Annotated in this window: 749 protein-coding genes, 7 tRNA genes, 3 rRNA genes, 36 pseudogenes and 3 riboswitches (2 of these 798 only partly in view); of the genes and pseudogenes, 318 read left to right on the top strand and 477 right to left on the bottom strand. The window is 71.4% G+C overall.

Translation table 11 applies throughout. From position 1 onward, the window contains the following. The 4 genes from IPT68_RS29115 to IPT68_RS29100 form a co-directional block, all read right to left on the bottom strand. Positions 1–319, bottom strand: partial view of a non-ribosomal peptide synthetase gene (locus IPT68_RS29115; RefSeq protein WP_189701430.1) — the beginning only. It extends 2909 nt beyond the left edge of the window; the window shows 319 of its 3228 coding nt (coding positions 1–319); its start codon is at positions 317–319; its stop codon lies off the left edge, out of view. After that, positions 316–3555, bottom strand: coding sequence for an AMP-binding protein (locus IPT68_RS29110; RefSeq protein ID WP_189701429.1), 3240 nt, complete (start codon positions 3553–3555; stop codon positions 316–318). Before IPT68_RS29110 ends, IPT68_RS29115 begins: the two co-directional genes overlap by 4 nt. Before the next feature lie 13 nt (positions 3556–3568). After that, positions 3569–4831 carry an MFS transporter gene (locus IPT68_RS29105; RefSeq protein WP_189701428.1) on the bottom strand — a complete coding sequence of 421 codons (1263 nt, stop codon included), beginning with the start codon at positions 4829–4831 and terminating at the stop codon, positions 3569–3571. 81 nt (positions 4832–4912) lie between these two features. Further along, positions 4913–6622, bottom strand: a complete 1710-nt coding sequence (locus IPT68_RS29100) for a carbamoyltransferase family protein (RefSeq protein ID WP_189701427.1) — start codon at positions 6620–6622, stop codon at positions 4913–4915. A 267-nt stretch (positions 6623–6889) separates the two neighbouring features. On the opposite strand from IPT68_RS29100, the gene IPT68_RS29095 reads away from it, so the two are divergent. Both IPT68_RS29095 and IPT68_RS29090 read left to right on the top strand, forming a co-directional pair. Beyond that, the gene (locus IPT68_RS29095; RefSeq protein WP_189701426.1) at positions 6890–7765 is read left to right on the top strand and encodes a GNAT family N-acetyltransferase; all 876 of its coding nucleotides are present in this window, start codon (positions 6890–6892) and stop codon (positions 7763–7765) included. A 12-nt stretch (positions 7766–7777) separates the two neighbouring features. Further along, positions 7778–9484 (top strand): CocE/NonD family hydrolase, encoded by a 1707-nt coding sequence (locus tag IPT68_RS29090; protein ID WP_228039988.1) that lies wholly within the window; start codon positions 7778–7780, stop codon positions 9482–9484. Here the strand turns inward: IPT68_RS29090 and IPT68_RS29085 are convergent. The 4 genes from IPT68_RS29085 to IPT68_RS29070 are packed head-to-tail and all read right to left on the bottom strand — an operon-like array spanning position 9469 to position 13437. Next, positions 9469–10539 carry a glycosyltransferase gene (locus IPT68_RS29085; protein ID WP_189701425.1) on the bottom strand — a complete coding sequence of 357 codons (1071 nt, stop codon included), beginning with the start codon at positions 10537–10539 and terminating at the stop codon, positions 9469–9471. The two genes, IPT68_RS29090 and IPT68_RS29085, sit on opposite strands and share 16 nt — an antisense overlap. Continuing rightward, on the bottom strand, positions 10536–11300 hold the full coding sequence (locus IPT68_RS29080) for a class I SAM-dependent DNA methyltransferase (RefSeq protein ID WP_189701424.1): 765 nt from the start codon (positions 11298–11300) through the stop codon (positions 10536–10538). Before IPT68_RS29080 ends, IPT68_RS29085 begins: the two co-directional genes overlap by 4 nt. 32 nt (positions 11301–11332) lie before the next feature. Next, the gene (locus IPT68_RS29075; RefSeq protein ID WP_189701423.1) at positions 11333–12583 is read right to left on the bottom strand and encodes an ATP-grasp domain-containing protein; all 1251 of its coding nucleotides are present in this window, start codon (positions 12581–12583) and stop codon (positions 11333–11335) included. Then, positions 12580–13437 carry a class I SAM-dependent DNA methyltransferase gene (locus IPT68_RS29070; protein WP_189701422.1) on the bottom strand — a complete coding sequence of 286 codons (858 nt, stop codon included), beginning with the start codon at positions 13435–13437 and terminating at the stop codon, positions 12580–12582. The genes IPT68_RS29075 and IPT68_RS29070 overlap by 4 nt, the downstream gene beginning before the upstream one ends. Between IPT68_RS29070 and IPT68_RS29065 the strand changes: the two genes are divergently transcribed. Beyond that, positions 13430–14806: a condensation domain-containing protein gene (locus tag IPT68_RS29065; RefSeq protein ID WP_189701421.1), complete on the top strand. Its 1377-nt coding sequence runs from the start codon at positions 13430–13432 to the stop codon at positions 14804–14806. The genes IPT68_RS29070 and IPT68_RS29065 overlap by 8 nt on opposite strands. Before the next feature lie 55 nt (positions 14807–14861). Here the strand turns inward: IPT68_RS29065 and IPT68_RS29060 are convergent, their stop codons facing one another. From IPT68_RS29060 to vioD, 7 genes are read right to left on the bottom strand one after another with little or no spacing between them, the layout of a single operon-like run. Next, complete coding sequence (locus IPT68_RS29060; protein ID WP_189701420.1) at positions 14862–15527, bottom strand: PIG-L deacetylase family protein; 666 nt, start codon at positions 15525–15527, stop codon at positions 14862–14864. Then, positions 15524–16498, bottom strand: a complete 975-nt coding sequence (locus tag IPT68_RS29055) for an NAD-dependent epimerase/dehydratase family protein (RefSeq protein ID WP_189701419.1) — start codon at positions 16496–16498, stop codon at positions 15524–15526. The genes IPT68_RS29060 and IPT68_RS29055 overlap by 4 nt, the downstream gene beginning before the upstream one ends. Then, on the bottom strand, positions 16495–17553 hold the full coding sequence (locus IPT68_RS29050) for a Gfo/Idh/MocA family protein (protein ID WP_189701418.1): 1059 nt from the start codon (positions 17551–17553) through the stop codon (positions 16495–16497). The genes IPT68_RS29055 and IPT68_RS29050 overlap by 4 nt, the downstream gene beginning before the upstream one ends. A 56-nt stretch (positions 17554–17609) precedes the next feature. After that, a complete protein-coding gene (locus IPT68_RS29045; protein WP_228039986.1) occupies positions 17610–18356 on the bottom strand; it encodes a GNAT family N-acetyltransferase in 747 nt (248 codons plus the stop codon). A 7-nt stretch (positions 18357–18363) separates the two neighbouring features. Further along, on the bottom strand, positions 18364–19392 hold the full coding sequence (gene vioC, locus IPT68_RS29040; protein ID WP_189701417.1) for an arginine beta-hydroxylase, Fe(II)/alpha-ketoglutarate-dependent: 1029 nt from the start codon (positions 19390–19392) through the stop codon (positions 18364–18366). A 6-nt stretch (positions 19393–19398) separates the two neighbouring features. Next, positions 19399–21399 carry a non-ribosomal peptide synthetase gene (locus IPT68_RS29035; RefSeq protein WP_189701416.1) on the bottom strand — a complete coding sequence of 667 codons (2001 nt, stop codon included), beginning with the start codon at positions 21397–21399 and terminating at the stop codon, positions 19399–19401. Then, the gene (gene vioD / locus IPT68_RS29030) at positions 21399–22550 is read right to left on the bottom strand and encodes a capreomycidine synthase (protein WP_228039984.1); all 1152 of its coding nucleotides are present in this window, start codon (positions 22548–22550) and stop codon (positions 21399–21401) included. Before vioD ends, IPT68_RS29035 begins: the two co-directional genes overlap by 1 nt. Positions 22551–22905: 355 nt before the next feature. On the opposite strand from vioD, the gene IPT68_RS29025 reads away from it, so the two are divergent. Genes IPT68_RS29025 through IPT68_RS29015 form a run of 3 tightly spaced genes read left to right on the top strand, consistent with a single transcriptional unit; the run spans position 22906 to position 25704 of the window. Then, positions 22906–24267 carry an MFS transporter gene (locus IPT68_RS29025; RefSeq protein ID WP_189701415.1) on the top strand — a complete coding sequence of 454 codons (1362 nt, stop codon included), beginning with the start codon at positions 22906–22908 and terminating at the stop codon, positions 24265–24267. Continuing rightward, the gene (locus IPT68_RS29020) at positions 24264–25253 is read left to right on the top strand and encodes a macrolide 2'-phosphotransferase (RefSeq protein ID WP_189701414.1); all 990 of its coding nucleotides are present in this window, start codon (positions 24264–24266) and stop codon (positions 25251–25253) included. Before IPT68_RS29025 ends, IPT68_RS29020 begins: the two co-directional genes overlap by 4 nt. A gap of 46 nt (positions 25254–25299) precedes the next feature. Then, on the top strand, positions 25300–25704 hold the full coding sequence (locus IPT68_RS29015; protein ID WP_194074022.1) for an acyl carrier protein: 405 nt from the start codon (positions 25300–25302) through the stop codon (positions 25702–25704). Positions 25705–25719: 15 nt separating this feature from the next. Here the strand turns inward: IPT68_RS29015 and IPT68_RS29010 are convergent, their stop codons facing one another. Further along, positions 25720–26517 carry an alpha/beta fold hydrolase gene (locus IPT68_RS29010; RefSeq protein ID WP_228039982.1) on the bottom strand — a complete coding sequence of 266 codons (798 nt, stop codon included), beginning with the start codon at positions 26515–26517 and terminating at the stop codon, positions 25720–25722. Between the two features lie 429 nt (positions 26518–26946). On the opposite strand from IPT68_RS29010, the gene IPT68_RS29005 reads away from it, so the two are divergent. Continuing rightward, positions 26947–27147: a LuxR C-terminal-related transcriptional regulator gene (locus IPT68_RS29005; RefSeq protein WP_229818489.1), complete on the top strand. Its 201-nt coding sequence runs from the start codon at positions 26947–26949 to the stop codon at positions 27145–27147. Between the two features lie 56 nt (positions 27148–27203). Further along, positions 27204–27377, top strand: coding sequence for a hypothetical protein (locus IPT68_RS29000; protein ID WP_189701409.1), 174 nt, complete (start codon positions 27204–27206; stop codon positions 27375–27377). Between the two features lie 270 nt (positions 27378–27647). Here IPT68_RS29000 and IPT68_RS28995 read toward each other — a convergent pair. Beyond that, positions 27648–28103 (bottom strand): annotated as a pseudogene (locus IPT68_RS28995) (transposase); the annotation flags it as partial. Continuing rightward, a complete protein-coding gene (locus tag IPT68_RS28990; protein WP_229818492.1) occupies positions 28063–28770 on the bottom strand; it encodes a transposase family protein in 708 nt (235 codons plus the stop codon). The gene IPT68_RS28990 and the pseudogene IPT68_RS28995, both read right to left, overlap by 41 nt. A 444-nt stretch (positions 28771–29214) precedes the next feature. On the opposite strand from IPT68_RS28990, the gene IPT68_RS28985 reads away from it, so the two are divergent. After that, complete coding sequence (locus IPT68_RS28985) at positions 29215–29355, top strand: hypothetical protein (RefSeq protein WP_189701408.1); 141 nt, start codon at positions 29215–29217, stop codon at positions 29353–29355. An 86-nt stretch (positions 29356–29441) separates the two neighbouring features. Continuing rightward, positions 29442–30713: a YcaO-like family protein gene (locus tag IPT68_RS28980; RefSeq protein WP_189701407.1), complete on the top strand. Its 1272-nt coding sequence runs from the start codon at positions 29442–29444 to the stop codon at positions 30711–30713. Between the two features lie 380 nt (positions 30714–31093). Here IPT68_RS28980 and IPT68_RS35240 read toward each other — a convergent pair. The 3 genes and pseudogenes from IPT68_RS35240 to IPT68_RS28960 all read right to left on the bottom strand — a co-directional run bounded on the left by IPT68_RS35240 (position 31094) and on the right by IPT68_RS28960 (position 35404). Further along, positions 31094–32159 (bottom strand): annotated as a pseudogene (locus tag IPT68_RS35240) (IS630 family transposase). Positions 32160–32459: 300 nt separating this feature from the next. Beyond that, on the bottom strand, positions 32460–33962 hold the full coding sequence (locus IPT68_RS28965) for a SagB family peptide dehydrogenase (RefSeq protein WP_189701406.1): 1503 nt from the start codon (positions 33960–33962) through the stop codon (positions 32460–32462). 1190 nt (positions 33963–35152) lie between these two features. Next, positions 35153–35404, bottom strand: coding sequence for a response regulator transcription factor (locus IPT68_RS28960; RefSeq protein WP_189701405.1), 252 nt, complete (start codon positions 35402–35404; stop codon positions 35153–35155). 522 nt (positions 35405–35926) lie between these two features. On the opposite strand from IPT68_RS28960, the gene IPT68_RS28955 reads away from it, so the two are divergent. The 3 genes from IPT68_RS28955 to IPT68_RS28950 all read left to right on the top strand — a co-directional run bounded on the left by IPT68_RS28955 (position 35927) and on the right by IPT68_RS28950 (position 37699). Then, complete coding sequence (locus tag IPT68_RS28955) at positions 35927–36553, top strand: alpha/beta fold hydrolase (protein WP_228039976.1); 627 nt, start codon at positions 35927–35929, stop codon at positions 36551–36553. 23 nt (positions 36554–36576) lie between these two features. Continuing rightward, on the top strand, positions 36577–36723 hold the full coding sequence (locus IPT68_RS34355; protein WP_228039975.1) for an alpha/beta fold hydrolase: 147 nt from the start codon (positions 36577–36579) through the stop codon (positions 36721–36723). Positions 36724–37558: 835 nt separating this feature from the next. Then, positions 37559–37699 (top strand): hypothetical protein, encoded by a 141-nt coding sequence (locus IPT68_RS28950; protein WP_189701404.1) that lies wholly within the window; start codon positions 37559–37561, stop codon positions 37697–37699. Between the two features lie 389 nt (positions 37700–38088). Here the strand turns inward: IPT68_RS28950 and IPT68_RS28945 are convergent, their stop codons facing one another. From IPT68_RS28945 to lanKC, 3 genes are all read right to left on the bottom strand, one after another. Next, complete coding sequence (locus IPT68_RS28945; RefSeq protein ID WP_189701403.1) at positions 38089–39378, bottom strand: MFS transporter; 1290 nt, start codon at positions 39376–39378, stop codon at positions 38089–38091. 302 nt (positions 39379–39680) lie between these two features. After that, the gene (locus IPT68_RS34675) at positions 39681–39803 is read right to left on the bottom strand and encodes a hypothetical protein (RefSeq protein ID WP_265583840.1); all 123 of its coding nucleotides are present in this window, start codon (positions 39801–39803) and stop codon (positions 39681–39683) included. 66 nt (positions 39804–39869) lie between these two features. Then, on the bottom strand, positions 39870–42455 hold the full coding sequence (gene lanKC, locus IPT68_RS28940) for a class III lanthionine synthetase LanKC (protein WP_189701402.1): 2586 nt from the start codon (positions 42453–42455) through the stop codon (positions 39870–39872). A gap of 972 nt (positions 42456–43427) precedes the next feature. Here lanKC and IPT68_RS28935 point away from each other — a divergent pair. The 3 genes from IPT68_RS28935 (at position 43428) to IPT68_RS28930 (ending at position 47471) form a co-directional block, all read left to right on the top strand. Further along, positions 43428–44768, top strand: coding sequence for a transposase (locus IPT68_RS28935; RefSeq protein WP_228039974.1), 1341 nt, complete (start codon positions 43428–43430; stop codon positions 44766–44768). Between the two features lie 36 nt (positions 44769–44804). Beyond that, on the top strand, positions 44805–45155 hold the full coding sequence (locus IPT68_RS34350) for a transposase (RefSeq protein WP_228039972.1): 351 nt from the start codon (positions 44805–44807) through the stop codon (positions 45153–45155). 1050 nt (positions 45156–46205) lie between these two features. Further along, entirely contained in the window at positions 46206–47471 is a 1266-nt protein-coding gene (locus tag IPT68_RS28930) for an IS701 family transposase (protein ID WP_189701401.1), read from the top strand. 164 nt (positions 47472–47635) lie between these two features. Here IPT68_RS28930 and IPT68_RS35235 read toward each other — a convergent pair. Both IPT68_RS35235 and IPT68_RS28915 read right to left on the bottom strand, forming a co-directional pair. Next, positions 47636–48702, bottom strand: a protein-coding gene (locus tag IPT68_RS35235; RefSeq protein WP_444545037.1) for an IS630 family transposase whose coding sequence is annotated in 2 segments (ribosomal slippage) — positions 47636–48256 and positions 48259–48702 — 1065 coding nt in all. Because the reading frame shifts where the segments join, the coding sequence is not laid out codon by codon here. Between the two features lie 84 nt (positions 48703–48786). Next, positions 48787–49782 (bottom strand): IS4 family transposase, encoded by a 996-nt coding sequence (locus IPT68_RS28915; protein WP_229818491.1) that lies wholly within the window; start codon positions 49780–49782, stop codon positions 48787–48789. Positions 49783–49921: 139 nt separating this feature from the next. Here IPT68_RS28915 and IPT68_RS35230 point away from each other — a divergent pair. After that, positions 49922–51330, top strand: a pseudogene (locus tag IPT68_RS35230) (IS701 family transposase). Positions 51331–51753: 423 nt separating this feature from the next. After that, a pseudogene (locus IPT68_RS28900) lies at positions 51754–52955 on the top strand (IS110 family RNA-guided transposase). Positions 52956–54693: 1738 nt separating this feature from the next. Here the strand turns inward: IPT68_RS28900 and IPT68_RS28895 are convergent. Beyond that, a complete protein-coding gene (locus tag IPT68_RS28895) occupies positions 54694–55716 on the bottom strand; it encodes a helix-turn-helix transcriptional regulator (protein WP_189701397.1) in 1023 nt (340 codons plus the stop codon). A 544-nt stretch (positions 55717–56260) separates the two neighbouring features. Continuing rightward, entirely contained in the window at positions 56261–56608 is a 348-nt protein-coding gene (locus IPT68_RS28890; protein WP_265584003.1) for a DUF6262 family protein, read from the bottom strand. Between IPT68_RS28890 and IPT68_RS35095 the strand changes: the two genes are divergently transcribed. Beyond that, the gene (locus IPT68_RS35095) at positions 56574–57134 is read left to right on the top strand and encodes a hypothetical protein (protein ID WP_194074021.1); all 561 of its coding nucleotides are present in this window, start codon (positions 56574–56576) and stop codon (positions 57132–57134) included. The two genes, IPT68_RS28890 and IPT68_RS35095, sit on opposite strands and share 35 nt — an antisense overlap. A gap of 16 nt (positions 57135–57150) precedes the next feature. Here the strand turns inward: IPT68_RS35095 and IPT68_RS28880 are convergent, their stop codons facing one another. Both IPT68_RS28880 and IPT68_RS28875 read right to left on the bottom strand, forming a co-directional pair. Then, complete coding sequence (locus tag IPT68_RS28880; RefSeq protein WP_189701394.1) at positions 57151–58374, bottom strand: IS4 family transposase; 1224 nt, start codon at positions 58372–58374, stop codon at positions 57151–57153. 421 nt (positions 58375–58795) lie between these two features. Further along, a complete protein-coding gene (locus IPT68_RS28875) occupies positions 58796–60175 on the bottom strand; it encodes a protein phosphatase 2C domain-containing protein (protein ID WP_194074020.1) in 1380 nt (459 codons plus the stop codon). Positions 60176–60502: 327 nt separating this feature from the next. Between IPT68_RS28875 and IPT68_RS28870 the strand changes: the two are divergent. Further along, a pseudogene (locus IPT68_RS28870) lies at positions 60503–61476 on the top strand (helix-turn-helix transcriptional regulator). A 107-nt stretch (positions 61477–61583) separates the two neighbouring features. Next, positions 61584–62066 (top strand): DUF456 domain-containing protein, encoded by a 483-nt coding sequence (locus IPT68_RS28865; RefSeq protein WP_189702090.1) that lies wholly within the window; start codon positions 61584–61586, stop codon positions 62064–62066. Positions 62067–62218: 152 nt separating this feature from the next. Here the strand turns inward: IPT68_RS28865 and IPT68_RS28860 are convergent, their stop codons facing one another. From IPT68_RS28860 to IPT68_RS28840, 5 genes are all read right to left on the bottom strand, one after another. Next, positions 62219–62755, bottom strand: a complete 537-nt coding sequence (locus tag IPT68_RS28860; protein WP_189702091.1) for a methylated-DNA--[protein]-cysteine S-methyltransferase — start codon at positions 62753–62755, stop codon at positions 62219–62221. After that, entirely contained in the window at positions 62752–64146 is a 1395-nt protein-coding gene (locus IPT68_RS28855) for a DNA-3-methyladenine glycosylase 2 family protein (RefSeq protein ID WP_189702127.1), read from the bottom strand. Before IPT68_RS28855 ends, IPT68_RS28860 begins: the two co-directional genes overlap by 4 nt. Before the next feature lie 398 nt (positions 64147–64544). Further along, positions 64545–65645: a ribosome small subunit-dependent GTPase A gene (rsgA, locus tag IPT68_RS28850; protein ID WP_189702092.1), complete on the bottom strand. Its 1101-nt coding sequence runs from the start codon at positions 65643–65645 to the stop codon at positions 64545–64547. Positions 65646–65915: 270 nt separating this feature from the next. Beyond that, on the bottom strand, positions 65916–67409 hold the full coding sequence (locus tag IPT68_RS28845; RefSeq protein ID WP_189702093.1) for a cellulose-binding domain-containing protein: 1494 nt from the start codon (positions 67407–67409) through the stop codon (positions 65916–65918). Between the two features lie 222 nt (positions 67410–67631). Beyond that, on the bottom strand, positions 67632–68981 hold the full coding sequence (locus IPT68_RS28840) for a radical SAM protein (protein WP_189702094.1): 1350 nt from the start codon (positions 68979–68981) through the stop codon (positions 67632–67634). 227 nt (positions 68982–69208) lie between these two features. On the opposite strand from IPT68_RS28840, the gene IPT68_RS28835 reads away from it, so the two are divergent. The 4 genes and pseudogenes from IPT68_RS28835 (at position 69209) to IPT68_RS28820 (ending at position 74238) form a co-directional block, all read left to right on the top strand. Continuing rightward, the gene (locus tag IPT68_RS28835; protein WP_189702095.1) at positions 69209–70453 is read left to right on the top strand and encodes an FAD-binding protein; all 1245 of its coding nucleotides are present in this window, start codon (positions 69209–69211) and stop codon (positions 70451–70453) included. Between the two features lie 12 nt (positions 70454–70465). Beyond that, positions 70466–70819, top strand: a pseudogene (locus IPT68_RS28830) (carbohydrate ABC transporter permease); the annotation flags it as partial. 12 nt (positions 70820–70831) lie between these two features. Continuing rightward, positions 70832–73693 carry a glycoside hydrolase family 2 TIM barrel-domain containing protein gene (locus IPT68_RS28825; protein ID WP_189702096.1) on the top strand — a complete coding sequence of 954 codons (2862 nt, stop codon included), beginning with the start codon at positions 70832–70834 and terminating at the stop codon, positions 73691–73693. A gap of 53 nt (positions 73694–73746) precedes the next feature. Further along, positions 73747–74238: a diadenosine tetraphosphate hydrolase gene (locus IPT68_RS28820; RefSeq protein WP_189702097.1), complete on the top strand. Its 492-nt coding sequence runs from the start codon at positions 73747–73749 to the stop codon at positions 74236–74238. A 19-nt stretch (positions 74239–74257) separates the two neighbouring features. On the opposite strand, the gene IPT68_RS28815 is transcribed toward IPT68_RS28820, so the two are convergent. From IPT68_RS28815 to IPT68_RS28800, 4 genes and pseudogenes are all read right to left on the bottom strand, one after another. Beyond that, on the bottom strand, positions 74258–74770 hold the full coding sequence (locus IPT68_RS28815; protein WP_189702098.1) for a hypothetical protein: 513 nt from the start codon (positions 74768–74770) through the stop codon (positions 74258–74260). After that, the gene (locus IPT68_RS28810; RefSeq protein WP_194074019.1) at positions 74767–76470 is read right to left on the bottom strand and encodes a PHP domain-containing protein; all 1704 of its coding nucleotides are present in this window, start codon (positions 76468–76470) and stop codon (positions 74767–74769) included. The genes IPT68_RS28815 and IPT68_RS28810 overlap by 4 nt, the downstream gene beginning before the upstream one ends. Positions 76471–76684: 214 nt before the next feature. Next, positions 76685–76927 (bottom strand): annotated as a pseudogene (locus IPT68_RS28805) (isocitrate lyase/phosphoenolpyruvate mutase family protein); the annotation flags it as partial. A gap of 163 nt (positions 76928–77090) precedes the next feature. After that, positions 77091–78800, bottom strand: coding sequence for a DUF2264 domain-containing protein (locus tag IPT68_RS28800; protein WP_189702099.1), 1710 nt, complete (start codon positions 78798–78800; stop codon positions 77091–77093). Positions 78801–79116: 316 nt separating this feature from the next. Here IPT68_RS28800 and mmuM point away from each other — a divergent pair, with 316 nt between their 5' ends. Further along, positions 79117–80049 carry a homocysteine S-methyltransferase gene (gene mmuM, locus IPT68_RS28795; RefSeq protein ID WP_189702100.1) on the top strand — a complete coding sequence of 311 codons (933 nt, stop codon included), beginning with the start codon at positions 79117–79119 and terminating at the stop codon, positions 80047–80049. A 430-nt stretch (positions 80050–80479) separates the two neighbouring features. Here the strand turns inward: mmuM and IPT68_RS28790 are convergent, their stop codons facing one another. Continuing rightward, positions 80480–82099: a carboxylesterase/lipase family protein gene (locus tag IPT68_RS28790; protein WP_189702101.1), complete on the bottom strand. Its 1620-nt coding sequence runs from the start codon at positions 82097–82099 to the stop codon at positions 80480–80482. Positions 82100–82430: 331 nt separating this feature from the next. Between IPT68_RS28790 and IPT68_RS28785 the strand changes: the two genes are divergently transcribed. After that, a complete protein-coding gene (locus tag IPT68_RS28785) occupies positions 82431–83444 on the top strand; it encodes a hydroxyacid dehydrogenase (RefSeq protein ID WP_189702102.1) in 1014 nt (337 codons plus the stop codon). A 239-nt stretch (positions 83445–83683) separates the two neighbouring features. Here the strand turns inward: IPT68_RS28785 and IPT68_RS28780 are convergent, their stop codons facing one another. Next, positions 83684–84331, bottom strand: coding sequence for a ThuA domain-containing protein (locus tag IPT68_RS28780; protein WP_189702103.1), 648 nt, complete (start codon positions 84329–84331; stop codon positions 83684–83686). Positions 84332–84614: 283 nt separating this feature from the next. On the opposite strand from IPT68_RS28780, the gene IPT68_RS28775 reads away from it, so the two are divergent. Then, complete coding sequence (locus tag IPT68_RS28775) at positions 84615–85022, top strand: VOC family protein (RefSeq protein ID WP_189702104.1); 408 nt, start codon at positions 84615–84617, stop codon at positions 85020–85022. Here the strand turns inward: IPT68_RS28775 and IPT68_RS28770 are convergent. The 3 genes and pseudogenes from IPT68_RS28770 to IPT68_RS28760 form a co-directional block, all read right to left on the bottom strand. Further along, positions 85005–85694: a helix-turn-helix domain-containing protein gene (locus IPT68_RS28770; protein ID WP_189702105.1), complete on the bottom strand. Its 690-nt coding sequence runs from the start codon at positions 85692–85694 to the stop codon at positions 85005–85007. The two genes, IPT68_RS28775 and IPT68_RS28770, sit on opposite strands and share 18 nt — an antisense overlap. An 84-nt stretch (positions 85695–85778) precedes the next feature. After that, the gene (locus tag IPT68_RS28765) at positions 85779–86777 is read right to left on the bottom strand and encodes an AraC family transcriptional regulator (RefSeq protein ID WP_189702106.1); all 999 of its coding nucleotides are present in this window, start codon (positions 86775–86777) and stop codon (positions 85779–85781) included. Between the two features lie 48 nt (positions 86778–86825). Beyond that, a pseudogene (locus IPT68_RS28760) lies at positions 86826–87107 on the bottom strand (zinc ribbon domain-containing protein); the annotation flags it as partial. 74 nt (positions 87108–87181) lie between these two features. Here IPT68_RS28760 and IPT68_RS28755 point away from each other — a divergent pair. Beyond that, complete coding sequence (locus IPT68_RS28755) at positions 87182–87997, top strand: NmrA family NAD(P)-binding protein (RefSeq protein ID WP_407699455.1); 816 nt, start codon at positions 87182–87184, stop codon at positions 87995–87997. A gap of 18 nt (positions 87998–88015) precedes the next feature. Here IPT68_RS28755 and IPT68_RS28750 read toward each other — a convergent pair whose 3' ends face one another. After that, positions 88016–89185 (bottom strand): YihY/virulence factor BrkB family protein, encoded by a 1170-nt coding sequence (locus tag IPT68_RS28750; protein ID WP_189702108.1) that lies wholly within the window; start codon positions 89183–89185, stop codon positions 88016–88018. Between the two features lie 110 nt (positions 89186–89295). Here IPT68_RS28750 and IPT68_RS28745 point away from each other — a divergent pair, with 110 nt between their 5' ends. The 15 genes from IPT68_RS28745 (at position 89296) to IPT68_RS28680 (ending at position 104236) form a co-directional block, all read left to right on the top strand. After that, positions 89296–90930: an acyl-CoA dehydrogenase family protein gene (locus tag IPT68_RS28745; RefSeq protein WP_189702109.1), complete on the top strand. Its 1635-nt coding sequence runs from the start codon at positions 89296–89298 to the stop codon at positions 90928–90930. Between the two features lie 308 nt (positions 90931–91238). After that, positions 91239–92537 (top strand): GAF domain-containing protein, encoded by a 1299-nt coding sequence (locus tag IPT68_RS28740; RefSeq protein ID WP_228039970.1) that lies wholly within the window; start codon positions 91239–91241, stop codon positions 92535–92537. A gap of 269 nt (positions 92538–92806) precedes the next feature. Beyond that, positions 92807–94009, top strand: coding sequence for a hypothetical protein (locus IPT68_RS28735; protein ID WP_189702111.1), 1203 nt, complete (start codon positions 92807–92809; stop codon positions 94007–94009). A 17-nt stretch (positions 94010–94026) separates the two neighbouring features. Continuing rightward, entirely contained in the window at positions 94027–94599 is a 573-nt protein-coding gene (locus IPT68_RS28730; RefSeq protein WP_189702112.1) for a GNAT family N-acetyltransferase, read from the top strand. A gap of 127 nt (positions 94600–94726) precedes the next feature. Further along, complete coding sequence (locus tag IPT68_RS34860; protein ID WP_309486338.1) at positions 94727–94810, top strand: putative leader peptide; 84 nt, start codon at positions 94727–94729, stop codon at positions 94808–94810. Between the two features lie 127 nt (positions 94811–94937). After that, on the top strand, positions 94938–96635 hold the full coding sequence (locus IPT68_RS28725; RefSeq protein WP_189702113.1) for a nitrite/sulfite reductase: 1698 nt from the start codon (positions 94938–94940) through the stop codon (positions 96633–96635). A gap of 28 nt (positions 96636–96663) precedes the next feature. Next, the gene (locus IPT68_RS28720; protein ID WP_189702114.1) at positions 96664–96846 is read left to right on the top strand and encodes a hypothetical protein; all 183 of its coding nucleotides are present in this window, start codon (positions 96664–96666) and stop codon (positions 96844–96846) included. Continuing rightward, complete coding sequence (locus IPT68_RS28715; RefSeq protein ID WP_189702115.1) at positions 96843–97553, top strand: phosphoadenylyl-sulfate reductase; 711 nt, start codon at positions 96843–96845, stop codon at positions 97551–97553. Before IPT68_RS28720 ends, IPT68_RS28715 begins: the two co-directional genes overlap by 4 nt. Then, positions 97550–98119 (top strand): adenylyl-sulfate kinase, encoded by a 570-nt coding sequence (cysC, locus tag IPT68_RS28710; protein WP_189702116.1) that lies wholly within the window; start codon positions 97550–97552, stop codon positions 98117–98119. The genes IPT68_RS28715 and cysC overlap by 4 nt, the downstream gene beginning before the upstream one ends. Then, positions 98116–99051 carry a sulfate adenylyltransferase subunit CysD gene (gene cysD, locus IPT68_RS28705; protein ID WP_189702117.1) on the top strand — a complete coding sequence of 312 codons (936 nt, stop codon included), beginning with the start codon at positions 98116–98118 and terminating at the stop codon, positions 99049–99051. Before cysC ends, cysD begins: the two co-directional genes overlap by 4 nt. Positions 99052–99053: 2 nt before the next feature. Further along, entirely contained in the window at positions 99054–100409 is a 1356-nt protein-coding gene (locus IPT68_RS28700) for a sulfate adenylyltransferase subunit 1 (RefSeq protein WP_189702118.1), read from the top strand. A gap of 221 nt (positions 100410–100630) precedes the next feature. Next, positions 100631–101737, top strand: coding sequence for an aliphatic sulfonate ABC transporter substrate-binding protein (locus IPT68_RS28695; protein ID WP_189702119.1), 1107 nt, complete (start codon positions 100631–100633; stop codon positions 101735–101737). Between the two features lie 30 nt (positions 101738–101767). Next, a complete protein-coding gene (locus tag IPT68_RS28690; protein ID WP_189702120.1) occupies positions 101768–102556 on the top strand; it encodes an ABC transporter ATP-binding protein in 789 nt (262 codons plus the stop codon). Beyond that, positions 102543–103490, top strand: coding sequence for an ABC transporter permease (locus tag IPT68_RS28685; RefSeq protein WP_189702121.1), 948 nt, complete (start codon positions 102543–102545; stop codon positions 103488–103490). Before IPT68_RS28690 ends, IPT68_RS28685 begins: the two co-directional genes overlap by 14 nt. Positions 103491–103495: 5 nt before the next feature. Next, on the top strand, positions 103496–104236 hold the full coding sequence (locus IPT68_RS28680) for a sirohydrochlorin chelatase (protein WP_189702122.1): 741 nt from the start codon (positions 103496–103498) through the stop codon (positions 104234–104236). 148 nt (positions 104237–104384) lie between these two features. Here the strand turns inward: IPT68_RS28680 and IPT68_RS28675 are convergent, their stop codons facing one another. Next, entirely contained in the window at positions 104385–104939 is a 555-nt protein-coding gene (locus IPT68_RS28675; RefSeq protein WP_189702123.1) for a DUF1697 domain-containing protein, read from the bottom strand. A gap of 405 nt (positions 104940–105344) precedes the next feature. Between IPT68_RS28675 and IPT68_RS28670 the strand changes: the two genes are divergently transcribed. Then, positions 105345–107600: an MMPL family transporter gene (locus IPT68_RS28670; RefSeq protein WP_189702124.1), complete on the top strand. Its 2256-nt coding sequence runs from the start codon at positions 105345–105347 to the stop codon at positions 107598–107600. Positions 107601–107687: 87 nt separating this feature from the next. On the opposite strand, the gene mgt is transcribed toward IPT68_RS28670, so the two are convergent. Together mgt and IPT68_RS28660 are read right to left on the bottom strand one after the other, a co-directional pair. Further along, positions 107688–108881, bottom strand: coding sequence for a macrolide-inactivating glycosyltransferase (gene mgt, locus IPT68_RS28665; protein ID WP_194074018.1), 1194 nt, complete (start codon positions 108879–108881; stop codon positions 107688–107690). A gap of 78 nt (positions 108882–108959) precedes the next feature. Next, positions 108960–109544, bottom strand: a pseudogene (locus IPT68_RS28660) (extracellular solute-binding protein); the annotation flags it as partial. 311 nt (positions 109545–109855) lie between these two features. Between IPT68_RS28660 and IPT68_RS28655 the strand changes: the two are divergent. Continuing rightward, positions 109856–110719, top strand: coding sequence for a phosphotransferase enzyme family protein (locus IPT68_RS28655; protein WP_189702126.1), 864 nt, complete (start codon positions 109856–109858; stop codon positions 110717–110719). A gap of 175 nt (positions 110720–110894) precedes the next feature. On the opposite strand, the gene IPT68_RS28650 is transcribed toward IPT68_RS28655, so the two are convergent. Both IPT68_RS28650 and IPT68_RS28645 read right to left on the bottom strand, forming a co-directional pair. After that, positions 110895–111791 (bottom strand): SDR family oxidoreductase, encoded by an 897-nt coding sequence (locus IPT68_RS28650; protein WP_228039967.1) that lies wholly within the window; start codon positions 111789–111791, stop codon positions 110895–110897. 56 nt (positions 111792–111847) lie between these two features. After that, positions 111848–112858: an alcohol dehydrogenase catalytic domain-containing protein gene (locus IPT68_RS28645; RefSeq protein ID WP_189698741.1), complete on the bottom strand. Its 1011-nt coding sequence runs from the start codon at positions 112856–112858 to the stop codon at positions 111848–111850. Between the two features lie 333 nt (positions 112859–113191). On the opposite strand from IPT68_RS28645, the gene IPT68_RS28640 reads away from it, so the two are divergent. Together IPT68_RS28640 and IPT68_RS28635 are read left to right on the top strand one after the other, a co-directional pair. Then, the gene (locus tag IPT68_RS28640; RefSeq protein ID WP_189698740.1) at positions 113192–114160 is read left to right on the top strand and encodes an AraC family transcriptional regulator; all 969 of its coding nucleotides are present in this window, start codon (positions 113192–113194) and stop codon (positions 114158–114160) included. A gap of 135 nt (positions 114161–114295) precedes the next feature. Continuing rightward, entirely contained in the window at positions 114296–115270 is a 975-nt protein-coding gene (locus IPT68_RS28635; RefSeq protein ID WP_189698739.1) for a LysR family transcriptional regulator, read from the top strand. Positions 115271–115303: 33 nt separating this feature from the next. Here the strand turns inward: IPT68_RS28635 and IPT68_RS28630 are convergent, their stop codons facing one another. From IPT68_RS28630 to IPT68_RS28615, 4 genes are all read right to left on the bottom strand, one after another. Beyond that, a complete protein-coding gene (locus tag IPT68_RS28630; protein WP_189698738.1) occupies positions 115304–116026 on the bottom strand; it encodes a 3'-5' exonuclease in 723 nt (240 codons plus the stop codon). Between the two features lie 122 nt (positions 116027–116148). Beyond that, a complete protein-coding gene (locus tag IPT68_RS28625; protein ID WP_189698737.1) occupies positions 116149–117387 on the bottom strand; it encodes an SAV2148 family HEPN domain-containing protein in 1239 nt (412 codons plus the stop codon). 112 nt (positions 117388–117499) lie between these two features. Next, complete coding sequence (locus tag IPT68_RS28620; protein WP_189698736.1) at positions 117500–118807, bottom strand: copper amine oxidase; 1308 nt, start codon at positions 118805–118807, stop codon at positions 117500–117502. Positions 118808–118915: 108 nt separating this feature from the next. Further along, a complete protein-coding gene (locus IPT68_RS28615; protein ID WP_189698735.1) occupies positions 118916–119740 on the bottom strand; it encodes a Tat pathway signal sequence domain protein in 825 nt (274 codons plus the stop codon). 182 nt (positions 119741–119922) lie between these two features. Between IPT68_RS28615 and glgX (IPT68_RS28610) the strand changes: the two genes are divergently transcribed. From glgX (IPT68_RS28610) to IPT68_RS28600, 3 genes are all read left to right on the top strand, one after another. Continuing rightward, positions 119923–122031 (top strand): glycogen debranching protein GlgX, encoded by a 2109-nt coding sequence (gene glgX, locus IPT68_RS28610; protein WP_189698734.1) that lies wholly within the window; start codon positions 119923–119925, stop codon positions 122029–122031. A 363-nt stretch (positions 122032–122394) separates the two neighbouring features. After that, positions 122395–124746 (top strand): malto-oligosyltrehalose synthase, encoded by a 2352-nt coding sequence (gene treY, locus IPT68_RS28605; RefSeq protein ID WP_189698733.1) that lies wholly within the window; start codon positions 122395–122397, stop codon positions 124744–124746. A gap of 270 nt (positions 124747–125016) precedes the next feature. Beyond that, positions 125017–126270: a M14 family zinc carboxypeptidase gene (locus IPT68_RS28600; protein ID WP_189698732.1), complete on the top strand. Its 1254-nt coding sequence runs from the start codon at positions 125017–125019 to the stop codon at positions 126268–126270. Between the two features lie 123 nt (positions 126271–126393). Here IPT68_RS28600 and IPT68_RS28595 read toward each other — a convergent pair whose 3' ends face one another. The 3 genes from IPT68_RS28595 to IPT68_RS28585 all read right to left on the bottom strand — a co-directional run bounded on the left by IPT68_RS28595 (position 126394) and on the right by IPT68_RS28585 (position 128889). Continuing rightward, positions 126394–126813, bottom strand: coding sequence for an SSI family serine proteinase inhibitor (locus IPT68_RS28595; protein ID WP_189698731.1), 420 nt, complete (start codon positions 126811–126813; stop codon positions 126394–126396). Then, positions 126810–128216 carry a M14 family zinc carboxypeptidase gene (locus tag IPT68_RS28590; protein WP_189698730.1) on the bottom strand — a complete coding sequence of 469 codons (1407 nt, stop codon included), beginning with the start codon at positions 128214–128216 and terminating at the stop codon, positions 126810–126812. The genes IPT68_RS28595 and IPT68_RS28590 overlap by 4 nt, the downstream gene beginning before the upstream one ends. 121 nt (positions 128217–128337) lie before the next feature. Next, on the bottom strand, positions 128338–128889 hold the full coding sequence (locus IPT68_RS28585; protein ID WP_189698729.1) for a DUF1707 and FHA domain-containing protein: 552 nt from the start codon (positions 128887–128889) through the stop codon (positions 128338–128340). A gap of 173 nt (positions 128890–129062) precedes the next feature. On the opposite strand from IPT68_RS28585, the gene treZ reads away from it, so the two are divergent. Beyond that, the gene (gene treZ, locus IPT68_RS28580) at positions 129063–130808 is read left to right on the top strand and encodes a malto-oligosyltrehalose trehalohydrolase (protein WP_189698728.1); all 1746 of its coding nucleotides are present in this window, start codon (positions 129063–129065) and stop codon (positions 130806–130808) included. Positions 130809–131036: 228 nt separating this feature from the next. Here treZ and IPT68_RS28575 read toward each other — a convergent pair whose 3' ends face one another. The 4 genes from IPT68_RS28575 to cyc2 form a co-directional block, all read right to left on the bottom strand. After that, positions 131037–131975 carry a phosphotransferase family protein gene (locus IPT68_RS28575; RefSeq protein WP_189698727.1) on the bottom strand — a complete coding sequence of 313 codons (939 nt, stop codon included), beginning with the start codon at positions 131973–131975 and terminating at the stop codon, positions 131037–131039. Between the two features lie 46 nt (positions 131976–132021). Further along, positions 132022–133149: an aminopeptidase P family protein gene (locus IPT68_RS28570; protein ID WP_189698726.1), complete on the bottom strand. Its 1128-nt coding sequence runs from the start codon at positions 133147–133149 to the stop codon at positions 132022–132024. A gap of 456 nt (positions 133150–133605) precedes the next feature. Beyond that, positions 133606–134202, bottom strand: a complete 597-nt coding sequence (locus tag IPT68_RS28565; RefSeq protein ID WP_189698725.1) for a PDZ domain-containing protein — start codon at positions 134200–134202, stop codon at positions 133606–133608. A 182-nt stretch (positions 134203–134384) separates the two neighbouring features. Beyond that, positions 134385–136550: a germacradienol/geosmin synthase Cyc2 gene (cyc2, locus tag IPT68_RS28560; RefSeq protein ID WP_189698724.1), complete on the bottom strand. Its 2166-nt coding sequence runs from the start codon at positions 136548–136550 to the stop codon at positions 134385–134387. A 357-nt stretch (positions 136551–136907) separates the two neighbouring features. On the opposite strand from cyc2, the gene IPT68_RS28555 reads away from it, so the two are divergent. After that, entirely contained in the window at positions 136908–137708 is an 801-nt protein-coding gene (locus tag IPT68_RS28555) for an alpha/beta fold hydrolase (RefSeq protein WP_189698723.1), read from the top strand. Next, positions 137705–138988 (top strand): cytochrome P450, encoded by a 1284-nt coding sequence (locus IPT68_RS28550; protein WP_189698722.1) that lies wholly within the window; start codon positions 137705–137707, stop codon positions 138986–138988. The genes IPT68_RS28555 and IPT68_RS28550 overlap by 4 nt, the downstream gene beginning before the upstream one ends. Here the strand turns inward: IPT68_RS28550 and IPT68_RS28545 are convergent. From IPT68_RS28545 to IPT68_RS28535, 3 genes are all read right to left on the bottom strand, one after another. Next, positions 138942–140153, bottom strand: a complete 1212-nt coding sequence (locus tag IPT68_RS28545; RefSeq protein ID WP_189698721.1) for a damage-control phosphatase ARMT1 family protein — start codon at positions 140151–140153, stop codon at positions 138942–138944. The genes IPT68_RS28550 and IPT68_RS28545 overlap by 47 nt on opposite strands. Positions 140154–140177: 24 nt before the next feature. Beyond that, the gene (locus tag IPT68_RS28540) at positions 140178–140825 is read right to left on the bottom strand and encodes a ScbR family autoregulator-binding transcription factor (protein ID WP_189698720.1); all 648 of its coding nucleotides are present in this window, start codon (positions 140823–140825) and stop codon (positions 140178–140180) included. Positions 140826–140892: 67 nt separating this feature from the next. After that, positions 140893–141786 carry a ScbA/BarX family gamma-butyrolactone biosynthesis protein gene (locus IPT68_RS28535; protein WP_308438778.1) on the bottom strand — a complete coding sequence of 298 codons (894 nt, stop codon included), beginning with the start codon at positions 141784–141786 and terminating at the stop codon, positions 140893–140895. A 200-nt stretch (positions 141787–141986) separates the two neighbouring features. Here IPT68_RS28535 and IPT68_RS28530 point away from each other — a divergent pair, with 200 nt between their 5' ends. Beyond that, positions 141987–142637 (top strand): ScbR family autoregulator-binding transcription factor, encoded by a 651-nt coding sequence (locus IPT68_RS28530; RefSeq protein WP_189698718.1) that lies wholly within the window; start codon positions 141987–141989, stop codon positions 142635–142637. A 97-nt stretch (positions 142638–142734) separates the two neighbouring features. Here IPT68_RS28530 and IPT68_RS28525 read toward each other — a convergent pair. Together IPT68_RS28525 and IPT68_RS28520 are read right to left on the bottom strand one after the other, a co-directional pair. Next, positions 142735–143028: pseudogene (locus IPT68_RS28525) on the bottom strand (proprotein convertase P-domain-containing protein); the annotation flags it as partial. A 329-nt stretch (positions 143029–143357) separates the two neighbouring features. Next, positions 143358–144320 (bottom strand): ABC transporter substrate-binding protein, encoded by a 963-nt coding sequence (locus IPT68_RS28520; RefSeq protein WP_189698717.1) that lies wholly within the window; start codon positions 144318–144320, stop codon positions 143358–143360. A gap of 417 nt (positions 144321–144737) precedes the next feature. Between IPT68_RS28520 and IPT68_RS28515 the strand changes: the two are divergent. From IPT68_RS28515 to IPT68_RS28500, 4 genes and pseudogenes are all read left to right on the top strand, one after another. Continuing rightward, positions 144738–147409, top strand: a pseudogene (locus tag IPT68_RS28515) (ATP-binding protein). Continuing rightward, on the top strand, positions 147406–147882 hold the full coding sequence (locus IPT68_RS28510) for a roadblock/LC7 domain-containing protein (protein ID WP_189698716.1): 477 nt from the start codon (positions 147406–147408) through the stop codon (positions 147880–147882). Before IPT68_RS28515 ends, IPT68_RS28510 begins: the two are co-directional and overlap by 4 nt. Positions 147883–147916: 34 nt before the next feature. Continuing rightward, on the top strand, positions 147917–148342 hold the full coding sequence (locus IPT68_RS28505; protein ID WP_189698715.1) for a DUF742 domain-containing protein: 426 nt from the start codon (positions 147917–147919) through the stop codon (positions 148340–148342). Next, a complete protein-coding gene (locus IPT68_RS28500; RefSeq protein ID WP_189698714.1) occupies positions 148329–148928 on the top strand; it encodes a GTP-binding protein in 600 nt (199 codons plus the stop codon). The genes IPT68_RS28505 and IPT68_RS28500 overlap by 14 nt, the downstream gene beginning before the upstream one ends. A 16-nt stretch (positions 148929–148944) precedes the next feature. Here IPT68_RS28500 and IPT68_RS28495 read toward each other — a convergent pair whose 3' ends face one another. From IPT68_RS28495 to IPT68_RS28470, 6 genes and pseudogenes are all read right to left on the bottom strand, one after another. Next, positions 148945–149613 (bottom strand): ABC transporter permease, encoded by a 669-nt coding sequence (locus tag IPT68_RS28495; protein WP_189698713.1) that lies wholly within the window; start codon positions 149611–149613, stop codon positions 148945–148947. After that, on the bottom strand, positions 149610–150290 hold the full coding sequence (locus IPT68_RS28490; protein ID WP_189698712.1) for an ABC transporter permease: 681 nt from the start codon (positions 150288–150290) through the stop codon (positions 149610–149612). The genes IPT68_RS28495 and IPT68_RS28490 overlap by 4 nt, the downstream gene beginning before the upstream one ends. Beyond that, positions 150287–151432: an ABC transporter ATP-binding protein gene (locus tag IPT68_RS28485; RefSeq protein WP_189698711.1), complete on the bottom strand. Its 1146-nt coding sequence runs from the start codon at positions 151430–151432 to the stop codon at positions 150287–150289. Before IPT68_RS28485 ends, IPT68_RS28490 begins: the two co-directional genes overlap by 4 nt. A gap of 1143 nt (positions 151433–152575) precedes the next feature. Continuing rightward, positions 152576–153689: pseudogene (locus IPT68_RS28480) on the bottom strand (sensor histidine kinase). A 3-nt stretch (positions 153690–153692) separates the two neighbouring features. Further along, positions 153693–154400: a response regulator transcription factor gene (locus IPT68_RS28475; RefSeq protein ID WP_189698710.1), complete on the bottom strand. Its 708-nt coding sequence runs from the start codon at positions 154398–154400 to the stop codon at positions 153693–153695. 224 nt (positions 154401–154624) lie between these two features. Beyond that, positions 154625–155875 (bottom strand): PP2C family protein-serine/threonine phosphatase, encoded by a 1251-nt coding sequence (locus IPT68_RS28470; protein ID WP_228039965.1) that lies wholly within the window; start codon positions 155873–155875, stop codon positions 154625–154627. 285 nt (positions 155876–156160) lie between these two features. Between IPT68_RS28470 and IPT68_RS28465 the strand changes: the two genes are divergently transcribed. The 10 genes from IPT68_RS28465 to meaB (IPT68_RS28420) all read left to right on the top strand — a co-directional run bounded on the left by IPT68_RS28465 (position 156161) and on the right by meaB (IPT68_RS28420) (position 167926). Beyond that, positions 156161–157093, top strand: a complete 933-nt coding sequence (locus IPT68_RS28465) for an undecaprenyl-diphosphate phosphatase (RefSeq protein ID WP_189698709.1) — start codon at positions 156161–156163, stop codon at positions 157091–157093. A 128-nt stretch (positions 157094–157221) separates the two neighbouring features. After that, the gene (locus tag IPT68_RS28460; RefSeq protein WP_189698708.1) at positions 157222–158400 is read left to right on the top strand and encodes an NAD(P)/FAD-dependent oxidoreductase; all 1179 of its coding nucleotides are present in this window, start codon (positions 157222–157224) and stop codon (positions 158398–158400) included. Between the two features lie 46 nt (positions 158401–158446). Further along, positions 158447–158746 carry a (2Fe-2S)-binding protein gene (locus IPT68_RS28455; protein ID WP_189698707.1) on the top strand — a complete coding sequence of 100 codons (300 nt, stop codon included), beginning with the start codon at positions 158447–158449 and terminating at the stop codon, positions 158744–158746. Next, a complete protein-coding gene (locus IPT68_RS28450) occupies positions 158739–160178 on the top strand; it encodes an NAD(P)/FAD-dependent oxidoreductase (RefSeq protein ID WP_194074017.1) in 1440 nt (479 codons plus the stop codon). Before IPT68_RS28455 ends, IPT68_RS28450 begins: the two co-directional genes overlap by 8 nt. Beyond that, positions 160168–161064 carry a dihydrodipicolinate synthase family protein gene (locus tag IPT68_RS28445; RefSeq protein ID WP_189698704.1) on the top strand — a complete coding sequence of 299 codons (897 nt, stop codon included), beginning with the start codon at positions 160168–160170 and terminating at the stop codon, positions 161062–161064. The genes IPT68_RS28450 and IPT68_RS28445 overlap by 11 nt, the downstream gene beginning before the upstream one ends. A 12-nt stretch (positions 161065–161076) precedes the next feature. After that, a complete protein-coding gene (locus IPT68_RS28440; RefSeq protein WP_189698703.1) occupies positions 161077–162078 on the top strand; it encodes a proline racemase family protein in 1002 nt (333 codons plus the stop codon). Positions 162079–162089: 11 nt separating this feature from the next. Beyond that, a complete protein-coding gene (locus IPT68_RS28435) occupies positions 162090–162857 on the top strand; it encodes a GntR family transcriptional regulator (RefSeq protein ID WP_373300596.1) in 768 nt (255 codons plus the stop codon). A gap of 97 nt (positions 162858–162954) precedes the next feature. Continuing rightward, positions 162955–164757 carry a methylmalonyl-CoA mutase subunit beta gene (locus IPT68_RS28430; RefSeq protein WP_189698701.1) on the top strand — a complete coding sequence of 601 codons (1803 nt, stop codon included), beginning with the start codon at positions 162955–162957 and terminating at the stop codon, positions 164755–164757. Beyond that, positions 164757–166931, top strand: coding sequence for a methylmalonyl-CoA mutase (gene scpA / locus IPT68_RS28425; protein ID WP_189698700.1), 2175 nt, complete (start codon positions 164757–164759; stop codon positions 166929–166931). Before IPT68_RS28430 ends, scpA begins: the two co-directional genes overlap by 1 nt. Next, positions 166928–167926, top strand: a complete 999-nt coding sequence (gene meaB, locus IPT68_RS28420) for a methylmalonyl Co-A mutase-associated GTPase MeaB (RefSeq protein ID WP_189698699.1) — start codon at positions 166928–166930, stop codon at positions 167924–167926. The genes scpA and meaB (IPT68_RS28420) overlap by 4 nt, the downstream gene beginning before the upstream one ends. Before the next feature lie 53 nt (positions 167927–167979). Here the strand turns inward: meaB (IPT68_RS28420) and IPT68_RS34335 are convergent. The 5 genes and pseudogenes from IPT68_RS34335 to IPT68_RS28400 form a co-directional block, all read right to left on the bottom strand. Continuing rightward, positions 167980–168255: pseudogene (locus IPT68_RS34335) on the bottom strand (monooxygenase); the annotation flags it as partial. 183 nt (positions 168256–168438) lie between these two features. After that, on the bottom strand, positions 168439–168846 hold the full coding sequence (gene msrB, locus IPT68_RS28415; protein WP_189698698.1) for a peptide-methionine (R)-S-oxide reductase MsrB: 408 nt from the start codon (positions 168844–168846) through the stop codon (positions 168439–168441). Positions 168847–168859: 13 nt separating this feature from the next. Then, a complete protein-coding gene (murC, locus tag IPT68_RS28410; RefSeq protein WP_189698697.1) occupies positions 168860–170251 on the bottom strand; it encodes a UDP-N-acetylmuramate--L-alanine ligase in 1392 nt (463 codons plus the stop codon). Positions 170252–170521: 270 nt separating this feature from the next. Continuing rightward, positions 170522–170995, bottom strand: a complete 474-nt coding sequence (locus IPT68_RS28405; protein WP_189698696.1) for an indole-3-glycerol phosphate synthase — start codon at positions 170993–170995, stop codon at positions 170522–170524. Between the two features lie 154 nt (positions 170996–171149). Continuing rightward, the gene (locus IPT68_RS28400) at positions 171150–171926 is read right to left on the bottom strand and encodes a pyrimidine reductase family protein (RefSeq protein WP_189698695.1); all 777 of its coding nucleotides are present in this window, start codon (positions 171924–171926) and stop codon (positions 171150–171152) included. 138 nt (positions 171927–172064) lie between these two features. Here IPT68_RS28400 and zapE point away from each other — a divergent pair, with 138 nt between their 5' ends. The 11 genes from zapE (at position 172065) to IPT68_RS28345 (ending at position 184099) form a co-directional block, all read left to right on the top strand. Further along, positions 172065–173165, top strand: a complete 1101-nt coding sequence (zapE, locus tag IPT68_RS28395) for a cell division protein ZapE (protein WP_189698694.1) — start codon at positions 172065–172067, stop codon at positions 173163–173165. Positions 173166–173754: 589 nt separating this feature from the next. Beyond that, positions 173755–174336 carry a carbonic anhydrase gene (locus IPT68_RS28390; RefSeq protein ID WP_189698693.1) on the top strand — a complete coding sequence of 194 codons (582 nt, stop codon included), beginning with the start codon at positions 173755–173757 and terminating at the stop codon, positions 174334–174336. Further along, entirely contained in the window at positions 174333–175799 is a 1467-nt protein-coding gene (locus tag IPT68_RS28385; RefSeq protein WP_189698692.1) for a SulP family inorganic anion transporter, read from the top strand. Before IPT68_RS28390 ends, IPT68_RS28385 begins: the two co-directional genes overlap by 4 nt. Positions 175800–175906: 107 nt before the next feature. Next, on the top strand, positions 175907–176902 hold the full coding sequence (locus IPT68_RS28380) for a slipin family protein (protein ID WP_228039964.1): 996 nt from the start codon (positions 175907–175909) through the stop codon (positions 176900–176902). A gap of 126 nt (positions 176903–177028) precedes the next feature. Next, the gene (locus IPT68_RS28375) at positions 177029–177874 is read left to right on the top strand and encodes a polysaccharide deacetylase family protein (RefSeq protein ID WP_189698691.1); all 846 of its coding nucleotides are present in this window, start codon (positions 177029–177031) and stop codon (positions 177872–177874) included. A gap of 18 nt (positions 177875–177892) precedes the next feature. Then, positions 177893–178072 carry a hypothetical protein gene (locus IPT68_RS28370; protein ID WP_189698690.1) on the top strand — a complete coding sequence of 60 codons (180 nt, stop codon included), beginning with the start codon at positions 177893–177895 and terminating at the stop codon, positions 178070–178072. Between the two features lie 48 nt (positions 178073–178120). Continuing rightward, a complete protein-coding gene (locus tag IPT68_RS28365) occupies positions 178121–178828 on the top strand; it encodes an aminoacyl-tRNA hydrolase (protein ID WP_189698689.1) in 708 nt (235 codons plus the stop codon). Between the two features lie 122 nt (positions 178829–178950). Next, on the top strand, positions 178951–179739 hold the full coding sequence (locus tag IPT68_RS28360) for a DUF4142 domain-containing protein (protein ID WP_189698688.1): 789 nt from the start codon (positions 178951–178953) through the stop codon (positions 179737–179739). A 209-nt stretch (positions 179740–179948) separates the two neighbouring features. Next, positions 179949–181424, top strand: a complete 1476-nt coding sequence (locus tag IPT68_RS28355; protein ID WP_189698687.1) for a DUF692 domain-containing protein — start codon at positions 179949–179951, stop codon at positions 181422–181424. Positions 181425–181574: 150 nt separating this feature from the next. Then, a complete protein-coding gene (locus IPT68_RS28350; protein WP_189698686.1) occupies positions 181575–182348 on the top strand; it encodes a TIGR04222 domain-containing membrane protein in 774 nt (257 codons plus the stop codon). 134 nt (positions 182349–182482) lie between these two features. Beyond that, on the top strand, positions 182483–184099 hold the full coding sequence (locus IPT68_RS28345) for an alpha/beta hydrolase (RefSeq protein WP_189698685.1): 1617 nt from the start codon (positions 182483–182485) through the stop codon (positions 184097–184099). A 209-nt stretch (positions 184100–184308) separates the two neighbouring features. Here the strand turns inward: IPT68_RS28345 and hemQ are convergent, their stop codons facing one another. Continuing rightward, positions 184309–185040: a hydrogen peroxide-dependent heme synthase gene (gene hemQ, locus IPT68_RS28340; RefSeq protein WP_189698684.1), complete on the bottom strand. Its 732-nt coding sequence runs from the start codon at positions 185038–185040 to the stop codon at positions 184309–184311. Positions 185041–185045: 5 nt separating this feature from the next. Continuing rightward, a complete protein-coding gene (hemG, locus tag IPT68_RS28335) occupies positions 185046–186500 on the bottom strand; it encodes a protoporphyrinogen oxidase (RefSeq protein WP_189698683.1) in 1455 nt (484 codons plus the stop codon). Positions 186501–186659: 159 nt separating this feature from the next. Between hemG and IPT68_RS28330 the strand changes: the two genes are divergently transcribed. Both IPT68_RS28330 and IPT68_RS28325 read left to right on the top strand, forming a co-directional pair. Then, on the top strand, positions 186660–187724 hold the full coding sequence (locus IPT68_RS28330) for a DUF4349 domain-containing protein (protein ID WP_189698682.1): 1065 nt from the start codon (positions 186660–186662) through the stop codon (positions 187722–187724). Between the two features lie 9 nt (positions 187725–187733). After that, on the top strand, positions 187734–189149 hold the full coding sequence (locus IPT68_RS28325; protein WP_189698681.1) for an FAD-dependent oxidoreductase: 1416 nt from the start codon (positions 187734–187736) through the stop codon (positions 189147–189149). 78 nt (positions 189150–189227) lie between these two features. On the opposite strand, the gene IPT68_RS28320 is transcribed toward IPT68_RS28325, so the two are convergent. Then, positions 189228–189548, bottom strand: coding sequence for a hypothetical protein (locus IPT68_RS28320; RefSeq protein WP_189698680.1), 321 nt, complete (start codon positions 189546–189548; stop codon positions 189228–189230). A 123-nt stretch (positions 189549–189671) separates the two neighbouring features. On the opposite strand from IPT68_RS28320, the gene IPT68_RS28315 reads away from it, so the two are divergent. Beyond that, a complete protein-coding gene (locus IPT68_RS28315; protein ID WP_189698679.1) occupies positions 189672–190496 on the top strand; it encodes a rhomboid family intramembrane serine protease in 825 nt (274 codons plus the stop codon). A gap of 4 nt (positions 190497–190500) precedes the next feature. On the opposite strand, the gene hemE is transcribed toward IPT68_RS28315, so the two are convergent. Continuing rightward, positions 190501–191568, bottom strand: a complete 1068-nt coding sequence (hemE, locus tag IPT68_RS28310) for a uroporphyrinogen decarboxylase (protein WP_189698678.1) — start codon at positions 191566–191568, stop codon at positions 190501–190503. A 138-nt stretch (positions 191569–191706) separates the two neighbouring features. On the opposite strand from hemE, the gene IPT68_RS28305 reads away from it, so the two are divergent. The 5 genes from IPT68_RS28305 to IPT68_RS28285 all read left to right on the top strand — a co-directional run bounded on the left by IPT68_RS28305 (position 191707) and on the right by IPT68_RS28285 (position 198673). After that, positions 191707–192375: a DUF3000 domain-containing protein gene (locus IPT68_RS28305; RefSeq protein ID WP_189698677.1), complete on the top strand. Its 669-nt coding sequence runs from the start codon at positions 191707–191709 to the stop codon at positions 192373–192375. A 315-nt stretch (positions 192376–192690) separates the two neighbouring features. Continuing rightward, on the top strand, positions 192691–193353 hold the full coding sequence (locus tag IPT68_RS28300; RefSeq protein ID WP_067229335.1) for a helix-turn-helix transcriptional regulator: 663 nt from the start codon (positions 192691–192693) through the stop codon (positions 193351–193353). Between the two features lie 402 nt (positions 193354–193755). Next, positions 193756–195042, top strand: a complete 1287-nt coding sequence (locus IPT68_RS28295) for a ribonuclease D (protein ID WP_189698676.1) — start codon at positions 193756–193758, stop codon at positions 195040–195042. Positions 195043–195329: 287 nt separating this feature from the next. Then, the gene (locus tag IPT68_RS28290; RefSeq protein WP_189698675.1) at positions 195330–196547 is read left to right on the top strand and encodes a thiolase family protein; all 1218 of its coding nucleotides are present in this window, start codon (positions 195330–195332) and stop codon (positions 196545–196547) included. Beyond that, positions 196544–198673 carry a 3-hydroxyacyl-CoA dehydrogenase NAD-binding domain-containing protein gene (locus tag IPT68_RS28285; RefSeq protein ID WP_189698674.1) on the top strand — a complete coding sequence of 710 codons (2130 nt, stop codon included), beginning with the start codon at positions 196544–196546 and terminating at the stop codon, positions 198671–198673. The genes IPT68_RS28290 and IPT68_RS28285 overlap by 4 nt, the downstream gene beginning before the upstream one ends. Before the next feature lie 63 nt (positions 198674–198736). On the opposite strand, the gene IPT68_RS28280 is transcribed toward IPT68_RS28285, so the two are convergent. From IPT68_RS28280 to IPT68_RS28260, 5 genes are all read right to left on the bottom strand, one after another. Then, entirely contained in the window at positions 198737–200692 is a 1956-nt protein-coding gene (locus IPT68_RS28280) for a PIG-L family deacetylase (RefSeq protein WP_189698673.1), read from the bottom strand. 23 nt (positions 200693–200715) lie between these two features. After that, positions 200716–202812 (bottom strand): glycosyltransferase family 4 protein, encoded by a 2097-nt coding sequence (locus IPT68_RS28275; protein WP_189698672.1) that lies wholly within the window; start codon positions 202810–202812, stop codon positions 200716–200718. Next, on the bottom strand, positions 202809–204572 hold the full coding sequence (locus tag IPT68_RS28270) for a stealth family protein (protein ID WP_189698671.1): 1764 nt from the start codon (positions 204570–204572) through the stop codon (positions 202809–202811). Before IPT68_RS28270 ends, IPT68_RS28275 begins: the two co-directional genes overlap by 4 nt. Beyond that, entirely contained in the window at positions 204569–206188 is a 1620-nt protein-coding gene (locus IPT68_RS28265; RefSeq protein ID WP_189698670.1) for a sugar phosphotransferase, read from the bottom strand. The genes IPT68_RS28270 and IPT68_RS28265 overlap by 4 nt, the downstream gene beginning before the upstream one ends. 105 nt (positions 206189–206293) lie before the next feature. Next, positions 206294–207925 carry a stealth family protein gene (locus tag IPT68_RS28260; protein WP_189698669.1) on the bottom strand — a complete coding sequence of 544 codons (1632 nt, stop codon included), beginning with the start codon at positions 207923–207925 and terminating at the stop codon, positions 206294–206296. A gap of 350 nt (positions 207926–208275) precedes the next feature. Here IPT68_RS28260 and IPT68_RS28255 point away from each other — a divergent pair, with 350 nt between their 5' ends. After that, positions 208276–209370, top strand: a complete 1095-nt coding sequence (locus IPT68_RS28255; RefSeq protein WP_189698668.1) for an LCP family protein — start codon at positions 208276–208278, stop codon at positions 209368–209370. An 873-nt stretch (positions 209371–210243) separates the two neighbouring features. Here IPT68_RS28255 and IPT68_RS28250 read toward each other — a convergent pair. Continuing rightward, on the bottom strand, positions 210244–211371 hold the full coding sequence (locus IPT68_RS28250) for a hypothetical protein (protein ID WP_189698667.1): 1128 nt from the start codon (positions 211369–211371) through the stop codon (positions 210244–210246). Positions 211372–211526: 155 nt separating this feature from the next. Then, positions 211527–212558 carry a hypothetical protein gene (locus IPT68_RS28245; RefSeq protein WP_228040616.1) on the bottom strand — a complete coding sequence of 344 codons (1032 nt, stop codon included), beginning with the start codon at positions 212556–212558 and terminating at the stop codon, positions 211527–211529. 68 nt (positions 212559–212626) lie between these two features. Here IPT68_RS28245 and IPT68_RS28240 point away from each other — a divergent pair, with 68 nt between their 5' ends. Next, positions 212627–212992 (top strand): PIN domain-containing protein, encoded by a 366-nt coding sequence (locus IPT68_RS28240; RefSeq protein ID WP_189698666.1) that lies wholly within the window; start codon positions 212627–212629, stop codon positions 212990–212992. Positions 212993–213121: 129 nt separating this feature from the next. Here IPT68_RS28240 and IPT68_RS28235 read toward each other — a convergent pair whose 3' ends face one another. The 10 genes from IPT68_RS28235 to ngcE all read right to left on the bottom strand — a co-directional run bounded on the left by IPT68_RS28235 (position 213122) and on the right by ngcE (position 226800). Beyond that, entirely contained in the window at positions 213122–214594 is a 1473-nt protein-coding gene (locus tag IPT68_RS28235) for an ArnT family glycosyltransferase (RefSeq protein ID WP_189698665.1), read from the bottom strand. A 74-nt stretch (positions 214595–214668) separates the two neighbouring features. Beyond that, complete coding sequence (locus tag IPT68_RS28230; protein ID WP_189698664.1) at positions 214669–216192, bottom strand: amino acid permease; 1524 nt, start codon at positions 216190–216192, stop codon at positions 214669–214671. A 154-nt stretch (positions 216193–216346) separates the two neighbouring features. After that, a complete protein-coding gene (gene dxs / locus IPT68_RS28225) occupies positions 216347–218269 on the bottom strand; it encodes a 1-deoxy-D-xylulose-5-phosphate synthase (protein WP_189698663.1) in 1923 nt (640 codons plus the stop codon). A gap of 190 nt (positions 218270–218459) precedes the next feature. Then, a complete protein-coding gene (locus IPT68_RS28220) occupies positions 218460–219755 on the bottom strand; it encodes a sugar ABC transporter permease (RefSeq protein WP_189698662.1) in 1296 nt (431 codons plus the stop codon). Continuing rightward, the gene (locus tag IPT68_RS28215) at positions 219752–220543 is read right to left on the bottom strand and encodes an ATP-binding cassette domain-containing protein (RefSeq protein WP_189698661.1); all 792 of its coding nucleotides are present in this window, start codon (positions 220541–220543) and stop codon (positions 219752–219754) included. Before IPT68_RS28215 ends, IPT68_RS28220 begins: the two co-directional genes overlap by 4 nt. Positions 220544–220726: 183 nt before the next feature. Beyond that, entirely contained in the window at positions 220727–221833 is a 1107-nt protein-coding gene (locus IPT68_RS28210) for a sugar ABC transporter substrate-binding protein (RefSeq protein ID WP_189698757.1), read from the bottom strand. A 132-nt stretch (positions 221834–221965) separates the two neighbouring features. Beyond that, positions 221966–223177, bottom strand: a complete 1212-nt coding sequence (locus IPT68_RS28205) for an ROK family transcriptional regulator (protein ID WP_189698660.1) — start codon at positions 223175–223177, stop codon at positions 221966–221968. A 191-nt stretch (positions 223178–223368) separates the two neighbouring features. Then, complete coding sequence (locus IPT68_RS28200; RefSeq protein WP_189698659.1) at positions 223369–224292, bottom strand: carbohydrate ABC transporter permease; 924 nt, start codon at positions 224290–224292, stop codon at positions 223369–223371. Positions 224293–224307: 15 nt separating this feature from the next. Continuing rightward, a complete protein-coding gene (locus tag IPT68_RS28195) occupies positions 224308–225237 on the bottom strand; it encodes a carbohydrate ABC transporter permease (RefSeq protein ID WP_189698658.1) in 930 nt (309 codons plus the stop codon). Positions 225238–225345: 108 nt separating this feature from the next. After that, positions 225346–226800: an N-acetylglucosamine/diacetylchitobiose ABC transporter substrate-binding protein gene (gene ngcE / locus IPT68_RS28190; RefSeq protein ID WP_189698657.1), complete on the bottom strand. Its 1455-nt coding sequence runs from the start codon at positions 226798–226800 to the stop codon at positions 225346–225348. Positions 226801–227183: 383 nt separating this feature from the next. On the opposite strand from ngcE, the gene IPT68_RS28185 reads away from it, so the two are divergent. Further along, complete coding sequence (locus IPT68_RS28185) at positions 227184–231005, top strand: GH92 family glycosyl hydrolase (RefSeq protein WP_189698656.1); 3822 nt, start codon at positions 227184–227186, stop codon at positions 231003–231005. 620 nt (positions 231006–231625) lie between these two features. Here the strand turns inward: IPT68_RS28185 and IPT68_RS34330 are convergent. Together IPT68_RS34330 and acnA are read right to left on the bottom strand one after the other, a co-directional pair. Beyond that, positions 231626–232016: pseudogene (locus IPT68_RS34330) on the bottom strand (ATP-binding protein); the annotation flags it as partial. A 122-nt stretch (positions 232017–232138) separates the two neighbouring features. Continuing rightward, the gene (gene acnA / locus IPT68_RS28180; RefSeq protein WP_308438777.1) at positions 232139–234856 is read right to left on the bottom strand and encodes an aconitate hydratase AcnA; all 2718 of its coding nucleotides are present in this window, start codon (positions 234854–234856) and stop codon (positions 232139–232141) included. A 525-nt stretch (positions 234857–235381) separates the two neighbouring features. Here acnA and IPT68_RS28175 point away from each other — a divergent pair. The 6 genes from IPT68_RS28175 (at position 235382) to IPT68_RS28150 (ending at position 240636) form a co-directional block, all read left to right on the top strand. Continuing rightward, entirely contained in the window at positions 235382–235579 is a 198-nt protein-coding gene (locus IPT68_RS28175) for a DUF4236 domain-containing protein (protein ID WP_189698654.1), read from the top strand. A 64-nt stretch (positions 235580–235643) separates the two neighbouring features. Next, positions 235644–237173, top strand: a complete 1530-nt coding sequence (locus tag IPT68_RS28170) for a helix-turn-helix domain-containing protein (protein ID WP_189698653.1) — start codon at positions 235644–235646, stop codon at positions 237171–237173. A gap of 135 nt (positions 237174–237308) precedes the next feature. After that, complete coding sequence (locus tag IPT68_RS28165) at positions 237309–238142, top strand: DUF4397 domain-containing protein (protein ID WP_189698652.1); 834 nt, start codon at positions 237309–237311, stop codon at positions 238140–238142. A 129-nt stretch (positions 238143–238271) separates the two neighbouring features. Further along, a complete protein-coding gene (locus IPT68_RS34325) occupies positions 238272–238976 on the top strand; it encodes a class F sortase (RefSeq protein WP_228039962.1) in 705 nt (234 codons plus the stop codon). 69 nt (positions 238977–239045) lie between these two features. Then, positions 239046–239777 (top strand): anti-sigma factor, encoded by a 732-nt coding sequence (locus tag IPT68_RS28155; RefSeq protein WP_189698651.1) that lies wholly within the window; start codon positions 239046–239048, stop codon positions 239775–239777. A gap of 247 nt (positions 239778–240024) precedes the next feature. After that, positions 240025–240636, top strand: a complete 612-nt coding sequence (locus IPT68_RS28150; protein WP_189698650.1) for a sigma-70 family RNA polymerase sigma factor — start codon at positions 240025–240027, stop codon at positions 240634–240636. 41 nt (positions 240637–240677) lie between these two features. On the opposite strand, the gene IPT68_RS28145 is transcribed toward IPT68_RS28150, so the two are convergent. Next, entirely contained in the window at positions 240678–241892 is a 1215-nt protein-coding gene (locus IPT68_RS28145) for a MerR family transcriptional regulator (protein WP_228039959.1), read from the bottom strand. Between the two features lie 229 nt (positions 241893–242121). Between IPT68_RS28145 and IPT68_RS28140 the strand changes: the two genes are divergently transcribed. Further along, the gene (locus tag IPT68_RS28140; RefSeq protein WP_189698649.1) at positions 242122–242694 is read left to right on the top strand and encodes a DUF4383 domain-containing protein; all 573 of its coding nucleotides are present in this window, start codon (positions 242122–242124) and stop codon (positions 242692–242694) included. Positions 242695–242741: 47 nt separating this feature from the next. Here the strand turns inward: IPT68_RS28140 and IPT68_RS28135 are convergent, their stop codons facing one another. Then, positions 242742–243074 (bottom strand): UBP-type zinc finger domain-containing protein, encoded by a 333-nt coding sequence (locus IPT68_RS28135; protein ID WP_189698754.1) that lies wholly within the window; start codon positions 243072–243074, stop codon positions 242742–242744. Positions 243075–243337: 263 nt separating this feature from the next. Here IPT68_RS28135 and IPT68_RS28130 point away from each other — a divergent pair, with 263 nt between their 5' ends. The 3 genes from IPT68_RS28130 to IPT68_RS28120 all read left to right on the top strand — a co-directional run bounded on the left by IPT68_RS28130 (position 243338) and on the right by IPT68_RS28120 (position 246394). Beyond that, entirely contained in the window at positions 243338–243901 is a 564-nt protein-coding gene (locus IPT68_RS28130; RefSeq protein WP_189698648.1) for a Dps family protein, read from the top strand. Between the two features lie 174 nt (positions 243902–244075). Next, the gene (locus IPT68_RS28125) at positions 244076–245329 is read left to right on the top strand and encodes an FAD-dependent oxidoreductase (protein ID WP_189698647.1); all 1254 of its coding nucleotides are present in this window, start codon (positions 244076–244078) and stop codon (positions 245327–245329) included. A 207-nt stretch (positions 245330–245536) separates the two neighbouring features. Continuing rightward, positions 245537–246394: a SigB/SigF/SigG family RNA polymerase sigma factor gene (locus IPT68_RS28120; protein WP_189698646.1), complete on the top strand. Its 858-nt coding sequence runs from the start codon at positions 245537–245539 to the stop codon at positions 246392–246394. A 60-nt stretch (positions 246395–246454) separates the two neighbouring features. On the opposite strand, the gene IPT68_RS28115 is transcribed toward IPT68_RS28120, so the two are convergent. From IPT68_RS28115 to IPT68_RS28105, 3 genes are all read right to left on the bottom strand, one after another. Then, complete coding sequence (locus IPT68_RS28115) at positions 246455–246910, bottom strand: DUF6299 family protein (RefSeq protein WP_189698645.1); 456 nt, start codon at positions 246908–246910, stop codon at positions 246455–246457. A 276-nt stretch (positions 246911–247186) separates the two neighbouring features. Further along, on the bottom strand, positions 247187–247585 hold the full coding sequence (locus IPT68_RS28110; RefSeq protein ID WP_189698644.1) for a RidA family protein: 399 nt from the start codon (positions 247583–247585) through the stop codon (positions 247187–247189). Continuing rightward, complete coding sequence (locus tag IPT68_RS28105; protein ID WP_189698643.1) at positions 247582–248712, bottom strand: acyl-CoA dehydrogenase family protein; 1131 nt, start codon at positions 248710–248712, stop codon at positions 247582–247584. Before IPT68_RS28105 ends, IPT68_RS28110 begins: the two co-directional genes overlap by 4 nt. Positions 248713–248837: 125 nt before the next feature. On the opposite strand from IPT68_RS28105, the gene IPT68_RS28100 reads away from it, so the two are divergent. From IPT68_RS28100 to IPT68_RS28090, 3 genes and pseudogenes are all read left to right on the top strand, one after another. Continuing rightward, entirely contained in the window at positions 248838–250442 is a 1605-nt protein-coding gene (locus tag IPT68_RS28100) for an AMP-binding protein (RefSeq protein WP_228039955.1), read from the top strand. 15 nt (positions 250443–250457) lie between these two features. Then, positions 250458–251270 (top strand): PaaX family transcriptional regulator, encoded by an 813-nt coding sequence (locus tag IPT68_RS28095; RefSeq protein WP_189698641.1) that lies wholly within the window; start codon positions 250458–250460, stop codon positions 251268–251270. A 9-nt stretch (positions 251271–251279) separates the two neighbouring features. Next, positions 251280–251863 (top strand): annotated as a pseudogene (locus IPT68_RS28090) (elongation factor 1-alpha C-terminal domain-related protein); the annotation flags it as partial. Positions 251864–251888: 25 nt separating this feature from the next. On the opposite strand, the gene IPT68_RS28085 reads toward IPT68_RS28090, so the two are convergent. Together IPT68_RS28085 and IPT68_RS28080 are read right to left on the bottom strand one after the other, a co-directional pair. Further along, complete coding sequence (locus IPT68_RS28085) at positions 251889–254180, bottom strand: bifunctional salicylyl-CoA 5-hydroxylase/oxidoreductase (RefSeq protein ID WP_189698640.1); 2292 nt, start codon at positions 254178–254180, stop codon at positions 251889–251891. Positions 254181–254182: 2 nt separating this feature from the next. Beyond that, positions 254183–255010: an enoyl-CoA hydratase family protein gene (locus tag IPT68_RS28080; protein ID WP_189698639.1), complete on the bottom strand. Its 828-nt coding sequence runs from the start codon at positions 255008–255010 to the stop codon at positions 254183–254185. 340 nt (positions 255011–255350) lie between these two features. Between IPT68_RS28080 and IPT68_RS28075 the strand changes: the two genes are divergently transcribed. Then, a complete protein-coding gene (locus IPT68_RS28075) occupies positions 255351–255824 on the top strand; it encodes an ATP-binding protein (RefSeq protein ID WP_189698638.1) in 474 nt (157 codons plus the stop codon). A 324-nt stretch (positions 255825–256148) separates the two neighbouring features. On the opposite strand, the gene argF is transcribed toward IPT68_RS28075, so the two are convergent. The 5 genes from argF to IPT68_RS28050 all read right to left on the bottom strand — a co-directional run bounded on the left by argF (position 256149) and on the right by IPT68_RS28050 (position 264193). Next, positions 256149–257156, bottom strand: a complete 1008-nt coding sequence (gene argF / locus IPT68_RS28070) for an ornithine carbamoyltransferase (protein ID WP_189698637.1) — start codon at positions 257154–257156, stop codon at positions 256149–256151. 140 nt (positions 257157–257296) lie between these two features. Further along, positions 257297–258520: an arginine deiminase gene (locus IPT68_RS28065; RefSeq protein ID WP_189698636.1), complete on the bottom strand. Its 1224-nt coding sequence runs from the start codon at positions 258518–258520 to the stop codon at positions 257297–257299. 111 nt (positions 258521–258631) lie between these two features. Further along, entirely contained in the window at positions 258632–261172 is a 2541-nt protein-coding gene (locus IPT68_RS28060) for a polynucleotide kinase-phosphatase (protein WP_189698635.1), read from the bottom strand. Beyond that, entirely contained in the window at positions 261169–262650 is a 1482-nt protein-coding gene (locus tag IPT68_RS28055) for a 3' terminal RNA ribose 2'-O-methyltransferase Hen1 (RefSeq protein ID WP_189698634.1), read from the bottom strand. Before IPT68_RS28055 ends, IPT68_RS28060 begins: the two co-directional genes overlap by 4 nt. 619 nt (positions 262651–263269) lie before the next feature. Next, a complete protein-coding gene (locus tag IPT68_RS28050) occupies positions 263270–264193 on the bottom strand; it encodes an LLM class F420-dependent oxidoreductase (protein WP_189698633.1) in 924 nt (307 codons plus the stop codon). A gap of 264 nt (positions 264194–264457) precedes the next feature. Between IPT68_RS28050 and IPT68_RS28045 the strand changes: the two genes are divergently transcribed. Further along, complete coding sequence (locus IPT68_RS28045; RefSeq protein WP_189698632.1) at positions 264458–264664, top strand: hypothetical protein; 207 nt, start codon at positions 264458–264460, stop codon at positions 264662–264664. A 79-nt stretch (positions 264665–264743) separates the two neighbouring features. Here IPT68_RS28045 and IPT68_RS28040 read toward each other — a convergent pair whose 3' ends face one another. The 4 genes from IPT68_RS28040 to IPT68_RS28025 all read right to left on the bottom strand — a co-directional run bounded on the left by IPT68_RS28040 (position 264744) and on the right by IPT68_RS28025 (position 267602). Then, positions 264744–265214 (bottom strand): DUF6099 family protein, encoded by a 471-nt coding sequence (locus IPT68_RS28040; protein WP_189698631.1) that lies wholly within the window; start codon positions 265212–265214, stop codon positions 264744–264746. 211 nt (positions 265215–265425) lie between these two features. Then, positions 265426–265743 carry a nucleotide pyrophosphohydrolase gene (locus IPT68_RS28035; protein WP_189698753.1) on the bottom strand — a complete coding sequence of 106 codons (318 nt, stop codon included), beginning with the start codon at positions 265741–265743 and terminating at the stop codon, positions 265426–265428. A 167-nt stretch (positions 265744–265910) separates the two neighbouring features. Beyond that, entirely contained in the window at positions 265911–267083 is a 1173-nt protein-coding gene (locus IPT68_RS28030) for an AAA family ATPase (protein ID WP_189698630.1), read from the bottom strand. A gap of 126 nt (positions 267084–267209) precedes the next feature. Further along, positions 267210–267602, bottom strand: a complete 393-nt coding sequence (locus IPT68_RS28025) for a cell division protein SepF (protein WP_189698629.1) — start codon at positions 267600–267602, stop codon at positions 267210–267212. A 263-nt stretch (positions 267603–267865) separates the two neighbouring features. Here IPT68_RS28025 and IPT68_RS28020 point away from each other — a divergent pair, with 263 nt between their 5' ends. Beyond that, the gene (locus IPT68_RS28020; RefSeq protein ID WP_189698628.1) at positions 267866–268282 is read left to right on the top strand and encodes a VOC family protein; all 417 of its coding nucleotides are present in this window, start codon (positions 267866–267868) and stop codon (positions 268280–268282) included. A gap of 173 nt (positions 268283–268455) precedes the next feature. Then, positions 268456–268965, top strand: coding sequence for a MarR family winged helix-turn-helix transcriptional regulator (locus IPT68_RS28015; RefSeq protein WP_189698627.1), 510 nt, complete (start codon positions 268456–268458; stop codon positions 268963–268965). 146 nt (positions 268966–269111) lie between these two features. On the opposite strand, the gene IPT68_RS28010 is transcribed toward IPT68_RS28015, so the two are convergent. From IPT68_RS28010 to IPT68_RS27985, 6 genes are all read right to left on the bottom strand, one after another. Continuing rightward, positions 269112–270902 (bottom strand): SpoIIE family protein phosphatase, encoded by a 1791-nt coding sequence (locus IPT68_RS28010; protein WP_189698626.1) that lies wholly within the window; start codon positions 270900–270902, stop codon positions 269112–269114. Further along, positions 270886–271953: a SpoIIE family protein phosphatase gene (locus tag IPT68_RS28005; protein WP_189698625.1), complete on the bottom strand. Its 1068-nt coding sequence runs from the start codon at positions 271951–271953 to the stop codon at positions 270886–270888. Before IPT68_RS28005 ends, IPT68_RS28010 begins: the two co-directional genes overlap by 17 nt. Continuing rightward, positions 271950–272399, bottom strand: a complete 450-nt coding sequence (locus tag IPT68_RS28000) for an ATP-binding protein (protein WP_189698624.1) — start codon at positions 272397–272399, stop codon at positions 271950–271952. Before IPT68_RS28000 ends, IPT68_RS28005 begins: the two co-directional genes overlap by 4 nt. Beyond that, the gene (locus IPT68_RS27995; RefSeq protein ID WP_189698623.1) at positions 272396–272788 is read right to left on the bottom strand and encodes an STAS domain-containing protein; all 393 of its coding nucleotides are present in this window, start codon (positions 272786–272788) and stop codon (positions 272396–272398) included. Before IPT68_RS27995 ends, IPT68_RS28000 begins: the two co-directional genes overlap by 4 nt. Further along, entirely contained in the window at positions 272785–273684 is a 900-nt protein-coding gene (locus tag IPT68_RS27990; protein WP_189698622.1) for an STAS domain-containing protein, read from the bottom strand. Before IPT68_RS27990 ends, IPT68_RS27995 begins: the two co-directional genes overlap by 4 nt. Before the next feature lie 147 nt (positions 273685–273831). After that, positions 273832–274992, bottom strand: a complete 1161-nt coding sequence (locus IPT68_RS27985; protein WP_189698621.1) for a PP2C family protein-serine/threonine phosphatase — start codon at positions 274990–274992, stop codon at positions 273832–273834. A 151-nt stretch (positions 274993–275143) separates the two neighbouring features. On the opposite strand from IPT68_RS27985, the gene IPT68_RS27980 reads away from it, so the two are divergent. Next, entirely contained in the window at positions 275144–275629 is a 486-nt protein-coding gene (locus tag IPT68_RS27980; protein ID WP_189698620.1) for a MarR family winged helix-turn-helix transcriptional regulator, read from the top strand. A 322-nt stretch (positions 275630–275951) separates the two neighbouring features. On the opposite strand, the gene IPT68_RS27975 is transcribed toward IPT68_RS27980, so the two are convergent. Then, positions 275952–277217 (bottom strand): APC family permease, encoded by a 1266-nt coding sequence (locus IPT68_RS27975; protein ID WP_189698619.1) that lies wholly within the window; start codon positions 277215–277217, stop codon positions 275952–275954. Between the two features lie 390 nt (positions 277218–277607). Continuing rightward, positions 277608–278405: a VOC family protein gene (locus IPT68_RS27970; protein ID WP_189698618.1), complete on the bottom strand. Its 798-nt coding sequence runs from the start codon at positions 278403–278405 to the stop codon at positions 277608–277610. 340 nt (positions 278406–278745) lie between these two features. Here IPT68_RS27970 and IPT68_RS27965 point away from each other — a divergent pair, with 340 nt between their 5' ends. After that, positions 278746–281868: an NACHT domain-containing protein gene (locus IPT68_RS27965; protein ID WP_189698617.1), complete on the top strand. Its 3123-nt coding sequence runs from the start codon at positions 278746–278748 to the stop codon at positions 281866–281868. Positions 281869–282153: 285 nt separating this feature from the next. Here IPT68_RS27965 and IPT68_RS27960 read toward each other — a convergent pair whose 3' ends face one another. From IPT68_RS27960 to IPT68_RS35090, 4 genes are all read right to left on the bottom strand, one after another. After that, the gene (locus IPT68_RS27960) at positions 282154–282795 is read right to left on the bottom strand and encodes a TetR/AcrR family transcriptional regulator (protein WP_189698616.1); all 642 of its coding nucleotides are present in this window, start codon (positions 282793–282795) and stop codon (positions 282154–282156) included. 76 nt (positions 282796–282871) lie between these two features. Then, positions 282872–284083 carry an acyl-CoA dehydrogenase family protein gene (locus tag IPT68_RS27955; protein ID WP_189698615.1) on the bottom strand — a complete coding sequence of 404 codons (1212 nt, stop codon included), beginning with the start codon at positions 284081–284083 and terminating at the stop codon, positions 282872–282874. Positions 284084–284163: 80 nt separating this feature from the next. Then, positions 284164–284853, bottom strand: a complete 690-nt coding sequence (locus IPT68_RS27950) for an alpha/beta fold hydrolase (protein WP_228039953.1) — start codon at positions 284851–284853, stop codon at positions 284164–284166. Next, positions 284850–285584, bottom strand: coding sequence for a Rossmann-fold NAD(P)-binding domain-containing protein (locus IPT68_RS35090; RefSeq protein ID WP_373300600.1), 735 nt, complete (start codon positions 285582–285584; stop codon positions 284850–284852). The genes IPT68_RS27950 and IPT68_RS35090 overlap by 4 nt, the downstream gene beginning before the upstream one ends. A gap of 251 nt (positions 285585–285835) precedes the next feature. On the opposite strand from IPT68_RS35090, the gene IPT68_RS27940 reads away from it, so the two are divergent. From IPT68_RS27940 to IPT68_RS27925, 4 genes are all read left to right on the top strand, one after another. After that, positions 285836–286213: a nuclear transport factor 2 family protein gene (locus tag IPT68_RS27940; RefSeq protein WP_189698613.1), complete on the top strand. Its 378-nt coding sequence runs from the start codon at positions 285836–285838 to the stop codon at positions 286211–286213. Positions 286214–286300: 87 nt separating this feature from the next. Then, complete coding sequence (locus IPT68_RS27935) at positions 286301–286771, top strand: nuclear transport factor 2 family protein (protein WP_189698612.1); 471 nt, start codon at positions 286301–286303, stop codon at positions 286769–286771. Between the two features lie 55 nt (positions 286772–286826). Then, entirely contained in the window at positions 286827–288062 is a 1236-nt protein-coding gene (locus IPT68_RS27930; protein ID WP_189698611.1) for an epoxide hydrolase family protein, read from the top strand. Positions 288063–288112: 50 nt separating this feature from the next. Then, on the top strand, positions 288113–288703 hold the full coding sequence (locus IPT68_RS27925) for a TetR/AcrR family transcriptional regulator (protein ID WP_189698610.1): 591 nt from the start codon (positions 288113–288115) through the stop codon (positions 288701–288703). Positions 288704–288779: 76 nt separating this feature from the next. On the opposite strand, the gene IPT68_RS27920 is transcribed toward IPT68_RS27925, so the two are convergent. Continuing rightward, the gene (locus tag IPT68_RS27920) at positions 288780–289484 is read right to left on the bottom strand and encodes a cytochrome P450 (protein ID WP_189698609.1); all 705 of its coding nucleotides are present in this window, start codon (positions 289482–289484) and stop codon (positions 288780–288782) included. A gap of 277 nt (positions 289485–289761) precedes the next feature. On the opposite strand from IPT68_RS27920, the gene IPT68_RS27915 reads away from it, so the two are divergent. The 6 genes from IPT68_RS27915 (at position 289762) to IPT68_RS27890 (ending at position 297436) form a co-directional block, all read left to right on the top strand. Further along, positions 289762–292821: a glycosyl hydrolase gene (locus IPT68_RS27915; protein WP_189698608.1), complete on the top strand. Its 3060-nt coding sequence runs from the start codon at positions 289762–289764 to the stop codon at positions 292819–292821. 785 nt (positions 292822–293606) lie between these two features. Next, the gene (locus tag IPT68_RS27910; protein WP_189698607.1) at positions 293607–293891 is read left to right on the top strand and encodes a hypothetical protein; all 285 of its coding nucleotides are present in this window, start codon (positions 293607–293609) and stop codon (positions 293889–293891) included. Continuing rightward, positions 293888–294286, top strand: coding sequence for a DNA-binding protein (locus IPT68_RS27905; RefSeq protein ID WP_189698606.1), 399 nt, complete (start codon positions 293888–293890; stop codon positions 294284–294286). The genes IPT68_RS27910 and IPT68_RS27905 overlap by 4 nt, the downstream gene beginning before the upstream one ends. 287 nt (positions 294287–294573) lie before the next feature. Beyond that, on the top strand, positions 294574–295947 hold the full coding sequence (locus tag IPT68_RS27900) for a ferredoxin reductase family protein (RefSeq protein WP_189698605.1): 1374 nt from the start codon (positions 294574–294576) through the stop codon (positions 295945–295947). A 66-nt stretch (positions 295948–296013) separates the two neighbouring features. Beyond that, positions 296014–296670 (top strand): FMN-binding protein, encoded by a 657-nt coding sequence (locus IPT68_RS27895; RefSeq protein ID WP_189698604.1) that lies wholly within the window; start codon positions 296014–296016, stop codon positions 296668–296670. A gap of 28 nt (positions 296671–296698) precedes the next feature. Further along, entirely contained in the window at positions 296699–297436 is a 738-nt protein-coding gene (locus tag IPT68_RS27890) for an FAD:protein FMN transferase (protein ID WP_189698751.1), read from the top strand. Positions 297437–297516: 80 nt separating this feature from the next. Here the strand turns inward: IPT68_RS27890 and IPT68_RS27885 are convergent. Both IPT68_RS27885 and IPT68_RS34320 read right to left on the bottom strand, forming a co-directional pair. After that, positions 297517–297918 (bottom strand): annotated as a pseudogene (locus tag IPT68_RS27885) (S8 family serine peptidase); the annotation flags it as partial. A 36-nt stretch (positions 297919–297954) separates the two neighbouring features. Then, positions 297955–298248, bottom strand: a pseudogene (locus IPT68_RS34320) (MFS transporter); the annotation flags it as partial. Here IPT68_RS34320 and IPT68_RS27880 point away from each other — a divergent pair. Next, the gene (locus IPT68_RS27880; protein ID WP_189698602.1) at positions 298144–298773 is read left to right on the top strand and encodes a hypothetical protein; all 630 of its coding nucleotides are present in this window, start codon (positions 298144–298146) and stop codon (positions 298771–298773) included. The pseudogene IPT68_RS34320 and the gene IPT68_RS27880 sit on opposite strands and share 105 nt — an antisense overlap. Before the next feature lie 151 nt (positions 298774–298924). Here IPT68_RS27880 and IPT68_RS27875 read toward each other — a convergent pair whose 3' ends face one another. From IPT68_RS27875 to IPT68_RS27860, 4 genes are all read right to left on the bottom strand, one after another. After that, entirely contained in the window at positions 298925–299863 is a 939-nt protein-coding gene (locus IPT68_RS27875) for an alpha/beta hydrolase (protein ID WP_228039951.1), read from the bottom strand. A 71-nt stretch (positions 299864–299934) separates the two neighbouring features. Further along, on the bottom strand, positions 299935–300870 hold the full coding sequence (locus tag IPT68_RS27870) for an alpha/beta hydrolase (protein WP_308438776.1): 936 nt from the start codon (positions 300868–300870) through the stop codon (positions 299935–299937). A 32-nt stretch (positions 300871–300902) separates the two neighbouring features. Next, positions 300903–301673, bottom strand: coding sequence for an SDR family oxidoreductase (locus IPT68_RS27865; RefSeq protein WP_189698601.1), 771 nt, complete (start codon positions 301671–301673; stop codon positions 300903–300905). 24 nt (positions 301674–301697) lie between these two features. Continuing rightward, positions 301698–302669: an aldo/keto reductase gene (locus IPT68_RS27860; protein WP_189698600.1), complete on the bottom strand. Its 972-nt coding sequence runs from the start codon at positions 302667–302669 to the stop codon at positions 301698–301700. A gap of 279 nt (positions 302670–302948) precedes the next feature. Between IPT68_RS27860 and IPT68_RS27855 the strand changes: the two genes are divergently transcribed. Further along, on the top strand, positions 302949–303842 hold the full coding sequence (locus IPT68_RS27855) for a helix-turn-helix domain-containing protein (RefSeq protein ID WP_189698599.1): 894 nt from the start codon (positions 302949–302951) through the stop codon (positions 303840–303842). Between the two features lie 25 nt (positions 303843–303867). Further along, the gene (locus IPT68_RS27850; RefSeq protein ID WP_189698598.1) at positions 303868–304734 is read left to right on the top strand and encodes a helix-turn-helix domain-containing protein; all 867 of its coding nucleotides are present in this window, start codon (positions 303868–303870) and stop codon (positions 304732–304734) included. Positions 304735–305119: 385 nt separating this feature from the next. Here the strand turns inward: IPT68_RS27850 and IPT68_RS27845 are convergent, their stop codons facing one another. Both IPT68_RS27845 and IPT68_RS27840 read right to left on the bottom strand, forming a co-directional pair. Further along, entirely contained in the window at positions 305120–306460 is a 1341-nt protein-coding gene (locus tag IPT68_RS27845) for a class I SAM-dependent RNA methyltransferase (RefSeq protein WP_189698597.1), read from the bottom strand. Positions 306461–306534: 74 nt separating this feature from the next. Beyond that, positions 306535–308583 (bottom strand): APC family permease, encoded by a 2049-nt coding sequence (locus IPT68_RS27840; RefSeq protein WP_189698596.1) that lies wholly within the window; start codon positions 308581–308583, stop codon positions 306535–306537. A gap of 383 nt (positions 308584–308966) precedes the next feature. Here IPT68_RS27840 and IPT68_RS27835 point away from each other — a divergent pair, with 383 nt between their 5' ends. Together IPT68_RS27835 and IPT68_RS27830 are read left to right on the top strand one after the other, a co-directional pair. After that, positions 308967–309638 carry a potassium channel family protein gene (locus IPT68_RS27835; protein ID WP_189698595.1) on the top strand — a complete coding sequence of 224 codons (672 nt, stop codon included), beginning with the start codon at positions 308967–308969 and terminating at the stop codon, positions 309636–309638. Next, on the top strand, positions 309638–310315 hold the full coding sequence (locus IPT68_RS27830; RefSeq protein WP_189698594.1) for a potassium channel family protein: 678 nt from the start codon (positions 309638–309640) through the stop codon (positions 310313–310315). The genes IPT68_RS27835 and IPT68_RS27830 overlap by 1 nt, the downstream gene beginning before the upstream one ends. Before the next feature lie 146 nt (positions 310316–310461). On the opposite strand, the gene IPT68_RS27825 is transcribed toward IPT68_RS27830, so the two are convergent. The 7 genes from IPT68_RS27825 to IPT68_RS27795 form a co-directional block, all read right to left on the bottom strand. Then, positions 310462–311181 carry a DUF3159 domain-containing protein gene (locus IPT68_RS27825; protein ID WP_189698593.1) on the bottom strand — a complete coding sequence of 240 codons (720 nt, stop codon included), beginning with the start codon at positions 311179–311181 and terminating at the stop codon, positions 310462–310464. Between the two features lie 3 nt (positions 311182–311184). Then, positions 311185–311583, bottom strand: coding sequence for an OB-fold nucleic acid binding domain-containing protein (locus IPT68_RS27820; protein WP_105968602.1), 399 nt, complete (start codon positions 311581–311583; stop codon positions 311185–311187). A gap of 115 nt (positions 311584–311698) precedes the next feature. Then, complete coding sequence (locus IPT68_RS27815; protein ID WP_189698592.1) at positions 311699–312412, bottom strand: response regulator; 714 nt, start codon at positions 312410–312412, stop codon at positions 311699–311701. Further along, positions 312406–314946: a sensor histidine kinase gene (locus IPT68_RS27810; protein ID WP_189698591.1), complete on the bottom strand. Its 2541-nt coding sequence runs from the start codon at positions 314944–314946 to the stop codon at positions 312406–312408. Before IPT68_RS27810 ends, IPT68_RS27815 begins: the two co-directional genes overlap by 7 nt. Before the next feature lie 456 nt (positions 314947–315402). Beyond that, positions 315403–316167 carry a DUF3710 domain-containing protein gene (locus IPT68_RS27805; RefSeq protein WP_189698590.1) on the bottom strand — a complete coding sequence of 255 codons (765 nt, stop codon included), beginning with the start codon at positions 316165–316167 and terminating at the stop codon, positions 315403–315405. A gap of 1 nt (position 316168) precedes the next feature. After that, positions 316169–316720 carry a dUTP diphosphatase gene (gene dut / locus IPT68_RS27800; RefSeq protein WP_189698589.1) on the bottom strand — a complete coding sequence of 184 codons (552 nt, stop codon included), beginning with the start codon at positions 316718–316720 and terminating at the stop codon, positions 316169–316171. After that, the gene (locus IPT68_RS27795) at positions 316717–317301 is read right to left on the bottom strand and encodes a PaaI family thioesterase (protein WP_189698588.1); all 585 of its coding nucleotides are present in this window, start codon (positions 317299–317301) and stop codon (positions 316717–316719) included. Before IPT68_RS27795 ends, dut begins: the two co-directional genes overlap by 4 nt. 113 nt (positions 317302–317414) lie before the next feature. Here IPT68_RS27795 and IPT68_RS27790 point away from each other — a divergent pair, with 113 nt between their 5' ends. After that, positions 317415–317882 (top strand): DUF3093 domain-containing protein, encoded by a 468-nt coding sequence (locus IPT68_RS27790; protein WP_189698587.1) that lies wholly within the window; start codon positions 317415–317417, stop codon positions 317880–317882. A gap of 32 nt (positions 317883–317914) precedes the next feature. Here IPT68_RS27790 and IPT68_RS27785 read toward each other — a convergent pair whose 3' ends face one another. From IPT68_RS27785 to IPT68_RS27770, 4 genes are all read right to left on the bottom strand, one after another. Then, positions 317915–318853, bottom strand: a complete 939-nt coding sequence (locus tag IPT68_RS27785) for a hypothetical protein (RefSeq protein ID WP_189698586.1) — start codon at positions 318851–318853, stop codon at positions 317915–317917. Between the two features lie 13 nt (positions 318854–318866). Further along, positions 318867–319163, bottom strand: a complete 297-nt coding sequence (locus IPT68_RS27780; RefSeq protein WP_043504706.1) for a DUF4193 domain-containing protein — start codon at positions 319161–319163, stop codon at positions 318867–318869. Between the two features lie 393 nt (positions 319164–319556). Further along, the gene (locus IPT68_RS27775) at positions 319557–320789 is read right to left on the bottom strand and encodes a sensor histidine kinase (protein ID WP_189698585.1); all 1233 of its coding nucleotides are present in this window, start codon (positions 320787–320789) and stop codon (positions 319557–319559) included. Between the two features lie 6 nt (positions 320790–320795). Next, complete coding sequence (locus IPT68_RS27770; RefSeq protein ID WP_007385219.1) at positions 320796–321449, bottom strand: response regulator transcription factor; 654 nt, start codon at positions 321447–321449, stop codon at positions 320796–320798. A gap of 849 nt (positions 321450–322298) precedes the next feature. Between IPT68_RS27770 and IPT68_RS27765 the strand changes: the two genes are divergently transcribed. Then, a complete protein-coding gene (locus IPT68_RS27765; RefSeq protein WP_189698584.1) occupies positions 322299–322472 on the top strand; it encodes a hypothetical protein in 174 nt (57 codons plus the stop codon). A gap of 142 nt (positions 322473–322614) precedes the next feature. Here the strand turns inward: IPT68_RS27765 and IPT68_RS27760 are convergent, their stop codons facing one another. Both IPT68_RS27760 and IPT68_RS27755 read right to left on the bottom strand, forming a co-directional pair. Continuing rightward, the gene (locus IPT68_RS27760; RefSeq protein WP_189698583.1) at positions 322615–323430 is read right to left on the bottom strand and encodes an inositol monophosphatase family protein; all 816 of its coding nucleotides are present in this window, start codon (positions 323428–323430) and stop codon (positions 322615–322617) included. An 8-nt stretch (positions 323431–323438) separates the two neighbouring features. Next, positions 323439–324566, bottom strand: a complete 1128-nt coding sequence (locus IPT68_RS27755) for a ferrochelatase (RefSeq protein ID WP_189698582.1) — start codon at positions 324564–324566, stop codon at positions 323439–323441. Positions 324567–324771: 205 nt separating this feature from the next. Here IPT68_RS27755 and IPT68_RS27750 point away from each other — a divergent pair, with 205 nt between their 5' ends. Then, the gene (locus IPT68_RS27750; protein WP_189698748.1) at positions 324772–326010 is read left to right on the top strand and encodes an MFS transporter; all 1239 of its coding nucleotides are present in this window, start codon (positions 324772–324774) and stop codon (positions 326008–326010) included. Then, complete coding sequence (locus IPT68_RS27745) at positions 325970–327289, top strand: D-arabinono-1,4-lactone oxidase (protein WP_189698581.1); 1320 nt, start codon at positions 325970–325972, stop codon at positions 327287–327289. The genes IPT68_RS27750 and IPT68_RS27745 overlap by 41 nt, the downstream gene beginning before the upstream one ends. Before the next feature lie 36 nt (positions 327290–327325). On the opposite strand, the gene IPT68_RS27740 is transcribed toward IPT68_RS27745, so the two are convergent. Then, positions 327326–327958: a hypothetical protein gene (locus tag IPT68_RS27740; protein WP_228040611.1), complete on the bottom strand. Its 633-nt coding sequence runs from the start codon at positions 327956–327958 to the stop codon at positions 327326–327328. 545 nt (positions 327959–328503) lie between these two features. Here IPT68_RS27740 and sepH point away from each other — a divergent pair. Next, the gene (sepH, locus tag IPT68_RS27735; RefSeq protein WP_189698580.1) at positions 328504–329541 is read left to right on the top strand and encodes a septation protein SepH; all 1038 of its coding nucleotides are present in this window, start codon (positions 328504–328506) and stop codon (positions 329539–329541) included. Between the two features lie 563 nt (positions 329542–330104). On the opposite strand, the gene IPT68_RS27730 is transcribed toward sepH, so the two are convergent. Continuing rightward, positions 330105–330956, bottom strand: a complete 852-nt coding sequence (locus IPT68_RS27730; RefSeq protein ID WP_189698579.1) for a sulfurtransferase — start codon at positions 330954–330956, stop codon at positions 330105–330107. A gap of 296 nt (positions 330957–331252) precedes the next feature. Between IPT68_RS27730 and IPT68_RS27725 the strand changes: the two genes are divergently transcribed. Then, positions 331253–332056: a VOC family protein gene (locus IPT68_RS27725; RefSeq protein ID WP_189698578.1), complete on the top strand. Its 804-nt coding sequence runs from the start codon at positions 331253–331255 to the stop codon at positions 332054–332056. 106 nt (positions 332057–332162) lie between these two features. Here the strand turns inward: IPT68_RS27725 and IPT68_RS27720 are convergent, their stop codons facing one another. From IPT68_RS27720 to IPT68_RS27705, 4 genes are read right to left on the bottom strand one after another with little or no spacing between them, the layout of a single operon-like run. Next, a complete protein-coding gene (locus IPT68_RS27720; RefSeq protein WP_189698577.1) occupies positions 332163–332810 on the bottom strand; it encodes a thymidine kinase in 648 nt (215 codons plus the stop codon). 46 nt (positions 332811–332856) lie between these two features. After that, positions 332857–334047: an alkaline phosphatase family protein gene (locus IPT68_RS27715; protein ID WP_189698576.1), complete on the bottom strand. Its 1191-nt coding sequence runs from the start codon at positions 334045–334047 to the stop codon at positions 332857–332859. After that, complete coding sequence (locus IPT68_RS27710; RefSeq protein WP_189698747.1) at positions 334047–334643, bottom strand: DUF5998 family protein; 597 nt, start codon at positions 334641–334643, stop codon at positions 334047–334049. Before IPT68_RS27710 ends, IPT68_RS27715 begins: the two co-directional genes overlap by 1 nt. A 53-nt stretch (positions 334644–334696) precedes the next feature. Continuing rightward, positions 334697–337672 (bottom strand): bifunctional acetate--CoA ligase family protein/GNAT family N-acetyltransferase, encoded by a 2976-nt coding sequence (locus IPT68_RS27705; RefSeq protein ID WP_189698575.1) that lies wholly within the window; start codon positions 337670–337672, stop codon positions 334697–334699. Between the two features lie 176 nt (positions 337673–337848). Here IPT68_RS27705 and IPT68_RS27700 point away from each other — a divergent pair, with 176 nt between their 5' ends. After that, the gene (locus IPT68_RS27700) at positions 337849–338130 is read left to right on the top strand and encodes an HPr family phosphocarrier protein (protein ID WP_030563197.1); all 282 of its coding nucleotides are present in this window, start codon (positions 337849–337851) and stop codon (positions 338128–338130) included. Positions 338131–338448: 318 nt separating this feature from the next. Here the strand turns inward: IPT68_RS27700 and IPT68_RS27695 are convergent, their stop codons facing one another. From IPT68_RS27695 to IPT68_RS27680, 4 genes are all read right to left on the bottom strand, one after another. Beyond that, positions 338449–339144 carry a GntR family transcriptional regulator gene (locus IPT68_RS27695; RefSeq protein WP_189698574.1) on the bottom strand — a complete coding sequence of 232 codons (696 nt, stop codon included), beginning with the start codon at positions 339142–339144 and terminating at the stop codon, positions 338449–338451. A 187-nt stretch (positions 339145–339331) separates the two neighbouring features. Beyond that, positions 339332–340096: a M23 family metallopeptidase gene (locus IPT68_RS27690; RefSeq protein WP_189698573.1), complete on the bottom strand. Its 765-nt coding sequence runs from the start codon at positions 340094–340096 to the stop codon at positions 339332–339334. Between the two features lie 13 nt (positions 340097–340109). Next, a riboswitch (cyclic di-AMP (ydaO/yuaA leader) is annotated at positions 340110–340275 on the bottom strand. A 224-nt stretch (positions 340276–340499) separates the two neighbouring features. Further along, on the bottom strand, positions 340500–341888 hold the full coding sequence (locus IPT68_RS27685) for a M16 family metallopeptidase (protein WP_189698572.1): 1389 nt from the start codon (positions 341886–341888) through the stop codon (positions 340500–340502). Then, positions 341885–343336, bottom strand: a complete 1452-nt coding sequence (locus IPT68_RS27680) for a M16 family metallopeptidase (protein ID WP_228039949.1) — start codon at positions 343334–343336, stop codon at positions 341885–341887. The genes IPT68_RS27685 and IPT68_RS27680 overlap by 4 nt, the downstream gene beginning before the upstream one ends. Positions 343337–343661: 325 nt before the next feature. Here IPT68_RS27680 and IPT68_RS27675 point away from each other — a divergent pair, with 325 nt between their 5' ends. Beyond that, entirely contained in the window at positions 343662–346118 is a 2457-nt protein-coding gene (locus IPT68_RS27675; RefSeq protein WP_189698571.1) for a DNA gyrase/topoisomerase IV subunit A, read from the top strand. Here the strand turns inward: IPT68_RS27675 and IPT68_RS27670 are convergent. Next, entirely contained in the window at positions 346115–347206 is a 1092-nt protein-coding gene (locus IPT68_RS27670; protein WP_228039947.1) for a CobW family GTP-binding protein, read from the bottom strand. The two genes, IPT68_RS27675 and IPT68_RS27670, sit on opposite strands and share 4 nt — an antisense overlap. Before the next feature lie 320 nt (positions 347207–347526). Between IPT68_RS27670 and IPT68_RS27665 the strand changes: the two genes are divergently transcribed. From IPT68_RS27665 to IPT68_RS34660, 3 genes are all read left to right on the top strand, one after another. Then, positions 347527–348087: a DUF6082 family protein gene (locus IPT68_RS27665; protein WP_189698569.1), complete on the top strand. Its 561-nt coding sequence runs from the start codon at positions 347527–347529 to the stop codon at positions 348085–348087. Positions 348088–348305: 218 nt separating this feature from the next. Next, positions 348306–348545: a hypothetical protein gene (locus IPT68_RS27660; protein ID WP_189698568.1), complete on the top strand. Its 240-nt coding sequence runs from the start codon at positions 348306–348308 to the stop codon at positions 348543–348545. 7 nt (positions 348546–348552) lie between these two features. Next, on the top strand, positions 348553–348687 hold the full coding sequence (locus IPT68_RS34660) for a hypothetical protein (protein WP_265583828.1): 135 nt from the start codon (positions 348553–348555) through the stop codon (positions 348685–348687). Positions 348688–348839: 152 nt separating this feature from the next. Here the strand turns inward: IPT68_RS34660 and IPT68_RS27655 are convergent, their stop codons facing one another. Further along, entirely contained in the window at positions 348840–350006 is a 1167-nt protein-coding gene (locus IPT68_RS27655) for a citrate synthase (RefSeq protein WP_189698746.1), read from the bottom strand. A 112-nt stretch (positions 350007–350118) separates the two neighbouring features. Between IPT68_RS27655 and IPT68_RS27650 the strand changes: the two genes are divergently transcribed. The 4 genes from IPT68_RS27650 to IPT68_RS27635 all read left to right on the top strand — a co-directional run bounded on the left by IPT68_RS27650 (position 350119) and on the right by IPT68_RS27635 (position 354904). After that, positions 350119–351375, top strand: coding sequence for a citrate synthase (locus IPT68_RS27650; RefSeq protein WP_189698567.1), 1257 nt, complete (start codon positions 350119–350121; stop codon positions 351373–351375). 54 nt (positions 351376–351429) lie between these two features. Then, the gene (locus IPT68_RS27645) at positions 351430–352389 is read left to right on the top strand and encodes a sucrase ferredoxin (RefSeq protein WP_189698566.1); all 960 of its coding nucleotides are present in this window, start codon (positions 351430–351432) and stop codon (positions 352387–352389) included. Positions 352390–352553: 164 nt separating this feature from the next. Next, positions 352554–354227: a sensor histidine kinase gene (locus IPT68_RS27640; RefSeq protein WP_189698565.1), complete on the top strand. Its 1674-nt coding sequence runs from the start codon at positions 352554–352556 to the stop codon at positions 354225–354227. Continuing rightward, positions 354224–354904, top strand: a complete 681-nt coding sequence (locus IPT68_RS27635) for a response regulator (RefSeq protein WP_189698564.1) — start codon at positions 354224–354226, stop codon at positions 354902–354904. Before IPT68_RS27640 ends, IPT68_RS27635 begins: the two co-directional genes overlap by 4 nt. A 153-nt stretch (positions 354905–355057) precedes the next feature. On the opposite strand, the gene IPT68_RS27630 is transcribed toward IPT68_RS27635, so the two are convergent. From IPT68_RS27630 to IPT68_RS27620, 3 genes are all read right to left on the bottom strand, one after another. Then, positions 355058–356650, bottom strand: coding sequence for a solute symporter family protein (locus IPT68_RS27630; RefSeq protein ID WP_189698563.1), 1593 nt, complete (start codon positions 356648–356650; stop codon positions 355058–355060). Next, positions 356647–357105: a DUF485 domain-containing protein gene (locus IPT68_RS27625; protein WP_189698562.1), complete on the bottom strand. Its 459-nt coding sequence runs from the start codon at positions 357103–357105 to the stop codon at positions 356647–356649. Before IPT68_RS27625 ends, IPT68_RS27630 begins: the two co-directional genes overlap by 4 nt. A 110-nt stretch (positions 357106–357215) precedes the next feature. Next, on the bottom strand, positions 357216–359339 hold the full coding sequence (locus IPT68_RS27620) for a DNA gyrase/topoisomerase IV subunit B (protein WP_189698561.1): 2124 nt from the start codon (positions 359337–359339) through the stop codon (positions 357216–357218). A 441-nt stretch (positions 359340–359780) separates the two neighbouring features. On the opposite strand from IPT68_RS27620, the gene IPT68_RS27615 reads away from it, so the two are divergent. Then, positions 359781–360011, top strand: coding sequence for a DUF7455 domain-containing protein (locus IPT68_RS27615; RefSeq protein WP_189698560.1), 231 nt, complete (start codon positions 359781–359783; stop codon positions 360009–360011). A 105-nt stretch (positions 360012–360116) separates the two neighbouring features. On the opposite strand, the gene IPT68_RS27610 is transcribed toward IPT68_RS27615, so the two are convergent. The 7 genes from IPT68_RS27610 to IPT68_RS27580 all read right to left on the bottom strand — a co-directional run bounded on the left by IPT68_RS27610 (position 360117) and on the right by IPT68_RS27580 (position 372156). Next, positions 360117–361031: a S1 family peptidase gene (locus IPT68_RS27610; protein WP_189698559.1), complete on the bottom strand. Its 915-nt coding sequence runs from the start codon at positions 361029–361031 to the stop codon at positions 360117–360119. A 172-nt stretch (positions 361032–361203) separates the two neighbouring features. Continuing rightward, complete coding sequence (locus IPT68_RS27605; protein WP_265583827.1) at positions 361204–362751, bottom strand: RNA polymerase sigma factor; 1548 nt, start codon at positions 362749–362751, stop codon at positions 361204–361206. A 437-nt stretch (positions 362752–363188) separates the two neighbouring features. After that, a complete protein-coding gene (locus IPT68_RS27600; RefSeq protein WP_189698557.1) occupies positions 363189–364076 on the bottom strand; it encodes a FadR/GntR family transcriptional regulator in 888 nt (295 codons plus the stop codon). 176 nt (positions 364077–364252) lie between these two features. After that, positions 364253–366691 (bottom strand): ATP-binding cassette domain-containing protein, encoded by a 2439-nt coding sequence (locus IPT68_RS27595; RefSeq protein ID WP_228039945.1) that lies wholly within the window; start codon positions 366689–366691, stop codon positions 364253–364255. A 170-nt stretch (positions 366692–366861) separates the two neighbouring features. Then, positions 366862–367620 (bottom strand): NUDIX hydrolase, encoded by a 759-nt coding sequence (locus IPT68_RS27590; protein WP_189698555.1) that lies wholly within the window; start codon positions 367618–367620, stop codon positions 366862–366864. Between the two features lie 221 nt (positions 367621–367841). Next, a complete protein-coding gene (locus tag IPT68_RS27585) occupies positions 367842–369710 on the bottom strand; it encodes a glycogen debranching N-terminal domain-containing protein (RefSeq protein ID WP_229818425.1) in 1869 nt (622 codons plus the stop codon). Between the two features lie 736 nt (positions 369711–370446). Next, the gene (locus IPT68_RS27580) at positions 370447–372156 is read right to left on the bottom strand and encodes a DUF4192 domain-containing protein (RefSeq protein ID WP_228039941.1); all 1710 of its coding nucleotides are present in this window, start codon (positions 372154–372156) and stop codon (positions 370447–370449) included. Positions 372157–372297: 141 nt separating this feature from the next. On the opposite strand from IPT68_RS27580, the gene IPT68_RS27575 reads away from it, so the two are divergent. Together IPT68_RS27575 and IPT68_RS27570 are read left to right on the top strand one after the other, a co-directional pair. Next, a complete protein-coding gene (locus IPT68_RS27575) occupies positions 372298–374463 on the top strand; it encodes a RecQ family ATP-dependent DNA helicase (protein ID WP_189698554.1) in 2166 nt (721 codons plus the stop codon). Positions 374464–374826: 363 nt separating this feature from the next. After that, positions 374827–375447: a hypothetical protein gene (locus tag IPT68_RS27570; RefSeq protein WP_189698553.1), complete on the top strand. Its 621-nt coding sequence runs from the start codon at positions 374827–374829 to the stop codon at positions 375445–375447. 215 nt (positions 375448–375662) lie between these two features. Here the strand turns inward: IPT68_RS27570 and IPT68_RS27565 are convergent, their stop codons facing one another. The 5 genes from IPT68_RS27565 to IPT68_RS27545 form a co-directional block, all read right to left on the bottom strand. Beyond that, a complete protein-coding gene (locus tag IPT68_RS27565; protein WP_189698552.1) occupies positions 375663–376319 on the bottom strand; it encodes a hypothetical protein in 657 nt (218 codons plus the stop codon). 68 nt (positions 376320–376387) lie between these two features. Next, positions 376388–377089: a ribonuclease HII gene (locus tag IPT68_RS27560; RefSeq protein ID WP_189698551.1), complete on the bottom strand. Its 702-nt coding sequence runs from the start codon at positions 377087–377089 to the stop codon at positions 376388–376390. A gap of 537 nt (positions 377090–377626) precedes the next feature. Continuing rightward, positions 377627–378529 carry an ADP-ribosylglycohydrolase family protein gene (locus IPT68_RS27555; protein ID WP_189698550.1) on the bottom strand — a complete coding sequence of 301 codons (903 nt, stop codon included), beginning with the start codon at positions 378527–378529 and terminating at the stop codon, positions 377627–377629. A 12-nt stretch (positions 378530–378541) separates the two neighbouring features. Next, positions 378542–379201 carry a histidine phosphatase family protein gene (locus IPT68_RS27550; RefSeq protein ID WP_189698549.1) on the bottom strand — a complete coding sequence of 220 codons (660 nt, stop codon included), beginning with the start codon at positions 379199–379201 and terminating at the stop codon, positions 378542–378544. 118 nt (positions 379202–379319) lie between these two features. Further along, a complete protein-coding gene (locus IPT68_RS27545) occupies positions 379320–379925 on the bottom strand; it encodes a YdbC family protein (RefSeq protein ID WP_189698548.1) in 606 nt (201 codons plus the stop codon). A gap of 148 nt (positions 379926–380073) precedes the next feature. Between IPT68_RS27545 and IPT68_RS27540 the strand changes: the two genes are divergently transcribed. After that, entirely contained in the window at positions 380074–380607 is a 534-nt protein-coding gene (locus IPT68_RS27540) for a TerD family protein (protein ID WP_189698547.1), read from the top strand. 96 nt (positions 380608–380703) lie between these two features. Here IPT68_RS27540 and IPT68_RS27535 read toward each other — a convergent pair whose 3' ends face one another. After that, a complete protein-coding gene (locus IPT68_RS27535; protein WP_189698546.1) occupies positions 380704–383598 on the bottom strand; it encodes a vitamin B12-dependent ribonucleotide reductase in 2895 nt (964 codons plus the stop codon). A 162-nt stretch (positions 383599–383760) separates the two neighbouring features. Continuing rightward, complete coding sequence (nrdR, locus tag IPT68_RS27530) at positions 383761–384312, bottom strand: transcriptional regulator NrdR (RefSeq protein ID WP_189698545.1); 552 nt, start codon at positions 384310–384312, stop codon at positions 383761–383763. A gap of 562 nt (positions 384313–384874) precedes the next feature. Between nrdR and lexA the strand changes: the two genes are divergently transcribed. Next, positions 384875–385651, top strand: a complete 777-nt coding sequence (gene lexA / locus IPT68_RS27525; protein WP_189698544.1) for a transcriptional repressor LexA — start codon at positions 384875–384877, stop codon at positions 385649–385651. 579 nt (positions 385652–386230) lie between these two features. On the opposite strand, the gene IPT68_RS27520 is transcribed toward lexA, so the two are convergent. The 4 genes from IPT68_RS27520 to IPT68_RS27505 form a co-directional block, all read right to left on the bottom strand. Further along, positions 386231–388216: an ATP-dependent DNA helicase gene (locus IPT68_RS27520; RefSeq protein ID WP_189698543.1), complete on the bottom strand. Its 1986-nt coding sequence runs from the start codon at positions 388214–388216 to the stop codon at positions 386231–386233. A 243-nt stretch (positions 388217–388459) separates the two neighbouring features. Beyond that, positions 388460–389257 (bottom strand): GNAT family N-acetyltransferase, encoded by a 798-nt coding sequence (locus IPT68_RS27515; protein WP_189698542.1) that lies wholly within the window; start codon positions 389255–389257, stop codon positions 388460–388462. 63 nt (positions 389258–389320) lie between these two features. Further along, positions 389321–391249, bottom strand: coding sequence for an IucA/IucC family protein (locus IPT68_RS27510; RefSeq protein WP_189698541.1), 1929 nt, complete (start codon positions 391247–391249; stop codon positions 389321–389323). A 174-nt stretch (positions 391250–391423) separates the two neighbouring features. Then, positions 391424–392938 (bottom strand): aminotransferase class III-fold pyridoxal phosphate-dependent enzyme, encoded by a 1515-nt coding sequence (locus IPT68_RS27505; protein WP_228039934.1) that lies wholly within the window; start codon positions 392936–392938, stop codon positions 391424–391426. Between the two features lie 745 nt (positions 392939–393683). Here IPT68_RS27505 and IPT68_RS27500 point away from each other — a divergent pair. Next, positions 393684–394907, top strand: a complete 1224-nt coding sequence (locus IPT68_RS27500) for a trypsin-like serine peptidase (protein WP_189698540.1) — start codon at positions 393684–393686, stop codon at positions 394905–394907. Between the two features lie 93 nt (positions 394908–395000). Then, a complete protein-coding gene (locus IPT68_RS27495; protein ID WP_189698539.1) occupies positions 395001–396194 on the top strand; it encodes a trypsin-like serine peptidase in 1194 nt (397 codons plus the stop codon). 109 nt (positions 396195–396303) lie between these two features. Here the strand turns inward: IPT68_RS27495 and hflX are convergent, their stop codons facing one another. The 6 genes from hflX to miaA all read right to left on the bottom strand — a co-directional run bounded on the left by hflX (position 396304) and on the right by miaA (position 405269). Further along, a complete protein-coding gene (gene hflX, locus IPT68_RS27490; protein ID WP_189698538.1) occupies positions 396304–397797 on the bottom strand; it encodes a GTPase HflX in 1494 nt (497 codons plus the stop codon). Between the two features lie 173 nt (positions 397798–397970). Next, on the bottom strand, positions 397971–399545 hold the full coding sequence (locus IPT68_RS27485; RefSeq protein WP_189698537.1) for a M1 family metallopeptidase: 1575 nt from the start codon (positions 399543–399545) through the stop codon (positions 397971–397973). 344 nt (positions 399546–399889) lie between these two features. Beyond that, positions 399890–402070, bottom strand: coding sequence for a RelA/SpoT family protein (locus IPT68_RS27480; protein ID WP_189698536.1), 2181 nt, complete (start codon positions 402068–402070; stop codon positions 399890–399892). Positions 402071–402465: 395 nt separating this feature from the next. Then, positions 402466–403335: a diaminopimelate epimerase gene (gene dapF / locus IPT68_RS27475; protein ID WP_189698535.1), complete on the bottom strand. Its 870-nt coding sequence runs from the start codon at positions 403333–403335 to the stop codon at positions 402466–402468. A gap of 191 nt (positions 403336–403526) precedes the next feature. Further along, complete coding sequence (locus IPT68_RS27470) at positions 403527–404222, bottom strand: hypothetical protein (protein WP_189698742.1); 696 nt, start codon at positions 404220–404222, stop codon at positions 403527–403529. 108 nt (positions 404223–404330) lie between these two features. Beyond that, complete coding sequence (gene miaA, locus IPT68_RS27465; protein ID WP_189698534.1) at positions 404331–405269, bottom strand: tRNA (adenosine(37)-N6)-dimethylallyltransferase MiaA; 939 nt, start codon at positions 405267–405269, stop codon at positions 404331–404333. A 218-nt stretch (positions 405270–405487) separates the two neighbouring features. Here miaA and IPT68_RS27460 point away from each other — a divergent pair, with 218 nt between their 5' ends. Both IPT68_RS27460 and IPT68_RS27455 read left to right on the top strand, forming a co-directional pair. Continuing rightward, complete coding sequence (locus IPT68_RS27460) at positions 405488–405760, top strand: hypothetical protein (RefSeq protein WP_189698533.1); 273 nt, start codon at positions 405488–405490, stop codon at positions 405758–405760. A 24-nt stretch (positions 405761–405784) separates the two neighbouring features. Continuing rightward, positions 405785–406054: an antitoxin gene (locus tag IPT68_RS27455; protein ID WP_189698532.1), complete on the top strand. Its 270-nt coding sequence runs from the start codon at positions 405785–405787 to the stop codon at positions 406052–406054. A 468-nt stretch (positions 406055–406522) separates the two neighbouring features. Here IPT68_RS27455 and IPT68_RS27450 read toward each other — a convergent pair whose 3' ends face one another. Continuing rightward, positions 406523–407254 (bottom strand): class III extradiol dioxygenase subunit B-like domain-containing protein, encoded by a 732-nt coding sequence (locus IPT68_RS27450; RefSeq protein WP_189698531.1) that lies wholly within the window; start codon positions 407252–407254, stop codon positions 406523–406525. Between the two features lie 45 nt (positions 407255–407299). Then, positions 407300–408820: a tRNA (N6-isopentenyl adenosine(37)-C2)-methylthiotransferase MiaB gene (miaB, locus tag IPT68_RS27445; protein WP_189698530.1), complete on the bottom strand. Its 1521-nt coding sequence runs from the start codon at positions 408818–408820 to the stop codon at positions 407300–407302. 626 nt (positions 408821–409446) lie between these two features. Here miaB and IPT68_RS27440 point away from each other — a divergent pair. Both IPT68_RS27440 and IPT68_RS27435 read left to right on the top strand, forming a co-directional pair. Continuing rightward, the gene (locus IPT68_RS27440; RefSeq protein WP_189698529.1) at positions 409447–409932 is read left to right on the top strand and encodes a cation:proton antiporter regulatory subunit; all 486 of its coding nucleotides are present in this window, start codon (positions 409447–409449) and stop codon (positions 409930–409932) included. A 4-nt stretch (positions 409933–409936) separates the two neighbouring features. After that, positions 409937–411157: a cation:proton antiporter gene (locus IPT68_RS27435; protein WP_228039931.1), complete on the top strand. Its 1221-nt coding sequence runs from the start codon at positions 409937–409939 to the stop codon at positions 411155–411157. A 188-nt stretch (positions 411158–411345) separates the two neighbouring features. Here IPT68_RS27435 and IPT68_RS27430 read toward each other — a convergent pair whose 3' ends face one another. After that, entirely contained in the window at positions 411346–411750 is a 405-nt protein-coding gene (locus IPT68_RS27430) for a pyrophosphohydrolase domain-containing protein (protein WP_189698528.1), read from the bottom strand. Positions 411751–411835: 85 nt separating this feature from the next. Between IPT68_RS27430 and IPT68_RS27425 the strand changes: the two genes are divergently transcribed. Then, positions 411836–412831 (top strand): TAXI family TRAP transporter solute-binding subunit, encoded by a 996-nt coding sequence (locus IPT68_RS27425; RefSeq protein WP_189698527.1) that lies wholly within the window; start codon positions 411836–411838, stop codon positions 412829–412831. Here IPT68_RS27425 and IPT68_RS27420 read toward each other — a convergent pair. After that, on the bottom strand, positions 412821–414212 hold the full coding sequence (locus IPT68_RS27420) for a sensor histidine kinase (protein WP_189698526.1): 1392 nt from the start codon (positions 414210–414212) through the stop codon (positions 412821–412823). The genes IPT68_RS27425 and IPT68_RS27420 overlap by 11 nt on opposite strands. A gap of 9 nt (positions 414213–414221) precedes the next feature. After that, positions 414222–414908 (bottom strand): response regulator transcription factor, encoded by a 687-nt coding sequence (locus IPT68_RS27415; RefSeq protein WP_189698525.1) that lies wholly within the window; start codon positions 414906–414908, stop codon positions 414222–414224. Positions 414909–415194: 286 nt separating this feature from the next. Between IPT68_RS27415 and IPT68_RS27410 the strand changes: the two genes are divergently transcribed. From IPT68_RS27410 to IPT68_RS27380, 8 genes are all read left to right on the top strand, one after another. Then, complete coding sequence (locus tag IPT68_RS27410) at positions 415195–415971, top strand: amino acid ABC transporter ATP-binding protein (protein WP_189698524.1); 777 nt, start codon at positions 415195–415197, stop codon at positions 415969–415971. Positions 415972–416050: 79 nt separating this feature from the next. Next, a complete protein-coding gene (locus IPT68_RS27405) occupies positions 416051–416890 on the top strand; it encodes a glutamate ABC transporter substrate-binding protein (protein WP_189698523.1) in 840 nt (279 codons plus the stop codon). A gap of 135 nt (positions 416891–417025) precedes the next feature. Next, complete coding sequence (locus tag IPT68_RS27400; protein ID WP_189698522.1) at positions 417026–417703, top strand: amino acid ABC transporter permease; 678 nt, start codon at positions 417026–417028, stop codon at positions 417701–417703. Further along, positions 417700–418608: an amino acid ABC transporter permease gene (locus IPT68_RS27395; RefSeq protein WP_189698521.1), complete on the top strand. Its 909-nt coding sequence runs from the start codon at positions 417700–417702 to the stop codon at positions 418606–418608. The genes IPT68_RS27400 and IPT68_RS27395 overlap by 4 nt, the downstream gene beginning before the upstream one ends. A gap of 174 nt (positions 418609–418782) precedes the next feature. Continuing rightward, the gene (locus tag IPT68_RS27390; protein ID WP_189698520.1) at positions 418783–420522 is read left to right on the top strand and encodes an FAD-dependent monooxygenase; all 1740 of its coding nucleotides are present in this window, start codon (positions 418783–418785) and stop codon (positions 420520–420522) included. 980 nt (positions 420523–421502) lie between these two features. Next, positions 421503–421550, top strand: coding sequence for a hypothetical protein (locus IPT68_RS35085; RefSeq protein ID WP_309506048.1), 48 nt, complete (start codon positions 421503–421505; stop codon positions 421548–421550). Between the two features lie 78 nt (positions 421551–421628). After that, the gene (locus tag IPT68_RS27385) at positions 421629–422207 is read left to right on the top strand and encodes a cupin domain-containing protein (protein ID WP_189702167.1); all 579 of its coding nucleotides are present in this window, start codon (positions 421629–421631) and stop codon (positions 422205–422207) included. Positions 422208–422276: 69 nt separating this feature from the next. After that, positions 422277–422684, top strand: coding sequence for a rhodanese-like domain-containing protein (locus tag IPT68_RS27380; RefSeq protein WP_189702168.1), 408 nt, complete (start codon positions 422277–422279; stop codon positions 422682–422684). A gap of 291 nt (positions 422685–422975) precedes the next feature. Here the strand turns inward: IPT68_RS27380 and recX are convergent, their stop codons facing one another. Both recX and recA read right to left on the bottom strand, forming a co-directional pair. Next, complete coding sequence (gene recX, locus IPT68_RS27375; protein ID WP_189702169.1) at positions 422976–423776, bottom strand: recombination regulator RecX; 801 nt, start codon at positions 423774–423776, stop codon at positions 422976–422978. A gap of 3 nt (positions 423777–423779) precedes the next feature. Next, positions 423780–424910: a recombinase RecA gene (gene recA, locus IPT68_RS27370; RefSeq protein WP_189702170.1), complete on the bottom strand. Its 1131-nt coding sequence runs from the start codon at positions 424908–424910 to the stop codon at positions 423780–423782. Between the two features lie 344 nt (positions 424911–425254). Between recA and IPT68_RS27365 the strand changes: the two genes are divergently transcribed. Continuing rightward, positions 425255–426175: a hypothetical protein gene (locus tag IPT68_RS27365; RefSeq protein WP_228039929.1), complete on the top strand. Its 921-nt coding sequence runs from the start codon at positions 425255–425257 to the stop codon at positions 426173–426175. Between the two features lie 16 nt (positions 426176–426191). Here the strand turns inward: IPT68_RS27365 and IPT68_RS27360 are convergent, their stop codons facing one another. Beyond that, positions 426192–427457, bottom strand: coding sequence for an AI-2E family transporter (locus IPT68_RS27360; protein WP_228040608.1), 1266 nt, complete (start codon positions 427455–427457; stop codon positions 426192–426194). 162 nt (positions 427458–427619) lie between these two features. Then, on the bottom strand, positions 427620–427814 hold the full coding sequence (locus tag IPT68_RS27355) for a DUF3046 domain-containing protein (protein ID WP_189702172.1): 195 nt from the start codon (positions 427812–427814) through the stop codon (positions 427620–427622). Between the two features lie 80 nt (positions 427815–427894). Here IPT68_RS27355 and IPT68_RS27350 point away from each other — a divergent pair, with 80 nt between their 5' ends. After that, positions 427895–428839 carry a hypothetical protein gene (locus IPT68_RS27350; RefSeq protein ID WP_189702173.1) on the top strand — a complete coding sequence of 315 codons (945 nt, stop codon included), beginning with the start codon at positions 427895–427897 and terminating at the stop codon, positions 428837–428839. A gap of 9 nt (positions 428840–428848) precedes the next feature. On the opposite strand, the gene IPT68_RS27345 is transcribed toward IPT68_RS27350, so the two are convergent. Genes IPT68_RS27345 through IPT68_RS27335 form a run of 3 tightly spaced genes read right to left on the bottom strand, consistent with a single transcriptional unit; the run spans position 428849 to position 430736 of the window. Continuing rightward, complete coding sequence (locus IPT68_RS27345; protein WP_189702174.1) at positions 428849–429157, bottom strand: AzlD domain-containing protein; 309 nt, start codon at positions 429155–429157, stop codon at positions 428849–428851. Beyond that, complete coding sequence (locus tag IPT68_RS27340) at positions 429154–429876, bottom strand: AzlC family ABC transporter permease (protein WP_189702175.1); 723 nt, start codon at positions 429874–429876, stop codon at positions 429154–429156. Before IPT68_RS27340 ends, IPT68_RS27345 begins: the two co-directional genes overlap by 4 nt. Continuing rightward, positions 429783–430736, bottom strand: coding sequence for an AraC family transcriptional regulator (locus IPT68_RS27335; RefSeq protein WP_189702176.1), 954 nt, complete (start codon positions 430734–430736; stop codon positions 429783–429785). Before IPT68_RS27335 ends, IPT68_RS27340 begins: the two co-directional genes overlap by 94 nt. Before the next feature lie 429 nt (positions 430737–431165). Here IPT68_RS27335 and IPT68_RS27330 point away from each other — a divergent pair, with 429 nt between their 5' ends. Both IPT68_RS27330 and IPT68_RS27325 read left to right on the top strand, forming a co-directional pair. Then, on the top strand, positions 431166–436163 hold the full coding sequence (locus IPT68_RS27330) for an ATP-dependent helicase (RefSeq protein WP_189702177.1): 4998 nt from the start codon (positions 431166–431168) through the stop codon (positions 436161–436163). A 125-nt stretch (positions 436164–436288) separates the two neighbouring features. Next, a pseudogene (locus IPT68_RS27325) lies at positions 436289–437095 on the top strand (Fpg/Nei family DNA glycosylase); the annotation flags it as partial. Between the two features lie 457 nt (positions 437096–437552). Here IPT68_RS27325 and IPT68_RS34315 read toward each other — a convergent pair. The 10 genes from IPT68_RS34315 to IPT68_RS27280 all read right to left on the bottom strand — a co-directional run bounded on the left by IPT68_RS34315 (position 437553) and on the right by IPT68_RS27280 (position 452806). Then, positions 437553–437810, bottom strand: coding sequence for a hypothetical protein (locus IPT68_RS34315; protein ID WP_228039927.1), 258 nt, complete (start codon positions 437808–437810; stop codon positions 437553–437555). A gap of 330 nt (positions 437811–438140) precedes the next feature. Then, the gene (locus IPT68_RS27320) at positions 438141–438611 is read right to left on the bottom strand and encodes a Dps family protein (RefSeq protein ID WP_189702178.1); all 471 of its coding nucleotides are present in this window, start codon (positions 438609–438611) and stop codon (positions 438141–438143) included. A 363-nt stretch (positions 438612–438974) separates the two neighbouring features. After that, a complete protein-coding gene (locus IPT68_RS27315; protein ID WP_003993396.1) occupies positions 438975–439355 on the bottom strand; it encodes a helix-turn-helix domain-containing protein in 381 nt (126 codons plus the stop codon). Positions 439356–439464: 109 nt separating this feature from the next. Then, positions 439465–440010 (bottom strand): CinA family protein, encoded by a 546-nt coding sequence (locus tag IPT68_RS27310; RefSeq protein ID WP_189702179.1) that lies wholly within the window; start codon positions 440008–440010, stop codon positions 439465–439467. Further along, positions 440007–440828: a CDP-diacylglycerol--glycerol-3-phosphate 3-phosphatidyltransferase gene (pgsA, locus tag IPT68_RS27305; protein ID WP_189702180.1), complete on the bottom strand. Its 822-nt coding sequence runs from the start codon at positions 440826–440828 to the stop codon at positions 440007–440009. Before pgsA ends, IPT68_RS27310 begins: the two co-directional genes overlap by 4 nt. Next, complete coding sequence (rimO, locus tag IPT68_RS27300; protein WP_189702181.1) at positions 440825–442327, bottom strand: 30S ribosomal protein S12 methylthiotransferase RimO; 1503 nt, start codon at positions 442325–442327, stop codon at positions 440825–440827. The genes pgsA and rimO overlap by 4 nt, the downstream gene beginning before the upstream one ends. Positions 442328–442423: 96 nt before the next feature. Then, the gene (locus tag IPT68_RS27295; RefSeq protein ID WP_189702182.1) at positions 442424–443263 is read right to left on the bottom strand and encodes a helix-turn-helix domain-containing protein; all 840 of its coding nucleotides are present in this window, start codon (positions 443261–443263) and stop codon (positions 442424–442426) included. 275 nt (positions 443264–443538) lie between these two features. Continuing rightward, positions 443539–446259 (bottom strand): DNA translocase FtsK, encoded by a 2721-nt coding sequence (locus IPT68_RS27290; protein WP_189702183.1) that lies wholly within the window; start codon positions 446257–446259, stop codon positions 443539–443541. A gap of 185 nt (positions 446260–446444) precedes the next feature. Continuing rightward, entirely contained in the window at positions 446445–447122 is a 678-nt protein-coding gene (locus tag IPT68_RS27285; protein ID WP_189702184.1) for a response regulator, read from the bottom strand. A gap of 239 nt (positions 447123–447361) precedes the next feature. After that, positions 447362–452806: a HAMP domain-containing protein gene (locus tag IPT68_RS27280; RefSeq protein WP_189702185.1), complete on the bottom strand. Its 5445-nt coding sequence runs from the start codon at positions 452804–452806 to the stop codon at positions 447362–447364. A 404-nt stretch (positions 452807–453210) separates the two neighbouring features. On the opposite strand from IPT68_RS27280, the gene IPT68_RS27275 reads away from it, so the two are divergent. Next, entirely contained in the window at positions 453211–455973 is a 2763-nt protein-coding gene (locus IPT68_RS27275; protein ID WP_194074016.1) for a SpoIIE family protein phosphatase, read from the top strand. A 47-nt stretch (positions 455974–456020) separates the two neighbouring features. Here IPT68_RS27275 and IPT68_RS27270 read toward each other — a convergent pair. The 8 genes from IPT68_RS27270 to thyX form a co-directional block, all read right to left on the bottom strand. Then, positions 456021–456093: transfer RNA gene (locus tag IPT68_RS27270), tRNA-Thr, on the bottom strand. A gap of 96 nt (positions 456094–456189) precedes the next feature. Continuing rightward, entirely contained in the window at positions 456190–456852 is a 663-nt protein-coding gene (locus IPT68_RS27265) for a DegT/DnrJ/EryC1/StrS family aminotransferase (RefSeq protein WP_189702188.1), read from the bottom strand. Between the two features lie 113 nt (positions 456853–456965). Further along, a 5S ribosomal RNA gene (gene rrf, locus IPT68_RS27260) occupies positions 456966–457082 on the bottom strand. Between the two features lie 81 nt (positions 457083–457163). After that, a 23S ribosomal RNA gene (locus IPT68_RS27255) occupies positions 457164–460277 on the bottom strand. A gap of 315 nt (positions 460278–460592) precedes the next feature. Further along, positions 460593–462113: ribosomal RNA gene (locus IPT68_RS27250) — 16S ribosomal RNA — on the bottom strand. The 16S, 23S and 5S rRNA genes sit together here, the layout of an rRNA operon. 508 nt (positions 462114–462621) lie before the next feature. After that, positions 462622–464307: a ribonuclease J gene (locus IPT68_RS27245; protein WP_189702048.1), complete on the bottom strand. Its 1686-nt coding sequence runs from the start codon at positions 464305–464307 to the stop codon at positions 462622–462624. Positions 464308–464460: 153 nt separating this feature from the next. Continuing rightward, positions 464461–465360 carry a 4-hydroxy-tetrahydrodipicolinate synthase gene (gene dapA / locus IPT68_RS27240; protein ID WP_189702049.1) on the bottom strand — a complete coding sequence of 300 codons (900 nt, stop codon included), beginning with the start codon at positions 465358–465360 and terminating at the stop codon, positions 464461–464463. Between the two features lie 211 nt (positions 465361–465571). Continuing rightward, complete coding sequence (thyX, locus tag IPT68_RS27235; RefSeq protein ID WP_189702050.1) at positions 465572–466330, bottom strand: FAD-dependent thymidylate synthase; 759 nt, start codon at positions 466328–466330, stop codon at positions 465572–465574. Positions 466331–466544: 214 nt separating this feature from the next. Between thyX and IPT68_RS27230 the strand changes: the two genes are divergently transcribed. Together IPT68_RS27230 and IPT68_RS27225 are read left to right on the top strand one after the other, a co-directional pair. Next, on the top strand, positions 466545–466784 hold the full coding sequence (locus IPT68_RS27230; protein ID WP_189702051.1) for a hypothetical protein: 240 nt from the start codon (positions 466545–466547) through the stop codon (positions 466782–466784). Positions 466785–466884: 100 nt separating this feature from the next. Continuing rightward, complete coding sequence (locus tag IPT68_RS27225) at positions 466885–467439, top strand: YdbT family protein (RefSeq protein WP_189702086.1); 555 nt, start codon at positions 466885–466887, stop codon at positions 467437–467439. Positions 467440–467961: 522 nt separating this feature from the next. Here the strand turns inward: IPT68_RS27225 and IPT68_RS34310 are convergent. The 6 genes and pseudogenes from IPT68_RS34310 to rpsO form a co-directional block, all read right to left on the bottom strand. Continuing rightward, positions 467962–468099, bottom strand: a pseudogene (locus IPT68_RS34310) (tetratricopeptide repeat protein); the annotation flags it as partial. Positions 468100–468157: 58 nt separating this feature from the next. After that, positions 468158–468610: a tetratricopeptide repeat protein gene (locus IPT68_RS27220; RefSeq protein ID WP_189702052.1), complete on the bottom strand. Its 453-nt coding sequence runs from the start codon at positions 468608–468610 to the stop codon at positions 468158–468160. An 11-nt stretch (positions 468611–468621) separates the two neighbouring features. Beyond that, positions 468622–469374, bottom strand: coding sequence for a 4-hydroxy-tetrahydrodipicolinate reductase (gene dapB, locus IPT68_RS27215; RefSeq protein WP_189702053.1), 753 nt, complete (start codon positions 469372–469374; stop codon positions 468622–468624). Between the two features lie 28 nt (positions 469375–469402). Next, entirely contained in the window at positions 469403–470782 is a 1380-nt protein-coding gene (locus IPT68_RS27210; protein ID WP_189702054.1) for a M16 family metallopeptidase, read from the bottom strand. Continuing rightward, complete coding sequence (locus IPT68_RS27205; RefSeq protein ID WP_189702055.1) at positions 470779–473013, bottom strand: polyribonucleotide nucleotidyltransferase; 2235 nt, start codon at positions 473011–473013, stop codon at positions 470779–470781. Before IPT68_RS27205 ends, IPT68_RS27210 begins: the two co-directional genes overlap by 4 nt. Positions 473014–473336: 323 nt before the next feature. After that, on the bottom strand, positions 473337–473624 hold the full coding sequence (gene rpsO / locus IPT68_RS27200) for a 30S ribosomal protein S15 (protein ID WP_004924725.1): 288 nt from the start codon (positions 473622–473624) through the stop codon (positions 473337–473339). Positions 473625–474195: 571 nt separating this feature from the next. Here rpsO and IPT68_RS27195 point away from each other — a divergent pair. Next, on the top strand, positions 474196–474492 hold the full coding sequence (locus tag IPT68_RS27195; protein WP_189702056.1) for a DUF397 domain-containing protein: 297 nt from the start codon (positions 474196–474198) through the stop codon (positions 474490–474492). Between the two features lie 160 nt (positions 474493–474652). Here the strand turns inward: IPT68_RS27195 and eccD are convergent, their stop codons facing one another. Further along, positions 474653–476158, bottom strand: coding sequence for a type VII secretion integral membrane protein EccD (gene eccD, locus IPT68_RS27190; RefSeq protein WP_189702057.1), 1506 nt, complete (start codon positions 476156–476158; stop codon positions 474653–474655). Between the two features lie 297 nt (positions 476159–476455). Between eccD and eccCa the strand changes: the two genes are divergently transcribed. From eccCa to IPT68_RS35080, 5 genes and pseudogenes are all read left to right on the top strand, one after another. Then, entirely contained in the window at positions 476456–480436 is a 3981-nt protein-coding gene (eccCa, locus tag IPT68_RS27185) for a type VII secretion protein EccCa (RefSeq protein WP_189702058.1), read from the top strand. Positions 480437–480781: 345 nt separating this feature from the next. Further along, complete coding sequence (locus tag IPT68_RS27180; protein ID WP_189702059.1) at positions 480782–481297, top strand: hypothetical protein; 516 nt, start codon at positions 480782–480784, stop codon at positions 481295–481297. After that, on the top strand, positions 481297–483600 hold the full coding sequence (locus tag IPT68_RS27175) for a hypothetical protein (RefSeq protein ID WP_189702060.1): 2304 nt from the start codon (positions 481297–481299) through the stop codon (positions 483598–483600). Before IPT68_RS27180 ends, IPT68_RS27175 begins: the two co-directional genes overlap by 1 nt. 101 nt (positions 483601–483701) lie before the next feature. After that, complete coding sequence (locus IPT68_RS27170) at positions 483702–484244, top strand: hypothetical protein (protein ID WP_189702061.1); 543 nt, start codon at positions 483702–483704, stop codon at positions 484242–484244. A 161-nt stretch (positions 484245–484405) separates the two neighbouring features. Further along, positions 484406–484785: pseudogene (locus IPT68_RS35080) on the top strand (transposase); the annotation flags it as partial. A gap of 101 nt (positions 484786–484886) precedes the next feature. On the opposite strand, the gene IPT68_RS27160 reads toward IPT68_RS35080, so the two are convergent. The 7 genes from IPT68_RS27160 to eccB all read right to left on the bottom strand — a co-directional run bounded on the left by IPT68_RS27160 (position 484887) and on the right by eccB (position 492209). Further along, positions 484887–485189: a WXG100 family type VII secretion target gene (locus IPT68_RS27160; RefSeq protein ID WP_189702063.1), complete on the bottom strand. Its 303-nt coding sequence runs from the start codon at positions 485187–485189 to the stop codon at positions 484887–484889. An 80-nt stretch (positions 485190–485269) separates the two neighbouring features. After that, positions 485270–485608, bottom strand: coding sequence for a WXG100 family type VII secretion target (locus IPT68_RS27155; RefSeq protein ID WP_189702064.1), 339 nt, complete (start codon positions 485606–485608; stop codon positions 485270–485272). A 105-nt stretch (positions 485609–485713) separates the two neighbouring features. Next, positions 485714–486850, bottom strand: coding sequence for a S8 family serine peptidase (locus tag IPT68_RS27150; protein WP_189702087.1), 1137 nt, complete (start codon positions 486848–486850; stop codon positions 485714–485716). Between the two features lie 187 nt (positions 486851–487037). After that, the gene (locus tag IPT68_RS27145) at positions 487038–488714 is read right to left on the bottom strand and encodes a hypothetical protein (RefSeq protein WP_189702065.1); all 1677 of its coding nucleotides are present in this window, start codon (positions 488712–488714) and stop codon (positions 487038–487040) included. After that, complete coding sequence (locus tag IPT68_RS27140; protein ID WP_189702066.1) at positions 488714–489097, bottom strand: hypothetical protein; 384 nt, start codon at positions 489095–489097, stop codon at positions 488714–488716. Before IPT68_RS27140 ends, IPT68_RS27145 begins: the two co-directional genes overlap by 1 nt. 335 nt (positions 489098–489432) lie before the next feature. Further along, on the bottom strand, positions 489433–490671 hold the full coding sequence (gene mycP / locus IPT68_RS27135; protein ID WP_228039925.1) for a type VII secretion-associated serine protease mycosin: 1239 nt from the start codon (positions 490669–490671) through the stop codon (positions 489433–489435). A gap of 14 nt (positions 490672–490685) precedes the next feature. Further along, the gene (eccB, locus tag IPT68_RS27130) at positions 490686–492209 is read right to left on the bottom strand and encodes a type VII secretion protein EccB (protein WP_189702067.1); all 1524 of its coding nucleotides are present in this window, start codon (positions 492207–492209) and stop codon (positions 490686–490688) included. A 197-nt stretch (positions 492210–492406) separates the two neighbouring features. Between eccB and eccE the strand changes: the two genes are divergently transcribed. From eccE to IPT68_RS27115, 3 genes are all read left to right on the top strand, one after another. Next, entirely contained in the window at positions 492407–493723 is a 1317-nt protein-coding gene (gene eccE, locus IPT68_RS27125; RefSeq protein WP_189702068.1) for a type VII secretion protein EccE, read from the top strand. A 5-nt stretch (positions 493724–493728) separates the two neighbouring features. Beyond that, positions 493729–494502 carry a hypothetical protein gene (locus IPT68_RS27120; RefSeq protein ID WP_189702069.1) on the top strand — a complete coding sequence of 258 codons (774 nt, stop codon included), beginning with the start codon at positions 493729–493731 and terminating at the stop codon, positions 494500–494502. Between the two features lie 342 nt (positions 494503–494844). Continuing rightward, positions 494845–497964, top strand: a complete 3120-nt coding sequence (locus IPT68_RS27115; protein ID WP_189702070.1) for an SCO5717 family growth-regulating ATPase — start codon at positions 494845–494847, stop codon at positions 497962–497964. A 94-nt stretch (positions 497965–498058) separates the two neighbouring features. Here the strand turns inward: IPT68_RS27115 and IPT68_RS27110 are convergent, their stop codons facing one another. From IPT68_RS27110 to rimP, 9 genes and pseudogenes are all read right to left on the bottom strand, one after another. Beyond that, a complete protein-coding gene (locus tag IPT68_RS27110; RefSeq protein ID WP_194074015.1) occupies positions 498059–499018 on the bottom strand; it encodes a bifunctional riboflavin kinase/FAD synthetase in 960 nt (319 codons plus the stop codon). A gap of 122 nt (positions 499019–499140) precedes the next feature. After that, positions 499141–502785: a trypsin-like peptidase domain-containing protein gene (locus tag IPT68_RS27105; protein WP_228039924.1), complete on the bottom strand. Its 3645-nt coding sequence runs from the start codon at positions 502783–502785 to the stop codon at positions 499141–499143. A gap of 256 nt (positions 502786–503041) precedes the next feature. Next, positions 503042–503947: a tRNA pseudouridine(55) synthase TruB gene (gene truB, locus IPT68_RS27100; protein WP_189702072.1), complete on the bottom strand. Its 906-nt coding sequence runs from the start codon at positions 503945–503947 to the stop codon at positions 503042–503044. Continuing rightward, positions 503944–504390 carry a 30S ribosome-binding factor RbfA gene (gene rbfA / locus IPT68_RS27095; protein ID WP_189702073.1) on the bottom strand — a complete coding sequence of 149 codons (447 nt, stop codon included), beginning with the start codon at positions 504388–504390 and terminating at the stop codon, positions 503944–503946. The genes truB and rbfA overlap by 4 nt, the downstream gene beginning before the upstream one ends. Before the next feature lie 40 nt (positions 504391–504430). Then, the gene (locus tag IPT68_RS27090; RefSeq protein ID WP_189702074.1) at positions 504431–504724 is read right to left on the bottom strand and encodes a DUF503 domain-containing protein; all 294 of its coding nucleotides are present in this window, start codon (positions 504722–504724) and stop codon (positions 504431–504433) included. Between the two features lie 195 nt (positions 504725–504919). Further along, positions 504920–507977 (bottom strand): annotated as a pseudogene (gene infB, locus IPT68_RS27085) (translation initiation factor IF-2). Between the two features lie 148 nt (positions 507978–508125). Next, positions 508126–508422, bottom strand: coding sequence for a YlxR family protein (locus IPT68_RS27080; RefSeq protein WP_189702076.1), 297 nt, complete (start codon positions 508420–508422; stop codon positions 508126–508128). A 102-nt stretch (positions 508423–508524) separates the two neighbouring features. Next, positions 508525–509511 (bottom strand): transcription termination factor NusA, encoded by a 987-nt coding sequence (nusA, locus tag IPT68_RS27075; RefSeq protein ID WP_189702077.1) that lies wholly within the window; start codon positions 509509–509511, stop codon positions 508525–508527. Positions 509512–509513: 2 nt separating this feature from the next. Then, positions 509514–510032 (bottom strand): ribosome maturation factor RimP, encoded by a 519-nt coding sequence (rimP, locus tag IPT68_RS27070; protein WP_189702078.1) that lies wholly within the window; start codon positions 510030–510032, stop codon positions 509514–509516. A 196-nt stretch (positions 510033–510228) separates the two neighbouring features. Between rimP and IPT68_RS27065 the strand changes: the two genes are divergently transcribed. Genes IPT68_RS27065 through IPT68_RS27055 form a run of 3 tightly spaced genes read left to right on the top strand, consistent with a single transcriptional unit; the run spans position 510229 to position 512210 of the window. After that, a complete protein-coding gene (locus tag IPT68_RS27065; protein ID WP_189702079.1) occupies positions 510229–510828 on the top strand; it encodes a hypothetical protein in 600 nt (199 codons plus the stop codon). After that, a complete protein-coding gene (locus IPT68_RS27060) occupies positions 510825–511289 on the top strand; it encodes a ferritin-like domain-containing protein (RefSeq protein WP_189702080.1) in 465 nt (154 codons plus the stop codon). Before IPT68_RS27065 ends, IPT68_RS27060 begins: the two co-directional genes overlap by 4 nt. A 27-nt stretch (positions 511290–511316) precedes the next feature. Next, positions 511317–512210 (top strand): aminoglycoside phosphotransferase family protein, encoded by an 894-nt coding sequence (locus IPT68_RS27055; protein WP_189702081.1) that lies wholly within the window; start codon positions 511317–511319, stop codon positions 512208–512210. A gap of 170 nt (positions 512211–512380) precedes the next feature. Here IPT68_RS27055 and IPT68_RS27050 read toward each other — a convergent pair whose 3' ends face one another. From IPT68_RS27050 to dxr, 6 genes are all read right to left on the bottom strand, one after another. Beyond that, complete coding sequence (locus IPT68_RS27050; RefSeq protein ID WP_189702082.1) at positions 512381–514090, bottom strand: proline--tRNA ligase; 1710 nt, start codon at positions 514088–514090, stop codon at positions 512381–512383. A gap of 73 nt (positions 514091–514163) precedes the next feature. Next, positions 514164–514691, bottom strand: coding sequence for a GNAT family N-acetyltransferase (locus IPT68_RS27045; RefSeq protein WP_189702083.1), 528 nt, complete (start codon positions 514689–514691; stop codon positions 514164–514166). An 89-nt stretch (positions 514692–514780) separates the two neighbouring features. Then, positions 514781–515629, bottom strand: a complete 849-nt coding sequence (locus IPT68_RS27040) for a GNAT family N-acetyltransferase (protein WP_189702084.1) — start codon at positions 515627–515629, stop codon at positions 514781–514783. A 107-nt stretch (positions 515630–515736) separates the two neighbouring features. Continuing rightward, positions 515737–516894: a flavodoxin-dependent (E)-4-hydroxy-3-methylbut-2-enyl-diphosphate synthase gene (gene ispG / locus IPT68_RS27035; protein WP_194074014.1), complete on the bottom strand. Its 1158-nt coding sequence runs from the start codon at positions 516892–516894 to the stop codon at positions 515737–515739. A 169-nt stretch (positions 516895–517063) separates the two neighbouring features. Continuing rightward, entirely contained in the window at positions 517064–518356 is a 1293-nt protein-coding gene (locus IPT68_RS27030; RefSeq protein ID WP_189702422.1) for a M50 family metallopeptidase, read from the bottom strand. Between the two features lie 8 nt (positions 518357–518364). Then, positions 518365–519645, bottom strand: a complete 1281-nt coding sequence (gene dxr, locus IPT68_RS27025) for a 1-deoxy-D-xylulose-5-phosphate reductoisomerase (RefSeq protein WP_189702419.1) — start codon at positions 519643–519645, stop codon at positions 518365–518367. Positions 519646–519842: 197 nt separating this feature from the next. Between dxr and IPT68_RS27020 the strand changes: the two genes are divergently transcribed. Next, positions 519843–520298, top strand: a complete 456-nt coding sequence (locus IPT68_RS27020) for a lamin tail domain-containing protein (RefSeq protein WP_189702421.1) — start codon at positions 519843–519845, stop codon at positions 520296–520298. Positions 520299–520310: 12 nt separating this feature from the next. Here the strand turns inward: IPT68_RS27020 and IPT68_RS27015 are convergent, their stop codons facing one another. Then, entirely contained in the window at positions 520311–522245 is a 1935-nt protein-coding gene (locus IPT68_RS27015; protein WP_189702418.1) for an acyl-CoA dehydrogenase family protein, read from the bottom strand. A 680-nt stretch (positions 522246–522925) separates the two neighbouring features. On the opposite strand from IPT68_RS27015, the gene IPT68_RS27010 reads away from it, so the two are divergent. From IPT68_RS27010 to IPT68_RS27000, 3 genes are all read left to right on the top strand, one after another. Next, a complete protein-coding gene (locus IPT68_RS27010) occupies positions 522926–523765 on the top strand; it encodes an IS5 family transposase (RefSeq protein ID WP_194074013.1) in 840 nt (279 codons plus the stop codon). A 334-nt stretch (positions 523766–524099) separates the two neighbouring features. Next, positions 524100–526490, top strand: a complete 2391-nt coding sequence (locus IPT68_RS27005) for a fibronectin type III domain-containing protein (RefSeq protein ID WP_189702430.1) — start codon at positions 524100–524102, stop codon at positions 526488–526490. Positions 526491–526777: 287 nt separating this feature from the next. Beyond that, on the top strand, positions 526778–527518 hold the full coding sequence (locus tag IPT68_RS27000) for a hypothetical protein (protein ID WP_189702429.1): 741 nt from the start codon (positions 526778–526780) through the stop codon (positions 527516–527518). Positions 527519–527686: 168 nt separating this feature from the next. Here IPT68_RS27000 and IPT68_RS26995 read toward each other — a convergent pair whose 3' ends face one another. Then, the gene (locus IPT68_RS26995; protein WP_228039922.1) at positions 527687–528025 is read right to left on the bottom strand and encodes an LPXTG cell wall anchor domain-containing protein; all 339 of its coding nucleotides are present in this window, start codon (positions 528023–528025) and stop codon (positions 527687–527689) included. 72 nt (positions 528026–528097) lie between these two features. Between IPT68_RS26995 and IPT68_RS26990 the strand changes: the two genes are divergently transcribed. Then, a complete protein-coding gene (locus IPT68_RS26990; RefSeq protein WP_189702428.1) occupies positions 528098–528874 on the top strand; it encodes a DUF4158 domain-containing protein in 777 nt (258 codons plus the stop codon). A gap of 24 nt (positions 528875–528898) precedes the next feature. On the opposite strand, the gene IPT68_RS26985 is transcribed toward IPT68_RS26990, so the two are convergent. The 6 genes from IPT68_RS26985 to IPT68_RS26960 form a co-directional block, all read right to left on the bottom strand. Then, positions 528899–529738 (bottom strand): IS5 family transposase, encoded by an 840-nt coding sequence (locus tag IPT68_RS26985; protein ID WP_194074013.1) that lies wholly within the window; start codon positions 529736–529738, stop codon positions 528899–528901. A gap of 665 nt (positions 529739–530403) precedes the next feature. After that, positions 530404–531276 (bottom strand): GNAT family N-acetyltransferase, encoded by an 873-nt coding sequence (locus tag IPT68_RS26980; RefSeq protein WP_189700769.1) that lies wholly within the window; start codon positions 531274–531276, stop codon positions 530404–530406. 94 nt (positions 531277–531370) lie between these two features. After that, entirely contained in the window at positions 531371–531571 is a 201-nt protein-coding gene (locus tag IPT68_RS26975; RefSeq protein WP_189700891.1) for a hypothetical protein, read from the bottom strand. After that, positions 531552–532694, bottom strand: a complete 1143-nt coding sequence (locus IPT68_RS26970) for a radical SAM protein (protein ID WP_189700770.1) — start codon at positions 532692–532694, stop codon at positions 531552–531554. The genes IPT68_RS26975 and IPT68_RS26970 overlap by 20 nt, the downstream gene beginning before the upstream one ends. Before the next feature lie 90 nt (positions 532695–532784). Further along, complete coding sequence (locus IPT68_RS26965; RefSeq protein WP_228039921.1) at positions 532785–533243, bottom strand: ATP-binding protein; 459 nt, start codon at positions 533241–533243, stop codon at positions 532785–532787. A gap of 79 nt (positions 533244–533322) precedes the next feature. Next, a complete protein-coding gene (locus IPT68_RS26960; protein WP_189700771.1) occupies positions 533323–533883 on the bottom strand; it encodes a hypothetical protein in 561 nt (186 codons plus the stop codon). A gap of 216 nt (positions 533884–534099) precedes the next feature. Between IPT68_RS26960 and IPT68_RS26955 the strand changes: the two genes are divergently transcribed. The 3 genes from IPT68_RS26955 (at position 534100) to IPT68_RS26945 (ending at position 537117) form a co-directional block, all read left to right on the top strand. Continuing rightward, positions 534100–535377 (top strand): XRE family transcriptional regulator, encoded by a 1278-nt coding sequence (locus tag IPT68_RS26955; protein ID WP_189700772.1) that lies wholly within the window; start codon positions 534100–534102, stop codon positions 535375–535377. Further along, positions 535374–535913 carry a GNAT family N-acetyltransferase gene (locus tag IPT68_RS26950; protein ID WP_189700773.1) on the top strand — a complete coding sequence of 180 codons (540 nt, stop codon included), beginning with the start codon at positions 535374–535376 and terminating at the stop codon, positions 535911–535913. Before IPT68_RS26955 ends, IPT68_RS26950 begins: the two co-directional genes overlap by 4 nt. Before the next feature lie 368 nt (positions 535914–536281). Continuing rightward, positions 536282–537117 (top strand): IS5 family transposase gene (locus IPT68_RS26945; RefSeq protein WP_189700877.1). Its coding sequence is split into 2 segments (ribosomal slippage): positions 536282–536621 and positions 536621–537117, totalling 837 coding nucleotides; the frame shifts between segments, so codons are not numbered across the junction. Here IPT68_RS26945 and IPT68_RS26940 read toward each other — a convergent pair. The 5 genes from IPT68_RS26940 to IPT68_RS26920 form a co-directional block, all read right to left on the bottom strand. Continuing rightward, the gene (locus IPT68_RS26940) at positions 537096–537680 is read right to left on the bottom strand and encodes a hypothetical protein (RefSeq protein WP_228039919.1); all 585 of its coding nucleotides are present in this window, start codon (positions 537678–537680) and stop codon (positions 537096–537098) included. The genes IPT68_RS26945 and IPT68_RS26940 overlap by 22 nt on opposite strands. Positions 537681–538238: 558 nt before the next feature. Beyond that, on the bottom strand, positions 538239–538433 hold the full coding sequence (locus tag IPT68_RS26935) for a hypothetical protein (RefSeq protein WP_189700774.1): 195 nt from the start codon (positions 538431–538433) through the stop codon (positions 538239–538241). Positions 538434–538559: 126 nt separating this feature from the next. Further along, positions 538560–540005 carry an aldehyde dehydrogenase family protein gene (locus IPT68_RS26930; RefSeq protein ID WP_189700775.1) on the bottom strand — a complete coding sequence of 482 codons (1446 nt, stop codon included), beginning with the start codon at positions 540003–540005 and terminating at the stop codon, positions 538560–538562. A gap of 159 nt (positions 540006–540164) precedes the next feature. Further along, complete coding sequence (locus tag IPT68_RS26925) at positions 540165–541733, bottom strand: PucR family transcriptional regulator (RefSeq protein WP_189700776.1); 1569 nt, start codon at positions 541731–541733, stop codon at positions 540165–540167. 138 nt (positions 541734–541871) lie between these two features. Next, a complete protein-coding gene (locus IPT68_RS26920) occupies positions 541872–543989 on the bottom strand; it encodes an ATP-binding protein (protein WP_189700777.1) in 2118 nt (705 codons plus the stop codon). Between the two features lie 244 nt (positions 543990–544233). Here IPT68_RS26920 and gabT point away from each other — a divergent pair, with 244 nt between their 5' ends. Together gabT and IPT68_RS26910 are read left to right on the top strand one after the other, a co-directional pair. After that, positions 544234–545568 carry a 4-aminobutyrate--2-oxoglutarate transaminase gene (gene gabT, locus IPT68_RS26915; RefSeq protein WP_189700778.1) on the top strand — a complete coding sequence of 445 codons (1335 nt, stop codon included), beginning with the start codon at positions 544234–544236 and terminating at the stop codon, positions 545566–545568. A gap of 428 nt (positions 545569–545996) precedes the next feature. After that, positions 545997–546659, top strand: coding sequence for a phosphatase PAP2 family protein (locus tag IPT68_RS26910; RefSeq protein ID WP_228039917.1), 663 nt, complete (start codon positions 545997–545999; stop codon positions 546657–546659). Between the two features lie 1061 nt (positions 546660–547720). Here the strand turns inward: IPT68_RS26910 and IPT68_RS26905 are convergent. Further along, positions 547721–551095 (bottom strand): S8 family serine peptidase, encoded by a 3375-nt coding sequence (locus tag IPT68_RS26905; protein WP_189700779.1) that lies wholly within the window; start codon positions 551093–551095, stop codon positions 547721–547723. A 267-nt stretch (positions 551096–551362) separates the two neighbouring features. Between IPT68_RS26905 and IPT68_RS26900 the strand changes: the two genes are divergently transcribed. Then, positions 551363–552346 carry a helix-turn-helix transcriptional regulator gene (locus IPT68_RS26900; RefSeq protein WP_189700780.1) on the top strand — a complete coding sequence of 328 codons (984 nt, stop codon included), beginning with the start codon at positions 551363–551365 and terminating at the stop codon, positions 552344–552346. 224 nt (positions 552347–552570) lie between these two features. Here IPT68_RS26900 and IPT68_RS26895 read toward each other — a convergent pair whose 3' ends face one another. The 8 genes from IPT68_RS26895 to IPT68_RS26860 all read right to left on the bottom strand — a co-directional run bounded on the left by IPT68_RS26895 (position 552571) and on the right by IPT68_RS26860 (position 560663). Further along, positions 552571–552816 carry an IS3 family transposase gene (locus IPT68_RS26895; RefSeq protein ID WP_189700781.1) on the bottom strand — a complete coding sequence of 82 codons (246 nt, stop codon included), beginning with the start codon at positions 552814–552816 and terminating at the stop codon, positions 552571–552573. Positions 552817–552895: 79 nt separating this feature from the next. Next, a complete protein-coding gene (locus IPT68_RS26890; protein WP_189700782.1) occupies positions 552896–553348 on the bottom strand; it encodes a bifunctional DNA primase/polymerase in 453 nt (150 codons plus the stop codon). A 149-nt stretch (positions 553349–553497) separates the two neighbouring features. Further along, positions 553498–554925: an NAD(P)/FAD-dependent oxidoreductase gene (locus tag IPT68_RS26885; protein WP_189700783.1), complete on the bottom strand. Its 1428-nt coding sequence runs from the start codon at positions 554923–554925 to the stop codon at positions 553498–553500. Between the two features lie 23 nt (positions 554926–554948). Continuing rightward, positions 554949–555749 (bottom strand): ABC transporter permease, encoded by an 801-nt coding sequence (locus tag IPT68_RS26880; protein WP_189700784.1) that lies wholly within the window; start codon positions 555747–555749, stop codon positions 554949–554951. Beyond that, complete coding sequence (locus tag IPT68_RS26875) at positions 555750–556676, bottom strand: ABC transporter permease (RefSeq protein WP_189700785.1); 927 nt, start codon at positions 556674–556676, stop codon at positions 555750–555752. Next, the gene (locus IPT68_RS26870) at positions 556676–557833 is read right to left on the bottom strand and encodes an ABC transporter ATP-binding protein (RefSeq protein ID WP_373300710.1); all 1158 of its coding nucleotides are present in this window, start codon (positions 557831–557833) and stop codon (positions 556676–556678) included. The genes IPT68_RS26875 and IPT68_RS26870 overlap by 1 nt, the downstream gene beginning before the upstream one ends. Then, the gene (locus IPT68_RS26865; protein ID WP_189700786.1) at positions 557830–559074 is read right to left on the bottom strand and encodes an ABC transporter substrate-binding protein; all 1245 of its coding nucleotides are present in this window, start codon (positions 559072–559074) and stop codon (positions 557830–557832) included. Before IPT68_RS26865 ends, IPT68_RS26870 begins: the two co-directional genes overlap by 4 nt. 53 nt (positions 559075–559127) lie before the next feature. Next, the gene (locus IPT68_RS26860) at positions 559128–560663 is read right to left on the bottom strand and encodes a gamma-aminobutyraldehyde dehydrogenase (protein ID WP_189700787.1); all 1536 of its coding nucleotides are present in this window, start codon (positions 560661–560663) and stop codon (positions 559128–559130) included. 211 nt (positions 560664–560874) lie between these two features. Between IPT68_RS26860 and IPT68_RS26855 the strand changes: the two genes are divergently transcribed. After that, positions 560875–561441: an NADAR family protein gene (locus IPT68_RS26855; RefSeq protein WP_189700788.1), complete on the top strand. Its 567-nt coding sequence runs from the start codon at positions 560875–560877 to the stop codon at positions 561439–561441. Between the two features lie 282 nt (positions 561442–561723). On the opposite strand, the gene IPT68_RS34305 is transcribed toward IPT68_RS26855, so the two are convergent. Then, positions 561724–562719: a DUF4190 domain-containing protein gene (locus IPT68_RS34305; protein ID WP_228039916.1), complete on the bottom strand. Its 996-nt coding sequence runs from the start codon at positions 562717–562719 to the stop codon at positions 561724–561726. Between the two features lie 111 nt (positions 562720–562830). Between IPT68_RS34305 and IPT68_RS26845 the strand changes: the two are divergent. Beyond that, positions 562831–564002 (top strand): annotated as a pseudogene (locus IPT68_RS26845) (adenosine deaminase); the annotation flags it as partial. 20 nt (positions 564003–564022) lie between these two features. Further along, positions 564023–564781, top strand: a complete 759-nt coding sequence (locus tag IPT68_RS26840; RefSeq protein WP_189700789.1) for a glycerophosphodiester phosphodiesterase — start codon at positions 564023–564025, stop codon at positions 564779–564781. A gap of 14 nt (positions 564782–564795) precedes the next feature. Here the strand turns inward: IPT68_RS26840 and ykgO are convergent, their stop codons facing one another. The 5 genes from ykgO to IPT68_RS26815 form a co-directional block, all read right to left on the bottom strand. Next, positions 564796–564918, bottom strand: coding sequence for a type B 50S ribosomal protein L36 (ykgO, locus tag IPT68_RS26835; RefSeq protein WP_194074121.1), 123 nt, complete (start codon positions 564916–564918; stop codon positions 564796–564798). Between the two features lie 35 nt (positions 564919–564953). Beyond that, the gene (locus IPT68_RS26830; RefSeq protein ID WP_189700790.1) at positions 564954–565214 is read right to left on the bottom strand and encodes a type B 50S ribosomal protein L31; all 261 of its coding nucleotides are present in this window, start codon (positions 565212–565214) and stop codon (positions 564954–564956) included. A gap of 50 nt (positions 565215–565264) precedes the next feature. After that, positions 565265–565429: a 50S ribosomal protein L33 gene (rpmG, locus tag IPT68_RS26825; protein WP_189700791.1), complete on the bottom strand. Its 165-nt coding sequence runs from the start codon at positions 565427–565429 to the stop codon at positions 565265–565267. A gap of 211 nt (positions 565430–565640) precedes the next feature. After that, positions 565641–565904 carry a DUF2630 family protein gene (locus IPT68_RS26820; protein ID WP_189700792.1) on the bottom strand — a complete coding sequence of 88 codons (264 nt, stop codon included), beginning with the start codon at positions 565902–565904 and terminating at the stop codon, positions 565641–565643. A gap of 473 nt (positions 565905–566377) precedes the next feature. Further along, positions 566378–567817, bottom strand: coding sequence for a gamma-aminobutyraldehyde dehydrogenase (locus IPT68_RS26815; RefSeq protein ID WP_189700793.1), 1440 nt, complete (start codon positions 567815–567817; stop codon positions 566378–566380). A gap of 165 nt (positions 567818–567982) precedes the next feature. Here IPT68_RS26815 and IPT68_RS26810 point away from each other — a divergent pair, with 165 nt between their 5' ends. From IPT68_RS26810 to IPT68_RS26780, 7 genes and pseudogenes are all read left to right on the top strand, one after another. Further along, positions 567983–568531: an Lrp/AsnC family transcriptional regulator gene (locus IPT68_RS26810; protein ID WP_189700794.1), complete on the top strand. Its 549-nt coding sequence runs from the start codon at positions 567983–567985 to the stop codon at positions 568529–568531. Between the two features lie 2 nt (positions 568532–568533). Next, the gene (locus IPT68_RS26805; protein WP_189700795.1) at positions 568534–569898 is read left to right on the top strand and encodes an aspartate aminotransferase family protein; all 1365 of its coding nucleotides are present in this window, start codon (positions 568534–568536) and stop codon (positions 569896–569898) included. A gap of 223 nt (positions 569899–570121) precedes the next feature. After that, complete coding sequence (locus tag IPT68_RS26800; RefSeq protein ID WP_189700796.1) at positions 570122–570862, top strand: ABC transporter ATP-binding protein; 741 nt, start codon at positions 570122–570124, stop codon at positions 570860–570862. Next, positions 570844–572205 carry a hypothetical protein gene (locus IPT68_RS26795; RefSeq protein ID WP_189700797.1) on the top strand — a complete coding sequence of 454 codons (1362 nt, stop codon included), beginning with the start codon at positions 570844–570846 and terminating at the stop codon, positions 572203–572205. The genes IPT68_RS26800 and IPT68_RS26795 overlap by 19 nt, the downstream gene beginning before the upstream one ends. A gap of 108 nt (positions 572206–572313) precedes the next feature. Next, positions 572314–572721: a VOC family protein gene (locus IPT68_RS26790; RefSeq protein WP_189700798.1), complete on the top strand. Its 408-nt coding sequence runs from the start codon at positions 572314–572316 to the stop codon at positions 572719–572721. A 26-nt stretch (positions 572722–572747) separates the two neighbouring features. Continuing rightward, positions 572748–573713: pseudogene (locus IPT68_RS26785) on the top strand (LOG family protein). Positions 573714–573873: 160 nt separating this feature from the next. Continuing rightward, positions 573874–574575, top strand: a complete 702-nt coding sequence (locus IPT68_RS26780; protein ID WP_189700799.1) for an LAETG motif-containing sortase-dependent surface protein — start codon at positions 573874–573876, stop codon at positions 574573–574575. A 137-nt stretch (positions 574576–574712) separates the two neighbouring features. On the opposite strand, the gene IPT68_RS26775 is transcribed toward IPT68_RS26780, so the two are convergent. From IPT68_RS26775 to rlmN, 4 genes are all read right to left on the bottom strand, one after another. Then, complete coding sequence (locus tag IPT68_RS26775) at positions 574713–575735, bottom strand: ABC transporter ATP-binding protein (protein WP_189700800.1); 1023 nt, start codon at positions 575733–575735, stop codon at positions 574713–574715. Then, positions 575735–577408 carry an ABC transporter permease gene (locus IPT68_RS26770; protein WP_228039915.1) on the bottom strand — a complete coding sequence of 558 codons (1674 nt, stop codon included), beginning with the start codon at positions 577406–577408 and terminating at the stop codon, positions 575735–575737. The genes IPT68_RS26775 and IPT68_RS26770 overlap by 1 nt, the downstream gene beginning before the upstream one ends. Next, positions 577384–578460 carry a thiamine ABC transporter substrate-binding protein gene (locus tag IPT68_RS26765; RefSeq protein WP_189700801.1) on the bottom strand — a complete coding sequence of 359 codons (1077 nt, stop codon included), beginning with the start codon at positions 578458–578460 and terminating at the stop codon, positions 577384–577386. Before IPT68_RS26765 ends, IPT68_RS26770 begins: the two co-directional genes overlap by 25 nt. A 219-nt stretch (positions 578461–578679) precedes the next feature. Beyond that, positions 578680–579786, bottom strand: a complete 1107-nt coding sequence (gene rlmN / locus IPT68_RS26760; RefSeq protein ID WP_189700802.1) for a 23S rRNA (adenine(2503)-C(2))-methyltransferase RlmN — start codon at positions 579784–579786, stop codon at positions 578680–578682. Positions 579787–580285: 499 nt separating this feature from the next. Here rlmN and IPT68_RS26755 point away from each other — a divergent pair, with 499 nt between their 5' ends. Then, entirely contained in the window at positions 580286–580639 is a 354-nt protein-coding gene (locus tag IPT68_RS26755; RefSeq protein WP_189700803.1) for a DUF6233 domain-containing protein, read from the top strand. 217 nt (positions 580640–580856) lie between these two features. Here IPT68_RS26755 and IPT68_RS26750 read toward each other — a convergent pair whose 3' ends face one another. The 5 genes from IPT68_RS26750 to rpsB all read right to left on the bottom strand — a co-directional run bounded on the left by IPT68_RS26750 (position 580857) and on the right by rpsB (position 585558). Further along, positions 580857–581981, bottom strand: a complete 1125-nt coding sequence (locus IPT68_RS26750) for a phosphatidate cytidylyltransferase (RefSeq protein WP_189700804.1) — start codon at positions 581979–581981, stop codon at positions 580857–580859. Continuing rightward, a complete protein-coding gene (frr, locus tag IPT68_RS26745; RefSeq protein ID WP_014675285.1) occupies positions 581981–582538 on the bottom strand; it encodes a ribosome recycling factor in 558 nt (185 codons plus the stop codon). The genes IPT68_RS26750 and frr overlap by 1 nt, the downstream gene beginning before the upstream one ends. A gap of 183 nt (positions 582539–582721) precedes the next feature. Next, a complete protein-coding gene (gene pyrH, locus IPT68_RS26740) occupies positions 582722–583480 on the bottom strand; it encodes a UMP kinase (protein ID WP_189700805.1) in 759 nt (252 codons plus the stop codon). A gap of 209 nt (positions 583481–583689) precedes the next feature. Further along, positions 583690–584526: a translation elongation factor Ts gene (gene tsf / locus IPT68_RS26735; RefSeq protein WP_189700806.1), complete on the bottom strand. Its 837-nt coding sequence runs from the start codon at positions 584524–584526 to the stop codon at positions 583690–583692. 168 nt (positions 584527–584694) lie between these two features. Further along, on the bottom strand, positions 584695–585558 hold the full coding sequence (gene rpsB, locus IPT68_RS26730) for a 30S ribosomal protein S2 (RefSeq protein ID WP_189700807.1): 864 nt from the start codon (positions 585556–585558) through the stop codon (positions 584695–584697). A 273-nt stretch (positions 585559–585831) separates the two neighbouring features. Between rpsB and IPT68_RS26725 the strand changes: the two genes are divergently transcribed. Beyond that, a complete protein-coding gene (locus tag IPT68_RS26725; RefSeq protein WP_189700808.1) occupies positions 585832–586419 on the top strand; it encodes a murein hydrolase activator EnvC family protein in 588 nt (195 codons plus the stop codon). Between the two features lie 167 nt (positions 586420–586586). Here IPT68_RS26725 and IPT68_RS26720 read toward each other — a convergent pair whose 3' ends face one another. The 17 genes from IPT68_RS26720 to IPT68_RS26640 form a co-directional block, all read right to left on the bottom strand. Continuing rightward, positions 586587–587141, bottom strand: coding sequence for a TetR/AcrR family transcriptional regulator (locus tag IPT68_RS26720; RefSeq protein WP_189700885.1), 555 nt, complete (start codon positions 587139–587141; stop codon positions 586587–586589). A gap of 94 nt (positions 587142–587235) precedes the next feature. Next, complete coding sequence (gene whiG, locus IPT68_RS26715) at positions 587236–588078, bottom strand: RNA polymerase sigma factor WhiG (protein WP_189700809.1); 843 nt, start codon at positions 588076–588078, stop codon at positions 587236–587238. Between the two features lie 265 nt (positions 588079–588343). Further along, on the bottom strand, positions 588344–589504 hold the full coding sequence (gene dprA / locus IPT68_RS26710) for a DNA-processing protein DprA (RefSeq protein WP_189700810.1): 1161 nt from the start codon (positions 589502–589504) through the stop codon (positions 588344–588346). After that, positions 589501–591126, bottom strand: a complete 1626-nt coding sequence (locus IPT68_RS26705; protein WP_189700811.1) for a YifB family Mg chelatase-like AAA ATPase — start codon at positions 591124–591126, stop codon at positions 589501–589503. Before IPT68_RS26705 ends, dprA begins: the two co-directional genes overlap by 4 nt. Position 591127: 1 nt before the next feature. Continuing rightward, on the bottom strand, positions 591128–591490 hold the full coding sequence (locus IPT68_RS26700; protein WP_189700812.1) for a YraN family protein: 363 nt from the start codon (positions 591488–591490) through the stop codon (positions 591128–591130). Between the two features lie 106 nt (positions 591491–591596). Further along, complete coding sequence (locus IPT68_RS26695; protein ID WP_003965949.1) at positions 591597–591905, bottom strand: DUF2469 domain-containing protein; 309 nt, start codon at positions 591903–591905, stop codon at positions 591597–591599. A gap of 56 nt (positions 591906–591961) precedes the next feature. Next, a complete protein-coding gene (locus IPT68_RS26690) occupies positions 591962–592438 on the bottom strand; it encodes an NUDIX hydrolase (protein ID WP_189700886.1) in 477 nt (158 codons plus the stop codon). Between the two features lie 34 nt (positions 592439–592472). Continuing rightward, on the bottom strand, positions 592473–593240 hold the full coding sequence (gene lepB, locus IPT68_RS26685) for a signal peptidase I (RefSeq protein ID WP_189700813.1): 768 nt from the start codon (positions 593238–593240) through the stop codon (positions 592473–592475). A gap of 101 nt (positions 593241–593341) precedes the next feature. Continuing rightward, positions 593342–594313 (bottom strand): signal peptidase I, encoded by a 972-nt coding sequence (lepB, locus tag IPT68_RS26680; RefSeq protein WP_189700814.1) that lies wholly within the window; start codon positions 594311–594313, stop codon positions 593342–593344. Next, complete coding sequence (lepB, locus tag IPT68_RS26675) at positions 594201–595295, bottom strand: signal peptidase I (RefSeq protein ID WP_189700815.1); 1095 nt, start codon at positions 595293–595295, stop codon at positions 594201–594203. The genes lepB (IPT68_RS26680) and lepB (IPT68_RS26675) overlap by 113 nt, the downstream gene beginning before the upstream one ends. Further along, a complete protein-coding gene (gene lepB / locus IPT68_RS26670) occupies positions 595288–596004 on the bottom strand; it encodes a signal peptidase I (RefSeq protein WP_189700816.1) in 717 nt (238 codons plus the stop codon). Before lepB (IPT68_RS26670) ends, lepB (IPT68_RS26675) begins: the two co-directional genes overlap by 8 nt. A gap of 45 nt (positions 596005–596049) precedes the next feature. After that, the gene (rplS, locus tag IPT68_RS26665) at positions 596050–596400 is read right to left on the bottom strand and encodes a 50S ribosomal protein L19 (RefSeq protein WP_189700817.1); all 351 of its coding nucleotides are present in this window, start codon (positions 596398–596400) and stop codon (positions 596050–596052) included. A 134-nt stretch (positions 596401–596534) separates the two neighbouring features. Beyond that, positions 596535–597368, bottom strand: a complete 834-nt coding sequence (gene trmD / locus IPT68_RS26660) for a tRNA (guanosine(37)-N1)-methyltransferase TrmD (protein WP_189700818.1) — start codon at positions 597366–597368, stop codon at positions 596535–596537. Beyond that, complete coding sequence (rimM, locus tag IPT68_RS26655) at positions 597368–597910, bottom strand: ribosome maturation factor RimM (RefSeq protein ID WP_189700819.1); 543 nt, start codon at positions 597908–597910, stop codon at positions 597368–597370. Before rimM ends, trmD begins: the two co-directional genes overlap by 1 nt. Before the next feature lie 82 nt (positions 597911–597992). Beyond that, positions 597993–598232: an RNA-binding protein gene (locus IPT68_RS26650; protein WP_003973401.1), complete on the bottom strand. Its 240-nt coding sequence runs from the start codon at positions 598230–598232 to the stop codon at positions 597993–597995. Between the two features lie 2 nt (positions 598233–598234). Then, positions 598235–598660 (bottom strand): 30S ribosomal protein S16, encoded by a 426-nt coding sequence (gene rpsP / locus IPT68_RS26645; protein WP_189700820.1) that lies wholly within the window; start codon positions 598658–598660, stop codon positions 598235–598237. Positions 598661–598936: 276 nt separating this feature from the next. Then, the gene (locus IPT68_RS26640; protein WP_189700821.1) at positions 598937–599533 is read right to left on the bottom strand and encodes a hypothetical protein; all 597 of its coding nucleotides are present in this window, start codon (positions 599531–599533) and stop codon (positions 598937–598939) included. A 677-nt stretch (positions 599534–600210) separates the two neighbouring features. On the opposite strand from IPT68_RS26640, the gene IPT68_RS26635 reads away from it, so the two are divergent. Beyond that, on the top strand, positions 600211–601092 hold the full coding sequence (locus IPT68_RS26635; protein ID WP_189700822.1) for an SAM-dependent methyltransferase: 882 nt from the start codon (positions 600211–600213) through the stop codon (positions 601090–601092). An 89-nt stretch (positions 601093–601181) separates the two neighbouring features. Here IPT68_RS26635 and ftsH read toward each other — a convergent pair whose 3' ends face one another. The 6 genes from ftsH to nsdA form a co-directional block, all read right to left on the bottom strand. Continuing rightward, positions 601182–603122 (bottom strand): ATP-dependent zinc metalloprotease FtsH, encoded by a 1941-nt coding sequence (gene ftsH / locus IPT68_RS26630; RefSeq protein WP_189700823.1) that lies wholly within the window; start codon positions 603120–603122, stop codon positions 601182–601184. Positions 603123–603214: 92 nt separating this feature from the next. Next, complete coding sequence (ffh, locus tag IPT68_RS26625) at positions 603215–604768, bottom strand: signal recognition particle protein (protein ID WP_189700824.1); 1554 nt, start codon at positions 604766–604768, stop codon at positions 603215–603217. Positions 604769–604850: 82 nt separating this feature from the next. Beyond that, positions 604851–607295, bottom strand: a complete 2445-nt coding sequence (locus IPT68_RS26620; RefSeq protein WP_189700825.1) for a [protein-PII] uridylyltransferase — start codon at positions 607293–607295, stop codon at positions 604851–604853. Between the two features lie 25 nt (positions 607296–607320). Beyond that, positions 607321–607659 (bottom strand): P-II family nitrogen regulator, encoded by a 339-nt coding sequence (locus IPT68_RS26615; protein ID WP_003997576.1) that lies wholly within the window; start codon positions 607657–607659, stop codon positions 607321–607323. Beyond that, positions 607656–608993, bottom strand: coding sequence for an ammonium transporter (locus tag IPT68_RS26610; RefSeq protein ID WP_189700826.1), 1338 nt, complete (start codon positions 608991–608993; stop codon positions 607656–607658). Before IPT68_RS26610 ends, IPT68_RS26615 begins: the two co-directional genes overlap by 4 nt. A gap of 361 nt (positions 608994–609354) precedes the next feature. Continuing rightward, complete coding sequence (nsdA, locus tag IPT68_RS26605) at positions 609355–610830, bottom strand: transcriptional repressor NsdA (protein WP_189700827.1); 1476 nt, start codon at positions 610828–610830, stop codon at positions 609355–609357. A 444-nt stretch (positions 610831–611274) separates the two neighbouring features. Here nsdA and IPT68_RS26600 point away from each other — a divergent pair, with 444 nt between their 5' ends. Further along, the gene (locus IPT68_RS26600; protein ID WP_189700828.1) at positions 611275–611937 is read left to right on the top strand and encodes a bifunctional DNA primase/polymerase; all 663 of its coding nucleotides are present in this window, start codon (positions 611275–611277) and stop codon (positions 611935–611937) included. A 272-nt stretch (positions 611938–612209) separates the two neighbouring features. Here IPT68_RS26600 and ftsY read toward each other — a convergent pair whose 3' ends face one another. Further along, on the bottom strand, positions 612210–613418 hold the full coding sequence (ftsY, locus tag IPT68_RS26595; protein ID WP_189700829.1) for a signal recognition particle-docking protein FtsY: 1209 nt from the start codon (positions 613416–613418) through the stop codon (positions 612210–612212). Between the two features lie 170 nt (positions 613419–613588). Here ftsY and IPT68_RS26590 point away from each other — a divergent pair, with 170 nt between their 5' ends. After that, positions 613589–614560: an LLM class flavin-dependent oxidoreductase gene (locus IPT68_RS26590; RefSeq protein WP_189700830.1), complete on the top strand. Its 972-nt coding sequence runs from the start codon at positions 613589–613591 to the stop codon at positions 614558–614560. 89 nt (positions 614561–614649) lie between these two features. Here the strand turns inward: IPT68_RS26590 and IPT68_RS26585 are convergent, their stop codons facing one another. The 4 genes from IPT68_RS26585 to IPT68_RS26570 all read right to left on the bottom strand — a co-directional run bounded on the left by IPT68_RS26585 (position 614650) and on the right by IPT68_RS26570 (position 620930). After that, entirely contained in the window at positions 614650–616068 is a 1419-nt protein-coding gene (locus IPT68_RS26585; RefSeq protein WP_189700831.1) for a sugar porter family MFS transporter, read from the bottom strand. Positions 616069–616290: 222 nt separating this feature from the next. Then, the gene (gene smc, locus IPT68_RS26580) at positions 616291–619857 is read right to left on the bottom strand and encodes a chromosome segregation protein SMC (RefSeq protein WP_189700832.1); all 3567 of its coding nucleotides are present in this window, start codon (positions 619855–619857) and stop codon (positions 616291–616293) included. Between the two features lie 206 nt (positions 619858–620063). Beyond that, positions 620064–620270 carry a hypothetical protein gene (locus IPT68_RS26575; protein ID WP_189700833.1) on the bottom strand — a complete coding sequence of 69 codons (207 nt, stop codon included), beginning with the start codon at positions 620268–620270 and terminating at the stop codon, positions 620064–620066. A gap of 378 nt (positions 620271–620648) precedes the next feature. Then, on the bottom strand, positions 620649–620930 hold the full coding sequence (locus IPT68_RS26570) for an acylphosphatase (protein WP_189700834.1): 282 nt from the start codon (positions 620928–620930) through the stop codon (positions 620649–620651). Positions 620931–621090: 160 nt separating this feature from the next. Here IPT68_RS26570 and IPT68_RS26565 point away from each other — a divergent pair, with 160 nt between their 5' ends. Further along, positions 621091–622257, top strand: a complete 1167-nt coding sequence (locus tag IPT68_RS26565) for a CAP domain-containing protein (RefSeq protein ID WP_189700835.1) — start codon at positions 621091–621093, stop codon at positions 622255–622257. Between the two features lie 20 nt (positions 622258–622277). Here the strand turns inward: IPT68_RS26565 and IPT68_RS26560 are convergent. The 6 genes and pseudogenes from IPT68_RS26560 to IPT68_RS26535 form a co-directional block, all read right to left on the bottom strand. Further along, positions 622278–623518 (bottom strand): annotated as a pseudogene (locus IPT68_RS26560) (tyrosine-type recombinase/integrase). Continuing rightward, positions 623518–623712: a helix-turn-helix domain-containing protein gene (locus IPT68_RS26555; protein WP_189700836.1), complete on the bottom strand. Its 195-nt coding sequence runs from the start codon at positions 623710–623712 to the stop codon at positions 623518–623520. The pseudogene IPT68_RS26560 and the gene IPT68_RS26555 overlap by 1 nt, the downstream one beginning before the upstream one ends. After that, positions 623709–625098 (bottom strand): annotated as a pseudogene (gene repSA / locus IPT68_RS26550) (replication initiator protein RepSA). The gene IPT68_RS26555 and the pseudogene repSA overlap by 4 nt, the downstream one beginning before the upstream one ends. A 645-nt stretch (positions 625099–625743) precedes the next feature. Continuing rightward, a complete protein-coding gene (locus IPT68_RS26545) occupies positions 625744–626175 on the bottom strand; it encodes an SMI1/KNR4 family protein (protein ID WP_189700838.1) in 432 nt (143 codons plus the stop codon). 193 nt (positions 626176–626368) lie between these two features. Then, the gene (locus IPT68_RS26540) at positions 626369–626590 is read right to left on the bottom strand and encodes a hypothetical protein (RefSeq protein ID WP_189700887.1); all 222 of its coding nucleotides are present in this window, start codon (positions 626588–626590) and stop codon (positions 626369–626371) included. Positions 626591–626787: 197 nt separating this feature from the next. Continuing rightward, the gene (locus tag IPT68_RS26535; RefSeq protein ID WP_189700839.1) at positions 626788–627417 is read right to left on the bottom strand and encodes an SMI1/KNR4 family protein; all 630 of its coding nucleotides are present in this window, start codon (positions 627415–627417) and stop codon (positions 626788–626790) included. A gap of 110 nt (positions 627418–627527) precedes the next feature. On the opposite strand from IPT68_RS26535, the gene IPT68_RS26530 reads away from it, so the two are divergent. Together IPT68_RS26530 and IPT68_RS26525 are read left to right on the top strand one after the other, a co-directional pair. Continuing rightward, on the top strand, positions 627528–627995 hold the full coding sequence (locus IPT68_RS26530) for a hypothetical protein (RefSeq protein WP_189700840.1): 468 nt from the start codon (positions 627528–627530) through the stop codon (positions 627993–627995). 82 nt (positions 627996–628077) lie between these two features. Then, positions 628078–628473: a winged helix-turn-helix transcriptional regulator gene (locus IPT68_RS26525; protein ID WP_189700841.1), complete on the top strand. Its 396-nt coding sequence runs from the start codon at positions 628078–628080 to the stop codon at positions 628471–628473. Here the strand turns inward: IPT68_RS26525 and mutM are convergent. The 8 genes from mutM to recG all read right to left on the bottom strand — a co-directional run bounded on the left by mutM (position 628446) and on the right by recG (position 635954). Beyond that, positions 628446–629306, bottom strand: coding sequence for a bifunctional DNA-formamidopyrimidine glycosylase/DNA-(apurinic or apyrimidinic site) lyase (gene mutM, locus IPT68_RS26520; protein ID WP_189700842.1), 861 nt, complete (start codon positions 629304–629306; stop codon positions 628446–628448). The two genes, IPT68_RS26525 and mutM, sit on opposite strands and share 28 nt — an antisense overlap. 170 nt (positions 629307–629476) lie before the next feature. After that, a complete protein-coding gene (gene rnc / locus IPT68_RS26515) occupies positions 629477–630412 on the bottom strand; it encodes a ribonuclease III (protein WP_189700888.1) in 936 nt (311 codons plus the stop codon). 19 nt (positions 630413–630431) lie between these two features. Continuing rightward, positions 630432–630605: a 50S ribosomal protein L32 gene (rpmF, locus tag IPT68_RS26510; protein WP_003951102.1), complete on the bottom strand. Its 174-nt coding sequence runs from the start codon at positions 630603–630605 to the stop codon at positions 630432–630434. 2 nt (positions 630606–630607) lie between these two features. Continuing rightward, positions 630608–631252, bottom strand: a complete 645-nt coding sequence (locus tag IPT68_RS26505; RefSeq protein WP_189700843.1) for a YceD family protein — start codon at positions 631250–631252, stop codon at positions 630608–630610. 128 nt (positions 631253–631380) lie between these two features. Further along, complete coding sequence (locus IPT68_RS26500) at positions 631381–632412, bottom strand: ATP synthase F0 subunit B (protein WP_189700844.1); 1032 nt, start codon at positions 632410–632412, stop codon at positions 631381–631383. A 73-nt stretch (positions 632413–632485) separates the two neighbouring features. Beyond that, entirely contained in the window at positions 632486–632965 is a 480-nt protein-coding gene (gene coaD, locus IPT68_RS26495; RefSeq protein ID WP_228039914.1) for a pantetheine-phosphate adenylyltransferase, read from the bottom strand. 26 nt (positions 632966–632991) lie between these two features. Beyond that, positions 632992–633579: a 16S rRNA (guanine(966)-N(2))-methyltransferase RsmD gene (gene rsmD, locus IPT68_RS26490; protein WP_189700846.1), complete on the bottom strand. Its 588-nt coding sequence runs from the start codon at positions 633577–633579 to the stop codon at positions 632992–632994. A gap of 170 nt (positions 633580–633749) precedes the next feature. Then, complete coding sequence (recG, locus tag IPT68_RS26485) at positions 633750–635954, bottom strand: ATP-dependent DNA helicase RecG (protein WP_189700847.1); 2205 nt, start codon at positions 635952–635954, stop codon at positions 633750–633752. Between the two features lie 188 nt (positions 635955–636142). Here recG and IPT68_RS26480 point away from each other — a divergent pair, with 188 nt between their 5' ends. Together IPT68_RS26480 and IPT68_RS26475 are read left to right on the top strand one after the other, a co-directional pair. Further along, entirely contained in the window at positions 636143–637987 is a 1845-nt protein-coding gene (locus IPT68_RS26480) for an HSP90 family protein (RefSeq protein ID WP_189700889.1), read from the top strand. Continuing rightward, positions 637984–640986, top strand: coding sequence for a tetratricopeptide repeat protein (locus tag IPT68_RS26475; RefSeq protein ID WP_189700848.1), 3003 nt, complete (start codon positions 637984–637986; stop codon positions 640984–640986). The genes IPT68_RS26480 and IPT68_RS26475 overlap by 4 nt, the downstream gene beginning before the upstream one ends. 19 nt (positions 640987–641005) lie before the next feature. Here the strand turns inward: IPT68_RS26475 and IPT68_RS26470 are convergent, their stop codons facing one another. After that, entirely contained in the window at positions 641006–642865 is a 1860-nt protein-coding gene (locus IPT68_RS26470) for a DAK2 domain-containing protein (RefSeq protein ID WP_189700849.1), read from the bottom strand. 267 nt (positions 642866–643132) lie between these two features. Here IPT68_RS26470 and rpmB point away from each other — a divergent pair, with 267 nt between their 5' ends. Continuing rightward, positions 643133–643318, top strand: a complete 186-nt coding sequence (rpmB, locus tag IPT68_RS26465; RefSeq protein ID WP_003993230.1) for a 50S ribosomal protein L28 — start codon at positions 643133–643135, stop codon at positions 643316–643318. 98 nt (positions 643319–643416) lie between these two features. Here rpmB and thiD read toward each other — a convergent pair whose 3' ends face one another. Together thiD and IPT68_RS26455 are read right to left on the bottom strand one after the other, a co-directional pair. Continuing rightward, on the bottom strand, positions 643417–644208 hold the full coding sequence (gene thiD / locus IPT68_RS26460) for a bifunctional hydroxymethylpyrimidine kinase/phosphomethylpyrimidine kinase (RefSeq protein ID WP_189700850.1): 792 nt from the start codon (positions 644206–644208) through the stop codon (positions 643417–643419). Next, positions 644205–645170, bottom strand: a complete 966-nt coding sequence (locus IPT68_RS26455) for a thiamine-phosphate kinase (RefSeq protein ID WP_189700851.1) — start codon at positions 645168–645170, stop codon at positions 644205–644207. The genes thiD and IPT68_RS26455 overlap by 4 nt, the downstream gene beginning before the upstream one ends. A 248-nt stretch (positions 645171–645418) precedes the next feature. On the opposite strand from IPT68_RS26455, the gene IPT68_RS26450 reads away from it, so the two are divergent. Both IPT68_RS26450 and IPT68_RS26445 read left to right on the top strand, forming a co-directional pair. Then, the gene (locus IPT68_RS26450; protein WP_003997603.1) at positions 645419–645652 is read left to right on the top strand and encodes an Lrp/AsnC family transcriptional regulator; all 234 of its coding nucleotides are present in this window, start codon (positions 645419–645421) and stop codon (positions 645650–645652) included. Between the two features lie 20 nt (positions 645653–645672). Beyond that, complete coding sequence (locus IPT68_RS26445; protein ID WP_189700852.1) at positions 645673–646173, top strand: DUF3515 domain-containing protein; 501 nt, start codon at positions 645673–645675, stop codon at positions 646171–646173. Positions 646174–646519: 346 nt separating this feature from the next. Here IPT68_RS26445 and IPT68_RS26440 read toward each other — a convergent pair whose 3' ends face one another. Genes IPT68_RS26440 through IPT68_RS26430 form a run of 3 tightly spaced genes read right to left on the bottom strand, consistent with a single transcriptional unit; the run spans position 646520 to position 649607 of the window. Continuing rightward, positions 646520–647677, bottom strand: a complete 1158-nt coding sequence (locus tag IPT68_RS26440) for a D-alanine--D-alanine ligase family protein (RefSeq protein WP_189700853.1) — start codon at positions 647675–647677, stop codon at positions 646520–646522. A 59-nt stretch (positions 647678–647736) separates the two neighbouring features. Beyond that, positions 647737–648747 carry an NAD(P)H-dependent glycerol-3-phosphate dehydrogenase gene (locus tag IPT68_RS26435; protein ID WP_189700854.1) on the bottom strand — a complete coding sequence of 337 codons (1011 nt, stop codon included), beginning with the start codon at positions 648745–648747 and terminating at the stop codon, positions 647737–647739. Continuing rightward, positions 648744–649607, bottom strand: coding sequence for a lysophospholipid acyltransferase family protein (locus IPT68_RS26430; protein ID WP_189700855.1), 864 nt, complete (start codon positions 649605–649607; stop codon positions 648744–648746). The genes IPT68_RS26435 and IPT68_RS26430 overlap by 4 nt, the downstream gene beginning before the upstream one ends. 143 nt (positions 649608–649750) lie before the next feature. On the opposite strand from IPT68_RS26430, the gene cofC reads away from it, so the two are divergent. Both cofC and IPT68_RS26420 read left to right on the top strand, forming a co-directional pair. Next, positions 649751–650389 (top strand): 2-phospho-L-lactate guanylyltransferase, encoded by a 639-nt coding sequence (gene cofC / locus IPT68_RS26425; protein WP_189700856.1) that lies wholly within the window; start codon positions 649751–649753, stop codon positions 650387–650389. Positions 650390–650398: 9 nt separating this feature from the next. Then, positions 650399–650602: a hypothetical protein gene (locus IPT68_RS26420; RefSeq protein WP_189700857.1), complete on the top strand. Its 204-nt coding sequence runs from the start codon at positions 650399–650401 to the stop codon at positions 650600–650602. 75 nt (positions 650603–650677) lie between these two features. Here IPT68_RS26420 and IPT68_RS26415 read toward each other — a convergent pair whose 3' ends face one another. The 4 genes from IPT68_RS26415 to leuC all read right to left on the bottom strand — a co-directional run bounded on the left by IPT68_RS26415 (position 650678) and on the right by leuC (position 653976). Further along, positions 650678–651310 carry an HU family DNA-binding protein gene (locus IPT68_RS26415; RefSeq protein WP_189700858.1) on the bottom strand — a complete coding sequence of 211 codons (633 nt, stop codon included), beginning with the start codon at positions 651308–651310 and terminating at the stop codon, positions 650678–650680. Positions 651311–651448: 138 nt separating this feature from the next. Further along, the gene (locus IPT68_RS26410; protein WP_189700859.1) at positions 651449–651679 is read right to left on the bottom strand and encodes an SCO5555 family protein; all 231 of its coding nucleotides are present in this window, start codon (positions 651677–651679) and stop codon (positions 651449–651451) included. 267 nt (positions 651680–651946) lie between these two features. Next, positions 651947–652540, bottom strand: a complete 594-nt coding sequence (gene leuD / locus IPT68_RS26405; protein ID WP_189700860.1) for a 3-isopropylmalate dehydratase small subunit — start codon at positions 652538–652540, stop codon at positions 651947–651949. Between the two features lie 5 nt (positions 652541–652545). After that, positions 652546–653976 carry a 3-isopropylmalate dehydratase large subunit gene (gene leuC, locus IPT68_RS26400; protein WP_189700861.1) on the bottom strand — a complete coding sequence of 477 codons (1431 nt, stop codon included), beginning with the start codon at positions 653974–653976 and terminating at the stop codon, positions 652546–652548. Positions 653977–654174: 198 nt separating this feature from the next. Between leuC and ndgR the strand changes: the two genes are divergently transcribed. Next, positions 654175–654891, top strand: a complete 717-nt coding sequence (gene ndgR / locus IPT68_RS26395) for an IclR family transcriptional regulator NdgR (protein WP_026278050.1) — start codon at positions 654175–654177, stop codon at positions 654889–654891. A gap of 462 nt (positions 654892–655353) precedes the next feature. On the opposite strand, the gene IPT68_RS26390 is transcribed toward ndgR, so the two are convergent. Next, complete coding sequence (locus IPT68_RS26390; RefSeq protein WP_189700862.1) at positions 655354–655836, bottom strand: DUF4188 domain-containing protein; 483 nt, start codon at positions 655834–655836, stop codon at positions 655354–655356. Between the two features lie 114 nt (positions 655837–655950). Between IPT68_RS26390 and IPT68_RS26385 the strand changes: the two genes are divergently transcribed. Continuing rightward, entirely contained in the window at positions 655951–656598 is a 648-nt protein-coding gene (locus IPT68_RS26385; protein ID WP_189700863.1) for a MerR family transcriptional regulator, read from the top strand. Between the two features lie 50 nt (positions 656599–656648). On the opposite strand, the gene IPT68_RS26380 is transcribed toward IPT68_RS26385, so the two are convergent. The 9 genes from IPT68_RS26380 to IPT68_RS26340 all read right to left on the bottom strand — a co-directional run bounded on the left by IPT68_RS26380 (position 656649) and on the right by IPT68_RS26340 (position 660653). Then, a tRNA-Glu gene (locus IPT68_RS26380) sits at positions 656649–656721 on the bottom strand. A 28-nt stretch (positions 656722–656749) separates the two neighbouring features. Next, positions 656750–656821: transfer RNA gene (locus tag IPT68_RS26375), tRNA-Gln, on the bottom strand. A 20-nt stretch (positions 656822–656841) separates the two neighbouring features. After that, a tRNA-Glu gene (locus tag IPT68_RS26370) sits at positions 656842–656914 on the bottom strand. A 62-nt stretch (positions 656915–656976) separates the two neighbouring features. Further along, a tRNA-Glu gene (locus tag IPT68_RS26365) sits at positions 656977–657049 on the bottom strand. Positions 657050–657070: 21 nt separating this feature from the next. Then, positions 657071–657142 (bottom strand) — tRNA-Gln (locus tag IPT68_RS26360). 91 nt (positions 657143–657233) lie between these two features. Beyond that, positions 657234–657965 (bottom strand): HAD family hydrolase, encoded by a 732-nt coding sequence (locus IPT68_RS26355; RefSeq protein ID WP_189700864.1) that lies wholly within the window; start codon positions 657963–657965, stop codon positions 657234–657236. 93 nt (positions 657966–658058) lie between these two features. Further along, complete coding sequence (gltX, locus tag IPT68_RS26350; RefSeq protein ID WP_189700865.1) at positions 658059–659543, bottom strand: glutamate--tRNA ligase; 1485 nt, start codon at positions 659541–659543, stop codon at positions 658059–658061. Beyond that, a complete protein-coding gene (locus tag IPT68_RS26345) occupies positions 659536–660312 on the bottom strand; it encodes a fumarylacetoacetate hydrolase family protein (protein ID WP_189700866.1) in 777 nt (258 codons plus the stop codon). The genes gltX and IPT68_RS26345 overlap by 8 nt, the downstream gene beginning before the upstream one ends. Before the next feature lie 152 nt (positions 660313–660464). Next, positions 660465–660653: a hypothetical protein gene (locus tag IPT68_RS26340; RefSeq protein WP_189700867.1), complete on the bottom strand. Its 189-nt coding sequence runs from the start codon at positions 660651–660653 to the stop codon at positions 660465–660467. 592 nt (positions 660654–661245) lie between these two features. On the opposite strand from IPT68_RS26340, the pseudogene IPT68_RS26335 reads away from it, so the two are divergent. The 8 genes and pseudogenes from IPT68_RS26335 to IPT68_RS26300 all read left to right on the top strand — a co-directional run bounded on the left by IPT68_RS26335 (position 661246) and on the right by IPT68_RS26300 (position 671878). Next, positions 661246–665126, top strand: a pseudogene (locus IPT68_RS26335) (nitrate- and nitrite sensing domain-containing protein). Between the two features lie 9 nt (positions 665127–665135). After that, positions 665136–665549 carry a roadblock/LC7 domain-containing protein gene (locus tag IPT68_RS26330; protein ID WP_037654657.1) on the top strand — a complete coding sequence of 138 codons (414 nt, stop codon included), beginning with the start codon at positions 665136–665138 and terminating at the stop codon, positions 665547–665549. A 110-nt stretch (positions 665550–665659) separates the two neighbouring features. Then, positions 665660–666058 carry a DUF742 domain-containing protein gene (locus tag IPT68_RS26325; RefSeq protein ID WP_189700869.1) on the top strand — a complete coding sequence of 133 codons (399 nt, stop codon included), beginning with the start codon at positions 665660–665662 and terminating at the stop codon, positions 666056–666058. Further along, on the top strand, positions 666039–666614 hold the full coding sequence (locus IPT68_RS26320) for a GTP-binding protein (protein WP_189700870.1): 576 nt from the start codon (positions 666039–666041) through the stop codon (positions 666612–666614). The genes IPT68_RS26325 and IPT68_RS26320 overlap by 20 nt, the downstream gene beginning before the upstream one ends. Positions 666615–667003: 389 nt before the next feature. Continuing rightward, entirely contained in the window at positions 667004–670225 is a 3222-nt protein-coding gene (locus IPT68_RS26315; RefSeq protein WP_189700871.1) for a sensor histidine kinase, read from the top strand. Between the two features lie 10 nt (positions 670226–670235). After that, positions 670236–670649, top strand: coding sequence for a roadblock/LC7 domain-containing protein (locus IPT68_RS26310; protein WP_004983065.1), 414 nt, complete (start codon positions 670236–670238; stop codon positions 670647–670649). A 94-nt stretch (positions 670650–670743) separates the two neighbouring features. Beyond that, positions 670744–671316, top strand: a complete 573-nt coding sequence (locus IPT68_RS26305; RefSeq protein ID WP_189700872.1) for a DUF742 domain-containing protein — start codon at positions 670744–670746, stop codon at positions 671314–671316. Beyond that, entirely contained in the window at positions 671297–671878 is a 582-nt protein-coding gene (locus tag IPT68_RS26300; RefSeq protein WP_189700873.1) for a GTP-binding protein, read from the top strand. The genes IPT68_RS26305 and IPT68_RS26300 overlap by 20 nt, the downstream gene beginning before the upstream one ends. Positions 671879–672068: 190 nt before the next feature. Here the strand turns inward: IPT68_RS26300 and IPT68_RS26295 are convergent, their stop codons facing one another. Together IPT68_RS26295 and IPT68_RS26290 are read right to left on the bottom strand one after the other, a co-directional pair. After that, positions 672069–672266: an acyl-CoA carboxylase subunit epsilon gene (locus IPT68_RS26295; RefSeq protein WP_189700874.1), complete on the bottom strand. Its 198-nt coding sequence runs from the start codon at positions 672264–672266 to the stop codon at positions 672069–672071. Between the two features lie 56 nt (positions 672267–672322). Continuing rightward, positions 672323–673930: an acyl-CoA carboxylase subunit beta gene (locus IPT68_RS26290; protein ID WP_228039913.1), complete on the bottom strand. Its 1608-nt coding sequence runs from the start codon at positions 673928–673930 to the stop codon at positions 672323–672325. A gap of 336 nt (positions 673931–674266) precedes the next feature. Here IPT68_RS26290 and IPT68_RS26285 point away from each other — a divergent pair, with 336 nt between their 5' ends. Beyond that, positions 674267–674866, top strand: a complete 600-nt coding sequence (locus IPT68_RS26285; RefSeq protein ID WP_189700875.1) for a YceI family protein — start codon at positions 674267–674269, stop codon at positions 674864–674866. 90 nt (positions 674867–674956) lie between these two features. Here IPT68_RS26285 and IPT68_RS34300 read toward each other — a convergent pair. After that, positions 674957–675221: pseudogene (locus tag IPT68_RS34300) on the bottom strand (hypothetical protein). A gap of 349 nt (positions 675222–675570) precedes the next feature. On the opposite strand from IPT68_RS34300, the pseudogene IPT68_RS26280 reads away from it, so the two are divergent. Together IPT68_RS26280 and IPT68_RS26275 are read left to right on the top strand one after the other, a co-directional pair. Then, a pseudogene (locus tag IPT68_RS26280) lies at positions 675571–676151 on the top strand (DUF5753 domain-containing protein). An 81-nt stretch (positions 676152–676232) separates the two neighbouring features. Then, positions 676233–676872: pseudogene (locus IPT68_RS26275) on the top strand (hypothetical protein). 29 nt (positions 676873–676901) lie between these two features. Here the strand turns inward: IPT68_RS26275 and IPT68_RS26270 are convergent. Then, on the bottom strand, positions 676902–678023 hold the full coding sequence (locus IPT68_RS26270; RefSeq protein WP_308438856.1) for an IS630 family transposase: 1122 nt from the start codon (positions 678021–678023) through the stop codon (positions 676902–676904). Between the two features lie 95 nt (positions 678024–678118). Here IPT68_RS26270 and IPT68_RS26265 point away from each other — a divergent pair, with 95 nt between their 5' ends. The 3 genes from IPT68_RS26265 (at position 678119) to IPT68_RS26255 (ending at position 679824) form a co-directional block, all read left to right on the top strand. Next, positions 678119–678385, top strand: coding sequence for a DUF397 domain-containing protein (locus IPT68_RS26265; protein WP_189701102.1), 267 nt, complete (start codon positions 678119–678121; stop codon positions 678383–678385). Continuing rightward, entirely contained in the window at positions 678382–678879 is a 498-nt protein-coding gene (locus IPT68_RS26260) for an N-acetyltransferase (protein WP_189701103.1), read from the top strand. The genes IPT68_RS26265 and IPT68_RS26260 overlap by 4 nt, the downstream gene beginning before the upstream one ends. Positions 678880–679041: 162 nt before the next feature. Continuing rightward, positions 679042–679824 (top strand): serine protease, encoded by a 783-nt coding sequence (locus IPT68_RS26255; RefSeq protein ID WP_189701104.1) that lies wholly within the window; start codon positions 679042–679044, stop codon positions 679822–679824. Between the two features lie 69 nt (positions 679825–679893). On the opposite strand, the gene IPT68_RS26250 is transcribed toward IPT68_RS26255, so the two are convergent. Next, entirely contained in the window at positions 679894–681246 is a 1353-nt protein-coding gene (locus IPT68_RS26250) for a hypothetical protein (RefSeq protein ID WP_189701105.1), read from the bottom strand. Between the two features lie 65 nt (positions 681247–681311). Next, positions 681312–681560: pseudogene (locus tag IPT68_RS34295) on the bottom strand (hypothetical protein); the annotation flags it as partial. On the opposite strand from IPT68_RS34295, the gene IPT68_RS34290 reads away from it, so the two are divergent. Both IPT68_RS34290 and IPT68_RS26240 read left to right on the top strand, forming a co-directional pair. After that, positions 681502–681678 carry an RICIN domain-containing protein gene (locus IPT68_RS34290; RefSeq protein WP_228039911.1) on the top strand — a complete coding sequence of 59 codons (177 nt, stop codon included), beginning with the start codon at positions 681502–681504 and terminating at the stop codon, positions 681676–681678. The pseudogene IPT68_RS34295 and the gene IPT68_RS34290 overlap by 59 nt on opposite strands. Positions 681679–681809: 131 nt before the next feature. Next, positions 681810–682523 carry a GOLPH3/VPS74 family protein gene (locus IPT68_RS26240; RefSeq protein WP_189701106.1) on the top strand — a complete coding sequence of 238 codons (714 nt, stop codon included), beginning with the start codon at positions 681810–681812 and terminating at the stop codon, positions 682521–682523. Positions 682524–682586: 63 nt separating this feature from the next. On the opposite strand, the gene cimA is transcribed toward IPT68_RS26240, so the two are convergent. Beyond that, positions 682587–684191, bottom strand: coding sequence for a citramalate synthase (cimA, locus tag IPT68_RS26235; RefSeq protein WP_189701107.1), 1605 nt, complete (start codon positions 684189–684191; stop codon positions 682587–682589). Positions 684192–684564: 373 nt separating this feature from the next. On the opposite strand from cimA, the gene IPT68_RS26230 reads away from it, so the two are divergent. After that, positions 684565–684708, top strand: coding sequence for a hypothetical protein (locus IPT68_RS26230; protein WP_189701108.1), 144 nt, complete (start codon positions 684565–684567; stop codon positions 684706–684708). 24 nt (positions 684709–684732) lie between these two features. On the opposite strand, the gene IPT68_RS26225 is transcribed toward IPT68_RS26230, so the two are convergent. The 4 genes from IPT68_RS26225 to ureA are packed head-to-tail and all read right to left on the bottom strand — an operon-like array spanning position 684733 to position 688833. Further along, positions 684733–685344, bottom strand: coding sequence for a TetR/AcrR family transcriptional regulator (locus tag IPT68_RS26225; protein ID WP_189701109.1), 612 nt, complete (start codon positions 685342–685344; stop codon positions 684733–684735). An 11-nt stretch (positions 685345–685355) separates the two neighbouring features. Next, positions 685356–686396, bottom strand: coding sequence for an agmatine deiminase family protein (locus IPT68_RS26220; protein WP_189701110.1), 1041 nt, complete (start codon positions 686394–686396; stop codon positions 685356–685358). A 26-nt stretch (positions 686397–686422) separates the two neighbouring features. Further along, entirely contained in the window at positions 686423–688132 is a 1710-nt protein-coding gene (locus tag IPT68_RS26215; protein WP_189701111.1) for an urease subunit alpha, read from the bottom strand. Beyond that, positions 688129–688833 (bottom strand): urease subunit gamma, encoded by a 705-nt coding sequence (ureA, locus tag IPT68_RS26210; RefSeq protein WP_189701112.1) that lies wholly within the window; start codon positions 688831–688833, stop codon positions 688129–688131. The genes IPT68_RS26215 and ureA overlap by 4 nt, the downstream gene beginning before the upstream one ends. A gap of 154 nt (positions 688834–688987) precedes the next feature. Between ureA and IPT68_RS26205 the strand changes: the two are divergent. Next, positions 688988–690216, top strand: a pseudogene (locus IPT68_RS26205) (cytosine permease); the annotation flags it as partial. Between the two features lie 96 nt (positions 690217–690312). On the opposite strand, the gene IPT68_RS26200 reads toward IPT68_RS26205, so the two are convergent. The 4 genes from IPT68_RS26200 to IPT68_RS26190 form a co-directional block, all read right to left on the bottom strand. Continuing rightward, positions 690313–691401: a branched-chain amino acid aminotransferase gene (locus IPT68_RS26200; RefSeq protein ID WP_189701113.1), complete on the bottom strand. Its 1089-nt coding sequence runs from the start codon at positions 691399–691401 to the stop codon at positions 690313–690315. A gap of 274 nt (positions 691402–691675) precedes the next feature. After that, positions 691676–692719, bottom strand: coding sequence for a 3-isopropylmalate dehydrogenase (locus tag IPT68_RS26195; protein ID WP_189701114.1), 1044 nt, complete (start codon positions 692717–692719; stop codon positions 691676–691678). Between the two features lie 117 nt (positions 692720–692836). Next, positions 692837–692968: a hypothetical protein gene (locus tag IPT68_RS34655; protein ID WP_133930177.1), complete on the bottom strand. Its 132-nt coding sequence runs from the start codon at positions 692966–692968 to the stop codon at positions 692837–692839. Between the two features lie 276 nt (positions 692969–693244). Then, on the bottom strand, positions 693245–693787 hold the full coding sequence (locus IPT68_RS26190; protein ID WP_189701115.1) for a GNAT family N-acetyltransferase: 543 nt from the start codon (positions 693785–693787) through the stop codon (positions 693245–693247). Positions 693788–694498: 711 nt separating this feature from the next. Here IPT68_RS26190 and IPT68_RS26185 point away from each other — a divergent pair. Beyond that, positions 694499–695020, top strand: a pseudogene (locus IPT68_RS26185) (GNAT family N-acetyltransferase); the annotation flags it as partial. A 129-nt stretch (positions 695021–695149) separates the two neighbouring features. Here the strand turns inward: IPT68_RS26185 and pruA are convergent. Next, on the bottom strand, positions 695150–696781 hold the full coding sequence (pruA, locus tag IPT68_RS26180; protein WP_189701117.1) for an L-glutamate gamma-semialdehyde dehydrogenase: 1632 nt from the start codon (positions 696779–696781) through the stop codon (positions 695150–695152). A 40-nt stretch (positions 696782–696821) separates the two neighbouring features. Continuing rightward, a complete protein-coding gene (locus IPT68_RS26175; protein ID WP_189701118.1) occupies positions 696822–697748 on the bottom strand; it encodes a proline dehydrogenase family protein in 927 nt (308 codons plus the stop codon). Positions 697749–697912: 164 nt separating this feature from the next. Here IPT68_RS26175 and IPT68_RS26170 point away from each other — a divergent pair, with 164 nt between their 5' ends. Then, positions 697913–699091, top strand: coding sequence for a PucR family transcriptional regulator (locus IPT68_RS26170; RefSeq protein WP_189701119.1), 1179 nt, complete (start codon positions 697913–697915; stop codon positions 699089–699091). A gap of 54 nt (positions 699092–699145) precedes the next feature. Here the strand turns inward: IPT68_RS26170 and IPT68_RS26165 are convergent, their stop codons facing one another. After that, on the bottom strand, positions 699146–699736 hold the full coding sequence (locus IPT68_RS26165; RefSeq protein WP_189701120.1) for a TetR/AcrR family transcriptional regulator: 591 nt from the start codon (positions 699734–699736) through the stop codon (positions 699146–699148). 87 nt (positions 699737–699823) lie between these two features. On the opposite strand from IPT68_RS26165, the pseudogene IPT68_RS34285 reads away from it, so the two are divergent. Continuing rightward, positions 699824–700160: pseudogene (locus tag IPT68_RS34285) on the top strand (MFS transporter); the annotation flags it as partial. Positions 700161–700236: 76 nt separating this feature from the next. Here IPT68_RS34285 and serA read toward each other — a convergent pair. The 6 genes from serA to IPT68_RS26135 form a co-directional block, all read right to left on the bottom strand. Then, the gene (gene serA, locus IPT68_RS26160) at positions 700237–701826 is read right to left on the bottom strand and encodes a phosphoglycerate dehydrogenase (RefSeq protein WP_189701121.1); all 1590 of its coding nucleotides are present in this window, start codon (positions 701824–701826) and stop codon (positions 700237–700239) included. A gap of 231 nt (positions 701827–702057) precedes the next feature. Continuing rightward, positions 702058–703056 carry a ketol-acid reductoisomerase gene (gene ilvC / locus IPT68_RS26155; RefSeq protein ID WP_189701122.1) on the bottom strand — a complete coding sequence of 333 codons (999 nt, stop codon included), beginning with the start codon at positions 703054–703056 and terminating at the stop codon, positions 702058–702060. Between the two features lie 119 nt (positions 703057–703175). Next, a complete protein-coding gene (gene ilvN, locus IPT68_RS26150) occupies positions 703176–703700 on the bottom strand; it encodes an acetolactate synthase small subunit (protein ID WP_030614411.1) in 525 nt (174 codons plus the stop codon). A 21-nt stretch (positions 703701–703721) separates the two neighbouring features. Further along, positions 703722–705569 (bottom strand): acetolactate synthase large subunit, encoded by a 1848-nt coding sequence (locus tag IPT68_RS26145; RefSeq protein ID WP_189701123.1) that lies wholly within the window; start codon positions 705567–705569, stop codon positions 703722–703724. Between the two features lie 242 nt (positions 705570–705811). Beyond that, complete coding sequence (locus tag IPT68_RS26140) at positions 705812–709036, bottom strand: putative bifunctional diguanylate cyclase/phosphodiesterase (protein ID WP_373300726.1); 3225 nt, start codon at positions 709034–709036, stop codon at positions 705812–705814. Between the two features lie 222 nt (positions 709037–709258). Next, entirely contained in the window at positions 709259–710209 is a 951-nt protein-coding gene (locus IPT68_RS26135; RefSeq protein WP_189701125.1) for a 2-hydroxyacid dehydrogenase, read from the bottom strand. Between the two features lie 75 nt (positions 710210–710284). On the opposite strand from IPT68_RS26135, the gene IPT68_RS26130 reads away from it, so the two are divergent. Together IPT68_RS26130 and IPT68_RS26125 are read left to right on the top strand one after the other, a co-directional pair. Further along, positions 710285–711283: an aldo/keto reductase gene (locus tag IPT68_RS26130; protein WP_189701126.1), complete on the top strand. Its 999-nt coding sequence runs from the start codon at positions 710285–710287 to the stop codon at positions 711281–711283. Positions 711284–711383: 100 nt separating this feature from the next. Further along, positions 711384–712583: a PQQ-dependent sugar dehydrogenase gene (locus IPT68_RS26125; RefSeq protein ID WP_189701127.1), complete on the top strand. Its 1200-nt coding sequence runs from the start codon at positions 711384–711386 to the stop codon at positions 712581–712583. Between the two features lie 64 nt (positions 712584–712647). On the opposite strand, the gene IPT68_RS26120 is transcribed toward IPT68_RS26125, so the two are convergent. The 16 genes from IPT68_RS26120 to IPT68_RS26045 all read right to left on the bottom strand — a co-directional run bounded on the left by IPT68_RS26120 (position 712648) and on the right by IPT68_RS26045 (position 732132). After that, positions 712648–712839 carry a DUF6191 domain-containing protein gene (locus tag IPT68_RS26120; protein WP_189701128.1) on the bottom strand — a complete coding sequence of 64 codons (192 nt, stop codon included), beginning with the start codon at positions 712837–712839 and terminating at the stop codon, positions 712648–712650. 36 nt (positions 712840–712875) lie between these two features. Beyond that, positions 712876–715947: a helix-turn-helix transcriptional regulator gene (locus IPT68_RS26115; protein WP_189701129.1), complete on the bottom strand. Its 3072-nt coding sequence runs from the start codon at positions 715945–715947 to the stop codon at positions 712876–712878. Between the two features lie 356 nt (positions 715948–716303). Beyond that, complete coding sequence (locus IPT68_RS26110; RefSeq protein WP_189701130.1) at positions 716304–716489, bottom strand: hypothetical protein; 186 nt, start codon at positions 716487–716489, stop codon at positions 716304–716306. A 192-nt stretch (positions 716490–716681) separates the two neighbouring features. After that, positions 716682–717278 carry a hypothetical protein gene (locus IPT68_RS26105; RefSeq protein ID WP_189701131.1) on the bottom strand — a complete coding sequence of 199 codons (597 nt, stop codon included), beginning with the start codon at positions 717276–717278 and terminating at the stop codon, positions 716682–716684. A gap of 34 nt (positions 717279–717312) precedes the next feature. Beyond that, positions 717313–717879: a GNAT family N-acetyltransferase gene (locus IPT68_RS26100; protein WP_189701132.1), complete on the bottom strand. Its 567-nt coding sequence runs from the start codon at positions 717877–717879 to the stop codon at positions 717313–717315. Next, entirely contained in the window at positions 717857–720115 is a 2259-nt protein-coding gene (locus tag IPT68_RS26095) for an MMPL family transporter (protein ID WP_189701133.1), read from the bottom strand. Before IPT68_RS26095 ends, IPT68_RS26100 begins: the two co-directional genes overlap by 23 nt. Before the next feature lie 191 nt (positions 720116–720306). After that, positions 720307–720711 (bottom strand): hypothetical protein, encoded by a 405-nt coding sequence (locus tag IPT68_RS26090; protein ID WP_189701134.1) that lies wholly within the window; start codon positions 720709–720711, stop codon positions 720307–720309. A gap of 317 nt (positions 720712–721028) precedes the next feature. Continuing rightward, a complete protein-coding gene (gene gatB, locus IPT68_RS26085) occupies positions 721029–722543 on the bottom strand; it encodes an Asp-tRNA(Asn)/Glu-tRNA(Gln) amidotransferase subunit GatB (RefSeq protein ID WP_189701135.1) in 1515 nt (504 codons plus the stop codon). Positions 722544–722558: 15 nt separating this feature from the next. After that, entirely contained in the window at positions 722559–722798 is a 240-nt protein-coding gene (locus IPT68_RS26080) for a hypothetical protein (RefSeq protein WP_141311504.1), read from the bottom strand. After that, positions 722795–724288, bottom strand: coding sequence for an Asp-tRNA(Asn)/Glu-tRNA(Gln) amidotransferase subunit GatA (gene gatA, locus IPT68_RS26075; protein WP_189701136.1), 1494 nt, complete (start codon positions 724286–724288; stop codon positions 722795–722797). The genes IPT68_RS26080 and gatA overlap by 4 nt, the downstream gene beginning before the upstream one ends. 5 nt (positions 724289–724293) lie before the next feature. After that, entirely contained in the window at positions 724294–724590 is a 297-nt protein-coding gene (gene gatC, locus IPT68_RS26070) for an Asp-tRNA(Asn)/Glu-tRNA(Gln) amidotransferase subunit GatC (protein ID WP_004925108.1), read from the bottom strand. 529 nt (positions 724591–725119) lie between these two features. Next, positions 725120–727363 (bottom strand): putative bifunctional diguanylate cyclase/phosphodiesterase, encoded by a 2244-nt coding sequence (locus tag IPT68_RS26065; protein WP_189701137.1) that lies wholly within the window; start codon positions 727361–727363, stop codon positions 725120–725122. A gap of 259 nt (positions 727364–727622) precedes the next feature. Continuing rightward, a complete protein-coding gene (ligA, locus tag IPT68_RS26060; RefSeq protein WP_189701138.1) occupies positions 727623–729821 on the bottom strand; it encodes an NAD-dependent DNA ligase LigA in 2199 nt (732 codons plus the stop codon). Positions 729822–729836: 15 nt separating this feature from the next. After that, positions 729837–730844, bottom strand: a complete 1008-nt coding sequence (locus IPT68_RS26055; RefSeq protein WP_189701139.1) for a methionine synthase — start codon at positions 730842–730844, stop codon at positions 729837–729839. A 32-nt stretch (positions 730845–730876) separates the two neighbouring features. Continuing rightward, positions 730877–731566, bottom strand: coding sequence for an SDR family oxidoreductase (locus IPT68_RS26050; protein WP_189701140.1), 690 nt, complete (start codon positions 731564–731566; stop codon positions 730877–730879). A gap of 26 nt (positions 731567–731592) precedes the next feature. Continuing rightward, a complete protein-coding gene (locus IPT68_RS26045; protein ID WP_189701141.1) occupies positions 731593–732132 on the bottom strand; it encodes an LOG family protein in 540 nt (179 codons plus the stop codon). A 50-nt stretch (positions 732133–732182) separates the two neighbouring features. Here IPT68_RS26045 and IPT68_RS26040 point away from each other — a divergent pair, with 50 nt between their 5' ends. Next, on the top strand, positions 732183–732530 hold the full coding sequence (locus tag IPT68_RS26040) for a DUF427 domain-containing protein (protein ID WP_189701142.1): 348 nt from the start codon (positions 732183–732185) through the stop codon (positions 732528–732530). Positions 732531–732540: 10 nt separating this feature from the next. Here the strand turns inward: IPT68_RS26040 and mnmA are convergent, their stop codons facing one another. Then, a complete protein-coding gene (gene mnmA, locus IPT68_RS26035) occupies positions 732541–733671 on the bottom strand; it encodes a tRNA 2-thiouridine(34) synthase MnmA (RefSeq protein ID WP_189701143.1) in 1131 nt (376 codons plus the stop codon). Positions 733672–733732: 61 nt separating this feature from the next. Here mnmA and IPT68_RS26030 point away from each other — a divergent pair, with 61 nt between their 5' ends. Then, positions 733733–734401: an N-acetylmuramoyl-L-alanine amidase gene (locus IPT68_RS26030; protein ID WP_189701144.1), complete on the top strand. Its 669-nt coding sequence runs from the start codon at positions 733733–733735 to the stop codon at positions 734399–734401. Positions 734402–734434: 33 nt separating this feature from the next. Here IPT68_RS26030 and IPT68_RS26025 read toward each other — a convergent pair whose 3' ends face one another. The 3 genes from IPT68_RS26025 to IPT68_RS26015 form a co-directional block, all read right to left on the bottom strand. Further along, entirely contained in the window at positions 734435–735598 is a 1164-nt protein-coding gene (locus IPT68_RS26025) for a cysteine desulfurase family protein (RefSeq protein ID WP_189701145.1), read from the bottom strand. A gap of 343 nt (positions 735599–735941) precedes the next feature. After that, entirely contained in the window at positions 735942–736208 is a 267-nt protein-coding gene (locus tag IPT68_RS26020; protein WP_189701146.1) for a DUF4190 domain-containing protein, read from the bottom strand. 16 nt (positions 736209–736224) lie between these two features. Next, complete coding sequence (locus IPT68_RS26015) at positions 736225–736392, bottom strand: hypothetical protein (protein WP_189701147.1); 168 nt, start codon at positions 736390–736392, stop codon at positions 736225–736227. Positions 736393–736508: 116 nt separating this feature from the next. Here IPT68_RS26015 and IPT68_RS26010 point away from each other — a divergent pair, with 116 nt between their 5' ends. After that, positions 736509–737132: a TetR family transcriptional regulator gene (locus tag IPT68_RS26010; RefSeq protein ID WP_189701148.1), complete on the top strand. Its 624-nt coding sequence runs from the start codon at positions 736509–736511 to the stop codon at positions 737130–737132. Between the two features lie 257 nt (positions 737133–737389). On the opposite strand, the gene IPT68_RS26005 is transcribed toward IPT68_RS26010, so the two are convergent. The 10 genes from IPT68_RS26005 to IPT68_RS25960 all read right to left on the bottom strand — a co-directional run bounded on the left by IPT68_RS26005 (position 737390) and on the right by IPT68_RS25960 (position 749021). Further along, positions 737390–738235 carry a thioesterase family protein gene (locus IPT68_RS26005; RefSeq protein ID WP_189701149.1) on the bottom strand — a complete coding sequence of 282 codons (846 nt, stop codon included), beginning with the start codon at positions 738233–738235 and terminating at the stop codon, positions 737390–737392. A 25-nt stretch (positions 738236–738260) separates the two neighbouring features. Further along, positions 738261–738953, bottom strand: coding sequence for a trimeric intracellular cation channel family protein (locus IPT68_RS26000; RefSeq protein ID WP_189701150.1), 693 nt, complete (start codon positions 738951–738953; stop codon positions 738261–738263). Positions 738954–739031: 78 nt separating this feature from the next. Beyond that, positions 739032–740432, bottom strand: a complete 1401-nt coding sequence (locus tag IPT68_RS25995) for an oligopeptide/dipeptide ABC transporter ATP-binding protein (protein WP_189701151.1) — start codon at positions 740430–740432, stop codon at positions 739032–739034. Continuing rightward, the gene (locus IPT68_RS25990; protein WP_189701152.1) at positions 740429–741433 is read right to left on the bottom strand and encodes an ABC transporter ATP-binding protein; all 1005 of its coding nucleotides are present in this window, start codon (positions 741431–741433) and stop codon (positions 740429–740431) included. Before IPT68_RS25990 ends, IPT68_RS25995 begins: the two co-directional genes overlap by 4 nt. Before the next feature lie 6 nt (positions 741434–741439). Further along, complete coding sequence (locus IPT68_RS25985) at positions 741440–742396, bottom strand: ABC transporter permease (protein ID WP_189701153.1); 957 nt, start codon at positions 742394–742396, stop codon at positions 741440–741442. A 1-nt stretch (position 742397) separates the two neighbouring features. Further along, on the bottom strand, positions 742398–743402 hold the full coding sequence (locus tag IPT68_RS25980) for an ABC transporter permease (protein ID WP_189701154.1): 1005 nt from the start codon (positions 743400–743402) through the stop codon (positions 742398–742400). 96 nt (positions 743403–743498) lie between these two features. Further along, positions 743499–745166 carry an ABC transporter substrate-binding protein gene (locus IPT68_RS25975; protein ID WP_189701155.1) on the bottom strand — a complete coding sequence of 556 codons (1668 nt, stop codon included), beginning with the start codon at positions 745164–745166 and terminating at the stop codon, positions 743499–743501. Positions 745167–745957: 791 nt separating this feature from the next. After that, positions 745958–746749: an enhanced serine sensitivity protein SseB C-terminal domain-containing protein gene (locus tag IPT68_RS25970; RefSeq protein ID WP_189701156.1), complete on the bottom strand. Its 792-nt coding sequence runs from the start codon at positions 746747–746749 to the stop codon at positions 745958–745960. 157 nt (positions 746750–746906) lie between these two features. Next, on the bottom strand, positions 746907–747686 hold the full coding sequence (locus tag IPT68_RS25965; protein ID WP_189701157.1) for an enhanced serine sensitivity protein SseB: 780 nt from the start codon (positions 747684–747686) through the stop codon (positions 746907–746909). 666 nt (positions 747687–748352) lie between these two features. Further along, positions 748353–749021 (bottom strand): AAA family ATPase, encoded by a 669-nt coding sequence (locus IPT68_RS25960; RefSeq protein WP_189701158.1) that lies wholly within the window; start codon positions 749019–749021, stop codon positions 748353–748355. A 255-nt stretch (positions 749022–749276) separates the two neighbouring features. Continuing rightward, positions 749277–749376, top strand: a riboswitch (glycine riboswitch). After that, positions 749377–749494, top strand: a riboswitch (glycine riboswitch). Between the two features lie 34 nt (positions 749495–749528). Here IPT68_RS25960 and gcvT point away from each other — a divergent pair. The 7 genes from gcvT (at position 749529) to IPT68_RS25925 (ending at position 755963) form a co-directional block, all read left to right on the top strand. Continuing rightward, entirely contained in the window at positions 749529–750647 is a 1119-nt protein-coding gene (gene gcvT / locus IPT68_RS25955) for a glycine cleavage system aminomethyltransferase GcvT (protein WP_189701159.1), read from the top strand. Between the two features lie 109 nt (positions 750648–750756). After that, entirely contained in the window at positions 750757–751134 is a 378-nt protein-coding gene (gcvH, locus tag IPT68_RS25950; RefSeq protein ID WP_189701160.1) for a glycine cleavage system protein GcvH, read from the top strand. A 14-nt stretch (positions 751135–751148) separates the two neighbouring features. Further along, a complete protein-coding gene (glyA, locus tag IPT68_RS25945; RefSeq protein ID WP_189701161.1) occupies positions 751149–752411 on the top strand; it encodes a serine hydroxymethyltransferase in 1263 nt (420 codons plus the stop codon). Between the two features lie 65 nt (positions 752412–752476). Beyond that, positions 752477–753844, top strand: coding sequence for an L-serine ammonia-lyase (locus tag IPT68_RS25940; protein ID WP_189701162.1), 1368 nt, complete (start codon positions 752477–752479; stop codon positions 753842–753844). Between the two features lie 246 nt (positions 753845–754090). Beyond that, on the top strand, positions 754091–754648 hold the full coding sequence (locus tag IPT68_RS25935; RefSeq protein ID WP_189701163.1) for a glycoside hydrolase family 25 protein: 558 nt from the start codon (positions 754091–754093) through the stop codon (positions 754646–754648). A gap of 137 nt (positions 754649–754785) precedes the next feature. After that, positions 754786–755283, top strand: a complete 498-nt coding sequence (locus tag IPT68_RS25930) for a Pycsar system effector family protein (RefSeq protein WP_189701164.1) — start codon at positions 754786–754788, stop codon at positions 755281–755283. Continuing rightward, positions 755265–755963 (top strand): Crp/Fnr family transcriptional regulator, encoded by a 699-nt coding sequence (locus IPT68_RS25925; RefSeq protein ID WP_189701165.1) that lies wholly within the window; start codon positions 755265–755267, stop codon positions 755961–755963. Before IPT68_RS25930 ends, IPT68_RS25925 begins: the two co-directional genes overlap by 19 nt. 7 nt (positions 755964–755970) lie before the next feature. Here the strand turns inward: IPT68_RS25925 and IPT68_RS25920 are convergent, their stop codons facing one another. The 6 genes from IPT68_RS25920 to IPT68_RS25895 all read right to left on the bottom strand — a co-directional run bounded on the left by IPT68_RS25920 (position 755971) and on the right by IPT68_RS25895 (position 764544). Then, positions 755971–757665, bottom strand: a complete 1695-nt coding sequence (locus tag IPT68_RS25920; RefSeq protein ID WP_189701166.1) for a lipopolysaccharide kinase InaA family protein — start codon at positions 757663–757665, stop codon at positions 755971–755973. Beyond that, a complete protein-coding gene (locus IPT68_RS25915) occupies positions 757662–758765 on the bottom strand; it encodes a protein phosphatase 2C domain-containing protein (RefSeq protein ID WP_189701167.1) in 1104 nt (367 codons plus the stop codon). Before IPT68_RS25915 ends, IPT68_RS25920 begins: the two co-directional genes overlap by 4 nt. Position 758766: 1 nt before the next feature. Further along, positions 758767–759447 (bottom strand): vWA domain-containing protein, encoded by a 681-nt coding sequence (locus IPT68_RS25910; protein WP_189701168.1) that lies wholly within the window; start codon positions 759445–759447, stop codon positions 758767–758769. Between the two features lie 64 nt (positions 759448–759511). After that, positions 759512–761350, bottom strand: coding sequence for a hypothetical protein (locus tag IPT68_RS25905; protein ID WP_189701169.1), 1839 nt, complete (start codon positions 761348–761350; stop codon positions 759512–759514). Further along, positions 761347–763440, bottom strand: coding sequence for a hypothetical protein (locus IPT68_RS25900; protein ID WP_194074012.1), 2094 nt, complete (start codon positions 763438–763440; stop codon positions 761347–761349). The genes IPT68_RS25905 and IPT68_RS25900 overlap by 4 nt, the downstream gene beginning before the upstream one ends. Positions 763441–763662: 222 nt before the next feature. Then, positions 763663–764544 (bottom strand): nucleotidyl cyclase domain-containing protein, encoded by an 882-nt coding sequence (locus tag IPT68_RS25895; protein ID WP_189701171.1) that lies wholly within the window; start codon positions 764542–764544, stop codon positions 763663–763665. Between the two features lie 285 nt (positions 764545–764829). On the opposite strand from IPT68_RS25895, the gene IPT68_RS25890 reads away from it, so the two are divergent. After that, positions 764830–766743, top strand: a complete 1914-nt coding sequence (locus tag IPT68_RS25890; RefSeq protein ID WP_189701172.1) for a beta-N-acetylhexosaminidase family protein — start codon at positions 764830–764832, stop codon at positions 766741–766743. Positions 766744–766805: 62 nt separating this feature from the next. Here IPT68_RS25890 and IPT68_RS25885 read toward each other — a convergent pair whose 3' ends face one another. Together IPT68_RS25885 and IPT68_RS25880 are read right to left on the bottom strand one after the other, a co-directional pair. After that, entirely contained in the window at positions 766806–767018 is a 213-nt protein-coding gene (locus IPT68_RS25885) for an EF-hand domain-containing protein (protein WP_189701173.1), read from the bottom strand. A 51-nt stretch (positions 767019–767069) separates the two neighbouring features. After that, positions 767070–767984 (bottom strand): helix-turn-helix domain-containing protein, encoded by a 915-nt coding sequence (locus IPT68_RS25880; protein ID WP_189701174.1) that lies wholly within the window; start codon positions 767982–767984, stop codon positions 767070–767072. A gap of 46 nt (positions 767985–768030) precedes the next feature. On the opposite strand from IPT68_RS25880, the gene IPT68_RS25875 reads away from it, so the two are divergent. Next, positions 768031–768705: a GNAT family N-acetyltransferase gene (locus IPT68_RS25875; protein WP_228039909.1), complete on the top strand. Its 675-nt coding sequence runs from the start codon at positions 768031–768033 to the stop codon at positions 768703–768705. A 93-nt stretch (positions 768706–768798) separates the two neighbouring features. On the opposite strand, the gene IPT68_RS25870 is transcribed toward IPT68_RS25875, so the two are convergent. The 4 genes from IPT68_RS25870 to IPT68_RS25855 form a co-directional block, all read right to left on the bottom strand. Beyond that, complete coding sequence (locus IPT68_RS25870) at positions 768799–769302, bottom strand: ATP-binding protein (RefSeq protein WP_189701176.1); 504 nt, start codon at positions 769300–769302, stop codon at positions 768799–768801. A gap of 274 nt (positions 769303–769576) precedes the next feature. Then, entirely contained in the window at positions 769577–770344 is a 768-nt protein-coding gene (locus IPT68_RS25865) for an enoyl-CoA hydratase/isomerase family protein (RefSeq protein WP_189701177.1), read from the bottom strand. Positions 770345–770418: 74 nt separating this feature from the next. Then, entirely contained in the window at positions 770419–771666 is a 1248-nt protein-coding gene (locus IPT68_RS25860) for a L,D-transpeptidase (protein ID WP_228039906.1), read from the bottom strand. Positions 771667–771851: 185 nt separating this feature from the next. Further along, positions 771852–773078, bottom strand: a complete 1227-nt coding sequence (locus tag IPT68_RS25855) for a L,D-transpeptidase (protein WP_189701178.1) — start codon at positions 773076–773078, stop codon at positions 771852–771854. Positions 773079–773228: 150 nt separating this feature from the next. Here IPT68_RS25855 and glgX (IPT68_RS25850) point away from each other — a divergent pair, with 150 nt between their 5' ends. From glgX (IPT68_RS25850) to IPT68_RS25820, 7 genes are all read left to right on the top strand, one after another. Then, positions 773229–775466, top strand: coding sequence for a glycogen debranching protein GlgX (gene glgX / locus IPT68_RS25850; RefSeq protein WP_189701179.1), 2238 nt, complete (start codon positions 773229–773231; stop codon positions 775464–775466). 407 nt (positions 775467–775873) lie between these two features. Further along, positions 775874–777658, top strand: coding sequence for an ABC transporter ATP-binding protein (locus IPT68_RS25845; protein ID WP_189701180.1), 1785 nt, complete (start codon positions 775874–775876; stop codon positions 777656–777658). Beyond that, the gene (locus IPT68_RS25840) at positions 777655–779511 is read left to right on the top strand and encodes an ABC transporter ATP-binding protein (RefSeq protein WP_189701181.1); all 1857 of its coding nucleotides are present in this window, start codon (positions 777655–777657) and stop codon (positions 779509–779511) included. Before IPT68_RS25845 ends, IPT68_RS25840 begins: the two co-directional genes overlap by 4 nt. Positions 779512–779530: 19 nt before the next feature. Continuing rightward, a complete protein-coding gene (locus tag IPT68_RS25835; RefSeq protein WP_189701182.1) occupies positions 779531–781273 on the top strand; it encodes an ABC transporter transmembrane domain-containing protein in 1743 nt (580 codons plus the stop codon). Further along, the gene (locus tag IPT68_RS25830) at positions 781270–783066 is read left to right on the top strand and encodes an ABC transporter ATP-binding protein (protein WP_189701183.1); all 1797 of its coding nucleotides are present in this window, start codon (positions 781270–781272) and stop codon (positions 783064–783066) included. Before IPT68_RS25835 ends, IPT68_RS25830 begins: the two co-directional genes overlap by 4 nt. A gap of 303 nt (positions 783067–783369) precedes the next feature. Then, on the top strand, positions 783370–785418 hold the full coding sequence (locus tag IPT68_RS25825; RefSeq protein WP_189701184.1) for a M4 family metallopeptidase: 2049 nt from the start codon (positions 783370–783372) through the stop codon (positions 785416–785418). Between the two features lie 80 nt (positions 785419–785498). After that, positions 785499–786008 (top strand): DUF1990 domain-containing protein, encoded by a 510-nt coding sequence (locus IPT68_RS25820; RefSeq protein ID WP_189701185.1) that lies wholly within the window; start codon positions 785499–785501, stop codon positions 786006–786008. A 140-nt stretch (positions 786009–786148) separates the two neighbouring features. Here the strand turns inward: IPT68_RS25820 and IPT68_RS25815 are convergent, their stop codons facing one another. Then, positions 786149–788767 carry a glycosyltransferase family 1 protein gene (locus IPT68_RS25815; RefSeq protein ID WP_189701186.1) on the bottom strand — a complete coding sequence of 873 codons (2619 nt, stop codon included), beginning with the start codon at positions 788765–788767 and terminating at the stop codon, positions 786149–786151. A 268-nt stretch (positions 788768–789035) separates the two neighbouring features. Here IPT68_RS25815 and IPT68_RS25810 point away from each other — a divergent pair, with 268 nt between their 5' ends. The 5 genes from IPT68_RS25810 to glgB all read left to right on the top strand — a co-directional run bounded on the left by IPT68_RS25810 (position 789036) and on the right by glgB (position 798532). Beyond that, a complete protein-coding gene (locus IPT68_RS25810) occupies positions 789036–790235 on the top strand; it encodes a S8 family peptidase (protein WP_189701187.1) in 1200 nt (399 codons plus the stop codon). 216 nt (positions 790236–790451) lie between these two features. Next, complete coding sequence (locus IPT68_RS25805) at positions 790452–792542, top strand: alpha-1,4-glucan--maltose-1-phosphate maltosyltransferase (RefSeq protein ID WP_194074011.1); 2091 nt, start codon at positions 790452–790454, stop codon at positions 792540–792542. Then, a complete protein-coding gene (gene treS / locus IPT68_RS25800; RefSeq protein WP_194074010.1) occupies positions 792539–794239 on the top strand; it encodes a maltose alpha-D-glucosyltransferase in 1701 nt (566 codons plus the stop codon). The genes IPT68_RS25805 and treS overlap by 4 nt, the downstream gene beginning before the upstream one ends. A 132-nt stretch (positions 794240–794371) precedes the next feature. After that, the gene (locus IPT68_RS25795) at positions 794372–795778 is read left to right on the top strand and encodes a maltokinase N-terminal cap-like domain-containing protein (RefSeq protein WP_189701541.1); all 1407 of its coding nucleotides are present in this window, start codon (positions 794372–794374) and stop codon (positions 795776–795778) included. A 21-nt stretch (positions 795779–795799) separates the two neighbouring features. Beyond that, positions 795800–798532 carry a 1,4-alpha-glucan branching enzyme gene (glgB, locus tag IPT68_RS25790; RefSeq protein ID WP_189701540.1) on the top strand — a complete coding sequence of 911 codons (2733 nt, stop codon included), beginning with the start codon at positions 795800–795802 and terminating at the stop codon, positions 798530–798532. Between the two features lie 22 nt (positions 798533–798554). On the opposite strand, the gene IPT68_RS25785 is transcribed toward glgB, so the two are convergent. The 4 genes from IPT68_RS25785 to IPT68_RS25770 all read right to left on the bottom strand — a co-directional run bounded on the left by IPT68_RS25785 (position 798555) and on the right by IPT68_RS25770 (position 803373). Continuing rightward, the gene (locus IPT68_RS25785; protein ID WP_189701539.1) at positions 798555–800786 is read right to left on the bottom strand and encodes a HelD family protein; all 2232 of its coding nucleotides are present in this window, start codon (positions 800784–800786) and stop codon (positions 798555–798557) included. Positions 800787–800970: 184 nt separating this feature from the next. After that, positions 800971–801285: a thioredoxin family protein gene (locus IPT68_RS25780; RefSeq protein ID WP_189701546.1), complete on the bottom strand. Its 315-nt coding sequence runs from the start codon at positions 801283–801285 to the stop codon at positions 800971–800973. A gap of 17 nt (positions 801286–801302) precedes the next feature. Continuing rightward, positions 801303–801728 carry a MerR family transcriptional regulator gene (locus tag IPT68_RS25775; protein ID WP_189701538.1) on the bottom strand — a complete coding sequence of 142 codons (426 nt, stop codon included), beginning with the start codon at positions 801726–801728 and terminating at the stop codon, positions 801303–801305. A gap of 223 nt (positions 801729–801951) precedes the next feature. Further along, positions 801952–803373 (bottom strand): cation:dicarboxylate symporter family transporter, encoded by a 1422-nt coding sequence (locus tag IPT68_RS25770; protein ID WP_189701537.1) that lies wholly within the window; start codon positions 803371–803373, stop codon positions 801952–801954. Positions 803374–803547: 174 nt separating this feature from the next. Between IPT68_RS25770 and IPT68_RS25765 the strand changes: the two genes are divergently transcribed. The 6 genes from IPT68_RS25765 to IPT68_RS25740 all read left to right on the top strand — a co-directional run bounded on the left by IPT68_RS25765 (position 803548) and on the right by IPT68_RS25740 (position 810138). Further along, the gene (locus tag IPT68_RS25765; protein ID WP_189701536.1) at positions 803548–805302 is read left to right on the top strand and encodes a sensor histidine kinase; all 1755 of its coding nucleotides are present in this window, start codon (positions 803548–803550) and stop codon (positions 805300–805302) included. Then, complete coding sequence (locus IPT68_RS25760) at positions 805299–805997, top strand: response regulator (RefSeq protein ID WP_189701535.1); 699 nt, start codon at positions 805299–805301, stop codon at positions 805995–805997. Before IPT68_RS25765 ends, IPT68_RS25760 begins: the two co-directional genes overlap by 4 nt. Positions 805998–806116: 119 nt before the next feature. Beyond that, positions 806117–807487: an extracellular solute-binding protein gene (locus IPT68_RS25755; RefSeq protein ID WP_189701534.1), complete on the top strand. Its 1371-nt coding sequence runs from the start codon at positions 806117–806119 to the stop codon at positions 807485–807487. A 10-nt stretch (positions 807488–807497) separates the two neighbouring features. Continuing rightward, on the top strand, positions 807498–808445 hold the full coding sequence (locus IPT68_RS25750; RefSeq protein WP_189701533.1) for a carbohydrate ABC transporter permease: 948 nt from the start codon (positions 807498–807500) through the stop codon (positions 808443–808445). Between the two features lie 5 nt (positions 808446–808450). Further along, the gene (locus IPT68_RS25745) at positions 808451–809290 is read left to right on the top strand and encodes a carbohydrate ABC transporter permease (protein ID WP_189701532.1); all 840 of its coding nucleotides are present in this window, start codon (positions 808451–808453) and stop codon (positions 809288–809290) included. Between the two features lie 131 nt (positions 809291–809421). Beyond that, positions 809422–810138 carry a helix-turn-helix domain-containing protein gene (locus IPT68_RS25740; protein WP_228039904.1) on the top strand — a complete coding sequence of 239 codons (717 nt, stop codon included), beginning with the start codon at positions 809422–809424 and terminating at the stop codon, positions 810136–810138. 109 nt (positions 810139–810247) lie between these two features. Here the strand turns inward: IPT68_RS25740 and IPT68_RS25735 are convergent, their stop codons facing one another. After that, positions 810248–811273 carry an ATP-dependent 6-phosphofructokinase gene (locus tag IPT68_RS25735; RefSeq protein WP_189701530.1) on the bottom strand — a complete coding sequence of 342 codons (1026 nt, stop codon included), beginning with the start codon at positions 811271–811273 and terminating at the stop codon, positions 810248–810250. 239 nt (positions 811274–811512) lie between these two features. On the opposite strand from IPT68_RS25735, the gene pta reads away from it, so the two are divergent. From pta to pyk, 3 genes are all read left to right on the top strand, one after another. Then, entirely contained in the window at positions 811513–813606 is a 2094-nt protein-coding gene (gene pta / locus IPT68_RS25730) for a phosphate acetyltransferase (protein ID WP_189701529.1), read from the top strand. Next, positions 813603–814808 carry an acetate kinase gene (locus tag IPT68_RS25725; RefSeq protein ID WP_189701528.1) on the top strand — a complete coding sequence of 402 codons (1206 nt, stop codon included), beginning with the start codon at positions 813603–813605 and terminating at the stop codon, positions 814806–814808. The genes pta and IPT68_RS25725 overlap by 4 nt, the downstream gene beginning before the upstream one ends. 95 nt (positions 814809–814903) lie before the next feature. After that, complete coding sequence (pyk, locus tag IPT68_RS25720; protein ID WP_189701527.1) at positions 814904–816331, top strand: pyruvate kinase; 1428 nt, start codon at positions 814904–814906, stop codon at positions 816329–816331. Positions 816332–816442: 111 nt separating this feature from the next. Here pyk and IPT68_RS25715 read toward each other — a convergent pair whose 3' ends face one another. The 4 genes from IPT68_RS25715 to IPT68_RS25700 form a co-directional block, all read right to left on the bottom strand. After that, positions 816443–817810 carry a hypothetical protein gene (locus IPT68_RS25715; RefSeq protein ID WP_189701526.1) on the bottom strand — a complete coding sequence of 456 codons (1368 nt, stop codon included), beginning with the start codon at positions 817808–817810 and terminating at the stop codon, positions 816443–816445. Continuing rightward, positions 817800–818390 carry a DUF6114 domain-containing protein gene (locus tag IPT68_RS25710; protein ID WP_189701525.1) on the bottom strand — a complete coding sequence of 197 codons (591 nt, stop codon included), beginning with the start codon at positions 818388–818390 and terminating at the stop codon, positions 817800–817802. Before IPT68_RS25710 ends, IPT68_RS25715 begins: the two co-directional genes overlap by 11 nt. A gap of 187 nt (positions 818391–818577) precedes the next feature. Next, positions 818578–819219, bottom strand: a complete 642-nt coding sequence (locus IPT68_RS25705) for a DUF6230 family protein (protein ID WP_189701524.1) — start codon at positions 819217–819219, stop codon at positions 818578–818580. A 649-nt stretch (positions 819220–819868) separates the two neighbouring features. Continuing rightward, on the bottom strand, positions 819869–820843 hold the full coding sequence (locus IPT68_RS25700) for a tetratricopeptide repeat protein (protein WP_189701523.1): 975 nt from the start codon (positions 820841–820843) through the stop codon (positions 819869–819871). A gap of 272 nt (positions 820844–821115) precedes the next feature. On the opposite strand from IPT68_RS25700, the gene IPT68_RS25695 reads away from it, so the two are divergent. From IPT68_RS25695 to IPT68_RS25685, 3 genes are all read left to right on the top strand, one after another. Next, entirely contained in the window at positions 821116–821802 is a 687-nt protein-coding gene (locus tag IPT68_RS25695; RefSeq protein WP_189701522.1) for a TetR/AcrR family transcriptional regulator, read from the top strand. 72 nt (positions 821803–821874) lie between these two features. After that, positions 821875–822600 (top strand): hypothetical protein, encoded by a 726-nt coding sequence (locus tag IPT68_RS25690; RefSeq protein ID WP_228039902.1) that lies wholly within the window; start codon positions 821875–821877, stop codon positions 822598–822600. 146 nt (positions 822601–822746) lie between these two features. Further along, positions 822747–823016, top strand: a complete 270-nt coding sequence (locus tag IPT68_RS25685; RefSeq protein ID WP_189701521.1) for a hypothetical protein — start codon at positions 822747–822749, stop codon at positions 823014–823016. A 66-nt stretch (positions 823017–823082) separates the two neighbouring features. Here the strand turns inward: IPT68_RS25685 and IPT68_RS25680 are convergent, their stop codons facing one another. From IPT68_RS25680 to IPT68_RS25670, 3 genes are all read right to left on the bottom strand, one after another. Beyond that, positions 823083–823475, bottom strand: a complete 393-nt coding sequence (locus IPT68_RS25680; RefSeq protein ID WP_189701520.1) for a hypothetical protein — start codon at positions 823473–823475, stop codon at positions 823083–823085. Positions 823476–823540: 65 nt separating this feature from the next. Further along, complete coding sequence (locus tag IPT68_RS25675) at positions 823541–830779, bottom strand: Tox-REase-5 domain-containing protein (RefSeq protein WP_228039900.1); 7239 nt, start codon at positions 830777–830779, stop codon at positions 823541–823543. Positions 830780–831428: 649 nt separating this feature from the next. Then, entirely contained in the window at positions 831429–833129 is a 1701-nt protein-coding gene (locus IPT68_RS25670) for an acyl-CoA mutase large subunit family protein (protein WP_189701518.1), read from the bottom strand. Between the two features lie 95 nt (positions 833130–833224). Here IPT68_RS25670 and IPT68_RS25665 point away from each other — a divergent pair, with 95 nt between their 5' ends. Further along, positions 833225–833566, top strand: a complete 342-nt coding sequence (locus tag IPT68_RS25665; protein WP_189701517.1) for a DUF3817 domain-containing protein — start codon at positions 833225–833227, stop codon at positions 833564–833566. A 54-nt stretch (positions 833567–833620) separates the two neighbouring features. Here IPT68_RS25665 and IPT68_RS25660 read toward each other — a convergent pair whose 3' ends face one another. From IPT68_RS25660 to IPT68_RS25640, 5 genes are all read right to left on the bottom strand, one after another. Continuing rightward, complete coding sequence (locus tag IPT68_RS25660; protein WP_228039898.1) at positions 833621–833944, bottom strand: hypothetical protein; 324 nt, start codon at positions 833942–833944, stop codon at positions 833621–833623. Between the two features lie 215 nt (positions 833945–834159). Next, positions 834160–834669 carry a MarR family winged helix-turn-helix transcriptional regulator gene (locus IPT68_RS25655; RefSeq protein ID WP_189701515.1) on the bottom strand — a complete coding sequence of 170 codons (510 nt, stop codon included), beginning with the start codon at positions 834667–834669 and terminating at the stop codon, positions 834160–834162. 63 nt (positions 834670–834732) lie between these two features. After that, complete coding sequence (locus IPT68_RS25650; RefSeq protein WP_189701514.1) at positions 834733–835383, bottom strand: TetR/AcrR family transcriptional regulator; 651 nt, start codon at positions 835381–835383, stop codon at positions 834733–834735. 130 nt (positions 835384–835513) lie between these two features. Continuing rightward, on the bottom strand, positions 835514–835807 hold the full coding sequence (locus IPT68_RS25645; protein ID WP_189701513.1) for an MTH1187 family thiamine-binding protein: 294 nt from the start codon (positions 835805–835807) through the stop codon (positions 835514–835516). Further along, positions 835804–836148, bottom strand: a complete 345-nt coding sequence (locus tag IPT68_RS25640; RefSeq protein ID WP_189701512.1) for a DUF3817 domain-containing protein — start codon at positions 836146–836148, stop codon at positions 835804–835806. Before IPT68_RS25640 ends, IPT68_RS25645 begins: the two co-directional genes overlap by 4 nt. 225 nt (positions 836149–836373) lie before the next feature. Here IPT68_RS25640 and IPT68_RS25635 point away from each other — a divergent pair, with 225 nt between their 5' ends. The 4 genes from IPT68_RS25635 to IPT68_RS25620 all read left to right on the top strand — a co-directional run bounded on the left by IPT68_RS25635 (position 836374) and on the right by IPT68_RS25620 (position 839024). Beyond that, positions 836374–837006: an AIM24 family protein gene (locus IPT68_RS25635; RefSeq protein ID WP_189701544.1), complete on the top strand. Its 633-nt coding sequence runs from the start codon at positions 836374–836376 to the stop codon at positions 837004–837006. Position 837007: 1 nt separating this feature from the next. Then, positions 837008–837658 (top strand): AIM24 family protein, encoded by a 651-nt coding sequence (locus IPT68_RS25630; protein WP_189701511.1) that lies wholly within the window; start codon positions 837008–837010, stop codon positions 837656–837658. Continuing rightward, entirely contained in the window at positions 837655–838455 is an 801-nt protein-coding gene (locus IPT68_RS25625) for an AIM24 family protein (protein WP_189701510.1), read from the top strand. Before IPT68_RS25630 ends, IPT68_RS25625 begins: the two co-directional genes overlap by 4 nt. Positions 838456–838547: 92 nt before the next feature. Then, positions 838548–839024 carry a MarR family winged helix-turn-helix transcriptional regulator gene (locus IPT68_RS25620; protein WP_189701509.1) on the top strand — a complete coding sequence of 159 codons (477 nt, stop codon included), beginning with the start codon at positions 838548–838550 and terminating at the stop codon, positions 839022–839024. An 11-nt stretch (positions 839025–839035) separates the two neighbouring features. Here IPT68_RS25620 and IPT68_RS25615 read toward each other — a convergent pair whose 3' ends face one another. After that, positions 839036–840481, bottom strand: coding sequence for a sensor histidine kinase (locus IPT68_RS25615; protein WP_189701508.1), 1446 nt, complete (start codon positions 840479–840481; stop codon positions 839036–839038). After that, on the bottom strand, positions 840478–841143 hold the full coding sequence (locus IPT68_RS25610; protein ID WP_189701507.1) for a response regulator transcription factor: 666 nt from the start codon (positions 841141–841143) through the stop codon (positions 840478–840480). The genes IPT68_RS25615 and IPT68_RS25610 overlap by 4 nt, the downstream gene beginning before the upstream one ends. A 118-nt stretch (positions 841144–841261) precedes the next feature. Between IPT68_RS25610 and IPT68_RS25605 the strand changes: the two genes are divergently transcribed. Continuing rightward, a complete protein-coding gene (locus tag IPT68_RS25605) occupies positions 841262–841999 on the top strand; it encodes a PepSY domain-containing protein (protein WP_189701506.1) in 738 nt (245 codons plus the stop codon). 132 nt (positions 842000–842131) lie between these two features. Here IPT68_RS25605 and meaB (IPT68_RS25600) read toward each other — a convergent pair whose 3' ends face one another. Both meaB (IPT68_RS25600) and IPT68_RS25595 read right to left on the bottom strand, forming a co-directional pair. After that, on the bottom strand, positions 842132–843091 hold the full coding sequence (gene meaB / locus IPT68_RS25600; protein WP_189701505.1) for a methylmalonyl Co-A mutase-associated GTPase MeaB: 960 nt from the start codon (positions 843089–843091) through the stop codon (positions 842132–842134). Between the two features lie 43 nt (positions 843092–843134). Further along, on the bottom strand, positions 843135–844340 hold the full coding sequence (locus IPT68_RS25595; protein ID WP_189701504.1) for an acetyl-CoA C-acetyltransferase: 1206 nt from the start codon (positions 844338–844340) through the stop codon (positions 843135–843137). Between the two features lie 149 nt (positions 844341–844489). On the opposite strand from IPT68_RS25595, the gene mce reads away from it, so the two are divergent. From mce to IPT68_RS25560, 7 genes and pseudogenes are all read left to right on the top strand, one after another. Then, positions 844490–844930 (top strand): methylmalonyl-CoA epimerase, encoded by a 441-nt coding sequence (mce, locus tag IPT68_RS25590; protein WP_189701503.1) that lies wholly within the window; start codon positions 844490–844492, stop codon positions 844928–844930. Between the two features lie 211 nt (positions 844931–845141). Then, positions 845142–848987, top strand: a complete 3846-nt coding sequence (gene scy, locus IPT68_RS25585; RefSeq protein WP_189701502.1) for a polarized growth protein Scy — start codon at positions 845142–845144, stop codon at positions 848985–848987. A gap of 418 nt (positions 848988–849405) precedes the next feature. Further along, complete coding sequence (locus IPT68_RS25580) at positions 849406–850341, top strand: coiled-coil domain-containing protein (RefSeq protein WP_189701501.1); 936 nt, start codon at positions 849406–849408, stop codon at positions 850339–850341. A gap of 85 nt (positions 850342–850426) precedes the next feature. Further along, positions 850427–851377 (top strand): ABC transporter ATP-binding protein, encoded by a 951-nt coding sequence (locus tag IPT68_RS25575; RefSeq protein WP_189701500.1) that lies wholly within the window; start codon positions 850427–850429, stop codon positions 851375–851377. A 1-nt stretch (position 851378) separates the two neighbouring features. Further along, the gene (locus IPT68_RS25570) at positions 851379–852149 is read left to right on the top strand and encodes an ABC transporter permease (RefSeq protein ID WP_189701499.1); all 771 of its coding nucleotides are present in this window, start codon (positions 851379–851381) and stop codon (positions 852147–852149) included. Between the two features lie 150 nt (positions 852150–852299). Next, positions 852300–853666 (top strand): annotated as a pseudogene (locus IPT68_RS25565) (ABC transporter ATP-binding protein). Then, on the top strand, positions 853663–854517 hold the full coding sequence (locus IPT68_RS25560) for an ABC transporter permease subunit (protein WP_189701497.1): 855 nt from the start codon (positions 853663–853665) through the stop codon (positions 854515–854517). Before IPT68_RS25565 ends, IPT68_RS25560 begins: the two are co-directional and overlap by 4 nt. A 47-nt stretch (positions 854518–854564) precedes the next feature. Here the strand turns inward: IPT68_RS25560 and IPT68_RS25555 are convergent, their stop codons facing one another. Beyond that, positions 854565–854906 carry an ATP/GTP-binding protein gene (locus IPT68_RS25555; protein ID WP_189701496.1) on the bottom strand — a complete coding sequence of 114 codons (342 nt, stop codon included), beginning with the start codon at positions 854904–854906 and terminating at the stop codon, positions 854565–854567. A gap of 220 nt (positions 854907–855126) precedes the next feature. Here IPT68_RS25555 and IPT68_RS25550 point away from each other — a divergent pair, with 220 nt between their 5' ends. After that, positions 855127–856155: an LLM class flavin-dependent oxidoreductase gene (locus IPT68_RS25550; RefSeq protein ID WP_189701495.1), complete on the top strand. Its 1029-nt coding sequence runs from the start codon at positions 855127–855129 to the stop codon at positions 856153–856155. 84 nt (positions 856156–856239) lie between these two features. On the opposite strand, the gene IPT68_RS25545 is transcribed toward IPT68_RS25550, so the two are convergent. Next, the gene (locus IPT68_RS25545) at positions 856240–856632 is read right to left on the bottom strand and encodes an SCO5389 family protein (protein ID WP_129800535.1); all 393 of its coding nucleotides are present in this window, start codon (positions 856630–856632) and stop codon (positions 856240–856242) included. A 299-nt stretch (positions 856633–856931) separates the two neighbouring features. On the opposite strand from IPT68_RS25545, the gene nucS reads away from it, so the two are divergent. Further along, positions 856932–857603: an endonuclease NucS gene (gene nucS, locus IPT68_RS25540; RefSeq protein WP_189701494.1), complete on the top strand. Its 672-nt coding sequence runs from the start codon at positions 856932–856934 to the stop codon at positions 857601–857603. An 84-nt stretch (positions 857604–857687) separates the two neighbouring features. On the opposite strand, the gene IPT68_RS25535 is transcribed toward nucS, so the two are convergent. The 3 genes from IPT68_RS25535 to IPT68_RS25525 all read right to left on the bottom strand — a co-directional run bounded on the left by IPT68_RS25535 (position 857688) and on the right by IPT68_RS25525 (position 861799). Continuing rightward, positions 857688–860216, bottom strand: coding sequence for an ATP-binding protein (locus IPT68_RS25535; RefSeq protein ID WP_189701493.1), 2529 nt, complete (start codon positions 860214–860216; stop codon positions 857688–857690). Positions 860217–860481: 265 nt separating this feature from the next. Next, entirely contained in the window at positions 860482–860805 is a 324-nt protein-coding gene (locus IPT68_RS25530; RefSeq protein WP_189701492.1) for an STAS domain-containing protein, read from the bottom strand. A 145-nt stretch (positions 860806–860950) separates the two neighbouring features. After that, entirely contained in the window at positions 860951–861799 is an 849-nt protein-coding gene (locus tag IPT68_RS25525; protein ID WP_189701491.1) for a 3-hydroxyacyl-CoA dehydrogenase family protein, read from the bottom strand. Between the two features lie 591 nt (positions 861800–862390). On the opposite strand from IPT68_RS25525, the gene IPT68_RS25520 reads away from it, so the two are divergent. After that, the gene (locus IPT68_RS25520; RefSeq protein ID WP_189701490.1) at positions 862391–862963 is read left to right on the top strand and encodes a cob(I)yrinic acid a,c-diamide adenosyltransferase; all 573 of its coding nucleotides are present in this window, start codon (positions 862391–862393) and stop codon (positions 862961–862963) included. Between the two features lies 1 nt (position 862964). Here the strand turns inward: IPT68_RS25520 and IPT68_RS25515 are convergent, their stop codons facing one another. Next, positions 862965–863615 carry a hypothetical protein gene (locus tag IPT68_RS25515; RefSeq protein WP_228039891.1) on the bottom strand — a complete coding sequence of 217 codons (651 nt, stop codon included), beginning with the start codon at positions 863613–863615 and terminating at the stop codon, positions 862965–862967. A 153-nt stretch (positions 863616–863768) separates the two neighbouring features. On the opposite strand from IPT68_RS25515, the gene IPT68_RS25510 reads away from it, so the two are divergent. From IPT68_RS25510 to IPT68_RS25500, 3 genes are all read left to right on the top strand, one after another. Further along, positions 863769–864959, top strand: coding sequence for a sensor histidine kinase (locus IPT68_RS25510; protein ID WP_189701489.1), 1191 nt, complete (start codon positions 863769–863771; stop codon positions 864957–864959). Further along, positions 864956–865597, top strand: a complete 642-nt coding sequence (locus IPT68_RS25505) for a response regulator (protein ID WP_189701488.1) — start codon at positions 864956–864958, stop codon at positions 865595–865597. The genes IPT68_RS25510 and IPT68_RS25505 overlap by 4 nt, the downstream gene beginning before the upstream one ends. 121 nt (positions 865598–865718) lie before the next feature. Continuing rightward, positions 865719–867539: a glycoside hydrolase family 18 chitinase gene (locus tag IPT68_RS25500; RefSeq protein ID WP_189701487.1), complete on the top strand. Its 1821-nt coding sequence runs from the start codon at positions 865719–865721 to the stop codon at positions 867537–867539. Positions 867540–867621: 82 nt separating this feature from the next. Here the strand turns inward: IPT68_RS25500 and IPT68_RS25495 are convergent, their stop codons facing one another. From IPT68_RS25495 to IPT68_RS25370, 26 genes and pseudogenes are all read right to left on the bottom strand, one after another. Beyond that, on the bottom strand, positions 867622–868068 hold the full coding sequence (locus IPT68_RS25495) for a DUF2550 domain-containing protein (protein WP_189701486.1): 447 nt from the start codon (positions 868066–868068) through the stop codon (positions 867622–867624). Between the two features lie 162 nt (positions 868069–868230). Continuing rightward, positions 868231–868608 (bottom strand): F0F1 ATP synthase subunit epsilon, encoded by a 378-nt coding sequence (locus IPT68_RS25490; protein WP_189701485.1) that lies wholly within the window; start codon positions 868606–868608, stop codon positions 868231–868233. 118 nt (positions 868609–868726) lie between these two features. Continuing rightward, positions 868727–870163 carry a F0F1 ATP synthase subunit beta gene (atpD, locus tag IPT68_RS25485; RefSeq protein ID WP_189701484.1) on the bottom strand — a complete coding sequence of 479 codons (1437 nt, stop codon included), beginning with the start codon at positions 870161–870163 and terminating at the stop codon, positions 868727–868729. After that, positions 870163–871080: a F0F1 ATP synthase subunit gamma gene (locus IPT68_RS25480; protein ID WP_189701483.1), complete on the bottom strand. Its 918-nt coding sequence runs from the start codon at positions 871078–871080 to the stop codon at positions 870163–870165. The genes atpD and IPT68_RS25480 overlap by 1 nt, the downstream gene beginning before the upstream one ends. Before the next feature lie 21 nt (positions 871081–871101). Continuing rightward, the gene (atpA, locus tag IPT68_RS25475) at positions 871102–872694 is read right to left on the bottom strand and encodes a F0F1 ATP synthase subunit alpha (protein WP_189701482.1); all 1593 of its coding nucleotides are present in this window, start codon (positions 872692–872694) and stop codon (positions 871102–871104) included. 122 nt (positions 872695–872816) lie between these two features. Then, positions 872817–873632: a F0F1 ATP synthase subunit delta gene (locus IPT68_RS25470; protein WP_189701481.1), complete on the bottom strand. Its 816-nt coding sequence runs from the start codon at positions 873630–873632 to the stop codon at positions 872817–872819. Next, positions 873629–874177 (bottom strand): F0F1 ATP synthase subunit B, encoded by a 549-nt coding sequence (locus IPT68_RS25465; protein ID WP_189701480.1) that lies wholly within the window; start codon positions 874175–874177, stop codon positions 873629–873631. Before IPT68_RS25465 ends, IPT68_RS25470 begins: the two co-directional genes overlap by 4 nt. 43 nt (positions 874178–874220) lie before the next feature. After that, positions 874221–874457, bottom strand: coding sequence for an ATP synthase F0 subunit C (gene atpE, locus IPT68_RS25460; protein WP_189701479.1), 237 nt, complete (start codon positions 874455–874457; stop codon positions 874221–874223). A 77-nt stretch (positions 874458–874534) separates the two neighbouring features. Then, positions 874535–875305, bottom strand: coding sequence for a F0F1 ATP synthase subunit A (gene atpB, locus IPT68_RS25455; protein ID WP_189701543.1), 771 nt, complete (start codon positions 875303–875305; stop codon positions 874535–874537). A gap of 273 nt (positions 875306–875578) precedes the next feature. Beyond that, a complete protein-coding gene (locus IPT68_RS25450) occupies positions 875579–876016 on the bottom strand; it encodes a hypothetical protein (protein ID WP_189701478.1) in 438 nt (145 codons plus the stop codon). A 284-nt stretch (positions 876017–876300) separates the two neighbouring features. Beyond that, on the bottom strand, positions 876301–877605 hold the full coding sequence (locus IPT68_RS25445; protein WP_189701477.1) for an MraY family glycosyltransferase: 1305 nt from the start codon (positions 877603–877605) through the stop codon (positions 876301–876303). 128 nt (positions 877606–877733) lie between these two features. Continuing rightward, positions 877734–878972, bottom strand: coding sequence for a serine hydroxymethyltransferase (locus tag IPT68_RS25440; RefSeq protein WP_189701476.1), 1239 nt, complete (start codon positions 878970–878972; stop codon positions 877734–877736). Between the two features lie 630 nt (positions 878973–879602). Beyond that, the gene (locus IPT68_RS25435) at positions 879603–880283 is read right to left on the bottom strand and encodes an arsenate reductase/protein-tyrosine-phosphatase family protein (RefSeq protein ID WP_189701475.1); all 681 of its coding nucleotides are present in this window, start codon (positions 880281–880283) and stop codon (positions 879603–879605) included. After that, entirely contained in the window at positions 880280–880927 is a 648-nt protein-coding gene (locus IPT68_RS25430) for an L-threonylcarbamoyladenylate synthase (RefSeq protein WP_189701474.1), read from the bottom strand. The genes IPT68_RS25435 and IPT68_RS25430 overlap by 4 nt, the downstream gene beginning before the upstream one ends. A 52-nt stretch (positions 880928–880979) precedes the next feature. Next, the gene (prmC, locus tag IPT68_RS25425) at positions 880980–881819 is read right to left on the bottom strand and encodes a peptide chain release factor N(5)-glutamine methyltransferase (protein ID WP_189701542.1); all 840 of its coding nucleotides are present in this window, start codon (positions 881817–881819) and stop codon (positions 880980–880982) included. Positions 881820–881890: 71 nt separating this feature from the next. Beyond that, a complete protein-coding gene (prfA, locus tag IPT68_RS25420; protein WP_189701473.1) occupies positions 881891–882958 on the bottom strand; it encodes a peptide chain release factor 1 in 1068 nt (355 codons plus the stop codon). Positions 882959–883070: 112 nt separating this feature from the next. Beyond that, positions 883071–883292, bottom strand: a complete 222-nt coding sequence (rpmE, locus tag IPT68_RS25415) for a 50S ribosomal protein L31 (RefSeq protein ID WP_030042685.1) — start codon at positions 883290–883292, stop codon at positions 883071–883073. 223 nt (positions 883293–883515) lie between these two features. Then, entirely contained in the window at positions 883516–884652 is a 1137-nt protein-coding gene (locus IPT68_RS25410; RefSeq protein WP_189701472.1) for an LCP family protein, read from the bottom strand. 211 nt (positions 884653–884863) lie between these two features. After that, positions 884864–886669, bottom strand: a complete 1806-nt coding sequence (locus tag IPT68_RS25405; RefSeq protein WP_189701471.1) for a trypsin-like serine protease — start codon at positions 886667–886669, stop codon at positions 884864–884866. Between the two features lie 138 nt (positions 886670–886807). Then, positions 886808–888829, bottom strand: a complete 2022-nt coding sequence (gene rho / locus IPT68_RS25400) for a transcription termination factor Rho (protein WP_189701470.1) — start codon at positions 888827–888829, stop codon at positions 886808–886810. 405 nt (positions 888830–889234) lie between these two features. Next, complete coding sequence (gene thrB, locus IPT68_RS25395; RefSeq protein WP_189701469.1) at positions 889235–890179, bottom strand: homoserine kinase; 945 nt, start codon at positions 890177–890179, stop codon at positions 889235–889237. 264 nt (positions 890180–890443) lie between these two features. Then, positions 890444–891502: a threonine synthase gene (gene thrC, locus IPT68_RS25390; RefSeq protein ID WP_189701468.1), complete on the bottom strand. Its 1059-nt coding sequence runs from the start codon at positions 891500–891502 to the stop codon at positions 890444–890446. A gap of 6 nt (positions 891503–891508) precedes the next feature. Further along, on the bottom strand, positions 891509–892801 hold the full coding sequence (locus IPT68_RS25385) for a homoserine dehydrogenase (protein WP_189701467.1): 1293 nt from the start codon (positions 892799–892801) through the stop codon (positions 891509–891511). A gap of 340 nt (positions 892802–893141) precedes the next feature. Beyond that, entirely contained in the window at positions 893142–894533 is a 1392-nt protein-coding gene (gene lysA, locus IPT68_RS25380; RefSeq protein WP_189701466.1) for a diaminopimelate decarboxylase, read from the bottom strand. A gap of 16 nt (positions 894534–894549) precedes the next feature. Further along, the gene (gene nrtL, locus IPT68_RS25375) at positions 894550–895728 is read right to left on the bottom strand and encodes an ArgS-related anticodon-binding protein NrtL (RefSeq protein ID WP_194074008.1); all 1179 of its coding nucleotides are present in this window, start codon (positions 895726–895728) and stop codon (positions 894550–894552) included. A 225-nt stretch (positions 895729–895953) separates the two neighbouring features. Continuing rightward, positions 895954–896548, bottom strand: a pseudogene (locus IPT68_RS25370) (response regulator). Between the two features lie 65 nt (positions 896549–896613). On the opposite strand from IPT68_RS25370, the gene IPT68_RS25365 reads away from it, so the two are divergent. Continuing rightward, positions 896614–896685: transfer RNA gene (locus tag IPT68_RS25365), tRNA-Arg, on the top strand. A gap of 211 nt (positions 896686–896896) precedes the next feature. On the opposite strand, the gene IPT68_RS25360 is transcribed toward IPT68_RS25365, so the two are convergent. Together IPT68_RS25360 and IPT68_RS25355 are read right to left on the bottom strand one after the other, a co-directional pair. Beyond that, positions 896897–898273 (bottom strand): tyrosine-type recombinase/integrase, encoded by a 1377-nt coding sequence (locus tag IPT68_RS25360; protein WP_189696665.1) that lies wholly within the window; start codon positions 898271–898273, stop codon positions 896897–896899. Beyond that, on the bottom strand, positions 898270–898443 hold the full coding sequence (locus IPT68_RS25355; protein WP_189696706.1) for a helix-turn-helix transcriptional regulator: 174 nt from the start codon (positions 898441–898443) through the stop codon (positions 898270–898272). Before IPT68_RS25355 ends, IPT68_RS25360 begins: the two co-directional genes overlap by 4 nt. A 489-nt stretch (positions 898444–898932) precedes the next feature. Between IPT68_RS25355 and IPT68_RS25350 the strand changes: the two genes are divergently transcribed. The 3 genes from IPT68_RS25350 (at position 898933) to IPT68_RS25340 (ending at position 902175) form a co-directional block, all read left to right on the top strand. Then, positions 898933–900021: an IS630 family transposase gene (locus tag IPT68_RS25350; RefSeq protein ID WP_189696664.1), complete on the top strand. Its 1089-nt coding sequence runs from the start codon at positions 898933–898935 to the stop codon at positions 900019–900021. Positions 900022–900807: 786 nt separating this feature from the next. Next, positions 900808–901074 carry a hypothetical protein gene (locus IPT68_RS25345; protein WP_194074125.1) on the top strand — a complete coding sequence of 89 codons (267 nt, stop codon included), beginning with the start codon at positions 900808–900810 and terminating at the stop codon, positions 901072–901074. Positions 901075–901503: 429 nt separating this feature from the next. Next, on the top strand, positions 901504–902175 hold the full coding sequence (locus tag IPT68_RS25340; protein WP_228039889.1) for a nucleotidyltransferase domain-containing protein: 672 nt from the start codon (positions 901504–901506) through the stop codon (positions 902173–902175). A gap of 112 nt (positions 902176–902287) precedes the next feature. Here the strand turns inward: IPT68_RS25340 and IPT68_RS25335 are convergent, their stop codons facing one another. The 4 genes from IPT68_RS25335 to IPT68_RS25320 all read right to left on the bottom strand — a co-directional run bounded on the left by IPT68_RS25335 (position 902288) and on the right by IPT68_RS25320 (position 905930). Beyond that, positions 902288–902806: a hypothetical protein gene (locus IPT68_RS25335; protein ID WP_189696663.1), complete on the bottom strand. Its 519-nt coding sequence runs from the start codon at positions 902804–902806 to the stop codon at positions 902288–902290. 357 nt (positions 902807–903163) lie between these two features. Further along, on the bottom strand, positions 903164–903916 hold the full coding sequence (locus IPT68_RS25330) for a hypothetical protein (RefSeq protein ID WP_189696662.1): 753 nt from the start codon (positions 903914–903916) through the stop codon (positions 903164–903166). 85 nt (positions 903917–904001) lie between these two features. Beyond that, on the bottom strand, positions 904002–904835 hold the full coding sequence (locus IPT68_RS25325; protein ID WP_189696661.1) for a hypothetical protein: 834 nt from the start codon (positions 904833–904835) through the stop codon (positions 904002–904004). A gap of 321 nt (positions 904836–905156) precedes the next feature. Then, positions 905157–905930, bottom strand: a complete 774-nt coding sequence (locus IPT68_RS25320; RefSeq protein ID WP_189696660.1) for a transposase — start codon at positions 905928–905930, stop codon at positions 905157–905159. 57 nt (positions 905931–905987) lie between these two features. Between IPT68_RS25320 and IPT68_RS25315 the strand changes: the two genes are divergently transcribed. Further along, positions 905988–906374, top strand: a complete 387-nt coding sequence (locus IPT68_RS25315) for a hypothetical protein (RefSeq protein WP_189696659.1) — start codon at positions 905988–905990, stop codon at positions 906372–906374. Positions 906375–906491: 117 nt separating this feature from the next. Here IPT68_RS25315 and IPT68_RS25310 read toward each other — a convergent pair whose 3' ends face one another. Further along, on the bottom strand, positions 906492–906713 hold the full coding sequence (locus IPT68_RS25310) for a hypothetical protein (RefSeq protein WP_189696658.1): 222 nt from the start codon (positions 906711–906713) through the stop codon (positions 906492–906494). A gap of 578 nt (positions 906714–907291) precedes the next feature. On the opposite strand from IPT68_RS25310, the gene IPT68_RS25305 reads away from it, so the two are divergent. The 4 genes from IPT68_RS25305 to cutA all read left to right on the top strand — a co-directional run bounded on the left by IPT68_RS25305 (position 907292) and on the right by cutA (position 909567). Next, positions 907292–908110, top strand: coding sequence for a TIGR02391 family protein (locus IPT68_RS25305; protein ID WP_189696657.1), 819 nt, complete (start codon positions 907292–907294; stop codon positions 908108–908110). Positions 908111–908211: 101 nt separating this feature from the next. Continuing rightward, on the top strand, positions 908212–908682 hold the full coding sequence (locus IPT68_RS25300) for a hypothetical protein (RefSeq protein WP_228039888.1): 471 nt from the start codon (positions 908212–908214) through the stop codon (positions 908680–908682). A gap of 109 nt (positions 908683–908791) precedes the next feature. Further along, positions 908792–909109, top strand: coding sequence for a hypothetical protein (locus IPT68_RS25295; protein ID WP_189696656.1), 318 nt, complete (start codon positions 908792–908794; stop codon positions 909107–909109). A 134-nt stretch (positions 909110–909243) separates the two neighbouring features. Then, positions 909244–909567 (top strand): divalent-cation tolerance protein CutA, encoded by a 324-nt coding sequence (cutA, locus tag IPT68_RS25290; protein WP_189696655.1) that lies wholly within the window; start codon positions 909244–909246, stop codon positions 909565–909567. A gap of 77 nt (positions 909568–909644) precedes the next feature. On the opposite strand, the gene IPT68_RS25285 is transcribed toward cutA, so the two are convergent. From IPT68_RS25285 to IPT68_RS25275, 3 genes are all read right to left on the bottom strand, one after another. Further along, the gene (locus IPT68_RS25285) at positions 909645–910889 is read right to left on the bottom strand and encodes a helix-turn-helix domain-containing protein (protein ID WP_189696654.1); all 1245 of its coding nucleotides are present in this window, start codon (positions 910887–910889) and stop codon (positions 909645–909647) included. 578 nt (positions 910890–911467) lie between these two features. After that, positions 911468–911956: a TrmO family methyltransferase domain-containing protein gene (locus IPT68_RS25280; RefSeq protein WP_189696653.1), complete on the bottom strand. Its 489-nt coding sequence runs from the start codon at positions 911954–911956 to the stop codon at positions 911468–911470. 78 nt (positions 911957–912034) lie between these two features. Next, positions 912035–913420 carry a tetratricopeptide repeat protein gene (locus tag IPT68_RS25275; protein ID WP_189696652.1) on the bottom strand — a complete coding sequence of 462 codons (1386 nt, stop codon included), beginning with the start codon at positions 913418–913420 and terminating at the stop codon, positions 912035–912037. Between the two features lie 210 nt (positions 913421–913630). Between IPT68_RS25275 and IPT68_RS25270 the strand changes: the two genes are divergently transcribed. The 14 genes and pseudogenes from IPT68_RS25270 to folE all read left to right on the top strand — a co-directional run. Then, positions 913631–914224, top strand: a complete 594-nt coding sequence (locus IPT68_RS25270) for an ATP-binding protein (protein WP_189696651.1) — start codon at positions 913631–913633, stop codon at positions 914222–914224. Further along, a pseudogene (locus IPT68_RS35075) lies at positions 914131–914496 on the top strand (hypothetical protein); the annotation flags it as partial. The gene IPT68_RS25270 and the pseudogene IPT68_RS35075, both read left to right, overlap by 94 nt. 66 nt (positions 914497–914562) lie before the next feature. After that, positions 914563–914796, top strand: coding sequence for a DUF5999 family protein (locus tag IPT68_RS34275; RefSeq protein ID WP_228040607.1), 234 nt, complete (start codon positions 914563–914565; stop codon positions 914794–914796). Next, entirely contained in the window at positions 914793–915467 is a 675-nt protein-coding gene (locus tag IPT68_RS35070; protein ID WP_228039887.1) for a DUF6302 family protein, read from the top strand. The genes IPT68_RS34275 and IPT68_RS35070 overlap by 4 nt, the downstream gene beginning before the upstream one ends. 191 nt (positions 915468–915658) lie before the next feature. After that, complete coding sequence (locus IPT68_RS25265; protein WP_189696650.1) at positions 915659–915997, top strand: hypothetical protein; 339 nt, start codon at positions 915659–915661, stop codon at positions 915995–915997. Next, positions 915990–917525: an ATP-binding protein gene (locus IPT68_RS25260; RefSeq protein ID WP_194074007.1), complete on the top strand. Its 1536-nt coding sequence runs from the start codon at positions 915990–915992 to the stop codon at positions 917523–917525. The genes IPT68_RS25265 and IPT68_RS25260 overlap by 8 nt, the downstream gene beginning before the upstream one ends. Positions 917526–917580: 55 nt before the next feature. Next, a complete protein-coding gene (locus IPT68_RS25255) occupies positions 917581–918042 on the top strand; it encodes a roadblock/LC7 domain-containing protein (protein WP_189696648.1) in 462 nt (153 codons plus the stop codon). Between the two features lies 1 nt (position 918043). Further along, complete coding sequence (locus IPT68_RS25250) at positions 918044–918406, top strand: DUF742 domain-containing protein (RefSeq protein ID WP_189696647.1); 363 nt, start codon at positions 918044–918046, stop codon at positions 918404–918406. Further along, positions 918384–919007: a GTP-binding protein gene (locus tag IPT68_RS25245; RefSeq protein WP_189696646.1), complete on the top strand. Its 624-nt coding sequence runs from the start codon at positions 918384–918386 to the stop codon at positions 919005–919007. The genes IPT68_RS25250 and IPT68_RS25245 overlap by 23 nt, the downstream gene beginning before the upstream one ends. Beyond that, complete coding sequence (locus tag IPT68_RS25240) at positions 919004–919546, top strand: GAF domain-containing protein (protein WP_189696645.1); 543 nt, start codon at positions 919004–919006, stop codon at positions 919544–919546. The genes IPT68_RS25245 and IPT68_RS25240 overlap by 4 nt, the downstream gene beginning before the upstream one ends. 56 nt (positions 919547–919602) lie before the next feature. Then, positions 919603–920811, top strand: a complete 1209-nt coding sequence (locus IPT68_RS25235; RefSeq protein ID WP_189696644.1) for an acyl-CoA dehydrogenase family protein — start codon at positions 919603–919605, stop codon at positions 920809–920811. 94 nt (positions 920812–920905) lie between these two features. After that, positions 920906–921328 carry a 6-pyruvoyl trahydropterin synthase family protein gene (locus IPT68_RS25230; protein WP_189696643.1) on the top strand — a complete coding sequence of 141 codons (423 nt, stop codon included), beginning with the start codon at positions 920906–920908 and terminating at the stop codon, positions 921326–921328. Then, the gene (locus tag IPT68_RS25225) at positions 921325–922068 is read left to right on the top strand and encodes a 7-carboxy-7-deazaguanine synthase QueE (RefSeq protein WP_189696642.1); all 744 of its coding nucleotides are present in this window, start codon (positions 921325–921327) and stop codon (positions 922066–922068) included. The genes IPT68_RS25230 and IPT68_RS25225 overlap by 4 nt, the downstream gene beginning before the upstream one ends. 56 nt (positions 922069–922124) lie before the next feature. After that, positions 922125–922746 carry the 5' portion of a GTP cyclohydrolase I gene (gene folE / locus IPT68_RS25220; protein ID WP_228039886.1) on the top strand. Its footprint extends 26 nt past the window's final position, so only the first 622 of its 648 coding nucleotides appear in the window; it begins with the start codon at positions 922125–922127; its stop codon lies off the right edge, out of view.

The following is a 922746-nucleotide window of genomic DNA, read 5'->3' as shown; positions in this document are numbered from 1 at the left end:
GGTCGTCGTCGCCGAGGGTGACCCGGGCGGTCTCCTCGGGCAGGTCGTCGTAGCCGCGCAGCTCCTGCACCAGCCGGTCGGGGGTCTCGTGGAAGCGGACGCGCAGGGCCGCAGCCGAGCGCAGCAGGGCGGTCCAGGCCCGCTGGACCTCGGCGAGGCCGACCACGGCCGGCGCCCCGCCGGTCTCCTCGCCGTCCAGCGGGATGCGGACGGCCAGGGTGCCGACGCGGTGCCGGTCGGAGAGCAGCGAGGCGATCAGCTGGGCCGCCTGGTGCGGGGTCGCCTCCAGCGTGGGTGCCGGCCGTGGGGCGGAGTTCATCGGGTCTCCTCGCCGGCCGCCGTGCCACCGAGCACGGAGCCGATCAGTCGGTGGGCCAGGTCCAGCCGCTCTCCGCGGGACAGCGGCGCGAGCGCGGGCCACAGCAGGTCCAGGGCACCGCTACGGCCGGGGCCGCCGAAGAAGGGCTCGGCCGGAGCGGGCGCGGCGGCCGGGTCCGCGGACGCGGTGGACCCAGGCGCGGGCGCCGTGCCCCGTCCCCGCTCGGCCAGTTCCGTCAGGCGCCGCTGGTCGACCTTGCCGCTGGCGTTGTACGGGAGGGCGTCCAGGTGGTGGATCGTCAGGTGCCGCAGCTGCGCCGGCAGGGCCGCGCGGATCGCCTCGTCGGTCGTGTCCGGGGCCGTGCCCGGGGCGAGGGTGACGAACAGGTGCAGCCGGGGCCCGGCGGCCGAGCCGGCCGTGAGCGCCACCGCCTGCTCGACGCCGGGCCTGCGCAGGGCGACCGCCTCGGCCTCGCCGAGTTCGAAGCGCACCCCGGCCAGCTTGAACTGCCGGTCCCGGCGCCCCGAGTAGTGCAGCCGGCCGGCGCTGTCGAGGTGGACGACGTCCCCGGTGCGGTATACGACCGCGCCGTCCTCGGCGTGCGGGTCGGCGACGAAGCGGGCGGCGGTCTGCCGGGGCGCGTGCGCGTAGCCGGTGGCCACACCGTCCCCGCCGACCCACAGTTCGCCCTGCTCGCCCGGTGCGGCGAGGGCGCCGTCGGAGGTGACCACACGGGTGTAGCCGTACGGCAGGGCGCGGCCGATCGGGGGCAGCCCGGTGCCGCCGGGGTCGACCCAGCCGGCCGTGGCCACCACGGTCGTCTCGGTCGGGCCGTACATGTTGAGCACCTCGAACGGCACGTCCTCGGGGAGGGCGTGCAGCCGGTCACCGCCGGTGGAGATGCGGTCGAGCCGGCTGCCGGCCGGCTTCGGCACCCGGGCGAGGAGTTCGGCGATGGGGGTGGAGACGAAGGCGTACTCGACTCCGGTCTCGGCGAACCAGCCCGCGAGGCGCTGCGGGTCGGCGCGGATTCCGGCGGGCGCGAGCCGGATGCGCGCACCGGCGTACAGCCCGGACCACACCTCGAACGCGGAGGCGTCGAAGGCGGCGTTGGCGAGCTGGCCGACGACGGTGTCGGGGCCGAGCCGCAGTTCGCGGACGGCCCAGTCGGCGAGCCGGTACAGGGCGGGCCGGGGCACCATCACGCCCTTGGGCTCGCCGGTACTTCCGGAGGTGAACATGATGTAGGCGGGGGCCGCGCTGTCGGTGTCCGGCGGGGTGTCCGGTTCGGCGGGCGCCGCGGGCCACTCGTCGACGAGGGCGGCCCAGTCCACCAGGCGGGGCGCGGCGTCGGGCCCGTCGAGGGCGGCGGCGCGCCCGGCGGGGACGCCGGGCAGCCGGACGACGGTGGTGCAGCGGGCCTGGGCGACCATGGAGGCGAGGCGTTCGTCGGGCTGACCCGCTTCCAGGGGGACGTAGGTGCCGCCGGCGTGCAGGACGGCGTAGGCGCAGGCGAAGAAGTCGGGGGAGGCCGTCCCGAGGAGGCCGACGACCTCGCCGGGCCGCTCCAAAAGCTGCCGGGCGGCCTCGCCCCAGGTCGCGAGCCGACCGTAGGTGATCCGGCGTTCGCCGTCGTCGAGGGCGACCGCGTCCGGGTCGGCGGCGGCGCGCCCCGTCACCCGGGCGACGAGCGCTGCGGCGGGCTCGGTCCGCCTCTCGGGCAGCATCTGCACCCAGGTGCGCAGCCATTCCAGGGTCCCGGTCCACAGCGCCCACAGGTCGTCGCAGCCGACCGCACCGTCCTGGGCCTCCATCAGCAGTTCGACGCGGGTGTCGTCGCCGGTGCCGGAGGTCACGGCCACCACGTTGACGGGGAACTTGGCGGCTCCGTTGAAGACACCGAGCTGGACGCGGGCGGTGGCGCCGGCCAGTTCGACCTCGCGCTCGACCTGCTGATGCATGCTGAACGCGGCCCGCACCACGGCGCCGTCGCCGCGTCCGTCGGTTCCGCCGACGGCCTGGACGACGTCGGCGAGGGGCACGGCGGAGGAGTCCATCGCCTCGCGCAGTGCGCCGCGGGTGCGGCGCAGGGTGGCCTCGGGCAGCTCGCCGGGGCGCCGTTCGACGACCACGGGGACCGTGGACACGAACATGCCGACGGTGTCCTCGTGGCCGGGCGGGCGGTTCTCGACGGCGCTGCCGAGGACGGCGGCGCCGACCCCCTCGTACTGGGTGAGTGCTTGGGAGAACGCCGTGAACAGGGCGGTGAACAGGGAGACCGACGCCTTGCGGGCTCCCTCCCGGACCTCGCGCAGCAGGGCGGGCGGCACCGGCAGCCGTAGAAAGGTGTCCCGGCCGGTGGTGGCGAGGCCGCCGTCCAGGATGCGGCCGGCGGCCTTCGCGGCGCGCTCGGCGACCTTGCGGACCTCGGCGGGGTCGGCGGGGGTCTGAGCCGCGGCGTAGCCGAAGTAGCGGGTGTCGGGCGTCTCGGTGTCCTCGTGGAGGCTGGCGAGCAGGGCCACGAAGGACTTGCCGTCGTGGATCAGGTGGTGCTCGGTGTGCACCAGCACCGCGCGGCCGTCGGGGAACCGGGCCAGCACCCAGCGCAGCAGCGGGCCGGTCCGCAGGTCGAAGGGGCGGTCGGCGCCGCTGAGGCGGACGAGTTCCTCCGGGGAGATGTTCGCGTTCGGGAGGTCCACGACGGTGAGGTCGGTCTCGGCGTCGGTGACGTCGGCGGCGGGCACCACCTGCCAGGGTTCGCCGTCGTCGAAGACCAGCCGGGTGCGCAGCACCGGGTGGCGGCGCAGCAGGCCGCGCAGCAGCCCGCGCAGGGTGGCGGGGCGGGGCACCTCGGTGAAGTGGAACAGGGCGTGGAAGACGTAGCGGGAGGAGTCCGGGTCGAGCAGGGACTGGTACCAGATCACCCGCTGCTGCCAGGTGAGCGGTGCCCGGTCGGTGGGGGCCGCCTCCGCGAGGCCCGCGGCCGGGTCGGTGCGGGGGCGGTCGGCGAGGTCGTCCAGGAGGTGCCGCACGCTGGCGGCGTTGAGCAGTTCGTGGGCCGCGACGTCCAGTCGGTGGGCGCGGCGCATCCGCACGGTGAGCTGGGCGGCGTCCAGGGAGCTGCCGCCCATGGCCGCGAACGAGGTGTCGAGCGGTTCCCCGGGGGCGAGGCCGAGGGCCTGCCGTACGTCGTCGGCCAGGCTCTCCACGACGGCGTCGGCCGTGTTCGTTGTCATGCGTCGTTCTCCTTCACGAGTGTCGTTCGACGGCGCCGGTCCGTGCCGGAGGCGGGGGCTCGTCGGGCTGCGGTGGTGGGACGTGGTGCGCGGGGTCGGGTCTCAGGGCCAGCCGGACGGCCAGCAGCAGCACTGGTACGGCGGTGAGGGCGACCAGCGCGGCCGTGGAGGCCCAGCGGGCCGCGAGGCCGAGGGTCAGGAAGACGGCGAGGGCGACGGCCTGGGCGCCGAGTCCGGCGACCGAGGTGACCGTGGCCCGCGCGGGTCCGGAGATGGCGTGCTGGAGCTGGGTGTCGGCGACGATCTGGGCCAGCCGCAGCACCCAGTAGAACGCGGCGATGCCGAGGAACCCGGCCGGGCGGCCGGTGAGCGCTCCGGCGGCGAGGGCGGCGCCGCCCGCGCCGAGCAGGACGGCCAGCAGGCGGTCGCCGGAGCCGGCCATGCGTCCGCCGGCGAAGCCGCCCGCCGCCATGGCCGCCCAGGGCAGCAGCAGGAGCAGCGGTACGGCCGCGGCGGGCGTGCCGGCCTCGCGGGCGAGCACCGGAAGGTACTCGTCCACCACGCCGAGGCCGGTGAGGACCGCGGCCAGCAGGACGGCGGAGCGCACCCGCGGGGTGCCGCGGGCCTCGGCGAGCCCGGCGCGCAGCACGGCCGCATAGCCCTGCGGTTCCGGCTCCGGTTCCGGCACGGGGGCCGCCGGGCCGGGGGCCCGGCGGCCCAGGCCCAGGGCGGTGGGGACGGCGAACAGGGTGAGCAGGACGGACACCCAGCCGGTGGCGGGGTAGCCGCCGAGCAGGACCAGCGGGGTGGCGGCCAGGGAGCTGGCCGCCACCGAGCACGCCTGGACGGCGGCCACCCGGCTGCTGACCCGGGCGTACTGCCCGGCCCTCCCCTCGGCGGCGAGGCCGTCGTAGAGCAGGGACTCGAGCGTCCCGGAGGTGAGGGCGGTGCCCGCGCCCCACAGGACGAATCCGGCCGCGAACGAGCCGAGCGAGGGCAGCGCGGTCCACAGGGCGAACCCGGTGCACTGCGCGAGCGCCGCGGCGGCCAGCACGCGGTGGCGGGGGAAGCGGTCGGCCAGGGCCCCGGAGGGCACCTCGCAGAGGAAGGTGGTCACCGTCCACACCGCGAAGAGAACCGACAGTTCTCCCGTGGAGACCCCGTGCGAGGTCATCAGCAGGGCGTAGACGGCGTGCAGCGGGAGGAATTCGGTCAGGCCGGTGTACACGTACACCAGGCCGACGCGGAAGGGGCCGGAGGACGGCGGCTGGGACATGCGGACCTAATAAGGCATGGAAGGACGCTAGCACGAAGGCGTCCGGCGGACAGGGGGGGTCAGGTGCGTGCGGGCCGGGGTTCAGTCGCTGCGGCGGATCAGGAACGGGCCGAGGGCCAGCGCGTCCAGCGGGCTGCGGGCGAAGGTGGCGAGGGCGTCGGAGGGGGTCCACACGACCGGCTCGTCGCGTCCGTTGAACGAGGTGTTGAGCACGACGGCGTGTCCGGTGTGCTCGGCGACCCGGCCCAGCAGCCGGTGGTAGAGCGGGTCGTCCTCGGCGGTGACGGTCTGCGGGCGGGTGGTGCCGTCGACGTGGATCACGGCGGGCATCGCGGCCCGTCCGGCGTCGGGCACGGGGGTGGTGACGATCATGTAGGGCAGCGGTGTGCCGTCGCCGAGCAGTGTGGGGGCCTCCTCCAGCCGCATGCTGGGCGCGAACGGCCGCCACCACTCGCGGTCCTTGACCGTGAGGTTGATGCGGTCGCGTTTGGCCACCGGGAACGGCGCGGTGACGATGGAGCGGTGGCCCAGGGCCCGGGGGCCGCCCTCGCCGCGTCCCTGGTGCCAGCCGACGATCTGGCCGCGGCCCAGCAGCCCGGCCACCGCGTCGGCTATGTCCTCGTGCTCGGTGTGGCGGACGCCCTGCCTGTGCAGCACCCGGCGGACGGCGTCGGCGTCCCACTGCTCGCCCCAGGCGAGGGTGCCGGTCATCGGCGTGATGGTCTCGCCGTGCTGGGCGGCCACCCAGCCGGCCGCGCCGAGGCTGACGCCCTGGTCGCCTGCGAGCGGCTGCACGAACAGGTCGCGCACCTCGGGCAGCCGGGCGAGCTTGCCGTTGAGGGTGGCATTGAAGCCGACGCCGCCGGCCACCATCAGGGTGTCCTGGCCGGTCTCGCGCAGCAGCCGGCGGGCCATGGCGATGACCGAGCGCTCCAGGGCCTCCTGGGCGGTGGCCGCGAGGTCCCGGTAGTCGTAGGGGTCGCGTTCGGTGCGCCGGACGTAGCGGCCGCGCTCCCGGTCGTAGTGGCGGCTGATGCGGTTGGGCGGCAGCGCGCTGGTCTTCTCCAGGTGGGCGAGCCACAGCCGCAGGGTGTCCGCCTCCTCGTCGGTGCTGCCGGTGGACAGCAGGGTGCGCGGCACCGGTCCGACGGCGTAGCCGTCGTCGAGGAAGCTGAGGCCGCCGCCGAAGGTCAGGTCGCCAGGGGTGCCGTAGGGGGCGAGGCCCATGGCCTTGCCGGCGGCGTCGGCGCCGAGGCCCGCGTACTCGCAGACGGCGGCATAGAAGTAGCCGAGGGACCAGCCGGGCGGGACGGCCTCCAGGACCTTCAGCTCGCCGCCGACGGCCGAGGCGAGCGTGGCGCTCTCGCACTCGCCCTGGCCGTCGAGGACCAGGACGGCGCCCTGGTCGCGGCCGGAGAAGTAGTAGGCGCTGGCCGCGTGGGCGGTGTGGTGCGGGACGAAGACCAGCTCGGGGTCGCGGCCGCGGGGGAAGTACTCGCGCGGGAACAGGAAGTCCAGGGCCCGTGCGCTGTCCGGGAACCAGTCCAGGCCGCGCCGGGTGAGCAGCGAGGGCATGTCCCAGCCGTGGGCGACGACGTCGATGTCCTCCAGGGCGAGGCCGCCCGCCTGGAGGCAGAAGGCGGCGGCGTGCAGCGGGGCCTCGCCGTAGCCGTGCTTGTGCCGGGTGAAGCGTTCCTCCTCCGCGAACGCCACCACCTTCCCGTCGACCAGCAGGCAGGCGGACCCGTCGTGGCTAGCGCCCGGCCAGCCATTCACACCGAGAATTCGCATGGCAAGTCATTCCCTTCGAACGGGCCGTGGGCCCGGTAATTGACGGACGACGACCGGTGCGCTAGAAATTAACAGCGATACCGCGCCGAAGAAATAGGCGCCGGCCTCTTTCCTTCTCCGAGACCGCACCGGGCGTAAAACCGCCGGTCAGCCCGGTCAACTCTTCACATTCTCCCGTTTTTCTGCATTCTTCGAAAACCGCTGGGCACTTTCCGATTTCCATGCGCGAGAAACCAGAAGAAAGGGCACGCCGTGCTTCGTCTGATCATGCATCCGGAAAGCACCGCCGACATTCCCGACGAGGCGGACGTCCCGGCCGAGGACTTCCACCAGAGCGCCGGCCGGTTCCGGCTACTGTCGGGGCGCGGCCATCCCGTACGCCTGCTGCGCGCGGGCCGTCCCGGCGGCCGGTGGGCCGCGGCACTGCTAGAGGACGGCGGTCAGGACGGCTGGTTCATGTGGAAGGGACCGGCCGGACACCCAGATCCCGAACAGCTGTCCGCCCTGCTCACGGGGGTTTCCCGGCTGGGCCCCGCCACCTTGGTGCTGCTTCCGGAGTGGGACTTCCCCGAGGTGCTGGCGGCAGCCGGGTACCGGCCCGCCCCGCGCTACGCGACCGGTCTCGTGCCCACCGGCGGTGGGGACGAGGCGATCCTCGCCCGGATGCGCCCGAGCACCCGCAGCCGGGTGCGCCGGGCGCTGCGCAGCGGCCTGGAATTCGCCGACGACCCCGGCCGGATCGACGAGTTCTACGACTTCTACGCACCAGCCATGATCCGCGCGGACTCACCCGACCTCGCCCCCCTCGATCTGCTGCATGATCTGCTGGAGCATCCGTCGGTCCACCTTTTCACCGCGCTGCACGAGGGCCGGGTGGCGGCCGGTTCCATATGCTTCCGGAACCGGAATTCGCTGGAGGCGCGTTTTGTGGCCACGCATCCGGAACACCGCGTCGACGGCTCGATGAACTTCGTGCACTTCGAGACCATCAGGCGGGCGGCGGCCGAAGGGCTGGAGCATTTCGACCTGAGCGGCATATCCACCGGTGAGGTGGACGGGAAGACGGCCGGGATCAACCGGTTCAAGCTCGGGTTCGGCGGTGAGGTCCTCCACTACCCCACCTACGCCCGGTCCGCGGACTGAGAGGAGACGCCCGTGCGACTCGTGATCGACCGGGACGTGCCCGTCCCCATGAGCGACGGCGTGGTGCTGCGGGCGGACGTGTACCGCCCGGACACCTCCCGCCCGCTGCCGGCCCTCCTCCAGCGGACCCCGTACGGCAAGGGGTCCTCGGCGGGGGGCCGCTCCCTGGACTGGATGCGGCTGGTGGAGGCCGGGTACTGCCTCGTGGTGCAGGACGTGCGCGGCCGGTACGCGTCCGGCGGTGTCTTCCGGCCGTTCGCCGACGACGCCGCGGACGGCCGAGACACCGTGGAGTGGGCCGCAGGCCGGGACTGGTGCGACGGGACCGTCGGCATGATCGGGCGGTCCTACGAGGGTGCCGCGCAGTGGCACGCGGCGGCCGCCGCGCCGCCCGCGCTGCGGGCCCTCGCCCCGCACGTCGCCGCCGCCGACCCCTACGAGGGCTGGACGTACCTGGGCGGCGCCTTCCAACTCGGGTTCTGTCTGCACTGGGTGCTCGGCGACCTGCTGCACGGGCAGGTCGAGCGGGCCGGCGGCACCGCCGCGGACGTCCGCGCCGTGGCCGAGGCGCTGGACGGCATCGACGAGCTCTACCGGGCGCCCTGGCGGGCGCTGCCCCTGCTGGACCGGCTCGCTCCCTACTACCGCGAGTGGCTGGAGCACCCCGGGCCCGACGCCCACTGGCGCGGGCTGGCCGCCGCCCCGGACGGGCGACGGCCTCCGGCGCTGGTGGTCGGCGGCTGGTACGACATCTTCCTGCCGGGCACCCTGCGGACACCGTCGCCCCGGCCGGACGACCGCCTGCTGATCGGCCCCTGGTCGCACTGCGTGACCGGCGGTGTCTTCCCCGAGCGGCGCTACGGACTCGCCGCCGACGAGGCGGAGTTCGACATGACGGCGGCCCATCTCGCCTTCTTCGACCGGCATCTGAAGGGCGGGACGGAGCAAGCGGGTCCGCCGGTGGAGTTGTTCGCCGGCGGGGCGGACCGCTGGATCACCCCCGCCGGTCCGCCGGGCGCGGACAGCGTCCCGCTCGCGCTGCACCTGGACAGCGACGGCGACGCTCGTACCCGGCACGGCTCGGGCGTGCTGCACCACGCCCCGCCCCGCCGCGAGGTCACGGACGTCTACCGCTACGACCCCCGCGACCCCGTCCCGACCGCCGGCGGAGCCACCTGCATGACCGGCATGCTCGTCGGCGCCGACTGCGGCCCCCTGGACCAGCGCGCGGTGGAGGACCGCCCGGACGTGCTCTGCTACACCGGCCCCCGGCTGGACGCGCCCCTGACGGTGTCCGGGGAGGTGGTCGCCGAGCTGTACGTCTCCTCGTCCGCGCCGGACACGGACTTCACCGCCAAGCTGGTCGACGTGCACCCGGATGGCCGCGCGGAGATCCTCTGCGACGGCGTCGTCCGGACCGGGCACCGGGCCCGGCTGGACGGGGTGCGTCCGCCGGTCCCGGACACGGTCCACGCCCTGCCGGTGGCGGCGGGGACCGTTGTGCACGTCTTCCGGCCCGGCCACCGGGTCCGGCTGGAGGTCTCCAGCAGCAACTTCCCGCGGTTCGACCCCAATCCGAACACCGGCGGCACCCCGCTGACCCTGGCGGACGCCCCGGTGGCCACGGCCGTCAACCGGGTCCACCACGGGCCGGGCCGGCCGTCGCGGCTGCTGCTCCCGGTCTGTCCCGGTCTGCCGGACGCTCACGACGCGGCCTGAGGCGACGGCTCGGGCTTCGGATCGCCGTCGCACCGGAACACGGTGAGGTCGGCGAGCGGGACGATCCGCCGACCGGCCCGCAGATGCGCCCGGCGCAGCCGCTCGCGCTGGGCGGGCGTCAGCTCGGTGCAGTGCTGCGGGATTGCGCGCAGCATCCTGGTGCGGGCGGCGGTCGCCGGGTAGCGGGGCCGCACGCCGTAGGGGTCGCGTACCAGGTGGTAGAGGGTGCCGGTGTGGAAGGCCGCCTTCAGCAGGGCGTAGTAGGCGGCGGCCCCGATCCCCTTGTGGCGGGCGCACCCGGCGAGCGTCCGGGACGCCTCGTACAGCCGCCACAGCACGGGCACGGCGGGGGTGGTGAAGACACCGGTCTCCTGGGCGATGCCCTCGCCCACGCCGTAGCGGAAGTAGCTGCGCATGTTCTGGAGGCCGACCTGGGCGTCGTGGAAGATGCGGGCCTCGGGGACGTGCCGGACGGGGATGCCGGCCAGCTGGAGACGGAAGTCGAACTCCCGGTCCTCGCACCAGTGGATCAGGCCGTCGAAGTGGTAGCCGCCGATGTGCTCGACGATCGCCCGGTCGTAGATGAGCGGCGGGGACAGGGCGCTGACGTACTCGCCCTCGTCGTACTCGCGCACGCGGGCGGTGAGCCGGCTCATCAGGCTGCCGGACTCGCCGTACACCACCTGGCCCTTGACCACCGGGTCGGTGGCGACGGCCGCGGCCATCATGCGGACCACGCCGGGGGCGAAGGTGCAGTCGGAGTCCATCAGCAGCAGATAGCGCCCGCTCGCCGCCTCGGCGCCCGCGTTGTAGGCGGCGCCGAGGTTGCCCGCGTCGGGTATCTCGGTGACGGTCAGCGGCCTCGGGTGCTCGCGCAGCACCCGGCGGATCTCGTCGGTGGCGCCGTTGAGCGCCAGCACGATCTCCACGTCCTCGTCGACCGAGTCGATGCAGTCCAGGATGCGCAGGTCGTCGCGGAGCGCGATGACCACGCTGGTGCTCGCCAGCACCCGTTCGGTGCGCTCCTCGTCCGGGGCGGCCTCGGCGGCGGTCATGCCCGCTCCCCGGTGTTCGGGACGACGCCCTGCTCGTCCTTGCGCAGCACGTAGATGTGCGTGGTGTGACCGGGGGTGAAGCCGTCGCCGTCGATGTCGCGGACCCGGACCGTGCGCAGGCCGGCCGTCCGGCCGAGTTCCTCCATGGTGAACGGGTCGACGACGTACTGCACATGGGTCTCGCGCCAGAGCAGGCCGTCCGCCCCGTACAGGGAGAGCACCGACCGGCTGCGGGCCAGCACGGGGTCCCAGCGGTGGGTGCGGTGCAGCCGGACACCGTCGCGGGTCTCCTCGTGCTCCAGGTTCCGCCAGTCCTCCTGGAGGACCTTGCGGGAGGAGTAGTCGAAGACGAGGTGGCCGCCGGGGCGCAGGGCCGCGGCCGCGTTGCCCAGGCACTCGGCGAGGTCGACGGCGGTCAGGTAGTTGAGGGCGTCGAAGCCGGAGACCACGAAGTCGTAGCTGTCGGGCTCGGCGGTGAAGCGTGCCATGTCGCCGACGATGCGCAGCTCGGGCGGTATGCCGCCGTGCTCCAGCATGGCCGCCGAGCGGTCCAGCGAGGTGACCTCGCCCTGCGGGACCAGGTCGGCCAGCACCCGGCTGCCCATGCCGGTGCCGGCGCCAAGGTCGAGGATGCGGAGGGGGCCGGGGGCGGCCAGCTTGGCCAGTTCGGCCCCGATGCCCAGGCGCCAGGTGTCCTCGGCCATGGGGCCCTCGAACAGTTCGTAGGTGTCGGACCAGTGGTCGTACGCGGTGGTGGTCATCGGCGTTCCCCTTGTCGGAGGGTGGAGTGCGGTCAGGGCGTGGGGGCGGGTGCGGCGGGGCGGTCGGTGAGGCGCAGTGGGAGGCGGGACAGCACCCGGGTCGCGAGGGCTTCGGCGGCGGCGGTGTCCGGGCCGCTGGTGATCACACCGGCCAGCACCTCGTCGCCGCCGCGGTAGGGCGGCAGGACGGTGCCGGGGGCGAGGTCCAGGCCCCAGAAGACGTCGTGGACGCCGGGGGTACGGGCGATTTCGGCCAGGTCGCCGACCCATTCGACGGTGCCGCCGTTTGCGGGCAGATAGCGCTGGACGACCGCCCGGTCGCGGGTGGGGCGCAGTTCCTCCTCGGCGAGCGGGCGGCCCAGGGCAAGGCGGACGGCGTTGGGCAGCGGGTCGACACCAGTGGCGAGCGGCATGATCTCGGTGGCGATGCGGGCGCCGGTCAGCCGACAGGTGATCTCCAGCAGGTACACCCGCCCGTCGGGGGTGCGCAGGATGTCGGTGTTGACGACGGCGGTGGTCAGCCCGAGCGCGTCGACGCCCCGCTGGACGGTGCGCACCACCTCGGCGCGCTGTGCCTCGTCCAGGACGGAGGGCAGGGTGTCGCCGCCCTCGAAGAAGTGCGGGAAGAAGCGCTCCTTCTCGCCGTACTCGCGGTCGGCGAACCCGGTGACGCGGAGCCTGCCGTCGACGGCGAACCCGGCCACGGTGTGCTCGGTGCCGGTCAGGTACTCCTCCACGACGACGTGTCCGGTCGGGCTGAGGGCAAGGGCCCGCTCGACGGGTTCCCGCGCGGTGCCGAGGGCGTCCAGCTTGGCGACGCCCAGGGAGCCGGTGCGATCGCTGGGCTTGACGACGGCGGGTAGCCCGATCCGGTTCAGCGCGGCGAGGGCGGCGTCGGCGGTGGTGGCGACGGCGAACCGGGGCACGGGCAGCCCGGCCCGGTCCAGGGCGGCGATCCGGCGGTCCTTCAGGGTGCACAGGTCGGCCACCTCGACGGGCACGCCGGGGCAGCCCAGCTCGGCGGCCAGCCGGGCCACGACCGGTGGATTGTCGTATCCGAGGGTCATGACGCCGGATATTCTTCCCGGCCGCTCCGCGCGAATTGCCGACAGGACACCGGTGAAATCGTCTGGGTCCGCCTCCAGGCATATGTCGGCGCTTTTCCAGACGCGTTCGGTGATGCGGTCCGTGACGACCAGGGCGCGCACCCCCATTTCTTTCACGCGGGCGAGCGACCTGTCCATTCCGGAGCCGATCCCGCATATCAGGAGGGTGTCGGTCATCTGGCCACGTACCAGACGCGCCGGGTGTCCTCGCGCACCGGCTCGCGGTCGAGCCCGGCGTACGTGTCCACGCTGGTGAAGCCGGCCGCCAGCAGTGCGCCGGTGACTGCGGCCGGGTCGTGGCCGCGCTGCGGATGGGTCTCGTGGACGCGGTGCCAGCCGCCCTCGGGGGTCCGGCGCACGACGGTGACCGTGGTGTCCACCCGGCCAGTCGCGGCGTCGTAGGAGTTTTCCCAGACCTCCAGGATGTCCTCGGTGTTCTGCTCCACGAACACCTGTCCGGCCCAGGCCCGTTCGACGAACCAGACGGGGTGCGCATCGAGCACGGCGAGGCCGCCGTCCTCGGTGGCGGCCCGCAGGGTGCGGGCGGCGAGCTCCAGGTCACCCTCGCCGACCAAGTAGTTGACGGTGTTGTAGGTGCAGGTGACCACGGAGTGGCGCTGGTCGCCGCGGTATTCGCGCAGGTCGCCGCGGACCAGGTCGACGTCCACCCCGGCCCGGCGGGCGGCCTCGCCGGCGTGCCGCAGCATGTCGGGCGACTGATCGACGCCGGTGAGCCGGCCGAAGGAGCCGGCCAGCGCGATCAGCAGCGTGCCGGTGCCGCAGCCCAGGTCGAGCAGCGACCCGCCACCCGCACGGTAATGGGAAATCAGGTCGGGGAGTTTTTTCGACACTTCTTCCGTGAAATCATTGTAGGGTGCCGCGGCATAAACATCGGCATACTCAGCGAAGAAATCTCCGCGCGTTTCATATTGCGTCACGACCGCCCCATTCAGTAGTCTCGATTTCCGTGCCGGGCACTTCCAGGCCCGCCATTTCCTTTTCATTTCCTGAGGGAGAATTCGCATGCGCATCGCGAACGAGGGAAGCCGTCCCGAAGTGCTTCCGCTGCTGTCCGACCAGATAGACCGCCTGGCGATCCAGGAGTGGGTCGAGCAGCATGACCTCGGGGTGGAGGTCCGCATGTTCGGCCGGGGGTTCCGCCTGACCGGCCCCCTCGACACGGACGCCCTGGACTCGGCGCTGACCGCGCTCGTCGCCCGCCACGAGGCGTTGCGCGCGGCCTTCCCCGACCGGGGCAGGACCGGGCGACAGGAGATCCGCGAGGCCCGCCCCTTCACGCCCGAGCGCGTGGACCTGACCGCGCTGCCCGAGGACGAGCGGGCGGACGAGGCGCTGCGCCTGGCCGGCGCCTTCCTGAGCCGGAACCTGGACCTGGACGGCGGGCTGCTCATGAGCGGCGTCGTCTACCGCCTGGGCGAGCAGGACCACCTGCTGGGCCTCGCCGTCGACCATCTGGTGGTGGACGGCCAGTCGTTCGAGATCCTGGTGAACGAACTGTGGGAGCTGTACGCCGCGGCCGTCGAGGGCCGCGAGGCCAAGCTGCCCGAACAGCGGTTCACCTACGCGGACTTCGTCCGCTGGGAGGCGGAGTGGCTGGGCCGCGACCCGAACCCCCGGCAGATGATCGCCCGCTTCGCGGAGCTGCTGGACGGCATCGGCACCAACGCACCGGTGTACCTGCCCGGGATGCTGCGCGAGACCAACGACCGTTACGCGGTAGGCACGTTCGACGGCTCGCTGACGCCGGAGACCTGCGCGCTGCTCACGGAGTACTGCCGGTCGGCCCGCACCACCCCGTTCGTGGTGCTGTTCACTGCCTACCTCTGCGCGCTGCACGCCCGCAGCGGGCGCAGCGACCTCGCGGCGCTGATCCCGGTGACCCGGCGCACCGAGGAGCACCTGCTGGACCTGGTGGCCTTCCTGTCCACCTACGCGACGGTCCGGGTGCGGATCAACCCGTCCCTGACCTTCAAGGAGCTGAGCCGCACGGTCCGTTCGGCGGTGCTGGAGACGCAGCGGCTGGGCCAGGTGCCGGCGCCCGAGGTGACCTCCTCCCTCGCCCCGACCCACCTGGGCCGGCTGCTGGAGCGGCCGTGCACCTTCTTCGACGTGGCGCCCGGCGGCTGGAGCGGCGGCAAGCGCGAGGCCGGAGGGCTGTCGGTGGAGCCGACCGAGGTGCCCGGCGACCAGCACCAGATCGAGAGCCTGGAGGTGTTCGCCTCGGTCGACGACAGCGGAGTCGACTTCACGGTGCTCTTCCCGGCGGACGTCTTCGGCGAGGAGAGCGTTCGGGAGCTCGCTCATGAGTTCACCTCCTTGGTGCACAGGTTCCTGACTGCTCCGGACACGGCGATCGGGGACGTGCTGCGGGCGGACTGAGCCGCCCGGCGGGGAAGGACCGGGGGCCGCACTGCCGGCCCCCGGTCCGGCTTGTTCAGGGCCGGGCGCCGGCCATCCGGATCACCTCGAAGGCCTCGCTGTGGCCGTGGCCCGCGCTGGTGACGGCCCGGTAGGACGCCAGCCCGCGCACCGCCTCGTCCCAGGCGGCGTGCCGCAGCTGGGAGCGGTAGCAGCGCATGGCCTCGACCTTCAGCTCGATCTGGTCGGTGACGTCCTCGGTGTACTGGGCCTCGCCGAGCGGGGCCCACACCTCGTAGCCGAGCACCAGAGACGGCGGCGGCGCGGGCGGCCCGGCCTCCTCGAAGAAGTCGGACTCCGCCATCCACAGCGACTCCAGGCCGAGCCGGTGCACGGCCCGGTGCTCCACGTCCCCGTCGTCGCGGTGCGGCAGGTACACCCGGTCCGGGCGGACCTCGCGCAGCACCTTGACGACGGCGAGGTGCAGCCGCCGGTCGGCGGCGAAGTCACGGGACGGCTCGTCCAGCGTGATGCACCGCTTGACGCCGAGCACCCGGCAGGCGTCGGTGGTCTCCGCCGCGAACTCCTCGTCCCCGACCTCCCGGTCGGCGAGCCCGCGTTCGCGGCGGATGACGATGACCACGGTGACCTCGGCGCCGGACTGGGCCAGCTTGGCGATGGAGCCGCCGCAGCCGATGACCTCGTCGTCGGGGTGCGGGGCGATCACCAGAACCCGGGTCACCGGCCGGCTCCGCCCGGTGCCCCGTACCCGGCCCAGCGCGCCCACTGCGCCGTGCGCGTCATGCCCTCGTCCAGGGTGGTCCGGGGCGCGGCCAGGAGGCGTGCGGCGAGCGCGGCGTCCACGCGGGCGGGGCTGGCGTAGAGCGCCTGCTCCCAGTCGGGCACGGCCCCGTCGGCCGGAGTGCCGGCCGGGGCGGGCAGGCCGCGGATGCCGCGCAGCCGGTCGAAGAACTCGCCCCAGCCGGGCTCGTCTGGCCCACTCACGAGGAACTTCCGCCCCGCCGCGGCGGGTTCGGCGAGCGCCGCCAGCACGGCGTCCACGACGTCGTCCACGTACACCGCGTTGCAGGCGCCACCCGCACCGGTCACCGGCAGCTCCTCGAACTCCTCGGCGGGGCGGGTCAGCTGGGCGACGGTCCATTGTCCGCCCCAGGGACCGTAGACCACGCCGGGCTGGAGCACGACGGTCTCGGGGCCGTCGCCGTGCGCGGCGAGCACCAGCCGCTCGGCGGCGGCCTTCTGCTGCTCGTACTCGCGGTCGTCGGCGTCCTCGCCGAGCGCCGGGGCGGTCTCGTCGAAGCGCCTCAGGCCGGAGGTGTCGTACACGTCGACGGTGCTGAGGTGCACCAGCCGCTCGACGCCGGCGAGTTTGGCCACATCGAGCAGGTTCGCGGTCCCGTCGACGGTGGTGCGCCAGCGGTCGTCGACCTCGCCCCGCGACCCGAACGCGCAGTGCACGACCAGGTCGCAGCCGTCCAGGGCCTTGCGCAGGCTCTGCGGGGCGTCGAGGTCGACGGCCCGGAAGGTGAGCCGCTCCTGCGGCAGCACGGAGAGCCGGGCGGCCCGGCCGTAGCCGCGCACCAGGGCACGGACCTCGGCCCCGGTGCCCAGCACCAGCCGCTCCACCACCCGCCCGCCGATGAACCCGCTGGCGCCGGTGACCGCGACGCGCCTGCCCGCGAAGTCGTTCATGCCGCGCTCCTCGACATCGTCCCGGTCAGCCAGGGCTGGGCCAGCGGGCGTCGCGCCGGCCCCGTGTAGCACTGCTCGATCAGCCGGGCGACCCGCAGGCCGTCCTCGGCGGTGGCGTGCGGTGCCACGTCCGCGCCGGAGCACACGTCGGCGAAGTTGCGGAGCTGCTCGACGAAGAGGTCGTCCCATTCGTCCTGGGCGGGCGGCACGGCGCTCACGTCGCCGCGGTGCAGTTCCTCGCCGGAGGCGGTGATCAGGGTGCACTCGCCGGCCGGGAAGTCGGTGCCGACGCTCACCTCGGCGGCGGTACCGGTCACGACGCAGCTGATGCCGAGGGCGCGGACCCGGCTGAACTCCAGCACGGTCTCCACTCCCCCGATGCGCAGGGTGGCGACGGCGTCGGCCTCGACCCCGCCGAGGCTGTCGTCGACGTAGTCGACCACCTCGACGTCCGGGCCGAGCCACCACAGCAGGATGTCGAAGACGTGGGAGGCCGTGTCGGTGAGGACGCCGCCGCCGGCGAGAGCGCGGTCGAACATCGACCAGGAGACCGGCTCCCAGCTGTAGGGGTGGCCCTCGGTCCAGCGGACCCGGGTGACGGTGCCCAGGTCGCCGTTCCGGATGAGCCCGCGCACCCAGGCGTTGGCGGGGAACAGCCGCCGGGGGTGGGCCATCAGCAGCCGGGTGTCCGGGGCGGCGGCCGCGGCGGCGGCGAGGGCCTCGGCGTCCGCGGCGGAGGTCGCCATCGGCTTCTCCAGCAGCACGTGCCTGCCCCGGGCAAGCAGGTCGCCGGCGACGGCGGCGTGCGCGGTGTGCGGTACGGCGACCACGGCGGCGTCGAAGGCGTCGGCGGCCTCCTCCACCGTGCGGGCGATCAGCACGTCCTCGGCGGTGCCGCCCTGGTCCGTGTACCACTTGAGGGCGGCACGGGCCTGCTCGGGGTCCGGGTCGATCAGGGCGGTGAGCCGGATCTGCGGGACGTGCGGCAGCGCGGTCAGGTGACAGGACCGGGCGGCGGCTCCGCAGCCGACGACGGCCAGTCGCAGCGGTGGCATGGGCGACTCCTCGGGTGTGGTCGTTCCTCGGGTGTGGTCGGGGGTGGTGCAGCGGGTCAGGTGGCCGGGTGGAACACCCAGAAGTTGGGCTCCGCGTAGACGCCCTCGCCGTCCGCGGAGACCTCCAGCGGGGCGAGGGCGCCCGGTACGAGGTGGCGGGCGGGGCCGGGCAGCGGGTGTCCGGCGATCTCCTCCCAGCGGGCGGCGGGCTGGCTGATCACCAGCGAGCGGTCGCAGGGGGCGAGCAGTTCGGCGCCCAGCGCGGCGTGGGTGGCCAGCCAGGGATCGAACGGTGTGCCGTCCGCCCGCCGCCAGCGGGCGTAGTCGGCCATCGGGACGAGTGGGTACCGGGCCTTGCGGGTGGGGCGGACCGGGATGACGACGCCGCGCAGGCCCGCGGCCCGTGCCTCGTCCCTGGCCCGGGTCAGCAGCTGCTCGGCGAGGCCGCTGCCGCGCAGCCGGGCGGAGACGCTCACCGAGAGCATGCACAGGGCGTCCGGGCGGGCGGCGGGTCCGTCGAACGCGGAGACCAGCACGTCGTCGGAGCCCCCCGGGAGCCCGTCGACCGTGCCGTCCCAGGGGACCGGCAGGCCGTTGGCGGCGGCCACCAGCCGGCCTTCCTCGTCCAGGACGCAGAGCTGGTGGACGGGGTAGGTGTCGTAGAGCCGGTGCCAGCGCCAGTTGCCGGGCGACTCCCAGCTCATGAACGCGGGCATGTTGCCGGTGATCAGCCGGTCGACGGCCGGCTCCAGCTCCGGTGCCCGCTCCAGGCTGGTGACCGTGAGGGCCGGCAGGTCTGCCACGGCCGCCTCAGCCGATCAGGCGGCTGCCGGCGCTCGCCCGCATGGTGCGGGAGCGGCGCAGGTCATGGGTGACGTTGATGCGCTTGAGCCAGCGGTCGGTGCCGTCGTAGCGAGCGGTGAAGGGCACCCGGCCGTGGACCACGCGGTGGTTGTTGACGACCAGGCAGTCGCCCTGCTCCAGAGCGACCTCGCACAGCCCGGAGTCGACGACCGCGATCAGGTTGTCGAGGGCGCGGCGGGCCTCCGGGTCGTCCTCGGAAACCTCCATGAAGTACGGGTCCAACCGCAGGTACGGCTCCTGGCGCGGGCCGAACAGGGCGGCCACCGGGCGGCGTTCGTGGATCAGCCGCTCGATCGTGGCGAACCGCTCGGCGTCGCCGCCGGAGCAGGCGGAGTTGTTCTTGGGCAGGTGCGACTCGTCGGGGGCGATGTGGAAGCGTTCCTCGAACAGCACCTCCACGTCGTCGTCGGACAGCGCTCCGCCGGCGTACGAGCCCACGGTGGTGGCGACCTTGTCGGGGTTGCGCAGGGAGGCCAGCACCAGGTAGTCGCCGCGGTACGGGTGGAAGGCGTCCTCGGTGTGCCAGGTCAGCAGCTCCTTGCTGCCAAGGCCGAGCTGGTCGTTCTCGTGGCTGCGGACGGGGAAGATGTCGTGCACCAGCCGGCCGTCCTGCTGGGTGGTCCAGCCGAACGGCTCGCCGAGCAGCGCCGCGTACAGCAGGACGAGTACCTCTTCGGGGAACTCCCGGTTGGGGCGGGGGCGGCCCCGCCAGTGCTCCGGGGTGGGGCCGATGCGGTCCTGGTCGAAGAGGTGCCCACTGACCACGCAATAGCCGGTGGGCTCGTCGATGGCGAAGGTGCGCAGGAAGCGCTGGGTGCGCACGGGGAGGTCCGCGGCGATCCGGGGCAGGTCGAGCAGGAGGGCCGGGTCGTCGTCGCCGATGTAAAGCTCCGCGGCGCGGATCGTGAGGTCGGCCGTCCGTCGCGCTTCGTCCGGGGTCAGCAGCAGGACGTGCTCCTCGGAAGGTGTGCCCATAACAGTTCAGTCCTTACGTACGGCCGGTGGAAACAGTGCCGGCACCGCACGGGGGCGGGTCCGTGCCGAGGAGAGCCACTCGGCGAGCCGGCGGGGTGTCGGATGGTCGAAGACGGTCGTGGCCCGCAGTCCGACGGTCCCGGGGAAGTCGGCGCGGAGTTCGGTGACCAGGCGCATGGCGAGAATCGACTGGCCGCCGCTGGCGAAGAAGTCGGCGTCGGGCTCCAGCCCGGGGTCGGCCAGCAGCACCCGGAAGTGCCGCAGCACGGTGTCGAGCGTCTCCTGCCCGCCCGGGTCCGTGCCGGGGACGCCGACGCCACCGTCCGCCAGGCCGGTCGTGAGGTCCGGGTCCGTGGTCGCGGCTGCCCCGGCCGTGGTGGTCCCCTGCGCGGCGGTCGTCGCCTGCGCGGTCATGAGGGTCGCGGCGAGCGCGCGGCGGTCCACCTTGCCGTGGTCGTTCTTCGGCAGGGATCCGGTCCAGAACAACTGCTGGGGCGCGGCCCAGCCGGGCAGTTCGGCGGTGACCCTGGCGAGCAGCCGGGCGCGCTGCCCGGCGGTGACCGGCAGCACGCCGTCCGCGGGTGCGGCCGGGTCCGCCGGGACCAGACAGGCCAGCAGGGAACCGCGGCTCCGGGCGTCCAGCAGGACGACGGCCTGGGCGACCGCGGGGTCGGCGGTCAGGAGCCGTTCCACCGAGGCCGGTTCGAGCCGGTGACCACGGATCTTGATCTGGTCGTCCGCCCGGCCGTGGAACTCCACAGCGCCATCGGGCAGGATCCGCCCGAGGTCGCCGGTGGCGTACAGCCGCCCGCCGCCCGGCTCCGGGCCTGTGACGAACCGCCGCGCGGTCTGCTCCGGATCGCCGAGGTAGCCGGGGGCCAGTGAGGGCCCGCCGATATGGATCTCCCCGACGGTGCCGGGCGGTACCGGCCGCCGGGCGGAGTCGCGCACGCTGACCTCGGCGTTGGCAAGGGGGGTGCCGATCGGTACCTCGGAGGCGTCGTCCGGCAGCGGCCCCTCGTACATGGTGGAGGTGACCGTGCACTCGGTCAGCCCGTATACGTGCACGAGCCCGGCGCGCCCGGCACGCTCCCAGCGCCGCCAGTCGTCGGGGTCCATGCGCTCGCCGCCGACCAGCACCCGGCGCAGCGGGGCGGGGGTGGTCTCGCCCCGGACGTCGAGCCAGTGCGCGTACTCGCGCCAGTACTGGGTGGACAGCTCCACGGTGGTCACGCCGAGGGCGCCGAGCATGCCGTGCAGTTCCTCCGGGTCCGGTACGCCGGTGCCGGGACGGCAGACGACGGTCCCGCCGCGGGCGAGGACGGGGAACACCTCCTCCACGACCACGTCGAAGCCGAGGGAGGCCAGTTGGAGCCACCGGTCCTCGGGGCCGAGGCCCAGCCGGGCGGCGGCCGCCAGCGCGAAGCCGTGCAGCGCCTCCCGCCCGATACCGACGGCCTTCGGCTCACCGGTGGACCCGGAGGTGAACATGGCGTACGCGGGCCGGTCGGACGCCGCCCCGCCGACCCGGGCCGCGCAGGACAGGCCGGCGGTCGGGGCGCCGCCGTCGTCGGGGGTCGGCGCCGACTCGTGTGCCGTGCCGTCCAGTTGAGGGCCCAGATCGGTCCAGGGCGGGGTGGCGGTCCCGTGGGGCGCGCAGTCGCGGCCGGCGAGGAGCACCGCGTCGACGCGGGCGCAGCGGGCGGCACGGGCGGCGTCGGGAAGGCCCTCCTCCAGGACGGCGAAGGCGGCGCCCGCGGCCAGCGTCCCCAGCATGGCCACGACGGCGTCCATCGGGGCCAGCCCGTGGAGCATCACGTACCGGCCGGGACCGGCCCCGGCGGCGGTCAGCCGGCCGGCCACGGCCCGCGCGGCCGCATCGACCTGACGGTACGTCATGGTGCGGCGCCCGTCGGTGAGGGCGGGACGGCCGCCGTGCGCGGCCCTCACCTCGTGCCAGAGCCGGGACAGGGCATCGGCCCCGCCCGCCGTGCCGGAGGCCGCCATCACCGGCCGCCCCGGGCGTGCAGGAACGCGGAGAGCGTGTCCAGGCCGTCGGTGAACTCGCCTTGATCACCGCCGAATCCCAGCCGTACGGCGCCCTCGCGACCGAAGGCGGTGCCCGGGACGAGCAAGGTGCCGTACTCCTCCAGGAGTTCGACGCAGAACCGCTCGGAGTCGGTGACGCCGGGCAGCTCCAGCAGACAGCAGACCCCTCCGCCCGGCGGCGTCCAGGCGACCAGACCCTGGTGGTCGGCGACCCACTTCTCCAGCACGGTCAGATTGGCGCGGGCCTCGGCCCGGCGGGGGGCGATCAGAGCGTCCGCGGAGCGCATCGCTGCGGTGGCCACCGCCTCCACCAGCGGCGAGAGGAAGAGGGTGGTGCGGTCGCGCACGGTGAAACTGCGTTCGATCAGTTCCTCGGGCGCCGCGCACCACCCGACGCGCAGGCCGGGCAGGCCGAACGCCTTGGAGAAGGTGCCGTAGCTGACGGTCAGCGGATGGCGGGTACCGGGGTCGGGCAGCGACGGCCCGTCCCAGCTCATCTCGGCCGTCGCCGCATCCCAGACCAGGACGGCGCCGATCTGCTCGACCCGGTCGAGCAGCCTGCGGTACGCGGTGTTGGTGAGGGTGACACCCGTCGGGTTGTGCGGGAAGTTGACGATCACCGCCCGGGTGTCCGCGGGGATCGTCCGCTCCAGGGCCCGCGGGTCGGTGTCGGCGGTGGTGAACGCGTCCAGCGGCACGGGGTGCAGGACGCAGCCGGCCGCCCGCGGGTAGTGGGCGAGCGAGTGGTAGAGCATGTCCGGCAGTACCACCCGGTCGCCGGGCCCGAGCAGCGTCTCCAGAGTCAGGGCGATCGCCTCGCTGGAGCCGTGGGTGACCATGACGCGGTCGGCTCCGCCGGGCAGGTAGCGGTCGGCGATGGCCCGGCGGAGCTCGGGCGAGCCCTGCGAGGTGCTGTCGTCGACGAGGATGCCGTCGAGGTCGGTCGCCTGAAGTCCGGTCAGCCGACGCAGTTCGGCGTAGGTGTAGGGGTGTACTCCGCTGGAGCTGATGTCCCGCTCGGCCCGGCCGAGCCTGCGCCGGTACCACTCCTCCAGTGCCGGAGGCTCCGCAGGGCGCGATGCGTTGAATTCAATTCGAGTCCGTGACACGAAGAAAACCTCACGGGATAAGGGCTCGTGGAAATCGGTGAACGGCGAGTCCGGGCAGCTGCAATGCGCCTCGGATCGGCGGGGAGTAAATCGGTGGCGACTTCCCCAATTACATCAACAAGTACGTGGCAGTCACAAGTAACGCGAGTACGTGACAGGGCCGCCCCCCGCCCCCGGCCCCCGACACTCACCGGCCAAGGCACCTGTTCCAGCACGTGGTTGGGGTGCTATCGGCCGTCCGGCGGGCTTCCCGGACCGGTGGAGGCCACCCGGTCCGTCCGGGGTCGGCCGCTTTCGCGCTCCTCGCACCGACGCACTAGTGACCTGTCGAGTTTCCCATGGCACTATTACCGCCATGCGCCCAAAAATTCCGGCCGACAGCATTCTGCGGCTGGGCGATTTCCGTCAGATCTTTCTCGCGGACAGCATCAGTCAATTCGGCACGCAGATCCTGACGCTGGCCCTGCCGCTGGTGGCGGTGGTCAGTCTGGACGCCTCCCCGCTGGAGGTGGGGGCCCTGTCGGCCGCCGAGTCGCTGCCCTACCTGCTGGCGAGCGTCCCGGCCGGCGTGTGGGCGGACCGGGTGCGCAAGCGCCCGCTGCTGCTGGCCACGGACGTCGCCCGTGCCGCACTGCTGCTGTGGATCCCGATCGCCTGGTGGACCGGCCTGCTCACGGCCGCCCAACTGATCGCCGTGGCCTTCGTATTCGGCCTGCTCACCGTCTTCTTCGAGGTGGGGTACGCGAGTTACGTACCCTCGCTGGTGCCGCGGGAGCGGCTGATCGACGCGAACACCCGGCTCCAGGTGGTCCAGTCGGTGGCGCAGGCGGCCGGACCGGGGCTCGGCGGCGCCCTGGTGCAGGCGCTGGCCGCGCCGGTGGCCGTCCTGGTGTCGGTCGGCGGCTATCTGTGGTCGGCGGTCTGCGTGCTGCTGGTACGGGGGCGGGAGCCGCTGCCCGGTCGCGCCGACGGGGAGCCCGTCTCGTGGCGGAAGGACGCCGCCGAGGGACTGCGCGCGGTCCTGGGCGACGTCCTGTTGCGGCGCACCTCCCTCAGCACCGCCTGCTTCAACCTCTTCTGGGCCGTGGGCACTCCGATGATCCCGGTCCTGCTCGCCCGTGACCTGGACCTGAGCGCGGGCGTCATCGGTCTGCTGCTGACCTTCGAGGGCATCGGCGGCCTGCTCGGCGGGGTGCTGGCGGCCAGGGCGGCGCGCCGGCTGGGACACGGACCGGCGATCTGGAAGGCCACACTGGTGGCGGGCGCGGGCTTCACGATGGTGCCGCTGGTGGACACCGGGTGGCGGCTCTCCCTGGTCAGCGTGGGCCTGTTCGTCTCCTCGGCGGGCATGGTCGTCTACAACGTCATCGTCGTCACCTTCCGCCAGTCCATCACCCCGGACCGGCTGCTCGGCCGGGTCAGCGCCTTCAACCGGCTGCTGGTGTGGAGCACCCTGCCCCTGGGCGCGGTCCTCGGCGGACTCCTCGGCCAACTCCTGGGCGCCCGGACCACCTTGTGGATCGCGGGCCTCGCGACGACCCTGTCGTTCCTGTGGATCTACTGCTCGCCGCTGCGCACCCTGCGCGACATCCCCGAGGACTACGTCCTGGGCGGCTCGCTGACCGGCACCGCGCGGCGGGACGCGGACGGCTCCGGCGAGAGCGCGTCCGTCCCGGGAGCCGGTGGCGCGGGCGATGACCGGACGGCCTCCGCGTGACGGCCGCCGACCCGCGCGAGGTGCTCGCCGCCGCCCTGGAGTCGGCCGCCTCCCGGGGACTGTCCCTGCGCCCGGGGACGGCGGTCCTCAACGACGCGGGCTGGGACTTCCGGGTGGTCGAGGTCGAGGACACCGAGGGCGCGGACTGGATCCTGCGGCTGCCCCGCCGCAGCCGCAGCACCGACCGGATCGCCGTGGAGGCGGCCGTCCTCACGGCGGTCAGGCCCGCGCTGCCGGTGGCGGTGCCGCGCTGGGAGCACGCCGACCGCGCGTTCATCGCGTACCGCCGGCTCGGGGGTGCCCCCGCCGGGTTCGAGGACCCGGCCGCCCTGCGCTACGAGTGGCACCCCGCGGCGGGCGGCGGGCGGCCCGGCGCCGGGTACGTGACCTCGCTCGCGGCGACCCTCGCCGCCCTGCACCGGGTGCCCGTGAAGGAGGCCGTGGACGCGGGCGTCCCGCCGCGCGAACCGGGGCTGGCGCGCGAGGACCTGGCCCGGACGCTCACGGAGGCCCGGACCGCGGTGCCGCTTCCCGAGCGCTGGTACGCGCACTGGCGGTCCTGGCTGGACGACGACCGGCACTGGGCACACCGGGCCCGGCTCACACACGGCGACATGCATCCGGGGCACACCCTCGTCGGCCCCGGCTCGGACGCGGTGACCGGGGTCCTGGACTGGACGAACGCCGCCTTCGACGATCCGGCGGCGGACTTCGTCGACCCGTACCTGGCGGGCGGCCGCCCGCTGCTCGACCGACTGCTGTCGGCGTACCGGCGAAGCGGCGGCACCGTCCAGTCGGGCCTGCGCGAACGGGTACTGCTGCGGGCGTCGTTCCGCTGGGCCCACGTGGGCCTGCTGGGCGTGCGGACCGGCCGTCCGGCGTTCACCGCCGTGGCCCGGGAACGGCTCGCCGCGCCGCCCCCGGAGTCCGGCACCCCGCCGGACCCGGCGATCCACCCCGCCCCGGACACCCCCGCCCTGCCCTGACCGCCCTGTACCCCGGTTCCACCCGACCGAGAAGGAGAACGAAGCGATGACCCCGACGGACGACATGCACGCCCAGGCCCTGAAGCTGGCCCGCACCTACCTTGGCCAGGAGGACCTGGACGGCGGCTGGTTCGAACTGGGCGGATCCTCACTGGACGCGGCCCGCCTGGTCAGCTCCCTGGAGCACGACCACGGCTGGGAGATCGCCCTCCAGGACCTGCTGACCGCCCCGTCGGTCGCCGGCCTACTCACCGCCCCGGCCGCGGCCGTCGCCCCCGAGGCTCCCGACGCCCCGTCGCCGACGCCGGTCGCCGCGGCGACCGGCGCCACGTCCGCGGGCGGCGCGGACGTGCTGTGGCCGGCGCTGGCGCGACTGTCCGCGAGCGAGCGGCTGACCCTGGCTCACCGGCTGCTCGGGGACGTGCTGCGCGAGTCCGGCGAACCGCGCTGACCGGTACGGCCCCGGTCAGGGCGCGCCGGTGAGGAACTCCAGCAGCGCGCTGTTCACCTCCGCGGGCCGCTCCAGGTACCCGTAGTGCCCGCAGTCCGCGATTTCGGCGTAGCGCGCCGAGGGCAGGGCCGCGGCGACCTCGCGGCACAGCCACGGGGGCACGATCAAGTCATGCTCGAAGCCGAGCACGAGGACCGGGACGGTCACCCGGCCGAGCGCGGCGAGCCGGTCCGCCGGCTCGCCGTCGGCCGGGACCGGCACCGGGGCCGTCCCGGCGCGCTCGGCCGCCTCGAACAGGTCGAGCCAGTCGAGCAGTTCGTCCTCGCGCCGCCAGGTGGCGGGCGACAGGTTGAGTACGGCGCGCTGCCACGCCGCGTAGCGCGGCGGCAGCCGCACCCCGGCGGCAGCCAGTTCCCGTTCGGCGTCGGCCATCGCTCTGCCGGACAGGTCGCCGCGGCCGCGCGTGGCCATCAGCACCGCCCCGGTCACAAGCCCGGGCCGGGCGAGCATCAGCTCCTGCACCACCTCAGCCCCGGCGGAGACACCGACGGCACGGCATCGGGGGAGGTCCAACTCCGCAAGGACATAAAGCAGTTCGACGGCGGCCGTGCGCGGATCCGGCGCCGCCTGCGTATTCCGGAGCGGCCTCCGGTCGAAGGTGAGCACCCGGAAACCGGCCGCGCGCAGCGCGGGCACCTGGTGTAGGTCCCAGACCCGCCCGGATGCCCCGCCGCCCGCTACGAGCAGCACGGCGTCCCCCTCGCCCTCGTCCCGTACGTCGAACTCGGCGCCCGTCACCCGCACTGTGCGCACATGCCCTCCCCGCAGTCGGTCCCGGCGCGGACGGCCGGAGCACACCGGCCGCCGCACAGCCGCCATGCTAGGGCGGTGCAGGTCAGCGGTTGGGTGGTGAGGTCCGCATGAGTCACCGCTTCGCACGTTTGTCCTGGTTTGTTCATTCCTCCTTTTCTTGCACGGCAGCTTGATGACCCGGCTTCGCGCCCCGCTGGACCCCGATCCCGGGCCAGGATTTCCTCCCGGAGGGCCCGGCCCGGCGGGTACGGCTCTCCGGGCATCGCTCGGGATCCCCTCTCCCGACCCGCCCGCGTCGGACCGCGCACCACCAATGCGCGGTCCGGCGATTTCGGAGTCGGCTACCCGCCTCACGACCAGGAGGGCTGCAAGCGAATGGACCACGCTGCCACCGTCCCGGGCGCGCCACTGAGCCGACCGGAGCGACAGGTGCTGGATCGAATGGCGGACGGGCTGACGTACGACGCGATAGCCCAGCACATGGCACTCAGCCGTCACACCGTAGACACCTACATCCGCCGCATCCGGGCGAAGACCGGCGCGCGCAACCGCATGCAGTTGCTGCTGTGTGCCCTGCCCTTGATGGCAGGCTCGCTCACTGCGGAATCCGAGCTGGCCCGCCGCGACTGAACAGCGCACGAAGCACGACGAACAGGCAACGAAGCACGAGTACAGGAGACTTGGTGATGAAGCGTCTGATCCGCGCACGGCGTGTCCGGTTCTGTGCGGCGGTCACCGCCCTTGTGGCATTCGGGTTCCTGGGGGTCGCCCAGCACACGGAGCCCGCGCGGGCGTCGTTCGTGACGACGGCCGACTGTCTGCCGCAGTTCGGCTGCGACGACACGTCCTGGGGCGGCTGAGCCCCGCCGGGACGGCACACCGGCCCGCAGCGTCCGCGTGGGACGGATCCACAGCGAACATACCGAGCGGTCGCGAGCGATTGTGAGAAATCGCCGCTTGCTGATCTCGGGAACATGGTCTGAACAGGTAGTTTCTGTGGCGGCGTAGAACAGCGGTTTCTGCACTGGTGGGAGCTGGTGGCCGCCCTCGGCTGGTTGTGTCGTGAGGAGTTCAGCCGGGAGGCTTCGGAGAGGTAGCGGCGGTCGAAAAGCTGCCATTCGTCGTGGAGCGACGGAGATCCCGGTCGCGATGACCACGGCCTGGGAGATGATCCGGTGGTTGACCCGTGCCTTGCAGCAGGTGGCGTCCAGGAAGACGTAGGGGAAGGCGGTGTGGTCCAGCGGGCGTTCCTTAAATGCGGTCAGTTCGGCGTCGAGCTCGCCGCAGATCCGCGACACCTCCGATGTGGAGATCCCGCTGTCCGCGCCCAGGGCTTTGACCAGGTCATCGACCGATCGGGTCGAGGCCCCGTGCACGTACGCCTCCCTCACCACGGCGAACAGGGCCCGGCCGATGCGCCGGCGCCGCTCCATCAGCGACGGGAAGAACGACCCGGTCCGCAGCTTCGGGATCTTCAGGTCGAGATCTCCGTCCTGCGTGGTCAGCAGCCTCTCCCTGTGACCGTTGCGCCACCTGGTGCGCTTATCAGGGTGTTCCCCCGGGGCGGCACCAATGGCCTCGGTGGATGTGGGCGTAGGAGACGGTCTTCAGCCGCCGGATCTCCAGGCGGTGGTGGGCTCGGGTGCGGTTGTGGTGATCGAGCTTGTCCTCGCGCCAGGGCAGACGGCGGACACGGTCGAACAGGCCGGGGTGGTTGGCCTTGACCTGGACGATGTGGTGGGCACCGCGCTCACGCAGATAGGAGCCGTGAGCGTGCTGGGTGTGCAGGGCATCGGCGGTGATGACCGTGCCGTCCAGGGGCCGGAAGGCCGGGATCTCGTTTGCTCTCGTCAGCGATCTGACGCTGGGCCAGGACATGGCCGTTGTGGTCCATCGCGCCCAGCAGCGTGACGTACGTGGTGGTGGCGGTGCGCGAGCCGCGCAGGGCCTTGCCGTCGACGGCGATCGCCCGCAGCCCGGGTCGGCCGGGGCGGCGCGGGCAGTGAGGAACGCGCCGACGGCCCGGTCCAGGGCGTCACCGTCGAGCCGGACAAGAAGGCGGCGCAGGGTGTGGGGATGCGGGACGGACACGGCGTCGGTCAGCGGATCGACGGGGAACCCGAGAGCCCGGCAGGCCCACGCGGGAGCGTTGCAGATCCATTCCGTGATCGCGGTGAGCCGGCGCGCGCCGGCCAGGACACTCGCCGCGGCCGCAGTGACCAGGGCGGACAGCCGGTAGCGGCGGCCGCGCACGCCTCGCGGGTAGGGCAGCAGGCCCAGGAAGCCGGAAAGAGCGACCGTGTCCGTCAGCGGGACGGGCGCGGATGTCCGGCCCAGCTGGGCCAGCACGGTGGGCACGGGAGAAGATGCAGGACCATGCACGGACTCGCCAAGTGTTCATGGGACTTCGACACTCACATGATCACTGAGACCGTGCCTGCACTGCGTCCGCCCCCAAGTCGAACCAGGACGTCCCCTCCAACTCCGGATCAGCACGGCACTCCGGACGGATCCTGATCATGCGACAGACCCTGCCGTATAGGACACGCTCTACCGCAATTGTACGGGGCCTGGCACGGAAATCTAATAAGCTGGCCTTTTCGTTCAATCTGCTATCCAGGGTAATCGTCTAAGATTTTCCGCAAGCCGTTGTGCGGACGAATCGATAAGGAGATGACAGTGGGCTATAATGCGGACATGGGTTTCCCATGCTACAGCGCGACCGTCAACTACGATGTCGTACTCACGGACAGTGAGCGCGCTTCGCTCGCCTGCCTCCTCGGCACCGGGCTGCAGGAGGAAGAGGGCGAACTCTCGGGTCCCGCCAGCGCCAACTGACGGAAAGTAGCGAACTCGGAAATGTTGCCGCAGTCGTGCTCTCTGAGCCGCCTGCGGCACTTTCCCGTTGCCTGAAAGGACCATCGATGATGAGGAACGCTGAGGCAAGCGTGGTGAAGGCGTCACAGGCCGGTGAGCGAGAAAGGAGTCTTTCCGATGCGTTCCAGCATGGCATGTCTGCAGCCCGTTCTCTTGGTTTTGACGTTCATATCCGCGCGCTATCGGAGACTGATCCGGGCGCTTGGGCCTGTGAGCTCTGGAAAGACGGTGAGCAGGTACCGGGCGGATCCGGACTTGGTAAAGGATCCCGGGAAGCGGCGCGTGCGGGTGCCCTTTTCGAGGCGCTTGAGCACTATGTAAGCGAGAGCGATTACCTGGACTCGGCGTCGGTGCAGAAAATATCGAGTCACGCCATCGCGGCCCCCGACGGTCCGCTCTACCGTGACCAGGCCGTCCGTTTGCTCGGCGAACTCGCCGACGAGCCCATCGGCTGCCTGGAATACCGGGAGATCTTCTCGGGCGCGAACATGCCAGTTCCTATTTTCCTGTCCACCCCCGGATACGTGGACGCCGGCACTACTTTCCGTGCTTCTCTTGGGGACAACTTCGACTACTCCGCTGTATGGCGATACTCCAGCAACAACGGCTGGGCCGCGGGGGTCACGGCGGCTGAAGCCACTGTGCACGCTCTGAACGAGGTGGTGGAGCGCGACGCCTTCTCCCTGCTGCTGATCGGTCAGTTCCTCCGCAGCCGGCCGAAGTCACTGCGCGTGGTGGATCGCGAGACGTTGCCGAGGGAACTTGTTGATCTGGCGGCTCACGCAGATAGGATCACAGGCAGGACGGTCCATCTGATTGACATGACAACGGACGTATCGATCCCAGCCTTCCTTGCCTTCCTTCCACCGGAGAATGGGACGCCTGCCCGCATACGTGGCTGCGGCGCATCCTTGTCGTCCGACTATGCGGCGTACCGGGCGCTTGCCGAACTCGTGCAGATACAAAGCGCCGTGGCGGCGGGAGCTCCTCCAGCCCCGAACCTCCGGCGTGACGACACCATGTTGCCGTACCCACCCATGCAAGCCTGTCGTCTGGCTGATTTCACCGACCGACTTCCCGATGCGCGCAGGGTTTACTTCGAGCCGACGAGCCCGCCCGCCACGCCCAAGGCCCACCTCCAAGAGCTGTTGCGCCGACTCTCCGATCGTGGCTACTCGGTGCTTCGACGTCAGGCGGCGACTCCGGAGGGCCTGGCCGTCGTCAACGTCCTGGTTCCGGGCATGGAACGCTTCATGCTCGTGACTGATGGGATTCTGGTTCTGCCCGGCCCCCGCGGGCAGTACTTCACGGAAAACTGAACCGCGGCACCCGCTCGGCTCGACATGTGCTCTCGTAGAGGCGAAGCAGGCTGGCGCGTCCCGGGCATGAGAGGCGTCGGGGCGCGCTGCTCTCCTGGCGGCCGGACGCGCCCGGATCTCGGCTGTCTTGTGCCAACGAACCTTGAGCTCGTGGCATCGAATTTTGAGCGGCTTGGACCACCTCGATTCGGTGAGTCGGGTGATCTCGTGCACCAGGTCGAACAAGAGAAACGGTTGATTGACGTTTAATGTTTTGCCGACGTCGTGGCGTTTGGCCCGGTGCTTGTTCTTCGAGCCGGAAGGCCGTCCAGGGTCTGGGCATGTAGGTTTCCGCGGCCGCCGGTCTTCGCCTGCCTGGTGTGGTTGCTGACTTCAGCTCGTCAGGGTGAGGGTGGGTCGTCGAAGGTCGGGCTGGTGCCCGCTATGAAGCCGTCGAGAGTGTGGGGCCTGTACTGCAGGCGCTTGAGCCGGCTGGGGACGAGGGCTTCGAGCCGGTCGAGGGCCATGACGGCGAAGTTGGCCAGGCTGCGTTTGACGTTTGCCCACACGCCCTCGACGGGGATGAGGTCGGGTGAGTAGGCGGGCAGCAGGAACACCTTCAGCCATTCACGTTCGGCGATCAGCTCGCGCATGGCATGGGAGACGTGCGTGTTGAGCCGGTCCCACACGAGGGGGACGATCGGCGCCTTGAGGAGCTGGTGGGTGCCGTCGATCAGCGCGATGAAGTCGCGTTCGCCCATGCTGCGGCGCTTGCCTTTGCCCGGTGCCTGCGCAGGCGGTGGCACAGCCGGGTGCGGGAGCCGGGCTGCATGGCGATCAGTCCGGCCACCGACAGCCGTCCAGAGCGTCGTCCGCTCACCGTCACGACCGGGGTGCAGCCGCGCCGGCCCCGGGTGCGTCCTTGGGGCGGCCGCCGGGTGAAGCCTGCCTCGTCCTCGAAGCAGATGTAGCCGCCGCAGGCCGCCCGGGCACTTTTACCTCGACCCAGGTCGCCTCCTTCCACACGGTGACGGCCTGCTCATCGCGCTCGGCGACCCGCCGCGCGGGCACCTGAGGGCTGAAGCCGAGCCGGTGCATCAGCCGCGAGGATCAGCGTGGCCACCCGGGCGGCCGTCCACACCTGGTCCCCCACCCAGCCCTGCGCGGCCGGGCCCTGCTCGGGGTACGCGGCCAGCTTTTCCAGACAGCGTGGGGGGGCAGGCGGCACCGCGACCCGCTCGGGCCGCGGGAGGCCAGAGCCTGTGCACCGCCGTCCCGCCACAACTGGTGCCACTGGTAGGCCGACTTCACGCTCACCCGGAGCCGTCGTGCGACTTCCGGCGGCTTGACCTTCTGCTCGAACAGCTCGTCCGCCTGCATCCGTACCGTCTCCCGGCGCCGACGTCCCGCAGGAGTCAGGCCGCCCCCATCCGCATACCTCTCACACCACGAGGTACAGCCACCTATCCATGCCCGTCACGGACTTCGTGAAGATTCACCCCGACGAGCTGAAGTCAGTACCCACGCGCCGACACCGAACGGCTGCGAGGCGACCCCCGTGGCGCTGCCCGCTCGAGACGGAAACCCAGCAGGCAGCAAGTGATCGCCAAACCCGCACGCCGTCCTCGAAAAGTCCAGGTTGAAAACCCCAAGGTCCGAGTCGCGCCAGCATCCACGAGCCGTCCCACTGCCGCCCGCCCCAGCGCCCCCGTACTGATCAATCTTCGACGGCAAGATAAACCTGCGATCACGCTGGACATCGGGGCACTACGTTGAAAATTTATCTTCGCTGTCAGTTCCTCGGCTTCCGAGGAGGAACTCGCCCACGGTGGACTCGGTCTCCCACGACAGTCCCGAAGCCGCGGCAAAGGCGTCGGAATCGCCGCCGCCAAGGCCGCAGCCCGCGAGCCCCATGGCCGTGGCCACGCTGTACATCACCTGGTAGAGCACACCCACGTGCTTGAGGACCAGCGCGTAACCCATAGTGGAGTACTTCCACATGACCCGCCCGAAGCGGGCCGTGACGAGCAGCGTGACCTGTGGAGGCGAGGACATCCCCGCGCTCATGCGGGACATCTGGGTCAGGCGCGTCAGCGCCGGCCCAGGCACGGCGAGCAACTGAAGCCGATGCTCCTGCGGGTCGTAGTGGTACAGGCCGGGTTCCAGGCCCTCCACTTGGTTGATCAGCGGGTAGATCTCCAGTTCGTACGCACCGCCGCCAGACGGATAAGGCCGGTTGCCCACCTCTTGCGGCCCACCGGAGGATCGGCCCCGGTTGCGGGCGCTGCGGTACAGGAACTCGCCGAGTTGGGTGACGGTGATGGGTGCCGCGTCATGGTGGAGTCGCAGCGACTGCCGGTCCTCCAACACTTCGGTGAGGGGCCGGTCGTTCCTGCGCAGAGCTTCCAGGTCCGCGCGGGGCAGTTTCACCGTGGGGCCATCGAACGGTGGCCGCACCGCAGGAAGAGGATCACCGGTTCCCCTGCCCGGATAGGTGCCGCCGTACGGCAGATCGTGGCGTCCGATGCGGGTGCGGCTATGGAACCACAGTTCGTGCGGCGACCACTGGGCGAAGCGGAGTTCGCGTTCGACGCTGTTGTCGCGCGGGACCAGCAGCCCGCGCCTGGCCAGGGCCCTCAGCATCGCAGGAACTGCCTCCGGCCACTCCACCGGGTAGGAGCGCGCTCCCGCGGAGCCATGCGGAGCCTCCGGCGATGAAGGCTGCGCCGACATTGCGGCCAACAGGCCTACGAGCGCCGGGTCATGCACTTCCACTGCGACATGGGCCAGGGGCGACTCCAAGACCATGCCTGAGCCTTCCACGCGAAGTACGGCGAAGCGGGACAGCCGTAGGTCGGCCACGTCACCGGTGGGCACGAGGACAGGCGGTCCCACTGGCCCCAGCGGGCGGAAGGTCAGCAGAGGTGTTCCGTTCGTCTTCATCGTCACCGAGAGCCACCCGCCTGCTCGCAGCCGTCGCAGCAACTGGGGCAACTGGAGGACGGCCGGTTCGCCCTCCTGGCTTCGGACGACCTCCAGCAGCGCGTCTGTGTCCACGGACTGGGCGGCGAGCAATTCCAGAGCGGCGGTCAGCCCTGATGACAGGGCGCCGAGTACCGTGCCGCGATGTCCGGCAAAGATCCGAGTCGCGCCGGAGGAGTCCGCGACGAACCGGGCGGCCGGGTGCAGACGCAGATATTCGTCGACGGGAGCACAAGCATCCGCGTGGGGATAATCGCGGTCGACATGCGAAGCATGAACATCGGTCATGACATCTCCAGATATCTACTGATCACGAAAATCGTGATGGGAGACCGCGCGTGACAAGAGACATTCCTCAGACGAGGTGTGGGCAGGTGTCCGGCCTTTTACCCTTCGACAGTACCTGTGCCAGGGTCAAGTACGGCTGCGACCGATGCTGGCTCCTCACGAAAGTAGAAATGGCTCGCGGGAAAGCTGTGCTCGCTCAAGCCCGCTGCGCTGTGACGGGCCCACTGGCTCAGTTGGTCGGCCTCGAGGCTGTCCCGGTCGCCACCATGCACGACGAGCGGAATCTGCAACGGTGCTACCTCGGGTGTCGATACTTCTCGAAAAGCGCGAAGTCGGACCGGAACGTCGGTAGCAGGAGAGGTGTGAGGTTTCCGTCCTCCACTGCAGTCGGAGGGAGACCCCGTAGCTCTTGTCGAGCGTCTCGATCAGCTCTCCGTCCCACAAGTTCGAAAGGCCGATTTCCTGTCGCGGAAGATGCGGGGCGGGCATGCCGAGGCGATGAGCCGGTCGGGCAGGTTTACGCCGATACGCTGACCACCTCGGCGACAGGGGGTGTGCCCGATGAAGACCTTGCCGCCGTTGAAGAGATAGTCGTCGATGCCCTCGATGCGAGGCCGCACCCCCTGGGTTTCGCCTGTCGGCGCTTGCAAGGCGTGCGCCGCGACGCTCGAGGTCGTTGAGCAGGTCGCGCAGCGACCCGGCCGGTGCTGCGGCCAAGAACGCCCCGGCGCCAAGCGCGTTCTCGATGGCCGGGGAGAACGCTGCCGGCGTGCAATGGGCGTCGGTGGCCTTCACCATGCGGGAGGTTTTGTCGTGGGATAGGGCTCGGCCGCACAGAGCGGGTTCCGCCTGAAGATCGAAGTACCCACGCTTGCCGGGATCGTCCAAAGACCCATCACGCAGAGCGGCGCGGGCATCGACGGCATCGTGGCCGAAGGTCCTGCAGCAGTGCGGTGCATTCCCCAGTTTCGTGGTCGCTGACCGCGGCATCCACCGAATCCTGCACCGGAAATTCCCGGACGAGGTCCCAGCGGAACCGGCCTTGGTAGAGCTCCTCCAGACGGCTGACGCGTTGCGGATCGCTGGTCGCGTTCTGTGTGGTCCTTGACAAAGAGGTTCCTTATATCGGTCGAGCCCGTCGCCCAGCCGGACACCGACCGGCACGCCTGAGTGATCGATGAGGGATGCCCTCACAGGGCGTGGTTGGCATCGTCGGCCGCGGGTTGGACGTCGCTTAGCGCCAAGGCATGCAGGAGTAGCTGCATACGGTTGCGTGCCCCGGTCTTGGCCCGGATCCGCCGGATGTAGGTGTCGACCGTGTGGCGGCTGAGCTTCATGCGCTGCGCGATGGCGGTGTACGTCAGTCCATCGGCCATATGCGCAAGAACTCGCTGCTCCTGCTGGCTCAGTTGCACGGTCCGGTCACTGACAGCCTGGTCCATTTGATGGCCTCCTTCCTGGTCGTTGAGCGGGACGCGCTTCCGTGCACGGCTGGAGCGCGCACCTGTCGCGCGCGGCTGCAGGGGATGCCGACCGGTGGGGCGCGTCCCAGCCGCCGGCCGGAAGTGTCGTGCGCCTTGCCGAACGCCTTCCGCGTGGAAATCATCACTGGGGGACGGAACGGACGGCCGCGACAGCGCCTTTCATGAAGCTGTTCGACAGCAAGAGGACACAGGCCCATATGGAGGGAAAGGTGGCAAAAGGGAATGCCTCGGCCGTCCCCGCGCAAGCACCGCCCTGACGCCCGGGCCGGACGCGGCGTGCATGCCGTAGCCTTCCTTGCGCCATCGACGGGCGCCGTCCAGTACCACCGATGCGTGCAATCCGCCGGGCTGGGAACCTAGTCGATCCGGCCTACCCCAAGCACCGGCCCTTGGCCGACATCCGCCTTGCGGTGGCTCCACCGGGCGCGCGACGGTCTGCCGGACGAAACCGCTGCCGGGACCGACTGAGAGGAGGCGCGCATGCTGACGCTGCATGTGGAGGGTGCGGAGTTCACCGTGCGGGACGAAAGGGCGGGGGAGCCCGTGCTGCTCGTCGCGGGCAGCGGGGCGCCGGACCGGGTGTGGGACGTGCACCAGGTGCCCGCGTTGCTCTCTGCGGGCTTCCGCGTGGTTACCTTCGACCGCACCGCGGCGCGGACCCTCGGGCGGCCGGAAGATCCTCGGCGCGTCGCAGCCGAACTAGCTGTAGCGATGGAGCGGTTGGAACTGGCTCCGTGCCGGGTCGTGGGTGCCTCGTTCGGCGCCGAGGTCGTGCAGGAGTTGCTCCTGACCTGGCCGGACCTGGTGAGCCGGGCCGTCCTGATGGCCGCGCGGGGCCGCAGCGACCTATTCGCTGGGGAGATGGCAGACGCCGAGCGGGAGTTGGAGGCCAGCGGGGTCCGCTTGCCGCCGCGGTACGCCGCATGGCTGCGCGCCGTGCTCAATCTCTCGCCCGCCACCTGGCGGCGCGAGGAGGAGGTGCTCGACTGGCTTGACCTGTTCGAAGCGGTCGAGCGCACCGGGGCGGCCGGGACGCCGACACCCTCGGGCGAGGAACCGGATGACCGGCTCCCCGCCCTGGGGCGTGTCACGGTGCCCGTCCTGTGATGGGGTTCGAGCACGATTTGATCGTGCGGTCGGACTTGGGCGCGGAGGTCGCCGCCGCTCTTCCCCGCGGGCAGTACACACAGATGGCGGACTGCGGCCACTACGGCTACCTGGAGCGGCCTGCCGCGGTGAACCGGGCGATGCTGGCGTTCCTCAGCGCCGCTGGCTGAGGCCATTCGCCGTCAGCGGTCCCCGGCGGACTCCCGCAGTACGTCCCCGAGCAGTCTTGGTGCCGCCCTCACCTCGGGGACCTTACAGTTCCTACTGTACGCGCGCGCCAGCAGCCGGGTGGCGGCGGTCCAGGCCTGCCCGGTGTCGGCCGGCGCGCTTACCGCCGCTCCGGTGGCGCTGCTCGGCGGTTACCGTGCCGCCGGTTGGACGTCGGTGCTGCTCACCCTGCTCGCCGTTCCCACCGCGCTCGGCCTGGCCCGCCGCGGACGCGCCCCCGTCTCGTTCGCCGGCACCGGCGCCCTGGCCGCAAGCTGGGCGGCACTGCTGCGCGCCGGGTTGTCCGAGGCTCGTACGACGCCCTGGGTGCGTTCCGCCGTGGCACTGGCCGCGGTGGTGACCGGGCTCGGAGTCGTGGACGAGTACCTGCCGTTGCTCGCCCTGGAGGCGGGCACGCCCCCGCCGCTATCCCGCTGCTCCTGCTGCTCCTGCTGCTCCCCTGGGCCGCCATGGCGGCCAGCGGCCTGGCCGGAGGACGACTGGCCAGGTCGGGCTACCGCACTGCGCCTGGTGGGCACCCGCCTCCGTCCTGGTCGCCGTGACGGCCGTGCCGGTGGTGCTGCTCGCCGGCCGGTTCTCCCTGCGCACGCACCGGGGCCGCCGCGTCGCGCCGACCCCTCACCCGGCCGCCTGGACATGGCGGCCCGTCCTGGCGCGGTCCGCGCCTCCCACCGATACCCCCCGTCCCCCACCCGGCCCGTCCCCTCTCGGGGCCGAAGGCGCCGATCGACACTGATGAAGGAGAGCGACATATGACAAGCCCCGACCACTGCCGTCGTGCAGGACCTGGCCGACGACGTACGGCAGGCACTCGACATCGCCCCGCAGGAGCCGCTCGACGCCCCGTTCGCTGACCTGGGCGGCGTTCGCTGGATGCCGCCCAGATCACCGTTCGGATACGCCGTGAGCACGGTCTAACCATTGGCGCCCACGAGCTGCTCAACGCGTCCGACGTTCAGCAGCTCCTCCACAACTGTGCCAGCCGCCCCGGCGCCGCACTCGCTGATGCCCTGGCGAATCCGGACGAGATCCCCGAGAACGACGGCCAGCCCTACCGCCTGGCCCAGGAGGCGCTGCTGACAGCGGCCAACGAGCACCGGCCAGAACACCTCGCCGACCGCCCCGTTACCAGGTCCCATCACCCCCGCGTCGGCGGCCTGTCCAGTGAGCCGGGCCGCCGACAGGTGTTCTCGTCGCGTGCCCCTCCGGCAGAACGCGTCCGAACCCGGAGGGTCCCGCCCGGCGTATTCAACGCCCTCCGTGGCCGGAGGGCCCGCCGGGCCGTTCCGCGGACCGGGGGACGCGAGCTACCGCAGGGGATCCGCCCGCATCGTGGACGCATGTGTCCGCCGTCCATCCGTCGCTTCGTCCTCCCGCTGTTCGGCAGGGGTGTCGGTGTGGGCCGGTGGAACGTGCCGCAGGGCGGACGTGACGGCTGTGAGGACGGTCATGGTAGCGATGACGCCAGCCAGGACGATCAGCGCGGTGTGCGAGGAGGTGACGCGGAGTAGGCCCGCCCCGGCCATCGGTCCAACGGAAGCCAGCAGTTGGGGCGCAGTCTGGAAGGCCACCTGGACGCGCCCCAGCAGGGCCGACGGTGTCGTTCGGAGGAGCACTCTCTGGACGACGACGTTGAGTGCCGGCGACGACACGCAGCACAATCCGAGCAACGGGGCACTCCAGACCCCCGTGCCCAGGGCGGCGGCGACGGCTCCGAACAGGGCAACGTTCCAGGCGAGCAGCAGGATCAAGGCTCGGGGAGCCAGACGGTGCATGCCGGGCGCGATCGCCAGCGAGCCGAGGAGGTTCCCCGTGCCGGCGAGGGCGAAGAGCCATCCGGTGCCGGTGGTGTCGCCCGAGCGGACGTAGTCGGTGGTGGTGACCAAGACGATGCCGCCGAAGGCGAGGTTGGTGACCGCGCCGTAGATCATCATGTGACGCAGGAACGGCTGGGCGACCAGGAATCGCCAGCCGCCAATCAGGGGGAATCCGCGTACCGGTCGTTTCGCCTTCGTGGTCGGCCACGGCAGCCGTGCGGTCACCACACAGGCGAGCGAGACCAAGCAGGAACCGGCTGCGCAGAGCATCGGTAGGGCGGGGGACCGCTGGTAAAGGGCCGCAGCCAAAAGCGGACCCAGGATGCCCGCCACGGCGGAGCGGGCCTGCCCGAGCGCGAGGGCCAGGGCCATCTGGGAGTCCGGGACGACAGCGCGTACGGCTGCGGTGACTGCTGGCCAGAAGGGCGCGTTCGCCGCGCCGTTGATAGCAGCACAGACGACGACAAGGGCTGGGGAGAGCTGATGGGTGCCGATGGCCCAGCCCATCACTGCCAGGGTGGGTACACGCACCACATCGCAGAAGATCAAGACCGGTCGGTAACCCAGACGGTCGATAGCCAGCCCCGCCACGGGCAGCACAGCTAGGAGCACGATGCCTTCGGTGAAGCTGACAAGGGCGACGACCGAGGCACTGTTCAGTTGGTGGATGACCGCGAGGGGAATCGCCACCATCGAGGCCTGCGCACCGAAGGCCGAGAGGGCCTGCGCCGTCCACAGATGCCTGTAGGGGCGGTTGCGCCGCAGTGGTGTGCAGTCCATTCGGCGTTGCCTCCGGCGAGAAGCTCGGTGGCCGCGCACCGCTGGGCAGGCGGCGCGCGGCCACGAGATGGGTCCTGGCGGTGCTATTACTCAGCCGACGCGACGTCGGTGCAGTGGTTGCTGAGGAGGCTGCCGAGGAAGTCGGCGCCCATCGGCTCGTCCATGGTCACGGGCAGGTTCTGGAGCTCGAGAACGTTCTGCATGCTGTTTTCCTCCATTGCGGTGATGCCGGGCGCGTGAGTGCGAGGCCGGCTGGGGGCAGGCAGCGCGTGAACGGCTGCCTCGGTCCAGAGCGAGAAGGACTACTCGCCCGCGGTCTCCTCGGGCACGTAGGTGCCGGAGGTGCACCCGTTGCTGACGTAGCTGCTGATGGCCACGCCGTTCTGCTCGGTCTGCAGGGCCTGGAGCTCGAGGATGTTGTTCATCGGTTTCTCCCTTGAGACGTTGTGCATTGCTTGCCCTCCGGGACGTGCCGAGAGGGCTTGGTCGCATCACTGGGGCCGCGCAAACGGCAGGCCCGTCGCGTGAGACCAAGTCGAGAGGGTTCGGCCGCCGCCGGGCTGCAGACCCCCGACCGCGTTCCGGGCAGCGTGCAGGGCGTACAGCACCCCCGCCGTGCCGGTGGCCAGGTCCATGGAGAGCCGCAGCAGCCAGCGCCCCGGGAACGCGATTCCCGCCTCCAGAGGGACCGCGTGCACGGAGAGGCTACGTATCTGGCGGCCCAGTATCTCCGGTAGCGCGGCCGTATCGGGGTGCGCCGCGAGGACGGTGAGCAGTCCAGAGCGCCCCCCGTCGAGTCCGGACTCGATGGTGAAACGAGGCTGTGCCGCTGCAAGGATCCCGCGGTGTACCGCGGCAAGGTTTTCGTCCGGACGCAGGCGAAGGTACCGGGCGATCGGCTCGGCCAGACCGCTGCTCCCGTCACCGAGATAGGCCACCAGACGGATGCCGTCCTTGATCAGCACCTCGCCGTTGTCCTTGGTCTCGGAGGCGGCGAGGTCGCGGCCGATGGCCTGCCGTGCGAGGTCCAGGAAGGCCGGGGCTTGGAAGTCCTCGTAGGAGGAGAGGAAAAGCGACGCCGCTCCCGCCCACCCGTCCATGAGACCCGCGGAGCGTGTCGCGCCGGACGGCGCCTTGGACACCAGCACAGTCAGCCGATCGAGGACCTCGGCCTGGCGCCGCCGCCACCGCTCGTCCCCCGTGGCCGCCGCGAAGTAGCGCATCACGAGTCCGATGCCCGCCAATCCCCCGGACAGGCTCGGGGAGCCAGGAAGCGGGACGGCATCGACCCGCTCCAGGATGCGCAGCGCCTCCTCCTCGCGCCCCAGACCGTGCAGGACCAGCGCCGCCCCATGCAGTCCGTCGTACAGGCCGGCGCGTGCTGGTGCCTTCTGGGCGGCGGCCGCCAGCCAGTCGACGTGCTCCGAATCGACTTCGCGGCCAGCCATCCGCAGCGCGAACAGGACACCTGCCGCGCCGTGCGCCAGCCCGTACCCACCGTCGTTCAGCGCGCGGGGGTCGCCGGGGAAGAGACGGTCGGCGCGCTCAGGGGTGGCGGACGCGGTGATCGCCTGCGCCAGCGCGTCGATGAGTGCCTCCATGGCCGGACCGGCAGGGTCGTCAGCGGCTGCCGCGAACAAATGGCCGGGCCCCCGCGCACCGTCTTCGACGCCGAGAGTGTGCCGCAACCTGTCCCGCGTCGAGGCCATGGCGGTGGCGGCCGACGGGAAGAACGCGGCGATCGCGTCGGTGAATTCCTCGACCTTGGCGTTGGCGAGGTCGAGCATCGGGGTCAGCGGCATGAACATGGCCAGCCTGATGCAGTCCAGCGCGTACTGATCGCGTTCCGGGCCCGCCAGCGCCTTCGGAGTGATGAAACCGGGGCACCCCAGTGTGGGCGTGGGATCATTGTCCGGGCGGTACGCGACCTCGAAGTCCACCAGCGCCACCCTCCCGTCCGGCCGCACCATGACGTTGCGCGGATGGAGGTCGGCGAAGACGTATCCCCGTTCGTGCAGCCTTCCCAGGGCCTGCTCCAATTGGTCGCACAGCTCCAGCGCACCCGCCACGTACTCAGCGGCCCTCTCCGGGTCATTGGCCGTGTCGGTGAACGGGGTGCGCGAGGCCATGTAGGTCCACAGCGTCTCACCCTCGATGTACTCCTCGACCAGGAAGTGGTGTTCCCACACTGTGAACGTGCCGAGGAAGTCGGGTACGAAGTCCAGGTCGGCCAGGGCTTGCAGGGTCTCGGCCTCGCGGTGCAGCCGTGCCACCGCGTCGTTCCCGCCCCCGTCCAGACCGGCGAAAGGCCTAGCCTCGCGCAGGACGACCTGACGGCCGGTCGCATTGTCGCGGGCCAGGTAGATACCGCCTCCGTTGGAGAAGTGCAGGGCGCGCTCCACCGTGTACGGCATCGTGCCGCTACTATCTGCGGCTTGAGCGGCCATCATTTCCGCGATCGGCGCCGGGACCGGCACCCACTCGGGGACATGGAACTGTGGCTGCCGCCGGTCGGGCTCGAGCGTGCCGTCGGGCCGGCGAATCGCCAGCGCCTCGCGGCCGTCCTCCCCGGTGCAGTACATCTTGCGGAAGCCGCCGAAGCGGACGTAGAGCGGCCCGTCGCCCCAGCGCAGGTCGCTGAGGATGTAGGGGCCGGTACGCCCCTCCAGCTTGCGGGACAGATCGCCGAGTATCTCTGCCAGCGCCGCGTCGTCGTCTGCGGGGTAGATGGTGATCAGCTTGCCGCTGCTGCCGCGGTTCGCGTTCTTGCTGTTCAGGTTCAGGTGCGTCTTCGGCGACGTGAGGAACTTGAAGTCGACGCCCCGTTCGAGGCAGTAGTCGGCCACAATCCCGATGACTTCCTCGGCGTCCTCCGGAACCACAGAGACGTGAATCTTCCAGCCCTGCTCCCGCAAGGTGGCGCCGTTGCGGCTGAGGTAGGTCCAGTGGTCGTCCGAGGCTACGGTCCACTCCTCCGGAAAGGAACGTCGCGCCACCTTGAAAGCTTCCGCCGCGGTGGCGGAAGGACGGTCGTAGAAGAGCTTGTTGGCCTGGCAGTACGGCAAGTAGTTCTCCATTGCCCCGTCCCTCCGCGCACGCTGATTTCCGTCGCCGTACCATTTCCCGGGCTGATGTCCGGTCCGATGGCGGCCTGTTGATGCACCAGTCTGTGGCCGGCCCGTCTCTGGTAACAGTCACGGCTTTCCGGTCCCCCAATTGCGGGGCGGTCGGGGCGGTGTCCGCGCGCATAGGCGCTGGCCCCGCTGGTCGCCTCCGACTCCTGCTGGCCGCGGCCCCGGGACGGTCCGGCGGGCTTCACATTCGCCCAGCCAGCCCGTCCGCGCACGGCGCGCGACGGTGAGGAGGCCGTGCCGGTCCTCGACAGTTCGAGCCGCTGGCAGGCACAGCTCCTCGCAGAAAGCCGGTCGGCGTCTGTGATCCGGTAGGAAGGCCATCAGCCAGTCAGGTCGGCACTGGCGCCAGGGTGCGCCCACGATGCAGGCGCATCGTCGACGGGACCCGGCGCCGACCCGAGATGCCGCATGATTCCAGGCTCGGTCGGACTGGTGGATCGGTGAATGCCAGGTTGGAGCCGCGTTTGCGGTCAGGGGCGCTCCGTCATGCCGAGGTAGCGTCCGCCATCGTGCACTCCTCCGGTCGAACTGCCTTTTCACCAGAAAGACTTGCGCGATGGCCCGCCCATGTTCAGGGAGCATTCACCGACTGCGGATGCACGCCCCGGGCAGATACCCGCGCGTTCACGCCCCTCGACCGGCTACACGGCTTCGCGGGACACCGTCCCGCTGCGGCCGAGCGGCTGGCGCACTGCCTGCTGGCTCGAGGGGAATTCGAGTCCTGTCGCAGTAGGCGGGGCGGCGGTCATGCAGGCGGAGGCGGAGGGGAGCACAGCCCGCTTGAGCTGCCGATTGCCGCCTCGGGTTGCGTGTCGCCGTGGGTGGAGGTGTCCCATGGCTTGGATCGTGGCGAGACGGCCTAGGCCAGGCCTACTTGACTCTGTCGGGGATCTTGGAGTTTCCCGGTGCGGCAGCATGGTCGACGGGGTGATCGGGGAGTTCCGCCGACCGTTGCAGCTGTCGAGGTGCCCGTTGTCCCTGCGCCCCCGTTCCGGTGAGCACGTTCCGCCTCTGACCGCGCGGGTCGCGCGGGCGAGCAACCCGGGCGGCACGACGGCGATATGGGTGCGGGACCGGCTGGACGGGCTGTGGCGCGACGAGGACTTCGCGGACTGGTACCCCAGGGACGGGCGTCCGGGGCTCTCGCCCGCTCAGCTGGCCACCGTCTGTGTGCTGCAGTTCCTGCTCGGGCTGTCGGACAGGCAGGCCGCCGAGGCGGTCCGCTGCCGCATCGACTTCAAGTGTGCGATGGCCATGGAGCTGGACGATCCCGGCTTCCACCACAGTGTGCGGGGCGACTTCCGTGATCGTCTCGCCGAGGACGGCCGTGCCGACCGCCTCCTCGACCTCGCACTGGCCCGCCTGAAGGAGGCCGGACTGGTGCGCGAGCGCACCACGCAGCGCACCGACTCCACGCACGTCCTGGCCGCGGTGCGTGACCTGACCCGCCTGGAGCTGGTCACCGAGGCGGTTCGCGCCGCACTCGAAGAGGTCGCAGGCATCTCTCCTCATCTGCTTGACGAGCTGGTCGACCAGGGCTGGGGGCTGCGCTACGGCCGGCCGGTCCGCCTGGGGAAGAACCCCACCAAGCCCATGACCAGGATCCTCGACACCGGAAACGACGCCGTCCGGCTTCTGGAACACCTCCACCGCTACGGAGCGGACCGCATGTCCGGTCCTCGCATCCAGGCTCTGCGGCAGATCACGATGCAGAACTATCACCGTGATGCCGCGGGACACCTGCGCTGGCGCACCGCCGAGAAGGAAGGCGGGGCGGGTCTGCCACCGTCGTCGAAAGCGATCGTCTCGCCCTACGACACCTCGGCCCGCTACGCGCGGCACGGACACATCATCAGCTGGAAGGGATTCGCCGCTCATCTGACCGAGACCTGTGCCGCCGACGGCCCCAACGTGATCACGGATGTCGCCACCACCGCGGCCACCACCCACGACAGCCAGGTCCTGCCCGGCATCCACACCCGCCTCGCCCGACGCGGCCTGCTGCCCGCCGAGCACCTGGTCGACGCCGGCTACACCTCTCTGCCCCACCTGGAACAGGCCGCCCGTGAACACCAGGTCACCGTCTCCGGTCCGCTGAAGAGCAACCCACCCGCCAGCACCGCCGAGGCGAGGGCTTCGCCCGGGACGACTTCCATATCGACTTCGATCGTCAGCAGGTCACCTGTCCCCAGGGGCAGGTCAGCGCGGGCTGGCACGGCCCTTACCCGACCTCCTCTCCCACTGCGGCCCCGCTGATCGTGACACGGTTCACCAAGAGCCAGTGCCGTCCCTGTGGGATTTCCCCCGCGCGAGCTCCATGACCTGCAACTCCGCGTCCGCGCCGAACAGCAGACGCCCGAGTGGAAGGCCCGATACGCGGTCCGCTCCGGAGTGGAGAGCACGGTCAACGAGTTCGCCCACGGACACGGCATACGACGCTGCCGCTACCGAGGACAGGGAAAGGTCCACGTCCAGCACGTGTTGACGGCCATCGCCGTCAACTTCGAGCGCCTCGGCGGACGGTCACCGGCTGAGGAAGCCCCCGCACCCCGCCAGCCGACTGCCTTCCAGAACTACCTCGACAACTACCTCGACCAGCGCGAGATCCCTCGCCCGAAGTCCTGGCGAACCCTGGGCAGTTGACTCCGCCGACGCCAAGATCCCCGACAGAGTCAAGCTAGGGCTCCTGCCGAGCCCGGAGTCCGGCGGCCCTCCCACAGGACCACGACGAACGGGCGGCCGGCGACCCGCCCTTCGCCTTACGGCACCCGCCGGTTTGTGGTGCGCCGGACCGGTAGCGGCCGGGTCCCGCCCGTTCTATACGGACCCGCTGGCGTCAGGAAGTACTCGAGGGGCCCAGTCAGGCACGGCATCGTGTCCGCATTTTCTCTATATATCCCTCGTCCTCTTGCTGTCAAGCAGCTTCGTGATAGGGTCTGCAGGGCTGTCCGCCCCTCCCCCCCCCGGCCATGATTTTCCCGTGGCCGGCACCCGAGGAAACGCACGGCGCCATCGGCCACGGGTACGGACGGGGCCGCCTCCAGCGGCCAGCGCGCCCAGTCGGTGCACGGCATGTGCGCTCTTCAGCCCCGCGGGAGATCGCGTCCCGCGGGTGGACAGGAAGGCGGCCCATTACACCATGGACAACGCTGTCAGCGCCCGCGTGGTGCAACTGAGTCGGCCGGGGCGGCAGGTACTGGCGCCCATGGCCCACATACTGGCGTACCACGCCATCGCAGGCTCCATGGCGACGGTACGTCATTGCGTTGTCCCTGGGACGTTCGGCACCGCGTAACGGCTTGCTGCCAGGCCTCTTGTTGAGGCTCTTCCTTCCCTCACAGGTCACATTGCCCTGCAATCCGATTCGCTAATTCGAACGAAATATAGGGAAATATAGAAGGCATATAATGAAGTATCTGTTCTTCACATCGCGCGCACAATCGTACGTCGCAGCCGCCGCTTTGCTCTCCCTCGGACTACTGGGCCTGGCCCCGCACAGCGCGCCGAGATCCCAGGACCATATTGTGGCCGACGCGCAGCTCGACCCCCGGCCGATCTCGGTCGACGACACTTCGTGGGGCGGCTAAAGCACCTCCGCGGCCCATCGCCCGGCAGACCGGGCTCCTAGTAGTGCTTGGTCAGGTTGGTTGTGGTGGCACGTGTCCTTTGGGCTGGGTGTGACGTTGGGAGTGTGTGACTCCGGACGAGATTGGTTTGTTGCGTGGTGAGTTGGAGGCGTTTGCGGCGGAGGTGTTCGAGCCGTTCGCGCGCAAGGACCAGCGCCGGTGGGGGCAGGTTTACCTGCGGGGATTGCTGACCGACGGGCGGCGCAAGTCCATCGAGCCGATGGCCGCCCGGCTCGGGGCTGACGGCAACCGACAGGCCCTGGCCAATTTCATCACCACCAGCCCCTGGGACCCGGCGCATATCCGGGCCCAGCTGGCCTGGCGGATGGAGGTGGCGATCAGGCCGAAGGCCGTGGTCTTCGACGACACCGGCTTCCTGAAGGACGGGACGGCCTCGGCGTGCGTGTCGCGGCAGTACACCGGCACCGCGGGCAAGGTCACCAACTGCCAGGTGGGCGTTTCACTGCACCTCGCGTCCGACCACGCCTCGACGGCGGTCAACTGGCGGCTGTTCCTGCCTCAGACCTGGGACCCCACCTCACCGAAAGCCGACCCCGGCAAGGTGGCCCGTCGCGCTGCCTGCGGCATCCCCGACGACGTCGGTCATGTCGAGAAGTGGCAGCTGGCCCTGGACATGCTCGATGAGACCCGCTCCTGGGGGATCGAGGTGCCGCTGGCCGTCGCGGACGCCGGATACGGCGACTGCGCGGCCTTCCGGCACGGACTGCAGGTCCGCGGCCTGAATTACGTGGTGGGGATCTCCACCACCATGTCGGCCCAGCCCGCCGACGCAGTCCCGGTATGCGAGCCGTACTCGGGCCATGGACGCCCGCCGGTGGCGAAGTATCCCGACCCTGCCCGGCCGGTGAAAGAGCTGGTCATCGCGGCGGGCAGGAAGGCAGCACGGCCGGTGCAGTGGCGGGAGGGCTCCCGGCCGGGCACCGGCCGCAGCGGGGTCAGGCGGATGTACTCCCGCTTCGTGGCCTTACGGGTCCGGCCCGCCGGCCGCGAGATCCGCCAAGCCGCCGACGGCCCGGAACTGCCCGAGTGCTGGCTGCTGGCCGAGTGGCCCGCAAGCGAGAGCGAGCCGGTCCAGTTCTGGTTGTCCGACCTGCCCGAGGACACCGCGCTGACCACACTGGTCCGGTTGGCCAAGCTTCGCCGGCGCATCGAGCACGACTACCGCGAGATGAAACAAGCCCTGGGCCTGTCCCACTTCGAGGGCCGCACCTGGAACGGCTGGCACCACCACGTCACCCTCGTCTCGGTCGCGCATGCCTTCTGCACACTGCAACGACTGGCCAGAGCCCCAAAAGGAACGGCGCCGGCCTGAGCCTCTACCGCGTCGTCCGCGAGCTACAGACCCTCCTCGCGACATGGACCGGCGCCTGCCCCACCTGCCACCGCGACATACCCACACCGATATCAACCTGACCAAGCACTACTAGTACCAATGCCGTATAGTTACTGAGACTGAACTCGTGATGTCGTGCTGGGTCAGGTGGGTCTGACGGTCAGGCCGGTCTCGGCGAGGCAGCCGTCTATGAGGTGGCTGCGGTACTGGATGTGCCGTAGGCCACGTCGGAGGCGCTGGACGAGGTGTTCGGGGGTGCTGAAGGCGACGTTGGAGAGCCAGCCGCGCCGCAGGAGGGACCAGATCCCTTCGACGGGGTTGAGGTCGGGCGCGTAGGGCGGCAGGTAGTAGATGGTCAGCCAGTCCCGGGCTGCTGCCCATTCCCGCAGGTCGGCGGCTTTGTGGACATTGAGGTTGTCCCAGACGAGGACGATCGGGCCGCCGAGCTGCTGGTGGGCGGCGGTCAGCAGGTCCCGGTAGTCGCGCCAGGAGAAGCTCTTGCGTCCGTCGCGTTGGCCGTCGTCCCGGCGGGGCCGGTAGATCAGCCTGGACCGGTGGCCGGGTTTGTAGCAGGTCAGCGCGGCGATCGATATCCGTCTGCGGGAGCGGCCGCGGACCCGCACCACCGGGGTGCGGCCTCGCTGGGACCAGGTCTTCGCCTGCGGCGGCGTCATGGAGAATCCGGCTTCGTCCTCAAAGACGAGCCAGGCTCCACGAGCCGCCGCGAGTCTTCCGCGCACGGCCACACCTCCTTGACCCACCCGGCCACGGCGTCGTTGTCCCGCTCCATGGCGCGTCGGGCCGGGACCTGGCAGGACCAGCCGTTACGCACCAGCAGCTTCCGCACGCCCTGGATTGTGTAGGTCAGGTGGAAACGCCGGCCGATCACCGTCTTCACGCGGCTCAGGGTCCACCGCTGGTCCTCCCAGCCATGCGCAGCCGGGCCCTTGGCCAGCTCCGCCTCCAACTGCGCGAACTGCTTCTCGCTCAGCCTGGGCAGCGACGCCGGCCCCTGCGACCGCAGAGCCCGCGGACCACCCTCGTTCCACGCATGCCGCCACCGCTGCACCGACCGGACGCTGACCCGCAGCTCCTTGGCGATCACCGCACTCGTCTCGCCCCGAGCGAACCGTTCCGCAGCCCGGAGCCGTAACCCCTCGCGAAACTGCTGCCGTTCGGCGGTCAGCCCGCCCCCTTGTGGATACCGCATGCCTCGGTGATACCGCAGCCGACGACCAGCCGTCAGCACCTACGACACCACGAGTTCAACCTCAGTAGGGGCTCGGTCCGGCCGTCAAGGGCCTGGTGTGGTCAGGATGTTGATGCTGATGGTGGCCTTGTAACTGGTCCGGTCGACGGTGCCTTTGGGGTTGTACTTGGAGATCGCGCGTTTGACGACACGGGGTCGGGTGCGGATGCAGCGGTCGGGCATGAGGTCGGCCAGGATGCGGCGGCCGATGGTGCCGACAAGGTCGATGACGGTGTCGGCGATGATGCCCGTGGCCTGGATGACCAGGTCGCGGGCGGTGTTGAGGGCGATGGAGAAGCTGGCCCGGTCGGGGTCGACGTCCGGACGGGTGCTGGCGGCGTCGGCCATGGCCAGCCGCAGGACCTGGTAGGTGACCAGCAGCGCGTAGACCTCCTGGTCGGTGCCGGCCGGGGTGCGGGCGCGCAGGACACGGCCGCCCAGAATGGTGGACTTGATCTCCAGGTAGGCGGTCTCGATCTCCCACCGCTGGTGATAGAGGGTGATCAGGTCGGCGGCCGGGTGGGTGTGGTGGTCGGTCAGGGTAGTGATCAGGCAGTAGCCGGCGGTGCTGCGGCCCGTGACAGTGGTGAGGGTGATCTCGCAGTCGATGACACGCACGGGGACCGTGCCGCACATCGACAGGAAGGAGCCGCCGGGAAGGCGGCGCAGGCAGACAAGACGGCGGCTGTTCTTCACCCGGCCCAGGACCTGCGCGCCGGTCCTGGCGATGGCGGTCACAAGCGCCTGGGCGGTGAAGTTGCGGTCCAGCAGGACGATCATGCCTTTGCGCAGGCTGCGCAGCAGGCGCGGGGCATGGACCGTCTCACCGTCGCTGGGCGGCCCGAACACCGCGTCCAGGAGGGTGCGCGTGCCGCAGGAGACCAGGACCAGCAGCCGCAGGGCCGGATATCCGGCGCCGCCGTTGTTGCAGCGGTGCTTGGTGAACACGGTCAGGTTCCCTTCGCTGTCGGGCACCGACATCAGCGTGCCGTCGATCGCGCAGACCAGCAGCCCCCGCCACCACCCCCCGGGAGTGCCGATGCCCGCGGCCGGGCCGCGCAGCAGATCGAACAGCCACTTACCGGTAGTTCCTTAAATCCGGCGGTGGCATGGGTTGACGGCAAAACAGGTTGGTCGTAGGCCGGTGGTAGGAGTCAACTGCCTTACCGGGGGGCTGAAGATGACCGCTCGCCGTCCGTGTTCCGCCCGCGCCGGGGCCGTTGGAGGAGTACGCGGCTCGGTTCGACAACCTGTTCTTCAGCTTGGCCCAGCGGCGGGGGTTTCGTGAGTATCTGACCGGGCTGCTGGCGCCTCGGGAGCGGAACAAGACGATCACCTGCCTGGCAGGGGCGGAGCCGGTGGCCGGTGCGGGAATGCCGGGGGTGCAGCGGCTGCAGTTCTTCCTGTCCGAGTCGCCCTGGGAGGCCGAGCAGATCAACGACCGGCGGCTTGAACTGCTGCGCGAGGAGTCGGCGACGGCTCCGCACGACGGCGGGGTCATCGTGATCGACGACTCCGGGGACCGAAAGGACGGCACGGCGACCGCGCACGTGGGCCGGCAGTGGCTGGGCCGGCTGGGCAAGAAGACAACGGCATCGTCACGGTGACCACGGTGTGGACCGACGGCCGCGTCTACTACCCGCTGCACGCGCACCCCTACACCCCTGCCCACCACTTCGCCCGTGGTCGGTCCGACCCGGCCTTCCGCACGAAACCGCAACTGTCCGCCGCTCTCGCGGCCCGCGGGAAGGAGGCGGGCTTCGCCTGCCGGGCCGTGGTCGCCGACTGCGCCTACTCCGTCAGCGATGACTGGTACTTCGCACTGCGCGAGGCCGGCCTGGCCTACGTGGTCGCGCTCAAGCCGCACCGCGGCACCTGTTGCCCGAGCCGACCAGCCACACACCCCCATCGAAGCCGCTCACGCCCTGACCTGGAAGGATGCCAAGCATCCAGGCGACTGGACACCCGTTAAGCGTCACTTCCGCGACGGGCACACCGAGACCTGGTGGGCCGCCGACGCCCGCCTGGGCGGCTACGGCCCGACTCACCCTGCCGGCTGGTCGTGGCCACCACCGACCCATCCCGCCTGCCGGACAAGGCCACCTGGTACCTGGCCACCAACCTGCCCCACCCTGACGCGCCCCACGCTGCAACCGGCCCGCACCCGTCGGCCGACCTCGCCGAGATCGTCCGCCTCTACGGACTGCGACCATGGATCGAACAGAGCTACAAACAGATCAAGGATGAACTCGGCTGGGCCGACTTCCAGATCCGCTCCGACCGCGCCATCCGCCGCCACCAGACCCTCGTCAACTGCGCCTTCTCCTTCTGCTGGGACCAATGGTTCGCCCCACCCGGACCGCTGGACGCAACCGCGCCGGACCCCAGCCCCGACGAGGGACCAGAGAGGGGGCCCAGCCGAGCCCCACCGGCCCCAACAGCCCTGCTGGCCTCCGGCGTTACGGGCCACCTGCTCCTGGCTCACCCCTGCCATCATCCTCAACCGATGGTGGCGAGCCTGGACAGACAAGGACCCACCCCCGACCTCCAGGCCCTGATCGACGCAGTCACCACCGGACACGGCATTGACCTCTACCGCCGGATTTAACGAACTACCCGGCTGTCCCACCAACGGGTGCCCGCGCCGCATGTAATGACAGCGCGACGAGCAGTTCGTTGTCGTGATCCACGACGTACCGACGAATGCCTGGGACCTGGAACTCGACCAGGCGCGGACCCGGTGCGTCCCCCGTTATGTTCTTCGCGGTCCTGCAAGAGGGCCGCTGGCCTCCGTGCCCGGCATGGCTGGTCCCCTCTGTCGAACGGATGACCTGGAGGTGGTGTCACCGGGCCCGGGAGGCGCCGTTGGAGACACTGATGAGAGGTCCGACTACCGCCTGGCCTGGCGCAATGCCCGGCCGCTTGCGGGCGGCAGGTCTGCATAACGTGGATGCGCGCATACGACGCCAACGCCCTGGCCGGCACTACACGATCCCTGTTCGGGAGGATGGGTTGGACGACATCGACGACGTGGGCGTCTTCCTCAGCCTGGACGTCGGAAAGAGCGCCCACCACGAGCACGGGCTCACACCCGCCGGCAAGAAGGTCTTCGACAAGCAGTTACCCAACAGCGAGCCGAAGCTGCGGGCCGTCTTCGACAAGCTGGCCGCGAAGTTCGGCACCGTGCTGGTGATCGTGGACCAGCCCGCCTCGATCGGCGCCCTGCCCCTGACCGTCGCCCGGGACGCCGGCTGCAAGGTCGCCTACCTGCCCGGCCTGTCCATGCGGCGGATCGCCGATCTCTACCCGGGCGAGGCGAAGACCGACGCGAAGGACGCCGCGGTCATCGCCGACGCCGCCCGGACGATGCCGCACACGCTGCGCTCGCTGGAGCTCACCGACGAGATCACCGCCGAGCTGACCGTGCTGGCCGGCTTCGACCAGGACCTGGCGGCCGAGGCCACCCGCACCTCCAACCGGATACGCGGCCTGCTCACCCAGTTCCACCCCAGCCTGGAACGCGTCCTGGGCCCACGCCTGGACCACCCCGCCGTGACCTGGCTGCTGGAACGCTACGGATCCCCAGCCGCCCTGCGAAAGGCCGGACGCCGCAGGCTCGTTGAGGTGATCCGGCCCAAGGGTCCGCGCATGGCCGCCCGGCTGATCGACGAGATCTTCGATGCGCTCGACGAGCAGACCGTCGTGGTCCCGGGCACCGGCACCCTCGACCTCGTGATCCCGTCCCTGGCCCGTTCGCTCGCGGCCGTCCACGAACAGCGACGAGCCCTGGAAGCGCAGATCGGACAGCTGCTGGAGGCTCACCCTCTTTGCGCGGTCCTGACCTCGATTCCGGGGGTCGCGGTCAGGACCGCCGCCACCTTGCTGGTCACCGTCGGCGACGGCACCCGCTTCCCCACCGCAGCCCACCTTGCCTCCTACGCCGGACTTGCCCCCACGACCAAGTCGTCGGGCACCTCGATCCACGGCGAACACGCGCCACGAGGCGGCAACCGGCAGCTGAAACGCGCGATGTTCCTGTCCGCGTTCGCAGCCCTGCACGCCCCCGCCTCCCGCACCTACTACGACAATGCCGGGCCCGAGGAAAAACCCACACCCAGGCACTCCTCCGCCTGGCCCGCCAACGCATCAACGTGCTGTTCGCGATGCTCCGCGACGGCACCTTCTACGAACCCCGAACCCCACGCCTCACTTGACGAAAGACATAGAGGCACCCCCCCCGGCTGGGAACGCACCGGATTTCGGTCATCAGCCGAGCGTCAACTCCAGGACGAGGGCGACGGCGTGCTGCGCGGACAGGGCGCAGCCGAAGCGGGCCGGCATGTACAGGACTTCGCCCGCGAGCAGTCTGTGCTGCAAGCGGGACACCTCGGCGGGCCAAGCGGATCCGAGCGGCACCAGTCGCACCTCCACGGCTCCTCGCAGCACCACCACAAAGGTGTCTACCTCTATAGTCGACTCCTCGTCCGCGTCTGCGGCAGGGACGGTCCGGAACCGGGCAACGACCGGCTGGCTCGCTAACTCGCCCAGCCTGCATGCGACATCGCGTGCCGCCTTGTACGCACACGGTTCGCCCCGGTCGTGGGCCGCCACCAGAGTCCGCAGGACCGCCGACTCACCCCGGGGCCATACCACCGCCGCACTGCGGCCACCGTGCGTGTCGAAGGAGAACACGATGTCGCCAAGGAATCTCTCCAAAGCGGCCCGAAAACCTGCGACTGCGTCCATACACGTCTCCTCAGGAGGTCCCCACCTTGCGGGGGACGTTGTGCCGTCGACGTCCCCCGCGGGACGCCGGTCCATCGAGGCAGCGTGGGCGTACACAGGCTGGCGGACGTCCTACTGCCACGTGCCCCACGCCTTCGCGGGGCACGGGAAACCTGTCGTACGCACGGAATCGTCCGGGCATCGAAGGACTTGCCTCAACGTGAGACGCCGAAGGTCGCGCTCCGGTGGCGGTGCCCTGCCGCACGGAAGACGTCGGCACCCTGGTTCTCAGGTGTCGTCGGGTGAGCACGTGTGCCTGCCACCGATGTGACTCTGCAGCACACCGTCGGGTTCGGCAAGTGACGATTCCTCGGTACCGTCTGGGGCAATGCGTGATCAAGATCGGTCTGGATTCGCCAGGTGAGACCCAGGGCTCGTATGGACCGGCGCTACTCGCGGGCGGTGTGGCGGAGGCCAGTGGCGATGTCGCTCTGACCGTCCTGGCGCCGAGGAGGCTGATGGCGAGGTTGCGCAGGGAGGCCATGCTGCGGGGCAGGCTTAGGGTGCAGAACTTGGAGTCGTCCTTGCGGAAGGTGCGGTCTCGTACCTGGTGCAGCAGCTTTTCGATACCTTTGTGTTCTCTGATCCAGTTGGCGTCGAAGACGCTTAGGCTGGTGATCAGGCAGACGCGATCAATGGTCAGCTCCCCAGTGCTCCCGTCACTGCGCCGCTGAACGACTAGGTCGTCTGGCGGGCGCCTGGGTAGCGGAGGTGGCTGAACGCAGCGCGGCCTTGAGCCGGCAGATTTCGTCGCGTTGGCGCGCGTGGTGAGTGCGCTGCCTGAGCGGGCTGTCCGCCAAGGCAGCTCCTGCCCTGGGTGTACGCGAAAGGTTCTTCTCCACGATGGCCACGCAGCGCGTGCCGCGACCGGACGGACAGGACCGTAGTCGTGCTGGCCGCCGAGGACGTCGGAGTCACCACCGTATCGTCGAGTTCGAGCCCTTCCCGGCACCGGCGCGAAGGAAAGGATCTCGATGCTCTTGGAGCGACCTGCCGCTGGGCCAGGACCACGCCGTTGTGGTCCATCACTGCCGACAGCTGGATCGTCGGCGCAGTTGCGCTTCGCGTTCAGGGGAGTGCTCCTACGTCGAAGAGAGTGAGATCGCCGACCGAAAATGCAGGAGCCTTGCCACGTCACGAACTCCTATCAGCCCTTCGAAATCAGCCTCACACCCCAGGTTGAGAACGGTTCACCAACCCAGATTGCGCCACAAGGACCCCGGCTTGGAAGCGGCTCTCGGCGCCCAAGTCACCCATGATGTCGGCGATATGCCGGCGGGCCGTACGAAGCGACATCCCAAGGCGCCGGGCGATCGCCTCGTCCTTCAGGCCGGCGGCGAGCAGGAGCACGATCGTACTGTGAATTTCCTTCGCCACCTGTTCCAGGCCGTGCTGCGCCGCGTCGGAAAAGGGTGTGGCCCGCGTCCAGTACTGCTCGAATATGTCGTAGAGGTATTGCACGACAGTGGGTTCCCGGACCGCGACCGCACCCCAGCTCCCGTTCCTGTCAGGCAGGAAGGCGAGGCTGCGATCGTAGATGATCAAGCGGCCGAACAGTTCGTGCGAGGTGCGGTATTCCGCGCCGAGAGCGGTCGCCGCGGCGACGTAGGCTTGGCTGGGGCCGTTAAACCGGGCGGTGTGGTGGTAAAGGGTTCTCATCCGCACGTTCCGCGAGAGGAGCGCGTGGTCGCGGCCCAGAGCTTCCTCCATCGCCTCCGGGATCCGCCCGTTGCCGCCGGGCTGGCTACTGACCACTTCCTCGCGGCACTCGGCCGACGCCCGGTTCAGCGCTGCTCGCACCTCCTCCAGCGTGGGGATGACGTCGACGGCGCTGTCGTCGCCGCCGGGCCTGCGGTTCAGGAAGCGGTCACGTAGCAGTCCAATGCCGCTGCGGATCCGCTCGAGTTGCTCCTCCTGGCGGCGAATCGAGTCGCGCAGCGGCGCGGTCAGCGCGTCGGCCACGGCATCGGGATCCACGGCCGTGATCTCGCCGGGCCTGGGGCTGACCGTCCTGATCAGGTTGAGGCTCCACAGGCGCTCCAGTGCCGCAGCGGCCCGTTCCGGGGTTAGGCCGAGTTCGGAGGCTGCCCGGTCAGCGCGACTGCCGCCCCCGTCGAGGATCCATCCGTACACGAGGATGTCATCTTCCCCGAAGTAGGGAGGAACCGACGGATCTTTTGATTCGTTCATTCGCCCAGTATCCGTAGCAGTCAGGGGACGGACAAATCTTTCGGAAAGTTCGGGGCGTCCGATCTCGGATATTCACGCCCGGCTTCCATGGTCGGCGAACGCTCCTGTTCCACATCCCTCACGCCTTCCGGAGAACGGGAACATCGATGTCAGCGGCGCCTGGCCGCGAGAGGCATTTTGCGGCCTCGGAAACAGGAGTTCGGACCCCTCGCTCGGCAAGCCGCCGGCGGTCCGTGTATCACTGGGTTCCGTTGCTCGACTCGTCCTCATTGCTCACGGGCCCCACTCCTCACCGGCATCAACACGGCTCCGGCGTCCAGACGCAAGCCGTGGCGAACATTGGTGATGGCCAGTCATCATCTTTAGTCGGAGAGATCGAAATACCACTTGTCGAAGGTGCTATATCCCTTAACGGGTCCGACCCTTTTTTGAGGAAAGCGAATCCGTCCGCGGGAGAAGTTTACGAAATTTCGGGAGCGCAACGAGAGCCACGCGCCGTCCCGCCTCGATCCGCCGCCGCACGGCTGATCACCCCGACTATAGGTCAGCAGCGACCCAGCTCATAGGGAGAGCGAGCCTTGGAGTTGAATGACAGCGCCATGACTCTCGCTTGCTCCCCGCCGCACCATAGTGCCTCGCGCAACTCCCTGTTTTCGGTTTCCAGTTGCTGGTTGCGCTTGGTGACCGTCTCCAGGCGCCTCAGCAGGGGAGCGTCGGAGGCCCGTTGCCGGTCGGGAACGGGCCTTGTCGTGGGGACTCGATGCCGGGCCCGGAGGCGTTCGATCTCGACTCTCAGTTCCGGCTGGTTATAGAGCCAGGACCGGGAGACGCCCGCTTCGCGGGCGACCGTCTCGAACGTGATCGTGGTGCCGATGGCGTCCATCCGCCGCAGGGCGGAGACCGCCCGTCGGCGGGTCGCCGTGGACCGGCGGCGCGCCGGGGCGACGATCAGGCGAGAGTTGTCAGCCGGCGTCCGCGGCCTCCTGGCCATAGCCGTCTGCGAGTTCGCCGATCATGCGGTCAAGGTTGTCGGCGGCCTGCTGGTTCATCTCGGCGACGCGGGCATGACCGCAGCTCTTCGCATTGTCGATCAGCGTCAGGGTGCAAGCGTGCTGTTCGCGCAGTTAGGGCAGGAACTCGGGCCCCGTGAGGAAGACCCGGCAGGTCAAGCAGGCATTTGCATGCGGACAGGACTTCTGAACGGGCAGCCCGCAGTAGCCGTTGGGCAGGGTCTGGGTGGCGATGCCGTAGCGGGTCTTGGCCCAATGCCGGTGACTTTAGGTCGTGCCCGGTCCGGTGATCGTGATGACGGCTGGATCGGGCGGCGGCCAGCCGCGGTGTTCGGCTCGTTTCAGGGGCCAGTTGGACATCTTGCGTTTGATGACTCGGGGGCAGGATTGCCGACGCCGTTCGGGTAGGAGGCGTTCGCTGATCTCAGCCAGGGTGCGGGTCAGTGCGCGGGCGAGTGTGCCGGGGGGAAAACGCCGCCTGGGCGGGGACCTGGCGGCGTACGACTCGCAGGCTTCGGGTGAAGGACAAGCGGTCGGGGTCCAGGCCCTTGCTGAGGGCGGCCTGGTGCATCAGTTGCCGGATGGCGTGGTGGACCAGGAGGAGCCCGTAGATCTCCTGCTCCACGCCCCAGGGGTACTTCGAGCGCAGGACGAGGCCGGAGCCGCGCTGGTGGGTCTTGATCTCGTCCAGGGTGGTCTCGATCTCCCATCGCTGGGCGTAGAGTGCGGCCAGCTCGTGGGCCGGTGCCTGTTCGGGGTCGAGGATGGTGGTGACCAGCCGGTAGACGGTGGCGTTGCCGGTGCGGGCCAGGGTGTATTCGACGACCCGCACGGTCACGGGGTTGCGGCGGCTCTTCCGGTCCCGTTCGGCGTGGACCGAGCTGAGGTAGGAGCCGTCGTCCAGGACCTGCAGCACCGGCAGGGCGGCGCTCTTGCGCACCCGCCACAGCAGGTCCGCGCCGCTTTCCCGGGCGGCCTGCCACAACTCGAACCCGTAGAAGCCCCGGTCGGCCAGCAGCAGCATCCCCCTCCGCAGATGGGTGAACAGCTGCCGGGACAGTGACTGCTCACTGGCCGACAGCGGGCCGACGGCCGCGCCGAACACCGCGTGAGTGCCACACTCGGCCAGTCCCACCAGCCTGGCCTGCGGAAACGCACTCACCCCACGACCTGATGCATACCGCCCGAAGAACTCGGTGTTGGCATCGGTGTCCGCCAGGTCCAGGCAGGTGCCGTCCATCGCCACTACACGCCACCGTCGGCACCAGGCGCCCGCCGTATCGGGCACGGCCACCGGATGGCACACCCTGGCGAACAGCACCTTCAGCGGTTCGGACCCCAGCCGCCGGCGGGCCCGGCCGATCGCGGCGGTCGTCGGCACCCGCCACGACCGCCGCCCCTCTCCGAGCCCCTCGCCCAACAGCCGGGCAACCTCCTCGTAGCCCTGCCCGAAGAACAAGCACATCGCGAGGACGAAGTACACGACCACCCGAGCCGGCAACAGACGACTGCGCTGCTCGCCCCGACCTGTCTCCGCGATCACCTCGTCCACAAGACCCGGCGGAAACGCCCGGGTCAGCACCCCGATCGCGATCCGGTCCGACAACCGCTCACCCGCAGGCGACTTGACCTGCCCCACCCTCGCCACACCACAGCCAACGAGACGCAAACCACAAAGTCACTGGCATTGGGCCCGCACCCGCTCGTCCCGCACGGCCCCGACCGCCGCGGATCGCCCCAACTGCCGAGCGGTGACTGCGGATCCGACCGTAGTCGCGCAGCGCGTGTGACCGCCGGTTCTGGACAGCCGCCGTAGCCCCACCGTGGTGCCGCCGCCGAGACTGGCCGAATCCGTACGGCACGTTACGGGGCTCGGCTGGGGCGCACAGGGCGCGTGCTGCCCGACCCGAACGCACTCACGCGCCGCTCCGCACGCGCCGCTTCTCACAGGCCGGTCCGAACGCGCCGCTCCTCACACGCCAGTCCGCACGCGCCGCTCCTCACGCGCCGCGCCCTCGATCAGGCGTCGGGCACGGCCGCCGCGACGTCGCCGTGCCCGGCGTCCACGCTCACATCTCCCACACGGCCGCCACCGTACGGTCGTCGGCGTACCCCTTCACCCGTACCTGGGTGTCGGCGAGGAAGGCGGCCAGGCCCGGCGGCTGCGGGGCCGACCACCGCTCCCGCAGATGGGCGGGCAACTCCGGTTCGCCGCGCAGCGGTTCGGCCAGGCCGCCGGTGCACATCAGCAGCGTGTCACCGGGCCGGGCGACGGAGGCGCGGAAGCGGAAGGGCTCGCGGGGCGGCTCGGGGGCCGGCTCATAGGGGCTCGGCGGGGTCGGGATGCCGAGGTCCATGGTGAGCCGGTCCCCGCCGGGGGTCTCGGGGGGTGGCGAACCGAACCCGAGGACGGGTTCGCCGGTGACCTGGCCGACCTGCGGTTCGATGTCCTGCCACGCGCCGTCGCGCAGCCGGAACAACCCGCCGGCCCCGACGCCGAAGAAGACCCGGGTACGGCATCCGGGGTCGGCGGGCAGCAGCAGGCAGCGCAGGGTGGCGGCGTACGCCTCGGGGCGCAGGCCCTGTTCGGCGGCGCCGGCGCGGAGCCGACCGAGGCTGCGGTCGGTCAGGCGGTGCAGGCCGGACTTCAGGTCGCCGCGCCGGCCGGCCCGTATGTCCTCGGCGAGCCGCGCATGACTGAGCCCGACCGCACGGCCGATCCACCGGCACACCTCGGTGGCGGCCCGGTGCGCCCCGGCGGTGGCGCGCGCTCCGGTGGCCATCGCGACCAGTACCAGCGCGTCGTCGCCGGCGCCGAAGCGCGCGGTGAGCAGCGCGTCGCGGCGGGGTTCGCCCCGGTAGCGCGCGGAGTCCCCGCGCACGGAGGCCGCGCGCAGGGTGCAGGCCCCGTAGTGGGCGCCGTCCAGCACGGTGTCGGCGACCACGTTGCCGAGGTCGTCGGGATCGGCGGGCGGCAGGGCGGTGGGTTCGGGGTCGTAGGTGGGTGGGCCGGAGCCCACATGGTGGAGGGGGTGGGGGGTGACCGGGGTGAAGCGCGGTGGTGCGGTGGGCGGCGGGGGTGGCGGGGGCGGCTCCGCGAAGATGGGGGCGGGGGTGCCGGTCCCCGAGGTGGTGGGGCCCTTGGGAGGGGGCGGGGCGGGTACGGAGGGGACCTGCCCGGCGTCGCGCGGCCCGGGGACGGGGCTTCCGGCGCGGGGCGGGGGGCCCGTAGGCGCGGCGGCGTCACGCGGCGGCCGGGCGCCGCCGCGCGGCTCCGGTAAGAGACCGGGAGCGGCCGGTGGTCCGGTCACCGCGTCCGATGCCGAGGCGAAGCGGTCGTCGAGTGAGTCGGGCGTGCGCGTGGGGCCCGTGTCCTCGGTGGTGTCGTCGTACAACTGCCCCCACCAGTCGTCGGAGTGACCGGTGGGCCTTCCCCCCTGCTGGCTCATGCCCCCAATTGTCCACCGCACGGGCCGGATGAAAACGGGGCGTCGGGAAAATGCGGCGCGGCCGCCCGTGTTCGAACGGCGTGCCGGTGAGCCGTCGTGGCCGTGCGGGGAGGTCGCCCGGGGTGCGTGAGAGGCCGCCGGGCGGCTCCACCCCCACGGGAGAACCCCCCGGCGACGTCGAAGGACCCGGCCCCCGTCGGTGCCGGTGGCCCCACCTTGGCAGTGTTACGGCGGTACGGCGATGATCTGCGGAGGCGGTTTTGCGCCGTGGCCGGTTTCCGCCACGGGCGGTCCGCGGAGTCCGTGTTCCGGGGAGGCCGACGGTCGATGCCGGCGGCGACAGGTCTGGACGGGACGCACGCGTCGGCGTACCGCGCGTTGGTGGCGGTGGGCGCCGCCGACGTGCCCGATCTGGCCCGGCGGCCGGCTCTCGGCGAGCACGACACCCAGCGCGCGCTGCGCCGCCTGGAACGGCACGGCCTCGCCGCCCAGTCGTCCGCCCGGCCGGGCCGCTGGGTGGCCGCGCCGCCCGGTGTGGCCCTCGGCGCGCTGCTCACCCAGCGGCGGCACGAACTGGAGCAGGCGGAGCTCACGGCCGCGCTGCTCGCGCAGGAGTACCGGGCGGCGGCGGTCGAACCGGCCGTGCACGAGCTGGTCGAGGTGGTGATCGGCGCGGCGGCGGTCACCCGGCGTTCTTCCGGTTGCAGCTCGGGGCCGGCGAGGAGGTCTGCGCGCTGGTCACCGGCACGCCGCTCGCCGTGACCGGCGAGGAGAACCATGCGGAGGAGCGGGCGGCCGCGCGGGGCGTGCGGTACCGGGTCGTGGTCGAGCGGGCGGTGCTGGACCAGCCGGAGGGCACGACCGAGCTGGGTGCGGCGCTCGGCCGGGGCGAGGAGGTGGGGTGGTGGACGAGGTGCCGACGAAGCTGGTCGTCGCCGACCGCCTGCTCGCCATGGTGCCGCTCACCTCGCCGACCGCGGAACCGGGCCGCCCTGGTGGTGCACGCCAGCGGGCTGCTGGAACTGCTGGCGGGCCTGTTCGAGTCGGTGTGGCGGCAGGGGCTGCCGCTGCGGCTCGGTGACACCGGCGTCACCGGACACGGCCCGGCAGGTCCCGACGGCACCGATCTGGAGTTCCTCTCCCTGCTGTCGGCGGGGCTGACCGACGCGAGCGTCGCCGAACAGCTGGATCTGGGCCTGAGGACCGTGCAGCGGCGGCTGATGGAGCCGTCGGGGGTGACGACCCGGATGCAGCTGGGGTGGCACGCGTACGAGCGGGGCTGGGTGGCCCGGGAACGCTGACGGCCCGGGCGGCGGGCGCCCGGGGCACGGCTCGGGGAGCCCGCTGCCGCGTGTCGTCCCCGCCCCGGCGACCTGCGCGTCACCGCGGGCTCCGGCACGCTGGGCAGATGGGAGTGTGGCAGCTCCTGCTGACCGGCCTGCTCATGCTGGCCGGCCTGTGCGGAGTGCTGGTGCCCGGGGTGCCGGGGTCGTGGCTGGTGTGGGCCGCGGTGATGTGGTGGGCGCTGCAGGACGCACGGCCGGTCGCGTGGGCCGTGCTGGTCGGCGCCACCGTCGCGCTGCTCCTGGCGCAGGTGGTGCGCTGGGCCCTGCCGCCCCGCCGGGTCCGGGAGAGCGGCGCCACGCCCCGTATGGCGGTGTACGCCGGCCTGGGTGCGCTGGCGGGCTTCTGCGTCGTCCCCGTCCTCGGGGCGATCCCCGGCTTCATGGCCGGCATCTACCTCTGCGAACGGCTCCGGCTCGGCCGCCACGCCGAGGCCCTGGCCGCCCTGCGCACGGCGATGCGCTCGGGCGGCTCCAGCGTGCTCGCGGAGCTGTTCACCTGCCTGCTGATCATGGGCGCGTGGCTGGGCGCCGTGATCTGGGGCTGACCCGGATCCGACACCCGGCCCGGCCGCCCTCCCCGGACCCGTGGGGCGCGGGTCGTCCTGCGGTGTCCGTGGGCGGCGGCGTCTGTGAGGTGCGGCATCCGTGTGCGGGCGGCGTCCGTGGAGGGCGGTGTGCGTGAGGGCGCGTCGCTCGCTCACGGGGCCGTCGGCAGCACGCCCTCCAGCGTGAGCAGCCGCACCTTGCGCTCCAGGCCGCCCGCGTAGCCGGTGAGCGAGCCGTCGGCGCCGATCACCCGGTGGCAGGGCCGCAGGACGAGCAGCGGATTGGCGCCGATCGCGCCGCCGACGGCCCGTACGGCGGCGCGCGGCGCCCCGATCCGCGCGGCGATCTCGCCGTAGGTGGTGGTCGCGCCGTACGGCAGCGAGTCGAGCGCCGCCCACACGCGCTGCCGGAACGGCGTTCCCTCGCTGCGCGTGGTCAGCCGGAACTCCTTCAGCTCCCCGGCGAAGTAGGCGGCGAGCTGCTCCCGCGCCTCGCGGAACAGTGCCGGGTCGTGCCGCCAGCCGTCCTGGACGGTCCGGCCGCCCTTCTGCCCGGGCACGGAGAGCGAGGTGAGGGTGCCGGCCGGGTCGGCGGTCAGGAGCAGCTCGCCGAGAGGGCTGTCCACGGTGGCCCAGTGGGCCGGGCCGGTGACCGCGACGGTGGGACCGGGGGTGGTGGGGGTGCTCACGGAAACTCCAACTCCCCTGCTGTCCGCAGGTGTTGTACGGCGTACGAGCGCCAGGGGCGCCAGGTGTCGGGGACGGCGGCGCCGGGCGGGGCGACGTCCGGGTCGCCGAGGGCGCGGGTGCGGATGACGGCGACGGTGGCGGCGTCCAGGCCGGGCAGCGCGAGCAGGGCCGCCTGCGCGTCGTCCCGGTCTGCGCCCGGATCCAGTCGTACGGCGCCGTCGGCGAGGGCCGTGGTCAGCGCGCCCAGGGTGCCGCCGGGCTCGGCCCCGGCGAGGACGGCCGGTTCGGGGAACAGGTGGGTGAGGGTACCGCAGGGCGCGTCGAGGGCCTTGCCGTACCGCCGCACCAGCTCCTGAGCCGCCGACGGCCCGACCAGCGCCCGTACGGCCACCTCCTGGGGGTCCACGGCGCCCGGCGACCGCAGGCCCGGCCGCGCGGCGACCAGCGGGGCGAGCCGCGGATCGGCGCCGAGCCGCTCGTCGACGGCGTACGGATCGGCGTCGAGGTCGAACAGCCGCCGCAGTCGCTGCACGGCCGTGGTGAGGTCCCGCTGGTCGGTGAGGTGCAGGCGGGCGTCGAGCCAGCCGCCGGGGTTCGTGGCGGAGCCGGAGCTGCCGGTGCGCTCGTCGACGGCGACGATGCCGGTGCCGTACGGCAGCCGGAGGGTACGCCGGTAGGTGCGCCGGCCCGGTGCCCCGCCGACCTCCTCGACGCCGGGCACGGCCTCGCGGGCCAGCAGGTCGAAGACGGCACCGGCGTCGTACGGCCCGCGGTGGGCGAGCCGCAGCGGGACACCGGCGCCGGGTGTGTCCGCCCGTCGGGCAGGGCGTCCCTTGGGCGCGGCGGCCCGGAGTTCGCTGGGCGTGGCGGCGTACACCTCGCGGACGGTGTCGTTGAACTGCCGCACGCTGGCGAAACCGGCCGCGAACGCGATCTGCGTGAGGGGCAGGTCGGTGGTCTGGATCAGCACGCGCGCGGTGTGCGCCCGCTGCACCCGCGCGAGGGCGACGGGCCCGGCGCCGAGCTCGGCGGTCAGCTGCCGCTGCACCTGCCGCGCGCTGTACCCGAGCCGCGCGGCCAGCCCGGCGACCCCCTCCCGGTCCACGACCCCGTCACCGATCAGCCGCATCGCCCGGCCCACGACGTCGGCCCGCACGTTCCACTCGGCCGAGCCCGGCACCGCGTCCGGCCGGCACCGCCGGCAGGCCCGGAAGCCCGCGCCCTGCGCGGCGGCGGCCGTCGCGAAGAACCGGACGTTGTGGCGCTTGGGGGTGACGGCGGGGCAGCTGGGCCGGCAGTAGATGCCGGTGGTCTCGACCGCGAAGAAGAACGCGCCGTCGAACCGGGCGTCCCTGCTGCGCACGGCCTCGTACCTGGTGTCTTCGTCCATCACGTGTCCAGTGTCCGGCACGACGGGACACGCGGCTGGCGGATATCGGACACCTACCCGAGCACGCACGCGGGCGCGGACCGGCAGCGCGGCGAAGGAGGGCGCGGCAACGGCACCCGGCGAACGCCGGGAACTCGGACGAAGGCGGGCGCGGCCGCGACGACCGGCGAGTTCCGGAATCGGACGAAAGCGGACGCAGCAACGACACCCGGCAACCGCCGCAAGCCCCGACCAGCACGGACGCAACGACGCACCCGCAACCGCCGCAAGCCCCGACCAACACGGACGCAACGACGACACCCGGCAACCGCCGCAAGCCCCGACGAACGCGGGTGCGGCGGCGGAACCCGGCGAGCCCGCCGGTGGGCTTCCCGCCGCCGCGCCCCCTCCTCACACGCCTACCGCAGGCCCCGCCGCTTGGCCTCCATCGCGGCCCGGCCCTCGGCTCCCTTGCGCTTCCAGTCCTTGCGGATCTCCGCCCGCAGCCGGGCGTCGGTCTTGGCCACGATCCACTGGTTCTCCCGGACCAGCTTGCGGTAGCTCTCCAGCCGCCGCACCGGCAGTTCCCCCGACTCGATCGCGGCGAGCACCGCGCAGCCCGGTTCGGAGTCGTGCGCGCAGTCGTGGAACCGGCACTCGGCCGCCAGCTCCTCGATCTCGGAGAACACCTGCCCGACCCCGGTGCCGGCGTCCCACAGCCCGACGCCCCGCAGTCCCGGCGTGTCGATCAGCACCCCGCCGCCGGGCAAAGGCAGCAGGTTGCGGGTGGTGGTGGTGTGCCGGCCCTTCCCGTCGACGTCCCGGGTGGCCTGCACCTCCATCACGTCCTGGCCCAGCAGCGCGTTGGCGAGCGTCGACTTGCCCGCGCCGGACTGCCCGAGCAGTACGGACGTCCCCCCGCCGACGACGGCGGTGAGGACGTCCAGCCCGTCCCCGCCGACCGCGCTCACCGCGAGCACCGGCACGCCGGGCGCCGTCGTCTCCACGTCCCGCACGAGGTGCCCGAGCGTCACCGCGTCCGGCACCAGGTCGGCCTTGGTCAGGACGACCACCGGCTGCGCCCCGGACTCCCAGGCGAGGGCGAGGAAGCGTTCGATGCGGCCGAGGTCGAGTTCGACGGCCAGCGACACGGCGACGATCGCGTGGTCGACGTTGGCGGCGAGGATCTGCCCCTCGGACCGCTTGGAGGAGGTGGAGCGCACGAAGGCGGTACGGCGCGGCAGACACGTCCGTACGTAGCGGGGGTTGCCCGCGGGTTCGACGGCGACCCAGTCGCCGGTGCACACGACCCGCAGCGGGTCGTGCGGCGTGACGAAGGCGGTGTCGGCGCGCAGCACTCCGCCGGCGGTGACCACGTCGCACTGACCGCGGTCGACCCGGACCACCCGCCCGGGCAGCAGCCCTTCGGACGCGTACGGGGCGAACTCGTCCGCCCAGGCCTCGTCCCAGCCGTAGGGAGCGAGTGCGGCGAGAGTCGTGCTGGAAGACAACGAAGACAACAGGGAGACCCTTCACAAGGGTGGCCCCGGCGGGCGCGGGTGCGACGACGCGCGCGAAAGCGTGAGTGTGTCAGCCGGTGGCCACGGAGGTGGACGTGATGAACGACGGGATGCGGGCAGCGCCCGGCACGGCGACAGTCATCGGTCGACACCTCCTTCATAAACACACGGCTGTACGGCGGCGGCCCCGAAGGCCACTGCCGGTTGCGCCGTCACTCTAACCGGGCCGCGCGGTGGCCCGTCAACGTGTTTTCCGCACCCGGGCTCCGCTCAGGTCCGCGTGCACTCCCGGCCGTTCAGCGTGAAGTCGTGCGCCGGGGAGTTCCTGCCGCGCCAGGAGGCGATGAAGCCGAAGGCCAGGCTGCCGTCGGCGGGGACGGTTTGGTTGTAGTCGGCGGCGGTGGCGGTGACGCGGGAGCCGTCCTGGGAGACGTTCGCGTCCCACATCTGGCCGACCCGCTGGCCGTCGCGGAAGGTGAAGGCGACGCGCCAGTCGTCGAGGGCCTGCTCGGTGGTGACGGTGACGGCGGCCTGGAAGCCGTCGGGCCACTGGCCCACGAGGTCGTAGGTGACGTGGCAGGCCGGCCGGGGGCTCTCGCGGGGCGTCGGCGTGGTCCTCGCCGAGGTGCGGGTCGAGCCCTGGGGTTCCGGGTCGGGACCCTCGGGCGCGGACGGCGGGGCGGAGGGCTCCCCGTCCGTCGGCCTCGGGGAGGACGGCTCCGGCCCGTCGGGCGCGCGGGTGAGGACCGGCAGGGAGGGGCGGGGGTCGGCCACCGGCCGGCGGGCGGCGGGGTCGGCGGGGGCCGCGGCGACGTCACCGGTACCCCCGCGCGGCATCAGGGTGACGGCGAGGGCCAGCAGGGAGACCAGAGTGGCGGCGGCGACCAGGAGGCCGCCCCGCAGCACGCGCGCCCTGTCGGTACCGGTCCCGGCCTGCTCGTCGTCCGGGTCGTGGGCGTCGTCGCGGCCGGCGCCGAGGCGCACCTCGGCGGCGCGGCGACGGCGCTCCAGGTGGGCGAGGCCGCCCCAGCCGATGACGCCGTCGGCGAGGGCGCCGGGCAGCCCGCCGCCGGGCAGCCGCAGGCAGGCCGCGGCCTCCGCGCACGGCACGCAGCGGGCGAGGTGCCGGGAGAGGTCGTCGGGGGTGTCGGCGACCGGTGTGCGGGTGACGGCGTCGAGCAGTCGGGCGTACGTGCGGCACTGCGGGTCCATCGGCGTGTCGAGATGGGCGCGCAGGCAGCGGTCCCGGAACAGGCTCCGCACGTGGGTGAGTTCGCCGGCGGCTCCCGCGGGGTCGAGGCCGAGGCGGCGGGCGACCACGGACAGGGGCAGGGCCTCCACCTCGGCCAGCCACAGCAGTTCGGCGTCGGGGCCCTGCATGTCGCGCAGGGCGCGCAGGGCGAGCGGGCGGCGCAGTGGGGGGCCGGTGTGGCGGGCGGCGCCGTCGGAGTGGAGCCACAGGCGCAGTTCGGGGTCGAGCCGGTGGCCGTGGCCCTGCGTCTCCCAGTCGGCCGCCGTGGTGCGGACGGCGGTCAGGAGGAGGGGTGTCCGGGGCAGTCGGGGCGGGCGGCGGCCGGCGTTGCGGTGCTGTGGGGAATCCGTGGTGCGGGCCTCGCGCATGCCGCGGGCGAACGCCTCCCGGGCGAGCTGTGTCGCGGCCGCCGATCCGGCCGTGCACAGGTCGGCGTACGACAGCACCGTGTCCCAGCACTCGGAGAACAGCGCCGCCTCGGTGGCGTCCTGGGGGGTCGGCGGGTCGGGCATGTGTCTCCTGCATCGGTCGAGGTCAACTCACCGTGGAGACAGAAGAGTTGTGGGGAAACCTCGGGGCAGGGCAAGAGCCTTTCACGCTTTCGACACAACTGACAAGACGGGTTTCCGCATCGCGGCACCACCGGCGGTGCGCCGCCCGGCCGCCCGCGTCCGTCCGCCGCCCGTCGCGACACTCCCCTGTGTCCGGACGGGCGGACGGACGACCACGACGGACTACGCCTTCGCCGCGTGCGGAGCCGGCCGCGGTTCCTCCTGCTCCTCCAGGGCGGGGAGGCTGTCCATGAAGGAGCTGACGGAGAAGACGGCGCGGCCGGGACCGGGCGGGCCGTAGCCGGGCGGGGAGGTGAGGCCGAAGTCGTCCATGGTGGCGCGGTAGGCCTCCAGCAGCCGGATGTGGTACTCCAGCGGCGCCCCCTGCGGGTTGGCCTTGCCGAGCGGCGTCGTGGGCTCGGGGCACCAGGTGGTGAACCGGGGCGTGATGCCGTGCGACATGAAGAAGCGCAGGCCCTCGGTGGTGGAGGCGATGGCCTCGTCGACGGTCTTGAAGCCGAAGGGCTCCGCCATCTCCACGCCCGCGACGAAGTTGGGGATGACGTTGCGGGCGCCGAAGACCTCGGCCGAGTCGAGGATGCGCCGGTGCCACTCGTCGCGGCCGACGTAGCGCTCCTTGCCCGGGCAGTACATCTTGAACAGGTACTCGTCCCACACCTCGTAGTTGGGGTGGTAGATCTGCACGCCGTAGTCCTTGAACCGCTGCACGTCGTCGCGCGGCAGCGCCTGGGCGACGACCTTGCCGATCCACCGGCCCGGGAAGCGCTCCTCGATGGCCTTGGCGTAGTGGCCGTAGAAGTCGGCCTCGTCGCGGCCGGAGACCGTCTTCGTGATCGCGCCGCCGGTCAGCGTGTACGCGGTGGACGCCTTGGCGGTGTCGTAGCGGTCGATGATCTCCAGGGCCTCCAGGACCTCCTCGACGTCCTTCACCCCGGTGTACGGCCGCCCCGCCGCCTTGTGCTGGCGCCAGTTGTGATTGATGTCGCAGTACTGGCACTCCTCCTTGGCGCCGAAGTACTGGCAGACCCGGAAGACGGTCAGGTAGATCAGGTAGCCCCACTGGATGGTCGGGGCGACCTCCATCACGGACTTCCCGTTGGCGAGCTTGTGCCGGTAGTACTCCGGCATGGGCGGCACGCCGACGTCGGCGATCCGCCTGCCGTCGAGGTAGAGGCCGAGCACGCCCTGGTCGTCGGCGGCCACGCGGTACGGCGACGACGGGTTCACGCGCACCGAGACGACGGTGCGCCGCAGGTCGTAGGGGCCGCCGGTGAGGATGATCTCCTCCGGCGGCCGGCGCAGCGCCGCCTCGCCCAGCTCGGGCAGGGTGCCGTGGTCGAAGGAGAAGATGAAGTACGACTTCGGCTTGACCTCACCGCCCTCGTTGTCGCTGAGCGCGGACGGATCGAAGGCGACACCGCCCCGGAGCAGGTCCTCCTTGAAGACGGCCTCCCGCGGCACGTGCGGGAAGCGCTCCATCAGATCCTCGACGAGCGCGGTGCGGCTGCTCATCCTCGTGTCTCCTCCCTGCGGTGGCGTGCTGCGATGTTCGACTCCTCACGGTATGCCCCCCGCCTCCCGGGCCCTGCATCCGGGTCCGGCGGGAGCGCCGGAAGCGGTCCTGCCGATCGTGATCGCGCGGGCCGCAGCCAGGGAGGTGTTGCGCCGGGTGACGTGGTGACCGGGGGTGGTTTGCTGGTCTCCTACGTCGACACCACACGTGGGACAGGAGCGACCGCATGACGGGCACCGTGACCAACTGGGCGGGCAACATCACCTACGCCGCCAAGGAGGTGCACCGCCCGCACTCGCTCGACGCGCTGCGCTCCCTCGTCGCGGCCGGCCCGCGGGTGCGGGTGCTGGGCAGTGGGCACTCGTTCAACGAGGTGGCCGATCCGGGCCCCGAGGGCGTGCTGCTCTCTCTGGACGCCCTGCCGCCCGGGATCGACGTCGACACGACGGCCCGTACGGTGCGCGTCTCGGGCGGCGTCCGGTACGCCGAGCTCGCCCGCCGGGTCCACGCGCGCGGCCTCGCCCTGGCCAACATGGCCTCCCTGCCGCACATCTCCGTCGCCGGCTCGGTGGCGACCGGCACCCATGGCTCCGGTGTCGGCAACGCGCCCCTGGCCGCCGCGGTGCGGGAGGTCGAGCTGATCACCGCCGACGGCACGACCGTCTCGGTCGCCCGCGGCGAGGAACGCTTCGGCGGCGCGGTCACCTCCCTGGGCGCGCTGGGAGTCGTCACGGCCCTCACCCTCGATCTGGAGCCGGCGTTCGAGGTCGAGCAGCACGTCTTCACCGAACTGCCGCTGACGGGACTGGACTTCGAGGCGGTCATGGCGGTGGCGTACAGCGTCAGCCTGTTCACCGACTGGCGCGAGCCCGGCTTCCGGCAGGTGTGGGTCAAGCGGCGCACCGACCGGCCGATGCCCGGCTTCCCCTGGGCCGCGCCCGCGCGGCGGGCGCTGCACCCGGTGCCGGGGATGCCCGCGGTCAACTGCACCCAGCAGTTCGGCGTCCCCGGGCCGTGGCACGAGCGCCTGCCGCACTTCCGTGCCGAGTTCACACCGAGCAGCGGCGCCGAGTTGCAGTCGGAGTATCTGATGCCGCGGTCCCGCGCCGTCGACGCGCTGCACGCCCTCGACGCGATCCGTACGGTCCTGGCGCCGGTCGTGCAGACCTGCGAGGTGCGCACGGTGGCCGCCGACGCGCAGTGGCTGAGCCCCGCGTACGGGCGGGACAGCGTGGCCGTGCACTTCACCTGGGTCCCGGACACGGCGGCGGTGCTGCCGGTGGTGCGCCGGGTGGAGGAGGCGCTCGACGCGTTCGACGCGCGGCCGCACTGGGGCAAGGTGTTCGCACTGCCGGGGGCGGTGGTGCGGGAGCGGTTCCCGAGGCTCGCGGACTTCCGGCGGCTGACGCGGGAGCTGGATCCGGCGGGCACGTTCCGCAACGCGTTCCTCCGGGGCGTCCTGGACGACTGACCCCGCGTCCCGCAGTACTTCCTCGGGGTCCCCAAGGAGCTGGAGGAGGCGGCACGCGTGGACGGGCTCGGCCACTGGGGTGCGTCCTGGCGTGTCGTGGTGCCCGACTCGCTGCACTTCTTCGCGGCGATCGCGACGATCACCTTCGTCCACGGCTGGAGCGCGTTCCTGTGGCCGCTGGTCGTCGGCCACGACCCCGGCGCCCGGACCGTCCAGGTCGCCCTCTCCTCGTACATCACCCAGGCCGTCAACCACCACCTGATCTTCATGGCCACCGCCCTTTCCATCCTGCCCCTGGTGTTCGTGTTCCTCTTCCTGCAGCGCCGGCTGGTGCAGGGGATCGCGCAGACCGGCATCAGAGGCTGACCTAGGAGACCGATGTCCCTGCGCACCACCACACCCTCCGCCGGCTACGTCGAGGACGTCGCACCGGGCCGCGGGGCCCTGCCGCCCCGTGCCCGGTACGCCTCGGACGCGGCCCGGCTGTCCCTCAACGGCGACTGGCGCTTCCGGCTGTCGCCGACCGCCGACGCCGAGGACGACTCCTTCGCCGAGCCCGGCTACGACGCCGGGGCCTGGCCGCAGGTCGCCGTCCCCGGCCACTGGGTCCTCCAGGGCCACGGGGCGCCCGCCTACACCAACCACCTCTACCCCTTCCCGGTCGACCCCCCGCACGTCCCCACCGACAACCCCACCGGCGACCACCTGCGCCACTTCGACCTGCCCGACGGCTGGCCGGAGACCGGGGACGCGGTGCTGCGCTTCGACGGCGTCGAGTCGTGCGCCCGCGTCTGGCTGAACGGCACGGAACTCGGCGAGTTCAAGGGCTCCCGCCTGCCCCACGAGTTCGAGGTCGCCCAGCTGCTGAAACGGGTCGGCAACGTGCTCGCGGTCCGGGTGCACCAGTGGTCGGCGGGCTCCTACCTGGAGGACCAGGACCAGTGGTGGCTGCCGGGCATCTTCCGTGACGTCACCCTGCTGCACCGCCCGGTGGGCGGCGCGCGCGACTTCTTCGTGCACGCCTCCTACGACCACCTCACCGGCGAGGGCACCCTGCGCGTCGACTCCGACGTGCCCGGCCGGGTCACCGTCCCGGAGTTGTCCGTCGACATCGCCACCGGCGAGCCGGTCACCGTCGCCGTCGAGCCCTGGACCGCCGAGACCCCACGCCTCTACGAGGGCGTCCTGGCCACCGAGGGCGAACGCGTCGCGCTGCGCGTCGGGTTCCGCACCGTCGCCCTCGAGGACGGCCTGATCAAGGTCAACGGGAGGTCGGTCCTGTTCAAGGGCGTCAACCGGCACGAGTGGCACCCCGAGCGCGGCCGTGCCCTCGACGTCGAGACCATGCGCGCGGACGTGCTGCTGATGAAGCGGCACAACGTCAACGCCGTCCGCACCTCCCACTACCCGCCGCACCCGGCCTTCCTCGACCTGTGCGACGAGTACGGCCTGTGGGTCGTCGACGAGTGCGACCTGGAGACCCACGGCTTCGTCACGCAGTCCTGGCGGGACAACCCCTGCGACGACGACCGCTGGACCCCGGCCCTGCTCGACCGTGCCGCCCGGATGGTCGAGCGGGACAAGAACCACCCGTCGGTCGTCGTCTGGTCCCTCGGCAACGAGGCCGGCACCGGACGCGGGCTGACCGCCATGGCCGAGTGGATCCACGGCCGCGACGACTCCCGCCTCGTGCACTACGAGGGCGACGTCGACTGCCGCGACACCGATGTGTACTCGCGGATGTACGCCCCCCACGCCGAGGTCGACAGGATCGGCCGCGGGCTGGACGGCGGCACGCACAAGCGCCGCGCGCTGCCCTTCATTCTCTGCGAGTACGGCCACGCCATGGGCAACGGCCCCGGCGGCCTCGCCGACTACCAGCGGATCTTCGAGTCCCACGACCGGCTCCAGGGCGGCTTCGTCTGGGAGTGGATCGACCACGGCGTGGCCCACCCGGAGCTGGGCTTCGCCTACGGCGGCGACTTCGGCGAGGAACTGCACGACGGCAACTTCGTGTGCGACGGCCTGGTCTTCCCCGACCGGACGCCGTCACCGGGGCTGACCGAGTTCAAGAAGGTGATCGAGCCGGTCCGGATCGACGGCGACGGCCCGTCCGGCGCGGTCCGTGTCACCAACACCCACGACTTCGCCGACCTGTCCGCGCTCGCCTTCGAGTGGTCCTACCAGGTGGACGGTGAGACGGCCGAGTCCGGCCCGCTGTCCGTCCCGCCGCTCACGCCGGGCGAGTCGGCCGACGTGAAGCTGCCCGCGCCGCCCGACGCCCCCACCGGGGCCGAGACCCAGTGGACGGTACGGGCCCTGCTGGCGCGGGACACGCCGTGGGGCGAACGGGGTCACGAAGTGGCCTGGGCGCAGCTTCCCGTCGGCCGGCGGGAGTCCGTCGTGCCGGCCGCCACCGCGTCCCCGGCCGCCGACGGACCGCTGCTGCGCCTGGGACCGGCGGCCTTCGACGCCCGCACCGGCGCCCTGCGTGCCGTCGGCGGCGTGGAGGTGACGGGGCTCCGCCTGGACGTCTGGCGCGCCCCCACCGACAACGACGAAGGGGCCCCCTGGCAGCCCGACGCCCGTTACGGGCCGCTGTGGCGCAGGCTCGGCCTGCACCGGATGCAGCACCGGCTGGACGGCGTCGAGGTGGGCGGGGACGCGCTGACGGTACGGACCCGGGTGGCGCCCGCGGCCGCCGAGGTCGCCCTGCGGACGGTGTACCGCTGGACAGCCGACGGGAACCGGCTGCGGCTGTGCGTCTCGGTGACGCCCGAGGGCGACTGGCAACTGCCCCTGCCCCGGCTCGGCATCCGCTTCGGGCTGGCGTCGGCCGACCGCGTCACCTGGTTCGGCGGCGGCCCCGGCGAGGCGTACCCCGACACGAAGGCCGCCTCGAAGCTGGGCCGTTGGCGGTCCACGGTCGACGCGATGCAGACCCCGTACGTCCGCCCGCAGGAGAACGGCGCCCGCGCCGACGTCCGCTGGGCGGAACTCGGCGGCCTGCGCGTGGACGGCGACCCGGAGTTCTGGCTCACCGCGCGGCGCTGGACCACCGAGCAGCTGGACGCCGCCCGGCACCTGACCGATCTCACGCCGGGCGGGACGGTGTGGGTGAACCTGGACCACGGCCAGATGGGCATCGGCTCCCAGTCCTGCGGCCCCGGCGCCCTCCCCCAGTACCACCTGCACGCACGGCCCAGCACGTTCTCGTTCGTCTTCACGCCGACCGGCTGAGCGGCGCCACCGAGGTCCGGGCCGGCGACCCGGACCTCGTACACTCCCGCCTCATGACCGACGAGGACGGAACAGACGGTGACTGGCGCGCGGACCGGATCGGCAGCGCCCTGCGCGGCGAGAACCCGACGGTGCTGCGCCGGCTGAACGCCGGTTTCGCGGTGATCGGGGACGTGCAGTTCCTGCCGGGCTACTCGGTGCTGCTGGTCGACGACCCGGCGGTGCAGCGGCTGTCCCAGCTGCCGAGGTCGCGGCGGCTCGCGTTCCTCAACGACATGGACCGGCTGGGCGAGGCCGTGGAACGCGCCTGCCGGCGGCTCGACCCGGCCTTCCGCAGGGTCAATCCGGAGATCCTCGGGAACACCGACGCCTACCTGCACGCCCACGTCTGGCCGCGCTTCGACTGGGAGCCGGCCGACCGCGTGCGCCTGCCCGTGTGGCTGTACCCCCGGGACCACTGGAGCGACGAGCGGTACGCGCTCGGGCCGCGCCAGGACACCCTGCGCGAGGCCGTCGGCGGGGAGCTGGACCGGCTCCCCGCCTGACAGCGGCGCTCGCCGGCTCTCAGTGGTCGGCGCAGCAGGGTGTCGGGTCGGGCACCTCGAAGGGCACCAGAGTGCCGCCGACCGCGGGCATGACGGCGAGCACCAGCTCACCGTCCTGCCACTGCGGCCGTACGTGGTCCCGCGTGACGACGGCGGCGTCCGGCGCCGGGGGTTCCGTCGTGCCCAGGACGCTCACGCGGCCGACCGCGGAGCGGGACAGCAGCTCCGCGACCGACAGCGTGCCGGTCAGGCCGGCCGCGCCCGGGTAGAGCACGGCGCGGCCGACCTCGTCGGGGGCGCCGTCCGTCACCGCGTACCCCTTGGCCGTCAGCCGCTCCCGCGTCGGCGGCAGGGCCGCCCGCGACGCGAGGGCGAAGGACAGCACGACCCGCGGCCGCTCGTCCCGCACCAGGTGCGTGCAGCCGAACGTGCTCTCGGGAAGGGCGAGTTCGGCCGCCAGCGTCTGGAGCAGGTGGTCGGCCGCGCGCAGGTCCCTCAGGCCCGCGTCGACGGTGAGGACGTACGGCTTCACGAGGGCAGGACCCACACCGGGTTGGAGTAGAACCACAGGTCCAGCCACGGGTCGGCGTCGCCGACGACGTCCAGCGCCGGGCCGGCCGGGTCGACGGCCGCGCCCATCGCGCCGACGGCGCTGCGCCTGCCGTCCGTGCCGCGCAGGCGGACGTAGACGGGGCGGTCGACGTTGCCGAGGTCGTAGGTGAGGCGGACGGTGCCGGTGGACTTGTTCACCTCGTACGACTTGACGACCTTGGCGGTCGGCGCGGTGAAGGTGTCCTTGTCCTTGACCTCGCCGGTCACGTCGCCCTGGATGACGTCGACGCGGGCCAGGTTCGGGACGAAACCGGCCCAGTTGGGGCCGCCGGCCGGCGCCACGTCCACGGTCAGCGTGACCTTCGTGCCCTTGCGCACGTGCAGGGCGCCGCCGAGGGTGGCCCAGCGGCTGCCGCCGGACACCCGGACGTCGAGGCCGCTGATCAGCTGGCCGTGGTCGACCCAGATGCGGCCCGCGCGGATGCCGTCCATGACGGCGGCGTAGGAGAAGCCGTCGGAGCCGACGTGGGTGCGGCTGTAGTAGCCGGGCCAGTAGTCGCCCTGGGTGACGTCGATCTTGCCGGCGTAGACCGGGTCGTCGTAGCGGCCGCCCGCGTTGAAGTCGCCGCCGCCGCGCGCGGCGGTGTCGGCGTACACCTGGTGGGAGTCGGAGTTCGCGGTGATCCACCAGGGCTTGCCCTCGGCGAGAAGGCTGTCCCACAGGCCGCCGACGGTGGAGGTCATCCAGTCGAAGCCGCCCCAGGTGCGGTAGCTCTCCAGCGGGTAGCCGGCGAAGGAGTCGGCGCTGGGGTTGTTGTCGTAGATGCCGCGGGCCCGGCCCATGCCGAGCGGCGCGGGCAGGCCGGCGGCCTGGTGGCCGGGCGCGCCCTCGAAGCCGACGGCGATCTGGTGGCCCGCGGGCGTCGCGTCACGCCAGGCGCGGATCTCGTGCGGGGAGTCGACTCCGCGCCGCGCCGGGTGGTTGGCGAGCATCAGCGCGTCCTGGACCTTGCGCCGCTTCACCTGGTCGGAGAGGAAGGCGAGGCCCGCCACGGCCAGTGCCTCGTTGGCGGGCGAGTTGCCGCTCGCGCCCTTGACGCTGCCGTCGTAGTCGGTCTCGAACTGCTTGAGGACGGAGACCTCGTTCTTGCCGGGGTGCACGAACACCGTGCCGTGCTCGGCGGCCGGGATGTTCCACTCCAGCCCCTGGAAGACGAGGGTGTCCTCGTAGGCGGCGCGGGCCTGCTGGATGTCCGGGTTGACCTTCTCGACACCGATCTTGGCGTGCGTGGCGCTGCCGTGGTCGGTGATCACCAGCCAGTCCATGCCGTGCTTGGCGCCCTGCCGGACCTGGTCGACGACGCGGTACTTGCCGTCGCTGCTGTACTGGGTGTGGATGTGGTGGTCGCCGGCGAGCCACAGGAAACCCTTGCCGCGGCGGCCGTTGGTGGCGGCGGCCGCGGGGGCCGTGCCGGCGGTGCCCGACAGCACGCTGCCGGCGGCCAGGCCCGCGCCCAGCAGGCCGGCGCGGCGCAGCAGCGAGCGGCGCGACTGCTGCTCCGGGGTCAGGGCCTCGTCGGGCACGGAGGTGTCGAAGGCGGCGGGCAGCGGCGCGTGCTCGTGCCCGTGGCCGTGATCGTGTCCGTGGTGATGATGCCCGTGTCCGTGGCTGTGCCCCATGATGTTCCTCCTGGATACCGCTGCTGCCGTCTGCGGCGGTTGCCTTTTTTCCGGTGCTTCTGCGCCGTGTGAGGAGAATCGAGGCAGCAGGTGAACGTTCCACGACCCACGGGTGATCCCCGGACGTCATGGACACGGCCGCTCACCCGCGCACACACAGGTTGTCCAACCAACCCTTCACGACCACGAGTTCACCCGGCCCCCGAGCGAGCGCTCCTCCCTCCGCGTCGACGGAGAGCAGGAACGGCTCCCTGCCGAGGGTGAGGGCCGGCCGCAGCGTCTCGTCGCGGGTCCGTGCCGCGCCGTCGGGCGGCCCGGCCGCCGCGGCGACCGCGAGACTGGTCGTGCCGATCGCCGGGAAGCCCTGCGCCGCGAGGGCCCGGGCGGAGGCGTGGTTTCAGGCGTTGGGGAGCAGCAGCGGCTCGGCCGCGTGCTGCAGTGCGCTGAAGGGAGTCATGACGGCACGGTAGGGGCGGATCGCTTCGGTGCCGGCCGAAGTGTGACGGCGGCTCGACTACGCGGCCCTCGCCGCCCGTGCCGTGAGACGCCCCGCGCGGCGCGTGCCGGTGCCGGTGTCGGTGTCGGTGTCGGTGTCGGTGTCGGCAAGCGTGCCGCCCGCGTCACACGGGCGTCACCGTCCACGACGGCGCGCCCGACCGGTCGGCCGACGTCCTGAACCGGAAGCGCGCGGCGGTTCCGGCGGACCACCGCACGCGCAGTTCGCGGGCGTCGTGGACGTCCACCGAGACCAGGTCCGCGAGGGGTGCCGGGTCCGTCTCCCCGGTCAGGCGCGCCAGGGCGACGAACAGGGCGGGGGTGTCGGTCACGGTACCGGTGAGGGCGTCGTCGAGGCCGCTGACCGGGGCGAGTTCCGCGCGCATGCCGTCCTTCGCGGCCCACCCCGTGACCCGCACCGGGGTCCCCGCCGCGGCCCCCGCCACCAGATGGGCGCGCACCTCGACCGCGCCCTCGGCCGCCACCAGGCTCGTGACACGAACGCCGTCACCGACGGTGTGCCGGGAGGCCGCCCAGCCCTCCCCCACTCCGAGCGGCTCGATCTCCGTCCGGCTCGCGTCGTCCCCGACGATCACGCTGTTGTCGTACGACGCCGAGGGCTCCGTCGCCGTCGAGTAGGCCAGGCGCGTGTAGTACGGGTCGTAGCGCACGTCCTCGCTGCCGTGGTTGTGGAGCCGGACCACACCGTCCGAGCGCGTGGACTGCAGCAGCCAGTTGGGCGGGCCGACCGGCGTGACCGCGTCGGCCCGCTCGGCCGGGCCCGGTTCCTCGGTCGCCGTCCACACCTCGTGCCCGGCGGGCAGGAGGAGGCCGAGGAAGCCCTTGCTCGCCCAGTACGGGGACGCGGGTCCCGAATAGCTCTGCAGCACCGCCTCGTCGGGGCCGTGCCAGCCGAGGGTCAGCAGTCCCCGTGCGTCCACCGCTCCCCGGTCCAGGAAGTGACGCAGCGCACCCGACGCCAGCCGCCGCGTCTGTCCCGGCGACAGCGGGGTGTGCCCGGTGAGCGCGCCGAGCCACAGCGGGGCGGCGGTCGCGAAGCGGTAGGTGAGGGAGCGGCCCTGGAGCATCGGGGCGCCGTCGGAGCCGAACAGGCGGGCGTAGTCGGCGAGGTGCCGGGAGAGCCGGCCGCCGTACAGGTCCAGCGACCGGTGCTCGTCGGCCAGCCAGGCGTGCAGCACCGGGTAGAGGTGCATCGCCCAGCCGTTGTAGTAGTCGAACTTGCGCCCGTCCCCGTCGGTGTACCAGCCGTCCCCGACGTACCAGCCCTCGATGCGCTCCAGCCCACGGTCGACCGCCGTGCGGGACGCCTCCGTCTCGTGGCCGATCTCCTGGAGAAACCCGCCGACCGTCACCGGGAACAGCTCCCAGTTGCACGGCCAGGGCTCGGCGGTGAGCGCGTCGGTGAGCCAGGCGACCGTCCGCCCGCGTACGGCGTCGTCGAGCCGGTCCCACAGCAGGTCGCGGGTCAGGCGCAGGGCGAGGGCGATGGACGCCGCTTCGACCAGGGGCTGGCTGCGGTCCCTGACGCGGGGCCAGACGCCGCCGGGGCCGGCGGCGAGGCCGTCCGCGTACCGTTCGAGCACGGTCTCGTCACGTCGGAAGGCCGCCAGCAGCAGCGTGCGGGCGTAGCCCTCCAGGCCGTCCGAGAGCCTGCCGGACACGCTCGTGCGGTCGCCGGGCAGGTGGTAGAGGGCGCGGTCCTCGGTGGCGCAGGGCTCCACGGCGGCGAGCAGGCAGTCGGCGGCGGCCTCCCAGTGGGCGCGCGTGAAACCGGTGTACGGGCTCCGGGTGCGGTCGTCCGGGGGCAGATCCATCGGCGGGCTCCTTCCGGGGCGAAGCACCTGGCGGCTGAACGGTACGCCACTCAACAAGCGCTTTCTACCGCACCGAGTGCCGTCAGCGCCGCACCGCGGACGGTCGCCGGCGGCACGCAGTTCACCTGCAACGGTGGAACCGACCAGCAATGGACCGGCGGCGGCTACGGGGCGAAGTGAGCGAGTGACTTCGCTGCCGTCCGCCCCGAGGCCCGGCGGGGGCAAATCGTTCCTATCGGGCCGCAGGAAGCCGACGGCGCCGATCGGTACACCCCGTCGGTGGCCCGATCCGGACGACAGGCCCTAGCGTCGAGACATGACCAGTGGCACCCTGCGACCCCCGACCGGCCTCGCCGAGGCGCTCGCCGCGGGGGCGGTCGTCCTCGACGGCGGCCTGTCCAACCAGCTCGAGTCGGCCGGGCACGACCTCGGCGACGAGCTGTGGTCGGCGCGGCTGCTCGCCGAGCGGCCCGAGGCGATCACCGAGGCACACCTCGCCTACTTCCTGGCGGGCGCGAGCGTGGCGATCACCGCCAGCTACCAGGCCACCTTCGAGGGCTTCGCCCGGCGCGGGATCGGCCACGGGCGGGCGGCCGAACTCATGCGCCTAGGCGTCGAGGCGGCGCGCGAGGCGGCGGCGCGCGCGGCGGCGAAGGGGGTCGCCCGGCCGCTGTGGGTGGCGGCCTCGGCCGGCCCCTACGGGGCGATGCTCGCGGACGGCTCGGAGTACCGGGGCCGTTACGGGCTGACGGTGAACGAGCTGGAACGCTTCCACCGCCCCCGGCTGGAGGCGCTCGCCGCGGCCCGGCCCGACGTACTGGCCCTGGAGACCGTTCCGGACGCCGACGAGGCGACGGCCCTGCTGCGGGCGGTGCGGGGACTCGGCGTGCCGGTCTGGCTGTCGTACACCGTGGCCGGCGACCGCACCCGCGCCGGACAACCGCTCCAGGAGGCCTTCGCCCTGGCCGCCGACGTGGACGAGGTGATCGCGGTCGGCGTGAACTGCTGCGCGCCGCGGGACGTCGGCGGCGCCGTCGCGACCGCGGCCCGGGTGACTGGCAGGCCGGTGGTGGCCTATCCCAACAGCGGCGAGACCTGGGACGCCGGGGCCCGCACCTGGAGCGGCCGCTCCACGTTCTCCCCGGAGCAGGTCGAGGACTGGCGCGACCGCGGTGCCCGTCTGATCGGCGGCTGCTGCCGGGTCGGACCCGACACGATCGCGACCGTCGCGCGGACGCTGACGGGGTGAGGCACGGGCGTTGCCGCCGTACGGCAGGTGTCCGGCCTCCGCGCGATCTCCGTGCCGCGCTGTGCGGGCCCCTCCTCCGCAGCGGCGCCCGGGGCCGACGCCGGGAGGCCCACGCCGAGGAGGCCGACGCCGGCAGGCCGACGCGAGGATCGCGGCGCGAGGGGCCCGACGCCGACAGGCCGACGCCACCAGACCGTCGCCGGCAGGCCGACGCGAGGAAGCCCGCACGAGGAGCCCGACGCCGACAGGCCGACGCCACCAGACCGTCGCCGGCAGGCCGACGCGAGGAAGCCCGCACGAGGAGCCCGACGCCGGCAGGCCGACGCCAAGAGGCCGTCGCCGGCAGGCCCTCAGGAAGCCGTCGCCAGCAGGCCGACGCCCGTCCCGGTCCCGGCGTCACAGCCGGCCCACGCCCGTCCCGGCCCCGGCGTCAGTGTCGGCGGACGCCGGCCGAGCGGCGCAGGAGCCGGACGACCGACCGCATTTCCGCGTTGCGGACCGGCGGATCCCCGGCCGCGGCGGAGGCGGGCGCGGCCTCCGCGTCGAGGAGATCGGCTGTCCACAGGGCGAGCTCGCGGTCGCGCGGCCCGTGGGCGGTGTACGGCTCCCTCGTCGCCCCCCGCCGCCCCGCCGCCCCCGGCTCGCACTCGCCGAAGATCCGCACGGGGTGCGCGGGGTCCCACGCCTGCCAGCCCGGGTCGCCGTCGACCGCGAACCTCACCCACGCCGCGTGCATCGCGTCGGCCAGTTCCGCCGGTGCGCCCCAGCCCGCCAGCTTGGCCGACTCCGGGACCTCGTCGGTGTCGAAGACGAAACCGAGCTCCAGGGCGTGACATGCGCCGAGCCCCGGCAGCAGTGAGGGCCAGGCGAACTCGTAGACGTACGACGATCCGGGGCGGGCGTCGGCCAGCCGGTGCAGCGGGCCGCGCAGCAGGTGGTCGGTGAGCAGCTGGCCGACGATCTCGGCGGTGCCCGCCTCGGGGTGCAGGGCGCGGTAGCCGCGCGGAACGGCGTGGCCGCAGTGGCAGCGGGCCATCGCGCCGGCCAGGGCCACGGCACCGAGCCGGTCGACGCGCTCCAGCAGGCCGCCGGGCACGAGCCACAGCCGGTACTCGTCGCGGGTCCAGCCCAGGAGCAGGTCGGCGCCGGCCGCGGCCTCCCCCTCGACCAGCGCCGCCAGCGGATCGCGGGGCACGAGGTCACCGTCGACGACGATCCCGAAGGCCGGTCCGCCCACCACCGGACTGCTGAGCCGGCCGACCTCGGCCTGGGTGCGCAGGAGCAGCTCGCGGTCGACGGCGGCGAAGGCCTCGGCGGTCGCGGGCACCTTCAGCCGGGCCGCCATCCGGCGCACCATCCGCCGCACCTTGTCCCGCTCGGACGCCTCCGGCGGGCCGCTCTGCAGGACCGCGCGCCGGAACAGGCCCTGGGCCTGCGGGGCCGCGATCAGGGCGCCGGCGCTGATCGCCCCCGCCGACTGTCCCGCCAGCGTCACCCGGCCGGGATCGCCGCCGAAGGCCTCGATCGACTCGTGCACCCACCGCAGGGCGGCGAGCTGGTCCCGCAGGCCGGGGTTGGCGGGCGCGTCCGGGAACAGGCCGTACCCCTCGACCCCCAGGCGGTAGTTGACGGAGACGAAGACGACCCCGTCGCGCGCGAAGGTGCGCCCGTCGTACACGGGAACGCACGACGACCCCCTGGTCAGGGCGCCGCCGTGCAACCACACGAGCACCGGGAGCCGCGCGCCCGGCGCGGGTTCGGGAGTCCAGACGTTCAGGTTGAGGCAGTCGTCGCCGGGCACGATCGGGTCGGACAGGTACTGGGCGAACGCCTCCGAGTACGGCGGCTTGGGCGGGGTGGGCCCGAAGGCGCCCACGTCGCGCACGCCGTCCCAGGGCTCCGGTGGCACGGGCGGCCGGAACCGGCGGGGGCCGAAGGGGGGCGCCGCGTACGGGATGCCCCGGAAGACCGCGACACCGCCCTCGCGGCGGCCTCGTACGGCGCCGTACGGCGTCCTGACCACGGGGTCCGCGAGATCTGCCGCCGTCATGAGTCCACCAGCCCTTCCCCGCGCTCGTGCACCACTCCGGTCAGAGCATCACATCGGCGAAAGGTATTCCGGTGCACGGGCGCGGAGTCGGGCCCCGGGCTGGGCCGTTCGGCGTACGTCGGCGTCCGTCGGCGCGCACCGGTGTTCGTCTGCGTGCGTCGGCGTGCCGGGGCAGGCCCCCTCTGCCGGGCCCTTTCTGCCAGGCCCTTTCCGGCGATTGCCCCTCCGCCGGAGCCGGATCTACCGTAGAAGGCGCTTTCACAACCCCGTTCCTGTCCGCCTCGCCCGGCCCACCCAGCCATGTCGGGCCCCTCCTCGCCTCGGGAGAGACATGCCCGCCGCCCGACCGCCCAGGGCCGTGTTCGCCATGGATCCGGTGCATCTGCCGCTGCTCTTCCCCGCCCCGCTCCTCACGCGCCTGCGGCGGACGGCGGACATCGACCCGGCGCTCGTCGTCGGGGACTTCGCCGACCCGGGCGTGGCGGACGCGCTGTCCCGTGCCGAGGTGCTGGTCACGGGCTGGGGGTGTCCGCCGCTGGACGAGAACGCCCTGGCCGCGGTCCCGTCCCTGCGCGCGGTCCTGCACGCCGCCGGTTCCGTCCGCCCGCTCGTCGGCGAGGCCCTGTGGAGACACGGCGTCGCCGTCTCCAGCGCGGTCACCGCCAACGCGGCGCCGGTGGCCGAGTACACGCTCGCGATGATCCTGCTGGCCGGGAAGGACGCGTTCGCCCTGCGCGAGGACTTCCGCGTCACGCACGCCCGGCCGACGGCCGCGCGGACGGCGGCGGTCGGGAACCTCGGCCGCCGTGTCGGCGTCATCGGCGCCTCCCGCGTGGGCCGCAGGCTGCTCGAACTGCTGCGGCCCTACGACTTCGAGATCCTGCTGCACGACCCCTACGTCGACGCCGCCGAGGCGGCCGCGCTCGGCGCCCGGCCGATGTCGCTGGACGCCCTGCTGAGCGGCAGTGACATCGTCACCGTGCACGCGCCAGACGTCCCCGCGACGCGCCACATGCTGAACCGGGAGCGCCTGGCCCTGATCCGGGACGGCGGCGTGCTCGTCAACACCGCCCGGGGCGCCCTCGTCGACCACGCCGCCCTCACCGACGAGTTGGTCTCCGGCCGGCTCAGCGCGATCCTGGACGTCACCGAACCCGAGCCGCTGCCCCCGGACTCGCCCCTCTACACCCTCCCCAACGTCTTCCTCACCCCGCACATCGCCGGTTCGCTCGGCAACGAGCTGGAACGGCTCGGCCGCGTCGTGGTCGAGGAACTGGAACGCCTCGCGGCGGGCCTGCCCCTCGCCCACGAGGTGCGCCACGCGGACTTGACCCGGGTCGCCTGAACCGGCCGGGCACGTCCGGCGATCACCCCCTGGTTCACGGTGATCACCCCCGGTTCCCGCGTCGTCACGTCCCCCTGCCGCCCACTTGGATAGGAGTCTTACTGCAGGAAGCGCCTTCTGACGGTCGTCGCGGACCGTCGACCCTGGAGGCACTCGTGGTAGTCGGAAGGCCACCGCCCGGAAAGCACCCGCACCGAGTTGTCGACCCGTCCGGTGGAACGCGCGAGCACCGCCCCGCGCTACTCCGTGCCCGCCGCCCAGCCGATCCCGCCCCGCAGATGGGCGCGGAAGTCCGCGTCCGCGTACACCTCGGAGGCGTGGCCGAGGGCGGTGTAGAAGACGCGTCCGGCGCCCTGCTCGCGGCACCACGCCAGGGGATGGTCGTCGCCCATTCCGCCGCCCTGGTACGAGGACTCGTCGGCGGAGACGAGGACGCGCACCGCACCGCGCGGGCTGGTGCGGAAGTCGTACCACTCGTCGCTGAGGGACCACACGGGCGGCAGATGCCGGGTCGCGGGGTGGTCACGGTCCTCGACGAGGGCCTTGCCCGGCTGGTACGCGGGGTGGCGGGCGAAGCGGGCGCCGAGCAGTTCGCCGTAGTACGGCCAGTCGTCCTCGGTGCAGGCCGCCGCGTGCACGCCGACGAAGCCGCCGCCCGACTCGACGTAGGCGGCGAGCCGCTCCCGCCCTGGCGGTGTGAGCACCTCGCCGCTGGTGGAGAGGAAGAGGACGGCGGCGTACCCGTCCAGGGGCGCCTCCAGGGCCGCCGGATCCTCGGTGTGCTCGACGTCGAACGGCCCGAGCGCGTCCACGGCGGCCACGGCGTCCGGGATGGAGTCGTGGCGGTAGTCGGTGGTGCGGGTGCAGACGAGCAGTCGCGTTGCCATGGCAGCCGAGCCTAGTGCCGCGGCAGCAGCGCGGCCGGCCTCCCCGTCATCCCCCTGCTGTCCTTCTCGGCCACGGCACCGGACCCGGCCGGCATCCAGCCCCTCCTCGCGGCCCTGGACACCGGACTGCCCCTCACAGCGGGGCCTGTGGGGCTGTCGTTCACGGTGGACACGCCGAGGGGACCGGTGCGGTTCGACTGAACCGGTCCCGGTGGGCCCGCCTCCGCGCCGCTGTCCGATTCCTTCAAGACGGCGCGCGGCAGCGCTGCCTACGGTGGGCCCCATGACTCCACGATTCGACGCCATCGGCCTGGTCGTCTCCGACATGGCCGCCTCCGTGGCCTTCTACCGCCGTCTGGGATTCGCCTTCCCGAACGGGGCGGAGGAACAGCCGCACGCGGAGGCCGAGTTGCCGGGCGGGCTGCGGCTGCTGCTGGACACGGAGGAGAGCGTGCGCTCGTTCCATCCCGGGTGGCGGCCGCCCACCGGGGGCGGCCGGGCCTCGCTCGCGCTGTTGTGCGACGGGCCGGACGAGGTCGACGCGGTGTACGAGGAGATGGTGGGCGCCGGCCACCGGGGCGAGCTCAAGCCGTGGGACGCCTTCTGGGGCCAGCGGTACGCCGTCCTGCACGACCCGGACGGCAACGGCGTCGACCTGTTCGCCCCGCTGCCGTCAGCCGCCGCCCAGTAGCTCGCCCAGGGTGGCGCCCGCCAGGTCCCTGACGTCCCGCGACAGGTGCGGCTGGTCGGCGTAACCGGCCGCCGCGGCCGTCTCCGCGGGCGGCAGGCCGGTCCGCGCGAGCCTCAGGGCCCGTTGCAGCCGCAGCACACGGGCGAGCGTCTTCGGGCCATATCCGAAAGCGGTCAGCGCGCGGCGGTGCAACTGCCGTGCGCCGAGGCCGAGTTCATCGGCGGTCGCGGCGACCGGGCGGCCCGCGTCCAGCGCCGTGACGATCCGCCGCAGCAGCGGGTCCGGCGGATTGGCGTCGGCCGCGAGGGCCAGCGCGGCGTCCTCCAGGCCGCGTGCCGGATCGCCGGCCGCGTGCACGCGTGCGGTGAGCCGGCGTGCCCGCGCGGCCGGCCACAGGTCGGCGAGTTCGGCCCGCCGGTCGCGCAGTTCGTACGCGGGCAGGCCCAGGAAGGTGGGCGCGGTGCCCGGGAAGAAGCGCACGCCCGCCCAGGGGCCGCCACCGCCGGCCGTGGAGTGCGCGCGTGTGTCCGGGCCCGCGACCAGCAGCCGTCCGTCGTGCCAGAGCAGGTCCATGCAGCCGTCGGGCAGCACCCGCCCCGCGCCGGGGGCCTTCGAGGGGGTGTTCGTCCACACCACCGCGCCGGTCAGCCGCGCGGCCCGCTCCATGTACACGTCCGCCAGGCTACGCCGCCGGGCACACGCCGCGCCGCCCCGAGGCCCCCGCTTCCCCCCGGCCCCGCGCCCTTCGCGCGCGCCCTACACGCCCGCCACCTGCGTCCGCCGGGCGACCGTCCGCGTCCGGTGCTCCTGAGGGCTCACCCCGTACACCCGCTTGAACGCGCTGGACAGGGCGAACGCGCTGCCGTACCCGACCTGACGGGCGATCGCCTCCAGGGTGTCGTCGCTGTCGCGCAGGCGGTCGGCGGCGAGGGCGAGGCGCCGGCCGGTGAGGTAGGCCATCGGGGGTTCGCCCACCAGTTCGGTGAAGCGGCGGGCGAGCGCGGCCCGGGACACCCCGGCCTCGGCGGCGAGCGACGCCACCGTCCACGGACGCGCCGGATCGTCCTGAACGCGGCGCAGGACGCGGCCGACGACCGGGTCGGCCTGCGCCCGGTACCAGGCCGGGGCCTCGGCCTCGGGGCGCGAGAACCAGGCCCGCAGAGCGGCGATGACCAGCAGGTCCAGCAGCCGGTCCAGGACGACCTCCTGCCCCGCCTCATCCCGCCCGATCTCCTCCATCAGGAGCGGGGTGAGCGGGCACCGCCAGACGTCCGAGGGGAGCGACAGCAGCGGGGGCAGGGCGTCGAGGAGCCGGCCGCTGATCTCGCCCTGCCACAGGTAGGTGCCGATGAGCAGCACCGCCGCGCCGTCGAGCCGGTCGCCCCAGGTGCGCACGCCCAGGTCCATCCGGCCGCGCAGCGAGCCGCCGTCGGGGTAGTGGCACGCGCCGCCCGGCAGGATCAGCGCCTGCGGCGCCGTCGCGGGGTCGTCGCCGCAGGTGTACGGGGCGGGTCCGCGGGCGATGGCGAGGTCGCCGGCCCGCAGCCGCACGCGCTCGCCCGTGTCCGGGACGATCCAGGCGTCGCCGCGCACCATCAGCATCACGGTGAGCGGTGCCCGGTCCTCGACCCGTACGGCCCAGGGCGGATCGAAGCACGCCCGGATCATGAAGGCGCCCCGCGCGCGTGGGCCCTCCAGCAGGCGTGCGAGGGGGTCCCCCCGCGTGTGCGTGTTCGAGCGCGGGGGAACGTCCATGGCGCCAGCTTAAAGTGCTCTCCCGGCTGAAGGCCGGGAGATTCCCTCCTACCTTGCGGTGGCGGGCTTGACGCCACGAGTGCGCCTGACGACTGCCCTCCCGGCAGCCGGGACGAGCGCGTGGCCCGTCCGATACAGGTGCAAGACGTTCCGGGCTGCGTTGTGGTCGGCATTGCCCGACCATCCGCAGTCCGGGTTCTTGCACCCGAACGTGGCTTGGTCTTCCCGGCTGCCCGGTGTGGTGAAGCCGCATGTGGAGCAGCGCAGGGAGGTGTTCGGGGCGGGGACCTTGTGCAGGGTGCCGCCATGGCGGGCGGTACGCGCGCGCAGGGGAATGAGCCGCTCAGCGATGGGCCCGTGGAGCGGTGCGGCAGTTCACTGGAGGCATGACACGGAAATCGGGCATGACAGTCGTGGTGACCGGGGCGTCCGGTCGCACGGGCAGCCGGGTGGCGCGGGCCGCGCTCGCGGCGGGGCTGACGGTGCGGGCGGCCACGCGCGCACAGGGCTTCGACTGGGCGGACCGCTCGACGTGGGCGCGGACGCTGCGCGACGCGGACGCGGCGTACCTCGTCCACCCCGGCGACGTCGGCTCCCCGCAGGCCACCCGCGCGGTCGGGCTGCTCGCCCACGAGGCGGTCTCCCTCGGCGTACGGCGGCTGGTGCTGCTGTCGGCGCGCGGCGAGGTGCACGCGCGGCCCACCGAGGAGGCGCTGCGGGAGTCGGGCGCGGACTGGACGGTCCTTCGGTCGGCGTGGTTCATGCAGAACTTCAGCGAGGGGCCGCTGGTGGAGGAGCTGCGGGCGGGCGGGGAGCTGGTCTTCCCCGGCGGTGACGTGAAGGAGCCGTTCGTCGATCTGCGGGACGTCGCGGACGTGGTGGTGGCCGCGCTGACGGCGGGTGACCGCTACGTCGGGCAGGGCATCGACGTGTCGGGGCCGCGGCTGCTGACCTTCGGCGAGGCGGTGGCGGAGATCGCGCGGGCGACGGGGCGCGAGCTGACGTACCGGCCGGTGTCGGCGGCGGAGTACGGCGCCCGGTTGGCCGGGTTCGGTGAGCCGCCCGAGGCGGTCGACCTGCTCGTGGACGTGTTCGAGACCCTCCTGGACGGCCGCAACGCCCACCTCTCGGACGGCGTCGAGCGGGTGCTGGGCCGCCCGCCGAGGGACTTCACGCGGTTCGCGACGGAGGCCGCGGCGGCGGGGACGTGGACGGCGTGAACGGGGCCCCGGCCGCGCTCAGCCTTCGCCCGCCCGCTCCTGCCCGTTCTCCCCGCCGGCTTTCTGCGCGTTCTGCGCGCTCTTGACCTGGGTGCGCAGCCGTGCGGTCACGTCCTCCGGAGGAAGGAAGCGGGACCAGCGCTCGGGGAACTCGGACGGCATGTCGGGGTCGTCCGGGTCGGCGTCGGCCTCACGGGCCGCGGCGGCGCGGGCCACGTACTCGGCGACCTGCGCCTCGCGCAGCCGTTCGTTGGCGGCGCGGGCGGCGGCCGTCGCCGCGGCCGGCCAGACGCGGTCGATCGCCGCGTTGACGGCGGCGCCGACCAGCACGGCGAACGCGGACACACCGATCCACAGCAGCACGGCGACGGCCGCGGCCAGGGAGCCGTAGATCGTCGCGCCCTCGATGGTGTTCGTCAGGTAGATCCGCAGCAGGAAGCTGCCGAGCACCCACATCGCGAGGGCGACCAGGGCGCCGGGGACGTCCTCGACCCAGGGGGAGCGGACGGGGACCGACACGTGGTACAGCGTCGTCAGGAAGACGATCGACAGCACGATCACCACCGGCCAGTACAGGACCTGCACCACCGTCGTCGACCACGGCACGATGCGCACCACCGCGTCCGGACCCGCGACCATCAGCGGCAGCGCGACCGAGCCGATCAGCAGCGCCGCGAGGAACAGCAGGAACGCCACCAGCCGGGTCTTGACGATGCCGCGGACGCCGTCGAGGCCGTACATGACGGTGATCGTGTCGATGAACACGTTCACGGCCCGGGAACCGGACCACAGCGCGAACAGGAAGCCGATCGAGATGACGTCCGGCCGCCCGCCGGTCATCACGTCGTCCAGGATGGGCCGCGCGATCTGGTTCACGCCCTGGTCGGACAGGACCGTGCGGGAGGCCTCCAGGAGGTTGGTCTCCAGACTGGAGATGGTGTCGGTGCCGGTCCAGTCGTCGACGTAGCCGAGCAGGCCGATCATGCTGAGCAGCAGCGGCGGCACCGACAGCAGCGTGAAGAAGGCGGCCTCCGCGGCGAGGCCCAGGATGCGGTACTCGATGCAGGAGTTGACGGTGTCCTTGAGCAGCAGCCAGGCGGTCCTGCGCTTGGAGACGTTCCGGTAGAGCGCACGCGCGCGGTGGAGGCGACCGGAGGGTCGTGCGGGGATGTCACTTGCTGGCTGCACGACCCAAAGGTATCCGCCGGACGGGGAACGGTTCACCCTGGTCGGACGGTGGGCCACCGGGCCGGGTCCACGGGGTGACCACCTCCGTACCTCGGGGTAGGTTCCGAGGCATGGCACGCACCACCCACACCGTGACCAATCAGACCCCGCCGCTCGTCGGATACGACGTCTTCGGCGCGGACCGGGCCCTCGTGGCCGCCGTCGAACGGCACGTCGCCCCCGGCCTGCTCGACCAGGCGCTGGACGAGCTGTCGGGGCTCGGCCGCACCTGCGGGTCGGCCCAGGTGCAGGAGTGGGGGGTGCTGGCCAACGACAACCCGCCCGGACTGCGCACCCACGACCGGCACGGCCGCCGCATCGACGAGGTCGAGTTCCATCCGGCCTGGCACCGGCTGCTCGGCAAGGGCGTCGCCGCGGGCCTTACCGCGGCCTGGGCGCGGCCCGCCGGGCACGTGCGGCGGGCGGCCGGGTTCCTGATGTGGACGCAGGTCGAGGCCGGCAACGGCTGCCCGCTGTCCATGACCCACGCCGCCGTGCCCGCCCTGCGCACCGACCCGGACCTCGCCGCCGAGTGGGAGCCGCGGCTGACGTCCATGATCTACGACCGGGATCTGCGGCCCGCCGGGCAGAAGGCGGGGGCGCTGTTCGGGATGGCCATGACGGAGAAGCAGGGAGGCAGCGACGTCCGCGCCAACACGACCGTCGCCCGGCCGCTCGCCGAGGCCGGGACGTACGAGCTGACCGGGCACAAGTGGTTCTGCTCGGCGCCGATGTCGGACGGTTTCCTGGTGCTGGCCCAGGCCCCGGAGGGGCTGACCTGTTTCCTGGTGCCGCGGGTGCTCGCGGACGGCAGCAGGAACGTCTTCCTGCTCCAGCGGCTGAAGGACAAGCTGGGCAACCGTTCCAACGCCTCCGCCGAGGTCGAGTTCGACGGGACCTGGGCGCGCCGGGTCGGCGAGGAGGGACTCGGGGTGCGGACCATCATCGAGATGGTCGCCGCGACCCGGCTCGACTGCGTGCTCGGCTCGGCGGGACTGATGCGGCAGGCCGTGGCGCAGGCGATCCACCACGGCGCGCACCGCGAGGCGTTCGGCGGCAAGCTGATCGACAAGCCGTTGATGCGCAACGTTCTGGCCGATCTCGCCCTGGAGTCCGAGGCGGCGACCACGCTCGGGCTGCGCCTCGCCGCCGCCTACGACGACGGGGGCGAACAGGAGCGGGCGTTCCTGCGGCTGGCGGTGCCGGCCGCCAAGTACTGGGTGACCAAGCGCTGTACGCCGGTGGCGGTGGAGGCGGCCGAGTGCCTGGGCGGCAACGGTTACGTGGAGGAGTCGGGGCTGCCCCGGCTGGTGCGCGAGTCGCCGCTGAACTCGATCTGGGAGGGCGCGGGCAACGTCCAGGCGCTGGACGTGCTGCGCGCGCTGCGACGCGAGCCGGACGCCCTGAACGCCTACCTCCAGGAGGTCGGCCGGGCACGCGGCGCCGACCACCGACTGGACACCGCGATCAAGAACCTGCTGACCGAACTGGCCGATCTCGAGGGCGTCGAGGCCCGCGCCCGGCGCCTGGTCGAGCGGCTGGCGCTGGTGCTCCAGGGCGCGCTGCTCGTCCGGTACGCGCCGCCGGAGGTCTCCGACGCGTTCTGCGGCTCACGCCTGGGCGGCGACTGGGGTGCCTCGTTCGGCACCCTTCCGCACACGCTGGACCTGGCGTCGGTGGTGGAGCGGGCGCGGCCGGTCCGCTGAGGAACGCGGACCGACAGGGGTGGTGCTGCGCCGACACGGCACCACCCCTGCCCCTGCCGGCCCGTTGAGGCCATGCGCGCCGCACGGGCGGCGTCGCTCAAGTCTCATGCGCCGTGCGGCGGTCCACCAGGGTTGCAAGGGGTTGCAACTTTCCGGTGTCTGTGACCGGACTGGACCCCTCCGTCATCGGCGGACGGCAGTATGGGACGCACCATCAGGACGCGACCGGAAAACGACGCCGCCAGGGCTTGACAGCCGGTCGCACGTCAGTGTGAACCCGTGGGAGGACCTCAGTGCCGCGGTCGCCGATGAATCTCACTCACCTGGCCGCCGTCGACGCGCCCCGGGCCGCGCGCATGCTCAGTGCCGTGCGCGACGCCGCCCTCTCCGGCCGCAGCCCCCGCCTCGCCCCGCGCCCGGTCATCGAGGAGTCCTGGGGACGCATGCTGCGCAGCGGCGTGGACCCGGACCACGACTTCAGATCCGGCCTGCTGACGTGGGAGGAGATTCTGCGGCGGCGCGAGGACTCGCCGCTGCGGCATGTGCTGCCCGTGCTCAGGGAGGGCCTGGTCTCGGTCGCGGACACCGCCCAGCACATCATGGTGATCGCCGACGCGGACGGCCGGGTGCTGTGGCGCGAGGGCAGTTCCGCGGTGCTGCGCAAGGCGGACGGGCTGGGATTCCTGCTGGGCGCCGACTGGCGGGAGAGCATCGTCGGCACCAACGGCGTCGGGACGCCGGCGGTGGTGCGGCGGCCCGTGCAGGTGTTCGCCGCGGAGCACTTCGTCCGCTCGCACGCCTCGTGGACCTGCGCCGGCGCCCCCATCACCGATCCGCGCGACGGCCGGCTGATCGGCGTGGTCGACGTCAGCGGGCCACTGGAGACGATGCATCCGGCGACCCTCGCCTGGGTCGACTCGGTGGCCAAGCTCGCCGAGGCCCGGCTGCGGGAGCTGCATCTGACCGCGCTGGACCGGCTGCGCGCGGTGGCCGCTCCGGTGCTGGCCCGGCTGACCGGCCGGGCGCTGGTGGTGGACCGGGAGGGCTGGACGGCGGCGGTGACGGGAATGCCGTACATCAACCGGACAGCGCTGCCCAAGGCGCTGTCGCCGGGCCGCCGTTGGCTGCCCGTGCTGGGGCTGTCCGTGGTGGAACCGCTGGGCGGGGGCTGGCTGGTACGCCCCGCCGACGAGCCGCTGCCGTCCGGCGCCACCCGGATCGTGCTGGACCTGGGACAGCCGCGCCGCTGGTCGGTGACGGTGTCGGGCAGTGCGGGCTCCTGGAGCCAGGAACTGACGCCCCGGCACAGCGAGTTGCTGTTCCTGCTGGCCGAGCACCGGGCCGGCCGCACCGCCGCTCAGCTCGCCGAGGACGTGTTCGGCGATCCGCGCCGCACGGTGACCGTGCGTGCCGAGATGTCGCGGGTACGGCGGTATCTCGGCGGCCTGCTGGAGCACCGGCCGTACCGGTTCCGCGACGACGCCGAGATCGAGGTGGTGCTGCCGGCCGAGCCGTCCGCCCTGCTCCCGCACTCCGGCGCACCGGCGGTGCTGCGGGCCAGGGCGGCCTCGACGGTGCCCGGAGCGTTCTCGGGTGACGCACCGTGACGTCGCACGAGGGACGCCGTCGCCGGGGGTGGGCGAATGTCCCGAGTGGGGATTACCGGGGCGGATTCCCCGGGGCGGGATGACCGGGTCGGATTCCCGGGTCGGTTTGCGGGGACGGTTCCCCGGATCCGATGGCTTCTTTCGCGTATTTGCCGGGTCTGCGCCCGCAGTCCCCCGCACCTGACGTAGCATCCCCTACCGGGCCACCCACCTGCTCCCCGGTCAACGCACGGATCACCAGGCGCAGTTGGCTCGCCTCGGGAGGACGGATGAAGCATCGCGGCAGACACCGCAGGCGCAAGCGGGGCCAGGCGCTGCGTGCGTTCCTGGCCGGCACCGCCCTCGCGCTCACCGGTGCGGCCACCCTGATCAGCACCTCCCAGGCCCAGGTCGGCACCGACCCGGGCGGGATCGAGCCGGTCACCTCCGCCGTCTCCCTGGCGGATCTGCGGCTCAGCGAGGAGTGGGTGCCGCGGCCCGTGCCCGCCGGGCCGGCCCGGCCGGTCGGCGTCGCCGCCGTCCTCGAGGACGCCGACCGCAGCCTTCGTGCCGCGGCCGAGTGCACCGGCGCCGAACGCTCCGCGCTGCCGATAGCGCCCGCGGCCACCCGGGCGCACTGCTGGGACGAGGCCGGCACCGAGGGATGGCGCAGCGGCGCGGTGACGACCTCGGGGGACGCCGACGACGACGGCCGGTGGGGCTCGAAGCGCGTGGTCCTCGCCGGCTTCAGCGACCGCCAGGGCCACTCCCGGGTGGCGTTCGTCGACGCCGACGACCCGGACCGGCTCACCTACACCTGGGTGGCGCTCACCGTCCCGGCGAGCGGGGACCCCGTCGGCCGGCCGCTCGCCTCGACGCTGTCCGGCATGGTCTGGTACCAGGACAAGCTGCTCGTCACCGCCGACGACGGCCGGGCCCTGTACGTCTACGACGTGGACCGCATCCGGCGTGCCTCCGGCGACCCCGCCCAGGCGGCGCCACCGGCGCGCAGCGAGCGCTACACGCTGCCCGCCGTCCGCTCGTACCGGCTGACCGGCGCCCGGATCGGCGCGCTCTCCCTGGACCGCAGCACCACGCCCGACAGCCTCGTCGCGAGCGAGTCGGTCCCGGCGGACGGCGACCGGCCCACCCGCCTGTGGCGTTACGCCCTCGACGACGACCCGTCCGACGCCGGGCTGCTCGGCACCGGGCCGCGGCAGGTGTACGAGACGAAGGCGGCCGACGTGCGGGGCGTGCTCGCGCGCGGGTCCCGGTGGTACCTGGCCCGCGCGGCGGGCGAGCGCGGGACGCTGTGGCGGCAGGACGGCGACGGCGCGCGGGCGGCGCGGTGCGGCACGGACGAGACGTATCTGTGCTGGAGCGGCCCCGCGCAGTCCCTTTCCTACTCGGCGGAGAGCGGCGAGGTCTGGTCGCAGTCGGGCCGGATGCTGTTCGCGCTGCCACTGTCCGCGATCGACAGGGCGCTGGGCTAGATGATTCCCTGACCGGCATGACGAACATCCCCGTGACCACCTGGTCCCTGGAGCAGACCGCCCCGACCGACCTGCTTCCGGCCGCCGCGCCGGAGGGCGACGTGCGGATCGTGCGCGCCGAGGTGCCCTCGCCCGAGTTGAGCCGGTTCCTGTACGCGTCCGTGGGCGGGGACATCCGTTGGACCGACCGGCTGGGCTGGACCTACGCCCGGTGGCGGGAGTACCTGCGGCGGCCCGGTGTGGAGACCTGGGTGGCGTACGACCGCGGGACACCCGCCGGCTACGTGGAGCTGGAGCCGCAGGACGACTCGGCGGTGGAGATCGTCTACTTCGGGCTGATCCCGGCCTTCCGCGGACGCCGCATCGGCGGGCACCTGCTGTCGTACGGCGCCGCCCGGGCGTGGGACCTCGCCGACCGCTGGCCGGGGCTAGCGCCGACGAAGCGGGTGTGGCTGCACACCTGCAGCAAGGACGGCGAGCACGCGATGGACAACTACCTGCGACGTGGCTTCACGCTGTTCGACACCAAGGTCGAGGAGGAGCCGGAGGTCGCCACGCCGGGCCCCTGGCCGGGTGCGTACCCGGTCTGACCTGGTACGACACTACGCCGTTCACGCCAGGTGACCGACGACACCCTTGTTCCACATTCCGGGACAAGGGTGTCCGCATGTTGGATTAAGCTGGACTCTGTCCAGATCGCCGTGACACGCTTCCGTCATGTCTGGAACTGGAATCGCCTTGGTGAGTCGGCGGCACGTCGACCTCGGCCGCATGTCCAGCGCCATCTGTCCGGCGAGCTGAGACCTCTCCAGCAACGCCGTTCCCCCCTTGCTTCGCCTGTTCCCGCGCGAGCTGCGCGCGTACGCCCGCATGCGCCCGTACGCGCAGGTCAGAGCCGCTTTCCGCCTGTCCCGAAGGACGTAGAACCATGGCCGCCACCCCGCAGAACCCCGCTGCCGCGACTCCCCGCCGCAAGGTGAGCCGACACCGCGGTGAGGGTCAGTGGGCCGCGGGTCACTTCACCCCGCTCAACGGCAACGAACAGTTCAAGAAGGACGACGACGGTCTCAATGTGCGGACACGCATTGAGACGATCTACTCCAAGCGCGGCTTCGACTCGATCGACCCCAACGACCTGCGCGGCCGGATGCGCTGGTGGGGGCTGTACACCCAGCGCAAGCCCGGGATCGACGGCGGCAAGACCGCCATCCTGGAGCCCGAGGAGCTGGACGACGAGTACTTCATGCTGCGCGTCCGGATCGACGGCGGCCGGCTCACCACCCAGCAGCTGCGGGTCATCGGCGAGATCTCGCAGGAGTTCGCGCGCGGCACGGCCGACATCACCGACCGGCAGAACGTCCAGTACCACTGGATCCGGATCGAGGACGTGCCGGAGATCTGGAACCGCCTCGAGGCGGTCGGCCTGTCGACCACCGAGGCCTGCGGTGACACGCCCCGCGTGATCCTCGGCTCGCCCGTGGCCGGTATCGCCGCCGACGAGATCATCGACGGCACCCCGGCGATCGAGGAGATCCACCGCCGGTACATCGGCAGCAAGGAGTTCTCCAACCTGCCGCGCAAGTTCAAGACGGCCGTCTCCGGCTCCCCGCTGCTCGACGTGGCTCACGAGATCAACGACGTCGCGTTCGTCGGGGTGCACCACCCCGAGCACGGCCCCGGCTTCGACCTGTGGGTGGGCGGCGGCCTGTCCACGAACCCCAAGATCGGTGTCCGGCTCGGCGCCTGGGTGCCGCTGGAGGAGGTCCCGGACGTCTGGGCGGGCGTGATCGGCATCTTCCGCGACTACGGCTACCGGCGCCTTCGTACGCGCGCCCGGCTGAAGTTCCTGGTCGCCGACTGGGGTGCGGAAAAGTTCCGCCAGGTCCTTCAGGACGAGTACCTCGGGCGGGAGCTGGTCGACGGTCCCGCTCCCGCCCAGCCGCCGCAGCGCTGGCGCGACCACGTCGGTGTGCACCGGCAGAAGGACGGCCGTTTCTACGTCGGGTTCGCCCCGCGCGTCGGCCGCGTCGACGGCACCACCCTGACGAAGATCGCAGAGCTCGCCGAGGCACACGGCTCGGGCCGGGTCCGGACCACCGTCGAGCAGAAGATGATCGTCCTCGACGTCGAGGAGGCACAGGTCGACTCGCTGGTCGAGTCCCTGGAGGCGCTGGACCTCACCGCCAGGCCCTCCCCGTTCCGGCGCGGCACGATGGCCTGCACCGGCATCGAGTACTGCAAGCTCGCCATCGTCGAGACCAAGGCGCGCGGCTCCTCGCTGATCGACGAGCTGGAGCGCCGGATCCCGGACTTCGACGAGCCGATCACCATCAACATCAACGGCTGCCCGAACGCCTGCGCCCGTATCCAGGTCGCGGACATCGGTCTCAAGGGCCAGCTGGTCCTGAACGACCGGGGCGAGCAGGTCGAGGGCTTCCAGGTGCACCTGGGCGGCGCGCTCGGCCTGGAGGCCGGCTTCGGCCGCAAGGTGCGCGGCCTGAAGGTCACCTCCGAGGAGCTGCCCGACTACGTCGAGCGGGTCCTGAAGCGGTTCCAGGCGGAGCGCGAGGAGGGCGAGCGGTTCGCGACCTGGGCGGCCCGAGCCTCCGAGGAGGCGCTTTCGTGAATGCGGCGAGCGAAACGAGGGACGACCTGTGAGTGAGCGTGCCGCACCGTTCTACTGCCCGTACTGCGGCGACGAGGACCTGCGTCCGAGTGAGGAGGAGGGCCACGGCGCCTGGGAGTGCGCGGCCTGCAACCGCGCATTCCGGCTGAAGTTCCTCGGGCTGCTGGCCCGCGGGCTCCGGCACGACGCGACGGGAGGGGACGGGATATGACGACGGCTCAGGAAACCCGGGAGACGGAGCGGCTGAAGGCGCTCGCCGAACGGGCGGGCCGCGCATTGGAGGACGCCTCCGCGTTGGAGATCCTGCAGTGGGCGGCGGACACCTTCGGCAAGCGGTTCTGCGTGACGTCCTCCATGGAGGACGCGGTGGTCGCCCACCTCGCGTCCCGCGCGATGCCCGGTGTCGACGTCGTCTTCCTCGACACCGGCTACCACTTCGAGGAGACCATCGGCACCAGGGACGCGGTCGAGGCCGTGATGGACGTCAACGTCATCACGCTGACCCCGCGCCAGACCGTCGCCGAACAGGACGCCGAACACGGTCCGAGGCTGCACGAGCGCGATCCCGACCTGTGCTGCTTCCTGCGCAAGGTCAAGCCCCTGGAGCAGGGGCTGACGCACTACGACGCATGGGCGACCGGACTGCGCCGCGACGAGTCCCCGACCCGGGCGAACACCCCGGTCGTCGCGTGGGACGACAAGCGCCGCAAGGTCAAGATCTCGCCGATCGCCCGCTGGACCCAGGACGACGTGGACGCCTACGTCGCCGAGCACGGCGTGCTGACCAATCCGCTGCTGACGGACGGTTACGCCTCCGTCGGCTGCGCCCCGTGCACCCGCCGGGTCCTCGCGGGCGAGGACGCGCGCGCCGGCCGCTGGGCCGGGCGCGCCAAGACCGAGTGCGGACTTCACGGATGACCACCCCACCGACCCCTCAGGAGAAGCACGTGACGAGCGGAGCCACCGTCTGGCTCACGGGCCTGCCGAGTGCCGGCAAGACCACGATCGCGTCCGAGCTGGCCGGCCGGCTGCGCGCCGAGGGCCACCTCGTCGAGGTGCTCGACGGCGACGAGATCCGCGAGTTCATCTCGGCGGGTCTCGGCTTCAGCCGCGAGGACCGGCACACCAACGTGCAGCGCATCGGCTACGTCGCCGAGCTCCTCGCCCGCAACGGCGTGAAGGCGCTCGTGCCGGTGATCGCGCCGTACACCGACAGCCGGGACGCGGTGCGCAAGCGGCACGAGGCGAACGGCACGCCGTACGTCGAGGTGCACGTGGCGACTCCGGTCGAGGTGTGCTCCGTGCGGGACGTCAAGGGGCTGTACGCCAAGCAGGCCGCAGGCGAGCTGACGGGGCTGACCGGCGTGGACGACCCGTACGAGGAGCCCGTCACGCCCGACCTGCGCATCGAGTCGCAGCACCAGACCGTGCAGGAGTCCGCGGCGTCGCTGCATGCGCTGCTCACCGAAAGGGGACTGGCATGACGACCGTCGCGACCATCGACGAGGGCACCGACACCCCGTACGCCCTGTCGCACCTGGACGCGCTGGAGTCCGAGGCGGTGCACATCTTCCGCGAGGTGGCGGGCGAGTTCGAACGGCCGGTGATCCTGTTCTCCGGCGGCAAGGACTCCATCGTCATGCTGCACCTGGCACTGAAGGCCTTCGCGCCGGCCACCGTCCCCTTCGCACTGCTGCACGTCGACACCGGGCACAACTTCCCCGAGGTCATCGACTACCGCGACCGCGTGGTGACCAGGCACGGCCTGCGCCTGCACGTCGCCTCCGTGCAGGACTACATCGACCGCGGAGTACTCAAGGAACGCCCCGACGGGACGCGCAACCCCCTGCAGACACTGCCGCTGACGGAGAAGATCCAGACCGAGCGCTTCGACGCCGTCTTCGGCGGCGGGCGCCGGGACGAGGAGAAGGCCCGCGCCAAGGAACGGGTGTTCTCCCTGCGCGACGAGTTCTCCCAGTGGGACCCCCGCCGGCAGCGCCCCGAGCTGTGGAACCTCTACAACGGCCGGCACGCCCCCGGCGAACACGTCCGCGTCTTCCCGCTCTCCAACTGGACCGAACTGGACGTCTGGCAGTACATCGCCCGCGAGGGCATCGAACTGCCGGACATCTACTTCGCCCACGAGCGTGAGGTCTTCCGGCGCAACGGCATGTGGCTGACCGCCGGCGAGTGGGGCGGCCCGAAGGAGGGCGAGACCGTCGAGAAGCGGCAGGTCCGCTACCGCACGGTCGGCGACATGTCCTGCACCGGCGCCGTCGACTCCGACGCCGACACCATCGAGAAGGTGATCGCCGAGATCGCCGCCTCCCGCCTGACCGAGCGGGGCGCCACCCGGGCCGACGACAAGCTCTCCGAGGCCGCGATGGAAGACCGCAAGCGCGAGGGGTACTTCTAGCCATGACCAGCACCACCGAACCCACCGAGACGCTGTCGGTCGAGCAGTTGTCGGCGACCACCCTGCTGCGGTTCGCCACCGCCGGCTCGGTCGACGACGGCAAGTCCACCCTGGTGGGCCGGCTGCTGCACGACTCCAAGTCGGTCCTCACCGACCAACTGGAGGCCGTGGAGCGCGCCTCGGCGAGCCGCGGCCAGGAGGGCCCGGACCTGGCGCTGCTGACGGACGGCCTGCGCGCCGAGCGCGAGCAGGGCATCACCATCGACGTCGCCTACCGCTACTTCGCCACCCCGCGACGCCGGTTCATCCTCGCCGACACCCCCGGCCACGTGCAGTACACCCGCAACATGGTCACCGGCGCCTCCACCGCCGAACTCACGGTGATCCTCGTCGACGCCCGCAACGGCGTCGTCGAACAGACCCGCCGGCACGCCGCCATCGCCGCCCTCCTGCGCGTCCCGCACGTCGTCCTCGCCGTCAACAAGATGGACCTCGTCGGCTACGCGGAGGACGTCTTCGGCTCCATCGCCGAGGAGTTCACGGCGTACGCCACCGAGCTGGGCGTCCCCGAGGTCACCGCGATCCCGATCTCCGCGCTCAACGGCGACAACGTCGTGGAACCGTCCGCGCACATGGACTGGTACGGCGGCCCCACCGTCCTGGAGCACCTGGAGACCGTTCCGGTCAGCCACGACCTGGCGCACTGCCACGCGCGTCTGCCCGTGCAGTACGTGATCCGGCCGCAGTCCGCCGAGCACCCCGACTACCGGGGCTACGCGGGTCAGATCGCGGCGGGCACGTTCCGCGTCGGCGAGCAGATCACCGTCCTGCCGTCCGGCCGGTCGACGAGGATCTCCGGCATCGACCTGCTGGGCAGGCCGGTCGACGTCGCCTGGACCACGCAGTCGGTCACCCTCCTGCTGGAGGACGACGTCGACATCTCGCGCGGCGACCTGATCGTGCCCAGCAAGGACGCGCCGCCGACCACCCAGGACATCGAGGCGACCGTCTGCCACGTGGCCGACCAGCCGCTCACCGTCGGCCACCGGGTGCTGCTCAAGCACGGCACCCGGACGGTCAAGGCGATCGTCAAGGACATCCCGTCCCGGCTCACCCTCGACGACCTGTCCCTGCACCCGCACCCGGGGCAGCTCGCCGCCAACGACATCGGCCGGGTGAAGGTCCGCACCGCCGAACCCCTGCCGGTCGACTCCTACGCCGACTCCCGGCGCACCGGCTCGTTCATCCTGATCGACCCGAGCGACGGCACCACGCTCACCGCGGGCATGGTCGGCGAGTCGTTCGCCTCCCCGGAGCCCGTCCGGGACGAGTCGGAGGACGACGGGTGGGACTTCTGACCATGAACGTGACCGATTTCTTCGCGTCCTTCGCGAAGGAGGGCGGCCGGGTCGGCAGCGGCGCCCTCGGCAGCGGGCAGGGCGGAGTGGGGCGATGTGCGTGATGCCCGCGCTGTGCGCAACGACGTCCGCGCCCCGCGCGCGCCGCCGAAAACCCGCCGACCTCCCGGCCACGACCTGAAGGTGTCGTGACCGCCGGGCCACCGAGAGGAACACCTCCCGTGCCTGCCACCATCGCCCTGCGCCGCGGCCTCGCGGCGCTGGCCGCGCTCCCGCTCCTGGCGCTCGCCTCCTGCGGCTACGGTTCCCAGGCCAAGGACGACGACACCGTCCAGGTCGCCGCCGGGGCGAGGAAGACCGACGGTCTGGACTCCGTCCGGATCGGTTACTTCGGCAATCTGACGCACGCCACCGCGCTGGTCGGCCGGCAGCAGGGCTTCTTCCAGAAGGCGCTCGGCGCCACGAGGGCCGAGTACGCCACCTTCAACGCCGGGCCCTCCGAGATCGAGGCCCTCAACTCGGGCTCCGTCGACATCGGCTGGATCGGCCCCTCCCCGGCGATCAACGGCTATCTCAAGTCGGGCGGCGAGAACCTGCGGATCATCGGCGGTTCGGCGTCGGGCGGGGTGAAGCTCGTGGTGAACCCCCACAAGATCAAGTCCCTCGATGACGTCAAGGGCAAGCGGATCGCGACGCCGCAGCTCGGGAACACGCAGGACGTGGCGTTCCTGAACTGGATCGCCGAGCGGGGCTGGAAGGTCGACGCCGACAGCGGCAAGGGCGACGTCTCCGTGGTCCGCACCGACAACAAGGTGACCCCGGACGCCTACGAGTCGGGCTCGGTCGACGGTGCCTGGGTGCCCGAGCCGACCGCGTCGAAGCTGGTCGCCGAGGGCGCGAAGGTGCTGCTCGACGAGGCCGACCTGTGGCCGGACAAGAAGTTCGTGATCACGAACGTCATCGTGTCGCAGAGCTTCCTGAAGGAGCACCCGAAGGCCGTCGAGGCCGTGCTGCGGGCGTCGGTCGAGACCAACCGGTGGATCAACGCCAACCCCGGTGCGGCGAAGGCGTCGGCGAACAAGCAGCTCCAGGCGGACACCGGCAAGCCGCTGCCGGCCGAGGTCCTCGACCCGGCGTGGAAGTCGATCCGGATCACCGACGACCCCCTCGCGGCCACCCTCGACACACAGGCCCGGCACGCGGTGAAGGCGGGGCTGCTGGAGCGGGCCGACCTGAAGGGCATCTACGACCTCGGGCCACTCAACACGATCCTCGCCGCCCGGGGCGAGGCCACCGTCGGCGACGCCGGTCTCGGCGCCGCTTCGTAAGTCCCCAAGAGTTCCCAGGAGGTGACGACCATGGCCACGACCTTCGCCAAGGCCGCCGACGCCGGTACGTCGGTGGAGCACGCCGCGCGCATCGAGCACGTCTCGAAGTCCTTCGCCGGCCCCGCCGGGCAACAGCTCGTCCTCGACGACATCTCCCTGGATGTCGCGCCCGGCGAGTTCGTCACCCTCCTCGGGGCCTCCGGCTGCGGCAAGTCCACGCTGCTGAACCTGGTGGCGGGGCTCGACAAGCCGTCGTCCGGCGTGATCACGACGGAGGGCCGCCCGGCGCTGATGTTCCAGGAGCACGCCCTCTTCCCGTGGCTGACCGCGGGCAAGAACATCGAGCTCGCCCTGAGGCTGCGCGGTGTGCCCAGGGCCGACCGGCGCGGCCGGACGGAGGAACTGCTGGAGCTGGTCCGGCTCCAGGGCGCGTACGGCAAGCGGGTGCACGAGCTGTCCGGCGGTATGCGCCAGCGCGTCGCGATGGCCCGCGCGCTCGCGCAGGACAGCAAGCTGCTGCTGATGGACGAGCCGTTCGCGGCGCTCGACGCGATCACCCGCGACGTGCTGCACGACGAGCTCACCCGGATCTGGAACGAGACCCGGCTGTCCGTGCTGTTCGTGACGCACAACGTGCGCGAGGCGGCGCGGCTCGCGCAGCGCGTCGTGCTGCTGTCGTCGCGTCCGGGACGGATCGCGCGCCAGTGGACGGTCGACATCCCGCAGCCGCGCCGCATCGAGGACGCCGCTGTCGCGGAACTGTCCCGTGAGATCACCGAAGAACTGCGTGGGGAGATCCGCCGCCATGGCCAGCACTGACACGCCCGCCGTCAAGGACGTCAACAGCGTCACGGAAGGCAAGGACGGCAAGGACGGCAAGGACAGCAAGGACGGCAACGATCTGGCCGGGCTCGAAGCGGGCCTGGACGCCCTGGACACGGTGCACACCGGCCGTACGCCGCTGCGCACCACGTTCACGCAGAAGATCGTGCCGCCGCTCACCGCCGTCGTGCTGGTGCTGGCGGTGTGGCAGGCGCTGATCACCTTCGGCGTCGTCGACGACCCGGGCAAGCTGCCCTCCCCCGCCGACGTGTGGGGCGAGGTCCGCACGGCCTGGCTGCAGGGCACGTTGCTCGACTACATCTGGACCAGCGTCTCGCGCGGCCTGCTGGGCTTTCTGATGGCGCTGGCCCTCGGCACCCCGCTGGGGCTGCTGGTGGCCCGGGTCCGGTTCGTGCGGGCCGCGATCGGGCCGATCCTGTCCGGCCTGCAGTCACTGCCGTCGGTGGCCTGGGTGCCGCCCGCCGTCATCTGGCTGGGGCTGAACAACCAGATGATGTACGCGGTGATCCTGCTCGGCGCCGTCCCCTCCATCGCCAACGGCCTGGTCTCGGGCGTGGACCAGGTGCCGCCGCTGTTCCTGCGGGCGGGCCGCACGCTGGGCGCGACCGGCCTGAAGGGCAGCTGGCACATCGTGATGCCGGCCGCGCTGCCCGGCTACCTGGCCGGTCTGAAGCAGGGCTGGGCGTTCTCGTGGCGGTCGCTGATGGCCGCCGAGATCATCGCCTCCTCCCCCGACCTGGGCGTGGGGCTCGGCCAGTTGCTGGAGAACGGCCGCAACACCAGCTCCATGTCCATGGTGTTCCTCGCCATCCTGCTCATCCTGGTCGTCGGTATCGCCATCGACCTGCTGATCTTCAGTCCCCTGGAACGGCGGGTGCTGCGCAGCCGCGGCCTGCTGGTGAAGAGCTGATCCCCATGCGCCACGAACCGGTCCTCGTCGTCATCGCCCATGGCAGCCGCGACCCGCGGCACGCCGCGACCGTGCACGCCCTGGTGCGGCGGGTCCGGTCGCTGCGGCCCGGCCTGCGGGTCGACACCGGATTCCTGGACTTCAACGTCCCCTCCGTGCAGGGCGTGCTGGAGTCCCTGGCGGCGGAGGGCGTGAGGGACGTCGTAGCGCTTCCGCTGCTGCTGACCCGCGCGTTCCACGCGAAGGCCGACATCCCGGCGGTGCTGCGTCAGGCGCCGCGGCGGCTGCGGATCCGTCAGGCGGAGGTGCTCGGCCCCTCGCCGCTGCTGCTGGACGCGCTGGAAAGGCGGCTGTTCGAGGCGGGGCTGACGCCCGCCGACAAGTCCTCGACCGGGGTCGTGCTGGCCTCGGCGGGGTCCAGCGACCCGGAGGCGATCGCAGTGATCGCAGAAATCGCGCGGGAGTGGCGGCACACCGGTTGGTGCGCCGTGCGGCCTGCGTTCGCCTCCGCGTCCCTGCCCCGCACCGAGGACGCGGTCCGTGAACTGCGCGCCCTCGGCTGCGCGCGCGTCGCCGTCGCCCCGTACGTCCTGGCCCCCGGCTTCCTGCCGGACCGCATCGCGCGGGGCGCGGCCGACGCGGACGTCCTGGCCGACGTGCTGGGTCCGGCGCCGGAGGTGGCCCGGGTGCTGCTGGAGCGGTACGACGGGGCGCGGGTGCCGGCGCTGACGGCTCTGGGGGCCTGAGCCGGCACACGCCGTCAGCCGTGGCGCAGTCCTCCGGCGCGGGGCCGCTCGAGTGCGAAGCTGGACGTCGCGCCGCGGCCGGCCGCCGATCCCGGCTCGCGCCGCCCGCGTCGTCCTCTCCGCCCGCCTCACCCGGGCCCGCGGAGGGTCACGCCGGCGTCGGCCCGGTGAGGTCCGCGAGTTTGACGACGGTGTTCCAGTTCCTGGTGGTGGCGATCAGGCCCTTGGTCAGCCGCGGCCGGGCCAGGTACTCGGCGAGCTTGGAGCGGCCCAGGCCGTCGGGTGCGTACAGGTACAGGACGCGGTCGCCGAGCCGGAACTCCTCGGGCAGAAAGGCCGTTCGGTCGACCTCGGCGAACCGCTCCGCCTCGACCGGCGCGGAGAAGTACGTGGCGTGGAGCTGCTTGGCCTCCAGTTCGGCGGCCGGGAACGGGCAGTCGTCGGCGACCGCCTTCAGGTAGGCGTGGTCGCGCACGATGACGTCCACGTCGAAGCCGAACCGTTGCCCGATCGCCTGCGTGAGCCCGGCGGCCAGCGACTCCTCGTCGCCGTGCCCGCTCGTGAACACGGCCTGACCGCTCTGCAGGTAGGTGCGCACGGAGGTGTGTCCGAGGCCTTCCATGAGGGCGCGCAGGTCGGCCATCGGAACCTTCTTGCTGCCGCCCACGTTGATTCCGCGCAGCAGCGCCGCGTACGTCGTCATCCGTCCACCCTAGGGCCTGCCGTTCGGGTCGGGCCCAGGCGGTCGTCGTGCCCCGTGGGGGCGGGCACGACGACCGGTCCTGCGGGGGGCTGCGCGAAACTCTGGCCGATGACCGGCCCGGGATCAACCGCTACACGCAGCTGTGACTTGTTCAACAAGGTTTCGTAATCATGGGCCGGCACACGCCTCTCCGCGAGCGGTTCCCTGATCATGGGCCCGGACATCCGCTGATAGATGTAAGGGGCCACTGTCCTCCCCAGTGGTGAGGGCGGGGTGACCGTCGGGATGACCCGGGACGCCGGCGCTTCACCGGGCAGCACGACGACGTGCCTTTATTCCGCGCCTACCTTCGAGACGGAAGGTGGCGGCAGGGGGTCGTCATCGCTCACGAGGGGGCAGCCCGTCATGGGGAACGGAGACATACGCGTGCGGGGACTCGCCGCCCGGGCCGGCGGCTGGAGCGCCCGGCACCGATGGGCGGCCGTGGGGATCTGGGTGCTGTTCGTCGCCCTGGCGATGGGGCTCGGTTCGGCGGCGGGCCGGGTCGACGTCAAGGACAGCGACCAGCTCAAGGGGGAGACACACACCGCCGCGAAGATCATCGAGGACGCCGGCATCGAGGAACCGGCCGGCGAGACGGTCCTGATCCAGTCGAGGGACGGCGGCCCGAGGGCCACCGACCCCGCGTTCCGGGCCGCCGTCGCCGAGGTCGTCCGGGCGGTCGACGCGACCGGTGAGGTCACGAACGTCACCACGCCGTACGACACCAAGACGATCTCCCGCGACGGGCGCAGCGCGCTGGTGCAGTTCGACATGCGCGGGCAGTGGGACACGGCCGGCGAGCGGGTCGAGCCCGTGCTGAAGGCCGTCGAGAAGGTCCAGCGGGAGCACGAGACGCTGCGGATCGAGGAGATCGGCGGCGCCAGCATGATGAAGACGTTCGACGACGCCTTCGGCGACGACTTCCGCAAGGCCGAGTACTCGGCCGTGCCGGTCGCGCTCGGCATTCTGCTCATCGCGTTCGGGGCGGTGGTGGCGGCGCTGCTGCCGGTGGCGCTGGCGCTCACCGCGATCATGGCGACGATGGGCCTGATGGGTGTCGTCAGCCATGTGATGCCGATGAGCGACACCGCCAACTCCGTGATGCTGCTGGTCGGTCTGGCCGTCGGCGTCGACTACTGCCTGTTCTATCTGCGCCGTGAGCGCGAGGAGCGCGAGGCCGGCCGGGACGCGCAGACCGCGCTGCGGGTCGCCGCCGCGACCAGTGGCCGCGCGATCGTCGTCTCCGGTGTCACGGTGTGCGTGGCGATGGCGGGCATGCTGTTCACCGGGATCGCCGAGTTCGAGGCGATGGGTCTGGCCTCCCTCATGGTCGTCGCCGTCGCCATGGTCGGTTCGGTGACCGTGTTGCCGGCGTTGCTGTCGCTGCTGGGCGAGCGGGTGGAGAAGGGCCGCATCCCGTTCCTGCGCAGGCGGAAGCGGGACGGCAACGGGGAGAGCCGCTTCTGGACCGCCGTACTGAAAAGCGTCCTCGCCAGGCCCGTCGTCTCCGTCGTCGTGGCGGCCGGCGCGCTGCTGGCGATCGCCGCTCCCGCGGTGGGCATGAAGACGCAGAACCTCACGCTGGACCAGGAGTTCGGCGACTCGCTGCCCATCGTGCAGACGTACAACCGGGTCAACGAGGCCTTCCCCGGCGGTTCCGAGCCGGCCGAGGTGGTCGTCAGGGCCGACGACATCAACGCGCCCGAGGTGCAGGCGGCGCTCGCCGACTTCCGTGAGCGGGCGGTCAGTTCGGGCGCCTCGCGCGGCCCGGTCGACATCAGGCTGGACGACGCGAAGAACGTCGCGTTCGTCTACGTCCCGCTGGTCGGCGGCTCCGACCTGGACGAGGCGGGCGCCAGCCTGGACAAACTCCGCGACGAGGTACGGCCGGCGACGCTCGGGAAGGTCGACGGGGTCGAGGCGCCGATCACCGGGCAGGTCGCCGGGTCGAAGGACTTCAACGACCAGCTCGTCGGTTCGGTCGCCCCGGTCTTCGCGTTCGTCGTGGTGTTCGCCTTCCTGCTGATGCTGCTGTCGTTCCGCTCGCTGACCGTCGCGATCACCTCGATCGTGCTGAACCTGCTGTCGGTGGGCGCGGCCTACGGCATCCTGGTCGCCGTGTTCCAGCACGGCTGGGGCGCGTCGCTGGTGGGCGCGGAGGGCGTCGGCGCCATCGTCAGCTGGCTGCCGCTGTTCCTGTTCGTGATCCTGTTCGGCCTGTCGATGGACTACCACGTGTTCGTGGTCTCGCGGATCCGTGAGGCGCGGCTGCGCGGCCGTACGACGAAGGACGCCATCACGCACGGCGTGGTCACCACGGCGGGGGTCGTGACCAGCGCCGCGGTCATCATGGTCGCCGTGTTCGCGATCTTCGGCACGCTGTCCATGCAGTCCATGAAGCAGATGGGCGTCGGCCTGGCGGCGGCGGTGCTCATCGACGCCACGGTCATCCGGGGGGTGCTGCTGCCGGCGGTGATGGCGCTGCTCGGGGAGCGCAACTGGTACCTGCCGAAGTGGCTGAACCGGCTGCCGGACCTGACGCACGACGAGGCCGCCGACGCGGTGACGGGGACGTCGCGGACGCCCGTGGTGGAGGAAGGCGAGCGGGTGCGGGTCTGATCCCGCGAGTCGGGCGCGCGAAGGGGCGGCCGAGGGCCCGCCGGCTCCAGGGGAGCCGGCGGGCCCTCGGCCGTGTGCGCACGCCCCTCACGCGCGTGCCGCGGCGAGTTCCGCCTCGATCAGGTCGGCCGCTCGCCGCGTACCGCCCTCCTTCGCCATCTCCGCCCGGAGCTCTGCCAGCCGGCGGCCCACCTCGGGGTCGTCGACGAGCGCGAGGGCCGCCTCGCGGAGCGTGCCGGCGGTGGCCTCCTCGGCCGGGACATGGCGTGCGACACCGAGGCCCTGGAGCATGTCCGCGTTGCCGAACTGGTCGGCCGCCTGCGGTACGGCGATCATCGGGGTGGCCGTGGCCAGGCCCTCCTGGCTGCCGCCCGCGCCCGCGTGCGTGACGAACAGGTCGGCCTGCTTCAGGACGGCGAGCTGCGGCACCCAGGACCGCACCTCCACGGTGTCCGGCACCCGGCCCAGTTCGGCGGGGTCGACGTGCTTGCCGATCTGGAGGACCAGGTGCCAGCCCGGCAGCCCGGCGAACGCCTCCACGCACTGTCTGTAGAACCCCGGCTGCTTGGTGAAGGCCGAGCCGAGCGAGACGAGGACGACCTTCTCGGCGTCGGCGGGCCGCTGCCAGTCGCCCTCCGCGGCCCGGTCGCCCTGGCAGGCGCCGACGAAGGTGTGCACGGTCTCGTCGACCCGGTCCGCGTTCGGCTGGAGCGCCCTGGGAATCAGCACGAGGGAGCGGGCCGGGCGGCCGGCGAACGGGTCGGGATGCTGGTGGATCCCGTTCTCCTCCAGCCAGGCCTGGAACCGCGCGTAGTAGGCCCGGCCGCGCTCGGTCTTCCTCGGCTCCTGCCACATCGGCTCGGCGACCTCCTCCTCGTAGCCGTCCCAGGCGACGAGGTTCGGCGAGAGGGAGACGGCCGGCACGCCCCAGCGGTGGGCCAGCACGCGGGCCGGGTAGGAGCTGATGTCGTGCAGCACGAGGTCCGGTTCGTCGCCCTCGTACGCCGCGATCAGCTGCGGCAGGGCCTGGATCGCGTCGTTCAGGAAGGGCTCGACATTGTCCAGCAGGGTGGTGCCCCACGCCTCCGGATCGTCGTCGGGCGAGGGCAGCGTCGAGTTCCAGAGCTTCACCTCGGCACCGGTCTCGGCGACCTTGTCCGCGAACGCCGGGGGGATCGCGTACGTCACCCGGTGCCCGCGCGCGACGAGTTCGCGGATCACCTCGAGACTCGGGTTCACGTGCCCGTGGGCGGCGATGGAGAACATGGCGATGTGGGTCATGCCCCGACCTTAAGCGAGACGAGACGTCTCGTGCAATTCAATGACCCCGTCGGCGCCGGTACCGCGCCGTGTGCCCGCTCACCGCTGGTAGCGCGCCAGCACCAGGTTCCCGTCCTCCTCCAGCCGTCGGCGCAGTTCGCCCAGGCCGATCGCGCCGCTGTAGTACTCCTGGAACGCCGGTGTCGCCACCTTGTCCTTCCACTCCGGGTATCCCCGCACGGACTGCGCCGGCGCCGGGCGGAGGTGGGCGGCGAGGGCGCTACCGGTGGCCCAGTCGTGCCGGGTGGTGCGCAGGGCGGGGTCCTTCAGGGCCTGCGTGCCGGTGGGCAGCATCCAGTCACCCAGGGCGAGGCGCACCATGTTCTCCGGTCGCAGCAGGAAGTCGATGAAGGCGGCCGCCTCCTTCTTGTACGGGCTGTCCTCGGCGATGGAGAGGGTCTGCGGGCTGACGCCCTGGGTGAGCCCGTCGGCGCCGGCCGGGGCCGGCAGCACCTGCCAGTCGAAGCCCTCCGGCGCCTGCTGCACGATCTGCTGGCGGTACGAGAACCCGAGCGGAACCATCGCGTACTTGCCGCCGAAGAAGCCGGGCAGCGTGTCCGAACCGCCGCTGCCCAGGGTCGAGGCCGACGCGCTGGAGTCGGTGTTGACCTGCTCGTGGATCGTCCAGCGCGGGCAGCACCAGCAGCCACGCGCCACGGTCGCCGGCACGCCGCTCGCGGTCCCGGCTCGGCGCGCGGGGCGCGGGACGACGCCGCACCTCGGTCACCCGTGTCACCAAGCGGCTCCTTCGCACGGCTCGTGACGTTGCGAAGCCCGGCGGGCCCCCGTCATGGTCGTGAAGCCGATGCGGGTCGTCAAGGCACCGCGCACACCGTCCGACCTGTGCGAATGCGACACTGGCCGACGAACGGCGGGAACGCGACAGCGCGGGACACGGGCCGGCGGCCCACGACGAGGGACCACGGAGGCGGACGATGGACGAGGCACGGGCGCGGGACGTACTGGACGCGGCGGGGGTACTGCCCGGTCCGGCGCGCGACGCGCGGCTCCTCGCCCTCGGCGAGAACGCGGTGTTCGCCGCCGGTGACCTGGTCGTCAAGGTGGGCCGTGACGCCGAACTGCTCGACCGGGCACGCCGGGAGCTGGCCGTCGCGCTGTGGCTGGCCGACGCCGGTGTCCCCGCGGTCCGGGCGGCCGGGGACACGGCCCTGCTCGTCGAGGGGCACCCGGTGACGGTGTGGCACCGGCTGGCCGATTCCGTACGGCCCGCCGAGCCCCGGGATCTGGCCGAACTGCTACGGGTCGTCCACGCGCTGCCCGCCCCCTCCTTCCCCCTGCCGGCCCGCGATCTGCTGGGCGGTGTCGAACGGTGGCTGCGGCTCGCCGGCGACGCGATCGACCCGGCGGACGCGGCGTATCTGCGCGAGCGGCGCGACGCCTTCGCGGTCACCGCCGCCGCGCTCACCCCGCATCTGCCGCCCGGCCCGATCCACGGGGACGCGCTGCCCCGCAATGTGCACGTCGGCCCCGACGGGCCGGTCCTGGTCGACCTCGAGACGTTCTCCGCCGACCTGCGCGAGCACGACCTGGTGGTGATGGCCCTCTCCCGCGACCGCTACGGGCTTCCGGCCGAGGCCTACGACGCCTTCACCGAGGCCTACGGCTGGGACGTGCGCTCCTGGGAGGGGGGCGCGGTGCTGCGCGGGGCGCGCGAGACGGCCAGCTGCGCCTGGGTGGCCCAGCACGCGCCGAGCAACCCCAAGGCACTGGCCGAGTTCGAGCGGCGGGTGGCGTCCCTGCGGGACGGGGACGAGACGGTGCGGTGGTATCCGTTCTGAGGGGGCGGCGTGCTGTCGCGTTCCCGGCGGGCGCGGCCGGTCCGCCCGTCGGCCCGCGGCCCGTCGTCACATCGGCCCGCGGCCCGGGGCCCGGGCCCGCGGGCGGCGGGCGGCGGGCGGCGGGCCGACGGGCGGCGGGCGGACGGGCGGCGGGCGGACGGTGACCCGGGAGGGCTCAGTCGTCGACGCGGGTGGTGAGCAGGTCGGCCAGGCCGATGCGGCCGTAGAAGTCGGCGCGGACGCGGTCGGCGACGTCGCTGACCGTCTCGGAGCCGTCGTCGGCGGGGTCGATCGTGGTGCGGAAGGGCCGCCGCCCCTTCGGCATGTCGACGATCTCGGTGATGGCCCGGGCGACCTGCCCGACGTCGGCGTCCTCGGGCGCGAGGGCCGCCAGCCGCTTGCCGACGTCCTCCATCAGCCCCCCGTACAGCGCCTCGTAGGCCTCGGCGGTGCCGGTGTCCTGCGGGTGCATGGCGTGGGCGAAGTGGTTGGTGCCGGACGTGAACGCGCCGGGGACGACGATGGCCGTGTCGATGCCGAAGCGGGACAGCTCCACCGCGTAGCTCTTGGCCAGGTGGTCCATCGCGGCCTTGGCGGCGAAGTAGGGCGCGAGACAGGGGGGCGTCCCGCCGTAGGTGCTGGACGAGCCGACCCACACCAGCAGACCGTCCCGGCGCTCGCGCATCTGCGGCAGGACCGCGCGGTTGACGCGCTGGGTGGAGATCACGTTGGTGTCGTAGATCTCCGCGATCTGCTCGGGGGTGAAGGATTCGGTCGGGCCGAGGACCATGTGGCCGACGTTGTGCACCACGACGTCGACCCTGCCCTCCTCGGAGGTGATGGTGTCGACGGCGGCGTCGACGGACTCCTGACCGGAGACGTCGAGCTCGACCGTGCGCAGATCGACGCCGTGCCGCTCGGCGTAGGCGCGGGCGTCGGCGACCGCCGGAGCGTTGCGGGTGGTGGTGTTGCGGATTCCGGCGTACACGGTGTGGCCGGCGTCGGCGAGGGCGCGGGCGGTCAGCGCGCCGAAGCCGCTGGAAGCACCGGTGACGAGGATCACGTAGGACATCACTTGCTCCATGAAGCGGGGTGGGCGGGGGATCCGGGGACGAGCGGCCGGTGCTGTCAGCCGAAGGTGATGACGCTGCGGCCCCGGGCGGTTCCGTCGGCCATGGCGGCGAGGGTCTGAGGCGCCTGGTCGAGGGTGATCGGGGTGACGTCGGGCAGGATGCCGTGCGCGGCGGAGAAGGCGAGCGTGTCGCGCAGGTCGTGCGGTGAGCCGGAGGGCGAGGCCGCCACGTGCAGGCGGTTGAGGATCATCGGCTGGGTGGGCAGGGTGAGGGGCGCGGGGCCGTAGCCGCACAGCAGCAACGTGCCGTCGGGGGCCAGGCCGCCCAGGGTGGCCGCCGCGGCCTCGGTGGACGGGGCGGCGTTCAGGACGAGGTTCGCGCCGCCGTCCCAGGCCTTGAGGGCCGTCGCCGGATCGGACTCCTCGGTGGCGACGAACAGTTCGGCGCCCAGCGCCTTGGCCTGGTGCTCACCGCGCCGGGAGCGGCCGACCACCGCCACGCGGGCTCCCATCGCCACCGCGTAGCGGACCGCGAGAGAGCCCACCCCGCCGAGGCCGACCACCGCCACCCGCGCACCCGCCTCGACCCCGCCCTGTCGCAGGCCGTTGAACGCCGTCAGGCCCGCGCACATCAACGGGGCGGCGGCGACCGGGTCCAGGCCGGCCGGCAGCGGCGTGACGAAGCCCGCCTTCAGCAGCGCGTACTCGGCGTAGCCCCCGTCCGTGACGACCCCGGTGATCCGCTTGGCCGGGCACAGGATCTGGTCGCCGCGCACGCAGTAGTCGCAGTGGCCGCAGGTGTCGTACAGGAACTGCGCCCCGACCGCGGTGCCGACCTCGGGCCAGGTGACGCCGGGGCCCACGGCGGTCACCAGGCCGGTGATCTCGTGGCCGGGAACGACGGGAAAACGCGCGAAGGGGTAGTGGCCGTGCAGCAGGTTCAGGTCCGAGAAACACACCCCGCACGCCGTGACCTTGACCAGCACCTCGCCGGCACCGGGCTGGGGAATGTCGAGATTCTTCAGGGCCAGCGGGGCGTTCACTCCGGTGGCAATGGCAGCACGCATCATGGGCTCCGGGAAATAGTGGCGCGGCGACGCGAACGCTTCCGGAAATACATGGGGACGTTAGCGTGTTCGCATCGCGCATATGCACGGAATTATTTCGGCGCATTGTCCGCGCCGTCCAATGCCTCTCCCGGCCGCATTGATGCGCATACGGCATCCGAGAAGGTCGCGGTGGCCGTTCCGGGGCCTGCGTGCGGTCTCCGGGCTCCTTGCCACGCCCGTCCCGCCGACGGCACCATGAGGGTGCCGAACGTCCCGCTCGGTGTTCGGCGGTTCCTCGGGAGGCTGCACGAGCGGCGTAGGACACGAGCCACGTACGACAGGAACCACGCCGTGAACGCTGCACTCCCCGCTCAGTTCGCCGAGAGCGCCTCGGTCGAAAAGTCCCTGCCCGCGCACCGGCTCATGTGCAGTGCCGACCTGGGGTGGCGCTCACTGCTCGCGCGCCACTACGCCGACCCCGCCGAGGCCGAGCAGTTCACGACGACGCCGACACGTGACCTGCTGGTCGTCACTGTCACCGGCGGGCGTTACACGATCGAGAGCCGGCAGGGCCGGACCTGGGCGCGCAGGCACTACCGGAGCGGAGCCATAGGGGTCACGGCCCCCGGTCACTCGAGCACCCTGCGCTGGCGCTCGCTGTCGCACGAACCGATGCGGTCGCTCCACCTGTTCCTGGCGGCCGGGCTCGTCGAGGACACGGTGGAGGAGTTCCGGGCGGCCCGCCTGTCCTCGCCGGTGCTGCCGGACGCACTGCTGTTGCGGGACCCGCTGGTCGAACACCTCGCGCACCGCATCCTGCGGGCCATGGAGGACAAGGCGCCGGCGCTGTACGCCGACTCCCTGGCCCAGGCCCTCGTGGTCCACCTCCTGTACGGACCGGACGCCCACCCCTCCCGGCCGGCCGGACCGGCGGTCCGGGGCGGCGGACCGGGCGGCGGACTGGGCGGCGGACTGGGCGGGAAGGCCCTGCGGCAGGTCATCGACTACATGCACGACCATCTCCAGGAGGACATCGGTCTCGACGAACTCGCGGCGCAGGTCCACATCAGCAAGTTCCACCTGCTGCGCCGATTCGCCGAGGCGACGGGCACCACCCCGCATCGCTATCTCACGGAACTGCGGACCACCCGTGCGGCCGCTTTGCTGGCGACCACCGACCGCAGCGTTCTGGACATCGCTCTGGAATGCGGCTACCGAAGTCCCGGACGCTTCGCCGCCGCCTTCCGCCGTCATCACGGAATGACTCCCACGGACTACCGCCGGCTGCGGGCGGACCGGTCCGCCGGGGAAATGCCGTAGGCGGAGCACCGCAAGAAGCGGCCATCGGGAAGCAATCAGGGGAGAGAAATGGCGCGTCCGCCTCGGCAGAGTTGAGTGAGGCCGTCCGTCACCCGGACGTGGGACCGCTCGCGAGAGCACCGAGAGGACATCACCATGCACGCCGGCCCGCCTCCCCTGGGCAGCACCGACGCATCCACCTACGGGGAAGCGGACGGCACGGCCCAGGACGATCCGATCGACCTCGACTTCCGCAGGCTGCGGTACTTCGTGGCGGTCGCCGAGCGCCGGCACTTCGGCAGGGCGGCCGCCGCGCTGCACATGACCCAGCCCGCCCTGTCCCGACAGGTGCGGCAGCTGGAGGAGGACCTCCGGGTCACCCTCTTCACCCGTCACACGCGCAACGTCACGCTCACACCTGCCGGCGAGCAGTTCCTCCATGACGCGCGCGAGTTGCTCACCGCCGGGCGCGCCGCCCAGCACCGGACCCGCCGTGTCGGCGCCGGCGCGCACACCCTGTCCGTCGGTTTCGTCCTGGGCACCGATGTCACGGCGGCCGTGAACGCGTTCTCGGCCCGGCGGCCGGACGTGTCCGTCACACTGGTGCGCCTGCGCTGGTGGAACCAGACGGAGACGCTGTCGGAAGGGAGCGTCGACGTCGCCTTCGCCCGCCTCCCCCTCGGTTCCGACGCACTGCGGGTCATGCCCCTGTACGCCGAGCCTCTCAGCGCGGTACTGCCGGCCGGCCATCCTCTGGCGGACCAGGCGAAGGTCGACCTCGCGGCCCTGGCCGACGACCCGGTCCTGCAGTACGCCGTCGCCACGACGGCCTGGGCGACGGTGTGGAACGCCGAACCGCACCGCGAGGGCCGGAACGCCGGGCCCGGCCCCGCCTTCCACGACATGGAGGAACTCCTCGGCTACGTCGGTGCCGGCCGCGGCGTCGCGTTCGTGCCGGAACCGGTGGCGGCGCTCCATCCGCGTGCCGGCATCGTCTACGTACCCGTCGCCGACGTTCCGCCGGGACAGGTGGCACTGGTGTGGGCCGGCACCGACACCTCACGGCTCGTCGGCGAGTTCGTCGAGTCCACCGCCGCAGCGCTGCGGGCCGACCCGCACTCCAAGCCGTGAGGGTGGCGGCGCGGTCGTGGCGTCGAGCCTCGGTCAGACCCGGTCGGCCGTCGGCCGGCGCAGTGGCCAGGCCGCGTCCACCACCGCCGTCGGGTCGCCCCTGCGGCGCAGGAAGTCCTGGAAGTCCGCCGCCCACTCGGCGTACCACTCGATCTGGCGGCGGTGCAGTTCCGCCGGGCCGAGGGCCGCGATCTTGGGGTGGCGGTCGGCTATCGCGCAGGCCAGCCGGGCCGCGGCGAGCGCGTCGGCGGAGGCGTCGTGGGCGCCGTCGAGGACGACGCCGTACTCCGTGCAGACCGCTTCGAGGTTGCGCTTGCCGCGCCGGTAGCGGTCGACCTGGCGGTCGATGGTGTACGGGTCGATGACCGGCGCCGGGTCGAGGCCGCCGAGGCGGTCGCGCAGGGACGGCAGGCCGTACCGGCGGAGTTCGGCGGCGAGCAGGGTGAGGTCGAACGCCGCGTTGTAGGCGACAACGGGGACGCCCGTCTTCCAGTACCCCACGAGCACGTCCGCGATGGCGTCCGCGACGCCGTCGGCCGGGCGGCCCTCGGCGGCCGCGCGTTCGTTGCTGATCCCGTGGACCGCCACGGCGTCCGCCGGGATCTCCACTCCCGGGTCCGCCAGCCATTCCCGGTGCCCGATGGGCTGCCCGCCCCTGACCTCGATCACGGCTCCCGTGACAATGCGCGCCTCACGCGGATCGGTCCCGGTCGTCTCCAGGTCGAAGCCGATCAGCAGCTCCCTGTGCCAGCCCATGGGCGGCCCCCTTCTTGGTGGTGCTTTCCCCCAGTGGTCCCCACGATCGCATGCGGCACTGACAATCAGAGGACAGCGTTCCGCTAGGGCGCGGGCATGACGGCGGGAAAGGTGACGCCAATTCAGGACACAGGGCGTGAATCCACCCATGCCGCCTCGAACTCCTCCCGATAGGTACCGAAGAGCCCGACCTCGTCCACTTCGCCCGACTTGACGACCCGGCTGCCGTTGCGCAGCACCAGCACCGGCGCCTCCATCCCGCGGGTGCGGCGCAGATAGGACTGCACGACCGCGATGCCGTCGGAGCCGTCGCCGTCCACGAGGTAGGCGGTGAAGCGGGGGGTCTCGTCGTAGACCTGGATCTCGAACGCGCCCGGGTCCCGCAGCCGGCCGCGCACCCGGCGCATGTGCAGGATGTTCATCTCCACGGCCCGGCTCAGCTCGCCCCGCTTGATGCCGAGTTCGCGCTCGCGCCGCTTCACCGCGCTGGAGGCCGGGTTGAGGAACAGCAGCCGCACCCGGCAGCCGCCCTCGGCGAGGCGGACCAGTCGGCGCCCGGAAAAGTTCTGCACGAGCAGGTTGAGCCCGATGCCGATGGCGTCGAGACGGCGGGCGCCACCGAAGATGTCCTCGGCGGGGAACTGGCGCATCAGCCGCACCCGGTCGGAGTGCACGGCGACCACGTCCGCGTAGCGGTCGCCGACCAGGTCCTCGACCGCGTCGACCGGCAGCCGGCGCGCCGAGGGGACGTCGCCGCCCGAGCCGAGGATCTCCAGCAGGCGTGCCGAGGCCCGCTCGGCCTGGTTCAGCACGGCCTCGGACAGGGCCCGGTTGCGCGAGACGACGTTCCGGGTGACCTCCAGCTCGTCGAGCGCGAGTTCGACGTCCCGCCGTTCGTCTATGTAGGGCTCGAAGCACGGCCAGTGCTGCACCATCAGTTCGCGCAGCTGCGGCAGAGTGAGGAAGCTGAGGACGTTGTCGTCGGCGGGGTCGAGCAGATAGCCCTTGCGGCGGCTGACCTCGCGCACGGCGACCGCGCGATGGACCCACTCCTGACCGGCCGGGCCGGCGGCGGCGACCACCCACTCGTCGCCGTGGACGGGCTCGTAGATGGGGCGCAGCACGGCGGCCACGACCGCGCGCAGCCGCTGTTCGACGAGGTTCAGCCAGATGTAGGCACGGCCCGCTCGCTGCGCGCGTGTGCGCACCTCGTGCCAGGCCTCGGCGCCCCAGTCCAGTTCCGGGCCGATCGAGTGCGTCTCCATCGGTCTGGCCAGGGACACCGTGCCGGGCGGGACGTCTGTGGAGTTCCCCTCGTGACCCTCGTCACCAGGGGGCAGCTCCAGGCCTCCCGAGCCCACCCGCGCACCGCCTTCCGCTCCCCCGAGCACTCCCCGTCCCAACGATCAAGGAAGGGTACTCCGGGAGCGGTCGGCGGTGCAGCAGGATGGGCAGGCTCGTTCCCCAACTTCCTTATTCCGGGCGTCCATTCCGACCGGCCAGCTCGGCCGGGGTGAGCGGATTCATAGCGGTGACGTCACGCGGCACGACGGACAGGCCCTGCCAATGGACCGGCATGGGCTGCTGGTCCTCGTCCCGCGCCACGTGGTGGAAACCGACGTTGACCCAGACCACGGGGTTCTTCAGCGTCTGGCCGTCGACCCACTTGTCGACGGACTTGCCGTGCCCGGCGCCGCAGTTCGGCAGGTTGTCGCTGGCGTACTGCTCGCACTTGTCGTACTGCGTGAAGTAGACGTCGTGCTTGGTGTAGCCGCGGCCGGGGTACTTGGCGCCGGCGCCGGGCACGATCTCGTACGAACGTGGGTGCCCGTCCTTGTTCCTGCCGGTCGCGCTGACCACACGCCACCAGCGCATGTTCCGGGCGTCGCCGGCGAGTTCCTTGGTGATCGGGGTGCGGGTGGTCTTGTTGGTGGGTGCCGGGCGGCCGTTCGCGGGCGCGCTGACCTTGGAGTCGTACTGCTCGACCCTCCCCTTGGTGGAGCCGTCCAGGTTGAAGTTGAGCCTCCAGAAGACGTTGTGGCTGTGGCTGGTGGCGTAGGCCTTGGCGCCCTTGCCGATCGGCCAGCCGCGGCCGTCGCCGGCGTCGTAGTCCATCGGCGAGAGCGAGCCGGTGGCGCCGACGTTCATGGCGATGGTGCCGTCGTCCTGGAAGCGCCACTCGGTGATGTACTCGTACCAGCCGACCTGGTTGACGGTGTAGACGAGCAGGTCCTTGCCCTGCATCTGGAAGACCTTGTTCGCCGTGTCGCCCTGCATGCGGTAGGCGTGGCCACGCGAACGGGTGGTGGTGCACAGGCCCTTGACGTTCTGGTGGGAGGGGTCCCAGGCCTCGGGTACCCGGACGGTCCTGATGGTGCCGCCGGGGCACTCGCCGGGCGCCAGGTCCTTCAGGCCCTGGCCGAATCCGGCCTGGGTGAGGTCGTGGTACTCGTTCTCGCCGTCGTCGTACGGTACGTGGATCTGGCCGAGCTTGGCGGAGGCGAGCACCTTGACGGGGCGGGCCTCGCCCGGCGGCTGGTAGGTGATGTGCTCCAGGACCAGGCCGGCCTCCTTGTGGTAGCGCCAGCACATCCGCCAGGTGGTGCCGGTGGAGAGCTTCTGCTGGATGCGGTACGCGGCGCTGCACTCGGCCGGCGGAGCCGGCGCGGCCTTGGGCCGGGCGGCGGCCGGGGCCTGGGCGGTGACGCCGGCGGCCAGCCCGGCCAGGGCGAGGGCCAGGGCCGTCCGCTTGAGGGCACGGCTGTTGCTGATCACGGGCATGACGAAGAGGACTCCCTTGCGGACGGCTCGGGCGAGCCTTCTGGAGGATCGGGTCGGAGAGGTGGACGGGGCCGAGGCGGCTGCGGGCTGCTCTCGCGCGCGGGCGGCTCAGTCGGCGAGCGCGCCCACCTTGCGGGCGCTCAGGTCGACCACCAGGGACCGCGCGTCGATCCACGGCCCGTTCTTCACCTTCGGGAACAACCGCACGCAGCGGTGCTCGCCGCACCGGTCGAGCACGGCGGGCTGGGCGCCCGGGGCGGCCCGGTACACCATGCTGTTGAGGAGCAGCTGGTCCGGCGAGGTGAGCTCCTTGCCGGTGGCGTCCCGGTAGTCCGCCTTCAGGCCCGCGCCCAGCGGGTCGGCGATCAGCAGCCGGGCCGCCTGGGTGGCCTCGTCGCGGCTGAGCGGCGGCTGGACGCCCTGCTGCCGGGCGGTCCGCTCGACCTCCCCGGTGTCGAGGTTGACGGTCCGGGTGACGAGGGTGTCGTCCCGGTAGTCGTAGAACGCGACGTCGGCACGCCGGGGCGCCTTCGGGTCCCCCAGCTCGTCGGCCTCCGGTTCGGCGAGCTCGACGCCGAGGCCCTGCGGCCCGCGGTCGCCGTCGACGTCCTCGCCGGAGGCGCGCAGCTGCCGGTTGAGGGCGATCCGCTCGACGCGCTCCGTCTCGTCCTCGGTGAGCGGGTCGCGGCCCGTGCCCTTCTCGCCCTCGGCCGGGGCCGCCGCCACGACGCCCGGCGGCACGGCTGCCCGGCCGTCTCCCGGGCTCCGGGCCGCCTGCTGGGCTCCGCCGCGCCCACCGGCCGTTCCCCCGGCCGTGCCCTCCGCCCCTGCCGTGCCGGGCAGGGTGATTCCCACCATCACCGCCGTCCCGGCGACCGCGATGGCGGCACCGGCCACCACCTTGCCCAGATGGCGGTGCACTGTAGTGCGCACAATCTCCCCCTACTCCCCCTGATCTTCGAGGGAGTACGTGTCTGCCCCACTGGTTCGGCATACCTCGTATGCACTGGTCGACCGGTAAGAGGGGGGTAAGTCCTAGGTGGTTCCCTCACTTTCGGGGAGACTCGGGGTCAAGGCGACCCCACCGGCACGAGACACCTGGAAGAGTCGTATCCATGCAGGTCTGGCCTGGAGAGGCATATCCGCTCGGCGCCACGTACGACGGCGCCGGCACCAACTTCGCGGTCTTCACGGAGGCCGCGGACCGAGTAGAGCTGTGTCTGCTGCACGACGACGGCTCGGAGACGGCAGTGGAACTGCGGGAGAGCGACGCGTTCGTCCGGCACGCGTACCTGCCGGGCGTCATGCCCGGGCAGCGGTACGGCTACCGCGTGCACGGCCCGTACGCCCCGGAGCGGGGGCTGCGCTGCAACTCGGCGAAGCTGCTGCTTGACCCGTACGCGCGCGCGATCAGCGGTTCGATCGCGTGGGGCGAGGAGGTGTACGGCTACCCGTTCGGCTCACCGGACAAGCGCAACGACCTGGACTCCGCACCGCACACCATGACCTCCGTCGTGGTGAACCCGTACTTCGACTGGGGCGACGACCGGCCGCCCCGCACGGAGTACCACGACACGGTGATCTACGAGGCCCATGTGAAGGGCCTGACCATGCGCCATCCGGGGCTGCCGGAGGAACTGCGCGGCACCTACGCGGCGCTCGCCCATCCGGCGGTCATCGAGCATCTCACCGGGCTCGGCGTCACCGCCCTGGAGCTGATGCCCGTACACCAGTTCGTCAACGACCACCGTCTGGTGGACATGGGCCTGAACAACTACTGGGGCTACAACACCATCGGCTTCTTCGCCCCGCACAACACGTACGCCTCCTGGGGCGACCGCGGGCAGCAGGTCCTGGAGTTCAAGTCGGCGGTGCGGGCGCTGCACGAGGCCGGGATCGAGGTGATCCTGGACGTCGTCTACAACCACACCGCCGAGGGCAACCACCTGGGGCCGACGCTGTCCTTCCGGGGCCTGGACAACCCGTCGTACTACCGCCTGGCGGACGACCCCCGGTACTACATGGACACCACCGGCACCGGGAACTCCCTGCTCATGCGGTCCCCGCACGTGCTGCAGCTGATCATGGACTCGCTGCGGTACTGGGTCACCGAGATGCACGTCGACGGGTTCCGTTTCGACCTCGCCGCCACACTGGCCCGGCAGTTCCACGAGGTGGACCGGCTGTCGTCGTTCTTCGACCTGGTGCAGCAGGACCCGGTGGTGTCCCAGGTGAAGCTGATCGCCGAACCCTGGGACGTGGGCGAGGGCGGCTATCAGGTGGGCAACTTCCCGCCGCTGTGGACGGAGTGGAACGGCAAGTACCGGGACACGGTACGGGACCTGTGGCGGGGCGAGCCGCGCACGCTGGCGGAGTTCGCCTCCCGGCTGACCGGCTCGTCCGACCTGTACCAGGACGACGGGCGCCGGCCGCTCGCCTCCATCAACTTCGTGACCTGCCACGACGGCTTCACGCTGCACGACCTGGTGGCGTACAACCACAAGCACAACGAGGCGAACGGGGAGGACAACCGCGACGGCGAGAGCCACAACCGGTCCTGGAACTGTGGCGCGGAGGGCGAGACCGACGATCCGGACGTGCTCCGGCGGCGGGCCCGGCAGATGCGCAACTTCATCGCCACGCTGATGCTGTCCCAGGGCGTGCCGATGATCAGTCACGGCGACGAGTTCGCCCGCACCCAGCACGGCAACAACAACGCCTACTGCCAGGACAGTGAGCTGTCCTGGGTCCAGTGGCCGCCGGACGGCAGCGACCTGCTGGACTTCACCCGCGCGATGGTGTGGCTGCGCAAGGACCACCCGGTGCTGCGCAGGCGACGCTTCTTCCACGGCCGGCCGGTGGAGGGCACGCACGACGAGCTGTCCGACATCGCCTGGTTCACCCCCGAGGGCAGGGAGATGACCCAACGGGACTGGGAGTCGACGCAGGCGTCGGCGCTGACGGTGTTCCTCAACGGCAACGCGATCTCCGAGCCGGGGCCGCGCGGGGAACGGATCACTGACGACTCGTTCCTGCTGATGTTCAACGCCTCCCCCAAGGCGCTGGACTTCGTGCTGCCGGTCAACCACGGACGGCAGTGGCAGGTCGTCGTCGACACCGCCCGGCCCGAGGGCGTGTCACCGGGCACGGGCGCGAAGGTGGCGGCCGGTGACCGGCTGACGCTGGAGGACCGGAGCCTGACGGTGTTGCAGCGGCCCGCCTAGACGCGGGTGGCGCTCTCGGGCACGCGCGCGTGAGGGGTGTTTCGGGGCACGCGCGCGTGGAAGGCGTTCTCGGCGCGCGCGTACGAGGTCTCCTTGGGGCGCGCGGAGGAGGTCTTCTCGGGGCGCGCGTGGGAGGTGTTCGGGCGCGCCCGGTGTACGTCGCCGGGCGCGCCGTCGAGCGGGCGTGTACTCCGGACGGGTCAGCACCGGGGCGCGGCCCGAGGTCAGGGCCGTCGCCTCGGGGTCGTTCCCCGGCGTTCCACGCCCCCGGTGCTTCCCGTCGCTCGAAACCGGCCACGTGTGCGGGGGCCCGCGCGGGGGGACGATGACACGAAACGCGGCGGGGCGGGTACGTAGCTCTCCATGACACCTGAGCGTCCTGACCCGGTGGTGCCCACGGCCACGTACCGGCTGCAACTGCAGCCCGAGTTCCCGTTCGGCGCCGCGGCGGCGGCCGTGCCGTATCTGGCCTCGCTCGGCGTTTCGCATCTGCACCTGTCCCCCGTCCTGGAGGCCGTGCCGGGCTCGCGGCACGGCTACGACGTCGTCGACCACGCGCGCGTGCGGGCCGAGCTGGGCGGCGAGGAGGGGCTGCGGGCGCTCGCGGACACCACGCGGGAGCACGGTCTGGGACTGGTTCTGGACATCGTGCCGAACCACATGGCGATGGTGCCGCGCCACAACCGCGCCCTGTGGGAGGTGCTGCGGGAGGGCCCGAAGTCGCCGTACGCGCGCTGGTTCGACATCGACTGGGAGGCACAGGGCGGCCAGCTGCTGCTGCCGGTGCTCGGGCGCCCGCTCGGCGCCGAGCTGGAGCACCTGAAGGTCGACGGCGACGTCCTGAGGTACCACGAGCACGCGTTCCCGCTGCGCGAGGGCACCGAGCAGCTGCCCCTGCCGCAGCTCCTCGACGCGCAGTGGTACCGCCCGGTGTGGTGGCGGCTGGCCCGCACCGAGCTCAACTACCGGCGCTTCTTCAGCATCTCGGAGCTCATCGGGGTGCGCGTGGAGGACCCCGAGGTGTTCGAGGCCACGCACGCCAAGATCCTGCAGCTCCTGCACGACGGGGTGATCGACGGTCTGCGCGTCGACCACCCCGACGGACTCGCCGACCCCGACACCTACCTCAGGCAGCTGCACCAGGCGGCCGGCGGCCGCTGGACGGTCGTGGAGAAGATCCTGTCCGACGGGGAGCGTCTGCCGGCCTCGTGGCCGGTCGCGGGCACCACGGGCTACGACGCCCTGCGGCACGTCGACGGCGTGTTCACCGACCCCGCGGGCGCCGGGGAACTGCTCGGGCAGTACCGGAGGTTCGCGGCGCCGCAGACGGACCGGGGCGGGCACTGGGAGGCCACGGCGCGGCGGGCGGCGTACCGCGTGCTGGAGCACGAGCTGGCCGCCGAGGTCGACCGGCTGACCCGGTCGGCGAGCCGGCTGTGCGCCGCCTCGCCTGACCCGGCGCTGCGCGACCGCGCGCCGTGGGCGCTGCACACGGCGCTGAGGGAGCTGCTGGTGCGGCTGGAGGTCTACCGGCCGTACGCCTCCGGGGACGCGTCGGTGATCGTGACGGAGGAGTCCGCGGCGGAGGCCCGGGCGGCCTTCGTCGTGCCCGAGGAGGCCGGCGCGGTCGACGTCGTGCGCGGGCTGGTGCTGGGACGTCACGGCGACGCGCCGGACCACGTGGCGTTCCGGGCGCGCTTCGCGCAGACCGCGTCGGCGCTGCGGGCGAAGTCCGTGGAGGACACGGCGTTCTACCGCTACGTGCCGCTGCTGTCGGCGACCGAGGTGGGCGGGAACCCGGCCGTCCCCGCCCTGGCTCCGGAGGTTTTCCACGCGTACTGCGCGCGCGTGCAGCGCGACTGGCCGCTCACGGGGACCGTGGTGTCCACGCACGACACCAAGCGCAGCGCGGACGTGCGCGCCGCGCTGGCCGTGCTCACCGAGTGCCCGCAGCGCTGGGCGGACGTGCTGACCGAGGTGACCCGCACGGGCGAGGGCGTGCCCGACGCGCAGCTGGCGTGGGCCGCCTGGCAGACGGTGTTCGGCCTCGGCGCGGCCGACGCGGACCGGGTGCGGGAGGCGCTGCTGAAGCATGTGCGCGAGGCCGGGCTGTACACCAGCTGGACGGAGCAGGAGCCGCCGTACGAGGACGCGGTGACCGCGTTCGTCGGCGCGGGCCCGTGCGGTCCCCCGGCGGAGCCCGTGGCCGCGCTGCGCGCCGAGCTGGAGCCCCACATCCGGGCCAACGTGCTCGGCACGGCCCTGGTCCATCTGACCATGCCGGGGGTGCCGGACCTGTACCAGGGCACGGAGGGCGAGTACCGGGCGCTGGTCGATCCGGACAACCGCAGGCCGGTGACGTTCCCGCCCACCGAGGACCCCGGCGCCAAGGGGGCGGTGACCGCGGCGGCGCTGCGGTTGCGGGCGCGGCGGCCCGAGGTGTTCGGGGATGCGGCGACGTACACGCCGTTGCCGGCCGAGGGCCCGGCGGCCGGGCACTGCCTTGCCTACGCGCGCTCCGGCGAGGTCGTCACCGCCGTCACCCGGCTGTCGCTGCGACTGGCGGAGGCGGGCGGCTGGCGGGACACGACGCTGGCGCTGCCACCGGGGCGCTGGGTGGACGTGCTCGCACCGGGAAGGGAGTTCGACGGGCACGCGCGCGTGGAGGAGCTGTTCGAGCCGCTGCCCGTGGTGCTGCTGGAGCGGGTCGGCTGAGAGGCGGTCGGCGTCACGGGCGGTCGCGTGCGGGGCCGTCGGGTCGGCGCGGGTGGCGGCCCCGCCGGCGAGGGCGGCCGGGGAGCGGCGGAGCCCCGGAGGCAGGGGCAGGGGGCAGGGGCGCTCGGGCCGTGCCCTGGCGTGCACGCACGTCCGCCCGGCCGTGCGTGCATCCGGGCGCCCCCGCAGGCTCCCTCGCCTTCTCCTTGACACTGCATCGGGAGCGTGCGGTACTGCGGGTGCGAGCCGGGTGGACAAGACACGTCGGGGGTGAGTCTCCTGCCGGAGCCGCGCTACCCCACCGTGACCGAAATCGTGGCGTCCGCCCGGGCGCTGGCCGTCCGGCATCCCGGCGTGTGCGTCCTGCGGCAGATCGGTGTCTCCCGCGCGGGCCGGCCGCTGCACCTGCTGTCCGTGGGGCGCGCCCGACGGGCCGTCCTGGTCGTCGCGGGCGCGCACGCGAACGAGCCGACCGGGGGCTCGACGCTGCTCGCCGTCGCCGCACGAGTCCTGCGGCAACCGCAGTTGCGGTCCGGCACGTCGTGGCACTTCCTGCTGTGTGCGGACCCGGACGGCGCGAGCCTGCACGTCACGCCGGCTCCGCGCAGCCTGTTCGACTACCACCTGGGGTTCTTCCGGCCCGCGGGCCCGGAGCAGCCGGAGTGGTCGCCGGCCGTGCTGCCGCCGGACCGGCTGCCGCCCGAGACACGGGCCCTGACCGGCGTCATCGACGAGCTGCGCCCCTACCTCCAGGTGACCTTGCACGGCACTGACCTGGGCGGCAGCTGGGTGCAGCTGACGGGGGACATACCCGGCCTGGCGGAGCCGTTCGCCAAGTCCGCGGCCGAGCTGCACATACCCGTCGAGACGGGTTCGTCGGACGCCGCGGGCTGGCCCGCGACCGGCCCCGGGGTGCACGTGATGCCGGCCGCCGGAGCGGGGCCTGCGTACCCGAGCCTGCCCGCCGACGACGCCCGGCACAGCACCTGGTACCACGTGCACCGGTACGGCGGCCTGACGGCGGTCGTGGAGGTGCCGATGTGGGCGAGCGACCTGGTGGACGACCCGGCTCCGCATCCGGCGCCGGCCGCGGCGATGCGACGCCTGGCGGGCCGGCTGCTGAGGGACACGCTCACGGTGGAACGGGTGCTGTCCGATGCGTCACCACGCCTGGAGGGCGCGGACGGACCCCTCCTGCGCGCCACCAGATGGGCGCTGGAACTGGTGCCGGGGCTGGCCGCCGACTGGACGTGCACGCCGCCCGCCGGGCACACGATGGCGTACATCGGGAGCGTCGACGCCTTCGCCCGCCGCCTGCCTCTGCGGGCGGCGGCGATGCTGTTGCGGGTCCTCCAGGAGACCGACGACCGTGCGGCCCCGCGCCTGGAACGGCTCGTGGCGACCTGGAGCGAGGCCTTCGCCGACCGCTTCCGGGCCCGGTGGGTGCCGCTCGAGCACCAGGTCGAGCACCAGGCCCGCACCGTCGTCGCGGCGGCCCTCCACGCACGCGACCGGGCCGCGTGAACCTCGGAGCGACGCGCGCGGGGCCCCGGCGAACGCACACGAACCACCGGCCGACAGCCGCCACCCGTCAACTGCCGCCCGGCACCCGCCGGCCACCGGCCACCGGCCACCGGCCGTCAGCCGTCAGCCGTCCAACGCGAACACCGCCCCTGTACGCACCCGCATCTCGCAGTCGTTCGGAAACGTCCGCCGGTAGTCGACCGGCTGTCCGCGCCACTCCCCGACCGCGTCGACGGTCACCGGCGCGTGGATCATCAGACAGGAGGCGTGCGCCATCGGCATGCGCGTGATGTCGCCGCCCACCGCGTCGAGCTGGGCGCAGGCCTCGGCGGCCCGCCGGTGCCCCTGCGGCGGGTCGCACATCAGCACGGTGCCCCGCGTGTCGCCGGACTGGGCGTCGCCCCGGCTGACCGTGAGGTAGAGCCAGTCGCCCGCGCGGGACTCCTGGACCGACGCCCGCGCCGGTGCGGCGCCGACGGCCAGGAGGGCGGCCGTCGCCAGCAGACCGCCGCGCACTGCTTTCGTCGTGAGGGTGTACGTCATTCCCGGTGCATCGGCACGACCGACTCGCAGCCCCAGCCCGACTCACCCGAACGGGAGGTCCCGGTCGCCCGCCGCCGGGCCAGTTCGCAGGCGGCGAAGACCAGTTGGGCCTGGTACTCGGCCTGGCGCGCGACAGGGACCCAGCGGGCCCCGCAGAGGTCCCGGTACTCGGCGCACCACTGGTCGACCAGCCCGTCCAGCTCGGGCAGCACACCGGCCGGATCACGCCCCGCGCGGGTGACCAGCTGGTGCAGCAGCCCCGCCGTGCGCAGGGCCAGCCGGCGCCCGGCGATGCGCAGGGCGGTCAGCCGGGCGGTGGTCAGCGCCGGCAGCGGGCGTCGCGGTCGGTGGTCGACGAGGTCCGGGTCCCAGGCGTCGGCGAGCCCGGGGCTGACGAGCAGGTAGTCGTCGACCGGGGCGAGCAGGCGGGCCGCGTCCGGGACGGCGGCGGCATGCGGGCGCACGCGCGCGAGGATGCCCCGCAGCAGCCGCGTGTCCCGGCGCAAGGCGCGACTGAGGGCGCGCAGCTCGGTGTCCGCGTCGGCGGGCGCGGAGCCGTCGCCCACGGCGTCCACGGCCCACATGGGCGCCTCCACGACGGCCGTCACCGTGCCGTGCCGGTGCGGGTGGTACCAGGTCGACTCGACGGCCGCCTCGGTGATGGCCGCCACCAGGTCCCCCCGGCGCGGCGGCGGTATCCCGTAGACGGCGGGTCCCAGGGTCGGCCAGTACAGGGCGTCGTACGCCCCGAGTTCGCGCGGGATGCCGAGGCGGGCCGACGTCTGCGCCACGGTCTGCGCGAGCCCGGGCAGGTCGCGCGTGAGTTCGACGAAGCCGCCGCCGACGTCGACGCCGTGCAGGGAGCACTGGAAGAAAGGTTTCAGTTCGTCCTGGACGGCGAGCAGGGCACGCGTTTCCGGCAGTACGGCGGCGCCCGAGCCGTCGGGCAGCCACTCGGGCTGTTCCAGGAAGCCGGGGCGGAAGAACCTGCGGAAGTACCGGTCGAGGCTGTACGGCCCCGTCAGCCAGCCCTCGTTGTGCCGCAGGCCGTCGGGATCGAGGCACAGCAGCAGGTTCCAGGTCGTGTCGGCGCCCTCGGTCAGGCGCGGGTCGGACAGGGCCCGCTCGGCCAGCAGCAGCACGGTGGCACCGCCGACGGGCTCGTTGGCGTGCGGTCCGGCGACGACCAGGACGTGGCGGCTGCCGTGGCCGACGGACAGCAGCCACAGGGGCGTGCCCGCGCGCGAGGCGCCGATGCGGCGCAGCCGCGCGGAACGGGGGTGGCGGGCGACGAGGGCGGTCGCTCGCGCGCCCAGCTCGTCGACGGTCGGATAGCGGAGGAGTGGCGGCAGGGCACACCTCCGTGGTGCCGTCGGTTCACCTGATGTGGGTGGTGTACGCACAGTCAGTCACGACTTCAGGTGTACGTCAACACCGCCGAGAAGAGGGTGACTTGCGGGTCCCGTGCTGGGGGTCGCGCGGTGCTCCACGGCATCGGCGGGCCGGGCGGGGGCGGGTTGCGGCTCAGTGGGCGGCGAGCCGGAAGACCACCTGCCCGAAGCCGACCTGGTCGCCTTCGCTGACCGCGGTCGCGCCGATGACACGCCGTCCGTTCACGGTCGTGCCATTGGTCGAGCCGAGGTCCCGCAGGACCCACGTCCCGCCCTGGCGGGTGAGTTCGGCGTGCACCCGGGAGACCGTCTCGTGGTTGAGCCGGAGCCCGCTGGCGGGGTCACGGCCTATGCGCAGGGGACGCCCGGCCGCGGGGTGGGGCAGCAGCAGCTTGGGCAGCCGTTCGGCCCGCCAGGCCCTGCGCAGCCGCTCGGTGAAACCCGACACCGCCTCCACCGTGCCGAACACCAGGCGCGCGACCCGGCCTTCGGAGGGCAGGTCCGCGGTGAGGACGGCCAGTTCGTCGGACCGGCGGGCGGCGAGCGCCAGTTCCATGCGCCGGATGAACGTGTCGTGCGACAGACGACCCATGGCGACGCCGTCACGCAGCACCTGCAGCGCCTTGTCGCGCTCCGCGTCGGACAGCCGCGCGCGGTAGGTCGGGAACTCGAAGGACGACGTCACACGGGTGATTGTCGGGCAGTGAACCGCGGGTGTCCAGAAATCGGGGAAACGGCCACCACGCGCGCGTACCGGACGACACCCGCCGCAAAAGGGGGTATGCACCAGCAGATTGATCTCGTGTGGAGCACGATGATCTGGCTACATCACGGTGAGCAGACGAAGGGGAACCGTCCGTGCAGTTCGAGGTGTGGGCACCGCAGGCCGGCCGTGTGACGCTCCATTGCGACGGAGCCACGCGCGCGATGGAGCACGATTCGGAGCGGGCGGGGTGGTGGATCGTCGAGGAAGAGGCGCGCGACGGCACGCGTTACGGCTTCGCGGTGGACGACGGCCCGGTGCGGCCCGATCCGCGCTCGCGGCGGCAGCCGGACGGCCCGGACGGGCAGAGCGCGGTCGTCGACCAAGGGCTCCACACCTGGCGCGAGCAGTGGTCCGGACGCCCGCTCCAGGGCGCGGTCCTGTACGAGCTGCACGTGGGCACCTACACGCGCGAGGGCACGCTGGACGCGGCGGCGGAGCGGCTCGGGCATCTCGCCGACCTCGGTGTCACCCACGTCGAGTTGATGCCCCTGTGCCCCTTTCCCGGGCAACACGGCTGGGGTTACGAGGGCGTCTCCCTGTGGGCGGTGCACGAGCCGTACGGCGGGCCCGCCGCGCTGAAACGCTTCGTCGACCGGGCCCACGGACTCGGTCTCGGCGTGGTCCTGGACGTCGTGCACAACCACCTCGGCCCGTCCGGCAACTACCTGCCCGAGTTCGGCCCCTACTTCACCGACCAGCACCACACCCCGTGGGGAGCGGCCGTCAACCTGGACGCGCCCGGCTCGGACGAGGTGCGGGCGTTCCTGATCGGCAGCGCGCTGGCCTGGCTGCGCGACTACCGGCTCGACGGGCTGCGCCTGGACGCCGTGCACGCGCTGGCGGACACGCGCGCGGTGGACTTCCTGGAGGAGCTGTCGGCCGCGGTGGACGCCCTCGCCGCGGAGTCGGGCCGCCCGCTGTTTCTCATCGCCGAGTCCGACCGGAACGACCCACGGCTCATCACCCCCCGCGGGGAGGGCGGGCTGGGGCTGCACGCGCAGTGGAACGACGACTTCCATCACGCCCTGCACACGGCGCTGACGGGCGAGTCACAGGGGTACTACGCGGACTTCGCGCGCGCCCCCGCCGGCGCGCTCGCCAAGACGCTCACGGGCGGTTTCTTCCACGACGGCACCTATTCCAGCTTCCGGGGCCGGCGTCACGGGCGGCCGCTGGACCGTGCGCGGGTCTCCGCGCACCGGCTCCTCGGCTACAGCCAGACCCACGACCAGGTCGGCAACCGCGCGCAGGGGGACCGCCTTTCCGCCGGCCTCTCCCCCGGTCTGCTGGCCTGCGCGGCCACCCTGGTGCTCACGGGGCCGTTCACACCCATGCTGTTCATGGGCGAGGAGTGGGCGGCAGGCACGCCCTGGCAGTTCTTCACCGACCACACCGATCCCGAGCTCGCGGAGGCGGTACGGCGGGGCAGGCGGCGGGAGTTCGCGGCGCACGGGTGGGCCGAGGAGGACGTGCCGGACCCGCAGGACCCGGCCACCCGGGACCGCTCCTGCCTGGACTGGGCCGAGCCCGACCGCGAGCCCCACGCGCGCGTACTGGCCTGGTACCGCCGGCTCATCGCCCTCCGCCGCGAGCAGCCGGACCTCACCGACCCGGATCTCTCCGACATCAAGGTGGCCCACGACGAGGAGGCACGCTGGCTCGCCTTCCGGCGCGGGGACGTCTGCGTGGCCGTTAACCTCGCCGAGACCCCCGCGGAGATCCCCCTGGGCACCCGCCCGGCCCAGATCCTCGCCGCGTGGGAACCGGTCGCACCGCCGGACGGGGAGGGGGTGCTGCGGGTTCCCGGTGAGTGCGGCGTGGTGGTGGCACAGCCGTAAGGGGATACGGGGGGGTGTTCCGGTGGCACCCGCGTGCAGGGGTGCTACTCGGGTGGCACGTGTGTGTGGGTGCCTGTCCCGCCCCGGGTGGCACGCGTGTGTGCGGGGCGCGTGTGAGGGTGGCTGCCCTGGGCGGCACGAGCCGGGTGTCGTCCCGGGCCGCCTCGTGCGGGTGCCCTGCGGGGCGGGTGCCTGGGGCCGGGACGGCACGATCGGCACCACCCACCCCTACAGCGCGTCGTCCGTGTCGGTGTCGTCGCCGCGGAACTCCGTCACGCGTTCCAGGAGGATCGCCTCCCACGCGTGGCGCAGCTGCGTCCTGAGGTCGGGCAGGGGGGCCTCGCCCCGGCCGGCAAGGCGGGCGGCGAGGCGGATGACGCTGTCGCAGCGGGCCAGCCACAGGCCGCGCAGGCAGGGCCGGGCGCCGTAACCGGCGAGCGTGGCGGCGCGAACGGCGGCGGGGGCGCCGACGGTGAGGGCCAGGGCGGCGATGTCCTCGGCGGGGTCGCCGAGGACCGCGTCGTCCCAGCCGAGGACGCCGCGGACCCGGCCGTCGGCGCTGACCACGAGGTGCGCGCCGGTCAGGCCGTGGTGGACGAGGACCGCTCCGCCGGGCTGGGCGGCGAGCTGGGCCGCCGCTGCCGGGGTGAACGGGTGCAGCGGGGTGGCGTCGAACTCGTCGGTCACGGAAAGGCGTTCGGCGGCGCGGCCGGCGGCGGCGCGCAGCTTCTCCGGGGAGCGCGGGGCGGCCCGCGGCACACCGAGCGCCTCGGCCTGCCGTACGGGCACCGCGCGCAGCCCCGTGAGGAGTCCGGCCAGGTCGGCCTCCCCGAGGGCGGAGACGTCGGGCTCGGGCGCCGAGCCGCCGGGCACCATGGTGTCCAGGGTGTAGGTGAGACCGGGCGCCCAGTCGCCGTGCGCCACGCTGGTCGGCACGGCGACCGGGACGTGCGGGCGGACCAGGTCGCGCAGGCGCAGTTCGCGGCGCTGGCGCGCGGCGGCCTCGCGGTCGGGGGCGAGCCGCAGCACATGCCGGGTGCCGACCCACCACGTGGTGTGCCCGCCCGCGGCCACCGGCCGCACCTCGGGGCCGGCCGCGCCTTCCTTGAGCAGGGAACGGACCAGTCGGCGGACGGTGTCCTCGGTGGGTGTGGGTGCCTGGGTCATGGTGGGACCGTTGTCGCTCGGTGCGTACAGGGGCTCCTGGGTCGGGTCACTCCACTATCAGCATCTCCCGGGTGGTGTCGTTGAGGCGGCGGCCGCCGTCCCCGGTCACGGTCACGATGTCCTCGATGCGCACGCCGAACCGGCCCGGCAGATAGATCCCCGGCTCCACGGAGAAGCACATGCCGGGGACCAGGGGCTGCTCCTCGCCCTCGATGATGTACGGCGGCTCGTGCGTGGTGACGCCGATGCCGTGCCCGGTGCGGTGGATGAAGTACTCGCCGTACCCGGCGTCGGCGACGACCGCGCGGGCGGCCCGGTCGACGTCCTGGCAGGGCACGCCCGGCCGGACCGCCCGGAAGCCCGCCTCCTGGGCCTCGCGGACGATGTCGTGCACCCGGCGTTCCTCGTCGGTGGGTTCGCCCACGTGGACCGTGCGGGAGGTGTCGGAGCCGTAGCCGTCCTTGAGACCGCCGAAGTCGAGGACGACCATGTCGCCGCGCTCGACGACGCGGTCGCCGACCTCGTGGTGCGGGTTGGCCCCGTTCGGGCCGGAGGCGACGATCGTGAAGTCGACCTGGGAGTGCCCGAACCTTCGCAACAGGTCGGCGAGGTCCCGGGCGACGTCGGACTCCCGGCGGCCGCCGAAGGGCACCTTCCGGATCTCCTCGAACGCCGCGTCCGCGGCGGCTCCCGCGGCCGCGAGAAGGTCCAGCTCCGCGGCGTTCTTCACGGCACGCAGCATCGGCAGTGCCTCGGTCAGGGATGCGTACGACGTGTCGGGCAGCGCCTTCTGCAGGCCCAGCAGGTGCATCGCCCAGGCGTTGTCGCTGATGCCGTAGCGCCCCGAGGCGTCGAGCAGGCCCGCGGTGAGGGCGTAGGGGTCCTTGCCGTCGGTCCAGTCCCGCAGCGTCACGGCGGCGGCTCCCGCCGCGTGGGCGGCGTCGGGGGCCTCCAGGGTGGGGACGACGAGGACGGGGTCCCGGTCGGCGGCGAGCACCAGCAGGGTGAGCCGCTCGGTGGCCGCGGTGGGCGCGTAGCCGGTGAGCCACACCAGGTCCGGGCCCGGCGCCACCAGCAGCCCGGCCAGCCCCGCGTCGGCGGCCGCCCGCGCGGCGCGCTCCATCCGGGTCCGGTAGTCGTCGGTGGTGAAGGTCGCGGCCGTACTGCCGGTCATCCGAGTCTCCTTGAGCCGGTACGGGAACCACGGGCAGCATCCTGCCCGCCCGGAGGGGGCGACGCGAGCCGGTCGAGGGGAATCCGGGCGGAAGCCGGCGGCGGGCGCCCGGAACGCCGACCGGACCCCGCGTCCTGGACGACATCGCCGTACTGATGTGCGATTCCAGCATCCCGGGGAGTGACGCCGCCCGACTTCTGCCGACTGCGCGCAGTCGATCGGCCGGCCACCCTCCAGGGGACGCCACTTCCGAGATCGACGGGCCGATCACCGGGCACGCGCGCGCCGCCACCGCCACCACGTTCGCCGGACGGCCGCCGACCGTCGGTCCTGGCGTGGCATGGACACTGTGGCCGCCCTTCGAACGCGAAAGGGGCCGCCGACCGGGAGGCGCCGGTCGGGCCGGCCTTCCGCGTGCTGGACGGCGAGCGGTGGCTCACCAGTCACTCCGGGTGGTCACGCGAGGATGCCGGGGGTCACCGCGAGCTGCTGATAGCCGCCACTCTCGTGACGTACCGTCACCAGCACCCGCGCCCCCGGACGCGCCCGGTCGACCGCTCTTACGAGGTCGGCCGCCGACTCGATCGGGGCGCCGTCGAACGTGAGCAGCACGTCGCCCCGTACGAGGCCCGCCGTGTAGCCGGGGCCGGGGACGTGCACGCCGACGACCAGGGCACCGGACTTCTCGGCGTCCACGACCTCGACGCCCATGACCATGTCCGCCGAAGGGGTCGGTGCGGTGGCCCGCGGCCCCGCGGAGCTCGGGCCGGGTCCGGCGGACGGGTGCCCCGGCGACACGGGGGCCGCGGTTCCGGTCCGGCCGGGCTCCCTGTGTTGTTCGGCGAGCTTGCTCGTGCCGATCACCGTGGCGGCCACCGTGCCCAGTCCGACGCCGGACAGCACCAGCACCGTCCCGGCGAGCAGCCCGACCAGCAGGGTCGTCAGCCGTCGGCCGCGCCGCCGCGCGGCGTGCGGGCGCCGGACGGGCCCGGAGCCGGTGCCGTCGGGCTCCCGGCCGGGAATGGGCTTGGGACGCAGCGCAGTCTGTTCCATGGTTCGCCTCCGCTGGTGCACTACCCGGCGCACCGGCGCGCAACGAGTCACGAAAGAGTGAGACCGACGCGCGCTCAGGCGTCGGAAAGCGTGTGCATGCGCCTTCCCACGCCTGAGCGCGGAGGCCGCCGCGAAGGGCGCACGAGAGCTCGCCGGGGAGACGGCCGGACGGCTCGGCGGGATCAGCCGACCGGCAGCGGCACCGACGGCGCGCGGTCCGGCAGGAAGCCGTGGGCGCGTCGCTCCAGGTGGTCCGCCTTGTAACGGGCTACCTCGCGGTGCCAGTTGAGGATGCCCGCCATCCAGTTCTGCAGCGCCGCCACATACCCGGCCATGCTCTCGCGATCCTCGTCGGACAGCCCGAAGTCGTCGTACACAACGGGCAGTTCGGTGGCCGCCACGTGCGCGAACTGCTGCATGCGCTGGGTCATCAGGTCGTTGACGACGGCCAGGGCGGTCGGGTAGCCGGTACCGAAGAAGTGCTGCACCACGAGGACGGAGTTGTGGATCTCTCCCTCGTACTCGATCTCCTTCTGGTAGGAGAACACGTCGTTGAGGAGGCACGCGTAGTCGATGGCGGCGTTCTCCAGAGAGCGGACGGGTCCGCTGCGGTAGACCTCCGGCGGGATGTTCGGGCCGTGGCCCATCCGGCAGAGGCTGATGGTCAGGTCGGAGCCGAAGGTGGCGCGACGCATCTCCAGGTAGTCGACGGGGTCGGGGATGCGGTTCTGGAGCTGGTTCGCCACCTCCCACACCCAGCTCTCCGTCATCACGTCGATCGACGCCTTCAGCCGGCGGCGGTGGTCCTCGTTCATGCCCGCCGTGGTGCGCCGCCACAGGTCGACGAGGCCCCGCTCCATGGCGTTGGCCGGGACGAGGGGCACCTCGCCGTCGATGGGCATGCAGGCCGAGAGGCGTTCCGTGGACACCTTGGCGGCGGCGAGGTCGCGGCGGTGCCCGAAGACGAGCGGGTAGTAGTCGTCGCCGTACGTGCCCCAGGCCAGCCAGCACGCGCTGAGGTCGAGGGCCTCCGGCGTGCCGTCCGGGTCGAGGCCGGCCGAGCACAACGCGAGGTCGGCGGCGGCGAGCTTGTCCTCGTCCCAGACACCCTCGCCGAGCATGCCGACACCCCGCACCCAGGGCACGAGGCGGGCACGGGCGCCCTCCAGGTCGGGGTTCAGCCGCACCTGGAACGGCATGTGGATCTCGGGGATGCGGGACGGCCCGACCTTCTGATGGGGCACGTGCGTGTACGCCCGCATCCGCTCGGCGCCCGCGGAGGCGAGCAGCGACCGGACGTCGGTGCCGGAGGTGCCGAGCCCGGTGGCTGCGGCGCTCCACGGGGCAGTGGCCGTGGCGTTCTCGTTCATGTAGCGGCTGGAGCGCATGTGCCACTCGTGACCGCCGGACTGCCAGTCCTGAAGGCCCTTGGTGTAGGCGGCGATCGCGGCCAGTTCGTCCGGGGCGAGCCCCTTCTCCATGGCCAGCGCGGGCACTTCGGTGAAGGCGGTGTGCTCGAACTGGTGGAGGCGCGAGGTGAGGATGTCGTTGACGGCCTCGGCGGCCTCCTGGGTGGTGCAGCCGAAGAAGGTCTCCAGGACGAGCACTCCGTTGCTGAGCTCGCCCTCGTCCTCGACCTCCCGCTGGTAGGAGAACAGGTCGTTGCGCAGGTGGACGCCGTCGGAGAAGGTCTCCATCAGCACCCTCAGCGGGCGGCTGCCGGCGACGCACGCGGGCACCTCGGCGGTCGCGTACTCCACGAGACCGGCGGACCAGGGAGCGCCGCCCACCTTGCGGCGCATCTCGATGTACTCGACGGGGTTGGCGATCCGCCCCTCGTTGATGTTGGACAGCTCCCACAGGGACTCGTTCAGCAGGTGCTCGGTCGCGACGGCGAACCGGCGGCGCCAGTCCATCGACATGGAGGGCACCGTGCGCGCCCACAGGTCGGCGAGGCCGGCCTCGACCGGATTCTCCGGTTCCGGCACGGGCGTCGACAGGTCGAGTGGCATGAACAGCGGCAGCCGGTCCAGGTAGGCCTTGCCGCCGGCGCGGTCCTGGCTGCGCTTGAAGGTTTCCAGGAAGTGGTCGTCGAAGAAGAAGACCCACACGTACCAGTCGGTGATGAGCGAGAGGGCTTCGGCGTCGCAGTCGGGGTGGGTGTAGGCGCAGAGCAGGCCGTAGTCGTGCGCGTCGAGGTCGGCCTGCTCCCAGATCCCGGACCCCTCCAGCATGCCCATCTCGCGTGCCCACACGGTCGAATGGGCACGCGCCTCGTCGACATGGGGGTTCAGCCGCGCGGGATACGGCATGTAGAAGTGGGGGAGTTCGAACGGCTGCTGCGTCATGGCCGGGCCCTACCCGCGGCCCGTCTGGGGCATCCGCAGGCCAGGACATGATCACACCATCGCGTGAATCAGGGGTGAATCCGGGAGTTATCACCGGACCTTGTGGCGTTGATCTCTACGCGCGCAGACTACGGCGACCGCCAAGCAGCGATCCCACAGAGCACGGAAACAGCCCAGCACGGCACTGCACACGTCACCGAGCTTCGGAGTCCCGATGAACGACCCCAAGGCATTCTCCCGCCGGAGCCGCACGCGCCCACCGAGGGCCTGCGCCGCTCCGGCAGCGGGCGTGACGACGCGACACCCGCGCCCGCACGCGCCCTTGCCGAGCCCTGGCCCACCGGCCACGGTGTTCGCATGACTGCCTTCGTGCTCCCCCATGAGCTGCACGGCGACGGCACCCACAAGGTGTTCGCCGTGCACGGCTGGTTCGCCGACCGGTCCGCGTATGCGCCCGTGCTGCCGGACCTGGACCGTACGTCCTTCCAGTACGCGCTCGTCGATCTGCGCGGCTACGGTCGGGCCCGGCACGCGGACGGCGCGTACACGACCGGTGAGGCGGCGCTGGACCTGGTGGCGCTGGCCGACCGGCTGGGCTGGGCCCGGTTCTCCGTCGTCGGGCACTCCATGGGCGGCGCGGTCGCCCAGCGGCTGCTCGCCGTCGCGCCGGACCGGCTGCGCGCGGTGGTGGGCGTCTCCCCGGTGCCCGCCTCCGGGCTCGCGCTGCCGCCCGAGCAGTGGGAGCTGTTCGCGCAGGCCGCGGACCGGCCGGAGAACCGGCGCGCGATCATCGACGTCACCACGGGCGGCCGCCGTCCGGCCGCCTGGCTGGACCGCATGGTCGCCCGCTCGCTGGCGGACAGCGACGCGAAGGCGTTCCGCGCCTGGCTGGACTCATGGGCCCGCGAGGACTTCCACAAGCGGGTCGAGGGCTCGACGGTCCCCGCGCTCGCCGTGGCCGGGGCGCTCGACCCGGCTCTGTCGGCCGGTCTGCTCCGCCGGACCTGGCTGACCTGGTACGCCCGCGCCGAACTGCACGAGCTGCCGTGCGCGGGCCACTACGCGATGGACGAGACCCCGCTGGAACTGATCCGCGTGGTGGAGGACTTCCTGCGCCGGCACCCGGGCGGCGAGACGGCCGACAAGGCCCCGGCGTGACACCGCACGCGGCCCCGCCCGTCCCCGACGTCTTCGACCCGCGCCGGTACGCCGCCGGAGTGCCGTACGAGGCCTACCGGGTCCTGCGGGACCACCACCCGGTGGCCTGGCAGGACGAGCCCGAGGTGCTGGGCTGGCCGGCGGGGCCCGGGTTCTGGGCGGTGACCCGGCACGCCGACGTCGTCCGCGTCCTGAAGGACTCGGCGACGTTCTCGTCGTGTCTCGGCGCGACCCAGATCCGCGACCCGGATCCGGACGATCTGCCGTTCATCCGCCGCATGATGCTCAACCAGGACCCGCCGGACCACCTGCGGCTGCGGCGGCTGGTGAGCCGCGCGTTCACCCCTGGGCGGATCGAGCGCTTCGCGGCGGTCGCGCGGCAGCGCGCACGGACGCTGTTCGCGGACGCCGGGGCGCGGGCCCGGTCCGGTGACGGCACCGTCGACGTCGTCACCGCCGTCACCGACGACTACGCCCTGCTCAACCTCGCGGACCTGCTCGGCGTCCCGGAGGACGACCGCAAGCTGCTGCTGCACTGGACGCAGCGGGTGATCGGTTACCAGGACCCCGACGAGGCCGGTCCCCCGGTCCTGGACGCGACGGGCAGGCCACTCGACCCGCGGTCACCGGCCGCGCTGCGGGACATGTTCGCGTACGCCCGGCAGCTCGTTGCGCACAAGCGCCGCCACCCCGGCGACGACGTCCTGACCACGCTCGCCCACGAGAGCGAACTCGCCCGGGGCGAGCTGGAGATGTTCTTCTTCCTGCTCACCGTCGCCGGGAACGACACGGTGCGCAGCGCGGCGCCGGGCGGACTGCTCGCGCTCGCGGAACACCCGGACGCCTACGCGCGGTTGCGCGGGGGCGAGGCCGGGGTGGTCCCGGCCGTGGAGGAGTTGCTGCGCTGGCACCCGCCCGTGCTCTCGTTCCGCCGGACCGCCGTGCGGGAGACGGAACTGGCCGGGCGGACGATCCGGGCCGGGGACAAGGTGGTGGTGTTCCATGGCGCCGCCAACCGCGACGAACGGGTCTTCGCCGAGCCGGACCGGCTCGACCTGTTCCGGGAGCCGGTCCCGCACGTCTCCTTCGGTGACGGCCCGCACGTCTGCCTCGGCGCGCACTTCGCCCGGCTGCAGCTGCGCGTCCTGTATCAGGAGGCGCTACGAGCCCTGCCCGCGACGCTCCGCACCGCCGCACCGCCGCACCGCCTGGTCTCGAACTTCATCAACGGCATCAAGCACCTGCGCCTGTACCTCGACCACCGTCCGTGCCCGCGTTGACCTGGATCAGCGCGTGCGTGCCGGCGGTCCGCCAGCGCTGCCCCTCCGCGGCGACCAGCGCGGCCTCGGTCCCGGCGTCCAGGCCGCAGATCACGTCGGACTTCAGGGTGCGCAGGGCCGCGACCGGCCCGGGGAAGTACCCGGTCACGTCGGCGAACGGGGTGGTCGGGGGCCAGCGGCGGTCGCCCACCAGGCGGCGGTAGTTGAGGTCGCCCTTGACGACGGTGAGTGCCGCCTCGGCGAACTCGGCGCGCAGGTCGTCGGGCATCTCGGCGTACGGCAGAGGCGCGCAGGAGAAGGGGTGGGCCCGCACGGTCAGCCGGCCGTCGGTCGTCGCCGCCCACAGGCGCCGCCCGTACGCACCGGCCGCGCCCGGCGCCGCCGTGAGCCGGCGCAGTGCGTCCAGGACGTCGGCCGGGGTGGCGTCGGAGACGTAGTACGGGTGGGGCTTGACGTGCAGCACCGCCCGCTCGACGCGGCCCTCGGCGAGCAGGTGGGCCATGAGGAGCAGGTCGGGGACGAGCTCGCGGCCGGCGTTGTCGGCGACCAGGCAGAGGGTGCCGGTGCCCGAGGGCGGCAGGAGCGACCACAGGGTCCGGCTGTCGTCGGCGACCAGGCCGGGGGCGGCTGCCGGGGTGTCGCCGCCGGCGGACAGCCGGAAGCCGAGGTCGGCGCGGTTGCCCCAGAGCGAGCCGTGCAGCAGGGCCTGGGCGCGCTCGTCGGGCGGCCGGGTTTCCAGACCGTCGAGGGCGGCCAGTTCCTCGTCGGTGGCGGGTGCGTCGAGTTCGGTGAGCTTGACCGGGCGGAACGGGTCGATGGCCTGCTCCGGGCCGGGGCCGAAGTAGCCGACCGCGTCGAGGAGTCGGCGGTAGAAGTAGCTTTCCGACCAGAGCCAGGGCACGTCGAACCAGGACTGCCCGGCGTAGGTGTCGAGTCCCCAGGCGGCCCACCGGTCCCCGTCGTGCGCGTCCGGCGGGAGCGGCTCGATGACGCCTTCGGTGCAGTCGGCGAGCAGTGCGTCGAGGGCCCGCTGCCGCTCCGGGCCGTACGGCAGGGACGCGCGCACCTGCCGGATGATCGCGGGGTGGCGTTCGGCGAGGACGCTGTGCGGGAAGGAGCCGGTTTCGTTGCCGAGGATCACGGGCGCGGGCGCGGGGTCGGGCATGCGGCTCACCGTACCGCGCGCCGCTCAGGCGACCCTGATCTCCCGTTCCAGCTGCGTGGCGAGGCCGAGGTAGCGGGGGCGCCTGGTCACCGGGACCAGGCCGCGGATGAGGACGTACCACATCTCGGCGAGCCGGCGGGGCAGGCGCAGGACGGGTTCCAGGCTGCGCCCCGTCACGCGTATCCCGACGAAGAAGCTGACCAGGGAGTGGGCGATGGCGTCGACGTCGACGTCCGGGTGGATGTCGGACTCCTTGACGGCGCCGAGCAGCTTCCGGGACGCGATGTCGAGCCACTCCACGAAGGGGTGCGGAAGGGGCGGTCGCACCCCGACCCCGCCGGTGGCGAGCCGCAGTCCGGCGCGGGCGACCGGCCCTTCCACGGTGAGCCGCACGAGACCGAACGTGATGCGCATCAGGCCTTCGAGCGCGGAGCAGTCCCGGTCGTCCACCTCGCGGGCCAGCCGCCGCGCGGCGTGCGACTGGATCTCCATGATGGCGTGCGCCAGGTCCTCCTTCGCGGCGAAGTGGAAGTACAGCGCGCCCTTGGTGACTTGGGCGTGCTCGACGATGTCGCTCAGGCTGGTCGACTCGTAGCCGTGACGGTCGAACAGGTCGGCGGCGGCCGTGATGATCGTGGCGCGGGTCTGCTCGGCTCGTAACTGCCTCGCCATCGGCTGGTCTCTCCCCGGATTCAAAACGGGTTGTGCCGTTTGTTTATTACTCCCCGCATACGATAGCTCACTCCCCGGCCATGCCGACAAGGCACTCGAAGACCGTCAACTCCCCTTGTGTCGCGACGATTCGCAGGTCCGCGGCGCCTTCGCCGGAAGCTTCGATGCGCACGGGTTCGTCCAGTTCGGCGTAGCGGTGGAAGACGGAGCGGAAGGACGCGGGCCTCACCGGCTCGGGTGCCCGGACCCGGGCCGCCTGGCGGGCGGCCTCCAGCAGGAGCATGCCGGGTGCGTGGTCGAGCGGATGGTCGAAGAAAACGGGATGTGCGGTATCAATTCTCAACCACCAGCGGTCCCTCCGGTCGGCCGGCGCCAGGACGACGTCCGCCGGCAGCGCGCGGCCCACGGTCTGCGGCGGCAGGCCGGGGGGCAGGGGCGGCGCGGACACGGTGGCCGGGGTGCGGCCACCGCGCAGCCTGCGGTAGACGGACTCGGCGACGCAGCTGAAGGCGACCCCGGCGGTCGCGACACGGACGCCGTCGAGCAGGACGTCGGCGGTGTAGCGGGCACCGGCCGGACGGCCCGCCCGGTGGCGCACCTCCACGAAGCGGACGTCGACGACCGGCTCGGCCGGTACCGGGCCGACCGCCAGGTGCTCGGGGGACGTGTCGACGTCGAACTCCTGGAGCACGAAGTGGTGGCCCAGGGGCACGCCGTACTCCGTGTGCGCTATCAGGGTCCCGCTCTGCCGCACGGTCTCCACCACGAGAAGCGGCTCGTACGCCGACCGGTCGGACGACACGTGCAACCCGTGGGCCCGCGGCCACTGGGCGGAGACGGCGAAGCGGTCTGCGCCCGTCGTCCTCCAGCCGGTGAGGAAGGTCTCGGCGACGGCCGCGCGATGCACGAACTGGCGTGGAACAGTCGCCGTCAGGGTCGGCGTTTCGGCAACTTGCCGCATGGGTGCCATGTTTCTCCCTACGGTCCCCGAAGGGTGGTGCGGACGGTGGGGGCGTCCGCCGCGGGTGAGCGTCACGATACGAGGCGACCGGTTTGTTTTCAATGCGATCACTCCGTAACACCCTATGATCGGGGCAGTTCCGGCACGATCGTGGCGCCAGCGGCAGGAACCGGCCAACTGGGCGCCGGAGAGGGTCTCTCATGGCGAAACAGGAGCGCGCCATCAGGACACGCAGGGCGATCCTGGAAGCCGCCGGTGCGGTCTTCGACGAACATGGTTACACGTCCACCACCATCGCCATGGTGCTGGAACGCGCCGAAGTCACCAAAGGCGCGCTGTACTTCCACTTCCCGTCCAAGGAGTCCCTCGCTCAGGCGGTCCTCGACGAGCAGGTGCCCTTCGGCGCCATCCCTTCCCAGCCGTGCAAGGTCCAGGAGGTCATCGACATCACCTTCGTCGTCGGCCAGCGGCTGCTCGGCAACGCCCTGCTCCGGGGCAGCGTGCGGCTGGCGGTGGACCAGTGCGCACCGCCGGGGGTGGATCACACCGGGCCGTTCCGGCAGTGGACCGACCACCTCACGCCGCTGCTGGAGAAGGCCCGTGCGCAGGGGGAGTTGCTGCCGACGGTGGATCCCCGGGAGACGGTGGAGCTGCTGGTGGGCTCGTTCACCGGCATACAGCTGATGTCGCGGGCGCTGACCGGGCGGGAGGATCTCGGGCGCCGGCTGTCGGTGCTGTGGTCCCACATGCTGCCGAGCATCGCGGTGCCCGGGTTGCTGCTCGGCCTGGACAGCCGGGCCGACCGCGGGGCGCGGGTGCTGGCCTCACTGGAGAGCCGCGTGGCCTCGTGAGGTGAGCCGGGGGCGACCGCGTCGCCCCGCAGAAACGGCAGTACGCCGACCGGGGCTGGTGCCCCGGCCGGCGTACTGCCGCTGTCCAGGCGCTTGTTCAGAAGGTGAGGCTCCAGCTGTTCAGCCGGCCCGTGTCCTGGGCGGCGACGTCCTGGACACGGAGCTTCCAGGTGCCGTTGGCGAGTTCGGCGGAGGCGTTCACCGTGTAGGTGGCCCTGACGTCGTCGGCGGAGTCGGAGCCGCTGGAGGACTTCAGGCGGTACGTCGAGCCGTCCGGCGCGACCAGGTCGCCGCGGTAGGTGTGGGTGATGTCCACCGCGACCTGCAGTGCCGAGGGGGCGTTGCCCGTGCGGCCCCTGACGGTGATCGGCGACTCGACGGCCGATGCCGAACCTGTCAGGGGTTACCTGTGGGTCGGCTGTGCAGGAACGATAGGCAACGGGACGGCCGCCCGGATACAGGGGAATCCCTTTGTCCGGCCGGTAACTACCCCTTGTTGTCCGAGGGTTGACCGCGGACGTCCACCTGCTGTTCGTGTGACGCTCACCTTCGTCGCGCCTCTGAGCCGCGACGGCGGGGCGGGGCAAACGCGTGGGCGGCGAACGGGCCGCGCGTGCCCGTCCGCCGCGGGGCGCCGGGCCACGTGACAGGCGTGCCCCGTGCGCTCCAGGGCGGCACGGGGCACGTGGTCGGGGACGGCAGGGCCGTCCCGCGGGGAGGTCAGCCCAGGCCGACCGACTTCAGCCACTCCTTGGCCACGTCCAGCGGGTCCTTGTTCTCCAGCTGGACCTGGGAGTCGAGGTCGAGCAGCGTCTTGGTGTCGAGCTTGGCGGAGACCGCGTTGAGCGCGTCGACGCCCTCCTGGGGAAGGCCGCTCTTGTACACCAGCGGGGTCACGTTCGCGAAGCCGAAGAGGTTCTTCGGGTCCTGCAGGACGACGAACTTCTCCTTGGTGATGGTCGGGTCGGTGGTGAAGATGTCCGCGGCCTGCACGGTGTTCTTCGTCAGCGCCGCCTGGGTCAGCGGTCCACCGGCGTCGAGGGCCTTGAAGGACTTGAACTGCAGGCCGTACTCCTTCTGGAGCCCGACCAGCCCCTGGTGCCGCGTCTGGAACTCCGGCGAGCCGCCGATGACCAGCTCGGGCGCGATCTCCTTGAGGTCGGCGAGGGTGGACTGGGCGCCGAGGTCGTACTTCGCGGCCGTCTCGGCGTTGATGGACACCGAGTCCTTGTCCTCGGCCGGCGCCGACTCCAGCAGCGTCAGCTTGGCGTCGAGCTTGGTCTTGACGGCCGCGTTCACCGCCTCCATCGACTCCTGCTCGGCGTCGGGGTCGAGGTAGGCCAGCAGCGAGCCGTTGTACTCGGGCAGGACGGTGATCGAGCCGTTCTTCAGCAGGCCGTAGGTGGTCTCGCGGCTGCCGATGTTGGGCTTGTACTCGACCTTGATGCCCTTGGCCTTCAGGGCCTCGCCGTAGATGTCGGCGAGGAGGATGCTCTCGGCGAAGTTGTTGGAGCCGACGACGACGGTCTTGCCGTCCGACGTGCCCTCGGAGAGCGGGTTGTCTGCCGTGTCGTCGGAGGACGAGCCGCAACCGGCGACCAGCGCCGCCGCGAGGGCGAGGGCTGCGGCGGCCGCGCCGCGGTGTCTCGTACTGGACCAGGTGCTCTTCACGGTTGAAGTCACAGTTCCCGTTCCGGGCTCGTTTTTGGTGGGGGAGCATGGGCGATGACGTGACGTGCGGGCACACCGGGCCCACTGCGGACGTGCAGCGCACACCGCACTCACTGATCCAATCCAGCGAGTTCTCGCCCAGTCAAGAGAAACCAGGTCACCAATTGGCGTCGATAAGTGACCGGTTGTGAAGAGAGCCTGACGATCGCCGGAACCCGAAGAGCAGGTTGTAACGGATTCTTGACGTGGAGTGGCGCGATCCGCCTTCCTAAGAGGCGATAGTCTCACCGCAGTTGCTCTCCGGTCACAGCGGTAACACAGACCGCACTGGTGTCTTCGTACACCGGTTGACGTCGATCGGAAACGACACGCGAACGGACACGCGCGTTCTCCTGCGCGCGCGGTGCGACACCCCCAGAAGGAGGCTCGGTGTCCACGAACGAGGTGGGCGCGCCCTCCCCCGGGCTCTCGGCCTCGCCGGGACGGGGGGAACCCCCACTGCCGGCGCCACCGCCGTCCCGTGGCGGCATGCGCGGCTTCGCCGATCGCCGGCCGTTCCGTCAGAAGCTCAACATTCTGGTCGGCGTGCCGCTGGCCGGACTCGCGGTGCTGCTCAGCTACCTGATCTCCGGGCAGGTGACGCAGGCGCGCAGCGCGGCGGAGGCGGCCGCCCTGGTCCGTGACAGCGCGCAGGTCGCCGAACTCGTCGACCGGGTGGAGACCGAACACCAGCAGGCCGTCCTGCTGTCCGTGCGCCACGAGGCCGGCGACAGCGGCGCCACACCCTCCCTGTCCGACTACCGGGCGGCACAGCACGCGACCGACGCCCAGGTGGAGAAGGTACGCGCCACGTTCGGCGACCGGCTGCCGGAGACCGAGGCACAGGCACTGCGCGAGGTCAACGGCCTGGGCAGCCTGCGGCGGACCATCGAGCAGGGCTACCTGCCCGCCGACAACATCGACCCGGCCTACCACAACGCCGCGAAGGGCCTGATCGACGGCCTCGGCCTGGACCGCAACGCGGCCCTCGCGGCCACCTTCACCGGCAATCTGCTGGACTCCCTGCTGCGCGCGGACGCCGCCCACAGCTCGTTCGAGACCAGCGTGTTCTCGGCCTCGACCGGCGACTCCAACGCCCTCATCGAGTTCATCGGCGCGGTCGGCGCGTACGAGCTGTGGGAGCACCAGGCCGAGCGGTTCGGCCGGTTCGCCTCCGAGGAGCAGACGGCCGAGCTGCGCGGCATCGAGCACAACCCCGCTCAGGCGATCATCCTGCGGCAGTACGCCGAGTTGCAGATCGACCCGAGCGCGCTGCAGGCCTCGACGCAGAGCGTGCTGCGGGCCAAGTTCACGCTCGCCCTGTCCAACTACCCGGCGTACGGCCGGCAGTCCGATGTCCGGCTCGCCATCACCGGCTCGCTCATCGACCAGATCGCCGACCGGGCCGACGACGCCTCCGACGACGCGTGGTGGAACGCGGCCTGGCTGCTGGGGCTCGCCCTGTCCGGCTTCCTGCTGTGGGGCGTCCTGTCGGTGGAGGTGCGCCGCTCGGTGGTCCGGCCGGTGCAGGCGCTCACCGGCGCCGCCCGGCAGGTCGCCGACGTGGCCGGCCGTGAACTGGCGCGCGTGGCCGACGACGACACCGAGGACGACGCGCCGCCGCGGCTGCGGGAGATCCCGGTCACCGCCGAGGACGAGATCGGCGAACTCGCCGACGCGTTCAACCAGGTGCAGACCACCGCGGCCGCGCTGCTGGAGCGACAGGTGCTCAGCCGCCGCAACGTGGCCGAGATGTTCGGCAACGTCGGCCGCCGGGTCAGCAACCTCACCACCCGGCAGCTCGCCCTCATCGACGCCGTCGAGCGCGGCGAGACCGACCCGGCGCTGCTCGAACGCCTGTACAGCATCGACCACATCGCGGTCCGGCTGCGCCGCAACGCCGACAGCCTGATGCTGCTCGCGGGCATCCGCGAGACCGTCCTGGACGGTGGTCCGACCGCGCTCACCAACGTCGTACGGGCCGCGCTCGGCCAGATCGAGGGCTACCAGCGGGTCGAGCTGCACGCCGGTACCGAGATCATGGTCGAGCCGGACATCGTCGGCGACCTCACGCTGATGGTGGCCGAACTGCTGGAGAACGCCGTGTCGTTCTCCCCCGCGGGCAGCCCCGTGGAGGTGACCGTCCGCACCGGTGACGAGGGCGCGACGATCACCGTCGCCGACCACGGCCTCGGCATGAGCGCCGAGCGCCTGGCCGAGGAGAACGCCCGCCTCATCCGCCGCGAACGCCTCGACCTGGTCCCCACCAAGGTGCTGGGCCTGTTCGTGGTGGGCAGCCTGGCCCGCCGCTGGGAGATCGGCGTGACCCTCTCCCGCACGCCCGGCGGCGGTGTGACGGCGGAGATCGCCATCCCGTCGACGCTGCTGCTGACGATGAGCCCGGTGAACTCCGGGGGCACGACGGAAGGCGGCGCGGGCGGCACGACGGACGGCGGCACGACGGACGGCGACGCGGCCGAAGGCGGTGCCGCGGCGACCGGCGGCACGGGCGGCGACCCATCGGCTGACGGGGCGGCCGGCCCCGGCACCGCGGCACCGGCGGCGGGGTCCCGGCCCTCGGGCTCCGTGCCGGCCGTCTTTGCCGGCCCGGTGGAGAGCGCGCCCGCACGGACCGGCAGCGCCGCGGACGACTCCGCAGCACTCCCCCGCCGGATCCCCCGGCGCGGCCTCACGGACGGCACCCCGCTCATCCCCGGGCCCGCGGCGAGGCGCGCGCGAGCGGCGCCCGCCCGCTGCGCCGCCGGGTCCGCGGCGCGACCCTGCGGACCACGCTCGACGCCGAGCGGCCGGGGACGCGCCGGGCCACCGCGCCCGCCGACGCCGAAGCCGTCCGCGCCGCCCTGGAGGAGTTCGAGGCGGCCGTGGAACGCGCCCACCGGGACACCCGGCGTCACGACCAGGACGCGGCCGACGGCACGCGAAGGCCGTACGGCCGCGACGCCGACGGCGCACGCCCGGCAACCGGTGGCACCGGCCCCCACGGCCCGCACGACAGCGATGCGGAAGACCCCCAGAACCTCCCGAAAGGAGCGGAGCAGTGAGCACGTCGACAGGTGGTACTCCCACGGGAGGCACCACGCCGGACGAACTGCGGGCCGCCGCAGCCGACTTCACCTGGCTGCTCGACCGTTTCGCGACCGAGACCGCGGGGGTCGTGGACGCCATAGCGGTGTCCTCCGACGGACTGCTGATCGCCGTCGCGCAGCTGCGTGAGCGCGCGCACTCGGAGCGTCTCGCCGCGATCGTCTCCGGCCTCACCAGCCTGGCCGCCGGCGCCTCCGGCAACTACGGCCTCGGCGCCCTGAACAAGGTCATCATCGATCTGGAAGGCGGGCACGTCCTGGTCTCCGCGATCGGCAGCGGCGCCGTGCTCGGCGTGGTCGCCGACAAGGAGGCCAAGCTGGGCAACATCGCCTACGAGATGACGCTGTTCGCCAACCGCGCGGGGACCGCGCTCAGCCCGCAGCTCGTGCTCGAACTGAAGAACAGCGTCGGCGCCGCGTCGACGGGCTGACCGGTCACCGCCCGGTCGAGGAGGAAGACACCCCATGGCGGACGACCCGACGCCTCCGGGCCCGGACCCGGCCGGCCCCGTCCCCGCCGTACGGCCGTTCCTCGTCACCGCGGGCCGGGTGGCGGGCGCGGGCGAAGCCGCGTCCGCCCGGGCGATGCCCGTCGAGACCCAGGTGGTGGCTACCGCCGAAGGCCTCGACGCGCTCGACCGGCTCTCCTTCGAGCGGCACGACATCGTCGCCGCCTGCAAGCAGCCCCAGTCCATCGCGGAGATCGCCGCGTTGCTGCGGCTGCACCTCAACGTCGTCCGGGTCCTCGCCGAGGACCTGCGCACCGCCGGGCACCTGGCGGTGTACGTGCCGAACGCCGCCGTCACCCATGACGCGTCCGTCCTGCGAAGGGTTATCGATGGCCTGCGCGCCATCCCCGACTCCCGGGGGGTACTCCGTGACACCGACTGAACCGCTCGCCGTCGGCGTGGCCGCGCAGAGTGCCGTACGGCCGCCGCTGCCGGTGAAGCTGGTGATCGCGGGCGGCTTCGGCGTGGGCAAGACCACCACCGTCGGCTCCATCTCCGAGATCGAGCCGCTGACCACCGAGGCCGCCATCACCGAGGTCGCGGCCGGGGTGGACGACCTGTCGCACACCCCGCGCAAGACGACGACCACCGTCGCGATGGACTTCGGCTGCATCACCATCGACCCGACGCTGAAGCTGTACCTGTTCGGTACGCCGGGGCAGGACCGGTTCGGCTTCATGTGGGACGACATCGTCGAGGGCGCGGTCGGGGCGCTGGTCATCGTCGACACCCGGCGGCTGGACGACTGCTATGCGGCCGTGGACTACTTCGAGCACCGGCAGATCCCGTTCGCGGTGGCGGTCAACGCCTTCGACGGGAAGGTCGAGCACGCGCTGGAGGAGGTCCGCTGGGCGCTCGACGTCGCCGAGCACGTCCCCGTGGTCGTGTTCGACGCCCGGGAGCGCGGCTCGGTGCGGGACGCGCTGCTCGTGGTGCTGGAGCTGGCGCTGGCCCGCACCGAGGGCTGACCCGGTCCCGGGGTGCTCAGCCGCGGCGGCGCACCCCGGGTGACACCGTGAGCCTGCCGAGCGCCCAGAAGAGCCCGAGGGTGGCCAGCGCCAGCACGGCGACCAGAGCGGCGCCGCCGACCGTCTTCTCGTAGTCCTTCTGGTAGAGACCGTCGATGATGTACCGGCCGAGGCCGCCGAAGCTGACGTAGGCGGCGATGGTGGCGGTGGAGACGATCTGGATGGCCGCCGTGCGCAGTCCGCTCAGGATCAGCGGCAGCGCCATCGGCACCTCCACCCGCAGCAGCACCTCCGCCTCGGCCATGCCCATGCCGCGCGCGGCGTCCACCGGCGCCGGGTCCACCGACCGCATCGCCTCGTAGGTGGTGACCAGGATGGGCGGCACGGCGAGCACCACCAGGGGGATCATCACCGGTGCCATGCCGAGGCCGATCAGGATGAACATCAGCACCATCAGCCCGAAGCTGGGCAGGGCGCGGGCGGCGGTGGCGACCAGGGCGAGGGCGTTGCCGCCGCGTCCGGTGTGGCCGGTGATCAGGCCGACGGGCAGTCCCACGGCGGCGGCCATGGCGAGCGCCATCAGCGTGTACTGGAGGTGTTCCAGGAGGCGGGTGGGGATGCCGTCGTAGCCCTGCCAGTGGGCGCTGTCGCCGAAGAAGGCGTCGATGTGGTTGAGGATGTTCACCGGGCACCCGCCTTCACCGCGAGCGAGGTCGCCCGGGAACCGCGCGGCATCCACGGGGTGACCCAGATCCGCAGGCCGATCAGTACGGCGTCCACGAGCAGCGCGAGGACGGCCGTACCGAGCACGGAGAGCCAGATCAGCCGGGGCTGGTTGTAGATCAGGCCGCTGTTGAGCATGTTGCCGAGGGCGCCCGCGTTGCCGATCAGCATGCCGACGCTGACCAGTGAGATGCTGGACGCGCACGCCACCCGCAGCCCGGCGATGATGGCGGGCGCCGCGATCGGCAACTGCACCTGGAGGTAGCGCCGTACGGGGCCGAAGCCCATGGCGGTGGCGGCGGCCAGGGTCTCCTGCGGGACCGAGCGCACGCCGTCGACGATCGCCGGGATCAGCACCACCAGGCTGTAGACGGCGAGCGGGATCATGACGGTCAGTTCGCTCAGGCCGGTGTAGTCGATGAGGACGACGAAGAAGGCGAGCGAGGGGACGGCGTAGAGCACGGTCGTCACCCACAGCACGGGCGGGTAGAGCCAGCGCAGCCGGACGCACAACTGGGCGAGCGGCAGGGACAGCAGCAGCCCGGCGAGCACGGGCAGCAGGGCCTCCCGCAGATGCAGCCCGACCAGGCCCCAGTAGGTGTTCTGCAGGTCGCTGGGCAGGTCGAAGAGGCCGTTCACCGGACGGCCTTCGCGGGGGTGTCCTCGGACTGCGCGGCGGGTGCCGCGGCGTGCGCGCCGCGGATCGCCTCGCCGATGGTCTGCTGCGAGACGACCCCGGCCGCCCGGCCCTCGCCGTCCACGGCGACGGCCCAGCCGGTGGGCGACAGCACGGCACCGTCGAGCGCGGCCCGCAGCGAGTCGCGCTCGGCGACGAACGGGCGGCCGTACGGCAGCAGTCGCTCCCGCTCGATCCGGCCGGCGGTGAGGTCGCCGGGCGGGCTCCAGCCGAGCGGCCTGCCGTCCAGGTCCGTCACGAGGAGATAGGGGACGTCCGCGCCGCGGGTGGCGATCTGTTCGGCGGAGGCGTCGACGGCGACGATCGGCGCGGTGAGCAGCGTCAGCCCGGCGGACGGGAAGAAGGACAGCCGGCGGATGCCCCGGTCGGCGCCGAGGAAGTCCTCGACGAACTCGTCCGCGGGGCTGGAGAGCAGCTCGGCGGGCGGGGCGAACTGGGCGAGCCGGCCGCCCGTGCGCATCACGGCGACCATGGTGCCGAGCTTGACGGCCTCGTCGATGTCGTGCGTGACGAAGACGATGGTCTTGCCCAACTCGTCCTGGATGCGTAGCAGTTCGTCCTGAAGGCCCTTGCGGACGACGGGGTCGACGGCGGAGAACGGCTCGTCCATCAGCAGCACCGGCGGGTCGGCGGCGAGCGCCCGGGCCACGCCGACGCGTTGCTGCTGTCCGCCGGAGAGCTGGTAGGGGTAGCGCTTGGCGAGGGAGGCGTCGAGGCCGACGCGCTCCATCAGTTCCCGGGCGCGAGAGCGTGCCTTGTCCTTGCCCCAGCCGAGCATGCGGGGCACGGTGGCGATGTTGTCGACAATCGTGCGGTGCTGGAACAGGCCGGCGTTCTGGATGACGTAACCCATGGACCGGCGCAGTGTGTTCACCGGCTGCTGCATGATGTCCACGCCGTCGAGCAGGATGCTGCCCTCGCTGGGCTCGACCATCCGGTTGATCATCCGCAGGGTGGTGGTCTTGCCGCACCCCGAGGGTCCGACGAGGACGGTGATCGAGCGGTCGGGTATCTCCAGTGACAGCCGGTCGACCGCCACCGTGCCGTCGGGATACCGCTTGGTGACTGAATCTATCCGTATCAAAACGCCGAACGCCCTTCGGGTGTGGCAGTCGCCGCCCGCGCCGACCTGGTGGCGGGCCGTTGGGGGGAGAGTCTAGACCGCTTGTGCTGCGGCCGAGTGGCGGGCAACGCCCCCGCGAGGGCGCGCGGAACTGGTGATCCGGCAGGCGGGTACGTGATCCGCCGGCTGCGCGGGACGTACGGCAGGCTGCGCCTCGGCCGGGTGCCCGGTGCGGCCCACGGCGGCACCGTGGGGCTGACCAGCGAACCGGGCGCCACGGTGTTCACGGTCCGCCTGCCGGCGAACGCGCCGATCCGGCGGCAGGCGGCGTCCGAGCCCCGGTGGAGGCACCACGGGCCGTGCGCGTGCGATGGATCGGGGTCAGCGGTGCGCCACGTGTGAGGCGCGGTCACGCCCCCGCGCGCCGTGCCGCATCAGCGGCGCAGTCGGGGCAGCGGTACGCCACGTATGAGGCGCGATCACGCCCCCGCCCGCCGTGCCGCATCAGCGGCGCAGTCGGGGCAGCGGTACGCCACGTATGAGGCGCGATCACGCCCCCGCCCGCCGTACGGCATCAGCGGCGCAGTCGGGGCAGCGGTACGCCACGTATGAGGCGCGATCACGCCCCCGCCCGCCGTACGGCATCAGCGGCGCAGTCGGGGCAGCGGTGCACCACGTATGAGGCGCGATCACGCCCCCGCCCGCCGTGCCGCATCAGCGGCGCAGTCGGGGCAGCGGTACGCCACGTATGAGGCGCGATCACGCCCCCGCCCGCCGTACGGCATCTCCGGCGCAGTCGGGGTCAGCGGTGCACCACGTATGAGGCGCGGTCACGCCCCCGCCCGCCGTGCCGCATCAGCGGCGCAGTCGGGGTCAGCGGTGCACCACGTATGAGGCGCGGTCACGCCCCCGCCCGCCGTGCCGCATCAGCGGCGCAGTCGGGGCAGCGGTACGCCACGTATGAGGCGCGATCACGCCCCCGCGCGCCGTGCGGCATCTGCGGCGCAGCACGCGGTGTCCGGGACGGACCCGCCGCCGGCACAACGCGCCGTGCGGCGGCTCGGGTTCGGCTTCAGCGGGGTGCCGCGTGCGCGACCCGGCTGCGCCACCGCGCACGCCCTGCGCGGCGGGTCGGCCGCGAGGCGCGGTAAGGGCGGCGGTGGATCACGCGTCCGCTGTCGGGAGGGTCACCTCGAAGCGGCAGCCGCCGGAGACGTTGCGCACGGCGGCCCGTCCCCGGTGGGCCTCCACGATGCCCCGCACGATGGCGAGTCCCAGCCCGGCCCCGGCCGGTGGCGTCCGGGCGTCGGTGCCGCGCCAGCCGGTGTCGAAGACGCGCGGCAGGTCCTCCTCCGGAATTCCGCCGCACCCGTCCGTCACGGACAGCACCACGCCCTCGGGCGAGCGCTCGGCGGCCACCGCCACCGTGCCGTCGGCGGGTGTCCGCCGGATCGCGTTGACGAGCAGGTTCCCCAGCACCCGGCTCATCTCCTTGCCGTCCACCTCGACCGGCACCGGTTCGACCCGGTCGCCGACGAGCCGCACGCCGTGCTCCCGGGCCAGCGGGTCCACGCCCGCGAGGGCGTCGCCGACGAGGTCGTACACCGACATCCGGCTCGGGCTCAGCGCCAGCGTGCCCGCGTGGATGCGGGAGAGCTCGAACAGGTCGCCGACCATGCCGTCGAGGCGTTCGGACTCGGCGCGGATCTGCCGCAGATAGCGCTCGGGGTCGGCGGCGACCCCGTCCTCCAGCGCCTCCGACATGGCGCGCAGCCCGGCGAGCGGGGTGCGCAGGTCGTGCGAGATCCAGGCGACCAGTTCGCGCCGTGAGCTCTCCAGGGCGCGCTCGCGGTCCCGTGACGCGGCGAGCTTGCGGCTGGTCGCCTCCAGTTCCCGGCTGAGCGCGGCCAGTTCGGCGGTGGCGGGGCCGTCGGGGCTGGTGAAGTCGGCGCCCATCGCCGAAGGAGCGGGCGGCGAGGGTGAGGGCGCGGCTGCGGGCGGCGACCCAGCGGCCCAGCAGCAGCGCGGTCACCAGGGAGACGACGGCGGCCATCGCGACCACGGTGGTCACGACGGTCAGGTCGTGCGCGGACAGGAACATCGCCTGCGCGACCGCGAGGGTGCCCGCGAACATCGCGCCGACGGCGACGGCGGCGACCACGGTGATGTGCGCGGTGAGGGAACGCCGCCGGATCATGCGCAGCACTCCGGCCCCGAGCACCCCGGCCGCGGCGGCGCCGAGGAAGGCGAACAGGGCGATGAGAAGCGTGTCCCGCACGGTTCAGGCCTCCCCGTCGCCCGCGTCGAAGCGGTAGCCGACGCCCCACACGGTCTGGATGAACCGCGGCCGGGCCGGATCGTCCTCCACCTTGCCGCGCAGCCGCCGCACATGGACGGTCACCGTCGACAGGTCGCCGAAGTCCCACCCCCACACCTCACGCATCAGCTCCTCCCGGCCGAACGCCCGCCCCGGGTGCCGCAGCAGGAACGCGAGCAGGTCGAACTCGCGGATGGTCAGGGCGAGTTCGGTCCCGTTCTTGGCGGCGCGCCGGGCGGCCGGGTCGACCGTGAGCCCGGCGGCGCCCAGGGTGCCCGGGGGCTGCGGGGCGGGCCGGGACCGGCGCAGCACGGACTCCACCCGCAGCACCAGCTCACGGGGGCTGAAGGGCTTGGTGACGTAGTCGTCGGCGCCGACCTCCAAACCGAGGATCCGGTCCTCCTCGTCCCCGCGCGCGGTGAGCATGATCACCGGCACGGGCCCGTGCACCCGTATCCGCCGGCACACCTCCAGGCCGTCCATGCCGGGCAGCATCAGGTCCAGGACGACGAGGTCGGGCCGGTGCGCGGCGGCCCGCGCCAGCGCGCCGGGGCCGTCACCGGCCCGGTCCACGACGTAGCCGGCCCGGTCGAGATACCCGGAGACGACCTCGGCGACCGTCGGGTCGTCGTCGACGACCAATACCCGGGCCCCGTACGGCTGCTGTTCCATGCCGTCAGCCTCGCATCACCCGCGCGGGAACGGGGCCGCCGGCCACGGATGTCCCGGTTCCGTAAGGAACCGCTGCCGGGCGGCGGCGCCGGGACCCCGCCGACGGTCGGCCCAGGGGTGCGAAAACCTGCGTGCCGCCACCGGCGTCGGACCCCCGCCCCCACCGGCCGCGAGCGTTGTGACGCCGACCGGCGTCGCACCCCGCCCCCACCGCCCCGCTGCGTTCAGACGCCGAGTGCCGCTCCGAGTTCCTCCGGCCGTCGCCGGTGCCGCACCCGGGACGCCAGGACGGCCACGTCGTCCTCCGCGTGGCGCGCGTCGAGGTCGGCGAGGACGGTGTCGATGATGGACTCCACGCTCTCCGAGGCGTTGAAGCGGAGCCGGGCCAGCCGGTTGAGGGACTCGTCGATGTCCTCGCCGCGGTGCTCGACGAGCCCGTCGGTGAACAGCAGGAGCGTCTGGTCGGTGTCCACCCGGTACGTCGCGGGCTCGTACCCGCCGAGCCCCGTGCCCAGCGGCGGCCCGACCGGCAGCGGCAGCAGGGACGTGTCGCCGCGCCCGTCGATCACCGCGGGTGGCAGATGGCCGGCGCCGGCCAGCGTGATCTGGCCGCGCACCGGATCGACACGGGCGATCAGACAGGTGGCCGGCCGACGGTCGGACTCGCTGGAGGCGATGTCGTCGAGCTGGCGCAGCACGCGGTGCGGCGGAAGGTCGGCGGAGGCGATGTAGCGCAGGGCGGAGCGGTACGCGGTCATGTCGACGGCGGCCTCCAGGCCGTGCCCCATCACGTCGCCGACGACGAGCAGGGTCCGTCCGAAGTGCAGCCGCACGGTCTCGCACCAGTCGCCGCCGACCAGGGCGCCGGCCCGCCGGCCCACAGGCAGGTAGCGGATGGCGACGTCCAGGTTGGGGTGCGGCCGGCCGGGCTCGGCGAGCAGCGCCCGCTGGAGGTCGCCGACGATCCGGCTCATCCGGTCGTGCTCCCGGGCGTGCCGGATGTGCGAGGCGGCCCGCTCGGCGAGCAGCGCCAGCATCTCGACCTCGGACGGGGTGAACGGCCCGTCGCGCCGGACGCACACGAGGGCGCCGAAGCGTTCCTCACCGGTGGCGAGCGGCACGCAGAGCGCGGTGCCGCGCCGGGCCGACCCCGACCGGCTGTCCCGGCAGGCCGTCGCCACGGCCCACTCGCGGTCCGGCAGCAGGGTGGGGTCGCCGCTGACCGCCTCGAACCGCACCTCGCCCTCCTCCCCACCGCGCCGCATGATCGCCGCGGTGCACGCGGTGTGCTCGGCGGCCACCTTGGTGAGCTCGACGCAGGTGGTCTCCTCGTCGAGCGTCGTCCCGATCCGGGCCACGGTCGACCGCAGCGCCGTCAGCCGCGACGGCACGCCGGACCCCGGTGCGGTCGTGTTCGTGCCGCCGACGACACCGACCGTCGGAGACCTGCGGATCGACTGGAGCCATCGCGCCACACATAACACCTTAAACGGGTGGTAAACCGACATATCGGTGACGTTCATCGGGTGAACACGGGTTGCCCAAGGTGTCCGTACGGACCGCCGCGCGACGCCCGTCCCCCCGGATTGATCCGACCCGCCGGCAAAATCACGGTGAATTCACGCAAGCGCCATCTTCCTGTTGATCCCCACCGTCATTCCCCGCACCGCGGCGCCGCCCCCGCACACCCTCGGACGCCTTGGATACGCTTGCGTCTCCTTTTTCCTCGGACATCGACTCCCCGGAACGGCATACGCCCCATGAGCTGGTTCGAATCCGTCATTCTCGGTCTGGTCCAGGGACTGACCGAGTTCCTGCCCATCTCGTCCAGCGCGCATCTGCGCCTCGTGGCCGCCTTCTCCGGCTGGCGGGATCCCGGCGCGGCCTTCACGGCGATCACGCAGATCGGCACGGAAACGGCGGTGCTGATCTATTTCCGTTCCGACATCGCCCGGATCGTCTCGGCCTGGTGCCGCTCCCTGAGGGACCGCACGATGCGCGAGGACCAGGACGCCCGGCTGGGCTGGATGCTGATCATCGGCTCGATCCCGATCGGCGTCCTCGGCGTCACGTTCAAGGACCAGATCGAGGGCCCGTTCCGTGATCTGCGGCTGACCGCCACCATGCTCATCGCCATGGGCCTGGTGCTGGGCGTAGCCGACCGCCTCGCCGCCCGCGCCGAACGGGAGGCCGCCGACCAGGTGGCCGTGCCGAGCCCCTCCGCCGCCGTCGGCGCACCCGGCGCACTCGCGCCTCCCACCACCAGGGTCCCGGGCAAGACCCTGCACGACCTCAGCGTCAAGGACGGCTTGATCTACGGCCTGTGCCAGGCCCTGGCCCTGATTCCGGGCGTCTCCCGCTCCGGCGCCACCACCAGCGGTGGCCTGTTCATGGGCTACACCCGCGCGGCCGCCGCCCGCTACTGCTTCCTGCTCGCCATTCCGGCCGTCCTGGCCTCCGGCCTGTTCGAACTGCGGCACGCCACCGAGGGCCACGTCACCTGGGGTCCCACGGTCCTGGCCACGCTCATCGCGTTCGGGGTGGGATACGCGGTGATCGCCTGGTTCATGAAATTCATCGAGACCAAGAGCTTCATGCCGTTCGTGCACTACCGCATCGCCCTGGGCGTGGTGATCATCGCCCTGGTGGCCTTCGGAGTGATCAGCCCGCACGCCGCCGAATCGGCCGGGTGAATCCGGCACTTCGCGATGGGCCGGGTGAACGAAAAGGCCGCCGATCGGGCCGGATGAATGACGCAGCGCGCGCGGCACCTCCTGTCGGAGGTATTCCGCGGCGATGCGCCATGTGACATATTACTGCCGTGACCAAGCCGCTGACCTGCGACGTCGTGGTAGTGGGAGCCGGAATGGTGGGCGCCGCCTGCGCCTTCCACGCGGCGCGGGCGGGCCTGGCCGTCACCTTGGTCGACCGGGGACCCGTCTCCGGCGGCACCACCGGCGCCGGTGAGGGCAACGTCCTCGTCTCCGACAAGGAACCCGGCCCCGAGCTGGAACTGGCCCTGCTGTCCGCCCGGCTGTGGGCGGAGCTCGCGCGGGAGTTCGGGGCGGCGGTCGAGTACGAGCCGAAGGGCGGCGTGGTCGTCGCCTCGTCACCGGAGGGCCTGACCGCCCTGGAGGAGTTCGCGACCGGTCAGCGGGCCGCCGGCGTCGACGCCGTGCCCGTCGGCGAGCGGGAGCTCGCGGAACTGGAGCCGCACCTGGCGCCCGGTCTCCCGGGCGGCGTGCACTATCCGCAGGACGCCCAGGTCATGCCCGCCCTCGCCGCCGCGCGCCTCGTGCGGGCCTCCGGCGCCGGGCTGGAGACCGGACGCACCGTGACCGGCGTCCTGCGCGGCCCGGACGGCGCCGTGCGCGGCGTACGCACCGACCGGGGCGATATTCACGCGCCGGCCGTCGTGAACGCCGCCGGGACCTGGGGCGGCGAGGTCGCCGCCCTGGCGGGGGTCGGCCTGCCCGTCCTCCCCCGCCGCGGGTTCGTGCTGGTCACCGAGCCATTGCCGCGTCTGGTGCGGCACAAGGTGTACGCCGCCGACTACGTGGCCGACGTGGCCAGCGACTCGGCGGCCCTGCAGACCTCACCGGTCGTCGAGGGCACGGCGGCCGGCCCGGTGCTGATCGGTGCGAGCCGTGAACGCGTCGGCTTCGACCGGTCGTTCTCGCTGCCGGTGGTCCGGGCGCTGGCGGCGGGCGCGGTCCGGTTGTTCCCGTTCCTCGGGCGGGTGCGGGCCATGCGGACGTACGTCGGTTTCCGCCCGTATCTGCCCGACCACCTGCCCGCCATCGGCCCCGACCCGCGCGTGCCGGGCCTGCTGCACGCGTGCGGTCACGAGGGCGCGGGCATCGGCCTGGCGACCGGCACCGGGCACCTGATCGCCCAGGCGCTGACCGGACAGGTCCCGGACCTGGACCTGGCGCCCTTCCGCCCCGACCGCTTCGACCACTTCGACCGCTGCGACCGCCGCGAAGAGGAGACCTCGTGACGCCGTGCGCGCGCACGCCTTGTCGGTCCTTCCGGGGGAACGCCCCGTGAACGCCAAGGAGTTGGCCGGCGCCCGTCCCGGTCCCGCCTTCACGGTCACCTTCGACGGCCGTGAGATCGACGCGCTGCCCGGCCAGACCGTCGCCGCCGCGCTGTGGGCGGCCGGCGTGATCTCCTGGCGCAGGACGCGCGGTGCCGGGCGGCCCCGGGGGGTGTTCTGCGGGATCGGCGTCTGCTTCGACTGCCTGGTGACCGTCAACGGCCGCCCGAATCAACGCGCCTGTCTGGTCCCGGTACGGCCGGGCGACGCGATCCGTACGCAGGAAGGGACGGGACACGATGGCTGACCGGCCCCGTCTCGCCGTGATCGGCGCGGGCCCGGCGGGGCTCGCGGCGGCACTGGCGGCGGCCGCCTCGGGCGTACGGGTCACCCTGGTCGACTCCGCCCCGCAGGCCGGCGGCCAGTTCTACCGGCAGCCCGCAGCCGGGCTCGCCGCCCGCCGCTCGCAGGCGCCGCACCACCACCGGCGCACCTGGCGGCGGCTGCGCACCGGCCTGGACCGGCAGCTCGCGGCGGGCGGCGTCACGCACCTGGCGGACCATCACGTCTGGTGCGTGGAGAGGCACACCGACGGCTTCACCGTGCACGCGCTGCTCGGCCCTGCCCAGGAGGACGGCGTGACGGTGGACGCCGACGCCGTCGTCCTCGCCACCGGCGGCTACGAGAAGGTGCTGCCGTTCCCCGGCTGGACCCTGCCCGGCGTGGTCACCGCGGGCGGCGCCCAGGCCATGCTCAAGGGCGGCCTCGTGCTGCCCGGACGCACCGTCGTCGTCGCCGGGACCGGACCGCTGCTGCTGCCCGTCGCGACCGGGCTGGCCGCGGCGGGCGCGCGCGTCGCCGCGCTGGTCGAGTCCGCCGACCCGAAAACCCTGGCACGCCACGCCCGCGTCCTGTCCGCGCTGCCGGCCAAGCTCGCCGAGGGCGCGGGACACGCGGCGCGGCTCCTGCGCCACCGCGTCCCCGTGCTGGTCGGCCACGTGGTGGTGGAGGCGCACGGCGGCGAGCGGCTGGACGCCGTCACGGTCGCCGCCCTGGACGCGGGGGGCCGCGTCCGTCCGGGCACCCGGCGCCGTATCGCCTGCGGCACGCTCGCCGTCGGGCACGGCATGCTGCCGCACACCGACCTCGCCGCCACCCTGGGCTGCCGCCTCGACGGGGTCGCCGTGCGGGTGGACGACGAGCAGCGCACCGACGTGCCCGGCGTGTGGGCGGCGGGCGAGGCCACCGGCGTCGGCGGCGCCGACCTCGCGCTCGCCGAGGGGCACATCGCGGGCCGCTCCGCCGCCGCACGGCTGACCGGCCGGAGGTCCGAGGCGCGGACGTGGGCCGCGGCGCGGAGCCGGGCGGCACTGCGCGCCTTCTCCGCGGCGCTCGACGCCGTGTACGCGCCGCCCGCGCACTGGGCCGAGCGGATCACCGGCGACACCCTGGTCTGCCGCTGCGAGGAGGTCCCGGCCTCCGCGGTGCGGGCCGCCGTCGGCGAGCTCGGCGCCGGCGACGTACGGACCGTCAAGCTGCTGACCCGCGCCGGGATGGGCTGGTGCCAGGGCCGGATGTGCGCTCCCGCCGTCGCCGCGCTCGCCGGCTGCCCGCCGACCCCGGCCGGCACACCGTTCGCCCGGCCCGTCCCCCTGGACGTACTGGCCGGGCAGGGCCCCGACGCTCGGACCGGACCACCCCTGGACGCACCGGACGGGAAGGACTCCCATGACGACTGAACAGCACCGCCCCTGGCGCGGCGTCCTCGTCGCCACCGCGCTGCCGCTCACCGCCGATCTGGCCGTGGACCTCGACGCGTTCGCCGAGCACTGCGCCTGGCTGGTGGCGAACGGCTGCGACGGCGTCGTGCCGAACGGCTCGCTCGGCGAGTACCAGGTGCTCACCCCCGAGGAGCGCGCCCGGGTCGTCGAGACCGCCGTCGCCGCGGTCGGCGGCGAGCGGGTGATGCCCGGGGTCGCCGCGTACGGTGCGGCCGAGGCCCGGCGCTGGGCCGAGCAGGCGAGGGAGGCGGGCTGTGCCGCGGTGATGCTGCTGCCGCCCAACGCCTACCGCGCCGACGAGCGGTCCGTCCTCGCGCACTACGCCGAGGTCGCCCGGGCGGGCCTGCCCGTCGTGGCGTACAACAACCCGGTCGACACCAAGGTCGACCTCGTGCCGGAACTGCTGGGAAGGCTGCACGGCGAGGGACTGATCCAGGGCGTCAAGGAGTTCTCCGGCGACGTCCGGCGCGCGTACCGCATCGCCGAACTCGCCCCGGAACTGGACCTGCTGATCGGCGCCGACGACGTCGCACTGGAACTGGCGATCGCGGGCGCGAAGGGCTGGGTGGCCGGGTATCCGAACGCCCTGCCGAAGGCCTCGGTCGAGCTGTACCGGGCCGCGGCGGCCGGCGACCTGGAGACCGCGCTGCCCCTGTACCAGCAGCTGCACCCGCTGCTGCGCTGGGACTCGCGCGTGGAGTTCGTGCAGGCCATCAAGCTGTCGATGGACATCGTCGGACGGTACGGCGGCCCGTGCCGGCCTCCGCGGATGCCGCTGGCGCCGGAACAGGAGGCGGCCGTACGGGCGGCGACGGAGAAGGCCGTCGCCGCGGGACTGGCGTGAGGGAGGTCGCTCGTGCGCAGCACACTCGTCCTGCACGCCGTCGACTCGCACACCGAGGGCATGCCCACCCGCGTGATCACCGGCGGGATCGGCGCCATCCCCGGCGCGACGATGAACGAGCGGCGGCTGTACTTCCGTGAACACCGCGACGACGTCAAGCGGCTGCTGATGAACGAGCCGCGCGGCCACGCGGCGATGAGCGGCGCGATCCTCCAGCCGCCCACCCGGCCCGACTGCGACTGGGGCGTCGTCTTCATCGAGGTCTCCGGCTATCTGCCGATGTGCGGGCACGGCACGATCGGCGTGGCGACGGTGCTGGTGGAGACCGGCATGGTCGAGGTCACCGAGCCGGTCACCACCGTCCGTCTCGACACCCCGGCCGGTCTCGTGGTCGCCGAGGTCGCGGTCGAGGGCGGCGCGGCCAGGCACGTCACCCTGCGCAACGTCCCGTCCTTCGCCGTCGGTCTGGACCGCAGGGCCACGCTCGCCGACGGGCGCACGGTGACCTACGACCTGGCCTACGGCGGCAACTTCTACGCCATCCTGCCGCTGGCGGAGTTCGGTCTGCCGTTCGACCGGGCCCGCAAGGACGACATGCTTCAGGCGGGTCTGGCGCTGATGGAGGCCGTCAACGCCGAGCGGGAGCCGGTCCACCCCGAGGACCCGTCGATCCACGGCCTGCACCACGTGCATCTGCTCGCCCCGGACGCCACCGCCCGCCACTCGCGCCACGCGATGGCGATCCACCCCGGCTGGTTCGACCGCTCCCCCTGCGGTACGGGCACCAGCGCGCGCATGGCGCAACTGCACGCCCGTAGTGAGCTGCCGTTGCACACCGAGTTCGTCAACGAGTCCTTCATCGGCACCCACTTCACGGGCCGCCTGCTCGGCACGACGGAGGTGGCCGGGCTCCCGGCGGTGCTGCCCAGCTTCACCGGCCGGGCGTGGATCACGGGTACGGCCCAGTACCTGCTGGACCCCGACGACCCCTTCCCCGCCGGGTTCGTTCTGTGAGGATGGCTTCGATGAGGAACCCCACGACCGCGCCGAGTCCCGGCCTGCCCATGCTCGGCGGCAGGAGGAGCAGCTACCGCGAGCGCGTCGCCGACGCCCTGCGCGCCGCGCTGATCGCCGGTGAGCTGCGCCCCGGCGAGGTCCACTCGGCGCCCGCGCTCGCCGCCCGCTTCGGGGTGTCCGCGACGCCGGTGCGCGAGGCGATGCTGGACCTGGCCAAGGAGGGCCTGGTCGACACGGTGCCCAACAAGGGCTTCCGGGTCACGGCCGTCTCCGACAAGCAGCTCGACGAGTACACCCACGTCCGCGCGCTGATCGAGATCCCCACCACGGCCCGGCTGGCCCGCACCGCCGACCCAGCCGCGCCGGCCGCGCTGCGCCCGGTCGCCGAGGAGATCGTCACCGCTGCCGCGGCCGGCGACCTGATCGCCTACGTCGAGGCCGACCTGCGCTTCCACCTCGGGCTCCTGGCCCTCGCGGGCAACGAGCACCTGGTCGAGGTGGTCCGCGACCTGCGCCGCCGCGCCCGTCTCTACGGCCTGACGGCGCTCGCCGAGCAGGGCCGCCTCCAGGCGTCCGCCGAGGAGCACCTGGAACTCCTCGACGCCCTGCTCGCCCGCGACGAGCAGGCCGTGCACGCCGTCATGACCCGCCATCTGGGCCATGTCCGCGGCCTGTGGGCGGCACCGCGCCCCGTGCCCGGACCGGCAACCGCACCGGCACCGGACCTCGCGGGCCGCCCGGGAAGCCCGCGTGAGGGCGGTCACACCCCGGCGTAGTACGGAGTCCGTCGCCGCATCAAGGTCCACCCGGCGAGGGCAAGGTCACAGCCGTGCCCTCTGCTGCTCCTTTGTCCACCTGGCCTAGCATCCGAGCATGACGGTCCTGCCCGACGACGGGCTTACTCTGGCCGCCGAGTTCTCCGACGCGACCCGTGAGCAGTGGCAGCGCCTTGTGGCGGGCGTACTGCGCAAGTCGGGCAAGGACGTCGAGGACGCGGCCGCCGAGGACGCCCTGACCACCACGCTGGAGGACGGACTCCGTGTCCGGCCCCTGTACACCGCCCACGACGCCGCGCCCGAGCCCGGCTTCCCCGGTTTCGCGCCCTTCGTACGTGGCGCCCGGGCCGAGGGGAACACGCTCGGCGGCTGGGACGTACGGCAGCGGCACGCGACCGTCGACGGCGGCGCGGTGCTCGCCGACCTGGAGAACGGCGTCACCTCGCTGTGGCTGGTCGCCGGCGAGGGCGGCGTGCCGGTGTCCTCCCTCGGCCAGGTGCTCGACGGCGTCCACCTCGACCTGGCGCCGGTCGTCCTGGACGCCGGACGCGAGGCCGAGGACGCGGCGCGGGAGCTGCTGCGGCTGTACGAGGAGCGGGGCGTGGCCGGTGAGGCGGCGCGCGGCAACCTGGGCGCCGACCCGCTGGGCCTCGAGGCGCGCACGGGACAGTCGTACGACGTCTCGGTCGTGGCCGGGCTCGCGCGCCGGTGCGCCGACGAGTACCCGGGGCTGCGCGCGCTCACCGTGGACGCGCTGCCCTACCACGAGGCCGGCGGCTCGGCCGCGCAGGAGCTGGGGTGCTCCCTGGCGACCGGTGTCGCGTATCTGCGGGCGCTGACCGAGGCCGGTCTGAGCGTCGAACAGGCCTGCGGACAGATGGAGTTCCGGTACGCGGCCACCGCCGACCAGTTCCTGACGATCGCCAAGCTGCGGGCGGCGCGCCGGCTGTGGGCGCGGGTCGCCGAGGTGTGCGGCGGGCCCGGCGCCCAGGTGCAGCACGTCGTGACCTCGCCGGTGATGATGACGCGCCGCGACCCGTGGGTGAACATGCTGCGCACCACGGTGGCCACGCTGGCCGCCGGTGTCGGCGGCGCCGACGCCGTGACCGTGCTGCCGTTCGACCACGCGCTGGGCCTGCCGGACGCGTTCGCGCGCCGCATCGCCCGCAACACCTCCGCGATCCTGATCGAGGAGTCGCACCTGTCCCGGGTGATCGACCCGGCGGGCGGCTCCTGGTACGTGGAGCGGCTGACGGACGAACTCGCTCACGCCGCCTGGGAGTTCTTCCGCACCATCGAGCGCGCGGGCGGTCAGGAAGCCGCGCTGCGCTCGGGGACGGTCCGCGAGCGGCTCGCCGAGACCTGGGCGGCTCGCAGCGCGCGGCTGGCCAAGCGGCGCGAACCCGTCACCGGCGTCAGCGAGTTCCCGTACCTGTCCGAGAAGCCCGTCGTCCGCGAGCCCGCGCCCGAGCCGCCCACCGGCGGCCTGCCCCGCGTGCGCCGCGACGACGCGTTCGAGGCCCTGCGCGCCCGCTCGGACGCCCACCTCGCCGCGACGGGCTCCCGCCCCCGGATCTTCCTGGCCACCCTCGGCCCGGCCGCCGCTCACACCGCGCGCGCCGCCTTCGCCGGGAACCTCTTCCAGGCGGGCGGCATCGAGCCCGTCAGCGAGGGCACGTTCGAGGACAGCGGGGCGAACGAGGTCTGCCTCTGCTCCAGTGACGCGCTGTATGCGGAGCAGGCCGAGGCCCGCGCCCGCGAGCTGACGGCGGCGGGCGCCGCCCATGTGTTCCTCGCGGGACGGCCGGGGCAGTACGCGGGTGTCGACGACTACGTCTTCGCGGGCTGCGACGCGGTCGCCGTGCTCTCCGCGACCCTCGACCGGATGGGAGTGTCCTGATGTCCGTCCCCGACTTCTCCGGGATCGAGCTGGGAACCCCGGCCACCGGCGGCGGCACCGACGAGTGGCGCACGGCGGTGAAGAAGGCGGCCGGCGGTGACGACCTGCTCTGGGAGACCCCGGAGGGCATCGCCGTCAAGCCGCTCTACACCGGGCAGGACCTGGAGGGCCTGGACTTCCTGGACACCTACCCGGGCATGGCTCCGTACGTGCGCGGGCCCTACCCGACGATGTACGTCAACCAGCCCTGGACCATCCGCCAGTACGCGGGCTTCTCCACCGCCGAGGAGTCCAACGCCTTCTACCGGCGCAATTTGGCGGCCGGACAGAAGGGCCTGTCGGTCGCCTTCGACCTGCCCACGCACCGCGGGTACGACAGCGACCATCCGCGCGTGACCGGCGACGTCGGCATGGCGGGCGTGGCGATCGACTCGATCTACGACATGCGGCAGCTGTTCGACGGGATCCCGTTGGACCGGATGACCGTGTCGATGACGATGAACGGCGCGGTGCTGCCGGTGCTGGCGCTGTACATCGTCGCCGCCGAGGAGCAGGGAGTACCGCCGGAGAAGCTGGCGGGGACCATCCAGAACGACATCCTCAAGGAGTTCATGGTCCGCAACACCTACATCTATCCGCCGAAGCCGTCGATGCGGATCATCTCCGACATCTTCGCCTTCACCTCGCAGCGGATGCCCCGCTACAACTCCATCTCCATCTCCGGCTACCACATCCAGGAAGCGGGCGCGACGGCCGACCTGGAACTGGCGTACACCCTCGCCGACGGCGTGGAGTACATCCGGGCGGGGCGGGCGGCGGGCCTGGACGTGGACGCGTTCGCGCCCCGGCTGTCGTTCTTCTGGGCGATCGGCATGAACTTCTTCATGGAGATCGCCAAACTCCGCGCGGCCCGCCTGCTGTGGGCGAAGCTGGTGAAGCAGTTCGATCCGCAGAACGCCAAGTCCCTCTCCCTGCGCACCCATTCGCAGACCTCCGGTTGGTCGCTGACCGCGCAGGACGTGTTCAACAACGTCACGCGCACGTGCGTGGAGGCGATGGCGGCCACCCAGGGCCACACCCAGTCGCTGCACACCAACGCCCTCGACGAGGCGCTCGCGCTGCCGACGGACTTCTCGGCGCGGATCGCCCGCAACACCCAGCTGCTCATCCAGCAGGAGTCCGGCACGACGCGGGTCATCGACCCGTGGGGCGGCAGCGCCTACGTCGAGAAGCTGACGTACGACCTCGCCCGCCGCGCCTGGCAGCACATCCAGGAGGTCGAGCAGGCGGGCGGCATGGCGCAGGCCATCGACGCCGGCATCCCCAAGCTGCGCGTGGAGGAGGCCGCGGCCCGCACCCAGGCCCGCATCGACTCCGGGCGGCAGCCGGTGATCGGCGTGAACAAGTACCGGGTCGACAGCGACGAGCAGATCGAGGTGCTCAAGGTCGACAACTCCTCGGTGCGCGCCCAGCAGATCGAGAAGCTGCGGCGGCTGCGCGAGGAACGGGACGAGACCGCCTGCCGGGACGCCCTGGACGCGCTGACCCGGGCCGCCGGCGGTGACGGCAACCTGCTGGAGCTGGCGGTGCACGCGGCCCGCGCGAAGGCGACCGTCGGGGAGATCTCGGACGCCCTGGAGAAGGTGTACGGGCGGCACGCGAGCCAGATCCGTACGATCTCCGGCGTGTACCGCAACGAAGCCGGCGAGTCCCCGTCCGTGGACCGCACCCGCGCCCTGGTGGACGCCTTCGCGGAGGCCGAGGGCCGCCGTCCGCGCATCCTCGTCGCCAAGATGGGCCAGGACGGCCACGACCGCGGCCAGAAGGTGATCGCCTCCGCCTTCGCCGACCTGGGCTTCGACGTGGACGTCGGCCCGCTGTTCCAGACCCCGGCCGAGGTGGCCCGCCAGGCCGTCGAGGCGGACGTGCACATCGTCGGGGTGTCGTCGCTGGCCGCCGGTCACCTCACGCTCGTCCCGGCGCTGCGCGAGGCGCTGGCCGAGGAGGGCCGCGAGGACATCATGATCGTCGTCGGCGGGGTGATCCCCCCGCAGGACGTGCCGACCCTGCTGGAGATGGGCGCGGCGGCCGTCTTCCCGCCCGGGACGGTGATTCCGGACGCGGCCCACGACCTGGTGAAGCGGCTGTCGGCCGGCCTCGGGCACGAGCTGTGATCGACGTTGACGCGTATGTGAAGGGCGTGCTCGACGGGAAGCGGGCGGTCGTGGCACGCGCGATCACGCTGGTGGAGTCCACCCGGCCGCAACACCGGGTGTCGGCCCAGCAGTTGCTGACCGAGCTGCTGCCGCACAGCGGGAAGGCGCGGCGGATCGGCGTCAGCGGGGTCCCGGGTGTCGGCAAGTCGACGTTCATCGACGCGTTCGGCACGATGCTGACCGGCCTGGGCCACCGCGTCGCCGTCCTCGCCGTGGACCCGTCGTCGAACCGGACGGGCGGCTCGATCCTGGGCGACAAGACCAGGATGGAGCGCCTCGCCGTGGACCCCGCGGCCTTCGTGCGCCCCTCCCCCACGGCCGGCACCCTCGGCGGGGTCGCCAAGGCGACCCGCGAGTCGATCGTGGTGATGGAGGCGGCGGGATACGACGTGGTCCTCGTCGAGACGGTGGGCGTGGGCCAGTCGGAGACCGCCGTCGCCGACATGGTCGACTCGTTCCTGCTGCTCACCCTCGCCCGCACCGGCGACCAGCTGCAGGGCATCAAGAAGGGCGTCCTGGAGCTGGCCGACGTGATCGCCGTCAACAAGGCGGACGGCCCGCACGAGCGCGACGCGCGGGCGGCGGCACGTGAGTTGTCGGGCGCGCTGCGGCTGATGCACGGCAAGGACGCCTTCTGGACGCCGCCGGTGCTGCACTGCAGCGCCCGCGAGTCGACCGGACTCGACACCGTCTGGGAGCGCCTCGAACAGCACCGCACGCTCCTCGACTCCACCGGCCGGCTGGCCGCCAAGCGCCGTGACCAGCAGGTCGACTGGACCTGGACGATGGTCCGCGACGAGCTGCTGGGCCGCCTGCGCGCCCACCCGGCCGTACGCGCCGTCGCACCGGACCTCGAACAGCGGGTGAGGTCGGGCGAGTTGACGGCGTCGCTGGCGGCGGAGGGGATCCTGCGGGCGTTCGAGGGGCACGCGGGCGACGCACCGCCCGGCTGAGGCGGGTCCCGGCGGCCCCTCAGCCCTCGTCCGGAGCCGGCCGCAACGAGACGCCGTCGGAACCAGGGGCCGTCCTGCCAGAGTACGAGGTCCGACGGCATGCCCACCCGCGGCGCCCCCGCCGCCCGCAGCTCCGCCAGGAAGCCCGGCAGCAGCGATTCCAGGGCCACCTGCCCGCCCTCCAGCAGGACGTGCGGGTGCCGGCCCTGTGGGACGCCGGGCCGCGGCTTGCCGCCGTCCGGGAACCGGTCGCGCTCGACGACGGTCACCCGGTCGGCGTGCCCGGCCAGGACGTGCGCCGCGAGGAGCCCCGCGAGGCTCCCGCCCACGACCACCGCATGCCGCCCGCCCCGGCCGCCGCCCTCTCCCCGACGGCCCGTTCCTGTCGCAGAATCCACCGATCCGCCTGGTCGCCACGTCACGCGAAGGGACCAGTATCCCGCTCGGCCGGGCGGCTTGACCGCGTTTCGGCTGTTTCAGGGTCCCGGCGGGCGCGCTGCGGCGAGGCGGCGTCAGCCCTCGTCCTGCTCCAGCCTCAGCGAGATGCTGTTGATGCAGTACCGCTGGTCCGTCGGGGTCGGATACCCCTCACCCTCGAACACATGCCCGAGGTGGGAGCCACACCGCGCACACCGGACCTCGGTGCGCACCATGCCGTACGAGCGGTCCTCCACCAGCTCGACCGCGTCGCTGTCCTTGGGGTCGTAGAAGGACGGCCAGCCGCAGTGCGACTCGAACTTCGTGTCCGAGGTGAACAGCTCGGAGCCGCAGGCCCGGCAGGAGTACACGCCCTTGGTCTTGGTGTCGGTGTACTCACCCGTGAACGCGGGCTCGGTCGCGGCCTGGCGCAGCACGGCGTACTCGGCCGGCGTCAGTTCCGCGCGCCACTGCTCGTCCGGCTTCTCGACGTCGTACGACATGGGTCTCAGCCCCTTACTTCGACAGGCGGTCCAGAATGCGCGGTCCGAGGTCGGTGACGTCGCCCGCGCCCATGGTGAGAACCAGATCGCCGGGTCCGGTCATTCCCGCCACCACCTCGGGCACCTCGCCCTTGTCGTGCACCGCCGTCACGTCGGCGCCCGCGGCCCGGGCGGCGTCGATGATCAGCTCGCTGGTCACCCCCGGGACCGGGTCCTCGCGAGCCGGGTAGATGTCCAGCACCATCGAGGCGTCGGCGAGGGCCAGGGACTGGCCCATCTCCTTGCCCAGCTCCTGCGTCCGCGAGAACAGGTGGGGCTGGAAGACCACCAGGATCCGCGCATCGCCCGCCGCCGCCCGCATCGCCTCCAGGTCCGCGGTCATCTCGGTCGGGTGGTGGGCGTAGGAGTCGATCACCTGCACCCCGGCCGCCTCGCCCGTCAGCTGCAGCCGCCGCTTCACCCCGGTGTACGCGGCCAGCGCAGGGGCCAGCTCCTCGGCCGGGATGCCGAGGGCGACGCCGGAGGCGAGGGCGGCGACCGCGTTGTGGGCGTAGTGCCGGCCGGGGACGGAGACCTGGAAGGTGAGCTCCCGGCCCTCCAGCGCCACGGTGACCTCGCTCCTCAGCCCCTGCGGCACGACCGACAGCACGCGCACGTCGGCGTCCTCCGCCGCGCCGTACGTGACGACCCGCACACCGGAGACCGAAACCCGCCGCGTCAGCTCCCGCGCGCCCTCGTGGTCGGCCGAGACGACCAGGGTGCCGCCGGGCACGATCCGGCCGACGAAGGTCTCGAAGGACTCGTAGATCTCGTCCATCGACGCGTAGTTGGCGTGGTGGTCGAGCTCCACGTTGAGCACGATCGCGACCTCGGGCGCGTACTTGTGGAAGCTGCGGTCGCTCTCGTCCGCCTCGGCCACGAAGATGTCGCCCTCGCCGTGCAGCGCGTTGGAGCCGGGCGCGTCGAGGTCGCCGCCGATCGCGTACGACGGCCGCAGCCCCAGCTCGGACAGCGACACGGCGAGCATCGAGGTGGTCGTGGTCTTGCCGTGCGTCCCGGCGACCGCGATCGGCCGCAGACCCTCCATCAGGGCGGCCAGGGCGTCGGACCGGTGCACGACCGGGATGCCCAGCTCGGCCGCGCGGGCCAGCTCGGGGTTGTCGGCGCGGATCGCCGACGACACCACGACACAGCTGGCGTCGTCCGCGAGGTGCTCCGCAGCATGCCCGATGTGCACGGTGGCGCCGAACGCCCGCAGCGCCTCCACGGTCGCCGACTCCTTGGCGTCACTGCCGGCGACCTTGGCCCCCCGCTGCGCCAGGATCTTGGCGATACCGGACATCCCGGCCCCACCGATGCCGATGAAGTGCGGTCGGTCCATGGCGGTAGGAAGGCCGGGTGCCATGCGTGTTCTCCCCAAGATCCGGTACGACGATCAGCGCGTCCCCGGTGGGAGAGCGCGGCCCCAGCCTATTCCGTGCCGCGCGGGGCGCCTCGTAAGGGGGGCGGTGCGGACACGCGGGTCGGGCGCGCGGTCAAGGGGCGGGGAGTCGCGCGGTCAGGGGCGCGGGGAACCGCGCGAACGACCACGACGCACCCGCACCCGAATCACCCCGAACGACCACGATCCGCCCGCATCCGAATCACCCCGCAGCCACCCCCTGCACCTTGCTGTCTACGCCTTGCTGTGCGAGAAGAGCTTCAGCACCGGCACCCCCACCTTGTGCCGGGCCCGGGAGGCCCAGTCCCGGTGGAAGAACTCCTCCACGTAGTGGGGATCGGTCAGCACGATCACCTCGTCGGCCCCGACCTCCTCGACCACGCCCTTGAGCGCGTCCAGCGGATGGTCCTCGATCAGCCGCCCCTCCGCCTCGCTCCCGGAGGCCCGCAGCGCCTGCAGGGACACGTCCAGGGCCCGCTGCCCCTCGCTCTTCGCCGCCTCCCCCTCGGGCGTCTCGCCCTCCCGCGCGGCCTCGTCGATCGCTCCCATCGCGAGGTCGTCGATGGCGCGGAGCAACCGGTCCGCCTGCTCGCCGCGCGGCTGAAGCAGCACATGGAAGGCGACCTGCTCGTCCCCGTGCAAGGTGGTGACGAACTCCACGTCGGCGGACGTCAGGGCCTTCTCGATCATCAAAACGCTTGTGAACACCAGGCGCCCCTTCTCCTCCGAGGCCCCGTGGGCCCTCTGTCCTCCGTGGGCCCTACCTGGCCCTGCGGAAACCATCCTGCCCCGTGATCGCACAGGTAGTGCGAGTCTTGGCGTGCCCGCCGGAAACTCAACGGAACGCCACGTTCCACTGCTCTCAGGACCGACGGTAGCGGGAGAACAGAAAACCGGCCTCTTCCAGCAACGACGCCAGTTCGAACCGCTGCGGGACCGCCACCGACGGCCCCCCGGCGATCCGCTGCGCGCCGCCCGCGGTGAGCATCGGCGAGACGGTCAGGCACAGCTCGTCGAGCACCCCGGCCGCCACCAGCTGCCCCAGCAGCCGCGGCCCGCCCTCGGTGAGGAGCCGGGTGTGACCGAGCTCGGCGAGCGCCCGTACGGCCCGTGCGGGCTCCACACCGACGCCGTCCCCGGCGACCACCACCCGGGCGCCGGCCTTCTCGGCCGCGGCCACCCGGTCCCGCGCCGCGGCCGCCCCCGTGAGGAGCAGCGTGGGGACCACGGGCGAGGTGAACAGCGGCAGCGAGAAGTCCAGGTCGAGGCCGGCGCTGACCACGGCGATCGCGGGTGCGGGGGCCTGCCCGGCCGCCTCGCGCCGCGCCGCGAACTCCGTCCGCACGCGTGCGGGGCGGTACCCCTCCTGGCGGACCGTTTCCGCACCGACCAGCACCACGTCGGCGAGGGCCCGCAGCGTGCCGAAGATCCGCATGTCCGTGGCGTTGGAGATGGGCTGCGACTTCCCGTCGTGCTGAGCTGCCCCGTCGAGCGTGGAGACCATGTTGGCCCGCAGCCACGCCACCGGCTCCCCCGGTCCCGGCTCCGGGTAGGCGTAGGCCTCGGCCAGCTCCGCGAGGTCCCACTCGCGGTCGGCCGGGTCCACTGTCGTGTCGGTCACAGGAAACAGGCGTCGCATGCCGTGCAGTGTTCCACGCGGTGGGGGATCCATCCGCCCGGTGGGCCGCACCGCCGCCGGCTCCTGGCCCGGCTGGAGAGGCGCTGGTCGGCCCGGGGCCGGAAACCGGTGCCGAGGAACCCTTTAGCATGGGTGAGCGTGTCCTCCTCCACCGCCGCCGGCCGAAGCCCCATAGCCGCCGAAGCCGCCCCCCTCTCCCTCTGCGCGCGTCAGCCGCACGTCCCCGCGGACCGGCTGGTGGCCGAGATGGTGCCGCCGCCCCGCTTCGACTCGGTGCGCTTCGGCACGTACATCCCGGACCCGAACCAGCCCAGCCAGACGGAGGCGGTGCGGGTCCTGGAGGGCTTCACCACCGGCCTCGGCGCGGCGCCGGACACCGGCAGGCGCGGCTTCTTCGGGTTCGGCAGGGCCAGGGCGCCCAAGGCGCCGGCCGGGCCCCGCGGTGTCTATCTCGACGGCGGCTACGGCGTGGGCAAGACCCACCTGCTCGCCTCGCTCTGGCACGCCACGCCCGCCGAGCCCGCCCTGAAGGCGTTCGGCACGTTCGTGGAGCTGACCAACCTGGTCGGCGCCCTCGGCTTCCAGCAGACCGTGCAGACGCTGTCCGGGCACCGGCTGCTGTGCATCGACGAGTTCGAGCTCGACGACCCGGGCGACACCGTCCTGGTCTCCACCCTGCTCGGCAAGCTGGTCGACGCGGGCGTCGCGCTCGCCGCCACCTCCAACACGCTGCCGGGCAAGCTCGGCGAGGGCCGCTTCGCGGCGGCCGACTTCCTGCGCGAGATCCAGGGCCTGTCGGCCCACTTCCGCGCCCTGCGCATCGACGGCGAGGACTACCGCCACCGCGGCCTGCCCGAGGCGCCGCCGCCGTACAGCGACGAACAGGTGACCCGGACGGCGCACGCCACCGAGGGCGCCTCGCTCGACGGGTTCCCGCAGTTGCTGGACCACCTGGCCCGCGTCCACCCCAGCCGCTACGGCGCGTTGACGGACGGCGTCAAGGCGGTGTGCCTGACCGACGTGCGGCCGGTTCCCGACCAGTCGACGGCGCTGCGGCTCGTCGTGCTCGCGGACCGGCTCTACGACCGTGAGGTGCCGGTGCTGGCCTCGGGATTGCCCTTCGATCAGCTGTTCGGCGAGGAGATGCTGAAGGGCGGCTACCGCAAGAAGTATTTCCGGGCCATCTCCCGGCTGACCGCGCTGGCCCGGGACGCCCAGCGTCTGGTGGAACGTCAGTAACGCCACGCCGCCCGCGGATCAAGGGGCGGATCGCGCCAGCTCAGCCTCACTTTTCAGGCTCTCTCAAGCTCGTCACGCCGAGTTGACCCTGCAAACAACTTTGCAGGGTTAATGTCTTTCTTGACCAGCCGTTGACCTGCTGTTGGCACGGACTAGAGGTGCGCCCGAACCGGAGGGAGGCTCATGTTCCGAGGTACGACGGCCCGAACCCCGTTCACGGCCCCCACCGCGGCCATGTTCACCCTCCCGTTCTTCGCTCTTCCCGCGCCCTTCGCAGCTGCGCATACGGTCCGTCAGGTCGAGGCCAAGGATCGACCCGGAACCAATCCGTCCGGCACGGCACCGCGCGCCGGAGGCGCCGCGACCCACAGCCTCTCCCACGCAGGGGACCCGACCGGCCCGCTGCGCATACGCGACCGCCACCGCGCGATCACCGCGTACGACCGCGTGTCGAGACCGTCGACCGCCCACGCTCCGGCCGCACTCGAGTTCTTCCGCCGCTGAGAGCGGAGCGGTCCCCCACTTCTGCCCCACTGTCATGCAGGCCCGACGCGCCACCCCCACGACGCGCCAGGAGGAACATCACGCCATGCAGCCCCTCATCGACCACGCCCGCACGTTCGGACAGCGCCCCGAGGAGTTCGCCCAGCTGGCCCGGGGCCAGTCACCCGAGGTCCTGTTCATCACCTGCTCCGACTCCAGGGTCGTACCTGCCCTGATCACCGGCGCCCGGCCCGGGCAGCTGTTCGAGCTGCGCACCGCGGGCAACATCGTCCCCCCGTACACCTCGGGCCGCCCCACCGGTGAGGCGGCCACCATCGAGTACGCCGTGGAGGTGCTCGGCGTCAAGGACGTCGTGGTCTGCGGCCACTCGCACTGCGGTGCGGTCGGCGCACTGGTGCGCGGCGACGACCTCGACGCCGTACCGGCCGTGCGCGAGTGGCTTTCGCACGCCGCCGACCAGCCCAAGACCGCCGACCCGGCCGACCCGACGGTCGCCGAGGCGGTGCAGCACCACGTCCTTGCGCAGTTGCTGCGGCTGCGCTCGTACCCGTGCGTCGAGCAACGGCTGGCGGACGGCCGGCTGCGGCTGCGCGGCTGGTACTACGAGGTGCACACCGGCGTCGTCCGCGAACACCGCGCCGGCGTCGACGCGTTCGAGGCCCTGTGAGTCCCACCGTGACCACCTGCCCCCACCTCCGGCAGGACGTGGCGGCGTCCCTCGTCGTCTTCCTGGTCGCGCTGCCGCTGTGCGTCGGCGTGGCCGTCGCCTCCGGTGTCCCGGCTGAACTCGGCCTGGTCACCGGCATCGTGGGCGGCATCGTCACCGGCCTGCTGCCCGGCAGCAGCCTTCAGGTGTCCGGCCCGGCGGCCGGTCTGACCGTGCTGGTCTTCGATGCGGTCGGCGAGTTCGGGTTGCCCGCGCTCGGCGCGATCGTCCTCGTGGCCGGTCTGCTGCAGCTCCTGATGGGCGCCCTGAGGCTGGGGCGCTGGTTCCGGGCCATCTCGCTCTCGGTCGTCGAGGGCATGCTGGCCGGCATCGGGCTGGTGATCATCGCGGGCCAGCTGTACGCGGCGGCCGGCATGAAGGCCCCGGCGTCCGGCGCCGACAAGATCGCCGGGCTGCCCGCGGCCTTCGCCGGGGCGGTCGGCAGCACCACGGCGCCGGCCTCCATAGCCGTCGGGGCGGGCACGTTGGCCGTGGTCCTGTCCTGGCGGCGGTTGCCGCAGAAGGTGCGCGCGGTACCGGGAGCCCTCGCGGCGGTCGTCCTGGCCACGCTCGTCACCCTGGCGTTCGACCTGCCGGTCGCCACCGTCGAGGTGCACGGCCTGCTCGACTCGATCCAGCCGCTCGGCACCGACGCCTTCGGCGAGCTGGCGAGCCCGGCCGTCATCGGCACCGTCCTGGCGTTCACGCTGATCGCCTCGGCGGAGAGCCTGTTCAGCGCGGCGGCCGTGGACCGGATGCACAGCGGTCCACGCACCCGCTACGACAAGGAACTGATGGCCCAGGGCGCGGGCAACGCGGTGTGCGGCGCGCTCGGCGCCCTGCCGATGACCGCGGTGATCGTGCGCAGCTCGGCCAACGTGGCGGCGGGCGCGCGGACCAAGGCCTCCCGGGTGATGCACGGCGTCTGGCTCCTGCTGTTCGCGGCCCTGCTGCCGTCCGCGCTGGCGCTGATCCCGCTGCCGGCGCTGGCTGCCATCCTGGTCCACGCCGGCTGGAAGCTGATCCCGTTCCGGCAGGTCGCGAGCCTGTGGCACGGCAACCGCGGTGAGGCCCTGATCCTCGTCGCCACCGCGGTCGCGATCGTCGCGCTGAACATGTTCGAGGGCGTGCTGATCGGCCTGGCCCTGTCCGTCGTCAAGACCGCCTGGGAGGCCTCGCACATCAAGATGGAGGTCATGGACCAGGGCTCCGGGCCGATCCAGGCCCATGTGTCGGGCAACGCGACCTTCCTCAGGCTGCCCAAGATCCTCGACAGCCTGGAGTCCCTCCCCCAGGACCGGCCCATCGAGCTGGACCTGTCCGGTCTGCACCACCTGGACCACGCGTGCCGTACGGCTCTGGAGAGCTGGGCGGAGCGGCACAGCACGGCCGGCACCGAGCCGGTGAAGGTGACCATACCCTGACCGCCACCCCTCGCCGGGTTCCGTGCCGGAGCCCCATGGCCCCGGAACAGAATCCGGGCATATCGTTACAAGAACAGACATCACGGGCCTGTGACGAGGGGGTCGTCATGTTCGAGGATCTGCTGGCGGCGGCCGCCGTGGCCGGTTCCGCGGGCGTGGTCTATCTCGCCGCGGCGGCCCGGGTCGTCAAGCAGTACGAACGCGGCGTGGTGCTGCGGCTCGGCCGGCTCAGGGGCCAGGTACGGACGCCCGGATTCACACTGATCGTCCCGTTCGTGGATCGGCTGCACAAGGTCAACATGCAGATCGTGACCATGCCGATCCCGGCCCAGGAGGGCATCACCCGCGACAACGTCACCGTGCGTGTGGACGCCGTCGTGTACTTCAAGGTGGTCGACGCGGCGAGCGCGCTGATCAAGGTCGAGGACTACAAGTTCGCGGTCTCCCAGATGGCCCAGACCTCGCTGCGCTCGATCATCGGCAAGAGCGAGCTGGACGACCTGCTGTCCAACCGCGAGAAGCTCAACCAGGGCCTTGAACTGATGATCGACAGCCCGGCCGTCGGCTGGGGCGTGCAGGTCGACCGGGTCGAGATCAAGGACGTGTCGCTGCCGGAGACGATGAAGCGCTCCATGGCCCGCCAGGCCGAGGCCGACCGCGAGCGCCGGGCCCGCGTCATCAACGCCGACGCCGAGCTCCAGGCTTCCCGGAAGCTTGCCGAGGCGGCCCAGCAGATGGCGGACACACCGGCCGCGCTCCAGCTGCGGCTGCTCCAGACCGTGGTGGCGGTCGCCGCCGAGAAGAACTCGACGCTGGTGCTCCCGTTCCCGGTGGAACTGCTGCGCTTCCTGGAACGGGCACCCCTGCAGACGGACCACCCGCAGGACCACGCCCAGAGGCCGGAGCACGCGCAGGGCCACGCCCGGGGGCCGGACCACACGCCGGACCTGAGGGAGGAGCCCGGTCGCAACGAGGAGCCGCACCCCGCCCCGGACCTCGGTCAGCGGCTCGGTCACCTTCCCGGCCTCGCCCACCGGTCCGAGGACACGCCGGGTCTCACCGAGGGACCGCACCCCGCCCCGGGCCGGACCAACGTTCCGTGAGGCGCCGCGCGGATTGCGGCGGCCGGCAGCACGTGCCGACCAGAGGGTCATCGTCATGTCCGCCCACCGGGTGACCCGGCGGTCGCGTCGGCGCTGACGTCGACCTGAACGTCATACTTTCATACGGTGATCGCTTCTGTACGACGAGTCATCTCCGTCTGCACACTGGGCGCGGCACTCGCCGCCTGCGGCACCGTCGAGGCGCCCGGGGGCGGCCGGACGGCGGTCCCCTCGACGCCCGCCCGCCACCCTGCGGCGCCCCCCACCCTCGCCGCCGGCCCCGCGGGCCTCACGCCGGTGTTCGCCAGCGGCTCGCGGACCCGGGGCAAGACCGTCGCGCTCACCTTCGACGCCGACATGACCGCCGATCAGGGCCCGCGGGCCGCCGAGGGCGAACGCTTCGACAATCCGCAGCTGATCGCGACGCTGCGCGCGCTGAAGGTGCCGGCGACCGTGTTCATGACGGGCCGCTGGGCGGAGGAGTACCCGGTCCAGGCCCGCGGCATCGGCCGGGACCCGTTGTTCGAGGTCGCCAACCACTCCTACAGCCACTACGCCTTCACCGCCGACTGCTACGGCCTGCCGACCCTCGACGAGGACCGGATGCGGGCGGACGTGGACCGGGCGTTCAAGGCCTTCCGCCGGGCGGGCGTGCGGAACGCGAAGCCGTACTTCCGCTTTCCCGGCGGCTGCTACGACCGGCGTGCGCTGCGGGCGCTGAGCGGCAGCGGCGTGACGGCCGTGCAGTGGGACGTGGTGGGCGGGGACGCGTTCGCGACGGACGCGGACGCGGTGGCCCGGCAGGTGCTCGAGGGGGTGCGGCCGGGCTCGGTCGTCGTGCTGCACTGCACGCGCAGTGCGGCGCCGACGACCGAGCGGGCGATCCGCACGGTCGTGCCCGAGCTGCGGCGGCAGGGATACCGGTTCGTGAAGGTGTCCGAGCTGATCGGCGCCTCCGCAGGCACCTCGTGACCGGCATACGCTGGACGTATGAGCGAAGATGATTACTGTCTGATCGACGCGAGCAAGCCGCCCAAGGCGGACGGACCGCCGTACGCGGAGTGCGTACTGTGCCGGGAGCCGACGGAGTACCCGGAGTCGTACAAGGGGATCACGATGTGCCCGCGGTGCGAGTGGCTGGAGGCGCAGCGGACGGCCTGTTCTGGCTAGTGGGGCACGGGTCCGGACGGGAGTCGCGGGGTTGGCAGACTGGACGGCGTGACTACTGAACCGACTGACACCCCCCTGCCCCCCGGGGCCGGCGCACGCGACCTGGCCCCGCAGTTCGTGCTCCCGCTGGTCGTGCGGATCGAGCGGGACGCGCCGCCCGCCCGGACCGATGCCCTGGAGACCGCCGCGCGGGCGGTGCTCGTGATGCTCAGTGATGAGCGGTCGGTGGGTGACGGCCCGTGGGCGCGGGCCGTGCGGGACTGGCAGGACGCGCGGATCCGCAAGGTGGTGCGTCGGGCCCGGGGCGCCGAGTGGCGGCGGGCCGGGGCGCTGCCCGGGGTCACCGTGACGGGGAAGGCGGCGGAGGTGCGGGTGTTCCCGCCCGTGCCCCTGGACGGGTGGCCCAAGGAGCTGGCGCGCCTGCAGGTGTCCGGCACCGATCTGGACGACCCGGAGCCGCCGGTCGAGGCGGATGCGAGTGCACCGGTGCTGTGGCTGAACCCGCAGGTCGACATGTCGGCCGGCAAGGCCATGGCGCAGGCCGGGCACGGCGCCCAACTCGCCTGGTGGGCCCTTCCGGACGAGGAGCGCGCGGCGTGGCGCGACGCGGGGTTCCCGCTCGCCGTCCGCACCGCCGAGCACGACCGCTGGCGTCGGCTGGTCGACTCCGGGCTGCCGTTGGTGCGCGATGCCGGGTACACCGAGATCCCCGCGGGCAGCTGCACCGTCGTCGCCGACCACCCGGCGCTGCGCTGAACCCGCCCACGGCCACGGCCTCACGGAGCGTTTGAACATCCGGGGTCCGTCACGCGTATCTCCTGGCGCTGGCCAAGCGACACGAGCACCAACGACCAGTTGGCTACTCCCAGGAGGCACCCTTGCGGCGTATCAACGGTACGGCCCTCATCATCGCGGCGCTCGCCGCCACCGTCGGCGCGCTCGCGTTCCCCGTGTGGTCGTACGCCGACCGTTCCGGCACCGGCCAGGCGAACATGGCCGCCGGCACCGTCAGCACCCGGTGGGGTCCGCTGACCGCACAGGACCGCGATCTCATCGTGCGGGTGCGGCTCGCCGGCCTGTGGGAGCTGCCGGCGGGCCAGCAGGCGATGGAGCGCCCCACCAGCGCGGCGGTCAAGGAGGCCGCCGACCACCTGATCGTCGGCCACACCGACCTCGACAAGCGGGTGCGCATCGTCGCCGCCCAGCTCGGCGTCGAGCTGCCCAACCAGCCGACCGAGGAGCAGCAGGGCTGGCTGAACGAGATGACCGCGGCGAGCGGCGAGGAGTACGAGTACAAGTTCGCCAACCTGCTGCGGGCCGCGCACGGCAAGATCTTCCCCGCGATCGGCGCGGTGCGGAACAGCACCCGCAACACGCTGGTCCGGCAGCTCGCCTCGGACGCCAACCAGACCGTCCTCGACCACATCACCGTGCTGGAGAAGACCGGCAAGGTCGACTTCGACGCCATCGCCAACGCGGCGGCGAACGCCTCGACCGCCAGCCCCACCGGCCCGCCCGCGCCCGTTCCCGGCCAGCTCGTGCCGCAGGCGCCGCCCGCCGAGGCGACCGGCGACGTCCAGACCACCTCCGAGCCCTCTCCGGGCGCGCCGGGCACGGTCAACACCAAGCGTCCGGACCCGGTCGACTCGGAGGGCGTCCTGGGATGAACGGCACCCCGGGCGGCACGCCGCGTGCGCTCGCGGAGCGGCTCGCGGGAACGCCGGACCCGCAACCTCAAATGTTGCTCTGAAGGCGCACGCGGCAGGGTTCGGGCCCCGGGAGCGGGGCCATACCCCCCTCACGCCGGAAATCAGCGGTCCGTCGAAGGAGACGACACAGCGGATCCAGGTGCATGACGAAGGTGAAGGAGGGGGCCATGCAGCGACTGGGAACCGGAATCGGATGGCGGCCGGAGATCGCGAACGCCGTGGAACGCATGCCGGGCATCGACTGGGTCGAGGCCGTCGCCGAGAACGTCTGCCCGGGGCACCTGCCCGACTCGCTGCTGCGGCTGCGCGAGCGCGGGGTGACCGTCGTCCCGCACGGCGTCTCCCTCGGCCTCGGCGGCGCGGACCGGCCCGACCCCGCGCGCCTCTCGGCCCTCGCCGAGCGGGCGGAGGCGCTCGGCTCGCCGCTGGTCACCGAGCACATCGCGTTCGTCCGGGCGGGCGGCCCGCTCACCGCATCCCCGCAGCTGGAGGCCGGGCACCTGCTGCCCGTGCCGCGCACCCGGGACGCCCTGGACGTGCTGTGCGAGAACGTCCGCATCGCGCAGGACGCCCTGCCGGTGCCGCTCGCCGTGGAGAACATCGCCGCGCTCATCTCCTGGCCCGGCGAGGAGATGACCGAGGGACACTTCCTGTACGAGCTGGCCGACCGGACCGGCGTGCGGCTCCTGATCGACGTGGCGAACCTGCACACGAACCACGTCAACCGCGGCGAGGACCCGGCCAAGGCGCTCGCCGAACTCCCGTTGGAGGCCATCGCCTACGTCCATGTCGCGGGCGGTTTCGCACGTGACGGCGTCTGGCACGACAGCCACGCCCACCCGGTCCCGCGGCCGGTCCTCGACATCCTGACCGACCTCGCCTCCCGCGTCCGTCCGCCGGGCGTCCTGCTGGAGCGCGACGAGAACTTCCCGGAACCGGCCGAGCTGGAGCGGGAGTTGGCGGACATCCGGGAGGCGGTGGAGGAGGGGGCGCGGACGAGGAGGGCGACACCGGGCGCGAGCGGGGTACCCACCTCCGCGGCGGGCACGCCGGCGGGTGACGCCCGGGAGCCCGAGGATTCCGCGTCCGCGACGAGCCCGACGACGAGCGATGCCGAAGACGCCGGGATCTCCGCCTCCGCGACGAGCGCGGCAACCGGCGGTGCCGGTGATCTCGGGCCCGGGGTTGCGACACGCGCCGTGGGCGCCGGGGCGCGTGATGCCGGGGACGGCGCCGAGGGACCCGCCCGTCAGCGTCTCGCCCTCGCGCAGGCCGCCCTGCTCTCCGCGCTCGTCGCGGGCACGCCCGTCCCCGAGGGGTTCGACCGGGTGCGGCTCGGGGTGCAGGCGCGGGCGCTGGCCGGGAAGCGGGCCGAGGTGGTGGCGAAGATCGCGCCGGAGCTGCCGCTGATCCTCGGGGCCGCCTACCGGCCTGCCTTCCTGGCGTACGCCCAGCGGAACCCGATGACCGGGGGCTACCGCCGGGACGCGCTGGACTTCGCCGAGCACCTGCTGCTCGCCGGACGGCCTCAGGAGGCGCGGGTCCGGCGGGAGTTGCGGGAGTGGTGGCTGGAGCGCTCCGGTGCTGCGCCGCGTCCGCCCTCGCGGATGGCCCGGGCACGCCGGGTGCTGCTGCGCCGCTGACCGGGGACGGCGCAAGGCCCACGGCGCGACCGGCACCCCTGCCGACACGGGCCCCTTCGGCACCGGCGGAACGTCACGTACCGACAACACTCGGTCCCGGAATGTGAACAAGGCATGGAGTTTCCCAGTCGGTTGGCATAGAAACACGGCATGTTCTGGGTCCTCCTTCTGCTGCCGGCCTGGGTCGTGGCCGGCCTGGCGTGCACCCGGCTGTGCCTGGCCGCCGTACGCGCGGCGGACGCCGCGGAGACGGCCGGGACACAGCCACTGACGCTGTACGAGGCCGCGTTCCTGTCCGGCGGGCCGACCCGGGTCGCCGATCTGACGCTGGTTTCGATGGCGCGCCAACGGCGGCTGCTGCTCGCGCACACGGGCTGGGCGACCGTCGTGGACCCGCGCGGGCGCGACGACATCGAACGGTCGGTGATAGGGGCCATCGGGCCGCAGGGGCAGTCCCCCATCGCTCCGGTACGCGCCGCGGCGGCCGCCACCGACGCGGTGCACGGCCTCGCCGACCGGCTCGTCAGCGCGGGCCTCGCCCTGCCGGCCGGGGCGGGCAGCGCCGTCGGGGCCGGGGTGCGCCGGGTACGCCTCGCCGCGCTGACCGTACTCGCGCTCGGCGTCGCCGCGCTGCTGATGCCGGCTCAGGACGGGGTGCCGCGGCATCTGGTCGCCCTCTGGTTCGCCCTGCCGCTGGTCCTCTGCCTGAGCTGCCTCGCCCTGGCCCGGATCGAGGCCCACCCGTACTCGCGCTGGGCCTCCCCGGCCGGACAGCGCCTGCTCGACGCCCTGGCCCGGCACGCGGACGGCACCGGGGACGACCGCGCCTACCTCACCTCGGTCGCCGTACGCGGAATCCGCGCCGTCGGCGAGCCGGACCTGCGGGCGGCGTTCGCGCACCGCGAGTCCTCCTGGCGCGTCTGACGCGGACGCACGCTCACCGGGATCGCCGGGGCGTACGGGCGCATTGGGGCCGACACCGGCCACCTGTGCTTGCCTTCGCCGGCCCCCGTCCGAAACATCCCTTCTGTCGCCGCCGCGCCCCGAAGGGACACACGATGAGAGCTGCCGCTCTGTACACGGCCGCTGGTTCGCTGCTCCTGACCGCCGTCGCCTCCGGCCCGGCCGCAGGCAGCGCACCGGCCGGTCCCGACGCGGCGGGCGAGCCGCGCGGCACCCGGGTGGCCGCCGCGCGCGCCGCGGCCGCCGGTGTCGACTTCGGCGAGTGTTCCGACGCGCAGGGCCTGCCGAGCACCGTGGAGTGCGGCACGGTCACCGTCCCGCTCGACTACGCGCGCCCCGACGGCCGGCAGATCCGGCTCTCCGTCAGCCGGGTGCGGGCCACCCACCGCGACCCGGGCAACAGCAAGCGCCGGGTGCCCCGGCAGGGCGCCCTGGTCCACAACCCGGGCGGTCCGGGTTCCTCCGGCCTCGCCTTCCCACTGATCGGACGGCTTCCCGAGTGGAAGCGCCTGGCCGCCGCCTACGACCTCGTCGGCTACGACCCGCGCGGCGTCGGCAGGTCCGCGCCACTGTCCTGCCAGGACCCCCAGCAGCACTTCACCGGGCCGTCGCAGGCGCCTACGCACCCCTCGGAGTCGTACAAGAGGGAGCGCGTCGCACGGGCCCAGGCCTACGCGCGCGGGTGCGCGCAGCGGTCGGGCGCCGAGCTGCGGCACTACCACTCCCTCAACAACGCCCGCGACCTGGACGTGCTGCGCGCCGCGCTGGGCGAGGAGAGGCTCACCTTCATGGGCGCGTCGTACGGCACCTACTTCGGGGCGCTGTACGCGACGCTGTTCCCGACGCACGTGCGGCGGATGGTGTTCGACGCGGCGGTGAACCCCGATCCGGCGCAGATCTGGTATCGCCACAACCTGGGCCAGTCGGCGGCGTTCGAGGGCCGCTGGACGGACATGAAGGAGTGGATCGCCCGGCACCACGCCGTGTACGGGCTGGGCGCCACGGCGGCCGAAGTGCAGCGCGGCTACGACACCGCGCGGGCGCGGCTCGCCGTGAAACCGGCGGGCGGGAAGGTCGGGCCGGGGCAGTTGCAGAGCGCGTTCCTGCGGGCCGGTTACCACGACGACCACTGGCCCCGGCGGGCCGAGGCGCTGTCGGCGTACCTGAAGGGCGATCCGCGGCCTCTGGTCGATCTGGCCGCGCCGCACGAGGAGGCGGCGGTGGCGGCGGAGAACTCCCGCGCGGCCTACACGGCCGTCCAGTGCAACGACGCGCCGTGGCCGACGGAGTGGAAGGTCTGGAACCGGGACAACACGCGCCTGGCGCGCGTGGCGCCCTTCGAGACGTGGCACAACGTGTGGCTGAACCTGCCGTGCGCGTACTGGCAGGCGCCGCGTCAGCGGCAGCTGGACGTGCGGACCGGCCCGGGCGAACTGCCGCCGACGCTGATCCTGGCCGCCGAGCGGGACGCCGCCGCCCCCTACGACGGCGCCCTCGAACTCCACCGCCGGCTGTCCGGCTCGGTCCTGGTCACCGAACGGGACTCCGGTACGCACGGCATCGCGGGCGGCCCCAACGCGTGCGTCAACGCCCACGTGGACGCCTACCTGCTCCAGGGCCTCCTGCCGGCGCGCCACGCGTCCTGCGCGCCGCGCCCGGAGCCGCGGCCGAGCGCCGCCGCCCAGCGGGACACCGCGGCGGACGTCCGCTGACCAGGCACCGGAAGCGGCGCCGCGCGAACGCTCCGCGGGCGGCGGGCACGGTGAGGCCCGGCGCTGACCGGATGCCGCGCCGCTCAGCGGGGCCGGCCGGCGGGACGACGTGCTGCCCGGCAGCGGCCGTCGACCGGTGCCCGTAGTGTTCGGCCGGGCACCGGACGCCGGCCTCGACCGGGACGGCCGGTGCCGTCGTGGTCCGCCGGTCAGGCGAGGCCCGCGACCAGTTCCGTGATCTCCTTGCGGCGGCCGGTGTAGAACGGCACCTCCTCGCGGACGTGCAGCCGGGCCTCCGAGCCGCGCAGGTGGCGCATGAGGTCGACGATGCGGTACAGCTCGTCGGCCTCGAAGGCGAGGATCCACTCGTAGTCGCCGAGGGAGAAGGAGGCGACCGTGTTGGCGCGGACGTCCGGGTAGCCCCGGGCCATCTTGCCGTGGTCGGCCAGCATCCGGCGGCGGTCCTCCTCCGGCAACAGGTACCAGTCGTAGGAGCGCACGAAGGGGTAGACGCTGACGTACGCGCGGGGCGTCTCGTCGGCGAGGAAAGCCGGGATGTGGCTGCGGTTGAACTCGGCGGGGCGGTGCAGCGCCATGTTCGACCACACCGGCTCCAGCGCGCGGCCCAGCCTGGTGCGGCGGAACAGGTTGTACGCCTCCTGCAGCTGGTCGCTGGTCTCGGCGTGCCACCAGATCATCACGTCGGCGTCGGCACGCAGCCCGGAGAGGTCGTAGGTGCCGCGGACGGTGACGTCCTTGGCGGCGAGCTGGTCGAACAGCTCCTGGACCTCTTCGGCGTAGCCCGCCCGGTCCTCGGGCAGCGCGTCCTTCAGCTTGAACACGGACCACAGGGTGTAGCGGATGACCTCGTTGAGGTCCTTGGCCAGCTTGCCCTTGTTCGGGATCCGAGCAGGGCCGGTGGTGGTGGCGTCGTCACTCATGTCCCCTATTCTCCCGCTCCGCCGTGCAGGCTCTGCACCGGGTGTGCGGTGAGCTCCTGCACAGCCTCCAGGTCGCCGTGGATCTGGTCCACCGCCGCGTACGCGCTCGCCACGCACGCCGGGATGCCCACCCCGTCGTACACCGCGCCGCACACGGCCAGGCCCGGGAGCTTGCCGACGTGCTCGCGGATGCGGGCCACGCGCGCGTGGTGGCCGACGGGATACTGCGGCAGGCCCGCGTCCCAGCGGGTGACGCGGGTGGCGACGGGCGTGGCGTCCAGGCCCGTGGCCGCCTCGAGGTCGTGCCGGGAGACGGCCACCAGGCCCGCGTCGTCGCGGTGGAGGATCTCCGTCTCGCCGTACCGCCCGACGGAGGTGCGCAGCACGAGCAGGTCGGGGTCCTCGGCGGCGATCCAGCCCCACTTCTGGGAGGCGAACGTGGACGCTTTGACGGTGCGCCCGTCGACCGGCGGCACCAGGAACCCGCTGCCCTCGGGCAGCCGCGCCTCGGACCTGCGGTAAGCCAGGGTGACCAACGCCATCGACGCGTACTCGACGGCGGCCAGCTCGGTCGCGGCCGCCGGGGCCTGCGCGCGCAGCAGTTCGGCGGCGGCGGGCGCGGGCACGGCGACGATCACCGCGTCGGCGTGCAGCACCCGGTCGCCGGCCACGACCCGCCAGCCCGTGCGGCCCTCACGGCGCAGCCCGGTCACGCGGGTGCCGGTCACGATCTCACCGCCGCGGGCCCGCACCGACTCGGCGACGGCGAGCGGCAGGCTGCCGACGCCGCCCTCGATGCCCATGAACACGGGCCCCGTCTGCGGGGCTGCCGCCGCCCGGGCCTGGATCTCCCGGACCGCCTCGGTGAGCGAGACGTGCGCCCGGGCGGCGTCGAACAGCTGGGGGACGGCCGAGCGCATCGAGATGCGGTACGCGTCGCCCGCGTACACACCGCCGAGCAGGGGCTCCACGAGCCGGTCGACGACCTCGCGGCCGAGCCGCGCCGCGACGAACTCCCCCACCGCCACGTCGTCGCCGACCTCCGTGCGGGGCAGCTCGGCGTCGCGCTCGATGCGCGCCAGGCCCTCCGCGGACAGCACGCCGGACAGCGCGTCCGCGGTGCCGGGCACGCCCATGACGTGGCCCTTGGGCATCGGGCGCAGGGCGCCGCGGGTCCACAGGGAGGCCGTCGCGGTGGCCGGCGGCTGGAGCCGGTCCTCGAGGCCCACCTCGCGCGCGAGGGCGACCGCCTCGGGCCGGCGGGCCAGCATCGACTCGGCGCCCAGGTCCACGCGCACGCCCGCGATCTCGCCGGGCAGCAGCTTTCCGCCGACCCGGTCGGAGGCCTCCAGCACCGTCACCCGCGCGCCGCGTCCGAGCAGCCGGTGGGCCGCGGCCAGCCCGGCGATCCCGGCTCCGACGACGACGACCTGCCCGGCGTCCCTGCGTGCTGCGTTCATGGCTCCACCTTCTCAGACGCCGCTGACAGCGCCCCCGCGGCCCCGTGGCCCCGCCGAGTCCCGACCGTGACCGCATCGGGACCGGACGGGCCCAACGTCCCGGCCCGCCCCGGCGTCGAAGGAGCGTCAGTCGTCACGACCCTCGGGGAGTTCGCCCACATGCGCGCACCACGTTCCGCACGCCGTTCCGCACGACACCCGGTACCGGTCCTGGCCGGGCTCCTGCTCGCCGCCGCCCTCGCCCTGACGGGATGCAGCGGCTCGGCCGACATCACCTCCTCCTCGAGCGGTGACGCTGCCGCCGCCCAGGACGGCGGCGCCCTGGAAAAGGACGCCAAGGAGGGCGCCTTCGACAGCGGCAGCGACAGCCGGTCCGGTGCAGATGAGAAGGCCCCGGGCGCCACCCGGCTCCCCGCGAGCCACATCATCCGCACCGCGTCGCTGTCCGTGCAGGTCAAGGACGTGCCCAAGGCCCTGGACGAGGCCCGTACGAGCGCCGAGACAGCGGGCGGTTTCGTGGGCAGCGAGATGACCACCCGGGACGAGAACGGCAACGAGTACACCCGGGTCGTCCTGCGGGTGCCCGTCGACTCGTACGAGGACGTCCTCGCCGACCTGGAGGGCACGGGCAAGCTCCTCGACCGCGCGGCAAAGGCGACGGACGTCACCGACCAGGTCGTCGACGTGGAGAGCCGGATCAAGACCCAGCGCGCCAGCGTCGCCCGGATCCGCGAGCTGATGGACCGGGCGACCCGGCTGAGCGACGTGGTGGAGCTGGAGGGCGAGCTGAGCAGCCGCCAGGCCGACCTGGAGGCGCTGCTCGCCCAGCAGGCGTCCCTGAAGGACCGCACGAGCCTGGCCACCATCACCCTCTCGCTGTCCGAGACGCCGGTGAAGAAGCCCGCCGAGAAGGACGAGGACCCCGGGTTCACGGACGCGCTGGCGGGCGGCTGGGACGCCTTCGTGACGATGCTGCGCTGGATCGCGGTCGCCCTGGCGGCGGTACTGCCGTTCGCCGCGCTGGCGGCGCTGCTCGTCCTGGTCTGGCTGCGTCTCGTACGGCCCCGCGGGGCGCGCCGCCCGGCCACGGCGTCCACGACGACCGCGCCGGGACCGCTGCCGACGGCCCGGCGGGCACCGGAGCCCGGGCCGGCTCCCGCGCCGCAGGAGGAGCACGGCGGGCAGGAGCAGGGCCGGCGCGGCGGAAACGAGCCGTCGCCGTAGCGTGTTCGCATGAGCATGAGCGATGCGAACGGCACGAGCGGCACGAACGGCACGAGAGAGCGACTGGTCGTGATCGGCGGCGACGCCGCGGGCATGTCCGCGGCGTCGCAGGCCCGTCGGCTGAAGGGTCCGGACGAGCTGGAGATCGTGGCCTTCGAGCGCGGCCACTTCACGTCCTTCTCCGCGTGCGGGATCCCGTACTGGGTGGGCGGCCAGGTCTCCGACCGGGACGAGCTGGTCGCCCGCACGCCCGAGGAGCACCGCGCGCGGGACATCGACCTGCGGCTGCGCACCGAGGTCGTGGAGATCGACGTCGACGGGGGACGGGTGCGCGCGCGTGACGTCGATTCCGGGGTCGAGTCCTGGACGTCGTACGACAAGCTCGTGATCGCCACCGGCGCCCGGCCGATCCGCCCGGACATGCCCGGCGTCGACGCCCCCGGCGTGCACGGCGTGCAGACCCTGGACGACGGGCAGGAGTTGCTGGACACCCTCACGCGCGCGCGTGGGCGGCGTGCGGTGGTCGTCGGGGCGGGCTACATCGGCGTCGAGATGGCCGAGGCGCTGATCAACCGCGGCTACGAGGTGACGGTCGTCAACCGGGGCGCGGAGCCGATGTCCACGCTCGACCCCGACATGGGGCGGCTGGTGCACCGGGCCATGGAGGGCCTGGGCATCACCATGGTCAACGACGCCGAGGTCACCAAGATCCTCACCGGTGAGGACGGGCAGGTGCGGGCGGTGGCCACGGAGGACGCCGAGTACCCGGCGGACGTGGTCGTGCTCGGCATCGGTGTACGCCCCGAGACGACGCTCGCGAGGGCGGCGGGGCTGCCGCTCGGCGAGCACGGCGGCCTGCTCACCGATCTGGCGATGCGGGTACGCGGTCACGAGAACATCTGGGCCGGTGGTGACTGCGTGGAGGTCCTCGACCTGATCGCGGGGCGGGAACGGCACATCGCGCTCGGTACGCACGCCAACAAGCACGGGCAGATCATCGGCACGAACGTCGGCGGCGGCTACGCGACGTTCCCCGGTGTGGTCGGCACCGCGGTGAGCAAGGTGTGCGATCTGGAGATCGCCCGCACCGGGCTGCGGGAGAAGGACGCGCGCCGGGTGGGACTGCGGTTCGAGACGGTGACCATCGAGTCGACCAGCCGGGCCGGGTACTACCCCGGTGCCTCCCCGATGACCGTGAAGATGCTCGCCGAGCGCCGCACCGGACGGCTGCTCGGCGTGCAGATCGTCGGCCGGGAGGGGGCGGGCAAGCGGGTGGACATCGCGGCGGTCGCGCTCACGGCCGGGATGACGGTGGAGCAGATGACGGCACTGGACCTGGGGTACGCGCCGCCGTTCTCGCCGGTGTGGGATCCGGTGCTGGTCGCCGCGCGGAAGGCCGCGGGGAAGGTGCGCAGTTCGTCGTAGGGGCGCCTGTCGCGCGCCGGGTTCGGGTGGTCGCCCGTGGCTGGTCGCGCCCCCTGGGCCGGCTTCCCCGCCCCTCCCCTACGCCGTGCCGTTGATCCGGTCGATGGCCTGCCGCGCCTGCTCGGCCGGAGGCCTGGACGGCAGCGACGACACCGAGGCGGCCGACGGCATCGCAGTCGGCTGTGCCCCGGCCGGTTTCGCGTGCGCGCCCGGCGAGACGGACCGCAGCCGGTTGCTCACCGCCTCGTCCAGCGTCACCGGTCGCTGCAGCTGCGCCGCCATGCGGCCGGCCTCCTGGCCGAGTCGGGCGACGTCCTCCCAGGGGAGATGGACCACCAGCGCGAGCTGGGCCTCTCCGTCGGGGTTCGCCTGCATCGCAGGGGTCACTCGGTCGTTCATCGCCTGATCCTCACGTCGTCCCGCGACGCGCCTCGCCGTGCCGCGGCGGTTCGCAAGGACATACGCAGACCGGGCCGGCCGCGTTCACCGATTCGGCGGGCACATCGCGGGCACTACTTCCTTGTGGTGATCCCCGTCCATGACGTCAACCCCGCGCGCCGCACGCCCTGGGTGACGTACGCGCTGATCGCGACGAACGTGGTCGTGTTCCTGTTCATGCCCGGCCTCGCCGGTTCGGTGGCGGGCGACAGCAGCCTGGCGCAGACGTGCCATCTGCAGGCGTTCCTGGACCGGTACGCGGCCGTGCCGCAGGAACTGATCCACCATCAGATGCCGCGCCTGGTGCCGACCGGCGACATCGCCGTCGGCCCTCAGGGCCCGGGCTGCGTGGTGGGCCCGCCGGCGTACGACAAGTCGCCCGAACTCAGCGTGCTCACGGCGATGTTCCTGCACGGCGGCTGGCTGCACCTGCTGGGCAACATGCTGTTCCTGCTGATCTTCGGCAACAACATCGAGGACCGCATGGGGCATGTGCGCTTCGCGCTGTTCTACGGCGCCTGCGGCTACGCGGCGTCGTACGGCTTCGCGTTGCTCAACGCCGAGTCCGCGGAACCGCTGATCGGCGCCTCGGGAGCGATCGCCGGTGTGCTGGGCGCCTATCTGGTGCTGTATCCGAAGGCCAGGGTGTGGGTGCTCGTCCCGTTCCTGATCTTCCTGCCGCTGCGGCTGCCGGCCTGGCTGGTGCTGGGCTTCTGGTTCGGGCTCCAGGCCGTGTACTCCTCCGGCGAGGGCATCTCCGACGCGGGCACGGTGGCGTACGCGGCGCACATCGTCGGCTTCCTCGCCGGCATGCTGCTCGCCTGGCCCCTGAAGCGGGGCACGCCACCGCCGCCGGAACCACGCGGCCTGCTGTTCGGCAGGCGGGCGCGGCCCCGGCAGACGTGGTGAGCCGTCAGCGGGCGCTCTGCGCGTGCACGTATTCGACGAGGCGGGTGAGCGCGTCCGGGTCGGTGGACGGCATCACGCCGTGCCCGAGGTTGAAGACGTGGCCCTCCAGGCCCGTCGCCGCGTCCAGCACCTCGCGGGTCTTGGCCTCGACGGCCTCCTGCGGGGCGAACAGGACCGTCGGGTCGAGGTTGCCCTGGAGCGCCTTGCCGGGGCCGACGCGGCGGACGGCCTCGTCGAGCGGGACGCGCCAGTCGACGCCGACGACGTCCGCGCCGGCCTCGCCCATCAGGCCGAGCAGCTCGCCGGTGCCGACGCCGAAGTGGATGCGTGGGACGCCGTACGCCTCGACCGCGCGGAACACCTTCGACGAGGCGGGCAGGACGGAGCGCCGGTAGTCGGCGGGGGCCAGGGCGCCGGCCCAGGAGTCGAAGAGCTGCACCGCGCTCGCGCCCGCCTCGATCTGCACCTTGAGGAAGGCGGCGGTGATGTCCGCGAGGCGGTCGAGGAGGTCGGCCCACAGCTCCGGGTCGCCGTACATCATCGCCTTGGCGTTCTCGTACGTGCGGGACGGACCACCCTCGACGAGGTAGCTCGCGAGGGTGAACGGGGCGCCCGCGAAGCCGATCAGGGGCGTCTCGCCGAGCTCGGCGGTCAGCAGGCCGATCGCCTCCGTGACGTACGAGACGTCCTCCGGGGTCAGGTCGCGCAGCTGCGCGAGGTCGGCGCGGGAGCGGATCGGGCGCTCGACGACCGGGCCGACACCGGGCTTGATGTCGAGGTCGACGCCGATGGCCTTGAGGGGGACGACGATGTCGCTGAAGTAGATCGCCGCGTCCACGTGGTGGCGGCGCACGGGCTGCAGGGTGATCTCGGTGACCAGGTCGGGCCGCATGCACGACTCCAGCATCGGGATGCCCTCGCGCACCTTCCGGTACTCGGGCAGGGAGCGCCCGGCCTGCCGCATGAACCACACCGGCGTGTGGGGCACGGGCTCGCGCCTGCACGCCCTGAGGAAGGCGGAGTCGTACGTCGCTGTCGGCTGCTGGCCCGTGGGGCTTCCGTTGGCACTCACGGGGCAAGTTTCGCACGGCGGCCGGACGGGCATGGCGGGGCCTCGGTGCACCTCGGGTGCGGCAACCCCGGCGGACCGGTACCGCCGGACGGGGTGTCTAGCCTGCGCCCGGCGCCCGTTCCGCTTAATCTGCACCGCATGGCTGCGGCTCAGGGACGACTGTCGGACGGCGCTGGCGGAATGGACGACCCGAAGGAGGGGGACCTGCATACGGGCGACGCTTCTCCGCTGCCCTTCCGGGCCGCCGTCGAGGCGCTGCGCTCGGCACGGCTGCGGCCGCAGATCGAGGTCGAGCCCACGCGCGCGCCGCAGCGGCTGGCCCCGCACGCGTACGCGCTGGAGGCCGCCGTCGTCGACGGAGACCAGGACCTGGCCGACGGCCGGCTGGTGCTGCTGCACGACCCGGCCGGACACGACGCCTGGCGCGGCACCTTCCGGCTGGTGACGCTGGTGCGGGCGGAGCTGGAGCCGGAGATGGCCGCCGACCCGCTGCTGCCCGAGGTGTGCTGGAGCTGGCTCACCGGTGCGCTGCAGGCGCGCGGGCTGACGTACGGCGAACCGAGCGGCACCGTCACGCGCGCGAGTTCGCACTACTTCGGCGGGCTGTCCGCGCGCCCCGCCGCCTCGCAGATCGAGATCCGGGCCTCCTGGACGCCCCGGGAGGGCCTGGGCGGCGTGCCCGACACGGCGGCCCACCTCGCCTCCTGGTGCGATCTGCTCGCCCAGGTCGCGGGCCTGCCGCCGGCGGGACCGGGGGACGCGTCCGTGGTGACCCTGCCGCAACGGCGCGGCCCGCAGTCCCGCTGACCCGCCGCGCCCACTCGCCCCGTCGCCTGCACTGTGCCCGGCCGGAACCGGCCGGGGCAAACCCGCATGCACCCGTTCGGGCTGATCTCTTTGTCGATACGGCCACTTTCGACCGGACAGCGAATCGAACCGAACCCGTTCGATCTTCGGATGATCGCTCGCGTGTCCGAATTGCTCGGATTGTTACTCACCAGATCGTGATCATTCTCTAAAGGCGGACCGGTTTGGTGCCGAAGACGACTGTGACCTTGAAAGCACGGTTCGTCCCGGCTTCACCCCCCACGAGCCGCCCCCGTCCCGCACCCAGGAGGCCTGGTGTCCGTTCTCCTTGAGCAGCCCGCAAGCCTGGTCGCCTACCGCCCGAACAAGCCGACCGCGATGGTCGTCGTGGCCGATCCCCGCGTCCGCTCCACCGTCACCCGCCACCTGTGGGCGCTCGGTGTGCGCGACGTCATCGAGGCCTCGTCCATCGCCGAGGCTCGTCCCCGCGTCGGCAACCCCCGCGACATCTGCGTCGCCGACGTCCACCTCCCGGACGGTTCCGGTCTGACGCTCCTGTCGGAGACCCGCGCGGCGGGCTGGCCCAACGGGCTCGCCCTGTCCGCCGCCGACGACATCGGCGCCGTGCGCAACGCCCTCGCGGGCGGCGTGAAGGGCTACGTCGTCACCGGCACCCGTACCAACGTCGGGCTCCCCACCCGGCCGGGTGCCGCGCCCATCGGCGCGGCCGCCGCCCGTCTGCACCGCCGCCCCCCGGGTGCCCCGAGTCACCCGGGTGGCTACCGCGAGCTGTCCGGCCGCGAGGTCGAGGTGCTGCGCCTGGTCGCCGAAGGCCAGTCGAACAAGGCGATCGGCGTCTCGATGGGCCTGTCCGCCCTGACCGTCAAGAGCCACCTCGCCCGCATCGCCCGCAAGCTCGGCACGGGCGACCGCGCCGGGATGGTCGCCGTGGCGCTGCGCACCGGCATCATCCACTGACCTCCGCCCCCGACCCGCACCCGCCTCTCCGAGCCGCACCCCCCTACGACCCGCACCCGCCTCTCCGAGCCGCAACCCCCCTACGACCCGCACCCGTCCCTCGATCCGCGCCCCAGCCTCCGAGCCGACCCACACGCTCGGAGCAGCCGCTCCCCGTTTCTCCGCCCGCTCTCTCCCCAGTCCCTCCCCGAGTTCCCCCCGAGTCCCTTCCCCGAGTCACCCGGATGCCGTATCACCTGGGCATTCATCGACGTGAACGGGATCGAGCCACCGATGCCCGCCCGCGTCCCCCTCGGTCGTGACCGGGAATCCGCAGGGACCTGACTGGTTTGCGACCCTCGCGCGCCCGTCGACGGAACGTTCCGTCGGCGGGCGCGGTCCATCCACGGATACCCTTGACAGGTGACCGACGCCCAAGAAACCGCAGCAGACAGTTCACTGCGAACCACCGGGGGCGCTCCTCCGGAAGACGGCGGATCTTCTGTTACGGAGGCGCCGATCCCTTTGCTGGAGCCGCGTGAGGGCATTCCGCCCGTGGTCGCGGACGAGGCGGCCCTCGCCGAGGTGATCACCGCCTTCGCCGCCGGCTCCGGCCCCGTCGCCGTCGACGCCGAGCGCGCCTCCGGCTACCGCTACGGACAGCGCGCCTACCTCGTGCAGCTGCGCCGCCAGGGCGCGGGGACCGCGCTGATCGATCCGGTGGCCTGCCCCGACCTGTCGGCGCTGGGCGAGGCGCTGTCCGGCGTCGAGTGGGTGCTGCACGCCGCCACCCAGGACCTGCCGTGCCTGCGGGAGATAGGCATGATGCCGACGCGGCTGTTCGACACCGAGCTGGCCGGACGGCTCTCCGGATTCCCGCGGGTCGGCCTCGGGGCCATGGTCGAGAACGTGCTGGGCTTCGTCCTGGAGAAGGGCCACTCCGCCGTCGACTGGTCGACCCGCCCGCTCCCCGAGCCGTGGCTGCGGTACGCGGCCCTCGACGTCGAGCTGCTCGTCGACCTGCGGGACGCGCTGGAGAAGGAACTGGACCGGCAGGGCAAGCTCGAATGGGCCCTGCAGGAGTTCGACGCGATCGCCGCCGCGCCGCCGCCGGAGCCCCGCAAGGACCCGTGGCGCCGTACGTCGGGCATGCACAAGGTGCGTCGGCGCCGGCAGCTCGCCGTGGTGCGCGAGCTGTGGGAGACCCGGGACCGGATCGCGCAGCGCAGGGACGTCTCGCCGGGCAAGGTGCTGTCGGACACGGCCATCGTCGAGGCCGCGCTGGCCCTGCCGGGCACGGTGCACGCGCTGTCCGCGCTGAACGGGTTCGGGCACCGGATGGGGCGGCGGCAGCTGGAGCAGTGGCAGGCCGCGGTGGATCGCGCCAAGGCGCTGCCGGAGTCGCAGCTGCCGCAGCCGGGCCAGCCGGTCGCGGGGCCTCCGCCGCCGCGCGCGTGGGCCGACAAGGATCCGGCGGCGGCCGCCCGGCTGTCCGCGGCGCGGGCCGGCGTGTCCGCGCTGGCCGAGGAGCTCGGTCTGCCGCAGGAGAACCTGATCACGCCGGACACCGTGCGGCGGGTGTGCTGGGAACCGCCGTCGGCCGACGTGGCGGCCGTGGCCGGGGTGCTGCGCGGGTACGGGGCCCGCGACTGGCAGGTCGAGCTGGTCGCGCCGGTTCTGGTGAGGGCTCTTTCCGCCAAGGCGCCGTAGCGGGCGGCGACATCAGGCCAAGGTGCTCCGGCCGAGTGAAGCGGCACGGGCCGTGGCGTTCGCGGGAGAGGGCCGCGGTGGCCACCCACTTCTCCGGGGACGCGGGCGCGCGGCTGGTCGGTATTCGGTGCGTTGCCGCGCGGCCGCTGCGCCGAAGGTGTGACCTTCGCCGCTCGACCCGTGAGGACTGGGCAGCTACGTTACCCACAAGTAGCATGGGTGCTGAGCGCGCGCTCAGCGCATGCGTGCCGCAGCAGTGCCACCCCGCACCCTGGAGGAGAGCCATCGTGCCTCGTACCGTCAGGGACGTCGTCTTCGTCGACGGCGTCCGCACCCCGTTCGGCAAGGCGGGCCCGAAGGGCATCTACCACGAGACCCGCGCCGACGACCTCGTCGTGAAGGCGATCCGGGAGCTGCTGCGCCGCAACCCCGGCCTGGACCCCAAGAAGATCGACGAGGTCGCCATCGCCGCGACCACGCAGATCGGCGACCAGGGCCTGACCATCGGCCGGACCGCCGGCATCCTCGCCGGACTGCCGCAGTCCGTGCCCGGCTACTCGATCGACCGGATGTGCGCCGGCGCGCTGACCGCCGTCACCACCGTCGCCGGTTCCGTGGCCTTCGGCGCGTACGACGTCGCCATCGCCGGTGGTGTCGAGCACATGGGCCGCCACCCGATGGGTGAGGGCGTGGACCCGAACCCGCGGTTCGTCAGCGAGAAGCTGGTCGACGAGTCGGCGCTGTTCATGGGCATGACCGCCGAGAACCTGCACGACCGCTATCCGACGATCACCAAGCAGCGCGCCGACGAGTACGCCGTGCGCTCGCAGGAGAAGGCCGCCAAGGCGTACGCCAACGGCAAGATCCAGGCCGACCTGGTCCCGATTTCGGTGCGCCGCACCAACGCCGAGGCCGGCGAGACGGGCTGGGGCCTGGTCACCGCCGACGAGCCGATGCGCCCGGGCACCACGCTCGAGAACCTGGCCGGTCTGAAGACCCCCTTCCGCGTCCACGGCCGGGTCACCGCCGGTAACGCGGCCGGTCTGAACGATGGCGCCACCGCCTCCCTCATCGCCTCCGAGGACTTCGCCCGCGAGAACAACCTCCCGGTGAAGATGCGCCTCGTCTCCTACTCCTTCGCGGGTGTGGAGCCGGAGGTCATGGGCTACGGCCCGATCCCGGCCACCGAGAAGGCGCTCGCCCAGGCGGGGCTGTCCATCGACGACATCGGACTGTTCGAGATCAACGAGGCCTTCGCCGTCCAGGTGCTCGCGTTCCTGGAGCACTACGGCATCGCCGACGACGACGCCCGCGTCAACCAGTACGGCGGCGCCATCGCCTTCGGCCACCCGCTGGCCTCCTCCGGCGTCCGCCTGATGACGCAGCTGGCCCGCCAGTTCGAGGAGCAGCCGCACGTCCGCTACGGCCTGACCACCATGTGCGTCGGTTTCGGCATGGGCGCGACGGTCATCTGGGAGAACCCGCACTTCGAGGGGGACAAGTGAGCACCACCGCCGAGCTTCTGAAGCAGGCCTCGGACCTGTTCCCGGACGAGGTCGTCACCAGCGCGCACGTACGCCACTTCGACCTCCCCCTGGGCGCCGGGCGCTTCGCCCTGATCACCCTGGACAACGGCCTGGACCACACCAAGCCGACCACCTTCGGCCCGCAGTCGCTGGCGAACCTGGGCGCCGCGATCGACCAGGTCGAGAAGGAGGCCGCGGACGGCGAGATCGTCGGCGTCGGCCTCACCGGCAAGCCGTTCATCTTCGCCGTCGGGGCGGACCTCAAGGGCGTCGAGCTCCTCAAGGAGTGGGACCACGCCTACGCCATCGGCAAGGGCGGCCACGACGTCTTCAAGCGGCTGTCCGGCCTCGCCGTGCCGACGTTCGCGTACTACAACGGCGCCGCGATGGGCGGCGGCGTCGAGGTCGGCCTGCACTGCACCTACCGCACGGTCTCCGCGGCCCTCCCGGCGTTCTCCCTGCCCGAGGTCTTCCTCGGGCTGGTCCCCGGCTGGGGCGGCTGCACGCTGCTGCCGAACCTGATCGGTCCGGAGAAGGCCGTCTCGGTGATCATCGAGAACAGCCTCAACCAGAACAAGCAGCTCAAGGGCTCGCAGGTCTACGAGCTCGGCATCGCCGACGCGATCTTCGAGGGCGCCGACTTCCTGGAGCAGTCGCTCATCTGGACGGCGTCGGTCCTCAAGGGCGAGATCGTGGTCGAGCGCCCGGTGATCGACCGCGGCGAGGCCTGGGACCAGGCCGTCGCCAAGGGCCGCTTCATCGCGGACTCCAAGGTGCACGGCGCCGCCCCGGCCGCCTACCGCGCCCTCGACATCATCGCCGCCGCAAAGAACGGTGACCTCCAGCAGGGGTACGACGCCGAGGACAAGGCGCTCGCCGACCTGATCATGGGTGGCGAACTGCGCGCCGGCATCTACGCGTTCAACCTGGTACAGAAGCGCGGCAAGCGCCCGGCCGGCGCCCCGGACAAGAACCTGGCGCGCCCGGTCACCAAGGTCGGCGTCGTCGGCGCCGGTCTGATGGCCTCCCAGCTCGCGCTGCTCTTCCTGCGCCGCCTTGAGGTGCCGGTCGTACTGACCGACATCGACCAGGAGCGCGTCGACAAGGGTGTGGGCTACGTCCACGCCGAGATCGACAAGCTGCTCGGCAAGGGCCGGATCGGCCAGGACAAGGCCAACCGCCTCAAGGCGCTGGTGACCGGCGTCCTGGACAAGGCCGAGGGCTTCGCGGACGCCGACTTCGTCATCGAAGCGGTGTTCGAGGAAATGGGCGTCAAGCAGAAGGTGTTCGCCGAGGTCGAGGCGGTCGCCCCGGCGCACGCGATCCTCGCCACCAACACCTCGTCCCTGTCCGTGTCGGAGATGGCGTCGAAGCTGAAGCACCCCGAGCGGGTCGTCGGCTTCCACTTCTTCAACCCGGTCGCGGTGCTGCCGCTGCTGGAGATCGTCCGCGGCGAGCAGACCGACGACGCCTCGCTGGCCACGGCGTTCGCCGTCGCCAAGAAGCTGAAGAAGACCGCGGTGCTGGTCAAGGACGCCCCGGCGTTCGTCGTGAACCGCATCCTGACCCGCTTCATGGGCGAGATCCAGAACGTCATCGACGAGGGCACCCCGGTGGCCGTGGCGGAGAAGGCGGTCGAGCCGCTGGGCCTGCCGATGTCCCCGCTGGTGCTGCTGGAGCTGGTCGGCCCGGCGATCGGCCTGCACGTCTCCGAGACGCTCAACAGGGCCTTCCCGGACCGCTTCACGGTCTCCCCGAACCTCAAGGCGGTCGTCGAGGCCGGCAAGCGCGGCTTCTACGTCTACGACTCCGGCAAGCCGGAGCTGGACCCGGAGGTCGCCGCGCTGCTGAAGCAGGGCGACACCGTCCTCACCGAGGAGCAGGTGCGGGCCCGGGTGCTGGACGCGGTGGCGCAGGAGATCGGGCTGATGCTCGACGAGGGCGTCGTCGCCGAGGCCCAGGACATCGACCTCTGCCTGATCACCGGTGCCGGCTGGCCCTTCCACCTGGGCGGCATCACGCCGTACCTGGACCGCGAGGGCGTCTCCGAGCGGGTGAACGGCAAGCGGTTCCTGGAACCGGGGGTCGCGAGCGTCCCGGCGTGACCGTCCGACGCGACCGAGGGCCTTTCGCCGTCGCGGCGGAGGCCCTCGGTCGTGCGTGCCGGATCAGCGCCAGGGACCGAGCGGACTGCCCACCGCCGGCGACAGCTGCCGGCGCACCCGCAGCCGTCCGTCCGTGCCGATGACCGCGACCGTCACGGCGCCCGCGGCGTCGTACGCCATCGCCGGGGCGTGGGCGAGCATGTCGCCGGACTCGTGCCAGTGGGTGCCGGAGACCTCCTTGTCGCGGTCGGGCAGCGACACGACCAGCCGGCCCCGGCTGCCGCGGTGGGCCAGGTAGGCCTCGCGGGCGCCGCGTTCGGGGGCCCACAGGGCGGCGACGGGCCCGGTACCGCCGTGGCCGCCGAGGCCCGCGCCGGATCCGGGCCAGCGGCCGTCGGGGTGCTGACGGTAGGCCATGACCTGCTGGGTGCCGGCCTCGCGGAAGTACAGGCAGGTGCGGCCCTCGCCCGAGTCGACCGCGGTGACCCCGCCGGTGGCCGGGCGGCCCGTCTTCAGCGTGTCGTCCAGCAGGAACGCGCCGCCGGGTTCCGTCTGGTGCCAGCGCCACACGGAGTTCTTGCCCGGCACGTACAGCTCCACGGTCCCGCGCTCGGTGACGAGGACGGCGCCGGCGTCCTGCACGAAGCTGCCGCCGAGGTTCTCCCAGGGACCCCAGGCGCCGGAGACGTCACGGCGGCGCAGGCTGACGCCCTGCGCGTAGTCACGGACGAAGACGTGCAGCCGGCCGGCCGGGTCGACGGCCGCGGAGGGCACGCCGGCCTCGCGCTGGCGGCGTCCGTCGCCGTGCGTCCAGTCCGGGTTCTCCAGGGTCCGCCAGCCGCTGAAGCCGCCTCCGTCGGGGTCCTGTGCGGTGTGCACGACGTCGACGGTCACTCCGCCGCCGACCACGTTCTGGCGGCGCAGGCCCACCAACTCGGCCGGTCCGCCGGGCAGTCCGGTCACCGCCAGGGTGGGGCACAGCCACCCGTCCCCCAGCACGAAGGGCCCCTTCCACTCGCCGGTGGCCGGGCCGGTCTCCGTCCAGAAGGCCAGCCGCCCGGCCAGCACGCCGAACGCGTTGAGCCGGCCACCGGGGCCGAGGCGCAGCCAGGTCGTCGTGGGCGTGTACCGGTGGGCGGTGCTCATCATGTGCGTGCTGCGGTACGGGTTGCCGCCCAGCTGCCGGTCGCCGCAGGTCTCGCAGGTGCCGTGCGCGCACCGTTCGGGCGCGTCCAGTCCGGCGTACGTCGCGAGGTACTCGGCCTTCTCCGCCGTCGCGACCGAGTCGAGGTTGTAGCCCCAGAAGCGGTTGGCGTAGGCGCGGTAGTGCTCGACCACCGGGTAGTGCCCGGCCTCGCGGTGCCGGGCGAGGGCGGCGAGCGTGAACTGGGCGGTGGTGGTGTGGTCGACGTGGTCGGAGCAGACGTACTCCTCCTTGCCGCCGTCGTGCTCGGGGTCGGGATCCATCGCGCGCACCATGGTCGGGCGGACGTCGGCGAGCAGCGCGGTCAGCGCGCCGATCACCTGTTCGCGCGTGACCTGCTGGACCTCGCCGACGGTGCCGCCGCGCACCGGCAGCGTGGCCTGGGTGCGCAGGGCGCCCTCCCACAGCTCGTGCAGGCGGGTGCGGGTGCCGCGTTCGGTGGGCGCGCCCATGTGGAGCTGGAGGAAGTACAGGCACACCTGGTCGTGGCCGTCGAGCGTGAACCGTTCGGCGGCGAAGCCGGGGACGAGGTCCACGGCCTCGCGCCGCCAGGGGCGGTCCCGGTCGCCGGTGACCATCCGGGCGTAGGCGGAGCGCAGTCCGCAGCCGCGCTCGGTGCTGTAGCCGACGAAGTCCGGTGGTACCGCGACGCGTTGGGGGTCGCCGGTGTCGGCGTTGATGCCGTCGCCCTCCCCCGCGGTGAGCACCACCGTGGTCACCCGGTCGCCGTCCTGGAGGGAACGGACCAGGTCGGGGTTCATGAAGTACAGGTCGTCGTCCTGGTGGGCGATGACATGCAGGACGGAACGGGTCATCGGGCCTCCCGGGGCAGGGTCGGTCATCGGTCCACCACGTTCATCGCCATCGCCCCGGAGGCCGAGCAGTACGGCCGGACCCACACCGGGCGCGCCGGGTGGATCACGGCGTACTCGGAGGGCTCGCCGCCGGCGAGCGGCAGTGACGGGTAGGCGTAGGCGCTCTTGACGTCGGGGAAGTCCTCCAGCAGGTGGCAGACGCGCACCTTGCGGCGGTCGAACGGGTCGGGCTGGAGCCACCAGTCCCAGTCCTCCCAGTGTTCCAGCCGGAGGTCGACGACCTGGCGCACGGGCGCCTCGGCGCGGAACGCCTGGCGGCCGAGGATCTCGACGGGCACGGTGATGTTCCGCCCGTGCCGGCCGCGGCGGCTGACGACGAACAGCGCGCCGGGCTCCAGGCGCCGACCTCCGCACAGCACGCCGCGCAGCGTGATGCGGCCGTCGTCGACCTCGACGCCGGTGCACTCGGCGTGCTCCGCGCGCAGCACGGTGCGCAGCATCAGACGGCCGTTGGGCTGGGCGTAGGGCAGGTTCCAGCCGACGGGGCCGGACGGCGGGCGGGTGATGAGGCGGGCGCGGGCGTCGATGAGGGCGCGGGTGTCACGGATGCCGGCCTTCAGGTGCACGGGGGACGCCTTGCCGGTCTGCAGGGTCACCTGCCAGCGTCCGTCGCCGAGTTCGTCGAGGGCGGACGGGGTGAGGGCGGCGGTGTAGCGGGTGCCGCCGTTGTCGAGGTCCTGACGCTGGGTACGCAGCGGCAGGTCGGGGAGGCGGTTGCCGTCGGAGGGCTTGTGGCGCAGCACGAACTGGCGGCGCTTGCGGCCCTCGCCGGGTGCGTCGGCGCTGAAGCGCAGCCAGCCTCCGTCGTCGGCGGTGACGTCCGCGACGGCCTGGCCGACGGAGACGGGGGGCACGGTGAGCGGGGTGGCTGCGCCCTTGCGGGACGCGGCGGGGGCGCGGTAGCCGCGGTGGGCGGCGGCGCGCCGGCGGGCGGCGTCCTCGAACAGGTCCAGGTACTCGCCGGCGACGGCCGCCGGGTCGTAGCGCGCGGCGTTGCGCAGCGCGGCGGCGCCCATGGTGCGGCGCAGCGGCTCGTCGGCCATCAGGCGCCCCAGGCCCCACGCGATGCCCTCGACCTCGCCGTTGGGTACGAGGAAGCCGTCCTCGCCGTCGGTGAGGATCTCGCGTGGGCCGACCGGGCAGTCGGTGGAGACGACGGGCAGGCCGCAGCGCATCGCCTCGACGAGGGTCATGCCGAAGGACTCGGCGCTGGAGGTGACGGCCGCGATGGAGCCCTTGGCCCACTCGGACTCGATGGGCGAGAAGCCGCCCATCAGCAACGCCCTTCCGGTCAGGCCGAGTTCGGTGACCAGCGCGCGCAGCTTGGCGGCCTCACCGCCATCGCCGTAGATGCGCAGCTGCCAGTCGGGGAAGTCGTCGGCGAGCCGGCCGAAGGCGCGGATCAGCAGGTCGTACCGCTTGATGTGGTGCATCCGGCCGGCGCTGACCACGACCTTGCGGGTGCAGTCGGACGGGGTGACGGACGGCTGCGGGACGCTGTTGGGGATGCCGACGACGGGGATGCCCGGGATCGGGGTGTTCTCCATGAAGGAGCGGGCGTCGGCGTCGGTGACCGTGGTGATCGCGTCCAGGCGCGGGTAGACGCGGGCCATCTCCGCGCGGACCGCCGGCGGGATGGCCAGGTGCGTCATGTGCTCCTGGGCGACGCGCAGGGCGCCGTCGCGGGTGTGGGCGGCGACGAACAGGTTCAGGCTGGGCCGGGTGCCGACCACGACGTCGGCGGACGTCCGCTGCAGCTCGCGGATGATCCGGCCGTCGGTGAAGCGGCTGTACTGGGCGTAGAACTCCTCCTGGCGCGGCACCACGTCGCTCGGTTCGTCGCTTCCGGCGGCGCCGCGGTCGGCGGAGCCCGGGCGCAGGTCGACCAGGGCGCGCACGGCCACGCGCGGTGAGATCTCGAACTTGGTGGCGTGCGCGCGCCGGAACACCGACACGATCTCCACCTCGTGCTGCACGGACAGCGCCTCGGCGAGGTTGATCACCGTGCGGTTGGTGCCGCCGATGCCGTAGATGTTGTTGATCAGGAAGGAGATCTTCACCGGACCTCGCGCTCCTTCCGCTCGAAGGGACTGGGCACCGGGTAGTACGACTGGAGGAACGCGCGCAGCATCGCCGTCTGGCGCTCCACGTCCCGGCCGTCGGAGAGGGTGTCGTTGATGCAAAACGCCTGCCGGTCGCGGCGGGCCAGCAGGATGCCGAGCCGCCGCTGGATCTCCGGCCGGGCCAGGTCGAGATAGGCGAACGAGATGGTCGACGGCACCGCCCGGCCCGTGAAGTAGGCGTAGTAGTGGTACAGCGACGACGGGATGGAGATGTCGGTGGCGCTGCGGAAGCGGCTGGAGGACGTCTGCCGGTGCGCCTCGGCGTACTCCCGTTCGATCTCGTGCAGCACGCTGCGGCGCAGCGCGTAGGGGGCGTGCCGCAGTTTCTGCACGATGGCGCTGCCGAACTGCTCCAGCAGCAGGCGCCGGTTGTTCTTGCCGGCCGCGTCGACCGGGCGGTCGACCGGCGTGAGGTCCGAGCGCGGCACCTGGGAGGGGGAGAAGAAGGTGCGGGTCATGCCGTTGGACAGGAAGAAGTCCTGCGGGGTGACCGGGCAGCCGAGGAACATGTCGTCGTTGAAGTACAGGAAGTGCTCGGCGAGGCCCTTGATGTGGTGCAGGCGGCTCTCGATGGCGTGCGAGTTGAAGGTGGGCAGCGCCTGCGGGTCGTCGAAGATCTCGGAGTGGTCGACGACGGTGAGCCGGGGGTGGGCGTCGTTGAGCCAGGCCGGGCGCTGCCGGTCCGTCACCAGGTGGACGTGGCGCACCCAGGGCGCGTTCTGCTCCAGCGCGCGCAGCGAGTAGCGCAGTTCGTCGCGGCTGATGTAGCGGGCCGCGTTGGCGGACTCGGTGTGGTAGCCGCCGTCGCCGTAGGCGCTGCGCCGCCACTGCCAGGCGGGGTCGCTGCCGTCGACCCAGGTGTAGACGACGTCGATCGGGAAGCGGACGTCCTCGGGGAGGGGCTCGGCGCAGGGCCGGATGGTGCGGACCGTGCGGGTGCGGCGGGTGTGCAGGGCGGCAAAGCCGGTGAGGCGGCTGACCGGAGCCAGGACGCGGGGTTCGTCGAGCGCGACGTCCTGGGTGACCCGGTTGGGTCGCGGCGCGACCAGACGGCCCTCGCTCGGCTGCCAGAACTCGACGTCGCAGCCGTGTTCCAGGCCCAGCACCAGGGTGCCGGCCGGGTCGCTCCAGACCATGCCGACCCGGAGCACGGCGGCCTCGCGGGCGAGCCGACGGCCGCGTGCCGAGCCGGCCATCACCGGCCTGCCCTGGGCGGACTCGCCGCGGCAGGCCGCGAGGTAGACGGGGCTGTGCCCGGCGCAGCGCTCCAATGCCTGCCGGGCGCGGTCGCGGTCGGTCGCGGCGACGGCGAGGCAGGAGCGGAAGTCGGAGGCGCCACGGACGGCGAAGTAGTCGACCCCGGCCTCCTCCAGCGCGGTGACGACGAGTTCGAGGTTGGCCTCGCGCAGGCCCAGCGGCGAGACCGTGGGCCGTACGAGGGCGATCCGCTGGCCGGGACCGGCGAGCGCGGCGAGCCGCTCGCCCGGCCCGAACAGATGCGGCCAGCGGCGGCGGGCCAGCATCGAACGCAGCAGCCGGGCCCCGAAGGTCAGGCTGTGCAGCCGGCGCAGCAGGCGCTTGAGCAGCTGCCGCAGCCGCGGCGGGACGCGGCGCGCGGTGCGGCGTCTGAGTCCCGCGGGAACGAGGGTGCGGTACGCCCCGACCGCGGCGGACGCCTCCGGGTTGCCGATGCTCATGACGTCCGGCCCGCCTCACCGGAGTCCGCGTCGTCGCGCTCGAAGACGCTGGGCACGGGGTAGTAGCGCGCCAGGAAGCGCTCCACCGCCCGGACGCCGCCACCGACGCGCGCCTCCTCGGTGTCCAGGCCGGTGAACTGCATCTGCTGGCTGTCGCGCCTGACCAGCAGCCGCTCCAGGTGGTTGCCGATGCCGGGCAGTGCCGCGTGCAGGGCGACGGACGCCTCCCCGGAGGGGTCGGCGACTCCCGAGACGTAACCGAAGTGGTGGACCACGCCGTCCAGGGGGTGGGTGCCGGGCACGGTGGGCAGTCGCTGGGCGTCGGGCAACGGCAGGGTTGCGGTGCCCGTCCCGGCGAATTGGGCGAGGGTCTCGGCGCGGTGCGGCTGGGGTCCGTGCGCGTAGCCGTGGGCGGTGACCCGGCCGGTGGCGGAGTACGCGGCACGGGTCCAGGGGGCGAAGGACTCCTCGGCCGTCCAGGGTCCGCGCCGGGGGCGGGTCGCCCCGGCCGGGGTGAAGTAGTCGAAGGGCCGCACCGGACGGCCGAGCAGGGCACCCGGGCGCAGCAGCAGGAAGTGGTCCGCGACGTCGGGCAGTTGGTGCAGGTGCCACTCGGCCCCTGGCCGGGCGCGGACGACGCCGAGCCGGTCGCCGGCGTTCAGCCAGGCCGGCGGCTCGGCCTCGGCGACCACGTGCACGACGTCCACCCAAGGCGCGTACTGGTGCAGGGAGCGCAGGGCGGCCCGCAGCAGCAGCTCGCCCCACGGCGTGGCGTGCTGGAAGATCAGGACCGCGTCCACGGGGAAGGTGATCTCCTCCAGCCGGACCACGTCGAAGCTCTCCAGCGTGATCGTCGGCTCCTGGTCGCCGTCGATGTCGCAGTAGCCGGACAGCCGGTCCATGCCGATCTCGATGCCGGGGGCGTCGCTGGGCACGGCCCGCTGGACCCGGTTGGGGCGCGGTCCGATCAGCCGCTCGGTGGGCAGATCGGTGTTGGTCCTCCAGAACTCGATCTCGATGCCCTGGTCCTCGCCCACCCAGAGGTTCTCGGTGGGGTCGGTGCGCAGCCAGGTCAGCCGGATCACACGGGCCTTGGCGAAGTGCTTCCACGCCTTGACGTGGCTGCCGGGGGTCTCCCGGGTGTCGCTCAGGGCGGGCGAGACGGTGACGACGTACCCGGTGTGCTCCTCGAGGAGCGCGCGCATGACGCGGCGGACCGGGCCCTTGTGCTTGACGTCCACGGCCAGGCAGATCCGCCGGTCGTCCAGCGCGGGCACAGCGAACCAGGGGATCTCGGCGGCGTCCAGCGCGTGGGTGACCAGGTCGTGGTCGAGGCGGCGGGCCAGATCGACGGTGAGCCCGGTGTGCACGTGCGCGACCCGGCCGTCGGGTGCGGTGACACGCCGCTCGGACGTGCCGAGCCGCGCCCGCCGCACCCGCCGCAGCGCCCTGCTGTGCAGCCGGGCCTCGCGGCGGCTGAGGGTACGGGCGAGCTGCCGCTTGACCTTGCGGCGTACGCCCGCGGGGACGGTGGTCGCGGCGGCGGAGCGCACGGGTTGCGGGACGAGCCGCTGGTAGACGTGCACCGCGGAGTTCAGGGACGTCGGGTCCGGCACGTCGTGAACTCCGTTTCATGGGTCGAGGCAAGGGTGGCCCCGTGCGGGGGCCGGCGTGTCATCACGGTGGAAGGGAGAAGGTCGTCCCCTTGCGGGGACCGGAGCTCACCGCTCGTACGGACTCGGCGTCGGGAAGTAGGCGTTGAGGAAACCGTCCAGCAACTCCTGCTGCGCCTCGATGTCCTCCGGTGTGGAGAAGGCGTCGTTGAGGCAGAAGGAGTCCTGGTCCCGCCCGTCGAGCAGCCGTCCGAGCCGGTCGGCGAGGTCGGGGACGGCGAGCTGGAGGTAGGTGAAGGGCATCGAGCCCGGCTGGGCCCGGCCGGTGAGCGCCGCGTAGTAGAGCGCGAACGACGAGGTGGGCGACAGGTCGGTCATCGCCCGGAACCGGCTGGCCGAGGTGCGCGCCCAGGCCTCGGGGAAGTCCCGCTCGGCGTCCTCCATCGCCGAGCGGCGCAGGGCGTACGGGATGTGCTCCATGGGCTGGGTGATCACCCTGCCGAAACGTTCCTCCAGGAGCGCCCGGTTGTTCTTGCAGGCCGCGTCGACGGGGCTGTCGGTGGGTGCCACCGGGCCTTGCGGGATGCGGTTGCGGGAGGGGAAGTACCGGGCCGTCCCACTGGGGGTGAAGAAGGCGTGCGGGGCCACCGGGCGCCCGATGAACATGTCGTCGTTGAAGTACAGGAAGTGCTCGGCGAGCCCGTCGATGTGGTGCAGCTGGCTCTCGATCGAGTGCGAGTTGAACGTCGGCAGGTCGTCCGGGTTGCGGAAGATCTCGCGGTGCGTGGCGATGCGGCACCCTGGCAGACCCTCGACGAGCCACTCCGGGACCTGGTCGTCGGTGACGATGTGGACGTTGCGGATCCAGGGCGCGAACAGATGCAGCGAGCGCACCGAGTAGCGCAGTTCGTCCCGGCTGATGAAGCGGGCGTCGCTGGCCGACTCGGCGTGGTAGACCTCGCCCTTGGCCTGCGCCTTGCGCCGCTGCCACGCGGGGTCGTTGCCGTCGACCCAGGTGTAGACGGCGTCGACGGGGAAGGCGATGTCGTCAGCGCAGTGCACCAGGAACTCGGGGCGGGTGGCCAGCGCGGGCGCCAGGTGGCGCGGGGTCCAGTCCGACACGAACCGGCTGAACAGCCGGGCGGCGCCCAGGACGTTGCCGCCTTCGGCGGCGACCGCCCAGGTCGCGCGGTTGGCGCGGGGCGCGACCAGGTGGGTGCCGTGCCGCTGCCAGAACTCGATCGCGCAGCCGTACTCGTGACCGAGCAGCAGATGGCGGTCGGGGTCGGTGCGGGACCAGCTGGCCTGGAGCACGCGCGCGGCGGACACCTCGCGCCAGGCCCTGGGGTCGCGGGAGGACACCGGCCGGGCGGGCCGGGGCGCGTCCGGGTCGACGACCCCGAGGTGGCCCGGGTACTGGCTCAGCCCGCGGAACACCGCGGCCAGGACCCGCTCGCGGTCCTCCTCGGCGACGGCGACGACCGTGCCGTGGTCGGAGGTCCCGCGCACCGCGAAGTGAGCGATGCCGGCGGTGTCCAGGAGCGCGGCGAGCGCGGAGCGGTTGGCCTCACGGGCGCCCAGCGGGGTCAGGCCCGGCTCGACGTAGACGTCGCCGTGCTCCGCGGTGAGCGTGGTGGCGGAGGGCTCGGCCGGGCGCGGTGCCGCGGCGGGCCCGGACGGCACACGGCCGCCGCCCGCGCCGGGAACCTGCTGGACGGCGTGTTCGGAGACGGCGGTCACGCAGCCGCCCCCCGACCGGCCGACGCACGCAGCAGCACAGCCACCCTCCCTCTTTCCTCACCTCGTCCGCGGACGAGGTGAGCACAGGTGGCCGCTCGCCCTCGTGCCCCCCGGCTCGATTCCGCGACCACGTCACCCGTCGGTCACCTGACCGACGGGTAATTCACACCAATTATTCAACCTTCACAGGCCGGGCACATCATCACCAAGCGCGTTGACAGCTGTCAACTGCAATCACTCATGAAACAAAACACACACAACCATGAGCGTTCATTGAACGTCAGACATCCATTGAGTGACGGAGGCATGGGCCTCCCCGTTCTAGCCACTCAGTCAGAGAGGACCCAGGCATGACCCACGCCCCGACCACGACGGGCCCCCGCGGATCGAGGCGCGCGCCGTCGGGTCGCCGCGCCGCGCGACCGACCAGCAGACGCCGCCACGTGTGGCGCTGGGTCCTGCTCGGCCTGGTCGTCGTCGTGCTGGCCGCGGGCGGCACCGGCTACTGGCTCTACCGCGACCTCGACGGCAACATCGAGGGCGTCGACCTCGACCGGGCCCTCGGCGACGACCGGCCCGAGAAGCTGCCCACGTCGGGGCAGAACCTGCTGGTGCTGGGCTCCGACTCCCGCTCGGGCGCCAACTCCGGGCTGGGCGGCGGCGAGGTCTCCGGCGCCCGCTCCGACACCGCGCTGGTGCTGCACATACCCGAGGGCCGGCGGGAGGCGGTCGCCGTCAGCATCCCCCGTGACACGCTCGTCACCCGGCCCGAGTGCACCGGCAGGGACGGCTCCGCGCTGCCCTCGGCGCAGCGCGTAATGTTCAACTCCGTGTACGCGCAGGGTGGTCCGGCCTGCGTGGTGAAGACGGTCGAGGAGATGTCGGGCGTCCGCATGGACCACTTCGTGGAGATCGACTTCGCGGGCTTCAAGGGGCTGGTGGACGCGATCGGCGGTGTGCCGGTCACCGTGGAGAAGGACATCCACGACAGCGCCAGCGGACTCGACCTGAGCGCGGGCACACACCGGCTGGACGGCACGCAGGCCCTGCAGTTCGTCCGGACCCGGCACGGCGTCGGCGACGGCAGCGACCTCGGGCGGATCGGGCTCCAGCAGCAGTTCCTGGTCGCGCTGCTCTCCGAGATCAAGAAGCAGGACCTGCTGGGCAGCCCCACCAAGACGTACCGCATCGCCGACACGCTGACCGAGTCCCTCACCACCGACTCGGGTCTCGCCTCCCTCACCGCGCTCGCCGAGTTCGGCCGCAGCATGAACGGTGTCGACCCGTCGACCATGGAGACGATCATGCTGCCGGTACGGTACGACACCCAGGACCCCAACCGGGTGGTCGCGGCCCAGCCGCAGGCGGACCGGCTGTGGAAGGCCGTGCGCGAGGACGAGGAGATCCCGGAGTCCGCGAAGAAGTCACCCGCCGCCGGGGGGTGAGGGTCCTGCCTCCACCCGAGCACGTCACCAGGGGTGAGGGGCCTGCGTCTGCCCCCGGCACGTCACCAGGGGTGAGGGGCCTGCGTCTGCCCCCGGCACGTCACCAGGGGTGAGGGGCCTGCGTCTGCCCCCGGCACGTCACCGGGGGCGAGGGGGCCTGCCTCCGCCCCCGGCATGTCACCGGGGGTGAGGGGCTTGCGTCTGCCCGGGCATGTCACCGGGGGTGAGGGGCCTGCGTCTGCCCCCGGCACGTCACCAGGGGTGAGGGGGCCTGCCTCCGCCCCCGGCACGTCACCGGGGTGAGGGGCCTGCGTCTGCCCGGGCACGTCACCGGGGGTGAGGGGCCTGCGTCTGCCCGGGCACGTCACCGGGGTGAGGGGCCTGCCTCCATCCCCGGCACGTCACCGGGGGCGAGGAGGACGGGTGCGCCGAGGCCATGTCGCCGGGGAGGCGAGAGCACCGGCGCCTATGGCCGCATGGCCGGGCGAATGAGGTTTCCGGCGCGCCCGCATCCGCACACCAGGGGTGAAGCCCGGTGCCCGTGGCGGCATCAGCGGGCGGTCCAGGAAGCCAACGTGCCCGGCCCCACACCCGGGGTGAGGAGCCCGGCGACTCCGGCCGCATCGTCGGGCGGGCGAGGAGCCGAGTGTGCCTGGGGAACATCACTCGCGGGCGTGGATAAGCCGGGGCGCCCGGGCCTTACACCGAAGGTGAGAACACGGGTGCCCATGACCGCATGGCCGGGCGGGCCAGGAAATGCCCGGACCCCACACCCGGGGTCAAGAAGAGCCCAGTGGCCGTAGCTGCCCGCCGGCAGGTGAGGGAGCCGTGGCCGTCCGGGCGCCTCGGTCGTCGCGCGTCTGTGCTCAGCTCTCAGATGCGCACCGACGGTGCGAGCGACAGCCCCGCTTCGGCGGTCTGGCGGGCCACGTGCAGGGCGCCGTCGTGGCCCAGTGTGGCCAGGACCACCCGGCCGTGGCCGTCGAGCGCCAGCGCCGGGGCGCCGGCGCTGCGCTCACCCGTGGCGGACCACCACAGGCCCGCCTGCTCGTTCTCCGTGCCGTACGCGGCGAGCACGACGTTCCCGTCGAGGTCGCGGTGGGCCAGCACGGTGCAGTCGTAGCCGTCGAGCACCGCGCGCAGCGCCGTCACGGGGTCGCCGGCCGGGGCGCCGCCGAGGGGGATCGCCCAGCCGCCGGGCCGGTGGGCGATCAGCCCGCCGCCCGTCGGGTCGGCCCAGAAGTACGTCGCCCGGTCCGGGCCGGTCTCCAGCGCCGACGCCGTGCCCGGCGCCACCCGCAGCGGGATGTTCGGCTCCTGGCCGAAGGCGCCGTCGGCCTCGGACTGCCGCCACCACATGGCGTCCTGCTCGCCGCCGGCCAGCAGCTCGATGCGCCCGGAGGCGTGCGCGACCACGGCGAGCCCGTCCCGCACCCGGCTGCCCTTGAGGTCGCGCCACGCCTCCCACTTGCCCGTGGGGGCCTCCCGGCGCAGCATCACTCCGCCGCCGGCGTTGCGCGCGAAGACGTACACCCGGCCCGAGGCGCTGACCGCGGCGACGGGCACGCCGAAGCGGGCGGCCTTCTCCGGGTCCGGGTGCGGATTGCCCAGCGACCGCCACTCGGTGACCGGCCTGCCGGTCTGGTACTGGAGGGCGTGCACGACGTCGACGACGGGCGGCCCGTCGCCCTTGCGGACCTCGCGCCGCCCGAGGAAGTGCACATAGCTGTCGGCTCCCTGAGTCACCGACAGATGGGTGAGGCCGGGTATCGGGAAGAAGTCGGGCCCGGTCCAGGCCGGGCCGCCCGGCCGCGCCTCGGTCCAGCGCAGCAGCCCCGCGTCGGTGCGGGCGTAGGCGGTCAGCCGACCGTCCTTGCCGAGGACGAGCCACCGGCCGGACGGGGTGTACTGTGCCGCGTGGCGGGCGCCGCCGGTCTCGTCGGCGCCGACGGCCGCTCTGGTTCTGCCTCGGACGGCGCCGCGCCCGGATCCGGTCCGCATGACGTGACCTGCCCTTTCCCTGACCCTCGGCGCGGCTGACCTGCCCCATCCCGAACCTGTGTACGGGAGGCCGAGCTGGCCCATCATAGGATGAGTGTTCGGTGAACAGGGCATGGCGACGGCGTGTACGCCCTCCCGCCCGGACGCCGGGGCTCTCAGACCACCTGCCAGGCCGCCAGCGCCAGCCCCGGCTCGTCCTTCTGCCGCGTCAGCCGTAGTTCGCCGTCCGGTGTGACCGACGCGGCGACGACACGGCCCGCGGCGTCCTCCGCGAGCGCGACCCGCGAGTCTGCGGGCAACCGGGGCCCGGACTCGGTCCACCACAGGCCCGCCGCCTCCTGCTCGGTCGGATACGCCGCGAAGGCCACCCGCCCGGAGGACGAACGCTGGGCGAGCACCGTGCAGTCGTGGCCGTCGAGCGCACAGCGCAGCACCGCCACCGGACCCGGCCCGGCCGCGGCGATCAGCGCGATCGGGTCGCCGCCCGGACGCCAGGCGTGCAGCGTGCCCTCGCGGTCCGCGAAGAACAGGGTCGTGTACTCCTTGGAGGTGGGCAGCGCGCTCAGCGAACCCGGCGCCACCCGTACCGGCAGCGGGTCGGCGGCGACCGGGCGGGCGCCGGGCTCCCGCTGGTACCAGCGCAGGATGCCGTCGGGGTTGGTGGCGTACACCTCGACCCGGCCGGACTCCCCCGTGACGGCGACGAGTTCCTCGTCCACGCGGGAGCCCTTCAGGTCGTGCCAGCCGTTCCAGCCGCCGCGCTCCTTCTGGTTGGTGGTCTGGACGCCCTTGCCGCGGTTGCGGACGAAGAGGTGGGCGCGCCCTTCGGCGTCCACGGCCACGGCGGGCGTCCCGGTCCGCTCGCCCTTCTTGTTGGGGTGGCCGATCGGCAGCCAGTCCAGCGGGGCCAGGTGCGGACGGAAGTGCGTGGAGTGCACGAGGCCCGCCTCGTCGCCGGGGGTGGGCCGCCAGGCCACGAGGTGCGCGTAGCCGTCGGCCCCCCGGCCGACCGCGAGACCGGGCAGCAGTCGCTGCTCACCGCCGACCTTGCGCAACGGCAGCCAGGCGCCGCCCGGACGGCGCTCCGCCCGGCAGTGGACGGCCTCGCCTCCCGGGGTCGGCGTGTAGGCGCCGAGCCGCCCGTCTCGGCCTCGTATCAGCCAGTCGCCGTTCACCGCAGGGACCATTGACACGCTCCTACTTTAATCGGGCATCCCCCCGGTTCCGTTCGGCGGCTCGTGCGACCCTGGGTGTCATGACTGCCCCGCTCCTGGTCATCGTCGACGCCGCCAACGTGGTCGGATCGGTGCCCGACGGCTGGTGGCGCGACCGGCACGGCGCGGCCGAGCGCCTGCGCGACCTGCTGGCGGCGGACGGACTGCCGGGGCACGCGGGGCCGGTGGACATCGTCCTGGTGGTGGAGGGCGCGGCCCGCGGGGTCGAGTCCGTGCCGGGCGTACGCGTGGACGCGGCACCCGGCAGCGGCGACGACCGCATGGTGGAACTGGTCGGCGAGGCGGGCGACCGCCCCTGCCTGGTGGTCACGGCCGACCGCGAACTCAGGCGCCGGGTGACGGAACTCGGCGCGGAGGTGGCGGGGCCGCGGACGGTACGCCGCTGAGCGCTCCGCCGGGAGTGCCGCGACTGGGCCGTCGGCCGCCCGCGGCGCCGTCGTGGCCGGCCGCGCGGTGTCCCGCCCCCCCCGGGGGGTGCGCCGCCGAACAAGGGTGCGCTGCCGGACCTCGGGAACCTAAGGCCGGCCTGCACCGCCGACCACCCTGGCGTACAGCACCGCGCCGTCCACCTCCCCCACCACCTCGTACTCCGCCATCAGCATCTTGCGCAGACTCGGCACCCGCTCCGGTGCGAACGGCTTGCCGCGGGAGTCGTCCACGATCAGGGCCGGGGCGTGGGCGGCGAGTTCCGTGCGGAAGGTCGGCCAGGCGCCCCTGACGCCGTACTTCTCGCCGACCTGGGGGCCGTTGCGTCCGCCGCTGTAGTTGGTGAGGAGGCCGGCGGTGAGGTAGCGGCTGGCCGGGGTGCGGTCGGCGAGCCAGTACGTCTCCGGGTGCATGCCCCAGACGAGGACCCGGTCGTCCGGACCGGTGCGGCGGGCCGTGGCCTCCGCCAGGCGCTGGGCGTGGGCGAGTTCGGGACGTGGGGCGAACAGTCCCCAGGCGACGAAGAGGCCGCAGCACAGGGCCGAGGTGAGCACGGCGGTCACCAGGTGCTCGCGCGGCAGGACCCGTAAGGCCGCCGTCGCCAAGAGCGCCAGTGGCGGCAGGAGTTGCAGGTAGTAGTGGCCGAAGAAGTGGAAGCCGGCCACCACCGCCCCGGCCGACGCGGCCGACCACAGCCACAACTCCCCCGCCCCGCCGCGGCCGACGCGCAGCGCCCGCACCACCGGCGGCAGCAGCCCCGCGCAGCCGACCGCGAGGAGCGCGGTGTTGGCCAGCGCACGGCCCAGGACGTGGAGTTCGGAGCCGGTGAAGGAGGCGTACGCGGCCGATCCGGTCACCGTCCAGAACAGGAAGCCCGCCGGGTCCGTGACCAGCGCCGCGCACAGCACCGGCACGACGGCCCCCGCCGCGAGCCGCAGCAGCCCGCCCCGCGAGCCGCCGCCGGTACGGACGTACAGCCAGATCACCGGCAGCAGTACGGCCGCCCCGGTCTGCTTGGCGAGGAAGGCCCCGGCGACGGCCACGCCCGCCGCGCCCCAGCGCCGCCGGTCCGCGCACCACATCGCGGCGGCCGTGCACGGCAGCATGAACACCTCGAAGCCGGCGGCCTGCGCGTCCTCGGGGTTGAGCCCGACGGACACCAGCAGGTACAGCACCCCGGCGGTGCGGCCCGCGCGGTCGCCCCACCGGCGCCGTGCGAGCGAGGCGAGCAGGACCGCGGTGAGCAGGTGCGCGAGCACCGCAAGCACCCGCACGGAGACGAGCGACTCGGACCCGGCCAGGGCGAACGCCCCCTCGTACAGCCACGGCACCAGCGGCGGCTTGCGGTCCACGACCGTCTCGTAGAGCTCCCCGCCGTGCGCCAGTATGCGCGCCTGTACGGCGAGGTAGCCCTCGTCGGGGTTCCACAACGGGCGGACGAAGGAGGGGACGCGGGTGAGGCAGGCCAGGGCGGCCAGCAGGGGCAGCAGCCGGGTCCAGTAGCCGTGCGCCGTCCCCGGTGCGACTACGGAACGTGGTGGGGCGAAGGGCTCGGCGCGCATGGGCCGTACGCTATCCGGCCTCGCATGTCCCACGGAAACGGGACATACGAGGCCGGGTGCTCAGAACAGGTTGGTCACCCGTTGTCGCCGCGGTGGGGGCGGGTGACATCCTTGACCGTGGTCTCCTGCTGACGGCCGAGGCGGCTGTGGGAGCGGCCGTAGAGGAAGTAGACGACGATGCCGATGGCCATCCAGACGGCGAAGCGGACCCAGGTCTCCGCGGGCAGGTTCAGCATCAGCCACAGCGAGGCCAGGACGGACACGATCGGCAGCACGGGCACCCAGGGGGTGCGGAAGGCGCGGTGCAGGTCGGGCCGGGTGCGGCGCAGGATGATCACGCTGATGGCGACGATCACGAAGGCGAACAGGGTGCCGATGTTGACCAGCGCGGCGAGTTCCTGAAGGGGCGTGAAACCCGCGAGGACGGCGATGAGCACGCCGAGCAGGATGGTCGGCCGGTGCGGGGTCTTGAACCGCGGGTGGACGCGGGAGAAGAAGCGCGGCAGCAGCCCGTCGCGGCTCATCGCGAAGAAGACGCGGGTCTGGCCGAGCAGCAGGATCATGCAGACGGTGGTCAGGCCGACGGCGGCGCCGAAGCTGATGAAGCCCGCGAACCAGGGGTGCCCGGTGGCCTTGAACGCGTCGGCGAGCGGGGCGTCCACGGACAGTTCGCTGTAGTGCTGCATGCCGGTGACGACGATCGACACGAGGACGTAGAGCACGGTGCAGATCAACAGCGAGCCGAGGATGCCGCGGGGCATGTCGCGCTGCGGGTTCTTGGTCTCCTCGGCGGCGGTGGCCACGATGTCGAAGCCGATGAAGGCGAAGAACACGACCGAGGCGGCGGTGAAGATGCCCATCACGCCGAAGTTGGACGGCGCCCAGCCGAACATCAGCTGGATGAGCGGCGCGTCCAGACTCCGGCCCGCCTCCACCGGTTGCGGTTCGGGGACGAACGGGTCGTAGTTGCCGGCGGTGATGAAGAAGGCGCCCGCGATGATCACGACGAGGACGACGGTCACCTTGATGGCGACGACGACGGAGGTGACCCGCGCGGAAAGCTTCATGCCGACCACGAGGATGGCGGTGAGCACCAGCACCAGGGCGGCGGCGAGGATGTCGAAGCCGAAGCCGTCGGCGCCCTCGCGGGTCCCGAGGGCCTCGGGCAGTTGCCAGCCCGCGTTGTCCAGCAGCGAGGCGATGTACCCCGACCAGCCGACGGCCACCACCGCCGTGCCGAGCGCGAACTCCAGGACGAGGTCCCAGCCGATGATCCAGGCGGGCAGCTCGCCCAGGGAGGCGTACGAGAAGGTGTACGCGGAGCCGGCCACGGGGACGGTCGAGGCGAACTCGGCGTAGCACAGCGCGGCGAGGGCGCAGACGACGCCGGAGACCACGAAGGCCAGTGCCACGGCCGGTCCGGCGTTGTTCTTCGCGACCGCGCCGGTGAGCACGAAGATGCCGGTGCCGATGATCACACCGACGCCGAAGACCGTCAGGTCGAGGGCGGACAGGGATTTCCTGAGCGCGTGCTCGGGCTCCTCGGTGTCGAGGATGGACTGCTCGACCTTCTTCGTTCGAAAGAGGGTGCTGCTCACGGGGTACCTCCCACGCTTGTCGTCCCCGACATGATCGAGAGGGGGCGTAGTCCGTATGCCCCACAGCGAGCCGTCTCACGCGAACGGGCCGGTCCCACCACTCTTGACAGTGGTGGGACCGGCCCGTTCAGCCGCTCGCGCGGGCGCGCCGGAGTCAGTCGCGCGCGGCCTCGATCTCGTCGGCGGCCGTCCGCTCGTAGCGTCCGTCGAGCCGGGAGACCAGGCCGGTGACCTGACGGGCGATGTCCGGGGCCGTCAGCCCGATCTCCGCCATGACCTCCGCGCGGGAGGCGTGGTCGAGGAACCGCGGCGGGATGCCGAAGTCGCGCAGCGGTACGTCGACGCCCGCGTCCCGCAGGGCCTGGGCGACGGCCGATCCGACGCCGCCGACGCGGGAGTTGTCCTCGACGGTGACGACCACGCGGTGCCGCTCGGCGAGCGGGGCCATGGCCTCGTCGACGGGCTTGACCCAGCGCGGGTCGACGACGGTGGTGGAGATGCCCTGCTTGTCGAGGAGCGCGGCGATCTCCAGGCACATCGGCGCGAGGGCGCCCACCGAGACGAGCAGCACGTCCGGGGTGGTAGTGCCGGGCTCGCGGAGCACGTCCATGCCGCCGATCCGGCCCACGGCGGGCACGGCGGGGCCGACGGCGCCCTTGGAGAAGCGCACCACGGTCGGCGCGTCGTCGACGGCGACGGCCTCGCGCAGCTGGGCGCGCACCTGCTCGGCGTCGCGCGGGGCGGCGAGCCTCAGGCCCGGGACGACCTGGAGGATCGACATGTCCCACATGCCGTTGTGGGAGGCGCCGTCGGTGCCGGTGATGCCGGCCCGGTCCAGCACGAAGGTCACCCCGCACTTGTGCAGGGCGACGTCCATCAGCACCTGGTCGAAGGCGCGGTTGAGGAAGGTGGCGTACACGGCGAAGACGGGGTGCAGTCCGCCGGCGGCGAGGCCCGCGGCGGAGACGGCGCCGTGCTGCTCGGCGATGCCGACGTCGTAGACCCGCTCCGGGAAGACCTTCGCGAACCGGTCCAGGCCGACCGGCTGGAGCATCGCGGCCGTGATGGCGACGATGTCCTCGCGCTCCTTGCCGAGCTCGACCATCTCGTCGCCGAAGACGGAGGTCCAGTCGGCGCCGGAGGAGGCGATGGGCAGGCCCGTGTCGGGGTGGATCTTGCCGACGGCGTGGAAGCGGTCGGCCTCGTCCTGGAGGGCGGGCTGGTAGCCGCGGCCCTTCTCGGTGAGGCAGTGCACGATGACGGGCCCGCCGAAGCGCTTGGCGCGGGAGAGCGCGGACTCCAGGGCCTCGATGTCGTGGCCGTCGATGGGGCCGACGTACTTCAGGCCGAGGTCCTCGAACATGCCCTGCGGCGCGATGAAGTCCTTCAGCCCCTTCTTGGCGCCGTGCAGGGTGTCGTAGAGCGGCCGGCCGACGACCGGGGTGCGCTCCAGGACCTCCTTGGTGCGCGCCAGGAACCGCTCGTACCCGTCCGTGGTGCGCAGGGTCGCGAGGTGGTTGGCGAGGCCGCCGATCGTGGGGGCGTAGGAGCGCTCGTTGTCGTTGACCACGATGACGAGGGGGCGGTCCTTGGCGTCGGCGATGTTGTTCAGCGCCTCCCAGGCCATGCCGCCGGTGAGGGCGCCGTCACCGATCACGGCGACCACGTGGTCGTCGCGTTCGCGCAGCTGGTTGGCCTTCGCCAGGCCGTCGGCCCAGCCGAGGACCGTGGAGGCGTGGCTGTTCTCGATGACGTCGTGCTCGGACTCGGCCTGCGAGGGGTAGCCGGACAGGCCGCCCTTCATCTTCAGCCGGGAGAAGTCCTGCCGGCCGGTGAGCAGCTTGTGCACGTAGGACTGGTGGCCGGTGTCCCACAGCACCTTGTCCTTCGGCGAGTGGAAGACCCGGTGCAGGGCGATGGTCAGCTCGACGACGCCGAGGTTGGGGCCGAGGTGGCCGCCGGTCTTGGAGACCGCGTCGACGAGAAAGGTCCGGATCTCGCCTGCCAGCTGGTCCAGCTCCTCCAGGCTGAGCCGGTCCAGATCGCGCGGTCCCGTGATGCGGGTCAGCAGCGGCACCCGTGCCTCCTTGCAGTAGAGCTGTTCGAGCTGTTGCCGGGCCAGTCGAGTCTAATGTTCCGCCCCGGCCCCCGTTGCCAGGGTGGTGCGTCATACGTCACGCGTTCCGCTCTACCCAGCGAAGGACTGTCCTACGACATGGCTGTGCCCGGCACCCCAGGGGTGCCGGGCACGGATGCGGACGGTGCGGCTAGGCGCGACCGGCCGTCTTCTGGGTCTTGCGGGTGATGGAGTCGATGACCACCGTCGTCAGCAGGACACCCGCGGTGATCATGTACTTCACCGGCTCGGCGATGGACTCCAGCTGGAGGCCGTACTGGATCGAGACGATCACCAGCACACCGAGCAGGGCGTTCCAGGTGCGGCCCCGGCCACCGAAGAGGCTGGTGCCACCGATCACGGCCGCCGCGATCGCGTTCATCAGCAGGTCGCCGGTACCGGCGCTCTGGTTGGCGGAGGCGATCTTCGAGGCCAGGAAGAGGCCGCCGATCGCCGCGAACCCGCCGGAGATCGCGAACACGGAGATGCGGACCGCGGTGACGTTGATGCCCGCACGCCGCGACGCCTCGACGCTGCCGCCGAGCGCGAACACCTTGCGGCCGTAGGAGGTCCGGCGCAGCACGAAGTCCGTGCCGACGAGGAACACCAGGAAGATCACCGTCGCGAGCGGCAGGCCCTTGTACTCGTTGTACATGAACGCCGCGGCGAACGAGACCACCGCGAGCAGCCCGGTGCGCAGCAGCGTGTCGCTCATCGGCCGCGACGGGACGCCCGCCGCCTCACGGCGCCGGTTGCCGAGGAACGAGGTGATGAAGAAGACCGCGGTCACCACGGCCGCCAGGCCGTAGGCGGCGGCGACGTCCGTGAAGAAGTACGTCGTCAGCTTGCCGATGAAGCCTTCGCTGTCGAGGTTGATCGTGCCGTTCTCGCCCAGCGTCTGGAGCATGAAGCCCAGCCAGAAGAGCAGACCGGCCAGCGTGACGGCGAACGCCGGGGCGCCGAGCACCGCGAAGAAGAAGCCGTGCGCGGCACCGATGGCGGCACCCGCGACGACGGCGAAGAGCACCGCCGCCCACTCCGGCCAGCCCTGGTTGACCGCGAGCACGGCCGCGATGGCGCTGGAGGCGCCGCTGACCGAGCCGACGGACAGGTCGATCTCGCCGAGCAGCAGCACGAAGACGATGCCGACCGAGATCATGCCGGTGCCGACCATCGTGACGGTGATGTCACTGATGTTCTGCGCGGACAGGAACGCGGAGTTCAGGCTCTGGAAGACGACGCAGATGACGATCAGGCCGATGACGACCGGGATGGACCCCAGCTCACCCGCCTTCATCTTGCGCTTGAACTCGCCGAGGTAACCGGCGAGGCCCTGCTCGCGCACCAGCAGGCGGGGGTCGACCGCGGTCACCGCTGCGGCGGCCGCCTCGGGGTTCTCGACGGCGGTTTCGCCCGCCGCCGGCGTGGAGGTCTTGTCGATGCTCACTGGGAAACCTCCCCGTTCGTGCGCGCCGCACGGCGGGTCACGGCATTGTCGGTGGCGCCGGTGATGGCGGAGATGATCTCCTCCTGCGAGGTCGTCTTGACCTCGAAGACGCCGTTGTTGCGGCCGAGGCGCAGCACGGCCACCTTGTCGGCCACGGCCTTGACGTCGGCCATGTTGTGGCTGATCAGGATCACGGCGTGGCCGCGTTCCCGCAGCCGCTCCACCAGGTCGAGGACCTGGGCGGTCTGCTCGACGCCGAGGGCGGCGGTCGGCTCGTCGAGGATGACGAGCTTGGGCTCACCGAGCATCGAGCGCGCGATGGCCACGGTCTGGCGCTGACCGCCGGAGAGCGAGGCGATCGGGATGCGCACACTCGGGATGCGGATCGAGAGGGTCTGCAGCAGCTCGCGCGAGCGGCGCTCCATCTCGACCTCGTCGAGGACGCCCCACTTCTTCAGCTCACGGCCGAGGAAGAGGTTGCCGACGACGTCGATGTTGTCGCACAGCGCGAGGTCCTGGTAGACGGTCGCGATGCCCAGGGCCTGGGCGTCGTGCGGCCTGTTGATCGAAACGGCCTTGCCTTCCCATTCGATGACGCCTTCATCGATGGGGTGCACGCCGGCGATCGTCTTGACCAGCGTGGACTTTCCGGCGCCGTTGTCGCCGACCAGGGCGACCACCTCACCGGCGTGGACTTCAAGCTCTACGTCGGTGAGCGCCTGAACGGCACCGAACCGCTTGGAGACCCCGCGCAACGCCAGCACGGGCGTAGCGGACACGTGAACCATCTCCTTCGCCGCCTGACCCGGCGGGAGGTTGTGCAAAGACTGGGGGGATGTTCCGTCCGGCGCCCCGGGACGAGCTTGCGGGGCTGTGTGTGACCACGGGGCGCCGGCGGAGCCTTCGGTACGGCCGTCCCGTACGGGAACTCGGTGTGGAGTTCCCGCACTTGCGGTGGGACGGAATCCGTGTCAGCCGCCGATGCCGAGCTTGGTGCAGGCGGACTTGTAGTTACCGGCGCAGATCTCGTCGGCGGTGTAGATGCCGTCCTTGATCACGGTGTCGTTGATGTTCTCCTTGGTCAGGGAGATGACCGGGACCAGGACCGACGGGATGTCCTTGGCGCTGCCGCTGGAGACCTTGTCCTTGGCGATGGCGCCCAGGTCCTCGCCCTTGGCCAGGGCGACCGCCATCTCGGCAGCGACCTCGGCCTCCTGCGGGTAGGACTTGTAGACGCTCATGAACTGCTGGTCGGTGATGATGCGCTGCACGGCGGCGAGCTCGGCGTCCTGGCCGGTGACCGGGATGTCGGCGATGCCCGCGGCCTTCAGGGCGGTGATGATGCCGCCCGCCATGCCGTCGTTGGCGGAGTACACACCGGCGATCTTGTTCTTGCCGAGCGCCGTGATCGCCGCCTCCATGTTGGCGTTGGCGTTGTCCGGCGACCACTCCTTGGTGTCGTACTCCTTGCCGATCTTCACCTTGCCGTCGAGGACGGAGTGCGCGCCCTTCTTGAACTGGGCGGCGTTCGGGTCGGTGATCGAGCCGTTCATCATGACGATCTGGCTGTCCTTGGCCTTGGCGCCCAGGGCCTCGAGGAGGGCCTCGCCCTGGGTGCGGCCGACCTCTTCGTTGTCGAAGGAGGTGTAGGCGCTGATCGGGCCCTCGGCGAGGCGGTCGTAGGCGACCACCTTGATGCCGGCGTCCGCGGCCTTCTGCACCGAGTTCTTGATCGCCTTGGCGTCCACGGCGTCCAGGATCAGCACGTCCACCTTGTTGGTGATCATCGTGTCGACCTGCTGCGCCTGAAGGTTGGCGTCCTGGCGGGCGTTGTTGTACTGGATCTCCGCCTTGCCGTTCGTCAGCTCCTTGATCTTCTTCTCGATCAGCGGCCGGTCGAACTTCTCGTAGCGCGCGGTCTTGTTCTCCGGCAGGAGCAGGCCGACCTTGATGTTGTCGCCCTTGGCGGCGGGCTTGCTGGTGGCGTCCTTGTCGCCACCCGCTTCCTCAGCGCTGCCACAGGCGGCGAGCGAGACGGCCATCGCACCGGCGGCGATGGCAACGGCGGCACGACGCATACGCGTGTTCACTTCATAACCTCCCTGACGAGGCCGCGTCGTTGCGGCCGAGGTGGCTGGAAGTCAACTCGGCCGCACGTGCGACGTCAAGAAGTAAATCCTTAACGGGTTGGCAACGGTGCCATCCGTTCTCTAAGTGAAGGCAGGTGCTGCGGCCGGAAGCGCGCCGGTGACACTTCCATCCAAAAGGGTCGAATCACCCATCTCGCTGAGGGCGAGCGCGAGCGCTCCGAGCACCTCCGCACGGCCGCCAAGTGCCCCTGGAAGCACGGACAGTTGGCGCGCGGCGCTGGGGATGGCGTAGCGGCCGACGGACTCCCTGATCGGCCCGAGCACCAGCTCACCGGCCTCGGCGAGATCACCGCCCAGGACCACGCGGGTCGGGTTCAGCAGGTTGCACAGGTTGGCGACTCCACTGCCGATGTGACGGCCGACGTCGGCGATCACCCGACGACAGCCCGGGTCACCGTCCCGCGCCAGCCGAACGACGCCCTCCATGGTCAGGTCACTGCCGTGGCTGGACTGAAGCAGCGGGAGCACATAGCGGGCGGCCGCGAAGGTCTCCAGACAGCCCCGGTTTCCGCAACGGCAGACGGGGCCGGATTCATCGAGTGTAATATGCCCGATTTCTCCCGCCGTCCCGCCGGGGCCCCGGTAGATCTTCCCATCGATCACCAGGCCCGCGCCGACCCCGCTGGCGACCTTGATGTACGCCAGGTCCCGCACACCCTTGCCACTGCCCCAGACCAGCTCGCCGAGGGCTCCCAGGTTGGCGTCGTTGTCCACGTGCACCGGTACGCCGAGCCGCCCCCGCAGCTCCTCGGCGGGCCGGGCGCCGCTCCAGCCGGGCAGGATGGCCGTCGAGCCCAGGGTGCCGGACTCCACGTCGATCGGACCGGGTACGCCGAGGCCCACTCCGGCGATCTTGGACCGGTCCACGCCGGTCGCCGCGATCAGCCGGTCGACCAGCTCTTCCGCCCGGTCGAAGCCCTGCGCGGCGGAGGCGTCGACATCCAGCGGCTCGGACTCCTCGGCGAGCACCTGGTGGGCGAGGTTGCCGACCGCGACGCGCAGGTGGGCGTGGCCGAAGTCGACGCCGATGACGATGCCGGCGTCACCGCTGAGCGAGACGCTGCGGGCCCTGCGGCCACCCGACGACGTGGGTGTGACCTCGACCGTTCCGCCGTCCTTGAGCTCGCGGACGATGTTGGAGACCGTCGCCGCGGACAGACCCGTCGTCCTCGCGATCTCCGCCTGGGTCAGGGATCCGGCCAGCCGTACGGCTCGGACCACCCGTTCCAGGTTGGCTCGGTGCAGTGACGACTGCGACCCCGGAGTCTCCACGACGACCTCCTGCGCGCGGGACCGCTTCAATGAGGCCCCGTCTATGTCCAACTAGTGAACTCTAAGCTGAGCCGTACGGGGTGCCTCCCGTCAAGAGGTTGAACACTTTCGGAGGCCGCGCGCACGGCACGCACACCGCTTCCTGCGGCGGAAGCGGTGTGCGTGCGATCGGTTACGGAATGCTGCTCCCGTTACTTCAAGGTCGCCGAGGTCAGCCCCGCCTGCACCTGGCGCTGGAAGGACAGGTACACGACCAGCATGGGGATCATCGCGATGGTCACGCCCGCGAAGAGCACGGGCAGGTCGGAGGCGTAGCCCTGCTGCTGCTGGAGCTGGATCAGTCCCTGGGTGAGGACGTACCGCTCGGGGTCGTCACCGGTCTGCGGCTGCATCAGGACCGTCGGCAGGATGAACTGGTTCCACTGCCCGAGCGTGTTGAAGATCCCCACGCTGATCAGGCCGGGCTTGGCCATCGGCAGCATGACCTGGAAGAAGGTCCGGGTGTGCGAAGCCCCGTCGAGGATCGCCGCTTCGAACACCGCCGTGGGCAGCGTCCGGAAGAAGGCGTGCATGAAGAACACCGTGAACGGCATCGAGTAGGCGACGTACACCAGGATCAGTCCCTGGTAGGTGTTCAGCATGTCCAGCCGTTTCACCATGAAGAACAGCGGGACCAGGGCCAGGAACACCGGGAACATCGCGCCGGCCACGAAGAAGTAGTACAGCAGCCGGTTCCCCCAGAACCGGTAGCGCGCCAGCACGTAGGCGGCCATCGAGCCGAACAGCATGGTCAGCGGCACGGAGAAGGCGAGCACGACGACCGTGTTGAGGAAGTAGTCGCCGATGCCCTTCTGCCAGGCGCGCGTGAACACGTCGAAGGACCAGTTCTGCGGCCAGCCGAAGGCCGAGCCCGCGATCTGCGCGTCGGTCTTGAAGGAGCTGAGGACCAGCCACAGCAGTGGCAGGACGATCATCAGGGCCCACAGGGCGAGGAACCCGTGCGAGAACGCGTTCAGCGCCACGCCCTCGCCCCTGCGCTCGCCGGAGCGGACCGGGGGCCGGTGGACGGGCCCCTCGGCGGGGGCGGGGGCGGTCTCCTTGATGGGTGCGCTCATCGTCGTCTCTCCCGCTCAGAACTCGACGCGCTCGCGGCGGGTGGCGCGCAGCATGACCACGGACAGGATCAGGGTGAGGAGCAGCATGACCACGCCCATGGCGCAGGCGTAGCCGCTCTTCCCGTAGTAGAGGAAGTTGCGCATCATCACCGTCGACATGACCTCGCTGGCATGGTCCGGTCCGCCGCCGAACTCGCCAGAGGTCATGGTGGACACCAGGATGAACATGTCCATCGCCGCGATACCGAGGTAGACCCACGCGGTCTGCACGGAGTCCCACAGCAGCGGCAGGGTGATGCGGAAGAAGGACTGGGCCCGCCCGGCTCCGTCGATGAGCGCGGCCTCGTAGATGTCGCGCGGAATGGACTGCATCGCGGCGGAGAACAGCACCAGGTAGAACCCGACGCCGTGCCAGACCACGACGACGATCAGCGCCCACAGCACGAAATCGGGTTCGTTGAGCCACACGACGGGATCGTTCGCGTCGACCAGTCCCAGTTGCACCAGGAACCCGTTGAGCATGCCACCGCTGTCACTGCGGTACACGGCGCCGAACAGCACCGCGAGAATCGCCAGCGAAAGCACCTGCGGGAAGAAGTACACCACCTTGTAGAACTTGGACCCGGCCACACCCGAGACCCCGCCGGCCCGGCTGCGTCCGCCCGCGTTCAGCATGAAGGCGAAGAACAGCGCGAGCAGAATGGTGATCACCGGGATGAAGACCAGGAACAGGATGTTGTGCCAGATGGCGCCCATGAAGATGTCGTCCTGGAGCAACGCCTTGTAGTTGTCCAGCCCGACGAAGTCGAAGGTCTGCGACTGCCCCTTCCAGTCGGTCAGGGAGTACCCGAACGTCTGGATGTACGGCCAGATCACAAAGATCAGATAAAGCGCCACGGGAACGAAGAGAAACCCCGCGACGAACCGGTACTGCCCCTTGCGCATGAAACCTGCCCCTGCTGTCCCGACCCAAAGGGGCGCGGGGAACCGCGCGGCACGCCACAGACGGCCCGCACTGCGCAGTCCACCGCACCCCCACGGCGCTCCCGGCCACTATTCCCGACGGTTGTTCTTGGACGCGGGATCCTTCGCCGCCTGGTTCACCGCGGCCTGCGCCCGCTTCAGCCATTCCTTGGGCTGAATGCGCTGCGCCATCAGCTCGTTGGACGCGTTCTGGATCGCGGTGTCCATCTCGCTGTACCACTCGGTGTACAGGAACCGGAACGTGTTGTCCCCCGCCGCCTTGGACGCCTCGACCGTGGACTGCGTGCCGGGCCGCAGCTGGACGCTGGGGTCGACGCCGTCCTGGAGGATGGTCAGCGAGTTCGCCTCCTTGGCGAACAGCGTCGACCACTCCCGCGACAGCATCATCCGCATGAACTCCTTGGCCGCCGGCAGGTTCTTCGCCTTGGCCGGGATGATGAACGGCTCTCCCGAGCCGGCCCGGATCGCCTCGAACGGCATGACGCTGTCCGGCAGCACCGGCATGGGCAGGAACTTCATGTCGAAGTCGGACGGCGTCTGCTTCAGCTGCTCGTTCTCCAGCCAGGAACCGCTGGTGATGAAAGCGGCCTTGTACTGGTTCCACCGGGTCTGCGACTCGGTGTGGGTCAGCCCGTTCGTGCCGGGCATCAGATAACCCTTCTCGACGACGTCGTAAATGGCCTCGACGGCGGCCTGTGCCGCGTCGGAACCGACGAACGCCTTCGGGTCCAGGTTGTCGATCGCCTTCATGGCGTCCAGACCGCCCTTCTTGGCGATCAGGTCCATGATGGCGACATTGATGTAGTACGGGTACTTGCCCTGGTGGGCGAGACCGCCGATGCCCTGGGACTTGGCGTCCTTGCAGATGGCGAGGAAGTCGTCCCAGGTCTTCGGCTCCTCCCAGCCCTTCTCCTGGAAAAGCTTCCCGGAGTACCAAAGGCCCCACACCGTGTAGATGTAGTTGAGGGCGACGACCTTGCCGCCCTGAAGACCCGGGTCGAGCGTGCCGGGAATGACGGTGTCGCGGACCTTCTTCGTAGGGTCGTCCACGCTCGGCGCGTCCAGCACCTCGGCGAGATCGAGCAGCTGGCCGTTCTTGTACAGCACATCGATCTTGATCTTCTGAGCACCGGAATTGTCCACGATGTCCGGCGGGTTGCCCGCGTTGAAACGGGGCTGCAGTTTGCCGGTGATCTCCTGGGTGCCGGTGTGCGTGGAGGTGACGCCCCATTTCTTCTGGAACGCGGCCTCCCACGCCTTGGCGTAGTCGTCGCCGTAACCACCCTTGAAGATGACGACGTCGAGCTTGCTGCCGTCCTTGACGCCGAAGGGGTTGTCCTTCGACGTCTTGCCCTGGGTGTCGCCGGACGTGTCCTCGTCCCCGCCGCCGCTGGCGCACGCGGACAGGAAGCTCATCGCGGGTACGGAGACCAGGCCGAGCGCGGCGGAGCGTTTGATCAGTGCGCGGCGGCCGACGCCTTCGGAACCGTTGTTCCCGGCGTTCTCGGCTGAAGTGGATCCCATGCTCAAGTCCTCGCCTTCTCCAGGACTCAGGCGGTGAACCGGATCCTCCCCGGCACCGCGGTCGGGTCACGCTGGGTCGTGCAGGAAGTACAGGTGGTACGAGAATGATCGGTTGCCCGGTACGAATGGGTGCGGGATCGCCGACAGGTATAGTCCACTTCCCGCCAACGGAGCAAGATCGAATGCAAGGTTGGCCGTCGGTCTTTTCCGAGTTGAGACCTCGCGGAAATATGTGCCGTCCACGTGTTCCTTGGCGGAAAAATCCACCACATTCCCCCCGGACACCACAGCCAACCCCCTTGACAGCCCTGCCCACTTCAGCCCCTACTGGTGCTTGCGCAGCGAGGTGACAACGTTGTCCAGCGCAGGGAGGGTGCTCGCGCATGCAGTACAGAGTTCCGTACAGGGTGCGGCACAGATGGGGGTCGGCGGTCGTGACGGCGACCGCCTTCGCTTTGGCCGTGGGCTCGCAGGGCGTGGCGGTCGCCCTGCCCGCCGCACCGGCGGCCGCCGAACGGGAGTTCACGTCCTCGTTCGAGACAGGGGAGCCGGCACCGGACTGGCTGAACACCGTCGACACCGCGCCGGACGGCAGCAAGCGCGCCGCCGGCGTGGACGGCGGGTACAGCAGCGGCATTCCGGGCAATGTGACCGACCACGTCACCGACGTACGGGCCAACGGCGAGAACAGCGGTGCCGGCGAGGTGAAGGAGAACCTCGTCGACGGCGAGCCGAGCACCAAGTGGCTGACCTTCACGCCCACGGGCTGGGCCGAGTTCGACCTGGACGCACCGGTGAAACTCGCCCGCTACGCCCTGACTTCGGCCAACGACCACGCCGAACGCGATCCGGTGGACTGGACCCTGCAGGGCTCCACCGACGGCAAGGACTGGAAGACCCTCGACAGCCGCACCGGTGAGGGCTTCACCGAGCGTTTCCAGACAAAGCTGTACGACATCCCGGAGACCGCGGCCGCCGAGTTCCGGCACTACCGGCTGGACATCACCAGGAACAACGGCGGCGGCATCCTGCAGCTGGCGGACGTTCAGTTCTCCACGGGCGGCAGCGACGAACCGGTCCCGCAGGACATGCTGTCGCTGGTCGACCGCGGCCCGAGCGGCTCGCCCACCGCGAAGGCGGGCGCCGGCTTCACCGGCAAGCGGGCGCTGCGCTACGCCGGTCGGCACACCGCGGAGGGCCGGGCGTACTCGTACAACAAGGTCTTCGACGTGGACGTGGCCGTCGGCAGGGACACCGAGCTGTCGTACCGCATCTTCCCCTCGATGGCGGACGGCGACCGGGACTACGACGCGACGAACGTCTCCGTCGACCTGGCCTTCACCGACGGCACGCACCTGAGCGAACTGGGGGCGACCGACCAGCACGGCTTCGGGCTCTCCCCGCGCGGGCAGGGCGAGGCCAAGGTGCTGTACGTCAACCAGTGGAACAACGTCGTCTCCCGCATCGGCTCGGTGGCGGCCGGCAAGACCGTCGACCGGATCCTGGTGGCGTACGACTCCCCCGCCGGCCCGGCGAAGTTCCGCGGCTGGGTGGACGACGTGGCCCTGACCGTGAAGGCGCCCGAGAAGCCGAAGGCGCACCTGTCGGACTACGCGGTCACCACGCGCGGCACCAACTCCAGCGGCGGCTTCTCGCGCGGCAACAACTTCCCCGCGACCGCCGTGCCGCACGGTTTCAACTTCTGGACGCCGGTCACCAACGCGGGCTCGCTCAGCTGGCTGTACGACTACGCCCGCGCCAACAACGCGGACAACCTGCCGACGATCCAGGCGTTCAGCGCGAGCCACGAGCCGAGCCCCTGGATGGGCGACCGGCAGACCTTCCAGGTGATGCCGTCCGCCGCCGCCGGGACCCCGGACATCGGGCGCACGGCGCGGGCCCTGGCCTTCAAGCACGACAACGAGGTCGCGCGGCCGCACTACTACGGGGTGCGCTTCGAGAACGGCCTGAAGGCCGAGATGACCCCGACGGACCACGCGGCGATGCTCCGGTTCACCTACCCCGGTGACGACGCGAGCGTCCTGTTCGACAACGTGACCGACCAGGCGGGGCTGACCCTCGACCAGGCGACCGGCACGGTGACCGGCTACTCGGACGTGAAGTCCGGCCTGTCGACCGGCGCCACCCGGCTGTTCGTCTACGGCACGTTCGACAAGCCGGTGAAGGAGGGCTCGGCGAGCGGTGTGAAGGGCTACCTGCGCTTCGACGCGGGCGCCGACCGCACCGTGACACTGCGCCTGGCGACCTCGCTCATCAGCGTCGAGCAGGCCAAGGACAACCTGCGCCAGGAGATCCCGGAGGGCACCTCCTTCGAGACGGTCCGGGCGAAGGCCCAGAAGCTGTGGGACCGGCTGCTCGGCAAGGTCGAGGTCGAGGGCGCCACGCCGGACCAGCTGACCACGCTGTACTCCAGCCTCTACCGGCTGTACCTGTACCCGAACTCCGGCTTCGAGAAGGTCGGCGAGAAGTACCAGTACGCCTCCCCCTTCTCCCCGATGACCGGGCAGGACACCCCGACCCACACCGGCGCGAAGATCGTCGACGGCAAGGTGTACGTCAACAACGGCTTCTGGGACACCTACCGGACGACCTGGCCGGCGTACTCGCTGCTGACGCCCGGCCAGGCGGGCGAGATGGTCGACGGCTTCGTGCAGCAGTACAAGGACGGCGGCTGGACCTCGCGCTGGTCCTCGCCCGGGTACGCGGACCTGATGACCGGCACCTCCTCGGACGTCGCCTTCGCGGACGCGTACGTGAAGGGCGTCGACTTCGACGAGAAGGCGGCGTACGACGCGGCGGTGAAGAACGCCACCGTCGTGCCGCCGTCGTCGGGCGTGGGCCGCAAGGGCATGGCGACGTCGCCGTTCCTCGGCTACACCAGCACCGACACGCACGAGGGCCTGTCGTGGGCGCTGGAGGGCTACCTCAACGACTACGGCATCGCGCGGATGGGCAAGGCGCTGTTCGAGAAGACCGGTGAGAAGCGCTACAAGGAGGAGTCGGAGTACTTCCTCGACCGCGCCCGGAAGTACGTGAACCTCTTCGACTCCGAGGCCGGCTTCTTCCAGGGCCGCGACGCGCAGGGCAAGTGGCGGGTGGAGTCCTCGAAGTACGACCCGCGCGTGTGGGGCCACGACTACACCGAGACCAACGGCTGGGGCTACGCCTTCACCGCCCCGCAGGACAGCCGGGGCCTCGCCAACCTGTACGGCGGCCGGAGCGGGCTCGCCGAGAAGCTGGACGAGTACTTCGCGACGCCCGAGACGGCCTCGCCCGAGTTCGTCGGCTCGTACGGCGGAGTCATCCACGAGATGACGGAGGCGCGGGACGTCCGGATGGGCATGTACGGCCACTCCAACCAGGTCGCCCACCACGCGATCTACATGTACGACGCGGCCGGCCGGCCCTGGAAGGCGCAGGAGAAGGTGCGTGAGGTGCTGTCCCGCCTCTACACCGGCAGTGAGATCGGCCAGGGGTACCACGGTGACGAGGACAACGGCGAGCAGTCGGCCTGGTTCTTGTTCTCCGCCCTCGGCTTCTACCCGCTGGTGATGGGCAGCGGCGAATACGCCGTCGGCTCACCGCTGTTCACCAAGGCCACGGTGCATCTGGAGAACGGCGAGGACCTGGTCGTCCGGGCACCGAAGAACAGCGCGAAGAACGTCTACGTGCAGGGCCTGAAGGTCAACGGCCGCAGCTGGACGTCGACCTCGCTGCCGCACTCGCTGCTCGCGAAGGGCGGGGTGCTGGAGTTCGACATGGGCCCGCGGCCGTCGACGTGGGGCACGGGCGAGGACGCGGCGCCGGTCTCGATCACCAAGGACGACGAGGTGCCGGCGCCGCGGACGGACCTGATCACGGGCACGGGCGCGCTCTTCGACAACACGTCGGCGACGGCCGCCGGTGTGACGTCGGTGGAGCTGCCGGTGTCCGGGCGGGCGAAGGCGGTGCAGTACACGCTGACGTCCTCGGACCGTGCGAACGCCCCGACGGGGTGGAAGCTCCAGGGGTCGGCGGACGGCACGAGCTGGCGGACGCTGGACGAGCGCGCGGGTGAGTCCTTCCGCTGGGACCGGCAGACGCGGGCGTTCACCGTGACGCGGGCCGGTGCGTACGTGAAGTACCGCCTGGTCGTCAGTGGCGGTGAGGCGACGCTCTCGGAGGTGGAGCTGCTCGGCCGGTAACCGGTAGGGCCGACGGGGCGAAAGCCCGCGCCCGGTCCCGGAGTTCGCGTCCGTCGCGATCCGGGGCCGGGCGTCTCGTCGTCAGGGGGCGTTCGGAGGCCGTTCAGGGGGACGACTCCGGCGCCCGACCACGCCGACGGGGCGAAAGCCCGCGCCCGGTCCCGGAGTTCGCGTCCGCCGCGATCCGGGGCCGGGCGTCTCGTCGTCAGGGGGCGCTCGGAGGCCGTTCAGGGGGACGACTCCGGCGCCCGACCACGCCGACGGGGCGAAAGCCAGCGCCCGGTCCCGGAGTTCGCGTCCGCCGCGATCCGGGGCCGGGCGTCTCGTCGTCAGGGGGCGCTCGGAGGCCGTTCAGGGGGACGACTCCGGCGCCCGACCACGCCGACCGGGCCCGCCGGCACCCGGCCTCCGTCTGTTCCCCCAACTGCATTGACTTGACGTCCCGTTGGGGCGGTAGAGTCAGGTCCTGGGACCGGAGGACAACGTTGTCGCACCGACCTGGTGCCTCACACGCCGCTCGCCGTCCGGGCAGGCCGCTCCCCCGCCACCTGGCCGGCCCGGCCCGCGGACCCGGTGGACGTCGGCTCAACGACCACCGGGTCCGCCCCCGCCGCCCCGCCTCAGCCGAGGTGCGGGGTCGTCAGCAGGTGCTCACGCAGCCGCTCCTTCGCCTCCTGCCCCACCACCGGCAACGTCACCGTGAACTCCGTCCGCCCCGCTCGCTGCCGAGGTCGATCCGCCCGCCGTGTGCCGTCGTGATCGCCGCGGCGATGGCCGGGCCCAGGCCCGAGCCGCCCGTGCTGCCGGTGGCCCGGGTGCGGGAGGGGTCGGGTCCGGGTGAAGCGTTCGAAGACGACGGGGAGACGGTCGGGCGGGGATGCCGGGGCCGTCGTCGTGGACGCCGACGGTGCAGTGCGTGGGCCGGGAGGTCACGATCGCCACGACCGTGGTGCCCACGGGTGTGTGCACACGCGCGTTGGCCAGCAGGTCGGCCACCACCTGACGCAGACGTGTGCCCGTTCGCTGAGGGAGGGCCGTGTTCCGGCTGGGCGGGGCGATGTCCTGGCGGCGGCACGGCGAAGGGCCGCACCCCCGTCGACCGGGGATGCGGCCCAACCGCCCTGCCGAATCCTTTACTTGCGGATCAGGCTGCGCAGCACGTACTGCATGATGCCGCCGTTGCGGTAGTAGTCGGCCTCACCGGGGGTGTCGATGCGGACGACCGCGTCGAACTCGACGCCCGTGTCGGTGGTGACCTTCACCGTGCGCGGCGTGGTGCCGTCGTTCAGCTCGGTGACGCCGCTGATGGAGAAGGACTCCTCGCCGGTCAGGCCGAGGGACGAGGCGGACTGGCCCTCCGGGAACTGCAGCGGCAGGACGCCCATGCCGATGAGGTTCGAGCGGTGGATGCGCTCGTACGACTCGGCGATGACGGCCTTGACGCCGAGCAGGGCCGTGCCCTTGGCCGCCCAGTCGCGGGACGAGCCGGAGCCGTACTCCTTGCCCGCCAGGACGACCAGCGGGATGCCGGCGGCCTGGTAGTTCTGCGAGGCGTCGTAGATGAAGGAGACCGGGCCGCCCTCCTGCGTGAAGTCGCGGGTGTAGCCGCCCTCGGTGCCCGGCGCGATCTGGTTGCGCAGGCGGATGTTGGCGAACGTGCCGCGGATCATGACCTCGTGGTTGCCGCGGCGCGAGCCGTAGGAGTTGAAGTCGGCGCGCTGGACGCCGTGCTCCGTGAGGTACTTGCCCGCCGGGGTGTCGGCCTTGATCGCGCCGGCCGGGGAGATGTGGTCGGTGGTGACCGAGTCGCCCAGCTTGGCCAGCACGCGGGCGCCGGAGATGTCCTGGACGGGGGCCGGCTCCATCTGCATGCCCTCGAAGTACGGGGGCTTGCGGACGTAGGTCGACTCCGGGTCCCACTCGAAGGTGTTGCCGGTCGGGATCGGCAGCGCCTGCCACTGGGCGTCGCCCGCGAAGACGTCGCTGTAGGACTTGGCGAACATGTCCTCGCCGATGGCGCCCGCGACGACGTCGTTGACCTCGGCCTCGGAGGGCCAGATGTCCTTGAGGAAGACCGGCTTGCCGTCGGTGTCGGTGCCGAGGGCGTCCCGGGTGATGTCCACCTTCATGGAGCCCGCGATGGCGTACGCGACGACCAGCGGCGGGGACGCCAGGTAGTTCATCTTGACGTCGGGGTTGATGCGGCCCTCGAAGTTCCGGTTGCCGGAGAGGACCGAGGTGACGGCGAGGTCGTGGTCGTTGACGGCCTTGGAGACCTCTTCCGGCAGCGGGCCGGAGTTGCCGATGCAGGTGGTGCAGCCGTAGCCGACGAGGTTGAAGCCGACCTTGTCGAGGTACGGGGTCAGGCCCGCCTTCTCGAAGTAGTCGGTGACGACCTTCGAACCCGGCGCGAGGGTGGTCTTGACCCACGGCTTGCGGGTCAGGCCCTTCTCGACCGCCTTCTTGGCCACCAGCGCGGCGGCGACCATGACGTACGGGTTGGAGGTGTTGGTGCAGGAGGTGATGGCCGCGACCGTCACGGCACCGTGGTCGAGCTCGTAGGTCGTGCCGTCGGGGGCGGTGACCGGGACCGGGTTGGACGGGGCGCCGTTGGGCGCGACGGCCGGGGCGTCGGAGGCCGGGAAGGACTCGACGCCCGCCTCGTCCACGCTGTCCACGTAGTTGCGCACGTCCTGCTTGAACTGCTCGGCGGCGTTGGCGAGGACGATGCGGTCCTGCGGGCGCTTCGGGCCGGCGATGGAGGGGACGACCGTGGAGAGGTCCAGCTCCAGCTTCTCGGAGAAGTCCGGCTCGGCGGCCGGGTCCAGCCACAGGCCCTGCTCCTTGGCGTACGCCTCGACGAGCGCGACCTGCTGCTCGGAGCGGCCGGTGAGCTTGAGGTAGTTCAGGGTCTCGTCGTCGATCGGGAAGATCGCGGCGGTGGAGCCGAACTCCGGCGACATGTTGCCGATGGTGGCGCGGTTGGCCAGCGAGGTGGCGGCCACGCCCTCGCCGTAGAACTCGACGAACTTGCCGACGACGCCGTGCTTGCGCAGCATCTCGGTGATCGTGAGCACGAGGTCGGTGGCGGTGGTGCCGGTGGGCAGCTCGCCGGTCAGCTTGAAGCCGACGACGCGCGGGATGAGCATGGAGACCGGCTGGCCGAGCATCGCGGCCTCGGCCTCGATGCCGCCGACGCCCCAGCCGAGAACGCCGAGGCCGTTGACCATCGTGGTGTGCGAGTCGGTGCCGACCAGGGTGTCGGGGTAGGCCTTGCCGTCGCGGACCATGACGACGCGGGCCAGGTGCTCGATGTTCACCTGGTGGACGATGCCGGTGCCGGGCGGGACGACCTTGAACTCGTCGAAGGCGGTCTGGCCCCAGCGCAGGAACTGGTAGCGCTCCTTGTTGCGGCCGTACTCCAGGTCGACGTTCACCTTGAAGGCGTCGTTGGTGCCGAACTTGTCGGCGATGACGGAGTGGTCGATGACCAGCTCGGCCGGGGCCAGCGGGTTGATCCTGGCCGGGTCGCCGCCGAGTTCCTTGACGGCCTCGCGCATGGTGGCGAGGTCGACGACACAGGGCACACCGGTGAAGTCCTGCATGATCACGCGGGCCGGCGTGAACTGGATCTCCTGGGACGGCTGGGCCTGGGAGTCCCAGTTGCCGAGGGCGCGGATGTGGTCGGCGGTGATGTTCGCGCCGTCCTCGGTGCGGAGCAGGTTCTCCAGCAGGACCTTAAGGCTGTAGGGGAGCCGGGCCGAGCCCTCCACCTTGTCCAGGCGGAAGATCTCGTACGACTCGTCGCCCACCTGCAGCGTGCTGCGGGCGTCGAAGCTGTTCGCCGACACGACAGTCTCCTTCATTCATGTGCGCGTACCACCGCATCCTGCCGCCACGCCGTTTCGGCCGATCCGCTAAGGTAAGGCTAAGTTAGGTAACCCTTACTGCCAGACCGGTGAGGGCGTGCGGCCGCGGTGCGCCTCGGCAGATATCTCGATGTCGAGATAACTCTAGTACATGAGGGCTGGATGGTCATGCCCGGACTCAGGGCGATCCCTTTCGCCCGACCCCGGCACGCCGCGCGGTCATCGACAGCGACATCCGCGTCGGCCTTCGACCGCGGCACCCTCTTCCGCCTTCGACCGCGGCACCCCCTCACCCTTCGAACGCGGCACCCCTCCCCTCCGCGACCGCGGAACCCCTCCCCCTTCGACCGCGGCACCCTCTTCCGCGGTCGAGGGGTGGCACCCCCTTCGCCCTTCGACTGCGGCCCCTCTCTTCGACGAGACACCCCTCTTCGGCCATCAGTACGCGAAGTCGGGGTAAGCGAAGGTGAGCCGGGAAGGCCGGCGACGTACTGGAAGGAGGCGCTCATGCCACTCACGTTCCGTAAAAGCTTCCAGATCCTGCCCGGGGTCCGACTGAACATCAATCGACACTCCTGGTCCATCACGACGGGCGGCAAGCACGGGCCGCGCCACACGCACAGCAGCACCGGACGTCGTACGACATCGGTGGATTTGCCCGGTCCTTTCGGGTGGCGTCGAACCCGTTCCGCGCGCCGCCGTTGACGAACCGTCACCCGAACGGCCCCCTCAAGAAGCGTCATCTCATATCTGAGATAACCTCAACCCCATGGCAGACGACTACCTCGTACGCATCGGCAAGCTCATCCGTGACGCCCGGCAGCACCGGGGTTGGACGCAGTCCCAGCTTGCCGAGGCGCTCGGAACCAGCCAGAGCGCCGTCAATCGCATCGAGCGCGGCAATCAGAACATCAGCCTTGAGATGATCGCTCGAATCGGTGAGGCTCTCGACAGTGAGATCGTCTCTCTGGGCTACGCGGGCCCGATGCACCTGAGGGTGGTCGGCGGGCGCCGGCTGTCCGGGGCCATCGATGTGAAGACGAGCAAGAACGCGTGCGTGGCACTGCTGTGCGCCACGCTGCTCAACAAGGGGCGCACGGTGCTGCGTCGGGTCGCCCGCATCGAAGAGGTGTACCGCCTGCTGGAGGTGCTCGGGTCCATCGGCGTCCGCACCCGCTGGATCAACGACGGCGTGGACCTGGAGATCGTGCCGCCGGCCGATCTGGACCTGGCCTCCATCGACGCCGAGGCGGCCCGCCGCACCCGCTCCATCATCATGTTCCTCGGCCCGCTGCTGCACCGCATGGACCGCTTCAAGCTGCCGTACGCCGGCGGCTGCGACCTGGGCACGCGGACCATCGAGCCGCACATGATCGCGCTGCGCCGGTTCGGGCTGGACATCACGGCGACGGAGGGTCAGTACCACGCCCTCGTCGACCAGTCGGTGCGGCCCGACCGGCCGATCGTGCTGACCGAGCGCGGCGACACGGTGACCGAGAACGCGCTGCTCGCCGCCGCCCGCCACGACGGTGTGACCGTCATCCGCAACGCCTCCTCCAACTACATGGTCCAGGACCTCTGCTTCTTCCTGGAGGCGCTGGGCGTCAAGGTCGAGGGCATCGGCACCACCACGCTCACCGTGCATGGCATGCCGACCATCGACGTCGACGTGGACTACTCCCCCTCCGAGGACCCGGTCGAGGCGATGAGCCTGGTCGCCGCCGCCGTCGTCACCGAGTCGGAGCTGACGGTGCGTCGGGTGCCGATCGAGTTCCTGGAGATCGAGCTCGCGGTCCTGGAGGAGATGGGCCTCGACCACGACCGCACGCCCGAGTACGTCGCCGACAACGGCCGTACGCGGCTGGTGGACCTCACGGTCCGGCCCTCCAAGCTGGAGGCGCCGATCGACAAGATTCACCCGATGCCGTTCCCCGGCCTGAACATCGACAACGTCCCGTTCTTCGCGGCGATCGCGGCGGTCGCCCAGGGCAAGACCCTCATCCACGACTGGGTGTACGACAACCGCGCGATCTACCTGACGGACCTCAACCGCCTCGGCGGCCGGCTCCAGCTCCTGGACCCGCACCGCGTCCTCGTCGAGGGCCCGACCCGCTGGCGCGCCGCCGAGATGATGTGCCCGCCCGCCCTGCGCCCCGCCGTGGTAGTCCTGCTGGCCATGATGGCGGCGGAGGGGACGTCCGTGCTGCGGAACGTGTACGTCATCAACCGGGGCTACGAGGACCTGGCCGAGCGGCTCAACTCGATCGGGGCGCAGATCGAGATCTTCCGGGACATCTGACCCCCGGACCGCCCCTGCCCGCCCGCCGCCCGGCGGCTTCACGATTGGTCGGGCCCTGGTGAAACCAAGGCCTCACCGGCGCCGGAATGCTTCCCGAGATTTCGAGACCACCTCGAAGCCGAAGGGAAGATTGCCATGACCGCACGAGTCGCGGGCGCCGCGCTGGCCGCCGGTGCCGTTGCCGTCCTCTCCGTCACCGCCGGCTCTTCCGCACTCGCTCAGCCGCGGGCCGCGGACGAGCAGGCCACGGTGTCGGTGCTGCACGGCGTGCCCGGCCTGACAGTGGACGTCTACGCCGGAGACAAGGAGCTGATCCCGGACTTCGAACCGGGAACGCTGACCGACCCGATGAAGCTGGACGCGGGTTCCTACGACATCAGGATCTTCCAGGACGGTCAGGGGCCGGACGGCACCCCCGCCATCCAGAAGACCGTGGACGTGCCCGCGGGGGCCGACGCCACCCTGGTCGCCCATCTGACGGCCGACGGCGAGCCCGCGTTGCACGCGTACGTCAACGACACCTCCGAGGTGCCGGCCGGGCAGGCCCGGCTGACCGTGCGGCACGTCGCCGCCGCACCGGCGGTCGACGTCCGGGCCGACGGCACGCCGGTCTTCGAGGACCTGGTCAATCCGAAGGAGGCCAAGGGCGAGGTGTCCGCCGGCACGGTGTCCGCGGACGTGGTCCTGGCCGGCACGGACACGGTCGCGCTCGGTCCGGCCGATCTGGACCTGGCCGAGGGCACCAACACCATCGTCTACGCCTGGGGCAGCGCCCAGGACGAGAACCTGGCGCTCAAGACGCAGACGGTGACCGGTATGCACTCGGCGCCGAAGGGCGTCCCCGCCGGCGAGAGCGGACAGGCCGCTGCACACAATGAGCGCCTGCCGCTCGGCGCGCTCTCCCTCGGCGCGCTGTCCGCCCTGGGTGTCGCCGGAGTGGTGTTCCGGCTGCGTGCCTCGTCCCGCTGAGAACCAGGGAGCGTGTGCCGCCGGAGGACCACGGAGCGTGTGCCCCCGGAGGACCACGGAGCGTGTGCCGCCGCCGCTTCCACGGCGGCGGCACGCTCCCCCGTGCTCACGGGTGAAGGGAAGTCGCTCATGGACAGGGCCTGGTCACGGCGAGCCCTGCTCGCGGTCCTGGCCGCGGCCGTCGTGGGGCTCGTGGCCGCCGCCGCGCTGCTGATCGACGCCTGGTCGGGCCAACCGCGTTCGTCCGCCGAGGACTTCGGCGCCACGCCGCGCAACGGTGCACCTACCGCGCCGAAGACGCCGAGCGGGACACCGGGGCGGACGCCGGACACGCCGGTGCGCGACGACGCGGGCGCCGCGGCCGCGTCGGCCTCCGCGCCGATCGCCGAGCCGCTGTCCCTGTCGTTGCCCCGGCTCGGTGTCCGGGCGCCGGTCGACCCGGTGGGCGTGACCGGCGACGGGCAGGTGCGGGTTCCCGAGGATCCGCGACGGGTGGGCTGGTACCGCTTCTCGCCCCCACCGGGCGCGTCCGCCGGGTCCGCGGTGATCGTCGGCCACGTCGACTCCGACCGGGGCGGCCTGGGCGTCCTCGTGGCGCTGGCGGACGTGCGGCGGGGCGACCGCGTCCTCGTGGAGCGGTCGGACGGCGGCAGCGTCGCCTTTCGCGTGGTCTCACGGCGCACCCTCCCCAAGGAGGACCTGGCGGAGTCGGGGGCGTTCCGCAGGGACGGGTCCGCGGCCCTGACCCTGATCACGTGCACCGGCCCCTTCCTGCCGGACGACGGTGGATACCGGAACAACCTGGTCGTCACCGCGGTGCCGGCGTCGAAGTGACGGCGTCGGGGCGGATGGGGAGACCCGGCCCGGTGACGAGCCGGGAAGGCTCCCGGTCGGAGGTGGACGGTGGAACACACGGACGAGGAGACGCTGGCCGCCATGGCCCTGGGCGAACCCGCGCCGCCCGCGGCCGCCGAGCACGTGCGCACGTGTGCTCGCTGCGGCCGGGAGCTGAACGCCCTGCGCCGGGTGGTGTCGGCCGCCAGGGCGCCCATGGGCCAGGACGAGGACCTCGACGAGCCACCGGCCGGTCTGTGGGACGCCGTCGCCGGCGAACTCGGCCTCGCCTCCCGGTCCTTCGGCGCCACGAGGGCACCAGGGCCGCTCCCCCGCGCGCCGAAGCCGACGCGGTCCAGGCGCTTGACGGTGGTGCTCGCCGCGTGCGCCGCGCTGCTCGGGGCCGCCGCCGGCGGCGGCATCACCTGGTGGGCCGCCCAGGAGGGCTCGTCCAACGGCTCGTCCAGTGCCCCGTCCGCCGCCGGTGAGCGGCTGGACTCACTGCGGCCCGGGTCGGCCGGCTACGCCCGGCTCACCGACGGCGGCGGTCACCGCACCCTCGACGTGACGGTCACCGGTCTGCCTCGCACCTCGGGCTACTTCGAGGTCTGGCTCATGGACCGCACGCACAGCAAGCTCGTCTCGCTCGGCGTCCTCGGCCCCGACGGCCACGCCGCGCTCCCCGTTCCGGAGAACGTCGACCTCGGCGAGTACTCGTTGGTGGACGTCTCCGTCCAGCCCTACAACGGCGATCCGGAGCACTCGGGGGACAGCCTCGTGCGTGGTCCCCACACCGGTTGAGACACCGCTCGCGTACACCGCACGCCGCACGCCGCACACCGCACGCGGCGCGCGGCGCGCTGCCCGCCGCCCGCCGCCCGCCGCCCGCCGCCTGCCGCCTGCCGCCTGCCAAGAAACGATGCAACGACGATGCAAGTTGTTTCGGTGCATCGATTCGGGTGACGGTGAGGGGGACGGCGCCGCCCCCGCGGCCGCCGAGTCCGCACACCGCGCGGACGCCCTCCGTTCGTCCCCGGGAGTGGTCGCCATGACCGCACGGCAGACAGTCCGCACCGAGCCCACCGCCCCGCCGGCGCCGCGGGACCCCCGGTCCCCAGCGGCCCGGGAGTTGGCAGCCCGCTTCGCCGCCGGGGACGAGAGCGCCCTGGCCGACGTCTACCGCGCCTGGGGGGCGCTGGTCTACACGATCGCCCGCCGCTCGCTCGGTGACGCCGGGGAGGCCGAGGACGTCACCCAGAACGTCTTCCTCGCCGCCTGGCGCGGCCGGAAGGGCTTCGATCCGGCGCGCGGGGTGCTGTCCGCCTGGCTGGTGGGCATCACCCGCCGCAAGGTGGCCGACGCCCTGTCCGCGCGGACGCGACGCGGGGAACTCGCGGCCACCGCCGGGTCCCTGTTGCTGCTGGAGGACCGGCGCCGGACCTCCGAACCACAGCTCGTGCTCGACCGGGTCGTCGTACGGCAGGCCATGGCCACGCTGACGGAGGCCCAGCGCCGGGTGCTCAGCCTCGCCTTCTACGACGACCTCACCCAGACGCAGATATCCCAGGTGACCGGCTGGCCGCTCGGCACCGTGAAGAGTCACACCCGACGCGGACTGCAGCGACTGAGCCTGTGCCTGCGGGACGCCGAGGTCGCGTAGCGAGGCCCGTGGGACTCCATGGCGCGAGGAGCGCGGTGGCGTCAGGCCTGGGGGTCCGATGTCTCGGGTGCGCCGGCCGACGGCAGTGACAGGGCGACGGCCTCGCGCAGTCCGCGCGGACGCAGCAGGCCCGCGGCGGTGCGGACCCCCCAGCCGGGCCCGCTGAGCAGCACGCGACTGCGGGTACGGGCGCCCCGGACGCCCCACCACGTCGCCGCGACGTGGCGCGCCAGCGGCCAGTCGGCGGTGGACCGGGACTGCGACCACAGGGCCACGGTCCCCGGACCGGTGCGCCGCACGGCGGCGAGCAGGGCCTCGGCCGGCACGGCGGCGCCCAGCATCAGCACCGGCAGGCCGTGCTCCGCGAGCGCGGCGCCGAGCGCCTCCAGGGGCAGGGTGTGCTGCTCGCCGGGCAGGCACGCCAGCAGCACCGGGCGGGCGTCCACCGCCCGGTGCCGCAGCACCGAGCCGACGTAACCGTGGCGCAGCGTCGCCGAGATGTGCCAGGACAGCAGGTGCTCGACCTCCACGTAGCGGTCGTCCGACGACTCCCATTTGCGGCCGACCGCGCGCAGGGTGGGTGTCAGCACGGTCTCCCATGCGTCGATCAGACCGTACGTCGCGATGGCGGCGGTGATCTGCTCCTGCACGGCCACGGAGTCCATCCGCACGGCGGCGCGGGCGAGGCCCCGGCCCTCCCGGCGGACGTCGCCGAGCGGCAGACCGCTGCCCGAGTGCGCGCCCCTCGCCGGGCGCGGGGCGACGGGGGCGGACGGTGGCTCGCCGCCTTCGGGCGCCGGCCGCGGGGTTGCGGGCGAGATGTCGGCGGAGGGTTCCGCCCGGGACGGAGAGCTGTCGGCGGGGGGTTCTGACCCGGCCTGAAAGGTGTCGGCGGAGGGTTCCGCCCATGCCTGAGAGGTGTCGGCGGGGTGGTCGACCGCGGCGGGCGAGCCGTCGGCCAGGGGTTTCGCCGCAGCGCGCCGCGCGAAGTGTTCCCGCGCGGCACGGGCCGCTTCCGCGGGCGGGACGCCCGCCGCCGTCAGCCGGCACATCTCCCGCACCATGGCGACGTCGTCCGGGGTCCAGCGGCGGTGCCGCCCCTCGGCCCGGGTGGCCGGTCCCAGGCCGTAGCGGCGGTCCCAGGAGCGCAGGGTCGTCGGGGAGACGCCGAGCTTGCGGGCGAGGAAGCCGGTCGTCACGCCCACGTCGGGCGGGCCGGGGGCGGGCGCCGTGGCGTCGGCGGGGGGTCGGGTCATGGCACGGGGTCGTCCTGTTCGCGGTGGTACGCACGTGCCCGGGCGGTGGGCACACGACTCTTCGCCTCCTGGACGTGCCGCGGATGCGGGGGCACGGAGGAGGACCCCGTGCGGGCGGCGGTGCGGCCCGGAGCGCAACCGTCCCGCACCCCTTCACGGAAAGGAGGAACAGAAGCGGTCGAGGCTCCACCTCGCCGCGGAGGGCCGGAACACACCGAGAGGATGGGTCATGAGGCTTCGCGACGAGCTTCCCGTGGACCACCGACTGGCCACGGTCTACCGCTACGGCGCCGGACTGTGCGGCGTGATCCTGCTGGTCTTCGGCTGTCTGGGCTTCGCGGACCGGCTCAGCCCGTTCGACACGGACGGGACCCGGATCGCCGGCCTGAGCACCAACGGCCTGCTGAGTCTGATCTCGGTCGTGGTGGGACTCGTCCTGATCTGCGGCGCCGTCGTCGGCGGCAACGTCGCCTCGACGCTCAACATGGTCGTCGGCACGCTGTTCCTGATCAGCGGATTCGCCCACCTGGTCGTCCTGGACCGGTCCGGCAACATCCTCGACTTCGGCATGACCAACGTCGTCTTCACCTTCGTGATGGCGCTGCTCATCCTGACCTTCGGCATGTACGGACGCGTGTCGAGCAGGCTGCCGCACGACAACCCGTACTGGCGCCGCCGCCACCCCCGCGAGGCGGCCCGCGAGTCCCTTGCCGCCCGTCGCCGGGCCCGTCAGGCCGAACTCGCGGCGAGTCCCGGGACCCGGACCACCCCGGCCGACCCGCCGGCGCACCGGCGTGCGTGATGCCGGAGCCGCCCGTACTTCCGGCCGGGCGCCGTGCGCGCGTCCCGTCACCGTGGCACGGGACCGCCCTCGTGACCCTCCGCGTCGCGCGGCTCCAGGTAGACCTCGTCGACGTAACACCACGCCCACTCCTCGCCCGGCTCCGCGGAGCACATCACGGGGTGTCCGGTGGCCCGGTGGTGGGCGTCGGCGTGGCCGCCGGGCGAACTGTCGCAGCAGCCCACGTGGCCGCACGACAGGCACAGCCGCAGACGGACCCAGCGCCGTCCGCGTGCCGCGCACTCCCGGCACACGTCGCGGTGCGGCACGGCCGCCGGGTCCGGCGTCTCGGTGTGGGCGCAGCCGCGGCCGTCCGGCCTGCCCCCGTCGGGTCGCACCATCCACGTACGCACGGGGTGTCTCCCTTCACGTCGGGTTCGCCCCGCTCCGGGCCCGGCCGCCGGCCGCGACCTGAGGGGCGCTGTGCGGTTCGTTCCTCGCGACGCGGCTCGTGGGATGCGCCTTCGTGCTGCCGGGCCGGCATCCGTCCACCCGTACCGACCATCCCGCCGCGCCGGGGACACCCGTGTCTGACATGGTCGAACCGGGGCAACAGTGCTGGCGTGGTGCACACGCGCACTCCTGCTGAGAACCGAGGTGAGCCATGACACAGGATCTGACCCCGAAGTACACGGTCCCGGGCATCGAGCGCGAGGCGGCCGGCCGGCTGATCGGCCTGCTGCGCCTTCGCCTGCACGCGCTGAACGATCTGCATCTGACGCTCAAGCACGTGCACTGGAACGTGGTCGGCCCCCACTTCATCGCCGTCCACGAGATGATCGACCCGCAGGTGGAGCGGGTCCGGGAGATGGCCGACGACACGGCGGAGCGCATCGCCGCGCTCGGCGGCGTGGCCCAGGGCACGCCGGGGGCGCTGGTGACCGAGCGCACCTGGGACGACTACTCCATCGGCCGGGCCGACGCGATCGCCCATCTCGGCGCACTCGACCTGGTCTACACCGGCGTGATCGAGGACGTGCGCGCCGGGATCAAGGAGGCCGGTGAGCTCGACACCGCCACGGAGGACCTGCTCATCGAGCAACTGCGGGACCTGGAGCAGTTCCAGTGGTTCGTGCGGGCCCACCTGGAAAGCGCGAGCGGCACACTCGCCACCGGCCGGGCCAAGACGGAGGAGGAGGCCGCCGCGAAGGGCGCCGAGCTGAGCTGAGCGTCCCGCGGCCCCCGTCCGGTTGCCGGGAGCCGTCCTTCACGGCCGGCTCCGGCGACCGGGCCGGCCCCGGCGGCCGGCAGCCGCGCCGCGCATCCGCCGGGCCGGGTCCGGGGGAAGAGAGGCGGGGTGCGGGTGGCCGTGCCCGGGCGGCGACGGACGTGAGGGAGCCGGATGAGCAGTCGACACCTGGACCGCGCGCCGTGGGACGTCGTCGTCGTGGGCGCCGGAGCGGCCGGACTGGCCTGTGCCCGGGACCTGCTCGCGGCGGGGCTGCGGGTGCGGCTGCTGGAGGCCGGGGACCGGCCCGGCGGCCGGATGCGCACCGACGTCGTGGCCGGGTGCACCGTGGACCGTGGCTTCCAGGTCTTCAACACCGCCTATCCGCAGGTACGGCACCGGGTGCCGCTGGGGCGGCTGCGGTTGCGCCGCTTCACTCCCGGGTTCCTGGTGTGCGACGGCGACCGGCGACTGCGGTTCGCCGACCCCACGCGCGCGCCGAGGCAGGCCCTGGAAGGGCTGACCGGTGGCATCGCGGGGCCGCGCGACCTGGCCGCCCTGGCGGTGCTGACGGGCTGGGACACGCTCGCGCCCCCGGCGCTGCTGCGACGGCGGCGGGACACCACGACCCGGCGGGCGCTGGCCGGCGCGGGCTTCACCGACGGCTTCGTGGAACGGTTCTTCCGACCGTTCTTGTCCGGGGTGTTCCTGGAGGACGAGCTGGAGACCTCCGCGCGGTTCTTCCACCTGGTGTGGCGCAGCATGGCGCGCGGCACGCTCTGCCTGCCGGCCGCCGGTATCGGCGCGGTGCCCGAGCTGCTGGCGGCCCCGCTCCCGCCCGGCACCCTGGTCCTGGAGTCGCCGGTGACGGCCCTGACGGACGAGGGCGTCCTCGTGGACGGCGACCGGCCCGTACCGGCGCGGGCGGTGGTCGTGGCGGCGGGACCCGCCGCGTCGGCCCGCCTGCTGCCGGACCTGACCGTACCGCCGTACCGCACGGTGACCACGTACTACCACCTCGCCGACCGCTCCCCGCTGCGCGAGCCGACGCTGGTGACGGACGTGCGGGGGCGTTTCGTGAACAGCGTCGTGCTGAGCGAGGTGCACCCGGCGTACGCCCCGCGCGGTTACGCGCTGGTCGCCACCTCGGTGCTCGGCGGTGACGCCGAGGGCGGGGAGAAGACCGTACGGGCGGCCCTGGCCGAGTGCTACGAGGCCGAGACCTCGGGCTGGGACCCGATCGCGACGCGCACGGTCGAGGAGGCGCTGCCCGCGATGCCGCCGGGGCGGCCGCTCAGCCGCCGCACCCGGGTGGGTGCGCGCCGGTACACGTGCGGCGACCACCGGGCGTCGGGATCGGTGCAGGGTGCGCTGGCGTCGGGGGCGCGGGCGGCCCGTGAAGTGGCGTCGGACCTGCCGGGCCGGTGACGGCGGCGAGCCGGGGCGCGGTCCTGCCGTGCGGGTCATGGGCTCCCCGAGTCGTGCCGGCGTGACGGGGCGCCGCCCGCCGCGACGGCTCTTACCGGGTATGACGACTTCAGGCCGGGGTATCCGGTCGTCCGACCGACGCGGCGACCACACCACGGAGACGATCCGCGCGTCGGGTGAACCAGGGAGGGAACGAGGATGACCGCGATGTCCACGGAGCCGCAGCGCGAGGTCCTTGAGACCGTTGCGAGCGACACACCGTGCACCGGGGAACTGCCCTGGATCGCGGACGGCTCCGCGGTGGCGCCGCGGGACGCCCGCGAGCTGACGAAGCTGTTCCTGGACCGGCTCGCGGAGCTGGAGGAGGGCACGCACGAGTACCAGTACGCGCGCAACACGCTGATCGAGATGAACCTCTCGCTGGTCTGGTTCGTCGCGCGCCGCTTCCGCAACGGGGGCGACCTGGAGGACATCGTCCAGGTGGGCACGATCGGCCTGATCAAGGCGATCGACCGGTTCGACCTCACCCGGGAGGTCGAGTTCTCCAGCTTCGCCATCCCCTATGTCGTCGGCGAGATCAAGCGCTTCTTCCGCGACACGAGCTGGGCGGTGCACGTCCCGCGGCGCCTGCAGGAACTGCGCGGAACGCTGACCCGCGCCAGGGAACAGCTGTCCGTCCGCCTCGACCGCGAGCCGACGGTGGCGGAGCTGGCCGGGCACCTGGGCATGAGCGAGGACGAGGTGACCGAGGGGCTCGTCGCGGCCAACGCGTACACCGCGGGCTCCCTCGACCTGCCGACGGACAGCGACGACACCCAGGGCGCCACGACGTACGCCGACCTCCTGGGCGACGAGGACCCCGCCCTGGAGAAGGTGGAGAACCTGCACGCGCTGGCGCCGCTGCTGCGGGACCTGGACGAGCGGGAACGCCGGATCATCGAGATGCGCTTCGGGCAGGAGATGACCCAGGCTCAGATCGGGGCGGTGCTCGGTTGCTCCCAGATGCACGTGTCCCGGCTGCTGTCCCGTGTGCTGCGCCGTCTTCGGGAGCACATGCTGGCCTGACCGACGCCCGCCGCCGGGTGGTCCGGCGGCGGGCGGGTCCGTACGAGTGCGGTGCGCCCGTCAGCTCTTGGCCAGCACGACGTCCTGCCGCTGTGTCGCGAGGAAGGCGGGCAGCGGCAGCCCGCCCTGCGGGCGGAGCTCCATCAGCGTGGCCTCGACCTGGGCGGTGCCTTCCTTCAGTACGCGGTTGCGCGGCTTGCCGATGTTCTCCCAGCGGTGCGCCTGGCCGTCGCACACGGCGCGGCTACCGCCGATGCCGTACCGGACCAAAGGGCTGTCCTGGGCGATGGTGGAGCTGATGAAGACCGGTCCGGTGTTGTCGGAGCAGCGGTAGGTGCCGGTGAGGGTGATCGTGCCGTCGGCGGCGATCCGGCCCGAGGGGTCGACGGTGACCGACTGGTTCGAGTCGGCGGTGACCGACTGGTTCGAGTCGGCGGCCGCCGGCGTCGAGGGGGTGGCGGCGAACAGGGCCAGCGCGGCGGTGGCGGCCACGCCGAGCGCGGGGCGCAGGGACATGGAAGGACCTCCTGAGGTGGGGGCTTCCACTGGTACCGGGCACGCGCGTCCCGGGCCGTGACCGTCACTCCTTCGGTGGCGAGTCCGCCCGGCCGTCCGGGAACCGTCCGGGTGTTGTCCCCGTCCTGTCACGCTTCTCGGCGGTCCGTTCCCCCGCGTTCACGGCGGGAGCGTGGTGTGGGTCGTACGGATGGTCCGACGACCGTGGAGGTGCGCCATGTGTTCCCACCGGCCCTCGTGCTCCCGGCCCGACGGCCGGGTGGTCGCGCCCCGGCGTCAGGGCAGCACGGCGAACCCGTCGAGTTCCACCATCGCCGCCTCGTCCCAGAGCCGTACGACCTCGACGACCGCCATGGCCGGGTAATTCCGTCCGGCCAGGCTCCGCCAGACGCGGCCCAGTTCGGGGGCGTGCGCCCGGTAGGCGGCGACGTCGGTGGCGTAGACGGTGACGCGGGCGAGGTCGGACGGGGTGCCGCCGGCCGCGCGCAGGGCGGTCAGCAGATTGCCGAGCGCCTTCTCGAACTGCTGGGGCAGGGTGTCGCCGGTGACCTTGCCGTCGGTGTCGAGGGCGGTCTGGCCGGCCAGGAAGACCAGCCGGGAGCCGGTGGCGACGACGGCGTGGGAGAAGCCGGTGGCCGGGGAGAGGTCGGGCGGGTCGATGCGCTCGGCGGTCACGGTCGGGCCTCCAGGGTGGCGTACAACTCCTTGGCGATGATGCCGCGTTGGACCTCGCTCGCCCCTTCGTAGACGCGCGGGGCGCGCACCTCGCGGTAGAGGTGTTCGAGCAGGTGGCCGCGGCGCAGCGCCCGCGCGCCGTGCAGTTGGACCGCCGCGTCGACGACGTACTGCGCCGTCTCGGTGGCGAGCAGTTTCGCCATCGCGGCCCGCCGCGGGACACCGTCCGCGCCGTCGTCGTACGCGGTCGCCGCCGCGTACACCATCAGGCGGGCCGCCTCCGTGCGTACGGCCATCTCGGCGATCTGGTGGGCGACGGTCTGAAGGTCCCTCAGTTTGCCGCCGAAGGCGTCCCTTCGGGCGGTGTGGTCGAGGGCGGCGTCCAGCGCGGCCTGGGCCATCCCGACGGCGAAGGCGCCGACGCTGGGGCGGAACAGGTTGAGCGTGCCCATGGCGACCTTGAAGCCCCGGTCGACCTCGCCGAGCACGTCGTCGGCGGTGACGGGCACGGCGTCGAAGCGGAGGGCGCCGATGGGGTGCGGGGAGAGCATGTCGAGCGCGGTGCCGGTGAGGCCGGGCCGGTCGGCCGGGACGAGGAAGGCGGTGACTCCGCGCGCGCCCGCGTCGGGGGTCGTCCGCGCGAAGACGGTGGAGAAGTCGGCCTCGGGCGCGTTGGAGATCCAGCACTTCTCGCCGGTGAGCCGCCAACGGCGGGCGCCGTCGGGCTCGGCGGACAGCGACAGGGCCGCCGCGTCCGAGCCGGCGCCCGGCTCGCTGAGGGCGAAGGCCGCGATCACGCCGCCCTCGCGGACGCCCGGGAGCCAGCGGTCGCGCTGGACCGGGGTGCCGTGCGCGTGGACCGGGTGGGCGCCCAGGCCCTGGAGGGCGAGGGCGGTCTCGGCCTCCGTACAGGCGTAGGCGAGCGACTCGCGCATCAGGCAGAGGTCGAGGGCGCCGGAGGCGAACAGCCGGTCCAGCAGGCCGAGGCGGCCGAGTTCGGTGACGAGGGGGCGGTTGACGTGGCCCGGTTCCCCCTTCTCGGCGAGCGGGCGCAGTTGTTCGGCGGCCAGGGTGCGCAGCTCGGCACACCAGGCGGCTTGTTCCGGTTCGAGTGAGAATGCGGGCACGGCCGGCCCTCCCTCCGGAGTGGTCTCACCCGACGGTATCGCGCCCCGTTGACTGCCGTCACCAACACGATACGCTCCTGGTGCGAGCCCACCACGACGCCCACCAGGCAAGGGGGCGAACCGCCATGGACGACCGTCCGACCCGCTCCGCCCACGTCGACACCTTCGCGCGCGACCATCTCCCGCCGCGCGACCAGTGGCCCGAACTCCGCTTCGACCTGCCGGAGCTGCGCTACCCCGAACGGCTGAACTGCGCCGCCGAGCTGCTGACCGGCCCGCCCGACACCCACCCGGTCTTCCGCACCCCGCAGGGCCCCGCCTGGACGTACGGCGATCTGCGCGCCCGCGTGGACCGCCTCGCGCACGTCCTCACCGCCGAACTCGGCGTCGTCCCCGGCAACCGCGTCCTGCTGCGCGGCCCCACCACGCCCTGGCTGGCCGCCTGCTGGCTGGCGGTGCTGAAGGCCGGCGCGGTCGCCGTCACCGTGCTGGCCCAGCAGCGCCCGCACGAGCTGAGCACGATCTGCGGGATCGCCCGCGTCCGGCACGCGCTGTGCGACGTCCGGGCCGTCGACGACCTCGCCAAGGCGGAGATACCGGGCCTGCGGATCACCACGTTCGGCGGGGACGCGCCCGACGACCTGCTCAACCTCCCGGCGCCCGGCACCCCGTACCAGGCCGTGGACACCGCGGCCGACGACGTGGCGCTGATCGCGTTCACCTCCGGCACCACCGGCCGCCCGAAGGGGTGCATGCACTTCCACCGGGACGTGCTGGCGATCGCGGACACCTTCTCGCAGCATGTGCTGCGCCCCCGCGGCGACGACGTCTTCGCGGGCAGTCCCCCGCTCGGCTTCACCTTCGGCCTGGGCGGCCTGGTCGTCTTCCCGCTGCGGGCGGGCGCGGGCGCGCTGCTGCTGGAACAGGCGGGCCCGAAGCAGCTGCTGCCCGCGATCGCCGAGCACCGGGTGTCGGTGCTGTTCACCGCGCCGACGGCGTACCGCGTGATGCTCGGCGAACTCGACGGCCACGACCTGTCGTCGCTGCGCCGCTGCGTGTCGGCCGGCGAGAACCTGCCCGCGGCCACCTGGCGGGCCTGGCACGAGCGCACCGGGCTGCGCCTGATCAACGGCATCGGCGCCACCGAGCTGCTGCACATCTTCATCTCGGCGGCCGACGAGCACATCAGACCGGGCACGACCGGTCTGCCCGTCCCCGGCTGGCAGGCGCGCGTGGTCGACGCCGAGGGGCACGAACTGCCTCACGGCGAGCCGGGCAGGCTGGCCGTGCGCGGCCCGGTCGGCTGCCGGTATCTCGCCGATCCACGGCAGCGGGAGTACGTGCGCGACGGCTGGAACCTCACCGGCGACACCTACGTCCGCGAGCCCGACGGTTACTTCCGCTACGTCGCCCGCGCCGACGACATGATCATCTCGGCCGGTTACAACATCGCCGGACCGGAGGTGGAGGAGGCGCTGCTGCGGCATCCGGACGTGGTGGAGGCGGCGGTCGTCGGCCGGCCCGACGAGGCGCGCGGCATGGCGGTGGTGGCGTACGCCGTCCTGAAGGAGGGCGCCGAACGGGACCCGGCGGCCCTGCGCGCGTTCGTCCTGTCCGAACTCGCGCCCTACAAGTGCCCCCGTGAGATCGTCTTCCTGGACGCCCTTCCGCGCACCGCGACCGGCAAGCTCCAGCGGTTCCGCCTGCGCAGTGAGGGTGACCAGCAGTGATCCGTACGACCTAAGATGATCAACGTGTCCGACCAGCACGCTCCCCGGTCCCTCATCGTCACGCTCTACGGCGCGTACGGCCGCTTCATGCCCGGCCCGGTACCGGTCGCCGAGCTGATCCGGCTGCTGGCCGCGGTCGGGGTGGACGCGCCCTCGGTGCGCTCGTCGGTGTCCCGGCTCAAGCGACGCGGCCTGCTCGTCCCCGCGCGTACCGAACAGGGCGCGGCGGGCTACGAACTCTCCCCGGACGCCCGCCAGTTGCTCGACGACGGCGACCGGCGCATCTACGCCACCGCGCCGCCCGAGGACGAGGGCTGGGTGCTCGCGGTGTTCTCCGTGCCCGAGTCGGAACGGCAGAAGCGGCACGTGCTGCGTTCCCGCCTGGCCGGGCTCGGCTTCGGCACGGCCGCGCCCGGCGTGTGGATCGCCCCCGCCCGGCTCCACGAGGAGACCCGGCACACCCTGCAGCGGCTGCGTCTCGACCCGTACGTCGACCTCTTCCGCGGCGAGCACCTCGGCTTCGCGCCGACCGCCGAGGCGGTCGCCCGCTGGTGGGACCTGGCGGCGATCGCCAAGGAGCACGAGGCGTTCCTCGACCGGCACGCGCGCGTGCTGCGCGACTGGGAGCGGCGCGCGGAGACCCCGCCCGAGGAGGCCTACCGCGACTATCTGCTCGCCCTGGACTCCTGGCGTCATCTGCCGTACGCCGACCCGGGCCTGCCGGCCGGCCTGCTGCCGGCCGACTGGCCCGGCGTGCGGTCGGCGGCGGTGTTCCGCGGGCTGCACGAGCGGCTGCGCGACGCGGGGGCGGCCTTCGCGGGCCTGTGACCGCGAAGAGAGAACGTGCCCGTCGCCACCGCCCCGGCCGACGCGCCCGCCCGTCTCCCCGTGCAGTACGTCATCCGGCACGGCGAAGTGCGCCACTGCGCCGCGCAGTTGGCGTCCGGCTCACTGCGCGTCGGCGACCGGGTGACCATCCATCCGTCCGGCGAGTCCTCCGAGATCACCGGCAGCGACGTCCTCGGTGCCCGGCCGACCGGGCGTTCGCGCCGCAGTCGGTCAGCCTGCGCCTGGCCGACCAGCGGGACATCTCGCGCGGCGACGTGATCACGGCCGGGGTCGGCGTGCCGGCGCTCACACAGGACGTCCGCACGGCCGTCTGCCACCTTGCCGACCGCCCCTTGCGGGTCGGCGGCCGGATGCTGCTGCGGCACACCGCCCGGACCGTCGAGGCGATCGTCGAGGACCTGGCCGGCGCCCCCGATCTGGCGGCGAACGACCTGGGGCGGATCACCCTGCGCACCGCCGAGCCGCTGCCCCTCGACGACTACGCCGTCTCCCGCCGAACCGGCGCGTTCCTCCTGATCGACCCGGCGGACGGGGCGACCCCCACGGCCGGCATGGTCGAGCTCGGCGACTGAGCGCGCACCGCCGGGGCGGCCGGCGTCAACGGCCGAGTGTCAGACGGGGCTTGGGGGCGTCGGTGCGTCCGGTCCGGGGCGGCCGGCTGCCCGCCCGATACGGGGCCGGCCAGACGACGCCCGGTCCGTCGTACCCCTGCTCGGCGGCCGCGTGCAGCGTCCAGTGCGGGTCGTACAGGTGCGGTCGGCCCAGTGCGCACAGGTCCGTGCGGCCCGCGAGGATCAGGGAGTTGACGTCGTCCCAGGAGGAGATGGCGCCGACCGCGATCACCGGGACGCCCGCCTCGTGCCGGATCCGGTCGGCGTACGGCGTCTGGTACGACCGCCCGAACTCCGGCCGCTCCTCGGCCACGACCTGCCCGGTCGAGACGTCGATCGCGTCGGCGCCGTGCGCGGCGAAGGCGCGGGCGATCGCGACGGCCTCCTCGGGCGTGGTGCCGCCCTCGGCCCAGTCGGTGGCCGAGACGCGCACGGTCATCGGCCTCTCCTCCGGCCACACGGCCCGTACGGCGTCGAAGACCTCCAGCGGAAAGCGCAGCCGTCTGGCGAGCGAGCCGCCGTAGGCGTCGGTGCGCCGGTTGGTCAGCGGGGAGAGGAAGCCGGAGAGCAGATAGCCGTGGGCGCAGTGCAGTTCCAGCAGGTCGAAGCCGGCGCGGGCGGCACGCAGGGCGGCGGCGGTGAACTGCTCCCTTATGTCGGTGAGCTGGGCGCGGGACAGCTCGCGCGGTGTCTGGCTGCCGGGCTTGTACGGCAGGGGGGATGCGGCCACGAGCGGCCAGTTGCCGTCGTCGAGCGGCTCGTCCATCCCTTCCCACATCAGCCTGGTCGAGCCCTTGCGCCCGCTGTGGCCGAGCTGCACGCCGATGCCGGTGCCGGGCGCCTGGCGGTGCACGAAGTCGGTGATCCGCCGCCAGGCCTCGGCCTGCTTGCCGGTGTAGAGACCGGCGCAGCCGGGGGTGATCCGGCCCTCGGGGCTCACGCAGACCATCTCGGTCATCACCAGCCCGGCGCCGCCGAGCGCGCGGGCGCCGAGGTGGACGAGGTGGAAGTCGCCGGGGACGCCGTCGACGGCCGAGTACATGTCCATGGGCGAGACCACGACCCGGTTGCGCAGCGTCAGGCCGCGCAGCCGGAACGGGGTGAACATCGGGGGTGTGCCGGGCGGGCAGCCGAACTCGTGCTCCACGGCCTCGGTGAAGCGCGCGTCGCGCAGCCGGAGGTTGTCGTGGGTGACGCGGCGGCTGCGGGTGAGCAGGTTGAAGGCGAACTGGCGGGGCCGCTGGCCGAGGTGCGACGCGAGGTTCTCGAACCACTCCAGGCTGGCCCTCGCGGCACGCTGGGTGGAGGCGACGACGGGCTTGCGCTCCTGCTCGTACGCGGTGAGGGCCTCGCCGAGGGTGGGCCGTTCCTGCAGGCAGGCCGCGAGGGCGAGGGCGTCCTCGACGGCGAGCTTGGTGCCGGAGCCGATGGAGAAGTGGGCGGTGTGGGCGGCGTCGCCGAGCAGGACGACGTTGCCGTGCGACCAGCGGTCGTTGACGACCGTGCGGAAGGTGGTCCAGGCGGAGTTGTTGGACTGCAGCGGGTGGCCGCCCAGCGCGTCGGCGAAGATCTTCGCGCAGCGTTCGATCGACTCCTGCTCGCCGAGTTCGTCGAAACCGGCCGCGTGCCAGACCTCCTCGCGCATTTCGACGATCACGGTGGAGGCATCGGGGGCGTAGGGGTAGCCGTGCAGTTGCATCACGCCGTGCTCCGTCTCGGCGATCTCGAAGCGGAACGCGTCGAAGGGGAAGTCGACGGCGAGCCAGATGTACCGGCAGCGGTGGGTCGTGAGGTGAGGGCGGAACGTGTCGGCGTAGGTCTCGCGGGTGGTGCTGTGGACTCCGTCGGCGGCGATGACCAGGTCGTGGGACGTCGCGAGGGTGGCCGGGGGCGGGGCCCCGGTGCGGAAGCGGAGGTCGACGCCGAGGTCGCGGCAGCGGTCGTGCAGGATCTCCAGGAGGCGTTTGCGGCCCAGTGCCGCGAAGCCGTGGCCTCCGGAGGTGTGGCGTTCTCCCCGGTGGACGATGTCGATGTCGTCCCAGCGGACGAAGTGCTGTTGCAGGGCCTCGTAGACGGCCGGGTCGGCGTGTTCGATGCCGCCCAGGGTCTCGTCGGAGAGGACGACTCCGAAGCCGAAGGTGTCGTCGGGGGCGTTGCGTTCCCAGAGGGTGATGTCACGGGAGGGGTCGAGGCGTTTGAGGAGGGCCGCCGCGTAGAGGCCACCGGGGCCGCCGCCGATGATCGCGATGCGTGAGGGACGCGCCCCTGAGGTCGGCATCCTCACCGTCCCTGCCACTTCGGCGGGCGCTTCTCCTGGAACGCCGCGTGGAACTCCGCGTAGTCCTCGCCGGTCATGAGGAGGGCCTGGGTCGACGCATCCAGTTCCACCGCTGCTGCCAGGGGCATGTCCAGCTCGGCCGTGAGGAGGGCCTTCGTCTGGGCGTGGGCCAGCGCCGGGCCGTCGGCCAGGCGGCGGGCCAGTTGCTGTGCGGCCTGGTCCGCCCGGCCCTCGTCCGTCAGCTCGCTGATCAGGCCGATCCGCTCGGCCTCGGGGGCCCTGACCGGTTCTCCGAGCATGAGGAGGCGGGTCGCGTGGCCGAGGCCGACGACCCGGGGCAGCAGGTAGGCGGCGCCCATGTCGCCGCCGGACAGCCCGACCCGGGTGAAGAGGAACGCGAAGCGGGCGGTGGGGTCCGCGATGCGGAAGTCCGCCGCCAGCGCGAGCACCGCCCCGGCGCCCGCCGCCACGCCGTGCACCGCCGCGATCACCGGGAACGGGCACTCCCGTACCGCCCGGACCACCTGTCCGGTCATCCGGTTGAAGTCGAGCAGCTGGGCGGTGTCCATGGACAGCGTGGCGCCGATGATCTCGTCGACGTCACCGCCGGAGCAGAAGCCGCGTCCTTCGCCGGCCAGTACCAGGGCGCGCACGGACCGTTCCCGGGACAGCTCGGCGAGCAGATCGCGCAGGTCGGCGTAGGCGCCGAAGGTGAGCGCGTTGAGCTTGTCGGGGCGGGCGAGGGTGACGGTGGCGACGCCGTCGGCGCGGTCGACGCGCAGATGGCGCCACGGTGAGGTGGGGGCGGCGGAGCCGGTGAAGGGACTCATGGGGTGCGGCCTCCTTGGGCGGGCACTGCCTCACTGACCTCTACCCTGCGACGTTATCACTCATTCGTGACTGCCGTCAGGATCACGCGATAGGAGCAGGGCGGGAAACCGCCCTGCTCACAGAGGTGCAGTCGCGTCACAGAGGTCACCGGACGTCAATAAGGCGGTAACAACGGGAGCACCCGGGCAAAGCCCGCCGTTCACCCGGGTAAGCCTCCCTCACCGGGCCGAAGGTCCCGGGCGGTGCCCGTCGTGAGACCCCGCCGAAAGGCGCCGTACCATTCCTCAGGTTGAAAGCAGGACGGCCTGACTCCCTCGGCACTCAGGACACGCCTGCGCCATGAACGGACCAGCCTTGCACGAACGCCCCTCCGCCCCCGCCTCCTGGCGCATCACGCTGCCGCACTCCGCGGCGGCCGTACCCGCGGCCCGCGCGCTGGTCCGTTCGGCGTTCGCGGAGCTGGAGCACGGCGCCGACATCGACACCGCCGAACTGCTCACCGCCGAGCTGGTCGCCAACGCCGTGGAGCACACCGCGGGCGACGCCCCGATAGAGCTGGTCGTGGAGCTGCTGCCGACCGGCTGCAAGGTCGAGGTGCACGACCCCGACCCGGTGCCGCCCGGCAACCTCACGCGTCCCGCGGACCGCGAGCCCGACCTCTGGCAGGAGCACGGGCGCGGTCTGCTGCTGATCCGCACGCTGAGCGCGTCGTGCGGTCACCGCCCCACCGGCTCCGGCAAGGCGGTGTGGTTCAGACTGCCTGTGGTACCGCGTCAGCGTCAGCCGCAGTGCCGTCCGCGTCCGGCGTCGTGACCCGGTTCATGCGCGAGTTGCGGCGCCCGTGGCCGATCCCTCGTGGCGGAGCCACGTGGGCGGTTCGGCAACGCGGCGAGCGTGCGTGCCAGGGGTCGCCGGGCAGGCGGGAGTCTGACGACAGGGCCCGAGGCCGTGGCCCTCGCGGTCGGCGCCGGATGCGGCCACCAGGAGGGCGGGGGACTTGATGCGGGGCATGCGGGTGGTGCTTGTTTCTGGTGGTGCGGGTGCGACGGGGTCGGTCCCGCAGTGGCTCCGGAAGGGGTGGCTCCGGGCCGCCGGTCAGCAGAAGGCCTGATCAGGCACGGTCGGAACAGGGACGGCTCACCCCAGGGTGGCGACCAGGACCGCCTTGATGGTGTGCAGCCGGTTCTCCGCCTGGTCGAAGACGACCGAGTGGGCCGACTCGAAAACCTCGTCGGTGACCTCCAGCGAGTCCAGTCCGTGCCGCTCGTGGATCTCGCGGCCGACCTTGGTGCCGAGGTCGTGGAAGGCGGGCAGGCAGTGCAGGAACTTCACGTTCGGGTTGCCGGTGGCGCGCAGCACGTCCGTGGTCACGGCGTAGGGGGCGAGCGCGGTGATCCGCTCGTCCCAGACGTCCTGGGGCTCCCCCATGGAGACCCAGACGTCGGTGGCGACGAAGTGGGCGCCGAGGACGCCCTCGGTCACGTCCTCGGTGAGGGTGATCCGCGCGCCGCCGGCCTCGGCGAGCGCGCGGGCCCGGTCGACGATCTCCTGGGCGGGCCAGTAGGACTTGGGGGCGACGATCCGCACGTCCATGCCGAGCAGGGCGCCGGTGACCAGGTAGGAGTTGCCCATGTTGAAGCGGGCGTCGCCGAGGTAGGCGAACGCGGTCTGCCTGAGCGGGACGGCGCCGTGCTCGGTCATGGTGAGGACGTCGGCGAGCATCTGCGTGGGGTGCCAGTCGTCGGTGAGGCCGTTGAAGACGGGGACGCCGGCGTACGCCGCCAGTTCCTCCACCTTGGCCTGGCTGTCCCCGCGGTACTCGATCCCGTCGTACATCCGGCCCAGCACGCGCGCGGTGTCCTTCACCGACTCCTTGTGCCCGATCTGCGAACCGGCGGGGTCGAGGTAGGTCGTCGAGGCGCCCTGGTCGGCGGCGGCGACCTCGAACGCGCAGCGGGTGCGGGTCGACGTCTTCTCGAAGATCAGCGCGATGTTGCGGCCCCGCAGATACTGGGTCTCGGCCCCGGCCTTCTTCGCGGCCTTCAGCTCGGCGGCCAGCTCGACCAGGCCGAGGAACTCCCGCTCGGTGAAGTCGAGCTCCTTGAGGAAGTGGCGGCCTGCGAGGGCGGTCGGGACTGTCGCCATGGGCGCTCCAGAAGACACGGGGACGGGGACACTGGAAGTCTATACGACATTCAGCATTTGTATGCAAACCGCGGCCCGGGCCGTTCGCGCGGCATCCGGTTCCGCACGGCATCACGCTCCCGTCGCGCTCCCTTCGCGCTCTATACGGCATCCCGTACGACCGGACAGCTCATGCAGCGCGGGCCGCCCCGTCCCCGCCCCAGCTCGCTGCCCGGGATCTCGATCACCTCGATGCCCTGTTTGCGCAGATGCGTGTTGGTGGTGGAGTTCCGCTCGTAGGCGACGACCACGCCCGGTTCGACGGCGAGCACGTTGCAGCCGTCGTCCCACTGCTCGCGCTCGGCGGCGTGCACGTCCTGGGTGGCGGTGAGGACCCGGATCTCGCTGAGCCCGAGCGCGGCGGCGATCGCGCGGTGCATGTGCTCCGGCGGGTGGTCGGTGACCTTCAGCTCCTTCTCGCCGACGCCCGGCTCGATGGTGTAGGAGCGCAGCATGCCGAGCCCGGCGTACTGGGTGAACACATCGCCGTCGACCATGGTCATCACGGTGTCGAGGTGCATCAGCGCCCGCCGCTTGGGCATGTCGAGGGCCACGATCGTCTCCGCGGAGCCCGCGGCGAACAGCTTGTGCGCCAGCATCTCGACGGCCTGCGGGGTGGTCCGCTCGCTCATGCCGATGAGCACGGCGCCGTTGCCGATGACGAGCACGTCCCCGCCCTCGATGGTCGACGGGTAGTCGGCCTGCCCCTCGGACCAGATGTGGAACCCCTCGTCCCGGAAGAGCGGGTGGTGCCGGTAGATCGCCTCGAAGTGCACGGTCTCGCGCTGCCGGGCGGGCCAGCGCATGGCGTTGATGGACACGCCGTCGTAGATCCAGGCGGAGGTGTCCCGGGTGAAGAGGTGGTTGGGCAGCGGGTCGAGCAGGAAGTCGTCGAGGTCCATGACGTGGAAGCGCACCGAGGTCGGCTCCGCGTGCGCGTCCAGGAACTCCCGCTTGGTCATCCCGCCGACCAGCGCCTCGGCCAGCTCCCGGGTGGACAGCGCCTCGAAGGCCGCACGGAGGTGGTCGGTGGCCAGCGGGCCGTACTCCTTCTCGTCGAAGACCCGGTCCAGTACGAGCGTCCGCGCCGCCGGGATCTCCAGGGCCTCGGTGAGCAGCTCGCCGAACAGGTGGACGGTGACGCCGCGGTCGCGCAGCACGTCGGCGAAGCCGTCGTGCTCGGCGCGCGCCCGGCGCACCCACAGGACGTCGTCGAAGAGCAGGGCGTCCTTGTTGCTGGGGGTGAGCCTTTTGAGCTCTAGATCGGGCCGGTGCAGGATGACGCGGCGCAGCCGCCCGGCCTCGGAGTCGACATGGAATCCCATGCCTCCATCCTGACCATTCGCGCTCCTGTTCACCCCCGTTTCTGCGGGGCCGCCCCTGACACCGGGCCGGCCCGCGTCCAGGACGCGGGCCGGCACACCGGAGGCGGCCGGCTACAGCCGCGGGTCCACCGGCTCCGACTCGAGAGCCAGCACCCCGAACACCGCCTCGTGCACCCGCCACAGCGGCTCCCCCTCGGCCAGCCGGTCCAGGGCCTCCAGGCCGAGCGCGTACTCCCGCAGCGCCAGCGACCGCTTGTGGTTCAAGAACCGCGAGCGCAGGCGGGCCAGGTTGTCCGGGCGCGTGTACTCGGGACCGTAGATGATCCGCAGGTACTCACGGCCGCGGCACTTGATGCCGGGCTGCACGAGGCGGCCCTGCTCCGAGCGCACCAGCGCGCCGAGCGGCTTGACGACCATGCCCTCGCCGCCCCGGCCGGTCATCTCCAGCCACCAGTCGACGCCGGCCCGCACCGACTCGGGGTCGCCGGTGTCGACGTACAGCCGCCGGGTGGTCTGAAGGAGACCGGTGCCGTCGTGCTCGACGAGGCGGTCGAGCAGGGCGAGCTGCTGGTCGTGCGGCAGGGCGGCGAGGCTGCGGCCCTGTACGGCGAGGACCTGGAACGGTGCCAGGCGTACGCCGTCCAGGCCGTCCGTGGTCCAGCAGTAGCGCCGGTACGCCGCCGTGAACGCCGCAGCCTCGGCCGCCCGTTCGCGCTGGCGGGCGAGCAGGCCGGTGACGTCGACGCCGCGGGCCGCCGCGCCCTCCAGGGCGGCCACCGCCCCCGGGAACACGGCGCCGGAAGCGGCGCCGACCGCGGCGTACTGACTGCGCAGCAGCCCGGACGCCTTCAGCGACCACGGCATCAGTTCCGCGTCGAGCAGCAGCCACTCGGTGTCGAGTTCCGCGAACAGGCCCGCCGACTCGACCGCCGACCTGAGCCGTCCCAGGATCTCCTCGGTGACCGAGTCGTCGTCGAAGAAGGGGCGGCCGGTGCGGGTGTAGAGCGACCCGGTGGGACCGTCCACGCCGAACCGCTTGCGCGCCGCCTCCGCGTCCCGGCACACCAGCGCCACCGCCCGCGAGCCCATGTGCTTCTCCTCGCACACGACGCGCTCCACGCCGTCGTCCCGGTACTGGGCGAAGGCCTCGGCCGGGTGCTCCAGGAAACCGTCCCGGTGCGAGGTGGCCGTGGGAGCCATGGTCGGCGGAAGGTAGGGCAGCAGCCGAGGGTCGACCGCGAAACGGCTCATCACCTCGAGTGCCGCCGCCGCGTTCTCCTCACGGACGCCGATCCGCCCGGCGTGCCGGGTCTCCACGACCCGCCGGCCGTGCACGTCCGCCAGGTCCAGCGGCCGTCCGTCCTGCCCGCCCGGCGCCTCGGAGCGCAGCGGCTTCGTCGGCTCGTACCAGACCCGCTCGGCCGGTACGTCGACCAGTTCCCGCTCCGGCCAGCGCAGCGCGGTGAGCTTGCCGCCGAAGACGGCGCCGGTGTCGAGGCAGATCGTGTTGTTCAGCCAGGTGGCCTCCGGGACCGGGGTGTGGCCGTAGACCACGGCCGCCCGGCCGCGGTAGTCCTCGGCCCACGGGTAGCGCACCGGCAGCCCGAACTCGTCGGTCTCCCCGGTGGTGTCGCCGTACAGGGCGTGGCTGCGGACCCGGCCGGAGGTGCGGCCGTGGTACTTCTCCGGCAGACCGGCGTGGCAGACGACCAGCTTGCCGCCGTCGAGGACGTAGTGGCTGACCAGCCCGTCGAGGAACTCCCGTACTTCCTGTCTGAACTCCTCGCTCTCGCCCTCCATCTGCGCGATGGTCTCGGCGAGCCCGTGGGTGTGCTGGACCTTGCGGCCGCGCAGGTACCGCCCGTACTTGTTCTCGTGGTTGCCGGGCACGCAGAGCGCGTCGCCGGACCGCACCATCGACATCACGCGGCGCAGCACGCCCGGGCTGTCCGGGCCGCGGTCGACGAGGTCGCCGACGAAGACCGCCGTACGGCCGTCGGGGTGCACCCCGTCGACGTAGCCCAGCTTCCCGAGCAGCGCCTCCAGTTCGGCGGCGCAGCCGTGGACGTCACCGACGATGTCGAACGGGCCGGTGAGGTGGGTGAGGTCGTTGAAACGCTTTTCGGTGACGACGGTGGCGCTCTCCACCTCCGCCGTCCCGCGCAGCACGTGCACCTTGCGGAAGCCCTCGCGCTCCAGGTGACGCAGGGAGCGGCGGAGCTCGCGGACGTGCCGCTGGATCACGCGTCGCGGCATGTCCGCCCGGTCGGTGCGGGCCGCGTTGCGCTCGGCGCACACCTCCTCGGGCACGTCGAGGACGATGGCGATGGGTAGCACGTCGAACTTCCGGGCGAGCTCGACCAGCTGCCGCCGGGCGTCCGGCTGCACGCTGGTCGCGTCGACGACCGTGCGGCGGCCGGCGGCGAGCCGCTTGCCGGCGATGTAGTGCAGGACGTCGAAGGCGTCCCGGGTCGCGCTCTGGTCGTTCTCGTCGTCGGAGACCAGGCCCCGGCAGAAGTCGGAGGAGATCACCTCGGTGGGCTTGAAGTGCCGGCGGGCGAAGGTGGACTTGCCGGAGCCGGAGGCGCCGACGAGGACCACGAGGGAGAGGTCGGTGACGGGCAGGGTGCGCCCGGGGGTGTCGACGGTCATGCGGCCTTCTCCTCCTTCGCGGTGACAGCGGTACCGGCCGTGCTCATCGAGAAGACGGCCATCTGCGTGGGCGGTCCCACCTCGGGGTCGTCCGGCCCGACCGGCCGGAACTCCACCTCGTAACCGTGCCGTTCGGCGACGGTCAGCGCCCACCGGCGGAATTCGGCACGCGTCCACTCGAAGCGGTGGTCGCCGTGCCGGACGTGCCCGGCCGGGAGGGTCTCCCAGCGGACGTTGTACTCGACGTTGGGGGTGGTCACGAGCACCGTGCGGGGGCGGGCGGCGCCGAACACCGCGTACTCCAGGGCGGGCAGCCGGGGCAGGTCGACGTGCTCGATCACCTCGCTGAGCACGGCGGCGTCGTAGCCCTTGAGGCGCTTGTCCGTGTAGGCGAGCGAGCCCTGGACGAGCCTCACCCGCGCGGCCTGCCGCTCGCCCATGCGGTCCAGCTTCAGCCGCCGGGAGGCGATGGTGAGCGCGCGCACCGACACGTCGACGCCGACGATCTCGGTGAAGCGCGCGTCCTTGAGCAGCGCCTGCACCAACTGGCCCTGGCCGCAGCCCAGGTCGAGGACCCGTGCGGCACCCGACTCCTGGAGCGCGGCCACGATCGCCTCCCGCCGCTGCACGGCGAGCGGCGTCGGCTTCTCGGCCTCCTCCGTCTCGGCCTCGACCGCGTTGTCGATGTCCTCCACCTCGCTGTCGTCGGCCTCCGCCAGCCGCACGAGCTCCAGTCGCTCCATCGCCCGACGGGTCAGCGACCAGCGGCGCGAGAGGTAACGGCTGGTGATCAGCTTCTGCTCCGGGTGGTCGGGCAGCCAGCCCTCGCCGGCCCGCAGCAGCTTGTCGACCTCGTCGGAGGAGACCCAGTAGTGCTTGGCGTCGTCGAGGACAGGGAGCAGGACGTAGAGGTGGCGCAGGGCGCGCGCCAGGGTGAGCCGCGAGGACTCCAGGACGAGACGCACGTACCGCGAGTCGCCCCACTCGGGGAACTCGGTGTCCAGCGCCACGGGTTCGGCGGTCACCGTCCAGCCCAGCGGCTCGAAGAGACGGTGGACGAGGCCGGGGCCGCCGCGGGCGGGCAGTGCGGGCACCTCCACGCGCAGCGGAAGCGGCTCGGCGGCGCGTTCGGGGCGGGCGGCGCACACCCCGCGCATCGCGCTGGAGAAGACGCCGCTCAGCGCGACGGCGAGCAGGGAGGACGCCGCGTACGGGCGGTCGTTGACGTACTGCGCCAGTGCCGCGTCGGGTGCGCCGCCCCGGCCCTTGCCCTTGCCGCGCCGGACCAGTGCCACCGCGTCCACCTCCAGCAGCAGCGCCGCCGTGCAGCGTTCGGCGTCGGCCTCGGGGTAGAGGACGTGCGCCTTGCCGTAGGAGGTGGAGAACGCCTGCGCCTTGTCGGGGTGCTTGTGCAGCAGGTACCCGAGGTCGGTCGCGGGGCGTTCGGGGGTGCCGGTGGTACTGATCGTCAGGAACACGGTGATTGCCTCGGAAGGGTGCCGAAGTGCGGGGACACGCCCGCGGGTCCCTGACAACGTACAGACAAGTCGGCCGGATCACCTGGGGATTTCCGCTCGGCCGGGGCTCGGCGGGGCTCGGCGGGGGACTTGGCGGGACTCGGCCGGGGACTTGGCGGGACTCGGCCGGGCTCGGCTGTGGCAGGGCCGTGTGACCGGAGGGGTGGGTTCCGTCACGGCTCGAGGGGCCGGCGCCGCTCGGCTCGGCGTCTGTGGCGAGCGGTGGTTCGGCCTCCGTCTGCCCCACCGTCGCGTCGTGGGCGGGGTCGCTGGTCCTCGCGGCGCCGCTGTGACCGCGTCCGGGCGAGAGCTGCCCGGCGCCGGCGTCCCCGCGTGCGTCGGCCCCGCCGTCGCGTTCCTCGCCCTGTCCGCCGCCGCGCTCGCCGTCGGCGCGGGTCTCGCGTCCGAGCCGAGATGGGGCGGCAGGAGCGGGGCGGGTGCGGGCGCGGCGACGGGCCGGGCGCGGCGACGGGGCCGGCGGCGCGGCCGGCTCGGCGACCAGCCCGGCTCGACTCGGCTCGGCTCGGCTCGGCTCGGCGACGGGCCGGGTGCGGGGTCCTGCCTCAGGCATGTCCGCCGGTTACGACAGCTGGGACTGGACCTCCGCGGAGATCAGCTCCATGTGGTCCAGGTCGTGGAGGTCGAGGAGCTGGAGGTAGACACGGCTGCAGCCGATCTCGGCGTAGCGGCCGATCTTGTCCACGACCTCGGCCGGGGAACCCGCCAGGCCGTTGAGCTTCAGTTCGTCGACCTCGCGGCCGATCGCGGCGGCACGGCGGGCGACCTCCTGGTCGTCCCTGCCGACGCAGACGACGAGGGCGTTGGAGTAGACGAGGTCGTCACCCTTGCGGCCCGCCTCCTCCGCGGCGGCGCGGACCCGGCCGAACTGCCGCTCGCTGTCCTCGACGGAGGCGAACGGCATGTTGAACTCGTCGGCGTACCGCGCGGCCAGCCTGGGCGTGCGGGTCGCGCCGTGGCCGCCGATGAGAACCGGGATCTTGGGCTGGGCCGGCTTGGGCAGCGCGGGCGAGTCCGTGAGCTCGTAGTACGTGCCGTGGAAGTCGAAGGTCCGGCCGACCTCCGTCGCCCACAGTCCGGTGACGATCTCCAACTGCTCCTCGAGACGGCCGAACTTCTCCTTCGGGAAGGGGATGCCGTACGCGGTGTGCTCTTCCTCGAACCAGCCCGCGCCCAGCCCGAGTTCGACCCGGCCGCCGGACATCTGGTCGACCTGTGCGACCTGGATGGCGAGCACGCCGGGCAGTCGGAAGGTGCCGGCGGTCATCAGTGTGCCGAGCCGGATGCGCTTGGTCTCGCGGGCCAGTCCGGCGAGGGTGATCCAGGCGTCGGTGGGGCCGGGCAGGCCGTCCACGGACCCCATCTTCAGGTAGTGGTCGGAGCGGAAGAAGGCGTCGAAGCCCAGGTCCTCGGTGGCCTTCGCGACGGTGAGCAGGGTGTCGTAGGTCGCCCCCTGCTGGGGCTCGGTGAAGATTCGAAGATCCATGCCTCCATCCTGCCTGTTCGGGCCGCCGGGCACCTCCTCGGTCCCGGTGGCCGTCGCGCGGGGCGCCACCCCGTCCCCGCCGAGGGTGAAATGCGTCAAAGCGCTTCACGGGTGCGCGGCCGCGCCAGTGACCCGCCCCAGTGGTGATCGTTGGCTCGGGCGGAGCCGGACCGCCCGGCGCCCGCACCGGCCGGTCGACGCCGTCGACGCCGGGGTGACACCCGCACCGGCCTCCCCGGGGGGGCCAGGGCCGAGGAGGCCGTCATGTCGGAAGAGACCGTGCCGCAGCAGGGCGGGGCCGACGCCCAGCCGAAGGGGCTGCTGCAGCAGATGGAGGAGCTGATGGCGACGCTGAACGCGGACCTGTCGGCCCTGGACGCGGATCTTCAGGCGGCGGGCACCAACAGATCGGCTCCACCGGCGCCGGCGGAGCGGGCGGTCGAGCCACCTGAAGGGCTGGGCCGGATCTGACGTCCAGGGCCTGTCGGATCAGGCCACAGGGATTCGACGGTGCCGGCCGGCGTCTGCGGCGTGATCCACACGACAGGCCCTAGCCCGCCTCCCGTGCGGGTACGGCCTGTTCGCGGTCCGCCAGCTTGCGCAGCAGCTCCAGGACCCGGTCCCGCGACTCGTCCGCCGCGTCGATGGCCTCCATGCATTGCCAGTACGTCCCCTCGTCGGGAGCGGCGCAGGTGATGCCGACGAGGGCTATGCCCACCTCGCCGAGCAGACTGCCCAGGTGGAGCAGGGCCTGGCGGACGTCGCCCAGTTCGGTGAGCTGGGCCGCGCGCAGCTCACCGGGGGCCAGCTCCGGGGCGTCCAGCACTCCGCAGCCGCGGCCCGCCAGTTCCGTCAACCCCAATGCTTCACCGCGCAGTTCAGGCGGACCGAAGACCGCGAGACGGCTGCCGATCGCCTGAGCGAGGGCCTGTGCCTGCCACACCTCCGTCATGATCTCGGCGACCTCACCGCTTCCCGCCAGGGCACGCCTGCTCGTCAGGATGAGTCGCACCGCGTCCATGCGCTGCCCCCGTCTGTCCCGACGCGCTCTCTCCGCACGTCTGCCCGAACCTACCCGGTTCACTACCCAGCGTGAGGGCGCCTGAGACGAAAAGCTAGAGGAAGACGGAAATCTGTGGACAACAATTCGGCCGCGGTTCGGATTTCGGATACACAGAGTGAAAGTGGAGCACCGCACTCCCGCCCCTGATACGGCCCCGCGGCGGGCGGCCTCACGGGCCGTCCGGTGCCGGGAACCGCTCCTCGTTGCGGTCGATCTTCGCGGCGAGTGCGGCCAGTGGGTCGATGCCGAGCACCTCGCACAGCTGGAGCAGATACGCCAGCACGTCGGCGACCTCGTCCCTGACGCGGTGCGCGGTGCCGGGGTCGGCCATGACACGGGCCGACTCCTCGGGCGTCAACCACTGGAAGATCTCGACGAGTTCGGAGGCCTCGACGCTGAGCGCGGCGACCAGGTTCTTGGGCGTGTGGTACGGCTGCCAGTGCCGCGCGGCGGCGAAAGCGGCGAGCCGGCGCTGGAGGGCGGCCAGGTCCGGGGGTTGGGGGCGGTCGGGATGTCCGGGCCGATCGGGATGCCTGGGCTGATCGGGCTGTTCGGACGGATCGGGATGCCTGGGCTGATCGGGCTGTTCGGGCCGATCGGACGGATCGGGATGCCCGGGCTGATCGGGCTGTTCGGGCTGTTCGGGCTGCGCTGTCACGGCTTCAGGTGTACCACCGTGATCCCGTCCTCCTCCGCCGCCCAGGAGGCGTCGCTCACCGCGCCGACGCAGCGGATGTGCCCGCGCTCGCCCATCCGGGCCGCCAGCCGCAGCAGTTCGGTGCGTTGCGGCACGTCGAGCGCGCGGTCGAAGCCGTCGGCGAGCACCGTGAGCGTCTGCAACGCGGCGGGCACCTCACCGACCGGGTCGACCTCGAGGACACCGGGCCCCGTGAAGAGGACCAGGGCGAGCGCGAGGTAGCGCAACTCCCCGTCGCCCAGCCGCCCGAAGCCGGTCCGGTACCCGTCGCCGCGGTCGAGGCTCCCCCGGATCGTGCCGTCGGCCGCCGGTTCGGCCAGGACGTCCACGACGTTCCCGGCGCAGCCGGCCCGTACCGCCGCGACGAACTGCCCGTGCCGCCGCCCGCACTCCTCCCTGGTCCGGAACAGCACTTCGGCAAGGTTCGCGCAGCCGCCGAGGAGACGTCCGGAACCGGCCGGCACGGGGGCGCGCATCCGCTCGGGCAGCGGGTCGCAGGCGAACACCGACCGCAGGGCCACCACCATCTGCTCGGCGGCGGCGAGCACCTGCCGCTGCCCGTCGGTCTTGCCCGCCACGCGCAACGGCAGCAGCGCGGTGCCGAGCCGGTCGTCGGGCAGCGGGGCCCGCGTCACGGGCGCCGATCCCCCGGTGTGCCAGGCGGCCTGCACGGCGCGCCGGCCGGGATCCCGCAGCGCGGTCTCCAGCAGGACCAGCGGACCGGAGGTCAACCGTTCGCCGACGACGCGCAGTTCCGGTTCGGCCTGCACGGCGACGTCGAGCCGTACCGGCCCCTCGGGACCGTCCGCCGTGCAGCCGATCCGGAAACCGCGCCGCCGCTGGGCGTCCGGCCGCGCCCGCTCCGGCACGCAGGCGAGCGGGTCGGGGAACACCTCCTGGAGGCAAGCCCCACCGCCGAGCCGGGCCAGCGCCTGGTACGCCCGCAGCGCGGTCGTCTTGCCGGAACCGCTTGGCCCGGCGAGCAGCGTGCACGGCCCCAGGGGGAAGCCTGCCCCTCGGTGCCCGGCGAACGCGGACAGCCGCAACTCCGTGACGCACGGCCGCTCCGGACACCCCCGGCCCGGCGGGTAGGGGTTGCGGGGCGGGGAGGTGGTGGGGGGAGCGGTCATGTCCGGACCGTAGAAGACGCCGAGGCGGCGGAACCGTTCCGCCTGTCGCACCTTCCTACGATCGGGCGACGACGACCCGCGTCCTTGCCCCGGCGCGGCCCACCCCTTGTCCCGGGGATGGGACCGTCACACCCCCGGAACGCCCGCCGCCCCCTCCATCAGTCCCTGGACCTCGGTCCCGGGCGGCGTCAGCAGGAACACGTTGCGGTCCACGCGGTGCATCCCGCTCGACCGGCCGAAGACGACGCCGGTGCTGAAGTCCAGCACGCGCTTGGCGACTTCGGTCTCGGCGCCGGTGAGGTCCAGGAGGACCGGGATGCCTGCCATGAGGGTCTCGGCGACCTCGCGGGCGTCCGCGAAGACGTTGACGCGCAGGACGACGAACCGGCGGCGGGTCTCGGTCTCCGCGTCCGGCAGGGCCCGGTGGCCCACCGCCGACGGCCAGGCGTCCCGGCCCCGCAGCGGCACGACCTGGGCGAGCCCCTCCCACTGTTCATCGGTGACGTCGTGGCGGTTCACCGGCTCCCCCCGATCTGCCTCGCACTCATCGCCTGCACCAGTCAATTCTTACGCCATGTCACCCGTTCGGCCGAACAGCGACACGGTCCGCGACCGCCCCGACCGCCCCGACCGCCCCGACCGCCGCGGTCGGTCGTCGTGCCGGCCGGGAGCGAAGGGCCGTGAGCGCGGACAAAGGGGCACGGTCGTACGTGACAGGCCGTTGTCAGTGGCCCCGGCTAGTGTGCCGAGCAATGACCGTCCGGTCCCTTCGGGAGGTTCTCATGGCTTCGCGGCTCAACCCCTATCTCGTCTTCGAAGGCGACGCCCGTCAGGCGATGGAGTTCTACAAGGAGGTCTTCGGCGGCACGCTGTCGCTGAACACCTACGGCGAGATCGGCGGCCGGTCGGGCGCCGCCGACGCCGACAAGATCATGCACGGCATGTTGGAGTCGCCGAGCGGGTTCACGCTGATGGGCGCGGACACCCCGCCCGGCGAGGACTACCGCCGCGGCAACGCGTACTCGATCAGCCTGAGCGGCGACGACGAGGCCGAACTGCGCGGCTACTGGGAGCAGTTGTCGGCCGGCGGCTCGGTGTCCGTGCCGCTGGAGAAACAGATGTGGGGCGACGTGTTCGGCATGTGCACGGACCGCTTCGGCGTCGCCTGGATGGTCAACATCACCGAGCGGCAGGGCTGACCGGGTCGCGCGGGAGCCGGACCAACGCCGTGACGTGACGAGCGACGCCGGATCGGGGCCCCGGTCCGGCGGGCTGCCGACCCGAGCCGGGCTGCTTGGCGTCGCACGCTTCGGGTACAGCCTCTGAAAGGGGGACTTCGACCCGCCCGGAGCTTACTGAAAGTGATGTTTTCGTGACCCACCTCGGCGGCCCCGGCGACGATCAGGCGAAGGGATCGGCTGACGGTCCGGAGGCCGTCGCGCCGGACATCGCGGATGCCGTGGAGAACCTGGCGAACCTGTGGTCGCTGTCGGCGCAGGGCGCCGCGCTGCGCCTGTCGTTGCACCAGTTGCGGGCGTTGCGGGCGCTGGAGGTGGCACCGGGGCTCAATCTGACGGGGCTGGCGGAGCGGCTGGACATAGGGCTTCCGACGGCCAGCCGGCTGTGCGACCGGCTGGAGGCGGCGGGGCTGATGGAGCGGGCGCTGCATCCGCACCGGCGGCGTGAGGTGCGGCTGAGTCTGACGGCCCATGGCCGGCACGTGCTCGACGATGTGGCGGAGCGGCGGGCACGGGCGCTGGGGGCGACGCTGGCGGGGATGGAGCCGGCCGAACGGGACGCGCTCAGCCGGGGGCTGCGGGCGTTCCTGGCGACCCGGACACAGCAGGCGCCGCTGCCGGGGGACGCGGCGCCCGACACCTGAACCGGACGAACCGGTGCCGACCCATGGAGGAATCCGGTTCGGTGGCCGTCCGGGCTCCCGCCACCTCCCTCCCGGCGCCTCGACACCTCGAAGCCGTCGTGGCAGGGGAGGTCCCCGGCCTCGCCCCGAGCCGTGCTGCCGCGGCGCTACCGCGGCACAGACCGGTCCGGGGCCTGCGTCCGGACGGCGCCCCGGTCCGACCGCGGGGACGGCACCGGTACGGGTCCCGGTGTCCGGATCGTGTGACAGAGCAGCATGCAGACGTCGTCGTCGCGTTCGGAGTCGTCCAGCAACGGCTTCAGCAGTGACTGGGCGGAGGCGTCGAGGTCGCGCTCCAGTTCCGTCGCGCTCAGCGCGGCCATGGCCTCGGTGAGCCGGTCGATGCCGGGGTCGATGCCCAGAGCCCGCCGCTCGACCAGGCCGTCGGTGTACAGCGCGAGGGTCGAGCCGAGGGGGAGGTCGACGGCGTGCTCCTGGAACTCGTACGGGATGGGCACCCCCAGCATGATCCCCGGCTTGGCGTCCAGGACCCGCACCGAGCCGTCCGGTTCGCGCACCACGAGGGGCGGGTGACCGGCGGCGGCCCAGACGAGGGTGGGGTCGCCGGGCCGGAAGCGGGCGACGACCGCGGTGGCGTACAGGTCGGGCTGCTGGTGACGGAGCATGCGGTGCAGCCGTGTGAGGACCCGGCCGGGCCCGTCGCCCTCGACGGCGTACGCGCGCAGGGCGGTGCGCAGCTGACCCATCATCACGGCCGCCCGCAGTCCGTGCCCCGTGACGTCCCCTATCACCGCGAGCAGGCTGCCGTCGGGCTGCGGGAAGGCGTCGTACCAGTCGCCGCCGATGTTGAGCCCTCGTGTGGCGGGCAGGTAGCGGGCGGCCAGGCTGAGGCCCTCGACGTCGGGCAGGTCGGTGAGCTGGGCGCGTTGCAGGGCCTCGGCGACGTCGCGGTGCTGCTCGTAGCGGCGGGCGTGGTCCAGGGCGGTGCCGATCCGGCGGGCGAGTTCGACCAGCATCACGGAGGTGTCCGGGTCGAAGCGCGGGCCGGGCGCGGTCAGCGTCAGCACGCCCAGCATGCGGTGCGCGACGAGCGGAACGCACAGCAGCGGCCGGTCCGGGGCGAGCACGGAGGGGGGCAGGTCGTCCACGCCGGGGAGTCCGCCGGGGTGGCCGGCGGCGTGCTTGGGGCGGCCGGTGCGGGCGGCGGCCACGGCGGCCGCGGGGCGTCCGCCGCCCCGGGGCACCCGCTCGTCGTCGAAGAGCCAGACGTCGACCTGGCCGGCGTACTCGGGGACGAGTAGTTCGGGCAGGCGGCGCAGGATGGCCTCGTGGTCGAGCGAGGCGGTCACGGCGGCGCTGGCGTCGGCGAGGAACGTCAGCAGCCCGCGGGCCTTCTCCGCCTCGGCGCGCGCGGCCCGCTCGGCGTCGAGCAGTTCCCGCTGGGCGAGGGCGGCCGCGTCGAGTTCGGCGTGCAGGGCCAGTACGCCCTGGTTGGTCTCGTGCAGCTCCTCGCGGTGGAGGCGGACCAGGGCCTCCTTCTCGTCCAGCTTCGCCCGGAGGTCGTCCACTTCCTCTCTGGAGGTGTCGAGTTGTTCCACCAGCTCCCCCGTGTCCCGGTCCGCGGTGAGCAGGGCGTCGGCGAGGTCGGGGCTGTCGGCGCCGTCCCCGCCGGGGCGCTGGGGGCAGGTGAGGGTGAGCCGGTGCGGGGGCCGGCCGGTGGGTCGTACGTCGATCTGGAGCCGGTCGGCGTCACGGGAGCCGAGGACGAGTTCCGCGCCGCCCTCGTCGAGGCAGCGCCGCAGGTGTGCGGTGAGGTCGGTGAGGAAGCGGGCGCGGTCGAGGGCCGGGGCGTGTGCCGTGAGCCGGGCGACGGCGCTCCGCGCCCGGGCGGCGTCGGCGGCCGAGCTGATGGTCCAGGTGTCAGGGGCGGCGGTCATGGGCGCAGGTCCGGCTGTCGGGGGCCAGTACGGCCACACTGGTGTCGTCGCGTACGGGGCGGGCGGCGCTGCTGGCATCGCGCAGGACGGCCGCGGCCACCACCGCGGGGTCGTGGTGGAGGAGGCGGGGGTCGGCGGGCGGGGTCCAGCGGCTGGGCAGTCCGTCGCTGTGCAGGACGAGCAGGCTGTCCGGCCGCCACGGCAGCCGTTGCTGGGGGACGGCTGCCGGGAACTGCGAGCCGACGATGCCGGGACGGGAGACGAGCGGCTGCCAGGCCCCGTCGGAGTGCAGACGGGCGCCGATGTTGCCGATGCCGGCGAACTGGAGCTGGTCGGTGTCCATGTCCATCTTCGCTATGGCGACGGCCGCGCCGCGGGTGGGCCGCAGCGCGGTGTTGAGGTGCCGCAGGATCTCCACGGGCGTCAGGTGTCCGGTGCGGTGCAGTTCCTCGACGGCGGCGCCGGAGGCCTGGGCGGCCTTCGCGCCGTGGCCGAGCCCGTCGGCGAGCATCAGCGTCAGGTGGGTGGGGGTACGGACCCAGCTCCAGGCGTCGCCGGAGTGCTCGGCCTGCGCGAGCGGAATGTTGACGCCTCCCACGCGCGGGCAGGGCAGGGGCGCGGCGTTGCGGGGCGCGGCGGTCCGGTCGATGCGGGCGATCGCCACGGTGCCCCGGCCGCGGACGCTGTACAGGTCGAAATCGCTGGATATGCGCAGGCAGGTGCCGAGGCCCGCGCCGAGGGAGGCGGGGGCGGTGGTGTGGCCGTCGCGCAGGGCGGCCTCGACGTCGGTGATACCGGGCCCGTGGTCGAGGGAGACGAGCTGGACCGAGGGCACGGGCGCGTCGGCGCCGGGGCGTTCGACGAGGTTGATCACGATGCGGCCGCCGTCCGCGTGTTTGACGAGGTTCGTGGCGAGTTCGGTGGCCACCAGGGCGGCCACCGCGACGCGGTGCGGGTCGAGCCCGGCCCGGGCGCCGGCCTCCTCGGCGGCGACCCGGACGTCCCGGACCCGGGTGGAGTCGTGGACGGGGATGTCCCAGACCCGGCTCATGCGGTCCCCGGGCGGTTGCTGGGGAGTACGGAGTTCCAGGCGACGGCGGTGACGGTGGTGCCCCGGCCGGGCGCGGTGTCGATGGTCAGTTCGTGGACCAGGCGCTTGGCCCCGCTCAGGCCGAGACCGAGGCCGCCGCCGGTGGTGTAGCCGTCGGTCATGGCCAGTTCGACGTCCCGCATGCCGGGGCCGGTGTCGACGAACGACAGCCGCAGTCCGCGGTCCTGTCCGTTGTCCAACGGTGTGATCTCCACGTGCCCTCCGCCGCCGTGGACGAGAGTGTTCCGGGCCAGTTCGCTGGCCGCGGTGACCAGCTTGGTCAACTGCACGAGTCCGAAGCCGAGTTCGGCACCGACCTGCCGCACCTGCTGCCGTACCCGGGCCAGGTCGGCGTCCGAGCCGATCGGCAGGCTGGTCGAGGCGGCCTGGCGCGAGGTCGATGTCATGTTCGCCCCCTGCCCGCCCCGTGGCCGAGGAGTTCCAAGGCGCGTTCGGTGTCCAGGGCGGTGAGCAGACCGGGCAGGGTCAGCCCGAGTTCGACCAGCGTGATCGCCACGGCGGGCCGCATGCCGGCCAGCACCGTACGGGCGGCCAGCAGGCCGGCGCTGGAGGCGATCTCGGCGAGGACGCGGCCGAGGAACGAGTCGACCATGTCCACGCCGGAGATGTCGATGACCACCCCGGTCACCCCGCTGTCGGCGATGCGCTGGGTGATGTCCTGCTGGAGCTGCTCGGCCATCCCGTCGTGCAACTCACCCTGCAGGGTGACCAGCAGGACGTCCCCCAGTGCCAGTACGGGCACCGGGGCCGCGGGGCCGGCGGCGGACGCGCTCATCGCCGGCTCGCTCCCGCCGCCGCGGACGACCGGTCCTCGGCGTCCTGCTGGGTGATGGCGTAGGCCAGCGCGTCGGCGAGGCTGGCGCGGGTGAGCACGGATCCGAGGTCGATGCCGAGGTGGACGATGGTCTGCGCGATCGCGGGGCGGATGCCGGAGACGATGCACTCGGCGCCCATCAGCCGGGCCGCCGCCACCGTCTTCATCAGGTGCTGGGCGACCAGCGAGTCGACGGTGGGCACACCGGTGATGTCGAGGATGGCGTACCGGGCGCGCTGGGCGACGATCGCGTCCAGCAGGTTCTCCATCACGACCTGGCTGCGGGCACTGTCCAGCGTGCCGATCAGCGGTACGGCGACGGTGCCCTCCCACAACTTGACCACCGGGGTGGCCACTTCCATCAGCTGCTGCCGCTGACGCTCGATCAGCTCCTCGCCCGCGCTGAGTGCCCGCTCCATCACCACCAGCCGCAGGGTGCCCATGAGCACGGTCAGCGCCAGCACACTGTCGCCGGTCTGCGGATCGTCCGGGTCGGCGAACCCTTGGCGCAGCAGGGCGACCGCCGGTACGCGCAGCGCGGCGACCTCGTCGGCGATCTGCGCCGGGCTCAGTCCGGCACGGGCCCGGGAGGAGGCCATCCGCCCCAACTGGTCCCGCACGCCCTCGAATCCGGGCGCCGCGATGTCCTCCAGCCGTCCGGTGCCGGCGACCGCCGCCAGGGCGTCGACCACGGCCTTGCCGGCCTCGACCGCCTCGTCGCGGGAGACGGTGAAGACCGTACGGAACAGAGCGGCGTCGGCCCAGCGCTGGGCGATCTGCTCCCGGGAACGGTCGAGAAAGGCGGCCACCTGCCGCGCCGCCGACTCGTTCGCCGCGTCCTGCTCTTGCACCTGCATCGTCTCCTTCTCCACAGGATCCTGCGACCCTGCGAACGGCTCGACTTCAGCCATTTATTGCCGTATGACAAACATTAGCCTCGGGGCCGCGGCCCGAACAACAACCCGCGATCACCGCCCCCGGCGGGACTCGGCCCGTGGCCGGGGTCATCTTCCGTGCCAGTCCAGACACAGCACGAGGGCGTCGTCGTCCGGGACGGGCCGGCCTCGGTGGCCGGTCAGCTCGCGGAGGATGGCACGCGGGACCTCGGCCGCGGGGAGCAGGCGGGTGGCCAGGATCGCTCGCGCCAGCGCCGTGTCCCCGTACGCCTCCCCGCCCGGGGAGGCGGTCGCGTAGACCCCGTCGCTGACGAAGACGAGCCGGTCGCCGGGCTCCGCCCGGAATTCCTGCGCCACGTAGTCGGTCTCCTCGAACATGCCCAGCGGGAGTTGGGCTTCGAAGGTGACACGCTCGACCGTACCGCCCCGCAGTCGCAGCAACTGCGGGGAACCGGCGTCCACCACCCGTGCGTGGCCGGTGGCCAGGTCGAAGTCGAACATCAGCACCGACAGATAGCTGCGGCCCCGGTAGTGGGCGTAGACGGCCTGGTCGGCGAGGGCCGCCTGGTCGGCGATGGGGATGCCGGCCCGCCGGGCGTTGCGCAAGGCGTTGATCGCCAGGTTCGTCAACAGGGAGGCCTCTATGCCCTCACCCATCCCGTTGGTGACGTACAGCGTCAGCCGGTCGGCCGTCGCGGACCAGTCGAAGTTGTCCCCGAAGATCGCGTACGCGGGCTCCAGCTGGGCGCCCAGCTCGTACTCGGGGGCGGAGCAGGACCGGCCGGGCAGCAGCTGCCACTGCATCTCGGCGGCCAGGGTGAGCCGGTCCCGGCGCCGGGCCTGGACATAGATGTCGGTGTCCCGCTCGGCGACGACGACCTCGTGTCCGAGCACCTCCGCGATCTCGGCCAGCTCGCCGAGGCTGCCGTCCACGTGGCCACCGCCGGGCAGTGTCACCGACAGCACGCCGAGCCGGTCGCCGCGCACGGTGACCGGCAGGTGCGCGCACACCGCACCGTCGCGCACATCCTGCACGAAGGGCCGCTGGGCGCCGAAGGCCCTGCCCTGAGGGCTGTTGTGGGCCGACACCGGCTCCTGGGTGTGCGGCAGCACGGACACCGGCTGCAGCACGGTCAGGCCGTAGTCGGCCATGTAGAGCTCGACGGACTCCGCCGTGTACTGCTCGACCAGTACACGGCGGACAGCGTCGAGCAACTCATGGGGGGCCGCCGTGCGCAGCGCGCGCTCAGCGGCGATGAATCTGTTCACGCCGATCAACACACCAATCCTTCACCGATACGCCAACGGGTCCTCACTCGGGCTACACATCTGTCCGGGTGCCCCGTATCGGTCGTCCGGGCACTCTCCGGCCGGGTCGCAGGCCTAGTACTCTTGCGGTCATCCCAGCGCCTGCGAGAGTGTGACCGTGACTGACTTCCGCCCCCGCCCCCAGCCGGACGAGGTCGCCGCACGTGTGACCTCCACGGCCGCGGAGTTGCTGGAGGTCCTGTGGGGCCGGGCCTCCACCGCGCCCGCGTCCGCCTCCCAGCTGCGCGTACTGCTCATCCTGGAGCACCACGAGGGCATCAATCTGCGCACCCTCGCCGACTCGCTCGCCTCCACACCGCCGTCGACCAGCCGCCTGTGCGACCGGCTCCAGGCGGCCGGGTTCGTCGAGCGCGCGGTGAGCCCCGCCGACCGGCGGGAGGTACGGCTGTATCTCAGCGGCCGGGGGCGTGCCTTCCTGTCCGATCTGCGCGCGCGCAGGGAGCAGGCGTTGCAGTCGGTGCTGGAGCAGATGCCCGCCGCCAAGCGGATCGCGCTGGTGCAGGGGCTCGAGGCGTTCTGCGACGCGGCCGCGGCACGGATACAGGACGCCGACGACGCCCGCGACCGGACCGCCTGACCCTCCCGCCGCGCCGGCGGCCTCCACGGCCTGCCGCGTCGGCGCACAGCACGGAGTGACCTCCGTTCACCGGAACACATTCCAGACCCTTCCCCGTGCCCGTCCGACACGGTTACTTTCTTGCCTCGTCGCATACTTGTCAAACGGCAACTGTTGACTGGGCTGCCGCTTCGTATCGGTTACCCCGAACAGCGACGACCTGCGCAATTGTGGTCGACGTCTCGGAAGGGCATCCGACTCGGCGAGGCGAGGAAGGGGAGGCTCGGAAGACCCGGCCCCGGCCGCCCACGGACGGCTGCGGCCACGGTCAGGCGGCTGCCCGTTACCGGGCGAGCCGCCGCCGCACCGCGTAGACCGCGGCCCCGACGGCCAGCACCGCCGCCCCGGAAATCACCGAGGAGACCGGCAGCGCGAACGCCAGTACGAGGCATCCGGCGACTCCGACCACCGGGACCAGAGGGTGGGGACGCCCCTCCTCCGGGCCGAGGGTCCAGGCCGAGGCGTTGGCGACGGCGTAGTACGCCAGGACACCGAACGACGAGAACCCGATCGCGCCGCGCACGTCCGCCGTCGCGGCGACCGCCGCCACCACCGCGCCGACGACGAGTTCGGCGCGGTGCGGCACCTTGTACTTCGGATGGACCGCGGCGAGGGCGTGCGGCAGATGCCGGTCACGGGCCATCGCGAGGGTGGTGCGCGAGACGCCCAGGATCAGCGCCAGCAGCGAGCCGAGCGCGGCCACCGCGGCGCCGACCCGCACGACCGGCGCCAGCCAGTCGGCGCCCGCGGCACGGGCGGCGTCCGACAGCGGGGCGGTCGCCCGGCCCAGGTCCTGCGGTCCGAGCACGGCCAGGACGGCGACGGCGACCACGGCGTAGACGGCGAGGGTGATGCCGAGGGCGATCGGGATGGCCCGGGGGATGGTGCGCCGCGGATCCCGGACCTCCTCGCCCAGGGTGGCGATGCGGGCGTACCCGGCGAAGGCGAAGAACAGCAGGCCCGCCGCCTGGAGCACGCCGCCGAACGTCATGTCGCCCCCGAGGTCCAGCCGGCCCGCGTCCGCCGCGCCGGAGGTGAGGGCCGCCACCGCGACGGCGGCCAGCACCGACAGGGCCACGGCGACGATCGCCCGGGTCAGCCAGGCCGACTTCTGCACGCCGGCGTAGTTGACGGCGGTGAGCGCCACGACCGCCGCGACCGCCACCGCGTGCGCCTGCCCCGGCCAGACGTAGGCGCCGACGGTGAGGGCCATCGCCGCGCAGGAGGCGGTCTTGCCGACGACGAAGGCCCATCCGGCCAGGTAACCCCAGAAGTCCCCGAGCCGCTCACGGCCGTAGACGTAGGTGCCGCCCGAGGCGGGGTAGCGGGCGGCGAGCCGGGCCGAGGAGGTGGCGTTGCAGTAGGCGACGACGGCGGCGAGGGCGAGACCGAGCAGCAGACCGGAGCCGGCCGCGTGGGCGGCAGGGGCGAGCGCGGCGAAGATCCCGGCGCCGATCATCGAGCCCAGGCCGATCACCACGGCGTCCGGCACCCCGAGCCTTCGGTTCAGCTCGTCGGGTATCCGCCCGGTGATCGACGACTTGCTCATGAGCCACTCCTTCGGCGGCCGACGGGCCGCTACTCCTGCGGCCCCGGTATCGCAGACGATAGGTGAGGCCGGTTAAGTCCATGCGGACACGTCGTGGCGAACCGTGTGCACGGGCTCCCGCTTCCGCGCTCTTCGCAGGCCGCCGCGGCGTTCACGCGGTACGCGGCGAGCCGGCGAGCCGCGGGCGACGGTGAACGCCGCGGCGGCCCCACCGTCACGGCCGACCTCGCCCCTCCGTTCCCTGCCGCACCCCGGAGCATCCCTACGACTGCCTGACCGCCGGCATCGGGGCCCTGCCCGGCGTCCGCACCGCGGAGATGTCGCTGACGCACAGGCGCGGGAAGACGCCCAGGTGACGGCGCCGCGGGACGAATGCCGCGGCGTGCGGGCTCAGGTCTGCTCCGGGGTGAGCACCACGAAGTCCGCGTCGGACGGGTCGACGCAGACGGCCATCCGGCCGACGCCCTCGGCGTCCTCCGGTCCCATCTGCACGCTGCCGCCGTTCCCGGTGACCTCGGCGACCGCCGCGTCGCAGTCGGTGACGGCGAAGACGGGGTGCCAGTAGGGCCGCCCGCCGGCCAGGGCGAGGTCCTGCCGACCGACCTCCATCAGGCCGCCCTGCATACGTTCCACCGGCAGCCCGGCCGGGGTGATGAGGGTGTACGTGCCGCCGCCGCCCGGCAGCTCCATGTCGCTGAACTGCCAGTCGAAGACAGCGCCGTAGAACTCCTTCGCGCCTTCGGCGTCACTGGTGTACAGCTCGGTCCAGGACAGCGAGCCGGGCTCGTCGACCAGCTCCAGGCCCGTGTCCGTCCCCGGCTGCCAGACGGCGAACTCGCCGCCCAGCGGGTCGCTGTACTGCGCCATCCGGCCCCACTCGCCGAGGTCCATCGGCGCCACCCGTACCGTGCCGCCCGCGCGCTCGACGGCCTTGGTCGTGGCGTCGGCGTCGGCGACGGCGTAGTAGATCATCCAGGCCGAACGCGCCCCCTCCTCGGTGAGCTTGCCGAGTCCGGCGACGATCCTGCCGTCCTTCCGGAACATCCCGCCTTCCATGTCCTCTCCCTCGGCCATGGGCTCGTACTCCCAGCCGAGCACCGCGCCGTAGAAGGCGGCGGCGGCCGGGACGTCGGGCGCGCCGAGGTCGAGCCAGCAAGGGGAGCCGGGGGTGGCGTCGGTGGTGATCACGGCGATTCCCTTCCGCAGGTCCGGTCTGGGAACAGCGTGACACCCGCCACTGACACTCGCGCGGCGGCGCAGCCGGCACGGGAACGCGTCGTGGACGCGCGCACCCGGCCCACCGGTCCGTGTTCGCCCGAGTGAACCGGTTCGGACCACGTACGTCGCCACACGGAACACCGAACACCGCCCGCCGCGGGTACACCAGTGCGGTCAATCACCTGTGGTGATGTTCCCGTGCGGTTCTCGTCTCGTAGGTCATCGGCGTCGTGCCAGCGTGGTGACCGACGACCGGAAGACGGGTTGCGGTGGGGCTGTGGTGATGGGGACATCTTTCCGGCATGCACGCATGCTGCGTCGTGCCGGACTGACGGTGGCGTGCGGGGCGCTCGTGACGCTGGCCGTCGTACACGCACGCAACGGTGGCGACGAGGGCGCCGTGTCCATGTGGGTGTCGGCGGTGTCCGCCGTCGTGTCGGTGTGTGCCTTCGTCGTGGACCTGGTGTGCGGTACGAACCCCGGGGAGCCGGGTACGGCCGACCCGCCGGAGGCCCGGCGGCGGCAGGCCGCCGACGCCCTCGCCGACGCGGTACGGGCGCAGTGGTCGGCGGAGGCCCGCAGGCGCCGGTTGCACGATCCCGCGCCCCTGGACCTCCAGTGGGTCCGGGTGGGCCCGCCGCTCGCCGGCCAGGCCCTCGGCGTCCCGGTACCCGCCCCCCGGGAGGAAGACCAGCGGCTGGCTCGTGTCGTCGAGACGTTCCAGGCGGTGCGCTCCGGGCGGTTGGTGGTCCTGGGCGAACCAGGCGCGGGCAAGTCCGTCGTGGCGGTGCGATTCGTGCTCGGTGCGTTGGAAGCGCGGCAGGCGGGCGACCCGGTACCGGTGTTGTTTCCGCTGGCGGGCTGGGATCCGTACTCGTTCTCGCTGCGGGGCTGGCTGGCCGACCGGCTGGCCAAGGACTACGGCTCGCCGGCCGCCCCCGTGGGGGAAGGGCGCACACTCGCGCAGGAGCTGCTGGACGCCGGTCTGGTCCTGCCCGTGCTCGACGGCTTCGACGAGATCCCGCCGGCCGCGCAGGAGAGCGCACTGCGCTCCCTGAACTCCGAACTGGACGCCCGCCTGCCCGTCCTGCTCACCTGTCGCACCGCGGCCTGGGCGGACGCGGCGCGGCGGGGTGGCGCACTGACCGGCGCGGAGGTTGTGCAACTGCGGCCGCTGGACTACGCCGCCGCACGCTCTTACCTGACACGCACCGCACACCACGGCAGTGCCTGGTCGCCGGTCCTGGAAGCTCCTCCGGCACAGCTGGTGGAGGCCCTGCGCTCCCCGCTGACGGTGACTCTGGCGCGTGTGGTGTACGAGGACGCTTCCCGTGACCCGGCCGAGCTGACCGACCCCGACCGTTTTCCGACGGCGGATCGCATCGAGGAACACCTGCTGAACGCGTTCGTCCCGACGGCGTTCGCCGGACCGGGAACGAGCTGGCACCCCAAGGCGGCACACCGCTGGCTGAGCCGCCTCGCCCGCGACCTGACCGGCTCCGGGTGGAATCTGGCCTGGTGGGACCTACCCGCCGCGATGCCCCGGCCCCTGCGTGTCATCGGCCCTGCCGTGATGGCGCTCATCGCCACGGCCGCACTGCTGGTACCCATCGCCGTTCACGGCGGCGGAGTGATCGCCAACTGGGACAGCCCGGCGTCGGCGGTGCTGAACTTCGCGGGCATCCTGACCGGCCTGTGCTTCGGCCTCGCGTACCTGCTGCCCCCGACGCCGGAGACCCCGCAGGGACCGCGGTGGCTGGCCCGGACGGGCCTGCGGACCACAGCCGCGGCGGCGGTCGTCGGAGTGGGGCTCGGACTGCTGGTGCCCCCGCTCGTCGGTTCCCGGCTCGGTGCCGTCATCACTCCGCGGCCCACCTGGTACCTCAACGGCTGCTGCTTCGGCCTGGTCCTGTCCATGATGTTCGCTGTCGCGGGCCTGTCCCGTCGCCCCGGCCCGCTCAGCCTGCCGTGGGTGGGCAGCCCGAGCGGCCCCCGGGCGGTCCGCGCGCTGGGCGCGCTGATCGTCTTCGCCGGGCTGGCGGTCTACGGCTACACCGGCGAGGAAGTCACCGCGCTGACCTGCGTCGTGGCGGGCCTGGTGCTGCTCATGGCCGGCCTGGGCCGCCCCGACCGCCCGAATGCCGGTTACGTCGCGCCTGCCACGGCACTGCGCGGCTTCGCCCGCGGACTGCTGCGGGGCTTCGTCGCCTGCACTCTCGTCGGGGTCTGCGCCGGCGCCGTCGTCGGGGTGATCAGCGGCACCTTCGCCGCCGTGCAGATCCACTCGGCTCCCGACCGGAGTGCCGGCGAGGAAGTGAAGGGCTGGCGGCTGACGACGGCGGACGGCAGGCGCGCCGTCCGCTCGACGGCACCGCAGGAGGTGCTGCTCGTCGAACGGTCGGCGTCGGCCGCCCCGTTCGTCGTGGCGAAGGGCGCGCGAATCTCCTGGGACAAGAAGGCGGGAGCGTTCAAGGGCCGGCTGACGATCCGGAACTCCTCCGACGGCGGCTGGGTGACCGACTGGCCGGGCGCACCCGCCGCCTGGCAGGGCAAGCAGGTGGACGCCCACAACCTGGTCCTGGCCCTGCCTCACCAGGTCAGGCTGTGGCTGGTGCACCGCGATGCCTCCGCCGTGGTCCTGGACGCCGTCGGCCCGCTGGTGGCCTTCGGAGTGCTCGTCGGGATGATCGGCGGCTGCGCATCCGGCGTCTACCGCGCCCTGAACACCCCCTCGGACACCACCCGCGCCACCGGCCCACACAGCACCCTGCGTACCGACCGCACCGCCACCTTCACCCGCAGCGCCGTCGCATCCCTCCTCGCGGGAGGGGTGTGCCTGCTTCTGATCGCCGCGACCGGCCGGGGCAGCACCCTCGGCACCATGCACACCGAGCTCTGGGTCCCCGTCGGTACTTCCGCGCTCGCGCTCAGCGCGTGGGGCCGCACGGCCACGGCCCGCGTCTGGCTGGCGCTGACGGGCAGGGCTCCTTGGCGCTTGATGACGTTCCTGGAGGACGCCCACCGCCTCGGCGTACTGCGTCAGACGGGTGCCCGCTACGAGTTCCGCCACCAGCACCTCCAGCGCCACCTGGCCGACACGGCACCACCCAGCACGGACCACCACCCTGAACTGCGCCGACTCCTGCGCTGGACCGCCATCGCGGCAACGGCGTTCGCGCTGGCGTACGCGACCGGCCGCCCACTCCTCGACGACCCGCCGTCCACCTCCCTCGAACCGTCGGAAACCGCCCAGGTGGTCACCGCCGTCGGTGCACTGAGCACGGCGATCGGGATGAGCGTGGCGGCCGTGATCAAGGCGGTGGCACTGCTGATCCATGCGAGGGCGGACATGGAGCGCGCACGAACAGGCCTGCCGCCACAGCCGTTGCCGGAGCCGGAAGGGGAACCCGCGCCGAGTGACGACCGGGTGTGAGGCCGGGCGGGTTCGTCACGCTCACGCGTCGTGGAAGGCGATCAGCCGCCGGTGGGGCACCCGTCGGCGTCGTCCGGTCCACGGTTCGGGCCTGCGGCGGGGAGGGCGGCAGGCCGGTCTCACGGCTGACGAAGCGGTGTGTCCGGCACGTGGTCTGGAAAGCAGTAAGACCTGTTGCTCGGCCCACCGCCTCTCGAACCGACGTCCGCAGCGTCGAAGGACGACCCATGTCCCGGGGCAGAACCTCACACGCCGGGCGGACCGGCAGGTCCGTGTCGTGTTCCGTCAGGCGGTGGGCCGCCCTGCCGGACGGCGGTACACGCCGTACCAGTAGCCGTAGGCCAGTTCCCGGGCCACCAGGGCATCGTCACCGCCGTCGCTGCCGACCGCCTGCCGGGTGATCACCGCACCGCCTCCCTGGACGATCAGCGTGGCGGCAAGACGGGGGTCGATGTCGGCCGGCGTGCGTCCGGCTCGCTGCTCCGCTTCGAGGCTCGTCACCAGATGGTCGATGAAGCGGTTCTGATGGTCCGCCCACGAGTCGCGGACGACGGGGTCGTACGCGGCCACCTCGTGGATCGCGGACAGCAGCGCCGCGTGTTGGCGGTAGTGCCGGATGATCCGTTCGTAGGTGCGTGCCAGGCCCTCGGCGCCACCGTCCGGGCCGCTGGGCTGCCAGGCCCGCGTGATCTCGTAGCTCCGCGCTCTGAGGGAACCACTCACCCGCAGCAGTACGTCGACCTTGTCGCGGAAGTACAGATAGAACGTGGACCGTGAGATCCCCGCCGCGTTCGCGATCTGCTCCACGCTCAGCTCGGTGTAGGTGAGACCGACGCGCAGGAGTTCCTCCAGAGCGGACACGATGCGTTCCTCGAGCACGGCCCGCCGGTCGGCCGCGGTGGAGCGTCGTCGCGTGGTGGAAGCCATGCCGCCATCCTACGGAGCCGCTGGTGAGGCTCCCGCAGGGATGGCGGCCGGCCAGGGCCTCGGGCCGCTGGGGCACTCAGACCATGAGGCTCACGCGCTCGTCGACGTCCAGCAGTGACTTGCCGTACACCTCCAGGCCGACGGCCGGGATCAGACCCGCGTGCCGTGCCGCGACGTTGGCGTCGCGCCAGATCCGCTGCAGGGGGTGGGTCTCGGCGAACGCGGACGAACCATGCGCGTTCAGCAGGATTCCGATCGCCTCGAGTACCTGCTGTGCCGCGTAGCCGGCCTGGGCCCTGATGTGTGCCCGTGCCGCGTAGTCCAGGGGCGCCACGGGGGCCGCCCGGTCCACCGCGTCGACCGCCTGGTAGGTGTGCAGCCGGGCCGTCTCCAGCTTCAGCGCCGCCTCCGCCACCTGCATCTGAACCCCCACGGAGTCAGCCTGCCGTGCATGGGTGGTGAACGACAGCGGCTTGGCGGCAGCCGCCTCCAGCACGATGTCCAGGGCCGCCCTGCCCAGCCCGAGAAGCGGCCCCATCAGGCACAGCAGCAGCATGGGCCCGAACGTGGAGCCGTACAGCGCCTCCTCCGGCCGGGAGCGCACGCGTGCGCCCTCCGCGGTGGCCGGTACCGACAGCGCACGGTACTCGGGTACGAACACGTCCCGGGCGATGAGCGTGTTACTGGCCGTGCCCTTCATGCCCGCCATGTGCCAGGTGTCCTCGATGGTGAGGTCGCCCGCGGGGATCAGGACCAGCGCCTGGTCGACGACCGCGCCGTGGTCGTCCTTGAGCAGTGCGCCGACCGCGGCCCATGTGGCATAGGGAGCACCGGAGTTGTACGACCAGCGGCCGCTGACCCGCCAGCCACCCGGTACCTTCTCCCCCATGCCCGTCGGTGCCGCCACGCCGGTCACGCGCGCGTCGGGGTCGGCACCGAAGACGTCTTCCTGGGCCTTGTCCGGGAACAGGCAGGCCAGCCAGTTGGTCACCGCGATGATCATGCCGGTCCAGGCGGAGGAGCCGTCGGCCGTGCCCAGGGTCTCCGACACCTCGGTCAGCGTACGCAGGTCGGTCTCGAGACCGCCGTACCGCTTGGGGGTGAGCAGCCGGAAGACACCCGCCTCCCCCAGCGCCTCGATGATCTGCGCCGGCACCACCCGGTCCGTCTCGCCACGTCCGGCCTGCTCGCGCAGCAAGGGCCGCAGCGCCTCGACGCGCGCCGCGAGTTCCGCTTCGGCCTTCTGCACCGGCCGGGCGTCGAGTGCAATGTCGGAATCGCTGGGCACCGTGTTCTCCTGTGCGGTTGGGGACTTGAGAGGGCCGCCCGGCGTGCCGGCCGAGCGGGGAGTACGCGGGGTGATCGACCTCAACGGGCCGGCTCCGACGCGATCTTCGTCAGCAAGGCCGCGAACCGCCCGGGCATCGACAGGAACGGCGAGTGGCTGCTGGCCATGCGGTGGACCGTGCCGGCCCGGGTGGCGAGTTCCTCCTGCAGCTGCGGCGGCAGCGCCTGGTCCTGCTCGCAGACGACGTACGTCGAGGGGATCGTGTGCCACGCGGCCGCGGTCACCGTCTCACTGAAGGACCTCGTGCTCTGCGGTACCAGCCGTGCCGCGGCCGCCTCGGCGTCGGCCGTGGGGGCGTCCGCGTAGAACAGCGGGACCGGCTGGTCGGGCACGGCCTGGAAGCCGTCCGGGTTCGAGGGCGTGGGCGCGCCGTGACGGCCCAGAAGGTTCTCGCCGACCTCGAGCTGGTACGCCGCCAGGTAGACGATGTGCACGACGTTGGGGGCTTCGGCGACGGCCTGGGTGACCGGTACACCGCCGTAGGAATGGGCGACCACGACCACCGGGCCGTCGATGCGCGCCACTTCCTGAAGCACCACTCGTGCGTCGTCCTGGACACCGGCCTCCCGCCCGGCACTGGGCAGGTCGACAGTCCGGACCTCCCAGCCGTCGGCGTGGAGTACCGCGGTCAGCGGCTCCCAGCACCACGAGCCGTGCCATGCCCCATGCACCAGGAGGAGGGTCGGACGGGATATCTCATCAGCACTCACGAACAGTCCACTCTCAAGATCGGACGAACTCCCGCGCTCAACAGCGCCCGACGAACACTAAGCAGGATTGGACACACTGTCCAACTAGGTGTCCATTTGTTGGCTCGCCGGCCGCCGGGACCCCGCGAACATGCGTCGGGTGACGCGAGGCACCGAGCCAGGGACACGTACGCACACCGGGGCCTCACGGACACAGGGCGCGCGAGGCCGCGAGCAGGCGTGGGGCACGGCCGCGCACACGCGGAGCGAGGCCGGGCGGCCCCGACGCCGGGCGCGTGAAACGCACCCACCAGGTCACCCGCGGAGCCGGCCACCCGGGCGGCGTCCTTGCCGGGTCGCCCTCCGCGTCGGCCGATCACCGCGAGGACGTCACGAAGGCGCTTCCGGCATCGCCGGACCCCAGCACGAAGAGAGCATCGGCGGCAGCAAGGGTCGACGCCCAGGCGGCTCCCTTTGGTGCTCGCACCGCCAAGAGCCGGATGACCGGGGTCGGGCAGATACGTCAGTAACCGGCGGTGGGCGCCCCGTCGACGGCGAGGGCGGCTCCGTTGACGAACTGGGGACTCGTCGCCAAGGAGGAAGGAGGTGAACGCGGCGGTCTCCTCCTCCGTGGAGGCCCTGCCGCTCGGCTGCCGGTTGACGAGGTCTTGGGCGGCCTCAGGATCGGCCTCCCGGAAGGCGCGCGGCAGCGGGGTGTCCGCCAGTCCTGCGACCAGGGCGTTGACGCGCACGCCTTCCTTCACCGCGTCAAGTGCCGCGGAGCGGGAGAGGCCACGACGCCGTGCTGGGCGGCCACGCAGGCGACAGCCGACGGCTCACCGGCGACGCCGGCCACAGAGGCGTTGTTGCGGACTCCACCGCCGCTCCGCCGATGAGCGGCTCCGTCGCCCGTCCCTCGCACACCCCCACTTTGGACTTGCCGGTCCAAAAATCGGGTGACACTCTGAATGGACCTGAAAGTCCAGGAAGAGGGAGTGTGCACGTGACCACCGACAAGGACGCCTTCGTGCGCCGGTTCGTCGAGACGTTCGAAATGAAGGACGCCTCCCGCCTGGAGCCGTTCCTGCACCCCGAGGTCGTCTTCCGTAACTACGGCGAGGACGAGGTTCACGGCAGGGCGGCAGTCCTGCAGCTCTGGGAGCACATCTTCGCCACGTTCGAGCAGGTCAGGTTCGAGACCGTGCACCAGGCCGTCAGCGCGGACGTGGTCATCGCGGAACAGGTCCACGGCCTCGCGCTGCCCGGCCGCCCCCTCGCCCCGGTGATGAACATGGCCGTCTACGAGATCCGCGACGGTCTCATCGCGGCCTGGCGCGACTACACCAACACGACCTACGCCGCCCAACTCGTAGCGGGCTGAGCGCCGCACACGATCGACACGACCGCGCGCCCGACAGCACCACGCCCTCCCCCACGACCTCGTGGAACAGAGAACGGAGACTTGCCCATGGACGCCATCGAGCGTCTGAGCACCATTGAGGACCTGCGCCGGCTGATGGCGCGATATGTGCGCTACGCCGACCACAAGCGGTGGCAGGACCTGGCCGGCCTGTTCACCCCGGACGGCACCTTCACCCCGCACAAGCCGGACGGCTCGGTCTGGCTGAGCATGCGCGGACGAACGGAGATCGCCGCGACCATCGGCTCCAGCGCCGGCCCGCGTGACGCGCTCGTCCACCACCTCTTCTCCGACGAGATCGACGTGGAGTCGGCGACCTCCGCCTCCGGCGTCTGGTCCATGGAAGACCTGATCACCCGCGCCGAATCCGCCGACGGCCAGGTGGAGGCACCGGAGGACTTCCCGTTCAGATCCATGCACGGCTTCGGCCACTACCACGGCCGGTTCACCAAGAGGGACGGCGCCTGGTACATCGCCGAACTCCGGCAGACCCGCCTGCGCCTGGACTTCACCTACTGACACCGGCCGCCCATCGGGGCGCCGATCCCCTCCCCGCAACGAAAGCAGCACGACCATGAGTGACCAGCACGACCGCACCACCCCGCAGCGGTTCACCATCGACGTCCCGCAAAGCACCCTGGACGATCTGCGGGCCCGGCTGAAGCAGACCCGCTTCGCCCCGGACCTCGACAACGAGGACGAGTACTACGGCATCAGCACCTCCTACCTCGAGCCACTGGTGGAGTACTGGGCGGACGGCTTCGACTGGCGCAAGGCCGAGCAGCGGCTCAACGCCTTCACCCACCACCGCGTCGACATGGCGGGTACCCCGGTGCACTTCCTGCGCGAGCCGGGCAAGGGCCCTGCGCCGGTTCCGATCATCCTGTCCCACGGCTGGCCCTGGACCTTCGCCGACTGGCTCAAGGTCGTCGGACCGCTGACCGACCCCGCGGCCCACGGCGGAGACCCCGCCGACGCCTTCGACGTCGTCGTCCCCTCACTCCCCGGCTTCGGCTTCTCCACGCCGCTCACCAAGGGCGACATGAACTACTGGAAGATGGCCGACATCTTCCACGCCCTGATGACCGACGTCCTCGGCTACGAGAAGTACGCGGCCGCCGGCGCGGACTACGGAGCCCTGGTCACCAGCCAGCTCGGCCACAAGTACGCCAGGCACCTGTACGGCCTGCACCTCGGAACCGATCTCATCCCGGGAATCTTCCAGGACGACCGCTTCTGGGACCTCACCGGCGGTCAGCGGATCCCGGACGACGCCCCGGCGCGGCTGCGAGAGGACCTGCTGCAGTTCGACGCGACCTACGCCTCCCACGTAGCGGTCCACATGCTCGACGCGCAGACCCTCACCCATGGCCTGAACGACTCCCCCGTGGGCATGCTCGCCTGGCTGGTGAGGCGCTGGAAGAAGTGGAGCGACCGCCGAGGGAACTTCGAGCAGGCGTTTCCCCGCGACCACATCCTGACCAACGCCACCATCTACTGGGTCAACCAGGCGATCGGCTCCTCCATCCGCGTCTACCGCAACGCCAACCGTCACCCCTGGAAGCCCGAGCACGACCGGCAGCCGCAGATCGAGGCCCCGGCCGGCTTCACCTTCCTCCTGGGCGACGTCTACCCGCCCGGGGTACGCACCCCGGAAGAGCGCATCGCCGCCTTCGAGAACGGCCCCACCCGGCCCTGGTTCAACCCGGTCAACGTCAACGTCCACCACCAGGGCGGTCACTTCGGCCCGTGGGAGAACCCGGAGGCGTTCATCACCGACATCCGTGAAACCTTCCGCAAGCTGCGGTAGCGGGCGTTCCACCTTTGGACCGACAAGTCCATTAGTCGTACACTCGCTTCATGACCACCGCCAAGGGCCGGGCGACAAAGGCACGCATTCTGGAAGCCGCCGTCGACCTCCTCGTCCAGGGTGGCGCGGAGAACCTCAGCCTGGATGAGGTTCTCCGCGCCACCAAGACGAGCAAGGGACAGTTGTTCCACTACTTCCCCGGCGGCAAGGAGGAGTTGTGTCACGCCGCCACAGAGCGGCAGCTCGAGCGGCTCATCGCCGCCACGATGCCCTCGCAGCTGGACACCTGGGAAGCCTGGCAGGAGTGGATCAGGCATCTGGTGCACCTCCATGAGCTGCAGTCGCAGGACGACGCCTGTGAAGTCGCCGGCCTCGCCGGCCGCGCCCTGGACAACGATCCCGGCACGCGCGCGGCCATCGGGCGCGCCTACGAGCAGTGGAGCGAGCTGCTGCGGAGCCAACTGGAGAAGATGCAGGCGAACGGTCTACTGCGAGCCGACGCGCCCGTCGACAAGCTCGCGTCGATGGTCCTGACAGCGCTGCAGGGCGGAGCCGTGATCGACAAGGCCACCAACTCGAGTCGGCATCTGACGAGCGCGCTGGACTTGACCTACACCTTGCTCCGTCAGTACGCGGCATAGCGGCGCACTGGCCGCGCGACAGGGGCCGACGGCGCTTGAACAGGCAAGGTGCCCGTCAAACGCCCTGCGTCCTCCCTTACGTGCTCCCGCGCCTGTCCGCATTCCAGCGGCATGTGCGTCGCGCCGAGGACGAAGCTGACGCGAAGCGTGCGGGGTTCGCCCGACGGCCTGAAGCGGACTCCGGCGGACAGCAGTCGCTGGAAGAGGGCCGCCATCTCGGTGTGCGCCACCGGAGCGCCGACGCAGCGATGGATTCCGGCGCCGTAGGACAGCTGCCGCTTGGGCGTACGGGCACGTCGAAGCGGTCTGCGTGCGCGGACTGTTCCGGATCCCGGTTCGCCGACACGTTCCACAGTGTCACGAAGTCGCCCTTGCGGATGCGCACACCGGCACGATCCACGTCACGATGGGCGACGCGCTGCACGCAGGCGTTCGTGGAACTCCAGCGGAGCATCTCCTCAATGGCCGTCCCCAGCAGGCTCGGACCGCTCAGCACGCGGTCGTACTGGTCCGGATGGCCGATCAGGGCCTGGAGTCCGGAACAAACGGTGCAGGAACTCGTCTCGTTGCCGCCCACCGCGACGTTCATGCAGTTGTAGGAGATCTCCTCCTCCGAGAGCGGCCGCCCGTTGATCCGCGCGCGCAACAGCACGCTGACGAGGTCGTCTCCCGGCTTTCCTCGGCGCTCGTCGACAAGGTCGGTGGGGCCGACCGCTGCGCGGCTCGGCGCAGCACTCCCATATCGCCGGGCGCACAGTACGGCCGTGTCGACGCCGGCCACCGCCCCGCACCTCGAACGTGCCCGGGTGGAGCCCCGCGCGATGACGACCTCCCGTCGCACACGAGACGACGCGAGCAGCCATGAGCACGCAAGTGCTCTGGCGGCTTCTTCGCACGTCGATGGGCCGGAGGCCGCCGTACACCCATCAGCGCTGCTGAGGATTCAAGCCTTGAAGGGGCGCAACAGTCCGTAAGGATTTCGGTTCGAAGTGTTGACCACCGCACACAGCCTCCCTACGTTGTCGGCGACTTGAGAGCGCTCTCACAGGGGGCCGTACATGAAATCTCGAAGAATCCTGTCGTTGCTGACAACAGCGGCTCTAGCCGCCACCGCCCTGGGTTCGCTGGGCAGCGGTGTCGCCTCGGCCGCCACCATCGCGGTGGGGAAGGGCAGTTACAGCGACGTCCGCCCCGCCGGCCGCCAGGGACCGTCGAACAGCGGTGGCCAGGCGGTCAAGCCGAAGGTCACTGCCGCCATGGCGGGCACCCCCGTCCCGACGAACGACTGGTGGTCGTCGCTGGCCTTCCAGCGGTTCTCCAGCAACCCGTGGTCGGAGAACATGTACGGCCACCCCCTCACCTACAAGGCTGTCTCCGGCGGCCTGGAGGTCGGCTACCCGACCACGCACCAGATCGTGGGCGGTGGCCGTCAGTACGAGTTTCCGCACAAGGCCGACCTGACCCTGGGGCTCGCCGGTCTCAACTCCCCCGACGCCAAGGCGGACGGGTGGAGCGACTGGACCGTCAGCCCGTACTGGAACGACGGTGCGCGCAGCCTGCGGACGACCATCGGCCATGGCCTGCCGTACGTGTACGCGGAGGGCACCGGAGGGGCGGCGCAGATCAGCGCGGCGGCTGTGCCGACCGTCTTCGCCGACCAGGGCAACGTCCTCGGCGTCACCATCTCGGGTCATGACTACGCGCTGTTCGCCCCGAGCGGCAGCGACTGGACCGTCTCCGGCCACGAGATCCGGGCCGACCTGGGCTCCAAGGAGTACTTCTCCCTGGCGGTCCTCCCGGACAAGGCAGCGCTGGCCGACTTCACGAAGTACGCCTTCAGCTTCGTGACCGGATCGAAGGTGGACTGGGAGTACAGGGAGGGCGACGGCGAGGTCACGGCGACCTACTCGCTGACCACCGAGCCGAAGGAGGGGACTGAGACCGGTACCTTCCAGGCGCTCTACCGCCACCAGTGGCTGCACAGCAGCGACCCGCTGACCGCCTACCGCTACGTCTCCTCGCGGGGTGCGATGAAGGTGCGCGAGGGCACGTCCTTCACGACCACCCAGAAGGTGAACGGCGTGCTGCCCGGCCTGCCGAGGTCGGCGGGCGTCGACAAGGCGAAGCTCAAGGACTACATCAACGACGTGCTGGCCCAAGGCGATCCTTTCAGCGGCGCGATCGACACCTACTGGACCGGCAAGGCCCTGGGCAAGCTCGCCATGCTCGTCCCTCTCACGGACCAGGTCGGAGACACCGTCAACCGCGACAAGCTGCTGAACTTGATCAAGGGCCGGATGGAGGAGTGGTTCACGGTCGGCGGCCCTTCCGAGTTCTCCTACGACAAGGACTGGCGCACCCTCATCGGGTACCCCGCCTCGTACGGAAGCGACCAGGAGCTCAACGACCACCACTTCCACTACTCGTACTACGTGATGGCCGCGGCCATCGTGGCGCAGTACGACCCCAGATGGGCCGCCGACTCCGAGTGGGGCGGCATGGTCAAGGAGCTCATCAAGGACGCCGCCAACCCGGCGAGGAACGACAGCAAGTACCCGTTCCTGCGCGGCTTCGACGTCTACGCCGGCCACAGCTGGGCCGCCGGCCACGAGGCGTTCGCCGCCGGCAACAACCAGGAGTCGTCCTCGGAGTCGATCAACCTCAGCGCCGGCCTGATCATGTGGGGCTCGGCCACGGGCGACAAGACGCTGCGTGACCAGGGCGTCTACATGATGATGACCGAGTCGGAGTCGATCGCGCAGTACTGGTTCGACGCCGACCAGCAGGTCTACCCCGAGGACTTCACCCACGACGTCGTGGGCATGGTCTGGAGCAGCGGCGGCGCCTACGCGACCTGGTGGACCGCCAACCCCGAGGAGATCCACGGCATCAACTTCCTTCCCCTGACCGGCGGCTCGCTCCACCTGGCCCGCGAGAAGGCCATGCTGCGTCGCAGCGTGGCCGAGATGGAGAGGCAGAACGGCGGCCCGGCCGTCGAGTGGAAGGACATCTTCTGGCAGGTCCAGGCCCTCTACGACCCGGCCGGGGCCCTGCAGCACTGGAACCAGTGGAACGGCGGCTACGTCCCCGAGGAGGGCGAGACCAAGGCCCACACCTACCACTGGGTCGCCACGATGGACTCCATCGGATCACCGGACACGACCGTCACGGCCGACTCCCCCACCGCCGTCGTCTTCGACAAGAACGGCACCAAGACCTACGCTGCGCACAACTACACCGCCGAGGCGTGCTCGGTGCTCTTCTCGGACGGCGGAGTACTGAACGTCCCGGCGAGATCCACCGCGTCCGGCGCGGGCGGCGACACCCAGCTCGGCACGCTGTGCGGCGCCCCCGGTGACGACAAGCCCAGCGCGCCCGGCACCCCGGTCGCAAGTGACGTCACTGACGACTCCGTGAAGCTGACCTGGAGCGCAGCGACCGACGACAAGGGCGTCAAGGACTACGACGTCTTCCGCGGCACCACCAAGGTCGCCACGGTCACCGGCACCACCTACACCGACACCGGCCTGACCGCCGGCACCCAGTACACCTACAGCGTCACGGCCCGCGACACCTCCCACCAGGTCGGCCCGGCCAGCGGCACCGTGACCGTCACCACCTCGGGGCCCCCACCGGTCCCGGGGAACACCTTCTACCTGCGCTCCGGCGGGCAGCTGACCACCCAGGCGGCTGCGGCAGGATCCTCGGACATCATCCCGTCAGCGGGCGGCGCCAACCGCGACGGAACCCCGTACAACCCGCTCGTCTACGAGGTCAAGAACGTCAACGGCACCCTGAAGGCGGGCTCCGGCACGGCCTTCACCCTCAAGGTCGACGCCGGCACCCACGTCGGCCACGCCCAGCAGGCCCGGGTCTCCTACGACCTGACCGGTGACGGCACCTTCGACCGGGTCGAGACGTTCCGCTACTTCGCCACCGACCCGATCACCGGCTGGGAGGACTACTCCTCCACCCGGCAGGGGACTCACTCCGCGTCGGGCACCCTGGGCGACCTGGACGGCGGCACCGTCCGCGTCGAGGTCTGGAGCGCCCTGGGCAACGGTCCGTCCACCCTCCAGGTGGGCACGGGATCCGTCCTGACCATCCCGTTCGTCTGACAGCCGATCGGCCCCGGCCCGGCCTGCGACTCATCGTCCCGCGGGCCGGGCTCGTCCGGTGGAACGGCCGTCGAGGAACCCGCTACCCGTACAACCTCGGAACGGAACTGTCCACGGGCCGCCAGGGCTGGGCCGAGGTCAGTGGCACCTGCCACCTCTGGCCCGACGAAACCGACCCCGCCCGTCCCGGCGCCGCCTCGTGGGCCGGGCCTGCCGTCCGCGAACGGACTCGGGCTCAGAAACGTACCGAGCACAGGATGCGTGACGCCATCAGCGCGGTCGACACCTCACCCGCCGAGACGCTGCCCACCACGAACGACGGCAGACCGTCTCACGAGGTCCGAACGTCACCGGAGCGGCAAGACACCCCGCCGACCGCAAGAGCTGGACCGGGCAGGCGCGTCCACCACCTCTCTACAGGCCACGAAACAGCAGGTCAGCGACGTCGATGAGCGCGCGCCGAACTTGTGCACTTTGGGAAAGGGTCGAGCACCAGCGGCCGTACCTGAAAAACCCAATAAAAGACCAGGTCAGAGCCTCTTTGTAGCAGACTCAAGAATCGCCACGCACTCCACGTGATGCGTCATCGGAAACATGCCAACAGAAAACATGTCAAAGAAAAACCTCAGGTCAGGGGCTCGCCGACGCAAATCGGACTCTATATCGATGGGCATTACGGGCACTTCGGGCGCAATCTTGACGCAAGCGCGCCGCCCCAGGGGGCCCTGAGCTGATCGCCGCCGAAGGATCTCGCCGTATGGCATTTGAAATGCCATACTCATGTCATGGCTGATGATGACACCGACTTCCCTCCTGGCGATGGCCCCACCAGCGGCATCTCCGTCTCCCTCACGGCCGGCACCCTGCAAGCGATCCGTGACCGGGTCGGCAAGCGGGGCGTGTCCGCGTACCTGGAGAAGGCCGCGCAGCGGCAGATCGAGCGCGACGACCTGGACGAGCTGATCGCCGACTTCGACAAGACCCACGGCCCCGCCGATCCCGAGGCCGTAGCCGCCAAACGCGCCAAGCTCACCGGCGGCACCGCCTCCAGCACCGGGGCGGCCGCGTGAGCGGCGCGCTCATCTTGGACAGCGAGGGCCTGGCCAAGGCGGTGCGGCGCGACCGCGAGGTCCACGAGTGGCTCACCGCCGCCCGCGACGCCGACCTTCCGGTGATCACCTCGGCCGCGGTGCTCGTCGAGGTGATCCACCCCGAGATCAACGACAGCGCGCTCAAGTGGACGCTGTCCCGACTGCGGGTCGAGCCGGTCACGCAGGCCCTCGCCCAGACCGCCGCCGCCCTGTTGCGCGCCGCCGGGCTGCACGGCCACAAGTACGCCATCGGCGCCATGCTCTGCGCCACCGCACTCGCCCAGCCCGGCCGCGTCACGATCCTGACCTCCGACGTCGAGGACATCACCATGCTCACCACCGACCACCCACGCGTGACCGCCGAGAAGATCTGATTCACTCCGCCGCACCGGCCTCGGATACGAACCTTCCGGAGGGCCGCACCGCGTCCACCTACCCGCGCTACCGATCATCGAATGCACGCTCACCGGCGCAGTACGACATCCGGGAGCGTTGCAGCCAGGAACGGTCCCATGGGAGAGGAGGAATCGATGACCTGGTCGCCGCTGCCTGACTACCGATTTCGACAGCGCTCCCCGTGGGAACCGCCTCGCTGCTCTCCTTGCCCCTCTCCGAGACCGGTAAGGTGCGCGGGCACCAGCCCGACCGGAGGACTCAGCACGTGACGACGATCCAGCACAGCAGGGCGGGCAGACGGCAAGCCCAGCGCCGTATCCGCCCCAGGCGTTCCCCCGCCGTCCCCTTGATCGTCCTCGCCTGGGCCGGCGCAGCTGCCGTCGTGTGGATGTGGTGGCTCAACACGCCGGCCGTGCTCGCCAACGCCGGGGACCGGCTGATCCACGCGGGGCGGATCACCGGCCTGCTCGCCGGATACGTGATCGCCCTGGTCGTGGTGCAGATGGCACGGGTTCCGGCCCTGGAGCGGCGGGTCGGCTCCGATCGCGTGTCGCGCTGGCACGCGACGAGCGGTCGGTACGCGCTCTCCCTCACGCTGGCCCACGTGGTGCTGACGGTGTACGGGTACGCGCTGCAGGGCCGGATCGGCGCCGTGGAGCAGACGGTGTCGCTGGTGACCGAGTACCCGGAAATGGGTAAGGCGGCGATCGGCACGCTGCTCCTGCTGCTCGTCGGCCTCGTCTCGGCTGGGGCCGTGCGGCGCCGGGTGCGCTACGAGCTCTGGTACTACCTGCATCTGCTCACCTACCTCGCCGTCTACCTCGCCTTCTGGCACCAGCTGGCCACAGGGGCGGAGTTCATCGCCGACCGGGGTGCGCGCACGGTCTGGTACGTGCTGTACGGCGCGGTCGGCGTGCTGCTCGTCTGGTACCGGGTGCTGACTCCGGTACGGCTCAACCTGGTCCACCGCTTGCGCGTGGAGGCAGTGGTGCCCGAGGCCCCGGGCGTGGTGTCCGTCCTCGTCCGCGGGCGCCGGCTGCATCGTCTCGGGGCGGAGGCGGGACAGTTCTTCCGCTGGCGGTTCCTCACGAAGGGACTGCGCTGGACGGCGAACCCGTACTCGCTCTCCGCGCCGCCTCGGCCCGACCTGCTGCGGATCACGGTCAAGGCCGTCGGCGGCCACAGCGCGGCCCTCGCCCGGCTGCGGCCCGGGACCCGCGTGTGGGCCGAGGGGCCCTACGGGTCGCTGACCGCCGCCCGCCGCAGCCGCGGCAAGGTGCTGCTGATCGCCGGCGGCGCGGGCATCACCCCGCTGCGCGCGCTCTTCGAGACCCTGCCAGGGGCCGGTAGTGATCTGACGCTGCTCTACCGAGCCCGTACGGCTGAGGACCTCGCGCTGCGCCAGGAGCTGGAGGCGATCGCGGACGACCGGGGGGCGCAGCTGCTGTACGTGGTCAACGGGCGGGACGGCAGGCGACGCGCGATCAGCGCCGAGATGCTCCGCAGGATCCTGCCGGACATCGCCCGGCACGACGTGTACGTGTGCGGGCCGCAGGGGCTTGCCGAGGAGTCCTACGCCGCACTGCGAGAGGCGGGCGTCCCGGACCGGCGGATCCACCACGAGTCCTTCGCCTTCTGAGCCGCCGAACCGCTCGGCGGCCGGGCCCGGTGTGACGCCCGGGGGCTCCGTGACGCTGAGCGGGGTGTGAGGAAGACACATCCGCTCCGCCGTGCGGTGCTCGCCGGGGCGGGCACCGTTTCCGCCGTCGTGCTGCTGCTCGCGCTCAAGCCGACCACGGATCCGTCACTCGCCCAGGACGCGGAGGGCCTGAGCACCCCCGTGGCGTCCGCGGTCCCGGCCGGCGCCGGCAGCGCTTCCTCCGCCACCACATCGCCGTCGGCCTCGGCGAGCCCCTCGGTCTCGCCTTCGGCGAGCACCAGCGACTCCACCTCCGGCAGCGCGTCGCCGTCGGCCGTCCCGTCGGCGTCTCGTACGACCACCGCACCGACGAAGGCGAGTGCCCCCACCGCGTCCCGAACCACGTCGGGCACGTCGGGCACCTCCGGCACCTCGGGCGGGTCCACCACCCGGTCCGTCGCCGGAGCCACGGTCAGTACGCAGTACGGCTCCGTCCAGGTGCAGATCACGGTCAAGGGGAGCACGATCACCGGGGTCACCGCCCTGAAGTCGCCGTCCTCCACCCCACGGAGCAGGGAGATCTCCGCCGACGCGATCCCCCAGCTCAACCAGCGGACGCTGGCGGCGCAGAGCGCGAACATCGACTCCGTCTCGGGAGCCACCTACACCAGCGCCGGCTACCGTCAGTCGCTCCAGAGCGCCCTGGACAGGGCCGGTGTCTGAGCCGCGCGTGCAGCATGTGGAACACGTGATGGGCACGGTGTTCTCGTTCGACGTCCGCGGGTGCTCCGGCCTCTCCCGTACGCGCGAGGCGCTCACGGAGGCGGTGGACTTCCTGCACCACGTGGACCGGGTCTTCTCCCCATACCGCGAGGACAGCGAGGTCAGCCGCCTGGCGCGCGGAGAGCTCAACCCTGAGCAGTGCGGTCCGGACGTCCAGGAGGTGACGCGCCTGTGCGAGGACGTGGTGCGGCGCACCGAGGGCTGGTTCTCCCCCTGGTACGCGGGAAGCGGCGACGGATGGGATCCGACCGGACTGGTGAAAGGCTGGGCCACGGAGCGCGCGGCCCGCATGCTGGCCTCGGCGGCCCCCGACACGGCCGTGTGCGTCAACGGCGGCGGTGACATCCAGCTGCTCGGCGGGCCCTGGCGCATCGGCCTCGCCGACCCCCTGGGCCCGGGCGCGCTGACCGCGGTGGTGGAGGTGGGCGCTGATGTACCAGAGGCGGCCGTGGCGACGTCGGGCCCGGCGGAACGCGGCTGCCACATCCTCGACCCTCATACCGGCGAGCCGCCCGCACACCCGCTCGCGGCGATGACGGTCGTCAGCTCCACCCTCACGGTCGCCGACGCCTTCGCCACCGCCGCCTACGCCATGGGCGATGCCGCCCGCTCCTGGCTGGAGGAGCAGCCCGACGCCGAGGGCCTGGCGACGACCGCTACCGGTGCCACCTGGCAGAGCACCGGCTTCGCCCACTGGACCAACTGACGCCTCAGCCGGGCAACGACCGGTGGCCGCCCCGTCGCACAGGGACGGAACGGCCACCGGCGTTCACCAGGTCGACCGGATCAGAAGAGCGAATAGAGCAGCCGGTTCGGCGAGCCGCTACCCGCGCTCTTCACCACGCCGCTCGTCGTAGCGGCCACCATCGCGTCCCTGACCTGTGCCGGAGTGGCGGAGGGGTGCCCCGACAGGTACAGCGCCGCGACGCCCGCCACGTGCGGGGTGGCCATCGAGGTGCCGCTGATGGTGTTGGTGGCGGTGTTGCTGGTGCTCCAGGACGAGGTGATGCCCACGCCCGGCGCGAAGAGGTCCACGCAAGTACCGTAGTTGGACCGGGAAGCCTTGGTGTCGGTCTTGTCCGTCGCGCCGACGGTGATCGCCTCGGGGACGCGTGCCGGGGAGTCGTTGCAGGCGTCCTGGGCCCTGCCGCCCTGGTTGCCGTTGCCGGCGGCGACGGCGTAGCTCAAGCGATGCCACCGCGCTGTGCCGAGCGCTCGTTGACATCAGACCCCAGTAGGTGCGGCCTTTTCTCGCGGAGCGGCTCTCGTCGCCAGGAGGGCTGCCGCGAAGGAGCTTCCGCTCAGGACAAGGAACAGGCCGCCGCAGCCGCCGAGCAAACCGGCGAGGGCAGCTCCGGCCCAAGGGGCGAGGGCGGCGGCGATGGTGGCCGGGGCCGTGAGGAGGGCGGAAAGGTGGCCGTATCGGCCGGCGCCCCATCGGTCGGTGACCGCGGTGGCCTGGAGGAGGGTGAGGTTGCCGCGGACGACGCCGGCAAGGACGGAGAGCAGGACCAGGAGCGGGATGAAGTCCAGTACCGGAACAGCGGGGTGCCGTTGGAGGAGTACGAGCTCACCCGCGGGGACCACCGCCGTCAGAAGCAGAGCGAGGAGATCAGCGAGTGGGATCGGCGTCAGACAGAAGAGGACGACGCCAAATGCCGGGCAGACCCGGAGAGGGCGGAGCGCCGCCGCCAGGCGTTCAAGAACGTCGCGAAGCTGATGCAGTCCTTCAAGAAGGCCGACCACGAGATCATGCGATGGCGTGTCCGGCTGTACTGCGGCCACATCATCGAGACGCAAGCGCACTACACGTACACCGACCCCCTCTCGGCCGGGTCATACGGCAGGCGATGCTCTGAGTGCGGGGAAGACCGGCAAACAATCGTGGCCTTCGAACCCATCGGGCTGCGCGGCGAGCCACCGGAACCAACAGAACCCAAACGTTCGTCGCCCCCTAAGAAGCCGACACGAGCCGACCTCGAACGACGCGTTAAGACGCTGGAGAAGGAGAACGAACGCTTGCGCGCGAAGCTCAGCGGCTGAAGGTCCGACCGGGCGCCGGCGGCAGGCGCCATCGCCGCATAGACGCAGTTCACGTCAGCCTTCGCTCGTGTCTGACGCGGTACGACTCGGCGTACTGGACGCGGCCAAACGGCCCGCCCGGCCGACGGTTGCTCGGCCGGGCGGGCGGCCCTCACCGGCCGAGGTGCTTCTTGTAGAACGGGATCAGGTGATCCAGGGCGATCTTGACCGGTTCGGGCTGGTCGTACAGGTCGTAGTGGGAGAAGCCTTCCGCCACGACCAGTTCCTTGTCCTTCGACGCCGCGCGGCGGTAGATCTCCAGGCCGTCCCGGTACGCGCCGAACGCACCGGGCTTGTCTCCGACGACTACGCACAGCGGCCGCGTCAGGAGAACCTCGGCGCGGTGGAAGGCGTCCCAGCCGATCGCGGAAGCCTGCCGGGAGAACAGTCCCTCGGTACGGCCGCTGGGCTTCTCGCCGCGCTCGGTGCGGTAGTACGCGGTGGCCTCGGACAGGTCGAGTTCGGTCAGACCCTGCTCCTTGGCGGCCTCGGGAGACGCCGGCAGGTACTGGGTGACCCGCCGCTCTTCTCCCCGTGCCTCGGCCGTACGCTGCTCGGCAACGGCGTCGAGGGCGCCGATGGGGTCGTAGTCGCTGAAGGACTCGTGCATGAGGCGCCCGAAGTTCACGCCTGTGACGCTGCCGACGGCCTTGATGCGGCGGTCGGTCATGGTGGCGTTGATGGAGTAGCCGCCGCCACCGCACACGCCGATGACCCCGATGCGGTCGGCGTCGACGTAGGGCAGCGTCACCAGGTAGTCGATGACGTAGCTGATGTCCTGGGCCCGGAACACCGGGTCCTCGATCGACCGCGGCTCACCGCCGCTTGCGCCCTGGAAGCTGGCGTCGAAGGCGATGACGACGAATCCTTCGTCCGCCAGCGCCGTTCCGTAGACGTTGCCGGCAGTCTGCTCCTTGCACGAGCCGATGGGGTGAACGCTGACGATGGCGGGGTAGGTCCGGCTCTCGTCGAAGCCCGGCGGGAGGTAGATGTCAGCGGCAAGGTCCCAGGCGAGCGCCTTGACGGCGACGTGCTTGATGTTGTCGGTCATGGGTGCAACTCCTCGTCGGTGAAGCGGGGCGCGGCCAGTGGCAGGGGCGGGGCCGTGCGTCCCAGAAGTGATCAGCCCTTGTCGGCGGGCTCGCCCGTCAGGTGCTCCCGGAAGAACGGGGCGGCCTGGGAGATGGCGCGATCGACGTACTCGGGCACGTCGTAGAAGCTCATGTGCGTACCGCCCTCGACGACCTGGAGCTGCTTGGGGCTGCGGACCCGGCCGTGCAGTTCGGTGGACATCCACAGCGACCCGGCCTCACTGCCGGCCACGATGAGGATCGGCTGGGTGAGGAGGTCCTCGACCATGTGGAAGGCGTCGAAGGTGAAGATCCGCGAGACGCTCTTGGTGAAGAGGAACTTGTTCTTGGCGTTGGGGTGCTGGGCGCGCGGGGTGAGGTAGTAGTCGCCGGCCTCGACCAGGTCGCGCGGGGTGTTCTCGTCCGGCTCCGGCGGGACGTAGGGCAGGTAAGTCGGGTCGGCGCCCTTCGTGGCCTCGGCGGTCCGCTGCTCGGCAAGAGCCCTGAGAGTGGGCACGGCGGCCGCGTCGGAGTCGGTGCCGTACCAGCCGCGGCGGAAGGAGGTGCCGATGTTGACGGCGCTGACGGTGGTGAGGGCCTTGATCCGGTAGTCGGTCATCGCGGCGTTGACGCTGTAGCCGCCGCCGGCGCAGACGCCCAGGGCGCCGATGCGCTCGGGGTCGACGTAGTCGAGGGACTGGATGTAGTCGACGGCGGCGCGGACGTCCTCGACGCGAGCGTAGGGGTCCTCCAGGTGGTGGGGCTCGCCGCCGCTGTCGCCCTGGAAGGAGGCGTCGAAGGCGAGCGCCACGAAGCCCTGCTCGGCGAGCTTGCTCGCGTACAGGCCGGCGGCCTGTTCCTTCACGCCGCCACCGGGGTGGACGACGACGATGGCCGCGTGAGGGGTGTCCGGGGCGAAGCCGTCGGGCAGGTAGAGGTTGCCCGCCATGGTGATCTGGCCGTTGGGGAAGGTGATGGCTTCCATCATCTGCTCCTGTTGTGTGTAGGTGCGGTGTGGTTTCAGTGGGTGCGCAGGTGCGCGAGGTCTTCCCTGACGCGGGCCGGTTCGGCGTCCAGGGGCAGGTTGGCAGTGTCCTTGACGGCGTCGAGGGCACCGGAGAGGTCCGGCTGGGCCTTGGCGAACAGGGCGGTGAAGTCCTTGGTGGCCCAGCCGGGCCCGGAGAAGACCTCGAAGGTCTTGCCGATGGCTGCGTCGTCCAGCAGCGCCTCGACCAGGAGGCCGCCGAGGGCCTCGCGGCTCACTCCGTCTTCGCCCGTGTCACCCTGCTCGATCCGCAAGTGCGCCCCGCCCTCGCCGGCATCCAGCCAGCCGGGGCGCACGATCGTGTACGGGGCGCCGCTGAGCCGTACGAGCCGCTCGGAGCGGCGCTTCCAGTCCAGGGCGTGACCGCCGTCGTTGAAGGATTGGTCGCGGCGGGTGACGAAGATCGTCGTCTGCAGGACGATCCGGGGCCGGCGCTCCCCGAGCGCACGCAGGACGTTCGAGACGCCGCCGTAGTCGATCCGCTCGAAGGACTCGGGGCGGGCGTCGTCGTCCGAGCCGTGCACGAAGATCACCGCGTCGATGTCCCGGACCGCCGCTGTGAGGGTGTCCGGTGCCGTGAGGTCGCCGACGACGATCTCGGTGCCAGGAGGCAGCGCCTTGCGGGCGCGGGATGCGCTGCGGGCGAGGGCCACGGCGGTCAGACCGCGGGCGGTCGCCGCGGCGACCACGTGCTGCCCGGTGCGGCCGGTGGCCCCGACGACGAGGACACGATCGATAGAGGGCATGAGGGGTTCAGCTCCTTCTTCGGCTCAGGAGTCGATGACGGCCATTCCGGCTTCGTCGTGACGCTCCCCGGCGGCCGGGGTCAGGTTGTTGAGCCGGTCGATCTGTTCGCCGGTGAGTTCGACGCGGTCGGCGGCGGTGTTCTCCTCGACGCGCGAGACCCGCTTGGTGCCGGGGATGGGGGCGATGTCATCACCCTGGGCGAGGAGCCAGGCCAGAGCGACCTGTGCCGGTGTCGCGCCCGCCTCCGCCGCGACGGCCTCGACCTCGTCGACGATCCGCAGATTGCGCTGGAAGTTCTCGCCGATGAAACGCGGATTGATCCTGCGCCAGTCGTCCTCGGCGAAATCCCGGGTGGAACGGATCTTCCCGGTGAGGAAGCCGTGGCCAAGGGGCGAGTAGGGGACGAAGCCGATGCCCAGCTCACGCAGCAGGGGCAGCAGCTCGGCCTCAGGGTCGCGAGTCCATAGGGAGTACTCCGTCTGCAGGGCTGCGACGGGATGCACGAGGTGGGCGCGGCGGATCGTGGCCGGGCCGGCCTCGGACAGGCCGATGTGGCGGATCTTGCCCTCGGCGACGAGTTCGGCCAGGGCGCCGAACGTCTCCTCGATCGGGGTGTCCGGGTCGACCCGGTGCTGGTAGTACAGATCGATGTAGTCGGTACCCAGACGGCGCAGCGAGCCTTCGACAGCGGTGCGGACGCTGGCCGGGCTGCTGTCCAGCCCCGGGCGGCCGGTGTAGGAGATGCCGCCGAACTTCGTCGCCAGCACGACCTGGTCCCGGCGGTCCTTCACGGCTCGGCCGACGAGTTCCTCGTTAGTGTACGGGCCGTAGATCTCCGCGGTGTCGATGTGGGTGACACCCAGGTCCAGCGCGCGGTGGATGGCGCGGACGGCCTCGGCGTCGTCACTGCCGGCACCGGTGTAGTAGGCAGACATCGACATGGCGCCGAGGCCGACGCGCGAGACGTCGAGTCCGCCGAGAGTGATGTGCTTCATGAGGAGGATGGCTCCGTTTTCCCTGTTGATTCAAAGCGGATGGTGGCCGTGAGCGGAGGATGTGTCCGACTCGCTGTCGGAGCAGACCAGAAGGTCTCGGCTCCGAATTCCTAGAGACCGGCGAATATTCGCCTCTCCGTCATTCTTCTCTTGGCCACAGGACGACACTCGCACGCGCCATGCGCCCCCACCAGAGGAGACTTTCATCCTGGGAGGAATCCATCCAGGGATAAAAATATCCCTGCCACCCCAGTTACCTGCCGGGTGACACTGGAGACCATGACCAGTAGTGCGCGCCCCGATGAACTGGGGGCCTTCTTGAAGGCACGCCGAGCCGACCTGAGCCCGCAATCGATCGGTCTCCCCGAGAGCGGAGCCCGCCGCCGTGTCCCGGGGCTACGCCGCGAGGAGGTCGCCGCCCTAGCCGCCATCAGCGCCGACTACTACACCCGCCTGGAACAGGGCCGCATGCAGGCATCGGCGCCGGTGCTGAACACACTGGCACGCGTCCTGCACCTGGACGACGACCAGCGCACCTACATGTTCCAGCTCGCCGGGCGCCCCTCGGGAAAGCCCGCACGCCGCTCCGCCCAGAAAGCACAACCCCGACTGCAGCGTCTGCTCGACGACCTGGCCACGACCCCGGGAATCATTCTCGGCCGACGCATGGACATTCTCGCGTGGAATCCACTCGCGGCAGCTCTCGTCACTGATTTCTCACACATTCCGGAGAAGCACCGGAACTATATACGCCTGGTTTTCACCGACCCGAAAATGCGGGAGCTGTATACCGACTGGAAGAACGTCGCCCACACCTGTGTGGCCCAGCTTCGCATGGAGGCGGCCCGCGACCCGGACAATCCGCGCCTCACCACACTCGTCGGCGAGCTGTCGGTCCAGGACGCCGATTTCCGCCGATGGTGGGCCGACCACCACGTAGCAGTACGAGGAGTCGGCACGAAGACACTCAGGCACCCGGTCGTCGGCGACCTGACCCTCGACTGGGACACCCTCGCCTCCACCACCGACACCGACCAGCAGCTCGTGGTCTGGTCCGCCGAACCCGGCTCCCCCTCCCACGACGCCCTACGCATCCTCGCCTCCTGGGCCAACGCCACGACCTCGGCCACCACCGAGACCAGCACCGACACCGACCGCTCGCTGCCCGGCTGACCTGAGCCGCTGCCACACTGGAACCATGAGCAGTGGCGACCCGAAAGAACTGGGCACATTCCTCAAGGCGCGCCGGGCCGAGCTGAATCCCCTCCAGGTAGGGCTGCCGGACACCGGACCTCAGCGGAGGGTGGCGGGCCTGCGCCGCGAGGAGGTCGCCCAGCTGGCCGCCATCAGCACCGACTACTACACGCGCGTCGAACAGGGCCGCATGCAAGCATCCGTCCCCGTCCTGGAGGCAATCGTCCGGGCCCTGCGCCTCACCGACGACCAGCGCACCTACCTGTTCGAGCTTGCCGGCCGTCCACCGATCGAAGCGCCTGCCCCACCGGACCGGACCGTCACCCCCCACACCCGCAGACTCCTCGACCAGCTGACCGAATCACCCGCCCTGGTCCTGTCCGACACCATGGACGTCCTGGCCTGGAACCGGCTCGCCGCAGCCCTCCTCACCGACTTCGGCCAAGTCCCCGAAGAGGACCGCAACTACGTCTGGCTGCTGTTCAACGACCCCGTCCTGCGTGCCCTGTACGACGACTGGGAGACCGGCGCACACGCCTGCGTGGCCTACCTGCGCATGCACACCGCCCGCCGCCCGGACGACCCCCGCCTCCTGCGTCTCCTGGAACGGATGGCGCATCACGCCGACTTCCAGAACTGGTGGCAGACGCGTGAGGTCGCCGTTCAGGGCGCCGGCAACAAGGTCTTCCACCATCCGGTCGCCGGTACCCTCGTCCTCGACTGGGACACCCTGACCAGCTCGACTTCCCCCCGGCAGCATGTCGTCATCTGGACGGCGGAGTCAGGCAGCCCCTCGGAGAAGGGGCTTCGTCGTCTGGCGACAGCCGCAGCCGACAAGCAGCGGACAGGTCTCCCCACATGTCGTCCGTGAACGCCCACCGTCAGGGGCTGCGTTCACCGCATCGGCGTGGTGCTGATCGGGGCCTCCTTCTGATCCTCCGTGCGCCGCAACAAGCGGTTCGCGGATGCCGAGGGATCCGGCACGACCAAGAAACGGCGATGGCCTCCGTGAGCTGATCATGTTGCGGCTGGCGGCACTCAATGACGAGCCATCAGAACGAGCGTCAACTGAGCGTCGATGTGGTCGGCCTCCCTCCGTACTGATGGAAGGGACGACCGCACCGCCGTTCCGGTACGCCATCTAGAACGCCAGGTCAGACGGCGTTCGTCAGCAGACCACGCGCTTCACGTCGTGCACCTACGGAATCATGTCGGCACGACCCGCCCGCAACCTGGAGAATCAGAGCATCAGCAGGTCAGAGCCCCTTTGCAGCAGGCTCCAGAATCGCCACGCACTCCACGTGATGCGTCATCGGAAACAGGTCGAACACCCGCAGCATCCGCACCCGATACCCCCCGTCCCGGAAGTACCCCAGGTCCCGGGCCAACGCCGCCGGATCGCATGCCACATAGGCGATCCGCCGGGCCCCCAGTGACGCCAGATGCTCTACCGTCTTGCGGCCCGCCCCCGCCCGCGGCGGGTCCAGGACCACGAGGTCGACCTCCGTGATGCCCGTGCGCGGCAGGACCGTCTCGACCCGGCCCTGCTCGATCCGCACGCGCGGGAACTCCGCGAGGTTGTGCCGCGCGTCCTCCACCGCCCGCTTGCCGGACTCGATGCCGAGGACCGCGCCCTGCTCCCCCACCCGGTCGGCGAGCGCGCCCGCGAACAGGCCGACGCCGCAGTACAGGTCGAGCGCCATGTCGCCCTTGCGCGGCAGCAGGCCCTGCATGACCGCCGTCACCAGGGTGTCCGCCGCCTTCGGGTGGACCTGCCAGAAGCCTCCGGCCCCCACCCGGTACGTGCGCCCGTCCGCGCGCTCGCGGACGAAGGGGCGCCCGTGGACCCGGTGCACGCCTCCGTCCTTCTCCTCGACCCGCATCACCGACACCGGCCGGTCCAGCTCCACGATCGGCAACCGCGCCCCGGGCCGCGGCGTCAGGATCACCTGCCGGTCCTGCGACCCCGTCGCAGCGATCGCCTCGATCGACGCCATCCCGGGCCACTCGCGCTTCTCGATGCCCAGCTCACTGACGCCCTCGGCCGCGATCATGCAGTGGTCGATCGGCTCGACCTCGTGCGAGCGGTGCCGCCGCAGCCCCGCACGCCCGGAGCCGTCCACCGCGTACTGCACCCGCGTCCGCCACTGCGGCACCTGCCCCGCGGGCAGCTTGTCGCCCTCGGCCGGCATCACCGTGCCGTCCCAGCCCGCCTCCTCCGGAGTGAGCCCGGCGAGCCGCCGCAACTGCTCGGCGACGACCTCGCCCTTCAGCCGCCGCTGCGCCCCCGGCTTGGCGTGCTGCCAGTCGCAGCCACCGCACCGGCCTGGTCCGGCGTAGGGGCAGGGCGCCTCGATGCGGTCCTTGGACGCCGACAGCACCTCGACCGCGTCGGCACGCAGGAACCGAGCGCCTTCCTCGCCCTCGGTCACACGGGCGACGACCCGCTCTCCGGGCAGCGCGTGCCGGACGAACAGCACCTGCCCCGACTCGGTGCGCGCGATGCAGTGCCCGCCGTGGGCGACGGGGCCGACCTCGACCTCGTACTCCTCCCCGACGAGCGACCCCACCTGCGGTTTCTTCGGTTCTGCCTGCATGGCGGGAGCGCTCCAGATACGAGAGGGGGTACGGCCGGACAACAGCCCACCAGTCTACGTGCTCACCGCACGCCTCAGTCCCGGCCGCTCGGCTCCTTCGGCCGCTCCTGCGCCGGCCCGCGCCGCACGGCACCCGGCGCGTTCCAGTCCTGCCGCTTGCGGGCCCGCTTCTTCGCGACCTCCGACGACGCCAGCTGGTAGGGCACGGACGTCACCATCACACCCGGCGTGAACAGCAGCCGCCCCTTGAGCCGCAGCGCGCTCTGGTTGTGCAGCAGCTGCTCGTACCAGTGGCCGACGACGTACTCGGGGATGATCACCGAGACGACGTCGCGCGGCGACTCCTTGCGCAGGCTCTTGACGTACTCGATGACCGGCCGCGTGACCTCCCGGTACGGCGAGTCCAGCACCTTCAGCGGTACGTCTATCCCGCGGCGCTCCCACTCGTCGCGCAGCGCCTTGGTGTCGGCCGGGTCGACATTGACGCTGAGCGCCTCGAGGGTGTCCGAGCGCAGCAGCTTGGCGTAGGCCAGGGCGCGCAGCGCCGGACGGTGGATCTTGGAGATCAGGACCACCGAGTGGACCCGCGACGGGCGGACACTGTCGTCGCTCGGCCCCTCGGGGGCGGCGAGCTCCTTGGACACGTGGTCGTAGTGGCGGCGGATCGCGGTCATCGTCACGTAGAAGATCACCATGCCGAGCAGCGCGACCCAGGCGCCGTGGCTGAACTTGGTGACCAGGACGACGACCAGCACCAAGGCGGTGAAGAAGGCACCGAAGGCGTTGATCGCGCGGGAGCGGTTCATGTGCCGGCGCTTGGCGAGGTCGGTCTCCGTGGCCAGGTGGCGGTTCCAGTGCCGGACCATGCCGGTCTGGCTGAGCGTGAAGGAGACGAACACCCCGACGATGTAGAGCTGGATCAGGCGGGTGGAGTCGGCTTCGTAGACCCACACCAGCAGCGCGGCCGCGCCGGCCAGCAGCACGATGCCGTTGGAGAAGGCGAGGCGGTCGCCGCGCGTGTGCAGCTGGCGCGGGAGGTAGCGGTCCTGGGCGAGGATCGAGCCGAGCACCGGGAAGCCGTTGTACGCCGTGTTCGCGGCGAGGAACAGCACCAGCGCGGTGGCCGCGGCCAGCACGATGAACAGGAAGCTGCCCCGGCCGAAGACCGCCTCGGCGACCTGCGAGATCACCGGGTTCTGGACGTAGTCGGAGCCGACCGGGACACCGTTGTCGAGCAGGTCGTGGGCCGGGTTCTCGGCCATCCGCACGTTGGAGGCCATGGCGAGGCCGATGATGCCGCAGAACATCGTGACGGCCAGCAGGCCCATCAGCGCCAGCGTGGTCGCCGCGTTCCGCGACTTGGGCTTGCGGAAGGCCGGGACGCCGTTGGAGATCGCCTCGACGCCGGTGAGCGCGGCACAGCCGGAGGAGAAGGCCCGCAGCAGCAGGAAGACCAGCGCGAAGCCCGCGAGGCCCTGGTGCTCGGCCTTGATCTGGTAGTCGGCCGTCGGCGCCCGCATGGTGTCGTCCAGCACGAGACCGCGGAAGGAACCCCAGGCGATCATGATGAAGACGCCCGCGACGAAGACGTACGTCGGAATCGCGAACAGCTTGCCCGACTCCTTGACCCCGCGCAGGTTCATCAGGGTCAGCAGCACGATCACGGCCGTCGCGCAGAACACCTTGTGCTCGACGACGAACGGGATCGCCGAGCCGAGGTTCTCGATGCCGGACGAGATCGAGACGGCGACGGTCAGGACGTAGTCGACGAGCAGGGCACTGGCGACGGTGAGGCCGGCCTTGGGGCCGAGGTTGGTCGTCGCGACCTCGTAGTCGCCGCCGCCGCTCGGATAGGCGTGCACGTTCTGCCGGTAGGAAGCGACGACCGTGAACATCAGCACGACGACCGCGGCGGCGATCCAGGGGCTGAAGTGGTAGGCCGACACACCCGCGATGGACAGGACCAGCAGCACCTCGCCGGGCGCGTACGCCACGGAGGAGAGCGGGTCGGAGGCGAAGACGGGGAGTGCGACGCGTTTGGGCAGGAGCGTTTCGCCCAGCCGGTCACTGCGCAGTGCACGCCCGATCAGGATCCGTTTGGGCACGTCGGTCAGTTTGGACACAACAGGGGATCGTAAGCCTTCGAACAGGGGGTCGCCCACCGGCCTCCCGGCATCTGCCCGCCGAGTGAAATACCCGCCAGGTCGGCCGGTGAATCCGGCGTACGCGATGATCCGCATGCCTATATGACAAAACCCTAGCCGATTGCCCCAGTTTCCCCCTCCGGAGGCACCATGCCCGCGACCGCAGAGCTCATCGGCGCCACCGCCGCCCTCGTCGGCCTCGGCATCCTCACCGTCCTCAGCGTCTGGAGCATCAGCCGCCGTTGATCACCGTGAACCGTGCACAGGGGTCCCCGCCGCGGACCGTGCCTGTGTAGCTTGGTCGGCGGTCTGAGACCCTGTTTCAAGCCAAGTCAACAAACCCTGACCTCGGAAGGACGGTCGTGCACATCGTCATCATGGGCTGCGGCAGAGTGGGCTCCGCTCTCGCCCAGACCCTGGAGCAACAGGGGCACACGGTCGCCGTGATCGACCAGGACCCCACCGCCTTCCGACGACTGGGCTCCTCGTTCGGTGGCCGCAGGGTCACCGGTGTCGGCTTCGACCAGGACACCCTGCGCGAGGCGGGCATCGAGGAGGCCGGCGCCTTCGCCGCGGTCTCCAGCGGCGACAACTCCAACATCATCGCGGCCCGCGTGGCCCGCGAGATGTTCGGCGTGGAGAACGTCGCGGCCCGCATCTACGACCCCCGCCGCGCCGAGGTCTACCAGCGCCTCGGCATTCCGACGGTCGCCACGGTCCGCTGGACCGCCGACCAGATGCTGCGCCGGCTGCTGCCGTCCGGCTCCGAGCCGCTGTGGCGCGACCCCACCGGCGGCGTCCAGCTCGCCGAGGTGCACGCCTCCAGCGCCTGGGTCGGGCACAAGATCAGCAAGCTCCAGGAGGAGACGGGCGTCCGCGTGGCGTTCCTCACCCGGCTCGGCGAGGCGATCCTGCCCACGTCGCAGACGGTGCTGCAGGAGGGCGACCTGGTGCACGTCATGATGCGCAGCGACGATGTCGAGAAGGTCGAGGCGTCGTTCGCCGAGGGACCCGAGAGGGAGGGCGGTCACTGATGCGCGTCGCCATTGCCGGAGCCGGCGCGGTCGGCCGGTCCATCGCCGGTGAGCTGCTGGAGAACGGCCACGAGGTCCTGCTCATCGACAAGGCGCCGACCGCCATCTCGGTCGAGCGCGTCCCGCAGGCCGAGTGGCTGCTCGCCGACGCCTGCGAGATCACGTCCCTGGACGAGGCGGCGCTCCAGCGCTGCAACGTCGTGATCGCCGCGACGGGCGACGACAAGGTCAACCTGGTCATTTCCCTGCTGGCCAAGACGGAGTACGGCGTCCCGCGCGTCGTCGCCCGGGTCAACAACCCGCAGAACGAGTGGCTGTTCAACGAGTCCTGGGGCGTCGACGTCGCCGTCTCCACCCCGCGCCTGATGTCGGCCCTGGTCGAGGAGGCGGTGAGCGTCGGCGACCTGGTCCGCCTGCTGCGCTTCAGCCACGGCGACGCCAACCTCGTCGAGCTGACCCTGCCGGAGGAGTCGGCCCTGGCCGGCACCCAGGTCGGTGACGTGGAGTGGCCCGAGGACACCTCCCTGGTCACCATCATCCGCGGCACCCGCGTGCTCACCCCGACCCAGGAGGACTCCCTGGAGGCGGGCGACGAACTGCTCTTCGTGGCCGCGCAGGCCCGGGAGGAGCAGCTGGAGGACCTGCTGTCGGTGCGCAGGGAGCACCCGGCGGACTAGCCGCGGCCCGTCCGGACGGTACGAGACGAGGGCGCCCCACGTGATCGTGGGGCGCCCTCGTCGTCGTATCAGCCTCACTCCTGGCCGCTCGCACCGGCGGGACCCTTCTCGGCCGCCCGTGGCTCGACGCCGTACCGGCCCGGCTGCTACTCGCCCGCGCGTGCCTCGGCCTCGAGGCGCTTCTCCTCCGCCTCCATCTCGGCGAAGACGTCGATGGGCGGCGGTGCCTTGGCGAGGAAGACCCACGTCAGCCACACCGCCAGCAGGAAGGGCGGGATCTTCAGCGCGACCAGCACCCAGCCGAGCTGCGTGGTGTCGGCCCACCAGTACAACGGGAAGAGGATCGCGCACTTGGCGAGCAGGATCAGCCCCCACGCCCAGCTGGCCTTGGCGTACGCCTTCTTGCGGCCCGGGTTGCGGGTGCGCCAGGAGAGGTTCTCCTTGAAGACCGGGCCGAGCATCAGGCCGATCAGGGGCACACCGGCCAGCGTGGTGATGATGTACGCCAGCGCCAGGCCCAGCGTGTAGAGCATGCCCGGCAGGTAGAAGTCCTTGGCGTTGCCGGTCATCATCGCGAAGACGACACCGAAGGCCACGCCGAAGACGCCGCTGAAGGCGTGCTTGACCGTGTCCTTCATCGCCAGGCGGACCACCACGAGCAGCAGCGACACGCCCAGAGCGGCGAGCGCCGACAGGTGCAGGTCCTTGTTGATCGTGTAGATGGTCACGAAGAGGAGGCCGGGCAGCACCGTCTCGATCATGCCCCGCACGCCGCCGAAGGCCTCGAACAGCGCGGCCTCCGTCACTGCCCGGGATTCGTGCTCCGTGTCTTCGGTGTGTTCAGTCGGCTTGTCGAGCGACGTCACCGGCTACTCCCGTCCGAGGGGTCTCAGTTCGTACTTGGGGTTGAACAGCACCCGGCGGCCCCGGCTCATCGAGATCCGGCCCGATGCGATCAGCTTGCGCCCCGGTTCTATTCCGACGATGGAGCGCCTGCCGAGCCACACCACGTCCAGTGCGGCGGAGCCGTCGAACAGCTCGGCCTCCAGGGCCGGGACTCCCGCGCGCGGACGCAGCGTGACCGTGCGCAAGGTACCAGTAACCGTGACGATCTGCCGGTCATGACAGTCACCGATGCGGGTGCAGCCCGCGGTCTCGGCGTCCTCCCGCAGCTCCTCGGACTCCAGGTCCTCCTGCGAAGAGGAAAGCCGGTCGAGCATGCGCCGGAACCGGCCCACCGGCTTTTCGGAACGAGGAACAGCACTCATGTCTGAAGCCTACCGGGGTGACTGACAGCAACGTACCCCCGTCACCTACCCCCGTACCGCGGCCCGAACCGGCCCCCTCGGCGCGGCCCGCCCCGCGCCTCACCCTCACCTCACCTCACCTCTCGAAGCGGTAACCCATCCCCGGCTCCGTGATGAAGTGCTTCGGATGCGACGGGTCGGCCTCCAGCTTGCGGCGGAGTTGGGCCATGTAGACGCGCAGGTAGTTCGTCTCCGTCCCGTACGACGGCCCCCACACCTCCTGCAACAGCTGCTTCTGGCTGACCAGTCGGCCGGTGTTGCGCACCAGCACCTCCAGCAGGTGCCACTCGGTGGGCGTCAGCCGCACGTCCCGGCCGCCCCGGTGGACCTTCTTCGCGGCGAGGTCGACGGTGAACTCGTCGGTCTCCACGAGCACCTCCTCCTCGCCGCTCCCCACGGGCTCGGCGCGGCGGACGGCGGCCCGCAGCCGGGCGAGCAGTTCGTCCATGCCGAAGGGCTTGGTGACGTAGTCGTCGGCGCCCGCGTCGAGCGCCTCCACCTTCTCGTCGGAGGAGTGCCGGGCCGACAGCACGATGATCGGCACCCGGGTCCAGCCGCGCAGTCCCCTGATCACCTCGACGCCGTCCATGTCGGGCAGCCCCAGGTCGAGCACCACCACGTCCGGGTGGCGGGCGGCGGCGAGCTCGAGGGCGGTCGCTCCGTCGTGGGCGGCGTCGACCTCGTACTTGCGCGCCCTGAGGTTGATCACGAGGGCGCGCACTATCTGCGGCTCGTCGTCGACCACGAGCACTCTGGGGGCCTGGGGAGCACCCCCAGTGGGACTCACCATGAGGCCTGCCTTTCTGAGGGTACGGAGAGGAACTCGGGGCGCGCCCCCGCCGGGACGGTGAGGACCATGGTGAGCCCGCCACCGGGGGTGTCCTCGGCGTCGAGCGTGCCGCCCATCGCCTCGGCGAAGCCCCGGGCGACCGCGAGGCCGAGGCCGACCCCGGCCCCGCGCGGGGCGTCGCCGTACCGCTGGAACGGCTCGAAGATCCGCTCCTTGGCCTCGTCCGGCACGCCCGGCCCCCGGTCGACGACCCGCAACTCCACCCGGTCGGCGATGGCGCTGGCGGCGACCAGCACCGGCGTACCGTCCGGGCTGTACTTGACGGCGTTCTCCACGACGTTGGCGACCACCCGTTCCAGCAGCCCGGCGTCCACCCGGACCATCGGCAGCGTCTCCGGCACGTCCAGGACCACGCTGTCCTCGGGCACGCCGCCGAGCGCCACCGGGACGACCTCGTCCAGGTCGGCCTCGCGGATGATCGGCGTGACGGTGCCGGTCTGCAGGCGGGACATGTCGAGCAGGTTGCCGACCAGGTGGTCCAGGCGGTCGGCGCCCTCCTCGATGCCCGCGAGGAGTTCCGCCTGGTCCTCCTCGGACCACGCCACGTCGTCGGACCGCAGGCTGGAGACGGCCGCCTTGATACCGGCCAGCGGAGTGCGCAGGTCGTGGCTGACCGCGGCCAGCAGTGCCGTCCTCATGCGGTTGCCCTCGGCCAGCGTGCGGGCCTGGTCGGCTTCCTCCTGGAGCCGGCGGCGGTCCAGGACGACCACGGCCTGTGCGGCGAACGCGGCCAGCACCCGGCGGTCCTCAGCCGGGAGGACCCGGCCGGTCAGCGCCAGCGCCATGTGGTCCCCGACCGGCACGTCCACGTCCGCGTCCTCGGGGCGTTCCACCGGCCCGCCGGCACCGGCTCGGCCCACGCAGGTCCACGGGTCGACGTCGCTCTCACGCTCCAGCAGCGCGGCCGACTCCATGCCGAAGGTCTCCCGCACCCGCTCCAGCAGGGCCTCCAGGCTGGTCTCGCCGCGCAGCACGTTGCCCGCGAGGAAGGAGAGGATCTCCGACTCCGCCCGCAGCCGCGCCGCCTGGTGGGTGCGCCGGGCCGCGAGGTCCACCACCGACGCAACGGACACTGCGACGGCCACGAAGATCACCAGCGCGACGATGTTCCTCGAGTCGGAGATCGTCAGCCGGTACAGGGGCGGGGTGAAGTAGTAGTTCAGCAGGAACGATCCGACGGCCGCCGCGGCCAGCGCCGGGAGCAGCCCGCCGAGCAGCGCCGCGGCCACCGTCAGCGCCAGGAACAGCAGCACGTTGTTGGCGAGGCCGAGGTCGACGGTGGTCAGCAGCACCGCCAGGATCGCGGGACCGGCGAGGCCGACGGCCCAGCCCCAGACGATCCGGGCCCGCCCCAGCCGCGCCCCGCGTGCGACGGGCAGTCCGCGCCCCTTGGCGACCTCGTCGTGGGTGACGATGTGGACGTCCAGGTCGGGGCCCGACTCCCGGGCGACCGTGGCGCCGACGCCCGGTCCGAAGACGTACTGCCACGTCTTGCGCCGCGACGACCCGAGGACGATCTGGGTGGCGTTCACCCCGCGGGCGAAGTCCAGCAGCGCGGCCGGTATGTCGTCGCCGACCACGTGGTGGAAGGTTCCGCCGAGATCCTCGACCAGCGCCCGCTGCACCGCGAGTTCCTTGGGCGAGGCGGCCGTGAGTCCGTCGCTGCGCGCTATGTAGACCGCCAGCACCTCACCCCCGGCGCCCTTCTCCGCCAGCCGCGCCGCCCGCCGGATCAGCGTGCGCCCCTCCGGACCCCCCGTCAGACCGACGACGATCCGCTCCCGCGAGCCCCAGATCCTCGACACCCGGTGCTCGCTGCGATAGCGCTTCAGGTACTCGTCGACCCGGTCCGCCACCCACAGCAGCGCCAGCTCACGCAGGGCGGTGAGGTTGCCCGGCCGGAAGTAGTTCGACAGGGCCGCGTCCACCTTGTCCGGCTGGTAGACGTTGCCGTGCGCCATGCGGCGGCGCAGCGCCTCGGGCGACATGTCGACAAGCTCGATCTGATCGGCCCGCCGGACGACTTCGTCGGGCACGGTCTCCCGCTGCCTGACCCCCGTGATGGACTCCACGACGTCACCCAGTGACTCGAGGTGCTGGATGTTGACGGTGGAGACCACGTCGATCCCGGCCGCGAGCAGTTCCTCGACGTCCTGCCACCGCTTGGCGTTGCGCGAGCCGGGGACGTTGGTGTGGGCGAGTTCGTCCACCAGGGCGACCTGCGGGCGGCGGGCCAGGACGGCGTCCACGTCCATCTCGGCGAAGGTGCCGCCGCGGTACTCCAGGCGCTTGCGGGGGACGTGTTCCAGGCCGTTCAGCATCACCTCGGTGCGCGGCCGGTCGTGGTGCTCCACGAAGGCCACCACGCAGTCCGTGCCGCGCTCGACCCGCCGGTGACCCTCGGACAGCATCGCGTACGTCTTGCCCACGCCCGGTGCCGCACCGAGGTAGATCCGAAACTTGCCGCGTGCCATGGCCTCATTGTCCGTCTTCCGCCAACTGCTGCGTACGCAGCGTCGACCCTACGGCCAACGGTGCGGGGGAAGGGGACGGCGAGGGTGCCAGGAGCACGTCTTTGACAGAACCCTGACGCGCCCGCCCTGGGCGCTCGGGTCGGTGTCGTTGATCGGTGACAGCGTGGCCGTGGAGAAGGCCTCGGAGCTCGTGGTGCCGCCCCTCGGGCAGCCGTCCACGGTGATCGTCATCCGGCCCCCGCGGGCGATGACGCCGAGCAGGCCGACGCTGTTGCTCGCGGTGCCCCCCGCGACGGCCGCCGGAGCCGCGGCCCCGAGTACGGCGGCTGCCGCGGCGCACTCCGACGGGCCGGACCCCCGCGCAGCCCGCCCCGACGCGCCGCGCCCCGTTTCACGCGCGGCCATGCGAAAGGGCCGTACCCACCGGGGTACGGCCCTCTGCCCGTCTGCCCTGTCTCAGCGGACCTCGGTGATCTCCGGTCCGCGCTGGAGCTGCCCCATGCCTCCGGAGAAGCGGGAGTTGCCCTGGTCGTCCTGCTGGACGCCCTCGGGGACCATCTGCGCGTCGTTCGGCAGCTTCAGGACGATGGGGTCCCTGGGCGCCATCGGCCCGTCGCCGCGGACCACGACCGTGTCCCGGAAGATGTTCTCCAGCAGCCCGGCCGCCTGCGGCTGCACCGCGCCCTGGCCGGAGATCACCCCGCGCAGGAACCAGCGGGGCCCGTCCACACCGACGAACCGGACGACCTGGAAGCCGCCCGTGCCGTCCGGCAGCTGCACCGGTACCTGGGCCCGCAGCTCCCAGCCGAGCGGTCCCTCGACCTCGTCGACGATGCCGCCCTGCTGCGTGATGCCTGCGGCGATCTCCTCACGCACCTCGCCCCAGATGCCCTCGCGCTTGGGAGCAGCGAAGGCCTGCAGCTGGATGGCGCTGTCCCGCAGCACGACGGTCGCCGCGACGATCGCGTCCCCCGCGACCTCGACCCGCAGCTCCATGCCGTCGACTCCCGGCACCAGCAGCCCGCCCAGGTCGACCCGGCCCTCGGCCGGCTCGCGCACCTCGGAGCTGTCCCACGGTCCGTCGGGCCGCGGCTCCGGCTCCAGCCGCACCCGCTCACGACCGACCTCGTCGTCCGCCTCAGTGTCGACGCTGTCGACGACCTGCTCGGCCTCGCCGGCCGCGTCCTCGGCGGCACCCTTCTTCTTGCGACGTCCGAACACGTCACTGTCCTTCCCGGTCGGATACGACCGAAGCGTATCGATTCCCACCCGCCTTGCCGCCGACGGCGGCATGACCGCTTGTGCCGCCCCCGTCGCCCACCGCGGCATGGCCGCCGGTGGACCCGAAGCCCCCCTCGGCCCGCGCCGAGCCGGGAAGCTCCGCCACCTCCTGGAAGCGGACCCTCTCGACCTGCTGGACGACCAGTTGGGCAATCCGGTCGAAGCGCTCGAACCGCACGGTCTCGCGCGGGTCGAGATTCACCACGATCACCTTGATCTCCCCACGGTACCCGGCATCAACCGTCCCCGGGGCATTCACGAGGGCGACACCGCAGCGGGCGGCGAGACCGGAACGTGGGTGCACGAAGGCCGCGTACCCCTCGGGCAGCGCGACAGACACCCCCGTCGGCAGCACGGTCCGCTCGCCCGGCGCGAGTTCACAGGCCTCGGTGGTGCGCAGATCGGCACCCGCGTCACCGGGGTGCGCGTACGCCGGAAGCGGTACGTCCGGGTCGACGCGCCGGATCAGCACGTCCACGGGGTCGCGGCTCACGGGTTCACCTCGAAGGCACGGGCCCGCCGGATCTGGTCGGGGTCCTCCATCGCGGCCCGGATCTCCTCCTCACGGCCGTGGTCGATGAAGTGGTCGACCTTGACCTCGATGAAGAGGGCGTCCGCGCGGACGGCGACGGGGCCGTCGGGGGCGCCGATGCGTCCGGTGGCGGTCGAGTAGATCTTCCGTCCGGCCACCGCGGTCACCTCGGCCGCGAGGTGCAGCGTGGTGCCCACCGGCACGGGCCGCACGAAGTCGGTCTCCAGCCTGCCGGTCACCGCGATGGTGCGCAGCAGCCAGTTCAGGGAGCCGAGCGTCTCGTCCAGGGCGGTGGCGAGCACTCCGCCGTGCGCGAGGCCGGGGGCACCCTGGTGTTCGGGCCGTACGGTGAACTCGGCGGTGATCGACACCCCTTCGCCCGCCCGCGCCGCCAGGTGCAGCCCGTGCGGCTGGTCGCCGCCGCAGCCGAAGCACTGGTCGTAGTGCGCGCCGAGGAGTTCCCCGGGCGCGGGAGCGTCGGCGTGCCGCGCCGGCTGCTTCGCGTCGGCGGGAGGCGTCAGACCTGGGGATGTACCACTCACAGCCGCAGACCTTACCCGCCCGTCCGCCTCCGACGACCGCCCTGCCCGTCAGCGCTCGCGCACTGGCCCCCCTGATCCTGGCTGCGCGCGGACAGCGTGCCAAGCTTGACGTCATGCAGCTCTCCGCGGCCCCGTACGAAGAACGCCTCACCGCGCCCCGCTCCTGGTGGCTGATCAGCTTCCTGGCCGGGGTGTCGCTCGCCCTGATCCTGTTGCCGTTCGGCACGCTGCCGCTGCTGGGCGGTCTGGTCGGCGGCACGGCCACCGCGGCGGTGGCGGCGAGTTCGTACGGCTCGGTCCGCATCCGCGTGGTGGGCGGCTCGCTGATCGCGGGTGAGGCGAAGGTGCCCGTCACGGCGCTGGGCGAGGTGGAGATCCTGAGCCCCGAACAGGCCCGGGCCTGGCGCACGCACAAGGCCGACACCCGCGCCTTCATGCTGCTGCGCGCCTACATCCCCACGGCCGTGCGGGTCGAGATCAACGATCCCGCGGACCCGACGCCGTACCTGTACCTGTCGACGCGTGAGCCGCAGCGGCTGGCGGAGGCGATCAGGACGGCGCGGGAGGCGGCCGCCGCCTAGCCGGCCGGGGCGAGTTCCCCGCCCTCGACCCGTCAGCGGCCGGGTTCCTTGTCCGGGCCGTTGCCCATCGGCAGCGCGTCCGTGGGCCGCTCCAGCGGCGGCAGTTCCGTGAGCCGGTCCCAGGGCACCCGCGTCTTCCGCAGGTCCGCCCGGATCCGCGCGGCGAGCTTCTTGGTGTCCCGCCGGTTCATGACCGCGCCGACCGCTGCGCCCACCATGAAGGGCATCAGGTTCGGCAGGTTGCGCACCATGCGCTTCATGATCTGCTGGCGCAGTTCGCGCTTCATCGGCGCGCCGAGCGCGGCGTTGATCGAGGCCGGCTTCATGGGGTCGACCCCGCGCTCCTCCGACCAGGACTTCAGATAGGCCGCACTGCGGTCCTTCAGGCTTCCGGGCGGCCGCACGCCGTAGACCTCGTGGAGCTCGGCGATCAGCTTCAGCTCTATCGCCGCGACTCCGGTGATCTCCGCGGCCAGTTCCGCGGGGATCGCGGGCGGCACGGGAAGCATCGCCGCCGCTCCCACGCCCGCTCCGACCGTGGCCGACGCGGTCGCCGCGCCGGCGATCAGCTTGTCCGCGAGCTCTTCGGGACCGAGACCGGGGAACTGCTTGCGCAGCGTCGCCAGGTCTCGTACGGGGATCCGCGGGGCGAGTTCGATGAGCCGGTCGGCGAGGTGCCCGAGGCCGGCCTTGGCGTGCCGCCCGCCCTTGCGGACGCCTTCCATGGCCAGCTCCCTGGCCCTGTCGCGCACCACCGCCGCTCGCCGTGTGGCGACGGGAGCGGGGCCCTGAGCCGGTACCGGGAGGTCGGCCCGGTCACCGGCCGGTTCGAGCGAGGCCGACTCCGCAGGGACCGGTCCCGTGTCGGAGGAGCCTCGCTCGTCGTCACGCACGCCGTGGAGGCCGTCGGACGGCCCCGAGTCCGCTCCCCAGGGGAAGCGGCGCTTCCGAGAGGGGGTCGAGCCAGTCACGGCCGACCCCGCCTCAGTCGCAGTCGCGGCAGATCGGCTGACCGTTCTTCTCCCGGGCCAGCTGGCTGCGGTGGTGTACCAGGAAGCAGCTCATGCAGGTGAACTCGTCCTGCTGCTTCGGCAGTACGCGGACCGCCAGCTCCTCGTTCGAGAGGTCGGCGCCGGGCAGTTCCAGGCCCTCTGCGGCCTCGAACTCGTCGACGTCCACGGACGAGGCGGACTTGTCGTTCCGCCGGGCCTTCAGCTCTTCAAGGCTGTCCGAGTCGACGTCGTCGTCGGTCTTGCGTGGGGTGTCGTAGTCGGTTGCCATGTCGCTCTCCCCCTCCGGGTGTCTGCAGTGTCTCCAGCGCACGTAACGCGTGAGAGGCCGGACTTGTGCCCGACCCGAGGCGGAGATTTTGCCTCACATCAAGGTCTGTTACTCAATCGACACCCAACCGGACTCCTCAGGAGTGATCGGCTTGGATGGCGATCGGGACCGTACACGGTCCTCATGTCGCACTTCAAAGGGACCTCCCCGTCTACTTCCCGTGATCCAGGCCCTGGAAAACCCGGATTTTCCGGGCTTTTGGGCAGCTCACATGATCACGCAGAGTAGATGGCCAGAAAATCGCCTTTGTGATCGATCACACATGGGACGTCCGGATGGGTGCACCGAGAATTCAGCGCAAAGCGAACATCCTCGGGTGTGTCGTCGGGGCCCTCAGATCGGGAAGGTGACCCGCATCACCAGTCCGCCTCCCTCCCGCGGCCGCGCCGCGATGTGTCCGCCGTGCGCCCGGGCCACGGACCGGACGATGGACAGGCCCAGCCCGACACCCTTGTCGCTGCCGGTGCGCTCCGTGCGCAGTCGCCGGAAGGGCTCGAAGAGGTTGTCGATTTCGTACGCCGGCACCACCGGCCCGGTGTTCGCGACGACCAGGACGGCCTGGCCGTGCTGGACCTCGGTGGTGACCTCCACCCAGCCGCCCTCGGGCACGTTGTACCGGACGGCGTTCTGCACCAGGTTCAGGGCGATCCGCTCCAGCAGGACGCCGTTGCCCTGGACCACTGCGGGCTCGCGCGTGCCCCGGATCTGTACGCCCTTGGCGTCCGCCTCGGCGTGCACCTGGTCGACGGCCTGCGAGGCCACCTCGGCGAGATCCACGGGCTTGCGCTCGACGATCTGGTTGTCGCTGCGGGCGAGCAGCAGCAGGCCCTCCACGAGCTGCTCGCTGCGCTCGTTGGTGGCCAGCAGCGTCTTGCCCAGCTGCTGGAGCTCCACAGGCGCCTTCGGGTCGGACAGGTGCACTTCGAGGAGCGTGCGGTTGATCGCCAGCGGCGTTCTCAGCTCGTGGGAGGCGTTGCCGACGAAGCGCTGCTGGGCGGTGAAGGCCCGCTGGAGCCGCTCCAGCATGTCGTCGAAGGTGTCGGCCAGCTCCTTCAGCTCGTCGTCCGGGCCGTCCAGCTCGATCCGCCGGGACAGGTCCGAACCGGCCACCGCGCGGGCGGTGCGGGTGATCCGCCCGAGCGGCGAGAGCACCCGGCCGGCCATGGCGTAGCCGAAGGCGAAGGCGATCACGGCGAGACCGAGGAGGGCGAGCAGGGAGCGGCTGAGCAAGTTGTCCAGGGCGTGCTGGCGCTGCTCGTTGACGCAGGCGTTCATGGCCTGGTTGAGCTCGGCGGCGGTCGGCGAGCCCGGGAAGTTGCAGGTCTCGCTCGCCACCTGGCCGGAGAGGATCTTGAAGGGCAGTTCACTGCCCACGTTCATGGCGTCCGCGGCGAGCAGGTAGATGATCGACAGCAGCATGATGCCGGCGATCAGGAACATGCCGCCGTACAGCAGCGTGAGCCGTATCCGGATGGTCGGGCGCAGCAGCGGGAACGGGGGAGCCGCCTTCCTGGGGTCCCAGGTGGGCTTCGGGGGCGCCTGGGGAGGCGCCGGGTGCGCGGCCACCGCCGATCAGATCCGGTAGCCGGAGCCGGGCACAGTCACGATGACGGGCGGCTCCCCCAGCTTGCGGCGCAGGGTCATGACGGTCACGCGCACCACGTTGGTGAACGGGTCGGTGTTCTCGTCCCAGGCCTTCTCCAGGAGCTGCTCGGCGGAGACGACGGCGCCCTCGCTGCGCATCAGGACCTCCAGGACGGCGAACTCCTTCGGCGCGAGCTGCACCTCCTTGCCGTCCCGGAAGACCTCGCGGCGGTTGGGGTCCAGTTTGATCCCGGCGCGCTCCAGGACGGGCGGCAGCGGGACGCTCGTCCGGCGGCCGAGGGCACGCACGCGTGCGGTCAGCTCGCTGAAGGCGAAGGGCTTGGGGAGGTAGTCGTCGGCGCCGATCTCCAGGCCCTCGACCCGGTCACTGACGTCGCCGGAGGCCGTGAGCATCAGCACGCGCGTGGGCATGCCCAGCTCGACGATCTTGCGGCAGACGTCGTCGCCGTGCACCAGGGGCAAATCGCGGTCGAGGACGACCACGTCGTAGTCGTTGACGCCGATGCGCTCCAGGGCGGCCGCACCGTCGTACACGACGTCGACGGCCATGGCCTCCCGGCGCAGTCCGGTGGCCACCGCATCGGCGAGCAGCTGCTCGTCCTCGACGACGAGTACGCGCACGTCGCTTGTCCTTCCTGTGACCACCCGCGCAGCGCTTCGGGGCACGCGCGAGCAGGGATGTTCGGGGAGTGTGTGACCTCCATCCTGCCCTTTTCGGCCATAAGTCGGCAGTAAGGCGGTGGAGCGGCAGCGGGGGCGCCCCCGGGGCCGGCCTCCGTGTTCTCCGCGGCGGCCCGGGAGCGAGCCGCGGGGAACGGGGCGCCGGGCCTGCGGGACAGACCACATCGACCCGGGGCGCCGGGCCTGCGGGACAGACCACATCGACCCGGGGCGCCGGGCCTGCGGTCGAACCGTGTGGACCGGGGCGCCGGGCCTGCGGTCGAACCGTGTGGACCGGGACGCCGGGCCTGCCGTCGAACCGTGTGGACCGGGGCGCCGGGCCTGCGGTCGAACCGTGTGGACCGGGACGCCGGGCCTGCCGTCGAACCGTGTGGACCGGGACGCCGCCTCCACGGGAGCCCCCGCTCGAACTGGACGCCGGGTTCGCACGCGGGCGCCCGTGTTCCGGACGCCGGGTTCGCATGGCGGGGTCCCGACAGCGGAGCGCCGGATCCGCGGGCGCGACCGCTTGTACCCGCGCCGGCTCAGGGAATACGAGATTTTCTCTTCCGGTTGAGGTTTCTGCGGGAGGGACTGGGGGGAGGACGGTTTACACCCCGCGATCACGCTCTGCTTGTGCCGCAGCACCATGCGGTACGCCGCGGTCCGCTTCCGCAGAGTGGGCGTGGGTGTCCGGCACCGTCGCCGCCCAGCAGGGCAGCGCTGGGCACCCATGGGAGACGTGATCGCCCCTTCCGAACGGCACACCCCCGTGCCATCGACCCACGACCCAGGACGAGGGGGCGCAGCATGGACGCATTCACCGCAGGACTTCTGCAGCGCATAAGGGCGACCGAGTCCGACCTGACGCGCGCCCGGAACGAGGGCGACGACTTCCTCGTCGAGGTGGAACAGGGCGAGCTCGACGACCTGCGCCGTCTCGCCGCCGAGCACGGTGTGGAAGTCGGCGCGTCAAGCCTCTGACCCGTACGACGACGGGCCCCCGGCGAATCCAGCGCCGGGGGCCCGCTCGTGTTCGGCCGACTTCTCGGCCGCCCTTCCCGCCGACCTACCGGTCGGCCTCCCGTCCGGTCGGTCTCTGGCCGTGTCAGCCGGATCGGCCGGATCAGTCGTGCCAGGCGCCGAAGTCCTCCAGGAGCCGCTGGAGGGGCTCGAAGACGCCGGGGGTACCCGCGACCGTCAGATCGCGTGAGGGGCGCCCAGAGGGCCGTCCTCCGGTCAGGACACCCGCCTCCCGGGCGATCAGGTCCCCCGCGCCGTAGTCCCAGGCGTTCAGCCCGCGCTCGTAGTAGCCGTCGAGCCGGCCGGCGGCGACGTCGCACAGGTCGACGGCGGCGGAACCGCTGCGCCGGACGTCCCGCACGAGCGGGATCAGCCTCCGGGCCACCTCGGCCTGGTGCGCGCGGACCTCGGTGACGTAGTTGAAGCCGGTGGAGATCAGCGCCTGCTCCAGGGGCGCGGTTGGCCGGCAGGCCAGCCTGCGCTCCCCGTCCCACGCTCCGGTGGCCCAGGCCCCGCCGCCGAGCACCGCGTGGTACGTCTCGCCGCGCATCGGCGCCGCGACGACCCCGACCACGGTCTCGCCGTCCCGCTCGGCGGCTATGGACACCGCCCAGGTGGGCAGGCCGTAGAGGTAGTTCACCGTGCCGTCGAGCGGGTCGATCACCCAGCGGACGCCGCTGCTGCCCTCGCTGGAGGCGCCCTCCTCGCCGAGGAAGCCGTCGTCGGGGCGCCGGTCGGCGATCAGGTCGGTGATCAGCTTCTCCGCCGCGATGTCCATCTCGGTCACCACGTCGATGGGACTGGACTTGGTGGCGGCCACGGCGAGGTCGGCCGGGCGGCCGTCCCGCAGCAGCTCACCGGCGCGGCGTGCGGCCTCCTGGGCGAGCGCGAGCAGTTCGAGGTGAGTGGCGTCGGTCACGGGGCTCCTCATGCGTAGGGGCTGTCGGCACCCGCGGCGGCGGGGCGCGGGGCGCGGGCCGGGCAGCAGCCCACCGGGCAGAGGTTGTGGCTCGGGCCCAGCGCGCCCAGCGCACACGGCGTGACCTCCTGGCCCCGCTCCACGGCGGCCCGCTCCAGGACGAGGTCGCGGATCGCGGCGGCGAACCTCGGGTCGTCACCCACGGTGGCCGAGCGGCGCACCGGCAGACCCAGCTCCTCGGCCTTGGCCTTGGCCTCCGTGTCGAGGTCGTACAGGACCTCCATGTGGTCGGAGACGAAACCGATCGGCGCCATCACGACGGCCGGGACGCCCGCGGCGTGCCGCTCTTCCAGGTGGTCGCAGATGTCGGGCTCCAGCCACGGGATGTGCGGGGCGCCGGAGCGGGACTGGTAGACGAGCTGCCAGGGGTGGTCGACGCCCGTGCGCTCGCGGACGGCGTCGGCGATCAGCCGGGCGACGTCCAGGTGCTGCCTGACGTAGGCGCCGCCGTCCCCGTGTCCCTCGACGGGGCCGGAGGTGTCCGCGGCCGAGTCCGGGATCGAGTGGGTGGTGAACGCGATGTGCGCGCCGTCCCGGACGTCCTCGGGGAGGGAGGCGAGGGACTGGACAACGCCGTCGACCATGGGCTCGACGAAGCCCGGGTGGTTGAAGTAGTGCCGCAGCTTGCCGACCTCCGGCAGGTCCAGGCCCTCGGCTTCCAGGGCGGCGAGCGAGTCGGCCAGGTTCTCGCGGTACTGGCGGCAGCCCGAGTACGAGGCGTAGGCGCTGGTGGCGAGGACCAGGATGCGGCGGCGGCCGTCGCGGACCATCTCCCGCAGGGTGTCCGTCAGGTACGGCGCCCAGTTGCGGTTGCCCCAGTAGACCGGCAGGTCCAGGCCGTGGTCCGCGAAGTCCTTGCGCAAGGCGTCCAACAGGGCGCGGTTCTGGTCGTTGATCGGACTGACTCCGCCGAACAGGAAGTAGTGCCGGCCGACTTCCTTGAGGCGTTCCTTCGGGATGCCGCGCCCCCGCGTCACGTTCTCCAGGAACGGGACCACGTCGTCCGGCCCCTCCGGGCCGCCGAACGAGAGCAGGAGCAGGGCGTCGTAGGGGGTGGCATCGAGCGCGTCTGGCATGACTCCGATCCTGCCACCCGGCACTGACAGCGACGTAACGGTGGGTGCCGCACGGGTTGCGCGGCCATGTCCCCGGGTGCATTAGGGTGACCTAACTCGTAAGCTGTATGAGCCATCTTCGCGCCTTACCCATACCGAGCCGCCCGTGGACCCACCCTCGCGGCACGGCTCCCTCGCCGACCCTTCCGAGCCGCCCGGAGACCCAGTGCCCAGCCCTTACCGCGCCCTGTTCGCCGCCCCCGGCTCCAAGGGCTTCTCCGCCGCGGGATTCCTCGGCCGGATGCCGCTGTCGATGATGGGCATCGGCGTGGTCACGATGGTCTCCCAGCTCACCGGGCGGTACGGGCTGGCGGGCGCGCTGTCCGCCACGATCGCGCTGGCGGCGGCCGTCGCCGGTCCGCAGGTGTCGCGGCTGGTCGACCAGTACGGCCAGCGGCGGGTGCTGCGCCCGGCGACGCTGCTGGCGCTGACGGCGGCGGCCCTGCTGCTGGTCGCCGCGCACTGGGACTGGCCGGACTGGGTGCTGTTCGTGGCCTGCGCGGGCATCGGGTGCGTGCCGAGCGTCGGCGCGATGATCCGGGCCCGCTGGGCGGCCCTGTACCGGGGCACCCCGCAGCTGCACACCGCGTACTCCTTCGAGTCCGTGGTGGACGAGGTCTGCTTCATCTTCGGGCCGATCATCTCCATCGGCCTGTCCACCGCCTGGTTCCCGGAGGCCGGCCCGCTGCTGGCCGCCTGCTTCCTCGCGGTCGGCGTCTTCTGGCTGACCGCGCAGCGGTCCACCGAGCCCGACCCGCACCCGCGCGAGCGGCACGGCGGCGGATCCGCCATGCGCTGCCCCGGTCTGCAGGTCCTGGTGACCACATTCGTGGCCACCGGCGCGATCTTCGGGGCGGTGGACGTGGTCACGGTTGCCTTCGCCGACGAGCAGGGCCACAAGGGAGCGGCCAGTGTCGTCCTCGCGGTGTACGCCCTGGGCTCCTGCCTGGCGGGAGCCGTGTTCGGGCTGCTGCACTTCAAGGGGGCGCCCGAACGTCGGTGGTTGCTGGGTGTCTGTGCGATGGCCGTGAGTATGATCCCCCTCCTACTGGTCGGGAACTTGCCGTTTCTGGCCGTGGCGCTCTTCGTCGCGGGCCTGTCCATCGCTCCCACGATGATCACGACGATGTCCCTGATCGAAGAGCACGTACCACGCGCGCAACTGACGGAGGGCATGACCTGGGTGAGCACCGGGCTGGCGGTGGGGGTCGCCCTCGGCTCCTCCGTGGCCGGCTGGGTGATCGACGCCGCCGGTGCGCGCGCCGGGTACGGGGTTCCGGCGGTGTCCGGGGCCGCCGCGGTCGCGGTCGGTTTCCTCGGGTACCGCCGGCTCAAGCGACCGGCGCCGGGTCGGGGAGGCACCGTTGAGCACCACAGCGAGCGGGAAGAACGGCACGTGGCGTAACTGGGGCGGCAACGTCGCGGCGCGTCCGGCGCGGGAGGTCACGCCCGCCTCCGTGGAGGAGCTGACCGAGGCGGTGCGGCGGGCGGCGGAGGACGGCCTGACGGTGAAGGCCGTGGGCGCCGGGCACTCCTTCACGTCCATAGCGGCGACCGACGGCCTGTTGATCCGCCCTCAACTGTTGACGGGCATCCGCCACATCGACCGGGAGGCCGGCACCGTCACGGTGGAGGCGGGCACCCCGCTCAAGAGGCTCAACGTGGCCCTCGCGCGCGAGGGGCTGTCGCTGACCAACATGGGCGACATCATGGAGCAGACGGTGTCCGGGGCGACCAGCACCGGCACGCACGGCACGGGCCGTGACTCCGCCTCCATCGCGTCCCAGATCCGGGGCCTGGAGCTGGTCACCGCCGACGGATCGGTACTCACCTGCTCCGAGAGCGAGAACCCGGACGTCTTCGCGGCCGCCCGGATCGGCCTCGGCGCCCTGGGCGTCGTCACCGCGATCACCTTCGCCGTCGAGCCGCTCTTCCTGCTCACCGCGCGCGAGGAGCCGATGACCTTCGACCAGGTCACCCATTCCTTCGACGAGCTCTGGGCCGAGAACGAGCACTTCGAGTTCTACTGGTTCCCGCACACCGGGAACACGAACACCAAGCGCAACAACCGCAGCGCCGGCCCCGAGCGGCCGATGGGTCAGCTCCAGGGCTGGTTCGCGGACGAGTTCCTCTCCAACGGCGTCTTCCAGGTGGCCAACTGGGTCGGCCGCACGGTGCCCGCCACCATCCCCACGATCGCCCGGATCTCCAGCAGGGCCCTGTCCGCGCGCACCTACACGGACATCCCGTACAAGGTCTTCACCTCCCCGCGCCGGGTGCGTTTCGTGGAGATGGAGTACGCCGTCCCGCGCGAGGCCGTCGTGCAGACGCTGCGCGAGCTGAAGGCGACGGTCGACCGGTCCCGGCTGCGGATCAGCTTCCCCGTCGAGGTGCGCACCGCCCCTGCCGACGACATCACGCTGTCCACGGCGTCGGGCCGGGACACCGCGTACATCGCCGTCCACATGTTCCAGGGCACGCCCTATCAGGCGTATTTCACCGCGGCCGAGCGGATCTTCACCGCGCACGACGGACGACCGCACTGGGGCAAGGTGCACACGCGGGACGCGGAGTACTTCGCCGGGGTCTATCCGCGCTTCGGGGAGTTCACGGCGCTGCGGGACCGGCTGGATCCGGAACGGCGTTTCCAAAACAACTACTTGCGGAGGGTGCTGGGGTCGTAGCGGGCGCGCTGGGTGGCGGGCGTCGCCGCCGGGTCCTCACCGGTGTCCTGGTCGTCCTCGCCGCTCACGCTCGCGCCGTGGGCCGGCGTCGAACCGCCCGCCGTACCGCCGCCGTCGCTCCTGACGAGGCGTCACCCGACGGTGTGGCGCCGCCGGTGGTGTCCGGCGTCCCGGAATGGCTCGGCGTCGAACTCTCCCCGCCGGAACGGAATCGGACCCCGAGCCGGAGTCGGAGCCGGAGTGCGTGTCCCCGGAGTCCCGGGCCGACGACGCGCCGTGGCCGGAGAGAACGTCACCGACCGTCGTGCCGCCGCCGCTGAAGCTGCTGCCGGAGGCCAGTTCGTAGGCGGTGACGCCGGTCATCGTGACGCCGAAGACCGGGGCCGCCGCCAACAACGGGCGATTTCGGGCCCTGCCCCGCGTGCGGCGGACCGTGCCCTCGGTGAACTCCCCCGTGACGGGGTGCGCTTGCACGGCGGGCCGGGCGGGGGCCGCGACATCGCGGAGTTGCTCACCGGTCCGTATGAAGAACTGCTGGAACAGCGACCCGCCGCAGGTGGCGATGACGCTGACGACTCCGGGGCCGAGGAACGTCCCGTACACCCCGGCGTAGGAGGCGAGTTCCGCGGCCATCACCGCGGCCACCGCACTGCCCGCGACCTGTGGCACGCTCAAGTCGATCCGCTTCCGCCTCACCTCCTCTCCCGAGCTCGACTCCTCAACGACATCGGGCCTTTCGCGCATTCCGGGCCTTGCCGGCCTTTTCCGTACTTGATCGACTGGGGGTACGAGAGGGGGACGTACGGTCGAAACCGGTAGTTCCGTTTCTGGTGATTCCGTGAAATACGCCACGTGCGCGATCGGGAAAACCCGTCGGCGGCGGCCAAGTACCGCCTCCCGGGAGAAGTTGCGCGGCGCGCCAATCCACGCACGTGGTCCAAATGGAGTACTGTTGCGAGCCCTGGGTCAGGTCTCCCGCCAGGGCGTCCGGGACCTTTCAAGGATCGCCGGGAGGGGGCATGTTGCACAGGGTGACGGAGTTGGTCACTTAGCGTTGCGAATAGGTAACCGTGCCATAACGGCGATCCAGGGCCCGTGCCCGACACGCCGGGCAACTCGGCAAGGTTGTGGCAGGCTGCACCCGGGCAGGCCACACTCGACTAGCGGAAGCAGCGACGCACGTGACGTCGGCAGGCACCACCCGGGAGGTCCCCATGCCCGAACTGCGTGTCGTGGCCGTCTCCAATGACGGCACACGGCTGGTGCTGAAGGCTGCGGACAGCACGGAGTACACGCTTCCGATCGACGAACGGCTCCGCGCCGCCGTGCGCGGCGACCGTCCCCGCCTCGGCCAGATCGAGATCGAGGTGGAGAGCCATCTCCGCCCCCGAGACATCCAGGCGCGGATACGCGCGGGTGCGACCGCGGAAGAGGTCGCCCAGATGGCGGGCATCCCCGTCGATCGCGTACGCCGCTTCGAGGGTCCCGTGCTGGCCGAGCGCGCCTTCATGGCCGAGCGGGCCCGCAAGACCCCGGTCCGCCGCCCCGGCGAGAACTCCGGTCCGCTGCTGGGCGAGGCCGTGCAGGAGCGGCTGGTGCTGCGCGGCGCCGAGAAGGACACCGTGCAGTGGGACTCCTGGCGCCGCGACGACGGCACCTGGGAAGTGCTGCTGGTCTACCGCGTCGCGGGCGAGCCGCACTCGGCGAGCTGGACGTACGACCCGCCCCGGCGGCTCGTCCAGGCCGTCGACGACGAGGCCCGCTCGCTGATCGGCGAGGCCGACGACCTCGGCGCGCCCGAGCCCAGCTTCCCCTTCGTCCCGCGGATCGCACGGCTGCCGCGCGAACGCACACTCGACCGTTCCGCCGACCGTGAGCGGCCGAGCCTGCCGGCTCCTCCGACGGAGCCCGCCGCCGAAGAGAGCGCGAGTGAGCGGGACTCGCTGACCAGCCTGCTGGAGGCGGTGCCGAGCTTCCGGGGCGACCTGGTGGTGCCGGAACGTCCGGTACCCGAGCCGGTGGAGGAACCCGCCGTCGAGCCCGAGGAGGAGGAGCCGCCGGCGCCCGCCGCCTCGGCCGGTTCCGCCTACGCGGACGTCCTCATGCCGCGATCCGTCGGCAGCCACCGTGACCGCCTCATCGGCGCCACGGACCGCCAGGCGGAGGCCGACGGGGTCCGCCCCGGCCGCAGAGCGGCGGTCCCGAGCTGGGACGAGATCGTGTTCGGCACGCGCCGCAAGAAGCAGGAGTAGCTGCCGGGCGACGTACGAAACCGAGGGCCCGCACCTGCCCGGGGGCGGGCCCTCGGCGTGCGCGGCGCGGGGTCGCTGCGGATGCCGGCCCTGCCGCGTGCGGGCCCTCACGGTCAGCGGCGCGACGGTAACGGACATCGGACCCCATCGCGCCGGGCCCTTGCACTCGGTGGCGCGACGGTAACGGACATCGGACCCCATCGCGCCGGGCCCTTGCACTCGGCGGCGCGACGGTAACGGACATCGGACCCCATCGCGCCGGACCCTTGCACTCGGCGGCGCGCCGCTGTTCGGGCCCCGGACTCACCGCATGCGGGCCTGGGCGGCCCGGCGGTCACTGCGGACCGGCCCCACCGCTACCAGGTCCTCAACGTCAGCGGCGCAGCGGCCACTGCGATCCGCCGCCACCGTGACCGCACCATCGACCTCGGCCGCACGCCGGTCACTGTGGGCCGGCCCCACCCACGTGCGTGCCCGGCGTCGGCCACGTGCGCGCCATCTCCCGTCGTGCGGGGAGCCGAAGGCGGCGGCGCGCCCGGAGGGCGGCGTTCGAACGCGGCCCGTTACTGCGGATCCGGCCCCACCGCGACCGGGCGTGACGGGTCCGAGGACCACTCCGACCAAGAGCCCACGTACAGCGCCGCCGGGATGCCCGCGACCGCGAGCGCCAGCACCTCATGCGCCCCCGAGACACCGGAACCGCAATACACGCCCACCTTCGCCCCGTCGTGCGCCCCCAGCGCGTCGAAGCGCGCCCGGAGCTCATCGGCGGGCAGGAAGCGGCCGTCCGCCCCCACGTTCTCGTTCGTCGGCGCGGACACCGCCCCCGGAATGTGCCCGCCCACTCGGTCGATCGGCTCCACGTCCCCCCGGTACCGCTCCGCCGCCCGCGCGTCGAGCAGCACACCCGAACGGGCGAGCGCAGCGGCGCCGTCCGCGTCCAGGAGCCCCTCGGCGCCGGCCACCGGCCGGAAGTCCCCCTCCTCGGGCGTCGGCTCCTCCACCGACAGCGCGCCCTGCCACGCCGGCAACCCGCCGTCGAGCACTCGCACGTCCGGGTGACCCGTCCAGCGCAACAGCCACCAGGCACGGGCCGCGGCCCAGCCCTGGCCACCGTCGTACACAACGACTCGCCGGCCCGACGACACGCCCGCACGGCGCATCGCGGCGCCGAACCGAGCGACGTCGGGCAGCGGATGGCGCCCGTGCGCGCCCGGCGCCGAGGCCAACTCGCGGTCCAGGTCGACGAATGCCGCACCGGGGATGTGCCCGGCCGCGTACGCGGCCCGCCCGTCGAACGGCGGTCCACCGGCCGCCTTGGCCACGGTCAGCTGCCAGCGCACGTCGAGCAGCACGGGCGGGTGCGGCCCGGACAGGTCGCTCGCGAGTTCGGATGCGGTGATGATGGCGTTCATGGCCACCATCCTCGCGCACGGGGTGGCCCTGTCGCCCATGTGCGGCTACTCTGCTCGGCCGGACAGGTCCGATCACCAGGCGTACGGGACCGGGCACTGGCTGTGGAGCCGATCGACACCCGAGAGCAATCTCCCGGAAACGGGCAGGCAACCGCGGCTCGGGCCACCGTCGCGCGGGGAGCCGGAGACGGCGGCGCGCCCGGAGGCCGGGGCACATGACTGGGTGCGAGCATCGGCACGGGGGTCCGAGAGCGGAAGCGACGCGGCCACCGTCAGGGGCCGAGGAGAGAGTGACGATGACCGAGGCACGGGGGCCGGCCGACCGCAACGGCGCAGCGCACGACCGGTACGCGCCCGGCGCGCCCTGCTGGGTGAGTCTGATGGTGCACGGGCTGGCGGCGACGCAGGAGTTCTACGGGACTCTGTTCGGCTGGGAGTTCCGCCCCGGCCCGCAGCAACTCGGCCCCTATGTGCGGGCCCTGCTGGACGGCCGCGAGGTGGCGGGCATCGGGCAACTGCCGCCGGACCGGCGTCTCCCCATCGCCTGGACGCCGTACCTCGCCTCCGACGACGTCGACCGGACCGCCGACACGATCCGCCTGTGCGGCGGCACGGTCGGCGTGGGGCCGCTCGACGCGGAGGACGCCGGACGACTCGCCATCTGCTCCGACCCCTCGGGCGCCGTCTTCGGCGTCTGGCAGGCCGCGACCCACCGGGGCGCCGGCCTCGCCGGGGTGCCCGGGGCACCGGCCTGGCACGAGTTGCTGACGTTCGAGTCGGAGAGCGTCGCCAAGTTCTACCGGACCGTCTTCGGCTACGAGCAGGAACCGGTCGTCTCCGCCGACATCGACTACCTCACCCTGCACCTCGGCGGGCGCCCGGTCGCCGGCCTGCACGGTGTCGGCACGTCCCTGCCCCGCGACCGGGGCCCGCACTGGTTGACGTACTTCGAGGTCGCCGACCCGGACGAGGCGCTGGAGCATGTCGTCGGGCTCGGCGGGCATGTGCTGAAACCGGCGCACGACAGCGAGCACGGGCGCGTGGCCACGGTGGCCGACCCCGAGGGCGCGCGGTTAGCGCTCCTCCGAAGCCGCCGCTGAGGGCGCTCGGGGTCGCCAAGATCGGCGGGTCGGATCGGCGGGTCGGCGGGTCGGCGGGTCGGCGGGTCGCTCAAGCCCACGGGACGCTCAAGCCGGTGGGTCGCTCTCAGCCCGGCGACACCGGCAGCACGTCCGGCGACAGCGGTGCCGCGTGCGTGGCAGCGGACGTCATACGGCGTCGGTGATGCCGGCGGCACAGCACCTCGTAGCCGACGGTGTCCCCCTGGTTGACGTCGCCGACGACCACCTGGGCGCCCTCGACGACCATGTGCCCGCCGACCGTACGCGCGTTGTGCGTGGCCCGGGCGCCGCACCAGCACAGTGCCTCCACCTGGAGCACCTCGACCCGGTCGGCCAGCTCCACCAGCCGCTGGGAGCCGGGGAAGAGCTTGGTGCGGAAGTCGGTCGTGATGCCGAAGGCGTAGACGTCCAGGCCCAGGTCGTCGACCACGCGCGCGAGTTGGTCTATCTGCTCCGGGGCCAGGAACTGCGCCTCGTCCGCGATCACGTAGTCCGCGCGCCCACCTCGGGAGAGATGGTCGACGAGGTACCCGTACAGGTCCATGCCGTCGGCTACCTCCACCGCGTCCGTGACCAGGCCGAGCCGGGAGGACAGCTTGCCCTCGCCCGCGCGGTCGTCCCGGGTGAAGATCATGCCCTGGAGGCCGCGGGCGGAGCGGTTGTGCTCGATCTGCAGAGCAAGCGTCGACTTCCCGCAGTCCATCGTTCCGGAGAAGAACACCAGCTCGGGCATGGGAGGTTGAGCACCTTTCGGCGATGAGCGGTAACGGGGGTGGGTGTCAGGAGCGTACTTCGAGCAGTGGGACCAGCTGCTCGGCAGGGGTCATCGAGCCGTGGTTGCCGACCATCGACGACTCCTTTGGCTCCCGTTCGGAGGCGATGAGCAGGACGTCGTCGCGCGCGGCAGCGACCACGTCGCCGATGCGCGGGTGGACCCGCTCGTCGATGTGCGGGCCGAACCAGCCCGCCGCGATCGCCTCCTCCCGCGAGGCCACCCAGAACTGCTCGCCGAGCACCTCGCGCCAGCAGGTCAGTACGTCGTTCTCGGCGCCCGGCACGGCGTACACGTGCCGGGCGCGGCCCTCGCCGCCGAGCAGGGCGACGCCGGCGCGCAGCTCCCAGTCCTCGTCGAAGTCGATGCGGTGCTGCTCGCCGAAGGGCACGTCGACCATGCCGTGATCGGCGGTGACGTAGAGGGCGCTGCGCGGCGGCAGCTGTTCGGCCAGGCGCTGGACCAGGCGGTCGACGTACATGAGCTGGCCGACCCAGGTGTCGGAGGCGAGGCCGTAGCGGTGCCCGGCGCCGTCGAGTTCGGCGTAGTACGTGTAGACGAGGCTGCGCTCCCCGGCGGCGAGCTGCACGGCGGCGAGGTCCATGCGCTCCTCGCCGGTCAGCCGTCCGTGGAACGTTCCTCCGCTGAGCGCGACCTTCGTCAGCGGGGTGTTCTGGAAGGCGGGGGAGGTGACCTGCGCAACGTGCACGCCGACGCGGGCGGCCAGCTCGAACACCGTGGGGTACGGCTGCCAGGCGGCCGGCGGGGTCCACGGGTGCCAGCGGAGCTGGTTCATCAGCTCGCCGGTGTCCGGGTTGCGCACGGTGTAGCCGGGCAGGCCGTGCGCGCCGGGCGGGAGGCCGGTGCCGACGGAGGCGAGGGAGGTCGCGGTGGTCGCCGGGTAGCCCGCGGTGAGGGGGCGGCCCGTGCCACCGCGCGAGGTGGCAAGGAGCGACGTCATGAAGGGCGCTTCCTGAGGGTGCGCCCTCAGCTGCTCCCAGCCGAGTCCGTCGATCAGGAACACGCAGACCCGGTCGGCGGGGGTCAGCTCGGTGATCGCTGCGGTCATGCCGGGTACGCCCATGCCCGCGGCCAGTGTGGGCAGCAGGTCGGCGAGCGAACCCGTGCCGTACTCGGGGCGGGGGGCGGAGTCGACGGCGAGGGGCTCCGGGTGGTCCCAGGCGGCGGGCTGGACCATCAGCGGGCGGGGTCCGCGGTCGCCTCGGAGATGGCCTGCGCGAAGACGAGCGCCTGGCGGACCGTCTCCGGGCCGTCCCCCGCCTCGCTGACGCGCAGGCTGAGGTCGTCGGCCGTCGAGCTGCCCGTGTAGCCGTGGTCCGCCTCGCAGTTGGCGTCGCCGCAAGCGGCGGGCTCCAGGTCGATGCGGGAGACGGCACCCCAGCCGATGGTGAGCACGACCTCGCGCGGCAGGGTGCCCGGCGTGTACGACTCCGGGTTGGCGACCACACGGCTGACCACGACCGAGGAGATCCGGTCGAGCTTCACCGACTCCGTCGACGTCGTGGCGTACGGCGTCGGGGAGGTGCTGTCGGCGGCCTGCTCGTCGGTGTGGCTGACGATGAAGCGGTTGTCGGTGAGGACGAGCACGGTCACATGCCGCCGCACCTCGTTCTGGTCGAACGTCGTCTCCTGATGGACCAGGTACGACCGGATGGGCTCGCCGCCCACAGCGGCCTCCACCGCCTCGGCCACGAGGGCCGGGTAGTAGCCACTGCGCTCGATCGCCGCACGCAGCCCCTGGGTCGTCGTACTGGTCTTGGCCATGCCGTCCATCCTACGGGGGCCCACTGACTGCGAGGCACCGCTCAGGCGGTCCGGGCCCGGGCTCAGTACGTCGGCAGCGTCCGGGGGCCCAGGTCGTCACGGACGGGGGGCGGGGCCAGGCGGACGGAGGCGCCGAGGACGCTCAGACCGTGGGGGGCCACGACGACCGGTTCCAGGGTGACCGCGACGACCTCCGGGTGGTCGTCGACCAGGCGGGACACCCGCAGGAGCAGCTGTTCCAGGGCGGGGGTGTCCACAGGTGTGGAGCCGCGCCAGCCGAAGAGGAGGGGTGCCGTCCGGATGGACCGGATCAGCGAGGTCGCCTCGCGGTCGGTGACCGGGATCAGCCGGTGCGCGGTGTCGCCGAGCAGCTGGGAGGCGGCTCCGGCGAGTCCGAAGGAGAGCACCGCTCCGGCGGCCGGGTCGATCACGGTCCGTACGACGGTGTCGACGCCGCGGGGGGCCATCCGCTGCACGACCGGCCGCAGCTCCTCGGGCTTTCCGAACAGTTCCGTCAACTCGGTGTACGAGCGGCGCAGTTGCTCCTCGTCCGCGAGGTCGAGGCGTACGCCGCCGAGGTCGGCGCGGTGGCGCAGGTGCGGGGCTGTGGCCTTGAGGGCGACGGGGTAGCCGAGGGTGCGGGCGGCTTCCGCGGCGGCGTCGGGGGTCGGGGCGGGCAGGGCGCGGTGCACGTGGACGCCGTAGCGGCGCAGCAGTTCGCAGGTCTCCTCCGTGCCGAGCGTGAGGCCCTGCCCGCGCGCGAGCAGTCCGCCGATCAGCTCGGCCGCGCCCTTCTCGTCGATGTCGTCGTACTCGGGCACCTTCCCCGGGTCGGCAGCCTCGCGCCGCCACTGCGCGTACTCGACGGCTTCGGCGAGGGCGCGGACGGCGCGTTCGGCGGCGGGATAGGCGGGGATGAGGCGGGAACCGGTGGGGGCGGGGGGCGCGGGGGCGGTGCCCGCGGGAGCGGTGCGCGCATCCGGCCCGTCGACCGGCGTCACGCGCGCCCCTGGAGGGACCGCGCCCGTGGCACCGGACAGCGCCGGAGCGGCCTGGGGTGCGGTATTCGCGGCCGCTCCCGAGGCACCGGACAGCGCCGGAGCGGCCTGCGGCGCGGTGCTCGCCGCCGCTCCCGTGGCACCGGGCGGCGCCGGAGCGGCCTGCGGCGCGGTGCTCGCCGCCACCGAGAGGGCGTCCGCGAGGCCGCCCAGCTCCACGTGCACCACCAGCACCGGCTTGGAGGGCACCGCGGCCGCGGCCGCTCTCAGGGCCTCCGCCAGCGCCGCGTCCCCTGCCGCGCCCTCCCCCACGGCCGGTATCGCCGTCACCACGACGGCGTCGCACGTGTCGTCGGCCAGCGCTCGCGCCAACGCCTCCTGGAAGTCCTCCGGCGCGGCCCCCGTCGTCAGATCCAGCGGAACCTGCGGTCGCAGCCCCTCGGCCAGGCAGGCGTCGTACGTCAGGAGCCCCAGTGACTCGGAGTTCCCGAGGATCGCCACGCGCGGCCCCGCCGGCAGCGGCTGGCGCGCGAGCAGCAGCCCGGCGTCCACCAGCTCGGTGATCGTGTCCACCCGGATCACCCCGGCCTGCCGCAGCAGCGCGGACACCGTGGCGTGCGGCAGCCGCGTCGCCCGTACCGCGTGTCCCTGCGGCGCCGCGCCCCCGTGCCGCGCGCCCTGCACCACGACCAGCGGCTTCGCCGCCGCGGTCCGCCGCGCGAGGCGGGTGAACTTGCGCGGGTTGCCGATGGACTCCAGGTACATCAGGACGACGTCGGTGTCCGGATCGTCGTACCAGTACTGGAGCAGGTCGTTGCCGGACACGTCCGCGCGGTTGCCCGACGAGACGAACGTCGACACGCCCGTGACCCCGGTGACCCCGCCGCCGCGCCGGTGCAGCCGGGACAGCAACGCGATGCCGATGGCGCCGGACTGCGCGAACAGCCCGATCCGCCCGGGCCGCGGCATCTGCGGTGCCAGCGAGGCGTTGAGCCGCACCTGGGGGGAGGTGTTGATGATGCCAAAGGCGTTCGGCCCGATGATCCGCATGCCGCACGCGCGCGCCTGGCGCACGAGTTCCCGCTGCCGCTCGCGTCCGTCGGGCCCGCTCTCGGCGTACCCGGCGGAGACCACGACGAGACCCTGCACCCCGTGCTCGCCGCACTCGGCGACCACCTCGGGCACGTACTGCGCGGGCACCGCCACGACCGCGACGTCGACGGGCCCTTCGATGTCCCGCACCGACCGGTACGCCGGCACCCCGTCGAGTTCCTTCTGGCCCTCGGGAAGCGCCTTGTTCACGGCGTAGAGACGGCCGGTGAAGCCCGCCTGCCGGATGTTGCCGAGCACGCTGCGGCCCACGCCGCCGGGCGTGCGCCCCGCGCCGACGACGGCGATCGAACCGGGCGTCAGCAGCCGCCGCACCGACCGACCCTCGGCCCGCTGCTCACGCGCGCGCTGCACCGCGAGCGAGCGGTCGGTGGGTTCGAGGTCGAACTCCAGGCGTACGACACCGTCCTCGAAGCTGCGCTTCTGGGTGTACCCGGCGTCCGTGAACACCTTGATCATCTTGGTGTTGGCGGGCAGCACCTCGGCGGCGAAGCGGCGGATGCCGCGCTCGCGGGCGACGGCGCCGATGTGCTCCAGCAGGGCGGAGGCGACACCGCGCCCCTGGTGGGCGTCCTGCACCAGGAAGGCGACTTCGGCCTCGTCGGCGGGCGCGGACGCGGGCATCCCGTCGGCGCCGATCCGGTCGTAGCGTACGGTGGCGATGAACTCGCCGCCGATCGTGGCCGCGAGTCCCACCCGGTCCACGAAGTCGTGGTGCGTGAAGCGGTGGACGTCCTTGGCGGACAGGCGCGGGTAGGGCGCGAAGAAGCGGTAGTACTTCGACTCGTCCGAGACCTGCTCGTAGAAGCTGACCAGGCGCTCGGCGTCATCGACGGTGATGGGCCGGATGCGTGCGGTGCCGCCGTCGCGCAGCACCACGTCGGCCTCCCAGTGGGCGGGGTACTCGTGCCGGTCCGACGGGCTCTGCATGGGCCCCAGAGTACGGCTCGCGTACGACAACGGCGCGAGGCAGTCTGTGGAGGGACAACACCGGACCGAGGCCGCGGTCCGCGACGCTCCGGACGGGACGAAGCACCCGTCCGGGCAGGCTTCACGATATGGGAAACTGGTCTAGACAACCCTGAACACCTGAAGGGCAGCATCACATGGCTGAGCGCCGCGTCAACGTCGGCTGGGCCGAGGGTCTCCACGCCCGCCCCGCCTCCATCTTCGTCCGAGCCGCCACGGCCGCAGGCGTCCCGGTGACGATCGCCAAGGCAGGCGGCAACCCCGTCAACGCGGCGTCCATGCTGGCCGTCCTGGGTCTGGGCGCCCAGGGTGGCGAGGAGATCGTCCTGGCCTCCGACGCCGAGGGTGCCGACGCGGCGCTCGACCGTCTGGCCAAGCTGGTCGCGGAGGGTCTCGAGGAGCTTCCCGAGACCGTCTGAGCCCGCGCACGGCAGTCCTGAGGCCGTGTCGCCCCTCCGGGCGGCGCGGCCTCGCCGTTTCCAGGCGGCGGGCGTCGCGGTTTCCGGGCGGCGGGGCCTCGCGGTTTCCGGGCGGTAGGGCCGTGGTGGTTTCCGGAGGGGGCGGCTCGGCGGTTTCCCGGCGGTGCGGCATCGCTGTTTTCCGGCATGCTCGGCCACGTTTTCACGCGCCGGTGCGACAGGAATGCACGGCAGGTCGACAGGAATTCACGGCAGGCCGGAAAGGGCAGCGGAAATACTCCGCCGCCGAATATCTCCTCTTTGTATACGGCGCCTGTGTTAATGCCGCAGGCCTGTCATGTTTACGGCATGTTGCGAAGTCCTCACACGGTCCGCGCGGTCGCCGCTGACGGAGAAGCGCAGCCGGTGCGCGCCGGTCGCGCGCTCGGTGTGCAGCGCCGTGATCGCCCGCGCGCGCTCGCCGTCGCCGCGCGCCACCGCGTCCACGATCGCGCCGTGCTCCGTCCAGGACTCCACAGGGCTGACGGGCGCCTCGACGGCGTACATCCAGGCGATCTTGTGCCGCAGCTGGGTCAGCATGGCGATCAGGGCGGGGCTGCCGGAGGCCTGGGCGAGCGTCTCGTGGAACCAGCCGCCCAGGGAGCGCAGGTCCTCGCTGTTGCCGCGCCTGGCCCGCTCCTGGCCCAGCCGGACCAGGCCGCGCAGCACCTTCAGATGGGCCTCGGTGCGCCGCTGCGCCGCCCGGGAGGCGCCGAGCGGCTCAAGGAGCATGCGCATCTCCAGCAGGTCGGCGGCCTCCTGCTCGGTCGGCTCCGCCACGCACGCGCCCGCGTGCCGCCGGGTCACCACGAAACCCTCGGCCTCCAGGGTGCGCAATGCCTCCCGGACGGGGACGCGCGAGACGCCGTAGCGGCGCGCGAGGAGTTCCTCGGTGAGCCGGCCGCCACGCTCGTAGACACCCGCGACGATGTCGTCCCGGATCGCCGTGCACACCGAGTGCGCCGGAATACGCATGACCGACCTCCGCCTTAATCCCCATGAAACGTCGAGATCGACGTGTGTTCCGTGACTCTATTGCAATGAGCCGGGATTTCCGACGGCGGGCTGGAATCCATGGATTTTTTTTGGACATACAGACGCACGAAACGCCGAAAGCCCCGGCTCGTGAGCCGGGGCCCGCGGGAAGCGGAGCGATCCGCCGTCAGACGCTGACGCCGTGCGAGCGGAGGTAGGCGATCGGGTCGATGTCCGAGCCGTACTCCGGGGTCGTCCGGACCTCGAAATGCAGGTGCGCCCCGGTGACGTTGCCAGTGGCGCCGGACAGGGCGATCCGCTGCCCCGGGGTGACCGTCTGGCCCACCGAGACACCGATGGACGACAGGTGGCCGTACTGGGTGTACGTACCGTCGTTCATCTTGATCACTACTTGATTGCCGTACGCCCCGCCCCAGCCGGCCTCGACCACGGTGCCGGAGCCGACCGCGCGCACGAGTGTGCCGCTCGCGGCGTGGAAGTCGACGCCGGTGTGGCTGCCGGAGGACCACAGGGAGCCACCGGACCGGTAGCCGGTGGAGACGTAGGAGCCGGTGATCGGCGGGACATGGGCGGTGAGGCGCTTGCGCTCGGCCTCACGGGCGGCACGCTCCTCGGCCTCGCGCGCCTCCTTCGCCTGCTCCCTGGCGCGCTGTGCGGCGGCGGCCTCGGCCTTCTTCTCGGCGGCCGCCTTCGCCGCGGCCTGCTTCTGGGCGGCGGCCTGGGCGTCTATCTGCTCGGCGACCGAGTCGCCGATGGAGACGACCGGGAGCAGGCCGGTCTCCTCGGCCGCGGGCTCGGTGGCGAGCGCGGGAGCGGCCAGGGTGCCGATGACTCCGGTGGTGGTGAGCGCGGCGACACCCGCCGCGTGGGCGGTGGTGCGCTTCATCCGGCTGGGACGACGGTGCTTCCCGGTGGCGCGCGTGAACGCCATGTGGTGGCTTTGTCCTTTCCTTCCCTCTCGCCTACCGGGTTAGCTGACGGGTTCGGAGCAGGAAGGTCTCCTACGGACTCCCTCGCCGCGCGCGGGCGTCCGATTCACCCCAGGGACTTCATGGTTGGGTCCCCGGCTCCCCTGGCTCGCGCCGTACGGGGACTCGGCGATGACTGTCCGGTGCCGCGGGTGCGGCGCACTGCCTGACGGACAGCCCGGATGACGCTAAACGGGACATCTTCCGATCCCCAAACGAAGAAGGGCGTTTGTAGCGCATCCCACAGGTCAGACAGGCAACCTCTGCCTCAATTGGGACATTCCCATCGCTCAACCGGCACATCAAGGGGCCCTGGTGACGGATCGGTCACCAGGGCCCCTGCACGCGCGTGCCGCCGGTCTGCCTCTACTCGGCCGTCACGACGGTGACTTCGCCGATACCGAGGGCCTCGACGGGCTCCTTGATCTGCCCCGCGTCACCGACGAGCACCGTCACCAGACGGTCCACCGGGAAGGCGCTGACGACCGCCGCGGTGGCCTCCACGGTGCCGGTCGCGGCGAGTTGCTGGTACAGCGTCGCCTGGTAGTCGTCGGGCAGGTGCTGCTCGACCTGGTCGGCCAGCGTGCCCGCCACCGCCGCCGCGGTCTCGTACTTCAGCGGCGCCACACCGACGAGGTTCTGCACGGCGACGTCGCGCTCGGCGTCCGTGAGGCCCTCCGCGGCGAGCGTGCGCAGCACCGTCCAGAGGTCCTCCAGCGCGGGGCCGGTGTTCGGTGTGTCGACGGAACCGCTGATGGCGAGCATCGAGGCGCCGCTGCCGTCGGGGGCGGAGCGCAGTACCTGGCCGAACGAGCGCACCCCGTAGGTGTAGCCCTTCTCCTCGCGCAGGACGCGGTCCAGGCGGGAGGTGAGGGTGCCGCCCAGGCAGTAGGTGCCGAGCACCTGGGCCGGCCACACGCGGTCGTGCCGGTCGGGGCCCACGCGGCCGATCAGCAGCTGGGTCTGCACCGCGCCGGGCCGGTCCACGATGACGACGCGGCCGGTGTCGTCGGCGGTCACCGCCGGCACGGGCCGCGGCTGCCCCGGGGACCCGGTCCAGGCGCCCAGGGTGTCGCCGAGCAGGGCGTCGAGGTCGACGCCGGTGAGGTCGCCGACCACCACGGCCGTGGCGGTGGAGGGGCGGACGTACCGCTCGTAGAAGGAGCGTACGGCGGCGGAGTCGATCTTCGCGACCGTCTCCTCGGTGCCCTGGCGCGGGCGCGACATGCGCGAGGTCGCCGGGAACAGCTCCTTGGAGAGCTCCTTGGCGGCCCGCCGGGCCGGGTTGGCCAGCTCGTGCGGGATCTCGTCGAGGCGGTTGCGGACCAGCCGCTCGACCTCGCTGTCGGCGAAGGCGGGCGCCCTGAGGGCGTCGGCGAGCAGACCGAGGGCCTTGGGCAGCCGGGAGACCGGGACCTCCAGGCTCAGCCGGACGCCGGGGTGGTCGGCGTGCGAGTCGAGGGTGGCGCCGCAGCGCTCCAGCTCGGCGGCGAACTCCTCGGCGGAGTGCTTGTCGGTGCCCTCGGAGAAGGCGCGGGCCATGATCGTGGCGACGCCGTCCAGGTCGGCGGGCTCGGCGTCCAGGGGCGCGCCCAGGAGCATCTCGACGGCGACGACCTGCTGGCCGGGGCGGTGGCAGCGCAGCACGGTCAGGCCGTTGTCGAGCGTCCCGCGCGTGGGGGCCGGGAACGCCCAGGGGCGCGCCTCGCCCGCCTGCGGCTGGGGGTGGAAGTCCATCGTGGCGAGCTCGGTCACTGGGCCGCCTCCTCGGTGTCGTCGCCGCCGGCGGCCTGCGCGGCGTCGGTGTCGTGGGCCGGTGCGGCCTTGGTGTCGTGGGCCTCGGTGGCCGCGGCGGCGGGGGCCTGAGCTCCCTCCGTGGCGGCTGCCTCGGCTTCTTCGGCCTGCGCGGCCGTCGGCTCGTAGACGAGCACCGCGCGGTTGTCGGGCCGCAGGCGGGCCTTGGCGACCTCCCGGACCTCCTCGGCGGTGACTTCCAGGACGCGCTGGACGGCGGTGAAGGCGAGCTTCGGGTCGCCGAACAGCACGGCGTACCGGCACAGTTCGTCGGCGCGGCTGGCGACCGTGCCGAGCCGGTCCAGCCACTCCCGCTCCAGCAGGGCCTGCGCGCGCTCCATCTCCTCGGCCGTCGGGCCCTCCTCGGCGAACCGGGTGAGCTCCTCGTCGATGGCGGCCTCGATGACCGGCACCTCGACGTCGCCGGACGTCTTCACGTCCAGCCACCCCAGGGAGGGCGCCCCGGCCAGCCGCAGCAGGCCGAACCCGGCCGCGACCGCCGTGCGGTCCCGGCGTACGAGCCGGTTGTACAGGCGGGACGACTCGCCGCCGCCGAGGATGGTGAGCGCGACGTCGGCGGCGTCGCACGCGCGCGTGCCGTCGTGCGGGAGCCGGTAGGCGGCCATCAGGGCGCGCGCCGGGACCTCCTCCTCGACGACCTCGCGCAGCTCCCTGCCGATGATCTCGGGCAGCGAGCCGTCGCGCGGGGCGGGCTTGCCGTCATGGGCGGCGATGGAGCCGAAGTACTTCTTGATCCACTCGAGTGTCTGCTCGGGATCGATGTCGCCGACGACGGACAGCACCGCGTTGTTCGGCGCGTAGTACGTGCGGAAGAACTCGCGCGCGTCCTCCAGGGTCGCCGCGTCGAGGTCGGCCATCGAGCCGATCGGCGTGTGGTGGTACGGGTGGCCCTCCGGGTAGGCGAGGGCCGCGAGCCGCTCGAACGCGGTCCCGTAGGGGACGTTGTCGTAGCGCTGCCGGCGCTCGTTCTTGACGACGTCCCGCTGGTTCTCCATGGACTCGTCGTCGAGGGCGGTGAGCAGCGAACCCATGCGGTCCGCCTCCAGCCAGAGGGCGAGCTCCAGCTGGTGGGTGGGCATGGTCTCGAAGTAGTTGGTGCGCTCGAAGCTGGTGGTGCCGTTCAGCGAGCCTCCGGCACCCTGCACCAGCTCGAAGTGCCCGTTGCCCCTGACCTGGGCGGACCCCTGGAACATCAAGTGCTCGAAAAGGTGAGCCAGGCCGGTACGTCCCTTGACCTCGTGGCGCGAGCCGACGTCGTACCACAGGCACACCGCCGCGACCGGGGTCAGGTGGTCCTCGGAGAGCACCACGCGCAGGCCGTTGTCCAGGCGGTGCTCTGTCGCTGTCAGGCCGCCGGAGCCTGCCTCGGCTGTGGCCGTGTGACCCATGGGCATGTACGTCCCTTCGATCGCGGTGCGGTCGGGAAACCGCGGAATTTCCTGCCAGTCCTGCCACTGTATGCAAGCGTGCCGACCTGGTGTGAAGTTCCCGGAGCGCGTACGCCCTGAGCGAGAACCGGGTCGCCCTCCGCGAGGGCGTAGCCTGCGGAGCAGCGCGGGGCCGGGGGCCGACGTCGGGTCCAGGGTCCGCGTTGTCAGCGGCGCGGTCCACAATGGTCCCCGTCAGATGCCGTTGACGCTTCAGCAAGAGTGAGCCGCAGGGACCTGAGCGCCCCGTGGGCGAACGACCAGGAAACAGGAGGAGCCGGCAGCGATGGCCCGCCGCAGCACGAAGACCCCGCCGCCCGACGACTCGTACGAGGAGCGGATCCTCGACATCGACGTCGTGGACGAGATGCAGGGCTCCTTCCTCGAGTACGCGTACTCGGTCATCTACTCCCGGGCCCTGCCGGACGCCCGCGACGGTCTCAAGCCCGTCCACCGCCGCATCGTCTACCAGATGAACGAGATGGGCGTGCGCCCCGACCGCGGCTATGTGAAGTGCGCCCGCGTGGTCGGCGAGGTCATGGGTAAGTTGCACCCGCACGGCGACGCGTCGATCTACGACGCCCTGGTGCGCATGGCCCAGCCGTTCTCCATGCGCGTGCCCCTGGTCGACGGCCACGGCAACTTCGGCTCGCTGGGCAACGACGATCCGCCCGCCGCCATGCGGTACACCGAGTGCCGGATGGCCGAGGCCACGAGCCTGATGACGGAGTCGATCGACGAGGACACGGTCGACTTCGCGCCCAACTACGACGGCCAGGAGCAGGAGCCGGTGGCCCTGCCCGCCGCCTTCCCGAACCTGCTGGTCAACGGCTCGTCGGGCATCGCGGTCGGCATGGCCACGAACATGCCGCCGCACAACCTGCGCGAGGTCATCGCGGCCGCCCGCCACCTGATCAGGCACCCGAACGCCGACCTCGACGCGCTGATGCGGCACGTCCCCGGCCCCGACCTGCCCACCGGCGGCCGGATCGTCGGCCTCTCCGGGATCCGCGACGCCTACGAGACGGGCCGCGGCACGTTCAAGATGCGGGCGACGGTCTCCGTGGAGGAGGTGACGGCGCGCCGCAAGGGCCTGGTCGTCACCGAGCTGCCCTTCGCCGTCGGCCCGGAGAAGGTGATCGCCAAGATCAAGGACCTGGTCGGCTCGAAGAGGCTGCAGGGCATCGCCGACGTCAAGGACCTCACCGACCGTGAGCACGGGCTGCGCCTGGTCATCGAGATCAAGAACGGTTTCGTGCCGGAGGCGGTCCTGGAGCAGCTCTACAAGCTGACGCCCATGGAGGAGTCCTTCGGCATCAACAACGTCGCCCTGGTCGACGGCCAGCCCCTCACCCTGGGCCTGAAGGAGCTCCTGGAGGTCTACCTCGACCACCGCTTCGAGGTCGTGCGCCGGCGCTCGGAGTATCGCCGCGGCAAGAAGCGCGACCGGCTGCACCTGGTCGAGGGCCTGCTCACGGCCCTGGTGGACATCGACGAGGTGATCCGCCTGATCCGCTCCAGCGAGAACTCCGCGCAGGCCAAGGAGCGCCTGATCGAGCGCTTCGGCCTGAGCGACGTCCAGACGCAGTACATCCTGGACACGCCGCTGCGCCGGCTGACGAAGTACGACCGCATCGAGCTGGAGGCCGAGAAGGACCGGCTCACCGCGGAGATCGAGGAGCTCACCCGGATCCTGGATTCGGACGCCGAGCTGCGCAAGCTGGTCTCCGCCGAACTGGCCGCCGTTTCGAAGAAGTTCGGCACCGACCGGCGTACGGTCCTGCTGGAGTCGGCAGCCGCTCCGGTGTCCGCCGTTCCGCTCCAGGTGGCCGACGACCCGTGCCGGGTGCTGCTCTCCTCGACGGGACTGCTGGCCCGCACGATGAACGCCGAGCCGTTCCCGGAGGGCGCCGCCGCCAAGCGCGCCAAGCACGACGTGATCGTCTCGGCGGTGCCGGCCACGGCCCGCGGCGAGCTGGGCGCGGTGACCTCGGCGGGCCGGCTGCTGAGGATCAACGTCATCGACCTCCCCCAGCTCCCGGAGACCACCACGGCGCCGAATCTGTCGGGAGGCGCGCCGCTCGCCGAGTTCGTCTCCCTGGAGGACGACGAGACGGTGGTCTGCCTGACCACCCTCGACGAGTCCTCCCCCGGGCTCGCGCTGGGCACGGAACAGGGCGTCGTCAAGCGCGTGGTCCCCGACTACCCGGCCAACAAGGACGAGCTGGAGGTCATCACCCTCAAGGAGGGCGACCGGATCGTCGGCGCGGTCGAGCTGCGCACGGGCGAGGAGGACCTGGTCTTCGTCACGGACGACGCCCAGCTGCTGCGCTACCAGGCCGCACAGGTGCGCCCCCAGGGCCGCCCGGCGGGCGGCATGACGGGCATCAAACTCACCGAGGGCGCCAAGGTGATCTCCTTCACGGCGGTGGACCCGGCGGCGGACGCGGTCGTCTTCACGGTCGCGGGCTCGCGCGGCACGCTGGACGACTCCGTGCAGACGACCGCCAAGCTGACCCCGTTCGACCAGTACCCGCGCAAGGGCCGGGCGACCGGCGGCGTGCGCTGCCAGCGGTTCCTGAAGGGCGAGGACTGCCTGTCCTTCGCCTGGGTGGGCGCCACTCCCGCGCGCGCCGCGCAGAAGAACGGCTCACCGACCGAGCTGCCCGAGATGGACCCGCGCCGCGACGGCTCGGGTGTCTCGCTGGCCAAGCCGGTGACGGCGGTGGCGGGACCGGTCTAGACCGAAGGTTCCTCGGTCTCCCGCGTACCCACTTCGTCCGTGTCCGGTACGTCCGGTACGTAGCGCAGGACACCCCACATGCCGTACTCGTCGGCGTGTGGGGCGTCGTTCGTGCACGCCGCCAGCTCCTTGTCGAGAGCCGGGGCGTCGATGCCGGTGCCGATGAGGACGAGCTGGGTGAGGCGTTCGCCGTGCGGCTCCCAGGGCTCCGGGCGGAAGCGGAGGAACCGCCCGACGGCATGGACGGCGTACCGGTTGCGCGGGTCGTGCGGGCCGAAGTCGACGTATCCCTTGATCCGGTACAGGCCCTCGGGCCGGCTGTCGAGGAACGCCATCAGCCGACGCGGGTCGAGGGGCACGTCGGAGACGAAGGAGAGGCTGTCGTAGGCGGTGTGCAGATGACCGCCGTGCGCGTGCTCGTCACCGGGGTCCTGGCGGTCGTGCAGGTCGTCGAACGACAGCTGCCCGATGCGCTCCCGCGACGGCCGGCAGTCGAACAGGAACTCGGGGTCGATCCGGCCGTAGGTCGCCGGGACGACGGCTGCGCGGTCGGTGAGGGAGCGGACGAGGGCGAGGACGTGGTCGGCGTCCGGCGCCCGGTCGGTCTTGTTGACCACGACGAGGTCGGCGATGGCGAGGTGCCGGTCGAGCTCGGGATGCTTCGCGCGCGTGTCGTCGAACTCGGCGGCGTCGACGACCTCGACGAGGCCGCCGTACACGATGCCCGGGTGCTCGCCGGCCAGCACCATCCGCACCAGCTCCTGCGGCTCGGCGAGTCCACTGGCCTCGATGACGATGACGTCGATGCCGGTGCCGGGGTGGGCCAGCCGTTCGAGGTAGACGTCGAGCTCACTGGCGTCCACGGCGCAGCAGAGGCAGCCGTTGCCGAGGGAGACGGTGGAGTCCCCCAGTGCCCCGGCCACGGCCATGGCGTCGATCTCGACGGCGCCGAAGTCGTTCACGACGGCGCCGATACGGCTGCCTCCGCTGTGGTGCAGGAGGTGGTTGAGCAACGTCGTCTTGCCGGAGCCCAGGAATCCGGCGAGAACGACGACCGGGATCTGCTGGGGACTCGGGCCCTGACCCACCGTGCGACCTCTCTCACGCCTACGCGCACACCGGTTCACCGCCCGGCGCACATACGGAACTTGCATGCCGGGCCAGGATACGAGCACGCAGAATCTCCGCGAAGTGAACGATTGTTAGCAGCACGAGCGGGGCAGACGTTGGGCAAGGCGCCGGTTCGTGCGACCCTCCCTTCCTTCCGTGCGCCTCCTCTCCGCCTCCCTGCCGATCAGAGCCGCTCGGCACCCTGGGAGACGGCAAGCGCCGCCCACCGCTCGCCGGTCCCCTCCAGTCGACCCGCACCCCGACGACCGGCGGACGGCCGCCTGAATCGAGGGTTGACATGGCCACACGGAAAAGCAGGACACGGGGGCTGGGCACCGCGGCGGCAGCGGGGCTGGGTCTGCTGACAGGAGCCCTCGCCGCCCTGGCCGCGGAACGCCGCACGGTGAACGCCGTACAGGCACGACTCGACCGCCTGGAAGCGCAGGTGGCTCACTCACATCGGCACGCCAACCTCGCCAACCAGCAGAACTTGCACTGGGAACTGCTCAGCAAGGCGATCGACAGCCCTGAACTGGCCGAGGTGCTGGACATCTTCGAAGCGCCGGCATCTCCGCTCGAGCGCCGCCAGTACCTCTTCGCCAATGCCCTGTACACGAACCTGCTTTTCTACTACCGCATCGGCAACCTGAGCCGTGAGGAGTTCTTCGGACGGGTCCGCGGACTCCTGCAGAACCCCGTGGTACGGGAGTACTGGTTCGCGACCCGCGGTCAGCGCGCCACGCTGCCCGAGGACTCGGACGAAGCCGAGTTGGGGCGCATGGTGGACGACCTGCTGCGACAACTGGAGGAGGCGGACACGGAGGAATGGTGGGTGGTCGGAGAACCGCCGACGGAGTAGCCGCGCGTACCCGCCAGAATCACACCCCCGGGCCATAACGAACGGATGAATACGTCAGTTGTCCCAGTCGCCACTGGGGTTGACTCACGCCTGATCGTGCAGAGCGGCCCCACAAGCGTCGCTCACGCTGCCGGACGACGAGTGCACCCACAAGGCTGCCTTCGCACCAGCTGCCGTTGTGCACCCCATCTTCAGTCGTGGACCAAAGGGAACGAACAGTGAGTCAGATCATCCGTCGGATCGGTGTACCTCCCAGCCAGCGAGGAAGTACTGGAGGAGGCAATTGCCCTGACATCTTCGAATTGGCCGACGGAAACTTCGCCGTCATCGGAAGGGACGCCACGGACTCACTCGACCCGGATCTGCCCTCCGACGCTTCGCGTGCGGAATACGAGCGCATCGTCGTCGTGACCCGCGAAACGCTGATTCGCGCGAAGCGCGACATTCCAGACGTGTGAGCAACGCATGGACCTCGACAGCATAGCGACGCTCGTCGGTGCGGTCGGCGGCCTGCTCGCCGGAATCGCAGCCGTGATCGCCGTATGGCCGCGACGCAAGAACCGGCCTTCCGACCAGCCGCCACCGCCGCCGCAGTCCTAACCCGGCGTCCCGCCGGCCGCCTCTCGCCTCGTTCCACCCGGGTGCTCCGCCCGGCACCCGCGGCCTGAGGCGGCACGGCCGAACCCTTCCGTTCGGCTTTCGGGTCCGGCACCAGGTCTGGTGCCGGACCTCGTTCGTCGCCGAGGGTGTGCTCACGCCGCCCGCGGCACCTCCACCGGCGCCCCCGGCCCCACATACCGCGCCGCAGGGCGGATGATCTTCGGGTCCTGGGACTGTTCCAGGACGTTGGCACTCCAGCCGACCACGCGTGCCGCCGCGAACGTCGGGGTGAACATCTCACGGGGCAGGCCGCACAACTCCATGACGACGCCGGCGTAGAACTCGACGTTCGTGTGCAGTGCGCGGCCGGGCTTGAGTTCGGCGAGGATCGCCTCGACCCGGCCCTCGACCTCCGTCGCGAAGTCCACCAGCGGCCCACCGAACTGCTGGGCGATGCCGCGCAGCATGCGGGAGCGCGGGTCCTCCGTGCGGTAGACGGGGTGACCGAAGCCCATGATCCGCTCGCCTGCGCGGACGCGTTCCCGGATCCAGGGGTCGATGCGGTCCACGGTGCCGATCGCGTCCAGGGTGTCCAGCGCCCGGCTCGGGGCCCCTCCGTGCAGCGGCCCGGAGAGCGCTCCTACGGCCCCCACCAGACACGCGGCCACGTCGGCGCCCGTCGACGCGATGACCCGTGCCGTGAAGGTTGATGCATTGAACCCGTGATCAATGGTTGAGATGAGGTACTGCTCGACCGCACGTGCTCGCTCCGGGTCCGGCTCCTCCCCAGTCACCATGTACAGATAATTCGCCGCGTAGGACAGGTCCTCGCGGGGCGGAACCGGCTCCATCCCCTTCCCCAGGCGGTACAGCGCCGCGAGCACGGCCGGTACGGCAGCGGTCGCCACGAGCGTGTCCTCACGCCGCCGGTCCGCGTCGATGTCGTACAGCGGGCGGAAGCCCTTCGCGGCGCCCAGCAGCGACAGCGCCGTGCGCAGCCCGGCGAGCGGTCCGGAGCGTCCGCCGGCCGCCGCGACGGCGGGCAGCGCCGCCGACACCTCGTCCGGCAGCCGCCGCAGCCCGGCCGTCTCGGCGGCAAAGGCGGCCGCGCCCGCCGCGTCCGGCAGTTCACCGTGCATCAGGAGATGCCAGACGTCCTCGAAGGGACGGGTCTGCGCGAGTTCGACGGCCGAGTACTGCCGGTAGTGGTAGAAGCCCTCAAGACCCCGGACGTCACCGATCTCCGTGTCGGTCACGACGACGCCCGCGAGCCCCCGCGGTACATCGACAGGAGTGTATGCGGACCTGTTGACGGACATGTTGACGGACATGTTTTCCTCCCTGGACTTGATTCGACTGTCCATGGTTGACTGAATTCCTGTCAATATTGATTGATTCAATATGTCGTCCCAGGCAGCTACGGTGACCCCCATGCGCGTTCAAGACCCCGGCCCCGTCCCACCCGGGCGGCGGCTGAGCACCAAAGAGGCAGCCGAGCTCCTCGGCGTGAAGGCGGAGACCGTCTACGCCTACGTCAGCCGCGGCCAGCTCAGCAGCCACCGCACGCCCGGCGGCCGGGGCAGCACCTTCGACGCCGCGGAGGTGGAGGCCCTCGCCCGGCGCAACAGGCGGGAGAGCGCCGGGAGCCCGCCCTCCGCCACCGACACGGCCGTGCGCACCCGCATCACGCTGATCGAGCAGGACCGGTACTACTTCCGGGGCGTCGACGCGACGGACCTGGCCGCCCACCACAGCTACGAGGAGATCGCGGAGTGGCTGTGGACCGGGCGCCTTCGCCCCGGGATCACCTTCACCGCGCCCGAGCCCTCCGTCGCGGTCGCCCGGCGCGCGGTCGGCGCCCTGCCCGAGCACAGCGGCCCCACCGACCGGCTGCGCGTCGCCGCGGTCGCCGCCGCCAGCGCGGACCCGCTGCGTTTCGACCTCGCCGAGAACGCCGTCCTGGGCACCGCGCGCGTGCTCATTCCCACGCTCGTGGCCGCCCTGCCCCCGATGCGGCACACGCGGTGCGACGAGGGCCCCCTCGCCCAGCGCCTCTGGGCACGGCTCAGCGGACGCGAGCCCGACGATGCCTCGCTGCGGGTCCTGGACACGGCGCTCGGCCTCCTCGTCGACCACGACCTGGCCGCCTCGACGCTCGCGGTGCGCGTCGCGGCGTCGGCCCGCGCGCACGCCTACGCCGCCGTCTCGGCCGGGCTCGGTGTGACCGAGGGCCCCCTGCACGGCGCGGCCAGCGGACTCGCCCACCGGTTGCTCAAGGAGGTGCTGGAGCGGGGCGACGCGGCCCCCGTGATCGCTGAGGAGCTGCGGGCGGGCCGCCGGGTCCCCGGCCTCGGCCACCGGCTGTACTCCGGGGAGGACCCACGCGCGCGTGCCCTGTTCGCACTCCTGCAGGAGATGCCCGACGCCGAGCCCGCCCTGTCCGCCGCCCGGGACGTCGTGGCCACCGCTGCCCGGCACACCCCGCTGCACGCCAACGTCGACCTCGCCCTTGCCGTGCTCACCACGGCGTGCGGGATGCACGCCACCGCGGGCGAGGCGATCTTCGCGGTGGCCCGTACGGCCGGCTGGATCGCCCATGCGCTGGAGGAGTACGGGGAGCGGCCCCTGAGGATGCGCCCGAGTGGTCACTACGTGGGTCCGCGCCCGCCGCAGCCCCTCCCGGAGTAGGACACAGGGAGGTCAGGAGGGCACCCCGGACGAAGTCAGGTTAGGCTCACCTCTGTGAGTAGGTGCGCAACCGTCTCGCGGGACCTCCACGAGCCCGTTTCCGGAACAGCGGCGACCGCCAGGACGTGGCTCCTGGTGGAACAGCCGGGCCCGTGGGGTGCCAAGGCCCTCACCTCGAGCCACCTGGACCCCGCCCTGGGCCGAGCCCTGGAAGCAGCCGCGAACGGCACGGGCGTACGCATCGCGCTCATCCGCCGCCCCGGACGCCACGCCGACTGCGGCACGCCCGCCGTACGCCAGGTGTACGCGGCCCACACCATGCCCGGCGGCTCATGGCTGCACGCCGCGACGACCGCCGACCCGTCGCAGCTGCTGGACCTCGACTTCACCGCACTCGGCAGGGGTGACCACCACACCTTCGACGCCGCGCTGCAGGGTCGCCCGCACACCGGTGCTCCGCTGGCGCTCGTCTGCACCAACGGCAAGCGCGACCGCTGCTGCGCCCTCCTGGGCCGCCCGCTCGCGACCGAGCTCGCCGCCTCCGGGACGGGGGGCATCTGGGAGGTCACCCATCTGGGCGGTCACCGCTTCTCCCCGACGGTGCTCGTGCTGCCGTACGGCTACGCCTACGGCCGCGCCGAGGCCCACACCATCAAGGACGTCCTGCACGCCGTCCAGGAGGGCCGGATCGTGACGGAGGGGTGCCGCGGCCGCTCGGCCTGGGAGCGGCCCGCTCAGGCGGCCGAGCTGGCCGTGCGCACCGCGGCCGGCGAGTACGCGGCGGACGCGCTGAGCGTCGTGGGGACCGAACACGACGTACGGGCGGACGAGGCCGCACCGCACTGGGAGGTCACCGTCGCCCATGCGGACGGACGCCGCTGGCGCGTGAGCGTCGCCCAGGGCGCGTCACTGCCTCCGCGCCCGGAAAGCTGCGGGGTGTCGGTCCTGGGCGCCCCCGCGCGGATGGACGTGGTGGCGGTCCGCGAACTGACGCCGACGGCTTTCGCGGTCTGACACCGCCCGGCCGCGCTGCCGGGATGGCCGGCCGGGCATCCCGCCTGTCCTGCCACGGACCCGGCAGGTGGCGAGGACCCACGCGTCGGCGTCCTGGAGCCCCCTGCCCGCATTGATCCCACCCGTCTTCGGCGTACCCCCCTCCCCCACGTACCTTCGTGGGCATGAGCCCCACTCCCCCCGCCCGCCGCCTGCGCCTCGGTCTGCCCCGCCGGGTGTTCTCGCAGGTGCTGATGATGCAGGTGGCGATCGCCGCGGGGGTCGCGGTGCTCGCGACCGGGCTGTTCCTCGCGCCCCTGGGCGACCAGCTGGACGACCAGGCGATGCGGCGCGCGCTCGCCATCGCCCAGACCACCGCGGCGCAGCCGCAGCTCGCCGAGGACGTCCGCAGGACGCCCGCGACGGCCGACGGGCCGGTCCAGCGGGAGGCCGAGCGGATCCGGCGGGCCACGCAGGCCGAGTACGTCGTGGTGATGGACCGCCGGGGGGTGCGCTGGTCGCACACCGAGCCCTCGCAGATCGGCAGGCACGTCTCGACCGACCCCAGCGCAGCGCTCGCCGGCCAGGAGGTCATGGAGATCGACGCGGGCACCCTGGGCCGCTCCGCGCGCGGGAAGGTGCCGCTGCGGGACGGCGACGGGGAGATCGTCGGGGCGGTGTCGGTGGGCATCGCGTACGACAGTGTCCGCGCGCTGCTGATCCACGCGATCCCCGAGCTGCTGGCGTACGCGGGCGGCGCCCTGGCCGTCGGTGCGCTGGCCGCGTGGCTGATCTCCCGGCGGGTGCAGCGGCAGACCCGGGACCTTGCGTTCTCCGACATCGCGGGGCTGCTCGCGGAGCGGGAGGCGATGCTGCACGGCATCCGGGAGGGCGTCGTCGCCCTGGACCGCACGGGGCGTGTCCGGCTGCTCAACGACGAGGCGCAGCGCCTGCTGGGCATCGGGGACGAGGCCGTGGGCCGTTCCCCCCACGAGGCGCTCGGCGAGGGACGTACGGCCGACGTCCTGGCGGGCCGGGTGACCGGCACCGACCTGCTGACGGTGCGCGGCCGGCGCGTGCTGGTCGCCAACCGCATGCCCACCGACGACGGCGGCGCCGTCGCCACCCTGCGCGACCGCACCGAGCTGGAGCAGCTGGGCAGGGAGCTGGACTCCACCCGCGGCCTGATCGACGCCCTGCGCGCCCAGGACCACGAGCACGCCAACCGGATGCACACGCTCCTCGGACTGCTGGAGCTGGAGATGTACGACGACGCCGTCGACTTCGTGGGCGAGGTGGTGGGCGATCACCGCGCCACCGCCGAACAGGTCACCGAGAAGATCGAGGACCCGCTGCTCGCCGCGCTGCTGGTCGGCAAGGCGACCGTCGCGGCCGAGCGGGGCGTCGCCCTGCGCCTGTCGGGGCGTACGCGCCTGCCGGACCGGCTGGTCGACGCCCGGGGACTGGTCACGGTCGTGGGCAACCTGGTGGACAACGCGCTGGACGCGGCGGCGGGCACACCGCACGCGCGCGTGGAGGTGGAGCTGTACACCGAGGGTCGTACCGTCGTGATCGCGGTACGGGACACCGGTCCCGGTATCGCACCGGAGCTGCGGGAGTTGATCTTCACCGAGGGGTGGTCCACCAAGAAGCCGCCCGCTCACCGGGAGCGCGGCATAGGGCTCTCCATGGTGCGCAGGCTGGCGGAACGGCAGGGCGGTACCGCGACGGTGGGCGAGGCCGCCGGTGGCGGCGCGGAGTTCACCGTCGTCCTGCCCGAGGCCCTGGCCGAGCCGGGCACGGAGGCGGCCCTGACCGTCCCGTCCGTCCAGCGGTCCGCCGAGGAGGAGACGCGATGATCGAGGTCCTGGTCGTGGACGACGACACCAGGGTCGCGCGGGTGAACGCCGCCTACGTCGAGAAGGTGCCGGGCTTCCATGTCGCCGGGGAGGCGCACAGCGCGGCCGGGGCGCTGCGTCAGCTGGAGGCGCTGCCGCGAGTGGACCTGGTGCTCATGGACCACTATCTGCCCGACGAGACGGGCCTCGCGGTGGTGCGGGAGATGCGCCGCCGCGGCCACCAGACCGACGTGATCATGGTCACGGCGGCGCGCGACGTCTCGACGGTGCAGGCCGCGATGCGGCAGGGCGCGCTGCAGTACCTGGTCAAGCCGTTCGCCTTCGCGGGACTGCGCGCCAAGCTGGAGGCGTACGCGGAGCTGCGTCGCACCCTCGACGGCGGCGGCGAGGCCGAACAGGCAGAGGTGGACCGCATCTTCGGCGCGCTCTCCGCGACCACGGAGCCGGATCTGCCCAAGGGCCACTCCCCCACCACTGCCGAGCTCGTACGGCAGTCCCTGATGAACGCGGAAAGGCCCCTGTCGGCCCAGGAGATCGCCGAACGGACCGGGGTGAGCCGCCAGACCGCCCAGCGCTATCTGAAGCTGCTGGAGCGCACGGGACGGGCCACGCTGACCCTCAAGTACGGCGACGCGGGCCGCCCGGAACACCGCTACGTGTGGGCGACCCGCGCCTGAGCGTCCCTACGCCTGAGGGCGACCCGCGCGTGAGCGCCCCAGAGCGACTGGGCGACCCGCGTCCCTCAGCAACTGGGCGACACGGGTCCCAGAGCGACTGAGCGACGCGCGTCCTGCGCCCCAACGCGGTGGGCGATCCGCGCCTCAGCACCCCTACGCGGCCCCCGCCCCCGTCAGCGCCCGCACCTGCGTCTCGGCGTGCTTGGCGGCGTCCGGTGTCTCCGCCGAGGTGACCGTGCCGAGCCAGCCCGCCAGGAAGCCCAGGGGGATCGAGACGAGGCCCGGGTTCTGCAACGGGAAGTACTGGAAGTCGACGCCGGGGAACAGCGATTCGGGGCTGCCCGACACCACGGGCGACAGCGCCACGAGCGCCATGGCCGGGACCAGCCCGCCGTAGACGGCCCACACGGCGCCGCGCGTGGTGAAGCCCCGCCAGAACAGCGAGTAGAGCAGCACGGGCAGGTTGGCCGACGCGGCGACGGCGAAGGCGAGGCCCACCAGGAAGGCGACGTTCAGTTCGCGCGCGAGCAGGCCGAGGGCGATCGCGACCACGCCGATGCCCACCGCGGCGACGCGTGCCACGGTCACCTCGCCGCGCGGCCCCGAGTTCCCGCGCCGCAGTGACGCGTACAGGTCGTGCGCGACGGACGCCGAGGAGGCCAGGGTGATGCCGGCCACCACGGCGAGGATGGTGGCGAAGGCGATGGCGGCGACGATCGCGAACAGAACCGTCCCTCCCGTGGAGCCCAACCCTCCGCCCAGGTCGAGTGCCAGCAGCGGCACCGCCGTGTTCCCGGCCGCGTTCGACGCTCGTACGGCGCCCGGTCCGACGATGGCGGCCGCGCCGAACCCGAGGACGATCGTCATCAGGTAGAAGCCGCCGATCAGCCCGATCGCCCACACCACCGAACGCCGTGCCGCCCGCGCGGTCGGCACGGTGTAGAACCGGGACAGGATGTGCGGCAGCCCGGCCGTTCCCAGCACCAGGGCGAGCCCGAGGCTGATGAAGTCGAAGCGGGCGGTCCAGTCACCGCCGTACTTCAGTCCCGGTGCGAGGAACGCATCGCCCTGGCCGCTGCGCGCGGCCGCGGTGCGCAGCAGCTGGTCGAAGTCCCCGTGGAACCGGGCCAGGACGAGCGCGGTCAGGGCGATCGCCCCGCCCATCAGCAGGACCGCCTTCACGATCTGGATCCACGTGGTGGCCCGCATCCCTCCCAACGACACATAGATCACCATCAGCGCCCCGACGCCGATGACCGTCCAGGACCGCGCCGCCTCGCTCGTCCCGCCCAGCAGCAGCGCGACCAGACTGCCCGCGCCCACCATCTGCGCCACCAGATACAGAACGGACACGGTGACCGAGGAGGTTCCCGCCGCGATCCGCACCGGTCGCTCCCGCATCCGCGCGGCGACGACGTCGGCGAGCGTGAACCTGCCGCAGTTGCGCACGAGTTCGGCGACCAGCAGCAAGACGACGAGCCAGGCGACCAGGAAGCCCACGGAGTACAGCATCCCGTCGTAGCCGAACAGCGCGATGAGCCCGGAGATGCCCAGGAAGGAGGCCGCGGACATGTAGTCGCCCGCGATGGCAAAACCATTCTCCATGGGAGAGAACAACCGTCCGCCGGCGTAGAACTCCTCCGCCGAACCCTGCCGATTGCGGCTCACCCAGGTGGTGATCCCGAGGGTGACGGCGACGAACGCGCTGAACAGCAGCACCGCCAGAGTCTGGTGATCACCCGTCACGACGCACCGCCGCGAAGGCCGCGCGTCAGTTCCTGGGTGTCCCAGCGCAGTTCGAGCGCGGCCCGGTCCCGGCGCAGTCGCGCGTGCCGGGCGTAGGCCCAGGTGAGTAGGAAGGTGGTGAGGAACTGCCCGAGTCCGGCCAGCATCGCCACGTTCACCGCACCCACCACGGGCCGCGCCATCACTCCGGGCGCGACCGTGGCGGCGACGACGTACGCCACGTACCAGACGAAGAAGCCGGTCACCGCCGGCACCACGAATCTCAGGTAGCGGCTGCGCACCTCCTGGAAGGCGGCGCCGCGGTGCACTTCGAGGTAGACGTCGCCGGCAGCCGGGACCTCGTCCCGCGCGGGTGGCACGGGCGCGGCCGGGACGGTCGGCTCGCTCCAGCCGGAGGCAGTGGCGTCGTACCAGGGGTCGTCGTACTGCACAGGGCGACCGTTGCTTGAGTGCATGCCCAAGCATGGACAGAGCGGGAAGATCCGTGACTCTTCTTCTTCCCGCTCTTCACCCCATCAGGTGACACGAACCGCTGGTGGCCGCGGCCTCGGCCCGAGACCCGCTCCTACGCGTCGATGCGCGAGCGGTCCAGGGTCGCCGCCGAGTTGGAGATGAACTCCTTGCGCGGGGCGACGTCGTTGCCCATCAGCAGGTCGAAGACCTGTTCCGCGGCGTCCAGGTCGGCGAGGTTGATGCGGCGCAGGGTGCGGTGGCGCGGGTCCATGGTGGTCTCGGCCAGCTGGTCGGCGTCCATCTCGCCGAGGCCCTTGTAGCGCTGGATCGAGTCCTTGTAGCGGACGCCCTTGCTCTGGAACTCCATGAGCTTGTCGCGCAGCTCGCGGTCCGAGTACGTGTAGACGTACTTGTCCTGACCCTTCTTGGGCTGGACGATCTCGATCCGGTGCAGCGGCGGCACCGCGGCGAACACCCGGCCGGCCTCGACCATCGGGCGCATGTAGCGCTGGAAGAGCGTCAGGAGCAGGCAGCGGATGTGGGAGCCGTCCACATCGGCGTCCGTCATCATGATGATCTTGCCGTAGCGGGCCGCGTCGAGGTCGAAGGTCCGGCCCGAGCCGGCCCCTATGACCTGGATGATCGCGCCGCACTCGGCGTTCTTCAGCATGTCCGTCACGGACGACTTCTGCACGTTGAGGATCTTGCCGCGGATCGGCAGCAGCGCCTGGAACTCGGAGTTGCGCGCCAGCTTGGCGGTGCCGAGCGCGGAGTCGCCCTCGACGATGAACAGCTCGCTGCGGTCCACGTCGTCACTGCGGCAGTCGGCGAGCTTGGCCGGCAGCGACGAGGACTCCAGCGCCGTCTTCCGGCGCTGCGCGTCCTTGTGCTGGCGCGCGGCGATGCGGGTGCGCGCGGCGGCGACGATCTTCTCCAGGACCACGCGGGACTGCTGGGCGGCGTCCCGCTTGGTGGCGGTCAGGAAGGCCTTGAGCTCCTTGGAGATCACGTTGTTCACGATGCGGCGGGCCGCCGAGGTGCCGAGCACCTCCTTGGTCTGCCCCTCGAACTGCGGCTCCGCGAGACGGACGGTGACGACCGCGGTGAGGCCCTCCAGGGCGTCGTCCTTGACGACGTCGTCCTCGGCGACCCGGAGCATCTTCTTGGCGCGCAGCACCTCGTTGACCGTCTTGGTGACGGCCTGCTCGAAGCCGGCGACATGGGTGCCGCCCTTGGGCGTGGCAATGATGTTGACGAACGACCTGAGCGTGGTCTCGTAGCCGGTGCCCCAGCGCAGCGCGACGTCCACGCCGAGTTCCCGGGTGACCTCGGTGGGGGTCATCTGCCCGTGCTCGTCGAGGACGGGGACCGTCTCCTTGAAGGTGCCGTGTCCGCTGAAGCGGAGGGTGTCGCAGACGGGCTTGTCGGTGGCCAGGAACTCGCAGAACTCGCTGATGCCTCCGTCGAAGCGGAACGACTCCTCACCCTTGCTGCCGCCCTCGCCGAGGCCGTACTCGTCGCGGACGACGATGGTCAGTCCCGGGACCAGGAACGCGGTCTGACGGGCGCGCTGGTGCAGGTTCTCCAGGGAGAGCTTGGCGTCCTTGAGGAAGATCTGGCGGTCGGCCCAGTACCGCACGCGCGTGCCGGTGCGGGTCTTGGGGATCTTCTTGGCCTTGCGCAGGCCGCTCTTGGCCTCGAACTTCGCGTCCGGCCCCAGCGCGGCGAAGGCGCCGGGGACACCGCGCCGGAAGCTGATGGCATGGGTGTGGCCGCCGCGGTCGACCTCGACGTCCAGCCGGGCGGACAGGGCGTTCACCACGGAGGCGCCCACGCCGTGCAGACCGCCGGACGCGGCGTACGAGCCGCCGCCGAACTTGCCGCCGGCGTGCAGCTTGGTCATCACGACCTCGACGCCGGACAGGCCGGTCTTGGGCTCGACGTCGACCGGGATGCCGCGGCCGTTGTCGCGCACCTCCACCGAGGCGTCGTCGTGGAGGATCACCTCGATGTGGTCGCAGTACCCGCCGAGGGCCTCGTCCACGGAGTTGTCGATGATCTCCCACAGGCAGTGCATCAGGCCGCGGCTGTCCGTGGAGCCGATGTACATGCCAGGGCGCTTGCGGACGGCCTCCAGCCCCTCCAGGACGAGCAGGTGCCGAGCGGTGTAGTTGGAACCGTCCCGGTCTGCTCCTGCCAGCAGCGCTGTGGACGGCACGGACGTCTCGGCGGTCACGCGGTTCGCTCCTCGCTGAATTTCATATGGGGCCCATCTGGGTAAGGGCGCGGCTCCGGTAGCCGCTCAGAGGGTACCGAGGCCTGGTAGAGCCGTTGTAACGCCACCCTCGTCCGGGAACTCAGACTAGTCCACGGTCGCATGGGTGTTCGATCCCTCGTTGGAGTGAAGCACATATCACGTTCCCTTCGAGGCATGAACCATTTAGGCTCCGGGCACGTCCTCATGAACAACCGGCAACCCGGCCGGGAGGACCGAATCCGACAGACTGCGCGAACCCGTAAGACACACAGAGACGTGATACGGCACATTCGCCGCCAACGGGCAGCAGACAGCCGACTCGGAAGATTTTTTCGAGGAAAAGCCCCGAGCGGGAACGTTTTCGGGCTGGTTGGATGTTGACCCTGGTACGACAGCTCGTCGAGCTAGAGAAGAGGCGACGTGACTACTGTTCTGACCCCCGCGAGCCACCTGACGGCCGCTGATCGGTGCGACCGCTGCGGCGCCCAGGCATACCTGCGCGTCGTCCTGCTCAGCGGCGGAGAGCTGCTCTTCTGCGCGCACCATGGCCGCAAGTTCGAGCCGGAACTCAAGAAGATCGCCGCTGAGATACAGGACGAGACGGAGCGGCTGACGGCCGTCCCCAACACCGCTGCGGAAGAAGAGCGCTGACGCCTCGCGTCCACGACGAGCCCGGCCCAGACCGGTGAACGGGCGGCCGCCCTGCTCTCAGGGCGGCCGCCCGTCCTCGTCCCCCAATGCGCTACCGAGGCGCTGTCAGGACGCCCTCCTGGGCGCTTCGGGCAGCTTTTCCGCTGCCTCGCCCCGCGAGGCCTTGGAACCGGCCTTCGGCTTCTGAGCGACGTGCTCCCAGCCCAGCTTCCGCAAGGCGTCGGACACCCGCGTGTAGACGCCCGGGCTGCCGGGGCGCCCGCAACCGCTGCCCCATGACACCAGGCCGATCAGCCGCCCCTGGGCGACCAGCGGACCGCCGCTGTCCCCCTGGCAGGCGTCCCGGCCACCCACCCGCTCCCCCGCGCACAGCATGCTGTCCGCGCGGTAGGTGCCGTCGGCACTGCCCGGATACGCCCGCTCGCACAGCGCGTCCGACAGCACGCGCACGCGTGCCGCGCGCAGGCCGTACGGGTAGTCGCCGGCGCCGGTGACATCACCCCAGCCGTAGACCGTGGCGGGGGTGTCGGACGCGTACGCGGCGTCACCCGGCCCGGCCATCCCGATCACCGCGTTCTCCGGCAGTTGCCCGGCGAGGGTGAGCACCGCGAAGTCCCCGGCGTTGCTGACGCCGTCGTAGGCGGGGTTCACCCATGTCTCGCGCACGGGGATCTCCTGCCCTTCGTCCGAGCGCAGGTCCGTGCGGCCCACGACGACCTTGAGGTCGCGCACCTGGCCCGCCGGCATGCCGAGGACGTCCTCGCCCAGGCAGTGCGCCGCGGTCAGGACAGTGGTCCGGCCCACCGCGACCGCCCCGCAGAACTGCCCGGACCGCGTACCCCCGAACCGGTCACGGCTGGACAGCGCCACCGTCCAGGGACTCTCCGCGGCATCGATCGGGAAGCCGCCGACGACTATGCCGTCCGCGGCTGCGGGGGCGGTGGAGACCAGCGGTATCGCGGCCGCGGCGGCCGCCAGGACCAGCGGCCGGGCCAGCGCCCGGACGAAGGGACGACGCATGGCGTACTCCTCACTCTGGGGTGTGCGTGAGACACCCAGAGTGATCCAGGCCGCTACGGCCCGCACCCGCTCGGCACGGGCCGCCTGCGCTTGCACGGCCCGCGCAGCACCCGCTCCGACGAAAGGCCCGGCACCCCTGCGGGGTACCGGGCCTTCACGTCGTACGGACGACCTAGTCCAGGTAGTCGCGCAGCACCTGCGAACGAGACGGGTGGCGCAGCTTCGACATGGTCTTGGACTCGATCTGGCGGATGCGCTCGCGCGTCACGCCGTACACCTTGCCGATCTCGTCGAGGGTCTTCGGCTGACCGTCGGTGAGACCGAAGCGCATGGAGACGACGCCCGCCTCGCGCTCGGACAGGGTGTCGAGCACGGAGTGCAGCTGCTCCTGGAGGAGCGTGAAGCTGACCGCGTCGGCCGGAACGACGGCCTCGGAGTCCTCGATGAGGTCACCGAACTCGCTGTCGCCGTCCTCACCCAGCGGGGTGTGCAGGGAGATCGGCTCACGGCCGTACTTCTGGACCTCGATGACCTTCTCCGGGGTCATGTCGAGCTCCTTGGCCAGCTCCTCCGGGGTGGGCTCGCGGCCCAGGTCCTGGAGCATCTGACGCTGCACACGCGCGAGCTTGTTGATGACCTCGACCATGTGCACCGGGATACGGATGGTGCGGGCCTGGTCGGCCATCGCGCGGGTGATCGCCTGACGGATCCACCAGGTGGCGTACGTGGAGAACTTGTAGCCCTTGGTGTAGTCGAACTTCTCCACCGCGCGGATCAGACCGAGGTTGCCCTCCTGGATCAGGTCCAGGAAGAGCATGCCGCGGCCGGTGTAGCGCTTGGCCAGGGAGACCACCAGACGGAGGTTGGCCTCCAGCAGGTGGTTCTTGGCGCGGCGGCCGTCCTCGGCGATGATCTCCAGCTCGCGCTTGAGCTTCGGCGCCAGCTTGTCGGAGTTGGCCAGCTTGTCCTCGGCGAACAGACCCGCCTCGATGCGCTTGGCCAGTTCCACCTCCTGCTCGGCGTTGAGCAGGGGGACCTTTCCGATCTGCTTCAGGTAGTCCTTGACGGGGTCGGCGGTGGCGCCGGCCGCCGCGACCTGCTGGGCGGGCGCGTCGTCCTCGTCCTCGTCGGACAGCACGAAGCCGGCGCTCTCGGCACCCTCGGGCTCCTCCGTGGCTCCCTTGGGCTCCTCCAGCACCTCCTCGTCGAGCAGCTCGACGTCGTCCTTCTTGGCGGCGGTGGTCTTCTTCGCCGGCGCGGCCGTCTTCTTGGCCGCGACGGTCTTCTTCGCGGCCGCCTTCTTGGCGGCCGTCTTCTTGGCAGCGCCCTTCTTCGCGGGTGCGACTTCCTCGGCCGGATCGTCGACGGCGGGCGCGGCCGGAGCGGCCGTGGTGGCGGAGGCCTTGCGGGCGGCCGCTGTCTTCGCCGGGACCGTCTTGGTGGCGGTGCGCTTGGCCGGACTCTTCGCTGCGACGCTCTTGCGGGTGCGCTTGGGTTCTGCGGCACTGACCATCAGCGTCACACCCTCTTCCTCGAGGATCTGGTTGAGGCTGCGCAGTACGTTCTTCCACTGAGTGGCCGGAATCTGGTCAGCTTCGAAGGCCCGACGCACGTCATCGCCGGCGATCTGCCCCTCAGCCTTTCCCCGCTCAATGAGCGCCATGACAGAGACGGACTCGGCGATCTCCGGCGGGAGCGTACGGGATGTGCTGGCCGACACGAACAACCTCTCGGAACGTTGGAAAACGACTTCCGGCCCCGTCCACGACGGACAGGAGCCGACCGCCGGCTTGGGGATGGGCCGACGGCGCGGGCGGGGGCCGGGAAGAGCCAGAACGCCTTGCACAGCGTCCGTGTTCCCTTCTCGGCGGTCACCTCTTAGGTCATCGCGTTGTTTCCACGAGCGTTACGCCCAATCCGCGTGGCCCGAGTCACACCCCGTAAGCGGTCAAAAACGGTCAGGCGCGGACAGATGAGGTCACCCAGGTCGCCGACTCGTACCGTTCCGAACGCGCCGCGGGGTCCGTCGCACCGTCGGACCCCGCAGATCCGGACGAGACCTGCGGGGTCCGACGGAGGACGAACTGCCGGCCGAGCGATGCCCGGGGGAAGGGGAAGCCTCGGACACCTCCCGGCCGTGACACACCGCGGGTGCGGTCAGTGCTCGCGCGGCGCCGGCACCACGCGCTCCACCTCGGGGTGGACGGTCAGCAGCTGCCGCATGGCCGCCTCGGCGGCCCCGCCGTCGCCGGTCGCCAGGGCGTCGACGATCCTGACGTGGTGCGCCAGGGTCGTCTCGTTGGGCCGGTCACAGCCGGTGACCGGGCCGCCGGAGACCTGGAGCGCGGCGGAGACGATGCCGGAGAGGTGCTCCAGCATCCGGTTGCCCGCGATCTGGATCAGCAGCGAATGGAACTCGGTGTCGGCGCGGGAGAAGGTGATCGCGTCACCCTGCTGCATCGCGTGGCCCATGATCTCGACCATGTCGGACAGCCGCTGCTGGACGTCCTCACGCCCGTGCCCGGCGGCCAGGCGGGCGGCGAGGGGTTCGATGGTCCACCGCAGCTCGCTCAGTTCGCGGCGCTGGTCGTCGCGCTGCGGCCCGAAGGCCCGCCATTCGATGATGTCGGGGTCGAGCAGGTTCCAGTCGCTGACGGGACGCACGCGCGTGCCGACGTTCGGGCGGGCGCTGACCAGGCCCTTGGCCTCCAGGACGCGGAGCGACTCACGGACGACGGTCCGGGAGACCTCGAAGCGCTGGCCGATCTCCTCGGGCACCAGGGGGCGGTCCGCCCCCAGATCGCCGGAGACGATCATCTGTCCCAGCTGCTGTACAAGTTGGCCGTGCAGTCCGCGGCCGCGGCTGCCCGCGGCGCGCCGGCCCACACGGCCCAGCTCGGGGTCCGCGCTCTCCCACGCGGGGGCGCCCACGCGGTCGGGGCCCGGGGCCTCGGCGTAGGGGTAGCGGTCGAGTTCGCCCGGGCCGACGAGACCGGAGTCGGTGGAGCGGGCGGAGGTCATCATGGTGTGCGCAAGGGTACTCACGGATCCTTTGTCGGCGCTGTTTCCAACTCCCTTGAGGTCTTTGGTGAAAAGCACACGAAAGGGTGATCGCTCACCCCGTCGCAATTGACGCCTTATCGGAAAGAAATGGGCTTTCCCGAGGGAGTTGTGCGCACCACCAGAACGGAAGGGCGCGGAGGGTTGTCAGAAGGTGGTCGTCAGACCCTGCTCCGCAGCGTCGTGAGCACATACGCGCAGAGCAGCGCGCCGAGCGACAACGTCAGCGCGCTGCCGACGGGTTGGGCGACGACCCGCGCCGCGGCCTCCAGATAGCGCTCGCCGCCGAAGGGCCACTGCAGCAGAAACAGCTGACGCATCCGCATCGGGAAACCCGCGGCGGCTCGCACGGACGATCCCTCCACGACTTTCTGTACGAGAGGCACAACGAGAATCGGTACGGCGAGAACGGCGGCGAGCCCGGCCGTGGTGGACCGGAAGACACCGGCGGCCAGCACCCCGGCCCAGGCGCACCCGACCATGAGCCCGAACCAACTGGCGCTCAGCGACAACCAGTCGCCGGGAACCTTCGCGAGTTCCGCTCCGTAGACGAGATAGAGCACTTCGGCGTCGCAGCCCAGCGTGAGGACGGCCAGGGCCAGTGCGGTGGCCGCGGCGACGAGGAGCTTGGCCGTGAGCAGCCCCAGCCGGCGGGGCACGGTGCCGCGGTCCGCCGCCAGAGCGGGGTGGCGGAACTCGTCCCCGAACGACAGCGCCCCCAGCAGCCCCGCACCGAGCGCCGCGGGTGGCAGCGGGAGCTGCTGCGGCCACGCGGCGAACAGGCGCCCCTGCGGGGTGTGCCCGATCCGTGCCAGGACGAGAGCGGTGAGCGCGGACACCACCAGCACCGTGGCACAGGTGACGAATCCGGTGCTGATCCCCGTGGCCCGCCGGAGTTCGTAACGGAGGGGACGGAGGGGGCTGCGGGCCGGGTGGACGGAGATGGGGGGTGGAAGTGGGGGAAGCGTTCCCGTGAGGCCGGTGAGGCGCTGATGGCTTCCGGGGGAGCTGAGGTTACCGGGAGTCTCGAGATCGGGGTCGACGGGTTTCTCGACGTCCGCGGAATTCCTGGAGCCTTGGTGGGTCGCCGAGGTGCGGACGTTGACCGAGTGCCGATGGTCTGTGCCCTCGGAGACCTCCGGGGCGGGGGCTGGTCGCGCGGTGGTGGGCGACGTGGTGGCGGGCGTTGATCCGCGCACGGCGGGCCTCGGCTGGGCGGTGGGTGTGCCGTCGAGGGTTTCGCCGCTCGCGGCCGCGGCGGGCGTGGCTTCGTCGGTCGCGGCCTTGCCGATGCTCGTTCGGCCGGACAGGCCGATGCTCGTTCTGCCGCTGCCGCCGGAAGTCGTCTTGCCGGAGGTCGCCTTCTCGGACGTCGCGTTGCCCGATTTCTCCGCGCCCGAGGTCGCTGTGCCGGAGGTCGCCGCGTGGGAAGTCGCTTTGTCGACTGCCTCAGTCTCCGCCGACCCCGAGGAAAGGGTGATGGCCGCGTGCAAACCGCTGTCGGACTGGCGCGGCAGGCCGGCCGTGGGCCGACGCGCCTCCGGCTCGGACACCTCCTCGGCAGGTTCCCGCTCCTGTCCCTTACGCCCCTCCTGCGAACCACGCAGCTCGTGCGACTCCCGCGACTCCTGCGGCGCTGGTGACTTAGACGATTGCTGCGACCCTTGCGACTCCTGCGACCCTCGCGACTGATGCGACTCATACGGCGATGCCGTTCCCGCACCCGGACCCATGTCCCCCACCTCGTCGGCGAGTTTGAGGACGAGGACGCCGTGGCGGAACGCCGTTTCGCCGACGTCGGCACAGGTACTGCCGTACACGGAGAGCCGGTTGCCGCTTTCCAGGACGACCTCGACGGAGCGGTGCGCGGTGCGGGCCTCCTTGGTGAGGAGGGCTGCGAGGCGGGCGGCGTGCGGGCTGCGGACGGCGACACGTGGCCGCAGCCGGGTGCGGGCGAACTGCGCGGCCTCCTGGTCGGCGACGACCCTGCCCTGTTCCAGGGTGACGACGCAGTCCGCGGTGCGCGCGGCCTCCTTGGGGTCGGACAGCGTGAACAGGACCGTTCCGCCCTGGGCCGCGTGGGCCCGCAACATGCCGTACAGCCAACTGCTCTCACGGGCCGAGAGCCCGGCGGCGGGTTCGTCGAGGACGATGGTGTGCGGGTCGGACAGCAGGACACACGCGATGCCGAGACGGCGGTCCATGCCGCGCGAGAGCGTCCCCAGGTTTTCGTCGCGGAGGCTGACGAGGCCAACCACCTCCAGTACCTCGTCGGCTCGACGGGTGGAGACACCGGCGGCGGCGCACAGCATGCGAAGATGGCCGCGAACCGTCCGGCCGGGGTGCCCCGGCACGTCGCCGAGCAGAACGCCGACTTCGCGCGACGGGTGGGCGATGCGATGCAGCGGACGGCCTCTGAAATAGGTGATGCCACGGCCCTCTTGGAGTTCGAGCATCAGCCTGAGGGTCGTCGTCTTTCCGGCACCCGGGTCTCCGAGCAGCGCGGTGACGCGACCCGCGGGCGCTTCGAAGGAGACGTCGTCGACGGCAGGCGTAAGGCCCTTGCGGGAATAGCTGGTCAGTCCGAAGGCCTGGATCACCCAAAGCAAGATAGCGCGTTATGTCCGTTTTATCGGGCACTTCAGGCCTTGCCTCGCGGGATGTGATCAGGTACCTCGTCACCGGAAGGTTTTTTGTGGCTTTTCTACCGACTTTCCCCACGCTCTTCGAGTCCCGCGCACGCGACGGGAACCGGTGATCCGGTCCGGTGTCACACCTCCGGCCGCAGCATCGGCGGGTTCAGGAGCGTCGCCCCGCCCGCGCGGAAGAGCTGGGCAGGGCGGCCGCCCTGCCGGGTGGTCGTACCGCCCGTGGGCACCAGGAAGCCCGGCGTGCCCGTCACCTTCCGGTGGAAGTTGCGCGGGTCCAGCGCCACTCCCCAGACCGCTTCGTAGACGCGGCGCAGCTCACCGACGGTGAACTCCGGCGGGCAGAACGCCGTGGCCAACGACGAGTACTCGATCTTCGAGCGAGCCCGCTCCACCCCGTCCGCGAGGATCTGCGCGTGGTCGAAGGCCAGCGGCGCCACGGGCTCGCCGTCACGGCCGTAACCGCCCTGTTCGAGCAGCTCCTCGACCGGCGCCCAGCGGGCGTTGCTGGCGTCGCCGCCCGCACGCGGGGCGGGCAGGTCGGGGGCGAGGGCGAGATGGGCGACACTGACGACGCGCATCCGAGGGTCCCGCTTGGGGTCGCCGTAGGTCGCGAGCTGCTCCAGGTGGGCGCCGTTGTCCTGGGCCGGGACGGAGGGGTCGTGGACGCGCAGCCCGGTCTCCTCGGCCAGTTCGCGCGCGGCGGCCTGTGCCAGGTCCTCGTCGGCCCGCACGAAACCTCCGGGCAGTGCCCAGCGCCCCTGGAACGGTGGCTCACCCCTGCGTACCGCCAGCGCACACAGGGCATGGCGACGTACGGTCAGCACGACCAGGTCCACGGTCACGGCGAAGGGCGGAAAGGCTGACGGGTCGTAGGGCATGCCGCGATCATAGTCGTCTGCCTGACGATAAACACTCCCTTCGTCAGCCGCTTCGGCTGACGGTCGGCATCCGGGCGGCACGCTCCCCACCTGCGGCTCCCGGCCCTCGCACACCGTCCCGTCGTCCGAGGTCACGCCGCCCGGTTGCCGTGTGCGATCAGCGTTTCGGTCTCTCGCTCGTCCCCCGGCCCACTGGATCGGCCCCAGATCTGCCGGCCGGGTCACGCTCCCAGCTGCAGCCCCTCGGCCGCCTCCTCGACCATGGCGAGGCCGAGTCGGCTGACCCGAACGGAGAAGGGCGCGCCCGCGACCCGTAATCCATTCAGGGTGATCTCGCCGAGGGGCGCGCTGCGGACGGGACGCAGCGTGACCGTGCCGGCCGGGGTGTCCGGGCGAATGCCGGCGAGAGTGGTGAGCAGCATGATCCCGCCGGCGGCCGCGGTGGCGGCGGGGCGGCAGGCGGCCGGGTGGGCCAGGGGCGTGCTGCCGTCGGTGCGCTGTTCTCCCGCGTACATCTCGGGCAGCCGGTGGCCGAACGCCCCGGCGGCCGCCAGGACGCCCCGCAGCAGCGAACCGGCCTCCTCCTCGAATCCGGCCGACGCCAGCCCCGCGACCGCGATCGCCGTCTCCTGCGTTCGCACGGCGCCGCCGCGGTGGCCGAACGGGTTGTACCCGGCCTCCTTGGCCCCCAGCCCACGCAGCCCCCACCCCGAGTCCATCGCCGGGCTGCCGAGGAGCCGGGCGAGCTGCTCGGTCTGGACCCGGTCGAGCAGCCCGGGCGCCGATTCGCCCCCGCCCAGCAGGCCGGTGTCGAGGAGGTGGACGGCGGTCGCCCCGAGGTGCGGTACGAGGCGGCCGTCGGGGGCTCGGGCCGCCGCCGGCCGTCCGCCGCCCAGGTCGTCGACCCAGAAGTCGGTCCGGAACGCCGCCCGCAGTGCGCGGGCCCATTCCCTCAGCTCCGCGCCGCGTGGCATGCCGCAGGCGTCGAGCAGATCCGCGCCGAGCAGCGCCGCGCGATGGGCGTGCGCCTGTGTCTCGCAGCGGGCGGGGCCGCCGGGCTGCGGGTCGCACAGGTACGTGCCGTCGCCCACGGCGGTCCGCAACCAGGTGAGACAGCGCTCGGCGGCCGGCAGCAACTCCTCCGTCTCGTGCTCCGGCATCCCCCAACGACGGGCCTCCGCGAGCAGCGCGGGAAAGAGCAGTGTGGCCTCCGTGCCGGTACAGCCGGGCGGCAAGTGGCCGCCCGCGTCCCGGCGCGGGCCGGGGATCATGCCGGACTGCCGTCCGGGTCCGGTCAGTTGGCCACGGGCGAGCGCGCGCAGCGTGCCCGTGGCGAGCCGGGTGCCGAGCGGCAGTGCCATCCGGGCGGCCGCGAGGGCTTCGGCCGGGGCGAGGCCGCAACGCCACGGTGCCCCGGCGGCCGGATACACGTCGGCCGGATGCGCGGGATCGCGCAGCAGCAGCGCCTGGAGGTCTTCGACGCTGGTCCGCAGGAGCGCCTGTACGCCGGGGTCGTCGCCCGACGCGCCGGCCTGGGCGAGCGGGCTCGTCGCCGTGCGGCCGACCGCCCGCACGGGTCCCGCCCCGTCCGGGCGCACCCTCAACTCCACACTCATGCTGCTGCCCGGGGGGAGGTGGAACTCCCAGCGCAGCAGCCCCGCTGAGGCCAGTGCGTCGGCGGGCGGCGGGTCGGCCGTGATCGACGAGGCCTGTGTGCCGTCCGACCAGCGCAGACCGGCGTCATGAACGTCGGCGGGCACTTCCGGCCCCGCGCGGCCGGACGCGATCGCACCCATCGCCGCCAGGTCCGTGCCCAGGGCGACCTCGACGGGGAGACGCAGGGGGCGGGGCGCCGCACTGTGCAGCGTGATCCGTTCCGTGCCGTTCGCGTGCCGGGTGCGCTCGACCACGACGTCCGGGTCCGGTCCTGCGAGCGGCGAGGCCCGCAGGGTGCCCACGAAGCGGGCGCGATCGGCACCGGTCATCCGCGCCTGCACCGGGAGCGGTTCACGCCCGGCCACCCGAAGCTGACAGCGGGAGAGCAGACGCCGGCCCGCGCGGTAGAAGCCGTCCAGTCCCTGGCCGGTCAACTGCCCGTGTTCCGTGGAGATCGCGAGGCCCGGCAGGGCGACACAGACCAGCGCGGTGTGGGCAGGCGGCAGTTCGCCGGTGCGGCGCGGAGGTGGGCTCGGGGGCTGGGCCGGTGAGGGCGCCGCGGGGGACGGCGCGGGACGGGGCGTGGTCCTGCCCGTTGGCCTCGGCGGAGAAACCGTGGGCGAGCCCGTCGGCTTCGGCGGATGTGGCGAGCTCTGGCTGGTCGGCCGTGCCAGTGCTCCCGAGCCCTGTGCGGGTGGCATCCGGTGTGCGAGGGCTTCGGTCCACTGGGGCGGGCCGGTGCCTGGCCCTGGGCGGGGCGTTTGACGGCCCCGGGCTGGCCGGTCCTCGTCGGCAGCGGGCGGGGTCGGCCGGCGCGTGCGGTCGTCGGCGGCGGAGGGCGGAGTCGGCTGGTGCATCGGGCTGCTTTCTCTGCGCTCTGTGCGCCTCGGGCTCGTTCGGGGCCGGGCGGAGGGCTCGGCAGGGACACTGCGTCGTGGCGGCGCGACCCGTCCAGGCGTTCCGCCACTCAGGTGAACGGACCGGGGCTCCTCCGGGTCACGCCCCCGCCCCGCCGACCCGCCCGAATGGCGGGCGGGGCGCATGCCGGGGTGGTCGGCGCGGAAGCTCCGGGCGGCGATCGGACGCTCGTGAGTAGCGCGGATCCGGCTGACCCGGCTGATCCCGCAGATACGGCTGATCCAGCTGCCCCGGCAGCCTTCCCGGCCGCCCTCATACCTCCCCCTTGGTGCCGCTGCCACCAGAGGAAACGCCTCGCCCGGACGTCCCACGACGCCGTACGCCCGCCCTTCCGGCCGTCGGCGGACGCGTACCGCCGGTCCGCCCCGCACCCGGGGCCGTGCCGCCTGTCGGCAACCTGCGCGACGGCAGCGGACTCTTCCGCAGCTCTTGAGTAGGCAGGGAGCCGTCGTCGGCGTCACCGGCGGGCAACTCACGGCGGCGCGCTCGCGAGCCCGCCACGGACTCGGATACGTCGGCACCACCCCCGTCGCCATCAATGCTCTGCGCCTCGACGAGCCGCTCGGCCGGCGGCCGGGCGCGGCCGTCCCGTTCCGCGCGCAGACAGCGCCTGATGGACTCCGGATCCAGGCCTTCGTTGATGGCCTGGTGCAGAAGGCGGGCGAAGAGATAACTGGGGTCCGAGCCGAGCGCCATGGCGAGCGCCTCGCGGGCCTCGAGGTCGTCGCCGGTCGACCAGGCGACCCAGCCCGCCAGGGTGAGGGGCGCAGCGGCATGCTCGCCGTAGGGGCCGACGCACCGGCGGGCCAGCGCTCGCCACAACCGGAGCGCGAGAGTCGCCTCGTCACCCTCCATCCACTCGGCCGCCCGGTCGCGGGTGGAGCGGTCCTGCAAGCCGAGAATCAAGGTCGCGGCCTCGTCGTTCCGGAGCAGTCCGTCGTCGCGGAGGTCCGCCATGAACGCGCCGGATACGAACGGCGCCTCGGCCAGCCGGCTCATGACCTGCCGGGCCAGTTGCACTGTCTCCTCGGCCACCTCCGCGCGGCTGGTGCCGTCCAGCATCCTGGGGACGAGGGCCATGCTGCCGGCGTCCAGCGCGGCCTCCTGTTCCAGGGCCGCGGCGGTCTCCCATGGCTGAAGCCTCGCCCTCAGCTCCCGCAGGCTCCCCCGCACCTGGAGCCCGGCGTAGGTGGCCGCGGCGGCCAGGACGGAGGTGCCGGGCAGCCCCATGGGCAGGCCCTCGGCGGGGCAACATCCCGGGTTCTCGCAGCAGTACGACCAAAAACGGCCGTCCGAGATGCACAGGGCCTCGATCACCGGGACGTCGAGCCGGCCGCACTGGACCCGCAGTTCGTGGGCCAGCGGGAGGAGTCGCTCCATGACCTGACGACCGGTCTCACCCTCGCCGGGCTCCTGGCAGACGTACGCCACGATCTGCTCGGGCCGCGCTCCTCTGCGCTCGCTTCCCCACACCAGCCCTTGCGCCAACTGCCCTGCCACGGATTCCCAGTCGTCCGGACTCGCGGGAATGCCGAGCCGTGCCCGGCCGCCGAACCGCCCGCGCCCTCCCCTGTCGTGGAGGGCGACGAGCACGATGCTGTCCTCGGGGCAATACCCGAGCAGATACGGCAGCGCGTCAGCCAGCTCCGCCGGGGTGCGCAGGGTGACGCGGTGGGTGGTGGCGGGCTCGTCGTAGGCGCTTCCGTCAGGGAAATCAGTGCCTCCGCAGTATTGCGCGGGCCCGTATCGTCCGCCCCCGTCATGCGCCGGCTGGTCTCGTCGGCCCTCTTCATGCGTGAGCCCTTGTCGTCCGCCCCCGTCATGCGCCGGCCCGTCTGATCCACCCCCGTCATACGCGAGCCCGTCGCCGTGCCGACCGTGACCGGTGGAGGGACGCGTTCCACCCCGGCCGGTCACGTCGTCGTTTTCGGATGATCCAGTCGTTTCGCCGTGATTCGTCATGCGCCGACGATCTCTCGGAATCCAGAACTCCGCTTGCACCTGTGGATAACTTCGATCAGGGACACGACAGCCGTCAACAGCCGCCCCGCCTTTCCACAGCCGTCCGGCCCGTCTGTCAGTGCCGTCCTGTTGTATGGACGCATGGAGCACACGAGCAACGCGGAACTCCGCACGGACGCCGACGCGGTCCTGGCACGCCTGGTCGGAGACACCACCGGCACCGCCCGGCTGCGTGAGGACCAGTGGCGGGCGATCGAGGCGCTGGTCGCCGACGGGCGCCGGGCCCTGGTCGTGCAGCGCACGGGGTGGGGCAAGTCCGCGGTGTATTTCGTGGCGACCTCGCTGTTGCGGGCACGCGGCAGCGGCCCCACCGTGATCGTCTCGCCGTTGCTCGCGCTGATGCGCAATCAGGTCGATGCCGCGGCCCGGGCGGGTATCCACGCCCGGACCATCAACTCCGCGAACACAGAGGAGTGGGACGCCGTCCAGGCGGAGATCGCCGCAGGCGAGGTCGACGTCCTGCTGGTCAGCCCGGAGCGCCTCAACAACCCCGACTTCCGCGACCAGGTGCTCCCCGCGCTCGCGGCCGCGACCGGGCTCCTCGTCGTGGACGAGGCCCACTGCATCTCCGACTGGGGCCACGACTTCCGCCCGGACTACCGGCGGCTGCGCACCATGCTCGCCGACCTGCCGGCGGGCGTCCCCGTGCTCGCCACCACGGCCACCGCCAATGCGCGCGTGACCGCGGACGTCGCGGAGCAGCTCGGTACGGGCGGATCCTCGGACGCCCTGGTGCTGCGTGGTCCGCTGGACCGGGAGAGCCTGAGCCTCGGCGTGCTGACGCTGCCGGACGCCGCGCACCGTATGGCCTGGCTCGCCGACCACCTCGACGAGCTGCCGGGCTCGGGGATCATCTACACACTGACCGTGGCCGCCGCGGAGGAGGTCTCCACGTTCCTGCGGCACCGCGGGCACGCCGTCGCGTCGTACACCGGCAAGACGGAGAACGCCGAGCGCCAGCAGGCCGAGGACGATCTGCTCGGGAACAAGGTCAAGGCCCTGGTCGCCACCTCGGCCCTCGGGATGGGCTTCGACAAGCCCGATCTCGGCTTCGTGGTCCACCTGGGCTCGCCCTCGTCCCCCATCGCCTACTACCAGCAGGTCGGCCGCGCGGGGCGCGGTGTCGAGCACGCGGAGGTGCTGCTGCTGCCGGGCAAGGAGGACGAGGCCATCTGGGAGTACTTCGCCTCGCTCGCCTTCCCCTCGGAGGAGCTGGTACGCCGCACGCTGGACGTCCTCGCGCACGCGGAGCGGCCCCTGTCCCTGCCCGCCCTGGAACCGCTGGTGGAGCTGCGCCGCTCCCGGCTGGAGACCATGCTCAAGGTCCTCGACGTGGACGGGGCGGTGCGGCGGGTCAAGGGGGGCTGGACCGCGACCGGGCAGCCGTGGACGTACGACTCGGAGCGTTACGCCTGGGTCGCCCGGCAGCGCAAGGCCGAGCAGCAGGCGATGCGGGAGTACGCGTCGACCACGGGCTGCCGCATGGAGTTCCTGCAACGCCAGCTGGACGACGAGGGCGCGAAACCCTGCGGGCGCTGCGACAACTGCGCGGGGGCGCGCTTCACCGTGGACACGTCCGCGGCCTCGCTGGACGCCGCGCGCGGCGATCTGGGCCGGGCGGGCGTCGAGGTCGAGCCCCGCCGGATGTGGCCGACCGGGCTGCCGTCGATCGGCATCGACCTCAAGGGCCGTATTCCGGCCGGTGAGCAGGCCGCGCCGGGCCGGGCGCTGGGGCGGCTGTCGGACATCGGCTGGGGCAACCGGCTACGGCCGATGCTGGCACCGCAGGCCCCGGACGGTGTCGTGCCGGACGACGTGGCGAAGGCGGTCGTGGGCGTCCTGGTCGACTGGGCCAAGGGTCCCGGGGGCTGGGCCTCGGGCCGAGAGGACGCCCAGCCGCGTCCGGCCGGCGTGGTCACCGTCGCCTCACGCACCCGGCCGCAGCTGATCGACTCACTGGGCGCCCGCATCGCGGAGGTCGGCCGACTGCCGTTGCTGGGATCGGTGGAGTACACGGCCGACGGGCCGCCGGTCCCGCGGAGCAACAGCGCACAGCGCCTCAAGGCGCTCGCCGGTGCCCTGACGGTACCGGCCGGCCTGGCCTCGGCACTCGCCGAGACGCGCGGCCCCGTCCTCCTCGTCGACGACTTCACGGAGACGGGCTGGACCCTCGCGGTCACCGCCCGCATGCTCCGGCGCGCGGGTGCGCAGGGGGTGTTGCCCCTCGTTCTGGCCGTGCAGGGCTGACTTACATGGCTGACTTGTACGGCCGACGTGCAGGACTGACCTACAGGGCCGGTCGCACGCCCAGCGCCACTCACACGCACGGCGCCGCTCGCGTTCCACGCGCGCGTGCGGCCCGCGAACGTCCTGCACGCGGTGTCCCACCCGGCATCACTCCCCGCCCCACCGGGTACGGATATAAGCCACAGACCACTCAATATGGTTCGGTCGCCCCAATTGCTCGTTGCCGCATCCAAGTTCGACAGGAAGAATTGAGGTCCGCTCCCCGCACGGCTCGCCCCGTGACCAGACAGGGCTCCCCTGCGGTGTGCGCTCCCCCGATCCAGACCCCGCCCGCAGTGTGGGCGCGTAGCCGAAGGGAGGAACGTGACCTTCGGATTCGCTCCGTCCTCCGCGGCCTCCGCATCGACCTCCGCATCAGCCAACACCGTGGCCCGGGTACTGGAACCCGCGGAGTGGGCCGCTGCGGGAATCCCGCTGCTGCGCAACCCGCGGGAGGTCGTCGGCGGACTGCACACGCGGCACCGCCCCAAGCTGTCGACGGCCATCGTGGCCGTGCTCGACGCGGACGAACGGCTCTGTGCGAGCGCCTCGTTCACCAGGCGTCCGGCGCCCGCAGACGGCTGGATGCTGCGCAACGCCCTGCTCGACCAGTTGCGCCGGGTCATCCCGCACGACCTGCGCCGCCGCGCGCCGGTGCGCACGGCCGTGCTGCTCTACTGCCGTGACGGCGACGCCCGTTGGACGGAGGAGGACGGGGCCTGGATGTGGGGCCTGCGCGACGCCTGCACACTGCACGGACTGCGCTGCGGGGCGTACATCACGCTGACCCGGGACGGCTGGCAGGTCCTCGGCGAGGGCCGCGGCGGCCGCCGCCCCAACTCCGAATCGGCGCCCGAGCCGTTCGCGACGTCCGAGGCACCGCCGCCACCGCCGCGCACCGGAGGCGCCGCCTCCGAGATTCTCAGCCGCGTGGCAGCCCGCTGACGGCCGCGGACCGCGAGTACCGCACCGACGCCGTGCACCAGCGCGTACGGAGGCACGGCCGGCAGGACGTCACAGCACCTCTCAGCGCCTCTGCCGGCACGAGGCCGGAGGGCATGCGCACGCCGGTCGTCCGCAGACGCCAAAGGCCGCGCCGTGCAGTCGCCGCCGGGACGGCGCACTCGCCGGCCCGGCGCCTCCGATCTACCGGAACCGGCTCAGACGCCCACGCCCAGCACCGAGTTGATCTGCTGCGGGTCACCGCAGACGATCAGCAGGGCGCCGGCCCGGGTGAGAGCCAGGGGCAGTGCGGTGGCGGCGATGGTGTCGGACCCGCCGTTGACGGCGACCACGACCACGGGCCGGGACGCGGCACGGTCGACCACGGCGGCGTCGGCGTAGAAGACGTCGTCGCGGGCATCGTGCTGCGCCCAGTAGGACGCCTCGCCGAAGGACAGCTCGTGAGCGGCCCAGGGGTGGGGCTCGCCGGTGGTGATCACCAGCACGTCACCGGGGGCGCGGCCGGACTCCAGCAGCAGGTCCACGGCTTCCTCGGCAGCGTCGAGCGCACCCGCGGCCGGGGCCGGGATCAGCTGGATCTGCGGAGTCGCCGAAGCCGCAGCCGGGGCCGGAGCCGACGCGGCAGGGGTGGCAGTTGCGGCCGGACCCGCGGGTCCGGGCTTCGGCCCGACCGCGCCCGTACGCTGCGCCGGCGGCGTGGGCCGGAGAGAGCCGGGACGACCGGGACGCGGCGGAGCCGCGGGGCGGGGGCCGGGTACGGGGCGGGGGGTCGGCGCGGTACGGCCACTGGCCGGAGTCGCGCGGGGACCCTGGGCACTCTCGTGAATCTGAGGCTCCTCGGGGATGAGAGGCATGGGTGGATGTCTATCAAACGTTGGTACGGCTCGCGCCGGTGGGTGGCACATACGTGCGACCAGAACCGTCAGAAATCGAAACCGAGCTGACCTTCGATCTCAGGAACGCTTCCGTCCGCCCAGTTGCGGACCTTCTTGAGGTGCCGCCACTGGGGCAGCGCATCAAGATACGCCCACGACAACCGGTGGTAGGGGGTGGGCCCCCGCTCCGCCAGTGCGGCCTTGTGCACGGGTGAGGGATACCCGGCGTTGTCCGCAAAACCGAAGTCTGCATGGTCGATACCCAGTTCGGCCATCATTTTGTCGCGCTGAACCTTGGCGATCACCGAGGCCGCGGCAACGGCCACGCACGACTGATCGCCCTTGATCACCGTGCGGACCCGCCACGGCGCTCCGAGATAGTCGTGCTTGCCGTCGAGGATCACCGCGTCGGGACGGACGGGCAGGCCCTCCAGGGCGCGCACCGCCGCCATCCGCAGCGCCGCCGTCATGCCGAGGTCGTCGATCTCCTCCGGGGACGCGTGCCCGAGAGCGTACGACGTCACCCAGGTCCGCAACGTCTCGGCGAGCTCGGTCCGCCGTTTCACGGTGAGCAGCTTGGAGTCGGTGAGGCCCACGGGCGGCCGGCGCAGTCCGGTGATCGCCGCGCAGACGGTGACGGGGCCGGCCCAGGCGCCGCGCCCCACCTCGTCAACACCGGCAATGACCTTCGCTCCGGTCGTGGCGCGAAGGGAGCGCTCGACGGTGTGAGTAGGCGGTTCGTACGGCATGGCGCCCTTAGATTACGCCGCCCGCAACGGCCTTCGACACCCCGGTCCCCCAACCCGCGACCGGCACCGCGACGACCCGGACACGGGGCCCGGTCGGGCTCGGCAACGGGCCCGCCGACTGCTCGACCACCTGCTCGTTCTGCCGGTCCGCGCATTCGCTTCCGCACACCTACGACCGGTACGTCGCCGTCACCGGCTCGGCATCGAAGAGGCATCCGTTCACGACCCGGAGCCACGTCTCCCTCCGCCACATTTCGCGGCCGAACAGCTCGTGCGGGGCCCCAACCGTGGACGACACGACACCCAGGATGATCACACAATGGAAGCGCCCCGCATGAGCACTGTCGCATTCGTGAACGATGGAGCGGGGGGCGGAGCCGGGGCGCGAGGACATCGCGCCGCACGGCGCCGGGCGACCGGACGTCACGGCTCCGGCAGTCCCCACGACGTCGAGCTTGTGCTCGCGACGGATCCCACGCACGCACAGACGGTCGTGAACCCCGTGGGATCACAGGCAGGCGCCCTCAAGCAGCACCGTCAGGCCGACGCCCTCATCCACTCCGGCAGCCCCTCCGTCCGCTCCACCCACTGCGCGGGCGGCGCTCCGGCCTTCCCCGAGGCGAGGACTCCGCCCACGATGGCGCAGGTGGTGTCGACGTCGCCGCCGGCCTGCGCGGTCGTCCAGAACGCCTGCTCGAAGTCGCCCAGGGAGCGCGCGGCCGACCAGAGGGCGAACGGCACGGTGTCATGGGCCGTCGTACGCCGTCCGCAGCCCAGGACCGCCGCGACCGTCGCCGGATCGCCGTAGTCGAGCATGTCCCGGGCACGACGCAGCCCGGCACCCACGGCGCTCTTGGGCACGAGGGCGACGACGTCGTCGAGCAGTCCCTCGGGGCTGGGCGGTCCGGCCGGGGCGGCGATCAACGCCGCGGCCGCCGCGACGGCCATGGCCCCCACCACGGCCTCACGGTGCTGGTGGGTGGGGTAGGCGGAGATCTCCGCCTGGTGCGTGGCCTGCTCGGGGTCGTCGGCGTACCAGGCGCCCAGCGGGGCGATGCGCATGGCGGCGCCGTTGCCCCAGGAGCCCTGGCCGTTGAAGAGGGCGGCGGACAGCTCGCGCCAGTCGCCGCCTTCCCGGATCAGCCGCAGCAGCCGGTTGACGGCGGGGCCGTAGCCGCGGTCGAAGTCGTGGTGCTCGGCGAAGGAGCGGGCGAGGGCGTCCTGGTCGATGCGCCGGTGGGCGGCGAGGACGGCGACCACGGAGCAGGCCATCTCCGTGTCGTCGGTCCACTGCCAGGGCCCGGGCGGCAGCTCGCGCCGCTTGAGCAGCGGGTAGTTGACCGGCACGAAGAACTGGGAACCCAGCGCGTCCCCCACCGCGAGTCCGCGCAGGCTGGCCAGGGCGCGGTCCAGGCGCCCGCCGGGAGAGGAGTCGGTCATTGCCCTGCCACTCTATTCGGTGATCCCGTACGGTTCCGGATCTCGCCAGCGTTCGAACGGCCGGTCCAGCGTGTACTTGCCGTCGTCCCCCAGAACGAGCATCCGTATCTCGCCGTTCCCAGGATTGGACAGCGACTCGAATTCGGCGACCGTCCAGTGGAACCAGCGCATGCAGAACAGCCGCATGGCCAGGCCGTGCGTCACCAGCAGCACGTTCGGCGGGTGATCGGGCGCCTCGAAGCTGCGGTACAGGCTCTCCAGGAAGCCGCCGACCCGGTCGTACACGTCGGCGCCGCTCTCGCCCTGCGCGAAGCGGTAGAAGAAGTGCCCATAGGCGTCTCGGTAGGCCTTCTGCAGTCGTACGTCGTCGCAGTCCTGCCAGTTTCCCCAGTCCTGTTCCCGCAGCCGGGGCTCCTCCCGGACGCGTATGAGATCGGGGTCGAGGTGGAAGGCGCGGAGCGTCTCATGGGTACGGCGATAGGGCGAGACGTACACGCTGACGCGTTCCCGCCCGAACACCTCCCGGAGCCGCTTGCCGGACTCCTCCGCCTGTTGCCAACCGCGTTCGGTCAGTGGCAGTGCGTGATCGGGCTCGCGCTCGTAGACGGAGTCATCAACGTTGCCCGTCGACTCGCCGTGCCGGACAAGGACGATGCGCCGTGGTCGTGCCATGCCAAAACCCTAGATCGGGCGACGCCGGTTCGAGCACTCGTACGGGGCTTGTACGGCGTAGGTCACACGGTTCCGGCACCCTGCGCCACACCGGGCGCACACATCGTGAGTGTGGACCTCACACGATCCACGTGGGCTCCAGCTCCACGATGTCGCCGGTGAGGGCCGCCACGTCGGCCTCCGTCTGGGCCCGCAGGGCGAGCCGCTCCACGCGCTCGGTACGGTACTTGCCGTGCTCGGCGGCCGACCGCCACATCGACAGGACCATGAACTCGTGCCCCGGGGCCTCCGCGAACAGCCCGCGGATCATCCCGGGCGAGCCGGCCATCGCGGGATTCCAGACCTTCTCCTGCATCAGCGTGAAGTTCTCCACGCGCTCCTCGTGCACGCGGCACAGGGCGACCCGGACGAGGTCGGCGTCCGTGAAGCGCGGCTCGAAGCCCGTCTTCACGTCGAAGCGGTAGTCGAAGAGCCGGACCTGCGCGTCCTTGAAGGTGCCGGACTGGGCCGCGGCCAGCCGGTCGTGGGAGCGGGCCATGAAGGAGTCGTAGAAGGCACGGCTTTCCCAGAAGGCGAAGATGTGCGCCACCGAGGGCCGCCCCCGGCTCCAGCCTCCGCCCTGTCCCCGAAATCCCGGCTCCCCCAGAAGCCCCGCCCACTTTCGCTGTCCCCGCTCGAACCCCCGGCGGTCCACCACGGTGCAGCGAATCCACTTGACCAGCACCGCGCCATCGTAAGGCCACGGGCGTGGCGCCGGTCACGTCCCGACGCGGCGCACACGCGCACGCCCACCCGCGCGCGTGGCAGGATGGACAACCATCTTGGGCCGCCCGGCAGTTCGGGCTGCCGGCACACGGGAAGGGGGACGTCCGATGAGCGGCATCACCAAGGGGATCCGCAAGGTCGAGATCGCAGTGAAGTGGGACCCGAGTACGGCGGACCAGCCACCGACCGATCTGGACATAGTGGCCGCCACCTATACGGAGAGCGATCCCCATGGCGACCCCGCCTATGTGGTCCACTTCGACAGCCGCTCCCCGGACGGCACCATCACGCTCAACCGGGACAGCAAGGACGGCAAGGGCTTCGGCTGGGACGAGGTCCTGACGGTGGAACTCGACCGGCTCGACCCGCGCTACGCGCGCGTGGTGGTCGGCGTCATCATCCAGCAGCGCCCCGCCCGCCGCACCTTCGTCAGCGTGATCAAGCCGTCCCTGCGCATCCGCGAGGGCTACACCGACCTCGCCACCGACGACTTCGGCGACGTCCTCGGCTCCACGGCGGCACGCGTGGCGGAGTTCGTGCGCGGCGACGCCGGGGCGTGGGACTTCCACCCGGGCGTCCACGGCTTCGAGGACGACCCCGCCACCTTCACCAGGACGATGGGCCACGGGCCCACCCCGTAACCGCCCGGCGATCGCGCACGGGTTGAACACGTACGACGACGAGGGGCGCCGGCACGGAGCCGGCGCCCCTCGTCCTCAGTGACTACCCGTCAGGCGTCAGCTGCAGCCGCTCGTCGAGCCGCAGCCCTCGCAGATGTAGCAGGAACCGGCGCGCTGCATCTTCGTGCCGCAGGAGAAGCACAGAGGGGCGTCGGCCTGGATGCCCAGCTGCATCTCCACCAGTTCGGCGCTGGTGTGGGCCTGCTTGGGGGCGGGCTTGGCCGCCTCCACCTCGGCCGTCGGCGTGGCGACCGCCTTCAGCTCCTGGGCGCGCGGCGCCGACTGGGCCAGGCCCTCGACGTCGACGTCCTCCTCCAGCGGCTCGTACGAACCGGTCTCCAGGTGACGCTGGCGCTCCTCGGCGGAGTGGATGCCGAGCGCGGAGCGCGTCTCGAAGGGCAGGAAGTCCAGCGCCAGGCGGCGGAAGATGTAGTCGACGATCGACTGGGCCATGCGGACGTCCGGGTCGTCGGTCATGCCCGCCGGCTCGAAGCGCATGTTGGTGAACTTCGAGACGTACGTCTCCAGCGGCACGCCGTACTGGAGGCCGACGGAGACCGCGATGGAGAAGGCGTCCATCATGCCCGCAAGGGTCGAGCCCTGCTTGGACATCTTCAAGAAGACCTCGCCGAGACCGTCGTCCGGGTAGGAGTTGGCGGTCATGTAACCCTCGGCACCGCCGACGGTGAAGGACGTGGTGATGCCGGGGCGTCCCTTCGGGAGGCGCTTGCGGACCGGGCGGTACTCGACGACCTTCTCGACCGTCTCGCGGATCGTCGCCTCGGCCTTCTCCGTGACCTCGGCCTTCTCCTTCTCCTTGGTCTTGGCGGAGAGCGGCTGGCCGACCTTGCAGTTGTCGCGGTAGATGGCGAGGGCCTTGATGCCCATCTTCCAGGCCTCGAAGTAGATCTCCTCGACCTCCTCGACGGTCGCCGTCTCCGGCATGTTGACCGTCTTGGACAGGGCGCCGGAGATCCACGGCTGGATGGCGGCCATCATGCGGACGTGGCCCATCGGGGAGATGGCGCGCTCGCCCATGGCGCAGTCGAACACCTCGTAGTGCTCGGGCTTGAGACCCGGGGCGTCGATCACGTTGCCGTGCTCGGCGATGTGGGCGACGATCGCCTCGATCTGCTCCTCCTGGTAGCCCAGGCGGCGCAGGGCCTGCGGGACGGTGCCGTTGACGATCTGCATCGAGCCGCCGCCGACCAGCTTCTTGAACTTGACCAGGGCGAGGTCGGGCTCGAGACCGGTGGTGTCGCAGGACATCGCGAGACCGATGGTGCCGGTCGGGGCGATGACGGACGCCTGGGAGTTACGGAAACCGTTCTTCTCGCCGAGGCGCAGCACGTCCTGCCAGGCCTCCGTGGCGGCGGCCCAGATCGGCGTGTCCAGGTCGTCCATGCGGACGGCCGTGCCGTTGGCGTCGGAGTGCTGCTTCATGACGCGGTTGTGGGCATCGGCGTTGCGGGCGTAGCCGTCGTACGGGCCGACGACCGCGGCGAGCTCGGCGGAGCGCCGGTAGGCCGTGCCGGTCATCAGGGAGGTGACGGCACCGGCGAGGGCGCGGCCGCCGTCGGAGTCGTACGCGTGGCCGGTCGCCATCAGCAGGGCGCCGAGGTTGGCGTAGCCGATGCCGAGCTGGCGGAACGCGCGGGTGTTCTCGCCGATCTTCTGGGTCGGGAAGTCCGCGAAGCAGATGGAGATGTCCATCGCGGTGATGACCAGCTCGACGACCTTGGCGAAGCGCTCGACCTCGAAGGACTGGTTGCCCTTGCCGTCGTCCTTGAGGAACTTCATCAGGTTCAGCGAGGCCAGGTTGCAGGACGTGTTGTCCAGGTGCATGTACTCGCTGCAGGGGTTCGAGCCGTTGATGCGGCCGGACTCCGGGCAGGTGTGCCAGTGGTTGATGGTGTCGTCGTACTGAATGCCCGGGTCGGCGCAGGCCCAGGCGGCCTCGGCCATCTTGCGGAACAGGGCCTTGGCGTCGACCTCCTCGATGACCTCACCGGTCATGCGGGCACGCAGGCCGAACTTGCCGCCGCTCTCGACGGCCTTCATGAACGCGTCGTTCACGCGGACCGAGTTGTTGGCGTTCTGGTACTGGACGGAGGTGATGTCCTCGCCGCCCAGGTCCATGTCGAAGCCCGCGTCGCGCAGGGCGCGGATCTTCTCCTCTTCCTTCACCTTGGTCTCGATGAAGTCCTCGATGTCGGGGTGGTCGACGTCGAGGATGACCATCTTGGCGGCACGGCGGGTGGCGCCGCCCGACTTGATCGTTCCTGCGGAGGCGTCGGCGCCTCGCATGAAGGAGACGGGACCGGAGGCGTTGCCGCCGGAGGAGAGCAGCTCCTTGGAGGAGCGGATGCGGGACAGGTTCAGGCCGGCGCCGGAGCCGCCCTTGAAGATCATGCCCTCTTCCTTGTACCAGTCGAGGATCGACTCCATGGAGTCGTCGACGGACAGGATGAAGCAGGCGGAGACCTGCTGGGGTTGCGGGGTGCCGACGTTGAACCAGACGGGGCTGTTGAAGCTGAAGATCTGGTGCAGGAGGGCGTACGCCAGCTCGTGCTCGAAGATCTCGGCGTCGGCGGGCGAGGCGAAGTACTTGTAGTCCTCGCCGGCCTTCCGGTACGTCTTCACGATGCGGTCGATCAGCTGCCTGAGGCTGGTCTCGCGCTGCGGGGTGCCTACGGCACCGCGGAAGTACTTGCTGGTGACGATGTTGACCGCGTTCACCGACCAGAAGTCGGGGAACTCGACGCCACGCTGCTCGAAATTGACCGAGCCGTCGCGCCAGTTGGTCATGACGACGTCACGGCGCTCCCAGGCCACCTCGTCGTACGGGTGCACGCCGGGGGTGGTGTGGATGCGCTCGATACGCAGCCCCTTGGTGGCCTTGGTGCCCTTCGCTCGGGAACCTCGTGCCGGGCCGCTCGCCGTCTCTGTCATGCCGCCTCCCTGTACGGGCGAAAACGCCCTGAAGTGCTCCGATGTTCCCGAAGCACGGTGTTCTGTCATGTGTTGCGGGCCCCTCTCGCTGCCGCCCGCAACAGGTCTTCGATCGCCGCCGACCCGGCCGGTCCGGATGCCGCCTCCGGTCCCGGCCGCCGTTCAGTCGGCGGCGCGGGCGGGCTCGGGGAGCTGAGCAGCCCCTCCGGACCCGCGGTCGTCCTCCGGGCTCCCCGTACCGCCGTCCTCGTCGTCCGCGGCGGAGAGTTCCGGCTGTTGCCTCAGTTCCGCGATCGCCGCCTCGAAGTCCTCCAGCGACTCGAACGCCCGGTAGACGGACGCGAAGCGCAGATAGGCGACGAGGTCGAGCTCCTGCAGCGGGCCGAGTATGGCCAGCCCCACGTCATGGGTGGTCAGCTCGGCGCTCCCGGTGGCCCGCACGGCCTCCTCGACCCGCTGGCCGAGCTGAGCGAGTGCGTCCTCGGTGACGGGCCGCCCCTGACATGCCTTGCGCACGCCGTTGATGATCTTGGTGCGGCTGAAGGGCTCGGTGACTCCGGACCGCTTGACCACCATGAGCGAACACGTCTCCACGGTCGTGAAACGACGGGAGCAGTCCGGGCACTGGCGGCGCCTGCGGATCGACGTGCCGTCGTCGGTCGTACGACTGTCGACCACACGGCTGTCGGGGTGCCTGCAGAAGGGGCAGTGCATGTACTCCAACCCTCCTCACAGCAGACTCAATAGCCTCAAAAGACCCTCGGGCCCCTCGAAGCGAGCACAAGCATAGGCGATGATCGGGCGGCCAAAGACCGGGGGGACCACAACTTCTGGGCTGCTGTAGCCATCCAACCACTAGATGTGGGGATCGGCCCGTACATCCGCCCAGCCACGCGTGTCGACGGGCGCACCACCTGCCCGTATGCGCGCGTGCGGCACCCAGGGCGTGTCGGCGGCGCGGCCGTATTGCTTCGGCACGTGGGGAGATACCGTGAGCGCCGCACGGAGAAGAGGTGGGACTCCGACGCGAACGGGGGCCGGTGCCCGGTCAACGGGGCGGCGGATGGCAGACTGGGCCCCGTCCTCACGAGGGCTCGACCCGGCGGTGAAGAGTACAACAATGGGCGCTTTCGCCCGCAGGGTGCCGCGTTGGCCATACACCCGGACACATGATCGCGTCCGGCGATTCGCACTTTTTCACTCGAACGTGTGTTTGGCGCAACCTTTCGAAAGCAACTACCGTTGTCCTGCAGGGAGACCATCGAGAGGGGCCGACGTGACCACCACCGCAGACAGTGCCATCACTGCCCAGGACCGCTCCCAGGGCCGACTCGAGCCGGTGCATGCGATGAACGAAGCCACGAATCCAGAGGCGCACAAGCGCTCCCTGCCGGGCCGACCTCCAGGCATCCGGGCGGACAGCTCCGGGCTGACCGACCGGCAACGCCGGGTGATCGAGGTCATCAGGGACTCCGTGCAGCGGCGCGGCTACCCGCCGTCGATGCGGGAGATCGGCCAGGCGGTCGGCCTGTCCAGCACGTCCTCCGTGGCGCACCAGCTGATGGCACTGGAGCGCAAGGGGTTTCTGCGCCGTGACCCGCACCGTCCGCGCGCGTACGAGGTGCGTGGCTCGGACCAGGCCGCTTCGGTGCAGCCGACGGACACCGCGGGCAAGCCCGCCGCGTCGTACGTCCCGCTGGTCGGCCGGATCGCCGCCGGTGGCCCGATCCTGGCCGAGGAGTCGGTCGAGGACGTCTTCCCGCTGCCCCGGCAGCTCGTCGGTGACGGCGAGCTGTTCGTGCTGAAGGTCGTCGGTGACTCGATGATCGAGGCGGCGATCTGCGACGGCGACTGGGTCACCGTCCGCCGCCAGCCGGTCGCCGAGAACGGTGACATCGTGGCCGCCATGCTCGACGGCGAGGCCACCGTCAAGCGCTTCAAGCGCGAGGACGGCCACGTCTGGCTGCTGCCGCACAACTCGGCCTACGAGCCCATTCCGGGCGACGACGCGACGATCCTAGGCAAGGTGGTCGCCGTACTGCGCCGGGTGTGACGCCCGTCGCGGGCGGCCCTCTCGCGTCCGCCCTCCCCTGACCGGGCCCCGGAACCTCTGCGCCGGTTCCGGGGTCCTGTGCTGTCTGCGCCCGCGCCGGGTTCGGGGGCGTCTTCGCCGGAGGCGTCTTAATCGGGGGCGTCTTCGGAGGCTTCTGCGAGGCTGGGCGACCTGCGTGGTGCACCCCGGAGCGAGTCGCCCCCTGCGCGGTGCCGCCCCGCAGGGGGCGACTGGGTAGGCGAGGCCGCCCCGCGCGTCGTGCCGCCTCGGCGGGCTTCTCACCGGCGTAGGCCTCCGCGGTCGCGCCACCCCGGCGACCTCTCATGGAGACGCTCGCGCACTCGAGGCATCCGACGGTACCTCGGAGACACTCGCCCTCGGCAGCTTCACGCCACCCCGGCGGTCCCTCAGAGACGCTCACCCCACGCCTCTCCACCCAGCGGCACTCCAGGCACACGCACCCCGGCCCTCACGCCACCCCGACGACCCCTCCGAGACGCTCGCCCCACGCGTACCGTGACCCCGGCGACCCGCACGGCGGCGTACCGGCCGGCCTGTCACGCCGAATCGCCCTGTCGTTCATGGGGCCGGCTGCGCTTCCTTCTGCTGGGCCGCCGCGTCGATCGCGGCCAGCGACTTCCGGACCTGGTTGCGGTCCGTCGTGTACCAGAAGTCGGGCAGTGACGCCTTCAGATAGCTCCCGTAGCGTGCCGTGGCCAGCCGCTGGTCCAGGACGGCGACGACACCGCGGTCCCCCGAGGCCCGGACGAGGCGGCCCGCGCCCTGCGCCATCAGCAGGGCCGCGTGCGTGGCGGCGACCGCCATGAAGCCGTTGCCGCCGGCGTCCTCCACCGCCTTCTGGCGGGCGCTCATCAGCGGGTCGTCCGGACGCGGGAACGGGATCTTGTCCATGACGACCAGCTGACAGCTCGGTCCGGGCACGTCCACGCCCTGCCAGAGCGACAGCGTCCCGAAAAGGCACGTCTTCGGATCGGCGGCGAAGTTCTTGATCAGCTCGCCCAGGGTCTCCTCGCCCTGGAGGAGGATCGGGAACTCGGGAATCCGGGAGCGCAGTTCCTCGGCGGCCAGCTGGGCGGCCCGCATCGAGGAGAACAGGCCGAGGGTGCGCCCGCCCGCCGCCTGGATCAGCTCCGTCAGCTCGTCCAGCATGTCCGCCCGATCGCCGTCTCGCGCGGGGCGGGACAGGTGCTTGGCGACGTAGAGGATGCCCTGCTTCGGGTAGTCGAACGGCGAGCCGACGTCGGCGCCCTTCCACTGGGGCAGGTCGTCACCCTCGGTGCCCTCGGGGGCCAGTCCCAGGGACGCGCCGACGCCGTTGAAGTCGCCGCCCAGCTTCAGGGTCGCGGAGGTGAGGATCACGGAACGGTCCGTGAAGAGCTTCTCCCGCAGCAAGCCGGAGACCGACATCGGGGCGACGCGGAGGGACGCGCCGAACCGGTCGTGGCGCTCGTACCAGACGACGTCCCACTCCGAGCCATGGGTGATGCGCTCCGCCACGTCGTGCACCGACTCCACGGAGGCCAGCGCCTGCTTGCGGACCGCGTCCTCGTCCTGGACGGACTTGTCACGGGTCGCGCCGATCGCGGAGATGACCGTGCGGCAGGCGTCGCGCAGCGCCGTCAGCGCGTACCCGAGGTCCTCCGGGATCTCCTCCAGCCGGCCGGGCAGGGCCAGCTCCATCAGCCGCTCGAAGCCCTCGGCGGCGGTCTGGAGCTGGTCGGCGGCCTTCTCGTTGACGAGTTTCGCGGCCCGCCGGACGGCGCGGTTGACCTGGCCGGGGGTCAGCTCGCCGGTGGCGACGCCGGTGACGCGGGAGACCAGTTCGTGCGCCTCGTCCACGATCAGCACCTCGTGCTGCGGGAGCACCGGGGCGCCCTCGATGGCGTCGATGGCGAGCAGCGCGTGGTTGGTGACGACGACCTCGGCGAGCTTGGCGCGCTCCCGGGCCATCTCGGCGAAGCACTCGGCGCCGTAGGCGCACTTCGAAGCCCCCAGGCACTCCCGCGACGAGACGGACACCTGGGCCCACGCCCGGTCGGAGACACCCGGCGTGAGATCGTCGCGGTCGCCGCTCTCGGTCTCGTCCGACCAGTCCCGCAGCCGCAGCAGGTCCTGGCCCAGCTTGCTGGTGGGCGCGGCCGCCTCGAACTGGTCGAAGAGGCCCTCCTCCTCGTCCTGCGGAACGCCCTCGTGCAGGCGGTGCAGGCACAGGTAGTTCGACCGGCCCTTCAGCATCGCGAACTCCGGACGGCGGCGCAGCAGCGGGTGCAGCGCCTCGACCGTGCGCGGCAGGTCCCGCTCCACCAGCTGGCGCTGCAGCGCCAGGGTGGCGGTCGCCACGACGACCCGCTCACCGTGCGCGAGCGCGGGCACCAGGTAGCCCAGCGACTTGCCGGTGCCGGTGCCGGCCTGGACGAGCAGATGTGAGCCGTCGTCGATCGCCTCCGCGACGGCTTCGGCCATGGTCACCTGGCCGGGGCGCTCCGTACCGCCGACGGCTGTGACGGCGGCATGCAGGAGTTCGGGGAGTGAGGGCTTCGTCATAGCTCGACCACCCTACGACCCGGCACTGACAAACGGGTGATCACGGTGAGGGCGCGGAGTGCCGTGGATCGCTTGAGTGCGACATCGGATCGGCATGGACCAGTCGTGAATGCAGTGGTGCTGTGGGCGATCGGGACGGGGCGGAGCGGGGCGACGGAAGATCGGGCTGAGGTGCGGTGGCGGGGAATGGGAACCTGTTCGCCGTCTCGTGCGTACTAAAGGCGATGGATCAGTTGCACAGCGCTACATCAGATGACGCAGGGAGCGGTCGCGCATCATGAGGGCGGCCCGCTTGGCGGGCAGGTCGGTCTCGGCGGCGAACCGGAATCCTGCGTTGAGGAAGGCGGCCACGGAGGGGGTGTTGCGAAGGTCGGGTTCCGCGACGACGCGCGCGCAGGCGGGTCGTCTGTCGAGGACGAGGTCCGCGACGGACCGCAGGAGCGTGCTGCCGAGCCCTCGTCCGCGTCTGGCGATGTCGCCGATGAGGAGGTGGATGCCGGTGTCGTGCGGCCGGGCGGGATAGTGGCGGGCCAGTGCGTCGAGGTCGGCGCGGTAGATCTCCCAGTAGCTCATCGGGGTGCCGTCCAGCACGCCGAGGCAGGGGACGCTGCGGCCGTCGCCGGCCAGCTGGGCGTTCAGGTGCTCCTCGGTGACGCTCTGCGTTCCGTCCAGCTGCCAGAAGGCGGCGACGGCGGGGTCGTTCATCCAGTGGCCGATGAGCGGCAGGTCCCGCTCGACGCGTACGGGGACGAGCTGGAAGACGCCCGCGGGTGTGTCGGTCGGGCCCCAGTCGCCGACGTGGTCGAGCAGGTCGTCGGGGACGGGCGGTACGGCTTTCAGCCGTGGCGCCCCCGGGCTCCGCGGCGGGTCCGTGTCGGTTCCCTCCCCGGCGAGGAAGGCGACGAACTCACCGGGCAGACGCAGGTCCAGCGTGTCCTCGGAGTCGGTGTCCTCGGGCGTGTGCTTGCTCTCGCCCGGTACGGGACTCCTGTCCGTGACGGGTGCGGTACCGGCGTCGGCGCTCGCGTCGGTCGGGGGCACGGGGGCTCCTCTCAGGAGGTGGTGTCGGGCGTCGTCCTTGGGGAGGGCGGTGGTTGGCGTCGGTCAGGAATGGAGGGGGTTGGCGATGGTGACATAGACGGACTGGGTGTCCACCGGTCCCACGAGTTCGTCGAGGCCGTGCAGCCGGGTCAGCAGGTTGGCCTTGCACCGCAGGACGGGTGAGTCGAGGAGCAGGGAGGGCAGCGGGGTACGCAACCGGGCGGGGCCGCGGGCGGCGCCTTCGAGAAACCGGCGGAAGCCGGCGAGGAGCAGCCGTTCGTCGGCCAGGTGCTGCGATCCGAACGCGCCGATGAGGCCGAAGACGTTGTTGATCGCCAGGTAGTAGGCGAAGCGCTCGTCGGTGACCGCGTCGGGCACGAAGGTGTCGCTGCGCTCGCCGATGCCCGGCAGCCGGGCGGTGAGTTCCGCGCGCCGGGACTCGCGGAAGTAGTAGCCCTGGTTGTCGCGGTAACGGCCGCCGGCCGGCCAGCCGTCTCGGTCCAGCAGGACCAGCGTGTTCTGCTGGTGTGCCTCCAGGGCGACCCCGGCCTCGCCGTCCAGCCACAGCACGGGACGGACGACCTGTTCGAGGTAGCGCAGGAACCACTCGGCGGCGACGGCTTCGCACGGACGACCGGCCCGGTCGGCGAGCCGCGTGACGACGTCGGCCAGCCGGGACCCTTGTGACGCCCGGCCGGGGTTCGCGGGGCCGGCGGACGGGCCGGACCGGACGTGAGGTCGGGGTGCCGTGAGCCCCGCGACGCAGGAGACGTCGTCCGTGGGCGTGAACGGGTTGTGCCGGATCATCACGTCGAGTCCGCGCACGGGGCGGCCGTCCGGCCCGTCGACGGCGACCCAGGCCGGGTCGCGGACGATGTCGAAGGCGGGGTGGGCGGACTGCCACTGCTGGGACAGCCCGGTGCGGAGCAGGCGATGGACCTCGACACCGCGGTGCAGTTCCTTGCGGAGGTTCTCACGGCGGGAGTTGGTGATGTGCAGGCCCAGCGACAGCTTGAGCATGGCGAGGGCGTGGGCCCGGTAGACGGTGCGGACGGAGGAGGTGGGGTGCCAGGCGGAGCCGTGGGCTCCGAGGTCCCGGAGCAGTCCGGTGTCGAGCAGGGCGGTGACGTCGCCGCGGTGCCCCAGTTCCCGCCACTGCCAGGGGTGCAGGGGCAGCGCGGTGAAGCCGTCGGGCAGGGGCAGGCCGGCTCCGGCCAGGCCAGCGGTGAGCCGGGCCGCGGGGACGGTGCGCCCACGTTCGGTCCAGGCGGAGTCCGTGGCGAGCACGGACGGAGAGACGGCCACCCAGTGCAGGGGGAAGGAATGGCGCGACTCGGGTGAGTAGAGGTGCGCTTCGGCTTCGGTCAGGCCCTCGCGGCTCTTCGGGGCCGGGTGCAGGGGGTGCCCGAGCAGGAGTGCCTGTTCGGCGGCCAGGAAGAGGTCGGGGTCGTCCGCCGGGCGTTGTTCGCGGTCACTGATGAAGGTGGCGACTCGGCGGGCGGAGTCGGCGACACGTGCGACGAGGTCGGCGCCTTCGCTCCGCCCGCGCGGCTGTCCTCCCCCGGGTGCCTCCCGGGCGAGCAGCGCGGCGACGGCGACCGCGTCGAGCGGCGAGGACTCTTCCGGGGCGCCGGCCAGGCGGGGCGGGCCGAAGCGGTGCCATCCCGTGCGGGACCAGTAGTGCACGGGGGCGAGCAGCGCGGTGCCACTGGCGGGGAGCGGGATGCGGAGGGTGCCGTGGTCGGGGGCGGGGAGATCGGTCTCGCGCACCCAGCAGCGCAGCAAGTTCTCCACGGCCGCCGCCTGGGCCGCCGTAGGGGCGTCGGACTGCTCCGGGAGGTCGGTGGCGGTTCCGTTCAGCCGTTCCGCCTGCTGCCGGGCGCCCGGCTGTCCGGGGACCGTCCCGGTCGTCGGCAGGGGGGTGGCACGGGGCTCGCCGCAGCGCCGGGGGGTGGGACGGACACGGCCGTCGGGTGTGGGGGCGGTGGTCAAGACGGTTCCTTGCGGGCTCGGTTCGGCTCTTGGGGACAAGCCGGATGTGCTTTCGGGTGGGGCAAGCCGGTGTGCTCTCGTGCGGGACGGCTGGGACGGTGACGTGCGAACGGGCTGGGGACGGTCACGGGCGGGACGGGCGGGGGGCGGTCACGCATTGAGGGCTGGTGATGGTCATGTGCGGGACCGTCCGGGCGTGGCGTGGTCGTCGGGCTGCCGGTCCGGACGGCTCGATGGGCGGGCGTCCTCACGCGGGTGGGCGTGGGCCGCCGCCGTGAGGGCGTCGGTGAGGCGGTCGAGTACCGCGGAGGCCTGCTCGTCGGTGATGGTGAGCGGTGGCAGCAGCCGTACGACGCTCGGGCTCCGGCGGGCGAGTCCGACGATCAGGCCCCGTCGCAGGCACTCCCGCTGGACGGCGGCGGCGAGTTCCGGCGCGGCGGGACGGGCGGTGCCGTGAACGCGTCCTTCGGGGCTCGGCGGCGGTGCGATCGCGCCGCCGGGTCTTGTAGCCCCGCCCGCGTCCCCGGCGGCAGGGGAGTCCGCCGCCTGAGCCGCCTCGGATGCCTTCGACGGCGTCGACGCTTCCGACGGCTCCGACGCCCCCACCAGCTCGACGCCGATCATCAGCCCTCTTCCGCGCACATCACCGATGCAAGGGAACTCGCGGGCGAGGGACCGGAGTCGGGACAGCATGCGGCTGCCGATGGTGGCCGCTCGTTCGGCCAGGCCGTGTTCGCGGACATGGGCGAGGGTCGCCGTGCCCGCGGCGAGGGCGAGTTGGTTGCCGCGGAACGGGCCGGGCACGGCGACGGGACGGCGCGGTGCGAGGTCGTCGTGGTGGATCACCGCGGCGAGCGGGAGGCTGCCGCCGATGGCCCCGGAAAGGATCATCACGTCCGGTGTCACCCCGCTGTGCTCGACGGCCCAGAAGACGCCGGTCCTGCCGACGCCCGTCTGCGTCTCGTCCACGACGAGGGGGATGGAGCGGGCGGCGGTGATCCGCCGCGTGGCCCGCATCCACGCGTCGGGCGCCGGGAGCACACCGCACTCGCCGTGGACGGGTTCGACGAGCATCCCGGCGGGGCCGGCCGCCGCGGACGACGCGGACAGCGCGGCCTCCGTCCAGCGGACGGCGGATTCGGCGCCGTCCGCGCCGGCGAGGCCGAAGGGGCAGCGAGTGCCGAGTGGGGAGGGCCGGCGTCCGTCCGGCGACTGGCCGGACTCTCCCTCGGTCCCCCGGACGTCGGGCGGCGTCCCGTGCCCGGCGCCGGTGAGGGAGACGATGCGGGTGTGTCCGGTCGCCTCGCGTACGAGGGCGACGGCGGCGTCGACCGCCTCGGTTGCCGACGGCCCGCAGAACTGCACGCGCGCGTGGTCGGCCAGTCCCGCCGGCAGGGTCCGCCTCAGCTCCGTGACGAAGGCGTCCTCGACGGGGGTGGCCAGGTCGGGCACGTGCAGTGGGGCGCCCGAGTCGAGGACCTCGCGGATCGCTTCGAGGACGACGGGGTGGTTGTGGCCGAGGGCGAGGGTTCCGGCGCCCGAGAGGCAGTCCAGGTAGCGGCGTCCGTCCGCGCCCTCGACGGTCAGGCCACGGGCGCGTACCGGCACGATCGGCAGGGCGCGCGGATAGGTCCGCGCTGCCGACTCGCGCGCCGGCTGGCGGCGTGAGATCCCCTCGGTCACTGTCACGGCTCCTGTCCTCCCGCTCTGGGCGGGCGCTCCATCGCCCCCTGTCGGGCGACGAGTTGCCCTCACGCTCACCGCGTCCGGCCGACGATCACCCGCTGACGCCGTTCCGCGCCGTCACTCGCCCACGGGCCGGACGGCACAGCTCCGGTCGTCGCCGCCCGGCCCGGCGGTCACGCGGCGCTGAAGTCCGACGCCGCCCGGCAAGGCAGCCCGTCCGGCCCACAGTCCGGCGCGGCAGCCACACCCGCCCACGGTCCAACGCCACCCGGCGCGGCAGCCACTCCGCCCCGCCGTCCGGCGCCACCCGACCCACGGTCCGGCGCACCCGGCGCGGCAGCCACACCGACCCACGGTCCGGGGCCACCCGAAGCGGCGGCCGGACAACCGTCCCGGACCGGCTCACGCCCGTACACCCGCTCAAGAACCCGCGCTCGCACCGCACCTGCGCACAGCCACTGTCGACAGCACACCTCCCGAGGCAACGCGGGCGGAGCGCGGGCACACAGGAACAGCCCCGGCTCCCCACCCCCACCGCTACCAACACCGGTCCGGCCACCGGGTTACGGGTTGCTCCAAGATCCTTGCCGTGACGTAACCGTTGCCGTTCCGTGGGAAGTCCCCCACAGGGAGCGCATAGTGTGGGGTGCCGTTGCCGGAACGCCGTGATGTCGGCCTGAACCGCAGTGAGTTCGGCCGGGATCCGGCCGCGGCGCCGAACACGTTCACCACCAGGGGGAGTACCACCATGCGATCCATACGGCCGTCGTTCACCGCTCGCCGGGTCGGGCGCGCGCGTCGCGGAACCGCCTCGGCACCGGCCGTCGTCGCGCTGGCTTCGGCGCTGGCGCTCACCGTCACCGCGTGCCAGTCGGCCGACTCCGCGGCGGACGCCCGGGCTTCGGCCTCCTCGGCCGCCTCGGAGGACGGCAAGTTCCAGATCCCGGACGACATCAAGGACCGGCTGAAGGAACACGGGATCGACCTGGACCAGTGGCGGGACGGCGCCTGGAAGAACTGGGACAGGGACGACTGGCTGCGCGAGGCCGAGGACTTCATCAACCCGATCATCGAGGACCTGTGGGACCCGGACCGGATGCGGCAGGCCGAGGAGCCGGACCAGGCCGTCGACGAGGGTGACCTCTCCGGGGACCAGGGGGTCACGGACCCGACGCCGGAGCCGGTGGAGGCGGAGGCCGTGCCGGCGTCGTACCACGCCAACGCGCCCGAGGCGGGCAAGGTGTTCTTCGACTCTCCCGAGGGCACGATGGTCTGCTCGGCGACGGTCGTGAAGGACCCGGCCAACCCGGGCAAATCGAACCTGGTGTGGACGGCGGGGCACTGTGTGCACGCGGGCAAGAGCGGCGGCTGGTACCGCAACATCGCGTTCGTGCCGTCGTACAACGACGCGGGCCTGTCGGCGGCGGAATTGCAGAGCGCCACGAAGGAAGAGGTCGCTCCCTACGGTGTCTGGTGGGGCGACTGGGTGCAGACCTCGGACCAGTGGATCGAGCAGGGCGGCAAGACGGGCGGGGACGGGGCGGCGTACGACTTCGCCGTGCTGCATGTGACGCCGGAGGACGGCAGCGGGGGCAAGTCCCTGGAGGAGACGGTGGGCTCGGCGCTGCCGGTGGACTTCGCCGCTCCGGCCGTGCCGCAGATGGAGAGCGTCACGGCGACGGGTTACCCGGCGGGGGCGCCGTACGACGGGCAGGCGCTGTACCGGTGCGAGGACGAGCCGGGACGTCTGTCGATCACCGCGTCCGACCCGACGATGTACCGGATCGGCTGCACCATGACCGGCGGATCGTCCGGCGGTGGCTGGGTCGCGACGGGCCCGGACGGGAAGCCGGCGCTGGTCTCCAACACCTCGATCGGCCCGGTGACGTCGGGCTGGCTGGCGGGGCCGCGGCTGGGTGACGAGGCCAAGGGCGTGTTCAAGGCGGTGAGCGGCAAGTTCGCCGGCCAGTGACGGTGCCGTGGCACCGTCACTCGCACATGCATGCGCCGACGCCGGACGCGCCTCAGCACACTCGGACGGACTTTCAACGGGGGTCACAGCACCATGCGTTCCACACACCAACCTCGCACCGCTCTCGCCGCCTCCGCCCTCCTGGCCGCGCTCGCGCTGACTGCCACCGCCTGCGGCGGTGGCAGCGCGGACGAGACGGCCGATCGGGCCGGGGCCTCGGCCTCGCAGGGGGCCGGTGACGGTGGCGGTGACGACAAGGCCGGGATACCGGCCGACCTCACGGACCGCCTCGCGGAGCACGGGATCGACGTCGACGCCTGGAAGGACGGCGGCTGGCGGGACTGGGACAGGGACAAGTGGCTCAGTGAGGCCAAGGACTTCGTCAACCCGGTGATCGAGGGCCTGTGGAAGCCGGAGCGGATGACGTCCGCGCAGGAGGCCGACAAGACGTTGTCCACCAAGGACGCGTCGGCCGACCAGGGCGTCAGCGACCCGGAGCCCGCGCCCGTCGAGGCCACGGCCGAGCAGACGCCGTACCACCGGAACGCGGCCCCGGTCGGGAAGGTCTTCTTCGACTCCCCCGAAGGTTCGATGGTCTGTTCGGGCACGGTCATCAAGGACGTGAACCACCCGGGCAGGTCCCACCTCGTGTGGACGGCGGGGCACTGCGTGCACGCCGGGCAGGGCGGCGGCTGGTACCGCAACATCGTGTTCGTCCCGGCCTACAACGACCTCGGCAAGTCCGAGGCGGAGCTGGGCGACGCCACCACCACCGAGATCGCCCCGTACGGCAACTGGTGGGCGGACTGGGCCTCGACGTCCAACGGCTGGATCGAGGGCGGCTCGGCGACCGGCGGTGCGGGGGCGGCGTACGACTACGCCGTGCTGCACGTGCGGCCGGAGCAGGGCGCCAAGTCCCTGGAGGAGACCGTCGGCGCGGCGCTGGACGTGGACTTCTCGGCGCCGTCCGCTGCGGAGGCCGGCGAGATGGGTGCGTGGGGGTATCCGGCGGCGGCGCCCTACAACGGGCTGAAGATGTTCAAGTGCCTCGACCGGCCGGGGCGGTTCTCGCTCAGCCCGGTGCTGCCGACGATGTACCGGATCGGCTGCACCATGACCGGTGGTTCGTCGGGCGGCGGCTGGTTCCGGGTGGTGGACGGGGAGACCAGGCTGGTCTCCAACACGTCGATCGGCCCGGCCGACAGCACCTGGCTGGCGGGACCGCAGCTCGGTCAGGACGCGCAGGCGCTGTACGAGAACATGAGCACGACGTACGGCGGCCGATGACACGCCGATGACGAAGGCCCGCCCCTCGCACGGGGCGGGCCTCACTGTTTCGGCTCACACAGCTCTGGGAGCCTACGGGCTACGGCTCCACGGCGCGGTCACGGCCGGCTCAGGCGGCCGGGGTCGGGACGTACGGCGCGAGTTCCGCCGCCAGTTCCTCGTGCACCCGCACCTTGAGCAGGGTGCCCTCCGGGGTGTGCTCCTCGGAGATCACGTCACCCTCGTCGTGGGCGCGGGCCACCAGCTTGCCGTGGGTGTACGGCACGAGCACCTCGATCTCCACGGACGGGCGGGGCAGCTCGTTGTCGATGAGCGCGAGCAGCTCGTCGATGCCCCGGCCGGTGCGGGCCGAGACGGCGATGGAGCGCTTCTCGATCCGCAGCAGCCGCTGGAGGACCAGCGGGTCGGCCGCGTCGGCCTTGTTGACCACGACGATCTCGGGCACGTCGGTGGCGCCGACGTCCCTGATCACCTCGCGCACGGCGGCCAGCTGCTCCTCCGGGTTCGGGTGCGAGCCGTCCACCACGTGCAGGATCAGGTCGGACTCGCCGACCTCCTCCATCGTGGAGCGGAACGCCTCGACCAGGTGGTGCGGCAGGTGCCGGACGAAACCTACGGTGTCGGCCAGGGTGTACAGCCGGCCGCTCGGGGTCTCGGCCCGGCGAACGGTCGGGTCCAGGGTCGCGAACAGGGCGTTCTCGACCAGGACGCCGGCGCCGGTGAGGCGGTTGAGCAGGGACGACTTGCCCGCGTTGGTGTAGCCGGCGATGGCGACCGAGGGCACCTTGTGGCGCTTGCGCTCCTGGCGCTTGATGTCACGGCCGGTCTTCATCTCCGCGATCTCCCGGCGCATCTTCGCCATCTTCTCGCGGATCCGGCGCCGGTCCGTCTCGATCTTGGTCTCACCGGGGCCACGGGTGGCGAGGCCGCCGCCCTTGCCGCCGCCCATCTGACGGGACAGGGACTGACCCCAGCCTCGCAGCCGCGGCAGCATGTAGGTCATCTGCGCGAGTGCGACCTGCGCCTTGCCCTCGCGGGACTTGGCGTGCTGGGCGAAGATGTCCAGGATCAGCGCCGTACGGTCGATGACCTTGACCTTGACGACGTCCTCGAGGTGGATCAGCTGGCCGGGGCTGAGCTCACCGTCGCAGATGACGGTGTCCGCGCCGGTGTCGATGACGATGTCGCGCAGCTCCTCCGCCTTGCCGGAGCCGATGTAGGTCGCCGCGTCGGGCTTGTCGCGGCGCTGGATCACGCCGTCGAGCACCAGTGCGCCCGCGGTCTCCGCGAGGGCGGCGAGCTCCGCGAGGGAGTTCTCCGCGTCCTGCACGGTCCCCGAGGTCCAGACGCCGACGAGGACGACCCGCTCCAGACGGAGCTGGCGGTACTCGACCTCGGTGACGTCCTCGAGCTCGGTGGAGAGGCCCGCGACGCGGCGCAGAGCCGCGCGCTCGGAGCGGTCGAACTGGTCGCCGTCCCGCTCTCCGTCGATCTCGTGGCTCCAGGCGACGTCCTCTTCCATCAGGGCATCGGCCCGGAGGCCTTCGGGGTAGTCGTGCGCGAGGCGCTTGGTGTCCTGGGAAGGGGAAGAAGAGGAGGTCATTGGGTCCTTACGTCGTTGAGGATTTCGTAGTGCGGCGACGGGGCGCAGCGCACGTGAAGGATCGTGGAGCCGCTCCGTCACTCTGCACAACGCTCGAGTGGCCCGGGAGATTCCCGTCACCCTTGCCGCCGACCAGAAGATGGTCGCACGGTACGCCCCGTCTCGTCACCGTGTTATTCCGCGGCCGTTTTCCTCGGCGCCATGACATCGGGCGAGGCCTGCTGCCCGGGAGAATGGCGGGCAGCCGCCGGCTTCCAGTCCGGGTGACCCGGCATCGGGGGGGTCTTCTCGCCGTACAGCCAGCCGTGCAGGAAGCCGCTCACGTCGCGTCCGGACATCCGGGAGGCCAGCGACACGAAGTCGGCGGTGGTCGCCGTGCCGTCCCGGTGCCGGCTCACCCAGGCCCGCTCCAGCCCGTCGAAGGCGGCGCGTCCGATCTCCTGGCGGAGGGCGTACAGGACGAGGGCGGCGCCGTCGTAGACGACCGGGCGGAAGATACCGAGGCGGCTGTCGGACTCGGGCACCTTGGGAGCGGCGGGCGGGCCGCCGGCGGCGCGCCAGCGGTCCGAGGCGGCGTACGCCGCGCGCATGCGCGCCTCCAGGGAGCGGTGCCCCCTCTCCTGCGCGTACAGCGCCTCGTACCAGGTCGCGTGTCCCTCGTTGAGCCACAGGTCGGACCAGGTGCGAGGGCTGACGCTGTCGCCGAACCACTGGTGGGCCAGCTCATGGACCATGATCGAGTCGACGTACCACTCGGGGAAGGTCGAGTCGGTGAAGAGGTTCTTCTCGAAGAGGGAGAGCGTCTGTGTCTCCAGCTCGAAGCCGGTGGCGGCGTCCGCGACGAGCACGCCGTACGTCTCGAAGGGGTACGGCCCGACCTTGCCCTCCATCCACGCGATGTGGTCGGGGGTCTTGGCGAGCCACGGTGCGAGCGTCGCCCTGTCGCGGGTCGGGACGACGTCCCGCAGCGGGAGCGCGTGCGGTCCTGTGCCGTGTACCACCGTGGAACGGCCGATCGAGACCTGGGCGAGTTCGGTGGCCATGGGGTGCTGTGTGCGGTAGGTCCAACTGGTGGCGGTGCCGACGCGCCGCACGTCGGCGGGCAGGCCGTTGGCGACGGCCGTGTAGCCCTCGGGGGCGGTGACGCGGATGGTGAAGCGGGCCTTGTCGGAGGGGTGGTCGTTGCACGGGAACACCAGGTGGGCGGCGTCCGCCTGGTTGGCCATGGCGAGGCCGTCCCCGGTGCGGACCCAGCCTCCTTCCCGGCCCTCGCCGGGGAGCGGGTCGCTGGTGTGCCGCACGGTGATGCGCGTCGACTGCCCCTGCGACAGCGGTTCGTCCGGCGTGACCACCAGGTCCTCGTCGGCCGCGGCGAACGACGCCGGCTCACCGTCGACCTCCACCGAGGTGACCCGGCCGCGGGCGAAGTCGAGGTTGACGCGCGACAGGGGTGCGGTCGTCAGGGCCTCGATGGTGGTGACGGCCTGAAGCGGCTTGTCGTTGCTGCCGGCGTACGTGAAGGAGAGGTCGTACGCCGACACGTCGTAGCCCGGATTGCCGAGGTGGGGGAAGAGGCGGTCGCCGACGCCCAGCGGGATGGGCGAGGCGCTCGCGGCGACCAGGCAGATGGAGGCGGCGGAGGCGACCAGGGCCGCCTTGATCCGACGGGCGGTCCTTCGTGCGCCGACGCGGGCGCGGGCGGCGTCGGTGACGGGCGGTGCAGCCCGGTGGGGGGAGGTGAGCAGCATGGAGTTACGGCTACCAGCGCGCGCGAACCACACAGCGACGACGCGCGCCGGGCGCACCCGAACGGGGTGCGGGCGGGCGTATGGGGGCGGGGGCCGGGGACGTACTCGCGAGGGGTGCGGGGGGAACCGCAGGGGGTGCGGGCGGGCGTACCGGGTGCGTGCCGGCGGCGTACGCGCGGGATGCGGCGGGCGTACGGAGGCGGGTGCCCGGCGGCGTACTCGCGGGATGCGGCGGGCGTACGGAGGCGGGTGCCCGGCGGCGTACGCGCGGGGTGCCTATGGGCGAACGCGAGCGAGTTGCGGGCGGCGTGATGGCGGCGCGGGGATCAGGTCCGGTCGGGGGGTCACCATGCCGGCGCGTGATGCTGGGCCCGGCTCACGTCGTACACGCCCGCCACGTTCCGCATCGCGCGCATGAGGGCGGGCAGGCGGGCGGCGTCCGTCAGTTGGAGGGTGTACGTGTGGCGTACGCGCTGTTGGGTCGGGGGCTCGACGGTGGCCGAGACGATCTCGGCGCCTTCGAGGGCGATGGCCTCGGTGAGGTCGGCGAGGAGATGGGGGCGGCCGAACGATTCAGCGACCAGGGTGACCCGGCACCCCGTGGTCTCCCCCCAACGCACGCCCACCTCCGCGCGACCCGCGCTCTTCATCCGCGTCCCCGCCGCGCATCCGACGCGATGGACCGTCACCACTCCCCCGCGCACGGCGAAGCCGGTGACCGCGTCGGGTGGTACGGGCGTACAGCAGCGGGCGAGCCGCACGCTCACCCCGGGACGGTCGACGACCACGGCGCCGGTGGATCGGGACGGCGCCGAGACCGCGGCGGCCGAAGGGGCAGGAGCGGCGGTGGTGACAAGTGGGGCCGGCGGAGGACTCGTGGCCGCATCGAGAGACGTGGCGGCGCTGTCCGTGTGCGTCGGATGCGCCGCCAGCCAGCGCTGGATGGCGATGCGGGCGGCCGGCGTGTGGGCGTGCTCCAGCCACTCCCGGGACGGCTCCGAGGCGGGGTCCTGGCCCATGAGCAGCTGGACGCTGTCGCCGTCCTTCAGCACGGTGCTCAGCGTCGCAAGCCGCCCGTTGACCCGGGCGCCGATGCACGCGTGCGCGTCCTCGCCGTACTGCGCGTACGCGGCGTCCACGCAGGTCGCGCCCTCGGGCAGGCCGAGGGTGCCGCCGTCGGGGCGGAAGACGGTGATCTCGCGGTCCTGGGCGAGGTCCTCGCGCAGGGTCGACCAGAAGGTGTCGGGGTCCGGCGCGGCCTGCTGCCATTTAAGGAGGCGGGAGAGCCAGCCGGGGCGGGTGGGGTCGGCGCGCTCGCCGTCGGCCGGGTCGTCGGAGGCGGGCGGCGCGTAGGGGTTGCCGAGCGCGATGACACCGGCCTCGGCCACCTTGTGCATCTGGTGGGTGCGGATGAGGACCTCGGCGATCTGGCCGTCCGGCCGGGCGAGGGCGGTGTGCAGCGACTGGTAGAGGTTGAACTTCGGCACGGCGATGAAGTCCTTGAACTCCGAGACGACGGGCGTCATGCACGTGTGCAGTTCGCCGAGGACGCCGTAGCAGTCCGCGTCCTCGTTCACCAGCACCAGCAGCCGGCCGAAGTCGCAGCCGCGCAGCCGGCCGCGCCTGCGGGAGACGCGGTGCAGGGAGACGAAGTGCCGGGGGCGGACGAGGACTTCGGAGGGAATGCCGGCCTCGTTCAGCACGGCACGCATCTCGTCGGCGATCGCGGCGAGCGGGTCGTCGGAGAGGGCCGCGTTCTCGACGATCAGCGCGCGGGTGTGCTCGTACTCCTCTGGGTGGAGGATCGCGAAGACCAGGTCCTCCAGTTCGGTCTTGAGTGCCTGGACGCCGAGCCGTTCGGCGAGCGGGATGAGGACGTCGCGGGTGACCTTGGCGATGCGGGCCTGTTTCTCGGGGCGCATCACGCCGAGGGTGCGCATGTTGTGCAGCCGGTCGGCGAGTTTGATCGACATCACCCGGACGTCGTTGCCGGTGGCGACGAGCATCTTGCGGAAGGTCTCGGGCTCGGCGGCGGCGCCGTAGTCGACCTTCTCCAGTTTGGTGACGCCGTCGACGAGGTAGCGGACCTCCTCGCCGAACTGCTCGCGCACCTGGTCGAGGGTCACGTCGGTGTCCTCGACGGTGTCGTGCAGCAGGGAGGCCGTCAACGTCGTCGTCTCGGCGCCGAGTTCGGCCAGGATGAGGGTGACGGCGAGCGGGTGCGTGATGTACGGCTCGCCGCTCTTGCGCATCTGGCCGCGGTGCGAGGACTCGGCCAGGACGTAGGCGCGGCGCAGGGGTTCGAGGTCGGCGTCGGGGTGGTGGGCGCGGTGCGCGTCGACGACGTGGCCGATGGCGTCGGGCAGCCGGTCCCGGGGGGCGGAGCCGAGCAGTGCGGCGCGGCCGAGGCGGCGCAGGTCGATTCTGGGCAGCGACCTTCTGCGCGGCGCCGATGCGGGCGCTGGGCCTGTCATCGGGCCCGTCGCGGCGCCTGGGGTCGCAGGGTTCGTGGCCTCCGCACTCATGGGCACCTCCGGCTGCGTGGACCGGCGAACGGGGTGCCCCATGGCGGACACGGCTCAGGGGTCGGCGACTTCTCCCCGTCCGGGCCGGTGCTTGATGCTATCGAGCCGACCACACGCTCCTGACCGCCTCTGGCCCAGCGTGAAACGGATCACCCATTCGAGCGACGGTTTGGATGTTTATGGCTGGGCCCGGCATGCACTGCGGCGGCCATACGTCGAACGCCCGCACGATGCCGGGGACTACGGTCGGCACCCGCCGTCGCCCGACCCTCGTGGGCGTCGACTGCCGCGTACGGCAGCCGAATCCCTACCGCGTACGCAGCCGACTCGCCGTCAGCCGAGCCCCGCCGCAGGCGACTCGCCGCAGCCGACCTCGCGCGGAAGCCGACTCGCCGTCAGCCGGCCGCGCCCGCGAGCCAGTCCGCGTCGACCTCGCCCTCGGCGACGATCACCGCCGGTCCCGTCATCTCTATCTCGCCATCGGGGCGTTCGGTGATGACCAGGCGTCCGCCCGGCACGTCCACGGTGTAGGTCGCCGAAGTCCCGGTGACGGCCGGGTCGGCGCCGTCGCGGCGGGCGGCGGCCACGGCGACGGCGCACGCGCCCGTGCCACAGGAGCGGGTCTCGCCGGAGCCGCGCTCGTGCACGCGCATGGCGACGTGCCGCGGGCCGCGGTCGACGACGAACTCCACGTTCACGCCGTCCGGGTAGGCGGCCGCCGGGCTGAACGGCGGCGGGGAGAGCAGGTCGCCGGCGTCCGCGAGGTCGCCCACGAAGGCCACGGCGTGCGGGTTGCCCATGTTCACGTTCCGCGCGGGCCAGCTGCGCGCGCCGACGCTCACCGTGACGTCGCCCTCGGGGAGCCGCGCCCTGCCCATGCCGACGGTGACGTCACCGTCCTTGGCGAGATGCACGGTCTTCACGCCCCCTCGGGTGGCGACCGCGATGTCCCCCTCGGCCACGTGGCCGGCGCGCTGGAGGTAGCGCGCGAACACGCGCACGCCGTTGCCGCACATCTCGGCGATCGAGCCGTCGCCGTTGCGGTAGTCCATGAACCACTCCGCCTCGGCCGCCATCTCCTCGGCCTCGGGGTGCGCGGCGGACCGCACGACGTGCAGCAGGCCGTCCCCGCCGATCCCCGCGCGGCGGTCGCACAGGGCGACGACGGCAGCCGGGGGCAGGTCGATGGCGTTCTCGGGGTCCGGGACGATCACGAAGTCGTTCTCGGTGCCGTGGCCCTTGAGGAAGGCGATCCGCGTGCTCATTCCTCGATCGTACGGGGTGACTACGACACCACGTCGTCGCCCGGGACGTCGGCGGGCGCCTGACCGCCTCACGGCGAGCGGGGGCTGGACAGGCGCTTCACCGTCTGCGCCGGGCGCGGGTGGCAGTGGGCGTCCGGCCCGTGGTGGGCGCGGGGCGCAGTGGGCGCCCGGCCCGCCGGTGGGCGCGGGTGTCAGCGCAGGCGGGCGACCCGCCACACCGCCAGCACGACGACCGCAGCGACCACGACCACGTACGCGAGCACCACCCGCCAGTCCGGCCGCCGCCCGGACCCGCGCTGCGGCAGCCCCGGCCAGGTGTGGCCGACCTTGCGGGCGGCCATCATGCCCCAGCCGGCCGCGCACGAGCAGATCAGCAGCCCCAGCATGGCGATCACGGCTCCGCTGTCGCCGAAGTCGAAGGCCAGCGGGAAGGCGAACATGAGGGAGCCCACCGCGGCCAGGCCGACGATAGGGGCGAGCTGCCACAGGCGCAGTCGGCGCTGCGGACGCAGTTCGACCTCGACCTCGGGCCCGCTCACGAACATCTCGTCCGGCTCGGGTCCGTCGTCGGTCACGCCGTCCGGCGTCTCGTCGAGCGCGTCCGGGCCCAGGCCACCGTCCGGGTCGGGCACGGGACGGCCGTTGCTCCCGGCACCGGAATGGTGCACGCCGTCGAACCCGAGTCCCTCGCCGTCGGCACCGGGACGGGTCTCCGCGTCGAGGTCGTCAGGGCCCTCCCCGTCCGCGACGAAGCGTCCGTGATCGTCGGCGATGACGCGGCCCTCCCCGTCGGGGCTCGGACGGCCGTCGTCGTGGCGCTCCGGTTCGCCACGCCCGGTGGTGGCGCGCTCAGTGCCTTGTGCGGTGTCGCGAGGGCCGGCCTCCATCGCCACGCGCCCTCCCAACTTGGACTCCACTTGGTCGATCGAAGCTCGATGATGGCACGGCACCGGAGGCCCCGATGACGGCCGGAGCGTCCCGATGCCATGACGTGATCAGGCTGTGACCGGTCGTTCGACCAACGCCAGGGCATGCCGCGGAAGTTCCGTGAGGTCCGCCGCGGCCCCACTGAGCCAATGCACCCGGGGGTCGCGCCTGAACCATGAATCCTGACGGCGCGCGAAGCGTTTGGTGGCCCGGACGGTCTCGGCCCGTGCCTCCTCCATCGTGCACTCACCGGCCAGCGCCGCGAGCACCTGCTGGTAGCCGAGTGCGCGCGACGCCGTACGCCCCTCGCGCAACCCCCGCGCCTCCAGTGCGCGCACTTCCTCGACGAGCCCGGCCTCCCACATCCGGTCGACCCGGCGCGCGATCCGCTCGTCGAGCTCGGGACGCGCCACGTCGACGCCGATCTGCACGGTGTCGTACACCGAGTCGTGACCCGGGAGGTTGGCCGTGAAGGGCATGCCGGTGATCTCGATCACCTCCAGCGCGCGGACGATACGGCGGCCGTTGCTCGGCAGGATCGCCCGCGCGGCCTCGGGATCGGCGGCGGCGAGGCGGGCGTGCAGCGCCCCGGAGCCGCGCAGGGCGAGCTCCTCCTCCAGCCGGGCCCTGATCTCGGGGTCGGTGCCGGGGAACTCCAGGTTGTCGACGGCCCCGCGGACGTACAGGCCGGAGCCGCCGACCAGGATCGGCCAGCGGCCGTCGGCGAGCAGGCTGTCGATGCGTTCCCGGGCGAGCCGCTGGTACTCGGCGACGGAGGCCGTGACCGTGACGTCCCAGATGTCGAGCAGGTGGTGCGGGACGCCGCCGCGCTCCTCGGGCGTCAGCTTGGCGGTGCCGATGTCCATCCCCTGGTAGAGCTGCATGGAGTCGGCGTTGACGACCTCCCCGCCGAGCTGTTGGGCCAGGTGGACGCCCAGATCGGACTTTCCAGCCGCGGTCGGTCCGACGACGGCGATGACTCGGGGGGCGGGAAGTGCGCTGCTCACGGCACCAGTCTTGCAAACCCCGCACCCTGCCCTCGAACGAGTTACGTGACGGTGGCGGGCGGGAGTCGTTGCCCGTTGCGAGGTTCGCGCCGCCGGTTTTCGGAGGCGGCGACCCGGGCGAGGCACGCGGACGCTTCCCGAGCGCCTCGGCTTCGCCCGGACAGGGGGCCCCATGGCGACGCGGGATTTCGCCCGCGCGAGTAACGTATGGAGTTGATATGGGCGTTTTTGCGCGACTTTTCCGCAGGTCGAAGACCACGGAAGAGGCGTCGACCACCGAGGCCCGGGCCGGCCGGCCGCCGGCCGGGTCCGAGGCGGACGGGACTGCGGAAGCGAAGGAGTCCGGCGAGACCAGCGCCGGGGCCGGGACGGAGCCGGCCCCGGCGAAGGAGAGCGAAAGGGGCGACGCCTCCGAGGCCGTCGAGATCCCCCAGCAGCAGTCCCCCGGGACGGCGGCCGACAGCGAGGCCGACGAGAGCGCCCGGACGTAACAGTCCCGCGAGGGAAGGTGAACCATGGGTCTCTTCCACGATCTGAAGGCCAAGCTGACCCCGGCCAAGGGCAAGGTCTCCGACCTCGCACAGCAGCACGAGGGCAAGATCCAGCACGGCATCGACAGGGCCGCGAAGGTCGTCGACGAGCGGACCAAGGGCAAGTACAGCGACAAGATCCACTCGGGCACCGACAAGGCAAAGGGCGCCATGGACCGGCTCGCGCACCGGCACGACAGGGGTCCGGGAGGTGGCACCACCACGCCGCCGAGCGGCCCGCCGCCGGTGTCCTGAACAGTCGCCGGCCGAGCTGACGGCCGAGCCGACGGCAAGCGCGGACCAAGGAGACACGGCACGCAGGACGGCCGCGGGGCACATGGCTCCCGGCCGTCCGCCGTCGGGCGGGGACGGGTGGGGGTTGTCGGTCGTCGGGTCCGGGGGACTGGGGAGCTGCCGACGACCGCCCACTGGGGAGCTGCCGACACCGGCGCGCGGGATGCTCACAAGCGGCGTGCGGGAGCCGCCGACCATGGCGAACAGGACCCCCGCAAGCGCCACGCGGAAGCCGCCGACCATGGCGAACAGGACCCCCGCAAGCGGCGTGCGGGAGCCGCCGACCATGGTGAACAGGAGGTCTCCGCCGCCGCGGCGCTGGACCCCCGCAAGCGGCACGCGCGAGCGTCGAAGCCGCGTTCACGGAGTCGTCTCAAGCGGCGGTCGGGACCGCTGTCGTGAGCGGCGGACGGCTGTCGTGCGAAGGGCTCATGACCAGGACGCCACCACGTAGCCCACCCCGTACGGCGCGTCCTCGTACAGCAGGGTGCCGGTGAGGTCCGCGTCGGTGGCCGCACCGGCCAGTACCTGCCAGGGTGCCCGGCCCGACACCATCAGCTGCCGCGCCAGCTCCACGTCCAGCGCCCGCAGCGCCGCGAGATCCGCCGCCCCCAGCGCGCGCCCGGCCGCGGCGTCGAACGGCTCGGCCCGTTCGTCGAGGTAGCCCGGCGCCTTCAGCGTGCGGCACGCGCTCGCGTCGCCCATCACCAGCAGCGCCACGCGCCCGGCCCGGGCGGCGAGGTCCCGGCCGATCGCGGTGCATTGGTCGCGCGCGAGTGATTCGCCGACGGCGAGTCCTTCGATCGGCGCGTCCGACCACCCGGTCCGCTCCAGCAGCCACGCGGCGACGGCGAGCGACGGCGGCAGCGGTCGCCGTGCGCCCGCGTCGGCCTCCACGCCGGCCGCCGTCTCCCGGCCCAAGCGTACGCCGACGTCGACGCCGAAGCCGCGGAAGGAGCCGGGCGTGCCCTCGGGGTACGTCTCGGCATCCTCCTGCCGGGTCGGCCCGACGACGATCAGCCGGTCGGGCCGGACGGCGGCGAGCACCCCGAGGGCGTCCGTGCATGCGGCCCGGGCTGCGTCCAGTTCGGGTGCGGCGCCCGCGGCGACGGCGGGGACGAGAAGCGGCGGGCAGGGGCAGACTGCGGCGGCGACAAGCATGATCGGCAGCGTAACCCCGCGGACCCTCCGGTCAGCGCCCCGACCTCAGTCGCAGCCGCATCCGCTGCCCGAGGCCACCGGCAGCGGCTCGGGGACGCCCACCTTCGGCAGGCCCAGCAGCACGCCCGCCGGCTTGACCGCCTCGGCGGCGTTGCGCTTCTCCCAGGCGTCGCCCGCGCGCGTGCGTCGCACGTCGAGGACCGGCCCCTCGGCGAGGAGGTGGTGCGGGGCGGCGTACGTCACCTCGACCGTGACCACGTCGCCGGGGCGCACCTCCTGGTCCGGCTTGGTGAAGTGGACGAGGCGGTTGTCGGGGGCGCGGCCGGAGAGGCGGTGGGTGGCGCCGTCCTTGCGGCCCTCGCCCTCGGCGACCATCAGCTCCAGGGTGCGGCCGACCTGCTTCTTGTTCTCGTCCCAGGAGATCTCCTCCTGGAGGGCCACGAGACGCTCGTAGCGCGCCTGGACGACCTCCTTGGGGATCTGATCGTCCATCTCGGCGGCCGGGGTGCCCGGGCGCTTGGAGTACTGGAAGGTGAAGGCCTGGGCGAACCTGGCCTCGCGCACCACGTGCAGGGTCTGCTCGAAGTCCTCCTCGGTCTCGCCGGGGAAGCCCACGATGATGTCGGTGGTGATCGCCGCGTGCGGGATGGCGGCGCGGACCTTCTCGATGATCCCCAGGTAGCGCTCTTGGCGGTAGGAACGGCGCATGGCCTTGAGGACCGTGTCGGAGCCGGACTGGAGCGGCATGTGCAGCTGCGGCATCACGTTCGGCGTCTCGGCCATGGCCGCGATGACGTCGTCGGTGAAGTCGCGGGGGTGCGGGGAGGTGAAGCGGACGCGCTCCAGGCCCTCGATCCGGCCGCAGGCCCGCAGCAGCTTGCTGAAGGCCTCGCGGTCGCCGATGTCGCTGCCGTACGCGTTGACGTTCTGCCCGAGCAGTGTGATCTCGGAGACGCCCTCGGCGACCAGGGCCTCGACCTCGGCGAGGACGTCGCCGGGACGGCGGTCCTTCTCCTTGCCGCGCAGCGCGGGCACGATGCAGAAGGTGCAGGTGTTGTTGCATCCGACGGAGATCGACACCCACGCCGCGTACGCGCTCTCGCGGCGCGTCGGCAGCGTCGACGGGAACGCCTCCAGCGACTCGGCGATCTCGACCTGCGCCTCTTGCTGCACGCGCGCGCGTTCCAGCAGGACGGGCAGCTTGCCGATGTTGTGCGTGCCGAAGACGACGTCCACCCAGGGCGCCCTCTTCACGATCGTGTCGCGGTCCTTCTGCGCGAGGCAGCCGCCGACCGCGATCTGCATGCCGGGCCGCCCGGCCTTCTTCGGGGCGAGGTGGCCGAGGTTGCCGTACAGCCGGTTGTCGGCGTTCTCCCGTACCGCGCAGGTGTTGAAGACGACGACGTCCGCCTCGCCGTCGGAGCCCTCCGGGGCGCGTACGTACCCGGCGTCCTCCAGCAGTCCGGCCAATCGCTCGGAGTCGTGGACGTTCATCTGGCACCCGTAGGTGCGGATCTCATAGCTGCGAGTGACGCCCACTGTCTGGCTCCGGTCGATGCTGCTCATGCCATAAGGGTAGGCGGTTCCGGCAGTGCCTCTTCCGCGTCTGTCCGAAGCGGCCCTCCACGTAGTCCTCCGCCCACGGGTCGACCATGGCGTACGAGCGTGTGGCCGTCCGCGAGCAGCACGCGTATCGGTGCCGGCATCAACGGCCCCCGCCGGTGGCCGGTATGCGCAGCCGTACCTCCGGGCCCCGCTCGGGCGCCGACCCCACCATGAGCACCGCCCCGGCCAGCTCTCCGCCCGCCGTCGCGCACGTCCTTCCGTGTTGACACCCATGTCGCCGCCGTACGGGCGGATGGCAGCATGGCGGGGCCGGGCCGACCAGCACGACCGGGACCGCCGGGACCGGCCGGGACTGGCCGGGACGGTCAAAAACGCCGGGCGACCGGGACGACGGGACCACCGGGTCACCGGGAGGACCACCGGGACCACTGGGACCACCGGGGCGACCGGGGCGACCGGGGCGACCGGGGCGACCGGGGCGACCGGGGCGACCGGGGCGACCGGGGCGACCGGGGCGACCGGGGCGACCGGGGCGACCGGCGGAACGATCGTCGAGGGCATCCGTCGCCCCGGTGATCGGCCGAGCAATCAGCAGGACGACCGAGCAACGAGTAAGGGGAAGAATCGTGTCCGCACCACGCCTGAGGGCGACGCCGCTGCCGGGCATCGGGGTCCAGTACGACCTGGTGACCCGGGAACACCGCCATCTGTCCGTGGTGGCCCACCGCGACGGCACCCGCACGGTCAACGTCTACCGGGCCGACGACCCCGACTCCTGCCTGCAGTCGCTGCACCTGACCGCCGCGGAGGCAGCGGCACTGATCGACGCCATGCAGCCGTCGCACCACAGCAACAGCCTGCTGTCCACCACGGACCTCGGCCTGGTGGCCGAGCGGATCACGGTCGGCGGGACCTCGCGGTGGAACGGCCGCGTCCTCGGCGACACCCGGATGCGCACCGAGACCGGCGCGTCCGTCGTGGCGGTGCTGCGGCGGGCCGACGCGATACCGTCCCCGGCGCCGGACTTCCGCCTCGCCGGCGGTGACACGCTGATCGTGATCGGCACCCGCGAGGGTGTCGACGCCGCCGCGGCGATACTCGGGCGGGAGTGAGCCGGTGCACTCCGCGGTCCTGTTGATCGAGTTCGGTTCGATCCTGCTCGGCCTCGGCCTGCTCGGCCGCGTGGCCGGCCGGCTGGGCTTCTCCCCCATCCCGCTCTATCTGCTCGCCGGGCTGGCCTTCGGCGAGGGCGGCCTGCTGCCGCTCGGGGCCAGCGAGGAGTTCGTGGCCATCGGCGCCGAGATCGGCGTCATCCTGCTGCTGCTGATGCTGGGCCTGGAGTACACGGCCAGCGACCTCGTGACCAACCTCAAGGCGCACTACCCGGCGGGACTGGTCGACTTCGCGCTCAACGCCCTGCCGGGCGCGGCGGCCGCGCTGATCCTGGGCTGGGGCCCGGTGGCCGCCGTCGTACTGGCGGGCGTCACCTGGATCTCGTCCTCCGGTGTCATCGCCAAGGTGCTCGGCGAACTCGGCCGGATCGGCAACCGTGAGACGCCGGTGATCCTCAGCGTGCTGGTCCTGGAGGACCTGGCGATGGCCGTGTACCTGCCCATCGTCACCGCGCTGGTCGCCGGCATCGGTCTGGCGGCGGGGAGTGTGACGCTGGCGATCGCGCTGGGCGTGGCGGGGCTGGTCCTCTTCGCGGCGGTGCGCTACGGCCGCGTCATCTCGCGGTTCGTCTCCAGCGACGACCCGGAGAAGCTGCTGCTGGTCGTCCTCGGGCTGACGATCCTGGTCGCGGGCATCGCCCAGCAGCTTCAGGTGTCGGCGGCGGTGGGCGCGTTCCTGGTCGGCATCGCGCTGTCCGGGGAGGTGGCGGAGGGGGCGCACACCCTGCTGAGCCCGCTGCGCGACCTGTTCGCCGCGGTCTTCTTCGTCTTCTTCGGCCTGCACACCGACCCGGCGAGCATCCCGCCGGTCCTGCTGCCGGCCCTCGCCCTGGCCGTCGCCACCACACTGACCAAGATCGCGACTGGCTACTGGGCGGCCCGGCGTGCCGGCATCTCCGTCCGGGGCCGCTGGCGCACGGGCGGTGCGCTGGTGGCGCGCGGCGAGTTCTCGATCGTGATCGCCGGCCTGGCGGTGACGGCCGGCATCGAACCGTCCCTGGGCCCGCTGGCCACCGCCTACGTCCTGATCCTGGTCATCCTCGGGCCCGTCACAGCCCGCTACACCGAGCCACTCGCGATGCGCTGGACACGCCGCTCCAAGAACACACCCGGCCCGGTCCGGCACGAGGAGACCGCCAGGGCGGAGGCGCAGGTGGGGGACTGAGGCCGGATGCGTCGGGGCCCCTGGCCCGGGCGCATGACGGACGAGGCGGGGCTGCGCGGAGGGAGCCTGGCGCGCAAGGAGCCCGCGCGAAAGGAGCCCTGAACCGCCACCGTTCCGCTGACGCGCGCCCCCGAGGCGGCCCACTCGCGCCCTCGCGGCTGCCGTCCGCGCCCGGCCCCGCGACCGGCTCACCCCTCGTCCGGCCGCCACCCCTGCCGGCGCAGCACCCCCGCGACGTCCGGCGCCTCGCAGTGCTCCCCCTTCAGGACCTTGCCGTCGGCGCGGCGCACCACCTGGCCGTCGGGGCCCAGCTTGGTCATGTTGGAGCGGTGGATCTCGGCTATGACCGCGTCCAGGTCGATGCCGTGCACCAGAGCTGTGCCGTACGCCACGTAGACGACGTCGGCCAGCTCGTGCGCGAGCTTGTCCAGGGGCCCGGTCACCGCCACCTCGGCGACCTCCGCGGCCTCCTCGGCCAGCAGCTCGGCCCGATGCGCGGCCAGTTCCGACGGGACCCGCTCCGGGGTGCCGCGGACGTCGAGGCCGAAGGCGAGGTGGAACGCGCGGACCAGGTCGGCGGGCGAGGAACTCATGCCAGGAACGATATCGGCCCGCACTGACAGTCCCCTGTGACTCCCGTCCTGGTCAGCCGCCGTACGGGCTGGCAGGATCGCGCGCATGCCCAGAACGTTCCCCCGTATCGGCACCCGCCGCGCCCTGCAGGGCACGGCCGCCGGCGTCGTCGCCCTCGGCCTGCTGCTGTGGTGGCTGCTGCCGCTGGGCGAGGAGCCGCCGAGCGGGTCGATCACGTTCAGCACCGGCACGCCCCGCGGTGTCTACCAGGAGTACGCCACCCTGCTGCGCACCGAGCTGTCCAAGGACATGCCGAACCTCGACGTGCGGCTGCTGACCAGTGACGGCTCGCAGGAGAACGTCGCACGCGTGGCGACCGGCGAGGCCGACTTCACCATCGCCGCGGCCGACGCGGTGGAGACGTACGAGCTGAACAAGGGCCCGGGGGCGGACCGGCTTCGCGGGGTCGCACGGCTGTACGACGACTACGTGCACGTCGTCGTCCCCCGCGACTCGGACATCGACTCGGTCGCGGACCTGCGCGGCAGGCGGGTCGCCGTAGGTCTGCCCCACTCGGGCGTGCGGCTGATCGCGACCCGGGTGCTCAGGGCGGCCGGCATCGACGCGCAGCAGGACATCACGCCGATGTCCGACGGCATCGACACCGGGCCGGACCGGCTCCGGAGCGGTGAGATCGAGGCGTTCTTCTGGTCCGGCGGGCTGCCCACGGACGGTCTGCTGCAACTGTCCCGGAAGTTCAATTTCCGGTTCCTGCCGATCGACGCCGCCTACGTCGACGAGCTGCACCGCCAGGGTCCGGCCACCCAGCACTATCGCGCCACCAACATGCCCGAGTCGGCGTACGGGGCCCGTGGCGGCGTCGCCGTGCCCACGATGGCGGTGTCCAACGTGCTGATCACCCGCAAGGACATGGATCCCGAGCTCACCGAGTGGGTGACCCGCACGGTGATAAAGAGCCGCGACGGCATCGGCGCCCACGTCCACTCCGCCCAGCTGGTCGATCTACGCACGGCGATCTACACCGACCCCCTGCCCCTGCACGACGGCGCGCGGCGCTACTACCGCTCGGTCAAGCCGTAGGGCCGTTGCGCGGCACGCTCACCGTCACCTTCAACCCGTGCGGTGCCTGGTGCTCGTACGCGATGGAGCCACCGGCCGCCGCGAGCAGCGCGCGGGAGATGGACAGGCCGAGCCCCGAGCCCTTCACGTTCTGGTGCCGTCCGCTGCGCCAGAAGCGGTCTCCGACGCGGGTCAGCTCCTCGTCGGTCAGGCCGGGCCCGCGGTCGGCGACCACGACGGTCGAGCGCCCACCGTTGCTGGCCACGGTGACCTCGACGCACTCGCCCGCGGGGGTGAACTTCACCGCGTTGTCGATCACCGCGTCCAGCGCGCTGGACAGGGTCACCGGGTCGGCCCAGGCGGTCGTCGGCGGGCACTTCCCCACCAGCCGTACGCCCTTGGCCTCGGCGGTCGGCGCCCAGGCGGCGACCCGCTCGCCGGTGAGCGCGCCGATGTCGGTGAGCCGGAGGTCGGCCCCGGCGTGCTCGGCGAGCGCCAGGTCGAGCAGGTCGTCCAGGACCCGTGCCAGGCGCTTGCCCTCGGCCTGGACGGAGGCGATCTCCTCGTTGCCCTCGGGCAGTTCGAGGGCGAGCAGCTCGATGCGCAGCAGCAGGGCTGCGAGCGGGTTGCGCAACTGGTGCGAGGCGTCGGCGACGAAGGCGCGCTGCTGCTCCAGGACGACCTCGACGTTGTCCACCATCTCGTTGAAGGAACGGGCGAGCCGCCGTAGTTCCGGCGGCCCGCTGGCCACCGCCACCCGGGACTTCAGGCGTCCGGTGGCGATCTCGTGCGTGGTCGCGTCCAGGACGCGTACGGGTCTGAGCACCCAGCCGGTCAGCCGCAGCGCGGCGCCGACGGCCAGCAGCATGGCGGCCGTCTCCCCGGCGGCGATGACCAGCCAGCCGTACAGGATCCGGGAACGCATCTGCCCGGTGGGCGAGTCGGTGACCACCACCGCGACGACGTCGCCGTCCCGGATCACCGGGGAGGCCACGACGAGCCGGTGGTTCTGCCACGGCCACACCTGCTCGGGATCGTCGCTGCGGCGGCTGAGCAGCGCCTCGTCGAAGGCGGCCCGCACCTCGCCCGTCCGCGGGAGGGACCACTCCGCCGGCGCGTGAGCCATGGAGGTCTCATCGGCGTAGAAGACGCCGACCCTGATGCCGTAGACCTCGTGGTAGCTGTCGAGTTCGCGGCTCAGCGTCTCCAGGCGCCTGCCCGGGGGTTCGGGCGGGGCGTTGACGAACTGGGCGAGGGCCGCGAAGAACGCCGTGTCGTCGATCCGGTCGACGACCACCTTCTGCTGCTGGGCCGCGGCCACGCTGACGGCGAGAGGGATGCCGAGGGCCAGCAGTACGGCCGCCATCAGGACGATCAGCAGCGGCAGGAGACGTGTGTGCACCCTGCCCCGCTACGCGGCCGGGGCGACGAGCCGGTAGCCGACGCCGCGCACGGTCTCGATGAGGGCGGGCATGCGCAGCTTGGCGCGCAGGGACGCGACGTGCACCTCCAGGGTGCGTCCGGTCCCCTCCCAGCTGGTGCGCCACACCTCGCTGATGATCTGCTCCCGCCGGAACACCACCCCGGGACGCTGTGCGAGCAGGGCGAGCAGGTCGAACTCCTTGCGGGTCAGGGGGACGACCGCACCGTCCACGGTGACCTGGCGGGTGGGCAGTTCGATGCGCACGGGGCCGAGGAGCAGCGCGGTGTCGCCGCCGGCCCCCGGGTCCTCGTGAGCGGTGCGCCGGCTGACGGCGTGTATACGGGCGAGGAGCTCACCGGTGTCGTAGGGCTTCACGACGTAGTCGTCGGCGCCCAGGTTGAGGCCGTGGATACGGGAACGGACGTCGGAGCGCGCGGTGACCATGATCACCGGGATGCTGGTGCGCTTGCGGATCTTGCCGCACACCTCGTACCCGTCCTGGTCGGGCAGGCCGAGGTCGAGCAGGACGACGCCGAAGCCGACGCCCTCGGGGACGAGCGCCTGGAGTGCCTCCTCGCCGTTGCGCGCGTGCGTGACGTCGAAACCATGCCGGGCCAGGACCGCGGACAGAGCGGCGGCGACGTGGTTGTCGTCCTCGACGAGGAGCAGTCTCATCCCGGCCCCCTTCGGTTCATCGGCAGTACGGACTCGGCGGGTACACAAACGTGCACACGCGCGCGTGCACCAAGGCAGTGACGCTGATGGAGGAGGACGGCGTCAAGCGGGTTCCGGTTGCCCGGCCCTTCCGTTATCCGGCCGATACGCGACCTGCCGTCCGCGCTACCTGTCGTGTCCAGCTGCTATCGGATCGTGATACTCAAATTCGCCTCAGATGTAATGACGCAGGTCGCGTAGGGTAGCTACTGTCCTCCGAAACCGAGGAGGACGGAGCCTGAGAGCGATGACCGAAGTATCGGTGGCCAAGGAAGATGTGGCCGCGACCGGCGAACTGGTCGTCCTGAAGAGCGTCAACAAGCACTTCGGCGCGTTGCACGTTCTCCAGGACATCGATCTGACGATCGCCCGCGGCGAGGTCGTCGTGGTCATCGGGCCCTCCGGGTCCGGAAAGTCCACCTTGTGCCGCACCATCAACCGGCTGGAGACGATCGACTCCGGCTCGATCACCATCGACGGCAAGCCGCTGCCCGCGGAGGGCAAGGCGCTGGCCCGGCTGCGCGCCGATGTCGGCATGGTGTTCCAGTCGTTCAACCTCTTCGCGCACAAGACCGTGCTCGAGAACGTGATGCTGGGCCAGATCAAGGTCCGCAGGGCGGAGAAGAAGCAGGCCGAGGCGAAGGCCCGGGCCCTGCTCGACCGGGTCGGCGTGGCCTCGCAGGCGGACAAGTACCCCGCGCAGCTCTCCGGTGGCCAGCAGCAGCGCGTCGCGATCGCACGCGCCCTGGCCATGGACCCGAAGGTCATGCTCTTCGACGAGCCGACCTCGGCCCTCGACCCGGAGATGATCAACGAGGTGCTGGAAGTCATGCAGCAGCTCGCCCGCGACGGCATGACCATGATCGTCGTCACGCACGAGATGGGCTTCGCGCGATCGGCCGCGAACCGTGTGGTGTTCATGGCAGACGGCCGCATCGTCGAAGAGGCCGTGCCGGACCAGTTCTTCAGCAATCCGCGCAGCGACCGCGCCAAGGACTTCCTGTCGAAGATCCTCCACCACTGACCGTCGCTCGTCGCCTCCGCGACGAGCCGCGCTTCCCGCACGGACGGCCCTCCACTTCACCACGCAAAGGATGTTCACCATGAAGTTCCGCAAGGTCACCGCCGCGGCGACCACCGCACTTGTCCTGTCCCTGACCGCCACCGCGTGCGGCGGGGGCGACGGGGACTCGGAGTCGGGCTCCGGTGGCAGCGACAAGATCAAGATCGGCATCAAGTACGACCAGCCCGGTCTCGGCCTGAAGGAGCCGGGCGGCTCCTTCTCCGGCTTCGACGTGGACGTCGCCACCTACGTGGCCAAGGAACTCGGCTACGAAGCCGACCAGATCGAGTGGGTCGAGACCAAGAGCGCCGACCGTGAGAACGCCCTCTCCCGCGGTGACGTGAAGTTCATCACGGCCACCTACTCGATCACCGACGAGCGCAAGCAGAAGGTCGACTTCGCCGGCCCGTACCTGCTGGCCCATCAGGACCTGCTGCTCAAGGCGGACTCGGACATCAAGGAGGGCACCGACCTCAACGGCAAGAAGCTGTGCTCGGTGACCGGCTCCACCTCCGCGCAGAACGTCAAGGAGGAGATCGCTCCGGACGCCCAGCTGCGGGAGTACGGCACGTACTCGGAGTGCATCGCCGGTCTGCAGAGCGGTGCCGTCGACGCGGTGACCACCGACGACTCGATCCTCGCCGGCTTCGCCTCGCAGGACCAGTACAAGGGCCAGTTCAAGCTCGCGGGCCTGAAGCTGAGCAACGAGAACTACGGCATCGGTGTCAAGAAGGGCGACTCCGAGACCCTGAACAAGATCAATGACGCGCTGGAGAAGATGGTCAGCGACGGCGCCTGGGACAAGGCCGTCAAGGACAACTTCGGTCCGGCCAACTACCAGAACGAGCCCGCGCCGCAGATCGGCAAGATCGTTCAGTAACGCGGGAGTCCGCACTCAGCCGCGGGAGTCCGCACCCGGCGGAGTGTTTCGCGGGCACGCCGCCGCCGGCCGCTGTCCCGGCGGCGGCGTGCCCTGCCCGCCACGTTCGTCACACACCCGGAAGCGCGGGAGATCGTGTTCGACTTTCTTTCTGACTATGACGACCCGAGCCTGTTGGGCGCCTTCTGGGTGACGGTGCAGCTCACCGTCTTCTCGGCCATCGGCTCGCTGGTCTGGGGAACCCTGCTGGCCGCGATGCGGGTCAGCCCGGTCCCGCTGATGCGCGGCTTCGGCACCGCCTATGTCAACATCGTCCGGAACATCCCGTTGACGGTCATCATCGTCTTCACCTCGCTCGGCCTCGCCGACATCTTCGGGGTGACGATGGGCGCGCCGGACGACTTCGACCTGCAGGGCTTCCGGCTGGCGGTCCTCGGCCTCGTCGCCTACACCGCCGCCTTCGTCTGCGAAGCGCTGCGGTCCGGCATCAACACCGTGCCCGTCGGGCAGGCCGAGGCGGCCCGGGCCCTCGGGCTGAACTTCAGTCAGGTCCTGCGGCTCATCGTGCTGCCGCAGGCGTTCCGCTCGGTCATCGGCCCGTTGGCCAACGTCCTGATCGCGTTGACCAAGAACACGACGGTGGCCGCCACGATCGGTGTGGCGGAAGCGGCCCTGCTCATGAAGGAAATGATCGAGAACGAGGCTCAAACCGTGCTCATCGGCGCGATCTTCGCCTTCGGTTTCGTGGTACTGACCCTGCCCACCGGCCTCTTCCTCGGCTGGCTGAGCAAGCGACTGGCGGTGAAGCGGTGACCTCGGTTCTGTACGACGCCCCCGGCCCCAAGGCCAAACGGCGCAACATCATCTTCTCGGTTGTCTTCGTCGCCCTGCTCGCGCTGCTCGCGTGGTGGGTCTGGCAGGTCCTGGACGACAAGGGCCAGCTGGAATGGGCCCTGTGGAAGCCGTTCACCGAGGGCGCGGCCTGGACGACGTATCTTCTGCCCGGTCTCGGCAACACGCTGAAGGCCGCGGCGCTCGCCATGGTCATCGCCCTCCCGCTGGGCGCCATATTCGGCATCGCGCGCCTGTCCGACCATCGATGGGTGCGCGGGCCGGCCGGAGCGGTCGTGGAGTTCTTCCGGGCGATCCCGGTGCTGCTGCTGATGCTGTTCGCCAACGAGTTCTACGCCCGCTCGACGGACATCAGCAGCGAGGTCCGGCCCCTGTACGCGGTCGTCACCGGCCTGGTCCTGTACAACGCCTCGGTCCTCGCCGAGGTCGTCCGGGCCGGCATCCTCGCCCTGCCCAAGGGGCAGACGGAGGCCGCCCAGGCGATCGGCCTGCGCAAGGGCCAGACGATGACCACCATCCTGCTGCCGCAGGCCGTCACGGTGATGCTCCCGGCCATCGTCAGCCAGCTGGTCGTCATCGTGAAGGACACCGCGCTGGGTGGCGCGCTGCTCAACTACAGCGAACTCGTCAGCGCCCGCGGCACGCTCGCGGCCAACTACGCCAACGTCATCCCGAGCTTCATCGTCGTCGCGATCATCTTCATCATCGTGAACTTCATCCTCACCAGCTTCGCGAGCTGGCTGGAGGCCCGCCTGCGGCGCAGCAAGCGGAGCACCGGCGCGGTGCTCGGGGCCGAGAAGGTGGAGGACCTCAACGCCGCCGAGATCGGCGGCAGCTACGGCACCGGCGCGGAGGGCAAGCCCTGAGGGCCACTCAGTAGCCTGCGGTGACACGAGGGGCAGTGGCATGATCGCCACTGCCCCTCGTCACTTGACGCAAGCACCGGCAATGGGTTGCATACGTTCTGTGATCGTGCACCCTGCTCCAACCTCCTGTTCACACACGTCTCCGAAGGCACCGCTGCGGACAGGGAGCGCCGCGTGGATCCGGTGATCGTCGTCGGAGCGGGGCCCGTCGGGCTCACGCTCGCCCTGGCGCTGGCGCGCCAGGACGTGCCGTCCGTCGTTCTCGACGAGGGCCCGGGGCTGGACGAACCTCGGCTCGCCCGCACCGTCGTCCTGCGCGAGGACACCGCCGCGTTCGTGGAACGGCTGACCGGCGTGCCGCTCGACGAGGCCGGCACCCGTTGGGCCGGATGGCGGTCGATGCGGCGCAAGCAGGTGGTTCGGGAGATCACGTTCGAGGACCCCGGCGACGCCGACGGCTCCGGCGGCTTCCTGGGCCCCGGCTTCGAGGGCAGCGGCTCCGGCGACCACACCGGCGTCCGCCCGGAGGAGCAGGGCCGCCGGCTCGGCTCGGACTACGCCGTGACCACCGGCACCGCTCCCGAACAGCCGCCGTTGCACCTGGCCCAGCACGTCCTCACCGGCGCCCTGCGCGCCGCCGTCGACCGCGAACCCCTCGTCAGGATCGCCGCGGACAGCAGGCTCGACGCCATCGAACAGGAGACCTCCGGCGTCACCGCGCACACTCGTGGCCCGAACGGCACCTGGTGGCGCGGCAGTTATCTGGTGGGCTGCGACGGCCCCCGCTCCACCGTGCGCAAGCTCCAGGACATCCGCTTCCCCGGCCGTACCGCGGTGGAACGGTACGCCGTCGCCGCGCTGCGGGCGGAACTCCCCTGGCCCGGTCGGGCGTTGCTCCATCGGACGCCGCCGTGGCGGACGTCGGGGCCCTCGTCCGGGGAAATCACCGCACGCCCGCTCCCCGGCGGCATCTGGCGGCTGGACTGGCTGCTGCCGCCCGGCAAGGACCTCGTCACGCCCGAGCTCCTGGTGACCCGCGTCCGCGAGACTCTCGCGGGCTGGACCGGCGGCTCCACACCCGCGTACGAACTGCTGGACACCGGCGTGCACACCGTCCACCACCGCCTGGCCCGCCGCTGGCGCGTCGGCCGTGTCTTCCTCGCCGGAGACGCGGCCCATCTCCTCGGGGCGCTCGGCACGCAGGGACTGGAGGAAGGGCTCAAGGACGCCGACAACCTCGCCTGGAAGCTCGCGCTGGCCTGGCACCACGGGCCGCGCGAGGCCCTCCTCGACAGCTACCAGGCGGAGCGCCGCGCCGTCGTCGCCGCCCGGCTGCGCGCCGCCGACCAGGTGCTGCCACTGCTGCGCGGCGGCGGAGCCCTGCGCTCCTACGTCCCCGGCGCGGGCCGCAACCATGACGCCCTGCTCGCCGACGGCCACCTGGGGCGCGGAGCGCTGGGCGCGCCGGCCACGTACGCCGACTCACCCCTCGCGCCCGAACCCATCGAGGCGGAGGTCCCCGTCGACACGCTCCCTGGCGCGCCGGTGACCGACGTGCGCGTCACGGCGGAGGATGGTTCCTTCGTACGGCTGCGCGACCGCCTCGGTCGCGGCGCACTGCTCGTCGTGCTGATCGCACCGGGCACCGGCGTGTGGGAGCGCAAGCACTGGGTGACCGCCGGGATCATGCCCCGGCTCGCGGCCGCGGTCACCGCGCTGCCCCACCCCGCCGAACTCCTGGTCGCAGAGCGCTACCCCGGCGCGTCCGCCCACACCGTGCTCCTCATCCGCCCCGACGGCCACCTCGTCACGGCCCTCAACGGCGTCCGCCCCGCCGAGCTGTACGCGGCGGCGGAGGCGACACTGGGCGGCCCGTCGCAGACCACGGCCGAGGCGACGGCGGGGTCGCGCTGACGCGGGACGAGGTGAGCTGGGATGGGGCGGGCCGGCGCGCTGCTTTGCCGGGGCCGCTCGTCCGGAGCGGGCCGACGCGCTGGTTCGCCGGGGGCACTCGTTCGGCGCGGGCCGGCGCGCTGCTTTGCCGGGGCCGCTCGTCCGGAGCGGGCCGACGCGCTGGTTCGCCGGGGGCACTCGTTCGGCGCGGGTCGGCGCGCTGCTTTGCCGGGGCCGCTCGTCCGGAGCGGGCCGACGCGCTGGTTCGCCGGGGGCACTCGTTCGGCGCGGGCCGGCGCGCTGCTTTGCCGGGGCCGCTCGTCCGGAGCGGGCCGACGCGCTGGTTCGCCGGGGCACTCGTTCGGCGCGGGTCGGCGCGCTGCTTTGCCGGGGCCGCTCGTCCGGAGCGGGCCGACGCGCTGGTTCGCCGGGGGCACTCGTTCGGCGCGGGTCGGCGCGCTGCTTTGCCGGGGCCGCTCGTCCGGAGCGGGCCGACGCGCTGGTTCGCCGGGGGCACTCGTTCGGCGCGGGTCGGCGCGCTGCTTTGCCGGGGCCGCTCGTCCGGAGCGGGCCGACGCGCTGGTTCGCCGGGGGCACTCGTTCGGCGCGGGTCGGCGCGCTGGTTTTTGCGGGGCGCTCGTCTGAGGCCGGCCGGCGCGCTGGTTTACCGGGGCGCGGTCGTCCGGCGCGGGCCGCGCGCTGGTTCGCGGCGAGGGTCGGCGCCTGTTCCCGGGCCGCGCGCTGATGTACCCGAGGGAGGCTCGCCTTGGTGTGCGGGTGCACGCCGGCTTCAGCGGGCTCGCCCTGATGCGCAGGTCCGCGCCGGCCACGGCGGGCTCGCGCCGATCTTCCGGGACCTCCCGGGGCGCCGTGCGCACCTCCTCCTCGCCGTCACCCCGTGTCTCCGTCCGCAGAGTGGCGGCGAGTTGACCGGTCCGGACCGGCATGGTGTACTCCGGATCGTGACCGACACCTGTGTGCGCCTGTGGCGGAGGGTCCATATGGACCTCGTCCGCTATGCGGGCTGCGTGTGTCGTCCGTCCTGCTGACTTCGCCTTTCTTTCTTCCGCGCGCCGCTGACGCCTCGCCGCGCGCGCTCCCGCGAACGCTCTTCAGGACGGTGCACGTTGTCTGTCTCCCCCTCTCCCTCCGCCCCCGTATCCCCTTCCGCTTCGGTTGCCGGCTCCGCACCGGCTCCCGCATCGGCCGCGGGCGCCCCGACACAGGCCGACCTCCTCGACTTCGTCCGGCGAACGGCCGCCGACGCCGCGTTGATCGACTCACTGCCGCTCGACCCCGAGGGCCGTACCTGGGTACGACTGGAGGGTCCCGGCGGCAGCGAGGCCTGGCTGATCGGCTGGCCCCCCGGCACGGGCACCGGCTGGCACGATCACGCCGACTCGGTGGGCGCCTTCCTCACCGCCCGCGGTGAACTCAAGGAGCACTCCCTCGCCGCCCGGCTGCCCACCGACGGCTGGAAGACCCTGGAACTCACGGAGGACGTCGACCGGCAACGCCGACTGCCGGCGGGCCAGGGCCGCTCCTTCGGCCGCCACCATGTCCACGAGGTGCTCAACGAGTCCCCCGACCGGCACGCCGTCTCCGTACACGTCTACTACCCACCGCTGCCGCGGATCCGCCGGTACAGCCGTACGGGGAGTGTGTTGCGGCTGGAGCAGGTCGAGCGGCCGGAGGACTGGCAGTGAGGCGGGGTGCGCAAAAGTGGCCTTGTGCCGGTGAACGTGCAGGTGGCGCAGCGTCGTTGGGGAGGGCCGATGAGCGGTGAGCAGGGGCTTCCGGTGAGTATCGACGAGTTGCTGGAGCGGGTGCGCGAAGAGTACGTGCGGATCGAACCGCAGGAGGCGTACGAAGCCGCCCGGGCCGGCGAAGCGCTCCTCGTGGACATCCGGTACGCGGCCCTGCGCGAGCGGGACGGCCTGATCCCCGGCGCCGTGGTCGTGGAGCGCAACGAGCTGGAGTGGCGTCTCGACCCCCGGGGCAGCCACCGCCTTCCCGAGGCCACGAGTCACGACCTGCGCGTCGTGGTGATCTGCAACGAGGGTTACGCGTCGAGCCTGGCGGCGGAGTCCCTGCACCGCCTGGGCCTGCACCGGGCGACAGACCTGGAGGGGGGATTCCAGGCGTGGCGGGCTGCGGGCCTGCCCGTAACGGCGAGCCTGTGACGCCGAGTCCGTGAGGGGCGCGTCCGTAACGGCGAGCCCGTGAGGGCGTGGGCGACGGTGGGCCTGTGACGGCCCAGGCGGGGGCGTGGCGGTTCCGTGGAGAAGAGCCACCGAACGAGCTCCAGCCCACGCCCCGACCAGCCGCACCTCCGCGCGCACCCACATCGGCCCCACCCGCGACCGCTCCCGCACCCGGCACCCGGCACCCGCAATCGCACAACCGCAGGCGAAGTCGATATCCGGAAGCTGAAGCCGAAAGCGCCCACGCAGCTCAACCGTGCCGGGACCCCCTCAAAACCCTTCCTCCTCCAAGAAGTCCGTATCGTCCCCCTCCTCCTCCAACGCCCGCCGCACCACCCGCAGCGCCATCCCCTCGGGATAGCCCTTGCGCGCCAGCATCCCCGCCAGCCGGCGGAGCCGCTTGTCGCGGTCGAGCCCTCGCGTCGAGCGCAGCTTGCGGGCGACGAGTTCGCGTGCGGTCGCCTCCTCCTGATCGGTGTCGAGCTGGGCGACGGCCGCGTCGATCAGCGTGGAGTCGACCCCCTTGGTCCGCAGCTCCTGCGCCAACGCCCGCCGGGCCAGTCCCCGGCCGTGATGCCGGGACTCCACCCAGGCGTCCGCGAAGGCACTGTCGTTGATCAACCCGACTTCTTCGAACCGCGACAGCACCTCCTCGGCCACGTCGTCCGGGATCTCCCGCTTGCGCAGGGCGTCCGCGAGCTGCTTCCGCGTGCGTGGGGTCCCGGTGAGCAGGCGCAGGCAGATCGCCCGTGCCCGCTCAGCCGGGTCCCCTGGGGACTCCTCCTGCTCGGCCCTCGACAAGGAGGAGGTGCCCCCGTCCTCGGCGGACGGCTCCGCGAAGTCCCGTCGACGGCGTCCGCGCCCCCGGCGTGAACCGGCCTCGCCGCGCCCCCCGCGGTCGCCGCGAGACCCGTCGCCGCGGCTCGCGGCCGCACCGGCGTGCGAGCCCTCGTCCGTCCAGTCGTCACCGTGCGCGGCCCCGGCAAAGCCCCCCTCGTCCGCGCTCCCCGGATCCGGCTCCCGCGGGATGCCGGGGTCTGCGTACTCGGCCCAGTCGGTTCGCCGTGTCACGAATCAGCTCTTGGCAGCCGCGGCCTTGGTCTTGGCCGTCTTGGCCGCCGCCGGGGCCGGCACCGCCTTGGCCGGGTCGGCTGCGGGAGTGGTGGTGACCGCGGCGTCCGCGCCCGGCTCCGCCGCCGGCTCCTCGGCCCGCACGCCCACGCCCAGCTTCTCCTTGATCTTCTTCTCGATCTCGTTGGCGAGGTCGGGGTTGTCCTTGAGGAAGTTGCGGGCGTTCTCCTTGCCCTGGCCGAGCTGGTCGCCCTCGTACGTGTACCAGGCGCCGGCCTTGCGGACGAAGCCGTGCTCCACGCCCATGTCGATCAGGCCGCCCTCGCGGCTGATGCCCTGGCCGTAGAGGATGTCGAACTCGGCCTGCTTGAAGGGCGGCGCGACCTTGTTCTTGACGACCTTGCAGCGGGTGCGGTTGCCGACCGCCTCCGTGCCGTCCTTCAGGGTCTCGATGCGGCGGATGTCGATACGCACCGAGGCGTAGAACTTCAGCGCCCGGCCACCGGTCGTGGTCTCCGGCGAGCCGAACATCACACCGATCTTCTCGCGGAGCTGGTTGATGAAGATCGCGGTGGTCTTGGACTGGTTGAGCGCGCTGGTGATCTTCCGCAGGGCCTGGCTCATCAGGCGGGCCTGCAGACCCACGTGGCTGTCGCCCATCTCGCCCTCGATCTCCGCGCGCGGGACGAGCGCCGCGACGGAGTCGATGACGATGAGGTCGAGAGCGCCGGAGCGGACCAGCATGTCCACGATCTCGAGGGCCTGCTCGCCGTTGTCCGGCTGGGAGAGGATGAGGTTGTCGATGTCGACGCCGAGCTTCTTCGCGTACTCGGGGTCGAGGGCGTGCTCCGCGTCCACGAAGGCGACCTGTCCGCCGGCCTTCTGGGCGTTCGCCACCGCGTGCAGGGTCAGGGTCGTCTTGCCGGAGGACTCCGGTCCGTAGATCTCCACGACACGGCCGCGCGGCAGGCCACCGACGCCGAGGGCCACGTCGAGTGCGGTCGACCCGGTCGGGATGACCTCGATCGGCTCCTTCGCCCGCTCGCCCATGCGCATGACCGCGCCCTTGCCGAATTGCCGTTCAATCTGCGCGAGGGCGGCGTCGAGAGCCTTCTCGCGGTCGGTACCTGCCATGGGTTCCACCCGGTTTGCTTGAGTCGATCGCTTCACGTCAAAGACGCTAACGCCTGCCACTGACAATGCGCCCCGACGCCGGTCCGGCCTGTGGATAACTCGGGCACTTCACCATCAAATCCCTGTGGATATCCCCGTCGAGAGCCTCACCGGAGCCTCCATAAGAATGGATGTTCGATTTTTGTGTCAAGCTCACCACGCGGCACCTACGAGACTACGACCGCGTACTGACACGGGCCCCCGACTCCGCCCACCGCCCCGGACTCCGCCTGCTTCCCACGACGTACGACAGGTGTCTCCGGCCGTACGACGACGGCACCGGACTCCTCCGTCAGGCTCGGGGCATGCAGCCTCCCGCACGGCCCCCACAGGCCACCGCCTCCGCTCCGGCAGTCGCCCCCGCACCCCGCGCACAGTCCGCCGCCCCCGTCGTCGCCCCCTCGCCCCGCGTGCAAGCCACCTCCCCCACAGCCGGCTCCGCTCCCCGCACGCAGGACACCGCTTCCCCAGTCGGCCCCGCCCCTTCCCCCGGAACCGTCGCCGATCGTCTCTGCCACACCACCGCCCTCCTCCTGTTCCTCTCCGGCCTGGCGCACCTGGTGGTCTTCGCGGTGGACGGCGGCCCGTGGAACGGCCCCGTCTCGTGGCGCAAGCCGGTGACCTTCGGGCTGTCCTTCGGGGTGACGCTGATGGCGGTCACATGGGTCACGTCGTATCTGCGGATGGCGCCGAGGCTGCGTACCGTGCTGCTCGTCGTTTTCGCCGCCGACTGCGTGGTGGAGGTCGGCGGCATCACCCTCCAGGCGTGGCGCCGGGTGCCCTCGCACCTCGACATGGAGACGCCCTTCGACACGGCGGTGTCGATGACGCTCGCGGTGGGCGGTGGCGTCCTGGTGATCCTGCTCAGTGTCTTCGCGGTCGCCGCGTTCCGGCACCGGCCCTCGGGCCCGGCGGGCATGGCCCTCGCCGTACGCTCCGGGTTCGCCGTCCTGCTCGTCGCGCTGGCCTCGGGCGCGGCGATGATCGCACGCGGCGTGGTGCTCGTCCGGACCGGCGACCAGGAGGCGGCGTACCACTCCACGGCCCCGCTGAAGCCGCTGCACGGGGTGGCTCTGCACGCCGTGCTGATCCTGCCCGCGCTGGCCTGGCTGCTCTCCCGCACTCCTTGGAGCCGGCCGGTCCGCAGCAGGATCGTCGCCACGGTGGCCGGTTGCTACTGGGCCGCCGTCGCCGGGACCGCGGTGTGGGCCGTCCTCACCTACTGACGTCCGGCGGCAAGCCCTACGAACGCCCTTCCGCGGAACCCTGCCCCGATTCCCCGGTTTCCCCCGACTCCCCGGCTCCCCCCGCCCCTTCGGATCTTCCGGACCCCCTGGATGTACCCGGCTCTCCCGGCTCCCCTGACTCCGCCCCAGGCTCCCCCGACTCCGCCGCTCGCAGCCGCCCCCACTCCCGCCGCGCGCGGATGACGAGCCCCGTCCCCGGTGTCCGCCTCCGGTGCCCGTGCACCCGGGGGTCGTCCGTGACGGCATACCGCTTCACGTACGCCCCGAGGAAAGCCTGGAGCGTGGCGACCGCCGGGATGGCGATCAGCGCGCCGACCGCGCCGAGGAGTGCCGTTCCCGCGACGACCGACCCGAAGGCGACCGCGGGGTGGATGTCGACGGTCTTGGAGGTCAGCTTGGGCTGGAGCACGTAGTTCTCGAACTGCTGGTAGATCACGACGAAGATCAGCACCCACAGCGCGTACCAGGGATCGACCGTGAAGGCGATCAGCATGGGCAGGGCGCCGGCGAGATAGGTGCCGATGGTGGGGATGAACTGGGACACGAGCCCCACCCATACGGCCAGTACGGGCGCGTACGGCACACCCAGGAACTGCAGCAATATGTAGTGCGCCACACCCGAGATGAGCGCCATCAGACCGCGCGAGTACAAGTAGCCGCCGGTCTTGTTGACGGCGATCTCCCACGCGCGCAGCACCTCCGCCTGGCGGGCAGGCGGCAGCACGGAGCACAGTGCGCGGCGCAGTCTCGGGCCGTCGGCGGCGAAGTAGAACGCGAACAGGGTGATCGTCAGCAACTGGAACAGGCCCCCGAGGACCTGGGCCGACACGTCCAGGACGCCGGTGGCGCTGTTCTGCACGTAGGTGCGCAGCCAGTCGGAGCGCAGTAGACCCTCCTGGACGTCCACGCGCCTGAGGTCGGTGTTGAAGTGCGCGTTGATCCAGTTGATGACGGAGTCGAGGTAGCCCGGGAAGCCCTCGACCATGGTGATGATCTGCCCCGCCAGCATCGAGCCGAGCAGGGTGACGAAGCCCGCGGACACCGTCATCACGGCGAGGAACACCAGTCCGGTGCCCAGCCCCCGGCGCATGCCGCGCGAGGCCATCCAGCTCACGGCGGGCTCGATGGACAGGGCCAGGAAGAAGGCGATCAGGATGTTGATCAGCAGGCTGGTGAGCTGGTGGAAGGCCCAGCTGCCCAGCTGGAACACGGCGACCAGGGCGAGCGCCAGGACCATGGCACGCGGCAGCCAGCGCGGCATGCGTTCGCCGGCCGCGACGACGCCGCCGACGGGAGGCCGGGCGGGCGGCGCTGTGCCGGAGGGGGATGCGTGGGGGGCTGCCTGCCCGGTCTCGTCTGCCACAGTGCAAGTCTCACTCACGCCACCGACAATCGGGTGACGTCCTGCGATCTTCGTGACCGGTCAGCGCTTTTCCTGTGGCACGTTCATGACCCTGCACACCACGCGCCACACGTCCTTGGCCTCCCAGCCGGCGTCGAGCGCCTGGTGGACGGTGCGTTCACCGAGCTCCGACATCACGTGATCGCGCGCGAAGGTGTCGGCGTACCCCGTACCGAAGTGCTCCGCCATCCGCTCCCAGAAGACCGTCAACCTCATGACACCAGTATCCCGCCCCTGAGGGTGGGCCCTGACCGGGAGCACTTGCCGAGACCGCTTTCCGTCCTACGGTCTGAGCCATGGCCGAATCAGGAGCTTCATCACTCCCCCCGACGCCCCCGGCGCACTCCCCTCTGTTCCGCGCCGAGCAGTTCGTCTGGCTCACCGCGCGCGTACTGGAGCAGCGCCTCTTCGCGTACCACTTCCTCCACGGCGGCGCCGACCCCGTGGACACGGCGCTGGACGCCTACCGCAACCAGGACGGCGGGTACGGCCACGCCCTGGAGCCCGATCTGCGCGGCCCGGTAAGCCAGCCGCTGCACACCGCGCACGCCCTGGGCGTGCTGGACTCCGTCGGGCGCTGCGGCGGCCAGCGCGTGGAGCGCGTGTGCCGTTATCTGACGTCCGTCTCGACGCCGGACGGCGCCCTGCCGGCGGTTCATCCCAGTCAGCGCGGCTATCCCACGGCCCCCTTCGTGCCCATCGTGGACGACCCGCCCAGCGAACTCCTCGCCACGGGGCCGGTGGTGGGTCTGCTGCACCGCAACGAGGTGTGGCACGCGTGGATGTTCCGGGCGACGGACTTCTGCTGGCAGGCGGTCGAGTCCCTGGAGAAGTCGCATCCGTACGAGATCCAGGCGGCCGTGGCCTTCCTGGACTCCGCACCCGACCGCCCGCGCGCGGAGGCGGCCGCCGACCGCCTGGGCCGCCTGGTCCGCGCACAGCGCCTCGCCGCCCTCGACCCCGAGCACCTGGACGCCCACCCCGTGGCCCCCGGATACGCCCCCGGTGAGCACCACTTCCCGCACGACTACGCGAGGACTCCGCACTCCCTCGCGCGCGCGTGGTTCACCGACGACGAGATGGCACGCTCCCTGGACTTCCTGGCGGGCGAGCAGCAGGAAGACGGAGGCTGGCCGATCCGGTGGCGCCGGTGGAACCCCGCCGCGGCCCTCGAGGCCCGCCCCCTGGTGACGATCCAGGCCCTGCGCACCCTCAGGTCCTACGGCCGTCCCATCGGCTGACCCCGCGCCTCACCCGCCGATCGCCCGCACCCCCGCCGTCACCACCACGGCCGCCGCGACGACCAGCAGGAAGGGCGCGCGCAGGAACAACGCCACGGCGGCCGCGGCAACCCCGGCGGCCCGCGCGTCCAGCACCAGCGCCCGCCCGTCGGCGAACGTCTGCTGGGCCGTGAGGGCGGCGAGCAGGGCGACGGGCAGCAGGGCGGCGAGCCGCTTGACGAGCGGCCGCTCCAGCACGCCGGCCGGCACCAGCAGCCCGGCGAGCTTGACGGCGTAGCAACTGACGGCGGTGACGCCGATCGCGATCCAGACGTTCATCGTTCCCCCTCCGGCCCCTCGCGACGCCCACGCACCCACAGCACGACCGGCGCCGCGAGGGCGGCCACGAGCACCGGCAGACCGGCCGGCAGCACCGGCAACAGCCCCAGCCCGAGAAGCACCGCGAGCCCGGCGACAGCCCGTTCGGTACCACCGCGCAGCATCGGCGCCAGCAACGCCAGGAAGACCGCCGGGCCGGCCGCGTCGAGCCCCCACGCGGCGGTGTCGCCGATGGCCTCCGCACCCAGCGCGCCGAGCAGCGTGGTCAGGTTCCACAGCACGTACAGACTGAGCCCGGTCACCGCGAACCCGATGCGGACACTGCGCCGCGTGGGCTGCGCCAGCGCGACGGCCGCCGTCTCGTCGATCACCCACTGCGCGGCGAACGGGCGCACCGCGCGCGGGAGGGCCAGCAACTGCGACAGCCGCAGCCCGTAGAAGGCGTTGCGCACCCCCAGGAAGAAGGCGCCCGCGGCCGCCGTGAACGGGTTCCCACCCGCGGCGAGCGCCCCCACCAGTGCGAACTGGGACGCCCCGGTGAACACCAGAAGGCTGAGGGCACACGTCTGCCACAGGGTGAGTCCGCTGCCCGCCGAGGTCACCCCGAACGCGAACCCCGACAGTCCTACGGCGACTCCGACCCCGAGGGCGTCCCGTACGACGGCGGCATCCGGCCGTCCTTCGGGCCGTATGTCTGTGAGAGCTGTCTGTTCTGCCACGCGTCGGACGGTAGGCGCGGCCGCCGCGCCGCGTCTTGTACGTTCTTGCGCTCCCGCTGGTAGGCCCCCGGCGGCACCCCGACGATCCGGCTGAAGTGCCGGTTCAGATGGGGCTGGTCGGTGAACCCCACCAGCGCGGCGGCCTCCGCGGGCGCCGTCCCGGCGTCCAGCAGCAGCCGTGCCCGCCGTACCCGGGCATCGGTCAGCCAGGTGTGGGGCGGCATTCCGTACGCCTCTCGGAAGGCCCGCAGCAACGCGAACGGACTGGTTCCCAGCTCGCCCGCGAGCCCGTCCAGACTGGGCGGCTCGGCCATCCTCGCCTCGAGCACCTCACGCGCGCGTGCCGCGACGCGAGCCCCCGCCGTCCGCACCTCACGCTGGGGCAGCGCCCCACCGTTCAACCGCAGCAACCGCGTCACCACGACCCGCAACAGCGTGTCCGCGGCCAGGGCGTTCCCCTCGTCCGCGGCCCGCAGCACGCGATGCACCAGCCCCACCGCGTACGGATCTTCGAAGACCGGCCGTACGAACCCCGGCGTCCCCCGCATCAGCGTGGTCTCGGCAGCGATCTCCGCCACCACGTCCGGCGAGGGATAGACGGCCCCGTACCGCCAGCCCTCCGGCACCCCCGCCCGCCCGGTGTGCGGCGTATCGGGATTGACCAGCGCCAGCGCCCCGGCGCCCGCGTACTGATCACCCCCGCCGTGATGAAAGACCTCCACTCCGTCCGCGATGGCGGCGATCACGAAGTTCTCGTGCGTGTGCCGCACGAACGTCTTCCGGACATACCGGGCCCGCAGCAGATCCACACCGGGCAGCTCCGAGTACTGCCAGTGCCGCGCACGCTCACCCGACCCCATGACCTCATTCTCCGCCACCCTTCCGGCGTGAGACGGACGGCCCACGGCGGGGCAGCCGCGTACGGCGGGAAGGGGCCGTGCCGGGGGTGTCCGCCCGCAGCGGTTGGCGCGTCAACCCGGGCGCGTTGGTCAGAGAGCGATTCCGCCCGTTGCGAGGACGGACCCCCGGCGCGGCCCCGACGACGCACGCACCGCAGGCGCCACAGCAACCACGCACCCACAGCCACGGGCCGCCGCAGGCACCGGACAGAGCAACCCCGAACCAGCACACGCCTGGCAGGAAACCCTCGAACCGGCAAGCACCCGACAGAAACCCCGAAACCTCAGAAACCTGTCAGAACCTTCTCGAAACTCGCCCGCACACCACGCCCTCCGCCCTCAAACCCGCAGCTCAGCCCCATTGTCAGTGCCGAGGTGCAACATGGACCCATGGCGAGCTCCACACACCGAGCCCTGGACGGCTTCTCCCCCGCGACCCGCGGCTGGTTCACGGGGGCCTTCTCCGCGCCCACCGCGGCCCAGGCCGGTGCGTGGCAGGCCATCCGCGAGGGCTCGGACGTCCTGGTCGTCGCCCCCACCGGCTCCGGCAAGACCCTGGCCGCCTTCCTGGCCGCCCTCGACCAGCTCACCTCCACCCCCCACCCCGCCGACCCGAAGAAGCGCTGCCGGGTCCTCTACGTCTCCCCCCTCAAGGCCCTCGCCGTCGACGTGGAGCGCAACCTCCGCAGCCCCCTCACCGGCATCCGCCACGAATCCGTCCGCCTGGGCCTGCCGGAACCCGACGTCAAGGTCGGCATCCGCTCCGGCGACACCCCGGCCACCGAGCGCCGGGCCCTGTCCAGCCGCCCCCCGGACATCCTGATCACCACGCCCGAGTCCCTGTTCCTCATGCTCACGTCGGCGACGCGCGAGTCCCTGACCGGCGTGGAGACGGTCATCCTCGACGAGGTGCACGCCGTCGCCGGCACCAAGCGCGGCGCCCACCTCGCCCTCTCGCTCGAGCGCCTGGACGAGCTCCTGCCGAAGCCGGCCCGCCGTATCGGCCTCTCCGCGACCGTCCGCCCGGTCGACGAGGTCGCCCGCTTCCTCTCCCCCCGCCGCAAGGTGGAGATCGTCCAGCCCAAGTCCGGCAAGGAGTTCGACCTCTCGGTCGTGGTCCCGGTGGAGGACATGGGCGAACTGGGCGGCTCCCCGGCGTCCGACGCCAACGGCTCCGAGAGCGCGGAGCGGCCCTCCATCTGGCCGCACGTGGAGGAGCGCATCGCCGATCTCGTCCAGGCCCACCGTTCCACCATCGTGTTCGCCAACTCCCGCCGCCTCGCGGAGCGCCTCTGCAATCGCCTCAACGAGATCGCGTACGAGCGGGCGACCGGCGAACCCCCGGACGAGCACCACTCCCCGGCCGAGCTCATGGGCGGCTCCGGCGCCGCGCAGGGCGCCCCGCCCGTCCTCGCCCGCGCCCACCACGGCTCGGTCTCCAAGGAGCAGCGCGCCCTGGTCGAGGAGGACCTCAAGGCGGGCCGCCTCCCGGCCGTCGTCGCCACCTCCAGCCTGGAACTGGGCATCGACATGGGCGCCGTGGACCTCGTCGTCCAGGTCGAGTCCCCACCGTCCGTCGCCTCCGGCCTCCAGCGCGTCGGCCGCGCGGGCCACCAGGTCGGCGCGGTCTCCACCGGCGTCGTCTTCCCGAAGTACCGCGGTGACCTGGTCCAGGCGGCCGTCGTCACCGAGCGGATGCGCACCGGGGCGATCGAGTCGCTGAAGGTCCCCGCCAACCCCCTGGACGTCCTCGCCCAGCAGCTCGTCGCGATGACGGCCATGGACACCTGGCAGGTCGACGACCTGCTCGCCATGGTCCGCCGCGCCGCCCCCTTCGCCTCGCTCCCCGCATCCGCGTTCACTGCGGTCCTGGACATGCTGGCCGGCCGCTACCCGTCCGACGCGTTCGCCGAGCTGCGCCCGCGTGTGGTGTGGGACCGGGTCACGGGCACGATCACCGGCCGCCCGGGCGCGCAACGTCTCGCCGTCACCTCGGGCGGCACGATCCCGGACCGCGGCCTCTTCGGCGTCTTCCTGGCGGGCGCCGACCCCAAGAAGGGCGGCGGCCGGGTCGGCGAGCTGGACGAGGAGATGGTCTACGAGTCCCGCGTCGGGGACGTCTTCACGCTCGGCACCAGCTCGTGGCGCATCGAGGACATCACCCGGGACCGGGTCCTGGTGTCGCCCGCCCCCGGCGTCCCCGGCCGCCTGCCCTTCTGGAAGGGCGACCAGCTCGGCCGCCCGCTGGAGCTGGGGCGTGCGGTGGGCGCGTTCCTGCGCGAGGTCGGCTCCCTCGGCAAGGAGGACGCCCGCCTCCGCCTGCTCGCTGCGGGCCTCGACGGCTGGGCCGTCGACAATGTGCTGTCCTACCTCGACGAACAACGCGAGTCCTGCGGCCACGTCCCCGACGACCGCACCATCGTCGTCGAACGCTTCCGCGACGAACTCGGCGACTGGCGGGTCGTCGTCCACTCTCCCTTCGGCGCCCAGGTGCACGCCCCGTGGGCGCTCGCGCTCGGTGCCCGCCTCTCCGAGCGGTACGGCGTGGACGCCCAGGTCATGCACGCCGACGACGGCATCGTGCTGCGCCTGCCCGACGCCGACCTCATGAACCTGGACCTGCTGGACCAGGAGCCGATGAAGCTGGGCACGGAGTACGACGCCGAGCAGGCCCCCGTAGGAGCGGCGGACGTCGTCTTCGACAAGGGCGAGGTCGACCAGATCGTCACCGACCAGGTCGGCGGCTCGGCCCTGTTCGCGTCCCGCTTCCGCGAATGCGCCGCCCGCGCGCTGCTGCTGCCCCGCCGCAGTCCGGGCAAGCGCACCCCCTTGTGGCAGCAGCGTCAGCGCGCCTCGCAACTGCTGCAGGTGGCGGGCGAGTTCGGCTCGTTCCCGATCGTCCTCGAGGCGGTCCGCGAATGCCTGCAGGACGTCTTCGACGTGCCCGGCCTGGTTGAGCTGATGGGCGACCTGGAGTCCCGCAAGGTCCGCCTGGTCGAGGTCACCACCCCCGAGCCGTCCCCCTTCGCACGCTCCCTCCTCTTCGGGTACGTCGCCCAGTTCCTGTACGAGGGCGACTCACCGCTCGCCGAGCGCCGCGCCGCCGCCCTGTCGCTGGACTCGCGCCTGCTCGCCGAGCTGCTCGGCCAGGCGGAGCTGCGTGAGCTGCTCGACCCCGAGGTGCTGACCGAGCTGGAGCGCGAGCTTCAGTGGCTCACCGAGGACCGCCGGATCAAGGACGCCGAAGGAGTCGCCGACCTGCTGCGGCTCCTCGGCCCGCTCACGAACGCCGAGCTGGCGGTGCGGGGGGCCGAACCCCAGTGGGCGCAGGAGCTGGCCGGCCACCGGCGCGCGATCAAGGTCCGGGTCGCCGGTGCCGAATACTGGGCGGCGATCGAGGACGCGGGCCGCCTGCGCGACGCGCTCGGCACGGCGCTGCCGGTAGGCGTCCCGGAAGCCTTCATGGAGCCCGTGAAGGACCCACTGGGCGACCTCCTCGCACGCTACGCCCGCACCCACGGCCCCTTCACCTCGGCCACGGCCGCCGCCCGCTTCGGCCTGGGGGTCGCGGTCACCGAGGGCGCCCTGCGGCGGCTCGCGGCGTCGGGAAGGGTCGTGGAGGGGGAGTTCCATCCGGCCGGCATCGGTCAGGAGTGGTGCGACGCGGCAGTCCTGCGCCGGCTGCGCCGCCGTTCCCTGGCCGCCCTGCGGCACGAGCTGGAGCCGGTGCCGCCGGCCGCGCTGGCCCAGTTCCTCCCTCAGTGGCAGCACATCGGCCGGGGCCACACGCTGCGCGGGATCGACGGACTGGTGCGCGCCATCGAGCAGTTGCAGGGCGCCTCAGTGCCCGCCTCCGCTCTGGAGAAGCTGGTCCTGCCGTCCCGCGTCGCCAACTACACCCCGGCGATGCTCGACGAGCTCACGGCCGCCGGCGAGGTGATGTGGGCCGGGGCGGGCGCGCTCCCCGGCAAGGACGGCTGGGTGTCCTTGTACATGGCCGACGCAGCTCCCCTGCTTCTGCCGCCCCCGCACCCCCTGGAGCTGACGGCCCTGCACGAGTCCGTCCTGCACATCCTCTCCGGCGGCTACGGACTGTTCTTCCGTCAGATCGCCGACCAGGTCCGCGCCACCACACACCCGGAGGTCACCGACCCCCAACTGGCCGACAGCCTCTGGGACCTGGCCTGGTCCGGCCGGCTGACCAACGACACCCTCGCGCCGCTGCGCTCCCTGCTCGGCTCGGGCCGCACCGCGGGCTCCACGGCCCACCGCGCCAAGCGCACCGTCCCCCGCGGCCGCTACGGCACACTGACCGCCGCCGCCCGTACGGCGTCCCGCAGCGGTCCGCCCACCGTCGCCGGCCGCTGGTCCCTGCTCCCGGCCCACGAACCCGACCCCACCGTCCGCGCCCACGCCCTCGCCCGCACCCTGCTCGACCGGCATGGCGTGGTGACCCGGGGAGCGGTCGCCGCGGAGGGCGTCGAGGGCGGGTTCTCGGCGACGTACCGCATCCTGTCCGCCTTCGAGGAAAGCGGTCAGGCCCGGCGCGGCTATGTGGTGGAGGGCCTGGGCGCCGCTCAGTTCGCGATGGACGGGGCGGTCGACCGCCTCCGCGCCGTCGCCAACGCCCGCGACCGCGGAGACGGCCTGACCGACCCGGCGTTCGGAGACGGCGCCGGCTCCCCCGCCGGAGGGAACGCCTTCGGGAACGGCGCCGGCTCCCCCGCCGCACACAACGCCTTCGGCGCCGGCGCCACCGGCTCGCATGACGGCTTCTTCAGCCCGGCCGACGCCTTCGGCCCCTTCGGCGACCACGCCTACCAGGACGACGGTGCCTACGACGACCCCGACGGCGACGCCCCGCTCGCCCACCCGGCGCCGGGCGAATGGGTGTCTCCGCGGGACTACGCGACGACCTCGGCACCCTCCTGGCAGAACGGCGGCCGAACGCCGTACGACTCCGGCGCATCCGCCCGCCGTAACCGACCAGCCCCCGCTTCCAGAGCCGTCGTCCTCGCCGCCGCCGACCCGGCGAACGCGTACGGTGCCGCCCTGCCCTGGCCCGAACCCCCGACCGGCGCCGGCCACAAGCCGGGCCGCAAGGCTGGTTCCCTGGTCGTCCTGGTCGACGGCGAGCCGGCCCTCTACATGGAACGGGGCGGAAAGACCCTGCTGGCCTGGCCCACCACCCCGGACACCGGTCCCGGCGACGACCAGCGTCTGGGCGCCGCCGCCGAGGCTCTCGCCGCGGCCGCCCGTGCCGGTTCCCTGGGCACGGTCACCGTGGAACGCATCAACGGCGCCGCGGCCCTGACGTCCCCCGTCGGCGGCCTCCTCGAAGCAGCGGGCTTCATCGCCACCCCAAGAGGCCTGCGCCTGCGCGCCTGACTCCGACTCCCCCACCGCCCCGGCACCCTGGCCCCCGGACACGGCCCCCGCGCCCCGAGACCGCCTTGGCCCTCCGGAGACCGCCCCCATGAGAATTCGCTCCCAGAACATGCCAGGCTGAACCCATGCCCGAAGGAGACACGGTCTGGCAATCCGCGAGGCGCCTGCACACCGCCCTCGCCGGCAAGATCCTGACCCGCTCCGACCTCCGCGTCCCCACATTCGCGACGGCCGACCTCACCGGCCGCACGGTCCTGGACGTCACCCCCAGGGGCAAACACCTCCTCACCCGCATCGAGGGCGGTCTGACCCTCCACTCGCACCTCAGGATGGACGGCTCCTGGAAGGTCTTCGCGGCGGGCGCACGCTGGACCGGCGGCCCCTCGCACCAGATCCGCGCCATCCTCGGCAACCCCGACCACACCGCCGTCGGCTATCGCCTCCCCGTCCTCGAACTCCTGCGCACCACCGACGAGGAGCGAGTCGTCGGTCACCTCGGCCCCGATCTCCTTGGCCCGGACTGGGACCCGGACCAGGCCCTGGCCAACCTGCTCGGCGACCCGTCCCGCCCCCTCGGCGAGGCCCTGCTGGACCAGCGCAATCTCGCCGGCATCGGCAACGTCTTCAAGAGCGAACTGTGCTTCCTGCTCGGCGCCACCCCCTGGCTTGCGATGGGCGCCCTGCCCGCCGACCGCGCCGCCGCCCTGCCGTTCCTCGCGAAGAAGCTCTTGGAGGCCAACCGTGAACGGCCGATCCGCAGTACCACGGGCCGCCGCGGTCAGGACCTGTTCGTGTACGGCCGCGCACCGCGCCCCTGCCTGCGCTGCGGGACCTCCATTCGCGTCGCCGACCAGGGGGACGGCTCCCGCGAGCGCCCCACCTACTGGTGCCCGCACTGCCAGACCGGCCCGGCCCCGACGCCCGGCACCCGACGCCCCGACGAAGGCCAAGCCCGTACGTCGGGCAAACCCCGGGGCCGCGACGAAGGCCAAGCCCGTACGTCGGGCAAACCCCGGGGCCGCGACGAAGGCCAAGCCCGTACGTCGGGCAAACCCAGGGGCCGCGACGAAGGCCAAGCCCGTACGTCGGGCGAACCCCGACGCCGCGCCGCCGGCAGCCCCCCACCGCCGTAACCCCCGACCGCACCGAGGGCCGAGCCGGAAAACACCGGCCCACGCCTGATTCCGCGCGCTGCCGCCCTCACTTGACGCTGCGTCACTACCTGCCGTCCGCCCCCGATGACCGACCGCCCCGACACCACGGCCAAGGCGCACACGGAGTCGCTGACGGCACGGATGCCCCCGCTGGGCCGCGTCGGCGAGGCGGGACGACGTCGCTCACACGGTCTGTACGTGGTCTCGGAGACATCGACCCTCACCACGGGCCAGATCATCCGTTTGAACGGGGGCGTGGCGATGCCTTGGTAACGGCTCCCCCGACCACTCGCCACGCCGCCCGCCCGAGTGAGCCTGCCGCGCGCCCCCTGGGCACACAGTGCACCGGCAGCAGGCTCAGCCCCCACCCCCCGGCAGCGACCATCCCCTCGAGCACCCCCGCGTCCGGCGCCGTCGCCAACCGCAGCACGGACCACCACCACACGGCGCCGAGCCCCAGTGCGGCCCCCCAGCGCACTATTCGCCCCGCCATGGCCGTCACCTCCAGCTCGACGCCAGACAGCCCGTCCTCGGGTTGGGGACGACGCTAGTCGTGCGCCCTCCCGCCACGGGAGGGCGCACCAACGGCACAGGGGCGCACCACTCACCGGCGCCGACGGCAACCGGGGCACCCGCATCACCCGCGGGCACGTCCGTGCACCGGGGACCCCGGCTCGACCGAGGGCGCCTCACCACAGCAGCCGTCCGGCCCCAGCCGCTGAACCCGCAGCCACCACGCAGAGCAGGCGTCCCAGGCCTCCCGCACACGGCCTCCCCGCACACACCGATGCACCCCACACCCCACGGACCCCACACCCCCACCTCACCCGTTCTCGGCCTGGAACATCCAATGGTGCTTCTCCAGATCCGCGGTGACCCCGATCAGGATGTCCTGCGAGACGGGGTCCGCCTCCCCGGTCGCCACCACCCGCTCGCGCATCCGCCCGATCACCGCCCCCAGCGCGTCCACGAGCACCCCGACCGCCTCCGCGTCCCTGATCCAGCCGCCGGCTGTCGCGGCGATTCCGCTGCCCACGGCCACCGTCGAGGCCCGCCCGTCGGGTGAGACACCCAGCGCCGAAGCGCGCTCGGCGACCGTGTCGGTGTGGGCGCGTGCGCTCGTCACCACCTCGTCGAGCTGCAGGTGGACGCTGCGGAAGCGGGGCCCGACCACGTTCCAGTGAACCTGCTTGGCCACGAGGGAGAGATCGATCAGATCGACGAGGGCACCCTGCAACGCCTCGGCGACGGTCTTCAGGTCGGCGTCGGACAGCGGGCTCTTCACGACGTACATCGAACCTCCGTTGGCTGGCCCGTCATGTCCCTCCACGATGACCGCGCCACCCCGGACCGGCAAACGCACGCAAAACGGCACCAAAGGGCTCGCAAAGAAAAAGCCGCACCCCGGAACGCGAACACCCTGGAGACGGCAACCCCCCGCAAACGCGAAAACCCCGACCTCGCCCCGGGAAGTCCCGGAGAAACCCCGGCCGGGGCCTCACACGATGTGGCGATCACGCACTGGCGATCACGTACTGAACACGATCACGTACTGTCGCTCACGATGTGGCGATCACTGCGACCACTGGACTGATGACGACCACTGGACGGACGTCACTGATGACACCCAGCCCATGACGCACACGCGAGCCTCGGCTCACGCGGCAACTACGTCGACCGCCTCGGCGGGCGCCTTGATGGTCACCCGTTCCGGTGGCACACCGGTCACCGACACGGAACCCAGCATCGGACGTACCGGCGTGGGCACAGGCTCACTGGGGGTGGCCGCTGCAGACTGGGCCAGCTCGGCGAGAGCGAGTTCGTCGCTCACTTCCCGCATGAGCTCGGACATCCGTACGTCCAGCGCGTCGCAGATGGCGGAGAGCAGTTCGGAGGAAGCCTCCTTCTGCCCCCGCTCCACCTCGGAGAGATAGCCGAGTGAGACTCGGGCGGACGAGGAGACTTCGCGCAGAGTACGGCCCTGGCGCTGGCGCTGCCGACGCAGCACGTCACCCAGCAGGCGACGGAGCAGAATCATCGGTGGCTCCCTCCTCGGACCGCGTAGCCGCATCCTTCACGCCCCACCGTACCGCCTTGCGCTGCGGCCGTGCGGGGAGCGATGTCGTGTTCACTCAGGGCTGCAAACATCAAAACCCCCCGTTCCGTTCCGTATCCTGTGCCCGCTCATTCCCAGTCTGTTCGCTCGCAAGCTCCCTCAGAAGCAGTGCGAGTACGCTCCGTACACTCTCCATACGAATTTCCGCCCGACGGCCGTTCAACCTCAGGGCCTCCACTTTTCCGCCACCGGCAGAACCGGCACCAGGTCCGAACGGCCCGTCCAGGGCGACGAAAACAGTCCCGACCGGTTGTCCGTCCTGTGGTTCCGGACCGGCGACACCCGTCGTCGCGAGGCCCCAGTCGGCGCCCAGTGCCTTCCGCACGCCGGCCGCCATCTGGGCCGCGACCTGCGCATCCACCGCTCCACGCTGAGCCAGCAGGGTGGCGTCGACGCCGAGCAGTTCGTGCTTGAGCTCGGTCGCGTACGCCGTGATCGATCCCCGGAAGACCTTGGACGCCCCGGGGACCGAGGTCAGCTCGGCCGCGACCAGGCCACCCGTCAGCGACTCGGCGACGGCGACCGTCTCGCCCCTCACCGTGAGTAGTCGCACGGCTTCCGCGGCCGGGAAACTCACCCTTCCGACTCCTGCAACGCGGCCCGGCGCTCGGCAATTCCCTGCCTGCGCAGCACGATGGCCTGTCTCACATAGTCCAGCCCGGTCGCCACGGTCAGCACGACCGCCGCGGCCATCACCCAGAACCGCAGGGTGGCCAGCCATCCCGTGAGCGCCAGCACGTACATTCCCACGGCCACGCCCTGGGTGAGGGTCTTCAGCTTCCCGCCACGGCTGGCGGGGATGACGCCGTAGCGAATGACCAGAAAACGCAGGAGCGTGATCCCCAGTTCCCGCCCGAGGATCACCCCCGTCACCCACCACGGCAGATCGCCCAGCCCCGACAGGCAGATCAGCGCCGCACCCATGATCGCCTTGTCGGCGATGGGGTCGGCGATCTTCCCGAAGTCGGTGACCAGGTTGTAGGTGCGCGCCAGATGCCCGTCGAACAGATCGGTGATCATGGCGATGGCGAAGGCCGCCCAGGCGAGCGAGCGCCAGGCGGGGTCGTAGCCGCCGTCGGCCAGCATCAACGCGACGAAGCCGGGGACGAGCAGCAGCCGGAGCATGGTCAGCAGGTTGGCGACGTTCCAGACGCTGGCCTGGTTCACCGCAGCGGCCGCGATCTTCCCGCCGCGCGCCGGTTTCGCCTCCGTCTGCGCGCCGGTGGCCTCGTCTGCGACGGCAGCCGGGCCGGAGACACCCGTCCCCGTGGCGCCCGCGCCGGACACACCCATGCCCTTCACGGGAGCCTTCGTCGAGGAGGCGCCCGCGGGGGCCGCGGCCGCGCCGTTCGCCCGGGCGGAGCCACCCGCGGCGGACGCCGGTACTCCGGTCATCTGCCCGCCTCCTCACTGCCGGCCCGGCCGTCGCCGCCGGCGCTCACGAACGCCGTCAGCGGCTCGGCCACGAGGTCGACGCCCTCCGTACCGACCACCTTCGCCTCGACCATACGACCGACGCTCAGGGCCTCGCCGCCCGTGACGCCGGTGAGCAGCACCTGGCCGTCCGTCTCCGGCGCCTGGTGCGCCGCCCGCCCGTGGGTACCCTCCTCGGCGTCCACCGACTCCACCAGGACGCGCAGGGTCTGTCCGAGGCGCTCCTCGGCCCGCTGCGAGACGAGTTCCTCGGCGAGCTGCGAGATGTGGGCGAGCCGCTCGGCGACGACGTCCACGTCGAGCTTGTTGTCGTACGTCGCCGCCTCCGTGCCCTCCTCGTCGGAATAGCCGAAGACGCCGATCGCGTCCAGCCGTGCCCCGTTCAGGAACCGCTCCAGCTCGGCCAGGTCGGCCTCGGTCTCCCCGGGGAAGCCGACGATGAAGTTGGACCGCACGCCCGCCTCGGGCGCCTTGCTCCGGATGGTGTCGAGCAGTTCCAGGAACCGGTCGGTGTCGCCGAACCGGCGCATCGCACGCAGCACGCCCGGCGCGGAGTGCTGGAAGGACAGGTCGAAGTAGGGCGCGACCTTCGGCGTCGAGGTCAGTACGTCGATCAGGCCGGGCCGCATCTCGGCGGGCTGGAGGTAGCTGACGCGCACCCGCTCGATGCCGTCGACCTCCGCAAGCTCCGGCAGCAGCGACTCCAGCAGGCGGATGTCGCCCAGGTCCTTGCCGTAGGAGGTGTTGTTCTCGGAGACCAGCATGATCTCCTTGACGCCCTGCTCGGCCAGCCACCGCGTCTCGTTCAGCACGTCGCTCGGGCGGCGCGAGATGAAGGAGCCGCGGAAGGACGGGATGGCGCAGAAGGAGCAGCGCCGGTCACAGCCGGAGGCCAGCTTCACCGAGGCGACGGGGCTGCCGTCCAGCCGGCGCCGCAGCGGCGCACGCGGGCCGGAGGCCGGGGCGAGGCCCGCCGGCAGGTCGGAGGGGGCGCCGTGGCCCGGCAGCGCCACGTCGGACGCCGACTGCCGCTCGGCCGGGCTGATCGGCAGCAGCTTGCGCCGGTCGCGCGGGGTGTGCGCGGCGTGGATGCCACCGTTCAGGATGGTCTGCAGGCGGTCGGAGATGTTCGCGTAGTCGTCGAAGCCGAGCACGCCGTCGGCCTCGGGGAGGGCCTCGGCGAGTTCCTTGCCGTATCGCTCGGCCATGCAGCCCACCGCCACGACGGCCTGGGTTCTGCCGTGCCCCTTGAGGTCATTGGCCTCCAGGAGGGCGTCGACGGAGTCCTTCTTGGCGGCGTCGACGAAGCCGCACGTGTTCACCACGGCGACGTCCGCGTCCTCGGCGTCCTCGACGAGCTCCCAGCCGTCCGCCTCCAAACGGCCTGCGAGCTCCTCCGAGTCCACCTCGTTACGGGCGCAGCCAAGGGTGACAAGTGCGACGGTACGGCGTTCAGGCATGGGCTCAAGACTACTTCGTCCCGCTGACACCCCACGTCGACGGGGTTGGCCGATCTTGGCCAACCCCGTGTGAAATACGCCCCTCTCCGAAGCCGCTCAGCCGACCTGCGGATCGCCCTTCGTGTAGGTGAGCCGCTCCACGGCGCCGGGCTGGAAGTCGTCCTCGATCTTCTTGCCGTTCACGTAGAGCTGGATGGCGCCCGCGTCGCCGAGCACCAGGTTGATCTTGGAGCTGTCCTGGAAGGTCTTGGACTGGCCCTGCTTGAGCAGGCCGTCGAACAGGAGCCGGCCGTTGTGGTCCTTGGCGGAGATCCAGCTGCGGCCGTCGACGGCGCTGACCTGCACGGTGACCTTGTCCCGCGGGGCGGCCGCGATGGCGCTCTCGGTGGGGTCGGGCTTGGGGTCGGTGGGCTTGGGGGCATCGGCGGACGGCGAGCCGGAGGTGCCCGCCGAGGGCTTGGCGCCTTCGGCGACCGGTGCCTTGGAGCCGTCCTCGGAGTCACCCTTGAACAGGGTGAACCCTACGAAGCCGATCACGGCGACGATCGCGGCGACCATGGCCGCGGTCCAGTTGGGCCCCCGTCGCTCCGGACGGATGCGCTCGGCTTCGAACAGCGGCGCCGCCGGCGTCGGCGCCGGACTCCCGCCGCGCTCGGCGTCGTACTGCGCGAGCAGGGGCGCGGGATCCAGGTGGACGTACTTGGCCAGGGTCCTGATGTGCCCGCGCGCGTAGACGTCGCCGCCGCACGGTGCGAAGTCGTCCGCCTCGATGGCGTGCACGATGCCGATGCGGACCCGGGTGGCGGTACTGACGTCATCGACGGTCAGCCCGGCGGCAATGCGCGCCTGCTGCAGGGCACGGCCGATGGAGAGGCGGGCTTCCTCGGGAACGTCTTCGAACGGACGCTCGTCTTCAGGGGAGTTGCCGATGGACACGGGGGCGCCTTTCGAGCGTGTAGCCACCTGTGCTGGAGGTTCAGTCTAGGGGGGGTCCAAAAGGGTGGGGCAACCCGGTGGAGGGACTTTGTACGCCATCGGTATGGCTCGACGTCCCGTTGACGGGTGTGGTGCTTGACGAATGATGGGGCGGGTGCTTGTCGCTTCCCTCAACTTGACGTACGTCGCAGGGAAACGGTTGCTCAATGATCCCTTACGGGTGAGTCACGATCGAACAACCGCGTGCGGCGAGCCGACGATCGTGACCCGCTTGCCTACCCTTCAGACTCCCCACGGATGACGGCGAGCACGCCATCCAGCTCATCGGGCTTCACAAGAACATCACGTGCCTTGGAGCCCTCGCTCGGCCCGACGATGTTGCGCGATTCCATCAGGTCCATCAGCCGCCCGGCCTTGGCGAAGCCGACGCGCAGCTTGCGCTGGAGCATGGAGGTCGACCCGAACTGCGTGGAGACGACCAGCTCGGCCGCCTGGCACAGCAGATCCAGGTCGTCGCCGATGTCCTCGTCGATCTCCTTCTTCTGCTGGGTGCCGACGGTGACGTCGTCCCGGAACACCGGCGCCATCTGGTCCTTGCAGTGCCGGACGACGGCCGCGATCTCCTCCTCGGTCACGAACGCGCCCTGCATACGCGTGGGTTTGTTCGCGCCCATCGGCAGGAACAGCCCGTCGCCCTTGCCGATCAGCTTCTCGGCGCCGGGCTGGTCGAGGATGACCCGGGAGTCCGCCAGCGACGAGGTGGCGAAGGCGAGCCGCGACGGCACGTTCGCCTTGATCAGGCCGGTGACCACGTCGACCGACGGCCGCTGCGTGGCGAGCACCAGGTGGATGCCGGCCGCGCGCGCGAGCTGCGTGATGCGCACGATCGCGTCCTCGACGTCGCGCGGCGCCACCATCATCAGGTCGGCGAGCTCGTCGACGATCACCAGCAGGTAGGGGTAGGGCTGCAACTCCCGCTCGCTGCCCTCGGGCGGCTTGACCTTGCCCTCGCGCACGGCACGGTTGAAGTCGTCGATGTGCCGGTAGCCGTACGCCGCCAGATCGTCGTAGCGGAGGTCCATCTCCCGTACGACCCACTGAAGCGCCTCGGCGGCCCGCTTCGGGTTGGTGATGATCGGCGTGATCAGGTGCGGGATGCCCTCGTAGGCGGTCAGCTCGACCCGCTTGGGGTCAACGAGGATCATCCGGACGTCCTCGGGGGTCGCCCGCATCATGACCGAAGTGATCAGGCAGTTGATGCACGACGACTTGCCGGAACCGGTGGCTCCGGCGACCAGCATGTGCGGCATCTTCGCCAGCGAGTGCATGACGTACCCGCCCTCGACGTCCTTGCCGAAGGCCACCAGCATCGGGTCGTCGTCCTCGGCGGACTCCGCGAGCCGCAGTACGTCGCCGAGGTTGACCATCTCCCGGTCGGTGTTCGGGATCTCGATGCCGACCGCGGACTTGCCCGGGATGGGGCTGATGATCCGCACGTCGGGGCTGGCGACGGCGTACGCGATGTTCTTGGTGAGCGCGGTGATCCGCTCGACCTTCACGGCGGGCCCGAGTTCCACCTCGTAGCGCGTCACCGTCGGCCCGCGCGTGAAGCCGGTGACCGCGGCGTCGACCTTGAACTCGGTGAACACGTTCGTCAGCGAGGCGACGACGGCGTCGTTGGCGGCGCTGCGCGCCTTGCCGGGGCCGCCGCGCGTGAGGAGGTCGAGCGCCGGCAGGGCGTAGGTGATGTCGCCGGACAGCTGGAGCTGCTCGGCGCGCGGCGGCAGTTCGCGCGGCTGCACGGGCGGCGACTTGGTGAGGTCGGGGACCCCGGTCCCGATCTTCTGCTGCTCGGGCCGGGCGGCCGGCACCGGCGTCGGGGTGGGCGTCGTCTCCGCGCGGTCGCCCACGCTGACGCCCTGGGTGAGGTCGGCGACGATCGGCGAGGGCGGCATGCCGTGCAGGACGGCGCCGTCGAGCGCGGCGGCGGCGGCCGCGGCGACGTCCACGGCGTCCTTCTGCCGCCCTCTCTCGGGCTGTGGCACGGACGTGCGCCCGGGGCCGCCGCGACGCCGGGAGAGCGCCTCCTGCTCGGCTCCGTCGGGGTCGTAGCCTTGCGGGGCCTGCCCGCGCCGGCGGCGGCCCCGCGCGGGGAGCGCCTCGCGCCACTGCTCGTCGTAGCGCTCGTCGTCCTCGGTGAAGTCGTCGTCCAGTTCGGGTTCGCGAACGAGGCCGAGCTTCACGCCGAGCAGCCGCAGCCGCTGCGGGATGGCGTTGACCGGGGTGGCCGTGACGACCAGCAGCCCGAAGACCGTGAGCAGCACCAGCAGCGGTACGGCGAGCACCTCGCCCAGGGCGTACGTCAGCGGGGTCGCCGCGCCCCAGCCGATGAGTCCGCCGGCGTCCCGTACGGCCTGCATGCCGGCGCTGCGGGCGGGCGAGCCGCACGCGATGTGGACCTGTCCGAGCACGCCTATGAGCAGCGCGGACAGGCCGATGACGATGCGGCCGTTGGCCTCGGGCTGCTCGGGGTGCCGGATGAACCGCACGGCGACGACCGCGAGCAGGATCGGCGTGAGCAGGTCAAGTCGTCCGAAGGTGCCGGTGACCAGTATCTCGACGAGGTCACCGACGGGACCGCGCAGGTTCGACCAGGTGCCCGCGGCGACGATCAGCGCGAGCGCGAGCAGCAGCAGGGCGACGCCGTCCTTGCGGTGGGCCGGGTCGAGGTTCTTCGCGCCCTGCCCTATCCCTCGGAAGACTGCGCCGACGGCGTGCGCCAGGCCGAGCCAGAGCGCGCGGACGAGCCGGTAGATGCCCCCGGTGGGGCTCGGCGCCGGCTTGGGTGCGGCCTTCTTCGCCGGGGCCACCCTCCTGGCGGGCGCCGCCTTCTTCGCCGGGGCCTTCTTCGCGGCGGCCTTCTTCGCCGGAGCCTTCGCCGAAGCGGCAGCCTTCTTGGCGGGCTGCTTCTTGGCTGCGGAGGGACGTGAGGCCATGGGTGTGAGATTACCGGTGGAGACGGCAGCGGACACGCGTGCCTACTGCTTCACCCGTTCGTGTCGCCCTTGCCGAGGCGCGAAACTGACGCCGGCTCATCAGCAGGTGACACGCCCGGGCCCACCGTGCGACGGCTCCGTGACCGCTCCGGGACCTCGGTCGGGCAACTCGGCGCCCTCAAGGGTCAGTTCTGCGACGGCACCGAGGGGGCGCCGCCGGTGCCCGGCTCCAGCGCGTCCAGCGCCCGCCGCAACCCCGTGAGCTTGCGCTCCAGATGAGCCGCCGTGGCCACCGCCGCCGCGTCCGCGGACTCGTCGTCGAGCTGCTTGGAGAGCGCCTCGGCCTGCTCCTCGACCGCCGCGAGGCGCGCCGACAGCTCGGCCAGCAACCCGGCGGACTCCTTGCCGCCGACCGCGCCCTTGCCGCCGCCCTCCAACTGCAGCCGCAGCAGTGCCGCCTGCTCGCGGAGCTGGCAGTTCTTCATGTACAGCTCGACGAACACGGAGACCTTCGCCCGTAGCACCCACGGGTCGAACGGCTTGGAGATGTAGTCCACCGCGCCGGCCGCGTAGCCACGGAAGGTGTGGTGCGGGCCGTGATTGATCGCGGTGAGGAAGATGATCGGGATGTCCCGGGTCCGTTCACGCCGCTTGATGTGCGCGGCGGTTTCGAAACCGTCCATTCCCGGCATCTGGACGTCCAGCAGAATGACCGCGAAGTCGTCCGTGAGCAGTGCTTTGAGCGCTTCCTCCCCGGACGATGCCCGCACCAGCGTCTGATCGAGCGCCGAGAGGATCGCCTCCAGCGCCAGCAGATTCTCCGGCCGGTCATCGACCAGGAGGATCTTGGCCTTCTGCACCATGGCCCGCCCTCCTCGCCCCGGCAGTGCACCGGGCGCCGCCCCGTGGGACGACTCCGTTGCGCCGCCCATCCTCGTGCCGGTCATCGTAGCCGCACCCCGCCTGTCGCCACACCCTGTCACCGCGATGTCACTGTGCACGTAGCAGAAACGCGGTGGGGGACCAGAAGGTTCCCCCAATCCCGCACTTGTACACAGCTACGCACACTCTCCGTCAACAACTCCCCACGGACACCCACTGTTCATTCGCCCTGCATCCACTGCTCCATCACCGCCAGCAGGTGGTCGGGATCGACCGGTTTCGTCACATAGTCGGACGCGCCCGACTCGATCGCCTTCTCCCGGTCGCCCTTCATCGCCTTGGCCGTCAGCGCAATGATCGGCAGTCCGGCGAACTGCGGCATCCGGCGAATCGCCGTGGTCGTCGCATAGCCGTCCATCTCGGGCATCATGATGTCCATCAGGACGACCGCCACGTTGTCGTGCTGCTCCAGCACCTCAATGCCCTCACGGCCGTTCTCGGCGTACAGCACCGACAGCCCGTGCTGCTCCAGGACGCTGGTGAGCGCGAAGACGTTGCGGATGTCGTCGTCGACGATCAGTACCTTCTCACCCCCGAACCGGACACCCGCGCGCGGGTGGGCCTCCGCCTCCGCGCCGGCCTCACCGGCCTGCCACGGCTCCTGCGGCAGGGCCCGCTGCTCGGCCACGCGCGTGTGCCGGCGGCGGCGCCGGAACAGCGCGGCGGCCCCGTTCTGGGTCTCGTGGTACGACCTCACCTCGGCCGGCGTCTCGACCGTCGCCTCGGCCAGCTCGGGCCACTCGGCGCGCTCCGCGGCCGGGGCCGAGGGCGCGGGCTGCTGGTAGCCGTGCGGAGGCAGCTCGCTGGGGTGCAGCGGCAGGTAGAGCGTGAACGTGGAGCCGCGGCCCGGTTCGCTCTGCGCGTGGATCTCCCCGCCGAGCAGCTGGGCGATCTCCCGCGAGATGGACAGGCCGAGGCCCGTGCCACCGTACTTGCGACTGGTCGTGCCGTCCGCCTGCTTGAACGCCTCGAAGATCACCCGCATCTTGCCGGCCGCGATCCCGATGCCGGTGTCGGTCACCGAGAACGCGATCAGGTCGGCGTCCGCGTCGGTCAGCGACCCGGCCTCCAGCAGCTGCTCCCGGATGGCCTGCGGCACGTCGTCGCGCGCGGGACGGATGACCAGCTCCACCGAGCCCGAGTCGGTGAACTTCACCGCGTTCGACAGCAGGTTGCGCAGCACCTGCAGCAGCCGCTGCTCGTCGGTGTGCAGCGTGGCGGGCAGCTCCGGAGAGACCCGTACCGACAGGTCGAGGCCCTTCTCCGCGGTCAGCGGCCGGAACGTGGCCTCCACGTAGTCCACGAGCTGGACGAGCGCGATGCGCGTCGGCGAGACGTCCATCTTGCCCGCCTCGACCTTCGACAGGTCCAGGATGTCGTTGATCAGCTGGAGCAGGTCGGAGCCGGCCCCGTGGATCGTCTCGGCGAACTCGACCTGCTTGGGCGTCAGGTTGCCGTCCGCGTTGTCGGCGAGCAGCTTGGCCAGGATGAGCAGCGAGTTCAGCGGCGTACGCAGCTCGTGCGACATGTTGGCCAGGAACTCGCTCTTGTAGCGCATCGAGACCGCGAGCTGCTCGGCGCGCTCCTCCAGGACCTGCCGCGCCTCCTCGATCTCGGTGTTCTTCACCTCGATGTCGCGGTTCTGCTGGGCCAGCAGCTCGGCCTTCTCCTCCAGTTCGGCGTTGGACGCCTGCAGGGCCTTCTGCCGGTTCTCCAACTCGGCGGAGCGCTCCCGCAGTTGCTCGGTCAGCTCCTGCGACTGCTTCAGCAGCACCTCCGTCTTGGTGTTGACGGAGATGGTGTTGACGCTGGTCGCGATCATCTCGGCGATCTGGTTGAGGAAGTCCTTCTGGATCTGCGTGAACGGAGTGAACGAGGCCAGTTCGATCACGCCGAGCACCTTGCCCTCGAACAGCACCGGCAGCACGATCACCTGCGCGGGCGGCGCCTCGCCGAGCCCGGAGGAGATCTTCAGATAGCCGCTGGGCGCGTTCTCCACCAGGATCGTGCGCTTCTCCTGGGCGGCCGTGCCGACCAGCGCCTCACCGGGGCGGAACGAGGTCGGCATGGAGCCCATCGAATAGCCGTACGAGCCCAGCATCCGCAGCTCGTACGGGTCGTCGTTGCCCGCGCTGTCGGCCGGCTGCATCGCCAGGAAGAACGCCCCGTGGTGCGCGGAGACCACCGGCGTCAGCTCGCTCATGATCAGCGAGGCCACGTCCTCCAGGTCCCGGCGCCCCTGCATCAGCGCGGAGATCCGGGCGAGGTTGCCCTTGAGCCAGTCCTGCTCCTTGTTGGCGATCGTGGTGTCGCGCAGGTTGGCGATCATCTTGTTGATGTAGTCCTGAAGCTCCTGGATCTCGCCGGAGGCGTCCACGTCGATCTTCAGGTTCAGGTCGCCGCGGGTCACCGCGGTCGCCACGCGCGCGATGGCACGCACCTGCCGGGTGAGGTTCCCGGCCATCTCGTTCACGGACTCCGTCAGGTCCCGCCAGGTGCCGTCGACGTCCCGCACGCGCGCCTGGCCGCCCAGCTGGCCCTCCGTACCCACCTCACGGGCCACGCGCGTGACCTCCTCAGCGAACGAGGACAGCTGGTCGACCATCGTGTTGATGGTCGTCTTGAGTTCGAGGATCTCCCCGCGCGCGTCGATGTCGATCTTCTTCGTCAGGTCACCCTTGGCGATGGCCGTCGTCACCATGGCGATGTTCCGCACCTGGCCGGTCAGGTTGGACGCCATCTGGTTCACCGACTCGGTGAGGTCCTTCCACGTACCGGCCACACCCGGCACGTGCGCCTGACCGCCGAGGATGCCGTCCGTGCCCACCTCACGGGCCACCTTGGTGACCTGCTCGGCGAACGAACTCAGCGTCTTGACCATCGTGTTGAAGGTGTCGGCGAGCTGCGCCACCTCACCGCGCGCCTCGATCGTCACCGTGCGCGTCAGGTCGCCGTTGGCGACGGCCATCGCGACCTGGGAGATGTTCCTCACCTGAACGGTGAGGTTCTTCGCCATCAGGTTGACGTTGTCGCTGAGGTCCTTCCAGATGCCCGTGACGCCCGGCACGTGCGCCTGGCCGCCCAGGATGCCCTCGGTACCCACCTCGCGGGCCACCCGGGTCACCTGGTCGGCGAAGGACGACAGCTGGTCCACCATCGTGTTGACGGTGGTGACGAGCTCCAGGATCTCGCCCTTGGCGTCGACGGTGATCTTCTTCGACAGGTCGCCCTTGGCGACGGCGGTGGTGACGTGGGCGATGCTGCGCACCTGCACGGTGAGGTTGTTCGCCATGAAGTTGACGGACTGGGTGAGGTCCTTCCAGGTGCCGGAGACGCCCTGCACCTCGGCCTGGCCGCCCAGCTTGCCCTCGGTGCCCACCTCACGGGCCACGCGCGTGACCTCCTCGGCGAACGAGGACAGCTGGTCCACCATCGTGTTGAGCGTGTTCTTCAGCTCCAGGATCTCGCCGCGCGCGTCCACCGTGATCTTCTGCGACAGGTCACCCCGCGCCACCGCCGTGGCCACCTGGGCGATCTGCCGCATCTGAGCCGTCAGGTTGCCGGCCATGCCGTTCACGGAGTCCGTCAGGTCCCGCCACACACCGGCCACGCCGGGCACCTGCGCCTGACCGCCGAGCCGGCCCTCCGTACCCACTTCGCGGGCCACCCGCGTCACCTGGTCGGCGAAGGCCGAGAGCTGGTCCACCATCGTGTTGACGGTGTTCTTCAGCTCCAGGATCTCCCCGCGCACGTCCATGGTGATCTTCTGCGACAGGTCGCCCCGCGCCACCGCCGTGGTCACCTGGGCGATCTGCCGCACCTGGGCGGTCAGGTTGCCCGTGATGGAGTTGACGGCGTCGGTGAGCTCCTTCCACGTCCCGGAGACGCCCTCCACGCGCGCCTGCCCACCGAGCCGCCCCTCGGTACCGACCTCCCGGGCCATGGTCGTCACCTGGTCGGCGAACGACGACAGCTGGTCCACCATCGTGTTCACGGTGTTCTTCAGTTGCAGCATCTCGCCGGAGACGTCCACGGTGACCTTCTGCGACAGATCACCATTGGCGACCGCCGTCGTCACCTGGGCGATGTTGCGCACCTGTCCGGTGAGGTTGCGGAACGCCGTGTTGACGGAGTCCGTCAGGTCCTTCCACGTCCCCGCGGCGCCCGGCACCTGCGCCTGGCCGCCCAGCTCGCCCTCGTCGCCGATCTCCCGCGCCACCCGCGTGACCTCGGAACCGAAGGCGGACAGCTGGTCCACCATCCCGTTGACGGTGTTCTTCAGCTCCAGCATCTCGCCGGCCACGTCCACGGTGACCTTCTGCGACAGATCACCATTGGCGACGGCCGTCGTCACGGCCGCGATGTCCCGCACCTGAGTGGTGAGATTGCGGAACACGGTGTTGACGGAGTCCGTCAGGTCCTTCCAGGTCCCCGCGGCGCCCGGCACGTTCGCCTGTCCGCCGAGCCGCCCCTCCGCGCCGACCTCGTTGGCCACACGCGTGACCTCGTCCGCGAAGATCCGCAGCGTCTCCGTCATCTGGTTGATCGTCTCGGCGAGCTGCGCGACCTCGCCCCGCGCCTGCACGGTCACCTTGCGCGACAGATCACCGTTGGCGACCGCCGTGGTCACCTCGGCGATGCCGCGCACCTGGGCGGTGAGGTTGCCGGCCATGGTGTTGACGGAGTCCGTGAGCTCCTTCCACACACCGGCCACCCCGGGCACCTGCGCCTGGCCGCCCAGCTCGCCCTCGGTACCCACCTCGCGCGCGACCCGGGTCACCTCGGAGGAGAACGCGGAGAGCTGGTCCACCATCGTGTTGACGGTTTCCTTCAGCTCCAGCATCTCGCCGGCCACGTGAACCGTGACCTTCCGGGACAGATCACCCTTGGCGACCGCCGTCGTCACTAGCGCGATGTCCCGCACCTGGGCGGTCAGCCGGTACGCCATCGTGTTGACGGACTCCGTCAGGTCCTTCCACGAACCGGACATACCGCGCACCTGGGCCTGCCCGCCGAGCTTGCCCTCGGTGCCCACCTCACTGGCCACGCGCGTGACCTCGTCGGTGAACGTCGACAGCTGGTCGACCAGGTTGTTGACGGTCCGCCCGACCTTCAGGAACTCCCCGCGAAGGGGATGCCCGGACCCGTCCGGCGCGTTCGTCCTCAGCTCCATCCGCGGCGACAGATCACCCTCGGCCACCGCGAACAGCACCCGGCTGACCTCGGAAACCGGCCACACGAGGTCGTCGACCAGCGCGTTCGAGGCGTCGATCGCGGCCGCCCAGGAGCCCTCACAGGCCCCCGTCTCCAGCCGCTCGGTGAGCTTTCCCTCGCGTCCCACGACGCGCCGTACCCGCGACAGCTCGCCCGTCAGGTGCAGGTTCCGGTCGGCGACCTCGTTGAAGACGGCGGCGATCTCCGCCATCACGCCGTCCCCGGACACCGTCAGCCGCTTGCGGAAATTGCCGTCGCGCATCGAGACCAGGGCCGCCAGCAGCCGGTTCAGGGCGGCCGTGTCCACCTCGGTGGTCCCATTCCGGCTGCGCGGGGACTGTCCGCCCTTCGCGCGCGGCTTCGTGCCCCGCGTCGCTGCGCCAGACTCCACTGTGTCCCTCCCGCAGGGGTCGACCATTACTGCTGTGCTCGGCTGCCACCGTCCGGCGCCGGGATGCTCCTGCGTATCCGCGCCGGGTGGTACCAGCCGTCAATCCCACCAGGAGGAACCGGACCGCACCAGGGGCTGCTGCCCGTCGCACGCGCGTCGCATTCGCCTTGTCCGGAGCCTCCACAAGAAGCCTGCCCAGTGTTTCACCCCGGCTGAACCAGGCCATAACAGTTCGGCAGCTTCGCACATCGTCCGCACACCCTCCGGACGGAAACACTGCAGACCGGCATCCGCATGAACCGCGAAGGTAAGTAACCTTGCATGCGGCTGTCCAGCCGCACCGGTTCCGTCCGGCCTGGGCGGTGGCACGAGAACGAGCGGGCATCGGAGGGGCGGCCGCACACATGACCACCGGACTGATCCCGGGGGAACAGCCCCCGGACCCCCGGCCGACGAGCGGCCTCCCGTCGCAGACGCGACGCGAGCCGGTCGGCGCCGCAGCCCAGCACGACGAGAGCAGGTCGAGGAGTTCCGTGATCACCGCGCGCGCGGCCGCCAGCTTCGAGCCCGTCGGGCGCTCGGTCGCCTCCGCACGCTCCTTCGTCCGCGACACGCTCCAGGGCTGGGGCCACGCCGACATCGTCGACGACGCCGTGGTGCTCACCAGCGAGCTGGTCACCAACGCCGTCGTGCACGCGGGCACCACCGCCGACGTCCTGTGCCTGCGCCTGGACGGCGGCGTCCGCATCGAGGTCGCCGACCACTACCCGGAGCGCGAGGTCCCCCTCCAGGGTTCCGCCGTCAACATGGGCAGCCCCGACCGCGAGGGCGGCCGCGGTCTTCAACTGTGCGCGGCCCTGGCCGGACGCTGGGGCGTGGAGTACACGCCCACGCACAAGCAGGTCTGGTTCCAACTGGACCTCCCCGAGCGGGCCGTCGGCACCCGCACCGCCGGCCCGTCCCTCCCTGCCGACCTGCTCCCGATGGCCGACGGCCGCGTCCGCGTCGCCGTCATCCAGATCGACCGCAGCGGCTCCATCACCGCCTGGAACGAGGACGCCGAGGAACTCTTCGGCTACCCGGGCGAACAGGTCACCGGCAAACCCCTCACCGACCTCGCCGCCTGGCCCCACACCCCCGGCACCAGCACCGGCATCGCCGAGGCGCTGCAACTGTCGCGCTGGGAAGGCAGCTACGGCATCCGGGACGCCGGCGGCCGGGTCGTACCGGTGTACGCCTCCCACCTGCGCGTCCGCGACACCGCCGGCGAGCCCTCCACCGTCTGCCTGCTCGTCCGCGACCACGAACGGGCCGTCCTGCAAACGCCGGTCCGCATCACCGCGCCCGACACGGCCACCGCCTCCGAGGGCCAGAGCACCGACCCCTTCGAGGTGTTCATCGGCTCCCCCGCCCCGGACGACCTCGACGGCCTCCTCCAGCGCACGGTCGAACGCGCTCGCGACATGCTCGACGGCGACTCCGCGTTCCTGCTCCTCGCCACCGACGACGAGACGGAACTGGAGGTCCGCGCCTCCACGGGCCTGCCCTCCGCCCGCCAGCGGTTCGCCCGCGTCCCCGTCGAGGCGGGCCCCGGCCGCTACGGCTCCGCCCGCATGCCGGCCGTCCACGACGACCTCACCGCCGTCCCCGGCGCCGTACCGCTGCTCAACGGCACGGGCATGCGCTCGGTCGTCACGGTCCCGCTCAAGGTGGAGGGCCGCCTCACCGGCTCCCTCGGCGTCGCCGCGGAGGCTCCCGGCAGATACTCCAACGAGGAGGCGCTGCGCCTGCAGTTCGCCGCCGACCGCATCGCCCTGGCCGTCGAGTCGGCCCGCCTCGGCGAACTCGAACGGCTGCGCCGCGGCTCCCTCAGCTTCCTCGTCGAGGCCTCCGACCTGCTCGCCGGCACCCTGGACCGCGACCAGACGCTCGCCCTGATGGCCCAGATGACGGTCCCGACGCTGGCCACCTGGTGCGCGGTCTACACGATCGCCGACCAGGCCTCGGAGCCGTACCTGTCGTACGTGCTGCACGAGGACGAGGAACTCATCGACGGCATCAAGTCGTTGCTCTCGAAGATCTCCCCGCCCGACCCGGTGCCCACCCCCGGCGCCCGCGTCTGGTCGGCCCCGGCGGAAGCCGCCCACCAGGCCGCCCTGCGCACCTCCATGCGCAGCCTGGGCCTCGGCGAACCCGCCACGGTCAGCTCCGGCATCGGTACGACGCTGGCGACGGCGTCCGCGGTCGGCGGCGAGACGGTCGTCCTGCCCCTGGTCGCCCGCAACCGCGTCATCGGCATGCTCACCCTCGGCAAGCCCACCGACGAGCACTTCCGCCAGGAGATCCTGGAACTGGCCGAGGACCTGTCCCGCCGAGCCGCCCTGGCCCTGGACAACGCCCGCCTCTACTCGGAGCGCACGGCCATCAGTCAGTCCCTCCAGCGCAGCCTCTTGCCGCCCGAACTCCCCGAGATCGACGGCGTCGAGGTCGAGGTCATCTACCGCGCGGCCGGCGAGGGCAACGAGGTCGGCGGCGACTTCTACGACATCTTCCCCATCCGTGACGGCGCCTACGGCTTCGCCATCGGCGACGTCTGCGGCACGGGCCCGAACGCCGCGGCCGTCACCGGCCTCGCCCGGCACGCCCTGCGCCTGCTCGCCCGCGAAGGACTCAGCGGCCCGGCGGTCCTGCAGCGCCTCAACTCCGCGATCCTCGACGAGGGCGCCCGCAGCCGCTTCCTGACCCTCCTGTACGGCGAGATGCGCCCGCAGGAGGACGGCAGCGCGGAGCTGAAGGTGGTCTGCGCCGGCCACCCGCTCCCCCTGCGTCTGCGCCAGGACGGCACGGTGGAGGCCGCAGCCGAACCCCAGCCCCTCCTCGGCGTCCTGGAGGATCTCGACCTCTACGAGCAGACCGTCACCCTGGACCCCGGCGACGTCCTCCTGTGCGTCACGGACGGCGTCACCGAGCGCCGCGAGGGCAACCGCATGCTGGGCGACGACGGCCTCGCCGACGTCCTCACCACCTGTACGGGCCTCACCGCGGGCGCTGTCGCGGCCCGCATCATGCGCGCCGTGGAGCGCTTCGCCTCGGACGCGCCCTCCGACGACATGGCCATCCTGGCGATGCGCGTCCCGGGCCTCCACAACGGCCTGGCCAACACCTGAAAAACGAAAAGGCCCCCGCCCTGTGGGCGGGGGCCTTTTCGTTTCGGAGCCCCCAAACGGAATCGAACCGTTGACCTTCTCCTTACCATGGAGACGCTCTGCCGACTGAGCTATAGGGGCCGGTCACCTTATCGAGGTTTCCCTCGCGGCAACGGAATAGATCATACCCCGAACCGACCCGTGCTCCCAACCACGACCGTCCGGTGCCCGGAACGATCAGAAGGCGGGCTGCAACAGTCCCCCGAGCGCATTGCAGGCGGACACGACCCGCTGCAAGTCCCGCTTCGTCAAAGCACCGTCCATCGGCAGCGCGAGCGTCTCCGCGGCGGCCCGCTCGGTCTCCGGCAATGACACGCACTGCCGGAAAGCGGGAAGCCGGTGCACCGGCGTCTTGACCGGCACGCGGCAGTCAACTCCCCGCGCACGGACAGCACGTGTGAAGGCATCCCGGTCCGGCCGCCCGTTCCCGGGAACCCGCACCACGTACTGCTGATAGGTGTGCCCGACCCCGCCGTCCGGCGTGAGGACGCCCTTCAACTTCGCATCCAGGTACGCGGCCCGCTGCCGACGCTGCGCGACCTCGTCGTACGGCGCCTCCGACTCCCCCTGCTGCAGCACCAGGATCCCGTGCCGCTGCCCGAGAGCGTGCAGGCCGGCGACGTCCGCCGGCCGTCCGAACCGGTGGACGACAACGACCGCCGCGGTACGCGAAGTTATGGCCGCATCGACCGCGGACGCGTCGAGGCAGTACGACACCGGGTCGATGTCGGCGAACACCGGGCGTGCCCCCGCCATGGTCACCGCTTCGGAGACCTCGACGTTGCCGAAGGCCGGCACGACGACCTCGTCACCGACTCCGACGCCGGCGGCCCTGAGCATTGCTGCAGTACCCATACTGCGGATCGTGGTTGCGCAACGTGAACTTCAAGTGACGCAGAACAAAAAAGGGTTGGACCCGAAACCGAAGTTCCGGGTCCAACCCTGCAATATTTGTTCGGCGGCGTCCTACTCTCCCACAGGGTCCCCCCTGCAGTACCATCGGCGCTGTAAGGCTTAGCTTCCGGGTTCGGAATGTAACCGGGCGTTTCCCTCACGCTATGACCACCGAAACACTATGAAACACAACCGCACCACCCATCAGGGCGGGGTTGTTCGTGGTTTCAGAACCAACACAGTGGACGCGAGCAACTGAGGACAAGCCCTCGGCCTATTAGTACCGGTCAACTCCACACGTTACCGTGCTTCCATATCCGGCCTATCAACCCAGTCGTCTACTGGGAGCCTTACCCCATCAAGTGGGTGGGAGTCCTCATCTCGAAGCAGGCTTCCCGCTTAGATGCTTTCAGCGGTTATCCCTCCCGAACGTAGCCAACCAGCCATGCCCTTGGCAGAACAACTGGCACACCAGAGGTTCGTCCGTCCCGGTCCTCTCGTACTAGGGACAGCCCTTCTCAAGACTCCTACGCGCACAGCGGATAGGGACCGAACTGTCTCACGACGTTCTAAACCCAGCTCGCGTACCGCTTTAATGGGCGAACAGCCCAACCCTTGGGACCGACTCCAGCCCCAGGATGCGACGAGCCGACATCGAGGTGCCAAACCATCCCGTCGATATGGACTCTTGGGGAAGATCAGCCTGTTATCCCCGGGGTACCTTTTATCCGTTGAGCGACGGCGCTTCCACAAGCCACCGCCGGATCACTAGTCCCGACTTTCGTCCCTGCTCGACCCGTCGGTCTCACAGTCAAGCTCCCTTGTGCACTTACACTCAACACCTGATTGCCAACCAGGCTGAGGGAACCTTTGGGCGCCTCCGTTACCCTTTAGGAGGCAACCGCCCCAGTTAAACTACCCATCAGACACTGTCCCTGATCCGGATCACGGACCCAGGTTAGACATCCAGCACGACCAGACTGGTATTTCAACGACGACTCCACAACCACTGGCGTGGCCGCTTCAAAGTCTCCCAGCTATCCTACACAAGCCGAACCGAACACCAATATCAAACTGTAGTAAAGGTCCCGGGGTCTTTCCGTCCTGCTGCGCGAAACGAGCATCTTTACTCGTAGTGCAATTTCACCGGGCCTATGGTTGAGACAGTCGAGAAGTCGTTACGCCATTCGTGCAGGTCGGAACTTACCCGACAAGGAATTTCGCTACCTTAGGATGGTTATAGTTACCACCGCCGTTTACTGGCGCTTAAGTTCTCAGCTTCGCCCCACCGAAATGGAGCTAACCGGTCCCCTTAACGTTCCAGCACTGGGCAGGCGTCAGTCCGTATACATCGCCTTACGGCTTCGCACGGACCTGTGTTTTTAGTAAACAGTCGCTTCTCGCTGGTCTCTGCGGCCACCCCCAGCTCGAGCAGCAAGTACTCTCACCAGGCGTGGCCCCCCTTCTCCCGAAGTTACGGGGGCATTTTGCCGAGTTCCTTAACCATAGTTCACCCGAACGCCTCGGTATTCTCTACCTGACCACCTGAGTCGGTTTAGGGTACGGGCCGCCATGAAACTCGCTAGAGGCTTTTCTCGACAGCATAGGATCATCCACTTCACCACAATCGGCTCGGCATCAGGTCTCAGCCACAAGTACGACGGATTTACCTGTCGCACGGCCTACACCCTTACCCCGGGACAACCACCGCCCGGGATGGACTACCTTCCTGCGTCACCCCATCACTCACCTACTACCAACTTGGGCCGGCGGCTCCACCACTCCCCTTCACCCGAAGGCTCCAGGGCGGCTTCACGGCCTTAGCATCACTGGATTCAATGTTTGACGCTTCACAGCGGGTACCGGAATATCAACCGGTTATCCATCGACTACGCCTGTCGGCCTCGCCTTAGGTCCCGACTTACCCTGGGCAGATCAGCTTGACCCAGGAACCCTTAGTCAATCGGCGCAAACGTTTCTCACGTTTGTATCGCTACTCATGCCTGCATTCTCACTCGTCAACCGTCCACAACTCGCTTACACGGCTGCTTCACCCGGCAGACGACGCTCCCCTACCCATCACAGCAGGCGTTGGCCCTCATGCTGCAATGACACGACTTCGGCGGTACGCTTGAGCCCCGCTACATTGTCGGCGCGGAATCACTAGACCAGTGAGCTATTACGCACTCTTTCAAGGGTGGCTGCTTCTAAGCCAACCTCCTGGTTGTCTGTGCGACTCCACATCCTTTCCCACTTAGCGTACGCTTAGGGGCCTTAGTCGATGCTCTGGGCTGTTTCTCTCGACCATGGAGCTTATCCCCCACAGTCTCACTGCCGCGCTCTCACTTACCGGCATTCGGAGTTTGGCTAAGGTCAGTAACCCGGTAGGGCCCATCGCCTATCCAGTGCTCTACCTCCGGCAAGAAACACACGACGCTGCACCTAAATGCATTTCGGGGAGAACCAGCTATCACGGAGTTTGATTGGCCTTTCACCCCTAACCACAGGTCATCCCCCAGGTTTTCAACCCTGGTGGGTTCGGTCCTCCACGAAGTCTTACCTCCGCTTCAACCTGCCCATGGCTAGATCACTCCGCTTCGGGTCTTGAGCATGCTACTGAAACGCCCTATTCGGACTCGCTTTCGCTACGGCTACCCCACCCGGGTTAACCTCGCAACACACCGCAAACTCGCAGGCTCATTCTTCAAAAGGCACGCAGTCACGAGATACAGCAAGCTGCATCCGACGCTCCCACGGCTTGTAGGCACACGGTTTCAGGTACTATTTCACTCCCCTCCCGGGGTACTTTTCACCATTCCCTCACGGTACTATCCGCTATCGGTCACCAGGGAATATTTAGGCTTAGCGGGTGGTCCCGCCAGATTCACACGGGATTTCTCGGGCCCCGTGCTACTTGGGTGTCTCTCAAACGAGCCGCTGACGTTTCGACTACGGGGTCTTACCTCTACGCCGGACCTTTCGCATGTCCTTCGCCTACATCAACGGTTTCTGACTCGTCCCACGGCCGGCAGACCGTGAAAGAGAGATCCCACAACCCCGCATGCGCAACCCCTGCCGGGTCTCACACACATACGGTTTGGCCTCATCCAGTTTCGCTCGCCACTACTCCCGGAATCACGGTTGTTTTCTCTTCCTGCGGGTACTGAGATGTTTCACTTCCCCGCGTTCCCTCCACACTGCCTATGTGTTCAGCAGTAGGTGACAGCCCATGACGACTGCCGGGTTTCCCCATTCGGAAACCCCCGGATCAAAGCCTGGTTGACGACTCCCCGGGGACTATCGCGGCCTCCCACGTCCTTCATCGGTTCCTGGTGCCAAGGCATCCACCGTGCGCCCTTAAAAACTTGGCCACAGATGCTCGCGTCCACTGTGCAGTTCTCAAACAACGACCAACCACCCATCACCCCCGGGTACAACCCGAAGTTCACTGGGGCCGGCACTGAAGGCGACCATGCGGCCGTACCTTCAGACACCCAACAGCGTGCCCGACCAGTCTCTGTCCGGAGATCATGCGTTCCACGCTCCGAAGAGCAGTACTAGCAGCCTCCGACCCAGAACCTGGCCGAGTAGTCAACGTTCCACCCATGAGCAACCAGCATCAGACACTCGCCGATGTACTGGCCTCTGACCTCGTCCCGAAGGACTCGGTGAGAAGTGCTCCTTAGAAAGGAGGTGATCCAGCCGCACCTTCCGGTACGGCTACCTTGTTACGACTTCGTCCCAATCGCCAGTCCCACCTTCGACAGCTCCCTCCCACAAGGGGTTGGGCCACCGGCTTCGGGTGTTACCGACTTTCGTGACGTGACGGGCGGTGTGTACAAGGCCCGGGAACGTATTCACCGCAGCAATGCTGATCTGCGATTACTAGCGACTCCGACTTCATGGGGTCGAGTTGCAGACCCCAATCCGAACTGAGACCGGCTTTTTGAGATTCGCTCCACCTCGCGGTATCGCAGCTCATTGTACCGGCCATTGTAGCACGTGTGCAGCCCAAGACATAAGGGGCATGATGACTTGACGTCGTCCCCACCTTCCTCCGAGTTGACCCCGGCGGTCTCCCGTGAGTCCCCAGCACCACAAGGGCCTGCTGGCAACACGGGACAAGGGTTGCGCTCGTTGCGGGACTTAACCCAACATCTCACGACACGAGCTGACGACAGCCATGCACCACCTGTACACCGACCACAAGGGGGCACCCATCTCTGGATGTTTCCGGTGTATGTCAAGCCTTGGTAAGGTTCTTCGCGTTGCGTCGAATTAAGCCACATGCTCCGCCGCTTGTGCGGGCCCCCGTCAATTCCTTTGAGTTTTAGCCTTGCGGCCGTACTCCCCAGGCGGGGCACTTAATGCGTTAGCTGCGGCACGGACAACGTGGAATGTTGCCCACACCTAGTGCCCACCGTTTACGGCGTGGACTACCAGGGTATCTAATCCTGTTCGCTCCCCACGCTTTCGCTCCTCAGCGTCAGTATCGGCCCAGAGATCCGCCTTCGCCACCGGTGTTCCTCCTGATATCTGCGCATTTCACCGCTACACCAGGAATTCCGATCTCCCTACCGAACTCTAGCCTGCCCGTATCGACTGCAGACCCGGGGTTAAGCCCCGGGCTTTCACAACCGACGCGACAAGCCGCCTACGAGCTCTTTACGCCCAATAATTCCGGACAACGCTTGCGCCCTACGTATTACCGCGGCTGCTGGCACGTAGTTAGCCGGCGCTTCTTCTGCAGGTACCGTCACTTGCGCTTCTTCCTGCTGAAAGAGGTTTACAACCCGAAGGCCGTCATCCTCACGCGGCGTCGCTGCATCAGGCTTGCGCCCATTGTGCAATATTCCCACTGCTGCCTCCCGTAGGAGTCTGGGCCGTGTCTCAGTCCCAGTGTGGCCGGTCGCCCTCTCAGGCCGGCTACCCGTCGTCGCCTTGGTGAGCCGTTACCTCACCAACAAGCTGATAGGCCGCGGGCTCATCCTGCACCGCCGGAGCTTTCCAACCCCCACCATGCGGAGGAGGCTCGTATCCGGTATTAGACCCCGTTTCCAGGGCTTGTCCCAGAGTGCAGGGCAGATTGCCCACGTGTTACTCACCCGTTCGCCACTAATCCCCACCGAAGTGGTTCATCGTTCGACTTGCATGTGTTAAGCACGCCGCCAGCGTTCGTCCTGAGCCAGGATCAAACTCTCCGTGAATGTTTACCGGTGATCCGGTGACACACACGGGAGCGGAACCGTCGAGCGGAATAAGCCCGACCGTTCACAGCGTCCTCGCTGTGTTTTCTTCAAAGGAACCACGTCCCGGTCTGATGACCGGAGACGGGGTATCAACATATCTGGCGTTGACTTTTGGCACGCTGTTGAGTTCTCAAGGAACGGACGCTTCCTTCGTACTCACCCGAGATACTCTCTCGGGCTTTCCTCCGGGCGCTTCCCTTCGGTGTTTCCGACTCTATCAGATCTTTTCTCGATCCGATTTCCTCGGTGCTTTCCAGGTTCCCGCTTTCGCGTTTCCCTTTCCGGCGCTTCCGACTTTATCAGAGATTCTGAGTCGGATTTCCGCCCCGCTCCGGAGACTGACTCCGGCGCACGGAGTGGCCGGGTTCCCGGGGGAGCGAGCCGTAAACCTACTGGAGCGGGGCGCCCCGATGCAAATCGAGGCGCCCCGCTCCAAGTCCGGGCGGACGAAGGGGTCCTACGCGGGTCAGACCTCCACGACCACCGGCAGGATCATGGGCCTGCGGCGGTAGGTGTCGGAGACCCACTTGCCCAGCGTGCGGCGGATGAGCTGCTGGAGCTGGTGAGGCTCCACGACGCCGTCCTGCGCCGAGCGCTCGAGGACCTCGGTGATCTTCGGGAGGACGTCGATGAAGGCCGCGTCCTCGATGCCCGAGCCGCGGGCCTGCACGTGCGGGCCACCTGTGATCTTGCCCGTGGACGCGTCCACGACGACGAAGACCGAGATGATGCCCTCCTCGCCGAGGATCTTGCGGTCCTTCAGCGCCGGCTCGCCGACATCGCCGACCGAGAGGCCGTCGACGTACACGTACCCCGCCTGGACCTTGCCGGAGATCTTCGCCTTGCCCTCGACGAGGTCGACGGCGACGCCGTCCTCGGCGATGACGATGCGGTCGTGCGGGACGCCGGTGAGGGCGCCCAGCTCGGCGTTGGCGCGCAGATGACGCCATTCGCCGTGGACCGGCATCAGGTTGCGCGGTCGGCAGATGTTGTAGAAGTACAGGAGCTCGCCCGCCGACGCGTGGCCGGAGACGTGGACCTTGGCGTTGCCCTTGTGGACGACGTTGGCGCCCCAGCGGGTGAGGCCGTTGATCACGCGGTACACCGCGTTCTCGTTGCCGGGGATCAGGGACGACGCCAGGATCACCGTGTCGCCCTCGACGATCCGGATCTGGTGGTCTCGGTTGGCCATGCGGGAGAGCGCGGCCATCGGCTCGCCCTGGCTGCCTGTGCAGACGAGGACCACCTCGCCGTCCGGGAGGTCGTCGAGCGTCTTGACGTCGACGACGAGGCCCGGCGGGACCTTGAGGTAGCCGAGGTCCCGGGCGATGCCCATGTTGCGGACCATGGAGCGGCCGACGAAGGCGACCCGGCGGCCGTACTCGTGGGCCGCGTCCAGAATCTGCTGGATGCGGTGGACATGACTGGCGAAGCTCGCCACGATGATGCGCCGGCGGGCGGACGCGAAGACCTGGCGCAGGACGTTGGAGATGTCGCGCTCGTGCGGGGTGAACCCGGGGACCTCGGCGTTCGTGGAGTCGCTGAGGAGGAGGTCGATGCCTTCCTCGCTCAGGCGTGCGAACGCGTGGAGGTCGGTGAGGCGGTTGTCCAGCGGGAGCTGGTCCATCTTGAAGTCGCCGGTGTGCACGACCATGCCGGCGGGGGTGCGGATGGCGACCGCGAGCGCGTCCGGGATGGAGTGGTTGACCGCGACGAACTCGCAGTCGAAGGGGCCGATGCGCTCGCGCTGGCCCTCGGCGACCTCGAGCGTGTAGGGACGGATCCGGTGCTCCTGGAGCTTGGCCTCGATCAGGGCCAGGGTCAGCTTGGAGCCGATCAGCGGGATGTCCGGCTTCTCGCGGAGCAGGAAGGGGACGCCGCCGATGTGGTCCTCGTGGCCGTGCGTGAGGACGATGCCCTCGATGTCGTCGAGGCGGTCCCGGATGGACGAGAAGTCCGGCAGGATCAGGTCGATTCCGGGCTGCTCCTCCTCGGGGAAGAGCACTCCGCAGTCGACGATCAGCAGGCGGCCGCCGTACTCGAAGACGGTCATGTTCCGGCCGATCTCGCCGAGGCCGCCGAGCGGGGTGACCCGCAGGCCGCCTTCGGGGAGCGGCGGGGGCGGGCCGAGTTCAGGATGCGGATGGCTCAAAAGACTCTCCTCACCACACGCGCCACGTACCGGTGGGGGACGTGGCGCGCATGACGTTCGTGCAGAAGCAGTTGTCGTTGTGGGGTGCGGGCACCGGTGGCCCGCTTATTCAGTTGTGAAGTCCATGCGCGCCCGGTTGGGCGAAGTCTGTTGTCAGAGCTGTACCCCGCCGGCGGCAAGATCGATCTTGAGCTGCTCGATCTCCTGCGGCGTGAGCTCGACCATGGGCGGCCGCAGCGGGCCGCCGGGCAGTCCCTGCAGGGCGAGTGCGGCCTTGGTGGTCATGACGCCCTGGGTGCGGAACATGCCCGTGTAGACCGGGAGCAGCTTCTGGTGGATCTCGGTCGCCTTCTGGACGTCGCCGCTGGTGTAGGCCTCGACCAGCTCGCGCAGCTCCGGGGTGACCACGTGGCCGACGACGGAGACGAAGCCGACGGCTCCCACGGAGAGCAGCGGCAGGTTGAGCATGTCGTCGCCGGAGTACCAGGCGAGGCCGGAGCGGGCGATGGCCCAGCCGGCGCGACCCAAGTCGCCCTTGGCGTCCTTGTTGGCGACGATCCGGGGGTGCTCGGCGAGGCGGACCAGCGTCTCGGTGTTGATCGGGACGCCACTGCGGCCGGGGATGTCGTAGAGCATGACCGGCAGCTCGGTGGCGTCGGCGACGGCCGTGAAGTGCCGGTAGAGGCCCTCCTGCGGGGGCTTGTTGTAGTACGGCGTGACGACGAGGAGGCCGTGTGCGCCGGTCTGCTCGGCGGCGCGGGCCAGCTCGATGCTGTGGTGGGTGTCGTTGGTGCCCACACCGGCGACGATGTGGGCGCGGTCGCCCACCGCCTCCAGGACGGCTCGTACGAGGTCCGATTTCTCCGCGTCGCTGGTGGTGGGGGACTCGCCGGTGGTGCCGTTGATGATCAGGCCGTCGTTGCCTGCGTCCACCAGGTGCGTGGCGAGCCGCTGCGCGCCGTCGAGGTCGAGTGCGCCGTCCGCCGTGAAGGGCGTGACCATGGCGGTAAGGACCCGCCCGAAGGGGGCCTGCGGAGTGGAGGTCGGAGCCATGGGTTACACGCTACTCGTTGCTCAAGGCCTGGTCTGCCCTCAGGGTGCGGGAAAAGTCAGGACAAAGGTGGAGCCCGGCACTGCCTGCTCGGGGGTTCAAGCAGTGCCGGGTCCGTTTGATCAGGCTAGATGAACTTCTCTAAATGCCGCAATACGGACACTTCGCCCGACTGGCCCGTACATCAGTGCCCGCCCGGAAAACGCCGGTGCGTTACGGCGCCACCCGGCCGTTGGCGTTGAAGGCCGCGTACGTGAGCGGCATGAGCCTGGCCCACTCCGCCTCCATCCTCTCGCCGACCATCTCGATCTCACGCTGCGGGAACGACGGCACCTTGGCGAGCTCGTGCTGGGTGCGCAGGCCGATGAAGTGCATCAGCGAGCGGGCGTTGCACGTGGCGTACATGGAGGAGAACAGACCGACCGGGAGGACCGCGCGGGCGACCTCGCGGGCGACGCCGGCGGCGAGCATCTCCTGGTACGCCTCGTAGGACTGGCGGTACGAGTCCTCCATGACGCGGCCGACCAGCTCCTGCTGCGCCTGCGTGCCCTCGACGAAGCGGTACTTGCCGGGGCGGCCCTCCTGGACCAGCTTGCGGGACTCGTCGGGGACGTAGAAGACCGGCTGGAGCTCGCGGTAACGGCCGGACTCCTCGTTGTACGACCAGCCCACGCGGTGCCGCATGAACTCGCGGAAGACGAAGATCGGGGCGCTGATGAGGAAGGTCATCGAGTTGTGCTCGAAGGGGCTGCCGTGCCGGTCCCGCATCAGGTAGTTGATGAGGCCCTTGGAGCGCTCGGGGTCCTTCTTCAGTTCGTCCAGGGACTGCTCACCGAGGGTCGAGACGCGGGCGGCGAAGAGCACGTCGGCGTCCGAGGCGGTGTGCTTGACCAGCTCGACGGTGACATCGCCGCGGAAGCTCGGCTTGAGGTCCGGAGCGTCATTGGCTGCGTCGGCAGGGGTGTCGGTCACGGCTTGGAGAGTCCCTTCCATCCACTTCTCTCGGGCGGCGCCCACTCTACGGCCCAGCTCTGACAACGGGGCGTTCGGTGCCGGGCCGCGACAACTTCGGCGAAGCGCGGCGAAAGTTCTGCCAATCCGGCTTAACCGGGCACCTTTCGCGGCACCCGCTCGTCTGTGTTGATGACAGTGACTCGTTCGAGTCCAGAGAGGAGCAGGACCCCCGATGTTCCGTCGGCGCGAACCCGTACCCTTCGCCTTCCTCGCCGAAGCAGAGCGGTTCCGCAGCAATGTCACTCCCCCGCCCCCCGAGCGTGCGACCGCCGGGCAGATCGCCGGGCGCTGGCTCATGGGGCTCACCATCGTGGCCGCGCTCGTGGGCTCCCTGGTCGTCGGCACGCCGGCGCTGGAGCAGGACCACTTGTCCACGCCGACGCAGCAGTCACAGGCGTCCGACGGGCGCTGAGCGGGCGCGACTCGGACGGACCCCCAAGGGTGGTGGGCCGGGGCACGGGTCGATAGCCTCACCGGGCACAGCCCATGCATGGATGAGTGAGGATCCAGCCGTGCCCCTGTCCTTCCTGACGGCCGACCGCGCTTTCGACACCGCGGACGACGTCGCGCTGCCGTTCGACGACCGCGACCGCTGGCGGCGGCCCTACCGTCCCGGCCCCTGGCGGGTGAGTGTGGCCTCGGTCTGGCTGCTGCTCGCCTCGTTCGTGCTGTTCGCGGCGGTGATCATCGCGCTGGCCGGCACGCTGCCCTCTTCCGGTGTGGTGTTCGGCATCGCGCTGGCGGTCATCGCGGTCGCGCTGCGGCTGCTGCGCATGGGCGTGTGGGTGAGCGCGCACGGGCTGCGTCAGGTGCGCTTCCTCGTCACCCGGACCCTGCCGTGGGAGCGGGTCGCCGCCGTGCGGACGGTGCAGCAGCCGGTGCGCTGGCTGGGGCTGCCGCGCACGGTGCAGGGGCAGGCGCTGATCCTCGTCCGCAGGGACCGGTCCGCGGACGACGCGCCGTACCTGCTGACCACGCACAACGCCGACTTCCTGGCCCGGCCGGAGGCGTTCGACCGGGCGGCGGACGCGGTGGAGGCCTGGGCATCGGAGTACGGACGGGACTGAGCGCGGGCGGCCACGCGATGCTGGTGAGACCCGGCTACGCGTGGCCTTTTCGCGCGCGTCCTGACGAGACCCGGCTGCTGGAGTCGTTTTCGCGCGGGTTCCGAGAGGCCGGGTCGCGAGATGCCGACGGGCCTCGGGACGCCTGGCGTCGGCACCATTCGGGGCGCCCTGCGCCGGCACTGGGCGGGCCGTTTCGCGTCGAGGAGACCCGGGGCGCCCCGTCCCGGCAGGACTCACGGTCACGGCGCCTCGTCAAGGCAAGAACCGCCGGCCCAGGGTCGGCAAACGCACGTCGCCTTGCGCCGACAAGATCCGGCCGACGCGGCGCTCGGCGCAACCGAAGTCTCCCTGATTCGGCGAGGCCCGGCACGCCTCGTGTCGGCCGGAACCAGGTCGCCCATGTTCCGGCGAGGCTCGGTACCCGGTGTCGGCATAAGCCGGGACACCCGTTGTCGGCCGGGCTCGTGTCGCCCGGCTTCGGACGCGGCCCATGTCGCCCGGTGTCGGCCAGGTCGGCGCGGTTCAGGCCCCGACCGGCTTGCCGTCGTGGAGGGCGATCGCCCGCTGCATCGCCTTGCGGGCCCGCGAGGTGTCGCGGGCATCGTGGTAAGCGACGGCCAGGCGGAACCAGGTGCGCCAGTCGCCCGGTGCCGGCGACGTCCGTCCCGCCCGGCATCGACGAGGCCGCGTCGCCCGGTGTCGGCCAGGTCGGCGCGGTTCAGGCCCCGACCGGCTTGCCGTCGTGGAGGGCGATCGCCCGCTGCATCGCCTTGCGGGCGCGCGAGGTGTCGCGGGCATCGTGGTAGGCGACGGCCAGGCGGAACCAGGTGCGCCAGTCGTCCGGTGCCGCCTCGGTCTCGGCCTTGCGCCGGGCGAAGACCTCGTCGGCCGAGTCGCGGTCGATGCGGCCGCTGGGCAGGCGCTTGAGCTCGTCGACGGGCAGGCCGCCCTCGGCGTCGAGTTCGGCGGCGAGCCGGTTGGCCCTGCGGACGAACTGGGTGTTCTTCCAGAGGAACCACAGGCCGATGAACGGCAGCACCAGCACCGCGACGCCGAAGGTCACGGCGATCAGCGAGCCGGTCTCGATGAGCAGTACGCCACGGCTGCCGACCAGGACGAAGTAGAAGACCAGGACGGCGGCCGTGACGAGGTAGGAGAGCTTCGCGCGCATGAGGGTCCGGCTTAGCCCAGGTCGAGGAAGTGTTCCAGGCCGAAGGTGAGGCCCGGGGTGGTCACCACGCGGCGGGCGCCCAGCAGGATGCCCGGCATGAAGCTGCTGTGGTGCAGGGAGTCGTGCCGGATCGTGAGGGTCTCGCCCTCGCCGCCGAGCAGGACCTCCTGGTGGGCGAGCAGACCGCGCAGGCGCACCGCGTGCACCGGCACGCCGTCGACGTCCGCGCCGCGGGCGCCGTCCAGGGCCGTGACGGTGGCGTCCGGCGCCGGCGCCGTCCCGGCCGCACGGCGGGCCTGCGCGATGAGCTGGGCAGTGCGCGTCGCGGTGCCGCTGGGGGCGTCGACCTTGTTGGGGTGGTGCAGCTCGACGACCTCGACGGACTCGAAGTAGGGCGCGGCGATCTGCGCGAACTTCATGGTGAGCACGGCCCCGATGGAGAAGTTGGGCGCGATCAGCACGCCCGTCTCCGGGGACTGGTCCAGCCAGCCGCGCAGCTGCGCGAGGCGCTCGTCGGTCCAGCCGGTCGTACCGACGACGGCGTGGATGCCGTGCCGTACGCAGAAGTCGAGGTTGCCCATCACCGAGGCGGGAGTGGTGAGTTCGACGGCGACCTGGGCGCCGGTCTCGGCCAGCGTCTCCAGCTTGTCGCCCCGGCCGAGGGCGGCGACCAGTTCCATGTCCTCGGCGGTCTCGACGGCTCGTACCGCCTCCGAGCCGATCCGGCCCTGGGCACCGAGGACCGCCACGCGCAGCTTGCTCATGTTGTTGCTTCCTTACCGGAGACGGGGGTCAGGCGACCGCGTCGTGCAGACGCGACGCCTGCTTGTCCTTCAGCGGGCCGATGACCGACAGCGAGGGCCGCTGTCCGAGGATGTCGCGCGCGACCGCCCGGACGTCGTCCGGGGTGACCGCCGCGATGCGGCCCAGCATGTCGTCGACGGACATCTGCTCGCCCCAGCACAGCTCGCTCTTGCCGATTCGGTTCATCAGCGCGCCGGTGTCCTCCAGGCCGAGGACCGTGGAACCGCGGAGCTGGCCGATGGCGCGGTCGATCTCGTCGTCGGACAGGCCGTGCTCGGCTACGTGGTCGAGTTCGTCGCGGCAGATCTTCAGCACGTCGTGCACCTGGCTCGGCCGGCAGCCGGCGTACACGCCGAACAGGCCGCAGTCGGCGAAGCCGGAGGTGTACGAGTAGACGCTGTAGGCGAGGCCGCGCTTCTCCCGCACCTCCTGGAAGAGCCGGGACGACATGCCGCCGCCGAGGGCGGTGTTCAGCACGCCGAGGGCCCAGCGGCGGTCGTCGGTGCGGGCGAGTCCCGGCATACCGAGCACGACGTGGGCCTGCTCGGTCTTGCGGCCGAGCAGCTCGACGCGGCCGGCGGTGCGCAGGGCACGGCGGCCGTCGCGCGGGCCGATGGGCCGGGCGGCGTGGTCGTTGAGGGCGCCGGCCTTCTCGAAGGCGGCGCGGACCAGCCGTACGACCTTGTTGTGGTCGATGTTGCCGGCGCAGGCGACCACGAGGTGGGTGGGGTCGTAGTGCTTCTTGTAGAAGCGGCGGATGCGGTCGGCGGTGAGGGCGTTGACCGTGTCGACCGTGCCGAGGACCGGGCGGCCGAGGGCGTTGTCGCCGAACATCGTGTGCGCGAACAGGTCGTGCACGCAGTCGCTCGGGTCGTCCTCGGTCATCGCGATCTCTTCGAGGATGGCGCCGCGCTCGACGTTGACGTCGTCTTCGAGGATGAGCGAGCCGGTCAGCATGTCGCAGACGACGTCGATGGCGAGCGGGAGATCGGCGTCGAGCACGCGTGCGTAGTAGCACGTGTACTCCTTCGCCGTGAACGCGTTCATCTCGCCGCCGACCGCGTCGAGGGCGGCGGAGATGTCCAGGGCGCTCCTTCTCTGCGTGCCCTTGAAGAGGAGGTGTTCCAGGTAGTGCGTGGCGCCGTTCAGGGACGGCGTCTCGTCGCGGGAGCCGACGTGCGCCCAGATGCCGAAGGTGGCGGAGCGCACGGAGGGCAGCGTCTCGGTGACGACGCGGAGACCGCCGGGGAGGGTGGTCTTGCGGACGGTGCCGATGCCGCCGGTGCCCTTGATGAGTGTTTGGGTACGGGCGACGGCCCGCGCCTCCGAAGAGGGGCGGGCCGTCACCTTGGAGCTACGGGACGTCACTGGTCGGCGTCGTCCTTCGACTCGTCGCCGGAGCCGCCGGTGGACTCGGTCTCGCCCTCGATGACCGGGATCAGGGAGAGCTTGCCGCGGGAGTCGATCTCGGCGATCTCGACCTGGACCTTGTGGCCGACGCCGAGCACGTCCTCGACGTTCTCCACGCGCTTGCCGCCGGCCAGCTTGCGGATCTGCGAGATGTGCAGCAGGCCGTCCTTGCCGGGCAGCAGGGAGACGAACGCGCCGAAGGTCGTCGTCTTCACGACCGTACCGAGGTAGCGCTCGCCGACCTCGGGCATCGTCGGGTTGGCGATGCCGTTGATCGTGGCCCGGGCGGCCTCGGCGGAGGGGCCGTCGGCGGCGCCGATGTAGATGGTGCCGTCGTCCTCGATCGTGATCTCGGCGCCCGTGTCCTCCTGGATCTGGTTGATCATCTTGCCCTTGGGGCCGATGACCTCGCCGATCTTGTCGACCGGGATCTTCACGGTGATGATCCGCGGCGCGTTCGGGGACATCTCGTCGGGCCGGTCGATCGCCTCCATCATCACGTCGAGGATGTGGAGACGGGCGTCGCGGGCCTGCTTCAGGGCCGCGCCCAGGACGGAGGCGGGGATGCCGTCCAGCTTGGTGTCGAGCTGGAGGGCGGTCACGAACTCCTTGGTGCCGGCGACCTTGAAGTCCATGTCGCCGAAGGCGTCCTCCGCACCGAGGATGTCGGTGAGGGTGACGTAGTGCGTCTCGCCCTCGATCTCCTGGGAGATCAGGCCCATGGCGATACCGGCGACGGGGGCCTTGAGCGGCACACCGGCGTTCAGCAGCGACATGGTGGAGGCGCAGACCGAGCCCATGGACGTCGAGCCGTTCGAGCTGAGCGCCTCGGAGACCTGGCGGATCGCGTAGGGGAACTCCTCGCGGGTCGGCAGGACCGGGATGAGGGCCCGCTCGGCGAGGGCGCCGTGGCCGATCTCGCGGCGCTTGGGGGAGCCGACGCGGCCGGTCTCGCCGGTGGAGTATGGCGGGAAGTTGTAGTTGTGCATGTAGCGCTTGCGGGTCACCGGGGAGAGGGTGTCCAGCTGCTGCTCCATGCGGAGCATGTTCAGGGTGGTGACGCCCAGGATCTGGGTCTCGCCACGCTCGAACACCGCGGAGCCGTGGACCCGCGGGATGGCCTCGACCTCGGCGGCCAGGGTGCGGATGTCGGTGAGTCCGCGCCCGTCGATGCGCTTCTTCTCCTTGATCACGCGCTCGCGGACCAGCTGCTTGGTGAGCGAGCGGTACGCGGCGGAGATCTCCTTCTCGCGGCCCTCGAACTCGGGCAGGAGCTTCTCGGCGGCGAGCTGCTTGACGCGGTCCAGCTCCGCCTCGCGCTCCTGCTTGCCGGCGATGGTGAGCGCCTGGCCGAGCTCGGGGCGGACGGCGCCGGTCAGCGCCTCGAAGACGTCGTCCTGGTAGTCCAGGAAGATCGGGAACTCGGCGGTCGGCTTGGCGGCCTTGGCGGCGAGGTCCGACTGGGCCTTGCAGAGCACCTTGATGTAGGGCTTCGCGGCCTCCAGACCGGCGGCGACGACCTCCTCGGTGGGGGCCTCGGCGCCACCCTCGACCAGCTTGATGGTCTTCTCGGTGGCCTCGGCCTCGACCATCATGATCGCGACGTCGCCGTCCTCCAGGACGCGGCCCGCGACGACCATGTCGAAGACGGCGTCCTCGAGCTCGGTGTGCGTCGGGAAGGCCACCCACTGGCCGCGGATCAGCGCGACGCGGACGCCGCCGATCGGGCCGGAGAAGGGCAGGCCGGCCAGCTGCGTGGACGCGGACGCGGCGTTGATGGCCACGACGTCGTACAGGTGGTCGGGGTTGAGCGCCATGATCGTGGCGACGACCTGGATCTCGTTGCGCAGGCCCTTCTTGAAGGACGGGCGCAGCGGGCGGTCGATGAGGCGGCAGGTGAGGATCGCGTCCTCGCTCGGCCGGCCCTCACGGCGGAAGAAGGAACCGGGGATCTTCCCGGCCGCGTACATCCGCTCCTCGACGTCGACCGTCAGCGGGAAGAAGTCCAGCTGGTCCTTGGGGGTCTTGGAGGCGGTGGTGGCCGACAGCACCATGGTGTCGTCGTCCAGGTACGCCACGGCGGAACCGGCGGCCTGCTTGGCCAGGCGGCCCGTCTCGAAGCGGATGGTACGGGTGCCGAAGGCGCCGTTGTCGATGACGGCCTCGGCGTAGTGGGTCTCGTTCTCCACTAGCGTTTTCTCCTCGTCTTCGTCCCTCCTCACCCGTGTGGTGGGGGGACGGTGGCGGAGAAGCGCTCCGTCTGGTGCGGGCCGGTCTTCGATCGAAGCACCCGGGGCTCACTTCCCCCGGGGGCCACTACCGAGGACCGGCGGCGGCGAGGTGCGCTCCTCCTCGTTCGTCTTGTGTTCCGCCATACCCGTCAGGCACGCGGAATCACGCTGTGTCGTGTGTCTTGCGTTGTGCTACCACACTACAAAGGGGTGGTGACACTCCGCACGTACAGCAAAGGGAGCGGCCCCCTAGAAGTGGGAACCGCTCCCTTCACGGCGTCTTACTTGGCGCCCGCCGCACCGCGGCGGATGCCGAGGCGGTCGACCAGCGCACGGAAGCGCTGGATGTCCTTCTTGGCGAGGTACTGCAGCAGCCGGCGGCGCTGACCGACCAGGATCAGCAGGCCACGGCGGGAGTGGTGGTCGTGCTTGTGGGTCTTGAGGTGCTCGGTCAGGTCGGAGATCCGACGGGACAGCAGAGCGACCTGGACCTCGGGGGAGCCGGTGTCACCCTCCTTGGTACCGAACTCGGAGATGATCTGCTTCTTCACTGCGGCGTCGAGCGACACGCGTACTCCTCATGGTCTGTGATTGCCGCCGAGTGCCCCCGGTCCACATCTCGGGGGATCTTCCGTGACTCGGAAGGCGGGGATCCGCTGGGCGCGGCCTCCAGGGCCTGGGGCTCCGGGGGTGCGTACACATACGGCCGTCAGTCAGGGTACCAGGGGAGTGGGGGGCGCTGATCCGCGGTGATCCGCGGTCCCGGTCGCGCCCGGTCGGCGAGTGATCGGGGGACGGGTGTGCGAATCCACTGTCGACCTCGCTCTGCGAGCAGTCGAGGTGCGGGTGCGCGAACCGCTTCGACTCGGTCAGCGGCCCGGGCACATTGTGCGGATTCCCTTCGGCTCCCGCGACGATCGCTTGGGCTCACGGTGGGCGATCAGTCGATCACCCTGCCTCCCTGCCGCGGTGGGGCGGCCGAAAGGCGCCAGGGGGCGGAACCTTTCTGCATCGTGCGCGCCCTCGACCCCGGGTCGAGTGCAGGGGCGGGCGTCTGAGCCAAACCTCTGACCTGGGGGAACGTCGCCAAGTAGGCTGATGACTCAGCTCGTTGGCACAGATGGAAGGACCGGAGCCGCCATGGCCGATGCCGAGGACCAGGAACTCACAGCGCGCAAGCAGCGGGAGCGGGACGAGCTGTACGCGCTCGACATCTCGGGCGTCGAGTGGCACAGCGCGCCGGGCACCGAGGAGCACGAGGAGCGGGTCGAGATCGCCTACCTGCCCGGCGGTGCCGTGGCCATGCGCTCGTCGCTCGACCCCGGCACCGTGCTGCGCTACACGGAGGCGGAGTGGCGGGCGTTCGTGCTGGGGGCGCGGGACGGGGAGTTCGATCTTGAGCCGGCGCCGGGAGGGGGCGGGGTCGCGGAGCGGTAGCCCGCTGCGCGGGTCGCCTCCGCGGACGTCGCGGACTGCGTGTACATAAACGAGGGCGGGCCGAAGCTCACGCTCGGGGGGTCCTTTCCGTGCCGTGTGTTCGGCTCGTCGTCGGCTTCCCGCACGACGTTCGGCTCGTCGTCGGCTTCCCGCACGCCGTTCAGCTCGTCATCGCCCGGGCGGCCGCGTACACGTCGAAGACGGCCAGCGCCAGCGGCACCAGGGTCAGCAGGACGAAGCCCTCGGCGATCTCCAGGAATCGGCCCCAGAAAGGGGTGACGCCGCCGCGCGAGGCGATCAGGCCGATCGCGGTGACGACGGCGGACACCGCCGCGATCGCCGCGACGAGCCAGATCGTACGGATGTCCAGGTCGGTGCGGTCACCCGTCAGGGCGTCGCGGACCACCGACAGCGGTGGGTCGAGCGCCAGACCGAGCCCGAGCAGCACGAGGGAGCCGAGGCCCGCGGCCAGGACGGGGGCGACCTGCGCGGTGTAGCGGAAGAGCTGGGCGCGCATCAGCAGGGCGATGCCCACGGCGAGTGCGAGCAGCTGCGCCCAGACGTCGTCGGAGAAACCGAGGACCGCGCCGGAGCCGACCGCGATCAGGGCACAGCCCCCGACCAGACCGACCAGGAGTTCGTGACCGCGGCGGGCCTGGGCGGTGATCCGCTCCACGTCGACCGGCTCCTGAGGGGCCGGATCGTCGCCGTACGCACTGCGCGAGGTGGAGGCCTGGGCGTCGAAGCCGATGGGGAGCCGGGCGAAGCGCATGGACAGGCCGGGCAGGAAGGCCAGGGCGCCCACCGCGACGGGGGCGCACAGGGCGGCGATCTCGGACGGTGTCCAGCGGGCGAGGATTCCGGCGAACACGGCGGCCAGGACGACCCCGGAGGCGACCAAGCAGGCGACGAACGGGCCGTCGCCGCTCGGCGAGCACAGGGTCAGCAGCACCGCCGCGAGCAGCACCGCCGCGCAGGCCAGCAGGAACTGGAGCTTTCCGATGCCCTGGCCGTCGGCGAGCGGAAGGAGCCCGGAGCCGGCCACCGCGACGTTCGGCAGCGCGCCGAGTCCCAGCGCGATGGCCGAGGACCGGTCGTCGTACACCCGCGCCCGTACGCAGGCGAGGGCCACCAGGAGGACGCCGGCGACGGCGGCGAGGACCCCGGGCAGGCCGTGCATGTCGTGGCGCGGGTCGCCCATCCAGGCCACGAAGGCGAGCAGGGCCGGCAGGACGCCACCGCCGACGAGGCCCGCCGCACGTGTCAGGTCGCCGCCCCACAGGGTGTGCTCGCGGGTGACGGCCGAGGCCACCGCCTCGGACACGTCGTCGTGGACGGCGGGCGGCAGCGACTCGGAGAAGGGGCGCAGGGTGAGGAGTTCGCCGTCGAGGATCTGCTGGGCGGCGAGCGAGCGGGAGCCGTCGAGCACCCTGCCGTCCCGGCGTACGAGGTGGTAGCCGACCGGCGCGCCCTCGGCGGGGCTCTGCCGGGAGAGCCGGAGGATTTCCGGACAGATGTCGACGACCGGGACGTCGTCGGGCAGGGCCACGTCGATCCTGCTGTCGGGCGCGACGATCGTGATCCGGCAGAAGCCGAGCCCGTTGCCGGAAGCGCCTCCCGTTCCGGGCCCTTGCGCGGTGGTCGTCCCCGATGCCGTGATGCTCACCTGCTGCTCTCCCCCTGAGTGATGCTTCGGCGTCGACGGTGTGAAAAAGCCGCGCCGGTTCGCGCGCCGCGGGACCCGCGGGTCCGGCCGGGCCGCCGAGCGAGCGCCGTGGAGTGCCGAGGAGCACGCAACGTCCCGTGTCTCAAAGGCCGGTGGCACATGTGCTCACGCGAACTTCCGGCACCTTACCGCCCCCTCGTCACACCGGAAGTCAGTAGGATCACGCGGCGGCCTGCGTCCGCCTGACACGGGGTGGCGGACGGTACTTACCGTGGCCGGCAGAGGAATTGGTGAGCAGTGAGCCACATCGTCGTGAAGCGCCCTCCTCGTTCGCTGCCGTCCGAGGTACCCACGGGCGAGATCGCCGTGCAGCCTCCGCCGGAGTTGCCGCGCGGGCATCAGGAGAGCGTGCTGATGCAACTCCTGCCGACGCTCGGCATGGGTGGCTCGGTGGTCTTCTTCTTCACGAGCGGGCAGCCGTTCATGAGGATCATGGGCATGGTCATGATCGCGTCGACCATCGCCATGTCCGTCGCGATGGTGGTCCGCTGGCGCCGCGGCACCCAGGGGCAGTTGGCGGACCTGCGCCGCGACTACCTGAGCTACCTGACACAGATCCGCCGCACCACGATCACCACCGCGAAGGCGCAGCGGGACGCGCAGTACTACCTCCACCCCTCTCCCGATCAGCTGTGGGCGCTGGTCGCGGAGGGCAGCCGCGTGTGGGAACGGCGGCCGGGCGACGAGGACTTCGCCCAGGTGCGCATCGGTCTCGGCCCTCAGGCGCTCGCCACCACACTCGTCGCCCCCGAGACGGGGCCGGTCGAGCAACTGGAGCCGTTGACGGCGGGTGCCCTGCGGCGTTTCCTCGCCGTCCACAGCACCCTGGACGACCTTCCGATGGCCGTCTCCCTGCGGGCCTTCTACCACGTGACGATCAGCGGCGAGCCGCAGTCGGTACGGTCCTGCGCCCGGGCCCTGGCCGGCTCACTGGCCGCGCTGCACTCCCCCGACGACCTGGTCGTCGTCGTCGCCGCGGGCCGCGAGGAGCTGGCGCACTGGGAGTGGGCCAAGTGGCTGCCGCACGTCCAGGCCCCGGACGCCGTGGACGGCGCCGGCAGCCGCCGCCTCATCGGCTCTGACACACGGGAGTTGGAGAACCTGATCGCGTCCCGGCTCGGCGGCCGTCCCCGTTTCCACCCGAGCGCACCGCACCTGCCGGACGGGCCCCACATCGTCGTCCTCCTCGACGGCCTGTCGCTGCCCCCCGACTCGCTCCTCGCCAACCCCGAGGGCCTCCAGGGCGTGACCATCCTCGAAGTCGGCCCCGGCGAGCCGGCCGGCACCGGCGGCGAACTCGCCGTCGTCGTGGGGCCCGGCGCCCTGCGCCTGGAGTCGGCGCACGGTGCCGTCTACGAGGGGACGCCCGACGTCCTGTCGTACGAGTCCGCGGAGGCCCTCGCCCGGCAACTGGCCCCGCTGCGGGTGGCGTCCGGCGGGGACGACGACGAACCACTGCTGGCCAACCTGGAGTTCACCGACCTGTTGAACCTGGGTGACGCCGCGTCCGTCGACACCCGGCGCACCTGGCGTCCGCGTTCGCTGGCCGAGCGGCTGCGGGTGCCGATCGGCGTCGGCGAGGACGGCCGCCCCGTGATGCTCGACCTCAAGGAGGCGGCGCAGGAGGGCATGGGCCCGCACGGCCTGTGCGTGGGCGCGACCGGCTCCGGCAAGTCCGAGCTGCTGCGCACGCTGGTGCTGGGCCTGGCGGTCACCCACTCCTCGGAGACCCTGAACTTCGTCCTCGCCGACTTCAAGGGCGGCGCGACCTTCGCCGGTATGGCGCAGATGCCGCACGTCGCGGCCGTGATCACCAACCTGGTGGACGACCTGACGCTGGTCGACCGCATGGGCGACTCCATCCGCGGCGAGCTCAACCGCCGCCAGGAGATGCTGCGGGACGCGGGCAACTTCGCCAACATCCACGACTACGAGAAGGCCCGGGCGGCGGGTGCGGCCCTGCAGCCCATCCCCTCCCTGGTCCTGGTGATCGACGAGTTCAGCGAACTGCTGACCGCCAAACCGGACTTCATCGAGATGTTCGTGCAGATCGGCCGGATCGGCCGCTCGCTCGGGGTGCACCTGCTGCTCGCCTCGCAGCGTCTGGAGGAGGGCCGGCTGCGCGGCCTGGAGACCTACCTGTCGTACCGCATCGGTCTGCGCACCTTCTCGGCGGCGGAGTCACGCGCGGCGCTGGGCGTGCCGAACGCCTACGAACTGCCGAACGTCCCCGGATCGGGCTTCCTGAAGTTCGGCACGGACGAGATGGTGCGGTTCAAGGCGGCGTACGTGTCCGGGGTCTACCGTTCCGGCGGGCAGCGGGCGGCCCTGGGCGGCGGTCCGTTGCCGGTGGACCGGAGGCCCGTGCTGTTCACGGCGGCCGAGGCGCCGGTGCGGTACGTGCAGGTGCCCCAACAGAGGGCGGCCGGGTCCCCTGGGGACCAGCCGGAGGTCGACGAGGCGCTCGCGGACACGGTCCTCGACGTGATCGTGCGCCGGCTGGAGGCGCAGGGCCCGGCGGCCCACCAGGTGTGGCTGCCACCGCTGGACAGCCCGCCGTCGCTCGACGCGCTCCTGCCCGGGCTCACCGCGGTGCCGGAGCGGGGCCTCACCCAGCCGGGCTACGAGGGCGCGGGCCGCCTCGTCGTGCCGGTCGGCCTGGTCGACAAACCGTACGAGCAGCGACGTGACGCGCTGTGGGTGGACTTCTCGGGCGCGGCCGGCCACATGCAGATCCTGGGCGGCCCGCAGTCCGGCAAGTCGACTCTGCTGCGCACGCTGATCTGCTCCTTCGCCCTCACCCACACCCCGCACGAGGTCCAGTTCTACGGCCTCGACTTCGGCGGCGGTGGCATGGCCGCGGTGGCCGGACTGCCGCACGTGGGCGGCGTGGCCTCACGGTTGGACCCGGAGCGGGTGCGGCGCACGGTGGCCGAGGTGTACGGCGTGCTGACCCGCCGCGAGGAGTACTTCCGCTCGGCCGGGATCCCGTCGATCGCGGACTTCCGGGCCCGCCGCGCCCGGGGGGAGATCTCGGCCACGGACCAGCCCTGGGGCGACGTCTTCCTGGTCATCGACGGCTGGGGCAACTTCAAGTCGGACTACGAGACGCTGGAGCCGATCGTCCTGGAGATGGCGGCGCGCGGGCTCGGCTACGGCATCCACGTCGTGCTGACGGCGTCGCGGTCGATGGAGGTGCGGGCGAACCTCAAGGACCACCTGATGAACCGCCTGGAGCTGCGGCTCGGCGACACCATGGACTCGGAGCTGGACCGCAAGGTCGCCGCCAACGTCCCGGTGGGCGTACCGGGCCGCGGTCAGTCGCCGCAGAAGCTGCACTTCATGGCGGCGGTGCCGCGCATCGACGGGCTCACCTCGGACACGGACCTCGCCGACGCCACGCAGGCGCTGGCCGCGGAGGTCTCCCGGCACTGGCAGGCGCCACCGGCTCCCGAAGTGCGCTTGCTGCCCCGGGAGTTGGCGGCGAGCGAGCTGCCGCCGGGCCATCGCTTCCCACGCAAGGGCGTCGCCTTCGCCCTCGACGAGGACCACCTCGAGCCTGTCTTCGTCGACTTCGAGCAGGACCCGTTCTTCCTGGTCTTCGGCGAGGGCGAGTCGGGCAAGTCGAACCTGCTGCGTCTGCTGATCAAGCAGCTGACGGAGCGGTACTCGGGGGACGAGTGCAAGCTGTTCGTGGTGGACAACCGGCGCTCGCTGCTGGGCGTCACGCCGGACTCGCACCTGGCCGAGTACATCCCCATGTCCAACGCCATGGACCACCACACGACCGCGCTGGCAGACCTGATGAAGCGCCGGACGCCGACAGCGGACGTGACGGCACAGCAGTTGCGGGACCGCAGCTGGTGGCGGGGGCCGACGGTGTACGTCGTCATCGACGACTACGACCTGGTCGCCACGTCGAGCGGGAATCCGCTCAGCGGACTGACGGAACTGTTGCCGTTCGCCAGGGACGTGGGCGTCCGCTTCATCATCGCCCGCTCGACGGCCGGCGCGAGCCGTGCCTCGTACGAGGCGTTCATGCAGCGCGTCAAGGAACTGGGGTCGCAGGGCGTGGTGCTGGCGGGTGACCCCGGTGAGGGGGACGTGCTGGGTGGGGTGCGGCCCCGGCCGATGCCTGCGGGGCGGGGGGTCTTCGTGTCGCGGCGGCGGGGGAAGCCGTTGGTGCAGGTGGGGTTGGTGCCGGAGAGGGCGTACTGAGGTGTCGTACGCGGATGCCGAATGGTCGAACCGGGCTGCCGAGGTGTCGTACTCGGCGTTGGGAGGGACGTACTGATGGTCGGAGTGGGGATCTTCATGATCCTGCTGGCTCTGGTGCTGGTGGGCCTCGGTTCAGCCGACCAGCGAGATGTGAGGTCGCGGCTGGCGGGCCGAGATCTGCGCCGTGGCACCACCGAGTCGAACTCTGGAGAATTGTGGGTTCAAGGGTGAGATGCGTGAACCAAGCTGCATCGAGCCCGGGGATCCGGCTTGTTGGTAGCTTGGCGGAACGGTCCCGTCCGGGAGGGCGGGGCTTCACGGGGAAACGGGGAAGGAGTCCGCGCAATGGCGTGGGACGAGTGGGAGCAGCTGAAGTCACAGGCAGCGGAGCGTCAGTCGACACAGATGCAGCTGAATCAGCTGGATCCTGGTAGCGGCGGGGGCTACACCCAGGATCCCAGTCACTTCGGCGACCTGGCAGTCAGCCAGGGCGACCTGGCGAAGATCGGCAAGAACGCGTTCGGTTTGTACAACGACCTTTGGAACAGGGGACGCAGGGCTGTGCCCACCAGTGAGACCGCCGCGGGGACCCTGTCGAAGGACGGTTTCACGCTGGGAGGCGCTCTCAAGCATGTGGCGACGCGGTGGGATGAGCAGTTGTCCTCGCTCCGGGATGCATGCGCGCACATTTCCAACCACATGACCGTCACCAAGAAACTGCACTCGGGTAATGACCAATACATCCGGCGCCAGATGAGCAGCATCGACCTGCTGGACGCGGGCTTCGACGAGAGGGTCGGTGAACCGGGCAGGAAGAACTCGGTATACGGCGAATCAGGCGAGAAGAAGGACGAGAACTGATGGATCTCGACGCTCTCCGTTTCGCCAACTTCAGTCAGCTCGACACGGCCATCGACGACTGGTCGACCATGGTCAAGGACCTCGAGACGGTGAAGGACGACGCCGAGAAAGGGCTCCGAGGCGCCGCAAACACGGCCAACTGGGCCGGCTACAACGCCACCGTGACGAAAGAGTTCATCGGCAAGACGGCCGGCGAATTCGCTGACGCCCACACGCAAGCCAAATCAATCTGGAACATCCTCAGAGACACGCGGGACGAGCTCAAGAAACACCAGGAAAAGCTGAACGATGCGATCGACCGGGGCTTGAAGAAAAACCTGACGGTAGTGTCCACCGGTAACGGCGGATTCACCGTCACCATGAATATCCACCCCGATCGCGCCGCGAAGGGCACGACGGTTCCCGAGCACCATGAGAGTGACGTCACCGCGCTGCGCGACGAGCTACAGGAGATCCTCAACGGGGCGACAGAAATCGACAACTCAGCCAGCACTGTACTCAAGGCCATCGCCGACCAGAGCGCGCTCGGCTTCTCCGACGCCAACTACAAGGACCGGGACGCCGCGGCAGAGGCCGTCAAGACGGCCGACGAGCTGGCCAGGCTGGCGAAGAAGAAACCCGAGGACCTCACGGTCGAGGAATTCGACCGCCTCAACAAGGGGCTCAAGGAGTACGCGGACGACGAACTGTTCGCGGAACGCTTCGCCACGTCTCTCGGTGCAAACGGGACCCTCAGCTTCTGGACGGGCATCAACGACCCGAACCGTGCCTGGGAACTGGGACACAAGCGGGTCGACCAATACGACGACCTGCAGAAGCACCTCAGCCTCACCCTCGCCACCGCGTCGCAGAGTGACAGCGCGAAAATGACCGACTGGAAGTCCGGGATGATCGACCTGGCGGACAAGCCCGTAGGCCGCAGCGGCGGTTTCCCGCTGGGGGGCCAGGTCATGACCAACCTGATGCGGTGGGGCGACTACGACGACCGCTTCCTCGTCGACTACGGCGACAAGCTGATCGAGACGGAGAAGAAGTTCACGGACAACGGCCGCCACGGCGCCTGGACGCGGACGAGCGGCGACCCACTCCTCAACCGCCCAGGCACCGACTCCGGCTGGGACCCGATGACCGGCTATCTCAAAGCCCTGTCCAACAGCCCTGACGCGGCAACGCAGTTTTTCAACGGCACCTTCGTCACCAAGGACGAGGACCACGACTTCACGCAGGATCTCGACGATGACGGAAACGAGGCCAAGCGGTCGCTGACCAACTTCGACTACCTCTTCGAGGAGCGTGACTGGCCGCAGGACAGGGACAGCAAGGGCGAAGAAAGCATCGCAGGCCGGAACAATCTGGCCTTGGCGTTGGAGGCGGCCACGACGGGGCATCCGGCGGGGGAGATCCCGACGGCGGATACGCCGGCTCATAATGCGGAGCAGGCCGGGTTGACGAGAGATCTGATCGACTCCATTTCCGAAGACCCCACCCGCCTGAAGGATCACACCTACATGTCGGACAGTATTGGCCAGATCGCGTCCGAGTATCTGCCGGACATCAACCGCGCTACAGCAGACGCGCCGGAGGGGAACACGAGTGTGACGCGCCTCTTCCCGATCGCCGGTGCGGCCGCCAGCCTGGAGCACGCAAACGTCAGCCGCTTCCTCGTCGCGGTGGGGCAGAACCCGGAAGGCTACGCCGCAATCGAGGTCGGCCAGAAGACCTACATGGCCAGCCTCATGGACTACCACCTCAACCCGGACTTGCCGGAGGACCAACGTTACGGTCAGAGCGCCGAGGACACCGTTAAGGAGCTCACGCGCAGATCGGGGGAAATCGGCGGCACCCTCGCGATCGGTCGTCAGGAGGCTGTGCTGGGGCCCGCCGCTGAGAGGGAGGGCGACTTCGCGAACGCCGTCAACCAGAAGAAGAACCTCACTTCGGGCACAATCGGCACCATCGCTGGTGTAGGTACGTCCTTCATCGCCAGCCCCGCTGTCGGCGCTGGCGTCGCCGGCGTAACTGGGACCGTGACCAGCATGGTGTTGGAGCAGTTCTTCAAAGACTCTGAGCCCGAGTTCCGAAAAGAGCTGGGGACGGACATCGCCGAGCGCTGGGAAGAGGTCAAGGACGCCAATTCGGCCATGAGCCACAATGCCGCACTTGCTGCGGCCAAGGCTCGCAACTTGCCGTACGTCGACCAGGTCGAGGAATGGGCGCGCATCGGCACAAACGATGGCTTCAACGATGCGTCCACCGCAGGCCACCGCATGGCGAAGGACCTGGAGACAGAGATCCCTGACTGACCGGCGCCTGGAACCCGGTGCACGTCGACTGGACGCGAGGGTTCGTTCATTCCTCCATCTGGTTCGCCGAGCGTCTCTCACCATCCAAGCAAGGGGCACCCGTGAAGAACATCCAAAATGCCGCGCGGCAGAGGGCCCGCGTCGCTTTCACATTTGTCGCCGCAATAGCCGCGCTGCTGTCGGTCACCGCGTGCTCGTCGTCCGGCAAGAAGTACACGATCCCCGAGTCGCTATGCGGGAACGACATTTCGCGCGACGTGCTGGAGCCGCTCCTGCCGAAGGGGGAATCGCTAACGGAACACCCAGAGTCCTCGGGAAGCACTAAGCGATGCCGCATTCATGTCGACGGTCAATCCGTCCTTTCGGCCAGCACGGAGCGCTGGGCGGACAACACGACGGCGAGGGATGTCGCCCAGTCCGCGCTCGCCGTCGACCCGCAGGATCAGCAGAGCGACCAGGGGCGATTCATCTACTCGTCGACCGGAGCCGTGGGCAAGGTCAACTGCGCGAAGGCCGAGGCTGCCCAAGAGCCGCTGTGGGCCTCCGTCAGGGTGACGCACGACGATGCGAAGGCTGAGGACATGCTCCGGCTCATCAGAGCGTATGCAGAGGCCGTGGGTGCTTCAGAGGAGTGTGCCCGATGAGGGCCCGTTCGCTCCACGCACGCCGCCACGGATACCTTGCCGATCGTGGGATGTGCTTGACAGTACTTGTCGGCTGCGGCCGAAACGCCGAGGGATCCGCCCTCAGCCCGCAGGAAACAACGTTTGTACTCCCACACGGGGGCGAGGCCGTTCCGGGATGGGGGCTTGAACAGGCGATATCCGCCGCGCTCGCCCCCGTGGCGAAGGCCGCGGGGCCGTCCATCACCCCGGCAAGATCCTCCTGGAACCTCGCGCTGGCTGTCGCCCTCGGCGGGGACTGCTTCGCCGACATCGCCACGCTGCACACCGAGCCGGACGTCTTCGGCCCGGTCGCCTCCGACCCGACCGTCTCACGCCTGATCGACACCCTCGCCGCCTCCGGTTAAAGGCGCTGCAGGTCATCCACCAGGCCCGGGCAGAAGCCCGCTCCCGCCCTGGTCGTGCGCCGACAACAACACCCCCACCAGGGCGGTGAAGTGACGGTCGACCTGACGGCGTCCTGCTCCTGGCCCACTCCGACAAACAGGACGCGACGGCGACGCGCCACCCCGCGCGCTGCCATTCGTACGCGCACCGGATACCGGACGCGTAGGTGGGCGCCTCCCGTGCGCGCCCACCCCGGTGCTGTGACATTCCGTGTTGCTACATGAAGTAGCTCGCGCCCTTCAGGTCGCCGCCCCGGTAGTCGCCGCCGGCGGTGTGGACCCGCTGTGAAATCTGGACCAGGGCCGCATGGATGCCTCGGGCGTGCTTGTCCCACTGCGCGGACTTCTTCTGGAACTCGCTGAACGCCTCGCCGCCCCAGCCCGACGAGACGTTGAGCACGGCTTGCTTCAGGGCCTCGAGGTCCTCCTCGAGCTTCTTGGCCTGGTTGCCGAGCTCGGTGGCGAGCGCGTCCATGGTGCCGTAGGTCACGGCGAGTTCGTCGTAGTGCGCTCCGGACATGTTTCCCTCGTTTCTTGTGACGATGTCAGCCGAGCCGCACGGCCCGGGCGGTGGAGTAGCTCACTGCCGCTGCTGGCCGGTCAGTAGCTGTTGAGCGCCGACGTCTTGCCGCCCAGGTCCTCGACCGAAATCTTGTGCATGTCGGCCTCGATCTGGTCTTCGAGGTTGCGCTTGTCGGTCTTGTTGAGGTGGATGCCCTCGAGGAAGTCGTCGAGCATCTTGCCGATTGCGACCATGTGGCCGTTGATCTCGGTCTGCTTCACGTTGAACGCGTTGGCGCCCTGGCCCCTCCAGGCCTTCTCGATCATGTCGATCGTGCCCTGCAGCTTCGCGAGTGACTGGCGGATGTTGTCATAGCGATCGATGACTTCCGTCTGAAGCCGCTGTACGTCGCCTTCATTGAGCTTGCGGTCGACCATTTCGGCACTCCGTTTCCTGAGAGCTGTGGGTTCATTGCTGCACGCGTCACCGCGTCGGGGCGCTGGTGTGATTGGTCAGTCGTGCGTGAATCGTGCGGTGAGTCGTCATGCTCCGCGTCGTGTCCGGAATACCGCGAAGGCGCCGCCGCCGATCACCAGGACGGCCGCTGCGGCTCCGAGGGCCATCCATGTGGTGGTGTTGGCAGCCGACTTCGAGCTTGATCCTGCCGCCGAAGTCTGGCCGTCCGAGGCGGCCTTGGGGGGTTGTGACGAGGTCGAGGCGGAGGGGGAGGCCCCCTTGTCGTCCGTGACGCCCGTCGCGTTTTCCTTGGCGAGCGGGTCGGTGTTGGCCGGGACAGGGTCGTAGTCGGCGTTCTCCAGCACCTTGCGGGGGCGAATCAGGCCGTATCCGAGGTACGTGCTCGGGTTGTCCTTCGCCCAGTCACGGCCGGCGGTGTCGATCAGGCTGGCGAGGACCTGGTTGGCCGTCCAGTCGGGGTGGGCGGACCAGATGAGGGCGGCGGAGGCGGAGGCGATGGCGGTTGCCTGGCTGGTGCCCTGGTTTGTGCAGTATGAGCGGAAGGTGTTGTCGCACCAGGTGGGGACATCGAGGCCGGGGGATGCCAGGTCGACGTAGTTGCCGTGCTCGGAGAACCTCCCGACCGTTCCTGACTCGTCCGAAGCGGCAACACCCACTACGTAAGGATAGGCCGCAGGGTAACCAATAAGGTTTTTCTCTTGAGCGTCATTACCGGTCGCGGCGAACATCAACTTACCCCTGATTTGGGCATACTTGATGGCCGCCAGGTCCTCCGGCCGTTCGATGTCCTCGCCGATCGACATGCTGATGATTTTGACGTCGCTGTCAGCGATTGCCCTGATCACAGCTGACAGTTGAGGAGCCTTCTTCTTCTCGCTCTCGTTGTTGAAATCCTTCATTGCCAGTCGATACGGAACAATTTTAGCCCCCGGAGCGAGACCCTTCAGACCGCCTTTAGCACCGTTGCCGGCGATCAGCTCAGCCATGCTCGTCCCGTGACCGTCATAGTCCTCAGTCGCCTTGAAGCCAACGGACTGCGGAACTTCGTCAGCGAGCACCTGCCCCTTGAGAGACGGAGTGTCTGCGTTGACACCTGTGTCCACGACGGCGACCTTGACGCCCTTGCCGGTGCTCACCTTCCACATCTCGTCGGCGTGCATCGCCGACAAGTACCATTGCCCGGACTGAACGTCTGCGGCCATTGCACCCGGAGCCAGACCTGCCGACACGGCGGTCAAGGCGCCAATCGCTGAGCAGACGGCGGAAATGCGTCTCCCGGCCCGTCCCACGAAAGGTGCGCGCCACCCGTCGCGTCGGCTGATCCCTACCACCATGCCTATGTCTGTCCTCGCTCTTGTCCGGTCAGTCGGTCGACGACGCCCCATCACGTCACTCGTCACGGCGTGTACGCGTCTCGCCAGAACGCTCTCCGCCCTCACGTCCAGGCGTCGCGCCCGTGGTACCCGGCGTAACTCCGCCGCTTTTGACTCCGTGAGCTCTCCCTGTCGGCGTTCCCACTACGCCATCGGGACTGCCGGCAGGCCGGCGAGGCGCCTGTCTCGTGCTCGTCGTGGGCCCCGGCACCCCGATCACTCCACGCTGACCCGGTCTTTCCGCAGTGCTCCTCGAGGTGATTGCGCTTTGGCCACCGATGACTGTTCCACGCGGACCCCTGGAACCTGCAGCGCCAGAGGTAGTTCCAGAGACTGGCCTCCCGCCGACGATGCCATCGGTGGTACGCCCGACGCCGGCGCGCCCGGTAGCAGTACCCCTGGCATTGGTGGCGCCCATTCCAGTGACAGGACCGCGCATGACGCCGCCCGCCTGCCCAGCCGCTGGTGCCGCAGGCTTGGGCACACCGCCAACGACGCTTTGTCCCCCAGGGCCGGTCGTACGACCAGTTGCCTGTCCTGATCCGACGGCACGTCCCACCGATCCGGTGGGACCAATCCCTGTTCGTCCGGCGGGGCTACCGGTCGGCGTACCACCGACCCGGCCCTGTGCCGACGCCGGAGTCTTGTTCAAAGGCACGGCACCGGAGCCTGAAGCGCTCCGGGCAGGATGCCGTGAAACAGGAGACGTCGAAACGGGGGCGATCGGATGAGGTGATCCCCCAGAAGCGACAGCCGGACCTGTAGTCGAAGTCGACGTTACGGGCGTCGGCTTCACGGCCTCCTGCGGCGGCGCAGTTCCGAGGCTGTCAATCTTCGTGCCGACGTGTTCCTTCGAAGGCAGGAGAGATTCGTCAACGCTCTTGTGTGATGTCGACAAGTCCTCGACAGGCGCTCGCGTTCCAGAATTCACGGGGGGATGATGCGTGCTTCGCGTATCACTCGTCGTTTCAAGGGTCCCTCGGCCTGGATGCTCAACCCTTGGGTCGAAGCCCGGCGGCGGCTTTGGGACCCCCACATCCGGCATCTTCGGGAACACCGGCTCCTCAGCCTTCTGCATCATCCCGTTCGACACCGTGTAGAACGACGCCAAGCGGTACATCTGGTTGATGGCTTCCTGCCGGTGCTTCTCCGCCTTCAGCGCCGCCGTGTACTCGTCGTTGCTGTCGACCTGCTTGGCTTCGGGGATGTCGTCGACCGTCTTGGGGGTGGAGCGGGTGTCACGCGGCGGCATGGACTTGCGTACCGACGCGAGTCCGGAGCTCGCCGCCATGACCTGGGTGCCCACCGTTTCGGCGTAGTCGGCGAGCGCCTCGGCGGTGCTGACCAGGTCGTTGCCCCAGGTGTGGAACGCCTTGTGCGCCTCGCCCTGCCAGTCGACGTTCTGCAGGTTCAGGCCGAGTTCCTCGGCGGCCGACCTGATGGCGTCCCGTGCGTTGACGAGAGCGTTGCCGGCCTCCTCCAGGAGCTCTGGGCTCGCGGACTCGACGATGTCGATCATCTGGTTGAGGTCGTAGTTCTCGAAGCTGGTCCTGCCGAAGTGGAAACCCCTGTCCGGTCCCCAGGGATTGATCACCTTGGTCATATGCATGACCGCGTCGAGGCTGCCGTTCTGCTGGGCGGCTTCCTGGTGCTCCGCCTGGTGCACATTCGGCTGGTTCTTGTCGCCGCTCATCAGTACCCCGCGTCGGTGAGATCGGCCTTGTTCTCGCGCTGGAGGTGCTCGTCCAGCATCGCGTCGCGTTGCTGGTTGACCTCGGCCCGGATCTGGTGGAACCGGTAGCGCGCCTCTTCTTCGAGGTTGTCGAAGGTCACGTCCACGCCGTGTACGGCGATCTGCATCGCCTCCAACTGGAGGCCGAGCGACTTCGACAGGGACGTGATGCGTTCGTGGACGCGTTCGTACTCCAGGTGCAGCGCCTTCGCTTCCGGGAAGTCACCCATGCCGAACGCGGCTTGCGACAGGCTGTGCGCCGCCACCTTGGACGCGCCGCCCGCCGAGCCCTCGAAGGCCCTGAGCAGATCGTCCACGCGCTCCTTGAACTTCGAAAGCGCCATCAGGCCACGCCGTACGTCTGCGGCCCCGCCCAAGTCTGCAGGAAGCACGAAGCTTTCCCTCCCCGTTGTCCGTTGCCCGTCCAGAGCGGCTCACGCCCCTCAAGAGTTCATGAATGCAACATCAGCACTCTATTGGGTCCCACTGACAGCCCCAACTGCCTTACCCGACAGCCGTCGTGTCGCTGATCGAGGTTGACTGGTTTTCGACGACGAGCCATCACCTGCGCGGAGCCGGCGGGCGATGAGCGCGCGCCGGCCGCCGGGTGCGTACGGTGCCGGCGGATCGACCTCCGGACGAGGCCCAAGGCCAGGTCCTGGCCGTTGGCGCTGTCCGTCTACTCCGCCCCGGCGACCCGCCGTGCCCGTCGCCGCGCGTCCCGAATCGCCACCGCTGTGCCGCCGAGGCCCGCGGCCAGGACCGCGGCGCCAACGGCCACGTACGTGGCGAGGCGGGCGTTGCGTTCGTCGGGGGTCTCGCCGAGCGAGAACTTCCCGGGTGTGGGGGCCTCGGCCTGGGTCAGGCCCTCCCGGGGGTTGGGTGACTCGATCGGGTGGTCGTCCTCCGTCAGCGCGCGGACGGGGTCCACCACGCCCCAGCCCACCAGGCGGTCGTGGCCGGCGATCGTGCGCTCCGCGGTCTGTTCGATCCGGGCGACGATCTGGCGGGCCGTCCAGTCGGGGTGCCTGGCCTTGATCAGCGCCGCTACGCCCGCCACGTACGGCGCCGAGAAGCTCGTACCGTTGTCGGAGCAGTGGCCGCCCTGCGGGACGGTGGAGATCATGTCGACGCCGGGGGCCGCCACGTCGACGAAGTCGCCGGACTGGGAGAACGACGCGCGCTCGTTGTTGCGGTCGGAGGCGGCGACGGCGAGGACGCCGTCGTAGGAGGCGGGGTACGTCTCCTTGACGTTGCCTCCGTCACCGTCGTTGCCGGCCGACGCGACGACGACGATCTTCTGGGCGAGGGCCTCCTTGACCGCTTGTTCCAGGTCGGGGTCGGGCTTCACCGCGTTCGAGGTGTCCTGGGAGATGTTGATGACCCCGGCCTCGGCCTGGACGGCGTGGCGGATCGCGGCGGCCAGGGATGCGGTGTCGCCGTGGCCCTCCGCGTCGTTCTGCTGGATCGGGATGATCGTCGCCTCGGGCGCCAGGCCCACGAAGCCGGTGCCGCTCGTGGGGCGGGCCGCGATGATGCCGGCGACCTTGGTGCCGTGGCCGACGGTGTCCGTCGTGCCGTTCTCCTTCCCCCGCTCGATCGGGTCGCCGTTGTCGTCCTTGAGGTTCCTCGGCAGCAGGTTGCGGCCGGCCTTCACGTCGACCGCGTCCGTGAGCTGCCGGTTCTTCACGTCGACGCCCGTGTCGATGACTGCCACCCGCACGCCCTCGCCGGTGGACCGGCTCCACAGTTCGTCCAGCATGACGCGCTGCAGTGACCAAGGGCGGCCCGGGTACAGGCCGTTGGGGAAGGTGCACTGGTCGGAGTACGGCAGCTTCCCCGCGGCCGCCGCGGGCGGCGTGAGCAGTGTGGTCGCCGTCAGCAGGGTCGCGGCCGCCACCAGTGTCGTACGAAGCACTGTCGCCGTCCTCCTCACGAACCCTGCGGCTGGCGTGCCGCCGCGGTCGACAGGCGTGGGCCGGTGGGCAGGAACTCCGACCAGGCGGCGGGGATCGGCGCCGGGTCGACGTCCTTGTAGCCGAGGAGGGTCTGGGCCTGCATGGCCTCCTTCTGCTGCTGCTCGCGCTGTTCGGCGGTCGTTCCGATGCCCGCGTCGTCCGTGGCGCTGTCGCCGTTGGACTGCAGGACGTAGCGCAGGCCCGTGTCGGTGACCAGGAACACCGGGCCGGTCCTCGTCGCCTCGCCCTGGAACTGACGGTAGAGCTGGCCCGATCCCGGCGTGACGTAGGCGCTGGAGCCCGCGGGCAGCCGCTCCGGGAAATCCGTGCCCGCCCAGGTGCTGAGGGTGGTGGCGCCGGTAGCTGCGTTCACTCCGCGCAGGACGTTGCAGATCGTGCTGCGGCTCCCCTTGGCGGACGACGCCTCATTGACGGGAGCGGGGTCCCCGGTGGGCCAGTGGTGCTCGGTGCCGAACGCCGTGCCCGGCACGATCTCACCGGGGCCGACCTGCCGAGCCTGACCGGCCTGGCCGAGTGGTGCCAGTTCCTCGCTGAACAGCAAGAGCTGCGCGACGAACGCCGAGACGGGGGCGATCCGGCCGGGCAGCACCACGTAGTACTGGACCGCGTTGTTGTCCATCGCCCTCAGCACCATGCCGACCTTGTCGGTCGCCCGGCCCAGCCGGCCCGGGGCGTCCGCCGCGTCACCCGGACGCCCGGTGATGTCCGGGAAGGTGATCGCGTCACCCCGGTGCAGCGTGTCGAGCCACCCGGCGGACACCCGCTGCGGCTGCCGGCCCGAGCCGACCACCGCACGCAGCAGCAGCTCGTCGCCCTTGTCGATCGGGTACGCCGTGCCGCCCGCGTCGACGACGTAATGCCTGCCGTCCCGGTCCGCGACGTAGAGCAGTTGGCCGCCGCTGAGCCGGCCCCTGCCCTCGATCGCCTTCACGTCGCGGCTGGAGAGCACGAGCGCGGCCTTCTGCACGGAGCCGTCGCCGCCGGCGCTCGGCCGCTCGCAGACCACCCAGCGCTTCGCGGTGCCGGCGTCCTCCGCCGAGGGCAGGCGGTCGGGCGCGTACGGGATGCCGATGGTGACGCCGTGCGGGATCCTGCCGTTGTCCAGGACGGACTCGGCGACGGTCACGACGTCGCCCTGCCCGGCCTGCAGCAGCAGTTTCGCGGAGGCCATGTTGAGGACCGGATGGAGCTGGGCCTGACCGTCGGTCTTCAGCACGACATAGCGCGTGGTCGACTTGCTGGCGACGATCACCTTGGCGTTGGGTTCGTCCCAGCCCTTCGGCGCGGTCGGCTTGAACATGCCCCACGCCCCGAACACCGCCATCACGACGATCCCCACGATGATGCCGGGCAGCACCGCGCGCAAGGGTCGCGGCGCTCCCTCCTCCGAGCCGTCGGGCGACGACTGCAGGAAGGCCGCGAGCATGCGGCGCTTCGCGAAGGTGTAGGCATTGAGCTGGTCCCGCCGAGATGCCATGTGTGCCTGTCTCTCCCCGTGTTCCGCGTGGCCGCGCGGGCGGGTGACACGCTCTCCCGCCTTCGATGTCGGACCGGCCCCCTACTATGCCTGGTATCCGTGGGGACTTGGGGTGACGGGTAGGGTGTCCGGGCCGTCTTGGGCCTCGTGTGGTGCTGGGACACGGCGAGTTGTGAAGTAGGCGGGGGGATGGAGTGATGGCTGCCGGAACACGCGCCCGGTCCCGTGGCCGGTCGCGGGAGGAGGGCTCCGCGGCGTCTCGGCAGACGACTGCGCAGCAGTCGGCCGCGTCGGGGACGCCGCACCTCGGAGCGCGTGCGGGGCGGGCCGGGGCATTCCGGTTGCAACGCGTCGTCCTGGTGGAGCTCGCCGCCGCCGCGCTGCTCGTCGGCTGGGTGATCGGGCCGGTGGCCCTGGTGATCGCCGCCGTCGTCGCCGTCTGCATGGTGCTGGTCGCGTTCGCCCGCCGCCGCGGCCGCTCCCTGCCCGAATGGCTGGCCACGGCACGGGCGTTGCGGGTTCGGCGGCGGCGGGCCGCGAGCACGCCGATCCCACCGGGCACGGAGCCGGGGCTCGCGCCCGCCGTGGAGTGCGACCCGAGCCTGAGAACGTACACGTACGCCGGCCGCGACCGCCGTCCCGTGGGCATCGTCGGAGACGGCACGTTCGTCACCGCGGTGGTGCAGGTGGAGGCCGACGCCACCGCGCTGCGGGCCGACCGGAACCGGCATCCGCTGCCGCTGAGACTGGTGTACGACACCTTGGAAGTGGACGGGATCCGGCTGGAGTCGGCCCAGGTCGTGCTGCACACGCAGCCCGCGCCCGCGCTCCATCTGCCGCGGCAGTCCGTGGCTGTGGCCAACTACGCGCCTCTTCAGGAGCAGACGGGCGCGCCGGCCGTCCGCATCACCTGGATCGCGTTGAAGCTCGATCCGGAACTGTGCCCCGAGGCCGTGGCGGCGCGCGGCGGTGGTCTGCTGGGCGCGCAGAAGTGCGTCGTGCGTGCCGCCGATCAGCTCGCGAGCCGGCTGACTGGAGCCGGGTTCCGCGCGACCCTCCTCGACGAGGAGGAGCTGACCGCCGCCATCGCCACATCGGCCTGCGCCAACCCCCTGGTGACGGCGGAGGCCGGCCGTACGGAGGCACGGGAACGGCGCACGGAGGAGTTGGGCCGGAGCTGGCGCTGCGACAATCGCCGGCACACCACGTACTGGATCCGCCGGTGGCCCTCGATGGGGGGTCGCCAGGCGCCCTCTCTGCCACAGGTCATCGCCCTGATCACGGCCGTTCCCGCGCTCGCCACCACCTTCAGTCTCACTCTGACACGCGGGGAACGGCAGGAAGTGTCCCTGTGCGGGCATCTGCGGGTGACCGGGCGCAGCGACGACGAACTCGTCGCTGCGCGCAGCGCGTTGCAGGCCGCGGCCCGCCACACGGGCACCGGCCTCGCCCGCCTCGACCGGGAACAAGTGCCCGGCATGCTCGCCACTCTCCCCCTCGGAGGCGCCCGGTGACGGCCATGACCACGCGAGCGGGAACCGCCACCGGCCGCGGTGAGCAGCGGCATCCCGCACCCGAGGGAGTGCGGGAGTTGCTGCGTCGCGGATTCGGGCTGATCGGTCCGCGACATCCGCGGCACTCCGCGTCCGTGGAGGCGCTGGACGCATTCGAGCTGCCCATCGGCGACGACGGTGTCGTCATCGGGGTGGACGCCGAGAACCGGCCCGCGGTGCTGGGGCTCAACAGGCCGACCGCTTACGACGTCGTCCTCATCGGCGGCCTGTGGACCGCCCAGGTCATCGCCCTCAGAGCGGCGGCGACGGGAGCGCGCGTCGCGGTGGAAACCGGACGTCCGCAGGCCTGGATGCAGATGGTGCACGCCATGGGGGGCGGGCAGAACGGCCTTGCCGTGTACGACGTCGGCCGAGTGCCCCCGCAGGGCACCTCGGCGGGAACGCCCGTGCTGGTGGTGCGGGACTGCGGTATGCGCCCGCCACGCGGCCGCGTGGTCTCGGGCCCCTGGCAGTCGGTGCTGACCGTGCTGCCGTACCTCAGCCCGGTGGCCCCCCGGCTGGTACGGCAGGCACGACTCGTCGGAGTGCAACGCGTCTCCCCGGACGAGGCCGCGGAGCTCGGGCGCACGATGACGTTGCCCCGGGCCGATGTGGACGCCCTGCCCACCCTCCCCGACGGCCTCACGCTGTGGTGCACCGACCACGACAGGCAGTACGTGATGACTCAGCCCACCGACGCCGAGGTCGGGCTGTTGGGAACGCCGCGAAGGATGGACTGAATCGTGCGCCGCCTGGCGCGAAGTGCACGTTCGTTGGCGTTTTTCCTTCCTGCCCCCTGGCAACCTCCGCTATCGGTGGGTTTGTTCACTCGAGGGACGGCTCGCAAGCGCCTTCGAGCCGAAGGTGACACCGCGAACCGGCCGTGATGGAGTGGACGGGCCTGCCTAGGCGGGCAGCGTGGTGATTAGGCTGGTACCGGGCGCGACGCCAGTACCCATGGACCGGGCGTCCGCGCCGCAGGGGGAGAGCCCGTGGATCGGACGACCTCGAATCGACCAAGCCCGACACGTAATGGTCGCCCCCGCACGGCATGAGGGTGCTCGACCACACCAGGAGGAATTGTGAGCAGCGATCGGGACGGGATCCGCGGGGGCTGGGCGACGCCCGGCGATGACCAGCCCGACGCGGAGGCCGCCGTCGAGATGACGGGCGAGTTCACCATCGACTACGCGCCGCCTGCCTGGTACACGCAGAACCCGTCCGGGGGGTCGGGGGATGCGGAGGACTCGGGGTCCGCTTCCGACGACTCCGACTCCGGGGCTTCGGGTGTCCCCGGGGTTTCCGGTGGTTTCGGTGCGCCCGGTGCCTCCGGTGGGCCCGGCGCATTCGGGCCCGCCCCGGCTTCCCCGGCGCCCACCTCACCCTCCGCCCCCACCACCCCGTCGACGCCGCCGCACGCCGACTTCGGGCCCGCAGTGACTCCTCCGGCGCACACCGCTCCGGCCGCGCCCTTCACGCCGCCACCGCCCGTGCCGGTGCCCGGAGTGCCGTTCACGCCGCCCTCGCCCGCCCCGGCGCTGGGCGTTCCGTTCCCGCCGCCCGCTCCGGCCGCTCCCTCGGCCGGAGAGGCGGCGGAGGCCCCAGGTGTGCCCGGGCTGCCCGAGGGGAGCGGGTTCGAGCCTCAGCCGCCGGCCGCCCCTGCCCCTGCCCCTGCCCCGGAGGCTTCCCGTGCCGCCGAGGAGGCGGGCAACGGGGATCTGGACAGCGGCGCCACCGTGCGCTTCTCCGCCGCCTCCTTGCAGCGGGAGATCGCCGACCTCGCGGCCGCGGCCGACGCGGCTGCCGAGGCACACGCGACGGCCGAGGCCGAGAACGAGGCCAACGTCGATGGTGAGGCCGAGGCCGATGAGCGGGTCGGCGGTGACTCCTCTGGCGCGTCGGAGGAGACCGGCGGCACCGAGAACGCCGGCGACGACCCACCTGCCGCCGACGCCCACGCCGCCCCCGACGCCGACCCCGGCGCGTCCGAGCCGGAGCCCACCGAGGGGACGGGCGAGGCCGCCGCTCCCGAAACGGAGTCGAGCGAGGCCGTCGAACCGGCCGAGGTCACCGCATCCGACACCGCGCCGCATGCCGACGCTCCGCAGCCCAACGCCCCGCAAAACGACGGTATCCAGCACAACGACCCCCAGGCCAACGCACCCCAGCCCCCCGCACCGCCCGCCCCGGACGCGCCCTCCGCCTGGACTCCCCCGCCCGCGCCGCACAGCGGAGTGCCGCCGCTGCCGCCGTCGTACCAGCCCGCGGCCCCGGCCCCCGCCGCCCAGTGGCCCGCACAGCCCCAGGCGCAACCCCAACCCCCGGCACAGGCCCAGCAGCCCGCCCCCAACGAGCCTGCCGCGCATCCGCACGCGCAGCCCGCCGCCGCGCAGGGCCAGCCGCCCGTGCCCGCGCAGCAACCGCCCTTCCAGCCCCAGGCCGAGCCCCACGCCGGGGCCCAGGTCCAGCCCCCGTCGCAGCCGCACCCCCAGTCGCCGGAGCCCGCGCCGGCCGCCTGGACCCCGGCCCAGGCCCCCCAACAGCCCGCCCCCGACCCCCACGCCCACGCCCAGCAGGGCTACGGCTTCCCGCCGGTCGGCGGTCCCAACGCGCAGGAGGGGTACGGCTTCCCGCATGTCGGCGCCCCCAACGCCCAGGGAGATTACGGCTTCCCGAATGCCGGCACCCCCAACCCCCAGAGCGGGTACGGCTTCCCGCAGCCTCCGGCGCAGCAGCAGGCCGCCCACCCCGGCGTCCCTGCGCAGCCCGACGCCCAGAACCCGTCACAGCCTCCCGTGGACGCCCGGCACGCCTACCCCCAGGTTCCGCACCAGGCGCAGCCCCCTCAGCAGCACCAAGCCCCTCACTATCCCCAGCATCATCCCCAGCAGCCCCCGGCCCCACCCGCGGACCCCCGCCTCGGCACGGCCTGGCCGCAACCCCTCCAGCACGACCAGCGTCAGCCCACCAACCCCGGTGCCGCGCCGCTCGGTTACACCGCCGCCGTCGAGCTGTCCTCCGACCGGCTGCTCAACAACAAGAAGCAGAAGGCGAAGAGCGGGCGTCCGGCCGCTGTCAGTCGGTTCAAGCTGGGCGCCAAGAAGGAGGAGGCCGAGCGTCAGCAGAAGCTGCAGCTGATCCGGACGCCGGTGCTGTCCTGCTACCGCATCGCCGTGATCAGTCTCAAGGGCGGCGTCGGCAAGACCACGACCACCACCGCCCTCGGCTCCACGCTCGCCAGTGAGCGCCAGGACAAGATCCTCGCAATCGACGCCAACCCGGACGCCGGTACGCTCGGCCGCCGCGTGCGCCGGGAGACCGGGGCCACCATCCGGGACCTGGTCCAGGCGATCCCCTACCTCAACTCGTACATGGACATCCGGCGGTTCACCTCCCAGGCCCCCTCCGGCCTGGAGATCATCGCCAACGACGTCGACCCCGCTGTGTCCACGACGTTCAACGACGAGGACTACCGGCGCGCGATCGACGTGCTCGGCAAGCAGTACCCGATCATCCTCACCGACTCCGGCACCGGTCTGCTCTACAGCGCCATGCGCGGTGTGCTCGACCTCGCCGACCAGCTCATCATCATCTCGACGCCGTCCGTGGACGGTGCGAGCAGCGCCAGTACGACGCTGGACTGGCTGTCCGCGCACGGGTACGCCGACCTGGTCTCCCGCTCCATCACCGTCATCTCCGGTGTGCGCGAGACCGGCAAGATGATCAAGGTCGAGGACATCGTCTCCCACTTCGAGACGCGCTGCCGGGGCGTCATCGTGGTGCCGTTCGACGAGCACCTCGCCGCCGGTGCCGAGGTCGACCTCGACATGATGCGGCCCAAGGTGCGGGAGGCGTACTTCAACCTCGCGGCCATGGTGGCCGAGGACTTCGTGCGCCACCAGCAGATGCATGGCCTGTGGACCAGCGACGGCAACCCGCCCCCCGTCGCCGCCCCGCCGATGCCCGGCCAGCCCCTGCCCGCCCAGCAGTACGCCCCCGGCCGGCCCTATCCGCCGCAGCACCCGGGGCAGCCTGTGCCGGGCCAGCCGGTGCCGGGTCAGCCCGTGCCCGGCCAGCAGTACGCCCCCGGCCGGCCCTACCCGCCGCAGCCCGGCCGGCAGGGCCAGCCGGCCCCCCACCCCCAGCACCCCGGTTACGGCTACCCGCAGCCCGGCCATCCCGACGGGCCGCCCCAGCAGTAGCGGACACCCGAGAAAAACAAGGGCGGCCGGTGCCCACAGGCACCGGCCGCCCTTTCACCGGCAGAAGTCACCGCCGCGCGAACCCTGCCACCGGCTACGACCCCGTCCCCTCCGCCGCCGCAATCAGCTCCCGGCACCGCTTCACGTCCTCCGCCATCTGCTCCAGCAGAGCCTCCAGCGTCTCGAACCTGGCCTGCCCGCGCACGAAGGCCAGGAAGTCGACGGCGACGTGCAGCCCGTACAGATCCAGCCCCACCCGGTCGATGGCGTACGCCTCCACCGTGCGCTCGGTCCCGTCGAACTGCGGGTTGGTGCCCACGGAGATGGCGGCCGGCATGGCCTCGCCCTCCACGACCAGCCACCCCGCGTACACCCCGTCCGCCGGGATCGCGGTGTGCGGCAGCGTCTCGACGTTGGCCGTGGGGAAGCCCAGGTCGCGGCCGCGCTGGGCGCCGCGTACGACGACGCCCTCGACCCGGTGCGGGCGGCCGAGGATCTCCGCGGCGCCCTCCACGTCCCCCGCGGCCACCAGCCGCCGGGTCAGCGTCGAGGAGAACGGCTCGCCGCCACCGGCCTCGCCCGACACGTACAGCTCGACGACCTCGACCTCGAAGTCGTAGACCGTGCCCTGTTCGGCGAGGAACTCGACGTTTCCGGCGGCCCGGTGGCCGAAGCGGAAGTTGGGGCCCTCGACGACCGCCTTGGCGTGCAGCTTGTCGACCAGCACCTTGACGACGAAGTCGGCGGGCGAGAGTTTCGAGAACTCCGAGGTGAAGGGCAGGATCAGCACCGCGTCCACCCCGAGCTCCGCCATCAGTTCGGCGCGGCGGTGGTGCGGCGCGAGCAGCGGCGGGTGGCTGCCGGGGCGGACGACCTCGCTGGGGTGCGGGTCGAAGGTGACGACGACGGCCGGGACGCCCAGCTTGCGGGCGCGGTCCACGGCGTGCCGGATGATGAGCTGGTGCCCGCGGTGGACACCGTCGTAGGAGCCGATGGTGACGACGCTGCGCCCCCAGTCCTCGGGGATGTCCTCCAAGCCACGCCAGCGCTGCACTGTGACCGCTCCTCGAACCCGTGTCCGTCTCTGCCTCTTACGCAGGTCTAAGGGTGCCATGCCGAGGGGGTCGGACCCGCACCGGCATGGAGGCTGTGACCGGACGCACGTGGTGCACGTGCTCATGCCAGGACCCGTGCGTCGGTCAGGTTCTCGATCATCCGGCGGGTGCTGGGGCCGACCACCGCGGCCCAGTCCTGCGGGGCGTGGTTCAGCCAGCGGGCGACCCGGGCGGCGAAGCCGGGGTCCTCGCGGCCCAGGTCGAGCAGGGTGCGGTCGAAGAGGGTCGCGCCGGCCGGGGTGCGCACGAGGAGCATGCCCGTGCGGTGGACCAGGGCGCGCAGTCCGTCCCCGCCGTGCCGGGCAGCCGTGCGCAGCAGGGCTTCCAGGACGGGCGGGGCGTCCTCGTGGACGAGGAGGAAGTCGCACAGTTCGCGGCGCAGGGGCCTAGAGACGGGGGTCCCGGACGCGCCCACGACGGTGGACAGCGCCGCCCGCAGCTGCTCGGGACCGCCGTAGAGCAGGCCGCTGACCAGCGGGAACAGTAAGGCCCTGGCGGTCGGCCCGGCGTCGAGCCGCCGGTCGACGTACGCGGCCACCGGCGCGGCCCGCTCCGGGCGGAGCGTCACGGCGTCCCGGAGGAGATCGGCGACCCGACGCGCCAGTGCCGGGGTCGCGGCGTCGGCGAGGGCGAACAGGGCCTCCTCCGCGTCCGGTCGGTGCAGCCGCGCCCGGAAGGCGCCGAGCACCGGCTCCGGGGCGCTCTCCAGGGCGGTCGCGAGCGCGCCGGCGGGCAGCCTCGGGTCGCCGGCCGCGAAGTGTTCGACGGCTCGGGCCAGGTGCCGGGCCCGGGAGTGCGGATCGCGTACGAGGAGGGCGAGCGCCCCGCCGTGCAGGGCGCCGTCGGCGGGGCGGGCGAGCAGGGCCTGGGCGGCGTGGCGCAGCAGCTCGCGGTCGGCCTCGTCGCGGGTGTGCGCGGCGGCGGCCAGCGCGTACGTCACCGCGGCGGCCCGCCGTGCCGGCCGCTCGTCACGCGCCCACCGGTCCACGGCCCGGCACACGGCGGCGGGTTCCTCCTCGGCGAGCACGCCGAGCAGCTCCTCACCCCGCCGGTGCGCGCTGTCGGCCAGCACCTCGGTGAGGTCGTCGAGCGCCCGGTGCCGGTGCGTGTGCAGCAGCGCCTGCGCGGCTGTCGCCACGGTCGCGTGGGGCGTCGCGGGCAGCGGCCGCTCGTCGTCGAACCAGCGGGTGAGATGCGGTTGTACGGCGACGGGGTCGTCGGCGAGCAGCCGGGCGGCGGCGTCGAGGTAACGGCCCCCGTCGGCCGGTCCGGTGTCGGCGAGGACCAGGCGGCGCAGCAGGTCGAGGCGCTCGGCGTCGGGCAGTACGGGCTCCGTCCAGAACGCGGGCCCGAACTCCCGGGGCACCGGCCGCCCCAGCCGCCGCCAGTCGACGATCGCGGCGGCGAGCAGCCGCAGCACACGCAGGTGCGGCGTGGCGTCCGGGACCCGGCGCAACGCCTCGCCGAGCAACCGGGCCGCCCACCAGGAGTGCGGGTCGGTGTCCAGGGCGTACACCAGCTCCTCCAGGCGGACGGAGAGCCGGTGCGGGCCGTGCTGCCGGGCGAGCAGGAGCATGGCCTGCACGACGGGACCGATGCGGTGGTGCGGGAGGGGCTCGGGGGCTGTGGCGTCGAGGGCGTCGCGGTGGTGCGGGATAAGCTCGCGGTGCGCGGCGTCGGGGGTGCGGCGGTGGTGGACCAGCGCGCGCAGGGCCTCGTCCAGGTCGAGGTGCGTGCCCTGGATCCAGTCGGCGAGTTCCTCGTGGGCGAAACGGTAGCCGGTGCCGGCGGGGACGAGGAGGCCTTCAGTGAGGACGGCGGACGCCCAGCCGGTGCCGCCGCCGAGCCGCGCCGGGGCCGGGCCCCACGGGAACACCGCGTCGAACGCCTCCCGGTCCAGCTCTCCCTGACCGGAGCCGAGGCTGCGCCGGGCGGCCAGGTGCACCTGCCCGGCCACTTTGGCCGCCAGTCGCCGTACGGCGGTGCCGCGCAGGCCGTTCTCGGCGGCCAGCCGCACGGCCACGCGCAGGCACTTCAGGTCGAGGTGCGCGGCGAGGACGTCGTGCCGGTCCAGTGGGCCGGCCGGCCGGGCGTCCGGGCGCGCGGCGAGGACGTCGGCGAGGAGGCGGAGGGTGAGGGGGTGGCGGGCGTCGGACGCGGCGAGGACCCCTTCGGGGATGCCGTGCCGGGCGCGGGCGCGCCGGGCCTCGTCCTCGTCGAGGTCGCCCAGGGGGACGCACGGGGGCAGGCCGCCTGTACCCGGGCCCGGGTACAGGCAGTCCTCGGGGAACTCCGCCCCCGCCCCCTCCCAGTACTCCGCCCGGCACGCCACGACCAGCCGCGTTCCCGTCTCCCCCAGCCACCGCACGCTGTTCTCGGTCCACTCGCGCAGACGGTGGGACAGAGCCGGCGGCATCTCCTCGGGGCTGTCGAGAAGCAGCAGCAGAGGGCGGCCGGCGGCACGGGCGAGCCCGGCCAGACGCTCGGGCCCGACGTCACCGAGAGCCCCACGGCCGCTCCCGACCCCACCGGCCAGGACCCCGCCGTCACCGGGGAAGCCCGCACCTCCACCAGGCAAGGCCCCGCCATCACCACAGAAGCCCGCACCTCCACCAGGCAAAGCCCCGCCCCCAGCCATCACCCCGCCCCCACCAAGATGGCCCGCACCAAAGGAGCCTTCGGGATCAGGGCACCCGCCCACCACCCGCCCCGCCCGCCGCAGCGCACGCCGAGCCGCGTCCCCCACCGACGCGTCGTCGTCCCGCAGATCGGCTCCCCGCAGCCACACCGTCGGCGCCGGCTCCGCGCCCCGGTCGCGCCGCGCGGCAAGGGCCGCGAGTTCCGTCGTACGCCCGCTGCCGGGCGGCCCGACCAGCCCGAGAACGGTGGCCGGGCTGTCGGCGAACGCGGCGAACTCCCGCACGACCGCCGCCCGTTCGACGGCCGGTACGGCCCCATCCGGCCCCGTGTGACCCGCGAGCGCCCCCGGCGGACCGTCCAGCCCCACTGTGGTGGCCGCCAGTTCCAGCACCCCGGCGAGGTTGAGATCGGCCCCGTACGCGGGCACCGTCGCCGCGTTGCGGGCCAGCAGGCCGGCCAGCGGCCCGCTCTCGGTGGGCCGCAGCGGTACGGCGAAACCGCAGTCACGGTGACCGGTGTGCAGCGCGGTGCCGAGCACGGCGACCACGGCACCGGACGCGGCGTCGACGACCGGCCCCCCTGCCGCGCCACCGCCCAGCCGGAGCGCGTCCCGTCCGGCCGTGCCGATCGCCAGCTCCAGTACGCCGTCGAGCTGCCGGAAGTGGTCCATGGCCGTGTAGGTGACGCCCGTCGCCGGTCCCAGCACCCGCGCCTCACGCCAGCGGCCCGCGGCGATCCGGACGTACGTGCCGGTCTCGATCCGGTCCCGCACGGTGATCGGCAGCGGCTCCGCCTGCAGCTCCTCGGCGTGCACGAGGGCCAGGTCGCGCTCCGGCAGCGGGGTGACCGCCTCGGCGGGTACGACGCAGCTGCGGTCCCCGGCGTGCAGGACCAGCCGGGCCAGTCCGTCGACGGCCTCGTGGCTGGTGAGGACGGTGCCGAGGTGGTCGGCGACGAAGCCGGTGCCGCGCGGCCGTCCGGCCATGTCGTGGACGCGGACGAGGGCGTCGTCGCGCGGGCCCGGCCCGGCGTCCTGCGGTGCGGTCCCCCGGCCTCGTGCCGCCATGGTCGAACCTCCCCGCCGTACCGCCTGCCTCCGTGCCCTGAGCTCGACGGTAGGGGCGGGATGATCAGGGAGACAGCACGCGTGACGAACGCGCCCCCCTGCACACCCCTGGTTCACTCCGAGCGCCTGCCCGGGCGGGTGAACGGACGGGGGTCGCTGGATACACCCTAGGGGTGGGGGGAACCGATGGGGGACCGTGGAGCGGCGGGAGTGCAGGGCCCCGTGACCGCCGCTCCACGGACGGACCGTGGGGGCGTCAGCCGAAGACGGCGAGGCTCTTGGCCTTGCCCCGCTGCGCCTCCACGAGCGCCAGGAAGCGGCCCTCGGGATCGAAGACGGCCACCGGCCCCGCGCCCGCGTACTCGTCGGGCATGTCGAGCCGCACGCCGTTCAGGAGCAGCCGGGCCCGCCTGCCGTCCACGTCCCAGCGCGGGAACGCGGCCGCGGCCGCCTCTGCGATCGGCATCACGATCAGCTCCTGCTGGAGCTGGTCGAGGGTGCGGGCCGAGTCCAGCCTGTACGGCCCGACGCGCGTCCGGCGCAGCGCGGTGAGGTGGCCGCCGACACCGAGGTCGGCGCCCAGGTCGCGGGCGAGGGCCCGGATGTAGGTGCCGGAGGAGCAGACCACCGACACGACGAGGTCGAGCACGGCGGTGCCGTCCTCGGCGACGGCGTCCCGGACGTCGTACACGCCGAACGACGAGACGGTGACGGGCCGGGCCGGGATGTCGAAGTCCTCGCCGTCGCGGGCCCGCTTGTACGAGCGGACGCCGTTGATCTTGATGGCGCTGACCTTGGACGGCACCTGCATGATGTCGCCGGTCAGCTTGGCGATGCCCGCGTCGATGGCCTCGCGGGTGACCTTCGAGGCGTCGACCGACCTCGTGATCTCGCCCTCGGCGTCGTCGGTGACGGTCGTCTGGCCGAGGCGGATCGTGCCCAGGTACTCCTTCTCGGTCAGCGCGAGGTGACCGAGCAGCTTGGTGGCCTTCTCGACGCCGAGGACGAGGACGCCCGTCGCCATCGGGTCGAGGGTGCCGGCGTGGCCCACGCGGCGGGTCTTCGCGATGCCGCGCATCTTGGCGACCACGTCGTGCGAGGTGAAGCCCGACGGCTTGTCGACGATGACGAGGCCGTCGGGCGTGGTGTGCTTCCGGGTCATGCGGTGGTGTCGTCCTCGTCGTCACCCGGCTTCTTGTACGGGTCGGCGTCACCGGCGTAGGTGGCGCCCGCCGAGGCTTCGCGCACCTTCTCGTCGGACTGGCGGGCCTTGTCGAGGAGGTCCTCGATGGTCCGGGCGGTGTCCGGGAGGGCGTCCGCGACGAAGGTGAGCGTCGGCGTGAACTTCACGCCGGCCGCCTTGCCGACCTCCGAGCGCAGGATGCCCTTGGCGCTCTCCAGACCGGCGGCCGCGGCCGTCCGCTCCTCCTCGTCCCCGTACACGGTGTAGAAGACGGTCGCCTCCCGCAGATCGCCCGTCACCCGGGTGTCGGTGATGGTGACGTGCGAGCCGAGCCGCGGGTCCTTGATCCCGCGCTGCAGCTTCTGGGCCACCACCTCTCGGATGAGGTCCGCCAGCCTCTTGGCACGCGCGTTGTCGGCCACTGGTCCGTCTCCCGTTCTTTCCTGATCTACGTTCTCTGGGTCAGTCGTCGTCGCCGTGGAAGCGGCGTCTGACCGACAGCAGTTCCACCTCGGGGCGCCCGGCGACGAGCCGCTCGCACCGGTCCAGCACGTCGCTGACGTGCCCCGCGTCGCCGGACACCATCGCGAGGCCGATCCGGGCCCTGCGGTAGAGGTCCATGTGGTCCACCTCGGCCGCGCTCACCGCGTACTTCCGCTGGAGTTCGGCGACGATCGGACGGACGACGGAGCGCTTCTCCTTCAGCGACCGCACGTCGCCGAGGAGCAAGTCGAAGGACAGCGTCCCCACATACATGTGTGCAACCGGTTCACCCGCCGGTCCGGGATCGATGGCCCCGCCGACTGGACGGGCGGGGACATCAAGAACGGTACCGCGCCCCTGCCGGAGGCTCGACCGGGTTTCGCCGGGGCCGCGCGGCGGCGCCCCGGTGGGCAAACCGCGGTGGCCGACGGGACGCGAGTCCCGTCGGCCACCGTCAGCCACGTGCCGTTACGCCCGCGGCTTCTCGCGCATCTCGTACGTCGCGATGACGTCGTCGACCTTGATGTCGTTGAAGTTGCCGAGGTTGATACCGCCCTCGAACCCTTCGCGGATCTCGGTCACGTCGTCCTTGAAGCGACGCAGGCCCTCGATGGTGAGGTTCTCCGCGATGACCTTGCCGTCGCGGAGCAGGCGCGCCTTGGTGTTGCGCCGGACCTCGCCGGAGCGGATGAGCACACCCGCGATGTTGCCCAGCTTGGACGAGCGGAAGACCTCGCGGATCTCCGCCGTACCGAGCTCGACCTCTTCGAACTCCGGCTTGAGCATGCCCTTGAGGGCCGCCTCGATCTCCTCGATCGCCTGGTAGATGACCGAGTAGTAGCGGACGTCCACACCCTCGCGCTCGGCCATCTGCGCGGCACGCCCGGCGGCGCGCACGTTGAAGCCGATCACGATGGCGTCCGAGCCCATCGCCAGGTCGATGTCGGACTCCGTGACCGCACCGACGCCGCGGTGCAGGACGCGGATGTCGACCTCTTCGCCGACGTCGAGCTGGAGCAGCGAGGACTCCAGGGCCTCGACGGAACCAGAAGCGTCACCCTTGATGATGAGGTTGAGCTGCTGGACCTCGCCGGCCTTGAGCACCTTGTCCAGGTCCTCCAGGGAGACCCTGCGGGTGCGCTTGGCGAAGGCCGCGTTGCGCTCGCGCGCAGCGCGCTTCTCGGCGATCTGGCGGGCCGTGCGGTCCTCGTCGACGACGAGGAAGTTGTCGCCGGCGCCCGGGACGTTGGTCAGACCCAGAACCTGGACCGGCGTGGACGGGCCGGCCTCGGCGACGTTGCTGCCGGTGTCGTCGAGCATCGCCCGCACGCGGCCGTACGCGTCGCCGACCACCATCGTGTCGCCGACCCGCAGCGTGCCTCGCTGGACGAGGACCGTCGAGACGGCACCACGGCCGCGGTCGAGGCGGGACTCGATCGCGATGCCCTGCGCGTCCTGGTTCGGGTTGGCCCGAAGGTCCAGGGCGGCGTCGGCGGTCAGGACGACCGCCTCCAGCAGGCTGTCGATGTGCAGGCCCTGCTTGGCGGAGATGTCGACGAACATGGTGTCGCCGCCGTACTCCTCGGCCACCAGGCCGTACTCGGTCAGCTGACCGCGCACCTTGGTCGGGTCCGCACCCTCGACGTCGATCTTGTTGACCGCGACCACGATCGGCACGTCGGCCGCCTTGGCGTGGTTCAGGGCCTCGACCGTCTGCGGCATCACACCGTCGTTGGCCGCCACCACGAGGATCGCGATGTCGGTCGACTTCGCACCACGGGCACGCATGGCGGTGAACGCCTCGTGACCCGGGGTGTCGATGAAGGTGATCGCCCGGTCCTCGCCGTTGACCTGGGTCGCGACCTGGTAGGCACCGATGTGCTGGGTGATGCCACCGGCCTCGCCCGCGATGACGTTGGTCTTGCGGATGGCGTCGAGCAGGCGGGTCTTACCGTGGTCGACGTGACCCATGACGGTCACGACCGGCGGACGGACGACCAGGTCCTCCTCGGAGCCCTCGTCCTCACCGAACTCGATGTCGAAGGACTCCAGCAGCTCGCGGTCCTCCTCCTCTGGGCTGACGATCTGAACGGTGTAGTTCATCTCGTCGGCCAGAAGCTGGAGCGTCTCGTCGGAGACGGACTGCGTGGCCGTGACCATCTCGCCGAGGTTCATCATGACCGCGACGAGCGACGCCGGGTTGGCGTTGATCTTCTCCGCGAAGTCGGTGAGCGAGGCACCGCGCGACAGGCGAATGGTCTCGCCGTTGCCGCGAGGCAGCATCACACCGCCGACCGACGGGGCCTGCATGGCCTCGTACTCCTGACGGCGCTGCCGCTTCGACTTGCGGCCACGACGCGCCGGACCGCCGGGACGCCCGAAGGCACCCTGCGTACCACCACGGCCGCCGGGGCCACCGCCGGGACGGCCGCCGAAGCCGGGACGGCCACCGCCGCCACCGCCGAAGCCGCCGCCACCACCGGGGCCGCCGCCACCGGGACGGCCGGCGAAACCGCCGCCGCCACCCGGGCGACCGCCGCCACCGCCGCCGCCGGGACGGCCGGCGAAGCCGCCGCCACCACCGGGACGGGCGCCGCCGCCGGACGGCGGCACCGGCCGGGCCACGACCGCCGCCGGGGCCGGGACGCGGGCCGGCAGCGGGACGCTGCGGCATCATGCCCGGGTTCGGGCGCGGACCGGCGGGACCGCCGCCGGGACGCGGGCCGCCGCCCTGCGGACGAGGCATCGAGCCGGGGCTCGGACGGGAACCGCCCGGAGCCTGCGGACGCGGACCGCCGCCCTGGGCACCGGGGCCCTGCGGACGGGGACCGGCGCCGGGGGCACCGGGGCCGGGACGCGCGCCCTGCGGACGGGGCGCCTGCGGGCGCGCCATGCCGGTGGAGCCACCGGAGGTGAAGGGGTTGTTACCGGGACGCGGACCGGCCGGACGTGCACCGGGACGCGGCGCGGAGGCGCCGGGACGCGGGCCCTGGCCGCCGGGGCGCTGGCCCTGACGGTCCTGGCCACCCGGACGGGCGCCGCCGGGCTTGGGGGCGCCGGGACGGGTGCCCGGCTTGGGGCCGGACGCTGCGGCCGGGGCCGGGGCCGACGGCGGAGCGGTGAACTCCGGGGCGGCCGGGGCCGGACGCGGCGCGGGCTTGGGGCCCGGCGTCGGACGCGGGCCGGGGGTCGGCGCGGGCGCCGGAGCGGCGGGAGCCGCCGGTGCCGCGGGCTGCTGGGCAGCGGCGGGCTTGGGAGCGCCCGGCTTCGGAGCAGCCGGACGTGCCGCCTGCGCCGGGGAGGGCGCGGCGGGCTTGGGGGCGGCCTTCCGGGGAGCGGGCTTCGCGGCGGACTTGCCGTTGCCGCTGCCCTGCTGGAAGGCGTCAGTCAGTTTGCGTACTACGGGCGCCTCGATCGTCGAAGACGCCGATCGGACGAATTCACCGAGTTCCTGGAGCTTGGCCATGACGACCTTGCTCTCCACACCGAACTCCTTGGCGAGTTCGTAGACCCGGACCTTAGCCACTTCGCTCCTTTGAGGTCCGGGTTGCGGCCGGACCGTCGCTAGTTCATGGGCGTACTCATCGCGTACTCATCGAGTGCTCATCGCAATCTCGACCTGCTTTCGACTCGCGAGGTACCAGGCCGCACGGGGCTTCCGTACGGCACGCTTCTTACCGTGTTGCCCGATCGGCAACTGTTGTCCGCTCGACGTGCCGGCGCAACGCCTTTGTGTCGAGCGCTCCCGGGGCGCGCAACGCCCGCGTGAACGCCCGGCGACGTATCGCCTGGTCGAGACAGACCAAGGCGGGGTGTACATAGGCACCCCGGCCGGGCAGCGTACCGCGAGGATCGGGGACGCACTCGTCCTCGATCGCCACGATGCGCAGCAGCTCGGTCTTGGCCGCTCGCTCCCGGCACCCGACACAGGTACGTTCCGGGCAGGCGCGGGCTCGCGTCCGGCCAGACACTCCTAAGTCTACCTCCCCGTAACGACCTCACCCCTACGGGGCAGAGATCGAACAGTTGCAGCGCGTATAACTGTCGTGATCCAACCCCCGCGGGGGCGAGATCTATTCCCCCGGCTGTTCGGTGTCCGGACGGATGTCGATCCGCCAACCGGTGAGCCGGGCCGCAAGCCGGGCATTCTGCCCTTCCTTGCCGATCGCCAGGGACAGCTGGTAGTCGGGCACCGTCACCCGGGCGGAACGGGCCGTCATGTCAACCACGTCGACCTTGGACACCCGAGCGGGGGACAGCGCGTTCGCCACCATCTCGGCCGGGTCGTCCGACCAGTCGACGATGTCGATCTTCTCACCGTTCAGCTCGGCCATCACGTTGCGCACCCGGCCGCCCATGGGGCCGATGCAGGCGCCCTTGGCGTTCAGGCCCGAACGGGTGGACCGGACGGCGATCTTGGTGCGGTGACCGGCCTCGCGCGCGATGGCGGCGATCTCGACGGACCCGTCGGCGATCTCCGGCACCTCCAGTGCGAACAGCTTCTTCACCAGACTGGGGTGCGTACGGGACAGTGTCACCGACGGACCGCGGACGCCCTTGGCCACCCGGACGACGTACGACCGCAGCCGCATCCCGTGCGGGTAGCTCTCGCCGGGCACCTGCTCCTGCACCGGCAGGATGGCCTCCAGCTTGCCGATGTCGACGAGCACGTTCTTCGGGTCACGGCCCTGCTGCACCACGCCCGTGACGATGTCGCCCTCGCGGCCGGCGTACTCGCCGAGCGTGGCGTCGTCCTCGGCGTCGCGCAGCCGCTGCAGGATCACCTGCTTGGCGGTGGTCGCGGCGATCCGGCCGAAACCGGACGGGGTGTCGTCGAACTCGCGGGGCTCCTGGCCCTCCTCGAGGTCCTCGGGGTCCTCCTTCGCCCACACGGTCACATGTCCGGTCTCCCGGTTGAGCTCCACGCGCGCGTGCCGGCGGCTTCCCTCGGTGCGGTGGTAGGCGATGAGGAGGGCCGCCTCGATCGCCTCCACGAGCAGGTCGAAGGAGATCTCCTTCTCCCTCACCAAGCCCCGCAGGGCGCTCATGTCGATGTCCACGGCTACGCCTCCTCCTCTTCCGTCATGTCCTTCTCGTCCTGCTTGTCCTTGCGGCTGAACTCGACCTGGACCCGCGCCTTGGCGATGTCCTCGAAGGCGAGCCTGCGCGCCGTGGGCCTGCGCCCCTTGACCCCGGGTACCTCGGCGTCGACGCCCTCGTCGTCGACCGTGAGGATTCTGGCCACCAGTTCTCCGCCCTCCGCCAGCTGGAATCTGACCAGCCGGCCGGTGGCGCGCACATAGTGCCGGTGCTGTGTGAGGAGGCGTTCCGCGCCCGGGGTTCCGACCTCGAGGGTGTACTGACCCGCGCCCATCGCGTCCGTCTCGTCGAGCCTCGCCGAGAGCGCACGGCTCACATCGGCGATCGAGTCGAGATCCGCTCCGCTGTCGGAGTCGACGACGACGCGCAGCACACGCTTGCGTCCGACCGAGTCCACCGCGATCTCTTCGAGATCCAGACCCTGGGAGGTGACGAGCGGTTCCAGCAGTTCTCGCAGCCTCTCGCTCTGGGTGGTGCTCATCCGGGTGACTCCTCGGCCGCGTGTGCTGTTGTGGGAAGGTCGCGTGTCTGGTCAAAGGGTATCCGGTCCCGGGCGGTGTTGCCGTCCACCTGGGTGCGGGCGGTGCCGGTGAGTGGTCTCGGACACGTGCGCGGGTACGGTGATCACGGGCGCGCCGCCCCTCATTTTTTCGTACGAGTCTTCGAGGACGTCACCCGTGCCGATTTCCCTGTCGCCGCGCATGCCCTCGGGGCCGCGCAGAAGGACCCTGCTCGCCTCGGCCGCGGGCGTCGCCCTGCTCACGGGCTGCTCCGGCGGACCTGGCGGCTCCGACACCACGGGCGGCAGCCCATCGGCCGCCGACCGCGCACGCGCGCGTGCGGCCCGCGACAGCGACGCGCTGGTGGCGCGCTACGACGCCGTGCTGGCCGCCCACCCGGGGCTCGCTCAGCGGCTGAAGCCACTGCGGGAGGAGGCGGTGCGGCACGCGCAGGCGTTCGGCGGCGTCGCGGCACAAGCCTCCGCCACCGCGGCGGCCCCGGCGGGCGGCAAGGCCTCCCCCACCGACGCGGCCCCGGCCGGCGGCCAGGCCTCCCCCACCGGCGCCGCCCCAGCCGGCGGCAAGGCCTCCCCCGTCGTCCCGGGCACCGAGCAGGCGGCCCTGGCCGAGTTGGCCGCCGCCGAGCGGGCGCTCGCGGACCGGCGGACCGAGGCGCTGCTCGAGATGCCCGGCGAGCTGGCGCGGCTGCTGGCGTCGGTGGCGGCGGCCGGGGCGGCACACGCGTATCTGCTCACGGAGGGTGAGGGCAAGGCATGAGCGAGGCGAAGAACGGGGAGCTGCGGGCCCTCCAGGCGGCGCTGGCGGCCGAGCACGCGGTGGTGTACGGCTACGGCGTGGTCGGTGCCAGGATCGGCGAGAAGCGGCGTACCGAGGCACGGGCGGCCTACGACGCCCACCGGGCGCGGCGGGACGCGCTGGCGCGCGAGGTGCGTGCGCTGGGCGCCGAGCCGGTGGCCGCGGCGGCCGGCTACGCGCTGCCGTTCCAGGTGACCGACGGCGAGACGGCCGTACGGCTCGCCGCCGAACTGGAGGACCGGGTGGCGGGCGTGTACTCCGACCTCGTGCGGGCGGCGGACGGCGGACGGCGGGGCCTCGCGGCGGCCGCACTGCGCGAAGCGGCGGTGCGGGCGGTGCGCTGGCGCGGCCGGAGCGTAGCCTTCCCTGGGCTCGCCGAGCGGGCCGGCGCCGCCTCGGCGTCGGCGACACCGTCGGCGTGACGGGTACTGGAAGGGGACACCTCGCGTATGGCTTTCGAACCGCCGCAGCGTCTGGTCAGGGCGCTCGGTGAGACGGCGCCGGACGGTGACGACTGGCTGGAGAAGCTTCCCGAGGCGGCCCGACAGGCGGTCGCTCTACGCGAGTTGACCGTGGAACGGGTGCAGGTGCCGGGCGGCCGGAGCAGCCTGGTGCTGCTGGTGCGGCGGGCGGACGGCACGCCCGCGGTGCTGAAGCTGGCCCCGCCCCGGGCCCGCCCGGCGAGCGAGCGCGCGGCGCTGGCGCACTGGGGCGGGCTGGGCGCCGTACAGCTGCTGGAACCGGTCGCCGAGGACGGGGCGCTGCTGCTGGAGCGGCTGCATCCCGAGGTGTCGGTGCGGTCGCTGCCCGAGGCGAAGGCCCTGCTGGAGGCCGCGGGCACGCTGCGAAGGCTGTGGGTGGCGCCGCCGGAGGGGCATCCCTTCGAGACCGTGGCCGGACGGACCGGGCGGCAGGCCGAGGCGATGCGGGCGAGCGCCGACGCGGAACTCGTCCCGCTGGTGGACGCGGCGCTCGCCGCCCGCGAGGAGCTGCTGGCGGCGCCACCGGAGCACTGCCTGCTGCACGGCACGTTCCGGCAGAGCAAGGTGCTCGCCGGGGACCGGATGCCGTGGCTCGCGGTCGGCCCCGACCCGGTGGTCGGCGAGTGCGCCTTCGACCTGGCGCGGCTGGTCAGGGACCGGGTGGAGGATCTGATCGCCGCGCCGTCGGGCCCGGCGACGACCCGGCGGCGGGTGAAGCGGCTCGCGGAGTCGCTGGAGGTGGATCAGGAGCGGCTGCGAGGCTGGACGCTGTTCCGGGCCGTGGAGTCGGGCGTGCGGGCCCGGCGGGTGGGCCGGGTGCAGGACTCGGAGCTGCTGCTGGAGTTCGCCGGGTGGCTCTAGGACGTCCAGGGCGTTGACATGGCCGGGTCCCGGGGCGCTCCCGGGACCCGGCCTCTGCCTGTACGGCCTCGTCCTCGATCACCGGGCAGGCCGATCGCCGGACGGATGATCACCGGCCGATCGCCGGACGGGCCGGGCGAGTTGGCCCGCCCGGCGTTGCGCGGTTTCCGTCAGGAGGCGGCCGTCAGGCGGGCGATGGCCTCGTCCACCGGCAGCTCCTCGCGCTCGCCGGTACGGCGGTCCTTGAGCTCGACCACACCCTCACCGGCGCGGCGGCCCGCGACCAGGATCTGCGGGACGCCGATCAGCTCGGCGTCGGTGAACTTCACGCCCGGGGAGACACCCGCGCGGTCGTCCACCAGGACGCGCACGCCGGCCGCCGCGAGCTTGTCGGAGACCTCCAGGGCGAGTTCGGTCTGCAGGGCCTTGCCGGCCGCGACGACGTGCACGTCGGCCGGGGCGACCTCCTTGGACCAGCACAGGCCCTTGTCGTCGGCGGTCTGCTCGGCGAGGGCGGCGACGGCGCGCGAGACGCCGATGCCGTAGGAGCCCATGGTCACGCGGACCGGCTTGCCGTTCTGGCCGAGGACGTCGAGCTTGAGGGCGTCGGCGTACTTGCGGCCCAGCTGGAAGATGTGGCCGATCTCGATGGCGCGGTCCAGCTTCAGGCCGGTGCCGCACTTCGGGCAGGGGTCGCCCTCCTGCACCACCACGACGTCCACGTACGCGTCGACCTCGAAGTCACGGCCCGCGACGACGTTCTTCGCGTGCGTGTGCTCCTTGTTGGCGCCGGTGATCCAGGCGGTGCCGGGGGCCACGCGCGGGTCGGCGACGTACTTGACCTTCTCGCCCAGGCCCTGCGGGCCGACGTAGCCGCGGACCAGGTCCGGGCGGGCCGCGAAGTCCGCCTCGGTGACCATCTCGACGGCCGCCGGGGCGAAGTGCGCCTCGACCTTGTCCATGTCGACCTCGCGGTCGCCGGGCACGCCCACGGCGACGATCTCGCCGTCGACCTTCACCAGGAGGTTCTTCAGGGTGGCGGAGGCCGGGACGCCGAGGGAGGCGGCGAGGGTCTCGATGGTCGGCGTGTCGGGGGTCGGGATGTCCTCGGCGGCCGGGACGCCGGACGCGTCGACCGGCTTCAGCTCGTAGGTGATCGCCTCGGTGTTGGCCGCGAAGTCGCAGTTCGGGCAGTCCGCGAAGGTGTCCTCGCCCGCCTCGGCCGGAGCGAGGAACTCCTCCGACTTGGAGCCGCCCATGGCGCCGGCGGTCGCGGCGCAGATGCGGTAGTCGAGGCCGAGCCGCTCGAAGATCTTCTGGTACGCCGCGCGGTGCAGGGCGTACGACTCGGCGAGTCCCTCGTCGGCGAGGTCGAAGGAGTAGGAGTCCTTCATGAGGAACTCGCGGCCGCGCAGGATGCCCGCGCGCGGACGGGCCTCGTCGCGGAACTTGCTCTGGATCTGGTAGAGGATCACCGGCAGGTCCTTGTAGGAGGACGCCTGGTCCTTCACCAGCAGGGTGAAGATCTCCTCGTGGGTCGGGCCGAGGAGGTAGTCGCCGCCCTTGCGGTCCTGCAGCCGGAACAGCTCCTGGCCGTACTCGTCCCAGCGGCCGGTCGCGTCGTACGGCTCACGCGGCAGCAGCGCGGGGAGCAGCACCTCCTGCGCGCCGATGGCGTCCATCTCCTCGCGCACGATCCGCTCCACGTTGGCGAGGACCTTCTTGCCGAGCGGCAGCCAGGACCAGATGCCGGCGGCGGTGCGGCGAACGTAGCCGGCGCGGACGAGCAGCTTGTGGCTGAGGACCTCGGCGTCCGCCGGGTCGTCGCGCAGAGTCTTCGCCATCAACTGGGACATGCGCTGGACCGATGCGTTGGCCATGGTTCTCGTACTCCTGCTGCGTAAGGGTGGTGCCAAGGAGGTTAGCCGGGCGGTACGGGACGGTGGAAATCGGTTATCGGCGCAGGGGCAGCGGGGCGCCCATCACGGCGTACGGCTTGGGGGCGCTGGGGAAGTGGACCTGGCGGGCGAGGTCCTGGTAGCCGAGGGAGTGGTAGAGGCCGCGGGCGGGGCTGTCGGTGTCGATCGCCGAGAGGATGGAGCGGGGTTCGCTCACCGTGTCGGTGATCGTGGTGATGAGGGTCCGGCCGATGCCGCGGTTCTGGTAGCCGGGGTGGACGTGCAGCTCGGTGATCACGAACGAGTCGTCGAGCCAGTCGTCGTGGCCCTGGGCCCGGAGGTAGGGCTCCACTACGGTGGACCACCAGTGGGTGCGGTCGTTGGGCATGCCGTAGACGAAACCCACGAGACGGCCCTGCGTGGTGGCGCCGAGGGCCCGTGCGCCGGGGTAGGTCATGTGGCGCAGGACGATCTGGCGGCGGACGGCCACCTCGTCGGGGCCGAGGCCGAAGGCCGCGGCTTGCACTGCGAGGGCCTCGTCCACGTGGGCGGGAAGGTCCAGGGGGCCGATGACGAGGTCCATGGCGGGGAGCTTACAGGGGGGGTTCCGGTGGTCCGCGGCGTGCGGGGCGTCGTTGGCCGGCCGCGCGGTCGGCCACGCCCCCGGGGCGTCTAGAACAGGACACTCATGAAGGCGCCGACCTCCCTGAAGCCGACCCTTCGGTACGTCCTTCTGGCCGCCGTGTTGTAGTCGTTCACGTACAGGCTGACCACCGGGGCGACGTCCGCGAGGGCGTAGCGGAGGACCGCCGCCATGCCGGGGGCCGCGACGCCCCTTCCCCGGTACTCGGGGGCCACCCAGACGCCCTGGATCTGGCAGGCCCGGTCCGTCGCGGCGCCGATCTCCGCCTTGAAGACGACCTTGCCGTGTTCGTCGAGGCGGGCGAAGGAGCGGCCGGCGCCGACGAGTTCGGCGACGCGGGCCTGGTAGAGGAGGCCGCCGTCGCCGGCCAGCGGGGAGACGCCGACCTCCTCGGTGAACATCGCCACGCACGCCGGCATGATCGTCTCCATCTCGTCCTTGCGGACGCGGCGGACGTGGGGGTCCGGGGCGATGTCGGCGGGCATGCGGTCGGTGACCATCAGCGGCTGGTGGGCGCGGACTTCGCGGGCGGGGCCCCAGTGGGGTTCGAGGAGCCGCCAGAGTTCGGCGGTCGGCTCGGCGGGGCCGACCACGGAGGAACAGCGGCGGCCCGCCCGGCGGGCGCGGTCGGCGAAGGCGCGGACTGCGCGGGGGGTGGCGCAGATGGGCACGAGGTTGGCGCCCGCGTAGCACAGCGACGTGAGCATGCCGTCCTCGTACCAGCCCCACATCTCGCCGCCGAGGCGCCACGGGTCGAGACCGGCGACCTGGACCCGCGAGGCCACGAAGGCGTTGGCCACCGGCTCGCGGTCGAGCACGGCGAGCGCGGCGTCCAGGTCGCTCGGTTCGAGGACCCGGGAGGTGGTCTGGGTCAACACGGGCGGGGCCTCACGGTGGGTTCTGCTGATCTCCGCACTGTACCTGCGGAAGCTGGGCGGTGCCGACCCGCGTGAGGTACCGCCCGTTCAGAAGCGGGCGGCGTCGTTCAGCCGGCCACGGACACGGAGGGCTCGCCCGAGCTCACGCCGTCCGCCTCCATCTGCTCGGCCAGCTTCATGGCCTCTTCGATGAGCGTCTCGACGATCTTGGACTCCGGGACGGTCTTGATGACCTCGCCCTTGACGAAGATCTGGCCCTTGCCGTTGCCGGAGGCGACGCCGAGGTCCGCCTCGCGGGCCTCGCCGGGGCCGTTGACGACGCAGCCCATGACGGCGACGCGGAGCGGGACCTCCATGCCGGTGAGGCCGGCCGTGACCTCTTCGGCGAGCTTGTAGACGTCGACCTGGGCGCGGCCGCAGGACGGGCAGGAGACGATCTCCAGGCCGCGCTGCCGGAGGTTCAGCGACTCCAGGATCTGGATGCCGACCTTGACCTCCTCGACGGGCGGGGCCGACAGGGAGACGCGGATGGTGTCGCCGATCCCCTGGCTGAGCAGCGCGCCGAAGGCGACCGCCGACTTGATCGTGCCCTGGAAGGCGGGGCCGGCCTCGGTGACGCCCAGGTGCAGCGGGTAGTCGCACTGCGCGGCGAGCTGCCGGTAGGCCTCGATCATCACGACCGGATCGTTGTGCTTGACGGAGATCTTGATGTCCCGGAAGTCGTGCTCCTCGAAGAGGGAGGCCTCCCACAGCGCCGACTCGACCAGCGCCTCCGGAGTCGCCTTGCCGTACTTCTGCAGCAGGCGCCGGTCCAGGGAGCCCGCGTTCACGCCGATGCGGATCGGGGTGCCGTGCTCCTTGGCGGCCTTGGCGATCTCCTTGACCTTGTCGTCGAACTGCTTGATGTTGCCGGGGTTCACACGGACCGCGGCGCAGCCCGCCTCGATCGCGGCGAAGACGTACTTGGGCTGGAAGTGGATGTCGGCGATGACCGGGATCTGCGACTTGCGAGCGATGGTGGCGAGGGCATCGGCGTCGTCCTGGGTGGGGCAGGCGACCCGGACGATCTGGCAGCCAGAAGCCGTCAGCTCGGCGATCTGCTGGAGGGTCGCACCGATGTCCGACGTGCGGGTCGTGGTCATGGACTGGACCGAGACCGGCGCGTCCCCGCCGACCGGCACCGACCCGACCTGGATCTGCCGGCTCTTGCGGCGCTCGGCGAGCTTGGTCGGAACGGACGGCATGCCGAGAGAAATCGCAGTCATCTGCTGTGCAACCCCAAGTCGTGGATCAAGATCCGGTCCCGTCAGCAGCGGGCCCCAGGCTCCGAGATTACGGCACGCCCTTGTGCCGCAGCACATCCCTCCCGGTAAACCCACTCAATGGAAGGCGGCCCGGCGCACAACCTGCCGGACCGCCGCCAACTCCGTGCGACTAGGAGATTCTCACCGGGTTGACCACGTCGGCGATCAGCACCAGGATCGTGAAGCAGACGAAGATCCCGGCCACCACGTAGGCCACCGGCATCAGCTTGGCCACGTCGAACGGGCCCGGGTCCGGCCGGCGCAGCAGCCTCGCCACGTTCCGCCGCAGCGACTCCCACAGCGCGCCCGCGATGTGACCGCCGTCGAGCGGGAGCAGGGGGAGCATGTTGAAGAGGAACAGGGAGAGGTTGAAACCGGCCACCAGCATCAGGGCCATCGCCAGTTGCTGGGTGGGCGGGATGTCGAGGGTGAAGATCTCACCGCCGACCCGGGCCGCGCCGACCACGCCCATCGGGGAGTCGGGTTCGCGCTCGGCGCCGTCGAAGGCCGCGTTCCACAGGGCAGGGATCTTGCCGGGCAGGGCGGCGAGGGAGTCGACGGCCTCCCCGACGCGATCGCCCATCCACACCAGGGAGTCGTCGAAGTCCTGCCGGACGATGCCGGTGGCGGCGCTGAAGCCGAGGAAGCCGGCGGTGACGTACTCGCCCTGGACGATCTGGCCCCGGGAGTCCTTCTTGGCGACCTGGTTGGAGGCGATCTTCGCCTGCAGGGTGACTTCCCGGCCGTCGCGCTCGACCACGATCGGGACCTGCTCGCCCGGGTTGGCGCGGATCAGGTCGGAGAGCTGGTTCCAGTCGTCCGTGCGCACGCCGTCGAAGGCCACGATCCTGTCGCCCGCCTCGAGTCCGGCCGCCGCGGCGGGCGAGGCCGGGTCGGAAGCGCGGCAGTCGTCGCGGTTCTCGCTCTGCGCGATGACGCACTGCGAGACGGAGCTCACGGTGGTCGTCTGCTGGGAGATGCCGAAGCCCATCAGGACGACGAGGAACAGCGCCACCGCCAGCACCAGGTTCATGAACGGCCCCGCGAACATCACGACGACCCGCTTCCACGGCTTGCGCGTGTAGAACATGCGGGTCTCGTCGCCGGGCCGCAGTTCCTCGAAGGCGGCCGAGCGGGCGTCCTCGATCATGCCGCGCCACGGCGAGGTGGACCGGGCCTCCACCCGGCCGTCGGGGCCGGGCGGGAACATGCCGATCATGCGGATGTAGCCGCCGAGCGGGATGGCCTTGATGCCGTACTCGGTCTCACCCTTGGTGCGCGAGAAGAGCGTCGGGCCGAAGCCGACCATGTACTGCGGCACACGGATGCCGAACAGCTTGGCCGTGGACAGATGCCCCAGCTCGTGCCACGCGATCGAGATCAGCAGGCCGACCGCGAAGACGACTATGCCGAGGATCATCATCAGGGTCGTCATGCACGCGCCTCCGCGGTGGCTGTCTGTGCCGTGGGCCCGGTCCGGGCCGTCAGTTCACGGGCCCGTGCGCGGGCCCAGGTCTCCGCTTCGAGGACGTCCCGCACGGTGAACGAGGTTCCCGTGCCGGGGGTGCCGTGCTCGTCGACGACCCGGGTGACGGTCTCCATGATCCCGTTGAACGGCAGCGCGCCCCGCAGGAACGCGTCCACGCACTCCTCGTTGGCGGCATTGAACACCGCCGGGGCGGTTCCCGCGAGCTCTCCGACGTGCCGGGCGAGCCCGACCGACGGAAAGGCGTCGGTGTCCAGGGGGAAGAACTCCCAGGTCGACGCCGTGCTCCAGTCGAAAGCGGGCGCGGCGTCGGGAACACGGTCGGGCCAGCCGAGGCCGATGGCGATGGGCCCACGCATGTCGGGGGGCGTCGCCTGGGCGATCGTGGATCCGTCCGTGAACTCGACCATCGAGTGGACATACGACTGCGGATGCACGACCACCTCAATGCGTTCGAAGGGAATGTCGTACAGCAGGTGCGCCTCGATGACTTCCAGGCCCTTGTTGACGAGGGTCGCGGAGTTGATCGTGATCACCGGGCCCATGGCCCAGGTGGGGTGGGCGAGGGCGTCCTCGACGGTGACGTGCGCCAGCTCCGCCTTCGTCCGGCCGCGGAAGGGGCCACCGGACGCGGTGACGACCAGCTTGCGCACGTCCGCGCGGGTGCCCGCGGCGAGCGCCTGGAAGAGCGCCGCGTGCTCGGAGTCCACCGGGATGATCTGCCCGGGCTTGGCGATCGCCCTGACCAGCGGGCCGCCCACGATGAGCGACTCCTTGTTGGCGAGCGCCAGGGTGCGGCCCGCCTCCAGGGCGGCGAGGGTCGGGGCGAGGCCGATGGAGCCGGTGATGCCGTTCAGGACGGTGTGGCAGTCGGAGCCGGCGAGCCGGGTGGCCGCGTCCGGCCCGGCGAGGATCTCGGGGAGCGGCTCTCCCGTGCCGTACTGCGCGGTCAGCGCTTCCCGCAGCGCCGGCACCACGTCCTCGCGGGCCACCGCGACGGTCCGCACCCGCAGCCGGTACGCCTGCTCGGCGAGGAGGCCGACCCGGCCGCCGTTGGCGGACAGGCCGGTGACACGGAAACGGTCCGGGTTGCGCAGGACGAGGTCGATGGCCTGGGTGCCGATCGATCCGGTGGAGCCGAGGATCACGACGTCCTTCGGGCCGTCGGCCGTCACCGGGTCGTAGACGAGGTGCGGGTCGGCGAGAGGGGCTGGGCTATCGCTCATGCCCCCATTGTTGCCGCAACGGATGTCCGGCCGGCGCAGGGTGTCCCTCGCGCGGGTGCCCGCGCCTTCCGGACGCCCGTTCCCGGCCGGATGGACCCGGTTTCATCATTCGTGAAGTTGACGTGAAGATCATGTGATAAAGCTTCACTCCTGGCCAGGGATCACCGGCCACTGGACGACATCCGGGGGGATTCTCCCTGCGCATACGCACCGCGTTCACCCTGCCCGCGCTCGCGGGCGCCCTGGCGCTCACCGGCACGGTTCTCAGCACTCCGGCCCAGGCGGCCGGCGGTGTGGTCATCCGGCACGTCTGGTTCGACAGTCCGGGCTCCGACACCGGCGCCGACTCCAGCCTCAACGGCGAGTGGGTGGAGATCAAGAACACCGGCGGCTCGGCGATCTCGCTGAGGGGCTGGGTGCTCAAGGACAAGGCGAACCACACGTACGTCTTCCCGAACGTGAAGATCGGAGCCGGCAAGACCCTGAAGGTGCGCACCGGCGTCGGCTCGGACACCGCGTCGAACAAGTACCAGGACCGCGGCTGGTACGTCTGGAACAACACCAGCGACACGGCGACGCTGACCAAGGCCAACGGCACCAGGGTCGACTCCTGCTCCTGGACGACGCGGGACCCGAGCGACACGTGGTGCTGACGCGCCCGGCCCTCACCTGATGGGCCGGTGCACGTTCTCCTTCAGCGACGGGCCGGGGGTCGCGTCCGCGATCCACGGGCCGTCGCCCGAGGGGTCGACGACTCCCTGTTCCAGCCACTCGTAGGTGCCCGTCAGCACACCCTTGACCACCTTGCGGTCGAGGTCGTCGGTGTTGGTCCACAGCCGGCCGAAGAGCTCGTCGACGCGGATGCGGGCCTGGCGGCAGAAGGCGTCGGCGAGTTGGTAGGCCTCGCGGCCGTGCTCGCCCCGGCTGCGCAGGAGTTCGGCGCGGACACAGGCCGCGCTCATCGCGAACAGCTCCGCGCCGATGTCCACGATCCGGCCCAGGAAGCCCTGCTTGGTCTCCATCCGGCCCTGCCAGCGGGACATGGCGTAGAAGGTGGACCGGGCCAGCTTGCGGGAGGTGCGCTCGACGTAGCGCAGATGCGGCGAGAGGTCGACGCCGTGCTTGAACTCCCCGTACGACGACGGGATCTGCCCCGGTCCCGCGACCAGCTTCGGCAGCCACTTGGCGTAGAAGGCGCCGGCCTGCGCGCCCGCCCTCGCCTTGTCCTGGAGGGACTTGTCGGGGTCGATCAGGTCACCGGCGACCGACAGGTGGGCGTCGACCGCCTCGCGGGCGATCAGCAGGTGCATGATCTCGGTCGAGCCCTCGAAGATGCGGTTGATCCGCAGGTCCCGCAGGATCTGCTCGGCGGGCACCGCCCGCTCCCCGCGCGCCCGCAGCGACTCGGCGGTCTCGAAGCCGCGGCCCCCGCGGATCTGGACCAGTTCGTCGGCCATCACGCAGGCCATCTCCGAGCCGTACAGCTTGGCGAGGGCGGCCTCGATGCGGATGTCGTTGCGGTCCTCGTCGGCCATCTGCGACGACAGGTCCACCACGGCCTCCAGCGCGAAGGTCGTGGCCGCGATGAACGCGATCTTCGAGCCGACCGACTCGTGCAGCGCGACGGGCTTGCCCCACTGCTCCCGGGCGCCCGACCACTCCCGGGCGATCTTCAGGCACCACTTGCCGGCGCCGACGCACATCGCGGGCAGCGACAGCCGGCCCGTGTTCAGGGTGGTCAGGGCGATCTTCAGGCCCGCGCCCTCGGGGCCGATCCGGTTCGCGGCCGGCACCCGCACCTGGTGGAAGCGGGTGACCCCGTTCTCCAGGCCGCGCAGGCCCATGAAGGCGTTGCGGTTCTCGACGGTGATGCCCTCGGAGGCGGCCTCCACGACGAACGCCGTGATGCCGCCCTTGTGGCCGTCGGACTTCGGCACGCGGGCCATCACGACCAGCAGGTCGGCCACGACGCCGTTGGTGGTCCAGAGCTTCACGCCGTCGAGAACGTAGTCGTCGCCGTCCGGGACCGCGGTGGTGGCGAGCCGGGCCGGGTCGGAGCCGACGTCCGGTTCGGTCAGCAGGAAGGCGGAGATGTCCGTGCGGGCGCAGCGCGGCAGGAAGGTGTCCTTCTGCTCCTGGGTGCCGAAGATCTTCAGCGGCTGCGGCACGCCGATCGACTGGTGGGCGCTCAGCAGCGCGCCGACGGCCGGGCTGGCGGAGCCGACCAGGGCGAGGGCCTTGTTGTAGTACACCTGCGTCAGGCCCAGGCCGCCGTACTTCGTGTCGATCTTCATGCCGAGGGCGCCGAGCTCCTTGAGCCCGTCGATGACGTCGTCCGGGATCCGCGCGTCCCGCTCGATGCGGGCGGAGTCGATCTTCGTCTCGCAGAAGTCGCGCAGCTTGGTGAGGAACTCCTCGCCGCGCTGTGCGTCGTCGTCGGGGGGCAGGGGGTGGGGGTGGATGAGGTCGAGGCGAAAGCGGCCGAGGAACAGTTCCTTGGCGAAGCTGGGCTTGCGCCAGTCCTGTTCCCGGGCCGCCTCCGCCACCTGGCGGGCCTCACGTTCGGTGACGGTGGGTCGGTTGGTGGGAGCTGCGGACATGAGGCTCACCTCGCCGTGAAGGGGGATCAAGGTCCGTTTTGGTTACCGACGGGTGCTACTCGTTCGTATCTACCCGATCCCGGGCGCGGCCACCACCCCGCGCGCAGCCGTTCGGTGCTTCCGGCCCCGTGCCCGCCGTGCGCGGCGGGCCTTTCCGGGGGAGGGTGCGGGTACGTCCGTTCGGGCGACCGCACCGGGCAGGTGTCCGCGGGTCGGGAAGGTGCGTGTCGAAGCGCGTCGACAGCGTAGGGACACCCACCCCGGCCGAAGCCGGGCGGCAGCCGGCCGACGTGGTGCGCCGGGGTGCGTACGCCGCGTACGCCTGGGTGGAGGCCGCGGGGCGGCGCGTGGGGCGAACCGCCGGACACGGCCGGGTACCGCACGCTCACCAGCGTCCCGGCCCCGGACCGACCCGCCGCACGACAACGGCCGGAGCCCCCGCGCAGTGGGCCCCTCAGAGGGCGTTTATGCAGGTCAAGGCCCGTACGCGCCTTATGCGAGTGTCCCATTTCGTTGCGGATGGCCAGATGAGCGAAGAACATCGCCCGGCCGGGCGATAGCCTTGCCGCCCGTCTCATCCGCTTCTGGGTTCCAAAACCCGTCTGACGTAGAGATATAGCAGAACCTCCCAGCCGCCAGCGGAACGAGTGCTTCCGGCGTGCCTATGCTCAGGCTGTGCTGTGAGTGATCGAAAGCCGTACCCCAGCGACTTGTCGGACGCCCGATGGGCCCTGATCGAACCGACGTTGACGGCCTGGCGGAATGCCCGCCTCGAACGTCGCCCCACCGGCCAGCCGGCGAAAGTCGACCTGCGTGACGTGTTCAACGCGATCCTCTATCTCAACCGCGCCGGAATTCCCTGGAAATACCTCCCACATGACTTCCCGGGCCACGGCACCGTCTACTTCTACTACGCCGCATGGCGCGACGAGGGGATCTTCGCCCAGCTCAATTACGACCTCACCGCCCTGGCCCGCGTGAAGGAAGGCCGTAAGCCCGAGCCGACAGCCTCCGTCATCGACACCCAGAGCGTCAAGACCTCGACCAACGTGCCTGTGACCAGCCAGGGAACGGACGCCGCGAAGAAGATCGTGGGCCGGAAGCGGGGCATCCTGACCGACACGATCGGCGTCATTCTCGCCGTGACAGTCGCCGGCGCCGGCCTCTCCGAGAACGCCATGGGAATACGCCTTCTCGACCAGGCGAAAGAGACCTACCCGACCATCGCGAAAAGCTGGGTCGACACTGGCTTCAAGAACGCCGTCGTCGAGCACGGGGCCCGCCTCGGAATCGACGTTGAAGTCGTCAACCGCAACCCAGAAAAGCGCGGCTTCCACATCGTGAAAAGACGCTGGGTAGTGGAGCGGAGTATCGGCTGGATCATGATGCACCGCCGCCTCGCCCGCGACTACGAGACGCTCACGGCCAGCTTCGAGGCGATGATCCACATCGCCTCGATCGACAATCTCGCCAAGCGCATAACTGACGAGAACACCCTTACCTGGCGAGGGACTTACTAGGAGATACAGGGCAATCTTCCTATATCAAACGCCCTCTCAGGACCGAAGACTGCCATCGTGGCCGCCACCGCGCCGCGCGGACGGCTTTGGGACGCCTACGCGGCATCGTCCTTTTCGGATCAGCATGGGGTCACCCTGTCACGGCTGGGGACGTTCGTGCGCCCTGTCGTGCTGACGCCCGACACCTCGACGTCCCGAAGTTGCTGCAGCGGCAGCGGAGTTGGTGCCTCGATCCGCGTATCACCCACGCAGATTGTCGTGTTGCTGACAATACGCACAGGCCCCTCTAGCATCGTGCCCAATTGTAGGAACAAGTTTTCGCAGAGGGGCATGAATGCGGAAGATTCAATTTCTGAGACGCTTACGAGAGACGGCGGTCCTGCTGTCTCTCGCGCTCCCGGTAGGGCTGCTGGGTCTGCCGCCCTCGGCGGCGTCCGCTGCCGAGCAGGTCCGGGTGCCGCCGCCCGCATGCGCGGGCATGACGCCGCCGAGCGAGGACGGCAACTCGGTCGACGACGAGAACCACGCCGCCATCCGGCTCGAACTGCCGGCCTCCGACGAGGAAATCCCGGTCGACGAAGAGGGCAAGGTCGACCTCAGCGGCTTCCTGCACAAGCAGGCCACCATGGTCGACCTGTCGATCGGCAGCGACATGGTGACGACCGACTTCACCCTCGGCCCGCCCCCGGAGGGCGAGACGAACTGGTCGGCGTCATGGACATCGCGGTTCCGCCCGCCGCAGCTCGGCAAGACCCTGGTCTGCGTCCGCGCAGAGCGCGAACCCGGACGGTACGCCCGGATCCTGCGCGAGTTCACGTTCGTCGACAACATCGCGCCGAGCAACGTCACCGGGCTGAGCGTCGGCAACATCACGCACAACTCGGCCACGGCGAGCTGGAACGCGGCCACCGACAACTACGGCCTGGCCGGCTACGAGGTCCGGGTCGACGGCGGCCCGCCGATCCGCACCAACGTCGGCACCCGCTCGTACACCATGACGGGCCTGCCCCCCGAGAGCGAACACACCGTCTCCGTCGTCGCCGTCGACCTCGCGGGCAACAAGTCGGCCACACCCGCCACGAAGACCTTCCGCACCGCGGCGACTCCGCCCGACGCCGACCCCGAGCTGACGCTCGAGCCGGAAGAGGGCAGCGCCCTGGCCAAGTGGCAGCCTGACCCCAACGGTGACCACACCTACCGCGTCTCCCTCGACGGCCGGCTCTACGAAGAGTTCTCGATGGCGGAGTACTGCGTGGACGCCGCGGGCAACCCGGCGAATCCGTGCACGGCGCAGGACGTCATCGAGTTCACTATCGAGCCCCTCGAAGCGGCCACCTCGTACACGCTGCGGGTCGACGCGATACAGGAGGATGGCACGCCCTGGCGGGACTTCAGCGGTGGCTTCACCACCGACACCGTCGCCCCCGCGGTGCCCGAGGAAGTCACGCAGCAGACCTCCAGCGACAGCTCGCAGTGCGCCGCGCAAGGCGGCGACTTCTACATCGCGGAGAGCGTGCGCTCCAGCGTGACGGTGCCCGAGGGCAGCACCCAGGTCTTCCCCGGCTGCTACACCGCCGCGGACGCCAGCTGCGTCGAGGACCACATGCCGCCCGACGAGGACGAGAAGTTCGACTGCTCGGACGACGTCACCGAAATGCTCCACGACCTGGCATCGCCCGGAGGCGGACCGGCGCTTTCCCCGCTGAGCAGCTCCACCAGCGAGGTGAAGCCGCTGTACAATCCCGGCAACCCCATCCAGCCCGTCGTCTGGTGCCTGGAGAGCCGCGCCTGCACGCTGCTGCTGGCGCCGCCCGCCACGGCGGCGGCGACGGCCGCGACGTCGAGCGTCGTCGCCGCGGTCATCTACTGGATCGCGGTGATCGCCGGGGCGATCGTCGTCGGGGTCGCGCTGGGGCTGATCTGGGCCATCATCGACGCCAGTCCGATAGCCATCGGCGGCCTCCTGGAATATCCGATCGACTACACCGACGACTTCAACACCTATGACGACTGGGGCCTGGAAGAAGGGCAGTGGTACCACAGCCTCGCGGCCTACGCCCAAACCATCAAGACGACCAAGGACCTTACCGAGAAGTACGACCTGCCCTTCGCCTGGACCAGCGGGGACGACGCGGACCTGCGGGCCAACATCGACCAGGCGTGCGCGGCCCAGAAGCAGGCCAGCTCCAGCATCGCCCCCTGCGACGACAACATCGCGTTCTACGTCCCGGGCGGCCGGAACCACAAGTTCAAGCCGATGCAGGAAACCGGCAAGCACATCGTCGAGGCCATGGGTGACGGCCGCTGGCCGCAGCCTGCGGGCCGGGCCCAGTGGTTCGCCCCGGCGCGCAGCATCAACGGCCAGGCCGCGATGAACGCCGGCTACGACCGCAACTGGTACTACACCAACCCGAAGTTCGCGGGGAACGCATGCCTCCCACGGCCCGTGGTCGGTTCCGGGAAGACCTGCGACGAGTTCCCGTTCTGGGCGACGGACCAGGCGGTCGACCTGTCGGGCCTGACCGCGGACGTGCGCCACGTGCCGAGCACGGAGTCGCGGCCGCAGGGCAACGACATCAGCTCCTTCAGCAACAAGTGCAAGGTGGACGACGGAGAGCGGTACATCGTCCTGCCGATCAAGCCGTGGGTCGCGGCGAACGCCCCGAGCTTCGGCTTCCGCGTGAACGGCAGCGGCGCCAGCCTCTGCATGGAACCGTCGCTGTAGTGGCGCAGGGCCCGGGTCTCTTCCCGGGGCGCCGCTGGTTGATCCGGGCCTGTGATTGATCGGGCCTGAGATTGATCGGACTGTGCGTGATGTCGGCCTTCGAGACCCGGCCCCGGGTCTCGAAGGCCGACCCCGTGCGGGGGAGGCCGACCCCGTGCGGGGGAGAGGGCGGTGCGGATGCCGGTGCAGGAGTGCCCGCACGGGGCCCAGTTCAACCGACGACATCTCTTCTCGGGCCCGGCCCGTCTACGCTGCTCGGGGTATCTCCTACGCAGGGAGCGCTTGCCATGCTGGACGACATCTCCGTACTGCGTGCCGCGGCGGCGGACTACCGGGCGGCGGCGACCGCCGCGGGCCTGCCCTGGGACGACCCCGCCGTTCCACCGGAGCCACAGGCCCCGCCGGAGCTGGTCCACCGCGTGTTCGACGTGGACCACGTCGCCGACCAGCTCACCTGGCTCCACGGCCAGGGATGGCAGGAGCGCCGGCTGCTGCCGAACGGAGGATGGCTGCTCCCCTGGCCGACCGACGCGGACAAGGCGAACGAGGCGCTCGACAACCTGTCGCTGTCGATCGGCGTGCCGTTCCCCTGGCGGCATCAACTGCCGCTCTTCCACTTCGAGTTCCTCGTCTACACCTTCGTCCTGGCAGGAAAGCACGAAGGCGAGATCTGGCGGTACGAGACCGCCCCGGACGCCTGGGACGCCGTACGCGCGGCCCCGAGCCTCGCGGCCCTGTTCACCGAGTGGACCAAGGGGCTCGAAGCCGGCGTGGTCTACCTCAACGACCTCGACGGCTGCCTCGCCGTAGGCGAACGCGGCCGCCGCGCCGTCCACGCGCTCCTCGACCACACTCCTGCCCTCGACCCGCTCGCTTTCCCCGTCTCCATGCCGGAACAACCGCTGCTGCGGCAGCGGCAGGCCGAGTACGGCGTCGACATGAGCCGCGTCAGCCAGGAACGGGGCTTCGAGAGCTTCGAGGCACTGAACGAGGAGATCGACGCGGTACGCGCCGGCCTCGGACTTTGAACCGCTCCGGATCGACGGAAGCCCAATACGTCGGCTACGGCCCACCTCGGGCCGGCCCGTAGCCGCAGTTACGGGCCGGCCCTTGTCCGGCGGGTCCGTTCACAGCTCCCGCCGCGACGGTGTCCTCATCTCCGCGGTCCTCCTCCGGACCGCGGAGAACCTCACGGACTACCCCCGGGCAGTCCTGCGGCGGCGCGTCCACCACACCAGGGCGCCACCGGCGGCTGCGAGGGCGGCGGCGATGCCTGCGATGAGGCCGAGGGGGGTGTCGGACCCGGTGTGGGCGAGGGCGCCGTCCGGGTCCGGCTTGTCGGCCGGCGGGGTCGGCTTGCCGGTGCCGGGTGCGGCGGGGCCGGAGGAGGTGGGGTCCGGAGCCGGTGACGACGGAGGGGCGGTCGGCCCGCCGGTCTCCGTCGGGGTCGGCGTGGGTGTGGGCCCGCTGTCGCCGTCGTCGATGTCGCCCACGCTGTTGCCGCCGAGGAGGGGGTCCAGCCAAGGTGAGGCCAAAAGCCACAACGAGGCGATCGGGGTGTTCTGAGCTCATGGAGGCCATCACCCGTTCGGCGTAATGTCGTTGGTGTGGTGACGGCTTGTGGCACCTGGGTGGGGTGGGACGTGACCTCGATCGAGCGGACTGCGTATCCGCGGTTCAAGCGGCTGATCACCGCGCGTGAGCTGCATCTGTTCTTCTCGCCGAGCCGGGAGGAAGCCGAGTGGGCGGCGGGCCGTACGCAGTCGGCTGAGCACCGGCTCGCGCTGCTGTTGATGCTGAAGTCGTACCAGCGTATGGGGTGTTTCCCGAAGCTGGCGGAGATCCCGAACATGGTGGCGGACTTCGTGCGGCGGGCGGTGGAACTGCCGGACGGGACCCTGCCGGAGTACGCCTCGCAGCGGTCGGCTGAGCAGCACCGCGCCCTGGTCCGCAAGAGGCTCGGCGCGAAGTACGACGCAGCCGGTGCCCGCGCGGTGGCCGCAGAGACGATCCGTGCCGAGGCGGAGGCGAAGAACAATCCGGCGGACCTGATCAACACCGCGCTGGAGAAGCTGGTGGAGGCCGGGCTGGAGCTGCCAGCCTTCTCGACCCTGGACGCGATGGCCTCGGCGCTGCGCGGCGAGGTGAACGCCGCGATCTGCGTCGGTATCCACGACCGGTTGAGTGAAGTCCATCGGGCCCGGCTGCTGGGGCTCTTGGACGTGCTGGGGCTCGATGGGAAGACGCCGTTCAACCGGCTCAAACAACCGGCACAGCGGGCGACCTGGTCACACTTCAAGAACCTCGCCACGCATCTGGAGTGGGTCGACGGTCTGGGCGATTCCGCCCTGTGGCTGGAGGGTGTGGCCTCAGAGGGCGTTTGATATAGGAAGATTGCCCTGTATCTCCTAGTAAGTCCCTCGCCAGGTAAGGGTGTTCTCGTCAGTTATGCGCTTGGCGAGATTGTCGATCGAGGCGATGTGGATCATCGCCTCGAAGCTGGCCGTGAGCGTCTCGTAGTCGCGGGCGAGGCGGCGGTGCATCATGATCCAGCCGATACTCCGCTCCACTACCCAGCGTCTTTTCACGATGTGGAAGCCGCGCTTTTCTGGGTTGCGGTTGACGACTTCAACGTCGATTCCGAGGCGGGCCCCGTGCTCGACGACGGCGTTCTTGAAGCCAGTGTCGACCCAGCTTTTCGCGATGGTCGGGTAGGTCTCTTTCGCCTGGTCGAGAAGGCGTATTCCCATGGCGTTCTCGGAGAGGCCGGCGCCGGCGACTGTCACGGCGAGAATGACGCCGATCGTGTCGGTCAGGATGCCCCGCTTCCGGCCCACGATCTTCTTCGCGGCGTCCGTTCCCTGGCTGGTCACAGGCACGTTGGTCGAGGTCTTGACGCTCTGGGTGTCGATGACGGAGGCTGTCGGCTCGGGCTTACGGCCTTCCTTCACGCGGGCCAGGGCGGTGAGGTCGTAATTGAGCTGGGCGAAGATCCCCTCGTCGCGCCATGCGGCGTAGTAGAAGTAGACGGTGCCGTGGCCCGGGAAGTCATGTGGGAGGTATTTCCAGGGAATTCCGGCGCGGTTGAGATAGAGGATCGCGTTGAACACGTCACGCAGGTCGACTTTCGCCGGCTGGCCGGTGGGGCGACGTTCGAGGCGGGCATTCCGCCAGGCCGTCAACGTCGGTTCGATCAGGGCCCATCGGGCGTCCGACAAGTCGCTGGGGTACGGCTTTCGATCACTCACAGCACAGCCTGAGCATAGGCACGCCGGAAGCACTCGTTCCGCTGGCGGCCGGGAGGTTCTGCTATATCTCTACGTCAGACGGGTTTTGGAACCCAGAAGCGGATGAGACGGGCGGCAAGGCTATCGCCCGGCCGGGCGATGTTCTTCGCTCATCTGGCCATCCGCAACGAAATGGGACACTCGCATAAGGCGCGTACGGGCCTTGACCTGCATAAACGCCCTCTGAGGGGCCCCTGACCTGCTATTCCGCTCCGACCTGCGGAGACGCCCACCGCTTCGGCCCGTATCGACCCGTCCCGGCCCGCCTCAACCCGTTTCAGCCCACCCTCGTGTTCCCACGGGAACATCACACGGGAACCGCGAAAGGATGGTTGCCCTGACCTGCGGGTACGCGCTCCTAGGCCTTACGACCCTGAGCTCGGCCGCCCTTTTGACCGAAAGCTGTCGCTCACCTGGTCACCCGATACCGGAGGGACACGGCAGCGTCCCCGACCGTCCACGATGAGACGGACAGTCGGGGCCGCGCCACGTCGCTGGGGCGCCACAGGCAATGGTTCAGTGGCGAGGAAGTACCCGGAACCGGACTCGAACCTGACCCGCACCCGATCTGACCTGCGGTGATGCTGTGACCTCGGCGGATCCTCGCGCATCGCGCATCCGTTCGCTCACGCAGCTTTCTGGTTGACGAACCCAAGAGACGTCAGCCCCTCGGCTGAACAGAGCCGGTCGGAGGCACCGCCGACCTCGGTCTGCAGGAGCTGGTACGCGGCGCCGTGCTCGTACCCCCAGTGCATGGCCGCCCGCCACAGCGTCCGCCCGTAGCCGACTCCCCTGTACTGCGGCAGGACGCCGAAGTACTGCGGCAGCAGCCGCTCCCGTCCGACGGCGTCGGTCATCGTCTCCATCGGGCCGATCGCCCCGGCCACCGTTCCCTCGTCGAGGACGACCAGCACGGGGCCCACGGCCCCGTCGACCATCTGCCCGTAGAGGAACGCGAAGCCATCCGCCGCCATCTGGTCCGCGAAGACGCCGAACCGCTCCGGCTCGTCGAGCTGCTCGTACTCCACCACCTGGACGCCGGGGGCTTCGCCGGGCCCGGCGGCGAACTCCTTTAGCTGGACCCGGGTCCCGACGCCGCGGGCGTACGCCTCAGGCTGCTCGGGGCCGAGGAACCAGACCACCCGGGCCTGCCTCGCGCCGTGGACGGCAGCGAGCTTGCGGGCCAGGTCGGCACCGGCCGACAAGCTATCCGGAGCCGACCCGTACACGTGGACCTTGACCACGCCCCCGGCCCGCTCGGCGAGCGTGGGGATCAGGGTCAGGTGCCGGTCGTGCTCGATGGCGTCGGCCATGACGTGTTCGGTCTTCCTCTCGAACCATCGCTGGTCCTTGTCGTAAGGCAGGAAGCGGTCGGTGCCCGCGGTCTCGACGACGGCCTCGAAGAGATCGGGCAGCGGGTCGTCCTGGCGGACGGGGCCGAGCGTCGGCACGTACGGCACAGGCATCACGGGCTCGATCAGGTCCCAGGAGAAGCGCATGGCCGCACGCTACTCACGTCGATCACAAGCCGCAGGCCCCGGCGCGAAGATGCCGGGGCCTGCATTGTCACGACCGGATCAGGCGCAGATCAGGTCAGTGCGGGTTGTCGTCGCCAGCCGCGCACGAGCACTTCGCGCTGTCCATGACGGTGTCCATGTCGGCGATGCCGACGATGGTGGTCACCGGCTTCACCGGCTCCAGAACCGGCCGCGTCAGGTACGGCAGGCCGGTTCCGGTGGGCCCGTCGCTCGGCAGCGGGCGCTTCGGCGAGATCTCAACTGCTACAGCAGTCATTCAGTTCACCCTGCTTTCTGTCTCCATGCTGGCAGTAAGCCGCCAGCGGGGCCTTCGCCTCCTGGTAGTGCTTTGCCAGGGGCCTGCACACGCGGCAGGAGCCGGCGATGCTGCATCCCGAGCACCCGCCGGTGCGAAGCATGAGGCGGTCCGCGATCGCACCCAGCCGGGCAAGGCCCTCGATCCCCTCGTTGGGGAAGCTGATCTGGTCGTCGCGGCCGATCTTGCAGATGGACACCAGGCCGAAGGGGTCCATGTGGAAGAAGGTGTGTCCGGCGTTGCAGCCCGTGAACTGTTTGCGCACCCGCAGGTGTTCCTTGGACTGCGCGGTGAGGACCTCACCGCCGCCGTAGATGGTCGGCGTCATGTTCGTGAAGACCTCGTACTCGACGCCCCACGTCTTGCACAGGTCGATCATCGACTGCTCTTCGTGGCCGTTGTCGTCGGTGACGACGATGCTCATCCGCAGCGGGAGGCGAGCGTGGCGGGCGGCGTTCATGCCCTGCACGAACTGGTCCCAGGCGCCCTGGCGCTGCGTCAGCTCGTCGTAGCTGGCCTTTGTCGTCCCGTACATCGAGACGGTGACGCGGTACGGCGGGTACTCCCGGAACAGGCGGAGCAAGTTCTCGCGCCACAGCAGCGAGCCGTTCGTCGAAACCGTGATCATCATGCCGAGTTCCCACGCGTACCGGTACGCGCGCATGAAGTCCTTGTCGATGGTCGGCTCGCCGCCGGTGACCTGGAGGAACAGCACCCCGGCCTCGGCCATGATGTCCAGGCAGCGCCGCTTGTCCTCCCACGGCATCCCGGCTTTCATCTTCAGGCCCAGGTAGCAGTGCTTGCAGTCGTAGTTGCAGCCGAGGTTGACCTCCCAGCTCGCCTTGCCGTGGCCCCACGTGGACGGCTGGCGGACGAGGAGAAACTCGGCCAGGGACTGACCGGTGACGTCGAGGTCGTCCCACTGGGAGCGGGCGGCGTCGACGAGCCATGGCGGGGCCGGCTCGGATGGATCGAGGGCGCGCAGCTCGTCGTAGCGAGCCTCGGGCAGGAGGGCGCCGCCGCGGCTTCCCGGCCTTACGAGGACGTGCTGTTCCAGGAACGGGGCAGCGATCAGCTGATGCATGCAGTCTCCAAGGAGGTTGGTCCGCCCCGGCCGGTGGGAGAGCCGTCGACATCAGCGACCAGGGCGGGGTCATGGGGGGCGGGCGCCGCGTCAGTGCTGCGCGGCCACGCCCGCAGTGATGAGCGCGGTGACCGCGACGACTATCAGGACGTAGATCACCTGCGCGCCGCGGTGCGTGTATATCGGCACGTTGGGAGCGGGCGTCTCCTCCAGGCCTGGTGACTCCAAGTCGGCCCAGACGCGCTTGCCCCAGTTCAGCGGGTCCGTCCCCCACTGCGCCGAGAAAGCGTCGACCAGGGCCAGGCCCCGGCCGTGCTCGTCGTCGTCGCACGGGGCGACCAGCTCGGGCAGGTCGCGGCTCTTGTCGATCACCGCCACGCGCACCCGCGTGGCACCGAGCCGGCGGACGGTCACCCGGAACGAGTCGTGCCGAGCGTGCCGCACCGCGTTGGAGGCGAGTTCAGAGGTGATCAGCTCAGCCCAGTCGGCGAGATCCGGCAGCTTCAGCTCCACCAGGGCGAGGTGAACGAACTGGCGGGCTACGGCCACCGACTGCGCTTCCCGAGGAAAGCACCGGGTCGCTACAGGCGTGCCGTCCTCGGCTACCAGCCGGCGTCCCGTGAACACGTCAGGCACCGCCCTGGGCCGCGCGGAACCGGGCGAACATGACGAGCTGCTTCACCGCGTCGGGCACGCACAGGTCGCCGGGGCCACCCATGCCCAGCAGCCAACGCGACGGCTCGTCAGGGTCCGGATCGGGGTTGGGCACGCCAAGGTAGCTGTCCTGGACGAGGCATTCCGAGTCGGGCACGTTCCAGCGGTTCCACACGGTCGGCGAGACGAGGAAGTGGACGTGGCTGGAGCCCTCGTCGAGGAACACCGCGCCACCCAGCAGCGCCTCGTCCAGGTAAGCGCCGATCTTCCGCCGATCCTCAGTGCCGGCTGCGGCCTCCACGAGCACCATCGGCACGCGGACGGCCGTGAAGATGCCGCCGCAGCGCAGCAGGGCGACGCTGTGACGGTCCCATTCCCGGCGAGCGATGTCCCTGTCGGCGGCGGCCGTCAGGAGCCACGTCTTGACGGCGGCTCGCCGCTCAGGGCCGGTGACGATGCGGTCCGCCGGCTGTACGTCGAGTGCGTCGGGGGCTGAGCTTGCTCTGTTCGCCTGCGTGGTATTGAACATTGTCACGCCTTGCCTCTTAGAGAGTTGGGGCGCCCGTGCCCCCCTCACAGGGCCGGGCCGGGCTCTCGCTTGGCCTCCCTCGACGGGCGGCCCGATGGCCAGACAACCGCCATCCCCTACCCTCCGCTTAGGGTGATGAGGTCACTACGACATGCAGTCACCTAGGGGGATTTGACCGTCGATTCAACTGACGCGATGACACTGGAACGCTACGGTGCGTGCATGCACCCCACGCGGAACGAAGCTCTAGTGGCGTGGATGAAGGAACACGGCCACAGCTCCAACAGCCTGGCTGAGGCGGTCAACACGGCGGTCGAGCGACTGACCGGCCGTCCTGGCGGACACGACGGATCGTCAGTTCGCAGCTGGAAATCTGGGCGAGTGCAATGGCCCAACTCGGCGACACGCAAGGCCATTGAAGACGTTACCGGCCTTCCCGCGACCGCTTTAGGGTTCGTGCCACGGGGCCGGGCTCAGTCCGCCCCAGCCCCAGAGCAGGAGGACGACATGAAGCGCCGCACCCTTGTCGGCGGCATCGCTGCTACTGCCGCCGCAGCAGCAGCAGCTCCTGGCACCGCTCCGCGCCGCATCGGCATGAGCGACGTCGACCGCCTTCAGCGTCGATTCGCCGAGATCGTCGCAAGCGACCATCGCCACGGCGGACAGCTCGGCATCGAGAAACGCGCCGCCGCACTCGCCACCGAGGCGCTGAACCTCCAGAACTCTGGCAGCGCCACTCAGCGAGTGCGCAACAACCTCTACGCGTGCGCGGCCTCGTTCCGCTCCTCGGCGATGTGGGCAGCGATCGACGGCCGCCGGTATGCCGAAGCACAGGAGCACATGCGCGAGGCTCAGGCTCTCGCCGAGATGTCCGGGGACCAGGCGATCAAGTTCCGCATCTGGAGCCACGTCGGCAGCATGTACCGGCACATGGGTCGGCCTGCCGACGCCCTCGCGGCCAACGATGTCGCTCGGGGCCTGCACATCACCCGCCGGGACCCCATGTTCGCGTCCCTCGGCCTGGCTCGGCAGGCAGCCATCCATGGCGCCGCCCAGGACCGTAACGGCACGCGCCGAGCGTTCGACCAGGCGCAGGATGCTATGAACCGCGCCGATCCCGAGGCCTACCGGCCGGTGTGGCTGCTCGCTTTCTATGACCAGGCCGAGCTGGACTCATTGGCCCTGTCGGCGTACCTGGCACTCGGCGACTACCCCACGGCCGAGTTCCACGCCCATCGCTGCCTGTCGGGACTCCGGCCCTACATGGTGCGATCCCGTGCGATCGCCATGACCCGCCTCGCCCACGCCCAGCTCGCACAGGGCGACGCCGACGCCGCCACCGCGGCCGCCATGAAGGTCCCGGCAAGTGCCGCTACCCAACACGCTCGGGTATCGCGCATGCTGCAAGAGTTCGGGGCCGCCTTGCGCGCCACCGCACCAGGCAGCCCGACCGCGCAGACTTGGACCGAGCACACGGCCGCCTGGAGGACCAGCGCATGACCACGGCTCCCGCCATCGAACTCCGCAAATACACCACGCTCGACGACGTCCGCGGTGACCTGATCGACGTCTACGCCGAGGTACGGGCGCCACTGCTCCACCTGCCGAACTACGCCGTGACCGCGTTCGGTGAGCGCCTGGACCGGCACGGCGATGAGCCCGGCTTCGTGGCCATCCTCGCGTACGTGGACGGCCAACCGATCGGCTACGCCTACGCCAACACCATCGAGCGCGGAGACCGGTACTGGCAGCGCACCACCCCGGCCCCGGCGGACGAGTACACCGAGCGTCCGGCCGCTGCGCTAAAGGAGATCGGCGTGGGCCCGGCCTGGCGCGGCACAGGCACCGCCCGGCGGATCCATGACGCACTGCTCCTGACGCGCGAGGAACCCTTCGTGACCCTCATGGTCAACCCGGCGGCCGGGGACGGGAAAGTGCACGCGCTCTACCGGTCGTGGGGATACGAGGACATCGGGCAGAGCCAACCGTCTCCAGCCTCCCCGCTCCTCACCGTGATGGTCCGCCCCATCCGCTGAACCCGCTTGTCAGTGCCGGGCCGTACCTTTACCGGTATGTCCCGGCACTTCCCCATTCGCGATCACTCACGCTCTGACGCCGACCGCATCAACAAGCTCATCCGCCGTCTCATGGGTAATCCCGCCAGCCGCAGGCGGAGCGCCGAGTACGAACGCCTCAGCGCCCTGCGGGCGGAGGCCGTAGGCGAGCAGGGCCGCCACGGTGGACCACTCTGCACCCCGACCGGTGCGCACGGTGTCGTGCGCTCCCACGGTGATGCGCGCCGTGGTGCGGGAGTGCACACACTCTGCGCGCCGCGCCCCGCAGGCCGCTCGTTTAGAAGTCATCTCATTTGGGCGGTTGGGTAGGCTGTCGGGTCGTGGTGGGGATCATCGAGCGGCTGGTGCCGGACGAGTTGTGGGAACTGTTCCAGCGGGTAGTACCGGAGGCGCCGACGCGGCCTCAGGGTGGCGGACGGCGCCGGCATGGTGACCGGGAGGTGCTGGCCGCGATCGTGTTCGTGGCCACGTCCGGCTGTACGTGGCAGCAGTTGCCGTCAGCGTCATTCGGGCCGTCGGGGGCGACAGCTCATCGGCGCTTTTCCGAGTGGACAAAGGCCAGGGTGTGGGCCGAGCTCCACCGCCTGGTCCTCGACGAGCTCGGCTCCCGCGGCGAGTTGGACTGGTCCCGCTGCGTGATCGACTCGGTGAACATGCGGGCCCTGAAAAGGGGGACCTGACAGGCCCGAATCCTGTCGACCGGGGCAAGTACGGCTCGAAGATCCATTTGATCACCGAGCGCACCGGTCTGCCCCTGTCCGTCGGGATCTCCGGCGCGAACCTGCACGACAGCCAGGCACTCATCTCTCTGGTGAAGGGCATACCGCCGATCCGGTCCCGCCGAGGACGTTGGCGACGCAAGTCGGGCAAGCTCCACGCAGACAAGGGTTACGACTGCTCCCACCTGCGGCGATGGTTACGCGAGCGTGGCATCACCCACCGCATTGCCCGCAAGGGCATCGAGACCTCGACGCGGCTGGGCCGTCACCGCTGGACCATCGAACGCACCATGGCCTGGCTCGCCGGCTGCCGACGCCTCCACCGCCGCTACGAGCGCAAAGCGGAACACTTTCTCGCTTTTACGAGCATCGCCTGCACCCTCATCTGCTACCGCAGGCTCGTGCCCACGCGGAGCAACAAGGCTCAGGTGTTGGCGGCGCCATAGTGCAGGACGTTGCCTTGTGGAAGCAGATATCCGATGTCCCGCGTCTGCGGCAACCTTCCTGCCAGCGTCGATGCATCGGTGCAACCAGAGACCTCGAAGCCGATGACCCCCAGGCTGAAGGAGGCGCTCTTGAAGGTTTCGGTCCCGATGGCAGCCAGCCATTCGTCCATCACGTCGGACCTGAAGAACGGCCGACCGTCCCAGTACGCAAGACCCGCGTGACCCAGCGCACCGACGGGGACATAAAAGTCCAGCCAGTCGCCGCATTCATCACCGCCGCGGATCGCCACACAACCGCACACGACCAGTTGGCCCGTCGGCAGACGGACCTGACCATGGAGGTGGCCAAACTCGGTCAGTGAGCCAACCGTGCACGGCACGGGATCCTGCTCTTCAGGTTCACAATCTCTCTGCCCGAAGCACCCGTGAACGTCTGCGGCGGACCACAGAGCACTCAGGACGGCCTGAAGCTGGGCATCATCACTCGATCCGACCTCTATGGCCAGCTCGTAGTAGCCATCGGACCAGTTGGTCTGGTCCCGGAAGGCGGCCGGACTCGTCATGGCGTGATCATGCGGCAGAGCCCGCTCCTATGCCACCCGCATTCAAGCGCGCGGCCGGTCCAATTGAGATGGCCTCTTAGAAGGGAGGGTCGTTGGGGCCACGGTCGGCCTGCATGGCCGCGTCACGCCGCCGCCTTGCCGAGTGCTGTTCGGTGAGGGAGGGCATTCCGGCGACGGCTTCAGCGGCGCGGCCATGCCGGATGAGCAGCTCGGCCACTTCCGACGGCCGCAGTTCGGTGTCCGCCCGCAGCAGGGCGAGAGCCTCCTCAAGGCGCCCATCTCTTCCAAAATCCACACCTTGCTGACCGTCAGGCCGTACATGGCCGGCGGCAGCGTCCCAGCGTAGGCGAGGGCCTCCTCGTGACGGCCAGCCTCGCCCAGCAGCCAGATCCGGTTCGAACTCAACCAGGACGAGTGCTCCTCGACGAACTCAGAACTGCGCTCGTCAAGGAGCGCCAGGGCGTCGTCTAGTCGACCGGCTTCATGCAGTAGGTGGATGATGCCTTCGAAGAGGCAGGCGTCGTGGTAGTCGAACGTCGGGCGACCCACCTCGACGGCTTACTCGATCCGGCCCTGGCGGTCCAGCAGTTCGATCAGAGGCCAGCGGAACCGGTCCGGATACTCGGAGACCGTGATGGAACGCCGCAGTACGGCCTCGTTCTCACCTGCCGGCCCGTCGTCTTCGAGCGCCCGCGCGTAGTAGGCGAGCGTCTCACCCGCATGCTCGCCGGTACCTTCCCACTGTGTTCCCACCGCCTGATCGGAGTCAGCCAGATTCAGCGCGTTGCCGCACGTCAGTCCCACGTACAGACCAACGGCCGGAGCCCCCGCGCAGTGGGCTCCGGCCGTTGGGTTGTGACGCGTGTCGCCGAGGACGGGTCAGAGGGCCAGGCCGGTGAGGACCATGACGCGCTCGTAGGTGTAGTCGTCCATCGCGAAGCGGACGCCCTCGCGGCCCACGCCCGACTGCTTGACGCCGCCGTACGGCATCTGGTCGGCGCGGTAGGAGGGCACGTCACCGACGACCACACCGCCGACCTCCAGCGCGCGGTGGGCGCGGAAGGCGACCTGGAGGTCGTGGGTGAACACGCCCGCCTGGAGGCCGTACTTGGAGTTGTTGACGGCGGCGAATGCCTCGGCCTCGCCGTCGACCTTCTGCACGGTCAGGACCGGACCGAAGACCTCCTCGCAGGCGATCGTGGCGTCGGCCGGCACGCCGGTGAGGACGGTCGGCGCGTACGAGGCGCCGTCCCGCTTGCCGCCGGCGAGCAGCTGGGCGCCCGCCCGGACCGCCTCGTCGACCCAGGACTCCACGCGCTTGGCAGCGTCCTCGCTGACCAACGGGCCGACGTCGGTGGCATCGTCGCTCGGGTCGCCGGTGACCTGGGCCTCGACGGCGGCGACGATGCGCGGCAGCAGCCGGTCGTACACGGAGGCATCGGCGATCACGCGCTGCACGGAGATGCAGGACTGGCCGCCCTGGCCGTTGGAGAAGGTCGCGATGCGGTTCGCGGCCAGGTCCAGGTCCTCGTCGCTCGCCCAGTCGGCGAGGACGACGGCCGCGCCGTTGCCGCCGAGCTCCAGGGTGCAGTGTTTGCGCGGTACCGAGTCCATGATCGCGTAACCGACCTTCTCGGACCCGGTGAAGGAGATCACCGGCAGCCGCTCGTCCTGGACCAGTGCGGGCATGCGGTCGTTCGGGACCGGCAGGATGCTCCAGGAACCGGCGGGCAGTTCGGTCTCGGCCAGCAGCTCACCGAGGATCAGCCCGGACAACGGGGTCGACGGGGCCGGCTTGAGCACGATCGGCGCACCGGCGGCGATGGCCGGGGCGACCTTGTGGGCGCACAGGTTCAGCGGGAAGTTGAACGGCGCGATACCCAGGACGACGCCCTTGGGAAAGCGGCGGGTGAAGGCCAGCCGGCCCTGGCCGCCGGCGTCGGTGTCGAGGCGCTGGGCCTCGCCGCCGTTGAAGCGGCGGGCCTCCTCGGCGGCGAACCGGAACACGGACACCGCGCGGCCGACCTCGCCGCGCGCCCACTTGATCGGCTTGCCGTTCTCGGCGGAGATCAGCTGGGCGATCTCCTCGGTGCGCTCCACCAGCCGCCGGCCGACGTGGTCGAGGGCGGCGGCGCGGACGTGGGCCGGGGTGGCGGCGAACTCGTCGCGCACCGCGTACGCGGCGGTCACGGCTTCCTCGACCTGGGCGTCGGTGGGCACGCTGACCTGGCCGACGAGCCGGCCGTCCCACGGGGAGGTGACGTCGAAGGTGTCCTGACCGGTGGCCTGACGGCCGGCGAGCCAGAAGGCGTGGGTGGAGGTCATATAAGTCCCGGCCCCTTCCGCGTTGAGGTGTCCTTGGAGTACGGATTTCCCGGTCAACGGTAGGGGTGGGGGGCGCGGGGTGCGGTTGTCCGATTCGTAGCAGTGGCGGGCCGGGCTACGACGCTTTGGCCTCCTCGGGCGCCAGGCGCGGGGCACCGGTCACTCCGTCGACGTCGCCTTCAGCGCCAGCCACAGCTCCATCCGTACGTCCGGATCGTCCAGCGAGCGTCCGAGGATCTCCTCCACGCGCCGCATGCGGTACCGCAGGGTGTGCCGGTGGACGCCGAGGTCGGCGGCGGCGGCGTCCCACTGGCCGTGCCGGGACAGCCAGGCCCGCAGGGAGGCGACCAGGTCGCCCCGGCCCGTGGCGTCGTGCTCGTGCAGCGCGCGCAGCAGGCCGTCCGCGAAGGCCCGGACCGCGTCGTCGGCGAGCAGCGGGAGGACGGACCCCGCCGCCAGCTGCTCGTGCTCGACCAGCACTCGTCCCCGGCGGCGGGCCACCGACAGCGCCTGCTCGGCCTGCTTGTAGGCGGCGGCCGCGGCGATCGGGCCGGCCGGCGCCGACAGGCCGACGACCAGGTCGTCGGCTTCCCCCGCCGACGACTCCTGCCCCGCCCGCACGGCCTCCCGCGCCGCCGCGTACTCCGCGCAGGCCGCGACCACCGCGCCCCCGTCCGCGGCGAGCACCACGAGCCGCTCCCCGTCCCCCTCGGGCACGGCCAGCACCGACTCCCCGGAGCGTGCCGCGGCGGCCTCCACCGCCTCGGCGACGCCCGCGTGGCCCGAGGCGCACTCGGCGAGGACGATCCGGTAGGGCGCGTCGAGGAGGCCGCCGTACAGGTCGCCGGCGACGGCGCGGGCGTGGTCCGGCTGGCCGGCGAGCAGCATCCGCAACACGGCGGCCCCGATCCGCTGTTCCGCGGCCTGCAGGGAGCGGGAGCGTTCGGTGGTGAGGGTGAGCAGGGCGATGGCCGAGTGGAGGGCGTACCGCTCGGCGGTGCCGAGGGCGGCCGCCGTGCCGACTGCCAGGGCCGCGCGGGGGCGGCGGCCGGTGCCGATGGTGTGCAGCTCGACGCGGTCCTCGTGCTCCGGTCCGCCGACCACCGAGCTGGCCGGCGCGGGCCGGTCCCGCAGCCGCTCCACGTCCGCCGTGAGCCGGGCGGCCCGGCGGCCGGCCCACTCCGGCGCGGCGGCGACGACGGCGCCCGAGGCGTCGTAGAGCGCCGCCCATCCGTCGATCTGTCCGGCGAGCACGGCGAGCAGCCCCTCGGGGCCCTCGCCGAGCGCCTTGTTCGTCAGCTCGCGCTGGGCCGCGAACCCGGCCGTCACCGCCCGGTACTGGTCGGCGGCGATGGCGGCCGACACGGCCTTGGTGATGGCGAGGAAGGGAGTGCGGCGGGGGACCTCCAGCAGCGGCAGGCCCTCCTGTTCGGCGGCGTCGACGAGCGCTTGGGGGATGTCGTCGTAGTTCACGCCGACCGCGAAGCCCAGCCCGACGACCCCTGCCCCGACCAGCCGCTTCACATAGCGCAGCATGGCCCCCGGGTCCTCCGCGTCCAGCTTGAGCGCGGTGATCAGCAGCAGTTCCCCGCCCTCCATGTACGGCACGGGGTCGGCGAGCTCACTGACGTGCGCCCAGCGCACGGGCACGTCCAGGCGGCCCTCGCCGGCCCGCACGGTGAGTTTGAGCGCGGAGTGGTGGACGAGGGAGGCGAGCGTGGGGGGCATGAGGCCTTCAGGTCGGAGGGCTGGCGGGTCGACGACGGGTCTGTGGAGCTCGGCTGATCGTGGTGATCTTTTGGCCGCCGCGTATGAACGACCTGTGTCGATTCTGCCTCACCGTACGGTCCCGGCACCCCGCAATCCTCAGTCGCGCAGGTCCACCAGGAGCGGGGGCGCGTGCTCACCCTGCACGTCGGTGAGCGACAGCACGGCATGCCCGGGCGGCACCGCGTGCGCCAGCTCGGACGCGGACCACCGCTCCCGCTCGACCTGCCGGACGGTGACCGCCCGCGCGGTCGGCGCCTTCCCGGTGATCGCCCGGCGCAGCACGTGCACCGCCTTGCCCGCGGGGGTCTCGGCGATGATCTGCCGGTCGGTGACGTCGCGGGTCTCGGTCCACTCCTTGCCCCACACCTCGGCGAAGTCCTGCCCGTCCCACGGGGTGAGCCCGGACAGCGCGATGCGGCATCCGGTGGAGCCCAGCAGGGGGCCGCGCAGCGGGCGCGGTACGTCGTCCAGGGTGCGCAGCGTCAGCACGGCCCCGGCGTTCGCCGACCGCAGCCGCTGGATGCCCCTCACGGCCTCCGGCGTGACGACGCCCGTCGCGTCGTCCAGGATCAGGCAGGCGAACAGCGACCGGTCCTCCCGTACCGCCACGCTCGCCGTGAACTGGGCCAGGACCAGCCGCGCCAGGATGCGGGAGGCGTCCGCGTGGCCGCGCTCGGGCAGGTCGATGCGGACCCGCACGGGATGGTCGAGGGCCTTGAGGGAGAACGGGCGGGACTGTCCGGACGTGTCGAAGAAGCCCGCGAAGGCGGGGCGGTCCAGCAGCGCCACACGGTCGGCGAGCACGCCGCCGACGTCGCCCGGGTGGCCCATCTGCCGCTCGCGCGCGTCGAGTTCCCGCAGCAGCGAATCCTGGCCGGCGTCCTGGAGCGCCGCCCGCAGCTCACTCATCGGGCCCGGCGCGCCATCGAGGAGCCGGCGCAGTTCCGGTACGGAGGGGAAGCGGCCGTGGACGGCGCGGAACGGGCCGAGGAGCTGGGCCAGCACCGTCGTGGAGCGGCGGGTGTCGCTGCCCGGGTGCGGGTCGGCGAGGTCCCCGACCAGCGCCTCGGCCAGGATCGCGGCGGCCTCGTCGGGGTCGGTGGTGCCGCCGTACAGGTCGAGGTCGTAGACGGACTCCGGGTGGGCGATACGCACGACGACGTCGTAGGCGTCGGCCGGGCCGAGTCCGGCGCCGGCCGCCCCGACCACGACGACGGCGGCCCGCCCCGCGAGCGCGTGCAGGCACAGCGACTCGGCGAGCGGGCGCACCACGGTGCCGGTCTTGCCGGAGCCCGCCGGGCCGACGGCGAGGAGCGAGGTGCCGAGCAGCTCGGGCCCGAGGGCGAGGCCGGTGCCCCGGTAGGCATAGGGGTTGCGGGGGTCGTCGGCGGTGGTGCCGAGCCTGACCTGGCCGGTGAGCAGGTCGTGCCGGGCGAGCCGGGCGGGCAGGTCGCGCTCGCCGGAGGGGTGCGGACAGGCGGCGGCGCCGTCCTTCAAAACCGCGCCGGTGAAGGTGGCGACGCTGTGCCGGCCGCTGCGCACGCCCTGCCAGGCGCGGGTGATGCGGGCGTGGTCGACGTCGCGCATCAGCCCGGCGCGGGCGTCGGCGGCGAGCCGGTCGGCGGCGTCGGCGGCGCCGGCGGCGCCGGCGGCGCGCAGGGCGGGCCAGTCCGCGGGGTCCTGGTCGGGGGCGGGCGGCCGCGCGTCGGCCGCGGCGGCGCCGCGGCGCCAGGCGGGCGGGCCGTAACGGCGCCAGATCTCGCTCCACCGCCCGAGCCGTCCCACACCGACCATGATGATCAGGGCGACGACGACGTAGTAGGCGTACACGACCACGACGGCGCCGATGCTGTGCGGCTGGGCCCAGGAGTCGGGGATCATCGCGTACAGCGGGAGCAGCCACCAGCCGCCGAGATAGCCGTTCCACAGTAGCGACCAGATCAGCCAGCCGACCAAGAAGGCGATCAGGGCCCCGGTGAACAGCTGACGCCCGGGGACGACCTCGGGCTCCTCCTCCGGCCGCGGCCGGTGCCCGAACCGCCACACGCCCGGTGCCGCCTCCGGCCGGGGCGTGCGCAGCCAGGCGAGAAAGGCGGAGCCGTCCGGCCGGGGCGGCACGGAGGGCCTTGGCGGCATCGCCGGGGGTGGTCCCGCTGGACGAGGTACAGGATTCGCATGCGTACCCCGCACGTCCCGCGTCCCGTCGCTGTCCATCGCGCTTGCCCCCTGAGCAGCCGTTCCGTCCACCGTCAGCGAGTCAATCTAATGCCCCTGGAGGGGGAGTTCACGGCTCGCACCGCCCGGCACGCGGAGCGGCCCTCCACGCCTCTATGTCCAACGCGGACAACCCCACCCCCCCGACAACGCCCACATGGAGCATGCCCACCCTCCCGCCCCGGTCCTAACCTGCGAGAAAAGGAAAGAAACGCAAGCGTCCGCAAAACCCCAGGAGCCCCTCATGACCGCAATCCCGCAGGAGCGCCGCGTCGTCACCGCCATCCCCGGCCCGAAGTCGCAGGAGCTGCAGGCCCGTCGTACCGCCGCGGTCGCCCAGGGCGTGGGCTCCGTGCTGCCGGTGTTCACCGCGCGCGCGGGTGGCGGGATCATCGAGGACGTCGACGGCAACCGGCTCATCGACTTCGGTTCCGGCATCGCCGTGACGTCCGTGGGCGCGTCCGCCGAGGCCGTCGTACGCCGGGCGAGCGCCCAGCTGGCCGACTTCACGCACACCTGTTTCATGGTCACGCCCTACGAGGGCTACGTCGAGGTCGCCGAGGCGCTGGCCGAGCTGACCCCGGGTGACCACGCGAAGAAGAGCGCGCTGTTCAACTCCGGCGCCGAGGCCGTCGAGAACGCCGTCAAGATCGCCCGCGCGTACACCAAGCGCCAGGCCGTCGTCGTCTTCGACCACGGCTACCACGGCCGCACCAACCTCACCATGGCGCTGACCGCCAAGAACATGCCGTACAAGCACGGCTTCGGTCCGTTCGCGCCCGAGGTCTACCGGGTGCCGGTGGCGTACGGCTACCGCTGGCCGACCGGTCCGGAGAACGCGGGCCCGGAGGCCGCCGCGCAGGCCATCGACCAGATCACCAAGCAGGTCGGCCCGGACAACGTCGCCGCCATCATCATCGAGCCGGTCCTCGGCGAGGGCGGCTTCATCGAGCCGGCCAAGGGCTTCCTCCCGGCGATCCGCCAGTTCGCCTCCGACAACGGCATCGTCTTCGTCGCCGACGAGATCCAGTCCGGGTTCTGCCGTACGGGTCAGTGGTTCGCGTGCGAGGACGAGGGCATCGTCCCGGACCTGATCACCACGGCCAAGGGCATCGCGGGCGGTCTGCCGCTCGCCGCCGTCACCGGTCGCGCCGAGATCATGGACGCCGCGCACGCGGGCGGCCTGGGCGGCACCTACGGCGGCAACCCGGTCGCCTGCGCCGGCGCGCTCGGCGCCATCGAGACGATGAAGGAGCTCGACCTCAACGCCAAGGCGAAGAACATCGAGGGGGTCATGAAGGCCCGTCTCACCGCCATGGCCGAGAAGTTCGACATCATCGGCGACGTCCGCGGCCGTGGCGCGATGATCGCCATCGAGCTGGTCAAGGACCGCGCCACCAAGGAGCCGAACCCGGAGGCGACCGCCGCGCTCGCCAAGGCCTGCCACGCCGAGGGCCTGCTGGTCCTGACGTGTGGCACCTACGGCAACGTGCTGCGCTTCCTGCCGCCGCTGGTCATCGGCGAGGACCTGCTGAACGAGGGCCTCGACATCGTCGAGCAGGCGTTCGCGCGCATCTGAGCGCCCGCCCCTCCATCCGGGGGCCTCACGGCAGGGCGTGTGAAGAACGTGTGCGAGGTGGATGGCGGGTCGGGTTTCCGCCTGTCGCGCCCGCTGCCCCTGCCGTAGGTTCTCCTCAGTTGAGAGATACACCCCACCCGCGGGGAACCTCGGGTGACATCAGGCCGTGGCCTCCCCAGCTTCGACCTGGTCGTGCCCTCGCGCACACACCGGGGCCCTCGGCTCCGGGTCTCCTCACCGATCGGACGGTCGCCCGCCCCAGACCCCCCGGGGCGCGCGACGTTCCGGTCCGGACGGCCGCCTGGGAGCGGTACGCCCCTGAAGGGCCGGCGCACACCCCCCCTTGCGTCGGCCCTTCAGCGTGTTCCGGCGTCAGTGGTCCGCACCCGTGACCGCGTCGGCCGCCTTCACCTGCGAAGCTGTTCGGCGTGCTTCCTGTGCTGCTCGCCCTGCCCGCCGTCCTCTTCGCGCTGATCACCTGGCAGGTCGTCGCCGACGGGCCGCTGGTGCGGCTGGACGAGCGGGTCAGCCGTGTGCTCGTGCGGCCGGACGGGTTCTCCGAGCTCCTCGCCGACCTGGGGAACGTCCAGGTCGCCGTCCCCGTGCTCGTCCTGACCGCGGGGTACGCCGCCTGGCGGGCCCGGGCGGCGGGGGCGGACCGCTGGTGGCTGCCGGGTGCCGCCGCCGTCGTCCTCATGGCGCTGCTCCCGGCCCTGGTCGTCCCGCTGAAGGAACTGACCGACCGCCCCGGCACCCCCGTCGTCCCCCCGGCCACCGGCTACTACCCCTCCGGTCATACGGCGACCGCGGCCATCGCCTACGGCTGCGCGGCGCTGCTCCTCCTGCCCCGGCTGCGCGGCCCCCTCTCCCGCCGCGCACTGCTCACCCTCTGCCTCGTCCTCAACGCGGGCGTCGGCCTGGGGCTGGTCCGCCGCGGCTACCACTGGCCACTGGACGTCGTGGCCAGTTGGTGCCTGTGCACACTCCTGATCACCGGTTACGTGCTCGGCGTCGGCCGCGTAGGCCGGATTCGCCTGATCAGCCGAAGCGGCGGTAGCAGCCGAACCAGCACGGAGGAGCTGAGCAGTTGAGCGGTTGTAGCAGCCGTCGAGCGTCTGCCGGAGCCGCGCGTTCGCGTACCGGTTCCGGTTGATCGACCAGTCGGACACAGGGCCGCGGCAACGTGGGCGGCGCGCCCGCCCCAGTCGTACCCGGCGAGCCCGCACCTGCCGGCTGAAGCGTTCGCCCTCGCAAGGCGTCTGACGCGAACGCGATCCGCCTCGGGCGGGCTGGGTCTGTGGGGGCGCTGTGGGCCGGAAGTGTGTCGTGTGTGTCCCGGACGGTGGTCTTCACCGCGGTGGGGGGCGCGGTTGTACAGAGTGCTCACGGTGGTCGGCCGTCGGCACTTCCTGCTTCCCGAGCAAGAGATTCCCCCCATGTACGGCTACACCTTCCAGGCCTCCTCGCTTCTGGTGGCCTCTCTCGGTCTTCCTGCCGAACCTGCTCACCACGGGCGGCGTCCGGTGGCCTGGGCGCGGCCCGGGGTGCCGACGAGTTGGCCAGTGGCGTCATCGTGGCTTTCGTGTCCTGATCGGCGGATGTCTCCCGTCGTGGCCGTTGACAGGGTCGTTCTTTTGCGGAGGACGCCCCCACCGGTCGTTCAGGGCGACCCGGATTCAGCCTCCCCCCGGGGCTCCTGGGGTTCCTCCGCCGTCTTCTCGTGCCTGCCGTGCCTGGGCAGGATTCCCGTGCGCTCACCCGCCTTGCCGTGCGGGGTGCGAAGGAGAAGGCTTTTGCGTATGAGCGGGTCACCCTCCGCGGTGACCCGGAGGGCGGCCGCGAATACGAGCGGGTGCCGTCTTCTGCCGGAGGAACAGTGTGTCGACGGATTCCCCTGACTCGAAGGATCCTGCGGGCCCACGAACACATGCGTCCCGGGGGTTGGGCTCGCGGCGGGCGCCGCAGAAGGGGCATCGGGTTGTCGACTTGCTTGCCGGTCGTGCCAGTGGTGCTCGTTGCTGGAGGCGCCCCGCCGTCGACCGGGTGGGCCGGCAGCGGAACCGCCGTTCCCGGTGAGGCGGCGAGTCCGCCGTTCCCCTTGGGGACCGGCCGGTTCCCCGGTGAGGGAGCGGCCGGTCCCCTGCCGCGAGGGCTATCTCACCGTGAACTGCCCAGTGAGCGGCCCGAGTCGCAGGCGGTAGGTACCGACGGCATCGCGGCGCACGGTGAAGCTCACCAGGGCGTCCTGGTCCTCGCCGACCGTGACGGAGCGCTGCTGCTCGGGCTCCCCCGCCACCCTCAGTTCGGCCTCGTACGTCCCCTTCACGACGCCGACGTTCTTGACGTGTGCCGTCACCCGGACCGGTGCTCCGGGCCGCGCCTGGGACGGGCTCACCGTCAGGTCGCTCAGCGCGAAGAGCGGTTCGGGGCCGGGAGCCAGGTCGTGGACGAAGATGTCCGAGTGACCGTTGCTGTCCTGGGCCACGAGGTTGGCCGAGGTGCTCTCGAAGGCGACGGTGCGGCCGTCGCCGCTGAGGGATGGGAGGAACGAGAGGCCGTCACCCTCGGTGTCCTCCAGACCGCCCGAGATCCGGGTCGTGGTGCCGGCGGTCCGGTCGCGCACGAAGACGTCCGGCAGGCCGTTGGTGTCGCCCGCGCTGAGGTTGGCCGCGTAGCTGTAGAACGCGACCTTCGTGCCGTCCTCGCTGAGGGAGGGCGCGAAGGCCCAGTCGTCGGCCGTCTCACCACTGCCGGTGACGGAGACCTGCTCGATCTCTCCCGTCTTCAGATCGCTGACGTAGAGCTGCCAGCCTTGGGTGAAGGCGACCAGCTGTCCGTCGCCGCTGATGCTCGGTCCGGTGTTCTCGCCCTCGGGACCGACCAGGGTGGTGGTGCCCGTCACCCGGTCGCGGACGAAGACGTCGATGGCGCCGTCGGTGTCGCCGGGCACCAGGTCGCCCGCCGAGCTCTGGAAGGCGATGTACCGGCCGTCCGAACTGATCGACGGTTCACGGGAGTTTCCGCTCGCCGGGACGCCGGCCGGGGTCTGCGAGACGAGCACCGTCTCGCCGGTCTGCCGGTCGTGCAGGAAGACGTCGGTGGACTTGTTGGTGTCGCCGGACACCAGGTTGTCGGCATCGCTGATGAAGGTGGCGTAGCGTCCGTCGTCACTGAGCGAGGGCGCCGACGACAGGCCGTTGGCGCGGGTGCCGTCGGCGGCCACCGACACCACTTCCGTGGTGCCGGTCGACCGGTCGTGGACGAAGGCGTCCGTCTGCCCGTTGGTGTCGCCGGGCACCAGGTTGCCGGCACCGCTGTTGAATCCGACGTAGCGTCCGTCGCCACTCAGGGACGGGCTCAGCGAGAAGTCGTCACCCTGGGTGCCGTCGGAGGCGACCGACACCCTTTCGACGGTCCCCGCCTCCAGGTCGGAGACGAAGATGTCGAGCGTGCCGTTGGTGTCGCCGGGCACGAGGTTCGTGGCCAGGCTCGCGAAGGCGACGACCTGGCCGTCGTCATTCACGTCGGGCCACCAGGCGTCGCCGTCAAGCTGGCCGCCCTGGGCCGTGAGGGAGACGCGGTCGGTGGCGGAGGGGCGTGGCAGCTCCAGGTCGGCGTGCTTGACGGCAGCGGACCGGCCGCCCACGGTCACGGTCAGCGGCGTGGACCGGGAGATGCCGGGTGCGGTGGCCCGTACGTCGTAGGTGCCGACGGGCACATCGTGGATGGTGTAGCGGCCGTTGCGGTCCGTCACGGCGGTCAGCTCGTCGGGGACGTCCAGGACGGCGACGGTCGTGCCGGGCACCGTCGATTCGGTGGGTGCGTAGGTCACCGTGCCGCTGATGGTGCCCCAACGGGTGCGGGTCAGGCCCGGGTCCACGTCAATGTAGCGGTCGGCGACGACCTGCTGCCGGGTCGTCGTGGTCACGTATCCGAAGCGGGACAGCTTCAGTTCGCGCGTGCCGGGTGCGAGCCGGATCGAGAAATGGCCCTGTGCGTCGGTGGTCACCGCACGGCCGGTGTCGGTGCGGGTCACGGTGACGCCTGCGAGCGGCTTGCCGGACTTTCCGTCGGTGACCGTGCCCCGCACGCCGCTGCGCAGGGACGCCTCCGCCACCGCCGCGTCGGCGTCGATACGGCCGTGGCCGTGGCGGGAGTTGGGGCGCGCGCCGTAGCGGTCGTCGAAGAAGGAGGTGCCGGTGAGGATGGACAGGGCCTCCTCGGGGGAGAGGTCCGGATCAGCCTGGAGCATCAGGGCGACGGTGCCGGAGACATGCGGGGTGGCCATCGAAGTGCCGTCGAGCAGGCCGTATCCGCCGCCGGGCAGCGCCGACAGGACATTGACGCCGGGCGCGGAGACGTTCGGCACGACCCAGCTGTCGGGCCAGTCGGCTGGCGGGGCGCCCCAGCTGCTCTTCTCGACGACCTCGCCGCAGGAGAACTCGGCAACGTTGTCCTCCTCGTCGGTGGCGCCGACCGATACGGCGTCGTAGACGTTGCCCGGGCTCGCCGAGCCGTTGACGCACTCGTTGCCGATGGCGAAGGACGGGAAGGCGCCGGCGCGCAGAATGTTGCGGGTGGGCTCGATGAACTCGTCGGCGTAGCCCTCGGCTCCGAGCGACATGCTGACGACGTCCGCGGGCTGCCCGGCGGGGGTCCCGTCGGCCGCGTACGGGGCGACGGCCCACTGCATGCCGGCGAGCACCTGCGCCAGGCTGCCGCTGCCGTTGGGGATCACGACCGCGCCCATCAGGTCGACGTCGGGGGCGACACCGATCCGGGTGCCGGAGGCGGCGCCGCCGGCGATGGTGCCGGCGACATGGGTGCCGTGGTAGCTGGTGTCGTACGGTTCGGAGTGGGGTACGGGCTTTCCGTCCTTGTCGAACTCGATCCAGCCGCCGGGGTGGGTCGGGTCGTTCGCGTCGTCGCTGGTCAGCTTGCCCGCCAGGTCGGGGTGGCTCGCGTCGATACCGGTGTCGAGCACGGCGACGCGCACACCGTCACCGGTGAGGTTCCGCTCGCTGTGCACCTTGTCGGCGCCGACCCTGGCCAGGCCCCAGGTGGTCGGCTGCTCGGTGGCGGCGGCGACGGCCGAGGCGCTCTGGTCCACGGTCTCGGCGGGCGGCGCCTGGACGGTGAAGTTGGGGATGATGTGGTCGACAGCGGCGAGCCCCGCGAGTCGGCCGAGGGTGTCGGGCGTGGCCTTGACGAGCACCATGTTCTTCAGCCAGAACGTGTTGAGCACCTCGTCGTCCTGGGCCTCGACGAGGTCCACGACCGGCTCCTGGACCGACTCGACGGCGTCGCTCAGTTCGTCGCGTACCTCAGCGGGGGTGTCACCGAGGGCCGGGGCCGCAGTGGTCTGTCGGAGGACGACGGCCGCTTCGACGCGTCCCTCGCCGCGTGCCTCGACGGCGTTCATCCGTTTCAGCAGACTGGGATCGATCTTCGCTTCCGCGGCCGCCGGCAGGGACGGGTCGGCGGGGTCAGGGGTGCCCTGCGCCATTGCAGGGGTGGCTGTCAGCACGGTGGCGCATATGCCCAGGGCGGACAACATCCGTCTGTAACGGTGTTGTCCGCGCGGCGGACGGGCCGGGAGCGGCATAAGGGCACTCCTTCTGCGACGTTTGTTCACGTCGGGGGTTCGGGCTGATCACGTAATCGTTCGAACGCTGACATCCGCTTCGAGCCCCTGACAAGGTCAACCAGAGGCGACTTCCCGTCAGCTGACGGGAAAATGACAGGGACGCGGCACGCGGGAAGACCTGTGCGACGCGAGGAGAGGTGATGTGCGGTGCTGGAACCGATCGGCCTGGACGAGCGCGACGAGGCCGTCTACGACGCCCTGATCCGGCGGTCACGGGCCACGAGGGCCGAACTCGCCGCCGACTGCGGCCTCTCCGCGCAGGCGACGGGCCGCTCGCTGCGGACCCTGGTGGAACTGGGTCTCGCGCTGAGCGGGCCCGGCCGACCCGTCACCTACGTGGCGGTGTCGCCGGACAGCGGTCTTGAGGCCGTACTGCGCGAACGGGAGCGGGCGTTGGACGGTGTGCGCACCCATCTCTCCGCGCTGATGGCCGCGTATCGCGCCGGCAGCCGCTTCGCTCAGCCCGACCAACTCGTCCAGGTCATCTCCGGACGGGACGATGTCAACCGGAACTGGGTGGAGATGCAGCGGGCCTCGCGCACCCAGGTGCGGGGCTTCGACAGCCCACCGTATGCCGCAGCGGCCGGCCACTCCGAACCCAACAGCATCGAACTGGATTTGCTCCGGCGAGGCGTAAAGTACCGAGTGGTTTATGACAGTTCGGTGCTCGAACTGCCGGGTTGGCTGGACGACGTCACCGCCGGGATCCGACTGGGCGAACAAGCCCGGATCGCCACCGGCCTGCCGACGAAGCTGGCGATCTCCGACGACCGGGTGGCCATGCTCCCCCTGCTGCGGCCGGGCGACAACACGGTGACCGCCTCGTATGTCATCCATCCCTCGCCGCTGCTGGACGCACTGGTGGCGCTGTTCGAGACGACGTGGGAGCGCAGTGTACAGATACGGCCGTCGGCGGCCGTTTCCCTCAAGGACGGTTCGGCCCGACTGACCGAGGAGGAGACGAAGCTGCTGACACTGCTGTCGTCGGGCGCCACGGACAAGTCGGCGGGCCGGGCCCTGGGCTGGAGCGAACGCACTGTGCAGCGGCACATCACCAAGCTCATGCGCCGCGTCGGTGCGCAGACGCGTTTCCAGCTGGCGATGGAGGCGACGCGACAGGGCTGGATCTGACCGTGTGCCGCGTGAATAGTCCGGCGCTGCAGGTAGCAGCGGTGACGGTCGTCGGCTGAGACCATGACCGGGTGTTCGTGCGCCTGCCGTACAAGGTGACCCGGAAGTTGATCTCCCTGCCGTTGGTGCTACGAGCCAGCGGACCGGTTCTGGTTCGCAGCCCTGCCCGACTCATACCCTGAGGTTCCCCGTTGCGCGAGAGGTGCTGCTCGGCTGACGGGATTTCAGGTTCGCTTGTTTCGACGCGTCGTCTGCTCGGTGTAGTGCTTCTCCTCGAACTCGATGGGGCTGAGGAAGCCGAGCCGTTCCTGGACGCGCCGACTGCTGTAGAGGCCGTCGATGTACTCGAAGAGCGCCAGGTTCGCCTCGGCTCGCGGGGCGAAGACGCGGTCGCGGACACATTCGGCCTTGCTCAGCACCCACAGGTTCCCGGCCAGGGCGTTGTCGTACGAGTCGCCGACCGAGCCCATGGGTGCCCCTACCGCATAACGAAAAGGGGCCGCCCGGCCTACGGCCGGACAGCCCCTCACCAAGATCTTCATGGGCGTTCTAGCCGTCCTCCCGGGTCGCCAGGCCCGCCGCCGCCTCGTGCATCGCCAGCTCCAGCAGGGCCGGGTCCGTCAGCGTGCCCGAGCCGTCCGGCGGGACCAGCCAGCGCGTTCCGCCCGTCGAGCGGCCCGGGTACGGCACGACGATCCAGGTGCCGGCTCCCGCGGTGCGGATGCCCGTGCCGATCCAGCGGGACGCCGTGCCCGGCGGCACGAGGAAGCCCATCCGGGAGTCGCCGAAGTCGACCAGGACCGGGCCGAGCTGGTCGAGGATGCGGGTGAGGACGTCGAGCGTCGGGTAGCCGAGTTCGCTCGGCAGGATCAGCACGTCCCAGGCCCGGCCGGCGGGCAGCAGCGCGACCCCGAGGGGGTTGCGCTCCCATTCCCAGCGGCAGGCCTCGGGGTCCGGTGTGACGGATGCCAGCCACTCGACGGCCGTCTTCGCCCCTGTCATGAGGAAACCTCCCTCTCTGCGCGTGGACGCTGGTCGCGTCACGGGAGAGAGGGAGGTCCAGCCGGGGCATTACGCGGGTTCCTGCACCCGAGCGAAGTGAACCGGCTCACACGGTGCGGCGGCGCGCGGCGTGAACCGGCGGCCGCGTCTCAGCTGTCGAAGCCAAGGCCCAGCCGGTCCATGGCGCGCAGCCACAGGTTGCGCCGCCCGCCGTCGGCGTCGGCCCTGGCCAGCGACCACTTGGTGAGGGCGATGCCGGTCCACGCGAGTGGCTCCGGCGGGAACGGCAACGGCTTCTTGCGCACCATCTCCAGCTCGGTGCGCTCGGTCCGCTCCCCCGCCAGCAGATCCAGCATCACGTCGGCTCCGAAGCGGGTGGCGCCCACCCCGAGGCCCGTGTAGCCCGCCGTGTACGCGACCCTGCCGCCGTGCGCCGTGCCGAAGAACGCCGAGAAGCGCGAGCAGGTGTCGATGGCGCCGCCCCACGCGTGGGTGAAGCGGACGCCTTCCAGCTGCGGGAAGCAGGTGAAGAAGTGCCGGGCGAGCTTGGCGTAGGTCTCCGGGCGGTGGTCGTACTCGGCGCGCACCCGGCCGCCGTACGGGTAGATCGCGTCGTAGCCGCCCCACAGGACGCGGTTGTCGGCGGACAGCCGGAAGTAGTGGAACTGGTTGGCGCTGTCCCCGAGTCCCTGCCGGTTCTTCCAGCCGATGGCCCCGAGCTGCTCGGCGGTGAGCGGTTCGGTCATCAGGGCGTAGTCGTAGACCGGGACGGTGTACGGGCGGACGCGCCTGACGAGGCTGGGGAAGACGTTCGTGCCGAGCGCGACCTGGCGGGCGCGGATCCGGCCGTAGGGGGTGCGGACGGCCATGCCGGCGCCGTACGGCTTCAGCGTGAGGGCGGGGGTGTGCTCGTGGATGCGCACGCCGAGCCGGAGGCACGCCCGCTTCAGGCCCCAGGCGAGCTTGGCCGGGTGGAGCATGGCGACGCCCCGGCGGTCGTGCAGGCCGGCCCGGAACGTCGGGGAGTCGACCTGGTCCCGCACCGCGGCGGCGTCGAGGAACTCCACGCCGTCGGCGAGCCCCTGGCGTTCCATCTCCGCGTACCACTCGCGCAGTTCGCGAACCTGGTACTCCTCGGTCGCCACGTCGATCTCACCGGTGCGTTCGAACTCGCAGTCCAGGCCGTACCGGGCGACCGCCTCCTCGATGTCGTCGAGGTTGCGGGCGCCCAGCTCCTGCAGCTTGTGGATCTCGCCCGGCCAGCGGGCCAGGCCGTTGGCCGGGCCGTGCGTGAGGGAGGCGGCGCAGAAGCCGCCGTTGCGGCCCGAGGCGGCCCAGCCCACCTCGCGGCCTTCCAGCAGGACGACATCCCGCCGCGGGTCGCGCTCCTTGGCGTTGAGCGCGGTCCACAGTCCGCTGTACCCGCCGCCGACGACCAGCAGGTCGCAGGTCTCGGCGCCGGTGAGGGCGGGCTCGGGGTGGGGCTTGCCGGGGTCTTCCAGCCAGTACGGAACCGGCTGGGCTTCGGAGAGTGCTTTTGTGCAGTGATTGCCAGAGCTCATGGCGCTTGGGGCCATGATGTCAACTCCCTACGGGTGCGTCACGCCTTCTGGCGCTTGCGGCGGCTGCCGAGAACCATCGAGGCCAGGACGAACAGTACGGCGATGACGAACATGGCCGTACCGATGACATTGATCTGAACGGGCGTTCCGCGCTGTGCCGAGCCCCAGACGAACATGGGGAAGGTGACGGTCGAACCCGCGTTGAAATTGGTGATGATGAAGTCGTCGAAGGAGAGCGCGAAGGCGAGCAGCGCGCCCGCCGCGATTCCGGGGGCCGCGATCGGCAGCGTGACCCGGACGAAGGTCTGGAACGGACCGGCGTACAGGTCGCGCGCGGCCTCCTCCAGCTTCGGGTCCATCGACATCACACGCGCCTTGACGGCCGTCACGACGAAGCTGAGGCAGAACATGATGTGCGCGATGAGGATCGTCCAGAACCCCAGCTGCACGCCCATGTTGAGGAAGAGGGTCAGCAGCGAGGCCGCCATCACCACCTCGGGCATCGCCATGGGCAGGAAGATCAGCGAGTTGACCGCCCCCCGCGCGCGGAACCGGTACCGCACGAGGGCGAAGGCGATCATCGCGCCGAGGACCGTCGCGCCCAGCGTCGCCCAGAGCGCGATCTGGAGGCTGAGCGAGAGCGAGCCGCACAGGTCGGCGACCCCGCACGGATCGGTCCAGGCGGCCGTGGAGAATTCCTGCCACTCGTAGTTGAAACGGCCCTTCGGGTTGTTGAAGGAGAAGACCGTCACGACGACGTTCGGCAGCAGCAGGAATCCGAGCGTGAACAGCCCCGCGATGACGACGAGATGACGCTTGAGCCAATTGACGAAGGTCATTTAAACCAGATCCTCCGTGCCGGACTTGCGGATGTAGAGCGTCACCATGACGAGGATCGCGAACATCAGGATGAAGGACAGGGCCGCCGCCGTCGGATAGTCCAGAATCCGCAGGAACTGCGACTGGATGACGTTTCCGATCATGCGGGTGTCGGTGGAGCCGAGCAGATCGGCGTTCACGTAGTCACCGGCCGCCGGGATGAAGGTCAGCAGCGTGCCGGAGACGACACCCGGCATCGACAGCGGGAAGGTGACCTTCCGGAAGGTGGTGGACGGCTTCGCGTACAGGTCTCCCGCCGCCTCGTGCAGCCGGCTGTCGATGCGCTCCAGCGAGGTGTACAGCGGCAGGATCATGAACGGCAGGAAGTTGTACGTCAGACCGCACACGACCGCCAGCGGGGTGGCCAGCACCCGGTCGCCGGCGGTGATGCCGAGCCAGCTGGTGACGTCCAGGACGTGCAGCGTGTTGAGGGCGCCGACGACCGGGCCGCCGTCCGCGAGGATCGTCTTCCAGGCGAGGGTGCGGATCAGGAAGCTGGTGAAGAACGGCGCGATCACCAGGATCATGATCAGGTTCCGCCAGCGGCCCGCGCGGAACGCGATCAGGTACGCCAGCGGATAGCCCAGCAGCAGGCACAGGATCGTCGCGGAACCGGCGTACAGCACCGAGCGCAGGAACTGCGGCCAGTACTCGGACAGGGCGTTCCAGTAGGTGGCGAAGTGCCAGGTGACCTCGTAGCCCTCCTCCAGGGAGCCCGTCTGCACGGACGTGGAGGCCTGGTAGACCATCGGCAGTGCGAAGAAGACGACCAGCCACAGCAGGCCCGGCAGCAGCAGCCAGTACGGCGTGAGACGGCCGCGGCGGCGCGGCGGCTTCTTCGCCGGTGCGGGCGCGAGAGGCGGTGGCGCCTCGGTGAGCGTCGACATCAGGCGGCCTCCTCCTCGGTGCCCGCGTCGATGTCCTGCGCGGCGTCCAGGCCGAAGGTGTGGGCGGGGTTCCAGTGCAGGACGACGTCGGCACCGGGGACGAGGCGGCCGTCGCGCTCGACGTTCTGCACGTACACGGCGAGCTCGGAACAGACGGGGCTGTCGATGACGTACTGCGTGGAGACGCCGATGAAGCTGGCGTCGGCGATCGTGCCGGTGATCCGGTTGCGGCCCTCCGGGATCTCCCCGGCGTCGTCCGCGTGGACGAGGGAGATCTTCTCGGGGCGCACGCCGACCAGCACCTTGCCGCCGGTCGCCGTGGACGCCGAACAGCGCCCGACGGGGAGCGTGAGCTTGCCGCCGCCCGCCTTCAGGACGATCTCGTCGCCCGCCTTGGTGTCGACCTCGGCCTCGATCAGGTTCGAGGTGCCGAGGAAGTTGGCGACGAACGTGGTGCGCGGGTTCTCGTACAGCTCGGCGGGGGCGCCCAGTTGCTCGACGCGGCCCGCGTTCATCACGGCGACGCAGTCGGCCATGGTCATGGCCTCCTCCTGGTCGTGCGTGACGTGGATGAAGGTGATGCCGACCTCGGTCTGGATGCGCTTGAGCTCCAGTTGCATCTGCCGGCGCAGCTTCAGGTCCAGGGCGCCGAGGGGCTCGTCGAGGAGCAGCACCTTGGGGTGGTTGATCAGCGCGCGGGCGACGGCGACGCGCTGCTGCTGGCCGCCGGAGAGCTGGTGCGGCTTCTTGCGGGCCTGCTCGCCGAGCTGGACCAGGTCGAGCATCTCCTCGACCTGCTTCTTCACCGACTTGACGCCGCGTCGGCGCAGACCGAAGGCGACGTTCTCGAAGATGTCCAGGTGCGGGAAGAGGGCGTAGGACTGGAACACCGTGTTCACCGGCCGCTTGTACGGCGGCAGCGCGGTCACGTCCTGGTCGCCGAGCCGGACGGTGCCGGTCGTCGGTTCCTCCAGTCCCGCGATCATCCGCAGGGTGGTGGTCTTGCCGCAGCCCGACGCGCCGAGCAGGGCGAAGAAGGAGCCCTCCGGGACGGTCAGGTCCAGCGGGTGCACGGCGGTGAAGGAGCCGTAGGTCTTGCTGATTCCGGAGAGGCGGACGTCGCCGCCGCTGTCCTTCGTCGTCATCGTCGTCGTCACGCCCCTGTCAGCTTCGCGAACTTCTCTTCGTACGCCGTCTCTTCCTTCGAGCTCAGTGAGCGGAAGGCGTGAGACTTGGCGGCCATCTCCTTGTCGGGGAGGATCAGCGGGTTGTTCGCCGCGTCCTCGTCGAGCTTGGCGAGCTCCGCCTTCACCCCGTCGACCGGGCACACGTAGTTGATGTACGCGGCGAGCTGCGCGGCCGGCCCCGGCTCGTAGTAGAAGTCGATGAGCCGCTCGGCGTTGGTCTTGTGGCGCGCCTTGTTCGGCACCAGGAGGTTGTCCGTCGACGTCATGTAACCGCTGTCGGGGATGACGAAGTCGACGTCCGGGCTGTCCGCCTTGAGCTGGACGACGTCACCGGCCCAGGCGATACACGCCGCGAAGTCGCCCTTGGTGAGGTCCGAGGTGTAGTCGTTGCCGGTGAAGCGGCGGATCTGGCCCCGGTCGACGGCCTTCTGCATGCGGGCGATCGCGGCGTCGAAGTCGTCGTCGCTGAACTTGGCCGGGTCCTTGCCCATGTCCAGCAGCGTCATGCCGACGCTGTCGCGCATCTCCGACAGGAAGCCGACGCGCCCCTTGAGCTTGGGGTTGTCGAGCAGGTCGGAGACGGAGGTGACCTCGACGCCGTCCAGCGCCTTCTTGTTGTAGGCGATGACCGTGGAGATGCCCGTCCAGGGGTAGGAGTACGCCCGTCCCGGGTCCCAGTCGGGGCTGCGGAACTGCTGGGACAGGTTGGCGTACGCGGTCGGCAGGTTGGACGCGTCCAGTTTCTGCACCCAGCCGAAGCGGATGAGGCGCGCGGCGAGCCAGTCGGTCACGCAGATCAGGTCGCGGCCGGTGTCCTGGCCCGCCGCCAGCTGCGGCTTGATCTTGCCGAAGAACTCGACGTTGTCGTTGATGTCCTCGGTGTACTTGACCGTGATGCCGGTGCGCTTCCTGAACGCGTCGAGCGTCGGACGCTTCTTGCCGCTGTCGTCGACGTCCATGTACTCGGTCCAGTTGGAGAAGCTGACGGTCTTCTCCTTCGCCGAGTGGTCCTCGGACGACACTCCTGACGTCTGTGCCGCCGGGGGGATGCCGCAGGCGCTCAGGGTCCCCAGGCCGCCGACCGCGAGCGCGCCGCCGGCGGAGGCGCGCAACAGCGAACGGCGGGTGAGGGAGGCCCTGCCGCTGCGCAGGCTGCGCCGCATGGCGGCCACCTGGGCCGCGGACGGGCGGTCGGGCTCGTACTGCTCCATGCGCGTGGTGCCCTTTCGGGATGGGCGGCCGCGGGTCGGGCGGCCTGAGGTGGTTATCGGTCCCCGAAGATCGTGCGGTGCCAGTCCTTCCGGACGACCGCCGTATTATCGAACATAACGTGCTTGAGCTGCGTGTACTCATCGAACGAATACACGGACATGTCCTTGCCGAAGCCGGACTGCCGGTATCCGCCGTGCGGCATCTCGCTGATGATCGGGATGTGATCGTTCACCCACACGCAGCCCGCCTGGATCTCGCGGGTGGCGCGGTTCGCACGGTAGACGTCACGGCTCCAGGCGGAGGCCGCGAGACCGTACGGGGTGTCGTTGGCGAGCCGGATCCCTTCCTCGTCGGTGTCGAAGGGCAGGACGACGAGGACCGGTCCGAAGATCTCGGACTGGACGATCTCGCTGTCCTGGGGTGCGTCCGCGACGAGCGTGGGCCGGTAGTACGCGCCGTTGCCCAACTCGCCCCGGGGCGCCTCGCCGCCGGTGACCACGCGCGCGTAGGCACGCGCCCGGTCGACGAAACCGGCGACACGGTCCCGCTGCGCGTGCGAGATCAGCGGCCCGAGATCGGTGCCCGCCGCGAAGGGGTCGCCGAGGCGGACGGTCTCCATGAGGGCGGCGGTCCGCTCCACGAAGGCCTCGTAGAGAGGTCGCTGCACATACGCGCGCGTGGCGGCCGTGCAGTCCTGACCGGTGTTGATCAGCGCGCCCGCGACGGCGCCGTTGACGGCGGCGTCCAGGTCGGCGTCGTCGAACACCAAGAAGGGCGCCTTGCCGCCGAGTTCGAGGTGGAGCCGCTTGACGGTGGCGGTGGCGATCTCGGCGACGCGCCTGCCGACGGCGGTGGAGCCGGTGAAGGACGTCATCGCCACGTCCGGGTGTCCGACGAGGTGCTCGCCGGCCTCCTTGCCGGTGCCCGTGACGATGTTGACGACGCCGTCCGGGATCCCGGCGTCGGTGGCGGCCCGCGCGAACAGCAGGGAGGTCAGCGGGGTCAGCTCGGCGGGCTTGAGAACGATGGTGTTGCCCGCGGCGATCGCCGGGAGGATTTTCCACGCGGCCATCTGGAGGGGGTAGTTCCAGGGCGCGATGGAGCCGACCACGCCGACGGGCTCGCGGCGGACGTAGGAGGTGTGGTCGCCGGAGTACTCACCGGCCGACTGCCCCTGGAGGTGCCGTGCGGCGCCCGCGAAGAACGCGGTGTTGTCGACCGTGCCCGGCACGTCGAACTCGCGGGTCAGCTTCAACGGCTTGCCGCACTGCAGTGATTCGGCGCGGGCGAAGTCCTCCGCGCGCTCGGCGAGCACAACAGCGAAGCGGTGCAGAGCGTCGGAACGCTCACCGGGGGTGGCGCCGGCCCACGCCGGGAAGGCCTCGCGCGCCGCGGCGACGGCCGCGTCCACGTCGTCCGGGCCGGCCAGGTCGTAGGTGAACACCTCCTCACCGGTGGCCGGATCGACGACCGCGTGGGTCCGGCCCGAGGTGCCCTTCGTGAGGCGGCCCGCGACGTACTGCGCGCCGTCCGCGAAACGGTCCTGGGCGGGGAATCGTTCCGGGGTGCTGTTGCCCGGGTTGTGCATGTCGCTCTCCTCCGCCGTCTCCCCGCAGTCCCTCGGGGCGGGTGGCGTAGCTCCAGCTCGATTTGAGTGCCGATCCTGACAGAGGGGTGGTCGTCCAACAAGTGATTCCGTTGTTGCCTTTTGGTTAAGCGACGGAATCTGTCGACCAGGTGTCGAGTCGGCCTCGAAAAGGAGGGACGGAGTGTCAGTGGTGGCTGCCACACTCCCATGCATGGAGCAGATCGGTGGAGTGATCGATTCCCGGGAGGCGCTGGTCAGCGAGGTCCGGGCGGGCGCCCGCCCCCGGTATCTGCACTTCTGGGGGCACCGGCCGAGACCCGACGGGCGGGTGGGCGCGAACTGTCTGAGCCAGTGGTGGCCGTCGCCGTTCACCGTGGACGGGGTGGAGTACCCGACGGCGGAGCACTGGATGATGGCCGCCAAGGCGCGCCTGTTCGAGGACGCGGAGGCGGAGCGTCAGGTGCTGGCGGCCGGGCATCCCGCCGAGGCGAAGAAGGCGGGGCGGCTGGTACGCGGTTTCGACGGGACCGTCTGGGAGCGCGAGCGGTTCGGCATCGTGGTCGAGGGCAACGTCCACAAGTTCACCGCGCACACCGATCTGGGGCACTTCCTGCTGGGCACCGGGGAGCGGGTGCTGGTGGAGGCGAGTCCGGTGGACCCCGTGTGGGGCATCGGCCTGGCGGCGGACGACGAGGCGGCGACCGATCCTGAACGGTGGCGCGGCCTGAACCTGCTGGGGTTCGCACTGATGGTGGCGCGGGCACGGCTGCGGGGGTGAACCGCGGGCGAAATGACGGGGGTTGAACGAGGGCGGGCTCCGAGGTGCCTTGCGGCTGGGAGCCCGGGGTCAGGTGCGCCGCGCGCCGACGTGGGGCGAGGCGGGGCGCCGCTGCTCGTCGGTCGGCGGCGTGCCGCTGCAGGCGAGGCGGGGCGGCGTGCCGCTGCTCGTCGGTCGGCGCCTGGGGCTTGTCGGCGTCGAGGGAGATCGGCGCGACAGCGTTGAAGGCCGGGGGCGCCGAAGGGTTGCCCCCCGGGGGCCGGGCAGCACCCCGCGCCTCGCCTACCGCGCCATGATCACCAGCACGCCGAATCCGACGCCGAGAACCAGGCCGACGACACCGCAGATGATGCCGGCCAGGGCCTGCCCCGCGTTGGTGGCTTCGCCGCGGTTCGCCTTGGCCCGGCCGATGCCGCCGAAGATCACGCCCAGGATGCCGAGGAGGATCGCCACGGGCCAGAGACAGAAACCGGCGACCGAGATGATGCCGACCACCATGCCGGCGGTGCCGAGGCCGTTGCTCGGTTCGCCCTGGCCGCCCGGCCAGCCGTAGTACCCCGCGGCCCCGTGCGTGTGCTGAGCGGCGTACGCCGGCTGGGGCGGCGGGTAGCCGTAGCCGGCCGCAGGGTAGCCGTACGGGACCTGGCCCGGACCGTCGGGGGCGATGGGCGGGGGCGGGACGTCATGCGGGCCCCGGGCGGGCGGGGCGAACGGGTTGACCGCGGCGGGGTTCGGCGGCGGGAAGGAGGCGGGTGTGCCGGTCGAGGACGTGGCGGGGCCGGGCGGCGGGGCCGGGGCGGCCCACGGCGGGGAGGCGTCCGCGGCCGGGAAGGACGTGACCGTCTGCTGGTCGTGCACGGAAGGGGCCGGGGTGCCGGGGCCGCCCGACGACGCGATGGTGTCTCCGGGCCCCGCCGGCATGCGGTCGGCCGGAGCCACCCAGGGGTCGGGCTCGGGGCTGCCGCGATCCGCCGACCGCTTGTCCAGCGGGACCCGGGACGCGTCGGTGCCGCCCCGGGTGACGTCCTGTCCGACCTCGGGAATCGCACCGGCGTCCAGCGAGACCTCCGAGGTCACGGCAGCCGCGTCCTCGGGCCACCGCGGCGGCGTCCAGGCGCCACCGGCGGCAGGGGCACCGCCGTGCGCCGCATCGGCGGGCGGCGCACCACTCGCCGCCGCCCCGGGCACGCCATCCCCCGGCACGGCATCCCCCGGACCGGCGGCACCGGGCACGGCGTTGTTGTCCGGCGCGGCCGGCGTCTGCGCGTGGTCGGTCATCCGCGGGACCCCCTCTGTCGTACGTTCCGTCATGCTACGGCCCGTGCATGACCGCCCTGGTGCCGCCCTCCCCGGTTCCCGAAACCCGCTCCACTCGCCCCGCGAACCGCGGCCTACGATGATCCCGAGTCACCGATCAGCCGATCACCCGCGTCCCGCCGCCACCCGCGGCCCGGGCGCCGTTCCGGGGAGGAACCTTGACCGACCACGCCACCGCGTCCGCCGCACCCGCCATATCCGGCGTACCCGGCGCCCGCGACCCGCACGCCTTCATCGCCGGGCTGCCCAAGGCCGAACTGCACGTCCACCACGTCGGTTCCGCCTCTCCCCGGATCGTCGCCGAACTCGCCGCCCGCCACCCCGACTCCAAGGTCCCCACCGACCCCGAGGCCCTGGTCGACTACTTCACCTTCACGGACTTCGCCCACTTCATCGAGGTGTACCTGTCCGTCGTCGACCTCATCCGCACCCCGGAGGACGTCCGGCTGCTGACGTACGAGGTGGCCCGGGAGATGGCCCGCCAGCAGGTGCGGTACGCCGAGCTGACCGTCACGCCCTTCTCCTCCACCCGGCGCGGGATCGACGAGCAGGCGTTCATGGACGCGATCGAGGACGCCCGCAAGGCGGCCGAGGCGGACTTCGGCACCGTACTGCGCTGGTGCTTCGACATCCCCGGCGAGGCGGGCCTGGAGGCGGCCGAGGAGACGACGCGGCTGGCCACCGACGACCGGCTGCGCCCCGAGGGGCTGGTCTCCTTCGGGCTCGGCGGGCCCGAGATCGGCGTGCCCCGGCCGCAGTTCGCGCCGTACTTCGACCGGGCCACGGCCGCCGGACTGCGTTCCGTGCCGCACGCCGGTGAGACGACCGGCCCGCAGACGGTGTGGGACGCGCTGACGCATCTGCGCGCCGAGCGCATCGGGCACGGCACCAGTTCGGCGCAGGACCCGAAGCTGCTGGAGCACCTCGCCGAGCACCGGATCGCGCTGGAGGTGTGCCCGACCTCCAACATCGCCACCCGCGCCGTCCGCACGCTCGAGGAGCACCCCATCCGGGAGTTCGCGCGGGCCGGCGTCCTGGTGACCATCAACTCCGACGACCCGCCGATGTTCGGCACCGACCTCAACAGCGAGTACGCCGTCGCCGCCCGGCTGCTCGACCTCGACGAGCGAGGGCTTGCCGACCTCGCGAAGAACGCGGTGGAGGCGTCCTTCCTCGACCAGGCCGGCAAGGGGCGGATCAAGGAAGAGATCGACGCGTACACCGCGGCATGGCTCGCACGCTGACCGGCCACCACAATGGCTCCATGCCGAACGTGACCGCCGTGGCCCACCGCGGTGCCCCGTACCACTTCCGTGAGAACACGCTCGACTCGCTGCGGTCCGCGCTCCGACTGGGCGCGGACGCGGTGGAGGTCGACGTACGGCTGACGCGGGACGGTGTTCCGGTGCTGCTGCACGACGAGACGCTGAAGCGGTTGTGGGAGCACGACCGGCCGCTGCTGTCGCTGTCGGCCGACGAGGTGCGGGGGCTGACGGCGGGCCGGGTGCCGACGCTCGCGGAGGCGCTCACCGCGACCGACGGGCACCGGGTGATGCTCGACCTGCCGGGAACGCCCGACGTCCGGGCGGCGCGCCAAGTGGTGGACGTCGTGCGCCGGTGCGGGGCGGCGGACCGCGTGTACTACTGCGCCGGCGCCACCGCGATGCTCGCGGTACGGGCCGCCGACCCGGCCGCCGAGATCGCCCTCACCTGGACGACCCTGGCCCCGCCGCGCCCGGCCCTGCTCGACGCGGTGCGCCCGCGCTGGCTCAACTACCGCTTCGGCCTGGTGAGCCGCGATCTGTCCGCCCGCGTCCACAAGGACGGCTACCTGCTGTCCGTGTGGACCGCCGACACCCGCCGCACGATGCGCCGCCTGCTCGCCCTGGGCGTCGACTCGATCACCACCAACCGCATCGAGACCCTGTGCGGCCTGCGCACCACCCGGCAACCCGTCGTCCGACGCGAACATGCACGCCGGCCCGGCACCCGCGCTGTCGCGGATGCCGGGCCGGAGGTGTGATGGACGCGGACGCGTCAGCCCTGGCGAGCCTTGAAGCGCGGGTCCCTCTTGTTGATCACGAAGGTCACTCCCCGCCGGCGCACCACCTGGGCGCCGGGCTTGGCCTTCAGCGAGCGCAGTGACTTGCGCACCTTCATCATGGTCTCCTAACGAAGATCGCCGGGTCCGCCGGTCAGGGGCGGGCGGCGGCGGTACGGCCGTAGCGCCGCTCGAAGCGCTCCACGCGGCCGGCGGTGTCCAGGACGCGCGAGGTGCCGGTGTAGAAGGGGTGGCTCGCCGACGAGATCTCCACGTCGACGACCGGGTAGGTGTGTCCGTCCTTCCACTCGACCGTGCTCCGCGAGTCGAGGGTGGAGCGGCTGAGCAGGGCGAACCCCGCGGCGCGGTCGCGGAAGACGACCGGGCGGGAGACGGGGTGGATGCCGGGCCTCATGAGATGTCCTTTCCTCGAGGCCTTCGCCGTGGGGCGGCGAGAGGCGGGCGTCAGCGTTCCTCGCGGAAGAGGACGTGAGCGCCGGCGACCGGGTCGTACTTGCGCAGGACCAGCCGGTCGGGGTCGTTCAGACGGTTCTTGCGGGTCACGTAGGTGACTCCGGTGCCGGCCGTCGACTTCAGGCGGACGACGGGGCGTGCGGTGCTGCGTGCCATGGGGGGCTCCTTTCACCGACATGCGAGCCGCTTGGCTCGAACATGTCAGACGTTCCCCTCAACAACAGGTCCCCCTGCCGCATTCCCGGCGACGCCCGTCCCGGTTTTTCGTCGCGCAGAACACGTGGCGCGGGGCAGATGCCTCGGAGCGGGTGACTCAGGCCGGATGGATCAAAGCAGCTGGCTCAGGGCACAGGTCGGCGCGGGTGGCTCAGGTCAGATAGCCCTTCACCTGCGACGCCGGGCGCACCTCGGCCTCGCCGGGGTCCTGCCCCGCCGCGAGCCTGGCCCGGCGCTGCCGCAGCAGGTCCCAGCACTGGTCGAGCTCGGTCTCGATGCGCGCCAGGCGGGCCTGCTCCGCCGACCGGTCGGTGCCCTCCTCCGCCAGGTGGTCCCGCAGGTCCCTCTCCTGGCTGATCATCTCCGTGATGCGGCCGAGAATCGCCCTCTCGGCCGCGGCGTCGGGTTCCGTCATGGCTGCCTCGCTCCCGGCCCGCGCGTTCGTCTCCTCTTCAGCCTCCCCCCGCCGCGGGCACGCCGCACGCGCCGGAGGCGGCGATCACGACTCCACCGCCGCGTTCCCCCGCCTCGCGCGGACTCCGCCCGCCCTTCCGCCGCGATGTCCCGGGCGACGCGCCACCGCGAGACGCCCGCACGTCGCGCCGCATCCCGCCGGGACGAGGCGAAGGAACAGGGACGCTGCGCCGCGCCCTTCCGCGCAGCCCGGACACCCGCTCGCCCGCCTCCCGGCACCCGCCGGACGGACCACGGCCCCGGACGGAGGGTCCGTCCTCCGTCCGGGGCCGAGCCTCTGTGAGGCCTCACGCGTGATCGATGCCGTGCGGGGCGGTGCCGTGCGGGGCGGTGTCGATGCGCGGCTCCGCCGCGTGGGCGCGCCCGGCCACCACGGACCCGCTGGGCCCACGGCCCCCTCCCCCGAGCGGAGCGCTACGCCTCCAGCGACGTCATCACGTGCTTGATCCGGGTGTAGTCGTCGAAGCCGTACGCCGACAGGTCCTTGCCGTAGCCGGACTTCTTGAAGCCGCCGTGCGGCATCTCGGCGACCAGCGGGATGTGGGTGTTGATCCACACGCAGCCGAAGTCGAGCTTCTTGGACATGCGCATCGCGCGGCCGTGGTCCTTGGTCCACACGGAGGACGCGAGGGCGTACTCGACGCCGTTGGCGTACTCGACCGCCTGGTCCTCGTCGCGGAAGGACTGGACGGTGATGACCGGGCCGAAGACCTCGTTCTGGACGATCTCGTCGTCCTGCTTCAAGCCGGAGACGACGGTCGGGGCGTAGAAGTAGCCCTTGTCGCCGACCTGGTGACCGCCGGCCTCCACCTTGGCGTGCGCGGGCAGCCGCTCGATGAAACCGGCGACCTGCTTGAGCTGGTTGGGGTTGTTCAGCGGGCCGTACAGCACGTCCTCGTCGTCCGGCAGGCCGGTCTTGGTGTCGGCGGCGGCCTTGGCGAGGGCCTGCACGAACTCGTCGTGGATCGCCTCGTGCACCAGCACGCGGGTGGCCGCCGTGCAGTCCTGCCCGGCGTTGAAGAAACCGGCCACGGAGATGTCCTCGACGGCCTTGGCGATGTCGGTGTCGTCGAAGACGACGACCGGCGCCTTGCCGCCCAGCTCCAGGTGGACCCGCTTGACGTCCTTGGCCGCGGACTCGGCGACCGACATGCCGGCGCGCACCGAGCCGGTGATGGAGGCCATCGCCGGGACGGGGTGCTCGACCATCATGCGGCCGGTCTCGCGGTCACCGCAGATGACGTTGAAGACGCCCTTGGGCAGGATCTCACCGAGGATCTCCGCGATCAGCACGGTGGAGGCGGGGGTGGTGTCGGACGGCTTCAGCACGACCGTGTTGCCGGCCGCGATCGCCGGGGCGAACTTCCACACGGCCATCATCATCGGGTAGTTCCACGGCGCGACCTGCGCGCAGACGCCGACCGGCTCACGGCGGACGATCGAGGTCAGCCCGTCCATGTACTCACCGGCGGAGCGGCCCTCCAGCATCCGGGCCGCACCCGCGAAGAAGCGGATCTGGTCGACCATCGGCGGGATCTCCTCGGAGCGGGTCAGCCCGACCGGCTTGCCCGTGTTCTCCACCTCGGCCGCGATCAGTTCCTCGGCGCGCGCCTCGAACGCGTCCGCGATCTTCAGGAGGGCCTTCTGCCGCTCGGCCGGGGTGGTATCGCGCCACGCCGGGAACGCGGCCTCGGCGGCCGCCATGGCGGCGTCGACGTCGGCCTGCCCGGACAGCGGCGCGGTGGCGTACGCCTCGCCGGTCGCCGGGTTCACCACCTCGGTGGTCCGTCCGTCGGCGGCGTCCCGGAACTCTCCGTCGATGTAGTTGCGCAGACGACGCAGCTCGGTGCTCACTGCCGGCCCTCCAGGTTCGGGTGTCCCATCACTGAGACACCCACCCTAATCGGTAGTCCCACGGTTTCAACACCCCCTGCCGCGCCGAATCTGCGATATCCGCAAGATTCGAACGCGCAAACAACGAATTTCATCGATGCGGCCTTGCGAAACTATCGAGACGTCGTGCAGAGTGAGCTCGTGGCCAGTCGAAGCGCAGACCAGAGGACCTCGCGGGGTCTCCGCGAGTCCTTTCGTGAGTCCTCCCGCGAGTCCAGGACCGGGAGCCCCCAGCTGGACGCCGTCTCCCTCGCGATCATCGAGCAGCTCCAGGAGGACGGCCGTCGGCCGTACGCCGCCATCGGCAAGGCCGTCGGCCTGTCCGAGGCGGCGGTGCGCCAGCGGGTGCAGAAGCTGCTCGACCAGGGCGTGATGCAGATCGTCGCCGTCACGGACCCGCTCACCGTGGGATTCCGCCGGCAGGCGATGGTCGGGATCACCGTCGAGGGCGACACGGAGGACGTGGCCGACGCACTGACCGGCATGTCGGAAGTCGAGTACGTGGTGATGACCGCGGGCTCGTTCGACATCCTCGCCGAGATCGTCTGCGAGGACGACGACCACCTGCTGGACGTCATCAACAAACGCATCCGGGCCCTGCCCGGCGTGCGCTCCACCGAGAGCTTCGTCTACCTCAAGCTCAAGAAGCAGACCTACATGTGGGGAACCCGATAACCGTGAGCACCAAGGACCTCAGCAAATCCGCGTACGACCACCTGTGGATGCACTTCACCCGCATGTCCTCGTACGAGAACGCCCCCGTACCGACGATCGTGCGCGGCGAGGGCACCTACATCTACGACGACAAGGGCAAGCGCTACCTCGACGGTCTTGCGGGTCTGTTCGTGGTCCAGGCCGGTCACGGCCGCACGGAGCTCGCCGAGACGGCGTTCAAGCAGGCCCAGGAGCTGGCCTTCTTCCCGGTGTGGTCCTACGCCCACCCCAAGGCCGTCGAGCTGGCCGAGCGCCTCGCCGACTACGCGCCGGGCGATCTGAACAAGGTCTTCTTCACCACCGGCGGCGGCGAGGCCGTCGAGACCGCCTGGAAGCTCGCCAAGCAGTACTTCAAGCTCCAGGGAAAGCCGACCAAGTACAAGGTCATCTCCCGCGCCGTCGCGTACCACGGCACCCCGCAGGGCGCCCTGTCCATCACCGGCCTGCCGGCGCTGAAGGCCCCCTTCGAGCCGCTCGTCCCGGGCGCGCACAAGGTCCCGAACACCAACATCTACCGCGCCCCGATCCACGGCGACGACCCCGAGGCCTTCGGCCGGTGGGCCGCCGACCAGATCGAGCAGCAGATCCTCTTCGAGGGCCCGGAGACGGTCGCCGCGGTCTTCCTGGAGCCGGTGCAGAACGCCGGCGGCTGCTTCCCGCCGCCGCCCGGCTACTTCCAGCGGGTGCGCGAGATCTGTGACCAGTACGACGTGCTGCTCGTGTCGGACGAGGTCATCTGCGCCTTCGGCCGCCTCGGCACGATCTTCGCCTGCGACAAGTTCGGCTTCGTCCCGGACATGATCACCTGCGCCAAGGGCATGACCTCGGGCTACTCCCCGATCGGCGCCTGCATCGTCTCGGACCGCATCGCGGAGCCGTTCTACCAGGGCGACAACACCTTCCTGCACGGCTACACCTTCGGCGGCCACCCGGTCTCCGCGGCCGTGGGCCTCGCCAACCTCGACCTGTTCGAGCGCGAGAACCTCACCCAGCACGTGCTGGACCACGAGAGCGCCTTCCTCCAGACCCTGCAGAAGCTGCACGACCTGCCGATCGTCGGCGACGTCCGCGGCAACGGCTTCTTCTACGGCATCGAGCTGGTGAAGGACAAGGCCACCAAGGAGTCCTTCAACGAGGAGGAGACCGAGCGCGTCCTGTACGGCTTCCTGTCCAAGGCGCTGTTCGACAACGGCCTGTACTGCCGCGCCGACGACCGCGGCGACCCGGTCGTCCAGCTCGCGCCGCCGCTGATCTCCAACCAGGAGACCTTCGACGAGATCGAGCAGATCCTGCGGGCCACGCTGACGGAGGCGTGGTCGAAGCTGTGATGAGCCGACGCGGTGATCGGCTGACGCGGTGATCTTCCTTCGGGATGATCGGCAACGGCCCCGGCGCCGTCCGTTCGAGTGAGAACGGCGGCCCGGGGCCGTGTGCTGTCAGGGAGCCCGGCGACCGCTGCCTAGCGTGCCCAGTGACCGATCGGCCCAGCCTTCGTTCCCCCGCACGAGGGACCTGGCAGGCACATACGGATCCGAACTGAGGTGTACGCCCATGGTGGCTCCGCCGGACAACGACGTCCTCTGGGCACGCGCCCTGCACTTCCAGCACCCCGACGGCTCCCCCGGCCTCTCAGGCGTCTCGCTGGGTGTGAGGGAGGCCGAGATCCTCGCCGTCTCCGGCCCGCGCGGCAGCGGCAAGAGCACGCTGCTGGCCTGCCTGTCCGGCCTGGTGCGCCCCGCCGACGGCGAGGTCTGGTTCAACAGCGTGCCCGTGCACACCATGCGCCCCGCCGCCCGGGAACGGCTGCGCCGCGACCGGTTCGCCTGGATCGACCCCGCCCCCGTGCTCGTACCGGAGCTGAACGCCTGGGAGAACGCCGCGCTCCCGCTGATGCTGCGCGGCACCAGCCGACGGCGCGCCAAGACGGTCGCCCTGGAATGGCTGGACCGCCTCGATGTCGGCGAGTGCGCCGGCAGGCGCCCGCGCGAACTGCGTCAGGCCGAGCGGCAGCGGGTGTGCATCGCCCGCGCGCTGGCCCCCGCGCCGACGGTCCTCTTCGCCGACGAACCCACCGCCCCGCTGCACCACGCCGACCGCGGGCACGTGCTGCGCACCCTCACCACGGCGGCCCGCTCGCACGGCATCACGGTGGTCCTCGCCACCCACGACCCGGCGACCGCGGCCCTCGCCGACCGCACGGTCTCCCTGCTGGACGGACGGTGCGTCACCACCGTGCACCTGCCGCCGGTCACCGAGTCGGAAGGCCGGGCCGCGTGCTCGCTCTCCGCCTGACCCGCAGCGCCCACCCGGCCGTCCAGCTGCGCCGCCTGCTCGTCGCGGCGGCGTCGGCCGGTACGGGCTTCCTGCTGCTGTGCACCCTCGGCTACGCGCTGAGCCACCCGGACGATCCCTCCGCCGCCGTGCTCCGCCTCGTCTGGTGCGCGGTCCCCCTGGCCGCCACGGTCCACTTCGCCGTCGCCGTCGCCCGTACCGACCCCGGCACCCGGCCCCGCCCGGGCCTGTCGGCGATCGGCCTGGGCCCGGCCCGTCTGATGACGATCTCGGCCACGACCACGGCCCTGTCGACCACCCTCGGCTCGATGCTGGCCCTGCTGTTCTTCCTCCACCTCCGCGGCGACCTCACCGGCATGCCCTTCGACGGGGCGGCGACCCAGTTCCTCGCGGCGGACCGGTCCCTGCCGGTCCCGGCGGCGCTCACCCTGCTGTCCCTGGTCCCGGCAGCCGCGTCCCTGTCGGTGGCGGTGGTGCTGCGCCCGCGCGAGACGGGCCCGGCACGGGCACGGGGCGCGCGGAGGGCGTTCGGCCGCTTCGGGGCGTACGGGCGCGGAGCGGCGCGCGAGACGTTCGGGGCGTACGGGCGTTTCGGCGCGCATCTGAGGCGGGGGGCCGCCGACGGCGAGCCGCGGGCGAAGCCCGCAGCGGCGGACACCGCCGACGCCCCGCAGGCGCCGGGCGGCGCACCCGACCTCCTCACACCCGCTCCGGGCGCCCCCGGAAACGACGGCAAGCGCCTCGACGCCACCGCCGCCCTCCCCTGGGGCATCTCCGTCCTCGCCGCCGGCCTCGCCGTGGAGGCCTACGCCGACCGCACCACGGCCACCGCCGACATGCCCGGCGGCCTGACCAGCGGCCCCGTGGGCGTCCTCCTCGGCTGGCTCCTCACCGCCGTCGGCCTCGCCCTCACCGGCCCCGGCCTCACCCATCTGTGCGGCCACCTCCTGCAGATCGTCCGGCCCGGCGCCCTCCGCCTTCTGGCCGGCCGCGTGCTGATGGAGGAGTCCTCCCGCATCGGACGGCCCCTCGGCATCGTCTGCGCCGTCGCATCCGCCGCCTACGCCATGGCCACGCTGCAGAACCCCGACGGCCCCACCCTCGGCCCCCTCACCACCCTCGGCGCACTCCTCGTCGCGGGCTGCACCCTCGCCACCCTGCTCACCACCGCCGTCGAGGCCAAGCACGCCCGCGCCGACACCACCGCCGCCCTGCTCCGGCTCGGCGCCCCGGTGACGATGCTGCGCGCCGCCGCCGCGCTCCGCGCCGCCACCCTGGTCGCGATGTTCGCCCCGCTGACCCTGGCCGTCGCCGCGCTCGCCGCGCAGCCGCTCGCCCGTTGAGGCGCGCGCGGAAACCCGTACGAAAAAAGTCCCCGGCCGACGATGAGTTCCGCGCCGGCCCCGGGTCTACCCCACCGAACGGCACGACACCGATGGGAGAGACCGCGGATGTACCAGCAGATGATCTTCGTGAACCTGCCCGTGAACGACCTCGACGCCTCGAAGAAGTTCTTCACGGAGCTCGGTTACGCGATCAACGCCCAGTTCAGCGACGAGACCGCCGCCTCGGTCATGATCAGCGACACGATCGTGGCCATGCTGCTCACCAAGCAGAAGTACGGCGAGTTCACGAAGAAGGAGATCGTGGACGCCACGAAGTCCAGCGAGGTGCTGCTGTGCCTGAGCGCGGAGAGCCGCGCGAAGGTCGACGAGCTGGTGGAGAAGGCGATCTCGGCCGGTGGCTCCGCCTCCGGCGAGACCCAGGACCACGGCTTCATGTACGGCCGCGCCTTCGACGACCTGGACGGCCACACCTGGGAAGTCGTGTGGATGGACCCGGCGGCCGTCGAGGGCTGAGCGACACGCGCCCCCAGCATGGGCGGGTGCATCCCACACCACCCGCCCACGCCACCCACACCGCCTCGCACGACCGCGAGATCGAGTCCCTCACCGAGTTCGACGAGGTCGTCGCCGCCCACGGCACCTGGCCCGATTCCGCGTCCGGACCGTCGATCTGACGGCCCGGACGGACGCGCTGCTCTCCACCGACGTCACCGGCGCCGTCTTCCTCGGCTGCCCCATGACGGACGACGCGGCCGGCCGGGTCGCCGCCGCAGGCGCCCTGGTCTTCCCACCGGTACCGGACCTGCCCTTCGACCCGTACCGCGGCTTCGTCCACACCCCGGACGAGCTGTTCGACGGTCTGGAGAAGGGGTATAGGCGACGCCGGACGCCCTGTCCTACGCGTGGTTCCAGCAGACCATGGCCGATGGCGACGTCTTCGCGTCGATGCTGCGCGCCGTGCACGACGACGCCGTCTCCGACGCGCTGGACGAACTACTCGCCGCGCCCGCGTGGTGGGCGATGGGGGTACCGCCCGCGCGAGCGTATTCGAGCGTGGGGGACGGCGAACACGCGATGGCCCGCGGGACGGACGCGTACGCGGGTGCAGCGCGCCTGGGAGTCGGCTCGCGCCGGGTTCACCGTCGCGACCGGCGGCGGCCCCGGAGCGATGGAGGCGGCGAACCTCGGCACGTACGCGGCCAAGTACTTCGACAACGCCACCCGCGGGGACGGCCTGTTGGCCCGCTGCACCTCCGGCGTGGTGTTCCTGCCGGGCGCCGCCGGGACCGTACAGGAGATGTTCGACAACGCGACGCCGAGCTGCTACGAGTCCCGCGGCGAGCCCACCCCGATGGTGCTGGTGAACCGGCGCGCACTGGACGGACCGGCTCCCGGCCTGGCCGCTGCTTCGATCGCCGGCCCGCGAGCGGTCGATGGAGGCGCGCATCGCCCTGGTCGACCGGACCGAGGAGGCTCCGGCGGCGTTGAAACGTCTCGGCGATTAATAAGCGGGCAAAGCCAACGCCCAGGATGCGCCTGCGGATTGACACTGCTTATGGAGCGCTTATAGACCTGTGAGCCTCCTGGGGGCGCTGGGGCCACGGCCGCGCTGTTGTCCCAACTCCCCCTCAACCCCCCGCAATTGCGCATCCATGAAGGACAAACGTGTCCATACATCGCCGTAACGCACGTCGTTCCGTGCGCGTCCTCGGTGTCACCGCGGCCTCCGCCGCGCTCGCGCTCGGAGTCGCGGGCAACGCCCTCGCCTGCGACATCAGTGAGTTCTCCGCCGCGGCGGAGTGCGACGGTACGAAGGGCGTCATCACGGTCACCGACAAGGACCCGACCGGGACCCCGGCGACCGTCAAGGTCTACCTGGAGAACAACGGCGCCGACGAGCGTCTCGTCGGCAGCCAGGTGGTCAAGGGCTCGCGCGAGGGTGTCACGATCACCTTCGCCGAGGACTGGAAGCCGCTGGCGACGTACCGCATCCACGTCAAGGCCGGCAATCAGGTCGACGAGGACATCAAGCCCAACCTGGTCACCCCGGCCACGGCCTGCACCACCGAGGAGACCGCGACGCCCACCCCGCCCCCGTCGGAGACGACGCCGCAGCCGTCGGACACTCCCACCGCCCCGGCCGAGTCCGGCACACCGGCCGCGCCGCCCTCCGAGGACGACAGCACCCCGCCCGCGGACACCGCGAGCAACGCCCCGTCACCCGCGGTCGGTGACTCCCACCTTGCCGAGACCGGCGCCGACTCCAGCACCGGGCTGATCGCCGGCATCGCCGCGACCCTGCTCGTCGTGGGCGGCGGCGCGGTGTTCTTCGGCATGCGCCGTCGCGGGGCGAGCAGCGACCGCTGACCCCTGCGCACGGTGTGCGCGACGCCGGCCCGTCCCCTCGCCCGGGGGCGGGCCACCCGCCGTACCTGGTGGGTGATCGCGTCGCCGTACCGGTCATGTGCGAGTCGCGTCATGCCCGCAACCCCGCGAGCGCCGGATCAGCCGAGCACCACGACATCCGCGCCGTCGAACTCGACGCCCACCGTCTCCCCCACCTCCGGCGCCTCGCGCAGGGCGCACGCCGCCTCCAACCGGGGCGCCGCGTCGGCGGGTTGCAGATGCACGGCGACATGGGTGCCCTTGAACGTCCGAGCGGTCACCGTGCACCGCAACCCGGCGTCCGCCACCACGAGACGCACACCGGCGGGCCGCACGAGAACGTCCCGCGCCCCCTGCGCCGCGCCCTCCGGCACCGGCAGCTTCCCCCACGCCGTGTCCGCGACCTGCCCGCCGACCGTCGCGTCGATCACATTGTCGAAGCCCAAAAAGCGCGCCACGAAGGCGTCCGCGGGCCGCTGCCACACCTGGAGCGGCGTACCGGACTGCGCGATCCGCCCGTCCCGCATCACCACCACCCGGTCGGCCAGCGCGAAGGCCTCCCCCTGGTCGTGCGTCACCGCCAGCACGGTCGTGCCGAGCCGGCCGAACAGCTCCCGCAGCTCCACGACCAGCCGCTCCCGCAGCGACCGGTCCAGCTGGCCGAGCGGCTCGTCCAGCATCAGCAGCCGGGGCCGCGGCGCCAGCGCCCTCGCCAGCGCCACCCGCTGCTGCTCGCCGCCGGACAGCGCCGCGACCGCCCGGTGGGCGGCACCCGGAAGCCCGACCAGGTCCAGCAACTCCCGTACGCGCTCCTGTTGTTGCGCCGTCGACGCCCCGTGCATCCGCAGCCCGAAGGCCACGTTGCCGCCCACGTCCCGCTGCGGGAACAGCTGATGGTCCTGGAACATCAGCCCGACCCCCCGGCGGTGCGCGGGCACCCCGGCCTGGTCGCGCCCATCCAGCAGCACGCGCCCGGAGTCGAGGAGCTGCAGCCCGGCCACGGCTCGCAGCAGTGTCGACTTGCCGCTGCCGCTGGGCCCGAGCACGCACACCACCTCGTGCTCGGCGACGGTCAGGTCCACCCCGTCGAGCACGGGCCGCCCGCCGAAGCGTACGGTCGCCTTCTGCAGGCCGAGCAGCATCAGAACTCCCCCGTCCGGTCGGTCCGCAGCCGCTCCAGAACCAGCAGCGCCACCGCGCACACCACCATCAGAATCGTCGACAGGGCCATCGCCTGCCCGTAGTTGAGGTCACCGGGCCGTCCCAGCAGCCGTGCCACGGCCACCGGCAGCGTGGGACGGTCCGGCCGTGCGATGAACACGGTCGCCCCGAACTCCCCGAGCGACACGGCGAAGGCGAACCCGGCCGCGACCAGCAGCGCCCGTCGCACCATCGGCAGGTCCACCTCACGCCAGGCCCGCCACGGCGACGCCCCGAGCACCGCCGCCGCCTCGCGCAGCCGTACGTCCACCGCGCGCAGCACGGGCAGCATCGTCCGGACGACGAACGGCACCCCGACCAGCGCCTGCGCCAGCGGCACCAAGATCCACGAGGCACGCAGGTTCAGCGGCGGCTCGTCGAGCGCGATCAGGAACCCGAACCCGACCGTCACCGCCGACACCCCCAGCGGCAGCATCAGCAGCGCGTCGAACCCGCGCACGAACCGACCCGCGTCCCGCCGGGTCAGCGCCACCGCCGCGAGCCCGCCGACCAGCACGGCGATCGCGGTGGCGACGACGGCGTACGACAGCGAATTGCCGATCGCGTCGATCGGCGGGACCAGGAAGGTGCCGCCGTCCTCGCTGGTGAGCGCCCGGTAGTAGGCGAATCCGGACGCGTCGAACGACCGCTGCACCAGCACGGCCAGCGGCAGCAGAAGCAGGACGGCGATGGTGACGAGGACGCCGGCCAGCAGCGCCCACTGCCCTGCGCCGCGCGGCCGGCGCGCGGTCACCGAGGCGTCCACCAGCCGCAGGGCGGTCTCCCGCCGCCGTACGGTCCAGGCGTGCACGGCGAGCACGGCGCCCACCGCCGTGAACTGGACCAGCGTCAGCACCGCTGCGGTGGTGAGGTCGAAGATCTCCGTCGTCTGCCGGTAGATCTCCACTTCGAGGGTGGAGAAGGTCGGACCGCCGAGGATCTGCACCACACCGAAGGAGGTGAAGGTGAACAGGAAGACCATCAGCGCGGCGGCGGCGACGGCGGGCGCGAGGGCGGGCAGGGTGACGGTCCGCCAGGCGGTGAGGCGTGACGCCCCGAGCATCCGCGCGGCCTCCTCCTGCCGTGGGTCGAGCTGCGCCCAGAGCCCGCCGACCGTCCGTACGACGACCGCGTAGTTGAAGAAGACGTGCGCGAGCAGGATCGCCCACACGGTGGTGTCCAGCCGTACGCCCCACAGCTCGTCCAGCAGCCCGCCGCGTCCGGCCAGCGCCAGGAACGCCGTCCCGACCACCACCGTCGGCAGCACGAACGGGACGGTGACGACCGCCCGCAGGACCTGTTTGCCGGGGAAGGCGAACCGGGCGAACACATAGGCGCCCGGCAGGGCGATCAGCAGCGTCAGCGCGGTGGAGGCCAGCGCCTGCCAGGTGGTGAACCACAGGACGTCCCGGACACCGGACTGGGTCAGCACGTCGGCGAGTCGCCCGAACTGCCAGGTGCCGTCGGCCTTCAGTCCCCGGCCGACGATCGCGGCGACGGGGTAGGCGAAGAAGACCGCGAAGAACGCGACGGGCAGGGCGAGGAGCCCGAGCCGCGCCGCGCCACCGCGCCCGACGCGCCTCTTCAGGGCTACTTCAGTACGAGCGACGTCCACGACTTGACCCACTCGTCACGGTTTTCGGCGATCTTCGCGGGGTCCATGGTCTGGGGATCCTTCGCCTGCGGGCCGTACTTGACGAACTCCTGGGGCACCTGGGCGCCCTCCCGCACCGGGTAGACGAACATGTTCAGCGGCATGTCGTCCTGGAACTGCTTGGTGAGCATGAAGTCGAGCAGCGCCTTGCCGCCCTCGGGGTTCTTCGCGTTGCTCAGCAGCCCGGCGTACTCGACCTGCCGGAAGCAGGTGCCCTCGGCCACGCCGGTCGGGGCGGTCTTCGGCTTCGGGTCGGCGAAGACGACCTCGGCGGGCGGCGAGGAGGCGTAGGACACGACCAGCGGCCGGTCGCCGCCCGCCTTCTTCCCGCCCGCCGAACCGGAGAACTCCTCGTTGTACGCCTGCTCCCAGCCGTCGACCACCTTCACGCCGTTGGCCTTGAGCTTCTTCCAGTAGTCCGCCCAGCCGTCGTCCCCGTACTTCGCGGCGGTGCCGAGCAGGAAGCCGAGGCCCGGTGAGGAGGTGGACGCGTTCTCGGTGACGAGCAGGTTCTTGTACGGGGGCTCGACCAGGTCGTCGAGGGTCTTCGGCGGCTCCAGCTTGCGCTCGCTGAAGTAGGCCTTGTCGTAGTTGACGCAGATGTCGCCGGTGTCCACGGCGGTGACCCGGTGCTGTTCCTGGTCGGCCCGGTACTCGGGCAGGACCAGGTCGGAGTCCTTCGCCTCGTGCGGCTGGAACAGGCCGTTGTCGAGCGCGCGGGACAGCAGGGTGTTGTCGACGCCGAACAGGACGTCGCCCTGCGGGTTGTCCTTGGTCAGGATGGCCTTGTTGACGGCCTGGCCCGCGTCGCCGTCCTTGAGGACCTTGACCTGGTAGCCGGACTGCTTCTCGAAGTCGGCGATCACGCTCTTGGACACGACCCAGGAGTCATGGCTTACCAGGGTGACCGTCTTGGAGTCCCCGGAGCCGGCGGACTCTTCGGACCCGCACGCGGACAGCGTGACCAGCCCCAGCCCGACGACGACGGCTGTGAACTTCTTGGTGTTGCTCACTGATTTCCTCCTGGCTGACCAGGAAGAGACGCGGCCCTGCCCGGGACCTGGAACGGTTCCCGGGCAGGGCGCAACAGCTCGAGTGACGACCGATCTCCCTACCCAGAATGACCTGGGCGAGGTTCAGAGGGTCTGCGGCCCACCAAGTGGTCATGGCTGCCGCACTCTCAGCGCTGTGGCGCTCCCCTGCCGGAATATGAAGATGTGTACGGCGTCAGACTACCGCTCGGTGGCTGCGAGCTGACCACACGCCCCGTCGATCTCCTGTCCACGGGTGTCCCGGATCGTCACCGGCACACCATGGGCGGCGATGGCCTCGACGAACGCCTTCTCGTCCTCGGGCCGGGAGGCGGTCCACTTGGAGCCGGGTGTCGGGTTCAGCGGGATCAGGTTGACGTGCACGGGCTTGCCCTTGAGCAGCCGGCCGAGCCGGTCGCCGCGCCAGGCCTGGTCGTTGATGTCCCGGATCAGCGCGTACTCGATGGACAGCCGCCGCCCGGACTTCTGGACGTAGTCGAACCCGGCGTCGAGCACCTCGCGCACCTTCCAGCGGGTGTTGACGGGCACGAGGGTGTCGCGCAGTTCGTCGTCGGGGGCGTGCAGCGAGATGGCGAGGCGGCACTTGAAGCCCTCGTCGGCGAACCGGTGAATCGCCGGGACGAGTCCGACGGTCGACACGGTGATGCCGCGCTGCGACAGCCCGAGCCCGTCCGGCTCGGGATCGGTGAGCGCGCGGATGGCTCCCACGACACGCTTGTAGTTGGCGAGGGGCTCGCCCATGCCCATGAAGACGATGTTGGACAGCCGCGCGGGCCCGCCGGGCACCTCGCCGTCCCGCAGCGCCCGCATGCCGTCGACGATCTGGTGCACGATCTCGGCGGTCGACAGATTCCGGTCGAGCCCGGCCTGCCCGGTGGCGCAGAAGGGACAGTTCATACCGCAGCCGGCCTGCGAGCTGATGCACATGGTCACCCGGTCCGGGTACCGCATCAGCACCGACTCGACGAGCGTGCCGTCGAACAGCCGCCACAGCGTCTTGCGGGTGGTGCCCTCGTCCGTCGACAGATGCCGGACGACGGTCATCAGCTCGGGAAGCAACGCCTCCCGCAGCTTCCCCCGCGCCGCGGCCGGGATGTCGGTCCACTGCTCCGGGTCGTGCGCGTACCGCGCGAAGTAGTGCTGCGAGAGCTGCTTGGCACGAAACGGCTTCTCACCGATCTCGGCAACGACTTCCTTGCGCTCGGCAGGCGTGAGATCGGCAAGATGCCGCGGCGGCTTCTTGGCTCCGCGCGGGGCGACGAATGTGAGTTCTCCGGGCTTAGGCATGGCTGTACCAGTGTCGCAGATCCACTTGGGTGACCTGCGGCGGCCGACGCCATCAGGTTGTCGGCGGCAGGTGCCGGCTTCTGGCGCGACGGGCCGGTTCGATGCGTCCGACAAGGGCCTCGGCGGCCAAGGGGGCGGGAATTGCAAGGTCCCCGGGTTCGCCTCGGGATCCCAGTCGCGCCGGCGCACCGCCCCCCTCCTGCTCCTCATCGGCTCGGAATGTGCTCCGGCGCTCGAAAGATGCGGGCAGGCACTGGTGGGCTGGGCCGTCGGCAGTTCGCCAGTACCGCACTGAGCTGTCATGGGGGGCCCGCGTGCGTCGGCGCTGTTGATGTCGCCTGTGGATGTCAGCGTTGGCCGTCACCACGGTGGCCGCCCTGGTCGGCGACCGCCGGCAGCGCGCCTGATTCACCCCGGTTCGGCTCGACGCTCGGGAGAGCAGCCTCTCCGACCCGGCCCCGTGCTGCTCACGCGAAGACGCGAATCTAGAATCGAACGCGTGAACGATACCCCGCCTTCTCGTCTGGAGCTGTTGCGGTTCGCACGCCGTGTGGTGGTCCAGCAGGCGACGGCGGCGCTGGCACAGCTCGACCGGTGGATCGCCGACGAGCAGCGCCGGGAATCGGAGCGCCGTCGAGCCGACGAGATGCGGCCGCCGCCACCGGAGTGGCTGGTCGAGCGGGGCCTGAACAAGAGCAATCTGGTGGCCGTGCACGCCGGCGAGTGCTGGGTCGCGGCCAGGAACGACCGGTGTGTGGGCGCCTCCCGCGCGCAGGCGCTGGACGCGCTGCGCCGCCAGGTGCCGGCATGCCCGCACTGCCGCCCCGACACCGCACTCGGTTTTCTGGAGTAGGCCGCCGTGGGCACCGGCCCGGCGCATGGGGTGAACGGCGGTGCTGCTGGAGAGGCCGCGGCAGTCGCGACCCGATCCCCGGCCCCGGCAACGGGACCTGGACCGCTCGGCTGGGTGCGCGGTCCCCCATCCGACCGACTCCGGTCCGAACGGACCCCGATGACAAAGAGCCCCCGCCCGTCACAGGGCAGGGGCTCCTCGGAACGCGCGCGACGACTCAGCCGGACCCCACGAACAGCACCAGCAGCAGCCACACCACGGGGGCCGTGGGCAGCAACGAGTCCAGCCGGTCCATGATGCCGCCGTGCCCCGGCAGCAACGTGCCCATGTCCTTGATGCCGAGGTCCCGCTTGATCATCGACTCGCCGAGGTCGCCCAGGGTGGCACTCGCGGCGACCGCGAGGCCCAGCAGCAGGCCCTGCCACCACGTGCCGTCGTCGATCAGGAACTCCATGCACAACGCGCCGGCGGCCATGGCGAAGCTGACCGCGCCGACCAGGCCCTCACGGGTCTTGCCGGGGCTGATGCGCGGAGCCAGCTTGTGCCGCCCGAAGCGCCAGCCGACGGCGTAGGCCCCCGTGTCGCTGACCACCGTGAGCAGCAGGAACACGAACACCCGCTGCGGCCCGTCCTCCGCGGTCAGCATCATCGCGACGAACGTCGCCAGGAACGGGACGTAGAACGCCGCGAAGACCCCGGCCGTCACGTCCCTGAGATAGTCCTCCGGCGGTTCCGTCATCCGCCAGACCAGCACCGCCAGCGCGGTGAGGGCCATCGCCACCCACGCGCCCTCGGCGCCCCGCACATACCCGGCGACGACCATCGCCGCGCCACCGACCGCCAGCGGCACGAGTGGAGCGTGAATGCCCTTGCGCTCCTCCAGCCGCTTGGTCAGCTCCCACAGGCCCACCACGACGGCCACCGCCACGACCCCGACGAACACCGCCTTGACGATGAACAGGGACGCGATGATCACCGCACCGAGCCCGACCCCGACCCCTATCGCCGCGCCCAGGTCGCGGCCCGCACTCTTCTTCTGCGGTGCGGGCGCCGGCTGAGGGGCGTCGTGCATGGGCTCCGGATTCTGCGGCACCGTGCCGTGGGGTGGCGCCGACGGGCTCTCGTCGCGGAACAAGGGGCCGCCCAGCCGGGCGGCCCCCCGGTCGTCATCCTGGCTTCCGCCGTGTGCGGATACGTCGGGCACGATGGGCATGGGGCGAGTCTGCTGCGCGTCATGCGCATCGTACGTGGGACCCGCCGGGGCGGCCCCCTGGACAGGCCCCCTGTCGGACGGCCCCCAGTACCCGGCGTGGGGCGGCGCCCCCCAGGGAGAGTCGTTCATCAGACCTCGAGCAGCTCGGCTTCCTTGTGCTTGAGCAGCTCGTCCACCTGGGCGACGTACTTCGCCGTGGTGTCGTCGAGCTCCTTCTCCGCACGGCGGCCCTCGTCCTCGCCGACCTCGCCGTCCTTGATCAGCTTGTCGATGGCGTCCTTGGCCTTGCGGCGGACGGAGCGGATGGACACCTTGGCGTCCTCGCCCTTGCCCTTGGCGACCTTGATGTACTCGCGCCGGCGCTCCTCGGTCAGCTCGGGGAACACCACTCGGATGATGTTGCCGTCGTTGCTGGGGTTGACGCCCAGGTCGGAGTCGCGGATCGCCTGCTCGATGTTGCGCAGCGCGCTCTTGTCGAACGGGGTGACGACCGCCATGCGCGGCTCCGGCACGGAGAACGAAGCCAGCTGGTTGATCGGCGTCGGCGCGCCGTAGTAGTCGGCCACGATTTTGTTGAACATCGCCGGGTGCGCACGGCCGGTGCGGATCGCGGCGAAGTCCTCCTTGGCGACCACGACGGCCTTCTCCATCTTCTCCTCGGCTTCGAGGAGGGTCTCTTCGATCACCACTTGCTCCTGCGTGTCTTGAGTAGGCCCGGCTGCGGTTCCTTGGCGGCGGCGGCCGGCTGCGTCGCGTCTTCTTCCTGCACGTTTCCCGACCGGCAGAACATTGTCCATCCTCCGGCCGGGGTCCGTCCCGTCCGTCCGCCGGACAGGTGGCGTCCGGCCGACGGCATGGCTGAAACCAGGTCAGTCCCGGCTGCCCTGGTCACCCACCAGCGTGCCGATCTTCTCACCCTTGACGGCGCGGGCGATATTGCCCTCCGTCAGGAGTTCGAAGACCACGATCGGCAGCTTGTTGTCGCGGCACAGCGTGATGGCGGTGGCGTCGGCGACCTTCAGGTCGCGGGTGATGACCTCGCCGTAGCCGAGCGAGTCGAACTTGACCGCGTCCGGGTTGGTCTTCGGGTCGGAGTCGTAGACCCCGTCCACCCCGTTCTTGCCCATCAGCAGGGCCTCGGCGTCGATCTCCAGCGCGCGCTGGGCGGCGGTGGTGTCGGTGGAGAAGTACGGCATGCCCATGCCGGCGCCGAAGATGACCACGCGGCCCTTCTCCAGATGCCGTACGGCGCGCAGCGGGATGTACGGCTCGGCGACCTGCCCCATGGTGATGGCGGTCTGCACGCGGCACTGGATGCCCTCCTTCTCCAGAAAGTCCTGGAGGGCGAGGCAGTTCATCACGGTGCCGAGCATGCCCATGTAGTCGGAGCGGGCGCGGTCCATGCCGCGCTGCTGGAGTTCGGCACCGCGGAAGAAGTTGCCGCCGCCGATCACGACGGCGATCTGCGCGCCGTCACGTACGACGGCCGCGATCTCGCGTGCCATGGCGTGCACCACGTCCGGGTCGACGCCCAGGCCCCCGCCGCCGGAGAAGGCCTCTCCGGACAGCTTCAGCAGAAACCGGCCTCGCACTTTGCCGTCGTCGCTCTTCTGGGTCTGGGTCGTCATGGGGTTCTCGCCTCTTTTACGGGTTGCACATACGAAGAAGGCCATTGCCGGTGGTGGGTTTCTCATCCCCTACGCGGCAATGGCCTCCTCGTCAGATCTGCTGTCGTCCGTCACTCGCGCGTGCGCGCCGGCCCACGCGGGCGACGCGGACGACTGCGGTCGACCCTAGCGGCATTCCGCCCCGGGCCGCGCGTCGATCGCGGTACGACTCAGATGCCGACCTTGATGCGCGTGAAGCGCTTCAGGGTGACACCGGCCTCGTCCAGGACCTTCTGGACCGACTTCTTGTTGTCGAGCGCGTACGGCTGGCCGAGCAGCGTGGCGTCCTTGAAGAAGCCGTTGAGACGACCCTCGACGATCTTGGCGATCGCGGCCTCGGGCTTGCCCTCGGCGCGGGTGGTCTCCTCGGCGATGCGGCGCTCGGTCTCGACGACGTCGGCCGGCACCTCCTCCTTGGAGAGGTACTTCGGCGCGAACGCGGCGATGTGCTGCGCGACGCCCTTGGCGACCTCGGCGTTGGGCTTGTCGAGCTCGACGAGGACACCGATCTGCGGGGGCAGGTCGGGCATCGTGCGGTGCATGTACGCGGTCACGAAGCCGTCGGAGAACTGCGCGAAGCGGTCCAGGACGATCTTCTCGCCGAGGTTGGCGTTGGCCTCGTCCACGAACGCCTGGACGGTCTTGCCGGCCTCGATCTCGGAGGCGAGCAGCGCCTCCAGGTCGGCCGGGGAGGTCTTGGCGACGTGCTCGGCGATCGCCTTGGCGGCGGCCTGGAACTTCTCGCCCTTGGCGACGAAGTCCGTCTCGCACTTCAGCTCGACCAGGACGCCGGAGGAGTTGTCGTCGGCGATGATGGAGACCACGGCGCCGTTCTCGGCGGAGCGGCCCTCACGCTTGGCGACGCCCTTCTGGCCCTTGATGCGGAGCGCCTCGACGGCCTTCTCGACGTTGCCCTCGGCCTCGTCCAGCGCCTTCTTGCAGTCCATCATGCCGGCGCCGGTGAGCTCACGGAGCTTCTTGACGTCGGCGGCGGTGTAGTTCGCCATGAGTCTGTGAATCTTTCTCGAAGTCTGGAAGATCGAAGATCTGCGGGTTTCCACGTCTGCGGGTTCCGCGGTCTCCATGGAGATCGAGACCCGCGACGCACCCGTGACCTACGGGTGAACGGCGGGAGCGGACTGCGTGTCACCGCTCCCGCCGTCGGCACCGAAGGGTCAGGCCTGCTCGGCGTCCGCGGCCGGCGCCTCGGGGGCGGCCTCGGGGGCGGCCTCGGCAGCCGGCGCCGCTTCCTCGGAGTCGGCCTTCTTCTCACCCTCGAGCAGGTCGCGCTCCCACTCGGCGAGCGGCTCGCCCTCGGCCTTCTCGCCCTTGCCCTCACCGGCACCACCGGAGCGGGCGATCAGGCCCTCGGCGACGGCGTCGGCGATCACGCGGGTGAGCAGGGTGACGGAGCGGATCGCGTCGTCGTTGCCCGGGATCTTGTAGTCGACCTCGTCCGGGTCACAGTTGGTGTCGAGGATGGCGACGACCGGAATGTTGAGCTTCCGGGCCTCGCCGACCGCGATGTGCTCCTTCTTGGTGTCCACGATCCAGACGGCGCTGGGCACCTTCTGCATCTCGCGGATACCGCCGAGGGTCTTCTCCAGCTTGGCCTTCTCGCGCGAGAGCACGAGAAGCTCCTTCTTGGTCAGACCGGAGGACGCGACGTCCTCGAAGTCGATCTGCTCGAGCTCCTTCAGGCGCTGCAGACGCTTGTAGACGGTCGAGAAGTTGGTGAGCATGCCGCCCAGCCAGCGCTGGTTGACGTAGGGCATGCCGACGCGGGTGGCCTGCTCGGCGATGGCCTCCTGCGCCTGCTTCTTCGTGCCGACGAACATGACCGTGCCGCCGTGGGCGACGGTCTCCTTGACGAACTCGTAGGCGCGGTCGATGTACGACAGCGACTGGAGCAGGTCGATGATGTAAATGCCGTTGCGCTCGGTGAAGATGAAGCGCTTCATCTTCGGGTTCCAACGGCGGGTCTGGTGACCGAAGTGGACGCCGCTCTCCAGCAGCTCCCGCATCGTGACGACGGCCATGGCCGTACTCTCCTCATGTTTCTCGGTTGTGCCGCGGGGACCGGACGGCTCCCGCGCCTGACGCCCACCTGCGCCGTGCCACAAGGGACCGAGGGGCGCTGATACGAACCGTTGCCGGCCCTGCATCGGGGCGTGCGAAGTCGACCCGGTGACCCGGATCGCCACCAGAAGTGTACGGGACCGTCGACCCCGCGGGTGACGCCGCTGTCCACAACCCGGGGGTACTCCACAGCCCCGGGCCGGGATTCTGTCCGGTACGGCACGGTTTGGTCCATGCGAGCGAAGCGATGCGCACGAGCGACCTGGGCGCTGTTCCTGACTCTGGCGGCGGCCGCACCGGCCCCCGCGGCCGATGCCGCCGACCCGGTGACGCCCGCCTCGACGAGGCCGTCCGCCCCGGTACCGGCGGTCGGCCGCGCCTGGCCGGTCGGCACCCGTCCCGCGGTCCTGCGCGGCTGGCTGCCCCCGGCGACGCCCTACGGCCGCGGGCACCGGGGCGTGGACCTGTCGGCCGCACCCGGAACACCCGTACGAGCCGTCGCGCCGGGCCGGGTCTCCTACGCCGGCCGGGTGGCCGGAAAGGGTGTGGTCTCGGTGGAGCTGACGGGAACCGGCGACCCGCCCCTGCGGACGACGTACCAGCCGGTGCGGGCCTCGGTACGGAAGGGCGACGAGGTGGAGGCGGGGGAGGTTCTCGGCCGGGTGGAGCCAGGAGACCCCCACTGCACGACCCCGTGCCTCCACTGGGGCCTGCGCAGGGGCGACACCTACCTGGACCCGCTGTCACTGCTGCCCCCATGGCTACTGCACCGGGGACCGTCCCGGCTGCTGCCGGTACTCGGGGTGGCGCTACCGGCGTGACAGCGGGTGCCGTTCCCGGCGGCGGCGCCGCGGGTTCGCTCCCTGCATGACGGCGGGAACACTCGCCCATCCAGCCGGTGCCAAGCCACGAACAGCGCGACGCCGGCCGCTGACGCCGCGCAACACCGGCCGCGACTGCCGGCCGGCCGGACCCCGACCCAGCCGGGTCAGCCGCGCACGCCCCGCAGCACCATCCCGACCGCGGCCTCGGCCACCACCGACGGCTCCTCGACTCCCAGCTCGATCCGCCGCACGGCCGAGTCCACGACGCCCTGCACCAGCATCGCCGCCAGCCTGGGCTCCGCGTGCCCCATCTCCCGCAGCGCCTCCACGATCATCGCGACGAGCCCCCCGTGGGCCGCCCGGATCTTCTCCCGGGCCCCGGCGTCCAGCTCACTCGCGGAGATCGCCACGACGGCCCGGTGCCGCCGGTCCCCCACCAGCGCCAGCTGCGCCCGCACGTACGCCTCGACCTTGGCCTCGCCGCCGTCCACCGCGGCCATCGCCGCCTCGACCTCCGCCGCCCAGACCGGGAAGTCGACCTCGCACAGCTCCTCGACCACGGCGGCCCGGGACCGGAAGTACTCGTACACGGACGACCGGGCGAGCCCCGTCCGCTCGGCGAGGGCCGGGAAGGTCAGCGCCTCCGTCCCACCCTCGGACAGCAGGGAACGAGCCGCGTCCAGCAGGGCGGCTCGCTGCATCGACCGGTGCTCGGCCACGGAGGCCGCTCGAATCCTTGGCACGCCGACCACTTTACGGACGCACCACCCCCAACGGGAGTGCCGCACACCACGCGACCGGCGTTCGGCCAGGTCAACGACCGAACCCGGCCAGTTTCGCGCGCAACTGGAGCACGGACTTGGTGTGGATCTGGCTCACCCGGCTCTCGGTCACCCCGAGCACATTGCCGATCTCGGCGAGCGTGAGCCCTTCGTAGTAGTACAGCGTGACCACGGTCTTCTCCCGCTCGGGCAAGGTGTTGATCGCCCGTGCCAGGAACCGCCGCAGCTCGCGGTCCTCGGCCACCTCCACCGGATTGTCCGCGGCGGTGTCCTCCAGCGTGTCCATCAGGCTGAGCCGGTCGCCGCCCTCGCCGCCGACATGCAGCAGCTCCTCCAGCGCCACCACGTTGGCCAGTGACAACTGGCTGAAAACCGCGTGCAGTTCGTCCACGGGGATGCCGAGCTCGGCGGCCACCTCCCCCTCGCTCGGCGTCCGCCGCAGCCGCGCCTCCAGCGTGGCGTACGCCCGCTCCACGTTCCGCGCCTTCTGCCGCACCGACCGCGGGATCCAGTCCAGCGCCCGCAGCTCGTCGATCATCGCGCCCCGGATCCGCGTGATCGCGTACGTCTCGAACTTGATCTCCCGGTCGATGTCGAACTTCTCGATCGCGTCGATCAGCCCGAAGACCCCGGAGGAGACGAAGTCCGCCTGCTCGACGTTGGGCGGCAGTCCCACGCTCACCCGGCCGGCCACGTACTTCACCAGCGGCGAGTAATGCAGAATCAGCTGCTCCCGCAGCCGCTCGTCCCCCGTCTCCTTGTACGACCGCCAGAGCTCGTCGAGCGTCGAGGGAGCGGGCGGCCGATCGCTGCCACCGTCGCGGGCGGCTGGGGGGATCGCCGCCCGGTCGGACCCGGAGGTGTGCTGGGGCATTCGTCGCCTTGTGCCGTTCTGCCGTGAAGCGTGGTACGTGGGTGTCGCTCTGGTGTCGAGTTGCCGGACAGTGTCTGGATCCTCGTGAGCGTAGCGTGACTGAGGAGTCGCGGTGCGCGAAGGACGGCGGGGGCGCCGTGCGCAGAAACGTTCCACGGAGCGCTCCGCCGGGTCACGGCGGTTGCTCTCCGTGACCGGCGCGGCCCGCCAACTGCCGGATTTCCCAAGGGCATCGGGATTCCCCCGGACGGCCGAACACTCTCGGTCAACATCCGTCCCGTCCGCCGCGAAGGGAGATCATTGCCTGGCGTGTCAACTTCCAGCCATCGCCGTGTCGTTCGACGTAACCAAGTGCTCTGAGTTCGTACAGCCTGGCGATAGCGTCGTCCTCCGTCGTCGGCGCGCCCCGCGCGATCTCCTCGGCGGTGGCGCTGTCGCGCGCGGGCAGTGCGGCCAGAACCTGCCGGGCGCCGGGTGCCAGCAGGTCGCGCGGCAGCACCGGCCCGCGCCGGACGGGGGCCAGTTCCCCCATGTCGCCGACCAGCTCGACGACCTCCGCCGCGTCGGTGACCAGCGTCGCCTCCCCGCGCAGCAGCTCGTGCACCCCGGCCGACTGCGCGCTGGTGGCCGGGCCGGGCACGCCCATGGTGTGCCGCCCCAGCCGCTGCGCCGCCCGCGCGGTGACGAGCGATCCGCTGCGGCAGGCCGCCTCGACGACCACGGTCCCCCTGGTCAGCGCGGCGATCACACGGTTGCGCACGATGAACCGGCTGGGCGTCGGATGGTCCCCCGGCGGCAGCTCTCCCACGACCAGCCCCTGCTCGGCGATTCTGCCGATCAGGCGCGCGTGCCCGCGTGGATAGGGCCGGTCGACGCCGCAGGCCAGGACGGCGACGGTGGCACCGCCCGCGCCGAGTGCGCCCCGGTGGGCAGCGCCGTCGACGCCGTAGGCGCCGCCGGAGACGACGACCCAGCCGCGCTCGGCGAGGCCGCAGGCGAGGGTGACGGCCATGTGGGCGCCGTACTCGGTGCAGGCCCGGGCTCCCACGACGGCGACGGACCGCAGCGCCCACATCCGCAGGCTGGCGGGTCCCCGCACCCAGAGCCCCAACGGCCGGCCGTACCCCAGGTCGTCGAGCTGCCCCGGCCACTCCGCGTCCCCCGGGCGCACGAAGCGCACCCCGGCCGCCCGGGCCACGTCGAGATCCCGTTCCGGCTCGGCCCGCCGAGCCCGCGCCCGCCACCCGGCCCACCTCGTCTCACTCACCCCGGTCAACGGCGTCCCACCGCCCCGCAACCGCCGCACCACCTCACCGACCCCCCAGTCCCGCACCCACCGCCCGGCGACCTCGTCACCGGGTTCGATCACCCGAGTGAGGAAGACCCGGTCGAGCAGTTCGTCGTCCGGCCGGTCGCCGCCGGTCACGTGAGCGCTCCGATGGCCATCGGCACGCCACGCGGAACGCCGGTGCGCAGTTGCAGCGCCAGGACCACGTCGGTCGCGTCGGGCCGGTCGTGCCCCACGAGGTCCGCCACGGTCCAGGCGACCCGCAGCACCCGGTCGAGGCCCCGAGCCGTGAGCATGCCTCGCTCCAGACTGCGTTCCGCCTCGTCCATCGCGCCGGCCTCGGCATACCAGCGGCTGCGCAGTTCCCGGCCGGGCACCTCGCTGTTCGTTCGCCAGGGAGTGCCCGCCAGGCGTACGGCCGACCGTTCCCGCGCCGCGCGCACCCGTTCGGCGACGGCCGCGGTGGACTCCCCGCGCGCCCCGCGGTCGGCGAGCTCGGCCCGCGTGACGCGGTCCACCTCCACGCGGAGGTCGACCCGGTCCAGCAGCGGTCCCGACAGCCGGGCCTGGTAGCGTCGGATCGCCGCGGGCGGGCACTCGCACAGATCGTCCCGCTGGGAGAAGCGCCCGCACGGGCAGGGGTTGGCGGCGAGCACCATCAGGAACTTCGCCGGGAAGCGCACCACCCCCGCACTGCGCGCGATCACGACCTGCCCCGCTTCCAGCGGTTGCCGCAGGGCATCCAGGGCCTGGCTGTTGAACTCCGGCGTCTCGTCGAGGAACAGCACCCCGCGATGGGACAGCGACACCGCGCCGGGCCGGGCGATTCCGGCGCCGCCGCCGACGAGCGCCTGCATGGTGGCCGAGTGGTGCGGGGCGCAGTAGGGAGCGACGTCGATCAGCGGCTTGCCGGGCGGCAGCAGCCCGGCCACCGAGTGGACCGCGGTGACCTCCAGCGACTCCTGCCGGGTGAGGCGGGGCAGAATTCCGGGCAGCCGCTCCGCGAGCATCGTCTTGCCGGCGCCGGGCGGGCCCTCCAGGAACAGGTGGTGTCCCCCGGCCGCTGCGACCTCCACCGCCGTACGCGCCGAGATCTGGCCGACGACGTCGGCCAGGTCGTGCCCGTGGTCCTGCTGGGCGGCTCCGACGGTGCGCATGCCCGTGGCGGACCCGGTACCGGGGAGGCGCAGTCCGGCGAGCAGCGGATCCGGGCGGCCGTGCGTGTGGGGTTCCTCCTCCGGCACGGGCTCGTCGGCCAGGACGGCGATCAGCTGGCGCAGACTGCGCACGCCGAGCACGGACACCCCAGGCACCAGGGCGGCCTCGGTGGCCGCGCACTCGGGCACGACGACCTGCTCGTAGCCCGCCTCCGCCGCGGCCAGCACCGCCGGCAGGATGCCGCGCACCGGCCGCACCCGCCCGTCCAGGCCGAGCTCACCGATCATCACGATGTCGGCGAGCACGCGCGGATCGATACGCTCGCCGGCCCCCAGCACCGCGCAGGCGACGGCCAGGTCGAACCCACTGCCCGCTTTCGGTACGGACGCGGGGCTGAGTCCGACCGTGAGTTTCTTCTGCGGCCACTCGGCGCCCGAGTTCACCACCGCCGCCCGCACCCGATCCCGACTCTCGGTCAGGCTCTTGTCCGGCAGTCCCACCAGGGTGAACGCGGCGACGCCCGGTTCGAGGTCCGCCTGGACCTCCACCACCACACCCTCGACCCCGACGAGGGCGACGGAGCACGTGCGCGCGAAGCCCATCTCAGGCCACCCCTCGCGCGTGCTCGACCACGGGCGCGCCGCGGTCGGGCAGGACGACGCCGATCAGGTCGATGCGGACGCCTCCCGGTGGCGCCCCTCCATGGGTGTGAACCCATCGTTCGGCGAGGGCGCGCAGCCGCTCGGCCTTCTCCTGCCGCACCGCGGCCATCGGATGCTGGAACCGCCCGGCCCTGCGCGTCTTCACCTCGCAGACGACCAGGACGTCCCCGTCCCGCGCCACGATGTCGATCTCACCGGTCCTGCCGCAGCGCCAGTTGCGCTCCAGGACGGTCATACCGGCCGCCGCCAGCCGTCGGACGGCCAGTTCCTCGCCGTACCTGCCGAGTGCGTCTCGTGCGTTCATGTCGGCACCTCCTCGGCGCCAACGGTCACGCATCCCCCACCAAGAAGTGGATCTTGGTGGATTACTCAGCAGTTGTGGACAACTTCGTCACCCACACGAGCGAACATCACCCTCCGGGCAGCTCCAGGTCGCTCTTGTTCAGCTCCTCGATGTTCACGTCCTTGAACGTCAGGACACGCACCTGCTTCACGAACCGGGCCGGCCGGTACATGTCCCACACCCAGGCATCCGCCATGGACACCTCGAAAAACACCTCGCCCTGTACCGAGTGCACCTGCATCTCGTAGTCGTTGGTCAGGTAGAAGCGCCGCTCGGTCTCGATCACGTATTTGAACAGACCGACGACATCGCGGTACTCCCGGTAGAGCTTGAGCTCCATCTCGGTCTCGTACTTCTCGAGGTCCTCGGCGCTCATGGCATGTTCCCCTTCAGCCGTGCGATCCCACCATTGTGCGCCAGTCCCGTGAGCCCCTAGACGATTTCCGTGTCAAGGAACTCCGGCCTGGCGGGGGGACCTTCGTCGAGCAGCCTGCGCAGCAGCTCGGCGAGTCTGGTCGGATACACCGTCTCATGAGCCCGGGTCAGTTCCTCACAGGTCCACCACCGGGCTTCCACGACACTGCGTCTCTCCAGCTCGGTGAGGGCGACCGCCTCCGTCGCCGTCTGGTCGGTGCGAGCGAGGTAGTACCACTCGTCCTGGTCCCAGCGGCGCCCGGCGAACGGGAAGGAGCACATCCGCCGCCACAGCACCGGACCGAGCTGGACCTTGGTGATTCCCGTCTCCTCCGCGAGTTCCCGCAGCGCGGCCTCCTCACGGGTCTCCTCGCCCTCCAGTCCGCCGCCCGGCGTGAACCACCAGTCGTCCGCCGGATCGTCCGGCTCGTGGCCGTGCAGGAGCAGGATCCGGTCGTCCGGGTCGAGCAGCACCACCCTGGCCACCTTGCGCATGCGCTCGCCGTCGAGCTCGTATCCCGCCGTCACCTCAGCGGACACCGGCGGGCCCCGTCCTCGCGCGGGACCCCAGGTGCCTGGCGACCGGCCCGTACGCGGCACCACCGAGCACCAGCGCGGCGCCGACGACGATCATCACGCCGATCGTCCGCAGCGGCCCCGGCTCGGACAGACCGCCGAGGGCCTCGAACCCGGTGGGGCGTGCCAGCATGCCGTTCATCGGCCAGACGACGGCGTCCACCCGTCCGGAGACGGCGTCGCGCGCCACGGTGCCGCCGGCGGCGTCCGTGAGGTGGGCGGTGGAGTCCAGGGAGCCCTGCCGCTCGTCGCCGAGCAGGAACAGCCGCCCTTCCGGCACGTTCACCGTCCCGAAGTTCATGTCCGCGGCCGTCTGGCCCTGGGACAGGTACGGTTCCTCGATCTGCTTGCCGTTGACGGTGAGCCTGCCGTCCTGGCAGCAGGCGACGCGGTCCCCGCCGACGGCCACCACCCGCTTGATCAGCGGTGCGTTACCCCAGGTGGCGTCCTTGAAGACGACGACGTCACCGCGGCGCACATCGGCGCCGTCGACGCGCTGTGCCAGCACCCGGTCGCCCGCGTCGATGGTGGGCGTCATCGAGCGGGTGGGCACGGTGTACGGCAGATAGGTCACCGCTGCCCAGCCGAAACCGGCCAGGAACAGCACGAGGCCCAGCGCGACCGCCAGTCCGGACAACCGCTGTCCGGTCCGGCCGCCCGCCGGGCCCTTGCTCGTCCCACCGCTGTGCGGGGCCGTACGTGTCGCGCTCTCACCACCCATGGATCCGCACCCTACCCGGCGGTACCGGACCCGGTCAGCCCTTCGTCCCGGCCGCTGCGACAGCTGCACGGGTGCTTCACGAGGTCCAAAAGGGCGTGGGGTCAGGCCTGCGGCCGTCGGCGACGCCACAGCGCCATCGGCGCGACTCCCGCGAGGGCCAGTGCGTTCGGCGCGCCGGTGACCACCCCGGCCGCGGCCGACTGGGCGTTCAGGCCGGGCTGGTCGAAGGTGTCCGGCACCGGGAGGGTGCCCCAGCGGTTGATCGGCCAGGCCTTGACGATGGCGCGTCCGACGACCTTGTCCACGGGGACCATGCCCTTGTTGGCGTCGCCCTGGTTGTAGCGCGAGTCCCGGGAGTTCTGCCGGTGGTCGCCCATGACCCAGATGAAGCCCTCGGGCACCTTCACCTTGAACTGGCCGCCCTGGTCGTCCTGGCTGCACGGGGTGTTGCCGGGGTAGACGTACGGCTCGTCCAGCGCCTTGCCGTTGACCTTCAGCGGGCCGGTGCCGTTGCACTCGACCGTGTCGCCGCCGACGCCGACCACGCGCTTGATGAGGTCCTTCTCCTCGGCGGACGGCATCAGGCCGATCCAGCTGAGGAACGTCTGCAGGGCGTTGGGGTCCGCCGTCGGCTCACCCGCCAGCCAGTTGTCGGGGTCGTGGAAGACGACGACCTCGCCGCGCTCGGGCTCGGACCCGAACCACGGGGTCAGCTTGTCGACGAGAACGCGGTCGCCCTCCTGCAGGGTGTTCTGCATCGAGTCGGAGGGGATCGAGAAGGCCTGCACCAGGAAGGTCTTGATCAGCAGCGCCAGCACCAGCGCGATACCGATCAGGATCGGCAGCTCCTTCCAGAAGGAGCGCTGCTTCTTCGGCTGCTGGGGGGCGGGGCCCTGCGGCCCGTGGTCCCCGGTCTGGCTCTGCTCGTCCGTCACCGTGCCGTCCTCGGCCGTCTGGCCTTCATTCCCGGAGTTCACGCCGCTGCCCGCGGCCTGGGGGGCCGCTCCCACGGGGCGTCCGCGGTGCTCCTCGCCGCCGTGCCCGGACCGTGCGCCGACCGCCACATCCCCCACGCCAACTCCTCACTCTGTGCCGCCGCCTGCCCCACACACGACGCAGGCCCACCACTCCCATAACGAGCGGGAGTTCCGCAGGGCTCGGGAGCTGGATCGTTCCGTTCGGATCGTCGGGGGCAACCCTATGCGACGGCCGGGGGGCCGCGGTCGACCCGGCCGCCGAGTCGGACAGGGAAGCGTAGGTTTTCGGTTCGTCGAGCGTGGTCCAGTGGCCCAGCGGCCAGGCGATGACGACGGCCCGGCCGACGACCTCGTCCTCGGAGACGGTGCCGCCGTAGTCGGTGTCCTGGTGGGAGCGGGAGTCCGCGGAGTTGGACCGGTGGTCGCCCATCACCCACAGCCGACCCTCGGGCACGGTGATGTCGAACTCGGTCGCGGACGGCTCGTCGCCCGGGTTCAGGTAGTCCTCGTCCAGGGGGACGCCGTTGACCGTGACCCGCCCTTGCGCGTCACAGCACTGCACCCGGTCACCGCCGACGCCGACGACCCGCTTGATGAGGTCCTTCTCGTCCTCCGACGGCAGCAGACCGATGAAGGTGAGCCCCTCCTTGACCTGCTTGACGACGACGGGGTCGTCCTTCTTCTGCGTGGGCTGCTCGTCCTGGAGCCAGCCGCCGGGGTCCTTGAAAACCACGACGTCGCCGCGTTCCGGCCTGGTGCCGAACCACGGGGTGAGCTTGTCGACCAGGACCCGGTCGCCGATCTGGATCGTCTGCTCCATGGAGCCCGACGGGATCACGAACGCCTGGACGAGGAACGTCTTCAGGACGAGGGCTATCAGCACGGCCACGCCGACGAGGAGCGGTATCTCCTTGATCGCCGACCGGCGCCGCCGCCGCTTGACCTTCCGCTGGAGCTTGCGCCGCTCCGCGCGCGTGCGCCCGCCTCCGGCCGGGGCGGCGGCACGCCGGGTGCCGGTCGGCAGCAGGTTCTCGGCGGCACTGACGGGCGCACCGCGCGGCTTGCCGCGGTTACCCATGTCCACCGTCCGCCGCGGGCACGCGCGCGTAGGCGCCGGTCGGGTCCAGGTGCGTCAGGTGGGCCGAGGGCCAGACGATCCAGTCGGCGCGGCCGATCACGCCGTCGACGGGGACCATGCCGCCGCCGGGTGAGCCGAGGTGGTCGCGGGAGTCGCTGGAGGCGCTGCGGTGGTCGCCGAGGACGAACAGGGTGCCGTCGGGCACGACGACGTCGAAAGGCACCGTGGACGCGCTGTCGCCGGGGTACAGGAACGTCGACTCGTCGACCGACCGGCCGTTCACCTGGAGCCTCCCTTCCTTGTCGCAGCAGACCACGTGGTCTCCGCCCACGCCCACGACGCGTTTGACGTAATCGGCGTTCCCGAAGTATCCGGTCCCGTCGAACACGACCACGTCGCCGCGCCGCGGCTGAGCACCGAAACGGTACGCCAACTTGTTTACGAGAACGCGGTCGCCGATCCTCAATTCCGGCTGCATCGAGCCACTGGGAATCCGGAACGGCTGCGCCACGAAGGTGTTGAGCAGCAGCGCGAAGACCAGGCAGACCAGCACGGTCAGGGTGATCCGCCCGCCCGGGACCCACTCGGCGATCCGGGCCGGCAACGCGAAACGCGACCGCCCTCCCGGTCCCTCTGTGTCCGGGATCTCCACGGATCCGGAAGGGTGGGAGGAGCGGTCGCGCTCCGTCGGCTGTGCTTCGGTGTCCATCGGAGCCCGATGCTATCCGGCCCCGCTGTGAACTCCGGGAAGCGCTCAGTTCTCGCGCTTCTCCTTGATCTTCGCCGCCTTGCCGCGCAGGTCGCGCAGGTAGTACAGCTTGGCGCGGCGGACGTCACCCTTGGTGACGAGCTCGATCTTCTCGACGATCGGGGTGTGCACCGGGAAGGTGCGCTCGACGCCGACGGAGAAGGAGACCTTGCGGACCGTGAAGGTCTCGCGCACGCCGGAGCCCTGGCGACGGATCACCACGCCCTTGAACTGCTGCACGCGGGAGCGGTTGCCCTCGATGACGCGGACGTGGACGTTGACGGTGTCACCCGGGCGGAAGGCCGGGACGTCGGTGCGCAGCGACGCGGCGTCGACGGTGTCGAGCAGGTGAGACATTTCGTCTGCTTTCTTCGCTGATGCCACAGGTCATCAACGGGAACTAGGTTCTGGTTCGAAGGTTGTGCGGATCGAGGCGGGCGTCGTGTCCCCCTGTGGCAGGGGCGCACGCCGGACGGGCGCACAACAGCGGTCTATTCTTCCACGCCCTTGGTCCTGCGCCAAAATCGGCCGTACGGCTCCCCCTCGGGGTCCGGTTCCCAGCCCAGGATGGAGAGCATCTCCCGGTCCTTCTTGTCGAAGGCCTTGGGGTCGCAGCGCTCGATCAGGTCCGGCCGGTTGGCCGTCGTGCGCCGCAGCGCCTCGTCGCGCCGCCAGCGGGCGATCTTCCCGTGGTGCCCGCTGAGCAGGACGTCCGGGATGCCGCGGCCGCGCCACGCGGGCGGCTTGGTGTAGACGGGCCCCTCCAGGAGGTTGGCCATGGCGCCGGGCGCGAAGGAGTCGTCCCGGTACGACTCGGCGTTGCCGAGGACGCCGGGCAGCAGCCGGGCCACGGCCTCCGTGACGACCAGGACGGCGGCCTCGCCGCCGGCGAGGACGTAGTCGCCGATGGACACCTCGTACACCGGCATCCGGGTGGCGTACTCGTCGACGACCCGCCGGTCGATGCCCTCGTAGCGAGCCGGGGTGAAGATCAGCCACGGACGCTCGGAGAGCTCCACGGCGAGTTCCTGGGTGAAGGGACGCCCGCTGGGCGTGGGGACGATCAGGGCCGGCCCGTGCGCGCCCGTCTCGTAGCCCTCGGCGAGGACGGTGTCGAGGGCGTCGCCCCAGGGGTCGGTCTTCATGACCATGCCGGGGCCGCCGCCGTAGGGCGTGTCGTCGACCGTGTTGTGCCGGTCGTACGTCCACGCGCGCAGGTCGTGCACGTGCACCCCCAGCTGCCCCCGCGCGCGTGCCTTGCCGACCAGGGAGACGTTCAGCGGGTCGAGGTACTCGGGGAAGATCGTGACGACGTCGAGCCGCATCAGGACTCGTCCCTGGACGAGGCGATGTCCGCGCGGTCGTCGATCAGGCCGGGCGGCGGGTCGATGACGGCCCGCTGCTCCTCCAGGTCGATCTCGGTGACGATCTCCTGCACGAACGGGATCATGACCTCGCTGCCGTCCGGGCGCTCCACGATGAACAGGTCCTGCGTGGGCAGGTGCGAGATCTCGGTGATCCGGCCGACCGCCATCCCGTCCTCGGTGACGACATCGAGGTCGATCAGCTGGTGGTCGTAGTACTCGTCCTCGCCCTCGGGCAGCTCCTCCGGGTCGATCTCGGCGATCAGGAGGGTGTTGCGCAGGGCCTCGGCGCCGTTGCGGTCGCTCACGCCCGCGAACCGCAGCAGCAGGCGGCCGCTGTGCACCCGGCCCGTCTCGATGGTGAGGGGTCCCGCGGAGGCGGGATCGGTGGCGAGTACGGCGCCGGGAGCGAGCCGCAGTTCGGGCTCGTCGGTGCGGACCTCGACGGTGACCTCGCCCTTGATGCCGTGGGCGCGGCCGATCCGAGCGACTACCAGCTGCACTTTCGAAGATCTCCTGTCATACGGCTACGGGCCGGGGACGGCCCAGTGGCCCTCCCCGGCCCGAGCCGGTGCTGCGATTGCGTCAGCGGACGTGGTCCACGTCGACGAGGTCGACACGGACGCCGCGGCCGCCGATGGCGCCCACGACGGTGCGCAGAGCGCGCGCGGTGCGACCGTTGCGGCCGATCACCTTGCCGAGGTCGTCGGGGTGCACCCGGACCTCCAGCACGCGTCCGCGGCGCAGGTTGCGCGAGGCCACCTGCACATCGTCCGGGTTGTCGACGATGCCCTTCACGAGGTGCTCGAGAGCCTCCTCGAGCATGCTCAGGCCTCGGTCGACTCAGGCGCGGACTCGGCCGGGGCCTCGTCCTTCTTCTCGGCCTTCTTCTTCTGGGTGATCGCCTCACCCTTGCCCTCGTCGTCGCCGCCGAGAGCCTCGAAGGACGGACGCGCGGCCTTGGGCTCGGCGACGAGCAGCGGCGCCGGGGCGGGCTCGCCCTTGAACTTCTGCCAGTCGCCGGTCTTCTTCAGAATGGCGAGCACGGGCTCGGTCGGCTGGGCGCCGACACCGAGCCAGTACGCCACGCGCTCGGCGTCGACCTCGATCACCGACGGGTTGTACGTCGGGTGGTACTTGCCGATCTCCTCGATCGCACGGCCGTCGCGGCGGGTGCGGGAGTCGGCGACGACGATGCGGTAGTGAGGCGAACGGATCTTGCCCAGACGCTTCAGCTTGATCTTGACTGCCACGGGAGTGGGTTCTCCTGGATTTGACGTGGTTGGGCACGGCGAGAAGGCCGCGTGGGGTTGCGGTACCCGAGTGCCCGATGGACGCGTCAGCCGGAGGAGAGAGGGGTCCTGTGCGGCTGTCGAGTACAGCTGACCATTCTGCCACACCCGGCGGGTCGCTTCCGACCGAGGGGCGCCCGGGCATGCCGAAGCGGCACCCGGCGTCCCCGCGACCGGCACCGGGTGCGCAACAGCGGCACTACGGGTGCCGCGCGGCTGCCACGAGCAGCCGCGCGCTCACCTCACGCCCGCGCCCACCACTTCGGGGATCCGGAACGGCTTGCCGCAGCCGCCGCACATGATCGGGGCCTGCGCCAGGACGGACGGGACGACCCGAACGTTGCGCCCGCAGTCGCACACCGCCTTGACCCGGACGCCGCCGCCGGAGGAGCCGTGGCGGGCGGCCGGGCCGCGGAAGGTGCGGCCGGTGTCGGCGGTGGTGGCGGCGGTGTGGGCCTTCAGGGCGCGCTGGAGGCGCTCCATCGTCGGGCGGTAGCGCCGCTTCGCCTCGGGGTTGAGCGTGACCAGCGAGAAGCCGCTGCTGGGGTGCGGCTCGTCGGGGTGGTCCAGGCCCAGCTCCTCGGCGATCGCGAGGAATCTGCGGTTGTGGTATCGGCCGGCGCGGGAGGTGTCGCGGATTCCGCGGGCGGCGGCGATGCCGTGGACTGCCTCATGGAGCAGCCGCTCGAAGGAGAGTTCGTGTCCGCAGGCGGACGACGACTCTCCGATCAGGGACTCGGGCGCGGCAAGGTCCGGCAGCTCGGGGTGGTACCGCTGAATGTCGGCCCACGCCTGCGCCAGCTCTGCGGCGAGAACAGGTGGTGTCGTGCTCACGTAATGACAACGAGCCTGAGTCCCGCTGTGTTCCTATTCCGGGGCATCCCAAATAATTTGCACGTACCCGTCAGTTGCCACTGATGCGTCCTGAGGAGGGCGGGTGCGCTGATCTGCGGAGAAGCCACGCAGCTCGGCGCAAGGCGGGACGTAGCCTGACGTACGACCCGGCGCGTAGAGCACGTCCGCGCGCCGGGGGTGTGTGGGTCCACAGGTGCGCAAGAGGTGTTTCGGCCGCCTCGCGCGCTCGCCCGGCCAAAGCGCGGTACGACCGTGACCATACCCGGTCCGGTTCCGGGTTCCGCCACCGCCCCGTCGACTCCGTCCGGGCAGCCGCGGAACACCGCCCCGACCAGCGGCGGCGAGCGGTCGACGAGGGCGACCTTGGCCGGAAGAGGACGGCCACCCCGTTCCGCGACCGTCGGTCGTCGCCTACGGCATGAACACGCCACTCATCGCCTCCCGGACGGAGACATTCCGTCGTAGCGAGGGACACCAGCGTTGCCGGAATGTGAATTCTCGCCACTTACGGGGGCACCTCACAAGCGGGCCGCCGAGACCCCTGGACGCCGCCGCGGGCTCGGAGTTACCTGGCATACGGGGGAAGGTGGGCGTACGCGGCGGGGGGCGACGAAAACGGGTACAGCGGCAACTGTCCGCGGATTGGGGCGCTTTCGATGACACCTACGCTCGTGCGGCAGCACCTGCCTCACGCGGGGCCCGCACCCCGCGTGGACCTGTGTGCACGCGCGCGTGACTGGTCGGAGATCCAGGAGCGGATGCTCGTACCGCTCTACGAGGCCGTCTACGAGCGACTCGACGTGGGATCCGGCACCCGGCTGCTGGGCCTGGGCTGCGGATCGGGACTCGCCCTGCTGATGGCGGCCTCCCGGGGTGCCGCCGTCACCGGTGTCGAGTCCTCCTTCCCCGAGAGACTGGCCCTCGCGCGTGAGCGGCTGTCGGCGGAGGCCACGCCGGCACACGGCACACGCGCGCGTGCGGGTGTCCGGCTCGTCGAGGGCTCTCCGGAGGACGCCCTCCCCGAGGACACGGCCGGCGCGCGGGGCCCGGCGTACACCCTCGTCACCGCCTTCGAGCCCATCGGGTGTCTCGCGGGTGACGCGGAGGGCCTCGGTGAGCTGCTCGCGGCGGCGACACCGCTCGCCGACCGGGGCGCTCCGGTGGTGCTGGCCGGCTGGGGGCCCCCGGAACGTTGCGCCACCTCGTCCGTGCTGCGGGTCGCGACCAAGCTGGCGGACCCGCTGCGCGGCGGCGGCAGCTGGCGCCCGGCGCTGCGCGACGACCTGGAGGAGGTCGCCGAGCGGGCGGGACTGAGGCCGGACGGCTCGGGCCGGGTCGCCTGCCCGTTCGGGTACGCCGACGTCACCAGTGCGCTGCGCGGGATGCTGTCGACCGGGCTGTTCGACGCGGCCATCGCGGCGACCGATCAGGAGCAGGTCGACAAGGAGCTGACGGAGGCGCTGCACCAGCACCGGCGTCCTGACGGCACGGTGTGGATGCCGAACGTGTTCCGCTACCTGATCGCCCGGACGCCCTGAACTCCTGACGAACCGCGCGGGGCGGACGCGCCGGACCTCACTTCTCCCACGGAGCAGGGGCCGGGCGGCGGCGCACGGCGTTCCCGGCCCTACCCGTCCCCGTTCCCCTTGGTCAGGCGGGTGATCCCGGCGATGCGGTAGGCGTCCGTCTCATCCAGCGTCTCCCGTTCCAGCAGCGCCTCCGCCAGCGCGTCCAGTCGGCCCCGGTGGTCGCGCAACTTGCGGCAGGCCTCCTCGTAGCAGTCGTCGACGATCCGGCGCATCTCGGCGTCGATCACGTCGAGCGTCTGCGGAGCCGCCGAGAGCCCGTACGCCTGCTGGGCGTCGCTCGGCAGGGCGGAGAGGCGGCCGACGCGCTCGCTCATGCCCCAGCGGGCCACCATCCCGCGCGCGATGTTGGTGACCTGTTCGAGGTCGTTCTCCGCGCCCGTGGTGACGACCCCGTACACCACCTCTTCGGCCGCCATGCCGCCCAGGGCGCCGATGATGCGGCCGCGCAGGTACTGCTCCGAGTGCGCGTACCGCTCCACCTCGGGTGTCGACATCGTCACGCCGAGCGCCCGGCCGCGCGGCACGATCGTGATCTTGCGGACGGGGTCCGCGCCCGGTTGCAGCATGCCGAGGAGGGCGTGCCCGCTCTCGTGGTACGCGGTCCGGCGCCGGTCCTCCTCGGGCATCACCAGGGTGCGTTCGGCGCCCAGATGCACCTTCTCCAGGGCCTCGGACAGGTGTGCGGCCGTGACGTGCTCCTGCTTGCGCTTGACCGCGAGCAGCGCGGCCTCGTTGGCGAGGTTGGCCAGGTCCGCGCCCGTCATGCCCGGGGTCGTGCGGGCCAGCTGGACCAGGTCCACGTCGTCGGCGAGCGGGATCTCACGAGTGTGGATCCGCAGGATCGCCTCGCGCCCGGCACGGTCCGGCGGGGAGACGGTGACCACCCGGTCGAAGCGGCCCGGCCGGGTCAGAGCGGGGTCGAGGATGTCGGCCCGGTTCGTCGCCGCGATGACGACGACGCCCTCCGCGCCGGAGAAGCCGTCCATCTCCGTGAGGATCTGGTTCAGCGTCTGCTCGCGCTCGTCGTGACCGCTCACCGACGCGCCGCCGCCGCGCACCCGTCCGATGGTGTCGATCTCGTCGATGAAGATGATCGACGGCGCCACCTTGCGGGCCTCGGCGAACAGCTCCCGCACGCGGGAGGCGCCGACACCGACGATCATCTCGATGAACTCGGAAGCGGAGGCGGAGAAGAACGGCACGCCCGCCTCGCCCGCCACCGCACGCGCCAGCAGCGTCTTGCCGGTGCCGGGCGAGCCCGCGAGCAGCACGCCGCGCGGCATCTTCGCACCCATTTTGCGGTAGGCCTCGGGGTGTTCCAGGAAGTCGACGACGTCGTCCAGCTCGCCCTTGACCTCGTCGATGCCGGCCACGTCGGCGAACGTCGTGCGGTGCCTGCCCGGCGTGAGCTCGACCGGCTTGGGCGGCGGTTTGCGTCCGAACAGACCGCCCGCACCGCCCTGGCCCGCGCTGAACCGCCGGACCACGAAGACCCACACGGCGACGATGATCACGATCGGCACGAGCGAGATCAGCAGGTTGGTGAGGAGGCTGCGCTGCACCACCACCGGCTGCGCGGTCACCGTGACGTTGTTGCGGCTCAGCTCCTGCCAGAGGTCGTCGTCCGCGAAGGCGGGCCGCTGTGTCATGAACTTGGTGTACTCGCCGTCGCCCTCGGGGTTGTCCCTGGCGTTCCTCAGCTCGCCCTGGATCGCGTCGCCCTTGGCGTAGATCCGGGAGACGTTGCCGGCGTCGACCTGCCTGCTGAACTCGGTGTACGAGATCGTCGGCTCGTCACCCCGGCCCAGGTAGTTCAGCCCCACCCAGGCCAGCAAGAACACGATCACCGCGGTGAGGAGCAGGCCCCACCACCGGCCGCGTATGCGCCGGCCGCGCGGCGGCGTGGGCGGCTCGTCCGGGGTGCCCTCGGTGCGCCACGGCTGGTCAGGAGCCTTGCGGGGTGGCGCGGCATTGCTCATATCTGGACGTTACGGCAGACAGCGGTCCACGGCATGTGCAGAGGGCGCCCCTCGTGAGGAAGGACGCCCTCGGCGACGTACGGGACGGGGGGTCAGCCCATGAACTTCTTGAACTCGTCCGGCAGCTCGAAGTCCTGCCCGGCCTGCTGACCCGGCAGGCCGAAGGCGTTGCCGCCCTGGGCGGCGGCCGCACGGCGGGCGGCCTCCTCCTGCTCCTGCTGCTTGCGCTTCATCGGGTTGCCGGAGCGCTGCTTGCCCTTGGCCTGCTTCTGCTTCTTCTTCGTCCGGCCGGGGCCGCCGCCCATGCCCGGGATGCCGGGCATGCCGGGCATCCCGCCGCCCTGGGCCATCCGGGACATCATCTTGCGGGCCTCGAAGAACCGCTCGACCAGGTTCTTCACCGCGCTGACGTCCACACCGGAACCCCGGGCGATACGGGCGCGGCGCGAGCCGTTGATGATCGTCGGGTCCTGGCGTTCGCCCGGCGTCATCGACTTGATGATCGCGGCGGTGCGGTCGACGTCCCGCTCGTCGAGGTTCTGGATCTGGTCCTTGATCTGGCCCATGCCGGGCAGCATGCCGAGCAGCTTGGAGATGGAGCCCATCTTCCTGACCTGTTCCATCTGGGCCAGGAAGTCGTCCAGGGTGAAGTCCTGGCCCTTCTTCGACGCCAGCTTGGAGGCCATCTTCTCGGCCTCTTCCTGGCTGAACGTCTTCTCCGCCTGCTCGATCAGGGTGAGCAGGTCACCCATGTCGAGGATGCGGGAGGCCATCCGGTCGGGATGGAAGGCGTCGAAGTCGTCGAGCTTCTCGCCGTTCGACGCGAACATGATCGGCTTGCCGGTGATCTGCCGGATCGACAGCGCGGCGCCACCGCGGGCGTCACCGTCGAGCTTGGAGAGCACCACGCCGTCGAAGCCGACGCCGTCGCGGAAGGCCTCGGCGGTGTTGACCGCGTCCTGACCGATCATCGCGTCGACGACGAACAGGATCTCGTCCGGCGAGACCGCGTCCCGGATGTCCGCGGCCTGCTGCATCATCTCCTGGTCGATGCCCAGGCGGCCGGCGGTGTCCACGATCACGATGTCGTGGACCTTGGTCTTCGCGAAGTCGATGGAGTCCTTGGCGACCTTGACCGGGTCACCGACGCCGTTGCCCGGCTCCGGCGCGAAGACGGCCACGCCGGCGCGCTCGGCGACGACGCTCAGCTGGTTGACCGCGTTCGGGCGCTGGAGGTCGGCGGCGACCAGCAGCGGGGAGTGTCCCTGCTCCTTGAGCCACCGGCCGAGCTTGCCCGCGAGGGTGGTCTTACCGGCACCCTGCAGACCCGCCAGCATGATCACCGTGGGCGGCTGCTTGGCGAAGCGCAGCCGCCGGGTCTCGCCGCCGAGGATCGTCACGAGCTCGTCGTTGACGATCTTCAGCACCTGCTGAGCCGGGTTCAGCGCCCTGGAGACCTCCGCGCCGAGGGCCCGCTCCTTGACGTTCTTGATGAAGCTCCGGACGACCGGCAGCGCCACGTCCGCCTCGAGGAGCGCGATCCGGATCTCGCGCGCGGTGGCGTCGATGTCCGCCTCGGAGAGCCGTCCCTTGCCGCGCAGGTTCTTGAAAGTCGCTGAGAGGCGATCGGAGAGAGTATCGAACACGGCGCTCGCGGTCCTCAGGGTCGGTGGCTGGCGGATGAATCGCCCTCCAGGGTATCCCGGCTCCACTGGAGCGGGTCACGGGTCAGCCGCGCAATGTCTCCTCCAGCTTGCGCGCGACGGCCACCGCCTCCTCTCCCGGCAGGGGTGCGCCCTCCGGCCCTGTGACATAGAACGCGTCGACGGCGTTCGCGCCCAGCGTCGACACATGGGCGCTGCGCACCCGCACTCCCGCGTCCTCCAGCGCGCGCCCGATACGGAAGAGCAGTCCCGGCGCGTCCTGGGCCCGCACCTCGATCACCGTGGCGAGGCGGGACGCGGCGGAGGCGACCGTCACCCGCGGCGGCGGCGCGACGACGCCCCGGCGGCGCGGGTACGCGGCGTCGCGTTCGGCCAGGCGGGAGGCGATGTCGAGGGAGCCGTCGAGGGCCCGGACGAGGTCGGCACGGAGCCGGGCGGCCTGCGGCAGCGAGCCGTACTCGGCGGCGACCCGCCAGTCGAGCAGCAGCACCGAACCCTCGACGCCGTCCGGCAGCTCGAGGGACCGCAGCTCGGCCGTGCGGACGGTCAGGCGGTGCACGGCGAGGACACCGGACACGGCGGGCAGCACGCCGGGCTGGTCCGGTACGGCGATCAGCAGCTCCACGCCGAGGGGCTCGGCCTCGCCGGACGCCTCCTCGGTGGGCACCTCGGTCTGCGCCCGCAACGCCAGCACGGGGCTGCCCGTCGCGACCGCCTCGATGGCGAGCCGCTCCTGCTCGGCGGTCGGCGCGGCGGCCTCCGGGTCGGCGGGGGCGTCCCCGGCGAGGACGGCCGAGACGCGTTTCACCAGGTCGGCGACGAGCGAGCCCCGCCATGACGACCAGGCGGCCGGCCCGGTGGCCAGCGCGTCGGCCTCGGTGAGCGCGTGCAGCAGCTCCAGCGTGCCCTGCGAACCGACCGCCTCGGCGACCGCGCGCACGGTGGCGGGATCCTCCAGGTCGCGCCGGGTGGCGGTCTCGACGAGCAGGAGGTGGTGGCGTACGAGCGTGGCGAGGACGGCCACGTCCGCGCGGTCGAAGCCGATCCGGCCCGCCACGTCCCGGGCGATGATCTCGCCCGCGACCGAGTGGTCGCCGGGCCAGCCCTTGCCGATGTCGTGCAGCAGCGCGGCCACCAGGAGCAGGTCGGGGCGGCTGACCCGGCGGGTGAACTCGGAGGCGCGGACGGCGGTCTCGATGAGGTGCCGGTCGACGGTCCAGACGTGCACGGCGTTGCGCTGCGGCCGGCAGCGCACCCGCTCCCAGTCGGGGATCAGCCGCGTGATCAGGCCCTCGGCCTCCAGGGCCTCCCAGACCTCGACGGTCGGACGACCCGAGCCCAGCAGCGTGACGAGCTGCTCGCGCGCCTCGGCGGGCCACGGCGTGGGCAGGGGGCGCACGCCGGCCGCCATGCGCCGTACGGCGTGCAGGGAGAGCGGCAGTCCGGCCTGCGCGGCGGCGGCCGCGGCCCGCAACGGCAGCACGGGATCGCGGTCGGGGCGCGCGGCACGGGCGAGCACCACCTCGCCGTCCTGCTCCACCACGCCCTCCGCCAGCGGCGACCGATCGGCGACCTGCTTGGCCCCGCCCAGCATGGACCGCAGGCGCGGCCGCACGGCGCGCGACCGCAGCACGCGCCCCACTTCCCGCCAGGTGACGTCGCTGGCGTACGAGATGGTCCGCGCCGACTCGTACACCTGCCGCAGCAGGGTGTCGGCGTCGAGCAGCCCCAGCTCGGCGGCGACCTGGTCCTGTTCCTGCAGGGCGAGCCGGTCGGTGGCGCGTCCGGTGGCGAGGTGCAGGGCGTCGCGGACGTCGAGCAGCCGGCGCCGGGCGTCGCTCAGGCCCTCGCGCGGGGCGTCGGCCAGCCAGGAGGCGGCGACGGCGCGCAGGGCGGTGGCGTCGCGGAGGCCGCCGCGGGCCTCCTTGAGGTCCGGCTCCAGCAGGTACTGCAGCTCGCCCTGGCGTTCGGCCCGCTCGGCGCACAGTTCCTGCAGTTCGGGCAGTCGTTTCGGCGCCTGGTTGCGCCAGTCGGCGAGGACCGCCGTGCGCAGGCCCGCGGTGAGGCCGAGGTCGCCCGCGATGTGGCGGGCGTCGAGCAGGCCGAGCTGGACCTTCAGGTCCTCGCCTGCCGTTCTGCGGGCCTCGGCCGGGGTTCGCACGGAGTGGTCCAGGGCGAGACCCAGGTCCCAGACCGGGTACCAGATGCGGTCGGCGAGCGCGGCGATCCGCGCGGCGTCGCCGCCGTCGTGGAGGAGCAGCAGGTCGAGGTCGCTGCGCGGGGACAGCTCACCGCGGCCGTAGCCGCCGACCGCCACCAGGGAGACGCCGCGCAGCCCCTCGGCCCCCGCGTCGAACAGTCCCGCCAGCCAGTCGTCGGTCAGCTCGGCCAGGGCGGCGCGGCGCGGCGGCCCGGACCGCGCCCCCTCCGTGAGGAGGCGCAGCCGGGCCGCCGCGTAGCCGCTGGGTCCCGAGTCCTCTGCTTCCGTACGTACGCCCGTACTCGTCACCCAGCGACTCCTGTTCTTCTGCGTGTCAGAGCGCGTCCGGCCCGCGCTCGCCGGTGCGGACCCGGACGGCGGTCTCGACCGGAAGCGACCAGACCTTGCCGTCACCGATCTTGCCGGTGCGGGCCGCCTTCACGATGACGTCGATCAGCTGCTCGGCGTCGTCGTCCTCGGCCAGCACCTCGATACGGATCTTCGGGACCAGGTCGACCGTGTACTCGGCACCGCGGTAGACCTCGGTGTGGCCCCGCTGCCGACCGTAGCCGCTGGCCTCGGTGACCGTCAGGCCGTGCACTCCGAACGCCTGGAGGGCTTCCTTGATCTCGTCCAGCCGGTGCGGCTTGACGACGGCGGTGATGAGCTTCATGCGTCCACCTTCTTGCTAGCAGCTGCGGCGACCGGGGCGGAGGCGGTGCGGGAGGCACCACCGCCGGCGCCGCTGAAGTCGTATGCGGTCTCGGCGTGCTCGGCCTGGTCGATGCCGGCCACCTCGTCGTCCTCGGACACCCGCATGCCGATCGTCTTGTCGAGCACGAAGGCGAGGATGGCGGAGACGATCAGGGAGTAGGCGAGGACCGCGAAGACACCGGCGCACTGCTTCCAGAACTGGTCAAGGCCACCGCCGTAGAACAGGCCCTGGACCTCGGACTGGCCCTTGCCGCTGGCGAAGAAGCCGATCAGCAGGGAGCCGACGACACCGCCGACCAGGTGGACGCCGACGACGTCGAGGGAGTCGTCGTAACCGAACTTGTACTTCAGGCCGACGGCCATGGCGCACAGCAGGCCGGCGATGGCGCCGACCGCGATCGCGCCGAGCGGGTCGACCGCGCCACCCGCCGGGGTGATCGCGACGAGACCGGCGACCGCACCGGAGGCTGCGCCCAGGGTGGTGAACGCGCCGTGACGCAGCTTCTCGTAGATCAGCCAGGCCAGCATGGCGGCGGCGGTGGCGATCTGGGTGTTGACGAACATCAGCGCGCCGACGCCGTCGTCGTTGCCCAGCCACGAACCGGCGTTGAAGCCGAACCAGCCGAACCACAGCAGACCGGCACCGAGCATGACCAGCGGCAGGCTGTGCGGACGCATGGGGTCCCGCTTGAAGCCGATGCGCTTGCCGATCACCAGGATCACGCCGAGCGCCGCGGCACCGGCGTTGATGTGCACCGCCGTGCCACCGGCGAAGTCGATCACGCCCAGCTCGAAGGCCCAGCCGCCCGCGCCCCAGACCCAGTGCGCGACCGGGAAGTAGACGATCGTGGCCCACAGGGTGATGAACAGCGCCCATGCCGTGAACTTCACGCGGTCCGCGAGGGCGCCGCTGATCAGGGCGGGCGTGATGATCGCGAACATCAGCTGGAAGACGGCGAAGACGTACACGGGGATGGTGTAGCCGTCCCACAGGTCGGCGATCCCGATGCCGGTGAAGCCGACGTAGTCGGAGCTCCAGCCGATGATGCTGCCGGAATCCGTACCGAACGCCATGGAGAAGCCGTACAGCACCCACAGGATGGTGACGATTCCCAGGCTGATGAAGCTCATCATCAGCATGTTGAGGGTGCTCTTGACTCGGACCATGCCTCCGTAGAAGAAGGCCAGGCCCGGGGTCATGAGCATCACCAGGGCGGAACAGATGAGCATGAAGCCTGTGTTGGCGGACGACAGCGTGGGTGCGTCCGCCGCAAGCGTGATGGCTGGAGCCATCGGCGTCTCCTCGTCGTTGGATACGGCCCCGTGCGGGCGAAGCCTTGAGCGGTCATGAGGGGTGGGCCGGTTATGCGCCACGAGATTGGCGCAGCGCCGTTTCGGTGGAAGCCCCTCGTTGTTTCGCCGCGGTGACGAAGGCGCCGTGCGTGTTACGCGTCGATGAACTGCCTGCTGCGGGGCCGCGCGATCGTTATCGTGGCGCAACCTTCCGTGGACGCCGCCGCGCGGACAGCACGGACCGGCCGCGCGGACAGCACGGACCGGCCGCGGGCGGCCTTCCGATGACCTGGCATGGGGGAGCCGAGTCGGGCTGTTCGGGAGGGCCGGCCGCGGCCGGAGTCAGGGGTTCGCGCTGCGCTCAGACCGCCTCGGCGGTCTCCGGCAGCTCGACGGCGAGCTTCTCGGTGAGGTCCACGACCTCGGCGATGTCACCGAAGTCGCGGGCGGCGGTGTCGACGGTCTTTCGGATACGAGTGTTGACCCGTTCGGAACGGACGTTCTTGGCGACTGCCATGGCCCGCTCGGCGAACGCGGCGCTCTGCTCGGGCTCGCGCTGCAGCAGGTGCACGGTGGCCATGCCGATGAGGTTCAGCGCGTACGACCGCTGGTGCTCGGAGTCGTCCGCGAACAGTTCCACGGCCCGCCGCATCAGGGGCTCGGCCATGGAGGCGTAGGTGGGGCTGCGGCCGGCGACGTAGGCGAGGTCACGGAACGAGTGGCTGTTCTCGGCGTACAGCTCGGCCTCGGAGAAGAAGCGGATCCAGTCGGGGTCCGGCTCGTCCCAGTCGTCGGCCTCGCCGAAGGTGTCCTCGGCCATCCGCACGGCCCGCTTGCACTTGCCGGGCTGGCCCATGTTGGCGTACGCGCGGGCCTCCATCGCATACAGCATCGACTGGGTGCGGGGGCTGGCGCAGTCCCGGCTGCCGTACTGCGCGAGGTGGATCAGCTCCAAGGCGTCCTCGGGCCGCCCGAGGTGGATCATCTGGCGGCTCATGCTGGACAGGACGTACGAGCCGAGCGGCCGGTCGCCGGCTTCCTTGGCGGCGTGCAGGGCGAGCACGAAGTACTTCTGCGCGGTGGGCTGGAGGCCCACGTCGTACGACATCCACCCCGCCAGCTCGGCCAGTTCGGCGGCGACCTTGAACAACTTGCGGGTGGTGTCCTCGGGCTGGGGTTCCTGGAGCAGGTCGGCCACCTCGTGCAGCTGGCCGACGACCGCCTTGCGGCGCAGGCCGCCGCCGCACTGGGCGTCCCACTGCCGGAACATCACCGTGGTGGACTCCAGCAGGTCCAGCTCCGGCTTGGACAGCCGCCCCCGCGCGCGGGAGGACGGAACCGACCCGGGCTCCGGCCGGGGCCCGGGCGGCGAGGGAACCAGCCAGCGCTGCATGGGCTCGATCAGGGCCGGTCCGGCGGACAGGGCCAGCGAGGTGCCGAGGAAGCCGCGGCGGGCGAGCATCAGGTCGCTGCGGGAGAACTCGCCGAGCAGGGCGACCGCCTGCGGGCCGGTCCAGGGCAGGTCGACTCCGGTCGCGGAGGGGGCCTGGCGAGCGGTGCGCAGACCGAGGTCCTCGATGGAGACGACGCAGCCGAACCGCTCGGAGAACAGCTCCGACAGGATCCTGGGGATCGGCTCGCGCGGGTTCTCGCCGTCCAGCCAGCGGCGGACCCGCGAGGTGTCGGTGGAGATGTGGTTGGCGCCCAACTGGCGTGCCCTGCGGTTCACTTGACGCGCGAGCTCGCCCTTCGACCAGCCGCTGCGCACGAACCACGAGCCCAACAGCTCGTTCGGGCGCTTCTCAGCGTTCGTCCCGTCTCCGCCGCTGCCGCCCACTGGAACGCCCCCATCCCTCGGATCGCCTGCCACCACGTGCGCCAAGCCCTATCAGAATGCCCGTCAGCCCGTTCGCCCGTCCGGCAGTTCACCGTCTTGGCGCGAGGTACCGACTTGCCTGCGGCATACCCACCAGCGCATGTGCCCCGATTGCCGTGCACACACGGTAATCCTACGATCACCCGCCCGGCCACGGCGTTCCAGGAAACGCCACCATTCGCCACCCCTTCGAATGAACTACCGGTCGCCCCCGCACGATTCACTTGACATGGGACGGACGGAAGTGGGCGGACGGGTGCGCACCGGGGCGCGCACCTCTGGACGCACCACCCGAGGTGCTTCGAGAAGCCGTCTGGACCGCACGGCAGCGGGAAGCCGGAAACGGAGAGTCACGTTCTGATTCCGTCTCGTAACCACCGACGCGTCGGACCCGTTGGAGGGGGCATGGGCTTCACGATCGGCAGCAGTCGGGGGATCCGCGACATCCGGTCCGGCTCGCGCCGCCGCGGCCGCTCGTCGGAGTGCACCGCCGTGGCGGAGTACACCGGGCTGTGGGGCTGGGACGTCGTCCCGGGTGCGCGGGCCGCCGCGGGCGTCTGCTCCTGCGGCCGCCCCGAGTGCCGGGCGCCGGGCGCGCATCCGCTGGCCTTCGCGCCGGAGGTGCCGGCCGGGGCGACGCTGGACCAGGTGACGACGTCCTGGGCGGAGGTCCCGGGCGCAGCGGTGATGCTGCCGGTCGGGCGGGCGTTCGACGTGATCGAGGTGGCCGAGCCCGCGGGGCGCCGGGCGCTGGTCCGGCTGGAGCGCATGGGCCTGCCCCTCGGCCCCGTCGCCGTCACCCCCGACGGCCGCGCCCACTTCCTCGTCGCGCCCGGCTCCGCGGCCGAGCTGCCCCGGCTCCTGTACCGGATGGGCTGGGACGACCCGCACCTCGACCTGCGCGGCCTCGGCCCCGGCACGCACATCACGGCCCCGCCCTCGGACCGCAGCGGCCTCGGCCCGGTGCGCTGGCTGCGCCCGCCGGACCTGGACTCGGCACGGAAGCCCCCGGCGGCCCGTCTGCTCCTGGGGACGCTGGCCTACGTGGCACACCGGTCGCGAGCGTAGGACCGCCGACCGGATCACGCGCCGTGGCGAAGCGCCCGTGCTTCACCTGTCTGCGCCCCGATCCGGAACACGCCTCGGCCCCCCGCCCGCTCCGGCACACCGGCTCAGGCACCATCTCGAAGCGCCCGTCCGTCACCACTCTGCACCTGATCACGGACACACTTCCCTCAGGCCCCACAGGACCCCGGAGCAACGGTCGACCACGAAGAAGCGCCCGCCCCCGACGACGTCTCGGGGCGGGCGCTTGGCGGCGTACGGATGTCCGTGGGTGCTCACTCTCCGATAAGCGCATCCACGAATGCCTCCGGCTCGAACGGCGCCAGATCGTCCGCGCCCTCGCCGAGCCCGACCAGTTTGACCGGGACGCCGAGTTCGCGCTGCACGGCGACGACGATGCCGCCCTTGGCGGTGCCGTCCAGCTTGGTCAGGACGATGCCGGTGATGTCGACGACCTCGGCGAAGACGCGGGCCTGGACGAGGCCGTTCTGGCCGGTGGTGGCGTCCAGGACGAGCAGCACCTCGTCCAGCGGGGCGTGCTTCTCCACGACGCGCTTGACCTTGCCGAGCTCGTCCATGAGCCCGGTCTTGGTGTGCAACCGTCCGGCGGTGTCGATGAGCACCACGTCGGCACCCATCTCCTTGCCCTCCTTGACGGCGTCGAAGGCGACGGAGGCGGGGTCGCCCGCCTCCGGCCCGCGCACGGTGTACGCGCCGACCCGCTCGCCCCAGGTCTGGAGCTGGTCCGCGGCGGCGGCGCGGAAGGTGTCGGCGGCGCCGAGCACGACGCTGCGGCCGTCGGCCACCAGAACGCGGGCGAGCTTGCCGGTGGTGGTGGTCTTGCCGGTGCCGTTGACGCCGACGACCATCACGATGCCGGGCTTGGTGTTCTCGGGCTCGGTCCTCACGGTGCGGTCGAAGTCGGTGCCGACCAGGGTGAGCAGCTCCTCGCGCAGCAGGCCGCGCAGCTCCTCGGGGGTGCGGGTGCCGAGCACCTTCACACGCTCGCGCAGCCGTTCGACCAGCTCCTGGGTGGGCTGCACACCGACGTCGGCGGTGAGCAGGGTGTCCTCGATCTCCTCCCAGGTCTCCTCGTCGAGGTGCTCGCGCGAGAGCAGCAGGAGCAGCCCCTTGCCGAGGGCGTTCTGGGAACGGGAGAGTCGGGCGCGGAGGCGGATGAGCCGCCCCGCGGCGGGCTCCGGGATCTCGATCTCGGTCGGCGGGAGCTCGACGACGGGCGGCTCCTCGACGGCGACGGGGGCCGAGCCGTCGGGGAGGTCCACCTCCTCTATCGTGCGGCGCGGTTCCTCACGCGGCGTCTCGGCCTCGTCGCCGACGTGCGGCTCGGCCGGAGGGGCGGTGATGTCGGGTGTCGTGGGCGGCGGCGGGGGCAGCGACTGCTTCCGTCGGCCGCTGATGACGAGCCCGCTGATCGCGCCGAGCACGACCACGGCGATGACTACAGCAAGGATGACGATTTCCATAACGCGTCCAGTATCGGCCATGGGACTGCGCCGGACCCAGTTTGTACGTTCGTCCAAGTGGCGGTCGCCCGGGACGGTCGGCCCGGACGGCCGCGCCGGGCCGCACGTCCCTGGAACTGACGACTCGTCAGCTACCGTCCCCTTCACACCCGCCCGACGAAGGGGGACCCATGCCCGTCTCGGTCGTCCGTTTCAATCTCGTCGAACCCGGCGCCACCCCCGTCTCCCTCCACACCCGTTACCGGACGGCCCTGGAGATGGCCGCGTACGCCGACGACCAGGGGGTCAGCACCGTGCAGACGGAGGAGCACCACGGGGTGCCCGACAACTGGCTGCCCTCGCCGTTCACGTTCGCGGGAGCGGTGCTCGGTGCCACCCGTCACCTCGCGGTCACCGTCTCGGCGGCGGTCGGACCGCTGTACGACCCACTGCGGCTGGCCGAGGACATCGCCGTCCTGGACCTGCTGAGCGGCGGACGGCTGGTGACCGTCGCGGGGATCGGGTACCGGCCGCAGGAGTACGAGCTGTTCGGCGTGGACTGGGCGCGGCGCGGGCGGCTGCAGGACGAGGTGCTGGAGACGGTGCTGAGGGCCTGGACGGGGGAGGAGTTCGTGTACCGGGGGCGGACCGTGCGGGTCACACCGCGCCCGTACTCCGAACCGCACCCCCTCCTGCTGGTCGGCGGCTCCTCCAGGGCCGCCGCCCGCCGGGCCGCCCGCCTCGGCCTGCCCTTCTTCCCCAGCGCGCACGTGCCCGAGCTGGAGGCGTACTACAAGGAGCGCCTGGTCGAGTACGGCACCGAGGGCTGGACCATGATGCCCGCGGCCGAGAGCCCGCTGCTGCACATCGCCGAGGACCCGGACCGGACGTGGGCCGAGTACGGCGGGCACTTCCTGCACGAGGCCCGCACGTACGCCTCCTGGCAGCCGGCGGGGATCCGCTCGGCCGTGGGGTCGGCGGCCACGACCGTGGACGAGCTGCGCGCCGAGGGCGTCTACCGGGTGCTCACGCCGGACGAGTGCGTGACGCAAGGGCTCGGCCACCTCGTCCTGCATCCGCTGGTCGGCGGGATGCCGCCGTCCGAGGGCTGGCGCAGCCTGCGGCTGTTCTGCGAGAGCGTGCTGCCCCGGCTCAGTGGCTGAGCCGGGGCGGCACGTCTCTTACGAGGACGAGGAGAGGGGCAGCGGGGACTTGGCCCGTCTCCTCGCGATCAGGGGCCTCGGGGTGAGGCTCAGCCCATCTCCTCCAGCGACTTGCCCTTCGTCTCCTTCACGTACTTCAGGACGAACGGGACGGAGAGCGCGGCGAAGACGGTGTAGATCACGTAGGTCACGGAGAGGTTCCAGTCGGCCAGCGACGGGAAACTCGCGGTGATGGCCCAGTTGGCGATCCACTGCGCGGCGGCGGCCACGCCCAGGGCGGCGGCACGGATGCGGTTCGGGAACATCTCGCCCAGCATGACCCAGACGACCACACCCCACGACAGGGCGAAGAAGAGGACGAACACGTGGGCGGCGATCAGGGCGATCCAGCCCTGGGTCTCCGGGAGCCTGCCCCCGACCAGGTCGAAGGAGAACGCCCACGCCTCCAGCGCGAGGCCGACCACCATGCCGACCGAGCCGATGATCGCCAGCGGCCGGCGGCCGATGCGGTCGACGAAGATCATCGCGATGACGGTGCCGACGATGTTGATGATCGACGTGGTGAACGAGTAGAAGAACGAGTCCGCCGGGTCCACGCCGACCGACTGCCACAGCGTCGAGGAGTAGTAGAACGCGACGTTGATGCCGACGAACTGCTGGAAGACCGACAGGCCGATGCCGATCCAGACGATCGGCTTGAAGAAGAAGCTGCCGCCGAGCAGGTCCTTGAACGTCGACTTGTGCTCGCTCGTCATGGCGTGCTCGATCTCGGCGACGCGCGCGTCGAGGTCGATGTCCTGGCCCTCCACCTCGGAGAGGATCGCGCGGGCGCGGTCGCGCTTGCCGACGGAGAGCAGGTAGCGCGGGGACTCGGGGATGGCGAAGGAGAGCAGGCCGTACAGGACGGCCGGGACGACCATGACGCCGAGCATCAGCTGCCACGCCTCCAGGCCCAGCAGCTCACCGCGCTGGTCGCCGTCGGCGGCGTTCAGGATGCCCCAGTTGACCAGCTGCGAGACGGCGATGCCGACCACGATCGCGGCCTGCTGGAAGGAGCCGAGGCGACCCCGGTACGCCGGCGGGGCGACCTCTGCGATGTAGGCCGGGCCGATCACGGAGGCCATGCCGATGGCGAATCCGCCCACGACGCGCCAGAAGGCGAGGTCGTACAGCGAGAAGGGCAGCGCGGAGCCGACGGCGCTCACCGTGAACAGGACGGCGGCGATCTGCATGCACCGGATGCGGCCGATGCGGTCGGCTATGCGGCCCGCCGTCGCGGCGCCGATGGCACAGCCGATCAGGGCCACGGCGATGACCTGCGCCAGCGCCGCGGAGCCGATGCCGTAACGGTCCCGGACGGCCTCGACGGCGCCGTTGATCACGGAGCTGTCGTAGCCGAAGAGGAAGCCGCCCATCGCGGCCGCCGCCGCGATGAAGATCACGTGCCCGAGGTGTTCGGGCAGAGCCGACCCGGCTCCTGACGTGGGTGCCTGCGCTGTGCTGGTCACGTGTGTACTCCTGGGGCCACCGGCAACACTGCCGGAGTGGGGGGTGAGCCCTTACAGGGGCAAAACCTGAAGGTAAAAGCAACGTTGCAGAGGCTATTCCTTCAAGTTTCGAAGTCAATAGTTGGAAGTCAAGATGTTATGGACGTTATGGACCGACTGGGTGTTCATTAGTTGAATGTTCAGACCACTCACCAGGTGAGAGCGGGGGTGGACCACGAGCGCTCAGCGCAGCCGCTGGCTGATGACCTTCGACACACCGTCGCCCTGCATGGAGACGCCGTACAGCGCGTCGGCGACCTCCATGGTCCGCTTCTGGTGGGTGATGACGATGAGCTGCGAGGCCTCCTGCAACTCCTGCATGATCCGGATCAGCCGCTGGAGGTTGGTGTCGTCGAGCGCGGCCTCGACCTCGTCCATGACGTAGAACGGGCTGGGCCGCGCCTTGAAGATCGACACGAGCAGGGCCACGGCGGTCAGCGACCGCTCGCCGCCGGAGAGCAGGCTGAGCCGCTTGACCTTCTTGCCCGGCGGCCGGGCCTCGACGTCGACACCCGTGGTGAGCATGTTGTCGGGGTCGGTCAGCACCAGCCGCCCCTCGCCCCCCGGGAACAGCCGGCCGAAGACGCCTTCGAACTCCCGGGCGGTGTCCCAATAGGCCTCGGTGAACACCTGCTCGACCCGCTGGTCGACCTCCTTGACGACCTGGAGCAGATCGGCGCGGGTCTTCTTCAGGTCCTCCAGCTGCTCGCTGAGGAACTTGTGCCGGTCCTCCAGCGCCGCGAACTCCTCAAGGGCCAGCGGGTTCACCTTGCCCAGCTGCTGGTAGGCCCGCTCGGCCGACTTCAGCCGCTTCTCCTGCTCGGCCCGCACGAAGGGCTTCGGCTGGTTGCGCGGGTGCTCGGGGTCCTCCGGCAGCTCCTCGCCCTCGGCGGGCGGGGAAGGCGGTACGGGCTGGTGCGGGCCGTACTCCGAGACCAGTCCCGCCGGCTCGACGCCCAGCTCCTCCAGCGCCTTGGTCTCCAGCTGCTCGATCCGCAGCCGTTTCTCGGCGCCGAGCACCTCACCGCGGTGCACGGAGTCGGTCAGCTTGTCCAGCTCGGCCTTGAGGTCACGACCCTCGGTGCGGGCGGCGGCGAGTTGCTGCTCGCTGTGCGCCTTGGCGGCCTCGGCGGCGGTGCGCTCCTCGTCGGCGCGGGCGAGGGAGACCTCGACGTGCGCGAGGAGCTGGCGGGCACCGGAGGCGACGGCGTCGGCGACGGCCGCCTCGTGCCGCAGACGCGCCCGCCGCTGCTCTGCACGCGCGCGTGCCTCACGTTCGGCACGGGCGGCGCGGTCGAGCGAGTCGGCCCGTCCGGCAAGCCCCTTGACCCGCTCCTCGTGGGTACGGACCTGGAGGCGGGCCTCCATCTCCGTCTGCCGGGCGTTGGCGCCGTCGGCGGCGAGCCGGTCCCGTACGGAGGTGTCGGGCTCCTCCTCGATCGGCATCTCCTCGGCGACGGCGAGCCGTTCGGCGAGTTCCTCGACCTCCTGGAGCGCCTCGTCGAGCGCCTCCTGGGCCCGGGCCGCGGCGGCGGTGGACCGCTCGGCCTCGCCCGCCGCGCCTCGCGCCTGCCCGGCGAGGCGGCCGAGCTGCTGGGCCACGGCCGACTTCTCCCGGTCCGCCGCCCGGCGGCGCTCCCCCAACTCCTCGACCAGCGCGGCGCACTCCTTGCGCCGCTCTCCGGCCGCGTGCTGGGCCTCGGTCAGTTCCTCGCAGCGGACGGCCAGCTCTTCGAGTTCGGCGGCGGCCTCGTCGACGGAGGCCTGCACTTCGAGGAGGCTGGGGGCTCCGGCGGAGCCGCCGTGGGCGAAGTGGGCGCCCAGGAGGTCGCCTTCGGCCGTCACGGCGGTGAGGTGGGGGTGGGCGTAGACGAGGTCTTCGGCGTCTTCCAGGGTGCTGACGACGACGATGCCGTGCAGGAGGCGGTGTACGGCAGGCATGAGCTCGGCGGGGCCGCGGACCAGGTCGGCGGCGAAGGTGTGGCGCGCGTCCGCGGGTCCGTCCGGGCTGGTCGCGCCCTTCAGGTCGGACGCCCCTGCCAGGAGCAGAGTCGCTCGGCCTCCGTCCTGCTTGCGGAGGAGTCTGATCGCGTCGGCCGCGGATGCCGGGGTCGTGGCCGCGATCGCGTCCGCTGCCGCGCCAAAGGCCGCGGCGACAGCGACCTCATGGCCGGGGGTCACCGTCAGGAGTTCCGCCGCCGGGCCGAGGAGGCCGGAGAGACGGTCCTTCGCCGCCAGCAGTATTCCGGTGCCGTCCTTGCGGCGCAGGCCGAGTGCCAGGGCCTCGTGGCGGGCCTGGGTGGCGGCGCGCTTGCGTTCCGCCGCCGTGGCGGCCTCGCGGGCCGCCGTGAGGGCGGCCTCGGCCTCGGTCAGCTGCCGCTTGGCCGCCTCGTGCCGCTCGGCGAGTTCGGCGTCGCCGGCGTCGAGGCCGTCGACCTCGGCCTTGAGGGCCTCGTACTCCTCCTGGGCGGCAACGGCACGTTCCTGCGCCTCATCGCGTGCGGCGGCCAGGCGTTCGATCTCGGCCTGGGCGGAGGCCGCGCGGGACCGGGCCGCGTTGACCTGGCCGTTCAGCCGGGCCAGGCCCTCACGCCGGTCGGCGATGGCCCGGGCGGCGTCCTTGAGGCGCCGTTCCTCCTGGGTCAGGGCGCGCTCCAGCTCGGCGCGGTGGGCGACCGTGTCCTCCAGGGCGCGTTCGGCGGCCTCCAGAGCGGCCTCCAGCTCGGCCTCCTGCTCGCGGATGCGGTGGGCCTCGCGCTCCATGTCCTCGGGGTCACGGCCGCGCCGCTCCTCGGGGGGTGCGGACGTCGCGCTCTTCACCCGCGCCTCGGCCAGCGAGATCGTGCCGCGCACCCGTTCGGCCAGCTGGGAGAGCTCGTACCAGGTCTGCTGCGCCCGCTGCAGCCGCGGTGTGAGCCGGCGGACCTCGTCCTCCAGGAACGCCTCCCGCTGGAGCGCCCTGCGCAGCTCCTGCTCGGCGGTCTCCTTGCGCTCCTTCAGCGCGGCCTCGTCGGCGACCTCGGCCCGGAGCGCCTCCCGGAGCCGTACGAGATCGTCGGCCAGCAGGCGCAGGCGCGCGTCGCGCAGGTCGGCCTGGATGACGGCGGCCCTCCTGGCCACCGCGGCCTGGCGGCCGAGGGGCTTGAGCTGCCGCCGGAGCTCGTCGGTGAGGTCCTGCACGCGCGCGAGGTTGGCCTGCATCGCGTCCAGCTTCCGCAGCGCCTTCTCCTTGCGCTTGCGGTGCTTCAGGACGCCGGCGGCTTCCTCGATGAAGGCACGGCGGCCCATGGGGTCGGCGTGCAGGACGGAGTCGAGCTGGCCCTGGCCGACGATGACGTGCATCTCGCGGCCGATGCCGGAGTCGGAGAGCAGTTCCTGGATGTCGAGCAGCCGGCAGGTGTCGCCGTTGATCTGGTACTCGCTGCCGCCGTTGCGGAACATGATCCGCGTGATGGTGACCTCGGCGTACTCGATGGGCAGCGCCCCGTCGGAGTTGTCGATGGTCAGCGACACCTCGGCGCGGCCCAGCGGCGGGCGGCCGGTGGTGCCGGCGAAGATGACGTCCTCCATCTTGCCGCCGCGCAGCGACTTGGCGCCCTGCTCGCCCATGACCCAGCTGAGCGCGTCCACGACGTTGGACTTGCCCGAGCCGTTCGGTCCGACGACGCACGTGATGCCCGGCTCGAACCGGAGCGTGGTGGCCGAGGCGAACGACTTGAACCCGCGGAGGGTCAGGGCCTTGAGGTGCACGCCGCTGGACTCTACCTTCCGGGGTTGTCTCACTCCATGAACCCGCGGTTTCGCCGCTGAACGCGCAGGGCACACCAAACGTTAAAGACGCTGAAAGGATGCGCGGGGGCAAGAAAGAAGGGACGCCGAAGCGTCCCTTGCAAATCTGACAACTTAGCGGTTGATACGGGCAGCCCAACCACTGCGTGTCGTGTGCGATGCAGTGATCAGGTGAGCGCAGGCTCCGCCTGGTGTGCGTCGACGCTCTCCATGATCCTGTCGTGGTGAGAAGCGGCAGCCGTCAGCGCTTCGTTCTCCGCCTGGATCCGTACGAGCTCCGATTCCAGGTCCTGTACGCGCTGCTGGAGCCGTCGCATCTCGGCGAGGAGTCGAGGGTCGGAGCCGCCGACGTAACCGAGAAGCGCCTTTGCCATGATGGATGGTCCTCCACACTGAGTGACCGACCGATGCGGTGTGGGTCGTGAGGGATTCGCACCCGCGGCCGCTTGGCACTGTGGAGTTGTGCGCCGTTCATCCATGCCAAACAGCTAAGGTGCGCGGGGCTTTCAGCGTCTCACCAAAAAGTTTGACGGTCAACACGATCACGCCCTGTATTGGGGGGCAACCCGGTGGCACGCGGCCGGACACGGCGGCGCGGCGACTGACGCGGGGCCCTCAGGGCGTGGCGATCATCCTTGCGTCTGGAGCCTGCCACGGCAAGCGGTTCTTGGCAATCACCTGCTTCTTTCCGCCCCGGGCGGCCGCTGTCGCCCCTCCCGGGCCCTGCTGTGAGGACGCCCGTCCGTGTGATGTCAGCGGACGGCGAAGCCGTCGTAGCCGCCGCGAGGTGTGTCCCAGATCTCGGTGACGCCGTCGACGTGCCCGGGCGTGTCGTCGCCCTGGAGCCAGTCCAGAAGCCCCTCGCAGCCCTCGCGCGGCCCTTCCGCGACCACCTGGACCCGGCCGTCGTCCAAATTGAGAGCAAAACCACTCAGGCCGCCGATCTCCAGGGCCTTGGCCCGGGTGAACCAGCGGAAACCCACACCTTGGACGCGTCCTCGCACCCAGGCGACCAGTCGCACATCCTCACTCATGGGTGCAACCTAACCGCCCGATGTCATTCGGGACACTTCCTCCTCTGGCGCCATGCGGTACCGTCCAGCCCCAATGCATCTCATATGAAACCCACTCGATCGGGTGGGTTTGGTTGACCGAACCGGACGAGTCGACCGTGAGGACGAGGAAGGCCATCACATGGGACGCCACCGACGCTCCGACGCCGGCCGCGCCGCCACGGGGGGCAACGAGACGCACGGCTCCCCCGAAGGGGGCCAGGTCCGGCGGGACTCGCACGCGGACGGCCCGGTCGCGCCGGGCATCGCGCCGTACGTGGACCCGGAGGCCTACGCCGAGGCGGTCTCGAAGAGCCACGCCTACCTCTTCGCCCCGGACGACCGGGACGCCCCGGCCGGCGACACCGCCTCCTCCGGCGACACCGCGGCCCTCTCGGTCGCGGACGGCTTCACGCCCGACGGCGGGTCGCGGCACGGCCACTCGCACCGCCGCGGGAGGAAGGGCTTGACGCCCGTCCGCACCGGCCTGCTCGGCGTCACCGCGGCCGTCGCGGTCGGCGCGGTCGCGGTCGCCACCGGCGTCCTGCCCGGCGGCGACACCTACACGCTCGGTGGGGGCGCCGGCGACGTGCGGGCCAGTGAGACGGCCACCGCCACGCAGTCCCCGCAGGGCGGCACGTCCGGCACCGCCGACGCCGGCGACAGCAGCAGCCCGTCGACCGGCCGCGACACCGAGCGCGGCACGTCGCCGTCGGCGTCCCCCTCGACCTCGTCGGCCAAGCCCACGACCAAGGCGCCCACCACCGAGGCACCGGCCGCCAAGCCCCCGGCCGCCAAGCCCTCGGCCACCAAGACCCCCACCAGGAGGCCGTCGGCCACCCCGTCGTCGCAGCAGCCGGCGCCGGGGCCGTCCCGTACGCCCACGAAGGTGCCGACGCAGCCGAGCGCCCCGACGGTGACGATCTCCCCGGAGACCGCCGCCGAGGCCGAGGTGCTCAAGTTCGTCAACGACGAGCGGGCGAAGGGCGGGTGCCGCCCGGTGGCGGCGAACAGCGCGCTCGCGGAGCTGGCCGGCGACTACAGCGAGGCCATGGCCGAGCAGGGCTTCTTCGGCCACACCGACCCCAGCGGCAGGACGCCGTGGGACCGCGCGGAGGCGGCGGGCATAAGCAACCTCGGCGGCGAGAACATAGCCCGGGGCCAGGCCGACGCGACGGCGGTCATGAAGGCCTGGATGGACAGCCCCGGCCACCGCACCAACATCCTGAACTGCGACTTCACGACACTCGGCGTCGGCGTGCACTACGGGTCGGGCGGCCCTTGGTGGACGCAGGAGTTCGGCTACTGAGATAACCGCATGTCAGAGACCTAATCCTGCCCCTGGGCCGTCTCCGGGCCGTCTTCCGTATGGTCCTCGTCCTGGAAGACGCGATCCACGGCGACCCGGGTTCGGGTCTCACTGGACGGCATCAGGTGCGTGTATGTCCGCAGCGTGAAGCCGGGATCGTGGTGACCCAGGTACTCGCTGAGAGCCTTGATGCTCTCCCCCGCGTCCAGGAGCACCGAGGCGTAGAAGTGCCGCAGCGCGTGCATGCCGTTGTGTCGCCCGATCTCCACGCCCGCGGCCCGAAGAGCCGGCCGCCACACACGGTCGTTGAAGCGGTTCCGGTCGAGCGCCATGCCCATGGAGCCGGTGAAGATGAGCGACGCCGTGACCGGAGGACCGTCGAGCGTCTTCCACGGCAAGGTGACCTCCACGGCCGGGTGACGCTTCAGGCGCGCGGCCAGGGCGAAGGCCACCGACTCGGCAAGAGCCACGTCCCGTTCCTTGCCTCCCTTGGGTGGAGGGAACACCGGCCGATGGCGTTGCAGCAACTGGACCTGCCGGACCACGTGCATCACTCCCCCGAGGAAGTCCACGTCCTCCACGGCCAGGCCGAAGACCTCACCCTGTCGCAGGCCGCATCCGGCGGCGACGTTCACGAGAGCCTGATAGCTCTCCGGCAAGGCCGCTCGAACCACCATCACTCGCTCGGCAGGCCAGGGCTTGACCTTGCGAGGCTCGAGCCGAGGAGCCCTGACGGACCGGGCGCTGCACGGGTTCGTGCGGATGATCCGGTCCTCTACCGCAGCCGTGAAGACCGTGGAGACGTGCGCGAAGATCCCTCGCCGGTATCCGGCCGACAGCCCACGATCCTTCAGGGTGCGCAGCCACAGACGGAGATGAGACGGCGTGAAGGAGCCCATCGGCCGCGTTCCCAGGTGGGGGATCGCGTGAGCCGCAACCGGCTCTCGACGGACTCACGTGTCAGGGGGTCTGTGATCTGCGTGGTCATCCACTCCGTGGCGTACCGCTCGAACGTGACCTTGCCAGCGTCCGGACTGACGTAGTCGCCGCGCGACATGTCGGCCTCGATGTTGGCGAGCCACTGTTCCGCCTTGCGCTGCTGCTTGTCCGGGAAGCTCTTGGACTTCTCGGAGCCGCCCGGCCCGATGTACCGGGCGCGGCAGCGCAGGCCGACGCCGAAGCGGTCGGTCTTGACCCTCACGGGCTTGCCGTCCGGTCCCGGCTCAGCCCTGCACCAGCGGTCCTGAATGTGCCCGGCCATCAGGCGGCCCCTTCCATCAGAGACTCGACCCAGACACGGACGTCTTCGGGGTCGAAGCGGAGATGCCGGCCGACGCGGAAGCCGCGGGGACCGGTGCCCTTGCGCCGCCACTGGTAGACGGTCTCGACCGGCACGCCGAGCAGGTCAGCGACGTCGATCGGGGTCAGGTAGCGGGACGGCAGCGGGCGCCTCATGCGCAAACCTCCCAGTCGTCCAGGTCTGCCAGGGCTTCGCGTGCGGTCTCGCGGTTCAGCCGGACGTCTCGGGCGATCGAGGCGGCCAGCCAGGACTCACCGGGGGTGTGGCCCTGCCCGGCGTAGGTCCAGTGGGCGAGCACGAGCGTGGAGCCCTCCGCGTCGTCCAGGTCCTGGGAAAAGCCGCGCTCGCGGCGTTCCTGGCGGGCGCGGAAGTCGGCGCGCGCCTGGCGCAGCGTGCCGAGGGTGGTGGAGTGGCGGCGGGACTTGGTGGAGAAGTGGCCGCGGAAGCCGAGCATGTGAGCCCAGCGCCACAGCAACCGGTCTGGATAGGCATCGTCCAGCTCCCGGCACGCCTCGATAAGCCGCCGGGTGTGCCCGGGCAGCGCCAGGCGGTCGAGTTCGGCCAGCTCTCCGATGCGGCGGTCCAGGGTGCCGGTGATCTCGGCCGCCTTGGTGGCGTACTTGGCCACGTAGGAGGCCGCGGCCTGTTCGGTCAGCTCCTCCTGGCCGAGCGCTCCGATGGGCTGCACGTCTACCTGGGAGCCCCACCGCAGAGTGCGCGCGGGGAAGCCGCCGGACGCGGGCACCGGCACGGCGACCCGAGCGGCAGCCACCCTGATCGCCGCATCCAGGAGAGCAACGGTGGCCCAGGCGGGCGGGGCGGTGTCGGGACCGTCCGGGCCGTCGAGGCGCACCACGGCGTGGAAGTGCACCGAGCCGCGCTTCTGGAACTCGGCGACCTTGCCAATGGAGACCCGGCACACCTCCCGCAGGGCGATTTGCGTGATGCCCGCGCGGGCGGCGATCTCCCGGCGCAGGTAGATGGTAAAGCGCCGCCACAGGTCGCCTGCGTGGTTGTTCCACAGCACCGCCCCGGCGTAGTCGTACGCGGCCGGACCGAGGGCGGTACCGAGCGCGGAGTCCCCCTCGGCGTGCTGAGCGCCGCAGCGGCAGCGCCCGGAGTCGGGGCGGTTGTGGACCGGGCCGAACGAGGGCGCGGTGAGGGTGGCGAAGACACGGGGGTGGTCCCGCAGGGTGGCGGGCACGTCCTTGCGTTCGTCGCCGGTGATCCCGGCCCGGATCAGGTGGTAGGTGTCCCCGGCGTAAGTTCAGGCGCAGGCCGGGCAGCGCGATCGCCCGCCGGTTGCCGCAGGCGACCCGGAGCATGCCGCCCGGCTCCTGCTCGGTGCTGTAGGAGTACAGCACCCCACCGGTCTTGGCATCACGGGTGACGGTCTGGCCCTGAAGCTGGATCGGGTGCGCACAGCCGCCGGTACGGCGGACCTGTTCCGGCCACCGGTCGAAGCCGGGCGCGTTCGCCACCCGCAGCAGGTCCGCCCTGGTCACAGGGTCAACGCCCATGGAGGCCGCAGCACCGGCCACGGCCTCCGGGGGACGGGGAACACCGTCACGCGGCACCCCCGCACAACGAGCACGGGCCGTGGCCCTCCTCGTACCAGTCCGCGTCCACGTCCACAGCCCACAAGGCCCACACCTGGCGGGTGTCGCCGCAGTCGGGACACGGAGCGTTCAGGACGAACCGGCCGCCCCGCTCCCGGGCCTCGTCACTCACCGGGACAGACAGCGTGACCAGCGCCGTCAGCTCCCCGGCCCGCCGATCGCGCTTTGGGTTCGACGCCGAGGAGCGGACGCCAGCATCTAGTAGCAACAGATGCAGTTGCTGGAACGTTGGGGCACTTGGCACCTGTCATCTGACGGCAGTCTGACGGCAACGACAACAGACGTCAGCGTACGCAGTGGTATGTCACGGGGGGGCGACGTCTGTCGTTGTCGGCCGGATCATGATCCTGGCCGCACGATCAACTCGCCTGAAAAGCAGAGGGTCGGGGTCGGCTGTGCCCCCGTGCCCGTTGCGTGCCCGGTCCGGCGGGACCTAGCGGGGACGCACGGGGGGACAGCGGCGCCGATCGTGCTCCGGACCAGGTCAGGGAGTTGCTAGGTCAGCCGCCATCTGCATACGACCTCTTCCAAACGGGGGACCTAGAGGCCGGCACGCCCTTCAAGCGGCTACCGCCACCAGTCGCCGTCGCTCGTGAGGGAGCGGCGCAGGTAGTCCTCCAGCTCGCGTGCCACCCACAGTCGGCTGTCGTTCTCGTGGTCCCAGACGAAGATGTCCGGACGCTCGGGCGTGAGCACGAAGGCGAACTGGTCGCCCCCACCGTTGTCGCCGAAGAACAGCAGCGGATCGAAGGGCATGTGCAAGCCCGGGAACGCATCGGGGGACCAGAACAGCAGGTTCTGCCCCACGATCCGATCCAGGGACCACACGACGTCAGTCCCGTACTCGTCGACCATCCCGTCGGTCTCCATCAGCAGAGCAGTCAGCTGCGGCGGCAAACTCCGGCCGAGGCGCCGTTCTGCCTCGGCCAGAGCAGTCGCGTCGATGGGAGCGCTGAACTCAACGTCGGACGAGACTTCGGCAGCGGTCGCTTTCCACATGGGCGCAGCTTAGGTGGAGGGGCTGACAGCCCGGAGGACAGGTGCTGTACAGCAGCGGAGTACAGCAACCACGGTGACCGCAGCCGGCCGATGACGCACCTGCGGAGCCGCGTGGCCAGCCGGGCAGACCTCAGCGACCGCCCCGCCCGCAGTTCGCATCGGCTCGGCTGCGTCGACCACCAGGACGACGCAGTCATGCGAACGGCGACAAGCCTTTGCTGTCAAGGTGAGCGAGCAACGAATCAAGGCACGCGTCGGCCGTACCCAGGTCCGCACGGAAGAACGAGTCCTCACCAAGCGGCCCTCCACTGACAATGACCATCCATGCCTTCCTGTGCTCGGTCATGCGATCACCGTCGGCCTTGAACACGGTCGTGACTCCCCGCTCGGCCAGCCACTCCATCAGCTCAAGCATGTCCACTGGCACCCCTCCGTGGAGATCATCCCCCAGCCAGAGTCTCGGGCCGTCGCCGGGCCGTGCGAGGGCGCGCAAGGGCGACCAACGCTGACAACCGTTGACGGCACAACCGCAGGCCACAGCGATGATCGCTTACAAAGACGCACGTCAGAGTGACGCCCTCGCACTTGTTCGGCTACTGAGACAGCGGCACGTCACCGGTCACTGCGCGGCGGTGTGAGGTCCCAGGACAGCCTCCGCTTCTCGTCCACCACCGGCGTGTAGCCGTTGAGGGGCTGGGAGGTTTCGAGAGACGTGGCGATCGCCTCCATGAGCGCCGGCAGGGACGTCCACGTCTCGTGTGGGACGCGCCTGATGCCTTCCACGGCCTCGGCCTCGTGGACGCGACCCCGGTCGATCTCGGGACGGTGGTCCAGTACGAGGTGCCCCCCGCCGACGTCCCGCGCTATGGGGATCAACTGCGGATGGCCGTACAGGATGCCGCTGACCCCGACCTTCATGAAGTCGTGGTCCGTCTCCTCTCCTTGCTCGTCCGCCGTGCGCTTGTCGTGGAAGGCGGTGAGGAGTTGCCAGGCAGCCGCTGTCTCGCGTGCACTCATCGGTCTGTAGAACCCCGGCAGCAGCGAGCCCTTCTGGTCGAGGAGACCGTCGTGCCGCAGTAGCGACTTCACCAAGGGCCTCAGCAACGGCCGGCCGATGACGCGCTCGGTCGCGGCGATGTCCGCCGGATCCGCGGGCGGCGCCAGCGCGGCATGGGTCGCCGGGGCGTGCTCGGCCAGCCAGTTCTCGATGCGCGTCCACGACTCACTGATCGGTGCGGTCATGGGGTGGCATCCTGCCACCAGGTGCTGACAACCTCCGGGAGACGGCTACTGAGGCAGCCGCGGGCCAGGACGCGAGCGACGGCGGCCCCGGTACCGGTGGGGAGCAGCGCATGGGTGAGGGCATCGGGCGACGGCGGTTCGAGGTCGGTGACGTCCTGCTGGTCAGTTGTCCGCCGGCCCTCGCACGGATCGCCGAGGTGACCCCGTCCGAGGTCTCGGTCGCCTGGCCGTGGCAACGGATCGATCCGGACTCCGAGATCCGGTGGAACGGCCTCAGAGCGATTCCACGGGTCGCGCGTCGCGGTGAATGGGGCGGCCTGTTCCAGGTGGAGCCGCACGCGGGTCGCCTGGAGGCCGGCGGGTCGTGCCTGGTCGGCATACCCGAGACGCTCGTGCGGATCATCGACATCGGGCGCTTCGACCCACCCGCGGACGTGGGCTGGCTGCCACGGCCCCACACCATGCTGATCGTGTTGCCGCTCGATCATCCTCGCGACCCTCACGCCGAGGAAGACGGCGACACCATCGACCTCGAGTCCGCGGCCCCCGTCAGGATCGAGCTCGTGGCACGCGACTGACTCGACCACGGCATCGGCCAGGGCACTTACCGCCGGTCAGCGCAACCTGCCAGTCGGCGCTGTCCGCGCGTACGCTGGGGCCATGACCGTCGAGCGCGCACCGGAGCAGGACCTGCCGTACGACGTGTTCTCCAAGGCCTGCCCCTCGCGCGGCACGCTGGAGCACGTCACGGGCCGTTGGGGCGCGCTGACCCTCGGCGCGCTGCACGAGGGCTCGCTGCGGTTCAACGAGCTGCGCCGCCGCGTCGACGGGGTGAGCGAGAAGATGCTCTCCCAGACCCTGCACGCCCTGGAGCGCGACGGCCTGGTGCTGCGCGAGGCCCAGCCGACCAACCCGCCCCGCGTGGACTACGAGCTGACGCCCCTCGGACACGAGGTGGCCGAGCGCCTGCTGGCCCTCATCCGGCATCTGGAAGGCCGGATGGACGACGTCCTCGCCGCCCGCGAGCGTTACGACGAGATCCGCGGCGGCCGCTGACACTTCGGACAGTAGTAGCTGGACCGGTTCATCCACGGGCGCCGCCGCATCGCCGTGCCGCACCTCCGGCACGGCAGGCCTTCCCGTCCGTACGCGTCCAGCGAGCGGTCGAAGTAGCCCGACTCCCCGTTGACGTTGACGTACAGGCTGTCGAAGCTGGTGCCGCCGACCGACAGGGCCGCGTTCAGTACGTCCCTGATGTTGCGGAGGAGTTCGACCGTGCGGGGGCGGGTGAAGGTGGAGGTCGGGCGGTCGTAGTGCAGACGGGTGCGCCACAGCGCCTCGTCGGCGTAGATGTTGCCGACGCCGCTGACCAACGACTGGTCCAGCAGGGCGCGCTTGATGGTGGTGCGCTTGCGGCGCAGCGCCTGGTGGAAGGCCTCGTCGTCGAACAGGGGGTCGAGAGGGTCGCGGGCGATGTGGGCGATGACGTCGGGCAGGCCCTCGGGGGCGGTGTCGTGCAACGACAGACCGCCGAAGGTCCGCTGGTCGACGAAGCGCAGCTCGGTGCCGAGGGCGTCGGCGAACCGGACACGGATGCGCAGGTGCTTCTCGTCGGGCGCCGCGTGCGGCTGCACCAGGAGCTGGCCGCTCATGCCGAGGTGCGCCAGGATCGCCTGGCCGGTGTCCTCCAGCGGCAGCCACAGGTACTTGCCGCGCCGGCTGGGGGTGCCGACGCGGTGGCCCTTCAGGCGGTGCGCGAAGTCGTCGGCGCCGGCCAGGTGACGCCGTACGGCGCGCGGGTGCAGCACCTCGACGTCGGTGACCGTCCGGTGGGCGACCCACTGCTCCAGTCCGCGCCGGACGACCTCCACCTCGGGCAACTCGGGCATCGTGACTCCCCCGTCCAAACCGTCGTACGAGCCGAGCGCCCGCCCCGGGGCTGGGGCGGGCGCTCGGGTGTGCCGTTCTGTCGCGTTCGTGCCGTCGCGCCGACCGCGGCCGGCGTTCCGGCGGAGGCCGGGTGGCCTCGCCGGAGCCGTCGGCGTCGTACCGGGGCCGGTCAGCCCGACGCCGAAGCGGCGTCCGTGCTGCCATCGTCCGCGGTGGTGCCGGCGGCGGGGGCTTCGGGGGCCAGGTCGGCCGGGGCCGTCCTGGGTGCCTCGACGACTCTCGCCGCGGTGGGCGCGGAGCCGTCCAGCGGGACCGCCTCCACGGCCGGGCCGACGCCCGTGGCCGCGGCGGCCTTGGCGCGCTCGTCCGCTGCCGCGCGGATGGACCGCCAGGCGGACTCGGCGGCCTGCTGCTCCGCCTCCTTCTTGCTGCGGCCGGTGCCGGTGCCGTACGAGACGCCTCCGACGCGGGCGGCAGCAGTGAAGGTCTTCTCGTGGTCGGGGCCGGTCTCCGTGACCAGGTACTCGGGGACGCCGAGCCCTTCGGTCGCGGTGAGCTCCTGGAGGGACGTCTTCCAGTCCAGGCCGGCTCCGAGATTCGAGGACTTCTCGATCAGCGGGTCGAACAGGCGGTGCACCAGCTCCGCCGCCGAGTCCAGGCCCTGGTCGAGATAGACCGCGCCGATCACCGCTTCCAGGGTGTCGGCGAGGATGGATGCCTTGTCCCTGCCGCCCGTGCCCTCTTCACCGCGGCCGAGCCGGATGAAGGAGCCGAGGTCGAGCGTCCGCCCCACGTCCGCCAGCGCACGTGAGTTCACCACCGCGGCCCGCAGCTTGGCCAGCTGGCCTTCGGGCAGGTCGGGGTGGGTGCGGTACAGCGTGTCCGTGACGACGAGACCGAGCACCGAGTCCCCCAGGAACTCCAGCCGCTCGTTCGTCGGCAGACCGCCGTTCTCGTACGCGTACGACCGATGGGTCAGCGCTCGCACCAGAAGGGCGGACTCGACCTTGTAGCCGAGCCGCCCTTCCAGAAGCGTGTGGGACGAGGCCTGGTTGTCCGGTCCACTCCCGCTCGCGCGGGAAGACTGCTTCTTCGGCGTGGACACAGTGCCTCTCACCAGCCGCTCAGACCTCGAGGACCTGGCGCTTGTTGTAGGTGCCGCAAGACGGGCACGCGATGTGCTGCTGCTTGGGCTCGTGGCAGCGCTCGCACGCAACCAGGGTGGGGACCGCAGCCTTCCACTGCGACCGGCGGTGGCGCGTGTTGCTGCGCGACATCTTCCGCTTCGGAACAGCCACGGCTACTTCTCCTGCTTCTCGTCGACGCCCGCATCGGCGCCGCTCATCTCGTCCTTATCGCCGTCTTCGAGTGAACCGGCGAGTCCCTGCAATGCCGCCCAACGGATGTCGACGGCGTCGTGGTGGTGGTCCGGGTCGTCCGCGAGCCGTGCTCCGCACTCGGAGCACAGGCCGGGGCAGTCGTCCTGGCACACCGGCTGCATCGGCAGTGCGAGCACCACCGCATCGCGCAGCACGGGTTCGAGGTCGAACAGGCCGTCCTCGAGAAAGAGCCTGTCCTCGTCTTCCTCGGCGTCGTCGGCCGGTTCCGCTTTCACACGGCCCCGGTCATCGGCGTCAGGGTACGAGAACATCTCCTGGAAGTCCGCTTCGAGCTCCAGCTCGACCGGCTCCAGACACCTTACGCACTCCCCCTCGGCCCGCGCACGGGCGGTGCCTGTGACGAGCACACCTTCCATGACGGACTCCAGACGGAGTTCGAGCTCCACCGGCGCGCCTTCCGGCACTCCGATGACGTCCTTCAGACCGAGGTCCCTGGGGGCGTCGACCGTGCGGGTCAGGCGCTGCAGCGCACCGGGCCGCCGCCCCAGCTCGTGCGTGTCGAACACGAGAGGGTTGCGGTGGTCGAGGCGGGCGTTCAGAGCCATTCCTGCTTTCGATCTTGTGAGCTCGGGGACGCCGCCCTTCGGTGTTCCCGGGCAGCGCTGATCGCGGACGTACGCGCGACCGAACAGCCAGGATACTGGACCTTTCGCTGACGGCCCAATCGGCTGCGTCAGCCGTTGCCGCGGCCCTGCTCGTACGCCCGCAACTGCTCCGCGCTGATCATGCTGGTGTCGAAGAGGCTGGTCTCGTCGAGCGCCTGGGGCTGCTGGTAGCCGGCGTGGCCCTGGCCCTGGTGCGGGTCGTAGGCGGGCTGCTGCGGGTACGCCACGTAGGGGTCGGCCTGCTGGTAGCCGTACGCGTCCTGCTGAGCGTACTGCTGCTGGTAGCCGTAGGGGTCCTGCTGAGGCTGCTGGTAGGCGTAGGCGTCCTGGGTGGCGTACGACTGCTGGGACGGCACCGTCGGCGGCTGCGCGGGCTCGGCCGGGGTCTCGGCCATGGCGGCGAGGTCGGCGAGGTAGTCGGCGTCGCTGCTGTGCTGGACCGTCGTCGTGTCGAGGGCGCCGAGGTCGTCGGTGGCGGTCCGTCCGTGCAGCTTCTGCCGGCCGCGGCCGACCGCGTCCAGGGTCGTGGCGAGGACCGCCTCGAAGGCGCCGAGCTTGGCGTCCACGTACTCGTCGGCGGTGCGGCGCAGCGTCTCCGGGTCGTGGCTGCGTTCGGGGGCGTCCTCGTCCTCGTACCCCTGCTCGTCCAGGCCGGGGCCGGTGCCGAGCAGCTTCTCGCGGCCGCGGCCGACGGAGCCGAGGGTCTTGGTGAGGACGACCTCGAAGTTGGCGAGCTTGGAGTCGACGTAGTCGTCGGCCTCGGCTCGGATGTCCTCGGCCTCCTTGCGGGCCTCGGCGAGGATCCGCTCGGCCTCGGCCTGGGAGCGGCGGGCGACCTCGGTGTCGGAGATCAGCGAGCCGCGCTCGGCGTGGGCGCCCTGGATGATCCGCTCGGCCTCCTGGCGGGCCTGCTCGACCATCTGCTGGCGGTCGCCGATCAACTCCTGGGCCTGGGCGAGGGAGTCGGGCAGGGCCGCACGCACCTCTTCCAGCAGGGCGAGCAGGTCGGCGCGGTTGACCACGCACGAGGCCGACATGGGCATGCCCCGGGCAGTGGAGACCGCCGCGACGATCTCGTCGAGCTTCTTCTGTACGTCCACCGGTTGCTCGCCACTCTCTACAGCTGTGTTGGAGACGGACGGGACGACTGTAGCCCGTTGAGGTGCAGACCGTTCAGGCTTGTCGCAGACGCTTGTTGAGAGCATCCAGGACAGCCGGCGGCACCAGGTGGGAAACGTCGCCGCCCCACTGCGCGACCTCCTTGACCAGGGAGGACGACAGGAAGCTGTAGGTGGGGTTGGTCGGCACGAAGAGGGTCTCCACGCCGGAGAGGCCGTTGTTCATCTGGGCCATCTGCAGCTCGTAGTCGAAGTCGCTGACCGCGCGCAGACCCTTGACGATGGCCGGGATGTCGCGCTGCTTGCAGAAGTCGACGAGCAGGCCGTGGAAGGCCTCGACCCGGACGTTGCCGTACTCGGCGGTGACCTCGCGGATCAGCTCGATCCGCTCGTCGATCTCGAAGAGACCCTTCTTGGACTTGTTGATCATCACCGCGACGTAGACCTCGTCGTAGAGGCGGGAGGCGCGGGCGATGATGTCCAGGTGTCCGTTGGTGATCGGGTCGAACGACCCGGGACAGACGGCTCGGCGCACGTGAGATCCCTCGCTCTCAGGTCCGGTCATGGTGCGTCTTCGCACGTGGAGGCGGCGCGACCGTACCAAAACGTTCCCTCGCCGTACCGACGGGTACGAAGCGCCTCGAAGCCCTCCGGCCACCGGAATTCGCCGCCTCTGGTGCTGCGCTCCACGGTGACGAGGGCTTCTTCGGCCAGCCACCCCTCCGTGCGGAGTGTGAGCAGGATCTCGCGAAGATCGTGGTCCGTGACCGCGTACGGCGGGTCGAGGAAGACGATGTCGTACGGCTCGCCCGACGGTGAGGTGCGGACGATCTGTTCCGCTTTGCCCGATCTGACCTCGGCGCCGGGAAGCCCGATGTTCTTGACGTTGTCGCGGATCGTGCGGGCGGCCCGGGAGTCGGCCTCGACCAGGAGGGTGTGGGCGGCGCCGCGGGAGAGGGCCTCCAGGCCCACGGCGCCGGAGCCGGCGTAGAGGTCCAGTACGCGTTCGCCGGCCAGGGGGCCGCCGAGGAGGGACTGCCAGGTGGAGAAGAGGGCCTCGCGGGCACGGTCGGAGGTGGGGCGGGTGCCGGTGCCCGGCGGGACGGCCAGGCGGCGTCCGCCGGCTGCGCCGGCGATCACGCGGGTCATCTTCGGTCCTCGGGAGTGGGTGCGTGTACGGGTTCAGTTTGGCAGGCGGAGGGGGTGGGGTGCCTATCGCCGTGGGGGGATTCGTGGTGGGGCTGCTGCGGGTTCGCTGTGGCTTCTCGCGCAGTTCCCCGCGCCACCGAGGGCGCTGTCCCGGTCGGCGACGACAAGGATCACCCCTTTTCCAAGTACTGCTCCCTCTCCTCGTCCAACAGGGCGTCCAGGGCGGTGCGCAGGCCCGGCAGCGCGATCAGCTCGGGGTCGGCGGCGACCACCCTGGCGGCCTCCTCCCGGGCCTCGGCGATGATCTCCTCGTCCTCGATGACGGCGAGCACCCGCAGGCTGGTTCGGGCGCCGGACTGGGCCTGGCCGAGGACGTCGCCCTCGCGCCGCTGTTCGAGGTCGATCCGGGAGAGCTCGAAGCCGTCGAGCGTGGCCGCCACCGCGTTCAGCCGCTGCCGGGCGGCGCTCGCCTCGGGCATCTCGGTGACCAGCAGGCACAGGCCGGGCGCCGAGCCACGGCCGACGCGGCCGCGCAACTGGTGGAGCTGGGAGACGCCGAAGCGGTCGGCGTCCATGATCACCATCGCGGTGGCGTTCGGCACGTTCACGCCGACCTCGATGACCGTGGTGGCCACCAGGACGTCCGTGTCACCGGCGGCGAACCGGCGCATGACGGCGTCCTTGTCGTCGGGGTGCATCCGGCCGTGCAGGGCCTCGACGGTCAGCCCTTGGAGAGGGCCCTTGGCGAGCTGGTCGGCCACGTCGAGGACGGCCACCGGAGGGCGCTTGTCGGCCTCGTCCTCGGGCGCCTTCTTCTTCGCGGCCTTGGGATCGTCCTCCTCGTCGCCGATGCGCGGGCAGACGACGTACGCCTGGTGGCCCTGGGAGACCTCCTCGCGCACCCGCTCCCAGGTCCGGGCCAGGAAGTGCGGCTTGTCGGCGGCGGGGACGACATGGCTGGCGATCGGGGAGCGGCCGGCCGGGAGCTGGTCCAGGACCGAGGTCTCCAGGTCGCCGAAGACGGTCATGGCGACCGTGCGCGGAATCGGCGTGGCGGTCATGACGAGCAGGTGCGGCGGCTGCTTGCCCTTGCCGCGCAGCGCGTCGCGCTGCTCGACGCCGAAGCGGTGCTGCTCGTCGACGACGACCAGGCCGAGGTCGTGGAACTGCACCCGGTCCTCGATGAGCGCGTGCGTGCCGATGACGATGCCGGCCTCGCCGGTGGCCAGGTCGAGCAGGGCCTGACGGCGGGCGGCGGCGCCCATGGAGCCGGTGAGCAGCACCACCTTGGTGGCGTGCTCGGCGCCGCCGAGCATCCCGCCCTCGGCCAGCTCGCCCATCATCTCCACGACCGAGCGGTGGTGCTGCTGGGCGAGCACCTCGGTGGGCGCGAGCATCGCGGCCTGCCCGCCGGCGTCGACCACGGCGAGCATGGCGCGCAGCGCCACCAGCGTCTTTCCCGAGCCGACCTCGCCCTGGAGCAGCCGGTGCATCGGGTGGTCGGTGGCCAGGTCGGCGAAGATCTCCTCGGAGACCTTCCGCTGGCCCTCGGTGAGGGTGAACGGCAGCCGGTCGTCGAAGGCGGCGAGGAGGCCGTCCGGCCCGGGCCTGCGCGGTACCGCCGGGAGCTGGGCGTCGGCGTGCCGGCGGCGGGCGAGGGCGACCTGGAGGACGAAGGCCTCGTCCCACTTCAGCCGGTCGCGGGCGGCGGCGATGTCGGCCTTGGTGTGCGGGCGGTGGATCTTCAGCAGGGCCTCGGGGAGGGAGACCAGGCCGCGGCCCTCGCGCAGGGGGTCCGGGAGCGGGTCGACGGCTTCCTGGGCGCTGGGCAGGACCGTCTGGACGGCCTTGCCGATCTTCCAGGACTCCAGCTTGGCGGTGGCGGGGTAGAGCGGGATGAGGGCGCCCGCCCAGCTGTCGACGGCCTCCTCGGCGTCCCCCTTCAGCAACTCGTACGCCGGGTGGGCCAGTTGCAGCCGGCGGTTGAAGACCGAGACCTTGCCGGCGAACATCGCGCGGGTGCCCGGCAGCAGTTCCTTGTGGGGTTTGTGCACGCCGTTGCCGAAGAAGACCAGTTGGAGCCGGCCGCTGCCGTCGGTGATCGTCACCTCCAGCCGCTGGCCCTTGCCGCGGGGCGCCTTGGCGGAGGCGAAGCTGTGCAGGCGGGCGTCGGCGACCTGGGCGACGACCGTGACGTGCTCGTCCATGGGGAGGTCGGCGAGGTGGGTGAGCTGGCCCCGCTCCTCGTATCTGCGCGGGTAGTGGTGCAGGAGGTCGCCGACGGTGTGCAGGCCGAGATGCTCGGCCATCACCTTCGCGGTGGCGGGGCCGAGCACCTTCTTGAGTGGTTCGTCCAGTGCGGGCACGAGATCCATTGCACACCACGGCACTGACAAACGGCGCGGGTGCCCGGCGGCAGATCCGTATACGTCTTGGGAAACCCCTGGTCAGACGGTTCGCTCGGGCTCTAGGATGACGCGCTCCGGCCATCCTTTCGCGGTCACCGCCTCACCGGGACCGCCCGACCCCGCGCCGACGCGTTACCCCCACCGGCGCCGTGACGATGGACTCCCAGACCTCACAGGCATCCCAGGCCTCCCCTTCACCTCATACGTTCCAGGTCGACCTGCGTGGCTTGGTGGACCTGCTCTCCCATCACCTCTACTCCAGCCCCAAGGTCTACCTCCGCGAACTGCTGCAGAACGCGGTCGACGCCATCACCGCCCGGCGGGCGGAGGAGCCCGGCGCCCCGGCGCGGGTGCGGCTGTACGCCGGGGAGGGCACCCTGCGGGTGGAGGACTCCGGCGTCGGGCTCACCGAGTCCGACGTGCACAACCTGCTGGCGACCATCGGGCGCAGCTCCAAGCGGACCGACGGACTCCACGAGGCCCGCTCGGAGTTCCTCGGGCAGTTCGGCATCGGCCTGCTGGCCTGTTTCGTGGTGGCCGAGCGGATCCGGGTCGTCAGCCGCAGCGCCCGTACGCCGGATGCGCGGCCCGTGGAGTGGACCGCGGCGGACGACGGCTCGTACACCGTGCGGACCCTGCCGGACGCGGCGCGTCCCGAGCCGGGCACCACCGTGTACCTGGAGGCGCGGGCGGGCGCCGGTGAGTGGCTCACCGAGGAGCGGGTGCTCGCGCTGGCGCGGGACTTCGGCTCGCTGCTGCCCTACGACGTGCGGGTGGGCGACGAGGAGGTCACCGACCTCCCGGCGCCCTGGGACCGGCCCTACCCCTCCCCCGCCACCCGACGGGTGGCCCTCGCCCGGCACTGTCAGAAGCTGTTCGGCTTCACCCCGCTGGACTCCATCGAGCTGAACGTGCCGCTCGCCGGCATCCGCGGGGTGGCGTACGTCCTGCCCTCCGCGGTCAGCCCGACGCAGCGCGCGCGGCATCGCGTCCACCTCAAGGGCATGCTGCTGACCGAGCGGGCCGAACAGCTGCTCCCCGACTGGGCGTTCTTCGTGCGCTGTGTGCTCGACACCGACAGCCTGCGGCCCACGGCGTCACGCGAGTCGCTGTACGAGGACGAGACCCTGGCGGCCGTTCGGGACGCGCTGGGCGAGAGGATCCGGTCCTGGCTCACCGCTCTCGCCGCCGGCGACCCGGAGCGGCTGGCGGCCTTCCTCGCGGTGCACCACCTGGGGGTGAAGTCCCTGGCACGCCACGACAGGGAGATGCTGCGCACGATGCTGCCGTGGCTGCCGTTCGAGACGACGGACGGGCAGCTGTCGCTGGAGGAGTTCGCGCTGCGCCACCCGGTGGTGCACTTCACGCGCACGGTCGAGGAGTACCGGCAGGTCGCCCCGATCGCGTCCGCGCAGGGCGTCGGGGTCGTCAACGGCGGCTACACGTACGACAGCGAGCTGGTCGAGGCGCTGCCGTCGGTGCGGCCGGGCACGGTCGTCGCCGAGCTGGACGCGGACACCGTGACCGCCCACCTGGACGCCGTCGACCCCGCCGAGGAGCTGGCCCTGGCGGGCTTCCTGGCGGCCGCGCGGGCCACGCTGGACCCGTTGGGCTGCGACGTGGTCCTGCGGGCCTTCCACCCGCTGTCCGTGCCCGCGCTGCACCTGGACGACCGGGCGGCCCGGCACGAGCAGGCCCGGGCGGCGGCCGAGGAGGAGGCCGACGACCTGTGGGCGGGCATCCTCGGCTCGCTGCGCGGCAGCGCCCCCCGCGCGCGTCTGGTGCTCAACCACCTCAACCCGCTCATACGCAAAGTCAGTTCACTGAACGACCCGGAACTCGTCGGCACCGCCACGGAGTCGCTGTACGGCCAGGCCCTGCTGATGGCGCAGCGTCCGCTGCGGCCCGCCGACTCCGCGCTGCTCAACCGGGCGTTCATCGGCCTGCTGGAATGGGCCACCCACAGCGACTCCGACTCTCCGGGGGACGGTCACCGATGAGTGAGATCACGGACTTCGACGCGCTGCGCCGGGCGATGGCGGAGAACTCCGAGCAGCCGGAGGGACCCGCCCGCAACGCGCGCGCGGAGCAGTTGCTCGCCCAGGCCGAGCGGCTGGACATCCCGCTCGCCGTGATCGAGGCGCTCGGACACCAGCTCAAGGTCTACAACTACAGCTCCGAGAAGGACAAGATGTTCGTCCCCTTCGCGCGCCTGCTGCGCATGTGGGATGAGCACCCCGAGGACTTCGACGAGTACGAGGCGCACTCGCTGCACTGGGTCTTCAAGTGGATGTCGGCCGGGATGCTGGACCAGCCGCACATCCCGCTGGCCTCCATCGAGAAGTGGCTGGGCGAGATGGAGCACCGCTACCGCCTCGCCGGGCACTCCGAACGGGCCGTGCGCAGCGCCGAGTTCAGCGTGGCCGCGCACATAGGGGACCTGGAGCGGGCGGAGCGGGCGTACGCGGCGTGGCTGGCGGCCGACCGGGACCGCATGGCCGACTGCCACGCGTGCGAACTGCACGGGCAGGGCCGGTGGCAGGCCCAGCGCGGCCGGGACGCCGAGGCCCTCGCACTGTGGGCGCCGGTCCTGGACGGGGAGTACGCGTGCGCCCACGAGCCGCACACCGTCCTGGCGTCCTCCCTGGCGCCCCTGCTGCGGCTGGGCCGCACCGACCAGGCGCGCGCCCACCATCTGCGGGGCTTCCGGCTCGTGCGGGCCATGGAGAGCATGCGCGGCGCCTACGCGGACCACGTCGAGTTCTGCGCGCTCACCGGCAACGAGGCGCGCGGTCTAGAGCTGCTGGCCGAGCGGCCGGCGTACTTCACCGACACCGGGCACCCGCGCAGCCAGATGGACTTCATGAGCACGGTGACCCTGCTCATGGACCGGCTGACCGAGCTGGGCCTCGGCGACCAGTCGGTGCCGGGCCCGGCGGGCCGGACGTGGACCGCGCGCGAACTCGGCGCCCACGCGCGCGGGCAGGCCCTCGCCCTGGCGGCGCGGTTCGACCGGCGCAACGGCACGCGGCACGTCAGCGAACGGGTGACCGCGCGCATGGCGCAGCGTCCGCTGGTGGAGCGGCTCCCCCTGGGAGTGCGCTCGGAACGGCTCGGGCGCACCGGGCGTCCGGTCGCCCCGGCCGCCGTGACGCCCGCGTCCGCCGCGACGGGAACGGACCTGGCCGCCTCCCCGTCCGCCGCGACCGGACCGGAGCCCGACCTGGCCGCGCTGCTGGCCGAGGCGCGTCGCCTGTCGGACACCCTGCGGCCGAACGCCGTCGAGGCCTGGGCGGCCGTCGCGCGGGCCGCGGAGGGCGCCGAGCTGGACGCCCGTGACCGCGCGGAGATCGCCGACCACGAGGCGATGGACCTGGGCCCCGCGGGCGCCGAGCTCTTCGAACGCGCCGCCGAGCTGTACGCCGAGGCGGGCGACCCGGGCGAGGCCCTGGCGGCACGCGCGCGTGCGGCGTACGTCCGCGCACTCGGCGGTCACGTGAACGAGGCCGTCGAGGCGGTCGCCGGGCCCTACGACGAGGTTTTGGCGCTCTACGCCGAGGACGGCACCGGCGTACGACAGACCGCGTCGGTGCTCATGGGCCGGGCACGGATCCTGATGCGGCGGGTGCACGAGGCCGGCGACCCGGACGCCGACGGCGCCTCGCCGGAGACCGCGCCGGCGGAGGCCGAGGCCGCTGTGCGGGAGGTCCTGGCGCTCGTCGGGGGCCGCACCGGGGACGACGTCCGGCTCGCCTCACGGGCGGCCGAGGCACGCGCGATGCTCGCCGAGCTGGCCGTGCACCACGGGGACGTCGAGAAGGCCGCGGACCTGTTCGCGCGAGCCGCGGCGGCGTACGTCGACGCGGGCCTGCCGTGGTTCGCGGTGGAGTACGAGGCGCGGCTGGCCGGCCTCGCCCAGCACCTCGGAGACTCCGCGGAGGCCGAGCGGGCGCTGAAGGCGGCCCTGGAGCACGGCGGACCGCATCTGGAGGCCACCGGGCGGGCCCAGCTGCACCTTCAGTTGGCCGAGGTCCTCGGCGGCCGGGGCGAGTCCGCGGAGGCCGCCGAGCACGCCCTGGACGCCGCCCACTGGGCCGACGAGGCGGGCGAGGGCCCGACCTTCGGCGTGTGGGCGCGGCATCTGCTCGGCGGGTTCCTGCTGCGGCAGGGGCGGTGGGCCGAGGCCGCGGAGGTGCTGGAGTCGGCGCTGCCCGACCTGAGCGCCGAAACCCACGGCGACGGCGCGATCGTCCAGACCCAGTGGTGGCTCGGCGACTGCCTCAGCGAGCTCGGCGAGCACCGCGCCGCGGCCGAACGCCGTCTGCAGGCCGCCGAGATCGCCCGGCACTGGCCCGAGCAGCACGACCACGCCACCCTCGCCCACCTCGCCGCCGAGTCCCTGGGGCAGGCAGGGCTGCCGACGGAGGCGGACCGGGCGTACGCGCGTGCGGGCGAGCTGTGGCGCTCCCTGGGCAACGTCCACGGCCTCGTCCGCGCCCTGCGTGCCCGCGCGTGGCTGGCGCTGCGCACCGACGACGGCACGGAGGCCGCGCGGCAGTTGATGGCGGACGCCGTCCACGCGTGCGTCAGCGCCCTGAACACCGCGGCCGACGAGGAGTCGCGGGAACGGCTCACCGCGGAACTGGGACACACGCACCGCCAGTTCGGCGACCTGCTCGCCCGCTCGTCGGCCGAGGACGCCGAGGACGGCTCGATCCGGGCCACCTTCGAGGAGGCGCTGACCGAGGTGGAGGAGGCCGTCTCCGTGTTCGCCTCCCTCGGGGCCGACGCCCGGCACGCCCGCACCGGCGCGGAACTCGCCGCGGGGTGGCTGGCGGCCGACCTGGGCCGCAGCACCGAGGCGGCCGCACGCGCGCGTGCGGTGCTTCAGGAGTACGCCGACGCGACCGAGGACGACGCCGCCGCGCGGGAGCGGCGGGCCGAGGCCGAGCAGATGCTGCGGATGGTGCGGGAGGGACGGGAAGAGGAGGACTGCTGAGAATCGGCGCCGTTCCCGCTCACTCCACGCCGATGAGCAGCAACGCCCCCTGCCGCCCGCCCCGGTACACCACCGTGTCGACGGCGAGGTAGGCCTCCCGCACCCTGGCCTCCATGTGCTCGGCGACGGACTCCGGCGCCTCGTCGCCGAGCACGAGGGTCACCAGCTCCCCTCCGCCCGCGAGCATCCGGTCCAGCACGGTCCCGGCGACGGACGTGACGTCCGTCCCGATCACGGCCACGTCCCCGTCGATGAGCCCGAGGACGTCACCGGCCTGGCAGATGCCGGCCATGGTCCAGGCCTGGCGTTCGGCGAGGGCGACCTCGCCGCAGCGCGTCGCGCCCGCCGCCGAGGTCATGGAGACGACGTCCTCGTCGAAGCGGCGCTCGGGCTCGTGCACGGCGAGCGCGGCGATGCCCTGGACCGCGGAGCGGGTGGGGATCAGGGACACCCGGATGCCCTCCGCACGGACCTGCTCGACCGCCGCGGCGGCGGTGTGCCGCAGGTCGGGGTCGTTGGGCAGCAGGACGACCTCGTGCGCGTGGGCCCGCCGCAGCGCCTCGACGAGCTCCCCGCTCGCGGGCGGCTCCCCCGGACGCGCCAGCACGGTCAGGGCGCCCGCCTCGGCGTACAGCCCGGCCAGCCCCTCACCGGGCACGACGGCCACCACGGCCCGCTGGAGGCGTTCCACGGGGCGCCCGTCCCCGCGTACCGTGTGCACGTCGCCGGCACCGAAGTGCGTGATCCTGATCCGGTACGGCCGTCCGGCCTCGACGCCCGCCTCCACGGCGGCGCCGGCGTCGTTCACGTGGACATGCACGTTCCACAGCCCGTCGCCGCCGACCACCACGAGCGAGTCCCCGAGGGCGTCGAGCCGCTCCCGCAGCCGGGCCACGGCGAGGTCCTCGGCCTCCAGGAGATAGATCACCTCGTAGGCCGGGCCGCCGTCCTCGACGCCGTCCGCGCAGCGCGTCGCACCGTCGGGGTCCTGCGTGGCACCGTCCGCGAAACGCGCAGAGCCGTCCGCAGCCGGCCTCGCGCGGTCCACGCCCTGCCCAGCGCCGTCCCCGCCAGACGCCGCGCCGTCCACTGCCCACGCCGCGCCGTCCACGCCCCGCCTCGCGCCGTCGCCGCAAGGGGTCGCGCCGTCCGCGCCCTCCCCGGCGTGCGGCGCCCGCACGCGTGCGTGCCGTGCGTCGGCCGCAGCCGCCCCCGGCGTCTCCCCCGTGAGCGTCTCCACCAGTGCCGCCAGCACCACCACCAGGCCCCACCCCCCGGCGTCGACCACCCCGGCACGCTTCAGGACGGCCAGCTGTGCCGGGGTCGCGGCGAGCGCCGCCCGTGCCCCTTCGTAGGCGGCGCGCGCGACCGTCCCGCAGTCGCCCTCGGCCCCGTCGGCCGCGTCGGCGGCGGCCGAGGCGACCGACAGGACCGTGCCCTCCACGGGACGCGCCACGGCCTGGCGGGCGGCGTCCGCCGCGCGGCGCAGCGCGAGCCGCAGGCCCGCTCCGTCGGTGTGAGCGTCCTCATCCTCGGCGGTGAGGACCTGCGCCATGCCGCGCAGCAGCTGCGCCAGGATCGTCCCGGAGTTGCCCCGTGCCCCGATCAGCGCCCCGTGGGCCATCGCCCGCACGGCCTCGGCCGGCGAGGGACGCCCGGGGCTGGACGCGTCGACCTCGTGGGCGGCGAAGACCGCCTCGACGGAGGCCGCCGCCGACTCGACGGTCAGGTACAGGTTCGTGCCCGTGTCCCCGTCCGCGACCGGGTACACGTTGATCGCGTCGATCTCCTCGCGCGCGCGTCCGAGCGCCTCCAGCGCGAGACCGCACCAGGTGCGCACCGCGAGAGCATCGAAGAATGTCTGCGGCACCTGCGCCACCTGTGCCTCCTCGGACTGCTGGACGTTCGACGCAGCGTAGCCCCGGGGCCGGTGCCCGCCGGAAGAGGGCGGGGGCGGGGCCCTGACCGGCCATGGTAATTTCGTTGTACGGACGCAGCCGTTGTATGCTGCTCCGGTTGCCCGATCCGATCGGGCCATTCCCCTGGCAACGCCACTGAGATCGCAGACCACTCGCAAGAGCCTGTGATCTTGATCCCGGCATGCCGGGATCAACCGTAAGTGCATCTGAAGTCTTTGGAGTGACCCGTGGCTGCCAACTGCGACGTCTGCGGCAAGGGGCCGGGCTTCGGCAACAACATCTCGCACTCGCACCGCCGTACGTCCCGCCGCTGGAACCCGAACATCCAGCGTGTGCGTACCGTGGTCGGCGGGACGCCGAAGCGCGTGAACGCCTGCACCTCGTGCATCAAGGCCGGCAAGGTCTCGCGCTGACGCTCCGCTGAGCGCGCGGCCACTGCTGGTTCGCCGCACTGAGCCGGTCCACCCTGGGTGGACCGGCTTTTTGCCGTGCCCGACGTCCGTGTCAGGTCTCAGGTCCGGAACCGCCACCCGTGGTCGACGGGCCCGATCCCGCCGCCCAGCGCGAACCCGGCCGCGATCGCCCCGGTGACGTACTCCTTCGCCGCCCGTACCGCCTCCGGCACGGTCAGCCCCTTGGCCAGCCCGGACGCGATCGCCGAGGCCAGCGTGCAGCCGGTCCCGTGCGTGTGCCGGTTGTCGTGGCGGGGGGCGCGCAGCCAGTGTTCCTCGGAACCGTCGGTGAGCAAGTCCACCGCGTCCCCCGGCAGATGGCCGCCCTTGATCACGACCCAGCGCGGCCCGTACGCCAGCAGGGCGGCGGCCGCCTCGCGCATCCCGTCCTCGGACTCGACCCGCAGCCCGGTCAGTTGCGCGACCTCGTCCAGGTTCGGCGTGACCACGGTCGCGGCCGGCAGCAGCCTCGTGCGCACCGAGTCCAGCGCGGAGGGCGCCAACAGCGAGTCGCCGTGCTTGGAGACGCCCACCGGGTCGACGACGGCGGGCGCATCCGTCCCGGTGATCAAGTCGGCCACTGCCTCGACCAGTTCCGCCGAGGCCAGCATCCCGGTCTTCACGGCCTGGACGCCGATGTCGTCGACGACACTGCGGTACTGGGCCCGCACGGCCTCCACGGGCAGCTCCCAGGCGCCCTGCACGCCGAGGGAGTTCTGCGCGGTCACCGCGGTGATCACGCTCATGCCGTGTACGCCGAGCGCGAGCATCGTCTTCAGGTCGGCCTGGACGCCCGCGCCCCCGCCGGAGTCGGACCCGGCGACGGTCAGCACCCTGGGTGGCGCGCTCATGACTCCATGCCTCCGAAGTGGTCCCAGCCGCCCTTGGTGGTCCAGGGTGCTCCGTCGACGGTCACCTGGGGCAACGCCGATGGGTTGAGCACCTCGCCGATCACCTTCCAGCGGGCGGGCAGCTTCACGTCCGGCGGGAAGGTCGCGACGATCGCGTGGTCCTCTCCCCCGGTCAGCACCCACTGCAGGGGGTCGACGCCCACCGCCTGCCCGATGTCGTGCATCTGCGAGGGGATGTCGATCGCGCCGGAACGGACGTCTATCCGGACCTTGCTGGCCTCCGCGATGTGCCCGAGGTCGGCGATCAGCCCGTCGCTGACGTCGCACATCGCCGTGGCACCCAGCCCCGCCGCCGCCGGACCCGCGTGGTACGGCGGCTCGGGGCGCCGATGGGCCTCGACGAAGGCGCGCGGCGAGCGGAACCCGCGCGAGAGCACCGCGTAGCCGGCCGCGGACCAGCCCAGCCAGCCGGTCACCGCGACGAGGTCTCCGGGCTGCGCGCCGGCCCGCGTCACGGGCTCCTGGTTGCGCAGATCGCCGAGTGCGGTGATCGACAGCGTGATGGTGTCCCCCCGTACGACGTCACCGCCGACCACGGACGCGCCCGCCACCTGGCACTCGTCGCGCAGCCCGTCCATCAGCTCGGTCGGCCAGGTGACCGGGAGGTCGGCCGGCACGACCAGGCCGAGCAGCAGCGCGGTCGGCACGGCGCCCATGGCGGCGATGTCCGCGAGGTTCTGCGCGGCCGCCTTGCGCCCGACGTCGTACGCCGTGGACCAGTCCCGGCGGAAGTGCCGGCCCTCCAGCAGGATGTCGGTGCTGGCGACAACCCGTCGGTCCGGCGCGGCGACCACCGCGGCGTCGTCGCCCGGTCCGACCCGCACCGCCGGGGTGGTGGTGAGACGGGAGGTGAGCTCCCTGATGAGCCCGAACTCCCCGAGCTCACCAACAGTGCCCTTCATTGCCCTTGCACCCCTTCTGTCCCTGTGCGTGCCCGGTCGCGGGTCATCAGTGTCCTGGATACGGTCGAAGTGACCGCAGACCGGTCCCCCATGACCGCGAACGCGGTCGCCGTGTCCGTCAACATCCGTCGTGCCTGCGCCCCGGCACGCGTGGCCCGGATACCGCGGGTCTCCCCGCGGCGAGCGGCGACGCGATACCGTGGCGTTCCTTTTCCCCACATGATCCTCGTGGCCGCCCTGGAGGTTCCGTGGTACAGGCGTACATCCTGATCCAAACAGAGGTCGGCAAGGCGTCGACCGTCGCCGAGACGATCAGCAAGATCCCTGGAGTGATCCAGGCCGAGGACGTGACGGGACCGTACGACGTCATCGTGCGCGCCCAGGCCGACACCGTCGACGACCTGGGCCGCATGGTGGTCGCCAAGGTCCAGCAAGTGGACGGCATCACCCGCACCCTGACCTGCCCGGTCGTCCATCTCTAGTCCCCGTCTACCCTTGGCCGGTGAAGATTTCCCGTCACCGGCTCATCGGTCTGCCCGCGTCCGCACTGCTGATCGCTGTCGTCGGCTGCTCCTCAGCAGACGACAGTGCGAGCGTCGCGGTTCCCAGTCCGTCCGCGGCGGTCACCGAGCTGTGCCGGAACCTGGACAAGGCGCTGCCCCGCACGGTGGACGGCCTGAGCCGGAACGACCCCGAGCCCGAGTCCGCGCTCACGGCGGGTTGGGGAAGCCCGGTGATCATACTGCGCTGCGGGGTGGCGCGGCCGCCGAAGATGACGGACCCGAAGGTGGCCGAGGGCCGCGATTCGGACGCCGTGGCGGGGGGTGTGAACGGCGTCGACTGGCTGCAGGAGGAGCGGGACGGCGGCGGGTACCGGTTCACCAGCGCGAACCGCAGGGCGTACGTCGAGGTGACCGTGCCCGAGGGGCGGGACAACGCGGCTGTGCTGGTCGACCTGGCGTCGGCGGTGAGGTCGGCGATTCCGGAGGGCATCGCCGACTAGCCGCTGTTCGACACCGGTTGGCGCTCGGCCGCGGACGCGAGGCCCGGGTCGCGAGGGCCGATCGCACAGCCCCCGGACGCGAGGCCCGGGTCGCACAGCCCCCAAACGCGAGGCCCGGGTCGCACAGCCCCCGGACGCGAGGCCCGGGTCGCACAGCCCCCAAACGCGAGGCCCGGGTCGCACAGCCCCCGGACGCGAGGCCCGGGTCGCACAGCCCCCGGACGCGAGGGCCGGGTCGCACAGCCCCCAAACGCGAGGCCCGGGTCGCACAGCCCCCGGACGCGAGGGCTCGAAGTTGCCCGGATGCGGCGGGGGGCCGATCTCGCAATCCCGCGCGCCCCTCAGGTCACCTGAGTCCGGTCGGACGGTCGAGGGCCGCCTGGATCAGGCGGTCCACCAGCTCGGCGTACGTCACGCCGCTCGCCTGCCACATCTGCGGGTACATCGAGATCGGCGTGAAGCCGGGCATCGTGTTGATCTCGTTGATGACGAAGTCGCCGTCCTCGGTGAGGAAGAAGTCCGCGCGGACCAGGCCCTCGCAGGACGCCGCCTCGAAGGCCGCCACGGCGAGCTTCTGGACCTCGGCGGTCTGCTCGTCGGTCAGCGGCGCCGGGACGATGCCGGGGGTCGAGTCGATGTACTTGGCCTCGAAGTCGTAGTACGCGTGCGTGTCCGGCGGCGGGATCTCCGCGGGGACGGACGCCCGGGGACCGTCCTCGAACTCCAGGACGCCGCACTCGATCTCGCGGCCGCGCACCGCCGCCTCGACGATGATCTTCGGGTCGTGCCGCTGCGCCTCGGCGATCGCCTCGTCGAGGCCCTCGAAGGACTCCACCTTGGTGATGCCGATCGACGACCCCGCGCGCGCGGGCTTCACGAACAGCGGCCAGCCGTGCTCACCCGCGAACTCGGCGATCCGCCGCCGAGCCCCCGCCTGGTCCTGCTGCCACTCACGCGGCCGGATCACCAGATACGGGCCCACCCGCAGCCCGAACGAGGTGAACACCCGCTTCATGTACTCCTTGTCCTGGCCGACGGCCGAGGAGAGCACGCCCGAGCCCACGTACGGGACGCCGGACAGCTCCAGGAGGCCCTGGAGGGTGCCGTCCTCGCCGTACGGGCCGTGCAGCACCGGGAAGACCACGTCGACCTCGCCCAGCGCCTTGGGCACGGAACCCGGCTCGCTGTAGACGACTTCGCGGTTGGCGGGGTCGACGGGGAGCACCACGCCGCCCTCGCCCGAGTCGGCGAGGTCCTCGACGTTGGGCGTCCGGCGGTCGGTGATCGCCATCCGCTCCGGCTCGTCGGCGGTGAGCGCCCACCGGCCGTCCTGGGTGATGCCGATCGGCAGGACCTCGTACCGGGTCCGGTCGATGGCCCGCAGTACCGCGCCGGCGGTGACCACGGAGATCCCGTGTTCGGAGCTGCGCCCGCCGAACACGACGGCCACACGCGGCTTGCGGGACGGCTGCTCGGGGCTCTGGGGGAGGTTCTCGGTGCTCATATCGCGATGAGAGTACCCGGTGGTAGGGGCCGGAGACAGCGTCCCCACGGCCGCGTCGCTCAGCGTCGTTCCGGCTTCGCGCTGCGCGACATCAGCTCCTTGAGGGCGACCACGGGAGGCTTGCCCTCGTGCACGATGCCGACCACCGTCTCGGTGATGGGCATGTCGACGCCGTGCCGTCGGGCCAGATCGAGCACCGACTCGCAGGACTTGACGCCCTCGGCGGTCTGCTTGGTGACCGCGATGGTCTCCTGCAGCGTCATGCCCTTGCCGAGGTTGGTGCCGAAGGTGTGGTTGCGGGACAGCGGAGAGGAGCAGGTGGCCACCAGGTCGCCCAGGCCCGCGAGTCCGGAGAAGGTCATCGGGTCGGCGCCCATGGCCAGCCCCAGCCGGGTCGTCTCCGCGAGGCCGCGGGTGATGAGCGAGCCCTTGGCGTTGTCGCCGAGGCCCATGCCGTCCGCGATGCCGACGGCCAGCCCGATGACGTTCTTGACCGCGCCGCCGAGCTCGCAGCCGACGACGTCGGTGTTGGTGTAGGGGCGGAAGTAGGGCGTGTGGCAGGCGGCCTGGAGCCGCCGGGCGACCGCCTCGTCGGTGCAGGCGACCACGGAGGCGGCCGGCATCCGGGCGGCGATCTCCCGCGCGAGGTTGGGTCCGGTGACCACGGCGACCCGCTCCGCGGGGACCTCGGCGACGTCCGCGACGACCTCGCTCATCCGCATGGCGGAGCCGAGTTCGACGCCCTTCATCAGCGACACCAGGACGGTGTCGGGGGCGAGCAGCGGCGCCCAGGCGGCGAGGTTGCCGCGCAGGGTCTGCGAGGGCACGGACAGGATCGTGAAGTCGGCGTCGGCGGCCGCCTCGGCGGGGTCGGTGGTGGCGCGCAGGTTCTCCGGGAGCTCGAAGCCCGGCAGATAGTCGGGGTTGGTCCGGCCGGAGTTGATGGCCTCGGCGACCTCCGCGCGACGTGCCCACAAGGTCACCTCGCACCCCGCGTCGGCGAGCACCATGCCGAAGGCCGTGCCCCACGAACCGGCGGAGAAGACCGCCGTCTTGACCGGCTTGCTCACTTGCCCAGCCCTTCTTCCCCACCGGCCTGACCGGCCGTTTCCCGGCCGGGTTCCCCGGCGGCGTCCCGGCCGGACGGCCCGGCCGCGTCGCGGCTCACCTCGACGGCCGCCACCCGGCCCTGCTTCTGCGCCTCCGTCCGGCGCCGCTGCTCGATGCGTTCGCGCTTCGGGTCGTACGGCGTCTCGGGTGCCCGCTCGCCGCGGATCTCCTCCAGCTGGCGGGTGATCGCGGCCATGATGACCTCGGTGGCCTCCTTGAGGACCTCCGCGGTCATCTCCTTGCCGTAGAACCGCGACAGGTCCACCGGCGGGCCGGCCAGCACGTGGTGGGTCTTGCGCGGCAGGAGGTCGGGCTTCTTGGCGTACGGCGGCAGCAGTTCGTTGGCGCCCCACTGGGCGACGGGGATGACCGGGCACTTGGTCTTCAGCGCGACGCGCGCGGCGCCGGTCTTGCCGGTCATGGGCCAGCCGTTCCGGTCCCGGGTGATGGTGCCCTCGGGGTAGAACGCGACGCACTCGCCGCGTTCCACGGCGTCGATCGCGGCCCGGAAGGCACTCAGCGCGTCGGTGCTCTCCCGGTAGACGGGGATCTGCCCGGTGCCGCGCATCACGGAGCCGATGAATCCCTTCTTGAAAAGGCCGCTCTTCGCCAGGAATCGCGGAACCCGTCCGGTGTTGTACTGAAAGTGTCCGTACGCGAAGGGGTCGACGTGCGAATTGTGGTTCACCACGGTGATAAAGCCGCCCTCGGCCGGAATGTGCTCCATTCCGCGCCAGTCCCGCTTGAGCAGAACCACCAGTGGCGGTTTAGCGATCACCGCGGCGAAGCGGTACCAGAAGCCGATTCTGCGGCGGGGCACACGGACACCTTCCTTCTGGGGCCTGGGGGCCGCACAAGTGTCGCCCCAGGCCGTCGGTCTGTCGAGAACACCGTACGCCCCGAGTCTCCGCGCGCCGGGCGGCCCGGGTGACAATGACCGCGACAAGAGAGGGACGAACGCTCGTGCAGTGGACCTTGGTGATACCTGTGAAGCCCCTGGCGCGAGCCAAGAGCAGGCTCTCGGATGCCGCCGGCGACGGGCTGCGCCCGGGTCTCGCCCTCGCGTTCGCACAGGACACGGTGGCCGCGGCGCTGGCCAGCCCGGCCGTGCGGGATGTGGCAGTCGTCACGGACGACGCGCTGGCGGGCCGGGAGCTGGCCGCGCTGGGCGCCCGGATCGTCGCCGACGAGCCGGGCGGTGGCCTGAACGCGGCTCTGGCCCACGGAGCGGCGGCCGTACGGGCACAGCGTTCCGAAAGCCCGGTCGCGGCCCTGAACGCCGATCTCCCGGCGCTGCGGCCCGCGGAATTGGCCCGCGTCCTCGACGCGGCCGCGGAATTCCCCCGCGCATTTCTCCCGGACGCCGCGGCAATCGGCACAACACTGCTCACGGCCGCTCCGGGCCGGGAATTGCTCCCGGCATTCGGCCCCGATTCACGCGCCCGCCATCGCACCGGCGGAGCGGCAGAACTCGGTCTCGCGGGCGTGGATTCCGTGCGACAGGACGTGGACACCGCCGACGACCTGCGCGCGGCGCTGGCGCTCGGGGTGGGGCCGCGTACGGCGGCGGCGGCCGCGCGGCTGCTGATTCCCGGGCAGTAGGCTGCCGACATGCACGCCACCGCCTACACGTACGACGCCGCGACGCGCAGCGGGCAGGTCCTCCTCGACGACGGCACTGCCGTGCCGTTCGACGCCGCCGCGTTCGACGCCGGCGGGCTGCGGCTGCTGCGGCCCGGGCAGCGGGTCCGCATCGAGGTGGAGGGGCCGAAGGACAGCCCGAGGATCACGCTGGTGACGCTGCAGACGCTCTGACCTGCGTCCGAACACGCCGCGGGCCGGGCTCCGACACGGAGTCCGGCCCGGCGCGTGAGTTCCCTTGCGCCCCGACTACTTCTTGGCGGCGGTCTTCTTGGCGGTGGTCTTGCGCGCCGTCGCCTTCTTGGCGGGGGCCTTCTTCGCCGTCGCCTTCTTGGCGGGGGCCTTCTTGGCCGTCGCCTTCTTGGCGGTGGTCTTCTTCGCGGCGGTGGTCTTGGCGGCCGCCGTGGTCTTGGCGGGGGCCTTCTTCGCCGTGGTCTTCTTCGCGGCGGCCGCGGTCTTGGCGGGCGCCTTCTTCGCCGTGACCTTCTTCGCGGCGGCCTTGGTGGTCTTCTTGGCCGCGGCCTTCTTGACCGTGGCCGCGGCGCCGCCGGTCAGGCTGCCCTTGGGCGCCTTCTTCACGGCCACCTCGCCACCGCGCGGGAGCTTCTTGGAACCGCTCACCAGGTCCTTGAATCCCTGGCCCGCGCGGAACCGCGGCACCGAGGTCTTCTTGACCCGAACCCGCTCGCCCGTCTGCGGGTTGCGGGCGTAGCGAGCCGGGCGGTCGACCTTCTCGAAAGAACCGAAGCCGGTGACCGAGACCCGCTCACCTGCGACGACAGCGCGGACGATGGCGTCCAGTACATGGTCGACAGCATCGGCGGCCTGCTGACGGCCGCCCATCTTGTCGGCAATCGCTTCTACGAGCTGCGCCTTGTTCACGTCTTCCCCTTCGGAGACATCGCCAGAACGAAAGTGTTCAAGCTTTTTCGCACGTTAGGCAGATATATACCGCAAATCAAACACGAAACGGGCTAATCACCCTTGTGCCGCAACCGACTCGGCTGCCTCTGACGTGATTCAGCCTTCCTCTTCGGGGAATCGCCCCGCGTCGAGGTCGGCGGTGAACCGCTCCAGACGCTTGATCGCGTCGGCGAGGTCGTGCTTGGCCGCGGCCGTGATGACCAGCAGCTTCCGGGTCAGCGCCATCCGTACGCCCTCCGGGACTTGCAGTGCGCGCACCCTTGCGTGCGCTTTCTTGAGTTGGTCCGCGACCGCCGCATAGAGCTCGAGTTGGCCGTCGTGTTCCATGCACAGATTGTGCCATCTGGGGCGAGTTGTCGCCTGCCCGGGGGGCAACTGGCGCCTCGAACGACCCTCCGGCACGCCACCGAAGCCGCGCTGTCAAGACTCGCGTACCCGAACAACTGCCCTCTTAACGTGGGAAGTTGAGGGGACGCGCGGTGCCCGGTGGGGCCATCCGGGTGCGAAAAAAGCCGCACCCCCGATCGAGCCGATCGGGGGTACAGCCGGGGTGTTGGGGTGGCCGAAAGTCGACCTCCACGTGGGGCCGAAGGTTCAGACCTTCAGCGTGCGCGGCTTGTAGGCGGGACGCCGCGCCTCGTACGTGGCGATGTCGTCCTCGTTCTGGAGCGTGATGGAGATGTCGTCCAGCCCGTTCAGCAGTCGCCAGCGGGAGTTCTCGTCCAGCTCGAAGGAGGCGGTGATGCCCTCGGCCCGCACCTCCCGATCGACCAGGTCGACGGTCACCTCGGCCTGCGGGTCGCGCTCGACGAGCTCCCACAGCGCGTCGACGACCTTCTGCTCCAGGACGACCGTGAGCAGGCCGTTCTTCAGCGAGTTGCCGCGGAAGATGTCGGCGAAGCGGGAGGAGATCACGGTCTTGAAGCCGTAGTTCTGGAGCGCCCATACGGCGTGCTCACGGGAGGAGCCGGTGCCGAAGTCGGGGCCGGCGACCAGCACGCTGGCGCCCTGCCGCTCGGGCCGGTTGAGCACGAACTCGGGGTCCTTGCGCCAGGCCTCGAACAGCCCGTCCTCGAACCCGTCCCGGGTCACCTTCTTGAGCCAGTGGGCGGGGATGATCTGGTCGGTGTCGACGTTGCTGCGGCGCAGCGGGACGGCCCGGCCGGTGTGGGTGGTGAACGCTTCCATGATCCTCAGACTCCAGCGGGCGTACGGGTCTCGACGTCGGACAGGTCGGCCGGGGAGGCCAGGTGCCCCAGCACCGCGGTCGCGGCGGCGACCTGCGGCGACACCAGGTGCGTCCGGCCGCCCTTGCCCTGCCTGCCCTCGAAGTTGCGGTTGGAGGTGGACGCCGAGCGCTCACCGGGGGCCAGCTGGTCGGGGTTCATGCCCAGGCACATCGAGCAGCCCGCGTGCCGCCACTCGGCGCCGGCCTCCTTGAAGACCACGTCCAGACCCTCGGAGACGGCCTGCAGACCGACGCGCGCGGAGCCCGGAACGATCAGCATCCGCACGCCGTCGGCGACTTTGCGGCCCCGCATCAGATCGGCGGCGGCGCGCAGGTCCTCGATGCGGCCGTTGGTGCACGAGCCTACGAAGACGGTGTCCACATTGATGGACCGCAGCGGCTGACCGGCCTCCAACCCCATGTACTCCAGGGCCTTTTCGGCGGCGAGGCGCTCCGAAGCGTCTTCGTACGAAGCAGGGTCGGGGACGGATGCCGAAAGCGGCGCGCCCTGACCCGGGTTGGTGCCCCAGGTGACGAACGGCGACAGCTCGGCGGCGTCGATGACGACCTCGGCGTCGAACTCGGCGTCGTCGTCGGTCCTGAGCGTCTTCCAGTACTCGACCGCGGCGTCCCAGTCGGCGCCCTCCGGGGCGTGCGGACGGCCCTTGAGGTAGGCGAACGTGGTCTCGTCGGGGGCGATCATGCCCGCGCGGGCGCCGGCCTCGATCGACATGTTGCAGATGGTCATCCGGGCCTCCATCGAAAGCTTCTCGATGGCGGAGCCGCGGTATTCCAGGATGTAGCCCTGGCCGCCGCCGGTGCCGATCCTGGCGATGATCGCCAGGATCAGGTCCTTGGCGGTGACGCCGTCGGGCAGCTCGCCGTCGACCGTGATCGCCATGGTCTTCGGGCGGGCCAACGGCAGCGTCTGGGTGGCCAGCACGTGCTCGACCTGCGAGGTGCCGATGCCGAACGCCAGCGCGCCGAAGGCGCCGTGCGTGGAGGTGTGCGAGTCGCCGCAGACCACGGTGGTGCCGGGCTGGGTCAGTCCCAGCTGCGGGCCCACGACGTGGACGACGCCCTGCTCGACGTCGCCCAGCGGGTGCAGGCGCACGCCGAACTCGGCGCAGTTCTTGCGCAGCGTCTCCAGCTGGGCGCGGGAGACGGGGTCCGCGATGGGCTTGTCGATGTCGAGGGTGGGGGTGTTGTGGTCCTCGGTCGCGATGGTCAGGTCGAGGCGGCGCAGCTGACGGCCGCTCTTGCGGAGACCGTCGAAGGCCTGCGGGCTGGTCACCTCGTGCAGCAGGTGCAGATCGATGTAGAGGAGGTCGGGCTCGCCCTCGGCGCGCCGGACGACATGGTCGTCCCAGACCTTCTCCGCGAGTGTCCTACCCATCGCTTTCCCTCCGGCCGGCAAAAGGTGTGCCGACCCAACTAGAGATCTTGAGGAGCGGCAGGCGCGTGCCCTGGTACGGGCGTCCGCCGCCAGGCCCTTTCATCCATGGGGGCCGCTGTGACTTCGTGACATCCAGGGTGGCGCGTTCCATCGAAAATTGAACTTGCGTTTCACAGAGTGAGACGCAAGTATCGTTGCATGGACAACAGTAGCGGCGTCGGCGTTCTGGACAAGGCGGCACTCGTCCTGAGCGCTCTGGAGTCCGGTCCGGCCACCCTCGCGGGTCTGGTCGCGGCCACCGGACTGGCACGACCCACGGCTCACCGCCTGGCCGTGGCTTTGGAACACCACCGTATGGTGGCGCGCGACATGCAGGGCCGTTTCATTCTCGGCCCGCGCCTGGCCGAGCTGGCCGCGGCCGCGGGCGAGGACCGCCTCCTCGCCACCGCCGGGCCGGTGCTCACCCACCTCCGTGACGTCACGGGCGAGAGCGCGCAGCTCTATCGCCGCCAGGGCGACATGCGCATCTGCGTCGCCGCCGCGGAACGCCTGTCCGGACTGCGGGACACGGTCCCGGTCGGCTCGACGCTCACGATGAAGGCGGGCTCCTCCGCGCAGATCCTCATGGCCTGGGAGGAGCCGGAGCGCCTGCACCGGGGCCTGCAGGGCGCCCGCTTCACGGCCACCGCGCTCTCCGGCGTACGGCGCCGGGGCTGGGCCCAGTCCATCGGCGAGCGCGAGCCGGGTGTCGCGTCCGTCTCCGCGCCGGTGCGCGGCCCGTCGAACCGCGTGGTGGCCGCCGTCTCGGTCTCCGGCCCCATCGAGCGCCTGACCCGCCACCCCGGCCGGATGCACGCCCAGGCCGTCATCGACGCCGCCGCCCGCCTCTCCGAGGCCCTGCGCCGCTCCGGCTGACCGACGGCGCGTCGCGGCACGCCGCAAGCACGAAGACACCCAGGGGCCGGCCCCGACGCCGCGGCCTGCCCCGACCCACCCTTCGCCTCGCGGCCCCGAGACGCCCTTCACCTCAGGGCCCGAAGACGCCTCGCCCCTGACTTTCCGCCCTCCGAGACGCCTGCCGCCTTCGGGCCTCCGAGACCACCCGCGTCCTGACCTTCAGGCGCCCTCCAGCTCAGGGCCCCGAACGCCCCCCGCCTTCCGGCCTTTGGGACGCCTGCGCCTCCCGCCCTTCGAGGCGCCCAGGCGTTCCGCCCTTCGACGCGCCCCGAGCCGTCCGGCTCTTCCCCCGTCTCCGAGACGCCTGCCGCCTCCCGCCTTCCGAGGCCCCCGCGCCCCGCAACCCACGAGACGCCCCGGGTCCCAACCCCCCGAAGGGGCCTCCGCCTCCGACCCCCGGCGACCGCCGTCCAGCAGGACTCAGGCCGACCCCAGCCGCTCGGCCGCCCGTTCGCCGCGCCGGGCGACCGGCACGACCCCCGTCGCCCTGCCGAGCCCGAAGGCCGGCATGTTCACGTACACCGACTCGTAGCCCCCGGCCGGCACGGCGTACGTCTCGTGCCAGAAGCCGACCTTGCCCTTCCCCTCGCGCAGACGGCGGTTGAACGCCGCCCACGCGGGCCGGTGCTCCTTGTCCGCCGCCGAGGCGTACGCGAAGAGCTTGTCGGTCGACTCCCAGTACTGCACCAGGTACAGCACCCGCGGCCCCAGCAGGGTCTGCACCCCGAGCAGCCCCTGCCCCCGCTCCCGCGACAGCTCCCGCAGCATGCGCGGCATGGCCCGCGCGACCGGCCACCAACTCCGCACCGCCGACAGACTGTTGAAGCGCATCCCGATCAGGAACACCACGACGTCCCCGTGCGCGTCCGCGGTCATGCGCCCCGCGATCGGCTTGTCACCCATGACGAACCACCTTCCCCCATTGCCGACCCATTGGATAGTGGAACTATCCATGCTTGGATAGTGACACTCTCCAACGCAAGGCGCAAGGGGAAAGAACAAGGGAGTCGCACGGCCATGAGGCTGTCGGAGCTGAGCAGACGCAGCGGCGTCGCCACCGCCACCGTGAAGTTCTATCTGCGCGAGGGCCTGCTGCCGCCGGGCCGCCGGATCACGGCGACCCAGGCCGAGTACGACGAGCGGCACCTGCGCCGGCTCCGCCTGGTGCGGGCACTGATTCAGGTCGGCGGCGTGTCCGTGGCCTCCGCCCGCGAGGTGCTCGCGGCGCTGGACGACGACTCCCTGGATCAGAACGAGCGCCTCGGCACCGCCGTGTGCGCCCTGCCGCACGGCAAGCCCGCCGACGCCGACGACCCGGCCATGGAGACGGCCCGGCGGCGCGCGGAGCAGTTGCTGGAGCTGCTCGACTGGGGCTACGACCCCGCGACCGGGGCGACGATCCCCGCGTACGGGATGCTCGTGACCGCGATCGCCGCGCTGGAGCGGCTCGGATACCCCTGCACCGTCGCGGACTTGGAGCCGTACGCCCGCACCCTGGGACGGCTCGCCGTCAACGATCTCGATCTGGTGGAGCGGTACGGCGGTACGGCGGACGAGCAGGTGGAGGCGGCGGTCGCACTGACCGTGCTGTACGAGCCGGTACTGCTCGCGCTGCGCAGGCTGGCGGAGGCGGAGGAGTCACGCCGCCGGTTCGGCAGGAAGTGACGCAGGACATGCCGATGGGCCCCCACCGAAGTGGAGGCCCATCGATCGCGTACCCCCGACCGGATTCGAACCGGCGCTACCGCCTTGAGAGGGCGGCGTGCTAGGCCGCTACACAACGGGGGCATGGACTCTGCGTTTCCGCAGGTCCGAGCTGGTCTACCTGGACTCGAACCAAGACTAACTGAACCAGAATCAGTCGTGCTGCCAATTACACCATAGACCAATGTGGTTTAGACCAGTCAGTACCCCCGACCGGATTCGAACCGGCGCTACCGCCTTGAGAGGGCGGCGTGCTAGGCCGCTACACAACGGGGGCCCTAGCGATCCTGCATCGAGAGCAACGGGTGCGACCCGGATTGTTCCCGCGGGAAGGATCTGTACCCCCGACCGGATTCGAACCGGCGCTACTGCCTTGAGAGGGCAGCGTGCTAGGCCGCTACACAACGGGGGCTTTGCAGATGAGCTCTGCGAGCTGGCCTACCTGGACTCGAACCAAGACTAACTGAACCAGAATCAGTCGTGCTGCCAATTACACCATAGGCCACTGGAACGCAAGCCCCTGAGGGGATCTCGTTCTAGTTCGCGCTTCCGGTTCCCGGCCTTTCGGCCCGCTCCCCGGCGGCGCAGGAAGAACATTACCTGAAGGTGGACGGGGCTCCAAAACGAGTATCGGAGCCGAGGATCGCGGGGAGTTCGGCGAGCGAGGCGATCCGGTGCGGGCCGACGGGCGCGTCCGCCCAGGCGTGCGCGCCGGTGCGGTCGATCCACACGGACACCAGCCCGGCGTCGGCGGCGCCCCGCCAGTCGATCTCCGGGTGGTCGCCGACGTACGCGACCAGGTGCGGCGGCAGGTCCAGCGCCTCGCAGGCCGCGAGGAAGGCGCCCGCCTCGGGCTTGGAGACGCCGAGCTCGGCGGCGCACAGGATCGCCTCGAAGCGGTCGTGCACGCCCAGCACGCGCAGCTTGCGGTCCTGGACGTGAAGGCTGGAGTTGGACAGCACGGCGTGCCGGTGGCTGGTGGCGAGGGCGTCCAGCACGGGCAGTACGTCGGGGAAGAGCGCCCAGGCGGCCTCGTAGTGGCCCAGATAGCGCTCGAACCAGGCCTCCGCCTCGGCGTCGCCGAGCGCCCGGTCGAGGAACACCCGGACCCGGTCGCGGCGCTGCTCCTCGAAGGACACCTCACCGGCCGAGAAGCGGGCCCACTGGCTGTCGGTCACCGCCCGCCAGTGCGCCAGGGCCTGCTCGACGCCGTCGTACGCCCCGAGCAGGCCCTCGGCCGCCAGGTGGGCGCGCATGCCCGCGCGGTCCGCGGTCGTGTAGTCGAAAAGCGTGTCGTCGACGTCCCAGACCACGGCCCGAATGCTCATGCTGCGACGGTAACCCGGTGGCCGCCGGGTGCGGGCGGAATACGGCGAAAGGGCGGCATCCGCTGCCGGATGCCGCCCTTCACCGTGCCTGCGTCAGGCCGCAAGCCTCGCCAGCGCGGCGTCGATGCGGGCCAGCGTCCGGTCCTTGCCCAGGATCTCCAGGGACTCGAACAGCGGCAGGCCGACGGTGCGGCCGGTGACGGCGACGCGGACCGGGGCCTGGGCCTTGCCGAGCTTCAGGCCGTGCGCCTCGCCGGCCTCCAGGACGGCCGCCTTCAGCGACTCGGGGCTGCTCCAGTCGGCCGCCTCCAGCTTCTCGCGGGCGGTGCGCAGCAGGGCGTCGGAGCCCTCCTTCATGGCCTTGGTCCAGCTGGCCTCGTCGAAGACCGGCTCCGGCAGGAACAGGAAGTCGACGTTGTCGGTGATCTCCGACAGCACCTTCAGGCGGGTCTGCGCGTGCGGCGCGACGGCCTGCCACTTCACTTCGTCGAAGGCCTCCGGGGCCCACGGGGCGAACGGGGCCTGCAGCCACGGGCGGCAGCGCTCCGTGAAGTCCTTCACATCGAGCAGCCGGATGTGGTCGCCGTTGATCGCCTCGCACTTCTTGAGGTCGAAGCGGGCCGGGTTGGGGTTCACGTCCGCGACGTCGAAGGCCGCGATCATCTCGTCCATCGTGAAGATGTCCTGGTCGGCCGAGAGGGACCAGCCCAGGAGAGAGAGGTAGTTGAGCAGGCCCTCGGGGAGGAAGCCGCGCTCGCGGTAGAGGTTCAGCGACGACTGCGGGTCACGTTTGGAGAGCTTCTTGTTGCCCTCGCCCATCACGTACGGCAGGTGGCCGAACTCCGGGATCCGCCGGGCGATGCCCAGCTCGATCAAGGCCTTGTACAGGGCGATCTGCCGCGGGGTGGAGGAGAGCAGGTCCTCGCCGCGCAGGACGTGGGTGATCTCCATCAGGGCGTCGTCGACCGGGTTCACGAGCGTGTAGAGCGGGGCGCCGTTGGCGCGGACGATGCCGTAGTCCGGGACGTTCTCCGGGGTGAACGTCAGCTCGCCGCGCACCAGGTCCGTGAAGGTGATCGTCTCGTCGGGCATGCGGAAGCGGACGATCGGCTCGCGGCCCTGGGCCTGGTACTGCTCGACCTGCGCGGCGGTCAGCTCGCGGCAGTGTCCGTCGTAGCCGGACGGCCTGCCGGCGGCGCGGGCGGCCTCGCGGCGGGTGTCCAGCTCCTCCTGGGAGCAGTAGCAGTGGTAGGCGTGGCCCGCGTCCAGCAGCTTCTGGGCGACGTCCTTGTAGATGTCCATGCGCTGCGACTGGCGGTACGGCGCGTGCGGGCCGCCGACCTCGGGGCCCTCGTCCCAGTCGAAGCCGAGCCAGCGCATCGCGTCGAGCAGCTGCTCGTAGGACTCCTCGGAGTCGCGGGCCGCGTCGGTGTCCTCGATGCGGAAGACCAGGGTGCCCTGGTGGTGCCGGGCGAACGCCCAGTTGAACAGGGCGGTGCGGACCAGGCCCACGTGCGGGTTACCGGTGGGCGAGGGGCAGAAACGGACGCGTACTGGAGTGCCGGGTGCGCTAGCCACGCTTGACAACCTTGTTGGTGAGAGTGCCGATGCCTTCGATGCTGACGGAGACCTCGTCGCCGACAGCCAGGGGGCCGACCCCCGCGGGGGTGCCCGTGAGGATCACGTCGCCGGGGAGCAGCGTCATGGCCTCGGAGATGTTGACGATCAGATCCTCGATCGGGTGGATCATCTCGCTGGTGCGGCCGAGCTGGCGCTGCTGTCCGTTGACGGTCAGCTGGATGGTCAGGTCGGCGGGGTCCAGGTCGGTCTCCACCCAGGGGCCGAGCGGGCAGGCGGTGTCGAAGCCCTTGGCCCGGGCCCACTGCTTTTCGCGCTTCTGCACGTCACGGGCGGTGACGTCGTTGGCGCAGGTGTAGCCGAGGACCACGTCCTTGACGCGTTCGCGCGGGACTTCGCGGCACAGGCGGCCGATGACGACGGCCAGCTCGGCCTCGTGGTGGAGTTCCTCGGAGAAGGAGGGGTACTGGATCTCGTCGCCGTGGCCGATCACCGAGGTGGACGGCTTGAAGAAGGCGAACGGGGCGTCGGGCACCTCGTTGCCCAGCTCGCGCGCGTGCTCGGCGTAGTTGCGGCCGAAGGCGACGACCTTGTTGGGGAGGACCGGCGGCAGCAGCCGTACCTTGCTCAGCGGCACCTTGGTGCCGGAGAGCTCGAAGTCCGCGAACGGGATGCCCTTGATGATGTCGAGGACGAGCTCGTCCGGCTTGTCGCCCTCGACCGCGCCGAAGGCGACGTTCCCGTCGATGGAGAACCTGGCGATGCGCACGGGATCCTTGCGCCCCTTACCTGAGCTGGCTGGAGTCTGACGCTCCAGGCTATCTCGGCAGGGCCTGCCCGGCGGGTCGGGGCGCGGGCGACCGGGAAGGCGCGCGGGCACCCCGCGCGACGTCGCGCGGGGCGTCCGTGATGTGCTGGGTACTACTCGGCCGCGACGGCCCCGGCCGGAACGTCCATCAGGACGGTGCGCCGGGGGTTGGCCGTCTGGGCGGGGAGTTCGACGGAGTGCTCCGGGCGGTCCGGGCTCGCCAGCTCGTCGGCGTCTTTGAGGTGCACCAGAGTGGTGCGCCGCGGGTTGGCTGTCGTGCCGAACAGCATCGTCGTCTTCACGGTTGTTCTGAACCCTGTCGTGTACGGGGCGCCGGAAGCGCCGGTTGGCAGAACGTTGCCTCTTGTAAAGCGTCAGGCTAAACATCCGATTCCCCGCCGACGGCACGCGGTGCCGCGGAAACCGGTGTGAGTTTGCTCACGAACCGTGACTCAAAGCGGTCATATCAGTCTCTCAACTCATGCCAACGAAACGGACATTGGGCTCCTGAAGCCCTCATTCCGCTCCTGATCATGGCGACTGGGACACCCCTTATGCACCGGCGACTCGTTCGGGTATGTCCGCTATAAGGTGGACGCCGCTCTACGTGTCGTGACGTCATCCTCACGTGGTGTCACGGAGGTCACAGCCTGACCAACTGGCCTTGTTGGAGATCCGGCACTGTGCTGGAATTCCACGGACCGCCGCAGGACCGAAGCCGGCGCGCAGGGGGGCGCGAAACTTGCGTCGCTCCTGACGGGTGAGCGGCGGGAGGGGGAGTCCAGCGCCGGTCACTCACGACCACCCGGGTGCGTATTCAGGGCGCTCCCGACGACGCCGACACCGTCCTTCCGTTCGCGCGGAGGGGCGCCTGGTCCAGAGGTTGCGACGCTAGTGCAGGGACGTTTCAAGAGGGATGGCAGCGCTTCGGCGGAGCCGGAGCCGCACGGCGGGACTGGCCCCATGGCCGGCAGCTCCTCGCCCCAGCACGCCCAGGGCCAGGGCCCGGCCCCGACCGGTGACGGCGGTCCGCGCTCCGGGCGCCCGGGCGCGTCCTCGGCCTCCGGGCGCCCCGGCGCCTCGGCGTCCCCGGGCTCCGCACCCACACCGACGGTGAAGCCGCCGCAGGGCGTGAGCGGTCCCGGGCCGCGAATAGCCCTGCGCAACTGGCGTATCTCGACCCGACTGGTGGCGCTGCTGACGCTCCCGGTGGTCGCGGCCACCTCGCTCGGCGCGCTGCGGATCAGCCAGTCCATGGACGACATCGAGCAGCTCGACAACATGAAGCTGCTCACCGAGATGACCAAGCAGGCCACCGAACTGGCCGCCGCGCTCCAGGAGGAGCGCGACCAGTCCGCCGGCCCGCTGGCACACGGCTCGACGGCCAGCGCGGTCACGGTCAAGGGCTTCCAGACCAAGACGGACCGGGCGCTGGAGAACTTCCTCGCCGCGTCGGAGGAGGTCGACGCCGCCAGCAAGGACGGCAACCTCCAGGGCGTGCGCGACAGCCTCGTCGGTCTGGCCCGCGACCTGAACAGCCTCAACGAGATCCGCAACAACGCCTACGAGGCCGAGGACAACTCCACGCAGACCGTGGAGGCCTACCACCGCCTCATCACGCACCTGCTCGACCTCTCGCAGGACATGGCGGAGGCGACCAGCAACCCCGACATGATCCAGCGCACCCGTGCCCTGTCGGCGTTCTCCTCCGCCAAGGAGTACGCCTCGGTCCAGCGCGCGGTCCTGGCGGCGGCACTGCCCGCCAACAACAAGACCTTCGGCGACCTCTCCGAGAACGACCGGCTGTACGCCGAGTCGGCCCTGGAGAGCCAGGTCTCCGAGCTGCGCAGCTTCTCCAGCATCTACGGCGACGGCTCCGAGGAACTGCTGAAGCCGATCAACCAGAACAACGCGACCATCGAGGCCACGGACAAGTTCGCCTCCCGCGCCCTCGGCCGGGAGAACGGCCTGCAGGGCCTGGAGAAGCGCTCGTACCGGGACTGGCTGGACGACAGCTCCACCAAGATCCAGCAGATGAAGAACATCGAGCGCCAGCTGCTCGACGACATGGAGCAGAAGGCGCGCGAGCTGCGCAGCGAGTCCGAGCGCGAGGCGATCATCTCCGGTGCGCTGGTGCTGCTCGTGCTCGGCGTCTCGCTGGTCGGCGCGTTCGTGGTGGCCCGCTCCATGATCCGCTCGCTGCGCCGGCTGGAGGACACGGCGACCAAGGTCGCCCAGGACCGGCTGCCCGAGCTCGTCAAGCAGCTGTCCGAGTCGGACCCGCAGGACGTGGACACGTCCGTGGAGTCGGTCGGCGTGCACTCCCGCGACGAGATCGGCCGAGTGGCCGCGGCCTTCGACGACGTGCACCGCGAGGCGGTCCGTCTCGCCGCCGAGCAGGCCCTGCTGCGGGGCAACGTCAACGCGATGTTCACCAACCTCTCGCGCCGCTCCCAGGGTCTGATCCAGCGCCAGCTGTCGCTGATCTCCGAGCTGGAGTCCCGCGAGGCGGACCCGGACCAGCTGGCCTCGCTGTTCAAGCTGGACCACCTCGCCACCCGTATGCGCCGGAACGGCGAGAACCTCCTCGTCCTCGCCGGTGAGGAGCCCGGCCGGCGCTGGACCCGGCCGGTCCCGCTGGTCGACGTGCTGCGTGCCGCCGCGTCCGAGGTGGAGCAGTACGAGCGCATCGAGCTGGCGTCGGTGCCGACCACCCAGGTGGCCGGCCGCGTGGTCAACGACCTCGTGCACCTGCTCGCCGAGCTGCTGGAGAACGCCACCTCGTTCTCCTCGCCGCAGACCAAGGTCAAGGTCACCGGTCACGCGCTGCCCGACGGCCGGGTCCTGATCGAGATCCACGACACGGGTATCGGCCTCTCGCCCGAGGACCTCGCCCAGATCAACGAGCGGCTCGCCTCGCCGCCCACCGTGGACGTCTCCGTCTCCCGCCGCATGGGCCTCTTCGTGGTCGGCCGCCTGTCGCAGCGGCACGGCATCCGCATCCAGCTGCGCCCGTCCGACTCCGGTGGTACGACCGCGCTGGTCATGCTCCCGGTCGACGTCGCCCAGGGCGGCAACAAGCCGCAGGGCAAGCCCGGTCTGGGCGGCCCCGGTGGCACGGGCGGCCCGGCCGCGGCGCAGGCCGCCGCCGGTGTGGCCGCGGCCCGGCGCGGCAACGGCTCCTCGCTGGGCGCCGGTACGCCGGGCGGCGGGCGCTGGGCGCCGGCGCGTCCGGCGGTGGCCGGCTCGGCGCCGGTCAGGGTCCGCGGGCCGCGCTGCCGGGCCGCGACTCGGGCGGTGCGCGCGGACCGCAGACTCCCCCGGCCCCGCAGCAGGGCCGGCCGGGCGCCGGTGTGGGCAACGCCCAGGCGCCCGTTCCCCCGCAGGAGCAGGACTCCCGCGGCCCCGTGACGCCGAAGCGCGGCAACGCGGGCGGCGAGCGCGGCCGGCGCCGCGGCCGTCAGCCGCAGCTGCCGCCGCGCGGCGGAGCGCGGGCCGAACTGCCAGGCGGCAACGAGTCGCAGCAGCGCCCGAGCTGGAGCGACGACAACGCGCAGCCGCCGGTGCCGCGCGACGCGCTGGACACTCCGCGCGGCCACGACGAGCAGCGGGACCCGTCCCAGACGGCCCCGATGCCGCGGATCGACGAGCGCCACGGCCCGAGTGCGACCGCCGAGATGCCGGCGGTTCCCCGCGCCGACGACCGCCAGGGCCCCGGCGCCGACTTCGGGCACCCCGGCGCGAACAACCAGCACAACGGCGGCCAGTTCGTCCGCTCGGACATCTTCGGCAGCCAGGGCGATCCGAACCACCCGTCCAACACGGGCCAGTTCGCCGCACCGCAGGCCTACGACAACGGCTCCACCGGCCAGTACCCGGCCGTGCAGCGCCAGGACAACGGCTCCACCGGCCAGTACGCCGCACCGCAGGCCTACGACAACGGCTCCACCGGCCAGTACCCGGCCGTACAGCGCCAGGACAACGGCTCCACCGGCCAGTACGCCGCACCGCAGGCCTACGACAACGGCTCCACCGGCCAGTACGCCGCACCGCAGGCCTACGACAACGGCTCCACCGGCCAGTACCCGGCCCAGCCGGGCTACGACAACGGGGCTACCGGCCAGTACGCCGCGTACGACGGCTCGTCCACGGGCCAGCACGCGCTGCCCGGAAACCGCCAGAACCAGGGCACCGGCCAGTTCGAGCGCCCGCAGGGCGACTTCGGCGGCCGGCCGCCGCAGGCTCCGCAGCGTCCGCAGCAGGGGCCCGGCCGCCAGGGTCCGGAGGCCCTGCCGCCGGCGCAGGTTCCCGGTGACGGACGTACGCCGCTGTACGACACGCTGGAGACGAACTGGTTCCGCGGCCAGGCGGGTCAGCAGGGTCAGCAGGCCCAGCCCGGCCGGGCCGAGCGTCCGCACGGCAACGGCTCCGCGCCCGCCCCGCAGCAGCAGGCGCCCTCGGCCCCCCAGCGTCCCGCCGCACCCGCCTGGCGCAGCTCGCCGAACGACGAACTCGTCCGCCAGGCCGAGCGCGTACGGCAGCCCGCCGCGGGCGGTGTCACCACCTCCGGTCTGCCGCGCCGAGTCCCCCGGGCGAACCTCGTCCCGGGCACCGCTCAGCAGCAGCCGCACCAGAGCGGTCCGCAGGTCTCGCGCGCCCCACAGGACGTGCGCGGCCGGCTGACCAACCTCCGTCGGGGTATCGCACAGGGCCGTCAGGCCGGGTCCGGCCAGACGGGCAGTTTCCCGAGCCCCACTCACCAGCAGGAGCGTTAGTTGAGTCCGATGAGCCAGGCGGCACAAAATCTCAACTGGTTGATCACCAACTTCGTGGACAACACCCCCGGGGTGTCCCACACCGTCGTCGTGTCCGCCGACGGTCTCCTCCTGGCGATGTCGGAGGGCTTTCCGCGCGACCGCGCCGATCAGCTCGCGGCGGTCGCGTCGGGACTCACCTCGCTGACGGCCGGTGCGTCCCGGATCTTCGAGGGCGGCACCGTGGCGCAGACCGTCGTGGAGATGGAGCGGGGATTCCTCTTCCTCATGTCCATCTCGGACGGCTCGTCACTCGCCGTTCTCGCGCACCCCGAGTGCGACATCGGTCTCGTCGGCTACGAGATGGCGCTGCTGGTCGACCGGGCGGGAGCGGTGCTCACGCCGGACCTTCGCGCCGAACTGCAAGGAAGTCTGCTCCACTAACGTCCCCGGATCCACCCGTCTCACCAAATCACCGTCCGGCCGCCACAATCCCCCCACCGGCCCCGTCAGACGGCACGACTGACCAACTTGCTGTCCCGCCCGGAGGATTCATGACCCCGCCCACCGCCTCTCATGATCCGTACGCTGATCCGTACGGGGACGAGGGCGACCAGCCGCTGGTCCGTCCGTATGCGATGACCGGCGGCCGGACCCGGCCGCGCTATCAGCTCGCCCTGGAGGCGCTGATCAGCACCACGGCCGACCCGGCTGCGCTCATGGGACTGCTCCCGGAGCACCAGCGCATCTGCCACCTGTGCCGTGAGGTGAAGTCGGTCGCCGAGGTCTCGGCGCTGCTCGCCATGCCGCTCGGTGTGGCCCGGATCCTCGTCGCGGACCTCGCCGAGGCCGGACTCGTCGCCGTCCACCAGCCGGGCGGCGACGAGGCCAACGGCGGTGCGCCCGACGTGACACTGCTCGAAAGGGTGCTCAGTGGCCTTCGCAAGCTCTGAACCGAGAGGTGCCACCACCTCTGCCAAGATCGTGGTGGCCGGCGGCTTCGGCGTGGGAAAGACCACGTTCGTCGGCGCCGTCTCGGAGATCAACCCGCTGCGTACCGAGGCGGTCATGACGTCCGCGAGCGCGGGCATCGACGACCTCACGCACACCGGGGACAAGACCACCACCACGGTGGCGATGGACTTCGGCCGCATCACGCTCGACCAGGACCTGATCCTGTACCTGTTCGGCACGCCGGGCCAGGATCGCTTCTGGTTCATGTGGGACGACCTGGTGCGCGGCGCCATCGGCGCGGTGGTGCTCGTGGACACCCGCCGACTGGCGGACTGCTTCCCGGCCGTGGACTACTTCGAGAACAGCGGCCTGCCGTTCGTCGTGGCCCTCAACGGCTTCGACGGACACCAGCCGTACGCGCCGGAGGAGGTCCGCGAGGCGCTGCAGATCGGCCCGGACACCCCGATCATCACGACCGACGCCCGCCACCGTGCCGACGCGAAGTCCGCGCTGATCACGCTGGTGGAGCACGCACTGATGGCACGGCTGAAGTAACACCCAAGTGGGCGGTGCCGTACGGCAGTTGCCGTAGGCCTCGTCCGCGTGGCATCGGAGTCGGCTGTGGCCTTTGACACGGTCGGCTTCGGTGTTCATAACGTTTCGGCAGAGGAATCGGCAGGAGCCAACACGCGTCGCGGTCATGTGGTGTCGCTGCGCGCACAAAAGCCCCGTCTTTTGACGGGGCTCGCTCTTTATGACCGTTTTATCTGGGGTCTGCGCGAGGAAGAATGCGCCCTTTCCCATGTTTGGAAGAGCGCAGGTCGTCGTGCTGGAATGCCTGAACTGCCCAAAGGTCAAAGACGTACTCAGTGGTCGATGGCGAACTGGGCTCTGAGACACTGCGGCACGACGTAGGTGCCCGCCGCCGAGAGGTTGTTGGTCGAGTGAGGCGAAGCAACAAAGGTCCCGAGCCGCCCGCCCGGGGCAACTTCACCCCGCCGCCGCGCGGAGCGGCGCCCGCCCCTGTCGTGCCCAGTCCGGAACAGGCGGCCGCGCCCGCTTCGAGCGGCGGCCGTTTGTCCCCGCGCAACTGGCGCGTGGCGACCCGGCTGAACGCGATCCTGCTCATCCCCGTGCTGGTCGGCCTGGTCATGGGCGGCTTCCAGGTGAACAGCTCGATCGACACCTGGCAGGAGGCCGAGGACGCGGAGAGCACCGCGCGTCTGGTGCAGGCCTCCCTGACCTACGCGGACGCCCTGTACATCGAGCGGGACGTCAGCACGGTCCCGCTGCTGCTGGGCAGCGACCAGGCAACCGTCACGCAGGCCCGCAAGAAGACCGACGAGGCCGCCGACGCCTTCGACCAGGCCGCCCAGGACATGCCGCAGAAGGCGGGTCTGGAGCGCCGGCTGACCCTGTTCCGCGAGGCGGAGCCCAAGCTCCAGCAACTGCGGCAGGCCGCCTACACGTCCCGGCTCACCGGCGTGCAGACGGAGGAGGGCTACGTCGAGATCGCCCACCCGCTGATGGAGTTCGCCAACGAGCTGGGCCTGGGCACCGGAAACATCACCAGCTACGGCCGGACCGTCTACGCGATCTCGCTGACCAAGGCGGCGCTGTCGCTGGAGCGCTCCATCGGCATGCACCTGCTGGTCAAGCCGGGTCCCAAGGACACCGACCTGGCCAAGCAGCGCGTGGCGCTCTCCTCGTACGCCTACCTCGAGGGCATCGCCGTCGAGGAGTACCTCGGCGGTGGCACCGAGGCGGACGCGCAGAAGCTCGAGGACGCCAAGAAGCGCATCCAGGCGGACGGCCGGCAGCAGGCCAAGGAGGCCCTGGCCAAGAACCCGGACTACAAGGCGCCGCCGTCCGACCCGACCGTGATGGTCGCGGCGATGGCCGGTCTGACCACCACCGACGCGGCCGCCCGTGAGGCGCTCGCCCAGCAGGGCATCACGCCCGAGAACTGGTGGGCGGTCAACACCCTCAAGTACAACGCGTACCGCCAGATCGAGTCGGACATGGCCGACACCGCGGTGAACGAGGCCGCGAGCATCGCCGACAACGCCAAGCAGGACGCCTTCATCACCGGCGCCATCGTCGTGGTCGCCCTGCTCGCCGCGTTCATCCTGGCCGGCATGGTGGCCCGCCAGATGAGCCGTTCGATGCGTCAGCTGCGCAACGCCGCCTTCGGCATCGCCGAGCAGCGTCTGCCGATGCTGGTCGACCAGCTCTCGCGCACCGACCCCGGCCGGGTCGACACCCGCGTCACGCCCATCCCGATCACCTCCACGGACGAGATCGGCGAGGTCGCCCGGGCCTTCGACCAGGTGCACCGCGAGGCCGTCCGGCTGGCCTCCGAGCAGGCGCTGCTGCGGGGCAACATCAACGCGATCTTCACCAACCTCTCGCGCCGCAACCAGTCGCTGATCGAGGGCCAGCTGACCCTGATCACCGACCTGGAGAACAACGAGGCCGACCCGGACCAGTTGGAGAGCCTCTTCAAGCTGGACCACCTGGCGACCCGAATGCGCCGCAACGGCGAGAACCTCCTCGTCCTCGCCGGCGAGGAGCCCGGCCGCCGCTGGGACCAGCCGGTCCCGCTGGTCGACGTGCTGCGCGCCGCCTCCTCGGAGGTGGAGCAGTACGAGCGCATCGAGATATCCGGCGTGCCCGAGGCCGACATCCACGGCCGTGCCGTGACCGACCTCGTGCACCTGCTGGCCGAGCTGCTGGAGAACGCGACGACGTTCTCCTCGCCGCAGACCAAGGTCCGCGTCACCGCGACCCGCCTGCCCGACGGCCGCGTGATGATCGAGATCCACGACAAGGGCATCGGCCTGACCGCCGAGGACTTCGCGGACATCAACCACAAGCTGGCCAACCCGCCGACCGTGGACGCCGCGATCTCCCAGCGCATGGGCCTGTTCGTGGTCGGCCGGCTGTCCGACCGGCACGGCATCCGCGTCCAGCTGCGCCCCTCGGGCGAGCAGGCCGGCACCACCTCGCTGGTCATGCTCCCCGACGCCATCACGCACGGCGGCGGCGGCGAGCAGGTGCCGCTCGGTGCAGAGTTCACCGTCTCGCAGATCATCCCGGAGCAGCAGTTCCAGGGTGAGAACTTCAACCAGCAGCCGATGCGTACGGCGGCGGAGCTCGGCTTCGACGACAGCCGTTACGTCGAGGTCCCCGACGACATCCGCGAGCTGGACCCGGTGGGCCGCTCCCTGATGCGCGAGGAGCGCCGCGCGGCCCTGGAGGCCCAGACCCACGGCGAGCAGCCCGCCCAGGAGCACGCCGAGACGCAGGGATACGGCGGCGACGGCGGTTACGACGGCCGGCAGTCGTACGACACGGGCCAGAACGCCTACCCGGACCAGGCCGCGGCCTACGGTCAGCAGTCGGCGTACCAGGAGCAGACGTCGTACGAGGACCGGCAGCAGCAGTCGTACGACGAGCAGTACTACGCGCCGAACGGGATGCCCCAGGGCGATGGTTTCGCGACCAACGGCGGCTACCCGGAGCCCGGTTATGCGGAATCGGCGCAGGAGAACCACGCGGCGGTCCCGTCCGGGTCGTCGGAGAACTTCTCGGCGTTCGACGAGCAGTCCCACCAGGGCGACTGGCAGCAGCGTGACGATTACCGCAACGGCTACGCCGACCATTACGCTCCGGAAACGGAATCCGCGCAGGCCGCTGACGCGAGTGAGCGGGACCGCGTAGGCTTCGACCGTCCGGGACCGGGCCACGCCGCAGCGCACGCGCTGACCGACGCCGGGCTTCCCCGCCGGGGATCCACCGGTGGCGGCCAGGCGGCCGACCGGCCCGCGAACCCGGACTCGGCGGCCCCTTCGGCGGACGGCAACGCCGACGACGGCTGGCGCTCGGCGAACGACGAACGCTGGCAGCAGGCCGCACAGCTCCGCAAGCCGAAGGCGGGCGGGGTTACCTCCTCCGGCCTGCCGCGGCGGGTGCCCAAGGCCAATCTGGTCGAGGGTGCCGCGGAGTCGACCCCGCAGGGCGGCCCACAGGTCTCCCGCGCCCCCGAGGACGTCCGGGGCAGGCTGAGCAACCTGCGCCGGGGCGTCCAGCGGGGACGCAGCGCAGGAAGTGAAACGAACGGCCAGGGCTTCGGTCCTGACAGCACCTACAACCAGGAGCGTTAGTGTGAGCCCGATGAGCCAGGCGGCACAGAACCTGAACTGGTTGATCACCAACTTCGTGGACAACACCCCCGGGGTGTCGCACACGGTGGTGGTCTCCGCCGACGGACTCCTTCTGGCGATGTCCGAAGGCTTCCCCCGCGACCGCGCCGACCAGCTCGCGGCCGTCGCCTCCGGTCTGACCTCACTGACCGCCGGCGCCTCGCGCATCTTCGAGGGCGGCAGCGTGAACCAGACGGTTGTGGAGATGGAGCGAGGATTCCTCTTCATCATGTCCATTTCCGACGGGTCGTCCCTCGCGGTTCTCGCCCACCCCGAAGCGGACATCGGTCTCATTGGGTACGAGATGGCGCTTCTGGTGGACCGCGCGGGCACGGTTCTGACCCCGGATCTTCGTGCGGAGCTCCAAGGAAGCCTTCTCAACTAATAGACAGACGGTGCGATATGGCGTCCCGTGGCCGTAAGGTTTCGGGACGCGGCTCCCCAGCGATGGGTGCCCGGCACAGTCGGAGGAGGAGAAAGTGGCGACACCCCCAAGCGGTTCATCTTCGGGCAATTGGTCGTACGGCCCCGGCCAGGGGCAGAACGACGGTTCCCAGAACCGGTACAACTTTCCCTCCTCGCCAAGCCACCGGCAGCCGTACGCGCCACAGGGCCCCGGCCCCTCGCCGTACGACCAGCCGAACGCGCCGCGCATCCAACCCGTGCAGCCGCAGCGCCGCACCCCTGAGCCGGCGCCCGCCGGGGCGTCGAACAATCCCCTGGTGCGCCCGTACGCGATGACGGGCGGCCGCACCAGGCCGCGGTACCAGCTCGCCATCGAGGCGCTGGTGCACACCACCGCGGCTCCGCACCAGATGCAGGGCCAGCTGCCCGAGCATCAGCGGATCTGCAACCTCTGCCGGGAGATCAAGTCGGTGGCCGAGATCTCGGCGCTGCTGACGATCCCTCTCGGTGTGGCCAGGATCCTCGTCGCCGACTTGGCGGAGGCGGGCCTGGTCGCCATCCATCAGCCCGGCGGCGACGAGAACGCCGGCGGCCAGCCAGACGTGACACTGCTCGAAAGGGTGCTCAGTGGACTTCGCAAGCTCTAGCGGCGGTCCTTCCCGCTCCACCACCTCCGCGAAGATCGTGGTGGCGGGCGGCTTCGGCGTGGGCAAAACCACGTTCGTCGGCGCCGTCTCGGAGATCAACCCGCTGCGCACGGAGGCCGTCATGACGTCTGCTTCGGCAGGCATCGCCGACCTCACCCACACCGGGGACAAGACGACCACCACGGTCGCCATGGACTTCGGCCGCATCACGCTCGACCAGGACCTGATCCTGTACCTGTTCGGCACGCCCGGCCAGGACCGCTTCTGGTTCATGTGGGACGACCTGGTGCGCGGCGCCATCGGGGCGATCGTGCTGGTCGACACGCGCAGGCTCGCGGACTGCTTCCCGGCCGTCGACTACTTCGAGAACAGCGGCCTGCCGTTCGTCATCGCCCTCAACGGCTTCGACGGCAACCAGCCGTACCAGCCGGAGGAGGTGCGCGAGGCGCTGCAGATCGGCCCGGACACCCCGATCATCACGACCGACGCCCGCCACCGCGCGGACGCCAAGTCCGCACTGATCACACTGGTCGAGCACGCCCTGATGGCGCGCCTGCGGTAGCCGTACGACCGACCCCGAGGGCCCTCTCCGCACGGAGGGGGCCCTTCGTCGTGCGGGTCCCACGCCACGAAGGTCGACCCGCGGCCGCCAGAAGCGCCCCTTCGCGTGCAGGGCGTCGCACACCACAGAAGGGGCCCCTCCCGTGGGAGGGGCCCCTTCTCGGTGCTGGGGACCGGTCGAGCGGCGCGGACTAGCCGTGCCAGCTGTGCGGAGCGCGGAAGCCGGGCTCGCGCTCCAGGCGGCGCCAGCCGGCCTTGGCACGGCCGTGGTGGGCCGGGTTCGGCGCGGACGTGTGGGCGGCCGCGCGAGCCAGCAGGATGGCCGTGATCGCGGCCACTTCCTCGGGCTCGGCGTGGCCCTTCTCGACGCGGATGTCAGGAGTGCTCATGGGTTCAGTCTCCGTGAATGAGGTTTCCGCGGGGGTGCCGCGGAGGGTCCGCTGGGTTACTGCGGGGGGTTGCCGTGCTTGCGCGAGGGCAGGTCGGCGTGCTTGGTGTGCAGCATCGCCAGGGACCTGATGAGCACCTCGCGGGTCTCCGCCGGGTCGATGACGTCGTCCACGAGGCCGCGCTCGGCCGCGTAGTACGGGTGCATGAGCTCGGACTTGTACTCCTTGACCATCTTCTGCCGCATGGCCTCGGGGTCCTCGGCGTCGGCGATCTGGCGGCGGAAGATGACGTTGGCGGCACCTTCCGCGCCCATCACGGCGATCTCGTTCGTCGGCCAGGCGTAGGTGAGGTCGGCGCCGATGGACTGGCTGTCCATGACGATGTAGGCACCGCCGTAGGCCTTGCGCAGGATCAGGGAGATCCGCGGCACGGTCGCGTTGCAGTACGCGTACAGCAGCTTCGCCCCGTGGCGGATGATTCCGCCGTGCTCCTGGTCGACGCCCGGGAGGAACCCGGGAACGTCCAGGAACGTCATGATCGGGATGTTGAAGGCGTCACACATCTGGACGAAGCGCGCGGCCTTCTCGCTCGCCTCGATGTCCAGGACACCGGCCAGCACCTGGGGCTGGTTGGCGATGATGCCGACGACCTGTCCGTCCATCCGGGCCAGCGCGCAGATGATGTTGCGCGCCCAGCGCTCGTGGACCTCCAGGTACTCGCCGTCGTCGACGATCTCCTCGATGACCTTCGCCATGTCGTACGGCCGGTTCCCGTCCGCCGGGACCATGTCCAGCAGCACGTCGGAGCGGCGGTCGGGGGCGTCGGTGGAGTCCACCCGGGGCGGGTTCTCCCGGTTGTTCTGCGGGAGCAGGGAGAGGAGGTAGCGCACCTCGGCGATGCAGGTCTCCTCGTCGTCGTACGCGAAGTGGCAGACGCCGGAGGTCTCGGCGTGGACGTCGGCGCCGCCGAGGCCGTTCTGGGTGATCTCCTCGCCGGTCACCGCCTTGACCACGTCGGGGCCGGTGATGAACATCTGCGAGGTCTCGCGGACCATGAAGACGAAGTCGGTCAGGGCGGGCGAGTACGCCGCGCCGCCGGCGCACGGGCCGAGCATCACGCTGATCTGCGGGATGACGCCGGACGCCTTGGTGTTGCGCTGGAAGATGCCGCCGTAGCCGGCGAGGGCGCTGACGCCCTCCTGGATGCGGGCGCCGGCGCCGTCGTTGAGCGACACCAGCGGCGCGCCGGCCGCGATGGCCATGTCCATGATCTTATGGATCTTCGTGGCGTGCGCCTCACCGAGGGCGCCGCCGAAGATGCGGAAGTCGTGGGCGTAGACGAAGACCGTGCGGCCCTCCACCGTGCCCCAGCCGGTGATGACACCGTCGGTGTACGGCTTCTTGGTCTCCAGGCCGAACCCGGTGGCGCGGTGCCGCCGCAGCTGCTCGACCTCGCGGAAGGAGCCCGGGTCCAGGAGGAGCTCGATGCGCTCCCGGGCGGTCAGCTTGCCCTTGGCGTGCTGCGCCTCGGTCGCCCTCTCGCTGGGACCGGCCACCGCCTGCGCACGAATGTCGTGCAGCTCGGCCACTCGCCCGCGCGCGTCCGCCGGCTCGCCGGCCTGCTCGCCCGTCGCCTCACCCGTCGCCTCATCCAAAACGGTCATGTAGCGACCTTACGAAGGACATCAAGGAAAGCGGGCCGTCGACTCCGTACAGTCTCCGAGGCGTTTTCCTGGTACCCCTGAACAGAACTGGGGCGGCGTGCAGGCGTTCCGACTGCTCAGAGGGCTTCGGTGTTGTAGGGGTCGCACAATCTGGTCGCCCGGACGCCACACACATTTCATGTCCGCCCCATGCCATCCATGGGGTGACGGCGAGGGTATCGCGCCACCCTGCGGATGAGGTTGAAAATTGAACGGAATAGGTCTACGGTCATCCTCGTTGACATCGTTGAAGATTCAACAGAATTGGTCACAGACCCCGTCCCCAAGGAGCACGTCATGGGCCTCTTCGGCAGCAAGAACAAGACCACCACTCAGGCCGCCCCGGTCAATCCCCAGCTGGCCGCCCTGACCGGCGCCTACACCATCGACCCCGCGCACACCACGATCGGCTTCGTCGCCCGGCACGCCATGGTGACGAACGTCAAGGGCAAGTTCCTGGACTTCACCGGCACGCTGCACCTGGACGGCGCCGCCCCGTCCCGGTCCACCGCGACGATCGACGTCACGATGGACAGCATCGACACGGGCAACGCCGACCGGGACGGCCACCTGAAGAGCGCGGACTTCTTCACGACGGAGCAGTTCCCGACGATGACCTTCCGCTCCACCAAGGCGGAGGCGCTCGGCGGCGACGACTACCGCATCACCGGTGACCTGTCGATCCTCGGCGTGACCAAGCCGATCACGATCGACCTCGAGTTCAACGGCGCCGCGAAGGACCCGTTCGGCAACGACCGGGTCGGCTTCGAGGGCAAGGCCGAGATCGCGCGCTCCGAGTGGGGCCTGACCTGGAACGCGGCGCTGGAGACCGGCGGCTTCCTCGTCTCCGACAAGATCAAGCTGCACTTCGACATCTCGGCGATCAAGAACGCGTGACGGCGGTACGGCCGCCCCACTGACGCCTCACGAGCGCGCCCGCCTTCCCCAGGGAGGGCGGGCGCTCGCCGTTTCCTCCCCTCACCCCGGTCACCGCGCCGGCCCGAACGCGCACCACACCACCTTGCCGGGCTCCCGCTCCCCCACTCCCCACTTGTCCGCCGGCCCGGTGACGAGCAGGAGGCCCCACGTTGGTGGCGAGCCCGCTCACGCAGAGCAGCATGTCGTCGCCGCGTTCGGTCACGCCCCACTCGGCCGGCGTCCGCTCGGTGAACCGGCGCGCCAGACGCGCCGATCTGCGGTCACGGCGGTAGAACGCGCGGCGGTCGTACGGGGGTTGGGGTTGTGCGTCCATGCGGCCACTGTCACAGGGAGTCACTACCGTGGCCCAGTGAGTGAGGTCGTAGTTCTGGTTGCTACGACTCCGCCACGAGGAGTTCTGCTGCGTACGGGGGAAAGGGGCCACGCATGCACACGGCGAAGAAGCCCATGAGGGTCGGTTCCTGGCAGGCGGTCGGCGCGGTGCTCGCCCACTGCCGGAAGCAAGCCCGTCCCACGCAGGGAGGTTCGCCGAGCTGGCGAGCGTTCCCGTGGACACCGTGGGGTCCATCGAGCAGGGACGGCTCGCCCTGCAGCCGGACCGGGCGGTGCAGCTCGACGAACTGCTGGGGACGGGTGGGGTGTTGACCGTGCTGGTGGAGAGGATGCCGGTGCGGGAACGGATGCCGCAGTTCGCTCAAGGGGTCGCGGACATCGAGCAGGAAGCGGTCAGCATCCTGTCGTACGAGACGCGGATGGTTCCCGGGCTTCTCCAGACAGAGAACTACTGCCGGGCGTCCTACGAGTGCCGCTTCCCACGGTTCGAGAACGAGACGGCCGAGCAGTGGGTGGCCTCCCGGATGGAGCGGCAGCGGATCTGGCAGCGCAAGCAGCCGCCGTTCGGCCACTTCATTCTGGAGGAGGCCATTCTGCGCACCGCGCTCGGCGGGCCTGCTGTCATGCGCGAGCAGATCCGGAGGCTGCGCGGCTGCTGCGACCTTGTCCCCATGGGCCTTCAGATCATGCCGCTGGGCCGAGTGCCGCACGCAGGTCTCGCCGGGCCATGCTGCTGCTGGAGACACCCGAACACCCTCGCGCGGTCTACCTGGAGGTGCAGCGCGCCGGCTTCCTCGTCGACGACCCCGACGAGGTGAGTGCCTGTCAACTGACGTATGGAATGCTGCGGTCACGGGCCCTCTCTCCGGACGAGAGTGCGTGCCTCCTGGACGGACTGCTAGTGCTCTGACCGCATACCTTCGCCGGGTTGGGCTGGTGTGGGGCCATTAATGCCAGCTACCTGGCCGAGGCATCCGCCTATGCTCGGCTCGTGCAGCCGCTTTCCGACCGCAGCAATCCGTTGATCACGGCGTTCCCAGCCGAGCTTGCAAGCGATGCCGAGGCAGTCCTGGCGGTGATGCCTGATTCTCGGCTCCAGCCGCATGCCTCGTTCTCGGTCGCTGTTGAGGGCCAGCCGGTTTTGATCCCCGGGCGCCTCTACAACGACGAGCCGCCAACTGACAGGGTGGCGTCGCTTTCGTCGCGCCAACAACAGCTTCTGCACTGCCTGTACTCAAGGCACTGCGACGGCATGGTCAGGCAGCGCCACCTGGAGAAGGTCGTTGGTTCCACGGACCCATGGGTCGTCCCCTTCGTCGTGCAGCTGGTTGGCGAGTACGTCGTGGAGATCCTGGTCGTCATCTGCGATGAGCTCCGTGATCTCGCCACGCCCGGCACCTGCGGCCACCTCGCTTACGGGCAGTTCATCGTGGACAATCCTGCTTTCTTCGCGCGCACTCAACGGCGGGTCGTGAGCTACTGGAGCTGCTACTACCGGGGCACCTACGCGAGTTTTCGGGGCTACCGGGTGCACGATTCTTGACCTCCTACGGTCCGCTGCCTCCGACAGGGCGGGACGTTCCTGGCCCAACCTCGCTCCAGCCGGCGCCAGGGTGGACGGCTACTGCTAGGACCCGGCCGGGCAAGGTCGCCGGACTTGTCAAGCGGCATTGGCGAGGGGACGTCCGCCCCAACGGATGCCCTTCTCGCTGCGGATGCGAGCGCGCTCGCGGCGCTGGGCTGCCAGCACGTCGGGGTGACGGGCATTCGCGTTGCGCCAGCGCAGATAGGCGTGCAGGGTCCGGGTCTGCACGGTGTGGTTGCGGTGGTTGGAGTTGGCGATGGTGAACTGCCGCAGCGGCCCGAAGTGCGCCTCGATGGGGTTGGCCCAGGACGCGTATGTCGGCGTGAAGCACAGCTCGACACGGTTCTTCTTCGCCCAGCGGCGGATCGTCTCGCCCTTGTGGGCGGACAGGTTGTCCAGGATGACGTAGATGGCGGCGCCGTCCGGTCGGGCGGCCCGGACCGATCTGAGCGCGGCCAGCGTGTTCGCGGCGCCCTTCTTCCGGCGGTTGACGCCCCAGAGCGTGTCGTCACCGACCGAATAGCAGCCGTGGAAGTACCTGACGCCATGCGTGCGGTGGTAGGTCGCCGGGTGCCGCTCGGGGTGACTGGCGGGGGCCCAGCCCGCACCGCCGGTGGGGCGGATGCCGAGCGGGCCGAACTCGTCGAACGCGAAGACCCGGTCCGGGAAGCGGTCCAGGACCTCCTCGATCCGGTCCAGCTTTGCCTCGCGGTCGGGGTCCGGGGACTCCTTCCACGTCTTGGTGCGCTGGAAGGTGATGCCGCGGCGGGCGAGCAGACGGCGTAACGCCTCGCGGCCGATGCGGATGACCCGCCCATGAACTTTCCGCAAGTGGGCCAGCAGTTTGCGGATGGACCAGCGAGTGAAGGGCTGGCCGAGCTTGGTCGGGCGGGTGGTGGCCGTCTGGACGACGAAGTCCTCGTCGTCAGGACTGAGCAGGCGGGGACGGCCTCCCGCCCACCGAGGGTCCAGACAGGCCAGGCCGATCTCGTTGAACCGGTGGATCACATCCCGGACGGTGTCCTCATCGGCCTGCACCAGCTGGGCGATCACCGGGACCCGGTTCCCACCGGCCGACGCCAGCAGCATCATCGCGCGTCGGAAGCGGACCGAACTGGTGCTGCCCCGGCGCACGATCTGCTGCAGCTTCTGCCCCTCCTGGTCGGTCAACCTGCGCACGCGGACAGGCTCAGCCACCGCACCCCCCAGCACTCGGATCGGACGTCACGCAACATCCAACCGCCCCGACCACCAACCCGGCGAACCAATGTGGTCAGAGCACTAGGAGAGTCATGAACACCGCAGCGAAGCAGTACCTCCCGCCGGACGACCTTGTGTGGTTCAAGTCCAGCCACAGCAGCAACGAGGGCGGCAACTGCCTCGAAGTCGCCTGCACCTGGCGCAAGTCCAGCTACAGCGGCAGCGAAGGCGGCGACTGCCTCGAAGGCGCCGCTCACCCCGCCGCCGTTCACGTCCGGGACTCCAAGGCCGCGCCCGACGGGCCCGTCCTGACCGTCTCCCCCAGCACCTGGCGCGCGTTCCTCGGGCGGCTCGCATGACCTGGCTGCCGGGTGACTTCGTGCACCCCCTGCGGGTGGAGATCCCCGACGGCGACGGGCATCACCTGCGGCCGATCAGCGGGGCCGACGCGCCGCTGGACTACCCGGCCGTGATGGGGTCGCGGGAGCGGTTGTGGTCGATCTACGGCAAGGCGTGGGGGTGGCCGTCGGCCACGATGTCGTACGAGGCCAACCAGAAGGATCTGGAGCGGCATGCGGCCGAGATCGACGCGCACGAGTCGTTCAACTACACCGTGGAGAGCGAGGACGGAACCGCTCTGCGCGGCTGCGTCTACATCGACCCGCCGGAGAAGGACGGCGCGGACGCCGAGATCTCCTGGTGGGTGGTGGACAGCGAGGTCGGCGGGCGGCTGGAGCGGGCGCTGGACGCGTTCGTGCCGCGGTGGATCGGCGAGCAGTGGCCGTTCGAGCGGCCGCGCTTCGTGGGGCGCGACCTGACCTGGGACGAGTGGCTGGCGCTGCCCGACCGGTGAGGTCCCCGGCCTGAGGCCGACGTCCGCCGACGCGCGGCCGGCGGCCGTGTGGCCGGATCGCGGTTCTTGTGCGGGGCTCACGGCGTTCTCATAATCCCAGCACGGGAATTGACATGCGCCTGACATTCGGCCATCTCCGGACCCCCCACGGAAGGCGTCAAGGTGAAGACTCTCCTCAAGGCACTCAAGAGATGCGCGGTCGCCGGTGCGGCCGCGCTCGCGGTCGTCAGCCTCCAGCCCGTCTCGGCCGCGCAGGCGGCCCCCGCACCCGTGGTCGGCGGCACGCGCGCCGCGCAGGGCGAGTTCCCGTTCATGGTCCGGCTGTCGATGGGGTGCGGCGGTGCGCTGTACACCCAGCAGATCGTGCTGACCGCCGCGCACTGCGTGGGCGCCACCGGCAACAACACCGGCATCACCGCGACCGCCGGTGTGGTGGACCTGCAGTCCACCACCGGCCGGATCCAGGTCCGCTCGACCAAGGTCTACCGGGCCCCCGGCTACAGCGGCGACGGCAAGGACTGGGCGCTCATCAAGCTCGCCCAGCCGATCAACCTGCCGACCCTGAAGATCGCCACCACCACGCAGTACAACACCGGCACCTTCACCGTCGCCGGCTGGGGCGCGGCCCGCGAGGGCGGCGCGCAGCAGCGCTACCTGCTCAAGGCCGACGTGCCGTTCGTCAGTGACGCGACCTGCCGTTCCTACAGCGGCTACAGCGGGCTGATAGCCGGCGAGGAGATCTGCGCCGGGTACGCGGCGGGCGGCGTCGACACCTGCCAGGGCGACTCGGGCGGCCCCATGTTCCGCCGGGACGCGGCCGGCGCCTGGATCCAGGTCGGCATCACCAGCTGGGGCATCGGCTGCGCCCGCCCCAACGCCCCCGGTGTCTACACCGAGGTCTCCACCTTCGCCTCCGCGATCGCCTCGGCGGCTGCCACCCTCTAGGCCTCACAGCGGCGAGGAAGGGCCCGGTGCCGCATCGGCACCGGGCCCGTTCCGTCTCCGTTTCGCGGGTCAGAAACCGCCTCCGAAGTCCCCGCCGCCGCCGAAGTCCCCGCCGCCGAAGCCGCCGAAGCCGCCGCTGAAGTCGTCCGAGTTGAAGTCCGCGCCGGAGACGTCACCGCCCTCGTAGCCGCCGGCGCCGAACTCGCCGTAGCCGGAGCCGTAGTCGGCGGCGTAGGTCGGGGTGGCCATGGCGCTGCCGAGCAGGGTGCCGACGAGCAGGCCGGGGAGGATGCCGCCGCCGAAGTAGCCGCCGGCCCAGGGGCCGTAGGCCGGGCCCGCGTCCCAGTACGGGCGGCGGCCGGAGGCCGTGTCGACCTCGCGGATCATCGGGTCCCGGCCGTCGTCCAGACGGGCCTGGTCGGCCGCGCACACCGGTACGTCGCGCGACGCTCCGTCCATCGGCGTCCAGGTGACGTCGGCGACGGAGGGGCCGTGGCGCGGGTCGAAGAAGCACGGCGGCCGGCGTTCGGGCAGTGGGCGCCCCTCGCGGCGGGCGGCGAGCGCCGCGAGCGAGAAGCGGCCGTCCTCCAGGGACTGCGTGACCGCCCGTACGTCCTCGGGTTTCGTGGCCGCCGCCATGTGCGCCTTGGACTTCTCGTAGGCGTCCAGCGCGCGTTCGTAGTCCGCGCGCATGGCGTCGTCGGCGCCGGGTTCGGCGGGGTGGAAGTCCAGGCGGTCCAGTTCCTCGCCGAAGGCGGTGATGTCCTCGTCGACCACCACGCGCAGCTTCTCCAGCGCCGCCCGCTGTTCCTCCTCGTGGCGGTTGCGGTTGCGGCGGGCGAGCGCGTAGGCGCCGACGCCGCCCGCGGCCAGCACCGAGGCGAGGGTGATCAGACCGGTGGCCGAGACGCCGTCGCCGGTGCCCTCGCCCCAGCTGTTCGGCGCCGTGCCGCCCACGTTGCGCAGCGCGCCGTCCACGAAGTCGTTCAGCTGGGCCTTGACGTCGCCCGCGCTCTGCACGGACGTGACCAGGTTGGACACGGCCGCGCGGCTGAGCACGCTGCTGTCGGCGCGGGCGTCGAACGCTTCGCCGAGCCGGATGCCGTACACGCCGGTGACGCCGGTCTCGGTGCGCAGGTTCTGGAAGAGGTTCTGCGCGGGGTAGCCGGCCGGCAGGACCGCCACGAAGACGGGTTTGTCCGCGTCCTCGATCTTGTCGGCGAGCGCTTCGGCATCCGACCGCGACAGCAGGTCGGAGGCGGCCGGGTCGACGTAGACCGGGCTCTCGCGCAGGGCCTCGGCGATCCTGGACAGGTCGGTGGCCGCGTGCGCGCCGGGCGCACCGGACATCAGCACCGCCAGTACGACGGCGACAGGCACGATCAGCAGGCGTAGAAACCTTTGTACGAGCGCGGCCTTCATATGTTCGAAGCTACCTGAACAGGTACAGAAACGGACATCGGTCCCGGTAAGGAAATTCCGTCCCGGGACCGATGTCGTGTCGCCGGTGTCTCCTGGGCCGCTCTGTACGCGGCGGTCAGCAGCAGCCGGTCCGCCTCGGCGAACGGCTGAGCGACCGATGCCGTGACGTCCTGTCCGATCCGTTGCTGGACGAGCACCCGCGCCTGCGACTTCGGCCAGGTCACGGGGCGCTGACCGGTGAAGGGCCGGCCGCCGATGAGCTGCGGGCGCCCGGAGCCGATCAGCACCGCGCACCTCGTCGCCGCGCACGCGCGCGTTCGTGGCCTGGCCGTCACGTGCCTGGACGTCACGGACAACTCGTCGGCGAACGGGGCGCGGGCGCGGATCTGGAGCTGTACCGGGGGCGTCAACCAGACGTGGCGGCTGCCGTAACTGCTGGTGGTGGCCGGGCCACCACTGCGGCCCGCCGTGGCCGGGCGGGAGCCCGGCCGTCGTGCTGCGGATAGGCTTCAGCGGCCCCATCGTGGAGATACGGGATCGATGCCCGTGACCTGGAGGTCGAGATGACCACACCGCAGGATCTGCTGATCATCGCCCTGAACCTCCCCTCCAGCCGGGACGTCGGGCAGGGCGACCTGTCGCTCGCCCTCGCCGGAGCGGAACTGCTCGACCTCCTCGACGCCGGGGTGCTCACCCTGGACGACGACCGGCTCGTGCCCGGCGCCGGGCAGGCCACGGGCGACCGCCTGCTGGACGAGGCGGGCGCGTCGCTCGTCCGGCAGCCGCCGTACGAGACGGTCGAGGAGTGGCTGTGGCGGCGCGGGCGCGGGCTGGCCCAGGCCTACGTCGGCGCGCTGGAGGCGGAGGCGCCGGCCGACGGGACGCGCCGACACTGGCTGCGGCGGCGGAGCGACCCGGCCGCGGCGACCGACACGCCCTCCCGGCGCCACGCGAACGAGCGGTGGGCCGACCACGAGCCGGTCCTCGTGGGCCTCGCGCAGGCCCTGGGCATCCAGGACCCGACGACGGCCGCGGCCGGCGACACCGCCGGCGAGCCGGTGACCACCGGCACCGCGGACGACCTGCCGGCCCCCGGGGCCACGGACCAGCCGACGGCCGCCGACTTCGCCGACCTCACCGCCTTCGCCGACTCCGCCGACGAGCCGGTGATCACCGTCCTGGCCGCCGTCAACGACGCCTTGACGGAACTGGAGGCGGTCCGGCAGCGCCGCCGCATCGAGGAGGACGCCTTCGACAACGTGTGGCGGGCGCCCTGACCAGGGGTACACGTCCCGCCCGCGCGCCGCGGAGGAACGCGGGCGCCGGACGGGTGCGTCCGGTTACGACGCCGGCTCCACGCCGGCCCGGAGCAGGCCGTAGGTGTACGCGTCCTCCAGGGCCTGCCAGGAGGCGGCGATGACGTTGTCCGCGACGCCCACCGTGGACCACTCGCCCGCCCCGTCGGAGGTGGCGATGAGGACCCGGGTCGTGGACTGGGTGCCGTGCTTGCCCTCCAGGATGCGGACCTTGTAGTCGACCAGCTCCAGCTTGGCGAGCTGTGGGTAGATCTTCTCCAGCGCGACCCTGAGGGCGCGGTCCAGGGCGTTGACCGGGCCGTTGCCCTCGGCGGTCGCGACGATGCGCTCGCTCTTGGCCCACAGCTTCACCGTGGCCTCGTTGGCGTGGCTGCCGTCGGGGCGGTCCTCGACGATGGCGCGCCAGGACTCGACGTCGAAGTACTTCAGGGGCTTGCCCTCGACCTCGGTGCGCAGCAGCAGCTCGAAGCTGGCGTCGGCGGCCTCGTACGTGTAGCCCTTGAGCTCGCGCTCCTTCACCCGCTCCACGACCCGGCCGACCAGCTCGCGGTCGCCGCCCAGGTCGATGCCGAGCTCCTTGCCCTTGAGCTCGACCGAGGCGCGGCCCGCCATGTCGGAGACCAGCATCCGCATGGTGTTGCCGACCTGCTCGGGGTCGATGTGCTGGTACAGGTCCGGGTCGACCTTGATGGCGGAGGCGTGCAGGCCCGCCTTGTGCGCGAACGCGGAGACGCCGACGTAGGGCTGGTGCGTGGAGGGGGTGAGGTTGACGACCTCGGCGATCGCGTGCGAGATGCGGGTCATCTCGCGCAGGTGTCCCTCGGGCAGGACCCGCTTGCCGTACTTCAGTTCCAGGGCGGCGACCACGGGGAACAGGTTGGCGTTGCCGACGCGCTCGCCGTAGCCGTTCGCCGTGCACTGGACGTGACTCGCGCCCGCGTCGACCGCGGCGAGGGTGTTGGCGACCGCGCAGCCGGTGTCGTCCTGGGCGTGGATGCCGAGGCGGGCACCGGTGTCGGCGAGGACGGTGGCCACGACGGCGTGGACCTGGGCGGGGAGCATGCCGCCGTTGGTGTCGCAGAGGATCACGACGTCGGCGCCGGCCTCGGACGCGGTGCGGACGACGGCCTTGGCGTACTCGGGGTTGGCGCGGTAGCCGTCGAAGAAGTGCTCGCAGTCGACGAAGACGCGGCGGCCCTGGTCCGTCAGGTGGGACACCGTGTCGCGGACCATCTCCAGGTTCTCGTCCAGGGTGGTGCGCAGGGCGAGTTCGACGTGCCGGTCGTGCGCCTTGGCGACGAGGGTGATCACCGGTGCACCGGCCTCCAGGAGTGCCTTGACCTGCGGGTCCTCGCTCGCCTTCGCCCCGGCGCGGCGGGTGGCGCCGAAGGCGACCAGCTGGGCGTGGCGGAACTGGATCTCCTGTTGGGCGCGGGCGAAGAACTCGGTGTCCCTCGGGTTGGCGCCCGGCCAGCCGCCCTCGATGAAGCCCACGCCGAAGTCGTCCAGGTGCCGTGCGATGGCCAGCTTGTCCGCGACGGTGAGGTTGATGCCCTCCCGCTGGGCGCCGTCCCGCAGGGTGGTGTCGAAGACGTGGAACGAGTCGTCGAGCTCGCTGGTTTCCGTCATGGTCTGAAGGCTCCTGATGTATGGATCTCGGTCTGTACCGGAATGACCGGCTCCACCGTCCCCCAATGATCCCCTCGCGCTGGACTCCCGGCTCTTGGTGGGCCAGAAATGCGAAAAACCTCTCGCGGGTGCGAGAGGTCTGCGCGCGGGTCGAGGACGACGGTGCCCGCCCGTACCTGGTCGTACGTGGCGGTCACTGCGGACCGGCGCGCCTGCTGCCAATAATCATCGTGGCGAACGAGAGCACGGGGGCAGTGTGGCACAATCCGCCCCCTGTCTCACCGGCGTCTCAGGATGCGGGCGGTGATCCCGCCGTCACGCTCGTCCGGCGTCAACCCCTCGCACGACGGCCCGCCGGATCACCGACGTCACCGTGCCGCTGGACGCCGCCGACGGCACCTGGGTGGCGCTGCGGATCTCGGACCCGACGCAGAACAACGGCACGCCGGGCCCGGCGGGGCACCCGTGCAACGACTGGGGTGTGGCATACAGCAGCCCCTGGTGGCTCCCGGGCTGACGCCGACGGCGGGGCGACGCGCGCTCAGGCGTCGCCCCGCACCAGCACGTCGTCCAGGAACTCCCGTACGTGATCGAGGATCTGCGCCCGGTCCGTCCCCCGCAGCCCGATCGCCACGTGGATGGAGAAGCCGTCGAGCAGCGCGCGCAGCCGGGCGGCGAAGCGGTCGGGGTCGACGCGGCGGAACTCCCCGCGCGAGACGCCCTCTGCGAGCAGTGCGACCAGGTCGCGGTGCCAGGCGCCCTCGATGGCGGCCTGCCGGGCGCGGGCGTCGTCGTCGGCGTTCTGCGAGCGGTTCCAGACCTCCAGCCACAGCGTCCAGTGCGGGTCGCGGTGACCGTCGGGCACGTAGAGGTCGACGTAGGCGTCGAGCCGTTCGCGGGCGCCGCCGCCGCGGCTGAGCAGCCGTCCGCGCTCGGCGCCCAGCCGCCCCTCGCTCCACTCCAGGGTCTGCAGCAGCAGCTCGTCCTTGCTGTGGAAGTAGTACAGGAGGTGGCCGCTGCTCATCCCCACCTCGCGCCCCAGCGCCGCCATGGTGAGCTTCTCCAGACCGCGCTCGGCGATCATCTCCATGGCGGCGGCCAGGACGTCCTCGCGGGGCGGTGCGTTCTTCCGCGCGCGAGCCGCACCGGCCATCCTCGACTCCTCTAGATCCTCGGCTGCTGTTGCGTGATGCAGTGGATGCCTCCACCCCCCGCGAAGATCGTACGGGCGTCCACCAGTGTCACCGTGCGCTCCGGGAAGAGGCGGCGGAAGATGCCCGCGGCGAGTTCGTCGCGGGGGTCGTCGAAGGCGCACAGCACGACGCCGCCGTTGCAGAGGTAGTGGTTGATGTAGGAGTAGTCGGCCCAGTGGCCGTCGGCCTCCAGGACGGTCGGGGCGGGGACCTCGACGACCTCCAGGCTGCGGCCGCGCGCGTCGGTGGCGGACCTGAGCAGGCCGATGACCTCCTTGGTGACCTCGTGGTCGGGGTGCGCGGGGTCCGGCTGGTGGTGGGCGACGACGACGCCGGGGCGGGCGAAGGCGGCGACGATGTCGACGTGGCCGAGGGTGCCGAAGCCGTACGGGGGGTAGTCGCCGGTGAGGCCGCGGGGCAGCCAGAGGGCCTTGCGGGTGCCGAGGTGGGCGTGGATCTCCGCCTCGACCTCCTCACGCGTCCAGTCCGGGTTGCGCTCGGGACCGAGCTGGACCGTCTCCGTCAGCAGGACCGTGCCCTCGCCGTCGACGTGAAGGGCGCCGCCCTCGTTGACGAGCTTCGAGGCGTACGTCTTCGCGCCCACGAGGTCCGCGACGTGCCCGGCGACCTTCGCGTCGTGCTCCCAGCGGGCCCAGTCCTGGGCGCCCCAGCCGTTGAACGTCCAGTCGACGGCGGCGAGTTCACCGTCGCTGTTGGTCAGGAACGTCGGGCCGACGTCCCGCATCCACGCGTCGTCGAGGTCGCCTTCGACCGTCTCGACCCCCTCGCCCAGCAGGCTGCGGGCCTGCTCCGACTGCCCGGGCCCGCACACCACCGTCACCGGCTCGAAGCGGCGGATCGCACGGGCCACCGAGGCCCACGCGATCCGCGCCGCGGCGAGGTCGTCCAGGTCGTCGAAGGTGGGGTTCGGGCCCGGCCACGCCATCCAGGTGCGCTCGTGCGGGGTCCACTCGGCGGGCATGCGGAAGCCGTCGACGGCGGGTGTGGTCATCTCGCGGGTCCTCGAGGCTGGGACGTTCAGAGGAAGTACAGGCGGTTGAGGGAGACGGACTCGGCCGGTTCGGAGCGCAGCGGGTCGCCGTCGAGGGTGACCAGACCGGTGCGCCGGTCGACGTCGACCTGTCCGGTACGGGAGTTCAGACGCAGGTCGGCCGGGCCGATCCCGCGGGTGCCGCGCACGGCGACCCTGCGGCGGCGGGTCGGCATCGTGTCGTGGCCCTGGTCGAGGGCGGCCTGCGCGACGAACGCGACGGAGATGTCGGCCGGCGTCGCGCCGTGCGCGCCGAACTGCGGTCCCAGCACCAGCGGTTCGCAGGTGTCGGTGGCGGCGTTGGGGTCGCCGACCACGCCGTACGCCGGGAAGCCGGCCTTGAGCACCAGCTGCGGCTTGGCGCCGAAGTACTCCGGGCGCCACAGCACGATGTCGGCGAGCTTGCCGACCTCGATCGACCCGACCTCGTGCGCGAGCCCGTGCGCGATGGCGGGATTGACGGTCAGCTTGGCCATGTAGCGCAGGACGCGCTCGTTGTCGTGCTCGTCGGGGGCACCGAACTCGGCCTTCATCTTCCCGGCCATGGCGAACGTGCGGCGCACCGTCTCACCCGCCCGGCCCATGCCCTGGGCGTCCGAGGAGGTGATGCCGATCGCGCCCAGGTCGTGCAGCACGTCCTCGGCGCCCATGGTCCCGGCGCGGATGCGGTCGCGGGCCATGGCGGCGTCGCCGGGCAGGTCGGTCTTCAGGTCGTGGACGGAGACGATCATGCCGTAGTGCTCGGCGACCGCGTCCCGGCCGAAGGGCAGGGTGGGGTTGGTGGAGGAGCCGATGACGTTCGGCACGCCCGCCATCTTCAGCACGTTGGGGACGTGTCCGCCTCCGCAGCCCTCGATGTGGAAGGCGTGGATGGTGCGGCCTTCGAGGACCCGGAGGGTGTCCTCCACCGACAGGCACTCGTTCAGGCCGTCGCTGTGCAGGGCGACCTGGACGTCGTGCTCCTCGGCGACGCGCAGCGCGGTGTCGAGCGCGCGGGTGTGGGCGCCCATGTCCTCGTGGACCTTGAAGCCGGACGCGCCGCCCTCGGCGAGGGCCTCGATCAGCGGGGCGTCGTGGGACGACGAACCCCGGCCGAGGAAGCCGATGTTGACCGGCCAGGCGTCGAAGGCGCCGAACGCGTGGCGCAGCGCCCAGGGCGAGTTCACCCCGACCCCCCACACCGGCCCGAACTCCTGGCCGATGATCGTGGTCACGCCGGACGCCAGCGAGGCCTCCATGATGCGCGGCGACAACAGGTGGACATGGGTGTCGACGGCCCCGGCGGTGGCGATCAGTCCCTCGCCGGACACGATCGAGGTGCCGGTGCCGACCACGACGTCGACGCCGTCGAGGGTGTCCGGGTTCCCGGCCCGTCCGATCGAGCAGATCCGGCCCCCGCGGATGCCGATCGACACCTTGCGGATGCCCTGCACCGCGTCGATCACCACGACGTTGCTGATCACGACGTCGCAGGTGTCGCGGACCGCGGCGGCCTTCAGGTGCAGTCCGTCGCGGGCGGTCTTGCCGAACCCGACGAGGAACTCGTCGCCGTGGCGCTGGGAGTCGGACTCCACGCGGATCGTCAGGCCGGAGTCGCCGAGGCGGATCCGGTCGCCGGCGCGGGGGCCGTGGGTGGCCGCGTACTCGTACGGGGTGAGACGGCGGGCCTCGGCGGGGTCGCCTCCGGGGCGGCTCATCGCTCGACCTCCTGGTCCGTGGTTGCCGACACGCCGAGGTAGCCGCAGGCGGCGGCCCGGCGCAGCGCCTCCTCGCGGGCGCCGGGCGCGTCCAGCGGTCCGTCGACGAGCCCGGCGAAGCCGACGGCGATCCGCTCGCCCCCGATCGGCACGAGTCCGACCTGCGACGACTCGCCCGGCCCGAACCGCACCGACGACCCGGCCGGCACGGCGAGCCGCATGCCGTAGGCCCGCTCGCGGTCGAAGTCGAGGCGCGGGTTGGCCTCGAAGAAGTGGAAGTGGGAGGTGACGGAGACCGGCACGGCCGCCGTGTTGGTGACCCTGAGCCGCACCACCGCCTCCGGCTCGGCGTGCTCGGGTCCCGGCAGCAGCGCGCCCGGCGCCCCCTGGCCCAGCCCGCCCCCGATGGGGTCGGGCACGACCGCGAGCCGTGACCCGTCGTCGAAGACGGCCTCGACGTGCACCTCGGTCACGATGTCGGCGACGCCCGGCAGAACGTCGTCCGGGCCGAGCACCGAACGGGCGCGCTCGACGGCCTCGGCGAGCCGGGCGCCGTCGCGGGCGGCCTCGCAGACGGTGTCCGCGATGAGCGCGGTGGCCTCCGGCACGTTCAGCCTGAGGCCACGGGCCTTCCGGGAGCGGGCCAGCTCGGCGGCCGAGAACAGCAGCAGCCGGTCACGTTCGGTGGGGGTCAGTCTCATGACGCGGGCACCTCCTTGTCATCCCCGCCTTAGAGCATCACTCTAAACACCAGATTCCTTGAAGGGAAACGTTGATGGCCGCGGGCGGCAGACGTCACATTGAGCACCGCTCAAATTGCTCGGAGAACCTGGCTGCCGTCGAAGGAGATCAGCCATGCCGATGGAACGGCGCGGAGTCGACACCACCCCCGACGAGGAGCGCATCAGCACTCCCGCGTGACCTTGTCTCGGGCTGGACCGATGGGGATCGGTGAGCGCGATCGTGGGGGGACGGTCGTCGGCACCGCCCTCACCGCCCACCGCCCTCACCGCCCCGCTCGCCCTGACCTCCCTGCGCACCGCCACCAACCTGTCGACGTCCTCCGGCGCCCAGTTCGGCGTGCGCGGCCGGCTGGTCGGCTCGGTCGTCGGGCTGCTGCTCGCCCCCGGCCACGCCGCGCTGACCGTGCGGATCGGCGGCGACGTCACCGTGCGCGTACTGGGACGCCTCTTCTGACTGCCGGCAAGCGGGCTGACGTACGGCCTGATCCACGCCCTGCTCGCGGCCGCCACCGTCGCGGGCGCCGTCTACGGCCACCGCGTGCTGCCGGCCGTGTCCCGTGTCCTGGCCATCGGCATGACGGCGCTCCTGGTCCTCGGACTGGTCGCCTACGCCCCGGCTTCACCACCGGCGCGCTCCCCGAGGCGGGCGGCTACCTGCTCGGCGGGTCCTGGCCGACGTGGAGGCCGGCCATGCCGGCCGCCGGCCTCTCCGGCCCGATCGCCTTGATCACGCTCCTCGGCGACTACACGCGCTACATCTCCCCCGCCCGCCACTCCTCGTCCCGGTGCTGCGGGCCACCTGGCTGGGCCTGATGCTCGGACTGCCGGTGCCGCAACTGTTCGGCACTCTCCACTCGATGGGCCTCGACCTGGACGCCATCCTGCCGCGCGCCCTCCCGTGCCCGGGCCACCTGCGCGGTCGTGGTCGTCGCCACCGCCTGTGTCTTCGCCGGCCACTTCGCCTGGGAGGCGCAGGCCGCGGTGACGTCGTTCGTGCTGCTGACGGCGATCGGCACGCCCTGGGCGGTGATCGCCCTGATCGGCTTCGTCCGCTGCGGCGGGGTGGACGACGCGGAGGCGCTGCAGGTCTGCAACCGCCGGGCGCGGGGCGGGCGTACTGGTACCGGGCCGGCTGGAACGCTCCCGCCACCGTGTCGTGGGCGCTGGGCGCGGTGGTGGGAGTGCCGGCGGTGTCGCTGCCCGTCGTAGGAGGGGCCGTTGCTCGCCGTGACCGGCGGGGTGGACTGCGGCTTCCTGCTGTCCGTGCTGGTGGGCGGCGCGGTGTACCTGATGGTTCCGCAGCGGGCCGGGGCCGCCGAGGAGGGCGCCTCCACGACGGCCCGAGCGACAGCCGGCCTCTGGGGACGCGGGGCCGCAGTCACCGTGCGGCCCCGCCGCGTGGGCGCGACGGCCCACCACGGGCCGTCGCCCACCCGCTCAGCCGATCTGGTGCATCCACCCGTGCTTGTCCTCGGCGGTCCCCCGCTGAAGGTCGAGGAGGGCCTGGCGAAGGCGCAGCGTGACCTCGCCGGGCTCCCCGGCCGACTGCTTCCACTCGCCGCCCTCCCGCTTGACGGTGCCCACCGGCGTGATCACGGCGGCCGTACCGCAGGCGAAGACCTCGGTGAGGCTGCCGTTCTCCGCGTCGCCCTGCCACTGGTCGACGGAGACGCGGCCCTCCTCGGCCTCGTAGCCGAGGTCGCGGGCGACGGTGAGCAGGCTGTCGCGGGTGACGCCCTCCAGGATGGAGCCGGTGAGGACGGGCGTGACGATCTTGTTCCCGTACACGAAGTACAGGTTCATGCCGCCGAGTTCCTCGACCCACTTGTGCTCGACCGCGTCGAGGTAGCAGACCTGGTCGCAGCCCTGCTTGGCCGCCTCCGCCTGGGCCAGCAGGGAGGCCGCGTAGTTGCCGCCGGTCTTGGCGTCGCCCATGCCGCCGGGGACGGCGCGGACGCGGTCCTCGGAGACCCAGATGGAGACCGGCTTGACGCCGCCCGGGAAGTAGGCGCCGGCCGGGGAGGCGATGACGATGAAGAGGTACTCGTTGGCGGGCTTCACGCCCAGCCCGACCTCGGTGGCGATCATGAACGGGCGGAGGTAGAGGGACTCCTCGCCGCCGTGCGCCGGGACCCACGCCTTGTCCTGGCGCACCAGCGCGTCGCAGGCCTCGATGAACGTGTCGACCGGCAGCTCGGGCATCGCGAGCCGACGCGCGGAGCGCTGGAAGCGCAGGGCGTTCTGGTCGGGGCGGAACGTGGCGACCGAGCCGTCGGGGCGGCGGTAGGCCTTCAGGCCCTCGAAGATCTCCTGCGCGTAGTGCAGGACGGTCGTGGCCGGGTCGAGGGAGATCGGCGCGTACGGGACGAGCTGTCCGTCGTGCCAGCCGCGGCCCTCGGTCCACTTGATGGTGACCATGTGGTCGGTGAAGTGGCGGCCGAAGCCGGGGCTGGCGAGGATCGCCTCGCGCTCCGCGTCGGAAAGCGGGTTGGCGGAGGGCTTGAGCTCGATCGTGGGCGTCGTCATCAGTGGTTGTCCTTCACCGGTTGTAGTGACGGGCCGCGCTCACGCCCGTACTGCCAGTGGCCAGTGCTAGGACGTCCGAGCATTCCCTCACTCCGCGGCTCCGCGTCCGATTATCGCGCGCGGGTTGCCGTGGACGTAAAACGGCGTGAATGCGGCCCAGGGGTTGATGGTCGCACCCGGCGGGGACGGAGAAAAGCCGCCGGGTGCGGATTGCGACCCGGCGGCTTCGAAGTCTGCAGACCTGCTGCAGGGGAATCTTGAACAGCGCGACGGGTCAGCCGGCTACTCGTACGGCGAGCGCGTCGCCGATCTCGGAGGTGCCGCGGGCGGGCCCGTCCGTGCGCTCCACGAGGTCGGCGGAGACCGCGTCCTCGATCCGGGCGGCCTCCGCCTCGTAACCGAGGTGGCGCAGCAGCAGGGCGACGGACAGGACCGTGGCGGTGGGGTCGGCCTTGCCCTGGCCTGCGATGTCGGGCGCGGATCCGTGCACGGGCTCGAACATCGAGGGGAACTCGCCGGAGGGGTTGATGTTCCCGCTGGCGGCGACGCCGATGCCGCCGGAGACGGCCGCGGCGAGGTCGGTGATGATGTCGCCGAAGAGGTTGTCGGTGACGATGACGTCGAACCGCTCGGGCTGGGTGACCAGGTAGATGGTCGCCGCGTCGACGTGCATGTACTCGGTGGTGACCTCGGGGTACTCCTCGGCCACCTTGTTGAAGACGTTCGTCCACAGGTGACCGGCGAAGGTCAGCACGTTGTTCTTGTGGATGAGCGCCAGCTTCTTGCGCGGCCGGGCCTGGGCGCGGGCGAAGGCGTCCCGCACGACCCGCTCGACACCGAAGGCCGTGTTGACGGACACCTCGGTGGCGACCTCGTGCTGCGTGCCCTTGCGGATGGTGCCGCCGTTGCCGGTGTACGGGCCCTCGGTGCCCTCGCGGACGACCACGAAGTCGATGCGCGGCTCACCGGCGAGCGGGGTGGCGACGCCGGGGAGGAGCTTCGAGGGACGCAGGTTGACGTGGTGGTCGAAGGCGAAGCGCAGCTTGAGCAGGAAGCCCCGCTCCAGGACGCCGGAGGGGACGCTCGGGTCGCCGATCGCGCCCAGCAGGATGGCGTCGTGCTGCTTCAGGGCGTCGAGGTCGGCGTCGGTGAGGGCCTCACCGGTGGCGTGGTAGCGCCGGGCGCCGAAGTCGTACTCCTTCGTCTCCAGCTTCACATCCTGCGGAAGGGCGGCGGAGAGGACCTTCAGGCCTTCGGTCACGACCTCCTGGCCGATGCCGTCACCGGGGATCACTGCGAGATTGATGCTGCGAGACATGCGGGCACCCTACTCCTGGTCCCACGGGATGACATGGGGTGTCCGCGATACGGACGTGGCGACGGCCACCCGGACGGAGCCGCGCCCTCGGGTGCGGCTCCGTCCGGCGGACCGGTCTCAGTGGCCGGTCTCGCCGCCGTTGTCGCGGCGGTCGAGGGCTCGCTGGAGGGCGGCGGCGGCGTTCTTGCGGTCGGAGTCGCTCGTACGGGAGATGTGGCGGACTCGGCGGCGGACGGTCGTCTCGGCCATGGGACATCGACTCCTTCGACAGCGTGGAGTGCGGCAGGGGGTTTCGAGACGCCGGGTGGGGCGGGGAGCGGTGCCGCAGGGGTTGCCTGCACGGGGCCCGGCTCACGACCGCCATTCGCTGGATCGAGCGAGACGTTCGGCTCCTACAAAACTAAGCCAGGACGGAGCATCTGTCTCCACAATTACTCGGACTTCCTACTATCTGAGACGGCGCTGTCGTCGCGCTGCGCCGACCTGGGCTTTCGCCGCTCGGCCGAGCGCCGTTCCGAGGGGCCGTCAGAGCACGTCGCCGTCGCGCCAGTCGAAGACCAGTTCGCCGTCGGGGTCGGCCTCGTCGGCGGGGGCGGGCCACACGTACGTGGAGCCCTCCTCCTCGGGCAGCCGGACCACCCCGTCCGGGCCGAGCGCGCAGACCCGCCCGCCCCAGGCGCGCCAGCCCCGGGCCTCGTACAGCCGGACACCGTCGTCGCTGGCGGACAGGGCGCCCAGGTCGTAGGCCCGGGTGATGATCCCCTCCAGGGCCGCCATGACCCGGCCGCCGAGTCCGGTACGCCGCACGTCACGCCGTACGGCGACCCCCTCGACGTATCCGGTGCGCAGCCACCGCCGCCCGTGGCGCACCCGCCGCATGACGACGGCCCCGTGCGCGGCGAGCCCGCGCTCGTCGTGGACCAGGACGTGCAGGCCGCCCAGCGTGTGGTCCCAGTCGGCGTCACCGAAGTCGCCGTCGAAGGAGTCGTCCAGAAAGCCCCGGACGACGAGCAGGTCGGCGGGGGCGAGATCGGCGGTGTGGACGGTGCGGGGGGCGGTGGCGGTCATGGGGCCAGTATTCCGGGGGCGTTGGCCGCCTGGGCGGGTGTCGGAGGGCTTCGAGACACGCGGTGCGGGGGGCATCGGGGGCCCCGGCCGGAGTGCGGGGAGATTGTCGGCGGCCCGGGCGTGTGGCCGCCGGCCCACGCTTACGGCCGGTGGCCCAGGCGTGTCGTCGGCGGCCCAGGCGCGTGGCCGGTGGCCCAGGCGTGTGGCCGCCGGCCCAGGGCGGATAGCCGCCGACCCAGGGCGAATGGCCGCCAGCCCACGCAGACGACCGGTGGCCCAGGCGTGTCGTCGGCGGCCCAGGGCGGATAGCCGCCCGCCCACACGGACGGCCGGTGGCCCAGGCGTGTGGCCGCCGGCCCAGGGCGGATAGCCGCCAGCCGACGCGGACGACCGGTGGCCCAGGCGTGTCGTCGGCGGCCCAGGGCGGATAGCCGCCGACCCACGCAGACGGCCGCCGACCCACGCAGACGGCCGGGAGCCCGGGCGTGTGGCCGCCGACCCAGGGCGAATGGCCGCCAGCCCACGCGGACGACCGGTGGCCCAGGCGTGTCGTCGCCGGCCCAGGGCGGATAGCCGCCGACCCACGCAGACGGCCGGGGGCCCACGCGGACGGCCGGGGGCCCACGCGGACGGCCGTCGTCCCGCAGGGAGATGGAGCGGCCCGGTGGATATTCGGTGGTCCGGCACCCGTACCCCGATTACCTTGGCGCGATGGCCCGACTCCTCACCGACCGCCTGCTGCTCCGCGAGTGGCGGGAGTCCGATCTCGTGCCCTGGGCGACGATCAACGCCGACCCGGAGGTGCGCCGGTACCTGCCCGGTCTGCCCGGCCGGGAGCAGTGCGACGCGGCCGTGGCCGGCTTCCAGGCCGATCTGGAGCAGCGCGGCTGGGGTTGGTGGGCGGTGGAGGTGCGGGACACCGGCGAGTTCATCGGCTTCACGGGCCTGGATCCGGTGGAGGAGGGCCAGCCGTTCACCGGCGTGGAGGCCGGCTGGCGCCTCGCGCGCTCCGCGTGGGGCCACGGCTACGCCACGGAGGCGGCCCGGGCGGCGCTCCGCTTCGGCTTCACCGACCTGGGCCTGCCGGAGATCCTCGCCGTCACGGCGGCCGGCAACGACCGCTCACGGGCCGTGATGCGCCGCCTGGGCATGACCCGCCGCCCGGCCGACGACTTCGACGACGCCACCCTCCCCGAGGGCGACCCGCTCCGCCGCAGCGTCCTGTACCGCCTGCCGGAGGCCCTGTGGGCCGCCGGTCAGGGGCAGGCGATCCAGGCCGGGCAGGACGACGCGGCGAACGCGGCGGGCCAGGGCGCCTCCCGGGGAAGAGGCGCCCTGGCCCGGCAGGGGCCTGACGGAACGTCAGCCCATGTGGGGGTAGGTGTAGTCGGTCGGCGGGACCAGCGTCTCCTTGATGGCGCGGGTCAGGGTCCAGCGCGTCAGGTTCTGCGGGGCGCCCGCCTTGTCGTTGGTGCCGGAGGCGCGGCCGCCGCCGAAGGGCTGCTGGCCGACGACGGCGCCGGTCGACTTGTCATTGATGTAGAAGTTGCCGGCCGCGTAGCGCAGCTTCTCCATCGTGTACGCCGCGGCGGCGCGGTCGTTCGCGATGACCGAGCCGGTCAGCGCGTAGTCCGACACCGACTCCATCTGCGTCAGCATCTCGTCGTACTGGTCGTCCTCGTAGACGTGCACGGCGAGAATCGGGCCGAAGTACTCCGTGGTGAACACCTCGTTCTCCGGGTCGGTGCACTCGATGACGGTCGGGCGGACGAAGTAGCCGACCGAGTCGTCGTAGGAGCCGCCCGCGACGATCGTGCAGGTCGGGTCCTCCGTGGCGCGGTCGATCGCGGCCTTGTTCTTGGCGAAGGCGCGCTCGTCGATCACGGCGCCGATGAAGTTCGACAGGTCGGTGACGTCACCCATGGTGAGGTAGTCGACCTCGGCGGCGAACTCCTCCTTGAAGCCGTCGTTCCAGATGGACGCCGGGATGTAGGCGCGGGAGGTCGCGGAGCACTTCTGGCCCTGGTACTCGAAGGCGCCGCGGGTCAGCGCGGTCTTCAGCACGCCGCGGTCGGCCGACGGGTGTGCGACCACGAAGTCCTTGCCGCCGGTCTCGCCGACCAGGCGCGGGTAGGCCCGGTACTTCTCGATGTTGGCGCCGACCGTCTTCCACAGGTACTGGAAGGTCTTGGTCGAGCCGGTGAAGTGGATGCCGGCGAGGTCCCGGTGCTCCAGGGCGACCTTGGAGACCTCGATGCCGTCGCCGGTGACGAGGTTGATGACGCCCTTGGGCAGACCGGCCTCCTCCAGCAGCCGCATCAGCAGCACAGCAGCGTGGGTCTGCGTCGGGGACGGCTTCCAGACGACCACGTTGCCCATGAGCGCGGGCGCGGTCGGCAGGTTGCCCGCGATGGCCGTGAAGTTGAACGGCGTGATCGCGTAGACGAAGCCCTCCAGCGGGCGGTGGTCGAGACGGTTCCAGACGCCCGGGGAGTTGGCCGGGGGCTGCTCGGCCAGGATCTGGCGGGCGTAGGCGACGTTGAAGCGCCAGAAGTCGACCAGCTCGCAGGGGGTGTCGATCTCCGCCTGCTGGGCTGTCTTGGACTGGCCGAGCATGGTGGAGGCGGCCAGCGTCTCGCGCCACGGGCCGGCCAGCAGCTCGGCGGCGCGCAGGATGATCGCCGCGCGGTCGTCGAAGGACATCGCACGCCAGGCCGGCGCGGCGGCGAGAGCGGCGTCGATGGCGTCCCGCGCGTCCTGCTGGGTGGCGTTGCGGTAGGTGCCGAGCACGGCCTTGTGGTTGTGCGGCTGCACGACCTGGAACTCCTCGCCGCCGCCCATCCGCTTCTCACCGCCGATGGTGCAGGGCAGGTCGATGGGGTTCTCGGCCAGCTCCTTGAGCTTGACCTCCAACCGGGCGCGCTCGGGCGAGCCGGGGGCGTAGCCGTGCACCGGCTCGTTGACGGGGGTGGGGACCTGGGTCACAGCGTCCATGTGTTCCGTAACTCCTTGAGTAGAGCGGGTGGTGCGGGGCTCAGCCCTTGGTGACCATGGAGCGGACGAAGAACCGCAGGTTGGCGGGCTTCTCCGCGAGACGGCGCATGAAGTAGCCGTACCAGTCGGTGCCGTACGCGGTGTACACGCGCATACGGTGGCCCTCGGCCGCGAGCCGCAGGTGCTCCTCGCTCCGGATGCCGTACAGCATCTGGAACTCGTACTCGTCCAGCTTGCGCCCGGCGCGGTGGGCGAGCTCCTGGGCGATGGAGATCAGACGCGGGTCGTGGGACCCGACCATCGGGTATCCCTCGCCCTCCATCAGGATGCGCAGGACGCGGACGTACGCCTTGTCGATCTCGTGCTTCTGCTGGTAGGCGACCTCGGCGGGCTCCTTGTACGCGCCCTTGACCACCCGGACGCGGCTGCCGTCGGCGGCGAGGCGGCGGGCGTCGGCCTCGGTGCGGAAGAGGTAGGCCTGGATGACGCAGCCGGTCTGCGGGAAGTCCTTCCGCAGCTCCTCGTGGATGGCGAACATCGAGTCGAGGGTGGTGTGGTCCTCCGCGTCCAGCGTGACCGTCGTCCCGATCTCGGCGGCGGCCTCGACGACCGGGCGCACGTTGGCGAGCGCCAGCTCGTGGCCGCCGGGCAGGGCCTGGCCGAACATCGACAGCTTCACCGACATCTCGACCCGCTCGCCCAGCTCCAGCGGCTTGAGCCGGTCGATCAGCTCCAGATAGGCGTCCCGGGCGCCGGCGGCCTGCTCAGGGGTGGTGATGTCCTCGCCGACGACGTCCATCGTCAGCTCCAGGCCTCGGCCGGTGAGGTCCTCGATGATCGGGACGATGTCGTCCACCCGCTCACCCGGGATGAAGCGGTCGACGACCTGCTTCGTCCCCGGAGCCGCCGTAATCAGGCGTCGCATCCGGTCGCTGCGCGACGCGGCGAGAATCACGGGACCCAGCACGGGGCACCTCCAGAACACAACCAACACAAGGCCGGCACCGGACGATTCCGGGACGGCACGGAGAACCACCGTGAAACCTAAGGATCCCTCCGATCGTCGGCCATCGACAGCTGTCACGCATCCGTGCCGCAGATCTCAGACAGTTGTATGAAGTCCTCCCGTGCATGGGGGAGAATGCCCGGGTGACGGCCGATTACCGGGGTGACTACCAGGAGCTGGTCGACGAGATCTCCGAGCTCCTCGGCGCCCCCGCGACACTGGAGAACCGCGACTTCGAGCTGATCGCCTTCGGCGCCTACGACAGCGAGGGCGACCTCGATCCCTCGGCCCTGGACCCGGTCCGCGCCCGTTCGATCCTGACCCGCCGCTCCACAGCCGCCGTCCGGGCCTGGTTCGAGGGCTTCGGCATCACCCGGGCGACCGGCCCGGTACGGATCCCGCGCACTCCGGAGGCGGGCGTGCACCGGGGCCGCATCTGCCTTCCGGTACGGCACCGGGGGGTCGTCCTCGGCTACGTCTGGCTGCTCGACGGCGAGCCCGGGCCCACGGACGACCAGCTCGCCGCCGCCATGGAGGTGACCGGCCGGATCGGCGCGCTGCTCGCCGACGAGGCCCAGGCCGGCGCCGACCTCACCCGGGAGTTCCGGGCGGTGCTGACGGCGGAGCGCGGCTGGCAGCGCGACATGGCCGTGGCCGCCCTGCGCACGGCCCTCGGCCCGCGCGGCGAGGGCCCGCACGCGGTGGTGTGCGTGGCGCCGTGGCCGTCCGCCGACCCGGAGGACGCGCCGTCGGCCCGCGCGGTGCCGCACACGACGGCCCTGTGCACGATCCCCTGGGGGACGACGGGCCAGAGCCTCGCGGTCCTGGTCCGGCTGCGCTCCACGGATGTGCGCGCCCCGGCGCTCACGGCGGCGAACCGACTGCTGAAGGAGGGCGCCCGGGCCGGCGTGGGCGACCCGCTCACCGGCCTCGCCGACCTGGGCACCGCCTGGCAGGAGGCGACGGCCGCGGCCCGCGCGGCCCTGGCCGAACCCCGCCTCGGGCCGGTGGCCGAGTGGTCCCGCATCGGCCCGTACCGCCTCCTGACCGCCCTTCCCCCGGAGTCGGCCCACGACCCCGCGATCGCCCCGCTCCTTTCCCCCACCCACCACGAGCTCGCCCGCACGGCAGAGGTCTACCTGGACTGCGCGGGCCAGGCCGCCCGCACGGCCGCCGAACTGGGCATCCACCGCCAGACGCTGTACTACCGGCTGTCCCGGGTGGAGCAGCTCACGGGCCTGGACCTGGACGACGGGGAGGACCGGCTGCTGCTGCACATGGTGTTGAAGGGGGCACGGCTCTGACGGGACGCCGCCCAGCGGGGTTCACGTCCTCCGCGTGGGCCCGGACAGCGGGATTCACGTCCGCCGCGTGGCCTCGGTGACCACCTGCCGCAGGCCCTCGGTCAGTTGCTCCGCGGTCGGCGCCGTCTCCGGGTCGAAGGTCCACTGGGCGATGAGGCCGGTCATCAGGGTGACGTAGAACTTGCCGAGGGTGTCCACGGACTCGTCCGGCACGTCCTCCTCGCGTCCGCCCATCAGCAGCGGGATGAGCCCACGGCCGGCGTCCCGCTGGGCCAGGACGAGGTGCCGGCGCACCTCGGGCAGCTGGTCGCCCATCGCGACGATCTCCATGCTGAGCCGCCACATCGAACCGGGCTCGCGCATGGTGGCGATGATGTTCGACCAGACGTTCTCGAACCGGTCGAGCGAACCGGGCGCACCGCTGATCTCGCCGCCCTGCCCCTCCCCCTCGAAGGCATCGCCCATCGCCTCCACGAGCGACACGTAGGCCTGCGCGAGCAGCGCGTCCTTCGAGCCGTAGTGGTAGCCGATCGAGGCCAGGTTGGTCCCCGACTCCCGGACGATGTCGCGTGCGGTGGTGCGCACGAAGCCCTTCTCCAGCAGGCAGCGCTTGGCGCCTTCCAGCAGATCCTCACGGTGTCCCATGGCGGCATCGTAGCGCGGCTCATATACGTTCGTATTAAACGTACGTACTAGACAAACGTTTAATGCGTTCGTACAGTCGCCGCAGGCGAACTCGGTGGCGCCCTCGGCGTGGCCGTCCTCGGCTCCGTCGGTACGGCGGTCTACCGGCACGAGATGCCGGACTCGGCCCCGGACGCGGCGCACGAGACCCTGGGCGGCGCGCTGCCGTCGCCGCCCGGCTGCCGGAGCGCGCGGGAGACGCCCTGGCGACGGCGGCACGGGCGGCGTTCACCGACGGGATGCGGGGCACGGCGCTCGCGGGCGCGGCCGTACTCGTCGGGGCGGCGGTTCTGGCGTCGGTGACGCTGCGCCGACCCGGGGGCGCGAGCAGGCCTGCACGGAGAACGCCGGACGAGCTGGTCAAGCCAGCCCGTCCGGCGTGTAGGACGAGGCCCGTTCAGGGCCGAAGCGGCGGTCCGGGGGCGGCCGCCCCCGGTGGGGCGGTCACCACGACGGTCGCCTCAGACGAGGTTCACCGACCGGGCCGACGTCGCACCGATCTCCGCGGCCACCTCGGCCAGCACCCCGGAGGGCACCGTGTCGTCCACGGTCAGCACCGCCAGCGCCTCGCCACCGGCGGCCGCCCGCGACACCTGCATCCCGGCGATGTTGATCCCGGCCTCGCCGATGATCCGGCCGACCGTGCCGACGACGCCCGGCCGGTCCTCGTACCGCAGGACGACCATGTGGTCGGCCAGCGCGAGGTCCACGTCGAAGTCGCCGACCGCGACGATCTTCTGGAGGTGCTTGGGACCGGCGAGCGTGCCGGACACCGACACCTCCTCGCCGTCGCCGAGGGTGCCGCGCACGGTCACGACGTTGCGGTGGTCCGGCGACTCCGAGCTGGTGGTCAGCCGCACCTCGACGCCGCGCTCCTGGGCGAACAGCGGGGCGTTGACGTACGACACCGTCTCGTCGACGACGTCCTCGAAGACACCCTTGAGCGCGGACAGCTCCAGCACCTTCACGTCGTGCTGGGTGATCTCGCCGTACACCTCGACGTCCAGCCGGACGGCCACCTCACCCGCGAGCGCGGTGAAGATCCGGCCGAGCCGCTCGGCGAGCGGCAGGCCCGGCTTGACGTCCTCGGCGATGACACCGCCCTGGACGTTCACCGCGTCGGGGACCAGCTCACCGGCGAGGGCGAGCCGGACCGACCTCGCGACGGCGATACCAGCCTTCTCCTGCGCCTCGTCGGTGGAGGCGCCGAGGTGCGGGGTGGCCACGACCTGGTCGAACTCGAACAGCGGCGAGTCGGTGCAGGGCTCCTTGGCGTACACGTCGAGGCCGGCGCCGGCGACCCGGCCCTCCTTCAGCGCCGAGTACAGCGCCTCCTCGTCGACGATGCCGCCGCGCGCGGCGTTGACGATCCGCACGCTCGGCTTGACCTTGCGCAGCGCCTCGGAGCCGATCAGGCCGAGCGTCTCGGGGGTCTTGGGCAGGTGGACGGTGATGAAGTCGGAGACCTCCAGCAGCTCGTCCAGCGACAGCACCTTGACGCCCATCTGCGCCGCCCGCGCGGGCTGCACATAGGGGTCGTAGGCGACGACCTTCATGCCGAAGGCGGACATCCGCTGGGCGACCAGCGCGCCGATCCGTCCGAGACCGACGACACCGAGGGTCTTCTCCGCCAGCTCGACGCCCGTGTACTTGCTGCGCTTCCACTCGCCGTTCTTCAGCGCGGCGTTGGCCTGCGGGATGTTGCGCGCGGTGGCCAGGATCAGACCGCAGGCCAGCTCGGCGGCGGTCACGATGTTCGAGGTGGGGGCGTTGACGACCATCACGCCGGCCTTGGTGGCGGCGGAGACGTCCACGTTGTCCAGGCCGACACCGGCTCGTGCGACGACCTTGAGCTTGTGCGCGGCGGCGATGGCCTCGGCGTCGACCTTGGTGGCGGAGCGGATCAGGATCGCGTCCACGTCGGCGATGGCCGGGAGCAGCTCGGCTCGGTCCGCTCCGTTGCAGTGCCGGATCTCGAAGTCCGGTCCAAGCGCGTCCACGGTGGCGGGCGACAGCTCTTCAGCGATGAGTACGACGGGTTTCGAGCTCACGTGAGTCCTCACAAGTCCAATGCGGACGGCCGTCCCGACGGCCGCAGGCGGTGGAGGGGTGCTAGCCGCGTGGAAGACGCACGACGCTGTGGGCCTGACGCGTATGTAGTACGGCAGTCTAGTGGCGCTGCGTGGGTCTTCCCGCGCCTCTGCGGAAGGATCACCCGTCCGTGTTCGACGGGTTGGACAACGGGGCCGGAGCGGTGTGCTCCGGCCCCGTTCACCTGAGCCTCACGCCTCTTCGTCGACCCAGGACATCAGCTTGCGCAGCTCCTTGCCCGTGGTCTCCAGCAGGTGCTCGGAGTCCTGCTTCTTGTACTCGTTGTACTTCTTCAGACCGCCGTGGTACTCGTCCATCCAGTTCTGGGCGAAGGAGCCGTCCTGGATCTCGGCGAGAACCTTCTTCATCTCGGCCTTGGTGGCGTCGGTGATGATCCGCGGACCGGTGACGTAGTCGCCCCACTCCGCGGTCTCGGAGATCGACCAGCGCATCTTCTCCAGGCCGCCCTCGTACATGAGGTCGACGATCAGCTTCAGCTCGTGCAGGCACTCGAAGTACGCGATCTCCGGCTGGTAGCCGGCCTCGGTCAGCGTCTCGAAACCGGCCTTCACCAGAGCGGCCGTACCGCCGCACAGGACGGCCTGCTCACCGAACAGGTCGGTCTCGGTCTCCTCGGTGAAGGTCGTCTTGATGACGCCGGCGCGGGTGCCGCCGATGCCCTTGGCGTACGACAGCGCCAGCGGGAAGGCGTTGCCCGTGGCGTCCTGCTCGACGGCGGCGATGCAGGGAACGCCGCGGCCCTCCTCGTACTGGCGGCGCACCAGGTGGCCCGGGCCCTTGGGGGCGACCATGCAGACGTCCACGCCGGCCGGGGGCTTGATGAAGCCGAAGCGGATGTTGAAGCCGTGGCCGAAGAACAGCGCGTCGCCGTCCTTCAGGTTCGGGGCGATGGACTCCTCGTAGACCTGGGCCTGGATCGGGTCCGGGACGAGGATCATGATGACGTCGGCCTCGGCGGCGGCCTCCGCCGGGGTGACCACGCGCAGGCCCTGCTCCTCGGCCTTCGCCTTGGACTTGGAGCCCTCGTGCAGACCGACGCGGACGTCGACACCCGAGTCACGCAGCGACAGGGCATGGGCGTGGCCCTGGCTGCCGTAACCGATGACCGCGACCTTGCGGCCCTGGATGATGGACAGGTCGGCGTCGGCGTCGTAGAACAGCTCGGCCACTTTGGGTCTCTCCTTGGAGTGCAGATGTTGCGTCCCACCGTATGACGGCGGGAGGAGGGGAAGGTTCGGGGTCTCGCCATACGGGCGACCCGGCTGTACGGGCCGCCCGGTTTTCATCGTTACGCCGATCGGTCCAGCGCGCGCAGCGAGCGGTCCGTGATCGAACGCGCGCCGCGGCCGATCGCGATCGTGCCGGACTGGACCAGTTCCTTGATGCCGTACGGCTCCAGCATCTTGAGCATCGCCGACAGCTTGTCGCTGCTGCCGGTGGCCTCGATGGTCACGGCCTCCGGGGAGACGTCGACGGTCTTGGCGCGGAACAGCTGGACGATCTCGACGATCTGCGAGCGCGTCTCGTTGTCGGCGCGCACCTTCACCAGAACGAGTTCGCGCTGCACCGCCTGCCCCGGCTCCAGCTCGACGATCTTCAGCACGTTGACGAGCTTGTTGAGCTGCTTGGTCACCTGCTCCAACGGCAGGTCCTCGACGTTCACCACGATGGTGATGCGGGAGATGTCGGGGTGCTCGGTGACGCCGACCGCGAGCGAGTCGATGTTGAAGCCCCGGCGGGAGAACAGGGCGGCGATCCGGGCGAGGATGCCCGGCGTGTTCTCCACCAGGACGGAGAGCGTGTGCTTGGACATGTTCTTGACTCAGCTCTCTCTTCAGTCGTCTTCGTTGTCGCCGAAGTCGGGGCGGACGTCGCGGGCGGCCATGATCTCGTCGTTGGAGGTGCCGGCGGCGACCATCGGCCACACCATCGCGTCCTCGTGGACGATGAAGTCGACGACGACCGGGCGGTCGTTGATCGAGTTCGCCTCCTCGATGACCTTGTCGAGGTCGGCCGGGTCCTCGCAGCGGATGGCGTAGCAGCCCATGGCCTCCGACAGCTTCACGAAGTCGGGGACGCGGGTGCCGCGCGCCTGCGGGTTGACGTCGTCCGGGCCCGAGTGCAGCACGGTGTTGGAGTACCGCTGGTTGTAGAAGAGGGTCTGCCACTGGCGGACCATCCCGAGGGCGCCGTTGTTGATGACGGCGACCTTGATCGGAATGTTGTTCAGGGCGCAGGTGGTCAGCTCCTGATTGGTCATCTGGAAGCAGCCGTCGCCGTCGATCGCCCAGACGGCCCGGTCGGGCACCCCGGCCTTGGCGCCCATCGCGGCCGGGACGGCGTACCCCATCGTCCCCGCGCCGCCGGAGTTGAGCCAGGTCGCGGGCTTCTCGTACTGGACGAAGTGCGCGGCCCACATCTGGTGCTGGCCGACGCCGGCCGCGAAGATCGTGCCCTCCGGGGCGAGTTGGCCGATGCGCTCGATGACCTGCTGCGGGGAGAGCGAACCGTCCTCGGGCTGGTCGTAGCCGAGGGGGTAGGTGTCGCGCCAGCGGCCGAGATCCTTCCACCAGGCCTCGTAGTCGCCCCGGTGGCCCTCGCTGTGCTCCTTCTGCACGGCCTGGATCAGGTCGGCGATGACCTCGCGGGCGTCCCCGACGATCGGCACGTCGGCGGCGCGGTTCTTGCCGATCTCGGCCGGGTCGATGTCGGCGTGGACGATCTTGGCGTACGGGGCGAAGCTGTCCAGCTTGCCGGTGACGCGGTCGTCGAAGCGGGCGCCGAGGGCGACGATCAGGTCGGCCTTCTGCAGGGCGGTGACGGCGGCGACCGCGCCGTGCATGCCGGGCATGCCCACGTGCAGCGGGTGGCTGTCGGGGAACGCGCCGAGCGCCATCAGGGTGGTGGTGACGGGCGCTCCGGTGAGCTCGGCGAGGACCTTGAGCTCGGCGGTGGCCTTGGCCTTGATGACACCGCCGCCGACGTACAGCACCGGCCGCCTGGCGGAGGTGATCAGCTTGGCGGCCTCGCGGATCTGCTTGGCGTGCGGCTTGGTGACCGGACGGTAGCCGGGGAGGTCCATGGTGGGCGGCCAGGAGAAGGTGGTCCGCGCCTGGAGGGCGTCCTTGGCGATGTCGACCAGGACCGGTCCGGGGCGGCCGGTGGAGGCGATGTGGAACGCCTGCGCGATCACCCGGGGGATGTCCTCGGCCTTGGTGACCAGGAAGTTGTGCTTGGTGATCGGCATGGTGATGCCGACGATGTCCGCCTCCTGGAAGGCGTCCGTGCCGATCGCCTTGGAGGCGACCTGGCCGGTGATCGCGACCAGCGGCACCGAGTCCATGTGCGCGTCGGCGATCGGCGTGACCAGGTTGGTGGCGCCGGGGCCTGAGGTCGCCATGCAGACGCCGACCCTGCCGGTGGCCTGCGCGTAGCCGGTGGCCGCGTGACCGGCGCCCTGCTCGTGCCGCACCAGGACGTGGCGGACCTTGCCGGAGTCCATCAGCGGGTCGTACGCCGGAAGGATCGCGCCGCCGGGAATGCCGAATACCGTGTCGGCGCCGACCTCCTCGAGAGAGCGGATGAGGGACTGCGCGCCCGTGACGTGCTCGGGGGCGGACTGCTGTCCTCCGGATCGGGGCCGCGGCTGCGGGTGATGGGCCCCGGTGGCCTGCTCGGTCATCGGCATTCTCTTCTCGATGCTGAGGGTTTTTGCGAGGTTTGTACGGTGTGCGACTGCTGTTCGGCAGGTGCCTGTGCAACAAAAAACCCCTCGTGCCGTAAGGCAAGCGAGGGGAGCGCGCCGGTGTGGTCGCTGGACCTTCCGGATCGTCCTCCGGTGGGTCCCAGCTCAGCCGACGCGCTGTCCAAGTACGAGAATTCGGGTGCGCATGGCACTGACCTTCCCCCGGCGCGCACCCACTGTCAAGTGGGTGGGACGGGAGTCTCATTATGTGAGCGCAGGGGGGTGGCGAGGGATGTGCCGACCTGTGTGGTGATGGGCGTGGCTCCTCCGAAGACGGTGGTCACTCCACCGGCGTAAGGGCTCGCGGCGCCGCCCGCGAAGGCGGGTGCGGACGGTCCGTTCGGCACCGGACAGTGGCCGGAAGTGAGCGCCCGGCGCAGCCTGTACTCGTCCAGTGGCCCGGAGAAGGCCATGCCCTGCCCGTGCGTGCAGCCCATCGCGCGCAGGGCGACGACCTGCTCGGGCAGATCCACGCCGTCCGCCACGGACTGCAGCCCGAGATCGCCGGCGATGCGCAGCAGCCCACTGGTGATCTTGTGGAGCCGCGCGGACTCGACGACGCCCTCGACCAGGCCGCGGTCGAGCTTCAGCACGTCCAGCGGGAGCCGCCTCAGGGCCGTGATGGCCGGGCAGCCGGCGCCGAAGCCGTCCAGCGCGATGCGCACCCCGAGCCTTCTGAGGGTGCCCAGACGGCGCTCCAGGTCGTCCAGGGGGATCGTGGCGTCGATGTCGGCCAGCTCGACGATCAGTGCCCCGGACGGCAGCCCGTGCCGGGTCAGCAGCGCCTCGACGGAACCGAGGGGCAGCGACCGGTCCAGCAGCCGACGGGCGGGCATCCGGACGGTGACCGGTACGGCGTGGCCGGTCGCGGCGCGCTCGGCGGCCTGTTCCACGGCCTTCTGCAGCATCCAGCGGCCCAGCTCGGCCGTCCTGTCGCCGTCCTCGGCCACGCGCAGGAACTCCGCGGGCGTGAACAGCACCCCCTGGGACGACCGCCAGCGGGCCTGCGCGGCGACCGACGTGATCCGGCCGTCCTCCAGGCACACCACCGGCTGGTGCAGCAGGGTGAACTCGCCGTCGTGCAGTGCGGCCCGCAACCGGGTGGCCAGTTCCGCCTTGCGTACGACGTCCTGCTGCATCTGTGGCTTGTACAGCTCGACCCGGCCCTTGCCGGCCGACTTCGCGCGGTACATCGCGAGGTCGGCGTTGCGCAGCAGCTCGCCCGCGCCGAGGCCCGGTTCCGCGAAGGCGACGCCGATGGACGCGGCGACGCGGACATCGTTGCCGTCGATGCGGTACGGCTGTGAGAGCGTCACCCGCAGGCGGTCGGCGAGTTCCAGGATGTGCCGTTCGCGGGCGGCCCGGTCCCGGGCGCCGTCCCCGACGATCAGGGCCGCGAACTCGTCGCCGCCCAGCCGGGACGCGGTGTCGCCCTTGCGGACCGCCTCCTGGAGCCTGCGCGCGGCCTGGACGAGCAGCTCGTCCCCGGCCTGGTGCCCGATCGTGTCGTTGACGGCCTTGAAGCCGTCCAGGTCGATGAAGAGCACCGCCGTGCCCCGCAGGGCGGCACCGCGGTCGGTGCTGCGCCTGCCGGACAGGGCCTGCTGCACACGCTTGGTGAACAGCGCACGGTTGGGCAGGTCGGTGAGCGGGTCGTGCTCGGCGTTGTGCTGCAACTGCGCCTGCAGGCGCACTCTCTCGGTCACGTCCCGGCTGTTGAAGATCAGGCCGCCGTGGTGGCGGTTGACGGTCGACTCGACGTTCAGCCAGCCGCCCTCACCGGACCGGAAACGGCACTCGATGCGCGTAGTGGGTTCCTCCGAAGGGCTGGCGGCGAGGAAGCGGCGCACCTCGTGCACCACGCAGCCCAGGTCCTCCGGGTGGATGAGTTCGGCCAGCTCGGTCCCCACCAGGTCCTCCGCGGGGCGCCCGTAGACCCCGGCGGCGGCCGGGGAGACGTAGCGGAGGATGCCGTTGGGCGCGGCGATCATGATGACGTCGCTCGAGCCCTGCACCAGGGAGCGGAAGTGGTTCTCCTTCTGCGCCAGTTCCTGGGTGAGGGTGATGTTGTCGAGCAGCATGATCCCCTGGCGCACCACCAGCGCCAGCACGACGGTGCCCCCGGTGAGCAGCACCACGCGGTCGACGCTGCGGCCGTTGAGCACGTTGTAGAGGATGCCGAGGGTGCACACGGCGGCGGCCAGGTACGGCGTGAGGGCGGCCAGCGAGCCGGTGAGCGGCCGCGTGGCCGGATAGCGGCCGTGCTCACCCTGCTGTGCGGGCGGGTGCGGGTGGCCGCCGCCGCGCTGCCCGGGCATGTGCTCGTGCACCACGCGCGTGTGCGGCCCGCCGCCCGGCCGCCCGGGGCGCCGGGAGGTCCAGGGGGCGTACGCCAGGAGCAGCGAGCCGGCGAACCAGCCGGCGTCCAGCAACTGGCCGGAGCTGTAGCTGTCGTGCAGCAGCGGTGAGGTGAACAGGGCGTCGCACATCACGGTCAGGGCGAGCGCGCCGATCGCGGTGTTCACCGCGGAGCGGTTCGTGCCCGAGCGCCGGAAGTGCAGCGCGAGCACCATGCTGACCAGGGCGATGTCGAGCAGCGGGTACGCCAGCGACAGCGCCGTGTGGGCGACGCCGGGGCCGCCGCCCTTGGCCGTCTGGGCGAGCGCGAGGCTCCACGACAGGGTGACCAGGGAACCGCCGATCAGCCAGGCGTCCAGGGCGAGGCAGACCCAGCCCGCCTTCGTCACCGGCCGCTTGGCGAGGACCAGCAGGCCCACGATGGCGGGCGGCGCGAAGCACAGGAAGAACAGGTCGGCGTAGCTGGGGCTGGGCACGGGCCGTCCCAGGACGACCTCGTACCAACCCCAGACCCCGTTGCCCACGGCGGCCATCGCCGAGGAGAGGGCGAACAGCAGCCAGGCGGAGCGGAACCGGACCCGGCGGCTGCGCGCGTACACGAAGCAGGACACGGCGGCCGCGCCCGCCGCGGCGCTCAGCCCGAAGTCGCCCATGATCAGGGCGAGACGCTGTGAGCCCCAGCCGACCGCGGAGCCGACGGCATAGCCCGCGCACAGCAGGGCCAGGACCAGTTGGTGGTACACGCCCGACCCGTCGCTGGAGGCCGACGGCCGCGGCAGCAGGGTGCGCGGCGCGGACTGCCGCCGCAGCGCGTGGTCGAGGGCGGTCGTGGGCGGCGAGGGCGCGTTCACCGGGCCCACCCGGTCCCCGCCACGCCCGCGTCCCGTGCGTCCCGGGCCGCGCAGTGGGCCTGCTTCTTGCGGTTGCTGTGCCTGCGGTGGTGATGGTTGTGGTGCGCGCCGTGACTGGCGTGATGGCCCCGTCGTCGCGTGGCCGTGCGCCAGGGCCGCCGTCGGCGGCCCCGCCTCGTCGGATCGTTCGTCCATAGGCCGTGCATCGCCCGTCGCCCCCCTCGCAGTCTGAAATGTCCATCCCCGGCGCCGAACGGTGCGCGGCGCAGCCCCTGTCGGGACGATACACCAGTCTCGTCACTCAGGGACATAGCTTCTCTACGCTCCGTGACCACCAGCGCGAACGCACCACTGAACGCGTCCGGACGATTGCGGAGGGTGCCCGAACCGGGTCAGGCGTCGGCCCTGTCGGCGGTTCTACGCACCCTTCGCGCCCGTCGTAAGGATCACGTTCCGCAGCGGCTCCCGGTTCATGAAACGGTGCAACTGGTCCACGAGCAGCCGTTTGGCGCGCGGCAGGAACGCGGACGTGGGGCCGCCGACATGGGGACTGATCAGCACACCGGGCGCCTGCCACAAGGGATGTCCGGCCGGCAGCGGCTCGGGGTCGGTGACGTCGAGGGCCGCGGTGATCCGGCCGCTCTCCAGCTCGGCGAGCAGCGCCTTCGTGTCCACGACGGGACCGCGGGAGACGTTGACCAGCAGCGCGCCGTCCTTCATCCGCCCCAGGAACTCGTCGTTCACCAGCCCCCGCGTGGAGTCGGTCAGCGGCGTGGAAAGGATCACCACGTCCGCCGCGGGGAGCAGTGCGGGCAGTTCGGTGAGCGGATGCACGGGACCGCGCGCCGTGGTGCGCCGCGAGCGCGCGACGCGCGCCACCCGCGCGAGCTCGAAGGGCGTGAGCCGGTCCTCGATGGCTTCGCCTATCGAGCCGTACCCGACGATGAGCACGGTCTTGTCGGCGAGGGCCGGCCGGAAACCGCCGAGCCACTCGCCCTTGTCCTGTGCCCGTACGAAGTCGGGGATGCCGCGCAGCGCGGCGAGGACCAGGGTGAGCGTGAGTTCGGCGGTGCTGGCCTCGTGCACTCCGCGCGCGTTGCACAGGCGCACCCCCGGGGGCAGGTCGCCGAGCCCCGGCTCGACATGATCGGTTCCCGCGGAGAGCGTCTGGACGACCTGCACGGACGCCATCCCGGCCATCGGCCGTACGACGACCTCGGAGGGCTTCATGTAGGGGACGACGTAGAAGGAGCAGTCGGCCGGGTCCGCGGGGAACGTCTCCGCTCCGTCCCAGAAGCGGTACGCCGGCCCGTCCGGAAGCCCTTCGATGTCCTCGGGCGGGATGGGAAGCCATACGTCAGCAGTCATGGTCACGAGGCTAGGTGAGGGGCGGGGCGATGCGGAGGTTAGGTTGGGGGCCGGAAGAGGGAGGGTTACGGGCAGGTGGAGCGCAGGACGATCGGCGCGGCGGCGCTCGCGGTGGGGGCCGTCGGACTCGGGTGCATGCCGATGAGCTGGGCGTACAGCACGTCTCGGCAGCGGGGCGACGAGTCGCTGAGGGCCGTGCACCGGGCGCTCGATCTGGGTTCGACGCTGCTGGACACGGCCGACATGTACGGCCCGTTCACCAATGAGCTGCTGGTGGGACGGGCGCTGAAGGAACGGCGGGCCGACGCATTCCTGTCGACCAAGGTGGGGCTGCTGGTGGGCGAGCAGCACATCGTGGCCAACGGGCGCCCCGGATACGTGAAGCGGGCCTGCGACGCCTCGCTGCGGCGGTTGCAGACCGACGTCATCGACCTGTACCAGCTCCACCGCGCGGATCCGGAGGTCCCCGTGGAGGAGACGTGGGGCGCGATGGCGGACCTGGTGCGGGCCGGGAAGGTGCGGGCGCTGGGGGTGTGCGCCGTGGGCGCGCGCGGCGGACGCCGGTCCGGGACGCGGCTGCACGACGCGACGATCCGGCAGTTGCAGCGCGTCCAGCAGGTCTTCCCGGTGAGCGCCGTCGAGGCGGAGCTGTCGGTGTGGTCGCCGGAGGCGCTGGACGCGCTGCTGCCGTGGTGCGAGGCCCGCGGCATCGGCTTCCTGGCCGCGATGCCGCTCGGCAACGGCTTCCTGACCGGCACGCTCACGCCGGGCGAGGGCTTCGAACCGGACGACATGCGCGCCCGCCACCCGCGCTTCACGGCCGAGATGATGGCCGCGAACCAGCCGATAGTGGCAGGGTTGCGCCGCGTCGCCGCCCGCCACGGCGCGGACGTCACCCCGGCCCAGGTGGCCCTCGCGTGGGTGCTGTCCCAGGGGCGGCACGTGGTGCCGGTGCCCGGGACCAAGCGGGAGCGATGGGTGACCGAGAACGCCGGGGCGGTGGGGGTGCGTCTGACGGCCCAGGATCTGGCGGAGGTGTCGGGGTTGCCGAGGGCGCAGGGGTCCTGGGACTGACGTGTCCCCCGCGCTCGGCCGACCTGCGGCTTCACGATGTTCCGCCGTCGTCCCCGGTTCGGGTTTCGGTGACCGGGAACCTGTGAGGCGCGAGCGGTGTATGACAAGGAGAACCCGCCGCGTCGAAGGGACCGAGATCGTGCAACGTCGAGCTGTGACGGCCGTTCTGGCCGCGGCCGCCCTCCTGCTCACGGCCGGCTGCTCCTCCGACGACGCAGGCGCCTCCCCGGAGGGGAGCGCTACGCCGAGTCGTACGACGGCGCAGTCGCCGGGCTCCGGGAGGACGGCCGAGGAGACCCCGCCCGCGAAGGGCTCGGTGAAGGTGCTGCGCACGGTCACCGAGGGCCTGGACAGCCCCTGGGGCCTGGCCGCGCTGCCCGTCGGCGACCTGCTCGTGTCCTCCCGCGACGAGGGCACGATCACCCGCGTCGACACGGAGACGGGCCGCAAGACCGAGCTGGGCGAGGTGCCCGGGGTGTCACCGGCGGGCGAGGGCGGCCTGCTGGGCCTCGCGCTCTCCCCGGACTACGCCTCGGACCACATGATCTACGCGTACTACACCTCGGCCTCGGACAACCGCATCGTCCGCATGCTGTACGACGAGCGGAAGCCCACCGGTGAACAGCTGGGCGCCCCCGACACGGTCTTCCGGGGGATACCCAAGGGCTTCATCCACAACGGCGGCCGGATCGCCTTCGGCCCGGACGGGATGCTGTACGCGGGCACGGGCGAGAGCGGCGAGGAGGGCCTGTCGCAGGACAAGGAGTCGCTCGGCGGCAAGATCCTGCGCATGACTCCCGAGGGCGAGCCGGCCCCGGGCAACCCGTTCCCGGACTCGACGGTGTACTCGTACGGCCACCGCAACGTCCAGGGCCTCGCCTGGGACGCGAAGCAGCGCCTGTTCGCCGCGGAGTTCGGCCAGGACACCTGGGACGAGCTGAACGCGATCGAGCCGGGCGGCAACTACGGCTGGCCGGAGGTCGAGGGCAGGTCCGACGACTCCCGGTATGTGAATCCGGCAGCGCAGTGGAGCACGGACGAGGCGTCGCCCAGCGGCATCGCCTACGCCGAGGGTTCCGTGTGGATGGCGGGACTGCGCGGCGAGCGTCTGTGGCGCATCCCGCTGAACGGCACGGAGGCCTCGGCCGACCCCCAGCCGTTCCTGGAGGGCGACCACGGTCGCCTGCGCACCGTCCTCGCCGCCGGCGGCGACAAACTGTGGCTGGTGACGAGCGAGACCGACGGCCGGGGCTCCCCGGGCGACGGAGACGACCGGATCCTGGAGCTGGAGGTCAGCTAGTGTCCTGCGGCCGGGACTCCGGTCGGTGCGGCCCTCGCGCGGGAGGTCGGCCGACGCGGGGCCCTCAGTCGGGCGTCGGGGGCTCGTCCTCGGTGGGGCCCGGGGGCCGTACCACCACTTTGCCGGACGCCAGGTCTATCGGGCCGCGGCCCGGGTCGCCGTCGCCGACGTCCTCCCGGGTCAGTGCCAGACGGTTCTGCTCGTCCCGGGTGTGCTTGCGGCCGGGTGCGAACAGTTCCTCTAAGACGTTGAACACGTAGCCTCCTCGGCCGGTCGCTGTTCAGCGTAAGCCTCAGCCGGGCGTCCGCGTGGTGAGCGTCGCGGACCGGAACAGGCCCAGCCGGTGCGCCACCGCCGCCGCCTCGCCCCGGCCGGAGACGCCGAGCTTGGCCAGGATGTTGGAGACGTGGACGCTTGCCGTCTTCGGGGAGATGAACAGTTCCTCGGCGATCTGGCGGTTGGTGCGGCCGTCGGCGACCAGGCGGAGCACATCGCGTTCGCGGGTGGTGAGGCCCAGGGCCTCGGCGGGGTCGGTGCGGGGCCGCCGCTCCGACTCCGGGGTGAGGCCGAGGCGGGCGCGCTGGGCGAGGAAGGTGACGGCGTCGGTGAGAGGGCGGGCGCCGAGGTGGCCGGCGACCGCGTGGGCGAGGCGCAGCAGCTCCGTGGCGCGCTCGCGGTGGTCCGTGGCATCGGTGGCGAGCAGGGCCTCGGCGAGGCGGTGGCGGACGCGGGCGAGGTCGTAGGGGCGGTCCAGGTGCTCGAAGGCGGTGACGACCGGGGTCCAGGTGTCGGGGGTGGCGCGGCCCTCGGCGCGGTGGAGTTCGGCGTGGACCCACCGCTCGTGGGCGAGCCAGACGGGTGCCTCGGTGGCGAGCGCCTTGACCGCGGTGCGGATGCGCTCGAGCGCCTCGGCGCGGCCCTGCGCGGCGGCGGGCAGGGCGCGGGCGTCGGCCTCGGCGGTGGCGGCGGCCAGCAGCAGCGGCCAGCCGTACTGCCGGGTGCCGGGCGGGGTGCCGGCGTCCAGGGCGGCGTGGAGTTCGGCGCGGGCGTCGAGGATGCGGCCCTCCACGGCGGCGACGCCGACGGCGATGGTGGCCATCGGCAGCCACTGCTGGGGCATGGGGTCGTGCGTGCCGAACGCGGCGCGGGCGGCGTGCAGTTGACGTCCGGCCTCGGGCACGTCGCCGCGGCCCAGGGCGAGATGGGCCAGGCAGAGCGCGCCGGAGCCCTGGGGCTTGGCGTTCCGGCCGCGCAGGAAAACCTTCAGCGCCGCCTGCTCCGCCTCCCGCCAGCGGCCGAGGTGGTACAGCGACTCGGAGAGGTTGGCCCACACCCAGGCCTCGTTGTCGAGCAGTCCGTACTTCCGGGCGTAGGCGGCGCCCTCCTCCAGGATCGGCGCGGCCTCCCGGGAACGGCCGATGGATTCGAGCTCGGCGGGCAGGTTCACGTACGCGCGTCCGGCGACATAGGGGTAGCCCTCCTGCAGGGCCCGCTCCTTGACCTCGTACATCTCGGCGAGCCCCTCCTCGACGTCGCCCGCGTCGAGGGTGAGGCCGCCGAGGGTGAGACGGGCGTTGAGCTCTGTCTCGCGGGTGCCGACCATGCGGGCGTACTGCACGGCGCGCTCGGCGGCGGCAAGGGCCTCGGGGCCGGGCTGGTGCAGCATCGACCAGTTGGCGACGGTGGTGAGCACCTCGGCGTGCACCTCGGAGGGCGGCAGACCGCGCAACAGCTCCTGAGCGGTGACCAGTTCCTGGCGGCCGTCGCCGCGGGCCAGTGCCTGCACCAGCCGGGAGCGCTGGGTCCAGAACCAGGCGGCGCGCAGGGGGTCGTCCTCGTCCTCCAGGATGCTCAGCGCACGCCTGATGATCTTCATGGCGCGTTCGCGCTCGCCGGAGAAGCGGCCCGCCACGGCGGCCTCGGCCATCAGGTCGAGGTAGCGCAGGGGTGTGGTCGCCGGGTCGCAGCCGCAGGGAGGGTAGGACTCGGTGTAGTCGACGGGGCGCAGCCCGGCGCGTACGTCCTCGGGGGCGGCGTCCCAGAGCTCCATCGCTCGTTCCAGCAGGCGCAGTTGCTCGGCGTAGGCGTCGCGGCGGCGGGCGGTGACGGAGGCGGCGAGGACGGCGGGCAGGGCCTTGGCGGCGTCGTTCGCGTGGTACCAGTAGCTGGCCAGGCGGGTCACGCGCTGGTCGGCGGGGACGAGTGCGGGGTCGGCCTCCAGGGCCTCGGCGAAGCGGCGGTTCAGGCGGGAGCGTTCGCCGGGCAGCAGGTCGTCGCCGACGGCCTCGCGGACCAGGGAGTGGCGGAAGCGGTAGCCGTCGCCGGTGGGTGCGGCGAGCAGGATGTTGGCGTTCACCGCCGCGCGCAGGGCCTCGATCAGGTCGTCCTCGGCGAGCCCGGCGACGGCGGCGAGCAGCCGGTACTCGACGGTGGAGCCGCCCTCGGCGACGATCCGGGCCACCCGCTGGGCGCTCTCGGGCAGCGCCTCGACACGGACGAGGAGCAGGTCGCGCAGGGAGTCGGTGAGGCCGGTGCAGCAGCCCTCGTGGGCGGCGACGGCGAGTTCCTCCACGAAGAAGGCGTTGCCGTCGGAGCGTTGGAAGATCGCGTCGACCTGGGCGGGGTCGGGCTCGGCGGCGTGGATGCCGGCGATCTGGCAGGCCACTTCCGCACGGTTGAAGCGGGCCAGCTCGATACGGCGGACCGTGCGGAGCCGGTCGAGTTCGGCGAGCAGGGGGCGCAGCGGATGGCGGCGGTGGATGTCGTCGGAGCGGTAGGTGGCGAGGACGACGAGCCGGCCGGTGCGCAGGGTGCGGAACAGGTAGGCGAGCAGGTGCCGGGTGGAGGCGTCGGCCCAGTGCAGGTCCTCCAGGGCGATCACGACGGTGCGGTCGGCGGCGACGCGCTCCAGCAGACGGGCAGTGAGTTCGAAGAGGCGGGCCATGCCCTCCTCGTCGTGCCGCCGGGCTCCCGTGCCGCCCAATTCGGGCAGCAGCCGCGCCAGTTCCTCCTCCTGACCGGCTGCCGCGACGGCCAGCTCGGCGGGCATTTCGCGGCGCAGTGCGCGCAGGGCGGTGGAGAACGGGGCGAAGGGCAGCCCGTCTGCGCCGATCTCGACACAGCCGCCGAGCGCGACCACGGCTCCCCTGGCGGCGGCCCGGGCGGCGAACTCCTCGACGAGCCGGGTCTTGCCGACACCGGCCTCACCGCCCAGCAGCAACGCCTGCGGCTCCCCCACGGTGTCCGACGCCTGGGACCCACCCCCGCCGGCGGCGCGGGCGAGCGCCTCGTTCAGCGTCTCCAACTCCTCGGCGCGGCCGACGAACACCGGACTGACGGACCTGGTCTCCACGCCCCCGAGCATCGCACGAGGGTCCGACAGGACGGCACCGGTTTTCGCGGGGTCGCCCGGCGCTCGCGGGGGCGCTGCTCGGGCGGCCGTACCGGGCTTCGTGCGGGCGCCCGGCGCTCGCGGGTCCGCTGCCGGCGCGGCGGCGTCGGTTTGCGCCAGGGCGCGAGCTCGTGGGGGCGCTGCTGGGGCGTCGGCCCCGTCATGCGCCGGTACGGCGGTGCGGTGCGCGTCGGTTGCCCGACGGTGACGCTCGGACGCGGCCGGCCGGCCGTCCCGGCCGGCCGCCGTGATCGGCTCGCCCGGCCCACCGCTCGCCGGCGGCTCGTCGTTGCCCGCGGCCCTCGCCAGGCCCCCGCCCCGCCCCGCGCTCACGCGACCCGCGGGAAGCGGTTGTCTCGTGGGCGGCCGGTATGCGCCTCGCTCTCCGCGGAGCGTTCCGCCGCTTCGTGGCGGGCGGCGCGGGCGCGGCGTACGGCCTCGCGGGCCAGTCGCTCCCGCTCGGCCCGGCGGAGCAGTTCGGCGGAACGCGTGCGGTGAACCTCGTACTCGAACATCTCGTCTCCCCGATGAGGTCGGTGTGTGTCATCGCTTGCCGCAATGTCTCCACACTCGTCTCCCAGGGGGGTCCGCCACATCGGGAGAGTTCCGCATCTTCCGAGGCCGCCGGGGCCTTACACGCGGGTGAGGGGCCTCAGGGGCGCGTAAGTGCCTTGCGCGCGCCCTAAGACCCCTCGGTGCGGCGGGGTTCAGCCCGTGGCGGGCAGCCCGAGCAGGATGCCGGTGTACTTCAGGACGGCCAGGAGCAGGCCGATCACGCCGAGGGAGATGCCGGCCCAGGCGACCGACTTGATCCACGGAGCCTGCGGCCTGCCGGGGGCGCCGAACGCGGGGCGGGCCAGGACCACGACGCCGACGATCAGCGCGGCCAGCGCGAACACGCCGGCCCACAACGCGTTGGCGGCCCAGGCGTCGCCGTAGCCCTCCTTGACCATGGTGGCGACGCTGGAGGACTGCGAGGTCTGCAGCTGGCCGATCAGCGACTCGCGCGCGGAGGCCACGGTGCCGACCCAGCTTCCGGTGAGCGAGACGACGCCGAGCGCGGCGGAGACGACGGCTCCGGCGCCCTGGCCGACGCCGGTCGGTCCGCTCTCCTCGGCCTCGGACGCCTCGGGCCGCTCGTCACCGTCCTCGGTGCCGGGCTCCGCCCCGGTGGTGGCGTGCGCGGTGGGGTTGGCGTCCGCCGCCTCCGCGTCCGCCGCCTTCTTCACCTGGTCCTCGCCGTCGGTCGCCTCAGTCTCGGCGCCGGTCGCGGCGCCCGTTTCGTCCACAGTCCTGGTTCCCATGCCCGCACCGTACGGACGCCGTCTGAGAGGTTCCTTAATGATCGGTGTGAGCGCGTGCCCGCGCCCACTCCGGTGCCAGCACGGCCCAGATCTCGTAGTCCTGCCGCACGCCCCGCCAGGGATAGCACTCGCGCAGCACGCCCTCCCGGGTCATGCCCAGCCGGCGTGCGACGTTGATGCTGGCCGTGTTGTCGGACGCCGCGTGCCACTCCACCCGGTGCATCCCGCGCTCGCCGAACGCCCAGTCGATCAGCACGCGGGAGGCGCGTGTGACGAGCCCTCGTCCGGTGGCCGCCGGTTCCAGCCAGCAGCCGATCTCGCAGACCCCGGTGGCGGCGTCGAAGACACGGAAGAGGACACCGCCGACGAGCTTTCCGTCGAGCCACACGCCGTGCAGGGAGCCGTTGTCGGCGGCGCGCTTGTCGGCGTACGACTGCAACAGGGCCCGGACGGAGTCGAGGTCGGTGGCCTTGGACCCGAACGGGATGTGCCGGGTGATGAAGTCCCGCCCGCGGTCGAGGTGGGCGAGGAACTCCTCGGCGTGCCAGGGCTCCAGTGGCCGCAGCCGGGCTCCGTCGTCACCCAGGGATATCGCGTACATCCGAACGCCGCTCCTTCTCCAGTACGTCCACGACGCCCGTGAGCTTCTCACGTTCGGCGTCGGCGTCCGGGAGACTTTCCCGGCCGGTACGGCACTCGGGCGGCTCGATGCTGATCCGGGGCAGGCGCCGGTCGAGCCCGCCGGGCAGCCACCAGTTGGCGCTGCCGAGCAGGTGCATCAGGGCGGGGACGAGAAGGGTGCGGAGCACGAAGGCGTCCAGGGCGACGGCGGCGGCGAGCGCGATGCCGAACATGGCGATCACGCGGTCGCCGCTGAGCACGAAGGCGAGGAACACCGAGATCATGATGACCGCGGCGGAGTTGATCACCCGGCCGGTCTCGGCGAGGCCGATCCGGACGCACCGCCGGTTGTCGCCGGTCTCCAGCCACTCCTCGTACATCCGGCTGACCAGGAAGACCTGGTAGTCCATGGAGAGCCCGAACAGCACCGACACCATGATCACGGGGAGGAAGGGCTCGATCGGACCGGCGCGGCCGAGGCCGAGCAGTTCACTGCCCCAGCCCCACTGGAAGAACGCCACGACCACGCCGAACGAGGCGGCGACGGCGGCGACGTTCATCGCGGCGGCCTTCAGCGGGATGACGACCGACCGGAAGGCGAGCAGCAGCAGCACACAGCCGAGTGCGATCACCACGCCGACGAACAGCGGCAGTTTGCCGACGATCACCTCGGCGAAGTCGTCGTAGGCGGCCGTGACCCCGCCGACGTGCACGTCGAGCGAGGTGCCTGCCTCGGTGCGCGGCAGCACCTCGGTGCGCAGCCGGTCGACGAGGTCACTGGTGCTCGCGGACTGCGGGGACGACTCGGGGACGACGGTGAGGTACGCGGTGTGACCGCCGGAGTCGAACGTCACCGGGGTGACGGCGGCGACGCCCTCGGTGGCGCGCAGCGTGCCGGCGAGGCCGTCGGCGGCGAGCCGGTCCTCGGCGCCGTGGATCTCGGTGACCAGGGTGAGGGGTCCGTTGACGCCGGGGCCGAAGCCGTCGGCGAGCAGGTCGTAGGCCTTCCTGGTGGTCGTCGATTCGGGATTGTTGCCCTGGTCGGAGGTGCCCAGGCGGAGCGAGAGGGTCGGCAGCGCGAGCAGCGTGACGACGGCGAGCGCGACGGCGCCGAGCTTCTTGGGGTGCCGTTCGACGAAGGCGGACCAGCGGGCGGCGAACCCGGTGGGCAGCTCGGGTTCGGGACCGTTCTCCTCGAGCCGGCGGCGTTCGCGGCGGCTGAGCGCGCGCATGCCGATGAAGGACAGCAGTCCGGGCAGCAGGGTCACGGAGGCCGCGACGGTGAGCACCACGGTCAGTGAGGCCGCTATGGCCACTCCGTTGAGGAATCCGAGCTGGAGGATCAGCATGCCCAGCAACGCGATACAAACGGTGGCACCCGCGAACACCACCGCGCGTCCCGTGGTGGCGACGGCCGCGGTGGCCGCCTCGGTGACGTCCAGGCCGCGTTTGAGGCCGCGGCGGTGCCGGGTGACGATGAACAGCGCGTAGTCGATGCCGACGCCGAGCCCGATCAGCATGCCCAGCATGGGCGCGAAGTCGGCGACGGTCATGGCGTGTCCGAGCAGCACGGTCCCGGCGTACGCAGTGCCCACGCCGACCAGCGCGGTGGCGATGGGCAGCAGGGACGCCGCTGGCGAGCCGAAGGCGAGGAACAGCACGACCGCGGCCACCAGCACGCCGACGACCTCGGCGAGATGGCCGCCGGACGGGTCGGTGAGGCCGATGGCGGTGCCGCCCAGCTCCACCTGGAGGCCGTCGGCCTCGGCGTCCTTGGCGGTGTCCACGACGGCCTTCGCCTCGGACTCGTCGAGGTCATGGTCCTGGTCGTGGAAGGCGACGGTGGCGTAGGCGGTACGGCCGTCGTCGCTGATCCGGCCCGCGCCCTGGTCGCCGTACGGAGTCACCACGGCGGCCACGCCGGGCAGTTGCGCGATGTCGTGCAGGGTGCGGGTCATCGTCTGTTCGACGTCGGCGGCGCGGACCGAGCCGGTCGGGGTGTGCCAGACGACCGTTCCGGCGGCGCCGCCGAGGTCCGGGAAGGCCTCCGTGAGCAGCTGTCCGGCCCGGCCCGACTCGGTGCCGGGTACCTGGTAGTCGTTCGAGTAGGCCGTGCCGGTCACGGCGGCGGCAGCGGTCACCCCGCCGAAGGTGAGCAGCCACAGGAGGACGGCGGCCATTCGGTTGCGAACACACCAGCGGGCTAGGGCTGCCACGAACGTGCTCCCAGGAGGTGACTTGTGGATCTTTGACCGGGAACAGTCGTCCAGCCACTGAACGGCCCGCAAAGAACGCATGTGCAATGGACAAACACTCTTGCAGGGGGAAGTGATCGTTTGGTCGTTTCGTGGGGTGGTTCACAGAAGCCGGAGTCGGCTCTCAGGACACCAGGTGAACCGTGTCACCGTCAGTCGAACTGGTCTCCGAACGCCATCACGGTCACGCCGCCCACCAGCAACCACAGCGCCCGTCGGGTGCGGCCCCGCGACCCGAGAACCGCCGCACCCCCGCAGACGGCCGCGCCGACGGCGTAGGCGGCCGGTACGAGCGCCGGTCCGGCGTCCGCGGCCCTCAGCAGGGACGCGGCCAGTCCCGCCAGCGCCAGCAGCCCGCCGGTTCCGGCGGCGGTCCAGCGCGCCCGCCGCGCCGGCCGCGCGGGATCACCGACCTCCTCGGCGTCCCCTTCGGCGCCACCTGCGGCCTCGGTCCCGGCCCCGGCCCCGGTCCGGGTCTCGGCCTCGCCCTCGTTCCGAGCCGCGGCGTCGACCTCGGTGGTGTCGGAGGGCTCCCCGCAATCAGCGCGTCCACTCATGGCGGGCGAGCGTAGCGCGTGAGGCCGGGAACACCGGGTGCAGGGCGCCACCCGCCGCAGGGGCCGGACGCCGGGGTTCGTGCGGGTCGCGGAGGCCTCACTCGGGCGTGGGCGCCCGCCGCCTGTGCAGGCGTGGACGCGCGCCTCACCTCTGGGCGTAGGCGCGCGCCGCACGCGGGCGTTGGGCAGCGCCGCCTTCAGTCGCACAGGCGTGCGCTGCCTTCGGATGCCTGCGGCGCACGCTGCCTTCACACGCGTCGCGGGGGGATGCACCGCTTCCGGTGCATCCCCCCGCGACTGCGCTGCGGTGGCGGGGCTCAGCCCTCGCTGACGCCCAGCTTCTGCAGGATCAGCTCCTTGACGCGCGCCGCGTCGGCCTGGCCGCGGGTCGCCTTCATGACCGCGCCGACCAGGGCGCCGGCCGCGGCCACCTTGCCGCCGCGGATCTTGTCCGCGATGGCCGGGTTGCCGGCGATGGCCTCGTCCACGGCCGTACCGAGGGCGCCTTCGTCGGAGACGACCTTCAGGCCGCGCTTGTCGACGACCTCGTCCGGGGTGCCCTCGCCGGCCAGGACGCCTTCGATGACCTGGCGGGCCAGCTTGTCGTTCAGGTCGCCGGCGGTCACCAGCTCGGTGACCCGGGCGACCTGGGCCGGCGTGATGGCCAGCTCGTCGAGCGCCTTGCCCGACTCGTTGGCGCTGCGGGCCAGTTCACCCATCCACCACTTGCGGGCGGACGCGGCGTCCGCACCGGCGTCGATCGTGGCGACGATCGGGTCCAGCGCACCGGCGTTGAGGATCGCCTGCATGTCGGTGGCGGAGACGCCCCACTCCTCGCGGAGCCGGTTGCGGCGCACCAGCGGCAGCTCCGGCAGGGCGGCGCGCAGTTCCTCGACCCAGTCACGGGACGGGGCGACCGGGACCAGGTCGGGCTCCGGGAAGTACCGGTAGTCCTCGGCCTCCTCCTTCACACGGCCCGAGGTGGTGGACCCGGTGTCCTCGTGGAAGTGCCGGGTCTCCTGCACGATCGTGCCGCCGTCGCTCAGCACGGCGGCGTGGCGCTGGATCTCAAACCGCGCCGCGCGCTCCACCGAACGCAGGGAGTTGACGTTCTTGGTCTCCGAGCGCGTGCCGAACTTGTCGGCGCCCTTGGGCATCAGCGACAGGTTGACGTCGCAGCGCATCTGGCCCATCTCCATGCGGGCCTCGGAGACGCCGAGCGCACGGATCAGTTCGCGCAGCTCGCGGACGTACGCCCGCGCGACCTCGGGAGCGCGCTCGCCCGCGCCGACGATCGGCTTGGTGACGATCTCGATCAGCGGGATGCCGGCGCGGTTGTAGTCCAGCAGGGAGTGGGACGCGCCGTGGATACGGCCGGTGGCGCCGCCGACGTGCGTCGACTTTCCGGTGTCCTCCTCCATGTGGGCGCGCTCGATCTCCACGCGGAAGGTCTCGCCGTCCTCCAGCTGCACGTCGAGATAGCCGTTGAAGGCGATCGGCTCGTCGTACTGGGAGGTCTGGAAGTTCTTCGGCATGTCCGGATAGAAGTAGTTCTTCCGGGCGAAGCGGCACCACTCGGCGATCTCGCAGTTCAGCGCGAGACCGATCTTGATGGCGGACTCGACGCCGGTCGCGTTGACGACCGGGAGCGCGCCGGGCAGGCCGAGGCAGACGGGGCAGGTCTGGGTGTTCGGGTCGGCGCCGAGCGTGGTCGAACAGCCGCAGAACATCTTGGTCTTGGTGCCGAGTTCGACATGGACCTCGAGGCCCATGACGGGGTCGTACGACGCCAGCGCGTCCTCGTACGACACCAGGTCGGTCGTGGTGGTCACGGTGAAACTTCCCTCTCAGCCCAGCAGGACGTCGTCGTCGCCCAGCCGCTTCAGCTCGCGGTAGAGCATGGCGAGGCCGGTGACGACTCCGGCGGCGGTGACGACGGCGTCGACGAGCCGCAGCGTGTCGTTCTCGGCGCGGGCCTTCTTGATCTGCTTGGCGACGCCGATCGCGCCGAACGCGGTGGCGGCCATGGACAGGTACGTACCGGACTTCGACTTCTTGAAGCCCTTGGCCTTGGACAGTGCACTCACAGCGACGGAGCCTCCTCCAGGAGCGGGTGGCCCCACTTTTCCACGAACGCGGCCTCGACGGCGGCGCCGACCTTGTAAAGGCGGTCGTCCTGCAGCGCGGGGGCGATGATCTGGAGCCCGACCGGGAGGTTGTCCTCCGGGGCGAGACCGCAGGGCAGCGACATGGCCGCGTTGCCCGCCAGGTTGGTCGGGATGGTGCACAGGTCGGCGAGGTACATCGCCATCGGGTCGTCGGCGCGCTCGCCGATCGGGAAGGCGGTGGTCGGGGTCGTCGGGGAGACGATCACGTCGACCTGCTCGAACGCCTTCTCGAAGTCCCGCGTGATGAGGGTGCGGACCTTCTGGGCGCTGCCGTAGTACGCGTCGTAGTAGCCGGAGCTCAGGGCGTACGTGCCGAGCATGACGCGGCGCTTGACCTCGGCGCCGAAGCCCGCCTCACGGGTGAGGGAGGTGACCTCCTCGGCCGAGCGCGTGCCGTCGTCGCCGGTCCGCAGGCCGTAGCGCAGGCCGTCGAAGCGGGCGAGGTTGGAGGAGCACTCGGACGGGGCGATCAGGTAGTACGCCGACAGGGCGAGGTCGAAGGACGGGCAGTCCAGCTCGACGATCTCGGCGCCCAGCTCCTTGAGCAGCTCGACCGACTCGTCGAAGCGCTGGATGACGCCGGCCTGGTAGCCCTCGCCGCGGAACTGCTTGACGACACCGACGCGCATGCCCGCGACACTGCCGTTGCGGGCGGCCTCGACGACCGGCGGGACCGGGGCGTCGATGGAGGTGGAGTCCATCGGGTCGTGCCCGGCGATCACCTCGTGCAGCAGCGCCGCGTCCAGGACCGTACGGGCGCAGGGGCCGCCCTGGTCCAGGGAGGACGAGAAGGCCACCATGCCGTAGCGGGAGACCGCGCCGTACGTCGGCTTCACGCCGACCGTGCCGGTGACGGCGGCCGGCTGGCGGATGGAGCCGCCGGTGTCGGTGCCGATCGCCAGCGGGGCCATGTGCGCGGCCAGCGCGGCGGAGGAACCGCCGCCGGAGCCGCCGGGGATCCGGGTGAGGTCCCAGGGGTTGCCGGTGGGGCCGTAGGCGCTGTTCTCGGTGCTGGACCCCATGGCGAACTCGTCCATGTTGGTCTTGCCGAGGATGACGACGTCGGCGGCCTTCAGCCTCTTGGTGAGGGTGGCGTCGTACGGCGGGATCCAGCCCTCGAGGATCTTGGAGCCGACGGTGGTCGGGACGCCCTCGGTGGTGAAGATGTCCTTCAGCGCCAGCGGGACGCCGGCCAGCGGGCCCAGCTTCTCGCCGCGCTCGCGCTTGGCGTCCACGGCACGCGCCTGGGCGAGGGCGCCCTCGCGGTCGACGTGCAGGAAGGCGTGCACCTTCTCGTCGACGGCCTCGATGCGGGCCAGGTGTGCCTCGGTGACCTCGACGGCCGTGAGCTCGCCGGAGGCGATCCTCGCGGCGGTCTCGGCGGCGGTGAGCTTGATGATGTCCGTCATGCGGATTACTCCTCCCCCAGGATCTGCGGCACCTTGAAACGCTGCTGCTCCTGGGCCGGGGCGCCGGAGAGCGCCTGCTCGGGGGTGAGCGAGGGGCGGACCTCGTCCGGGCGCATGACGTTCGTCAGCGGGAGCGGGTGCGAGGTCGGCGGTACGTCTTGGTCGGCGACCTCGCTGACGCGGGCGACCGCGCCGATGATGTCGTCCAGCTGTCCCGCGAAGTGGTCGAGCTCTTCGGGCTTCAGCTCCAGACGCGCCAGCCGGGCGAGGTGGGCGACCTCCTCGCGCGTGATGCCAGGCATGCAGCGATCCTCTGGGGTGAGTGGGTGTGGTGTGGGCTCAATCCTATGGGGCCGGGGGCCGCGCCCGTGAATCGGTTTCCCCGCCCCCACGCCCGACACCGCCCCGACCCGGCCGAGGGTTCCTGCCCCGCCCACGGGCGCACGGCCCGGATCGGCACCCCTGACCCCGCCGCGGGGCACGGCCCCGAGCGCCGGTGCGCCGTGCGCCTACCACCCCCTGGGGTGCCCACGTGGGCATACCGTCCCGGAGCGCCCGGTCCGCCTCGGGCGTGCGGCCCCGGAGTGCCCGGTACACCTCGGGCGGGCGGCCCCGGGGTACCTGGTACATCTCGGGCGGGCGCCATCTCGCCCCGGCTCCTCCCCGACGACGCCTTCCAAGTGACCGGCCCGACTCAGCGCCCTCCGGCGGCTCTCCCCTCCGACGGCTCTCCCCTCCGACCCGGCCGGCTCAGCGCCCGTCGGCGGCCCTCACCCCCCGGTCGGCCTCTCTCAGCCCGTGGTCGAAGGTGGGCCGGGGACAGCGCCGGCTTCACTCGTCCGCCGCGACGGCGGGGAGCGCCGCCGCGGGTCGCTGCCATCCGCGCGAGCCCCGTGCCCGGAGCCAGGCCGTGGTCTCCTCCGCCGGCATCGCGGCGGCGACCAGCCAGCCCTGTACGGCGTCGCAGCCGAGGTCGCGCAGGCGTTCCCAGGTCTCGTCGTCCTCGACCCCCTCGGCGACGACCAGCAGCCCGAGCGAGTGCGCGAGGTCGACCGTGCAGCGCACGATCTCCGCGTCCTCGGTGTCGATGGCCAGCCGCGCCACGAACGAGCGGTCGATCTTCAGTTCGCTGACCGGCAGCCGGCGCAGATGCACCAGCGACGAGTAGCCGGTGCCGAAGTCGTCCAGCGACATCTTCACGCCGTGCCCGGTCAGCCCGGCGAGGGTGTCGGCGGCCCGCTGCGGGTCCTCCAGCAGGACGTGCTCCGTAATCTCCAGTTGGAGCGCTCCCGCCGGAACGCCGTGCCGGGCGAGACGGGCGGCGACGGAGCCCGCGAACCCGGGCGTGTGCACGTCACGCGGGGACACGTTCACCGCGACCGGCACGAACAGCCCCTGCGAGCGCCACCGCGCCACCTGTCCGAGCGCGGTCTCCAGCACGTACTCCGTCAGCTGCGGCATCAGCCCGGAGGACTCGGCGATCGCGATGAACTCGTCCGGCGGCACCTTCCCGCGCTCGGGATGCACCCACCGCACCAGTGCCTCCAACCCGGCCACCTGCCCGTCGAAGCGCACCTTGGGCTGGTAGTGCAGCTCGACCTCGTGCGCGTCCAGCGCCCGGCGCAGGTCGGCGAGGAGACCGAGGCGGTCCGGGGTGTTGGAGTCCCGCTTGGACTCGTACACCTCCACCCCCGTGCGGTCGCGTTTCGCCTGGTACATCGCCACGTCCGCGCGGCGCAGGAGCCCCTCTGCGTCGAGGGCGTGGTCGGGGAAGACGGCGACGCCCGCGCTGGCCTCCAGCACGAGGGTGAGCCCGTCGAGGTCGAGCGGGGAGCTGAGCGCGGCGACCAGGCCGCGGGCGATCCGGGTCGCGGACGTCGTGGAGTCGGCGACCGGCAGTAAGACGGCGAACTCGTCGCCGCCGAGCCGGGCGGCCTCCGCCCCGCGGGGCAGGGCCAGCCGCAGCCGGTCGGCGGTCTGCAGCAGCAGCCGGTCACCGGCGAGATGACCGAGGGTGTCGTTGACCGATCGGAACCGGTCGAGGTCGATCAGCATCAGGGCGGCGCGTGCGCCGATGCGTTCGGCGTCGTCCAGTGCCGTCCACGTGCGCTCCAGGAGCCACTGACGGTTGGGCAGGCCGGTGAGCGGATCGCGCAGCTGCTCCTCCGCGCGGGCGCGGGCGATCCACAGGGTGGAGTCGAGCGCGACGAGGGGGATGGCGAACAGCGGCAGCAGGATCGGCTTGGCGACGGCGACCACGCAGATCAGGGGGGCGATGCCGAGCAGGGCCACCGCGACCAGGCCGTGCCGGACCAGGGCGGTGCGGGCGATGGTGGGCACTCCGCCGGGGCGGGGCGTGTGCAGGTACCACAGCAGGGTGCGGGAGACCGCGAGGTAGGCGGTCGCGACCAGGATCACCTCGGTGGCGGTGTAGAGGGTCCAGGTGGCGGGGTGCCAGGGATCCTCGACGGACGGTACGCGGCCGAAGAGGGCCAGGAGGAGGGCGCCGGCGCCGATGCCGAGGATGTCCACCGCGCCGTGCAGCAGGCCCTGCCGCCAGCGGTGGCGCCGGGCTATGCCGACCAGGACGACGACGGTGAGGCTGACCATCCCGGCGGGCACCCAGCCGTAGAGCAGCAGGACGGCGAGGGTGAGGGCGGCGCCGGAGCCGGTGCCGCCCCACCAGCGGGCGCGGCCGAGCGCGACCAGGTGGCCGACGATGACGCCGGTCAGCACGGCCAGCGACCAGCCGGCCGTGCCGGACGGGAAGAGCGCATGCTGGCCGGTGAACGCCCGCAGGAACCCGGCGCCGAGCGCGAACCCGGCGGCGGCGACGACCGCCGCGGGCAGCGCGGGCCAGGACAGGTGCCGTTCGGCGTCGACTCCCGGCAGTCCGGCGGCGTGCCCGGCGGTGAGGGCGGCGGCGTCCCGTCCGTCCAGCACGATGCGCTGTCCGGCGCCGGGGCCCCGCGTGCCGGCGGCACTCGCACGCCGGGCCGAACGGAGGCCCTCTTGCCAGGCGCCGGCCATCCGGCGCAGCCGTGAGTACGGGGCGGCGCTCTCGGTCGGTTCCATTCCCGTCCCTCTCACAGCCGGCGGTGCCCACGCCACGCGGCCCGATGCCCTGCACCCGTCAACGGCACCGCGCTGGAAAACCGTTCCCCGTGCTCGCCAAGAGCAGGGGGATGCCCCAACCGCAGCTGGGCACGGCAGGTGCACATCCCAACAGTAGGCCGCAGAAGGCTTCCACGGGCACCGGTCGTCGACGGTTGCCCGAATGCGCCCCAGCCGCCCGTATGCATCTGGTATGCGCCGATCGGGTGTTCCTCAACCGCTACTCGCCGGTCGGAAGTGCGGCCTCCGACGCCGCCTCAGGTCCTTGCTCCAGAAGGACGTTGAACCCCTCCTCGTTCAGCACCGGCACCTTGAGCTGCATCGCCTTGTCGTACTTCGATCCGGGGTTGTCACCCACAACGACGAAAGACGTCTTCTTGGACACCGAACCGGCCACCTTGGCACCGCGGGTCTGGAGCGCCTCCTTGGCGCCGTCCCGCGTGAAGTGTTCGAGCGTGCCGGTGACGACGACGGTGAGGCCTTCGAGCGGGCGGGGGCCCTCGTCCTCTCCGGTGCTCTCCTCCTCCAGCCGGACCCCGGCCGCCTTCCACTTGCGGATGATCTCGCGGTGCCAGTCCTCGGCGAACCACTCCTTGAGCGACCTGGCGATGATGGGTCCGACGCCGTCGGTGTTGGCCAGCTCGCTCTCGTCGGCCTGTTCGATGCGGTCGATGGAGCGGAACTCGCGGGCGAGCGCCTCGGCGGCGACCGGGCCGACGTGCCGGATGGAGAGCCCGTTGAGGAAGCGGGCGAGCGGGCGGGCCTTGGCGGCTTCGATGTTGCGCAGCAGGGCCAGCGCGTTCTTCTTCGGTTCGCCCTTCTGGTTGGCGAAGACCGTGGCGATCTTCTCCTCGCCGGTCTTCGGGTCGTGCTTGGGCAGCCCGCTGTCCGGGTCGAGGACGTACGCCCTGATGGGCAGCAGCTTCTCCACGGTGAGGTCGAACAGGTCGCCCTCGTCCACCAGCGGCGGGTCGACGGGCTCCAGCGGCCGGGTCAGCGCGGCCGCCGCGACGTCGCCGAAGTGCTCGATGTCCAGGCACTCCCGGCCCGCGAGGTAGGAGACCCGGCCGCGCAACTGGGCGGGGCAGGTGCGGGCGTTGGGGCAGCGCAGATCGATGTCGCCCTCCTTCATGGGGCGCAGCGCGGTGCCGCACTCGGGGCACTCGGAGGGCATCACGAACGCGCGCACCTCGTCCTCGACGCGCAGGTCGATGACCGGTCCGAGAATCTCCGGGATGACGTCGCCGGCCTTGCGCAGCACCACCGTGTCCCCGATGAGGACGCCCTTGGCCTTGACGACCTCCTGATTGTGCAGGGTGGCGAACTCCACCTCGCTGCGGGCCACCGTCACCGGCTCGACCTGGGCGTAGGGGGTGACCCGGCCGGTGCGGCCGACGGCCACCTTGATGTCGATCAGCTTGGTGTTGACCTCCTCCGGCGCGTACTTGTACGCGATCGCCCAGCGCGGGGCGCGTGCCGTGGAGCCGAGGCGGCCCTGGAGGCGGATCTCGTCCAGCTTGACGACCACCCCGTCGATCTCGTGTTCCACGGAATGCCGGTGCTCGCCGTAGTACGCGATGAACTCCCGTACGCCCGCGAGGTCGTCGACCACCCTGTTGTGCGGCGAGGTGGGCAGGCCCCAGTCCTTGAGCAGGTCGTACGCCTGGGACAGGCGGGTCATGCCCTCGTAGCCCTCCAGGGCGCCGATGCCGTGCACCACCATGTGCAGCGGCCGGGTGGCGGTGACCCGCGGGTCCTTCTGGCGCAGCGAACCGGCCGCCGCGTTGCGCGGGTTGGCGAACGGCTTGTCGCCGGCGGCCACCAGACGGGCGTTGAGATCCTCGAACTTCTCCATCGGGAAGTAGACCTCGCCGCGGATCTCCACGAGGTCGGGGACGCGGTCGCCCTTGAGGCGGTCCGGGATCTCCGCGATGGTGCGGGCGTTGGGCGTGATGTCCTCGCCGGCGCGGCCGTCACCGCGGGTGGCCGCGCGGACCAGGCGGCCGCGCTCGTAGGTGAGGTTCACGGCGAGGCCGTCGACCTTGAGCTCGCACAGGAAGTGGTACGTCTGGTCGCCCAGTTCCCGGGCGACGCGGTCGGCCCACGCGGCGAGTTCGTCGTCGTTGAAGGTGTTGTCCAGGGAGAGCATGCGCGAGCGGTGCTCGACGGCGGTGAACTCCGTCGCGTAGGACCCGGCGACCTTCTGCGTCGGCGAGTCCGGCGTGCGCAGCTCGGGGAACTGCTCCTCCAGTTCCTCCACAGAGCGCAGCAGCCGGTCGAACTCCGCGTCACTGATGACGGGAGCGTCCTTCACGTAGTAACGGAAGCGGTGCTCCTCGATCTGCTCAGCGAGCTGCACGTGCTTCTCCCGTGCCTCGGCGGGCACGTTCGTCGTCTCGGCTTGCTTGTCGCCGGCCACCGTGTTGTCCTCCCGTTACTCAGGGTTGTCCGCGAGGGATCTCGCCGCCCGGGCGCAGTGGGCGAGGGCCTCGCGCGCGTACCCGGGCGAAGCGCCCGCGAGTCCGCACGTCGGCGTGATCGTGACCGCCTCCGCGAGAAGCCCCGGAGACAGCCCCAGCCTGCGCCACAGCGTCCTGACACCCATGACGCTACCGGCAGGGTCTGACAATGGGCCGTCCGTGCTCGGCACGACACCCGCGAACAGCCGGGTGCCGCCTTCCACGGCTTCCCCGATCGCGTCGTCGTCACGCTCGGTGAGGAGCGAGAAGTCGAAGGAGACGGCGGCGGCCCCGGCCCGGCGCAGCAGGGCGAAGGGGACGTCGGGCGCGCAGGAGTGGATCACGACGGGGCCGCCGCCGTGCACGCCGACGACGTCCCGGAGCGTGGCCTCGACGACCTGCCGGTCGACGGCGCGGTGGGTGCGGTAGCCACTGGCGGTGCGCACCCGGCCGCGCAGTACGGCGGTGAGGGAGGGCTCGTCGAGCTGGAGCACCGGCCGGGCGCCGGGGACGCGCCGCCGCACCTCGGCCAGGTGCAGGCGCAGGCCCTCGGTGAGGGAGGCGGCGAGGTCGCGGCAGGCGCCGGGGTCGGAGAGGACCGCCTCGCCGTTCTTGAGCTCGACGGCGGCGGCGAGCGTCCACGGACCGACGGCCTGCACCTTCAGCGGGCCCTCGTACCCCTGCGTGAACTCCTCCAGCGCGTCGAGGTCCTCGCCGAGCCACGACCACGCCCGCTTGGTGTCCCGCCCCGGCCGGTCCCCGATCCGCCAGCCGCTGGGTTCCACGCGCGCGTACAGCTCGACGAGCATCCCGGCGGTCCGTCCGATCATGTCCGCGCCGGGACCCCGGGCGGGCAGCTCGGGCAGGAACGGGAAGTCCTCGAAGGAGCCGGTGGCGGTCCTGGCGGCCTCACGGGCGTCCCCACCGGGCAGGGAACCGACGCCGGTGGCGGCACCGAAGCTGAACTGGCTGTTTTCGCTCACCCGGGCAGCCTACGGAACGACCGCCGGGAGTTTCACCGCCCCGGGCGCACCGTCAGGTCGTTCACCTCCGCGTCCCGCGGCAGGTCCAGGGCCATCAGGATGGTCGTGGCGACGGACTCCGGGTCGATCCACCGCGAGGGGTCGTACTGCTTGCCCTCCTGCTGGTGCACCTTGGCCTGCATGGGGCTCGCCGTGCGGCCGGGGTAGACGGAGGTGACCCGGACGCCGTGCGCGTGCTCCTCGTGGCGCAGGGAGTCGGCGAGGGCCTTCAGGCCGTGCTTGGAGGCCGCGTACGCGGACCAGTCGGCGTGGGCGTTCAGGCCCGCACCGGAGTTCACGAACACGACGTAGCCGCGCGCGGCACGCAGCTGGGGCAGGAAGAGACGGGTGAGCTCGGCGGGGGCGACGAGGTTGACGTTGAGCTGGTGACGCCAGGTCTTGGGGGTGAGGTCGCCGACCGGGCCCAGGTCGACCACGCCGGCGATGTGCAGCAGCGAGTCCACCCGGTCGGGCAGCGCCTGGTGGGACAGCGCCCAGCTCAGCTTGTCGGGGTCGGCGAGGTCGCCCACGAGGGTCCTGGCGCCGGGGAGGGCGGCCGCCAGTTCCTTCGCGCGGCCGGCGTCGCGCGCGTGCAGCACGACCTCGTCCCCGCGCGCGTGCAGACGGCGGGCCACGGCCGCGCCGATGCCGGAACCAGCCCCGGTGATCACATGTGTAGCCATGCCCGCCATGCTCGCACCACGGGAGTTTAGGCCACGCCCCGGCTCTCCTCCAGGTACGCCAGCGCCCCCACCGGCTCCTCCGCGAAGAACACCAGGTCGGTCAGTGGCCGGGGCAGGAACCCCTCGTCCTCCATGCGGCGGAACTGCTCCTTCAGGCCGTCGTAGAAGCCCGCGGTGTTCAGCAGCACGACGGGCTTCTCGGTGTGGCCGTGCTTCTTCAGTTCCAGGATCTCGGTGGCCTCGTCCAGCGTGCCGGTGCCGCCCACCATGATCACCACGGCGTCGGACTTCTCCAGCAGCAGCCTCTTGCGCTCGGCGAGGTCCCGGGCGATCACCATCTCGTCGACGCCCTGGCGGGCCTTCGCGGCCAGGAACTCCACGGAGACGCCCACGAGCCGCCCGCCCGCCTCCTGCACGCCGTCGGCGACGACCTTCATCAGCCCGACGTCCGAACCGCCCCACACCAGCGTGTGCCCGCCCTTGCCCAGCAGCTTCGCGAACTCGCGCGCGGGGCCCGTGTAACGGTCGTCGAGGTCGGCGGCGGAGAGGAAGACGCAGATGTTCATGGGGACACCGTACGTGGGAAGAACGGGCGCCCCGCGAGCGCTTTCCCGGTATGACCCAGGACACGAACGACCACACGACCCGAGGCCACACGATCACCGTCGAGCAGGGCACGCAGCGCGTGCGCGTCGTCCACGACGGTCAGGTACTCGCGGAGAGCGACCGCCCCCTCGTCCTGCGGGAGACGGGCAGTCCCGTGCGCTACTACCTGCCGCCGCAGGACGTCCGGCTGGACCTGCTGACGCCCTCCGAGACGCACACGCACTGTCCCTTCAAGGGCACCGCGTCCTACTGGTCCCTGCCGGACGCGCGGGATCTCGTCTGGGCCTACCCGGATCCCAAGCCGGCCGTGGGCGAGATCAAGGACCACCTGTGCTTCTACGAGGTGGAGGTGGCCTGAACCGGCCGGTTCAGGCCACGCCCACCGTCGCGCGCGTGGTGGACGCGATCGTCGCCGAACCCACCACGCGCGTGCCGTCGTACAGGACGACCGCCTGGCCGGGGGCCACGCCCCGGACGGGCTCGGTGAAGGTCACCCGCAGCTCCCCGTCGACGAGCTCGGCGGTCACCTCGGTCTCGCCGCCGTGGGCGCGCAGCTGGGCGGTGTAGGTTCCGGGGCCGCTGGGGGCGGCGCCGCACCAACGGGGCTTGATCGCGGTCAGCGCCGAGACGTCGAGTGCCTCGGCGGGTCCCACGGTGACGGTGTTGTCCACCGGCGAGATGTCGAGGACGTAGCGCGGCTTGCCGTCGGGCGCCGGGGTGCCGATCCGCAGGCCCTTGCGCTGGCCGATGGTGAAGCCGTACGCCCCCTCGTGGGTGCCCAGCTTGGTGCCCGACTCGTCGACGATGTCGCCCTGCGCCCTGCCGAGCCGGTTCGCCAGGAAGCCCTGCGTGTCGCCGTCGGCGATGAAGCAGATGTCGTGGGAGTCCGGCTTCTTGGCCACCGCCAGGCCCCGCCGCTCGGCCTCGGCGCGGATCTCGTCCTTCGTGGTGAGCGTGTCGCCGAGCGGGAACATGGCGTGCGCGAGCTGCTCGTCGTCCAGCACACCGAGGACGTAGGACTGGTCCTTGGCCATGTCGGAGGCGCGGTGCAGTTCGCGGGTGCCGTCGGGCAGGGTCACGACCTTCGCGTAGTGGCCCGTGCAGACCGCGTCGAAGCCCAGCGCCAGCGCCTTGTCCAGCAGCGCGGCGAACTTGATCTTCTCGTTGCAGCGCAGGCACGGGTTGGGTGTGCGGCCCGCCTCGTACTCGGCGACGAAGTCCTCGACGACGTCCTCGCGGAAGCGGTCGGCGAGGTCCCACACGTAGAACGGGATGCCGATGACGTCCGCGGCGCGGCGGGCGTCGCGGGAGTCCTCGATCGTGCAGCAGCCCCGCGCGCCCGTGCGGAAGGATTGCGGGTTCGCGGAGAGCGCCAGGTGGACGCCGGTCACGTCGTGGCCCGCCTCGGCCGCGCGGGCGGCGGCGACGGCGGAGTCGACACCGCCGGACATGGCGGCGAGGACGCGGAGGGGACGGGAACGCTGCGGGGTGTCAGTCATAACCCCTCCAGGGTACGGGGGGCGCGGGAACCGCAGCCCGCGAGTATCCGTTCTCGATCACATGGAGCAGACGAAGGGCGGCCCGGACCGGCGGATCGGACGACGGGCGCTGATCATCGGCGGGGCGGCGGCCGCGGTGGGCACGGGTGCCCTGCTGGCGCGCGACGAACTGTCGCGCATGTGGTGGCAGGTCCCGGGGGTGGACAAGCCGCGGGTGGAGGGAGCCGTCGACTACACGGGCGCGCGCTGGGTGGCCGCCTCGTCGGCGAACTGGCGCCGGGCGGACCGCCCGGCCGACTACACGGTCGACATGGTGATCGTCCATGTCACCCAGGGCAGCTTCGACAGCGCGGTGCAGGTCTTCCAGGACCCGGGGCACGGAGCGGCGTCGCACTACATCGTCCGCGACGACGGCCACATCACGCAGATGATCCGCGAGCTGGACGTGGCGTACCACGCGGGCAACCGCGAGTACAACGAACGCAGCGTCGGCATCGAGCACGCCGGCTTCGTCGACCGCCCGCAGGACTTCACGGACGCGATGTACGCCGCGTCCGCACGCCTCACGGCGGGGATATGCGCGCGGTACGGCATACCCGTCGACCGCGAGCACATCATCGGCCACGTGGAGGTGCCGGGCACCGACCACACCGATCCCGGGGAGCACTGGGACTGGGACCGGTACATGAGGCTGGTACGGCGGGCGGGCACGGGTTCGACGCCTGCCTGACGCGCGCTCAGGTCAGCGGGGGTCCGCGTCGGCTCAGGTCAGCCCCGCCGCCCGAGCCCGTTCCACCGCCGGGCCGATGGCCTTGGCGACCGCCTCGACGTCGGCCGCGGTGGAGGTATGGCCGAGGGAGAAGCGGAGGGTGCCGCGGGCCAGGTCCGGGTCGGTGCCGGTGGCGAGCAGCACATGGCTGGGCTGGGCGACCCCGGCGGTGCAGGCGGAGCCGGTGGAGCACTCGATGCCCTGGGCGTCCAGGAGCAGCAGCAGGGAGTCGCCCTCGCAGCCGGGGAACGTGAAGTGGGCGTTGGCCGGGAGGCGGTGGACCGGGTCACCGCCGAGGACCGCGTCCGGCACCGCAGTACGGACCACGTCGATCAGGTCGTCGCGCAGGGCGCCGATCTCGCGGGCGAACTTCTCGCGGTGCTCGGCGGCGTGCCGGCCGGCGACGGCGAAGGAGGCGATGGCGGGGACGTCGAGGGTGCCGGAGCGGACGTGGCGCTCCTGGCCGCCGCCGTGCAGGACGGGCACGGGGCTGTGCTCGCGGCCCAGGAGCAGCGCGCCGATGCCGTAGGGGCCGCCGATCTTGTGGCCGGAGACGGTCATCGCGGCCAGGCCTGAGGCGGCGAAGTCGACCGGGAGCTGACCGAAGGCCTGGACGGCGTCGGAGTGCAGGGGGACGCCGAACTCGGCCGCGGTCTCGGCGAGTTCACGGATCGGCAGAACCGTGCCGATCTCGTTGTTCGCCCACATGACGGTGGCGAGGGCGACGTCGTCGGGGTCGCGGGCGATGGCCTCGCGCAGTGCCTCGGGGTGGACGCGGCCGTGGGAGTCGACCGGGAGGTACTCGACGGTGGCGCCCTCGTGTTCACCGAGCCAGTGGACGGCGTCCAGGACGGCGTGGTGCTCGACGGGGCTGGCGAGGACCCGGGTGCGGGCCGGGTCGGAGGCGCGGCGGGACCAGTACAGGCCCTTGACGGCGAGGTTGTCGGCCTCCGTGCCGCCGGAGGTGAAGACGACCTCGCTGGGGCGGGCGCCGAGGGCTTCCGCGAGGGTTTCGCGGGCTTCCTCGACGGTGCGGCGGGCCTGGCGGCCGGATGCGTGGAGGGAGGAGGCGTTGCCCGTACTGCGCAGATGGGCGGTCAGTGCCTCTGCCGCCTCCGGGAGCATCGGGGTGGTCGCGGCGTGGTCGAGGTATGCCATGGTGACGCCGATTCTACGCGCGGCGGCCCTTGGCCGGTTGCGAGGTGGTCCGGCGTCGGCGGCCGGTTGCGTGTCCCGCCGGCACGGCGGCCGGCCCGGGTGGCGGCGCGTCCGGCGTCGAGCGCTGCGCCCCCGAACTCCCGGCCTCGCTCGAGCAGGGGACCGCCCTCGCCCTGCGGGACGACCACCCTCGCCCTGCGGTACGACTGCCCTCGCCGCGCGGGACGACCGCCCTCGCCGCGCGGGACGACCGCCCTCGCCCTGCGGTACGACCGCCCTCGCCCTGCGGTACGACTGCCCTCGCCGCGCGGGACAATCGCCCGTGAGGCCGGTGCGGGTGCCCCTAGAAACTCCAGGAGATCGAGTTGTCGGCCTGCATGAACGCCGCCAGGACCACGAGGTCCGCGACGCCCAGGCCGAGGCCCAGGAAGGCGCGGAAGCGGCGGTCGGTGCCGCGCCACAGGGCGACGGCGGCCAGGGCGATGGCGATGGGGCCGAGGAAGACGTTGAGCACGAGCAGGCCGAGGAGGCCGAGGACGAAGGAGGCGACGGCCATGCCGTCGGTGTCACGGATGCCGGTGCGGCGCTCGGCCGGTGCGGTCAGCTGCATGGTGGGCTCCCGGCGGTCAGTGGGTCGGCGTGCGGCGTCGGCGGCCGTGACGCTCGCGGAGGGCGAAGATGCCGAGCCAGGCGGCGATCACGGCGGCGGCGACGAGGGTGAAGCCGATCGGCGCGTGGGCCACGGTGCCCATGGCCACGCTGAGCAGGAGAAGTGCTGCGACCAGGAAAAGCACGGGTTGAGTCCCCCTCTGCTTCGGTGAACGCTTGTAGTTACACTTGTTCACTGACTGCCCAGCCTAGCGCGACCCATGACTTCCCAACGGCAGAGAACAGTTGTTAACTGCATGGCATGAGTCACACCCTCGGCATCCGGCAGGCGCAGAAGCAGAAGACCCGGCGAGCGCTCCTGGACGCGGCGCTGGAACTGCTGGAGGAGCAGAGCCTGAGCAGTCTGGGTCTGCGCGAGGTCACCCGCGCGGTCGGAGTCGCCCCGACCGCCTTCTACCGGCACTTCCGCTCCACCGCCGACCTCGGCGTGGCCCTGGTCGAGGAGGCACTGGGCAGCCTGCACCCGACGATCCGGACGATCGTCTCCACGACCGGGGACAGCGACGAACGGATCACCCGAGCCGTGGAGTTGATCGGCGGTCACGTCAGGGCCCACCCGGCCCACGTGCGCTTCATCGCCCGCGAGCAGCACGGCGGGGTGCAGCCGGTGCGGGAGGCGATCCGCCGCCAACTGGCCCTGTTCACCGAGGAGGTGAAGGCCGAGCTGGCCAAGGACCGCGCGGCCGACGGCTGGAGCGACGACGATCTGCTGATGCTCGCGGGGCTGTACGTCGACCAGATGCTCGTCACGGCCTCGCTCTTCCTGGAGGCGCTCGGCTCCGAGGAGGAGCGACAACGGGTCGCGCAGGCGGCGACCCGCCGGCTACGGCTGATCAGCATCGGCCGCGAGCACTGGCTGGACTGATGGCCGGATCCCGCCGCTTTGGGACGGCCTGACCGCCGGGCCGTGCGCTCGGCAGGCCGCCGTCCCGCCCACCGGTGGTCGCACCACCGGCTCCGCCACAACCACCCGCCCGGCCCTCAGCGTGACCCGCCTGCCCGCCCTGCCGCGGGCGAGGACGCCCTGCCGGTGAGCCGTACGCTCGGCAGGCCGCCGTCCTCAAGACGCCGCCCCGGCCACCGGCTCCCGTTCCGCACGCGCCCCCGCCGCGCGACCGGCCGTCAGCGGAGCCGTACCCGGGCCAGTTGCCGGGACTGTGCCACCAGGCGGTCCGCGCTGTCCCACACCTCGGCGTCCTCCTCCAGGAAGCCGCCGGCCAGGTTGCGGGTGGTGATGGAGACGCGCAGCGGGCCCGGCGCCGGCCGGCACCGCACGTGCACGGTGAGTTCGACCGTCGGAACCCAACCGGAGATGCCGAGTTCGAAGGCCGTGGGCGGCAGGGCGTCCACGGCGAGCAGCAGGGAGAGCGGGTCGGCGTCACGGCCGTCCTTCAGGCCGAACCACGCCCGCATCTCCCCCTTGCCGGAGGGCGCGCCCAGCGCCCAGCCCAGGGTGGCCGGGTCGAGCTTCAGCATCAGCCGCTCGGTGATCGCCGAGCTGCCGTCGACGGGAGCGGGCCCGTCCTCGGGGCCGAAACACTGCTCCATCGGCGGGAGCGCGGGCGGCAGCGCGGTGGTGCGGACGTCGTCGGGGAGGGCGCCGAGGTCGCCGTAGGAGGCGAGGACGCGGATGCGCTCGGTCTCACGACCCTGGTCGTCGTACTGGAAGAGCGAGGCCTGGCCGGTGGAGAGGGTGCGGCCGGTACGGACGACGTCGGTGCGCACGACCGCGGGGCCCGGCCGGGACGCGGTCAGGTAGTGCGCGGAGATCGTGAACGGGTCGGGGTGCGGCAGGGCGTCGGCGAGCGCGCGGCCCAGGACGGCGAGGAGGTAGCCGCCGTTGACGGCGCTGATGATGGTCCAGCCGGCGGAGAGGTCGATGTCGTAGACGCCCTCGGAGCGCCGGGTGACGGCGGTGTCGCGGTCGAACTCGCTGCTGCCGATGGTCGCCTGGGATGCCTGAGCCATGGCGGTACCGTACAACAACTAGCTACTAAGCGGTAGCTTTTGCCGTCGGCCGCCTGGGCGGCTCCTCCTCGCGCACCGTCGAGCGCCGGTTCCACGCCCGGGGCGCGCGCCAGTGGAAGCGCATCGCCAGCAGCCGCAGGACGAAGGCGGTGGCGGCGGCGAGTGTGCTGGTCAGCGGGTTGAGGGCGTCGTAGCGGATGCACACGGCGACCATCACGGCACCGACGATGGCGGGGACGGCGTACAGGTCCCGGTCCCAGCGCAGCAGCGACGGCACCTCGTTGGCCAGCACGTCCCGCAGCACGCCGCCGCCGACCGCGGTGGCGAGACCGAGGGCCGCGGAGGCGTGCAGGCCGAGCCCGTACTCGTAGGCCTTCGTGGTGCCCGCCACGCAGAACAGGCCGAGGCCGGCCGCGTCGAAGACGTTCACGCCGGCCTGGATGCGCTCCACGTGCGGGTGGAGGAAGAAGACCAGCAGGGTGGCGAGCAGCGGGGTGACGAAGTACCCCAGGTCCGTGAACGCGGCCGGGGGCACGGCGCCGATGATCAGGTCACGGAACAGCCCGCCGCCCAGCGCGGTGACCTCGGCGAGGACGGCGATGCCGAAGACGTCGAAGTTCTTGCGGACGGCCAGCAGCGCGCCGGAGATGGCGAAGACGAAGATGCCGATCAGGTCGAGGGTGTGCTGGACGGACGGCGTGAACAGTTGCTGGAGCACCTGAACATTCTCACCTGTCCGACGACCCTCGCCTTACAAAGCAAGGCGAGGGCCGCATGGAACTCGGGTCAAGAACGGTTACGAGGCCTTCTCCACCGCTTCTTTCTTCACCTCGTCCATCTCCACCGCTTCCTTCTTGACCTCGTCCTTCTCGTCGGCTTCCTGCTTGATCTCGTCCTGCTCCGGCCCGTCCTGCTCCGGCCCGTCCTGCTCCGGCCCGTCCTGCTCCGGCCCGTCCTGCTCCGGCCCGTCCTGCTCCGGCCCGTCCTGCTCGGCCTCGCCGCTCTCCGCTTCGCCGTCCTCCGCCGGGCCGCCCTCGGCCTCGCCGCTCTCCGGCTCGGTCTTCTTCGTGTCGGCCTTCGCCACCTCGTCCTTCGGCTCCGGCTGCTCCGGCACCGTCACTTCCCCGGTGTCCTCGGCACGCTCGGGCGCGTCGACGAGCTCCTCGCGCGCCGCCGGGACCACCTCTCCCGTCGTCCGGCGCAGCGTCCCGGCCGCGATCTCGGCCGCGAAGTGGCAGGCCACCCGGTGACCGTCGCCGACGTCGGTGAGTTCGGGCCGCTCGGTCGCACAGCGCGTCTCCTGCACCCACGGGCACCGGGTGTGGAAGCGGCAACCGGCGGGCGGGTTGGCCGGCGAGGGCAGATCGCCGGTGAGCAGGATCCGCTCGCGCCGGTCCTCGACCTCGGGGTCGGGCACGGGTACCGCCGACATCAGAGCCTTGGTGTAGGGGTGCCGCGGCTCGGCGTAGAGCGCGTCGCTCGGCGCCTCCTCCACCAGGGCACCCAGGTACATCACGCCGATCATGTCGGAGATGTGCCGGACGACGGCGAGGTCATGGGCGATCACCACGTAGGTCAGGCCCAGTTCCTCCTGGAGTTCCTCCAGCAGGTTGATCACCTGTGCCTGGATGGACACGTCCAGCGCGGAGACCGGTTCGTCGCAGATGATCACGTCGGGCTCGAGCACCAGCGCACGGGCGATGCCGATGCGCTGGCGCTGACCGCCGGAGAACTCGTGCGGGTAGCGGGAGAGGGCGTTGGCCGGCAGGCCGACCTTGGCCAGGATTGCCTTGATCTTCTCCCGGCGCTCCTCCTGAGTGGCGCCGACACCGTGGGCGAGCATGCCCTCGGTGAGGATCGACTCGATGTTCTGCCGTGGGTTCAGGGAGCCCAGCGGGTCCTGGAAGACCATCTGGAGGCGGCGCCGGAAGCGGCGCATCTCCTCGGCCGGCAGCTTGGCCAGGTCCGTGCCGTCCAGCACGACCTCGCCCTCGGTGATGTCCACCAGGCGCAGCACGGCCCGGCCGAGGGTGGTCTTGCCGCAGCCCGATTCGCCGACCAGACCGTAGGTCTGGCCCGCCTCGACCTTGAGCGACACCCCGTCGACGGCGTGCACGTGGCCGACGGTGCGGTCGAAGAGGATGCCCTTCTTGACCGGGAAATGGACTTTGACTCCGTCCAGTTCGAGCAGGCTCATGCGGGGACCTCCTCGGCCCGGGCGTCTTCGTGTACGGGGTGGACGCAGCGCACCTGGTGTCCGGTCGTCCGGGGCTCCGTAAGCCCGGGCGGCCCCGCCAGGCAGTCCAGTTCGTAGCGGTCACAGCGAGGCGCGAAGGCGCAGCCGTCGGCCCAGGCGATCCGGTCGTTGATGGAGCCCCGCACGGGGGTGAGCGGTTCGCCGCGCGGCGCGTCGAGGCGAGGGATGGAAGCCAGCAGTCCGTGCGCGTAGGGGTGGGTCGGGTGGGCGAACAGGTCGCGGCGGTCGGCGGACTCCACGACTTTCCCGGCGTAGAGCACGTTGACCTGGTCGCAGAGGCCCGCAACCACACCCAGGTCGTGAGTGATCATCAGCAGGGCGGTGCCCTCCTGATCCACCAGCTCCTTGAGCAGCTCCAGGATCTGCGCCTGGATCGTCACATCGAGGGCCGTGGTGGGCTCGTCGGCGATCAGCAGGCTTGGGGCGCAGGCCACCGCCATGGCGATCAGCGCGCGCTGGCGCATGCCGCCGGACATCTGGTGCGGGTACTCCTTGAGCCGCCGGGTCGGGTCCGGGATGCCGACCCGGTCCAGGAGGTGGGCCGCCTCCTTGCGTGCTGCCTCACCTTTGAGTCCCCGGTGCCGCTGGAGGATCTCGGTGACCTGGACACCGATGGGCACGACCGGGTTCAGGGAGGACAGCGGGTCCTGGAAGATCATGGCGATGCGGCTGCCCCGAAGGTCACGCAGCGCGCGGGGGTCCATCGTGAGCAGGTCGGAGCCGTCGAAGTCGGCACGGCCCCCGACCTGGACGCCCTTGCGCGGCAGCAGTCCCATCAGCGCCAGCGAGGTGACGGACTTGCCGCAGCCGGACTCACCGACAAGCCCCACGACCTGGCCCTGGTCGACGGAGAACGAGACGCCGTCGACCGCTCGGGACTCCTTGCGCCCGCGTCCACCGCCGAAAGTGACGGTCAGTTCGTCGACTGAGAGAAGTGGCATGGTGGTTCAGCCTCGCAGCTTCGGGTCGAGGGCTTCCCGCATGGCCTCGCCGAGCAGGGTGAAGCCGAGGGCGGTGATGATGATGCCGACCGCCGGATAGACCGCCATCATCGGCGCGTTGTCGAAGAAGCGCTGCGCCTGGGACAGCATGACGCCCCACTCGGGGACCGCCGGGTCGGGGTTGCCGAGGCCCAGGTAGGACAAGGCGGCTGCCTCGATGATCGCGGTGGCCAGCGACAGCGTCGCCTGGACGATCACCGGGCTGAGCGAGTTGGGCAGAATCTGAGTGACGACGATGCGCCGTCGGCGTACGCCCAGGGAGCGGGCGGCCAGCACGTAGTCGGTGCCACCCTGGGCGAGCATCGAGCCGCGCAGCAGGCGGGCGAAGATCGGGACTTGGACGACACCCACCGCGATCATCACGGTGGTCAGCGACTGGCCCATGACCGCCGCGATGGACACGGCGAGCAGCAGCGACGGCAGCGCCAGCATCATGTCGGTGACGCGCATGACGAAGGAGTCGATCCGCCGGCCGGCCGCTCCGCCCAACGTGGCCGCGGCGCCGGAGAGTCCGCCGATGAGGAAGCCGACGGTCAGGCCGATGAGCGTGGAGACGACACCGACGAGCAGCGTCTGGCGGGCGCCGACCAGCATGCGGGAGAACATGTCCCGGCCCAGGTGGTCCAGGCCCAGCCAGTTGTCCCCTCGCGGCCCTACGAACTGGCCGGCGTTGACGAGGACTTCACCGCGCCAGGTCTGGGCAGTCGGGGCGTAGGGGGCGACCCACGGGCCGACGACGGCGAGGACGACGAAGACGGCGACGATGGCGGCACCGATGATCGCCATCTTGCTCGACTTGAGCCGGCGGAAGGCTTCCCGCCACAGGCTCGCGCCGGTCGTCGACTCGTTGTGTGCGGTGAGCTCCGCGAGGCGCTGGATCTTCTCGGTCTTTGTGGTGCTCACTTCAGTGCACCCGCACTCTCGGGTCGATGAGGCTGTACGCCACGTCCACGAGCAGGTTGATCAGGACGTACGTGATCGCGATGAACATGATGAAACCGACCAGCACCGGGTAATCGCGCCCGTCGATCGCGGTCCGGATGAAGGAGCCGATACCGCCGAAGGAGAACACGGACTCGGTGAGGACGGCCCCTGAGAGCAGCGAGCCGGTCAGCAGGCCGACCGCGGTGACCACGGGCAGCATGGCGTTGCGCAGTACGTGCCGTTCGCGGACGACCCGTCGGCGCAGGCCCTTGGACTCGGCGGTTCGGACGTAGTCCTCGCCCAGCACCTCCAGGACGCTGGCCCGGGTCATGCGGACGATGACCGCGAGAGGGATGGAGGCCAGCGTGATGGCCGGCAGCACCAGGTGGCTGATCGCGTCCCAGGAGGCGTCGAACTCACCGGTGAGCAGGCCGTCCAGGACGGCGAATCCGGTCACGTCGGTGGCGTTGATGCCGGTGGACTGGCGGCCGTAGCTGGGGAAGAGGCCCAGGTTGACGGCGAAGATGCCCTTGAGGATGAGGGCGAGGAAGAAGACGGGGACGCAGATCCCGACGAGTGAGCCGGAGACGGCGGTGACGTCCAGCCAGCCGCCCCGCTTGCGGGCGGCGAAGTAACCCAGCGGAACACCGACCACGATGGCGATGATCATCGCGGCGACGGAGAGTTCGACGGTGGCGGGGAAGCGCAGCGTGAACTCGTCCCAGACCGGCTGTCCGGTCTGCACGGAGGTACCCAGGTCGAGTTCGGCGATTCGCTTCAGGAAGCGCCAGTACTGGATGTACAGGGGCTGGTCGAGCCCCAACGCGCGATTGATGCGCGCCACTTCGGCCTCGGTGGCCCTCTCCCCCAGGATCGCTGAGGCGGGTCCGCCGGGCAGCCGGTTGAGCCAGAGGAACAGCAGAACCGACAGGCCGAGCAGGGTGGGTATGAGCTGGAGCAGTCTTCGTACGACGAGACGCAGCACCCCGCATGCCCCTTTCTTACGTATGTGCCGTCACGAACAGGTCCGCCCGGCCGCCGAGGTCAGCAGCCGGACGGACCCGTTCACCGTGCCTGATGCTTACTTGAAGGAGATTTCCGCGAAGTTCTCCTGAGTGAGCGGGGAGACCTTCGGCGGGTTGACGTTCTTGGCGAAGGCGATGGCGGGCGGCGAGGACGAGATCGGCACGCCCGGCAGGTACGCCATGATGGCCTCGTTGGCCTTCTTGTACGCGGCGGTGCGCTCGGCCTCGTCGGCGACCTTCGAGCCGGCGTTCACCGCGTCGAAGAGCGCCTTGTTCCGGAAGCCCCACTGCTTGTCGTACTCGGCGAACCAGGTGCCGATGAAGTTGTAGCCGTCGTTGAAGTCACCGGTCCAGCCCAGCATGTGCAGGGCGCAGGAGCCGGCCTCGGTGGCGTCCAGGTAGTCCGGGGCCCACTTCATGGGCTTCGGCGTGACCGTGATGCCGGCCTTCTCCAGGTCGGCCTTCATCAGCTCGAACAGGTCCTGCGGAGCAGGCATGTACGGGCGGGTGACCTCGGTCGGGTAGCAGAACTCGATCTTGAGGCCGCTCTCGCCCGCGGCCTTCAGCAGGCTCTTGGCCTTGGCCGTGTCGTACGCGTAGGTCTTGACGCCCTCGGAGTAGCCCTCGACGGTGTCCGGCATGAACTGCGTGGCCACCTTGCCGCCCTCGGGCAGCTGGGTCTTGACCAGGTTCTCCCGGTCCAGGGCGTGCGCGATCGCCTGGCGCACTTCCTTCTTCTTCAGCGCCGGGTTCTTCTCCTGGGTCATGCCCAGGTAGAAGAGGTTGAAGACGCCACGGGTCGGGACCTGGAAGCCTTCGCCCTCGAGGGTCTTGACGTCGGCGGGCGCCACCAGGTCGTACCCGTCGATGTCGCCGGCCTGCAGCGCCTGCCGGCGGCCGTCCTCGGTGTCGATGGTGCGAATGACCAGGTTCTTGACCTTGGCCTTCTCACCCCAGTAGTCGTCGAAGCGCTGAAGGGTGACTTCCTTGTTGCCCTTGTTCCACTTCGTGATCTTGTACGGGCCGGTACCGGCGACCGTGCCGGCCTCCTGGCTGTACTTGGGGTAGGTGATCGCGTCGCCCTTGGCGGTCGCCTCCTGGGCCTCGTACGCCTTGAGGGCCTTCGGCGAGTGGATGGCCAGGGCCTGCAGGGAGAAGCCGCCGGGGAGGTTGGCGGAAGGCTTCTTGACCTCGATGACGGCGGTGTTCTCGTCCTTCGCGGTGCAGGACTTGTAGTTCGCCTCCGGCGTCTCCTTGTCCTCGTTCTTCGCGAAGCCGCCCATGATGGTCTGCCAGTAGTACGAGACCGCGCTGGACTGGTAGGTGCCCTTCCAGTTGAACCAGTGGTCGTAGTTGGCGCACACGGCCGCGGCGTTGAACGCTTCACCGTCGTGGAACTTCACGCCCTTGCGGAGGTTGAAGGTCCACACGGTGCCCGCGTCGTTGCTCTCCCAGGTCTCGGCGAGGCCGCCGACGAGCTTGCTGCCGCCCGACTCGTGCTCGAGCAGCGCCTCGAAGGCCTGGCGGGTGACCCGGAAGGTCTCGCCGTCGCTCGCGAGCGCAGGGTCCAGCGAGCTCGGGTCGCCGGGGGCGCCGAACACGAAGGTGTCCTTCTCCCCCTTCGAGTCTTCCTTGTCTCGCTCACTGGCACAGCCGGTGGCGATCAGACCGACCGCCAACGCGGCCGTGATCGCCCTGGCGGCGCGGGATCTGAGTATGCGCATAGGTCGGCCACTCCGGGTTCCGCTGAGGGGAATGCAATGTTGACCGCCTGAACACTACAGACGGGACCGGCGCCCGAGAACAGTCCGCATAGCGGTGATACCTACCTGAGATCTGAACACTCGATAAATGGGAAGCTACCGGTACATCAAGGGTAGGCGCGATGAACTTGCCGCACACAGCCGGGAGTTGCACATAGGGCCTGTTAGGGTCCCTTACCCGTGGCCGACGGGTCGAATCGACGGCCCGTGGAGGGGGACGGAGACTGTCGACCCGAACGTCCGGGCACACTGACGGCGCGCGGCCGGCCCTTTCGCTCCCCCCCCCCGCCTCTACGTGGCCACATCGACCGATCAAGTTCGGTCAGATCCCGTATCCCACCGCAATCCCGACATCCATCCGCTGGTCACGTCTCACTCGACGCACTGCACGGATCAACTGTTGGGCGCCGAAAAACCCTGGCGCTCCCGGAGACACGGGAACCAGCATGCAAGAAGAGTGGAAGCGCAATGCGGGCGCGACATGGGCTGCTGCGGCCCTCCTGACCGGCATGATGGTCGCGGTCCAGGGACAGCCCCCGCGGGGACGACCGGCAAGTACAACTCCGCCAAGGTCGGGGAAGCCAAGGGCAAGCACTACGGCTGCACGACTCCCAAGGCCGCGTACCAGCGGTTCAACATCCGCACAGAGCGCGACAACTCCAGGTACCGACCCGTGGCCCACTCAAGGACATGGAATTCTGCATCTGCCGACGCCGCGGTTGATGATGGAGCGGTCCAGAAGAGGCCAGTGCTCAGTTGGACGGTGGATACCCGTACCCGCGGGCGGCCTGGGACGGGCCCGCGTGGGCCTCTCGGTCGTAGAAGGGGCGGGCGTTGGCGCGCAGCCACATCGCGACCGGGTCGTACTCGTCGGACATCGCGACCGTCGACACCGGCAGTCCGTCCGGGACCGCGCCGATCGACTGCTGCATCATCGCTCGCACCGAGTCCACGGCGGGCGGGGAGGTGTCGTACACGTCGAGGCCGATGGCGAGGTACGGCGCGCCGAGCGCGGGCTGGACCCAGGCGCGGCGCAGCGAGCGGACGGCCGGGGTGCGGTGGGCGTTCTGCGACAGCAGGGCGTAGAACTGCGGGATCTGGATGGCGGGTTCCGACAGCCGCAGGGGGCCGGCGGGCTGGCGGTCGAGGCCGGTGGCGATGCGGCGCAGATCCAGCCAGGGGATGCCGACGCCGCCGCCGGGGGCGTGCGGGTTCAGCCAGATCCCGTAGTGGTCGGGGTAGAGGGTGCGGGCCACGTCCAGGCCGTCGACCACCTCGTACGAGCGGTTCCAGCCGCTGGCCGACAGCTCCTGGGCCGAGGTGACGCAGGGGGCGTAGCCGTAGCCGTCGACCTCCATGTTCCCGTACTGGGCGTCGGGGCTGCCGGCCTGACCGTGCCACAGCAGCATCCAGACCTGGCCGGAGTGGGGGGTCGCGAGGGCGCGCAGGAGTGCCTCGTAGGCGTCGTGGCGCCCCGGCGTCACCTGGCGCAGCATGTGCTCGACCTGGCCGGCCGCGGCCGTGCCCGTGCCGCTCGCGCTCACTGTTTACCGCCCCTTCGTGCAACGCCCTTTTCGAGCCGTGACCCTAGCTTAAGGGCGCCCACCGACTCGGGGACTGTCTCGTTTCGGCGAGCGCGGGTCGTCCGTTGCTGGTCGCGCGGCTCCCCGCGCCCCCGGGTCCGCCGTCCGCGGAGGTGTTTCACCGGCTCCGCTGGTAGAAGGGGCGCACCCGCTCCCGCATCCAGGTGACCACCGGGTCCTGGGCCACGTCCATCAGGACCAGGTTGACCGGCCATCGCACGGGAGTGCTGCCCAGGGCGCGGCCCAGGGCGTCCAGGGGTGCGGCGCGCAGGTCCCCTTCCCACTGGGAGAGTTCGACGCCCACGAACATCACCGGGTCGGCCGTCTCGATCGCCGCCAGGCAGCGGCGGGCCGTGGTCACGACGCCGATCGACTCGAACTCCGCGGACGCCGCCGTGAGGAAGTCCACCGGGTCGTCCTGCCAGTCGGGCTGGAAGAGGCGGACCCGGCCACCGCTCGCGGGGCCGTCGAGGGGGGTGCGGCCGGCGCGGCCGAGTTCGGCGACCGCGGCCGGGGGGAGCGGGATGCCGACGACGCCGCCGGGGTTCACCGCGATGCCCGCCTGCGGGGGCAGGCCGCGGGCGAACTCGACAGCGGGGGCGATGGTGTACGACATGTGGGCGCCGACGACCTGGCGGAACTGTTCCTCGGAGCTGAAGACCGGGACGTAGGCCTGGCCGTCGATCTCCATGCTCGGCAGGTCGAGGGGGCCGCTGTGGGGGCCGCCGCCGTTGGGCAGCGGCACCCACACGAAGCTGCGGCCGAGCACCTCGACGATCCGGCCGCCGGCCGACGGGACACCGAGGGAGGCCGACAGCACCTCCTCCAGCTCGTTGCCGGGCCATCCGCCGTGCGGATGCGGGTGCGCCTGCGCCGGAATGTCCTCCGGGAAGTCCATCTGCCTACCGCCTGCTCCGTACCAGTGCCATCGGCTGAAAAGGCTAACCCGCCCGCCGCGTCGCCCCACACAACGATCCGGCACGGGGCACCGGGCGTGGCCGCAGCCGGTGGACCGTACCGGCGCCGGACCACCCCCGCCTCGGACTCGGGCCGTGAAGCCGGACCGGTGCGGGGCCGCACGCGGCGGAGTGTCGGACAGTGGGCGCCCGTGAGGCCGATACCGCCCGGCGTACCCACCGCCGCGCCGTCGAGCAGGCGTCGGACCTCTGGCCGGTCCGGCCCGGTGTGCCCCCACCGCCGCGCGCTCGGGTGGGGGTCAGCCCGTGAAGCCGATGCGACCCGGCGTGCTCCCGCCGCGCGGTCAGGTGATTGTCAGCCCGTGACACCCCATCGGCCCAGCATGCAGGCCACCACCGCGCGGTCCGGTGGGGGTCAGCCCGTGAAGCCGACGCGACCCGGCGTGCTCCCGCCGCGCGGTCAGGTGATGGCCAGCCCGTGACACCCCATCGGCCCAGCATGCAGGCCACCACCGCGCGGTCCGGTGGGGGTCAGCCCGTGAAGCCGACGCGACCCGGCGTGCTCCCGCCGCGCGGTCAGGTGATTGTCAGCCCGTGACACCCCATCGGCCCAGCATGCAGGCCACCACCGCGCGGTCCGGTGGGGGTCAGCCCGTGAAGCCGACGCGGGTCAGCGTGTCGGCCGCCGCGCGGTCGAGCAGGATCGCGGCGCCGCAGCCGCGCGGCAGGGCGCCGCGTTCGGTGCGCCGCAGCAGGCGGCCGGCGGCGCGGCGGTGGCGCAGGAACGCGTACCGCGAGACGCCGCGGCCGCGTTCGCGCTGGCCGGCCAGGGCCTGCTCGGCGGTGACGTCGAGCAGCAGCAGGTGCAGGGTGCCGCCGCGGCGGCGGGCCTCGCGGGCCAGCCAGGCGCGCACCCAGGCCTGCGTACCGCAGTCGTGGACGACGACGCCCTCGCCGGTACGCACGGCGCGGCGCAGGCCGGCGTAGTGCGCGAGGCGCACGAGGGGGCGGTACACCGCGTACGGCAGCCAGGGCGGCGTACGGCCGTCCCAGCGGTCGCGGGTGTCCTGGGAGTCGATGCGCCGGCCGCGGACCGCCCGCCGCATCAGGGTGGACTTGCCGCTGCCCGGCAGGCCGGTGATCACGACGAGGTCGCGGGGGCCGAAGAGCAGGGCGTGCGGGCTGCGGCCCGCGCGCTCGCGCAGGTCGCGGACCACGGGGGACGGCAGCGCGGCGCCCGCCTCCCGGGCCGGGGCGGTCGGCTGCTCGGGCAGTGCGAGGCCCGCGGTGGTCGCGTAGGCCGTGGTCCTGTTCACCGTGATCGTCCTCCCCTGGGGCGGTTCACGAGTTCCCGTCCCCGTCGAGTGTAAAGAGAACGTAATACGCGGCGTCTCGCGTTTCCGTCCGCTTCCCGCAACAGGCCTGCTACAGCACACTGTGCCCGCCTGTGGACGCTGTGTGTCCTCCTGTGGGCATGTGCACCCCCTGTGGCAGGTCCCCCGTGAAAGATCCCCCTGCCGCCCCGCGGTGATGCGTGCAATGATGAGCGCGCCAACTGCATACCGGCCGCTTGAATCCGCGCGGGAGAGTTCCCAGGCACGTCGTGACTGGGACGCCGAAGGAGCAAGTCCCTCCCTTGAATCTCTCAGGCCCCGTTACCGCGCGGGCGAGGCACATCTGAAAAGCGGGCTGCTGCCGCAGTGGCTCCACCCAAGGTGCAAGTCCTGGTCACCGTCCGTCAGGGGTGGTCATGGCGAACCTCTCAGGTTCCGATGACAGATGGGGAGGAACGACCTCGCCGTCATGCCTTGGGAGAACGACCGATGAGCAGCACCGCACCCCGTCGCACCGCGCTCGATGCCCTGCATCGTTCGCTGGGCGCGACCATGACCGACTTCGCCGGCTGGGACATGCCCCTGCGCTACGGCTCCGAGCGCGACGAGCACCTGGCGGTGCGCACGAAGGCCGGGCTGTTCGACCTGTCGCACATGGGTGAGATCACGGTCACCGGCCCGCAGGCGGCCCGGCTCCTCAATCACGCGCTCGTCGGCAACATCGCCTCCGTCGGCGTGGGCCGCGCCCGCTACACCATGATCTGCCGGGCGGACGGCGGCATCCTCGACGACCTGATCGTCTACCGGCTCGCCGAGACCGAGTACATGGTCGTCGCCAACGCGAGCAACGCGCAGACGGTCCTGGACGCCCTGACGGAGCGCGCGGAGGGCTTCGACGCCGCCGTGCGCGACGACCGGGACGCCTACGCGCTGATCGCCGTGCAGGGCCCCGAGTCCCCCGGCATCCTCAAGCAGCTGACCGACGCCGACCTCGACGGACTGAAGTACTACGCCGGCCTGCCCGGCACCGTCGCGGGCGTCCCGGCGCTGATCGCCCGCACCGGGTACACCGGCGAGGACGGCTTCGAGCTGTTCGTGCAGCCGGAGCACGCCGTGGCGTTGTGGGAGGCGCTGACCGAGGCGGGCGCGGGCGCCGGCCTCGTCCCGTGCGGCCTGTCCTGCCGGGACACCCTGCGCCTGGAGGCGGGCATGCCGCTGTACGGGCATGAGCTGTCCACCTCCCTCACCCCCTTCGACGCGGGGCTCGGCCGGGTGGTGAAGTTCGACAAGGAGGGCGACTTCGTCGGCCGCGAGGCCCTCGCCGAGGCCGCCGCCCGCGCGGAGGCCAGCCCGCCGCGCGTCCTCGTCGGCCTGGTCGCCGAGGGCCGCCGCGTCCCGCGCGCCGGGTACGCCGTGGTCGCCGGCGGCGAGGTGATCGGCGAGGTCACCTCCGGCGCCCCCTCCCCCACGCTGGGCAAGCCCATCGCGATGGCGTACGTCGACGCCGCGCACGCGGCGCCGGGCACGCCGGGCGTCGGCGTGGACATCCGGGGCACCCACGAGCCGTACGAGGTCGTGGCGCTGCCGTTCTACAAGCGCCAGAAGTAGACACTGGGCTCGGGCCCTCCGTGACCCGGCACACGTTTCGCCTGCTCACAGGCAGTACCAGCAGTCCCCCATTCACCAGCACTCCCGCGCGTACAGGAGAATTCAGGCCATGAGCAACCCCCAGCAGCTGCGCTACAGCAAGGAGCACGAGTGGCTGTCGGCCGCCGAGGACGGCGTCTCGACGGTCGGCATCACCGAGTTCGCCGCGAACGCCCTCGGTGACGTCGTCTACGCCCAGCTCCCCGAGGTGGGCTCCCAGGTGACCGCGGGCGAGACCTGCGGCGAGCTGGAGTCGACCAAGTCGGTCAGCGACCTCTACTCCCCGGTCACCGGTGAGGTCACCGAGATCAACGAGGACGTGGTGAACGACCCGTCCCTGGTGAACTCCGCCCCCTTCGAGGGCGGCTGGCTGTTCAAGGTGCGCATCGCGGAGGAGCCGGCCGAGCTGCTCTCCGCCGACGAGTACGCCGCCCACACCGCCGGCTGAGGAGTCGTAGCGAGATGTCCGTCCTCAACACCCCCCTGCACGAGCTCGACCCGGCCGTCGCGGCGGCCGTCGACGCCGAGCTGCACCGCCAGCAGTCCACGCTCGAGATGATCGCCTCGGAGAACTTCGCCCCCGTGGCGGTCATGGAGGCGCAGGGCTCGGTCCTGACCAACAAGTACGCCGAGGGCTACCCCGGCCGCCGCTACTACGGCGGCTGCGAGCACGTCGACGTGGTCGAGCAGATCGCGATCGACCGCGTCAAGGAGCTGTTCGGCGCCGAGCACGCCAACGTGCAGCCGCACTCGGGTGCCCAGGCCAACGCGGCGGCGATGTTCGCGCTGCTCAAGCCCGGCGACACGATCATGGGCCTGAACCTGGCGCACGGCGGGCACCTGACCCACGGCATGAAGATCAACTTCTCCGGCAAGCTCTACGACGTGGTCGCCTACCACGTCGGCGAGGACGGCCGCGTCGACATGCACGAGGTCGAGCGGCTCGCCAAGGAGGCCAGGCCGAAGCTGATCGTCGCCGGCTGGTCCGCCTACCCGCGGCAGCTGGACTTCGCGGCGTTCCGCCGGATCGCCGACGAGGTCGGCGCGTACCTCATGGTCGACATGGCGCACTTCGCCGGTCTGGTCGCCGCGGGCCTGCACCCCAACCCGGTGCCGCACGCCCATGTCGTCACCACCACGACCCACAAGACGCTGGGCGGCCCGCGCGGCGGTGTGATCCTGTCCACGGCCGAACTCGCCAAGAAGATCAACTCGGCGGTCTTCCCCGGTCAGCAGGGCGGCCCGCTGGAGCACGTGATCGCCGCGAAGGCGGTCGCCTTCAAGGTCGCCGCCTCGGAGGACTTCCAGGAGCGGCAGCGCCGTACCCTGGAAGGCGCGCGCGTGCTCGCCGAGCGGCTCGTGCAGGACGACGTCAAGGCCGTGGGCGTGGACGTGCTCTCCGGCGGCACCGACGTCCACCTGGTCCTGGTCGACCTGCGCAACTCCGAGCTCGACGGCCAGCAGGCCGAGGACCGGCTCCACGAGATCGGCATCACCGTCAACCGCAACGCGATCCCGAACGACCCGCGTCCGCCGATGGTGACGTCCGGTCTGCGGATCGGCACCCCGGCCCTGGCCACCCGCGGCTTCACGGCCGAGGACTTCGCCGAGGTCGCGGACGTGATCGCGCAGGCGCTGAAGCCGTCGTACGACGCGGAGGCGCTCACGGCACGGGTCAAGGCGCTCGCCGACAAGCACCCGCTCTACCCCGGCCTCACCAAGTAGTGACCGACCGTGGGCTCCACACCGGCGTGGAGCCCACCGCACCACCCCCGTCCCAAGGAGTCAGCGTGGCCATCTCGGTCTTCGACCTGTTCTCGATCGGCATCGGCCCGTCCAGCTCCCACACGGTCGGCCCGATGCGCGCGGCCCGGATGTTCGCCCGCCGCCTGAGCGGCGAGGAGCTGCTGGGCTCCGTGGCCTCGCTGCGCGTCGAGCTGTACGGCTCCCTGGGCGCGACCGGACACGGGCACGGCACCCCCAAGGCGGTGCTGCTCGGCCTGGAGGGCGACTCGCCGCGCACGGTGGACGTGGAGACGGCCGACGAACGGGTCGAGGCGATCAAGGCCGTCGGCCGGCTGAGCCTCCTCGGCGAGCACGAGATCGCCTTCGACTTCGACGCGGACCTGAAACTGCACCGCCGCAAGGCACTCCCGTACCACGCCAACGGCATGACCCTGTGGGCGTACGACGCCTCCGGGACGGAGCTGCTGTCCAAGACGTACTACTCGGTGGGCGGCGGGTTCGTCGTCGACGAGGACGCGGTCGGCGCGGACCGCATCAAGCTGGACGACACGGTCCTGAAGTACCCCTTCCGCACGGGCGACGAGCTGCTGCGCCTGACGAAGGAGACGGGGCTGTCGATCTCCTCGCTGATGCTGGAGAACGAGCGCGCCTGGCGCACCGAGGAGGAGATCCGCACCGGCCTGCTGGACATCTGGCAGGTGATGCAGGCCTGCGTGCGGCGCGGCATGACCCGCGAGGGCATCCTGCCCGGCGGGCTGAAGGTGCGCCGGCGCGCCGCCAACACCGCGCGCAAGCTGCGCTCCGAGGGGGACCCGAAGGCCCTCGCCATGGAGTGGATCACGCTCTACGCGATGGCGGTGAACGAGGAGAACGCGGCCGGCGGCCGGGTCGTCACCGCGCCCACCAACGGCGCGGCGGGCATCATCCCGGCGGTCCTGCACTACTACATCAACTTCGTGCCGGGCGCCGACGAGGACGGCGTGGTCCGCTTCCTGCTCGCCGCCGGCGCGATCGGCATGCTGTTCAAGGAGAACGCCTCCATCTCCGGCGCCGAGGTCGGCTGCCAGGGCGAGGTCGGCTCCGCCTGCTCGATGGCCGCGGGCGCCCTCGCCGAGGTGCTCGGCGGCAGCCCCGAGCAGGTCGAGAACGCGGCCGAGATCGGCATGGAGCACAACCTGGGCCTCACCTGCGATCCCGTGGGCGGCCTGGTCCAGATCCCCTGCATCGAGCGCAACGGCATGGCCGCGGTGAAGGCGGTCACCGCGGCACGGATGGCGATGCGCGGCGACGGCAGCCACAAGGTCTCCCTCGACAAGGTCATCAAGACGATGAAGGACACCGGCGCCGACATGAGCGTGAAGTACAAGGAGACGGCCCGGGGCGGGCTGGCGGTGAACATCATCGAGTGCTGAGGCAACTGCCCGGCCGCGTACTGTTTCTGACGGAACATCACGTTCAATGCGCCGGGTGGTCGACACGCGACGCCGGGGGCGAGCACGCATGGGCTCGCCCCCGGCGCCGGTCGCTGGACGTGGCACGACGGGAAGACGTGCGACGGACCGGTGGTGAACGTCATCGAGCGCCGGCCGAGGCGTTCCCGGCGCCGCGAAGGGGAATCATCAACTCCCGTCCCCCCACGGCAACATCCGGGAGTCCCCATGCTGCGTGGCATCGACGTCAGCTCCTACCAGTCCACCACCTACGACACCGAGGGCCTCTCCTTCGTCTTCGTCAAGGCGACGGAGGGCCGTTCCTACGTCAACCCGAAACTGGCCGCCCAGACCAAGCGCGGCCGGGACGCCGGACTCGTCGTCGGCTTCTACCACTTCCTCTGGCCCGGCAACCTCACGGCCCAGGCCGAGTACTTCGTCGGCAAGGCCCCGGAACGGGCGGGCGACATCCTCGCCGTCGACTGGGAGACCACGGGTGACGGGACGCACGCGAGCAACGCGGAGAAGGACCGCTTCATCCGCAAGGTGAAGGAACTGCGGCCGGACAACCGGGTGATCCTCTACTGCAACCGCACCTACTGGCTGACCGTCGACACGACGTCGTACGCGGGCGACGGCCTGTGGATCGCCGACTACGTCACGGCGGGCAAGCCCCGCATCAAGGCGAAGTGGCGCTTCCACCAGTACACGGACGACCCGATCGACAAGAACGTGGCCGACTTCGAGAGCAAGGCGGCGCTGCGACAGTGGGCCGGGGCTGCTTGACCCGAACTCGCACATCCGATTCCCAGCGACCGCACGGCGGGATCGGCCCCCCATGTGCCCGAGCAGGTTTGGCGAGTGGGCGGTCGGGGTCACACTGATGCAGTCTCGGTCCAGCGGAGCTACGGGGGTTGGGGTCAATGGCGGAGACGGATGCCGTGGAGACGGCCTGGCGGATTCATGCGGCGCTGACCGACTGGACCGGCAAGGTGGACGCGAAGGCCGGGTTCGCGCTGACGTTGGAGTCGGCCGCGCTGGGCGCGATCATCGCGTTCTCCGGGTCCCGGTACCGGCTGGGCGAGTTGGACGGCACGTTCCCGACCGTGCTCTTCTGGCTGGGCGCCGGCCTGCTCGGGCTCGCGGCGCTCGCGGCCGTCTCCGTCGTCAGCCCGCGACTGGGTACGGCGCAGGGGCACGACTGGCAGCAGAACTTCGTGTACTTCGGGGATCTGCGGCACTGGGAGCCCGACCGTCTGGCCGAGAAGCTCGGCAACACCTCCGCGCTCGGCCCGCTGAGCCGTCAGCTGGTCGACATGAGCCGGGTCATCTGGGCCAAGCAGCAGCGGGTGCGGCAGTCGCTGCTGCTCGCCGTCGCCGGTGTGGTGGTCGTCGTGCTCGCTTGGCTGCTGGGCCGGTAGCCGTGGGTCACCGGCCCGCCTCCTTCTGGGAGGCGCTCGACCCGGCCGACCGGGCACTGCTGGAGCGGTCGGGCACCCGGGTGTCGTTGCCGGCGGACCGGACGCTGCTGGCCCAGGGCGACGACTCCGACCATCTGGTCGTGCTGCTCGGCGGCTGGATCAAGGTGGTCGCCCAGTCGCACGCCGGCTACCGCGCCCTGCTCGCCCTGCGCGGACCGGGCGAACTCCTCGGTGAACAGGCCGGTCTGGAGGCCCGGCGCCGCTCGGCGTCGCTGCTGACGGCCACCGCGGCCGAGGTGCTCCAGCTGACGGCGGCCCGTTTCCACGGGTACGCCCGGTCCCGGCCGTCCGTCGCGGCGGCGCTGGGGCAGACGCTGTCGCAGCGGCTGCGCGAGGCCGACGCCCAGCGCACCGGCATCACCGAGCCGGTGCCCGCCCGGCTCGCCGCCCTCCTGCTGGACCTGGTCGAACGCTGCGGCGAGCCGGAGCCCGACGGCGCCGGCCGCCGGATCGCGCTCCCCCTGTCCCAGGACGACCTCGCGGGCCTGCTGCTCACGTCCCGGCGCACGGTGAGCCGGGTGCTGGAGCAATGGCGTGCCCAAGGCTTGGTGGTGACGGGACGTCAGTCATTGCTGGTGCGATCGGTGGACCAGCTGAAGACGCTGGCGTTCGGCGGGTGAGCCGGGCTCAGCACGGGGAGTGGCTCACCCCCTCCTTCGGGGCCTTGAAGATGCGGTAGCCGGCCGTGTCGGTGAGTTGGTAGGTGATGGTCCAGTCCGTGCAGGTGCTGTTCTCGTCGCCGGCGGGGCCGTAGCCGGGGTCCTGGTGGCTGCGGAAGGTGACCGTGGCGAGGGTGAAGTCGCCGGAGTCGCGTACGGCCGTCAGGGCGATGTCCGACTCCCGGGTGGTGGCCATGACCTCCTTCCACTTGCGGCGGCTGGCGGCGGAGTCGAGGTCGACCGTGGCGGTGGCGGGGTCGTAGTGGCCGAGCGCCTTGTCGTAGTCGCGGTTGTTGATGGCGCCGTAGAAGTGGGCGAACATGTCCGCCACTTCCGGGGCCCGCGGTTCGTCGGCCGCCCGGGAGTAGTCCACGGACGCGCCGGGGGCCTCGGCCAGGTGCTCCGGGGCCGGTTCCGGTTCCGACTGCGCGCCCTGCGTGGCCTGCGTGTCCTCGGGTTCGTCCGAACCGCTGCCGGGGGCTGACCGGACGGACGGGTCGTCCGTCGTCGTCAGCCCCGAACCGAACGGCAGCGAGTCCACGAGTTCCGGCCCGTGCTCCGCGGCCGCCCACACGCCCGCGATCACCAGCAGCAGCGACACCAGCGCCTTGCCCAGACCGCCGCCGCCGGTTCCGGAGGGGGCCGGGGGCCGCTGTGACGGCGTCCAGACCGGGATCGGGGCCGGGTTCGGGTCGGGTGCGGGGTTCGGTGGCAGTGGCTGTTGCCGCGGCGGCTGGTTCGGGTTGGGGGCGGACGCCGCCGCCGGGCGCTGCCGCATCCGGTGTCCGGCCAGGTCCAGCGCGGTCAGCCACTCCCCCATCGCGGGCCGTCGCGCGGGGTCCCGGGTCTGGCCGCGCGAGGCGAGGTTGGCCAGCTCGGTGGAGACGGCGCGCAGCGGTGCGAGGTCCGTGCTGTCGTGGTCGCGGTTGAAGACCCGCGCGGCGACCAGGGCGAACTTCCAGGAGTCGGAGGCCGTCGTGGCCTTCGCGGGCTCCGGCGCCTCCCAGCCGGTGGTCTCGACCTGGTCCATCACGTCCCGGCCCCGGTAGCGCATCGAGTCGCAGTCGATCAGCAGGCACTTGGGCGTGCCGGCCAGCGTGAACAGGATGTTCTTCGGCGACAGGTCGCCCACCGTGACCGCGTTGTGGTGCAGCCGGTCCAGGGTGCGGGCCAGGTCGTGCAGCAGCGCGAGCCGCTGCCGGTCGTCGACGTGCAGGCCGATCCGGGCGGCGTAGCCGTCGTCGTTGAGCAGGAACTCCAGGGCCTGGAGCTTCACCTCCGACAGGTTCGGGCTGTGCAGTTCGTACGCCCGTGCCACCCGCGGCATCAGGAAGCCGACCACGCGCATCCCCGCGTTCTGCGAGGGCGGCAGCCGTTGCGGTGGCCGGCCGGTGTACACCATGGCGCGGGGCCAGGTCAGCCGGTTGTCCAGCAGGGTGCGGTCGGTGGGGCTCAGCAGGTCGCGCAGCACCACCATGTCGTGCAGGACGTCGGCGTCGTAGGCGATGGCGGGCAGGTACTCCTTGTAGGCGAGGTACTCGCCCTGGAACCGGCCCGGCGGACTGGGCACGGCGTACACCTTGCCCTGCCCGCCGGCGCCCAGGCCGTGCGCGGTGTAGTCGCCGAGCTGGTCCGGCCGGACCCATGACACCGTCGTCGTCATGGCTCCGTCCGTTCACGGTCGCGGGGCCACAGGGCGATCAGGGTCCGGTCGTCGTCGAAGGTCTCCCGGGAGAAGTCGAGCAGGTGCGCGAAGCCCAGCGGTGGTACGGGCCGGCGCAGCTGGTCGGCGAAGAGCCGGCCGACCACGCCGCGTCCGTCGCCGACCGGGTCGCCGAAGCCGTCGGTGCCGACGAGCAGGACGCTGCCCGGTTCCAGCGTGAACTCGAGCGGGCGGAAGTCGGCGGGGACGTACGGCAGCGGCTGCACGGCCGAGGAGAGCAGCCCGTCGGAGCCGGGCGTCTTGCCGCCGAGCATCGGGTAGAGCTCCTCGTGCTTGATCTGCCAGACCCCGGAGTCGCCCACCGACAGCAGGGCGACCTGGACGCCGTCCTGGGTGGGCGTGGCCACCCCGGCGACCAGGGTGGTGGCCAGCAGGTCGGCCGTCTCCGCCACCCCGGCGTCCGGGGTGCGCAGCAGACGGCCGGCCTGTTCGCGCAGCTGCCAGTGGACGGTGGACAGCAGTTTCTGCCAGTCCGTGACGAAGCCGCCGCCCGCCCGCACCTGGGAGAGCAGCTCGTCGACCGTGCTGCGGCAGGCCAGTTGGGAGCCGATGTGCGGCTGGCGGGCGTCGGACACCCCGTCGGCGACGGCGATCACCACGGCTCCGGTGGTCGGGTCCCAGGCCGCCGCGGCGTCGTCCTCGCGTGGGCGTCCGTCCCAGCGGTGCTGCTGGCCGCGGACCGAGGCCAGCCGCAGGTCGAGGGCGTGCGTCGACCAGCCGTCGCACACGGTGTCGGGGCGGTACGACAGCCCGCCCGTAGGCGGCCTCGGCGGGAAGTCGGCGCTCTCCTCCCCGTCGAGGGGCATCCTCCGCCACAGGTCCATGCCGATGTTCCGCGGCGCCGCCGGCCGGGGTTGCGGCTGGGGTTGCCGGGGTGCCGCTGGGGGCTGCTGCGGCCACTCGGCGTCCTGCTGCCAGTCGTAGACACCGGCCTGCTCGGGCTGGTGCGGGCGCAGGGGCGGTGCCGGACGGGGTGGCGCGGGGGCCGGGCCGGTCTGCCGTGCGGGGTCGTCGGGGGCGTGACGATGGGGGAACCACACGTCAGATCACGTCGATCGCGACGGTGAAGCCCTCTGGCTTGTCCACCACCAGCTGCGGGGACGCGGAACCCAGCGAACGGCCCGAGGAGATCACGCTCTTGGTCAGGGCCGTGCAGAACTTGGCGATGGCCGCGCCGACGTCGACGCCCTGGTTGGCGACGAAGCCGAACTCCGGCCGGGTGGCGACCTTGCTGATCGTCTGCGCGTCGGCGTCCACGATGCCGCAGGCGATGATGTTGGGTGCGCCGAGGGTGGTGTTGCGGTCGGTGAGCCGGCGGTGCGGGTCCTGCCAGTCCTCGCCGTGGTTGGGCAGGCCGTCGCTGAGGAAGAACACGGCGGGCCGGTGCACCTGGTAGCCCTCGGACTTCAGGCGGTTCACGTCGGCGGGTATGCGGTTGATCAGGTCCTCGAAGGCGGTCCGGTAACTGGTCATGCCGCGGGTGGTCAGGCGCGGGAACTCGGCCGCGCTGCGCAGGTCCACCAGGCGGACGCGTTCGATCACGTCGTCGGAGAAGCCGAGCACCGAGAAGCGCACCTTGGCGGCGGCCATCGGCTCGCCGAGCAGTGCCTGATGCAGTGAGCGCAGGCCCTCGTTGAGGTCGTCGATGTGCTCGGTCATCGAGCCCGACTCGTCGGCGAGGACGTAGATGGGGAGCAAGTGCCCCCGGTTGCTTTCCATCATCGTCTTCCGTTTCTGTGCCGGATGGGGATGGCGTGGGTTGCGTCGGCCGTGGGGTGTCCGAGGGTCACAGCGCGTCCTCGGCCCGCCGGAAGCCGTCCGGCGGGTTGATGGAGAAGTTCGCCTCGCCGGACGCGAGGCGCTGCCCGTACCCGACGACGCTGTCGCGCAGGAACGCGGCACAGCTGTGCGCGGCCGAGGCGGCGTCCTGGTGCGGGGCGGCCATGAAGCCCAACTCGGGGCGGGTCGCCACGGCCCGTACGGCCTGCGTCTCGGCCCGGCCGAAGCCGAGCGCGATCAGGTGCGGCGCCGCCCGGTTGCGGTCGGTGTCGGTCAGGTCGTGGTGGTCGCCGCGCCAGGTGTTTCCCTCGTCGGGCGCGCCGCCGGTGAGGAAGTACACGAGGGGCCGCAGCACCCGCGCGCCGTCGTTCTTGACGACGGTGACGTCCTGCCCGATCAGTGGCCGCAGGGTGCGGAAGGCGTGACTGTACGACAGTCCGCGCCGGCCCACGAGGAGGGCGGTACGGGTGCCGGGGCCGACCTCGGCCAGGGACAGCCGCTGTTCGGTGGTGGCGGCCATGCCGAGGACGCCCAGCCGCAGGACGCGGGAGAGGTGCGGGGCGGCGGAGAGCGCGGAGTGCAGGGCGTCCAGTCCGCGCTGGAGTTCGTCGAGGCAGGCGCGGTCCAGGGACTCGTCGACGACGAGGTAGATCAGGGCGGTGGGGGCGGTCGTGGTGGGCGGGCCGGGCGGCGCGGCCGGGCCGGCACCGGCTCGCGGGGTGAAGCCTTCGGGGGTGACGCCGGCTTGCGGGGTCACCCCGGGCTCCGGGGTGACGGTGGGTGAGACGAGGGTCGGGGCGTAGCCGGGTGGTGCCTGTGCCGGTTCGGCGGGGCCGGCCGGCGGGAGCTGGGGCGGGTCCCAGGGGCGGGCGGTGGTCAGCTGCGGGGTGGCCGGGGGCGGAAGGGCGCCGTCGCCTCCGGTGGCGCGGCCGACCGTGCCGGTGAGCTGCCGGCGCATGTGTTCCAGATCGCCGGCCTGTATCAGGCCCTTCTCGGCCATCACCTGGAACAGGCCGAGGGCGCGCTGGTTCTGCAGTTCGGCGGTGGCCGCGCGGGCCTCCTCCAGTTGACGCCGCATCTCGAACGCGCCTGCCGCGTCGTGCGGGTGGGTGACCAGGTAGTGGCGGATCAGGCCGTCGCTGGTGGTGAGGGTGTCGGCGAGCGCGTCCGCCTGCCGGGCGGTGGCCTGGATCTGGGCCTGCTGCTGGATGGTCTCGATCTCGATCTGCCGGACGACGGCGCCCCGGTTGGGCACGTGCTCGGCGGCGCCGAGGTGTTCGCGCCGGCCGGCCTCGATGAGGGACTCCAGGTGCGACAGGGACTTGGCGTCGGGCCGGACGTGCACCTGGCAGCCGTAGAGCTTGAGGCCCTCCTGGAAGACCACCGGCTGGGCGCACAGCTGGTTGAGGTGGTGCTGGAGGCCGAAGGAGTCCTCGATGGCGAATCGCTGGCCCGCGCCGTGGAAGAGGGAGACCAGGTGGCCGTGGACCACGGGCAGCGGGTCGCGCAGGCCGGAGCGCACGAAGTCCTCGGCGCCCTTCCAGCCGTCGACGCGGAAGGCGAAGTCGACGGTCACCTCGAAGGCGTGCACGCCGTCCCGGGAGACCAGCGGGTTGCGGCCGAGGAGGGCGGAGCGCTGGTAGGCGCGCATGTCGACCTCGTACCGGGTGCGGTACTTGGAGAACATTTGCTGCGAGGGCTTCATCGGGCGGCCCTCGAAGCAGGCCACCTCGCCGGAGGCGGTGGCGTAGACGACGGCGAGATGGGGTTCGGTCGCCTTGGTCGGCCCCACGGCCATGCGGGGCACCGGCGTCTGGCTGACGATCAACGACACCGGTTCGGTCACCGGGCACCTCCGGGGTGTGCGGGGCCGGCGGACGGCCGCAGGGCGCTGCCGAGGACCGCCGCGGCGCGGGGCAGGGGACGGAAGCGGTCGCGCTCGGTCCAGCGCGTCACGTAGCGCTCCAGGAGGCGGCCGACGCGGGGGCTGGGCGCGACCACGTCCTGGACGAGGACGCGGACCAGGTCGTCGAGGAGCAGCGGGTCGGTCTCGGCCTGGGCGGCCCAGGCCTCCAGGACGCCCGCGGACTCGTCGCCGAAGAGTTCGCCGCCGATCACCTCGGACCACAGGTAGCCGAGCAGGCGGCGCAGTTCGCTGCCGGGCGGGTCCGCCGCGGCCAGCCGGAGCAGGGTGGGGCGGGAGCGCGGGGCGGCGCCGGGGGCGGCGGGTTCCTCGGTGGCGAGGGCGTCGGCGAGGATCAGGAACACCAGGTGGCCGACCGGGCGGCTGAGCGGTTCGTGCACCATTTCGGCGACGGCCCGCAGCACCAGCGGGGCGTGCGCCTGGACGTCCTCCTCGACCAGGTCGGCGAAGGCGTCCCCGATGGCGATGGCGACCTGGATGTGGTCGACGGTGCCGAGCCGGGTGAGGCAGCGCACGGCGGTGTGCAGGTCGGCTCCGCCCAGGCACAGCCCGTACGCGCGGGCGGCGGCGGCCTGGAACTCCCAGGTGCCGCTGAGGTACCAGCCGTTGACGAGGGCGTGGACGCCGGGCCGCAGGTCGGGGTCGCGGGCGCACACGCGCAGCGCGTAGGCGATGGCCTCGCGGCGTGCGGAGCCGCTGTCCTCGTGCAGCACCCAGCCGGGCAGCACCTGGGTGGCGATGTGGTCGAAGGACTCGGTGGCGATCAGGCCGAGCGCGGTCCCGGCGAAGCTGCGCACCTGCTGCGAGGGCGAGTCGACCAACTCGGCCAGCCAGTGCACGAGTTCTTGCTGGATCCGGTACTCGGACCAGACGTGCCGGATGATCCGGGGCGGGTAGTCGGGGTTGCGGTACTCGGCGACGGTGCAGGGCAGCCGGCCGAAGCTGCCGCGGGTGACGGCGGAGACGGTGCGGGCGCGCAGCTTCTCGGCGAGCAGCCGGCGGGACTGCGCGAACGGGTCCTGTCGGAGCGGGACGGGGCCGCGTTCGACGCTGGTGGTGAGGACGCCGCGGTCGCTGCGGAACCGGTCGAGCAGGGCGGCGGCGGCCAGCGCCACGTCCTCCTGCGGCAGCCCGCCGAGCACGGCCAGGGCGATGGCCTGGGTGCGCAGCCCGGTGTCGCCGAGCCCTTCGAACCACTCCTCGGGGCTCTCCCCGCCGGAGCTGTCCATCCGGGCGCGCACCCGGTCCGGGTCGATGCCGCCACCGCCGTACTCGTGGGCGAGCACCTCGGCGAGGCGGGCGGCGTCGCGGCAGCCGGGGCCGTCGCAGAGGAGTTCCGCGACAAGGTCGGCGACCCCGTCTGCGGCCCGTACGCGTTCGGCGTCCGCCTCGCCGAGCCGGAGGGCCAGGTGGGCGGCGAGTACGGCGTCCAGGGAGTCGGGGCGGGTGACGCGCTGGACGTACTCGCCCACGCTGCGGTCCAGTTCGGCGTCCGGCCCGGCGATCAGCACCAGTCGGGCGTCGGCCCGCTCCAGCAGGCCCTCCAGTCCGGCCAGTTGGGAGCCGCGCAGCTCGCCGAGGTCGGGGGGCCGGTCGAGCAGCAGGCCCGCGCCGCTGCCGAGTTGGCGCAGTTCGGTCAGCCGGGTCAGTTCGGCCACCGAGTCCAGCAGGTACCAGGTCTTGACCTGGGCGGAGATCAGCAGCCGGACCGCCGCCGCGGTCTTGCCCGCGCCGCCGGGGCCGCGCAGCACGACCGAGCGGCGCTGCCAGGCGTCGGCCTGGATGTCGTCCCAGCGGGGCGGCGCCTGGAAGGTGTGCCGGACGGTGTCCACCAGGGCGGCGGCCACGGCACGCAGGACCACTCCGCGCTCGCCCGCGGCGTGGATGACGATCTTGTCGCCCTGCACGCGGTCGCCGCCGATGTGCGTCCAGGCGTCGCGCAGCAGGCCCGCGCGGAGGCTGCCCTGGCCGGTGCGGGCGGTGGCGACACTGGCGCTGGCTCCGGCGCCCACGTTGTTGGCGGCGCCGGGGGGTTCGGGGGTGGGCGACTGCGGCCCGGCCGGCGGCTGCCCCTCGCCGCCGGCCCCGGCACCGGCGCCCGGAGCGGGACCGCCGGGGCGGCCGGGGCGGTGCCCGGCGCGGGCGCGGCGGCGGGCTGCCCACCCCGTGGCGCCGCGGCGGCGCCGGCTGCGGGACGGGCGCCGGCGCGGCGGGGGCGGGGCCCGCGGGCGTGCTCATGCTCCGTCCGCGGCGCTGCGGCGGAGCGCGGGGTCTTCGGGGGTGGGCGTGGGCGTGGATCCGTAGACGTTCTTGTTGCCCTCCACGTAGTCGCCGCCGACCGCCAAGGCACCGTCACCGAAAGCCAGTTGGCTGTGCAGCATGTCCTGGACGCCGAGCGTGGGCGGCGGTGCCGGGCTCCCCGTGTCGGCCCCGCCGCCCGCTCCTCCCGCGTTGCCGCCCGTGCCGGGTGGTCCCCCGTCTCTGCCACGGTCACGTGGCGGCTCCCCCGGATCCGCGGGAAGTCCGGGAGGTGCCGGGTAGCCGGGCACGGTGACCCAGCCCCGGCGCGCCTCACCGTGCTTGGTGACGAAGTCGGCGGGCAGATAGGCCGCCGGGTCGATGCCCGGGTACCGGCCCAGCACCACCGACCGGTGGATCTCCTCGGAGACGACCACCACCAGGTGGGCCCGGGCGGCCCGGGCGAGCACCTGCTTGACCGGCGCGGCGTCCACCAGCCGGGCCAGGTCGTTGACGGCCGTGCCCGTCCACCGCTGGCCGCGCTGGATCACCAGCCCCTGGTGCAGTCCGGCGCGCAGCCGCATGCGGTGGTCGTCGTTGTACTTGCCCCGGTGCTCGGCCAGCGCGTCCTGAAGGCCCCGCACCAGCTCCCGCAGCAGCCTGGTGGGGCTGGTGCCGACCGGTATCAGGACCAGCACGCCGTCCCCGCGGTCCTGCACGGCACACCCGTCGATGTCGAGACCGGCGCGCGCCAGCGCGAACTCGACGACGTGGTACAGCTCTTCGTGCAGGGTCGCCTGGGCGGTCTCCGCGCGCAGACTGAAGTCCTCGATGTCGACCAGAACGATCCAGTGGCTGAGCGGGTCCGGCGCGACCATCGGCGACCTCCTGTGCTCGTCCGGGGCCACGTCCGCCCCGCGCATACCTGGATAAGAGCTGTGAGCGCCCCTGTCTACGCCAACTGGCGCACAACACGGCGCATGTGCCTCCCGCACCGCGCACCCGGCCCCAGGAACGCCACACGGACCTCTACGATGCCCACCGCCCGCTTCACGCAACCCATCCGCCGCTATCTGCCACTTCGTCATAACCTGATGCGCACAGTTGAGTTGAGTTCAGCGTTCGCGGCCGGACCTCCGCGACGCACGAAGGGGGAGGGGCCGGTGCGCGCGTTCCGTATCCCGCCACCGCTGCTGCTGGGCTGCGCGCTCGGGCTGGTGCTCGCCCTGCTGCTGCGGGACTGCGCGGGCGGCTCGGGTGGCGACGGCGGTACGCGGGCCGTTCCGCCCGCCGGGGCCGACGCGCGGCCGCACGCCGGCGAGACCGCCGCGGTGCCCGCGCTCTGGCCGCCGCCGCGCGAGGTGCGCGACGACCGGGGCTCCGTGGCCATCGGCCGCAGCGTGGCGGTGCGCGCCGGGGACGCGACGGATCCGGCCACGCTCGACGTCGTCGTCCGGGCCCTGCGCGCCGGCGGCGCCCGTGAGATCCGGGTCGGGGACGAGCCGCGCCCGGGGGAACTGCTGGTGGTGACCGACGGGACGACGGCGGGCCTGGACGCCGGCTCGCCGAAGGGCCTGCCCGAGGGCGGCTACGTCCTCGCCGTCGGCCACGCGGGGGGTGCCCCCCGCGTCGCCCTCGCCGGAGCGGACCGGACCGGCGCCTTCCACGCCGCGCAGACCTTCGCCCAGCTCGTCCGCCCCGTCGGAGCGGCCGCCGCCCGCACCGCCCTGCCCGCCGTCCGCATCCGGGACTGGCCCGCCACCGCGACCAGAGGCATCGTCGAGGGCTTCTACGGCACCCCCTGGACGCACCGGGAACGCCTGGCCCAGCTGGACTTCGCCGCCCGCTGGAAGCTCAACACCTACCTCTACAGTCCCAAGGACGACCCCTACCTGCGGTCCCGCTGGCGTGAGCCGTACCCCGAGTCCCGGCTGACCGCCCTGCGCGCTCTGGCGCGGTATGCCGCGGCCCGCCACGTCTCCTTCGTGTACGCCCTCTCCCCCGGCCCGTCGGTCTGCTACTCCTCCGCCGCCGACCGCGCCGCGCTGCTGCGCAAGTTCCGCCAGCTCTGGGACGTCGGGGTGCGCTCGTACGCCGTCCCGCTCGACGACATCGACATCACCCGCTGGAACTGCCGCGCCGACGCGACGGTGTACGGCCATGGACGGGCGGCGGTGGCCCGCGCCCAGGCGGACCTGCTCAACGAGGTCCAGCGCGGCTTCCTGGCCCCCCGCCCGCAGGCCGGGCCCCTGATCACGGTCCCCACGGAGTACGACGGCACGCGCGCCACCGACTACACGACGGCCCTCGCCTCCGCCCTCGCCCCCGGCATCGCCGTCATGTGGACGGGCCCGCTGGTGGTCTCCCCCACCCTGCGCGCCGACCAGGCCCGTGAGGCGGCACGCCGCTACGGGCATCCGGTGGTGGTCTGGGACAACTACCCGGTGAACGACTACACGCCGGGCACCCTCCTCCTGGGCCCCTACGCGGGCCGCGACCCCGGCGTCCCCGGCGCGGTGGCGGGCGTGACCGCCAACCCGATGAACCAGGCCACCGCCTCCGTGCCCGCCCTGTTCTCCGTCGCCGCCTACGCCTGGCATCCGCGGGCCTACCGGCCCGCCGCCGCCCTCGACGCGGGCCTGCGGGTCCTGGCCGCCGGCGACGGCCGCGCCCTCACCGCCCTGCGCGCCTTCGCCGACCTCAACCACGCCTCCCGCCTCGACAGCACTCCGGCCCCGAAGCTGGCCGCGCTGATCGAGGACTACCGGCGCGGCGCCCCCGACGCGAGGGACGCCCTGCGCGGCCACCTCGACATCCTCGCCGCAGCGCCCGACACGGTCCCGCCGGCGGTGCGCGCCTCCGTCGCTCCCTGGCTGGACGCCACCCGCGACTGGGCGCGCGCGGCCCTGGCCGCCCTGGACCTCCGGGACGGCACGGGCACCCGCGCCCAGGTCCGCGCCCTGCGCGACGCCGCCCGCTCGCACACGGTCACCGACTGGCAGGGCCGTCCCCGCACGGTGGAGGTGGGGGCGGGGGTGCTGGACGCGTTCGTGGCGCGGGCGCTGGAAGCGCCCTGAGGCGCACCGCACGTGACGAAGGGGCGCCCCTCGCCGTACGCGGGGCGCCCCTTCGGGTGGGTTCACTTGTTCAGGTGGGCCCAGAACTCGTCGAACGAGAGCAGCTTGTCGCCGTCGAGGTCGCGGCTGGCGATGATGGCCTCGGCGACCGCCTCGGTCACGTTCCAGTCGCCGCCCTGCGCCAGAGCGGTCTTGAACTCCTTGGCCGTGATCCGGCCGTCGCCGTCCGTGTCGATCCGCTCGAACTGCTTGCGCGCTTCCTCGATGTCCGCCACCGGTCCGCCCCTCTGTCTCGTGCTGTTTCCGTCGTACTGACGCAGGTCAGATTAGCTGTCCACGCGAGCCTCCAGTGCGGCGACCACCCAGGCGAACTCCTCGCGGTGCGCGGCCGCCGGTTCCCCGCCCTTCACCACGGCGAGCAGTTCGCGGTAGCGGGTGACCCGGTCGTCGGCGCCGGAGCGCAGGCGCTCCAGGACTTCGGCGGGGTCGGCGTCGCCGAGCAGGCCGCGCAGGGCCTCCGCCGCCTCGGGCGACTCGGGGGCGATGCCGCGCTCCCGGGCCTCGGCGCCCAGCCGCACCAGCCGCCGCGCGAACCACAGCGACGCCCCGGCGGGCACGTCCGGCCCCCGGTCGGCCGCGTTGAACTCGGCCACCTCGCGCATCCGTGCCCGGAAGACGGGGTCCTGGAGCATCTCGGCCAGTTCCACCCAGGCGTCCACCTGCTCCGGCGTGGGCTGTTCCGGCAGGTCCACCGCCATGGTGCGCATCCGCTCCCGGATCGCCGGGTCGGCCGTGTCAAGCCCGTGGAACATCTCGTCCACGAACTCCTGCAGAATGCGGCTCCGTTCGGCGGCCGACAGCCGCGCAAGCCTGTTCATCAGCGTCATCTCCTCAGCGGTCGAGCCGCGTCGCGCCACGGTCGACAGCACCGCGCGGGTCACCTTCAGTGCCCTGATCCGCGCGTCCAGGGCCACCACGTGGGTGGCGGCCACCTCCGCGACCGTCGTCTCACCCGCCAGCACCCGGCGTACGTCGTCCAGTCCGAGGCCCAGTTCGCGCAGGGTGCGGATGAGCTCCAGGCGGGCCACGGACGCGGCGTCGTACAGCCGGTAGCCGCCGGTGGAGCGGGCCACCGGGTGCAGGACGCCCTCGTCGGACCAGTAGCGGATGGTGCGGACGGTCAGTCCGGTGGTCCGGGCGAGCTCGCCGATGGTGAACAGACCGGTGCTGTCGTCGATCATGTCTGCGAGTGTGTGCCTTCCAGTGGGTGGAGACTCAAGGAGCGCTGTGGTGGAGACCTTGCGGGACATTCTGGACGCCGCGGCGCGGGGCGTCTTCCCGCCGGCGGACGGCCGTACGACGGTCGTGCCCCAGCACTGCGCCCGGGACGCGGGAGTGATCGCCTTCACCGGGCACTCGGTGGTCTTCACGGACGAGGATCCTCAGTGGGTCCACGACACCCTGGGCGGTCTGGACTGCGACGCGCTCGCGGCGACGATGAACGCCCGCTTCATCGCCGCCTTCCTGGAGCGGACGGGACGCACGACGGACACGATCGACGTGATGACGGTGGCGTCGCCGCGGCCGGGTGAACCGCCCCTCGCGGTGCGGGAGATCCGCGATCCCGCCCACTCGAGGGTCGTCAGCTCCCGCAGACGCCGTGACGACGTGCGGGTGTGGGCCGCCGACGGCGGAGTGCTGGTGCTGGGGCGCGGCGTCGCGGGGCGGCTGGAGGCCGCGGTGGAGGTGGCGGAGGCGGTACGGCACCGAGGGCTGGGGCGGGCCCTGGCGCTGGCGGCGCGGCACCTGGCCGGGGGCGAGCCGGTGTGGGCACAGATCTCCCCGGGCAACGCCCGGAGCCTGCGGGCCTTCCAGGCGGCCGGCTACCGGCCGGTGGGATCGGAGGCGCTGTTCATCAGTGCCGGGCCGCGGAGTGCGGGGCGCTCGGACGGCAGCGCGTGAGCTCGGCCTCGGGGGTGCCGTTCACCGGGCGACCGCCGGCCGCCACTCGGCGGGCGGACGACACAAAGGGCGCGGCGCCGGCGCCCACCGGACTCAGCGGTCCGCCACCCTCATCTCGAACCAGGTCGTCTTGCCGCGCGGCAGCAGGTCCACGCCCCAGCGGTCCGAGAGCTTGTCGACGAGGTACAGACCCCGGCCACTGACGTCCATCTCCTGGACCGGCATCAGGCAGGGCAGCCCCCGGGAGGGGTCGCGGACCTCGATGCGGATCCAGCCCCGGCGGCGGCGCATCCGCAGGCCGAAGGCGCGGGCGCCGGTGTGGCGCACGGCGTTGCCGACCAGCTCGGAGACGAGGAGAACGGCGTCCTCGGTCATCTTGGCGGACAGGCCCCACTGGCGCAGGACGACGACCTGGGCGAGCCGGCGTGCCGTCGCGGCCGACTCCGGGCGGGACGGCAGTGAGACCTCCGCCTCCGTGGGGTTGCCGAACAACTCCAGCGCCCTGAGTGCTCGTTCGTCCTCGACCGCCGGCGACCAGCGCGCCGCGGTCGCACGGCCGCGTCCTTGCGGCTGTTCGATGCCCTCCAGCCCCGCCATGCCCCCATCATGGCCGTCCGGCGCGCCCCGCGGGGCCGTTCCCGGGGAATCCGCCCCCCTCCGACCGACGTTCCGGGCCCGGCGTTCGGCATATGCCACGGGCAGTTCGGAGGCGGGAACAGCCCCTCCGACCTGCGAAGAAGGGTCGGCTGGTGGCAATGGACGGACTCCCTCGACAAGGCAGGCTTAAGGCTGCTTTAAGGCTTCCATAAACCGCCCCATCGAGGGACCCGGATCAGACATCGCGTCAATTGCAAGCCCTGACGCGAGGATTTCAGAGGAACTTGGCCTTGCCCGGCCCCTCCTCCACGAAGCTGCGCATCCCCCGCTCACGGTCCTCGGTGGCGAACAGGCCCGCGAACCAGTTCCGTTCGACGGCGAGGCCGGTGTCGATGTCCGTCTCCAGTCCCGTGTCGATCGACTCCTTCGCCGCGCGCAGCGCGAGCGCGGGACCCTGCGCCAGCTTCGCCGCCCACGCGTGCGCCGTGTCGTACACCTCGGCCGCCGGCACCACCTGGTCCACCAGGCCCAGGCTCAGCGCCTCGTCGGCCTTGACCATCCGGCCGGTGAAGATCAGGTCCTTGGCCTTGGACGGGCCGATCAGCCGTGCCAGGCGCTGGGTGCCGCCCGCGCCGGGGATCAGGCCGAGCAGGATCTCCGGCTGGCCCAGCTTGGCGTTGTCCGCGGCGACGCGGTAGTCCGCGCACAGCGCCAGTTCGCATCCGCCGCCGAGCGCGTACCCGGTGACGGCGGCGACGACCGGCTTGGGGATGCGGGCCACGGCCGTGAAGGAGTCCTGCAGGGCGCGGGCGCGCAGGACCATCGCCGTGTGGTCCATGTCCTGCATCTCCTTGATGTCCGCGCCCGCCGCGAACACCTTCTCGCCGCCGTACACGACGACCGCGCGGACGTCGTCGCGGCGCGTGGCCTCCTCGGCGAGTTCCTTCAGCCGGTCCTGCGTGGCGATGTCCAGCGCGTTCATGGGCGGGCGGTCGAGGCGGAGCGTGCCGACGCCCTCGGCGACTTCGAGATTCACGGTCATGCCAGCAGGTTAACGTCGGCTAACGGCGACGGGCCCGGTGCGGTCGGTCACACCGGGCCCGGCGCGTCAGCGGTTCACGCCTTCCACTTCTCCCACGACATGTTCCAGCCGTTGAGCCCGTTGTCCGGGTCCACGATCCGGTCGTTGGAGTTCCTCACCACGACCACGTCGCCGACCATCGAGTTGTCGAAGAACCACGCGGCCGGCGCGCCCTTGTCCCAGCCGCCGCGCACGTCGCGCAGGCCGACGCAACCGTGGCTGGCGTTGTAGCTGCCGAAGGCGCCGCTCGCCCAGTAGTTGCCGTGCAGGAAGGTGCCGGAGGTGGTCAGGCGCACGGCGTGCGGGACGTCCTTGATGTCGTACTCGCCGCCGTAACCGACCGTCGCGCCGTTCATCCGGGTCACGGTGTGCTTCTCGCTGATGACCATCTGGCCGTTCCAGGTCTCCATGCCGGGCTTGCCGGTGGTGACCGGGATGGTCTTGACGACCTTGCCGTCCCGCATGACCTTCATCGTGAGCTTCTTGGCGTCCACGACGGAGACCTGGTTGCGGCCGATGGTGAAGGAGACGGTCTTGGCCTGCTCGCCGTAGACACCGGGGCGGCCCTCGACGCCGTTGAGGTTGAGCCTGACGGTGACCTTGGTGCCGGCCTTCCAGTACTTCTCGGGGCGGAAGTCGAGGCGGTCGTTGCCGAACCAGTGGCCCTCGACCTCGACGGCCGGTTCGGTCTTGATCTCGACGGCCTTCTCGACCTGCTCGGGATTGGTGATGCCCCGGGTGAAGTTGAGGGAGAAGGGCATGCCGACGCCGACGGTGGAGCCGTCCTCGGGGGTGAAGTGGCCGACGAACGTGTTCTGCGGCGTCAGGGTGGTGAAGCTCGCGTCCTCGGCGGCCTCGCGGCCGGCGGAGTCCTTCGCGACCGCGTGCACCTGGTACTTGGTGGAGGCGGCCAGGTGGGTGGACGGCGTCCAGGTGGCGCCGTCCTTCGATATCTCACCGGCTATCTCGGTGCCCTTGGCGTCCTTGACGACGACCTCGGTCAGCTTGCCCTTGGCGGCGGTGACCTTGAGGGCTCCGCTGGTCTCGACGGACTCGGCGCCGTCCTTGGGGGCTATGGTGACGGCCGCCTCGGACTGCTTGCTCTCCGCCGTGGCCGCCCCCTTGCCCTTGTCGGACCCCGAGCCGGAGCCCGACCCGGAGTCCGAGCCCGAGCCGCACGCGGTGACGGTCAGCAGCAGCACGCCGGCGACCAGCGCCATGCCCTTGCGTCCGCGCCCCCCGCGCGCGTCAACCGACGCCCCCGATATCGGTCGCACGTTCACGTTGTTCTCCCCTCAACGGGCCCCGGACCGGACCCTCACCGGGCCCCGTCGGGCCCGCTCCCCAGCGCGTCCCGCGCGTTCGGCGCATATTAACCACACGGTCGGCGCCGCCGAGGCCGCGCGATTGTCACCGTTCAGTCCCAACATCATCCGGCCGCCGCGGACCGGCCCGCCCCCCAGCGGGCTCACTTCAGAGCACTGCCCGCTTTCCACTCCTTCCATCCCATGTTCCATCCTCCGAGCCCGTTGTCGGGAGCGACCCTTTTGTCATCGCTGTTGACGACCTCGACGACGTCCCCGACCAGCGTCCGGTCGAAGAACCAGCCCGCCGGGGTCTCCGAGTCGCCACCCTTGACGTCCCGCAGCCCGACACAGCCGTGGCTGACGTTGGTCGCGCCGAACGTACTGGCCGCCGCCCAGTAGTTGCCGTGCAGGAAGGTGCCGGAGTCGGTGAGGCGCATGGCGTGCGGGACGTCCGGGATGTCGTACTCGCCGCCGAAGCCGACCGTGCTGCCGTTCATCCGGGTCACCTCGTACATGGCGCTGACCACCATCTTCCCGTTGTACGTCGGGCTCTTGGGCGCCCCCGCGGTGATCGGCACCGTCCCGAGCAGCTCGCCGTCCCGGCGCACCTCCATGGTGTGCTTCTGCGCGTCGACCAGCGAGACCTGGCTGCGGCCGACGGTGAACGCGACCGTCTTGTACTGGAGCCCGTAGACCCCGCGTGCGCCCTCGACGTCCCTCAGCCGCAGCTCGACGGTGACCTCGGTGCCGGGTCTCCAGTAGTGCTCGGGGCGGAAGTCGAGACGGTTCCGGCCGAACCAGTGCGGGCGGATCTCGACGTCGGGCTTCGCGGTGACGCGTACGGCCCGTTCGACGGCCGCGCGGTCCTCGATCTCCCGGTTGAACTCCAGGCTGACGATCATTCCGGTGCCGACCACGGAGCGGTTCTCCGGGGTGACGTAGCCAATGAAGCGTTCCTTCGGCACCTGCGTGCTGAAGGTGGTGTGCCGGGCGGAACGGCGGCCGTCGCCGTCCACGGCCACGGCGTCGACGGTGTACCGGGCGGCCATCGCCAGCTTCCCGTCGTCGGGTTCCCAGCGCCGCCCGTCCGCGGAGATCCGGCCGGGCACCGGCAGTTCCTGGGCGTCCTGGGACCTGACGACCCGCACGGACTCCAGACGCCCGTCGGACACCTGTACGGAGAGTGTCTCGTCGCGGCGGACGCCCTTGCTGCCGTCGTCCGGCGAGACGTCGATGACCTGCTCGGGACCGGGGGGTTTGCCGGGCGCGCCGAGCCGGCTCACGCCGTCCGACGTGCAGCCGGCGGCCCCGGCCAGCAGTCCTGCCCATGTCAGTACGGCGGCCAGTGCGGCCCTCGCGCGCCGCGCGCGCCCATGTACGTGCCTCACAAACGTGTCCAACGACCGGGCCCGCCCTGGGGAAACGTGAGTGCGAGCCAAGCTCTGGGCAGAACAGTGGGGAGGACGACGGACCGGTGCCGCGGAAGGGACGCCGTGCCCCGGCCGACGTCGTCGTGACGAGCCGCGGGAGGCTGACAGGTGTCCAGCGCAGCCGAGCAGGAGACGGTGGCCGGGCAGGGCGGACGCCCGGCCACCGCGTTGAACGGCGCGCCGCGCGCGGCGCCGGCCGCCGCGGTGCCGGTGTGGCCGGGGGCCCCGACGCCGCTGGGGGCCCGGTTCCGGGTCGGCCCGGACGGGGTGGCGGGCACCAACTTCGCGTTGTGGGCGGGCGGGGCGGAGGCGGTGGAGCTGTGCCTGTTCGACGAGGACGGCACGGAACGGCGGCACCGCCTGACCGAGCTGACCCACGAGATCTGGCACGGGTTCGTGCCGGGAGTCATGCCGGGGCAGCGGTACGGCTACCGGGTGCACGGCCGCTGGGATCCGTGGACGGGCGGCCGCTGGAACCCGGCGAAGCTGCTGCTCGACCCGTACGCGCGCGCGGTGGACGGCGACTTCGGCCTGCCGCCCGAGGTCTACGGGCACGTCCGGGACTGGCCCCAGCAGCAGGTCGCGGACACCGTGCGCGACGAACGGGACTCGGCGCCGCACGTCCCGAAGGGGGTCGTCGTCCACGACGACGACGACTGGTCGGACGACCGCCGCCCCAAGACGCCCTGGGCGGACTCGGTGATCTACGAGCTGCACGTGCGCGGCTTCACCAAGCTGCACCCGGCGATCCCCGAGGAGCTGCGCGGCACGTACGCGGGCCTGGCCCACCCGGCGGCGATCGAGCACCTCACCCGGCTCGGCATCACGGCCGTGGAGCTGCTGCCCGTGCACCAGTTCGCGCACGAGGACCATCTGCTGCGCCGGGGCCTGAAGAACTACTGGGGCTACAACTCCATCGGCTACTTCGCCCCGCACGCCGCGTACGCCGCGTCCGGCACGCGCGGGGAACAGGTCGGCGAGTTCAAGCGGATGGTGCGGGCGCTGCACGCGGCCGGGATCGAGGTCATCCTGGACGTCGTCTACAACCACACCGCGGAGGCGGGCGAGCTGGGCCCGACGCTGTCCCTGAAGGGCATCGACAACCGCGGCTACTACCGCCTCCAGTCCGACGCCCGCCGGTACGCCGACTACACCGGCTGCGGCAACACGCTGCACGTCGTCCAGCCGCACGTGCTGCGGCTCATCACCGACTCGCTGCGCTACTGGGTGACGGAGATGGGCGTGGACGGCTTCCGGTTCGACCTGGCGGCGGCGCTGGCCCGGTCGATGCACGACGTGGACATGCTGTCCCCGTTCCTGGCCGTCATCGCGCAGGACCCGGTGCTGCGCCGGGTGAAGCTGATCGCCGAGCCCTGGGACGTCGGCTCCGGCGGGTACCAGGTGGGCGCCTTCCCGCCCCTGTGGACGGAGTGGAACGACCGCTACCGCAACGCGGTGCGGGACTTCTGGCGGCACGCGCTGCCGGACGTGCGGGAGATGGGGTACCGATTGTCGGGGTCCAGCGACCTCTACGCCTGGGGTGGCCGGCGGCCGTACGCGTCGGTCAACTTCATCACCGCGCACGACGGTTTCACGCTCCGCGACCTCGTGTCGTACGAGCGCAAGCACAACGAGGCGAACGGCGAGGGCAACCGGGACGGCACGGACGACAACCGGGCCTGGAACTGCGGGGTGGAGGGCGAGACCGGCGAGGAGCGGGTACGGGCGCTGCGGCGGCGGCAGCTGCGCAACCTGCTGACCACGCTGCTGCTGTCGACGGGCGTGCCGATGCTGGTCGCGGGCGACGAGCTGGGGCGCACGCAGCGGGGCAACAACAACGCGTACTGCCAGGACAACGAGATCAGCTGGGTCGACTGGGGGCTGCTGGCCGAGCCGGGCTGGAAGGCGCTGTTCGACCTCACCTCCCGGCTGATCGAGCTGCGCCACCGGCATCCGGTGCTGCGGCGGCGGGCGTTCTTCTCCGGGAGGGCGCACTCGGCGGACGGGCTGCGGGACCTGGCGTGGTTCACCGCGCGGGGCACGGAGATGACCGAACGGGACTGGTACGCGCCGGCGGCCACGCTCGGCATGTATCTGTCCGGGCGGGACATCCCGGGCCGGGACGAGCGGGGCGCGCCGATCCTCGACGACAGCTTCCTCGCCGTGCTGCACGCCGGGGAGCGGCCGGTGAGCTTCGTCCTGCCGGGACCGCCGTGGGCGGAGCGGTACGAGGTGGTCGTCGACACGTCCGAGGAGGACCAGGCGGCGGCGCCCGCCGTGACCCACCCGGCGGGCACGGCGATCACGGTACCGGCCCGCTCGGTGCTGCTCCTCAGGGTCGGCTGAGACAGCCGCCCGGCCGTCGCCGCTCAGGGTCCGCGCAGGCGGGTTGGGGCCGTCGGCCGGGCCGCTGCCCACGGTCGAACGAGGCCGTGGACCGAGCCGCCGCTCAAAACCGGGCCGAGGCCGTCGGCCCTGCTGCCGCTCAGCTACCAGAACTCCGCCGGCCGCGATCACTTCTTCGACCTCGCCGAGGACGTGCGCGAGCAGGCCGGCCTCGCCGCGGACCGCCCCGAGCTGCCGGCCGAGCTGACGGGGGCGTGCGAGCGGATCGCGGCCGGGAGCGGCGTCGGCGGGTCGGCCGGTACGTGCGTACGACCCCTCGGAAGCGCAGGTCGTAGGACCATCGGCGGGCCGTGGTCCGGCCAAAACTCGGTGGGCGTTGTCAGTGCCGTTCCGTAGGCTCGCTCCTGATGCCCACGACACGTGCCACCACACCCCAAGACCGCTCCGCCGTCCGCTCGCTGCTGCGCCTGTGGCCCTACGTCAGGCCGGTGCGGGCCCGACTGCTCACCGCCGCGTTGGTCGCGATAGTCGCGTCCTGCGTCGGCCTGGTGATCCCGCTCGTGCTCAAGTGGCTCGTGGACGGGCCGGTCGCCGGTCGCGACCCGGCGGGCGTCTGGCTCGGCGCGCTGTTCCTGCTGCTCCTCGGGCTGGCCGAGGCGCTGCTGTTCGGGCTGCGGCGGTGGCTGGTGGCCCGGCCGCTGGCGGGGGTCGAGGCGGCGATGCGCGCGGACCTGTACCGGCATCTGCAGCGGCTGCCGGTGGCGTTCCACGACCGTTGGGCCTCGGGCCAGTTGCTGTCCCGGGGCACCACGGATCTGATGCTGCTGCGGATGTTCCTGGCCTTCCCGCTGACGTTCCTGCTGGTCAACGGGGTGACGATCCTGGTCGGCGTGATCATCATGCTGGTGCAGGACCTGACGCTGGGGCTGGTCATCCTGGGGCCGGCCGTGCCGGTGATGGTCAGCTGCGCGCTCTTCGAGAAGCGGTACGCGGAGGCGGCGCGGCAGGCGCAGGACCAGGTCGGTGATCTGACGACGGTCGTCGAGGAGGGCGTGCTCGGCATCCGCATCATCAAGGGGTTCGGGCGGCACCGCAGTCAGGCACGGGCGTTCCGCGAGCTGTCGCGGACGCTGCGGGGGACGGAGCTGCGCAAGGCCCGGCTGCTGGCGTCGATCCTCGCCGTCATCGTGACGCTGCCGGAGGTGGCCATCGGAGCGGCACTGGTGCTGGGGGCCGTGCGGGTGGCGGACGGCAGCCTGTCGGCGGGCACGCTGGTGGCCTTCCTGTCCACGGCGCTCGCTCTGCGGTGGCCGGTCGACTCGATCGGCTTCCTGCTGGCGATGAGCCAGGAGGCGGCGACGGCGACGGAGCGGTACTTCGAGGTGATGGACGCCGAGCCGGAGACGGCCGGCGCACCGGCGAGCACCGCGAAGGCCGCTCCCGACCGGGGCCTTCGCTTCCACTCCGTCAGCTTCCGCTACCCCGACGCCCCGGCCGGCTCCCCGCCCGTCCTGGACCGCGTCGACCTGCACATCCGCCCCGGCGAGTCCATGGCCCTCGTGGGCGCGACCGGCAGCGGCAAGACCACGCTGACCGCGCTCGTCCCCCGGCTGCACGAGGTGACCTCGGGCCGGATCACGCTCGACGGGGTCGACATCACCGCCATGTCACGGGAGGAGCTGCGCGCCGAGGTCGCCGTCGCGTTCGAGGAGCCCACGCTCTTCTCGGCGAGCGTCGGGGAGAACGTCCTCATGGGCGCCGCCGGTGGAGCGGGGACCGCCGAGCTGAACCGCGCCCTCGCCGTCGCCCAGGCCGAGTTCGCGCACGCGTTGCCGCAGGGCACGGACACGCAGGTCGGTGAGCAGGGGCTGAGCCTGTCCGGCGGCCAGCGGCAGCGGCTGGCACTGGCCAGGGCGGTCGTGGGACGGCCGCGGTTCCTGGTCCTGGACGACCCGCTGTCCGCGCTGGACGTGCACACCGAGGCCGCCGTGGAGGCGGCGCTGCGGAAGGTGCTCGCCGACACCACCGCCCTGATCGTGGCGCACCGCCCGTCCACGGTGCTGCTCGCCGACCGGGTCGCCCTGCTGTCCGGCGGCCGGATCGCGGCCGTCGGCACGCACCAGGAACTGCTGCGCGACAACGCCGAGTACGCCCACCTGATGTCCGGGACGGAACTGGAGGCAGCCCGATGACCGCGTCCACATCCACCCCCGTCCCCGTCGCCGACGACGAGCCGCGCGGTCCGGCGAAGGCCGACGACCCGTTCGACAAGGACGTCCTGCCCGCCCCGCCGGGCGCCACCGGAACCCTGCTGCGGTCGCTGCTCGCGCCGATGAGGGCCCGGGTCGTCGTCACCACGCTACTGCTGCTCCTGCAACAGTCGGCCGTGCAGGCGGGCCCCTTGCTGGTGGCGTTCGCCATCGACGACGCCGTGCCCGCCTTCCGCGCCCACGACCAGGGGCCGCTGATCGCGGTGGGGGTCGGCTATCTGCTGTGCGCCGCCGCCTCCGGCGGGCTCCATTACGCGTTCGTCGTCGCCTCCGCCCGGGTCAGCCAGGACGTGCTGCTCGATCTGCGCGGCCGGATCTTCCGCCACGCGCAGGCGCTGAGCGTGGACTTCCACGAGCGCTACACCTCGGGCCGGCTGATCTCCCGTGCCACCACGGACGTCGAGTCGCTGCGCGAGCTGCTGGAGGAAGGGCTCCAGGAGCTGGTGATGGTGATCGTGTCCTGCGTGTACGTCGCGGCGATCCTGCTCTGGCTGGACCTGGGCCTGGGCGCGCTGGCGGTGGTGTCGTTCGGGCCGCTGTGGTGGCTCGTACGGCTGTACCAGCGGCGGGCGCGCCGGGTGTACACCCTGCGGTCGACCGCGATCGCCGCGGTGATCGTGAAGTTCGTGGAGACGATGAACGGCATCCGCCCGGTGCGCGCGTTCCGCCGGGAGGCCGCCAACGACGCCGAGTTCGGCACGCTGAACCGCCGGCACGAGCGGACGAACGGCGACGCGCTGCTGGAGATGGCCCGCTATGTCGTCGGCTCCCGCGTCGTGGGCAACACGGCGGTCGCGCTGATCGTGCTGTGGGGCGCCTTCCGGGTCGCGGACGGCACGCTGGCGCTCGGCGTGCTGGCGGCGGCGGTGCTGTACCTGCGGCGGATGTACGACCCGATCGACCGGTTCGGCATGTTCCTCAACTCGTACCAGTCGGCGGCGGCCTCGTTGGAGAAGATCGCCGGGCTGCTGGCCCAGACGCCGTCGGTGCCGGAGCCGTCGGCCCCGCGGGAGCTCCCGCCGCTCGCCTCCGCGCACCCCGGCCGCGAGGTCGTCTTCGAGGGCGTCCGCTTCGCCTACCGCACCGGCGGCGAGGTGCTGCCCCGCTTCGACCTGACGATCCCGGCCGGGCAGACCGTCGCGGTGGTCGGCTCCACGGGCGCGGGCAAGTCCACGCTGGCCAAGCTGCTGGCCCGCTTCTACGACCCGACCGACGGGCGGGTGCTGCTGGACGGGGTGGACCTGCGCCGGCTGGCCGTGCCGGAGCTGCGGCGCGGGGTGGTGATGGTGACGCAGGAGTCGTTCCTGTTCTCCGGCACGGTCGCCGAGAACATCGCCATCGGCCGCCCGGACGCGAGCCGCGCGGACATCGAGGGCGCCGCGAAGGCGATCGGCGCGCACGACTTCATCGCCGCGCTGCCCGAGGGGTACGACACGGACGTCCGCAAGCGGGGCGGCCGGATCTCGGCCGGTCAGCGGCAACTCGTCGCCTTCGCAAGGGCGTTGCTGGCGGACCCGGCGGTGCTGATCCTCGACGAGGCGACCAGCTCGCTGGACATCCCGGGCGAGCGGGCGGTCCAGCGGGCGATGACGACCGTGCTGAAGGGCCGCACCGCCGTCGTGATCGCGCACCGGCTGTCCACCGTGGAGATCGCGGACCGGGTGCTGGTGATGGAGCACGGGCGGATCGTCGAGGACGGCAGCCCGGCGGAACTCGTCGCCGGCACGGGCCGGTTCGCGGGGCTGCACCGGGCGTGGCGGGACAGCCTCGCGTGAGCACGAGGAGCGGGGGGCGGTGATCGACGCGTACGAGGACCCCGGCACGCCCGACAGCCGCGGTCCCGCCCGGTATCTGTGGTGGCTGGTGCGCAGCCAGCCGGGCCGGTCGGCCGTGGCGGCGCTGCTCGGGATCCTGTCGCTGGCGCTGCCCGCGGTGGTGCCGTACCTGCTGGCCCGCGCGGTCGACGACGGCCTGGAACCCGGTGACCGGGGCGCGCTGGTCGGCTGGTCGGCGGCCGTGCTGGCGGCCGGGGGGCTCAACGCCTGGCTGAACATCGCCCGGCACCGCACGATGACCCGGGTGCGCATGGACGCCAACTTCCGCACGGTCAAGGTGGTGGTGGGGCAGGCGGTCCGGCTCGGCGCGTCGCTGCGCCGGCAGGTCGCGGCCGGCGAGGTCGTCACGATCGGCGTGGGCGACGTGCAGACCGTCGCCACCGCCCTGACCGTGATCGGGCCGGGCGTCGGCGCGGTCGTCGGGTACGCCGTCGTCGCCGCGCTGCTGCTCGCGGTGTCCCCGCTGCTGGCCGCCGTGGTGCTGATCGGTGTGCCCGTGATCGGTGTCCTGGCCGGGCCGTTGATGGGCCGCCTGCAGAGCACCGAGACGGCGTACCGGGAACGGCAGGGCGCGCTGACCGCACGCATCGGCGACCTGGCCGGCGGGCTGCGGGTGCTGGGCGGCCTCGGCGGCAAGGAACTGGTCGCCGAGGCGTTCCGCCGCGACTCGCGGCGACTGCGCGCCGAGGGGTACCGGGTCGGCGCGGTGACCAGCTGGATCCAGGCGCTGGGCCTCGGTCTGCCGACGGTGTTCCTGGCCGTGGTCACCTGGCTCGCGGCCCGGCTGGTGGCCCAGGGGCAGATCACCGTCGGCGAGTTGGTGTCCGTGTACGGCTATGTCGCGGTGCTGGTGGTGCCGGTGGCGTACTTCCTGGAGTTCGGCCAGCAGGTCGGCCGGGGGCTGGTGGCCGCGCGCCGGGTCGTGCGGTTCCTGCGGCTGGGCCCGCTGGACGGCGGCGGGGCGTGCGACGCCCCGGCCGAGCCGTCCGTGCTGCACGACCCGGAGTCGGGCGTGCGGGTGCCGCCGGGGCGGCTGACCGCGCTCGCCTGCGAACGGCCCGCCGACGCGGCGGAGATCGTCGACCGGCTCGGCCGGTACACGCCGTCGGACACGACCTGGGGCGGGGTACGGCTGGACGAGATCGCGCTCGCCCGGGTGCGGGAGCGGATCCTGGTCGCGGACCACGAGGCCGACCTGTTCGCGGGCACCCTGCGCGAGGTGGTGCTCGGGCGCCGGACCGACGCCGACGACACGGCCGTCGCGCGCGCCGTGCGTGCCGCCGTGGCCGACGACGTCGTGCGGGGACTGCCGGACGGGCTCGACTCGCGGATCGACGCCCAGGGCCGGAACCTGTCGGGCGGTCAGCAGCAGCGGGTACGGCTGGCGCGGGCGCTGCTGGCCGACCCCGAGGTGCTGCTCGCCGTGGAGCCGACGTCCGCGCTCGACGCGCACACCGAGGCGGCGGTGGCGCGGCGGCTGCGGGACGCGCGCGCGGGCCGTACGACCGTCGTCACCACCACCTCGCCGCTGGTGCTGGACCGGGCGGACACCGTGTACTTCCTGGTCGACGGCAAGGTCGCGGCCGGCGGGACCCACGAGGGGCTGCTGGCGTACGAGCCCGGGTACCGCGCGCTGGTGGCGCGGGACGCCGACGACGAGGCCGACGCGGACGCCGGAGAGGCCGAGGAGGCCGTGCGATGACGTCGGGGACCGCCACTACGGCCTCGGAGACCGCTGCGCCGGACCGCGCGGGCCGGTTGCCCGTCGCCGGGCCCGCCGAGGTGCGGCGGGCCATGGCGGGGCTGATCCGGGCCGACGGACGGGCCTTCGCCGCCGTACTGGCGCTGAACGCGCTGGCCGCCGCGGTGGGTCTGGCCGGTCCGTGGCTGCTGGGGCTGATCGTCAACGAGGTCCGTGCGGGCGGCGGCGTCGAGGTCGTCGACCGGCTGGCGCTCGCGCTCGTCGGGTGCGCGCTCGCGCAGTTGCTGCTGTCGCGGTGGGCGCGCTACGCCGGGCACCGGTTCGGGGAGCGGACGCTGGCGCGGATCCGGGAGGGGTTCGTCGACCGGGCGCTGTCGCTGCCCGCGTCGGTGGTGGAGCGGGCCGGGACGGGCGATCTGACCGCCCGCGGCACCGCCGACGTCACCGCCGTCGGGACCACCTTGCGGGACGCCGGTCCGGAGCTGCTCATCGCCACCTTGCAGGTGCTGTTCCTGTTCGGCGCGGTCGTCGCGCTGGACCCCCTGCTGGGCGCCTGCGCGCTGCTCGGCTGGCTCGGCATCTGGTTCCCGATGCGCTGGTACCTGCGCCGGGCGCGCTCCGCCTACCTCGCCGAGGGCGCGGCCACCTCGGACGTCGCGGAGGTCCTCGCGGCGACCGCGGCCGGCGCCCGCACGATCGAGGCGTTCGGGCTCCACGAGCGCCGGATCGCCGCGAGCCGGGACGCGCTGGAGGAGGCGCGGCGCACCCGGCTGCACACCCTGCGGCTGCGCAGCGTGTTCTTCCCGGCCGCGGACGTCGCCTACGCCTTGCCGGTGGTGGGTGTCCTGCTGGTCGGGGGCTTCCTGCACGAGCGGGGGGCGCTGACCCTGGGAGCGGTGGTGGCCGCCGCGCTGTATCTGCGGCAGGTCACCGAGCCGCTGGACGTGATCCTGATCCGGGTCGAGCAGCTGCAGATGAGCAACGCCTCCTTCGCCCGGGTGGAGGGACTGGCGCTGGCGCCCCGCACGGCCGCGGGCGACTCGCCCGACCCGGACGGCGACCGCATCGACGTGACCGGCGTGCGCTACGCCTACGACCGGGGCGGCGAGGTCCTGCGGGGCGTCGACCTGACGATCCGGCCCGGGGAGCGGCTGGCGGTCGTCGGTCCGTCCGGCGCGGGCAAGTCCACGCTGGGCAGGCTGCTGGCCGGAGTCGACGCGCCGAGCGCGGGCAGCGTGACGGTGGGCGGGGTGCCGGTCGCCGGTCTGGGTCCGGAGCGGCTGCGCCGCCAGGTCGTGCTGGTGACGCAGGAGCACCACGTCTTCCTGGGCACGGTCCGCGACAACCTGCTGATCGCCGAACCGGCCGCGACGGACGAGCAGTTGTGTGCGGCGCTCGCCGCGGTCGGCGCGGACGCCTGGGTGCGCGAACTGCCCGCCGGCCTCGACACCGAACTGGGAGCGGGGGCCTGCCGCACCGACGGCTCGCAGGCCCAGCAACTGGCGCTCGCCCGCGTGGTCCTCGCCGACCCGCACACCCTGATCCTCGACGAGGCCACCGCGCTGCTCGACCCGGCGACGGCCCGGCACACCGAGCACGCCCTGGCCGCGGTCCTCGCGGGCCGTACGGTCATCGCCGTCGCGCACCGGCTGCACACCGCGCACGACGCGGACCGGGTGGCCGTGATGGAGTCCGGGCGGATCAGCGAACTGGGCACGCACGAGGAGTTGGTGGCGGCGGGCGGTGCCTACGCACGGCTGTGGCGGACGTGGCACGGGGATCCGGCCGGGTAGCGGCACGGAGATCCGGCCGGGCAGCGGCACGGGGAGCCGGCCGGGCAGAAGCGTCTCGTTCGTATACCGAACGCGAACTCCCGGACAACGAACGATTTCCGGCCATAGTTTTGACGCGCCCCTGACAAGTCAGGGCGCGCGGTGCCACGCTTCTCACGGCCACTCCACAGCAACCCCACCTCCGCGTCGCTGTGTTGACCGCGTGGCCGCCTGCACCTGGTTTCGCGTTCTGCCCGGACGGCCCTCTCGCCGACCGGATCTCCCCTGGCCGCGTGATGCGCGGCCACGCAGAAGGAGTCAGTGTTGAGAAGCAGTTCCTCATCGAGCAACGGTTCCTCCCACAGACGCACCCCCCGCGTTGCGGCCGTCGCCCTGGCAGGCGTCGCCGCGTTCCTCGCCGCCGCCGTGCAGTCCGGCGCCGCGGCGGCCACCCCGGAGCAGGCCCCGTCGGCATCGGCGCAGGCCGACCCGGGCTCCCTGCCGGTCAAGCTCACCCCGGCCCAGCGCGCGGCGCTGATCCGTGAGGCCGACGCCGCACAGGCGGACACCGCACGGGAGCTGGGCCTGGGCGCCCGGGAGAAGCTCCTGGTCCGGGACGTCGTCAAGGACGCCGACGGCACGGTCCACACCCGCTACGAGCGGACGTACGCCGGCCTGCCGGTCCTCGGCGGCGACCTGGTCGTCGAGACGTCGAACTCCGGCGCCACCCGCAGCGTCACCAAGGCGACCCGCGCCACCGTCGAGGTGCCCTCGCTGACACCCGCGGTCGCCGAGGAGAGCGCCGAGCGGCAGGCGCTGCGCGCCGCCCGCGCCGAGGACGCCAAGAGCCCCGCCGTCAGCCGCGAGCCCCGCAAGGTCGTCTGGGCCGCGGGCGGGGAGCCGGTCCTCGCCTACGAGACGGTCGTCGGCGGCCTCCAGCACGACGGCACCCCGCAGGAACTGCACGTCGTCACCGACGCCACCACCGGAGAGAAGCTCTTCGAGTGGGAGGCGGTGAGGAACGGCACCGGGCACACGGTGTACAGCGGCACGGTCCCGCTCACCACGACGCAGTCCGGCTCGACGTACAACCTCACCGACGGCGCACGCGGCAACCACCGCACCTACAACCTCAACCGCGGCACGTCCGGCACCGGCACGCTCTTTTCCGGCCCGGACGACGTCTGGGGCAACGGCAGCCCGTCCAACCTGGAGTCGGCCGGCGCCGACGCCCACTACGGGGCCGCGCTGACCTGGGACTACTACAAGAACGTGCACGGCCGCAGCGGCATCCGCGGCGACGGCGTCGGCGCCTACTCCCGGGTGCACTACGGCAACAACTACGTCAACGCGTTCTGGTCCGACAGCTGCTTCTGCATGACGTACGGCGACGGCTCGGGCAACGCCAACCCGCTCGTCTCGATCGATGTGGCCGCACACGAGATGACGCACGGCCTGACGTCGGCGACCGCGAAGCTCGTCTACAGCGGCGAGTCCGGCGGCCTGAACGAGGCGACCTCCGACATCCTCGGCGCGGCCGTCGAGTTCCACGCGAACAACGCCTCCGACGTCGGTGACTACCTCATCGGCGAGGAGATCGACATCAACGGCGACGGCACACCGCTGCGCTACATGGACCAGCCGAGCAAGGACGGCGCGTCGAAGGACAACTGGTACTCGGGCATCGGCTCCATCGACGTGCACTACTCCTCCGGCCCCGCGAACCACTTCTTCTACCTGCTGAGCGAGGGCAGCGGCGCCAAGACGATCAACGGCGTCAGCTACAACTCGCCGACCGCGGACGGGCTGCCGGTCACCGGCATCGGCCGGGCGAAGGCGGAGCAGATCTGGTTCAAGGCGCTCACCACGAAGTTCACCTCCACCACCAACTACGCGGGCGCCCGCACCGGCACGCTGGCGGTCGCCGGCGAGCTGTACGGCACGACGAGCGCCGAGTACAAGGCGGTGCAGGACGCGTGGGCGGGCGTCGCGGTCGGTTCGCGCCCCGGCGGCCCGGGCGGCGGCACGTCCTTCGAGAACACCGCCGACGTGTCGATCCCGGACAACGGGGCGGCCGTGACCTCCTCCATCACCGTGTCCGGGCGGGCGGGCAACGCCCCGTCGAACCTCCAGGTGGGCGTGGACATCGTGCACACCTGGCGCGGTGACCTGGTGATCGACCTGCTGGCCCCGGACGGGACGGCGTACCGCCTGAAGAACTTCAGCTCCTCGGACTCGGCGGACAACGTCAACACCACCTACACCGTCAACGCCTCCTCGGAACTTGCCAACGGCACCTGGCGGCTGCGGGTCCAGGACCAGGCGGCACAGGACACCGGCTACATCAACGGCTGGAAGCTGACGTTCCCGTAAGCCGCGGCGTCGGCCGGCCTCACGTCGACGGCGGCACCCGGCGGGACGGTCCCGCCGGGTGCCGCCCTACTCTTGGCCGCATGTCGTTCACGTACGAGGATGTCGGCGGGACCCGCGAGGCGGGTTTCTGCCCGCCCGGCTTCCACGCCCTGCACGTGCGGGCCCGCATCGGCGAGGGCGAGCGGGTGTTCCACCGGGCCGCCGAGGCGGTGTGCACCTGGGAGATGCACCGCGCCACGGGCATGGGCGTCGAGGCCACCGCGGACCGCGCCGCCCCCGGCGTCGACGTCACCGTCACCCTCGCCGGGCTGATCAAGGCGCCGTGCCGGGTCGTCTGGACGGTGTCCGAGTACCGCCGCGCGGGCTGGGCCTACGGCACCCTGACCGGCCACCCCGAGTGCGGCGAGGAGGCTTTCGTGGTGGAGCGCACCGGCGACGGCACGGTGTGGCTGACGGTGTCGGCGTTCAGCCGGCCCGCCAAGTGGTACGCCCGGGCGGGCGGACCGGCCAACCGGGGCTTGCAGGCGGCGTTCGCGCGCAGGTGCGGGGCGGCCGTGCGCCGACTGTGCGCGGACGCCGCCGAGTGGTGACCACGGCGGACCGGTACGCGCGTGCGGGTCACTCCGGGAGAGTGAGCGGCTCGTCCCGGAGGAGGACCTGCTCGGCGTAGTCGAGGGCGAGAGCCGGTCCGGAGCGGGGCCTTGCGTCCCGCCCCGACCGGGGCCGGACCCTAGCGCAACAGCACCCCCGCCCCCTCCACCACATCTCCCGTCGGCACCGCCACCAGCCCCAGCTCCGCGCTCGTCGCCAGCAGCCGGTGGGCGGGCAGGATGCGCACCGTGTAGCCGTAGGGTCCCGTCCGGTCCAGGGACAGCGGGCCCTCGTACACCCACCGCCCCTCCAGGTCCGGTCCGCCCGCCGATTTCAGGGGGACCGTCGTGGCGTCGGCGATGCGGTCCTCGGAGTCGACGCGGCCGGAGACCGCCTGGACCTCCACGTCGTCCGGGGCGAGGTCGCCGAGGGCGACGCGGACGCGGAGGGTGAGGGTCGAGCCGAGTTCGGCGGTCGCCCTGGTGGCCGAGGTCTCCACGTGGTCGACCCGCACGCCGTGCCACGACCGGCGCACCCGGGCCTTCCACCCGGCCAGTTCGCGCGCCGCGTCCGGGTCCATCGCGCGATGGGCGCGGGCGGCGGGAGCGTACAGCCGTTCGACGTACTCGCCGACCATGCGGCCCGCCAGGACCTTGGGCCCGAGCAGCGTCAGCGTCTGACGGACCATCTCGATCCAGCGGTCGGGCAGGCCGCCCGGCCCGCGCTCGTAGAAGCGGGGGGTGATCCGCTGTTCGAGCAGGTCGTACAGTGCCGCCGCCTCGATGTCGTCGCGGCGGTCGGCGTCGGTGCCCGCCCCGTCCGCCGTCGGGATCGCCCAGCCGAAGTCGGGCTGGAACCACTCGTCCCACCAGCCGTCCAGCACGGACACGTTGAGGCAGCCGTTGAGCGCCGCCTTCATGCCGCTGGTGCCGCAGGCCTCCAGGGGGCGCAGGGGGTTGTTCAGCCAGATGTCGCAGCCGGGGTAGAGCTTCTGCGCCATCGCCATGCCGTAGTCGGGCAGGAACACGATCCGGTGCCGCACCCGCGGATCGTCGGCGAACCGCACCAGTTCCTGGATGAGCCGCTTGCCGCCGTCGTCCGCCGGGTGCGCCTTGCCCGCGACGACGATCTGCACCGGCCGCTCGGGGTGCAGCAGCAGGTCCATCAGCCGGTCGCGGTCGCGCAGCATCAGCGTCAGCCGCTTGTACGACGGGACGCGCCGCGCGAACCCGATGGTGAGGACGTCCGGGTCGAGCACGCCGTCGATCCAGCCCAGCTCGGCCGTCCCGGCCCCGCGCTGCCGCCAGGAGGCCCGCAGCCGTTGGCGCACCTCGGTCACCAACTGCTCGCGCAGGTCGCGGCGCAGCTCCCAGATGTCCTGGTCGGGGATGTCGGCGACGGCGTCCCAGCGGTCCTCGCCGGCGCCGGTGAAGGCGTCCTCCGCGCGCTGGGCGCCGACCTGCCGGGCGCCGAGCCGGAACACCTCGGGCGCGATCCAGGTCGGGGCGTGCACACCGTTGGTGACGGAGGTGATCGGCACCTCGTCGGCGTCGAATCCCGGCCAGAGCCCGGAGAACATCTCGCGGCTGACGTTGCCGTGCAGCAGCGAGACGCCGTTGGCGCGCTGGGCCAGGCGCAGCCCCATCACGGCCATGTTGAACAGGTTGGGCTCGCCGCCCGGGTACGTCTCCATGCCGAGCCGGAGGATGCGCTCGACGTCGATGCGCGGGAGTTCCGCGTCCGGTCCGAAGTGCCGGGCGACCAGTTCCCGGTCGAACCGGTCGATGCCGGCCGGGACGGGCGTGTGGGTGGTGAAGACGGTACCGGCGCGGACGGCTTCCAGCCCGGCGTCGAAGTCGAGCCCGGCGTCGCACAGTTCGGCGATGCGTTCGAGCCCCAGGAACCCGGCGTGTCCCTCGTTGGTGTGGAAGACCTCCGGCTCGGGATGCCCGGTGAGCCGGCAGTACGTCCGCACGGCCCGCACACCTCCTATTCCGAGCAGCATCTCCTGCAACAGCCGGTGCTCGCTGCCGCCGCCGTACAGCCGGTCGGTGACGCCCCGCTCGCCGAGGTCGTTCTCCTCGACGTCCGAGTCGAGCATCAGCAGCGGCACCCGGCCGACCTGGGCCAGCCAGATCCGGGCGCGCAGGTGCCGGCCGCCGGGCAGGGCGAGGTTCACCTGGGCGGGTGTGTCGTCCTCCTCCTTGAGCAGCACGACGGGCAGCTCGTTGGGGTCGAGGACGGGGTAGTGCTCCTGCTGCCAGCCGTCCCGGGAGAGGGTCTGTCGGAAGTATCCGTGCCGGTAGAGCAGCCCCACCCCGATCAGCGGTACGCCGAGGTCGCTGGCCGCCTTGAGATGGTCCCCGGCGAGGATGCCGAGGCCGCCGGAGTACTGCGGCAGGGCCGCCGTGATGCCGAACTCCGGCGAGAAGTAGGCGACGGCGGTGGGCAGGTCACCGGACTGCGCCTGGTACCAGCGCTCCCCGGTGACGTAGTCGGCCAGGTCGTCGGCGACGGTGGTCAGCCGGCGCAGGAAGCGGCGGTCCTCGGTCAGCTCGGCGAGCCGCGCGGGAGGGACGCTGCCCAGCAGCCGCACCGGGTCGCCGCCCGACGCGGCCCACCGCTCCGGATCGACGGACTGGAACAGCTCGCGCGTCTCCGTGTGCCAGGACCAGCGCAGATTCCGCGCCAGGTCACTCAGCGGCCGAAGGGGTTCGGGGAGAACGGGTCGGACGGTGAATCGACGGATCGCCTTCACATTCCACCTCGTCAGCGTGCGGAGAAGGACGCACAGCGGTGTGCGTCCCGTCGTCGGAGTCGACGGTAGTGGCTACCCGGCGTCGCCGTGGCCGACTCCGGGCGCGGCCCTGAAACGACGTTCTTCCGACCCGCATGGGCGATATGGCCGATTCCGCCCGCACACGCGTCCTTGTGGTGGTTCACACCCGCGCGAGACGCTGCCGACCGGCGTGCCGCGCCCGCGTGGCCGGGCGGTGGCGCCGAGTCGAGGAGGGGACACGCAGACCATGGCACGGACGCGAGCACGGCGTCTGCGCCGGGTGGGGGGCCTGACCGCGGTGACGTGCGCCGTGGTCGTCTCGGCCGGTATCCCGCCCGCGCAGGCCGCGCCCGAGGGGCGGATCGTCGGGGCCGGAGCACCCGGTTCCGTCGGCGGGAGTTATGTGGTGACGCTCAAGGGCGGAACGACGGCCTCGTCGGCGGCCGGGAGGATCGCCGGGGAGTACGGGGCGAGAATCAGCCATATTTACGGCACCGCGCTGAACGGGTTCGCGGTACGGGCCGACGCCGGACAGGCCGCGCGGCTGGCGGCCGATCCGCGCGTCGCCTCCGTCGTCCAGGACACCCGCGTGGCCGTCGAGGACACCCGGAGGAACCCGCCGTCCTGGGGGCTGGACCGCGTCGACCAGCGGCATCTGCCGCTCGACCGGCGCTACGTCGCCCCCGACTCGGCGGGCAGGGGGGTCACGGTGTACGTCATCGACACCGGAATCCGGATCAGTCACCGGGAGTTCGGGGGACGGGCCGGTCACGGCTGGGACTTCGTCGGCCGGGACAAGTCCGCAGGTGACGGCAACGGGCACGGCACCCATGTCGCCGCCACCGTCGCCGGCGCGACCCTCGGCGTCGCCAGGAAGGCCAGGGTGGTCTCCGTCCGCGTGCTGGACAGCGCCGGCGGCGGTACGACCGCGCGGGTCATCGCCGGGATCGACTGGGTGACCAGGCACGCCCGCAAGCCGGCCGTCGCCAACCTCAGCCTGGGCGGTCCGTACAACGCCCAACTGGACGCCGCCGTACGCGCCTCCATCGCCTCCGGCGTGACGTACACCGTCGCCGCGGGCAACGACGGCCTCCCGGCCGGGCCGCGCTCCCCGGCGGGCGTCGGGGAGGCGATCACCGTCGGCGCCACGGACCGCACGGACACCCGGCCGTCCTTCTCCAACCACGGCCCGGCGCTGGACCTCTTCGCCCCGGGCGTGTCGATCACCTCGGCCTCGCACCGCGGCGACACCGCCAGGGCCACCTTCTCCGGTACGTCGATGGCGTCGCCGCACGTCGCGGGTGCCGCCGCGCTCCATCTGGCCGACCGGCCGAAGGCCACACCGGCGCAGGTCTCCAGGGCGCTGGTGGCGGGCGCGGTCTCCGGGAAGGTCTTCGGGCGGGGCCCCGGTTCACCGAACAAACTTCTTCAAGTACCCCGGTCGTAGCGACGCGTTGAAGACCTGGTGCGAGCATCGGCTCCGTTCGTCCGGAACGGGGCCGGTTGTGTGTGTAGACATACACGTGAGTAGTTAACAAAGTGCCGGATTGCCCACCCGAATAGGGTGGGAAGGCTCCTGCGGTACGCCCCACAGGCACACCCGCGCACGACCCACCTCCCCACAGCCATCCGCCCACCCACGTTGACGCGGAACGGAGCGGTGATGCCCGCAACGCACCACTCGTCAGCACCCCCGACAACCAGCACCGACAGCACCGAAGCACGTCCCTTGCGCCCGGTCGACGCCGGTTCGCGGGCCCCGGAGCCACCCTCCGCGGGCGACGTCACCACCGTTGGGCGCATACCGGTCCTCGACGTCCGCCCGGTCGTCCAGCGCGGGCGCCGGCCCGCGAAGGCGGTCACCGGCGAGACGTTCGAGATCTCGGCCACCGTGTTCCGCGAGGGCCATGACGCGGTCGCCGCCAACCTCGTGCTGAGGGATCCGGACGGCCTGCCCGGCCCCTGGACACCGATGCGCGAACTCGCCCCGGGAACCGACCGCTGGGGCGCCACCGTCACCGCCGGCCGGCCCGGCCTGTGGACGTACACCGTGGAGGCGTGGGGTGACCCGGTCACCACCTGGCGCCAGCACGCCCGGATCAAGATCCCGGCGGGGATCGACACGGACCTGGTCCTGGAGGAGGGCGCCCGGCTGTACGAGCGCGCCGCCGAAGGGACGCGGGACGGCGAGCGGTCCGTGCTGCTCACCGCCGTCGCCGCACTGCGCGACGAGACCCGCCCCGCCGCCTCCCGGCTGGCCGCCGCGTTGACGCCGGAGGTGGACGCGGTGCTGTCGCGGTGTCCGCTGCGGGAGTTGGTGACCGCGTCCGAGCCGCTGCCGCTGCTGGTGGAGCGGGAGCGGGCCCTGTTCGGCTCCTGGTACGAGTTCTTCCCCCGCTCGGAGGGCACACCCGAGCGCCCGCACGGCACGTTCCGCACCGCCGCCCGGCGGCTGCCGGCGATCGCGGCGATGGGCTTCGACGTCGTCTACCTGCCCCCGATCCACCCGATCGGCACCACCTTCCGCAAGGGCCGCAACAACACCCTGTCCGCCGGCCCCGACGACGTCGGCGTGCCCTGGGCGATCGGCTCCCCCGAGGGCGGCCACGACACCGTCCACCCCGACCTGGGCACCCTGGAGGACTTCGACTGGTTCGTCGCCCGCGCCCACGACAACGGCCTGGAGATCGCGCTCGACTTCGCCCTGCAGTGCTCCCCGGACCACCCGTGGGTGGACAAGCACCCCCAGTGGTTCCACCACCGCCCCGACGGCTCCGTCGCCCACGCGGAGAACCCGCCGAAGAAGTACCAGGACATCTACCCCATCGCCTTCGACCGCGACATGGACGGCCTGGTCGCCGAGACGCTGCGGGTGCTGCGGCACTGGATGGCCCACGGCGTGCGGATCTTCCGCGTGGACAACCCGCACACCAAACCGGTCGTGTTCTGGGAGCGGGTCATCGCCGACGTGGGCCGCACCGACCCGGACGTCGTCTTCCTGGCCGAGGCGTTCACCCGCCCGGCGATGATGCACACCCTGGCGCAGATCGGCTTCCAGCAGTCGTACACGTACTTCACCTGGCGCAACACCAAGCAGGAGCTGACGGAGTACCTTACCGAGCTGTCGGGCGAGGCCGCGAGCTACATGCGGCCGAACTTCTTCGTCAACACCCCCGACATCCTGCACGCCTACCTCCAGCACGGCGGCCGGCCCGCCTTCGAGGCCCGCGCCGTCCTCGCCGCCACCCTCTCCCCCACCTGGGGCGTCTACTCCGGCTACGAACTGTGCGAGAACACCCCCCTCAGGGAGGGCAGCGAGGAGTACCACGACTCGGAGAAGTACCAGCTCAAACCCCGCGACTGGGACGACCCGAACAGCATCGCCCCCCTCATCACACGGCTGAACGCGATCCGCCGGCAGAGCCCGGCGCTGCGGCAGTTGCGGGACCTGCGCTTCCACCACGCCGACAAGGAAGCGGTGATCGCCTACTCGAAGCGGTCGGGATCGAACACGGTTCTGGTGGTCGTCAACCTCGACCCCCACCACACCCAGGAGGCCACGGTCTCGTTGGACATGCCGCAACTCGGCCTGGACTGGCACGAGTCGGTGCCGGTGCGCGACGAGCTCACCGGCGAGACCTATCACTGGGGCAGGGCCAACTATGTGCGCCTGGAACCCGGCCACCGGCCGGCGCACATCCTCACCGTCCTGCGACCGTCCACCCCGCAGATCGGAGGGTCACCCACAACATGATCGTCAACGAGCCCGTGCAGGACACCTTCGAGGACACGCCCGCCAAGGACCGCGACCCCGACTGGTTCAAGCGTGCCGTGTTCTACGAAGTCCTCGTCCGCTCCTTCCAGGACAGCAACGGCGACGGCGTCGGCGACCTCAAGGGCCTGACCGCCAAGCTCGACTACCTCCAGTGGCTGGGCGTCGACTGCCTCTGGCTCCCGCCCTTCTTCAAGTCCCCGCTGCGCGACGGCGGCTACGACGTGTCCGACTACACCGCCGTCCTGCCCGAGTTCGGCGACCTCGCCGACTTCGTGGAGTTCGTCGACGCCGCCCACCAGCGCGGCATGCGCGTCATCATCGACTTCGTCATGAACCACACCAGCGACCAGCACCCGTGGTTCCAGGAGTCGAGACGAGACCCCGACGGCCCCTACGGCGACTACTACATGTGGGCCGACGACGACAAGCAGTACCAGGACGCCCGAATCATCTTCGTCGACACGGAAGTCTCCAACTGGACCTTCGACCCGGTCCGCAAGCAGTACTTCTTCCACCGGTTCTTCTCCCACCAGCCGGACCTCAACTACGAGAACCCGGCCGTGCAGGAGGAGATCCTCTCGGCGCTGCGCTTCTGGCTGGACCTGGGCATCGACGGCTTCCGCCTGGACGCCGTGCCCTACCTGTACGCGGAGGAGGGCACCAACTGCGAAAACCTTCCGGCAACCCACGAGTTCCTGAAGCGGGTGCGCAAGGAGATCGACGCCCACTACCCGGACACGGTGCTGCTGGCCGAGGCCAACCAGTGGCCCGAGGACGTCGTCGACTACTTCGGCGACTACTCCTCCGGCGGCGACGAATGCCACATGGCGTTCCACTTCCCCGTCATGCCGCGCATCTTCATGGCCGTGCGGCGGGAATCCCGCTACCCGGTCTCGGAGATCCTCGCCAAGACCCCGGCGATTCCCTCGGGCTGTCAGTGGGGCATCTTCCTGCGCAACCACGACGAGCTCACGCTCGAGATGGTCACCGACGAAGAGCGCGACTACATGTACGCGGAGTACGCCAAGGACCCGCGCATGCGCGCCAACATCGGGATCAGGCGCCGGCTGGCCCCGCTGCTGGACAACGACCGCAACCAGATCGAGCTGTTCACCGCCCTGCTGATGTCGCTGCCCGGCAGCCCGATCCTCTACTACGGCGACGAGATCGGCATGGGCGACAACATCTGGCTCGGCGACCGCGACGCGGTGCGCACGCCGATGCAGTGGACGCCGGACCGCAACGCGGGCTTCTCGTCGTCCGACCCGGGCCGCCTGTTCCTTCCGGCCATCATGGACCCGGTCTACGGCTACCAGGTCACCAACGTCGAGGCGTCCATGGCGTCGCCCTCGTCGCTGCTGCACTGGACCCGCCGGATGATCGAGATCCGCAAGCAGAACCCCGCCTTCGGGCTCGGCTCGTACACCGAACTCCAGTCCTCCAACCCGGCCGTACTGGCGTTCCTGCGGGAGCACGGCGACGACCTCGTGCTGTGCGTGCACAACTTCTCCCGCTTCCCGCAGCCGACCGAACTCGACCTGCGCGCCTTCAACGGCCGTCATCCGGTCGAGCTGATCGGCGGGGTGCGCTTTCCCGCCATCGGCGAACTGCCGTACCTGCTCACCCTCGCGGGGCACGGCTTCTACTGGTTCCGGCTCCGCAAGGACGCCGCCTAGAAGGTCCGGGGCGGGGCGGTTTCTCCCGTCCCGCCCGGGGCACGCATCAGTAACACCCCGTCCGCCCGCGTGAGCCGGCACCGGCTGACAGCGCCCTCTGGACGAACCGGAGAAGGGGAAAGGACGCACGCCATGTCGGAAGCAGTCACCCGTCCCGCCACGACCGGCCCCGGCCTTCTCCCGTCGCTGCATCCACTGCTGCGGGACTGGCTGCCACGACAGCGCTGGTTCGCCGGCAAGGGACGTCCGGTCACCGGGCTCTCGCTGGTGGCGGCCACCGAACTGCTCCCCGCCGGGGGCAAGCTCGGCCTGTACCACCTGCTCGTGCAGGTGCACCAGCCGCACGCCCCGGTCCAGGCCACCGCCACCGGCACCACCCCGGTTCCCGGCGACTGCTACCAGCTCCTGATCGGCGTGCGCGAGGCACTGCCTCCCCGGCTGGCACCCGCGCTGATCGGCCATGTGACCGGGGGCCCGCTCGCCGGGCTGACGGTGTACGAGGCCCTGTACGACCCCCGGCCCGCCGAGGTGCTGCTCGAGGCACTGCGCACCCGGGCCCGCATCGGCGGCCTCCGCTTCGACCGCGACCCGCACCAGGAGATCCGGCCCGGACTGGTCAGCCGCGCGGTGACCGCCGAGCAGTCCAACTCCTCGGTGATATACGGCGATACGTTCATCCTGAAACTGCTCCGCCGTGTCGTGCCCGGCGTCAACCCCGACCTGGAGCTGCCGCTCGCGCTGGCCCGCGAGGGCTGCTCCCGGGTGCCCGCGCCGACGGCGTGGCTGGGGGCGGAGCTGGCGGGACAGGCGTACGTCCTCGGTGTCCTCCAGCCCTACGTCCAGGGCGCCACCGACGGCTGGGAGCTGGCGCTGCGCGAGCTGGCCAAGGGCGAGGACTTCAGCGCCGAGGCGCGGTCCCTCGGCCGGGCCACCGCCGAGGTGCACACGGCGCTGGCGCGCGCCCTGCCGACCGTCACCCTCGGTCACACCCAGCTGCGCTCGATGGTCGACGGCATGCTCGCACGCCTCGACGCCGCCGCCCAGGCGGTGCCCGTGCTGCGGCCGTACGTCCCGGGGCTGCGCTCCGCGTTCGAGGCGCTGGCCGACCTCGCGGCCGAGGGCCGGACGTGGACCGCTCAGCGCGTCCACGGCGACCTGCATCTCGGGCAGTGCCTGCGCTCGCCGGCCGGCGAGTGGTCGCTGATCGACTTCGAGGGCGAACCGGCCCGGCCGCTCGCCGAACGCCGGATGCCGCAGCCGGCGGTGCGGGACATCGCCGGGATGCTCCGTTCGTTCGACTACGCGGCCCACTCCGTGCAGCCGTCGGTGCCGGGCTGGGCGGACCACTGCCGGGCCGCGTACTGCTCCGGGTACGCCGAGGCAGCCGGCCGCGATCCGCGGACCGACCCCGTGCTGCTGCGTGCCCATGAGACCGACAAGGCCGTTTACGAGGTCGTCTACGAGGCCCGGCACCGCCCCGACTGGCTCTCCGTGCCGCTGTCGGCGATACGGCGCCTCGCCTCGAACCGACCGACCTGACCCTCCCAGGAGGCTCCGCCCGTGACCCCCCGTACCACCTCCTCCTCCAGCGGTTCCGACCCGAACGTGACGGCCGAGGAGACCACGGCCCACCAGGAGAAGGCCGCCGTGCCGAAACAGGCGACCGCACCCGAGGAGACGGCCGCGCCGGTGAAGGCGACGGCGAAGAAGGCGACCGCCAAGAAGGCGACCACGAAGAAGGCCGTGGCGAAGAAGGCGACGGCACAGACGGCGGCGGCGAAGACGGCCACGGCCAAGAAGGCGCCGGCCAAGAAGGCGACCGCGAAGAAGAGGACCGCCGAGAAGGCGACCGCCGAGAAGGCCGCGAAGAAGAGGACCGCCGAGAAGGCCGTCGCCGAGAAGGCCGCGACGAAGAAGGCCGTCGCGAAGAAGGCGGCGGCGAAGAAGACCACCACGGCCGCCAAGAAGACAACGCCCGCCCGGAAGGCCGCGACCGCGAAGAAGACGGCCGGGAAGACCCCGGCCGTCAAGGCGGCCACCGCGCCGGACGCATCCGGCGCCCCGAGCGGGAAAGCCGCCCTCCAACCCCCCGCCGTCACCGCCGTCTCGCCCGCCCTCGACCCCGCCGACCGCGACCGCCTGCTCACCGGCACCCACCACGACCCGCACTCCGTCCTCGGCGCGCACCCGGCACCGGACGGCGGCGTGATCTTCCGCGTCTTCCGCCCCTACGCCCTGTCCGTCACGGTCGTGGCCGGCGACCGGCGGGCCGGACTGCACGACGACGGCGACGGTTTCTTCTCCGGCCTGGTCGCGCTTGCGGAGGTCCCCGAGTACCGGCTGAGCGTGGAGTACGAGGGCACGGTCCTGGACACCGAGGACCCGTACCGCTTCCTGCCCACCCTCGGCGACCTCGACCTGCACCTGATCGGCGAGGGCCGGCACGAGCAGCTCTGGCGGGCGCTCGGCGCCGAGCCGTTGACGCACCAGGACGTCACCGGCACCCGCTTCACGGTGTGGGCGCCGAACGCGCGCGGCGTGAGCCTGGCCGGCGGCTTCAACCACTGGGACGGCACCGGCTTCCCCCTGCGCTCGCTCGGCGGCACCGGCGTCTGGGAGCTCTTCGTGCCCGGCATCGGCGAGGGCGAGCTGTACAAGTTCGAGATCACCCGCCCCGACGGTTCGAAGACCCTGCGCGCCGACCCGCTGGCCCGCCGGACGCAGACCCCGCCGGACACCTCGTCCATCGTGCACGCCTCGCACTACGAGTGGGGCGACGCGCAGTGGCTGGAGCGCCGTGGGCAGGTCCCCGCGCACGAGGCCCCCCTGTCCGTCTACGAGGTCCACCTGCCCTCCTGGCGTCCGGGGCTCACGTACCGGCAGCTCGCCGAGGAACTCCCCGCCTACGTCCGGGACCTCGGCTTCACGCACGTGGAGCTGATGCCGGTCGCCGAGCACCCCTTCGGCGGCTCCTGGGGCTACCAGGTCACCGGTTTCTACGCGCCCACGGCCCGCCTCGGCACCCCGGACGACTTCAAGTACCTCGTCGACGCGCTGCACCGGGCCGGCATCGGCGTCCTCATGGACTGGGTCCCGGCCCACTTCCCGCGGGACGACTGGGCGCTGGCCGAGTTCGACGGGCGCCCGCTGTACGAGCACGCCGACCCGCTGCGCGCCGCGCACCCCGACTGGGGCACGCTGGAGTTCGACTTCGGCCGCAAGGAGGTCCGCAACTTCCTCGTCGCCAACGCGGTGTACTGGTGCGAGGAGTTCCACATCGACGGGCTGCGCGTGGACGCGGTCGCCTCGATGCTCTACCTCGACTACTCGCGCGAGCCGGGCCAGTGGACGCCGAACGAGCACGGCGGCCGGGAGAACCTGGACGCGGTGGCGTTCCTGCAGGAGATGAACGCGACCGTCTACCGGCGCAACCCCGGCGTGGTGACCGTCGCCGAGGAGTCCACCGCCTGGGACGGCGTCACCCGCGCCACCCACCACAAGGGCCCGAGCGGCTTCGGCGGGCTGGGCTTCGGCCTGAAGTGGAACATGGGGTGGATGCACGACTCGTTGCAGTACATGGCGCACGAGCCGATCCACCGCAAGTACCACCACCACGAGATGACGTTCTCGATGGTGTACGCGTACAGCGAGAACTACGTCCTGCCGATCTCCCACGACGAGGTGGTGCACGGCAAGCGCTCGCTGGTGTCGAAGATGCCGGGCGACTGGTGGCAGCAGCGCGCCAACCACCGGGCCTACCTCGGCTTCATGTGGGCCCACCCCGGCAAGCAGCTGCTGTTCATGGGGCAGGAGTTCGCCCAGGGGGCGGAGTGGTCGGAGGCGACCGGCCCGGACTGGTGGCTGCTCGACCCGGAGTACGGCGCCGAGGCCGACCACCGCGGGGTGCGCGACCTGGTCCGTGACCTCAACGCCGTCTACCGCCACACCTCCGCCCTGTGGCAGTGCGACACCTACCCCGAGGGCTTCCAGTGGGTCGTCGGCGACGCCGCCGACGACAACGTCCTGGCCTTCCTCCGCCACGACGCCGCCGGCGCCCCGCTCCTCGCGATCAGCAACTTCTCCCCGGTGGTCCGCCACGACTACCGGGTGGGCGTCCCCGACGAGATCCCGGCCTGGCACGAGACGCTGAACACGGACGCGGCCCGTTACGGCGGCAGCGACGTGACGAACCCCGACCCGGTGAAACCGGAGGCCCTGCCCTGGCACGGCCGCCCGGCCAGCGTCAGGCTGACCCTGCCACCGCTGGCGACGGTGTGGTTCCAGCCGTCGTAGCCGACCGGGCCGGCCGCTGCGGTCAGGCCGCTGCCGCGGCGCCCTCGGCCAGCCCCCGCGGCAGCGGGCCCGTGTGCAGCACCCCCAGCCGCTGCGTCGCGCGGGTCAGGGCGACGTACAGGTCGCTCGTGCCGTACCGGCCCGGCTCGACGACGAGCACCGAGTCGAACTCCAGGCCCTTGGCCTGACGGGGGTCCAGCAGGACGACGGTCCGCGTCAGGTCGGGCTCGGCGCCCGCCGTCACGCCGTCCAGGTGTGCGGCGAGGCGCCGGTGCAGCTCGCGCGGGGCGATGACGGCCAGCCGGCCCTCGGCGGGGGTCAGTTCCCCGACCGCCTTGGCGACCGCGCCGGGCAGGTCGTCGGTGGCCCGGATCCAGGGACGTACACCGGTGGACCGTACGGAACTCGGCGGTACGAAGTCCGGGTGCTCCGCCCGGACGACCGCCGCGGCGAGGTCCATGATCTCGGCGGGCGTACGGTAGTTGACGCCCAGGCGCGTGTGCTCGTAGCGGTCCTCGACATAGGGCGTCAGGATCTTCGCCCAGGAGCCGACCCCCGCCGCCTCCGCCGTCTGCACCGGATCGCCCACCAGCGTCATCGACCGCGTCGGGCTGCGCCGCATCAGCAGCCGCCACGCCATCGGCGACAGCTCCTGCGCCTCGTCGACGATGATGTGCCCGAAGGCCCAGGTGCGGTCGGCCGCCGCCCGCTCCGCCGCGCTGCGGTGGTCGTCCTCCTCGTGCCGCTCGGCGAACCGCTCGGCGTCGATGATGTCGTGCGCGGACAGCACCTCGCTGTCCTCGTCCTCCTTGTCCTCGTACTCGTACGTCCGGGAGGCGTACGACACGTCGAGCACGCCCTGGGCGTACGACACCTGCCGCTCCCGCTCGCGTTCCGCCCGCGACCGCGCGACCCGGTCGTCCTCGCCCAGCAGTTCGGCCGCCTCGTCGAGCAGCGGTACGTCCGCCACGGTCCACGCCCGCGTCACCGGCCGCCGGATCGCGGCGGCGTCGGCGTCGGCGACGTACCCCTCGGGCTCGGCGAGGAAGTCCGCGACGAGCCGTTGCGGGGTGAGCACCGGCCACAGCCGGTCGATGGCCGACCAGACCTCGGGGTTGTCGGCGATCTCGTCGCGGATCTGGGTGATGTCGCCGGCGTCGAGCAGGTTGGAGCCGTCGTACGGGTCGGTGCCGACCCGCTCGGCGTACAGCTCGGTGAGCGTGTTGAGGATGTGCCCCTCGAAGTGCTCGCGGGCCGCGTTGTGCGGCAGCTTCGCGGCGCGCGTCCGCTCACGTGCGACGCCGACGAGACCGTCGTCGAGCATCAGGACCTCGCGGTCGTGCTCGATGGCGACGACCGGGTCGGGCAGCGCCTGCCGGTCCCGTACGACGGCGGCGAGCACGTCGGCCATCTCGGCGCGGCCCTTGACCGCGGCCGCCTCCGGGGTGTCGGTCGCCGTCGCCTTCACGCCGGGGAAGAGTTCCCCGACCGTCGCCAGCAGCACGCCCGTCTCGCCCAGCGACGGCAGCACCTCGCCGATGTAGCCGAGGAAGGCGGGGTTGGGGCCGACGATGAGGACGGCACGCTTGGCGAGCAGTTCCCGGTGCTCGTACAGGAGGTACGCGGCCCGGTGCAGGGCCACCGCCGTCTTGCCGGTGCCGGGGCCGCCCTCGACGACCAGGACGCCCCGGTGCGGGGCGCGGATGATCTCGTCCTGCTCGGCCTGGATGGTCTGCACGATGTCGGCCATCCGGCCGGTGCGCGCGGAGTTCAGCGCGGCGAGCAGGACGGCGTCGCCGCTGGGGTCCTCGTAGCCGGTCCGGGTGGCGTCCGCGACGTCGAGGAACTCGTCGTGCAGGGCGGTGACCCGACGGCCGTCGGTGGAGATGTGCCGACGGCGGCTGAGGCCCATCGGGGTGTGACCGGTGGCCAGGTAGAAGGGGCGGGCGACCTCGGCGCGCCAGTCGATCAGGATCGGCGTGCGCTCGGCGTCGTCGGCGCGCAGGCCGATCCGGCCGATGTGGTGGCCGGCGCCGGAGGTCAGGTCGATCCGGCCGAAGCAGAGCGAGCCGTCCACCGCGTTCAGGGCGGCGAGCAGCCCCGACCGCTCGGCGACCAGGATGTCCCGTTCCAGGCGTGCCTGCATCGGCTTGTCGCCCTGTGCGAGCGCGTCCGTGACGGAGACCTCGGCGTCGCCGCGCAGCACGTCGACCCGCGCGTACAGCCCGTCGATGAATTCCTGCTCGCGGCGCATTTCGTCGTCTGGAATTCCGCTGTTTGACAATTCCGCTCCCGCCCGGATATACTGTGCTCACTGAACTTCTTCGCGACCTGATCCTTCGAAGTCGCGAATCAATGAATATACGCAAAGAAATCCCCCGGGCGCAATTGCCGGGGGATTTCTTTACGCCTGTTCGGGTCGCGGGCGTCCGTTCGGGTCACAGCGCGTCGGCGATCTCCTCCAGCAGCCGCCGCTTGGGGCGGGCCCCGACCATGGACTTCACCGGCTCACCGCCGCGGAAGACCAGGAAGGTCGGCATGGACAGCACCTTGTAGGCGTTGGTCGTCTCCGGATTGTGGTCCACGTCCAGCTGCACCACCTTCAGCCGCTCCCCCTCCTCCGTCGCCAGCGCGCTCAGCACCGGCGCCATCTGCCGGCACGGTGGGCACCAGTCCGCGGTGAACTCCACCAGCACCGGCAGCTCGGACCCGATCACCTCCGCCGCGAAGTCCGCGTCCGTCACCTCGGCCACACCCGCCGCCTTGCTCATCACTGCCGCCCTCCCAGCTCGCACTCCGGTTCCGGACCCCCCGGAACCGCCGCCTCGGCGGCCAGCTCGTCCCGCGCCCGTTCGGCACGCGCCAGCTGCGCGCCCACCTGCGCCCGCACGGCCTGCAGCTCGCCGATCAGCGCGTCGAGTTCGTCCAGCTTGCGCCGGTAGACCGCGAGCGAGGCCGGGCAGGAGTCGCCCTCGGGGTGCCCGGCCCGCAGACACTCCACGAAGGGCCGCGTCTCCTCCAGGTCGAACCCGAAGTCCTGCAACGTCCTGATCTGCCTCAGCAGCCTCAGGTCCCGCTCGTCGTAGTCCCGGTACCCGTTGGCGTCGCGGCGCGCGGGCAGCAGCCCTCGCGCCTCGTAGTACCGCAGCGTCCTCGTGGTGGTCCCGGCCCGTTCGGCCAGCTCGCCGATGCGCATGCGTACGAACGTAAGCCCTGACGTCGGCGTCAAGGCAACGGCCGGCGGAAAACAGGAACCGGGCGGCCAGGTCCACGGGGGAGGACCTCGCCGCCCGGCGTTCCCGGGACGGCCCCGCGCCCGAAGGGGCGGGGGGAACTGCGCGATCGGCCGGCGGGGGCCCGCGGTCGGCAGCCGCGCTCCGGGAGCGCGCCGCGAGTCCTCCGCGGGCCGGGCGAAGCGCCTACGCCTTGGCGAGTTCCTTCTCGCCCTCCGGCTCGCCCCGACCCGCGCGCCGGTCGGGCAAGTCCGTGTCGTCGGCGGGAGCCGCGCCGTGGCCGCCGTGCCCGTCGTCCAACAGCGTCTTCTCGTCGAACGGCGCCCGGCCCGCGAGCACCTCGCCCACCCGCTCCTTGTCGATCTCCTTGGTCCAGGTGCCGATCAGCACGGTGGCGACGGCGTTGCCCGCGAAGTTGGTGAGGGCACGGGCCTCGCTCATGAAGCGGTCGATGCCGACGATGAGACCGACGCCGTCCACCAGGGCGGGCTTGTGCGACTGGAGGCCGCCCGCGAGGGTGGCGAGGCCCGCGCCCGTGACACCGGCGGCGCCCTTGGAGGCGACCAGCAGGAAGAGCAGCAGCGAGATCTGCTCGCCGATGCCCATCGGCGTCCCCATGGCGTCGGCGATGAACAGGGACGCCATGGTCATGTAGATCATGGTGCCGTCGAGGTTGAAGGAGTAGCCGGTCGGGACGGTGATGCCGACCACCGGCTTGCTGACGCCCAGGTGCTCCATCTTCGCGATGAGTCGCGGCAGCGCGGACTCGGAGGAGGAGGTGGACAGGATCAGCAGGAACTCACGGCCCAGGTACGTGAAGAGCGTGAAGATGTTCAGGCCCGAGATGATCCGCAGCAGCGCGCCGAGCACGATGAAGACGAACAGGAAGCAGGTGACGTAGAAGCCGAGCATCAGCACGGCGAGGCTCTTGAGCGCGTCGATGCCGGCGGAACCGGTGACGGCGGCGATGGCGCCGAAGGCACCGATCGGGGCGGCCCACATGATCATCGCGAGGATGCGGAAGACGAGCCGCTGGATGTGCTCGATGCCGCGCAGGATCGGCTGTCCGGCCGGGCCCATGGCCTGCAGCGCGAACCCGGCGAGCAGCGCGATGAGCAGGGCCTGGAGTACCTCGCCCTCGGTGAAGGCGGAGACGATGGTGGTCGGGATGATGCCGAGCAGGAACTCGGTGGTGTCCTTGGCCTCCGCGTCCACCTGCGCCTGACCGGTCTCCCGGACGGAGTCGGTGAGGGCGAGGCCGGTGCCCGGGTCGAGGATGTTGCCGACGACCAGGCCGATGGCGAGCGCCACCAGCGACATCACCAGGAAGTAGGCGAGGGCGATTCCGCCGACCGCGCCGACCTTCGCGGCTTTCCGCACGGAACCGATACCGAGCACGATGGTGCAGAAGATGATCGGCGAGATCATCATCTTGATCAGGTTCACGAATCCGGTGCCTATGGGCTTCAGCTCCACGGCGAAGTCCGGAGCGGCCAGGCCCACGGCGATGCCGAGTGCGACCGCGACGATCACGGCGATGTAGAGATAGTGGGTGCGGTCCCGCTTGGCGCGGGGTGTGGCAGGTGCCGTGTCGGCTGCGCTGGTCACGACTGCCCTCCTTGACGACGTCTTCGGCATCACCGGCGTGCGGCTCACGTCCGGGGGAACGGTCCGGGGCCCTGCCCGCGGACCGGGGATTGCCGTGACTATCTCCCGCGCTGTGACGGCGGTCACCCTTCCGTTCATTTAGTTCACGCTTATTGCCAGGGGCACACTGACGGCATGCGCATCCGTGTACCGACACCCCGCAGCCTGGCCGGCCAGCTCTTCGCCATGCAGGCCGTGCTGATCGCGGTGCTCGTCATCGGATACGCCCTGTTCACCTACGTCAGCGACCGCAGCCAGGCCGAGGACGCGGCGGGCCGCCAGGCGATGGCGGTGGCCCGCTCGATCGCCGACTCCCCTTCGGTGCGGGAGGCGATCCGCACCTCCGATCCGACGGCCGCGCTCCAGCCGTACGCCGTGCACGTGATGCGGGACACGGACGTCGACTTCGTCACGATCATGGACCCGCGGGGCATCCGCTGGACCCACCCCGACCCGACCCGGATCGGCGGCCGCTTCCTCGGTCACATCGAACCCGCCCTGCGGGGCGAGTCCTTCACCGAGACCTACACGGGGACCCTCGGCCCGTCCGTCCGCGCGGTCACCCCGGTGCACGACGGCCGGCGCATCGTCGGCCTGGTCAGCGCGGGCATCCGGGTGGAGACGATCAGCGAACGGGTACGGGGCCAGCTCACCGCCCTGATCGGCGCCGCCGGCGGCGCCCTCGCCCTGGGCGCGGTCGGCACGTACGTCGTCAACGCCCGCCTGCGCCGCCACACCCACGGCATGAACGCGGCCGAGCTGAGCCGTATGCACGACTACCACCAGGCGGCCCTGCACGCCGTGCGCGAAGGGCTGCTGATGCTCGACGGCCAGTACCGGGTGGCGCTGATCAACGACGGCGGGCGGGAACTGCTCGGCGTGAGCGGTGACGTCGTGGGCCGCTCGGTGGCCGACCTGGGCCTGCCGGCCCCGCTGACCGGCGCGCTGCTGGCGTCGGAGCCGCGGGTGGACGAGGTGCATCTGACGGCCGACCGGGTGCTCGTGGTCAACACCTCACCGGTGTCGGGCGGGGAGCGGCGGGGCGCGGTCGTGACCCTGCGCGACGTGACCGAACTGCAGTCGCTGATGGGCGAACTGGACTCGGAGCGCGGCTTCACCCAGGCCCTGCGCTCCCAGGCGCACGAGGCGGCCAACCGGCTGCACACCGTGGTGTCCCTGATCGAACTCGGCCGCGCGGACGAGGCCGTCGACTTCGCGACGGCGGAACTGGAGCTGGCCCAGGCCCTGACCGACCAGGTGGTCGCGGCGGTGAGCGAGCCGGTTCTCGCCGCGCTGCTGCTCGGCAAGACGGCCCAGGCCAACGAGCGGGGCGTGGAACTGGTGGTGTCGGAGGACAGCGGCCTGGACGACGGGCTGCTGCCGCCGTCGCTGTCCGCGCGGGACCTGGTGACCATCCTGGGCAACCTGATCGACAACGCGGTGGACGCGGCGCAGGGCAGCGCGCGGGCCCGGGTGACGGTGACGGCGTACACGGCGGCCGGGGAGCTGGTCCTGCGGGTGGCGGACACCGGGGAGGGCGTGGACCCGGGGCACACGGAGCGGGTCTTCCAGCGGGGCTTCTCGACGAAGCCGGCCGGTCCCGGCGGGCGGGGACTGGGGCTGGCGCTGGTCCGGCAGGCGGTGCACCGGCACGGCGGGACACTGGCGGTCGCGGCGGCTCGTGAGGGCGGGGCGGAGTTCGAGGTGCGGTTGCCGTTGGCGAAGGACGCAACCGGGACCAGCCCGGAGACCGCGGGGCCCACCCCGGGCACAGCCTCGCCCCCCACCTCGGACACCGCGGGCGCCACCCCGGACGATGCCGGGACCACTCCGGGCGCCCCGGACGCGGCGGGTACGGCCGCCGGTGGGCCCGTGGGAGGCCGCGCATGACGGCGTCGTCGCAGGAGCCGATCCGCGTGCTGGTCGTCGAGGACGATCCCGTGGCCGCGGACGCGCACGTGATGTACGTCGGGCGCGTGCCCGGATTCGTCGCGGTCGGAAAGGCGCACACGGGCGCGGAGGCGCGGCGGGCGCTGGAACGGACGCCGGTGGACCTGCTGTTGCTCGACCTGCACCTGCCGGACGTGCACGGACTGCAGCTGGCGCGGTCGTTGCGGGCGGCGGGGCATCACGCGGACGTGATAGCGGTGACGTCGGCGCGGGACCTGACGGTGGTGCGGGAGGGAGTGTCGCTCGGTGTCGTCCAATACGTGCTCAAACCCTTCACGTTCGCGACGCTCCGCGACCGTCTGGTGCGGTACGCCGAGTTCCGCGGGGCGGCCGGGGAGGCGAGCGGTCAGGACGAGGTGGACCGCGCCCTGGCGACGCTGCGGGCACCGGGCCCGGCGGCACTGCCCAAGGGCCTGAGCGGACCGACGCTGGAACGCGTGACCTCGGCACTGCGCGAGGTCGAGCAGGGCCTGACGGCGGCGGCCCTGGCCGAGGCGGTGGGCATCTCCCGCATCACGGCCCGCCGTTACCTGGAACACCTGGTCGACGCGGGAAGAGCGGGCCGCAGCCCGCTGTACGGACAGGTGGGGCGGCCGGAACTGGTGTATCGCTGGGTGCGGGGGCAGCGGGGGTAGTCGGCAGAATGTCATGTCAATCCTCGGCACACTCATTGACCTGACTAGACCACTCCTCTTAGGTTCACCGGGCAGACAACCCCAGGCCACAACGACGTAGGCCCCAGGAGGTCAAGCCCGTGCGCCCCCTCGCCTCCCTCCCCGCCGTCCTCGCCCTCACCCTCGCCGCCGCCGGCACGCTCACCGCGTGCGGTGGCGGGGCGGGCAGTGATCCGGACACCGTGAAGGTCTCCTTCAAGCAGTCGACGGACAACTCCGTGAAGGTGATGGACACCTACCTCGCGGACATCAAGAAACAGTTCGAGAAGGCCAACCCCGGCAAGAAGGTCGAGCTCGTCCCCATCAAGGCCCCGGACTCGGAGTACTACACCAAGCTCCAGCAGATGCTCCGCTCCCCCAAGACGGCCCCGGACCTGGTCTACGAGGACACCTTCCTCATCAACTCCGACATCACCAGCGGATATCTCAAACCCCTCGACCCCTACCTCGCCAAGTGGCAGGACTGGAACCAGTTCATCGACACGGCGAAGGCCGCGGCCAAGGGCGAGGACGGCAAGACGTACGGCGTCCCGGACGGCACGGACACCCGCGGCCTGTGGTACGACAAGGGCGTCTTCGCGAAGGCCGGTCTCCCCGCCGACTGGCAGCCGAAGAACTGGGACGACGTCCTCGAAGCGGCCCGCACCATCAAGCGGAAGGTCCCGGGCGTCACCCCCCTCAACGTCTACACCGGCAAACCCGCCGGTGAGGCCGCCACCATGCAGGGCTTCCAGATGCTGCTCTACGGCACGAACGACGGCACGACGGACCCCCTCTACGACGAGCAGTCCAAGAAGTGGATCGCCGGCAGCACGGGCTTCAGGGACGCCCTCACCTTCGTCGAGACGGTCTACAAGGAGAAGCTCGGCCCGGACGTCGCCGACGCCCTCGACCCCAACTTCGGCACCCGCGTGCGCGGTGAGCTCCTCCCCCAGGGCAAGCTCGGCATCAACCTCGACGGCTCCTGGCTCCCGCAGGACTGGCTGGAGGGCAGCGGCCACGAGTGGCCGGAGTGGTCGCAGAAGCTGGGCCTCGCGGCCATGCCCACCCAGAACGGCCAGGCCCCCGGCAAGGTGAGCATGTCCGGCGGCTGGACCTGGGCGATCCCCGCCAAGGCGGCCAACCCGGACCTCGCGTTCGAGTTCATCAAGACCATGCAGACGAAGGCGAACGCCCAGAAGTGGTACATCGCCAACTCGGGCATCGCGGTCCGCGAGGACGTCGCGGCCGACCCCGCGTACGTCGACGCCCAGCCCGGCATCAAGTTCTTCACCGACCTGGTCGCCGCGACCCACTACCGGCCCGCCTACCCGGCGTACCCGAAGGTCTCCACCGCGATCCAGGAGGCGATGGAGGGCGTGACGACGGGCGAGATGTCGGTCGAGGAGGCGGCGAAGGCGTACGACGAGGAGCTGAAGTCGGCGACGGACGACCAGGTGATCGAGAAGTGAGCCGCCGCTCATGACGACCGCCCCCGCAACGGGCCCCGGGCCCGGCCTCGCCCAGAGGCCGGCCCCGGCGCCCGCGCCCCCCGCGCCGAGCCACCGCACCCGACCCCGCCGCCTCCTCCAGGCCCTTCCCCTCACCCCGGCCGTCGTCCTCCTGCTCCTCTTCCTGGCCGGCCCGATCGCCTACTGCGCCTTCATCGCCTTCACCGACCTCCAACTGACCGGCCAGGCCGAGGAGTCGTTCATCGGCTTCGAGAACTTCACCACGGCGTTCGGGGACGAGGCGTTCCTGAACGCGGTGTGGCTGACCCTCGTCTTCACGGTCGTCTCGGCACTGATCGGCCAGAACACACTCGGGCTGGCCCTGGCGGCCCTGATGCGACGCGCGTCGAAGCCCGTGCGCACGCTCGTCGGCGGCATCGTCATCACGGCGTGGGTCCTGCCGGAGGTGGTCGCCGGATTCCTCCTCTACGCGTTCTTCCGCCGCGAGGGAACCCTCAACGCCCTGCTGGACTGGCTCCATCTGCCGTCCCAGAACTGGCTGTTCACGCTTCCGATCCTGGCGGTGTCGTTCGCGAACGTCTGGCGGGGCACGGCCTTCTCGATGCTGGTCTACTCGGCGGCGCTCGGCGAGATCCCGAAGGAGGTCACCGAGGCCGCGGAGGTCGACGGCGCGGGCGGGTGGCGCCGGATGTGGCACATCACGCTGCCGATGATCCGCCGTTCCATCGGCACCAACCTCATGCTGATCACCCTTCAGACCCTGTCCGTCTTCGGCCTGATCTGGGTGATGACGCGGGGCGGCCCGGGCGGCAAGAGCCAGACGCTGCCCCTGTTCATGTACGAGGAGGCCTTCCAGAAGAGCATGATCGGGTACGGCACCGCCGTGGCCCTGCTGCTGCTGGTGGTCGGCTCCCTGTTCTCGGTGATCTACCTGCGCCTGCTGCGAACGGAGGTCTGACGCGCATGCCCCGGACTCCCTCCTCCCGCAGGACCACCCGACGGCTGGCCGCCGACGCCGGACTGCTGCTGGTGGCCGCCGCCTTCTCGCTTCCCCTGCTGTGGGTGGTCCTGTCCTCCCTGGACACCGACGCGAACCTCCAGGTGAAGCTCCCGGACGGCGTGACGCTGGACAACTTCGACGCGGTCCTGACGCCGGACATCACGTTCACGCCGCTGCTCAACAGCCTGCTGCTGTGCGGCGGTGGCACGGCCCTGACGGTGGCGTGCGCCGCGCTCGCCGCCTATCCGCTGTCACGGTTCCGGTCCCGTCTGAACCGCCCGTTCCTGCTGACGATCCTCTTCGCCACGAGCCTGCCGATCACGGCGATCATGGTTCCGGTGTACGCCCTGTTCGTGCAGATCAATCTGATCGACACCCTGCAGGGCACGGTCTTCTTCTTCGCGGCCTCCCAACTGCCGTTCGCCATCTGGCTGATGAAGAACTTCATGGACGGCGTACCGAAGGAGCTGGAGGAGGCGGCGTGGACGGACGGGGCGTCGTCGCTGCAGTCGCTGGTGCGGATCGTGCTGCCGCTGATGGGGCCGGGGGTGGCGGTGGTGACGGTGTTCTCGTTCGTGATGATGTGGGGCAACTTCTTCGTCCCGTTCATGCTGCTGCTCACGCCGGACCAGATGCCGGCGGCGGTGAGCATCAACGAGTTCTTCGGGAACCGGGGAACCGTGGTGTACGGGCAGCTGGCCGCCTTCTCGATCATCTACTCGACGCCGGTGATCCTGCTGTATGTGCTGGTGGCACGGCGGTTGGGCGGGGGATTCGCGCTCGGCGGGGCGGTCAAGGGCTGAAGCTCCCGCCTGGTGGGACGGAGGTGGAGGACGGGCGATCCGCCCCGACTGGAACCGTATGTTCCTACAATCCGTGATCCTGGCCGAACAGCCCGTAGTCAGCGTCCCCCGGTGCCTCTAGCTTGTGCCCCGTGCGCCGACCCTCAGCCCGACCGAACCAGCCCACCCCGCCGTTCAACGCCCCCGCCGCCCGCCGACTCCGTGCCGCCCTCGGCATGGGCCCCGAACACGTCGCCTACGGCATGCGTTCCTCGTACGGACTGCCCCACGTCACGCCGGAGCTCGTCGTCTCCTGGGAACGCGGGATCACCCAGCCCAGCAGCCCCGAGCTCACCGCCCTCGCGGGCGTGCTGTGGTGCTCGCCCGGCGAACTCGTCGGACGCCCCCGCACCCTCCGCGAGCACCGCATCTCCCGCGGCCTCGCCCCGGAGGACGTGGCCCGCGGCGTCGGCCTCGAACTCGCCGCCTACCTGAGGATGGAGGAGAGCGACACCTGGCGCGGCAACGAGCGGCAGTCCGTCGCGCTCGCCGACATCCTCGAACTCGACCTGCCCGACTTCGTCACCGTCACCGGCCGCGAGGCCAGACTCGCCGACCTGCTGCGCAGCGCCGTGACCACCCGCTGGCAGGCCTACGTCCGCCCGATGGGCAAGACCGTGCCCCTGGACCGGGGCGTCCTGCAGGTCGTCCTGCAGGAACTGCACCGCGAGTACCAGGGGCAGGTGGTCGCCACCCTCAGCTGGGGCGGCGACAGCCGGGAAACCGGCGACAACGGCCGTGACTTCCTCGACCGGATCGTCGACCACTTCTGGACGACCGTCGAGACCCGCGCGCCACGGCAGTACTGAGACGGCCTAGCGCCGCGACAGGCAACGTTCACCCCGTCCCGACGCCCGGCACGCCCTCTCGCCGCACCGGACGCCGCTCCTTGCCGGGCAAACGTTGCCTGCCGCGGCACTAGAACACCGACTCGGCCTCCTCCATACGGTCCTTCGGCACCGTCTTCAACTCGGTGACCGCCTCCGCCAGCGGCACCATCACGATGTCCGTGCCGCGCAGCGCGGTCATCCGCCCGAACTCCCCACGACGCGCGGCCTCGACCGCGTGCCAGCCGAAGCGCGTGGCGAGCACGCGGTCGTACGCCGTCGGGGTGCCGCCGCGCTGGACGTGGCCGAGGATGACCGGCTTGGCCTCCTTGCCGAGGCGGCGCTCCAGTTCGTACGCCAGCGCCGTGCCGATGCCCTGGAAACGCTCGTGGCCGTACTGGTCGATCGCGCCCTTGCCGTAGTCCATGGTGCCCTCGGCGGGGTGGGCGCCCTCGGCGACGCAGATGACGGCGAACTTCTTGCCGCGCGCGAACCGCTCCTCGACCATCTTCACCAGGTCGGCGGGGTCGAAGGGCCGCTCGGGCAGGCAGATGCCGTGCGCGCCGGCGGCCATGCCGGACTCCAGGGCGATCCAGCCGGCGTGGCGGCCCATGACCTCGACCACCATCACTCGCTGGTGGGACTCCGCCGTCGTCTTCAGGCGGTCCATCGCCTCCGTGGCGACGCCCACGGCCGTGTCGAAGCCGAACGTCCGGTCCGTCGAGGAGATGTCGTTGTCGATCGTCTTGGGGACCCCGACCACCGGCAGGCCCGCGTCGGACAGCATGCGGGCCGCCGTCAGGGTGCCCTCGCCGCCGATCGGGATCAGCGCGTCGATGCCGAACTCGTGGATCATGTCGGACGCGTTCTCGCAGGCCTCGCGCAGCCGGTCGCGCTCCAGGCGCGAGGAGCCGAGGATCGTGCCGCCGCGGGCGAGGATGCCGCTGACCGAGTCGAGGTCGAGGGTGCGGTAGCGGCCGTCCAGCAGACCCGCGTAACCGTCCTCGAAGCCGATCACCTCGTCGCCGTACTGGGCGACCGCTCGGTGCACGACCGACCGGATCACGGCGTTCAGGCCGGGGCAGTCGCCGCCTGCGGTGAGAACTCCGATGCGCATCGTGCTGTGTCTCCTGCTCGCTGTTGATACCGGTGAGCCACCACCGATTGTTTCACGTCCGTCAGGCGCTCAGTACGACGACACCTTGACGGGCGCCTTATCTATGTCGAGGGGTATTGTCAAGAGCGCTCCGCTCACCCCGGTGGGCGATTTTTACGACCTCAGGGACGACCTCCGGGATCCGAGGGTTGCGAGGCCACACCCCGAATCCCCCGATCCAGACGAAACGGAGAGCACGCGTGACGCGCAGCGTGTACGTGACCGGCATCGACCGCGGCGACGGCCGCCAGGTCGTCGAACTGGGGGTCATGGAACTCCTGACCCGGCAGGTCGACCGGGTGGGTGTCTTCCGCCCACTCGTCCACGACGGCCCCGACCGCCTCTTCGAGCTGCTGCGCGCCCGCTACCGGCTGTCGCAGGAGCCGGCCACCGTCTACGGCATGGACTACCAGCAGGCCTCCACGCTCCAGGCCGAGCGGGGGACGGACGAGCTGGTGTCCACCCTCGTCGACCGGTTCCTCAACGTCGCGCGGGACTACGACGTCGTCCTCGTCCTCGGCACCGACTACGCCGACACCCAGTTCCCGGACGAACTGGCCCTCAACGCCCGCCTCGCCAACGAGTTCGGCGCGTCCGTGATCCCGGTGGTGGGAGGGCGCAAGCAGACCGCGGAATCCGTGCTCGCCGAGACCCGCAACGCCTACCGGGCGTACGACGGCCTGGGCTGCGACGTCCTCGCCATGGTCACCAACCGGGTCGCCCGCGAGGACCGCGACGAGATCGCCGACCGGCTCGCCACCCGGCTGCCCGTACCCTGCTACGTCCTGCCCGACGAGCCCGCCCTGTCCGCCCCGACGGTCGCCCAGATCGGCCACACCCTGGGCGCCAAGGTGCTGCTCGGCGACGATGCGGGCCTGGCGCGGGACGCGCTCGGGTTCGTCTTCGGCGGAGCCATGCTGCCGAATTTCCTGGGCGCCCTGACCCCGGGCTGCCTCGTCGTCACCCCGGGCGACCGCGCCGACCTGGTCGTCGGCTCGCTCGCCGCGCACAGCGCGGGCACCCCGCCCATAGCCGGTGTCCTGCTCACCCTGAACGAGGTGCCGAGCGACGACATCCTCACCCTCGCCGCCCGCCTCGCCCCGGGCACGCCGGTGCTGTCGGTGTCCGGCAACAGCTTCCCCACCGCCGAACAGCTGTTCTCCCTGGAGGGCAAGCTCAACGCGGCCACCCCGCGCAAGGCGGAGACGGCGCTCGGACTGTTCGAGCGGTACGTCGACACCAGTGACCTGCTGAAGCGGGTGAGCGCCCCGAGCAGCGACCGGGTGACGCCGATGATGTTCGAGCACAAGCTGCTGGAGCAGGCCCGCTCCGACCGCCGGCGGGTCGTGCTGCCGGAGGGCACCGAGGAGCGGGTGCTGCACGCCGCCGAGGTGCTGCTGCGCCGGCGCGTGTGCGACCTGACGCTGCTCGGTCCCGTCGACCAGATCCGCAAGAAGGCCGCCGACCTCGGCATCGACCTCGGCGACTGCCGGCTGATCGACCCGGCCACCAGCGAGCTGCGCGACGCCTTCGCCGAGAAGTACGCCGCCCTGCGCGCCCACAAGGGCGTGACCGTCGAGCTGGCGTACGACGTCGTCTCCGACGTCAACTACTTCGGCACGCTGATGGTCCAGGAGGGCCTCGCCGACGGCATGGTGTCGGGGTCCGTGCACTCCACGGCGGCCACCATCCGCCCGGCCTTCGAGATCATCAAGACCAAGCCGGACGCCTCCATCGTGTCGTCCGTCTTCTTCATGTGCCTCGCCGACAAGGTGCTGGTCTACGGCGACTGCGCGGTCAACCCGGACCCGAACGCCGAGCAGCTCGCCGACATCGCCGTCCAGTCTGCGTCCACCGCCGCCCGCTTCGGCGTCGAGCCGCGGATCGCGATGCTGTCGTACTCCACGGGCACGTCGGGTTCCGGCGCCGACGTCGACAAGGTGCGCGAGGCCACCGAGCTGGTGCGGCAGCGGCGCTCCGACCTGATGGTCGAGGGGCCGATCCAGTACGACGCCGCCGTCGAGCCGAGCGTCGCCGCGACCAAGCTGCCCGGCTCCGAGGTCGCCGGGCAGGCCAGCGTGCTGATCTTCCCCGACCTCAACACCGGCAACAACACCTACAAGGCCGTGCAGCGTTCGGCCGGCGCGATCGCCGTCGGCCCGGTGCTCCAGGGTCTGCGCAAGCCGGTCAACGACCTGTCCCGCGGCGCGCTCGTCCAGGACATCGTCAACACCGTCGCCATCACGGCGATCCAGGCCCAGCCCACCGTCCACGAGAAGGCAACCCAGCTGTGAGCTCCACGCGCGTCCTCGTCCTCAACTCCGGCTCCTCCTCCGTGAAGTACCAGCTGCTCGACATGCGCGACAGCAGCCGGCTCGCGGTGGGCCTCGTCGAGCGGATCGGCGAGGAGTCCTCCCGGCTCAGGCACACGCCCCTGACCACCGGGGAGACCCGCGGCTTCACGGCCGTGATCCCCGACCACGAGGCCGCGCTGAAGGCCGTGGCGGCGGAGCTGGCCAAGGACGGCCTCGGTCTGGACTCGCCCGAGCTGGCCGCGATCGGGCACCGGGTCGTGCACGGCGGGAAGTTCTTCACCGAGCCGACCGTCATCGACGACACCGTGCTCGCCGAGATCGAGCGGCTGATTCCCGTCGCCCCGCTGCACAACCCGGCCAACCTCACCGGTATCCGCACCGCGCGCGCGCTGCGGCCGGACCTGCCGCAGGTCGCCGTGTTCGACACCGCCTTCCACACGACGATGCCGGAGTCGGCCGCGCGCTACGCGATCGACGTGAAGACCGCCGACGCGCACCGTATCCGCCGGTACGGCTTCCACGGCACCTCGCACGCGTACGTCTCCCGGGCCACGGCCGAGCTGCTGGGCAGGGCGCCGGAGGACGTGAACGTCATCGTGCTGCACCTCGGCAACGGCGCGTCCGCCTCCGCCGTGCGCGGCGGCAGGTGCGTGGACACCTCCATGGGGCTCACGCCTTTGGAGGGGCTGGTGATGGGTACGCGTTCCGGTGACATGGACCCCGCCGTCATCTTCCATTTGATGCGTGTTGGCGGAATGTCCGCCGACGAGATCGACACTCTTCTCAACAAGAAGAGCGGACTGGTCGGCCTGTGCGGTGACAACGACATGCGGGAGATCCGCCGCCGGATCGACGAGGGTGACGAAGAGGCGCAACTCGCCTTCGACATCTACATTCACCGCCTGAAGAAGTACATCGGCGCCTATTACGCGGTGCTCGGCAGGGTGGACGCGATCGCGTTCACGGCCGGGGTCGGTGAGAACGCCGCGCCCGTGCGGGAGGCTGCCCTCGCGGGCCTGGAGGAGCTGGGGCTCGTGGTGGACGGCGAGCTGAACGCCGTACGCGGCGACGCACCGCGCCTGATCTCACCCGCGGACGCGCGTGTGGCGGTGGCCGTGGTGCCGACCGACGAGGAGCTGGAGATTGCGACACAGACGTACGCGTTGGTAAAGGCGTCCTAGCCCGTCACAGGACCTCACCTGAGCGGCATCCCGCCCTTTTGTATTTTCCGCCAGACGGAATATTCCGCAGCGAAACAAACCGATAGGATCGCCCCATGCGCCGTTCGAAAATCGTCTGTACTCTCGGCCCCGCGGTCGACTCCCACGAGCAACTGGTCGCGCTGATCGAGGCGGGCATGAACGTTGCCCGTTTCAACTTCAGCCACGGCACGCACGCCGAACACCAGGGGCGGTACGACCGCGTCCGTGCCGCCGCGAAGGAGACCGGCCGGGCCGTCGGGGTCCTCGCCGACCTGCAGGGCCCGAAGATCCGGCTCGCGACGTTCGCCGAGGGGCCGGTGGAACTGGTGCGCGGTGACGAGTTCGTCATCACCACCGAGGACGTCCCCGGCGACAAGACGATCTGCGGCACGACCTACAAGGGCCTGCCCGGCGACGTCGACCGCGGCGACCAGATCCTCATCAACGACGGCAACGTCGAGCTGAAGGTGCTGGACGTCGAGGGCTCGCGGGTGCGGACGATCGTCATCGAGGGCGGCGTCATCTCCGACCACAAGGGCATCAACCTGCCCGGCGCGGCGGTGAACGTCCCGGCCCTGTCCGAGAAGGACGTCGAGGACCTCCGGTTCGCGCTGCGCATGGGCTGCGACCTGGTCGCCCTCTCCTTCGTCCGGGACGCCAAGGACATCAACGACGTCCACAAGGTCATGGACGAGGAGGGCCGGCGCGTCCCGGTCATCGCCAAGGTGGAGAAGCCGCAGGCGGTGGCGAACATGGAGGACGTCGTGATGGCGTTCGACGGTGTGATGGTCGCGCGTGGCGACCTCGCCGTCGAGTACCCGCTCGAGAAGGTCCCGATGGTGCAGAAGCGCCTGATCGAGCTGTGCCGGCGCAACGCCAAGCCGGTGATCGTGGCGACCCAGATGATGGAGTCGATGATCACCAACTCCCGCCCGACCCGCGCCGAGGCGTCCGACGTGGCCAACGCGATCCTGGACGGTGCGGACGCGGTGATGCTGAGCGCGGAGTCCTCGGTCGGCGCCTACCCGATCGAGACGGTCAAGACGATGTCGAAGATCGTCCAGGCGGCGGAGCAGGAGCTGCTGTCGAAGGGCCTGCAGCCCCTCGTCCCCGGCAAGAAGCCCCGCACGCAGGGCGGTTCGGTGGCCCGCGCGGCCGCCGAGATCGCGGACTTCCTCGGCGGCAAGGGCCTGGTGGCGTTCACCCAGTCCGGTGACACGGCCCGCCGGCTGAGCCGCTACCGCGCGGCCCAGCCGATCATCGCGTACACCACGGACGAGTCCACCCGGAACCAGCTGACGCTGAGCTGGGGCGTCGAGTCGCACGTCGTGCCGTTCGTGAACAGCACCGACGAGATGGTCGACCTGGTGGACCAGGAGATCGCCAAGCTCAGGCGCTTCAGCCCCGGCGACATCGTCATCATCACGGCGGGCTCGCCCCCCGGCGTCCCCGGCACCACGAACATGGTCCGCGTCCACCACTTGGGCGGCACCAACGACTGAGGCCCGCCTCACTCAGTACGCACAGAACTGTGGCCCGGTCCCCCGCGCAGGCGGGGAAACCGGGCCACAGCTCGTGTGCGGCTCCCGAACGGGCTTGTGGGGCCGGTCGGCTCAGTTGGTGATGTACGACGAGAGTCCCGGCACATGCAGGGTTCCGCCGAACTGGCCGGCCTGCTGGACCTTCACGTTCGTGAAGTAGATCAGCGGGATGTTCAGCGGGGGCGGGTTCTCCGGGCTGAAGGTGATCGGGATCAGGCCGAAGAGGTTGCCGGAGATCTTCTCGGTGTACATCAGCGTGTCGCCGTCGGTGATCGTGGACGTGGAGCCCTTGTCCGCCTGCACGTGGTACGTCTTGCCCGACTGCTCGTCCTTCACCATCTGGTGCAGGTCGCCGATGTCCGTGCCGTCGGAGACGACGTACTTCAGGACTTCCTTGACCTTGCCGGAGGCGGTCTTGACCTTCACGACGCCCTGGTAGTCGGCGCCCTTGAGGGTGAGCGAACTGGCGTTCAGGTACCAGGGGTTGTCCGGCAGCAGGAGCTTGTTGTCGATCCCGCCCTCGGCGTCCGTGGCGATCGGGCAGTCATCCGGGTCCGTGGTGGAGCTCGCGGAGGGGGTCGGGGAGGCCGTGGCCTCGTCCGCCGCTCCTTCCGTCTCCCCGGCCGCGTCCGACACCGCGTCCGTGACCTCGTCGGCGGCGTCCCCGGCCTGGTCGGTGACCTTCCCGGAGCCGGCCGTGTCCTTCCCGGAGTCGCCGGAGCCGCTCGTGTCGCCGGAGGTGTCGTCGCCCGCCGACGTGTCCTCTCCCGCACCCGTCGAGGCGGACGGCGAGGGCGTCTGCGTGGGAGTCGGCGTAGCCGTCTCCGTGTCCTCGCCGAGTCCCGTGATGCCGTCGACCACGCCCGTGACCGTGTCGCCGATGGCGTCCAGCACGCCACCGCCGTCGGACCCGGACTCGGGCTCGCTCGGCGCCGGAGCCGCGTCCTGCGGCTCCTGGTCCCCGGTGGCGGACGGGGCCGGCGCCGGCTCGGCGTCGTCGTCGGAACCTGAATCCGACGAAGAGCCGTTGTCCGCCGCGCCGTCGCCCGACGCGTCACCGTCCGAGGTGCCCGAAGTCGCCGACGGTGCCGGGGAGTCGGCCCCTTCCGAAGCCGAGGGGCTCGGCTGGGTGGACTGGGTTTCGCTCGCCGAGGCGGACGGCGAAGGCGAGGCGGTGGCGTCCTCGATGAGCGCCAGGCAGTCCTCGTACTCCTCGGCCGTCAGGCTCCTGGGCGCCGGCCGGTCGTCCGCGAGGGCCAGCTTCGGCGTGAACCCCATCCCCATGAGGATCGCCGTGGGCATCGCCGCCACGGCTATCGCACGGCCGGCCGGTACCTGGATCCTGGTGAACAGTGGCTTCTTGGGGGCGGCGTGACGCGGCCCCGTTCTCGTCGCTGGCGAGGCCGCAGAGCTTTCGCCCCGGACCTCGTCAGCCGACATGGTGGGCCCCCTTCGGCTCCTCTGCCCGAGAGCCGTCGACGGGGCCCTGCGGGGAGTGCGACTCGTCCGGCTCGACGGCGTTGTCCTCGGGCGCCTCAGGAGTGGTGCCCGGCCCGGTCTCGTCGCTGCCGTCACCGGACGGGCCCTGGTCGGCGTCCCGCTGCCCGGCATCCGCGGGCTCCGCCGTGCCCGGCGCCCACGACAGGGCCAGCGCGCCACCGACCATGGCCAGCAGGAAACCGACCAGGAAGCCACCGATGTTGGAGACCACCAGGGACACCAGCGCCAGGAGGATCGCCGCGACACCGGCGAAGAAGCGCGTGGCCTGCTGGAACCACATGGTCAGGCCCAGCGTGATCAGCAGGACGCCGATGATCAGCGAACCGGCACCCGCGGTGGTCGCCATGGCGATCGACATGGTTCCGAGCTTGAGCGTGGCATACGGGAAGTAGGCGATCGGCACCCCGCCGAGCAGGGTGAACAGGCCCGCCCAGAACGGCCGGGTGCCCCGCCAGTCACGGAATCGCAGACGCAACCGGGTGAAGGTCCCGGCGCTCTGGACCGGAGTCTCGGCACTCATGGAAAACAGCTCCCTGGGTCCGGTGGAAGTTCGTACCGGCTCGGCCGTAGGCGTGGAGAAGCCGGAAGTGTGAGTCTGTGAGGGTGCCGACGCTCGGACGGACCGGGCCGGCGGGGCGGAGAAGCGACGGCCTCCCCGCCCCCGAGGGCAGCTCAACTACCCCAAAACACCCCGGTGACGGGAGCCGTCAGTAGCACTCCATCTTGGGGTCCGCGCCCAGACGCATCGACAGACCGCTGAGCTTGAACGTGCCGGCCGTGGTCGCCCACGCCGTCTGCTCGACGCCGTAGAGGTCGGCCGACTCCGCCTGCTGGGCGAAGCCACCCGGCAGGGTGGTGGCCCTGTCCTTGTTGGCGGGGCCACGCGTCTTGTCCTGGACCGCGATACCGATGTCGATGTTCTTGAACTCCGCATCGGCGTCCAGCTGCGCGACGTCGATGTAGAGGTTTTCGGCCTCGACCGGCTTCTTCGCGTTGTTGCCCGCCTCAAGACGGAGGTAGATCGATCCCACGAAGGGGATGTCCGTCTTGACCGACTGGCACATCTTGGTGATCGTCGCGGTGTCGAACGACGAGATCGCGACCGGGACCTTCTTCTTCGTCTTGCCCTCGACCGAGGTGTAGACCTCGTCTATGCCGCCGTACTGGGCGAAACCCTCACCGTGCAGGTGAGCGGCCTTCACCTTGAACTGCTGGCCGGAGACGCTGAACGACGCGGCCAGCGCACCCTGCGCAAGCCCGACACCCACACATGCCGCGGCGGCGACGCTGGGCACCATGACCACAGCGAACCGCTTCCATCTGGTCCCACCACGCACTTGGGACTCCATAATTCCTCCTTCTCGGACGTACATCGCCTGCCCCGACCAGACCCCAAAGAGAGCTCAACCGGGCAGGGATGGGAGAAGTGCTACGTCCTCGGAAAGGAGAGCGCCCGACTCGGCGGCGCACAACGGCGCCCGAATCACCGGCGATCACCCCCGAGCGACAACCACTGGTCGCGCCTGACACGCATCACGCACAACCTTGCTGGACAGGCTTCGCCGGGTGGGCGAAGACCCCCCTGCCCAAGAGCCGGCGCCAGGGACGTCGGCTCTGCTCGGTGGGGACCCAGGTAGTCCCGCGGCCCGATTGGATGTCGGGGTGCGGGAATGGACCGAGCGTCGCCGATCGTGGTGCATTCTCGCCGCCCGCACAAGGGGGTTCGTTACTCGCTAGTAACGGCCGGATAACCGAACAACGACCAGCGGGACTCGGTCAGCGACACTCGGTGGCAGTTAGGGGCAGGACAAAACTATTGATCGATGGACAGACTCCGACAGATCAACGCCCACGACTTACTCGCAGTAACAGCGGCCGCGATTACCAAGATTTGGTAAAGCGCGGCCGCTCTGACGTTCTGTCGGACAGTCCCTCACTCAGGGCGCAACCGCCCCGACGCTCGGCGACCGGCCTCGATCCGGGCCTCCGGCGCGCCGCTCAGAACAGCGCGCGTGCCAGCGCCCGACGGGCCGCCGTCACCCGCGGATCCTCCGCGCCGACCACCTCGAACAGCTCCAGCAACCGCAGTCGTACGGCGTCCCGGTCGTCGCCCGCCGTACGCCGCACGGCGTCGATGAGCCGCCCGAAGGCGTCCTCCACGTGACCGCCCACCAGATCCAGGTCGGCCGCCGCGATCTGCGCCTGCGCGTCGGCCGGCCGGTCGGCCGCGTCCTTGCGCACCTGCTGCGGGTCCAGCCCCTGCACCCGCTGGAGCAACTCCGCCTGCGCGAGCCCGAGTTTGGCCTCCGGGTTGCCCGGGTCGTCGGCGAGGACGTTCTTGTACGCCTGGACGGCACCGCCCATGTCACCCGCGTCCAGCGCCTGCGCGGCGGCGTTCAGCGCGGCGTCGTAGGGACCGGCCGGCACCTCGGCGGGCGCCTGGCCGCCGCCCGGCTCGGCCTCCGGGTCGACGGTCAGACCGGTCAGCCCGAAACGCTGCTCGGCGACGGTGACCAACTGGTCGAGGGTCTGCCGGATCTGCGCCTCACCGGCCGCGCCCTGGAAGAGCGGCAGCGCCTGGCCCGCGACGACCGCGAAGACCGCCGGGATCCCCTGGATCCCGAACTGCTGCATCAGCATCTGGTTGGCGTCGACATCGATCTTGGCGAGGACGAAGCGCCCGTTGTACTCGACGGCAAGCCGCTCCAGCACGGGGCTGAGCTGCTTGCAGGGCTGACACCACTCGGCCCAGAAGTCGATGACGACCGGGACCTCGGTGGAGCGCTGGAGGACGTCGCGCTCGAATCCGGCCTCGTCGACGTCGATGACGAGATCGGCCGGGGAGACGGCCCCGCCTCCGCCCTGCCGGGCCGCTGCGGCGCGCGCCTGCTCCGCCTTCGCCCTGGCCTCCTGGGCCGCCTTGACCGCGGCGAGGTCGACGACGCCGCTCATGGACATGTTCCGTGGCTGCATGCGTCTATCCTCCCCCGTTCCCCGCGTGTCTGTGAAAACCGCCGTGAAAGCCGTGCCCGCGTACGGCGCCGGGTCCCCACCCCACGCCCGTGGTCGTCGCTCGCGTGCGCCGCCGGAGCCTCCGTACGGGACGGAAGAACAGGTCACCCACATGAGCTTTCGCTACGAGTCGTAGCGTAACGGCAGGCGGGGCATCCGCGGCACCCTCACCCGGTGATCTCCCTCACTGCCACCGGAGCCCCACCCAAATCGGTCACGGATATGGTCGGGGGATGCCGAGCCGCACCCCCGCCAGCCGCACCGGACGCCCGCGCAGCGCCGCCGCCGACGCGGCGATCCTGGCCGCGACCCGGGCAGCCCTGGTGGAACTGGGCTGGTCGAGGCTCACGTTGGGGGACGTCGCGGCCCGGGCCGGGGTCGCGAAGACGACGCTCTACCGCCGCTGGGCGGGCAAGAACGAACTGGTCGTCGACGCGGTGGCGGAACTCTTCGACGAACTGCGCCTGCCCGACAGCGGCACCCTGGCCGGCGACGTCGAGGGCGTGGTCCTGCAGTTCGCGGCGATCCTGGCCCGCCCGGAGGCGCGGAGCGGGCTGATGGCGGTGGTGGCGGAGTCGACGCGGGACGACGCGCTGCGCGAGCGCATCCGCGGGTCGATCGTGGAACGCCAGAAACGCCTGGTCGTGGAGGGCCGGGCACGCGCCCAACGCCGCGGGGAGCTCCCACCGGAGACAGACCCCGCGGAGTCCGCCCGCACGGTGGACCTCATCTTCGACATGGTGGCGGGCTCGGTCGTGCACCGCTCGCTGGTGAGCGCGGAGCCGGTGGACGAGGAGTGGGTTCGGGGTCTGACGCGGGTGCTGCTGCTGGGGCTGGCGGGGGTGGCGGGCGCGGCCGGCGCGTCAGAGGCAGGCCCGGCGGGGACGGGCGCGGCAGAGACGGGCGAAGCCAAAACGTAATAAGCGAATTACGTATTCAACGGTAAGATCCTTTCGCTAATGCCTCACCCGCCGAGCATGTCAGGAACGAGCATGAGATTGCGTAGGGTCCTCCCGGTCGTCACTGTATTGCCGGCCCTGCTGGTGACATCCGCGTGCAGCAGCAATTCGGACGGATCCGACGACAAAAAGGCGAAGTCCTCCCCGAGCGCCGGCGCGACATCGACTGAGGAGCAAAAGAAGGCCGCCGAGGCCAAGCGGATCGGCGCGCTGGATCCCCAGGCTTTGGAAAAGGCCACGATCTCCGGAAAGAGCACGGGCTTCGCGTTCAAGCAGGTTTCCAAGGCGGATGCCGAGGCAGGCCGGGGCATGACGGCCGACAAGCCCGAGTGCCAGCCGATCGCGAGCCTCGCCGGCGGCTACACCCACATCGAGGCGGTGAGCGTGGAGCACCGCTCACTTGAACCCACGGAGGCGACGAACGCCACGATCGGCTCGATGTGGCTGGCCTCCCACTCGGAGAAGAACGCCGAGCGGGTCATGTCCGACCTGCGCACCTCCCTGAAGAAGTGCGACGGCTTCAAGACGCTCGGCCTCACCTACAAGAACGTGAAGCAGCTCAAGGACCCGTCCCTGGCGGACGACGCGGTCAGCTACCGCATCACGAACGTGGTGGGCAAGCAGTCCGTGCAGATGACGTACACGGTGGTGCGCGAGGGCGGGGTGATCGCGGCGTTCTACGGGGTGAACATGCTGACGCCGGAGAAGAGCGCGATTCCGGAGGCGGCGATCGAGGCGCAGTTGGAGAAGCTGGGCTGACGACATAATTCCGGTGCCCGGAAAAGTTGTCCACAGACGTCAGCGCGAGGGAATGACGGACATCACCGGTCCAATGTGCGTACACGCGTAAACGGCTGTTCCAACTCGCCAACAAGCTACCTATTGCGGCGGCCTGATCTGTCCAGTTGCTCGATCAGCCCGTCGAGGTCCAGACCGGTGGTCGGCAGACAGCCGACGATCAGGTGCGGCCGGTACTGGATCCTCTTCAGCTTCCGTTTGATCGCTCGCGTCAGGTGCGCGAAATGACCAGCGGCTACCGCATTACCGGCGAGATCGGCGGCAAGAAGGTGCCCATGACCTATACCGCCGTGCGCAGCGGAGGCGTCAGCATGCTCGACCCGAAGCAGGCGGCGATCCCGGAAGCGGTCGTGCGGGCCCAGCTCGACCGACTCTGAGCCCGCACACGAAGAAGGGGCCTCCCCCGGCGCGCCATGCACCAGGGGAGGCCCTTCCCCTTCCGCTCAGGCGGCCCGGATGGCCTGGTCGATCTCCGCACCCGTGCGCGCGACGACCGTCGGAACGCCGTCCGCCAGGACGTCCGGCAGCTGGTGCCGGACGTTGTCGGACTGCACCACGACGGGCCCGCCTGGCACGACCAGCACGGCGTCCAGGCGCCGCAGGAGGACGGCCAGGAGGTCCATGACCCCGCCGCCTCCGAAGCGGTTGAAGGTGATGCCGTCCGGGGGGTTGAGGTACACGTCAGCCTCCTCCCCGTCCGCCGTCCTCACCAACAGGACGTCCGCCCCGGGGTCCCGGCCCGCCACGAAGGGGTCGAGGACCTCGCGGGCGACGGCCATGTCCAGCGGGACCGTCTCGCCGTTCTCGAACCGCATCACGAAAATGTCGTAACTCACGTCTCTCCCGACGGAAGGACCACGGGGCCGGCGCCCCGGAGACACCGAGGACGCCGGCGCGCCGGTCAGGGTGTGGTGGGCGGAGTGTAGACGACCGTAATCCGCTTGAGGTCGTCCGTCGCCGCGAAGACCGCCTTGGCCTTCTCGTAGACGTCCTCCTCCGCGATGTGCCAGGTGATCGGCGTGTTCGGCGCGGCTTCCACCTGATATCTCGCCTGCTTGACGAAGTCGTCCTCGACGACTTTCGGCTTGTAGGAGTTCATCATGGCGGAGTAGCCGGGCCCCTTGGCCTCCAGGAGAACGCCTCCCTTGTAGCCGTCGAGCTTGAGCTCGCCCTTGGGGTTCGGCGTGTTCCTGATCAGATAGCCGAAACCTTCCGGAACCCCCGTGATCTGGAACTCATAGGCGATGGCGCGGGCGCTCTTGCCGCCCTCCTTGGAAATGTTCCAGACGCCCGGACCGCCCATCTCGACCCAGCACTGCGGATTACCCGAGGTGCTGGAGACGGAGGAGGCGGCGAGGGAGAAGGTCGACGGCGTGACGTTGTCGACCTTCTGACAGGCCTGCTGCAGCCGCTGAATGATCTTCGTGCCGATGCCGGCGATGGCGCCCTCGGTCAGACCGATGGATCGAAGCGCCACCCACGCCTCGGTGAAGCCGATGCCGGTCTTGACGGCGGCGTCCAGCGACATCATCGCGGCCTTGGCCCCCTTGAACAGGGCACCGGCGACGAACCAGCTCGCCGCCCAGGCGCAGTCGCCCCAACTGCCGCCGGAGAGACCCGGAGTGATCAGCTTGGCGCAGCCGATGAAGTCCCCCAGGAGGACGTCGACCGGATCGATGCCCGCGTTGAACTCGATCATCGAGATGACGTTCGTGAGGCGCTCGGTCTTCACGTCGGTCACGTCGGGGCCGAGGTAGATCGTGTCGGCGTTCGGGCAGCTGCCCGTGTAGGACTCCGGCGAGGCCAGGCACATGTACAGGTCGACGTGCGACCGATAGGTGACGTCGGCGGTGATGACGCAGTCGCCAACGTGGTAGATCGGGTTGCAGTTCTCCTTGACGACGTTCTGCGGGTCGCCGATGTACTCGATGTGGTCGAGGACGGCCCACACCCCGCCGATGCCGGTGGTGACGCCCTGCTGGATCTGCTCGGCGTTACCGGTCGTCTCCGTCCGGTCCGCCGCGGCCTGGGCCTCCTCGGCCGCGTCACGGGCGCCCGCGGCGGCCTCCTCGGCGGCGGCCGCGTCGATCTCCGCCTTGTCGGCGGCGGTACGGGCGGCGGCCGCGTCGGCCTCCGCCTGGGTGGCGACCTCGCGGGCGTGGGCGGCGTCCTTCTCCGCCTCCGTCGCCGCGTTGTCGGCGGCGATGGCGTCCTGCTCGGCTTCGTTGGCCGCCCAGTTCGCCGCCAACGCGTCCTCACCGGCCGACATCGCGTAGCCGTCGGCGCGTTCAGCCGAGGCCTGCGCGGCCTTGGCGTCGGCCGCGGCCTGGTTGGCCGAGGCCTGCGCCCGCTGGTACGCCTTGGCGGCGCGCAGCGCGTCGGCGGCGGCAGCGGCCGACGCCTCCAGGGCCAGCTTCATGTCGGCCGCCGCCTGCGCCGCGAGGGCCTTCGCCTCGGCCGAGAACTCCTCGGCGAGACCGGCCGTGGCAGCCGCGGCGGCCGCCTGCTGCTCGGCCACCGTCAGGGACGACTGCCCCGTCAGGACCGCGAACGCGGCGGAGCTGTCCTCCTCCTGGTAAGGCGTGCCGAAGGCGATCGCCTCCTGCGCCGGCCGGGTCACGGCGGCGGCGGAGTCGCGGGCCGCGAGCGAGGACGCCACGGCCGCCTGGGCCTTGCCAGCGGTCACCGCCGCCCAGTTCGCGGTCTGCTGCGCCTCGGTACGGGCGGCCGCAGCCTCGGTCTTGGCGGTCTTGGCCGCCGCGTTCGCCTTGTCGGACTCCTCCTTGGCGCCCTTCGCGTCGGCCGCGGCCGCCTCGGAGGCGTCGATGGCTTCGGCCGCCTTCGCGTGCGCGGTCGCCGCGGAACCGGCGGCGACCAGGTACGACGCCCAGGTGGCGTCGGCCGCGGCCCGGGCCCGGGCCGCGGCGCCCTCTGCCTGGGTCGCGGCCTCGCGCGCGTTGACGGCGGCGGCCGTGGCCGCGTTCGCCGACGCGCGGGCGTTGGTGGCCGCCGTGGTGGCGGTGTCCGCGGCGGAGCGGGCGCTGGTGGCCGCGGCGCGGGACGCCTCGGCCGCCTCCGTCCCCTCGTCGGCGGCGGCGTTCGCCTCCAGCGCCTCGGCCTTCGCGATCAGCGAGTCGCGCCGCTGCTCCGCCTCCAGGGCGTTGTCGCGGGCGGCGACGGCGTCCCTCTCAGCCTGTTCGGCCACCTTCCGCTTGTCGGAGGCGACTGTTCCGGACGCCTCGGCCGAGGCGCGGGCATCGCTCGCGATCCGGCCCTGGGCGACGGCGTCGGCCTCGTGGCCGGCGGCGATGTCCCGCTCGTGCTCGGCGGTGGCCCGGTAGGCCGCCGCGTTGGCACGCTCCAGCTCGGCGACGGCGCGGGTCCGCTGCGCGTCGGCGGCGGCCTGGCGGGCCTCCTCCTCCTCGCGGGCCGCGTCCTCCTTGGCCTTCTTCGCGATGGCCGCGTTGTTGGCGGCGGAGGTGGCGTACGCGTCGGCGCTGTCGGCGGCGGCCTTCGCCTGGGCGGCGGCCTCCTGGGCGGCGATGCGGCGGAACTCGGTGTTGATCGCGTGCGCCTCGGTCTTCGCCAGCGCCAGCAGCGCCTGCGAGGTGGAGACCGTGGCGTTGGCCGCGTTCAGAGCCGTCTCCGTCGCCTTCGCGGCCGCCTGGGCCGCCGCGCCGGACGCGCGGGCCACTTGGACCGACTGCTGGGCATAGCTCAGGCCCCGGCCGCGCGGCACGCCGTTGGCGTCGGCGATGTCGTACGCCTGCTGCTGTGCGGTCACCGCGCGGGTGGCGGCGGCCGCGGCGGCCGTTGCGTGCTGGTTGGCCGAGGTGACCAGCGCCTGCACCTTGCCGCGCGCCCGTGCCAGGTCGGCGTTGGCCCGGTCGAACAGAGCCTGCTTGGGCTTGAAGATGCTCTTCGGGTCGATCTTCAGTTCGTCGTGCCAGTACTTCTGCCACAGCAGGATCTGCTCGGCGAGCCACGCCTGACCGATCGCCTCGACCATGTCGTCGGTGGCCTCACGGGTGGCGAGGGCGGCGTCCGCCTCCGCCTGCAGGATCGCGGCGCGCGGGGCTGCCTGGGCGGCGTACTCCGCGTTCCACTCGGCGGTGGCCGTGGAGACAACCACGCCCAGGGCGTTGTTGGGGTCGACCGGGTCCTGGTGGTCGCAGGACGACCAGGCCTGCTTGAGGTTCTCCACCTCGTAGCGGAACTCGGCCGAGTCCACGGCCGGGGCCTTGCTCAGGAAGCCGCCGTGCCGGAGGTAGGAGGCTACGTCGGTGGCGGTGGTGCCGCCGGCGAAGCGCGTCTGGTTGACGGCTGTGTCGCGGAGCATCGTGTCCGCGGCCCAGTCGTTCCAGATGTCCTTGCCCCGGTTCTCCTCGGTGATCTGCCGTGCCCGCGCCACAGCCTCGGGGCTGGCGTTGCTGTGGCCGTCCCAGCCGAGGCGGCCGGCGAGCTCCGCCTGCGTGAACAGGGTGAACTGCAGGACCTCGGCGTCGAACTTCGGCGCGTGCAGCGAGATCTCGTCGCTGAACGAGGTGCTCGCGTACGGGCGGTTGGCGTCCTCCAAACCGGACTTGCGGGCTGCAGAGGCGTCCCGGTAGGCAAGAGCCGCGGTACGGTCCTTGGCGCTGGCCTGGCCGAGGGGTTCGAGGCCGATCATGCCGCTGTCACCGATGATGGCGTGCAGGTCGGCGTCGGTGCCGGTCAGCCCCTCAATGGCCTTGGCCTTCATGTTGGCGCCACCGACGTGCAGGGCGACACCGGCGACGCACCGGTCCCAGCGAGGCGTGCTGCGCTTGCCGCTGATGAGCTGGGTCAGCTCGGTCAGCTTCCCCCGGCCGTTGTAGGCGTCCGAGAAGATCTGCCGGATGCCGGTGCTGACCTTCTCGATGGCCTCGGCGAGGGCGGGGATCCTGCCGACGATCACCGCGGAGGACGGGATGTCGACGAGGGACCACAGGCAGGACTCGGTGCCCTCCAGCGCCAGGCACTGCTTGACCTTGGCGGTGCCGAACTCGTCCAGGAGGATCTGCCCGCCGTTGGCGGCGGTCCACTCGACCACGTCGACGGATACGGCGGCCAGCGCGTCCTGGTAGGCGTCGAGGCAGGTCTGACCGCACGCGTCGAGGAGAATCTGCTTCTCCGGCTCGCCGAGGACGGCCCAGTTGGCGGAGCCGCCCTCGATGGGTGTGTTGCCGTCTTGAAGGGCGTCCTGACGCTCGACCTCGATTTGCTCGCGCTGCTCTTGTTCCGCTTGCCCGGCGGCGCCCTCGGCCGCGTTGCTGTCGGCGTCGGCGTCGGCCGCCTTCGCCTCGGCGTCCTTGGCGTTCTGCTCGGATTCGGCCGCCTTGTTCGCGGCGTCACCGGCGGCACCGGCGGCCCGCTCGGCGAGTTCGTCGGCCTGCGCGGCGCTGCGCTCGGCCTCGGTGGCCTCCCGGTCGGCCTGCGCGGCCTCGGTCTCCGCGTCACCCGCGGTGTTACGGGCGCTGACGGCGTCCGCACCGGCCTGCTGGGCATAACCGGAGGCGGACTCGGCCGCCTGTCGTGCGGCCTGCTGCGCGTCCTGGGCCTGAGTCGCGGACGCCTGGGCTCGGGCGACGGCCTGCGTCGCGCGCACCGAGTCGGTCGCCGCCTGTGCGGCCGCCTCGGCAGCCAGCTTGGCGTCACCGAGTGCCTGCTCGGCAGCCTGCTGCGCGGCTTCCGCGGCCTCCGCGGCCTCCGCGGCCTTCGCGTCCGCCGCAGCGGCCTGCTGCTCCGCCAATGTCTTGGACGTCTGTCCGACGAGTACGGCGAAGGCGGCCGAGGCGTCCTTCTCCTGGTACGGGGTACCGATGGCCACGGCCTCGTTGGCGGCTGCGATGGCCTGGGCGGCGCTGTCGCGGGCGGCCAGCGCGGCCTGCCCGGCGGCGTGGGCGCGGCCGACCGCGGTAGCGGCCGTGGTGACGGCGGACGCGGCCTCGATGCCCGCGGCGGAGGACTCCTCAGCCGCCTTCTTCGCCAGCTCCGTGGCGTTCTCCGAGGCCGTGGCGGCGTTGTCGGCCCGCAGGGCGGCGTCCTGAGCGGCGTCCAACGCCTCGGCAGCCGCGACGTGCGCGTTCGCGGCTGCGCCAGTCGCCTTGAGGTAGGCCGACCACGCCTCGTCGGCGTTCGCCTGGGCGCGCTCGGCGGCCGCTTCCGACTTGGTGGCGGCGGAACGGGCGGTGACCGCGGCGGCGGTGGCCTCGTCGGCGGCGGTCTGCGCGGCGGTGGCTGCGGTCGCGGCATCCGCCGCGGCCGTACGGGCCTGGTCGGCGGCCGTCTGGGTCTCGGCCGCGGCCTCGGTGCCCTCGGCGGCCGAGGCAGCTGCTTGCAGCGCGGCGGCGCGGGCAGCGGTGGCCTGCTTCTTCTGCAGCGCGGCCACGGCGGCGGCGCGCGCGGTGGCGGCGGCCTTGGCCTTGCTGTCGGCGGCGGTCCGCTTCTCCTTGGCGGTGGCGGCGGCCGTCGTGGCGGCAGACTTCGCCTCCTCGGCCGCGGTCTGCCGCGTGGCCGCCTGGGCCTCGGCCTCCTGCGCCTTGGCGCGCTCCGCGGCGGCGCTGACACGAGAAGCGACGGCGGTGGCCTTCTCCAACTCGGCCTCGGCACGCTGGGCCTGCGCGGTGGCCGCGGCCTGGCGGGCCTCCTCGCCCTCCGCCTCCGCGGTGGCCTGCGCGGTCTTCGCGGCGGCGGCGCTGTCCGCGGCGGCCTTCGCCTCGGCGTCGGCGGTGTCGGCGGCGGCCTTGGCCTGCGCGGCCGCTTCCTGTGCGGCGATCCGGCGGAACTCGGTGTTCACCGCGTGCGACTGGGTCTGCGCCTTGGCCAGCAGGGTCTGGCTGTCGGCGACGGTCGCGTTGGCCGCCTCCAGGGCCGTGCGTGTCGCCTTGGCGGCGGCTTCGGCAGCCGCGCTGGAGGCTCGGGCGACCTGGACCGACTGCTGGGCGTACATCAGCCCGCGCCCGCGCGGCACGTTGTTGGCGTCGGCGATGCCCCACGCCACCTGCTGCGCGGTGGACGCCTTTTGGGCCGCGGTAGCCGCAGCGGCGGCGTGCTGCTCGGCCGAGGTGACGAGCGTGGTCACGTTGTTCCGGGCGCGGGCGAGGTCGGCCTCGGCCTTGTCGTAGAACGCCTGGTCAGGCTGGTCGAGGGCGTCGGGGTCCACGGCAAGCGTGTCCTGCCAGTACTTCTGCCAGGTCAGGATCTGCTCGGCCAACCACGCCTGACCGATCGCCTCGATCATGTCGTCCGTGGCCTCACGGGTGGCGAGGGCGGCGTCCGCCTCCGCTTGGATGATCGTGGCGCGCGGGGTGGCCTGAGAGGCGTACTCCTGCTCCCATTCGGCCATCGCGGTGATCAGTGGAGCGTTGAGCACTCGCCGGAGATCAACCGGGTTCTGGTAGTCACAGGTGGCCCAGGCCTGCTTGAGGTCCTCGACGATGATCCGGTACTGAGCAGACCCCTCGGCGGGCGCCTCTTTCAGGAAGCCGCCGTGCTTGAGATAGAGCGCGATGTCACTGGCCGTCGTACCGCCGGAGAACTGCTTCTGGTTGACGTTCCAGTCCGCGAGCATGTCATCGGCGGCCCAGTTCTCCGCCATCTCGTTGCTGTCCCGGTTCGCCTCGGTGATCTCCCTGGCGCGGGCGATCGCCTCGGCACTGGCGTTGCTGTGGCCCTCCCAGCCGAGCCGACCGGCCAACTGCTCCTGGGTGAAGAGGGTGAACTGCCTCAGTTCCGCGTCGAACTCGGGCGGATCCCACATCATGTCTTCGCTGGCGTAGGCCGATTGCGCGTAAGGCGTGTTGGCGGCGTCGAGTTCCTCGGTACGGGCGTCGGAGCCGTCCCGGTAGTCGAGCCCGGCCTCACGGTCCGCGTCCGACGCCTGTCCCAGGGGGCCGAGTCCTATCCACCCACGGTCCCCGATGACCGCGAAGAGCTCCTCGCTGGTGCCGGTCAGCCCCTCGATGGCCTTGGCCTTCATGTTGGCGCCGCCATAGTGCAGCGCCACACCCGCGAGGCAGCGGTCGAGCCGCTGGTTCTGGCCAACGCTGTTGCGGTAGAACCCGGTGTCTTCTTCCGGAGCGGTGTCGGCCGCGACTGGTGAAGCCTGCACCAGGCCCATCAGCACGGCGCCTGCAGTGACGAAGACTGTCCCGCTGATGCCTCGCGTCACCGCATCGCGCATGCGTCGGCGGCGTCTGCCGACGTCTCTGAACGATGGCATGTAGGTCTGCCCAACAATCTCTTAGACGTTCGGCAGCATCAACCATGGGCATGACAACACGAGGTGGCCGCCCGTCCCCCCAAGCCCCCTCGGTACGACATGCGTCGGCCCTTGCCCCTCCCACAAACTGGCGCCGCCGCTTACCTCGCGACGATCTCACGCCACGATCAGTCACGGGAAGGTCAAATAATCTTCACGAAGATCACACAGAGAGGCAGCATCGGACAAAACGATCTCTCCCTTGACCATCTGTTTACGTGGCCGGTGGAACGGGAGAGTGAGCAGCCGACACCGGTCCGGGCTCCGGCACTTACGCCGCAGCCTGGACTGCCGAGTCACGGAATACAGCCGGGCCCGGTGCCGCGGCAGGCAACGTTTGCCCGGCAAGGAGCGGCGTCCGGTGCGTGCTCCGGGGGTCCCCCGGCCGGAAGCTGGGGGAGTGCCGGCCGGAAGCCCTCGTGATGGATGTCCTTGGGCTTCCGGCCGGTGCGGCGGGAGGGCGTGCCGGGCGTCGCGACGGGGTGAACGTTGCCTGTCGTGGCACTGGCTAGAAGCCGGCCGGCTCGGTGTACACGCCCCACTCGTCGCGCAGGGCGTCGCAGATCTCGCCGAGCGTGGCTTCCGCCCGTACGGCCGTCAGCATCGGTTCGATCATGTTGGAGCCGTCCCGCGCGGCGTCGACCATCGCGGCGATGGCCGAGCGCACGGCCGCGTCGTCGCGGCCCGTCCGGCGCGCGCCCAGCACCCGTACCTGCTCACGCTCCACCTCGTGGCTGACCCGCAGGATCTCCAGGTCTCCGGTGACGGAGCCGGTGTGGGCGTTGACGCCGACGACCCTCTTGTCGCCCTTCTCCAGCGCCTGCTGGTAGCGGAAGGCGGACTCGGCGATCTCGCCGGTGAACCAGCCGTCCTCGATGCCGCGCAGAATGCCGGACGTGATCGGGCCGATGGGGTGCTGCCCGTCGGGGTGGGCGCGCAGGCCTCGCTCCTTGATCTGGTCGAAGATCTTCTCGGCGTCGGCCTCGATCCGGTCGGTCAGCTGCTCGACGTACCACGAACCGCCCAGCGGATCGGCGACGTTGGCGACGCCCGTCTCCTCCATCAGCACCTGCTGCGTGCGCAGCGCGATCTCGGCCGCCTGCTCGCTCGGCAGCGCGAGGGTCTCGTCGAGCGCGTTGGTGTGCAGCGAGTTGGTGCCGCCGAGGACCGCGGCCAGCGCCTCCACCGCCGTGCGGACCACGTTGTTGTACGGCTGCTGGGCGGTCAGCGAGACACCCGCGGTCTGGGTGTGGAAGCGCAGCCACTGGGCCTTGTCCGTCGTGGCGCCGTAGACGTCCCGCATCCAGCGCGCCCAGATGCGGCGCGCCGCGCGGAACTTGGCGATCTCCTCGAAGAAGTCGACGTGCGCGTCGAAGAAGAAGGACAGGCCGGGCGCGAAGACGTCGACGTCGAGCCCACGGCTCAGGCCCAGCTCCACGTACCCGAAGCCGTCCGCGAGCGTGTACGCCAGCTCCTGCGCGGCCGTCGCGCCGGCCTCGCGGATGTGGTAGCCGGAGACGGAGAGCGGTTTGTACGCCGGGATGCGGGCGGCGCAGTACTCCATCAGGTCGCCGATCAGGCGCAGGTGCGGCTCGGGCTGGAAGAGCCACTCCTTCTGGGCGATGTACTCCTTGAAGATGTCGGTCTGGAGCGTGCCGTTCAGGACGGACGGGTCGACGCCCTGGCGCTCGGCGGCGACCAGGTACATGCAGAAGACCGGGACCGCCGGGCCGCTGATCGTCATCGACGTGGTCACGTCGCCGAGGGGGATGTCGCGGAAGAGGACGTCCATGTCGGCGGCCGAGTCGACGGCCACGCCGCAGTGGCCGACCTCGCCGAGCGAGCGCGGGTCGTCGGAGTCGCGGCCCATCAGGGTCGGCATGTCGAAGGCGACGGAGAGACCGCCGCCGCCGGCCGCGAGGATCATCTTGTAGCGCTCGTTGGTCTGCTCGGCGTTGCCGAAACCGGCGAACTGCCGGATCGTCCACGTGCGCCCCCGGTAGCCGGTCGGATACAGACCTCGCGTGAAGGGGTACTCCCCGGGCCAGCCGATCCGCTCGAAGCCCTCGTAGGTGTCCCCGGGTCGGGGCCCGTACACCGGCTCCACGGGATCGCCGGAGAGCGTGGTGAAGTCCGCGTCGCGCTTGCGCGCCGCGTCGTACCGGGCCTGCCAGCGACGGCGGCCCTCTTCGATGGCGTCAGCGTCCATACCTTCGAATTTACTAGGACGTCCTAATAAAAGACAGTGGTGCAGGCCAGGACGCGCCGACGGGGAGCTTCGCTTCACCCGTTACGCTCGTCGCCATGAAGAAGAGTGTCCTGACCCGCTACCGGGTGATGGCCTACGTCACCGCCGTGCTGCTGATCCTGCTGACCGTCGGCGTGATCGGAAAGCGCCTGTTGCAGCTGGACGGGTTCGACGGCTTCGTCACCGTCGTCGGCATCGCCCACGGCTGGCTGTACGTGCTGTATCTGATCTTCGCCTTCGATCTGGGCAACAAGGCGAAGATGCCGGTCGGGCGGCTCTTGTGGGTCCTGCTCGCCGGCACCGTCCCGACCGCCGCCTTCTTCGTCGAACGCCGGGTGAGCCGGGAGGTCGAGCCGCTCCTGCAGAAGGACGCCGACCCCAGCCCCGCCGCGGCCTGATCCCGGACCGGACCGACCGCGACGCCGGACCTCACCCGGCGACGTCGCTCAGCGTCACCTGGTGATGTAGTGGCACTGCACAGCGCGCAACTTGCCGTTGACGTGGAACTTCGCACACGCCTTGCCGTATGTGGGCAGCGTCTGCGGGGCGGCGTGCCGCAGGGGTGCTCCCTCGCACGTCGTGTGCGTCGTCCCTCGTGACGTGCGGTACGTCCTGTTGTCGGTGTCCGCGTAGGAGAAGTCGATTCTCCAGTTGCAGAACTTCGTGAAGGTGGCCGCGAGGCCGGCGCAGTCCGCGCCGGCGAACTGCGAAGTGATCCGCTTGCCCGAGCCCTTGATGGTGTGGGTGAGGAAGCACCCGGTAGGCACCCTCACCATCGCGCCCCTCAGGTCGTAGTCGAAACTGCCGATCGCGGTGCTCCCCGTGGCGGCGGCGTGCGCCGGCCCCACTGGGCCGACGCATCCGGACTTCCATCACCCGAATGATGGTTGGCCCACATGATCGCAGCGAGGCGGAGGGTTCCGGTTCCGAAAGCGGACGTCGGGGCGGAAACCACCGGCAAGTGGTACCGCCCGTACGGGGTTGACGGCCGTCAGTCTTCCTCGAAGTCGCTCGCCGCCACGCGAAGTGGGCGGAGCATTGCGAAGATCTCGGCGCATTCCTCCGCGTCGTAGACGCCGAGGCCGAAGTCCATCGCCATCAGGTCGCGGGTGGCCGACTCGACCACCTCGCGGCCCTTGTCGGTGATCACCGCGAGGGTGCCGCGACCGTCGTTGGGGTTGGGGCGCTTGGCGACCAGGCCGGACTTCACGAGGCGGTCGACGGTGTTCGTGACGGACGTCGGATGCACCATGAGCCGCTCGCCGATCTTGGACATCGGCAGCTCGCCCTCCTTGGAGAAGGTGAGCAGGACCAGCGCCTCGTACCGCGCGAACGTCAGCCCGTACGGCTTGACCACCGCGTCGACCTCGGCGAGCAGGATCTGGTGCGCGCGCATGATCGAGGTGATCGCGGCCATGGACGGCACGTTGCCCCAGCGCTGCTTCCAGAGTTCGTCGGCGCGGGCGATGGGGTCGAAGGGAAGACTGAGCGGCTTCGGCACGTCATCAGACCTTACCCGTCGGTCATATCGTGGTCAGCCCCGTCTCGCCTTTCGGTCGGCGGCTCAGCGCCGCGCGGTCCGGCGCAGGTGGTGGCGGACCGCTCGCTGGGCGACTGGTCCCAGCTCCTCCAGGGCCGCCACCAGGGCGCCCAGGTGTTCCAGGGCGTCCAGCGCCGCCGTGGCGCCCTCCGCGTCCACGCCCTCATACAGTTCGATCCCCACGAACGACGCCGCCACCGCCCTCGCCAGGCCCCTGGGGTCCGTGAAGTCGCCGAAGGGCGTTCCCGCGAGGACGCGGGTCAGGGCCCTCTCGATCTCCGTGATCCACAGGTCGAGGCCCGCCGCCGTGGCCGGGCCGAGGGTGGGATGGGTCTGGGCGCCGGCCAGCAGCTGGCCGAGGAGCGCGACGTGACCGTTCTCCCGTTCCTGGTCGTGAATCTCGCGGCCGACGGCCAGCAGTTCCGAGAGGGACCGCACGGAGGCGATCCGGAGGCGGTGGCGGGAGACCGCCTGTTCCGCGCCGTAGCGGCAGGCCGCCGACAGTAGTTCGTCCACCGAGCCGAAGTGGTAGAAGACCAGCGCCTGGTTGACCCCGGCGGCCGCCGCGATCGTGCGGGCCGAGGTCTTGGCGATCCCCTGGTCCGTGAGGGTGCGCAGGGCGCCTTCGAGGAGCTTGGTCTTCGTCTCCAGGGACTTCGCCGTCTCCGGGCTCATGCTCGGCACTCCTCGCGGACCGGGCGCAGGCCGGGGCGCATCCCGCGGGCGTGGACGTCCGTGTAGGTCACGGAGAACGTGCCCGAGAAGAAACCCCGGCCCAATGGGCCGGGGTTCGTCCGGTGTGCGGTTACTGCGCCAGGTGGCGTTCCACCGTCTCCACCTTTGAGGTGAGGCCGTCCGTCACCCCGGGGCGGATGTCCGCCTTGAGGACCAGGGACACGCGTGGCGCCCTCGCCTCCACGGCGGCGACCGCGCGCCTGACGACGTCCATGACCTCGTCCCACTCACCCTCGACGGATGTGAACATCGCGTCCGTCCGGTTGGGCAGGCCCGACTCGCGGACCACGCGGACGGCGTCGGCGACGTACTCCCCCACGTCCTCGCCGACGCCCAGCGGCGTCACGGAGAAGGCGACGATCATGCGTTCACGACCCCTTCCTTGCGGGCGCGCTGCGCGATCACCGCGTCCTCGGCCTCCCGGCGCAGCTTGCGCTCGACGAAGAAACCGCCGGCGGGCAGCACGGAGAGGACGAAGTACAGGGCGGCCGTGCCGAAGCTCCACTTGGCGCGGTTCCAGGCGTCCGCCCAGAAGATCGCGTACAGGACGAACAGGGCGCCGTGGATCCCGCCCATCACGGGGACCGCGTTGAACTCCGTGGTCCGCTTCAGCACCGCGCAGACGAGCAGGATCAGGAAGGACGCGGCCTCGGGGGCCGAGACCAGGCGGAGGCGGCGGAGGGCGGTGGCGGTCTTGAGGTCCACGGGTCACCTTCGGTGGGAGATTCGCTGACGAGGCGGTCGCTTTGTGAACGGATGCACAAACGCTCGGCCATTGTGGCAAACGCTCGGGCGGGCAGGGACTCGGGGGTCCGGCTCCGCGCCCGGCGGCATGATCGCGCGGCACCCCTAGGGGGGCGCTCCGGGTTCGTCTCCGGTGACTGACCCTGTCGGCGGAGCCAATCGGCCGATACCTTCACATCCGTGGCGATGTTCCGACTTCAAGGCAGCAAGGTGCTTGCCGTCGACATGACCGGGGATGCCGTGAAGGCGAAGAACGGCTCGATGGTCGCGTACGACGGTCAGATGGCCTTCAAGAAGCTGAGCGGCGGCGGTGAGGGCATACGGGGGATGGTGACCCGGCGCATCACCGGTGAGCAGATGACCGTGATGGAGGTGAAGGGGCACGGGACGTGCTGGTTCGCGGACCGGGCCTCGGAGATCAACCTGGTGAGTCTCCAGGGCGACAAGCTGTACGTGGAGTCGAGCAACCTGCTGGCGACCGACGGCGGACTGCGCACCGGCACGTCCTTCACCGGGCTGCGCGGCGCCTCGCAGGGCAACGGGTTGTTCACGACGACCGTCGAGGGGCACGGGCAGGCGGCGATCATGTCGGACGGGCCGGCGGTGGTGCTGCGGGTGAGCGCGCAGTACCCGCTGACCGTGGATCCGGGGGCGTACGTGGCGCACCAGGGAAACCTGCGGCAGTCGTTCCAGTCCGGTGTGACCTTCCGCACATTGATCGGGGAGGGTGGGGGCGAGGCCTTCCAGATGCGTTTCGAGGGGGACGGGCTGGTGTACGTCCAGCCCAGCGAGCGGAACACGATCGCGGGGGATGTGTGACATGGGCTTCCGCGAGGTCAACGCGAAGATGATCGAGGCGACCGTCCTGCCCGGGCAGCGCCTGTTCAGCCAGCGCGGCGCCATGCTCGCCTACAAGGGAGAGGTGTCCTTCACGCCCAGCATGAGCGGCGGGCAGGGCGGGCTCATGTCGATGATCGGGCGGCGGGTCGCGGGCGAGGACACGCCCCTGATGACGGTCGAGGGCAGCGGCACCGTGCTGTTCGGGCACGGCGGGCACCACGTCCAGGTGATCGACCTCGCCGGGGACACCCTGTACGTGGAGGCGGACCGGCTGCTCGCCTTCGAGGGAAGTCTCCAGCAGGGGACGATGTTCCTGGGCGCGCAGGGCGGGGTCATGGGGATGGTGCGGGGGCAGGTCACCGGCCAGGGGCTGTTCACGACGACGCTCAAGGGGCACGGCGCGGTCGCCGTGATGGCCCACGGGGGCGTCTTCGAGATCCCGATCAGCCCGCAGCGGCCCGTGCACGTCGACCCGCAGGCCTACGTCGCCCACCACGGGGACGTGCGCAACAAGCTGTCGACGGCGCTGGGCTGGCGGGACATGGTGGGCCGCGGCTCCGGCGAGGCGTTCCAGCTGGAGCTGAGCGGCAACGGCGCGGTGTACGTCCAGGCCTCGGAGGAGAAGCTGTGAGCTACGGAACCCCGGGCGCCGGGCCCGTCGCGCACGACCCGGCGACGCTGCCGGCCGACGACAACGTGAACGCGTACACCTTCTGCGTGGAGCTGAAGGGGACCCAGTGGTTCCTGCAGAAGGGGAAGATGATCGCCTACTACGGCTCGATCGAGTTCAACGGCGTCGGGCACGGGCGATTGGACCGTCTTGTCCGAACGTCGTTCCATTCGCCACTGCACGCCGCGGACTGGGTCGTGGCGGAGGGCTCGGGCAAGATGCTCCTCGCCGACCGGGCCTTCGACGTGAACTCGTACGACCTGGAGAACGGCAATCTGACCATTCGCTCGGGCAACCTGCTCGCTTTTCAGCCAACTCTGTCGCTCAAGCAGTCGATCGTGCCGGGCTTTCTCACGCTCATCGGAACCGGAAAGTTCGTGGCCGCATCCAACGGGCCGGTGGTGTTCATGGAGCCGCCGATCCGGGTGGATCCGCAAGCGCTTGTCGGCTGGGCCGACTGCCCCTCGCCGTGCCACCACTACGACCATGGCTACATGGCGGGCGTAATGGGCGGTCTACGTGCGATGACGGGCCTCGGCGGGGCCTCCGGGGAGGAGCACCAGTTCGAGTTCGTGGGGGCCGGTACGGTCCTGCTCCAGTCGACCGAGACCCTGATGGCCGAACAGGCCACGGGGACGGTCCCGCACCAGGCCGGCGTGCCGGGCGGCGGTGGGGTGACCGGGGGCCACGGGGCGCAAGCCGGCGCACCGCGTCTTCCCGGACAGCTGGGAGACCTCCAGCGTCGCTTCGGGCTGTGAGCGGTAGTCTGCGGAGTGTGACGTCGAACGCGTGCGCACTGTCACACCACCCTCACTAGTTCGCCTTTCAACATTTTAGGTAGACTTGATTCATGGAGACCGAGACGGCCACGCGCTGGCTGACCGATGCGGAGCAGGGTGCCTGGCGCACCCACCTGGAGGTCAACAGGCTGTTGACGTACCAGCTCGAAAAGGACCTTCAGCCGTTCGGCCTGACGATGAACGACTACGAGATCCTGGTGAATCTGTCCGAGTCGGAGGATTCGCGGATGCGGATGAGTGACCTGGCCTCCGCGACCATGCAGTCGAAGAGCCGCCTCTCGCACCAGATCACGCGCATGGAGAACGCCGACCTGGTGCGGCGGGAGAACTGCGAGTCCGACCGCCGCGGGCTCTTCGCGGTGCTCACCGACCACGGCATGGAGACGATGCATAAGGTCGCTCCCCACCACGTGGCGTCCGTGCGGAGGCACTTCATCGACCTGCTGCCCTCCGACTCCCTCACGGAGCTGGACAAGGCCCTGAAGCCCATCGCGGAGCACCTGCGCGGGCAGCGCGGGCGCCCCTGAACAGGAAGGCCCTAGGCGAGCGGCAGGCGGAGTTCGAACAGGGCTCCGCCTGCCGGTACGTCATGGACCGCGAGGGTGCCGCCGTGGCGGGCGGCGACGTCCCGGGCGATGGCGAGGCCCAGACCGGCACCGCCCTCGTCCCGACTGCGGGCCGCGTCCAGCCGTACGAACCGCTCGAAGATCCGCTCCCGGTCCGCCTCGGGTACGCCGTCCCCGTCGTCCTCCACCCGGACGACCGCCCGGTCGCCGTCCCGCCGTACGGCCACGGTGACCGCCGAGCGCGCATGCCGCTGGGCGTTGTCCAGCAGATTGGCCAGCACCCGCCCCAACTGGCCGCGTGATCCGGCCACTTCGAGGGATTCGGCCTCGACCGCCACGCCCCGGCGGCCCGCGGCCTGCTCGCGCGCCAGCTCGGCCAGGTCGACCTGCGTGTCGGTGGGCCGCTCCCCCGCGTCCAGCCGGGCGAGCAGCAGCAGATCGGCGGCGAGTCTTTGCAGTCGTACGGTGTCCTCGACCGCTCCGTCCAGGTCCAGCAACTCGGGGTGGGCGGCAGCGACTTCGAGCTGGGTGCGCAGGGACGCGATGGGGCTGCGCAGCTCGTGCGAGGCGTCGGCGACGAAGCGCCGCTGGCGTTCCACCGAGGTCTCCAGGACGGCCAGCGTCTCGTTGGTGGTGCGGGCCAGCCGGGCGACCTCGTCGTGGGTGTCCGGTTCGGGGACCCGCCGGGAGAGGTCCTCGGAGGCGGTGATCTCCGCCATCTCCCGCCGGATACCCGCTACGGGGTGCAGCGCGCGCCCGGTGACCAGCCAGGTCACCCCGGCGACGACACCGAGCAGCAACGGGAAGCCGATCAGCATGGCCGTCTGCGCGGTGCTCACGGCGTTCTGCTCGGCGGCCAGCGGACCGCCCGCGTACACGGTGAACGTGCCCTGGCCCGGGACCTCGACGGCCACCTCGGCGAACCGGTAGTCCGCCTGCTCGCCGTCGATCGTCGCGGAGCCGTCCGTGACGGTCGTGTCCTCGGCGATCTCGCCCGGCTGGAGTACGGCCGCGGCGGAGTCGTCGTCGCCCTCCTCCGAGTCGTCCGAGTCGTCGTCGTCCGAACCCGCGCCCGGTTCGGGTGTCGGCGGCGTCCGCCTCTCGGGCCTGACGGCGTCCGTGCCCGTGCCGGTGATGCGCTCCAGGCCCTCACTGGCCGCGACCAGCACGCCGTCCTCGTCGACGACCTGGACGGGACGGTCGTCGTCGTCCAGCGACAGCTGGTCGTACCGTTTCCCGCCGGCCAGGTCCGCCGCGACCGCACGGGCCGAGCGCTCCGCCTCGGCACCGGCCTGCTCGGTCAGGTTGGAGTACAGCGACAGCAGGACGGCGGCCCCCGCGGCGACCAGCGCCACGGCGACGACGAGGGTGGCGCCGAGCGTGGCGCGGGCCCGCACGGAACCGAACAGGCGCCTCATCGCGGCGCCTCCAGCCGGTAGCCGGCGCCCCGTACCGTGCGGATCAGCCCCGCGCCCAGCTTGCGGCGCAGCGCGCTGACGTACACCTCGACGATGTTCGGATCGCCCTCGTACGCGAAGTCCCAGACGTGCTCCAGGATCTCCGCCTTGGACACCACCTCGCCGGCCCGCACCGCGAACTGCTCCAGCACCGCGAACTCCTTGGCGGTCAGGGCGATCTCGTCGCCGTCGCGGGTGACCCGGCGGGCGGCGGTGTCCACGCGGAGGGGGCCGACCGTGAGGACCGGCGAGGCGCCGTGCTGTCCGCGGCGGCGCAGCAGCGCCCTGACGCGGGCGACCAGGACGACGTACGAGAACGGCTTGGTCAGATAGTCGTCGGCGCCCGTGTCGAGGCCCTCCGCCTCGTCGTACTCGCCGTCCTTGGCGGTGAGCATCAGGATCGGTACGTCGTTGCCGGCGGCGCGGAGGGTGGAGCAGACGCGGTAGCCGTTCATGCCGGGGAGCATGATGTCGAGCACGACCAGGTCGTACGGCGACTCGGTCGCCCGGTGCAGGCCATCCAGGCCGTCGTGGACGACGTCCACCGCGTAGCCCTCCGCCGTCAGGCCCTTGGCCAGGGACAGCGCGAGACGTCTTTCGTCCTCCACGATCAGCAGCCGCATTCCCCAAGGGTCGCAAACGGAAGCTGAAGCGATCTTCAGCCGGCTTCAGCCTGGCTTCAGGCGGCGGACGGCAGCGTGGTGGACGTCGGAACGACCGGCCAAATCGGGGAGGAAACCCATGAAGCGCACCATCGTCATCGCCGCCGTGGTCGCGACCGCCGTGATCGGCGGTGGCACGACGCCGGCGTTCGCGGGAGGTGGCGGCGAGTCGTCGGGCACGTCGTCGGCGTCGGCGTCCGCCGATGCGGTGAACGGCGGTCAGCGGGACGACGACGATGCCGGCGAGGGGGACGACGACGGCACCGGCGAGCGCGGCGTGAACGTGACGGCCGCGCAGGCCGTCGAGGCGGCGCTGCAGGCGCGGCCGGGGACCGCGGTGTCGGTGGACCTCGACACGGACGACGACAGCGACGACGGGGGCGACGACCGGGACGACCGCGGCGAAGACCGGCGGGCCTGGGAGGTGGAGGTGCTCGGTCGGGGAACGACCTCGTACACGGTGCGCGTGGACCCGGCGTCCGGGAAGGTGCTCGGCACGGAGACGGACCGGGATGACGACGACCGGGACGGTGACGACGACCGGGACGGTGACGACGACCGGGACGACCGGGCCGCGCTGAAGGGGGCCGGGGTGACGGCGGCCGAGGCGGCGAGCGCGGCGTCCGCGAGGGGGTTCGTGACCTCCGTCGACCTGGACGACGACCGGGCGGGCGCGTGGGACGTGGAGACCCGCGGCGACGACGGCCGGCACGGTGACTGGGACGTCGCCCTGAGGTCGGGGCAGATCACCGCGGACAGTGACGACGACGCGGGGGACGACCGGGCCGAACAGGGTGACGACCGGGGGGACGACTGACCGTCCGTCGGGGCGGGGGCTCCTGGGGGCTGCCGCCCCAGACCCCCGCTTCGGCCCCGAACGGGCCTCGTCGTCGAACGCCGGACGGGCTGAGACGGGCCGGCCGGCAGGGAAATGCACGGCCGCCCCCGTTCACGCTCCGTCCGTGACCCCCGCCACCAGCTCGTCGGCCGCCCGGTAGGGGTCCAGCTCCCCCGCCACTATCCGCTCCGCCAGCGCGCTCAGCCGGCGGTCGCCGTGCAGGTCGGCGATGCGTTCCCGCAGGGCCGTCACCGCGATGGTCTCGACCTCGCGGGAGGCCCGGGACAGGCGGCGTTCCGTCAGGACGCCCCGTTCCTCCATCCAGGCGCGGTGCTTCTCCAGCGCCTCCACGACCTCGTCGACGCCCTCGCCGCGGGCCGCGACCGTCTTGACGATCGGCGGGCGCCAGTCGCCGGGGGCGCGGGACTCGCCGAGGCCGAGCATGTGGTTCAGCTCCCGGGCCGTGGCGTCGGCGCCGTCGCGGTCGGCCTTGTTGACGACGTAGACGTCGCCGATCTCCAGGATTCCGGCCTTGGCCGCCTGGATGCCGTCCCCCATGCCGGGGGCCAGCAACACCACCGACGTGTCGGCCTGCGAGGCGATCTCGACCTCCGACTGGCCCACGCCCACCGTCTCGACCAGGATCACGTCGCAGCCCGCCGCGTCCAGCACGCGGATGGCCTGCGGCGCGGCCCATGCGAGGCCGCCGAGGTGGCCCCGGGTGGCCATGGAGCGGATGTAGACGCCGGGGTCGGAGGCGTGCTCCGACATGCGGACCCGGTCGCCCAGCAGGGCCCCGCCGGAGAAGGGGGACGACGGGTCGACCGCCAGGACGCCGACCCTCTTGCCCTGCTTGCGGTACGCCGTCACCAGGGCCGACGTGGACGTCGACTTGCCGACGCCCGGAGAGCCCGTCAGCCCCACCACGTAGGCCCCGCCCGTCAGCGGGGCCAACGCCGCCATGACCTCCCTGAGCTGCGGGGACGCCCCCTCGACCAGGGAGATCAACCGGGCCACGGCACGCGGCCGGCCCTCCCTCGCCCGGGCCACCAGCGTGGAGACGTCCTGCATCACAGCTCCGTTCAGATCACCGACGTAACAGACCGACGACAGCTCAGGACTTCGGTACCCGCACGATCAGCGCGTCACCCTGACCGCCGCCACCGCACAGCGCCGCCGCCCCGACGCCGCCGCCGCGCCGCTTCAGTTCCAGAGCCAGGTGGAGTACCAGACGGGCGCCGGACATCCCGATCGGGTGACCCAGGGCAATGGCGCCTCCGTTGACATTCACCTTTTCGGTGGACACCCCGAGGTCCTTCATTGACTGCACGGCCACGGCGGCGAAGGCCTCGTTGATCTCGATCAGGTCGAGGTCCGACACCTCCATGCCCTCCTTCTTCAGGGCGTGCAGGATGGCGTTGGACGGCTGGGACTGGAGGCTGTTGTCCGGGCCCGCGACGTTGCCGTGCGCGCCGATCTCGGCGATCCACTCGAGGCCCAGCTCCTCGGCCTTGGCCTTGCTCATCACCACGACGGCGGCCGCGCCGTCGGAGATCTGCGACGACGAGCCCGCGGTGATCGTGCCGTCCTTGGCGAAGGCCGGGCGCAGCTTGGCCAGCGACTCGACCGTGGTGTCGCCGCGGATGCCCTCGTCCTTGCTGAAGACGACCGGCTCGCCCTTGCGCTGCGGGATCTCCACCGGGGTGATCTCGGCCTCGAAGACGCCGTTCTTCTGCGCGGCGGCGGCACGCTGGTGGGACCGGGCCGCGATCTCGTCCTGCTCCTGGCGGGCGATGCCCAGGCGGGTGTTGTGCTTCTCCGTCGACTCGCCCATGGCGACGTTCTCGAAGGAGTCGGTCAGGCCGTCGTGGGCCATCGCGTCGAGCATCTGGACCGCGCCGTACTTGTAGCCCTCGCGGGACTTCGGCAGCAGGTGCGGGGCGTTCGTCATGGACTCCTGGCCGCCCGCGACGATCACGTCGAACTCGCCGGCGCGGATCAGCTGGTCGGCGAGGGCGATGGCGTCGAGGCCGGAGAGGCACACCTTGTTGATGGTGAGCGCCGGGACGCTCATCGGGATGCCGGCCTTGACCGCGGCCTGGCGCGCCGGGATCTGGCCCGCCCCGGCCTGGAGCACCTGCCCCATGATCACGTACTGCACCTGGTCGCCGCCGATCCCCGCACGGTCGAGGGCGGCCTTGATCGCGAAGCCGCCGAGGTCGGCTCCGGAGAAGGACTTCAGCGAGCCGAGCAGTCGTCCCATCGGGGTACGGGCGCCCGCGACGATGACGGATGTCGAGCCGTTCGTTGCAGAAGACATGAGCTGCGATCCCCTTCCGGCCTGCACTGGCCGAGGAGTGAACGAGGGTTTACTTCGAATGTACTGAGCGGTACTCCACCCCGTCATCGGGCTGTCGGTGTGATCGCGCGCACGTTGCGTAACCACCTCCGGGGCGTTGCACTGAATCCATGCTGACGCGAATCGACCACATCGGGATCGCCTGTCACGACCTCGACGCGACCGTCGAGTTCTACAGGACCACCTACGGCTTCGAGGTGTTCCACACCGAGGTCAACGAGGAGCAGGGCGTACGCGAGGCCATGCTCAAGATCAACGATACGTCCGACGGCGGTTCCTCGTACCTGCAACTGCTGGAGCCGACCCGGGAGGACTCCACCGTCGCGAAGTGGCTGGCCAAGAACGGCGAGGGCGTCCACCACATCGCCTTCGGCACGGCGGACGTCGACGGGGACGCTGCCTCGATCAAGGACAAGGGCGTACGCGTTCTGTACGAGGAGCCCCGGCGCGGCTCCATGGGGTCGCGGATCACCTTCCTGCACCCCAAGGATTGTCACGGAGTACTGACAGAACTGGTCACTTCGGCGGCTGTTGAGTCACCTGAGCACTGACCCTCGTACATAGGGGCCGGTAGGGTTGGGGGCGGTCGTCCCGCTCCACGGGGGGCGACCCGTGCCGGGGTCCGGGTTTCGGGGGACGAGCGTCGGGGCAGCAGCCCATGCTCCGTCGTTGATCTGACACCATTCCCCGGGGGCCCCGTTCGGCGGATGGACGGAGCTCGTTTGGAGAGACTTGCGACCAGGGGACGGATGGGACCGCGCAGTGCGGGGCTACGAGAGCCAGGAGCGAGAGCCGGCGGCTGACGTCGACCACCTCACTCGGTTCGAAGCCGAGATGAAGCGGCTGAGGACCGAGCGGGAAAAGGCCATCCAGCACGCCGAGGACCTCGGCTACCAGGTCGAGGTGCTGCGCGCCAAGCTGCACGAGGCGCGGCGCACGCTCATGACGCGGCCTGCCTATGACAGCGCCGACATCGGCTATCAGGCCGAGCAGTTGCTGCGCAACGCCCAGATGCAGGCGGACCAGATCCGTGCCGACGCCGAGCGCGAGCTCAGCCAGGCCCGGGCGCAGACCCAGCGGATCCTCCAGGAGCATGCCGAGCAGGCGGCCAGGCTCCAGGCCGAGCTGCACGCCGAGGCCGTCTCGCGCCGCCAGCAGCTCGACCAGGAGCTCGCCGAGCGCCGGCAGACCGTCGAGTCGCACGTCAACGAGAACGTGGCCTGGGCCGAGCAGCTGCGGTCCCGCACCGAGCAGCAGGCGCGCCGGCTGCTGGAGGAGTCCCGGGCCGAGGCCGAGCAGGCCATGGCGGCCGCGCGTGCGGAGGCCGAACGGCTGACCGCCGAGGCCCGGCAGCGCCTGCAGAGCGAGGCCGAGTCCGCGCGCGCCGAGGCCGAGCAGTTGCTGCGCCGGGCCCGCACGGACGCCGAGCGGCTGCTGAACGCCGCCTCCACGCAGGCGCAGGAGGCCACCGACCACGCCGAGCAGCTGCGGTCGTCGACCGTCTCGGAGTCCGACGCAGCCAGGCGCCAGGCCGCCGAGCTGAGCCGGGCCGCGGAAACGCGGATGGCCGAGGCCGAGGAGGCCCTGCGCAAGGCGCAGTCCGAGGCGGAGAAGCTGGTCACCGAGGCCAAGGAGGCCGCGGCCAAGACCCTCGCCGGCGCCGCGGCGGCGAACGAGACCCGTACGCGTACCGCCAAGGAGCAGGTCGCCCGGCTCGTCAGCGAGGCGACGAAGGAGGCCGAGACCACCAAGGCGGAGGCCGAGCAGCTGGTCGCGGACGCCCGCGCCGAGGCCGAGAAGATCGTCGCGGAGGCCGGCGAGAAGGCCCGCACGGTCACCGCGGAGGAGACCGCGAGCCAGCTGTCCAAGGCGGCCAGGACCGCCGAGGACGTGCTGAACAAGGCGTCGGAGGACGCCAAGAAGACCACGAAGGCGGCCACCGAGGAGGCCGAGCGGATCCGCCGTGAGGCGGAGGCCGAGGCCGACCGGCTGCGCGCCGAGGCGCACGACATCGCCGAGCAGCTCAAGGGCGCCGCGAAGGACGACACCAAGGAGTACCGCGCCAAGACCGTCGAACTCCAGGAGGAGGCCCGGCGGCTGCGCGGCGAGGCCGAGCAGCTGCGCGCCGAGGCGGTCGCCGAGGGCGAGAAGATCCGCGCGGAGGCCCGCAAGCAGGCCGTGGCGCAGATCGAGGAGGCGGCCAAGACCGCCGAGGAACTGCTCGCCAAGGCGAAGGCCGACGCCGACGAGCTGCGGCAGAGCGCGACCACCGACAGCGAGAAGGTCCGCACCGAGGCCATCGAGCGGGCGACCACGCTGCGCCGGCAGGCCGAGGAGACGCTGGAGCGCACCCGCCAGGAGGCCGAACGGCACCGCGCGGAGGTCGTGGAGCAGTCCGAGGGCATCCGTGCCGACGCCGAGCGGGCCGCGCGCGAGCTGCGCGAGGAGACCGAGCGGGCCGTGGAGTCCCGCCGCGTGGAGGCCGCCGAGGAACTCAGGCGGCTCCAGACGGACGCGGAGGGCCGGCTCGCCGCCGCCGAGCAGGCGCTGACCGACGCCCGCGAGGAGGCCGAGCGCATCCGCCGGGAGGCCGCCGAGGAGAGCGAGCGACTGCGCGCCGAGTCGGCGGAGCGGATCCGCACGCTCCAGGCGCAGGCCGAGGCGGAGGCCGAGCGGCTGCGCACCGAGGCCGCGGCCGACGCGTCCGCCTCCCGGGCGGAGGGCGAGGCCATCGCCGTACGGCTGCGCTCGGAGGCCGCGGCGGAGGCCGAGCGGCTGAAGTCGGAGGCTCAGGACACCGCCGACCGGGTACGGGCCGAGGCGCAGGCCGCCGCCGAGCGGCTGGCGCAGGAGGCGTCCGAGACGCTGGCCGCCGCGCAGGAGGAGGCCGCCCGCCGCCGCCGCGAGGCCGAGGAACTTCTCGGCGCGGCCCGCCAGGAGGCCGACCAGGAGCGCGAGCGGGCCCGCGAGCAGAGCGAGGAGCTGCTGGCCTCGGCGCGCAAGCGCGTGGAGGAGGCGCAGGCCGAGGCCGTACGCCTGGTGGAGGAGGCCGACCGGCGCGCCACCGAGATGGTGTCGGCGGCCGAGCAGCACGCCCAACAGGTACGGGACTCGGTCACCGGGCTGCACGAGCAGGCCCAGGAGGAGATCGCCGGGCTGCGCAGCGCCGCCGAGCACGCGGCGGACCGCGCCCGGCGGGAGGCACAGGAGGAGGCGGACCGGGTCCGCGCCGACGCCTACGCCGAGCGGGAGCGGGCCGCCGAGGACGCGGGCCGGCTCCGGCGGGAGGCGAGCGAGGAGTCGGAGGCCGCCAGGGCGCTGGCCGAGCGCACCATGGCGGAGGCGATCGCCGAGGCCGAGCGGCTGCGCACCGACGCCGCCGAGCACGCCCAGCGGGTGCGCACCGAGGCGTCGGACGCCATCGCCGAGGCCGACCAGGCGGCGGCACGCACGCGTGCGGACGCCCGCGAGGACGCCAACCGCATCCGGTCGGACGCGGCGGAGCAGGCGGACACCCTCATCAACGAGGCGCGCAGCGAGGCCGAGCGGCTCCAGACGGAGACCGTCGCCGAGGCCGAGCGGGTGCGCACCGAGGCACTCGCCCAGGCCGAGAAGCTGGTCGGCGACGCGACCGGCGAGGCGGAGCGGCTGCGCGCCGAGGCCGCCGAGACGGTCGGGTCGGCGCAGCAGCACGCCGAGCGGATCCGCACGGAGGCCGCGCGCGTCAAGGCGGACGCCGCCCAGGAGGCGGAGCGGGTCACCACGGCCGCGCGCGAGGAGGCCGAGCGGACGCGGGACGAGGCCCGCAAGGACGCCAACAAGCGGCGTTCGGAGGCGGCCGAGCAGGTCGACAAGCTCATCACGGAGACCACCTCCGAGGCCGACAAACTGCTCACCGAGGCGCAGCAGCAGGCGCTGAAGACCACCGCGGACGCCGAGGCGCAGGCCGACACCATGGTGGGCGCGGCCCGCAATGAGGCCGACCGGCTGGTGTCCGACGCGACCGTCGAGGGCAACGCGCTGGTGGAGAAGGCCCGTACGGACGCGGACGAACTCCTCGTCGGCGCGCGCCGGGACGCGACCGCGATAAGGGAGCGGGCGGAGGAGCTGCGGGCGCGGATCACCGCGGAGATCGAGGAGTTGCACGAGCGGGCCCGCCGGGAGGCCGCCGAGACCATGAAGTCGACCGGCGACCGCTGCGACGCGCTCATCAAGGCCGCCGAGGAGCAGCTCGCCAAGGCCCAGGCGAAGGCGAAGGAGCTGGTGTCCGAGGCCAACTCCGAGGCCGGCAAGGTGCGCATCGCCGCCGTGAAGAAGGCGGAGGGCCTGCTGAAGGAGGCCGAGCAGAAGAAGGCGGCGCTCGTCAAGGAGGCCGAGGAGCTGAAGGCCGAGGCGATCCGGGAGGCCAGGCGCACGGTCGAGGAGGGCAAGCGCGAGCTGGAGGTCCTGGTGCGCCGCCGCGAGGACATCAACGCGGAGATCTCCCGGGTGCAGGACGTCCTGGAGGCGCTGGAGTCGTTCGAGGCACCGTCCGGCAAGGACGGCACGGTCAAGGCCGGCGCGACGGTCGGCGCCCCTCGATCGGGTGGCAAGTCCGCGGAGGGCTAGCCCTCCGGGCCGGTCGGGCCGCAAGGTAGGTGTGTGACCGATCGGCGCAGGTGAGCCGGGACGGGGCGTGCGGCTGCGAGGCGGAGGAGGGGTGGCGTGGAGCGTCGACAGGTGACGAAGGCGAGCCACAGGTGCGTGCCGGCCCCCGCGTCTGCGGCATGATTCGACGGACATGCTCGGGCGGCGAGGTGCGGTTCCCGTTGCATTCCAAGGGGTTTGACCGAGTCTTCGGGGGGTTCGGCCGGGTCTTCGCAGGGTTTGAGCGAGTCTTTGGCCTGCTCTTGGCAAGCAGTCCTGCGGTTAGCCACTCAAAAGGGGTGTCATTCTCCAGATCAAACACGCATCCGCTCGATGACACACCGCTTCGGCCCCTAGGATTCCCCCTATCACCTCACCGGTCTCATTCGACAGGAACCCCATGAGCGACACTTCCCCCTACGGCTTCGAGCTTGTGCGGCGTGGGTACGACCGCGCTCAGGTGGACGAACGCATCTCCAAGCTCGTCTCCGACCGTGACAGCGCTCTCGCCCGCATCACCGCTCTGGAAAAGCGCATCGAGGAGCTCCACCTCGAGACCCAGAACGCCCAGGCAGCCGTCACCGACGCCGAGCCGTCGTACGCCGGTCTCGGCGCCCGTGTCGAGAAGATCCTCCGCCTCGCCGAGGAAGAGGCCAAGGACCTGCGCGAGGAGGCCCGCCGCGCGGCCGAGCAGCACCGCGAGCTCGCCGAGTCGGCCGCCCAGCAGGTGCGCAACGACGCCGAGGCGTTCGCGGCGGAGCGCAAGTCCAAGGCCGAGGACGAGGGCGTCCGGATCGTCGAGAAGGCCAAGAGCGACGCCTCCCAGCTGCGCGCCGAGGCGCAGAAGGACGCGCAGTCCAAGCGGGAGGAGGCGGACGCCCTCTTCGAGGAGACCCGCGCCAAGGCCGCGCAGGCCGCCGCCGACTTCGAGACGAACCTCGCCAAGCGCCGCGAGCAGTCCGAGCGCGACCTGGCGTCCCGTCAGGCCAAGGCGGAGAAGCGTCTCGCCGAGATCGAGCACCGCGCCGAGCAGCTGCGCCTGGAGGCCGAGAAGCTGCGCACCGACGCCGAGCGCCGCGCCCGCCAGACGGTGGAGACCGCCCAGCGCCAGGCCGAGGACATCGTGGCCGACGCCAACGCCAAGGCCGACCGCATCCGTTCGGAATCCGAGCGCGAGCTGGCCGCCCTCACCAACCGCCGCGACAGCATCAACGCCCAGCTGACGAACGTGCGCGAGATGCTCGCCACGCTCACCGGCGCCGCGGTGGCCGCGGCCGGTACGCCGGCCGAGGACGAGCCGATCTCCCGCGGGGTGCCCGCGCAGCAGTCCCGGTAACCACCCGGCGTACAGCTGCTGAACACCTGCGAAGCCCTCTGCCACTCAGGTGGCAGAGGGCTTTGTACCGTTTTAGCGTGGCCGCATGATCGAGCTGGCGGGCCTGACGAAGCGGTACGGCGAGAAGGTGGCGGTGAACCAGCTGACCTTCACCGTCAGACCGGGCGTCGTCACGGGCTTCCTCGGTCCCAACGGCTCCGGCAAGTCGACCACCCTGCGCATGATCCTGGGCCTGGACCACCCCACCGCCGGTGACGTCCGGATCGACGGGAAGCACTACGCCCAGCTCAAGGACCCGATGAAGTACGTCGGCGCCCTGCTGGAGGCCAAGGCCTGGCACGGCGGGCGCAGCGCCTTCAACCACCTGCTGTGTCTGGCCCAGGCCAACGGCATCCCCCGCCAGCGGGTGCACGAGGTCCTCGACACCGTGGGCCTGACCGCGGTCGCGCGGAAGAAGGCCAAGGGCTTCTCGCTCGGCATGGGGCAGCGGCTCGGGATCGCGGGCGCGCTGCTCGGTGATCCGCGCATCCTGATGTTCGACGAACCGGTCAACGGACTCGACCCCGAGGGCATCCACTGGATCCGCAACCTGATGAAGACGCTGGCCGCGCAGGGCCGTACGGTCTTCGTCTCCTCCCATCTGATGAGCGAGATGGCGCTGACGGCCGACCACCTCGTCGTCATCGGGCAGGGCCGGCTGCTCGCGGACACGTCCATGGCGGACTTCATCGCGCGCAACTCGCGCAGTTGCGTACGCATCCGCACCCCGCAGCGCGAACGGCTGCTCGACGTGCTGCACGGTGCCGGGATCACCGTCGTGGAGACCGGCAGCGGGGCGTTCGAGGTGGACGGGGGCAAGCCGGAGCGGATCGGGGAGCTGGCGGCGCAGCACCAGGTCGTGTTGCACGAACTGAGCGCCCAGCAGGCCTCCTTGGAGGAGGCGTTCATGCGGCTGACGGCGGAGTCGGTGGAGTACCACGCGCACGCCGACGCGCCGGCCGGGCAGCAGTGGGGCGACGGCTGGAGGAAGGGCTGACATGGCGGCGACCCAGGTCATCCGGTCCGAGTGGACGAAGATCCGCTCCGTCGCGTCCACGGTGTGGACGCTCTCCCTGGCGGTGGTCGTCACCATCGCCCTCGGCATGCTGATCTCCGCGCTGTCGAAGAACGAGTTCGAGAACATGGACGCGGCCGGCCGGCTCTCGTTCGACCCGACGTTCATCAGCTTCGCGGGCATGAGCCTCGGCCAGCTGGCGATGATCGTGTTCGGGGTGCTCGTCGTCTCGAACGAGTACAGCACCGGCATGATCCGCACCTCGCTGGCCGCCGTACCGCAGCGCGGCACCTTCCTGTTCAGCAAGATCGCCGTCGCCACGCTGCTCGCGCTGGCCGTCGGCATGGTCACCAGCTTCGCCGCCTTCTTCCTCGGGCAGGCGATGCTGGGCGAGCTGCACGCGGACCTCGGCGACCCCGGGGTGCTGCGCGCGGTGATCGGCGGCGGGCTCTACATGACGCTCATCGCGGTGTTCTCGATGGGCGTCGCCGCGATGCTGCGCTCGCCGATGCTGTCGCTGGGCATCCTGATGCCGTTCTTCTTCCTGATCTCCAACATCCTCGGCAATGTCTCGGCGACCAAGAAGGTCGGTCAGTACCTGCCCGACCAGGCCGGCAGCAAGATCATGCAGGTGGTGACCCCGGTCGACGACGACACCCCGTACGGCCCCTGGGGCGGCCTCGGCATCATGGTGCTGTGGGTGGTCGCGGCGCTCGTCGGCGGTTACGTGCTGCTGAAGCGGCGGGACGCGTAGTGACCCGCCCCCTTGGATCCGCCCGGCGATCCCTGGGGTTCGTCAGTCCTTTTACCTGCTCTTGGAGGGAACCGTCAGCGCCTCGATATCCTCCTAACCCTTACGGGGGCGTGTGCCCCGCCGTCCTGAACCTCTCGATGGGTGCGGAGCATGATCGAGGCAGTCGGCCTGACCAAGCGCTACGGCGACAAGACCGCTGTGTACAACCTCTCCTTCCAGGTGCGGCCCGGGGCCGTCACCGGCTTCCTCGGGCCGAACGGCTCGGGCAAGTCGACGACGATGCGGATGATCCTCGGGCTGGACAATCCGACGGCGGGGCGGGTGACCATCGGCGGCTACCCGTACCGCAGGCTGCCGAACGCGCCCCGCCAGGTCGGCGCCCTGCTGGACGCCAAGGCGGTGCACGGCGGCCGGTCCGCCCGCAACCACCTGCTCTCCCTCGCCCAGCTGTCCGGCATCCCGGCCCGGCGGGTCGACGAGGTGCTCGGCGTGGTGGGCCTGCAGGACGTGGCCAGGCGGCGCTCCAAGGGCTTCTCCCTCGGCATGGGCCAGCGGCTCGGCATCGCCGCCGCGCTCCTCGGCGACCCGCAGGTGCTGCTGTTCGACGAGCCGGTCAACGGTCTCGACCCCGAGGGCATCCTGTGGGTGCGGAACCTGATGAAGTCGCTCGCGGCGGAGGGCCGGACCGTCTTCGTCTCCTCGCACCTGATGAGCGAGATGGCGCTCACCGCCGACCACCTGATCGTCATCGGGCGCGGGCAGCTGCTCGCCGACATGAGCGTGCAGGACTTCATCGCGGCCAACTCCGCGGGCTTCGCGCGCGTGCGGACGCCCGACACCGAGCCGCAGCTGCGCGAGAAGCTGTCCTCGGCGCTCGCCGAGGCCGGCGGGCACGTGCTGCCCGAGCAGGACGGGGCGCTGCGGGTGACCGGGCTGCCCCTGCCGCGCATCAGCGACATCGCGCACGAAACGGACGTGCGGCTGTGGGAGCTGTCGCCGCATCAGGCCTCGCTGGAGGAGGCGTACATGCGGATGACCCAGGCCGCCGTCGACTACCGCTCCACCGTCGACCAGAAGGCCGGGCTGCGGCAGCCGATGCCGCCGGGCGCACAGCCGCCGATGCCGGTGCCGGGTCAGGGCCAGCCGGGCTGGTACGCCCCGCCGCCGCCCCAGCAGGGCGGGCAGCCGTTCGGGATGCCGCAGGGACAGCCCGGGGCGGTGCCCGCGGGGCCGTACGGCGCTCCCTCCGCGCCCGGAGCGCCCGGGACGGGCCCGCTGAACCCGTACGCCCAGCCGGCCCCGCAGACGGCCGCCCAGCCGGCACCGCAGCCACCCGCCGCCGCGCCGCAGCACGCGCCCGCCGCCCAGCCCGCCGCGCCGCAGCAGGCGTCCGCCGCCCCCGTCGCTCCGGCCGCCGCGCCGCAGCACGCGCCCGCGCCTCAGCACGCGCCCGCCCCGTCCCCCGCATCCTCCCCGCCGCCCCCTCCGACGAGACCAAGCCCGAGGACGCCCGATGAGCACGCCCCAGCCCTCCCTGCAGCAGGCCGCGCCCGGCGCGCCGTACGCCGGTTACACCTCGCCGATTCCCGTCGTCCGCACGCATCTCGGGCACGCGCTCGCCTCGGAGTGGACGAAGATCAAGTCGGTGCGCTCCACCCTGTGGACGCTGGGCGTGTTCGTCGTGCTCGTCCTCGGCATCGGCCTGCTGGCCGGCGCGCTGGTCGCCGCGAACACCTCCACGGAGTCGGACCTGGGCGGCCAGTCGGCGCTGTCCCTCGGCTTCTTCGGGCTGCTGCTCGGCAGCATGTGCATCATCACGCTGGGCGTGCTGACCACGGCCTCCGAGTACGGCACGGGGATGATCCGGACGACGATGACCGCCTGCCCGACACGCGGGCGGGTGCTCGCGGCGAAGGCGCTCGTGTTCTTCTCGGTCGCGTTCGTGGTCACGCTGGTCGCCGCCGCTCTCGTGGCGTTCGTCCAGGTCGGCATGGTCACCGGCGCCCGGGAGCCCTCGGGCGGGGAATGGCTGAAGGCGACGGTCGGCGTCTCGCTCTACATCGCGCTGCTGGGGCTGCTCTCGCTCGTCGTCGGTTCGATCGTCCGGCACTCCGCGGGCGCCATCACCATCATGATCGCCGCGGTGCTCGCCCCGCTGGTCATCGCGATGTTCATGTTCGCGTCCTCGCTGGAGGACGTGCGCCAGTCCCTGTTCGAGTACTCGATCCCGAACCAGATGAGCGTGTTCTACGCCAACTCGCTGTCGGAGTCCGGCCCGTCCGGCTGGGACCCGCTGTGGATCATGCTCGGCGTCACGGCCGCCGCGTTCGCCGGCGCCTACGCCCTGCTGGAGAAGCGGGACGTGTAGCACGACGCGCCGTACCGAACGACACGTAGAACACAGGACCTAACCTTTTAGAACTTCGGCGCGTTACGGGACCGCTGCACCCGCGTGGTGCGGCGGTCCCGCGCGTTCCAGCACGCCTTGTGCCAGTGCCGGCGGTCGTCGACGCCCGCGTGCTGGGGCCACACCACCACATGCGGTACGGCCGATGGAATCAGCTGGTCACAGCCGGGACAGCGGTAGGTCTTGCCCTCGGAACTGGCCCCGGCCACATGGCGCACGCTGAAGTCCTCGCCCTGCCAGTCCTCGGTGGACTGCCAGCCCCCGTAGCGGCCCGGCCGGTCGTCCTCGGCGCTCGGGCCGGACTGGCCGGCGGCCCTGGGGCCCTTCGGGCGGTTGCGACGCGGGGACACGGGACACCTCACGGAGCTATACAGGAACCGGGTCCTGTCCAGCCTACGCGGCCCGCGGAGGGGTACGCGGAAAGCGGCGAACCTGACAAGTCCCCCTCCATGACCGTTCATTCTGCCGACAATCCGCAAATCTCTTCGCCAGGCCGTGTCCTCGGCACGTGTCAGACGGTTATGCCGAGTGGGGGAGCTCCGTGTCGGAGCCAAGGAAGCAGGAAGAGCGATGCGCGTAGGAACATTCGTGTTGGCGGCCCAGTTCCCGGGTCAGGGCCAGGGGGAGGCGCTGCACCGCGCGGTCCGCTCGGCGGAGATCACCGAGGAGGCGGGGCTCGACTCGGTCTGGCTGGCCGAGCACCACTTCGTGCCGTACGGCACCTGCCCGTCGGCGATCACCCTGGCCGCCCTGATCCTCGGCCGCACCCGTCGCATCCGGGTCGGGACGGCGGTCAGCGTGCTGCCGACCACCCACCCGGTGACGCTCGGCGAACAGGCCGCGCTGCTGCATGTGACGAGCGGCGGCCGCCTCACGCTGGGCGTCGGACGCGGCGGTCCGTGGGTGGACCTGGAGGTGTTCGGCGCCGGGCTGCCGGCGTACGAGAAGGAGTATCCGGAATCACTCGATCTGCTCATGCGCTGGCTGCGCGAGCCCGCGGTGGAGGGCACCGGTGACCGCTTCGCCTTCCGCGAAGTCCCCGTCGTGCCCCGGCCGTCGGAGTGCCTGACGGAGACCGACGGTCCGGAGGTGCTCGTCGCGTGCACCTCCCCGGCGAGTGTGCGGATGGCCGCCGAGCGCGGGCTGCCGATGCTGCTCGGCATGCATGTCGGGGACGAGGAAAAGGCCGAGATGGTCACCCTGTGGCGGCAGCACGCGCGCGCGTCGGGGCGGCCGGCGGAGGAGATCCTCGCCGCGGGTCATGTGTCGGCCGGCGTCTGCCAGATCGCGGACCGGCGCACCGACGCGGCGGAGACGCTGTTGAAGGCGATGCCGGGATGGCTGAAACAGGGGCTCGACGCCCATGTCACCGTGGACGGCAGGGAGCGCCGGATGCGCGATCCGCTGGCGTACACCGAACTGCTCTGCGGGCTGCACCCCGTGGGCACCCCGCGGCTGTGCGCCGACCGGCTGGCGGCGACCAGCGAACGCACGGGCGTCTCCCGCTTCGCCCTGCTCGTGGAGGGCTCCGGGGACCTGGCGTCGACCGAGGAGAACGTACGGCGGCTGGGCACCGAGGTGCTGCCCCAGCTGACGTGAACCTCTCGGCCGCGCGGGAGACTTGCCGCTCCGGTACAGATCGCACCTCCCGCGTACGGAGCGGCAAGCAAGCGGATCATCGCGTCAGCAGTCCCGCAGTTCCGGGGACTGGTTCAGCAGCTGGCCCCGGACCGAGGTGAAGCGGGCCAGCCTCTCGTCCGCCGAGGCGTCCAGCGGGAACACCGCCACCCGGTGGCAGTTCTGGAAGGCCAGCCGCACACCGAAGTGCCGCTGGAGCGCACCGCGGATGGCGTCACTCGCGAGCGCACGCAGCAGCTGACCACGCGCCTGCTCGTCCGGCGGGGGCGTCTGGTTGTCGGCGAACTCTCCGCCGTCCACCTTCAGCTGGGCCACCAGGGAGCTGATCATCTCCCATGCGTAGGGCAGGGAGGTCCGGACGCAGTCGACGAAGTCAGCTTCGTCGACCTCGCCTCGCTCGGCCTGTTCGAGTAGGGCCGGTGAGACGTCGAGCGACATGGGTTCTCCTCTCGCACCCCCAACCAGCAGGGGTTGCCGGACAGATGAGGGAGCACGCGAAAGCGAACACGCTGTGTACACACATCGCGACCTCCCGTTTAATACGGTAGGCAACCGACGGTGACCGCACCAGGAGATTGCGCACACAGGCAGATCCCAGTAGGCACACAATCGGCCACTACCGAACACGGGTCTTCCCGGACAACAGGGATGGCCCGTGAGGCCCCCTGCACGGGCGGTGCGGGCAGACCGGTGGGCGAATCGCGCGCACACCGGCCCGTCGAGTAGCGTTGCCGACCATGCGTCTCGTCATTGCCCGATGCTCCGTCGACTACGCGGGCCGGCTCACCGCCCACCTCCCCACCGCCCCCCGTCTGATCCTGGTGAAGGCGGACGGCAGCGTGTCGATCCACGCGGACGACCGGGCCTACAAGCCCCTGAACTGGATGTCGCCGCCCTGCACGCTGAAGGAGGGCACCGGCGACGAGGCCGACGTCTGGACCGTCGTCAACAAGGCGGGCGAGAAGCTCATCATCACGATGGAGGAGGTCCTGCACGACTCCTCGCACGAGCTGGGCGTCGATCCGGGCCTGATCAAGGACGGCGTGGAAGCACACCTGCAGGAACTGCTCGCCGACCGCATCGAGACCCTCGGCGAGGGCTACACGCTGATCCGCCGCGAGTACATGACGGCGATCGGGCCGGTCGACATCCTGTGCCGGGACGCCGAGGGCCGGACGGTCGCGGTCGAGATCAAGCGGCGCGGCGAGATCGACGGTGTGGAGCAGCTCACGCGCTATCTGGAGCTGCTGAACCGCGATCCCCATCTCGCTCCGGTGCGGGGCATCTTCGCCGCCCAGGAGATCAAGCCGCAGGCGCGCGTCCTGGCGACGGACCGGGGGATCGGGTGCCAGGTGCTGGACTACGACGCCCTGCGGGGGATCGAGGACGACAAGCTGCGGTTGTTCTGAGAGGCGTTCGGCAGGGCGTCTCCGGTACGACGGCGAGGGCCGGGTCCGTTGCGGCGGACCCGGCCCTTTGCTGTCGGCGGGGGCTTAGATCACCTGCTCCGCGCCGCTGGGTGTGCCGACGGCGCTGGACTGCGTGGCGGTCGCGGAGGCGGAGTCGCTGGCGGTGGTGGACTCGGTCGGCGCCGGGCTGGACGTCGTCGGTGTCGGGCTGATGCTCGGCGTGGGCGACCCGGAGGTCGTCGGCCTGCCGGTCGGCGACCCGGAGGACGTCGGCTTCGTCGGGGACGTCGACGGCGGCCGCGTCGGCGAGGACGACGGCGAGTTGGGGCCCCCACCCGGGTTGTGCGTCCCGCTCGGTTCGTCCGACGGCTCCTGCGACCCTGTCTCCGGGTCCGTCGGCGTCGGGTCGTCCGTCGTGCCGAACGTGCCGTCGGGTCCCGGATCCGTCGGCCGGCTGCTCGCCCCGCCCGTGTCGCCGTCGTCCTGGTCCGCCTCGTCCGCGCCGAGGCTGCCGTCGCCGGTGTCCTGGCTGACGGACGGGTTGACGCCCACCTGGTCGGACGGGCTCTCGGCCTCGTTGCCGGAGGTGGCGCCGAGCGTCACCACCGTGCCGAGCACCGCCACGAGCAGCGCGCCCGCGCCGGCCGCGACCAGGTTGCGCCGGGCGAGGCCGCGCAGGCCGCCGCCCCGGGCGCGTCCGGACGCCGCTCCGGGCGTGGAGCGGTGGGTGACCAGGGCCGGGCTGCTGTCGGGCCGTTGCAGCGACGGGAAGTCCGCCAGGGCCGCCGGGACTTTGCCGACCGGCGACGTGGACTCCTCGGAGCGGGCGTCGGGCACCTCGTCACCGGTGGCGCCGCCGAGGGGGAGCGTCGCGGCGACGCCGGGTGTCGCGCCCCCCCGGTCGGTGACCAGGGCGAGGGCACGGCGGCCGGCGACGGTGCCGCGCTTGTCGGCGAGGGCGCCCCGCAGGCCGATGGCGGCCTCCAGTTCGGCGCGGGCCCGGTCGAGCCGTCCCTCGCACAGCGCGAGGACGCCCAGTTCGTGGTGGAAGTAGGCCTGTTCGGCGACGTCGCCGGCGAGCCGGGCGGCCTCGGCGCCGGAGCGCAGCGCGCGTTCCCAGGCGCTCCAGTGCAGCCCTGCGGCGAACGCGGGCGCGGCCGTGCGGGCCAGCCGCACGTCGGCGCCGTCCTCGTCCTCGTCGGTCGGCGTGGTCGCCGGGGCCGGCGCGGCGAGGGCGGTCAGCAGGGCGTCCGCCTCGGCGCACACGCGCTCGGGGGTCACCGAGGGGTGCCCGGCCCACCAGGTGTAGTGCCGGGCGGCGGTCAGGGCCTGGTCGGCGGGGTCGTCGGCGTATCCGGCGGTCTCCAGCTGGGTCTGCACGCCGGCGGCGAGCCGGTAGCGGGAGCCGACCGGTGAGACCAGCGCGCAGGCCAGCAACTCGCCCAGCGCGGCGTCCGCGTGGGTGTCGCCGACCAGGGCGGGCAGATGCGCCTGGTGGGGCACCTCACCGCCGAGCGCCACGGCGATCCGCAGGGTGGCACGGGCCGAGGCGCTGAGCCGGGCGGCGAGCAGCGCGGCGGGCGCGGCCCCCTCGGCGAGCGAGGGCAGCGGGACGTCGGCGCCGACGGGCGGGCCGGGGACCGCGTCGAGGGGCTCGTCGACCTGGATGTCCTGGAAGACGCCGAACTCGTCGAGCGCCTCCGCGCCGGCGCGCAGCCGGTCGCGCTGCCGCAGCAGGGCGCCGGCCTGCACGAACCGCAGCGGCAGGCCCTCCGACTCGAACCACAGGTCGCCGGCCCAGTTGGACTCGTCCTCGCTGAGCGGCCGGCCGACGGCGTGCTCCAGCAGCTCCAGACCGCCGGCGCGGTCGAGCCCGTCGAGGAAGACCTCCTCGACGGCCGCCTCGGCGGACGGCGCGGGCACGTCCGGGGTGGCGGCGATGAGGAAGGCGCACTCGGGGGTGGCGTCCAGCAGCTCGTCGAGCGCGGCGCCGCCGAACTCGATGTCGTCGAGGACGACGACCGCGCCGATCTCCTGGACGTGCTCGAGCAGTTCGTCCCGTGCCGGGCGGTGCAGGGGCGCGCTGTGGACGGCGTAGAAGAGGTCGTACAGCAGGTCGGTCGTGGTGCGGTGGAAGCCGGTCAGACGGACGACGCCGTCGGGGGCGAGGTCCGCGCAGTCCTCGGCGACGACGTCGAGGAGGGTGGTGCGGCCGGAGCCGCCGGGGCCGGTCAGGCGCACGGAGCGGCCGCGGGCGAGCAGCCGTACCAGACGCTCGCGTTCGTCCCGGCGGCCGAGGAGCGGCAGGGCGGGCCGGCTGGGGCCGGGCGGGACCGGTGGGGCGGCGGCGCGGGCCACCTCGGCACGCTGGGCCGGGGTCAGTTTCTGGGGTCGGCCGGGGCGTTCGCCGGGCGGGCAGAGTTCTATCTCGCTGCCGTCGACGGGGTTGACGGTGAGCAGGAAGTCACCGGAGACCAGCTGCACCGTGCGGGCGGGTGCGGGCGCGTGCTGACCGAAGTCGGATGTCAGGGGGTCCCGGGGAGGGCGCTGGCGCGGCGGGTTGCCGTCACCGTCCTGGCCGTACTCTTCGGGTCCCCGGTTGTTCGGGTCCATAGGTTCAAGCCCCCCAAAAGCGTCGGGTGCGTCGAGCCCCTCCCGGCCTTGCCGCACACCGCGCTGTCGCTTCTGGTCCGGGCCCGCACGAGGGTTGATCAGACGCGGGCGACCGAACCCTAAACCTTCGGTCAGTATGTACGACAGCCCGGGGTGCCACCGGGTCCGAGACGTCACAGTCTCGTGAGGATTGGGCGCGTCGGGCGTTTCGCCGTGAGCCGCCCGGTCTTCCCCCGCGCCCCGGTGACGCTCCTGGTGGCACGGGTCAGACCCGGGGCAGGGAGTCCACCCCGATGCCGCCCTCGATCGCCAGGATCCGGTGCAGCCGGGTGGCCACCAGCAGGCGCTGCATCTGCGGCGGTACGCCGCGCAGCACCAGACGCCGGCCACAGCGGCCGGCCCGCCGGTGGGCACCCATGATGACCCCGAGTCCGGTGGCGTCCCACGAGTCCAGTTCGGACAGGTCGAGGACGAGGTCGCCGTCGCCGTCGTCGACGGCCGAGTGCAGGACCGTACGGGCGTCCGCCGCGCTGCGGACGTCGAGGCGGCCCCCGACGACCACCTCGGCGTGGTCGCCCCTGATGTGCATATGCGCTCCCCGTGAGTGCGGTGACGTACTCCAAGACGGTGGCTGTGCAACGTCTGACTGCTTCTGTGGCGGCGCGGTTGCTGGTTGTAAGCGAACCGATACCGAATTCACCCCGAGGTGTGATGTCTCAGGGGCGTGTGCCGCTTCAGTGCTTGTAGAAGCCCTGCCCGCTCTTGCGTCCGATGTCACCGGCGTCAACCATCCGGCGCATCAGCTCCGGCGGAGCGAACTTCTCGTCCTGGGTCTCGGTGTAGATGTTGCTCGTGGCGTGCAGCAGGATGTCGACGCCGGTGAGGTCGGCCGTGGCCAGCGGGCCCATGGCGTGCCCGAAGCCCAGCTTGCAGGCGAGGTCGATGTCCTCGGCGGAGGCGACGCCCGACTCGTACAGCTGGGCCGCCTCGACGACGAGCGCCGAGATCAGCCGGGTGGTGACGAAGCCGGCCACGTCGCGGTTGACGACGATGCAGGTCTTGCCGACCGACTCGGCGAACTCCCGCGCGGTGGCGAGGGTCTCGTCGCTGGTCTTGTAGCCGCGGACCAGCTCGCACAGCTGCATCATCGGCACCGGCGAGAAGAAGTGGGTGCCGACGACCCGCTCCGGGTGCTCCGTCACGGCCGCGATCTTGGTGATCGGGATGGCGGAGGTGTTGGAGGCGAGGACGGCGTCCGGGCGCACGATCTTGTCGAGGGTGCGGAAGATCTCGTGCTTGACGTCCAGCTTCTCGAAGACGGCCTCGACGACGATGTCGGCGTCGGCGGCGGCGTCGAGGTCGGTGGTCGCGGTGATGCGGGCCAGGGCGGCGTCGGCGTCGTCCGCCTGCAGCTTGCCCTTGCCGACGAACTTGTCGTACGAGGCCTTGATGCCGTCGGTGCCACGCCTGAGCGCCTCGTCGGTGACGTCGCGCAGGACGACGTCCCAGCCCGCCTGGGCGGAGACCTGGGCGATGCCGGAACCCATGAGACCGGCCCCGATGACGGCGAGCTTCCGTGCCACTGACGACTCCCCTTGTGATGCTTACCCGCTGTTTACGTATGGCTCTCGGCGGACCCTAGCGCTCGTGAGGGCCCGTGTGACCGGTAAGTAATGCGCGTCACGTCTCACATGACGGACATCACACCGGCACGGCTCATTCGTCGCCTCGTACGGCGTAGTTGAGCGCCTTGCCGCCCAACGGCTCATGCATCGCGTCCAGCAGCACCAGGCGCAGGCCTGCCACCGGCCCTCTCCGTGAATGACCGTCATGGAACGGGCATTGCACGCCATCGATCCCATCCGGGGAGAGACCGCCTCGGTTTCTTGGTACAGCTCGCGCAGTTCGCGCACTTCGCGCAGTGCGCGCAGGACGGCCGCGGTGGCCTACTCGCCGTCGCGCCGGCGGCGCACCCCGCCGTTCGCCTTCGTCGCGCCGATCGCGGTGTCGCGGGCCCCGCTGTCGTGCGCGTCTGCCGGTCGTGCTCGCGCACCTCGTGCCGCCGCGCCGTCTCGGGACGTACGGCGTCCCGGTGGCCGTCGGCCTCACGGCACTGTCCGTGACGGTGGGCACACGCGTGTTCCGAACCGCCGCGGCGTAACTACGCTGGCCTCATGGTCAACCTGACGCGTATCTACACCCGTACCGGCGACCAGGGCACCACCGCCCTCGGTGACATGAGCCGGGTCGCCAAGACCGACGTGCGGATCTCGGCCTACGCCGACGCCAACGAGGCCAACGCGGTGATCGGCACGGCGATCGCGCTGGGCGACCTCGACGAGGAGATCGTCAAGGTCCTCACCCGCGTCCAGAACGACCTGTTCGACGTGGGGGCGGACCTGTGCACGCCGGTGATGGAGAACCCCGAGTTCCCGCCCCTGCGGGTCGAGCAGTCCTACGTCGACAGGCTGGAGGCGGACTGCGACCGCTTCCTCGAGGGCCTGCAGAAGCTCCGCTCCTTCATCCTGCCGGGCGGCATCCCGGGCGCCGCCCTGCTCCACCAGGCCTGCACCGTGGTGCGCCGGGCCGAGCGCTCCACCTGGGCGGCGCTGGAAGTCCACGGCGAGACGATGAACCCGCTGACCGCGACCTACCTCAACCGGCTGTCGGACCTCCTGTTCATCCTGGCCCGCACCGCGAACAGGGAACTCGGCGACGTCCTGTGGGTCCCCGGCGGGGAGCGCTGACTCAGCCGCTCCGCCGGCCACGGGCGCTCCCGCAGGACGCGGCGTCCCGGTCCGCAGGGCCGGCCAGGGCGTCGGTGACGTCCCGCTGGTCCGGGGCGGGCGACGGCCGCTGGTCCTCGCGGGGCGCCTTCTTCGGCCAGACGGCGTACGACAACGCGATCAGGCCGTGGATGCCGGCCGCGCGCCAGGCCACGAGGATCCAGCTCTCCAGGGAGCCCGTGCGGGCCGGGTCGCCCACGTACCACCTCGCGATCAGCAGCAGCGCGCCGGCCACCGCGGCGGCGACGACCGTGCCGAGCCAGATCCTCGCCTCGTGGCGGGCCCGCGCCATCCCGTGACGCGGCGGTTTCACCGGTGGCGCGGCACCGGCGAGGCGGTGGGCGGCGTGGCCGTCGAGCCATTTCACCGTGCGGTGGCCGTGGCCGACGGTGTAGCCGATGTAGAGGGCGGCCAGACCGTGCTTCCAGCTCGGGTCGGCGCCGTTGTCGAGGTCGACCGCGGTGGCGACCAGCAGGACGACCTCCAGCAGCGGCTCGAGCAGCAGCAGGGCCAGCCCCGTACGGCGCATCCGCAGCCCGTAGCGGAAGAACAGCCCCGCGGCCAGCAGCACCCAGAAGCCGACCTCGCAGACGACGATCAGCGTGACGATCACGGCTCACTCCTCTCGGTCATCCCTCAAGGCTCCCGTCGGGATCCGCCCCAGTCGTCGTCGCCGGTGACGAACCGCCACTGCATCCTTCGATGTAGACGCGGACCGTTCCGCGGGATCAGGCGTCGGGCCGGCTCGCCGTGTTGGATGGGTGCCATGGCCGTACGACTCCCCCGCCCGCACCGCTTCGACCTGTACGTCGGGCTGGCCGGGCTGCTCGGCGGGGTGCTGCTGTGGGGCATCGGCCTCGGCGTCCGCCCGGCGGACGAGCCCATCGTGCTGTGGTCCGGCCGCTGGGCGCTGCTGGTGCCGCTGGTCGTGATGGCAGGCTGCGAGACGCTGCGCCGGGCCGCCCCGCGCACCGCCCTGCTGACCGCCACGGCGGCCCTGACCGTGGACACCGTGACGCAGGGCAGCCTGGTCACCGTCCTGATGTACACCGACGTGGTGTACGCGGCCGTCCTGTACGGCACGCCCGCCTCGGCCCGTCGCATCCCCCGGATCACCGGTCTGTTGTCGGTGGCCGGGACGGTCGTGCCGTTCGCGATGTGGCGGGAGCCGGAGGCCTTGCTGATCGGCGTCGCCCTCGGCATCGTCGCCTTCGCGCCCGCCTCCACCGGCCTGATCGTGCGCAACCACCGCGAGGCCGCCGAGGCCGCCCGGCTGCGCGCCGAGCAGACCGCGCTGCTCGCCGAGATGGACCGCGTCCAGGCCGTCACGGCGGAACGCGCGCGGATGGCCCGGGAGTTGCACGACATGGTCGCCAACCACCTCTCCGCGATCGCCATCCACTCGACGGCCGCGCTGTCCCTGGACGAGCCGGAGACCACCCGGCAGGCCCTCGGGGTCATCCGCGAGAACAGCGTCGAGGGGCTGGCGGAGATGCGCCGGCTGATCGGGCTGCTGCGCGACGACAGCGGCGACAGCGGAGAGCCCGGCCCCTCCCCCACCCTCGACGGCCTCGGCGCCCTCGTCGACACGGCCCGCGCCAACGGCCTCGACGTCACCCTCGACGCCGAGCACGGCGCGTCACTGCCCGCGCCGGTGGAGCTCGCCACGTACCGGATCGTCCAGGAGTCCCTCACCAACGCCCTCAAGCACGCCGCTCCCGGCCGGGTCGCGGTCGTGCTGCGGCAGCGGGACGGCTCGCTGGACATCACCGTGACCAGCCCGTACGGCGAACGGGAGGGGCCCCGGGCCCCCGGGTCGGGCGCCGGCCTGGTCGGCATGCGGGAACGGGCCGCCCTGCTGGACGGCGGCTTCGAGGCCGGGCCGGAGGACTCACCCGAGGGGAAGGTCTGGGTCGTACGGGCCACCCTCCCGATGGTCGAAGGAGTGACCGAATGATCCGCGTGCTCGTCGCCGAGGACCAGTGCGCCGTGCGCGCCGGTCTCGTGCTCATCCTGCGCAGCGCGCCCGACATCGACGTCGTCGGCGAGGCGTCCGACGGCGAGCAGGCGGTGGCGCTGGCCCGCGAGCTCAGGCCCGACCTGGTGCTGATGGACGTTCAGATGCCGCGCCTGAACGGGGTGTCGGCGACCCGGCAGGTGGTGGCCGAGCGGCTGGCCGACGTCCTGGTGCTGACGACTTTCGACCTCGACGAGTACGTGTTCGGCGCGCTGCGCGCCGGTGCCGCCGGCTTCCTGCTGAAGAACACGGACGCGAAGGACCTACTGGCGGCGGTCCGGACGGTGGCGCGCGGCGAGGGCCTGATCTCACCGGCCGTCACCCGCCGGCTCATCGCCGAGTTCGCCGCCGGGCCGGTCCGGGAGCCGAAGGCCGACCCCTCGGTACTGGACGCCCTCACCCGGCGCGAACGCGAGGTGCTGTCCTGTCTCGGCGAGGGCCTGTCCAACGCCGAGATCGCAGTCCGCCTCGACATGGCGGAGGCGACGGTGAAGACGCACGTCAGCCGGTTGCTGGGGAAGCTGGAGCTGCGCAGCCGGGTCCAAGCCGCCGTGCTGGCCCAGGAGTTGGGGATCTAGCACACACACCGGGGCGTGGTCCAGACCTATTGACCTATGGTCCAGACCTTTCTATCCTCGCGGCACTGAGGGCCTGATGGCTCAGTCATGCCCCCGACAACCCCACATAAGGAGGCGCAGCATGCGCTTCAGACACAGAGCCGCGGCAGGACTCGCGACCCTGCTGCTCCCGCTGGCCGGTCTGGTCGGTCTCGCGAGCCCCGCCCAGGCAGCGACCTCGGCCACCGCCACCTACGCCAAGACCCAGGACTGGGGCACCGGCTTCGAGGGCAAGTGGACCGTCAAGAACACGGGCACCACCACCATCACCTCCTGGACGGTGGAGTGGGACTTCCCCTCCGGTACGTCCGTCACCTCCGCCTGGGACGCCGACGTCACCTCCTCCGGCACCCACTGGACCGCCAAGAACAAGTCCTGGAACGGCACCCTCGCCCCCGGCGCCTCCGTCTCCTTCGGCTTCAACGGCGCCGGCTCCGGCGCACCGTCCAACTGCAGGATCAACGGCGGCAGCTGCGACGGCGGCTCGGTCCCCGGCGACAACCCGCCGAGCGCGCCGGGCACCCCCTCCGCCTCCAACATCACCGACACCTCGGTGACCCTCGCCTGGAGCGCCGCCACCGACGACAACGGCATCAAGAACTACGACGTCCTGCGCGGCGGCACCAGGGTCGCGACCGTCACCGGAACGAGCTACACGGACACCGGGCTGACCGCCGGCACCGACTACTCCTACACCGTCCAGGCCCGTGACACCGCCGACCAGACCGGTCCGGTCTCGGGCGCCCGCGCGGTGCGCACCACCGGCGGCGGCACCGACCCGCAGCCCGGCGCCAAGATCAACCTCGGCTACTTCACCGAGTGGGGCGTCTACGGCCGCAACTACCACGTGAAGAACCTGGTGACCTCGGGCTCCGCCGCGAAGATCACCCACATCAACTACGCGTTCGGCAACGTCAAGAACGGTCAGTGCACCGTCGACGACACCTACGCGGCCTACGACAAGGCCTACACCGCCGACCAGTCCGTCAGCGGCACCGCCGACACCTGGGACCAGCCGCTGCGCGGCAACTTCAACCAGCTGCGTCAGCTGAAGGCCAAGTACCCGCACATCAAGGTGCTGTACTCGTTCGGCGGCTGGACCTACTCCGGCGGCTTCGGCCAGGCCGCGCAGAACCCGGCCGCGTTCGCCAAGTCCTGCAAGGCCGTCGTGGAGGACCCGCGCTGGGCCGACGTCTTCGACGGCATCGACATCGACTGGGAGTACCCGAACGCCTGCGGCCTGACCTGCGACACCTCCGGCCCCGCGGCCTTCCGGAACCTGATGTCCGCGCTGCGCACGGAGTTCGGCTCCAACTACCTGGTCACCGCGGCCATCACCGCAGACGGCTCCTCCGGCGGCAAGATCGACGCGGCCGACTACGGCGGCGCCGCCCAGTACCTCGACTGGTACAACGTGATGACGTACGACTACTTCGGCGCCTTCGACGGGGACGGCCCCACCGCCCCGCACTCCCCGCTCACCTCGTACCCCGGCATCCCGGCGGCCGGCTTCAACTCGGCCGACGCCATCGCCAAGCTGAAGTCGAAGGGCGTCCCGTCCGCCAAGCTGCTGCTCGGCATCGGCTTCTACGGCCGCGGCTGGACCGGCGTCACCCAGTCCGCCCCCGGCGGCACGGCGACCGGCGCGGCCCCCGGCACCTATGAGCCGGGCATCGAGGACTACAAGGTCCTGAAGAACACCTGCCCCGCCAACGGCACCATCGCCGGCACGGCGTACGCGCACTGCGGCACCAACTGGTGGTCGTACGACACCCCGTCGACGATCGCCGGGAAGATGACCTGGGCGAAGAACCAGGGCCTGGGCGGCGCGTTCTTCTGGGAGTTCAGCGGCGACACCACCAACGGCGAACTGGTCACCGCCATCAGCAACGGGCTGAGGTAGCCCCTGTTCCGTAAGACCTAAGCGACGTTGACGCTCCCCCAGACTTCGTCCGGGGGGACCCCCACCCAGCGAGTGAATGTGGCTACGCCACATTCACTCGCTGACCGGGCGGGGCTGCCTCGAGCCACGCGAGGAAACCGGTCAGCGCGTCCTCGCTCATGGCGAGTTCCAGACGTGTGCCCCGGTGCAGACAGGCGAGGATCACCGAGTCGGAGAGCAGCGCCAGCTCCTCCTCGCCCTCGGGCAGCCGGCGGCCGGCCACCTCGATCGCGGACCGCTCCAGGACGCGGCGCGGACGGGGGGCGTAGGAGAACACCCGGAACCACTCCACGCGGTCGCCGTTGTAGCGGGCCACGCCGTACGCCCAGCCCTTGCCGCCGGTGTCCGGTTTCTCGGGCACGTCCCAGCGCAGGCTGCAGTCGAAGGTGCCACCGGAGCGCTGGATGAGCCTGCGGCGCAGGCCGAACACGAACAGTCCCAGCACCACCAGGGCCACGACGATTCCGCACACAGTCAGAGCGAGGACCATCGACACCGACCTCCTCGTCTCCTAGGTAACGGAACGGAAAAAACACCCGTATCTGCCTCAGCCGCGGTCGGCGCCGGATTGCTCCGGTGCCGACCGCGGCTGAGTGACGTCATCGCACAGCGGTCCCCCAGTGCCTCAAGGGCCTGGGAGGTGCCTCCACGGTCAACGTGCCGCCGTCGCCGCCCGCAGGCGGACGTCCGCACGGCGCTTGGCCTCGGCGTCGTCCTCCGCCTTCGCGCGCTCCAGATCCTGCTCGACGCGCTTGACGTCGATCTCGTCGGCCAGCTCGGCGATCTCGGCCAGCAGCGACAGCTTGTCGTCCGCGAACGAGATGAAACCGCCGTGCACCGCGGCGACGACCGTCGCGCCGTCGCTCGTACGGATGGTCACCGGGCCCGACTCCAGCACACCGAGCAGCGGCTGGTGACCGGGCATGACGCCGATGTCGCCGGACGTGGTGCGCGCGACGACCAGGGTGGCCTCGCCGGACCAGACCTGGCGGTCCGCGGCGACCAGCTCGACGTGCAGCTCAGCAGCCAAGGGTGGCTCCTCGGGTCACCACCCGGCGGTTCTGCCGGGTGTTGGTTACAAGTCTAATGGGCGTGACAGAGGGGGCGGGACGACCCCGCCCCCTCACGACACGAGCACGAGGCCCGGGTCAGGAGACGCCCAGCTCCTTCGCGTTCTTCTTCAGGTCCTCGATACCACCGCACATGAAGAACGCCTGCTCCGGGAAGTGGTCGTACTCGCCGTCGCAGATCGCGTTGAACGCGGTGATCGACTCGTCGAGGGACACGTCCGAACCGTCCACGCCGGTGAACTGCTTGGCGACGTGGGTGTTCTGGGACAGGAAGCGCTCCACGCGACGGGCACGGTGGACGACGAGCTTGTCCTCCTCGCCGAGCTCGTCGATACCGAGGATCGCGATGATGTCCTGCAGGTCCTTGTACTTCTGCAGGATGTTCTTCACCCGCATGGCCGTGTTGTAGTGGTCCTGCGTGATGTAGCGCGGGTCCAGGATCCGGGACGTGGAGTCCAGCGGGTCCACGGCCGGGTAGATGCCCTTCTCCGAGATCGGACGGGACAGCACCGTCGTCGCGTCGAGGTGGGCGAAGGTGGTGGCCGGCGCCGGGTCGGTCAGGTCGTCCGCGGGGACGTAGATCGCCTGCATCGAGGTGATCGAGTGACCGCGGGTCGAGGTGATGCGCTCCTGGAGGAGACCCATCTCGTCGGCCAGGTTCGGCTGGTAGCCCACCGCGGAGGGCATACGGCCGAGCAGGGTCGACACCTCGGAACCGGCCTGCGTGAAGCGGAAGATGTTGTCGATGAAGAACAGCACGTCCTGCTTCTGGACGTCACGGAAGTACTCGGCCATCGTCAGGCCGGCCAGCGCGACGCGCAGACGGGTGCCCGGGGGCTCGTCCATCTGACCGAAGACCAGCGCGGTCTTGTCGATGACGCCGGACTCGCTCATCTCGTCGATGAGGTCGTTGCCCTCACGGGTGCGCTCACCGACGCCCGCGAACACCGACACACCGTCGTGGTTGTTGGCGACGCGGTAGATCATCTCCTGGATCAGCACGGTCTTGCCGACACCGGCACCACCGAACAGACCGATCTTGCCGCCCTTGACGTACGGGGTCAGCAGGTCGATGACCTTGATGCCGGTCTCGAACATCTCGGTCTTGGACTCGAGCTGGTCGAAGTTCGGCGCCTTGCGGTGGATCGGCCAGCGCTCGCCGTCGTACTGGGCGTCGACGTTGAGCACGTCACCGATGGTGTTGAACACCTTGCCCTTGGTGAAGTCACCGACCGGCACGGAGATGGCGGAGCCGCTGTCGGTCACCGGGGACTGGCGGACCAGACCGTCGGTGGGCTGCATGGAGATGGCGCGCACCAGGCCGTCACCCAGGTGCTGGGCGACCTCCAGGGTCAGCGTCTTCTTCTCGCCCGCGTTCGCCGGGTCGGAGACCTCGACGTGCAGGGCGTTGTAGATCTCCGGGATCGCGTCGACGGGGAACTCCACGTCGACGACCGGGCCGATGACCCGCGCGACGCGGCCCGTCGCCGTGGCCGTCTCAGCAGTGGTGGTCATTAGTAGTCACTCCCCGCGGTCGCGTCGGCCAGGGCGCTCGCGCCACCGACGATCTCGCTGATTTCCTGGGTGATGTCGGCCTGACGGGCCGCATTGGCAAGCCGGGTGAGGTTCTCGATGAGCTCACCGGCGTTGTCGGTGGCCGACTTCATCGCACGCCGGGTGGCGGCGTGCTTCGAAGCGGCCGACTGGAGCAGCGCGTTGTAGATACGGCTCTCCACGTAGCGCGGCAGCAGGGCGTCGAGGACGTCCTCCGCCGAGGGCTCGAAGTCGTACAGCGGGAGGATCTCGCCCTTGGGCTTGGCCTCCGCCGCGACCTCGTCGAGGCTGAGCGGCAGCATGCGCGCGTCCTGCGCCGTCTGCGTCATCATCGACACGAACTCGGTGAAGACGATGTGGAGCTCGTCCACGCCGCCGTTCGCCGTGTCCTTCTGGATGGCCTCGATCAGCGGCGCCGCCACCTTCTTGGCGTCCGCGTACGAGGGCTCGTCGGTGAAGCCGGTCCACGACTCCGCGATCGTGCGCTCACGGAAGTTGTAGTGGGCCACACCGCGCCGGCCGACGATGTACACGTCGACCCGCTTGCCCTCGCGCTCCAGCCGCTCGGTGAGCTGCTCCGCCTGCTTGATGGCGTTGGCGTTGAACGCGCCGGCCAGCCCACGGTCGCTGGTCAGGAGCAGCACCGCGGACCGCGTGACCGTCTCGGCCTGGGTGGTCAGCGGGTGCTTGGTGTTCGAACCCGTGCCGACGGCCGTGACCGCGCGGGTCAGTTCCTCCGCGTACGGCTTGGAGGCCGCCACCTTGCGCTGCGCCTTGACGACGCGCGAGGCGGCGATCATCTCCATCGCCTTGGTGATCTTCTTGGTCGCGGTGACGGATCGGATGCGACGCTTGTAGACCCGGAGCTGGGCTCCCATGAGTCAGGTCCCTTCCTTACGTCACTTGGCGGCAGCGGCCGGAGTTTCCTCGCCGAGCAGCTTGCCGTCGGAGGTCTCGAACTGCTTCTTGAACTCCGCGATGGCGTCGGCGACGGCCGTGAGGGTGTCGTCCGACATCTTGCCGCCCTCCTTGATGGAGGTCATGAGGCCCTGCTCCTTGCGGTGCAGGTACTCCAGCAGCTCCTTCTCGAAGCGGCGGATGTCGGCGACCGGGACCTCGTCCATCTTGCCGGTGGTGCCGGCCCACACGGAGACGACCTGGTCCTCGGTGGCCATCGGCTGGTACTGGTCCTGCTTCAGCAGCTCGACCATGCGCTGACCGCGCTCCAGCTGGGCCTTGGACGCGGCGTCCAGGTCGGAACCGAAGGCGGCGAACGCCTCCAGCTCACGGAACTGGGCGAGGTCCACGCGCAGACGGCCGGAGACCTGCTTCATCGCCTTGTGCTGCGCCGAACCACCGACTCGGGAGACGGAGATACCGACGTTCAGCGCGGGGCGCTGACCGGCGTTGAAGAGGTCCGACTCCAGGAAGCACTGGCCGTCGGTGATGGAGATGACGTTGGTCGGGATGAACGCCGAGACGTCGTTGGCCTTGGTCTCGACGATCGGCAGACCGGTCATCGAGCCGGCACCCATCTCGTCGGAGAGCTTCGCGCAGCGCTCCAGCAGACGGGAGTGCAGGTAGAAGACGTCACCCGGGTAGGCCTCACGGCCCGGCGGGCGGCGCAGCAGCAGCGACACGGCACGGTAGGCGTCGGCCTGCTTCGACAGGTCGTCGAAGATGATCAGGACGTGCTTGCCCTGGTACATCCAGTGCTGGCCGATGGCCGAGCCGGTGTACGGCGCCAGGTACTTGAAGCCGGCCGGGTCGGACGCCGGGGCGGCGACGATGGTCGTGTACTCCAGCGCGCCGTTCTCCTCCAGCGCGCGGCGCACCGACGCGATGGTGGAGCCCTTCTGGCCGATGGCGACGTAGATGCAGCGGACCTGCTTGTTCGGGTCGCCGGTGCGCCAGTTGTCGCGCTGGTTGATGATCGTGTCAACGGCCAGGGCGGTCTTGCCGGTCTGGCGGTCACCGATGATCAGCTGACGCTGACCGCGGCCGATCGGGGTCATCGCGTCGACGGCCTTGTAGCCCGTCTCCATCGGCTCGTGCACCGACTTGCGCTGCATGACCGTGGGGGCCTGCAGCTCGAGGGCGCGGCGGCCGTCGGTCTCGATCTCGCCGAGGCCGTCGATCGGGTTGCCGAGCGGGTCGACGACGCGGCCGAGGTAGCCCTCGCCGACCGCCACGGAGAGGACCTCACCGGTGCGGGTGACCGGCTGCCCCTCCTCGATGCCGCTGAACTCACCGAGGACGATGGCACCGATCTCGCGCTCCTCGAGGTTGAGGGCGAGGCCGAGGGTGCCGTCCTCGAACTTCAGCAGTTCGTTGGCCATGGCCGAGGGCAGACCCTCGACCTTCGCGATGCCGTCGCCGGCAAGGGTGACCGTACCGACCTCCTCGCGCGAGGCCGCGTCCGGCTTGTACGACTGGACGAAGGTCTCCAGTGCGTCCCGGATCTCCTCCGGCCGGATCGTGAGCTCCGCCATCTGGGTTCCCTGCTCTCCTTGTTGGGCCCGAAGTTTCACTTTGGGGGTCTGGGGGCGACCCCCAGGAATCCTCTGCACGGCCCAACCAGGGCCGTAAGTACGACTTGCGTGTTCAGTTGCGGCTAGCTCGCCAGCCGACGCTCGGCGTCCGCGATGCGGTCCGCGAGAGAGCCGTTGATGATCTCGTCACCGACCTGCACCCGGATCCCGCCGAGGACCTCGGGGTCCACGTCGAGGTTGAGGTGCATCCGGCGGCCGTAGAGCTTGGCGAGGGCGGCGCCGAGGCGCTGCTTCTGCACGTCGCTCAGCGGCACCGCCGAGGTGACGACGGCGACCATGCGGTCCCGCCGGTCGGCGGCGAGCTTGGACAGGGACTCCAGTCCCGCTTCCAGGCTACGTCCCCGCGGCGCGGTCACAAGGCGCGTCACCAGACGCTCGGTGGCCGGGGCCGCCCGTCCGCCGAGCAGGCTGCGCAGCAGCTCGCTCTTGGCCGACGTGGTGGCCTTGCGGTCGGTCAGCGCGGCGCGCAGCTCGGTGCTGGACGCGACGATCCGGCCGAACCGGAACAGCTCGTCCTCGACGCTGTCGAGGGAGCCGTCGCGCTGCGCGGCGGTGAGGTCCGCGGTGGCGGCCAGCTCCTCCAGGGCGTCCACCAGGTCGCGCGACTGCGACCAGCGGGAGCGCACCATGCCGGACACCAGGTCCGTGGTCTCGCCGCCGACCTGGGTGCCGAGCAGGCGCTGGACCAGCTCGGCCTTGCCCTCACCGGCCTGCGCCGGGTCGGTGAGGACCCGACGCAGGCTGACCTCGCGGTCGAGCAGCGCGGTCACCGCGGCCAGCTCGTCGGCGAGCCGCGCCGCGTCCACGGACGTGGCGTCCGTCAGCGCGTCGAGACGCTCACGTGCGGCTGCCAGGGCCTCGCGGCTCGCTCCGTTCATCGAGACGCCTCGGCCTTCTCCTCGAGCTCGTCGAGGAAGCGGTCGATCACACGGCTCTGGCGGGCGTGGTCCTCGAGGGACTCACCGACCAGCTTGCCGGCCAGATCGGTGGCGAGCTTGCCGACGTCCTGCCGCAGCGCGGACGAGGCGGCCTTGCGGTCGGCCTCGATCTGGGCGTGACCGGCGGCGATGATCTCCTCGCGCTGCCGCTGACCCTCCGCGCGCATCTCGGCGATGAGCACGGCACCCTGCTCCTGCGCCTCCTGGCGCAGCCGCGCGGCCTCGTGCCGGGCCTCGGCGAGCTGGGCCTTGTACTGCTCAAGGACGCTCTGGGCCTCGACCTTCATGGTCTCGGCCTCTTCAATACCGCCTTCGATCGCCGCGCGGCGCTCCTCCAGAACCTTGTTGATGTTCGGAAGCAGCTTCTTCCAGAAGAAGAAGAAGACGACGGCGAAGGCGATGGTGCCGACGAGCAGCTCGGGGCCCGGCGGGATGAGCGGGCTCTGCTCCTCCTCGGCCGCCAGCTGCACCAGGTTGGCGATCACATCAGTGCCTTTCGTCGAATCGTGTCGGGTAAGCGGTGGCTACTTACACACCGAACACGAACGGCATAACGATGCCGATGAGGGCGAGCGCCTCACAGAAGGCGAAGCCCAGGATCTGGTTGGCACGGATCAGGCCGGCGGCCTCGGGCTGACGGGCCAGGGCCTGGGTGCCGTTGCCGAAGATGATGCCGACGCCGATGCCGGGGCCGATGGCGGCGAGGCCGTAGCCGATGGAGCCGAGCGAACCGGAGACAGCGGCGAGGGTCTCAGTGGCAGCCATGCTGATTCTTCCTTCTCTTTCATGGACCGGCGGGGGTTGGCCACCGGACGTTCTGGGGGCTTGCGGGCGGGAGGGGCTCAGTGATGCTCGGCGAGAGCGCCCTGGACGTAGGTGCAGGCCAGCAGTACGAAGACGTACGCCTGGACGGCCTGCACGAAAAGCTCGAAGAGGATCATGGCGATCGTCATGAGGAACGAGACGCCCGCCGCCGGGATCAACCAGCTGTTCAGCAGGTACCAGGAGGCGACGGTGAACATGACCAGCATCAGGTGACCGGCGAACATGTTGGCGAACAGTCGCACCGCGTGCGTGAACGGCCGCACCAGCAGGTTCGAGAAGAACTCGATGATCATGACGAGCGGGAGCACCGGGCCCAGCGACTTGTCGTAGCCGGTCACGTTCTTGAAGAAGCCGACGAAGCCGTGCCGCTTGAAGGTCAGCCCGACCCAGGTGAAGTAGACGATCGCGGCCAGCACCGCCGGGTAGGCGATGATCGACGACACCGGGAACTGGGCCAGCGGGATCACGGACCAGATGTTCATGATCCAGATGAAGAAGAAGAGGGAGACCATGAGCGGGACGAACTTCTCGCCCTCCCGCTTGCCGAGGGTCTCGTAGACGATGCCGCGGCGCACGAAGTCGTAGCCGGCCTCGCCGATCATCTGGAGCTTGCCCGGAACCACCTTCGCCTTGCCGAAGGCCGCCCAGAAGAAACCGATCACGAGCACGGTGGTGATGAGCGCGAGCAGCATCACCTTGTTGAACTCGAACCCCCCGACCGTGGCGATCGGCTGGAAGAGGAACGAGTGCAGGCCCGGAGCCGGGAAGCCACACCCGTTGTCGGACATGATCCGACAACTCCAGTCAAAGGCGAGCTGGGTCTGGTCAGCACTCACCACGGGCTCCTTCGGCGTGACGCATGGGTACGGCAACCTCGTTGTGTCGGCGCGGCACACGGCCGCGGGTCGGCACCGGACTGGTGTTACGGATGTGGGGGCGGCTGGGGGACATCAAGCCTCGCGATCGAGCAGGCGTCAGCTCGGATGCCCGCGCCCGCGATGCCGCAGTTGGCACCGGACGATAGCAGGAGTTCTCACTGGCCTTTATCGCGCCCCTACTCCTCACGACGACGGCCCTGTCTTCTCGGGCTTCTCGCTCTTCGAGGGCTCCGGATCGACGTAGAAGATCTTGGCCTTCATGTGCGCACGGGCCTGCGCGGCCATCCACACGACGGTCGCGACGACGAGACCGACGGCGAACGTCTTCGGATGGAAGAGGGAGGTGTCCTTGAAGAGGGCGACGAAGATCAGGAGCAGCAGGAGCTGGGCGACGTAGAGCATCATCCCCATGGCCTGGAACAGCTGGGGGAGCGTTTTTGCCGTCCACTGGAGAACGAACAGGCCGATTCCCATGAAGAGGATGGCCAGCACCGTGCCGACGGCCGCGCCGAGCGCGCCCTTGCCGCCGGCGACCGCGCCGCTGACGGCGACCGTGACCACACCGACAGCGGCTGCGGGCGCAGCTGTCTGCAACAGGTTCCGGGCGTCATTGGACGGCATGGCGGCAACTCCGCTTTCACAGGGGGCAGGGTGTCGTCATGGACGAGCGTAGTCCCGGGTCGAGAGAGAACCTCATGCCGGTGGACCGTCGCACCACGGTCCTTCAGCTCTGTCCGGGGGTTCTCGTGAACCGTATCACAAACTATTTGATGAGGTCTTTACCTGGAGGTGTGCGCACTGTCACACATGAGGGTGACAGTGCGCGTCTGTGCAGAAACCGAGCCGAGTTGTCTGGTATTGGGGCCTTCGTTCCCCCACGGCTTGGCAATGCCTTAGTCAGATTCTTACCTTGTGAAGCGCGAGCGGGGGCCCGCGGCGGTCGCTCCGTTGACTCCGGAGACGCCGACGGCGACCGGCGTTCGGTCCTCCTCCTCGGCCGGAGCCTCCACCGGGACCTCGGCCGCGGGCGGCACGACGACCCTGCGCCGGCGGTAGCGCGGCGGCACGAGGTGCTCGGCCCACAGCGGCGCGCGCGGGGTGAAGCGGGGCAGCAGCAGCATGAGCAGTCCGAGGGCGCTGAGCAGCACCACGCTCAGCACGATCCACATGGACGCCGAGTTCACCGAGTAGGTGAGCGCACCGAAGGCGATCAGCGCCGACCAGAAGTACATGATCAGCACGGCCCGGCTGTGCGAGTGGCCGATCTCCAGCAGCCGGTGGTGCAGGTGCCCCCGGTCGGCGGCGAACGGGGACTGGCCGCGCCAGGTGCGGCGCACGATCGCGAGGACCAGGTCGGCGGCCGGGATCGCGATGATGGTCAACGGCAGCAGCAGCGGGATGTACACCGGGACCGTCTGGTGCACGGTGTTGCGCTCCGACCCGGAGAACAGGTTCATCACGTCCGGGTCGACCTGCCCGGTGACCGAGATCGCACCGGCGGCCAGGACCAGGCCGATCAGCATCGAGCCCGAGTCGCCCATGAAGATGCGCGCGGGGTGCATGTTGTGCGGCAGGAAGCCGAGGCACATGCCCATCAGGATCGCCGCGAACAGGGTGGCCGGGGCGGCGGCCTCGATGCCGTACGAGTACCAGATGCGGTAGGCGTACATGAAGAACGCGGCGGACGCGATGCACACCATGCCCGCCGCCAAGCCGTCCAGGCCGTCGACGAAGTTGACCGCGTTGATGGTGATGACGACCAGCGCCACCGTCAGCAGCGTGCCCTGCCACTGGGTCAGCGCGACCGTGCCGACGCCCGGCACCGGCAGCCACAGGATCGTCAGGCCCTGCACCACCATCACGCCGGCGGCGATCATCTGTCCGCCCAGCTTGATCAGGGCGTCGATCTCGAACTTGTCGTCCAGCACGCCGATGAGCCAGATCAGCGCCGCTCCGGAGAGCAGGGCGCGGGGCTCGTTGGACTTCTCGAAGACCTCACTGAGGTTGGTGAGGTGGTCGGCGACCAGCAGGCCCGCGCACAGGCCGAAGAACATCGCGATCCCGCCGAGCCGTGGAGTGGGTTCCCGGTGCACGTCACGCGCCCGGATCTGCGGCATCGCTCCGGCCACGATCGCGAACTTCCGCACCGGCCCTGTCAGCAGGTACGTCACCGCGGCCGTGATGCAGAGCGTCAGCAGGTATTCACGCACGGGCTTCCCCACAGGTCTCGCTGGCCATCTCAGCCCCACACCCTAGCGAGGGACGCATATGGATGGGGACTTCCGGGTAGCGACGATGGTTGCACGTGTGGCTGTGCACGGATGCCTGCTACCCCCGCTCAGCGCGGATACGGCGGAAATCCCTCTGCCAGTTCCCGTACTTCCTCCCGCACCTGCCGGGCGTCGGCCTGGTCCCGCAGCACCTCGGCGAGCAGCTTGGCGATCCGGGCCATCTCGCCCTCCCCCATCCCCTGGGTGGTGACGGCGGCGGTGCCCAGGCGCAGGCCGCGGGCGTCGGCGTGCGGCAGGGCGCAGCAGTCGAGGATCATGCCGGCGGCGGCCAGCCGGCCGCGGGCGGTGCGGCCGTCGACGCCGAGCGGGACCGGGTCGGCGGTGATGAGGTGGGTGTCCGTGCCGCCGGTGGTGACGGCGAGCCCCTCGGCGGTGAGTGCGGCGGCCAGGGACCGGGCGTTGGCGACCACCTGATGGGCGTACGCCTGGAAGGCCGGTGTCGCGGCCTCGCCGAAGGCGACGGCCTTGGCGGCGACGCTGTGCATCTGGGCGCCGCTCTGGGTGAAGGGGAAGACGGCCCGGTCGACGCGTTCGGCGAACTCGGCGCCGCACAGCAGCATGCCGCCGCGCGGTCCGCGCAGCACCTTGTGGGTGGTGGCGCACACGATGTCGGCGTACGGCACCGGACTGGGCGCCGCTCCCCCGGCGACCAGGCCGATGGGGTGGGCCGCGTCGGCGATGAGGTAGGCGCCCACCTCGTCGGCGACCTCGCGGAAGTAGGCGTAGTCGATGTGCCGCGGGTAGGCGATCGAGCCGCACACGATCGCCTTGGGGCGGTGCGTGCGGGCCAGGGTGCGGACCTGGTCGTAGGCGATGAGGCCGGTCTCCTCGTCGACGCCGTAGCCGACGAAGTCGAACCAGCGGCCGGAGAAGTTGGCGGGCGAGCCGTGGGTGAGGTGGCCGCCGTAGGACAGGCCGAGGGCGAGGACCGTGTCGCCGGGGCGCAGCAGGGCGGCGTAGGCGGCCAGCACGGCCGAACTGCCCGAGTGGGACTGGACGTTGGCGTGATCGGCGCCGAACAGTGTCTTGGCGCGCTGCACGGCCAGGCGCTCGGCCACGTCGACGATCTCGCAGCCGCCGTGGTAGCGGGATCCCGGATAGCCCTCCGCGTACTTGTTGGCCAGCGGCGAGCCCAGGGCGGCCAGGACGGCCGGTGAGGTGAAGTTCTCGGCGGCGATCAGCTGGAGGGTGGTCGACTGCCGGTCCAGCTCCCCGAGCAGGATCTCGGCGAGCTCGGGGTCCTGGCGCCGCAGGAGATCGGCCTCGGGGGCATGGGTGACCGGCATGGTGGACTCCGGGCGTCGGCGTTGACGTAGGTCCAATGTAGGCCGGTGCCGCCGCGGGCGCCCGCTGTCGCAGGGTGGCGGCCTTGCGGCACGCGTGCCGGCCCACCGCCTGGCTCGGCCCCGCGCCATCGCCCCGTTCAGGTCCGCGCCGCAACCCCGTTCGAAGCCCGGCCACACCCCACTCGGGTCCGCGCCTCAACCCCTTGAGGCCGCCACCACCCCGCTCACGCCCGAACCACACCCCCGCCCACACCCGCGCCACAAGCACCACTGAGATCCGCCCCGCCACCCCCGCTCAGGCCGCCACCACCCCGCCCAGGCCCGAAACACACCCCCGCCCACACCCGCGCCACAAGCACCACTGAGATCCGCCCCGCCACCCCCGCTGAAGCCGCCACCACCCCGCTCACGCCCGAACCACAACGCCGCTGAGGTCCGCCGCGCAGCCGCCCCACTCACGTCCGCGCCGCAACTCCCCGACGCAGGTCCGCGCCGCACCCCCCTGCTCAGACCGCCCGACAACGCCGCTCAGGTCCGCCCCGCCGCAACGCGGCACAGCTCCGCCCCGCCGCAACGCGGCACAGCTCCGCCCCGCCGCAACGCGGCACAGCTCCGCCGCGCCGCGCCCCGTCAGGTCCGCGCCGCCACCCCGGTCAGTGCTGTCACCACGGGGTCCAGCGCCTGGTGTATCTCGTCGCCGACCGAGCGGAAGAACGTCAGCGGTGCCCCGTACGGGTCGTACACCTCGTCGGCCTCGGCGGTGGGCGCCAGCAGCCAGCCCCGCAGGGCGGCGGCGGCCCGGACCAGCGCGCGGGCCCGCGTCACCACCCCGTCCTCCAGCGGCGGAAGCGTCGCCGGGTCGATGGCCTTCACCAGCCGGGTGAACTCCTTCAGCGTGAAGGTGCGCAGCCCCGCCGAGTGGCCCATCGAGATGACCTGGGCGCGGTGGTCACGGGTCGCGGTGAGCACCAGGTCGGCACGGATCACGTGCTCATCCAGCAGCTCCCGGCCCACGAAGCCGGAGGCGTCCGCGCCGAAGTCGGCCAGCACCGTCTCGGCGTTGGCCTCCATGGGCGCGCCCTCGTGGCCCCAGGTGCCGGCGCTCTCCACGATCAGCCCGCCGCCCAGGACGCCGAGCCGCTGCGACACGAAATGCCGGGTCAGCCGCTCGGTGATGGGCGAGCGGCACACGTTGCCGGTGCTGACGTGGAGGATGCGGAAGCTGTCGCGCGGAAGCCCCACGAAGGTCGTCGTGATCTCCGCCGCGCTTTCCCCGTTGCCTATGCCACGCCCCGCTTCAGGGGCTGTCAATTGGCCACCTCAAGGTCGGGTACGACCTTGCGCAGCTCGTCCGGCGAGAGGGCGCCCTCACGCAGCAGGACGGGCACGGAGCCGGAGACGTCGACGATGGAGGACGGCACGTTGCCGGGGGTCGGGCCGCCGTCGAGGTAGACGGAGACGGAGTCGCCGAGCATCTGCTGGGCGGCGTCGCAGTCCTCCGGCGCCGGGTGCCCGGTGAGATTCGCCGACGACACGGCCATGGGGCCGACCTCGGTGAGCAGCTCGATGGCCACCGGGTGCAGCGGCATGCGCACGGCGACCGTGCCCCGGGTGTCGCCCAGGTCCCACTGCAACGACGGCTGGTGCTTGGCGACCAGCGTCAGCGCGCCCGGCCAGAACGCGTCGACCAGCTCCCAGGCCAGCTCGGAGAAGTCGGTGACCAGGCCGTGCAGGGTGTTCGGGGAGCCAATGAGGACGGGCGTGGGCATGTTGCGGCCCCGGCCCTTGGCCTCCAGCAGGTCCGAGACCGCCTCCGGGGAGAACGCGTCGGCGCCGATGCCGTACACGGTGTCGGTGGGGAGGACCACCAGCTCGCCACGGCGGACGGCGGACGCGGCCTCACGCAGACCGGTCACGCGGTCGGTGGCGTCGTTGGTGTCGTATCGCCGTGCCATGTCTAGCGGGCCTCCTCGTACACGTACTGCTGGGGTGAAGTCTGGTCGGTACTCACGGCAGCGCCTTGCGGGCGGTGGCGAAGCGCGGGCGGTTGTTGAGGTCGGGATGGTCGGCCGCGTCGGCCCACCCCCGCTCCTCGGTGAAGATCCACGGCACCTGGCCGCCCTGGGTGTCGGCGTGCTCGATGACGACCACGCCGCCGGGGCGCAGCAGCCGGTGCGCGGTGCGTTCCAGGCCGCGGATGAGGTCGAGGCCGTCCTCGCCGGAGAACAGCGCCATGTCGGGGTCGTAGTCCCGGGCCTCGGGGGCGACGTACTCCCACTCGGTGAGCGGGATGTACGGCGGGTTGGAGATCACCAGGTCGACCTGCCCGTCGAGGTCCGGGAACGCGGTCCGGGCGTCTCCCTGCCGCAGGTCGACCCGGGAGCCCTCGACGTTCTTGCGGGTCCAGTGCAGCGCCTCTTCGGACAGCTCCACGGCGTGCACGCGGGAGCGCGGCACCTCCTGGGCGAGCGCCAGCGCGATGGCGCCCGAGCCGGTGCACAGGTCGACGATCAGCGGCTCGACGACGTCCATGGCGCGCACGGCGTCTATGGCCCAGCCGACCACGGACTCCGTCTCCGGACGCGGCACGAACACACCGGGCCCGACCTGGAGTTCCAGGTACCGGAAGAAGGCCCGCCCGGTGATGTGCTGAAGCGGCTCGCGCTGCTCACGGCGCGCGATGACCTCCCAGTAGCGGGCGTCGAAGTCGGAGTCCTGCACGGAGTGCAACTCGCCCCGCTTCACGCCGTGCACGAACGCGGCGAGCTCCTCCGCGTCGGTGCGCGGAGAGGGCACGCCGGCGTCGGCCAGCCGCTGGGTGGCCTGGGCCACCTCCGCGAGCAGCAGACTGCGGGGACTTGGGGGTCGCCCCCCAAAAGATGGCTGCACGCTCGTCCTCCGTCGTACTCGTGAGTGCCTTACGCGGCTGCGAGCTTGGCGGCCGAGTCCGCGTCGACGCAGGCCTGGATCACCGCGTCGAGGTCGCCGTCCAGGACCTGGTCCAGGTTGTACGCCTTGAAGCCGACGCGGTGGTCCGAGATGCGATTCTCCGGGAAGTTGTACGTGCGGATCTTCTCGGAGCGGTCGACGGTGCGGACCTGGCTGCGGCGGGCGTCGGCGGCCTCCCTCTCCGCCTCCTCCTGCGCCATGGCGAGCAGCCTGGAGCGCAGGATACGCAGTGCCTGCTCCTTGTTCTGCAGCTGGCTCTTCTCGTTCTGGCAGGAGGCGACGACTCCGGTGGGGATGTGCGTGATGCGCACGGCGGAGTCGGTGGTGTTGACGGACTGGCCGCCGGGCCCGGAGGAGCGGTAGACGTCGATGCGCAGGTCGTTCGGGTTGATCTCGACGTCGACCTCCTCGGCCTCGGGGGTGACGAGCACGCCGGCCGCGGAGGTGTGGATACGGCCCTGGGACTCGGTCGCCGGCACGCGCTGCACGCGGTGCACGCCGCCCTCGTACTTCAGCCGCGCCCAGACACCCTGCCCGGGCTCGATCTGCCCGCGCGCCTTCACCGCGACCTGGACGTCCTTGTAACCGCCCAGCTCGGACTCGGTGGCGTCGATGATCTCGGTCTTCCAGCCGACGCGCTCGGCGTACCGCAGATACATGCGCAGCAGGTCGCCGGCGAACAGCGCCGACTCGTCGCCGCCCGCGCCCGCCTTGATCTCGAGGATCACGTCCTTGTCGTCGCTGGGGTCGCGCGGAACGAGCAACAGGCGGAGCTTCTCCGTCAGCTCCTCGCGCTGCTGCTCCAGCTCCTTGACCTCGGCGGCGAACTCCGGGTCGTCGGCGCCCAGTTCGCGGGCCGTCTCGATGTCGTCGCCGGACGACTTCCAGGAGCGGTACGTGGCGACGATCGGGGTCAGCTCGGCGTACCGCTTGTTCAGCTTGCGGGCGTTGGCCTGGTCGGCGTGGACCGACGGGTCGGCGAGCTTCTTCTCCAGGTCGGCGTGCTCGACGACGAGCTCCTCGACGGCCTCGAACATCTCTGGCTCCTGTGGATACGTACGGGGGTGAAGTGGGCGGGCGACCAAAAACGCCGGTCCCGGCGCGCCCGGGTGAAAGGGGCGCGGCCGTGGACCGGCGAATTGGGGCTCGCTACTTCTTGGAGCCGGCAGCCTTGCCGAAGCGGGCCTCGAAGCGGGCCACACGGCCACCGGTGTCGAGGATCTTCTGCTTGCCCGTGTAGAACGGGTGGCACTCGGAGCAGACCTCGGCCCGGATGGTGCCGGAGTCGATCGTGCTACGGGTGGTGAACGACGCGCCACAGGTGCAGCTGACCTGCGTCTCGACGTACTCGGGGTGGATGTCGCGCTTCAAGGTGTCTCCTAGATTTCGGGAGGGCGCCGGGTCGCAGCCGCGGGGTGCGGGAGCGTGAACCGGAGCCGACGTACCAGTCTGCCAGGACTGGGGCCATCCCCCAAAACCGGGGGTTGGTGTCGTCTATTCCGTGCAGGTGAGGGGTGGGGGCACGGGCGGGGTGGCGCTTGATCGTCGTCGGCGGCCGCGGGTCGACTGTGGTTGGTCGCGCCCCGCGCCCCTTTCAGGGCGTGATCACGCCCTTCGCCTCGCCCGTCGCCGTGCCCTCCGTGGCGGACTTCGGGATCGGTGCGTCCTTCTTGAGGGCCGTCCAGACCTGCTGGGCCTTCGCCTCGTCGAACAGGACGCGGTTGGGTTCGGCCGGGTCGTATCGGACCGGCATCGTGACCATGGTCATCTTCGCGGCGCTGATCCCCTTCAGGCCGCCCGCGAAGGACACCATGGCGTTGACCGAGCCGAGGGAGGAGTCGGTGGTGATCGCGCCCGTGGCGGTGTCGGCGAGGTCGTAGAGCTTCTTGGGGCTGGTGAACAGGCCGATGTCCTTCACCTGCTCGACCAGCGCCTTCACGAAGGCCTGCTGGAGCTGGATGCGGCCGAGGTCGGAGCCGTCGCCCACCCCGTGCCGGGTGCGGACCAGGCCGAGGGCCTGCTCGCCGGTGAGGCGGTGCGTGCCGGCCGGGAGGTCCAGGTGGCTGTCGGGGTCGCTGATGTCCTCCGTCGTGGTGACCTCGACGCCACCCAGCTCGTCGACGAGCTTCCGGAAGCCGGAGAAGTCGACCTCCAGGTAGTGGTCCATCCGGATGCCGGTGAGGGACTCGACGGTCTTCACGGCGCAGGCGGCGCCGCCGGTGGCGTACGCGGAGTTGAACATCACGCCGGAGGCCGCGTCGTGCGTCGTGCCGTCGGTGTCCGTGCAGGCCGGGCGGTCGATCAGGGTGTCGCGCGGGACGGACACCACCGCGGCCCTCTTCCGGCCCTCGTACAGGTGCACGATCATCGCGGTGTCGGAGCGGGCGTTGCCGTCGTCGGCGCCGCCGCCCAGCCGCTGGTTGCCGCCTGAACGGGTGTCCGAGCCGAGGACCAGGATGTTCTCGGAGCCGTTGTCGGCCTTGCCGGGCCGGTCGGTGCCCAGGGCGTGGTCGATGTCGACGCTTGCGATGTTGCCGTTGAGCTTGAAGTACACGTATCCGACGCCCGTGCCGCCGAGGACGAGGACGCCCGCCGCGGTCCAGGCCGCGATCAGCAGCCCTCTGTGGCCCCTGGACCGGGGCTTGCGGCGGCGGCCGCCGCGCCGTCGGCGCGGGCCGTGTGCGCCGGGCTCACCCGGTATGCCGGACTGCGGCGTGCTGTCGGCAGGCATGCGCTCCTCGGCTCCCGTCGGTCGGGTACCCCCTGCGATGGCGTTCGGACTCGGTCGTCGGCGCGACCCCGTACCCGCTCCATCGTCGCCCCGCCGGGCCGGGCGGGGAAACTCGGGACGGGGTCGCACGACGCACGGTGCCCACCCGGGGCTCGGGTGGGCACGGTGCGTAGCGGTGGCGGGCCGGATGTCTCCCGGCTCACCTGCGGTGTCAGGCGAGGATGTCGTACCCCTTGAAGTAGGTCCCGACCGAGACCCGTGTGGCGAAGAACTCACTCGTGGCGTTGCCGGTACCCCGGTAGAGGTAGAGGGTGCCGCCGGGCGTGCGGGCCAGGAGGTCGGCGCGGCCGTCGCCGCTGACGTCGCCGACCGTAACGAGCGTGTTGTACGTCGAGCTGCTCCAGGTCGTCACCTTGATCCGGCTGGTGAACGCCCCGGTGGCCTTGCCCGTGCCCTTGTACAGGTAGACGTAGCCGTTGCTCGCGTTGCGGGCGATGAGGTCGGTCCTGCCGTCGCCGGTGAAGTCGCCTTGGCCCTTCAGCGCGTTGTACTGGTTCCAGCCGGTGCCGAACTGCACGCGCGTAGCGAACGTGCCGTTGCCCTTGCCGGGGTAGATCCACAGCGCGCCGGCCGAGTCGACCGACAGCAGGTCGGGCAGGTAGTCGCCGGTGACGTCACCCGGGACGAGGATGCGGGTGCGGGTCTTCCAGTTGTCGGCGATGCGCTGGGTGACCCAGGAGTTGCTCGACACCACGTAGTGCGCCCAGAAGACGTCGCCGTCGCTGCTGCGGCGGTAGACGAGGTCCTGGTAGCCGTCCCGGTCCAGGTCGGCCTGCACGACGGAGTTCACGCCGGCCCAGTAGCCCCAGTTCTCACCGGCCACGAACGAGGTGCCCCGGGAGTACCGGGAGTAGCCGGTGTCCGTGGACGCGCTGCGCAGCCACAGGTCGCCCCGGTGGTCGCCGTCGAAGTTGGTGTCGTCCACCCGCGGGTAGGCGGCCCCGACGTACGTGGTCACCTTGGTGAAGACGCTGTAGGCGCCCGCGGCGACGCAGTCCTCCACGCCCCAGGAGACGATGCCGACGATCCGGTTGTTGACCACCAGAGGGCCGCCGGAGTCGCCGTTGCAGGCGGTCGTGGTGCCTTCGTCGCTGCCGGTGGCGGGCGTGCCCGCGCAGACCATGTGGCCCTTGATGAACCAGGAGCCGTAGGCGGTGGTGCACGTGCTGTCCGACTGGACGGGCAGCGTGGCCGTCTTCAGCGTCTCGGAGATGTAGTCGTGGGTGGAGCTGGTCCGGCCCCAGCCGTACACCTTGGCGCTGGTCCCCGCGGCGTACGAGGCGGTGTCCCCGGCCGTCGTCATGCGGATCGGCGTCGCCTTGACCGCGTACGGCAGGGTGAGGACCGCGAGGTCCGCGTCGAGGGTCGACGAGCGGTACGACGAGTGGTGCCACTGCCGCCAGACGCCGGTGATGGCGCCGCCGTGCAGGTCGGTGATGTAGCCCTGGTCGTCGACGGACGGCAGCTGCGCGGTGCCGGTGATCACCAAGCCGTTGCGGTGCCAGTCGTACCCGGCGACGCAGTGCGCGGCGGTGAGGATCTTCGTCGGCGCGACCACCGCTCCGCCGCAGAAGAAGCCGACGTCGTCGGCGGTGTCGGCGGTGCCCTTGTCGTCGCCGTACCAGAGCTGGGCCATCCACGGGGCGGAGGCGATGGTCGTGGTGGTGCCGCCGATGATCTTCGGGTCGATGCCCTGTTCGGTGGTCCCGGCGGCGTACGACGCCTTCGCCGGCGCCTGCCCGGCCGCGTCGTCGCCGGCGATCGCGGTGGCGAGCCGCCGCTCCAGCTCGGCGGCCGACGGTGAGCTGGTGGCGGGCTCGACGGAGGGCTGCGGCAGCGGCGTCGCCGCCTCGGCGGAGGTGGTCAGCAGCGCGGCGGCGACGGCGACGGCGACACCTGCCGCGGAGACGGGCAGGGCGATGCGTATCCGGCGTCTGTGCCGACCGGCGCCGGACATGGTTGTGAACAAGTCAGGTCCCCCCAGGGGTGCTTGAGTGAGAAGAGGGTGAACTGGTCCCCCCCTCCTCTCAGCGCCGAAAGGCCGGTCCCCGTCACTGACGTGACGGGGACCGGCCTTCGAGGGACGTACGGCCGACTAGTCGCCGTTGCCGGGAGTCGGCGTCGTCTTCTGGATCTGCATCAGGAACTCGACGTTCGACTTCGTCTGCTTCATCTTGTCGAGCAGCAGCTCGATCGCCTGCTGCTGGTCGAGCGCGTGCAGCACCCGGCGCAGCTTCCAGACGATGTTCAGCTCCTCGGCGCCCAGCAGGATCTCCTCCTTGCGCGTACCCGAGGCGTCGACGTCGACGGCCGGGAAGATGCGCTTGTCGGCGAGCTTCCGGTCGAGCTTGAGCTCCATGTTGCCGGTGCCCTTGAACTCCTCGAAGATCACCTCGTCCATGCGGGACCCGGTGTCCACCAGGGCGGTGGCGAGGATGGTCAGCGAGCCGCCGTCCTCGATGTTGCGGGCCGCACCGAAGAAGCGCTTCGGCGGGTAGAGGGCGGTCGAGTCGACACCACCGGACAGGATGCGGCCGGAGGCCGGGGCGGCGAGGTTGTACGCACGGCCCAGACGCGTGATCGAGTCGAGCAGCACGACGACGTCGTGACCCAGCTCCACCAGGCGCTTGGCGCGCTCGATGGCCAGCTCGGCGACCGTGGTGTGGTCCTCGGCCGGACGGTCGAAGGTCGAGGAGATGACCTCACCCTTGACCGACCGCTGCATGTCGGTGACCTCTTCCGGACGCTCGTCGACCAGGACGACCATCAGGTGGCACTCGGGGTTGTTGTGCGTGATCGCGTTGGCGATCGCCTGCATGATCATGGTCTTACCGGTCTTCGGCGGGGCCACGATCAGACCGCGCTGGCCCTTACCGATCGGCGACACGAGGTCGATGATGCGGGTGGTGAGCACGCCCGGGTCCGTCTCCAGGCGGAGGCGGTCCTGCGGGTACAGCGGCGTGAGCTTGTTGAACTCCGGGCGGCCGCGGCCGTGTTCGGGCGCCATGCCGTTGACGGAGTCGAGCCGGACGAGCGCGTTGAACTTCTCGCGCCGCTCGCCTTCCTTCGGCTGGCGGACCGCGCCGGTGATGTGGTCGCCCTTGCGCAGGCCGTTCTTGCGGACCTGGGCGAGGGAGACGTACACGTCGTTCGGACCGGGCAGGTAGCCCGAGGTGCGAATGAAGGCGTAGTTGTCGAGGATGTCCAGGATGCCCGCGACCGGGATCAGGACGTCGTCCTCGGCGATCTGCGGCTCGCCGCCGCCCATCTCGTCACGGCCACGGCGGCCCCGGCGGTCCCGGTAGCGGCCGCGACGGCCACGCCGGCCGCCGTCGAAGTCGTCGTCGCTCTGGCCCTGGCCGCCGCCACCCTGCTGCTGACGCTGCTGGCCCTGACCCTGGCCCTGGTTCTGCTGCTGGTCGTCGCCCTTGCCCCGGCGGTCGCGGTCACGGTCACGGTCACGGCCGCGCTCACGGCGGTCACGACGGCGGCCCTCGCCGCCGTCACCGGCGTCGCCCTGCGGCCCGGACGTGTCGGCCCTGGACTCGCTCCTGGCCTCGGCTGCCACGGTCTCGGGGCTGCCCGCCTCGGCGGTGGCCCGGCGACGGCGGCGCTCCGCGGGGGCGTCGTCGGCGGGGGCGCCTCCCTGCTCGAGCGGAGCCGAGAGCTTGGGGGACGGCTGACCGGGAATCTCGATCTGCTGCTGGGCCACGGCCTTGTCGGCCGGCGCCTCGGCCGTCTTGGCGGCCTTCTCGGCGGGGGCCTCGTCGCCGGTGCGCGCCTTGGAGGTGGCGCGGCGCTTCGGCTTGGTCTCGGCGGCGGCCTCGGCGGTCTTCGCCGGGGCTCCACCTCCCCCAGTGCCCGAAAGGGCCTGGGAGGTACCCCCAGCCTGCGCCTCCTTGATGACCTCGATCAGCTGGCTCTTGCGCATGCGCGCGGTGCCCCTGATGCCGAGGCCGGATGCGACCTGCTGCAGCTCGGCCAGCACCATGCCCTCGAGGCCGGTACCGCGGCGCCGCCGGGAGCCGGCACCGCTGGCAGGCGCGGAGGCGTCCGTGGCGGGCGCGGCAGCGGTCTCCTCGACACGTGCGCCCATCAGATCGGTGGTGTCGCTCACGAAGGGTCCTTCCCTGGAGCGGACGTCGGCCTGTCTGGCTCGGCGACCGGTTGTGCTGTCCGGCGTCGGTTCTTGCTGACCGAACCGTGCCGGGGCGGTGGTCCGCCAAAGCGGCGGAGGAAATATCTGGTGATGGCGCTTCCTTGAGCCGTGACACCCAGTGTCACGTGGCGTGGTCGCACCGGTTCCGGAGCGTGCCCGTCGGACCGCTCAGTGTCGGCGTACGACGTACTGCCCGCGTACGAGGTACGAAACACAGTGCGGCTTGGGGAGCTCCCGGAAGAATGTCTGTCCCGAACCGGGACACGAGGCACCTCGCCATGGTGGGGTCGGGTGCAGACTTGAGGTTAACACTACCGGATCCAACAAACATTCCCCCTCTCGAAATCCGGCAATCGCGTGCTTTTAATCGGCGCTCGTCGCATCGGCGCCGCTGGTCGCGAGGGGCAATACGCTCGCTCCCGGCACGTCGAGGGCCAGCCGGTTCGCCGCCCAGCCCGGGCCTGCCAGCTGTTCCACCTTGTCGGCCGTGCCCTCGTCGGCCAGCGCGAGCACGGTGGGTCCGGCGCCGGAGATGACCGCGGGGATGCCGTCCGCCCGCAGCCGATCCACCAGGGCCGCGCTCTCGGGCATGGCGGGGGCGCGGTACTCCTGGTGCAGCCGGTCCTCGGTGGCGGGCAGCAGCAGCTCGGGGCGCCTGGTCAGGGCCTCGACGAGCAGCGCGGCACGGCCCGCGTTGGTGGCGGCGTCGACATGCGGCACGGAGCGCGGGAGCAGACCGCGCGCGGTCTCGGTCAGGACCGGCTTTCCGGGCACGAAAACCACCGGAACGATGGAATCGGCGGGGTCCATCCTGATCGCCCGCGCGGCGCCGGCCTCCATCCAGGAGAGCGTGAAACCGCCGAGCAGACAGGCCGCGACGTTGTCGGGGTGGCCCTCGATCTCGGTGGCCAGCTCCAGCAGGCCCCGGTCGTCCATCCGGGCCTCGCCGCCTATGGTCACGGCGCGGGCGGCGACGATTCCGGCACAGATGGCGGCCGACGAGGAACCCAGGCCACGCCCGTGCGGAATGCGGTTCGCACAGACGATCTCCAGGCCGCGCGGCTGACCGCCCAGGGAATCGAAGGCGCTCCGGAGAGAGCGGACGAGAAGGTGGCTTTCGTCACGTGGCAGCGTCTCGCTACCCTCCCCCGCGATGTCGATGTGCAGCCCGGAGTCGGCCACCCGGACGACCACGTCGTCGTAGAGCCCCAGCGCGAGGCCGAGGGCGTCGAAGCCCGGGCCGAGGTTGGCGCTGGTGGCGGGGACGCGCACCCGTACGGCGGCGGCGCGGAACGCTGGACCGGCCATCGCTCGATGACTCTCCTTGAGCTGCGTGATTGTCGAAGACAGTCGATGACGTACGACGAACCCTTCGGGCCGTTGCCGGATCACACCGGGGATCACGGCGACGGCGCGGAGCCCTGCCTATGCGAGGCATATGCGGGGGGCGGGTTCAGTACAGCCTATCGAAGGAAGGTTCTGTCGCGACATAGGGCGCACAGGAGGCGCACGATGCGTGTCGTAAGCCCCCTGTGCACCCCTTTCAGGGATTACCCCGGGTCAAGCGGTGCGTCAGACCAGTCCGAGGCGCTCGGCGGCGGTGGCCGCGTCCACCGGAACGGTGACCGGCTGCGGTGCGCCGGCGACGGCCCAGTCGGGGTCCTTCAGGCCGTTGCCGGTGACCGTGCACACGATGCGCTGGCCCGGGTCGACCTTGCCGAGTTCGGCGGCCTTCAGCAGACCGGCCACGGAGGCGGCGGAGGCGGGCTCGACGAAGACGCCCTCCTGCGCGGCCAACAGGCGGTAGGCGCGCAGGATCTCACGGTCCGTCACCTCGTCGATGAGGCCGCCGGACTCATCGCGCGCGTCGATCGCGTGCTGCCAGGAGGCCGGGTTGCCGATGCGGATCGCGGTGGCGATGGTCGACGGGTCCTTGACCACCTCGCCGCGGACGATGGGCGCGGAACCGGAGGCCTGGAAGCCCCACATGCGCGGCGTCCGGGCGGCGACGCCGTCGGCGGCGTACTCCCGGTACCCCTTCCAGTACGCCGTGATGTTGCCCGCGTTGCCCACCGGCAGGACATGGATGTCGGGGGCGTCGCCGAGCATGTCCACGATCTCGAACGCGGCGGTCTTCTGACCCTCGATACGCACCGGATTGACCGAATTGACCAGCGCGACCGGGTAGTTGTCGCTGAGCGCGCGGGCGAGCGTGAGGCAGTCGTCGAAGTTGCCGTCCACCTGCAGGATCTTCGCGCCGTGCACCAGGGCCTGGCCCATCTTGCCGAGCGCGATCTTGCCCTGCGGCACGAGCACGGCGGAGACCATCCCGGCGCGCACGGCGTACGCGGCGGCGGAGGCGGACGTGTTGCCGGTGGAGGCGCAGATGACGGCCTTCGCGCCCTCCTCCTTGGCCTTGGAGATGGCCATGGTCATGCCGCGGTCCTTGAAGGACCCGGTCGGGTTGGCGCCCTCCACCTTGAGGTGGACCTCGCAACCCGTGCGCTCGGAGAGCACCTGCGCGGGCACGAGGGGCGTACCGCCCTCGCGGAGCGTCACGACCGGCGTGGTGTCGGAGACGGGCAGCCGGTCCCGGTACTCCTCGATGATTCCGCGCCACTGGTGGGTCATTGCTGGTTACTCTCCTTCAACCCGCATGATGCTGGCGACACCCCGCACGGTGTCGAGCTTGCGCAGCGCCTCGACGGTCCCGGTGAGGGAGGCGTCGGAGGCGCGGTGCGTGACGACGACGAGGGAGGCCTCGCCGTCCTTGCCCTGCTGCCGAACGGTATCGATGGACACCCCGTGCTCGGCGAACACGGTGGCCACCTGGGCGAGAACACCCGGTTTGTCGGCGACGTCGAGGCTGATGTGGTAGCGCGTGACGACCTCGCCCATGGACGAGACGGGCAGCGCGGCGTACGCGGACTCGCCGGGGCCGGTGGCGTTGCTGAGCCGGTTGCGGCAGACGGCGACGAGGTCGCCGAGCACGGCGGAGGCCGTCGGGGAGCCGCCGGCACCGGGGCCGTAGAACATGAGCTGTCCGGCCGCGTCCGACTCCACGAACACCGCGTTGTACGCGCCGCGCACGGAGGCGAGCGGGTGGGTCAGCGGGATCATCGCCGGGTGCACGCGCGCGGTGACGGACCCGCCGTCCGCGGCCCGCTCGCAGATGGCGAGCAGTTTGATGGTGCAGCCCATCTCCCTGGCGGAGGCGAAGTCGGCCGCCGTCACCTCGGTCATGCCCTCGCGGTAGACGTCGTCCAGGCGCACGCGCGTGTGGAAGGCGATACCGGCGAGGATGGCGGCCTTGGCGGCGGCGTCGAAGCCCTCCACGTCGGCCGTGGGGTCGGCTTCCGCGTACCCCAGGGCGGTCGCCTCGTCGAGGGCCTCCTGGTAGCCGGCCCCCGTCGAGTCCATCTTGTCGAGGATGAAGTTGGTGGTCCCGTTGACGATGCCGAGCACCCGGTTGACCTTGTCGCCGGCGAGGGACTCGCGCAGCGGGCGGATCAGCGGGATGGCGCCCGCGACGGCGGCCTCGTAGTAGAGGTCCCTGCCGTGCTCCTCCGCGGCCGCGTGCAGGGCGGCGCCGTCCTGGGCGAGGAGGGCCTTGTTGGCGGAGACGACGGAGGCGCCGTGCTCGAACGCGGTGGTGATCAGCGTACGAGCGGGCTCGATGCCGCCGATGACCTCGACGACGACGTCGAGGTCGCCGCGTTTGACGAGGGCGGTGGCGTCGGTGGTGACGAGGGCCGGGTCGATGCCCTCGCGCACCTTGTCGGGCCGGCGCACGGCGACGCCCGCGAGCTCCACCGGGGCGCCGATGCGGGCGGCGAGGTCGTCGGCGTGCGTCGTCATGATGCGCGCCACCTCTGAGCCGACCACTCCACAGCCCAGCAGCGCCACCTTCAGCGGACGCGTACGCATCATCCGACCTCGTTTCCTCTTACCGTCTACGGTTGGACCAGTCTCACTCACCGGACGGGAGTTTCTGTCCTTTGTCCGGATCGTGAGACGTTTATTTCATTTTTCCCGGGTGGGAAGAAGGAGATCTTCCGCTCCGCGGGGTGGGCCGGTCCACGGCCCCTTGCTCCAGCCACGGGTGCCGTCCCGTCCACCCCGTTGCCGTCCCGTCGAACCCGGTTGCCGCCCCGGCGGAACCTGCTCGGCGTCCCGGCGGAACCTGTTGCCTTCCAGCCGGACCCCGTTGCCGTCCCATCGTCGGAACCCGAAACCCGGTCGGCGCCTTGTGGGCTCCGCCGCGGTGCCGTCATCCGACGTCGAGACGCAGGAGGTCCTCCTCCGTCTCCCGGCGGACGATCACACGCGCCACGCCGTCGCGCACGGCGACGACCGGCGGGCGGGTCACGTGGTTGTAGTTGCTGGCCATGGAGCGGCAGTACGCGCCGGTGGCCGGCACCGCGATGAGGTCACCCGGCGCCAGGTCGGCGGGCAGGAACGCGTCCTTCACCACGATGTCGCCGCTCTCGCAGTGCTTGCCGACGACGCGGGCCTGCATCGGCGCGGCGTCGGAGCTGCGGGAGACGAGCGCGACGCTGTACTCGGCGTCGTACAGCGCGGTGCGGATGTTGTCCGACATCCCGCCGTCGACCGAGACGTACGTCCGCAGCCCGTCGAGCGGCTTGACGGTGCCCACCTCGTAGAGCGTGAAGGCGGTCGGCCCGACGATGGCGCGCCCCGGCTCGACGGAGATGCGCGGGGTCCGCAGCCTGGCGGCCTCGCACTCGCGGGTGACGATCTCGGTCAGGGCCTTGGCGATCTCGTGCGGCTCGCGCGGGTCGTCGTCGCTCGTGTACGCGATGCCGAGACCACCGCCCAGATCGATCTCGGGCAGCTCGACGCCGTGCTCGTCCCGGATGTCCTTGAGCAGCCCGACGACCCGGTGGGCGGCGACCTCGAACCCGGACATGTCGAAGATCTGCGACCCGATGTGCGAGTGGATGCCGATCAGCTCCAGCCCGTCGAGCTGGAGCGCCCGCCGCACCGCCTCCGCGGCCTGCCCGCCGGCCAGCGGGATGCCGAACTTCTGGTCCTCGTGGGCGGTGGCGATGAACTCGTGCGTGTGCGCCTCCACGCCGACGGTGACACGAATCTGCACCCGCTGGCGCCGACCCAGCTCCCGCGCGATGTGGGCGACGCGGACGATCTCCTGGAAGGAGTCGAGCACGATGCGCCCCACGCCGGCCTCGACGGCCCGCCGGATCTCGTCCGTCGACTTGTTGTTGCCGTGGAAGGCGATGCGGTCGGCGGGCATCCCGGCGGAGAGCGCGGTGGCCAGCTCGCCCCCGGAGCACACGTCCAGGTTCAGCCCTTCCTCGTTCAGCCACCGCACGACGGCCCGGGACAGGAACGCCTTGCCCGCGTAGAAGACGTCGGCGTCGTGCCCGAAGGCGGTGCGCCAGGCGCGGGCGCGGGCGCGGAAGTCGGTCTCGTCGAGGATGTAGGCGGGGGTGCCGAACTCCTCGGCGAGCCGCGTCACGGGGATGCCGCCGACCGCGACGACGCCGTGGTCGTCGCGGCTGACGGTCTGGGCCCACACCTTGCCGTCGAGGGCGTTGAGGTCGGCGGGCGGGGCGCTGTAGTGCCCCTCGGGGAGGACGTCGGCGTGACGGGGCCCGGCGGGATGTGCGGAACGGCTCATGTCTCTTTGTGCTCTCTCAGAGGTGTTCGGGTGCGTCGATGCCGAGCAGGGACAGGCCACCGGCCAGCACCGTCCCGGCGGCTTCGGCGAGCGCGAGCCGGGCCCGGTGGGCGGCCGAGGGTTTCTCCGCACCGCGCGGCAGCACGGTGGGCAACAGCGGCAGCACGGCATCGGCAACGCTGACGAGGTGCCGGGCGAGCCGGTCGGGGGCGTGGTGGGTGGCGGCGGTGGCGAGGATGCGGGGGTGGTCGGCGAGGGTGGTGAGGAGGGTGGGCGTCGTTGCGGCGGTGGGCGGCGTTGCGTGGGCGTGCGTCGTTACGTCGACGTCCGTCGTTCCGTCGGTGTCCGCCGGGTCGGCGGTGAAGCCGAGGTCGGCGGCGTTGCGGGTGAGGGCGCGGGTGCGGGCGTGGGCGTAACGGACGCGGAAGAGGGGGTTGCTCTCGCGCTGGACCAGGTGGTCAGGGGTGAGGCGGGGGCGGTCGTGGGGGGCGGGGTACAGCAGGGCCCAGCGGGCGGCGTCGCGGGCCAGAGGGAGGGGGGTGGTGGGAGCGGGGGTGGGGCGGAGGGTGACCGGGGCGTTGTGGTTGCTGCTGGTGTGGGCGTCGCTGCCGGCGTCGCTGGCGCTGTCGGGGCTGTCGGCGCTGTTGCCTGAGTCGTCGGGGGCGATGGGGTCGCCCTGGGCATCGACGTGGACGCCGAGCACGGCTTCCCACTCCGGGGCGGGCCGGTCGTCGCAACTGGTCCGTACGACGGCGCCCTGGGAGCGCAGGAGGCGGGCGACGGCGTCCAGGACGACGAGGGCGCGCACTTCGCGCGGGGCGTGCAGATGCACGACTCGCCCTGCGAGGGCGTCGCTGTGCCCGTAGCGGGACCCGTCCCGGAGGATGCGCCGGACGACGCCGCCGGAGGCGGCGCTGCCGAGGGCGATGTTCAAAAACCCGGGCCCGGTGATCTCGACGCCGCTGACTCCCTCAGCCCTCGCGAGATACGGCCGCAGCACCTCGGCGACCTGCAGGGACGGCCGGCCGGCGGGGCGGGCGAGCTGCAGGGCGATGTTGGTGGCGTAGTCGCCCCAGCCTCCGGGACCGGGCGGCGTGACTACGGCACGCGCGGGAACGGCCACGCTGAGCTCCCCCTCGTCGACAGCGCGACGCACGGCGCGCAGCACGGTGCGGGAGAGCTCGACGGGGGTCACGGGACAAGCGTATGGGAGGAGGGGGGTGGGTATGCGAGCCGGTTTGGACGCTGGTCCGGCATGTGGACGGCGTCGGACGAACGTCACACGACACCCGGCGCGAGCCTCTTGGGACGAGCGTCCGGGCACTCACAACCGGGCGCCGATGGCCTTGGCCACCGGCCGATGATCACTGATCGCTGTCGTAACCGATGACGGCTGCCCGGCGACGCAAGCCGACGACACTCAACCCGCCCGGCCGGCCCTTTCGGCGGGCTCGCCCCGCTCAGCCTCAGCCACTCCGAACAGCGCACCGGTCCCGGCCTCACCAGCCTCAGAAGCCCTCGCTGCCCCCCGCTCGATCAGCTGCCGCACAAGCTGAACCAGTTCCCCGGGCTCGAACGGCTTGGCGAGGAAGGCGTCGACGCCGAGATCGAGGCCGCTCTCGACCTCGTACTGCGTACAGGCGCTGACAATGGCGAGGGGCAGATGCCGGGTCAGGGGATCGGCCCGCAGCCGGGCGGCGGTCCGCAGTCCGTCCAAGCGCGGCATCACGACGTCGAGCGTGACGACGTCGGGCCGCACCTGATGAACGACTTCCAGACACTCGGCACCATCGGCCGCGGTCACGACCTCGAAGCCCTCCAGCTCGAGGTTGACCCTGATCAACTGCCGGATGACCTTGTTGTCGTCCACAACAAGCACCCGACCCGACGCGCCTGGCACAACTTCGAGAGTAGGTCGGACCCGGCCACCGCGTCCGGGTTTTCCCCACTTCCACCCCCTGCGGGCGACCCACCGCCCTCCTGACCTCGGAGCGACCCCCGGGAAACCCGTTCATGAACACCCCACGGGAGCTGGTAGTGTTCTACCCGTCGCCGCGAGACACACCACAGCGGCCGACACGCCCCCGTAGCTCAGGGGATAGAGCAACGGCCTCCGGAGCCGTGTGCGCAGGTTCGAATCCTGCCGGGGGCACTGCAGGTCAGAGGGCTAAAACGCCACCTGACCAGCGCAGATGCCGAAACGAAGTAACTGCAGCCATATGCAGCCGAGGGCCAGCGAAAGCAGCCGTAGGACGCGCGCTGCGGGACATACGCGGGATCGGACATTGGTGCACTAAATGACCAATCCGCCACATAGCGAACGCCCCGAGGGTTCACCCCCGGGGCGTTCGGTGTGATCATCGTCACTCGTATTCGAGCAACAGATCCTCGATTCGTTTGTTGGCCACCACGTGCCGCCCATGGAGACACTTGGCATACCGAGCCAACAGCACCTCCACGGTGTTTCCGGCCCGCTCCGCGACCTCCGTCGGATCGACTCCGGCATTCAGCCATGTCGACAGCGCCGAGTGACGCAGGTCGTACGGACGGTCAGCGAGTGGGCTCGCAACAAGTTCCGGTGGCAGGCCGAGCTCTCGGGCCTCCGCCCACACTCGCGAGTAGGTCGAGGAGCCGACCAGTCCGCCACGCTCATTGAAGAAGAGTCTGCCGTCATCTGCCGTGCCGAACGTGTCGATGCTGTCGCGCCAGATGGCCACCAGGATCGGCGGCAGAGGCGTCGGACGCACCTCCTCGGGATCGCGGTTCTTCAGCCCGCGGTCGTCGTGCACCTCGCCCGTCTTGGTCCACTTCTTCCCTGCGGTCGGTCTGGTCCGATGGAGATTCGCCAGCCCCCAGCCCTCCTCAGGGAGGTGGCAGTCCTGGACCGCGACACCGACAGTCTCCGCCGGACGCATCCCGGCGTAGTACATGCCGGCGAACATGCCCACCAGTCGCCGGCCCCTGGCTCGGTGGTAACCGCCCACGTACGAGACAGCGCCGATCAGGTTGTCGGCCTGCTTCGGGTTGGCCACGACGCGGGGGTCAACGGGGACGATTCTTGACGGTTTCTGTACGGAAACCGAGTTGACGGGATTCTCGTCGAACTCGCCAAGCTCCGTGGCGTAGTTGAGCGCGTTGACGAGGACCTTGCGCTTACGCTTGAAAGTCTCACTCGATGCCGCTTCTCCATCGAGTTTCAGCTTGAGCGCTTCCAGCACCCCGCGCATGACGGCGGGCTTGGCCAGATCGGCGAGCGGAGGAGAGTTCCTTGCCACCCAGTCGATCACGGCTCTGGCCTCTGGCGGGATTTCGCGATCTTCCGGGCCGGGGAGGACAAATGCCCAGTCCCGAAGCGCCCGCTGCATTGCTCCATCCGTCGGACGTCCGGGACGCTTCGGCATGAGCGCCTTTGTGACACCCGTCAGCGCCTCATTGATCTCGTCCCGATAGTTAGGCGCGGCATGCGGCCACTTCACCTTCAGGTATTTCAAGGCGAAGGCGTACCAGGTGAGGGCGGGTGCCTTTTCCTCCATCGAGGGAGGGAAGCCCGTTTCCGTGTCGAACTGCTCCCCATTCTCCTGGGCCATGAGGAGTTGGGCGCGCAACTTGTCGGCAAGCCCCTTAGTGCGACGCGAGCGAGATACCTCGCGCCCTGCCACGGTCCAGCGCACCTCGAAGGTGTCCTTCCCCTGGCGCTGCTTAGCCCTGACGCCCCATATTCGAACGTCGGTCGTCTTCAAGCTGCGGCTTCCTCTCTCTCGTGCAGCCATTCCATGAACGCACTTCGCCACACACGTAGCTCGCCGTTCGGGAGTTTCAGTACGGCAGGCCCCGTTCCCATCTCGCGCCACCGGTAGAAGGTTCGGCGGGATGTGCCCTTCAGCTCTGCCAGCACCTCAGGGACGGTCATCAACTCGTCGCCCTTTTCGCGCTTCCTCACTCAGCGTCTCCCGTGTGGAACCGCCGAAAACCGAAGCGTCGCTGTGCAGTTACCACTACGCCATAGCACGAGAAAGCACTGCGGCGGGAGCGCGCGATTCAGTTTTTGAGCAGGGGGTATCACGAAAGGGCGCATGAGGTTCCTTACGAGGTGGTGCAGAATCCACAGCAGCTTGTGGCGAGGTGGCTGGCCGTTGGGCGAGTTTCGTGCCTCTCTCGGATTCCCGGGGTCTGGTCCTGCCCGCTGAGCGGGCGCTAGACCACGCCTGGGCACCAGGAAGGCGCTGTCCGCTCCAGGTCCACCGCCAAGTAGCCGGTGCGAACGACATCAATACTCCGGACGATCCCCGGTTTGGCTAACCGGGGATCGTCGGCTATGTTGCGCGCCCCCACAGGGAAGTTCACGGACCGTTCCTAGTGTCCTGAGTCCGAAGTTCGCGGGCGGTTGTAGGGTGGGGTGATGCCTGGTCCGAAGCCGTTGTCGCTGGAGTTGTCCGATCACGAGCGCAGGGTGCTGCGGGGCTGGTTGCGCAAGCAGAGTGCGTCTCAGGCACTGGTGTTGCGGTCGAGGATCGTGCTGGCGTGCGCGGAGGGCCGGCCGAACGCGCAGGTCGCGCAGGACCTGGGTGTCTCGCGGGAGACGGTACGCAAGTGGCGGGCCCGGTTTGCTGCGGACCGACTGGAGGGCCTGGTGGACCAGCAGCGATCGGGGGCACCGCGGAAGATCACGGATGAGCAGGTCGAGGCCCTGGTCGCCAGGACGCTGGGCCAGGCGCCGCCGACGGGTGATTCGCACTGGTCGACGCGTTCGATGGCCCGGTCGGCGGGGATGTCGCAGTCGGCTGTCTCGCGGATCTGGCGGGCGTTCGGTCTCAAGCCGCACATCGTGGAGACCTGGAAACTGTCGACCGACCCGCAGTTTGTCACCAAGGTCCGCGATGTGGTGGGCATTTACCTGTCGCCGCCGGAGAACGCCCTGGTCCTGGCGGTGGACGAGAAATCACAGATACAGGCCCTGGACCGGACCCAGCCCGTGCTGCCCATGGCGCCGACCGTGCCGGCGAAGATGACCCATGACTACGTCCGGCACGGCACGACCAGCCTGTTCGCCGCCCTGGACATCGCCTCCGGCTCGGTCATCGCCCAGCACTACCGACGCCACCGCCACCAGGAGTTCCTCCGCTTCCTGAAGGTCATCGACGCCGCCGTCCCCAAGGACCTCGAACTCCACCTGGTCCTGGACAACTACGCCACCCACAAGACCGAGCCGGTCAAGAAGTGGCTGCTGCGACACCCCCGTTTCCACCTCCACTTCACCCCGACCTCGGCGTCCTGGCTCAACCTCGTCGAACGCTGGTTCGCCGAGCTGACCTGCCGCAAACTCCGCCGCTCAGCCCACCGCAGCGTCATCGAACTCGAACGGGACATCCGCGGCTGGATCAACGAGTGGAACAAGAACCCCAAGCCGTTCGTCTGGACGAAGACCGCCGACGACATCCTCGACACCCTCGCCGCATACTGCACACGAATTAACGACTCAGGACACTAGCGGACGAAGCTCAGGAGGCCAGCCGGTACGACCGGAGACCAGGGGTCGCGCCGACCGCCACGACCACCAGGAGCCCATCATCAGTGAGCCGGTCGAGGTTGCGTGCCACGACGCGCTCGGGAGCACCGAGGGCTCGGGCGACGTGTCGGGGTGCGGCTCCAAGGTGCGTCGCGATGTGCGCGAGGACAGCTCGGTCCTCGCGTCCGCGTTGCAGCAAGTCCTCGCCGAACAGCCCAGCCGCGCAGACGCAGAGACACAGGGCCGTAGAGAGGGCGCCGTAGTCCTCTTGAGGGCGCTCCTGTGCGGTCCACGCGTTCAGGGCACCGAGCGCCAAGAGGATGGGAGCAGTGAAGCGGGCGGAACGGAGAGCGGCATTCGACAGATGGTGCTCCTTGAGTCGGGGCCTCTGCGAGGAGGCCGAGTGGCATGAGGTACCGGCTGCCGTCATGGCCGACCTATCTGCAGGTCGGCCCGGAAGCCCTAATCCCTTCGCTGACCTGGAGTTTTCCGGGACGTTGTACGTTGACATGGTCCCGGCGCAGGTTCCAGTCCTTTGGGGCTCTTTCTCGTCTGCCGTGGGCGAATTGTCCGTCGACAGCGAACCCAGTCCGCGGCCGTTCTTGACATCCAATCCAGTCGTCGCAGGTCACGGGGCTCGCAGCAAGGCCAATGCCACGAGGCCGCCTTGACACCGAAGTTAGTCCGCGCAGGTCAGCGCCTCGCGGTCGACTGACTTCGCTGTCAACGGACACGAATGCGCCCCGGCGGCCACGTCCGGTGGCGGCTGTGTTCGGGGCGGAGAGCCACCAGGAGGTACTCGCCCGCTCTCCGTTCTCTCGCATCGAAGTCGCCCGTTGGGACCTCACCGTCAACCGCGACCTGGACTCCGTGATCGGCCTCCAGTTTTCCTCCAGCTACAGCACTCCCGCCCAGCTCGGCGACCGCAAGGACGCCTTCGAGCACGATCTCCGCCAGGCCCTCACCGCCTTCAACCCCGGCGGCACCTTCGACGAGCTCGTACGCACTGAAGCCATCTTCGCCACTCGGCCGTGATGACGACGGCAGTCTCACCACCCTCCCTCGACCGCGATTCGTGCCAGGAGCTTGACCAAGGGGAGCTCCGCCGCCACGGCATCCACGCTATTGATCAGAAACTCACTGGGTTTACTCGTCGAGGGTGTAGCGGATGGGCCTGCCACGCCCGCTTGAGCGCCGAGTCACCGGGCCCCTCACCCACCACGGCCTCCCTCCGCTTGGTCTCCGCCCATCAACCCCCGCGCGGCGCCACTGGAACAGGGGCGGGAACGCCAACCGTTGGACGAGAAGCGAGATGTGCAGGGCAGAGGCAACCGCTCCTTCGAGCGGGCCCACAGGCGGTGCGCACCCCCACGGCGACCGGGGCCTACCGTACGCACATGTGCACCACCAGGAGTTCCTTTCCTACGAGGAACTGACCCGCCGCTGAACCGCTACGCTCCCGGAATGACCACCGAACCAGCCTGGGAACCCGCACCCGTGCCCGAGGTGGCCGACATGTTCCGCCGGGCCGAAACCCCCTGGTGGATCGCGGGCGGACACGCCATCGAACTCGCCGTCGGGCACCCCATCCGCGAGCACGACGACGTCGACGTCCTGGTCCTGCGCGATGACCAGCTCGCCGTACAGCACGTACTTGCCGGATGGGAGTGGTGGGCTGCCGACCCGCCCGGCACCCTGCGCCCCTGGCAGCCCGACGAGTACCTGCATAGGGGCATCCACGACATCTGGTGCCGCCCCGGGCCCGGAACGCCGTGGCGCCTCCAGATCATGCTGGACGAAGCGCAAGACGGCCTATGGGTGTCCCGCCGCGACACCGCCGTGCACCGCCCCGTGGAGGAGTTGGGAGCGGTCAGCGCGAACGGCATCCCCTACGTGACCCCCGAAGTCCAGCTCTATTACAAGGCCAAGAACCCCCGCCCCAAGGACGAGACAGATCTCGCCGCGGCCCTTCCGTCCCTCGCGCCGGCGCAGAGGATATGGCTCGCCACGGCCATCCTCGAAACGTACGGGGCGCACCCGTGGGTCGACCAGCTCGACGTGCCGGAGCAGTACCGGCGTCCGCCGCAGAAAGACCTCCTGGACGACCTTCCCTACGACTGGGAGCAGCGGCGATGAAGCCCGGCTCGCTTGCTTGTGCAGACGCGTAAGAAGGTAGAGGCCCGCCACGTTGGGTGGCGGGCCTCTACCTTCTTGGGCGTACCCCGATGAGGTGAAAGGGGGCGAGCGGCTACTCGTCCGTCGGCTCGACGTAGGTACTGTCGAACCAGTCGATGAACTCGCGCACGGTGCCGATCTTCGAGATCCGGGCGTGCAGGGCCCGCTGGTCGTGGCCGATCACGAACCAGCCGCTGGCCACCAGCTCTCCGCAGCCGCAGTAGCAGGTGCGGGCGCCGTGGGGGGAGTCGAAGTAGGTGATCGGGTTGCGGGTCGTCTCGACGGGCGTGGGCTTGCCGACGTAGGCGTCGTAGACCTCGTCGCCCGACGTGAGGTACCTGCCCTCGATCGCCTTCCGTCCTCCGGCCACGGGGACGAGCTTGTCAATCTCGATGGCCATGCGGACCTGGCCCTCGTGGGAGAGCAGGGCGTAGCGCTCCTTCTCGGCGCGTTCGCCGAGGACCCAGCAGCCACGGTTGGCGTGGAAGAGGGCTTCGTCGTTCATGACCGGGTCGAAGCCGACGACGTTGCGACCGAGCTGGTCCTCCTGCGGGTTGACGTAGCGCCTCTCACCGAGAGTTATGTGGATCATCAACTGCCCCCAATAGGTGAATACCCAGGGCTCCCCGCCCTGTGGACTATCGAGATCCTGGCACGAAGACTCGATACCTTCAACCCCCGGGATGCCAGCTCTTCAAGTAAGTCGAGTGGCGCGGCACACGTCAGGCGCACGAGTCGCGTGGCACGGGCTTCGCATTGCCCCGACCGCCTTTCGCCGTGATTTGGTTGCAGGCCGGGCCCCAGGGATCAGGGGAACCGTGTTGGCGCTGAGATTGATCACGGCGGTTTTCCTGGCCTCCGCCGACGTGGACGCGTCCTCGCCCTGATCGCCGGGGGGCGGGGCAGCTCGTCACCCGGACCCGGCGCCAGGTCGCTGGGGGTGGCCCGGCTACGACTTCGGGAAGTGTGCGTGCCGGTCGTACTCGGGGTGCCCGGGGTGGCAGATGTCCAAGATCTGCTGGCCGGGGATATCGGCGGCGTAGTGGATAGTGACGCCGTTGCCGTTCAGACCGAGGCGGGTACCGAGGAAATCGAAGATGAGTTCCCGGCCTGTGCCGGCGGCAGCTGGAGTGGAAACGTCGATGCCCGCGACGATCAGCGACGGGCGGCCGAGTCGGCGGATGCTCTCGAACTCGGCGCCCGTCCAGACCGGTCCGAACTGCCGGACCTCTCCGCCCCAGTTCGACAAGAACCGGAACGGCCAGGGCTTCGCGAGCGGCTGCCGGGAGCTGACCACGCTCACCTCGCCGAACCGATTCTTCGCCACCTGGGCCGACTCGTGGACCAGCGCGGTCGATTCCCGCAGAGCTGTCAGGTAAGACGTGGCAATGCTGCCCGCCTGGATCGCCCGGTCCACCCGCTCGGTCAGGGAATCCTCGGCAAGGGCTCGCAGTCCGAATGCCCGGACGTCCTCGATCTCGTGATCGAGGAGCCGGGTCGCGTGATAGGTGCGCAGCAGGCGCCCGGCAAGCATCTCGCGGACCTGGTCGTCGTACTCGGCGAGTTCGCTGGCCTCGTTGTGGAGGTCGCTCGCGGTGTCGAGGCCCTCGGGGACGGCGGGGGCGAGTTCGGTGATCAGGTCGGAGAGGTCGGCCGGCCAGGTGCCGGGGTCGTCGAGGTCGACGGTGTCGGGTGGGGTCACCGCACAGGCATACCGGATCGGGGCGGTTCCGCACATCGGCTTATCGGCGTGAACGGGCCCCCGGGGCGAGCGGCCGTCCGGGCGGCTACGCGGCCTGCTTGCCCGGCACGTTGCGCAGCAGGGCGGCCGTCATCGCCAGCAGGGTCTCGGCTTCGGCGTGACTGTAGTCGAAGTCGCGGGTGATCTCGTCGTCGTGGAGGGCTCCGCTGGTCTGGCTGTAGAGGGAGTCCAGGATCCGCCACCAGCGCTCGGACTGGCTGCAGTCACGCGGGCGTTTACCCTGACCGGGCTTGTCCCAGCCGCAGTTCTGCTGAATCCATTCCAACGCCCGCCGGATCTGCAGGATCGCCGACAGGCTCTCGCCGGCGGTCAGCAGCCGCTGGGCTTCCCGCAGGGTCCGGCCGACCTTGTCCCGCTCGGGGTCGCCGAGCGGGTACGGGACGGCCATCTCGTATGCCGCCGACGGGCCCAGCTGGGCGAGCTGGTCCTCCCACCGGCTCTTGGCGATGGTGAACCGGTCGGTGGCCTGTGTTGAGCCGGGGTAGCCGTCCGCTTGCGGCAGGGTCGCCCGAAGGTCGACCTGGAAAGAGATGTCCCCTTTGCGGGCTTCCTCGACCGCGTGGATCTGGAGCGAGGTCAGTGGGAAGGAGAGGTGCAGGCGGTGGATCAGGATCTTCTCGGTGTACGCCAGGCTGGTGGTGTACCGGGCGAGCTGGGACCGCTGCCCGGGCACGGTGCCGAAGCCGTACAGGTCCGTTTCCAGGGCGAGGATCCTGCCAGCCTTGATGAACTTCGGCACGGAGATGGAGAGCGGGACGTGCAACTCGTGGCCGCCCAGCAGGGGGCGCAGGGCCACCTGCTGGGCGCTCACCTCCACGGCGAACTGGATGTTCTCGTCGAAGCGTAGTTCCTGCACCATGCCCCCCAGGGTGGTCGTGATCAATCCCTTGATCCTGCCGCACCACCACCTGCGGGCGCACGGCCATTGGGGGACGGGCTCCTGTTCCACCGTCACCTGCAGGGCGAACTGTCCGGCGACGCGCCCTGTCGGGCTATCCGGAGCGGCAGCGGGGCATTGTTGGCCCGTACGTTCGTCGGGGGTGCGTTCACAGGACGGGCGCCCCGGGCGGGGGCGGTGCCGCGCTTCGGCATCCCGAGCGCTGGCCAACGACCCGGGGAAGCTCGTGCACGGCGGCGAGCTCCTGGCTCTGTACGAGGTCATCGACGGCGCGATGGCACGTCAGAGGGTGGGGCGTGGCTCCAGCGGTCGCGGAGTGGACACGAGGCGGGGGCAGCTACGCCAGCCCCTGCTCGCGGGCGATCCAGCAGGCCGCCTTGATGCGCCAGTGGAGTTCGCCACCGGTACGGTCTTGGAGACCTTTGGGGGGTCAACGAAGTTGAGCGGTGCGAGGTGTCCTCGGGCTCGGCGGGTGGTGACGCAGCGTGTGCGTAGCCGCTGGTTGGTTGGGTTCCGGAAGCCGTGCGTATTCCGCGCGCACAGCTTGATCATCCGTTTGACGCCCTCGCTGGTGGCGTTGCTGTGGCCGGTCGCGATGAACGCCGCGATCTCGGGCCACCAGCAGTCGAGAGTGACCGCGAGCTGGCGGACCTCGGGGACCTCGGAGTCCGCGCACCAGGTGAGGAACTTCCAGCGCAGGTGGCCGAAGCGCTCGCGGTTGGCCCCGGTGCGGGCGAGGGCGAGCAGGTCCCGCAGCCGCTCCTGCGCTATCCACGCGGTCAGCAGCGTCATGCCGATCTGGCCGGCGTCCATCAGGGCGTTCCGCATCTTCGTGAACTGCTTCTCGGCCAGGTCCTCGCGGTTGCACAGCAGTCGGCACCTGGTCCGCCACTCGGGGTCGGTGGCCCGTCCTCGCCGACCGCGTAGGGTGGCGGTGGTGCGACGGCGCACCGTGCTGAGCATCTTGTTCGCGAGCTGAACGACGTGGAAGTGGTCGACGACGATCGTGGCGTGGGGCAGACCGGTGCGCACGGCGGCCCGGTAGCTGGTGGACATGTCGATGGCTACCTTCCATAAGATTGCCCCTGATGCGCGGCCAACGAGGAGGCATGGGTGGGCAATCTGGGGGGATACCAGACGATGACGACGCTGGCGAAGAAGGTGGGCGGCCCCGGGGCGCTGGCCGTCGTCACTGCCGTGGGCGGGTGGGCCATCGGCCGGGGTGCTGAAGCTGGCGGGAAGAACGCATTCAGGGCCGTCAAGGCTGCGGCCAAGAAGCGGAACGCCCCGTGCTCGACGAAGGGCCAGGTCTTCGACGTCGTGTCCGACGGCGAGGACGGCAAGGGCCTCGCGCTCCGGGCAGGTGACCAGTACCGAGTCATGGAGTGCGACGGGGAAGCGATCCTCATCGAGGTGCTCGGCGGCACGAACAATCCCTACTTCACGTCAGCGCAGTTCCTGGCGTCGGTGTCGGGCTTCCCCCACGGCGGAGAAGATTAATGCCGAGTAGCTCGACTGGGGGTGTGGGCACTCGAGTCAGCGGCTGACCCGCGCATCGTAGAAGCCCCCCGTGAGTGCTGCGCTTACGGGGGGCTTCTACGCTGACGTCGATCCAGGTCACTCGGTCTCGAGTCCGCCATTCGAGTCGATCCCGAACTCGGCCGCCGACGTGCGGGCGCGGTCGACGGCGCAGAACTGTGCGCTGTCCAGTTCGTGCGTCGCCAGGGCGGCCGAGCCATCGTTGAACGTCCCGCCCAGGATGCCCGGCGGGAGGCCGACAGCCGTGTCGTTGCTGGCTCTTCGCTCTTGAGCGGTGCGCCTGGCTCTTGTCGCTGACATGCTGTCACGGTCGGTGACGGGTCTGCCGGCCCCGGTATGAGGCGCTCGTGGTCCTGAGTGATCATGCGCACGGCTTCCGGAACCCGGCCAACCAGCGGCTACGCACACGCTGCGTCACCACCCGCCGAGCCCGAGGGCACCTTCGCACCGCTCAACTTCGTTGACCCCCTTTGGGCGGGTCGTCCATGCTCTGTTGAAGGATCTGGCCGGCGCCGGCCATGGCGTGGACGCACAGCGTCAGCGCGGCAGCGTCACCTCGTCGTACGCGGCGGTGACGGTGTCCGTCACGTCCCGGGCGTAGAACTCAAGCAGCTGCTCGCCGGGGCGCCCCTGCGCGAGGACGTCGGCGATGTCGGCTCCGGCCGCGCCGCACAGCCAGTCCCGGATGGTCGGCCACGATCCTTCACGCCTTCAACCCCGGCGGCACCTTCGACGAGCTCGTACGCACTCAAGCCACCATCTCTACGCGACCGCGCTGACGACCATGGCCACTGGCGAATTCCCGAGCGTTGCAACGCGCGCTCATGCCATCCTGATCGGCTGGCCTGTAGAAGAAGCAGGCCCAGGAAGGGCATGGAATGACCACCTCCAACAAGTACGGCCCCTGGCCTCCCGCCACGGTCACTGCGGTCGCGGACGTTCTCGCCGGCACGAGCGAGGGACTGACCGGCGGGGAGGTCGGTCTCCTGCTGGCCCAGATAGGCATAGCGGACGCCGAGGGGTCCAGTAAGCGCAAGCGGCTGGCCCAGGCACTGCTCGTACGGCAGGCCCGCGATCAGGCATCGAACTGCGTGATCAAGTTCATCACCGAGGCCATGGCCCCCGTGCGCTACCGGCAGCATCCCGACGTGTTCTCCCGGCGTCGTGACGACCTCAATGAGGTCCTGGTCCACGTCGGCCTGCGCGTCAACAACGAGGGCAGGGTGGCGCGAGGGCCAGTCGCGAGCACCCTGGACCAGGCCGCTCAGCACGCCAACTCCCTGCGGGCGGAGCTTCGCCGTCGTGGAACGCACCCGGAAGTCCTGGCGTACTGCACCAAGGAGATCCTGGCCAAGAACGCCTTCCACGCCAGCCTGGAAGCCACCAAGTCTGTCTTCGACCGCCTCCGTCAGCTCACCGGCGAGAAGCTGGACGGTTCCCGACTGATCGACGCCGTGCTCATGCCTGGCTCGACCGGTACACCGTGCGTCACCATCAACACCGGCACAACCAAGACGGAGGAAGACGAGCAGAAGGGGTTCGCGGCCCTGATCAAGGGGCTGGGCAGCATGTACCGCAACCCAACGGCGCACGATCCGCGGCTTCACCGGCCGGTCACCGACGACGAGCTGCTGGAGCTGCTGACCACCCTGTCGATGGTTCACCGCCGTCTCGACCACGCCCGCGTGAAGCCCTAATCGACGCCGCCATAGCCATCGCTGCCTGAGCCACGGAGCGGTGGCTCCTCCCCGCCAGAACCACTCCACCGGAGGCGCGATTGTTAGTTCAGAGAAACTGGATGGACCGCGACAAGACCCTGCGCGACCTCGACCAGCTCATCGAGCCGACCGGGGCCGTCGTCCTCGCCTCCGGCGGCGCCCCCGGTGATACCGAGCCCGCCCCCTGGCTCCAGGTCAGCGCCGACGTCCGCACCCGCTACCTCGGCCCCGAGCGCCGGGCTGGGTCGGGCACCTACTCGCACCCCAAGGAACGCCACCAGGACGTGCTGGCGCGCTCCCCGTTCTCGGACATCGACATCGCCCGCTGGGACCGCACCGTCACCCGCACCCTGGACGAGGTCATCGGCCTGCAGTTCTCCTACAGCTACTCCAGCCCCGCCCAACTCGGCGATCACAAGGACGCCTTCGAGCGCGACCTCCGGCAGGCCCTCACCGAGTTCAGCCCCGCCGGCACCCTCGACGAAGTCGTACGCACCGAAGCCATCATCGCGACCCGCCCCTCGACAGCCTGCACGCTCCCACCCGGCTGACGAGCCCCAGGCCCGCGGGCGGACACCCTTGCCGCGCCGCCAGCGGCCCCGCCACACCAGGGACGAAAGAACGGGTGCTGCGGCGATGTCCGCTGCATAAGGTGGGACGGTGACATTGCCGACGGAGATCACCAACTGTGTCCTGTGCCGGGACCTTGCCGACACCTGGTGGCGTACCGGCAGCATCGACGGGACTGAGGAATTCGTGGCCGCGAGAGCCTTCGGTCTCCACGTGCAGGAGGGCCACCCGGACGTGCTGCGGCCCGCTGACGGCTGCGACACGTGCCGTGCGGTCCTGGCGATCCTGTCGGCGCCGTTCTCCCCACCTGGCGAGACGATCACCCATCCGGACGGGAGCCGCCTGCACCCCTCGCAGCTGCACTTCGCCCGGCACGTACTTCAGGACATGCGCGAGATCGCCTCGTAGGTCAGCGGCCGTCCGGCCGCCTGGGTGTATCGGTGTTTTTCGGCCCTGGCCCTGGCGCTGGAGCCCTTGCGTCGCAAGGCCACCACAACGGCTGGGTAGGGTCGAGGGATACACCAACGAGGAGGGGCAGCCGCATGGCAACCGAGATTGTGATCGCGCAGACGACCATCGACGACGAGGACAAGGCGAAGGCTCTGGCGCTGGGCGCGGTTGAGGCCCGGCTGGCCGCCTGCGCCCATGTCGACTCTCCGTTCACCGCGGTCTACCGGTGGAAGGGGAACATCGAGACCGCCCAGGAGTGGCGGATCTCGTACAAGACGACAACGGACCGGTTGCCGGAGCTCTCCGCCTGGGTGGCCCGAGAGCACAGCTACGAGGTTCCGGAGTGGATCACCCTGCCGGTTACCGGCGGTTCCGAGGCGTACCTGTCGTGGGTGGTCGAGGAATCGGCCGCGTAATAGGTCTTCAAGGCAGAGGGAGCGTCCGGTCGCTGTTGCGGCGCGGGCGCTCACTTGCGTGCGGATGGCGGCAGAGTTCAGGCGGCGAGTTGTTGCAGGTGCCAGGCGAGTTCGCTCTCGCTGTCAGGGAGCCTGGCGGCGACCGTCTCGGCGCGGTCCCTGCCCATGGTGTTGGGCCGGGCGTCCACTGCAGCTGCGAACTGGCGTGACACGTAGATACCTTGGTCGACGTCGCCTCCGTGCAGGAGCGCGGCGGCCAGGTCGCCCAGGACGACGACTCCTGATTCCGGTAGTGCGTTACCCAGACGGCGCACGGCATCGTTGGCCGTCTCGTTGAGTTCCTGGCGCCCGAGCTGCCCATAGACCGACAGCGCCAGCGAGTCGAGGCGATACGGCGTCATGAAGCGCACCCACGCCTGTTCGGCGGTGTGATCGGCGAAGTCGTACGCGACGCGGGCACGGTCAAGGGCCCGCAGTGCACCCGTGTCGTCTCCAGCGTTGGCCGCTTCCTCCGCGTGCCGGCCGTGGACCCAAGCGGCGGCGGTGGCGTTGCCGTGGCTCCGTACGTCCTGGGCAGCCTGGCTCAGAAGCTCCACCGCCTTGTTCGGCGTTGAGGCTCCGTAACTCGCGTAGGCCAGGGCCAGAGCCCGCAGCGGCGGGTGCCCGGCGGCCTTCGCGCAGTCCTCCGTGACCTTGTAGTAGGCGCGCGCTGCTGTGTAATCGCTCAAGTCCCAGGCAACCCACCCGGCCAGGGCAGCTGTCTCCCCGGCAGCAATGGTCAGGGCTCGCTCGTGCTGGCCGGCGCGCGGCAGGGCGGCGGTGATCGCGTCAAGGTGCGTTTCTACCAGGCCCTGGAGCTGGCGGGCCGTGAGGTGGTGCTCGCTTACATGAAGGGCACCGGCGCGATCAGTGAGGGCGGCCACGGCAGCCGTGTCGATCTTGCTTCCCCTCCCGAGGGCATACGCAAGGCGGCCCCATGGCTCGGCTACGGTGGCCGTGCCGAGGACAGCGCCCCCGATCAGCGTGCGGCGTTTCACGTCGTCCTGGTCCTCCCCTTCACGGCGGTCCCGCTTCCTCCGCCGGGCGCGGGCGGCCGCAGCCTCCCGCTGCAGTTGTTCGGCGGGTAGACCGCAGGCCACCGCGACATGCGCAAGCGTGTGGTTCGTGGGGATGTTCTCGCCGTGCTCGTAGCGATTGATCTCGCGGCGGGTCACGGTGTCCCGACCGGAGACAGCGTTGATCGCGGCTGCCTGCTCCTCCTGGGTTCGTCCAGCCTCCTTGCGGAGCCGGAGAAGCAGGTGGCCGAACGGATCTGCTGGCATGAGTGTGACCTCTGTCGGTGGGCGTGACCTAATCATGGTCCGAAGTTCCCCCGTCAGTTTCCCCCTTGACAGATTTTTCCCCCTTTCAATTCCCCTGGTCTGAGACACGGACACGCGATGCGATGGGGCCATGACGACGTTCCGTAGGGCGGCACCGTCCCCGCCCACCCCAGATGGAACAGCGCGGTGTCCGTGACGACCTAGGACGGCCTGCCTGTCGCGACGGGTCTACGTGCCAGGTCTGTCTACCCGCTTCGACTCGGCCGCTCTTAGCTGGCCGGATCGGCACCAAGCGATTCGCAGCCGGCGTGGGAACCACCACGGCTGCTGCCGACACGAAGATTTGACTGAGGGAATCCACCATGTATCCGCTCCGTGCTCGGCTGCCCACTGACGGCACGTCTTCAGCCGGCGTTGTCCGTGCGGAACCCCGTGCCGTTGTCGGTCGCCCGGGCCACATCAATGGCAGACGAAGCCATGGTGAACGGAGTGGATGCGTCTCTCCTACCGGCGTGCGCGCCCATCAGCCACATGCTGCCGACCGACAAGGGGAAAGGAGCGTGATGGGCGAGGTCCGGTTAGGGGCGTTTTTCCGCGCTCTCCCAGTAATCACTCAGCATCTCCGTGGGCCAGGCAGGCTGGTACACGGGGCCGCGGGGCATCATCTCCTTGAAGACCGGCACCAGGTCGATGACCGGCGTGCCATCGTCGGCGTCCAGGTCTTCGACGTGCAGGTCACGGCCATCAACTCGCAGAAGCCTCGGGAACGACGTTCCCAGCCGGGCCGGGCGTCGGTGGTTGCGATGGACCAGGCCGCCCGTTGCCGGCCACGCGGGGTTGTCGCGAGGGCTGCGCGGCGGGAGCTCGATGTCAGCATCCGAGCCCAGGCTGAAGTGCCAGATGACCTGCAAGTGACTGAACTCCTCGATCCCTTGCAGGGCGCTCTCAGGGATGCTCGGGGCAAGACGGATGATCGACTCCACGTTGCCCTTGAAGTCATCGAGACGCCCGCTGTGGCCTCCGACGACCGTTCCGATCACCGGCACTCGGATGTACTGGTCGAACACGCACTGCCCCTCGTCACTCGTTCCCGCTGGGCCAGGAAGCTGCTGCTCCCGAGCCGTTGTGTCGTGTCACCGTGCGCGTCAGCCTACGCCGAGCACCGCACGGGCTTTCGCGTCCAGCTCGGCCGCTCGGCTGCCTCCGCGATTACGGAAGGGGCTCAAGGCGCGGCGCATCTGCACGACGGTCTCCCGGGCCCGGCCGGACTGCACGCCGCTCATGGCGTCGAGTGCCTGGTGCCAGGTCTCACACGCGGCCTCGAGCTGTCCCTGCTGGACTTGGACGGATCCGAGGTATCCCAGCGTCACAGAGTGGGTCCGCTGGAACTCGGTACGCCGAGTGCGCACGCTGTGCTTGAACTGCTTCTCCGCGCCCTTCAGATCGCCGAGATCACGCAGAGCCGCGGCTGTCTCATGGGCGAGGCTGGCCTCGCCGAAGAAGAACACGCGGCCGGGCTCATCCTCTCCTTCTGCTGCCCGGCCGAGATCGTTCTCCGCCTGGAGCAGGGCGGCCAGGGCCTGCTTCTTCTGACCGGTGGCGGCCAGGCCGCGCGCGTGAACGACGCCCAGCAGCGCGCGCTCCCGCCAGCAGGCGTTGGCGTAGCGCCTGCCGGAGAGCGAGCTTTCGGACAGGCGCACGGCCTCGGCCGGCTGCTTGAGGTCGACAGCCTGGTGAGCCATGGCGCGCATGATGTGACCGGCCAACGGCACGTCCCTGGCCTCCTCGGCCAGCTGAGTGGCAACGGTGAACCAGCTCAGCGCCACCGGGTGCTCGCCCGCGTCGAAACTCGTCCACCCGGCGAGGTAGGCCAGCTCTCCGGCCGCCGAGGTCATGGCACGCCGTACGCCTTCAGAGGGGAAGCGGCCGGAGAGGAAATCGGCGACCTCGGATCGCAGGTAGGCCACGAGAGCGGTACGGCCGACGCCACGGCCGCCGCGCAGTTGGTCGCGCCGGGAGAAGAACGCGGTCATCTCATGGACGCTCTCGACGTCCTGGGCAGTGACAGTATGAGCCGACAGCGGCTTGCGGGTCCGGGCGCGCTCAGCTGCGTCCTCCCACCACGATTCAGTGGGAAGGGCCAGGCCGGCGATCGAGTACGCCGAGTTCACCAGCACGCGTCGGCGATCCATGTCCATGTCCGTGCCCCCGAGCGTCACCAGCGTCGTCAACGTGTCGACGCTCCACTCTGGCGACTGCGGCTCGGGCCCCCCTTCCAGTGCCAGCCCGATGTCGGCGAGTGTGACGACGCGACCAAGGCCACGCGAGAGCGTCTCGCACAAGATACGGGGTGCTCGGCCGCTGGGACGGGTGCCGCCGATCCATCGCGCGATGTGCGACTGGGTCACGTTCCCCAATTCGGGGGCGTTGTTCTCCGCCGCGACAGAACAGAAGCGGGCAGCCAATCGTGCCTGTGGCAGCCCCAACTCCTGAACCACAGCTTCCAGCTTGACGTTGCGCGTGCGCCCCATGGTGCGCCCCTGTCCCCGAAACGATCTTTCATGACGTTCATTGGATCCGCATGCCCGACGGGATACCGACCGGCCCGCAGACACGGTTCTCTCGTAAAGACGATATTCCTCCAACCCCCGTACGGGGCAGGGGAATCGACCACCTCATCCATACGCACCTGGGCTGTGACCGAATGTGGCCCAGCGATGACGGGCCAGGAGAAGGAACCAATGAACGTGCACGACCTGACGCGGAGGAAGCCCGACTGCTCGACGCGGTCGCATGCCGTCGTCGTGCACGACGACACGGCCCGAGGAGCGTGTGCGGTGACCGAGCCCCCCTTCAACACCCCCGCTGCTGCGGGAGCGCTCCCGCAGCAGCGGAACGACGAGGCGCTTCGCCCCTTCCAGATGGCGGTCTCATTTCCCGCCGATCCGGCAGCCATTCCACCGATGCGCCGCCAATTGCGCGCCCTCTTGTGCCGGTCCGGCCTGACGGAGATCGCGGACGACGCCGTCCTGGCCTCCCAGGAACTCATGGCCAACGCCGTGAACCACGGCTGCCGCCAGCTCCCGCCGGACACCGAGATCACCATGACGGCCGCATATAACAGCGCACGACTGCGTCTGGCTGTCCACGATCCGTCCGGCGAGAAGCCGCGCCTGCTGCCGGCTTCCAAGGAGCAGGAAGATGGCCGTGGCCTGCAGCTCGTGGCGGCCTTCGCCGACCGGTGGGGAGTCGAAGCGAACGCCGAAGGTGCTGGGAAGTCTGTCTGGATGGAGTTCGACTCGCCTTCCCCTCTCTGCGGAGAGGGGGGTTCGTGAGCATCCCTGGTCTGACCCTCGTCACATCCCGCAGCCGCGCAGAGCACGCTCCTGTCACCGCCCGCTCGGTAGTCGCGGCTGCCAGGGAGACCACTGCCTTAGTCCTTGATGAGGCGGCCCCCGTACTTGAGAACGATCAGGACGTCCTCGATTTCGTGCTCAGGCTGCGCGGCCATCTCATGCAACTCGGGCCTGCTGTTGGCGCGCCGGCGAGCCCACTGGCCGATGCCCTGGCCGCGGCTCGGAGTCTGGCAGCCACGGAGGCGCCGGACGGCTTCATGCAATCGCGGGTCTACCTGCGGAAGCTGGCGCTGAAGGTGCAGACGGTACTCATCGAGATGAGCAAGGCTGGGCTGGCGTGTATGCATCAGCCCGAATGCCCTCCGGCTCACGACCCCGCCCGCGGGGCGGCTCAAGTGCTCGCCCACTGCCCTGCTCTCGGCTACAGCCTCCTGTGCAACGGGGTCATCTCCTTTGAGGACACGGGCTGTCTGATGCCAGACGGGCGAGCTATCCCCCCTCGACGCCCCCTTCCACTGGTCGTGGACGAGCCCACGGAGGTGAACGCGTGACCGCGCCAACGGTTTCCTGGGCGGTTCCGGTTCTCCCCCGGGTCCGCCTGCTCCCGCGGGAGGAAGCTCACGATTTCGAGTGCTGGGCTGGTCGGCTGGCCAACACCGCACTCCTACGGGATGCGGTCGCGGTGGCGATCTACCGCCTTCCGTTGCTCGCGGTCCTGGTGGGTGCCGGCCGTCGTGGCGGGCAACTGCACGTTCTCGAGAAGACGTTCGCCGAGCAGACCGTACAGGCCCTGACCGGCCGGCCGGGTTTCCCCCGGCTGTCCAGCTGCGGCGCCGTCGTCGAGTGGAGTGACAGTCCTCCGGTGCACTGCGACATGCGGGACCGCCAGGGGTTCTGCGGCCTGCGCGACCCAGCCGAGAACGCTGCCGACAAACACCAGGCGTGGCCCCCTGCCGGACACAGGGGGTACGGCCCGGGAGCTGGACGCTGGCCCCCGCCTCCGAGCAGCCCGAGCGGATGCCGGCCACCGGCGGCGCCGTACCGATCGTCGCCGCGACGGCCTTCCCCTAACCGAGCGGCGACGGCGAGTTCCCGTCGTGGTGCCGTGTCGGCCCCGTCCCGTTACGGCGCGGCACCACGACGGCCCCCATACGAGTTCGGAGACGACCGGTCATGCCCAGCAAGAACGACCTTCGGATCGCCACCTTCCTCCTGGCCCTGATCACGATCGTCCTGGCTGCTCAACTGCCGCGCTGACCGAATCCGTCCGACGGAACTCCCGTCCTGACCGGAGAGCTGATGACTCCCCTACTGAGCACTCGCCACCCCTGGCAGCTGCATTTCGGCGAGACTCCCCTCCCGCCCACACTCCCGCGCGACTTCGATGTCGTCCGCGTCAGCATGGGACTTGGTATGTCCGCGGTCGACGCCATGATCGACACGGGCCAGGATGTCGGGCCGCTGCTGTGCTGCATCACCCACCGCATGCTGCTCATCCCGGTCGAGTCCGGCACCGCTGGCCTGTGGGGTGCCGCGCATTCCGCGTGCAGCAGCGGCTCGGCTCTCCAGTGCGTCATGCACGGGTACCAGCCGCCCTGCCGGAACCGCTTCTGGGTTGCCCCGCCCGGGCCGCTGGCTGCGCCGACCAGCGCCCCGGCAGTGCTCCACGAGACCCTCAGCCTGATGCGTGCCCGCATGCGGTTCGCGCGCCGGCCGCTCAGCGCACGCGCTCGCGAGGTGTGCCATGTCTGACCGCATCGCCCAGGCCCCCGCCGCCTCCGGCCGCCGTCACAGAGCCCACGCCGACGACAGCCTGCGCCTTCCCCCAGCGGTAACCGCCACCGCACTGACTGCCGTGACCGTAGGCGGGGGGTGGATCCTCGACGGCCTCGACATCGTGCCCGCCGAGGCCGGGGTCCTGGCCGCCTGCACAGCGGCCGGAGGCTTGCTGTGGTGGGCCTCCGCTCGCTCGATCAGCGCCCGCAAGGCCGTAGCCCGCGCCGAGCAGATTCGCACCGAGCGCGATGAAGCGCTGCAGACCCTCAACGCCCTCCTCACCACCATCGATAACGGCCGAGGGCACGTGCGCTGGGCTCTGGGCCAGGTCGAGCAAGGCGCCGCGAGCACCAACTTCCGTGCGGCTGACGAATCTCCGCGCACGGGCGACGTGCGTATCGATGTCAGAGCCGCTCTGGAACAGGGGTTCACCGAAGCGTGGCAAACCGTGATGACGGCGGCGGCGCACGCACACCGGACGCTGAACACTCAGGCGGAGCTGGCTGAGATCTTCAAGTCCGTCGCTCCCCGTCTTCAGGGACTGGTCAACCGCAGCATCCACGTCATCTCCGAGGTCGAGAAGAACGTGGAGGACCCGGACTTGATGCACGAGATGTTCCGCGTCGACCACCTCCTGACGCAGATTCGGCGCGCCGTGGAGAGCCTGGCGGTCCTGGGCGGGAACCTGCCGTCCCGCAACAGCGCGCCCATCCTCATCGCGACGGCCATCCGGCGTGCTGTCGCCGAGATCCCCGAGTATGCCCGGGTACGCGTGGCCCTGACGCAGCTGACGACAGCGGTCCCGGGATACGTCAGCCCCAACCTCGTACACCTCCTGGCCGCGCTGATGGAGAACGCGACGGAGTTCTCCACCGAGAAGGTGGAGGTCCACACCCACCAGACCGATGGTGGGATAGCCATCGAGGTAGTCGACCGCGGGACGGGCATGTCCCCGCAGAAGCGCGATGCCCTCAACCGGCTCCTGGCCGCTCCCGAAATGGAGGACCCTCGCGTCCGCCTACGCGAAGGCAAGATCGGGCTCCTCGTGGCCGCGCTCCTCGCGAAGCGCCACAAGATCACCATTCGGCTGGGGCCCAACATCGTCGGCGGCACCCAGGCCGTCGTGGTCCTGCCACATGAACTTCTCGTCGAGGCACACGACGAACACAAGCCGTCCACCCACGTCACGGAAACACCGGCCGCATCCTCTGCCCCGAGCACCGCTCCTCGTACCAGCGCGGCACTCCCGGCCCGGCCCGATGGCGTGCCCCGCCGGATCCCGCCCACGCCTGCCCCGACTGCTCAGCCGCACAGTCCGGCGGTCGCCGACGGCAGCAAGCCGGCGTTGCCGCGCCGGGACGTCACCCAGCAGAAGGTGCAGGCTCCACCGCCACGGCAGCAGGGGCCGACCGGCCGCCCCACCGGCGGCTTGATGGCCAGCTTCCGGTCCCGTACGCCCCGTGCGGACGAGCACGAGCAGCCGCCAGAAACACCGGTGACCTGACACCCACGGCCGTCCCCCTCCCCCACACCCCACAGACACGACGCAGGAGCGAACCATGCAGGCTGAAGGCACCCACCCCACCAGCGACCCGGCGGCGGCCGCACGTGCCCAGCTGGAGGGACTGCTCACCAGCTTCATCACGCGGATTCCCGGGGCACAGCAGGCTCTGCTGGGGACCGGTGACGGGCTCAAGCTCGCCTTCACCGAACAGCACGTGGACGACGCGGACACCCTCGCCGCGACCATCTCGGGACTCTTCGCCCTCGCCCGGCAGCAGTTCAAAGGCGCCAAGGGGGGCGTACGCCAGGTCGTCGTGGAGCACGACGCCGGCAGCCTCTTCCTGATGAGCGCCGGTCTGGTGAACGAGGCTGTTCTGGGCACGGTCCTGGCCGTCGTGACCACGCCCGAGGCGGATCCGGGCCAGGTCGGTCACGAGATGGAAATGCTCATCAAGGCCCTCGACGAACACCTGATCATCCAGGCCCGACGCAACACGATCTACGGCCAGGGGCTGTGACGTGACATCTGGCGGCGGGTGGTCCGACAGCACGTTAGGGGACGTTCGCCCCTACACGGTCACCGGAGGACGCACCCGCCCCAGACACCCCCTGCACCTGACCACCTGCCTGGTCACCAGGCCCGCCACCCGGCACATGCCAATGAACATCGAGCACGAGTCACTGCTGATGCTCTGCAGCGGTGCCCCGCGCTCCGTTGCCGAGCTCGCGGCCCGGCTGCACCAACCGGTTCAGGTGATCAAGGTCCTGATCGGCGATCTCCTCGACGCCGAGGCACTAACTCCTGCCAACCCCGACGGCCCCGCCGACCCCGACGCGCACCTTCTGGAGGTACTGCTCGATGCCCTACGCACCAAGCTCTGACGCCGCCCGGGCGGGGCGCGCCGGCGCGCCACCGGAAGAGCTGAAGATCATCGTGGCCGGTGGCTTCGGGGTCGGCAAAACCACGATGATCGCGACGGTCAGCGAGATCGAGCCCCTGACCACCGAGGAACGCCTCACCATCGCCAGCTCAGGTATCGACAACCTCGAAGGGCTAGCGCACAAGGCCACCACGACGGTGGCCATGGACTTCGGACGGATCACCTTCGACGATCCGTTCTCGCTGATCCTGTTCCTCTTCGGCACCCCCGGACAGGAGCGCTTCTGGTTCCTGTGGGACGACCTCGGGCACGGCGCGCTCGGCGTCGTCGTGCTGGTCGATACACGGCGTCTAGAGGACTCCTTCGCGGCGGTCGGCTGGTGCGAGCAACGACACCTGCCGTTCGTCGTCGCCGTCAACGAGTTCGACAACGCCTTCCGCTACACCCCCGACGAGGTCCGCCAGGCCCTCGGCCTCGCCCCGTGCATCCCCGTCGTGACGTGCGATGTCCGGCAGTCCGCCTCCGCCATGAACGTGTTGATCACCTTGGTCGGCCACAGCCTCGAGCTGAGCCGCACCCCGAACCCCGGAGCTCTCACATGACATACCCCGCCCCAACGCCCCAGCCGCACGCCCCGGCCACCGAGCACACGGAGCGCGCCGAAGCGCTGCGGGCCCTGGGACTCACCGGCCCGGACCCGGAACTCGATGCCTTCGCCCAGCGGCTGGCGCAGGACGCCGGCGTGCCCTACGCCATGGTCAACATCTTCGACGACGAGCAGCAGTTCCTCGGCCTGTGCACGCCCGGCGGCGAGAGCGAACTACCCACCGTGGGACGCAGCATGTCCCTCAACCACGGCTTCTGCCCCGAAGTCGTGGCCAAGAAGAAGGCTCTCGTCCTGCCCGACGTGTTCGCCTCCCCCCGCTTCGCCGGCAACGCGGTCGTGGATCTGATCGGCATCCGAACCTACGCCGGAGCCCCCCTGCTGCACGGGGACACCGTGCTCGGGACCGTCTGCTTCGTCGGCCCCGTGGAAAAGCCCCAGTCCACAGGCCAGTCCTCGCTCGCACTCATCAAGGGACGCCGGGACGAGGTCATGGACTTCCTCTACCGCCGCGCCGACTACCAGCCACCGCAGTAAAGACGGCAGCGCCCCCGCACACCAACAGCGCTCAATCACGAAGGGGAGCCCCACAGATGTCCGATCCGTATCTCACTGCACAGCACCACCAACTCCGGGAAACGGTACGGTGCTTCGCCGAGTCCCAGGTCGCGCCGCGTGTGGAACAGATGGAGCGGACCGGGGCCGTCGAAACCGACCTCGCAGCGGCGATCGCCCAGCAGGGATGGATCGGCGTCACCATCGACGAGGCGTACGGCGGTATGGGCGCCGGCCACCTCGCCAAAACAATCATCATCGAGGAGCTCTCCCGCGTCAGCGGCGCCATGGGTGCCATGGTCCAGGCGTCACAGCTCGGCACAGCCAAGATCATCCACTTCGGCAGCGAGCAGCAGAAACGCAAGTGGCTGCCGAGGATCGCGGACGGCTCGTGCCTGCCCACCATCGCCGTGACCGAGCCCGACAGCGGCAGCCATGTCCTGGGCATGCAGATGTCCGCCCGCCGCGAGGGCCGCCACTACGTCCTCAACGGCCGGAAAATCTACATCGGCAACAGCCACGTCGGACACCTCCACGGCGTCGTCGCCCGCACCTCGGAGGGATCGAAGGGCCTGACGGCCTTCCTCGTCGAGTCCGACCGCCCCGGCCTGATGCTGCCACCACACGCCCAGACGCTCGGACTGCACGGTTTCAGCTTCGGCGAACTGCACTTCGAGGAGTGCCGAATACCCGTCACCAACCGGCTCGGAGCGGAGGGAGACGGCAGGGACATCGCTTACTCATCCAGCGTCCTCTACGGACGGCCGAATCTGACCGCGGTCGCCCTCGGCATCCACCAGGCGATCCTGGAACAGACCATCAAGTTCGCCAGCGAGCGCGTCCGCTACAGCGGCCCCCTGCACCAACTGCCCAACATCAACCTCAAGGTGGGGCAGATCCAGTCGCGGGTGATGACGGCCCGGCTCGCCGCCTATCACGCGGCCCACCTGCTCGACGTCGGCGTCCCCTGCGACGCCGAGCTGATGAACGCCAAGTTCATCAACGTCGAGATGGCGCTCGACTCCGCGCGGGCCGCAATGGAGATCCACGCTGGCGCCGGGCTGCTGACGAACGTCCCCATCGAGCGCTACCTGCGCGACGCGCACCACATCTTCGCCCCGGCCGGCACCTCCGACATCCAACTGCTGCGCCTGGCCGAAGTCGCCCTCGGACAAACCAAGGGCCAGTGGTCCGAGCGTCTGCACGCCGTGTACTTCCCAGACCACCTGTCGACCGCCCTCGCATGAGGCAGTGCGGCCAGCCCATGGGCCCCGGCCTGACAGCTGCGCACCCGCACCCGGCATCCCGAGCAACTCACCAACCCACCACTTCAGGGGAGTCATGAGCGACCACGCACCCACCGTCACCTTGCCTCATGGCACGTTCACGATCGCCAAGCGCTTCACCTTCCAAGCTGGCCACCGGCTGCCCAGCCTGCCCCCCGAGCACAAGTGCGGGCGCCAGCACGGCCACAGCTACGAGGTCGAGGTGATCCTCACCTCCGACTCGCTCGCGGACCCCGGATTCGTCACCGACTTCGGGGACCTGCATCCGTTCAAGGAGTTCATCGACAAGGAGCTCGACCACAGGAACCTGCACGAGGTCCTGCCTATCGAGCCGACCTCGGAGCTCCTCGCGCAGTACCTCGCTGGCTGGATCATCGACAACCTTGAGCCCACCGTCCCCGGGGAACTGGTGGCGGTCTGCGTGCACGAGACCGTCAGTGGTTGGGCCCGCTTCGACGTCGTGAGGCCGCAGCGATGACTGCGATGACTGGCAGCAGCGCCCAGGCGGGCGTCGACCGCGAGTTCTGGCTGATCGTCTCGGAGGTCTTCGGTGACACCAAGCCGACCTTCCAGGGCGAAGGGCCGAGCACCGGTGTCCCCGCGCTGTTCATCCGCCTCGCCCAGTGCAACCTCACCTGCAGCTGGTGCGACACGAAGTACACATGGGACTGGAAGCGGTACGACATCGCCAAGGAGACCCACCGGCGATCCGTCGAGGAGCTGATCGCGTGGGCGCTCGCCTACGATGTCGAACTGGTGGTCATCAGCGGAGGCGAGCCGCTGCTGCAGCAGAGGGCACTCGTCCGTCTGGTCCGCGGCCTACGTGAGGGCGGCAAGCGCGTCGAGTTCGAGACCAACGGCACCGTCTTGCCCGACAGTTCACTCCTCGTCGACGGTGTCCACTTCAACGTGTCGCCCAAACTCGCCAACTCCGGCGTCGCCGAGGCCAAGCGCATCGTGCCGGCCGCCCTGGAGGCGTTCGCGTCGAGCGGGCGCGCGGTCTTCAAGTTCGTGACGCGCTCGGTGGCCGAACTCGACGAGATCCAGCAGCTCGTCGACGACTACGGCCTGGCGCCGGTCTACGTAATGCCGGAGGGCACCACGCCTGAGGGTCTGATCGAGACAACCCGGGTGCTCGCGGACGCGGTCGCCGCCCGCAGGTGGCATTTCACGCAAAGGCTGCACGTCCTGGCGTTCGCGGAGGCCCGCGGCCGCTGACCGCCCGCCGCGCGTCCCGTACCTCCCGCCCCGGATCCTGGAAGTGAGGAAGCAGCATGACGAACGCAGTGTGGCCCCCTGCTGTAGATGACTCCGACCCACCCATGTCGCAGCTGGCCGGTGACGAGCCGGTAGCGACGGTGGACACGCCCCGGGTGACCGAGCTCGTACGCGAGCTCCTCATCGCTCTCGGCGAGAACCCCGACCGGGAGGGCCTGGTGGACACACCGGCCCGAGTCGCCGCCTGGTGGCGCGACTTCCTGTGCCCGGCACCGCTGTCCGCCCCGACGTGCTTCACCGAGACCCGCGCGAGCGACCAACTCGTCGTGGTCGGCGGTATGAGCGTGTGGTCCCTGTGTGAACACCACATGCTGCCGATGAATTTGGAGGTGCACGTGGGCTACGTCGCCAACGGCACCGTCCTGGGGCTGTCGAAGTTCGGCCGGATCGCGCAGCGGTACGCCGGGCGCCTTCAAGTGCAGGAGCGCTTCACCCACCAGCTCGCCGACGAGGTGTCCTCGGCGATCGCCAGCGAGGACGTGGCCGTCGCCGTCCGCGGTGTGCACCTGTGCATGAGCATGCGTGGCGTACGGATGGAGACGGCCCGCACCTCCACCCTGCAGGCCGTCGGCCGGTTCAAGACGGACCCAGTGCTCTCCCAGCAATTCCTCACCCTCA

The organism is Streptomyces chromofuscus (assembly GCF_015160875.1).
In the GTDB taxonomy this organism is placed as follows: domain Bacteria; phylum Actinomycetota; class Actinomycetes; order Streptomycetales; family Streptomycetaceae; genus Streptomyces; species Streptomyces chromofuscus.
The sequence above is the reverse complement of the archived record's forward strand: the minus strand, read 5'-3'. Positions and strand labels throughout refer to the sequence as shown.

Bases quoted from the DNA above. Each gene is read 5' to 3' on its own strand.
- IPT68_RS29075 (WP_189701423.1), bottom strand. From the start codon at position 12,583: ATGACCGACACCCTCCTGATATGCGGGATCGGCTCCGGAATGGACAGG.
- ilvN (WP_030614411.1), bottom strand. From the start codon at position 703,700: ATGTCCAAGCACACGCTCTCCGTCCTGGTGGAGAACACGCCGGGCATC.
- IPT68_RS25695 (WP_189701522.1), top strand. From the start codon at position 821,116: ATGCCGAGCCGCACCCCCGCCAGCCGCACCGGACGCCCGCGCAGCGCC.
- IPT68_RS28085 (WP_189698640.1), bottom strand. From the start codon at position 254,180: ATGCCGACCTCAGGGGCGCGTCCCTCACGCATCGCGATCATCGGCGGC.
- IPT68_RS25845 (WP_189701180.1), top strand. From the start codon at position 775,874: ATGCCCACGACACGTGCCACCACACCCCAAGACCGCTCCGCCGTCCGC.
- IPT68_RS25995 (WP_189701151.1), bottom strand. From the start codon at position 740,432: ATGAGCCTGCTCGAACTGGACGGAGTCAAAGTCCATTTCCCGGTCAAG.
- IPT68_RS29070 (WP_189701422.1), bottom strand. From the start codon at position 13,437: ATGCGCATGCGAATTCTCCCTCAGGAAATGAAAAGGAAATGGCGGGCC.
- IPT68_RS27480 (WP_189698536.1), bottom strand. From the start codon at position 402,070: ATGAGTGCGGAGGCCACGAACCCTGCGACCCCAGGCGCCGCGACGGGC.
- IPT68_RS27535 (WP_189698546.1), bottom strand. From the start codon at position 383,598: ATGACAGAGACGGCGAGCGGCCCGGCACGAGGTTCCCGAGCGAAGGGC.
- rplS (WP_189700817.1), bottom strand. From the start codon at position 596,400: ATGTCTCACCTGCTCGACACCGTCGACGCCGCGTCGCTGCGCACCGAC.
- IPT68_RS25450 (WP_189701478.1), bottom strand. From the start codon at position 876,016: ATGCCGTCCAATGACGCCCGGAACCTGTTGCAGACAGCTGCGCCCGCA.
- IPT68_RS25305 (WP_189696657.1), top strand. From the start codon at position 907,292: ATGACCACCTCCAACAAGTACGGCCCCTGGCCTCCCGCCACGGTCACT.
- IPT68_RS26615 (WP_003997576.1), bottom strand. From the start codon at position 607,659: ATGAAGCTCATCACCGCCGTCGTCAAGCCGCACCGGCTGGACGAGATC.
- dapF (WP_189698535.1), bottom strand. From the start codon at position 403,335: ATGAGCACGCGGATCGCCTTCCTCAAGGGCCACGGCACCGAGAACGAC.
- IPT68_RS27965 (WP_189698617.1), top strand. From the start codon at position 278,746: ATGCTGCGTCGTGCCGGACTGACGGTGGCGTGCGGGGCGCTCGTGACG.
- IPT68_RS26240 (WP_189701106.1), top strand. From the start codon at position 681,810: ATGACCACACCGCAGGATCTGCTGATCATCGCCCTGAACCTCCCCTCC.
- IPT68_RS28215 (WP_189698661.1), bottom strand. From the start codon at position 220,543: ATGGTTCACGTGTCCGCTACGCCCGTGCTGGCGTTGCGCGGGGTCTCC.
- IPT68_RS29110 (WP_189701429.1), bottom strand. From the start codon at position 3,555: ATGACAACGAACACGGCCGACGCCGTCGTGGAGAGCCTGGCCGACGAC.
- gcvH (WP_189701160.1), top strand. From the start codon at position 750,757: ATGAGCAACCCCCAGCAGCTGCGCTACAGCAAGGAGCACGAGTGGCTG.
- IPT68_RS28540 (WP_189698720.1), bottom strand. From the start codon at position 140,825: ATGGCGAGGCAGTTACGAGCCGAGCAGACCCGCGCCACGATCATCACG.
- IPT68_RS26355 (WP_189700864.1), bottom strand. From the start codon at position 657,965: ATGAGCATTCGGGCCGTGGTCTGGGACGTCGACGACACGCTTTTCGAC.
- IPT68_RS26250 (WP_189701105.1), bottom strand. From the start codon at position 681,246: ATGAAGGCCGCGCTCGTACAAAGGTTTCTACGCCTGCTGATCGTGCCT.
- IPT68_RS27575 (WP_189698554.1), top strand. From the start codon at position 372,298: ATGGAGCACACGAGCAACGCGGAACTCCGCACGGACGCCGACGCGGTC.
- IPT68_RS29065 (WP_189701421.1), top strand. From the start codon at position 13,430: ATGCGCATCGCGAACGAGGGAAGCCGTCCCGAAGTGCTTCCGCTGCTG.
- IPT68_RS26950 (WP_189700773.1), top strand. From the start codon at position 535,374: ATGACCACGGCTCCCGCCATCGAACTCCGCAAATACACCACGCTCGAC.
- cysD (WP_189702117.1), top strand. From the start codon at position 98,116: ATGACGACCGTCGCGACCATCGACGAGGGCACCGACACCCCGTACGCC.
- IPT68_RS27695 (WP_189698574.1), bottom strand. From the start codon at position 339,144: ATGCGTATTCCGGCGCACTCGGTGTGCACGGCGATCCGGGACGACATC.
- IPT68_RS27430 (WP_189698528.1), bottom strand. From the start codon at position 411,750: ATGAGTTCCTCGCCCGCCGACCTGGTCCGCGCGTTCCACCTCGCCTTC.
- IPT68_RS28755 (WP_407699455.1), top strand. From the start codon at position 87,182: ATGACAGTCGTGGTGACCGGGGCGTCCGGTCGCACGGGCAGCCGGGTG.
- IPT68_RS27450 (WP_189698531.1), bottom strand. From the start codon at position 407,254: ATGCTTGTCGCCGCCGCAGTCTGCCCCTGCCCGCCGCTTCTCGTCCCC.
- IPT68_RS28095 (WP_189698641.1), top strand. From the start codon at position 250,458: ATGATCAACGTGTCCGACCAGCACGCTCCCCGGTCCCTCATCGTCACG.
- IPT68_RS25235 (WP_189696644.1), top strand. From the start codon at position 919,603: ATGTCCGATCCGTATCTCACTGCACAGCACCACCAACTCCGGGAAACG.
- IPT68_RS28655 (WP_189702126.1), top strand. From the start codon at position 109,856: ATGGACGAGGCACGGGCGCGGGACGTACTGGACGCGGCGGGGGTACTG.
- IPT68_RS26610 (WP_189700826.1), bottom strand. From the start codon at position 608,993: ATGGCTCCAGCCATCACGCTTGCGGCGGACGCACCCACGCTGTCGTCC.
- rimP (WP_189702078.1), bottom strand. From the start codon at position 510,032: ATGAGCACCACCCAGAGCGAGAGGCTGCGAGAACTGCTGGAACCGCTC.
- IPT68_RS28000 (WP_189698624.1), bottom strand. From the start codon at position 272,399: ATGACATCGACCTCGCGCCAGGCCGCCTCGACCAGCCTGCCGATCGGC.
- IPT68_RS27855 (WP_189698599.1), top strand. From the start codon at position 302,949: ATGACCAGTAGTGCGCGCCCCGATGAACTGGGGGCCTTCTTGAAGGCA.
- gatA (WP_189701136.1), bottom strand. From the start codon at position 724,288: ATGACGGACATCATCAAGCTCACCGCCGCCGAGACCGCCGCGAGGATC.
- IPT68_RS27635 (WP_189698564.1), top strand. From the start codon at position 354,224: ATGATCGAGGTCCTGGTCGTGGACGACGACACCAGGGTCGCGCGGGTG.
- IPT68_RS27690 (WP_189698573.1), bottom strand. From the start codon at position 340,096: ATGGCGTTCACGCGCGCCACCGGGAAGCACCGTCGTCCCAGCCGGATG.
- IPT68_RS25550 (WP_189701495.1), top strand. From the start codon at position 855,127: ATGCGCGTAGGAACATTCGTGTTGGCGGCCCAGTTCCCGGGTCAGGGC.
- IPT68_RS27765 (WP_189698584.1), top strand. From the start codon at position 322,299: ATGGACGCATTCACCGCAGGACTTCTGCAGCGCATAAGGGCGACCGAG.
- IPT68_RS27710 (WP_189698747.1), bottom strand. From the start codon at position 334,643: ATGGACGGCATGGCCAAGACCAGTACGACGACCCAGGGGCTGCGTGCG.
- IPT68_RS26895 (WP_189700781.1), bottom strand. From the start codon at position 552,816: ATGGGCTCGGTCGGCGACTCGTACGACAACGCCCTGGCCGGGAACCTG.
- IPT68_RS26700 (WP_189700812.1), bottom strand. From the start codon at position 591,490: ATGAACGCACGAGACGCACTCGGCAGGTACGGCGAGGAACTGGCCGTC.
- IPT68_RS28130 (WP_189698648.1), top strand. From the start codon at position 243,338: ATGACACAGGATCTGACCCCGAAGTACACGGTCCCGGGCATCGAGCGC.
- IPT68_RS26285 (WP_189700875.1), top strand. From the start codon at position 674,267: ATGGGCCTCTTCGGCAGCAAGAACAAGACCACCACTCAGGCCGCCCCG.
- dxr (WP_189702419.1), bottom strand. From the start codon at position 519,645: ATGAGCGATAGCCCAGCCCCTCTCGCCGACCCGCACCTCGTCTACGAC.
- IPT68_RS28195 (WP_189698658.1), bottom strand. From the start codon at position 225,237: ATGCGCAAGGGGCAGTACCGGTTCGTCGCGGGGTTTCTCTTCGTTCCC.
- atpB (WP_189701543.1), bottom strand. From the start codon at position 875,305: ATGTCCGACAACGGGTGTGGCTTCCCGGCTCCGGGCCTGCACTCGTTC.
- IPT68_RS27425 (WP_189698527.1), top strand. From the start codon at position 411,836: ATGCCCAGAACGTTCCCCCGTATCGGCACCCGCCGCGCCCTGCAGGGC.
- IPT68_RS26750 (WP_189700804.1), bottom strand. From the start codon at position 581,981: ATGAACGACTCTCCCTGGGGGGCGCCGCCCCACGCCGGGTACTGGGGG.
- IPT68_RS27285 (WP_189702184.1), bottom strand. From the start codon at position 447,122: ATGGTGCAGAAGGCCAAGATCCTCCTGGTCGATGACCGGCCGGAGAAT.
- IPT68_RS27845 (WP_189698597.1), bottom strand. From the start codon at position 306,460: ATGCAGGCAGAACCGAAGAAACCGCAGGTGGGGTCGCTCGTCGGGGAG.
- IPT68_RS26860 (WP_189700787.1), bottom strand. From the start codon at position 560,663: ATGCACAACCCGGGCAACAGCACCCCGGAACGATTCCCCGCCCAGGAC.
- IPT68_RS26955 (WP_189700772.1), top strand. From the start codon at position 534,100: ATGCACCCCACGCGGAACGAAGCTCTAGTGGCGTGGATGAAGGAACAC.
- scpA (WP_189698700.1), top strand. From the start codon at position 164,757: ATGTCCGTCCCCGACTTCTCCGGGATCGAGCTGGGAACCCCGGCCACC.
- IPT68_RS27975 (WP_189698619.1), bottom strand. From the start codon at position 277,217: ATGAGCAAGTCGTCGATCACCGGGCGGATACCCGACGAGCTGAACCGA.
- IPT68_RS26565 (WP_189700835.1), top strand. From the start codon at position 621,091: ATGGGACGCCACCGACGCTCCGACGCCGGCCGCGCCGCCACGGGGGGC.
- hemQ (WP_189698684.1), bottom strand. From the start codon at position 185,040: ATGAGTGACGACGCCACCACCACCGGCCCTGCTCGGATCCCGAACAAG.
- IPT68_RS28010 (WP_189698626.1), bottom strand. From the start codon at position 270,902: ATGACCGCCGCCCCTGACACCTGGACCATCAGCTCGGCCGCCGACGCC.
- IPT68_RS27120 (WP_189702069.1), top strand. From the start codon at position 493,729: ATGACCACGCGAGCGGGAACCGCCACCGGCCGCGGTGAGCAGCGGCAT.
- IPT68_RS27910 (WP_189698607.1), top strand. From the start codon at position 293,607: ATGGCTGATGATGACACCGACTTCCCTCCTGGCGATGGCCCCACCAGC.
- IPT68_RS27990 (WP_189698622.1), bottom strand. From the start codon at position 273,684: ATGCAGGTGCAAGAGCAGGACGCGGCGAACGAGTCGGCGGCGCGGCAG.
- IPT68_RS28650 (WP_228039967.1), bottom strand. From the start codon at position 111,791: ATGTCCTACGTGATCCTCGTCACCGGTGCTTCCAGCGGCTTCGGCGCG.
- IPT68_RS28100 (WP_228039955.1), top strand. From the start codon at position 248,838: ATGGACGACCGTCCGACCCGCTCCGCCCACGTCGACACCTTCGCGCGC.
- IPT68_RS28685 (WP_189702121.1), top strand. From the start codon at position 102,543: ATGGCCAGCACTGACACGCCCGCCGTCAAGGACGTCAACAGCGTCACG.
- IPT68_RS27650 (WP_189698567.1), top strand. From the start codon at position 350,119: ATGCGCGTTCAAGACCCCGGCCCCGTCCCACCCGGGCGGCGGCTGAGC.
- IPT68_RS25670 (WP_189701518.1), bottom strand. From the start codon at position 833,129: ATGGACGCTGACGCCATCGAAGAGGGCCGCCGTCGCTGGCAGGCCCGG.
- IPT68_RS28065 (WP_189698636.1), bottom strand. From the start codon at position 258,520: ATGGGATTCCATGTCGACTCCGAGGCCGGGCGGCTGCGCCGCGTCATC.
- lepB (WP_189700813.1), bottom strand. From the start codon at position 593,240: ATGGGTGGTGAGAGCGCGACACGTACGGCCCCGCACAGCGGTGGGACG.
- IPT68_RS25750 (WP_189701533.1), top strand. From the start codon at position 807,498: ATGACGACCGCCCCCGCAACGGGCCCCGGGCCCGGCCTCGCCCAGAGG.
- IPT68_RS28145 (WP_228039959.1), bottom strand. From the start codon at position 241,892: ATGACCCGACCCCCCGCCGACGCCACGGCGCCCGCCCCCGGCCCGCCC.
- IPT68_RS25805 (WP_194074011.1), top strand. From the start codon at position 790,452: ATGCCCGCAACGCACCACTCGTCAGCACCCCCGACAACCAGCACCGAC.
- IPT68_RS27700 (WP_030563197.1), top strand. From the start codon at position 337,849: ATGGCTGAGCGCCGCGTCAACGTCGGCTGGGCCGAGGGTCTCCACGCC.
- IPT68_RS27780 (WP_043504706.1), bottom strand. From the start codon at position 319,163: ATGGCAACCGACTACGACACCCCACGCAAGACCGACGACGACGTCGAC.
- IPT68_RS28345 (WP_189698685.1), top strand. From the start codon at position 182,483: ATGAGAGCTGCCGCTCTGTACACGGCCGCTGGTTCGCTGCTCCTGACC.
- IPT68_RS26125 (WP_189701127.1), top strand. From the start codon at position 711,384: ATGACAAGGAGAACCCGCCGCGTCGAAGGGACCGAGATCGTGCAACGT.
- IPT68_RS25580 (WP_189701501.1), top strand. From the start codon at position 849,406: ATGAGCGACACTTCCCCCTACGGCTTCGAGCTTGTGCGGCGTGGGTAC.
- IPT68_RS34315 (WP_228039927.1), bottom strand. From the start codon at position 437,810: ATGGCGGGGCGAATAGTGCGCTGGGGGGCCGCACTGGGGCTCGGCGCC.
- IPT68_RS25335 (WP_189696663.1), bottom strand. From the start codon at position 902,806: ATGATCCACATAACTCTCGGTGAGAGGCGCTACGTCAACCCGCAGGAG.
- IPT68_RS27715 (WP_189698576.1), bottom strand. From the start codon at position 334,047: ATGGTCCAGCCCGCCGCCTGGGACCACCCGGAGCCCCTCGCCGTCGAC.
- IPT68_RS27265 (WP_189702188.1), bottom strand. From the start codon at position 456,852: ATGCTCAGGGCCGCCGGCGTCGGAGTCGGTGACGAGGTCGTCGTGCCG.
- IPT68_RS25610 (WP_189701507.1), bottom strand. From the start codon at position 841,143: ATGCGGCTGCTGATCGTGGAGGACGAAAGACGTCTCGCGCTGTCCCTG.
- IPT68_RS27500 (WP_189698540.1), top strand. From the start codon at position 393,684: ATGCGATCCATACGGCCGTCGTTCACCGCTCGCCGGGTCGGGCGCGCG.
- IPT68_RS25340 (WP_228039889.1), top strand. From the start codon at position 901,504: ATGACCACCGAACCAGCCTGGGAACCCGCACCCGTGCCCGAGGTGGCC.
- IPT68_RS26820 (WP_189700792.1), bottom strand. From the start codon at position 565,904: ATGACGGAACCCGACGCCGCGGCCGAGAGGGCGATTCTCGGCCGCATC.
- IPT68_RS26045 (WP_189701141.1), bottom strand. From the start codon at position 732,132: ATGAACATCTGCGTCTTCCTCTCCGCCGCCGACCTCGACGACCGTTAC.
- IPT68_RS27105 (WP_228039924.1), bottom strand. From the start codon at position 502,785: ATGGCGGCACGAGGCCGGGGGACCGCACCGCAGGACGCCGGGCCGGGC.
- IPT68_RS25935 (WP_189701163.1), top strand. From the start codon at position 754,091: ATGCTGCGTGGCATCGACGTCAGCTCCTACCAGTCCACCACCTACGAC.
- IPT68_RS25830 (WP_189701183.1), top strand. From the start codon at position 781,270: ATGACGTCGGGGACCGCCACTACGGCCTCGGAGACCGCTGCGCCGGAC.
- IPT68_RS34860 (WP_309486338.1), top strand. From the start codon at position 94,727: ATGTCTGGAACTGGAATCGCCTTGGTGAGTCGGCGGCACGTCGACCTC.
- hemG (WP_189698683.1), bottom strand. From the start codon at position 186,500: ATGAACGCAGCACGCAGGGACGCCGGGCAGGTCGTCGTCGTCGGAGCC.
- IPT68_RS27290 (WP_189702183.1), bottom strand. From the start codon at position 446,259: ATGGCCTCACGTCCCTCCGCAGCCAAGAAGCAGCCCGCCAAGAAGGCT.
- IPT68_RS28305 (WP_189698677.1), top strand. From the start codon at position 191,707: ATGGCTGCGGCTCAGGGACGACTGTCGGACGGCGCTGGCGGAATGGAC.
- IPT68_RS27850 (WP_189698598.1), top strand. From the start codon at position 303,868: ATGAGCAGTGGCGACCCGAAAGAACTGGGCACATTCCTCAAGGCGCGC.
- IPT68_RS28200 (WP_189698659.1), bottom strand. From the start codon at position 224,292: ATGAGCGCACCCATCAAGGAGACCGCCCCCGCCCCCGCCGAGGGGCCC.
- IPT68_RS28595 (WP_189698731.1), bottom strand. From the start codon at position 126,813: ATGACGTACACCCTCACGACGAAAGCAGTGCGCGGCGGTCTGCTGGCG.
- IPT68_RS26135 (WP_189701125.1), bottom strand. From the start codon at position 710,209: ATGACTGCTGACGTATGGCTTCCCATCCCGCCCGAGGACATCGAAGGG.
- IPT68_RS28895 (WP_189701397.1), bottom strand. From the start codon at position 55,716: ATGAACGAATCAAAAGATCCGTCGGTTCCTCCCTACTTCGGGGAAGAT.
- IPT68_RS28835 (WP_189702095.1), top strand. From the start codon at position 69,209: ATGACGGGCACCGTGACCAACTGGGCGGGCAACATCACCTACGCCGCC.
- IPT68_RS29105 (WP_189701428.1), bottom strand. From the start codon at position 4,831: ATGTCCCAGCCGCCGTCCTCCGGCCCCTTCCGCGTCGGCCTGGTGTAC.
- IPT68_RS25545 (WP_129800535.1), bottom strand. From the start codon at position 856,632: ATGTCGCTCGACGTCTCACCGGCCCTACTCGAACAGGCCGAGCGAGGC.
- IPT68_RS26220 (WP_189701110.1), bottom strand. From the start codon at position 686,396: ATGACCACACCCGCCGTCGACGGCTTCCGCATGCCCGCCGAGTGGACC.
- IPT68_RS27520 (WP_189698543.1), bottom strand. From the start codon at position 388,216: ATGACGAAGCCCTCACTCCCCGAACTCCTGCATGCCGCCGTCACAGCC.
- IPT68_RS28475 (WP_189698710.1), bottom strand. From the start codon at position 154,400: ATGGAACAGCAGCCGTACGGGGCCCGGGTATTGGTCGTCGACGACGAC.
- treY (WP_189698733.1), top strand. From the start codon at position 122,395: ATGACACCTGAGCGTCCTGACCCGGTGGTGCCCACGGCCACGTACCGG.
- IPT68_RS26480 (WP_189700889.1), top strand. From the start codon at position 636,143: ATGGACTCCCAGACCTCACAGGCATCCCAGGCCTCCCCTTCACCTCAT.
- IPT68_RS27145 (WP_189702065.1), bottom strand. From the start codon at position 488,714: ATGAGCGGCGACAAGAACCAGCCGAATGTGCACCAGGCGGAGCACCAG.
- IPT68_RS27000 (WP_189702429.1), top strand. From the start codon at position 526,778: ATGCTGGACGACATCTCCGTACTGCGTGCCGCGGCGGCGGACTACCGG.
- IPT68_RS25660 (WP_228039898.1), bottom strand. From the start codon at position 833,944: ATGGTGAGGGTGCCTACCGGGTGCTTCCTCACCCACACCATCAAGGGC.
- IPT68_RS28330 (WP_189698682.1), top strand. From the start codon at position 186,660: ATGCGCGCACCACGTTCCGCACGCCGTTCCGCACGACACCCGGTACCG.
- IPT68_RS28545 (WP_189698721.1), bottom strand. From the start codon at position 140,153: ATGCCCGACCCCGCGCCCGCGCCCGTGATCCTCGGCAACGAAACCGGC.
- IPT68_RS25255 (WP_189696648.1), top strand. From the start codon at position 917,581: ATGCAGGCTGAAGGCACCCACCCCACCAGCGACCCGGCGGCGGCCGCA.
- IPT68_RS26890 (WP_189700782.1), bottom strand. From the start codon at position 553,348: ATGACAGGGGCGAAGACGGCCGTCGAGTGGCTGGCATCCGTCACACCG.
- IPT68_RS28445 (WP_189698704.1), top strand. From the start codon at position 160,168: ATGACGACTGAACAGCACCGCCCCTGGCGCGGCGTCCTCGTCGCCACC.
- IPT68_RS26970 (WP_189700770.1), bottom strand. From the start codon at position 532,694: ATGCATCAGCTGATCGCTGCCCCGTTCCTGGAACAGCACGTCCTCGTA.
- IPT68_RS25510 (WP_189701489.1), top strand. From the start codon at position 863,769: ATGGCCGTACGACTCCCCCGCCCGCACCGCTTCGACCTGTACGTCGGG.
- IPT68_RS28570 (WP_189698726.1), bottom strand. From the start codon at position 133,149: ATGACCGGCAGTACGGCCGCGACCTTCACCACCGACGACTACCGGACC.
- mnmA (WP_189701143.1), bottom strand. From the start codon at position 733,671: ATGACTGACACCCCGCAGCGTTCCCGTCCCCTCCGCGTCCTCGCCGCC.
- IPT68_RS28040 (WP_189698631.1), bottom strand. From the start codon at position 265,214: ATGGACGCGGTGCGACTCATCCTGACGAGCAGGCGTGCCCTGGCGGGA.
- lysA (WP_189701466.1), bottom strand. From the start codon at position 894,533: ATGAGCCGTTCCGCACATCCCGCCGGGCCCCGTCACGCCGACGTCCTC.
- IPT68_RS28435 (WP_373300596.1), top strand. From the start codon at position 162,090: ATGAGGAACCCCACGACCGCGCCGAGTCCCGGCCTGCCCATGCTCGGC.
- IPT68_RS27160 (WP_189702063.1), bottom strand. From the start codon at position 485,189: ATGTCCGGAGCGCACTACGACGAACTCGCCGTGACCTACGGCACCATG.
- IPT68_RS26880 (WP_189700784.1), bottom strand. From the start codon at position 555,749: ATGACCTTCGTCAATTGGCTCAAGCGTCATCTCGTCGTCATCGCGGGG.
- trmD (WP_189700818.1), bottom strand. From the start codon at position 597,368: ATGCGGCTCGACGTCGTCACGATCTTCCCCGAGTACCTCGACCCGCTG.
- IPT68_RS27175 (WP_189702060.1), top strand. From the start codon at position 481,297: ATGGATCTCGACGCTCTCCGTTTCGCCAACTTCAGTCAGCTCGACACG.
- IPT68_RS27790 (WP_189698587.1), top strand. From the start codon at position 317,415: ATGCAGCTCTCCGCGGCCCCGTACGAAGAACGCCTCACCGCGCCCCGC.
- IPT68_RS25325 (WP_189696661.1), bottom strand. From the start codon at position 904,835: ATGGTGCAGGAACTACGCTTCGACGAGAACATCCAGTTCGCCGTGGAG.
- rpsB (WP_189700807.1), bottom strand. From the start codon at position 585,558: ATGGCCGTCGTCACGATGCGGGAGCTGCTGGAGAGCGGCGTCCACTTC.
- recG (WP_189700847.1), bottom strand. From the start codon at position 635,954: ATGGATCTCGTGCCCGCACTGGACGAACCACTCAAGAAGGTGCTCGGC.
- IPT68_RS26855 (WP_189700788.1), top strand. From the start codon at position 560,875: ATGGAGCAGATCGGTGGAGTGATCGATTCCCGGGAGGCGCTGGTCAGC.
- IPT68_RS26650 (WP_003973401.1), bottom strand. From the start codon at position 598,232: ATGCTCGAGGAGGCTCTCGAGCACCTCGTGAAGGGCATCGTCGACAAC.
- IPT68_RS27330 (WP_189702177.1), top strand. From the start codon at position 431,166: ATGGCGAGCTCCACACACCGAGCCCTGGACGGCTTCTCCCCCGCGACC.
- IPT68_RS25665 (WP_189701517.1), top strand. From the start codon at position 833,225: ATGAAGAAGAGTGTCCTGACCCGCTACCGGGTGATGGCCTACGTCACC.
- IPT68_RS28620 (WP_189698736.1), bottom strand. From the start codon at position 118,807: ATGCCCGTGATCAGCAACAGCCGTGCCCTCAAGCGGACGGCCCTGGCC.
- IPT68_RS26875 (WP_189700785.1), bottom strand. From the start codon at position 556,676: ATGTCGACGCTCACCGAGGCGCCACCGCCTCTCGCGCCCGCACCGGCG.
- atpD (WP_189701484.1), bottom strand. From the start codon at position 870,163: ATGACCACCACTGCTGAGACGGCCACGGCGACGGGCCGCGTCGCGCGG.
- IPT68_RS26115 (WP_189701129.1), bottom strand. From the start codon at position 715,947: ATGCTCGGGGGCGTGGAGACCAGGTCCGTCAGTCCGGTGTTCGTCGGC.
- IPT68_RS25500 (WP_189701487.1), top strand. From the start codon at position 865,719: ATGCGCTTCAGACACAGAGCCGCGGCAGGACTCGCGACCCTGCTGCTC.
- IPT68_RS26775 (WP_189700800.1), bottom strand. From the start codon at position 575,735: ATGCTGCTCGGCCTGCAGAAGGCGACCGTACGCTTCGGCGGGCGGCCC.
- IPT68_RS25975 (WP_189701155.1), bottom strand. From the start codon at position 745,166: ATGCGCATACTCAGATCCCGCGCCGCCAGGGCGATCACGGCCGCGTTG.
- IPT68_RS28135 (WP_189698754.1), bottom strand. From the start codon at position 243,074: ATGGTGCGACCCGACGGGGGCAGGCCGGACGGCCGCGGCTGCGCCCAC.
- IPT68_RS27675 (WP_189698571.1), top strand. From the start codon at position 343,662: ATGGCCCGCCGCAGCACGAAGACCCCGCCGCCCGACGACTCGTACGAG.
- IPT68_RS28980 (WP_189701407.1), top strand. From the start codon at position 29,442: ATGATGAGGAACGCTGAGGCAAGCGTGGTGAAGGCGTCACAGGCCGGT.
- IPT68_RS25245 (WP_189696646.1), top strand. From the start codon at position 918,384: ATGCCCTACGCACCAAGCTCTGACGCCGCCCGGGCGGGGCGCGCCGGC.
- IPT68_RS25865 (WP_189701177.1), bottom strand. From the start codon at position 770,344: ATGACCGTGAATCTCGAAGTCGCCGAGGGCGTCGGCACGCTCCGCCTC.
- IPT68_RS25605 (WP_189701506.1), top strand. From the start codon at position 841,262: ATGAAGCGCACCATCGTCATCGCCGCCGTGGTCGCGACCGCCGTGATC.
- IPT68_RS27815 (WP_189698592.1), bottom strand. From the start codon at position 312,412: ATGGTGAGTCCCACTGGGGGTGCTCCCCAGGCCCCCAGAGTGCTCGTG.
- IPT68_RS28185 (WP_189698656.1), top strand. From the start codon at position 227,184: ATGCAGTACAGAGTTCCGTACAGGGTGCGGCACAGATGGGGGTCGGCG.
- IPT68_RS26295 (WP_189700874.1), bottom strand. From the start codon at position 672,266: ATGAGCACTCCTGACATCCGCGTCGAGAAGGGCCACGCCGAGCCCGAG.
- IPT68_RS26885 (WP_189700783.1), bottom strand. From the start codon at position 554,925: ATGGCCCCAAGCGCCATGAGCTCTGGCAATCACTGCACAAAAGCACTC.
- IPT68_RS28280 (WP_189698673.1), bottom strand. From the start codon at position 200,692: ATGACCCGTTCCGTCCTGCATGTCATCGCCCACCAGGACGACGACCTG.
- IPT68_RS25430 (WP_189701474.1), bottom strand. From the start codon at position 880,927: ATGGCACGGCGATACGACACCAACGACGCCACCGACCGCGTGACCGGT.
- IPT68_RS26575 (WP_189700833.1), bottom strand. From the start codon at position 620,270: ATGGCAAAGGCGCTTCTCGGTTACGTCGGCGGCTCCGACCCTCGACTC.
- IPT68_RS26600 (WP_189700828.1), top strand. From the start codon at position 611,275: ATGGGCTTCACGATCGGCAGCAGTCGGGGGATCCGCGACATCCGGTCC.
- IPT68_RS27915 (WP_189698608.1), top strand. From the start codon at position 289,762: ATGAAATCTCGAAGAATCCTGTCGTTGCTGACAACAGCGGCTCTAGCC.
- IPT68_RS27090 (WP_189702074.1), bottom strand. From the start codon at position 504,724: ATGTATGTGGGGACGCTGTCCTTCGACTTGCTCCTCGGCGACGTGCGG.
- IPT68_RS27335 (WP_189702176.1), bottom strand. From the start codon at position 430,736: ATGGGGTCGGGTGAGCGTGCGCGGCACTGGCAGTACTCGGAGCTGCCC.
- IPT68_RS26800 (WP_189700796.1), top strand. From the start codon at position 570,122: ATGGTGGCTCCGCCGGACAACGACGTCCTCTGGGCACGCGCCCTGCAC.
- IPT68_RS26790 (WP_189700798.1), top strand. From the start codon at position 572,314: ATGTACCAGCAGATGATCTTCGTGAACCTGCCCGTGAACGACCTCGAC.
- IPT68_RS28735 (WP_189702111.1), top strand. From the start codon at position 92,807: ATGAAGCATCGCGGCAGACACCGCAGGCGCAAGCGGGGCCAGGCGCTG.
- prfA (WP_189701473.1), bottom strand. From the start codon at position 882,958: ATGTTCGAGGCCGTCGAGGAGCTCGTCGTCGAGCACGCCGACCTGGAG.
- IPT68_RS27865 (WP_189698601.1), bottom strand. From the start codon at position 301,673: ATGCCCTCTATCGATCGTGTCCTCGTCGTCGGGGCCACCGGCCGCACC.
- IPT68_RS25225 (WP_189696642.1), top strand. From the start codon at position 921,325: ATGACTGCGATGACTGGCAGCAGCGCCCAGGCGGGCGTCGACCGCGAG.
- IPT68_RS27455 (WP_189698532.1), top strand. From the start codon at position 405,785: ATGGGTCTCTTCCACGATCTGAAGGCCAAGCTGACCCCGGCCAAGGGC.
- IPT68_RS28965 (WP_189701406.1), bottom strand. From the start codon at position 33,962: ATGACCGATGTTCATGCTTCGCATGTCGACCGCGATTATCCCCACGCG.
- IPT68_RS28725 (WP_189702113.1), top strand. From the start codon at position 94,938: ATGGCCGCCACCCCGCAGAACCCCGCTGCCGCGACTCCCCGCCGCAAG.
- IPT68_RS26535 (WP_189700839.1), bottom strand. From the start codon at position 627,417: ATGACCGCACCGATCAGTGAGTCGTGGACGCGCATCGAGAACTGGCTG.
- IPT68_RS26105 (WP_189701131.1), bottom strand. From the start codon at position 717,278: ATGGGAACCAGGACTGTGGACGAAACGGGCGCCGCGACCGGCGCCGAG.
- IPT68_RS25355 (WP_189696706.1), bottom strand. From the start codon at position 898,443: ATGACCGTCCCTGAGGTGCTGGCAGAGCTGAAGGGCACATCCCGCCGA.
- IPT68_RS25785 (WP_189701539.1), bottom strand. From the start codon at position 800,786: ATGCGCCGCGAGCAGGAATTCATCGACGGGCTGTACGCGCGGGTCGAC.
- IPT68_RS26530 (WP_189700840.1), top strand. From the start codon at position 627,528: ATGGGTGAGGGCATCGGGCGACGGCGGTTCGAGGTCGGTGACGTCCTG.
- IPT68_RS27625 (WP_189698562.1), bottom strand. From the start codon at position 357,105: ATGCACTCAAGCAACGGTCGCCCTGTGCAGTACGACGACCCCTGGTAC.
- mgt (WP_194074018.1), bottom strand. From the start codon at position 108,881: ATGACCCACATCGCCATGTTCTCCATCGCCGCCCACGGGCACGTGAAC.
- IPT68_RS28450 (WP_194074017.1), top strand. From the start codon at position 158,739: ATGGCTGACCGGCCCCGTCTCGCCGTGATCGGCGCGGGCCCGGCGGGG.
- IPT68_RS28210 (WP_189698757.1), bottom strand. From the start codon at position 221,833: ATGCGTCGTGCCGCCGTTGCCATCGCCGCCGGTGCGATGGCCGTCTCG.
- pyk (WP_189701527.1), top strand. From the start codon at position 814,904: ATGCGCCGTTCGAAAATCGTCTGTACTCTCGGCCCCGCGGTCGACTCC.
- IPT68_RS27495 (WP_189698539.1), top strand. From the start codon at position 395,001: ATGCGTTCCACACACCAACCTCGCACCGCTCTCGCCGCCTCCGCCCTC.
- IPT68_RS26260 (WP_189701103.1), top strand. From the start codon at position 678,382: ATGACCTGGCTGCCGGGTGACTTCGTGCACCCCCTGCGGGTGGAGATC.
- IPT68_RS26930 (WP_189700775.1), bottom strand. From the start codon at position 540,005: ATGACCTCCACCCACGCCTTCTGGCTCGCCGGCCGTCAGGCCACCGGT.
- IPT68_RS28245 (WP_228040616.1), bottom strand. From the start codon at position 212,558: ATGGTCCCTGCGGTGAACGGCGACTGGCTGATACGAGGCCGAGACGGG.
- pyrH (WP_189700805.1), bottom strand. From the start codon at position 583,480: ATGACGACCCAGACCCAGAAGAGCGACGACGGCAAAGTGCGAGGCCGG.
- IPT68_RS28165 (WP_189698652.1), top strand. From the start codon at position 237,309: ATGACCGCACGAGTCGCGGGCGCCGCGCTGGCCGCCGGTGCCGTTGCC.
- IPT68_RS28780 (WP_189702103.1), bottom strand. From the start codon at position 84,331: ATGGCAACGCGACTGCTCGTCTGCACCCGCACCACCGACTACCGCCAC.
- IPT68_RS28250 (WP_189698667.1), bottom strand. From the start codon at position 211,371: ATGCGGACCGGATCCGGGCGCGGCGCCGTCCGAGGCAGAACCAGAGCG.
- IPT68_RS27220 (WP_189702052.1), bottom strand. From the start codon at position 468,610: ATGCGCGCGAAGCTCTCCTACCTCGTCACGGCCGCCGTCCTGGTCTTC.
- IPT68_RS25920 (WP_189701166.1), bottom strand. From the start codon at position 757,665: ATGACGACGACGGTGTCATGGGTCCGGCCGGACCAGCTCGGCGACTAC.
- rsmD (WP_189700846.1), bottom strand. From the start codon at position 633,579: ATGACCCGCGTGATCGCCGGCGCAGCCGGCGGACGCCGCCTGGCCGTC.
- IPT68_RS26390 (WP_189700862.1), bottom strand. From the start codon at position 655,836: ATGGGTGACAAGCCGATCGCGGGGCGCATGACCGCGGACGCGCACGGG.
- sepH (WP_189698580.1), top strand. From the start codon at position 328,504: ATGCCCGAACTGCGTGTCGTGGCCGTCTCCAATGACGGCACACGGCTG.
- lepB (WP_189700816.1), bottom strand. From the start codon at position 596,004: ATGGACACCGAAGCACAGCCGACGGAGCGCGACCGCTCCTCCCACCCT.
- IPT68_RS28740 (WP_228039970.1), top strand. From the start codon at position 91,239: ATGAATCTCACTCACCTGGCCGCCGTCGACGCGCCCCGGGCCGCGCGC.
- IPT68_RS28350 (WP_189698686.1), top strand. From the start codon at position 181,575: ATGTTCTGGGTCCTCCTTCTGCTGCCGGCCTGGGTCGTGGCCGGCCTG.
- IPT68_RS28020 (WP_189698628.1), top strand. From the start codon at position 267,866: ATGGCTTCGCGGCTCAACCCCTATCTCGTCTTCGAAGGCGACGCCCGT.
- IPT68_RS28800 (WP_189702099.1), bottom strand. From the start codon at position 78,800: ATGGATCTGCCCCCGGACGACCGCACCCGGAGCCCGTACACCGGTTTC.
- IPT68_RS28765 (WP_189702106.1), bottom strand. From the start codon at position 86,777: ATGGACGTTCCCCCGCGCTCGAACACGCACACGCGGGGGGACCCCCTC.
- IPT68_RS25230 (WP_189696643.1), top strand. From the start codon at position 920,906: ATGAGCGACCACGCACCCACCGTCACCTTGCCTCATGGCACGTTCACG.
- IPT68_RS34660 (WP_265583828.1), top strand. From the start codon at position 348,553: ATGGACCTCGACAGCATAGCGACGCTCGTCGGTGCGGTCGGCGGCCTG.
- IPT68_RS27365 (WP_228039929.1), top strand. From the start codon at position 425,255: ATGCAGCCTCCCGCACGGCCCCCACAGGCCACCGCCTCCGCTCCGGCA.
- tsf (WP_189700806.1), bottom strand. From the start codon at position 584,526: ATGGCGAACTACACCGCCGCCGACGTCAAGAAGCTCCGTGAGCTCACC.
- IPT68_RS26440 (WP_189700853.1), bottom strand. From the start codon at position 647,677: ATGAGCACCGAGAACCTCCCCCAGAGCCCCGAGCAGCCGTCCCGCAAG.
- IPT68_RS28170 (WP_189698653.1), top strand. From the start codon at position 235,644: ATGGCAGACGACTACCTCGTACGCATCGGCAAGCTCATCCGTGACGCC.
- IPT68_RS25775 (WP_189701538.1), bottom strand. From the start codon at position 801,728: ATGCGCATCGGCGAGCTGGCCGAACGGGCCGGGACCACCACGAGGACG.
- IPT68_RS34675 (WP_265583840.1), bottom strand. From the start codon at position 39,803: ATGAACAACATCCTCGAGCTCCAGGCCCTGCAGACCGAGCAGAACGGC.
- rlmN (WP_189700802.1), bottom strand. From the start codon at position 579,786: ATGCCTAAGCCCGGAGAACTCACATTCGTCGCCCCGCGCGGAGCCAAG.
- IPT68_RS26865 (WP_189700786.1), bottom strand. From the start codon at position 559,074: ATGGAGCAGTACGAGCCCGACCGCCCGTCCGCGGCCCAGGTGGCCGCC.
- IPT68_RS25870 (WP_189701176.1), bottom strand. From the start codon at position 769,302: ATGGCGGGGCTGGAGGGCATCGAACAGCCGCAAGGACGCGGCCGTGCG.
- IPT68_RS26725 (WP_189700808.1), top strand. From the start codon at position 585,832: ATGCGAGCGAAGCGATGCGCACGAGCGACCTGGGCGCTGTTCCTGACT.
- IPT68_RS25795 (WP_189701541.1), top strand. From the start codon at position 794,372: ATGTCGGAAGCAGTCACCCGTCCCGCCACGACCGGCCCCGGCCTTCTC.
- IPT68_RS28670 (WP_189702124.1), top strand. From the start codon at position 105,345: ATGGGGAACGGAGACATACGCGTGCGGGGACTCGCCGCCCGGGCCGGC.
- IPT68_RS26225 (WP_189701109.1), bottom strand. From the start codon at position 685,344: ATGGCCGGTGCGGCTCGCGCGCGGAAGAACGCACCGCCCCGCGAGGAC.
- IPT68_RS27870 (WP_308438776.1), bottom strand. From the start codon at position 300,870: ATGATGGAAGCCATCACCTTCCCCAACGGCCAGATCACCATGGCGGGC.
- IPT68_RS26570 (WP_189700834.1), bottom strand. From the start codon at position 620,930: ATGAGTGAGGATGTGCGACTGGTCGCCTGGGTGCGAGGACGCGTCCAA.
- IPT68_RS28005 (WP_189698625.1), bottom strand. From the start codon at position 271,953: ATGAGCCGGGTCTGGGACATCCCCGTCCACGACTCCACCCGGGTCCGG.
- IPT68_RS26200 (WP_189701113.1), bottom strand. From the start codon at position 691,401: ATGACGACGCCCACGATCGAGCTCAAGCCCTCCGCCAACCCGCTTTCC.
- IPT68_RS28140 (WP_189698649.1), top strand. From the start codon at position 242,122: ATGAGGCTTCGCGACGAGCTTCCCGTGGACCACCGACTGGCCACGGTC.
- IPT68_RS26325 (WP_189700869.1), top strand. From the start codon at position 665,660: ATGACCCCGCCCACCGCCTCTCATGATCCGTACGCTGATCCGTACGGG.
- IPT68_RS26165 (WP_189701120.1), bottom strand. From the start codon at position 699,736: ATGGGACACCGTGAGGATCTGCTGGAAGGCGCCAAGCGCTGCCTGCTG.
- nucS (WP_189701494.1), top strand. From the start codon at position 856,932: ATGCGTCTCGTCATTGCCCGATGCTCCGTCGACTACGCGGGCCGGCTC.
- IPT68_RS25965 (WP_189701157.1), bottom strand. From the start codon at position 747,686: ATGGACTTCCCGGAGGACATTCCGGCGCAGGCGCACCCGCATCCGCAC.
- IPT68_RS26475 (WP_189700848.1), top strand. From the start codon at position 637,984: ATGAGTGAGATCACGGACTTCGACGCGCTGCGCCGGGCGATGGCGGAG.
- ykgO (WP_194074121.1), bottom strand. From the start codon at position 564,918: ATGAAGGTGCGCAAGTCACTGCGCTCGCTGAAGGCCAAGCCCGGCGCC.
- IPT68_RS27755 (WP_189698582.1), bottom strand. From the start codon at position 324,566: ATGCCAGACGCGCTCGATGCCACCCCCTACGACGCCCTGCTCCTGCTC.
- IPT68_RS29025 (WP_189701415.1), top strand. From the start codon at position 22,906: ATGCGCCCAAAAATTCCGGCCGACAGCATTCTGCGGCTGGGCGATTTC.
- nrdR (WP_189698545.1), bottom strand. From the start codon at position 384,312: ATGCACTGCCCCTTCTGCAGGCACCCCGACAGCCGTGTGGTCGACAGT.
- thrB (WP_189701469.1), bottom strand. From the start codon at position 890,179: ATGGCCGGTCCAGCGTTCCGCGCCGCCGCCGTACGGGTGCGCGTCCCC.
- IPT68_RS27610 (WP_189698559.1), bottom strand. From the start codon at position 361,031: ATGCGTCGTCCCTTCGTCCGGGCGCTGGCCCGGCCGCTGGTCCTGGCG.
- IPT68_RS26505 (WP_189700843.1), bottom strand. From the start codon at position 631,252: ATGGCTCTGAACGCCCGCCTCGACCACCGCAACCCTCTCGTGTTCGAC.
- IPT68_RS28565 (WP_189698725.1), bottom strand. From the start codon at position 134,202: ATGGAACAGACTGCGCTGCGTCCCAAGCCCATTCCCGGCCGGGAGCCC.
- IPT68_RS28865 (WP_189702090.1), top strand. From the start codon at position 61,584: ATGGGAGTGTGGCAGCTCCTGCTGACCGGCCTGCTCATGCTGGCCGGC.
- IPT68_RS27415 (WP_189698525.1), bottom strand. From the start codon at position 414,908: ATGAGACTGCTCCTCGTCGAGGACGACAACCACGTCGCCGCCGCTCTG.
- IPT68_RS28325 (WP_189698681.1), top strand. From the start codon at position 187,734: ATGAGCATGAGCGATGCGAACGGCACGAGCGGCACGAACGGCACGAGA.
- IPT68_RS25930 (WP_189701164.1), top strand. From the start codon at position 754,786: ATGGCGGAGACGGATGCCGTGGAGACGGCCTGGCGGATTCATGCGGCG.
- IPT68_RS26090 (WP_189701134.1), bottom strand. From the start codon at position 720,711: ATGAGTGGACGCGCTGATTGCGGGGAGCCCTCCGACACCACCGAGGTC.
- IPT68_RS34305 (WP_228039916.1), bottom strand. From the start codon at position 562,719: ATGACCGACCACGCGCAGACGCCGGCCGCGCCGGACAACAACGCCGTG.
- IPT68_RS26100 (WP_189701132.1), bottom strand. From the start codon at position 717,879: ATGTACGCGATATCCCTGGGTGACGACGGAGCCCGGCTGCGGCCACTG.
- IPT68_RS28960 (WP_189701405.1), bottom strand. From the start codon at position 35,404: ATGGACCAGGCTGTCAGTGACCGGACCGTGCAACTGAGCCAGCAGGAG.
- IPT68_RS29100 (WP_189701427.1), bottom strand. From the start codon at position 6,622: ATGCGAATTCTCGGTGTGAATGGCTGGCCGGGCGCTAGCCACGACGGG.
- IPT68_RS28840 (WP_189702094.1), bottom strand. From the start codon at position 68,981: ATGAGCAGCCGCACCGCGCTCGTCGAGGATCTGATGGAGCGCTTCCCG.
- cyc2 (WP_189698724.1), bottom strand. From the start codon at position 136,550: ATGACGCAGCAGCCGTTCGAACTCCCCCACTTCTACATGCCGTATCCC.
- IPT68_RS28355 (WP_189698687.1), top strand. From the start codon at position 179,949: ATGCAGCGACTGGGAACCGGAATCGGATGGCGGCCGGAGATCGCGAAC.
- IPT68_RS25470 (WP_189701481.1), bottom strand. From the start codon at position 873,632: ATGAACGGAGCGAGCCGCGAGGCCCTGGCAGCCGCACGTGAGCGTCTC.
- miaB (WP_189698530.1), bottom strand. From the start codon at position 408,820: ATGAGCAGCATCGACCGGAGCCAGACAGTGGGCGTCACTCGCAGCTAT.
- IPT68_RS25810 (WP_189701187.1), top strand. From the start codon at position 789,036: ATGGCACGGACGCGAGCACGGCGTCTGCGCCGGGTGGGGGGCCTGACC.
- IPT68_RS25630 (WP_189701511.1), top strand. From the start codon at position 837,008: ATGGGCTTCCGCGAGGTCAACGCGAAGATGATCGAGGCGACCGTCCTG.
- IPT68_RS25300 (WP_228039888.1), top strand. From the start codon at position 908,212: ATGGACCGCGACAAGACCCTGCGCGACCTCGACCAGCTCATCGAGCCG.
- IPT68_RS27350 (WP_189702173.1), top strand. From the start codon at position 427,895: ATGGCCGAATCAGGAGCTTCATCACTCCCCCCGACGCCCCCGGCGCAC.
- vioC (WP_189701417.1), bottom strand. From the start codon at position 19,392: ATGGGCACACCTTCCGAGGAGCACGTCCTGCTGCTGACCCCGGACGAA.
- IPT68_RS29085 (WP_189701425.1), bottom strand. From the start codon at position 10,539: ATGACCGCCGCCGAGGCCGCCCCGGACGAGGAGCGCACCGAACGGGTG.
- IPT68_RS28240 (WP_189698666.1), top strand. From the start codon at position 212,627: ATGACTGCCCCGCTCCTGGTCATCGTCGACGCCGCCAACGTGGTCGGA.
- IPT68_RS27930 (WP_189698611.1), top strand. From the start codon at position 286,827: ATGAGTGACCAGCACGACCGCACCACCCCGCAGCGGTTCACCATCGAC.
- IPT68_RS27655 (WP_189698746.1), bottom strand. From the start codon at position 350,006: ATGTCCGTCAACAGGTCCGCATACACTCCTGTCGATGTACCGCGGGGG.
- recA (WP_189702170.1), bottom strand. From the start codon at position 424,910: ATGGCAGGTACCGACCGCGAGAAGGCTCTCGACGCCGCCCTCGCGCAG.
- rimO (WP_189702181.1), bottom strand. From the start codon at position 442,327: ATGCCTGAACGCCGTACCGTCGCACTTGTCACCCTTGGCTGCGCCCGT.
- IPT68_RS25675 (WP_228039900.1), bottom strand. From the start codon at position 830,779: ATGGGCCTGGTGCAGGCTTCACCAGTCGCGGCCGACACCGCTCCGGAA.
- IPT68_RS28120 (WP_189698646.1), top strand. From the start codon at position 245,537: ATGTCCACGGAGCCGCAGCGCGAGGTCCTTGAGACCGTTGCGAGCGAC.
- IPT68_RS25285 (WP_189696654.1), bottom strand. From the start codon at position 910,889: ATGCCAGCAGATCCGTTCGGCCACCTGCTTCTCCGGCTCCGCAAGGAG.
- IPT68_RS26170 (WP_189701119.1), top strand. From the start codon at position 697,913: ATGGGGGAGAATGCCCGGGTGACGGCCGATTACCGGGGTGACTACCAG.
- IPT68_RS26010 (WP_189701148.1), top strand. From the start codon at position 736,509: ATGAGTCACACCCTCGGCATCCGGCAGGCGCAGAAGCAGAAGACCCGG.
- murC (WP_189698697.1), bottom strand. From the start codon at position 170,251: ATGGCACCCGGCCTTCCTACCGCCATGGACCGACCGCACTTCATCGGC.
- IPT68_RS25650 (WP_189701514.1), bottom strand. From the start codon at position 835,383: ATGAGCCCGGAGACGGCGAAGTCCCTGGAGACGAAGACCAAGCTCCTC.
- IPT68_RS29055 (WP_189701419.1), bottom strand. From the start codon at position 16,498: ATGAACGACTTCGCGGGCAGGCGCGTCGCGGTCACCGGCGCCAGCGGG.
- IPT68_RS26030 (WP_189701144.1), top strand. From the start codon at position 733,733: ATGGAGCAGACGAAGGGCGGCCCGGACCGGCGGATCGGACGACGGGCG.
- IPT68_RS26140 (WP_373300726.1), bottom strand. From the start codon at position 709,036: ATGGACGAACGATCCGACGAGGCGGGGCCGCCGACGGCGGCCCTGGCG.
- mce (WP_189701503.1), top strand. From the start codon at position 844,490: ATGCTGACGCGAATCGACCACATCGGGATCGCCTGTCACGACCTCGAC.
- IPT68_RS28785 (WP_189702102.1), top strand. From the start codon at position 82,431: ATGCCCGCCGCCCGACCGCCCAGGGCCGTGTTCGCCATGGATCCGGTG.
- gcvT (WP_189701159.1), top strand. From the start codon at position 749,529: ATGAGCAGCACCGCACCCCGTCGCACCGCGCTCGATGCCCTGCATCGT.
- IPT68_RS27875 (WP_228039951.1), bottom strand. From the start codon at position 299,863: ATGACCGACAACATCAAGCACGTCGCCGTCAAGGCGCTCGCCTGGGAC.
- IPT68_RS28790 (WP_189702101.1), bottom strand. From the start codon at position 82,099: ATGACGGCGGCAGATCTCGCGGACCCCGTGGTCAGGACGCCGTACGGC.
- IPT68_RS28235 (WP_189698665.1), bottom strand. From the start codon at position 214,594: ATGCGCGCCGAGCCCTTCGCCCCACCACGTTCCGTAGTCGCACCGGGG.
- IPT68_RS28810 (WP_194074019.1), bottom strand. From the start codon at position 76,470: ATGGGGCACAGCCACGGACACGGGCATCATCACCACGGACACGATCAC.
- IPT68_RS26940 (WP_228039919.1), bottom strand. From the start codon at position 537,680: ATGACGAGTCCGGCCGCCTTCCGGGACCAGACCAACTGGTCCGATGGC.
- ndgR (WP_026278050.1), top strand. From the start codon at position 654,175: ATGGACAACAGTAGCGGCGTCGGCGTTCTGGACAAGGCGGCACTCGTC.
- rpmG (WP_189700791.1), bottom strand. From the start codon at position 565,429: ATGGCACGCAGCACCGCACGCCCCGTCGTCCGCCTGAAGTCGACGGCC.
- IPT68_RS28690 (WP_189702120.1), top strand. From the start codon at position 101,768: ATGGCCACGACCTTCGCCAAGGCCGCCGACGCCGGTACGTCGGTGGAG.
- IPT68_RS26545 (WP_189700838.1), bottom strand. From the start codon at position 626,175: ATGTGGAAAGCGACCGCTGCCGAAGTCTCGTCCGACGTTGAGTTCAGC.
- IPT68_RS27015 (WP_189702418.1), bottom strand. From the start codon at position 522,245: ATGTCCGCAGCTCCCACCAACCGACCCACCGTCACCGAACGTGAGGCC.
- IPT68_RS27730 (WP_189698579.1), bottom strand. From the start codon at position 330,956: ATGAACGCCATCATCACCGCATCCGAACTCGCGAGCGACCTGTCCGGG.
- gabT (WP_189700778.1), top strand. From the start codon at position 544,234: ATGACCGCAATCCCGCAGGAGCGCCGCGTCGTCACCGCCATCCCCGGC.
- IPT68_RS28555 (WP_189698723.1), top strand. From the start codon at position 136,908: ATGACTGCCTTCGTGCTCCCCCATGAGCTGCACGGCGACGGCACCCAC.
- IPT68_RS27195 (WP_189702056.1), top strand. From the start codon at position 474,196: ATGGCCGATGCCGAGGACCAGGAACTCACAGCGCGCAAGCAGCGGGAG.
- IPT68_RS26525 (WP_189700841.1), top strand. From the start codon at position 628,078: ATGACCGTCGAGCGCGCACCGGAGCAGGACCTGCCGTACGACGTGTTC.
- whiG (WP_189700809.1), bottom strand. From the start codon at position 588,078: ATGCCCCAGCACACCTCCGGGTCCGACCGGGCGGCGATCCCCCCAGCC.
- IPT68_RS25765 (WP_189701536.1), top strand. From the start codon at position 803,548: ATGCGCATCCGTGTACCGACACCCCGCAGCCTGGCCGGCCAGCTCTTC.
- IPT68_RS27935 (WP_189698612.1), top strand. From the start codon at position 286,301: ATGGACGCCATCGAGCGTCTGAGCACCATTGAGGACCTGCGCCGGCTG.
- IPT68_RS27925 (WP_189698610.1), top strand. From the start codon at position 288,113: ATGACCACCGCCAAGGGCCGGGCGACAAAGGCACGCATTCTGGAAGCC.
- IPT68_RS25270 (WP_189696651.1), top strand. From the start codon at position 913,631: ATGAACGTGCACGACCTGACGCGGAGGAAGCCCGACTGCTCGACGCGG.
- IPT68_RS28630 (WP_189698738.1), bottom strand. From the start codon at position 116,026: ATGGGCTGGCACAGGGAGCTGCTGATCGGCTTCGACCTGGAGACGACC.
- IPT68_RS28955 (WP_228039976.1), top strand. From the start codon at position 35,927: ATGCTGACGCTGCATGTGGAGGGTGCGGAGTTCACCGTGCGGGACGAA.
- IPT68_RS27720 (WP_189698577.1), bottom strand. From the start codon at position 332,810: ATGCCCGAGCTGGTGTTCTTCTCCGGAACGATGGACTGCGGGAAGTCG.
- lanKC (WP_189701402.1), bottom strand. From the start codon at position 42,455: ATGGAGAACTACTTGCCGTACTGCCAGGCCAACAAGCTCTTCTACGAC.
- IPT68_RS27995 (WP_189698623.1), bottom strand. From the start codon at position 272,788: ATGAGCGCGTCCGCCGCCGGCCCCGCGGCCCCGGTGCCCGTACTGGCA.
- IPT68_RS27055 (WP_189702081.1), top strand. From the start codon at position 511,317: ATGGCTTTCGAACCGCCGCAGCGTCTGGTCAGGGCGCTCGGTGAGACG.
- IPT68_RS25880 (WP_189701174.1), bottom strand. From the start codon at position 767,984: ATGATCGACGACAGCACCGGTCTGTTCACCATCGGCGAGCTCGCCCGG.
- IPT68_RS28745 (WP_189702109.1), top strand. From the start codon at position 89,296: ATGGCACGCACCACCCACACCGTGACCAATCAGACCCCGCCGCTCGTC.
- IPT68_RS29050 (WP_189701418.1), bottom strand. From the start codon at position 17,553: ATGCCACCGCTGCGACTGGCCGTCGTCGGCTGCGGAGCCGCCGCCCGG.
- IPT68_RS25615 (WP_189701508.1), bottom strand. From the start codon at position 840,481: ATGAGGCGCCTGTTCGGTTCCGTGCGGGCCCGCGCCACGCTCGGCGCC.
- IPT68_RS27275 (WP_194074016.1), top strand. From the start codon at position 453,211: ATGACCACCGGACTGATCCCGGGGGAACAGCCCCCGGACCCCCGGCCG.
- IPT68_RS27355 (WP_189702172.1), bottom strand. From the start codon at position 427,814: ATGAGGTTGACGGTCTTCTGGGAGCGGATGGCGGAGCACTTCGGTACG.
- IPT68_RS28380 (WP_228039964.1), top strand. From the start codon at position 175,907: ATGTTCGAGGATCTGCTGGCGGCGGCCGCCGTGGCCGGTTCCGCGGGC.
- IPT68_RS25570 (WP_189701499.1), top strand. From the start codon at position 851,379: ATGGCGGCGACCCAGGTCATCCGGTCCGAGTGGACGAAGATCCGCTCC.
- IPT68_RS25440 (WP_189701476.1), bottom strand. From the start codon at position 878,972: ATGCCGGTCACCCATGCCCCCGAGGCCGATCTCCTGCGGCGCCAGGAC.
- cimA (WP_189701107.1), bottom strand. From the start codon at position 684,191: ATGACGGAAACCAGCGAGCTCGACGACTCGTTCCACGTCTTCGACACC.
- IPT68_RS29015 (WP_194074022.1), top strand. From the start codon at position 25,300: ATGACCCCGACGGACGACATGCACGCCCAGGCCCTGAAGCTGGCCCGC.
- IPT68_RS25320 (WP_189696660.1), bottom strand. From the start codon at position 905,930: ATGTCCACCAGCTACCGGGCCGCCGTGCGCACCGGTCTGCCCCACGCC.
- IPT68_RS25635 (WP_189701544.1), top strand. From the start codon at position 836,374: ATGTTCCGACTTCAAGGCAGCAAGGTGCTTGCCGTCGACATGACCGGG.
- IPT68_RS29000 (WP_189701409.1), top strand. From the start codon at position 27,204: ATGAAGCGTCTGATCCGCGCACGGCGTGTCCGGTTCTGTGCGGCGGTC.
- IPT68_RS27890 (WP_189698751.1), top strand. From the start codon at position 296,699: ATGGGCACGGTGTTCTCGTTCGACGTCCGCGGGTGCTCCGGCCTCTCC.
- IPT68_RS25710 (WP_189701525.1), bottom strand. From the start codon at position 818,390: ATGAGTGCCGAGACTCCGGTCCAGAGCGCCGGGACCTTCACCCGGTTG.
- IPT68_RS26975 (WP_189700891.1), bottom strand. From the start codon at position 531,571: ATGACTGCTGTAGCAGTTGAGATCTCGCCGAAGCGCCCGCTGCCGAGC.
- IPT68_RS27485 (WP_189698537.1), bottom strand. From the start codon at position 399,545: ATGCTGCTCACCTCCCCCCACCGGGCTGCACCGCCCGTCACCGACGCC.
- IPT68_RS28945 (WP_189701403.1), bottom strand. From the start codon at position 39,378: ATGGACTGCACACCACTGCGGCGCAACCGCCCCTACAGGCATCTGTGG.
- mutM (WP_189700842.1), bottom strand. From the start codon at position 629,306: ATGCCCGAGTTGCCCGAGGTGGAGGTCGTCCGGCGCGGACTGGAGCAG.
- IPT68_RS28255 (WP_189698668.1), top strand. From the start codon at position 208,276: ATGACCCACGCCCCGACCACGACGGGCCCCCGCGGATCGAGGCGCGCG.
- IPT68_RS26195 (WP_189701114.1), bottom strand. From the start codon at position 692,719: ATGTCTCGCAGCATCAATCTCGCAGTGATCCCCGGTGACGGCATCGGC.
- IPT68_RS27405 (WP_189698523.1), top strand. From the start codon at position 416,051: ATGAAGTTCCGCAAGGTCACCGCCGCGGCGACCACCGCACTTGTCCTG.
- truB (WP_189702072.1), bottom strand. From the start codon at position 503,947: ATGACCCGGAAGCACACCACGCCCGACGGCCTCGTCATCGTCGACAAG.
- IPT68_RS26420 (WP_189700857.1), top strand. From the start codon at position 650,399: ATGCACGCCACCGCCTACACGTACGACGCCGCGACGCGCAGCGGGCAG.
- IPT68_RS25715 (WP_189701526.1), bottom strand. From the start codon at position 817,810: ATGTCGGCTGACGAGGTCCGGGGCGAAAGCTCTGCGGCCTCGCCAGCG.
- IPT68_RS28775 (WP_189702104.1), top strand. From the start codon at position 84,615: ATGACTCCACGATTCGACGCCATCGGCCTGGTCGTCTCCGACATGGCC.
- IPT68_RS25760 (WP_189701535.1), top strand. From the start codon at position 805,299: ATGACGGCGTCGTCGCAGGAGCCGATCCGCGTGCTGGTCGTCGAGGAC.
- IPT68_RS26540 (WP_189700887.1), bottom strand. From the start codon at position 626,590: ATGCTTGAGCTGATGGAGTGGCTGGCCGAGCGGGGAGTCACGACCGTG.
- IPT68_RS28050 (WP_189698633.1), bottom strand. From the start codon at position 264,193: ATGGATCTTCGAATCTTCACCGAGCCCCAGCAGGGGGCGACCTACGAC.
- IPT68_RS28645 (WP_189698741.1), bottom strand. From the start codon at position 112,858: ATGCGTGCTGCCATTGCCACCGGAGTGAACGCCCCGCTGGCCCTGAAG.
- leuD (WP_189700860.1), bottom strand. From the start codon at position 652,540: ATGGAAGCGTTCACCACCCACACCGGCCGGGCCGTCCCGCTGCGCCGC.
- treS (WP_194074010.1), top strand. From the start codon at position 792,539: ATGATCGTCAACGAGCCCGTGCAGGACACCTTCGAGGACACGCCCGCC.
- IPT68_RS27580 (WP_228039941.1), bottom strand. From the start codon at position 372,156: ATGACGAATCACGGCGAAACGACTGGATCATCCGAAAACGACGACGTG.
- IPT68_RS26310 (WP_004983065.1), top strand. From the start codon at position 670,236: ATGAGCCAGGCGGCACAGAACCTGAACTGGTTGATCACCAACTTCGTG.
- IPT68_RS25820 (WP_189701185.1), top strand. From the start codon at position 785,499: ATGTCGTTCACGTACGAGGATGTCGGCGGGACCCGCGAGGCGGGTTTC.
- IPT68_RS27380 (WP_189702168.1), top strand. From the start codon at position 422,277: ATGAGCGGTGAGCAGGGGCTTCCGGTGAGTATCGACGAGTTGCTGGAG.
- IPT68_RS28505 (WP_189698715.1), top strand. From the start codon at position 147,917: ATGGCGGACGACCCGACGCCTCCGGGCCCGGACCCGGCCGGCCCCGTC.
- IPT68_RS25620 (WP_189701509.1), top strand. From the start codon at position 838,548: ATGGAGACCGAGACGGCCACGCGCTGGCTGACCGATGCGGAGCAGGGT.
- IPT68_RS28430 (WP_189698701.1), top strand. From the start codon at position 162,955: ATGACGGTCCTGCCCGACGACGGGCTTACTCTGGCCGCCGAGTTCTCC.
- IPT68_RS27050 (WP_189702082.1), bottom strand. From the start codon at position 514,090: ATGGCCAACGCATCGGTCCAGCGCATGTCCCAGTTGATGGCGAAGACT.
- glgX (WP_189698734.1), top strand. From the start codon at position 119,923: ATGCAGGTCTGGCCTGGAGAGGCATATCCGCTCGGCGCCACGTACGAC.
- ftsH (WP_189700823.1), bottom strand. From the start codon at position 603,122: ATGAGCAATGCCGCGCCACCCCGCAAGGCTCCTGACCAGCCGTGGCGC.
- IPT68_RS26065 (WP_189701137.1), bottom strand. From the start codon at position 727,363: ATGGAACCGACCGAGAGCGCCGCCCCGTACTCACGGCTGCGCCGGATG.
- IPT68_RS26145 (WP_189701123.1), bottom strand. From the start codon at position 705,569: ATGACCGAGCAGGCCACCGGGGCCCATCACCCGCAGCCGCGGCCCCGA.
- IPT68_RS28715 (WP_189702115.1), top strand. From the start codon at position 96,843: ATGACGACGGCTCAGGAAACCCGGGAGACGGAGCGGCTGAAGGCGCTC.
- leuC (WP_189700861.1), bottom strand. From the start codon at position 653,976: ATGGGTAGGACACTCGCGGAGAAGGTCTGGGACGACCATGTCGTCCGG.
- IPT68_RS28575 (WP_189698727.1), bottom strand. From the start codon at position 131,975: ATGACCCAGGCACCCACACCCACCGAGGACACCGTCCGCCGACTGGTC.
- IPT68_RS25310 (WP_189696658.1), bottom strand. From the start codon at position 906,713: ATGTCAGCGACAAGAGCCAGGCGCACCGCTCAAGAGCGAAGAGCCAGC.
- IPT68_RS27030 (WP_189702422.1), bottom strand. From the start codon at position 518,356: ATGATGATCCTCGGCATAGTCGTCTTCGCGGTCGGCCTGCTGATCTCG.
- IPT68_RS27140 (WP_189702066.1), bottom strand. From the start codon at position 489,097: ATGGCGCTTTCGAAGTTCAAGGAGCGCGTGGACGATCTGCTCAGGGCC.
- IPT68_RS25645 (WP_189701513.1), bottom strand. From the start codon at position 835,807: ATGATCGTCGCCTTCTCCGTGACGCCGCTGGGCGTCGGCGAGGACGTG.
- dapB (WP_189702053.1), bottom strand. From the start codon at position 469,374: ATGAGCAAGCTGCGCGTGGCGGTCCTCGGTGCCCAGGGCCGGATCGGC.
- IPT68_RS27555 (WP_189698550.1), bottom strand. From the start codon at position 378,529: ATGACCGACTCCTCTCCCGGCGGGCGCCTGGACCGCGCCCTGGCCAGC.
- IPT68_RS28125 (WP_189698647.1), top strand. From the start codon at position 244,076: ATGAGCAGTCGACACCTGGACCGCGCGCCGTGGGACGTCGTCGTCGTG.
- dapA (WP_189702049.1), bottom strand. From the start codon at position 465,360: ATGGCTCCGACCTCCACTCCGCAGGCCCCCTTCGGGCGGGTCCTTACC.
- IPT68_RS26410 (WP_189700859.1), bottom strand. From the start codon at position 651,679: ATGGAACACGACGGCCAACTCGAGCTCTATGCGGCGGTCGCGGACCAA.
- IPT68_RS26925 (WP_189700776.1), bottom strand. From the start codon at position 541,733: ATGCCCCCCACGCTCGCCTCCCTCGTCCACCACTCCGCGCTCAAACTC.
- IPT68_RS27180 (WP_189702059.1), top strand. From the start codon at position 480,782: ATGGCGTGGGACGAGTGGGAGCAGCTGAAGTCACAGGCAGCGGAGCGT.
- IPT68_RS26590 (WP_189700830.1), top strand. From the start codon at position 613,589: ATGCCCGTCTCGGTCGTCCGTTTCAATCTCGTCGAACCCGGCGCCACC.
- gatC (WP_004925108.1), bottom strand. From the start codon at position 724,590: ATGCCTGGCATCACGCGCGAGGAGGTCGCCCACCTCGCCCGGCTGGCG.
- IPT68_RS28390 (WP_189698693.1), top strand. From the start codon at position 173,755: ATGCAGCCCCTCATCGACCACGCCCGCACGTTCGGACAGCGCCCCGAG.
- IPT68_RS28535 (WP_308438778.1), bottom strand. From the start codon at position 141,786: ATGCGGCAAGTTGCCGAAACGCCGACCCTGACGGCGACTGTTCCACGC.
- IPT68_RS27470 (WP_189698742.1), bottom strand. From the start codon at position 404,222: ATGGAGGCCGGCCCTCGCGACACCGCACAAGGCACTGAGCGCGCCACC.
- IPT68_RS27640 (WP_189698565.1), top strand. From the start codon at position 352,554: ATGAGCCCCACTCCCCCCGCCCGCCGCCTGCGCCTCGGTCTGCCCCGC.
- IPT68_RS28875 (WP_194074020.1), bottom strand. From the start codon at position 60,175: ATGAGCCAGCAGGGGGGAAGGCCCACCGGTCACTCCGACGACTGGTGG.
- IPT68_RS26980 (WP_189700769.1), bottom strand. From the start codon at position 531,276: ATGCGCTTCTCCTGGGACCTGATCGAGCCCGTGATGCCTGTGCCGTAC.
- IPT68_RS25745 (WP_189701532.1), top strand. From the start codon at position 808,451: ATGCCCCGGACTCCCTCCTCCCGCAGGACCACCCGACGGCTGGCCGCC.
- ftsY (WP_189700829.1), bottom strand. From the start codon at position 613,418: ATGGAAATCGTCATCCTTGCTGTAGTCATCGCCGTGGTCGTGCTCGGC.
- IPT68_RS27680 (WP_228039949.1), bottom strand. From the start codon at position 343,336: ATGGGTCACACGGCCACAGCCGAGGCAGGCTCCGGCGGCCTGACAGCG.
- msrB (WP_189698698.1), bottom strand. From the start codon at position 168,846: ATGTCGTACGACGTCGAGAAGCCGGACGAGCAGTGGCGCGCGGAACTG.
- argF (WP_189698637.1), bottom strand. From the start codon at position 257,156: ATGGCGACAGTCCCGACCGCCCTCGCAGGCCGCCACTTCCTCAAGGAG.
- IPT68_RS25575 (WP_189701500.1), top strand. From the start codon at position 850,427: ATGATCGAGCTGGCGGGCCTGACGAAGCGGTACGGCGAGAAGGTGGCG.
- glyA (WP_189701161.1), top strand. From the start codon at position 751,149: ATGTCCGTCCTCAACACCCCCCTGCACGAGCTCGACCCGGCCGTCGCG.
- IPT68_RS27565 (WP_189698552.1), bottom strand. From the start codon at position 376,319: ATGCCTCTCATCCCCGAGGAGCCTCAGATTCACGAGAGTGCCCAGGGT.
- IPT68_RS26190 (WP_189701115.1), bottom strand. From the start codon at position 693,787: ATGACCGCCACCGCCCCCCGCACCGTCCACACCGCCGATCTCGCCCCC.
- IPT68_RS28075 (WP_189698638.1), top strand. From the start codon at position 255,351: ATGAACGGACCAGCCTTGCACGAACGCCCCTCCGCCCCCGCCTCCTGG.
- IPT68_RS26920 (WP_189700777.1), bottom strand. From the start codon at position 543,989: ATGGACAGCGACGGGACGCGGGACGTGCGGGGTACGCATGCGAATCCT.
- lepB (WP_189700815.1), bottom strand. From the start codon at position 595,295: ATGGGTAACCGCGGCAAGCCGCGCGGTGCGCCCGTCAGTGCCGCCGAG.
- cysC (WP_189702116.1), top strand. From the start codon at position 97,550: ATGACCACCCCACCGACCCCTCAGGAGAAGCACGTGACGAGCGGAGCC.
- IPT68_RS29035 (WP_189701416.1), bottom strand. From the start codon at position 21,399: ATGGCGGCCTCCGGCACGGCGGGCGGGGCCGATGCCCTGTCCCGGCTC.
- atpE (WP_189701479.1), bottom strand. From the start codon at position 874,457: ATGGCTGCCACTGAGACCCTCGCCGCTGTCTCCGGTTCGCTCGGCTCC.
- IPT68_RS25535 (WP_189701493.1), bottom strand. From the start codon at position 860,216: ATGGACCCGAACAACCGGGGACCCGAAGAGTACGGCCAGGACGGTGAC.
- IPT68_RS25840 (WP_189701181.1), top strand. From the start codon at position 777,655: ATGACCGCGTCCACATCCACCCCCGTCCCCGTCGCCGACGACGAGCCG.
- IPT68_RS25410 (WP_189701472.1), bottom strand. From the start codon at position 884,652: ATGCCTGCCGACAGCACGCCGCAGTCCGGCATACCGGGTGAGCCCGGC.
- IPT68_RS26110 (WP_189701130.1), bottom strand. From the start codon at position 716,489: ATGTTCGAGTACGAGGTTCACCGCACGCGTTCCGCCGAACTGCTCCGC.
- IPT68_RS27360 (WP_228040608.1), bottom strand. From the start codon at position 427,457: ATGCCGCGCTGGCTGCCGCGTGCCATGGTCCTGGCGCTCGCCCTGGTC.
- IPT68_RS27460 (WP_189698533.1), top strand. From the start codon at position 405,488: ATGGGCGTTTTTGCGCGACTTTTCCGCAGGTCGAAGACCACGGAAGAG.
- hflX (WP_189698538.1), bottom strand. From the start codon at position 397,797: ATGACCTCCTCTTCTTCCCCTTCCCAGGACACCAAGCGCCTCGCGCAC.
- IPT68_RS28635 (WP_189698739.1), top strand. From the start codon at position 114,296: ATGCACGCCGGCCCGCCTCCCCTGGGCAGCACCGACGCATCCACCTAC.
- IPT68_RS27860 (WP_189698600.1), bottom strand. From the start codon at position 302,669: ATGAAGCACATCACTCTCGGCGGACTCGACGTCTCGCGCGTCGGCCTC.
- IPT68_RS25560 (WP_189701497.1), top strand. From the start codon at position 853,663: ATGAGCACGCCCCAGCCCTCCCTGCAGCAGGCCGCGCCCGGCGCGCCG.
- IPT68_RS27410 (WP_189698524.1), top strand. From the start codon at position 415,195: ATGACCGAAGTATCGGTGGCCAAGGAAGATGTGGCCGCGACCGGCGAA.
- IPT68_RS25705 (WP_189701524.1), bottom strand. From the start codon at position 819,219: ATGGAGTCCCAAGTGCGTGGTGGGACCAGATGGAAGCGGTTCGCTGTG.
- IPT68_RS25480 (WP_189701483.1), bottom strand. From the start codon at position 871,080: ATGGGAGCCCAGCTCCGGGTCTACAAGCGTCGCATCCGATCCGTCACC.
- cutA (WP_189696655.1), top strand. From the start codon at position 909,244: ATGGCAACCGAGATTGTGATCGCGCAGACGACCATCGACGACGAGGAC.
- IPT68_RS27060 (WP_189702080.1), top strand. From the start codon at position 510,825: ATGAGCGAGGCGAAGAACGGGGAGCTGCGGGCCCTCCAGGCGGCGCTG.
- IPT68_RS27705 (WP_189698575.1), bottom strand. From the start codon at position 337,672: ATGCAGAGCCCGTCGGACCGGCACGAGTACCCCGCCCACTGGGAGGCC.
- IPT68_RS29095 (WP_189701426.1), top strand. From the start codon at position 6,890: ATGCATCCGGAAAGCACCGCCGACATTCCCGACGAGGCGGACGTCCCG.
- IPT68_RS25350 (WP_189696664.1), top strand. From the start codon at position 898,933: ATGCCTGGTCCGAAGCCGTTGTCGCTGGAGTTGTCCGATCACGAGCGC.
- IPT68_RS26215 (WP_189701111.1), bottom strand. From the start codon at position 688,132: ATGAGCCGCCCCGGAGGCGACCCCGCCGAGGCCCGCCGTCTCACCCCG.
- IPT68_RS27315 (WP_003993396.1), bottom strand. From the start codon at position 439,355: ATGATTCTGCTCCGTCGCCTGCTGGGTGACGTGCTGCGTCGGCAGCGC.
- IPT68_RS27960 (WP_189698616.1), bottom strand. From the start codon at position 282,795: ATGGCTTCCACCACGCGACGACGCTCCACCGCGGCCGACCGGCGGGCC.
- IPT68_RS27550 (WP_189698549.1), bottom strand. From the start codon at position 379,201: ATGGCACGACCACGGCGCATCGTCCTTGTCCGGCACGGCGAGTCGACG.
- IPT68_RS25735 (WP_189701530.1), bottom strand. From the start codon at position 811,273: ATGCGCATCGGAGTTCTCACCGCAGGCGGCGACTGCCCCGGCCTGAAC.
- IPT68_RS28935 (WP_228039974.1), top strand. From the start codon at position 43,428: ATGGTCGACGGGGTGATCGGGGAGTTCCGCCGACCGTTGCAGCTGTCG.
- IPT68_RS25530 (WP_189701492.1), bottom strand. From the start codon at position 860,805: ATGCACATCAGGGGCGACCACGCCGAGGTGGTCGTCGGGGGCCGCCTC.
- IPT68_RS25990 (WP_189701152.1), bottom strand. From the start codon at position 741,433: ATGCCACTTCTCTCAGTCGACGAACTGACCGTCACTTTCGGCGGTGGA.
- IPT68_RS28700 (WP_189702118.1), top strand. From the start codon at position 99,054: ATGACCAGCACCACCGAACCCACCGAGACGCTGTCGGTCGAGCAGTTG.
- IPT68_RS27590 (WP_189698555.1), bottom strand. From the start codon at position 367,620: ATGCCCTACGACCCGTCAGCCTTTCCGCCCTTCGCCGTGACCGTGGAC.
- IPT68_RS28320 (WP_189698680.1), bottom strand. From the start codon at position 189,548: ATGAACGACCGAGTGACCCCTGCGATGCAGGCGAACCCCGACGGAGAG.
- IPT68_RS34655 (WP_133930177.1), bottom strand. From the start codon at position 692,968: ATGGCCGAGACGACCGTCCGCCGCCGAGTCCGCCACATCTCCCGTACG.
- IPT68_RS25385 (WP_189701467.1), bottom strand. From the start codon at position 892,801: ATGATGCGTACGCGTCCGCTGAAGGTGGCGCTGCTGGGCTGTGGAGTG.
- IPT68_RS28985 (WP_189701408.1), top strand. From the start codon at position 29,215: ATGGGTTTCCCATGCTACAGCGCGACCGTCAACTACGATGTCGTACTC.
- pruA (WP_189701117.1), bottom strand. From the start codon at position 696,781: ATGGACGCTGTGACCCAGGTCCCCACCCCCGTCAACGAGCCGGTGCAC.
- IPT68_RS28080 (WP_189698639.1), bottom strand. From the start codon at position 255,010: ATGAGTCCCTTCACCGGCTCCGCCGCCCCCACCTCACCGTGGCGCCAT.
- ureA (WP_189701112.1), bottom strand. From the start codon at position 688,833: ATGAGACTGACCCCCACCGAACGTGACCGGCTGCTGCTGTTCTCGGCC.
- IPT68_RS26455 (WP_189700851.1), bottom strand. From the start codon at position 645,170: ATGAAGGGCACTGTTGGTGAGCTCGGGGAGTTCGGGCTCATCAGGGAG.
- eccE (WP_189702068.1), top strand. From the start codon at position 492,407: ATGGCTGCCGGAACACGCGCCCGGTCCCGTGGCCGGTCGCGGGAGGAG.
- IPT68_RS25275 (WP_189696652.1), bottom strand. From the start codon at position 913,420: ATGGGGCGCACGCGCAACGTCAAGCTGGAAGCTGTGGTTCAGGAGTTG.
- IPT68_RS26005 (WP_189701149.1), bottom strand. From the start codon at position 738,235: ATGGCTCAGGCATCCCAGGCGACCATCGGCAGCAGCGAGTTCGACCGC.
- IPT68_RS25505 (WP_189701488.1), top strand. From the start codon at position 864,956: ATGATCCGCGTGCTCGTCGCCGAGGACCAGTGCGCCGTGCGCGCCGGT.
- IPT68_RS28530 (WP_189698718.1), top strand. From the start codon at position 141,987: ATGGCGAAACAGGAGCGCGCCATCAGGACACGCAGGGCGATCCTGGAA.
- IPT68_RS27820 (WP_105968602.1), bottom strand. From the start codon at position 311,583: ATGAGTGCTGTTCCTCGTTCCGAAAAGCCGGTGGGCCGGTTCCGGCGC.
- thrC (WP_189701468.1), bottom strand. From the start codon at position 891,502: ATGACCCACCAGTGGCGCGGAATCATCGAGGAGTACCGGGACCGGCTG.
- IPT68_RS28855 (WP_189702127.1), bottom strand. From the start codon at position 64,146: ATGGACGAAGACACCAGGTACGAGGCCGTGCGCAGCAGGGACGCCCGG.
- IPT68_RS26555 (WP_189700836.1), bottom strand. From the start codon at position 623,712: ATGAGGCGCCCGCTGCCGTCCCGCTACCTGACCCCGATCGACGTCGCT.
- IPT68_RS27320 (WP_189702178.1), bottom strand. From the start codon at position 438,611: ATGTACGTCGTGAAGAGCCCGCTGTCCGACGCCGACCTGAAGACCGTC.
- IPT68_RS28820 (WP_189702097.1), top strand. From the start codon at position 73,747: ATGACCGACGAGGACGGAACAGACGGTGACTGGCGCGCGGACCGGATC.
- IPT68_RS26040 (WP_189701142.1), top strand. From the start codon at position 732,183: ATGACCCAGGACACGAACGACCACACGACCCGAGGCCACACGATCACC.
- IPT68_RS28270 (WP_189698671.1), bottom strand. From the start codon at position 204,572: ATGAGCATCGGCAACCCGGAGGCGTCCGCCGCGGTCGGGGCGTACCGC.
- IPT68_RS28845 (WP_189702093.1), bottom strand. From the start codon at position 67,409: ATGCCCGACCCGCCGACCCCCCAGGACGCCACCGAGGCGGCGCTGTTC.
- IPT68_RS34290 (WP_228039911.1), top strand. From the start codon at position 681,502: ATGAGCTGCGGGCGCCCGGAGCCGATCAGCACCGCGCACCTCGTCGCC.
- IPT68_RS26840 (WP_189700789.1), top strand. From the start codon at position 564,023: ATGCCGAACGTGACCGCCGTGGCCCACCGCGGTGCCCCGTACCACTTC.
- IPT68_RS28175 (WP_189698654.1), top strand. From the start codon at position 235,382: ATGCCACTCACGTTCCGTAAAAGCTTCCAGATCCTGCCCGGGGTCCGA.
- IPT68_RS28045 (WP_189698632.1), top strand. From the start codon at position 264,458: ATGTCGGAAGAGACCGTGCCGCAGCAGGGCGGGGCCGACGCCCAGCCG.
- IPT68_RS25520 (WP_189701490.1), top strand. From the start codon at position 862,391: ATGGTCAACCTGACGCGTATCTACACCCGTACCGGCGACCAGGGCACC.
- IPT68_RS27230 (WP_189702051.1), top strand. From the start codon at position 466,545: ATGTTCCGTCGGCGCGAACCCGTACCCTTCGCCTTCCTCGCCGAAGCA.
- IPT68_RS28825 (WP_189702096.1), top strand. From the start codon at position 70,832: ATGTCCCTGCGCACCACCACACCCTCCGCCGGCTACGTCGAGGACGTC.
- IPT68_RS26025 (WP_189701145.1), bottom strand. From the start codon at position 735,598: ATGGCATACCTCGACCACGCCGCGACCACCCCGATGCTCCCGGAGGCG.
- IPT68_RS34325 (WP_228039962.1), top strand. From the start codon at position 238,272: ATGGACAGGGCCTGGTCACGGCGAGCCCTGCTCGCGGTCCTGGCCGCG.
- IPT68_RS25910 (WP_189701168.1), bottom strand. From the start codon at position 759,447: ATGATGGAAAGCAACCGGGGGCACTTGCTCCCCATCTACGTCCTCGCC.
- IPT68_RS28030 (WP_189698630.1), bottom strand. From the start codon at position 267,083: ATGACCGCTCCCCCCACCACCTCCCCGCCCCGCAACCCCTACCCGCCG.
- meaB (WP_189701505.1), bottom strand. From the start codon at position 843,091: ATGCAGGACGTCTCCACGCTGGTGGCCCGGGCGAGGGAGGGCCGGCCG.
- IPT68_RS28400 (WP_189698695.1), bottom strand. From the start codon at position 171,926: ATGCGACGCCTGTTTCCTGTGACCGACACGACAGTGGACCCGGCCGAC.
- IPT68_RS27155 (WP_189702064.1), bottom strand. From the start codon at position 485,608: ATGGTCGACCGCAAGCTCAATGAAGGCGACGTACAGCGGCTTCAGACG.
- IPT68_RS34275 (WP_228040607.1), top strand. From the start codon at position 914,563: ATGAGCAAGGCTGGGCTGGCGTGTATGCATCAGCCCGAATGCCCTCCG.
- IPT68_RS26705 (WP_189700811.1), bottom strand. From the start codon at position 591,126: ATGGGCTTCGCGCGCACGTGCTCCGTCGCCCTCGTCGGGGTCGAGGGT.
- IPT68_RS28060 (WP_189698635.1), bottom strand. From the start codon at position 261,172: ATGACCGTCGACACCCCCGGGCGCACCCTGCCCGTCACCGACCTCTCC.
- IPT68_RS26290 (WP_228039913.1), bottom strand. From the start codon at position 673,930: ATGACCGTTTTGGATGAGGCGACGGGTGAGGCGACGGGCGAGCAGGCC.
- IPT68_RS25595 (WP_189701504.1), bottom strand. From the start codon at position 844,340: ATGTCTTCTGCAACGAACGGCTCGACATCCGTCATCGTCGCGGGCGCC.
- IPT68_RS25260 (WP_194074007.1), top strand. From the start codon at position 915,990: ATGTCTGACCGCATCGCCCAGGCCCCCGCCGCCTCCGGCCGCCGTCAC.
- IPT68_RS26050 (WP_189701140.1), bottom strand. From the start codon at position 731,566: ATGGCTACACATGTGATCACCGGGGCTGGTTCCGGCATCGGCGCGGCC.
- IPT68_RS27810 (WP_189698591.1), bottom strand. From the start codon at position 314,946: ATGGCACGCGGCAAGTTTCGGATCTACCTCGGTGCGGCACCGGGCGTG.
- IPT68_RS28680 (WP_189702122.1), top strand. From the start codon at position 103,496: ATGCGCCACGAACCGGTCCTCGTCGTCATCGCCCATGGCAGCCGCGAC.
- IPT68_RS27345 (WP_189702174.1), bottom strand. From the start codon at position 429,157: ATGAACGTCTGGATCGCGATCGGCGTCACCGCCGTCAGTTGCTACGCC.
- IPT68_RS27045 (WP_189702083.1), bottom strand. From the start codon at position 514,691: ATGGACCTCGTCATCGGCCCCCTGGACCTTCCCGCCCACGTGGACGAG.
- IPT68_RS25895 (WP_189701171.1), bottom strand. From the start codon at position 764,544: ATGGTCGCGCCGGACCCGCTCAGCCACTGGATCGTTCTGGTCGACATC.
- IPT68_RS26830 (WP_189700790.1), bottom strand. From the start codon at position 565,214: ATGAGGCCCGGCATCCACCCCGTCTCCCGCCCGGTCGTCTTCCGCGAC.
- ngcE (WP_189698657.1), bottom strand. From the start codon at position 226,800: ATGGGATCCACTTCAGCCGAGAACGCCGGGAACAACGGTTCCGAAGGC.
- eccB (WP_189702067.1), bottom strand. From the start codon at position 492,209: ATGGCATCTCGGCGGGACCAGCTCAATGCCTACACCTTCGCGAAGCGC.
- thiD (WP_189700850.1), bottom strand. From the start codon at position 644,208: ATGAGCGCGCCACCCAGGGTGCTGACCGTCGCCGGGTCCGACTCCGGC.
- ispG (WP_194074014.1), bottom strand. From the start codon at position 516,894: ATGACTGCGATTTCTCTCGGCATGCCGTCCGTTCCGACCAAGCTCGCC.
- IPT68_RS25700 (WP_189701523.1), bottom strand. From the start codon at position 820,843: ATGCAGCCACGGAACATGTCCATGAGCGGCGTCGTCGACCTCGCCGCG.
- IPT68_RS28370 (WP_189698690.1), top strand. From the start codon at position 177,893: ATGAGCGAAGATGATTACTGTCTGATCGACGCGAGCAAGCCGCCCAAG.
- IPT68_RS27725 (WP_189698578.1), top strand. From the start codon at position 331,253: ATGACCGAGGCACGGGGGCCGGCCGACCGCAACGGCGCAGCGCACGAC.
- IPT68_RS27150 (WP_189702087.1), bottom strand. From the start codon at position 486,850: ATGGCCGCAGACGTTCAGTCCGGGCAATGGTACTTGTCGGCGATGCAC.
- IPT68_RS27540 (WP_189698547.1), top strand. From the start codon at position 380,074: ATGAGCGGCATCACCAAGGGGATCCGCAAGGTCGAGATCGCAGTGAAG.
- IPT68_RS25495 (WP_189701486.1), bottom strand. From the start codon at position 868,068: ATGGTCCTCGCTCTGACTGTGTGCGGAATCGTCGTGGCCCTGGTGGTG.
- IPT68_RS25265 (WP_189696650.1), top strand. From the start codon at position 915,659: ATGTCCGCGGTCGACGCCATGATCGACACGGGCCAGGATGTCGGGCCG.
- IPT68_RS26635 (WP_189700822.1), top strand. From the start codon at position 600,211: ATGACACCTACGCTCGTGCGGCAGCACCTGCCTCACGCGGGGCCCGCA.
- pgsA (WP_189702180.1), bottom strand. From the start codon at position 440,828: ATGACCGGAGTACCGGCGTCCGCCGCGGGTGGCTCCGCCCGGGCGAAC.
- IPT68_RS26695 (WP_003965949.1), bottom strand. From the start codon at position 591,905: ATGAGCGCCGAGGACCTCGAGAAGTACGAGACCGAGATGGAGCTCAAG.
- IPT68_RS29080 (WP_189701424.1), bottom strand. From the start codon at position 11,300: ATGACCACCACCGCGTACGACCACTGGTCCGACACCTACGAACTGTTC.
- IPT68_RS25690 (WP_228039902.1), top strand. From the start codon at position 821,875: ATGAGATTGCGTAGGGTCCTCCCGGTCGTCACTGTATTGCCGGCCCTG.
- IPT68_RS27830 (WP_189698594.1), top strand. From the start codon at position 309,638: ATGCGCGTCGCCATTGCCGGAGCCGGCGCGGTCGGCCGGTCCATCGCC.
- IPT68_RS27005 (WP_189702430.1), top strand. From the start codon at position 524,100: ATGCGGAAGATTCAATTTCTGAGACGCTTACGAGAGACGGCGGTCCTG.
- IPT68_RS28730 (WP_189702112.1), top strand. From the start codon at position 94,027: ATGACGAACATCCCCGTGACCACCTGGTCCCTGGAGCAGACCGCCCCG.
- IPT68_RS26265 (WP_189701102.1), top strand. From the start codon at position 678,119: ATGAACACCGCAGCGAAGCAGTACCTCCCGCCGGACGACCTTGTGTGG.
- IPT68_RS28675 (WP_189702123.1), bottom strand. From the start codon at position 104,939: ATGACGACGTACGCGGCGCTGCTGCGCGGAATCAACGTGGGCGGCAGC.
- IPT68_RS26385 (WP_189700863.1), top strand. From the start codon at position 655,951: ATGAGGCTGTCGGAGCTGAGCAGACGCAGCGGCGTCGCCACCGCCACC.
- IPT68_RS25405 (WP_189701471.1), bottom strand. From the start codon at position 886,669: ATGTCCGGCGCCGGTCGGCACAGACGCCGGATACGCATCGCCCTGCCC.
- IPT68_RS28465 (WP_189698709.1), top strand. From the start codon at position 156,161: ATGAGCTGGTTCGAATCCGTCATTCTCGGTCTGGTCCAGGGACTGACC.
- atpA (WP_189701482.1), bottom strand. From the start codon at position 872,694: ATGGCGGAGCTCACGATCCGGCCGGAGGAGATCCGGGACGCACTGGAG.
- IPT68_RS26020 (WP_189701146.1), bottom strand. From the start codon at position 736,208: ATGCAGCTGACCGCACCGGCCGAGCGCCGCACCGGCATCCGTGACACC.
- IPT68_RS26690 (WP_189700886.1), bottom strand. From the start codon at position 592,438: ATGCGCAAGGTGGCCAGGGTGGTGCTGCTCGACCCGGACGACCGGATC.
- IPT68_RS27665 (WP_189698569.1), top strand. From the start codon at position 347,527: ATGGCCACACGGAAAAGCAGGACACGGGGGCTGGGCACCGCGGCGGCA.
- IPT68_RS25240 (WP_189696645.1), top strand. From the start codon at position 919,004: ATGACATACCCCGCCCCAACGCCCCAGCCGCACGCCCCGGCCACCGAG.
- IPT68_RS27560 (WP_189698551.1), bottom strand. From the start codon at position 377,089: ATGCCGTACGAACCGCCTACTCACACCGTCGAGCGCTCCCTTCGCGCC.
- IPT68_RS28150 (WP_189698650.1), top strand. From the start codon at position 240,025: ATGACCGCACGGCAGACAGTCCGCACCGAGCCCACCGCCCCGCCGGCG.
- mmuM (WP_189702100.1), top strand. From the start codon at position 79,117: ATGACCAGTGGCACCCTGCGACCCCCGACCGGCCTCGCCGAGGCGCTC.
- IPT68_RS28115 (WP_189698645.1), bottom strand. From the start codon at position 246,910: ATGTCCCTGCGCCCCGCGCTCGGCGTGGCCGCCACCGCCGCGCTGGCC.
- IPT68_RS26330 (WP_037654657.1), top strand. From the start codon at position 665,136: ATGAGCCAGGCGGCACAAAATCTCAACTGGTTGATCACCAACTTCGTG.